Source organism: Duganella sp. BJB476, assembly GCF_003416895.1.
In the GTDB taxonomy this organism is placed as follows: Bacteria; Pseudomonadota; Gammaproteobacteria; order Burkholderiales; family Burkholderiaceae_D; genus Rugamonas.
In genome coordinates, this window is the sequence record NZ_QVIO01000001.1 from 570,099 (window position 1) to 1,492,844 (window position 922,746).

Annotated in this window: 782 protein-coding genes, 3 tRNA genes, 3 pseudogenes and 2 riboswitches (1 of these 790 cut by a window edge); of the genes and pseudogenes, 407 read left to right on the top strand and 381 right to left on the bottom strand. The window is 64.5% G+C overall.

Annotated features, from left to right (window positions below; translation table 11 throughout):
- On the top strand, positions 1–891 hold the 3' portion of the coding sequence (locus D0T21_RS02605) for a sensor histidine kinase (protein WP_116988270.1). 504 nt of this gene lie to the left of the window's left edge; 891 of the gene's 1,395 nt are visible here — the last part of the coding sequence; its start codon lies beyond the left edge, outside the window; the stop codon is at positions 889–891.
- A gap of 29 nt (positions 892–920) precedes the next feature.
- Here the strand turns inward: D0T21_RS02605 and D0T21_RS02610 are convergent, their stop codons facing one another.
- The 4 genes from D0T21_RS02610 to D0T21_RS02625 are packed head-to-tail and all read right to left on the bottom strand — an operon-like array spanning position 921 to position 6,592.
- Entirely contained in the window at positions 921–1,913 is a 993-nt protein-coding gene (locus D0T21_RS02610) for a YncE family protein (protein WP_116994261.1), read from the bottom strand.
- A 26-nt stretch (positions 1,914–1,939) separates the two neighbouring features.
- Entirely contained in the window at positions 1,940–4,546 is a 2,607-nt protein-coding gene (locus tag D0T21_RS02615) for a TonB-dependent receptor (RefSeq protein WP_116988272.1), read from the bottom strand.
- A gap of 37 nt (positions 4,547–4,583) precedes the next feature.
- Positions 4,584–5,942, bottom strand: a complete 1,359-nt coding sequence (locus D0T21_RS02620; RefSeq protein ID WP_116988273.1) for a HAMP domain-containing sensor histidine kinase — start codon at positions 5,940–5,942, stop codon at positions 4,584–4,586.
- Positions 5,939–6,592 (bottom strand): response regulator transcription factor, encoded by a 654-nt coding sequence (locus D0T21_RS02625; RefSeq protein ID WP_116988274.1) that lies wholly within the window; start codon positions 6,590–6,592, stop codon positions 5,939–5,941. Before D0T21_RS02625 ends, D0T21_RS02620 begins: the two co-directional genes overlap by 4 nt.
- 209 nt (positions 6,593–6,801) lie before the next feature.
- Between D0T21_RS02625 and D0T21_RS02630 the strand changes: the two genes are divergently transcribed.
- The 6 genes and pseudogenes from D0T21_RS02630 to D0T21_RS02655 all read left to right on the top strand — a co-directional run bounded on the left by D0T21_RS02630 (position 6,802) and on the right by D0T21_RS02655 (position 14,114).
- Positions 6,802–8,163 (top strand): TolC family protein, encoded by a 1,362-nt coding sequence (locus tag D0T21_RS02630; RefSeq protein ID WP_116988275.1) that lies wholly within the window; start codon positions 6,802–6,804, stop codon positions 8,161–8,163.
- Complete coding sequence (locus D0T21_RS02635) at positions 8,160–9,233, top strand: efflux RND transporter periplasmic adaptor subunit (protein ID WP_116988276.1); 1,074 nt, start codon at positions 8,160–8,162, stop codon at positions 9,231–9,233. The genes D0T21_RS02630 and D0T21_RS02635 overlap by 4 nt, the downstream gene beginning before the upstream one ends.
- A complete protein-coding gene (locus D0T21_RS02640; protein WP_116994262.1) occupies positions 9,230–12,271 on the top strand; it encodes an efflux RND transporter permease subunit in 3,042 nt (1,013 codons plus the stop codon). The genes D0T21_RS02635 and D0T21_RS02640 overlap by 4 nt, the downstream gene beginning before the upstream one ends.
- 57 nt (positions 12,272–12,328) lie before the next feature.
- Complete coding sequence (locus D0T21_RS31550) at positions 12,329–12,988, top strand: hypothetical protein (RefSeq protein ID WP_147328016.1); 660 nt, start codon at positions 12,329–12,331, stop codon at positions 12,986–12,988.
- Between the two features lie 213 nt (positions 12,989–13,201).
- Positions 13,202–13,636: pseudogene (locus D0T21_RS02650) on the top strand (diguanylate cyclase domain-containing protein); the annotation flags it as partial.
- Between the two features lie 37 nt (positions 13,637–13,673).
- On the top strand, positions 13,674–14,114 hold the full coding sequence (locus tag D0T21_RS02655) for an FKBP-type peptidyl-prolyl cis-trans isomerase (protein WP_199538387.1): 441 nt from the start codon (positions 13,674–13,676) through the stop codon (positions 14,112–14,114).
- Positions 14,115–14,199: 85 nt separating this feature from the next.
- Here the strand turns inward: D0T21_RS02655 and D0T21_RS02660 are convergent, their stop codons facing one another.
- On the bottom strand, positions 14,200–15,360 hold the full coding sequence (locus D0T21_RS02660; protein ID WP_116988279.1) for a glycoside hydrolase family 88 protein: 1,161 nt from the start codon (positions 15,358–15,360) through the stop codon (positions 14,200–14,202).
- 205 nt (positions 15,361–15,565) lie between these two features.
- On the opposite strand from D0T21_RS02660, the gene D0T21_RS02665 reads away from it, so the two are divergent.
- The 6 genes from D0T21_RS02665 (at position 15,566) to D0T21_RS02690 (ending at position 27,454) form a co-directional block, all read left to right on the top strand.
- Complete coding sequence (locus tag D0T21_RS02665; protein WP_158567949.1) at positions 15,566–17,752, top strand: glycoside hydrolase family 88 protein; 2,187 nt, start codon at positions 15,566–15,568, stop codon at positions 17,750–17,752.
- A 10-nt stretch (positions 17,753–17,762) separates the two neighbouring features.
- Positions 17,763–20,183, top strand: a complete 2,421-nt coding sequence (locus tag D0T21_RS02670) for a polysaccharide lyase 8 family protein (RefSeq protein WP_116988281.1) — start codon at positions 17,763–17,765, stop codon at positions 20,181–20,183.
- Between the two features lie 144 nt (positions 20,184–20,327).
- The gene (locus tag D0T21_RS02675; RefSeq protein ID WP_116988282.1) at positions 20,328–21,392 is read left to right on the top strand and encodes a LacI family DNA-binding transcriptional regulator; all 1,065 of its coding nucleotides are present in this window, start codon (positions 20,328–20,330) and stop codon (positions 21,390–21,392) included.
- A gap of 176 nt (positions 21,393–21,568) precedes the next feature.
- On the top strand, positions 21,569–23,965 hold the full coding sequence (locus D0T21_RS02680) for a TonB-dependent receptor (protein WP_147328018.1): 2,397 nt from the start codon (positions 21,569–21,571) through the stop codon (positions 23,963–23,965).
- Between the two features lie 80 nt (positions 23,966–24,045).
- A complete protein-coding gene (locus D0T21_RS02685) occupies positions 24,046–26,034 on the top strand; it encodes a DUF2264 domain-containing protein (RefSeq protein WP_116988284.1) in 1,989 nt (662 codons plus the stop codon).
- A gap of 136 nt (positions 26,035–26,170) precedes the next feature.
- Positions 26,171–27,454 (top strand): MFS transporter, encoded by a 1,284-nt coding sequence (locus tag D0T21_RS02690; protein WP_116988285.1) that lies wholly within the window; start codon positions 26,171–26,173, stop codon positions 27,452–27,454.
- On the opposite strand, the gene D0T21_RS02695 is transcribed toward D0T21_RS02690, so the two are convergent.
- The 6 genes from D0T21_RS02695 to D0T21_RS02720 all read right to left on the bottom strand — a co-directional run bounded on the left by D0T21_RS02695 (position 27,445) and on the right by D0T21_RS02720 (position 35,422).
- Entirely contained in the window at positions 27,445–28,260 is an 816-nt protein-coding gene (locus tag D0T21_RS02695; RefSeq protein WP_116988286.1) for an NAD(P)-dependent oxidoreductase, read from the bottom strand. The genes D0T21_RS02690 and D0T21_RS02695 overlap by 10 nt on opposite strands.
- Positions 28,257–30,056: an MFS transporter gene (locus tag D0T21_RS02700; RefSeq protein ID WP_229211308.1), complete on the bottom strand. Its 1,800-nt coding sequence runs from the start codon at positions 30,054–30,056 to the stop codon at positions 28,257–28,259. The genes D0T21_RS02695 and D0T21_RS02700 overlap by 4 nt, the downstream gene beginning before the upstream one ends.
- Positions 30,050–31,342, bottom strand: coding sequence for a D-tagatose-bisphosphate aldolase, class II, non-catalytic subunit (locus tag D0T21_RS02705; protein WP_116988288.1), 1,293 nt, complete (start codon positions 31,340–31,342; stop codon positions 30,050–30,052). The genes D0T21_RS02700 and D0T21_RS02705 overlap by 7 nt, the downstream gene beginning before the upstream one ends.
- Positions 31,339–32,289 (bottom strand): ROK family protein, encoded by a 951-nt coding sequence (locus tag D0T21_RS02710; protein WP_116988289.1) that lies wholly within the window; start codon positions 32,287–32,289, stop codon positions 31,339–31,341. Before D0T21_RS02710 ends, D0T21_RS02705 begins: the two co-directional genes overlap by 4 nt.
- Positions 32,276–33,403, bottom strand: coding sequence for an SIS domain-containing protein (locus D0T21_RS02715; protein WP_116988290.1), 1,128 nt, complete (start codon positions 33,401–33,403; stop codon positions 32,276–32,278). The genes D0T21_RS02710 and D0T21_RS02715 overlap by 14 nt, the downstream gene beginning before the upstream one ends.
- An 87-nt stretch (positions 33,404–33,490) precedes the next feature.
- Positions 33,491–35,422, bottom strand: coding sequence for a glycoside hydrolase family 27 protein (locus D0T21_RS02720; protein WP_158567950.1), 1,932 nt, complete (start codon positions 35,420–35,422; stop codon positions 33,491–33,493).
- A gap of 263 nt (positions 35,423–35,685) precedes the next feature.
- Here D0T21_RS02720 and D0T21_RS02725 point away from each other — a divergent pair, with 263 nt between their 5' ends.
- The 8 genes from D0T21_RS02725 (at position 35,686) to D0T21_RS02760 (ending at position 52,523) form a co-directional block, all read left to right on the top strand.
- Complete coding sequence (locus tag D0T21_RS02725; protein WP_147328019.1) at positions 35,686–37,014, top strand: hypothetical protein; 1,329 nt, start codon at positions 35,686–35,688, stop codon at positions 37,012–37,014.
- Between the two features lie 15 nt (positions 37,015–37,029).
- A complete protein-coding gene (locus D0T21_RS02730; protein WP_301546326.1) occupies positions 37,030–37,542 on the top strand; it encodes a GGDEF domain-containing protein in 513 nt (170 codons plus the stop codon).
- Between the two features lie 102 nt (positions 37,543–37,644).
- Entirely contained in the window at positions 37,645–41,040 is a 3,396-nt protein-coding gene (locus D0T21_RS02735; RefSeq protein WP_116988294.1) for an ATP-binding protein, read from the top strand.
- A 149-nt stretch (positions 41,041–41,189) separates the two neighbouring features.
- Positions 41,190–44,762, top strand: coding sequence for a response regulator (locus D0T21_RS02740; RefSeq protein ID WP_158567951.1), 3,573 nt, complete (start codon positions 41,190–41,192; stop codon positions 44,760–44,762).
- A gap of 11 nt (positions 44,763–44,773) precedes the next feature.
- On the top strand, positions 44,774–48,211 hold the full coding sequence (locus D0T21_RS02745) for a response regulator (protein ID WP_116988296.1): 3,438 nt from the start codon (positions 44,774–44,776) through the stop codon (positions 48,209–48,211).
- Positions 48,208–49,812, top strand: coding sequence for a response regulator (locus D0T21_RS02750; protein ID WP_116988297.1), 1,605 nt, complete (start codon positions 48,208–48,210; stop codon positions 49,810–49,812). Before D0T21_RS02745 ends, D0T21_RS02750 begins: the two co-directional genes overlap by 4 nt.
- A gap of 35 nt (positions 49,813–49,847) precedes the next feature.
- On the top strand, positions 49,848–50,834 hold the full coding sequence (locus D0T21_RS02755; protein ID WP_116988298.1) for a two-component system response regulator: 987 nt from the start codon (positions 49,848–49,850) through the stop codon (positions 50,832–50,834).
- A gap of 93 nt (positions 50,835–50,927) precedes the next feature.
- Complete coding sequence (locus tag D0T21_RS02760; RefSeq protein WP_116988299.1) at positions 50,928–52,523, top strand: response regulator; 1,596 nt, start codon at positions 50,928–50,930, stop codon at positions 52,521–52,523.
- Positions 52,524–52,537: 14 nt separating this feature from the next.
- Here the strand turns inward: D0T21_RS02760 and D0T21_RS02765 are convergent, their stop codons facing one another.
- Both D0T21_RS02765 and D0T21_RS02770 read right to left on the bottom strand, forming a co-directional pair.
- Positions 52,538–56,554 carry a response regulator gene (locus D0T21_RS02765; RefSeq protein ID WP_116988300.1) on the bottom strand — a complete coding sequence of 1,339 codons (4,017 nt, stop codon included), beginning with the start codon at positions 56,552–56,554 and terminating at the stop codon, positions 52,538–52,540.
- Between the two features lie 10 nt (positions 56,555–56,564).
- Entirely contained in the window at positions 56,565–57,722 is a 1,158-nt protein-coding gene (locus D0T21_RS02770) for a two-component system response regulator (protein ID WP_116988301.1), read from the bottom strand.
- A 214-nt stretch (positions 57,723–57,936) separates the two neighbouring features.
- Between D0T21_RS02770 and D0T21_RS02775 the strand changes: the two genes are divergently transcribed.
- From D0T21_RS02775 to D0T21_RS02850, 16 genes are all read left to right on the top strand, one after another.
- A complete protein-coding gene (locus D0T21_RS02775; RefSeq protein WP_116988302.1) occupies positions 57,937–59,118 on the top strand; it encodes an acetyl-CoA C-acyltransferase family protein in 1,182 nt (393 codons plus the stop codon).
- A gap of 148 nt (positions 59,119–59,266) precedes the next feature.
- A complete protein-coding gene (locus D0T21_RS02780; RefSeq protein WP_116988303.1) occupies positions 59,267–61,135 on the top strand; it encodes a DUF1302 domain-containing protein in 1,869 nt (622 codons plus the stop codon).
- Between the two features lie 13 nt (positions 61,136–61,148).
- A complete protein-coding gene (locus tag D0T21_RS02785) occupies positions 61,149–62,504 on the top strand; it encodes a DUF1329 domain-containing protein (protein ID WP_116988304.1) in 1,356 nt (451 codons plus the stop codon).
- Between the two features lie 81 nt (positions 62,505–62,585).
- On the top strand, positions 62,586–63,566 hold the full coding sequence (locus tag D0T21_RS02790; RefSeq protein ID WP_116988305.1) for a YCF48-related protein: 981 nt from the start codon (positions 62,586–62,588) through the stop codon (positions 63,564–63,566).
- Between the two features lie 16 nt (positions 63,567–63,582).
- On the top strand, positions 63,583–65,973 hold the full coding sequence (locus D0T21_RS02795; RefSeq protein WP_373886649.1) for an RND family transporter: 2,391 nt from the start codon (positions 63,583–63,585) through the stop codon (positions 65,971–65,973).
- Complete coding sequence (locus D0T21_RS02800; RefSeq protein WP_116988307.1) at positions 65,970–66,203, top strand: recombinase family protein; 234 nt, start codon at positions 65,970–65,972, stop codon at positions 66,201–66,203. The genes D0T21_RS02795 and D0T21_RS02800 overlap by 4 nt, the downstream gene beginning before the upstream one ends.
- On the top strand, positions 66,191–68,398 hold the full coding sequence (locus D0T21_RS02805; RefSeq protein WP_307720693.1) for a long-chain-fatty-acid--CoA ligase: 2,208 nt from the start codon (positions 66,191–66,193) through the stop codon (positions 68,396–68,398). The genes D0T21_RS02800 and D0T21_RS02805 overlap by 13 nt, the downstream gene beginning before the upstream one ends.
- A 79-nt stretch (positions 68,399–68,477) precedes the next feature.
- On the top strand, positions 68,478–69,458 hold the full coding sequence (locus D0T21_RS02810; protein ID WP_116989333.1) for a quinone oxidoreductase: 981 nt from the start codon (positions 68,478–68,480) through the stop codon (positions 69,456–69,458).
- A 10-nt stretch (positions 69,459–69,468) separates the two neighbouring features.
- Positions 69,469–70,317 (top strand): TauD/TfdA family dioxygenase, encoded by an 849-nt coding sequence (locus tag D0T21_RS02815; RefSeq protein WP_116988309.1) that lies wholly within the window; start codon positions 69,469–69,471, stop codon positions 70,315–70,317.
- 31 nt (positions 70,318–70,348) lie between these two features.
- A complete protein-coding gene (locus D0T21_RS02820) occupies positions 70,349–71,401 on the top strand; it encodes a 3-keto-5-aminohexanoate cleavage protein (protein WP_116988310.1) in 1,053 nt (350 codons plus the stop codon).
- Positions 71,402–71,405: 4 nt separating this feature from the next.
- Positions 71,406–72,689, top strand: coding sequence for an MFS transporter (locus D0T21_RS02825; protein WP_116988311.1), 1,284 nt, complete (start codon positions 71,406–71,408; stop codon positions 72,687–72,689).
- Positions 72,686–73,345, top strand: coding sequence for a DsbA family oxidoreductase (locus D0T21_RS02830; protein ID WP_116988312.1), 660 nt, complete (start codon positions 72,686–72,688; stop codon positions 73,343–73,345). Before D0T21_RS02825 ends, D0T21_RS02830 begins: the two co-directional genes overlap by 4 nt.
- Entirely contained in the window at positions 73,345–73,671 is a 327-nt protein-coding gene (locus D0T21_RS02835; protein ID WP_116988313.1) for a Rieske 2Fe-2S domain-containing protein, read from the top strand. Before D0T21_RS02830 ends, D0T21_RS02835 begins: the two co-directional genes overlap by 1 nt.
- Positions 73,668–74,684 carry a YeiH family protein gene (locus D0T21_RS02840; RefSeq protein ID WP_116988314.1) on the top strand — a complete coding sequence of 339 codons (1,017 nt, stop codon included), beginning with the start codon at positions 73,668–73,670 and terminating at the stop codon, positions 74,682–74,684. The genes D0T21_RS02835 and D0T21_RS02840 overlap by 4 nt, the downstream gene beginning before the upstream one ends.
- A gap of 21 nt (positions 74,685–74,705) precedes the next feature.
- Positions 74,706–75,902, top strand: a complete 1,197-nt coding sequence (locus D0T21_RS02845) for a porin (protein ID WP_116988315.1) — start codon at positions 74,706–74,708, stop codon at positions 75,900–75,902.
- 10 nt (positions 75,903–75,912) lie between these two features.
- On the top strand, positions 75,913–76,311 hold the full coding sequence (locus D0T21_RS02850; RefSeq protein ID WP_116988316.1) for a hypothetical protein: 399 nt from the start codon (positions 75,913–75,915) through the stop codon (positions 76,309–76,311).
- 4 nt (positions 76,312–76,315) lie between these two features.
- On the opposite strand, the gene D0T21_RS32830 is transcribed toward D0T21_RS02850, so the two are convergent.
- The 3 genes and pseudogenes from D0T21_RS32830 to D0T21_RS32840 all read right to left on the bottom strand — a co-directional run bounded on the left by D0T21_RS32830 (position 76,316) and on the right by D0T21_RS32840 (position 77,617).
- Complete coding sequence (locus D0T21_RS32830) at positions 76,316–76,705, bottom strand: helix-turn-helix domain-containing protein (protein WP_373886658.1); 390 nt, start codon at positions 76,703–76,705, stop codon at positions 76,316–76,318.
- Positions 76,706–76,738: 33 nt separating this feature from the next.
- Positions 76,739–77,335: pseudogene (locus tag D0T21_RS32835) on the bottom strand (AraC family transcriptional regulator); the annotation flags it as partial.
- A 162-nt stretch (positions 77,336–77,497) separates the two neighbouring features.
- Positions 77,498–77,617, bottom strand: coding sequence for a hypothetical protein (locus D0T21_RS32840; protein WP_373886659.1), 120 nt, complete (start codon positions 77,615–77,617; stop codon positions 77,498–77,500).
- A 141-nt stretch (positions 77,618–77,758) separates the two neighbouring features.
- On the opposite strand from D0T21_RS32840, the gene D0T21_RS02865 reads away from it, so the two are divergent.
- Entirely contained in the window at positions 77,759–77,971 is a 213-nt protein-coding gene (locus D0T21_RS02865) for a hypothetical protein (protein WP_116988319.1), read from the top strand.
- Between the two features lie 19 nt (positions 77,972–77,990).
- On the top strand, positions 77,991–78,608 hold the full coding sequence (locus tag D0T21_RS02870) for a hypothetical protein (RefSeq protein ID WP_116994264.1): 618 nt from the start codon (positions 77,991–77,993) through the stop codon (positions 78,606–78,608).
- Between the two features lie 91 nt (positions 78,609–78,699).
- On the opposite strand, the gene vapC is transcribed toward D0T21_RS02870, so the two are convergent.
- Positions 78,700–79,101 carry a tRNA(fMet)-specific endonuclease VapC gene (gene vapC, locus D0T21_RS02875; RefSeq protein ID WP_116988321.1) on the bottom strand — a complete coding sequence of 134 codons (402 nt, stop codon included), beginning with the start codon at positions 79,099–79,101 and terminating at the stop codon, positions 78,700–78,702.
- Positions 79,102–79,332: a type II toxin-antitoxin system VapB family antitoxin gene (gene vapB / locus D0T21_RS02880; protein WP_116988322.1), complete on the bottom strand. Its 231-nt coding sequence runs from the start codon at positions 79,330–79,332 to the stop codon at positions 79,102–79,104. It lies immediately after the preceding gene.
- Positions 79,333–79,533: 201 nt separating this feature from the next.
- Here vapB and D0T21_RS02885 point away from each other — a divergent pair, with 201 nt between their 5' ends.
- From D0T21_RS02885 to D0T21_RS02895, 3 genes are all read left to right on the top strand, one after another.
- Positions 79,534–80,877, top strand: coding sequence for a diguanylate cyclase domain-containing protein (locus tag D0T21_RS02885; RefSeq protein WP_116988323.1), 1,344 nt, complete (start codon positions 79,534–79,536; stop codon positions 80,875–80,877).
- 248 nt (positions 80,878–81,125) lie between these two features.
- On the top strand, positions 81,126–83,849 hold the full coding sequence (locus tag D0T21_RS02890) for a TonB-dependent receptor (RefSeq protein WP_116988324.1): 2,724 nt from the start codon (positions 81,126–81,128) through the stop codon (positions 83,847–83,849).
- 92 nt (positions 83,850–83,941) lie between these two features.
- Positions 83,942–84,589 carry a GntR family transcriptional regulator gene (locus tag D0T21_RS02895; RefSeq protein WP_116988325.1) on the top strand — a complete coding sequence of 216 codons (648 nt, stop codon included), beginning with the start codon at positions 83,942–83,944 and terminating at the stop codon, positions 84,587–84,589.
- On the opposite strand, the gene D0T21_RS02900 is transcribed toward D0T21_RS02895, so the two are convergent.
- From D0T21_RS02900 to D0T21_RS02910, 3 genes are all read right to left on the bottom strand, one after another.
- On the bottom strand, positions 84,580–85,494 hold the full coding sequence (locus D0T21_RS02900; RefSeq protein WP_199538389.1) for a hypothetical protein: 915 nt from the start codon (positions 85,492–85,494) through the stop codon (positions 84,580–84,582). The genes D0T21_RS02895 and D0T21_RS02900 overlap by 10 nt on opposite strands.
- On the bottom strand, positions 85,491–88,169 hold the full coding sequence (locus D0T21_RS02905) for a TonB-dependent receptor (RefSeq protein ID WP_229211310.1): 2,679 nt from the start codon (positions 88,167–88,169) through the stop codon (positions 85,491–85,493). Before D0T21_RS02905 ends, D0T21_RS02900 begins: the two co-directional genes overlap by 4 nt.
- Positions 88,170–88,280: 111 nt before the next feature.
- Entirely contained in the window at positions 88,281–89,237 is a 957-nt protein-coding gene (locus D0T21_RS02910; protein WP_116988326.1) for a helix-turn-helix domain-containing protein, read from the bottom strand.
- A 168-nt stretch (positions 89,238–89,405) separates the two neighbouring features.
- On the opposite strand from D0T21_RS02910, the gene D0T21_RS02915 reads away from it, so the two are divergent.
- A complete protein-coding gene (locus D0T21_RS02915; protein WP_116988327.1) occupies positions 89,406–91,655 on the top strand; it encodes a glycoside hydrolase family 3 C-terminal domain-containing protein in 2,250 nt (749 codons plus the stop codon).
- Between the two features lie 68 nt (positions 91,656–91,723).
- Here D0T21_RS02915 and D0T21_RS02920 read toward each other — a convergent pair whose 3' ends face one another.
- The 7 genes from D0T21_RS02920 to D0T21_RS02950 all read right to left on the bottom strand — a co-directional run bounded on the left by D0T21_RS02920 (position 91,724) and on the right by D0T21_RS02950 (position 102,056).
- Positions 91,724–93,397: a sodium/solute symporter gene (locus D0T21_RS02920; protein ID WP_116988328.1), complete on the bottom strand. Its 1,674-nt coding sequence runs from the start codon at positions 93,395–93,397 to the stop codon at positions 91,724–91,726.
- A 167-nt stretch (positions 93,398–93,564) separates the two neighbouring features.
- A complete protein-coding gene (locus D0T21_RS02925) occupies positions 93,565–94,731 on the bottom strand; it encodes an MFS transporter (RefSeq protein ID WP_116988329.1) in 1,167 nt (388 codons plus the stop codon).
- 24 nt (positions 94,732–94,755) lie between these two features.
- On the bottom strand, positions 94,756–95,325 hold the full coding sequence (vioE, locus tag D0T21_RS02930; protein ID WP_116988330.1) for a violacein biosynthesis enzyme VioE: 570 nt from the start codon (positions 95,323–95,325) through the stop codon (positions 94,756–94,758).
- A gap of 9 nt (positions 95,326–95,334) precedes the next feature.
- Complete coding sequence (locus D0T21_RS02935; protein WP_229211311.1) at positions 95,335–96,453, bottom strand: tryptophan hydroxylase; 1,119 nt, start codon at positions 96,451–96,453, stop codon at positions 95,335–95,337.
- Entirely contained in the window at positions 96,453–97,742 is a 1,290-nt protein-coding gene (locus D0T21_RS02940; RefSeq protein ID WP_116988331.1) for an NAD(P)/FAD-dependent oxidoreductase, read from the bottom strand. Before D0T21_RS02940 ends, D0T21_RS02935 begins: the two co-directional genes overlap by 1 nt.
- A gap of 1 nt (position 97,743) precedes the next feature.
- On the bottom strand, positions 97,744–100,752 hold the full coding sequence (vioB, locus tag D0T21_RS02945; RefSeq protein WP_116988332.1) for an iminophenyl-pyruvate dimer synthase VioB: 3,009 nt from the start codon (positions 100,750–100,752) through the stop codon (positions 97,744–97,746).
- Positions 100,749–102,056 carry an FAD-dependent oxidoreductase gene (locus D0T21_RS02950; protein WP_116988333.1) on the bottom strand — a complete coding sequence of 436 codons (1,308 nt, stop codon included), beginning with the start codon at positions 102,054–102,056 and terminating at the stop codon, positions 100,749–100,751. Before D0T21_RS02950 ends, vioB begins: the two co-directional genes overlap by 4 nt.
- 384 nt (positions 102,057–102,440) lie before the next feature.
- On the opposite strand from D0T21_RS02950, the gene D0T21_RS02955 reads away from it, so the two are divergent.
- From D0T21_RS02955 to D0T21_RS02965, 3 genes are read left to right on the top strand one after another with little or no spacing between them, the layout of a single operon-like run.
- Complete coding sequence (locus D0T21_RS02955) at positions 102,441–104,432, top strand: TonB-dependent siderophore receptor (RefSeq protein WP_229211312.1); 1,992 nt, start codon at positions 102,441–102,443, stop codon at positions 104,430–104,432.
- A 7-nt stretch (positions 104,433–104,439) separates the two neighbouring features.
- On the top strand, positions 104,440–104,988 hold the full coding sequence (locus D0T21_RS02960) for a YfiR family protein (protein WP_229211313.1): 549 nt from the start codon (positions 104,440–104,442) through the stop codon (positions 104,986–104,988).
- Positions 104,985–106,940, top strand: coding sequence for a bifunctional diguanylate cyclase/phosphodiesterase (locus D0T21_RS02965; RefSeq protein ID WP_229211314.1), 1,956 nt, complete (start codon positions 104,985–104,987; stop codon positions 106,938–106,940). The genes D0T21_RS02960 and D0T21_RS02965 overlap by 4 nt, the downstream gene beginning before the upstream one ends.
- Positions 106,941–107,665: 725 nt before the next feature.
- Here the strand turns inward: D0T21_RS02965 and D0T21_RS02975 are convergent.
- Positions 107,666–108,127, bottom strand: coding sequence for a cache domain-containing protein (locus D0T21_RS02975; protein WP_116988337.1), 462 nt, complete (start codon positions 108,125–108,127; stop codon positions 107,666–107,668).
- Between the two features lie 92 nt (positions 108,128–108,219).
- On the bottom strand, positions 108,220–109,113 hold the full coding sequence (locus tag D0T21_RS02980) for a LysR substrate-binding domain-containing protein (protein ID WP_116988338.1): 894 nt from the start codon (positions 109,111–109,113) through the stop codon (positions 108,220–108,222).
- A gap of 100 nt (positions 109,114–109,213) precedes the next feature.
- Between D0T21_RS02980 and D0T21_RS02985 the strand changes: the two genes are divergently transcribed.
- The gene (locus D0T21_RS02985; protein ID WP_116988339.1) at positions 109,214–109,855 is read left to right on the top strand and encodes a hydrolase; all 642 of its coding nucleotides are present in this window, start codon (positions 109,214–109,216) and stop codon (positions 109,853–109,855) included.
- 27 nt (positions 109,856–109,882) lie between these two features.
- Here the strand turns inward: D0T21_RS02985 and D0T21_RS02990 are convergent, their stop codons facing one another.
- Positions 109,883–111,163, bottom strand: coding sequence for an ABC transporter substrate-binding protein (locus D0T21_RS02990; protein WP_158567952.1), 1,281 nt, complete (start codon positions 111,161–111,163; stop codon positions 109,883–109,885).
- A gap of 204 nt (positions 111,164–111,367) precedes the next feature.
- On the opposite strand from D0T21_RS02990, the gene D0T21_RS31975 reads away from it, so the two are divergent.
- From D0T21_RS31975 to D0T21_RS03015, 5 genes are all read left to right on the top strand, one after another.
- Positions 111,368–111,694, top strand: a complete 327-nt coding sequence (locus tag D0T21_RS31975; RefSeq protein WP_158567953.1) for a response regulator — start codon at positions 111,368–111,370, stop codon at positions 111,692–111,694.
- Positions 111,695–111,775: 81 nt separating this feature from the next.
- Positions 111,776–115,072 (top strand): EAL domain-containing protein, encoded by a 3,297-nt coding sequence (locus D0T21_RS03000; RefSeq protein WP_116988342.1) that lies wholly within the window; start codon positions 111,776–111,778, stop codon positions 115,070–115,072.
- A gap of 69 nt (positions 115,073–115,141) precedes the next feature.
- Positions 115,142–116,365, top strand: a complete 1,224-nt coding sequence (locus D0T21_RS03005; protein WP_116988343.1) for a hybrid sensor histidine kinase/response regulator — start codon at positions 115,142–115,144, stop codon at positions 116,363–116,365.
- Positions 116,366–116,391: 26 nt separating this feature from the next.
- Positions 116,392–117,408, top strand: a complete 1,017-nt coding sequence (locus D0T21_RS03010; RefSeq protein WP_116988344.1) for an ABC transporter substrate-binding protein — start codon at positions 116,392–116,394, stop codon at positions 117,406–117,408.
- A 10-nt stretch (positions 117,409–117,418) separates the two neighbouring features.
- Positions 117,419–119,944, top strand: coding sequence for an ATP-binding protein (locus D0T21_RS03015; RefSeq protein ID WP_116988345.1), 2,526 nt, complete (start codon positions 117,419–117,421; stop codon positions 119,942–119,944).
- 11 nt (positions 119,945–119,955) lie between these two features.
- On the opposite strand, the gene D0T21_RS03020 is transcribed toward D0T21_RS03015, so the two are convergent.
- From D0T21_RS03020 to D0T21_RS03035, 4 genes are read right to left on the bottom strand one after another with little or no spacing between them, the layout of a single operon-like run.
- Entirely contained in the window at positions 119,956–121,074 is a 1,119-nt protein-coding gene (locus tag D0T21_RS03020; protein ID WP_116988346.1) for a sulfotransferase, read from the bottom strand.
- On the bottom strand, positions 121,071–122,084 hold the full coding sequence (locus D0T21_RS03025; protein WP_116988347.1) for a hypothetical protein: 1,014 nt from the start codon (positions 122,082–122,084) through the stop codon (positions 121,071–121,073). The genes D0T21_RS03020 and D0T21_RS03025 overlap by 4 nt, the downstream gene beginning before the upstream one ends.
- A 7-nt stretch (positions 122,085–122,091) precedes the next feature.
- The gene (cysC, locus tag D0T21_RS03030; RefSeq protein ID WP_116988348.1) at positions 122,092–122,721 is read right to left on the bottom strand and encodes an adenylyl-sulfate kinase; all 630 of its coding nucleotides are present in this window, start codon (positions 122,719–122,721) and stop codon (positions 122,092–122,094) included.
- Positions 122,722–122,736: 15 nt separating this feature from the next.
- Positions 122,737–124,455 carry a methyl-accepting chemotaxis protein gene (locus D0T21_RS03035; protein WP_116988349.1) on the bottom strand — a complete coding sequence of 573 codons (1,719 nt, stop codon included), beginning with the start codon at positions 124,453–124,455 and terminating at the stop codon, positions 122,737–122,739.
- Positions 124,456–124,835: 380 nt separating this feature from the next.
- Here D0T21_RS03035 and D0T21_RS03040 point away from each other — a divergent pair, with 380 nt between their 5' ends.
- Entirely contained in the window at positions 124,836–127,067 is a 2,232-nt protein-coding gene (locus tag D0T21_RS03040; protein ID WP_116989337.1) for an NADP-dependent isocitrate dehydrogenase, read from the top strand.
- A 55-nt stretch (positions 127,068–127,122) separates the two neighbouring features.
- On the opposite strand, the gene D0T21_RS03045 is transcribed toward D0T21_RS03040, so the two are convergent.
- The 5 genes from D0T21_RS03045 to D0T21_RS03065 all read right to left on the bottom strand — a co-directional run bounded on the left by D0T21_RS03045 (position 127,123) and on the right by D0T21_RS03065 (position 129,168).
- Complete coding sequence (locus tag D0T21_RS03045; protein ID WP_116988350.1) at positions 127,123–127,494, bottom strand: gamma-glutamylcyclotransferase family protein; 372 nt, start codon at positions 127,492–127,494, stop codon at positions 127,123–127,125.
- Positions 127,495–127,512: 18 nt separating this feature from the next.
- On the bottom strand, positions 127,513–127,971 hold the full coding sequence (locus D0T21_RS03050) for a hypothetical protein (RefSeq protein WP_116988351.1): 459 nt from the start codon (positions 127,969–127,971) through the stop codon (positions 127,513–127,515).
- A 65-nt stretch (positions 127,972–128,036) separates the two neighbouring features.
- Entirely contained in the window at positions 128,037–128,384 is a 348-nt protein-coding gene (locus D0T21_RS03055) for a GFA family protein (protein ID WP_116988352.1), read from the bottom strand.
- Positions 128,381–128,830 (bottom strand): SRPBCC domain-containing protein, encoded by a 450-nt coding sequence (locus D0T21_RS03060; protein WP_116988353.1) that lies wholly within the window; start codon positions 128,828–128,830, stop codon positions 128,381–128,383. The genes D0T21_RS03055 and D0T21_RS03060 overlap by 4 nt, the downstream gene beginning before the upstream one ends.
- On the bottom strand, positions 128,731–129,168 hold the full coding sequence (locus D0T21_RS03065) for a helix-turn-helix transcriptional regulator (protein ID WP_116988354.1): 438 nt from the start codon (positions 129,166–129,168) through the stop codon (positions 128,731–128,733). The genes D0T21_RS03060 and D0T21_RS03065 overlap by 100 nt, the downstream gene beginning before the upstream one ends.
- An 80-nt stretch (positions 129,169–129,248) precedes the next feature.
- On the opposite strand from D0T21_RS03065, the gene D0T21_RS03070 reads away from it, so the two are divergent.
- Complete coding sequence (locus D0T21_RS03070; RefSeq protein WP_116988355.1) at positions 129,249–129,665, top strand: nuclear transport factor 2 family protein; 417 nt, start codon at positions 129,249–129,251, stop codon at positions 129,663–129,665.
- 281 nt (positions 129,666–129,946) lie between these two features.
- On the opposite strand, the gene D0T21_RS03080 is transcribed toward D0T21_RS03070, so the two are convergent.
- Complete coding sequence (locus tag D0T21_RS03080; RefSeq protein ID WP_116988356.1) at positions 129,947–130,294, bottom strand: hypothetical protein; 348 nt, start codon at positions 130,292–130,294, stop codon at positions 129,947–129,949.
- A 49-nt stretch (positions 130,295–130,343) separates the two neighbouring features.
- Here D0T21_RS03080 and D0T21_RS03085 point away from each other — a divergent pair, with 49 nt between their 5' ends.
- The gene (locus D0T21_RS03085; RefSeq protein WP_116988357.1) at positions 130,344–131,201 is read left to right on the top strand and encodes an alpha/beta hydrolase; all 858 of its coding nucleotides are present in this window, start codon (positions 130,344–130,346) and stop codon (positions 131,199–131,201) included.
- Positions 131,202–131,208: 7 nt separating this feature from the next.
- Here D0T21_RS03085 and D0T21_RS03090 read toward each other — a convergent pair whose 3' ends face one another.
- The 3 genes from D0T21_RS03090 to D0T21_RS03100 are packed head-to-tail and all read right to left on the bottom strand — an operon-like array spanning position 131,209 to position 136,724.
- On the bottom strand, positions 131,209–132,507 hold the full coding sequence (locus D0T21_RS03090) for a TolC family protein (RefSeq protein WP_116988358.1): 1,299 nt from the start codon (positions 132,505–132,507) through the stop codon (positions 131,209–131,211).
- Positions 132,497–135,616, bottom strand: coding sequence for an efflux RND transporter permease subunit (locus D0T21_RS03095; protein WP_116988359.1), 3,120 nt, complete (start codon positions 135,614–135,616; stop codon positions 132,497–132,499). Before D0T21_RS03095 ends, D0T21_RS03090 begins: the two co-directional genes overlap by 11 nt.
- Complete coding sequence (locus tag D0T21_RS03100; protein ID WP_116988360.1) at positions 135,609–136,724, bottom strand: efflux RND transporter periplasmic adaptor subunit; 1,116 nt, start codon at positions 136,722–136,724, stop codon at positions 135,609–135,611. Before D0T21_RS03100 ends, D0T21_RS03095 begins: the two co-directional genes overlap by 8 nt.
- 160 nt (positions 136,725–136,884) lie before the next feature.
- On the opposite strand from D0T21_RS03100, the gene D0T21_RS03105 reads away from it, so the two are divergent.
- The 6 genes from D0T21_RS03105 to D0T21_RS03130 all read left to right on the top strand — a co-directional run bounded on the left by D0T21_RS03105 (position 136,885) and on the right by D0T21_RS03130 (position 142,575).
- Positions 136,885–137,574, top strand: coding sequence for a response regulator transcription factor (locus tag D0T21_RS03105; RefSeq protein ID WP_116988361.1), 690 nt, complete (start codon positions 136,885–136,887; stop codon positions 137,572–137,574).
- The gene (locus tag D0T21_RS03110; RefSeq protein WP_199538421.1) at positions 137,567–138,973 is read left to right on the top strand and encodes an ATP-binding protein; all 1,407 of its coding nucleotides are present in this window, start codon (positions 137,567–137,569) and stop codon (positions 138,971–138,973) included. Before D0T21_RS03105 ends, D0T21_RS03110 begins: the two co-directional genes overlap by 8 nt.
- Before the next feature lie 157 nt (positions 138,974–139,130).
- Entirely contained in the window at positions 139,131–140,153 is a 1,023-nt protein-coding gene (locus D0T21_RS03115; protein WP_116994265.1) for a phospholipase, read from the top strand.
- Positions 140,154–140,164: 11 nt separating this feature from the next.
- Positions 140,165–141,547 carry a peptidyl-prolyl cis-trans isomerase gene (locus D0T21_RS03120; RefSeq protein WP_229211315.1) on the top strand — a complete coding sequence of 461 codons (1,383 nt, stop codon included), beginning with the start codon at positions 140,165–140,167 and terminating at the stop codon, positions 141,545–141,547.
- On the top strand, positions 141,544–142,116 hold the full coding sequence (locus D0T21_RS03125) for a hypothetical protein (protein WP_116988364.1): 573 nt from the start codon (positions 141,544–141,546) through the stop codon (positions 142,114–142,116). The genes D0T21_RS03120 and D0T21_RS03125 overlap by 4 nt, the downstream gene beginning before the upstream one ends.
- 93 nt (positions 142,117–142,209) lie before the next feature.
- A complete protein-coding gene (locus tag D0T21_RS03130; RefSeq protein ID WP_116988365.1) occupies positions 142,210–142,575 on the top strand; it encodes a hypothetical protein in 366 nt (121 codons plus the stop codon).
- Positions 142,576–142,590: 15 nt separating this feature from the next.
- Here D0T21_RS03130 and D0T21_RS03135 read toward each other — a convergent pair whose 3' ends face one another.
- Positions 142,591–143,052, bottom strand: a complete 462-nt coding sequence (locus tag D0T21_RS03135; protein ID WP_116988366.1) for a cache domain-containing protein — start codon at positions 143,050–143,052, stop codon at positions 142,591–142,593.
- Positions 143,053–143,197: 145 nt separating this feature from the next.
- Between D0T21_RS03135 and D0T21_RS03140 the strand changes: the two genes are divergently transcribed.
- The 13 genes and pseudogenes from D0T21_RS03140 to D0T21_RS03205 all read left to right on the top strand — a co-directional run bounded on the left by D0T21_RS03140 (position 143,198) and on the right by D0T21_RS03205 (position 159,565).
- Positions 143,198–144,169 (top strand): alpha/beta hydrolase, encoded by a 972-nt coding sequence (locus D0T21_RS03140; RefSeq protein ID WP_116988367.1) that lies wholly within the window; start codon positions 143,198–143,200, stop codon positions 144,167–144,169.
- 130 nt (positions 144,170–144,299) lie between these two features.
- Positions 144,300–145,001: a PEP-CTERM sorting domain-containing protein gene (locus tag D0T21_RS03145; protein WP_116988368.1), complete on the top strand. Its 702-nt coding sequence runs from the start codon at positions 144,300–144,302 to the stop codon at positions 144,999–145,001.
- 134 nt (positions 145,002–145,135) lie between these two features.
- Positions 145,136–145,822 carry a hydrolase gene (locus D0T21_RS03150; protein WP_116989339.1) on the top strand — a complete coding sequence of 229 codons (687 nt, stop codon included), beginning with the start codon at positions 145,136–145,138 and terminating at the stop codon, positions 145,820–145,822.
- Between the two features lie 72 nt (positions 145,823–145,894).
- Positions 145,895–146,137 (top strand): hypothetical protein, encoded by a 243-nt coding sequence (locus D0T21_RS03155; RefSeq protein ID WP_116988369.1) that lies wholly within the window; start codon positions 145,895–145,897, stop codon positions 146,135–146,137.
- Between the two features lie 171 nt (positions 146,138–146,308).
- Positions 146,309–147,055 carry a Crp/Fnr family transcriptional regulator gene (locus D0T21_RS03160; RefSeq protein WP_116988370.1) on the top strand — a complete coding sequence of 249 codons (747 nt, stop codon included), beginning with the start codon at positions 146,309–146,311 and terminating at the stop codon, positions 147,053–147,055.
- A 357-nt stretch (positions 147,056–147,412) separates the two neighbouring features.
- Positions 147,413–149,698, top strand: coding sequence for a TonB-dependent receptor (locus D0T21_RS03170; RefSeq protein WP_116988372.1), 2,286 nt, complete (start codon positions 147,413–147,415; stop codon positions 149,696–149,698).
- Positions 149,699–149,707: 9 nt separating this feature from the next.
- Complete coding sequence (locus D0T21_RS03175; RefSeq protein WP_116988373.1) at positions 149,708–150,685, top strand: fatty acid desaturase; 978 nt, start codon at positions 149,708–149,710, stop codon at positions 150,683–150,685.
- Positions 150,682–151,470 carry a phosphate/phosphite/phosphonate ABC transporter substrate-binding protein gene (locus D0T21_RS03180; RefSeq protein WP_116988374.1) on the top strand — a complete coding sequence of 263 codons (789 nt, stop codon included), beginning with the start codon at positions 150,682–150,684 and terminating at the stop codon, positions 151,468–151,470. The genes D0T21_RS03175 and D0T21_RS03180 overlap by 4 nt, the downstream gene beginning before the upstream one ends.
- Before the next feature lie 153 nt (positions 151,471–151,623).
- Entirely contained in the window at positions 151,624–153,336 is a 1,713-nt protein-coding gene (locus D0T21_RS03185; RefSeq protein ID WP_116988375.1) for a methyl-accepting chemotaxis protein, read from the top strand.
- A 39-nt stretch (positions 153,337–153,375) separates the two neighbouring features.
- Positions 153,376–153,771, top strand: a complete 396-nt coding sequence (locus D0T21_RS03190; RefSeq protein ID WP_147328020.1) for a hypothetical protein — start codon at positions 153,376–153,378, stop codon at positions 153,769–153,771.
- A gap of 78 nt (positions 153,772–153,849) precedes the next feature.
- Positions 153,850–155,187 (top strand): TolC family protein, encoded by a 1,338-nt coding sequence (locus tag D0T21_RS03195; RefSeq protein ID WP_116988377.1) that lies wholly within the window; start codon positions 153,850–153,852, stop codon positions 155,185–155,187.
- Positions 155,184–156,419: pseudogene (locus D0T21_RS03200) on the top strand (efflux RND transporter periplasmic adaptor subunit); the annotation flags it as partial. The gene D0T21_RS03195 and the pseudogene D0T21_RS03200, both read left to right, overlap by 4 nt.
- A gap of 14 nt (positions 156,420–156,433) precedes the next feature.
- Positions 156,434–159,565, top strand: coding sequence for an efflux RND transporter permease subunit (locus D0T21_RS03205; protein WP_116988379.1), 3,132 nt, complete (start codon positions 156,434–156,436; stop codon positions 159,563–159,565).
- A 10-nt stretch (positions 159,566–159,575) separates the two neighbouring features.
- Here the strand turns inward: D0T21_RS03205 and D0T21_RS03210 are convergent, their stop codons facing one another.
- From D0T21_RS03210 to D0T21_RS03225, 4 genes are all read right to left on the bottom strand, one after another.
- The gene (locus D0T21_RS03210; RefSeq protein WP_116988380.1) at positions 159,576–161,660 is read right to left on the bottom strand and encodes a TonB-dependent receptor; all 2,085 of its coding nucleotides are present in this window, start codon (positions 161,658–161,660) and stop codon (positions 159,576–159,578) included.
- Positions 161,602–162,096 (bottom strand): DUF6702 family protein, encoded by a 495-nt coding sequence (locus D0T21_RS03215; protein ID WP_116988381.1) that lies wholly within the window; start codon positions 162,094–162,096, stop codon positions 161,602–161,604. The genes D0T21_RS03210 and D0T21_RS03215 overlap by 59 nt, the downstream gene beginning before the upstream one ends.
- The gene (locus D0T21_RS03220) at positions 162,093–164,462 is read right to left on the bottom strand and encodes a M1 family metallopeptidase (RefSeq protein ID WP_116994267.1); all 2,370 of its coding nucleotides are present in this window, start codon (positions 164,460–164,462) and stop codon (positions 162,093–162,095) included. The genes D0T21_RS03215 and D0T21_RS03220 overlap by 4 nt, the downstream gene beginning before the upstream one ends.
- 113 nt (positions 164,463–164,575) lie before the next feature.
- Positions 164,576–166,096 (bottom strand): carboxylesterase/lipase family protein, encoded by a 1,521-nt coding sequence (locus D0T21_RS03225; protein ID WP_116988383.1) that lies wholly within the window; start codon positions 166,094–166,096, stop codon positions 164,576–164,578.
- Positions 166,097–166,261: 165 nt separating this feature from the next.
- Between D0T21_RS03225 and D0T21_RS03230 the strand changes: the two genes are divergently transcribed.
- The gene (locus D0T21_RS03230; protein ID WP_199538390.1) at positions 166,262–167,671 is read left to right on the top strand and encodes a PLP-dependent aminotransferase family protein; all 1,410 of its coding nucleotides are present in this window, start codon (positions 166,262–166,264) and stop codon (positions 167,669–167,671) included.
- A gap of 7 nt (positions 167,672–167,678) precedes the next feature.
- Here the strand turns inward: D0T21_RS03230 and D0T21_RS03235 are convergent, their stop codons facing one another.
- The 4 genes from D0T21_RS03235 to D0T21_RS03250 form a co-directional block, all read right to left on the bottom strand.
- On the bottom strand, positions 167,679–168,398 hold the full coding sequence (locus D0T21_RS03235) for a PEP-CTERM sorting domain-containing protein (RefSeq protein WP_116988384.1): 720 nt from the start codon (positions 168,396–168,398) through the stop codon (positions 167,679–167,681).
- Between the two features lie 87 nt (positions 168,399–168,485).
- On the bottom strand, positions 168,486–170,159 hold the full coding sequence (locus D0T21_RS03240; RefSeq protein ID WP_116988385.1) for an alkaline phosphatase family protein: 1,674 nt from the start codon (positions 170,157–170,159) through the stop codon (positions 168,486–168,488).
- Between the two features lie 101 nt (positions 170,160–170,260).
- Positions 170,261–170,779 carry a GNAT family N-acetyltransferase gene (locus tag D0T21_RS03245; RefSeq protein ID WP_116988386.1) on the bottom strand — a complete coding sequence of 173 codons (519 nt, stop codon included), beginning with the start codon at positions 170,777–170,779 and terminating at the stop codon, positions 170,261–170,263.
- Positions 170,767–171,327: an XRE family transcriptional regulator gene (locus tag D0T21_RS03250; RefSeq protein WP_116988387.1), complete on the bottom strand. Its 561-nt coding sequence runs from the start codon at positions 171,325–171,327 to the stop codon at positions 170,767–170,769. The genes D0T21_RS03245 and D0T21_RS03250 overlap by 13 nt, the downstream gene beginning before the upstream one ends.
- 139 nt (positions 171,328–171,466) lie before the next feature.
- Here D0T21_RS03250 and D0T21_RS03255 point away from each other — a divergent pair, with 139 nt between their 5' ends.
- The 6 genes from D0T21_RS03255 to D0T21_RS03280 all read left to right on the top strand — a co-directional run bounded on the left by D0T21_RS03255 (position 171,467) and on the right by D0T21_RS03280 (position 180,872).
- Complete coding sequence (locus D0T21_RS03255) at positions 171,467–173,032, top strand: protease pro-enzyme activation domain-containing protein (RefSeq protein WP_116988388.1); 1,566 nt, start codon at positions 171,467–171,469, stop codon at positions 173,030–173,032.
- 168 nt (positions 173,033–173,200) lie between these two features.
- The gene (locus D0T21_RS03260; protein ID WP_116988389.1) at positions 173,201–173,815 is read left to right on the top strand and encodes an EF-hand domain-containing protein; all 615 of its coding nucleotides are present in this window, start codon (positions 173,201–173,203) and stop codon (positions 173,813–173,815) included.
- 169 nt (positions 173,816–173,984) lie between these two features.
- Positions 173,985–175,547 (top strand): efflux transporter outer membrane subunit, encoded by a 1,563-nt coding sequence (locus D0T21_RS03265; protein ID WP_116988390.1) that lies wholly within the window; start codon positions 173,985–173,987, stop codon positions 175,545–175,547.
- Between the two features lie 39 nt (positions 175,548–175,586).
- Entirely contained in the window at positions 175,587–176,732 is a 1,146-nt protein-coding gene (locus D0T21_RS03270) for an efflux RND transporter periplasmic adaptor subunit (RefSeq protein WP_116988391.1), read from the top strand.
- Between the two features lie 13 nt (positions 176,733–176,745).
- Positions 176,746–179,826 carry an efflux RND transporter permease subunit gene (locus D0T21_RS03275; protein ID WP_116988392.1) on the top strand — a complete coding sequence of 1,027 codons (3,081 nt, stop codon included), beginning with the start codon at positions 176,746–176,748 and terminating at the stop codon, positions 179,824–179,826.
- 11 nt (positions 179,827–179,837) lie between these two features.
- A complete protein-coding gene (locus D0T21_RS03280; protein WP_116988393.1) occupies positions 179,838–180,872 on the top strand; it encodes a diguanylate cyclase in 1,035 nt (344 codons plus the stop codon).
- Here D0T21_RS03280 and D0T21_RS03285 read toward each other — a convergent pair.
- A complete protein-coding gene (locus D0T21_RS03285) occupies positions 180,849–182,384 on the bottom strand; it encodes a class I SAM-dependent methyltransferase (RefSeq protein WP_116994268.1) in 1,536 nt (511 codons plus the stop codon). The two genes, D0T21_RS03280 and D0T21_RS03285, sit on opposite strands and share 24 nt — an antisense overlap.
- A 97-nt stretch (positions 182,385–182,481) precedes the next feature.
- Between D0T21_RS03285 and D0T21_RS03290 the strand changes: the two genes are divergently transcribed.
- On the top strand, positions 182,482–182,892 hold the full coding sequence (locus tag D0T21_RS03290) for a hypothetical protein (protein ID WP_116988395.1): 411 nt from the start codon (positions 182,482–182,484) through the stop codon (positions 182,890–182,892).
- Between the two features lie 4 nt (positions 182,893–182,896).
- Here the strand turns inward: D0T21_RS03290 and D0T21_RS03295 are convergent, their stop codons facing one another.
- The 14 genes from D0T21_RS03295 to D0T21_RS03360 all read right to left on the bottom strand — a co-directional run bounded on the left by D0T21_RS03295 (position 182,897) and on the right by D0T21_RS03360 (position 198,215).
- Positions 182,897–183,472, bottom strand: coding sequence for an NnrU family protein (locus tag D0T21_RS03295; RefSeq protein ID WP_116989341.1), 576 nt, complete (start codon positions 183,470–183,472; stop codon positions 182,897–182,899).
- Positions 183,473–183,536: 64 nt separating this feature from the next.
- Positions 183,537–184,472 carry a MaoC/PaaZ C-terminal domain-containing protein gene (locus D0T21_RS03300; protein WP_116988396.1) on the bottom strand — a complete coding sequence of 312 codons (936 nt, stop codon included), beginning with the start codon at positions 184,470–184,472 and terminating at the stop codon, positions 183,537–183,539.
- Positions 184,469–185,857 carry a serine hydrolase gene (locus tag D0T21_RS03305; RefSeq protein WP_116988397.1) on the bottom strand — a complete coding sequence of 463 codons (1,389 nt, stop codon included), beginning with the start codon at positions 185,855–185,857 and terminating at the stop codon, positions 184,469–184,471. The genes D0T21_RS03300 and D0T21_RS03305 overlap by 4 nt, the downstream gene beginning before the upstream one ends.
- Positions 185,858–188,254, bottom strand: coding sequence for a TonB-dependent receptor (locus tag D0T21_RS03310; protein ID WP_229211317.1), 2,397 nt, complete (start codon positions 188,252–188,254; stop codon positions 185,858–185,860).
- Positions 188,251–189,471: a sterol desaturase family protein gene (locus D0T21_RS03315; protein ID WP_116988399.1), complete on the bottom strand. Its 1,221-nt coding sequence runs from the start codon at positions 189,469–189,471 to the stop codon at positions 188,251–188,253. The genes D0T21_RS03310 and D0T21_RS03315 overlap by 4 nt, the downstream gene beginning before the upstream one ends.
- Before the next feature lie 117 nt (positions 189,472–189,588).
- A complete protein-coding gene (gene rrtA, locus D0T21_RS03320) occupies positions 189,589–190,122 on the bottom strand; it encodes a rhombosortase (protein ID WP_116988400.1) in 534 nt (177 codons plus the stop codon).
- Positions 190,115–190,945 carry a rhombotarget lipoprotein gene (gene rhlP, locus D0T21_RS03325; protein WP_116988401.1) on the bottom strand — a complete coding sequence of 277 codons (831 nt, stop codon included), beginning with the start codon at positions 190,943–190,945 and terminating at the stop codon, positions 190,115–190,117. Before rhlP ends, rrtA begins: the two co-directional genes overlap by 8 nt.
- A 69-nt stretch (positions 190,946–191,014) precedes the next feature.
- On the bottom strand, positions 191,015–191,527 hold the full coding sequence (locus tag D0T21_RS03330) for a redoxin domain-containing protein (protein WP_116988402.1): 513 nt from the start codon (positions 191,525–191,527) through the stop codon (positions 191,015–191,017).
- Between the two features lie 9 nt (positions 191,528–191,536).
- Positions 191,537–192,079 (bottom strand): carboxymuconolactone decarboxylase family protein, encoded by a 543-nt coding sequence (locus D0T21_RS03335; protein WP_116988403.1) that lies wholly within the window; start codon positions 192,077–192,079, stop codon positions 191,537–191,539.
- 78 nt (positions 192,080–192,157) lie between these two features.
- A complete protein-coding gene (locus D0T21_RS03340; protein ID WP_116989342.1) occupies positions 192,158–192,811 on the bottom strand; it encodes a MarR family winged helix-turn-helix transcriptional regulator in 654 nt (217 codons plus the stop codon).
- A gap of 51 nt (positions 192,812–192,862) precedes the next feature.
- Positions 192,863–195,037 carry a TonB-dependent receptor gene (locus D0T21_RS03345; protein WP_116988404.1) on the bottom strand — a complete coding sequence of 725 codons (2,175 nt, stop codon included), beginning with the start codon at positions 195,035–195,037 and terminating at the stop codon, positions 192,863–192,865.
- A 149-nt stretch (positions 195,038–195,186) separates the two neighbouring features.
- Positions 195,187–195,456 (bottom strand): hypothetical protein, encoded by a 270-nt coding sequence (locus D0T21_RS03350; protein WP_116988405.1) that lies wholly within the window; start codon positions 195,454–195,456, stop codon positions 195,187–195,189.
- A 118-nt stretch (positions 195,457–195,574) separates the two neighbouring features.
- A complete protein-coding gene (locus tag D0T21_RS03355) occupies positions 195,575–196,252 on the bottom strand; it encodes a response regulator transcription factor (protein WP_116988406.1) in 678 nt (225 codons plus the stop codon).
- A 181-nt stretch (positions 196,253–196,433) separates the two neighbouring features.
- On the bottom strand, positions 196,434–198,215 hold the full coding sequence (locus D0T21_RS03360) for a hypothetical protein (RefSeq protein ID WP_147328021.1): 1,782 nt from the start codon (positions 198,213–198,215) through the stop codon (positions 196,434–196,436).
- Positions 198,216–198,491: 276 nt separating this feature from the next.
- On the opposite strand from D0T21_RS03360, the gene D0T21_RS03365 reads away from it, so the two are divergent.
- Genes D0T21_RS03365 through D0T21_RS03380 form a run of 4 tightly spaced genes read left to right on the top strand, consistent with a single transcriptional unit; the run spans position 198,492 to position 201,746 of the window.
- Positions 198,492–198,761, top strand: a complete 270-nt coding sequence (locus tag D0T21_RS03365) for a DUF1427 family protein (protein WP_116988408.1) — start codon at positions 198,492–198,494, stop codon at positions 198,759–198,761.
- Positions 198,758–200,689: an amidohydrolase gene (locus D0T21_RS03370; protein ID WP_373995376.1), complete on the top strand. Its 1,932-nt coding sequence runs from the start codon at positions 198,758–198,760 to the stop codon at positions 200,687–200,689. The genes D0T21_RS03365 and D0T21_RS03370 overlap by 4 nt, the downstream gene beginning before the upstream one ends.
- A complete protein-coding gene (locus D0T21_RS03375) occupies positions 200,689–201,090 on the top strand; it encodes a DoxX family protein (RefSeq protein ID WP_116994329.1) in 402 nt (133 codons plus the stop codon). Before D0T21_RS03370 ends, D0T21_RS03375 begins: the two co-directional genes overlap by 1 nt.
- Positions 201,090–201,746, top strand: a complete 657-nt coding sequence (locus D0T21_RS03380) for a YoaK family protein (RefSeq protein WP_116994270.1) — start codon at positions 201,090–201,092, stop codon at positions 201,744–201,746. Before D0T21_RS03375 ends, D0T21_RS03380 begins: the two co-directional genes overlap by 1 nt.
- On the opposite strand, the gene D0T21_RS03385 is transcribed toward D0T21_RS03380, so the two are convergent.
- Together D0T21_RS03385 and D0T21_RS03390 are read right to left on the bottom strand one after the other, a co-directional pair.
- The gene (locus D0T21_RS03385; RefSeq protein WP_373886651.1) at positions 201,743–202,375 is read right to left on the bottom strand and encodes a response regulator; all 633 of its coding nucleotides are present in this window, start codon (positions 202,373–202,375) and stop codon (positions 201,743–201,745) included. The two genes, D0T21_RS03380 and D0T21_RS03385, sit on opposite strands and share 4 nt — an antisense overlap.
- 16 nt (positions 202,376–202,391) lie before the next feature.
- Positions 202,392–203,345: an MBL fold metallo-hydrolase gene (locus D0T21_RS03390; protein ID WP_116988413.1), complete on the bottom strand. Its 954-nt coding sequence runs from the start codon at positions 203,343–203,345 to the stop codon at positions 202,392–202,394.
- 111 nt (positions 203,346–203,456) lie between these two features.
- Here D0T21_RS03390 and D0T21_RS03395 point away from each other — a divergent pair, with 111 nt between their 5' ends.
- Positions 203,457–204,428, top strand: a complete 972-nt coding sequence (locus tag D0T21_RS03395; RefSeq protein ID WP_116988414.1) for a LysR family transcriptional regulator — start codon at positions 203,457–203,459, stop codon at positions 204,426–204,428.
- Positions 204,429–204,447: 19 nt separating this feature from the next.
- On the opposite strand, the gene D0T21_RS03400 is transcribed toward D0T21_RS03395, so the two are convergent.
- The gene (locus tag D0T21_RS03400; protein WP_116988415.1) at positions 204,448–205,374 is read right to left on the bottom strand and encodes a tetratricopeptide repeat protein; all 927 of its coding nucleotides are present in this window, start codon (positions 205,372–205,374) and stop codon (positions 204,448–204,450) included.
- Between the two features lie 41 nt (positions 205,375–205,415).
- Entirely contained in the window at positions 205,416–206,687 is a 1,272-nt protein-coding gene (locus D0T21_RS03405) for a D-amino acid dehydrogenase (protein ID WP_116988416.1), read from the bottom strand.
- A gap of 73 nt (positions 206,688–206,760) precedes the next feature.
- On the opposite strand from D0T21_RS03405, the gene D0T21_RS03410 reads away from it, so the two are divergent.
- Positions 206,761–208,311 (top strand): DUF1566 domain-containing protein, encoded by a 1,551-nt coding sequence (locus D0T21_RS03410; protein WP_158567954.1) that lies wholly within the window; start codon positions 206,761–206,763, stop codon positions 208,309–208,311.
- Here the strand turns inward: D0T21_RS03410 and D0T21_RS03415 are convergent.
- A complete protein-coding gene (locus D0T21_RS03415; protein ID WP_116994272.1) occupies positions 208,308–208,886 on the bottom strand; it encodes a YdeI family protein in 579 nt (192 codons plus the stop codon). The genes D0T21_RS03410 and D0T21_RS03415 overlap by 4 nt on opposite strands.
- Here D0T21_RS03415 and D0T21_RS32165 point away from each other — a divergent pair.
- Positions 208,876–209,043, top strand: a complete 168-nt coding sequence (locus D0T21_RS32165) for a hypothetical protein (protein ID WP_199538392.1) — start codon at positions 208,876–208,878, stop codon at positions 209,041–209,043. The genes D0T21_RS03415 and D0T21_RS32165 overlap by 11 nt on opposite strands.
- Before the next feature lie 4 nt (positions 209,044–209,047).
- Here D0T21_RS32165 and D0T21_RS03425 read toward each other — a convergent pair whose 3' ends face one another.
- On the bottom strand, positions 209,048–210,007 hold the full coding sequence (locus D0T21_RS03425) for a DUF535 family protein (RefSeq protein ID WP_116988419.1): 960 nt from the start codon (positions 210,005–210,007) through the stop codon (positions 209,048–209,050).
- Positions 210,008–210,384: 377 nt separating this feature from the next.
- Positions 210,385–211,263 (bottom strand): carboxylesterase, encoded by an 879-nt coding sequence (locus D0T21_RS03430; protein WP_116988420.1) that lies wholly within the window; start codon positions 211,261–211,263, stop codon positions 210,385–210,387.
- Here D0T21_RS03430 and D0T21_RS03435 point away from each other — a divergent pair.
- Positions 211,262–212,068: a DUF4118 domain-containing protein gene (locus D0T21_RS03435; RefSeq protein WP_116988421.1), complete on the top strand. Its 807-nt coding sequence runs from the start codon at positions 211,262–211,264 to the stop codon at positions 212,066–212,068. The two genes, D0T21_RS03430 and D0T21_RS03435, sit on opposite strands and share 2 nt — an antisense overlap.
- Before the next feature lie 45 nt (positions 212,069–212,113).
- On the opposite strand, the gene D0T21_RS03440 is transcribed toward D0T21_RS03435, so the two are convergent.
- Both D0T21_RS03440 and D0T21_RS03445 read right to left on the bottom strand, forming a co-directional pair.
- The gene (locus tag D0T21_RS03440) at positions 212,114–213,973 is read right to left on the bottom strand and encodes a DUF885 family protein (protein ID WP_116988422.1); all 1,860 of its coding nucleotides are present in this window, start codon (positions 213,971–213,973) and stop codon (positions 212,114–212,116) included.
- Between the two features lie 66 nt (positions 213,974–214,039).
- The gene (locus D0T21_RS03445; protein ID WP_116988423.1) at positions 214,040–215,569 is read right to left on the bottom strand and encodes an FAD-dependent monooxygenase; all 1,530 of its coding nucleotides are present in this window, start codon (positions 215,567–215,569) and stop codon (positions 214,040–214,042) included.
- Between the two features lie 135 nt (positions 215,570–215,704).
- Between D0T21_RS03445 and bla the strand changes: the two genes are divergently transcribed.
- Positions 215,705–216,562: a class A beta-lactamase gene (gene bla / locus D0T21_RS03450; protein ID WP_373886660.1), complete on the top strand. Its 858-nt coding sequence runs from the start codon at positions 215,705–215,707 to the stop codon at positions 216,560–216,562.
- Positions 216,563–216,591: 29 nt separating this feature from the next.
- Entirely contained in the window at positions 216,592–217,116 is a 525-nt protein-coding gene (locus D0T21_RS03455; RefSeq protein ID WP_116988425.1) for a hypothetical protein, read from the top strand.
- Here the strand turns inward: D0T21_RS03455 and D0T21_RS03460 are convergent.
- Genes D0T21_RS03460 through D0T21_RS03470 form a run of 3 tightly spaced genes read right to left on the bottom strand, consistent with a single transcriptional unit; the run spans position 217,113 to position 222,441 of the window.
- The gene (locus tag D0T21_RS03460) at positions 217,113–217,832 is read right to left on the bottom strand and encodes a polysaccharide deacetylase family protein (protein WP_116988426.1); all 720 of its coding nucleotides are present in this window, start codon (positions 217,830–217,832) and stop codon (positions 217,113–217,115) included. The two genes, D0T21_RS03455 and D0T21_RS03460, sit on opposite strands and share 4 nt — an antisense overlap.
- Positions 217,829–218,413, bottom strand: coding sequence for a 4'-phosphopantetheinyl transferase superfamily protein (locus D0T21_RS03465; RefSeq protein ID WP_116994273.1), 585 nt, complete (start codon positions 218,411–218,413; stop codon positions 217,829–217,831). Before D0T21_RS03465 ends, D0T21_RS03460 begins: the two co-directional genes overlap by 4 nt.
- A complete protein-coding gene (locus tag D0T21_RS03470) occupies positions 218,410–222,441 on the bottom strand; it encodes a Pls/PosA family non-ribosomal peptide synthetase (RefSeq protein WP_116994274.1) in 4,032 nt (1,343 codons plus the stop codon). Before D0T21_RS03470 ends, D0T21_RS03465 begins: the two co-directional genes overlap by 4 nt.
- Before the next feature lie 104 nt (positions 222,442–222,545).
- Between D0T21_RS03470 and D0T21_RS03475 the strand changes: the two genes are divergently transcribed.
- The 20 genes from D0T21_RS03475 (at position 222,546) to D0T21_RS03570 (ending at position 251,242) form a co-directional block, all read left to right on the top strand.
- Positions 222,546–224,081: an AMP nucleosidase gene (locus tag D0T21_RS03475; protein ID WP_373886652.1), complete on the top strand. Its 1,536-nt coding sequence runs from the start codon at positions 222,546–222,548 to the stop codon at positions 224,079–224,081.
- A 184-nt stretch (positions 224,082–224,265) separates the two neighbouring features.
- Positions 224,266–227,163, top strand: coding sequence for a TonB-dependent receptor (locus tag D0T21_RS03480; RefSeq protein WP_116988430.1), 2,898 nt, complete (start codon positions 224,266–224,268; stop codon positions 227,161–227,163).
- 104 nt (positions 227,164–227,267) lie between these two features.
- Positions 227,268–228,620: an MFS transporter gene (locus D0T21_RS03485; protein ID WP_116988431.1), complete on the top strand. Its 1,353-nt coding sequence runs from the start codon at positions 227,268–227,270 to the stop codon at positions 228,618–228,620.
- A 19-nt stretch (positions 228,621–228,639) separates the two neighbouring features.
- Positions 228,640–229,587 carry a family 43 glycosylhydrolase gene (locus D0T21_RS03490; RefSeq protein ID WP_116988432.1) on the top strand — a complete coding sequence of 316 codons (948 nt, stop codon included), beginning with the start codon at positions 228,640–228,642 and terminating at the stop codon, positions 229,585–229,587.
- Between the two features lie 76 nt (positions 229,588–229,663).
- A complete protein-coding gene (locus D0T21_RS03495; protein WP_116988433.1) occupies positions 229,664–230,713 on the top strand; it encodes an aldose epimerase family protein in 1,050 nt (349 codons plus the stop codon).
- Positions 230,714–230,841: 128 nt separating this feature from the next.
- Positions 230,842–232,584 (top strand): IlvD/Edd family dehydratase, encoded by a 1,743-nt coding sequence (locus tag D0T21_RS03500; RefSeq protein WP_116988434.1) that lies wholly within the window; start codon positions 230,842–230,844, stop codon positions 232,582–232,584.
- Between the two features lie 17 nt (positions 232,585–232,601).
- The gene (gene araD1, locus D0T21_RS03505) at positions 232,602–233,594 is read left to right on the top strand and encodes an AraD1 family protein (RefSeq protein ID WP_116988435.1); all 993 of its coding nucleotides are present in this window, start codon (positions 232,602–232,604) and stop codon (positions 233,592–233,594) included.
- Positions 233,591–235,159, top strand: coding sequence for an aldehyde dehydrogenase (NADP(+)) (locus D0T21_RS03510; protein WP_116988436.1), 1,569 nt, complete (start codon positions 233,591–233,593; stop codon positions 235,157–235,159). The genes araD1 and D0T21_RS03510 overlap by 4 nt, the downstream gene beginning before the upstream one ends.
- 22 nt (positions 235,160–235,181) lie before the next feature.
- Positions 235,182–235,949 carry an SDR family NAD(P)-dependent oxidoreductase gene (locus D0T21_RS03515; RefSeq protein ID WP_116988437.1) on the top strand — a complete coding sequence of 256 codons (768 nt, stop codon included), beginning with the start codon at positions 235,182–235,184 and terminating at the stop codon, positions 235,947–235,949.
- Positions 235,950–236,115: 166 nt separating this feature from the next.
- Positions 236,116–238,038, top strand: a complete 1,923-nt coding sequence (locus D0T21_RS03520) for a glycoside hydrolase family 97 protein (protein ID WP_116988438.1) — start codon at positions 236,116–236,118, stop codon at positions 238,036–238,038.
- 13 nt (positions 238,039–238,051) lie between these two features.
- Positions 238,052–239,599 carry an alpha-N-arabinofuranosidase gene (locus D0T21_RS03525; protein ID WP_116988439.1) on the top strand — a complete coding sequence of 516 codons (1,548 nt, stop codon included), beginning with the start codon at positions 238,052–238,054 and terminating at the stop codon, positions 239,597–239,599.
- Between the two features lie 4 nt (positions 239,600–239,603).
- Positions 239,604–241,166, top strand: a complete 1,563-nt coding sequence (locus D0T21_RS03530; protein WP_116988440.1) for a glycoside hydrolase family 43 protein — start codon at positions 239,604–239,606, stop codon at positions 241,164–241,166.
- Between the two features lies 1 nt (position 241,167).
- Complete coding sequence (locus D0T21_RS03535; protein WP_116988441.1) at positions 241,168–242,178, top strand: arabinan endo-1,5-alpha-L-arabinosidase; 1,011 nt, start codon at positions 241,168–241,170, stop codon at positions 242,176–242,178.
- On the top strand, positions 242,175–244,547 hold the full coding sequence (locus tag D0T21_RS03540; RefSeq protein WP_373886661.1) for a beta-L-arabinofuranosidase domain-containing protein: 2,373 nt from the start codon (positions 242,175–242,177) through the stop codon (positions 244,545–244,547). The genes D0T21_RS03535 and D0T21_RS03540 overlap by 4 nt, the downstream gene beginning before the upstream one ends.
- A 107-nt stretch (positions 244,548–244,654) precedes the next feature.
- Positions 244,655–245,617: an ABC transporter substrate-binding protein gene (locus D0T21_RS03545; RefSeq protein WP_116988442.1), complete on the top strand. Its 963-nt coding sequence runs from the start codon at positions 244,655–244,657 to the stop codon at positions 245,615–245,617.
- 4 nt (positions 245,618–245,621) lie between these two features.
- The gene (locus D0T21_RS03550; RefSeq protein ID WP_116988443.1) at positions 245,622–247,187 is read left to right on the top strand and encodes a sugar ABC transporter ATP-binding protein; all 1,566 of its coding nucleotides are present in this window, start codon (positions 245,622–245,624) and stop codon (positions 247,185–247,187) included.
- 19 nt (positions 247,188–247,206) lie between these two features.
- Positions 247,207–248,286, top strand: a complete 1,080-nt coding sequence (locus D0T21_RS03555) for an ABC transporter permease (protein ID WP_199538423.1) — start codon at positions 247,207–247,209, stop codon at positions 248,284–248,286.
- Positions 248,283–249,272: a galactofuranose ABC transporter, permease protein YjfF gene (gene yjfF / locus D0T21_RS03560; RefSeq protein ID WP_229211318.1), complete on the top strand. Its 990-nt coding sequence runs from the start codon at positions 248,283–248,285 to the stop codon at positions 249,270–249,272. The genes D0T21_RS03555 and yjfF overlap by 4 nt, the downstream gene beginning before the upstream one ends.
- A 12-nt stretch (positions 249,273–249,284) precedes the next feature.
- Positions 249,285–250,247: a glycoside hydrolase family 43 protein gene (locus D0T21_RS03565; protein WP_116988446.1), complete on the top strand. Its 963-nt coding sequence runs from the start codon at positions 249,285–249,287 to the stop codon at positions 250,245–250,247.
- A gap of 56 nt (positions 250,248–250,303) precedes the next feature.
- On the top strand, positions 250,304–251,242 hold the full coding sequence (locus D0T21_RS03570) for a LysR family transcriptional regulator (protein WP_116988447.1): 939 nt from the start codon (positions 250,304–250,306) through the stop codon (positions 251,240–251,242).
- On the opposite strand, the gene D0T21_RS03575 is transcribed toward D0T21_RS03570, so the two are convergent.
- The gene (locus D0T21_RS03575; RefSeq protein ID WP_116988448.1) at positions 251,239–251,655 is read right to left on the bottom strand and encodes a response regulator; all 417 of its coding nucleotides are present in this window, start codon (positions 251,653–251,655) and stop codon (positions 251,239–251,241) included. The genes D0T21_RS03570 and D0T21_RS03575 overlap by 4 nt on opposite strands.
- A complete protein-coding gene (locus D0T21_RS03580; RefSeq protein ID WP_116989344.1) occupies positions 251,648–252,151 on the bottom strand; it encodes a GAF domain-containing protein in 504 nt (167 codons plus the stop codon). Before D0T21_RS03580 ends, D0T21_RS03575 begins: the two co-directional genes overlap by 8 nt.
- Positions 252,152–252,274: 123 nt before the next feature.
- Between D0T21_RS03580 and D0T21_RS03585 the strand changes: the two genes are divergently transcribed.
- A complete protein-coding gene (locus D0T21_RS03585) occupies positions 252,275–253,213 on the top strand; it encodes a bifunctional helix-turn-helix transcriptional regulator/GNAT family N-acetyltransferase (protein WP_116988449.1) in 939 nt (312 codons plus the stop codon).
- A gap of 83 nt (positions 253,214–253,296) precedes the next feature.
- Entirely contained in the window at positions 253,297–255,711 is a 2,415-nt protein-coding gene (locus D0T21_RS03590; protein WP_116988450.1) for a penicillin acylase family protein, read from the top strand.
- Here the strand turns inward: D0T21_RS03590 and D0T21_RS03595 are convergent.
- The 5 genes from D0T21_RS03595 to D0T21_RS03615 form a co-directional block, all read right to left on the bottom strand.
- Positions 255,647–256,867: an acyltransferase family protein gene (locus D0T21_RS03595; protein WP_116988451.1), complete on the bottom strand. Its 1,221-nt coding sequence runs from the start codon at positions 256,865–256,867 to the stop codon at positions 255,647–255,649. The genes D0T21_RS03590 and D0T21_RS03595 overlap by 65 nt on opposite strands.
- A 109-nt stretch (positions 256,868–256,976) precedes the next feature.
- Positions 256,977–257,477, bottom strand: coding sequence for a VOC family protein (locus D0T21_RS03600; RefSeq protein WP_116988452.1), 501 nt, complete (start codon positions 257,475–257,477; stop codon positions 256,977–256,979).
- A gap of 33 nt (positions 257,478–257,510) precedes the next feature.
- A complete protein-coding gene (locus D0T21_RS03605) occupies positions 257,511–258,308 on the bottom strand; it encodes a LytTR family DNA-binding domain-containing protein (protein ID WP_116988453.1) in 798 nt (265 codons plus the stop codon).
- Positions 258,296–259,372 (bottom strand): sensor histidine kinase, encoded by a 1,077-nt coding sequence (locus D0T21_RS03610; protein WP_116988454.1) that lies wholly within the window; start codon positions 259,370–259,372, stop codon positions 258,296–258,298. The genes D0T21_RS03605 and D0T21_RS03610 overlap by 13 nt, the downstream gene beginning before the upstream one ends.
- 48 nt (positions 259,373–259,420) lie before the next feature.
- The gene (locus D0T21_RS03615; protein ID WP_116988455.1) at positions 259,421–261,055 is read right to left on the bottom strand and encodes a Na+/H+ antiporter; all 1,635 of its coding nucleotides are present in this window, start codon (positions 261,053–261,055) and stop codon (positions 259,421–259,423) included.
- 114 nt (positions 261,056–261,169) lie between these two features.
- Between D0T21_RS03615 and D0T21_RS03620 the strand changes: the two genes are divergently transcribed.
- The 3 genes from D0T21_RS03620 (at position 261,170) to D0T21_RS03630 (ending at position 263,053) form a co-directional block, all read left to right on the top strand.
- Positions 261,170–261,245: transfer RNA gene (locus D0T21_RS03620), tRNA-Gly, on the top strand.
- Between the two features lie 172 nt (positions 261,246–261,417).
- The gene (locus D0T21_RS03625) at positions 261,418–262,380 is read left to right on the top strand and encodes a chemotaxis protein (protein ID WP_116988456.1); all 963 of its coding nucleotides are present in this window, start codon (positions 261,418–261,420) and stop codon (positions 262,378–262,380) included.
- A gap of 91 nt (positions 262,381–262,471) precedes the next feature.
- Positions 262,472–263,053: a DJ-1/PfpI family protein gene (locus D0T21_RS03630; protein WP_116988457.1), complete on the top strand. Its 582-nt coding sequence runs from the start codon at positions 262,472–262,474 to the stop codon at positions 263,051–263,053.
- Here D0T21_RS03630 and fghA read toward each other — a convergent pair whose 3' ends face one another.
- Entirely contained in the window at positions 263,054–263,899 is an 846-nt protein-coding gene (gene fghA, locus D0T21_RS03635; RefSeq protein ID WP_116988458.1) for an S-formylglutathione hydrolase, read from the bottom strand. It abuts the gene before it with no gap.
- An 85-nt stretch (positions 263,900–263,984) separates the two neighbouring features.
- Between fghA and D0T21_RS03640 the strand changes: the two genes are divergently transcribed.
- Positions 263,985–265,172 (top strand): cation:proton antiporter, encoded by a 1,188-nt coding sequence (locus D0T21_RS03640; protein ID WP_116988459.1) that lies wholly within the window; start codon positions 263,985–263,987, stop codon positions 265,170–265,172.
- Between the two features lies 1 nt (position 265,173).
- Entirely contained in the window at positions 265,174–266,292 is a 1,119-nt protein-coding gene (locus D0T21_RS03645; protein ID WP_116988460.1) for a YbdK family carboxylate-amine ligase, read from the top strand.
- On the opposite strand, the gene D0T21_RS03650 is transcribed toward D0T21_RS03645, so the two are convergent.
- The 3 genes from D0T21_RS03650 to D0T21_RS03660 form a co-directional block, all read right to left on the bottom strand.
- Positions 266,293–267,021, bottom strand: coding sequence for an ABC transporter substrate-binding protein (locus tag D0T21_RS03650; protein WP_116988461.1), 729 nt, complete (start codon positions 267,019–267,021; stop codon positions 266,293–266,295).
- 64 nt (positions 267,022–267,085) lie between these two features.
- Positions 267,086–268,063 (bottom strand): gamma-glutamyl-gamma-aminobutyrate hydrolase family protein, encoded by a 978-nt coding sequence (locus D0T21_RS03655; RefSeq protein WP_116988462.1) that lies wholly within the window; start codon positions 268,061–268,063, stop codon positions 267,086–267,088.
- 63 nt (positions 268,064–268,126) lie between these two features.
- Positions 268,127–269,026: a LysR family transcriptional regulator gene (locus D0T21_RS03660; protein WP_116988463.1), complete on the bottom strand. Its 900-nt coding sequence runs from the start codon at positions 269,024–269,026 to the stop codon at positions 268,127–268,129.
- Between the two features lie 225 nt (positions 269,027–269,251).
- On the opposite strand from D0T21_RS03660, the gene D0T21_RS03665 reads away from it, so the two are divergent.
- The 3 genes from D0T21_RS03665 to D0T21_RS03675 are packed head-to-tail and all read left to right on the top strand — an operon-like array spanning position 269,252 to position 271,534.
- Positions 269,252–270,226, top strand: coding sequence for a DUF4105 domain-containing protein (locus D0T21_RS03665; protein ID WP_116988464.1), 975 nt, complete (start codon positions 269,252–269,254; stop codon positions 270,224–270,226).
- 34 nt (positions 270,227–270,260) lie between these two features.
- Complete coding sequence (locus D0T21_RS03670; protein WP_116988465.1) at positions 270,261–270,935, top strand: hypothetical protein; 675 nt, start codon at positions 270,261–270,263, stop codon at positions 270,933–270,935.
- 50 nt (positions 270,936–270,985) lie between these two features.
- On the top strand, positions 270,986–271,534 hold the full coding sequence (locus D0T21_RS03675) for a TIGR01244 family sulfur transferase (RefSeq protein ID WP_116988466.1): 549 nt from the start codon (positions 270,986–270,988) through the stop codon (positions 271,532–271,534).
- Between the two features lie 136 nt (positions 271,535–271,670).
- Here the strand turns inward: D0T21_RS03675 and D0T21_RS03680 are convergent, their stop codons facing one another.
- The 9 genes from D0T21_RS03680 to D0T21_RS03720 form a co-directional block, all read right to left on the bottom strand.
- Positions 271,671–272,798 (bottom strand): sensor histidine kinase KdpD, encoded by a 1,128-nt coding sequence (locus tag D0T21_RS03680; RefSeq protein ID WP_229211319.1) that lies wholly within the window; start codon positions 272,796–272,798, stop codon positions 271,671–271,673.
- Between the two features lie 66 nt (positions 272,799–272,864).
- Complete coding sequence (locus D0T21_RS03685) at positions 272,865–273,566, bottom strand: ABC transporter ATP-binding protein (protein WP_116988467.1); 702 nt, start codon at positions 273,564–273,566, stop codon at positions 272,865–272,867.
- Positions 273,559–274,272: an ABC transporter ATP-binding protein gene (locus D0T21_RS03690; protein WP_116988468.1), complete on the bottom strand. Its 714-nt coding sequence runs from the start codon at positions 274,270–274,272 to the stop codon at positions 273,559–273,561. The genes D0T21_RS03685 and D0T21_RS03690 overlap by 8 nt, the downstream gene beginning before the upstream one ends.
- Complete coding sequence (locus D0T21_RS03695) at positions 274,265–275,227, bottom strand: branched-chain amino acid ABC transporter permease (protein ID WP_116988469.1); 963 nt, start codon at positions 275,225–275,227, stop codon at positions 274,265–274,267. Before D0T21_RS03695 ends, D0T21_RS03690 begins: the two co-directional genes overlap by 8 nt.
- Positions 275,224–276,096, bottom strand: a complete 873-nt coding sequence (locus D0T21_RS03700) for a branched-chain amino acid ABC transporter permease (protein WP_116988470.1) — start codon at positions 276,094–276,096, stop codon at positions 275,224–275,226. Before D0T21_RS03700 ends, D0T21_RS03695 begins: the two co-directional genes overlap by 4 nt.
- Positions 276,097–276,102: 6 nt before the next feature.
- Positions 276,103–277,257, bottom strand: coding sequence for an ABC transporter substrate-binding protein (locus D0T21_RS03705; RefSeq protein ID WP_116988471.1), 1,155 nt, complete (start codon positions 277,255–277,257; stop codon positions 276,103–276,105).
- 17 nt (positions 277,258–277,274) lie between these two features.
- Positions 277,275–278,846 (bottom strand): class I adenylate-forming enzyme family protein, encoded by a 1,572-nt coding sequence (locus tag D0T21_RS03710; RefSeq protein WP_116988472.1) that lies wholly within the window; start codon positions 278,844–278,846, stop codon positions 277,275–277,277.
- Positions 278,846–280,000: an acyl-CoA dehydrogenase family protein gene (locus tag D0T21_RS03715; protein ID WP_116988473.1), complete on the bottom strand. Its 1,155-nt coding sequence runs from the start codon at positions 279,998–280,000 to the stop codon at positions 278,846–278,848. The genes D0T21_RS03710 and D0T21_RS03715 overlap by 1 nt, the downstream gene beginning before the upstream one ends.
- 49 nt (positions 280,001–280,049) lie before the next feature.
- Positions 280,050–280,376, bottom strand: a complete 327-nt coding sequence (locus tag D0T21_RS03720) for a flagellar basal body rod C-terminal domain-containing protein (protein WP_116988474.1) — start codon at positions 280,374–280,376, stop codon at positions 280,050–280,052.
- A gap of 141 nt (positions 280,377–280,517) precedes the next feature.
- On the opposite strand from D0T21_RS03720, the gene D0T21_RS03725 reads away from it, so the two are divergent.
- From D0T21_RS03725 to trxC, 6 genes are all read left to right on the top strand, one after another.
- Positions 280,518–281,387, top strand: coding sequence for a hypothetical protein (locus D0T21_RS03725; RefSeq protein WP_229211320.1), 870 nt, complete (start codon positions 280,518–280,520; stop codon positions 281,385–281,387).
- Between the two features lie 90 nt (positions 281,388–281,477).
- On the top strand, positions 281,478–283,112 hold the full coding sequence (locus D0T21_RS03730) for an OFA family MFS transporter (protein WP_116988475.1): 1,635 nt from the start codon (positions 281,478–281,480) through the stop codon (positions 283,110–283,112).
- A gap of 86 nt (positions 283,113–283,198) precedes the next feature.
- Complete coding sequence (locus D0T21_RS03735; RefSeq protein WP_116988476.1) at positions 283,199–284,068, top strand: ABC transporter ATP-binding protein; 870 nt, start codon at positions 283,199–283,201, stop codon at positions 284,066–284,068.
- Positions 284,065–285,648 (top strand): hypothetical protein, encoded by a 1,584-nt coding sequence (locus D0T21_RS03740; protein WP_116988477.1) that lies wholly within the window; start codon positions 284,065–284,067, stop codon positions 285,646–285,648. The genes D0T21_RS03735 and D0T21_RS03740 overlap by 4 nt, the downstream gene beginning before the upstream one ends.
- Before the next feature lie 226 nt (positions 285,649–285,874).
- The gene (locus tag D0T21_RS03745) at positions 285,875–286,480 is read left to right on the top strand and encodes a phasin family protein (RefSeq protein WP_229211321.1); all 606 of its coding nucleotides are present in this window, start codon (positions 285,875–285,877) and stop codon (positions 286,478–286,480) included.
- 121 nt (positions 286,481–286,601) lie between these two features.
- Positions 286,602–287,063: a thioredoxin TrxC gene (gene trxC / locus D0T21_RS03750; RefSeq protein ID WP_116988479.1), complete on the top strand. Its 462-nt coding sequence runs from the start codon at positions 286,602–286,604 to the stop codon at positions 287,061–287,063.
- Between the two features lie 16 nt (positions 287,064–287,079).
- Here trxC and D0T21_RS03755 read toward each other — a convergent pair whose 3' ends face one another.
- Genes D0T21_RS03755 through dctP form a run of 10 tightly spaced genes read right to left on the bottom strand, consistent with a single transcriptional unit; the run spans position 287,080 to position 296,141 of the window.
- The gene (locus tag D0T21_RS03755) at positions 287,080–288,006 is read right to left on the bottom strand and encodes an acyltransferase domain-containing protein (RefSeq protein WP_116988480.1); all 927 of its coding nucleotides are present in this window, start codon (positions 288,004–288,006) and stop codon (positions 287,080–287,082) included.
- Positions 288,003–288,926: a triphosphoribosyl-dephospho-CoA synthase MdcB gene (gene mdcB, locus D0T21_RS03760; protein ID WP_116988481.1), complete on the bottom strand. Its 924-nt coding sequence runs from the start codon at positions 288,924–288,926 to the stop codon at positions 288,003–288,005. The genes D0T21_RS03755 and mdcB overlap by 4 nt, the downstream gene beginning before the upstream one ends.
- Positions 288,926–289,564, bottom strand: coding sequence for a malonate decarboxylase holo-[acyl-carrier-protein] synthase (mdcG, locus tag D0T21_RS03765; protein ID WP_229211322.1), 639 nt, complete (start codon positions 289,562–289,564; stop codon positions 288,926–288,928). The genes mdcB and mdcG overlap by 1 nt, the downstream gene beginning before the upstream one ends.
- 52 nt (positions 289,565–289,616) lie before the next feature.
- A complete protein-coding gene (gene mdcE / locus D0T21_RS03770; RefSeq protein WP_116988482.1) occupies positions 289,617–290,333 on the bottom strand; it encodes a biotin-independent malonate decarboxylase subunit gamma in 717 nt (238 codons plus the stop codon).
- A gap of 1 nt (position 290,334) precedes the next feature.
- Positions 290,335–291,237, bottom strand: coding sequence for a biotin-independent malonate decarboxylase subunit beta (locus D0T21_RS03775; protein ID WP_116988483.1), 903 nt, complete (start codon positions 291,235–291,237; stop codon positions 290,335–290,337).
- Positions 291,237–291,548, bottom strand: coding sequence for a malonate decarboxylase acyl carrier protein (gene mdcC, locus D0T21_RS03780; protein WP_116988484.1), 312 nt, complete (start codon positions 291,546–291,548; stop codon positions 291,237–291,239). Before mdcC ends, D0T21_RS03775 begins: the two co-directional genes overlap by 1 nt.
- Positions 291,549–291,559: 11 nt before the next feature.
- The gene (gene mdcA / locus D0T21_RS03785) at positions 291,560–293,212 is read right to left on the bottom strand and encodes a malonate decarboxylase subunit alpha (RefSeq protein ID WP_116988485.1); all 1,653 of its coding nucleotides are present in this window, start codon (positions 293,210–293,212) and stop codon (positions 291,560–291,562) included.
- Complete coding sequence (locus D0T21_RS03790) at positions 293,213–294,562, bottom strand: TRAP transporter large permease (RefSeq protein WP_116988486.1); 1,350 nt, start codon at positions 294,560–294,562, stop codon at positions 293,213–293,215.
- On the bottom strand, positions 294,559–295,128 hold the full coding sequence (locus D0T21_RS03795) for a TRAP transporter small permease (RefSeq protein WP_116988487.1): 570 nt from the start codon (positions 295,126–295,128) through the stop codon (positions 294,559–294,561). Before D0T21_RS03795 ends, D0T21_RS03790 begins: the two co-directional genes overlap by 4 nt.
- Positions 295,125–296,141 (bottom strand): TRAP transporter substrate-binding protein DctP, encoded by a 1,017-nt coding sequence (dctP, locus tag D0T21_RS03800; RefSeq protein WP_116988488.1) that lies wholly within the window; start codon positions 296,139–296,141, stop codon positions 295,125–295,127. The genes D0T21_RS03795 and dctP overlap by 4 nt, the downstream gene beginning before the upstream one ends.
- A gap of 145 nt (positions 296,142–296,286) precedes the next feature.
- On the opposite strand from dctP, the gene D0T21_RS03805 reads away from it, so the two are divergent.
- Positions 296,287–296,949: a GntR family transcriptional regulator gene (locus D0T21_RS03805; protein WP_116988489.1), complete on the top strand. Its 663-nt coding sequence runs from the start codon at positions 296,287–296,289 to the stop codon at positions 296,947–296,949.
- Positions 296,950–296,953: 4 nt separating this feature from the next.
- Here the strand turns inward: D0T21_RS03805 and D0T21_RS03810 are convergent, their stop codons facing one another.
- Genes D0T21_RS03810 through D0T21_RS03820 form a run of 3 tightly spaced genes read right to left on the bottom strand, consistent with a single transcriptional unit; the run spans position 296,954 to position 300,078 of the window.
- Positions 296,954–297,406, bottom strand: a complete 453-nt coding sequence (locus D0T21_RS03810; RefSeq protein ID WP_116988490.1) for an Rrf2 family transcriptional regulator — start codon at positions 297,404–297,406, stop codon at positions 296,954–296,956.
- A 54-nt stretch (positions 297,407–297,460) separates the two neighbouring features.
- Entirely contained in the window at positions 297,461–298,894 is a 1,434-nt protein-coding gene (locus D0T21_RS03815; RefSeq protein ID WP_116988491.1) for a PLP-dependent aminotransferase family protein, read from the bottom strand.
- Positions 298,895–298,896: 2 nt separating this feature from the next.
- Positions 298,897–300,078, bottom strand: a complete 1,182-nt coding sequence (locus tag D0T21_RS03820) for a multidrug effflux MFS transporter (RefSeq protein ID WP_116988492.1) — start codon at positions 300,076–300,078, stop codon at positions 298,897–298,899.
- Positions 300,079–300,228: 150 nt separating this feature from the next.
- Between D0T21_RS03820 and epsC the strand changes: the two genes are divergently transcribed.
- Entirely contained in the window at positions 300,229–301,152 is a 924-nt protein-coding gene (gene epsC / locus D0T21_RS03825) for a serine O-acetyltransferase EpsC (RefSeq protein WP_116988493.1), read from the top strand.
- A 36-nt stretch (positions 301,153–301,188) separates the two neighbouring features.
- Complete coding sequence (gene yghU, locus D0T21_RS03830; RefSeq protein ID WP_116988494.1) at positions 301,189–302,031, top strand: glutathione-dependent disulfide-bond oxidoreductase; 843 nt, start codon at positions 301,189–301,191, stop codon at positions 302,029–302,031.
- 3 nt (positions 302,032–302,034) lie between these two features.
- Here the strand turns inward: yghU and D0T21_RS03835 are convergent, their stop codons facing one another.
- The 3 genes from D0T21_RS03835 to D0T21_RS03845 are packed head-to-tail and all read right to left on the bottom strand — an operon-like array spanning position 302,035 to position 304,383.
- The gene (locus D0T21_RS03835) at positions 302,035–302,880 is read right to left on the bottom strand and encodes a MetQ/NlpA family ABC transporter substrate-binding protein (RefSeq protein ID WP_116988495.1); all 846 of its coding nucleotides are present in this window, start codon (positions 302,878–302,880) and stop codon (positions 302,035–302,037) included.
- Between the two features lie 14 nt (positions 302,881–302,894).
- The gene (locus tag D0T21_RS03840) at positions 302,895–303,575 is read right to left on the bottom strand and encodes a methionine ABC transporter permease (RefSeq protein ID WP_116988496.1); all 681 of its coding nucleotides are present in this window, start codon (positions 303,573–303,575) and stop codon (positions 302,895–302,897) included.
- On the bottom strand, positions 303,568–304,383 hold the full coding sequence (locus tag D0T21_RS03845) for a methionine ABC transporter ATP-binding protein (RefSeq protein WP_116988497.1): 816 nt from the start codon (positions 304,381–304,383) through the stop codon (positions 303,568–303,570). The genes D0T21_RS03840 and D0T21_RS03845 overlap by 8 nt, the downstream gene beginning before the upstream one ends.
- Before the next feature lie 203 nt (positions 304,384–304,586).
- Here D0T21_RS03845 and ssuE point away from each other — a divergent pair, with 203 nt between their 5' ends.
- From ssuE to D0T21_RS03875, 6 genes are all read left to right on the top strand, one after another.
- Positions 304,587–305,174 (top strand): NADPH-dependent FMN reductase, encoded by a 588-nt coding sequence (gene ssuE / locus D0T21_RS03850; protein WP_116988498.1) that lies wholly within the window; start codon positions 304,587–304,589, stop codon positions 305,172–305,174.
- Between the two features lie 19 nt (positions 305,175–305,193).
- Positions 305,194–306,150 carry a sulfonate ABC transporter substrate-binding protein gene (locus tag D0T21_RS03855; protein WP_116988499.1) on the top strand — a complete coding sequence of 319 codons (957 nt, stop codon included), beginning with the start codon at positions 305,194–305,196 and terminating at the stop codon, positions 306,148–306,150.
- Positions 306,151–306,166: 16 nt separating this feature from the next.
- Positions 306,167–307,309 carry an FMNH2-dependent alkanesulfonate monooxygenase gene (gene ssuD / locus D0T21_RS03860; RefSeq protein ID WP_199538424.1) on the top strand — a complete coding sequence of 381 codons (1,143 nt, stop codon included), beginning with the start codon at positions 306,167–306,169 and terminating at the stop codon, positions 307,307–307,309.
- A 1-nt stretch (position 307,310) separates the two neighbouring features.
- Positions 307,311–308,081 (top strand): aliphatic sulfonate ABC transporter permease SsuC, encoded by a 771-nt coding sequence (ssuC, locus tag D0T21_RS03865; protein WP_116994275.1) that lies wholly within the window; start codon positions 307,311–307,313, stop codon positions 308,079–308,081.
- 13 nt (positions 308,082–308,094) lie between these two features.
- Entirely contained in the window at positions 308,095–308,898 is an 804-nt protein-coding gene (locus D0T21_RS03870) for an ATP-binding cassette domain-containing protein (RefSeq protein WP_116988502.1), read from the top strand.
- 130 nt (positions 308,899–309,028) lie between these two features.
- Positions 309,029–309,595 (top strand): YceI family protein, encoded by a 567-nt coding sequence (locus D0T21_RS03875; protein ID WP_116988503.1) that lies wholly within the window; start codon positions 309,029–309,031, stop codon positions 309,593–309,595.
- A gap of 20 nt (positions 309,596–309,615) precedes the next feature.
- On the opposite strand, the gene D0T21_RS03880 is transcribed toward D0T21_RS03875, so the two are convergent.
- Positions 309,616–310,203: a chromate transporter gene (locus D0T21_RS03880; RefSeq protein WP_116988504.1), complete on the bottom strand. Its 588-nt coding sequence runs from the start codon at positions 310,201–310,203 to the stop codon at positions 309,616–309,618.
- On the bottom strand, positions 310,200–310,778 hold the full coding sequence (locus tag D0T21_RS03885; RefSeq protein WP_116988505.1) for a chromate transporter: 579 nt from the start codon (positions 310,776–310,778) through the stop codon (positions 310,200–310,202). The genes D0T21_RS03880 and D0T21_RS03885 overlap by 4 nt, the downstream gene beginning before the upstream one ends.
- Positions 310,779–310,944: 166 nt before the next feature.
- On the opposite strand from D0T21_RS03885, the gene D0T21_RS03890 reads away from it, so the two are divergent.
- Positions 310,945–311,136 (top strand): hypothetical protein, encoded by a 192-nt coding sequence (locus tag D0T21_RS03890; protein ID WP_229211323.1) that lies wholly within the window; start codon positions 310,945–310,947, stop codon positions 311,134–311,136.
- Positions 311,137–311,411: 275 nt separating this feature from the next.
- On the opposite strand, the gene D0T21_RS03895 is transcribed toward D0T21_RS03890, so the two are convergent.
- From D0T21_RS03895 to D0T21_RS03905, 3 genes are all read right to left on the bottom strand, one after another.
- Positions 311,412–312,314, bottom strand: coding sequence for a PAS domain S-box protein (locus D0T21_RS03895; protein WP_116988506.1), 903 nt, complete (start codon positions 312,312–312,314; stop codon positions 311,412–311,414).
- 383 nt (positions 312,315–312,697) lie between these two features.
- Positions 312,698–313,102 (bottom strand): hypothetical protein, encoded by a 405-nt coding sequence (locus tag D0T21_RS03900; protein ID WP_116988507.1) that lies wholly within the window; start codon positions 313,100–313,102, stop codon positions 312,698–312,700.
- A 68-nt stretch (positions 313,103–313,170) separates the two neighbouring features.
- A complete protein-coding gene (locus D0T21_RS03905) occupies positions 313,171–313,812 on the bottom strand; it encodes a phosphohydrolase (protein WP_116988508.1) in 642 nt (213 codons plus the stop codon).
- A gap of 121 nt (positions 313,813–313,933) precedes the next feature.
- On the opposite strand from D0T21_RS03905, the gene D0T21_RS03910 reads away from it, so the two are divergent.
- Positions 313,934–317,059 (top strand): NAD(P)-binding protein, encoded by a 3,126-nt coding sequence (locus D0T21_RS03910; RefSeq protein WP_116988509.1) that lies wholly within the window; start codon positions 313,934–313,936, stop codon positions 317,057–317,059.
- An 8-nt stretch (positions 317,060–317,067) separates the two neighbouring features.
- Here the strand turns inward: D0T21_RS03910 and D0T21_RS03915 are convergent, their stop codons facing one another.
- Positions 317,068–317,727 carry a class I SAM-dependent methyltransferase gene (locus tag D0T21_RS03915; RefSeq protein ID WP_116988510.1) on the bottom strand — a complete coding sequence of 220 codons (660 nt, stop codon included), beginning with the start codon at positions 317,725–317,727 and terminating at the stop codon, positions 317,068–317,070.
- 62 nt (positions 317,728–317,789) lie between these two features.
- Positions 317,790–320,654, bottom strand: a complete 2,865-nt coding sequence (locus D0T21_RS03920) for a hybrid sensor histidine kinase/response regulator (RefSeq protein ID WP_229211324.1) — start codon at positions 320,652–320,654, stop codon at positions 317,790–317,792.
- Between the two features lie 178 nt (positions 320,655–320,832).
- On the opposite strand from D0T21_RS03920, the gene D0T21_RS03925 reads away from it, so the two are divergent.
- Complete coding sequence (locus D0T21_RS03925) at positions 320,833–321,462, top strand: LysE family translocator (protein WP_116989350.1); 630 nt, start codon at positions 320,833–320,835, stop codon at positions 321,460–321,462.
- Positions 321,463–321,692: 230 nt separating this feature from the next.
- Here D0T21_RS03925 and D0T21_RS03930 read toward each other — a convergent pair whose 3' ends face one another.
- The 4 genes from D0T21_RS03930 to D0T21_RS03945 all read right to left on the bottom strand — a co-directional run bounded on the left by D0T21_RS03930 (position 321,693) and on the right by D0T21_RS03945 (position 327,092).
- Positions 321,693–322,406 (bottom strand): hypothetical protein, encoded by a 714-nt coding sequence (locus tag D0T21_RS03930; RefSeq protein ID WP_116988511.1) that lies wholly within the window; start codon positions 322,404–322,406, stop codon positions 321,693–321,695.
- A 246-nt stretch (positions 322,407–322,652) separates the two neighbouring features.
- Positions 322,653–323,225, bottom strand: coding sequence for an FxDxF family PEP-CTERM protein (locus tag D0T21_RS03935; RefSeq protein ID WP_158567955.1), 573 nt, complete (start codon positions 323,223–323,225; stop codon positions 322,653–322,655).
- A gap of 114 nt (positions 323,226–323,339) precedes the next feature.
- The gene (locus D0T21_RS03940; protein WP_229211325.1) at positions 323,340–324,020 is read right to left on the bottom strand and encodes a YceI family protein; all 681 of its coding nucleotides are present in this window, start codon (positions 324,018–324,020) and stop codon (positions 323,340–323,342) included.
- Positions 324,021–324,437: 417 nt separating this feature from the next.
- Positions 324,438–327,092, bottom strand: a complete 2,655-nt coding sequence (locus tag D0T21_RS03945; protein WP_116994276.1) for a M1 family metallopeptidase — start codon at positions 327,090–327,092, stop codon at positions 324,438–324,440.
- Positions 327,093–327,222: 130 nt separating this feature from the next.
- Between D0T21_RS03945 and D0T21_RS03950 the strand changes: the two genes are divergently transcribed.
- Positions 327,223–327,849 (top strand): glutathione S-transferase family protein, encoded by a 627-nt coding sequence (locus D0T21_RS03950; RefSeq protein ID WP_116988515.1) that lies wholly within the window; start codon positions 327,223–327,225, stop codon positions 327,847–327,849.
- 10 nt (positions 327,850–327,859) lie between these two features.
- Here the strand turns inward: D0T21_RS03950 and D0T21_RS03955 are convergent, their stop codons facing one another.
- From D0T21_RS03955 to D0T21_RS03970, 4 genes are all read right to left on the bottom strand, one after another.
- Positions 327,860–328,834 carry a CheR family methyltransferase gene (locus D0T21_RS03955; protein WP_229211326.1) on the bottom strand — a complete coding sequence of 325 codons (975 nt, stop codon included), beginning with the start codon at positions 328,832–328,834 and terminating at the stop codon, positions 327,860–327,862.
- An 8-nt stretch (positions 328,835–328,842) separates the two neighbouring features.
- Positions 328,843–333,747: a HAMP domain-containing protein gene (locus D0T21_RS03960; RefSeq protein WP_116988517.1), complete on the bottom strand. Its 4,905-nt coding sequence runs from the start codon at positions 333,745–333,747 to the stop codon at positions 328,843–328,845.
- A 4-nt stretch (positions 333,748–333,751) separates the two neighbouring features.
- Complete coding sequence (locus D0T21_RS03965) at positions 333,752–335,644, bottom strand: bifunctional diguanylate cyclase/phosphodiesterase (protein ID WP_116988518.1); 1,893 nt, start codon at positions 335,642–335,644, stop codon at positions 333,752–333,754.
- A gap of 168 nt (positions 335,645–335,812) precedes the next feature.
- Positions 335,813–337,414 carry a CehA/McbA family metallohydrolase gene (locus D0T21_RS03970; protein ID WP_199539621.1) on the bottom strand — a complete coding sequence of 534 codons (1,602 nt, stop codon included), beginning with the start codon at positions 337,412–337,414 and terminating at the stop codon, positions 335,813–335,815.
- Between the two features lie 196 nt (positions 337,415–337,610).
- Here D0T21_RS03970 and D0T21_RS03975 point away from each other — a divergent pair, with 196 nt between their 5' ends.
- The 4 genes from D0T21_RS03975 to recD are packed head-to-tail and all read left to right on the top strand — an operon-like array spanning position 337,611 to position 349,946.
- On the top strand, positions 337,611–340,760 hold the full coding sequence (locus D0T21_RS03975; protein WP_116988519.1) for a CHASE domain-containing protein: 3,150 nt from the start codon (positions 337,611–337,613) through the stop codon (positions 340,758–340,760).
- A 36-nt stretch (positions 340,761–340,796) separates the two neighbouring features.
- Positions 340,797–344,210 (top strand): exodeoxyribonuclease V subunit gamma, encoded by a 3,414-nt coding sequence (gene recC, locus D0T21_RS03980; protein WP_116994277.1) that lies wholly within the window; start codon positions 340,797–340,799, stop codon positions 344,208–344,210.
- Between the two features lie 5 nt (positions 344,211–344,215).
- Positions 344,216–347,983 carry an exodeoxyribonuclease V subunit beta gene (gene recB / locus D0T21_RS03985; RefSeq protein ID WP_116988521.1) on the top strand — a complete coding sequence of 1,256 codons (3,768 nt, stop codon included), beginning with the start codon at positions 344,216–344,218 and terminating at the stop codon, positions 347,981–347,983.
- Positions 347,973–349,946 (top strand): exodeoxyribonuclease V subunit alpha, encoded by a 1,974-nt coding sequence (gene recD, locus D0T21_RS03990; protein ID WP_116988522.1) that lies wholly within the window; start codon positions 347,973–347,975, stop codon positions 349,944–349,946. The genes recB and recD overlap by 11 nt, the downstream gene beginning before the upstream one ends.
- Before the next feature lie 142 nt (positions 349,947–350,088).
- Here recD and D0T21_RS03995 read toward each other — a convergent pair whose 3' ends face one another.
- The 3 genes from D0T21_RS03995 to D0T21_RS04005 form a co-directional block, all read right to left on the bottom strand.
- Positions 350,089–350,961, bottom strand: a complete 873-nt coding sequence (locus tag D0T21_RS03995) for a serine hydrolase (protein WP_116988523.1) — start codon at positions 350,959–350,961, stop codon at positions 350,089–350,091.
- A gap of 263 nt (positions 350,962–351,224) precedes the next feature.
- Positions 351,225–351,449 carry a molybdopterin-binding protein gene (locus D0T21_RS04000; RefSeq protein ID WP_008449515.1) on the bottom strand — a complete coding sequence of 75 codons (225 nt, stop codon included), beginning with the start codon at positions 351,447–351,449 and terminating at the stop codon, positions 351,225–351,227.
- Positions 351,450–351,532: 83 nt separating this feature from the next.
- Positions 351,533–352,555: a sulfate ABC transporter substrate-binding protein gene (locus tag D0T21_RS04005; RefSeq protein WP_116988524.1), complete on the bottom strand. Its 1,023-nt coding sequence runs from the start codon at positions 352,553–352,555 to the stop codon at positions 351,533–351,535.
- A gap of 371 nt (positions 352,556–352,926) precedes the next feature.
- Here D0T21_RS04005 and D0T21_RS04010 point away from each other — a divergent pair, with 371 nt between their 5' ends.
- On the top strand, positions 352,927–353,400 hold the full coding sequence (locus D0T21_RS04010; RefSeq protein ID WP_116988525.1) for a GNAT family N-acetyltransferase: 474 nt from the start codon (positions 352,927–352,929) through the stop codon (positions 353,398–353,400).
- A gap of 6 nt (positions 353,401–353,406) precedes the next feature.
- Here D0T21_RS04010 and D0T21_RS04015 read toward each other — a convergent pair whose 3' ends face one another.
- Positions 353,407–354,204 (bottom strand): class II glutamine amidotransferase, encoded by a 798-nt coding sequence (locus tag D0T21_RS04015; RefSeq protein ID WP_116988526.1) that lies wholly within the window; start codon positions 354,202–354,204, stop codon positions 353,407–353,409.
- A gap of 154 nt (positions 354,205–354,358) precedes the next feature.
- Between D0T21_RS04015 and D0T21_RS04020 the strand changes: the two genes are divergently transcribed.
- The 3 genes from D0T21_RS04020 to D0T21_RS04030 all read left to right on the top strand — a co-directional run bounded on the left by D0T21_RS04020 (position 354,359) and on the right by D0T21_RS04030 (position 356,643).
- Entirely contained in the window at positions 354,359–355,183 is an 825-nt protein-coding gene (locus D0T21_RS04020) for an EAL domain-containing protein (protein WP_116988527.1), read from the top strand.
- Positions 355,184–355,303: 120 nt separating this feature from the next.
- The gene (locus tag D0T21_RS04025) at positions 355,304–355,771 is read left to right on the top strand and encodes a hypothetical protein (protein ID WP_147328022.1); all 468 of its coding nucleotides are present in this window, start codon (positions 355,304–355,306) and stop codon (positions 355,769–355,771) included.
- A 308-nt stretch (positions 355,772–356,079) separates the two neighbouring features.
- Complete coding sequence (locus tag D0T21_RS04030) at positions 356,080–356,643, top strand: DUF882 domain-containing protein (RefSeq protein ID WP_116989352.1); 564 nt, start codon at positions 356,080–356,082, stop codon at positions 356,641–356,643.
- A 3-nt stretch (positions 356,644–356,646) separates the two neighbouring features.
- Here D0T21_RS04030 and D0T21_RS04035 read toward each other — a convergent pair whose 3' ends face one another.
- Entirely contained in the window at positions 356,647–356,865 is a 219-nt protein-coding gene (locus D0T21_RS04035; protein ID WP_116988529.1) for a DUF3460 family protein, read from the bottom strand.
- Positions 356,866–356,932: 67 nt separating this feature from the next.
- Here D0T21_RS04035 and D0T21_RS04040 point away from each other — a divergent pair, with 67 nt between their 5' ends.
- From D0T21_RS04040 to D0T21_RS04055, 4 genes are all read left to right on the top strand, one after another.
- Positions 356,933–357,349 carry a hypothetical protein gene (locus D0T21_RS04040; protein WP_116994278.1) on the top strand — a complete coding sequence of 139 codons (417 nt, stop codon included), beginning with the start codon at positions 356,933–356,935 and terminating at the stop codon, positions 357,347–357,349.
- 26 nt (positions 357,350–357,375) lie between these two features.
- On the top strand, positions 357,376–358,182 hold the full coding sequence (locus tag D0T21_RS04045; protein WP_116988531.1) for a transporter substrate-binding domain-containing protein: 807 nt from the start codon (positions 357,376–357,378) through the stop codon (positions 358,180–358,182).
- Positions 358,183–358,184: 2 nt separating this feature from the next.
- On the top strand, positions 358,185–358,850 hold the full coding sequence (locus D0T21_RS04050; RefSeq protein WP_116988532.1) for an amino acid ABC transporter permease: 666 nt from the start codon (positions 358,185–358,187) through the stop codon (positions 358,848–358,850).
- A gap of 67 nt (positions 358,851–358,917) precedes the next feature.
- Positions 358,918–361,110 (top strand): bifunctional diguanylate cyclase/phosphodiesterase, encoded by a 2,193-nt coding sequence (locus D0T21_RS04055; RefSeq protein ID WP_116988533.1) that lies wholly within the window; start codon positions 358,918–358,920, stop codon positions 361,108–361,110.
- A 16-nt stretch (positions 361,111–361,126) separates the two neighbouring features.
- Here the strand turns inward: D0T21_RS04055 and D0T21_RS04060 are convergent, their stop codons facing one another.
- From D0T21_RS04060 to flgB, 12 genes are all read right to left on the bottom strand, one after another.
- Positions 361,127–362,167, bottom strand: coding sequence for a hypothetical protein (locus D0T21_RS04060; RefSeq protein ID WP_116988534.1), 1,041 nt, complete (start codon positions 362,165–362,167; stop codon positions 361,127–361,129).
- Positions 362,168–362,185: 18 nt separating this feature from the next.
- Entirely contained in the window at positions 362,186–363,097 is a 912-nt protein-coding gene (gene flgL, locus D0T21_RS04065; RefSeq protein ID WP_116988535.1) for a flagellar hook-associated protein FlgL, read from the bottom strand.
- A gap of 11 nt (positions 363,098–363,108) precedes the next feature.
- On the bottom strand, positions 363,109–364,479 hold the full coding sequence (flgK, locus tag D0T21_RS04070) for a flagellar hook-associated protein FlgK (RefSeq protein WP_116988536.1): 1,371 nt from the start codon (positions 364,477–364,479) through the stop codon (positions 363,109–363,111).
- A gap of 94 nt (positions 364,480–364,573) precedes the next feature.
- Positions 364,574–365,029, bottom strand: coding sequence for a rod-binding protein (locus D0T21_RS04075; RefSeq protein WP_116988537.1), 456 nt, complete (start codon positions 365,027–365,029; stop codon positions 364,574–364,576).
- 8 nt (positions 365,030–365,037) lie between these two features.
- Positions 365,038–366,159: a flagellar basal body P-ring protein FlgI gene (locus tag D0T21_RS04080; RefSeq protein ID WP_116988538.1), complete on the bottom strand. Its 1,122-nt coding sequence runs from the start codon at positions 366,157–366,159 to the stop codon at positions 365,038–365,040.
- A gap of 29 nt (positions 366,160–366,188) precedes the next feature.
- Complete coding sequence (gene flgH / locus D0T21_RS04085; RefSeq protein WP_116988539.1) at positions 366,189–366,866, bottom strand: flagellar basal body L-ring protein FlgH; 678 nt, start codon at positions 366,864–366,866, stop codon at positions 366,189–366,191.
- Positions 366,866–367,657: a flagellar basal-body rod protein FlgG gene (flgG, locus tag D0T21_RS04090; protein ID WP_199538396.1), complete on the bottom strand. Its 792-nt coding sequence runs from the start codon at positions 367,655–367,657 to the stop codon at positions 366,866–366,868. The genes flgH and flgG overlap by 1 nt, the downstream gene beginning before the upstream one ends.
- A gap of 31 nt (positions 367,658–367,688) precedes the next feature.
- Positions 367,689–368,414, bottom strand: coding sequence for a flagellar basal-body rod protein FlgF (gene flgF, locus D0T21_RS04095; protein WP_116988541.1), 726 nt, complete (start codon positions 368,412–368,414; stop codon positions 367,689–367,691).
- A 14-nt stretch (positions 368,415–368,428) separates the two neighbouring features.
- Entirely contained in the window at positions 368,429–369,697 is a 1,269-nt protein-coding gene (locus D0T21_RS04100) for a flagellar hook protein FlgE (protein WP_116988542.1), read from the bottom strand.
- A gap of 14 nt (positions 369,698–369,711) precedes the next feature.
- Positions 369,712–370,401 (bottom strand): flagellar hook capping FlgD N-terminal domain-containing protein, encoded by a 690-nt coding sequence (locus D0T21_RS04105; protein WP_116988543.1) that lies wholly within the window; start codon positions 370,399–370,401, stop codon positions 369,712–369,714.
- A gap of 3 nt (positions 370,402–370,404) precedes the next feature.
- Complete coding sequence (gene flgC, locus D0T21_RS04110; RefSeq protein WP_116988544.1) at positions 370,405–370,827, bottom strand: flagellar basal body rod protein FlgC; 423 nt, start codon at positions 370,825–370,827, stop codon at positions 370,405–370,407.
- Positions 370,828–370,838: 11 nt separating this feature from the next.
- Positions 370,839–371,201 (bottom strand): flagellar basal body rod protein FlgB, encoded by a 363-nt coding sequence (flgB, locus tag D0T21_RS04115; RefSeq protein WP_116988545.1) that lies wholly within the window; start codon positions 371,199–371,201, stop codon positions 370,839–370,841.
- A 173-nt stretch (positions 371,202–371,374) separates the two neighbouring features.
- Here flgB and flgA point away from each other — a divergent pair, with 173 nt between their 5' ends.
- Positions 371,375–372,088: a flagellar basal body P-ring formation chaperone FlgA gene (gene flgA, locus D0T21_RS04120; RefSeq protein ID WP_229211327.1), complete on the top strand. Its 714-nt coding sequence runs from the start codon at positions 371,375–371,377 to the stop codon at positions 372,086–372,088.
- Here flgA and D0T21_RS04125 read toward each other — a convergent pair.
- From D0T21_RS04125 to D0T21_RS04205, 17 genes are all read right to left on the bottom strand, one after another.
- Positions 372,069–372,839, bottom strand: coding sequence for a glycoside hydrolase family 73 protein (locus tag D0T21_RS04125; protein WP_116988547.1), 771 nt, complete (start codon positions 372,837–372,839; stop codon positions 372,069–372,071). The genes flgA and D0T21_RS04125 overlap by 20 nt on opposite strands.
- Positions 372,826–373,278 carry a flagellar export chaperone FlgN gene (gene flgN / locus D0T21_RS04130; RefSeq protein ID WP_116988548.1) on the bottom strand — a complete coding sequence of 151 codons (453 nt, stop codon included), beginning with the start codon at positions 373,276–373,278 and terminating at the stop codon, positions 372,826–372,828. Before flgN ends, D0T21_RS04125 begins: the two co-directional genes overlap by 14 nt.
- Positions 373,275–373,550, bottom strand: a complete 276-nt coding sequence (flgM, locus tag D0T21_RS04135; protein WP_116988549.1) for a flagellar biosynthesis anti-sigma factor FlgM — start codon at positions 373,548–373,550, stop codon at positions 373,275–373,277. The genes flgN and flgM overlap by 4 nt, the downstream gene beginning before the upstream one ends.
- Positions 373,551–373,592: 42 nt before the next feature.
- Complete coding sequence (locus D0T21_RS04140) at positions 373,593–374,615, bottom strand: flagellar motor protein MotB (protein WP_116988550.1); 1,023 nt, start codon at positions 374,613–374,615, stop codon at positions 373,593–373,595.
- Positions 374,599–375,519, bottom strand: coding sequence for a flagellar motor stator protein MotA (gene motA, locus D0T21_RS04145; RefSeq protein WP_116988551.1), 921 nt, complete (start codon positions 375,517–375,519; stop codon positions 374,599–374,601). The genes D0T21_RS04140 and motA overlap by 17 nt, the downstream gene beginning before the upstream one ends.
- 54 nt (positions 375,520–375,573) lie before the next feature.
- Positions 375,574–376,311: a FliA/WhiG family RNA polymerase sigma factor gene (locus D0T21_RS04150; RefSeq protein ID WP_116988552.1), complete on the bottom strand. Its 738-nt coding sequence runs from the start codon at positions 376,309–376,311 to the stop codon at positions 375,574–375,576.
- Positions 376,312–376,356: 45 nt separating this feature from the next.
- Positions 376,357–376,839: a flagellar basal body-associated FliL family protein gene (locus tag D0T21_RS04155; RefSeq protein WP_116988553.1), complete on the bottom strand. Its 483-nt coding sequence runs from the start codon at positions 376,837–376,839 to the stop codon at positions 376,357–376,359.
- Positions 376,840–376,846: 7 nt separating this feature from the next.
- Positions 376,847–378,433 (bottom strand): flagellar hook-length control protein FliK, encoded by a 1,587-nt coding sequence (locus D0T21_RS04160; RefSeq protein WP_116988554.1) that lies wholly within the window; start codon positions 378,431–378,433, stop codon positions 376,847–376,849.
- Positions 378,430–378,747: a hypothetical protein gene (locus D0T21_RS04165; protein ID WP_116988555.1), complete on the bottom strand. Its 318-nt coding sequence runs from the start codon at positions 378,745–378,747 to the stop codon at positions 378,430–378,432. The genes D0T21_RS04160 and D0T21_RS04165 overlap by 4 nt, the downstream gene beginning before the upstream one ends.
- On the bottom strand, positions 378,740–379,129 hold the full coding sequence (fliS, locus tag D0T21_RS04170) for a flagellar export chaperone FliS (RefSeq protein WP_116988556.1): 390 nt from the start codon (positions 379,127–379,129) through the stop codon (positions 378,740–378,742). The genes D0T21_RS04165 and fliS overlap by 8 nt, the downstream gene beginning before the upstream one ends.
- Before the next feature lie 32 nt (positions 379,130–379,161).
- Positions 379,162–380,577, bottom strand: a complete 1,416-nt coding sequence (gene fliD / locus D0T21_RS04175) for a flagellar filament capping protein FliD (protein ID WP_116988557.1) — start codon at positions 380,575–380,577, stop codon at positions 379,162–379,164.
- A gap of 112 nt (positions 380,578–380,689) precedes the next feature.
- Positions 380,690–381,121 carry a flagellar FliJ family protein gene (locus D0T21_RS04180; protein ID WP_116988558.1) on the bottom strand — a complete coding sequence of 144 codons (432 nt, stop codon included), beginning with the start codon at positions 381,119–381,121 and terminating at the stop codon, positions 380,690–380,692.
- Positions 381,118–382,428: a flagellar protein export ATPase FliI gene (gene fliI / locus D0T21_RS04185; protein ID WP_116988559.1), complete on the bottom strand. Its 1,311-nt coding sequence runs from the start codon at positions 382,426–382,428 to the stop codon at positions 381,118–381,120. Before fliI ends, D0T21_RS04180 begins: the two co-directional genes overlap by 4 nt.
- Positions 382,425–383,135 carry a flagellar assembly protein FliH gene (gene fliH, locus D0T21_RS04190; RefSeq protein ID WP_116988560.1) on the bottom strand — a complete coding sequence of 237 codons (711 nt, stop codon included), beginning with the start codon at positions 383,133–383,135 and terminating at the stop codon, positions 382,425–382,427. Before fliH ends, fliI begins: the two co-directional genes overlap by 4 nt.
- Entirely contained in the window at positions 383,132–384,175 is a 1,044-nt protein-coding gene (locus D0T21_RS04195) for a flagellar motor switch protein FliG (RefSeq protein WP_116988561.1), read from the bottom strand. The genes fliH and D0T21_RS04195 overlap by 4 nt, the downstream gene beginning before the upstream one ends.
- Positions 384,159–385,934, bottom strand: a complete 1,776-nt coding sequence (gene fliF / locus D0T21_RS04200; protein ID WP_116988562.1) for a flagellar basal-body MS-ring/collar protein FliF — start codon at positions 385,932–385,934, stop codon at positions 384,159–384,161. Before fliF ends, D0T21_RS04195 begins: the two co-directional genes overlap by 17 nt.
- A gap of 33 nt (positions 385,935–385,967) precedes the next feature.
- Positions 385,968–386,318, bottom strand: a complete 351-nt coding sequence (locus D0T21_RS04205; protein WP_116988563.1) for a flagellar hook-basal body complex protein FliE — start codon at positions 386,316–386,318, stop codon at positions 385,968–385,970.
- A 593-nt stretch (positions 386,319–386,911) separates the two neighbouring features.
- On the opposite strand from D0T21_RS04205, the gene D0T21_RS04210 reads away from it, so the two are divergent.
- Genes D0T21_RS04210 through D0T21_RS04240 form a run of 7 tightly spaced genes read left to right on the top strand, consistent with a single transcriptional unit; the run spans position 386,912 to position 393,232 of the window.
- Positions 386,912–387,790, top strand: a complete 879-nt coding sequence (locus D0T21_RS04210) for a FliM/FliN family flagellar motor switch protein (protein ID WP_229211328.1) — start codon at positions 386,912–386,914, stop codon at positions 387,788–387,790.
- A gap of 4 nt (positions 387,791–387,794) precedes the next feature.
- Entirely contained in the window at positions 387,795–388,166 is a 372-nt protein-coding gene (locus D0T21_RS04215) for a FliM/FliN family flagellar motor switch protein (protein ID WP_199538397.1), read from the top strand.
- A complete protein-coding gene (gene fliP, locus D0T21_RS04220) occupies positions 388,163–388,933 on the top strand; it encodes a flagellar type III secretion system pore protein FliP (RefSeq protein WP_116988566.1) in 771 nt (256 codons plus the stop codon). Before D0T21_RS04215 ends, fliP begins: the two co-directional genes overlap by 4 nt.
- An 11-nt stretch (positions 388,934–388,944) precedes the next feature.
- Positions 388,945–389,217: a flagellar biosynthesis protein FliQ gene (gene fliQ, locus D0T21_RS04225; protein WP_008449457.1), complete on the top strand. Its 273-nt coding sequence runs from the start codon at positions 388,945–388,947 to the stop codon at positions 389,215–389,217.
- 10 nt (positions 389,218–389,227) lie between these two features.
- Positions 389,228–390,016: a flagellar biosynthetic protein FliR gene (gene fliR / locus D0T21_RS04230; RefSeq protein ID WP_116988567.1), complete on the top strand. Its 789-nt coding sequence runs from the start codon at positions 389,228–389,230 to the stop codon at positions 390,014–390,016.
- On the top strand, positions 390,009–391,148 hold the full coding sequence (locus D0T21_RS04235) for a flagellar biosynthesis protein FlhB (protein ID WP_116988568.1): 1,140 nt from the start codon (positions 390,009–390,011) through the stop codon (positions 391,146–391,148). Before fliR ends, D0T21_RS04235 begins: the two co-directional genes overlap by 8 nt.
- Positions 391,145–393,232, top strand: a complete 2,088-nt coding sequence (locus D0T21_RS04240) for a flagellar biosynthesis protein FlhA (protein WP_116988569.1) — start codon at positions 391,145–391,147, stop codon at positions 393,230–393,232. The genes D0T21_RS04235 and D0T21_RS04240 overlap by 4 nt, the downstream gene beginning before the upstream one ends.
- A 68-nt stretch (positions 393,233–393,300) precedes the next feature.
- Here D0T21_RS04240 and D0T21_RS04245 read toward each other — a convergent pair whose 3' ends face one another.
- The 3 genes from D0T21_RS04245 to D0T21_RS04255 form a co-directional block, all read right to left on the bottom strand.
- Complete coding sequence (locus tag D0T21_RS04245) at positions 393,301–394,251, bottom strand: hypothetical protein (protein ID WP_116988570.1); 951 nt, start codon at positions 394,249–394,251, stop codon at positions 393,301–393,303.
- 101 nt (positions 394,252–394,352) lie between these two features.
- Positions 394,353–395,258, bottom strand: coding sequence for a flagellin (locus D0T21_RS04250; RefSeq protein ID WP_116988571.1), 906 nt, complete (start codon positions 395,256–395,258; stop codon positions 394,353–394,355).
- A 281-nt stretch (positions 395,259–395,539) separates the two neighbouring features.
- Complete coding sequence (locus D0T21_RS04255; protein WP_116988572.1) at positions 395,540–397,168, bottom strand: electron transfer flavoprotein-ubiquinone oxidoreductase; 1,629 nt, start codon at positions 397,166–397,168, stop codon at positions 395,540–395,542.
- Between the two features lie 251 nt (positions 397,169–397,419).
- Between D0T21_RS04255 and D0T21_RS04260 the strand changes: the two genes are divergently transcribed.
- Positions 397,420–398,196, top strand: a complete 777-nt coding sequence (locus tag D0T21_RS04260; protein WP_116988573.1) for an SDR family oxidoreductase — start codon at positions 397,420–397,422, stop codon at positions 398,194–398,196.
- Between the two features lie 9 nt (positions 398,197–398,205).
- On the opposite strand, the gene D0T21_RS04265 is transcribed toward D0T21_RS04260, so the two are convergent.
- The gene (locus D0T21_RS04265) at positions 398,206–398,766 is read right to left on the bottom strand and encodes a LuxR C-terminal-related transcriptional regulator (protein WP_116988574.1); all 561 of its coding nucleotides are present in this window, start codon (positions 398,764–398,766) and stop codon (positions 398,206–398,208) included.
- 129 nt (positions 398,767–398,895) lie between these two features.
- Between D0T21_RS04265 and D0T21_RS04270 the strand changes: the two genes are divergently transcribed.
- Positions 398,896–399,594: a CoA transferase subunit A gene (locus D0T21_RS04270; RefSeq protein ID WP_116988575.1), complete on the top strand. Its 699-nt coding sequence runs from the start codon at positions 398,896–398,898 to the stop codon at positions 399,592–399,594.
- Positions 399,595–399,611: 17 nt separating this feature from the next.
- A complete protein-coding gene (locus tag D0T21_RS04275; RefSeq protein WP_116988576.1) occupies positions 399,612–400,262 on the top strand; it encodes a CoA transferase subunit B in 651 nt (216 codons plus the stop codon).
- A gap of 66 nt (positions 400,263–400,328) precedes the next feature.
- Here the strand turns inward: D0T21_RS04275 and D0T21_RS04280 are convergent, their stop codons facing one another.
- The 3 genes from D0T21_RS04280 to D0T21_RS04290 all read right to left on the bottom strand — a co-directional run bounded on the left by D0T21_RS04280 (position 400,329) and on the right by D0T21_RS04290 (position 403,363).
- Positions 400,329–400,967, bottom strand: coding sequence for a M949_RS01915 family surface polysaccharide biosynthesis protein (locus D0T21_RS04280; protein WP_147328023.1), 639 nt, complete (start codon positions 400,965–400,967; stop codon positions 400,329–400,331).
- A 72-nt stretch (positions 400,968–401,039) separates the two neighbouring features.
- Positions 401,040–402,377 carry a dicarboxylate/amino acid:cation symporter gene (locus tag D0T21_RS04285; RefSeq protein WP_373886653.1) on the bottom strand — a complete coding sequence of 446 codons (1,338 nt, stop codon included), beginning with the start codon at positions 402,375–402,377 and terminating at the stop codon, positions 401,040–401,042.
- A gap of 191 nt (positions 402,378–402,568) precedes the next feature.
- A complete protein-coding gene (locus D0T21_RS04290) occupies positions 402,569–403,363 on the bottom strand; it encodes a 3-hydroxybutyrate dehydrogenase (protein WP_116988579.1) in 795 nt (264 codons plus the stop codon).
- A gap of 134 nt (positions 403,364–403,497) precedes the next feature.
- Between D0T21_RS04290 and D0T21_RS04295 the strand changes: the two genes are divergently transcribed.
- Genes D0T21_RS04295 through D0T21_RS04305 form a run of 3 tightly spaced genes read left to right on the top strand, consistent with a single transcriptional unit; the run spans position 403,498 to position 407,019 of the window.
- On the top strand, positions 403,498–404,376 hold the full coding sequence (locus D0T21_RS04295) for an alpha/beta fold hydrolase (RefSeq protein ID WP_116988580.1): 879 nt from the start codon (positions 403,498–403,500) through the stop codon (positions 404,374–404,376).
- A gap of 26 nt (positions 404,377–404,402) precedes the next feature.
- Positions 404,403–404,753 (top strand): RidA family protein, encoded by a 351-nt coding sequence (locus D0T21_RS04300; protein ID WP_116988581.1) that lies wholly within the window; start codon positions 404,403–404,405, stop codon positions 404,751–404,753.
- Between the two features lie 7 nt (positions 404,754–404,760).
- A complete protein-coding gene (locus tag D0T21_RS04305) occupies positions 404,761–407,019 on the top strand; it encodes a bifunctional (p)ppGpp synthetase/guanosine-3',5'-bis(diphosphate) 3'-pyrophosphohydrolase (RefSeq protein WP_116988582.1) in 2,259 nt (752 codons plus the stop codon).
- Here the strand turns inward: D0T21_RS04305 and D0T21_RS04310 are convergent.
- From D0T21_RS04310 to D0T21_RS04320, 3 genes are read right to left on the bottom strand one after another with little or no spacing between them, the layout of a single operon-like run.
- Positions 407,016–407,657: a CatA-like O-acetyltransferase gene (locus tag D0T21_RS04310; RefSeq protein ID WP_116988583.1), complete on the bottom strand. Its 642-nt coding sequence runs from the start codon at positions 407,655–407,657 to the stop codon at positions 407,016–407,018. The genes D0T21_RS04305 and D0T21_RS04310 overlap by 4 nt on opposite strands.
- A 19-nt stretch (positions 407,658–407,676) precedes the next feature.
- The gene (locus D0T21_RS04315) at positions 407,677–408,213 is read right to left on the bottom strand and encodes a DUF3617 family protein (RefSeq protein WP_158567956.1); all 537 of its coding nucleotides are present in this window, start codon (positions 408,211–408,213) and stop codon (positions 407,677–407,679) included.
- Between the two features lie 10 nt (positions 408,214–408,223).
- Positions 408,224–409,174, bottom strand: a complete 951-nt coding sequence (locus D0T21_RS04320; protein ID WP_116988585.1) for a cation diffusion facilitator family transporter — start codon at positions 409,172–409,174, stop codon at positions 408,224–408,226.
- Between the two features lie 141 nt (positions 409,175–409,315).
- Here D0T21_RS04320 and D0T21_RS04325 point away from each other — a divergent pair.
- The 12 genes from D0T21_RS04325 to D0T21_RS04380 all read left to right on the top strand — a co-directional run bounded on the left by D0T21_RS04325 (position 409,316) and on the right by D0T21_RS04380 (position 419,997).
- Positions 409,316–409,392, top strand: a tRNA-Val gene (locus D0T21_RS04325).
- A gap of 57 nt (positions 409,393–409,449) precedes the next feature.
- Positions 409,450–409,526 (top strand) — tRNA-Val (locus D0T21_RS04330).
- Between the two features lie 198 nt (positions 409,527–409,724).
- Positions 409,725–411,632 carry a threonine--tRNA ligase gene (gene thrS / locus D0T21_RS04335; RefSeq protein WP_116988586.1) on the top strand — a complete coding sequence of 636 codons (1,908 nt, stop codon included), beginning with the start codon at positions 409,725–409,727 and terminating at the stop codon, positions 411,630–411,632.
- Between the two features lie 19 nt (positions 411,633–411,651).
- On the top strand, positions 411,652–412,191 hold the full coding sequence (infC, locus tag D0T21_RS04340; RefSeq protein ID WP_301546328.1) for a translation initiation factor IF-3: 540 nt from the start codon (positions 411,652–411,654) through the stop codon (positions 412,189–412,191).
- 211 nt (positions 412,192–412,402) lie between these two features.
- Positions 412,403–412,600: a 50S ribosomal protein L35 gene (gene rpmI, locus D0T21_RS04345; protein ID WP_081632420.1), complete on the top strand. Its 198-nt coding sequence runs from the start codon at positions 412,403–412,405 to the stop codon at positions 412,598–412,600.
- A gap of 21 nt (positions 412,601–412,621) precedes the next feature.
- Entirely contained in the window at positions 412,622–412,981 is a 360-nt protein-coding gene (rplT, locus tag D0T21_RS04350) for a 50S ribosomal protein L20 (protein ID WP_070359934.1), read from the top strand.
- A gap of 104 nt (positions 412,982–413,085) precedes the next feature.
- Positions 413,086–414,105, top strand: a complete 1,020-nt coding sequence (pheS, locus tag D0T21_RS04355) for a phenylalanine--tRNA ligase subunit alpha (protein ID WP_116988588.1) — start codon at positions 413,086–413,088, stop codon at positions 414,103–414,105.
- A gap of 67 nt (positions 414,106–414,172) precedes the next feature.
- The gene (pheT, locus tag D0T21_RS04360) at positions 414,173–416,599 is read left to right on the top strand and encodes a phenylalanine--tRNA ligase subunit beta (RefSeq protein ID WP_116988589.1); all 2,427 of its coding nucleotides are present in this window, start codon (positions 414,173–414,175) and stop codon (positions 416,597–416,599) included.
- 165 nt (positions 416,600–416,764) lie between these two features.
- On the top strand, positions 416,765–417,112 hold the full coding sequence (locus D0T21_RS04365) for an integration host factor subunit alpha (protein WP_008449399.1): 348 nt from the start codon (positions 416,765–416,767) through the stop codon (positions 417,110–417,112).
- A 16-nt stretch (positions 417,113–417,128) separates the two neighbouring features.
- Positions 417,129–417,545 carry a MerR family transcriptional regulator gene (locus tag D0T21_RS04370; protein ID WP_116988590.1) on the top strand — a complete coding sequence of 139 codons (417 nt, stop codon included), beginning with the start codon at positions 417,129–417,131 and terminating at the stop codon, positions 417,543–417,545.
- Positions 417,546–417,688: 143 nt separating this feature from the next.
- Entirely contained in the window at positions 417,689–418,321 is a 633-nt protein-coding gene (locus D0T21_RS04375; protein ID WP_116988591.1) for a response regulator transcription factor, read from the top strand.
- Positions 418,322–418,440: 119 nt separating this feature from the next.
- Complete coding sequence (locus D0T21_RS04380) at positions 418,441–419,997, top strand: CHASE3 domain-containing protein (protein ID WP_116988592.1); 1,557 nt, start codon at positions 418,441–418,443, stop codon at positions 419,995–419,997.
- Here D0T21_RS04380 and D0T21_RS04385 read toward each other — a convergent pair.
- A complete protein-coding gene (locus D0T21_RS04385; protein ID WP_116988593.1) occupies positions 419,894–420,700 on the bottom strand; it encodes a Crp/Fnr family transcriptional regulator in 807 nt (268 codons plus the stop codon). The two genes, D0T21_RS04380 and D0T21_RS04385, sit on opposite strands and share 104 nt — an antisense overlap.
- A gap of 217 nt (positions 420,701–420,917) precedes the next feature.
- Here D0T21_RS04385 and D0T21_RS04390 point away from each other — a divergent pair, with 217 nt between their 5' ends.
- From D0T21_RS04390 to D0T21_RS04445, 12 genes are all read left to right on the top strand, one after another.
- Positions 420,918–421,598 (top strand): response regulator transcription factor, encoded by a 681-nt coding sequence (locus D0T21_RS04390; RefSeq protein WP_116989353.1) that lies wholly within the window; start codon positions 420,918–420,920, stop codon positions 421,596–421,598.
- Positions 421,591–422,970, top strand: a complete 1,380-nt coding sequence (locus D0T21_RS04395) for a sensor histidine kinase (protein ID WP_116988594.1) — start codon at positions 421,591–421,593, stop codon at positions 422,968–422,970. The genes D0T21_RS04390 and D0T21_RS04395 overlap by 8 nt, the downstream gene beginning before the upstream one ends.
- A gap of 108 nt (positions 422,971–423,078) precedes the next feature.
- Entirely contained in the window at positions 423,079–423,504 is a 426-nt protein-coding gene (locus D0T21_RS04400; RefSeq protein ID WP_116988595.1) for a type IV pilin protein, read from the top strand.
- The gene (locus D0T21_RS04405; protein WP_116988596.1) at positions 423,492–424,133 is read left to right on the top strand and encodes a prepilin-type N-terminal cleavage/methylation domain-containing protein; all 642 of its coding nucleotides are present in this window, start codon (positions 423,492–423,494) and stop codon (positions 424,131–424,133) included. The genes D0T21_RS04400 and D0T21_RS04405 overlap by 13 nt, the downstream gene beginning before the upstream one ends.
- Positions 424,130–424,570 (top strand): hypothetical protein, encoded by a 441-nt coding sequence (locus tag D0T21_RS04410; RefSeq protein ID WP_116989354.1) that lies wholly within the window; start codon positions 424,130–424,132, stop codon positions 424,568–424,570. The genes D0T21_RS04405 and D0T21_RS04410 overlap by 4 nt, the downstream gene beginning before the upstream one ends.
- Before the next feature lies 1 nt (position 424,571).
- A complete protein-coding gene (locus D0T21_RS04415; protein ID WP_116988597.1) occupies positions 424,572–425,759 on the top strand; it encodes a PilW family protein in 1,188 nt (395 codons plus the stop codon).
- Positions 425,756–426,337, top strand: a complete 582-nt coding sequence (locus D0T21_RS04420) for a hypothetical protein (protein ID WP_229211330.1) — start codon at positions 425,756–425,758, stop codon at positions 426,335–426,337. Before D0T21_RS04415 ends, D0T21_RS04420 begins: the two co-directional genes overlap by 4 nt.
- Positions 426,338–426,365: 28 nt before the next feature.
- Positions 426,366–431,030 (top strand): pilus assembly protein, encoded by a 4,665-nt coding sequence (locus D0T21_RS04425; RefSeq protein ID WP_116988599.1) that lies wholly within the window; start codon positions 426,366–426,368, stop codon positions 431,028–431,030.
- A 113-nt stretch (positions 431,031–431,143) separates the two neighbouring features.
- A complete protein-coding gene (locus tag D0T21_RS04430; protein ID WP_116988600.1) occupies positions 431,144–432,811 on the top strand; it encodes a peptide chain release factor 3 in 1,668 nt (555 codons plus the stop codon).
- 116 nt (positions 432,812–432,927) lie between these two features.
- On the top strand, positions 432,928–433,320 hold the full coding sequence (locus D0T21_RS04435) for a GntR family transcriptional regulator (RefSeq protein WP_116988601.1): 393 nt from the start codon (positions 432,928–432,930) through the stop codon (positions 433,318–433,320).
- A complete protein-coding gene (locus D0T21_RS04440) occupies positions 433,317–434,192 on the top strand; it encodes an ABC transporter ATP-binding protein (RefSeq protein ID WP_116988602.1) in 876 nt (291 codons plus the stop codon). Before D0T21_RS04435 ends, D0T21_RS04440 begins: the two co-directional genes overlap by 4 nt.
- Positions 434,189–435,622 carry a hypothetical protein gene (locus D0T21_RS04445; protein WP_116988603.1) on the top strand — a complete coding sequence of 478 codons (1,434 nt, stop codon included), beginning with the start codon at positions 434,189–434,191 and terminating at the stop codon, positions 435,620–435,622. The genes D0T21_RS04440 and D0T21_RS04445 overlap by 4 nt, the downstream gene beginning before the upstream one ends.
- A gap of 103 nt (positions 435,623–435,725) precedes the next feature.
- On the opposite strand, the gene D0T21_RS04450 is transcribed toward D0T21_RS04445, so the two are convergent.
- From D0T21_RS04450 to D0T21_RS04460, 3 genes are all read right to left on the bottom strand, one after another.
- Positions 435,726–436,346, bottom strand: coding sequence for a hypothetical protein (locus D0T21_RS04450; RefSeq protein ID WP_116988604.1), 621 nt, complete (start codon positions 436,344–436,346; stop codon positions 435,726–435,728).
- 67 nt (positions 436,347–436,413) lie between these two features.
- Entirely contained in the window at positions 436,414–436,830 is a 417-nt protein-coding gene (locus D0T21_RS04455) for a cupin domain-containing protein (protein ID WP_116988605.1), read from the bottom strand.
- Positions 436,831–436,897: 67 nt separating this feature from the next.
- A complete protein-coding gene (locus D0T21_RS04460) occupies positions 436,898–437,227 on the bottom strand; it encodes a DUF6677 family protein (protein WP_116988606.1) in 330 nt (109 codons plus the stop codon).
- Between the two features lie 88 nt (positions 437,228–437,315).
- On the opposite strand from D0T21_RS04460, the gene D0T21_RS04465 reads away from it, so the two are divergent.
- The 3 genes from D0T21_RS04465 to D0T21_RS04475 are packed head-to-tail and all read left to right on the top strand — an operon-like array spanning position 437,316 to position 439,873.
- Positions 437,316–437,753, top strand: coding sequence for a cache domain-containing protein (locus D0T21_RS04465; RefSeq protein ID WP_116988607.1), 438 nt, complete (start codon positions 437,316–437,318; stop codon positions 437,751–437,753).
- Positions 437,754–437,762: 9 nt separating this feature from the next.
- Positions 437,763–439,391: a methyl-accepting chemotaxis protein gene (locus D0T21_RS04470; protein ID WP_116988608.1), complete on the top strand. Its 1,629-nt coding sequence runs from the start codon at positions 437,763–437,765 to the stop codon at positions 439,389–439,391.
- Positions 439,388–439,873 carry a hypothetical protein gene (locus tag D0T21_RS04475; protein WP_116988609.1) on the top strand — a complete coding sequence of 162 codons (486 nt, stop codon included), beginning with the start codon at positions 439,388–439,390 and terminating at the stop codon, positions 439,871–439,873. Before D0T21_RS04470 ends, D0T21_RS04475 begins: the two co-directional genes overlap by 4 nt.
- A gap of 6 nt (positions 439,874–439,879) precedes the next feature.
- Here D0T21_RS04475 and D0T21_RS04480 read toward each other — a convergent pair whose 3' ends face one another.
- The 4 genes from D0T21_RS04480 to D0T21_RS04495 all read right to left on the bottom strand — a co-directional run bounded on the left by D0T21_RS04480 (position 439,880) and on the right by D0T21_RS04495 (position 441,770).
- Positions 439,880–440,407 carry a hypothetical protein gene (locus tag D0T21_RS04480; RefSeq protein ID WP_116988610.1) on the bottom strand — a complete coding sequence of 176 codons (528 nt, stop codon included), beginning with the start codon at positions 440,405–440,407 and terminating at the stop codon, positions 439,880–439,882.
- A gap of 350 nt (positions 440,408–440,757) precedes the next feature.
- Positions 440,758–441,189 (bottom strand): hypothetical protein, encoded by a 432-nt coding sequence (locus tag D0T21_RS04485; RefSeq protein WP_116988611.1) that lies wholly within the window; start codon positions 441,187–441,189, stop codon positions 440,758–440,760.
- 27 nt (positions 441,190–441,216) lie between these two features.
- Positions 441,217–441,474 (bottom strand): hypothetical protein, encoded by a 258-nt coding sequence (locus tag D0T21_RS04490; RefSeq protein WP_116994279.1) that lies wholly within the window; start codon positions 441,472–441,474, stop codon positions 441,217–441,219.
- Positions 441,475–441,485: 11 nt separating this feature from the next.
- Positions 441,486–441,770 (bottom strand): winged helix-turn-helix domain-containing protein, encoded by a 285-nt coding sequence (locus D0T21_RS04495; protein ID WP_229211406.1) that lies wholly within the window; start codon positions 441,768–441,770, stop codon positions 441,486–441,488.
- A 173-nt stretch (positions 441,771–441,943) separates the two neighbouring features.
- On the opposite strand from D0T21_RS04495, the gene D0T21_RS04500 reads away from it, so the two are divergent.
- Positions 441,944–442,276, top strand: coding sequence for a YhfG family protein (locus D0T21_RS04500; RefSeq protein WP_147328024.1), 333 nt, complete (start codon positions 441,944–441,946; stop codon positions 442,274–442,276).
- An 87-nt stretch (positions 442,277–442,363) separates the two neighbouring features.
- Entirely contained in the window at positions 442,364–442,741 is a 378-nt protein-coding gene (locus D0T21_RS04505; RefSeq protein ID WP_116988615.1) for a hypothetical protein, read from the top strand.
- A 71-nt stretch (positions 442,742–442,812) separates the two neighbouring features.
- Here D0T21_RS04505 and gcvP read toward each other — a convergent pair whose 3' ends face one another.
- The 3 genes from gcvP to gcvT all read right to left on the bottom strand — a co-directional run bounded on the left by gcvP (position 442,813) and on the right by gcvT (position 447,328).
- The gene (gcvP, locus tag D0T21_RS04510; protein WP_116988616.1) at positions 442,813–445,707 is read right to left on the bottom strand and encodes an aminomethyl-transferring glycine dehydrogenase; all 2,895 of its coding nucleotides are present in this window, start codon (positions 445,705–445,707) and stop codon (positions 442,813–442,815) included.
- A 72-nt stretch (positions 445,708–445,779) separates the two neighbouring features.
- Positions 445,780–446,160, bottom strand: a complete 381-nt coding sequence (gene gcvH / locus D0T21_RS04515; protein ID WP_116988617.1) for a glycine cleavage system protein GcvH — start codon at positions 446,158–446,160, stop codon at positions 445,780–445,782.
- Positions 446,161–446,206: 46 nt separating this feature from the next.
- Positions 446,207–447,328 (bottom strand): glycine cleavage system aminomethyltransferase GcvT, encoded by a 1,122-nt coding sequence (gene gcvT / locus D0T21_RS04520; RefSeq protein WP_116988618.1) that lies wholly within the window; start codon positions 447,326–447,328, stop codon positions 446,207–446,209.
- 78 nt (positions 447,329–447,406) lie between these two features.
- Positions 447,407–447,524: riboswitch (glycine riboswitch) on the bottom strand.
- Between the two features lie 41 nt (positions 447,525–447,565).
- Positions 447,566–447,652: riboswitch (glycine riboswitch) on the bottom strand.
- Positions 447,653–447,794: 142 nt separating this feature from the next.
- Here gcvT and D0T21_RS04525 point away from each other — a divergent pair.
- Positions 447,795–448,355, top strand: coding sequence for an ATP-dependent Clp protease proteolytic subunit (locus D0T21_RS04525; RefSeq protein ID WP_116988619.1), 561 nt, complete (start codon positions 447,795–447,797; stop codon positions 448,353–448,355).
- 49 nt (positions 448,356–448,404) lie between these two features.
- On the opposite strand, the gene D0T21_RS04530 is transcribed toward D0T21_RS04525, so the two are convergent.
- Both D0T21_RS04530 and D0T21_RS32695 read right to left on the bottom strand, forming a co-directional pair.
- A complete protein-coding gene (locus tag D0T21_RS04530) occupies positions 448,405–448,608 on the bottom strand; it encodes a hypothetical protein (protein ID WP_116988620.1) in 204 nt (67 codons plus the stop codon).
- Positions 448,609–448,765: 157 nt separating this feature from the next.
- Entirely contained in the window at positions 448,766–450,532 is a 1,767-nt protein-coding gene (locus D0T21_RS32695; RefSeq protein WP_116988621.1) for a methyl-accepting chemotaxis protein, read from the bottom strand.
- 218 nt (positions 450,533–450,750) lie between these two features.
- On the opposite strand from D0T21_RS32695, the gene D0T21_RS04540 reads away from it, so the two are divergent.
- Positions 450,751–453,390 carry a DUF1631 family protein gene (locus D0T21_RS04540; RefSeq protein WP_116994280.1) on the top strand — a complete coding sequence of 880 codons (2,640 nt, stop codon included), beginning with the start codon at positions 450,751–450,753 and terminating at the stop codon, positions 453,388–453,390.
- A gap of 70 nt (positions 453,391–453,460) precedes the next feature.
- Here the strand turns inward: D0T21_RS04540 and D0T21_RS04545 are convergent, their stop codons facing one another.
- The 3 genes from D0T21_RS04545 to D0T21_RS04555 are packed head-to-tail and all read right to left on the bottom strand — an operon-like array spanning position 453,461 to position 455,019.
- Entirely contained in the window at positions 453,461–453,685 is a 225-nt protein-coding gene (locus D0T21_RS04545; protein ID WP_116988623.1) for an addiction module protein, read from the bottom strand.
- A 31-nt stretch (positions 453,686–453,716) separates the two neighbouring features.
- Positions 453,717–454,373 (bottom strand): LysE family translocator, encoded by a 657-nt coding sequence (locus D0T21_RS04550; protein ID WP_116988624.1) that lies wholly within the window; start codon positions 454,371–454,373, stop codon positions 453,717–453,719.
- A 22-nt stretch (positions 454,374–454,395) separates the two neighbouring features.
- Positions 454,396–455,019, bottom strand: coding sequence for a glutathione S-transferase family protein (locus D0T21_RS04555; protein ID WP_116988625.1), 624 nt, complete (start codon positions 455,017–455,019; stop codon positions 454,396–454,398).
- Between the two features lie 172 nt (positions 455,020–455,191).
- Between D0T21_RS04555 and D0T21_RS04560 the strand changes: the two genes are divergently transcribed.
- The 7 genes from D0T21_RS04560 (at position 455,192) to D0T21_RS04590 (ending at position 465,325) form a co-directional block, all read left to right on the top strand.
- A complete protein-coding gene (locus D0T21_RS04560; RefSeq protein WP_229211331.1) occupies positions 455,192–455,794 on the top strand; it encodes a phosphatase PAP2 family protein in 603 nt (200 codons plus the stop codon).
- Positions 455,795–455,887: 93 nt separating this feature from the next.
- Positions 455,888–459,415 (top strand): chromosome segregation protein SMC, encoded by a 3,528-nt coding sequence (gene smc, locus D0T21_RS04565; protein WP_116988627.1) that lies wholly within the window; start codon positions 455,888–455,890, stop codon positions 459,413–459,415.
- Entirely contained in the window at positions 459,412–460,557 is a 1,146-nt protein-coding gene (locus D0T21_RS04570; RefSeq protein WP_116988628.1) for a cell division protein ZipA C-terminal FtsZ-binding domain-containing protein, read from the top strand. The genes smc and D0T21_RS04570 overlap by 4 nt, the downstream gene beginning before the upstream one ends.
- An 8-nt stretch (positions 460,558–460,565) precedes the next feature.
- The gene (gene ligA / locus D0T21_RS04575; protein ID WP_116988629.1) at positions 460,566–462,902 is read left to right on the top strand and encodes an NAD-dependent DNA ligase LigA; all 2,337 of its coding nucleotides are present in this window, start codon (positions 460,566–460,568) and stop codon (positions 462,900–462,902) included.
- Between the two features lie 16 nt (positions 462,903–462,918).
- Positions 462,919–463,818, top strand: coding sequence for a UTP--glucose-1-phosphate uridylyltransferase GalU (gene galU / locus D0T21_RS04580; protein ID WP_116989355.1), 900 nt, complete (start codon positions 462,919–462,921; stop codon positions 463,816–463,818).
- Positions 463,815–464,351: a peptide deformylase gene (gene def / locus D0T21_RS04585; RefSeq protein ID WP_116994281.1), complete on the top strand. Its 537-nt coding sequence runs from the start codon at positions 463,815–463,817 to the stop codon at positions 464,349–464,351. Before galU ends, def begins: the two co-directional genes overlap by 4 nt.
- A gap of 8 nt (positions 464,352–464,359) precedes the next feature.
- Entirely contained in the window at positions 464,360–465,325 is a 966-nt protein-coding gene (locus tag D0T21_RS04590) for an ion channel (RefSeq protein ID WP_116988631.1), read from the top strand.
- A gap of 12 nt (positions 465,326–465,337) precedes the next feature.
- Here the strand turns inward: D0T21_RS04590 and D0T21_RS04595 are convergent, their stop codons facing one another.
- Positions 465,338–465,760, bottom strand: coding sequence for a hypothetical protein (locus D0T21_RS04595; RefSeq protein WP_116989356.1), 423 nt, complete (start codon positions 465,758–465,760; stop codon positions 465,338–465,340).
- 115 nt (positions 465,761–465,875) lie between these two features.
- Here D0T21_RS04595 and D0T21_RS04600 point away from each other — a divergent pair, with 115 nt between their 5' ends.
- Positions 465,876–466,904, top strand: a complete 1,029-nt coding sequence (locus D0T21_RS04600; protein ID WP_116988632.1) for a hypothetical protein — start codon at positions 465,876–465,878, stop codon at positions 466,902–466,904.
- Between the two features lie 34 nt (positions 466,905–466,938).
- Here D0T21_RS04600 and D0T21_RS04605 read toward each other — a convergent pair whose 3' ends face one another.
- Positions 466,939–467,166, bottom strand: a complete 228-nt coding sequence (locus D0T21_RS04605; RefSeq protein ID WP_116988633.1) for a hypothetical protein — start codon at positions 467,164–467,166, stop codon at positions 466,939–466,941.
- 111 nt (positions 467,167–467,277) lie between these two features.
- On the opposite strand from D0T21_RS04605, the gene D0T21_RS04610 reads away from it, so the two are divergent.
- From D0T21_RS04610 to D0T21_RS04650, 9 genes are all read left to right on the top strand, one after another.
- On the top strand, positions 467,278–469,005 hold the full coding sequence (locus D0T21_RS04610; RefSeq protein ID WP_116988634.1) for a S41 family peptidase: 1,728 nt from the start codon (positions 467,278–467,280) through the stop codon (positions 469,003–469,005).
- A 129-nt stretch (positions 469,006–469,134) separates the two neighbouring features.
- Entirely contained in the window at positions 469,135–470,250 is a 1,116-nt protein-coding gene (locus D0T21_RS04615) for a porin (protein WP_229211332.1), read from the top strand.
- 79 nt (positions 470,251–470,329) lie between these two features.
- Positions 470,330–471,529 (top strand): urea ABC transporter substrate-binding protein, encoded by a 1,200-nt coding sequence (urtA, locus tag D0T21_RS04620; RefSeq protein ID WP_229211407.1) that lies wholly within the window; start codon positions 470,330–470,332, stop codon positions 471,527–471,529.
- A 68-nt stretch (positions 471,530–471,597) separates the two neighbouring features.
- Positions 471,598–473,172 carry an urea ABC transporter permease subunit UrtB gene (gene urtB, locus D0T21_RS04625; protein WP_116988637.1) on the top strand — a complete coding sequence of 525 codons (1,575 nt, stop codon included), beginning with the start codon at positions 471,598–471,600 and terminating at the stop codon, positions 473,170–473,172.
- Positions 473,169–474,251, top strand: coding sequence for an urea ABC transporter permease subunit UrtC (urtC, locus tag D0T21_RS04630; protein ID WP_116988638.1), 1,083 nt, complete (start codon positions 473,169–473,171; stop codon positions 474,249–474,251). The genes urtB and urtC overlap by 4 nt, the downstream gene beginning before the upstream one ends.
- On the top strand, positions 474,248–475,057 hold the full coding sequence (urtD, locus tag D0T21_RS04635; protein WP_116988639.1) for an urea ABC transporter ATP-binding protein UrtD: 810 nt from the start codon (positions 474,248–474,250) through the stop codon (positions 475,055–475,057). Before urtC ends, urtD begins: the two co-directional genes overlap by 4 nt.
- 5 nt (positions 475,058–475,062) lie before the next feature.
- Positions 475,063–475,761 (top strand): urea ABC transporter ATP-binding subunit UrtE, encoded by a 699-nt coding sequence (gene urtE / locus D0T21_RS04640; RefSeq protein ID WP_116988640.1) that lies wholly within the window; start codon positions 475,063–475,065, stop codon positions 475,759–475,761.
- Positions 475,762–475,850: 89 nt separating this feature from the next.
- Positions 475,851–476,699, top strand: coding sequence for a hypothetical protein (locus D0T21_RS04645; protein ID WP_116988641.1), 849 nt, complete (start codon positions 475,851–475,853; stop codon positions 476,697–476,699).
- A gap of 86 nt (positions 476,700–476,785) precedes the next feature.
- The gene (locus D0T21_RS04650; RefSeq protein WP_116988642.1) at positions 476,786–477,382 is read left to right on the top strand and encodes a trimeric intracellular cation channel family protein; all 597 of its coding nucleotides are present in this window, start codon (positions 476,786–476,788) and stop codon (positions 477,380–477,382) included.
- On the opposite strand, the gene D0T21_RS04655 is transcribed toward D0T21_RS04650, so the two are convergent.
- The 7 genes from D0T21_RS04655 to D0T21_RS04685 all read right to left on the bottom strand — a co-directional run bounded on the left by D0T21_RS04655 (position 477,324) and on the right by D0T21_RS04685 (position 487,832).
- On the bottom strand, positions 477,324–478,286 hold the full coding sequence (locus tag D0T21_RS04655) for a response regulator transcription factor (protein WP_116988643.1): 963 nt from the start codon (positions 478,284–478,286) through the stop codon (positions 477,324–477,326). The genes D0T21_RS04650 and D0T21_RS04655 overlap by 59 nt on opposite strands.
- Positions 478,270–481,683 carry an ATP-binding protein gene (locus D0T21_RS04660; protein ID WP_116994282.1) on the bottom strand — a complete coding sequence of 1,138 codons (3,414 nt, stop codon included), beginning with the start codon at positions 481,681–481,683 and terminating at the stop codon, positions 478,270–478,272. The genes D0T21_RS04655 and D0T21_RS04660 overlap by 17 nt, the downstream gene beginning before the upstream one ends.
- Positions 481,684–481,762: 79 nt before the next feature.
- The gene (locus D0T21_RS04665; RefSeq protein ID WP_116988645.1) at positions 481,763–482,434 is read right to left on the bottom strand and encodes a flagellar brake protein; all 672 of its coding nucleotides are present in this window, start codon (positions 482,432–482,434) and stop codon (positions 481,763–481,765) included.
- A gap of 202 nt (positions 482,435–482,636) precedes the next feature.
- Positions 482,637–483,386 (bottom strand): pseudouridine synthase, encoded by a 750-nt coding sequence (locus D0T21_RS04670; protein WP_020702749.1) that lies wholly within the window; start codon positions 483,384–483,386, stop codon positions 482,637–482,639.
- Positions 483,387–483,428: 42 nt separating this feature from the next.
- Positions 483,429–486,011: a [protein-PII] uridylyltransferase gene (locus tag D0T21_RS04675; protein ID WP_229211333.1), complete on the bottom strand. Its 2,583-nt coding sequence runs from the start codon at positions 486,009–486,011 to the stop codon at positions 483,429–483,431.
- A gap of 7 nt (positions 486,012–486,018) precedes the next feature.
- A complete protein-coding gene (gene map / locus D0T21_RS04680) occupies positions 486,019–486,843 on the bottom strand; it encodes a type I methionyl aminopeptidase (protein ID WP_116989358.1) in 825 nt (274 codons plus the stop codon).
- A 176-nt stretch (positions 486,844–487,019) separates the two neighbouring features.
- Complete coding sequence (locus tag D0T21_RS04685) at positions 487,020–487,832, bottom strand: MHFG family PEP-CTERM protein (RefSeq protein WP_116988646.1); 813 nt, start codon at positions 487,830–487,832, stop codon at positions 487,020–487,022.
- Positions 487,833–488,219: 387 nt separating this feature from the next.
- Between D0T21_RS04685 and rpsB the strand changes: the two genes are divergently transcribed.
- The 19 genes from rpsB (at position 488,220) to D0T21_RS04780 (ending at position 505,991) form a co-directional block, all read left to right on the top strand.
- The gene (rpsB, locus tag D0T21_RS04690; RefSeq protein ID WP_070271614.1) at positions 488,220–488,972 is read left to right on the top strand and encodes a 30S ribosomal protein S2; all 753 of its coding nucleotides are present in this window, start codon (positions 488,220–488,222) and stop codon (positions 488,970–488,972) included.
- A gap of 117 nt (positions 488,973–489,089) precedes the next feature.
- On the top strand, positions 489,090–490,001 hold the full coding sequence (gene tsf, locus D0T21_RS04695; RefSeq protein ID WP_116988647.1) for a translation elongation factor Ts: 912 nt from the start codon (positions 489,090–489,092) through the stop codon (positions 489,999–490,001).
- Positions 490,002–490,155: 154 nt separating this feature from the next.
- The gene (pyrH, locus tag D0T21_RS04700) at positions 490,156–490,872 is read left to right on the top strand and encodes a UMP kinase (RefSeq protein ID WP_008449294.1); all 717 of its coding nucleotides are present in this window, start codon (positions 490,156–490,158) and stop codon (positions 490,870–490,872) included.
- A 28-nt stretch (positions 490,873–490,900) separates the two neighbouring features.
- Entirely contained in the window at positions 490,901–491,461 is a 561-nt protein-coding gene (gene frr, locus D0T21_RS04705) for a ribosome recycling factor (protein ID WP_116988648.1), read from the top strand.
- 183 nt (positions 491,462–491,644) lie between these two features.
- Entirely contained in the window at positions 491,645–492,397 is a 753-nt protein-coding gene (gene uppS, locus D0T21_RS04710; RefSeq protein ID WP_116988649.1) for a polyprenyl diphosphate synthase, read from the top strand.
- Positions 492,397–493,236 (top strand): phosphatidate cytidylyltransferase, encoded by an 840-nt coding sequence (locus D0T21_RS04715; RefSeq protein WP_116988650.1) that lies wholly within the window; start codon positions 492,397–492,399, stop codon positions 493,234–493,236. The genes uppS and D0T21_RS04715 overlap by 1 nt, the downstream gene beginning before the upstream one ends.
- Before the next feature lie 10 nt (positions 493,237–493,246).
- Positions 493,247–494,440: a 1-deoxy-D-xylulose-5-phosphate reductoisomerase gene (gene ispC / locus D0T21_RS04720; protein WP_116988651.1), complete on the top strand. Its 1,194-nt coding sequence runs from the start codon at positions 493,247–493,249 to the stop codon at positions 494,438–494,440.
- Positions 494,437–495,819, top strand: a complete 1,383-nt coding sequence (gene rseP / locus D0T21_RS04725) for an RIP metalloprotease RseP (protein ID WP_116988652.1) — start codon at positions 494,437–494,439, stop codon at positions 495,817–495,819. Before ispC ends, rseP begins: the two co-directional genes overlap by 4 nt.
- Positions 495,820–495,874: 55 nt before the next feature.
- Entirely contained in the window at positions 495,875–498,211 is a 2,337-nt protein-coding gene (bamA, locus tag D0T21_RS04730; RefSeq protein WP_116988653.1) for an outer membrane protein assembly factor BamA, read from the top strand.
- Between the two features lie 50 nt (positions 498,212–498,261).
- Complete coding sequence (locus D0T21_RS04735; RefSeq protein ID WP_116988654.1) at positions 498,262–498,786, top strand: OmpH family outer membrane protein; 525 nt, start codon at positions 498,262–498,264, stop codon at positions 498,784–498,786.
- 24 nt (positions 498,787–498,810) lie between these two features.
- Positions 498,811–499,866 (top strand): UDP-3-O-(3-hydroxymyristoyl)glucosamine N-acyltransferase, encoded by a 1,056-nt coding sequence (gene lpxD, locus D0T21_RS04740; protein ID WP_116988655.1) that lies wholly within the window; start codon positions 498,811–498,813, stop codon positions 499,864–499,866.
- 2 nt (positions 499,867–499,868) lie between these two features.
- Entirely contained in the window at positions 499,869–500,384 is a 516-nt protein-coding gene (gene fabZ, locus D0T21_RS04745; protein WP_199538399.1) for a 3-hydroxyacyl-ACP dehydratase FabZ, read from the top strand.
- 2 nt (positions 500,385–500,386) lie between these two features.
- The gene (gene lpxA / locus D0T21_RS04750; protein ID WP_116988657.1) at positions 500,387–501,175 is read left to right on the top strand and encodes an acyl-ACP--UDP-N-acetylglucosamine O-acyltransferase; all 789 of its coding nucleotides are present in this window, start codon (positions 500,387–500,389) and stop codon (positions 501,173–501,175) included.
- On the top strand, positions 501,159–502,337 hold the full coding sequence (lpxB, locus tag D0T21_RS04755; protein WP_116988658.1) for a lipid-A-disaccharide synthase: 1,179 nt from the start codon (positions 501,159–501,161) through the stop codon (positions 502,335–502,337). The genes lpxA and lpxB overlap by 17 nt, the downstream gene beginning before the upstream one ends.
- A 10-nt stretch (positions 502,338–502,347) precedes the next feature.
- A complete protein-coding gene (gene rnhB / locus D0T21_RS04760) occupies positions 502,348–502,989 on the top strand; it encodes a ribonuclease HII (protein ID WP_116988659.1) in 642 nt (213 codons plus the stop codon).
- A complete protein-coding gene (locus D0T21_RS04765) occupies positions 502,986–503,771 on the top strand; it encodes an RNA methyltransferase (protein WP_116988660.1) in 786 nt (261 codons plus the stop codon). Before rnhB ends, D0T21_RS04765 begins: the two co-directional genes overlap by 4 nt.
- A 20-nt stretch (positions 503,772–503,791) precedes the next feature.
- Positions 503,792–504,997, top strand: coding sequence for an EAL domain-containing protein (locus tag D0T21_RS04770; protein ID WP_116988661.1), 1,206 nt, complete (start codon positions 503,792–503,794; stop codon positions 504,995–504,997).
- A gap of 62 nt (positions 504,998–505,059) precedes the next feature.
- Positions 505,060–505,521 (top strand): antitoxin Xre-like helix-turn-helix domain-containing protein, encoded by a 462-nt coding sequence (locus D0T21_RS04775; protein WP_229211334.1) that lies wholly within the window; start codon positions 505,060–505,062, stop codon positions 505,519–505,521.
- Positions 505,518–505,991, top strand: coding sequence for an RES family NAD+ phosphorylase (locus D0T21_RS04780; RefSeq protein ID WP_116988662.1), 474 nt, complete (start codon positions 505,518–505,520; stop codon positions 505,989–505,991). Before D0T21_RS04775 ends, D0T21_RS04780 begins: the two co-directional genes overlap by 4 nt.
- 786 nt (positions 505,992–506,777) lie before the next feature.
- Here D0T21_RS04780 and D0T21_RS04785 read toward each other — a convergent pair.
- Positions 506,778–508,136 (bottom strand): amidohydrolase, encoded by a 1,359-nt coding sequence (locus D0T21_RS04785; RefSeq protein WP_116988663.1) that lies wholly within the window; start codon positions 508,134–508,136, stop codon positions 506,778–506,780.
- A gap of 1 nt (position 508,137) precedes the next feature.
- Positions 508,138–508,986 (bottom strand): pyruvate, water dikinase regulatory protein, encoded by an 849-nt coding sequence (locus tag D0T21_RS04790; protein ID WP_116988664.1) that lies wholly within the window; start codon positions 508,984–508,986, stop codon positions 508,138–508,140.
- Between the two features lie 154 nt (positions 508,987–509,140).
- Here D0T21_RS04790 and ppsA point away from each other — a divergent pair, with 154 nt between their 5' ends.
- The 4 genes from ppsA to D0T21_RS04810 all read left to right on the top strand — a co-directional run bounded on the left by ppsA (position 509,141) and on the right by D0T21_RS04810 (position 513,552).
- Positions 509,141–511,570, top strand: a complete 2,430-nt coding sequence (gene ppsA, locus D0T21_RS04795; protein ID WP_116988665.1) for a phosphoenolpyruvate synthase — start codon at positions 509,141–509,143, stop codon at positions 511,568–511,570.
- 157 nt (positions 511,571–511,727) lie between these two features.
- On the top strand, positions 511,728–512,150 hold the full coding sequence (locus tag D0T21_RS04800) for an NfeD family protein (protein WP_116988666.1): 423 nt from the start codon (positions 511,728–511,730) through the stop codon (positions 512,148–512,150).
- A gap of 22 nt (positions 512,151–512,172) precedes the next feature.
- Positions 512,173–513,123 (top strand): SPFH domain-containing protein, encoded by a 951-nt coding sequence (locus D0T21_RS04805; protein ID WP_116988667.1) that lies wholly within the window; start codon positions 512,173–512,175, stop codon positions 513,121–513,123.
- Between the two features lie 12 nt (positions 513,124–513,135).
- Entirely contained in the window at positions 513,136–513,552 is a 417-nt protein-coding gene (locus tag D0T21_RS04810; RefSeq protein WP_116988668.1) for a DUF4259 domain-containing protein, read from the top strand.
- 4 nt (positions 513,553–513,556) lie between these two features.
- On the opposite strand, the gene D0T21_RS04815 is transcribed toward D0T21_RS04810, so the two are convergent.
- From D0T21_RS04815 to D0T21_RS04835, 5 genes are all read right to left on the bottom strand, one after another.
- Positions 513,557–514,627: a TIGR03118 family protein gene (locus tag D0T21_RS04815; RefSeq protein ID WP_116988669.1), complete on the bottom strand. Its 1,071-nt coding sequence runs from the start codon at positions 514,625–514,627 to the stop codon at positions 513,557–513,559.
- A gap of 83 nt (positions 514,628–514,710) precedes the next feature.
- Entirely contained in the window at positions 514,711–515,412 is a 702-nt protein-coding gene (locus tag D0T21_RS04820) for a TorF family putative porin (RefSeq protein WP_116988670.1), read from the bottom strand.
- On the bottom strand, positions 515,409–516,785 hold the full coding sequence (locus D0T21_RS04825) for a S8 family serine peptidase (protein WP_229211335.1): 1,377 nt from the start codon (positions 516,783–516,785) through the stop codon (positions 515,409–515,411). Before D0T21_RS04825 ends, D0T21_RS04820 begins: the two co-directional genes overlap by 4 nt.
- On the bottom strand, positions 516,782–517,468 hold the full coding sequence (locus D0T21_RS04830) for a zf-HC2 domain-containing protein (protein ID WP_229211336.1): 687 nt from the start codon (positions 517,466–517,468) through the stop codon (positions 516,782–516,784). The genes D0T21_RS04825 and D0T21_RS04830 overlap by 4 nt, the downstream gene beginning before the upstream one ends.
- A 17-nt stretch (positions 517,469–517,485) precedes the next feature.
- On the bottom strand, positions 517,486–518,049 hold the full coding sequence (locus tag D0T21_RS04835; protein WP_307720698.1) for an RNA polymerase sigma factor: 564 nt from the start codon (positions 518,047–518,049) through the stop codon (positions 517,486–517,488).
- A gap of 123 nt (positions 518,050–518,172) precedes the next feature.
- Between D0T21_RS04835 and D0T21_RS04840 the strand changes: the two genes are divergently transcribed.
- Positions 518,173–519,024: an NAD-dependent protein deacetylase gene (locus D0T21_RS04840; RefSeq protein ID WP_116988673.1), complete on the top strand. Its 852-nt coding sequence runs from the start codon at positions 518,173–518,175 to the stop codon at positions 519,022–519,024.
- Positions 519,025–519,036: 12 nt separating this feature from the next.
- On the opposite strand, the gene D0T21_RS04845 is transcribed toward D0T21_RS04840, so the two are convergent.
- From D0T21_RS04845 to smpB, 3 genes are all read right to left on the bottom strand, one after another.
- Positions 519,037–519,597: a FlgO family outer membrane protein gene (locus D0T21_RS04845; protein ID WP_116988674.1), complete on the bottom strand. Its 561-nt coding sequence runs from the start codon at positions 519,595–519,597 to the stop codon at positions 519,037–519,039.
- Positions 519,597–520,271, bottom strand: coding sequence for a hypothetical protein (locus D0T21_RS04850; RefSeq protein ID WP_116988675.1), 675 nt, complete (start codon positions 520,269–520,271; stop codon positions 519,597–519,599). The genes D0T21_RS04845 and D0T21_RS04850 overlap by 1 nt, the downstream gene beginning before the upstream one ends.
- Positions 520,272–520,436: 165 nt before the next feature.
- On the bottom strand, positions 520,437–520,886 hold the full coding sequence (gene smpB / locus D0T21_RS04855) for an SsrA-binding protein SmpB (RefSeq protein ID WP_020702788.1): 450 nt from the start codon (positions 520,884–520,886) through the stop codon (positions 520,437–520,439).
- A gap of 75 nt (positions 520,887–520,961) precedes the next feature.
- Here smpB and D0T21_RS04860 point away from each other — a divergent pair, with 75 nt between their 5' ends.
- Both D0T21_RS04860 and D0T21_RS04865 read left to right on the top strand, forming a co-directional pair.
- Entirely contained in the window at positions 520,962–521,396 is a 435-nt protein-coding gene (locus D0T21_RS04860; RefSeq protein WP_116988676.1) for a type II toxin-antitoxin system RatA family toxin, read from the top strand.
- On the top strand, positions 521,386–521,670 hold the full coding sequence (locus D0T21_RS04865; protein WP_116988677.1) for an RnfH family protein: 285 nt from the start codon (positions 521,386–521,388) through the stop codon (positions 521,668–521,670). The genes D0T21_RS04860 and D0T21_RS04865 overlap by 11 nt, the downstream gene beginning before the upstream one ends.
- On the opposite strand, the gene ampC is transcribed toward D0T21_RS04865, so the two are convergent.
- Entirely contained in the window at positions 521,633–522,805 is a 1,173-nt protein-coding gene (gene ampC / locus D0T21_RS04870; protein ID WP_229211337.1) for a class C beta-lactamase, read from the bottom strand. The two genes, D0T21_RS04865 and ampC, sit on opposite strands and share 38 nt — an antisense overlap.
- A 15-nt stretch (positions 522,806–522,820) precedes the next feature.
- Entirely contained in the window at positions 522,821–524,044 is a 1,224-nt protein-coding gene (locus D0T21_RS04875; protein WP_116988679.1) for a triacylglycerol lipase, read from the bottom strand.
- A 133-nt stretch (positions 524,045–524,177) separates the two neighbouring features.
- Between D0T21_RS04875 and D0T21_RS04880 the strand changes: the two genes are divergently transcribed.
- The gene (locus D0T21_RS04880) at positions 524,178–524,999 is read left to right on the top strand and encodes an ABC transporter substrate-binding protein (protein ID WP_158567957.1); all 822 of its coding nucleotides are present in this window, start codon (positions 524,178–524,180) and stop codon (positions 524,997–524,999) included.
- A 16-nt stretch (positions 525,000–525,015) separates the two neighbouring features.
- Here the strand turns inward: D0T21_RS04880 and D0T21_RS04885 are convergent, their stop codons facing one another.
- The 4 genes from D0T21_RS04885 to D0T21_RS04900 form a co-directional block, all read right to left on the bottom strand.
- On the bottom strand, positions 525,016–526,044 hold the full coding sequence (locus D0T21_RS04885) for a LacI family DNA-binding transcriptional regulator (RefSeq protein WP_116988681.1): 1,029 nt from the start codon (positions 526,042–526,044) through the stop codon (positions 525,016–525,018).
- 67 nt (positions 526,045–526,111) lie between these two features.
- On the bottom strand, positions 526,112–526,615 hold the full coding sequence (locus tag D0T21_RS04890) for a DUF4124 domain-containing protein (RefSeq protein WP_116988682.1): 504 nt from the start codon (positions 526,613–526,615) through the stop codon (positions 526,112–526,114).
- Between the two features lie 142 nt (positions 526,616–526,757).
- Entirely contained in the window at positions 526,758–528,173 is a 1,416-nt protein-coding gene (locus D0T21_RS04895) for a PA domain-containing protein (protein ID WP_116988683.1), read from the bottom strand.
- Positions 528,170–529,318, bottom strand: a complete 1,149-nt coding sequence (locus D0T21_RS04900) for a choice-of-anchor J family PEP-CTERM protein (protein WP_116988684.1) — start codon at positions 529,316–529,318, stop codon at positions 528,170–528,172. Before D0T21_RS04900 ends, D0T21_RS04895 begins: the two co-directional genes overlap by 4 nt.
- Positions 529,319–529,718: 400 nt before the next feature.
- Between D0T21_RS04900 and guaB the strand changes: the two genes are divergently transcribed.
- Complete coding sequence (guaB, locus tag D0T21_RS04905; protein ID WP_070271573.1) at positions 529,719–531,191, top strand: IMP dehydrogenase; 1,473 nt, start codon at positions 529,719–529,721, stop codon at positions 531,189–531,191.
- 69 nt (positions 531,192–531,260) lie between these two features.
- Positions 531,261–532,871 carry a glutamine-hydrolyzing GMP synthase gene (gene guaA, locus D0T21_RS04910; RefSeq protein ID WP_116988848.1) on the top strand — a complete coding sequence of 537 codons (1,611 nt, stop codon included), beginning with the start codon at positions 531,261–531,263 and terminating at the stop codon, positions 532,869–532,871.
- 83 nt (positions 532,872–532,954) lie between these two features.
- On the opposite strand, the gene D0T21_RS04915 is transcribed toward guaA, so the two are convergent.
- Together D0T21_RS04915 and D0T21_RS04920 are read right to left on the bottom strand one after the other, a co-directional pair.
- Entirely contained in the window at positions 532,955–533,632 is a 678-nt protein-coding gene (locus tag D0T21_RS04915) for a PEP-CTERM sorting domain-containing protein (protein WP_116988850.1), read from the bottom strand.
- A gap of 19 nt (positions 533,633–533,651) precedes the next feature.
- A complete protein-coding gene (locus tag D0T21_RS04920; RefSeq protein WP_116988852.1) occupies positions 533,652–535,829 on the bottom strand; it encodes a phosphocholine-specific phospholipase C in 2,178 nt (725 codons plus the stop codon).
- 234 nt (positions 535,830–536,063) lie between these two features.
- Here D0T21_RS04920 and D0T21_RS04925 point away from each other — a divergent pair, with 234 nt between their 5' ends.
- The 6 genes from D0T21_RS04925 (at position 536,064) to D0T21_RS04950 (ending at position 540,693) form a co-directional block, all read left to right on the top strand.
- Complete coding sequence (locus D0T21_RS04925; RefSeq protein WP_116988854.1) at positions 536,064–538,427, top strand: S53 family peptidase; 2,364 nt, start codon at positions 536,064–536,066, stop codon at positions 538,425–538,427.
- A 391-nt stretch (positions 538,428–538,818) separates the two neighbouring features.
- Positions 538,819–538,989, top strand: a complete 171-nt coding sequence (locus D0T21_RS32355) for a type II toxin-antitoxin system HicA family toxin (protein ID WP_301546317.1) — start codon at positions 538,819–538,821, stop codon at positions 538,987–538,989.
- A gap of 2 nt (positions 538,990–538,991) precedes the next feature.
- Entirely contained in the window at positions 538,992–539,327 is a 336-nt protein-coding gene (locus tag D0T21_RS04935; protein WP_116989370.1) for a type II toxin-antitoxin system HicB family antitoxin, read from the top strand.
- 101 nt (positions 539,328–539,428) lie between these two features.
- Entirely contained in the window at positions 539,429–539,644 is a 216-nt protein-coding gene (locus D0T21_RS04940) for a hypothetical protein (RefSeq protein WP_116988858.1), read from the top strand.
- 43 nt (positions 539,645–539,687) lie between these two features.
- Positions 539,688–540,155, top strand: coding sequence for a group II truncated hemoglobin (locus D0T21_RS04945; protein WP_116988860.1), 468 nt, complete (start codon positions 539,688–539,690; stop codon positions 540,153–540,155).
- The gene (locus D0T21_RS04950; protein ID WP_158567958.1) at positions 540,148–540,693 is read left to right on the top strand and encodes a protein tyrosine phosphatase family protein; all 546 of its coding nucleotides are present in this window, start codon (positions 540,148–540,150) and stop codon (positions 540,691–540,693) included. Before D0T21_RS04945 ends, D0T21_RS04950 begins: the two co-directional genes overlap by 8 nt.
- A gap of 7 nt (positions 540,694–540,700) precedes the next feature.
- Here D0T21_RS04950 and D0T21_RS04955 read toward each other — a convergent pair whose 3' ends face one another.
- Positions 540,701–541,615, bottom strand: a complete 915-nt coding sequence (locus D0T21_RS04955; protein ID WP_199538408.1) for an alpha/beta fold hydrolase — start codon at positions 541,613–541,615, stop codon at positions 540,701–540,703.
- Between the two features lie 157 nt (positions 541,616–541,772).
- A complete protein-coding gene (locus D0T21_RS31980; RefSeq protein ID WP_158567959.1) occupies positions 541,773–541,913 on the bottom strand; it encodes a hypothetical protein in 141 nt (46 codons plus the stop codon).
- Here D0T21_RS31980 and D0T21_RS04960 point away from each other — a divergent pair.
- The 4 genes from D0T21_RS04960 to D0T21_RS04980 all read left to right on the top strand — a co-directional run bounded on the left by D0T21_RS04960 (position 541,900) and on the right by D0T21_RS04980 (position 546,659).
- Positions 541,900–544,710: a sensor histidine kinase gene (locus D0T21_RS04960; RefSeq protein WP_158567960.1), complete on the top strand. Its 2,811-nt coding sequence runs from the start codon at positions 541,900–541,902 to the stop codon at positions 544,708–544,710. The two genes, D0T21_RS31980 and D0T21_RS04960, sit on opposite strands and share 14 nt — an antisense overlap.
- A gap of 61 nt (positions 544,711–544,771) precedes the next feature.
- Positions 544,772–545,407, top strand: a complete 636-nt coding sequence (locus D0T21_RS04965) for a response regulator transcription factor (protein WP_229211338.1) — start codon at positions 544,772–544,774, stop codon at positions 545,405–545,407.
- A gap of 33 nt (positions 545,408–545,440) precedes the next feature.
- Positions 545,441–546,232, top strand: a complete 792-nt coding sequence (locus tag D0T21_RS04970) for an SDR family NAD(P)-dependent oxidoreductase (protein WP_116988869.1) — start codon at positions 545,441–545,443, stop codon at positions 546,230–546,232.
- Between the two features lie 229 nt (positions 546,233–546,461).
- A complete protein-coding gene (locus D0T21_RS04980) occupies positions 546,462–546,659 on the top strand; it encodes a Rid family hydrolase (protein ID WP_116988872.1) in 198 nt (65 codons plus the stop codon).
- Positions 546,660–546,746: 87 nt separating this feature from the next.
- Here the strand turns inward: D0T21_RS04980 and D0T21_RS04985 are convergent, their stop codons facing one another.
- The 3 genes from D0T21_RS04985 to D0T21_RS04995 form a co-directional block, all read right to left on the bottom strand.
- Complete coding sequence (locus D0T21_RS04985; protein ID WP_116988874.1) at positions 546,747–548,777, bottom strand: glycoside hydrolase family 2 protein; 2,031 nt, start codon at positions 548,775–548,777, stop codon at positions 546,747–546,749.
- A gap of 70 nt (positions 548,778–548,847) precedes the next feature.
- Positions 548,848–549,441 carry an undecaprenyl-diphosphatase gene (locus D0T21_RS04990; RefSeq protein ID WP_116988876.1) on the bottom strand — a complete coding sequence of 198 codons (594 nt, stop codon included), beginning with the start codon at positions 549,439–549,441 and terminating at the stop codon, positions 548,848–548,850.
- 96 nt (positions 549,442–549,537) lie between these two features.
- A complete protein-coding gene (locus D0T21_RS04995) occupies positions 549,538–551,022 on the bottom strand; it encodes a PLP-dependent aminotransferase family protein (RefSeq protein WP_116988878.1) in 1,485 nt (494 codons plus the stop codon).
- 118 nt (positions 551,023–551,140) lie between these two features.
- Here D0T21_RS04995 and gabT point away from each other — a divergent pair, with 118 nt between their 5' ends.
- Positions 551,141–552,409, top strand: a complete 1,269-nt coding sequence (gene gabT, locus D0T21_RS05000) for a 4-aminobutyrate--2-oxoglutarate transaminase (RefSeq protein WP_116988880.1) — start codon at positions 551,141–551,143, stop codon at positions 552,407–552,409.
- Positions 552,410–552,419: 10 nt separating this feature from the next.
- Positions 552,420–553,877 carry an NAD-dependent succinate-semialdehyde dehydrogenase gene (locus D0T21_RS05005; protein ID WP_116988883.1) on the top strand — a complete coding sequence of 486 codons (1,458 nt, stop codon included), beginning with the start codon at positions 552,420–552,422 and terminating at the stop codon, positions 553,875–553,877.
- On the opposite strand, the gene D0T21_RS05010 is transcribed toward D0T21_RS05005, so the two are convergent.
- Positions 553,874–554,800, bottom strand: coding sequence for a LysR family transcriptional regulator (locus tag D0T21_RS05010; RefSeq protein ID WP_116988885.1), 927 nt, complete (start codon positions 554,798–554,800; stop codon positions 553,874–553,876). The genes D0T21_RS05005 and D0T21_RS05010 overlap by 4 nt on opposite strands.
- 95 nt (positions 554,801–554,895) lie before the next feature.
- Between D0T21_RS05010 and D0T21_RS05015 the strand changes: the two genes are divergently transcribed.
- The 18 genes from D0T21_RS05015 to D0T21_RS05100 all read left to right on the top strand — a co-directional run bounded on the left by D0T21_RS05015 (position 554,896) and on the right by D0T21_RS05100 (position 579,195).
- Positions 554,896–556,227, top strand: a complete 1,332-nt coding sequence (locus tag D0T21_RS05015) for an aspartate aminotransferase family protein (RefSeq protein WP_116988887.1) — start codon at positions 554,896–554,898, stop codon at positions 556,225–556,227.
- 25 nt (positions 556,228–556,252) lie between these two features.
- On the top strand, positions 556,253–557,761 hold the full coding sequence (locus D0T21_RS05020) for a CoA-acylating methylmalonate-semialdehyde dehydrogenase (RefSeq protein WP_116988889.1): 1,509 nt from the start codon (positions 556,253–556,255) through the stop codon (positions 557,759–557,761).
- A gap of 63 nt (positions 557,762–557,824) precedes the next feature.
- Positions 557,825–558,187 carry a hypothetical protein gene (locus D0T21_RS05025; RefSeq protein WP_116988891.1) on the top strand — a complete coding sequence of 121 codons (363 nt, stop codon included), beginning with the start codon at positions 557,825–557,827 and terminating at the stop codon, positions 558,185–558,187.
- Positions 558,188–558,412: 225 nt separating this feature from the next.
- Entirely contained in the window at positions 558,413–559,618 is a 1,206-nt protein-coding gene (locus tag D0T21_RS05030; protein WP_116988893.1) for a saccharopine dehydrogenase family protein, read from the top strand.
- A gap of 17 nt (positions 559,619–559,635) precedes the next feature.
- The gene (locus D0T21_RS05035; protein ID WP_116988895.1) at positions 559,636–561,129 is read left to right on the top strand and encodes an aldehyde dehydrogenase family protein; all 1,494 of its coding nucleotides are present in this window, start codon (positions 559,636–559,638) and stop codon (positions 561,127–561,129) included.
- Between the two features lie 95 nt (positions 561,130–561,224).
- Complete coding sequence (locus D0T21_RS05040; protein WP_373886655.1) at positions 561,225–562,619, top strand: DUF1329 domain-containing protein; 1,395 nt, start codon at positions 561,225–561,227, stop codon at positions 562,617–562,619.
- Positions 562,620–562,646: 27 nt separating this feature from the next.
- Complete coding sequence (locus D0T21_RS05045) at positions 562,647–564,275, top strand: DUF1302 domain-containing protein (protein WP_116988899.1); 1,629 nt, start codon at positions 562,647–562,649, stop codon at positions 564,273–564,275.
- 13 nt (positions 564,276–564,288) lie between these two features.
- A complete protein-coding gene (locus tag D0T21_RS05050; protein ID WP_116988901.1) occupies positions 564,289–566,703 on the top strand; it encodes an RND family transporter in 2,415 nt (804 codons plus the stop codon).
- 15 nt (positions 566,704–566,718) lie between these two features.
- A complete protein-coding gene (locus D0T21_RS05055; RefSeq protein ID WP_116988903.1) occupies positions 566,719–567,708 on the top strand; it encodes a YCF48-related protein in 990 nt (329 codons plus the stop codon).
- Positions 567,709–567,733: 25 nt separating this feature from the next.
- Positions 567,734–569,161, top strand: a complete 1,428-nt coding sequence (locus D0T21_RS05060; protein ID WP_116988905.1) for an amidase — start codon at positions 567,734–567,736, stop codon at positions 569,159–569,161.
- A gap of 1 nt (position 569,162) precedes the next feature.
- Positions 569,163–570,506, top strand: coding sequence for an APC family permease (locus D0T21_RS05065; RefSeq protein ID WP_116988906.1), 1,344 nt, complete (start codon positions 569,163–569,165; stop codon positions 570,504–570,506).
- Positions 570,507–570,524: 18 nt separating this feature from the next.
- Positions 570,525–572,081 carry an NAD(P)/FAD-dependent oxidoreductase gene (locus D0T21_RS05070; RefSeq protein ID WP_116988907.1) on the top strand — a complete coding sequence of 519 codons (1,557 nt, stop codon included), beginning with the start codon at positions 570,525–570,527 and terminating at the stop codon, positions 572,079–572,081.
- 21 nt (positions 572,082–572,102) lie between these two features.
- Positions 572,103–573,635: an aldehyde dehydrogenase gene (locus D0T21_RS05075; RefSeq protein WP_116988909.1), complete on the top strand. Its 1,533-nt coding sequence runs from the start codon at positions 572,103–572,105 to the stop codon at positions 573,633–573,635.
- 14 nt (positions 573,636–573,649) lie between these two features.
- Complete coding sequence (locus D0T21_RS05080) at positions 573,650–575,086, top strand: amidase (RefSeq protein ID WP_116988911.1); 1,437 nt, start codon at positions 573,650–573,652, stop codon at positions 575,084–575,086.
- Between the two features lie 55 nt (positions 575,087–575,141).
- Positions 575,142–575,891, top strand: coding sequence for a TetR/AcrR family transcriptional regulator (locus D0T21_RS05085; protein WP_116988913.1), 750 nt, complete (start codon positions 575,142–575,144; stop codon positions 575,889–575,891).
- Positions 575,892–575,994: 103 nt separating this feature from the next.
- On the top strand, positions 575,995–577,341 hold the full coding sequence (locus D0T21_RS05090) for a glutamine synthetase family protein (protein ID WP_116988915.1): 1,347 nt from the start codon (positions 575,995–575,997) through the stop codon (positions 577,339–577,341).
- Complete coding sequence (locus tag D0T21_RS05095; protein WP_116988917.1) at positions 577,338–578,627, top strand: FAD-binding oxidoreductase; 1,290 nt, start codon at positions 577,338–577,340, stop codon at positions 578,625–578,627. The genes D0T21_RS05090 and D0T21_RS05095 overlap by 4 nt, the downstream gene beginning before the upstream one ends.
- A gap of 112 nt (positions 578,628–578,739) precedes the next feature.
- Positions 578,740–579,195 (top strand): cache domain-containing protein, encoded by a 456-nt coding sequence (locus tag D0T21_RS05100; RefSeq protein ID WP_116988919.1) that lies wholly within the window; start codon positions 578,740–578,742, stop codon positions 579,193–579,195.
- Here the strand turns inward: D0T21_RS05100 and D0T21_RS05105 are convergent, their stop codons facing one another.
- Positions 579,196–579,978, bottom strand: coding sequence for an IclR family transcriptional regulator C-terminal domain-containing protein (locus D0T21_RS05105; RefSeq protein WP_116988921.1), 783 nt, complete (start codon positions 579,976–579,978; stop codon positions 579,196–579,198). It lies immediately after the preceding gene.
- A gap of 127 nt (positions 579,979–580,105) precedes the next feature.
- On the opposite strand from D0T21_RS05105, the gene D0T21_RS05110 reads away from it, so the two are divergent.
- The 6 genes from D0T21_RS05110 (at position 580,106) to D0T21_RS05135 (ending at position 585,753) form a co-directional block, all read left to right on the top strand.
- Positions 580,106–580,990 (top strand): 4-hydroxyphenylpyruvate dioxygenase, encoded by an 885-nt coding sequence (locus D0T21_RS05110; RefSeq protein ID WP_116988923.1) that lies wholly within the window; start codon positions 580,106–580,108, stop codon positions 580,988–580,990.
- The gene (locus D0T21_RS05115) at positions 580,983–581,828 is read left to right on the top strand and encodes a shikimate dehydrogenase (protein ID WP_116988925.1); all 846 of its coding nucleotides are present in this window, start codon (positions 580,983–580,985) and stop codon (positions 581,826–581,828) included. Before D0T21_RS05110 ends, D0T21_RS05115 begins: the two co-directional genes overlap by 8 nt.
- Positions 581,825–582,712 carry a sugar phosphate isomerase/epimerase gene (locus D0T21_RS05120; protein ID WP_116988928.1) on the top strand — a complete coding sequence of 296 codons (888 nt, stop codon included), beginning with the start codon at positions 581,825–581,827 and terminating at the stop codon, positions 582,710–582,712. Before D0T21_RS05115 ends, D0T21_RS05120 begins: the two co-directional genes overlap by 4 nt.
- A 15-nt stretch (positions 582,713–582,727) precedes the next feature.
- Positions 582,728–583,183: a type II 3-dehydroquinate dehydratase gene (aroQ, locus tag D0T21_RS05125; RefSeq protein ID WP_116988930.1), complete on the top strand. Its 456-nt coding sequence runs from the start codon at positions 582,728–582,730 to the stop codon at positions 583,181–583,183.
- A 77-nt stretch (positions 583,184–583,260) separates the two neighbouring features.
- Positions 583,261–584,385, top strand: a complete 1,125-nt coding sequence (locus D0T21_RS05130) for a porin (protein WP_116988932.1) — start codon at positions 583,261–583,263, stop codon at positions 584,383–584,385.
- Between the two features lie 30 nt (positions 584,386–584,415).
- Positions 584,416–585,753, top strand: coding sequence for an MFS transporter (locus D0T21_RS05135; RefSeq protein WP_116988934.1), 1,338 nt, complete (start codon positions 584,416–584,418; stop codon positions 585,751–585,753).
- Positions 585,754–585,773: 20 nt separating this feature from the next.
- On the opposite strand, the gene D0T21_RS05140 is transcribed toward D0T21_RS05135, so the two are convergent.
- From D0T21_RS05140 to D0T21_RS05150, 3 genes are read right to left on the bottom strand one after another with little or no spacing between them, the layout of a single operon-like run.
- On the bottom strand, positions 585,774–587,636 hold the full coding sequence (locus D0T21_RS05140) for a feruloyl-CoA synthase (protein WP_116988936.1): 1,863 nt from the start codon (positions 587,634–587,636) through the stop codon (positions 585,774–585,776).
- A gap of 14 nt (positions 587,637–587,650) precedes the next feature.
- The gene (locus tag D0T21_RS05145) at positions 587,651–589,105 is read right to left on the bottom strand and encodes an aldehyde dehydrogenase (RefSeq protein WP_116988938.1); all 1,455 of its coding nucleotides are present in this window, start codon (positions 589,103–589,105) and stop codon (positions 587,651–587,653) included.
- Between the two features lie 35 nt (positions 589,106–589,140).
- On the bottom strand, positions 589,141–589,974 hold the full coding sequence (locus D0T21_RS05150) for a p-hydroxycinnamoyl CoA hydratase/lyase (RefSeq protein WP_116988940.1): 834 nt from the start codon (positions 589,972–589,974) through the stop codon (positions 589,141–589,143).
- A 119-nt stretch (positions 589,975–590,093) separates the two neighbouring features.
- On the opposite strand from D0T21_RS05150, the gene D0T21_RS05155 reads away from it, so the two are divergent.
- Positions 590,094–590,549 (top strand): MarR family winged helix-turn-helix transcriptional regulator, encoded by a 456-nt coding sequence (locus tag D0T21_RS05155; RefSeq protein WP_116988942.1) that lies wholly within the window; start codon positions 590,094–590,096, stop codon positions 590,547–590,549.
- On the opposite strand, the gene D0T21_RS05160 is transcribed toward D0T21_RS05155, so the two are convergent.
- From D0T21_RS05160 to D0T21_RS05200, 9 genes are read right to left on the bottom strand one after another with little or no spacing between them, the layout of a single operon-like run.
- Positions 590,526–591,809, bottom strand: coding sequence for a thiolase family protein (locus D0T21_RS05160; protein ID WP_116988944.1), 1,284 nt, complete (start codon positions 591,807–591,809; stop codon positions 590,526–590,528). The genes D0T21_RS05155 and D0T21_RS05160 overlap by 24 nt on opposite strands.
- Entirely contained in the window at positions 591,806–593,605 is a 1,800-nt protein-coding gene (locus D0T21_RS05165; protein ID WP_116988946.1) for a carboxylesterase/lipase family protein, read from the bottom strand. Before D0T21_RS05165 ends, D0T21_RS05160 begins: the two co-directional genes overlap by 4 nt.
- Positions 593,598–595,178 (bottom strand): methyl-accepting chemotaxis protein, encoded by a 1,581-nt coding sequence (locus D0T21_RS05170; protein ID WP_116988949.1) that lies wholly within the window; start codon positions 595,176–595,178, stop codon positions 593,598–593,600. The genes D0T21_RS05165 and D0T21_RS05170 overlap by 8 nt, the downstream gene beginning before the upstream one ends.
- A gap of 4 nt (positions 595,179–595,182) precedes the next feature.
- The gene (locus tag D0T21_RS05175) at positions 595,183–597,612 is read right to left on the bottom strand and encodes an RND family transporter (RefSeq protein ID WP_116988951.1); all 2,430 of its coding nucleotides are present in this window, start codon (positions 597,610–597,612) and stop codon (positions 595,183–595,185) included.
- Between the two features lie 37 nt (positions 597,613–597,649).
- Positions 597,650–598,726: a YCF48-related protein gene (locus D0T21_RS05180; RefSeq protein ID WP_116988953.1), complete on the bottom strand. Its 1,077-nt coding sequence runs from the start codon at positions 598,724–598,726 to the stop codon at positions 597,650–597,652.
- Between the two features lie 15 nt (positions 598,727–598,741).
- Entirely contained in the window at positions 598,742–600,100 is a 1,359-nt protein-coding gene (locus D0T21_RS05185; RefSeq protein ID WP_116988955.1) for a DUF1329 domain-containing protein, read from the bottom strand.
- A gap of 13 nt (positions 600,101–600,113) precedes the next feature.
- Complete coding sequence (locus tag D0T21_RS05190; protein ID WP_116988957.1) at positions 600,114–601,817, bottom strand: DUF1302 domain-containing protein; 1,704 nt, start codon at positions 601,815–601,817, stop codon at positions 600,114–600,116.
- 60 nt (positions 601,818–601,877) lie between these two features.
- On the bottom strand, positions 601,878–602,645 hold the full coding sequence (locus tag D0T21_RS05195; RefSeq protein ID WP_116988959.1) for a coniferyl-alcohol dehydrogenase: 768 nt from the start codon (positions 602,643–602,645) through the stop codon (positions 601,878–601,880).
- A gap of 24 nt (positions 602,646–602,669) precedes the next feature.
- On the bottom strand, positions 602,670–604,139 hold the full coding sequence (locus D0T21_RS05200; RefSeq protein ID WP_116988961.1) for a benzaldehyde dehydrogenase: 1,470 nt from the start codon (positions 604,137–604,139) through the stop codon (positions 602,670–602,672).
- Between the two features lie 291 nt (positions 604,140–604,430).
- On the opposite strand from D0T21_RS05200, the gene D0T21_RS05205 reads away from it, so the two are divergent.
- Positions 604,431–606,239, top strand: coding sequence for a sigma-54-dependent Fis family transcriptional regulator (locus D0T21_RS05205; protein ID WP_116988963.1), 1,809 nt, complete (start codon positions 604,431–604,433; stop codon positions 606,237–606,239).
- A 19-nt stretch (positions 606,240–606,258) separates the two neighbouring features.
- On the opposite strand, the gene D0T21_RS05210 is transcribed toward D0T21_RS05205, so the two are convergent.
- Positions 606,259–606,750, bottom strand: coding sequence for a MarR family winged helix-turn-helix transcriptional regulator (locus tag D0T21_RS05210; RefSeq protein ID WP_199538409.1), 492 nt, complete (start codon positions 606,748–606,750; stop codon positions 606,259–606,261).
- 128 nt (positions 606,751–606,878) lie between these two features.
- Here D0T21_RS05210 and D0T21_RS05215 point away from each other — a divergent pair, with 128 nt between their 5' ends.
- Positions 606,879–608,051 carry an ABC transporter substrate-binding protein gene (locus tag D0T21_RS05215; protein WP_116988965.1) on the top strand — a complete coding sequence of 391 codons (1,173 nt, stop codon included), beginning with the start codon at positions 606,879–606,881 and terminating at the stop codon, positions 608,049–608,051.
- 11 nt (positions 608,052–608,062) lie between these two features.
- Positions 608,063–609,790 carry a tannase/feruloyl esterase family alpha/beta hydrolase gene (locus D0T21_RS05220; RefSeq protein WP_116988967.1) on the top strand — a complete coding sequence of 576 codons (1,728 nt, stop codon included), beginning with the start codon at positions 608,063–608,065 and terminating at the stop codon, positions 609,788–609,790.
- A gap of 26 nt (positions 609,791–609,816) precedes the next feature.
- On the opposite strand, the gene D0T21_RS05225 is transcribed toward D0T21_RS05220, so the two are convergent.
- Entirely contained in the window at positions 609,817–610,992 is a 1,176-nt protein-coding gene (locus D0T21_RS05225; RefSeq protein ID WP_116988969.1) for an ABC transporter substrate-binding protein, read from the bottom strand.
- 208 nt (positions 610,993–611,200) lie between these two features.
- On the opposite strand from D0T21_RS05225, the gene D0T21_RS05230 reads away from it, so the two are divergent.
- Entirely contained in the window at positions 611,201–612,292 is a 1,092-nt protein-coding gene (locus D0T21_RS05230) for a porin (protein ID WP_116988971.1), read from the top strand.
- On the opposite strand, the gene D0T21_RS05235 is transcribed toward D0T21_RS05230, so the two are convergent.
- Positions 612,289–613,128: an IclR family transcriptional regulator C-terminal domain-containing protein gene (locus D0T21_RS05235; RefSeq protein WP_116988973.1), complete on the bottom strand. Its 840-nt coding sequence runs from the start codon at positions 613,126–613,128 to the stop codon at positions 612,289–612,291. The genes D0T21_RS05230 and D0T21_RS05235 overlap by 4 nt on opposite strands.
- A gap of 135 nt (positions 613,129–613,263) precedes the next feature.
- On the opposite strand from D0T21_RS05235, the gene D0T21_RS05240 reads away from it, so the two are divergent.
- The 7 genes from D0T21_RS05240 (at position 613,264) to D0T21_RS05270 (ending at position 619,200) form a co-directional block, all read left to right on the top strand.
- Entirely contained in the window at positions 613,264–613,929 is a 666-nt protein-coding gene (locus tag D0T21_RS05240) for a 3-oxoacid CoA-transferase subunit A (protein ID WP_116988975.1), read from the top strand.
- Positions 613,926–614,570 carry a CoA transferase subunit B gene (locus D0T21_RS05245; RefSeq protein WP_116988977.1) on the top strand — a complete coding sequence of 215 codons (645 nt, stop codon included), beginning with the start codon at positions 613,926–613,928 and terminating at the stop codon, positions 614,568–614,570. The genes D0T21_RS05240 and D0T21_RS05245 overlap by 4 nt, the downstream gene beginning before the upstream one ends.
- 11 nt (positions 614,571–614,581) lie before the next feature.
- Positions 614,582–615,784 (top strand): 3-oxoadipyl-CoA thiolase, encoded by a 1,203-nt coding sequence (pcaF, locus tag D0T21_RS05250; protein ID WP_116988979.1) that lies wholly within the window; start codon positions 614,582–614,584, stop codon positions 615,782–615,784.
- Between the two features lie 69 nt (positions 615,785–615,853).
- Positions 615,854–616,720, top strand: a complete 867-nt coding sequence (locus tag D0T21_RS05255; RefSeq protein ID WP_116988981.1) for a branched-chain amino acid ABC transporter permease — start codon at positions 615,854–615,856, stop codon at positions 616,718–616,720.
- Complete coding sequence (locus D0T21_RS05260) at positions 616,717–617,751, top strand: branched-chain amino acid ABC transporter permease (RefSeq protein WP_116988983.1); 1,035 nt, start codon at positions 616,717–616,719, stop codon at positions 617,749–617,751. Before D0T21_RS05255 ends, D0T21_RS05260 begins: the two co-directional genes overlap by 4 nt.
- Complete coding sequence (locus D0T21_RS05265; protein ID WP_116988985.1) at positions 617,748–618,506, top strand: ABC transporter ATP-binding protein; 759 nt, start codon at positions 617,748–617,750, stop codon at positions 618,504–618,506. The genes D0T21_RS05260 and D0T21_RS05265 overlap by 4 nt, the downstream gene beginning before the upstream one ends.
- Entirely contained in the window at positions 618,499–619,200 is a 702-nt protein-coding gene (locus D0T21_RS05270) for an ABC transporter ATP-binding protein (RefSeq protein ID WP_116988987.1), read from the top strand. Before D0T21_RS05265 ends, D0T21_RS05270 begins: the two co-directional genes overlap by 8 nt.
- An 18-nt stretch (positions 619,201–619,218) precedes the next feature.
- Here D0T21_RS05270 and D0T21_RS05275 read toward each other — a convergent pair whose 3' ends face one another.
- The gene (locus D0T21_RS05275; RefSeq protein WP_116988989.1) at positions 619,219–619,713 is read right to left on the bottom strand and encodes a MarR family winged helix-turn-helix transcriptional regulator; all 495 of its coding nucleotides are present in this window, start codon (positions 619,711–619,713) and stop codon (positions 619,219–619,221) included.
- A gap of 138 nt (positions 619,714–619,851) precedes the next feature.
- Between D0T21_RS05275 and D0T21_RS05280 the strand changes: the two genes are divergently transcribed.
- The 3 genes from D0T21_RS05280 to D0T21_RS05290 are packed head-to-tail and all read left to right on the top strand — an operon-like array spanning position 619,852 to position 623,046.
- On the top strand, positions 619,852–620,883 hold the full coding sequence (locus D0T21_RS05280) for an aromatic ring-hydroxylating dioxygenase subunit alpha (protein WP_116988991.1): 1,032 nt from the start codon (positions 619,852–619,854) through the stop codon (positions 620,881–620,883).
- Positions 620,880–621,845, top strand: coding sequence for a PDR/VanB family oxidoreductase (locus D0T21_RS05285; protein ID WP_116988993.1), 966 nt, complete (start codon positions 620,880–620,882; stop codon positions 621,843–621,845). Before D0T21_RS05280 ends, D0T21_RS05285 begins: the two co-directional genes overlap by 4 nt.
- A gap of 13 nt (positions 621,846–621,858) precedes the next feature.
- Positions 621,859–623,046, top strand: a complete 1,188-nt coding sequence (locus tag D0T21_RS05290) for an ABC transporter substrate-binding protein (protein WP_116988995.1) — start codon at positions 621,859–621,861, stop codon at positions 623,044–623,046.
- Between the two features lie 8 nt (positions 623,047–623,054).
- Here the strand turns inward: D0T21_RS05290 and pcaD are convergent, their stop codons facing one another.
- The 4 genes from pcaD to pcaH are packed head-to-tail and all read right to left on the bottom strand — an operon-like array spanning position 623,055 to position 626,962.
- The gene (pcaD, locus tag D0T21_RS05295; protein ID WP_116988997.1) at positions 623,055–624,317 is read right to left on the bottom strand and encodes a 3-oxoadipate enol-lactonase; all 1,263 of its coding nucleotides are present in this window, start codon (positions 624,315–624,317) and stop codon (positions 623,055–623,057) included.
- The gene (pcaB, locus tag D0T21_RS05300) at positions 624,314–625,717 is read right to left on the bottom strand and encodes a 3-carboxy-cis,cis-muconate cycloisomerase (RefSeq protein ID WP_116989000.1); all 1,404 of its coding nucleotides are present in this window, start codon (positions 625,715–625,717) and stop codon (positions 624,314–624,316) included. The genes pcaD and pcaB overlap by 4 nt, the downstream gene beginning before the upstream one ends.
- Before the next feature lie 18 nt (positions 625,718–625,735).
- Positions 625,736–626,257, bottom strand: coding sequence for a protocatechuate 3,4-dioxygenase (locus D0T21_RS05305; RefSeq protein ID WP_116989002.1), 522 nt, complete (start codon positions 626,255–626,257; stop codon positions 625,736–625,738).
- Between the two features lie 12 nt (positions 626,258–626,269).
- Positions 626,270–626,962 (bottom strand): protocatechuate 3,4-dioxygenase subunit beta, encoded by a 693-nt coding sequence (gene pcaH / locus D0T21_RS05310; protein WP_116989005.1) that lies wholly within the window; start codon positions 626,960–626,962, stop codon positions 626,270–626,272.
- A 142-nt stretch (positions 626,963–627,104) separates the two neighbouring features.
- Between pcaH and D0T21_RS05315 the strand changes: the two genes are divergently transcribed.
- Together D0T21_RS05315 and D0T21_RS05320 are read left to right on the top strand one after the other, a co-directional pair.
- Positions 627,105–627,878: an IclR family transcriptional regulator C-terminal domain-containing protein gene (locus D0T21_RS05315; RefSeq protein WP_116989007.1), complete on the top strand. Its 774-nt coding sequence runs from the start codon at positions 627,105–627,107 to the stop codon at positions 627,876–627,878.
- Between the two features lie 86 nt (positions 627,879–627,964).
- A complete protein-coding gene (locus D0T21_RS05320) occupies positions 627,965–630,892 on the top strand; it encodes a diguanylate cyclase (protein WP_116989009.1) in 2,928 nt (975 codons plus the stop codon).
- Between the two features lies 1 nt (position 630,893).
- On the opposite strand, the gene D0T21_RS05325 is transcribed toward D0T21_RS05320, so the two are convergent.
- On the bottom strand, positions 630,894–631,775 hold the full coding sequence (locus D0T21_RS05325; protein ID WP_116989011.1) for a helix-turn-helix domain-containing protein: 882 nt from the start codon (positions 631,773–631,775) through the stop codon (positions 630,894–630,896).
- A 125-nt stretch (positions 631,776–631,900) separates the two neighbouring features.
- Between D0T21_RS05325 and D0T21_RS05330 the strand changes: the two genes are divergently transcribed.
- The 5 genes from D0T21_RS05330 (at position 631,901) to D0T21_RS05350 (ending at position 636,555) form a co-directional block, all read left to right on the top strand.
- Complete coding sequence (locus D0T21_RS05330) at positions 631,901–633,067, top strand: 4-hydroxybenzoate 3-monooxygenase (RefSeq protein ID WP_116989013.1); 1,167 nt, start codon at positions 631,901–631,903, stop codon at positions 633,065–633,067.
- A 94-nt stretch (positions 633,068–633,161) separates the two neighbouring features.
- Complete coding sequence (locus D0T21_RS05335; protein ID WP_116989015.1) at positions 633,162–634,133, top strand: YncE family protein; 972 nt, start codon at positions 633,162–633,164, stop codon at positions 634,131–634,133.
- Between the two features lie 11 nt (positions 634,134–634,144).
- Positions 634,145–634,807 (top strand): response regulator, encoded by a 663-nt coding sequence (locus tag D0T21_RS05340; RefSeq protein WP_116989017.1) that lies wholly within the window; start codon positions 634,145–634,147, stop codon positions 634,805–634,807.
- Positions 634,804–636,105 carry an ATP-binding protein gene (locus tag D0T21_RS05345; protein ID WP_116989019.1) on the top strand — a complete coding sequence of 434 codons (1,302 nt, stop codon included), beginning with the start codon at positions 634,804–634,806 and terminating at the stop codon, positions 636,103–636,105. Before D0T21_RS05340 ends, D0T21_RS05345 begins: the two co-directional genes overlap by 4 nt.
- Before the next feature lie 21 nt (positions 636,106–636,126).
- Complete coding sequence (locus D0T21_RS05350) at positions 636,127–636,555, top strand: hypothetical protein (protein WP_116989021.1); 429 nt, start codon at positions 636,127–636,129, stop codon at positions 636,553–636,555.
- Here D0T21_RS05350 and D0T21_RS05355 read toward each other — a convergent pair.
- Together D0T21_RS05355 and D0T21_RS05360 are read right to left on the bottom strand one after the other, a co-directional pair.
- Complete coding sequence (locus D0T21_RS05355; protein WP_116989022.1) at positions 636,536–637,615, bottom strand: serine hydrolase; 1,080 nt, start codon at positions 637,613–637,615, stop codon at positions 636,536–636,538. The genes D0T21_RS05350 and D0T21_RS05355 overlap by 20 nt on opposite strands.
- 8 nt (positions 637,616–637,623) lie before the next feature.
- Entirely contained in the window at positions 637,624–638,721 is a 1,098-nt protein-coding gene (locus tag D0T21_RS05360; protein WP_116989023.1) for an acyl-CoA dehydrogenase, read from the bottom strand.
- Between the two features lie 165 nt (positions 638,722–638,886).
- Between D0T21_RS05360 and D0T21_RS05365 the strand changes: the two genes are divergently transcribed.
- The gene (locus D0T21_RS05365; RefSeq protein ID WP_301546319.1) at positions 638,887–639,816 is read left to right on the top strand and encodes a Gfo/Idh/MocA family protein; all 930 of its coding nucleotides are present in this window, start codon (positions 638,887–638,889) and stop codon (positions 639,814–639,816) included.
- A 6-nt stretch (positions 639,817–639,822) separates the two neighbouring features.
- On the opposite strand, the gene D0T21_RS05370 is transcribed toward D0T21_RS05365, so the two are convergent.
- The 5 genes from D0T21_RS05370 to D0T21_RS05390 form a co-directional block, all read right to left on the bottom strand.
- Positions 639,823–640,968, bottom strand: a complete 1,146-nt coding sequence (locus D0T21_RS05370; RefSeq protein WP_116989024.1) for an ABC transporter permease — start codon at positions 640,966–640,968, stop codon at positions 639,823–639,825.
- Between the two features lie 2 nt (positions 640,969–640,970).
- Positions 640,971–643,706, bottom strand: coding sequence for a ribosome-associated ATPase/putative transporter RbbA (gene rbbA, locus D0T21_RS05375; protein ID WP_116989025.1), 2,736 nt, complete (start codon positions 643,704–643,706; stop codon positions 640,971–640,973).
- Entirely contained in the window at positions 643,703–644,776 is a 1,074-nt protein-coding gene (locus D0T21_RS05380) for an HlyD family secretion protein (RefSeq protein ID WP_116994283.1), read from the bottom strand. Before D0T21_RS05380 ends, rbbA begins: the two co-directional genes overlap by 4 nt.
- Entirely contained in the window at positions 644,773–646,239 is a 1,467-nt protein-coding gene (locus tag D0T21_RS05385; RefSeq protein WP_116989027.1) for an efflux transporter outer membrane subunit, read from the bottom strand. The genes D0T21_RS05380 and D0T21_RS05385 overlap by 4 nt, the downstream gene beginning before the upstream one ends.
- Positions 646,240–646,387: 148 nt before the next feature.
- A complete protein-coding gene (locus D0T21_RS05390) occupies positions 646,388–647,791 on the bottom strand; it encodes a bifunctional enoyl-CoA hydratase/phosphate acetyltransferase (protein WP_116989374.1) in 1,404 nt (467 codons plus the stop codon).
- Between the two features lie 127 nt (positions 647,792–647,918).
- On the opposite strand from D0T21_RS05390, the gene D0T21_RS05395 reads away from it, so the two are divergent.
- Entirely contained in the window at positions 647,919–649,670 is a 1,752-nt protein-coding gene (locus D0T21_RS05395; protein ID WP_199538410.1) for an alpha/beta hydrolase, read from the top strand.
- Between the two features lie 13 nt (positions 649,671–649,683).
- On the opposite strand, the gene D0T21_RS05400 is transcribed toward D0T21_RS05395, so the two are convergent.
- The 6 genes from D0T21_RS05400 to D0T21_RS05425 form a co-directional block, all read right to left on the bottom strand.
- The gene (locus D0T21_RS05400; protein ID WP_116989029.1) at positions 649,684–650,529 is read right to left on the bottom strand and encodes a universal stress protein; all 846 of its coding nucleotides are present in this window, start codon (positions 650,527–650,529) and stop codon (positions 649,684–649,686) included.
- 9 nt (positions 650,530–650,538) lie between these two features.
- The gene (locus tag D0T21_RS05405; protein WP_116989030.1) at positions 650,539–651,381 is read right to left on the bottom strand and encodes a universal stress protein; all 843 of its coding nucleotides are present in this window, start codon (positions 651,379–651,381) and stop codon (positions 650,539–650,541) included.
- Positions 651,382–651,447: 66 nt separating this feature from the next.
- The gene (locus D0T21_RS05410) at positions 651,448–652,047 is read right to left on the bottom strand and encodes a pyridoxamine 5'-phosphate oxidase family protein (RefSeq protein WP_229211339.1); all 600 of its coding nucleotides are present in this window, start codon (positions 652,045–652,047) and stop codon (positions 651,448–651,450) included.
- A gap of 66 nt (positions 652,048–652,113) precedes the next feature.
- The gene (locus D0T21_RS05415; RefSeq protein WP_199538411.1) at positions 652,114–653,505 is read right to left on the bottom strand and encodes an efflux transporter outer membrane subunit; all 1,392 of its coding nucleotides are present in this window, start codon (positions 653,503–653,505) and stop codon (positions 652,114–652,116) included.
- Complete coding sequence (locus tag D0T21_RS05420; RefSeq protein ID WP_116989031.1) at positions 653,502–656,606, bottom strand: efflux RND transporter permease subunit; 3,105 nt, start codon at positions 656,604–656,606, stop codon at positions 653,502–653,504. The genes D0T21_RS05415 and D0T21_RS05420 overlap by 4 nt, the downstream gene beginning before the upstream one ends.
- Positions 656,607–656,624: 18 nt before the next feature.
- Positions 656,625–657,767, bottom strand: coding sequence for an efflux RND transporter periplasmic adaptor subunit (locus D0T21_RS05425; protein ID WP_116989032.1), 1,143 nt, complete (start codon positions 657,765–657,767; stop codon positions 656,625–656,627).
- A gap of 130 nt (positions 657,768–657,897) precedes the next feature.
- Between D0T21_RS05425 and D0T21_RS05430 the strand changes: the two genes are divergently transcribed.
- Together D0T21_RS05430 and D0T21_RS05435 are read left to right on the top strand one after the other, a co-directional pair.
- Positions 657,898–658,611 carry a response regulator gene (locus D0T21_RS05430; protein ID WP_116989033.1) on the top strand — a complete coding sequence of 238 codons (714 nt, stop codon included), beginning with the start codon at positions 657,898–657,900 and terminating at the stop codon, positions 658,609–658,611.
- Positions 658,611–659,693, top strand: a complete 1,083-nt coding sequence (locus tag D0T21_RS05435; protein WP_199538430.1) for an ATP-binding protein — start codon at positions 658,611–658,613, stop codon at positions 659,691–659,693. The genes D0T21_RS05430 and D0T21_RS05435 overlap by 1 nt, the downstream gene beginning before the upstream one ends.
- A 6-nt stretch (positions 659,694–659,699) precedes the next feature.
- On the opposite strand, the gene D0T21_RS05440 is transcribed toward D0T21_RS05435, so the two are convergent.
- From D0T21_RS05440 to D0T21_RS05460, 5 genes are all read right to left on the bottom strand, one after another.
- Positions 659,700–660,092 (bottom strand): nuclear transport factor 2 family protein, encoded by a 393-nt coding sequence (locus D0T21_RS05440; protein WP_116989035.1) that lies wholly within the window; start codon positions 660,090–660,092, stop codon positions 659,700–659,702.
- A gap of 77 nt (positions 660,093–660,169) precedes the next feature.
- Complete coding sequence (locus D0T21_RS32360) at positions 660,170–660,805, bottom strand: PEP-CTERM sorting domain-containing protein (RefSeq protein WP_116989036.1); 636 nt, start codon at positions 660,803–660,805, stop codon at positions 660,170–660,172.
- A gap of 111 nt (positions 660,806–660,916) precedes the next feature.
- On the bottom strand, positions 660,917–661,387 hold the full coding sequence (locus D0T21_RS05450) for a response regulator (RefSeq protein WP_116989037.1): 471 nt from the start codon (positions 661,385–661,387) through the stop codon (positions 660,917–660,919).
- Complete coding sequence (locus D0T21_RS05455) at positions 661,384–663,225, bottom strand: ATP-binding protein (RefSeq protein WP_116989038.1); 1,842 nt, start codon at positions 663,223–663,225, stop codon at positions 661,384–661,386. Before D0T21_RS05455 ends, D0T21_RS05450 begins: the two co-directional genes overlap by 4 nt.
- On the bottom strand, positions 663,222–663,998 hold the full coding sequence (locus tag D0T21_RS05460) for a response regulator transcription factor (protein ID WP_116989039.1): 777 nt from the start codon (positions 663,996–663,998) through the stop codon (positions 663,222–663,224). Before D0T21_RS05460 ends, D0T21_RS05455 begins: the two co-directional genes overlap by 4 nt.
- A gap of 140 nt (positions 663,999–664,138) precedes the next feature.
- Here D0T21_RS05460 and D0T21_RS05465 point away from each other — a divergent pair, with 140 nt between their 5' ends.
- Positions 664,139–664,636, top strand: coding sequence for an SgcJ/EcaC family oxidoreductase (locus D0T21_RS05465; protein ID WP_116989040.1), 498 nt, complete (start codon positions 664,139–664,141; stop codon positions 664,634–664,636).
- 16 nt (positions 664,637–664,652) lie between these two features.
- Here the strand turns inward: D0T21_RS05465 and D0T21_RS05470 are convergent, their stop codons facing one another.
- The 8 genes from D0T21_RS05470 to tssK all read right to left on the bottom strand — a co-directional run bounded on the left by D0T21_RS05470 (position 664,653) and on the right by tssK (position 675,583).
- Positions 664,653–665,522 (bottom strand): hypothetical protein, encoded by an 870-nt coding sequence (locus tag D0T21_RS05470; RefSeq protein ID WP_147328025.1) that lies wholly within the window; start codon positions 665,520–665,522, stop codon positions 664,653–664,655.
- Positions 665,519–666,055, bottom strand: a complete 537-nt coding sequence (locus D0T21_RS05475) for a hypothetical protein (protein WP_116989042.1) — start codon at positions 666,053–666,055, stop codon at positions 665,519–665,521. Before D0T21_RS05475 ends, D0T21_RS05470 begins: the two co-directional genes overlap by 4 nt.
- A gap of 37 nt (positions 666,056–666,092) precedes the next feature.
- Positions 666,093–667,457, bottom strand: coding sequence for a lysozyme inhibitor LprI family protein (locus tag D0T21_RS05480; RefSeq protein ID WP_147328026.1), 1,365 nt, complete (start codon positions 667,455–667,457; stop codon positions 666,093–666,095).
- A gap of 482 nt (positions 667,458–667,939) precedes the next feature.
- Complete coding sequence (locus D0T21_RS05490; protein WP_229211340.1) at positions 667,940–669,016, bottom strand: Imm71 family immunity protein; 1,077 nt, start codon at positions 669,014–669,016, stop codon at positions 667,940–667,942.
- On the bottom strand, positions 669,013–670,545 hold the full coding sequence (locus D0T21_RS05495) for a hypothetical protein (RefSeq protein ID WP_116989046.1): 1,533 nt from the start codon (positions 670,543–670,545) through the stop codon (positions 669,013–669,015). Before D0T21_RS05495 ends, D0T21_RS05490 begins: the two co-directional genes overlap by 4 nt.
- Positions 670,546–670,560: 15 nt before the next feature.
- Positions 670,561–673,464: a type VI secretion system Vgr family protein gene (locus tag D0T21_RS05500; RefSeq protein WP_229211341.1), complete on the bottom strand. Its 2,904-nt coding sequence runs from the start codon at positions 673,462–673,464 to the stop codon at positions 670,561–670,563.
- Complete coding sequence (gene icmH / locus D0T21_RS05505; RefSeq protein WP_116989047.1) at positions 673,464–674,228, bottom strand: type IVB secretion system protein IcmH/DotU; 765 nt, start codon at positions 674,226–674,228, stop codon at positions 673,464–673,466. Before icmH ends, D0T21_RS05500 begins: the two co-directional genes overlap by 1 nt.
- Positions 674,229–674,242: 14 nt before the next feature.
- Complete coding sequence (gene tssK / locus D0T21_RS05510; RefSeq protein WP_116989048.1) at positions 674,243–675,583, bottom strand: type VI secretion system baseplate subunit TssK; 1,341 nt, start codon at positions 675,581–675,583, stop codon at positions 674,243–674,245.
- Between the two features lie 266 nt (positions 675,584–675,849).
- Here tssK and D0T21_RS05515 point away from each other — a divergent pair, with 266 nt between their 5' ends.
- Genes D0T21_RS05515 through tssH form a run of 8 tightly spaced genes read left to right on the top strand, consistent with a single transcriptional unit; the run spans position 675,850 to position 685,088 of the window.
- Complete coding sequence (locus D0T21_RS05515; protein ID WP_116989049.1) at positions 675,850–676,455, top strand: M48 family metallopeptidase; 606 nt, start codon at positions 675,850–675,852, stop codon at positions 676,453–676,455.
- A gap of 26 nt (positions 676,456–676,481) precedes the next feature.
- The gene (tssB, locus tag D0T21_RS05520) at positions 676,482–676,985 is read left to right on the top strand and encodes a type VI secretion system contractile sheath small subunit (protein ID WP_116989050.1); all 504 of its coding nucleotides are present in this window, start codon (positions 676,482–676,484) and stop codon (positions 676,983–676,985) included.
- Between the two features lie 2 nt (positions 676,986–676,987).
- Complete coding sequence (gene tssC, locus D0T21_RS05525; protein WP_116989051.1) at positions 676,988–678,472, top strand: type VI secretion system contractile sheath large subunit; 1,485 nt, start codon at positions 676,988–676,990, stop codon at positions 678,470–678,472.
- Positions 678,473–678,512: 40 nt separating this feature from the next.
- Entirely contained in the window at positions 678,513–679,004 is a 492-nt protein-coding gene (locus D0T21_RS05530; RefSeq protein ID WP_008449053.1) for a type VI secretion system tube protein Hcp, read from the top strand.
- A gap of 26 nt (positions 679,005–679,030) precedes the next feature.
- Complete coding sequence (gene tssE, locus D0T21_RS05535; RefSeq protein ID WP_020702961.1) at positions 679,031–679,522, top strand: type VI secretion system baseplate subunit TssE; 492 nt, start codon at positions 679,031–679,033, stop codon at positions 679,520–679,522.
- Position 679,523: 1 nt separating this feature from the next.
- Positions 679,524–681,368, top strand: coding sequence for a type VI secretion system baseplate subunit TssF (tssF, locus tag D0T21_RS05540; RefSeq protein ID WP_116989052.1), 1,845 nt, complete (start codon positions 679,524–679,526; stop codon positions 681,366–681,368).
- A complete protein-coding gene (tssG, locus tag D0T21_RS05545; protein WP_116989053.1) occupies positions 681,332–682,414 on the top strand; it encodes a type VI secretion system baseplate subunit TssG in 1,083 nt (360 codons plus the stop codon). Before tssF ends, tssG begins: the two co-directional genes overlap by 37 nt.
- A 16-nt stretch (positions 682,415–682,430) precedes the next feature.
- Complete coding sequence (gene tssH / locus D0T21_RS05550; RefSeq protein ID WP_116989054.1) at positions 682,431–685,088, top strand: type VI secretion system ATPase TssH; 2,658 nt, start codon at positions 682,431–682,433, stop codon at positions 685,086–685,088.
- 40 nt (positions 685,089–685,128) lie between these two features.
- On the opposite strand, the gene tssA is transcribed toward tssH, so the two are convergent.
- Genes tssA through D0T21_RS05580 form a run of 6 tightly spaced genes read right to left on the bottom strand, consistent with a single transcriptional unit; the run spans position 685,129 to position 694,154 of the window.
- Entirely contained in the window at positions 685,129–686,163 is a 1,035-nt protein-coding gene (gene tssA / locus D0T21_RS05555) for a type VI secretion system protein TssA (protein WP_116989055.1), read from the bottom strand.
- 16 nt (positions 686,164–686,179) lie between these two features.
- Entirely contained in the window at positions 686,180–686,980 is an 801-nt protein-coding gene (locus D0T21_RS05560; RefSeq protein ID WP_116989056.1) for an OmpA family protein, read from the bottom strand.
- Positions 686,981–686,982: 2 nt separating this feature from the next.
- Complete coding sequence (gene tagF, locus D0T21_RS05565) at positions 686,983–687,969, bottom strand: type VI secretion system-associated protein TagF (protein WP_116989057.1); 987 nt, start codon at positions 687,967–687,969, stop codon at positions 686,983–686,985.
- Positions 687,966–691,859, bottom strand: a complete 3,894-nt coding sequence (gene tssM / locus D0T21_RS05570) for a type VI secretion system membrane subunit TssM (RefSeq protein WP_229211411.1) — start codon at positions 691,857–691,859, stop codon at positions 687,966–687,968. Before tssM ends, tagF begins: the two co-directional genes overlap by 4 nt.
- Before the next feature lie 32 nt (positions 691,860–691,891).
- Entirely contained in the window at positions 691,892–693,277 is a 1,386-nt protein-coding gene (locus D0T21_RS05575; RefSeq protein WP_229211342.1) for a hypothetical protein, read from the bottom strand.
- A 37-nt stretch (positions 693,278–693,314) separates the two neighbouring features.
- Positions 693,315–694,154, bottom strand: coding sequence for a M15 family metallopeptidase (locus D0T21_RS05580; RefSeq protein ID WP_116989060.1), 840 nt, complete (start codon positions 694,152–694,154; stop codon positions 693,315–693,317).
- Positions 694,155–694,528: 374 nt separating this feature from the next.
- Here D0T21_RS05580 and D0T21_RS05585 point away from each other — a divergent pair, with 374 nt between their 5' ends.
- The 5 genes from D0T21_RS05585 to D0T21_RS32845 all read left to right on the top strand — a co-directional run bounded on the left by D0T21_RS05585 (position 694,529) and on the right by D0T21_RS32845 (position 703,705).
- A complete protein-coding gene (locus tag D0T21_RS05585; protein ID WP_229211343.1) occupies positions 694,529–695,200 on the top strand; it encodes a hypothetical protein in 672 nt (223 codons plus the stop codon).
- Positions 695,197–698,445 carry a type VI secretion system Vgr family protein gene (locus D0T21_RS05590; protein ID WP_229211344.1) on the top strand — a complete coding sequence of 1,083 codons (3,249 nt, stop codon included), beginning with the start codon at positions 695,197–695,199 and terminating at the stop codon, positions 698,443–698,445. Before D0T21_RS05585 ends, D0T21_RS05590 begins: the two co-directional genes overlap by 4 nt.
- Positions 698,446–698,452: 7 nt before the next feature.
- A complete protein-coding gene (locus D0T21_RS05595; protein WP_116989061.1) occupies positions 698,453–701,716 on the top strand; it encodes a phospholipase D-like domain-containing protein in 3,264 nt (1,087 codons plus the stop codon).
- A 35-nt stretch (positions 701,717–701,751) separates the two neighbouring features.
- Positions 701,752–703,041 carry a T6SS immunity protein Tli4 family protein gene (locus D0T21_RS31555; protein WP_147328027.1) on the top strand — a complete coding sequence of 430 codons (1,290 nt, stop codon included), beginning with the start codon at positions 701,752–701,754 and terminating at the stop codon, positions 703,039–703,041.
- 241 nt (positions 703,042–703,282) lie between these two features.
- Positions 703,283–703,705: a DUF3304 domain-containing protein gene (locus D0T21_RS32845; RefSeq protein WP_373886662.1), complete on the top strand. Its 423-nt coding sequence runs from the start codon at positions 703,283–703,285 to the stop codon at positions 703,703–703,705.
- On the opposite strand, the gene D0T21_RS05605 is transcribed toward D0T21_RS32845, so the two are convergent.
- The 4 genes from D0T21_RS05605 to D0T21_RS05620 all read right to left on the bottom strand — a co-directional run bounded on the left by D0T21_RS05605 (position 703,667) and on the right by D0T21_RS05620 (position 708,950).
- Entirely contained in the window at positions 703,667–704,806 is a 1,140-nt protein-coding gene (locus D0T21_RS05605) for a GNAT family N-acetyltransferase (protein ID WP_116989063.1), read from the bottom strand. The genes D0T21_RS32845 and D0T21_RS05605 overlap by 39 nt on opposite strands.
- Positions 704,807–704,867: 61 nt before the next feature.
- Positions 704,868–706,169: a sodium:proton antiporter gene (locus tag D0T21_RS05610; RefSeq protein ID WP_116989064.1), complete on the bottom strand. Its 1,302-nt coding sequence runs from the start codon at positions 706,167–706,169 to the stop codon at positions 704,868–704,870.
- Between the two features lie 138 nt (positions 706,170–706,307).
- The gene (locus D0T21_RS05615) at positions 706,308–707,696 is read right to left on the bottom strand and encodes an amino acid permease (protein ID WP_116989065.1); all 1,389 of its coding nucleotides are present in this window, start codon (positions 707,694–707,696) and stop codon (positions 706,308–706,310) included.
- A 105-nt stretch (positions 707,697–707,801) separates the two neighbouring features.
- Positions 707,802–708,950: a sugar diacid recognition domain-containing protein gene (locus tag D0T21_RS05620; protein WP_116989066.1), complete on the bottom strand. Its 1,149-nt coding sequence runs from the start codon at positions 708,948–708,950 to the stop codon at positions 707,802–707,804.
- A 200-nt stretch (positions 708,951–709,150) separates the two neighbouring features.
- Here D0T21_RS05620 and D0T21_RS05625 point away from each other — a divergent pair, with 200 nt between their 5' ends.
- The 3 genes from D0T21_RS05625 (at position 709,151) to D0T21_RS05635 (ending at position 714,755) form a co-directional block, all read left to right on the top strand.
- Entirely contained in the window at positions 709,151–710,473 is a 1,323-nt protein-coding gene (locus D0T21_RS05625; RefSeq protein ID WP_116989067.1) for an MFS transporter, read from the top strand.
- 12 nt (positions 710,474–710,485) lie between these two features.
- A complete protein-coding gene (locus D0T21_RS05630) occupies positions 710,486–711,625 on the top strand; it encodes a glycerate kinase (RefSeq protein ID WP_116989068.1) in 1,140 nt (379 codons plus the stop codon).
- A gap of 67 nt (positions 711,626–711,692) precedes the next feature.
- Positions 711,693–714,755, top strand: coding sequence for a response regulator (locus tag D0T21_RS05635; RefSeq protein WP_229211345.1), 3,063 nt, complete (start codon positions 711,693–711,695; stop codon positions 714,753–714,755).
- Here the strand turns inward: D0T21_RS05635 and D0T21_RS05640 are convergent.
- Together D0T21_RS05640 and D0T21_RS05645 are read right to left on the bottom strand one after the other, a co-directional pair.
- Positions 714,752–716,062, bottom strand: coding sequence for an amino acid deaminase (locus tag D0T21_RS05640; protein WP_116989070.1), 1,311 nt, complete (start codon positions 716,060–716,062; stop codon positions 714,752–714,754). The two genes, D0T21_RS05635 and D0T21_RS05640, sit on opposite strands and share 4 nt — an antisense overlap.
- Positions 716,059–717,255, bottom strand: coding sequence for a hypothetical protein (locus D0T21_RS05645; protein ID WP_229211346.1), 1,197 nt, complete (start codon positions 717,253–717,255; stop codon positions 716,059–716,061). The genes D0T21_RS05640 and D0T21_RS05645 overlap by 4 nt, the downstream gene beginning before the upstream one ends.
- A 72-nt stretch (positions 717,256–717,327) precedes the next feature.
- Here D0T21_RS05645 and D0T21_RS05650 point away from each other — a divergent pair, with 72 nt between their 5' ends.
- The gene (locus D0T21_RS05650; protein WP_116989072.1) at positions 717,328–718,593 is read left to right on the top strand and encodes an aminotransferase class V-fold PLP-dependent enzyme; all 1,266 of its coding nucleotides are present in this window, start codon (positions 717,328–717,330) and stop codon (positions 718,591–718,593) included.
- A 30-nt stretch (positions 718,594–718,623) separates the two neighbouring features.
- Here D0T21_RS05650 and D0T21_RS05655 read toward each other — a convergent pair whose 3' ends face one another.
- From D0T21_RS05655 to D0T21_RS05665, 3 genes are all read right to left on the bottom strand, one after another.
- Positions 718,624–719,979 (bottom strand): amino acid permease, encoded by a 1,356-nt coding sequence (locus tag D0T21_RS05655; RefSeq protein ID WP_116989073.1) that lies wholly within the window; start codon positions 719,977–719,979, stop codon positions 718,624–718,626.
- A gap of 72 nt (positions 719,980–720,051) precedes the next feature.
- The gene (locus D0T21_RS05660) at positions 720,052–720,492 is read right to left on the bottom strand and encodes a RidA family protein (protein ID WP_116989074.1); all 441 of its coding nucleotides are present in this window, start codon (positions 720,490–720,492) and stop codon (positions 720,052–720,054) included.
- A gap of 4 nt (positions 720,493–720,496) precedes the next feature.
- The gene (locus D0T21_RS05665) at positions 720,497–722,554 is read right to left on the bottom strand and encodes a response regulator (protein ID WP_158567961.1); all 2,058 of its coding nucleotides are present in this window, start codon (positions 722,552–722,554) and stop codon (positions 720,497–720,499) included.
- Between the two features lie 180 nt (positions 722,555–722,734).
- Here D0T21_RS05665 and D0T21_RS05670 point away from each other — a divergent pair, with 180 nt between their 5' ends.
- The 6 genes from D0T21_RS05670 to D0T21_RS05695 all read left to right on the top strand — a co-directional run bounded on the left by D0T21_RS05670 (position 722,735) and on the right by D0T21_RS05695 (position 730,428).
- Positions 722,735–723,685 (top strand): MurR/RpiR family transcriptional regulator, encoded by a 951-nt coding sequence (locus D0T21_RS05670; RefSeq protein ID WP_116989378.1) that lies wholly within the window; start codon positions 722,735–722,737, stop codon positions 723,683–723,685.
- Positions 723,682–724,884, top strand: a complete 1,203-nt coding sequence (locus D0T21_RS05675; RefSeq protein WP_116989076.1) for a cyanophycinase — start codon at positions 723,682–723,684, stop codon at positions 724,882–724,884. Before D0T21_RS05670 ends, D0T21_RS05675 begins: the two co-directional genes overlap by 4 nt.
- 110 nt (positions 724,885–724,994) lie before the next feature.
- Positions 724,995–727,319, top strand: coding sequence for a GH92 family glycosyl hydrolase (locus D0T21_RS05680; RefSeq protein ID WP_116989077.1), 2,325 nt, complete (start codon positions 724,995–724,997; stop codon positions 727,317–727,319).
- A gap of 216 nt (positions 727,320–727,535) precedes the next feature.
- Positions 727,536–728,009 (top strand): gluconokinase, encoded by a 474-nt coding sequence (locus D0T21_RS05685; RefSeq protein WP_116989078.1) that lies wholly within the window; start codon positions 727,536–727,538, stop codon positions 728,007–728,009.
- Between the two features lie 42 nt (positions 728,010–728,051).
- Positions 728,052–729,347 carry an MFS transporter gene (locus D0T21_RS05690; protein WP_116989079.1) on the top strand — a complete coding sequence of 432 codons (1,296 nt, stop codon included), beginning with the start codon at positions 728,052–728,054 and terminating at the stop codon, positions 729,345–729,347.
- A gap of 16 nt (positions 729,348–729,363) precedes the next feature.
- Positions 729,364–730,428 carry a porin gene (locus tag D0T21_RS05695; RefSeq protein WP_116989080.1) on the top strand — a complete coding sequence of 355 codons (1,065 nt, stop codon included), beginning with the start codon at positions 729,364–729,366 and terminating at the stop codon, positions 730,426–730,428.
- Between the two features lie 3 nt (positions 730,429–730,431).
- Here the strand turns inward: D0T21_RS05695 and D0T21_RS05700 are convergent, their stop codons facing one another.
- The 6 genes from D0T21_RS05700 to D0T21_RS05725 are packed head-to-tail and all read right to left on the bottom strand — an operon-like array spanning position 730,432 to position 734,488.
- The gene (locus D0T21_RS05700; protein WP_116989081.1) at positions 730,432–730,782 is read right to left on the bottom strand and encodes a DUF3147 family protein; all 351 of its coding nucleotides are present in this window, start codon (positions 730,780–730,782) and stop codon (positions 730,432–730,434) included.
- Between the two features lie 21 nt (positions 730,783–730,803).
- Positions 730,804–731,166 (bottom strand): hypothetical protein, encoded by a 363-nt coding sequence (locus D0T21_RS05705; RefSeq protein ID WP_116989082.1) that lies wholly within the window; start codon positions 731,164–731,166, stop codon positions 730,804–730,806.
- Positions 731,159–731,530, bottom strand: a complete 372-nt coding sequence (locus tag D0T21_RS05710; RefSeq protein ID WP_116989083.1) for a glyoxalase superfamily protein — start codon at positions 731,528–731,530, stop codon at positions 731,159–731,161. Before D0T21_RS05710 ends, D0T21_RS05705 begins: the two co-directional genes overlap by 8 nt.
- 2 nt (positions 731,531–731,532) lie before the next feature.
- Positions 731,533–731,904, bottom strand: coding sequence for a VOC family protein (locus tag D0T21_RS05715; RefSeq protein ID WP_116989084.1), 372 nt, complete (start codon positions 731,902–731,904; stop codon positions 731,533–731,535).
- Positions 731,905–731,954: 50 nt separating this feature from the next.
- Entirely contained in the window at positions 731,955–732,875 is a 921-nt protein-coding gene (ppk2, locus tag D0T21_RS05720) for a polyphosphate kinase 2 (protein WP_199538412.1), read from the bottom strand.
- Between the two features lie 14 nt (positions 732,876–732,889).
- Positions 732,890–734,488 (bottom strand): inorganic phosphate transporter, encoded by a 1,599-nt coding sequence (locus D0T21_RS05725; protein WP_116989380.1) that lies wholly within the window; start codon positions 734,486–734,488, stop codon positions 732,890–732,892.
- A gap of 95 nt (positions 734,489–734,583) precedes the next feature.
- On the opposite strand from D0T21_RS05725, the gene D0T21_RS31560 reads away from it, so the two are divergent.
- Positions 734,584–735,369, top strand: a complete 786-nt coding sequence (locus D0T21_RS31560; RefSeq protein WP_147328028.1) for a hypothetical protein — start codon at positions 734,584–734,586, stop codon at positions 735,367–735,369.
- A gap of 13 nt (positions 735,370–735,382) precedes the next feature.
- A complete protein-coding gene (locus D0T21_RS05740) occupies positions 735,383–736,480 on the top strand; it encodes a S41 family peptidase (RefSeq protein ID WP_158567962.1) in 1,098 nt (365 codons plus the stop codon).
- Between the two features lie 22 nt (positions 736,481–736,502).
- On the opposite strand, the gene D0T21_RS05745 is transcribed toward D0T21_RS05740, so the two are convergent.
- The 4 genes from D0T21_RS05745 to D0T21_RS05760 all read right to left on the bottom strand — a co-directional run bounded on the left by D0T21_RS05745 (position 736,503) and on the right by D0T21_RS05760 (position 742,119).
- Positions 736,503–737,879 carry a wax ester/triacylglycerol synthase family O-acyltransferase gene (locus D0T21_RS05745; RefSeq protein ID WP_116989088.1) on the bottom strand — a complete coding sequence of 459 codons (1,377 nt, stop codon included), beginning with the start codon at positions 737,877–737,879 and terminating at the stop codon, positions 736,503–736,505.
- 46 nt (positions 737,880–737,925) lie between these two features.
- Positions 737,926–739,476: a fatty acyl-CoA reductase gene (locus D0T21_RS05750; RefSeq protein WP_116989089.1), complete on the bottom strand. Its 1,551-nt coding sequence runs from the start codon at positions 739,474–739,476 to the stop codon at positions 737,926–737,928.
- Between the two features lie 225 nt (positions 739,477–739,701).
- On the bottom strand, positions 739,702–740,691 hold the full coding sequence (locus D0T21_RS05755; RefSeq protein WP_116989090.1) for a 2-dehydropantoate 2-reductase: 990 nt from the start codon (positions 740,689–740,691) through the stop codon (positions 739,702–739,704).
- Positions 740,692–740,766: 75 nt separating this feature from the next.
- Positions 740,767–742,119: an MFS transporter gene (locus D0T21_RS05760; RefSeq protein ID WP_116989091.1), complete on the bottom strand. Its 1,353-nt coding sequence runs from the start codon at positions 742,117–742,119 to the stop codon at positions 740,767–740,769.
- 134 nt (positions 742,120–742,253) lie between these two features.
- On the opposite strand from D0T21_RS05760, the gene cyoA reads away from it, so the two are divergent.
- From cyoA to D0T21_RS05795, 7 genes are read left to right on the top strand one after another with little or no spacing between them, the layout of a single operon-like run.
- Positions 742,254–743,252 carry a ubiquinol oxidase subunit II gene (gene cyoA / locus D0T21_RS05765; RefSeq protein WP_116989092.1) on the top strand — a complete coding sequence of 333 codons (999 nt, stop codon included), beginning with the start codon at positions 742,254–742,256 and terminating at the stop codon, positions 743,250–743,252.
- A gap of 2 nt (positions 743,253–743,254) precedes the next feature.
- Positions 743,255–745,255 (top strand): cytochrome o ubiquinol oxidase subunit I, encoded by a 2,001-nt coding sequence (cyoB, locus tag D0T21_RS05770; RefSeq protein WP_116989381.1) that lies wholly within the window; start codon positions 743,255–743,257, stop codon positions 745,253–745,255.
- Positions 745,248–745,877 (top strand): cytochrome o ubiquinol oxidase subunit III, encoded by a 630-nt coding sequence (gene cyoC / locus D0T21_RS05775; protein WP_116989093.1) that lies wholly within the window; start codon positions 745,248–745,250, stop codon positions 745,875–745,877. Before cyoB ends, cyoC begins: the two co-directional genes overlap by 8 nt.
- Positions 745,874–746,284: a cytochrome o ubiquinol oxidase subunit IV gene (gene cyoD / locus D0T21_RS05780; RefSeq protein ID WP_116989094.1), complete on the top strand. Its 411-nt coding sequence runs from the start codon at positions 745,874–745,876 to the stop codon at positions 746,282–746,284. Before cyoC ends, cyoD begins: the two co-directional genes overlap by 4 nt.
- On the top strand, positions 746,281–747,054 hold the full coding sequence (locus D0T21_RS05785; protein WP_116989095.1) for an SURF1 family protein: 774 nt from the start codon (positions 746,281–746,283) through the stop codon (positions 747,052–747,054). Before cyoD ends, D0T21_RS05785 begins: the two co-directional genes overlap by 4 nt.
- Positions 747,055–748,431: an ATP-binding protein gene (locus D0T21_RS05790; protein ID WP_116989096.1), complete on the top strand. Its 1,377-nt coding sequence runs from the start codon at positions 747,055–747,057 to the stop codon at positions 748,429–748,431.
- Entirely contained in the window at positions 748,421–748,963 is a 543-nt protein-coding gene (locus D0T21_RS05795) for a response regulator transcription factor (RefSeq protein ID WP_116989097.1), read from the top strand. The genes D0T21_RS05790 and D0T21_RS05795 overlap by 11 nt, the downstream gene beginning before the upstream one ends.
- A gap of 15 nt (positions 748,964–748,978) precedes the next feature.
- On the opposite strand, the gene D0T21_RS05800 is transcribed toward D0T21_RS05795, so the two are convergent.
- Positions 748,979–749,881 (bottom strand): DUF3667 domain-containing protein, encoded by a 903-nt coding sequence (locus D0T21_RS05800; protein ID WP_116989098.1) that lies wholly within the window; start codon positions 749,879–749,881, stop codon positions 748,979–748,981.
- A gap of 286 nt (positions 749,882–750,167) precedes the next feature.
- On the opposite strand from D0T21_RS05800, the gene D0T21_RS05805 reads away from it, so the two are divergent.
- On the top strand, positions 750,168–750,953 hold the full coding sequence (locus D0T21_RS05805; protein ID WP_147328029.1) for a PEP-CTERM sorting domain-containing protein: 786 nt from the start codon (positions 750,168–750,170) through the stop codon (positions 750,951–750,953).
- Positions 750,954–750,997: 44 nt separating this feature from the next.
- Here D0T21_RS05805 and D0T21_RS05810 read toward each other — a convergent pair whose 3' ends face one another.
- On the bottom strand, positions 750,998–752,209 hold the full coding sequence (locus D0T21_RS05810) for a M56 family metallopeptidase (RefSeq protein ID WP_116989100.1): 1,212 nt from the start codon (positions 752,207–752,209) through the stop codon (positions 750,998–751,000).
- On the bottom strand, positions 752,196–752,576 hold the full coding sequence (locus D0T21_RS05815; RefSeq protein WP_116989101.1) for a BlaI/MecI/CopY family transcriptional regulator: 381 nt from the start codon (positions 752,574–752,576) through the stop codon (positions 752,196–752,198). The genes D0T21_RS05810 and D0T21_RS05815 overlap by 14 nt, the downstream gene beginning before the upstream one ends.
- Before the next feature lie 79 nt (positions 752,577–752,655).
- Here D0T21_RS05815 and D0T21_RS05820 point away from each other — a divergent pair, with 79 nt between their 5' ends.
- Entirely contained in the window at positions 752,656–753,246 is a 591-nt protein-coding gene (locus D0T21_RS05820; RefSeq protein ID WP_116989102.1) for a 2'-5' RNA ligase family protein, read from the top strand.
- A 19-nt stretch (positions 753,247–753,265) separates the two neighbouring features.
- A complete protein-coding gene (locus D0T21_RS05825; RefSeq protein ID WP_116989103.1) occupies positions 753,266–754,405 on the top strand; it encodes a putative peptide maturation dehydrogenase in 1,140 nt (379 codons plus the stop codon).
- Positions 754,406–754,423: 18 nt separating this feature from the next.
- Here the strand turns inward: D0T21_RS05825 and D0T21_RS05830 are convergent, their stop codons facing one another.
- Both D0T21_RS05830 and D0T21_RS05835 read right to left on the bottom strand, forming a co-directional pair.
- Positions 754,424–754,678 (bottom strand): NHLP-related RiPP peptide, encoded by a 255-nt coding sequence (locus D0T21_RS05830; protein ID WP_116989104.1) that lies wholly within the window; start codon positions 754,676–754,678, stop codon positions 754,424–754,426.
- A 118-nt stretch (positions 754,679–754,796) separates the two neighbouring features.
- Entirely contained in the window at positions 754,797–759,827 is a 5,031-nt protein-coding gene (locus D0T21_RS05835; RefSeq protein WP_116989105.1) for a response regulator, read from the bottom strand.
- A 113-nt stretch (positions 759,828–759,940) separates the two neighbouring features.
- Between D0T21_RS05835 and D0T21_RS05840 the strand changes: the two genes are divergently transcribed.
- Complete coding sequence (locus tag D0T21_RS05840) at positions 759,941–760,909, top strand: 2-hydroxyacid dehydrogenase (RefSeq protein WP_116989106.1); 969 nt, start codon at positions 759,941–759,943, stop codon at positions 760,907–760,909.
- A gap of 10 nt (positions 760,910–760,919) precedes the next feature.
- On the opposite strand, the gene D0T21_RS05845 is transcribed toward D0T21_RS05840, so the two are convergent.
- The 5 genes from D0T21_RS05845 to D0T21_RS05865 all read right to left on the bottom strand — a co-directional run bounded on the left by D0T21_RS05845 (position 760,920) and on the right by D0T21_RS05865 (position 764,264).
- Entirely contained in the window at positions 760,920–761,705 is a 786-nt protein-coding gene (locus tag D0T21_RS05845; protein WP_116989107.1) for a GGDEF domain-containing protein, read from the bottom strand.
- Positions 761,705–762,091 carry a DUF1987 domain-containing protein gene (locus D0T21_RS05850; RefSeq protein ID WP_116989108.1) on the bottom strand — a complete coding sequence of 129 codons (387 nt, stop codon included), beginning with the start codon at positions 762,089–762,091 and terminating at the stop codon, positions 761,705–761,707. Before D0T21_RS05850 ends, D0T21_RS05845 begins: the two co-directional genes overlap by 1 nt.
- 18 nt (positions 762,092–762,109) lie before the next feature.
- The gene (locus D0T21_RS05855; protein ID WP_116989109.1) at positions 762,110–762,667 is read right to left on the bottom strand and encodes a SiaB family protein kinase; all 558 of its coding nucleotides are present in this window, start codon (positions 762,665–762,667) and stop codon (positions 762,110–762,112) included.
- Between the two features lie 11 nt (positions 762,668–762,678).
- Complete coding sequence (locus D0T21_RS05860; protein ID WP_116989110.1) at positions 762,679–763,893, bottom strand: SpoIIE family protein phosphatase; 1,215 nt, start codon at positions 763,891–763,893, stop codon at positions 762,679–762,681.
- Between the two features lie 113 nt (positions 763,894–764,006).
- Positions 764,007–764,264, bottom strand: a complete 258-nt coding sequence (locus D0T21_RS05865; protein ID WP_116989111.1) for a hypothetical protein — start codon at positions 764,262–764,264, stop codon at positions 764,007–764,009.
- 187 nt (positions 764,265–764,451) lie between these two features.
- Here D0T21_RS05865 and D0T21_RS05870 point away from each other — a divergent pair, with 187 nt between their 5' ends.
- On the top strand, positions 764,452–766,095 hold the full coding sequence (locus D0T21_RS05870; RefSeq protein WP_116989112.1) for a methyl-accepting chemotaxis protein: 1,644 nt from the start codon (positions 764,452–764,454) through the stop codon (positions 766,093–766,095).
- Positions 766,096–766,143: 48 nt separating this feature from the next.
- Positions 766,144–767,007, top strand: a complete 864-nt coding sequence (locus D0T21_RS05875) for a type 1 glutamine amidotransferase domain-containing protein (protein ID WP_116989113.1) — start codon at positions 766,144–766,146, stop codon at positions 767,005–767,007.
- Positions 767,008–767,019: 12 nt separating this feature from the next.
- On the opposite strand, the gene D0T21_RS05880 is transcribed toward D0T21_RS05875, so the two are convergent.
- The 4 genes from D0T21_RS05880 to D0T21_RS05895 form a co-directional block, all read right to left on the bottom strand.
- Positions 767,020–769,131 (bottom strand): TonB-dependent siderophore receptor, encoded by a 2,112-nt coding sequence (locus tag D0T21_RS05880; RefSeq protein ID WP_229211412.1) that lies wholly within the window; start codon positions 769,129–769,131, stop codon positions 767,020–767,022.
- Between the two features lie 68 nt (positions 769,132–769,199).
- Positions 769,200–773,330 carry an EAL domain-containing protein gene (locus D0T21_RS05885; protein WP_116989114.1) on the bottom strand — a complete coding sequence of 1,377 codons (4,131 nt, stop codon included), beginning with the start codon at positions 773,328–773,330 and terminating at the stop codon, positions 769,200–769,202.
- Positions 773,330–774,463, bottom strand: a complete 1,134-nt coding sequence (locus D0T21_RS05890) for an ABC transporter substrate-binding protein (RefSeq protein ID WP_229211347.1) — start codon at positions 774,461–774,463, stop codon at positions 773,330–773,332. Before D0T21_RS05890 ends, D0T21_RS05885 begins: the two co-directional genes overlap by 1 nt.
- A gap of 118 nt (positions 774,464–774,581) precedes the next feature.
- Entirely contained in the window at positions 774,582–775,508 is a 927-nt protein-coding gene (locus D0T21_RS05895; RefSeq protein ID WP_116989116.1) for an ABC transporter substrate-binding protein, read from the bottom strand.
- Between the two features lie 194 nt (positions 775,509–775,702).
- Between D0T21_RS05895 and D0T21_RS05900 the strand changes: the two genes are divergently transcribed.
- Together D0T21_RS05900 and D0T21_RS05905 are read left to right on the top strand one after the other, a co-directional pair.
- Positions 775,703–777,049 carry an MATE family efflux transporter gene (locus D0T21_RS05900; protein ID WP_229211348.1) on the top strand — a complete coding sequence of 449 codons (1,347 nt, stop codon included), beginning with the start codon at positions 775,703–775,705 and terminating at the stop codon, positions 777,047–777,049.
- 110 nt (positions 777,050–777,159) lie between these two features.
- Complete coding sequence (locus tag D0T21_RS05905) at positions 777,160–778,062, top strand: carbohydrate kinase family protein (RefSeq protein WP_116989118.1); 903 nt, start codon at positions 777,160–777,162, stop codon at positions 778,060–778,062.
- 43 nt (positions 778,063–778,105) lie between these two features.
- Here the strand turns inward: D0T21_RS05905 and D0T21_RS05910 are convergent, their stop codons facing one another.
- The 14 genes from D0T21_RS05910 to D0T21_RS05975 form a co-directional block, all read right to left on the bottom strand.
- Positions 778,106–778,516: a hypothetical protein gene (locus D0T21_RS05910; protein ID WP_116989119.1), complete on the bottom strand. Its 411-nt coding sequence runs from the start codon at positions 778,514–778,516 to the stop codon at positions 778,106–778,108.
- Positions 778,517–778,527: 11 nt separating this feature from the next.
- Positions 778,528–779,730, bottom strand: a complete 1,203-nt coding sequence (locus D0T21_RS05915) for a hypothetical protein (protein ID WP_116989120.1) — start codon at positions 779,728–779,730, stop codon at positions 778,528–778,530.
- A 274-nt stretch (positions 779,731–780,004) separates the two neighbouring features.
- Positions 780,005–780,445: a carboxymuconolactone decarboxylase family protein gene (locus tag D0T21_RS05920; protein ID WP_116989121.1), complete on the bottom strand. Its 441-nt coding sequence runs from the start codon at positions 780,443–780,445 to the stop codon at positions 780,005–780,007.
- Between the two features lie 86 nt (positions 780,446–780,531).
- A complete protein-coding gene (locus D0T21_RS05925) occupies positions 780,532–781,737 on the bottom strand; it encodes an EAL domain-containing protein (RefSeq protein WP_116989122.1) in 1,206 nt (401 codons plus the stop codon).
- A complete protein-coding gene (locus D0T21_RS05930) occupies positions 781,734–783,611 on the bottom strand; it encodes an ATP-binding protein (protein ID WP_116989123.1) in 1,878 nt (625 codons plus the stop codon). Before D0T21_RS05930 ends, D0T21_RS05925 begins: the two co-directional genes overlap by 4 nt.
- A gap of 9 nt (positions 783,612–783,620) precedes the next feature.
- Positions 783,621–784,043: a hemerythrin domain-containing protein gene (locus tag D0T21_RS05935; protein WP_116989124.1), complete on the bottom strand. Its 423-nt coding sequence runs from the start codon at positions 784,041–784,043 to the stop codon at positions 783,621–783,623.
- 24 nt (positions 784,044–784,067) lie between these two features.
- Positions 784,068–784,349 (bottom strand): DUF1971 domain-containing protein, encoded by a 282-nt coding sequence (locus D0T21_RS05940; protein ID WP_116989125.1) that lies wholly within the window; start codon positions 784,347–784,349, stop codon positions 784,068–784,070.
- Positions 784,346–784,741, bottom strand: a complete 396-nt coding sequence (locus D0T21_RS05945; protein ID WP_116989126.1) for a group III truncated hemoglobin — start codon at positions 784,739–784,741, stop codon at positions 784,346–784,348. Before D0T21_RS05945 ends, D0T21_RS05940 begins: the two co-directional genes overlap by 4 nt.
- Positions 784,683–785,309, bottom strand: a complete 627-nt coding sequence (locus D0T21_RS05950) for a hypothetical protein (protein WP_116989127.1) — start codon at positions 785,307–785,309, stop codon at positions 784,683–784,685. The genes D0T21_RS05945 and D0T21_RS05950 overlap by 59 nt, the downstream gene beginning before the upstream one ends.
- Entirely contained in the window at positions 785,306–785,971 is a 666-nt protein-coding gene (locus D0T21_RS05955) for an SCO family protein (protein WP_116989128.1), read from the bottom strand. Before D0T21_RS05955 ends, D0T21_RS05950 begins: the two co-directional genes overlap by 4 nt.
- Positions 785,943–786,539: a cytochrome c gene (locus D0T21_RS05960; RefSeq protein ID WP_116989129.1), complete on the bottom strand. Its 597-nt coding sequence runs from the start codon at positions 786,537–786,539 to the stop codon at positions 785,943–785,945. Before D0T21_RS05960 ends, D0T21_RS05955 begins: the two co-directional genes overlap by 29 nt.
- Positions 786,536–787,123: a cbb3-type cytochrome c oxidase subunit II gene (locus tag D0T21_RS05965; RefSeq protein WP_116989130.1), complete on the bottom strand. Its 588-nt coding sequence runs from the start codon at positions 787,121–787,123 to the stop codon at positions 786,536–786,538. The genes D0T21_RS05960 and D0T21_RS05965 overlap by 4 nt, the downstream gene beginning before the upstream one ends.
- 2 nt (positions 787,124–787,125) lie before the next feature.
- A complete protein-coding gene (locus tag D0T21_RS05970; protein ID WP_116989131.1) occupies positions 787,126–788,784 on the bottom strand; it encodes a cbb3-type cytochrome c oxidase subunit I in 1,659 nt (552 codons plus the stop codon).
- A 74-nt stretch (positions 788,785–788,858) separates the two neighbouring features.
- Positions 788,859–792,461, bottom strand: coding sequence for a CHASE domain-containing protein (locus D0T21_RS05975; protein WP_116989132.1), 3,603 nt, complete (start codon positions 792,459–792,461; stop codon positions 788,859–788,861).
- Positions 792,462–792,603: 142 nt separating this feature from the next.
- On the opposite strand from D0T21_RS05975, the gene D0T21_RS05980 reads away from it, so the two are divergent.
- The 5 genes from D0T21_RS05980 (at position 792,604) to D0T21_RS06000 (ending at position 799,310) form a co-directional block, all read left to right on the top strand.
- A complete protein-coding gene (locus tag D0T21_RS05980) occupies positions 792,604–795,273 on the top strand; it encodes an ATP-binding protein (RefSeq protein WP_116989133.1) in 2,670 nt (889 codons plus the stop codon).
- 122 nt (positions 795,274–795,395) lie between these two features.
- Positions 795,396–795,821, top strand: a complete 426-nt coding sequence (locus D0T21_RS05985; RefSeq protein ID WP_116989134.1) for a DUF2141 domain-containing protein — start codon at positions 795,396–795,398, stop codon at positions 795,819–795,821.
- Positions 795,822–795,835: 14 nt separating this feature from the next.
- Positions 795,836–797,323 carry a carotenoid oxygenase family protein gene (locus D0T21_RS05990; RefSeq protein ID WP_116989135.1) on the top strand — a complete coding sequence of 496 codons (1,488 nt, stop codon included), beginning with the start codon at positions 795,836–795,838 and terminating at the stop codon, positions 797,321–797,323.
- 17 nt (positions 797,324–797,340) lie between these two features.
- Entirely contained in the window at positions 797,341–798,534 is a 1,194-nt protein-coding gene (locus tag D0T21_RS05995; RefSeq protein WP_116989384.1) for a sensor histidine kinase, read from the top strand.
- A 20-nt stretch (positions 798,535–798,554) separates the two neighbouring features.
- The gene (locus D0T21_RS06000; RefSeq protein WP_229211413.1) at positions 798,555–799,310 is read left to right on the top strand and encodes a LytTR family DNA-binding domain-containing protein; all 756 of its coding nucleotides are present in this window, start codon (positions 798,555–798,557) and stop codon (positions 799,308–799,310) included.
- On the opposite strand, the gene D0T21_RS06005 is transcribed toward D0T21_RS06000, so the two are convergent.
- Positions 799,273–799,998, bottom strand: coding sequence for a helix-turn-helix transcriptional regulator (locus D0T21_RS06005; RefSeq protein WP_116989136.1), 726 nt, complete (start codon positions 799,996–799,998; stop codon positions 799,273–799,275). The two genes, D0T21_RS06000 and D0T21_RS06005, sit on opposite strands and share 38 nt — an antisense overlap.
- A gap of 76 nt (positions 799,999–800,074) precedes the next feature.
- Between D0T21_RS06005 and D0T21_RS06010 the strand changes: the two genes are divergently transcribed.
- On the top strand, positions 800,075–800,464 hold the full coding sequence (locus D0T21_RS06010; RefSeq protein ID WP_116989137.1) for a RidA family protein: 390 nt from the start codon (positions 800,075–800,077) through the stop codon (positions 800,462–800,464).
- Positions 800,465–800,488: 24 nt separating this feature from the next.
- On the opposite strand, the gene purT is transcribed toward D0T21_RS06010, so the two are convergent.
- Entirely contained in the window at positions 800,489–801,700 is a 1,212-nt protein-coding gene (purT, locus tag D0T21_RS06015) for a formate-dependent phosphoribosylglycinamide formyltransferase (RefSeq protein ID WP_116989138.1), read from the bottom strand.
- 269 nt (positions 801,701–801,969) lie between these two features.
- Between purT and D0T21_RS06020 the strand changes: the two genes are divergently transcribed.
- The 3 genes from D0T21_RS06020 to D0T21_RS06030 are packed head-to-tail and all read left to right on the top strand — an operon-like array spanning position 801,970 to position 804,313.
- Complete coding sequence (locus tag D0T21_RS06020; protein WP_116989139.1) at positions 801,970–802,539, top strand: transcriptional regulator; 570 nt, start codon at positions 801,970–801,972, stop codon at positions 802,537–802,539.
- Positions 802,536–803,564, top strand: coding sequence for a sensor histidine kinase (locus tag D0T21_RS06025; RefSeq protein ID WP_116989140.1), 1,029 nt, complete (start codon positions 802,536–802,538; stop codon positions 803,562–803,564). The genes D0T21_RS06020 and D0T21_RS06025 overlap by 4 nt, the downstream gene beginning before the upstream one ends.
- On the top strand, positions 803,561–804,313 hold the full coding sequence (locus tag D0T21_RS06030) for a LytTR family DNA-binding domain-containing protein (protein ID WP_116989141.1): 753 nt from the start codon (positions 803,561–803,563) through the stop codon (positions 804,311–804,313). The genes D0T21_RS06025 and D0T21_RS06030 overlap by 4 nt, the downstream gene beginning before the upstream one ends.
- A gap of 5 nt (positions 804,314–804,318) precedes the next feature.
- Here the strand turns inward: D0T21_RS06030 and D0T21_RS06035 are convergent, their stop codons facing one another.
- The gene (locus D0T21_RS06035; protein WP_116989142.1) at positions 804,319–805,059 is read right to left on the bottom strand and encodes a YdiY family protein; all 741 of its coding nucleotides are present in this window, start codon (positions 805,057–805,059) and stop codon (positions 804,319–804,321) included.
- A gap of 126 nt (positions 805,060–805,185) precedes the next feature.
- Here D0T21_RS06035 and D0T21_RS06040 point away from each other — a divergent pair, with 126 nt between their 5' ends.
- Both D0T21_RS06040 and D0T21_RS06045 read left to right on the top strand, forming a co-directional pair.
- Positions 805,186–805,578 carry a hypothetical protein gene (locus D0T21_RS06040; protein ID WP_116989143.1) on the top strand — a complete coding sequence of 131 codons (393 nt, stop codon included), beginning with the start codon at positions 805,186–805,188 and terminating at the stop codon, positions 805,576–805,578.
- Positions 805,579–805,590: 12 nt separating this feature from the next.
- A complete protein-coding gene (locus tag D0T21_RS06045) occupies positions 805,591–806,268 on the top strand; it encodes a PEP-CTERM sorting domain-containing protein (RefSeq protein ID WP_229211349.1) in 678 nt (225 codons plus the stop codon).
- On the opposite strand, the gene D0T21_RS06050 is transcribed toward D0T21_RS06045, so the two are convergent.
- Positions 806,213–807,121, bottom strand: coding sequence for a LysR family transcriptional regulator (locus tag D0T21_RS06050; RefSeq protein ID WP_116989145.1), 909 nt, complete (start codon positions 807,119–807,121; stop codon positions 806,213–806,215). The genes D0T21_RS06045 and D0T21_RS06050 overlap by 56 nt on opposite strands.
- Before the next feature lie 129 nt (positions 807,122–807,250).
- Between D0T21_RS06050 and gcl the strand changes: the two genes are divergently transcribed.
- The 6 genes from gcl to D0T21_RS06080 are packed head-to-tail and all read left to right on the top strand — an operon-like array spanning position 807,251 to position 814,360.
- The gene (gene gcl / locus D0T21_RS06055) at positions 807,251–809,026 is read left to right on the top strand and encodes a glyoxylate carboligase (RefSeq protein ID WP_116989146.1); all 1,776 of its coding nucleotides are present in this window, start codon (positions 807,251–807,253) and stop codon (positions 809,024–809,026) included.
- An 11-nt stretch (positions 809,027–809,037) separates the two neighbouring features.
- Complete coding sequence (gene hyi, locus D0T21_RS06060; RefSeq protein WP_116989147.1) at positions 809,038–809,817, top strand: hydroxypyruvate isomerase; 780 nt, start codon at positions 809,038–809,040, stop codon at positions 809,815–809,817.
- A complete protein-coding gene (locus tag D0T21_RS06065; protein WP_301546330.1) occupies positions 809,783–810,742 on the top strand; it encodes a 2-hydroxy-3-oxopropionate reductase in 960 nt (319 codons plus the stop codon). Before hyi ends, D0T21_RS06065 begins: the two co-directional genes overlap by 35 nt.
- The gene (locus D0T21_RS06070) at positions 810,742–812,010 is read left to right on the top strand and encodes a glycerate kinase (RefSeq protein WP_116989148.1); all 1,269 of its coding nucleotides are present in this window, start codon (positions 810,742–810,744) and stop codon (positions 812,008–812,010) included. The genes D0T21_RS06065 and D0T21_RS06070 overlap by 1 nt, the downstream gene beginning before the upstream one ends.
- A 14-nt stretch (positions 812,011–812,024) precedes the next feature.
- The gene (gene pyk, locus D0T21_RS06075) at positions 812,025–813,464 is read left to right on the top strand and encodes a pyruvate kinase (RefSeq protein ID WP_116989149.1); all 1,440 of its coding nucleotides are present in this window, start codon (positions 812,025–812,027) and stop codon (positions 813,462–813,464) included.
- A 32-nt stretch (positions 813,465–813,496) separates the two neighbouring features.
- The gene (locus tag D0T21_RS06080) at positions 813,497–814,360 is read left to right on the top strand and encodes an urea transporter (RefSeq protein WP_116989150.1); all 864 of its coding nucleotides are present in this window, start codon (positions 813,497–813,499) and stop codon (positions 814,358–814,360) included.
- On the opposite strand, the gene D0T21_RS06085 is transcribed toward D0T21_RS06080, so the two are convergent.
- Both D0T21_RS06085 and D0T21_RS06090 read right to left on the bottom strand, forming a co-directional pair.
- Positions 814,276–816,288, bottom strand: a complete 2,013-nt coding sequence (locus D0T21_RS06085; RefSeq protein ID WP_116989151.1) for a U32 family peptidase — start codon at positions 816,286–816,288, stop codon at positions 814,276–814,278. The genes D0T21_RS06080 and D0T21_RS06085 overlap by 85 nt on opposite strands.
- A gap of 29 nt (positions 816,289–816,317) precedes the next feature.
- Positions 816,318–817,238, bottom strand: coding sequence for a LysR family transcriptional regulator (locus D0T21_RS06090; protein ID WP_116989152.1), 921 nt, complete (start codon positions 817,236–817,238; stop codon positions 816,318–816,320).
- Between the two features lie 95 nt (positions 817,239–817,333).
- On the opposite strand from D0T21_RS06090, the gene D0T21_RS06095 reads away from it, so the two are divergent.
- The gene (locus tag D0T21_RS06095) at positions 817,334–818,284 is read left to right on the top strand and encodes an NAD-dependent epimerase/dehydratase family protein (protein ID WP_116989153.1); all 951 of its coding nucleotides are present in this window, start codon (positions 817,334–817,336) and stop codon (positions 818,282–818,284) included.
- On the opposite strand, the gene D0T21_RS06100 is transcribed toward D0T21_RS06095, so the two are convergent.
- The 9 genes from D0T21_RS06100 to D0T21_RS06140 form a co-directional block, all read right to left on the bottom strand.
- Positions 818,281–819,018, bottom strand: a complete 738-nt coding sequence (locus tag D0T21_RS06100; RefSeq protein WP_116989154.1) for an ABC transporter substrate-binding protein — start codon at positions 819,016–819,018, stop codon at positions 818,281–818,283. The two genes, D0T21_RS06095 and D0T21_RS06100, sit on opposite strands and share 4 nt — an antisense overlap.
- 49 nt (positions 819,019–819,067) lie before the next feature.
- Complete coding sequence (locus D0T21_RS06105) at positions 819,068–819,256, bottom strand: 4-oxalocrotonate tautomerase (protein ID WP_116989155.1); 189 nt, start codon at positions 819,254–819,256, stop codon at positions 819,068–819,070.
- Between the two features lie 10 nt (positions 819,257–819,266).
- Complete coding sequence (locus D0T21_RS06110; protein ID WP_116989156.1) at positions 819,267–819,995, bottom strand: class II aldolase/adducin family protein; 729 nt, start codon at positions 819,993–819,995, stop codon at positions 819,267–819,269.
- A gap of 4 nt (positions 819,996–819,999) precedes the next feature.
- A complete protein-coding gene (gene guaD / locus D0T21_RS06115) occupies positions 820,000–821,322 on the bottom strand; it encodes a guanine deaminase (RefSeq protein ID WP_116989385.1) in 1,323 nt (440 codons plus the stop codon).
- 246 nt (positions 821,323–821,568) lie between these two features.
- The gene (gene xdhC / locus D0T21_RS06120) at positions 821,569–822,669 is read right to left on the bottom strand and encodes a xanthine dehydrogenase accessory protein XdhC (protein WP_116989157.1); all 1,101 of its coding nucleotides are present in this window, start codon (positions 822,667–822,669) and stop codon (positions 821,569–821,571) included.
- Positions 822,670–822,671: 2 nt separating this feature from the next.
- Positions 822,672–825,041, bottom strand: a complete 2,370-nt coding sequence (xdhB, locus tag D0T21_RS06125; protein WP_116989158.1) for a xanthine dehydrogenase molybdopterin binding subunit — start codon at positions 825,039–825,041, stop codon at positions 822,672–822,674.
- Entirely contained in the window at positions 825,038–826,528 is a 1,491-nt protein-coding gene (gene xdhA, locus D0T21_RS06130; protein ID WP_116989159.1) for a xanthine dehydrogenase small subunit, read from the bottom strand. The genes xdhB and xdhA overlap by 4 nt, the downstream gene beginning before the upstream one ends.
- Before the next feature lie 13 nt (positions 826,529–826,541).
- On the bottom strand, positions 826,542–828,296 hold the full coding sequence (locus D0T21_RS06135; RefSeq protein WP_116989160.1) for an allantoate amidohydrolase: 1,755 nt from the start codon (positions 828,294–828,296) through the stop codon (positions 826,542–826,544).
- A 154-nt stretch (positions 828,297–828,450) separates the two neighbouring features.
- Complete coding sequence (locus tag D0T21_RS06140; RefSeq protein WP_026334574.1) at positions 828,451–829,389, bottom strand: LysR family transcriptional regulator; 939 nt, start codon at positions 829,387–829,389, stop codon at positions 828,451–828,453.
- A gap of 223 nt (positions 829,390–829,612) precedes the next feature.
- On the opposite strand from D0T21_RS06140, the gene D0T21_RS06145 reads away from it, so the two are divergent.
- From D0T21_RS06145 to D0T21_RS06165, 5 genes are all read left to right on the top strand, one after another.
- A complete protein-coding gene (locus D0T21_RS06145) occupies positions 829,613–830,851 on the top strand; it encodes a urate hydroxylase PuuD (protein WP_116989161.1) in 1,239 nt (412 codons plus the stop codon).
- Positions 830,852–830,865: 14 nt separating this feature from the next.
- The gene (hutH, locus tag D0T21_RS06150) at positions 830,866–832,491 is read left to right on the top strand and encodes a histidine ammonia-lyase (RefSeq protein WP_116989162.1); all 1,626 of its coding nucleotides are present in this window, start codon (positions 830,866–830,868) and stop codon (positions 832,489–832,491) included.
- Between the two features lie 187 nt (positions 832,492–832,678).
- Entirely contained in the window at positions 832,679–833,980 is a 1,302-nt protein-coding gene (locus D0T21_RS06155; RefSeq protein WP_116989163.1) for an NCS2 family permease, read from the top strand.
- 86 nt (positions 833,981–834,066) lie between these two features.
- Complete coding sequence (locus tag D0T21_RS06160) at positions 834,067–834,930, top strand: outer envelope protein (RefSeq protein ID WP_116989164.1); 864 nt, start codon at positions 834,067–834,069, stop codon at positions 834,928–834,930.
- Positions 834,931–835,105: 175 nt separating this feature from the next.
- On the top strand, positions 835,106–836,035 hold the full coding sequence (locus tag D0T21_RS06165; RefSeq protein WP_116989165.1) for a PEP-CTERM sorting domain-containing protein: 930 nt from the start codon (positions 835,106–835,108) through the stop codon (positions 836,033–836,035).
- On the opposite strand, the gene D0T21_RS06170 is transcribed toward D0T21_RS06165, so the two are convergent.
- The 3 genes from D0T21_RS06170 to D0T21_RS06180 all read right to left on the bottom strand — a co-directional run bounded on the left by D0T21_RS06170 (position 835,999) and on the right by D0T21_RS06180 (position 838,502).
- Positions 835,999–837,054 carry a GGDEF domain-containing protein gene (locus D0T21_RS06170; protein WP_116989166.1) on the bottom strand — a complete coding sequence of 352 codons (1,056 nt, stop codon included), beginning with the start codon at positions 837,052–837,054 and terminating at the stop codon, positions 835,999–836,001. The two genes, D0T21_RS06165 and D0T21_RS06170, sit on opposite strands and share 37 nt — an antisense overlap.
- Before the next feature lie 93 nt (positions 837,055–837,147).
- Positions 837,148–837,960, bottom strand: coding sequence for a beta/gamma crystallin-related protein (locus tag D0T21_RS32700; protein WP_301546320.1), 813 nt, complete (start codon positions 837,958–837,960; stop codon positions 837,148–837,150).
- Between the two features lie 83 nt (positions 837,961–838,043).
- The gene (locus D0T21_RS06180) at positions 838,044–838,502 is read right to left on the bottom strand and encodes an Lrp/AsnC family transcriptional regulator (protein ID WP_116989168.1); all 459 of its coding nucleotides are present in this window, start codon (positions 838,500–838,502) and stop codon (positions 838,044–838,046) included.
- Between the two features lie 126 nt (positions 838,503–838,628).
- Here D0T21_RS06180 and D0T21_RS06185 point away from each other — a divergent pair, with 126 nt between their 5' ends.
- Positions 838,629–838,913, top strand: a complete 285-nt coding sequence (locus tag D0T21_RS06185; RefSeq protein WP_116989169.1) for a hypothetical protein — start codon at positions 838,629–838,631, stop codon at positions 838,911–838,913.
- Here D0T21_RS06185 and D0T21_RS06190 read toward each other — a convergent pair.
- Positions 838,910–840,208 carry an NCS2 family permease gene (locus D0T21_RS06190; RefSeq protein WP_116989170.1) on the bottom strand — a complete coding sequence of 433 codons (1,299 nt, stop codon included), beginning with the start codon at positions 840,206–840,208 and terminating at the stop codon, positions 838,910–838,912. The genes D0T21_RS06185 and D0T21_RS06190 overlap by 4 nt on opposite strands.
- Positions 840,209–840,344: 136 nt before the next feature.
- Between D0T21_RS06190 and D0T21_RS06195 the strand changes: the two genes are divergently transcribed.
- The 3 genes from D0T21_RS06195 to D0T21_RS06205 are packed head-to-tail and all read left to right on the top strand — an operon-like array spanning position 840,345 to position 843,783.
- Positions 840,345–840,698: an STAS domain-containing protein gene (locus D0T21_RS06195; protein WP_116989171.1), complete on the top strand. Its 354-nt coding sequence runs from the start codon at positions 840,345–840,347 to the stop codon at positions 840,696–840,698.
- Complete coding sequence (locus D0T21_RS06200; RefSeq protein WP_116989172.1) at positions 840,695–841,663, top strand: MBL fold metallo-hydrolase; 969 nt, start codon at positions 840,695–840,697, stop codon at positions 841,661–841,663. The genes D0T21_RS06195 and D0T21_RS06200 overlap by 4 nt, the downstream gene beginning before the upstream one ends.
- Positions 841,664–841,671: 8 nt before the next feature.
- Positions 841,672–843,783 carry a CHASE2 domain-containing protein gene (locus D0T21_RS06205; RefSeq protein ID WP_116989173.1) on the top strand — a complete coding sequence of 704 codons (2,112 nt, stop codon included), beginning with the start codon at positions 841,672–841,674 and terminating at the stop codon, positions 843,781–843,783.
- Between the two features lie 4 nt (positions 843,784–843,787).
- Here D0T21_RS06205 and D0T21_RS06210 read toward each other — a convergent pair whose 3' ends face one another.
- Entirely contained in the window at positions 843,788–844,378 is a 591-nt protein-coding gene (locus D0T21_RS06210) for an OmpA family protein (protein WP_116989174.1), read from the bottom strand.
- Between the two features lie 3 nt (positions 844,379–844,381).
- Positions 844,382–844,834 carry a FecR domain-containing protein gene (locus D0T21_RS06215; protein ID WP_116989175.1) on the bottom strand — a complete coding sequence of 151 codons (453 nt, stop codon included), beginning with the start codon at positions 844,832–844,834 and terminating at the stop codon, positions 844,382–844,384.
- A 40-nt stretch (positions 844,835–844,874) separates the two neighbouring features.
- Between D0T21_RS06215 and D0T21_RS06220 the strand changes: the two genes are divergently transcribed.
- Together D0T21_RS06220 and D0T21_RS06225 are read left to right on the top strand one after the other, a co-directional pair.
- Positions 844,875–845,294 carry an ATP-binding protein gene (locus D0T21_RS06220; RefSeq protein ID WP_116989176.1) on the top strand — a complete coding sequence of 140 codons (420 nt, stop codon included), beginning with the start codon at positions 844,875–844,877 and terminating at the stop codon, positions 845,292–845,294.
- A gap of 29 nt (positions 845,295–845,323) precedes the next feature.
- Positions 845,324–845,965, top strand: coding sequence for an FABP family protein (locus D0T21_RS06225; RefSeq protein WP_116989177.1), 642 nt, complete (start codon positions 845,324–845,326; stop codon positions 845,963–845,965).
- Positions 845,966–845,971: 6 nt separating this feature from the next.
- On the opposite strand, the gene D0T21_RS06230 is transcribed toward D0T21_RS06225, so the two are convergent.
- On the bottom strand, positions 845,972–848,341 hold the full coding sequence (locus D0T21_RS06230) for a diguanylate cyclase domain-containing protein (protein WP_199538413.1): 2,370 nt from the start codon (positions 848,339–848,341) through the stop codon (positions 845,972–845,974).
- A gap of 101 nt (positions 848,342–848,442) precedes the next feature.
- Between D0T21_RS06230 and D0T21_RS06235 the strand changes: the two genes are divergently transcribed.
- Positions 848,443–849,093 (top strand): HAD family phosphatase, encoded by a 651-nt coding sequence (locus D0T21_RS06235; protein ID WP_116989179.1) that lies wholly within the window; start codon positions 848,443–848,445, stop codon positions 849,091–849,093.
- Here the strand turns inward: D0T21_RS06235 and D0T21_RS06240 are convergent.
- The gene (locus D0T21_RS06240; protein ID WP_373886657.1) at positions 849,090–850,358 is read right to left on the bottom strand and encodes a methyl-accepting chemotaxis protein; all 1,269 of its coding nucleotides are present in this window, start codon (positions 850,356–850,358) and stop codon (positions 849,090–849,092) included. The genes D0T21_RS06235 and D0T21_RS06240 overlap by 4 nt on opposite strands.
- A gap of 171 nt (positions 850,359–850,529) precedes the next feature.
- On the opposite strand from D0T21_RS06240, the gene D0T21_RS06245 reads away from it, so the two are divergent.
- Positions 850,530–850,763 (top strand): hypothetical protein, encoded by a 234-nt coding sequence (locus D0T21_RS06245; RefSeq protein WP_116989386.1) that lies wholly within the window; start codon positions 850,530–850,532, stop codon positions 850,761–850,763.
- A gap of 137 nt (positions 850,764–850,900) precedes the next feature.
- Here D0T21_RS06245 and D0T21_RS06250 read toward each other — a convergent pair whose 3' ends face one another.
- Positions 850,901–851,530: a LysE family translocator gene (locus D0T21_RS06250; RefSeq protein WP_116989181.1), complete on the bottom strand. Its 630-nt coding sequence runs from the start codon at positions 851,528–851,530 to the stop codon at positions 850,901–850,903.
- A gap of 85 nt (positions 851,531–851,615) precedes the next feature.
- Between D0T21_RS06250 and D0T21_RS06255 the strand changes: the two genes are divergently transcribed.
- From D0T21_RS06255 to D0T21_RS06270, 4 genes are read left to right on the top strand one after another with little or no spacing between them, the layout of a single operon-like run.
- The gene (locus D0T21_RS06255) at positions 851,616–852,578 is read left to right on the top strand and encodes a YafY family protein (protein ID WP_116989182.1); all 963 of its coding nucleotides are present in this window, start codon (positions 851,616–851,618) and stop codon (positions 852,576–852,578) included.
- A gap of 32 nt (positions 852,579–852,610) precedes the next feature.
- A complete protein-coding gene (locus D0T21_RS06260) occupies positions 852,611–853,399 on the top strand; it encodes a DNA/RNA non-specific endonuclease (protein WP_116989183.1) in 789 nt (262 codons plus the stop codon).
- Positions 853,396–853,644, top strand: a complete 249-nt coding sequence (locus D0T21_RS06265) for a hypothetical protein (RefSeq protein WP_116989184.1) — start codon at positions 853,396–853,398, stop codon at positions 853,642–853,644. Before D0T21_RS06260 ends, D0T21_RS06265 begins: the two co-directional genes overlap by 4 nt.
- Positions 853,645–853,697: 53 nt before the next feature.
- Entirely contained in the window at positions 853,698–855,425 is a 1,728-nt protein-coding gene (locus tag D0T21_RS06270) for a DUF4214 domain-containing protein (protein ID WP_116989185.1), read from the top strand.
- Here the strand turns inward: D0T21_RS06270 and D0T21_RS06275 are convergent.
- Both D0T21_RS06275 and D0T21_RS06280 read right to left on the bottom strand, forming a co-directional pair.
- Positions 855,422–856,414 carry a diguanylate cyclase gene (locus tag D0T21_RS06275; RefSeq protein WP_229211350.1) on the bottom strand — a complete coding sequence of 331 codons (993 nt, stop codon included), beginning with the start codon at positions 856,412–856,414 and terminating at the stop codon, positions 855,422–855,424. The two genes, D0T21_RS06270 and D0T21_RS06275, sit on opposite strands and share 4 nt — an antisense overlap.
- Positions 856,415–856,438: 24 nt before the next feature.
- The gene (locus D0T21_RS06280; RefSeq protein WP_116989187.1) at positions 856,439–857,260 is read right to left on the bottom strand and encodes a sensor histidine kinase; all 822 of its coding nucleotides are present in this window, start codon (positions 857,258–857,260) and stop codon (positions 856,439–856,441) included.
- A gap of 143 nt (positions 857,261–857,403) precedes the next feature.
- On the opposite strand from D0T21_RS06280, the gene queE reads away from it, so the two are divergent.
- The 10 genes from queE to D0T21_RS32375 all read left to right on the top strand — a co-directional run bounded on the left by queE (position 857,404) and on the right by D0T21_RS32375 (position 865,909).
- On the top strand, positions 857,404–858,039 hold the full coding sequence (queE, locus tag D0T21_RS06285; RefSeq protein WP_116989188.1) for a 7-carboxy-7-deazaguanine synthase: 636 nt from the start codon (positions 857,404–857,406) through the stop codon (positions 858,037–858,039).
- A gap of 2 nt (positions 858,040–858,041) precedes the next feature.
- A complete protein-coding gene (gene queD, locus D0T21_RS06290; protein WP_116989189.1) occupies positions 858,042–858,488 on the top strand; it encodes a 6-carboxytetrahydropterin synthase QueD in 447 nt (148 codons plus the stop codon).
- The gene (gene tadA, locus D0T21_RS06295) at positions 858,481–858,963 is read left to right on the top strand and encodes a tRNA adenosine(34) deaminase TadA (protein ID WP_116989190.1); all 483 of its coding nucleotides are present in this window, start codon (positions 858,481–858,483) and stop codon (positions 858,961–858,963) included. Before queD ends, tadA begins: the two co-directional genes overlap by 8 nt.
- Positions 858,964–859,036: 73 nt before the next feature.
- Positions 859,037–859,981, top strand: a complete 945-nt coding sequence (locus D0T21_RS06300) for an alpha/beta fold hydrolase (RefSeq protein ID WP_116989387.1) — start codon at positions 859,037–859,039, stop codon at positions 859,979–859,981.
- Positions 859,982–859,991: 10 nt separating this feature from the next.
- The gene (gene ldcA / locus D0T21_RS06305; RefSeq protein WP_116989191.1) at positions 859,992–860,921 is read left to right on the top strand and encodes a muramoyltetrapeptide carboxypeptidase; all 930 of its coding nucleotides are present in this window, start codon (positions 859,992–859,994) and stop codon (positions 860,919–860,921) included.
- A gap of 5 nt (positions 860,922–860,926) precedes the next feature.
- Positions 860,927–861,190 carry a hypothetical protein gene (locus D0T21_RS06310; RefSeq protein ID WP_147328030.1) on the top strand — a complete coding sequence of 88 codons (264 nt, stop codon included), beginning with the start codon at positions 860,927–860,929 and terminating at the stop codon, positions 861,188–861,190.
- 120 nt (positions 861,191–861,310) lie between these two features.
- Positions 861,311–862,912 carry an ABC-F family ATPase gene (locus tag D0T21_RS06315; RefSeq protein WP_116989193.1) on the top strand — a complete coding sequence of 534 codons (1,602 nt, stop codon included), beginning with the start codon at positions 861,311–861,313 and terminating at the stop codon, positions 862,910–862,912.
- A gap of 84 nt (positions 862,913–862,996) precedes the next feature.
- On the top strand, positions 862,997–864,142 hold the full coding sequence (gene nadA, locus D0T21_RS06320; RefSeq protein WP_116989194.1) for a quinolinate synthase NadA: 1,146 nt from the start codon (positions 862,997–862,999) through the stop codon (positions 864,140–864,142).
- The gene (gene nadC / locus D0T21_RS06325; protein WP_116989195.1) at positions 864,139–865,005 is read left to right on the top strand and encodes a carboxylating nicotinate-nucleotide diphosphorylase; all 867 of its coding nucleotides are present in this window, start codon (positions 864,139–864,141) and stop codon (positions 865,003–865,005) included. The genes nadA and nadC overlap by 4 nt, the downstream gene beginning before the upstream one ends.
- A 121-nt stretch (positions 865,006–865,126) precedes the next feature.
- Positions 865,127–865,909, top strand: a complete 783-nt coding sequence (locus tag D0T21_RS32375; RefSeq protein ID WP_229211351.1) for a PEP-CTERM sorting domain-containing protein — start codon at positions 865,127–865,129, stop codon at positions 865,907–865,909.
- Positions 865,910–865,945: 36 nt separating this feature from the next.
- Here the strand turns inward: D0T21_RS32375 and D0T21_RS06335 are convergent, their stop codons facing one another.
- Positions 865,946–866,482 (bottom strand): GNAT family N-acetyltransferase, encoded by a 537-nt coding sequence (locus D0T21_RS06335; protein ID WP_116989196.1) that lies wholly within the window; start codon positions 866,480–866,482, stop codon positions 865,946–865,948.
- Positions 866,483–866,491: 9 nt separating this feature from the next.
- Complete coding sequence (nadB, locus tag D0T21_RS06340) at positions 866,492–868,105, bottom strand: L-aspartate oxidase (protein ID WP_116989197.1); 1,614 nt, start codon at positions 868,103–868,105, stop codon at positions 866,492–866,494.
- A gap of 226 nt (positions 868,106–868,331) precedes the next feature.
- Between nadB and D0T21_RS06345 the strand changes: the two genes are divergently transcribed.
- The 3 genes from D0T21_RS06345 to prsR are packed head-to-tail and all read left to right on the top strand — an operon-like array spanning position 868,332 to position 873,050.
- Positions 868,332–869,672 (top strand): TIGR03013 family XrtA/PEP-CTERM system glycosyltransferase, encoded by a 1,341-nt coding sequence (locus tag D0T21_RS06345; protein ID WP_229211352.1) that lies wholly within the window; start codon positions 868,332–868,334, stop codon positions 869,670–869,672.
- Positions 869,672–871,687, top strand: coding sequence for an XrtA/PEP-CTERM system histidine kinase PrsK (gene prsK, locus D0T21_RS06350; RefSeq protein ID WP_116989199.1), 2,016 nt, complete (start codon positions 869,672–869,674; stop codon positions 871,685–871,687). Before D0T21_RS06345 ends, prsK begins: the two co-directional genes overlap by 1 nt.
- A gap of 16 nt (positions 871,688–871,703) precedes the next feature.
- Positions 871,704–873,050, top strand: a complete 1,347-nt coding sequence (gene prsR / locus D0T21_RS06355) for a PEP-CTERM-box response regulator transcription factor (protein WP_116989200.1) — start codon at positions 871,704–871,706, stop codon at positions 873,048–873,050.
- A 3-nt stretch (positions 873,051–873,053) separates the two neighbouring features.
- Here the strand turns inward: prsR and D0T21_RS06360 are convergent, their stop codons facing one another.
- From D0T21_RS06360 to D0T21_RS06385, 6 genes are read right to left on the bottom strand one after another with little or no spacing between them, the layout of a single operon-like run.
- Positions 873,054–873,698 (bottom strand): tetratricopeptide repeat protein, encoded by a 645-nt coding sequence (locus tag D0T21_RS06360; protein WP_116989201.1) that lies wholly within the window; start codon positions 873,696–873,698, stop codon positions 873,054–873,056.
- A complete protein-coding gene (locus D0T21_RS06365) occupies positions 873,695–874,942 on the bottom strand; it encodes a glycosyltransferase (RefSeq protein ID WP_116989202.1) in 1,248 nt (415 codons plus the stop codon). The genes D0T21_RS06360 and D0T21_RS06365 overlap by 4 nt, the downstream gene beginning before the upstream one ends.
- Positions 874,936–875,766: a hydrolase 1, exosortase A system-associated gene (locus D0T21_RS06370; protein ID WP_116989203.1), complete on the bottom strand. Its 831-nt coding sequence runs from the start codon at positions 875,764–875,766 to the stop codon at positions 874,936–874,938. Before D0T21_RS06370 ends, D0T21_RS06365 begins: the two co-directional genes overlap by 7 nt.
- A complete protein-coding gene (locus tag D0T21_RS06375; RefSeq protein ID WP_116989204.1) occupies positions 875,763–876,569 on the bottom strand; it encodes a hydrolase 2, exosortase A system-associated in 807 nt (268 codons plus the stop codon). Before D0T21_RS06375 ends, D0T21_RS06370 begins: the two co-directional genes overlap by 4 nt.
- A complete protein-coding gene (locus D0T21_RS06380) occupies positions 876,566–876,808 on the bottom strand; it encodes an acyl carrier protein (RefSeq protein ID WP_116989205.1) in 243 nt (80 codons plus the stop codon). The genes D0T21_RS06375 and D0T21_RS06380 overlap by 4 nt, the downstream gene beginning before the upstream one ends.
- Entirely contained in the window at positions 876,799–877,455 is a 657-nt protein-coding gene (locus D0T21_RS06385; RefSeq protein ID WP_229211353.1) for a GNAT family N-acetyltransferase, read from the bottom strand. The genes D0T21_RS06380 and D0T21_RS06385 overlap by 10 nt, the downstream gene beginning before the upstream one ends.
- Before the next feature lie 208 nt (positions 877,456–877,663).
- Between D0T21_RS06385 and D0T21_RS06390 the strand changes: the two genes are divergently transcribed.
- Genes D0T21_RS06390 through D0T21_RS06400 form a run of 3 tightly spaced genes read left to right on the top strand, consistent with a single transcriptional unit; the run spans position 877,664 to position 882,335 of the window.
- Positions 877,664–879,268, top strand: a complete 1,605-nt coding sequence (locus D0T21_RS06390; protein WP_116994285.1) for an acyl-CoA ligase (AMP-forming), exosortase A system-associated — start codon at positions 877,664–877,666, stop codon at positions 879,266–879,268.
- An 11-nt stretch (positions 879,269–879,279) separates the two neighbouring features.
- Entirely contained in the window at positions 879,280–880,506 is a 1,227-nt protein-coding gene (locus tag D0T21_RS06395) for a pyridoxal-dependent decarboxylase, exosortase A system-associated (protein WP_199538414.1), read from the top strand.
- The gene (locus D0T21_RS06400; protein WP_116994286.1) at positions 880,503–882,335 is read left to right on the top strand and encodes an asparagine synthetase B; all 1,833 of its coding nucleotides are present in this window, start codon (positions 880,503–880,505) and stop codon (positions 882,333–882,335) included. The genes D0T21_RS06395 and D0T21_RS06400 overlap by 4 nt, the downstream gene beginning before the upstream one ends.
- Here D0T21_RS06400 and D0T21_RS06405 read toward each other — a convergent pair.
- Positions 882,312–883,202, bottom strand: a complete 891-nt coding sequence (locus tag D0T21_RS06405; RefSeq protein WP_116994287.1) for a polysaccharide deacetylase family protein — start codon at positions 883,200–883,202, stop codon at positions 882,312–882,314. The genes D0T21_RS06400 and D0T21_RS06405 overlap by 24 nt on opposite strands.
- Complete coding sequence (locus tag D0T21_RS06410; protein ID WP_116994288.1) at positions 883,199–884,494, bottom strand: putative O-glycosylation ligase, exosortase A system-associated; 1,296 nt, start codon at positions 884,492–884,494, stop codon at positions 883,199–883,201. The genes D0T21_RS06405 and D0T21_RS06410 overlap by 4 nt, the downstream gene beginning before the upstream one ends.
- A gap of 99 nt (positions 884,495–884,593) precedes the next feature.
- Here D0T21_RS06410 and D0T21_RS06415 point away from each other — a divergent pair, with 99 nt between their 5' ends.
- The 5 genes from D0T21_RS06415 to D0T21_RS06435 are packed head-to-tail and all read left to right on the top strand — an operon-like array spanning position 884,594 to position 891,869.
- Positions 884,594–886,675: a glycosyltransferase gene (locus tag D0T21_RS06415; RefSeq protein WP_229211354.1), complete on the top strand. Its 2,082-nt coding sequence runs from the start codon at positions 884,594–884,596 to the stop codon at positions 886,673–886,675.
- A 9-nt stretch (positions 886,676–886,684) separates the two neighbouring features.
- The gene (locus D0T21_RS06420; protein ID WP_116989213.1) at positions 886,685–888,130 is read left to right on the top strand and encodes a lipopolysaccharide biosynthesis protein; all 1,446 of its coding nucleotides are present in this window, start codon (positions 886,685–886,687) and stop codon (positions 888,128–888,130) included.
- A gap of 10 nt (positions 888,131–888,140) precedes the next feature.
- On the top strand, positions 888,141–889,214 hold the full coding sequence (locus D0T21_RS06425; RefSeq protein ID WP_229211355.1) for a glycosyltransferase family 4 protein: 1,074 nt from the start codon (positions 888,141–888,143) through the stop codon (positions 889,212–889,214).
- On the top strand, positions 889,204–890,682 hold the full coding sequence (locus D0T21_RS06430) for an MBOAT family protein (RefSeq protein ID WP_116989215.1): 1,479 nt from the start codon (positions 889,204–889,206) through the stop codon (positions 890,680–890,682). Before D0T21_RS06425 ends, D0T21_RS06430 begins: the two co-directional genes overlap by 11 nt.
- 2 nt (positions 890,683–890,684) lie before the next feature.
- The gene (locus D0T21_RS06435; protein ID WP_116989216.1) at positions 890,685–891,869 is read left to right on the top strand and encodes a hypothetical protein; all 1,185 of its coding nucleotides are present in this window, start codon (positions 890,685–890,687) and stop codon (positions 891,867–891,869) included.
- On the opposite strand, the gene D0T21_RS06440 is transcribed toward D0T21_RS06435, so the two are convergent.
- From D0T21_RS06440 to D0T21_RS06500, 13 genes are read right to left on the bottom strand one after another with little or no spacing between them, the layout of a single operon-like run.
- Positions 891,866–892,612 carry a class I SAM-dependent methyltransferase gene (locus D0T21_RS06440; protein WP_116989217.1) on the bottom strand — a complete coding sequence of 249 codons (747 nt, stop codon included), beginning with the start codon at positions 892,610–892,612 and terminating at the stop codon, positions 891,866–891,868. The two genes, D0T21_RS06435 and D0T21_RS06440, sit on opposite strands and share 4 nt — an antisense overlap.
- Before the next feature lie 13 nt (positions 892,613–892,625).
- The gene (locus D0T21_RS06445) at positions 892,626–895,097 is read right to left on the bottom strand and encodes a glycosyltransferase (protein ID WP_116989218.1); all 2,472 of its coding nucleotides are present in this window, start codon (positions 895,095–895,097) and stop codon (positions 892,626–892,628) included.
- Complete coding sequence (locus D0T21_RS06450; RefSeq protein ID WP_116989389.1) at positions 895,094–896,302, bottom strand: TIGR04063 family PEP-CTERM/XrtA system glycosyltransferase; 1,209 nt, start codon at positions 896,300–896,302, stop codon at positions 895,094–895,096. Before D0T21_RS06450 ends, D0T21_RS06445 begins: the two co-directional genes overlap by 4 nt.
- 2 nt (positions 896,303–896,304) lie before the next feature.
- Positions 896,305–898,230, bottom strand: a complete 1,926-nt coding sequence (locus D0T21_RS06455) for an XrtA/PEP-CTERM system amidotransferase (RefSeq protein WP_116989219.1) — start codon at positions 898,228–898,230, stop codon at positions 896,305–896,307.
- A gap of 10 nt (positions 898,231–898,240) precedes the next feature.
- Positions 898,241–899,413: a TIGR03088 family PEP-CTERM/XrtA system glycosyltransferase gene (locus tag D0T21_RS06460; RefSeq protein ID WP_116989220.1), complete on the bottom strand. Its 1,173-nt coding sequence runs from the start codon at positions 899,411–899,413 to the stop codon at positions 898,241–898,243.
- On the bottom strand, positions 899,397–900,968 hold the full coding sequence (gene xrtA / locus D0T21_RS06465; RefSeq protein ID WP_116989221.1) for an exosortase A: 1,572 nt from the start codon (positions 900,966–900,968) through the stop codon (positions 899,397–899,399). Before xrtA ends, D0T21_RS06460 begins: the two co-directional genes overlap by 17 nt.
- On the bottom strand, positions 900,965–902,194 hold the full coding sequence (locus D0T21_RS06470; protein ID WP_116989222.1) for a TIGR03087 family PEP-CTERM/XrtA system glycosyltransferase: 1,230 nt from the start codon (positions 902,192–902,194) through the stop codon (positions 900,965–900,967). The genes xrtA and D0T21_RS06470 overlap by 4 nt, the downstream gene beginning before the upstream one ends.
- 4 nt (positions 902,195–902,198) lie before the next feature.
- Positions 902,199–903,227: a FemAB family XrtA/PEP-CTERM system-associated protein gene (locus D0T21_RS06475; RefSeq protein WP_116989223.1), complete on the bottom strand. Its 1,029-nt coding sequence runs from the start codon at positions 903,225–903,227 to the stop codon at positions 902,199–902,201.
- On the bottom strand, positions 903,227–904,060 hold the full coding sequence (locus D0T21_RS06480; RefSeq protein WP_116989224.1) for an XrtA system polysaccharide deacetylase: 834 nt from the start codon (positions 904,058–904,060) through the stop codon (positions 903,227–903,229). The genes D0T21_RS06475 and D0T21_RS06480 overlap by 1 nt, the downstream gene beginning before the upstream one ends.
- Entirely contained in the window at positions 904,060–905,202 is a 1,143-nt protein-coding gene (wecB, locus tag D0T21_RS06485; RefSeq protein WP_116989225.1) for a non-hydrolyzing UDP-N-acetylglucosamine 2-epimerase, read from the bottom strand. Before wecB ends, D0T21_RS06480 begins: the two co-directional genes overlap by 1 nt.
- Before the next feature lie 12 nt (positions 905,203–905,214).
- Positions 905,215–906,693, bottom strand: a complete 1,479-nt coding sequence (locus D0T21_RS06490; protein WP_158567963.1) for a TIGR03016 family PEP-CTERM system-associated outer membrane protein — start codon at positions 906,691–906,693, stop codon at positions 905,215–905,217.
- A 34-nt stretch (positions 906,694–906,727) separates the two neighbouring features.
- A complete protein-coding gene (locus tag D0T21_RS06495; RefSeq protein WP_116989227.1) occupies positions 906,728–907,492 on the bottom strand; it encodes an XrtA-associated tyrosine autokinase in 765 nt (254 codons plus the stop codon).
- Positions 907,493–907,501: 9 nt separating this feature from the next.
- A complete protein-coding gene (locus tag D0T21_RS06500; RefSeq protein WP_116989228.1) occupies positions 907,502–909,028 on the bottom strand; it encodes an XrtA system polysaccharide chain length determinant in 1,527 nt (508 codons plus the stop codon).
- A 157-nt stretch (positions 909,029–909,185) separates the two neighbouring features.
- On the opposite strand from D0T21_RS06500, the gene D0T21_RS06505 reads away from it, so the two are divergent.
- On the top strand, positions 909,186–909,794 hold the full coding sequence (locus D0T21_RS06505) for an XrtA/PEP-CTERM system exopolysaccharide export protein (RefSeq protein ID WP_116989229.1): 609 nt from the start codon (positions 909,186–909,188) through the stop codon (positions 909,792–909,794).
- Between the two features lie 192 nt (positions 909,795–909,986).
- A complete protein-coding gene (locus D0T21_RS06510; RefSeq protein WP_229211356.1) occupies positions 909,987–910,655 on the top strand; it encodes a long-chain N-acyl amino acid synthase in 669 nt (222 codons plus the stop codon).
- Here D0T21_RS06510 and D0T21_RS06515 read toward each other — a convergent pair whose 3' ends face one another.
- On the bottom strand, positions 910,656–911,408 hold the full coding sequence (locus tag D0T21_RS06515; RefSeq protein WP_116989231.1) for a serine protease: 753 nt from the start codon (positions 911,406–911,408) through the stop codon (positions 910,656–910,658).
- Complete coding sequence (locus D0T21_RS06520; RefSeq protein ID WP_116989232.1) at positions 911,402–913,777, bottom strand: hypothetical protein; 2,376 nt, start codon at positions 913,775–913,777, stop codon at positions 911,402–911,404. The genes D0T21_RS06515 and D0T21_RS06520 overlap by 7 nt, the downstream gene beginning before the upstream one ends.
- A gap of 185 nt (positions 913,778–913,962) precedes the next feature.
- Here D0T21_RS06520 and D0T21_RS06525 point away from each other — a divergent pair, with 185 nt between their 5' ends.
- Both D0T21_RS06525 and D0T21_RS06530 read left to right on the top strand, forming a co-directional pair.
- Complete coding sequence (locus tag D0T21_RS06525) at positions 913,963–915,243, top strand: nucleotide sugar dehydrogenase (RefSeq protein ID WP_116989233.1); 1,281 nt, start codon at positions 913,963–913,965, stop codon at positions 915,241–915,243.
- Complete coding sequence (locus tag D0T21_RS06530) at positions 915,243–916,304, top strand: SDR family oxidoreductase (RefSeq protein ID WP_229211357.1); 1,062 nt, start codon at positions 915,243–915,245, stop codon at positions 916,302–916,304. The genes D0T21_RS06525 and D0T21_RS06530 overlap by 1 nt, the downstream gene beginning before the upstream one ends.
- Here the strand turns inward: D0T21_RS06530 and D0T21_RS06535 are convergent.
- The 5 genes from D0T21_RS06535 to D0T21_RS06555 form a co-directional block, all read right to left on the bottom strand.
- Entirely contained in the window at positions 916,261–917,658 is a 1,398-nt protein-coding gene (locus D0T21_RS06535) for a SpoVR family protein (protein ID WP_116989234.1), read from the bottom strand. The genes D0T21_RS06530 and D0T21_RS06535 overlap by 44 nt on opposite strands.
- Positions 917,655–918,800 carry a DUF444 family protein gene (locus D0T21_RS06540; RefSeq protein ID WP_116989235.1) on the bottom strand — a complete coding sequence of 382 codons (1,146 nt, stop codon included), beginning with the start codon at positions 918,798–918,800 and terminating at the stop codon, positions 917,655–917,657. The genes D0T21_RS06535 and D0T21_RS06540 overlap by 4 nt, the downstream gene beginning before the upstream one ends.
- A gap of 9 nt (positions 918,801–918,809) precedes the next feature.
- On the bottom strand, positions 918,810–920,738 hold the full coding sequence (locus tag D0T21_RS06545) for a serine protein kinase (protein WP_116989236.1): 1,929 nt from the start codon (positions 920,736–920,738) through the stop codon (positions 918,810–918,812).
- A 105-nt stretch (positions 920,739–920,843) separates the two neighbouring features.
- A complete protein-coding gene (locus tag D0T21_RS06550; RefSeq protein WP_116989237.1) occupies positions 920,844–921,755 on the bottom strand; it encodes a LysR family transcriptional regulator in 912 nt (303 codons plus the stop codon).
- A 104-nt stretch (positions 921,756–921,859) separates the two neighbouring features.
- Positions 921,860–922,288 carry a hypothetical protein gene (locus D0T21_RS06555; protein ID WP_116989238.1) on the bottom strand — a complete coding sequence of 143 codons (429 nt, stop codon included), beginning with the start codon at positions 922,286–922,288 and terminating at the stop codon, positions 921,860–921,862.
- Between the last annotated feature and the right edge of the window lie 458 nt (positions 922,289–922,746).

The following is a 922,746-nucleotide window of genomic DNA, read 5'->3' on the forward strand; positions in this document are numbered from 1 at the left end:
CGCGAGCACCTGCTGATCCTGGCCATCGTGATACTCGGGCTGGTGATCACCTTGCGCTGGACCCTCAAGCCGCTGGCCCGCTTCGGGAAAAAATTGCAGCAGCGTAGTCCGGGGTCGCTGGAAACGCTCGACGCCAGCGGCGAGGCGGTCGAGCTGCAACCGCTGGCCGATGCGATCAACGATTATGTCGGGCGGCTCGATCATGCGCTCTCGTCCTACGAGCGCTTCGTGGCCAACACAGCGCATCAATTGCGGACGTCGTTCGCCATCATTTCGTCGCAGCTCAATTTTGCCCAGCGCAGCCCGGGCGTGCACGGGGAGCAGAAGGAAGTCTTGACGGCGATCCAGAAGTCGGTACAACAGGGCACGCGCGTCATCAATCAACTGCTGGTGCTGGCGGCGCTGGAACGCAAGCGCCAACATGGGGAGCGCGCGCCGAGCACCCAATTTTCGGTGCCGTTGCTGGAGGCGATCGATTTGCTGGCGCCGCTCGCGCAGCAACGGCATATCGACCTCGGCATCGACCGCATCGACGAGACCATCATGGTGGCGGCGCCAGCCCACCTGCTGCGCGAACTGGTGTCCAACCTGGTCGACAACGCGATCCAGCATACGCCCGTGCGCAGCACGGTGACAATTACCCTGTTGCGGCGTGACGGCGAGGGCTGGCTCAGCGTGGTCGACAACGGAGCGGGCATCCCCGCGGCCGAGTGCGACAAGGTATTCGAGCGCTTTTACCGGCTCGACGAAGCGCGCCCGAATAGCTCAGGCCTTGGCTTGGCCATCGTGAAGGAAATATGCGACGCGCTGGGCGCGCGTATCGCCTTGTCGGCCCCTTCGGACGGCCAGGGCTTGCAGGTTGATGTCCTGTTTTCCCTGGCATCGGTGTGAACGGTATCGACAGCGTCCGCGGCATCGGACTATTTTTCGCCCGGCGCTACCACCAGCACCTTCAAGGCTCCGTCAATTAACGCGGGCAGATACACATGCTGGGTCGCGGGATCGAATGCCATCGTCTTCGCGCCAACCGAGGTTGGTACATTGGCCAGTACGCGATAACCATCGGGCGATAGCTGCTGAGCCACGGTCAGCGTGGCGCTGTCGCCGTTGGAGACGTAGATGCGACCCGTCGCGGCGTCGTAAGCGGCGGCGTCAGGATGGGCGCCGATGGCAAAGTCGGCCACGCGTTTCCCATCGCGCGCGTCGATCACCATCGCCACCTTGTTTTTGCAGACGCTGAACAAGCGCGCGTGGGCAATATCGAGCGCCAGTCCGGTCGGTTCCTCGCAGCCGGCCAGCGGCCAGTGCGCGATGACCTTGCCGGCCGCGATGTCGATCACCTCGATCGCGTTTTTGTCCTCGATGTTGAAGTAGATGCGACCGGCGCCATCGCTCACGGCAAACTCCGGACGGCCGCCGACCTTGATGGTGGAGACGATGCGCATGCCAGGCACGTCGAATACCGTGACGTTGGCGCTGCCGCCGTTGAAGGTGTACAACTGATGGGCTTGCGGAACGTAGAGGATCGCGTCGGGATTCTTCCCGCTGACCTTGACTTGCTGCTTGACGGCCAGGCTGTCGAGCGCAAACACGGTGACGCTGTCCGAGCGTCCATTGCTGGTGAAGCCCAGGTTCAGTTCCGGTGCGAAGTCGACGCCGTGCACGCCTTCGGTGCCGGTGATGGCGCCCGCTACTTTATGCGTACCCAGTTCGATCACCTGAACCTGGTTGCCATGTGTGACGTACAGCCGCTGGTGGCTGGCGTCGATGCTGGCATAGTCCCATTTGCCGTCGCCGCTCAAGGCGATGCGTTCACGAACGGCATACTCCGGTGTGGCCGCCGTCCCGTATGGCGTGGCGAAAGAGCCCAGCAGCAGGGCAAGCAGGGCGGCAAAGCGTGTGGTGTGTTTCATGTCATGGTCCAAAATAGAGGGGAAGATCAATAAGTGAGGTTGACGCCGGCCTGATAGGTGGCGCCGTAGTATTCCCGCTGGATGGTGCGCTGCGAGGTGCCTTCCGCAAACTTGAGCGGCGTGTCGCTGAGGTTCTTCGCATTCAGATACAGCGACACGTGCTTGTTGAGCGCGTATGAACCGCCGAAGTCGTACGAGGTGCGACGCTCGGAATACACGTCGAGCGCCGCGCTGCCGCCGATGGCCCACAGATTGCGCGACAGGGCGTACATCCCCAGGCGCAGGTTCCAGGGGCCGGCCTCGTAGAAGACCGCGGCATTGACGGTGTTGCGCGAAGTCGATGGCAAGGTCGAGGTTTCGCCGGGCCGGATCTCGAAGTGCGAGTCGACAAAGGTATAGTTGGCGCTGGCCCCCAGGCCGCCCAGCCAGCCCGGCAAGGTGGTGAAGCGCTGCTCGTAGTTCAGCTCCAAACCGCGCGCCACCGACTTGCCGACATTGGCAAACGAATAGACGTGGGCGACGCCGACAAACCCGGCAAACAGACCATGGTTGGGGAAGGTCTGGCTGGTCTGGCTGGCCGCGATGTAATTGCTGATTTCCTTGTCGAAGATGCCGATGGAGGCGATGCCGGCGTTGGGCAAATAACGCTCGAACGACAGGTCGAAGGAATTGGCCGTGGTCGGCTTCAGGTCGGGATTGCCGCGGGTGACGGTGTTGGCGCCGGGATCGATATTGAGCGCAGCCGACACCTGGCTGAAGCCGGGCCTGGCGATGGTGGACGAGAAGGCCGCGCGCAATAGCGTCGATGCGTCCAGCTCATAGCGCGCCTGCACGCTGGGGAACCAGTTGACGTAGTTGCGGTCCCGGTTGTCCGGCTGGATCAGGGTATTGCCGTCGGCGTCGGTGCCCTTGGCGTTGGCCGCGTAGTTGGCACGCGTCGCCTCCACCCGCAGGCCTCCGGTGACGCCCAGCGGGCCGGAGCGCATCTGGTATTGGCCGTAGCCCGCGTAGACGTCTTCCTTGTCCTGTAAATACTGAAGCGCGGCGTTTTGGGCGTCGGAGCCGGACACGAACTGCTTGCTGCCATACAGGTTTTGCAGCAGCCCCGGCGTCAGCTGCGGACCGTTCTGATAGAGGCCGTCATAGAACGCGATGCCGGGACCTGCCGAGGCGGCGGTCAGCGGCAATGCCGGAAGATTGGCGTAAGAATAGGGCTGGCCGTTCACCACGCGCTTGCGCAGCCGGGCGCTGGCGCCTGCTTTGAAGCTTTCCTCCTCGTAGCCGCCAACGCGGGTATCCCATCTGAGATTGGCGGCCACCGACCATTCATGGTCCGAGATGTCCGTGGTGCTGTTCTGGAATTTGACCAGCGCGTAATTGGCCGGATTCAGATAGTCCGCGCCGTTCACGGTGAACGCCGGCACGTTGCCCGGCCCGCTGTTGGCGTAGCTGACGGTGGCCGCGCCGGATGGCGTGTAGTTGAAATCGGAATTGTAGTCGTGCATCTTGTTGTAGGAACCGCGCGTATAGCCCAGGCGATAGTCCAGCACCGCGTGTTCCAGCTGGTTTTTGCCGCCGGCCACGAAGATCTTGTTGTTAATGGTTTCCTGTTCATCGCGCAAGGTCTTGTCGAAGCCATTGGCGCCCATGCCGTCGATAAAGCCGCTGGCGGTGGCGACCGGCGCGCCGTCCGGCGTCACGGTCAGCCGCTGGCGCTGAACCGATTCGGTGTAGCCGGCGTCGAAGCCGCGGATGTAATAGCTGTTGCGCGCATCCGGCTGGTAGCCCAGGTCGATGCCGACGCCGTGGCGGCGGCGGTGATACTGGTACCAGCGCTGGTCCCAGCCGGCGTAGGTCAACGGGGCATGCACGCCGTCGTCGAGGAAGGCCGGTTCGACGTCGTCGATGCCGCGTTTGTCCTCGTAATAAGCCGCCGTGACGACGATCGAGAAAGGATGGTCCGAATAGACCGCTGCGCCGCCTTTGCCGGCGTCGCCGGCGCCGAAGCGGGTGCCGGCGGTGAGCGACAGGTCGGCGATGTTGGTGCCGCGCAGCGATTCGCGGCCGGTGCCGATGCGCGCTTCAAGGAAGGGCTTGCCGTTGCGCGGCGCGGTCTTCGGCGTGATTTCAATCGTGCCGCCCAGCGCTTCGGCATCCTGTTCCGGAAGATTGGATTTGGTCACCGTAATGGCGCCGACCAGGCCGGTGGGAATCGCGTCCAGCGCCACCGCGCGGCCGCCGCCGAACGGCGTGGCGTTGTTCGACGGCGGCAGCCGCAGGCCGCCGAAGGTCGTGCTGTTGAGATCGGCGTCGAGGCCGCGAATATTGACGAAGCGTCCCTCGCCGGTATCGGTCTCCAGCGAGATGCCGGGTATGCGCCGCACCGACTCGGCGATGTTCACATCCGGCAGCTTGCGCATCTCCGCCGCCGTCATCAGGTTGATCAGGTTGGGCGCCTGCTCCTGCGCCTGCCGGGCATTGGAGTTGGTCGCGCGCTGGGCATCCACCACGATCACCTGGATGGCGTCGCCGGACGGCGCCGGATCAGCCGGATCGGCCGCGTAGGCCGGCGCCAGGAACAGCTGGCTGATGAGAGCGGGAAGGATGGCGTGCTGGAACGGTCTGGTTTGCATACATGCTTTCATTGAGATGAAGTAGGTCTGAGAGGCTTCAGTTGATGCGGCTTTGCTGATCCGACGGCGCTACGGGCAGGACTATGCGCACCGTCAGGCCTCTGCCGTCGGGCTGGCTGGAACTCAGCGCGATCGTGCCCGCCATGCGCTGGACGATGTTGTGGACGATCGCCAGCCCCAGGCCCGAACCGGACTCGATGACCGCCGCGCCGCGATAGAACGCAGACAACACCTGCTCGCGTTCGTGCTCCGGCACGCCGGGCCCGTTGTCGCTGACGCGGATGTTCAGCGACGCGTCGAGGCAGGCGATATCGATGTCCACCTGGCCGCCCGGCTGGGTGTAGCGGATGGCGTTGTCTATCAGGTTGCACAGCACGGCGTGCAAGTCCATGGCGTTGGACTGCACGCGGCAAGCCATGTCCACGTTGGCGGTCAGAACGATCTGTTTTTTGTCGGCCAGCGGCAGCAGGTCTTCCAGCACGTTCTGGCATGCTGCGCCGACCGCGACGCTGTCCCGGTTCAAGGCATCGCGGCCTTGCAGGCGGGCCAGCAACAGCAACTGAGCGACCAGATGGCGCGCCCGCAAAATGCCGCGTTGCAGGGACTGCAATCTGGGCTGGGCCTGCTCGCTCAGATTCAGGCTGGCCAGCAGTTCCGTTTGTAGCGAAATGGCGGTCAGCGGCGTCCGCAATTCATGGGCGGCGTCGGCGACAAAGCGCCGCTGTTGCGCCATCGTCTGTTCTACGCGATGCAGCAAGCGGTTGATGGCGGCGGTGAATGGCAGGACTTCGCTGGGCACGTCGCGGTCGTCGAGCGCCGTCAATTGATCGTCGCCGCGCCGGTCCAGCTCGTTGGCCAGGCGCATGATGGGCGCCAGCATATGCCGTATCAGCGCGATCATCGCCAGCACCAGCACGGGAATCAGCACGGCGATGGGGACGATGGTGGTCTTGCCGGCGTTGTGCGCCACTTCATCGCGGACGGCGGTGCTCTGGCTGACCGCCACGCGATCGCCGCCGGGCAGGGTGCGGATGAACAGGCGCAGTTGCCGGCCTTGCACATCCAGGGTTTGCAGGCCGTCCGCAAGGTCGGCCGCCAGCGGGAGCGGGACGGCGCCGCCTTCCACTTCGCCCCAGGCGCCGTTGTGCAGCAGCTGGACCATGATGCGGGCGCCGACGTCCACCACGTTGTTGTCGAGGTCTTGCAGGCCGTAGGGTGTGGCCATATGGCGCCGCTTCGCCAGCGCCGACATCTGCCGCAACTGGTCGTCCTGCAGCTCGTTGACTTCATGGAAGGCCGTGCGGTAGGACACACTGCCGGCGATGCCGGCGGCGACCAGCATCACGCCGGCCAGGCACAACGCCAGCCTGACCTGCAGCGACCGCAGATGCCTCATTTGGCTACCGCCCAACCCATGCCGCGCACGTTGCGGATGGTTGATTGGCCGAACTTGCGGCGGATGGAGTAGATCAGGAATTCCAGCGCATTGCTCGACACGTCGTCGTCGCCCTGATACACCTCGCGTTCCAGCGCCTCGCGCGAGCGGATGGCTCCCGGCCGGGCGAGCAGCGCTTGCATCAGCGATGCTTCGCGCTGGGACAACGGCGCCTCGAACTCTCCCACGCACATGCAAAGGGAGTCGAGGTTGAGGCGGATCGCGTCGGTGCCGATGTGGCGTTCGTTTTGCTTGCGGTAGCGGCGCTGCACGCTGCGCATGCGCGCCAGCAATTCCGGCATGTCGAAAGGCTTCAGGATATAGTCGTCGGCGCCCAGGTCCAGTCCGCGTACGCGGTCGCCGAGGGCGTCACGGGCGCTGACTATCACCACCGGCAACAGCGGCGCATTCTGCTGCAAGGTTTGCATGACCGTCATGCCGTCGCAGCCCGGCAAGCCGAGATCGAGCAACACCATATCGTAGTTGGTGAAAAGTGCTTCCAGCGCCTTCTTGCCGTCGCGGATCCAGTCAACCACGCAATGTGCCTGCCTGAGCGCCAACTGCATCGCCTCGCCCACCATGTCGTCATCTTCCACCAGTAGTACGCGCATGCTGGGCCATCCTTTAACTCGCTGGCGCGGGACGATCCGGCGCCTTGAACAAGCGGCAAGTATGGCAAGCAAATATGTAGGCTTGATTACAGCAAACTTAGCTGAAAGACAGGGGGCGCGCAGGATTCGCGTTCGGGAGAGGTTTAACGCGCACTTAATTATCGCGCCAGTACGCTGCATGCATTGTTGACTCTGTCTGGACTCCGCTTATGTTACCGGCACTAAAAACTTCACTGCTGCGGCCCTGCCTGCTGCTGGCTGGCGCACTGGTGACTGCCTGCTCAAGCTACCAGCCGTTGACGCTACAAGAAGGCAAACCGGCCAGGTTGGTGGTCGATACGCGTAGCTTGCCGTTTCCGCCGATGGCGGCGCACCGCTTTGATCCCGACGATGGCCTCGATATCGTCGAAGTGGCCATGCTGGCCGTGGTCAACAATCCTGATTTGCGGCTGGTGCGCGATGACGCGGCGATCGCGCACGCGCAATCGTTCTCTGTAGGCTTGCTGCCCGATCCGCAGTTTTCCCTCAGCAGCGACCTGTCCAACAGCGGCGGGACGGGAGCCACCAAGGCCTTCAGCGCCGGCCTGAACTATGACATCACCAGCCTGTTGACGCATGGCGCGCTCCATCGCGCCGCCGACAACGATGCCGCCAAAACCGATCTCACATTGCTGTGGCAGGAATGGCAGGTAGCCTCGCAGGCGCAACTGCTGTTCGTCAAGCTTGTGCAGGGCCGCAAACAGATGGCCGTCTTGAACGATACGCGCCAGGTGTTCGCCGACCGTTATGCGCGCACTCGCCAGGCGCTCGACAGCGGCTTGGTGAACAGCGATGCCGTCGCCCCCAATCTGACGGCGCTACAGGACGTGGACCGCCAGTTGTTTGAGCTGAGTAAGTTGCAAAACCAGGCCGCGCACGAACTGAACGCCTTGCTGGGATTGGCGGCCGATACCGTCCTGGTGCTCCAGCCGGACAGCGATGCTGGCGCCGTGGATGCGACGCTGGTGCAGTCGGCGCTGGCCGATATGCCCCAGCGGCGCCCCGACCTGCGCGCGCTGCAGGCTGCGTATCAGGCGCAAGACCAGCGCTATCGCGGCGCGCTGTTGGCACAGTTTCCCGCATTGAGCCTCGGCTTCACGCGCGCGCGCGACTCCAGCAACGTCTATTCGAGCGGTATCGGCATCAGCATGTCGCTGCCATTCCTGAATCGCAATCGCGGCAACATCGCGATCGAGCAAGCCACCCGTCAAAAGGCTTACGACGAATACCAGGTGCGGGTGCAGGCCGCGCGCAGCGATGTCCAGCGCATCCTGACTGAACAGGCGCTCAACCTGGCGCAGGCCGCCAGGCTGGACGCCGACGTGCAGCAGCTGGCCCATGTGCTGGCGCGCAGCGACCAGGCCTTCCGCGCCGGCGATGCCGATGTGCTGGCTTATGCCCTGGCGCGCTCGGCGCTGCTGGCCAAGCAGCTGGAACGCATCGCCTTGCAACAAGCGCTGCTGGAACAGCGGATCGGCTTGCGCACCGTGCTCGGCATCGATATCACCAACCTTGAAAGTGCTCAACCATGACCCGAAAGAATTTGATCGCCGCTGCGCTGCTGCTGGCTTTGGCCGCTGGCGGCGCCTGGTGGTATGCGCACCCTGGCGCCGCCAGCGCGGCGGCCGGCGGCGACGAGGCCGGTGGCGCCAGCGTACTGGTGCAAACCGTCAAGATCAGCATGCAGCCCATGCCCTTGACCATGAACGTGTTCGGCGACATCGCCGCCGGCAAGGTCGAGTCGGAGAGCCTGCCCCAGGCCGGACAAGTAACGCGGATGGCTGTCGTTCCCGGCCAGGCTGTGCACCGTGGCGACTTGCTCGCCGTGCTGTCTAGCGATCCGAATGCCTTGGCGGCCTATGAACAGGCGAGCAGTGCGCTGGAGTTCGCCCGGCATGAGCTGAAGCGTCAGCAGGATTTGCTGGCCTTGCAGCTGGCGACGCAATCCCAGGTGGATGGCGCCGGCAAGGCGGTAGCCGACGCGAAGGCCGTGCTGGCGGCACAGACGCGCCTGAACGGCGCCCACGGTTCGGTCGACCTGACGTCGCAGGCTGACGGCGTGGTCGTCGCCATCCCTGTCGCGCAGGGCGACCGCGTGGCGGCCGGCGCCACCATTGTGCAGGTCGGGCGCACCGATGCGTTGAAGGTGCTGCTTGCGGTTGAGCCCGCGCAGGTCGCCGAGCTGAAACCCGGCATGAAGCTCACCCTCGTGCCACTTCAGGAGGGTGCGCCGGCGGTGACGAGCAGCATTGCCTCGATACAGAACATGGTCGATCCGAAGACCCAGATGGCCGGCGCGATCGCCTTGCTGCCGGCCGCGGCGCAGGCGCGCATGCCGGTCGGCACCCATCTGCAGGGCTTGATTGAACTGGGCAGCCGTCCGGCATGGCCGGCGCCGCGCCAGGCGGTGCTGGTCGACGACCAGGGCGCTTACCTGTTCCAGGTGGCGAACGGCCGGGCGCGTCGCGTGGCGGTGCGCAAGCTGGTCGAGACCGAGCGGACCATCGGCGTCGAAGGCGCGCTCGATGCGGCGTTGCCGGTGGTGGTGCTGGGGAATTACGAACTGAAAGACGGCGACGTGGTACGCGGGAGCACGCCATGAGTGTCGCGGCATGGGCCCAGTCGCACCGTCGTTCCATCCTGTTCCTGCTGCTGATGCTGGCCATGGCGGGCATGGTGGCGGCCTTCCATCTGCCGGTGTCGCTGTTCCCGACCATCTCGTTCCCGCGTGCCGTGGTGTCGCTCGATGCGGGCGACCAGCCGGCGGAACAGATGGAAATGCTGGTGACGCGGCCGGTGGAGGAGGCGGTACGGCGCGTGCCGGGCGTGCGCAACCTGCGTTCGACCACCAGCCGCGGCTCGGCGGAAGTGTCGATCAATTTCGATTGGGGGCGCGACATGGCCGGCGCCACGCTGGAAGTCAACGCCGCCATCGCCCAGATTCTGGGCCAGCTGCCGGCGGGCACGCAGATGACGACGCGGCGCATGGATCCGACCGTGTTTCCAATCATCGCCTATAGCCTGGTGTCCAGCACGCTGTCGCCGGTGCAGTTGCGCGACCTGGCTGAATATCAGCTGCGGCCCTTGCTGTCCAGCGTCAACGGCGTGTCCAGCGTGCAGACCATGGGCGGAGCGCTGGAGGAATACCGCGTGACGGTCGATCCGGTCCGCCTGCGCGCGCACGACCTGACTTTGGACGAGGTGGCGCGCACGCTGGCGGCGAGCAATGTCCTGTCGGCGGTCGGCCGGCTTGAGGATCACTACAAGCTGTACCTCGTCATGTCCGATAGCCGCCTGCAAAGCCTGGCGCAGATACGCCAGACCGTGCTGCGCAACGCCGCCGGCGCCATGGTGAGGCTGGCCGACGTCGGCACGGTGGAGCAGGCGGTGGCGCCGGAGTGGACGCGGGTGACCGCCGACGGCCGCGACGCCGTGCTGTTTTCGGTGTACCAGCAGCCCGGCAGCAGCAGCGTGCAGATCGCCGCCGACGTCAAGGCCAAGCTGGCGGAGTACCGGCACAATATCCCGGCCGGCGTGCATCTCGCCCGCTGGTATGACCAGAGCGAACTGGTGACGGAATCGGCGACCAGCGTGCGCGATGCGGTGCTGATCGGCATCGGCCTGTCCGCGCTGGTGCTGCTGCTCTTCCTGCGCAACGTCAAGGTGACGCTGATCGCGGTGGTGGTGGTGCCGGCGGTGCTGGCCAGCACGGTGCTGCTGCTGTCGGTGCTGGGCATGAGCTTCAACATCATGACGCTGGGCGGCATGGCGGCGGCGGTGGGGCTGATTATCGACGATGCCATCGTCATGATCGAGCATATCGTGCGCCGGTTGCAAGGCGGGCAGGGCGCCATGCACGAACGGGTGATTTCGGCGGCGATCGAATTTACCCGTCCGCTGGCGGGCTCCAGCGCTTCGACGCTGGTGATCTTTGCACCGCTGGCCTTCCTCAGCGGCGTGACCGGCGCCTTCTTCAAGGCGCTGTCCCTGACCATGGCGGCGGCCCTGTTCATTTCCTTCCTGCTCACATGGCTGGCGGTTCCGTTGTTGGCCGAGCGCTTCCTCAAGGCGAGCGATGCCGAACCGCATCCAGAATCGCGCCTGCTGCAATGGGTGCACCGGCATTACCGCAGAATGTTGCAGGCGCTGTTCCTCCGTCCGCTGCTGGTGCTGCCGGCGGTGGCGCTGCTGGTGATTGCCGGCGTGCTGGCGTTCCGGGCGGTCGGCTCGGGCTTCATGCCGGCGATGGACGAGGGCGGCTTTGTACTGGATTACCGCAGCCCGCCCGGCACGGCGCTGTCTGAAACCGACCGCCTGCTGCGCCAGGTCGAGCAGATCGTGCGCAACACGCCAGACGTGGAAAGCTACTCGCGTCGCACCGGCACGGGCCTGGGCGGCGGCCTGAACGAAGCGAACAGCGGCGATTTCTTCATCCGGCTGAAAGCGGCCAATCGCCGGCCGGTCGAAGCGGTGATGGACGATATCCGCGGCCGTGTCGAGCGCGATGTGCCCGGCCTGACGATCGAAATGGCGCAGCTGATGGAAGACCTGATCGGCGACCTGACGGCGGTGCCGCAGCCGGTTGAAATCAAGATTTTCGCCGACACGTCCGAGCAACTCAATCTCGCGGCGCAGCAAGTCGCCGCGCGCATCGCGAAAATCGATGGCGTGGTCGATGTCCGCAACGGCATCAATCCGGCCGGCGACGCGCTGTTGATACACATCGACCCGGCCAAGGCGGCACAGGAGGGCACCGATGTCGATGCGATCAGCAAGTCGGTCGACGCCATGTTGAATGGTGTGCTCACGACCCGCGTCGCCACCGGTTCGAAAATGGTGGGCCTGCGCCTGTGGATACCCAAGACCTTGCGAAGCACGGACACGGCGCTGCTGCAGCTGCAGATACGGGCGCCGGACGGCCACCTGTTCCCCTTGCAAAGGGTGGCGACGATGAAGGCGGTCACCGGCCAGCCGCAGATCGCCCGCGAGAACCTCAAGCGCATGGTGGCCGTGACCGGGCGTATCAGCGGGCGCGACCTGGGCTCGGTGATCGCCGACGTCAAGCAGGCGATGGCGCAGCCGGGCGCGCTGCCGGCCGGCGCGTATTTCACGCTGGGCGGACTCTACGAGCAGCAACAGATCGCATTCCAGGGCTTGCTGATGGTGTTCGCAGCGGCAGCCGCGCTGGTGTTCCTGCTACTGCTGTTTATGTACGAAAGCTTCCGCATCGCACTGTCGATACTGGTGACGGCGCTGCTGGCGGTGTCGGCGGTGTTCGCAGGTCTGTGGATCAGCCGCACGGAACTGAACATCTCGGCAATGATGGGCATGACCATGATCATCGGCATGGCGACCGAGGTGGCGATCTTTTACTACTCGGAGCAGCAGGAACTGATGCGCAGCATGCCGATGGAGCAGGCGCTGGTTGAAGCCGGCATCAACCGCATGCGCCCGATTGTGATGACCACGCTGGCGGCGATCCTGACCTTGCTGCCGCTGGCTTTCGCGCTCGGCAAGGGTTCGGAAATGCAGCAACCGCTGGCGATCGCCATCATCTCCGGCTTGGTGGTGCAGCTTCCCCTGGTACTGCTGCTGATGCCGGTGTTGGCCTATGTGACGCGCAGTCGGGATAAGGTCTAGGGGCGCAAGGGATGGCATGTCATAATTAAATTCTCCGACATCGAAGAGGAAACGCAAATGAACATTGATCGCATTTTCGAGACCACAAGATTCGTCAGCTGCGCAAATGCGCAAGCAGGCACACGAGACCATAACCGAGGTATTTTTCTATTTCCAGGACGTAATTGGCGCAGTGTTCTGTTGATGGCGCTTGCCACCGCTCTTTCTTTGGTGGGAAGCTTGTATGCGCAGGGAGCCTTGGCCCAAGTGCCAGGCCTCGCAGCTGCCACAAAGGGCAAAACAGCGTGCGAAGTTGTCCATCAAGCCGACGCCCAGGCAGCCCTTGGTGAAGCGGTGAAACCAGGAGAAGCGATGAATAGCCCATCTGGAGCGTTTTCGACTTGTGTGTACACCGGGATAGACTTGCCTTCCAATGTAGGCATCACTATCTACCGCTCAAACCAGGGTGCCGAGTTGCAATATCGCATGATATTGAAAGACATTCAACGCGACAAAAGTGCAGAGGCCTTAAAGGGATTGGGTGATGAGGCGCACGTCTGGTTCGAAGGTGATAATGGCACCATCGCCGTCAAAAATGGCAGCAGCGTTATCCTCATGATTGGCATTCAGCATGGCGTCTACCGTCCGGACCAATGGGAAAGATTAAAGCGAGTGTCGCGGGAATCGTTGCGCACCCTTGCCGAGGCCGCACTTCCGCGCACGAATCAATCGAAATGATATCGCCACGAGTCTGCTATACACCCGCGAGCTGTTCAAAATACGTACACTGACGGGATAGCCGCATGAGGTCGCCACATTTAGTGCACAATGATGCCGTCCCTGCTCATTCCCGTGATTCATGACCTCTCCGCATCCAGACTCCGAAGCCGTCGCCGACGCCGATCCCCTCGTTTATCGCACCCTGCTGGAATCCACCCGGGCCATCCCCTGGCGGGCGTGGACCACGAAGCCGACTACCGCGCCCTGACGCGCGATGGCGACTATGTCTGGATCCGCGATGTGGTGCACGTGGTGCGGCGCGCGGACGGCAGCGTCGATGCGCTGGTGGGCTTCATGTTCGACATCACCGAGCGCAAGCAGGCCGAAGACGCGCGCTTCGGCGGCGAGGAATTTGTGTTGCTGCTGCCGGCCACCGACGCGGACGCCGCCCGCAATGTGGCCGAGCGCTGCCGCAAACTGTTGCAGCACAAGGAAATCCCGCACGCCCGCTCCGGCGTCGGCCGCGCGGTCACCGTCAGCATGGGTGTCGGCACCATCGTGCCCGGCGCCCAAGACGACCGCAACGTCTTCCTGGACCGGGTCGACCGGCGCCTCTACCAGGCCAAGTCCGCCGGGCGCGACCGCATCTGCGATACCGAAACCTAATGCATTCCCGATTTTCCATTTCAAACGAAAGTACAAGATGAAACAACTGCTGTCCACCTGTGTTATCGGCCTCACCCTGACCTTGGCCCTGGCCGGCTGCGAGCGCGCCAAGGCGCCGCAAACCGCCGCGGCCGACGCCACCCCTTTGCAAAAGATCGACACGGTGGTCGGCACCGGCAAGGAAGCATTGGCCGGCGTGACCGCCATCGTCAACTACACCGGCTGGCTGTACCTGCAGGGTGCGCCGGCGCAGCACGGCGCGCAGTTCGATTCCTCGATCGGCCGCGAGCCGTTCAGCTTCCCGCTGGGCGCCGGCCGCGTCATCCCGGGCTGGGATGAGGGCGTCAAGGGCATGAAGGTCGGCGGCAAGCGCACGCTGATCGTGCCGGCCGCCATGGGTTACGGCGAAAACGGCGCCGGCCCGATCCCGCCGAACGCCACCCTGATCTTCGACGTCGAATTGCTGGACGTGCGCTGAGTTATTCCGCGCCGGATATGAAGAAGGGCAGCTCACAGATGTGGCTGCCCTTTTTTTGCATTCACGCGTAGCGATCCCGCATCCCTCAGGCGAAATACGGTGTCCAGTTTCGCTCTGCGCGCATCAGCGCTTCCAGGTAATAGTAATCGCCCCACAGGGTCGCCTCATCCACTCCCGCCTCCGCCAGCCGGTGATACACGCCGTGCCGCAGCAAGCCGTCGCAGGCGGGCCGGGCGCCGGCGCAGTGGGTGATGAGGGCATCGAGCAGGCGCTGGCCTTGCTGCGCGTAGTGCTGCTGGCGCGGACTGCCGGGTTCCAGTTGCGCCACAATCTCCTGCAGGCCGCAGACGGCGATGGCGACGGCCGAGCTGTCGCGCGGCTCGCCGCTGTCGTGCGCCAGGCTGAGGTCCCACAGCGCGATGCCATCAGCAGGTAAATGCGCGAGGAAGTAATCGGCCGTCTTGATTGCCGTGTGCAGCAATTTCAGTTCCGGCAGTTGGCGATGGTTGAGGGCAAAGCCGTAGATGGCCCAGGCTTGGCCGCGGGCCCAGCACGATTGGTCCGACAGCCCCTGGTGGGTCGAGATGCGCAGCGCCGAACCGTCGACCGGATCGAGGTGCACGGTATGGTAGGTGGCGCCGTCAGGCCGGACCAGATGCTGGCGCATGCGCTCCAGGTGGCTGGCGGCGGCGTGGCGGAACTCGGCGCGGTCGGTGGCCCGCGCCGCCCAGTGCAGCAGCGGCAGGTTCATGGCGCCGTCGATGATCACGCGGCCGCGCTGCTGCGGATCGTCCGGCGTGCCCCACGATTGGATGACGCCGGCGCCAGGCAGGAAGCGCTGCAGCAGCAACTCGGCGGCCTCGATGGCACACTTGCGGGCGCCGGGCACGGCGGCCAGCACATCGGCCGGAATGCAGCTCAGCTGGTACAGGAAGCCGATGTCGTGGTTGCCCAGATCGTCACGATGCGCCAGGCGCCGCATGAAGCTGGCCGTTTGCACGGTGGCGGCCTGTTTGTAGCGTTCCGCGCGGGTGGCGGCGTACGCCAGCCACAGCTGGCCGGTCCAGAAGCCGGTGGTCCAGCCCACATTGGCACCGGCGGCCAGGCCGTCGAGTTGGCGCGGCTGGTAGTGCTGGCCCTCCGTGGTGTCGCCCGGGAAGGACGACGCGAAGTCGGGCAGCAGGGCGTCGATCTGGCGCAGCGCCTGTGTCAGTGCGGAGGCCTGGCCGGCGGTGGATGTGGTCATGCGGGGACGGAAATGTAAGTCATGAGGTTAACGTTATCATAAACTACTAGCCAATTCAAGCATTTAGCCATCCGGTACGCCCTCCGGCCCCTGCCAGGATGAAAATTTCTGGGTCGGCCCGGATTTTTATGTGGTATCGTTAACCTATTCGATGCCGGCACACCTGCCGGACCCATTTGTTCCTTTAACCTTGGATGGATCGCTTATGTCGCGCAGCTTACTTGCTCCCTTCCCCCTGGCTAGCTTGTGCGCCAGCCTTTGCCTGCTGGGCGTAGCCGGCACGGCGCTGCCGCCCGCCGCGGCCGCGAGCGTCGCCGTGCAGCCGGCCGTGCCGGCCCCGCAGGCGGTGCTGGCGATGATGGAGCGGGTGGCCGACTGGCAACTGGCCCATCCCACCACCTATCCCGCCGACGACTGGACCGAAGGCGTGGGCGACGCCGGCTTCATGGCGCTGAGCGGGATCTCGGGCCAGCGCAAATACCGCGACGCCATGCAGGCCCGGGGCGAGCAGGCCGGCTGGAAGCTGGGGCCGAGCCGTTATCATGCCGATGACCAGGTGGTCGGCCAGACCTATGCCGAGCTGTATCTGCAAGTGCGCGATCCGCGCATGCTGGCGCCGATGCGCAGCCAGTTCGACGCGGTGTTGGCGGAGCCGCGCGAAGGCACGCTCGACTTCCTGGTGCCGGGCGTGCTGCACCGCTGGTCGTGGTGCGATGCCTTGTTCATGGGGCCGCCGACCTGGGCGCGCCTGAGCGCCGCCACCGGCGATCCGCGCTACCTGGAATTTGCGATCAGCCACTGGTGGAAAACCTCGGACTACCTGTACGACCAGAGCGAGCACCTGTATTTCCGCGACAGCCGCTACTTCCAGCAGCGCGAAGCCAATGGCAAGAAAGTGTTCTGGGGACGCGGCAACGGCTGGGTCATGGGCGGGCTGGCGCGCATGCTGCAGTACATCCCCGACAACCATCCGGAGCGGCCGCGCTTTGTGGCGCAATTCCGCGACATGGCCGAACGCATCGCCGGCCTGCAGCAGGCCGACGGCCTGTGGCGCGCTAGCCTGCTGGACCCGGGTAGCTACCCGAACCGCGAAACCAGCGGCACCGCGCTGTACACCTATGCGCTGGCCTGGGGCGTGAACCAGGGCTTGCTGCCGCGCGCCGTGTACGGCCCGGTGGCGCAGCGCGCCTGGCAGGCGCTGAGCTCGCACGTCGAGGCCGACGGCCGCCTGGTGCATGTGCAGCCGATCGGCCAGGACCCCAAGCATTTTGATCCGGCCTCGACCGATGTGTTCGCGGTCGGCGGCTTCCTGCTGGCCGGTGGCGAAATCTACCGCATGGGCCTGGAGCAGGGCGGCGTGCGGCAGGTCGCGGTCGCCAACCCCGGCCCTTTGCGTCGGCAGGAGGAGAGCCTGGAAGTGCCGGGCGCGGGCGCCGACATGGCGCTGGTCGACAGCCTGACGGCGCGGGTGCTGCCGGTGCAGGCCACCGAGCGCGGCCTGTTGTTCCAGGCCGACCTGGCGCCGGGTGAAACGCGCCGCTACCTGCTGTTGCCGCGCAGCCGGCTGGCGGCCCAACCGCCGGTCGATGCGCGCGCCCACGCCCGCTTCGTGCCGGAGCGGATGGACGACTTCGCCTGGGAAAGCGACCGCACCGCGCACCGCGTGTACGGCCCGGCCATCATGACCGACCCGCGTGAAATGCTGGTCAGCAGCGGCGTCGATGTCTGGTCCAAGTCGGCGCACCGGCTGGTGCTGGACGAGTGGTACCGGCGCGGCGACTACCATCTCGATCGCGGCGAAGGCCTGGACTTTTACCACGTGGGCCAGACCCGCGGCTGTGGCGGGCTCGGCATCTACGACGGCCAGCGCCTGCACGTTTCGCGCAACTACAGCAGCTGGAAAGTGCTGGCGGACGGCCCGCTGCGGGCGGTGTTCGAATTGCGCTATCCGGCCTGGGACGCGGCTGGCCGCCAGGTCGAGGAAACCCGGCGCGTGTCGATCGATGCCGGCAGCAATTTCAGCCGCATCGAAAGCCGCTTTGCCAGCCCGGGCGCGGCGCCGTTGATGGTGGGCGTCGGCATGGTCCGGCGCGACGGCGCCGGCCAGTATCGCGAAGACCGGCGTGGCTGGATGAGCTATTGGGAGCCGCAGCACGGCGCCGACGGCAACGCCGCCTGCGCCATCGTACTGCCGGGCGCCACCGGCTTCGTCGCGCAGCAAGGGCAATATCTGGCGCTGGCGGCGGCCACGCCGGGCCAGCCGCTGGTCTATTACCTGGGCGCCGGCTGGAGCAAGAGCGGCGATTTCCCGGACGCGGCGGCGTGGGAGGCCTACGTCGCCAACCGCGCGGCGCGGCTGGCGGCGCCGTTGGCCGTCAGCGTCTCGCCATAAGCCCGGCGCCATGCGTAAGCGACCGCAACGCTGGATGACAGCGGTGGCGCTGGCCGCCAGCCTGGTGACGGCCAGCGCCACCGCAGGCGAGCCCTACGGCGACCTGCTGGCGCGCTGGCAAGCGCGCCTGAACGGCGGGCCGGCGCTGGTGCGCGACGACGCGCTGGTGGCGCCGCTGCTGCAGGCCCAGGCGCGCCAGGCCCAGGCGTGGCTGGCCAGCATGCGCGTCCCGCAGGCGGCGCTGCCGCTGTGGGATGACGCCGCCCGGTTTGCGCATCCGCAGGGCTTGCTGGCGTCGGCCTGCGTCACCACCAACGCGGCGCGGCTGGCGCAGATGGCGCTGGCCTGGGGCACGCCCGGCACGCCGTCCTATCACGATGCGGCGTTGGGCGCGGCCGCCGTGGCCGGGCTCGACTGGCTGGTGCGCCAGCACTACAGTGCCGGCCGCGCGCCGCTGGGTAATTGGTGGGACTGGCAAATCGGCGCCCCGCTGCATCTGCTGAATGCGCTGGTCATGCTGGACCGGCGCGTGCCGCCCGAACTGGCGCAGCGCACGCTGGCCGCGGTGGCCTGGTTTGTCCCCGATCCGAACTGGCGCACGCTGCCTGACGGCCGTCCCGGCCCGGTGCAGGAAACCGGCGCCAACCGGCTCGACAAGGCCTTGCTGGCCATCCTGCACGGCATGCTGGCGCGCGACGGCGCCCGCATCGGCGCCGGCCGCGACGCCATCGGCGCCGCGCTGCGGGCCGTCGATCACGGCGACGGCTTTTACCGCGACGGTTCCTTTGTCCAGCATGGCGACATCGCCTACACCGGCAGCTACGGCGCGGTGGCGCTGGCCGACCTGGCGCGGCTGCTGTATCTGCTGGACGGCTCGGCCTGGCCCTTGTCCGATGCGGGCGCCGGCCAGGCGCTGCGCTGGGCCCGCAGCGCCTTCGCGCCGTGGCTGATCGATGGCGCCATGCCGGACGCGCTGCGCGGCCGCAAGCTGTCGGCCAGCGAGCTGAGCGACCACCTGGTCGGACGCGGCGTGATCGCCAGCCTGGCCAGCCTGGCGCAGCAGGCCGGGCCGGCAGACGCGGCCGCGCTGCGCGCCGCCCTCAAGGGCTGGATGGTGCGCGACCACAGCTTTGGCCCGTCGTATCTGGGCGCGCCGGGCGGTCCGGGCGTGGCCGGCCTGGCGCCGTATGAGCTGGGGCTGCTGCAGGCGATAGGCGCGGACTCCGGCATACCGCCCGCGCCGGAAGCGCCGGGCGCGCTAGTGTATCCCGCCATGGACCGGGCGCTGCTGCGGGGCGCCGGCTTTGCCGCGGTGTTGAGCATGAGTTCGCCCCGCATCAGCGCCTTCGAATTCGGCAATGGCGAAAACCTGCAAGGCTGGTGGAGCGGCATGGGCGTGCTGGCGCTGTACGACGCCGACCAGTCCCAGTACGGCCACGGCTACTGGGCCATGGTCGATCAGCGCCGGCTGCCCGGCACCACCACCGATCACAGCGGCAGCGGCCGGCCGCAGGAGTGGCACCCGTATCGCAACGATCAGGCCTGGGTCGGCGGCGCGGCGCTGGGGCGGGATGCCGCGCTGGGCATGGCGTTCAGCCTGCGCGGCGTGACCGGCTCCGACCTGGAAGGCAAGAAGTCGTGGTTCCTGCTGGGGCAGCGCATCGTGGCGCTGGGCGCCGGTATCCGCGCCAGCGCCGCCGGGGTCGAGACCATCGTGGCGAACCGCCGGCTGGGCGACGCCGCCGGCGCCGTGCTGTTGGTCGACGGCGTGGCATTGCCCACCGGCGGCGCCGACGGCGCACGCTGGGCCCATCTGGCCGATCCGGCCGCAGGCAGCGCGCTGGGCATGCTGTTTCCGCAAGGGGCCGCGCTGCGCAGCGAGCGGGGCGAGCGCCGCGGCAGCTGGCGCGACCTGAATGAGCAGCAAAGCGCGGCCGTGCTGGCGGCGCCGTTCCAGAGCCTGGCCATCGCCCATGGCGCGGCGCCGCGCGCCGCGCGTTATGCCTACGTGCTGCTGCCCGGCGCCAGCGCGCAACAGACGGCGGCGGAAGCGGCCGCGCCGGCGCTGCGCATTGAAGCCAATGACGAGGTGGTGGCAGCCGTGGCCGATCCGGCGCGCGGCGTGTATGCCGCCAACTTGTGGCGCGCCGGCAGCGCACCGCGCGCCGGGCGGCCCTATCTGCAGGCCAGCGGCAGCGTCGCGGTGGTGCTGCGCCAGGCCGGCGGCCAGCTGGAGTTGGCGCTGGCCGATCCGGCGCGGGCCGGCGGGGTGCTGGAATTGCAGCTGGCCCAGCCGGTAGCCGCGCTGCTGGAGGCCAGCCCCGGCGTCAGCGTGCTGGCGCTGGCGCCTACGCTGCGCCTGCGCATCGCGCTGGACGGAACGGCCGGTGCCACGCTGGGCGCGCGCTTCCGTCTGCCGGACGCGCCTTGACAGCGGCCGGGGCGGCCTGCAACATGGCGCCGCCTGTGGTTTTTTTGTGCGGGCGCTGGAAAAGGCTTGCTGGCGGACTAGGTGGCTGGTATCGTTAACACAAATGATCGCTTTGAAGGCGGTCAATCACTCGGATGAGGCGGTATGAAGCAGAAATCGGTAACCCTGGTGCAAGTGGCGGCAAAGGCTGGCGTGTCCGTGATGACGGCCTCGCGCGCCATTTCCGGCGAAGGCTATGTGTCCGACGACACCCGCGCCAAGGTGCAGGCCGCCGTCGCCGAACTGGGCTATGCCACCAATACGCTGGCGCGCATGATGAAGGGCGGGCGCACCAATGTGATCGGGGTGGTGGTCAACGACCTGGCCTCGGTGGTGGTCAACGCCTTTGTCTCGGCGCTGACCGAGGAGGTGCGCAAGTACCAGATGGACATGTTCATCTACAACTCGATCGACGATCTCGACCAGCAGGCCGGACGCCGCCACCGCGATTTGCTGCATGGCTTGTGGGATGGCCTGATCTACGTGCTGCCGCGCATGAGCGACGATTACCTGGCCACGCTGGAAGCGAGCCCCAGCCCTATCGTGCTGGTCAATTTCTGCCGCCGCGAGACCAGCTTGCCGGTGGTGTTGGGCGACAATTACAACGGTGCGCGCGATGCCGTGGCCAGCCTGGTCGGTCTGGGCCACCAGCGCATCGCCTTTATCCGTGGCACCCATTTCAGCGGACAAAGCGCCGAACGCGAGCGCGGCTATCGCCAGGCCATGCACGACGCCGGGTTGGCGATCGACGAACGCTGGGTGATGAAGGGCACGTTCAGCGAGCTGTCCGGCCTGGAGGCGGGACGGGCGCTGCTGGCGCTGGACCAACGGCCGACGGCGATTTTCGCGGCCAACGATGAAATGGCGATCGGCTGCATGAATGCGCTGCGCGCCGCCGACGTCGCGGTGCCGGGCGAGATCTCGCTGGTCGGCTTCGACGATGTGCAGGCGGCCAGCCTGGTGCAGCCGCGCCTGACCACGCTGCGCCATCCGATCGCGCAGATGGCGCAGGCGGCGGTGCAGGAATTGATGCGCCGCATCCAGCAGCAGCCGGGGCTGCGCCAGCGCATCGAGTTCCCGAGCGAGCTGGTGATACGCGAATCGGCCGGCGCGGCCCCTCAGGTGGCTGCGGCGCGCGTCTCCCGATCCCGCAAGACAGCGGGGTCTTGAATGGACATGCCCGGCGCGGGCCGGGCATGTCCATTTTTTTTCGGCAGCGTGTGATAACGTTCACATAGCCGGTGGCACAGAATTTGAGCGGGGCGCCAGGCGTTTCATTCAATGGGGAAATCCGAAAGTCAGAAAAATCGGAAGCAGTTCTTATATTATTCAAACGAGGAGATATGATGAGAGCAGACCAACAAGACAACGGCGCGCCATTGGCGCTGCGTCCACTGAGCTACGCGGTGGCACTGGCGGTGCTGGGCATGGCGGGCAACGCCTTGGCGCAGCAGGCCCCCGCCCAGGGCAGCGAGCTGCAACTGGACCGGGTGGTGGTGACCGCCAATAAGCGGGCCCAGAACCTGCAGGACGTGCCGGCCGCGATCACGGTGCTGAGCGACGCCACGCTGCAGCGCGAAAACGTCAAGGGCATCGACGACCTGCCCAACCTGTCGCCGGCGGTGACGGTCAGCTACAGCAGCCATCCGGGCAACTACAGCATCAATATGCGCGGCATCGGCACCTTCTCGTTCGGCATCGGGGTCGAGTCGGACGTGGCCGTCATCGTCGACGATATCCCGCTGGCGATCCAGGCCAATGCCTTCAAGGACTTGACCGACGTGTTCCGGATCGAGGTGCTGAAAGGCCCGCAAAGCACGCTGTACGGCAAGAGCGCGATCGCCGGCGCGCTCAACATCACCACCGCGCCGACCCGCGGCCCGATGCAGTTCAAGACCAGCGGCTACTACAGCAGCGACAAGGAGTCGCGCCTGTCGGCCACCGTCACCGGCTCGGTCAGCGACACCCTCAGCATGCGCCTGGCCGCCAGCAAGACCAACTTCGACGGCCTGGTCAACAACCTGCACGACGGCAGCCATCTGAACGGCAACGCCGGCCAGTCGCTGATCGGCAAATTCGACTGGGCCCCGGTCGAGGGCCTCGACGTCGTGATCAGCCCGCGCTACAACGACACCAAGAATACCTGCTGCGTGATGCCGTTCACCTCGGTCAGCCCGGGCGGCTACTACAAGAAAAATCCGCTGCTGCCGATCGCCACGGTGCTGCCGGGGGTGAACTTCTCGTCGACCAATGTGGACGTCGTCAACGACTTCCCGAACGGCGGCAACTCGCACGACGCCGGCCTGGGCGTCAAGGTGAACTACACCTTCCAGGAAGGTTCGGCGCTGGCCGACTACACGCTCAGCTCGATCACCTCGTACGCCAACTACAGCATGTTCGACTCGCAGGACGGCGACGGCACGGCCACCGACGTGGTGCAGTATGAAACCCCGGCCGGCTTCCACGGCGGCCTGCAGCAGTACGGCAAGTTCGGCACCCAGGCGCGCAGCCAGGAACTGCGCCTGACCTCGCCGGACAAGGGCGCGTTCCGCTACGTCGCCGGCCTGTGGTATGGCGACAACCAGTTGCAGCGCGCGCTGACCCGCGGCCCGATCACCACCTACGTCACAGCCTGGGAAGCGACCGCCTTCAACACCAGCTACGCCGCGTTCGGCCAGTCGTCGTGGAGCATGACGGACAAGACCAGCCTGCTGACCGGCGTGCGCTTCAACCGCGAGAAGATCGGCTATACCTACACCCGCTACACGCCGCCGCCGGCAGCCCGGGTGCAGACCGAATACTACCAACGCGACGACACCGAGAACAAGGTCACGGGCCGCATCGGCCTGGAGCACCAGCTCACCCCGGACCACATGATCTACGGCCTGGTCTCGACCGGCCACAAGGGCGCCGCCTACGACCTGACCAGCAGCTTCGGCGCCGCCAACGCCGCGCTGCCGCCGGTGCCTGGCGAGAACGCCAAGAACTACGAGCTGGGCGCCAAGCTGAGCCTTCTGAACAACCGGGCGCTGGTCAACCTCGCGCTGTTCCGCACCGATTTCACCGGCTTCCAGCAGTCGGCCGGCGAGGTCGACGCCGACGGCATCTTCCGCACCACCTTGCACAGCATTGGCGCGCTGCGCACCCAGGGCCTGGAAGTCGATGCGATGATGAAGGTCAGCCGCGAGCTGTCGCTGAATGCCGCCATCGGCCTGGTCGACGCCAAGATCCGCGACTTCCCGAACGGTCCCTGCTACACGGTGCTGAACGCCGACCACAGCGCGGCGGTGCCGAACGCGGCCTGCTCGGTGGACCCGCGCTTCAACAACACCAAGGTGCAGAACCTGTCGGGCAAGGTCTTGCCGAACGCGCCGAAGATCAAGCTCAACCTTGGCGCGCAGTACGAGCTGAAATTGGCCGACCAAAGCTTCGACGGTTTCCTCAACGGCAGCTATCACTGGCAGAGCGAAACGCAGTTCGGCCTGAACCAGGATCCCGGCACCATCCAGGGCGCGTATGGCATCGCCAACCTCGGCCTGGGCATCAAGGACAAGGGCGGCCGTTATACACTGAGCCTGTTCGTCAACAATCTGTTGGACCAGCGCTATGCGGCCAACCTGGCCAACACCCTGGCCAATCCGACGTATAGCACGGCGAGCACCATCGTCAACACCACCTCGTGGACTCCGCCGCGCGACTACACCCGTTACTTCGGTGTGCGCCTGGACCTGGCGTTCAAGTAAGCTGTAGCACTAGGAAGGGCGGCCGGCGGGCCGCCTTTCTTTTGTCGGGCCATCAAGGCGCCCGGTGACTGGAGACTGATATGAATGAACGACGCCGCGCGTTGCGCTCGCTTGCCGGCCTGGGCCTGGCCACGCCGCTGTCCGCGCTGGCCGCGCCCCTGGCCGCCGCGCCGGACCAGGGACGCGCCGAACTGGCCGCCCTGCAGCAGAAAATCAACGGCCACGCGCAATTGCCGCCGACCTTCAATCCGCTGGCCGGCAATCCGCTGCGCACGCGCGCCGATGTGGTGCGCGGCATCAAGGACCTGTATCTGCCGCTGACGCCGTATTACTCGCAGGGCGGGGCGCGGGTCCGGCTGGATCCGTCGGCCACCATCTTCGACCAGGCGGCGGTGGACCTGGAGGGCTTTGCCCGGCCGCTGTGGGGCCTGGCGCCGCTGGCGGCCGGCGGCGGCGCCGACTTCGTCGACTGGGACCTGCTGCGCCGCGGGCTGGCCAACGGCACCGACCCGGAACACCCGGAATACTGGGAAGCCTGCGCCGACCGCGACCAGCGCATGGTGGAACTGGCCGCCGTCGGCTTTGCGCTGCGCCTGATTCCGCACCTGTTGTGGCAGCCGCAATCGGCGCGCGCCAAGAAAAACATCGCCGCCTATCTGCAGAACGCCTATGGCCGCAGCTTCATCAGCAACAACTGGATGTTCTTCCGCCTGATGATAGGCCTGGGCCTGCGCGCGGTCGGCGAGCCGGTCGATGTGGCGCTGATGGCGCAGTACGAGCAAGCCCTCGGCGCCTTCTACCTGGGCCAGGGCTGGTATCAGGACGGCGCCTTTCCGCGCGCAGACCACTATGTGGCGTTCGCCTTCAATTTCTACGGCGCCCTGTACAGCCGGCTGGGCGCAGGCCTGCCCGGCGCCCAGCGTTGCGGGCAGCGCGCGGCGGAACTGGCGCCGCACTTTGCGCACTGGTTCGCCGACGACGGCGCCGTGATACCGTTCGGCCGCAGCCTGACCTACCGCTTCGCCTGCGCCGCCTACTGGTCGGCGCAGGCCTTGACCGAGACCCCGGCAATGGGGTGGGGGGAGCTCAAGGGCATGATCCTGCGCCACCTGCGCTGGTGGTCGCGGCAGCCGATCGCCCATCGCGACGGCGTGCTGTCGCTGGGCTTTGCCTACCCCAACCAGCAAGCCACCGAGACCTACAGTTCGGCCGGCTCGCCGTACTGGGCCTTCAAGGTGTTTGCCTTCATGGCGCTGCCCGAGCAGCATCCGTTCTGGACCACGCCGGAGCAGGCGCTGCCGGCCGAGCGCGGCCCCGCCACGCTGCCGCAGCCGGGCATGCTGCTGTTCCATCCGGCCGGCGACGCCATCGCCCTGTGCAGCGGCCAGGAGGAAATCAAATCCTGGCTGCGCATGGGCGCCGAGAAGTATGCGAAATTCGCCTACTCGGCGCACTACGGCTTCAACGTGGAAACGGTGGCCAACCAGTACGAGTCGGCCAGCTTCGACAACATGCTGGGCTTCAGCCGCGACGGCGTGCATTTCCGCGTGCGCGAAGGCAACCAGGTGGCGATGATCGCCGACCAGCTGTTGTATGCGCGCTGGTCGCCCGACGAGGACATCACGGTCGAGACCTGGCTGTTGCCGGCTTCGCCGTGGCATATCCGGCTGCACCGCATCCGCAGCGCCGTCTCCTGCCACGTCACCGAGGGCGGCTTCGCCATCGAGCGCCGCCCGCATGGCCAGGCGCAGCAGGGCGAGGGCAGCGCCTGCCTGGTCACGGACCAGGACCTGTCCGGCATCCGCGACCTCGGTTCCAGCGTGGCGCGCAGCGGGCGGGTGCTGGAGGCCGTCCCCAATTCCAACCTGATCAATCCGCGCAGCAGCGTGCCGCAATTGCGCGCCACGCTGGCGCCGGGCGTCACCCTGCTGTTGACGGCGGTGCTGGCGCAGCGCGATCCGCCGGCCGGCCGGCTGGCATGGGAGCGGCCGCCGGCCGCGCCCGCCATCGAGGCGCTGGAGCGCATCATCCGCGACAGCGGCGTGGCGGTCGGCACGATGCGCCGTTGAGCGCGGCGCAGCGGCGTGGCGTGGCCGACACAGCTGCGCCGCTTGCGCGCCATTCCCGCCCCTGGCGGCCTGATCGGCCTTGGGATTCCGGCACACACTGCCGTATAGTAATGGCAGTGTGTGCCGGAGATGACAGGTGATCAAGCAACTGATGGAGGCGGCCCGCCATATGCGCGGCGGGTGGATAAGCTTGTGCGCGCTGCTCTTGCTGGGGGATTTGGGCTGGTCGCTGAAAGAGCGCGCGGTGCAGGAATTGTTCAAGGCGCAGCTGATGCTGTTCAGCCAGAACGCGATCCTGTTGAATGTGCTGCTGGGCGCCTTGCCGGCGCTGGCGGCGCTGACCATCAGCCCGGCCATTGGCGCCTGGAGCGACCGCAGCGCGACGCGCTGGGGGCGGCGCATTCCCTTCCTGCTGCCGACCAGCCTGTTGACCGCGTGCGCCATGCTGGGCCTGGCGTACAGCGAGGCGGCGGGCCGCGCGCTGGCCGGCAGCGCCGAGCCCACGCGCTGGATCGTGGTGGCCATGGTGGTGTGCTGGAGCGTGTTCGATGTCGCCACCTGCGTCGGCAACACGCTGTTCCTGGCGCTGATCAACGACACCGTGCCGCGCCACATCCTGGGGCGTTTTTGCGCATTGTTCCGCATCGTCAGCCTGGCCACCGGCGCCGCCTTTTTCGCCTGTTTTTTCGATAACAGCCTGACTTCCTGGTTCCGGCCCTTGCTGATCGGCCTGGCCGCGGCCTATCTGGCGGCGATGCTGGCGGTGTGCCTGGGCGTGCGCGAACCGGCGCCGGGCGCCCGGGCGCCGGCCGCGGCGGCGGGGCCGGCCGGCGAGCTGGCGCTGCTGTTCGCGGCGGTGGCGCTGGCCGCGATCGCGGTGCTGCCGCTGAATATCAACAGCTACAATGCGCGCGCCCAGTTCGGGGTGGATGCGGCCAGCTTCGGCCGCGCCATCGCGCTGACCTATGGCATTTCGATCGTGCTGGCCTGGCCGCTGGGCTGGCTGGCCGACCGTTTCCATCCCTTGCGGGTGGGCGGCGCCGTGCTGGCGCTGTATGCGCTGGCGATGCTGGGGGCCTGGGCCGGCGTGGCCGGGCGCAGCTCGTTCCTGGTGGCGCTGGTGCTGCACGGGGTGTTGGCCGGCGCCTTCCTGACCGGCACGGCGGCGCTGCTGCCGGCGATGCTGCCGCAGGCGCGCTTTTCGCAACTGGCGGCGCTGTCGGCGGCGGTGACGGCGCTGCTGGCGGTGGTGTCGACGGTGGCCATGGGCGCGGCGCTGGACGGCGCCGGCCATGACTACCGGCTGCTGTTCCTGGTCGAGGCCGGCGTGGCCGGGCTGGGCGTGCTGCTGTGGTGGCGGCTGTTGCGGCGCCATGCGGCCGCGCGGCTGGCGCGCGGCCGGGCCTGGGTTCAGTCGTAGAACGGGCCGGTGCTGACAAACGGGCCGCCCTGGTACTGGCTGGCGCGGTCGTCGGCGGCCGGATAGGCGGCGCTGTCGGGGAACAGGTGGGCATGGACGCGCGAACTGTGGCGCGGCCGGTAGCCCAGGTGCGCGGCCTTGCTGTTGTTCCACCACAGCGCGTCGTTGTCCGACATGCCGTAGGCGATGGTGTGGCCGACGCGCGGCGCGAACAGCGAGCAGCGGATCAGCTCGATCAAATCCTCGTAGTGCAGATAGGTCACCATCATGCGCCGCGTGGCCGGCTGCGGGAACGCCGAGCCGATGCGCAGGCACACGGTTTCGAGGCCGAAGCGGTCGTAGTAAAAACGCGCCAGCTGCTCGCCAAAACATTTGCTGACGCCGTACAAGCCGTCGGGCCGGGTCGGGCTGTCCGCGTCCAGCTGGGTGGTGGTCGGATGGAAGCCGATCGCGTGGTTGGAGCTGGCGAACACCACGCGCCGCACGCCGGCCGCGTGGGCCGCCTCGTACAGGTGGTGCACGCCGACGATGTTGGCCTGCAGGATGGCGTTCCAGCCGGCCTCCACCGAAATGCCGCCGAAGTGCAGCACGGCGTCGACGCCGTCCAGCAGCCGCAGCATGGCGCCGCGGTCGGCCAGGTCGGCATGGACGATTTCCTCGCCGGGACCGGCCTGGCCCAGGCCGTCCAGGTCGGACAGCCGCACCACCTCGGCCCACTGGCCCAGATGCGGTCGCAATACGCGGCCGAGGCCGCCGGCGGCGCCGGTCAGCAACAGGCGCTGGAAGGGTTTGGGGTGGTCGCTCATGGTGTGCTGGTCTCCGGGATGGTTGGTGTTGGGGCGCGCGCCGGGCGCGCGGTGAAATGGCGGCCGATTTCTTCCAGCGTCTTGCCGCGGGTTTCGGGTAACAGCAGGCTGGCGGCCAGAAAATAGACGACGCTGCAGGCGGCCCAAGCAAAGAACATGCTGGCGCTGCCGTAGCGGCCCACCGTCGGCAGGAACACGGCGGCGATCAGGGTCGAGACGCATTGGTTCAGCAGCAGCGCCACGCTCATGCCGTTGGAGCGGATGCGGGTCGGCATCAGTTCCGACAGCGCCAGCCAGACGCACACGCCGGGGCCGATGGCGAAGCTGGCGATAAAGCCCAGCAGGCAGGCCAGCAATTGCCAACCGTGGCGCGCCGGCGGCGGTGCGCCCAGCCGGGCCCGTTCGATCAGCAGTGGCGCGCCCAGCGCCCCGTCCAGCGCCGGCAGCGGATTCAGATGCAGGCGGCGCAGGGCCGCCCCCAGCGCGCCGTCGCCGTCGACGCTGGTGGGCGCGGCGATGTCCAGCGGCTGGCCGTCGCGCACCGTCTTGACCAGCGTGAGCGGACCGTAGCGGTAGGCGATGTCGAGCTGGTAGCGACCGTGCTGCGCCAGCGCGCCCAATTGCTGCGCGCTGGCCCGCAAGCCGTTGGCGCGCACCAGCGCGGCCAGCGGCGCCCGCACGTCCTGTTGTTGCGCCTCGCCGCTGCGCAGCAGCAGGCCGGCCGCCAGCAGCGACAGCACGATGCCGCCGCTGCCCAGCATCAGCAGGAATTTGCGGCCCTTGCGGTCGACCAGCACCACCGCCACCACCGTCACCAGGGCGTTGACCAGCTTCAAGGCCAGGTCGCCCTGGTTGGCGCGGCTGCCGCTCAGGCCGGCCTGGTCGAGCAGCGTGACCGCGTAGGCCAGGATGGAATTGATGCCGGTGGCCTGGTTGCACACCAGGATCAGGCAGGCCAGCAAAAAGGGCAGCAGGTAGCGCCGCTGCAGCAGGCTGCCGCCGTCGCCGGCGTCGGTTGCGGCTTGCTCGGTGCGCATGGCAGCCAGCTCGGCGGCGGCGGCGGCCGGGGCGCGGGTGCGTTGCAGCGCCCGCAGCGCCGCGGCCGGCCGGGCGCGCTGCAGCAGCCAGCGCGGCGATTCGGCCAGGGCCAGCACGCCCAGCGTGTAGGCCACGCCGGGGGCCAGGCTGAACCAGAAAATCCGGCGCCAGGCCGCGTCCTGCACCGCGCCCAGGCTGGCCGGGACCAGCCGCGCGGCGGTCTCGACCTGGCTGGCCACCAGCAGGCCGATCACCGCCGCCAGCACCAGGCCGATGGTCAGCATCAGCTGGAACAGCGCGGTGCCGCGCCCGCGCACCGCGGCCGGCAGGCTCTCGGCCAGGTAGAGCGGCACGATCACGCCGATCAGGCCGCCACTGACGCCTTGCAGCACGCGCCCCAGCAGCAGCGGCAGATAGCCCTGGGCCAGCGCGATCACCGGGATGCTGGCGCTGAACAGCAGGCCGGCCAGCAGCATGCCGCGGCGGCGGCCGCAGGCGTCGGCCAGCGCGCCGGCGCCCAGCGAGGACAGCACGCTGCCGCCCAGCACGGCGGCCACCACCCAGCCCAGCTGCTGCGGGGTCAGCTGCCACAGCGTGGCGGCGCTCGCTTCCAGATAGGGCAGGGCGCCGGCGATGATGCCGACGTCGATGCCGTACAGCAGGCCGCCGAGGCCGGCGACCAGCAGCAGGAAGCGGGTCTGGGCTTGCGGGCTGTCCGCCAGGCGCGGCCGCGTCATGGTGTGAGCAGCGCTCAGCATGGCTGCGGCGCCGCGTTGCGGTGGCAGGCGCGCGCGTAGCGGGCCAGCACCTGGCCCACCTTGTGGCGCACCAGCGCGTCCGGGGTGGCGCGCAGCGCGCCGCTGCGCACCGCGGCCAGTTGTTCCGGCAGGTATTGGCTCAGCAGCGGCAAGGGCAGCGGCTGCGCCGCCAGGTTGGCGTGCAGCCGCGCCAGCGCGGCCTGCACCGGCGGCTCGTTCCAGTAGTAGCGGCTGCGGTCGCTGAGCGCGAACCCGCGCAGCAGGCGCAGCTGCGCCGGCCCGCCGGTGTAGTGCTTGTGCCAGTGGCGCGGCTGCTCCTGCATGCAGCGGTCCAGCACTTCCTCCAGATGCGAGCGCTGCTCGACGGGCACCAGCACCGCTTCGATCGCGGCCAGCGCGAAACTCGCTTCGCGCAGCGCATGGGTGGCGGCCGGGCCGACCTTGAGGATGGCGAAGTGGTCGCGCACCAGCGCATGCAGCGCCGCCTCCGACTGGTAGTCGGTGGAATGGGCCTCGTACACCAGCGGCTGGCCATGCAGCATGGCGGCCAGGCCGCTGGCCGCGGCCGGATCATAGTCCTGCACCTGGCTGTGGTCGAAATCCACGCCCGGCTGCACCACCAGCGCGATCACGCGCTGCCAGGCGTCGCCCAGCCCGCGTTCGGCAAACGCCAGCCGGTGCGCCGCCAGCGTGGCGGCCGCCGCTTCCGCGCGGGTGACCTGGACGCCGTTGCCGAGCGCGGCCTCGCCGCCGGGCAGCGGCACCTCGGTGCCGACCACATACACCGGCGGCGCCCGGCAGGCGGCCGCGGCCGCCTGCTCGGCCACGGCCGCCAGTTCGGCGGCGCGCGCCGCCACCAGCGCGTCGGGCAGGGGCAGCGGATCGCCGGCGCAGGCCATGCTGCAATCGAGGTGGAGCTTGCTGAAGCCGGCCTGCGCATAGGCGCTGATCAGGACCCGGGCGTGCCGCATCGCCAGCTCCGGCGGCAGGTGCTGCCAGCTGTTCGGGCCGAGGTGGTCGCCGCCCAGCAGCAGGCGCTCGGGCGGGAAGCCGGCCTGCTGCGCCAGCGCGTGCACGTAGGCGACGAAGTCGGCCGGCCGCATGCCGGTGTAGCCGCCGAACTGGTCGACCTGGTTGGAGGTGGCTTCGATCAGCAGCGGGCTGTCATGTTCGAGCGCGACGGCCATGGCGGCCAGCAGCACCTCGGCATTGGTGCAGCACACGCTGGCCAGGCCGACGTGCTGGCCGGCCTGGCGCGATTGGATGAGTTGGGACAGGATGGTCATGCGTGCTCCGTAACAAGGTGGGTGCCGGCCTGGCGGGCCAGCAGGGCGGCGCCGCGGGCGCCGCCGGCGTCGCCGAACATCGGCGGCAGAATCGGCGGCGGCCGCAGGCCGCTCAGCAGGTGGGGCGCGATCGCGGCAGGCAGTTCGCGGTACAGGTGCGGCAGGCGCGACAGGCCGCCGCCCAGCACGATCACATGCGGATCGTAGGCCAGCACCAGGGTGGCGATGGCCGCGCCCAGCAGTTCCAGGTGCAGCGCATACACCGCCTGCGCCGCGGCGTCGCCGGCCGCGCGGCGCTCGGCCAGTTGCGCCGCGCTGGCGCCGGCCTGGCCGGACAGGTGCTGGTGCAGCGCGCTCACGCCACGGCCGGACAGGTAGCGTTCCAGGCAGGCGCTGGCGCCGCAGCCGCAGGGCCACGGCGGCAAGCCATGGCGCGCCAGCAGCGCCGGCGCCAGCGGCCAGTGGCCCCACTCGCCGAGCACGCCCTGGCGGCCGGCCAGCAGCAGGCCGTCGGCGCAATAGCCGGCGCCGGCGCCGGTGCCGAGGATCAGGCCCAGCATGCTGGGCTGGCCGGCGGCCGCGCCGCCGTGCGCTTCGGACAGGGCGAAGCACTGGCAGTCATTGCCCATGACCACGCCGCGCCGCAGTTGCGCGCGCAGCGCCGGCAGCAGCTGGCGGCCGCACAGCGCCGGCACATTGGTGCTCAGGTGGGCGCCGCTGGCGGCGTCGATGATGCCGGGGATGCCCAGGCCCAGCGGCGCGCACGTGCCGAGCTCGGCGTCGGCGGCCAGCACCAGCCCGGCCAGCGCCGCCAGCAAGGTGTCGAAGTCCTGGTGCGGGGTGGCGATGCGGCGCCGGTACACCACCTGCAGCGCGGCGTCGCAGGCCACCAGTTCGATCTTGGTGCCGCCCAGGTCGATGCCGTAGAACAGCTCAGGGGGCCGCATAGGGATACACCGTCACGCCCTGCACCACGCGGTTGACGCTGCCGTCCGGGAAGGGGTTGTCCGGCGTCAGCCCGAGGCGCATCGACTGGTGCAGCGCCAGCACCTGGGCAAACAGCACGTAGACCGGGGCCCGCCAGCAATCGTCCAGCCAGGCCGCCTCCAGGTCGATGCAGTCGACCGCGCCGGCCAGGCCGTCGCGCCGCAATTCGTCCAGCAAGTCCTGCTGGTAGCGGCGCGCCTGCGGTTCGCTGCTGGAGAACAGGAACACCAGCGTGTCGGCGGTCAGCATGGCCTTGGGGCCGTGGCGGAAGCCGAGCGGCGAATTGGCCACCGCCAGGATGCGGCCGGCGCTCAGCTCCAGCACTTTCAGCGACGCCTCGCGCGCCAGCGCTTCCAGCGGGCCGCTGCCGAGGTAGACGATGCGGTCGGCGCTGCGCTGGCCCAGCGCCCGCCAGTTCTCGGCCTGCTGCGCCAGCCAGTGCGCCGCCAGCGCGGCCAGCTGGCCGATGCGCTCGGCGGCCTGCGCCGGCGCGGGGCGGCCCAGCAGGGCCAGCGCCGCCAGCAGCATGGTGCTGAAGCTGGAGGTCATGGCGAAGCCGCGGTCGCAGCTGGCCGGCGGCAGCAGCCAGGTCATGCTGTCGGCCTGGCCGGCGTTGGCGCGCGCCAGCTGGCCGTCGGCGCTGCAGGTGATGTTGAGGAACTGCGCGCCCGGCACTTGGGCCCGCACCAGCTCGACCACGCCCTGGCTTTCCGGGCTGTTGCCGCTGCGCGCGAACGATACCACCAGCAGCGGCCGCCCGGCGCACAGGAATAGCGCCGGATGGGACAGCAGGGTGGTGCTGTGGATGGCGCGCACCTGGGCCGGCCAGGCCGCTTCCAGGCTGTCGGCCAGGATTTCGCCGATATAGGCCGAGGTGCCGGCGCCGGTCAGGATCACCTGGCCGCGCGGGTCGGCCAGCGTGGCCTCCAGCGTGGCGCGCCAGGCCGGCGGCAGCGCCAGCAACTGCTCGGCCAGCTGGCGCCAGACCGCCGGTTGCTGGGCGATTTCCTGCGCGGTGTGCAGGCCGCCGCAGGCGTCCCAGCGGGCGGTTTCCAGGGTGTGCAAATGAGTCATGGATGAGCTTCCTGTGTTAACGTTATCTTTTTTGGGCGATGAAAAATGGTGACGGGGCCGGCGCGGCCCCGTGGTCTTGCTGCCTTATCAGGAAGTGGTGATGGAGAAGATGCGCAGTGCCGGCTGGTTGGGCAAGGTAATGGAGATCACATTTTTTCCGCTAGGGAGCGGGAACTTGGCGTGCGAAAGGAAGTGGTTGCCGCTCGCTTGCGCCTTGGTTTGGGTGTTGCTGTAGCTCGTGATGCTGGCGCTGCTGTCGCCGAACGCGCCGGGGTTGACGGTTTGCCAGTCGGGGAAGCCGAGCGTGACGTTGGCGCTGCTGCCGTCGCTGTAGTTCAGCGTCAGCGTGCCGGAGAGGTCGCCGCCGTTCGAGGCGCCGAGGAAGCCGAGGTAGCTGCGGCCGACGGCGGAATACGCGATGGTCTGGCCGCGCGCCACGATGCTGTCGAGCTGGCCGGCGCCGCCGCCGACCCAGTTGGTGAAGGTCTGGCCGTTGATCGTGACGCTGCCGCCGGCCACCACGCCGGCCGCGGCGAGCGCGTCGGCGGAATAGCTGCCGCAGCTGCTGTCGAAGCAGGCGGCGGTGGAGGCGTCGTCGTCGCTGATCGAGGTGGCGTTGCGGGCCTGGCGCCAGGCGCTGTAGGCGTTCGAGCTCGGATGCAGGCGGTACAGCACGGCGCTGGTCGCCGGCACGCTGGCCGAGATGGCGCCGCCGCTGGTGGTGACGGCCTTGGACCACAGGTCGGTGAGGCTGAACTGGGTCGCCGAGCTGCCCACGGCCAAGCCGGTGGTGGCGATGGTCTGGGCGCTGCTGGACTTGTTCAACAGCAGCACGGCATAGTCGCCGTTGGCCAGCGGCTTGGCGAACACCGAGGTGTTGGCGTCGTTGACGATGCGCTTGCCCTGCGCGCCGATCTGGTCCTGGCTGATGGCGATGACGTCGGCGTTGCCGGCGTCACTGACCAATTGCGGGGTGAGCCCGGTGGTGACGCCGACCTTGATGTTGAGCGGCGCGGCCAGCACGGCCCAGATGCTGAACTCGGACTGGCCCTGGGCCGTGGTCAACGAACCCTTGCCCATGGCCAGCTGGTCGAGGTCGTTGAAGTGGCCGGCGCGGGCGTAGGCCGCGGCGCCGACCGCCTGGTCCACCGTGGTCAGCATCGCGGCCCAGGTGCTGCCGCCATTGTCGCCGCCGATGCGCCACTGTTGGGCGTACAAGGCCAGGCCGTTCAAGACCTTTTGGAACGCGGCGGTGCCGGTGGCGTTGTTGTTCCAGTTGAAGTAGGCGGCCGGCGACGGCGTCAGCACCATGTGGCTGCCGTACGCGCTGTTGGCGGCATCGACCGCCTGCGCGGTTTGACGATAGGCGTCGACCGCGATGGTGGCGTCGTTGTCGGTGGTGAGCGGCCAGCCGTTGGAGCTGTTGTTGATGTTGTAGCAGTAGTCGCTCTTGATATAGTCGACGCCCATGCTGGCGTAGTAGTTGGCGTCGCCGGTGAAGTAAGTGGGCCCGCTGGCGGCGTTCATCGCGGCGCCGCCATCGCAGGTCTTGCTGCCGCCGTCGGTGTAGATGCCGAACTTCAGTCCCTTGGAATGGACATAGTTGATGGTCGCCTGTATGCCCTGCGGGTACTTGCTCGGCGAGGCGATCTGGTGGCCGCTGGCGTCGCGGCCGCCGGCGCAGTTGGGCACCGCGGTCTTGGCCGTGTCCCAGTCGGTGCAATCGGTGCGGACCATCCAGTCGTCGTCGACCGCGACGATGTTCCAGCCCTTGGCCGCCAGTCCGGTGCTGGCCAGGCCATCGGCGACCTGGCGCACCAGGGTGTCGTTGGTCTCGCGCCACGAACCGGGGCGCACCACCATGCTCGGCACGCCCTGCAGGGTGTGGTCGGCGATATTGCCCGGCAGCGAAACGGCGTGCGCCGGCGTCGCGGCCGCCAGCGTGGCGAAACCGGACAGGGCGAGCTTCACGGCCAAACCGATGCTGTTCGGCTGGATGGCGTTGACTACTTGAGACATTTGGTTCGTGCGCATATTGATCCTCGGTGAAAAACTTGTTGGGTTTCAAATTTCCTGGATGATGAACCGGACAGGTGTTAACGTTACCTGTTAACGTTAGCATATCAGCGTGAAAGCAAGCTGGTCAAGCTCGGTAATGGGGTTTAGCGCTGAAGCGTTGTTTCGGCGCGCGGGGCGCTGTCATCAAATGGTAAGCATTTGTCTCGCAAGGCGTCGTCGGCAGTCGACGCCATCCCTCAAGATGGTGGGATGGGAGGAGCACGATGAAGACTATGGACGCCTTGTTGGAACAACCGCTGGCGCGCGCCGCCATTCTCGGCGAGCGCGGCGCCGGCCTGTCGCGCCGGCCGGGGCAGATCCTGTCGGCGGTGATCGTCCTGTGCGTGGTGCTCAACAGCGGCCAGACCTGGCTCGACTTCCGCGAAAACGAGCAAGTCACGGCGGCCCGGCTGGATGCCGGCGTCCGGCTGCTGGACAGCACCATCACCGAGCGCTTCGCCGTCATGCGCAACGTGCTGGGCCAGATGGACGCCATCGTCGATACCGTCGACGACGGCGGCGCGCTGTCGGCGGACGGCCTGCGGCAACTGAAAAGCGTGGGCCTGGGACTGTCCACGCTGATGCCCGGCAGCGAGTTGGCGATCATCGCGCCGGACGGCGCCATCCTGGGCGAGACCGGTTTCCCGGTGTACAACGTGATACCCGACCTGCGTGCCATGCTGGCGCGGCCGCAGCGGCCCTCCGGCTCGATGCTGTTGCCGGGCCGCCGGGGGCAGGTGCTGGCGGTGCTGAAGCCCCATTGGAACCGGCATGGCGCCGTCACCGCCACGGTGTTCTTGATGGCGCCCCACACCATCATGCGGGACTGGGCCAGCCGGCTGGCGATGCTGCCGCATACCGAGGCGATGACGCTCGACGCCGGCGGCACGCTGCTGAGCGAATATCCGGGCAAGGGCGTGGTCGCGCCCAACCAGCGCCTGCCGGTCAACGGCCAGCCGGTGGCGGGCTACGAATCGGTGGCCTACATCGAGTCGCCGCGCGATGGCCTGACCCGCATGGTGGCGTTGCGCCGGATCGCGCCGCCCTGGTCGAGCGGCGCCGACTACTGGGTGGTGCAATACGGCCACGCCACTGGCGACTACCGCCAGGGCTGGCTGCGCAGTACCGTGCTGAACCTGATCATCAGCGTCGCGCTGCTGGTGTTGCTCGCTTACTACCTGGCGGCCGAACGCCGCAACCGCATCGCGGCGGCGCGTGCCGCGCAGGCGCTGCGCCTGGTGCGCAAGGTGCTCGATACCATGCCGGCCCCGATGGCGCTGATCGACCGCGCCGACGGCAGCATCAGCATCGGCAACGCCAGCTTGCTGGAGCGCTTCGGCGCGGTGGCCAGCCAAGGCGATCCCGTCGTGCGCCTGTTTATGCAGGCGGCCGACTGGGGGGCGCTGACCGGCGCCGGCACGGTCGATGCCGTGCCGATGCTGGGCCGGTACGGCATGTTCCTGGCGCTGGCGCATTGCCAGGCGTTGACGGTGGAAGAATACGGCGTGCAACGTTATTGGCTGCTGTCGCTGATGGACGTCACCGATCAGTAAAACCGCCTGGCGAAGCTGCAGGACCAGGCCATGCGCGATCCGCTCACCGGACTGGTCAATCGGCGCGGCTTTGACGAGCAGGCGGTGCTGATGGCCGCCAATGCGACCCTGCACAACCGGCCGCTGGCGTTGCTGGCGCTGGACCTGGATCATTTCAAGCGCGTCAACGACACGTACGGGCATCTGGCCGGCGACCGCGTGCTGGCGGCGGTGGCCGACGCGGAGCGCAACACGCTGCGCGACAGCGACCTGCCGGCGCGGCTGGGCGGCGAGGAATTCGCGGTGCTGCTGCCCGACGTGCCGGCCGAGGCGGCGTGGCAGGCCGCCGAGCGGATCCGCAAGGCGATCGGCGCCATGGCGGTGCAGCTCGACGATGGACAGGCGCTGACCCAGACCGTCAGCATCGGCATCGCCATGTTCAACCATGGCGATGCCGACCTGCAAGCCACGCAAGGCCGTGCCGACGCCGCGCTGTACCGCGCCAAGGCGTCGGGCCGCAACTGCTGCGCGGCCGACGACGCCGGCTAGCGGATCGCAAGTTGTTGCCGTTGAAGCGGACAGTTGCTTTGTCGCGCAGGAGCTGCCGGGGGTGTTATTCTTGACGGAACTTGTGGTGATCGGAGAGGGGCATTGAGCGCACACAATTACCTGTTGCACAGGCTCGCCACGCTGATGTGGATGCTGGTGCTGGCGTGCTTGCCGGCCCCGGCGACGGCCGCGCCGGCCGGCCATGGCATCGCCGTGTTGCTGCCGTATGGGCCGGGGGCGTCCGGCGTCGACCTGATCGCGGCCGACATGCGCACCCACCTGATGGCGCAGGGCTACAATCCCGCCGACATCTTTCTGGAATACCTGGATCTGGAGCGCAATGCCGATCCGCTGTACCGGCAAAACCTGCGGCGTCTGCTGCTCGATAAATTTGCGCAGCGGCGCATCGAGGTCGTCATCACGGTGCTGCAGCCGGCGCTCGACTACCTGTTGCGCGATGCGCCCGACCTGCTGCCCGAGGCCACCGTGATCACGGTGCTGAGCGCGCTCAAGCCCGGCCTGTCGCCCGGCGCGCACCGCATGTTCGAGATGAATGGCGCGGTCAATTACCGGGCCACGCTGGAGCAGGCGATGGCGCTGTTTCCGGCGACGCGGCATGTGGAAGTGGTGGTGGGCGCCAGCGAGACCGAAGCGCGCGAGCTGGCCGATGTGCGCGCCGCCTTGCAGCCGTGGGCGGACCGGGTCTCGGTCGCCGACACCCGCGCCTTGTCGCTCGAGGAAGTGGCGGCGCGCCTGGCCGGGCTGCCCGCCGATTCCATCGTGCTGGGCGTGGCGATGCGGCGCGACCGCACCGGCCGCAATTTCAACCGGCTCGACGCCTTGCGCCAGGTGGCGCCGGCCAGCCGGGCGCCGTTCTTCGTGTTCTACGACCTGGGCGTGGGCGAGCGCAACTTCTTGGGCGGTCATGTGTTCAGCATTCGCGGTGAAGCGCGGCGGGTGGCGCGGCTGGCCTACGAGCTGGCCAGCGGTATCAGGGCGGCGCCGCCCGGCGTGACGCCGTGGCAGCCGCAGCGGGTGTCGCTGTACGACTGGCCGCAGCTGCAGCGCCTGGGCGCCGACCCGGCGCGCCTGCCGCCGGAGACCCAGTTTGTCAACCGTCCGGTGCCCATCTGGGAGCAATACCGCAGCGAGGTGGCCGCCGCCGCGCTGGTCATCCTGGCGCTGCTGGCCATGTTGTGCGCGATGCTGTGGCAAATCCGCCGCAAGTCGCTGGCCGAGCAGGCGCTGCTGGCCAACCAGGAGCGCTATCGCGCGCTGGTCAATGGCGCGCCCGAGGCGATCGTGGTGGTTGACAGCATGCACGGCCGTATCGTCGACCACAACCGCAAGGCCGAGCAATTGTTCGGGCGCAGCGCCGCCGAGTTGCGCGCGGCGGAAGTTGCCGAGCTGTACGCGGCCACGGCGGCGGAACAGGCGGCCGTGCGTGAGAGCGTGCGCGCGCATATCACGCGCGCGCTGGCCGGCGAGCAACTGGTGTTCGAACGCACGGTGCGCAGCAGCGACGGCCGTGAGATTCCCTGCGAAGTGTGGCTGAGCAGCCTGGCCTCGGGCGGCCGCACGCTGCTGCGGGTCAGCTACATCGACATCACGCTGCGCAAGCGGGCCGAAGCGGAACTGGGCCGCCACCAGCATCAGCTGGAACAGCTGGTGGACGAGCGCACGGCGGCCTTGTCGATCGCGCTCGGGCAAGCCCAGGAAGCGAGCCGGGCCAAGAGCAATTTCGTCTCCAACGTCAGCCATGAACTGCGCACGCCGATGAACGCCATCATCGGCATGAGCACCCTGGCGCTGGATCTGCAACTCGACGCCAAGGCGCGCAACTACATCGAAAAAGTCCAGCGGGCGGCCGAAAACCTGCTGGGCATCATCAACAACATCCTGGATTTTTCGCGCGTCGAAGCCGGCAAGCTGACGCTGGAAGTGATCCCGTTCCGGCTCGACGAGGTGCTCGACAACCTGGCCACGATGATAGTCCAGCCGGCCGCCAGCAAGGGCGTCGAGTTGTTGTTCCGCGTCGCGCCCGAAGTGCCGGCGGCGCTGCTGGGCGATCCGCTGCGGCTGGGGCAGATCCTGACCAACCTGGGCAACAACGCCGTCAAGTTCACCGAGCGCGGCCGTATCGTGGTCGAGGTGGCGCAGCTGGCGCGCGACGCCGCCGGCAGCGAACTGCATTTCACCGTCGCCGACACCGGCATCGGCATGCCGCCGGAACACTGCGCGCGCCTGTTCCAGGCTTTCAGCCAGGCCGACGATACGATCACCCGCAAATATGGCGGCTCGGGCCTGGGCCTGGCCATCAGCAAGGAGCTGGCCCTGTTGCTGGGCGGGCGCATCTGGGTCGAGTCGACGCTGGGGCAGGGCTCGGTCTTCCACCTGGTGTGCCGCTTCGGCGTGCCGGCCGTGGCGCCGGCCAAGACCGTGCCCAGCGACCTGCGCGCGCAGGCGGTGGCCAGGCTGGCCGGCGCCCACCTGCTGCTGGTCGACGACAACGAGATGAACCAGGAACTGGCCCAGGACCTGCTCAGCAAGGCCGGCATCACCTTCGAGGTGGCCGGCGACGGCAGCGAGGCGCTCGACCTGCTGGCGCGCAGCGGTCCCTTCGACGGCGTGCTGATGGACTGCCAGATGCCGGTCATGGACGGCTACACGGCGACCCGCGCGATCCGCAGCCAGCCGCAATGGCAAACGCTGCCGGTGCTGGCGATGACCGCCAACGCCATGTCGGACGACCGCGCCAGGGCGCTGGAGGCCGGCATGAACGACCACATCGCCAAGCCGCTGAACGTGCAGCAGATGTTCGCCACCATGGCGCAGTGGATCACGCCGGCGCGGCCGGCGGCGGCGCCCGCGCCGGCCGCGCCGGCCGCCGCCGCCGATGCGGCACAGTTTGCCGTGCTGCCCGGGATCGATGCGCGCGCCGGGCTGGCCACCATGGGTGGCAGCGCGGCCATGTACCGCAAGATGCTGCGCCGCTTCCGCAGCGAGCAGGCCGGGTTCGCGCAGGCGTTCGGTGCGGCGCGCGCGGCCGGCGACAGCGTGACGGCACGCCGCATCGCCCACACGCTGCGCGGCGCGGCCGGCATGATAGGCGCGTTGCAGGCCCAGGCCGCCGCGGCCGCGCTGGAACAGGCCTGCCGCGACGGCGCGCCGGACAGCCAGGCCGATGCGTTGCAGGCGCGCGTGGCGGCCGAGCTGGATGTGGTGCTGGCCGGGCTGCTGCCGCTCGACCTCGAGCCGGAGGCGGCGGCGCCGCTGGCGCCGTTGGACGAGGCTGCGCTGCGGGCCGGGCTGGCCGGCCTCAAGAATCTGCTGGACGACAACGACGGCGCCGCGCTGGCGCTGGCCGTGCGCCTGGCGCGCGAAGCGCACGGCACGCCGGCCGAGGCGCCGCTGCGCGTCGTGGCCGCGGCGGTCGAGGACTACGATTTCGAGCTGGCCTTGCGCGCGCTGCACGGCATGGCGCCGGCGCTGTCATGAAATGTCAACGGTTTGTCGCGCATTCCGATAGCCGGCGCGGCCTTGCCGCTTTAGTATCTCGCGGCATTAAAAAGATTCTTTAAAGAAATTTTATGGAGTGTGCGGCAATATGTTGTTGCCCCTGACAGCACGCAAAGGCGTTTATGGCATTGGCTACTCTAAAGAAGCTTTCGATCCGGCAGAACTTCATGCTGCTGGCCGGTTCCGTCGCCGTGCTCATGAGCATGACGCTGTTCGCCTATAACGTCTCCGACCGCAGCAACGCCGGCCTGGACGCCGCCAACCAGTACCGCTACCAATCCTTCCTGCTGGCCACCGAATTGCGCCAGAGCTCGGACGACCTGACGCGCCTGGCCCGTACCTACGTCGAAACCGGCGAGCCGCAGTTCGAGCAGCAATACCGGGCCGTGATCGCTATCCGCGACGGCAAGCTGCCGCGCCCGCAGCACTATGAACGCGTGTATTGGGACTTCGTGTCCGCCGGTAGCCGGCCGCCCGATCCGGACGGCGCCGCCGCGTCGCTCGAACAGCTGATGCGCGATGCCCATTTCAGCGCCGCCGAGATGGCCAAGCTGAGCGAGGCCAAGGACAAATCCGACCAGCTGGTCAGGACCGAGCTGATCGCGATGAATGCCGCCAAAGGCAAGTTCGACGACGGCCACGGCGGCTTTGGCGTGCTGCGCCTGCCCGATCCGCATCTGGCGCGCGACCTGCTGCACAACCGCGCCTACCATCTGCAGAAGGCCGACGTGCTGCGGCCGATCGACGACTTCCTGGCGCTGCTGGACCAGCGCACCGCCGCCGCCGTGGCCGAGGCCCACCAGCATGCGGCGCGCATCAACCAGCTGGTCTATTTGCTGGGCGCCGTCACGCTGGCGGTGCTGGCGCTGATGCTGCTGTGGGTCTACCGTGCGATCCGCGAGCCGCTGGCCCAGGCCGTCGAGATCGCGCGCCGCATCGCCGCCGGCGACATGGGCGGGCAGATCGCGGTCGGCACCGGCGGCGAGACCGGCCAGCTGCTGCAGGCGCTGGCGCGCATGAAGGAGGCGCTGTTGCAGCACATGGCCGCCAACCGCATGCAGCTGGACCGCCTGGTCGATATGACGCAGGCGATCCCGGTGGCGGTGTTCCAGCTGCGCGTGCTGGAGAACAACGAGGTCCGGTTCAAGTTCATCGGCGCCCCGGTGCGCGAGCTGATCGGCGTCGAGGCCGACGAGCTGATGGCGGACGCCACGGCCTGCTGGCGCCACGTCGCGCCCGAGGTGGCGGCCGGGCTGCGCGGCACGCTGGACTGGCAGCAACTGGGGCAGGGCGGCGGCGTGATCGACACCGTGGTGCCGGTGCAATGGGACGGCCAGCAGCGCTGGGTGCGCTGGCAGGCGCGCGCGCACACGGCGCCCGGCAAGCGCGGGGTGTGGAGCGGCTTCTTCGAGGACGTCAGCGCCGCGCGCGAAACCGAGCAGGCGCTGCGCCAGGCGATGGAGGCGGCCGAGGCGGCCTCGCAGGTCAAGTCCAACTTCCTGGCCAATATGAGCCACGAAATCCGCACGCCGATGAACGCCATCCTCGGCATGTCGCACCTGGCGCTGCAGTCGGAACTGTCGCCGCGCCAGCGCGACTACGTGGTCAAGATCCAGCGCGCCGGCCAGCATCTGCTGGGCATCATCAACGACATCCTCGACTATTCGAAGATCGAGGCCGGGCAGATGGCCGTCGAGCATATCGACTTCAGCCTGGACAGCGTGCTCGACAACGTGGTCGGCCTGGTCAGCGAGCAAGCCCAGAAACGCGGCCTGCAGCTGTTCCTCGACGTCGCGCCCGGCCTGCCGCATGAACTGAGCGGCGATCCGCTGCGGCTGGGCCAGATCCTGATCAACTTCGCCAGCAACGCCGTCAAGTTCACCCACGAGGGCAGCGTGACGCTGGCGGTGGAGCAGCTCGAGCGCGACGGCGAGCGGGCCTTGCTGCGCTTTGCCGTCAGCGACACCGGCATCGGCCTGAGCACGGAACAGCACGCCCAGCTGTTCCAGTCCTTCAGCCAGGCCGACACCTCGATCTCGCGCAAATACGGCGGCACCGGCCTGGGCCTGGCGATCTCGCGCAAGCTGGCGGCGCTGATGGGCGGCGAGGTCGGCGTCGACAGCGTGCCGGGCCAGGGCAGCACCTTCTGGTTCACCGCCTGGGTCGGCGCCCGGCGCAACCCGACGCAGCTGCGCCACGTCGGCCTGCAGGGACTGACCGTGCTGCTGGTCGACGACGAAGCGAGCGCGCGCCAACTGGTCGGCGAGCAATTGCGCGCCATGGGACTGGAAGTGGGCTACGCCGCCGGCGGCGCCGAGGCGCTGCAGGTGCTGGCGCAGGCCGACGCCGGCGGCCGGCCGTATCAATTTGCCTTGCTGGACTGGCAGATGCCGGGACTGGACGGGGTGCAGACCGCCAAGGCGATCCAGGCGCTGCCGCTGGCGCTGCCGCCGCGGCTGGCCATCCTCAGCGCCCACGCGCGGCGCGAACTGCGCCAGCAGGCCGCGATGCTGGGCATCGAACAGGTACTGAGCAAGCCGGTCAACGCCTCGCTGCTGTTCGACACCATGATGCACCTGGCCAACCTGGAGCTGGAGATGGTGCCGGCCGAGCCGCCGCCGCCGCCGGTGCTGGTCAACCTGTCGAGCATCCGGGGGGCGCGCGTGCTGCTGGTCGAGGACAACGAGGTCAACCAGCAGGTGGCCAGCGAAATGCTGGCCGGCGCCGGCCTGCAGGTCGACATCGCCAACCACGGCGCCGAATGCCTGACCATGCTGGACCAGGGGCGTTACGACCTGGTGCTGATGGACATGCAGATGCCGGTGATGAACGGCCTGCAGGCGACCGAGACCATCCGCGCCGGCGGCCGCCATCCCGACTTGCCCATCGTCGCCATGACCGCCAACGTGCTGGCGGAAGACCGCGAGCGTTGCCAGCAGGCCGGCATGAACGACTTCATTTCCAAGCCGATCGAACCGGAGGCCTTGTGGGCGATGCTGTTGCGCTGGATCGCGCCGCGCGCCGCCGGCGGCGAGTTGGCCGCGCCATTGCGCCAGGCCGTAGCGACATCGGCTGGCATGCCGGCCATCGACGGGCTCGACACGGCGGCCGGCCTGCGGCGCGTGCTGGGCAAGCAGGCCGCCTACAGCAAGATGTTGCAGACCTTCGTGCGCGACCAGGGCGACCTGGCGGCCCGCCTGGCCGAGCGGCTGGCGCTGAGCGACCGGACCGGCGCGGCGGCCTTGCTGCACACCTTGCGCGGCGTGGCCGGCAATATCGGCGCGGTCCGGGTGCAGACCCTGGCGCAGCAGATGGAGCAGGCGCTGGCACATGAGACCGCGGCCGAACTGTTGCCGCGCCAGCAGGCGCTGGGATCGGCGCTGGAGCGGGTGCTGGCCGGAATTGCCGCGGCGCTGCCGGCAGTTGCGGCGGCGCCGCCGTTGCCGGCGCTCGCCGCGCCGGACCGGCAACTGCTGGCCAGCGTCTGTCCGCGCCTGCTGGCGCTGTTGGCCGATAACGATTCGCAGGCAGAAAATCTGGCGCAGGAGCACGCGGCGCTGCTGCGCGCCGCCTTCGGCGTGGCCGCCGCCACCGGCATGGAAGCGGCGCTGGAACAGTTCGATTTCGAGCAGGCGCATGCCCTGTTGGCCCAGGCCTGGCAGTCCAGCCAGGCCGGCGCCGTCAGCGCGGCGCCGGTCTGAGGGGCGCGACGATGAACTTCGACCGCATGCCGATCGGCCTACGCCTGGGACTTGGTTTCGGCACGGTGCTGGCGTTGCTGCTGCTGATGGCGGTGCTGAATGTCACCCGGATGGCGGCCATCCAGCTAGACCTGGAGCGGCTGGTGCTGGCCGAAAACGTCAAGGTCGAAGAAACCAACGGCATGCTCGACAACGCCCGCAACATGGCGCTGGACGCGCGCGACCTGATCTTCATGACCGAGGAGCAGCAGATGATCCCGGTCATGCGGCACTACGAGGCCGAGAAAACCAGGTACCAGCAGCATATGGCGCGCCTGGACGCGCTGGTCACGACCAGCCGGGGCAGGGCGATCCTCGCCAGCATCGTGGCCGCGCGCGACGTCGCCATTCCCGTGATGGACCAGGCGGCCGCGCTGGGGCGCATCAACCACGCCACGGAAGGCACGCGGACGTTGCTGGAAGTGTCGCGGCCGGCCCAGCTGCGCTGGATCGGCGTCATGGAAGAGCTGCTGCGCTTCCAGAAGCAGCATTCGGAACAGTCGGCGCAGGACTCGCGCCGCGCCTACGAAAGCGCGCGCCTGGTGTCGGTGCTGCTGGCCGGCGCCGCGTTGCTGGGCGGCGCCGCCATCGCCTGGCTGGTCACGCGCAGCATCACCCGTCCGCTGCATGCGGCGATCGCGGTGGCGCAGCAGATCGCCGACGGCGACCTGGGCGGCCAGATCGCGCTCGCCACCGGCGGCGAGACCGGCCGGCTGCTGGCGGCGCTGGCGCGCATGAAAGTGGCGCTGCTGCAGCACATGGCGGCCAACCGGCAGCAGCTGGACCGCATGATGGCCATGTCGGACGCGATCCCGGTCGCGATCTTCCAGTTCCAGGTCGACTGCGACAACCAGGCCCACTTCCAGTTCATCGGCAAGCCGGTGCGCCAGCTGATCGGCGTCGACGCCGACGAGCTGATGGCGGACGCCACCGCCTGCTGGCGCCACGTCGAGCCGCAGATGGCCGCGCAGCTGCGCGCCGCGCACAATTGGCACGCGCTGCGCGCCGGCGCCGGCCAGGTCGACAGCGTGCTGCCGGTGCAGTGGGACGGCCGCCAGCGCTGGGTGCACTGGCAGGCGCGCGCGCATGCCGGCGCCGGCGGCGCGGCCGATATCTGGAGCGGCTACTTCCAGGATGTCACCGACGAGCGCGAGAACGAGCAGGCGCTGCGCCAGGCCAAGGAGACGGCCGAGGCGGCCTCGCAGGTCAAGTCCAGCTTCCTGGCCAATATGAGCCACGAAATCCGCACGCCGATGAACGCCATCCTCGGCATGTCGCACCTGGCGCTGCAGTCGGAACTGTCGCCGCGCCAGCGGGACTACATGGTCAAGATCCAGCGCGCCGGCCAGCACCTGCTGGGCATCATCAACGACATCCTCGACTATTCGAAGATCGAGGCCGGGCAGATGGCCGTCGAGCACATCGACTTCAGCCTGGACAGCGTACTCGACAACGTGGTCGGGCTGGTCAGCGAACCGGCCCAGAAACGCGGCCTGCAGCTGTTCCTGGAAGTGGCCCCCGACGTCCCGCATGAACTGAGCGGCGATCCGCTGCGGCTGGGCCAGATCCTGATCAACTTCGCCAGCAACGCCGTCAAGTTCACCCACGAGGGCACGGTGATGCTGCAGGTGCAGCTGGTCGAGCGCGACGGCGCGCAAGCCTTGCTGCGCTTCGCCGTCGGCGACACCGGTATCGGCCTGAGCGCCGAGCAGCGCGGCCAGCTGTTCCAGTCGTTCAGCCAGGCCGACACCTCGATCTCGCGCAAATACGGCGGCACCGGCCTGGGCCTGGCGATCTCGCGCAAGCTGGCCGCGCTGATGGGCGGCGAGGTCGGCGTCGACAGCGTGCTGGGCGAAGGCAGCACCTTCTGGTTCACCGCCTGGGTCGGCACCAAGCGCGCCCACCGGCGCCTGCGCCACGCCGGCCTGCAGGGGCTGGCGGTGCTGCTGGTCGACGACGCGGCCGGCGACCGCCAGCTGGTCGGCGAGCAGCTGCGCGCCATGGGGCTGGAAGTGGGCTACGCCGCCGGCGGCGCCGAGGCGCTGCAGGCGCTGGCGCAGGCCGACGCCGCCGGCCATCCGTATCAATTCGCGCTGCTGGACTGGCAGATGCCGGGGCTGGACGGTGTGCAGACGGCCAAGGCGATCCAGGCGCTGCCGTTGACGCTGGCGCCGCGGCTGGCCATCCTCAGCGCGCATGCGCGGCGCGAGCTGCGCCAGCAGGCCGCCATGCTGGGCATCGAGCAGGTGCTGAACAAGCCGGTCAACGCCTCGCTGCTGTTCGATACGATGATGCAGCTGGCCAACCTGGAGCTGGAGGAACTGCCGCCGGACGCACCGTCGCCGGTGGGGCTGGCCAGCCTGCCCGCCATCCAGGGCGCGCGCGTGCTGCTGGTCGAGGACAACGAGGTCAACCAGCAGGTGGCCAGCGAAATGCTGGCCGGCGCCGGCCTGCAGGTCGACATCGCCAACCACGGCGCCGAATGCCTGTCCATGCTGGCGCAGGGGCAATACGAGCTGGTGCTGATGGACATGCAGATGCCGGTGATGAACGGCCTGCAGGCGACCGAGGCGATCCGCGCCGGCGGCCGCCATCCCGACCTGCCGATCGTGGCCATGACCGCCAACGTGCTGGCCGAGGACCGCGAGCGTTGCCGCCAGGCCGGCATGAACGACTTCGTCTCCAAGCCGATCGAACCGGAAGCGCTGTGGGCGCTGCTGCTGCGCTGGATCGCGCCGCGCCAGGCCGGCGGCGCGCCGCCGTTGCCGCCGCCGGCGGCGCCGTCCGGCGAGGCGGCGCCGGTCATCGCCGGCCTCGACACTGCGGCCGGCCTGCGCCGCGTGCTGGGCAAGCAGGCCGCCTACAGCAAGATGCTGCAGACCTTTGTGCGCGACCAGGGCGGCATGGCGGCGCGCCTGGCCGAGCGGCTGGAACTGAGCGACCGGGCCGGCGCGGCGGCCTTGCTGCACACCTTGCGCGGCGTGGCCGGCAATATCGGCGCGGTCCGGGTGCAGACGCTGGCGCAGCAACTGGAACAGGCGCTGGGGCGCGAAACGGCGGCCGAACTGCAGGCTCGCCAGGTCGCGCTGGTGCTGGAACTGGAGCGGGTGCTGGCCGCCGTCACTGCGGCACTGCCGGCGGCAACGGTCGCGCCGCTGGCGGCGCTCACCGCGCCGGACCAGCAACTGCTGGCCGGCGTGTGTGCCCGCCTGCAGGCGCTGTTGGCCGACAATGATTCGCAGGCCGAAAACCTGTTGCAGGAGCATATGATTTTGTTGCGCGCCGCTTTCGGCGACGCCGCCGATGCCATCGAGCGTGCGCTCGACCAGTTTGATTTCGAACACGCGCATGCCCTGCTGGCGGACGCCCGGCAAGCGGGCAGGGCCAACCTACAAGGGAGTACAGCATGAGTCTGGGAGCGATCCGTTTTCTGGTGGTCGACGATATGGAGGTGATGCGCAAGCTCACCGTCGACCAGTTGCGCGCGCTGGGCGCGCTGCATATCGAACAGGCCAACGACGGCCAGGCCGCGCTGAAGATGTTGCAGCGCCAGCCATTCGACCTGGTGCTGGCCGACTGGAACATGCCGGTAATGACCGGCATCGAGCTGCTCAGGACAGTGCGCGCTGACGCCGAGCTCAGTACCATGCCCATCATCATGGTAACGGCCGAGTCCGAGCGCGGCCGGGTGCAGGAGGCCATCGCCAGCGGCGTGTCCGAACTGCTGGTCAAGCCCTACACCACCACCCGCCTGGGCGACAAGGTGCTCAAGGTGCTGCAGCGTAGCGAGCGGCGCAAGGCGGCCGAGCTGGAGGCGGCCGAGGCGGCCCGGCGCGCGGCCGCCGACGGCGCCCTGGCCGAGGCGGAACAAGCGGCGGCCGCTGCCGCCGCCGCGGCCGCGCCAGTGGCGCCGCCGGAAGAGCAGGACGAGCGCCTGACCATCCTGGCGGTCGACGACACGCCCGACAACCTGCGCCTGATCTCGCGCGTGTTCGAGGACAAGTACCGGGTGCGGCTGGCCCACAACGGCGAGAAGGCGCTGGCCATCTGCACCTCGATCGCGCCGCCCGACCTGCTGCTGCTGGACGTGATGATGCCGGGCATGGACGGCTTCGAGCTGGCGCGCCAGCTGCGCGCCCATCCCAACTGCGAGCACCTGCCGATCATCTTCGTGACGGCGATGGACGATGTGATGGCGCAGCGGCGCGGCCTGAGCCTGGGCGCGGTCGACTACATCACCAAGCCCATCGACCCGGACCTGCTGCAGCTGCGGGTGCACAACTTCGCCCGCCTGATCATGCGCCAGAAGGAACGCCAGGACGAGTACGACGACATGCTGGCCCAGGCCCGCCTGCGCGAGGACATCGACCGCATGCTGCGGCATGACCTGCTCGGCCCGCTGGGCGGGGTGGCCGGCCTGGCGCAGCAGCTGGCGGCGGCGCCGGCGCTGCTGCCCGAGCACGCCGAGCTGGCGCAACTGATCGCCGCCACCACCAGGGATGCGCTGGACAGCATCGCATTGTCGGCCGAGCTGTTCAAGATCGAGACCGGCCGCTACACCCGGCGCAGTACCGCCGTGGCGCTGACGCCGCTGTTGCAGCGGGTCGTGGCGCTGGCGCTGGCCAGTTTCGCCAGCAAGGAGCTGGTCATCACTTGCGACGTCAGCACCGCCGCCGGCGCCCACACGACCGGCGATCCGCTGCTCTACAACGCCGTGTTTCACAACCTGCTGAAGAACGCCTGCGAGGCGGCGCCTCCATCCTCGGCGGTGCGGCTGCAAGTGTTGGGCGAGCAGCCGCTCACCGTCGAGCTGGAGAACCAGGGCGTGGTGCCGCCGGCCTTGCGCAGCCGCCTGTTCACCAAGAACGCCACCAGCAAGCGCGGTGGGTCCGGCCTCGGCACCTATTCGGCCAGGCTGCTGCTGGAAGCCCAGGGCGGCAGCGTCGCACTGCATACGGACGATGCGGCCGACCGCACCGTCGTCACCGTCACCTTGCCGGCGCTGGTCTAGCTTCGCCTGGCAACTATTTCTGAAGAAAGCACTATATGGCAGAGAAACAATTGATACTGGCCGTGGACGACGAGGCCGGCAACCTGCAACTGCTGCACCAGATCCTCGGCGACGACTACCGGCTGCTGCTGGCCAAGGACGGCGAACGGGCGCTGGCGCTGGCGCGTGACAAGCGGCCGGCGCTGATCCTGCTCGATGTGGTGATGCCCGGCCTGGGCGGCTACGAAATCTGCGAACGGCTCAAGGCCGATCCGGCCACGGCCGCGATTCCGGTCGTCTTCGTCACCAGCATGGGCGACACCGACGACGAGCTGCGTGGCTTCCGCTGCGGCGCGGTCGACTACATCAGCAAGCCGGTCAGTCCGCCCATCGTGCAGGCGCGGGTGCGCACCCATCTGTCGCTGGTGCGGGCCGAGGAGCTGCTGACCAGCCGGCTGGAGTTCATGCAGCGGCTGGGCCGCGCCGCCGAATACAAGGACAACGAAACCGGCACCCATGTGCTCCGCATGAGCCACTACGCGCGCCTGCTGGCGCTGGCGGCCGGGCTGGGCGAGGAAGTGGCCGACGAGCTGCTGCACGCGGCGCCGCTGCACGACGTCGGCAAGATCGGCATTCCCGACCACATCCTGCTCAAGCCCGGCAAGCTCGATGCGGACGAATGGAAAATCATGCAGACCCACGCGGCGATCGGCGCCGACATCATCGGCGAGCATCCGTCCGGCATGTTGCGGCTGGCGCACCGCGTGGCGCTGGAGCATCACGAGAAATACGACGGCAGCGGTTACCCGAACGGCCTGGTCGGCGAGCAGATCGACATCACCGCTCGCATCGTGGCGATCGCCGACGTGTTCGATGCGTTGACCTCGTCGCGGCCCTACAAGCAGGCCTGGCCGCTGGAGCAGGTGATCGCCTACTTGCTGGAACAGCGCGGCAAGCATTTCGATCCGCACCTGGTCGAGCTGTTCATGGACCTGCTGCCGGAAGTGGACCTGATACGGCGTCGCTGGCAGGACACACACTAGCCATCTCCGCGCGCCGATGTGTCACGGCGGCAAAAATGCCTGATAATGGGGCAACCGCCTGCGGCGAGGCGGTTGCCGACAAGGGGAGGACGCATGGCGCAAGTGCTGAAGGTACTGGTGGTCGATGATGTCGAAACGATGCGCAAGGTCACGGCGGGCCAGCTGGCCGCGCTGGGCTGCGGCGCGCCGGACCTGGCCGGCGACGGCGCCGAAGCCTGGCGCATGCTGGAACGCAATCGCTACGACCTGGTGATCTCCGACTGGAATATGCCGGCCATGACCGGCATCGCCCTGTTGCAGCTAATGCGGTCCAGCCCGCGCCATGCGCACACGCCGTTCATCATGATCACCGCCGAGGCCGAGCGCAGCCGGATCGAGGCCGCCATCGCCAGCGGCGTCAGCGACCTGCTGGTCAAGCCCTACACGGCCGGCCGCCTGGCCACCAGCATCCAGCGCGCCATGGCGCACCAGGTCGCGCCGCCGGCGCCGGAGCACGCCGTCACGCCGGTCACGGCCGCGCCCATCGCCGAGACGGTCGGCCAGCCGCAAGGCGCCGTCCACCTGCCGCCGACGGCGCCGCCGCCACCGACCATGTTGCTGGTTGACGACACCGCCGACAACCTGCACGTGCTGGCCAACGTCTTCAAGGGCCAGTACCGCATCAAGGCCGCGCACAACGGCGAGAAGGCGCTGGCGCTGTGCTGCTCCGACACGCCGCCCGACCTGGTGCTGCTGGACGTGATGATGCCGGGCATGGACGGCTTCGAAGTGGCGCGCCGCATGCGCGAGCATCCGAACTCCGAGAGCGTGCCCATCATCTTCGTCACCGCGCTGACCGACGACAGCTCCCGCCTGCAAGGCATGGAGCTGGGCGCGGTGGACTTCGTCACCAAGCCGATCGACCCGACCCAGCTCAAGCTGCGGGTCGACAACTTCATGCGCTACGTTGAACTGCGCCGCCAGTTGCAGGCCGACTACGACAACATGCTGGCGATGGCCCGCCTGCGCGACGACGTCGAGGCGATGACGCGCCACGACCTGAAGGGCCCGCTGGCCGGCGCCATCGGCATCGTGCAGGCGCTGGCCGACGCCGGCGACCTCGACCGGCGCCAGGCCGAGCAGCTGCGACTGGCCGAGCAGGCCATGCTGCAAGTGATCGACATGGTCAACCTGTCGACCGAACAGTACAAGATCGAGACCGGCAAATACGTGCTGCACGCGGCGCCGCTGGCGATCAGCGACATGCTGCGGCGGGTGGTCGAGACGGCGCGCGCCTTCTATGCCGGCAAGCAGCTGGTGATCGCGGTCGATACCGATTTCGACGTCGGCACCGATCCGCCATCCGGCCTGGGCGATGCCATGCTGACGTACTCGCTGCTCAACAACCTGATCAAGAACGCCTGCGAAGCCTCGCCCGAGCGCGGCCGGGTCAGCGCCACCTTGTACGCCGGCTCGCCGCTGCGCATCGAGATCGTCAACAAGGGCGTGATACCGCAGGAGATCAGGCCGCGGTTCTTCGACAAGTTCGTCACCGGCGGCAAGGCCGGCGGCACCGGCCTGGGCACGTATTCGGCCCGGCTGCTGGCGCGTGCCCAGCATGGCGAGGTGGCGTTTGCCGTCAACGACGAGGCCCACACCACCACGCTGATCATCACGCTGCCGGCCGGTCCGTCGGCCACGGCGCCTTAGTTGGCGGCCGCGCCTCAGGGCTGCGCGGCCAGGGCGTCCAACGCCAGCAGCGCCGCGTCGAAGTCGAAGCGCTCCACTTCCAGGCTGGCGCGGCGCAGCTGGCGCGCCAGCGGCTGGCCTTGCACCAGCTCTTCCAGTTCGCCCAGCAGGTCGAGGGCGGCGGTGTCGCTGTCGGCCAGCAATGCGCGCAGCCGGGCCAGCATGTCCAGGGCCTGCGGCGACAGCGGGCCTGCCTCTACGGCATCGGCGGCGCCGGCAACGGTAGCCGAAGCCGGATCGAGCGCCGCCAGGCCGGCCAGCACCGGCGCCAGTTCCAGCTCCACCTGCGCCAGCCGCTGGGCGATCTCGTCCGCGCCGGCGCCGGCCTTGCAAGCCAGTTCCAGCGTGGCCGCCGCCGCCGCCGTGGCCTTGGCGCCGATATTGCCGGCCGTGCCGCGCAGCGTGTGCGCCACACGTGCCGGTGCGTCGGCGTCGCTGCCGCTGGTGGCTGCCTCGAAACTGGCGCGGAACTGCGCCTGGCCATTGCGGAAGCGGCCCAGCAACCTGCGGTAAAGTTCGGGACGCCCCATGCTGGTGGCCAGCCCGGCCGCCTGGTCGATGCCCGGCAAGTCCGGCAGGGCTGCCGCCGCACCCACGCGGCCGCCCGCGCCGGCGGCCGGCAGACTGGCCGCGGCCGGTTGCGCCGGGCGGATCCACTTGGCCATGGTGGCGAACATCAGCGCCACATTCAACGGCTTGGAGATATGGTCGTTCATGCCGGACGCCAGCGCCTGTTCGCGGTCGCCGTCCATGGCGTTGGCCGTCATCGCGATCACCGGCAGCTGCGCCCAGCGCGGCTGCTGGCGCAGCAGGCGGGTGGCGCTGTAGCCGTCCATGACCGGCATCTGGCAATCCATCAGCACGCCGTCGAAGGCGGCGCCGGTGGCCAGCAGGTCGAGCGCCTGCTGGCCGTCGTCGACGATGGTCAGCACGATGCCGGCGCTTTCAAGCAGTTCGCGCGCCAGCTCCTGGTTCAGGTCGTTGTCCTCGGCCAGCAGGATGCGGGCGCCGGCCAGGCTGGCCTGGTCGGCGGCGCTGCGGTCCTGGCGTTCGGCCAGGCGGGTTTCGGCCACCACGCCCTTGCCCAGCGCCTCGCCGATCGCCTCCAGCAGCGTCGACGGCGTGACCGGCTTGGTCAGCACCGCCGGCAGCATCACCTGCCGCCGCATGGCCGCCTCGTGGGCCTCGTCGCGGCCGAAGGCGGTCACCATGATCACCGATGGAATATGGGTCACGGCGCCGTTCTGCATGCGGTGCAGGGTTTCCACGCCATCCATCACCGGCATGCGCCAGTCCAGCAGCACCAGGTCGTAGGGCAGGGCGACGCGCTCGGCCTCGACCATCGCGCGCAGCGCGGCGTTGCCGTTCTCGGCCACGTCCACCTCCAGCCCGAAGCTGCGCGCCATGGTGGACAGGATTTCGCGCGCGCTGGCGTTGTCGTCCACCACCAGCACCCGCAGGCCGAGCAGCTCGTCGGCGTGGAACATGCGGCGCGGCGCGAAGTCGGTCTGGCGTCCGAACCAGGCGTGGAAGTGGAAGGTCGAGCCCTGGCCGGCGGCGCTCTCGACCCAGATGCGGCCGGTCATCAGCTCCACCAGCTTTTTCGAGATCGCCAGCCCCAGCCCGGTGCCGCCGTACTTGCGGGTGATCGAGCTGTCGGCCTGGCTGAACGACTGGAACAGGCCTGCGCACTGTTCCGGCGTCATGCCGATGCCGCTGTCGCGCACCCAGAAGTGCAGCTCGACCCGGCCGTCCGCCTCGCCGATCAGCTCGGCGCCGACGACGATCTCGCCGCTGTCGGTGAACTTGGCGGCGTTGTTGCCGAGGTTGATCAATACCTGGCCCAGCCGCAGCGGGTCGCCCAGCAGCGCGGTGGGCAGGTCGGACGCCGTCGCGAACAGCAGCTCCAGTCCCTTGTCCTCGGCCTTCAGGCCTATCATGCTGGCGAAATTCTCCAGCACGTCCTCCAGCCGGAACGGTACCTGCTCGATGCTCATCTTGCCGGCCTCGATCTTGGAGAAGTCGAGGATGTCGTTGATGATGCCCAGCAGGTTCTCGGACGAGCGGTGCACCTTCTCGATGTAGTTGCGCTGCTTCTTGTCGAGCTCGGTCTTCAGCGCCAGGTGGCTCATGCCGATGATGGCGTTCATCGGGGTGCGGATCTCGTGGCTCATATTGGCCAGGAAGTCGCTCTTGGCGCGGGTCGCGTCCTCGGCCACTTCCTTGGCGCGCACCACCTCGGCCTCGGCGCGTTTGCGGTCGCTGATGTCGCGCACCGAGGCGCAGACGCAGACGCCGCGCCCTTCGATCGCCGGCAGCCGCGACAGGCCGATCTCGATCGAGAATTCGCTGCCGTCCTTGCGCAGGCCGTGCAAGTCGGCGCCGACGGTGCCCATCTGACGCGCGCTGCCGTGGGCGATGAAGCCGTTGCGCTCGCCGACATGGCGGCCGCGCATGGCCTGCGGCACCAGCGTTTCGATCGGCTGGCCGGCCAGCTCGCCGGCTTCGTAGCCGAACAGCTTGTCGAGCTGCGGATTGGTGATCAGGATGTGGCCGTCGACGTCGACCACCAGCATGCCGTCCGGCGCCGCCTCGAGGATGCCGCGATACCAGGCTTCGGTGGCCTTCAGCGCCACCTGCTGCTGCGCCAGTTCGGCCGACTGCTGTTCGGTGCGCGCCAGCAGCGCACGCACCGCCTGGTTGCGGATCTTGATTTCCATCGTCATCGCCAGCTTGGGCAGCAGCTCGTCCAGCAGCGCGCTCTCGGTGGCGGCGGGGGCGTCGAAGCTGGCCAGCTCCAGCACGCCCATCAGGCGGTTGCCATGCAGCAGCGGCAGCACCAACAGGTGGCGCGCCTGGGCCTGGCCCAGCTGCGATTGGATGGTGGCGTAGTGTTCCGGCAGCTCGCTCATGCGGCGCGGCTGGCGGTCCAGCGCGCATTGGCCCAGCAGCCCGCTGCCCAGCGGCAGCAACGGCGCCGGCGGATGATCGGCGTCGGCCGCATAACTGCCGCACAGGCGCAGCTGCTGGCCCGATTCGTCCAGCGTGTACAGCACACCGCGCCCGACCTTCAGCAACGGCGCCACCAGCGCCAGGAACTGCTGCGCTAGCCCGTCCAGCGAGGTCGCTTGTTGCAGCTCGGCCTGGATCGCCGCCTCCTGCGACTTGATCCAGCGCCGCGCATCCAGCTGCCTCGCCTCGATCTGCAGCAGGGCGATGGCGCGCGCCAGGTCGCCGGTTTCGTTGTGGTAGTCGGTGTGCGGGATGATGGTGTCGAGCTGCCCGGCGGCCAGGCTGTCGACCGCCTGGCGCAGCCGGTTGACGGGGCGGCGGATCGACATGCTGATGCCGCCGGCGCACAGCAGCGCCAGGGTCAGGCCGCCCAGCAGCAGCGCATAGGTCAGCAGGTTGCTGCTGGCGGAGTACTGGCGGATGTTGTAGATGGTGCTGCGGACATTGGAGTCCTTGACGGCGGCGATCTCGGCCAGCAACTGGTCGGCGCCGCGCAGCGATTGCTGGAAGCGCTCGCTGTCGAGGATGGCCTTGGCCTCGCCGGGGTGCTTTTGCCGGACCAGGTCGAGCGCCTCGTCGCTGGTGCGTTCGGTGCGTGTCAGCAAATTATCGATGTTGCCCATGCGCCGCTGGTTTTCGACCCGCAGCAGCGTGCTGCGCGCTTCGTCGACCGCGAAGTGCAGATGCTCGCGGGCCTCTTCCAGCCGCTGCAGCGCCTCGTCTTCGGCGACCGGGTCGGGCGCGCCGACGATCTGGTGCAGCGCCAGCTCGAAATGGGCCAGCTGGATGCGCGCCTCCTTGACCTGCACGATGCCGATCATGCCCTCGCCGAGCAGGCGCTGCATGTCGCGGCTCAGCTTGTCCTGGGCCAGCAGGCTTTGCAGCCCCAGCGCCAGCGCCAGCAGCAGCACCGCGCAAAAGCCGGCGATCAGTTTCTGGCGCAGGCGCAGTCGTTCGAGATATTGAAGCGGCGATCTCATCGGAGCCCGTTCACGCGGCCGGCGCGCTGTGCGCGACCGCGGCGGCTTTCTTGGCCATGTCCTGGTCGCTGTCGGCGAAGCGGGCGGCGATCTGCTGGAACACCGGCAGGCAGGCCTGGAAGGCGTCGCAGATGTCCGGATCGAAATGCGCGCCGCGGCCGTCGAGGATGATCTGCACCGCCTGCTCGTGCGGCATGCCTTCCTTGTAGACGCGGCGGCTGATCAGCGCGTCGTACACGTCGGCCACCGCCATCAGCCGCGCCGAGATCGGGATGGCGTCGCCGGCCAGGCCTTCCGGGTAGCCGCTGCCGTCCCACTTCTCCTGGTGGCCGTAGGCGATCTCCTTGGCCAGCCGCAGGAAATCGACGTCCATGCCCAGCTGCTGTTCGGCGTGGGCGATGGCGTCGCGGCCCAGCGTGGTGTGGGTCTTCATGATCTCGAATTCCTCCGGCGTGAAGCGGCCCGGCTTGAGCAGGATGCGGTCCGGAATGCCGATCTTGCCGATGTCGTGCAGCGGCGCCGACTTGAACAGCAGCTTGATGGTGTCGTCGTCGAGGAACTGGCGGAAGCGCGGATGCTCGCGCAAGTGTTCGGCCAGCACCCGCACGTAATGCTGGGTGCGGCGGATGTGGTTGCCGGTTTCGTTGTCGCGCGTTTCGGCCAGCGAGGCCATGGCGTGGATGGTGACGTCCTGGATCGCACTCAGCTCGCGCATGCGGCGCTGCACTTCCTGCTCCAGGTAGTCGTTCTTGTCGCGCAGGAAATCGGCCGCGTCCTTGACCTTGAGCTGGGTGCGCACCCGGGCCAGCACCACGGGCGGGCTGATCGGCTTGGTGATGTAGTCGGCCGCGCCCAGCTCCAGGCCGCGCGTCTCGTCGTCGGTGGACGCCATCGCGGTCAGGAAGATGATGGGGATGGCGCGCGTGCGCGGCTCGGCCTGCAAGGCTTGCGCCACCTGGTGGCCGTTCATGCCGGGCATCATGATGTCGAGCAGGATCAGGTCGGGCGGCGGGCTGTCGTTGGCGATCTTCAGTGCCTTTTCGCCATTGTTGGCGGCCTTGACGGTGTAGCTATCCTTCAGCAAGTTGGCCATCAGCAGCAGGTTGTCCGGGGTGTCGTCCACCACCAGGATGACGGGCTTGACGGGATGGTCGGGGATGAGTTCCATGCTGAACGCTCCGGTAAGGTGGCGGGCTGCTGCATACACAGACTATAGCTGTCTCTCATGCAAGTGTAAACAGAGTGCAATACCGGCGTGGCCTGGGCTTCGCCGCCGGCGACAAAGCCTGGACATTTGACGACAGCGCGCCTGCCACGATTGACGCGCCACGCCGTCGCCGCCACCATGGCCGATCGATCATGCAATCTAGTGAGGAGTGAATATGACCCAAGACGTAGTTGTGTTAAGCGCCGCCCGTTCCGCCATCGGCGCCTTCGGCGGCAGCCTGGCCGACCTGGAGCCGGCCGAGCTGGCCGCGCAGGTGATGCAGGCCGCCATCGCCCGCGCCGGCGTCGACGCCGCCGCCATCGGCAACGCCGTGGTCGGCACCTGCATCCCGACCGACTCGCGCTACGCCTACGTGGCGCGGGTGGCGTCGGTGAACGCCGGCCTGTCCAAGGAGTCGGTGGCGATGCAGGTCAACCGCCTGTGCGCGTCCGGCCTGCAGGGCATCGTCACGGCCGCGCAGGGCATCCAGCTGGGCGACTTCGAATACGGCCTGGGCGGCGGCGTCGAGGTGATGTCGCGCGGCAGCTACATGATGCCGGCCTTGCGCAGCGGCGCCCGCATGGGCGACGCCAAGGCCATCGACATGATGGTGGCGGTGCTGACCGATCCGTTCGGCGTCGGCCACATGGGCATCACGGCCGAGAACCTGGCCGCGAAGTGGGGCATCACCCGCGAAGAGCAGGACGCGTTCGCGCTGGAGTCGCAGCGCCGCGCCGGCGTCGCCATTGCCGACGGCCGCTTCGTCAGCCAGATCGTGCCGATCGTGCGCAAGACCCGCAAGGGCGAGCTGGTGTTCGACACGGATGAGCATCCGAAGGCCGACACCACGCTGGAGGCGCTGGCTAAAATGCGCCCGGCCTTCAAGCCGGACGGCACCGTCACCGCCGGCAACGCGTCCGGCATCAACGACGGCGCCGCCTTCCTGGTGCTGGCCAACGCGCAGACGGCGGCGCGCGAAGGGCGGCGTCCGCTGGCGCGCCTGGTCAGCTACGCGCTGGCCGGCGTGCCGAACGAGATCATGGGCGAGGGGCCGATCCCGGCCACCAAACTGGCGCTGGCCAAGGCCGGCCTGCGGCTGGACCAGATCGACGTGATCGAAGCGAACGAAGCGTTCGCGGCGCAGGCGATCGCGGTCAACCGCGCGCTGGAACTGGACCCGGCCAAGACCAATCCCAACGGCGGTGCCATCGCGCTGGGCCATCCGGTGGGCTGCTCCGGCGCTTTCATCGCCACCAAGGCCATCCACGAACTGCACCGTAGCGGCGGCCGTTATGCCTTGGTCACCATGTGCATCGGCGGCGGCCAGGGCATCGCCGTGATCTTCGAACGCTGCTGAAAACCACATGTCGTGAAATGCGAAGTGCCCGTCACGAAATGAATGCGCGACGGGCCGCAGCGAATCCTATGATGGGTCATCGTCGACGCTGACCGGACACCATAAGTCCGGCTGTGTACGACGACCCACACCATCAGGAGACAGCTCGATGCATATCACCACCACTGGCGCGCCGTCCGGCGTGGCCACGGCCGTTTTGCGCCATGCCCCTACCGTCCAAGGTCCTCGACTGGTCCGCCATGCGCTGGCCGCCGCGTTGTGCGCGATCGGCTGCGCGCAAGCGGCCGAGATCGCCACCGGCAACCCGGACCTGGCGGTCCGCTTCGACAACACCATCAAGTACAACTACGGCCAGCGCATCAGCGCGCAGAACCAGTCGCTGTTGAAGTCGGCCAACTTCGACGACGGCGACCGCAACTTCAACCAGGGCACGGTCTCGAACCGGGTCGACCTGTTGAGCGAGTTGGATATCGTGTTCCAGCAGCGCATGGGGATGCGCATGTCGGCCGCGGCGTGGTACGACGCCGCCTACAACAGCCTGGACAACGCCAACGTCGCCACCTCCAACCACCAGCAGGATGGCAAGCCGGCGCTCGGCCTGTCCGACTACACCAGGCGCTACCACCGCGCTTCGGGCGAGGTGCTGGACGCCTTCGTGTTCGGCAATTTCGAGGTGGCCGACATGCCGGTCAACGTCAAGCTGGGCCAGCACACGCTGTACTGGGGCGAGAGCCTGCTGACGCCTATCCACGGCGTCAGCTACGGCCAGTCGCCGATCGATCTGTTGAAGGGCTATTCGGTGCCGGGCAGCGAGGCCAAGGAACTGTTCCTGCCGCGCCAGGCCGTGTCGGCGCAATTCTCGCCGACGGCCGAACTGGGCTTCGCGGCGCAATACTTCTTCAACTGGAAGCCGGCGCGCCTGCCGGAATCGGGTTCCTTCCTGGGTTTCTTCGACTACGCCTTCCAGGGCGGCGAATCGTTCATCCTCGGCCCGCTGGGCGCGCCGGCCGCGCGCCGCGCCGACAGCCGCGCGCCGCAGTCCGGCGACTTCGGCATCGCCACCCGCTGGAGCCCGGCATGGCTGGACGGCACCGCCGGCCTGTACCTGCGCCGCACCTCCGACTTGCTGCCGCAGGCCAACGTGCGCCTGGTCGGCTTGCCGACCGCGCTGTTCGGCGCCTCGGGCGCCGCGCTGTGCAAGGGCTTCATTCCGGGCGCGGCGGTGGCGGGCAACAACTGCCTGTTCTACCCGGGCCAGCTGACCGGCAACCAGTACCAGCTCGAATACGGCAGCGGCATCGACGTGCTGGGCCTGTCGCTGTCAAAGAGCGTGGCCGGCGTGGCGATGGGCGCCGACCTGTCCTACCGCCGCAACATGCCGATCTACTCGACGCCGGCGCTGCTGATGCCGGTCGGGACCAACCCGGCCATCATCAATGCGCTGAACGCCAAGGTGGCGCCGCAGCTGGTGGTCACCGCCGCCGACCTGCCGCAGCAGGGCGAAGTGAGCGGCGCGCGCGGCAACACCATCCACGGCGTGCTGAACTTCCTCGGCACCACCGCCAGGACGCCGATCGCCGACGCTTCCACCTGGGCGGTGGAAGGGGTCTGGAACCGCCTCGACAAGATCACCCAGGGCGCCCAGTTCTCGCGCAGCCGCGACAACTACAACGGCGTGGACAAGGTCACGCGCGACTTCTTCTCGCTGGCCGCGACCTACACCTCGACCTGGTTCCAGGTGTTCCCGGGCGTGGACGTGTCGATGCCGCTCAGCTATTCGGTCGGCCTGAAGGGCAATTCCGCCGTGCAGGCGGGCGGTAACAAGGGCGCCGGCAACTATGCGGTCGGCGTGTCGTTCGATGTGCGCCAGAAGTACCGCTTCGACCTGAAGTACGTCGACTTCTTCGGTCCGCTGGTGACCGACCCGACCACGGGCGCCGTCACTTCCTACGGCGGCGTGACCTCGCTGCTCAAAGACCGTGGCTTCCTGGCCGCGACTTTCAAGACCACCTTCTGACAGGGTAGACACCATGAACTTCAAACACACCATCATGCTGGCGGCGCTGCTGGCGGCCAGCGGCGCGCAAGCCGCCGTTACGCCTGAAGAAGCGAAACAGCTGGGCGGCGCCCTGACTGCGGTCGGCGCTGAAAAGGCCGGCAACAAGGACGGCACCATCCCCGAATACACAGGCGGGCTGGCATCGCCGCCGGCGGCTTACGTCAAGGGCAGCGGCGTGCGTCCCGACCCGTTCGCGGGCGAGAAGCCGCGCCTGGTCATCACCGGCAAGAACCTGGCCGGCATGGAGGACAAGCTGACCGCCGGCACGCGCGAACTGTTGAAGCGCTATCCGGCCTTCCGCGTCGACGTCTACCCGACCCACCGCACCGTGGCGCTGCCGAAGACGCAGCTGGACAACACCGCCAAAAACGCGCTCAACGCCAAGACCACCGACGGCGGCGTCGGCGTCGAGAACACGCTGTCCGGCGTGCCGTTCCCGATCCCGAAGACCGGCAACGAAGTGATGTGGAACCACCTGCTGCGCTACCAGGGCCACGCCTTCACCACCAAGTACGAATCGTGGAACGTCGATTCGTCCGGCACGCCTAGCCTGGCCACCGCCGGCGAGATCTTCGAGGAGTTCCCGCTGGCCGATCCCAAGCAGACCGAGGTCGCCAGGCAGAACGACGTCTTCTTCCGCACCAAGCTGACCTACCTGGCGCCGGCCCGCCGCGCCGGCGAAGGCCTGATGGCGTTCGACGCCGTCAACCCGGCGCTACAGCCGCGCAAGGTGTGGCAATACCTGCCGGGCCAGCGCCGCGTCAAGCTGGCGCCGGACGTCGCCTACGACACGCCCAACCCCGGCGCAGCCGGTGCCGCCACCTACGACGACGCCTGGATCTTCAACGGCGCGCTGGATCGCTACGACTTCAAGCTGGTTGGCAAGAAAGAGATGATCGTCCCTTACGGCGAGTATGCGCTGTTCGGCGCCAAGGTGGTCACCGACGTGGTCAAGGCCAATCACCTGAACCCGGACTTCGTGCGCTGGGAACTGCACCGCGTGTGGGTGGTGGAGGCGACGCTGAAGCAGGGCAAGCGCCACATCTACAGCAAGCGCACCTTCTACATCGACGAGGACAGCTGGGTGGCGCTGGCCTCGGACCAGTACGATGCGCGCGGCCAGCTGTACCGCTCCTCGTTCGATCACCTGATCTATTCGTACGACGTGCAAGCCACCTACACCGGCAATCATGTGATCTACGACTTCGTCAGCGGCGCCTACAACCTGACCGGCATGTCCGGCCCGTACGGCGGCCTGAAATACATCGACCCGCTGAAGCCGATCCAATGGTCGCCTGAAGCGCTGGCCGGCGCCGGCGTGCGCTAGATCTTTTTATCCGTAGTTCCGTTTGCTGCCGGGGGTGCTTGGGCACCGGCTAGTCCCGGCAGATTTTTTTGCGAGTACGTCATGAACCGAATTTTCCGTTTGCTGGGCGCGGCCCTGCTGGCCGCCGCCACTGGCGCCACCGCGGCCGCTACCGCAGGCTTTGTCGATCCGTTCGACCTGCCGGCCCAGCCCAGCGCACTGGCGCAGCGGGCACTGATCAACGGCGTGGCGCAGGCCGGCCGCCGTCTGGTGGCGGTGGGCCAGCGTGGCCACATCCTGTATTCCGACGACCAGGGCGCCAGCTGGCGCCAGGCGGCGGTGCCGATGTCGGGCGACTTGGTGGCGCTGACCTTCAGCGGCGCGCGTGAAGGCTGGGCCGTCGGCCACGACGCCGCCGTGCTGCACACCGACGACGGCGGCGCCAGCTGGCAGCGCCAGTTCGACGGCCGCCGCGACACGCAGGCCGGCGACAAGGCCTTGCTCGACATCTGGTTCGACGGCGCCGGCCACGGGATAGCGGTGGGCGCCTTCGGGCTGGCGCTGCGCAGCGACGACGGCGGCCGCAACTGGCGCCACTGCGAGGACCTGCTGGACAACCCGCAGGCGCTGCACTTGAACGCGATCCGCGCCATCAACGGCGCGCTGTACATCGTCGGCGAACAAGGGCTGGTGCTGCGCCGCGCCGCCGGCGCCGAGCGCTTCGAAGCGCTGGCCACGCCGTACAAGGGCAGCTTCTTCGGCATCACCGGCAACGCCAATGCGCTGGTGCTGTTCGGCCTGCGCGGCACCGCGCTGCGCAGCACCGACGCCGGCCGCAGCTGGCAAGCCGCCGCCACCGGCACCCAGGTCGGCCTGACCGCCGGCGTGCAATTGCAGGACCACACGCTGCTGCTGGTGAGCCAGTCCGGCCAGCTGCTGCGCAGCCGCGACGACGGCGCCAGTTTCGCGCCGCTGGCCGGCGTCAAGCCCGGTTCGGCCGCCGCGGCGCTGCCGCTGGACGGCCAGCGCCTGCTGATCGGCGGCGTGCGCGGCCTGCGCGTGCAGCCGCTCGAACTTCACTAGAAAGACGACTATGGACATGAGATGCAATGGACCGGAGCAGATGCCGGTCGTCCAGGAGCTGGCGCACTTCGATCGCCGCTCGGGCAACTGGCTGGAACGGCTGGTCTTCAACAACCGCATGGCGATGGTGGTGCTGTGCGCGGTGGCGACCGTGGTGCTGGGCTGGCTGGCCGGCACGCGACTGAGCCTGAACGCCAGTTTTGAAAAGATGCTGCCGCAAGGGCAGCCCTACATCCAGAATTATTTGCAGCACAAACCGGCCCTGCGCGGGCTGGGCAACGCGCTGCGGGTGGTGGTGGAAAATCCGCAGGGCGACATTTTCGACCCGCGCTACCTGGAATCGCTCAAGCAGGTCAACGACGCGCTGTTTTTGACGCCTGGCGTCGACCGCGCCTGGATGAAATCGATGTGGACGCCGTCGGTGCGCTGGACCGAGGTGACGGAGGAAGGCTTCCAGGGCGGCCCGGTGATGCCGGACGGGTATGACGGTTCGGCGCGCAGCGTCGAGCAGTTGAAGATCAATATCGCGCGCTCCGGCATCGTCGGCAGCCTGGTGGGCAACAACTACAAGTCCACCATGATCTTCGTGCCGCTGCTGGACAAGGACCCGGCCACCGGCGCGGCGATCGACTACCGCCAGTTGGCGCGCGCCATCGACCAGACGGTGCAGGCGCAGCAGAAGGGCGCCTATCCGGTGAAGATCCACGTGATCGGCTTCGCGGAGCTGATCGCCGAACTGCTGGCCGGCATGCAGCAGGTGCTGATGTACTTCGGCGCCGCCGCCGCCATCGCCACGCTGGTGATCTACGCCTACACCCGCTGCCTGCGTTCGACCACGCTGGTGGTGGCCTGCTCGCTGGTGGCGGTGCTGTGGCAACTGGGCCTGGTGGCGGCGCTGGGCTTCGCGCTCGATCCGTTCTCGATCCTGGTGCCGTTCCTGGTGTTCGCCATCGGCGTCTCGCATGGCGCGCAGAAGATGAACGGCATCATGCAGGACGTCGGCCGCGGCACGCACCGGCTGGTGGCGGCGCGCTACACCTTCCGCCGCCTGTTCCTGGCCGGCCTGACCGCGCTGCTGGCCGACGCGGTGGGCTTCGCGGTGCTGATGAGCATCGACATCCCCGTCATCCGCGACCTGGCGATGACCGCCAGCATCGGCGTGGCGGTGCTGATCTTCACCAACCTGCTGTTGCTGCCGGTGCTGCTGTCGTATGTGGGCGTGTCGCCGGCTGCGGCGGCGCGCACCATGCGTAGCGAGTCTGGGCCGCAGCGCGGCATGGCGCGTTTGTGGCAGGGACTGGAACGCTTCGCCACGCCACGCTGGGCCGGCGTGACGGTGGCGGTGGCGCTGCTGCTGGCGGCCGGCGGTTACGCCGTCAGCCTGCAACTGAAGATCGGCGACCTCGATCCGGGCGCGCCGGAGCTGCGCGCCGACTCGCGCTACAACCGCGACAACGCCTACATCACGGCCAACTACTCGCTCTCGTCCGACCAGTTCGCGGTGATGGTGGAGACGCCCAAGGAAGGTTGCCTCAAATACGAAACGCTGGTGGAGGCCGACCGCCTGGCCTGGACCCTGCAGCAGATTCCCGGCGTGCAGACCACGGTCTCGCTGGCCGACGCGGTGCGCCAGATCACGGCCGGCACTTCGGAGGGCAGTCCCAAGTGGCTGACGCTGTCGCGCAACCAGGACGTGCTCAATTACGGCGCCCAGCAAGCCTCGGTCAACAACCCTGAACTGTTCGACCGCGCCTGCTCGTTGATGCCGGTGATCGCCTACTTGTCCGACCACAAGGCGGAGACGCTGGAACGCGTGACCGCAGCGGCGGAAGCCTTCGCTGAAGCCCACAGCACGCCGGAGCGCAAGTTCTTGCTGGCCGCCGGCAGTGCCGGCATCGAGGCCGCCACCAACATCGTGGTCAAGGAAGCCAACCACAAGATGCTGCTGTACGTGTACGCCGCCGTGATCGTGCTTTGCTGGGTCACCTTCCGCAGCTGGCGCGCGGTGCTGGTGGCGGTGCTGCCGCTGGTGCTGACCTCCATCCTGTGCGAAGCGCTGATGGTCATGCTGGGCATGGGCGTCAAGGTCGCGACCTTGCCGGTGATCGCGCTGGGCGTGGGCATCGGCGTCGACTACGCGCTGTACCTGGTGTCGGTGCAGCTGGCGCGCCAGCGCGCCGGCGACAGCCTGGCCGAGGCCTATCGCCATGCACTGCAATTCACCGGCAAGGTGGTGGCGCTGGTCGGCGTGACGCTGGCCGCAGGCGTGGTGTGCTGGGCCTGGTCGCCGATCAAGTTCCAGGCCGATATGGGCATCCTGCTGACCTTCATGTTCACGCTGAACATGGTGGGCGCGCTGGTGCTGGTGCCAGCCCTGTCGCACTTCCTGCTGAGGAAAGTGAAATGACGATGGTTGCCGTGCCGCCGCCGGCCGTGGCGGCGCTGATACAGGCGCTGCGCGCCAGCGGCGCTTCCTACAACGCCATCGCCGCGGCCCTGAACCAGAGCGGCGTGCGCGGCCGCCAGGGCGGGCGCTGGTTCCCGGCCACCGTGCGCAATGCGCTGCGGCGGGTCGCAGCCGGCCATGAAGCCCCGGATCAATCAATTGAAATCAAGGAGTCGCAATGCAAGGTCTGATGCAGCATCAATCGCTGCTGGTGTCGTCGTTGATTGAACACGCCTGCCACAGCCACCCGGAACGCGAAATCATCTCGCGCACCTCCGAAGGTCCGGTCCAACGCAGTACCTACGCCTCGGTCGCGCGGCGCGCGCGCCAGCTGGCCAACGCGCTGCTGCGCATGGGCGTCAAGCCGGGCGACCGCGTCGCCACGCTGGCCTGGAACGGTTACCGCCACATGGAGCTGTACTACGCGGTGGCCGGCATCGGCGCCGTGCTGCACACGATTAATCCGCGCCTGTTCCCGGAGCAGATCGAATACATCGTCAACCACGCCGACGACCAGCTGCTGTTCTTCGATATCGGCTTCGCCGGCCTGGTGTCCGATCTGATGCCGAAGATGAAAAGCCTGCGCAAGGTCTATGCACTGACCGACCGCGCGCACATGCCGGCCATGCCGGACGTGGGCAGCTACGAAGAACTGATCGCCCGCGAAAGCGAGCAATTCGTCTGGCCGCAGCTGGATGAGCACAGCGCGGCGGCGCTCTGCTACACCTCGGGCACCACCGGCCATCCCAAAGGCGTGCTGTATTCGCATCGCTCGACGGTGCTGCATGCGATGTCCGTATGCGGCGCCGACGGCCTGGCGATTTCTGGCGCCGACACCGCGCTGGTGGTGGTGCCGATGTTCCATGTGAACGCCTGGGGCATGCCGTATGCGGGCGCGCTGTCCGGCGCACGGCTGGTGTTTCCGGGGCCGCAGCTGGACGGCGCCAGCGTCTACCAGCTGATGCGCGATGAGCGCGTGACGGTGGCGCTGGGCGTGCCGACGGTGTGGCTGATGCTGTTCCGGCACGTCGAGCAGCACAACCTCTTTCCGTTGCACGAGCTTTGCCTGGAGCGGGTGGTGATCGGCGGCGCGGCGGCGCCGCTGTCGATGATCGAGACATTCGAATCGCGCTTCGGCAGCGAAGTGCTGCACGCCTGGGGCATGACCGAGCTGTCGCCGTTGGGCACCGTGTGCCGTCCGATGCGCAAGCATGCCGGCTTGCCGCAGGAAGCGTATCGCCGCATGCAGATGAAGCAGGGCAGGCCGGTGTTCGGCGTAACGCTGAAGATCGTCGACGAGGACGGCAGGGCGCTGCCGCATGACGGCAAGGCCGCCGGCCGCCTGCTGGTGCGCGGCCCGTGGGTGGCCAGCGCCTATTTCGGCGGCGAGCCTGGCGAGCTGCTGGACCCGGACGGCTACTTCGACACCGGCGACGTCGCCACTATCGACACCGACGGCTACATGCTGATCACCGACCGCGCCAAGGACGTGATCAAGTCCGGCGGCGAGTGGATCTCCTCGATCGACCTGGAAAACGCGGCGATGGGCCATCCGGACGTGGCCGAGGCGGCGGTGATCGGCATCGCCCACCCGACCTGGCAGGAACGCCCGCTGTTGATCGTGGTGCGCAAGCCGGGCCGCGAGGTAAGCGGCGCGGAGCTGCAAGCCTTCCTGGCGGCCAGGGTGGCGCGCTGGTGGTGTCCGGACGAAGTGGTGTTCGTTGACAGCCTGCCGCACACCGCCACCGGCAAGCTGCAAAAGATGGTGCTGCGCCAGCAGTTCCGCGACTACCGACTGAGCCAGCCGGCGCCGCAGCGCAGCGCCGCACCGACGCTGCTGATCGTCCCCGGCCTGCGCGACCATGTGCCGCAGCACTGGCAAACCTTGCTGGCCGAGGCCACGCCAGGCGCCCGCATCGTGCCGCCGCTGGAAGTCGACGGCCTCAATTGCGCGGCGCGGATAGCGGCGCTGGACCAGGCCATCGCCGCCATCGACGGCCCGGTGATCCTGGTGGCGCACAGCGCCGGGGTGCTGATGGTGGCCCACTGGGCCGCCCAACACCAGCGTCCTATCGCCGGCGCCTTGCTGGTCACGCCGCCGGATCTGGAGGCTGATTGGCCGGAGCCGTATCCACGGCCTGCCGCGCTGGTGGCCAACGGCTGGGCGCCGCTGCCGCGCCACCGCCTGCCTTTCCCGGCGCTGGTGGCGGCCAGCAGCAACGATTACCTGGCCAGCCACCAGGCGGTGCGCGCGATGGCCGAAGACTGGGGCGCCGAACTGGTGGAGCTGGGCGCGGTCGGCCACCTGAATCCGGCCGCCGGCTACGGTCCGTGGCCGCGCGCGCAGGAATTGCTGGAACGTTTGCAAGCCAGTGTCGTGAAATGAAAAGACGCTGTCGCCCACTGCACGGTTTCCGCCGAATCGGCGGGACTATACTCATAAAAACAGAACGAGGAGATCAATGATGGCAAAGGCAGTCCGTTTCAATAGTTCCGGCGGCCCGGAAGTGCTGTACCTGGCGGAGGTCGAAGTGGCCGATCCGGGTCCGGGCGAAGTGCGCATCCGCCACGTGGCGGTCGGCATCAACTACGCCGACACCTACTTCCGCAATGGCACCTATGCGATCCCGCTGCCGAACGGCATCGGCGTCGAGGCGGCCGGCGTGGTGGTGGCGCTGGGCGAGGGCGTCACCCACCTGGCGCTGGGCGACCGCGTCACCTACACCGGCTTTATCAACACCCTGGGCGCCTACAGCACCGAACGCGTAATCTCCGCCGCGCCGCTGATCAAGCTGCCCGAGACCATCTCCTTTGAAGCGGCGGCCGCCGCCACCATGCGCGGCCTGACCTCGGCCTACCTGATGCGCCGCATCCGCGATTTCAAGCCGGGCGACACGGTCCTGCTGCACGCTGCGGCCGGCGGCGTGGGCCTGATCGTGTCGCAATGGGCCAAGCTGCTGGGTGTTAATGTGATCGGCACCGTGTCCACGGCGGCCAAGGCGGAACTGGCGCTGGCCCACGGCTGCACCCATGTGATCAACTACAGCACCGAGAACGTGGCCGAGCGCGTGCGCGCGCTGACCGGCGGCGTCGGCGTCGACGTGGTGTTCGACAGCGTCGGCAAGGACACCTTCACGGCGTCGCTCGATTCGCTGCGCAAGCGTGGGCTGCTGGTGTGCGTCGGCACCGCCTCCGGCCCGGTGCCGGCGTTCGACCCGGTGCTGTTGGCGATGAAAGGCTCGCTGTTCGTCACCCGCCCGGCGCTGGCCGACTACATCGCTGATCCTGCGGAGAAGGCGGCGCTGGCCGCCGAGCTGTTCGACCATGTCGGCAATGGCCGCATCAAGATCGAGATCAACCAGCACTACGCGCTGGAAGACGCGGTCCAGGCGCACCGCGACCTGGAAGCCCGCAAGACCACCGGTTCGTCGATTTTCGTGATCTGAGGAGAACGCGATGCGAGTAGAACAACTGACTTGCGCCATCGGCGCCGAGCTGCGCGAGGTGAACCTGGCCGACGCGCTCCACGACGACGGCCTGTTCGACGACATCCGCGAACTGCTGCTGCGCCACCGCGTGCTGTTCCTGCGCGGCCAGGACTTCAGCCGCGCCGAGCACGTGGCCTTCGCACGCCGCTTCGGCGAGCTGGAAGATCATCCGGTGGCCGGCAGCGATCCCGATCATCCTGGCCTGGTGCGCATCTACAAGAACCCCGACCAGCCCGGCGACCGTTACGAAAACGCCTGGCATGCCGACGCCACCTGGCGCAACGCACCGCAGTTCGGCGCCGTGCTGCGCTGCATCGAGTGCCCGCCGGTCGGCGGCGACACCATGTGGGCCAACATGGCGCTGGCCTACGAGCGGCTGCCGGACGACATCAAGACCCGCATCGAAGGCCTGCGCGCGCGTCACAGCATCGAGGCCAGCTTCGGCGCCGCGATGCCGATCGAGAAGCGCCACGCATTGAAGGCGCAGTTCCCGGACGCCGAGCATCCGGTGGTGCGCATCCATCCGGAGACGGGCGAGAAGATCTTGTTCGTCAACGCCTTCACCACCCACATCAGCAACTACCACACGCCCGATCGCGTGCGCTATGGCCAGGACGCCAACCCCGGCGCCAGCCAGCTGTTGAGTTATCTGATCAGCCAGGCCTACATCCCCGAGTACCAGGTGCGCTGGCGCTGGCAGCCGGACAGCGTGGCGATCTGGGACAACCGTTCGACCCAGCACTACGCCGTCATGGACTATCCGCCGTGCCATCGCAAGATGGAACGGGCCGGCATCGTCGGCGACGTCCCGTACTAAATTCGACTACTAAAAAACACAGGAGCACAGCATGCAATTTCTCGACGATTCCCTGCACCCGGAGAACCAGGACAAGGTAGTCATCACCACCGCGCCGTACGGCCCGGAGTGGGCGCCGGAAGACTTCCCCGAAGATATCCCGGTGACGATGGAAGAACAGATCCAGAAGGCGGTCGACTGCTACAACGCCGGCGCCACCGTGCTGCACCTGCATGTGCGCGAACTCGATGGCAAGGGCAGCAAGCGCCTGTCCAAGTTCAATGAGCTGATCGCCGGCGTGCGCGCCCGCGTGCCGGACATGATCATCCAGGTCGGCGGCTCGATCTCGTTCGCGCCGGAAGACGACGGCCAGGCCGCCAAATGGCTGTCCGACGACACCCGCCACATGCTGGCCGACCTCGATCCGAAACCGGACCAGGTGACCGTGGCGATCAACACCACCCAGATGAACATCATGGAGCTGCTGTATCCGGAATACCTGGAAGGCACCTCGCTGGCGTCGCCGATGATGCACGCGGCCTATAGCGAAATGACGGTGCCGGCCGGCCCGGCCTGGGTGGCCGAGCACTTGAAGCGTCTGCAGGCTTCCGGCATCCAGCCGCACTTTCAGCTGACCGGCATGCACGCGCTGGAAACGCTGGACCGCCTGGTGCGCAAGGGCGTCTACACCGGCCCGCTGAACCTGACGTGGATCGGCATCGGCGGCGGCTTCGACGGCCCCAATCCGTTCAACTTCATGGACTTCATCCGCCGCGCGCCGGACGGCGCCTGCATCACGGCCGAGTCGCTGCTGAAGAACGTCCTGCCGTTCAACATGATGGCGATGGCGATGGGCATGCACCCGCGCTGCGGCACCGAGGATACCTTGATCGGCCAGTTGGGCCAGCGCATGACCTCCGTGCAGCAGATCGAGCAGTGCGTGCGGGTGGCGCGTGAACTGGGGCGCGAGATCGCCAGCGGCAAGGAAGCGCGCGCGATCTACCGCATCGGCGTGCAGTACAAGGATGCCGAGGAAACCCTGCGCATGAACGGCATGGCGCCGAACCGCAAGCGCGGCCAGAAAAACGTACCGCTGCGGACCTGACGCCATGGCTTACCATTCAACCGCCGACAGCGGCGACGACGATCCGGCCGTGCCACGGCCCTACGCGTGGCTGGTGTTCGCGCTCAGCTTCGGGCTGCTGATCTCGGACTACATGTCGCGGCAGGTGCTCAACGCCGTGTTTCCGCTGCTGAAAAGCGAGTGGCTGCTGAGCGACTCCCGTCTCGGCCTGCTGTCGGGCATCGTCGCGCTGATGGTGGGCTTGCTGACCTTCCCGCTGTCGCTGCTGGCGGACCGCTGGGGCAGGGTGCGCTGCCTGGTGCTGATGGCCGTGCTGTGGAGCCTGGCCACGCTGGGTTGCGGCCTGGCGCAGAACTACGAGCAGATGTTTGCGGCACGCTTCCTGGTCGGCGTCGGCGAGGCTGCGTATGGCAGCGTCGGCCTGGCGGTGGTGCTGTCGGTGTTCCCCAAGCATTTGCGGGCCACGCTGACCGGCGCCTTCATGGCCGGCGGCATGTTCGGCTCGGTGCTGGGCATGGGCCTGGGCGGCGGCATCGCCGCGCACCTGGGCTGGCGCTGGGCCTTCGCTGGCATGGCGCTGTTCGGCCTGGCGCTGGCGCTGCTGTATCCGCTGCTGGTGCGCGAGTCGCGCATCGCCCCCGGCCGCAGCGCGAACGATGGCCGGCAGCGCGCGCCGTTGCGCAGCCTGTTCAACAGCGCCTCGATCCGCGCCGTGTATGTCGGCAGCGGCCTGCAGCTGCTGGTGGGCGGCGCCTTCATCGTCTGGATGCCCAGTTATATGAACCGCTACTACGGCCTGGCTGCGGACCGTGCCGGCCTCGGTGCGGCGCTGGTGGTGCTGGCCAGCGGCGCCGGCATGATCCTGTGCGGTATGCTGAGCGACCGCATGTGCCGCCATGCGCCCGAACGCAAGATCTCGCTGGCGATCGCCTACTGCGTGCTCAGCGGCCTGCTGCTGTCGCTGGCCTTTGCGCTGGCGCCGGGCGTGCCGCAGATGGTGCTAATCTGCGCCGGCATGTTCCTGGCGGCCGGCACCACCGGTCCGGTCGGGGCGATGGTCGCCAACCTGACTCACCGTTCGGTGCACGGCACCGCCTTCGCCACGCTGACCCTGGCCAACAACCTGCTGGGCCTGGCGCCTGGTCCGCTGCTGACCGGCGTGCTGGCCGACCGCTACGGCCTGGCGACGGCCTGCCGGCTGGTGCCCTTGGTGAGCGTGGTGGCGGCGCTGGTGTTCGTCTATGCGCGCCGCCACTACCTGCTCGACGTGCGCAACGCCGCCAGCCTGCAACTGAAGGTGGCCGCATGAAAACCATCTTGAATCTCCACGTCGGCTTCGACTTCATTTGCCCGTGGTGCCTGATCGGCAAGCGCCATCTGCAGGATGCGCTGGCGCAGCTGCGCGCCGAACGGCCGGAGGTGGAAGTGCAGCTGCACTGGCTGGGCGTGCAGCTGCTGCCGACCGTGCCGCCACAGGGCTGGCCGTTCGAGGCCTTCTATCGTCAGCGCCTGGGCGGCGAGGCGGCGATGCGCCAGCGCCAGGCCATGGTGCAGCGCGCCGCCGACGCCGCCGGCGCCCGCATCGACTACGGCGCCATCGGCGTCATGCCGAATACGGCCGACGCCCACCGGCTGCTGGCCTGGGCCGGCCTGCACGCCGGCGCGGCCCAGCGCGACGATTTGCTGGAGCGCCTGCTGCGCGCCTATTTCGAGGAGGGCGACGACATCGGCAATCCGGTGGTGCTGCTGGCGCACGGCGAGGCGGCCGGCTTAGCCCGCGCCGCCATGCAGGCCGAATTGCGCGGCGCCGGGACGCCGTACCGCTCCGCCGACGTGCGCGCCGGCATGAGTGGCGTGCCGTTCTTCTCCATCAATGGCCGGTTGACGTTGACCGGCGCCCAGCCGCCGGCGGCGCTGCTGGCCGCCATGCGCGACGCGCTGGCCGACGCCGACTCGCCAGCCTGATGACTTCCCGCATCGAAATCGATCCCGCCCGGCTGCCGGCGGCGGGCGGACACGCCTGGCTGCGGCTGGAAGGCTGGTGCATCGCCCTGTTCCACGCCGACGGCCGCTACTACGCGCTGGACGACAGCTGCCCGCACCAGGGCGCCTCGCTGGCCGGCGGCAAGGTGGTCGACGGCAAGGTGCAGTGCCCGGCGCACGGCCTGCGCTTCGACCTCGCCACCGGCTGCCTGCAGAACGTACCGACGGTGAAAGTCGTCACCTATCCCATCCACATTGAAGAGGGCAGGGTTTATCTGAGCCTGCCCGGCCCGGAGGCCACATCATGAATACCGCAGTCCTGAGCAGTACCCATCAACGCCTGCGCGAGCTGGCGCCGGGCTTCGTCGTCAGCGCGATGGTGGCGGCCGCCGCCAGTTTCCTGTCCGAGCACTACGGCGCGCCGGTGATGCTGTTTGCCCTGCTGCTGGGCATGGCGCTCAATTTCCTGTCAGCCGAGGGCCAGTGCAAGCCCGGCATCGAATACACGGCGCGCACCGTGCTGCGGCTGGGCGTGGCGCTGCTGGGCCTGCGCCTGACGCTGGCGCAGATGGCGGCGCTGGGCTGGCGGCCGGTGGTGATGGTGGTGTTGATCGTCACCGTCACCATCCTGCTGTCCATCGTGGTGGCCAAGGCGCTGGGCTTCAACCGGCTGTTCGGCCTGCTGACCGGCGGCGCCACGGCGATCTGCGGCGCCTCGGCCGCGCTGGCGCTGGCCGCCGCGCTGCCGGCCCATCCGCAGAAGGAGAAGGCCACGCTGTTCACGGTGATCGGCGTGTCGGCGCTGTCGACGGTGGCGATGATCGCCTACCCGATGATATGCCGCTGGTTCGAGCTGTCGCCGCAGCAGGCCGGCGTGTTCCTGGGCGGGACCATCCACGACGTGGCGCAGGTGGTCGGCGCCGGCTACAGCATGTCGCGCGAGACCGGCGACGCCGCCACCGTGGTCAAGCTGATGCGGGTGGCGATGCTGCTGCCGGTGATCCTGTGCGCCACGCTGGTCACGCGCGCGCAGAGCGCCAGTGCAGGCGAGGGCGGCAAGCGTCCGCCGCTGCTGCCTGGCTTCGCGGTCGGCTTCCTGATACTGGCCTGCATCAACAGCACCGGCTGGGTGCCGGCGGCCGTGCAGCAACTGGGCAACGACGCATCGCGCTGGGCGCTGACCATCGCGATCAGTGCGCTGGGCATGAAAACCCAGCTGAAGGAATTGGCGGCGGTCGGCATCAAGCCGATCGCGCTGATGGTAGGAGAGACGGTGTTCCTGGCTGCATTGGTGATGTTGCTGATGCACTGGGGCCTGTAAACCAAAACGATAGGGATCACGATGAAAAAAACGATATTGGCCTGCGCTGTGTTGGCCGCGTGCGGCTCCGCCGGCGCCGACGAGGGCAGCTTGAACATCAGCGGCTTCGGCTCGCTGGGCGTCGCCAAGAGCAACACGAACGAAGCGCAGTTTGTCCGCTACAACCAGGCCGAAGGCATCGGCGACCACGCCCGCATCGGCCTGGACACCAATCTTGGCCTGCAGGCCAGCTATGGCTTCAACGAGCGCCTGTCCGGCACGGTGCAGGTGCTGACCCGCAAGAACACCAGCCCGACCTTCACCACCGACCTGACCTGGGCCTTCCTCAAGTACAAGGCCACCGATGAGCTGAACGTGCGCGTCGGCCGCGTCGCGCTGCCGGTGTTCATGATCTCGGATTACCAGAACGTCGGCTACGCCAACACCATGATGCGGCCGCCGGTGGAGATGTACGCGCAGGCGCCGATCGAGTCGGCCGACGGCATCGACTTCAACTACCAGCGCGCGCTGGGCGACACCACGCTGAACGCGCAGGGCGTGCTGGGTGTGAGCCGGGGCAAGCTGTTCCTGGTCAGCACCGGCACGGTGGCGACCTACCGCGCGCCGGTGCGCGGCCTGAGCGTGTCGGCCGAACACGGCCCGCTGACGCTGCGCGCGTCCTGGCTGGGCGCGTCCATGAGCAGCAACGACATCACGCCGGTTAATGCGCTGGCCGGCACGCTGCGCAGCGTCGGCTTCGGCCAGCTGGGCGACGACCTCGCGGTCAGCGGCAAGAAGATGACCTTCGCCGCCGTCGGCGCCACGCTGGACTGGAACAAGCTGCTGCTGCAGGCGGAATACGGCCAGCGCCGCGCCAAGGACAAGGTCTACATCCCCAGCACCAATTCCTGGTACGCCATGGCCGGCTATCGCATTGGCAAGGTGCTGCCTTACTACACCCACGCGGCGGCCAAGGGCGCTGGCACCTCGATCACGCTGCCGGCGGGCTTCCCGGCCAGCGGCGCCTTGTCCAGCGCGGTGCGCGGCGCGCTGACCGCGTCGGAGCAAAGTTCCGACACGCTGGGCGTGCGCTGGGACTTCGCCAAGTCCGTCGACCTCAAGGTGCAAGTGGACCGGGTCCATCCGCACCAGCGCAACGGCATGCTGATCTACGCACCGGCCACCGGCTTGCAGCGCAGCGTGACCGTGGCCGCCGCCTCGCTCGATTTTGTCTTCTAAGGAACTCTCCATGCATAAGCTGACTCTCGCCGCCATATTGTGCGCAGCCGCGCTGACGGCGCAGGCGGAAACCGTCGTCATCGTCAACAAGGCCAACCCGGCCACCCGCATGTTCTCGGAGCAGGCGGCCCAGTTCTTCCTCGGCAAATCGAATATGTTCACGCCGGTCGACCAGCCGGAAAACTCGGCCATCCGCGCCGACTTCTATCACAAGGTGGCGGACAAGGATCCGGCGCAGATAAAGGCGATCTGGTCCAAGCTGGTGTTTACCGGCAAGGCCACGGCGCCGAGGGAATTCGGTTCGAACGCGGAGATCAAGAAGGCTGTCGCGGCCGATCCGAAAGCCATCGGCTACATCGACAAGGCGGCGCTGGACGACAGCGTCAAGATGATCCTGAGCCTGCCGTAGAGGCTTAGCCGGGCGCCGTGTAGGGCTTGCCGTTGGCGGCCCGCCACGCGGCCGGCGTGGCGCCGAACTGGGCGGTGAACCAGCGCGTGAAGCTGCTGGCCATGGAATAGCCCAGCAGGTCGCCGATGCGCGCCAGCGAGTAGCTGGGGTTGTTCATATAGCGCTGCACCAGGTCGCGCCGCACCTCGTTGATCAAATCGCTGAAGTTGGCGCCGTCATCCTCCAGCCGGCGCTGCAGCGTCCGCACATTCATGCCCAGCGCCGCCGAGATCTGCTCGATCGTCGCGCGGCCCATCGGCAGCAGCAGGTAGATCGCCTTGCGCACTTCAAACACCAGCGACGCTTCACCCACGGCCGGCAGCGAGTCGACAAAGCGCTGCGCATAGCGCGCCATGGCGGGATCGGCGCGCGGATTGGGGGCGTCGAAGGCGGCAGCGGGGCAGGCGATGCCGTTGAACTCGGCGCCGAACTGCACCGGGCAGCCGAACACGCGGCGGTGGATGCGCGCATCGTCCGGCGCATCGTGGCTGAAATTGACGCTGACCGGGCGCCACGCGGCGCCCAGCACGCTGGCGCACAGGCGCGCCATCACGCCCAGCGCCAGCTCGGTGGCCTGGCGGCAGGGCAGCGGCGTATCGGTCACCACTTCCTCGCGGATGATCACCAGTTCGCCCACCTCTTCGATGTAGATCGCCAGTGCGCGGTTCAGCAGGTGGCGGTATTGCACCGTCACCTTCAGCGCGTCGCGCAGCGTGGCCTGGTGGGTCAGCAGCAGGGCCACCGCGCCCAGGTCGGAAAACTGGCGCGACTCGGCCATGCGCAGGCCGAAGGTGGCGCAGCCGCTGCGGGCGGCGGCGTTTTCCAGCAATTGCACGGCGGCGTGCACGGGGATGGAAAAGTCCGGGTCCTGCAGCATCTTCTTGTTCAGTCCCACCTCGGCCAGTTCGGACTGCGGATTGAGCCCCAAATGCAGGGCGACTTCCAGGAAGTTGGTGAGTACGGCTGCGCGGACCAGTGTGGACATTAAGGGGCGTTTCCTTTGGTATGCCGGCACAGGGAGACCGGCCCGGAAATTGTAACGGTGATCGCTTGCTATTGGCAACCGGCAGGGAGCCGGTGTGGTAAAAACGGACACGTATTCAGGGGCCTACGGAGCTCCATGAAGTTGGAGTCCAATGTGGCGCGTTCATGAGGCAACCACTCGGTTACGGCCGCCTTCTTTGCCGCGATACAGTGCCTGATCGGCTCGGGCGAGCGCTGACTGCCAGGTTTCGCCCCGATTAATCTGGGCCACCCCAAACGTCATTGTCACAGGCACGCGCCGATTACTTGCTGGGACGGCTGCGGCTGGCGGCCGCCGCCGGCGATTTGAGCGAAGAGACCCTGCGCGCGCTGGGTCCCTGGTTTGCATCCTGATAGACCGCATGCGCTACTACTGGAGAACGACATGTTGCAGAAAATCTATGACGAGGGTTCGAATCCGGAACAGGGCGCGCAACCCCAGCGCCGGCGCGAGGACACAGAACGCGCATATACGGCGCCGTTCCGCGCCGCCATCGATTTCTTCCGGCTGGACGCGGAGCGCCGCCGGCCCGCGCCGGCCGAGAACGCCGTCATGGCAGAGCCGCGTATTTTTGGCACCAACCAATCAGGCAACTGATTTTTTTAGGAAGTTGTATATGCAATCCCTACCTCCCACTGCCGATGCCGAATCAGCGGTAAGTGACATGCTTCATAACGTCAGCAAGCTGGGGCGGCTGGCGTGCGAAGTGCTGAACAACAGCGGTGAGCTGCTGGAACGTGTGCTGACATACACCCGTGAGGGAATTGAGGAAAGTTGCAAGGTCAGTGCATCGCTCAGTATGTTCTTGCGACGATTGGAGGAGGGGGGCGGGCAGCTATCCGGTAATTCAGTGTCGGTTGACGAACTGATGGCCGCCACTGCGACGGCACGCCAACTCAAGCTTCGAACGTTCGAAACGCTGGTGCGGGTTCGCTGGCTGGTCGGTGTCGAGAGCATTTCCGAGCGTTATTACTGGAGAGGCGTAAACTCCGATACTACAATGATTCAGCAGCACGCAAGCCTTGCCGGACTGACGAGGAGCGCTGCTTTGGCGGGTGGTCATCGGACCAGCGCCGAGGCAGAGATCCGAGCCATCGAGCATGGTATCGTTGCCATGTCCCAGGTGGCCCGCCGTCACCGCTCAGTAGCTGATCGCGCCTTGCTGACGATGGAGAGCCTGCAAGCGCAGGCCGCTCAGTTTGTACGCCTGATGGAACAAGCACAACTATCGTAATTTGCAGGGATATCCCTTCTTTGATTTTTTTTGCTCTTTGCCCGGACTGTCGAGGTAACGAGGAGGGCGCTTGCCAGGAAGATCCAGGCGCCTACAGAGTCCAATCTTCCACGCGTAGCCCTGGCACGCGTTCAAATTCGCGTCGATTATTGGTGACGACGATTAGCCCGCGCGAACGGGCATGGCCGGCGATCATCTGGTCATAGGGGCCAACTGGCGTGCCAGCCCGGGCCAACTCTGCGCGGATCTGTCCGGCGTGCGCGGCGGCATGGCTGTCGAAGTCCAATACCTCCAGGCGGGCCGCGAAGCCTTCCACTTCCGCCAAGTTTCGCGTCGGGTTGGCCGACTTCTCCACGCCGTAGAAAAGCTCCATCAAGGTAACCGTGCTGATGCACATCAAACCATGCTGCCGTATGAACATCTCCCGAACCGGGGCCGGCTTGTTCTTAATGGTGAAAATGCAGATATTGGTGTCAAGCATGAACTTGAGCATTTAAAAAGATTCCCTTTCTTGTTCGGCAGGCTGCTCGCGCTTCATCATGAAGTCAGCGGAGACGCCAGGGCCATCAAACCAGCTTTCCCAAGATTCACCGGCAGGCGTAATGATCCTGGTTCGGCCCAGCACGACGACATCAACCCGCTTCACATCATCAGGAAACGCCACCGCTTTGGGTAAGCGGATGGCTTGGCTGCGATTGCTTTGGAAAACGGCACCTTGTTCCATCACTTTTCTCCATGGGATATACAAGAAATATATCCCATTGTAGTGCGCACTCGGGATATGTCAATCGCATATCCCGCGCTATCCCTGGGGCATGCACCCGGGCGTGAGCTCGCCAATGATTTGCCAGGGTGTTGTTGGTCTTTCGTCACAAATTGCCGCAGAACACCTTGCTGGCGGTATTCGGGACTAAAATCGGCGGATATGCATAAAACTACTGCCGCCACGATAGCCCGTTTTGCCGATTTGCTCATGGACGCCGTTTGCATGGTCGATGCGGAGGGCCGTTTCGTGTTTGTCAGCGCCGCCTGCGAGCGCATCTTCGGCTACGCGCCGCAGGAAATGATCGGCATGCAGATGATCAACCTGGTCGCGCCGGCCGACCGCGAGCGCACGCTGGCGGCGGCGCGCGCCATCATGGATGGCCAGCCTACCTCCCGCTTTGAAAACCGCTACGTCCGCAAGGACGGCAAGATCGTCCATATCATGTGGTCGGCGCGCTGGTCCGAGACCGACCAGCTGCGCGTAGCGGTGGCCAGGGATATCACCGCCACCAAGCAGGCGGAAACGATGCAGGCGGCGCTGTATGCGATCTCGGAAGCGGCGCATGCCAGCGACGATCTGCCGGCCTTGTTCCGGCAGATCCACCAGATTATCGGCGCCATGCTGCCAGCGCCCGGCTTCGCGGTCGCGCTGCGGAGCGACAGGGGCGAGTGCGTGGAGTTCTCCTATCACGTCGACGCCCATGGCCGGGCCGAGCCGCCGCCGCTGGCGTGCTGGCTGGGGGAGCAAGTGCTGCGCAGTGGACAGCCGGTGCTGCTGACGCCCGCCACTGCGGCCGCGCTGCCGCCGGCGTTGCAGGCGGCCGGCATGCTGCCGGATTGCTGGCTGGGCGTGCCGCTGACGACCAGCCAGGGCCGCATCGGCGTGCTGATGCTGCAAAGCGGCGATGGGCCGGAACAGTCCGGCTACGCCGACCAGGACCAGGAATTGCTGATGTTTGTCTCCAACCAGGTGGCCACGGCGATACAGCGCAAGCAACTGCATTCCAGGCTGCGCTTCATGGCCCAGCACGATGAGCTGACCCAGCTGCCCAACCGCCGGCTGTTCCTCGACCGCTTGCAGATGGCGGTGGCGCGCGCCCAGCGCCACCAGGGACGGCTGGCCTTGCTGTTCATCGACCTGAACAAGTTCAAGCAAGTCAACGACGAACACGGCCACGCCTGCGGCGACCTGCTGTTGCGCGAAGTGGCGCACCGGCTGAAGCACTGCGTGCGCGAATCGGACACCGTGGCGCGGCTGGGCGGGGATGAATTCGTCATCATCGTGGAAGAAGTGCTGGTGGCCGACGATACCCTGCAGATCGTCGACAAGATCCACCAGGTGCTGGGGGCGCCCATGCTGCTGGCCACCGGCCTGGGGCTGGCGATCACCGCCAGCGTCGGCGTCGCGCACTATCCCGACCATGGCGCCGACATCGCGCAGTTGATGCGCTATGCCGACCAGGCCATGTACGCCGCCAAGCAGACCGAAGAACACTCCGGCTAGCCTCGGCAACTCGATCCAGACAGCGCTTGTCATGCATGGCTCCTTCGGGAGCCATGTGCGTTTTGGCCCCGGTTGTGCCGATTTCGTTCGTTTCCAGTGCTGAGACTGCCAAGACGTCATCAGCCGAGCCACGTAAGCTCTGTTGCGATTCGATAGCCTGTTGAAGCACGCCATCGAAGCAAACCGGCAGTTTCATTGCAACGATCCTCCACGCTCGATGGGGACGTCATCACTAGGAGACGAGTAATATGTTTCAGGAAAAAATATGTGTGCGCTGGGTGAAGTTGGCGCTGGCCTTGTTGTCGGCCCACGGCGTGGCGTACGCGCAGCTGGAGGAGGCGCCCAATCCGGACGCCAAGATGGAGCGGGTGGAAATCACCGGCAGTAACATCAAGCGCATCGCGCAAGAGGGCGTCTCGCCGATGACCCTGATCACCAAGGAAGACATCAAGCGCTCGGGCGCGACCTCGGTGCTCGACGTGTTGCGCAACCTGCCGTCGGTCGGCGGCAACGGCCGAGATTTCGGCGGCGGCAACGACTTCCGCAACGGCGCCACCACGGCCAGCCTGCGTGGCATGCCGACCCTGATCCTGTTGAACGGCAACCGCCTGCCGGTGTCCGGCTCGGACGACTCCAACGGCTTCACCTCGGTGGACTTGAACATGCTGCCGCTGGCGGCGATCGAGCGCATCGAGGTGCTCAAGGACGGCGCCTCGGCGATCTACGGCACCGATGCGGTGGGCGGCGTGATCAACTTCATCATGCGCCAGAACTACCAGGGCGTGGACCTGAGCACCAGCTACGGCACCACCACGCTGGGCGGCGGCGATGTGCGCAAGCTGTCGGTGGCCGGCGGCTACGGCGACCGCGCCACGCAGAAATTCAACCTGACCTACGCGGCGATGTACGAGGACACCAAGCGCATCAAGGGCACCGACCGCGACTGGGCCAACCACATCGACTTCGGCGCCAGCGGTGGCCTGCAGTACGCCAACGTCTACGGCGCCCACGGCACCGACGCCGGCACGCTGTCGATCGGCGGCAACCGCTTCGCCGACCCGGGATGCCTGCCCGGTTCCAAGCTGCCGTATCCGAGCGGCGCCGAATGGTTCCCTTCGCCGACCCGCAACGGCTGCCTGTCGGCGACGGCGGAATTCACCGACCTGGTCAAGCCGTCGCGCCGCGCCGGCGCGACCGCCGCGCTGAACTGGGACATTGCCCCGGACCTGACCTTGTTCGCCAACGCCTTCTTCACCAACTTCGACAAGCGCATCGTCGGCCAGTCGTCGTGGCTGCAGAACCGCGACCGCAACAACCTGGTCATTCCGGCCTCGAATCCCTTCAACACTTACGGCAAGCCGGTGACGGTGCGGCGCGATTTTCCGGTCTACGAGGGAGGCATCAAGACCAACGTCGACAACATCTGGCTGCTGACCGGGCTCAAGGGCGAGCTGGCCGGCTGGGACTGGTCGGCGACCTTATCGCACGGCGAGGAGCGCGGCCGCACCGACACCCTGGGCGCCTACAAGCTGGAGGCGTTGAACCAGGCGGTCGACGACGGGCGCTTCAATCCGTTCGGCGTCAACAGCAATTCGGACGCCTTGATCAGGGAGTTGTCGGGCGAAATGTATGTGAAGACCCGCAGCAAAACCGATTCCATCAAGGTGCAGGCCGGGACCGAATTCGGCGAGCTGCCGGGCGGGAAGATCGGCGTCTCGGTGGGTTCCGAGCTGCGCAAGAATTCGCTGTCGTACACGCCGTCGCAGGATTGGCAGCAAGGCTTGCTGGGCCAGTACGCGGTGTTGCCGCCGATCTCGGGTTCGGAAAAATTGTCGGCCGTGTATGGAGAGCTGAGTCTGCCGCTGCTGAAGACGCTGGAGGCCCAGGCCGCCGTGCGTTACGATAAATACGAGCTGGCCGGCGCCACCACCAATCCCAAGTTAGGCCTGAAGTGGAAGCCGAGCAAGGAGATCATGCTGCGCGCGAACTACAGCACCGGCATGGTGGCGCCATCGCTGCCGCAGCGCTTCAGCCAGGGCCGCGACGCCTTCTATCAGACCAAGGATCCGCACCGCTGCGTCGAGGGCGATGTGTATTTCGATTCCTTCTGCACCCGCCAGGTCAAGGCCTCCAACGTCGGCACCAAGGGTTTGCAGCCGGAGAAGTCGAACCAGTACAACATCGGCTTCGTCATCGAGCCATTCAAGGACCTGAACATCGGCCTGACCTATTACGACATCAAGTGGAAAAACAAGATCGACATCCTCGATACCACGACGGTGCTCGATAACGAAGACGGCGCCTACAAGTCGAGCGTGATGCGCAAAGCAATCACCGCCGACGACATCGCGGCCTACGCGGCGCTGTCGGCGGCCGACCGGGCGCGGCTGGGTCCTTTGCGCGGCGAGCTGTCCAGCATCAACACTGGCTGGATCAACCGCTTCCAGTCGCACACTTCCGGCATCGACCTGGACGCGTCCTACACCTTCCGCACCGAAAAGCTGGGCCGCATCAAGGTGTTTGGCGATGCCAACTACACGATCCGCTACGACACGGTGCTGTTGGCCGACAACGTCTACATCAACTGCCCGAACAACACCTCGTGCGATGCCGGCGAGTACGGCAACCCGCGCGTGCTGGCCAACGTCGGCGTGAACTGGGACCTGGGACCGTGGAGCGGCACCGGCATCGTCAAGTACGTGGCCGGCACCAAGGTCGATCGTTCACCGTCGGCGGTGCAGAACCAATGGTATGACTTCTATGCCAAGGGACGGCGGATACCCGCCATCGCCACGATGGATGCGTCGCTGGCTTATTCGGGCATCAAGAACACGGTGATCCGCGTCGGCGCCAACAATGTGTTCAACCGCGATCCAGCCTTCGACCCAGGCTCCTCGCTGGGCTACAACGATAGCTGGGGCGATCCGCGCGGTCGCTACGTTTATGTCAGCCTGGACTACAGCTTCAAATAAGCGTTGCTGACGATCCGGCCGCCTTCTTCCGGGAAGCGGTCGGATTTTTTATGCGTATAATTCGTATACTTTATTCGCATGGTTGTTGGAGCATGAGCCTTGTAGTCCGAACACTCTCCGAACAAATTTTCACGCTGGTGCGCGAGCGCATCATCGCCGGCCTGATTCCGCCGGACGCTCCCATCCGCCAGGATGCGCTGGCCGCCGAACTGGGCGTGAGCAAAATCCCCCTGCGGGAAGCCTTGGCGCGCCTTGAGCAGGAAAGCCTGCTGGTATCCCATCCCAATCGCGGCTACTTCGTGCGGCCCTTGAGCGCGGAAGAGGCTGAAGAGGTCTACGCGCTGCGCCTGAAACTGGAGCCCGATTCCGTCGGCGAGGCGAGCAGGCTGGCCACACCAGAGGACAAGGCCGCGGCCAAGCGCGCGCTGGATGCGCTCGATGAGGCGATGATCTCGAACAAGGACATGGTGGGCGGCCTCAACCGTGATTTCCACATGTCGCTGGTGCGGCCGCTGGGCCGTCCGCTGACCATCCAGATGATCGAACGCCTCAATATTATTTCCGAACGATATGTGCGCAAGCACCTGGAGCCCGCCGGCCGCGAGGACCGGGCGCACAAGGAGCACCTGGCGATGCTTAAGCTGTGGTCGCAGGGCAAGGGCAATGTGGTCGCGGCGATGATGCACGACCACATCGCCTCGACACTGGAAGACCTGCGGCGGGAATTCAATCAGGAGTAGCAGTCGTTCCTGGCTTTGCCTGAGTTGTCCAGCGATACGCGCGGGCTGTCCATGCGGGCCGCGTGCATATAGAACACGTCGGCGGCGATATGATGGTTGCCGCCGTAGACTTCCGCCAGGATGGCGTACAGCTCCGGATCGTGGGCCCGCAAGTGCTCGTCGTTGACCACGGTTAGCGTGTCCGTGATGTAGGCCATGTTGGAATTGAACCAGAACTGCGTACCCTCGGCCCAATACTCCTCCAGGGTATTCGCCATGTAGGCGCCTTGCCACAGGCGCTTTTCCCTGGCGTGGGCATAGGAGGTTTGAAGGCGCGCAATCAGTTGCGGATCGATGGTGCGCAGCGCGCCCATGATGTTGTGCGAGAACTCGTGCACCAGGATGTTCTCTCCGTAGTAGCGCGTCTTCGGCACGCCCATGATGTTCTCGGCGGCGCCCGTGGTGTACAAGCCGCCCATGCCGCGCGAACGCGCGTCCCAATACTGGCGGTCCGTCATTTGGCCTATCGTCTTGGCATAGTCGCGCACTTCGCATTTCGTCAGCCTGGGGTCGTCAATCGCGGGCTTTTTCCAGTCGCGCTGTTCCGGCATGTCGGTGGTATTTTCCGTGATCGCCATGACACCGACGCGGGCGCCCTGGTGCGCCAGTTCGTCGCGGACGTCGGGGCGGTACGACAGCATGGCGATCACGATGTCGCGCGCCGCCAGTATCGCCGCGTCGGGCACCTGGCTGGATCCGGTGATGGGGATGCCCTGGGCGTCGGCATATTTGGCGTAGAAGGGATCGAAGCCGAAACTCGACGGCGGCGTTCGGATCAGGTCTGTGTGCGCGCAGGCCGCGAGGCCGGCCGCGATGGCCAGGGCGGCCAGCGCCTTGGTTGGATTGAATCGGTAGGTTTTCATCATTTGAATTTGTAGGTCAGTCGAACATAGTAGGCGCGGCCGATCGGATCGGACAAACGCGGATCGTAGCCGGTCTGCGGATTGGCGTTCTGGTTGGAGAACGGTGGATCGGTGTTCAGCAGATTCTTGATCCCTGCGGTCACGGTCGTGTTTTTGAAGCCAGTATAAGCTCCCGACAGCGTCCATATGGAATTGGCGGAAACATCGCGCTGGTATTGCGCCGCCACCGCATTCTGGTCGACGTAGCCGGACGTATAGCGTTGCGACAGCGTCGTGCTCCAGGCGCCGTTCATCCAGCGCAGGGCGAGATTGTGTTTCCAGCGCGTCGCGCCGTTGTACACGCCGATGCTTTCGAACGGATCGGCGTCCGGCGTCACCTGCCACACATTGCTGGTGACGTAGGTGCCGTTGAACCAGGTATCGAACCAGCCTATCGGCGTTTGCGGGAAGCGGTACTGAAGCGTCAGGTCGACGCCGCTGCTCTTGCGGATGCCCAGGTTGGCCAGCGAGGACAGGTTGACGTAGTCGAGCGCCGTGCCGCCGGCGTTGTAGTGGAAACGGTCGCGGTATTTTTCCGGATCGGCGAACAGTTCCGCCTCGGTCAGCGCCGCGCCGATGCCGTCGACGACCTTGATGTGCCAATAGTCGAGAGAAGCGGTCAGGTCCTTCACCGGCTCGAACACCACGCCGAAGGAATACGAGCGCGACTTCTCGGGATGCAGCTCGGGATTGCCGCCGCTCTTGCCCGGCTGGATGGAGTGGCACGCCGTCAGCGGATTGACGCCGGTTTTGGCCACTCCGCCTGGGCATAGTTGCGGATCGTCGTAGGCGCCCACGGTGTAGGTGTCGAATACCGGCGAGTGCATCTCGTACAAGGTCGGCGCGCGGAAACCGGTGTTGGCCGAAGCGCGGAACATCACTTGTTTCAGCGGCTGGAAACGGATGCCGACCTTGGGATTGAAGGTGCTGCCGGCGTCGCTATACCGGTCCGAACGGGCGGCGAGTTGCAGTTCCAGCGTCTTGTGGAGCGGGGCGACCAGTTCCGCGTACACGGCCGAGAGCGAGCGCGAGGCATCCTGGTCCTTCACGCCAAACAGGGCGGTGGCGCGATAGATCGCGGCCTGGTCGACGATCGCATGGTTGACGGTATAGGTGGAATTCTCCGTGCGATGTTCGGCGCCGAGCGCCAGCGCCAGGGCGCCGCCGGGCAGTGTCATCAGGTCGCGCGTTGCGCGCACATCGACGCTGGCGTTCTTCGCCTTGGCGTTTAAGGCATTGCCGATCAACAGTGCGTTTTGCAGGTAGGCCGCGCCTTGGGCGTCCTGCGCGCCGAACGGGTTGAGCGTGCCGGCGGTGATGCCCGGCTGGATCATGGCGTCCTCCACATAGCCGCTGGTGAAATCCTGGGTGACCCGCGTTTGCGCGTAGCTGGCGCCGCCCGCCAGTTCCCATCCGTAAGCGGAGCCTTCCACGCTGAGCACCACGCGGTCGGATACGCCGAGGTTCTTCGAGGTCCGTTGTCCGGTTTCCAGCGGACGCCAGTTGATCGTCAGGTCTTCGCCGGTGAGGCCGCTCACGGCGGGCGTGCCGCCCGCCGCGCCCGGATACCACTTGTTATCCGCGCTCATTTTCAGCCCGGTCAGCGGCGGTGGTGCGATGCGGCTGATGTTCTCGCTCTCCGAGTGCAGGTAGTCGAGCGTGGCCAGGCCGTAGGCGCCGAAACGCAACGCGCCCTTGACATAGGCCGTGGTCTGCTTGGTATCGGGAATATCGTCGACCAGGCGCGCATAATCCTGGCGGCAGGTGCCCATGTCGGTGACGCCATTGCCGGCTTGCGGCACGGTATTCGGCGCAAAGCAGCCGCTGGCGTAGCGCGGGTTGCCGGTGATGCCCTTGGCGGAAAAGAAGTTGGCCGGGAAGGTGGTGCCGCTGGTCTTGTTGATGCCGTATGCCGGCTGGATGCCGGTGGCCGAGTACGGCCGGTCGATCGAGCGCACCCGGCCCTGGTCGTGGTAGTCGAGCACGCCGAAGACGTTGTAGCCGTCCTTTTGCAGATCGCCGAATCCGGCGGTGACGTTGCCGCGCTTTTCGTGGCCGCCGGTCTGCTGCGGAATGACGGCTTCGGCAGTGGCGGACACGCCGGTGAACGAGCGCTTGGTGATGAAGTTGATCACGCCGGCCACCGCATCGGTGCCGTAGATGTGGGAGGCGCCGTCGCGCAGGATCTCTACCCGGTCCAGCGCCGCGAACGGGATGGCGTTCAGGTCGACGCTGCTGCCGTCGAAGGGATGGTTGGCCAGGCGCCGGCCGTTGAGCAGCACCAGCGTGCGGTCGTCGCCGAGGCCGCGAAGATTGGCCGACGACTTGCCGCCGCCGTCGAAGCCGATGCTGGTGCTGCCGACGGTGGTCTGCTGGTTGGCGGAGACCGAGGACAGCACTTCCTCGATGGTGGTCATGCCCTTGCTGACGAATTCATCGGCCTTCATGATCGTGACCGGCAGCGCGGATTCGCCGGCGATGCGCTTGATGGACGAACCGGTCACGGTTACGCGCTGGACTTCCGCTGCTTGTTCCTGTTCCTTGTTCTGGTCCTGGGCGAGCGCGGGCTGGGTGGCTGTCATGGCCGCGCCGCCCAATGCGAGCAGTATGGCGCGGTGGATGCGAGTCATTTGAAACATATCGTGGTGTCTCCCTTTTTATTGACGACTTATAAAAGCTGGCAACTTCAATCTTGAAATTTTCAAGACGAAGCTGCGCGTCAAATCCTGCGGAAGTAGCACAAAAACGCTTCAATCTGCGATGCTGCAGGCCTCGCTAGGCACGTCGCGCGCCAGCTGGCGGAAGGCTGCCGGCGCCACGCCGTAGCGGCGCGCAAAGGCGCGGGAGAAATGGCTGGCATTGGAGAAGCCAAGGTCGAGCGCAATGTCGATGATGCGGGCGTCGCCGGCCATCAGGATCTCTCGCGCGCGCTCGATGCGCAGCTTCATCAGGTACTGGTGCGGCGGCATGCCGACCGATTTGTGGAATTCACGCGAGAAGTGGGATTCGCTCATCGCGCAGGCCTCGGCCATGTCCACCACGGCGATTTCCTCCGCCAGCCGCGCGGCCATGTACGCCAGGATTTTCTGCAGGCGCGATCCCGCCAGGCTGCTGGTGGCGCAGGCGGAGGGCAGCTGCGCGTGCTGCTGCAGCAGATAAGCCACCAGGGCCGATGTCAGATGGTCGCGGAATTGCGGCGCCCAGGCGCCGGCCAGCGTGTCGGCGTCGAGCAGCTTCAGGGTCAGGTCCATGACCACGCGATCCGGCGCGATCCAGTTGCTGGACAGTGTGGACAGGCTCTGGCCGCAGGTCGCAGCCATGGCCTGCACGGTCGCCGTCGGGACGAAGATGTTGACGATGTCGCAACCGCTTAAACGGCGCCAACGGCCCTTGGCGCCCGGCATGCATACACGAAAACGGTTGGCGCCGATCACGCCGCTCCAGACGGGGGCGCCGTCGTTCCAGATTTCCGATTGATGCGGCTCCAGCTGAATGGCGATGCGGTAGCTGTCGGGATGCGGCACGATGGAGCGGATCGCGCTGTCGGCGCCGTCGGCGGTCCAGCGCACGATCACCGCGCCCGACAGCGGCAGCGGCCCGATGCAGGCCCGCAGCGGCTCGGTCGCCCCGCTGCGCCGAAAGCATTCCTTGAGCGTGTCGGAGTTGTCCCATCCGAAGGCCTGCGTGAGCTGATTGAGCTGATTCATGATTTGCCACAATCCAGAAATCGTATACCGTATATTACCTAGGGATTGTGATTTCAACAAGGCGGTGTTGCGGAATATCGTTCCGTCGATTCGTCATTTTCGTAATTGCCCGGCCTGCGTGCCGGGGGCACAATCGCCCGCAAACAATTCAGAAAGTGATGGAGATACATGAAATTGCGGAGAAAAATTAGCCTGATATCGGCAGCCGTGGCGCTTTGCTGCGGTAGCGTCGGCGCGCAAACCGGCGAGCCTGCTGCGCCCACAAGCACGCCGTGGATGAACGCGCAGCTGGGCGCGGAGGAGCGGGCACGCCTGGCGGTCGCGGCGATGACGTTCGACGAGAAGCTCAAGCTGGTCTACGGCTACCTGGGCGCCGACATGGAATATAAAAAGACCACGCGGCCGGCGCCGGCGCACAAGCAGTCGGCCGGCTTTATCTACGGCGTGCCGCGCCTGGGCATCCCCCACCTGTGGGAAACCGACGCCGGCCTGGGCGTGGCCAGCCAGGCCGGGCCGGACGCGCGCCAGGGCACGGCGCTGCCGTCCGGCTTGAATACGGCGGCCACCTGGGACCTGCAGACCGCCTATGCGGGTGGCGCCATGATCGGCGCCGAAGCGCGCGCCTACGGCTTCAATGTGCTGCTGGCCGGCGGTGTCAACCTGATGCGCGAACCGCGCAACGGCCGCAACTTCGAGTATGCAGGCGAGGATCCCCTGTTGGCTGGCAAGATCGTCGGCGCGCAAATCAAGGGCGTCCAGTCGAATCGCGTGGTGTCCACGCTCAAGCACTTTGCCTTGAATGACCAGGAAACCGGCCGCACCACGCTCAACGTCAGGATCGACGACCGTTCGGCGCGCATGTCGGACCTGCTGGCCTTGCAGATTGCGAACGAAGAGGGCAATCCCGGCGCGGTCATGTGTTCCTACAACCGCGTCAACGGCGTCTATGGCTGCGAGAGCAACTACCTGCTGAACGAGGTGCTGAAGAAGGACTGGGGCTTCAAGGGCTGGGTGATGTCGGACTGGGGCGCGACGCACAGCACGGTGCCGGCCGCCAATGCCGGGCTGGACCAGCAGTCCGGCATGCCGTTCGACGTGGCCGATTATTTCGGCCCGCCGCTGAAGGAGGCCGTGCTGAACGGCTGGGTGCCGCAGGCGCGCCTGGACGACATGGTGCGCCGCATCCTGTATGCGATGTTCGCGCACGGCGTGGTGGACCACCCGGTGGCGCCTGCCCCTGAGGCGATCGACTTCAATGCGCACGCGGCGGTGTCGCGCAAGGACGCGCAGGAGGGCATGGTGCTGCTGAAGAACAGCAACGGCGCCTTGCCGCTGAACCGCGCCGCCAAGCGCATCGCGGTGATCGGCGGCTATGCCGACCGCGGCGTGCTGGCCGGCGGCGGTTCGTCGCTGGTTTATCCGGTTGGCGGCAATGCCGCGCCGGAGCTGCTGCCCAAGACCTGGCCCGGCCCGGTCATGGTCTATCCGTCGTCGCCGTTGAAAGCCATCCAGGCGCGCATGCCGTCGGCCACGGTGGTGTACAGCGACGGCAGCGACCGCGATGCGGCGGCCAAGCTGGCGCGCGACAGCGACGTGGTGCTGGTGTTCGCGACCCAGTGGACGGGCGAGGGCTTCGACATACCCAACCTGTCGCTGCCCGACAAGCAGGACGAGCTGATCGCAACCGTGGCCGAGGCCAACGCCAACACCGTGGTGGTGCTGGAAACCGGCGGTCCGGTGACCATGCCGTGGCTGACTAAGGTGTCGGCCGTGCTGGAGGCGTGGTATCCCGGCACCAGCGGCGGCGAGGCGATTGCCGGCGTGCTGTTCGGCGAGGTCAATCCTTCAGGCCATTTGCCGGCCACCTTCCCGGCATCGGAATCGCAATTGCCTCGCCCGGCGTTGGATGGCTTCCCTGAAGTGGCGGACCGTCGCTTCGACGTCAGCTACAGCGAAGGTGCCGCCGTTGGCTACAAGTGGTTCGACCTGAAGGGGCTGACGCCGCTGTTCCCGTTCGGCCATGGCCTGTCCTATACCGAGTTCGCCTTCTCGGACCTGGCCGCCAGCGTCAAGGGCGGCGTCGTGCGCGCTTCGTTCACGGTGAAAAATACCGGCAAGGTCGTGGGCAAGCAGGTGGCCCAGCTCTACGTGTCGCCGCTGAGCGCGCGCTGGGAAGCGCCGAAACGCCTGGCCGGTTTCCAGAAGGTCGAGGTGCAGCCGGGTGCCGGCGTGCAGGCTTCGGTGACCGTCGATCCGCGCTTGCTGGCGGTGTATGACTCGGCATCGAAGACCTGGAAGGTGGCCAGGGGCGACTACAAGCTGACCCTGGCGGCCAGCGCCGCCGACAGTAAGGCCGTCAGCACCGTGGTCCACCTGGATGCCGCCGTCTACGATGTGAACGGCAAGCCTTCCCGCTAAACGCCGGAGGACAAAAAAAGGGCGGGCGCTGTATTTGCAGCGCCCGCCCTTTTTATTTCACTGCCGTTTTACCACCAGAGGCTGTAGATCGCCGTCAGTGCGATGCCGATCACCGCCGAACCCAGCGCAAAGGCGCCGTCGACGCGGAACAGCGAGGTGTCGATGTGCATGTGCTTGACGTTGTCGCGCTTGACGTCGGCCATCTTGCTGATCACGACCATGCCGGCTACCACCACCCAGAACACGATGAACATGCGGTCGAGGAAGGGGATCTCGGCCAGGCCGCCGGCGGTGACCTTGGCAAAGCCGATCGGCACCAGGAACGACAGGTCCATCATCGTCGGCAGGAACTTCAGCACGATCGAGCCGACCAGGCCGCCCAAGGTGGCGAACATGGCGGCGCCGGCCGTGGTTTTCTTCCAGAAGAAGCCCAGCAGGAACATGGCCAGGATGCCGGGCGAGACAAAGCCGGTGTATTCCTGGATGTACTGGAAGCCGCCTTTCTTGTCGATGCCCAGCATCGGCGCGATCAGCACGGCCAGCACCATCGCCACCACCACGCTGACGCGGCCGATCCACACCATGCGCTGCTCGCTGGCCTGCTTGTTGAAGGCCTTTTTGTAGATGTCGAGCGTGAAGATGGTGGCGATGCTGTTGGCCTTGCCGGCCAGCGAAGCCACCACTGCCGCCGTCAGCGCGGCGAAGGCGATGCCCTTCAGGCCGGATGGCAACAGGTTGAGCAGGATAGGGTAGGCGCGGTCGGGATTGACTTCGCCGCCGACCTTCATGGCGTCGCCCAGCGCGCCGGATTTGTCCAGCGCATAGGCGGCGATGCCAGGCAACACAACGATGACCGGCATCAGCAGCTTCAGGAAGGCCGCGAACAGCAGGCCTTTGCGCGCGGTCGGCAGGTCGGCGCCCAGCGCGCGCTGGGTGATGTACTGGTTGCAGCCCCAATAGTTCAGGTTGACGATCCACATGCCGCCCAGCAGCACCGACAGGCCGGGCAAGTCCATGTAGTTCGGATTGTCGCGCGCGAGCACCATGTCGAAGTGGTCGCGGCTATGGGCGTACAGCTCTGACAGGCCGGACATCGCGCCTTGCTTGTGCGCCAGCGCGGCCACCATGTCGAGCGCCAGCCAGGTGGTGACCAGGCCGCCGACCACCAGGCAGGTCACCTGCACCACGTCGGTGTAGCCGATCACCTTCATGCCGCCCAGCGTGATCACCGCCGCGAACACCGCCAGGAACAGCATGCACGGCAGCAGGGCGATGCCCGACAGGCTGCTGATGGCCAGCGCACCCAGGTACAGGATCGAAGTCAGGTTGACCACCACGTACAGGCCCAGCCAGAAAAGCGCCATCGTGGTCGCCACCGCCTTGCCGTAGCGCTGTTCGAGGAACTGCGGCATGGTGTAGATGCGGTTCTTCAGGTAGACCGGCATGAAGAACACGGCCACGATCACCAGCGTGGCGGCCGCCATCAGCTCATACACGGCGATGGCCATGCCGATGCGGTAGCCGGAACCGCTCATGCCGATGAACTGCTCAGCCGAGATATTGGAAGCGATCAGCGAGGCGCCGATGGCCCACCAGGTCAGCGACCCCTCGGCCAGGAAATAGTCGTGTGAAGCCGAACCGGAACCGGCCTGCTTGCGCCGGTAGACCCAGATGCCATAGCCGGCGACCAGAACGAAATAAAACAGAAAGACGGTGACGTCTATGGTGGAAAAAGTGCTCATGCAGCGCTCGAAATGAAAGGTTTGTCTCCGGATGGACGGCCTGGTTGCGGCCGTTCCCTTTTTTTAAATCTACCAAGTGAAAATCTTAGGCGATTTGGGCCGGAAGACGCCAATACGACTTTTGCAATCAGCTATATCGTTTGGGTAAGGCTTCACTTCAATAATTGTTAATTCGACACTACATTCATCCGGACCGCGCGTCCCCCGAGCAAGGGCAGCAGGCTGATCAGCGCAAGCACGGCCAGCGCGACGCCTACCCACAACGGCGAGCGCAAGCCGTAGCCGGCGGCGATCCCCAGTCCGCCTATCCACGACCCGGCGCCCAGGCCGATGTTGATGACCGAGGTGTGGATGGTGTTGACCAGAGGCCCGGGATGCGCGGTCCGCATCACCCGCGCGATAATGGCAGGATTCATGGACATGCCGACCAGCCCGGTCACCACCAGCAAGGCGATGCTGATCGTCTGGTCGTGCGCAAACACGGCGAACAGCGCCAAGCTGATGCTCAGGATCAGCATGCCCCCGACCATGATCGGTATCGTGTACTGGTCCGCAAACCGCCCCACCACGCCGTTGCCGACCACGTTGGCGACGCCGTAGACGCCCAGCAGCCACGGAATCGAGGAGGGCGGGAAGCCGCTCACCTCGGTCAGGATGGGCGCGAAGTAGCTGAAGGCGGCGAAGATCGCACCGATGATGAGGCCGCTGCTGGCATAGGCCGCCCACAGATGGGGATTCCTGAACTCCTTCAGTTCGCTGCCCAGGCTGGCTGCCTGGGATGGCCTGGAGCGCGGCATCAGCAACGTGACCAGCACCATGCACAGCACCGTCAGCAGCACCACCAGCCAGAAGCTGGCGCGCCATCCCAGATGCTGGTCGATCAGCGTGGCCATCGGCACGCCGACCACCGAAGCCAACATGAGACCGCCGATCACGACGGCGGCGGCGCGCCCGCGCGCGTGGACGCCGACCAGGTCGGCACAGATCGCCAGCGATACGCCAAAGCAGGCCGAGGCGGCCACGCCGGTGGCCAGCCGCGCGATCGCCATGACGTCATAGCTGGTGGCCGAGGCGGCGATCGATTGGGCGATCACGTACAGGCTCAGCAGCCCAAGCAAGCCGTCCTTCTTGGTGATGCGCAGCTTGAGCATGCCGACGGTGATCAGCGGCCCGCCAACCACCATGCCGATGGCGTAGAGCGAGATCAGGTAGCCGATCCGTGTCACCGGCTCGCCCAGGGCCAGCGCCAGCGACGGCATCATGCCCGCCACCATGAATTCGGACGTGGTCAACGAGAAGATCGTCAAGCCGAGTATATAGACAAGCAGGGGCATACAGGTTTCCTTCGAAAGTAAAAGCTAGGACTGGGCGGGAATGAAAATGCTGTCCGCAATGTCGGCCGCCGAGAAGTTCGGAAAATCGCGCACCGACAGATGCTGCGGGTCGTTGCCGGTGACCATGCGCAGCAGCTGGTTGCCGCCGGCCTGCAGGTAGAACACCGAGCGCGCCTTGCCCGGCCGCTCGATGACCCAGGCATCGGCCGGCTGGCCCAGCACGGCGTGGCGGCCGTTATGCAGCGCCTCGCCGTCGCGCAGGATGGCCTGCGGCAGGAACAGTTCACGGAACGGCGCCACCTCGTCCGGCAGCGCCGTTTCGCGCAGTTGCTCGCCATGCCTGGCATACGCCACTTTTTGCTTGCGGCTGCGCTCGCGCCCGGCGTCGCCGATTTCGGACATCCACAGACGGTGCCCGGTCTCCCGCTCCGACCAGGGGTTGAACAGGCCGTCGATGCGGCAGATATTGCGGTCGTAGTCGAACCAGCAATAGCCGGAGGTGACCTCGTCCTCTTCCCGCATCGGCGACCAGTAGGAGATGTAGGCGCTGCTCCATTGCAGCGGCAACAGCGGCGGCGTGGCGTAGTTCGGCATGGCGGCTCCTTATCGACCCAGCGCGTAGCCGAGCGTGGCCATCAGCGCGTCCTGCAACGGCGGCAAGTCCTTGCGGCGGTTATCGAAGCTGATGGTCAGTTCGGCGTTGCTCAGTCCGATGCGGTCGCTGACGGTTTCGAACCAGCGGCGGCTGCTGTCGGCGTGGTCCTTGAACAGCCGCACCAGCGGCACGGCGCGGGCGTTGAAGTTGGCCAGCGCGGCGGCGGTGTCGGCCTCGGCGCCCAGGGTTTTCGCCAGCAGCAGGGCGACCGTCACCGCCATCGTGGTGCCATGGCCGATCGAGAAGTGGCCCGACTGCAGCGCATCGCCGATCAGCACGAACTTGCCGTGGCTGGCCTGTTCGCGGCTGAGCGTCATGAAGTTGCGCCAGCCCTGGCCCGGTTGGCTGATCAGGTCGTGGTCGCCCAGTTCGGCCTGGAAGGTCTGGGCCAGATAGGCGGCGACCTCGCTGTCGCTGCGGTTCTCCAGCCCGGCGCGGGCAAAGCTCTGTTCGCTGCACTCGACGATAAAGGTGCTCATCGTGTCCGAGTATTTATAGGCGTGGCCCATGAAGATGCCATGCTCGTTGCTGCGGAAGACCAGGTTCATCTGGTCGAACAGCTGGGTGGTGCCGTACCAGATGTATTTGTTGCGGCCGAAATCGACCTGCGCCGCCAGCGCCTGCGGCAACTCCAGCGACTTGTGGTTGACGCCGTTGGACACCACCACCAGGTCGTACTCGGCCTCCAGCGCTTCCTTGCTGGCCAGCGGCGTTTCGTACTGGATAGTGATGCCGGCGGCCACGCACTTGGCGCGCAGCGCCTGCACCAGCGCCTGGCGTCCGACGCCGCACAGCGTGATGCCGGTGCTCATCAGGTTGGGCTGGTCGTGGTGCACCAGCTTGAACTCTTCCAGGTACTGCGGATTGAGCAGTTCGGGCTGCTCCAGGTAGGACAGCGGATTGGCCGGATGGCGCGGCGGCCGTCCCGGCAGCACCACACCCCAGCCCAGCACTTCTTCCTGGGTGTTCTTTTCCGCAATGCGGATGTCCCAGCCGGGCTGGGCTTGCTTCATCTGACTGGCAAAGATCAGTCCTGCCGGTCCGGCGCCGATAACGAGAATCTTCATTAATTTACCCTTCCAAGTTTGTACCAAACGTTTTGCTTCTTCTGGATTTGTTGCAACTCATCGTAGGGAACCGATGTGAAGTACAGTTTCTCCGCCATGTCGGGCGGATAAACACGGGGGAATTTCTTGTGCATGTAGCGGGTGTACCGGGTCTGCAGGAAGAAAATCAGATTCGGATTGCTCAGCGCTTCGTAGTTGGCGATCGCCATATCCTGCATGGCGTCGGCCTGCACCTTGCGCTGGCGGGTGAACTCGGCCAGCACCTGGTTCATCGCATCGGGCTGGCGGTCGAGCAGGGTGGCGAAGACGTACACATCCTCCAGCGCCATGTTCATGCCCTGGCCGAGGAAGGGCGCGGTGGCGTGCGCCGAGTCGCCGATCAGCAGGACGTTGCCCTTGTAGTGGAAGGTGTTGGAGCGAACATTGATGAGGTCGTTGCTGGGCAGGGCGATGAACTGGTCCAGCAATTCCTGGCGGCTGGCCGGCGGCAGGGTGCCGAAGTAGCGGCTGAAGAAGTCCGCCATGGCTTCGCGGTTGAGCGTGGCCAGGCTGGGCGTGCCGGTGTAGGGCAGGCAGATGGCGAAGCTGATGCTGCCGTCCGGGATGGTGGCGGCGCGGCCGGCGAACAGGCCCTTGGAATCCATGCCGAAGAAGTACAGCAAGTCCTTGCGGAAGCCCAGTCCGGCGGCGTTTGGCAGCACGAGGGTCTTGTAGCCGTGGCGGAAGAAGGTCTGCTTGAACTCGAAGCGCCGCATGCCGCTTTGCATGGCCCGCCGCACCGCCGAGTGGGCGCCGTCGGCGCCGATGATCAGGTCGCCTTGCAGATGCTGCAGCGCGCCGTTGCTATCCTGGATCAGCACGGATTTCCGGTCGAGATCGACGTCCAGGCATTTATGCTCGAAGTAGTATTTGACCTCGTGCTTGACGGCGTGCCGGTTCAGCAGGCGCTGGAAGGCGGTGCGGTCCAGCGACAGCGGGAACAGGCCTTCGAGCGGGGTCAGCTCGCGCACCTTGAAGTCGCCGCGCACGGAGAACGCCATGCCGACCACGGGCTCGCCGCACTGGTCCAGCTCCTGCTTGCTGACGCCGGCCCCCAGCACGGCCTTGATGCCGCGCACGGTCATGCTGACGCCGATCGCGCGGGAGCCGATCGGATCGGCGCTGGCCGCATTGGGTCCGAGTGGATCGCTGCGCTTTTCGATGACGTGGACGTCGTGCCCCCGTCGCGCCATATAGATGGCGGCCAGGCTGCCCGCCAGGCCGCCGCCGACGATGATGATCTTGTACATTTCAGGCCTCTCTAGACATCTTTCCCCGAGATAAATCGGTTAATTGCTGATTAAAAAACTCCAACATTTCGATCTGCGCCAGGCCGACCACGCCGGCCTCCAGGCAGCGGCCGTACTGGGCCAGCGCCAGGCATTGCTGCGCCAGCTGTTCGCAGCCCAGGCTGTAGTCGGCGCTGATGGCGGCGCCCGGCGGCTCCGGCACCGGCGGCCCGGCGTTGCGGCCGGGCAGGCCGGACGGCATGTTCATCAGCGCCGCCGACAGGGGCCGCAACAAGCCGGTCATGATGTCGATGGCGGCGTTCATCAGGCGCGAACGGCGCAGGCTGCCCAGTGGCTGTTGCGCGAAATGGTGGGCCATCAGTCCGAAGGTCAGCGCATAGCAGCCCTGGTACAGCTGCATCAGCGCACGGGCTTTTGGATCGGTCACCACGGTGCAGTCGGCGCGCGCCGCCAGCACCGGGTTTTTCAGCGATGGCACGGCCGGTTCGAACGGTTTCTCGCGGGACGAGAAGCGGCCGCCCAGCGCGCGCAGCCGGTGGAAATGCGAGACGTCGAAATGCGGCGAATCGACGGCCACGCCTTCCCCCTGCTCGGTGACGAAGTCGATCGCGAACAGCGCGCTGGCGCGGTCGCCCACTTCCAGCTGGTAGCCGGGATAGGCGCGGTTGGTCAGCTCCTTCAGGAACAGGTGGTGCTCGCCGCCGCGCTTGCCGCCGTTGGCTTCAAACAGCTCGGGCAGCTCGGCCAGGGCCTGGCGGATGGCGCGATAGAAGGTGGCGATGGACTTGCCCGGCGTGGGCAGATAGTCCGGCCATTCGAAGCGCACGAACCTGGCCAGCACGTGCTCGGAAAACGGTTCGAATGCGAACTCCGTGTCCAGGCCGAAGCGTTGCCGCGCCTGCTCTCCCAGCAGCGGGACGCCGGCGTAGAACGGCTCGCCCAACGCCATCAGCACGTTGTTGATCAACAGGTAGTGGATCATCTCTTCGTGGGCGATCTCCAGCAGCGCGCCGCGTGCGCCGCTGTTGCGGCGCCGGTCGGCGTCGCCGCAGGCCAGCTCCAGCTCTTCCGCGTGCCAGAGACCGGCTTCCACCAGCTGCTGGCCTTGCTCGTAGTTGGGGATGCTGTAGGCGGCGTACAGGTACTGCAACATCAGCGATAGTTCCAGGTCGATCGCCTTCTTCAGTTCGTCGATCAACGCCGGCTTGCTGCTGATGAGCTGCGGCGCCGCTTCCTGTGGCGCGGCGGTCTTGGCGGCGGCTTCGACCTGGGTCAGGTACTTCAGGAACAGCTTGGATTTCGGCAGCGACAGTTCGCGGGTGCTCGGCATGTAGTAGCTTTTGTCGCGGTTCTGCGGATCGCACATCTGCCACATCAGGCGCGAATAGGTCTCGCACTTGCAATGGTCCGCCAGGCTGAACACCTTGTCCGCCATGAAGGGATAGACCAGCTCGTAATAGCTCATCACATGGCGGTAGAGGAAGGCGTAGTCGACCTGTTCGGCCGGCACCTCGTCCAGATGCCAGTCGTCGGGCAGCACGCGGGCGCCGAGGTGCTGGGCTTGCCGCCCCTCGCCTAGCACGATGCGGGTGGCGCCCGATGCGCGGCCGGTGACTGTCAGGTCGGCGTAGCCCGCTCCACGTGCCGAGGGTTGCAGTTCCAGCGCCAGCAGTTCACCGTGTACGGTCAGCGCCGGATGCGTCTTCAGCTCGCCGCGGTAACGGCTTTGCACGGTGATGGTCTGAGGGTAGTCCTGGCGCCGTTGCCGGTTGGGCGCTTCCAGATACAGCTGGTTGCTGTCGGACTGGTGCACCCAATCGGCTTCGTCCCACTGCGCCTGCGCGTTGCCCAGGCTGAGCGAGCCGGTGGCCGCGCCGCCGCGCAGCAGCGGCAAGTCCACTACGCCGTGATGGCGCCAGTGGTCCAGGTACAGCTGCTCGGGAATGCGGGCCAGCAGAGTGCCATCGGCGCCATGCAGCAGCAGGTCGCCCAGCGCCGCCTTGCCGCCCAGCGCATGCGTCGGATGCTGCTCGGACACGGGGCCAGCCGCTCGGGTGGTGAACGGAATCGCGGTCGGCATATTGAGCGAGACCCGTTCCCCATCGACCTTCACCAGCACTGGCCCCAGGCTGGCCTGGCGCGGCAGCAGCAGGCGGCCGGCCGGATAGGTGGCCAGCTCGTCCCGGCGCCACAGGCCGATACTGCCGGCCAGGTCGTAGAACACCGGCGAGTCCGGCTTCTGCGGCGTCGACATATTGAACAGGGCATACTGGATCGTCAGCCCCAGCACATCGTCGCCGGCCAGCGCCTGTTGCAGGGCGCGCATGCTGTCTGGCAGCGGCGTATCGGGATTGAACAGGAAATGCGGATCCTGCTTCGCCACCGAAAACTGGAACAGCCGCGAGCGGCCGAACTCTTCGTCCAGGAAATGCCCGCTGCGCTCGGTGATATGGCCGCTGCCCAGCCAGCGCACCGAATGCGCCTGCGCGATGTCGGCGCTGAACAGGGCCGGCGTGTTGGGCGTGGCCTGCTTGCCGCTCAGCGTGAACTGGCCGGCGTAGATCAGCGTGGTGTCCGGCTGCGCGGGATTGTTGTCGACCCACCTGGCGCGATTGAATGTGGTGCGCAGATAGTCGTTGTAATGGCCCCATAAGGCCAGCCTGGCGCCGACCAGCGCGTCGTCGGTATCGACCTCCCCATGCCGCAACTGGACGCCGGTGATCCTGGCGTTTTCCCAGGAAAAGTGATTGTTGCCGCAGGCATTGTAGCCTGCCGCCTGGCTGAAGACGCCTTCCGGATCCGGCTTGCCCTCAGCGTTGAAGCGTGGCGCGAGCTGCTTCAGGTGCTGGTGGAAGTCGGACGGCGGGCGCTCCAGGTCGAAAGGTTCACCCGCCATCGATATCGTGTTGGTGGCGATATCGATGTGGCCGTGCGTATTGCGATTGGCGGTCGGCACATTGGCGCGGGCGAAACCCCGAAAATGAAAGCGCGGAAAATCCAGCAGACTCATACGTCCTCAGCGGTGGAGGTGGCGAAGGCCTGGGCGTCGTTTGCTGCGTCGGGTAGTTGGCCCAGCCTGTCGAGCAGCAGCTGGCTGGCGTGGCGTGCGCTGATCAGGCTGCCCTCCATCCAGCCGCAATGCGAGGTGTAGGCGTCCGAGCAGGCGATGATGCCGTCCTGGTGCAGCAGGGCGGCCGGATGTTCGGCGTCGGTGTCCATGCAAAACTCGACGCCGTGCGGCCAATGCTTGTAGAAATGCCCCTTGATCGGCGGCAGCGGCTGGCCGTTGAGCGGCAGCACTTCTTCCAGGTGGCGGCGGACATGTTCCAGATAAACGTCCTCGCCTTGCGTCAGGCAGTCCCGCCAATAACTCGCGCTTTGGCTGTCGGTGTAGAACAGCAGGTATTTGTCGCCCTTGAAGTAGATTTTCCGCAGCGGGTTCTCGGCCATCAGCACTTTGTCGGTCAGTCCCAGCGCCTGCCACCAGGCGTCGTCGAAGGTCAGGAAGCCTTTGAACAAGGGCAGGGAATCGTACTGGAACGGACTCCAGCCGGAGCGCAGGTCCAGATTCAGGCCCGCCATGGCGGTGGGCGGGACGGCCATGATCAGGTGGCGCGTCCGGTGTTCCCGCCGTTCGCCCATGTGGTTGAAGGCGAGCACGTGGTCGGCGCCGGACTTTTCAACCGACAGCAGGCGGTGGCCCAGCTCGAACTTCACCCCGCCGGCCTGGGCCGCGCCTTGCAGCTGGCTTAGCAGCTCGCCGTAGCCGTCGGTGGCATACAGCCATTCGTTGGCGGCGTTTTCGGTGATGCTTTGCGTCTCGGGATGCTTTTTGATGATGTCGTAGGCCATGGCCGGCGAGACGATGGGCAGCAGCAGGGCGTCGTAGCCGGTGGCCTTGATGATGCGGGTGGCCTCGGCGGCGCCCAGGTAGTGGCTGACGAACTGCAGGAACGAGTCCTGCGGATGCTCTTTCAGCATCGGCTTCAGGCTCAGCAGTGTGGCCTGCAGTTGCTCCTGCACGCGATCGTGGAATACCGCCTCGGTGAACGGATAGACCGCATGCGGCAGTTCGCTGCCCTGCATCAGCTGCTGGAAGTTCGGATGCAGCTGCGGCGAGTAGCGGGCGGCGCCGAGTTCGGCGATTTCCTCCCCGTTGATTTTGCGCGACTGGATGCGGCCACCCACTGCGGCATTCAGATCGAACACCCGGATGCGCAGATGCTTGCTGATGGCGGCGCCGATCAAACGGGTGGCGCAAGTCAATCCTCCGATGCCTGCGCCGATGATGCAAATGTCAGAATAATTGGTCATCCAGAATTCCCTTTTGGTGAATCCCGAGCCACTAACCCAAATGTCCCCCCGCGTGCTGGTATGGCGGGAGGTGCAGCGTGCCGCCCCTTGTGGGGGCATTACTGGCGTGGTTCAAGAGTGATGTCGATTTGACGAAGTCACTTGCATGTCCCTAGTTGCTTATTATTAAATATTGCGCAAACAATATCTTGGGCGAACGTCACGCGGCTTGACAAATATCAAGCTGAGTTCGTCTGACGGAAAATGGCGGGAAGTCGGCGCGGAGCGCCTCGGTTGTTGCGGAAACACCAGCGCATGATGGTCATCGGCAACGCCGACTGTACAAGCGCGCTTCAACCTGAGAACATGTTTTACTAGAGCAATTATTCGGGCGGTGAGCGGCATATGGCAACGATGAACCAACGGCGATTGGCGCCGCTACACCTCCCCATGCTGTGCGGTTTGCTCGCGCTCAGTCCGTGCGCCGATGCGCAAGACCTGACCGTGCTGCCGCTGGAACAGCTGATGTCGCTGGAGGTGTACAGCGCGTCGAAGTTCGTCCAGCGCGCCAGCGAGGCGCCGTCCAGCGTCACCGTGATCACCGCCGCCGATATCCGCGCCTATGGCTGGCGCACCCTGGGCGATGTGCTGCGCAGCGTGCGCGGCGTCTATGCCAGCAACGACCGCAACTACACCTATGTCGGCGCGCGCGGCTTCCTGCGTCCGGGCGACTACAACACCCGCTTCCTGTTGCAGATCGATGGCAACCGCATCAACGACGTGGTGTTCGATTCGGGGCCGATGGGCGGCGAATTCCCGCTCGACCTGGAACTGGTCGAGCGCATCGAGTACGTGCCCGGACCCGGTTCGTCGGTGTACGGCGCCAATGCCTTCTTCGGCGTGATCAACGTCATCACGCGCCGTCCGCGCGACATGGAGGGCAGCGCGCTGGCCCTGTCCGGCGGCCAGGACGGCGCCCGCCGCGCCCTGGGCAGCCAGGCCTGGACCGACAGCTTCGGCACCGACTGGCTGCTGGCCGCCAGCCGCTACAAGACCGATGGCCGCGACCTGTTCTATGCCGCCTACGCGCAGGAGGGCGTCAGCGACGGCGTGGCGCGCGGCCTCGATTACGACAGCGGCCACCGCCTGTTCGCCAAGGCCATCCACGGCGACTTTACCGCGACCCTGATCCATGCGGAACGCGACAAGGGCGTGCCCACCGCCTCGTACAGCCAGCGCTTCAACGATCCGCGTTCGCACACGGTCGACACGCAAAACTATGCCGATCTGACCTACCGCACCATGCTGTCGCCGCAGCTGGAGCTGAATGCGCGCGCCTACTGGGCCGAATATGGATCGCTGGGCTACTACGTGGGCGATGACGCCAACGGCGTCCTTAATCGCGACGTCTTCGCCAGCCGCTGGTGCGGCGCGGAGCTGACGCTGCTGGCCAATATCGGCGACCACAAGCTGCTGGCCGGCCTGTCCTACGAGGACGACTATCGCCAGCGGATGCTCAACTTCGACGTCGATCCGTACGCGCTATACCTGAACGAAAACCACGACGGCAACCGCTACGGCCTGTACCTGCAGGACCAGGTCGCGCTGACGCCGGCGCTGCTGCTGAACGCCGGCCTGCGCTACGACCGCCACGTCGCCACCGGCGGCGTATTCAGTCCGCGCCTGGCGCTGGTGCAGCAGTGGAACGAGGCGACCACGCTCAAGGCCATGTTCGGCAATGCCTACCGCGCGCCCAACAACTACGAGCTGTATTACAGCGCGCCCGGCGACGGCGGCCAACTGGCCAATCCCACTCTGGGCCGCGAGCGCATCAGCAGCGCCGAGCTGGCGCTGGTGCGCCAATTGCCCGGCAATCGCCGCGTGACGGTATCGGCGTTCCGCAACGTGGTGTCGGCGCTGATCACGCAGGTCGATCATGGCGGCTTGCCGATCTTTGTGAACGCCGGCCGCGCCGTGGCGCGCGGCGTCGAATTCGAGTACGAGCAAAACTGGAGCAACGCGACGCGCCTGAAGGCCAGCTACAGCTGGCAGCGCACGCGCCAGGACGGCGCCGACGGCGAGGGCGGCAACGTCAACACGCCCAGCCAGCTGGTCAAGCTGAACCTGACCTTGCCGCTGCAAGGCGCCTGGCGCGCCGGCGCCGAGGCCCAGTACGTGGGCCGGCGCGCCATGATCCAGGGCGGCAGCACCGGCGCCGCGCTGGTGGCCAACCTGAACCTGTATTCGCATCGCCTGACGCGCCACGCCGACCTGGCGCTGACCGCCTACAACCTGTTCAACCGCCGCTATGCCGATCCCGCCTCGGTGGAGCATCTGCAAGACGCGATCGAGCAGGACGGCCGGCGGCTGCAACTGAAACTGACCATGGAATATTGAGATGCCGATGGTGCGCGCCATAGCCGTGTGGTTCTCCACCTTGCCGCTGGCCCTGCTGCTGGGCGGGTGGAGCGGCGCCGCGCGCGCGGAAAGCGCGGTGCCCGAGTACCAGCTCAAGGCGGCTTTCGTGTTCAACTTCGCGGTGTTCGCCGAATGGCCGTCCGAGGCGCTGCCGGCGGCCAGTCCGCTGGTGCTGTGCACGTACAGCGGCAACGCGCTGCTGGCGGCGCTGCAGGAACTGCGCGACAAAAGCGTCCATGGCCATCGGCTCGAAGTGCGCGTGCTGGCCGCCGGCGCGGCGCCGCGCAACTGTCACCTGCTGGTGCTGGACCGCCAGGACCGCGACGCCTGGCCGCAGCTGCGGCAGGACCTGGCCGCGGCCGGCGCCAGCGTGCTGACCGTCGCCGACGACCGCCAGATCGCCCGCGCCGGCGTGATGCTGGCGCTGTTCATGGACGACAAGCGGGTGGTCTTCGACGCCGACCTCGGCGCCTTGCGCGCCGCCCGCATGGTGCTGAGCTCCAAGCTGCTGCGCCTGGCCAGGAGCGTGCAATGATGCGCGCGCCGCAGGAGGCTGAAGTGAAGGCGGAAACGGGTGCGCTCGGCAGCACGGTTGCGCGCAGCAATCTGCTGGTGGCCGGCGCCGCGCTCAGCGTGGCCGCCTTGCTGCTGGTGGTGTTCCAGTACTTTGTGCTGCGCGACGCGCTGCTCGACGATGTGCAAGTGCAGGCGCGCATCGTCGGCAGCAACAGCAGCGCGGCGCTGTTGTTCGAAGACCAGCGCGCCGCCGCCGAAACGCTGGCCGGGCTGGCGCTGTCGCCGGTGGTGGAGAGCGCCGCCATCCTCGATCCGCGCAGCGTGCCGCTGGCCAGCTACCGGCGTGCCGGCGGCGCCCCGCCCACCGTCGACGAGGCCTTGCGGGCCGGGCGCCAGGTGTTTTCCGCCGGCGCGCTCGAAGTGCTGGAGCCGGTCGCCGCCAACGGCGCCGTGATCGGCAGCGTGGTCTTGCGCGCGACCCTGGCGCCGCTGTATCGCCGCCTGGCCGCGTTTGCCGCCTACATGCTGCTGGTGGCGCTGGCGTCGATGGCGCTGGCCTGGCTGCTGGTGTCGCGCATGCGCGCCACCGTGCGCGCGGCCGAACAGCGCCTGAACTACCTGGCCCTGGTCGATCCGGTGACGGCGCTGCCGAACCGGAATGCCTTCAACGAAAAGCTCGACGCCTGCCTGGGCCGGGCCGACCGCCAGTCCGGCGCGGTGGGCTTGCTGCTGCTCGACCTGGACAACTTCAAGGTGGTCAACGACACGCTGGGCCACACCTGCGGCGACCTGCTGCTGCAGCTGGTGGCCGAGCGCCTGCAGGCGACCTTGCGCGCGCAGGACGTCATCTGCCGCATCGGCGGCGACGAATTCGTCGTCATCGTCGAGGCGAAGGACGCGGCCGCCGTCACGGCCGGCGTGGCCGACAAGATCCTCGGCGCGCTGGCGGCGCCATTCCCGATCGAAGGCCAGCAGCTGTACGTCAGCGCCAGCATCGGCGTGGCCACCTATCCGGCGCACGGCGACAACGCCGAGTCGCTGATGCGCGGCGCCGACATGGCGATGTACCACGCCAAGAACCTGGGCAAGAACACCAGCCAGGTGTTCCACCAGGAGATGACGCTGCGCGCGCACAAGCGCCTGACGATGGAGGCCAGGCTGCGGCGCGCGCTGGACAACGATGAACTGGCGCTGCACTACCAGCCGCAGATCGACACGCGCAGCGGCCGCATGATCGGCTTCGAGGTGCTGGCGCGCTGGACCTGTCCGGAACTGGGGCCGGTCAGCCCGGCCGAGTTCATTCCGGTGGCCGAGGACAGCGGCGTGATCGTGCCGCTGGGGCGCTGGGTATTGCAGACCGCCTGCCGCCAGGCCGCGCAGTGGCAGCGCGAGGGCCTGCTGGAGGGCATCGCCCACGTGGCGGTCAACCTGTCGGCGCACCAGACCCGCGACAAGGATTTGATGGACGAGATCTTGGCGCTGTTGGAAGAGACCGGCCTGCCGGCGCACCTGCTGGAGCTGGAGCTGACGGAAAGCGCGATGATGGAAAACGTCGAGGCCAACCTGGCGTTGATGCAGCGCATCCAGGCCGCCGGCATCCATCTGTCGATCGACGATTTCGGCACCGGCTATTCGTCGATGGCTTACCTGAAGCGCTTCCCGATCGACCAGCTCAAGATCGACCGCAGCTTCGTCAGCGACGTGCCGGGCGACGGCGCGGCGATCGCGATCGCCATCATCGCGCTGGCGCACAGCCTGGGCCTGTCGGTGGTGGCGGAGGGCGTGGAGAACGCACAGCAGGTCGAGTTCCTGCGCCAGGCCAACTGCGACGTCATGCAGGGTTATTATTTCTCGCGACCGGTGCCGGCGCCCGAGCTGGAGCAGATGTTGCGGCGGGCCCGGTCGGCGGAACCGATGCCGCCGGGTGCAGCACAAAGCGTCCCGGTTCCGTCCCTTGGTAGCGGACGATGAACTTGTCGATGGCGCCGCTCCTGGCCATCTCCTGCAAGGCTTTGGCCAATAGCGCGGCCTGGTCCTGAAACGGCGATTTCTTCGAGATGAACAGATGGTTGTCGAGCTTGCGGAACAGGATGACGGACGAGTCGACCTGCTGTTCGCCGCCGGTCTTCCTCAGCTGGTATAGCAACACCATCATATTCCCGGCGATGACGTTGGCGCGCTGTTGCGCGAACATCCTGGCCATCTGCTCGTAGGTGTTGACCTGGTGCTTGCGCCAGCGCCGGTCGCCGTCCAGCGCGGTGTCGGCCATGTGCAGGATGGTGCCGGCACGCAGCAGGTCGTCGACATTTTCCAGATGCGTGCCGGCCCGGCCGAACGCCACCAGCCTGGCCTCGTCGGTGACGCCGGCGTCCACCGCGACCAGCTCGACCTGGGGCGAGGCAAAGAAGATGGCGCCGTCCAGGTTGCCCACTTTGAGTTCGGCCAGCAAGCGGGCCTTGGGCTCGATACGAATGTCGATCGGGATGCCGCTGCGCGCCGCCAGTTCCGCCAGGATGTCGACATGCAGGCCGGCGGCGGCGCCGTGCGCATCGCGGTAGGCCAGCGGCGCGGAGTCGATCACGCCGACCGTCATGGCCGGCCGCTGCGCCAGCGCGGCCGGTCCCGCGAGGGCGCAGGCCAGCGCCACCCACAGCGCGCAGCGCGTAGCCGATCGACGGCGCATAAACAGCAGGCGCTTATTTGTAGATGCCGGAGCCGATGATCACGTCGTCGACCTTTTCGACATACGACGCCTTCGGTTGCATGGTCTTGGTCACCGGGTTGACCCACTTGAGATCGACCCATCCGCTGCCTTTGCTCATGGCCAGGTCGATCTGTTCCTTGACGAACTTCTTGCCGTCCTCGTCCTTAATGTCCATCAGGTTTTTCCCCACCATGCGCTTGTTGGCGCCATGGGCCAGGATGTCGCCTTTCTTGCTGTAGACGAAGATGTACAGGTCGCGGTCGACGAATTCGCCCTTGGGGTCGTCATAGGCGGCAAAGGCTTTTTCCTTGCCGTTGGCGCGGAAATAGGCCGCCGCCTTTTTCACCAGCGCGACCGCCTGCTCGGCAGTTCCCCGGTTCTCCTCGGCCAGGGCGCCGCCGCCCAAGGACCACAGCAACAGACCACTCGCCAGCACACTGATGACCTTTTTCATTGCGACTTCCTCCAGGAAGAAACTCGGGACAGGGCGTTTCAGTGTAGACCCATTGCAATTCAATGACAATCTCGGCGACGCCGGTGTTGCATTCACTCTTTGCGGATGTGCTCGGCCAGGAAGTCGATCAGCAGCCGTATGCCGGGCAGCAGGCCGCGGCGCGATGGAAACACCGCGTGGATGATGCCGCCCTTGGGCGCCCAGCCCGGCAACACGTCGAGCAGCCGCCCTTGCTTGAGGTCGGCTTCGACCACCATCTCCGGCAGTTGCACGATGCCGGTGCCGCGCAGCGCCGCTTGCCGCAAGGCCGTCATGTCGTCGGTGATGTAGCGCGGGCGATGCCTGACCTGCGCTTCCGCGTCGCCGGGGCCGAGCAGCTGCCAGGCATGTTCGCGCACCGGTCCCCAATCCAGGCTGGGCAGGTCGGCCAGCGCGGCCGGATCGGCCGGGCGGGCGTGGGCCGCCAGCAGGGCGGGGCTGGCGACCAGGCGCTGCGGACTGCCGGACAGCACGCGCATGACCAGGTCGACGTTTTCCAGCGGCGGAAAGCGCACCCGCAAGGCCAGGTCCAGGCCTTCGCCCAGCACGTCGACGCGGCGGTTGGTGGCGTCCAGGTGGACCTGCACCTTGGGATACTCGGCCATGAAGCGCGCCACCAGGTCGCCGATGCGGTAGTCGAGCAGGGCGGTGGGGCAGCTCATGCGGATCACGCCCTGCGGCTCGGCGTGGACCCGCTGCATGACTTCGCGCGCCGCTTCCGCCTCCACCAGCACGCCCTGGCAGCGTTCGTAAAACTCCTGGCCCATGGCGGTGACCGAGAAGTGGCGCGTGGTCCGCTGCAGCAGGCGGACGTTGTGGGCAGCTTCCAGCGCCGCGATGCGGCGGCTGAGCTTGGACTTCGGCATGTTCAGCGCGCGGCCGGCCTGGGTAAAGCCTCCGTGTTCGACCACTTTCACGAAGTAGAAAATGTCATTCAAATCCATCATCGTTCCAAATTAAGAACACTGATGGCATTTTATGTCACTTTTTCAGATATTGTTGCGGACCTATCATATGCCTCTCAACTTTTAGATACCAGGAGTTCATATGACCAGCGAAACCATCCGCGATCCAGCCGGCGACCATCTGCTCACGCCGCAGAACAGCGCCTTTGTCGTCATCGACTACCAGCCGGTGCAGGTGAACTCGATAGCCTCGATGGACCGCCAGCTGCTGATCAACAACATCGTCGGCGCCTCGAAGGCCGCCGTCGCCTACGGTTTGCCGATCATCCATTCGACCGTCAACGTCCAGACCGGCCTGAACAAGCCGCCCATACCGCAGCTGCGCAAAGTGCTGGACGGCTATCCGACCATCGACCGCACCACCATCAATTCCTGGGAAGACGTCGAGTTCCGCCAGGCGGTGGCAGCCACCGGCCGCAAGAAGCTGATCATGACCGCGCTGTGGACCGAAGCCTGCCTGACCTTCCCGGCGCTCGACGCGCTGGCGGCCGGCTATGAAGTGTACGTGGTGGCCGACGCGGTTGGCGGCACCTCGCTGGCGGCGCACGAGATGGCCTTGCGCCGCATCGAGCAGGCCGGCGGCAAACTGATCAGCACGGTGCAGCTGTTCTGCGAATTGCAGCGCGACTGGAAGCGCAGCGACACCGTGCCGGCCTTCATCGACCTGTTCGTCTCCACCGGCGGCACGGCCGGCATCCAGTTCTCCTACGACCGCGCGGAGTAAGCGCAAGGCCGCGCGGACCACGCCCGCCTAAGGACGGTTGAGCGGTGCGCGCGCTTGCCGGCGCGCGCTCTCGATGTAGCTGACCGTCTGCTCCGTGTCATGCGGCGGCTTGAGGAACCGGCGCAGTCCGTCGTAGGTGGGCGCGACCAGTTCCGCCCTGGCGTCGCGGTCGAAGAAATAGGTCAGTCCGGCCGCGCCGGCCAGGATGCCGGTGGTGGCATCGCCCAGCAGGGTGGACGGCGCGGCCGGATCGGCCTGGGCCGAAAAAGTCTGGTCGGCCTCGGCGATCTGGCGCAGCGCGCCGCTCTCCGCCAGGAAGGCCAGGAAGCGGTTGCGGGCGCGGGTGTTCAGGCCCCGGGCAGGCAGGACCAGCACATCGAGCGGCGCTTCCTCATACGCGGGCAGGCTGGGCGTGTAGCTCGGGAAGGCGAAGAACCCCATGTCGGCCGCTATCGCCGCCGGAAACTTGGCGGCGACAAAGCTTGCCGCCAACACCATGCCGACATGGTCGCGGTACAGATACGGCGGGACGCGGTCGGTTTCCTGGTCCATTGTGGCCTCCAGGAAGTAGCCCTTGCGCAGCAAGTCGCCCCAGGTATCGAACACCTGGCGCACCCGGGCGTCGCCGAAGCTGGCGTCGCCGCGCAGCAGCTTGCGGTGGAAGTCGATGCCGTTGATGCGCAGGTTCAGATAGTCGAACCAGGCGGCGGCCGGCCAGCCGCTCCTGGCGCCCACCGCCAGCGGCGTCACGCCCGCCGCCTGCAGGCGTTCGCAGGCTTGCAGGAACTCGCTCCAGCTGGCCGGCGGCCGCAAGCCCAGGCGCTCGAACAGCGACTTGCGGTACAAGAAGCCCCAGACATAGTAGTACAACGGAAAACCATAGACCTCGCCGTCGATGCGCGTGCCTTCGATGGCGGCGGGGGCGAACTTCTTTTTCTTCAGCAGTGCGACCAGCTCGCCGTCGACCGGGGACAGCAGCTTGCTCCGGGCGGCATCGTGCAGGCGTTCGCCCGCGTACCAGAAGGCCAGGTCGGCGCGGCTGGTGCTCAGGCGCGCATTGAAGTCGCGCTTGTATTGCTCCTGCGGGTAGCCGTGGTGTTCGACCTGGATGTCCGGATTGGCGGCGGCAAACTGGTTGATGATGCCCAGCCACGCATTGCGCTGGGGACTGTTGGACACCACGTAGTCGATCACCAGATGTTCGGCGGCGGCACCGGCGGCGGACAGCCCCAGGCCGGCGCATAACAGGCCGCCCGCCAGCCAGCGCTGGATCCTGAAGGCGGAGGTTGTCGGGGTCTTATGCATCATGCAAGTTTGTGCGGGAATGCCCGGCATGTCAATCCGGGGCTTGCCGCAACGACGGGCGGAAGCGGCCTCTGCTCCAATTTCGTTCTGTCGCTTGGTGATTTTCATAACGACCTGGTCGCTGGCGATCATTCCACTGTACGGGACCGTACAGAAGTCCGGCGCCGCCAGGCGCATGATGCTCCCACTTACTCAAAGGAGAACGTCATGCCTGACGATCGTATGCAAACCCAGCGCGTGCTGGTGGTGGATGACAATCACACCGCCGCCGGCACCGTCGCCGCCCTGTTGGAAGCTTGCGGTTATTCCACGGCCATCGCCTACGGCGCGGAGGACGCGCTGACGCTGGCGGACCAGTTCAGGCCGGACGTCATTTTCCTCGATATCGACATGCCCAATATGGACCGCTTCCGCACCGCCGCCGCCTTGCGCAGCCAGCAGACGGGCGACCGCGCGCGCATCTTCTCGGTCGGCTTCGACGCCCACCTGGCCAAGCCGGCATCGTTCGAAGCGCTGCTGAGCGTCATGTTGTAGACACGCCCTCGTCAACGCCGCGAAATAACGTAGGACCAATAGTGCGCGCTGTGCATGATTTGCTTCTGTTAAGATAAACCTATGCAAATCGATCCACGGCCACACTCCACAGCGGACCAGTCGATGCCAGCGATGGCCGAGGGGCGGCTGCGCGTCAACGGCGACGCCGTCGATCCGCAAACCTTCTTCGACCATTGCCCCTATTTTATCTTCACGGTGGGGATGGACGGCAGGGTGCTGGCGTTGAACCTGTACTGCCGCCAGCATCTGGGCACTTACAAGCTGGGCGAGCCGGTGGCGCGCCTGTACACCGACTGGGCGGCGCTGGTGTTGCAGGATGCGGCGCTGGCGGCCGCGCAGGAGAACGGCTACTGGCACGGCGAACTTGAACTGCTGGGAGCCGATGGCAGCTTCCATCCGGTGACCCAGTCGATCGAATTGCAGCCTGCAACGGAGCATAGGCCGGCCCGCTTCCTGTGCATGGCGTACGAGCTCAGCGACTACGACGTCTACGAATCGCTGCTGCGCTTCAAGCGCCTGTTCGAGCAGCACCCGCAGCCGATGTGGATCTACGACTTGCAAACGCTGCGCTTCCTGATGGTCAACGCCGCCGCCGTGGCGCACTACGGCTACGCGGAAGCGCAGTTCCTGCAGATGACGATCAAGGACATCCGCCCGCCCGAGCAGATCGCCGCGCTGGAACGCAACCTGGCCAGCGCGCCGGTCAAGGGCGCCGAGCTGGCCGGCGACTGGACCCATGTCAAGGCCGACGGCAGCCGCATCCAGGTGCAGATTTCCTCCCATTCGCTGGTGATCGCCGGCCGCCAGGCGCGCTTCGTGGTGGCGCACGACGTCACCGAGCAATTGCGCATGGAGGCCGCGCTGTACGCCTCGCGCGAGCTCAAGCAGCTGGTCATCGACCACATCCCCCACCAGATCTTCTGGAAGGACCTGGACGGCAAATACTGCGGCTGCAACACCGTGTTCGCCGCCGCCGCCGGGCTGCGGGTGGTGGAGGAGGTGGCCGGCAAGACCGACGACGATTTCCCCTGGCGCCACAATGCCGAGACCATCCGCGCCGACGACCGCACCATCGTCGCCACCGGCAAGGCCCGCTTCAACGACGAAGACCAGCTGATGCGGGAGGACGGCCGGCTGCACTGGTACCTGATCAACAAGCTGCCGTTCCACGACCAGCGCGGCAACATCATCGGCGTGCTGGGCACGATCGAGGACATCACCGACCGCAAGCAGGCCGAGCAGACCTTGCAGCTGCGCGGGCGCGCGCTGGAGGCCAGCGACAACGCGGTGGTGATCACCGCCCACGGCCCCGGCGGCGACCTGGTCGACTACATCAATCCCGCCTTCACGCGGCTGTTCGGCTATGCCGAGGCCGAGGCCGCGGGACGCCGGCTGGACCTGTTGCTGGAGCAGGAAAACGCCGACCGCGACGCCTTGCGCGAGGCCCTGAGCGGCGTGCATGAACTGACCATGATGCTGCGCATCGTGCACCGCAACGGCCACCTGTTGTGGGTGCGGCTGCATGTGGCGCCGGTGCCGGTGCCCGGCGGCCCGCCCAGCCACCATGTGTGCGTGTTGACCGACATGACGGAGTCGATCAACTACCAGAACCAGCTGGAGCACCAGGCCAACCACGATCCGCTGACCGGCTTGCCGAACCGGGCGTTGTTCGGCGACCGCATGGCGCAGGCCATCAGCTATGCCGAACGCTATGGCCATCACCTGTGGGTGGTGTTCATTGACCTGGACAACTTCAAGCTGGTCAACGACAGCCTGGGCCACCAGGCCGGCGACGAGCTGCTGTGCACGGTCGGCATCCGCCTGCGCACCTGCCTGGCCGACAGCGACACCGTGGCCCGCCTGGGCGGCGACGAATTCCTGCTGCTGCTGTCGGACACGCCGGAGTCGCCGGCCGCGGCCGTGCTGCAGCAGGTGCAGGAGACGGTGGCCGAGACGATCGCCATCGCCGGCCAGGTGCTGACCGTCACCTGCAGCATCGGCGTCAGCGTCTACCCGCTCGACGGCGGCGAGCCGCACCAGTTGCTCAAGCACGCCGACATCGCCATGTACCGCGCCAAGGAGGGCGGCCGCAACCAACTGCAGTTCTACGAGGCGGCCATGCACAGCCGCATCACCGAGCGCGCCATGATAGAGGCCGAGCTGCGCCATGCGCTCGAACGCGACCAGCTGAGTCTGCACTACCAGCCCAAGGTCGACCTGCGCAGCGGCGCCGTGGTCGGCATGGAGGCCTTGCTGCGCTGGCGCCATCCGACCATGGGCATGGTGTCGCCGGCGCGCTTCATCGGCGTGGCCGAGGAAACCGGCCTGATCGTGGCGATCGGGCGCTGGGTGATGCGCACCGCCTGTTTCCAGAACCAGCAATGGCAGCAGGCCGGGCTGACGCCGCTGCGGGTGGCGGTCAATGTCTCGGCGCGCCAGTTCCGCGACCCGGGACTGAGCCGGGAAGTGCAGGCGGCGCTGTCCGACAGCGGCCTCGACGCCCACTACCTGGAACTGGAACTGACCGAGAGCCTGGTGATGCACAACGTCGACGGCGCGGTGGCGGTGGTGCGCGGCCTCAAGCAGATGGGCATCGCGCTGTCGATCGACGATTTCGGCACCGGCTACTCCAGCCTGGCCTACCTGAAGCTGTTCCCGGTCGACTACCTGAAGATCGACCAGTCCTTCGTGCGCGAGATGCTGGCCGAACCCAAGGTGGCCGCCATCGTGCGCTCGGTGATCGCGCTGGGCCAGAGCCTGGGCTTCAAGGTCATCGCCGAGGGCGTGGAGACCGAAGCCCAGCTGGCCTATCTGCGGCGCTACCAGTGCGACGAGATGCAGGGCTATTTGTTCAGCAAGCCCTTGCCGGCGCAGGACTTCGGCGCGCTGCTGGGTGAAGAGCGCGCGCTGGCCCTGCCGGCCGAGGAAACGCCGGGCGAACAGCAGACACTGTTGTTGCTGGACGACGAGCCCAGCATCCGTTCCGCGCTGACGCGCCTGCTGCGTCCCGACGGCTACCGCATCCTGCGCGCCAACACCGCCGAGGAAGCTTTCGATCTGCTGGCCAGCCACCAGGTACAGGTGGTGATCAGCGACCAGCGCATGCCCGGCATGAACGGCACCGAGTTCCTCAGCCGCGTGAAGGACATGTATCCCGAGACGATACGCATCATCCTGTCCGGCTACACCGAGCTGGAGGCCGTGCTGAACGCCATCAACCGCGGCGAGATCTACCGCTTCTACACCAAGCCCTGGGACGACCTGACGCTGCGCGAAAATATCCGCGACGCGTTCCGCTACCAGAAGATGATGTTCGGCCGGCCGCAACAGCCGGAAGCCAAGCTGGTCGATAGATAGAATTGGTGAGATTTCCGCCCGGTAAAGTAGGCATAATTGCTAAAGCCAACAATGGTATCAGGAGGCGACATGTCCGAGTTTGTCCCGCGTTCACGCATCATGGTCGTGGACGATCAGGCTGCCCATCTCAAGGCGCTGTGCGACATCCTGGGGCAACACGAGTTCGACGCGGTCGGCTTTGCCACCGGTGAACTGGCGCTGGCCCATCTGCGCGACAACCACTTCGACCTGCTGCTGACCGACATGATCATGCCCGGCATGAACGGGCTGAGCCTGATCGAAGCGGCGCGGGCGCTGGACTCCACCATCGCCTGCATCATCATGACCGGCGAGGGCACCGTCGATACCGCCGTCAAGGCGATGAAGATCGGCGCCTTCGACTACATCATCAAACCCTTCAAGGCCGCGACCCTGCTGCCGGTGCTGGCGCGCGCGCTTGATTCGCGCCAGCTGCGCACGCAGAACCTCAAGCTGGAGGCGGCCCTGCGCGACCGCATTGACGAGCTCGGCCGCGTGAACCTGTTCCTGGAGACGGCGCGCAAGGAGGCCGAGCGCACCAATAGCGAGAAGTCGGCCTTCCTGTCGAATATGAGCCACGAGCTGCGCACGCCGCTGAACAGCATCCTCGGCTTCGCGCAGATCCTGGCCAGCGACAAATTCCCCAAGGGCGAGGGCGAGCGCCAGCGCTTCTGCCAGAACATCGTCTCGTCCGGCAGGCACTTGCTGCAGCTGGTGAACGAGATGCTGGACCTGTCCAAGATCGAGGCCGGCAAGGTGTCGATGATGCTGGGCGCGGTGCTGCTGGACGAGGTGCTGCGCGAAGTGCAGGCCATCGTCGCGCCGCTGGCCGAGAAGCGCCTGATCGCGCTGATGATGCCGGCCGATTGCAAGCTGGAGCTGTGCGTCGACCGCATGCGGCTCAAGCAGATCCTGGTGAACCTGCTGTCGAATGCGATCAAGTACAACCATGTGCACGGCAGCGTCACGGTCTATTGCAGCGTGTCGCGCGCCGGCTACGGCTGCATCGCCGTCAGCGACAGCGGCATCGGCCTCAATCCCGAACAGATGGAAGAGATCTTCCTGCCGTTCGGCCGCGCCGGCCGCGACGAGAGCAATGAGGAAGGCACCGGCCTGGGGTTGACCATCACCAAGCGCCTGGTCGAAGCCATGCGCGGCAGCATCAGCGTGGAAAGCAAGCCCGGCGAGGGCAGCACCTTCCGCATCGAGCTACCGCTGCAAAGCGGCGTGGCTGCCATGCCGGGCGCGCGCGTCCCCACCCAGCACGCCAGCTGACACAGCAGTCCATGCCTGGAGCCCGTATGAAGCGTTTTCCCCTCACAGCCTGGTTGCTGGCCGCCGTGCTGGTACTGCTGGCCGGCGTCGGCATGTGGCTGGTGCTGCGGCCGGCCGTCGATCCGCTGCCGGCGCCGACCGCGCTGGTGATCGCCACCAACACCGAATATGTGGGCGCCTGTCCGGTGATGGCGGCCCAGGCCCAGGGCTATTTCAAAGGCCGGCAACTGGCGGTCACGCTGCAGCCCTACACCAACGGCCGCCAGGCGCTGGAGGCGGTGACCTCGAACAAGGCCGACATGGCGACCGTGGCCGACATCCCCATCATGTTCTTTGCGATGGACGCCACGCCGATCCAGGTGATCAGCACCATCTTCCGCACCGGCCGCGACCACGGCCTGGTGGCGCGGCGCGACCGTGGTATCGCCCGGCCCGCCGACCTGAAGGGCAAGCGCATCGGCGTGACACTGAGCACTTCCGGCCATTTCACGCTGGAGGTGTTCCTCAATCGCCAGCGCCTCGACACCCACGACGTGACGCTGGTGAACTACCCGCCCGACGGCCTGCAGCAGGCCATCACCGACGGCAAGGTGGACGCCGTCGCCGGCTGGGATCCCTTCCTGGGCGTGGCCGAGGAAAGCCTGGGCGCCAACGCCATCCGCTTCACCGGGGCCGACGTCTACGAGAGTATCTACAACATGGTGGCGCTGTCGCGCTACATCAAGCAGAATCCGCACACCGTGGTGCGGCTGTTGCAGGCGCTGGAGCAGGGCGAGCGCTTTTGCCGCGAACATCCGGCCGCCGGCGTGGCCTTCTTTCCCAAGCTCTCGGCCAGCGGCGCCAGCGCCATGCTGGCCGCGTGGCCGGCCCACCATTTCGGCCTGGAGCTCGACCAGAGCCTGCTGCTGGTGCTGGAGGACCAGTCGCGCTGGGCCATCAAGGGCGGGTTGACCACCGCGCGCGAGGTGCCCAACTTCCTCGACTACATCTACCTCGACGGACTCAAGACCGTGAGCCCGACCGAAGTGACGATCATCTACTAGGGGCCACCGCGTGAAAATCTCCACCCGCCTCAAGCTGGCGCAAATCATCTGCATCGTCCTGCTGGCGATCATGGCGCTGGTGTTCGCCCGCACCACGCAGCAGATGCGGCACGAGATCGCCAAGGCGGAAATCACCGGCGACGTGCTGCGCGGCGCCGCCGCGCTGCGCTATCTGTCGCTGGAGTATGTGCAGCTCCACCAGGCCCGCACCAAGGCGCAATGGCTGCAACGGCACCAGTCGCTGCAAACGATGATCGCCGACGACGGCAACTTCGACGACGAGGATGAACGGGGACTGCTGCGCGACGTGCGCGAACGCCAGCAGTCGCTGCTGGGTTTGTTCAACGAGTTGCAGGGGCTGCAGGCGGAGTTCACCCGCACGCCGGAGCGGCGCACCATCCTGCTGGAGCTGGAGGCCAGGCTGTCGGGCCTGATGATGAACCGGGCGCAGGCGATGATGTCCGACGCGGAAGACCTGGCCCGCATCAGCCGCGGCAAGATGTTGTCGGCCCAGTCCGACCTGGTGACGGTCGGCGCGGTGCTGGGCGCGCTGGTGCTGCTGGTGGTGATCGGCGCGATGGGCCTGACCATCCGCAGCGTCAGCAAGCCGCTGGCGCGCCTGCACCAGGCCACCAAGGTGATCGGCGCCGGCAGCCTGGACGTGGTGCTGGACGCGCGCGCCGACGACGAGATCGGCAACTTGGCCAGGTCCTTCGACGGCATGGTGGAGCGGCTGCGCCAGACCACCGTCTCGCGCGATGAACTGATCCACGCCAACGTGGCGCTGCAAACCGAGGTGGCGGAACGGCAGGCGGCCGAGCGCAAGGTGGTGGCCCAGCTGGCGCGCATGAGCTTGCTTCACCAGATCACCCGCTCGATCGGCGAGCGGCAGGACTTGCCCAGCATCTTCCAGGTGGTGGTGCGTTGCCTGGAAGACCAGCTGCCCATCGATTTCGGCGCCATCTGCCTGTACCAGGGCAACGAGCTGGTGGTCAGCTGCGTCGGCATGCAGAGCTACCAGCTGTCCGAGGCGATGGCGATGGGCGAGGCGGCCCGCATCGAGATCGACGAGAACGGCCTGTCGCGCTGCGTGCGCGGCCAGCTGGTGTACGAGCCCGACATCCGCGACGTCGAGTTTCCCTTCCCCAGGCGGCTGGCCAAGGTGGGCATGAGTTCGCTGGTGCTGGCGCCGCTGCTGGCCGAAAGCACCGTGTTCGGCGTGCTGATCGTGGCGCGCGCCGAGGCCGACGCCTTCTCCAGCACCGACTGCGAATTCCTGCGCCAGCTCAGCGAGCACGTGGCGCTGGCCGCCAACCAGGCCAGGCTGTACGGCGCGCTGCAACAGGCTTACGACGACCTGCACCAGAGCCAGGTGCAGGTGACCAAGCAGGAGCGCCTGCGCGCGCTGGGGCAAATGGCCAGCGGCATCGCGCACGACATCAACAACGCCATCTCGCCGATCGGCCTGTACGCCGAGTCGCTGCTGGAGACCGAGCGCGGCCTGAGCGAGAACGGCCGCGCCTGCTTGCAGGTGATCGAGCGCGCCATCGACGACGTCGCCTCGACGGTGGCGCGCATGCGCGAGTTCTACCGCCAGCGCGAACCGCAGCTGACCCACAGCACCGTCAACGTCAACCTGATGATGCAGCACGTGGTCGACCTGACCCGCGCGCGCTGGTCGGACATGCCGCAACAGCGCGGCATCGTGATCGAGATGCGGCAGGAGCTGGGCGTCGAGCTGCCGGCCATCCTCGGCGTCGAGGGCGAAATCCGCGAAGCCTTGACCAACCTGATCTTCAATGCCGTCGACGCCATGCCGGAGGGCGGCGCCGTGACCCTGCGCACCCGCCATGTCGAGCAGTTGGATGACGGCTCCGGCCCGTATGTGCTGGTGGAGGTGGCCGACAGTGGCACCGGCATGGACGAGGCGACGCAGCGGCGCTGCCTGGAACCGTTCTTCACCACCAAGGGCGAACGCGGCACCGGCCTCGGCCTGGCCACCGTGTACGGCATGATAGAGCGGCACTCGGCCAGCATCGCCATCGAGTCCAAACTGAACCACGGCACCGCGGTCAGGATGTATTTCCCGGTGGCGCCGACGTCGGCGGCCGGTTCCGCGCCGCTGCAGGCGCTGGGGCCGGGACCGGGCCTGCGCATCCTGATCGTCGACGACGACCCCACCGTGCTGGCGTCGCTGGAGAATATCCTGAGCCTGGACGGCCACCATGTCACCAAGGCCGACGGCGGCCAGGCTGGCATTGACCTGTTCTGCGCGGCCGAGCAGGCGGGTAACGCGTTTGCGGTGGTGATCACCGACCTTGGCATGCCGTATGTCGACGGCCGCAAGGTGGCCGAGACGGTCAAGCGCGTGGCCCCGGCCACGCCGGTGGTGCTGCTGACCGGCTGGGGCCAGCGCCTGATCCCGGACAGCGGCGAGGCGCCGGTCAATGTCGACCAGGTGCTGAGCAAGCCGCCCAAGATGCGCGAGCTGCGGCTGGCGCTGGCCAAGTGCGCGGAGCAACTGGCCCAGGCTTGATCGGCCGGTGCTTAATCGGCCGGCGCAAACGCGGCCGGATCCAACTGTTCAAGCGTGACGAGCTGGCCGCTGCCGGGCAGCGACGGCTGTCCCAGCAGGCGCGCGCGCAGCCGTTCCAGATAGTCGGCGCGGCTGCGGCGCAGCGCGTAGTCGCGGAAGTTGCTGCGCTCCAGGTCGCGCCAGGCCAGTTCGCGGCCCACCTTGGAGCTGCGCTGGGCCTGTTCGAGCAGCGCCGGCTGCATCGGCGCGTCGCCGGCGGCCAGGCGGGTGTAGCCGTAGCGGTCCATGTAGTCGCCGGTCAGCGTTTCGATCAGGTTGATCTCGTCCAGCGTCAGCTGCTGCTTGAACTTGTCGATGTTGGCGGCGATCGGCGGATAGCAGTTGGACGACCATAGCGCCGACATCTGCGATAGCTGGAGCGCCTCGCGCGAGGCGGCGCCGTCCAGCATCTGCGGCTGGAAGGCGATGCCCAGGAAGCCGCACACGGTCTCCAGCGTGGCCTGCTGCTGCGACAGGAAGTCTTCGTAGCGGATGGTCAGCACGCGTTCGGGCCATTGCTGCATCACGCGGTCGGCCGCCTGGTGCGCGGCCAGCCAGGCCTGGGCGTTGAGGCGGGTGTCGAAATCGTGGATGATGGCGCGGTTCATCGACGCCACCTGGGCGCGCGGATCGCGCGCCACGTTGACGAACAGCATGTCTGGATACAGCGTCATCAGCTCCTGCGCGTAGTGCACGCTGTCCAGCGACTTGTCCATCACCACGCCGGCACCTTGCTGCTCGGCCGAGCGCAGCAGCAGTTCCCACACCACGCGGTGCACGCTGCGCGGCTGGCTGCGCAGCGTTTCGAAGATCTCCACCGGATCGAACACCACCTCCGGCCACTTAACCATGCTCACCGCCTGCAGGCCCACCACGTCGACCACCAGGTTGAAGTAGGCGCGGTCGTCGCGCAGGTCGCCGTACAGCGGCAGCAGCGGCACCAGGTCGACGATGTGCAGCGGGTAGGGCGAATAGAACTGCGGCGACATGTTCAGCCGCAGCCGCAGCGCGTGGCTGCCGCAGCGGCGCAGCGGTATCATCATCACGGGACGCGGACGCCGGACGCCGCCATTGTTGGACATATCGTTCATGTTGATTTTTCCTCGGTAATCAGGCCGGCGAGGCCGGCGGGCGACGCGGTGTAATAGCGGCGGAAGCTGTCCATGAAACGGCCCAGTTCCGCCGCCGGCAGGCGGTTGATGCCGGCGGCGGCCTTGCGTCCGCCACCGGTGTCGAATTGCTGGCAAAAGCCGTTGGCGCTGTGCGTCAACGGTGTTCCCGAACGTACGCTGACCAGGTAGGAGCCGTCGTCGCGTTCGTTGAGCACGGCGAACGAGGCGCCGTGGTGCTGGGCCGCCAGCCGGTTGGCCAGCACGCCGCTGACGCGCCGCGCCCAGGCGCTGGCGGGCAGGATGTAGACCGCGCCGGCGCCCAGTTCGGCGTGCGGCCGCAGGCCTTGCAGGTGCGCGCAATCGTCGCGGTAGCCGGCGCACAGGGCGCGGTAGATCTCGCTGCCGGCGATGAAATCGAAAGGGTGCTCGTGGCCGGCCAGCGCGCGGTACAGCGCGGCCGGGGCGATGTGCAGGTCCTGCTCGCATTCGCCGTAGGCGTTGTAGTTGAACACCTGGCCCAACTGCGCCAGCGCCTCGACGGCGGCGGCGTCCAGGCCGATGCGGCGGGCCAGCCGGCAGGCCGCTTCGGCCAGGTTGTCGCCGAAGGCCGCCGCCACCGCCCAAGGCCGGTGGCGGCCTTGCAGGTGGCGGTCCACCAGGATGCTGGTGCAGACGTCGGGCGCGCCGTCGCAATGCAGGCGCAGGCGGGGATGGGCGAAGGCGCAGTCGGCCGAGTGGTGGTCGAAGTACGCTACCTCGGCGCCGCCGTCGAGCAGGCGCTGCAGGGCCGCGGTGTTGCTGTCGAGCGCGATGTCGAGCACCAGCACCTGGCCGGTACAGCCGTCCGGCACGCGCCGCAGCAGGTCGATCTCGCGCTTGACGCCGGTGATCAGCCCGGCCTGCAGCGGCGTGTGCAGGCGCATCTGGTGCAGCGCGAAGATGCCGTCGGCGTCGCCGTTGAAGACATCGTAGTTGTGCGCGGCGTCCATGACGGCATCAGATGAAGCGGCGCGACAGTTGTTGATACAGCCGCTCGCAGCAGGCGTCCAGCGGCAGGGCGCCGGTGTCCAGCTTGAGCGCCGGCGCCAGCGGTTCCTCGTACGGCGCCGAGATGCCGGTGAACTCCGGTATCAGCCCGGCCCGGGCTTTCTGGTACAGGCCCTTGGGGTCGCGCGCCTCGCACACGGCGACCGAGGTGCAGATATGGGTTTCGATGAAGTTGTTGGCGCCGATGATCTGGCGCGCCATCTCGCGGTCCTGGCGCAGCGGCGAGATGAAGGCGCAGATCACGAACAGGCCGGCGTCGTTCATGATCCTGGCCACTTCGGCGCTGCGGCGGATGTTTTCCTGGCGGTCGGCGGGCGAGAAGCCGAGGTCGCGGTTCAGGTGGTGGCGCAGGTTGTCGCCGTCCAGCACGTAGGCCATGTGGCCGGCGCCGACCAGCCGGCCTTCCAGCGCGGACGCCAGGGTCGACTTGCCAGCGCCGCTGAGGCCGGTGAGCCAGATGGTGGCCGCCCGTTGCCCGGCCTGGCGGCTGCGCACGTCGGCGCTGACCTGGCTGCCGTGCCAGAATATATTGGGCGCGCCCGGCATGCCCACGTCGTCGATTTTATCCAGCTTGCCCATCACTCATCCTCCGAATCAGAACTGTTCCCATTCCTGCGTATCGACCTTGGCCGCGCCGCGTGCGCGCACCGCCGTGGTCAGGGCGGGGGCGCGCGGCGACTTGGCCGGCACCGCCACGGCCACGGCCGCTACCCGCTGCAGCGCCGGCCGCGCCGCGACCGACTTGGCCTCGGTGCGGAACACGCTGACCAGGTCGTTGAGGCTGTTGACCTGGTCCTGCATGGCGTGCGCGGCGGCGGCGGCTTCCTCCACCAGCGCGGCGTTTTGCTGGGTCACGTCGTCCATCTGCGTGACCGCCGTGTTGATCTGCTCGATGCCCGACGATTGCTCCTGGCTGGCCAGCATGATCTCGGACATGATGTCGGTCACCCGTTTGACGCTGGACACCACGTCGTGCATGGTCGATCCGGCCTGTTCGACCAGGCGGTTGCCGGCCTGGACCTTGTCGACCGAATCGCCGATCAAGTCCTTGATTTCCTTGGCCGCTGCGGCCGAGCGCTGGGCCAGGTTGCGCACCTCGGTGGCGACGACCGCGAAGCCGCGCCCCTGTTCGCCGGCGCGCGCCGCTTCCACGGCGGCGTTCAGCGCCAGGATGTTGGTCTGGAAGGCGATGCCGTCGATGACGGCGATGATGTCGACGATCTTGCGCGCGGAGACATCGATGGCGGCCATGGTGTCGACCACCTGCGCCACCACCGCGCCACCCTTGGCGGCGACGTCGGAGGCCGATTCGGCCAGGCCGTTGGCCTGGCGCGCGTGGTCGGTGTTCAGGCGCACGGTGCTGGTCAGCTCCTCCATCGAGGAGGCGGTTTCCTCCAGCGTGCTGGCCTGCTGCTCGGTGCGCGAGGACAGGTCCAGGTTGCCGGAGGCGATCTGGCCGGCGGCGGCGGCGATGGTCTCGGTGCTGGCGTGCACCTGGTTGACGATGCGGGCCAGGCTGTCGCGCATGGAGCGCATCGCGAACAGCAGGCTGTGCTGGTCGCCCGCCTTGGGATCGATGCGCACCGTCAGGTTGCCGGCGGCGATCTGGCCGGCGATCTCGGCCGCTTCGCCCGGCTCGCAGCCCAGCTCGCGGGTGACGCCGCGGGTGATCAGCCAGGCCGCCGCCACGCTGGTCAGCAGGGCCAGCGAACCGATGATCAGCATCACCGTGCGGGCCTGGGCGTAGGCCACTTCGGCCGCGTCGGCCGCTTCGACGTTTTGTTTTTCCTCGAGGGCGATCAGCTTGCGCAGCAGTTCCCACCAGCGCTTCTGCACCGGCCGGAATTCATAGCGCAGCACTTTATAGGCGTCGTCCTGTTTTTGCTCCAGCGCCAGCGAGGCGGCGCGCTGGATGAACGGTACTGCCAGATCCGCCTGCTTGCGGATTTGTTCCAGCAACTCTTTTTCATCAGGGGAGGTGCCGGCCAGCGTCGAGAACATTTGCCCCAACTGGTCCTGGGCGGCGGCATATTTCTTCTGCTGTTCGTCGATACGGTTGACCTCGATCTGGATTTCCTTGTCTTCCTTCAACAGGATCAGGTTGCGCGTGGCAAGCGCGCGCTCTGTAACTGTCAGGTCCATCACCTGGGCCAGTTTGGTCTCGATATTGTTGACCTTGCTGATTTCGTCCAGCCGCCCCTGGATCTGCCGCATGCTGGTCAGGGCCAGCGCGATGATTACCAACAGAAACACAGCGCCCAGGCCAAAACCCAGTCCCAGCCGGCTCGCCACTGTCCAATTCTGAAATTTCATATTGCCTCCTTAAGGCCTTATTTGCATTCCAAATATCCAAATGAGAATTTGGCAGAACGTTTGCACGATCTTAGAGGGCTGACGGGGCGCGTAAACTCTCACATAATCACTTTCAGCACTGGTGCAACAAAGAAATATGTGGTGCTTGGGCCTGCTGAAACTTTTAGTTGTTAAAGTTATGCTCTGGAGCAACTTAAGTGGATGTTCTTTTTATATTTATTGAGGGCAAAGGCCCGATACGCAGAATCCGCCTCTGGGCATCGGCCGCCAACAGGGCTAAAATGCAGGTTGGGGCCGTTGCCAGATTACGACAATCCATCTTGCAATCTGGAACGGAGGAATTCAATCGGCGGGTATCGCCCGCATGACATGGAATGAACATGGCAACACAGAAAACTAAAATCATCTACACGCTGACCGATGAAGCGCCTATGCTGGCGACCTATTCGCTGCTGCCTATTATCAAGAAGTTCGCTGCATCGGCTGGCGTGGACGTGACCTCCAGCGATATTTCGGTGGCGGCACGGGTGCTGGCCGAATTCCCCGAATTCCTGAGCGACGCGCAGAAGGTCCCGAACACCCTGGCCGAACTGGGCGCACTGACCCAGCTCGCCGACACCAACATCATCAAGCTGCCCAACATCAGCGCTTCGGTCGGTCAGCTGACCACCTGCATCCGCGAGCTGCAAGCGCGCGGCTACAAGCTGCCGGATTATCCGGAAGATGCCAAGACCGACGCCGACAAGGCGCTCAAAGCCCGCTACGGCAAGTGCATCGGCAGCTCGGTCAACCCGGTGCTGCGCGAAGGTAACTCCGACCGCCGCGCGCCCAAGGCCGTCAAAGAGTTCGCCCGCAAGCACCCGCATTCGATGGGCGAGTGGAGCCAGGCTTCGCGCACCCACGTCTCGCACATGCACCACGGCGACTTCTACCACGGCGAAAAATCGCTGACCCTGAGCCAGGCCCGTGATGTCAAGATGGAACTGATCACCGCTTCCGGCAAGACCGTCGTGCTGAAACCGAAGGTCTCGCTGCAGGCCGGCGAAATCATCGACAGCATGTTCATGAGCAAAAAGGCCTTGCTGGAGTTCTACGAGAAGGAAATCGACGACGCCTTCAAGACCGGCGTGATGTTCTCGCTGCACGTCAAGGCCACCATGATGAAGGTGTCGCACCCGATCGTGTTCGGCCACTGCGTCCGCATCTTCTACAAGGACGCGTTCGCCAAGCACGCGGCGCTGTTCGATGAACTGGGCGTCAACGTCAACAACGGCATGGCCAACCTGTACGAGAAGATCGAAAAGCTGCCGACCTCGCAGAAGGAAGAGATCCTCAAGGACCTGCACGCCTGCCACGCCAACCGTCCGGAACTGGCGATGGTCGACTCGGCCAAGGGCATCACCAACTTCCACTCGCCGAACGACATCATCGTCGACGCGTCGATGCCAGCCATGATCCGCATCGGCGGCAAGATGTGGGGCGCCGATGGCCGTCCGAAGGACGTCAAGGCCGTGATGCCGGAATCGACCTTCGCCCGCATCTACCAGGAAATGATCGGCTTCTGCAAATGGCATGGCAACTTCGATCCGAAGACCATGGGCACCGTGCCTAACGTCGGCCTGATGGCCCAGCAAGCCGAGGAATACGGCTCGCACGACAAGACTTTCGAAGTCTCGGAAGCCGGCGTCGCCAACATCACCGACCTGGCCACCGGCGAAGTGCTGCTGACCCAGAACGTTGAAGAAGGCGATATCTGGCGCATGTGCCAGGTCAAGGACGCGCCGATCCGCGACTGGGTCAAACTGGCCGTCACCCGCGCCCGCAATTCCGGTATGCCTGCCGTGTTCTGGCTGGACAGCTATCGTCCGCACGAGAACGAAGTGATCAAGAAGGTGCAAACCTACCTGAAGGACCACGACACCAAGGGCTTGGAAATCCAGATCATGTCGCAGACCCGCGCCATGCGCTATACGCTGGAGCGCGCCTTCCGCGGCCTGGACACCATCTCGGTGACCGGCAACATCCTGCGCGACTACCTGACCGACCTGTTCCCGATCCTGGAACTGGGCACCAGCGCCAAGATGCTGTCCATCGTTCCGCTGATGGCGGGCGGCGGCATGTACGAAACCGGCGCCGGCGGCTCGGCGCCGAAACACGTCAAGCAGTTGGTGGAAGAAAACCACCTGCGCTGGGATTCGCTGGGCGAGTTCCTGGCGCTGGCGGTATCGCTGGAAGACCTGGGCATCAAGTCCGGCAACGCCAAGGCCAAGCTGTTGGCCAAGACGCTGGACGAAGCCACCGGCAAGCTGCTGGACAATAACAAGTCGCCATCGACCCGTACCGGCGAGCTGGACAACCGTGGCAGCCACTTCTACCTGTCGCTGTACTGGGCGCAGGCGCTGGCGGCCCAGACCGACGACGCTGAACTGCAAGCCTATTTCGCGCCACTGGCGAAATCGCTGGCGGCCAACGAAGCCAAGATCGTCGAAGAGCTGAACTCGGTGCAGGGCAAGCCGATGGACATCGGCGGCTACTACTACCCGGACCCGGCCAAGACCGAAGCGGTCATGCGTCCAAGCGCCACCTTCAACGCGGCGATTGCAGCGATCTGAATCTAGCGTAACGCCGTAAAGCAGAAGGGCAGCCGATTAAAAGGCTGCCCTTTTTTTATGTCGGCGTATCCCTTGCATCCACATAGGCCCAGGCGACGGCGCCCGAGGCCAGCGCGACGCTTTGGCGGCGGTACGCCGCCACTTCGTAGCGGTCCGAGTCCCGCAGTTCATCGGCAGTCACCGCCAGCACCGAGCCGGCAACCTTGTCGTCCGGCGAGCCGGTGTGGGAAACGATGGGATGATGCGTCTTGCCGCTGGTTTCGACCACGGCCGGATCGTCAATCGCCACCGCCGACAGGCGATAGCCCGGCAGGCTGTCCTGATGGCCGGACAGCAGGCGGCCAAACGTCGCCATCTGCACTTCCGGCTGTTGCAGCGTGCCGTAGGAGAACAGCATTTCGGTTGCATCGGTAGGGCGTGATTCCATCTGCGTTTCCTTGTGGGGTCAGGGCGTTGCCTTGCGGGTGGCCCACACAATCGGCAGGCCGAACAAAAACATGTGGGAAGCCAGGTCCAGTACCGTCGACAGCGGCTGGAATGTGACAGGGTGGGGGAAGGCGGACAGCGGCAGCACCACCAGCCGCATCGCCAGGAACACCAGGATGCCGAACAGGATGGCAGACAGCAGTGGCTTGGCCAGCAGGGCAGGCGCCTGCCGTGCCGCCACCAGGAACAGCGCCATCCATACGAAGCTGAGGGCGAAGTGACTCAGCAATCCAAGCGCCGCCGTCAATGCGCCGCCGTTGAAGGCCGCGCTGCCCAGCAGACCGCTGGCGACGATTTGCAGCAGGCGCTCAGGCGTCAGGCCGTTGTAGACGGCAAAGGAAATCGCGAACGTGATGTCGAGCGCGCCGGCAATGGCGCCACCGACCAGTACAGCAAATGGAATTGACCAGCGCTTCATGCCTCAGCCTCCTGTGGATTTGCGGAGTCTTATTTTAAAAGCAAATCTTCAGGAGGTCGAGCGGATTAAATCGACCGGCCGTCGTAGTGAGTGACGGGGATGGCGTCCAGGTCTATCCCTTCGATGCAACGGATATTGATGGCGGCCATGGCGTCGCCGTTGGGCGCCGTGCCTTCGCTGTAGGGCGAGATGCCGCAGGTCGGGCAGAAGCGGTGCTTGATCAGGTGCTTGTTGAACAGGTAGGTGCTGGCCGCGTCTTCCGGCGTCAGCAGGCGCATGTCCTGGCGCGGTATGAACCACATCAGCACGCCCTTACGCTGGCATATCGAGCAGTTGCAGGACATCGCCGATGTGATCTCGCCTTCGGCCTCAAGTTTCACATTGCCGCAATGGCAGCTTCCCTGGTATTTCATAGCGAACCTCCTGAAAAGTAACGATCAAGACTGCTGAAGAACAGAGCCCAGCCCCGTTCATGGTTGATGCGGGCCTGCTCGTCGAAGAAGCGGTCGTGCACGAAGCTCAGTTCCGTACCTTCCGCCACCGGCGTTAAAACGATGCTGACGCGCGACTGCCGTTCCGGCGTGCTGTGCCAGGCCCAGGTGAATACCAGCCGCGTATAAGGCGCCACTTCCTGATAAACGCCGGTCAATTGATTCAAGCCGCCGTCGGGGCCGGCGAAGGCGAGGTGATATTGACCGCCTACGCGCAGGTCGAGCTCGGCCTTGGTCAGCGAGGCCGCACCGGGGCCGAACCACTGGCTCAGCGCTTGCGGGTCGGTCCACGCGCGCCAGACTTTTTCGGGACCGACGGGGTAGATGCGTCGGAGACTGACTTGGGCGGGCTGTTCGGTTGTTGGCATGATGCGATTTCCTCCTGGTGATAGAGATAGCGTCCCAGCGAATCGAGCTGGTCGGTCCAGAAACGCTGGTAGTGGGCAATCCACATGGCGGCATCCTGCATGGGCGCGGCATGCAGTTCGCAGCGCACCACGCGTCCTTCCTTCGAGCGGGCGATCAGGCCGGCCGTTTCCAGCACGGCCAGGTGTTTCATGAAGCCGGGCAGCGACATCTCATACTGCTGCGCCAGCTCTGTGACCGTACAACTGCCGCCGCCCAATTGCGCCAGCACGCCGCGCCGCGTGGCATCGGACAGTGCCGCGAAGATCAGGTCCAGCTGGGGATCTTTATAGTTAACCATAAGGTATAGTATTGGCGAGGTTTCAGAACTTGTCAAGCGTGTATTTGTGACAAAATAGGCATTTTTCAGAAAGGTGTCTGATGAGCGATGTTCTGGATGAGAGCGTAGGTGATACGAAAAATCTGCGGCAAGTGAAAGCGCTTTATCGGGCGTTGAAATCGAAAGACCTGCAGTCGATACGGGAGATCTTGGTCGATGAGCCGGTGTGGGATGTTGCGCCTGGTTTTCCAGAGGGCGCAGTCTATCGCGGCATGGCCGAAGTGTTTGGCGGGTTTTATCCAAAACTGCTTGCTCACGTTCATGCGTTTGGGGCTTTTCCGGAGAGGTTTGTTGATGGTGGAGACACGGTCGTGGCGCTAGGCGACTATCGCGTCACTAAAACCGAGGGCAGCCCGCCGGTGCAGGTGCGCTTCTCGCATGTTTGGGACGTGGATGACCACGGCCGCGTAAAAGGCGTCTGGCAGGTTGCGGACTCTGCGCAGTTCTTTGCTTCTTAAACCGGTGGCGGCCTAACGCGCACTGCGACGCCATTCGCCAGCTCGTCTGGCACACGCACCATAGACCCTTCACCGCCGAAGTCGGATGGATTTCGGGTGATAACAAGGCGCCCTTGGGATTCTGCAGTCGCGCGGATGATGCATATCGGCTTTTTGCATCTTGCACGCCACCTCCATCCAGGTGATGGAACTGATGACGGCGTCCTTGTAATTCGTTAGCTCGACAACCGCTTCACGGATGCCTACGAAGTTATCAATTAAGATACTGGTGTCGAATAGAACTATCGCCATTCAGCACGCACCTCGCGCTGGTACTCTGCGCCATCTTGCGGCTTGGTTGGATCATCTTTCCAGATGCCGTGCATGCTCATCACCGCAGCCAAGCGCTTCGCGCGCTCCGCTTGCTCTGCGGCGACGTCGTTGGCTATGACGGCCTCAGCTTGAACGGGCGTAGCAACGCCTATGCCAGTCCGCTTGGCGAGTCGCCCCAGATGCCTCTGATTGTCCTGCGCCATGACGCACCTCACGCCAGTTATCTTTGCAAGTAGTGTATAACATTTGGGAAGGAACAGCGCCGGGTTAGGGGGCGTCTTCTTGTGATACGTCGAGCAAAGCTTGACCATCACCATCCATTTACGCCAGACTCCCGCTCACTCGACAACAACGCGAAGGGCGGAAATGAAGCATATCGTTATGTTCAATAAGTTCCACGGAAGTCTGTGCCTGGCGGCCGCGCTGCTGGGCGCCGGTCTGAGCGGCCCGCTGCACGCCGCGCCGGCCGTTTCGGCCGCCGCGCCGCTGGTGATCGGAGAGAGCTTTAACATCGAATCGAAAGTGCTGGCCGAAACGCGCCACATCAATGTCTATATGTCGCGCGGCTACAGCTTGCCGGCCGATGCGCCGCTGCCTGTGCTCTACATGCCGGACGGCGGCTTGCGCGAAGACTTCCTGCACATCGCCGGCCTGCTGCAAGTGTCGGTCGATAACGGCACCATGCGCCCGTTCATGCTGGTCGGCATAGAAAACACCCAGCGCCGCCGCGACATGACCGGCCCGACCGACAACGCCGAAGACAAGAAGATCGCCCCGGTGGTCGGCGGCTCGGCCCAGTTCCGCCGCTTCATCCGTGAAGAGTTGATGCCCGAAGTGAAGCAGCGCTACCGCACCACCGGCGAAACGGCTGTGATCGGCGAATCGCTGGCCGGCCTGTTCGTGGTCGAAACCTTCCTGCGCGATCCGCAGCTATTCGATCACTATGTGGCGGCCGATCCCAGCCTGTGGTGGAACGACAGCAAGCTGTTGGCCGAAGCACCGGCCCTGCTGGCCAAGCGCGCAGCAAAACCGCAGACCTTGTATTTCGCCAGCAGCTCCAACGCCGGCATCGTTCAGGGCGCCGGGCAATTGTCGGCGCTGCTGACGGCCCGCGCTCCGGACGGCCTGCGCTGGTATTACCAAAGCATGCCGGCCGAAACCCATGCGACGATCTACCAGCCGGCTGCGCTGCAGGCGTTCCGCATGATGCTCAAGCCTAACTGACGCCGGATCAATCAGGACTGGCGCCGACCGCGAGTTGCAACTGCACCGTGGCCGTCGCCAGGTCCGCCGACGCTTGCAGCCAGGCGAGGTAGACCTCGTCCGCCGAGCGCTGCGCCGACAGCAGTTCCAGCAACGACGCAGCGCCTTTTTTATACGACAGGCGCATGCCTTCCACCACCTTGTCCGACTGCACCAGCACCGATTCCCGGTAACGCTGCTCGTTAAGCTGCGCCGCGCGGAACTGCGCATGCACGCGCCGCACGTCGGTCTGCGCCTTGAGCTCGGCCGAGCGCAGCGCCAGTGTCGCTTGTGTGACCGCTGATTGCGCCTGCAACACCTCGCCACGCTGCGTGCGCGACAGCGGAATCGGCACCGAGACCGTCAAGCCCAAGCTCAGCGAACGCTGCGCCGGCGAGTTGGTCACATTGCCGCCCGCATCGGTCAGCGCATGCACCGACGGGGTGTTCTTCAGGCCGACGTTCACCACCGGATCGACCCAGCGGTTGGCCTGTGCCAGATCGGCCGAGGCCCGTGCCGCGTCCAGCGCCGCGTGGGCGATGCGGATGTCGTCGCGACCATCCTGCGCCTGGCGCACCAGCTGGTCCACATCCTCCAGCCCGTTGGCGGCCGGCGCATCGCAAGCCAGTTCGGCGTTGCCGAACACTTCGCTGTAGCGCCGCCCCAGCGGGATCGACAGCGACTCGGCCGCCGTCTGCACCTGCGCGCGCGCCGTCACCACGTCGGCCTCGTAGCGGTCGTGCTCGACCTGCGATTGCGACAGTTCCAGCCCGCCGATGTCGCCGACCTTGCGCCGCACGGCGTTGGCGTTGACGATATCGCTCAATGAACGCAGCGTCGCTTCCTGCCGCACCAGTGCATTGCGGGCGCGGCAGGTTTCGGCGTAGGCCGTCGCCGCATCGGCGTACAGCTGGCGGCGGCCGCCTTCCAGCGTCGCCTCACCGAGCTTGACACCAGCCTGCGCGGCGCGGATGCGCTGGCCGCGCTTGCCTGCCGTCTCGATCGTCAGCGCCAAACTCATGGTGGTGGCGGTGGCGGCGTTCGGCTTGTTGGCCTTGGACAGTTCCTTGGAATCGATGCCCGCCGTCAGCACTGGATCGGGCCGCACGCCGGCGATCGATACGCCGGCCTGGGCGCTGCTGACGTTCTCGCGTTGCATCTGCAAGTCCAGGCTGTACTTGGCCACAGCGGCGGCATAGTCGTGGAACGTGACCTGGCCATAGGCGGGCAGGGCGGCGCACAAGGCCAGCGACAGCAGCGTGTGCAAAGGTTTCAGTTTAAATGTCATGGGTTGCTCCCGCCTGCGCCGGACCATCGTCGGCCGGCTTGGGTTTGTTCTCGAAATAGCGTTCGACCAGGTAGTACAGCGCCGGCAGCCACACTAGGGTCAGGCCGGTGGCCGTGATCAGGCCGCCGACCACCACGGTCGCCAGCGGACGCTGCACATCGCTGCCCAGGCCATGCGCCAGCGCCGCCGGCAGCAGGCCCAGCGCGGCCACGCTGGCCGTCATCAGCACCGGACGGAAGCGGCTGTAAGCGCCTTTCAGCACGGCGTCCTTCAGCGACAGGCCGCCTTCGGCGCGCAGCTGGTTCAGGTTGGAGACCATCAAAATCCCGTCCATCACCGCCACGCCGAACAGCGCGATGAAGCCGACCGCGCTCGACACATTGAGCGTCATGCCGCGCAGGTGCAGGGCGACCAGGCCGCCGAGCGCGCCCAGCGGCACCGCCGCCAGGATCATGGCCGGCTGGCGCAGGTTCTTGAACTGCGCGAACAGCAGCACGAACATCAGCGCCACCACCATCGGCATGATCAGCGCCAGACGCGCCTGCGCCCGCTGCTGGTTCTCGAACTGTCCGCCCCAGGCCAGCTGTATGCGGCTGTGGTCGTACTGCACCTTGTTCTCGATCTGCGTCTTGGCGTCGTCGAGGAAGGAGGCCAGGTCGCGGCCGCGCAGGTCCAGCCGCACGGTCAGGTGGCGCTTGCCCATTTCGCGGGTGATGGTGCTCTCGCCATCGTCCAGCCGTATCGTCGCCACCTGGGCCAGCGGAATGCGCGCCCCCGTGGCCGAGGTCAGCAGCAGGTCGCCGATGGTGTCGGGATTGCTGCGCGAAGCGTCGGTGAAGCGCACGCCGATGTCGTACTGGCGGTCGTCGATGAACACTTGCGACACCGGCTTGCCGCCGATGCCGGTGCCGATCAGGTCGGCGACGTCGGCGGCGTTGATGCCGTAGCGCGCGGCGGCGGCCCGGTCCACTTCGATGCGCACCTGCGGCAGCGGCGGTTCCTGGTCGATGATGACGCTTTCCGCGCCGGGCACGGCCGTCAGCGTGCGCTCGACGTCGGCGGCGATGCGGCGTGTCTCCTTGAAGTCGTTGCCGTAGATTTTGACCACCAGGTCGCTGTGGGCGCCGGCCAGCTTGTCGAGCACGCCGTCGATCATCGGCTGGGTGAAGCCGACCCGCGTGCCGGGCAGCTTGGCGAAGCGCTGCCCCATCTTCTCGATCAGTTCCTGCTTGCTCAGGCCGGACTTCCATGTGTCGTAGGGATGCAAGGTCACGCTGACCTCGATGTGCGACGGCGTCCACGGATCGGTGCCTTCATCGTTGCGGCCCAGCTGGGTGACGATGGTGGCCACTTCCGGGAATTCCAACGCGGCGCTGCGCAGGCCGTCCGACATCTCGGCCGCCTTGTCGAGCGAGATCCCCGGCGGCAGCGTCACCTGCAGCCAGATCGAACCTTCGTCCAGATAGGGCAGGAAGTCGCGGCCGATGGTCCCGCCGAGCACGCAGACGGCGGCGAAGGCCAGCGCGAATGCGCCGATGGTCAGGCGCGACTTGCCCACGATCCTGGCCAGCAGCGGCTCGTACAGCTGCTTGGCCTTGACCAGCACTGGATTGTTGAACACCTTGCGCGGCTTGCGGTACGCCTGGTAGGCCAGTCCCGGTATCAGGGTCAGCGACACCACCAGCGCGCCCAGCAGCGCAAAGCCGATCGCGAACGCCATCGGCGAGAACAGCTTGTACTCGATGCGCTGGAAGGTGAACAGCGGCAGGTAGGCGGTGATGATGACGATCATGCCGAAGAAGATGGGCTTGGTCACTTGCAGCGTGGCCTTCATCACGTCCTTGCCGCGCAGCGCTGCACCGTGGTTTTCCTCGTACTTGCGCAGGATGTTTTCCATCACCACGATGGCGCCGTCGACCACGATGCCGAAGTCGATCGCACCCAGCGACAGCAGGTTGGCCGGAATGTGGAAGTGATGCATGAAGATGAAAGCCGTCAGCAGCGCCATCGGGATGGTCACCGCGACGATGGCCGCCGCGCGCGGGCTGCCCAGGAACAGCAGCAGCACCAGCGTCACCAGCAGCATGCCTTCGACCAGCGTCTTGCCGATGGTGTGCAGGGTGGCGTCGACCAGGCCGGTGCGGTCCAGATACGGGACGATCTTGACGTCCTTCGGCAACACATGGTCGTTCAGCTCTTGTACAGCCTCATGCACGCCCTTCAGCACCTGCGACGGATTCTCGCCCTTCAACAGCAGCACGATGCCTTCGATGGTGTCGGGATTGTTGTCCTTGCCGAGGATGCCGTGCCGTTCCTTGCTGCCCAGGCGTACTTCGCCCAGGTCCTTGACCAGTACCGGCACGCCGTTCTTTTGCGCGACCACCACGTCGCCCAGGTCATCCAGGTTGCGGATCAGGCCGACACCGCGCACCACGAAGCCCTGCTGGCCGCGCGTGAGGATGCTGCCGCCGGCGCTGGCGTTGTTGGCGTTGATGGCGTCGGTGATCTGCTTGAGCGACAGGTTGTACTTGCTCAGCTTGGCCGGATCGAATTCCAGCAGAAACTGCGTGGTCAGCCCGCCGAAATTGCCGACGTCGGCGATGCCCGCCACCTGCTTCAGGCGCGGGATCACTTTCCAGAATTGCAGCTCGGACAGCTCGCGCAGCGAGCGGGTTTTCGATTCCAGCGTGTAGCGGTAGATCTCGCCGATCGGCGAGGTCAGCGCGTCGAGCCCCGGCTGCGCGCCATAGGGCAGGGCCACGCCGCTGATGCGCTCCTGCAAGCGCTGGCGCGACCAGTAGTCTTCCACGCCGTCGCGGAACACCACCGTGATCAGCGACAGGCCGAAGGTGCTCTTCGAGCGCATCACATGCATGCCGGGCGTGCCCATGATCTCGCGTTCGAGCGGAATAGTGATCTGCGATTCGACTTCCTCGGCGGCCAGGCCGGGCACTTGCGTGACCACCTGCGAGCTGGTGTCGGCGATATCGGGATAGGCTTCCAGTGGCAGCTGGTTCCAGCAGAACACGCCGTACAGCGCGACCATCAGGAACACCAGCCACGCGATGCCGCGCCGCTGGAAGCAAATGGCAACCAGGCGATCAATCATTGAGCAGCACTCCTTCCTTGGCGACGATGCGCATGCCGGCTTTGAGGCCGGAGACGATTTCCACCTGGTCGCCGCTGTGGACGCCGGTGGCGACGGTGCGCGCCTCGAAGGTCCAGGCGGCGGTTTCCACGTAGACCTGGGTCTGGGTGCCGCTCTGCACCAGCGCCGAGGCCGGCACGACCACGCCCTGGTGCGGCGCGCCGCTGAAGGTCACCTGCGCGAACATGCCCGGCTTCAGTCGGCCGTTCTTGTTGTCGACCGCCACGCGGACCTTGACGGTGCGGGTATCCGGGTCCAGCACCTCGCCGACGTAGCCGACCTTGCCGGCGATGTGCTCGCCGGGATAGGCGTTCAGCGCGATGTCGGCGCTCTGGCCGGCAAACACGGCGGCCAGGTCTTTTTCCTGCACGCTGGCGGTCAGCCACACGGTCGACAGGTCGGCCACCACCATCACCGGGGCGTTGGTGTCGTTCCAGAAGCCGCCCTGGCCGCCGTTCAGCTCGATCACATGGCCGGACAATGGCGAACGCAGCGTGTACAGGCGGCCATTGCCGCCGGCCAGGCTGCCGCCCAGCTGGGTCAGGCGCGACTTGCTGCGCTCGCTTTCGCTGAGCGCCTGCGCGTAATCGCTCTCGGCCTGCTCCAGGTCCTTGTGCGCCGAAATGTCGGCCGCGCGCAGTTCCTTCTGGCGCTCCAGGTTGCGGCGCGCCAGCGTCAGGCCGGCCTGCGCCTTGCCGGCGTCGCTGTAGGCCAGCGCCACATCGGCCGAATCCATGGTGAACAGGGCGTCGCCGGCCTTGACCGTGTCGCCCAGATGCTTGAGCAGGTGATCGATGCGGCCGGCCACCGGCGGCACCACGCGCACCAGGCGGGCCGGATCGGCCTCCACCACGGCGGGCACCGGAATGCTGCGCGCCACGCTGCGTTCCTCGACACCGGCCACTTGCAGCGATTTGCGCAGCGGCGAGGCGGCCGGCACGGCGATGGATGCGCCCTTGCGCACCACGGCGGCGGGAGGGGCGGTGTCGGTCTCGGGAGCGTGGCCGCAGCCGCTGAGGGCGGCGCAGAGCAAAGGGAATAGCAGCAAGGTATTGTCGATTTTCGTCATGACGTTTCCTGAAGGCGAAAGGAATCCATGGCGCCAGAGTGCACCGGTGTAGTCCATGGTTGAGAGGAATGGCCGCAGTGTACCGAGAAGCGCGCCGGACGATCCTGAATCTTCCTTCAGGAAACAACTCTTGCCGGGGAGAGGGCGGTAAAATGCGGGCATGAACAAGATATTGCTGATCGAGGACGACCAGAAGGCGGCCCGCCTGCTCAAGCGCGGCTTGCAGGAGGAAGACTTCGCCGTCGACGCCGTGCACAGCGCGGAAGACGGCGAACCGGCCGCGCTGGCCGGCGATTACGACCTGATCGTGCTGGACTGGATGCTGCCGGCCAAGGACGGCATCACTCTGTGCGCCGACCTGCGCGCGCGCGGCCTGCTGACGCCCATCCTGATGCTGACCGCGCGCGACGGCCTGGGCGACCGCGTCGCCGGCCTCAACACCGGCGCCGACGATTACCTGACCAAGCCCTTCGCCTTCGACGAGCTGCTGGCCCGCATCCGCGCGCTGCTGCGCCGCTCGACGCTGGTGCGGCCGGCGCTGCTGACGGTGGCCGACCTGGTGCTGGATCCGCAAAGCCACGCCGTCAAGCGGGCAGGGCAGGCGCTGGACCTGACGCCCAAGGAATATGCGATCGTCGAACTGCTGATGCGCCAGGCCGGCCACGTGGTCAGTCGGCAGCAGCTGGCCGAGCGCATCTGGACCGCCGACCTGATCGCGCTCGACAACCTGATGGACTCGCACATGCGCAACCTGCGCCGCAAGATCGATCCGGAAGGCATGCCGCGCCTGATCCACACGGTGCGTGGCCAGGGCTTCCGGCTGGCGGAGGTGGCCGGCGATGATGCTTAATTTCCGCCGCCGCCTGGCGCTGGTGCAGACCGCCGTCATCGTCTCGGTGCTGTCGGTGGCGGCCATCGCCGGCTACCTGAGCCTGTCGGACGCGGTCAACGAACAGCTGGACGGCGCCTTGCTGGCGCTGGCCGAAACCGAGTCGGCGATGTTGCGCGCCGCGCCGGACCAGCAGCCCAAGGTGCACGACGCCGAACAAGGCGCCACGCCGCCGTCGTTGGCGCGGCTCGACCGCTGGGTGCAGATCGTCGACGCCCAGGGCCGGGTGCTGGCGCGCAGCAGCAACCTGGGCGCGGCCAGCCTGCCGGCGCCGCCCGCGCTGCTGGCGCGCATGGCCGCCGGCGACACCATGTTCCAGACGCTGGACCATTTTGCCGAGGAGCCGGTGCGCATCGTCTCGCTGCCGGTGCAGACCAAGCCGTTCCGCTACACCGTGCAGGTGGCCGGCTCGCTGGACGACGTGCGGCACGTGGTGGCGTCGGCCAGCCGCATGTTCCTCGGCATGGCGCTGGTGCTGCTGGTGGCGCTGACTGTGGCCAGCGCCTCGATCACGCGCTGGGTGTTCCGCTCCATCGACGACATCGTGCGCCAGGCGCAGCGCATCGGCGACGCCAACCTGGACCAGCGCCTGCCCCATCCCGGCACCCGCGACGAGATCGGCCGTCTGGTCGACACCCTCAACGACATGCTGGACCGCATCGATAAAAGCTTCCAGATCCAGCGCCGCTTTACTTCGGACGCGTCGCACGAGTTGCGCTCGCCGCTGTCGCGGCTGCGGGCCGAGATCGAGATCACCTTGCGCCGTCCGCGCGACACCACCGAGTACGTCGACACGCTGCGCTCCTGCATGGAGGAGGTGGAGCGCCTAACCTTGCTGGTGGAAGAGCTGCTGGCGCTGGCCCGCTACGATGCAGGCCAGGACCGCGATGCCTCGGCCGCCACCGCGCTGAACGAGATCGCCGCCGGCGCCATCGAGCGCGCGCGGGCCATGGCTCAGCAGCGCAACGTCAGCCTGTCGCTGCAGGCGGGGGCGGCGCCGGTGCGTGCCGCCATCGGCGAAGGCGCGGCCACGCTGATCGTGGTCAACCTGCTGGAAAACGCCGTCAAGTTCACGCCGTCCGGCGGCGCGGTCAGCGTCAGCATCACCCAGGACGGCGACTGCGCCTGCCTGCGCATCGCCGACAGCGGCCCCGGCATCAGCGTCGACGACCTGCCGCATCTGTTCGACCGTTTCTACCGCGGCGCCTCGGCCCGGTCGGGCGATGTGGCCGGGGTCGGCCTCGGGCTGGCGCTGACGCAAACCATCGTCCACGGCCACGGCGGCCGCATCGAGGCATCCAACCTACCCGCCGGCGGTGCCGCCTTCACCGTGCATCTGCCGCGCGTCACGCCGCCCTGATCCTCGCAGGGAAGAGTTTTTCAAGTTTAGTAGGCTTCATCGGTTCTCCTGGCACGGTCACGTCGTTGTCACAATAGGCCGCTACAGTGTGGCTGCTTTTGAAATGTGACAAATACAAAAAATCGATGTAACATTCACGCCCTTCCCTGGAGAACCGATGAAAACTGCACTGATCGCTGCAAGCCTCGCCACGACCATTTTCGCCAGCAACCCCGCCCTCGCATGGGAGCAGGAAACCCACCGCCAGATCGTGCTGGACGCGGTGAGCTACATGAAGAACAACCCGTCCACCACCAACTACACCAAGTTGCTGGCGGGCGTGACGCGCGCCGGCTTCACCATGGACCAGTTCGCCGCCGCGCTGGGCCAGGGCGCCTACGACGTCGACGATTTCGCCGACACCTACATCTGCGGCGCCACCACCGGCGACTGCCAGCTGGCGCCGGTTTGGGGCGCGGGCGCCAGCATCGTCAAGTACACCTCGTACTGGCACTTCCAGAACCACACCGCCGGCGCGGACGTGCACGGCAATCCCTTCGGCGGCTACAACTACGCCAAGCTGGGCATGGCCGGCGACATCGACAACATGGCCGCCGGCTGGCTCTACGGCGACTACCTGGACGACGGCGCCGGCGGCCTGAAAGGCTGGTTCGGCGACAGCAGCAAGTACAACAGCTACGGCGTCACCGAGGCGCACTACCGTTTCGGCGGCGTCTCCAGCGCGTCGCAGTATGCCGACTTCGAGACCATGCCGTTCCAGCCGATCGACAACCTCGGCCAGTACTGGTGGCAGCAGTTCCTGGCGCAGCCGACCGCGCAAAGCCTGGGCTTCACGCTGCACACCACCGACCTGCTGCAGCCGCACCACACCTGGGCCACCTCGGCGCACAACCACTCGTCGTGGGAACAGTGGGTGCGCGACAACTACGCGACCCAGCACCTGAACGACCCGGCGCTGGTGCGCGCGGCGCTGGCCGACTTCACGCCGCTGGCGCCGGGCGCCGTCGACATCCGTCCGCTGCTGACGCAAGGCGGCAGCTACTCGTACGCCAACGGCGGCATCGTGCTGTCGTCGACCGACCAGGGTGACCGCACCCGCGTGGCGCAGATGATGATCCCGCATTCGATCGCGATGGTGGTGGTGGTGCTCAACCGCGCCGCCGAACGCCTGGCCAATTGATGCGGAAACCGATGCCGTTATTGCTGCCGCTATCGCTGCCGCAATCGATGCAGCGCTCGCTTGCCCTGGCGCTGCTGGCGGGCGCGCTGGCGCTGCCGGCGGCTGCCACGGTCAGCTACCGGCTCAACGATCCGGCGCAGGCCGCGCGCATCGACGGCGCGCCGGTGACGGCCTTCAGCGTCGATGCGCTGTGGCGGCTGGCGCGCGTCAAGGATGCGCAAACGGCGCGCAGCACGGTGCTGGAGGAAGTCGTGCTGAACCGGCTGCTGGCCGGCGCCGCCCGCACGCGCTTCGACGAGGCGCAGCTGTATGCCGGCCAGCGGGTCGGCTTCGCGCGCGAGGTGGCGCTGGACGACCAGCTGGTCGCGACCTTGCGCAGCCTGTACGGCAAGGAGATGCAGCAGGCCTTGCAGCAGCTGCCGGGAAGCTCGCTCGACGGCCTGATCGTCGAACAAACCAAGCCCCCGGCGGCGGCGCTGGACGCGGTGTTCGGCAAGCCCGAGCAGCTCAAGCTGGAGTTCACGCTCAATGCCGAGCAGCTGGCGCGGGCGCGCGGCATCGTGCTGCTGCGCTATACGCTGCCGTCCGGCGCGGGTGCGGTCACACTGTACGACGTCTACCGGCGCCAGAACGTGCAGGGCAGGGTGGCGCTGTACAACCGCCAGGCGGACTTCCTGCAGCAGCAGGCCAAGCAGGATCTGGCCGGGCGCTTTGTGCTCGACTGGAGCCGGCGCCAGGTCGGCGAAGCGGCCGTCGCCGACCTGCGCCATGCGCTGGCCGAACGTGGCGAGGTGCAGGCGCTGCGCCAGCAGCACGGCATCGGCGACGATATCGAGAACACCAGCGCCTTGCTGCAGCGGCTGGCTGCCGAAGTGACGCCGGCGCAGGTCGCGGCATATTATGCGCGGCATCGCAGCGAGTTCACGCGCGTCGAGCGCGTCAAGGCGCGCCACATCCGCGTGGCTGATGAACAGACGGCGCAAACGGTCTACAAGGCGCTGGCCGGCGGTGCGGATTTTGCCGCCACGGCGCGACGCTACACGACCGCCGGCGACGGCGGCGCGCCCGGCTGGATACGCCATGAAGGCAAGCCGGACTGGCTGGCGCAATTGGCGCTGGCCCAGCCGGAAGGCCAGCTTTCGCGGCCCATCCGCACGCCCGCCGGTCCGCGCGACGAGGCGGCGTGGGAAATCGTTCTGGTCGAGCAGCGCGTGATCGGCTACCAGGCGCCCGACTCGGAAGCGGTGCGCTATGCTGCCAGCAATGCGCTGGCACGCACGACGGCGCAGGCGCAACTGGTTTCGCTGCGCAAGCAATTGCTGCGCGGCGCGCAGATCGACATCAACCGCAGCCTGCTGGATCAGCCGCTGCAAACATTGGACGACGCCAAATGAAACCTGCCCTGATCGCCGGCGCCGCTTGCCTGCTGGTGGCCGGCTGCTGGCTGGCCTGGCGCGGCGACGCCGCCAACCTGCCGCTCCGTGCCGACGCGGGGCAGGGCCCGGCGCAAGCCGGCGATGGCGCGGCGCGCGGCGCTCAATGGCCGCCGGCGACGCCGGAGCCGGCCGCGCGCGAATTGAAGTTCGTGCCGCTGACACCGGTCGACAGCAGCGGCTCGGCCTGGATGAGCATGGCGGCGGCACGCGAGAACGGCGATCCGCGCACGCCGCCCATCGAGCGCGACGCCGAGCCGCGCAGCGCGCCCACGCCGGCCCAGCTGGCCGATCCGCAAGCCTATCAACAATACGAGGAAGCCCAGCACACGCGGCTGCTGGGCGCCTATGTCGCGGCGGCGGCGACCGAGCTGCCGCGCTTGCAGGCCGACCTGGAACGCGGCCGCCAGGCAGGCATTCCGGCCGAGCAGCTGGTCAAGGTCGAGGAAAAAATCGCCCGCATCCAGCGCCAGTCGGCCGACATCGTGAAGGAACATCCTCAAATGCAAGCTAATGTCATACGCCGGTAATTTCTGACTGGCAAGATTGCTGCCTGAAGTCACTGATGTGGTCTACCCTTACTGCCTCTGATCGGAGGCAGTCTTTTTTTGGAAGGATGTTTTATGCAGACCGCAGAAGTCGTGTTTTCGCGCCAGCCAGGTGGGGTGAGCATGGCGTTGAGCGTCGGCGGCAGCGTCATCGCCGAAAGCGCCAGCCAGGAAACCATCGCGCGCGAGCTTCAGATCCGGTTGGTGCGCTTTCTGACGATAGACGGCGTGTTCACGACGGAATTGCCGACCACCGAAAAGACGCTGGCGCAGGCGTCGGCCGTGGCGTTTGCCGAGCCGATGGCGGCGCTCAAGCTGATCGCCGCCTGTTCGGCGGTGGGCGAAACGGTGGGCTTTCTTTTCCCGGAACGCCGGCGCCGTCCGCGCGAACCGCTGGCCGACGGCGCAGCGGACAAGCAGGACAAGCCACAACGGGATTGACGCCGCCCGCGGCGCTTAATTGTAGACGCCGCAACCGATCACCAGGTCGCCGACTTTTTCAACGAAGGTGGACTTGGGCTCGATCGCCTTGCTGCTTGGATTGGGCCATTTGTAATGGACCCAGCCACTGCCGGCGCCGTTGGCGACCGCCAGCATGTCCTTGAACAGGTATTTGTCATCCGGGTCCTTCATCTCCAGCACCTGTTTGTTGATGATCTTGGGCAGTGCCCCGTGCGCCACCATCTTGCCTTGCAGGTCGATCACGAAGATGTACAAGTCGCGGTCGATGAAGCTGCCTTTCGGATTGCTGAACTCGGCCAGCGCGGCGTCGCGGTCATGGCTCTTCATGTAGGCGACCGCCTTCTTGACCATGGCTTGGGCCTGCTCCGGCGTGCTCTTGTCCGGCGCTGCGCTCGCTCCTATGGAAATGATGGCCGCAAGGAAGAAAGTGGCGATGCGCTTGGCAAAATGGATCATGTCGGTCTCCTGGTTGTGGGCATGGCGCGAGCGGCGAGGGCGGCTCCATGCATGAGGTCAGTTTCGCCCTGGGGCCTACCTTAGCATTCCGGCCGAGGCACCGCAATCGGATTGCTGCCGGACGCGTGTGGCATACTTGGCCGCTATGAAGCCCGATGCCATCCGTCGTTTCCTGTCCACGCTCGTCATGCTGTGCCTGCACGGGGCGGCGTCCGCAGCGTCTTGCGTGGAGCCGCCTGCCGATCCCCTGAACACCTACGACGCGCAACACACTTACGCCAAGCTGGTGCGCGACTATCCCGCCATCCGCATCGCCAGCGCGGCGTTGCCGGTGGACGTGAACCGCATTGCCGACCTGACCTATGCGCAATATGGCGAGCGCTGCCTGAAGCTGGATCTGTACCTGCCGCTGGCCGCGCGCGCCGACGGCGGCATGCCGGTGGTGGTGCTGGTGCACGGCGGCGGCTGGCGTGCCGGCTTCCGCTCCGAGTTCGCGCCGATGGCGGTGCGGCTGGCCCAGCATGGCTACGCGGCGGTGGCGATCAGCTATCGGCTGTCGGGCGAGGCGGCTTATCCGGCGGCGATCGACGACACGCAGGCCGCCGTGCGCTGGGTGCGCGACCATGCCGGCCTGTATCACCTGAATCCGCAACGCATCGCGCTGGCGGGCGGTTCGGCCGGCGGCCAGATCGCCAGCCTGGCCGGCGTCACCGGCCGTCTCGACAGCGCGGTGCAGGCCATCGTCAACATCGACGGCCTGTCGGACTTCACCGCCGAAGCGGCGCTGAAGTACGAGGACGACCCGGCCAAGCAGCCGTCTGCGGCCGGCGCCTGGTTCGGCGGCCGCTATGCCGAGAAGAGCGCGCTGTGGGCCGAAGCGTCGCCGATCCGCTACGTGCGGGCGGGCATGCCGCCCATCTTGTTCATCGCCAGCGCCCAGCCGCGCTTTTCGGTCGGCCGCGAGGCGATGGCGGCGGCGATGGCACAGGCCGGCGTGGCCAGCAGCACGCTGGTGTTGCCGGATACGCCCCATTCGTTCTGGCTGTTCGATCCCTGGCTGCAAACGATTGCCGATGCCACGGTGGCGTTCCTGACTCAACAGATGCCGCAGCGCTAGCGCCGGAATTTCTGACACTGCCCGCGTGATCGTCGCAGTCGGGTCAGTGAAATCAATGGCTTAGTTCATGGCCTACAAATTGCGTGAACCCGCTCTTGCTTGATCAATTCAATCCTGAGAGGAATTCACCATGTCCAGATTACTTCTTATCCTGTTCTGTTGTGCGGTCGCGTGTGGCTCGTCGGTGCAGACGGCGCGCGCCGACGCGATCTACGTGTACGACAATGGCGTGCCGCTGCTGCCGGGCCAGTCTATCAGCCGGCTTGGAGGAAAGTGGGCCTTCGTCCGCATCGTCCCCTTGGATCTGTTTTATCAGTTCTACATATCGCCGCCTCCGCCTCCGCCGAATCCGCCGAAGACTTACCGCATCAGAACCGGCGGCCGTATCATCGACATCGGCGATGGCAGGCAGGGCAAGGCGAAACAGCAGGGGAAGGATGTCATCCTCAGCTATTCGGACGGCCGTGAAGGGGTGATCAGGGATGCGACGGTCAGTTTGCCGGGCGAGCCCGACCCCGCGCCGCCGCCGCCGGAGAAGGGTGTGATGTCCGGTCCGGTGGACGAGATCGCCCCGGCGGTGGCGCTGGCCGATATCCGGCTGCTGCTGGCGCAGCCGGACCTGGCCGACATTTTCGGCACAGCGATCGACCTGTCCTACTTCAAATATGATTTCTTCGGAACGGTGCCGATGCAGATTTTTCGCGGCCAGGTGACCTACACCACCGACTCCGGGCTCAGCGACACCATCCTTGTCGTGCCCGAGCCGGGCACGCTGGCGCTGGCCGGCGCCGGCGTGCTGGCCTGGCTGGCGCAGCGCCGGCGTCGGCGCTGATCGCGTGGCCCGGAAAAGGGTAGTCCGGCCTCTCCATTTAGCCAGTGGCGCCGCCACGGCGCCCGGCCTAAGATGGTCGCAGCCGCGCTGAACGCAGCGGGCGCCGTATTCAACCCATCAAAATGGAAGCCACCATGACCAACCCCAAACTTGAAGTACTGACGCCGACCAACTGCCAGCTGATCTTCATCGACCAGCAACCGCAAATGGCCTTCGGCGTGCAATCGATGGACCGCCAGGCGCTGAAGAACAACACCGTGGCGCTGGCCAAGGCCGCCAAAGTGTTCAACATCCCGACCACCATCACCACCGTCGAGACCGAAGCGTTCTCCGGCCACACCTATCCCGAGCTGCTGGACGTATTCCCCGGCAAGCCGATCCTGGAGCGCTCGTCGATGAACTCCTGGGACGACCAGAAAGTGCGCGACGCGCTCAAGGCCAATGGCAAGAAGAAGGTGATCGTTTCCGGCCTGTGGACCGAGGTGTGCAACAACAGCTTCGCCCTGTGCGCGATGGCCGGGGGCGACTACGAAATCTACATGGTGGCCGATGCCTCCGGCGGCACCTCGAAGGAAGCCCACGACTACGCGATGCAGCGCATGATCCAGGCCGGCGTGGTGCCGGTGACCTGGCAGCAAGTACTGCTGGAATGGCAGCGCGACTGGGCCCGCCGCGAAACCTACGACGCCGTGATGGCCATCGTGCGCGAACACTCTGGCGCCTACGGCATGGGCGTCGACTACGCCTACACCATGGTGCACAAGGCGCCGCAGCGCACCACCACCAGCCACGAGATGCTGGCCGCCGTACCGGCGAAATAAGTCCCGGTGGCCCAGGCTGCTATACAATCGCAGTCTGGTGCTCACCGTGCACTGACCGCCCCGGAGGCTGCTATGTCTACCACCCATACTTTTCGTCCCGACTACGTCGGCGCCGAAGTCGTCGAAGCTGGCATTGAAGTTGCCGACCGTAAAGGTCCGGACAGCGCGGCCGCCTATCTCAGCCAGCGCGGCGTGGCGGACACGGTGATCCAGCGCGTGGTTGCCGAGCCGGAACATCGCCGCAATCCCGGTCGTTTGCGCAGCCGCGACGAGCGCCTGCTGGAAGAAGCGTCGCGTTTCAAATTCAAGGTTTGAAGGGGCAGGCAGCCATAGGCGGAACCGCTCCGCCGTAGGACAGGGACCACATGGCCCTATGTTCCCAGCCTACATATGGCCCTTACGTGCTCCTATAATCGACCGCACATGGCGCGGATATAGTGGTGTTCATCAGGTCGCAATGATCGACAACCACCCAAGAGGCTCGCCATGTACCATGCTACTCATCCTTCCGTATCGCATCATGCAGTGCGCAACACGCAGGCAGAAGCATCCGCACCGGTCGTCAGCCTGACCGGCGCCCAGCAGAACGATCTGCTGCGCGCATTGTCCCGCGAAGAACTGATCAGTTTGTTCGAGCACCTGGAACTGGTGCCGCTGGACGCAGGCAAACACCTGTTCGACTTCGGCGACAAGATGGAATACGCCTACTTCCCCACCAACGCCATCGTCTCGCTGCAATTCGTGACCGAAGACGGCGGCGCCTCCGAGATCGGCGTGGTCGGCCGCGACGGCGTGGTCGGCGTGTCGATGTATGAAAGCGAACGCGCCAATTGCTCGGCCGTGGTGCAAAGCGCCGGCTACGGCTACCGCATCCGCGCCTCGGTGCTGCGCTCGGCCTTCTTCGACGGCGGCGCACTGGCCCAGCAACTGATGCGCCACACCAGCGCCTTGTTTGCGCAGCTGGCGCAAACGGTGGCCGGCGCGCGCCACGGCAGCATCGAGCAGCGCCTGTGCCGCTGGCTGTTGGAACGGCTGGACCGCTCGTTGTCGAATGAATTGAAAGTCACCCAGGAAACCATCGCCAACCTGCTGGGCGTACGGCGCGAAAGCATCACCTGCTGCGCCGGCAAGCTGCAAGAAAAAGGCATGATCGAATGCCGCCGCGGTACCGTTATCGTCCTCGACCGCAGCGCCATGGAACGCCATGCCGGCGGCTGCTACGTCCCCGTCTAATGCCTGTACCTGGGCGCATGCTGGAGCTGGTCCAGCTTGCGTTGCACCAGCCTGTACCAGGCGCTCGCCCATCTGGTCGCCCTGATCGATTCCTCCACCGTTGCCGCCGACATGCAGCGCTGCACCGCTCTCATCTGGCGGTGCAGGGCATAGGCGGCGGGGGGCGGCTTGGGGCGTAGGGGCGAGATATCCATGCCTGCATTCTGGCCCCGTCCCCGTGCCGCCGCTGTGCGTTGGCACACGCAGCAGCCACCCCGGCCCAACGGCCGCCACATAAACTAGCGCGATTATCTTCGTGTTCAAAGCGCTTGCCGCTCGCTATACTTCGCCCCTGAGAGACATGATTTAAGGGAACAGATGGGTAAGCAAGTGAAAGCCGAAGTGAAAGGTTACTGCGCCTTGGCGCTGTGGTCGGTGGGCGCGCTGGCCGCCGCGCAGGCGGCCGAGATGGAAGTGGGCACGGGGAAGATCGAGCGCGTCGAGGTCACCGCCACACGCTCGGCCGGCGCGGTCGATGTGCAGCAGGTGCCTGCGGCGATCACGGTGCTGAAGCCGGACAGCCTGACGCGCTACGGCCAAGGCAATCTCAACGATATCGCCAACCTGGTGCCGGCCATGTCGGTGCAGCAGCAGGCGCCCGGCGTCAACAACATTACCATGCGCGGACTGGTGGTGCGCGGCATCGTGCCGTCCGAGGTGCAGGACTCGTCGCTGGTGGCGGTGTACATCGACGACATGCCGGTGACGCTGAAATCGTCCAATCCCGACCTGAAGGTGCTGGACCTGGAGCGCGTCGAAGTGCTGCAAGGGCCGCAGGGCACGCTGTTCGGCGCCGGCGCGATGGCGGGCGCGGTGCGCCAGATCACGCAAAAGCCGGACCTGGGCGATCTGTTCGGCACGGTGGAGGCGGTCGGTTCGAACACCTCCGGCTTCGGCGGCGCCAATCGCAACCTGCGCGGCATGGTCAATGTGCCGCTGAAGGCCGACGTGCTGGGCCTGCGGTTGACGGCCTACACCGGCAACGATTCCGGCTACATCCGCAACCAGGTCAACGGTAACACCACCAACGACGTCTCCACCAACCAGGGCCGCGCCGCCTTGCGCCTGCGCGCCTCGCCGGACCTGGTGATCGACGCCAGCGTCACCGCCTCCAACATCAAGGGCGGCGTCAACGACGCCTATGCGGGACTGGCGCCGTTCACCACCATCGCCTTGCTGCCGCAGACCAGCAACGACAAGCTGCAACTGTATAACCTGGGCGTCAGCTATGACCTGGGTGGCGCACAGCTGGTGTCGTCGACATCCTACCTGCACCGCGACACCCTGTACGTGACTTCGGCCCAGTATCCGGCCACCGCCTTCATCTTCGGCGGGAAGAATCCGCTGATGCAGGCCGCCTACACGATCGGCAACGCGGTCAAGGATTTCGCGCAGGAGTTCCGCCTCAACTCCAAGGGCTCCGGCCCGCTGAAGTGGACCGCCGGCGCCTTCTTCGAAACCGGCAAGCGCAATACGCGCCAGGATGAACCGACCACCGGCTTCGACGAACGCTACGCCGCCACCCACAACTTCCCCGGCTATAACTCGCAGGCCAACGACCTGGCCTTCAATCCGAACGACTTCTTCTCCGGCACGCAGAACACCAGGTCGCGCCAGCTGGCCTTGTTCGCCGAAGGCACCTACACTGTCTGGGACAAGCTGGACCTGACGGCCGGCCTGCGCCTGTTCAAGGGCACGCAGGACTTCGACCTGCGCTTCACCGGCCTGTTCGGCAACCTGGTCGGCGCGACGCCGTCGGCGCCGGTCGGCCAGCCGGAGCTGAGCAACAGCAGCGCCACCTCGCAGGGCGCCAATCCGCGCTTCGCCGCCGCCTACCATGTCGATGCGGACCATACGCTGTATGCCTCGGTGGGCAAGGGCTTCCGCTACGGCGGCAACAACCAGCCGGTGCCTTTCAACTTCTGCGGCGTGAATGCGCCGGCCACCTTCGCGCCGGACAGCCTGTGGAACTACGAAGTCGGCTCGAAGAACACGCTGCTGGACCAGCGCATGACCTTCAACGCCAGCGCCTATGTGATCGAGTGGAAGAACGTGCAGGTGTTTAACAAGCTGCCATGCACCTACTACTTCACGCAGAACGCCGGCAAGATCCGCAGCGAAGGCCTGGAACTGGAAACCGCCTTCAGGCTGACGCGCCACGCGTCGCTGGGACTGAGCGCCGCCTACAACCACGCCTACGCCACCCGCACCGTGGTGACCGGCATCGCCGCGCAGAACATCCCGGAAGGCAGCCGCGCGCCGTACGCGCCGCGCCTGTCCGCCACGGCGACCGCCAGCTACACCGTGCCGGTGCGCGGCAACGACGAAGTGGGCATCGCCGCCAGCTACGCCTATCACAGCGACGCCTACACCAACTTCGCGGCGGCGCAGGGCAGCTATGCGCAGATACCGTCGTCGAACACGGTCAACGCCACCGTCACCTACAAGACGGGCGCGTACGAGTTCGGCCTGTTCGGCACCAACCTGACCAATGGAGCAAAGATCAGCGACGTCACGCCGAACACCATCGCCATCCAGCCGGGAGATACTTTGTTCATGGTGCGTCCGCGCACGCTGGGCTTGCGCGTCAAGGCGCGCTTCTGATCGTCCGCGATGGATTCCCCCAGCCTGAAACAGCAGCGCTCCGAGTACGTGGACGCTTTTCAGCGCGCCGAAGTGGTGGCCGAGCGCGGGCGCCTGCTGTGGCTGGGGGAGTGGCCTACCTGGCTGCTGATCGTCGTGATCTACGGCGGCTGGTTCCTGACGCTGACCTACTGGCGCCAGATCGGCGACGTGCCGGCCACCTTGCTGATGATCTGGTGGTGCGCCTGGTATATGTCGCTCCAGCATGAACTGATCCACGGCCATCCCACGCCGTGGGCCTGGGTCAACCGCCTGTTCGGCTATGCGCCGCTGGCGATCTGGTATCCATATCGCCTGTACCGCGACAGCCATCTGCGCCACCACATCGACTTCCACCTGACGATGCCGGCGCTCGACACCGAGAGCTATTACGTGTCGCCCGCCGTGTGGGCAGGCCTGAGCAAGCCGGTGCAACTGCTGTACTGGTTCAACAAGACTTTCTGGGGACGGCTGCTGGTGGGGCCGGCGATCGCCGTCGCCGCCGCGTGGAGCGAGGCGCTGCGCCAGCCCCTGCGCGGCGAGTGGCGCAACGTGCCGATGTGGCTGATCCACTTCGCCATGCTGGGCGGGCTGCTGTGGTGGGTGCATGCGGCGTTCGGCATGTCGCCGCTGTACTACGTGCTGGCGATCTCGTATCCGGCGCAGTCGCTGACGATGATACGGTCCTACTACGAGCATCGCCCGGCGGCGGAGCACAAGCAGCGCATCGTGCTCAATGAGGCGGGCTTCGTGTTCCGGGTGCTATTCCTGAACAATAACCTGCATCTGGTGCACCATGACCTGCCATCCTTGCCGTGGTATCTGCTGCCGCGCGTGTACCGCGCGCGGCGGGCGGCTTACAATACGCGCAGCGGCGGCTTCCATCTGCACGGCTACGGAGAGCTGATGCGCCGCTTCGGCTTCACGCCGGTCGATGCACCGGTCCACCCGAACATGCCCGACACATGAACTGGAAATTCGCCCTGCCGATGTACAACGTCTCGCCGCGCATCCAGCACGGATACGAGGCGCTGCTGCTGGCGCTGGCCGACGAAACGGGCGTGCGGGCCGAATTGGCGCGGCCGGCGGACCTGCCGGCGTTCTGGCGCCAACCGGACGTGCTGCTGACCCAGACCTGTGGATATCCCTACTTGACACAGTTGCGCGACCATGTGACCCTGCTGGCCACCCCGTGCTTCGACTTTCCCGGCTGCGAGGGCAGCGACTATTCCAGCTTCATCGTCGCGCGCGAGGGCGGCGGCATCCGCAGCCTGGCCGATGCGCGCGGGCGCGTCGCGGCGGTCAACGATGCGCAATCGAACAGCGGCATGAACGTGCTGCGGCACGCCGTGGCGCGCTGGTCGCTGGATGGACGCTACTTCGAATCGGTGAAGTGGTCCGGCAGCCACGCGGCCAGCTTGCGCATGGTGCGCGAAGGCGCGGCCGCGGTTGCGTCCATCGATTGCGTGACCTTCGGCTATTTGATGCAGGAAGACCCCGCGAGTCTGCGGGGTTTGACCATTTTGCAGCATTCGGCGCCGTCGCCGGGATTGCCGTGGGTTGCAAGCCGCAAGGCGCCTGCGGAGTTGACGGCGCGCTTGCGTGCCGCCTTGCTGGAACCCGCGCCGGCATTGCGCGCGCTCTGCGACAGCCTGCGTATCCGGGGCTTCGAGCAGCGCAGCGACGCCGATTACGGTCGCATCCTGCAAATCGAGGCCGAGGCGCAAGCCGCCGGGTATCCAGACCTGGCTTAACGGGGTAGCGAATTGCATGCGTTGCGTTTTAGTAGCAATGCGGCGTAAATTCTCGCTTTGTTATTTTGCGGTAATACCGTTCCGCTATACTGGCCTATGGCCGCACAGACGGCTGGCTTTTTCCTCACTCCTCCACTTCTATGGACAGTCACCATGACTATTACAAAGCGCTTGATCTTGACTTTGTCATTGGCGTTACTCGCGCTGATTTTCGTCGGCATTACCGGCCTTACCCAACTGTCCCGAGCGCAGCAGCGCCTCGATATGGTGCAAACCCGTTTAATCCCCAGCATCGCCGGCCTGAACATGGCCAAAGGCTTTCTTGCTGATAGCCGCCTGGCCGGCTACCGCCTGTCGGTGTTCTCCAACCTGGCCGACAAGACTGCCCTGGACAAAGCCTACAACGAGGCCCACGCCAAGTTCGACGAAGTCATCGCGACCTATGAAAAGGAACGCATCTTCGACGACACCGACCGCAAGATGCTGGAAGCGGACAAGGCCAACATGGCGGCCTACCGCCAGGCGCTGATACCGTTCCTGGCCGGCGCCCACGCCGGCGACATGGACGCGGTGCGCGCCACGCTGCTGGCCGGCACGCCGCTGGCGCTGTCCGCCGGCGCCGTCAAGAAAGGCTTCGACGACCATATCGCCTACAACAATAAGCTGATCAGCGACGTGCGCGAGGAGAGCGACGCCGCCTATAAATTCGCCTTCCGCCTGATGGTGAGCGTGGTGATCCTGGGCCTGCTGGTGACCGGCGCGCTGGCGTGGCAGCTGTACGTCATCATCAAAGGCAGCCTGGCGTCGATCCGCGATACGCTGGAAGACGTGAGCCAGTCGCTGGACCTGACGCACCAGATCAAGGTGGAGCGCATGGATGAAATCGGCCACACCGCCGTGGCGTTCAACAAGCTGCTGGAGCAGATCGCCGGCGTGATCGACGCCGTGCGCGCATCGACCATCGCCGTCGGCACAGCGTCGCAGGAAATCGCCAGCGGCACCGGCGACCTGTCGCAGCGCACCTCGTCGCAGGCGGCGGCGCTGGAGCAGACCGCGGCGAGCATGGAGCAGCTGACGTCCACCGTCGGCCAGAACGCCGACAACGCCCGCCAGGCCAACCAGCTGGCGCGTTCGGCGTCGGACGTGGCGGCGCAGGGCGGCACGGTGGTGGAGCAGGTGGTGGTGACGATGGGATCGATCAACGAATCGTCGCGCAAGATCGTCGACATTATTTCGGTCATCGACGGCATCGCCTTCCAGACCAACATCCTGGCGCTGAACGCGGCGGTGGAAGCGGCGCGGGCGGGTGAGCAGGGCCGTGGCTTCGCGGTGGTGGCGACCGAGGTGCGCAACCTGGCGCAGCGCTCGGCCGCTGCGGCCAAGGAGATCAAGGCGCTGATCGACGACTCGGTGGAGAAGGTCGGTTCCGGCACCAGGCTGGTGGAGCAGGCCGGCACGACGATGCATGAAGTCGTCGCCAGCATCAAGCAGGTGACCGACATCGTCGGCGAGATCAGCGCGGCTACGCAGGAGCAGAACGACGGCATCGCCCAGGTGCACCAGGCGGTGACGCAGATGGATCAGACCACGCAGCAGAATTCGGCGCTGGTGGAAGAAACCGCCGCCGCCGCGCAGACCCTGCGCGACCAGGCGGACAAGCTGGAGCAAGTCGTCAGCGCGTTCAAGATCAACGCTTCGGCTGCGGCGTATGCGCCGCCGAAGCGCCCGGTGCGCGCCGCTGCGCCGGTAGTGGCGACGCTGCCCAAGGCACCGCGTCCTCCCAAGGCCGCCGCCCAGCCTGCGGCCGCGCCGAAGAAGCTGAAGGTCAGCGCGGCTGCCAGCAAGGACGAGTGGGAAGAGTTCTGACCGGCGGTGTTTAGCGAGTTGTGCTAACATTTGCAGACCATGAAACTGTCACAACCGACGCGCTTGATCGCGGCCATCATTATGCTGTTCAGCTTGCTGTTTGCGCAGCTGGCTGTTTCGGCTTATGCCTGCCCGGTGCTGGATAAGCCGCAGACGGTGGAGGCGGTCAGCATGGCGAGCATGCCCGGCTGCACCGACATGAACATGGACAAGAGCAGTCCTGCTTTGTGCGGCGCGCACTGCGACACGGGACATCAGTCGCCGGACACTTCCGGCGCGCCAGTTGTCCAGTCGTTCGTGCCCTGCAGCCTGGAAGTTGTGCTTCCCCGCATCGAACTCTCCTTTCAGTCCCTCGCTTCCTCGCTCGAATCCGTACCGCTGACACGCGCCACGGCACCGCCCTTGGCCATCCGCCACTGCTGTTTCCGCATTTAATCCTCCAGACCGCCTAGTTCGTCACTGCTACGCCGCATCCGGCGCGCGCGGTGTTGTCCATCGCATTCTGGAGATATCATGTCACCCCCGCTTTCCGTGCCTTTCACTGCGCGAGTTGCCCGTCTTCGGATCGCCCCGAAGGCCGCGCTCGCGCTCTCACTCATCGCCGCTGCCTATGGCGCACTGGCGGCGCCGCAGCCGCAGCCGCTGACACTCGGCGAAGCCCAGCAGCGGGCCGTCGCCCGCTCGCGCCAACTGGGCGCTCAAGACCAGGCCGTCAACGCCGCCAATGAGATGGCGGTCGCCGCCGGCCAACTGCCCGATCCGGTTCTGAAGGTGGGCATCGACAATTTGCCTGTCAGCGGTCCCGATCGCCTTAGCCTGGGCAACGACTTCATGACCATGCGCCGAATCGGGCTGTCGCAGGAGCTGACGCGCGCCGACAAGCTGCACTGGCGGTCTGCGCGGTATCAGATCGAAGGCGATAAGGCGCTGGCGCAAAAGCAGGTGGCGCTGGCCGCCATCCAGCGCGACACCGCCATCGCCTGGATGGAGGTTTTCTATACCGAAGAAATGGCCGGCGCAGTGTCGGCACAGGCGGCCGTGTCGCGCCAGGAAATCGAAGCCGCCGAAGCAGCCTACCGTGGTGGGCGCGGCAGCTCGGCCGATATCCTCGCAGCCCGGTCCGCATTGCTCGCGCTCGATGACCGGACCAGCGAGATCCGGCGCCGACAGCGCGCCGCCCATACCATGCTGGCCCGGTGGACAGGTGACGATACCCCGGTGGCGGGCGCGCCGGATATCGAGCATATTCGCCTGGACCCCGCCTCACTCGACGCCGATCTCGCGCACCACCCGGAGATTGCGGTCCTGAACAAACAAGAGGATATCGCGCAAGCCGACGCCAACCTGGCACGGGCGAACCGGCACACCGACTGGAGCGTCGAAGTCGCGTTCCAGCAGCGTGGCTCCGCCTACTCGAACATGGTCTCGGTCGGCATTTCGGTGCCGCTGCAGTGGGACCGGAAGAACCGGCAGGACCGTGAACTGGCGGCCAAGCTCGCCCTGGTCGAGCAAACGAAGGCTGAACGCGATGAGATGCTGCGCGAACATGTCGCCGGGACCCGCACCATGCTCATCGCGTGGCAGAGCGGCCTGGAGCGAATTGCCCGCTACACGCGCGAGTCGTTGCCGCTGGCTGCCGAGCGCAGCCAGGCGGTGCTGGTCGCCTATCGCGGTGGGAAAGCGAGCTTGGCCGAGGTGCTGGCCGCGCGGCGCGGCGAGGTGGATGTTCGCCTTCAGTCGCTGGAGCTTGGGCTGGAGACATCACGCCTGTGGGCACAACTGAACTTTCTCTTTCCCGAGGGCGGAGCCGCCCAGCACTCTGTCACCGACCGCAACCAGGAATCCAAATGAAGAGCAAGAATATTCTCGCGGCGATCGCCGCCATTGCCATCGCGGCCGGCGGATACAGCGCTTATCGGTTTGGCGTGCACCAAGGTATGCTGGCCAAGCCGGAACACGCCGACGCAGCCACGGACGCCGGCGGCACCGGCAAGACGCCGCTTTACTGGCACGATCCGATGGTGCCCGGCCAGAAGTTCGACCAACCCGGCAAGTCACCGTTCATGGACATGCAGCTCGTGCCGGTCTACGCTGGCGCCGACGGCGATGACGGCGCCGTCTCCGTCAGTCCGCGCGTCCAGCAGAATCTGGGCGTGCGGACGGCCATCGTCGCTGCCGGCAGCTTGCCCTCCGGGATCGTGGCCGTCGGCAGCGTCGCGTACAACGAGCGCGACGTGGCGCTGGTTCAAGCCCGCAGCAACGGGTTTATCGAGCGCCTGTATGTCCGCGCCGCGCTCGATCCCGTCAAGCAGGGACAGCCGCTGGCTGAGCTGTATGTGCCCGACTGGATTGCGGCGCAGGAAGAATACCTGGCGGCCCGCCGCATGCAAGGCGGCGATACCGCATCGCTGGTCGACGGCGCCCGCCAGCGCATGCGTTTGGCCGGCATGACCGATGGGCAGATCCGGCTGGTCGAATCAAGCGGCAAAGTTCATCCGCGCATCACCATCTCCGCGCCAGTCAGTGGCGTGGTCGCGGAGCTGGGCGCCCGCGAAGGCATGACCGTGACATCGGGAGCGCAGCTGTTCCGCATCAATGGCCTTGCCACGGTCTGGGTGAACGCGGACCTGCCGGAGAACGTGGCGGCCAAAGTGCGGCCCGGCGATGCCGTCGAGGCGCGCTCGCCTGCGCTGCCGGGAAGCGTCTTCAAAGGCAAGGTTGGTGCGGTGTTGCCGGAGGTGAGCGCCGCCACGCGCACGCTCAAGGCACGGATTGAACTGGCGAACACTGGCGGACAACTGGTCCCCGGCATGTTCGCCACGGTCACCTTCGCCTCCACTCGCGCCACCGACGTGCTGCTGGTGCCGTCGGAGGCGGTCATCCAGACCGGCACGCGTAGCGTTGTCATCCTGGCGCAGGACGGCGGAAAGTTCCAGCCGGTCGATGTCGAACTGGGTGGTGAAGGCAATGGCCAGACCGAGATCCGCAAGGGCCTGACCGCCGGGCAGAAGATTGTCCTGTCGGGCCAGTTCCTGCTCGATTCAGAGGCCAGTCTGAAGGGAACGACGACCCGCATGGGCGAAGCGGGAGCGAAGCAATGATCGCGAAACTGATACGCTGGTCGATCACCAACCGCTTCCTGGTCCTGCTGGCGACTGTGTTCATCGCCGGCTGGGGAGTATGGTCGCTGGCGCGCACGCCGCTCGACGCCATCCCGGACTTGTCCGACGTGCAGGTGATCATCCGCACCACCTATCCGGGCCAGGCGCCGCAGATCGTCGAGAACCAGGTGACCTATCCGCTGACCACCACCATGCTGTCGGTGCCTGGTGCGAAGACGGTGCGCGGCTACTCCTTCTTCGGCGACTCCTTCGTGTATATCCTGTTCGAAGACGGCACCGATCCTTACTGGGCCAGGTCGCGCGTGCTGGAATACTTGAACCAGGTGCAAGCGCGCCTGCCGGCGCAGGCGAAGACCGCGCTTGGCCCGGACGCGACCGGCGTGGGCTGGATCTACGAATACGCGCTGGTCGACCGCAGCGGCAAGCTCGACCTCTCGCAGCTGCGCGCCTTCCAGGACTGGTTCCTGAAGTTCGAGCTGAAGGCGGTGCCCAACGTTTCCGAAGTGGCCAGCGTGGGCGGCATGGTACGCCAATACCAGATCGTGCTCGATCCCGATAAGCTGCGCTCCTACGCCATCCCGCATGGCAAGGTGATCGAGGCCGTGCAGCGCGCCAATCAGGAAAGCGGCGGCTCTGTGATGGAGTTGGGCGAGGCCGAGTACATGGTGCGCGCCTCCGGCTATTTGCAGTCGCTCGACGACTTCCGGAAGATTCCGCTGATGACGACGGATGCCGGGGTATCGGTGCGCCTGGGGGACGTGGCCCGCGTGGAGCTGGGACCGGAGATGCGGCGCGGGATCGCCGACCTCGACGGCCAAGGCGAAGTCGCCGGTGGCGTGATTGTCATGCGCTCCGGGAAGAACGCGCTGGAAACCATCGAAGCCGTCAAGGCCAAATTCGCGAAACTAAAATCGAGCCTGCCCGCTGGCGTAGAAATCGTTCCGGTGTACGACCGTTCCAACCTGATCAAACGCGCGGTCAACAATCTGGAGCACAAGCTGATCGAGGAATTCATCGTCGTCGCGGTGGTCTGCGCGATCTTCCTGTTCCATATTCGCTCGGCGCTGGTGGCGATCGTCTCGCTGCCACTGGGGATATTGATCGCTTACATCGTCATGTCCTACCAGGGCGTGAACGCCAACATCATGTCCCTGGGCGGCATCGCGATCGCCATCGGCGCCATGGTTGACGCGGCGGTCGTGATGATCGAGAACGCCCACAAGCATATCGAGGCGTGGAATCACGCCCACCCAGGCCAGAAGCTGGCCGGCGACGCTCAGTGGGCGGTGATCGGCGATGCGGCGGCCGAAGTCGGCCCGGCGCTGTTCTTCTCGCTGCTGATCATCGTGCTGTCCTTCATTCCGGTGTTCACGCTGGAGGCGCAGGAGGGACGATTGTTCGCACCGCTGGCTTTCACGAAAACCTATGCGATGGCGGCGGCGGCCGGCCTGGCGGTGACGCTGATCCCGGTGTTGATGGGCTACCTGATCCGTGGACGCATCCCGGATGAACAGCAAAACCCGCTGAACCGATGGTTGATCGCACTCTACCGGCCTTTGCTGGAAATCGTGTTGCGCCGCCCGAAGGCCACCCTGGTTGCGGCGGGCGTGATCGCGCTGATGACGATCTGGCCGATGTCGCGTCTGGGCGGTGAGTTCATGCCGCCGTTGGACGAGGGCGACCTGTTGTACATGCCGTCGGCGCTGCCCGGCATCGGCGTCGGCAAGGTCGCACAGCTGCTACAGCAGACCGACCGCCTGATCAAGACCGTGCCGGAAGTGCAAACCGTGTTCGGCAAGGCCGGCCGGGCCGAGTCAGCCACCGATCCGGCGCCGCTGGAGATGTTCGAGACGACCATCCAGTTCAAGCCGCGTGAGCAGTGGCGGCCAGGCATGACCACCGACAAGCTGGTCGAAGAACTTGACCGCATCGTCAAAGTACCGGGGCTGTCCAACATCTGGGTACCGCCGATCCGCAATCGCATCGACATGCTGGCCACGGGCATCAAGAGCCCGGTCGGCGTCAAGGTGGCCGGCGCGAGCCTGCAGGAGATCGACCGCATCACCGGGGAGATAGCGCGGGTCGTCAAGCGCGTGCCCGGCGTGTCGTCGGCGCTCGCCGAGCGGCTCAACGGCGGGCGCTACGTCGATATCCATATCGACCGCGACGCGGCGGCGCGCTATGGCCTGAACATCGCCGACGTGCAAAGCATCGTGTCGAGCGCCATCGGTGGCGACAACGTCGGCGAGACGGTTGAGGGCCTGCAGCGCTTTCCGATCAATGTGCGTTATCCGCGCGAGGTGCGCGACTCGGTCGAGAAGTTACGCCAGCTGCCGGTGCTGACCGGGCGCGGCGCGCAGATACGGCTCGGTGACGTGGCTACGATCCGTATCAATGATGGCCCGCCGATGCTCAAGAGCGAGAACGCACGCCTGTCGGGTTGGGTGTACGTCGACATCCGGGGCCGGGATCTTAGCTCTGCCGTGCATGAGATGCAGCAGCTTGTCGCCAGGGAGGTGATACTTCCGGCCGGCTACTCGGTGTCCTGGTCGGGGCAATTCGAATACCTGGAGCGCGCGACCGCAAAGCTCAAGGTCGTCGTGCCCATGACTTTGCTCATTATCTTCGTGCTGCTATATCTGACCTTCAAGCGCATCGACGAGGCGGCGCTGATCATGGCGACGTTGCCGTTCGCTCTGGCGGGAGGTATCTGGCTGCTGTGGGCACTGGGGCACAATCTGTCGGTCGCGAGCGGCGTCGGCTTCATTGCGCTGGCGGGCGTGTCGGCCGAGTTTGGTGTGATCATGCTGCTGTATCTGAAGCACGCGTGGGAAGCCCGGCTGGCGCAAGGCACTCCAGGCGAGGCCGACCTGCTTGACGCCGTACGCGAGGGCGCCGTTCTACGTGTCAGGCCGAAGGCGATGACGGTCGCCGTGATCATCGCCGGCCTGGTTCCGGTCATGATCGGAACCGGCACAGGCTCCGAGGTGATGCAGCGTATCGCCGCGCCGATGGTGGGCGGCATGATCACCGCGCCGCTCCTGTCGATGTTCGTGGTGCCGGCCGTGTATCTGCTGATACGGCGCAGGGCTATCCGCGCTGCATAAGGCACGCTGGCTAGAAGTTCTTGACCAGCGTCGCCCGCAGCGAGCGCGATTCGATGGGGTGGAAGTGGATGTCGTTGACCGCCGCCGCTTCGCCCTTCAGTTGCGACGGGTAGTAGTAGTCGATCGCGGAGTCGCGGCGGTTGGTCAGGTTGAAGGCTTCCAGTTCCAGCGTCAGGCCCTTGCGGAGCTTCCATCCGAAGCGGGCGTTCAACGTCAGGCTGGCCTTGGAGCGCACGCTGTTGTCTTCGATGAGTGGACGCGGTCCGAAATAGCGTAGCTTCAGCGCGCCCGAATACGGGCCGCCGTCGTCCACGGTCAGCGCCAGCTGGCCGGTGCCTTCGATGGCGCCGGGGATGTAGTCGTCTTCCGGCGCGCCTTCCAGCTTTTCATCGCGCGAACGGGCGCGCGCGTAGGCCAGGTCCAGGTCGACCGACAGCCATTTCAGCGGCTTGTAGTAGTTCGACAGCTCCACGCCGTAGCGGCGGCTCGGCCGTCCCGCCTCGGTGGTGCCGGCGTCGCCCACGAAGCTCAACTCCGAATCGAAATCCAGCCGGTACACCGACAGCGACGACTGCAGGCCGGGCAGCCAGCTGCTGCGCGCGCCCAGTTCCATGCCGCGCGAACGCACCAGCGGCGACACCTTGTCGACCGCCTCGCCGGTCTTGGGATCGATGCGGATGGTGGCGCCGCGCGCGTCGTTGCTGTGGAAGCCGTTGCCGATGTTGGCGTACAGTTCCGCCGTCTGCCACGGGCCGTAGATCAGGCTCAGGCTCGGACTCACCAGATGGTCGCCGGCCTTGCCGGAGTTGGCCGCCAGGTCGCTGCGGACGTCGAAGCGGTAGCTGTCGAAGCGCGCGCCCGTCACAGTGCGGAAGGCGCTGTTCCAGCGCATGCTGTTCTCGACGTACAGGCCGGCGCTGGATTCGACGATGTGATCCTGCCGCACCACAGCCAGCGGCTGGCGCGCCTGCGTGGTCAGCAGGCCGTTGAAGATATTATCGTTTTGCAGCTGGATGCCGATGGTGGTGGCGCTGTCGCCGCCGGCCAGGTGCTGGTGCCAGCTGTGGCTCGCATTGAGGCCGCTGGTGACGCGCTTGTCCGGCTGCGCGAACTGGTCGCCGTGCACCGGATCGTCCATGAAGTAGGTGAAGTTGGAATACAGGTCCAGCTGGTTGGCGATGATGTAGGCGTTGACCCGGGAGGCGCTGTCCTCGCTGGTGCGGCGCCAGCCGCCGGACAGGCTGTATCGATGCGACTTGCCGCCGTCGGTGGGATCGATGGCGTCGTAGCGGCCCATCTGGCCGTCATGCACGGCGCGCAGCGGTATCTGGTCGGTCGAGTTCCAGTCGGCGCGGTAGGCCATCAGGCTGACGTTGTAGCCGTTGTTGGCATAGCCTTCGCTGTAGCGCAGCACCGCGTTTAGTTTCTGGTAGTCGTCGGGATGCGTGTAGGGGCCGTCGTTGTGCAGCGCTTCAATCGCGTACAGCAGGCTGCCTTGGCCGGCTTCCAGCGAATCGGCCAGCAGCGCGCGGGCGTAGCCGTTCTGGCCGGCCGACACGCTGGCCACGCCTTGCAGCAAACGGTTGGCATACACCACCGATGCTGTGCCGGCCGAGGCGAAATCGCCTTCGCCGGCGGAGTAGGGACCCTTTTTGTAATCGAGCCGCACCGCCAGTTCCGGTATCAGGAAATTCAAATCGGTCCAGCCTTGGCCATGCGCGTGGCTGCGCTGGTTGACGGGCATGTCGTCGACGGTGGTGCGCAGGTCGGTGCCATGATCGAGATTGAAGCCGCGCAGGTAGAACTGGTTGGCCTTGCCTTCGCCGCTGTGCTGGCTGACGATCAGGCCGGGCGCCGCTTCAAGGATTTCGCCGGGGCGGTAGACGGTGCGCGCGGCCAGTTCCTGCTGCGAGATGCTGCCGGCGCTGGCGGCATCGACCACGCCCAGCTGGTTGCTGCGCGAGCCTTCGACCAGCACCCGTTGCAGAATCTGGTCGTCGGCCTGCGCCGAGCCGAATGCCAGCAACAGCAGATATTTAACGGGTGGTTTGATCGATGCTGCCTTGATCGAAGATGAGAGTCTGGACAGGGCCATCGGCTTGCAGGTTGACTGTGTTTTTTTGCGATGGCAGGAAGTCTATCAGCAAGGCGTTGTGGATGCGAGTGGCCCGCGCCAGTTTTTTGCCTTCGATCTCCTGGAAGATGACGACGCTGTCGGCGTCCGCCTTTACGCCCACCCAGTGCAGCGGCAGGCGCTGGCGGTCCGGGTCTTCCAGGTAGAACTGCCGCTCGACGTAGCGGCGCAGCGGTGCTTCGCTGTCCGCCTGGCCAAGGTCGAAATTGCGGCCGTAGAGATTCGTCAGCAGCAGCGCCACGTCGTGCGCCGTGTAGGTGTGCACGATCTCGGTGTTGCCGGTGCGGTCGTTGTAGCTGATGTCGGCTATGCCCATGTGAAAATTATGGGCGTTCGCCGCCGTGCCGGCAAACGCCAGCACGGCAGCTACGGTCAGGCGTAAAGCGCGCAGCATCATTCGGCCGACGAGTCCTTGGACGATTTGTCGCCCTTGCCCTTGAGCGGCGTATTGAAGTCGCGCATCAGGTTGTTGCGGTCACGCTCGGTCTTGAACAGCTCCATGCGCGACTGCGTCACCTTGCGCGGCCAGCTGTTGTTGCTGGTGTCGATGTCGGCGGTTTCCCAGAACGGATCTTGGGTCAGGCCCACCATCGGCTCGTCGGTGACGATCAACTTGGTGATCTTCTTCGGCGAGTAGCGCCATACCTCGGCCGGAATGCGCTCGATGTACTTCTTGCCGCTCTTGAGTTCCACCTCCAGGATCAGCGGCATCACCAGGCCGCCGAGATTAGAGAAGTCCACCAGGTACAGGTGCTTGCCCTGGTCCAGCAGCTTCCTCTCCCACGGCTCCAGCTTCTCGATCGCTTCGTTGTAGGTGTTGCGGTCCTTGTTGGTGACGGTGAACTCGTCATGCTCGTTGTAGAAGTCCTTCAGCTCAGGATGGTCGCTCAGGCGCTTGGGCAGCGGCTTGTTGCGCTGCTCGGAGATCGACACCGGCTCCGCTTCCTTCTGCGCTTTTTTCCAGGCCTTTTCCTTTTCCGGATCCTTGGTGCTCACGCCGTATTCGCTGATGCCGTCGATGCTGATGTCCACCGCGTCGGTGGTGTAGAACCAGCCGCGCCAGAACCAGTCAAGGTCGGTGCCGGAAGCGTCTTCCATGGTGCGGAAGAAGTCGGCCGGGGTAGGGCGCTTGAACTTCCAGCGGCGCGCGTATTCCTTGAAGGCGTAGTCGAACAGGTCGCGGCCCAGGATGGTCTCGCGCAGGATGTTCAAGCCGGTGGCCGGCTTGGCATAGGCGTTGTTCCCGAACTGGAGCAGCGACTCCGAGTTGGTCATGATCGGCACCTGGTTCTGGCTGCGCATGTAGTCGACGATGTTGCGCGGCTCGCCGCGGCGCGACGGGTAGTTGTCTTCCCATGCCTGCTCGGCCAGGTATTGCACGAAGGTGTTCAGGCCTTCATCCATCCAGGTCCACTGGCGTTCGTCCGAGTTGATGATCATCGGGTAGTAGTTGTGGCCTACCTCGTGGATGATCACGCCGATCAGGCCATACTTGGTCTGCTGCGACCAGGTGAGGGCGCCGGTCTTCTTGTCCTTGGCCGGACGCGGGCCGTTGAAGGAGATCATCGGATACTCCATGCCGCCGACCGGGCCGTTGACCGAGATCGCGGTTGGGTATGGATAGTCGAAGCTGTACTTGTTGTACTGGTCGATGGTGTGGATGATGGCCTGGGTGCTGTACTTGCCCCACAGCGGATTGCCTTCCTTCGGATAGTAGGACATCGCCATCACGTTGGTGGAATCCTTCTTGAAGCCCTGCGCGTCCCAGATGAATTTGCGGCTGGAGGCCCAGGCGAAGTCGCGCACGTTGGCGGCCTTGAAGTGCCAGGTCTTGGAGGCCTTGCTGACGGATTTCTCTGCCTTCTCGGCTTCTTCCTGCGTGACGATGACCACCGGCGCGGTCGCGGTCTTCGCCTTGGCCAGGCGGTCGCGCTGCGCTGCGGACAGCACGTCGTTGGGGTTTTGCAGTTCGCCGGTGGAGGCCACCACGTGGTCGGCCGGCACGGTCAGCTGCACGTCGTAGTCGCCGAATTCCAGCGTGAATTCGCCGGAGCCCAGGAACTGCTTGTGCTGCCAGCCCATCACATCGTAGTAGGCCGCCATGCGCGGATACCATTGGGCGATCTCGAACAGGTCGTTCTTGTCGTCTTCGAAGTGCTCGTAGCCGGAACGGCCGCCCAGCACCTGCTGTTCGTTGATGTTATAGGACCAGTCGATATTGAAGGCGAAGCTCTGGCCCGGCTTCAATGGCGTCGGCAGGTCGATGCGCATCATGGTGCGGTTGATGGTGTACTTCAGCGGCTGGCCGCCGGCGGCCACGGACTTGATGTTGTAGCCGCCGTCGAATTCGCGGCCGGCCAGGATGCCGCGCATGCCTTCGAACTTGTAGCCGTCTTCCGGCGTGCGCGACTTGGCCCATGCTTCGCGCGAAGGCTGCGTCAGCATCATGCGGGCGTCGGAATCTTTTTTGTAGATGTTCTGGTCGAGCTGCACCCACAGGTAGCTCAGCGTATCGGGCGAGTTGTTGTGGTAGTTGATTTGCTCGCTGCCGGTGATGGCGCGCCTGGCTTCATCGAGAGAGGCGCGGATCGTGTAGTCCGCGCGCTGCTGCCAGTAGGCGGCGCCGGGCGCGCCGGAGGCGGTGCGGTAGGAGTTGGCGGTGGGGAGAATTTCGTCGAGTTGGCGGAACTTGTCGTCGAATGGCTCCGCTGCAAATGCGGATGCCGTCAAGCAAAGGGCGATGAAGCCGATACTCTTGCGCATAGTTTGTATTCCTGATGATTTCCCGAATAAAGGAGGCTAGTGTATAGCAACTTTTCAAAGAATTACCATGCGATACAATAAAATACAAACTAAGTGGCAGTTTTCATTTTTGCTTATTTGATTTCACGGTGCTGGTCCTGGAAAGCGTGGTGGGCGTCGTCGGTGGCGCTCATCGCGGCCGACGGCAGGTCCAGCCGCATCAGACGGGAGCCCTTGCCGCTGCTGGCTCGCGGCCATTCCGGCAGGCCCGCGCCGTTGGGATTTCCGGTCTTGATGAAGTTGGCGAAGTAGGCCTGCATCTGCGTCGCCAGCGCGTAGTCGCCAGCGGTCCATGCATACACTTTATTTGACGCCAGGTTACCAAGCGCGTATTCGATTTCGACCGAATGGCCGGCGCCCGTCTGGCCCGGACGCGGGTGCGAATAGTAGTAGCGATAGACCGGCTGGCCACTGGTGCGCGCGTGCGTGTCGATCCATTTCCAGGTGCCGTGGGAGATGAACAGGTCGCCGGCGAGATCGGTCGCGGCCTGCATTACGTCGCCGCTGTAGGCTTGCTGCGCGGCCGGGGCGCGCTCGCGGTACATCGTCTGCAGCATCTTGCTGAAGTTTTCCGGCGTCGGTTCGGCGTCGCCCAGCACCTGCTTGTAGTAGCCTTCCTGCGAGTTCCATCCTGCCAACAGCGGCACCTTGGCCTGCTGGCCGGCGGCGTAGAGGTCGACCGGACTGCGTGGCAGTACATAGCCGTCCTGGATGGCGGCGAGCCATGGCGCGTCCGGCCGCTTCAGTGTGTCCAGCAGCTGCTGGGCGGGCATGGCGCGCAGCGCGGCCAGTTTTGGGGCGCCGATTTTTTCGGCGAAGTCGGCGCCGTTCTTTTCTGCGAGCGCCAGCGGCAGCGGGGCGTTCAGGCCAAGCAGCGAACCGCTCTCGCCGATGGCGCCTGCGATCAAGCCCTTGGCCAACGGCGACATCATCTGCGCGCTGACCGACCACGATCCGGCCGATTCGCCGGCGATGGTGACCCGCGCGGGATCGCCGCCGAAGGCCGCGATATTCTTCGCCACCCATTGCAGCGCCGCCGCCTGGTCCATCAGGCCGTAGTTGCCGGAGGCCTTATGCGGCGATTCGGCCGTCAGTTCGGGGTGGGCCAGGAAGCCGAAGATATTGAGCCGGTAGTTGACGGTCAGCGTGACGATGCCTTTGGCGGCCATGCTGGCGCCGTCGTAGCGCGGCTCGGAACCGTCGCCCGCCGCGAAGCCGCCGCCGTAGAAGTAGACCAGCACCGGTAGCTTGTCCTTGGCCGACTTGGCGGGCGTCCAGACGTTCAGGTACAAGCAGTCTTCGCTGACGCCGTCGGAGCGGAACACCATGTCGCCGAACAGCGGCAGCTGCATGGCGCGCGGGCCGAAGTGGTCGGCCTTGCGCACGCCGCGCCACTTCTGCGCCGGTTGCGGCGCCTTCCAGCGCAGGTCGCCGACCGGCGGCGCCGCGAACGGTATCCCTTTATACGATTTGACGCCGGAAGCCTCCAAGGTACCCTCGACCACGCCGGTGGCGGTGGTGGCGCGCGGCGCGGCCGCGAAGGAGGGAACGGAGATCGCACTGAAAGCAGCCAGCAGCAAACCGAATTTATTCATGTCGTCATCGTGGAAGTTAAATGTCGACGCCTACTATAGCTGGAAGCACTTCCAGCTGCGATAACTTATTTGCGATTTGCCATACCAATCTGTTTGCGCATGATGGTCTATGGATGAATGTTTGATGCATACTGGTGGGAAGAAAAATCCATACATTTAAACAAGATGTCGCAGTCAAAATCCATACAAGATGAAAGCCAGGCGATCGCCTGGATAGGCCAGTTCGCCCAGCACGCCGGGCCGCGCTACCTGCAGATCGCCGATTTCGTCGAGCGGGCGCTGGCCGACGGCCGCCTGAAGCCCGGCGACCGCCTGCCGCCGCAACGCCGCCTGGCGCAGTTGCTCAACGTCGACCTGACCACGGTCACGCGCGCCTACGACGAGGCCAGGCGCCGCAATCTGCTGGAGGGGCGGGGCGCGCGCGGCACCTACGCGGCCGCGCCCAAGGTGGAGCTGGCGCAGTTGCTGGACCTGAGCATGAACATTCCGCCGCCGCCGGCCGGCGTCGACTTCGACGACCTGCTCAAGCAGGGACTGGCGCAGGTGCTGCTGCGCACCGACAGCGGCCTGCTGATGAACTACCACCTGGGCGGCGGCAGCCAGGCCGACCGCGCGGCCGGCGCCGCATGGCTTGCGCCCATGCTGGGCCGGGTGGACGAGGGGCAGGTGGTGGTGTGTCCCGGCGCGCAGTCCGCGCTGGCGGCGCTGATCCTGACCTTGAGCCGTCCGGGTGACACCATCCTGGCCGAACCGGCCGTGTATCCCGGCCTGCGCACGGCGGCCGCGCAGCTCGGGCGGCGCGTGGTGGCGGTCGAGGTGGATGCGGCGGGCATGCTGCCGGACGCGCTGGAAAAAGCCTGCGGCAAGCAGCGCGTGGCGCTGCTCTACCTGAACCCTACGCTGCAAAACCCGACCATGCACACCATGCCGGCCGCGCGCCGGCGCGAGATCGCGCGGGTGGCGGCGCGCTGCGGCGTGCAGATCATCGAGGACGATCCCTACTGGTTGCTGGCCGATGCGCCACCGCCACCGCTGGCGCATTACGCGCCGCGCCAGGTCAACTATATTTCGACGCTGTCCAAGTGCCTGGCGCCGGGCTTGCGCACGGCCTTCGTGCTGCTGTCCGATCCGCAGCGGCGCGAGGCCTTCATGGCGGCGCTGCGTTCCTTCGTGCTGATGTCCACGCCGTTGACGACGGCGCTGACCACGCAATGGATACATGACGGCTCGGCGCAGCGGCTGCTGGCGGGAGTGAAGGAGGAGGCGCGCAAGCGCCAGGTGATGGCGCACCAGCTGTTGGCCGGCAGGGTAGAGGCGCAGGCGGGCGCGGATGGCATCCATGTCTGGCTGCCGCTGCCCGCTTACTGGACCGCGCACGAACTGGCGCAGGCGGCGCAGGCCGAAGGCCTGGCCGTCACTTCATCGGAAGCGTTCTACGCGGGCCCGCGCCCGCCGAACGTGATCCGCATTTCACTGGGCTCGATCCGCGACAGCCATCGCCTGGCGGCCGCCTTGCGCAAACTGTCGCAGCTGCTGGCGCGCAAGCCGTCGTCGCGGCATCAAGCCCTGGTCTGAAGCGGAATCAGCCGCGACGTGCGCGGCGGCGTGCCAGGCCGATCAGGCCCAAGCCACCGAGCAGCATGGCGTAAGTTTCCGGTTCCGGTACCGCGGCGATGGTGCCGTTGACGGCGAACGGCAGTTCCACCGACAGGCCGCTGCCGGGTTCTTTCAAGGTGGCGAAGGCGCCGCCGCCAAGCGATTGCGCTGCGTTGCCTGCGCGGGCGTCGGACGTAGGCGGCTGCCATGGGCCGGGAGTTGCGCTGCCCGCCAGGCCCCAGGTCAGCCAGTAGTGGCCCGAAGCCAGCGTGACGTCGGTGATGTCGGCATTGACCGTGTAGATGGCGCGCTGCTTGTCGGTGAGCGTGTCTTCGGTGACGCGATAGCCGGCCAGGCCGCCGTTGGTGACGCCGGTGGTGCCGGAGGCAACCACGGTGCCCGAATTGACGTCGCTGCCCGAGACGATGCTCCAGGTGGCCGAAGTGAAGCTGAAGCCGTTGGCGCCGGTCTGGTAGCCGAAGAAACTCAGGCCCGTGACATTCCAGTTCTTGCCCGCCGTGACATTGAAATCATCGGCGACAGAATTGCCCACACCGCTTTGCACGCCGTAGCCATAGGTAGAGGCGTGCGGCGCGACGATGGATTTTCCGGTGGCATCCACCACCGGACCGTTGTTATACAACGCGCCAGCGTTGGTAACGCCGGCGACCAAAGCGAGTACTGCGAACGCGACTTTTTTCATCATTTCCCCATCTCTGTTGTAGGAAATGTAAAGTAGCATCATCTGACATTGTTGCCAATTAATTATTTCAAATATGAAAATTATATTTGATTAACGTAGCGTCTCGGTCAGCACGCGGCCTTCGGCGCCGGCCGGCGGACGCACGTGCAGCAGGTTGGCCAGGGTCGGCGCGATGTCGACCACTTCCGCGTACTGGCCGTAAGCGCCCGGCTTGATCCAGCGTTTGCCCATGATCATCAGCGGCACGTTGGTGTCGTAGGCATACGGCGAGCCGTGCGAGGTGCCGCTGGTGCCGGTGCCGAAGTACCAGTAAGGCTTGGTGACCACCATCAGGTCGCCCGACGCTTCGCGGTTCCAGGCGCGGCGCATCAGCGTGGCGATGCGGGTGGTGTTGGCGGCGCCGCTTTCGAGCTGGGTGCGGGTGTAGGCTTCGACGATGCCGTTCTGGGCCAGCAGGTAGCGGGCGGCGGCGGTTTCCACTTCCTCGCGTTTCAGGCCGCTCTTGTCGATCTGCGCGTAGTCCAGGTGGATGTTGGGCAGCGACCAGGCGCTCAGCAGCTTGGCGCCGCCGAATTTTTCCGACAGGTGCTTGTCCAGCGCGTTCATCAGCTTGTCGCCGTCGATGCGCTGGGCGTCGATGTGCTGGGTCTGCGAGAACTCGGGGGTGTTCGGGAAGCCGTGGTCGGCGGTCAGCACCACCAGCACGTTGTCCATGCCGACGCGCTTGTCGAGGTAGTTGAAGAACTCGCCCAGCATGCGGTCCAGACGCTGCAGGTGGTCGTGCGACAGCTTGCTTTCCGGGCCGAAGGCGTGGTTGACGTAGTCGTGTGCCGACAGGCTCACGCCCAGCAGGTCCGGCACGCCGGCCGGATTGCGGCCGAGGTTTTCGCCTTCCACCGCGGCACGCGCGAAGTCCAGCGTCAGCTGGTCGAGGAAGGGGCCGGTCTTCAGGCTGTTGTAGTAGCCGGCGTCGATCTCGCCGCTTTCGCTGTAGTAGGCGTAGGGCAGGCGGATGTGGGTGCCCGGCTTGACCTGGTTCAGCTCTTCGCTGGCGTCGCCGGCGTAGGCCGATTCCGGCAGCAGTGCCGTCCACGACTTGCCGTAGTAGCGGTCCTGCGGCTTGCCGGCCTGGTATTGCTGGACCCAGGCCGGATGCGCTTTCATGTAGAAGGTGCTGCTGGCGAAGTTGCCGCTCTTGTCCATGTACATGTAAGCGGTGCCGGTTTTACCTGCCAGCAGGATCGCGCCGCGATCCTTGCCGGAGACGGTGACCACCTTGCTGCGGCTGCCGGTGGCGTAGCGCAGCTGGTCGCCCAGCGTATCGACTTTCAGGCGGGTCGGCGCGGTGCCGTCGCTCGGCTTGGTCTCTTCGCCGATGTAGGTGTAGTTGGTGTCTTCGGTGCAGTACACCGATTTTTTCGTGATCGGGTCGATCCAGTTATTGCCGATGATGCCGTGCACATACGGGTAGGCGCCGGTCAGCACGGCGCTGTGGCCGATCGCGGTGACGGTGATGCCGTGCGCCTGGTGCGCGTTGCTGAACGACGCGCCCTGGTCCAGCAAGCGGCGTAAGCCACCATCCTGGCCGAACTGGTCGCGATAGCGCTGCACCTGCTCGTTCGGCAGGCCGTCCACCACCAGCACCACCACCAGTTTCGGCTGGTTCGAGGCGGCGGTGGCGGCGGGAGCGGCGGCATGCGCGGCGTTCAGCGCAAGGCAGGAGGTCGCGATTACGAGTGCGGGCAGGGACAGTTTCTTTGTCATGTGGAGTCGTCGTCAGGTTGGGAAGGATCGTCGGCGCACAGCCTACCATGCGCCCGCGATATCGTACTCCATCCTTGTGACGGCTCGATGACAGCTATGGGTCAAAGCTGCATGTGCATGAAGGTGGTCGGGCCGAGCGTGCCGTCGGGCAGGGCGGCGTAGTCGGGCACCACGCCGGTCACGGCGAAGCCCAGCTTTTCGTACATGCCCTGCGCCGGAAAACCGGTGCAGGTGTCGAGCACCAACAGCTTACAACCCAGCGCGCGTGCCCGCTCCAGCGCGTGTTGCATCAGCGCCTGGGCGATGCCTTGCCGGCGCGCGCCGGAATGGACCAGCATCTTGGAAATCTCCGCCCGGTGGCGGCCGTTGGGCAGGCCGCACAACACCAGTTGCACGGTTCCGCACAGCGCGCCGTGGTCGTCGTGCGCGACGAACAGCAGTCGTTCGCCGCTGTCGACCTGCGGCGCCAGCGCCAGCCAGAACGCCTGCGTTTCCTCCAGCGGGCAAGGCAGCAGGAAACCGACGCTGGCGCCGTGCAGCACGCAATCGCGCAGCACCTGCGCCAGGTCGGCCGCGTGCCGGCGCAGGCCGGCGGCATCGAGTTGATTTATGGTGGGCATAGGGCGATCAGGTAGCGGGCCGGCGACGGCCCGGGACAGAAAAAGCGCGTTGCGCCGAACAGGTGGAAGCGCAGGCAATCGCCCGCTTGCAGGTGATGGGTGGCGCCGTCGAGCGTGTAGTCCAGCGCGCCTTCGAGCAGCCACAGGTGTTGTTCCATGCCGGGCACCGAGGCGCTGTCGTAGTCGATGCGGGCGTCGGGCGGCAGCCAGCCCTCCACCAGTTCGACGCCGTAGCCGCGCGCCGGCGGCGACACCATGCGCCGCCTGAAGCCGCTGGCGGGATCCTGCCACAGCACCTGGTCGGCGGCGCGCAGCAACTCGCCCGGCTGCGATTCGGCCTCGGCGATCAAGCGCGACATCGGCAAGCCGAACACGGCGCACAGCTTGCCCAGCAGGGCGGTGGTCGGGCTGTTCTCGCCGCGTTCCAGGCGCGACAGCGTGGCCCGGCTGATGCCGCTGGCGGCGGCCAGCTCGTCCAGCGACAGTCCGCGCTCCACGCGCAGGGCGGCCAGGCGCAGGGCCAGGCGGGATTCGATCTCGTTTCTCATAATTGGGAATATATCTCTATTATGAGATTGTGGCAAGGCCGATCCGCTGATTTATCGACGACTCCTCTGCGCTGCGTCAATCGCGCGGCCATGGCGGCCAGTATCTTTTGACGGTAATCCCAATCGAAAGGAGCTTACGATGGCCACGACATCCAACCCCCATATCATTCCCGGCAGCGGCCAGTTGGCGCTGCAGGGCGCTGTCGCGCTGGGTCCGGTTGCGGACGAGCAGACCATAGAAATCACCGTGCGGCTGCGCGCCGCGCCCGACCGCGCGCCGCTGGACCTGCAGGCCGCCACCGCCGACACCCAGCCGGTCGGGCGCCAGTACCTGAGCCGCGCGCAGTTCGCCCAGGCCCACGGCGCCAGCGACGCCGACATCGCCAAGGTCGAGGCCTTCGCGGCCCAGCGCGGCATGGTGGTGATCAGCAGTAACGCGGCCCAGCGGCGCGTGGTGTTGGCCGGCACTGCCGCGCAGATGAGCGGCGCCTTCGGCGTCCAGCTGGAAGAGTATGAATATCCGGACGGCAGCTATCGCGGCCGGACTGGCGAACTGAGCGTGCCCGATGCGCTGGCCGGCGTGGTCGAGGGCGTGTTCGGGCTGGACGACAGGCCGGTAGCCACGCCCAAGTTCCAGCGCCTGCAGGCGGACGGCTTCGCCTCGGCGGCGGCGGCCAACATCGCGTTCTCGCCGCCGCAGCTGGCGCAGCTGTACAACTTTCCGCAGGGGCTGGACGGCAGCGGCCAATGCATCGGCATCATCGAGCTGGGCGGCGGCAGCCGGCCGCGCGACCTGAAGGTTTATTTCGGCGAGCTGGGCTTGCCGGTGCCGCGCGTCAAGTCGATCAGCATCGACCACGCCAAGAACCGTCCCACCACCGCCAACAGCGCCGACGGCGAGGTGATGCTCGACATCGAGGTGGCGGGCGCGGTGGCGCCGGGCGCGCTGATCGCGGTCTACTACGCGCCCAACACGGAACGCGGTTTTCTCGATGCCATCACTGCCGCCGTGCACGACGCCGTCAACCAGCCGTCGGTGATCTCGATCAGCTGGGGCGCGCCGGAATCGGCCTGGACCGGCCAGGCCATGACCGCATTCGAACAAGCCTTCGCCGACGCCGCCGCGATGGGCGTGACGATCTTGTGCGCGGCCGGCGACAACGGCTCCACCGACGGCGTCAGCGACGGCGCCCAGCACGTGGACTTCCCGGCGTCGGCGCCGCACGCGCTGGCCTGCGGCGGCACCCGCGTGATGTTGCAGGACGGCGGGCCCGCCGTCGAAACCGTGTGGAACAGCGGCCCCAATAGCGCCACCGGCGGCGGCTACAGCAGCTTCTTCGGCCGCCCCGATTACCAGCAGGGCGTGGCCAACGGCCATGCCGCGCGCGGCGTGCCGGACGTGGCCGGCGACGCCGATCCGGCCAGCGGCTACAAGGTGCGGGTCGACGGCCAGAACCTGGTGTTCGGCGGCACCAGCGCGGTGGCGCCCTTGTGGGCCGGCCTGCTGGCGCTGATCAACCAGCGGCTCGGCCGTCCGGTCGGCTTCCTGCATCCCTTGCTGTACGGCTCCTTGCAGGGCAGGGGCGTGACCCGGGACGTTGCGAGCGGCAACAATGGCGCGCAACAGGCGGTGCCGGGATGGGACGCCTGCACGGGTTGGGGCTGTCCCGATGGAGAAAAACTATTGCAGGCTTTGAGTGATTGATTTTGCAAATTGGAACAATTCTTTGATGCAAGTTTCACATGGGAAAAAGACACTTTTTCGCTCTACAGGCCGCTAAAAATGGTGATTGTTGCCAAAACCTTGATAGAATGACGGGGTAGAAGTTATTTTTGCTCGACAGTTCCAGGTGTCGTCAAACAGGAGTCGATTATGATCATGGTGAACAATATTGGTGGTGCTTCCCTTCCTGCGGCCGTGGTCGCGGAGAAGACGCTTGAGCCGAAGAAAAACGCCACCCCTGTAGCCGAAACCAATGCGGACTTGAGCGCATCGGTAGCCGCCTATCTGTCCCTGCCTGGCTTCAATTCGCCGGTGCAGAACGACGCCATCCTGACCGCCAACGCGGCCGACAAGGCCAGCGCCGTGGTCAAGGCGGTGGCGGAATCGGACGACGATGGCATGAAGCTGGCGTTGAAGCAATTCGACGAGGGCTTGAAGCGCCTGGTACAGCGTCCTGAAACCCAGTTCTTCCAGGCCAAGTTCGGCCTCGACGGCAGCGCCGACGACAGCAACAAGCTGGTGTCGCCCGATCCCTTGCCGGGCGTCGATGAAAATGGCGTGCTGGGCAGCGGCAAGGTCGACATGGCCGCCGACACCAACAAGGACGGCAAGATCAGTCCGGAAGAGCTGCGCCGCTACCAGATGCCGATCACCTACCGCAGCAGCGAGCGCGCGGCGGATTCCGTGGTCAACGGCCCGTCGGCCTTTTCGCTGACCGAAGCCAACCGCGCCTACGGCGTGGTGGCCACCGCAGAAGCCGCCTGATCTACCCCACACAGCTTGCCCGAAAACGGGCTTCGCCTTCACGGCGGAGCCCGTTTTTTTTCGTCCAGCAAGTTTCGTGGCGCGAATGTCATACAAAAAACACACTCAGCACGTAAAAAATGCGAATATGTCAGGCAAAAGTGCAGTTCAGTTAACCTTTTGGTCTGGCATGACCCTTCAGCGGGAGTTTTTTGTGAGAAAACAGAACTTCAGGCAGTTCCACCGGCAAGCCCTGCATGCCGGCGTGGCGGCGCTGGTCGCGGCGGGATTGGGCGGCTGCGCCCTCGGCCCCGAATTCAAGACCCCGGCCGCACCGGCCACGGCTGGCGAGCGCTACACCCCGACGCCGCTGGCGGCCCAGACGGCGGCATCGGCCGGCGTCGGCGGCGCCGCCCAGCAGTTCGCGCTGGGGCAGGATATTCCGGCGCAGTGGTGGACGGTGTTCCGCTCGCCCGCGCTGGACCAGCTGATACGCGGCGCACTGGAGCAGAACCCGAATATGGCGGCGGCCGAAGCGGCGCTGCGCCAGGCGCAGGAAAGCTACAACGCCCAGTCCGGCAGCCTGGTGTATCCGACGGTGAACGGCCAGCTGGGCGTGGCGCGCCAGAAGGTGTCCGAGTCCGGCGGCGGCAACGGCGGCGTCTTCAACCTGTACAACGCCTCGGTCAACGTCGCCTACACGCCGGACGTGTTCGGCGCCACCCGGCGCACGCTGGAAGGCGCGCGCGCCCAGGTCGACTACCAGCGCTTCCAGGTCGAGGCGACCTACCTGGCGCTGAGCGCCAATGTGGTGACCACCGCCATCCGCGAAGCGTCGCTGCGCGCGCAGCTGAAGGCCACGCAGGAAGTGCTGGCCGCGCTGAACCAGCAGCTGGGCGTGATCGAGAAACAATTCCAGTTCGGCGCCGTGCCGCGCAACACCTTGCTCAGCCAGCGCAACCAGGCGGCGCAGATCGCCGCCACCTTGCCGCCGCTGGAAAAGGCGCTGGCGCAAAGCCGCCATCAGCTGTCCGTGCTGGCCGGCAAACTGCCGAGCGAGGCGGGCATGCCCGAGTTCGAACTGGCCTCGCTGACCTTGCCGGAATCGCTGCCGGTGTCGCTGCCGTCGGCGCTGGTGCGCCAGCGGCCCGACATCCGCGCCAGCGAAGAACAGCTGCACGCGGCCAGCGCGGCGATCGGCGTGGCGACGGCGGCCCAGTATCCGCAATTCACGCTGAGCGGCAGCTACGGCTCGTCGGCGCAGACCTTCAGCAAGCTGTTCGACGCCGAGACCACCGCCTGGAACCTGGCCGCCGGCCTGACCGCGCCCATCTTCAACGGCGGCGCCCTGAGCGCCAAGCGGCGCGCGGCGGAAGCGGCCTACGACGTGGCGGCGGCGCAGTACCGCGCCACCGTGCTGACGGCGTTCCAGAACGTCGCCGACAGCCTGCGCGCGCTCGATTCCGACGCCGCCGCGCTCAAGGCCCAGGCCGAGGCCGAATCGCTGGCGGCCGAATCGCTGGCGCTGTCCACTCAGCAGTACAAGCTGGGCGGCATCAGCTACCTGGTGCTGCTGGACGCGCAGCGCAGCTACCAGCAGGCCCACGTGGCGCTGGTGCAGGCGCAGGCGGCCCGCTACGCCGACACGGCGGCGCTGTTCCAGGCGCTGGGCGGCGGCTGGTGGAACCGCGGCGGCGGCGTGCCGGCGGCCACCGCGGTGTCGGCGGCCGCGCCCTACGGCAGCGCCAAGTAAGCACATATCAAACAACACTAAAAAGCAGGAGAACGATTCATGACCAAGCGTATGTTCATCATGATAGGCGGCGTCCTTTTACTGATCGTCGTGCTGGCGTTCGGCAAGTATTTGCAGATTAAGAAACTCATCGCCAGTTCGCCCAAGCCGACCGCGCAGGTCGTCACCGCGATCAAGGCCAGCATCTCCGAGTGGCAGCCGCAGCTGACGTCGGTCGGCACGCTGGTGCCGGTGCGCGGCGTCGACGTCACCACCGAGATCGCCGGCCTGGTGCGCCAGGTGCACTTCAAGTCGGGCGACGAGGTCAAGGCCGGCCAGGTGCTGTTCGAGCTGAACGCCGATTCCGACATCGCGCAACTGCGCGCGCTGCAAGCGGCGGCCGACCTGTCGGCCTCGGTGCTCAAGCGCGACAAGCTGCAATTCGCCGCCCAGGCCATCAGCCAGGCCCAGCTCGACAACGACGACGCCGACCTGAAGAGCCGCAAGGCGCTGGTGGCGCAGCAGCAGGCGCTGGTCGACAAGAAGACCATCCGCGCGCCGTTCGCCGGCAAGCTGGGCATCACCGCCGTCAATCCCGGCCAGTACCTGAACCCCGGCGACAAGCTGGTGACCTTGCAAACCATCGATACTGTTTATATCGATTTCTTCGTGCCGCAGAAACAGCTGGCCGGCCTGTCCATCGGCCAGAAGCTCAGCCTGACCAGCGATGCCTATCCGGGCGTGGGCTTCCCCGGCAAGGTCACCTCGATCAGCCCGAAAGTCGACGCCGCCACCCGCAACGTGCAGGTCGAGGCCACGGTGCCGAACGCCAAGCGCCAGCTGCTGCCGGGCATGTTCGCCAACGTCAGCCTGGACCAGGGCGACCAGAAGAAATACCTGACCCTGCCGCAGACCTCGATCACCTACAACCCCTACGGTTCGACCGTGTTCGTGCTGGCGCCGCCGCCGGCCGACGCCAAGGATGCGCTCAAGGATGACAAGGGCAACGCCCACCTGGTGGCGCAGCAGGTGTTCGTCACCACCGGCCCCACGCGCGGCGACCAGGTCGCCATCCTGACCGGCGTCAAGGAAGGCCAGACCGTCGTCACCAGCGGCCAGCTCAAGCTGAAGAACGGCACGCCGGCCGTGATCGACAACAAGGTGCAGCCGGCCAACAACCCGAATCCGACGCCGCAGGAACACTAAGGGAATCCGCGCCATGAATTTCACCGACATCTTCATCAAGCGGCCGGTCCTGGCCAGCGTCGTCAGCCTGCTGATCGTGGTGCTGGGCCTGCGTTCGCTGTTCAGCCTGCCGATCAACCAGTATCCGAAGACGCAAAACGCGGTGGTCACCATCTCCACCACCTACTACGGCGCCGACGCCTCCACCGTGGCCGGCTTCATCACCCAGCCGCTGGAAGGGGCCATCGCCCAGGCGCAGGGGATCGACTACCTGTCCTCGTCGTCCAACAGCGGCGTGTCGGTGATCACCGCCACCCTGCGGCTGAACTACGATTCCAACCGCGCGCTGACCGAGATCACCACCCAGGTCAACTCGGTGCGCAACCAGCTGCCGCAGCAGGCGCAGCAGCCGGTGCTGACGGTGCAGACCGGCCAGACCACCGACGCCATGTACATGGGCTTCTACAGCGACACGCTGCCGACCAACAACGTCACCGACTTCCTGGCGCGCGTGGTCAAGCCGAAACTGGATTCGATCCAGGGCGTGCAGACCGCCGAGCTGCTGGGCGCGCGCCAGTTCGCGCTGCGCGCCTGGCTGGACGCCAACAAGATGGCGGCGCACGGCGTCACCGCGACCGACGTCAGCGCCGCGCTGGCGCAGAACAACTACCTGACCGGCCTGGGCGCCACCAAGGGCCAGATGGTGACCGTGCCGCTGACCGCCGGCACCGACCTGCACACGGTGGACGAGTTCAAGGCGCTGGCCATCAAGCAGGCCGGCGGCGCCATCGTCCACCTGGAGGACATCGCCACCGTCACCCTGGGTTCGGAAAACTATGACTTCAACGTCGCCTTCAGCGGCGTGCGCTCGGTGTTCATCGGCATCAAGGTGGCGCCGGAGGCCAACATCCTGGACGTGGCCAAGCGCGTAAGGGTGGCCTTCCCGCCGATCAAGGAACAGCTGCCGAACGGCCTGACCGGCGAGATCGTCTACGACTCGACCGAGTTCATCAACACCTCGATCGACGAAGTGGTCAAGACCCTGGTCGAGGCGCTGGTCATCGTCACCATCGTCATCTACCTGTTCCTGGGCAGCTTCCGCGCGGTGATCGTGCCGGTGATCGCGATGCCGCTGTCGCTGATCGGCACCTTCTTCGTGATGCTGATGCTGGGCTACTCGATCAACCTGCTGACCCTGCTGGCCATCGTGCTGGCGATCGGCCTGGTGGTGGACGACGCCATCATCGTGGTGGAGAACGTCGACCGCCACATGAAGGAGGGCATCAAGCCGTTCGACGCCGCCATCATGGCCGCGCGCGAGCTGGGCAGCCCGATCCTGGCGATGACGGTGGTGCTGATCGCGGTGTACGTGCCGATCGGCTTCCAGGGCGGCCTGACTGGCGCGCTGTTCACCGAGTTCGCCTTCACCCTGGCCGGCGCGGTGGCGGTGTCGGGCATCGTCGCGCTGACCTTGTCGCCGATGATGTGCGGCCACTTCTTCGACCCCAAGCAGGATGAAGGGCGTTTCGTCAAGGCCATCGACAAGGTGTTCGAGAAGGTCCACGGCGGCTACCTGCGCCTGCTGCACAGCCTGCTCAACACCTGGCCGGTGCTGATCGTCATGGGCCTGATCCTGAGTCTGCTGCTGGGCCTGATGTTCAAGATGTCGCAGTCGGAACTGGCGCCGGAAGAGGACCAGGGCATCGTGCTGTCGCAGGTGGTCGGCGCGCCGACCGCCACCTCGGACCAGATGCAGGCCTACGCCAAGCAGATCTTCGACATCTCGCACGCGCTGCCCGAGTACGAGCAGATGTTCCAGATCACCGGCGTGCCGACCACCAATTCCGGCATCGGCGGCGTGCTGTTCAAGTCGTGGGACAAGCGTTCGCGCTCGGCGCACGAGATCCAGCAGGACTTGCAGGAAAAATGGAGCCATGTGGCCGGTGGCCGCGTGGCGGCGTTCCAGTTCCCGGCGCTGCCGGGCAGCTCCGGCTTGCCGGTGCAGTTCGTCATCACCACCACCGAGCCGTTCGAGAACCTGAACACGGTGGCGCAAGCGGTGCTGGACAAGGCGCGCAAGGACAACAAGTTCTACTTCGCCGACGTCGACCTGAAGATCGATTCGCCGCAGGCGCGCGTCGAGGTGGACCGCGACAAGCTGGCCACCTTGGGCCTGACGCAGCAGGACTTCGGCAACGCCATGGGCGCGGCGCTGGGCGGCGGCTACGTCAACTACTTCTCGATCTCCGGCCGTTCCTACAAGGTGATCCCGCAGGTGCAGCAGGTCGACCGCCTGAATCCGGCCGACGTGCTGGACTTCTACATCAAGACCCCGAGCGGCGCCATGATCCCGGCCAGCACCGTGGCCAGCATCAAGTACAGCGTGCAGCCGGAATCGGTGACCCGCTTCCAGCAGCTGAACTCGGCGACCATCTCCGGCGTCACCGGCGCCTCGCAGGGCGAGATCCTGGAATACCTGCGCAACACCGTCAAGGAAGTGGCACCGTCGGGCTACACGGTCGATTACTCGGGCGGCTCGCGCCAGTACATGAGCGAATCGGGCGGCTTCGTGGTGACGATGGCGTTCGCCGTCATCATCGTGTTCCTGGCGCTGGCGGCGCAGTTCGAGAGCTTCCGCGACCCGATCGTGATCCTGTTCTCGGTGCCGATGGCGCTGTTCGGCGCGATGACCTTCATCTTCCTGGGCTACGCCTCGATCAACATCTACACCCAGGTCGGCCTGGTGACGCTGATGGGGCTCATTTCCAAGCACGGTATTTTGATCGTGGAAGTGGCCAACCACCTGCGCGCGGCCGGCAAGAGCAAGCGTGAAGCGATCGAGGAAGCGGCGGCCACCCGTCTGCGTCCCATCCTGATGACGACGGCGGCGATGGTGTTCGGCGTGGTGCCGCTGGTGGTGGCCTCGGGCGCCGGCGCGGCCGGTCGCCATGCGATGGGCCTGGTGATCTTCACCGGCCTGTCGATCGGCACGCTGTTCACGCTGTTCGTGGTGCCGGCCATGTATATGTTCCTGTCCGGCCAACATAAAGCCGAACCGCAGGCCGCCGCGCATGGCGGCGCGACGCCGGCCCACACCGCCGGACAACCGACCTGAAGCCGGACGCGATGTCCGCCGTGGACAAGGGGACGGTGCGGCGCCTGGGCTGGCTGAACGGCCAGCGCAAGCGCAGCATGGAAGAAGTCATTCTGATGATGCTGTGCGCGCTGGGCGTGCCCAGCATCCTGCCGTTCGCGATTTACCGCCTGACGCAGCAGCAATGGATGTCGGCCACGGTCGACATGGCGCTGGTGCTGGCCATGCTGGCGGTGATCGTGCATGTGTGGCGCACCGGCCGCCACCGCGTCGCCAGCTTCTGCGTCACGCTGTTCTATTCGGCCGGCATGCTGGCGACGGTGTACCTGCGCGGCGTGTCGCTGATCTACTGGGTGTATCCGACCATGATCGCCTGTTACTTCGTGCTGCGGCCCGGCGTGGCGGTGGCGATCAACAGCGTCTCGCTGGCGGCGCTGGTGGTGATCCTGCTGTCGCAGCTGGCGGTGCTGAACCTGCTGACCATCGTCGTCACCATCGGCCTGGTCAACCTGTTCGCGTACATCTTCGCCCACCGCACGGGCGCGCAGAACAAGGCGCTGCACACCGAGGTGGAGCTGGACTTCCTGACCGGCGTCGGCAACCGCCGCTCGCTGGACCGCAAGCTGGCCGACCACGCCGACGAGCGCCGTCCGCACCTGCCGTCCTGCCTGCTGTTGCTGGACCTGGACCACTTCAAGCAGGTCAACGACCTGTACGGCCATGCGGCCGGCGACCAGGCGCTGATACGGCTGTGCGAGGTGATGCGCCTGCATACGCGCTCGAGCGACCGCATCTTCCGCTACGGCGGCGAGGAGTTCGCCGTCATCGCCAACGGCGCGGCGCTGGACGCGGCCAGCCGCCTGGCCGAAAACCTGCGGGCCGCCGTGGCCGACGCCAGCCTGATCGACGGCCATCCGCTGACGATCTCGATCGGCGTGGCCTTCATGGACAAGCGCCGCACGCCGGCCGACTGGCTCATGCAGGCCGACAAAATGCTGTACGCGGCCAAGCAGGGCGGCCGCAACGCCGTCCGTGTGGCGCCGTCAGACGATGCCCAGGGCGCGTAGCAACGGCAACCTGAGGTCGCGGAACTCGATGGCTTGACTGGACAACTCGGCGAGATTTTCTTCGTCGCCGACCAGCGCGACGTCCAGCTTGCGGATGGTTTGCTGCGACGCCTTGAGCACCTGCCACGCGTAGTGGGCCCACTCCGACGGCTGTTGCTTGCCCTCGGCGATGGCGCTGATAAACAGCTGTTGAAAGCGGCCGACGGTAACGCCGCCGCCCGTCACCGGGCTGGCCAGCGCGGACACCTCGCCACCGCCGCGCGCCTGTCGCAGCAAGCGCTGGTTGAGGCGATCGGTTTGCGGCCGGCGCAGGTTGGCGATGGACGGTTCCTGGGCGATGGCCAGCGCGCCTTTGTGCGCCAGCAGCAGACAGGCTTCGTGCAGCTGCGTGAGCACGATTCCGCGGGAGCTCAGGGCCTGCTCGATGTCGCCGATGGTGCGGACGGCGTGGTCGCTCAGCAGGTCGATAATGGGCTTGTAGATGACGTCGGTCAGCGCGCGTTCGCCCAGCAAAGTCTTGACGGTGAGCTGGATCGCTCCGGCATGCTCGCACAAGACGACGCGCAGGGCGCGCAGTTGTTCGGCATACTCGATCGCTTGCAGGCCGCGCTTGCCCTTGACCCAGTAATCCCGGCGGAACTGTTGGTTGGTCATGAAATCGACTATGCTTTGGCGGAACACCGCGTCGGGAATCTCGCCGAGCAGCGCTTGCTGCTCCGGCGTCAGGTTCAACCCGGGCAGCAGTTCGGTGTAGGCGGCCGAACAGGCGAAGTCGAGTTTTGCCGGCGATAGTAAGCCGGCCATGTCGGCAAAGGACATCGGCAGCCAGTCGCGGTTGAAATATTCGTGGGCCAGGTAGTGGCGGTCCTGGCTCTCCAGTTTTTTCAAGCGCTCCGCAATCTGCGGATTGGCCAGCCCGAACGCGGGATTGGTGGCCATCAGCTTGTTGGTAAACGCGAGGGCGCCATCGACCTTGGCCAACACGCCTGCGCCTGGCGGCGCCATGATGGCGGCGTGCTGGGTCATCAGGTCGCGCACCGGTATCATGGCTGCGAAGCCTGGCTGTGTGTTATAGCTGATGTACAGCACGCCGCCGACCTTCAGCTTGCGTTGAACGAAGTCGACGATGATGGCGCGGTTCTCGTCCGAGATCCAGCTCCAGATGCCGTGCACGGCGATGAAGTCGAAGTCCGGCAAATCGGTGCGGCTGCAGAATTCGGCGAACGACTGGTCGAATAGTTGCGGGCCGTCCGCGATGTTGGCGGCCAGCTCCTGCGCATAGCCTGCCTGCGACGGATTGAAATCGGTGCCGTACCACTTGGTGGTGGAGGCCGCGCCGTGGATATTGACGCTGAGGCCCTGGCCGAAGCCGAGCTCGCAGGCCGTCGCGATCTCAGGCAGGACCAGTCCCGCTTTCAACAACGCGAGTTTGGCCCGCAACGGATTGACCAGGTCATAGTAGCCGTAGGTATAGCCGATGTCGGCAACGTAGCCGCTGGTCCAGTCCGTCATAGTTTGGCTTTCTCAATAAATAGGGTCTCTTGATTTTAATGCGTTTTTGCTATGATGAGTGTATTGAAACCGTATCATGCAAGAAAATGGAGATTTGATGAGGGAAATTCTAGCCGCAGGCTGGCTGGCGCTGGCGCCCTTGGCCGTATCGGCCATGCCGGAAGCGCCGCCGGCGCCTGTCCGGACGCCGCCGCCCGAACCGCTGGCGCGCGACCTGAGCCTGCCGCCCGCGTTGTCCGACGAGATGATACGCAAGGCGGTGCGCGCCACCATCGTTGAGGATCCGCACCCGGTCGACACGGCGAACCGCGCGGCCGGCGCCTTCGGCACCACGGCGCCGACCATGCATGACACGATGACGGCCGCCTTCGAGCAGGCCAAGGTGCCCGATTGCCTGCACGGCGATGCGCTCAAACTGCAGCCGGCGATGATCGGCCCGATCGGCGTGGTGGGGCCTTACTCGCTGCCGTGGGTGATCGCGGCGGCGATACGGGGTAAATGCAACTGAGGTGTCAGAACGGTTTCACGCCGATCAGCATCAGGTGCAGCCAGTGGGCGAACAGCACCGCCACGCCGAAGCCGGCCACCACCGTGACGGCCGTCGCCATGCCCTTGCCGGGCGGGTAGACGGTGCCGGCGGCGGCATCGCGCCGGCGGGCTGCGCGGAACAGCAGCACCGACCACACCAGGAAGCTGCCGAACAGGATGATGTCATGCAGCGTGCCGTTGGCCAGCAGGTGGGCCAGCGCCCAGACCTTGACGGCCAGCGTCATCGGATGATGCAGGCGCGCCTTGATGCCGTTGCCCGGCACATAGGCCGCCACCAGCAGGATGAAGGACAGCACCATCAGCGGCGCGGCGATGTGCGCCATGAAGCGCGGGGGCGACCACACCACCACCGGCTGCTGGCGCGCCAGGCCGTAGCCCCAGATGATCAGCGCGAAGCCGGCCAGCGACACCAGCGAATACAGTCCCTTCCAGCCGTTCTCGCCCAGGCGCGCGCGCATGGCGCCGCGCCAGTCGTCGGCGAAGATGCGGACCGAATGCAGCCCGAGGAAAATCAGCAAGCCCAATATCAGTAGCGCCATCATCACATCCCTGGAGTTGGTTGAACTGCGCAGACGATACACCGGCTGGCGGCGGCACGCAACGTCAGCGTAGCCGGCCCGCGAGGTGAATCATGTCGTCGCCGCCGGCCAGCCGCAGCGCGCGCCAACCGTCGGCGTCGGCCTCCGACGCCAGCTGCACCGACAGCGCCTGGCCGGGCAGCGTGACCGGGCGCAGGAAGCGCACGTCGAGCTCGCGGAAGCTGCCCGGCGCCAGCGTTTCGTAGCTGCGCGCCAGGCTGCCGAAACCGTGCAGCACCTTGGCGCCGAAGATGGAGCGGCGCGCCAGCGGCCCGCACCAGTGGATCGGGTTGAAGTCGCCGGTGAGCAGCGAGAAGCGCAGGCCGTCGCTGGCGTCGGCGCGCCAGGTGCCGGCGGTCAGCCAGGCGGGATCGGGCGGCCGGGCCGGCGCGCTGCGGGCGGCGCGCGCGCCCGGCAGGCGCACGCGCATGTGCAGCCGCGTCTCCACCAGGCGCGCCTGCTGCGCGGTGCCGGTGACGACCGCCACGATGATCCTGGCCCAGCCGTCCGCATGCGCGACCTGTTCGACCGCGGCGCTCAGCGTCAGCGGCGTGTCGCGCGGCAGCGGGCCATGCACCGCCATCGCAACGCCCTGGTTGATGATGCCGGTGAGCCGGTAGGGCAGCTGCATCAGCAACTCACTCACCAGCGGCAAGCTCCATTGCGACACCATGTGCGGCGGCAGTTGGCCGTCATAGCGTCCCGCCGCGCCGCACCAGCGGATGTAGTGTTCGACCAGTTGCGCCGGCGGCGCGGCGATGCGGCGCTGGAGCGGTGCGGTGCTGTGCGTTTGCAGCGACGGTGCATCCGGCGGCGTATCCAGCGGCGCATCCGGGGTGCGCGGCGCCTGGGGCGCCAGCAGGGTGCGGCCTGCGGCTTGCAGCAGCAGCCTGGCGGTGGCCCTGAGCATCGCGCCCTGGTGGCGCAGCAGGCCGTAGGGAATGGCGTCGGCCGCCGTCATTCCAACGCCCTGATCACGGCGCTGAGCAAGGCCTGCGGCTGATAGTTCAGGCGATCCGGCGTCAGGCCCAGCCGCACCAGCACCAGCTGCTTCGACGGCACGATGGCGATGGTCTGGCCGTCATGGCCCTCCAGCCAGTAGGTATCGGCGGGAAGCTTGAACGAAGGGTCCGGGTCCTGTCCTTCCGGCGTGGCGCCGGACGGTCCCCAGCGCCATACCTGGCCCTGTCCATACTGGCCGCCGGAGGCCGGCGCCACCTGCTGCATCGTGGTCACGAAGCCTTCCGGCAGCAGGCGCTTGCCTTGCCAGACACCGTCTTGCAGCAGGAACTGGCCGAAGCGCGCCCAGTCCTGTGTGGTTGCATACATATAGCTGGAGCCGACCAGATTGCCGCGCGCGTCCGCCTCCATCACGGCGCTGCTCATGCCCAGCGGCTCGAACAGGCGCGCATGCGGCAGCGACAGCACGGCCGCCGATGTCGGCGCAGTGTTGGCGCCGGCCGCCGCGCGCTGCCAGATCCGCGACAGCAGCAGCGTGGTGCCGCTGGAGTAGTTGAAGGTGCTGCCGGCTTGCTGCACCAACGGCTGGGCGGCGGCGTAGGCCGCCATGTCCGGCTCCAGGTACAGCATGCGCGTGACGTCCGACACGTCGCCATAGCCTTCGTTGAATTGCAGGCCGCTGCTCATCGCCATCAGCTGCGCCAGCGTGATGGCCGCGCGCGGATCGCCGCTCGGCCAGAAGCCGCTTTGCTGCGGCGCCAGTTTGCCGTCGGCGATCAGGATGCCGACCAGCGCCGCGCTGACGGTCTTGGTCATCGACCAGCCCAGCAGCGGAGTGCCGGCGTGGAAGCCGGCGCCGTAGCGCTGCGCCACCAGGCGGCCATGGTGGATCACGGCCATGCCGCGCATTTCGGGACCGGCCAGCGCATCCTGCGCCAGCAAGGCCTGCACCGCCGGCACGGTCTCCGGCTGCGAGCCGGTCGGCCACGCCACATTGGCGGATGGCGCCCAGATCTTCAATGGCGAGAACCGGTACTGCGCGGCCTGAGTGACGTCGTTGTCCGGCACCACGGCGCAACCGGTGCCGGGCCGGTACACGGCCAAGCCCTTGCCGACAAAGCCCAGCAGGTCGGCACGCACCAGCTTTTGTTCCTGGTCGACGCGCACCTGCAGCAGCTTGAGGAGGGGATGGCCGGGCGCCTGCACGTCGTCGGCCAGCACGGCCTGCGCATCGCGGCCGGCGATGAACACATTCGAGCACACCATCTTGGCGCCATAGCTGGCGCCCACCCGCAGCAGCTCGGGCGGATGCAGCGCCAGCGTCAGCACGGCGCCGCCCACCAGCAGCAGGGCTGCGGCGGCGGTGAGCTTGAGTATCCTCGCCATCTACAGGCTGGCCCGGAATTCCACCGCGATCATGCGCGGCGGCATGAGGTAGGCGTAAGGCGCGCCGTATTGCTCCGTTTGTCCGCCCAGGCTGGTGATGTAGCGCTGGTCGAACACATTGTTGACCAGCAGCGCCACGCCATAGCGCGAACTCGGGCTGTCCCAGCCCAGGCGCAGGTCGAACTTGCTGGTGGCCTTGCCCGTCTCAAGCTGCGCGGTGCTCAGGCACTGGAGCTTGGCGGTATCGCTGTTGCAGCGCAGCGCGCTCGAATGCGTGCCCTGGAAATTCAGGCTGCTGCGGCCACCCAGCGTTTCCCAGTTGGCGTTCACGCCCGCCATCGCCGTCAGGCGCGGCGTGCCGACCGGCTGGCCGCCCAGGTCCAGCGTGACGTTGCCGGCGGCGTCGAGGCGCTGGTAGCGGGTGTAGGTCTGGTCGATATATTCCATGCCGCCGAACACCGTCACGCGCGGCGTGATGCGCATGCGGCCATCCAGGTCCAGGCCGTGCGCCTTCTGGTCGCTGGACACCACGTTATAGGTCGGCACCGTGCCCACGCTGTACAGCTGGATGTCCTGCAGGTTCTTGAACTTGTAGGCGAACAGCGAAGCGTTGACGGTGGCGCGCAGCTCGGGGAAGGCCAGCTTCACGCCGGCTTCGAAGTTGGTCATCTTCTCGGGCGCGAAGCTGGGGTCCTTGCCGGTGTTGGTCGGCGAGGCCGGATTCGGCGGCGTGAAGATGTTGAAGCCGCCGGCCTGGTAGCCGCGCGCGATGGAGGTGAACAGCAGCGTATCCTTGTTCAGCTTATGGTCCAGCACCAGGCGCGGGCTCCAGTCGGTCCAGTCCTTCTCGCGCGTGACGGGCGACGACGCCAGCTGCGCCGCCGTGCTGAAGATGACGTTGGACGGGAAGGCCGAAGCATCCAGTCCCGCCAGCGGGCCAAAGCTGTTGAGGAAGTTGTCCAGTTGCGGCGACACGCGGCCCGGCACGTACCAGGTCATCTGCTTGTTATCCCGCGTGTAGCGCAGGCCGGCGGTGACGTTGGTGGATGGCGTCACATGCCAGATGGTGTCGCCGTAGATCGAGACCGATTTGGTCTTGACGTCGCTGTAGTGCGTTTCGTCCCAGCTGAACACCGTGTTCGGGCCGATGCCCGGCAAACCCGCCGCACCGAGGCCGCCGAACAGCATGGCGAAATTCGGCTGGCCGCCGGCGAACTGGCTCAGCGTGTCCAGCGTGCCGGTGGTGACGAAGGCGCCGGCGTTCTGGTGCTCGTTGTTGTGGTAGAAGCTCAGGCCCGCGATCCAGTCCAGCTGATCGGTTTTGCCGGACAGCTTGAACTCCTGCTGGAAGCTGTGGGCGCGCTTGGCGTCCAGCGTGGTCAGGTACAGGTCGGGGCGGGCGCCGCCGTCGTTGTCGGTGATGTTGTGGGTGTTGAAGCGGCGGTAGGCGGTGGTGGAGCTGAAGTTCATGCCGGCCAGCGGCGTTTCGAAGCGCAGCGTGGCGCCGTCGAACATCCGTCCCTCGGTGCCCTGGTCGTCGTTCTGCAGCGGCGCCTTGAAGGGATCGACGAAGTTGGCGGTGTAGGCCGCGTCATAGACGCCGGTGTAGCCGCCCAGCGGCAGCCGTGGATCCTTGATGACGCCGAAAGCCGGGCGGCCATACTGCTCCATGTTCTCGTGCTCCCATGCGAACACCAGCTTGGCGGCGTCGAAGTCCTTGCGCAGCGTCAGGCGGGTGGCCCAGTCCTTGTCGCCGCCGGATTTTTTTCCGGTGGCGGTGTTGTCGACCCAGCCCTCGCTGCCCGAGCGTACCGCCACCAGGCGCGCGGCGAAGCTGTCGCTGATCGGGAGGTTCATCATGACGTCGGCATTGGCGCGGCCGTATTTGCCCAGCTTCATATGGCCGGCGGCGTCGAGCTCCTTGCCCGGTTCATTGGTGGTGATGGCGATGGCGCCGGCCGCGCTGTTACGGCCGAACAGCGTGCCCTGCGGACCCTTGACCACTTCGATGCGCTGGACGTCGATGAAGTTCATCAGCGCGCCGCCGGTCTTGCCGGTGTAGACGCCGTCGACATAGATGCCCACCGGCGAATCTGTGGCGATGCCGAAGTCGCCCGTCTGCACGCCGCGTATGCCGAAGCCGGGCTGGGTCGGTTCGTTCGCATCCACCACCAGGCCGGGAACGTAGCCGTTCAAATCGCCCAGGTCCTTGGCGCCGATGGCGTCGAGGTCTTTGGCGGTCAGTACCTGGATGGTCATCGGCACGTCCTGCACGAACTGCTTGCGGGACTGGGCGGTGACCACTACCGACTGGATTTCGTCGGCCGCCCACGCGGGCGGCACGAAGAAGGCTGCGGCCAGGCTGGCGGAAATTACGGTGCGGGCAGGGATGCTCATGTCGTCCTCCATTGGAAAGTTTTTATATTCTTGTCCAGCCAAACTACAGCAATCACCATGACGACCGGGATCGTCACCTTTAAAACCATCGGCGCTACGTAACCGAACCACTGCGGCAGCAGCGCGAACGCCAGCCCCAATCCCAACGCGCGCGCCTGTTCCGCGCGCTGCGCCCACCGGCGGCCTTCCAGCAGCGCCCCCAGCGACAGGGTACTGGCGACGACCACGCCCGCATACAGCAGCAACTGCGGCTGCGCCAGCGTAGGCGCGATCGCGATCAGGTGCGATACGCAGGGCACGAGCAAGGCGAATTGCAGCATGGCGTACAGGGCGGCGGCCGGCGGCGTGGCGGGGCGATAGTGCGTGAACAGGGTGGCGTCAAAGTGGCCGAGCGGCTCGCCGGTCCAGCCGCCGGGTGGCCCGAACCACACATGCAGCTTGCCGCGCCAGCCGCGAACGCTGCGCGACGCGCGCCACAAATCGGCATAGTAATGCAGGTTGGCCCAGGCGGGATTGAGGCTGCGCAGCGGCGTGCGCACACCGTAGATAATGCGTTCGTCCGCGCGCTCGTCGGCGTAGGTGCCGAACATGCGGTCGAACAGGATCAGGATGCCGCCGTAGTTGCGATCGATGCAGTAGTCGTTCTGGCCGTGGTGCACCCGGTGGTTGGATGGGGTGACGAACACCCGGTCCAGCCATCCGAGGCGGCCGACCATTTCGGTGTGCACCCAGTACTGGTACAGCAGGTCGATCAGCCCGACGCCGACCAATACCAGCGGCGGCACGCCGGCCAGCGCCATCGGCAGGTAGAACAGCCAGCCCAGCACCCAGCCGCTGGAGGTCTGGCGCAGCGCGGTGGAGAGGTTGTAGAACTCGGACGAGTGGTGCACCACGTGCGCGGCCCACATCACGCCGACCTCGTGGCCCAGGCGATGCGTCCAGTAGTAGCAGAAATCGTAGGCCAGCAGTGCGCCCAGCCACACCCACACGCTGTTGGCCGGCAGCGAGGCGAAACGCCAGTGATCGTAGACGGCGGTGTAAATGCCCAGCATCGCCAGCTTGACGAACAGGCCGACCACCTGGCTCACCATGCCGAGGTGCAGGCTGGTGAGGGCGTCGGCGGTATCGTATGCGGCCGCTCCACGGCGATGCGCTATCCATGCTTCGAGCAGGATGGTCAGCATGAAAACGGGAATGGCGAAGACGATAGGATTCACTTCGGGCCGGGATCGTTTAGGTCCAAACGATTATGCCTATATCCATGCAAGATACACAAGAATTAACGGCAATGTTGAGGCTTGTGAAACACAAACAGGTCAGATTTACATTGATAGTTAATCCAGTTGCAGCCGGGGCTTGCCGGCCATGAGCGCGACCGCGCCGGCGACGACGCCGAGCAGGTGCGCCTGCCATGCGACCACCACGTCGGCCGGCAGGTCGGACCAGCCAAGCTGTTGGCCAAGACCGGCGCCGGCGGCTTCGGCGCAGATCTTGGCCAGCAGCGTAGCGGCCATCAGCAGCAAGGCGGCGCGCGTGGAGCGCGCGGCGCGTGGCCACAATGCGCCGCCGGCCATCACCACCAGCATCGCGGCGATGCCGGATGCGCCGCGGTAGTACAGGCAGTGCGGCGCGAGCAACAGCATGCCCAGCGAGATGAACGGCGCGCCCAGGCCCAGTGCGGCCAGCAGGCGACGCATGCCGGCGGCCGGCGATGCGCTCAGGTGCACTACGATCACGGCGGCCGCCAGCACCACGGCGAAGTCGATCAGCGCGTGCCGCATGGAGTAGTGGACCAGGTGCCCGGTCCATAGCCGCCATAGCTGGCCGGCCAGCAGGGCATGGCGGTCGAATTCCAGCAGCTCAGGCACGGCGTCCCAGTCGCCACGCCAGGCCCGCCAGCAGCGCCACCAGCGCCAGGCCTAGCCAGTCCATCGCGCCGCCGCCCTTGTAGCCTTCCTTGTTTTCCACCTGGTAGTTGGCGTCGTGCTTGATGCGTTCGCGGAAGTTGTCCAGCTCCGCTTGCAGGTTGGGCACCAGCTGGTCGACGGCGGCGTTGTAGCCCTCGGCCTGCGCGGCGCGCGATTTTTCGCTGAAGCCGGCCCAGCTGGCGCTGCCTTTGACCTGGCTGGTGCCCGGCGCGCGGAACAGCAGCTTGTGGCTGCGAACGTCGAACACCGAGGCATCCAGCATGGTCTGCACGTCGTACTGGTCGCCGTGGACGACGTAGGCGCCGATGATGGTCCAATACAGCATCGACAGCGCGTTGGAATCGTTGAACTGCACCTGGTCGTAGGAGAGCAGGGCCACTACTTCAACGTCGAACATGCGCCCCACTTGCTCAAGATTGGTGAAGCCGCCCCTGGCGCGCATGTACTGGGTTGGGATGATTTCGATCTTGCCGATGTAGGGAGGCCTGGAGAAGGAATCGCGCACGCGCTCCAGCAGTTTCATGCGCGTGGCCTCCGACGTTCCGTTGCCCCAGCCTGCGCCGGGCACGAAGGCGATGCCGACCTTTACCGGCGGCCGCAAGCGCGTGACCGTGGGTGTCATGGCCGGCGGTTCCTTGGCGTCGGGGTAGAGGTAATCGACGATGCTGCCGGTCTGTTTGATACTGCGGCTGTAGCTCATGGAAGCGCAGCTGGACAGCAAAGCCGCCACCAGCGCAATGGCAAGGATATTCAGGATACGCATGTGGATTCTCCGGTGGTTGCGGATTATGCGTTCCTGAATCCCGTGTGTGAAAGCACTGCGGCCCGAGTACTAGCGGATGCTACAGGCGGTATCGTCGCAGTGCACTTCCGGCTGCGCGGTCGTTTCGGCGAGCAGGCGGCCGATCAGCGCACCGACCTGCATGTCGTCGGCGCGGCCGAAGTGGTTCAGCCGCAAGCACCCCTGGCGATCGATCAGCAGCAGCGTCGGCGTCCCGCGCAGCTGGTACTGTTCCATCGTCAGCGGAATGGCGCCGCGCGGCGCCGTCTGGTCTATCGCCACCGGAAACTGGATGCGGTATTCGTGCACAAAGGCTTCCAGCGCCTTCGCCGTCATGACGTCGTGATGCTCGAACACGGAATGCAGTCCGATCACGGCGACGTCCTGTTCGTCGAAAGTGCTGCGTATCGTTTTGGCCTGCGGGATGCCGTGTGAAACGCAGCCGGGACACAGCATCTGGAAGGCGTAGACGGCGGCGACCTTGCCGCGCAGCTGCCTTAACGACAGCGGCTGCGTGGTGTTGAGCCAGGCCGTAACCTGGAGTTCGGGGGCGATAGCGTGCATGGCTGCTCCTTATTTGGCGCGCAGTTTCACCGCAGGGAAGTCGACCGGAACCTTGAAGGCGACGTTGACGTAGTTGGTGAACAGGTTCAGCGCCACATGGGCCATGATCTCGACGATGGCTTCATCGTTGAAGCCGACGACGCGCAGCGCTTCCACATCCTCATTGTCGATCTGCGCGCGATTGCTGACGACGGCGATGGCGAAACGCAGTGCGGCGGCGGTCTTCGGCTCGCTGGACTGGCCGGCTTGTGCTGCGCTCATCTCTTCGCTGCTGGCGCCGGCCTTGCGGCCCAGGGCCGTGTGAGCGGCCAGGCAGTAGTCGCAGGCATTGCGGTCGGCGATGGCGACGGCGATCTGCTCGCCGAGTTTTGCGTCGATCACGCCGCCGCCAAGGGCGCCGAACGAGCCCCACATGCTCTTCAACGCGGCGGTCGAATTGGCGACGGCCTTGAACATATTCGGCGTGGCGCCGAACGCGCCGTGGATTTGCGCCAGCAGCTGTTGGCGTTCGCCGGTGGTGTCGGCAGGAGTGACGAGGGGGATGCGGTTCATGGTATTTCCTTTCAAGGTTAAAAAAGTACTGCGGTTAAAAACAAGTAGGACTCCTAACTATTGTGGTCAAAAAAAATCTCAGGCAAACACCTTCCAGTTACGGCGGCGCGTGGCGGGATCGGCCGGCACCTGCTCGGGGCAGTCCATGCGCAGCAGCGACACCGACAGCGGCGCGTTCACCAGCCCGCAGTGGTGTGGCGCCGGCTTGCCGGGATGGCGGTTGGCTTCAAAATACTGGCACGACAGGCAGGCCCGCATCTCGGGGAAGCGTTCGGTCTTTTGCAGTTGCGCGATCAGCTTGAACAGGCCGGTCAGCAATTCGGTCTGCTGGGCGGCGGGCAGGGAAGCGGCTGCATCTTCGGCAAAGCTCAATGCGCTGCCGATGCGGGCCGCCGTGGCGATGCCTTCATCTGTCAGGAACAGCGCGGTGGCGCGGCCGTCGTCCTCCGCCCTGGCCTTGTACAGCAAACCCTTGGACACCAGCGCCGACACCGAATCGCTGGCGCTGGCCGCGCTGATCGACAGCTGCGACGCCAGCCAGGACAGGCGCACACCCTGCTTGCGGCCTTGCAGCAGCTGAAGGATCTCGGCCTGCGCCGGATTCAGATTTTCGGACGTGGCGAACTCCCACATACCGGAGCGCATCACACTGGCGATGCGTCCGATAGAGGTGATGATACGCGCGGAGACATCCGGCGTATCCTGCCACGGCTTGTTTGGTTTGGTGTCCATGCTGTGCATTATACACAGGGATTCCAATTTAACAAGGACTCCTAACTAAAATCAGAATCCGACCGAAATTCCAGCGTAAAGCGTGCGGCGAGCACCGTATTGCGGCGCGCCCACGCCTACGCCGGAACCGTCGCGCAGCAGATAGGATTTGTCGAAGGCGTTGACCAGCGCCAGGCGGCCTTCGACGTTGCCGATCGCTGTATTCTTCCAGTTGTGCGTCAGGGACAGGTTGACTGTGGTGTAGTGCGGCAGCGTGCCGGAGTTGGGCGCGGCGCCGTCGGGCGTCATGCGCAAGCCGCTGCCGTACAGGAAATCGCCATTCAGCTGCGTCGCGCCCCAGTGGTAGTGGGCGCCGCCCGATACCGTGTAGGTCTGGTCGTGGTCGACGTAGATGTAGTGGTTGGCGATGTAGGCCAGTTCGTCCGGGCCGAACAGCGACTGGCCGGAGACGATGTTCTGGCCCTTGGCCTGCTGCGTGGTCAGGTTGAGGAAGCCGCCCCAGTTGGCGCGATTGTACACGGCCGACAGCTCCAGGCCCTTGGCGTAGCCGCGGTCATAGTTAAACGGCGACAGTATCAGCGCCTGGCCGAACTGGCCCTCGTCCAGCATGTTGCGGATTTTTTTGTAGTAGGCGTCGGCCGTCACGGTCAGCTGTTCGTTGACCTGGTGGCTCAAGCCGATGTCGTAGTAGTTGGTGCGCTCGGCCTTGACGTTGTCCGACACCGCCACCTGCGGCGCGTTGGTGGTGCCGGCGTATTTGTCGATGCTCGATTGCGCGGCCAGTTCCTGTGGCGGTGGCGTGAAGTAGCGCGAGTAGCCGGCGTGCAGCGCCGTGCCCTTGGCCAGCTGGTAGGCCAGGTTGACGCGCGGGCTCCATTGCTGCTCGTCGACGAATGCCGATACCTTGTCGAAGCGCAGGCCGTAGTTCAGCGTCAGCGGGGCGGCGATATGCCATTCGTCCTGCAGGTAGAAGCTGGACAGCTTGCCGGTCTTGCTGCTGTTGTCGATGATGGTGCGCGGATCGGTGCTGGCTTGCGCGCCGCTGTCGTCGGTGTCGAACACGGCGACCGCGTTATCGCTGTGGGTGGTCTGGCGCGAGTAGGCCAGGCCGGCGCGCACGGTGTGGCTGTCGTTCAGTTTGTAGCTGGCGTCGAACTGGGCGCCGCTGGCGGAGTTGGAGCGTAGCGTGTTGGAGGCGACGCCGTTGTAGATCAAATCGCCCAGCGCATCCGGCGTGTAGTGCAGTTCCGAATACTGGTGGAAGGCCGATACCTGGTAATTCAGGTCACCCATGCTCTTTTGCAGCGACAGCACCAGGAAGCGGTTCACCTCGCGCTGGCGCTCGTCCAGCTGCGACGACGGCAGCTTGCTGGTGCCTGCTGTGGCATCGCTTTGCCCGGTGAGCGAGAAGCCCGGTGCCTGGCCAGGATTGTTCGGTATCTGGAAGCGGCCGTTGTAGGTGCCGAACATCAGGCCCAATCTGGTTTGCTCGTCCAGGAACCAGGAGAGGGCGCCGAAGGACTTGCTTTGTTTGGTGCGGTCGTGCAGCGCACTGCGGGTCGGCAGCGGATTCTCGATGCCCAGCGCGTTCGACAGGTAGCTGCCGGACAGGTAGTAGTTAAAGGCACCCTGGGTGCCGAAGAATTCCGCGCTCGGTTCGACGTAGTCGTTGCCGCCGACTAGCACGCCGACGCGGCCGCCCGATTTGACGGTGCCTTCCTTGGTCTGGATGTCGACGATGCCCGACGTGCGCAGGCCGAATTGTGCCGGCAGCGCGCCGGTGATGAAGTCGGTCTGCTGGACGAAGCGGGTGTCGATCGACTGGCCGAAGCCGGTGATGCTCTCTGGTAGCTGCACGCCGTTGACGCGGTACTGCACGTTGGCGTGGTCGTCGCGCACGTGGATGGAGCCGGAGCCTTTCGAATCTTGGCTCACGCCCGGAAGGCGCAGCAGCACTTCGTTGAATGGCGTGTTGTCGCCGCGGCCCAGCTGCTCGATCATGTGGCGGTCGATGGAATAGACGGTGGTGCCGACGTTCGGCGACAGGTCGATGCGCGCGCTCTTCAGATGGGCGGCGGTCACTTCCACTTGCTGCATCGGGCTGCCGTCGGCGCTGGCCGGCGGGGCGGCAGGGCTGGCGGCATCGTCGGCGGCGCTGGCGTGGTGGGCGCAGAAAGCGGCGGCCAGCAGCAGTGGGAGGGTGCGGAGTTGTGGCGTGCGTTGCATGGTAAGTCCTTGAATGTTCAGGCGTGGCTAGCCTCCGGCCTGCGCGATCGTGTCGGGCAGGCGCGCGGCTACGCGCACGGGGCGCAAAAATGCGGCCGTGTTAGGTCTAACGAAAAATCGTTACGAAAAATCGCGACGAAAAAAGCGAATCAGAGGGAGATAGCGGCAACGCCGGGCGGCGCGTGCGAGGGCGGGGTGAGGAAGTCGATCCGGCGGGCCCGGACGGAACGCTGCGGGACGAGGGCGGGCAGGCTGACCAGCATCGCCACCGGCACCACCGCCAATGCCGGCGGCGGAACACCGGCCGGCATGTGCGCAATTACGCAAGCTGCGCAATCGTTTTGAGTGTCGGTGTAGGCATGCTTGTGCGAGCTCGCCCCGATCAGTTGCAGCGACAGGAACACCAGCACGAACAGCATCAGGACGCGCTGGGTGCGCGTCTGACGATGTGATGTGCCTACGGAGAGTGTATGTGCGTGCATGCCCTGATTTTACAGGGCTTCTGCGAAGTTCGCCAATGACTATCTCGTAATGAAGTCAATGCTGGCCGATGGCGCCTTCGCCCACCAGGCCGCGCCGGGTGGCCAGCACCACGGCGTGGGTGCGGGCGGTGGCGCCCAGTTTGTCGAACAGGCCCTTGACGTGGGTCTTGACGGTGCCGACGCCGATGCCCAGTTCGCGCGCGATCGACTTGTTGCACTGGCCTTGCGCCAGCAGTTGCAGCACGTCCGTTTCGCGGCTGGTCAGGCCGACGCGGGTGAAGCTGTCGGCCACGCAGCGGCTCAGGTCCGCGCTCAGGTAGCGCAGGCCACGGCTCAGCGCACGCACCGCCGCCGGCAACTGGTCGGCGGCGCAGCTTTGCAGCAGGTAGCCGTGCACGCCGGCCATCATCGCGGTGCGCACCTCCCATTCGCGGTCCATCTGCGTGACGATCAGCACGCGCGCAGGCGCCTCGCCGTGCTGCGGCGTGTTGGCCTGTTGGCGCATGTGTTCCAGCGCGCCCTTGTGGTCGAGGATGATGACGTCCGCCTGAACGGGATGCGGCTGTGCCGCGTCAGGCGTGACTTGCATATCGCTCTCGGCGCCGAGCAGCGCGGCCAGGCCGGCGTTGACGATGGCGTCGCTGTGCGCGATCAGTACGCGCACCTTGATGTCCTGGTTGGCGAGGTTGCCGCCAATTGCGGTGTGTGGCCAGTTCCTGGTATCCAGTCGCATCTCAATTCTCCCCGAATAGTGACATTGAATTCGTTTGCTGTCCTGCGGCAGAAGGATAAACTGGATGAACATTTTTGCCACGCCCCGATACGGGGTAAGGGCACTACCCAGAAAGGGTGATGGCTGAATGAAATGCCCCCTGACGATTTCCGGGGAAACCGTCAGGGGGCAGGTGCTGGTGTTACTGAGTCGACGGTGTGGTCGTGGTTACTGTTGGCCAGTAGCGCGGGAACTCCGTGCGGATCAGGTCAGTGACTCTTTTCAGGTCGGCGTTGTTGCCGTTCCAGGTGGTGTACATAAAGCCGTCCACGCCTTTCACGCCGTCGGCTTGCTCGGCCGTTTGCAGATTAGTCAGCCAGGTACGGGTGGATGCCAGCGAGGAGTCGTCGTAGTACAGGGCGATCATCTGTCGGAAGTCCTTGTCCGAGAAGAATTTCAACGACTGGCGCTGCGAGAAGGTGCTCCAGTTCATGACCGTCGTGTTTGGTTTCAGACCTTTCCAGGCATCGGTCAGGTCGCCATTGACGGCGAAGTACTTCGGCAAGGCGTTGAGGTTCGGGTCGAACATGTCGTTCCAGATGTACATGTTCACGTTGGGATTGGTTTGCAGTACGGTGTCCTGCATCTTGGTCGTCGTGCGGGCCAGGTAAGCGCCGGCCGTGGCGTCGGTGCAGGACGGATCCCAGTTCATCACGCGCCACTCGTCGTAATAGATGAAGAAGCTCGACGACGCAAACAGGTTGTTGATGCCGTCGAAGACCGCTTTCTGATCGTCGAAGAAGGTTTGCGAGCAGGACGATGCCGGCGTGCCGTAGCGCGCGCTGAAGTTGTCGCCCGATTGGTACGACGATACCAGCAGCTTGTCGCCATTGTGTATCCGTCCAGTCGACAGGATGGAGAGTTTCTCGGGCAGCACTTTGTAGTCGCGCCCTTCGGTATAGGGGATCAAACCGTCGTCCGACGTGACCGTCACAGTCACCTTCGGCGACAGCTGCTCGCGGCGGACGGTGTGCGGCAGGCCGACTTCGCGGATATCGATGTCGTCGATCCAGGCGGCGCCGTCGGTTTCCATGGTATTGCCCCATGTGCCCATATACAGGCGGAAGCCGTCATAGTTGAGGGTATTGATATCGAAGTCGTAGCGCGTCCAATCCTGGTCAGCCGTAAACGTATTGGGGTTGTCGTTCCAGTTGCCGTTGCTCTGCGTGCCCCAGCCCATGCCGGCGTTGCTGGAGAAGTTACGATAGATGGCATTCACGCCGCTCGGATCGTAGACCATGACAGTGAATTTGTTTTTGTAGTTCTGGGTCTTCATCCAGAACGAAACGCGGTAAGAGGTGTGCGGCTTGAGATTGCCGAACTGGCGCCACAGCCTGGCGGTGCCCAAATTGTTACCATTCACGCCGGCCGTCGAAATAAATTTAACCGAGTTCGTTTCGCCGCTGGCCGAAGGGTGGCCGACGGTGGTATCGAGCTTCATTCGGGTGACGGGCTCCGCCAGCTGCCAGGCGCCGAGGCCGTTTATGAAGGAGCCGTCCTTGACGAGCGATGTGCCGTCGGCCTGCGCCACGGCGCCATTGACAGTGAACGACATGCGGTCGACCGGGATCGCCTCGACCAGTTCGGGATGGCGGTACTTGGGGATTTCCGGATTGCCGGAGACCGGTATCAGTTCAATGCCAAGATCCCTGGCCTTCTGTGCCAGGGCTGTAAAGTTATCGACAAAGTAGCGGTGGGCATTATCCGGTGTGCCGAGCAGCGTCAGATAGCTGCTGCTTAATGCGATGCCGTTGTAACCGTTGTCTTTGGCCGTGGTGATCAGATTGTTTAGTGTGACGTAATAAGGATCTTGTTCGTACAGGCCGGCGCCCATGTTGGACGAGTAATAGATCCAGCGTTTTTTGAAGCAGGTATTGGTCGATACGCAGGATGCCTCAGGCTCGAAAGGGGCTGCGGTGCTCATTACCTCGCCGGCGGGACTGGTGGCTTGCGCTCCTTGGCAGGCAAACATCAGGCCCAGGCTCAGTGCCAATGGGGGCAACACGGGGATGCGCATAGTATTCCTTGTTAAAAATCAATGGTTGTCTATTATGCTATTAGAGTTCAGGAAATGATTCATTTTTTACAATTTACACCTCAAAAGTAAGAGCAAATGGGGATCATTCCCGGTGATGGCAAACAGAGATCTGCCCTCTAGACTGTCGGCATGCTGACTCACTCCCTTTTCGAGGAATTCCCCATGTCCAAAATGTATATCGTGTCCCTGGCCGTCGGCCTGCTGGTTGGATTAATCTATGGCTTCCTGAACGTGCGCTCGCCAGCGCCGCCGGTGATTGCGCTGGTCGGCCTGCTGGGCATCCTGCTGGGCGAGCAGCTGCCGCCGCTGCTGCGCCAGTTGTGGCAGCCGGAGGCCAGGCAGGTGTCGTGGATCGAGGAGCACGTCAAGCCGCATTGCTTCGGCCAACTGCCGTCCGCGCAAAAGAATGACGAAACCAAAGGGAAAGCATGATGAGCCAAGACCTGAACCCGCAGCCTGACCTGATCCTGCATCGCGGCCTGTTCACCACGCTCGATCGCAGCAATCCGCACGCCGAGGCGGTGGCCATCAAGGACGGCCGCTTCACCCACGTCGGCCGCGCCAACGAGATCCTGGCGCTGGCTGGTCCACGCACCAGGGTGGTCGATCTGCAAGGCAAGCGCGCGCTGCCCGGCCTGATCGACAACCATTGCCACATCATCCGCGGCGGCTTGAATTTCAACCTCGAGCTGCGCTGGGACGGCGTACGCAGCCTGGCCGACGCGATGGGCATGCTGAAGGCGCAAGTGGCGATCACGCCAGCGCCGCAATGGGTGCGTGTGGTGGGCGGCTTCACCGAACATCAATTCGCCGAGAAGCGCCTGCCGACCATCGAGGAACTGAACGCGGTGGCGCCGGATACGCCGGTGTTCATCCTGCACCTGTACGACCGCGCGCTGCTCAACGGCGCCGCCTTGCGCGCCGTCGGCTACACCAAAGACACGCCCGAACCGCACGGCGGCCAGATGCTGCGCGACGGCGCCGGCAATCCCACCGGCCTGCTGCTGGCCAAGCCGAATGCGGCCATCCTGTACCAGACGCTGTCGAAAGGACCCAAGCTGCCGCTGGAATACCAGGTCAACTCGACCCGCCACTTCATGCGCGAACTGAATCGCCTCGGCGTGACCGGCGCCATCGACGCCGGCGGCGGCTTCCAGAATTATCCCGAGGATTACCAGGTGATCCAGCAGCTGTCGGACGCCAAGCAGCTGACGATACGCCTGGCCTACAACCTGTTCACGCAAAAGCCCGCACAGGAAAAGGAAGACTTCCTGAACTGGACGCAGAGCGTCAAGTACCAGCAGGGCGACGACTACTTCCGCCACAACGGCGCCGGCGAAATGCTGACCTTCTCGGCGGCCGACTTCGAAGACTTCCGCCAGCCGCGCCCGGACCTGCCGGACACGATGGAGGACGACCTGGAAGGCGTGGTGCGCGTGCTGGCGCAGAACCGCTGGCCATGGCGCATGCACGCCACCTACGACGAAACCATCAGCCGCGCGCTGGACGTGTTCGAGCGCGTCAACCAGGACATTCCGCTGACGGGATTGAACTGGTTCTTCGACCACGCCGAAACCATCTCCGACCAGTCGATCGACCGCATCGCCGCGCTGGGCGGCGGCGTCGCCGTGCAGCACCGCATGGCCTATCAGGGCGAGTACTTCGTCGAACGTTATGGCCACGGCGCGGCCGAGGCCACGCCACCGGTCAAGAAAATCCTGGCGGCCGGCGTGAAGGTCTCGGCCGGCACCGACGCCACGCGCGTGGCCTCGTACAACCCGTGGGTGTCGCTGGCATGGCTCATCACAGGCAAGACCGTGGGCGGCATGCAGATGTACCCGCGCGCCAATTGCCTGGACCGCGAAACGGCATTGCGCATGTGGACCGAGAACACCACCTGGTTCTCCAATGAAGTGGGCAAGAAGGGCCGCATCGAAGCCGGCCAGCTGGCTGACCTGATCGTGCCGGACAAGGACTTCTACGCCTGCGCCGAAAGCGAGATCGCCGACATGACGTCGTGCCTGACCATCGTTGGCGGGAAGATCGTCTACGCGGCCGGCGAATTCGCCAGCTACGACGAACCGCCGCCGCCGGCCATGCCGGATTGGTCGCCGGTGCGGCGCTTCGGCGGCTATGCCGGCTGGGGCGAACAGATCGGCAACAACCGCGCGGCCCTGAAGGAACTGGAGCAGCGCAAGCGCGAGCAGCAGCAACTGCGCCAGCAGCAGGCCGCCTGCGGTTGCGCCAACCAGTGCAACGTCCACGGCCACCAGCACGCCAGCGCGTGGGCCAGCAAGCTGCCGACGTCGGACCTGAAGAGCTTCTGGGGCGCGCTGGGTTGCGCCTGCTGGGCGGTGTGATGGCGGCGCTACTCCAACCTTTGCGCGCACCGTGGGTGCGCTGGATCTTCCTGCTGCTGATCTGCGCCGCCTATCTGCAGGGCGGCATCAACAAGCTGCTGGACTTCCCGTCGGCCATCGGCGAGATGCAGCACTTCGGCCTGTCGCCGGCCGGCCCGATGGCCGCGCTGGTGATCGCCGGCGAGCTGGGCGCCTCGCTGATGATTTTGTCCGGCTTCTATCGCTGGCTGGGCGCAGGCTACCTGGCCGCGTTCACGTTGATGGCTACCTTTGTCGCCAACCGCTACTGGGAAATCACCGGGCCGGAGCGCTTCATGGCGGCCAACGGTTTCTATGAGCACCTGGGCCTGGCCGGCGCCTTTTTGCTGGTGGCGTGGCACGATATTCAGAAGGAGACCTGATGGAGCGCGGCGAGACTAAACAAAGCGTGGCGCTGGGCTTCCTGGCCGGCTATGTCGACACGCTGGGCTTTATCGGCCTGTTCGGACTGTTCACTGCCCATGTCACCGGCAACTTCGTGCTGATCGGCCGGGCGATGGTGCATCCGTCGCAGGATATCTTGCTCAAGCTGCTGGTGTTCCCGGTGTTTGTGCTGTTCGTGGCGCTGGCGCGCTTGCTGATACTGCATTGGGAGCGCTCCGGCAGCCGCCAGCTGCGCAACAGCTTTTTGCTCCAGGCCCTGCTGATGGCGGGCAGTGTGGGCTGCGCCTTGGCGGGCGCGCCCATCGACGCGCCCAATGCGCCGCTGACTTTGTTGACCGGCATGCTGTGCGCCGGCGCGATGGCGGTGCAAAACGCCTACGGCAAGCTGTTGTTGGGGAAGGTGGCCGCCACCACCGTCATGACCGGCAATGTGACCCAACTGGTGATCGACCTGGTGGACACGCTGCGCGGCGACGCCGATGCGCACGGGCGCCTGAAGAAGCTGGCCTGGCCGGTGCTGGCGTTTGCCGCGGGCTGCATCAGCGGCGCTCTGGCGTTCATGCAGGCCGGCTTCAACGGCCTGATACTTCCATGCGTGCTGCTGCTTTGGCTGGCCGGCGCGGCCAGCGACTAGATCGACATGATGCCGCGCTTGAGGGCGATCGTCACCGCATGGGTGCGATCGTTCGCGGCCAGCTTGGACAGCACGTTCTTCATGTGCGCCTTCACCGTCTCTTCCGAGATCGACAGCCGTTCGGCGATGCGCCGGTTGGAATGGCCGTTGGCAGCATGGCTCAGTACTTCCGTTTCGCGTGCGCTTAACGGACCCTGGCCCATATGCTGGGCCAGTTCCATCGCGATCTCCGGCGGGATGCGGCGCTGCCCCTGGTGCACGCCGCGTATCGTATCGAGCAGCTCTTTGCGTAAGGTACTCTTCAACAAAAAGCCCGCGGCGCCAGCCTGCACGGCGCGCAGGATCTGCACGTCGCCCTTGTAGGTGGTCAGCATGACGACGCGCGCGCCGGGATGCGCGTGCCGTATCGCTTGCAGCGCGGTGACGCCGCACATCTCCGGCATGAGGATGTCCATGATGGTGACGTCGGGCCGCAGAGCTCCGTGCTGCTCGACGGCCTCGCGGCCGTTGCTGGCTTCACCGACCACGCACATGTCGTCCTGGCTGGCGATGGCTTCGCCCAAGCCCGTGCGCAGCAAGGGATGGTCGTCCACCACCAGCACGCTGATGGGGCGAGGAGTGTCACGCATTTCCATGGCGGCCAGCTTAACGCAGTTGGGTGTAATTCGCCGGCACCCACTGGTAGGCTTTGCCGCTGCTGCGCAAGTGGCCCAGGCCGGGGAAGGGCAGGTGGGCTGCGCCGATCAGCGCACCTTCCTTGGCGGCCTCCGTGAAGGCTTGCTTGCGGGCTTGGGCGGCGGTCTTCGGATCGGTGTCGAAGCCGATGGTCACTTCCGGATGGTCGAACTGCACGGCGCCGGCGTGGATCAGGTCACCCACGATCAACAGTTTCTTGCCTTTGCTCTCAACCATGTAGCTGATGTGGCCCGGCGTGTGGCCGTAGCTGGCCACGGCGCGGATGCCCTGCGTGATGTCGCTGGCGCCATTGAACGGTTGCAGGTGCTGGTTGGCGACGTAAGGCGCCAGCGACGTCATCGCGCCCTGGAAGAACCCCTTGCTGTCGGCCGGCGCCTTGTCCATATTGGCCTGACTGAGCCAGAAGTCGGTGTCGTGCTTGTCGGCGCGGATGGCGGCGTTGGGGAAGGCCGCCTGGCCGTTGGCCACGAGGCCGCCCACGTGGTCCGGGTGCATATGGGTGATCAGCACTTCGTCAACCTGTTCCGGCTGGTAGCCCGAGGCTTTCAGGTTGGCCAGCAGCTTGCCCAGCGTCGGGCCGAACAGGTTGCCGGCGCCGGTGTCGATCAGCACCAGCTTGGCGCCGGTGTTGACCAGGTAGCCGGTGACCGAAGTCTCCACCGGGTTGGTCAGGAAGGAGCGGGCCAGTTCCTGGTCGGTCTTGGCGGCCGGCTGCTGCAGCAATTTGTTCATCGGCAGGTCGACAGTGCCGTCGCTGATCGCGGTCACTTCAAAATCGCCCAGCATGATGCGGAAGAAGCCGGGCGCATTGGTGCCGGCCAGCGGCGCGGCGGCCATTGCAGGGGTATTGATGGCGAAAGCCAGGGCGGCGGCCAGAGGGCTGAGTTTGCGTAAGAGTTGCATAAAGTTCCTCATTAGTGAATTTACTAAACACAGTATGCAGCTTTGCAAAAAATGGCACAATATCCAATAATGCAAATTGTATTTGCGTGAATTGCAAAGAAAGGGAAAGCGATGATCGATTGTCTGAAGTGCCTGTTGGCGGTGGTGGAGCACGGCAGTTTGTCGCGCGCGGCGGGGGAGCTGAAGATGGCGGTGTCCTCGGTGTCGCGCAAGCTGGATGCGCTGGAGGTCGAAGTGGGTTCGCGCCTGCTGTTGCGCAGTTCCCGGCAAATGCTGTTGACCGACGCCGGTGAGCGCTTCCTGCCCCGTGCGCGCAACATCCTGGCCGAACTGGCCGAAGGCAAGGCCGCCGTGCAGGAGTTGGACAGCGAACCGCGCGGCCTGCTGACGGTGACCGCGCCGGCCGCCTTCGGGCGCCTGCATGTGGCGCCGGCCATCGCCGAGTTCCTGCGGCACTGTCCGCTGCTGGAGGTGGAGCTGCACGTCAGCGACGATATCGTCGACCTGTCGGCGCGCCGCGTCGATGTGGCGGTGCGCGCGGGCGTGCTGCCCGACAGCGACCTGGTGGCGACGCGGCTGGCGATCCAGAACCGCGTGGTCAGCGCCAGTCCGGACTATCTGGCACGTCATGGCTGGCCGCAAACGCCGATGGACCTGCTCAACCACCAATGCCTGACCGTGACCGGGCGCTCGGCGCCGCGCGGCTGGTGGCGCTTCGATGGGGTGAACCAGAACCAGCCGCTGGCCGTCAAGGGCAAGCTGCGCTGCGACGATACCGATTCCTTGCTGCACGCGGCCATCGGTGGCGCCGGGCTGGTGCATCTGGCGAACTGGCTGGTGAGCGACGCCATCGTCGCCGGCCAGCTGGTGCCGGTGTTTCCGATGGCGCCGGTGCGGCGTGGCGCGGCGTCGGACCGGCGCGATCCGCACGAGTCAGCGGTTCATGCGGTGCACATGCCGGGGCGTTCCAACCAGGCCAAGGCGCAGCTGCTGATACGTCATTTGAAGGAGTATTTCGGCGATCCGCCGTATTGGGATCTTGCGATGGAAGCTGCCGGGGCGGGCGAGCGCCGCGCCCCGTGAGGTGAAATATCGGCGGAGATTAATCCCAGTCGCCGCCGCCACCGCCGCCGCTATCGCCGCCGCCACCGCTGCTGCCGGAATCGTCCCAGCCGCCGCTGACGCCGAAGTCATTGCCGCCCATGTCGTCGCGGCGCAGCAGTTCGTCGCGTGAAGGATCGTCATAGACGATGTCGTTGCGCGGCTGGCTGCTGTTGCCCGAATCGTGGTTGCCGCCGGTGAACTGGCGCGCCAGCGCTTCGCCCGCGACGATACCTGCGCCTACCGCCGCGCCGGTCGCCAGGCCGCCCATGATGCGCGAGCCCATGCCGCTACCTTGTTGCGGCTGGCCGTAGCCTGGCTGCGGATAACCCTGCTGCGGATAAGCGCCTGGCGCATAGCCGGGCGCCGGAGCGCCGCCGGGATTGAAGCCGGCCGGGTTGTTGTAGCTGTCGGCTGGCGGGTTACGGCGCGACATGAAGCGCGACGCCAGCCAGATAAAGCCTATCAGGCCGCCGCCCAGGATCAGGATGGTGCCCCAGGGGATGCCGCTGCTCTGCGGTGCGCCATAGTTACCGTTGCTGTAGCCGGCGTTGCTGCGGGCCGGCTGCTGCTGCGAATAGTTGGCCTTGGGTTTCTGGCCCTCGGCCAGCAGCGTGCGCAGCTTGGCCAGCGCGTTTGGATTCACCTTGGGCAGGCCCGGCGCCAGCCGTTCGGCCGTGGCCAGCTCGCCCTGCGCGGCGGCGAACTTGCCTTGCTTGGCCAGCAGTTCGGCCTCCACGAAGTGCGCCGTGCCGCTGTTCGGGTGGGCTTTCAGGACCTGGTCCATCAGGTCCTGGGCGTCGCTGTACTTGCCTGCTTCCGCGGCGACATAAACATCGTGTAGCGTGGGTTCGGCCGCAAACGCCGGCATCGCCAGCGCCAAAGCGCCCGCCAGCAGGGTCATACGTGCGAAAGATTTTGCCGTCATGTCAGATCTCCTTGTAGGGACAGGCTGAATATAGTGGCAGTTTACGCCATTTTCAAGTCCCGCGCGGTACGCTGGCTAACCGATGGCGTTGGAACACCCACTGCGGCCATCACCGTGTCGGCGATGATGTCGGCCGTGGCGGCTGATAAAGTCCAGCCCAGGTGGCCGTGGCCGGTGTTGTAGAACACGGTGGGCGCCTTGCCACGACCCACGCGCGGCATCAGGTTCGGCATCATCGGACGCAGGCCGGCCCATGGCGTGACATCGCGCGTGCTGATGCCGGGGAAGCATTGTTGCACCCAGTTGTGCAGCGGCGCGATGCGGTCGGCGCGGATATCGCGGTTGTAGCCGTTGAACTCCGCCGTGCCGGCCACGCGCAGGCGGTCCGCGCCCAGGCGGCTGGCGACCAGCTTGGTGGCGTCGTCCACCAGGCTGACGTTGGGGGCGGCGGCCCGGCTGGCGGCGTCGTGCAGGTGCACGGTGATCGAGTAACCCTTGACCGGATAGACATTGACGCGGTCGCCCAGCATGGCCGCCAGCGCGCGGCTGGCGGTGCCGGCGCAGACCACCACGGCGTCGTAGCGTTGGGTGTCGTCGGCGCCGTCGTGGGTGGTGGTGATGAAGGTGCCGTTGGCGTCGGCGCGGACGTTGGTCACCTGCTGCTCGAAGCGCAGTTCCACGCCCAGTCGCTGCGCCGCTTGCGCCAGGCCGGCGGTGAATTTGTGGATGTCGCCGGAACTGTCGCTTTCGGTATAGTGGCCGCCGTAGAACTGGCCGGTCAGCGTCGGTTCAAGGGCGCGCATTTCCTCAGGCGTGACCGCGCGGCGCGGCAGGCCGCCTTGCGCCAGCAGTCTGGATACTTCGGCGGCGTGGTCGAAATCGGCGCGGTCGCGATGAATGTGCAGGATGCCTGCGCGCTTGTGGTTGAAGTCTATGCCTTCTTGCGCGGCCCAGCTGAACAGATGCTCGCGCGCGGCCACTGCCAGCCTGGTAGTGGCGATGGTGTTGTCGCGGTAGTGGGGCAGGGCGGCGATGAACTCGGCGAACCAGGAGAGCTTATGCCAGCTGGGTTTCGGGCTGACCAGCAGCGGCGCATCGTTCTTCAGCATCCACTTCAGGCCTTTGACGATGGTGCTGCGGTGGTTCCAGGCTTCGGCGTTGGAGGCGGACAGCTGGCCGCCGTTGGCGAACGAGGTTTCCATCGCGGCGTAGCGATGGCGCTCCAGCAGCGTGACGGTGTAGCCTCTCCTGGCGAGCGCGTAAGCAGTGGTGACGCCGGTGACTCCGCCGCCGATGATGGCTATGGTTTTCATCCAAATAGTTTACCATCTAAGGTGGCGCCAGCCCTGGAAGCGGACTAGACTAGCAAAAAACAGGGAGAAAACCATGGCGCGTATCCGTTTGCTGCTGGTTGTGCTGGGCGTCGGCCTGATCAACGCTTGCGGTGGGGGCGGCGGCGGTTCCGGCGGCAATACCCAACCCTTTGTCCCTGTGCCTTCGAATACCGCCAGCGGGACGGTCATGTTCAAGGGAACGCCGCTGGCCGGCGCCACCGTGACAGTCTACGAGACCAATAGCAACCGCGTCTTCGCCACCCTGACCACCGACGCCAATGGCAATTACAGCGTTGGCGGCCTGGGGACTTCCTGCACCATGTCCTGCACCATCAACTACCAGTTCTTTGCATCGAAAGCCGGATACGCGTTTAATCCGTTCATGGCAACGAATGTGTCGGGCGACCGTTCCGCCTATCTGTGGGACCCATCGCCCAAGAATTGGTACGTCAACACTGGCGCTGCCGTTACGCGGGCCGGCTACAACGGCGCGTTTTCGAATCCGAATGGCGGATCCGGCATTATGTTCAACGTCGTCAATTTGAATTCGGGAGTTAACAACTCCATCACCGGCGCCAACTTCAATGCCTACGACGGCAGCAATCCATTGGTGAGTATCGTCTCGACTGGGCTATCGAAACGCTACACCGACAACCAGGACGGCACCGTCACAGACAATTTAACCGGCTTGGTCTGGCTGAGGAATGCCGGTTGCCTCAGTCCGGCACTGTGGGCGAACGCGCTGTCCGAGGCCAACCAGCTGGCGAGCGGCACGTGCGGATTGACGGATGGATCCAAGGCCGGTGATTGGCGCTTGCCCAACCTGGTGGAACTTGAAAGCCTGGTCGACGTCTCCGCCAGCAATCCGGCGCTCACTGCCGGCAACCCGTTCACTGCCGTATCGACCGGAATCTACTGGACGTCGACCAGCTACTACGGCGGCCAGGTGGGATCGCCGAACGCATGGGCGATCCGCATGCAGGATGGACGCTACATTAACGACACTGCCAGTTCGAATCTCAACATCAAGGCGACATCGACGAATGCGGTGTGGGCGGTCAAAGGCACGAGTTCCGGGGCGGGCAGGCTGCAGGCGACGGGCTTCTATGTTTTCTATGCCAGCGGCGATGACGGCTCGCTGGAGAAGGGCGTGCCGCTACCCGCGCCCCGCATGCGCGACAACGGCAACGGCACGGTCACCGACACGGCCACCGGCCTGGTCTGGCTGAAGAAAGCCGATTGCATCCAACAGAACTGGGCGGCGGCTCTCGGCGCCATCAGCACGCTCGCCAGCGGGCAGTGCGGCCTGACCGATGGTTCCGTCGCTGGCGCCTGGAGAATGCCGACCCGGAAAGAAATGCTGAGCCTGGCCGATCGTGCGCAAGGCAATATGGCGGACTATTTTGACGAGTCGTTCAACAGTTCCGCAGCGGGCATCGCCTCGCAGCCCGCTAGCTTTTCCAACTTTGCGCAGTTTCAGTACTATTGGACTTCCAGCGCCAATGCGGCCAGTTCCGGCGATGCGTGGAGCGTCTTCAGCTGCGACTTTGGCGTCTATAACATCCCCATGGCAAACACCGGGTATGCGCTGGCAGTTCGTTAGTCGTCCAACCCTTTGCCCTTGAGGATATGCGGGATACATTTCTCCACTCTGGACTCGCGGGTCTTGGCTTGCTTGGCTGAGGAGAAGTGGAGCAGGTAGCCGCGTTGCCGGCCGGGCGTCAGGGCGGCGAAGGCTTCCTGCAGTTCGGGCGATTCTTCCAGCCTGTTCAGAAATTCTTCCGGCATGGCGAATTCGGCGGTCTTCTTGAATTCCACTTGCGCGCCGGACCGCTCCACTTTGATGGCGTCGCGGATGTAGGCCGTCAAGGTCGACGCCATCTTGGCGATTTCTTCGGCGCTGGTGAAGCGGATCTGGCGCCCCGCCTGCACGTTCTCGGTCTGTTGGATCAGGATGCCTTTGGGATCTTGCATCAAAGCGCCTTTGAAAAACAGCAGCGCGCAGTATTCCTTGAAGCCGTGGATCAGCACGATGTTCTGGTCGTCGAGCGTGTAGCAGGGATGGCCCCATTTGAATTCCTCGGCCAGGTCGCAGTCGAGGGCGATGGCGCGCAGCTTGATGTATGCGTCCTGCCATTGGCCTGGCTTGCCGACAAAGGCATCAACCTTGGAATTCAATGTCTTCTCTGTCATGGTGCACCTCGATGGAATCAACAGTGGCAAAAAAATAATTATACCCGGCTCCCCGCCCACGGCCGAGCAAATCGCCGGCAACCCTGGACTGGCTGAAGAGCTGGAGCGCCCCATGATGCTGCTGATCGCGGCGCAGCGATAATTAATCAGTTTGTAGTGTTCAAGCCTTCAATTTGCGTGAAAATCCGACGCAGGCCTAACTCGGTCACATCAACTACACTTTTCCGGAATTTACGTTTTGCAAGTGTTCGCGATCGGTGTTTCTGCTGGACTTCCTCAATTGGTTTTTCATTGCTTTCAGGCCGCATACTAAAGAATCCGTTGTCAGTTTTGCAGGATCCAATGCTAGTCCAAAAGGTATCGTAGTCAAAAAAGGCGCCTTTCTCGTCGTTCGTCTTTTCCCGGGACAGTTGTTTCTCATTCGATACACCAACAACCAATTGGATGCTAAGTAATCTTGCGATCGCTTCGGTTGCATTAACTAGAAGTCGTGCAGGGGTAGTGTCATAAAGGCTCTTGGTAGCAGCCCTAACCGCGGAAAATTGACCGTTTACTCCTTGAACTCGTCCGATAAATATCACATCGCTTGTTTGCTGAGTGTGAAAGTTCCGCTCTGCAATGTAGTTGGGAACAATCGTCATGCAAAGAACATAAATTGGTACGCCATCCGCTTCAAATAGTAGTGCGAGGTCGCCCTCATGGTCGTGCATGACAGATTCTCTGCGCAGATCCCTCGGATACGTCATTCGTATTCCAAAATGACATTCATCTTTCTGCAACTCCCAAATCAGCGGTGCCTTTTCGAAAAGGCACGAAAAAAAATCCACACCTACATACTTTGAAATTACTTGATAGTGATAACGCATGATTTTTAGCGCGTCAGCGATCGGTAACGCGAAAAAAAGATAGTTATTGCGCAAATACTTGTACTTCAATCTCGGGTGTAGTGTGGCAAGGGAGGATATATTGGGATGCGACAATGTCCTAAGCCAAGAAAAATGTCCACGCAGATGTTGTATAAGCGGAATAAAACGGTTGATTAAGAGAAATATTACTCTGTTGAATGCATCACATACAGAATTCTTAGGTAAACCAATCTGTTTCATGGTAGCGGCAATCCAGTTTAAGCGCGATATGTAACGCACTGTATCAACTTAGATGCCGAATATGTATTACGAGTCAGTAAGGTGGTTGGTTCATCGCCCTGGGTATTTGGCGTAGGTTGCTGTTTAGCTCATCCGTAATTGCCGACTGGAGGGCTACATTGGCGGATGACATCGCCAGGAAAACGATGCAGGCCGGGTGTCCAGCGACCGCAGCATCGGACTTGCGGCCTTTGATCGCTCGCCGACATAAGCCGTCGTCGGCGGCCCTGCATGGAGCTCAGAGTGCGGCCGTTGCCGCGGGAACATGAATGCCGACCAAGTGGCCGACCAGAGCGTTAATATCCGGGAATCGGTTGATGGCTGAAACATAATGGCAACTAACGATCCCCCCTCCGTCTAATTGCGCGCTGCAGGGCTTTGCTTATAACGTCAGGTTGCTCAAATACCATTTTGGGGGAGAGAGCATTGATGGAGGATTTAATAAATAATTCGGATTCATGGAAAACAAATTCGTATTCATTATCAATGGTAATCATGTGATAACTCTGGCCAAGAAAGATCAACTTTTTTCTTTTCGCGCTGATATTTTCCATTAACCAGTCGGCGTTGCGTGGACTAACTGTCTCATCCTCTGTTGCATGAATGATCAAGGTCGGACAGGTCACAAGATCAACGCTTTTTCGTACATGAACAATCAATTCATCCGCTTGATTCACATGATCAAAGCCAATGTATGCTCCACCCGCCTCCGAGGTTTCGCTGGACAGGATGGCTTTTTTGATTCTAGCTCTCATCTCAGGATTTTTAACCCCGAAAGGCTCTCGCTCGCGGTACTTATAATTTTTAGCCCAGGAAAAATGGCGAGCGATCGACAGGAAGGAACGGTACCAAGGAATCGCCCAGCCGTCATACGCAATCGCGGTCGACAGCAGCACCAAGGCTGCTATGCCATCTTCTTCTGCCGCCACGGCCAACGCCAAAGTCGCTCCCATAGAAACCCCGACAATAGAGACGGTCTGGTAGATTTCCGACAGGCGACGATACTCACGGCGCATTTCATCGACCCACTCGCGCCACTGACTACATGGTTGGCCATAGCAAAACCCTGTTATATTTGGCTCGTACGTCGCGAGTCCATTGTTGGTCAGATATTTGCCTAAACGGGCCACTTCAAGGGAGCTGCTGGCTAGCCCATGAAGCAATATAACTACATGGCCGGCGCGACGATTATTGGTTTCAATTGGAGTGAATGACATGTCTTACCTGAACAAAAATTCTAAAAAATGGACCACGGGAACACCCGTTTTTCGGCTTGGTATGGGCTTGCTATTGACCTTGGCCGCCCTTGCCATCAGAAAAATTCTTCATCCCTTTATCGAGCCGCATGTGCCATTTCTCTTTTTTGTTATTGCCAGCATCACCACGGAATTTTTTTTTGGCATTACCGCAGCATTTGTGAGCATGATCATCGGGATGTCATTGGGGTTATATTTTTTTATGGCGCCTTACGGCACCTTATCGATACCGACAGGCGATGATTTCATCGCCATGGCTAGCAACCTCATCATAGCAATAATCACCATACTTTTGCTTGAGTATCTTCGACGCTCGCACTACTCAACAAAATTGATGCTCAGCGTAGTTAACTCGCAACGTCGATCCTTATTGGAAGTCTACAACCAACTGCTGTTTCAGCAACGAAAAAGTCATGCTTTTGTCAAGGAGGTCACATCCTCCTTTGCTGCGATGGACCAGATTCTTTTGCTAATGCCCTTTGGGCATCTGCCGTATCGGATGCCGGCATGGCATCGCATTACTGGTGGAGACGATGGGGAAGATAAGAATTTGGAATGGCATACAATGATCCACCCTGATGAGGATGCGATGATGCAACGTGAGTTATCGCAGGCGGAACATTTACCGGTTGGTAGCAAGAAAACACTTCGCTTTCGTGTTAAAACCGCACTGAATGATTATCAGTGGGTAGATGGCATATTGTGGACTATTCACTACCGACAACACTGGCGAATGACTGTACTAGTCGCAAATAATGTTGGGTAAATGGATTGCCCGGGAGCGTGTGTAACAGTTCTGAGCTCCCGCAACTCAGGCCTTCTTCGCGCCGCTGATATAGCGGTCCACCACCGTCGGCAGCACCGTCAACGGCACGCCGCAGCTTTGCACCAGCGCGTCGTTGAAGCCGGCCAGGTCGAACTTGCCGCCCAACGCGGCCTTGGCGCGTTCGCGCTGGCGCAGGATTTCGTTGTGGCCCATCTTGTAGCCGCAGGCCTGGCCCGGCGACGCGCAATAGCGGTCGATCTCGCTGGTCATCGCCTGCACGCCACGCCCGGTGTTCTCGACCAGGAAGCGGATCGCCTGCTGACGCGTCCACTTCATCGTGTGGATGCCGGTATCGACTACCAGGCGGCAGGCGCGGAACTGCTGCGCTTGCAGATAGCCGATCTGGCTGAACGGATCGTTGGCGTACAGGCCGAACTCGTCGACCAACTGTTCGGCATACAGCGCCCAGCCCTCGTCAAAGGCGTTAAAGGCCATCAGCGAGGCAATCAGCGGCAGCTCGTCGTGGTGCTCGGCCAGGTAGGCGCCCTGGAAGGCGTGGCCCGGCAAGCCTTCGTGCGCGGTCAGCGTGGCCAGCTCGGACTTGGGCCACAGCGTGGTCGACTTCAGGTTGATGTAGTAGATCGCCGGACGCGCGCCGTCCAGCGAGGCGAAGTTCATATACCCCAGTCCGGCGCCGGCTTCGATATCGACCGGCACGCGCTTGATTTGCAGCGGCACCTTCAAGTCCATGTGCGAGATCTTCGGCATCAGCGCACGCACGGCGTTGACGCGCTCGTTGCAATAGGCGATCAGCTGTTCGCGGCCCTGGTCGTTGTCGGCGTAGAAGCGCTTAGGGTCCTTGGCCAGCGCCTGCAGGCGCGCGCCCACCGTGCCCTGCGTGATGCCCTGCGCCTTGAGGATGGCGTGGATGCGCGCTTGCAGCTGCTTGTTCTGTTCCAGCCCGATCGCGTGGATCTCTTTGGCGCTATGGCTGGTCGAGGTGCCCAGCTTGAGCGCCCATTCGTAGTACGCGGCGCCGTCCGGCAGGCGGTGCACGCCGGCGACGCTGGTCGCCTTGGCGGTGGCCTTGGCGAAGGCGGCGATCTGCCGGTCCAGCGCCGGATAAACCGCACCTTCCACCAGCTTGGCGGCGCGCGCGTTCCAGTCGCCGGCGATGCCCAGCTTGCCGGTGCGCTCGCTGATCGAGGTGACCAGTTTTTGCGCGGCGACGGCGGTCTTGCGGTATTCCTTCAACTGGCCCAGCGCGGTGCGGGCGATGAAGTCCGGCGGCATGATGCCTTGCCCGGCCTGGTCGACGATGCGGGCGGTTTCCTGGTCCAGCATGCGCGCCATGCCGGCCACGCGTTCGAGGTAGGCCTCGGCATCGGCGGCGTTGGCGATCTGGTGCTGCGAATCGAGGAACTCGGGTATGCGGGTCAGCGCACCGTCCTGCTGCGTGACGGGGAAGGGCGCGGTGCCGCCGAAGAAACCGCTGGCGGCGCCGCCGAAGGAAAAGCGCAAACCGGCCACGCCTTCGGTGGCGGCATAGCGCACGGTGTCGTAACGGATTTGCGCGTCGGCGCCGAGGGCGTTGCGGTCCAGCGCGGACAGGCGGCCCAGCATCGACTTGACCTGCGCGGCCCAGGCGGCGTCGCCGACCGGGGACAAGTCTTCCAGTTGCGCCTTCAGGCCGGCGCGTTCGCCTTTATCGACACCCAGCGAGGTGGCGTTGGTCGGCGCCAGCCGCAGAATCTCGTCGGCGAAGTTTTCCAGCAGCGTGGAGAACTGCGCGTCGGCCGGTGCTGCTTGTGCCAGTGCGAAGCCGGGCAGCGCGCTGACGGCGGTGGCGGACAAGGCGGACAGCAGCAGGTCGCGGCGGGAGAAATTCTGAGGCTGATTGTTCATGACTTCCTTTGTGTTCGGACTAAGAATTCGTGCGTGGCCGACCTTAGCCTGATGGCGGGAAGTGTGTCAATCAATTTTGCCGGGAGCGAAGCGCAAGTGATAGCGTTCCACCAAGCTGCGCAGAGTGTCGAGTTCCTGGCGCGGCAGGGCCAGCGCCACGTGCATATCGGGGCGGATCAGGTAGGCGGCGTCGCGCAGCAAGCCGGCTTCCGCCGCGGCGTCGCTCCATGGATAGACATGCAGCGGCAGCGACACTTCGTGCGCGGCGGCGCTCAGCAAGGCCGATGGCTGGCCGTAGACGTGCAGCTGCCAATCCAGCGTCTGCAGCGCGCTGAAGTTGTCCTCGCCATCCGGCTGCGGCACCCAGGGCAGGCGGTCGCCGCCGATCACGTCGCCGGCGCGGCCGCCGCTCAAATGGCTGTCGGGATAGTGGATCTGCACTTGCGACAGAGTCTTGAACAGCGCGCGGCGCGCGGCCGCAAAGCCGGCCAGCACCGGGAATACATGCGGCACCAGCCATCCGCGCAGCAGCTGGCCGCCGGCGCCCTGCGAGACGATCATCTGGAACGCGCGGTCGGTGGTGGCCACCAGCTTGCGCGCGAACACGATGCGCTCGGCCTGGTAGGTGTCGAGCAGGGTGGGATCGGCGCGGCCTTGCAGCACCTGGGCCAGTTTCCACGACAGGTTGACGGCGTCGCCGATGCCGGTGTTCATGCCCTGGCCGCCGGCGGGGCTGTGGATGTGGGCCGCGTCGCCAGCCAGGAAACAGCGGCCGGAGCGGAACTGCGACGCCACCCGGTGATGCACGCGGTAGGTGGAAAACCAGTTGACCTGTTCCACCTGTATGCCCAACAGCGGCTCCAGCACCGGGCGGACGTCTTCAAAGCCCGGCTCGGACACCGCTTCCACCTGCGGCGGCATGATGCCGATCAGACGCTGCATGCCGCGCGAGCGCACCGGCAGCATCAGCGCAAAGGTGTTGGCGCCGATGTGGCCGACCAGGTCGCGATTCTCCGGGCCGGAGGTCTTGACGTCGGCCACGTAGTACAAATGTTCGTAGGTGCCGCCGCTGAAATCGAACTTCAGCGATTCGCGCACGCGGCTGCGGGCGCCGTCGCAGCCGCACAGGTAGGCGCTGCTGCTGGCGATGCGGTCGCCGTTGCGCTCCAACACGGCGCGTACGCCCCATTCGTCCTGCGTGAACGACTCCAGCTCGGTGTTCCATTCGACTTCCACGCCCATGGCCCTGAGCTGCTCGACCAGGAAGCGCTCATGGTCGTCCTGCGGGAAGGCCAGCACAAAGGGATAGGGACTGAGGCCGGCGCCGATGTCCATGAGCGGCAGTTCGGCGACATCTTCGCCGCCCTCGCGCAGGTGGATGGCTTCGATCTTGATGCCGAGGTTGACGACGACATCGGCAAAGCCCAGTTGGCGGTAGAACTCCAGCGTGCGCGCATGCACGGCCATGGCGCGCGAAGCCTGTCCGGGACCGCTGTTTTTGTCGATGATGCGCACGGCCACGCCATGCCGCGCCAGGCGGATAGCGAGCACCAGGCCGGTGGGGCCGGCGCCGACGATGAGGACTTGAGGGGCCATGCAAAGAGTCTACATCCGGCGTCGAATGGGGTGCGTTCAATTGAATACGAGCTTAAGAATCGGCTGGTAAGATGCAAAACATTGTTTAACTTACACCCGCGCACCATGACTGTTTTCGCCTCCCGCCGTGCCCTGATGCTGGCGCTTGTCGCCGCCCCCTTCGCCAATGCCGCCGATTTGCTGGACTCCGCCCCGGCCTCCGCGCCGACTTCGGCGGCGGCGCTGCTGGCCAAGCTGGAGGGTGAATCGGGCGGCCGCCTGGGCGTGGCCGCGCTGAACACGGGCGACGGCCGCCGGCTGCTGCATCGCGCCGACGAACGCTTCCCGTTTTGCAGCACCTTCAAGACGATGCTGTCCGCCGCCGTGCTGACCAGGGAGCCGGCGCTGCTGAAGAAGCGCGTGCGCTACACGAAAAAAGACCTGGTGACCTACTCGCCGGTCACCGAAAAACATGTCGGCAAAGGCATGACGGTGGCGGCGCTGTGCGAGGCCACCCTCCAGACCAGCGACAACGCGGCGGCCAACCTGCTGATGCAGCAGATCGGCGGACCGGCCGCAGTGACGGCGTTTGCGCGCTCGATAGGCGACATGGAATTCCGGCTGGACCGCATCGAAACAGAGCTCAACACCGCGCTGCCCGGCGATCCGCGAGACACCACCACGCCTGCCTCTATGGCGGAGTCGCTGCACAAGCTGCTGCTGGGCGACGGCCTGGGCGCGCCGCAGCGCAAGCAGCTGAAGGATTGGATGCTGGGGAATACCACCGGCGACACCCGCATCCGCGCCGGCGTGCCGTCCGGCAGCCTGGTGGCCGACAAAACCGGTACCGGAGACTATGGCAGCACCAACGATATCGGCGTCATTTGGCAGCCGGGCAAGGCGCCGATCGTGCTGGTGATCTACCTCACCCAGCCCGGCAAGGATGACAAGGCACGCAGCGAGATCCTCGCCGAGGCGACCAGGATAGTCGTCGAAGCCTTCCGAGTCGGTTAAACTACGGCCTTACACATTAAGGCCAGATCATGACGAACAAGAAACAAGCAGCGCCCGCGCCCACGGGCCGGGTAGCGAATCCCTTCCTGAACGCCGAGTTTTACTCGCGCATGCGGGACTACACGGAGCGCGATGCGGCGTTTTCCAAGGAAACCAAGGCGATAGGCGAGAGCGGCGCCGGCAAGCAGAGCACCGATGTGCGCCATGCGCCGTCGCTGGCGCTGCTGCGCGCCGTGGTGAAAAAGGGCCTGACGCTGGAAGAAATGTTGAACCGCATCGTGAAGGGTGTGGAATCGGGCCTGTGGGAACCCTGGCTGACCGCCTTCGGCATCGAACTGCGTGGCGTGAACTACGCCAAGACCGGCGAGCGTAATGCCCGCCTGGCGATCGACATGAGCATGAGCTCCAAGGCGCATACGATCTTCTCCGCCGCCGGCGTCGGCAACTGGCGCAGCCTGGTGGCCGAAGACTGCGCCCAGGTCCAGATCGACAAGCCTACCGAGAAAACCCCGGCCAAGGTAACCGCCATCTTCTTCCTCGACGCCGCCGCCTAGTTCCACTCCAGATGCACCACGCTGTAGCCGCGCTGCTTGAGTAGTTTGAGCAGCGCCGGCAGCGCTTGCGCGGTCGGCACGTTCACGTCGTGCATGAGGATGATGCCGCCGCCGGTGTCGTCCAGGCTCTTGACGAGGCGCTGCACCAGGATGTCGGTGGTGTCTTCCGGCAGCCAGTCGTTGATGCCGAGGTCTATCGACATCACGGTGATGCCGGCCTCCTTGAGCGCCGCCAGCATGGTGGGTGTCTCCTCCAGATAGGGGAAACGATAGGCCGGCGTGGCCTTGCCGAATACCGCCTGGTAGGCTGCCTGCACTTGACGAAGGTCGGCCAGCTGCTCCTGCGCGCTCATCATGGTCAGATTCGCGTGCGTCTGGCTGTGCACTCCGGTCGTATGGCCTTCCTCCACAACGCGCCGCGCCAGTTCAGGCGATTTCTCCAGATTGCTGCCGACCATGAAGAAGGTGGCTTGCGCGCATTGGTCCGCCAGTGCCTTGAGCACCAGCGGCGTGGTTGCCGGCACCGGGCCGTCGTCGAAGGTCAGTACCACTTCGCCTTTTTTCAGCGGCAGCGGCGCGTGCTGCAAGGCGCCGTACAGCGCGGCCTCGCGTTTCAGCGTGATGGTGCGGGCGGTGCCCAGTTGGTCGGGGCCGCAGCCGGTGGCGCCGGCTATTCCAGCCAGCGACAGCAGCAAGCCTGTCATCGCGATTTTCATTTGATCGAGTCCCAAGATAGGCAAGCCAGTGAGGCCAGCAGATTATTTGGGAGCAGGGCCGATCGCGTGGGTATCGCCAGCGCCGCAATCTCCTCCGACCATTCGGCAAGTTGAATGCCATGGCATTTGAGCGTGGCCTCGTGCCTGGTCCAGGCGCGGACGAATGCGAGAGTTTGTTCGGTGGCGGGCGTCGCGGCCAGCGTGGCGCAGACTTCCGGGCCGAGATAGTCGCGCGCCACCGCCTGCCAGTCGAAGATTTCCTCCACCCGCATCAAATCGACGCCGACCGCGCCATGCAGGTTGATGGCGGCCAGCGAATATCCGTCTTCGTGAGTGAACGAGCAGCCGATGGCGCTCTCGTCGCCGGCCAGCGTGATGCGTGGCGCCTGGCCGGGCGTGCTGTCGATGAGGATGTCGACGGCATCGACGCCCAGCACCGCGGCCAGCGCGGCGCGTGCCGCCGAGCGGATTTGTTCGCGCGCGCGTGGCCGCTCCACGCTGGTGGTCACGCCTATCACGAACAGGCCGTCCTGTGGCGCCGGCACCGGGCCGGGCCAAGGGGAGACGATCAACGCGGTCATCGCGCCGGCGCCGCCGGGCAGCCTGCCCAGTAGCCGTTGGCGGGAATCTGCTCGCCCTTCATCACCAGCGTCAACGCGCCGAGACGGGCGTTGTCGCCGACCACGGCGCTGTACAGCACCGAGCTGCGCGGACCCATGTAGACGCCCTTGCCGATGGTGACGCGGTCGATCTTCATCACGCGGTCTTCGAACAAATGGGTCTGCGGGCAGGTCAGCGCATTGAGCTCGCTATGGTCGCCGATGTGGACGCAATCGAATTCCGTGATGTCGGTGGTGTCAAGGTAGACGCCCTTGCCGATGTGGGAACCCAGCATATTGAACGCCAGCGGCAGCCACGGTGTGCCGCGCAGGTAGCGCATGAAGTTCGGCACGGCGATGCCCTCGTAAAGATTGGTCACGCCTTCGGACAGCCAGACAAACGGCGTCCACATCGGCTCCGACTGTTTGCGATAGCGGCCGATCAGCAGCCATTTCAACAGCACCACGAAGAAGTAATTGCCGATGCCGTAGCCCAGGCCCGCCAGGGTCAGGTCCCACGTCACTTCGGACCAGCGTCCCGCGCCGGCGGCCGGCATCACCGCCAGCACCAGCGTGTAGCCCACCGCGATCACCAGCGCATGCGGCGCGACGATGCGGAATGCCTCGATCAGGCCGCGGCCCAGGCGGCGCATGGGCGACGGATGGAAGGTCAGGTTTTCAGGATAGCCGCTGGTCTGCTCGCGCGCGGGCAGGTTGATCGGCGGGGAGCCGAGCCAGGTATCGCCGCTCTTCATCTGTTCGTTGTCCGGCGCGCGCGAGTGCACGCCGATCAGCACACTCTCCGGCAGGATGGTGCCGTCCGGGATGTAGGCGCCGTTGCCGACGAAGCTGCGGTTTGAAATCACGGTCGGCTTCATGATCATCCAGCCGCCGTCGATTTCCTCGTCGCCCAGCATCACCGCATCGGCGATGAAGGTTTCGTCGCCCAGGGTCAGCATGTCCGGTACCACGCCCAGCGCGGTGGAGATCTCGGCATCCTTGCCGACCTTGGCGCCCAGCAGGCGATACCAGTACGGCGCGAACACCGTGGCGTAAATGCCGTGCAGGACGTTGAGGCTCGATTCCTGGATCTGGCTCACCAGCCATTTGGCGCAGTAGGTGTTGCTGTGGATGGCCGAGCGGCCCGGCTGCAGGCGTGGCAGCACGCTCCAGCGGATGCCGGCCGACAGCAATGCCGTCAGCACGATCAGCACCGTACTGGCGGGGAAGGCCAGCAGGAAGTAGCGCAGCAGCTGGATGCGCAGGTCGTCGCCCTGGATCCACGGCAGCCAGCCTTGTTCGTCGAACCAGTCGATCAGCACGAAGCTCGGGAACACCGGCATGAAGAACAGCGTGACGATCAGCAGGATGCCGAAGATGAAGAACAGGCCTTCGCCCATGCGGCGCGCGGCGCTGACCTGGGGGCGCGGCGGCAGGCGGGCGGTGTCGAATGCGCCGGTATCGCGCGCCGGCGAGCCGGCCCAGACGCGGCCAGCCGGGACGCGCATGCCGTCGCTCAGCGCCGACTGGCCTTCCAGGTGGCCCAGCGCTTCGATATGCGTATTCCCTTCCAGGACGGCGAAGGAACTGACGCAGGCGTCGTCTTCCAGCGTGATCTGGCCCAGCAGCAGGCGGCCGCGCTGCACGCGGGCGTTCTCGAAATTGACGGCGTTGCCGATGCTGACGTTGTCGCCGATGCTGAGCAAATCGGGCGAGCGCAGGGTCATCGAGCCGATGATGACATCCTTGCCCACCTTGGCGCCCAGCGCGCGCAGCCACCAGGCGCTGAGCGAGGAGCCGCTCAGCAGGTAGGCCGGCGCCGCTTCCACCAGCCGGTCGGCCAGCCACCAGCGGTAGTAGGTGACGCCCCACAGCGGATAGTCGCCAGCCTTCAGACGGCCGGCGATCAGCCATTTGCCGGCGATGGCGATGGCGAATTCGCCGATGGTCGCCAGCAGGAACACGCCGACCGAGGCGGCGATGGCGATCGCCACCGAGTCGCCCGGATCGCCGGTGAAGAAGTGGTAGGTGAAGAACGGCGCCAGCCACTGCGCCATGCGCAGCGCCACCAGTGCCGGCATCGCGGCCACTTGCGCCAGGCCGCAGGTCCAGCGCTTGAGCGTGGAGGGCGGCGTCCAGTCGGCTTCCACTTCGGCCGCGATGGGCGCGTCGGCCAGCACCTGCGCGATCTTGCCGACCTGGCGTTGCTGGTAGATGTCGCGCACGGTGATGTGGGCGAAGCGCGGATCGGCGCGCAGGGCCGAGGCCAGGCGCGCGGCGAAGAACGAGTGGCCACCGAGGTCGGTGAAGAAGTCGGCCTGGCGCAGCACCGGCTGGCCGGGGAACAGCGCGGCCAGCGCGGCGAACAGCGCTACTTCGGCCGGGGTTTCGGGCAGGTCGGAATCTTCGTTGCCGCCGGCCGGCGGTGCGCTCAGCGGCATGGCCTTGAGCGCCTTGCGGTCGATTTTGCCCGAGGTCAGGCGCGGCATGGCTTCCTGCATTTCGTAGCGGCCGGGGACCATGTACGGCGGCAGCTTGGCGGCCAGGCTGGCGCGCAGGGCTTTGGTGTCGAGCGTAGCGCCGGCTTCCGGCACGATGTAGGCCACCAGTTGGTCGATGCCGTCGTCCTTGCGCAGCAGGACGGCGACGGTGCCTACGCCTTCCTGTTGCGCCAGCACGGCTTCGATCTCGCCCAGCTCCACGCGGAAGCCGCGGATCTTCACCTGGTCGTCGGCGCGGCCCAGGCACAGTACTTCGCCGTCGGCGTCGATGCGGGCCAGGTCGCCGGTGCGGTACAGGCGGGCGTCGTGCTGGCCGCTGGACCACGGATTGGCCAGGAATTTTTCTTCGGTCAGGTCCGGGCGGCCCAGGTAGCCGGCCGCCAGGCCGGGACCGGTGATGCACAGCTCACCGATCTCGCCGCGCGGCAGCAGGCGCAAGGCCGGCATGGCGTTGGTGTCGATCACCAGCAGGCCGTAGTTGGGCAGCGGCGTGCCGATGGTGACCGGATGGCCCGGCTGCAGGCGCGCCAGGCTGGCCGAGACCGTGGCCTCGGTCGGGCCGTAGGTGTTGAACATCTGCCGGCCGGCGCGCGACCAGCGCTCCACCAGCGATTCCGGGCACATCTCGCCGCCCAGGTTGATCAGGCGCAGGCTGGGCACTTCCTGATTGAACAGCGCCAGCAGGGTGGGCACGGCGTGCAGCACCGTGACCTGGTTCTCGTCCAGCATGCGCGGCAGCGTTTCCGGGTCGCCGCTGATTTCCTTGGGGCCTATCCACAGCGTGGCGCCGGCCAGGTAGGCGATCCAGATCTCTTCGAACGACATGTCGAAGGCCACCGAGAAGCCTTGATACACCTTGTCCTGCGCCGTGACGCCGAGCACCGCGTTCTCGCTGCGCAGGAAGTGGCAGATGCTGCGCTGGGTGATCAGGATGCCTTTCGGCTTGCCGGTCGAGCCGGAAGTGTAGATGACGTAGGCCGGCACGTCGGGCGACACGGCGCCGCGGCGCGACAGCGTGCTGCCGGCGGCGGGGGCGGCCAGCAGCGCTTCGGCAGTCCAGACGGGGCGGCTGAAAGTGTCGAGCGCGGCCAGGCGAGGCGCCAGGGCGGCGCAGGTCAGCACGCCGGCGCCGTCGGCGTCGTCCAGGCAGACTTGCAGGCGGTCGACGGGGGTGTCCTCGTCGACCGGCAGCCAGGCGGCGCCGGCCTTGGCGATGCCGGCCTGCAGCACCAGCAGCTCGATCCCGCGCGGCAGCCACAGGCCGACGATCTGGCCCGGCTGCACGCCGGCATCGATCAGGCGCGCGGCCACCAGGTCGGCCTGGGCGTTCAATTCGCGATAGCTGAGGCGGCGGTCGCCGAAGATCAGGGCGGTCTGGTCGGGAGTGCGGGCGGCGCTTGCTTCCAGCAGGTCCGCCAGGATTTCCTCGCGCAGCAAGTCGCTTTGCGGTTTCCCGTAAAGGATGTCTGGATGCGATTGTGGAATGTGCGGCGTTACTGGGTCGTTCATGTTGAAACTTTATTCTGTGTCGGCGGGTGTCATTGTACGGTACGGCTGTGCGTTCCAATAGAGGAAGAATGCAAGTTCCGCTTACAGCCTTTACAATAAGAAATATGGGATCTTCCCCTGTGTCACGAAGGAGCCGCATGTCACCGACCCGTCCGTTTATCGCCCCCATGCAATTTGACGATCCGATTGCCGCTTATGAACAGGTGTTGGCCATCTACGAGGCCAACGTCGCCCACTTGCGCGACGCCATGAAACGCTTTGTCGCCGGCGAGGACGTCGGCGAGCACGTGCGCGGGTGCTACCCCTTTGTGCGGGTCCATACCGACACCGTGGCCCGCGCCGATTCGACGCTGGCGTTCGGCTTTGTGGCCGGCCCCGGCACCTACGAAACCACGCTGACCCGGCCGGACCTGTTCGCCCGCTACTACCAGCAACAGTTCAAGCTGCTGCTGAAGAATCACGGCAGCCATCACCTGCGTATCGAGGTGGGCACCAGTTCGCAGCCGATTCCGATCCACTTTTCGTTTGCCGAGCACGAGCACATCGAAGGCAATATGAGCGCGGAACGGCGCCTGCTGATGCGCGATGTATTTGACCTGCCCAACCTTGCCGCGATGGACGACGGCATCGCCAACGGCACCCACGAGCCGCCGCCGGGCGAGGCGCAGCCGCTGTCGCTGTTCACGGCGCCGCGCGTGGACTATTCGCTGCAACGGCTGCGCCATTACACCGGCACCTCGTGCGAGCACTTCCAGAAGTTTGTGTTGTTCACCAACTACCAGTTCTATATCGACGAATTCGTCAAGCTGGGCCACGAGCTGATGGGCCAGGCCGCCGGCGCGCCGGGCGACGACTACATCGCCTTCATCGAGCCTGGCAATATGGTCACGCGCCGCGTCGGCCAGGCGGTCCAGGCCAGCGACGCCCACGGCGCGCCGCTGCCGCGCCTGCCGCAGATGCCTGGTTACCACCTGATCCGCGCCGACGGCACCGGCATTTCGATGGTCAATATCGGGGTCGGTCCGGCCAATGCCAAGACCATCACCGACCATATCGCCGTGCTGCGCCCGCATGCCTGGCTGATGCTGGGCCATTGCGCCGGCCTGCGCAACACCCAGCAACTGGGCGATTACGTGCTGGCGCACGGCTATGTTCGCGAAGACCATGTGCTCGACGAGGACTTGCCGCTGTGGGTGCCGATCCCGCCGCTGGCCGAGGTGCAGGTGGCGATCGAGGCCGCCGTGGCCGAGGTGACGCAGCTGACCGGCCACGACCTGAAGCGCGTGATGCGCACCGGCACCGTCGCCAGCACCGACAACCGCAACTGGGAACTGCTGCCGCAACGCACGCCGGAGCGCCGTTTCAGCCAGAGCAGGGCGATCGCGCTGGACATGGAAAGCGCCACCATCGCCGCCAACGGTTTCCGTTTCCGCGTGCCGTACGGGACTTTGTTGTGCGTGAGCGACAAGCCCATGCATGGTGAGATCAAGTTACCGGGCATGGCTAACCAGTTTTACCGCGAGCGTGTCGACCAGCATTTGCGCATCGGCATCCGGGCGCTGGAACTGCTGCGCGCCTTGGGCGTGGACAAGCTTCATAGCCGCAAGTTACGCAGTTTCACGGAAGTCGCTTTCCAGTAAATCTATGCAAAAAATGCATGAAAGCCCGCCGAATGCGGGCTTTTTTTTCACTTTCTCTACCTGTGGCGATACTTTTTTCGGTATCGAAAACCGGAAAAAATTGATTGGTTTGTTTTTTAGCCAGACCCTAAGATGATTTCGAGGTTGCTGCACAAAACTATAAAACAGATAACACAGGAGACGTATGAACATCATATCAACCGGGACTTCCCAGTCCCAGGCGACGCATCGCCTCGTCCTGAAAACCGGCGTCGCGGTGCTGGCCGCGGCCGGCCTGCTCAGCAGCGCCTCGGTGTGGGCGCAGGCGGCCGCCGAGAAGACGGAACCGAAGGACACCGCGCCCGACACCGCGACCGTGGTCGTCACGGGCGTCAAGGCATCGCTGATCAAGAGCCTGGCGATCAAGCGCACCAGCGACCAGGTCGTGGAATCGGTCGTTGCCGAAGACATCGGCAAGCTGCCCGATAACAATGTCGTCGAAGCGCTGCAGCGCGTTACGGGGGTACAGGTCACCAACCGCGCCGGCGGCGAAGTCGGCACCTTGTCCATTCGTGGCCTGCCCGACGTCCAAACCACCTGGAATGGCCGCAATATTTTCACAGCGTCCGGCACGCAGGTCGCGCTGCAGGACATTCCCTCGACCCTGGTTCGCCAGATTGACGTCTACAAGACGCGCGACGCCAGCCAGCTGGACACCGGAATTGCCGGCCAGGTTGACGTCAAGTCGCTTCGGCCATTCGATTTCAAGGGACCGAAAGTGTCGCTTTCGGCGCGCGAAACCTATCTCGATCCTGCGAAAAAGGCGAACCCGCAGCTTAGCGCCATGTTAAGCAACCGCTGGGAAACCGGCATCGGCGAAGTCGGCGCCCTGGTCAATCTGTCGGCCAGCGAGACGAAGTACCGCAATGAAAGTGTGACGCCTGGCGCCATGGTGCCGTTTGCCAGCCCCAATGCCGCCGAAGTTCCGCCAGGTTACACGCCTTTGCAGCGCATCTTCGACAACAATATCTGGACGCCTGGTACCCATACCGGCTTGCCGATGGCAGCGGGTTCAACGCTGGATTTCAACGGCAAAGCCTATCCTTATTACCTGGCGCGTGACGCCGTTTTCCAGAGCGACGTTCAGGGGAAGCGAGAGCGTCCCGCCGCCAATCTCGCCTTGCAGTGGAAACCGAACAGTGATTCGGTCTACACCTTCGAATCGATGTACAACGGTTATCGTGACAAGTCCTTCAATCAGTTGCTGTTCAGCTTTGTCGACTGGTGGGGCGATCTCGGCAGCAACCCTGCGGGGACGATGACGACGTACCCGGGAACCAACGTTATCAAGAGCCGTAAAGTCAATAACGTCTATGGCTTCAACAGCGGCGACTACACCACGTCGGCAACCGATTCCTACGTTTATGCCCTGAATGGCAAGTGGAACGTTGGCGACCGCCTGAAGCTGGAAGGCGATGTGTCGTACCAGACCAGCACCTATCACTCGGAATTCACCGCCACCCGGATTGATCGCGTTGCACCTTCCATCAACGTCGACTTCAATGCCGGCGGCGGCAACACGGCCTTCCATTTCAACAACGATGCCGACCTGACCGACGCGACCAAGTGGAATGTTGCGCAGTTCTACGATAACGCCAACCGCAATACGGGCAGCGCCGCGACGGCCAATCTGTCGGGCGTCTACGATACCAGCTGGGGGCCGCTGGAGACGATCCACTTCGGCGCGCGCTTCGACGACCGCAAGGCGTCGGAGGCTAACCGGACCCAATCGGGCACCTTGAACCGCAACCTCGCCTCGCTGGGTTCGGAGTATTCCTCCACCAACTCGAACTTCGGGACGGCCATTTCGGACGTTCCGCGCTCGTGGGTGGAGCCGAATGCCTACTACATCCGCGACCATATCGACGACTGGCGTAAGCTGTTTAGCTCGACTGATCCGAACTTCCTGACAACGGACAAGCTGAGCCTGCAGAAGACGTTCGGGGTCGAAGAAAAGACGAGCAACCTGTTCCTGATGGGGAATACCCAAAACGAGCTGTTCGGCCATCGCCTGCGCGGCAATTTCGGCGTGCGCTACGTCAAGGTCGATACCGACATGACCTTCTATAAGGTGGATGCCACCACCAAGGCGGTCACGCCGTCCAGTGCCAGCAAGTCGACCAGCAAGGTCTTGCCCAGCATGACGCTGATTTACGACCCATCCAAGGACGTAGTGCTGCGCTTTAACTATGGTGAAACCCTGCGCCGCCCGAACTTCGGTGATCTGAATCCTGTCTTGCAACTCGGTGACGACGTTTCGAAAGTGGGTTACGGCTCGGGCAGCGGCGGCAATCCGGACCTGAAACCGACGCGCTCCAAGAACCTGGATCTGACGGCTGAGTGGTATTTCCAGAAGGACAGCGCACTCTACGGCACTGCGTTCAAGCGCAAGATCGACGGCCTGGTCGTGGGCTTGCGTCGCAAGGTACACGTCGATCCGGCGAACGACCCGTTCCGCAACTCGACCTCGGGCGGCGACCATACGAACGGCTATGACTACGTCATCAACTCGCCGGTCAACGCCTCCAACGGCACGATCAGTGGCGCCGAGCTTGGCTTGATCTACTTCCCGAAGGGGCTGCCGAGCCTGCTGGACGGCCTGGGATTCCAGGGCAGCTATACGCGACTGACCTCGTCGCAGAACGTGCCTGATGCCAATGATGCCGGCGTCATCGTCTCTCAGCTCGAGACACCGTTCTTCGGCGTGTCCAACAGCTCCTACAACGCCACCCTGGCTTACGAAAAGGGCCCGATCAGCACGCGCTTGTCCTATGTCTGGCGCTCCGGCTTCCTGGCCAGCAACGAAGCCGCCTTGTTTGCAAATCCGATTGGCATCTGGCGTCATCCGGAAAAGAGTGTCGACATGCAAATCTCCTACAAAATCAACGACAATATGTCGGTCGATATCAGTGGAGTCAACCTGACGAACGAAATGCAGCAGCAGTACTACCACTTCGGTGATGCGGGTAACGCGCAACTGACCAATTTCGGTACACTCCAGATCGGACGTTCGGTCTCGGTTGGCTTGCGCTGGAAGATGTGATCTGTGTTGAGGAGCTGACGCTGACGGGGATCCCATTTGCTGCCGGCTTGCCGGCGCCAGATGGGGTTCCCGCTAGCGGGAATGACAACCTGGTGGAGTATTCGATGTCGAATCAAAAATTATCGTTGCTGGAAAAAGTGGGTTTTGGCGCCGGCGACATGGCGCTGAATGTGGTGATTTCGTCGATGATGTTGATCATCACCTTCTTCTACACCGATATCTACGGCCTGAAGACGGTCGACCTGGCGATGATGTTCGGCGTGGTGAAGTTCGTCGGCGCGATGGCCGACCTGACGATGGGGCAGATCACCGACCGCGTCACCAGCCGCTGGGGGCGTTACCGTCCGTGGCTGCTGCTGTTGGCCGTGCCGTATGGGCTCAGCGTGTTCTTCGTCTTCACCACGCCCGATTGGGGCTATAGCGCCAAGCTGGTTTGGGCCTACTCGACCTACATCATCATGACCATCATGACGGCGGGCGTGGGCATTCCCTACATCTCGCTGCCCAGCGCCTTGTCCAAGGATCCGCAGGAGACCTTGTCCGCCAACGGCTACCGCCTGTTCTTCGCCAAGATCGGCGCCTTCATGGTGACGGTGATCGTGCCGCTGCTGTCGGAGCGCTGGGGCGGCGGCAACGCTGCGGCCGGCTACCAGTTCGCCATGGCCGTGATGGCAGGCATGGGCGTGCTGCTGTTCCTGTTCTGCTTCTTTACCACCCAGGAGCGCGTGCGGCACGTGGTGCAGCGCCAGTCGCTGTGGGCGCAGGTGAAGGTGCTGGTCAAGAACGACCAGTGGCTGATCCTGTGCGGCGTCTGCGTGACCGGCACCATCGGCTATGTGGTGCGTGGCTCGGTGGCCATCTACTACGCAAAATACTACCTCGGCGCGGACGGTCCGACCATCTCGGCCTTCCTGTCCACCGGCGTGGTGGCCGCCATTGTGTCGATGATCGCTTCCACGTGGATCACCAAGGTCTATTGCAAGGTCAATCTGTTCCGCTGGACGCAGATCGGCGTGGGCCTGATCAGCGGCGCGATGTATTTTTTCGTCGGGCCGGGCGACACCGTGCTGGCGTTTGTGCTGTACTTCCTGCTGTCGTTCGTGGTGGACTTGCATGCGCCGGTGTTCTGGTCGGCCATCGCCGAGACCATCGACTACGGCATGGTCAAGACGGGCAAGCGTGTATCGGGCTTCGCTTTCGGCGGCATTTCGGTCTGCCAGAAGGCGGGCATGGGCATCGCCGGCGTCCTGGTCGGCAAGCTGCTGACGCATTTCGCCTATGTGCCCAACGTCGAGCAGACCGCCTACGCGCTGCACGGCATCGTGCTGATGATGACGTTGATTCCAGGTTTCTTCCACACCGTGATGGGACTGTTGATGTTCAAGTATCGTATCAACGACAAGTACTACACGGAGGTCAAGGCGGAAATGGGAGTCAAGGGCTATGTGGCAGTCTAATTTTTTGGAAATCGAAGCAATGGAAGATGTACTCACTCCGCTGATCGAGCAGCGCGCCGATCCTTTTATCATTCGTCACAGCGACGGCTATTACTACTTTACCGCTTCGGTGCCGCAGTACGACCGCATCGAGCTGCGCCGCGCGAAGACCATCGCCGGCCTGGCGGATGCGGACAAGGTCGATGTCTGGCACAAGCCGGACACCGGTCCGTATAGCGAACTGGTTTGGGCGCCGGAGCTGCACTTCAACGACGGCGCATGGTACGTCTACTTTGCCGCCGCACCTAGCCGCGAGATCAAACACAAGCTGTTCCAGCACCGCATGTACGCGATCCGCAACGCCAATCCGAATCCCTTGGAAGGCGAGTGGGAGTTCATGGGCCAGGTCGATACCGGCATCGACACCTTCTGCCTGGATGCCACCACCTTCAGTCACAGGGGGCAGCTGTATTACCTGTGGGCGCAGAAGGACGTCGCCATCGAGGGCAATTCCAACCTGTACATCGCGCCGATGAAGACGCCGTGGCAGCTGGGCGGCCCACCGGTCATGCTGAGCAAGCCCGAATTCGACTGGGAGGTCCGCGGCTTCTGGGTCAACGAAGGCCCGTCGGTGCTGAAGAAGAACGGCAAGATCTTCATCAGCTATTCGGCCAGCGCCACCGATGAGAACTACGCCATGGGCCTGTTGTGGGCGGACGAAAACGCCGACCTGCTGGACCCTGCATCATGGACCAAACTGCCGCAGCCAGTGCTGCAAACCTGCTACGAGCATGGCGTGTACGGACCGGGACATAACAGCTTCACCATCGGCGATGATGGCGAGACCGTCATGTTGGTTTATCATGCACGCACCTATACCGAGATTATCGGCGATCCGCTGTGGAACCCGGACCGGCACACCTACGTCAAACCGCTGAAGTGGGACGGGCAGGGCATGCCGGTATTCGGAAAACCGTCTATCACCTGAGCGAGACTGCACCAATCATTGCGGCGGCCGAGAGGGTTTATTCCTCTCGGCCGCCTTGCCATTAGAAAGCCACACCATGTCCCAACCTACGATCACCACATCCGCCTTCGGCCCCGAAGCCACCCTGTACACCCTGACCAACGCCAACGGCATGATCGTCAAGATCAGCGACCTTGGCGGCGTGATCACCGAAATCCACACGCCGGACCGCGACGGCCAGCTGGCCGACGTCTGCCTCGGCTTCGACGATGCCGCCGCCTACCTGGGCGAATCGCACTACCTCGGTGCGCTGATCGGCCGTTATGGCAACCGCATCGCCAACGGCCGTTTCACGCTGGACGGCGAAACCTATGAGCTGAACGTGAATAACGGTGTAAACCATTTACACGGAGGCCTGGACGGCTTCCACCGCCGCATGTGGGAAGCCGAAACCTTCGCCACGCCCAAATCGGCGGGCCTCATCCTGAGCTACCTGAGCCCCGACGGCGAACAAGGCTACCCGGGCAACCTGGAAGTCACCGCCATCTACGAACTGCGGAACAATAACGAATTGCGTATCGCTTTCCACGCAATCAGCGATAAAGCGACGCCGGTCAACCTGACCAACCACGCTTATTTCAACCTGGCCGGCAAGGGCGACATCCTGTCCCACGAGCTGACCATCGCCGCCGACGCCTACACGCCGGTCGACAGCGGCCTGATACCCACCGGCGAACTGCCTGCGGTGGCAGGCACGCCGTTCGACTTCCGCACGCCGCACGCGATCGGCGCGCGCATCAACGAAGACGACGAGCAGCTGCGCCACGGCGCCGGCTACGACCACAACTTCGTGCTGAATAAATCCGCGCCTGGCGCGCTGGAACTGGCGGTCCGCGTGCGCGATCCGTCCTCCGGCCGCGTGCTGGAAGTGCTGACCCAGGAGCCGGGCGTGCAGTTCTATAGCGGGAACTTCCTGCATGACGGCATGGGTGGAAAAGGGCGTATCTACAGCCATCGCAGCGGCTTTTGCCTCGAACCGCAGCACTATCCGGACTCGCCGAACCGTCCCGAATTCCCGTCGACGATACTGCGTCCGGGCGAGGAGTACACCACCGTCATGAGCTACCGCTTCTCCGTCGAGGACTGATACCGATTCGGGTATCAAAGTCGAATAATAATTTATTGGAAAGATATCTCACTACAACTTAGTATGGCTTATCGATGCGGGGGCATGACAAGCACGCCCCCGTACAAGAACATACTGAGGAGATATGCATGTCCGATAACGACAAAAAGGTGAAGCTGCGCTCCGCCGAGTGGTTTGGTACCCAAGACAAAAACGGTTTCATGTATCGCAGCTGGATGAAGAATCAGGGCATTCCTGATCATGAATTCCAGGGCAAACCTATCATCGGCATCTGCAACACGTGGTCGGAGCTGACCCCTTGCAATGCCCACTTCCGCAAACTGGCGGAGCACGTCAAGCGTGGCATTCTCGAAGCAGGCGGCTTCCCGGTTGAATTCCCGGTGTTCTCCAACGGCGAATCGAACCTGCGTCCAACCGCCATGTTGACCCGTAACCTGGCCAGCATGGACGTCGAAGAATCTATCCGCGGCAATCCGATGGACGGCGTGGTACTGCTGGTCGGCTGCGACAAAACCACGCCGGCGCTGTTGATGGGCGCCGCCTCGGTCGACATTCCCACTATCGTCGTCAGCGGCGGCCCTATGCTGAACGGTAAGCTGAACGGCAAGAACATCGGCTCCGGCACCGCCGTATGGCAGCTGCACGAGCAGGTCAAGGCCGGTGAAATCACCATGCACGAATTCATGTCGGCGGAATCGGGCCACTCCCGTTCCGCAGGCACCTGCAACACCATGGGCACCGCGTCCACGATGGCCTGCATGGCCGAAGCGCTGGGCACCACGCTGCCGCACAACGCCGCCATTCCCGCCGTCGATTCGCGCCGCTACATCCTGGCGCATATGTCGGGCATCCGCGCCGTCGAGATGGTCAAGGAAGGCCTGACGCTGTCGAAGATCCTCAAGCGCGAGAACTTCGAGAACGCGATCCGCGTCAACGCCGCCATCGGTGGTTCGACCAACGCCGTGATTCACCTTAAAGCCATCGCCGGCCGCATCGGCGTCGACCTGGAGCTGGAAGACTGGACCCGCGTCGGTCGCGGCACGCCAACCATCGTCGACCTGCTGCCGTCGGGCCGCTTCCTGATGGAAGAGTTCTACTACGCCGGCGGCCTTCCAGGCGCGATTCGCCGCATGGGCGATGGCGGCCTGGTACCGCATCCGGATGCGCTGACCGTCAACGGAAAATCGCTGTGGGAAAACTGCAAGGAAGCGCCGATCTACGACGACGAAGTGATACGTCCACTGGAGAAGCCGCTGCTGAAGGATGGCGGCATCTGCATCCTGCGCGGCAACCTGGCGCCGCGTGGCGCCGTGCTGAAACCATCTGCCGCCACGCCGGAACTGATGCAGCATCGCGGCCGCGCCGTGGTGTTCGAGGACTTCGAGCATTACAAGAGCCGCATCGTCGACCCGGAACTGGAAGTTGATGCCAACTCGGTGCTGGTGATGAAGAACTGCGGCCCGAAAGGTTATCCGGGCATGGCCGAAGTAGGGAATATGGGCCTGCCACCGAAACTGCTGGCGGCTGGTGTCAAGGACATGGTCCGTATCTCGGATGCGCGCATGAGCGGCACAGCCTACGGCACCGTGGTGCTGCACGTGGCGCCGGAAGCGATGGCCGGCGGCCCGCTGGGCATCGTCAAGGACGGCGACTGGATCACGCTCGATTGCGCAGGCGGCCTGCTGAACCTGGAGATATCGGAAGCGGAGATGGCGGAGCGCCAGGCCGTGCGCGTCGCCGGCTCGGCGCCGGGTCCCAAGACCGGCTACCAGAAACTGTACATCGATCACGTGCTGCAAGCCGACGAAGGCTGCGATTTCGACTTCCTGGTCGGGAATCGCGGATCGGCCGTGCCGCGCCACTCGCACTAATCAAATTCGGAGACACCATGCTACTCGTACAATTCAAGAACGAACAAGGCGCGCGCCAGGTCGGCGTGCTGGAACAGAACTCCATCCGCGTCATCGAAGGCTACGACAGGACCTACGCACTGGCGCTGGCCGCGATACGCCAGTCGATCGGCCTGGCCGACCTGGTGGTGAAGTCCGCCGGATCCACGTTGCTGGCGTTCGACGCCGTCGCAGCGTCGGGCCGCCTGCTGCCGCCGCTGGACCACAGCGACGACGCCCATTGCTACGTCACCGGCACCGGCCTGACTCACCTGGGCAGCGCCGATACCCGTGACGCCATGCACAAGAAAATCGGCGGCGACGTCGAATCCCTGAGCGACTCCATGAAGATGTTCCGCATGGGCGTTGAAGGCGGCAAGCCTGCAGAGGGCGAAGCCGGCGTGCAGCCGGAATGGTTCTACAAGGGCGACGGTTCCATCGTCGCCGCCAGCGGCCAGGCCCTGAGCATGCCGGACTTCGCTCTGGATGGCGGCGAAGAGCCTGAAGTGGCGGGCCTGTACGTGATCGGCGACGACGGTCAGCCGTACCGCGTCGGCTACGCCATCGGCAACGAATTCTCGGACCACGTGACCGAGCGCCAGAACTACCTGTACCTGGCGCACTCCAAGCTGCGCGCCTGTGGCCTGGGCCCGGCGCTGCTGGTCGGCGAAGCGCCTGCGCATATCGAAGGCACCTCGCGTATCTATGACGTCGAAGGCAAGGTCCGCTGGCAGAAGGCTTTCTTCAGCGGCGAGCAGAATATGTCGCACACTATCGGCAACCTGGAACACCACCACTTCAAGTACCCGCTGTTCAAGCGTCCGGGCGATGTGCATATCCACTTCTTCGGTACGGCGACGCTGAGCGTGGCCGACAACATCGTCGTCAAACCCGGCGAGACGTTTGAAATCGAAGCACCGCAATTCGGCCCGGTCCTGCGCAACAAGCTGACCGTGTACAAAACCGAAGTCGCGAAAGTGAAAGCATTATGATCATTACCGGTGAAGCACTGATAGGCGGCGTGGCCGTCAAAGGCACTGGCGCTGCCATCCGCGGCTACAACCCATCGCTGCAAGCGCCGATGGAGCCTGAATTCCATGCTGTCGATTTCGCGCAGATCGACCAGGCCTGCCGCCTGGCCGACGCCGCGTTCGACACCTTCCGCTCGCTGAGCGACGAGAAACGCGCGGTCTTCCTCGAAACCATCGGGGAACAGATCATGGCGCTGGGCGATGTGCTGGTGGAGCGCGTGATGGCCGAAAGCGGCCTGCCGCGCCCGCGCATTGAGGGTGAGCGTGGCCGCACCGTCGGCCAGTTGAAACTGTTTGCCAACCTGCTGCGCGAAGGCTCGTGGAACGATGTCCGCATCGACAAGGCGCTGCCGGAACGGGCGCCGCCGCGTCCCGACCTGCGGATGCGCATGATCGGTCTCGGTCCGGTAGCGGTCTTCGCGGCCAGTAACTTCCCGTTGGCTTTTTCTGTGGCTGGTGGCGATACCGCGTCGGCACTGGCGGCCGGCTGCCCGGTGGTGCTGAAGGCGCACTCCGCGCATCCCGGCACGTCCGAGCTGGTGGGCCGCGCAGTGGTCAAGGCGGTGGAGCTTTGTGGCCTGCCTGCCGGCGTGTTCTCGCTGCTGACCGGCAGTGGCAACGGCATCGGCCAGGAGTTGGTGCGTCATCCTGCGATCAAGGCGGTCGGCTTCACCGGCTCGCGCAGCGGTGGCCTGGCGTTGATGGCTGTTGCGGCCGCGCGTCCGGTGCCGATTCCCGTGTATGCGGAAATGAGTTCGATTAATCCGGTGTTCCTGATGCCGCGTGCATTGGCTGCGCGCGCCGAGGAAATCGCCGCCGGTTTCGCCGGTTCGCTGGTGCTGGGCGTGGGACAGATGTGCACCAATCCGGGATTGGTGATCGGCGTCGGCGGCCCTGACCTGGACCGCTTTGCCAACGCCGCCGCGCAGGCGCTGGCCGGTGGCGCCGCATGCGCGATGCTGTCGCCTGGGATCGCCGGCAGCTTCCAGCGCGGGATCACGCAACTGGCGGAGCATGCGGACGTGAAGACGCTGGCGCTGGCGCCGCAATCGGAAGGCAAGGGCGCCCCGGCGCTGTTCGTCGCCAGTGGCGCGGCCTTCCTGTCGCAGCATGCGTTGTCGGAGGAAGTATTCGGCCCGGCTTCGTTGCTGGTCGCCTGCAAGGACATCGCGGAGCTGCATCAAGTCGCCGAAAGCCTGGAAGGCCAGCTGACCGCCACCCTGCAACTGGACGATGGTGACCTGGATCTGGCACATGCGCTGCTGCCGGTACTGGAGCGCAAAGCCGGTCGCATCCTGGCCAACGGTTTCCCGACCGGCGTGGAAGTGTGCAGTGCGATGGTGCACGGCGGTCCGTTCCCGTCGACCTCCGATGGCCGCAGCACGTCCGTAGGTACGGGCGCCATCGTGCGCTTCCTGCGTCCGGTGTCGTACCAGAACCTGTCGCAGGCCTTGCTGCCGGAGGTATTGCGCGACAACGGCGCCGCAACCTGGCGTCGCCGCGAGGGCGAACTGACGCGCGGCTGAAAAAAATAATAACGGAGACTGTATGACCCAATTGGCCAAATTTGGCAGCTTGCGCGGCAAGCGTGTATTTATTACGGGTGGCGGCACAGGGATAGGCGAGGCGATGGTGATTTCCTTCGCCGAGCAGGGCGCGCAGGTGGCATTCGTCGACATCGCCCGCGACGCCAGCCTTGCCTTGATACGCAGGGTGAAGGAGGCTGGTTATCCTGAACCCCTGTTCCGCCAGTGCGATATCACCGATATCCCGGCGCTGCAAAGCACCATGTCCGAGATGGCGGCCAACGTTGGCGATTTCGACATCCTCGTCAACAACGCCGCCAACGACCAGCGCCACGAGACGGCCGAGGTGACGGTGGATTACTGGAACGAACGCATCGCCATCAATCAGCGTCCGATGTTCTTCACCTGCCAGGCGGTCCTGGAAGGCATGAAGAAGAAGGGCTCCGGCTCGATCATCAACGTCGGATCGATCTCGTGGCACGTCAAGAACGCGGGCTATGCGGTGTATGCCACGTCCAAAGCGGCGGTGCATGGCTTGACGCGCGGGCTGGCGCGCGAGTTCGGCGCGCATGGCATCCGCGTCAATACCGTCACGCCGGGTTGGGTGATGACGCAGCGCCAGATCGACCTGTGGCTGGACGACGCGGGCGAGCAGGATATCAAGCGTAACCAGTGCATGCCGACCAAGCTGCTGCCGCAGCACGTGGCATCGATGGTGCTGTTCCTCGCCGCCGAAGACGGTGCGATGTGCACCGCCCAGGAGTTCATCGTCGACGCCGGCTGGGTATAAAAACAACGGGGGTCAAGTCTGACATTCGGACACGAGCTTTGCCGTAGGGCTGATTACGGTAGAGGCCGTGTCCGAATGTCAGACTTGACCCCCTCCATAAGTTTTGCCCCGGAGACAGCCGTCCTATGAGGCGGTGGGGATACATAACCATAAAAAAGGCAAGAACATGGCAAAGACATGTTTCTCCGCGCTGGCGCTCGCCGCCAGTGCAATGACGGCGGCCGCAGCGCAGCCTGCGCTGACCAGTCCCGATCATCACATCAGCGTCAAAGTGCAAGCCACTGCTGGCGGTGGCTTGGCGTATTCGATTTCCCGCGACGGCAAGCCGGTGCTGTTGGCTTCCGGGCTAGGCCTGCAACTGCAAGGTGCCGATCTGGCTAGCACACTGACAATTGCGGCCACCTCCAAGGCCCGCGCCGTCAGCGACCAGTATCAGATGGCTGTCGGTAAAAAGAGCAGCATCAGCTATCGCGCCAACGAGCAAACCTACACCGTGCGCAACGCGCAGCAACAGGCGATGGACATCGTGTTCCGTGTGTCGAACGATGGCGTGGCCTTCCGCTACGTCGTTGCCGAGCCATCGCTGCCGCACAAAAAGCTGATTCAGGAGCGCACCACCTTCGCTTTGCCGCCTACGGCCAAGGCATGGCTGCAACCGATCGCCGTGGCGCAAACCGGCTGGAGTAGAACCAATCCTTCCTACGAAGAGCACTATCAGATGGACATCCTGGTCGGCACCGCATCGCCATCGCCGGCGGGCTGGGTGTTCCCAGCGCTGTTCAAGAGCGGCGATAACTGGGTGGCGATCTCCGAGGCCGGCATGGACGGCAGCTTCCAGGCCTCGCGCCTGGCGCCGGAATCCGCAGGAGGAAAATACAGCATCGGCAATCCGATGGCCGCCGAAATCTATCCGGGCGGCGGCCTGCTGGCCGAAGTAGACGGCACGCTGACTTCGCCCTGGCGCCTGCTGGCACTGGGCTCCCTGAAGACGGTGACCAATTCCACGCTCGGCACCGACCTGGCCGCGCCGGCCATCGCCTTCGACAAGCAGCTGGTCAAGCCAGGCCACGCTTCGTGGAGCTGGGCGTTGATGAAGGACGACGCAACGGTCTACGACGTGCAGAAGAAGTTCATCGACTACGCCGCCGATATGCATTGGGACTACACCCTGATCGACGCCGACTGGGACCGCAAGATCGGCTACGACAAGATCAAGGAACTGGTCGACTACGCGGCGACGAAACAGGTCGGTATTCTGCTGTGGTACAACTCTTCCGGCCCATGGAACTCAACCGAATACTCCCCTAAAAGCCAGTTGCTGACCCATGAACAGCGCGTGGCCGAGTTCAAGCGCCTGCATGACATGGGCGTCAAAGGCGTGAAGATCGACTTCTTCAACGGCGACGCGCAATCCATGATCGCCTACTACATCAATATCCTTCGCGACGCTGCCGATGCCGGCCTGCTGGTCAACTTCCACGGCGCCACGCTGCCGCGCGGCTGGACCCGCACCTGGCCGAACCTGATGACGATGGAAGCCGTACGCGGCATGGAGTTCACCACCTTCGAGCAGGTCGACGAGGACAAGATGCCGACCCACGCGGCCATGCTGCCGTTCGCCCGCAACCTGTTCGATCCGATGGACTTCACGCCGATGGTGTTCGGCGATATCCCCAAGATCAAGCGCAGCTCCAGCAACGGTTTCGAGCTTGCCACATCGGTGCTCTACATCTCCGGCATTCAGCACTTCGCCGAGATCCCGGAAGGTATGGCCACCGTGCCGGCCTATGTCAAATCCTTCTTGCAGGAGCTGCCGCGCAGCTGGGATGACAGCCGCCTTGTAGACGGCTATCCAGGCCAGTACGCAGTCATCGCGCGCCGCTCCGGCGACACCTGGTACATCGCCGGCATCAACGCCACCAATGCGGACAAGGCGTTGACGCTGGACTTGTCCTTCGTCGGCGCCAAGCAGGGCGTGGTCATCGGCGACGGTGGCGCCGAACGCAGTTTCAGCCAGCGCAGCATCGCTGCCGGCAAAAAAGTAGCTGTAACGATCAAGCCGCACGGCGGCTTTGTCATAAAACTATAAACAGGAGATCACAATGAACACTATCAAAAACGGAGTACTCGCCTTCTGCCTGCTGGCTTCCGGCGGCGCATTCGCCGCCGATGCCATCGGCCTTACCATCGACGCCGGCAAACCGGGCGCCGTGATCAACAAGGACATCTACGGCCAGTTCGCCGAGCATCTGGGTACCGGCATCTATGAAGGCATGTGGGTCGGTCCCAAATCGAAGATCCCGAACACCAAGGGCTGGCGCAACGACGTGGTCGGCGCACTGAAGGCCATGCACGTGCCGCTGGTACGCTGGCCGGGCGGCTGCTTCGCCGATGAATATCACTGGAAGGATGGCCTGGGCCCGCGCGAGAAGCGTCCGGTCAAGGTCAACACCAACTGGGGCGGCGTGGCGGAATCCAACGCCGTCGGCACGCACGAATTCTTCGACCTGGTCGACCTGCTGGGCGCCGATGCCTACGTCAACGGCAATCTCGGCACCGGTAGCGCGCAGGAGATGTCGGAGTGGGTCGAGTACATGACTTCCGACAGCCAGTCCACGCTGGCCAATCTGCGCCGCAAGAACGGCCATGAGAAGCCGTTCAAGGTCGCCTATTTCGCGATCGGTAACGAGGCCTGGGGCTGCGGCGGCAATATGACGCCAGAACACTACGCGGACCTGTACAAGAACGTCGAGACCTTCCTGCGCGCGCCGCAGCAATACCGTCCGAAGATGATCGCCAGCGGCGGCAACGACAACGACCTGACCTGGTCCGAAGTACTGAGCAAGCAGCTGAAGCGCCAAACCGACGGCATCAGCTTCCACTACTACACCATCCCGACCGGAAAATGGGACGTGAAGGGCGCCGCCACCGGCTTCCCGGAGCGGGAGTGGATGTCCACGCTGACCAATACGCTGCGCATGGAAGACCACATCCGCAAGAACTCCGCCGCGATGGACAAGAACGACCCGGAGAAAAAACTGGGCCTGTTCGTCGACGAGTGGGGTACCTGGTACGACGTGGAGAAGGGCACCAACGCCGGCTTCTTGTTTCAGCAGAACACCCTGCGCGATGCGGTTGTTGCAGCGCTTAACTTCAACATCTTCCATGCCCATGCAGACCGCGTGCGCATGACCAATATCGCGCAGATGGTCAACGTGCTGCAATCGATGATCATCACCGACAAGGACAAGATGGTGTTGACGCCGACCTATCACGCCTTCGAGATGTACGTGCCGTTCCAGGGCGCCACCTCGCTGCCGTTGACGTTGTCGAACAATCCGCAATATGCGCTGGATGGCGCTAGCGTCCCTGAGATCAGCGCATCGGCCGCGCGTGGCACCGATGGCAAGCTGTATCTGGCGCTGGTCAATACCAATCCGGGCCAGGCTGCGGATGTGGCGATCAATGTGCCGGGGCAGACGATCAAATCGGTCAAAGGGCGCGTGCTGACCGCCGCTGCGATGGATGCGCATAACACCTTCCAGGCGCCGCAGGCGATCAAGCCAGTGCCGTACAGCGCTACCGCAGTTGACGGCAAGCTGACGGTGAAGATCCCGGCCAAGGCCGTTGTCGTTGTCGCGGTGGAGTGAGGGCATGAGTGAACACGACATCTCGGTTTCGCGCCGCAAGGCCATTGCCGGCGGCGTAGCACTGCTGCTGGCAGGTTGCGGCGGTGGCGGTGGAAGCGCCAATCCGGTCACGCCGGTGCCTACTCCGACGCCAGCGCCGACTCCGACTCCCGCTCCAACGCCAACTCCGACTCCAGCGCCGTCGCCGACCACCATTACGTTTGGCGATGCATCGGTACACGACCCGGCAGTAATCAAGGTAGACGGCACGTATTACGTATTCGGTTCGCACCTGGCCGCCGCCAAATCGACGGACCTGATGAACTGGACCAAGATCGCGGATGGCGTCAACGCTGCCAATCCGTTGTTCAACAACGTCGTCACCGCGCTGGCAGACACCTTCACCTGGGCGCAGGTGACGGACCTGTGGGCGCCGGACGTGGTCAAGCTCGGCGACGGCAAGTTCTACTTCTACTACAACGCCTGCAAGGGTGATTCGCCGCGTTCGGCGCTGGGCGTGGCCGTGGCGGACAAGATCGAAGGCCCATACGTCAACAAGCAGATCATGCTGAAGTCCGGCATGTGGGGCCTGATCAGCGAGGACGGCGTCAACATCTACGATGCGCTGACAATGCCGAACGTGGTCGACCCAAACACCTTCTTCGACAAGGACGGCAAGCTGTGGATGATCTACGGCTCCTACTCCGGCGGCATCTTCATCCTGGCGATGGATCCTGCCACCGGTTTGCAGAAGCCTGGCCAGGGCTACGGCAAGCACCTGATGGGCGGGAACCACAGCCGCATCGAGGGTGCGTATGTGATGTACAGCCCGCAGTCGAAGTACTACTACCTGTTCACGTCCTTCGGCGGGCTGGATGCGAACGGCGCCTACAATATGCGCGTGGCGCGCTCGCTGAACCCGGACGGTCCGTACGTGGACGCCAAGGGCAACGATATGGCCAACGTCAAAGCCAATCCCGCGCTGCCCCTGTTCGACGATGCCAGCATCGCACCGTTCGGCCAGAAGATTATGGGGAACTACCAGTTCGCGCTGGCGGACGGCGAGACCGGCACGCCGCTGGGCTATGTATCGCCGGGTCACAACTCCGCTTACTACGAGGCTGCGACCGGCCAGTACTTCCTGGTGTTCCACACGCGTTTCCCCGGCACCGGCGAGTTCCACCAGATCCGCGTGCACGAGATGTTCATCAACGAAGACGGCTGGATCGTCGTGTCGCCGTTCCGCTACGCCCCGCTCAGCAAGAACTCGACGGTGCTGTCGGCCGAGGTGACCGCTGCCGATACCGCCGGCACGTACAAGATGATCAATCACGGCAAGGACATCACGGCGGCGATCAAGGCTTCGCAGAATATCAAGCTGGCGGCCGACGGCACGGTTTCCGGCGCCGCCACCGGCACTTGGAAGCATAATGGCGCCAACAAGATCACGATTTCGCTGGGCGCTACCGGCACCTTCAACGGCGTGCTGTCGCGCCAATGGAATACTAATGCCAGCGCTTTCGTGGTGACGTGGACCGCGCAGTCGGTGGATGGCGTGTCGATCTGGGGCGCGCGCACAGGGAGTTAGGATGAAGTCAGCGATATTTGCATTGGGCCTGTTGGCGCTGTCGGTTTGCTCAGCCAAGGAAGTCAGCGTCCACGATCCGGTGATGGCGAAGGAGGGCGATACCTGGTATGTGTTCAGTACTGGGCCGGGTATCACCTTCTACAGCTCCAGGAACATGAAGGACTGGACGCCGGAAGGCCGCATTTTCAAGGACCAGCCGGTGTGGGCCAAGCGTGCCGCGCCGACTTTCGACGGCCATATCTGGGCGCCGGATGTGCACTTCCATAACGGACAATACTATTTGTACTATTCTGTTTCGGGCTTCGGCAAGAACACGTCGGGTATCGGCGTTACGGTCAACAAGACGCTCAATCCCCGCTCGCCGGACTACCGTTGGGAAGACAAGGGCATGGTGCTGCAATCCGTGCCGCTGCGCGACGACTGGAACGCCATCGACCCGAACATCGTCGAAGACGGCAAGGGCGGGGCGTGGATGGCTTTCGGTTCCTTCTGGAGTGGCCTGAAGCTGGTGAGGCTGAATGCGGATTGGACCGGCCTGGCGGAGCCGCAGGAATGGCATGCAATAGCCAGCCGTTCGCGCGGGCCATCGGTGGCGGAGAAGTCGGCGGGGCCGGATGAGATCGAGGCGCCGTTTATCTTCAAGAAGGGCGACTACTACTATCTGTTCGCGTCATTCGGGCTTTGCTGCCGCAAGGGTGACAGCACGTACTACGTTGTTGTCGGCCGGTCCAGGGAGGTCGCCGGTCCTTACGTGGACAAGAACGGCGTCGATATGATGAAGGGCGGCGGCTCCACCGTCATCGCCGGCGACAAGGACTGGAAAGGTCTGGGCCACAACAGCGCCTACACCATCGACGGCAAGGACTACATGGTGCTGCACGCCTACGAGACGGCGGACAACTACCTGCAAAAGCTGAAGATCATGGAAATGAAGTGGGACGCCAGCGGCTGGCCGGTGGTGGATGCGGCGGACCTGAACCGATACCGCAGCAACCAGCTGCCGACGCCATGATGGTGTTGCTGCGCGGGGTGGCGGCGCTGGTCGCCGCCGCGATGCTGTGTGCATCGGCTGCGGCAACTCCGCTGCAGCTATTCCCGCTGGCCGACGTCCGTCTTGGCGACAGCCCCTTCCTGGAAGCCCAGCGGACGGACCTGCATTACCTGCTTGAGATGGAACCGGACCGTCTGCTCGCGCCGTTCCTGCGCGAAGCCGGCCTGCCGCTGAAGCAGCCCAGCTACGGCAACTGGGAATCGTCCGGCCTGGATGGCCACCTCGGCGGCCACTATCTTTCCGCGCTGGCGCTGATGTACGCGTCCACCGGCGACGACGAAGTTCTCCGTCGCCTGAATTACTTCGTGGCGGAGCTCAAGCGCTGCCAGGAGCGCAATGGCAACGGCTACATCGGTGGCATCCCTGACGGCAGCGCAGCCTGGCAAGCCATCGCCAAGGGCGAACTCCATGCCGACAATTTCTCCGTCAACGGCAAGTGGGTCCCGTGGTACAACCTGCACAAGGTGTATGCGGGCCTGCGCGACGCCTACACCTACGCTGGCAATGCGGATGCCCGCGCGATGTTGATCGCCATGTCCGACTGGGCGCTGGAATTGACCTCGCACCTGAGCGAAGAGCAGATGCAGTCCATGCTGCGCAGTGAACACGGCGGCATGAATGAAGTGCTGGCCGACGTCGCCCAGATGACGGGACAGAAAAAATACATGGACCTGGCGATCCGCTTCTCCCATCAGGCCATCCTGCGGCCGCTGGAAGAGGGCAAGGACCAGCTCACCGGCCTGCATGCGAATACGCAGATCCCCAAGGTGATAGGCTTCAAGCGCATCGGCGACATCACGGGCCGCCGCGACTGGCAGCAGGCCGCGCAATTCTTCTGGCAGACCGTGCACGATCACCGCACCGTCGCCATCGGCGGCAACAGCGTCAAGGAGCACTTCCACGACGATAAGGATTTCTCTTCGATGATCGATGAAGTCGAAGGCCCGGAGACCTGCAACACCTACAATATGCTCAAGCTCACCGAGCTGCTGTTCCTCGGCGACGCCAAGGGCAGCTACAGCGACTACTACGAGCGCGCGCTGTACAACCATATCCTGTCCTCGCAGCGGCCGGATAGCGGCGGCTTCGTCTACTTCACGCCGATGCGCCCCAATCACTATCGCGTCTATTCGCAGGTAGACAAGGCCATGTGGTGCTGCGTAGGCTCCGGCATCGAGAGTCACGCCAAGTACGGAGAATTCATCTACGCACATCGCGGCGACCAGCTGTACGTGAACCTCTTCATCCCTTCGACGCTGAACTGGCGCGAGCAGGGCGTGACCATCACGCAGGCCAATCGCTTCCCGGACGAAGACCGTAGCACGATTATGGTCAAGGGCGCGGTCAAGGGCAGCAAGGCGTTCACGATGAAGATCCGCTATCCCGAATGGGTGGCGCATGGCGCCTTGCGCATCACGGTCAATGGCAAGCCGGTGGCGGCCAACGCTGGAGCGGACCGTTACGTCAACCTGCGCCGTGTATGGCGGGACGGCGACAAGGTCGAGATCCTGCTGCCGATGAAAACCCATCTGGAGCAGATGCCGGACAAGTCCAACTACTACGCGGTGCTGCACGGCCCCATTGTGCTGGCGGCGAAAACCAACCCCTTCGCTGGCGAGAAGCTGAACTTCTTCGCCGACGACTCGCGTATGGGGCACGTGGCGCAAGGCCAGGTATGTCCGCTGGAATCCGCGCCCATGCTGGTCAGCGACACCAAAGCCTTCATGGACCGCTTCAAGCCGGTGCCCGGCAAGCCGCTGACGTTCACGGCGCCGGGTCTGGTGCAGGGCAAGAATGTCGGCAGCGTGACCTTCATCCCGTTCTTCCGCCTGCACGACTCACGCTACGTGGTCTATTGGCCGTATTCGACGCCGGCCAACCTGGCCTTCATGCAGTCCAAGGCCGCGCAGGACGAGGCGGCGCGCCTGGCGCTGGACGCTCAGACCATCGACCAGGTGGCGCCGGGCGAGCAGCAGCCGGAATCCGATCACTTCTTCAAAGGCGAGGGCGCGGACGCGGGCATCAACAAAGGCCTGCACTGGCGGCACGCGAGCGGCTGGTTCAGCTACGACCTGACCGACAAGAAGGGCGAAGCGAAGACACTCAGGCTGACTTATTCGACGCTGGATGCCGGCCGCCGCTTCGATATCTTTGTCAACGGCCAGCTGTTGGCGGAGGTGGCCCTGGACGCCAAGGCGCCGCAGGAGATCTACACCAGGGACTACGCCATCCCGCCCGCAATGGCGGTTGGCGGAAAACTGGTGATCAAATTCGTCGCCCGCAAAGGTTCGATGGCGGGCGGTTTGTATGGTTTGCGCTTGTTGCGTTGATATCAAAATTGGTATCGAACTGCCAGAAAATGTCATTGGATAGATATTCTCGTTTCTCATAGTATGTGATCCAGAAAATACATAAAAATCCATCTGGAGACTTCGCTATGACGTGCAATCGCAGAACCGTGCTGGCCGCCGCATTCCTCGCCGCCTTTACCTTCAACACCCCGGTCTTCGCGGCCAAGCCGCTGGTGATCGGGTTCTCGCAGGTCGGTGCCGAGAGCGAGTGGCGCACCGCGAACACTGTGTCGATCAAGGACGCGGCCAAGAAGGACGGCATCACCCTCAAGTTCGCCGACGCCCAGCAGAAGCAGGAAAACCAGGTCAAGGCGATCCGTTCCTTCATCGCCCAGCGCGTGGACCTGATCGCGTTTTCGCCGGTGGTGGAATCGGGATGGGACACCGTGCTGCGCGAGGCCAAGGCCGCCAAGATCCCCGTCATCCTGACCGACCGCGCTGTCAACGTCAGCGATCCTTCGCTGTACGCCACCTTCATCGGTTCGGATTTCGTCGAAGAAGGTCGCCGCGCCGGCCGCTGGCTGCTGGAGCGCGCGAAGAAAACGCCCGATACCATTATCAATATCGTTGAGCTGCAAGGCACCGTCGGTTCGGCGCCGGCGCTGGACCGCAAGAAGGGCTTCGAGGAAGTCATCGCCGGCAATCCGAAGCTGAAGGTGATCCGCTCGCAGACCGGCGACTTCACCCGCGCCAAGGGTAAGGAAGTGATGGAAGCTTTCCTCAAGGCCGAGGGCAAGAAGATCAATGTGCTGTATGCGCATAACGATGACATGGCGATCGGCGCCATCCAGGCCATCGAGGAAGCGGGCCTGAAACCGGGCAAGGACATCGTCGTGATTTCCATCGACGGCGTCAAAGGCGCCTTCGAGGCGATGATCGCCGGGAAGCTGAACGTGACTGTGGAATGCAGCCCGCTGCTGGGCCCACAACTGATGCAGCTGGCGCGTGATGTCGTCGCCAACAAGCCGGTGCCCAAGCGCGTCGTCACTCAAGAAGGTGTGTTCCCGGCCGAAGTCGCGGCCAAGGAATTCCCGAACCGTAAGTACTGATCCGATGAGTATCCAAACTTCCGCGCCCGTTCCGGTGCTGGAGCTGCGCGGCATCAGCAAGGTATTCCCCGGTGTGCAGGCCTTGAGCGGCGTGGCGTTGAACCTGTATCCGGGCGAGGTGCATACGCTGATGGGCCAGAACGGCGCCGGAAAATCGACGTTGATCAAGGTGCTGACCGGCGTGTATGCACCGGACCAGGGCCAGATTCTGCTGGAGGGGCGGGCGATACAGCCTGCATCTACGCTGGAGGCGCAGAACCTGGGCATCAGCACCGTTTATCAGGAAGTGAATCTTTGCCCGAATTTGTCGGTGGCGGAGAATATCTTCATCGGCCGCTATCCGCGCAAGCGCGGTGGCATCGACTGGGCTGGCATGCAGCGGCAGGCGGTGGAGCTGCTGGAACGGATGCAGATACGGATCGATGTATCGCTGCCGCTGGCGCGCTATCCGCTGGCGATCCAGCAGATGGTGGCGATCTCACGCGCCTTGCTGGTGTCTGCCAAGGTGCTGATACTCGATGAGCCGACTTCCAGTCTCGATGAGAAGGAAGTGGAGCTGTTGTTTAGCGTATTGCGTGGCCTGCGCGAGCAGGGCATGGCGATATTGTTTGTGACGCACTTCCTCGATCAGACCTACGCGATTTCGGATCGCATCACCGTCATGCGCAACGGCGAACGGGAAGGCGAGTACGCTTGCAGCGAGTTGTCGCGGTTTGATTTGGTCAACAAGATGGTCGGCGCGCCTGCTGCGGGTATTGAGGTTGGCGAGAGCGACGGTGCCAGCGCACCCGCTGCCGCTGCCACTGTCCCCCTTGCCGCTGCGCCGTCGAAGTTGACGACCTTCCTGCGCGCGGTCGGCTTGGGCCGCAAGGGGGCACTGTCGCCGATGGATATCGAACTGCGGCAGGGCGAGCTGCTTGGTCTGGCTGGCCTGCTAGGTTCCGGCCGCACCGAGGCGGCGCGCTTGCTATTCGGGGCGGACAAGGCGGACAGCGGCAGCATCGTCATCGACGGCAAGGAGTGCAGCTTCGCTTCGCCGCGTGACGCTATCGCCGCCGGAATCGGTTTCTGTTCCGAAGACCGCAAGCATGAAGGCGCGGTGCTTGAGCTGTCCGTGCGGGAGAACCTGATCCTGGCACTGCAGGCCCGCACCGGCATCCTACGTGCGATTCCGCTCAAGCGTCAGCAGCAGCTGGCGGAGGAGTACGTCAAGGCGCTTGGCATCAAGACGGCGAGTATCGAAACGCCTATCGGCACTCTCTCCGGCGGCAATCAGCAGAAGGTGCTGTTGGCGCGCTGGCTGGCCACCGAGCCGAAGATGCTGATCCTGGACGAACCAACGCGCGGCATCGACGTGCGCGCCAAGCAGGAGATCATGGACTATGTGACGGCCCTGTGCCGCAAGGGCATGGCGATCCTGTTCATTTCGTCCGAGCTGCCGGAAGTGCTGCGCGTGAGCGACCGTATCGTCGTCATGCGTGACCGCAAAGCCGGTGGCGAGTACCCGCGCGGTGCGTTGGACGAGAGCTCGGTGCTGCAAGTGATCGCTGCAGGAGACGTCCATGAGTAGCCCGTTGAGCGAAATCGCCATGCCACGCCCCGCCGCATCCAGCCCCACCTCACCATCGACTGCATCCATGCTTGTGCGCCATCCCTTATTCCGTCCGCTGGCCGCGCTGGTCTTGCTGCTGCTTGTAGACCTGTTGCTGGTTCCCGGCTTCTTCCACCTGGAGATCAAGGACGGTCACCTGTACGGTAGCCTGATCGACATCGCCAACCGCGCCGCGCCGCTGGTGCTGGCGGCGCTCGGCATGACGCTGGTGATTGCCACGCGCGGCATCGACATTTCGGTCGGCGCGGTGGTCGCCATTAGCGGCACCGTCGCCGCGATGCTTATCGGCGGCACGATGGTGATGCAGAACGGCGTGCCCGAATACGTCGCCAACACGCCGATGGTCTGGGCCTTGTGCGTAGCCATGGGCGCGGCGCTGTTGTGCGGTGCGTGGAACGGCCTGCTGGTGGCGGGCCTCGGGCTGCAACCCATCGTCGCCACGCTGATCCTGATGGTGGCTGGGCGGGGCCTGGCGCAGCTGTTCACGGACGGACAAATCGTCACCGTCTATTACAAGCCGTTTTTCTTCCTCGGCAGCGGTTACCTTTTCGGTCTGCCGTTCTCGCTCTACATCGTCGGCGCGGTATTCCTGGTCACCGCGCTGTTGATGCGCAAGACGGCACTGGGCCTGTTCATCCAGGCGGTCGGCATCAATCCGGTCGCGGCGCGGCTGGCGGGTTTGAAGACGGCGGTTCTGATCTTCTTCGTCTACGTGTTTTGCAGCGCCTGCGCCGGCCTGGCTGGCCTGATGATCAGCGCGAACATCAAGAGCGCGGACGCCAACAACGCCGGCCTGTTGCTGGAGCTGGACGCAATCCTGGCCGTCACGCTGGGCGGCACCTCGCTGGCCGGAGGTAAATTCAGCCTGGCCGGCAGCGTGATCGGCGCGCTGATCATCCAGACGCTGACCTACACCATCTACTCCCTCGGCCTGCCGCCGGAAATCAACATGGTCGTCAAGTCGGTAGTGGTATTCCTGGTTTGCCTGTCGCAGTCGGCGGAATTCAAGAACATGTGGCGCGCGTTCCGCGCCCGGACTAAAGGTGGCGCAGCATGAGCACCATGATACTTCGCGGGCGCGCCTGGATGGCGTCGCCGTATTTCACGTCGCTGGTCACGGTGATGCTGCTGATCGTCCTGCTGGCGGCGGGCGGCGTGGCCTATCCCGGCTTCCTGTCCTTGCAGGTGCTGTTCAACCTCCTGATCGACAACGCATTCCTGCTGGTGATCGCGGTCGGCATGAGCTTCGTCATTCTCTCCGGCGGCATCGACCTGTCGGTGGGCTCGGTGCTGGCGCTGACGACGATGATCTCCGCCTGGCTGCTGCAAAGCTGGCACCTGCCGCCGCTGCTGGTGATCGTCATTGCGTTGACGCTGGGCGCGGGCTTCGGCGCGGCGATGGGCGCGATGATCCATTACTTCAAGCTGCAGCCGTTCATCGTCACGCTGGCCGGCATGTTCCTGGCGCGCGGCCTGTGCTACCTGATCAGCATTAACTCGATCACCATCGATGATCCGCTATACGTCGCCATGTCGCAGACGCAGTTGCCGATACTGGGCGGCTTCATCTCGCCCGGAGCGCTGATCGCGATACTGACCCTGGCCGCGGCGATCTACGTCGCGCACTGCACGCCGTTCGGCCGCGCCATCTATGCCGTCGGCGGCAACGAGCAATCGGCGCTGATGATGGGCTTGAGGGTAGGACGCACCAAGGTGCTGATCTACGCCTTCAGCGGCTTCTGCGCCGCGCTGGCCGGCGTGCTGTTCTCGTTCTACATGCTGTCCGGTTATGGCCTGCACGCGCAGGGCACGGAGCTGGACGCCATCGCTGCGGTGGTCATCGGCGGCACGCTGCTCAGCGGCGGATATGGCTACGTGGCCGGCTCGCTGTCGGGCGTGCTGGTGCTGGGCACCATACAGACGCTGATCGCCTTCGATGGCACCCTCAGCTCGTGGTGGACCAAGATCGTGATCGGCGGCCTGCTGTTCGTATTCTGCGTGGTGCAGCGCTTGATGGCGCTGGGTGCAAAACATAAAAAATAACCGGAGAGACCTTTGAAAATCAAGCTGATTAAATTCGCAGCCGTTGCCATGGCTGGCCTGGCGCTGAGCGCCGCGCAGGCGGCCAACCCGCTGTTCCCCAAGCTGTTCACGGCCGATCCATCGGCGTATGTGGAAAACGGCACCGTCTATCTCTACGTCGGCCACGACGAAGCCACGCCGAAAAGCCCGGACTACGTGCTGAACGAATGGCGCGTCTACACCAGCTGCGACATGAAGAATTGGACCGACCGCGGCTCGCCGGTGCAGGCCTCCACCTTCAAATGGGCCAAGGGCCACGCCTGGGCAGCCGACATCACCAAGCGCGATGGCAAGTACTACTTCTATTCGACCGTCGACCACGCGACCATTCCCGGCCACGCCATCGGCGTCGCCGTCTCCGACAGCCCGACCGGCCCCTTCGTCGATGCACGCGGCTCGGCGCTGGTCAGCAACGACATGACGCTGCAAACCCCGATCGCCTGGGATGACATCGACCCCGCCATTTTCCAGGACGACGACGGCCAGGCCTATCTCTACTGGGGCAACACAGTGCTGAAGTACGCCAAGCTAAAGCCGAACATGATCGAATTCGACGGCCCGATCCAAACCGTCGGCATGGACATGTTCACCGAGGCGTCCTACCTGCACAAGCATAACGGCACATACTATTTATCCTATTCCCGCAACTTCCCGGAAGAGACGGCGTACATGACCGGCCCGAGCGCGACCGGCCCGTGGCAGTATCGCGGCGTGATCATGTCGAAGAACGCCAAGGTCAAGACCATCCATCAGGCCATCATCGATTTCAACGGCAAGTCCTACATCTTCTATCACAACGCCAAGCTGCCGGGTGGTGGCGAGTACCGCCGCTCGGTCGCGTTGGAGGAGTTCCAGTACAACGCCGACGGCACCATCCCGTTCATCAAGCAGACCAGGGAAGGCCCAACCGCCAATCCTTCCGCCGCATGCAAGTGATACCGCAACAGTCGGTATGCCATCAACATCAATACCGATTGTGATATCATTTTTCCATGGAAACTAACCCGAACTGGTTCTTGCGCGCGCGCCTCAAAACGCGCCAGCTGCTGCTGCTGATCGCGCTTGACGAACAACGCAATATCCACCGCGCCTCCGAAGAGCTGCACATGACGCAGCCCGCCGCTTCCAAGCAGTTGAAGGACTTGGAGGAGATGCTGGGCGTGCAGCTGTTCGACCGTCTGCCGCGCGGCATGGAGCCGACCATCTACGGCGAAACGATGATACGCCACGCCCGCATGGCGCTGACCAGTCTCTCGCTGGCGCACGAGGACATCGTCGCCATCAAGGCCGGCCTGTCCGGGCAGGTGGACATCGGCACCATCATGACGCCGGGGATCGCGCTGCTGCCGCAGGCGATCACGCGCACCAAGCTGCAGGCGCCCAAGCTACGCATCGGCGTGGAGATGGAGCAGTCCAACATCCTGCTGGAGCAGCTGCAGCGCGGCCGGCTGGACTTCATGATCGGCCGCATCCCCGAGCGCCAGAGCGCGGAGGGTTTGAGCTACGAGGAACTGGGCGACGAGCCGGCGTGCGCGGTGGTGCGTCCCGGCCATCCGTTGCTGAAGGCGCGCAACCTGTCGCTGCGCGATATCGCCAGCCAGCCGTGGATCCTGCCGCCGCAGGGCAGCATCCTGCGTGCGCGCTGCGAATTGATGTTCCGCCGCGCCGGCCTCGAAGTGCCGGTCAACGTGGTCGATACCACCGCCGTGCTGCTGATTAAACCGCTGTTGCAGCAGACGGACGCACTCAACGTCATGCCGATCGCCGTCGCCAAGTACTACGAATCGCAGAATGTGCTCAACATCCTGCCGATCGAACTGCCGTGCCGCATGGACGCCTACGGCATCATCACGGTCGATGGCCACATCATGTCGCCTGGCGCCAGCCTGCTGCTGAAGGCCGTGCGTGAAGTGGCGAAAGAGATGTTCTAAGCCTTGTGCGGCGCCGGCTGCTCGAAGCTGGCGAAGGCGTCCAGCAGCACTTTGGCGCGGAACGGCTTGAGGATCACCCGGCTGACGTGGCGCTCGCGCAGGTCGCTCAGCAGCTCGGCGGTGGCGTGTTCCGCCATCACCGCGATGGGGATGCCGCAGTCGCTGGAGTAGATGCCGTTGCGCATCCGGTCCAGCAAGGCCAGGTTGTAGGTGCAGCCTGGCAGCGAACCGCAGTCGATCGAGATCACCGCACCGTGGAACCTGTGCTCGCGCAGCAGGCGTTCTGCCGCCTCCATGGTGGCCGCTTCATGGATGGTTCCCAACCCCAGTGAGCGAGCCGTCAACGCGACGGTCCGGCGCAACAGCGTCTGCTCCTCCACCAGCAGCATGTTCAGGTTCCTGATTTCACTCATGCTGCGTCTCCTGACGTTGGCTGAGTTCTTCCAGCAGCAAGTCGCGCAGCGTCGCCAGGATCGCCAGTTCGGTCGCGTCCAGCGTGCGCGGCTTGTGGTCGATCATGCACAAGGTGCCGAGGGTGAAGCCGGACGGCATGGTCAGCGGCGCACCTACATAGAAGACCGCATGCGGCTCGCCGGTGACGATGGGATTGTCGGCAAAGCGCGGATCGGCGCGGGCGTCGGGGATGACGAAGATATCGGGTTGCAGGATCGCGTGGCCGCAGAAGGAAGTGTGGCGCGGGCCTTCGCACGCGTCCATGCCCACGCGGGCCTTGAACCATTGGCGGTTCTCGTCGCTCAGCGACAGCAGCGCGATCGGCATGTCGAATTCCTGGGCGGCGAACTGCACCACCTTGTCGAAGCGCTCTTCCGGCGGCGTGTCCAAAATCAGCAGCTCGCGCAGCGCCGCCAGGCGCTCGGCATCGTTGTCGGGGATCGGGGCGGTTTGCATGGACATCGGGCGCCTGAAGTCGGGGTGTTATGACTCTAACACCGCTGCGCCAGTTGCGGCATTTAATGTTGACTGAGTCAACAATCTGTTGCAAAATCGGCTTATGTTCTAGCCGGAGGTCGTATGTCTGTTCCTATTTTCGATGACCGTGTCGCGGCGGTCCGTTCCTTCAACCGCTTCTTCACGCGCCAGATTGGCGTGCTGCGCGAAGGCCTGCTGCACAGCGAATACACGCTGACCGAGACGCGCGTGTTGTACGAGCTGGCCCAGCACGGCGACCAGCCGGCGGCGGTGCTGGGCCGCGACCTTGGCCTGGACCGCGGATACCTGAGCCGCATCCTGGCCAAGTTCGAGAGCGCGGGGCTGGTCTCCAAGGTGCCATCCGCCACCGACGGCCGCTCCAAGCTGCTGCACCTGACGGCGCAGGGCCGCGCCGTCTACGAGCCGCTGGAGCGCCGCTCCCGCGACGAAATCGGGGACCTGCTGGACCGTTTCGGCGAGGCTGACCAACTACGCATGCTCGATGCGATGCACACCATCCAGCAGCTGCTGGACGCTGGCAGCGGCCTCAAATACGCCCAGCCTTTCGTGCTGCGGACCTTCCGTCCAGGCGACATGGAGTGGATCACCCGCCGCCACGGCGCGCTGTACACGGCGGAGCAGGGTTGGGACGACACCTTCGAAACGCTGGTCGGCGAGATCTGCGCCGACTTCGCGCAACACTTCGATCCGGCGCAGGAGCAGTGCTGGATCGCCGAGATGGCGGGCCAGCCGGTCGGCTCGATAGCGCTGGCGCGCAGCGGCGAGGAGGGTGTGGGCAAGCTGCGACTGCTGCTGGTGGAAGAGCCGGCGCGCGGCTACGGCCTCGGCTCGCGGCTGGTGGACGAATGCCACCGCTACGCGCGCGCCGCCGGCTACCGCACCATGCGCCTGTGGACCACGGACCAGCAAAAGGAAGCCCGCCAGATCTACCGCAGCAAGGGTTATGTGCTGGTGGCCGAGGAGCCGGTACACGCCTTCGGCCAAGACATGGTCAACGAAACCTGGGAGCTGGCGCTCTGATGACATCAACCAGCTGATTGCCTGAGCGGCCGATTCTCTGGCACTATCCCCAACATGGCAATTTAATCAATCGTGGGGATTCTATGCAAAAGAACAGGCTGGCGGTGTGGTCCAAGCGTGTCGTAATCGGGTTGGTAGGGTTGATCGTGCTTGCCATCGCGGCGGCCTGGTTGTTTTTACGTGGCAGCCTGGCGCAGTTGGAGGGCACGGTGCAGGCGGCGGGACTGGAGACCGGCGCCAGCGTGGCGCGCGATGAACACGGCGTGCCGGTCATCAGCGGCGGCAGCCGGCTGGACGTGGCCTACGCCACCGGTTTCGTCCACGCGCAGGAGCGCTACTTCCAGATGGATTTGCTGCGCCGTGTATCGGCCGGCGAATTGTCCGAACTGTTCGGCGCGCGCGCACTGCCGTTGGATAAATCCCATCGCCTGCACCGCTTCCGCGCCCGCGCCGAACTGGCGCTGGCGGCCATGCCGACCGCCGACCGCGCGCTGCTGGACCGCTATGTGGCCGGCGTCAACGCGGGCCTCGATAAGCTGAGCGCCAAGCCATTCGAGTACTCGCTGATCGGCATGCCGCCGCGCGCCTGGTCCGCAGCCGATTCGCTGCTGGTGATCTGGGCCATGTACTTTGACCTGCAAGGCAGCCAGGAACCGCGCGAACTGGCACGCGGCTGGTTCCGCGACCATGCGACCGAAGAACAGCGCGCCTTCCTGGCGCCAGAATCGACGCAATGGGATGCGCCGCTCGACGCCCAAACCATCGCGGCGGCGGACATCGCGATCCCGGCCGCGCCGCCCGCATGGTGGGGCAAGCCGAAAGAGAGCGGAGAAAAGTCGCACACCGATCCCAAGGTGGCGGGGGCGGAATTCCTCAACACCGTGGGCAGCAACAACTGGGCCGTGGCCGGCGCCCGCAGCGACACCGGCGGCGCCATCGTGTCGGACGATATGCACCTCGGTATCCAGCTGCCGGCGATCTGGTACCGCGCGGCCTTGCAGTTCCCCGACGGGAAAGGCGGCCAGCGCCGCGTGGTCGGCGTGACGCTGCCGGGAGCGCCGGTGGTGGTGGTTGGTAGTAACGGCCATGTGGCCTGGGGTTTCACCAACAGCTATGGCGATTATCTCGACCTGATCGCACTCGACACCGACCCGGCCAAGCCTGGCCAGGTACGCACCCAGGCCGGCTGGGAGACCCCGGTGCTGCATGAGGAAACGATATTAATCAAAGGCGAACCGGCCACCAAACTGGCCGTGCGCGAAACCAGCCTCGGTCCGATCCGCGAGGCCATGGGCCGCAGCTACGCCATCCACTGGGTCGCGCACACGGCGGCCGCCGTCAACGTCAACGCCAAGAACCTGGAACTCGCCGACACGCTGGATCAGGCGCTGGCGATCGCGCCGACGATGGGCATCCCGGCGCAGAATTTTGTCGGCGGCGATGACAAGGGCAATATCGGCTGGACCATCGCCGGTGCGCTGCCGCGCCGCGCGCCGGCCGGCGTGGCCGCCACTTATCCGCTGTCGGTGGACGACCAGGCCGGCGTCTGGACCGGCTGGCTCAAGCCGGAGGAATATCCGAAGGTAGTCAACCCGGCAAGCGGCCAGCTGGCCACCGCCAACAGCCGCCAACTGGCCAACGCCGGCGCGGAACTGCTGGGCGACGGCGGTTTCGATCTCGGCGCGCGCACCCACCAGGTACGTGACGACCTGACCGCGCTGGGTCCCAAGACCGATGTGAAAAAAGTCTACGCCATCACGCTGGACGACCGCGCCATCTTCATGAGCGCCTGGCGTGATCGCGCCATCGCGGCGCTGGACAGCAAGGCCGTCGAAGGCCATCCACAACGCGCCGAAGCGCTGAAGCTGCTGAAGGACAGCTGGACCGGCAAGGCCAGTGTGGACTCGGTAGGCTACCGCATCACGCGCGCCTACATGTACGCGCTGTACGACATCCTGTTCGAGACCGCCAACGGGGAAATGAAGAAGATCGACCCCAAATCCAGCATGGCGGCGGTGACGTCGCGCTGGCCGGTGGTAGTGGCGCGCGTGCTGGACCAGCAGCCGGCCGGCTGGCTGCCGCCGCAGTACGCCAGCTGGCAGGCCTTGCAGCTGGAGGCGCTGGATACTGTGATCGCCGACCTGACCAAGGACGGCAAGCCGCTGGCCAGCGCCACCTGGGGCCAACGCAATACGGCGGCCAGCGCGCATCCGTTCGCGGCGTTGGTGCCGGTGCTGGGCAAATACCTGAAAGTGGCGCCGGACATGCTGTCGGGCGACCAGCACATGCCGCGCGTGGCTGGGCCGGCCTTCGGCCAGTCGGAGCGGCTGACGGTGTCGCCGGGCCATGAGGAGCAGGGCATCTTCAACATGCCGGGTGGGCAGAGCGGCCATCCCTTGTCGCCGTACTTCCTGGATGGCCGCAGCGATTGGCTCAGTGGGAGGGACTCGCCGCTGCTGCCGGGACCTGCGGCGCATACGCTGACGTTTGTGAAGTAGCGCGACCGAGTCCGAACAGTGGGCGCAGCACGGCGATGCGGCGCACCACCTCGAACACGCCGAAGCTGATGGTGAAGGTCAGCACGACCAGCACCACGCCTTCGATGCCGGGCGCCAGCTTCACGGGTTTGAGCCAGTGCGCCATGCTGACGATCAGCGTCTGGTGCACGATGTAGACCGGGAACACGGCTTCGGTCAGGTAGCGGCGCTTGGCGCTGTCGAAGGCCAGGTGGCGATGGCCGAAGCCGCAGATCGCCATGATGGGCGCCCATTGACCGAGGCAGACGATCATGCGCAGCAGCGGCTTCAGTTGCGCAATGATGGGCAGGTTGGCCACCGGCTCCGGCATCGCGTTCAGGACCACCACCACCACCCAGCTGAACAGCCACAGACCCAGGCTGGTCCAGCGCAGCTTGTCCACATTGGCCCAGAAGCCCTTTTGCAGCGCCAGCATCACGCCCATCGCGAACAGGAAGAAGTAGTGGGCGTGGTTGTACCAGTCGTTGACCAGCGCGTGGGTTTCGGGGAAGTACTCGACCAGCGCATAGCGGGCGACGAACAGCACCAGCACCGGCAACGCGATGATCTTCCAGCCGGTCAGCTGGCGGCCCAGCGTGGCGGACCACGAACGCAGGCGTTCGGCGCCGGCCAGCGCTGCCACTCCACCGATCACCATTGTGTAGGCCCACAGGTAGACCACGAACCACAGATGGTTCCAGGTCGGCAGGTCGAGGCAGCCGCCGTCCTTGCAGAAGCCGTGGTAGCCGCTGACGTACAGGCGCATGAAGTCGGCGTAGCTGCCGGCGTAGTTGAGCTTTTCGATCACTTCAAAATATGGCTGCGGCGGCACGATCACCAGCATGCCGAACACCAGCGGCACCAGCAGGCGCCAGCTGCGCTGCTTGAGCAGGGCGCCGACGCGGATTTTCTGCAGCATGAAGGCGGTGGCGACGCCGGAGATCATGAACAGCAGGCCAAGCCGCCATGGCGAGGACAACATCATCAGCGGTTCGATGGCGTCGCTGGCGTAAGGGCTTTTGACATGCCAGCCCCAAGTTACGTAGTACATGCCGGTGTGGTAGAAGATCAGGACGAAGAACGCGAAGATGCGTATCCAGTCGAGGAAGTACAGGCGGTTGTTCTCGGTGGTGTTCATAGGCTGGCTCCAGGTTGAATGAAGCCAGTCTAGCGAGGCCGCTCGGCCGTCGTCCAGCGCGCTGGGGCGAACCGGGATGCGGCCGGGGCGAACCGGTTTGTCGGCTTGATTATTGCCCGCCGTAGGCCTTTTTCAGTGCCGCGAGGTCGATCTTTTTCATGCCCATCAGGGCCGCCATGACGCGCCCGGCCTTCTCGGTATCGGCGTCCATCAGCATGGTCGGCAAGGCCGTCGGCACGATTTGCCACGACAGGCCGAACTTGTCGGCCAGCCAGCCGCATTGCCTGGCCTCCGGTGCGCCGCCCTCGGACAGCTGGTTCCAGAAATGGTCGATTTCTTCCTGGCTTTCGCAGTTGACCACGAACGATACCGCCGGCGTGAACTGGAAGGCCGGGCCGCCGTTCAGCAGGGTGAAGTCTTGGCCGTCCAGCTTCAGGGTGACGATCATCACGCTGCCGGGCGACTGGCCGTGCTGCTCCTGGCCGGCCTCGGTGTAGCGGACGATATTGCAGATTTTGGAATTGCGGAAGATGTTGACGTAGAACTCGGCCGCTTCCTCGGCTTGCCCCGAGAACCACAGGAAGGGGGTGATCTTCTGGATGCTGTGCATGGTTGTCTCCTGGTCTGGTGAGAGACTGACAGGTTAACAGGACGGCGGCCGCTCCGGCGCACGGATAGGTGCTTGCAGGCGCTCCATCACTTCGGCCCGGTACTGGCGCGAGCAGGGCACGCGCACGCCGCTGCGCAGCACCAGTTCGCCGTCGCCCTTGTCGAGGTGCTGCACGCTGGCGATCCAGTCCAGCTGCACGGCGGCGCGCCGGTGGCAGCGCTGGAAGCGCGGGCCGAGCTTGTCGACCAGGCCGGCCAGGGTCTGCCGCATCAGCGGCTGGCCGTCGGCGGTGTGCAGCACGACGTAGTTGTCGGCCGTTTCTATCCACTGAATGTGTTCGACGCGGACGATGCGGGTGCCGCCTCGTTCCGGGATCAGCAACTGGCTGATGTCGGGCAGTGGATGCGATTTGATAGGGGTTGGTTCTTCGTTAAGCGTTGGCGGCATGGGCTGGACGGTCAGGGCGGCGCGTTGCTGGGCGAGGCGTTCGCGCACGCGCTGGAGGGCGCGTTGCAGGCGCTGCTGGTCGTAGGGTTTGAGCAGGTAGTCGATGGCGTTGGCGTCGAAGGCGCGGATCGCGTATTCGTCGTAGGCGGTGACGAACACCACCAGCGGCGCCGGCGCCGGCAGCGAGGCGGCGACTTCCAGGCCGGTGATCTCGGGCATCTGGATGTCGAGCAGCAGCAGGTCGGGCGCGAAGCCGGGCAGGCGTTCCAGCGCCTCGACGCCATCGCGGGCTTCGTCGATGGCGCTGATGTCCGGCTCCAGCTCCAGCAGGCGGCGCATCTTGTCGCGCGCCGGGCGCTCGTCGTCGACGATCAGGACACGCATGGCAATCGCATTTCTGCCCGCACGCCGGCGGGCGACAGCTGGATCAGATCGAAGGAGGCGCCGGCGCCGTACAAGGCCGCCAGCCGTTCGCGCAGGTTGCGCACGCCGATGCCGCCGTTTGGTCGCGCGTCGCGAGCCGCGTTGGCGGCCGGCAGCATGCCGCCGTCGTCTTCCAATCGCAGCAGCATAACGTCCTGGTCGCGGCTGGCCGAGATGGTGATGCCGGTGGCCTGGCGGCGCCGTTCGACGGTGTGCTTGAAGATGTTCTCCAGCAGCGGCTGCATGCTCATCACCGGTACCTGGCAGCCCAGCAGCGCATCGTCGATGCGCCAGTCGATGTGCACGCGGTCGGAAAACCGTTCACTCATCAGCGCCGCGTAGCCGCGCAGCAGACGCAGCTCCATCTCCAGTGTGACCTGGTGCTGCTCGCTGACGTCGAGCGTGGCGCGCAGCACGTCGGCCAGCTGGATCAGCATCGCATCGGCGCGCGCCACGTCGCTGTGCATCAGCGAGGAGATGGTGTTGAGGGCGTTGAACAGGAAGTGCGGCTGCATCTGCTGGGTAAGCCTCAGCAGCTGGGCTTCGCGCAGCGAGGCGTTGACCCGCTCGACCCGCAGCTTCTCGTTCTGCATCGCGTGGTAGGACAGCACGCCGAACATGATGGTGGCGAAGATGCTGAAGAACACCGTCATCTTCACATCTTCGTACATAAAGGTTTGCGGCCACGGCATGTGCTCGTAGGTTTCGCCGGCCAGCGCGTACACGCCGGCGCGGATGCCGAAGGCGATCGGCACGAACAGCACCCAGTAGATCGGCAGCCACACCAGCTGGCGCGCGAACCAGCGCAGCGGCTGCGCCAGCAGATGGTCGTACCTGCGCGTGAAATGGCGCTGGGCCAGCAACAGCAAGGTGCCGGTCAGCGCGGACGAGCTCTCCCACAGGATCGGCTTCCACACACCGTGCTCATGGTCGCGCAGATATTCCTGAACGGCGGTGACGTTCATCAGCAGCCAGAATAGGATCCAGGCGGCGGCGATGGTGATTTGTGTGCGCTTTGGTAGCATGGCCCTGATGATTACCGATTCTTATCAATACGTCAATGAGATGGGAGACTAGCGGTAGCGCGCTTCCACCAGGTCGATCTCGCGCACCAGTTTGCGCGAAATCTCGTCGGAGATATGGTCGTGCCGCGCCAGCTCGTAGACGGTGTGCCGCTCCGCCTCCAGCGCCGCCAGCCGCAGTTCCTTCTCGGCGTGGTCGGTCTTGCGCCAGGCGGCGTCGTTGTCGGGGTCGACTTCGCGCAGCTTGTGCTGGTAGAAGGCGATGATGCGCGCCGCCGCTTGCGGGTACACCTCGGGGTCGACGCAGGACTCGGCCTCCATCAAGGCGATCTGCGCCTGCTCGACGGCGGTGATGGCGGCGTTGGCGGCCGCGCGCCGCGCCAGGTCTTCCTCCTGCTGTTCCTCCGGCGACGCCGGGAAGGTCATGCCGGCCAACAGGCGCGGCAGGCCCAGGCTGGCCGTCAGCAGCGAGATCAGGATCACCGAGCAGGCCAGGAAAATGGTCAGCGCGCGCGCCGGGAAGGGTGTGCCGTCGGGCATGGCCAGCGGCAGCGTCAGCACGCCCGCCAGCGTGATGGCGCCGCGCGCGCCGGCCAGCGTGGTCGCCAGCAGCAGGCGCGGATTAATCTTGATGCGCGGCTGGTTGCGCATCTTCTGCTTGTAGATGGTCAGCCGCAGCGAAGCCCACACCCACAGCATCCGCAGCACCAGCAGGCCGACATTGATGGCCACCGCGTACACCGCCAGCCACCACGGATTCAAATGGCCGCTCTCCTCGATGGTGGCGCTGGCGCCGCGGAAGATGTCCGGCAGCTGTTCGCCCAGCAGCACGAACATGATGCCGTTCAGCGCGAACTGCACCGTGTCCCACACGGCTGAGCGCTGGATGCGTGTATTGGCCAGCGTGTGGCCGCCGAGCTCCGCGTAGCTCATGGTGATGCCGGCCGCCACCGCCGCCAGGATGCCGGAAGCGTGCAGGCGTTCCGCCACCAGGTAGGCGCCGAACGGCAGCAGCAGGCTGACCAGGATGGGCGAGCCGGTCGGTTCGCCGTAGCGGCAGCTCAGCCAGTATTGCGCGCGCGTCACCAGCATGGTCACCGCGACGCCGGCGCCGATGCCGGCCACCACCAGCCAGATGAAGGTGAGGGTGGCGGTGCTGACCGAAAACGCGCCGGTCAGCGCGGCGGCCACGGCGAAGCGGAAGCACACCAGGCCGGACGCATCGTTCAGCAGCGATTCGCCCTCCAGGATGTGCATCAGGCGCTTGGGGATGGGCGTGGTGGCGGCGATGGCGCTGACGGCGATCGGATCGGTCGGCGAAATGATGGCGGCCAGCGCGAAGGCGACCGGCAGCGGCATGGCGGGAATCAGCCAGTGGATCAGGAAGCCGGCGCCGATGACGGTGAAGATCACCAGCCCCAGCGCCAGCTCCAGGATGGTGCCCTTGTCGCGCAGCAGACCGCTCTTGGGGATGCGCCAGCCGTCCAGGAACAGCAGCGGCGGCAGGAACACCAGGAAGAACAGGTCCGGCTCCAGGTCGACGCCACGGGTGGACTTGGCGGCGATCAGCGCGCCGAGCGCGATCTGCACCAGCGGTAGTGGCACCGCGCGCGGCAGGAAGCGGGTGAGATAGGCGCTGGCCACCACCGCCAGTAGCATCACCAGCACGACTTCAATCGAATCCATCCCATTCCTTCATCATTGCGAAATGTTAGCCAGCTTACACCATCGATGGTTTTGTAAAAAGTTGAAGCTGAGCACTAGTAATGTCGAGATCTTTCTGTCATAATTTCGTCTTCTGCGGGAGTAGCTCAGTTGGTAGAGCGCAACCTTGCCAAGGTTGAGGTCGAGAGTTCGAGACTCTTCTCCCGCTCCAGAATTCAGTAGCACATTAAAAGGAAGCCTGCGGGCTTCCTTTTTTTATGTCCGTGGGTCTGGCAAACGTTGTATCTCGTGCTGTAAAACAATATCTCTACTCTCAAAGTGTGACGGGGGCAGTGGCAGCCGCTATACTTGCTACGAAGCTACCACCGACGGAGACGAAATCTATGAAATCAGTTCAGCAGGAAGTTGATGAGCGCAGTAACCTGACCAACTCCAATAAATTCGAACTGCTACTGTTCCGCCTTGGCGCCGACGCCAACGGCGAACATTCCGAGTTGTTCGGTATTAACGTCTTCAAAATCCGCGAAATCGTCGCGATGCCGGAAGTGACCGCAGTGGCCGGATCCCCGCCACATATGCTGGGCGTCGTCAATCTGCGCGGACAAATCATCACGGTGCTGGATTTGCCAGGCATCGTCGGTGTGACCCCAAAAACCGGTCTGAATATCATGTTGGTGACGGAATTTGCCCGCACCACCCAGGCGTTTGCCGTGGAATCGGTGGATGAAATCGTGCGCCTGGACTGGAGCCAGGTGCTGACCGCCGAAGGCACCGCCGGCGGCAAGGTCACCAGTATCGCCCGCGTCGACGGCGACGTGCAGAACACCCGTCTGGCGCAGGTGCTGGACGTGGAAACCATCTTGCGCGAGCTGGTGCCGTCCGAAGGCAAGGACGTCGACCCTGAAACCATCGGCCCGAAAGTCATCCTCAAGCCGGGCGCGGTGATCCTGGCGGCGGACGATTCCGTGGTCGCCCGCAACCTGATCGAAAAGGGCCTGGAAGCGATGGGGGTGCACTTCATCATGACCAAGTCCGGCAAGGAAGCCTGGGATCGCCTGCAGCATATTTCCGACGGCGCCAAGGCCGAAGGCGTGCCGATCACCGACCGCGTGGCCATGATCCTGACCGACCTGGAAATGCCGGAGATGGACGGCTTCACGCTGACCCGCCTGGTGAAGCAGGATGCGCGCTTCGCCAAGATTCCTGTCGTGATCCATTCCTCGTTGACGGGCAAGACCAACGAAGACCACGTCAAGGGCGTGGGCGCGGACGCCTACGTGGCCAAGTTCTCGGCCGAGGAGCTGGCGGGCACCATCCGCACCGTGCTGGCCAAGGCTGCCGCGTAAGCACGCCGAGCCGAACAAGGGTACTATCGAAGGGCCGTGACGGCGACGTCACGGCCCTTTTTTTGTTTTTCATTTCTCGAAAGGATATACCGTGGCGGCTAAGAAAATACTGTTTCTGACGGGCGACTTTGCGGAGGATTACGAAACCATGGTGCCGTTCCAGGCGCTGCAAATGGTGGGGCATACGGTGCACGCGGTGTGCCCCGACAAGCGGGCGGGCGACACCATCAAGACCGCGATTCATGACTTCGAGGGCGACCAGACCTACACGGAAAAACCGGGCCACCTGTTCGCGCTTAACGCCAACTTCGCGGAAGTCGATGTCGCCCAATATGACGGGCTGATGATCGCCGGCGGCCGCGCACCGGAATACCTGCGGCTCAATCCGCGCGTGATCGAGATCGTGCAGCAGTTCGCCGCCGCGAACAAGCCGATCGCCGCCGTTTGCCACGGCGCGCAACTGCTGGCGGCGGCCGATGTCATTCGCGGAAAGACCATTTCGGCCTATCCGGCCTGCTCGCCGGAAGTCAAGCTGGCCGGCGCCAATTATGCCGACATTCCTGTGGACCAGGCTGTCACCGACGGCAACTTCGTCACCGCACCGGCCTGGCCCGCGCACCCGGCGTGGCTGGGCCAGTTCCTGCAGCGTCTGGGCACGGAAATCAAGCTTTAACTACAGTGCCGCCAGGCAGCGCGCGTGGAAGCGGATGTGGTCTTCCATGAAGCTGGCGATGAAGTAGTAGCCGTGATCGTAACGCGCATGCCGCCGCAGTTCCAGCGGCTGCGCGGCGGTGCGGCAGGCCGCTTCGAATACCTCGGGATACAGCTGCTCCTTGAGGAACTTGTCGCCCAAACCCTGGTCGATCAGGATGCCGGCCGGGAAGGGCGTGTGCAAGCGCGCCATCAGCAGGCTGGCGTCGTACTGTTCCCATGCGCCAGGATTGTCGCCGAGGTAGCCGCTGAAGGCCTTCTTACCCCACGGGCACATCGACGGCGCCGCGATCGGCGCGAAGGCGGAGACGGAATGGAACAGGTCCGGCCGCTTCAACGCTATTGTCAGCGCGCCGTGGCCGCCCATCGAGTGGCCGAAGATGCCGATGCGTTCGGCGTCCACCGGCAGTTCCTTTACCACCAGTTCGCGCAGTTCGTGGATGTAGCTGTACATGCGGTAGTGCGTGGCCCACGGTTCCTGCGTCGCGTCGAGATAGAAGCCGGCGCCGACGCCGAAATCCCAGTTGTCCGTTTCGCCATCGACGCCGGCGCCGCGCGGGCTGGTGTCCGGCGCGATCAGGATCAGGCCCGCCTCGGCGGCGGCGCGTTGGGCGCCGGCCTTGATCATGAAAGTCTCTTCGTTGCAGGTCAGCCCGGCCAGGTAGAACAGCGCCGGCACGCGGCCTTCGGCGGCCTTGACTGGAATGAAAACGGAAAAGCGCATCGGCAGGCCGATTTCGCGCGATGCGTGTTGGTAGAAGCGCTGTACGCCGCCAAAACAGGCGTGTTCGCTGATTAGTTCAAGCATGTTGCTCCCTTATGTTTCTTAGCGCACAGTCAAAACGCCAGTAATTGTACAGAATTGTACAAGTATCTTTTAAAAGGAGAAGTACATGCCGGATATTCAGGTCTTCATGGCCGAACTAGGCTGGCCCTTGGCAATTGCACTGGCTTGGCTGTCAGGAGAATTCATACACCGCTGGACCCGTTTGCCGCGCATCAGCGTGTACGGCCTGGTCGGTTTTTTAATGGCGCAGGCCTTCCCGACTGCACTGAGCAGCGGCGCATCGAGCACTGTGACCCTGTTGGCCAACCTGGCCTTCGGACTGATACTGTTTGAATTTGGTTATCGCATCAATCTGCACTGGCTGCGGATTAATCCCTGGATCGCGGTCAGCGGGCTGGCCGAATCGGCCGCCACTTTCGGCGTGGTCTATCTGATTTCCCACCTGACCGGCATGCCGTCGCTGACCTCGCTATTGCTGGCGTCGCTGGCCATGTCCACTTCGCCGGCCGGTGTGCTGCGCGTGATTAACGAGGCAGACAGTTCGGGTCAGGTGACCGAGCGCGTGTTGCACCTGGTGGCCATCAACTGCGTGCTGGCGGTGTTCGTGTTCAAGGTGGTGGTGGGCTTCTGGGTGTTCCAGACCTCGGGTAGCCTGACGCAAGCCGTGTCGCACAGCCTGATCGAACTGCTGATGTCGGCCGTGATGGGCGCGGTGCTGGGCTTTATCGTGCCGGCCGTGCTGCGCCGCCTGGGCGCGATCGCGCAGGACGGCACCGTCGCCTTCGCGATGGGCGTGGTGCTGCTGGTGGCGCTGGCGCATGCCTTCGACGTCTCGCCGGTGCTGGCGACGCTGACTTTCGGCCTGGCCGCGCGCCACAGCCGAGTCGCCTTCAGCCGCACCGAGCGCAACTTCGGCGGCATCGGCGAACTGCTGACGGTGCTGCTGTTCGTGTTTGCCGTCTCCACGCTGGAGTGGGACCGTGTGGTCGCCGGCGCCGGCCTGGGTGTGGTGCTGGTGCTGGCGCGCTTCCTGGTCAAGGCGGCCGCCGTGGCGGCGTTCGCGCACGTCGGCGGCATCTCGTGGCGCAAGGGCGTGCTGACCGGGATCGCGTTGTCGCCGATGTCGGTGTTCGTCACGCTGCTGCTGGAGCAGACCCGCTACATGGGCATCGTGCTGGTCGACGAACTGGCCGCGCTGGCGGCGATGACGCTGCTGCTGGAAGTGGTAGGCCCCATCATCACGCAACGGGCGCTGATCTGGGCTAACGAAACCCCGGCTAAAGAGGAGCATTAACATGCCATTGGAACCCTTCAAATCATCGCAGCCGCTCACCATGGGCGTGGAGCTGGAGCTGCAACTGGTGAGCCTGTCGGACTTCGATCTGACCGCGTCCAGCCCGGACTTGCTGCACCTGTTGAGCCGCAAGCCGTTTCCCGGCAACGTCACGCCGGAAATCACCGAGAGCATGATCGAGATTAACAGCGACGTGCACACGCATCACAACGAGCTGGTGTCGCAATTGCAGGTGATCCGCGATACGCTGGTGCAAGCCGGCGAGCAGCTCAACATCGGCATCTGCGGCGGCGGCACGCATCCGTTCCAGAAATGGTCGGAGCGCAGGATTTTCTCCAAGCCGCGTTTCAAGGAAGTGTCGGAACTGTACGGCTATCTGGCTAAACAGTTTACGATTTTCGGCCAGCACGTGCACATCGGCTGCGCCTCGGGCGACGACGCGCTGTTCCTGCTGCATTCGCTGAGTCGCTACGTGCCGCACTTCATCGCGTTGTCGTCGTCGTCGCCTTATGTGCAGGGCAACGACACGCTGTTCAATTCGGCGCGGCTGAACTCCGTGTTCGCCTTCCCGATGAGCGGGCGGGCGCCGTTCACGCAAAGCTGGTCGACCTTCGAGCACGAGTACTTCGCCAAGATGGAGCATACCGGCGTTATCAAGAGCATGAAGGACTTCTACTGGGATATCCGGCCGAAGCCGGAGTTCGGCACCATCGAGCTGCGCGTGTGCGACACGCCGCTGACGGTGGAGCGGGCGGCGGCGCTGGCCGTGTATCTGCAGGCGCTGTGCCGCTACCTGCTGGAGCGCCGCGAGGAGGCGCCGGTGGAGGACGACTACCTGGTCTATAACTACAACCGCTTTCAGGCTTGCCGCTTCGGCCTGGACGGCACGCTGGTGCATCCGAAGACGTATGAAAGCCTGTCGCTGCGCGAAGACATCCTGACCACGCTGCGCAAGATGGAGCCGCACGGCGCCGCGCTGGGTGGCACGGCGGGCCTGCAGCATCTGGTGCAGGTCACGCACGAGGGCAGCGACGCCCACTACCTGCGCCAGCAATTCGACCGCAGCGGCAGCGCCGAAGGCATGGTCGACGCGGCGATCCAGCGCTTCCGGGGCGAGTGATTATTTGGCGGCGATCGCCTTGTTCAGGCGGTTGATGACGTCGTCCGGCACGCTCTTGCTGCACATGATGTGGCGTTCCGGACCGTGCGGCATGTCCTTGAAGTGCAACAGGCGCAGGTTGCCGGTCTCGGATGCGGGATGGTGGGCCATGACGTATCTGCCTTCGTCCTCGGAGATGAACATCATGTCCACCACGCCCTTGCTGATCGATTGCACCATCTTGCCGGCGGAGGCCGTGGAAATGGCCAGTGTGGCCTTGCGCGGCGCCAGCAGCTTGTCCAGTTCCGTGCCGTAGGAGTAGTTGTCTTTCACGATGATGCGGGTTTCAGGCCGTTGCAGCAGCTGGTGCAGCGACGTATCGCCGCGCGCGGCCAGGGCGGCGTTGGCCAGCACCATCCAATCCTTGTCGCGGTAGATCGGCTTGGTGAATTTGGCGAAGCCTTCCCGCTCCGCTGTCCAGAACCAGCCGACCGCGCAGTTCAGCGCGCTGGCGTCGTGGATCATCAGCAGTTGACGGTTGGTCGGCAGGTTTTGCCAGTTGACGGGTATGCCAGCCGCCTTGAAGGCGTTGACGGTGGGCGTGCCGGTCAGGCCGCTGGGCATCCCGCCAGGCATCGCCACCATGTAGGGCGGGCGTTCGCTGTAGGCGACGTTGATCGTATCTTCGGCGGCGCAGGGCAGTATCAGACAGCTGACAGCGATCATGGTGGCGCTACGCAGACACGTCATGGGAGGCCTCGTTGGGAGTATCCCGTGAGTTTACACCCGGCAAGCAGCCTCGGCCAACATTTTCCTAGAACCGCGTCTCGCGCGCCACGCGCAGGAAGTTGTCGAGGATGGCGGTGCAGTCCAGCAGTTCGACGCCGCCGGCCTGGTGGAACTCCGGATGCCATTGCAGGCCCATGACGAAGGGCGCCTTGCGGTAGCGGATCGCCTCGATCATATTGTCCGGCACTGACAGCGCTTCCACCACCATGTCGCGGCCCAGCGTCTTGACGGCCTGGTGGTGGATGGAGTTGACCAGGCCGGCGTTCTTGCCCTTGAACAGCTTGGCCAGCGAGGAGCCGGCCGGGAAGCTGACTTCGTGGCGGTTGCGGTCGTAGTCGTCGTTGACGTGGGCCAGCGAGTCGGGCACGTCGGAGGCGATGTCCTGGTACAGCGTGCCGCCGAAAGCCACGTTGATCAGCTGGCAGCCGCGGCAAATGCCCAGCACCGGCTTGCCCGCTTCGACGAATTCGTGCAGCAGTTCTAGCTCGTACATATCGCGCGCGCGGTCGCCGCTCCATTCGGGACGGGTCGGCGTTTCCGAGTAGCTTTGCGGCGAGACATCGGCGCCGCCTTGCAGCACCAGGCCGTCCAGGTGCTTGGCATAGTCGCGCAGGCGGATGTTGGATGGGTGGAGCAGGCCGTCGGTGTTGACGGTTGGGATCATGAACACCAGCACATCGCGCGACATCACCCACTGCGCGATGGACTCTTCGAGATATTGCAGGTTCTTGCTGCGCAGGCCGGTGGCGCCGGGTTCCGGGTGGAAGATGCGGGCCGAGACGCCGATGTGCAGCGGCCGCTGGATGATGTGGCGCGTGACGGCGGCGGCCACGCGGCGGTAGCGCGCCATCAGCACGCGGCCCCACAGGCTGAAGACGGTGTCGCCGGGATCCAGATAGCTCGGCGTGCCGATCTCCTGGCGCGTTGCTCGCCGGTCGCGGTCGCTGCTGCGCCGGTGGGGCGCTGGCTGTGCCTGATCCTTGTCGTCCGGTCCCGCGCTCATGCTGTCCTCTGGCCTTGTCTACAGGACTGCAGTGTGCCACATGCCAGCGCCATCAGTCGCCCGCTACAACCCCGGATTGAGTTCGCGCACCAGTGCGTCGGCGAAGGCGGTCACCAGCGGCTCGGCCTCGCGCCGGCTGGCCAGGCCGACCTTGGTGATCAGGCCGCCGTGCGACAGCGGGATGAAACGCACGCCGGCCGGCGCCATCAGCTGCATGCATTCGGGCACGATGGCGATGCCGAGGTCGGCTTCGATCAGGCTCAGTTGCGAGGACTTGCGCGACAGCACCCGCGCCGGCGTCGGGAAGAAGCCCTGGTCCAGGCACAGATTGGCCACCAGGTAGCTCAGGCCGCCCCGGTCCTTGTGCGGGATGGAGATGAACGGTTCCTTGCTCAGGCTGGCCAGTTCGATGTTGTCCAGCCTGGCCAGCGGCGAGTGCTGCGACACCGCCACCACCAGCCGCTCCGTGGTCAGCTCACGCACCTGGATGTGCGGATACTTGCGCAGGGTCGGCATGCGGATCAGGCCGATATCGGCGCGGCCTTCCTCGATGTCCATGGTCTGGTCCTCCGACGGCGCCATCGAGATTTCCAGGGTCGCGCCGGGGAACTCCGCCAGCAGCCGGCTCATCGCGGCGGTCATTGCCGGCGTCAGGATCACCGAGCTGGAATGCTGCAAACGGATCAGGCCTTGCGCGCCCAGGCCCACCTGGCGTGCCTGCACGACTGTGTGGTCGATGTCCTCGAGGATGCGCTTGCTGCGTTCGAAGAACAGGCTGCCGGCCGGCGTCAACAGGATGTGGCGCGAGTCGCGCGTGAGCAGCTGGGTTTGCAGCTCGTCTTCCAGCTCCTTGATCTGCCGGCTCAGCGCCGATTGCGCGACGTACAGTTTTTCCGCCGCCCGTGAGTAGCTGCCGGCCTCCACAATCTCTACAAAATATTTAAACTGTTTAAGGGAAATCACCAGTATGCCGTTTCGAGATAGTTGGACGCCGTATTTGATATTGGATTGATAAGCGTGGCGCCGTTAAAGTGAAGCGTCTCTTCACCATCTAACGGGAACCGCCATGTTGGAACTCATCGGAATAATCGGCGTGATCGTAAGTATTGCAGTAAAACTAATATTCGTCCAGATCGGGGGCGGGAGCAGCGTCGACGATAAAGAGGACTGATGCCCCTATAATCGGGCATGCTAAAAAAATACCTGACCTTCGCCGGCAAGCTGTGCGCCTCCTTATTGATGCTGTGCCTGTCGCTGTGGGGCGGCGGCGCGCTGTGGTTCCAGGCCGTGCCTGTCATGGCGGTGGTTTGGGGTGTCGCCAGCGTGGCGACGCTGGTGTGGTGGTGGCGCCGCCGCAGCGCGCGCGTGTTGCTGCCTTGGGCGCTTGCTGTGGTGCTGATGATGGGATGGTGGAGCACCATCCAACCCAGTGGCGACCGCGTGTGGGCGGACGACGTGGCGCGCACGGTCACGGGCCGTGTGCAGGGCAGCATGGTCACGCTGGACCAGGTGCGCAATTTCGATTGGCGCAGCGATGCCGATTACACGCAGCGTTGGGAACAGCGTTCATATGATCTGAAGCAGTTGCAGTCGGTCGATGTGGCCCTGTCGTATTGGATGGGGCCGGCCATCGCGCATACGTTGGTGTCGTTCGGTTTTGCCGACGGCCGCTACCTGACGTTTTCAATCGAGATTCGCAAGGAGCGCGGTGAGAGCTTCGACGCCATCGCCGGTTTCTTCAAACATTTTGAGACCGTGCTGATCGCAGCCGACGAGCGCGACATCCTGCGCGTGCGCACCAACGCGCGCGGCGAGGACATGTATCTGTATCGCCTGAAGATGCCGCCGGAAGTGATGCGTTCGCTGTTCCTGTCGTATCTGGACGAGGGCGCGCTGCTCAAGCGCGAGCCGCGCTTCTACAACACGCTGACCGCCAACTGCACCACCATCATCTTCGAAATGGCGCGCCGCATCGATCCTGGCCTGCCGTTGGACTGGCGGCTGCTGGCGTCGGGCTACCTGGACCGCTACCTGTACGACATCGGCGCGCTGGCTGGGCAGGGTAGTTTCGACGCGCTGCGGCAGCAAGCCCACATCACCGCCAAGGCCCGGGCGGCCGACAAGGCGACAGATTTTTCCGATCGCATCAGATTGCATTTATAATAACTGTTCTCAGTCTACTTGAATGGATCCAGCCATGCATCGGAATCGTGCGCGCCTGCTGTTGGTACTCTGCGGACTTGTATCGGGTAATGCCTGCTTCGCCCAAAGCGAACCGCTGATCCCCTTTGCCAAGGGCGACACCTGGACTTATCGCCAGACCGTAGCTTTGCCTGGACAGGACGAGCAAACCTACAATCCGCGCTTTGGCATCCTGTTCGCAAACAAGGACGGCCGCCTGGTGTACGGCCGCTCGGCGAGTACCCCTGGCGCCACCTGGACGCCGGCCGGCGCCATCCCTGGAAACTCATGCATACGCGACTTCGCGGAGGACGATGCGCTTGGGCTGACTGACAGCTGCGGTGCGCAATTGGAGCCGGGGAAAACCTGGGAGTCGAACCAGTCCGATTCGCTGGCGGAGGTCAAGACCGGATTCAAGGTCGTGGGCATCGAGGACGTGGTGGTGCCGGCTGGGAGCTACAAGGCGATCAGGATAGAGTCGAAAAAGGTCATCACAACGGTAGCCTATGCGGGCGTTGCTGCGCCGCGCGGTGGCTACGTCAAGCATATCAGCACGACATACTGGTTCTCCCCGCAGGCAAAAGGCTTCGTGAAAACCGTCATGGAATCGCGACTGCCGGACGGTAGCTTGTTCCTCAAACTGACGAACGAACTAATACCGACGAAGGTTGAGTCTCAGCGCGCAAAGTAAACCGGCATTGACTCCCGCGAGGGGCGTTGGCACATTAGAGGAATAGATCGATGAGAACATTTCTTTTTTCTATCTTGGCAGGCATTGGAATTGTGTTGTGCCTGGCAGGCTATTTTCATTTGAAAAATCCGCGGCTTGCACCGGTTAATAAGCTCACGCAAGACATCTCCGTGACGGAGCAGATTAAACAGGAGGCCATAGGCCAGTTCAAGGAGCGTGGCTTTGCTACGATAATCGATTTGCGCCCGGACGGAGAGGCGGTCGATCAGCCGACATCGACGGCAATGTCGGTCGCGGCCAAGGCGGATAACATAAAGTTTTACTACGTGCCCGTGCCGCACGGCGAGATTCCGCAACAGTCCGTTGCACAGCTTGCAGACGCGTTGAGAAACGCTCCGAAGCCCATTCTGATGTACTGCAGAAGTGGGAAGCGAGCGGTAAGAACCTGGAGCCTGGTCGAGGCGTCAAGAGCAGGTGGGATGGACGTCAATTCCATCATGGCTGCCGTTAAGCAGGGCGGTCAGTCGGCGGACGACCTCGAGCAAGACATCATTCGGCGGATTTCTGAGCGTACATCGATATCGGGTGAAAAACGATGAATGAAACTGCACAAGCTCCTGCGTCGCCGATTGGCAATATCCTTTTAAAGTGCGTCCTCGTCATCGCTGGGGTGGGGATTGGAGGAATTATTGGCCTGATCATTGCGTTGTTCACGGGGTTAATCGAATTCGTGTGCTAGGCCCGGGGCAGGATAACTGAAAAGGCCGTTCCTTCAGCCATACTGGACGTTACCGCTATCGTGCCATCGTGGGCTGCGGCTGTTTCTCGCGCGATGAAAAGACCGAGCCCCAGGCTGGTCGTCGGCCTGGCGTCGTCTTCGACATCCGCTTCCAGTTGGACTAAGGGTTGGAAGATGGTTTTAAGGGATTCTTCCGGGATTACCGGTCCAAAGTTGCTTACCTTGATAGCGATGGCGTCTTCCAGCCCGTCTGCCCGCAAGGTAATGTCCTGACCTTTGGCGCTGTACTGAGCCGCATTGATCAAAAGGTTGGTCACCAATTGCTGCAGGCGGACGCTGTCAAACGATCCCGTCAGGTTGCCGTTGGGCAGAAATACGATAGTGCTGTTTGGGTACATTGCGCTCGCATCGGCGACCGCCGCTTTACATACCTCCTGCACGTCTACTGTCGCACGCGCAATCGGCATTCCCGCCCCCATCTGGAAACGCGTAAATCCCAACAGATCAGTGACCATCGCGCCCATCAGCATTGCGCTACGCTTTGTCTTCAGGCCGAGCGTGGCGACTTGTTCTTGTGGCACGGGCGCCCGGGTAAGCAGGTCTCCAACCAGGGAAATGGTGGCGAGCGGGGCGCGCAGATCGTGTCCTAATACCGCCAGGAACAGATCCCTCATTCGATCCGCTCTGGCCGAGAAGGTCACAATCGATTCCGCCAGCGCCTGGTCGATCGCCTCGTTAAAACGGACCATCTCATATATCGTCGTTTCCGACATCTGCTGAACGCGAGGCAACCAGAGACGCAACACGGTCGCCCTGAGGGCACGGAATTCCGCACTGAGCTGGAGCAGTGAAAAATTGCTGGCTTGGCGAAGTCGTCCGTGAATGGCCGCTGCGCTTTCCTTTTCGCCGGTATCGACCTCATCGCCCTGAGACTTTTCATACTGCTGTCGCTGGCTCTGGCGCGTCTCGATATCGATAGCGATGGCGCAAAGGATGGCTTCAGCATGGTCAATTAAGGCCAAGTCCGACATCTCCCCGTCAGCAGGGGCGGCTTTTTTCGCGAAAGCCGTCCATTCTGCGAGAATCTCCGTCATTTCGGAGCGTATAAAGGTGGAGAGATTCATACTGCGGCATTCCTTCAAAGAGAAAATTGACCCAGCAATGTCGCTGCGCTGAAAAAATCAACGCGGTCAACGTGCAAAGTATAGGTCATGGAGGTGCTGGAGTTCGACCTCGGATGCAGATTGGGACAGGGCAACGCGCCCGCTTTGCATCAGGTAGACATGATCGGCGACTCCCACCGCGCGTTCGGTGTTCTGTTCAACCAGGATGATGGTGCGGCCGCCGGCCTTGAGGCGCTCCAGTATCTCGAACAATTCATTGACGACCAGCGGCGCCAGGCCCAGTGAGGGCTCGTCGATAATCAACAGGCGTGGATCGGACATCAGCCCGCGCGCCATCGCCAGCATTTGCGCTTCGCCGCCGGACAGCGATCCGGCCAGTTGCGCGCGGCGTTCGCGCAGGCGGGGGAACATTTCGTAGGCTTCTTCCAGCCGCTGCTTCACATGCGCGCGGTGCGATTTGTGGAAGGCGCCCATGATCAGGTTTTCTTCCACACCCATGTCGCGGAAGACCATGCGGCCTTCGGGAATCATGGCGATGCCGTGGTCCGCCATCTCCCAGGTCGGCGTGCCGTTCAGGCGATTGCCGTCCAGGCGGATTTCGCCGGCGCTCAGCGGCGCCAGTCCCATGATCGCGCGCAGCAGCGTGGTCTTGCCGGCGCCGTTCGGGCCGATGATGGTGGTGAGCTTGCCCGCTTCCGCCTTCAGCGATACATCCCACAGCACGTTGATCGCGCCATAGCCGGCACGGATCTGGTCCACTTCAAGCATGCGCCGCTCCCGTGTAGCTGCGGATGACTTCAGGATCGTTGAACACCGCTTCCGGCGTGCCGTCCGCGATCAGCTGGCCGAAGTTGAGCACCACCACCCGCTGGCACAGCGAGTTGATGGTCTCGATATCGTGCTCGATGATGATGATACCGACGCCGAAGCGCGCGTGCATCTCCTTCAGCATGCCCATGAAGCGCCGCTTGCCGCTGGTTTCCAAGCCTGCCAGCACCTCGTCCAGCAACAGCAGCTTGGGCGTGGTGGCCAGCGCTTTCGCCACTTCCAGCGCTTTGAGTTCGGTCAGCGCCAGTTCGGTGGCGGCGTCGCGGTGCGCCTTGTCGGCCAGGCTGGTGAACTCCAGAATCTCGGCGATCTTGTCCTCGTCGACCTTGCCGGTGCCGAAGCGCTGCGCCACGATCAGGTTCTCGCGCACCGTCAGTTCGTGCATGGGCTGCGGTATCTGGAAGGTGCGGCCTATGCCCAGCCGCGCGCGCCGGTAGATGGGCGTGCGCATCACGTCGTGGCGGTCGAAGCGGATGGTGCCGCCGGTCGGTCGCACCAGGCCGGAGATTGCGTTGAACAGCGTGGTTTTGCCGGCGCCGTTGGGGCCGACCAGGCCGACCACGTCGTGCGTGCCGACTGTCAGGTTGACCGCGTTGACCGCCGTCAGGCCGCCGAAACGGACCGAGAGATTGCTCAACTCAAGCATGGTTTTTCCTTCGCAGCAGGGCAAGCAGGCCGGTGGGGCTGAAGATGATCATCGCCACCAGCAGTCCGCCCAACACCAGCTGATGCCCGGTGGGGATCAGCGACTTGAACACCAGTTGGTCCAGCAGGTACACCACCAGCGCGCCGACCACCGGCCCAGTGATGGTGCGGTAGCCGCCGAAGATGGCAGCGACGATGGGCACCGTCACCCACACGCTGTTGAAGGCGTAGTCCGGTTCGAGGAAGTTGATGTAGTGGGCGTTGAACGCGCCGGCCACGCCGGCCATAAAGGCGGACACCATCAGCATCAGCCCTTTGAGCAGTGTGCTGTTGACGCCGACCACGCGGGTGGCGTCCTCGCTGTCGTGCATGGCGCGCAGGGCGATGCCGTAGTAGCTGGCGCGGATGGCGCGGTAGGCCAGCGCGAACAGCAGCACGATGGTCAGTATCACCAGGTAGGCGCCGGTTTTGCCGCTCAAGTCGTAGCCGAAGATGGTTGGCAGCACCGGGATGTTGGCGATGCCGCCGGAGCCGCCGGTCAGTGAGCTCCATTCGGTGGCGAGGATGCGAAAGATATGGGCGTATGCCAGGATGGCCAGCGCGAAGTAGGGGCCGCGCAGGCGCAGCACCGGCAGCATCGCCACGGAGGCCAGCAGCGCGCCGACGCCGCCCAGTGCGATCCCCGCCAGTACCGGCACGCCCAGCTTGACGGTGACGATGGCCGATACGTATGCGCCCACGCCGAAGAAGGCGCTATGGCCGAAGCTGACCATGCCGCCCATGTTCCCCAGCAGCGCCCACGACAGGGCGACGCAGCCGATCACCATGGCGGCGACGATCAGGCTCATGACGTAGTTGTCGGAACCGAGCAGCATGGGCACGGCGACATAGGCGGCGATCATGGCGATGGCCGACCACAGACGGCCAGCAGTTGCGCCGGCGGCGAGGCGCGTCATCCGCGCCTCCGGGCCGCGCCCATCAGGCCATTCGGCATCACCAGCAGCACCAGCAGGAACAGCGTCATGCCGGCCAGCTCCTGCAAGGCGGAACTGGCCAGCGTGACGGTCAGCGCTTCCGCCACGCCCAGCAGCACTGCGCCCAGCAGCACGCCGGGAATCGAACCTATCCCCGCCAGCACAGTGATGATGAAGGCCTTGACCGTCAACGCGCCGCCATACGCCGGTTGGATCACGCCGTAGCTGTACAAGGCCACGCCGGCAAACCCGGCCAGCATGCCGGCCACGATGAACGACACCAGCTCCGTACGTCCGGGCGCGATGCCCATCAATTTGGCGGCGTCGCGGTTGCTGGAGACGGCCCGCAGCGCGCGCCCATACCAGCTGCGCGACAGCCACCACCACAAGCCGCCCATCAGCACCAGGCTGACCACGAAGAAGATCAACTCGCTGCGCATGCTGTACAACGGCCCGACCACAAAGGCCTCCTGCAACCAGCTGGAACTGGTCGAGCGCACGTCGGCCTTCCAGATCAGCAGGATCAGATTGGTCAGGATCACGCCGATGCCGAAGGTGAGTATCAGCGAGTTGATCTCGCGGTCCTTCTTGATGCGGCTGACGATCCAGTACACGCCGGCCGACGTCGCGCCTACTACCACGACCGCGATCGGCATCGCCCACGCCGGATTCAGCCCCAGCCCCGACTCCACCGAATAGGCGATGTAGGCCGCCAGCAGCACCAGCTCACCGTGGGCCAGGTTAATCACCCGCATGGTGCCGAACACCAGCGCCAGTCCCAGCGCGATCAATGCGTAGGAGCCGCCTTGCAGCAGGCCGGAATACAGCGCCTGGAGTATCAGTTCCGTCACGGCGGCTTACCAGGGCAGGCCTGGATACACCATCTTGCCGGTCGCCGTCTCCTTGGGCCAGACGATGACGATGTTCTTGCCCTGGTGCTGGCCCATGCGGTGCACGAAGTTGGGGTTGTCGCCGTTGGCGCCGAATTGCACGCGGCCGATCAGCGTTTCGCGGTCGGTCTTGCGCAGCTCTTCGGCCACGCCGCCTTTCTTCACCGTGCCTTTGTCGGCGGCGCGGGCGATGGCTTCGAACAGCAGCGATGCCTGCACGTAGCCGAACTGACCCAGGTAATCCGGCTCCTTCTTGTACAGCGCCTTGTAGGCGTCGGCGAAGGCTTTGCCGTCCGCCGTGTCGAAAACGGCGGGGAAGGGCAGCAGCGCGGTGCCGTACACATTGGGCATCAGGTCTGGGAACTCGGCGGCCATCTTGGGCGTGGCCAGCGACCACACACCTATCATAGCCTTGACCGGCGGCTTGAGCACGCGCGCGGCGCGCAGAATGCCGACGTAGTCGTTCTCGTAGCCGACCATCAGTATCGCCTCCGATTTGTCCTGGAGCTTGATCTTGTTGATGATGGGTTTAAAGTCGGTGATGGCCGGATCGAAGGAATGCGTGGTGACCTTGACGCCTTTGGCCGTCAGCGCCTTCTGTACCGAGGCGGTCAGGTCGGACGTGGCCTCCTTGGTCGAGAACACGATGGACACGGATTTCGCGCCCATGTCGGCCAGCAGTCCCTGCACGGCTTTTTCGTAGCCGGCGGTGTTATTGATGCGGAAGAAGTTCTTGCGGCCGCTATTGACCAGGCTATCGTCCACGCCGCCCGAGGTCATGTAGACCAGCCCCAGTTTGTTGGCAGCGTCCGATGCGGGCGAGATGTTGTTGGAGCCGTAACCGCCGGTGATCGCCACCGCGCCCTGGCTGGCCAGCTTTTCCACCGCCGCCACGGCCTTGGCGGGCGCCGATTCGTCGTCGATGGTGATGATCTTGATTTTGTGTTTGCCGTTGGTCTTGTTGAAGACTTCGGCGGCCACCATCACGCCTTCCTGCATGCCCGAGCCGACGCGGGCCAATGTGCCGGTCAACGGCAGCTCCGCGCCGACCACGAACTCCTCGGCGCGCGCGCCGCCTGCCAGTGCCATCGCGATCAGTGCCGCGATTGTAGTGTTTTTCATGCTGTCTCCCTTTGTGGTTATTTTTGTGCCAGTTGCCGCAGCTGTCCTTTCAATATCTTTCCGGTTGCCGCTGCGGGCAGGGCTTGCATTGCGATGATCTCTGACGGGCATTTGTACGGCGACAGCAGGCCCGCCAGGTACTGCTGCAGTTCTTCGGGCGTGATGCGATGGCGTGGATCGATTTCGACGAAGGCGACGACTTCCTCATTGCCGTCGGCGGCGTTGCGGCCGACCACGGCCGATTGCGTCACCGCCGGGTGGGCGTTGAGCACCGTCTCCACTTCCAGCGGATAGACGTTGAAGCCGGAGCGGATGATCAGCTCCTTGGTGCGGCCGACGATGAACAGTGCGCCGTCCGCATCCTGCCGCGCGACGTCGCCGGTATTTAGCCAGCCGCCGTCGCGCATGGCCGCCGCTGTCAGTTCCGGCTCGCGATAGTAGCCGGCCATGATATTGGGACCGCGCACCCACAGTTCGCCATCCACGCCGGGCGCCACGTCATCTCCGCCCGCGTCCACCAGGCGCACTTCGACGCCGGGGATGACCTGACCAACCGAGGCGTCGTTGCGCGGCCGGTCGAGGCGCGTCTGGCTGACGGTGGGCGAGGTCTCGGTCAGGCCGTAGCCGTTGTGCAGCGGCAGGCCAAACAGCTGCTGCACCTGCGCCTTCAGGCTGGGCGCCAGCGGCGAACCGCCGGCGTAGATGAAGCGCAGCTGCGACTTGATTTGTTCGCCACCGCCCAAGGTCTCCAGCAGGCGCGCATACATGGCGGGCACGCCCTGCAGGATGGTCAGACCGTCGTCGCGGATCGCCTTCAGCACGGCGTCCGGCGTGAAGCGCGGGCACAAGTACAGGCAGGCGCCCGCGCACAGGGTGCCTAGCATGACCGAGGCCAGGCCATAGACGTGGGTGATGGGCAGCACGCCGTAGGCGCGGTCGGTGGGCGTAAGGCCGCGCAGGGTGCTGGAGACGGCGGCGATGAACAGCAGGTTGCGGTGCGTGAGCATCACGCCCTTGGGCTGGCCGGTGGTGCCGGTGGTATAGATCAGCGCCGCCACCTGCCGCGCCGAGTCGGCGTGCACCGGCTCCAGCGTGCAGTCGGGATTGAGCGCGCCGATCATCCAGGCGCCGAATGGCGAGGGCGTTGGCACGGCCGCATGACGCTGGCCATGCGCGGCGGATTCGGGCGAAGAGGGGAGCGGCGCGGAGGCTGAGCCATCGCCCGGCGTGGCCAGGTAGATCACGCGCCGCGCGCCGCAGTGGCTGAGGATCTGGTCCACCTCGCGCGCGGAGAGCCTGCCGTTGACGTTGACGATCCACGCATCCACCTCGGCGGCGGCGAAGATCAGCGCCACCTGTGCCGCGCAGTTTTCGCCGACCACCATCAGGCGGTCGCCGGGCCGCACTTGCAGCGCGCGCAGCAGGGCGGCGGTTTCATCGACGGCCGCCGCCAGTTCGGCGTAGGTCCAGTGGCGCGCGCCGTCGTGCAGCGCCGACGCCTGCGGCGCGCGCTCGGCCCAGCGGCGCGGGATGCCGCTGAGGCGTTCGGGCAGTGTCGCCAGTATGCGGGCGGTGTCGAGGGCCTCCATCAGGCCTCGGCCGCCTTGATCATGTTGCGGGCGATGACCAGTTGCTGGATCTGCGACGTGCCCTCGTAGATGCGGAACAGGCGTACATCCCGGTAGAAGCGCTCCGCCGCGTACTCCGACATGTAGCCGGCGCCGCCGTGGATCTGCACCGCGCGGTCGGCCACGCGGCCGCACATTTCGGAGGCGAACAGCTTGCAGCACGAGGCTTCGGTGGTGATGTCCTCGCGGTTGTCGCGGCGGCGCGCGGCGTCCAGCACCATGCAGCGGGCGGCGTAGATCTCGGCCTTGCTGTCGGCCAGCATGGCCTGGATCAGCTGGAACTCGGCGATGGGTTGGCCGAACTGCTGGCGCTCCATCGCATAGCGCAGCGCGTCGTCCAGCATACGCTCGGCCACGCCGACGCAGATCGCCGAGATGTGCAGGCGGCCTTTGTCCAGCACCTTCATCGCGGTCTTGAAGCCCTGGCCCTCCTTGCCGCCGATGATGCTGGTGGCGGGCACGCGGCAGTTCTCGAAGATCACGTCGCAGGTGTGGGCGCCTTGCTGTCCCATCTTCTTGTCGTTCTTGCCGAGCGAGATGCCGGGCGTGTCGCGTTCGACGATGAAGGCCGATACGCCGCTCGGCCCCTTGCGGGTGCTGTCGGTGCGCGCCATTACGGTGAACACGCCGGCCTCCGGCGCGTTGGAGATGTAGCGCTTGGTGCCGTTGATGATGTAGTGGTCGCCGTCGCGCACTGCAGAGGTGGCGAGCGAGCCGGCGTCTGAACCATATCCCGGCTCGGTCAGCGCGAAGGAGCCGACCACTTCGCCGGAGGCCATGCGCGGCAGCCAGGTGTTCTTTTGTTCTTCGGTGCCGTCGATCAGAATGCCCTGCGAACCGATGCCGTTGTTGGTGCCGAACAGCGAGCGGAAGGCGGGCGAGGTGCGGGCGATTTCAAACGCGGCCAGCACTTCCTCTTCCATCGTCAGACCCAGGCCGCCGTATTGTTCGGGGATGGACAGGCCGAACAAGCCCAGTTCGCGCATCTGCGCCACCAGCGCGGGAGGGATTTCGTCGGTGTCGGCCACTTGCTGCTCGTGCGGCACCAGTTGTTCGCGCACAAAGCGGCGGATGCTATCCAGCAGAATGTTCAGCGTTTCCTGGTCTCTTATCATGGGTCTCCCTCTTCGGCAGACTTCAATGTGCCGATTCGGCCAGACCCTGTCAAGCTTTGGTATTGATTAGCGTGCCGATATTCTGGTCGGCGGCCTGGATCACCTTGGCCGACAGATCGAATTGCGCCTTGTAGACCAGCGAGTTGGTGGTTTCGGTGGCGAGGTTGGTGGCGCTGGGCGCGTCGGCCGCTTGCAGCTGCTGCGCCTGGAAGGAGATCGACACGCCGCTGCCGGCCGGCGCGTTTTCCTTGAACACGGCCTGCGTCGGCTGGAAGCCCTGGGTGCCGATGTTGGCGATCGCGTGCGCGCTGTTGCCCAACGCCCGTTCGGAGGCGTTGAGACCGGTGATTCCTGAGCTGAGTGCGGCGATGGCCATGATATTTCCCTTCGGCAAGTGTCGAAAGTGTACACCTGTGTGCGGGGAAATGCACGCATTTGATTAAAAATTCAGCAGACTTGACCTTGCCGGGCAACTGGGTGAGTATGATCGTCGAGATATCCTGGTGGAACAGATGCCATGCCTGCGCTATGCCGAATGCTGTTGGCCTGCCTGATACTGCTTGCGGCGGCTGCGGCGGCCGAGCCTATCCTGGTGCGCTACCCGCGCGCCGAGGGCATCGACGACGAGCGCGGCGAGTATGGACTGGCGCTACTGCGGCTGGCGCTGGCCAAGTCCGGCGGCCAGTACCGGGTCGAGCTGTCGCCGCTCAATATGCAGCAGAACCGCGCGCTGGTGGAGCTGCGGTCGGGCTCGGGCCGGATCGACATCGTCGGCACCATGACCTCGGCCGAGCGCGAGCGATTGTTGCTGCCGATACGGATACCGATGACGCGTGGCCTGATCGGCTGGCGCATCGGCTTGCTGCGCGCCGACCACAAGGAATTACTGCGCGACGTGCGCACCGTGGACGACCTGAAGCGTTTCAGCACCGCCCAGGGCCACGACTGGCCGGATTTGCAGATCCTGCGGCATAGCGGTCTTAGCGTGTATCCGATCGCCATCTACAGCGGCTTGTTCGGCATGCTGAAGGCGAACCGCATCGACTGGGCGCCGCGCTCCGCCAACGAGATCTGGGCCGAGGCGCAGCGCTACCCCGAGCTGGCGATCGATACCCATATCGTGCTGCACTATCCCACCGCCGATTATTTTTTCGTCAACCGCAACAACCTGGCACTGGCCGAGGCGGTACGCACCGGACTGGAGGCGGCGCTGGCAGACGGCAGCTTCGAACGGCTGTTCTACCTGTACTACGGTCGGCTGCTGCGCCAGGCCGGATTCGAGCATCGTCTGGTGATCGAGCTTCCCAATCCGCTGCTGACGTCGCAAACCCCGCTGGCCCGCAAGGAACTGTGGTTCACATTAGACGAATTGAAACGCTATCCATAAGACAAGTCACTAGCTTTATGCTACGCTCCCGCCCTTAGTTGTATTGGGGAAACATGTACTCAAGTTACATGAAATAAAAGGGGCTTTCATATGGCAATTTTTGATTTTTTGGAAAAGGAACGGACGGTAGCGGGGTCCGGTTTCAATCGTTGGCTGGTGCCGCCTGCGGCGCTGGCGATCCACCTGTGCATCGGCATGGCCTACGGTTTTTCCGTGTTCTGGTTGCCGCTGTCGCGCGCGCTCGGCATCAAGGAAGCGCTGGCCTGTCCGGCCGACATGGACTTGATGGCCAAGATCCTGTCGTCCACCTGCGACTGGCAGATATCGATGCTGGGCTGGATGTACACCATGTTCTTCGTCTTCCTCGGCCTGGCCGCCTGGCTGTTCGGCGGCTGGCTGGAACACGCCGGTCCGCGCAAGGCCGGCGTGGTGTCGGCGCTGTGCTGGTGCGGCGGGTTGGTGATCTCGGCGCTGGGCGTGTACCAGCACCAGATCTGGTTGATGTGGCTGGGCTCCGGCGTGATCGGCGGCATCGGCCTGGGCCTGGGCTACATCTCGCCGGTGTCGACGCTGATCAAATGGTTCCCGGATCGCCGCGGCATGGCGACCGGCATGGCCATCATGGGCTTCGGCGGTGGCGCGATGATCGGTGCGCCGCTGGCCGACAAGCTGATGAAGTTCTTCGCCACGCCCGATTCGGTCGGCGTGTGGCAGACCTTCCTGGTGATGGCGGCGATCTACTTCGTCTTCATGATGGCCGGCGCGCTGTCGTACCGCGTGCCGCCGACCGGCTGGAAACCGGCCGGCTGGACGCCGCCCGTCAACGCCGCCGCCAACACCATGATCACCAGCCGCCATGTCCACGCCAGCAAGGTGTGGGGCATACCGCAATTCTGGCTGGTGTGGCTGGTGCTGTGCCTGAACGTGACGGCCGGTATCGGCATCCTCGGCATGGCCTCGCCGCTGCTGCAGGAGATCTTCGCCGGCCAGCTGCTGGGCGTGAACGTCGCGTTCAACGACCTGACGCTGGCGCAGAAGGGCCAGATCGCCGCGATCGCTGCCGGCTTCACCGGCTTGCTGTCGTTGTTTAACATCGGCGGCCGTTTCGTCTGGGCCTCGTGCTCGGACTTCCTGGGCCGCAAAGCCACCTACGGCATCTTCTTCGTGCTGGGCATCGCGCTGTATGGCCTGATCCCGTCGATGGCGTACGGCGCGCAGCTGGCGCTGTTCGTCGGCTTCTTCTGCATCATCCTGTCGATGTACGGCGGCGGTTTCGCCACCGTGCCGGCCTACCTGGCCGATTTGTTTGGCACCCAGATGGTAGGCGCGATCCATGGCCGCTTGCTGACCGCATGGTCGATGGCCGGCGTGTTCGGTCCTCTGCTGGTGACCTACATCCGCGAGTACCAGATCGCGCACGGCGTGCCGAAGGCGCAGGCTTACGACATCACCATGTACGTGCTGGCGGGCCTGCTGGTGATTGGCCTGCTGTGCAACCTGATGGTGCGCCCGGTGGCCGACAAGCACTTCATGAGCGAAGCCGAACTGGCCGCCGAGAAGAAGCTGGCGCACGAGCGCGACGTCGCCGCATCGAGCGGCACGGCGGTCGCGTCGAACGGCGTGACCAGCCCGGCGGCGGTGGCCTTCGGCTGGCTGGCGGTCGGCATTCCGCTGGCGATCGGCGTGTGGCTGACGGTGCAAAAAGCCGCCGTGTTATTTAAATAACACAGTAGAATAAGGCACCCGCAAGCGGGGCCGGTCCGGCATGGTGCTGGACCGGCCCCGCTTTCATTTCCAGGAGCGCTTAGTACATGCTTGAATTACGTAACGTCGTCAAATCTTATGCGAAGAACGTGCGGGCAGTCGACGACGTCAGTTTGAATCTTCCGGCCGGCGTGGTCGGCCTGATCGGCCATAACGGCGCGGGCAAGACCTCGCTGATGCAAATGATCGCCACGCTGACCAAACCGACCAGCGGCGAGATCCTGTTCGACGGCGCGGACATCGTGAAGAAGCCCGATGCGATACGTAGCCGCTTGGGCTTCCTGCCGCAGGACTTCGGCGTGTATCCGAACCTGACGGCGCTGGAATTCCTGCAATACTTCGCGGCGCTGAAGGGCGTGCGCGATCCGGCCCGTCTGCGGTTGCTGCTGGAGATGGTCAACCTGCACGAGCATGCGCACCGCCAGGCGGCAGGATTCTCGGGCGGCATGCGGCGCCGGCTCGGCATCGCGCAGGCGCTGCTCAACGATCCCGATGTGCTGATCGTCGACGAACCGACCGCCGGCCTCGATCCCGAAGAACGGCTGCGTTTCCGCCATCTGCTGTCGGAGATCGGCTTCCGCAAGCTGGTGATCGTGTCGACCCACATCGTGTCCGACATCGAGAACATGGCCGGCCACCTGGCCATCATGAACAAGGGGAAGCTGGTGGCCTTCGATACGCCGGACAGTTTCGTGCACGGAGCGCGCAGCCAGGTATGGTCGGTCACGGTGGAGGCGCAGCACTATGAGGCCCTGCGCGCCGAGGTGCAGGTGCTGCAGGCGCAGCGCAATGAGCACGGCATCAACCTGCGCATCGCCCACCCGTCGTCGCCGTGCGCCGGCGCGGTGCCGGCCGAGCCGACGCTGGAAGAGGCGCTGATGACGCGCCGCTACGCGCTGCAGGAACAAGCGGCATGAACGCGCTGGCATTGAAGTTATTGGTGCTGACCGAAGTGCGCCTGCGCATGCGCCGCACCGGTACGCTGGTGGCGGTGCTGGCGCTGATCGCGCTGACCTGGCTGATGGTGGCCGATCCCGCCACCGGAGTGGCGCTGATCGTGATGGGAAAAACCCGCGTGGCCTACACCAGCAGCTGCCTGGCGATGGGCAGCGCGGGACTGGGCGGTCTGTTCCTCGGACTGGCCGGCTTCTACCTGGTGCGCGGACGCATGAGCGAGGATGTGCGCAGCGGCGCCGGCGCGGTGCTGGCCGCCACGCCGGTGAGCAACGCCGTGTTCCTGTTCGGCCGCTGGCTGGGCAGCGTGGCTTACCTGTGCGGACTGCTGGGCATCTTCATGCTGACCATGGTGGTGCTGCACCTCTTGCGCGGCGAAGGTCCGGTGCAACTGCTGGTCTACGCGCAGACGTTTGCACTGATGCTGCTGCCGCTGGTGTTCTTCACCGCCGCGATGGCGCTGCTGTGCGATGCGTGGGCGCCGCTGATGGGCAAGCGCGGCGACGTGCTGTATTTCGTACTCTATGTGACGCAGATGTCGACGCCCATCGCCATCATGGTCGCTGGTGGCGGCGCCTGGAAAACGGTGCTGCTGGTCGATTTCTCCGGCCTGGGCACGGTGGTGATGGCGCTGCAATCGGTGCTGCACGGCACCAATTTCGTGCTCGGCGGCGGCGCGTTCGACGCGGCGCTGGCGCCGGTGTTCATGCCGACCTGGTTGTGGTCGGAGCAGACGGTGCTGACGCGCCTGGCCTGCGGGCTGATCGCCATGCTGCCGCTGTTGCCGGCCTTGGGGCTGTTTCATCGCTTCACCCCGGACCGCGTCACGGTGCGCGCGGCCGGCACAGGCGATTGGTCGCCGCTGGCGCTGGCGAACCGCTGGTTGCGTCCGTTGACGCGGCTGGTGCGGCCGCTGTTTGCGCTGGCCGTGCGCGTGCCGGGAGGGCCGGGCGTGACCGGCCAGGCGCTGGCCGTGCTGGCGCTGACGCTGATGTCCAACCCGGCGGCCATCGCGGCGGCGCTGGCGCTGCTGGTGGCCGCCTGCGTGGCGCCCGGCGCTGCGCTCGGCACGGTCACCGTCGCCGCCGTCGCCGTCTGGGGCATCCTGGTCAGCGATATCAGCGTGCGCGACCAGCAGCACGACGTGGCCGCGATGAGCGGCGCCACGCCGGGCGGCAGCACGCGGCGCTATGCCGCGCAACTGCTGGCGACCTGCCTGCTGGCGCTGTTGTTCACGGCGCCGCTGCTGTTGCGCCTGGCCGTGACGGCGCCATTGCGCGCGGCCGCGCTGGCGACCGGCATGCTGGCGCTGGCCGGCGCAGCCAATCTGTTCGGCCGCCTCAGCCGCACCGCGCGGGTGTTCCTCGCGCTGTTCCTGTTCGGGTTGTACGTGGCGATCCAGGCCCCCAAGGTGGCGGCGCTCGACGTGGTCGGCTTCAATGGCGCGGCCACCACGCAGACTGTTGGTATGCAATTGTTGCTCGGGATGTTGCTGGCCGCCGGCGGTCTCTGGCATGAGCGCTGGCGGAGCGCGCGGAACTGAAGAAGAGATGGCCTAGGATTAATCCGGTTTGCAGAGTTCCTCCGATAGCGGCAACGCACGTTTGATCTAGATCAGACGTCGCGGGACTGTCTAACGTAGCCTTGGCATTCGCGCTGCGATGCGGCGTCGAAACCGGTTCGACAACCCCCAGGCCATCTTTTACTTTCTTTTCGAGGCATCTATGTACCCATTTTCTCAAATTGTCACCCCAGCAGCCAAAACCCATATGGAAGCCCAGTTGTCGTTCTTTAACGACATGTCGAAGTCCTTGTTCCGTACTGTTCAGCAGTACAGCGACCTGAACATTCAATTGGCTCAAACCTTGCTGGAAGAAGGCACATCGGCTGGCCAGCACATCATCACCACCCACCGTCCGACGGAGGCGATAGCCGCCGCCGCCGCCCATGCCCAACCCACCGCCGAGAAGCTGCGCGCTTACCAGCAGCATCTGTCTCGCATTGCCGCCGACACTCAGGTCGACCTGTCCAAAGTGGCGGAAGAGCACGTGCAGGAAACCAGCCGCACCGCCAAGGCCCTGGCCGATGAAGTGGCCCGCGTCACGTCGGAAGAAACGGAAAAAACCCTGCGCAGCCACCAGGATGCGGTGGAACGCTTCTCCGATCCGTTCATCAGCCATAGCGATGGCGCACGCCAATCGCGCGGCAATGAAATGCGCAGCAGCTCCACCATGCAAAGCGCAGGCCAGAACGGCACCGAAAGCCGCGAAAGCCGCGAAGGCAGCATGCAGGGTGGGCAACAAGCTTCGCAGTCCCAGACTGCCGCTCAAGCTGCTCAATCCACCAAGCAGACCGGCGCCCGCAAGGAAACCTGAGACCGACGACTGAGCTGACAGGCTCCAGTCTTCGCCGCGCCCGCGATCTGGCATCGCGCAGCGCGGCAATTTTTTTGTCCTTGCTTTATCATGGGCGGCTTGAAGCAGCCTGGAGATAAAGATGACGAATACCGCCGCCGCGCAGCCTGAATCGCTGCATATCGTTTGCCCCCATTGCGACGCAGTGAACCGCGTGCCTTCCGCCAAGCTGGCGCTGCAGCCGGTGTGCGGCAAATGCCAGAAGGCGCTGTTCACCGGACAGCCGCTGGAGTTGTCGTCCGCGCGCTTTCTCAAGCACATCGAGCGCAGCGACATTCCAGTGCTGGTGGATTTTTGGGCGCCGTGGTGCGGGCCGTGCAGGACCATGGCGCCGTTCTACGCGCAGGCCGCGCAGCGGTTGGAACCGCAGTTCCGCGTGGTGAAGCTCAATACGGAGGAGGCGCGGGAACTGGCGGCGCGTTATGCGATCCGCAGTATTCCGACGCTGGCGCTGTTCAAGGGCGGGCGCGAGGTGATGCGGCAGCCGGGCGCGATGGATGCGTCCAATATCGTCGCCTGGGCGACGCAGAATAATCGCGGTTAAGTGGTATCGCCGCCGGCTATTCGGCGGCGCGCGCCAGCCATTTTCGGATGCCGTCCAAGGTGCGGAAGTCGGCCACGGAGCGGGTGTTGATGTACGGGTGGCGGTTTTGCAGTATGCGCGATAGCGCGGCGCCGGGGCCGAGTTCCAATGCGTAGGTGATGCCGGCTTCGGCGGCGGCGTCCATGCAGGCGGCCCAGTGTATCGTTTCCGCCAACTGACGCGAGAGCTGGTCCACGGCCGGCGTTTTGCTGTTGACTGCCATCGCGCCGATGCCGGCCAGTACCGGTGCGCTCATCGGCTGGAATGCTGTTCGTTGCAGGGCTGCTGCGAAGGGCGCAACCGCGGCCTGCATGTAGCGCGTGTGCGAGGCCACTTCCACCGGCAGGCGCGTGCTGCGGCCACCGGCTGCGTGCACCGCCCGCTCAAGCGCTTCGGCGCTGACGGCAGGGCCGCCGGCGATGCAGGCGTCGTCACCGTTCTCTATGCTCATGTGAAAAGCGTGTTCGGCCAGCAGGGCCGAGGTACGGGATAGCGCCAGGCCGGAAATCGACATCAGCGTTTGACCGGGCAGGGCACGGGCGCAGTCGTCCATCAGCTGCGCGCGTTCTGCTGCCAGCTGCACCGCCGTCTGCGGCGGGAGGGCGCCGGCGACGCCGTAGGCGGACAGCTCGCCGATGCTGTAGCCGGCCACCAGCGCTGGCTTTGGCGTGAACTCGCGTATCGCTTCCCACATAGACAGCGTGGCCGCGACGATCAATGGCTGGGCGTTGCGGTTTGCGTAGATGTCCGCGTTGTCGGCCAGCGCCAGGCCGGCCAGCAGTGCGCTGGCGGCTGCGTCGCCGGACGGACTGCTGCGGGGCAGGTCGAACATCGCGGCATGCTGGCCGCCTTGGCCGGGGCAGAGCAGCAGCAGGCGGGACAGTGTGCCGTAGGACGTCGTCATTGTTCGTCTTGCTCCATCGCGGCGATGGCGTGTACCAGGCAGCTGGCCGCCAGCAAGTCCGCCGCGCCGCCTGGCGAGAGGCGCTGCTGCACGAATGCCTGATGGCTGGCCAGAGCCTGCGCGCACCAGTCGGCGTTGGCCGTGCCGCCAAGATCGATGAAGTGCTGGGCGTGCGTGCGCACCGTTTGCGCGCCTTGAGGGCCGGCGCGGTGGTAGACGTTGCTGTCGCTGATGCGCGCCATCAGCGTGAACAAGGTGTCGATGCGTGCATGCGTCATGCTTGCGCCGCGCGCGCGTGAGGCCAGCAGCGCCGGCACGCCGATTTCAAACACAGATGGCAGCCCGAGTGCGCCTTCCTCCCGCGCGCCGCTGACCGCATATCGCGCCGCGACGCGCAGGCCGTTGCTGAGGTCCGACGGCGCTGCGACCGCAGCGGCATGCATGGCCAGCTCCTCGCCCCAGCGTATCAGCATGGCGGCGCGCAGCGCGGCCGGCGTCATAGGCGTGCCTTGCGCGCGCGCGCGGCCGGCGGTGGCGCACAGCAGGCCGAGGCTGAAGATCGCGCCTCGATGCGTATTGATCCCGCGCGTCGCCTTCAGCATCGCTGCTTCGGCTTCGATGCCCAGCTGTTTCAGCCGCGCGAACGGCGCGTCGTTCAATCCTGCCAGGCAGATTTTCTTGAAGTAGTGGCGCAGCGAGAACAGGCTGCGCATGAAGGTTTGCGCATCCATATCTTCATGACTGCCGGGATCCACCAGCGACACCAGTCCCGGCTTGGGATACAGGCAAAGCTCCGCGTGCAGGCTGCGAGCCGCCAGCCGCGCCACGTCGCCCGCAAAGCTGTGCTGCGCCGTGCGGCTTAGCCTCGGCTTCATCATCGCTTGCATCCGCAGGCGCGCAGGGGCGAGGGCGGTGCGCATCAATGAGGCTCCAAGGTCGCCAGCAGGGACGCGGTGTCGGCCAACCGCACCGCGTGCAGCTCCTTGACGATCACCCGGGCCGGATTTTCCATCGCCATGCGCCACTCCTTCCACGATATCGCCTGGCCGCCGGGGAATACGATCTCGCCATCAAGCGGCACATGCGCCGCATGGCGCGACAGCAGCGCCACGCCGTCATGCAGCTCCTCGCGGCTGCGAGGGTGGAACAGAATGTCGATATCCGAGGCGGGCGTCAGGTACAGCAAGCCAGTCAGCGCCTGCATCGCCATCGAACCGTAGATGCGCAGGTGCAGATGCTCCGTCTCGCGCTCCAGCGTCGCCAGCGCCTCGCGCCACGGCCCGGCGCAGCGCAGCGCCGACCGCAGTTCCACCGCCGGCGATGTCCTGCTGATCTCCAGCGTCTGCGCGCGCAAGGAAATGCGCACCTTCTCGCCGGTGTCTTCGTCCGGCGGCAGCGGCAGGCCGAGGCAAACTTCGTCCGGCTGCGCGCCGATATCGAAGCGTCGCACTACGGCCGGCCAATCCTGCCCTTGCCAGAGTGTGAGCGCGGCCTTGTGCTGCGGCTGCGCAGCGCGCAGTACCGCCTGCCAGCCCGGTTCCGTAAGCCAGGCCAGCATATGCCGCTCCAGACCGCGCGCGGCGGGCTCTGGTTGCATCATCTGCTCCGATTCAGGCAACGTGTACATGACCATCAGTCATCACGGCATCGATCACCGGTTGCGTCCAGCGGCGTCCACCGCGCTGGAGTGCCAATGCGCTGCGCTGGTCACCGGTGGTCGGCTCCGCGAGCGCGGCGCGCAGATGCGCCGCCAGGTCGCCTTCCCAGATCGCTTCCAGCCCGCCCATGCGCAGATAGTTCTCCGGCCCCGGCGCGAACACTGGATTGCTCTGCGCAAGCTCGGTCAGGCGTTCTTCCGGCACTTTGGTGATGCGCGCCATCGCCGGCAAACCCATGACGCGGATAGTCGCATCGGGCAGGGCATAGCAGGCGTCGGCCATCAAGCCGCTGGTGATGAAACCGCCCGACAGCGCCTGGTCGTACACCAGGCCGATAATCTTGTGCCCCTTGCGGCGCGCCAGGTCCACGCATTTCCCGAGATGCGCCATGTAGCTGTTGATGCCCAACATCTCGTCGCGATGGCGCAGGCGCTGGCCCTGCGTATCGACCAGCATCAGTATCGGCATGCCGGGAAATTCACGCACCGTGCGCAGGATGGCCTTGGCCTGCGCCAGTGCGATCTCCACGCCGATTGGCGTGTGGCCGGTGGTGCCGATCACCGCCACCGCTTGCCCGTCCACCTGCGCGCTGCCGCACAGGAAGTCGTTCTGCTCGACGATGGCATGCCCTTGCGGGAACAGCGTGTCCGCCAGTTTTTTCCAGTTCACCTTAGGCTCCCATGCGGCGCTTGTCGGCCGCCGCGATAAAACTGTCTACATCCAGCATCGGAATATTGGCCGCATCCGGGATCTGCATCGCAGCCCAGATATCGACCGGATCGGTGAGGGCGCCGAAGCGGGCGATGCGCTCGTCCAGCATCTGCTGCTCGGCTTCCAGCGCTTCCAGCGTCAACTCCACTTGCGTGCCGGCCAGCGCGGCCAACGCGTCGCGCGCGGCTGCGCGGAAGGCGGCGATATCGTCGGCCACGATGCGTTGGCAATCGCCCATCAGATAGCGGTGCTTGCCGCCGCTGGTGCGCCACACCAGCGCGCGGTCGCGCGAATCGAATTCCTCGACGCCGCTGGCGGTCTCGATCACTTCCGGACCGGACATCGCCAGCCGGCCTTCCTCCGACATCACCACCACATTGGCGCAGCGCGAGACGATGCCCATGCCGCCAAAGGCGCCGTTCGAACCGCCCACCAGCACGACCACGGGGATGCCGGCGGCGCGCGTATCGAGCAATGCGCGCATCACTTCCGATACCGCGATCAGGCCGGCGTTGGCTTCGTGCAGGCGCACGCCGCCCGATTCCACCAGCAGCAGCACCGCCGTGACCTGGTCGCGCACCGCGCGCCGCAGCAGGCCGACCAGTTTGGCGCCGTGCACCTCGCCGACCGCACCGCCCATGAATCCACCTTCCTGCGCGGCCGTGTAGACGGTCACGCCGCCCAGCTTCGCGCGGCCTACCGCGACACCGTCGTCAAACGCCACCGGCGCGTTCAACTGGCCCAGGTGGGGGCTGACGATGCGCTCCGACGGCGGCAGGAATTCCTCAAAGCTGCCCGGGTCGAACAGCTGCTGCAACCGTTCTCGCGCGTTAGCTTCCTGATAGCTGGATGCTCGGCTCATCAGGATACTCCCAGCATGGTCTGCACTGCTTGGTCCATGCGCAGGCTGACGACGGCGGGTGTGGCGCCCATGTCGTTGATCGAGATGCGGGTGTCGGCCAGCAGCCAGCGCTGGTGGAAGTCGCGCATCACCGCCCCCCAGATCGGCCCGAAGCCGACGGCGGCGGTGGTGATCTCAATGGTGCAGGCGCCGGCCAGGTCGGCCGGTTCGATCAGCACTTCCAGGTTGCCGGAGCCGACCACGCCCACCACGTGCGGCGTCGCTTTCAAGCGCTGTGTGCCTTGTTCAAATCGGTAGTTCAGTGTTTCCATTGTCAGGCTCCTTACCAGTTGCGGAAACGCTTGGGCGGCTGGTACAAGCCACCCGATGCGCGCACCAGGTCTTTCATATTGCGGGCGGCCAGCAGGTCGCGCGTGGCCATGCGCTTGTCGATGCCGAGATCTTCCGCGCGTTGGATGATACCGCGATCGCGCAGGTTTTCCACCATCCGCTTGTCCCGCGCCAGGCCGACCGGCGTGTAGCCCGCCACGCCGCGTATCGCCTGCTCGCGTTCCTCGTCGGTGCGGCACATCAGCAGGTTGGCGATGCCTTCCTCGGTCAGGACGTGGCTGACGTCGTCGCCATAGATCATCACTGGCGGGATCGCCATCTTGGCTTGCGCCATCAGCTCCCATGCGTCGAGCTTCTCGACGAAGGCTGGCTGCATATGTTCACGGAAGGTCTCCACCATCTGCACCACCAGTTTCTGGCCGCGCGGGATGGTGTTGCGGCCTTCGCGCGCCTGCTGGCCCGCCTTCAGCCATGCCGGGCTGGCGTGGCGCCGTCCGCGCGCGTCGGCGCCCATGTTGGAGGCGCCGCCGAAGCCGGAAATGCGGCCGGCGGTGGCGGTCGACGAATTTCCCTGCAAGTCGATCTGCAGCGTCGAGCCGATGAACATGTCGCAGGCGTAGTGGCCGGCGGCCTGGCACAGGGCGCGATTGCTGCGCATGGTGCCGTCCGGGCCGACGGCGAAGACGTCCGGCCGCGCATGGATGTAGTCCTCCATGCCCAGCTCCGAGCCGAAGGAGTGCACCGACTGCACGAAGCCGGCTTCGATCGCCGGGATCAGCGCCGGATGCGGATTGAGCGCCCAATGCTTGCCGATCTTGCCGCGCAAGCCCAACGACTCGGCGTAGGTCGGCAGCAGCAGCTCGATGGCGGCGGTGTCGAAGCCGATGCCGTGGTTCAGGCGCTGCACGCCATACTCGGCGTAGATGCCTTTGATCGCCATCATCGCCATCAGCACCTGGATCTCGGAGATCTGTGCCGGATCGCGCGTGAACAGCGGCTCGATGTAATAGGGGCGCGGCGACTGCACGACGAAATCGACCCAGTCGCCCGGTATGTCCACGCGCGGCACGGTGTCGACGATGCGGTTGACCTGCACGATGACGATGCCTTGCTTGAACGCCGTCGCTTCGACGATGGCCGGCGTGTCCTCGGTGTTCGGGCCGGTGTACAGGTTGCCGTGGCGGTCCGCCGCTTCTGCCGCGACCAGGCAGACACGCGGCGGCAGGTCGATGAAGTAGCGGCTGAACAGCTCCAGATAGGTGTGGATCGCTCCGATATTGAGCTTGCCGGCGGAAGCCAGCCGCGCCACGCGCACCGCCTGCGGGCCGGAGAACGAGAAGTCCAGCTTCGAGGCGACGCCGCGCTCGAACACGTCCAGATGCTCCGGCAGCGCCAGCACCGATTGCAGCATGTGCAGGTTGTTGATGCGCTCCGGGTTCAGGTTGGCCAGCGCGTGGCCGAGGAAGTCGGCCTGCTTCTGGTTGTTCCCTTCGAGGCAGACGCGGTCGCCGCACTCCAGCACCGTGTGCAGCAGGTCGGCGATGCGGGCGGACGGCAGGGTTTTGCCGTCCAGTTCATTGCCCAATGCGGTGCGCGTCCGCTGCAGGCGCGCATCGCGGTTGTCCCGAAGGGTATTCCAGTTCATTTACTTTGCTCCCATGATCATGTCCGGCAGGCCGGTGGAAATAGACGGGAAGACGCACAACAGCAGCACCGCCACGAACATCAGGATCAGGAACGGGAACACGCCCCACACCACATCCTTGAGCGGGATGTCGGGCGCGATGTTCTTGATGACGAAGATGTTCAGGCCCACCGGCGGGTGGATCAGGCCCATCTCCATCACCACCGTCATGACGATGCCGAACCAGATCAGGTCAAAGCCGGCGGCTTTCAGCGGCGGCAGGATGATGGGCGCGGTCATCAGGATAATCGATACCGGCGGCAGGAAGAAGCCGAACACGATCACCATCAGCAGGATCACCGCCAGCAGCAGCCATTTCGACAGGTGCAGGCTGACCACCCACGCGGCGGCGGACTGGCTGATGTGCAAGTAGCTCATCACGTAAGAATAGAACAGCGACATACCGATGATCAGCAACAGCATCGTCGATTCCTTGATCGATGAGCTGAGGATGGGCGACAGATCCTTCGGACGCCACACGCCGTAGATCACGGCCAGCAGCACCAGCGCCAGCAGCGCGCCCAGGCCCGCCGTTTCGGACGGCGTGGCGAAACCGCCGTACAGCGCGACCATCACGCCGATCAGCAGGATGATGAAGGGCAGTACGCGCGGCAGCATTTCCACCTTTTGCGCCAGCGTGAAGTGCTCGTCTTCCAGGTAGGCCGACTTGGCGCCGCCTTGTTCATAGATGACCAGCGCGGCCTTGTATTCCTTGTGCGCGCGGTAGACGGCGTAGCCGGCAAACAGCAGCACCAGCAGCACGCCGGGGCCGATCCCGGCCAGGAACAGACGGCCCAGCGACTGCTCGGCGGCGACCGCGTACAGGATCATGGTGATCGACGGCGGCAGCAAAATGCCCAGCGTGCCGCCGGCGGCGATGATGCCGGCCGCGAAACCGGGCGAGTAGCCGCGACGGCGCATCTCGGGAATACCTGCCGAACCGATGGCCGAGCAGGTGGCGGGCGACGAACCGGCCATCGCCGCGAACAGCGCGCAGGCGAAGACGTTGGCGATACCCAGGCCGCCTGGGATCTTGTGCATCCATGTGTGTATCGCTGAATACAGGTCCTTGCCGGCCGGGGATTTGCCGATGGCCGCGCCCTTCAGGATGAACAGGGGGATGGACAGCAGCGTGATCGACGCCATTTCCTCGTACACGTTCTGGGTGATCGTGTCGAGCGAGGAGGCCGGCATGCAGAAGTACATGAAGCCTGTGGCCACCACGCCCAACGCGAAGGCGATCGGCATGCCGGAGAACATCACCACCAGGGTAACGGCGCCGTACAAGGCGCCAAGAGTCAGGTCGCTCATGCCGCGCGCTCCGTTTTGTTACTAGGTTTGTCAGTGAGGCGCGCCAGCGTTTGCAGCACGATTTGCAGCGTGAGGATGCTCATCCCGGCGGCCATCATGGCGTAGGGTATCCACAGCGGCGGCGCGAAGGTGGAGGAGGTGGTCTGGCCATCGACCCAGGCTTCGTGGAACAGGGTCCACGATTTCCACGAGAAGAAGGCGCAGAACAGCGCCGACACCAGGTCCACCATGAACAGCCGCGCCGCATTCACGCGCGGCGGCAGCAGCGATGCCAGCGCCTCGATGCCGATATGGCCGCGATGCGATTGCACGTAGGCGGTGCAGAAGAAGGTCACGCCGACCAGCATGAACACCGACGCTTCATCCTGCCAGTCGGTAGGTGCATGGAAGAAGTAGCGCGACACCACCGAGTAGGTGAGCACGAACGCCGTCAGCACCAGCGCCACCATGGACACCATCATCAGCGCGTGATTGAGTTTGCCCAGCAGTGCGGTCGCCATCGCGACGATGGCGTTGTCCGGCGGCGCCGCGGCGCGCGGCGGCTCCAGCTCTATGCCGTGGCTCATAGCGTTTTCTCTGCCAGTTTCAGCAGCTTGGCGCAGTTTTCATTGCGTTCGCCGTAGTCCTTCCATGCGGTGGTGCGGGCGATGGCCTGCCATTTTTTCAGCGCGGCCGGATTCAGGTCCACCACCTTGGCCTTGGCTTTGGCGTAGACGTCGGCCACTGCCTGGTCGTCGGCCTTGGCGGAACTCAGCGCAAAGGTCTCCATCTCGGCGCCGACGGCCATGATGGTGGCCTGCTGTTCTTTCGTCAGGCGGTCGAAGATGGCCTTGGACATCATCAGCGGCTCGAACATGAACCAGTAGGCGCCCGCGCGGCCGGTGGTCAGCGCCTTCGACACTTCCTCCAGGCGGAACGAGATCAGCGAGGTCGAAGAGGTCAGCGCCGCTTCCATCGCGCCGGTCTGCATGGCGGCGTAGATTTCGTTGGACGGCAGCGACACCACGGCGGCGCCAGCGGCCTTGAGGATCAGGTCCATCTCGCGCGAGCCGCCGCGTATCTTCATGCCCTTGGCATCGTCCGGATCGATCACCGGTTTGGTGCGCGAGGCCACGCCGCCGGCCTGCCAGATCCAGCTAATCAGCACGATGCCCTTTTCGTTCAGGATGCGGCTCAATTCCTTGCCCACTTCGGCGTTCTTCCAGCCGTAGGCCTGCTCGTAGGAGGTCACCAGGCCGGGCATCAGGCCGATGTTCACTTCCGGGACTTCGCCGCCCGCATACGACAGCGGCACCAGCGACATGTCCAGCGCGCCCTTGCGCATGGCCGAGAACTGGGCGTTGGTCTTCATCAGCGAGGAACCCGGATAGATCTCGAATTTGAGGCTGCCCTTGCTGCGCTTTTCCACCTCGGCCGCGAACATGCGGGTCAGGCGGTCGCGGAAGTCGCCCTCGGTGACCGTCCCTCCGGGGAATTGGTGCGAAATCTTGAGGGTGGTGTTCTGCGCCCATGCCGGTTGCAGCAACAGCGGGCTGGCGGCCAGGGCGGCCAGTACGGACCTGCGGGTGATTACGCTCATGATTCCTCCAAGGTGGGTCAAATATGCAACGTTCTTTTTTGTGTATACAAGAATATCTCGTTGGAATACATTGTCAAGCTAAATTCACTGCTTATAATGAAGCTTGTTATACACGAGCTGTAAACCACAAGGCCGCAAAAACACCATGACTACCCATTCCGCCACGCTGCGCGAACAAATAGAAGAGATGATCGCCGTCGGCGAGCTCAAGCCGGGGCAGCACCTGGACGAGACCGAGCTGGCCACGCGCTTTGGCGTCTCGCGCACGCCGGTGCGGGAAACGCTGATCCAGCTGGCGTCGATGGGACTGGTGGTGATACGCCCACGGCGCGGCGCCATCGTCGCGGAGCTGGGGCCGCAGCAGCTGGTGGAGATGTTCGAGGTGATGTCGGAACTGGAGGCGACCTGCGGCCGCCTGGCGGCGCGGCGCATGACGCCCGAGGAGCAGCAGGCCCTGTTGGCGGCGCACCAGGCCTGCCAGGATGCGCGCGATGCGCAGGAGCCGGACGTCTACTACTACAAGAACGAGTTATTCCACGAGGCGATCTACGCCGGCAGCCATAACCAGTTCCTGATCGAGCAGACGCGCAATCTGTATCGGCGCCTGCGGCCTTATCGCCGCTTGCAGCTGCGGGTGCGTGATCGGCTGGCCACGTCCTACCACGAGCATGACGGCGTGGTGCAGGCCATCGTCGATGGCGACGGCGACCTGGCGGCGCGCCTGCTGCGCGAGCATGTGATGATACAGGGGCAGCGGTTTTCGGATTTGATGGCGTCGCTGCCGCGGCTGCGGCAGGACGCGGCTTAGCGTTTCAGGCTGCGGCGCCGCGCACGATGCGCACCGGCTTGGCCGCGTTGGGCGCGGCCTGCGGCAGCATGTCTTGCAGGGTTTGTTTATCCAGCACGGCCAGGAAGGCCTTGGTGGCGTCGTTCAGCGTGTGCTTCAGCGCGCAGTTGGGCGTCAGCGGGCAGGTGTCGGTTGCGCGGTCGAAGCATTCGGCCATGAAGAAGTCGGTCTCCGTCATCCGCACCAGCGCGCCGATGTTGATGTCCTTCGGTTCTTTTGCCAGGCGCAGGCCGCCGTTGCGGCCCCGTACCGTCTCCACCAATCCCGACTGCCCCAGCTGATAGACCACCTTCATCAGGTGGTTCTTCGAGATCGAGTGCATGTCGGCGATATCCTGGATCGTGACCAGCCGGTCCCGGTGGGCGCTCAGGTACAGCAAGGTCCGCAGGGAATAATCGGTGAAGGAGGTGAGGCGCATGGCTGGCTCGGGATCGTGACAATACAATCCACTATTCTACATGCTGATTAAGCTTTACTCCATTTGCACGAGAATGTCGCGGACGCGCAGCAGCGCGATGTCGATATCCAGCGTCTCGATGCCGCCGTAGCCGAGGAACAGCCCGGCCTTGGGCGGCGTCGACGTGTAGAAGTTCGACAGCGGATAGAGGCCGACGTCGGCGCGCCGCGCCAGCCGCAGCAGCAGGTCCAGGTCGAGCGTTTTTTTGCAGAGCGCCGCCAGGTGGAAGCCGGCGCTGGCCGGCACCAGCTCGAACCAGGGCGACAGCACATCGGCAAACAGCGTTTGCAGGCGCTCGCGCCGCGTCGCGTAGATGGCGCCGCAGCGGCGGATGTGGCGCGACAGGTAGCCGTCGGCGATGAACTTGGCCAGCGCGTGCTGGCTGGCGGTGGCGGTATGCCAGTCGTTGAGGTGCTTGACGGTGAGGGCGGCGTTCAGTATCGCCTCCGGCAGCACCGCGTAGCCCAGCCGCAGTTCCGGCAGCATCACCTTGGAGAAGCTGCCGACGAAGGCCACCACGCCGTGACGGTCCATGCTTTGCAGCGAATCGGTGGGGCGGCCGTCGTAGCGGAACTCGCTGTCGTAGTCGTCTTCGATGATGATCGCGCCGATCTCCAGCGCGCGCGCCAGCAGCGCCTCGCGGCGCGCCACGCTCATCTGCATCCCCAGCGGGAACTGGTGGGCTGGCGTGGTGTAGATCAGCCGCGTGCCTTGCGGGATCTGGTCGACCAGCATGCCTTCCCGGTCGACGCCGATGCCGACCACCTTCGCGCCCTGGCTGGTGAACAGCATGCGCGCCGCCGGATAGCCCGGTTCCTCGACGGCGACCACGCAGCCCGGTTCCAGCAGCACGCGGCCGAGCAGGTCCAGCGCTTGCTGTGCGCCGTTGGTGACGACCACGTTGTTGGCGGTGCAGACCACGCCGCGCGCAAAGGCCGCATGGTGGGCGATGGCGGCGCGCAGTTCGGCGATGCCTTCCGGCTGACGGTACATGCCGCTGCCCTTGATGTCCTGGCGCAGGCCGTGCAGCATGCAGCGGCGCCACTCGTCGATCGGGAACAGCGAGGGCGTGACGCAGCCGCCGACGAACTCATAGCGGGAGCGGCCTTCCGGGAAGGGGATGCGCAGCGGTGTGTGCATGGCGTCCCACTTGGCGACGATGGCGGCGCTGGCCAGGTTGTTGGCGAGCTGGCGGCGCGGCTTGGCCTCGGCCGGCGCGCTGACGAAGCTGCCCTTGCCGACCTGGCCCAGCACCAGCCGCTCCTGCGTCAGGCGGGTGTAGACATCGGAGACGGTCTTGCGGGACAGGCCGAGCTGCTCGGCCAGCAGACGGGAAGGCGGCAGCTGCTGGCCGTCGGCCAGCCGTCCGCTGCGGATCGCGTCGCTCAGCTGGCGGTACAGCTGCCCGCCCAGGTCCTTCTTGCCTTCGATGACGATGTGCAGTTCCATGGTTAGTGCGTGACGGGTTTTCCGGTTTGCGCCAACAGCCAGGCGATCACGCTGACGACCAGGCTGGCGAGCACGCCCCACGCCAGTTTCAGCGCGCTGTCGAACAGCAGCGGCGCCACCAGGCCGGACACCAGCGCAAACAGTAGCATCTGGATGAACGACTGCATCGACGACGCCAGCCCGCTGTTGTTCGGGAAGTACTCCAGCGCGATCAGCGACAGGGGCGTCATCGCCAGCGCCAGGCCGAAGGAGTAGATAAACAGCGGCGCCACGGCGTAAGGCACGGCCGCGACAAAGGCGCTGTTGTAGGCGACGTTGATGATGCCGGCGGCGATCATGATGGCGAAGCCTATCCACACCTGCGCGTTGCGCGAGAACTTGTTGGCGAACTTACCCGACAGCGCCGAGCCGACCACCATGCCGCTGATCAGCGGCACGAACATCCAGGCGAACGCCGTCTCCGGCAGGTGCAGGATGTTCATCACGAAGTAGGCGGCCGAGCCGATATACAGCGCCACGCCCGCAAAGCTCATGCCGACCGCGATCGACAGCAGCAGGAACTGGTGGTGGCACAGCACCTTCCAGTAATTGCCGGCGATGACGCCAAGATGGAAGGGGTGGCGGTCCTTGAGGGGCAGGCTTTCCGGCAGCGCGCTTTGCACGGCGATGAACATCAGGACGCCGAAGGCGCTGAGGAACCAGAAGATAGAGCGCCAGCCGAAACTCACCTGCAACCAGCCGCCCAGCACCGGCGCGATGGCGGGCGCCAGGCCGAATACCATCATGATATGAGCCAGGATCTTCTGCGCGGCGGCGCCGGAGAAGCGGTCCTGCACGATGGCGCGGCCGACCACCGAGCCGGCGCCGGCTGCCAGGCCCTGCACGATGCGGCAGGCCAGCAGCACGCCGATGGACGGCGCCATCGCGCCGATGATGGAGGCGGCGATGTAGGCCACCAGCGATACCAGGATCACCGGGCGGCGGCCGAAGGAATCGGACAGCGTGCCGTAGAACAGCATCATGAAGGCAAAGCAGAACAGGAACATGCTCAACGTCTGCTGGATCAGCATCGGACTGGCGTCGAAGGTCTGGGCGATCGCCGGGAACGACGGCAGGTAGGTGTCGATGGCCAGCGGCCCGACCATGGAAAGGCCGGCCAGCAGCAGTGTCAGCAAAATATTCATTTAAGGCGTATTGTTCAGTGGACCGAGCATTTTACGCGATATGCAGTCATCGCATATCCAAGGCGAAAATCATTCCTTCGCTTTAGGTATGCGGCTGATTATGCTGCCAGCATGGGTAATGTTGCCCGCGTTTTTATAATTCGAGACATTATGACTATCGATACCTATGATGGAACCGGCGTCAAGCCGTCGCACTGGAACCTGGATCACGTGATCGAGCAGCTGCGTGTGTCGCGCGAGGCCACGCACAACATCCGCCATCACGGCAAGGTGCGGGAGTTGCCGTCGCGCGAGGCGCTGACGATCATCGTCAACGGCCTGTCCGCGGTGCTGTTCCCCACGCATTACGGGCGGCCCAACCTGACCGACGAGAGCATCGACTACTTCGTCGGCGACACGCTCAACACCACCCTGAACCGCCTGACGGAACAGGTCCGGCGCGGCCTGCAGTTCTCGCTGGAGGACGCCACGCCCGATGAAGAGGCGCTGACCCGCCAGGCCCACGCCATCACGCGCGAATTCGCGGCCGGCCTGCCGGGCATACGCGGACTGCTGGTGTCCGACGTGCAGGCGGCGTTTTCCGGCGATCCGGCGGCGACGTCGGTGGCCGAGATCATGCTGTGCTATCCGGGCACGATCGCCATCCTGTACTACCGGCTGGCGCATAGCCTGCATCGACTGGGTTCGCCGTTCCTGGCGCGGCTAATTTCGGACATCGGCCATTCGCTGACCGGGATCGACATCCATCCCGGTGCGCAGATCGGCGGCAGCTTCTTCATCGACCACGGCACCGGCGTGGTGATCGGCGAGACGGCGATCCTCGGCCAGCGCGTGCGCCTGTACCAGCATGTGACCCTGGGCGCCAAGCGCTTCCCTGCGGACGAGAAGGGCACCCTGATCAAGGGCGTGCCGCGCCATCCGGTGGTCGAGGACGACGTGGTGATCTACGCCGGCGCCACTATCCTGGGCCGCATCACCATCGGCGCGGGTTCCACCATCGGCGGTAATGTATGGCTCACCCAAAGCGTTCCGGCGGGGAGCAATGTGTCGCAAGCGCAGATGCGCAACGATTAGGGTATGCTTTTGGCTTGAATTTGCATGGAGTTTTGAATGACTGATCAATTGAAGTATGTACCGCCGAAAGTCTGGGTAGCTGAAGCGCCTTCGGGCGGCACCTTTGCGAGCATCAACCGCCCGGTCGCGGGGGCCACCCATGAGAAGGAACTGCCGGTCGGGCAGCATCCCTTGCAGCTCTATTCATTGGGCACGCCGAACGGCGTAAAGGTGACCATCCTGCTGGAGGAGTTGCTGGCTCTTGGGCATTCCGGCGCTGAATATGACGCCTGGCTCATACGCATCAACGAAGGTGAGCAGTTCTCCAGCGGCTTCGTCGACATCAATCCCAACTCGAAGATACCCGCGCTGGTGGACCGAAGCGGCGCCCAGCCCTTGCGCGTGTTCGAATCCGGCTCGATCCTGGTGTACCTGGCTGAGAAGTTCGGCGCCTTCTTGCCGAAGGAATTGGCGGCACGCACCGAGACGCTGAACTGGCTATTCTGGCAGATGGGTTCCGCGCCATTCCTGGGCGGAGGCTTCGGCCATTTCTACGCCTACGCGCCGGAAAAGCTGGAGTACCCGATCAACCGCTATGCGATGGAGGTCAAGCGCCAGCTCGACGTGCTCGATCGCCAACTGGCCGATCACCGCTACGTCGCGGGCGATGACTACACCATCGCCGACATGGCGATCTGGCCGTGGTACGGCGTTCTGGTACTCGGTAAAATTTACGGCGCCGGCGAATTCCTGTCGGTGCACGAGTACAAAAACGTCAAGCGCTGGGCCGACGACATCGCCGCGCGTCCGGCAGTGATCCGTGGCCGCAAGGTCAACCGGACCTTCGGCGAACCGGAAGAGCAGGTGCCTGAGCGGCACACTGCTTCCGATCTGGACTAAGTATCACTTGCCCGGCTTGCCCGCGCCGCTAGCTTCCAGCGCCAGCTGGTCTTCGGTCTTCGAGTAGTCGGGGAAGTACTTGTTGGTCACGGCCAGGAACTCGCGCGAACGGTAGGCCGCCGCGAGATCCTTGGCGAACTGCTTGTCCTTGTCGGCCGCGCGGATTGCCACCAGGTTGATATAGTTGGACGAGATCTTCTCGGTCAGCAGTGCCTCTTTCAGCTTCATGCCCGACGCCAGCGCGTAGTTCCCGTTGACGAAGGAGTAGTCGGTGTCCTGCAAGGAGCGCGGCAGCTGCGCCGCGTCCAGCGAGATCAGCTTGAGTTTCTTGACGTTGACGGCGATATCCTTCTCCGACGCCTTCACCGGGTCGAACTTGTCGCGCAGCTTGATCCAGCCCAGTTGATCCAGCAGCACCAGCGCGCGCGCCTGGTTGGTTGGATCGTTAGGCATGGCGACGGTGCCGCCTTCCTTCACTTCGGCCAGCGTCTTGTGCTTCTTGCTGTAGATGGCGATCGGCGCAGTCGGGATCTTCACCAGGTCGGCCAGCGGCAGTTTGTTCTTGGCAGCGAATTCATTCAGGTAGACGATGTGCTGGAACACGTTGGCGTCCAGCGAGCCTTCAGCCAGCGCGAAGTTGGGCTGGATGTAGTCGTTGAATTCCACCAGCTTGATCTTGTAACCCTGCTTTTCCAGGATAGGCTTGATGCCCAGCTTGATCTGGTCCGCATACGGGCCGGCGCTGGTGCCGATCACGATTTCTTTCGGGTCCTTGGCGTAGCTTGGCGCGGCGATGCCGAGGGCGATGGTCAGTGCTGCGAGCAGCAGGTTGCGGCGAGGTGCGTTCATGTTGGTTTCCTTAATTAGCGTTTGTCGAGGCGTTTGGCGATGCGGTTGCCGGTGAACTGGATCAGCTGCACCATGGCGATCAGGATGGCGACGGTGGCGACCATGATGTCGGTCTCGAAGCGGTAGTAGCCGTAGCGGATGGCGAGGTCGCCAATGCCGCCGCCGCCCACCACGCCGGCCACGGCGGAATAAGACAGGAAGCTGATCGACAGCACGGTCAGCGCCAGCACCAGGCCGGAACGGGCCTCCACCAGCAGCACCTTCAATACGATCTGCATTTCCGAGGCGCCCATCGCGTGGGCCGCTTCGATCACGCCGCGCGGCACTTCACGCAGGTTCTGTTCGACCATGCGGGCGAAGTAGGGCACGGCGGCGAAGGACAGCGGCACAGCGGCGGCCAGCGGCCCGATCGAGGTGCCGGCGATGATGCGCGTGAACGGCACCAGCGCCACCAGCAAAATGATGAAGGGGAAGGATCGCACCGTGTTCACCAGCCAGCCCAGTACCAGTGAGGCCGGGCGGTTTTGCAGCGACTGTCCGTCGGCCACCAGGAACAGCAGGATGCCGAGCGGGCCGCCGATCAGCACTGCGGCGGTCAGGCCGATGCCGAGCATGGTCAGCGTCTGCCCGAGGGCGGTCCACATCTCCGGCAGCATGGCGATGATGGCGTCGAGCGAGGCGAGATATTCAGACATAGGCTGCCTCCGTGTTGGCGTTGTTGATGTTGGCGAGCGCGTTGGCGGCGCCGTGCTGCGCCAGCTCTCTGCCCAGCGCGGTCTTGCGCGGCTCGGCCACGCTGGCGGCGTCGTCCAGCGCGAATTGTTCGGCGATCGCGCCGTCTTCGATGACGGCCACGCGGTTGCAGATCTCGCCCAGCACCGACAGCTCATGGCTGACGATCACGATGGTCACGTTCAGGCGGCGGTTGATGTCGAGCAGCGTGGCGAGCAGCGCGCGCGTGGTCTCGGCATCGAGCGCGGAAGTAGGTTCGTCGCACAGCAGCACGGCCGGGCCGCTGGCCAGTGCGCGGGCGATGGCGACGCGCTGCTTCTGGCCGCCCGACAGCTGCGCCGGATAGCTGGCCGTCTTGCCGCTCAACTCCACCAGCTCCAGGCAATCGTTGACGCGGGCGGTGATCTGCGCCGGCGTCATGCCGCCGTGGATGCGCAGCGGGAAGGCGACGTTGTCGAACACCGTGGCGTTTTGCAGCAGGTTGAATTGTTGGAAAATCATGCCGATATTGCGGCGGGCGTCGCGCAGGTCGCGCTTGGACAGCGCGGTCAATTCGCGGCCGTCGACGAATACGCGGCCGCTGTCGGGCTGCTCCAGCAGGTTAAACAGGCGCAGCAAGGTCGATTTGCCGGCGCCGCTTTTGCCGATCAGGCCGAAGATGTCGCCTTTGTTCACTTCCAGGGTAACGTCGCGTACTGCGTGGAACGCGCCGCCGTCCGGCAGCGCAAAGGTTTTACTCGCATGATCGATGCGAATCAGTGGTGTAGTCATCAGAAATAGGGGTTGGTGCCGGCTGTAAGGTTCCGGTACGCGAAGTATCGCATCCGCTGCTCATGCGGCAAACGAAGTTTTTCCCCTTTCTATATTCCAAAAAATTATAAAGAGGAAAATGCATATCAAAACGTAAAACTATTCGTTTTGATTTGATTGCTGCGGAATTAATCTGGTTGTCATGAACAACACGGGGAGCAGCAATGAGCGTACTTTTGATCGGCGGCAGTCCCGCACTCCCTTCAAGCACCGGCCGTTTGCTGGAGCACCTGGGCCAGAAGCTGGCCATCTACGGCCTTCGGCACGGCACTCTGCAAGTGCGCGACCTGCCGGCGCGGGCGCTGCTGCATGCCGATACCTCGGACCTGGCGATCAAGCGCGCGCTGGCCGCGGTGGCCAACGCCGACGCCATCGTCATCGCCACGCCGGTGTACAAGGCCTCGTTCACCGGCATTCTCAAAGCTTTTCTCGACCTGCTGCCACAGGATGGCCTGGCGGGCAAACTGGTGCTGCCATTGGCCACCGGCGGCAGCCAGTCGCACATGCTGGCGCTGGACTATGCGCTGCGGCCGGTGCTGCATGCGCTTGAAGCGCGCCATGTGCTGGCCAGTATCTACGCCACTTCGCAGCAGCTGGCCTGGAGCGACGACGGCGGCTTGACGCTGGACCCGGCCGTGGCCTGGCGCGTGGACGCCGGCGTGGAGGATCTGGCGACCGGCCTGCAAGCACTGGCCGGCCGCACCGAAGAAGTGTACGTGGCGCCGCTGCAGCCGGTACGCCTGGCACGTTGATCACTAAAAAAGGAAAACCATGAGCATCGAACAAAAACGCGCGGCACGCCGTCACACACTGGGCCTGCTGTTTGCGGCGGGCGTCTTCGCAGCCGGTGCACCATCGGCCGCCAACGCACAGGCCAAGCAGGAAGTCCGCATCGGCTACCAGAAATATGGCACGCTGACTTTGCTGAAAGGACGCGGCACGCTGGAGCAGCGCCTCGCCGCCAAAAACGTCACCGTCAAATGGACCGAGTTCCCGGCTGGCCCGGTGCTGCTGGAGGGGCTGAATGTCGGCAGCATCGATTTCGGCACCGTCGGCGAAGCGCCGCCCATCTTTGCGCAGGCTGCGGGCGCCAACCTGGTTTATATCGGCAATGAACCGCCGTCGCCCTCCAGCGAGGCGATCGTGGTGCCCAAGGATTCGAAGATCCGCAGCCTGGCGGACCTGAAGGGCAAGAAGGTGGTGCTGAATAAAGGCTCCAATGTGCACTACCTGCTGGTCAAGGCGCTGGAGAAGGCCGGCCTGGCATACAAGGACATCGAAGCGATCTACCTGCCGCCGGCCGATGCGCGCGCGGCGTTCGAACGTGGCAGCGTGGACGCTTGGGTGATCTGGGATCCGTTCCTGGCCGCCGCCGAGAAGCAGCTGGGCGCGCGCGTGCTGGCCGACGGCAAAGGCCTGGTCGCCAATCACCAGTTCTACCTGGCCTCGCGCAGCTATGCGGAGAAGAACCCGGAGATCGTCCGCATCGTGCTCGATGAAATCGCCAAAGTGGACGCGTGGGGTGAGAAGAACCAGAAGGAAGTCGCCGTTATCCTGGCCGCGCAGACCGGTTTGGCCGTGGACGTGGTGGCGCTGGCCGCCACGCGCTATGCCTACGGCGTCAAGCCGATCAACGCCGCCGTGATCGAACAGCAGCAAAAAGTGGCGGACGCCTTCTCCAACCTGAAGCTGATCCCGAAAGCCATCGTGGTCAAGGAAGCACTCTAAGGAAGCCATCATGTCCCTGAATATTTTCTGGTTCATCCCTACGCACGGCGACAGCCGCTATCTCGGCACCTCCAAGGGCGCGCGCCCGGTCGATGCCGATTACCTGAAGCAGTGCGCAGTCGCCGCCGACACGCTGGGCTACGACGGCGTGCTGCTGCCGACCGGCCGCTCCTGCGAGGACGCCTGGGTGGTCGCCTCGTCGCTGATCGGCGCGACGCAGAAGCTCAAGTTCCTGGTGGCGATCCGTCCGGGCCTGACCACGCCGGGACTGGCGGTGCGCATGGCCGCGACGTTCGACCGTTTGTCCAACGGCCGCCTGCTGATCAACGTCGTCACCGGCGGCGACCAGGGCGAGCTGGAAGCGGACGGCCTGTTCGCCGACCACGCCAAGCGCTACGAGATATCGGATGAATTCATCCGCGTGTGGCGCGCCTCGTTGTCGGGCGAGGGCGGTGAGGCTGGCTATGATTTCGAGGGCAAGCATATCAAGGTCAGGGGCGCGAAGACGTTGTATCCGGCGGTGCAGAAGCCATATCCGCCGCTGTACTTCGGCGGCTCGTCGGAACCGGCGCATGCGCTGGCGGCCGAGCAGATGGACGTCTACCTGACCTGGGGCGAACCGCCGGCCGCCGTGGCCGAGAAGATCGCCGACATCCGCGCCCGCGCCGCCGCGCATGGCCGCGCCGTGAAGTTCGGCATACGTCTTCACGTGATCGTCCGCGAGACCAATGAGGCGGCGTGGCGCGCGGCCGATGAGTTGATCAGCCATCTGGACGACGACATCATCGCCAAGGCGCAGGCGGCGTTCGGCAAGATGGATTCGGTGGGCCAGCAGCGCATGGCCGCGCTGCACGGCGGCCGCCGCGACCAGCTGGAAGTGTCGCCCAACCTGTGGGCGGGCGTGGGCCTGGTGCGGGGCGGCGCCGGCACCGCATTGGTGGGCGATCCGCAGACGGTGGTGGCGCGCATCCAGGAGTACGCGGACCTGGGCATCGAGACCTTCATCTTCTCCGGCTATCCGCACCTGGAGGAATCGTACCGCTTCGCCGAGCTGGTGTTCCCGCTGCTGGGCAAGGGCAGGGCTGCCGGCGAGCAGTCGCTGAGCGGTCCGTTCGGCGAAGTGATGGCGAGTGACATCCTGCCGAAGAAGGCGGCCTGACATGAGCACCACCGTCGCCCGCCCCAACACCTTCGCGCCGTGGATATTGCCGGTGTTGCTGATCGCCGGCTGGCAGGTCGCGTCGCAACTGGGCTGGCTGTCCAGCCGCATCCTGCCGGAGCCGTGGGCGGTGGCCAAGGCCTTCTGGACCTTGGCCGTCTCCGGCGAATTGTGGCTGCACCTGCGCACCAGCCTGTGGCGCGCGGCCAGCGGCTTTGCGATCGGCGCGGGAGCGGGCCTGCTGCTTGGCCTGCTGACCGGCAGCGTGCGCCGCGCCGAGACGCTGCTCGACACCACGCTGCAAATGGTGCGCAACATCCCGGCGCTGGCGCTGATCCCGCTGGTGATCCTGTGGTTCGGCATCGATGAAACGGCCAAGCTGTTCCTGCTGGCGGTGGGTGTGTTCTTCCCCCTGTATCTGAACACCTTCCACGGCATCCGCTCCGCCGACCAGGGATTGATCGAGATGGCGCGCAGCTACGGCCTGTCCGGCTGGCCGCTGTACCGCGACGTGATCCTGCCGGCCGCGCTGCCGTCGATACTGGTGGGCGTGCGCTTTTCGCTAGGCCTGGTGTGGGTGCTGCTGATCGTCGCCGAAACCATCTCGGCGCAGGCGGGCATCGGCTACATGACCATGAACGCCCGCGAGTTCCTGCAAACCGACGTGGTCCTGGTGGGCATCCTGCTGTACGCCTTGCTGGGCAAACTGGCCGACCTGCTGTCGCGCGGGATGGAGAAGCACTTCCTGCGCTGGAATCCCGCTTACCGTTAGTGAAGGAAACCGTATGTATATCTCGACCGCTCTATTTGACATCAACCATACCGTCGGCCGCCAGCCCGCCATGCCCACGCCCGCGCGGCGGCAAGGCGTATCCCTGGCGCTGGACGGCGTGAGTAAATCGTTCGGCGCGCGGCCGGTGCTGAGCGACGTGCGGCTGGAGCTGCGCGCCGGCGAGTTCGTCGCCGTGGTCGGGCGCAGCGGCTGCGGCAAAAGTACGCTGCTGCGCGCCATCGCGGGCCTGGACAACGCCGATGCCGGCAGCATCGCCGTCGGCAGCGGCAGCATCGCCGCCAGCATCCGCATCATGTTCCAGGAGGCGCGCCTGCTGCCGTGGAAATCGGTGCTGGAGAATGTGGCGATCGGTATGCCGCACTCGCTGAACGCGGCGGCGGCCACGCTGGCAACGGTGGGCCTGGCCGACCGCGCCGACGATTGGCCGGCTGAATTGTCGGGCGGCCAGCGGCAGCGGGTGGCGCTGGCGCGCGCCTTGCTGCACGAGCCGCAGTTGCTGCTGCTGGACGAGCCGCTGGGCGCACTCGATGCGCTGACCCGCATCGAAATGCAGCAGCTGATCGAAGCGCTGTGGCAGACGCGCGGCTTCACCGCCGTGCTGGTCACGCACGACGTGCAGGAGGCGCTGGCCCTGGCCGACCGCGTGGTGCTGATCGAGGAAGGCCGCATCACGCTGGACCTGAAAGTGGACTTGCCGCGTCCACGTGCGCGCGGCAGCGTGGCGTTCGCGGCGCTGGAGCAGCGGCTGCTGGGCCATATCCTGCATCATCCGGCGGTGGTCGCCGCCGCAGCCTGATATGCTGTTTAGCGGTTATGATCGATTTTATCGATAGTAAGGCGGTAAATTTTTCGTTTTACAACGCAAGGTGTGGCGAGCATAATCGGTTCGTCTTTATCTCTTGTTCCCATATCCTGGAGTCTTACTAATGAAAAAAATCTTCGCCCTGCTGGTTGCCGCTGGTATCTCGCTGTCCGCCTTCGCCGCTCCGGAAAACTTCACCTCCGACGCGAATCACACCTTTGCCCGTTTCGAATACAGCCACTTCGGCTACTCGCTGCAGCAAAGCCGCTTCAACAACACGACCGCCAAGATCGTGCTGGACCGCGCCGCCAAGACCGGTTCGGTTGAAGCCGTGATCGATACCAAATCGGTGGACACCGGTTCCAAGCTGTTCGACGGCCACATCCAGGGCGAAGACTTCCTGGACACCGCCAAGTTCCCGACCATCACCTACAAGTCGACCAAGTTCAACTTCAAGGGCGACGTGCCGTCGACCATCGAAGGCAACCTGACGATCAAAGGCGTCACCAAGCCGGTAACGCTGACCGTGACCCACTTCCAGTGCATGGATCACCCGATGATGAAGAAGCTGGCTTGCGGCGCCAACGCCACCGCCACCATCAAGCGTTCGGAATTCAACGCCGGCAAATACGCACCTAACGTCGGCGACGACGTGACCCTGACGTTCTCGGTCGAATCGATCAAGGACTGATAGCAGCGAACCTGGCGGCGTCAGACCAGCTGGAACCATCCCAGAAAGGCGCCGCCGGCCAATATCCACAGCAAGTGGATGCGGGTACGCCAGATCACCAGGCCGGCCGCCACCGACAAGGTCCACAAAGGCCAGTCGGTGGCCCAGCTGTGATGCGCGCTGCCGAGTATGATCCCCACCGACACCATCAGCCCGACCACCACTGGCGCCATGCCTTGCTTGAAGGCGCGCACGCCCAGCAGTTCGCGGTTCTGGTGGCCCCAACGCGCCGCCAGATAAGTCAGCGTGGTGCTCGGTATCATGATGCCCACCATCGTCACCAGCACGCCGGCCATCGCCGCCGTGTAGCTGCCCGCGTTCAGGCCGACGTTCCAGCCCATCAACGCCACGAACAACACGTTCGGTCCCGGCGCCGCCTGGGCAATGGCGATCGAATCGTTGAACTGCGATTGCGTCAGCCAGTGGTGTTCCTCGACCAGGAAGCGGTGCATCTCGGAGGTGGTGGAAATCGCGCCGCCGATCGACATCAGCGACAACAGCATGTAATGGGCGAACAGGCTGATCCAGTCGCCAAGGCTCAACACCAGATGCAGCGGAGCGTCGTTCATGGCTGATGCCCCTTGAGCTTGCGGTGGGTGAGCGTGACGCCGATGCTGCCCAGGATCAGCAGTGTGTAAGCCAGCGGCAGGTGCAGCAGCACCACGAACACCACGCACAGCAGAGCGATGGCGGCGGTTAGCCACATCGGCAGCGGATGCTTGCCGAGCGCGGACGCGAGCTTGAGGCCGGTGGCGGCGATCATCCCGGCGGACACCGCCGCCATGCCGCGCAGCGCGCCGGCCACACCGGGATGGTGCGCGTAGTGGGAATGCAGCACCGCCAGCACCAGCACCACCAGCAGCGGCACGGTCAGCATGCCGGCCAGCGCGACCAGTCCGCCGCGCAAGCCAAAGTAGCGGTTGCCGATCATCAGCGCCAGGTTGACCACGTTGGGGCCGGGCATGATCTGGGCCACCGCCCATTCCTCGATAAACTCTTCCTGGGTCAGCCAGCGCTTGCGCTCGACCAACTCACGTTGCACAACGGCCAGTACGCCGCCAAAACCCTGGAGCGCCAAAATGGTGAAAGAGGTGAATAGATCAAGTAGCGAGGCGGGACGGAGGCGGGGCGGATCGATAGGCATGCACCATTATCGCGCCGGTATTGCCGCATGTCTATGAACTCAGGAGCATGCCGTGTTTTAAATTCGGAATTGATAGGAAGCTGACATTGACTTTGTTCTAGGGTCGCTCATACTCCTCTAGCATGCTGCAAATCAAAGTCAAACCCTTCAATTCTTGTTAAGGATCATGATGAACGTTTCGCTACTACAGCAGCGCAGTGATGAGCAATGCAGTGCCGCGGTGAATCGTGGCATTCAGGTGCAGTCCAGCTTCAATACCGTTTGTGCGATCGAATACATGAAATCCCACAACGTCGATCCGCAAGTGATCGAACGGGTGCTATTACACCCCGAACAGCGTCGAAAATCCCCTCATTGAGATGGCCGCTTAGAGCGGTATCGCGTTTACTTATGCACAAACCATGTTGACAAGAATTATTTTCAAAATATTTTCTTGCTACAATACGCGACACGCTAAGTATTTGATTTGTAAGGGGTTTAATTTTGCCTTTTGGATGGGCAGTTTGTTGAAAACCGCATAGGTAAAGCCTCCCTGCGGTGTCAATGGGGTGATATCCACATAGATATCCACAGCCTCTGTGGATATCCTGAAAAGAGCTATAACAATCCGCGACTTAGGTGTTGCAGCGGGCGTTACAGCGGCCTTTTGAGTGCTTGCAGGACGCTGGCGACGACGATATAGCGCGGCGGGCTGTCGGCGGTGGCCGTCACGGTGGCGCGCAGTCGCACTTCCTGGCCGTCGCGGCGCCAGGCGCTGACCACGTCGGTCCAGGCTTCGCCTTCCTTCAGCGCTTGCAGGGCGTCGGCCAGTTGATCCGGCGGATAGGGCGGGGCGTGCAGCAGGCGCGGATCGGCGCCTTGCAGTTCCTCGCGGCTGTACTGGAAGACCGCGCAGAATTTGTCATTGACCGTGACGATCTTGCCGCGCGCATCCAGCGTCATCATGGCCGCGTGCTGGTCCACTGCGGCCAGCACTGTCCTGGCCTGGTCCAGTTCCCGTTGCAGCGCCTGTATCTGCCGGTGCGCCTGCTCCAGCCCGGAATAGGCGCGCAGCGACGAGATCACCGTGGTGAATAGTTTGCGCGTGGTGAGGTCGGTCTTGCACCAGAAATCGTTGATGTCGTAGTCGAGGATGATGCTGTGTTCCAGCGCCTGTCCCGGCTGGCCGGTGCGCAGCACGATGCGCACCAGGTTGTTGTGCAGGGTCTCGCGGATGTGGCGCGCCACGTTCAGGCCGGCGTCGCTGGTTTCCATGATGACGTCCAGCAGCACCAGCGCGATGTCGGGCGTGGTGCGCAGCGTTGTCAGGGCTTCTTCGCCGCTATAGGCGTGCAGAAAGCTCAGCCGCCGTCCCTGGAAGCAGACATTGCTCAATGAGAATTTGGTGACCACATGGACATCGACATCGTCGTCCACGATCAGCACCCGCCAAGGCGCGGGCGCCGGTGCGGCGCCGGGCTTGCCTGGCTGCGGCTGGCTGGCCGGCGGCGCTTCGTCCTCTATCATCCAATCGGTGTCGTCGTCGTTCTGGTTCATGCATCAATCCCACGATAAGTCGAAGAAGGGAATTGCGGACCTTCAGAGTGACACTATTCCTTGCCAGCACTTTTGTCAAAGGATTCCCCGGCAGGCGTGCGTTGGCGTGTCTCCCGGCCTACTTATGCACAAAAAAATATTTTTCAAGCGAGCCGGAAAACGTTTGAGGCTTGAATTTTACACGATGTAAGTCATTGATTTGATTGGGGAATAAATCTGCCTGTGGATTAGGCATTTTGTTGAATCCCGCGCCGTTAAAGGCGTTCTCGGCTGTCAAGAGGGGGTTATTCACAACCTTATCCACAGTTGATGTGGATATCTGTGAAAAGCGCTTTAAATACGGCTGCTTAGGCGCTTTTCCTCAGGAATTGGATAGGCGTGGGTCAGGCGGCGATCCCGGCCAGCACCTTGCGCACGGCGCCGTGCGCCATGACGATCTCGGTGCCGTCGTGCAGCAGGGCGTTGTACTTGGCGCGGAACTCGGCGTCGCCGTTCTCGGACGGGCCGATCAGCGCTTCGATGGCCTTGCGGTAGGCGCCGGCTTCGGCGACGGTGACCGGTTCCGGCTCATCGAGCCGCTCATCCATTTGCGCCATCAGGCCCGACAGCTTTTGCAGCCAGGCGAAATGCGGATGATTGGTCACCAGCTGCAAAAGCTCCAGCGGACTGCCTACCGCGCCAAAATACTGTGTCTCCACATGAATCAGCTGCTTGTGCAAGTCGCGCAAGGCGCGCGCCAGCGCCGTCAGCTTGGCGTTGTTGGCCAGTTCGTTTTCGGGTGTCGTCATGAAATCTCCAGATAAAGTTACGCAGCAGTATAGCGGCGTTGCCGAGTGCGCGGCATCGCCCGTAAGCCCTAGGCGCTGAGGGCTTTCAGCCGATCCAGCTCCGCCAGGAAGCGCTCGCTGGCGATGGCCGGCGGCCACGGTTCCCACGCGGTGCCGCCGTAGATGGCTTGCAGCGGATCCTCGCTCAAGGGCGGCACGGTGATCTTCAGCGTGTGCAGCACTTCCTTCGCCGACCATCCCACCACATGCACCGCTTCGCTGGCCGCGGCCAGCCGGTCTGCCAGCTTGTGGGCGGCGTGTTCCTTCGGCGTCCAGTGCTGCAAGCCGTAGCGCAGGAACACCGCGCGTTCCAGCCGCACCGTTAGCGCCTTGAAGCCTTCGCCCAGAAACGGCTTCAGCGGCGAGACGCAATCGAATCCCAGCAAGCCTTCCTCCGCATCGTGCAGCAGTTCGCGCAGCGCGGCCAGCGGCGGCAACGCCAGCCCGACCGCTGTGCTGGCGGCCGCGCGCAAATGCATCACCGTCAGCGAATGCTGCGCCACCGACAACGGCAGCGGCCACGCCGAATGCCCACCCCAGCGATAGGTGCGCGCCAGGCCCAGCGCCAGGTCGCTGTCTTCCCAGTCGAACGGCGTCGGATCGAGCAGGTCCAGCCGGCGCTCCGACGGCATGCGAACCCAGGCGCGGGTTTCATGATGATCGCGACCCATGCGGTCTTCCTTATCTGTGGCTCAGGCTACATCCTACACCCAAGGCTGAGAATTATTTTTCGGCAATGAACAGTGATTTTGCAATACACTGGAACGCTGTTCAACCCTCGACGAATGAGCTATGGCGACCAGACCTTCATATATCTACCAGGGCGGCTCGGTGATGATGCACTCGCCGCTGCAATTGAAAAACTCCGAGATGTACGGCTTCTTCGTCAAGGGCGACCTGGCCAAGCTCCAGGCCACGCTGGACGACACGCTGAACCAGGTGGCCGGCCAGCGCATGCGCTTCAACGCCATTTCGCCGTACGTGCTGCTGACGTTCACGCGCGTCAACCACGCCGATTCGGCCGCCCCGGTCGACCATGCCAAGGGCTGGATCACCGAGATCGACATCGTCACCTGGATCATGGTCGGCGCCATGGACGACGAGGGCAAACTGGCCCACATCTACTACTACCCGGCGCACATCTTCGTCGACGACGCGATGGCGCTGATTAACGGCCGCGAACTGTTCGGCTATCCCAAGTATCTGTGCGAGTACGAGATCCCGGTGGCCGGCACCGAACCGCTGCGCTGCTCGGTCGCGGCCAAAGGCTTCCAGCCGTTTGCGCCGGAAACCAAAATCGCCATGCACCCGCTGCTGGAGGTGAGCGCGACCCGCAAGACCGGCATCGAAAAGCCCATCACCAGTGTGCTCGATCTGATCGAGCAGGCGATAGAACTGTTCCTGTCCATCCCCGACTTCTTCAATCTGGACCTGGCGGGTTGGGACGACATCATTTCGCTGCTGCGCAATCCGCGCATCGACCAGATCTTCCTCAAGCAGTTCCCGGACAGCGCCGGCCTGAAAGCCGTGTACCAGGCCATCCTGGCGGCGCCGGCCACCATCGACAAGATCCACGGCGGCAAACTGCTGGGCTACGAATACGAGTGCGTGCTGCACGCCTTCGACAGCTTCCCGCTCAACGAGACACTGGGCCTGCAACTGGGCGCGCAGGCCGCCATCCTGCCGTACAACCTGAACTTCGATTTCACCGCGCAGCCGGGCGAGGAGTTGATCGACAATTCCTCGATCGCGCCGCAGAAGATCGCCATCCTCGGCGGCGGCGTCGGCTCGATGACGGCGGCCTACTACCTGAGCGACCTGCCGGGCTGGCAGAACAACTACGACATCACCGTCTACCAGCAAGGCTGGCGCCTGGGCGGCAAGGGCGCCAGCGGACGCAATGCGCAGTACGGCCAGCGCATCGAAGAACACGGCCTGCACATCTGGTTCGGCTTCTACTCCAACGCGTTCAAGATGATCAAGGCCGCCTACACCAGCCTCGATCGCCCGGCCGGCGCGCCGCTGGCAACCTGGCGCGACGCCTTCAAGCAGCACGATTACGTGGCGTTGTCGGAGCAGGTCGGCGACCAGTGGCACAACTGGTCCATCGTGTTCCCGACGCTGCCGGGCGAACCGGGCGAGGGCAACGAGCAGATCACGCTGTGGCAGCTGGCGGTGGCGATGATGGGCTGGATCGACAAATGGATCAAGAGCCTGGACAAGCTGACCCGCGAACTGGAACTGCCGCCGCACGAACACCACACCGGCATACTTCCGGACTGGCTGTATCACCTGGCCGAAGGCGTGACGTCGTCGGCGCATGAACTGCTGGAGGATATGTCGCTGCTGGGCGGCGCCTTGTATGGCATGGCGGTCAACCTGTCGGCCGACGCCGCGCAGCACACGGAGGGCGAGCACCGGGCGCTGGCCGGCGCGCTGGTGGGCGTGCGCCAGCGGCTGCACTCGCGCTACCGCAGCCTGGTCGACCGCGCGGACGGCGACGCCAGCGACGACATCCGCCGACTGTTCATCTGCCTGGACCTGGGCGTGACGGTGATGAAGGGCGTGTTCGAGGATGGTGTGATCCGCAACGGCTTCGACGTCGTCAACGATGTCGATTTCCGGCAATGGCTGAAAAATCATGGTGGCGACCAGGAGCTCTGTGTGGATTCGGCGCCGGTACGCGGTTTCTACGACCTGGTGTTCGCCTACGAGGGCGGCGATTTCGGCAAGCCGAATATCGAAGCGGGCACGCTGCTGCGGGCGATGGCGCGTATCGGCCTGGCCTACAAGGGCGGCATCATGTTCAAGATGCAGGCGGGCATGGGCGATACGGTGTTCACGCCGCTGTACCAGGCCTTGCTGGCGCGCGGTGTCAAGTTCAAGTTCTTCCACAAGGTCGAGGAGCTGGTGCCGGACGGCCGCCAGATCGGCAGCATCCGCATGACGCAGCAGGTGGCGCTGAAGGGCGCGGACTACGATCCGCTGGTGGATGTGAAGGACCTGGCCTGCTGGCCCAGCACCCCGAACTACGGCCAGATCGATGCGGCGCAAGCGGCGCTGCTCCAGGCGCACGACGTCAACCTGGAATCCTACTGGAGTGACTGGCCCAAGCTGTATCACCAGCAGTTCGACAAGGAGCTGCCGGTGCTGAAGCTCAAGCGCGGCGTCGATTTCGACCAGGTGGTGTTCGGCATCTCGGTCGGATCGCTCAAGCCTTTGTGCCCGCAGCTGCTGGCGCAAAGCCCGGCGCTCAACACCACCTATGAGCAGGTGCAGACGGTGGCCACGCAAGCCTACCAGGTCTGGCTGGACAAGGACCTGAAGCAGATGGGCTGGGACTACCAGCCCGATGGCCAGCAGCCGGTGCTGAGCGGCTTCAGCGAACCTTACGACACCTGGGCGCCAATGGACCAGCTGCTATGCCGCGAGGCCTGGCCGGCGCCGCTGGACCCGCGCAATGTGTCCTACTTCTGCAGCGCGCTGCCGGTGGCGAGCTATCCGCCGGTGAGCGACAGCGGCTTCCCTGCGCGCATGGCGGCGCGGGCGAAGGAGGGCGCGGTCGAGCAGTTGAGCAAGAAGATCGCCTCGCTGTGGTCGGCGGCCGGACCGGCTGGCGCCTTCCCGTGGCAATGGCTGGTGGACGGCAGCGAGGCGACCGGTGTGGCGCGCTTTGACAGCCAGTACTGGCGCGCCAACGTCGATCCGTCCGAGCGTTACGTGATGTCGGTGGTGAACAGCACCAAGTACCGCCTGCAGACCGACCAATCGGGCTTCTCCAACCTGTACCTGACGGGCGACTGGATCAAGACCGGCTTGAACGCCGGCTGCGTCGAAGCGGCGGTGATGGCCGGCATGCAGACGTCGCGCGCGATGAGCGGCCACCCGGCCGTGATCGAGGGCGAGACCGACTTCTGACGCAGAGCTTAACGGCGACGGGCCAGCGTCAGGCCGTCGCCCAGCGGCAGCAGCGACAGGTCGATGCGTTCGTCGTGGTGCAGCTTGATGTTCAACGCTTGCAGCGCGGCGGTGTCGTCGCTGTCGGCGCGTTCGGCGACGCGGCCGCTCCACAGCGTATTGTCGATCACGATCAGGCCTCCGGGCCGCACCAGCTGCAAACAGCGCTCGTAGTAGCCGTCGTAATTGACCTTGTCCGCATCGATGAAGGCGAAGTCGTAGCGGCCTGCCTCGCCGGCCGCCAGGCGCGCATCGAGCGTGGCCAGCGCGGGGCCCAGCTGCAAATCGATTTTATCGGCGATGCCGGCCTGCGCCCAAAACGGCTTGCCGATGCGGGTGTACTCGTCGCTGATGTCGCAGGCCAGAATGCGGCCGTCGGCCGGCAGCGCCAGCGCCACCGACAGCGCGCTGTAGCCGGTGAACACGCCAATCTCGATGGTGTTGCGGGCGCCGGTCAGCTTGACCAGCATCGCCATGAACTGACCCTGCTCGGGTGAGATCTGCATGGTGGCGCGTTCGTGGCCGCGGGTGGCGTCGCGCAGGGCGGCCTGCGCCGGATGCTCGCGCAGCGAATGCGCCAGCACATAATCGTAGAGTGGGTCGGTGAGGTTGAGCGTGCGGTTGGACATGCGGCGTCTCCTTGGTTGGATGCCGCCAGTGTAGCAGTGTCACCGCTGCTTGCGCGCGCAGGTCAGGTGGTCGATTCCTGCTGTGACATGGTGACGTCGTTGCTGGCTGCGCGGCGCAGATCGTTGCAGGCCTGGTCCAGCGCGGCGGCCACGCCCGGCAGGCGACGGGTGACTTCCGCCAGGTCGCCGGCGGCCGCCGCCTCTTCCATCTCGTGGCACAGCGTGTGCAGGTGGGTCGAGCTCAGATAGCCGGCGCTGCCCTTGAGCGCGTGGATCGCCGCCGCAGCGGCGTGGGCGTTGGCGGCCGTCACGGCGGCACGCGCGTTCTCCAGCCGGCGCGGCGCTTCGTCGAGGAAGGCCTGGGTGATGCGCTGCATGTGCGAGTGCGACAGCCCGGCCAGCGGCATGATCTGCACCGTGGCCGGATCGACGCGCTTCTCGATCGCCGGCTCCACGCCGAACTGCTCGTCCAGCGACTGCACGCGGTTGGCGGCCAGGCGCGCGGCATCGGTGGGCCGCAGCGGACGGCCGCGGCTCAGGTGCTGGGCGATGGTCTTCTCGATCTGGTCGTACAGCAGGCGCTCGTCGACCGGCTTGCTGAGGAAGCCGTCCATGCCCACCGCCAGGTAGCGCGCGCGGTCATGGTCGCTGGCGTTGGCGGTCAGCGCGATGATCGGGATGCCGGGATCGAGCACGCGGTAGTCCTCGCTGCCGCCGCTGCGGATCAGGCGCGCGGCCTGTTCGCCGTCCATCATCGGCATGCGGCCGTCCATCAGCACCAGGTCGTAGGCGGCGGTGCTGAGTGCATGCAGCGCCTGCAGGCCGTTTTCCACCACGCGGATGTCGTGGCCCATATTCTCCAGCAGCGTGCTGACGATGATCTGGTTGGTGCGCACGTCTTCGGCGCACAGCACGCGCAGGCGGTAGGCGTGGTGCTCCTTGCGTGGCAGGCTGGAAGGATCGACGGCCGGCGCCGCGCCCAGCGCCAGCGGCAGCGTGAAGCTGAACGTGGAGCCGACACCGACCCGGCTTTCAGCGGCGATCGAACCGCCCATCAGTTCAACCAGCTCCTTGCAGATCGCCAGGCCCAGGCCGGTGCCGCCGTAGCGGCGCGTGGTCGAGTGGTCGGCCTGCTCGAATTTCTGGAACAGGCGTGGCAGCGTCTCGGCCGGGATGCCGGGGCCGGTGTCGGCGATGTCGAAGCTGACGCTGGTGCGGCCGTCGATGGTCAACATGGCCTGGGCGTCCAGCCGCACTTCGCCGCGGTCGGTGAACTTGATGGCGTTGCCCAGCAGGTTGAGCAGGATCTGGCGCAGACGGGTCGGATCGCCGCGCACGTAGCGCGGCAGGTCCAGCGCCAGGTCGCAGCGCAGCAGCAGGCTCTTGGCGTCGGCCTGGCCTTGCAGGATGCCGATGGCGTCGTCGACCAGCGCGACCAGGTCGAAGTCCACCGTTTCGATCGACAGGCGGCCGGCGTCGATCTTGGAGAAATCGAGAATGTCGTTGAGGATGGCCAGCAGCGATTCACTATTCTGCAAACCGATGCGCAGGTATTCCTCGGTCCGGCCGCGCACCGACTGGTCGCGCATGGCGAACTTGATCATGCCGATCACGCCGGCCAGCGGCGTGCGGATGTCGTGGCTCATCGCCGACAGGAAGTCGATGCGGTGGCGGCTGACCACTTCCGCGTGTTCCTTGGCTTCGGTCAGCTGCGCGGTGCGCTCCTGTACGCGCTGCTCCAGCGTGTTGCGCAGCAGGCGGATCTGGTCGGCCAGCGCGAACGCCAGCAGCACGCCGTCCAGCGTGCCGCCCAGCAGCGTGAACAGCTGGGCGTTGGTGATCATGGCCGGGATCAGGCCGAGGTTGGCCGGCAGGATGAACAGCCCCGGCACCATCAGCGCGACGAAGCCAAGCACGAAGAAGCGCGCCGGATAATAGCCGCGCCGCCACACCACGATGCCGCTGGTGAGCGCCATCGTCATCCAGATCGTGATGACGATGGTGGCGATGGTGTGTGCGTAACTCAGGTAGAAGAAGCAGCTCGGCAGCGTCACCAGCGGCAGCACGATGTTGATGCGGCTGAGCCGGTGCAGCAGCGGCGAATGCTCTTTCAGCCGCAGGAAGTTTGTGTAGAACATGGTGCTCAGCACTGGCAACAGGAAGAAGGGCACGTAGTGCCATTGCAGGTTGTGCCAGCCGAACAGGTCGGCCGTCATGTGGAAAGTCATGCCCCAGGCGATGGCGTAGCACAGCACGTACAGCGAGTAGTACAGCGAGGAGTTGTCGCGGGTGATCGAGTAGATGAAGAAGTTGAACACCGTCAGCGCCAGTAGCGCGCCGATGGAGCCGATGATGAGCACGTTCTCGCGCGCCACCAGCTGCTGATAGGCGGTGCGCGGCAGCACCGACATCACTGGCGTGCGGGCGTAGTAGGGGCTGGCGAAGCGTATCAGCACCTGGTAGCGCTGGCCGGGTTGCAGGTCGACGTCTTTGCCGTAGTGCAGCAGGTAGGAATGCGGCTGGCGGTAACCGGTCAGCATCTGGCGCGCGCTGCCGTCGGGGCCGAACACCTGGATGTCGACCATGTCGATCAGCGTGTCGTTGGGATCGATGACCCAGGCCGGCTGGTGGCTGTCGTTGCGCAGCTCGGCGTAGAGCCAGTAGCCGCCGCCCAGCAGATTGACCTTGGAGGCCGGATTCAGCCCGGCCAGCAGCTTGGGCAGGCCGGCGGCATCGACCGGGAAGGGCTGGCCTTCGTCCAGGTATAGCTTGCCTGTTGTCATCAAATCGATACTTGCGGTATTGACGCTGATCGCAGCCGGCGGACGTTCCGCAGCGGTGGCTACGGTCGGGGTCAACGCGAGTTGCCACCATGCCAGCATCGCCAGCAGCACGAGCAACACGCCTCGTGTTAGACCGTCAGACATCTTGCAAGCTGTACTCATTAGTGTTCCGAAGGCTGCGGGTCTCGATAAGTTGGGTTTTTTCCATTTTAAACGAGAACTTATTGTTTTATTCAAAAATTGACCTATGGCATGGACCGATGCTTGGCGCCCGCCGGCCGGGACAGGTAAGATGGCGCCTTTGCACCACAGGAACGCGACCGTGCTTATCTCTCCAGAACAATTCATCGGCTTTCTCAGCGCCGCCTTGCTGATTACGATTTCGCCGGGCCCGGACAATTTGATGGTGCTCAGCGTGGGCATGTCGCGCGGGCGGCGCCAGGGCATGGTATTCGGCCTGGGCTGCGCGCTGGGTTGCCTGAGCCACACGCTGCTGGCGACCCTGGGCGTGAGTGCCTTGATCAAGGCTTCGCCGATGGCATTCGGTGCGCTCAAGTTGCTGGGTGGCGGGTATCTGATCTGGCTGGGTATCGGCGCGCTGCGTAGTCGTGGCGGTGCCCGAGTCGAGGGCGGCGGGGTGCCGGACGAAAGCCTGGCCAAGCTGTTTGGCAAGGGCTTGTTCGCCAATGCCGTCAATCCCAAGGTGGTGCTGTTCTTCCTGTCCTTCCTGCCGCAGTTCGTGGTGGCGGAGCGGGGCGATGTCAGCTGGCAGACCGCTCAGCTGGGCTTGTTGTTCACGGCGCAGGGCGTGGTTTTGTTTGGTTTGCTGGGTTATTTCTCCGGCGCGGTGGGCGCCTGGATCAACCGCCATCCGGGCGCGGGCATGTGGATGGACCGCGTGGCGGGCACGATTTTCGTCGGCTTGGGGCTGAAATTGATAATTTCTCGATAAAAGAGCAAAAAAAGTCTGTTCGCAGCGCCGATGTCATCATGGCGTAATGTTGCACTGCAATACTGGCTTTGCTCTTTCAAGTCTCTCCCGATTTGAAAACTTTTGGCCCGCGCCTCTTTGTGCTGCGGGCTTTTTTTTGTCCTTGGCTGGCACATTTTATCTGTCGGCCAGTACTGCATGGATTGCACCTGAATCCAAGCTGCCGGTGCCGTTGGTGTCCCGCTGATGGATCAATCGCCGCCGCACCCGCCGCCACCGCAGCCGTCTCCGCCGCCGCCATCGCCATCGCCGCCGCAGCCCGAATCTGAGCTGGAATGGCCATCCGCCCCGCCGTCAGATTCGCCGCCGCAACCGGCTGCTGATCCGCCCAGGTCGGCGCCACAGTAGAGGATTGCGCCGCCGTCGCCCTGCCGCGTGACGCCGCTACAATCGGCGACATAGGTAAAGCCGTTTGGCACGTTCAATTTGTTATCCAACGCAAACAGCAAAGGTAGCCGGGTAGGCCGATGTGGATTGATGTTTTCCTCGTGACAGGCGTAGACCCAGCAACGGCGTATGCCGGCGTTACCTTTCTGGCCTTTGCTCAACACTGCGGCGGGTGTGTGGTGCAGGAAGCGGCCAAAGCTATGACGACAAAATTGCTGGTAATTTTTGGTGTGGAGTATGAACTCGTGCCATAGATCGTCGGCGACCTGGGACGGCATGGATACGAATTTCCGGTCGCTTTTCAGGTGGGCCAGAAAGAATTGCCGCAGCCCCTGTGCCACAAGCTGGCAATCCTTCAGGTCCAGGTGCGGATGGTGTTCGCGCAATTTTTCGAACAAGCCGACTGGGAGGATGTAGGTTCGGATGTAAGATTCGCGGCGCGACCGAACTTGGCGTTGCCAAAAAAATGCGCAGAGTCCAGCAGTCAAAACGCATATTGTGATCACTATCTGGATCATGGGGGCCTTCAAAAAAGTAGTGTGCCTGTTTGAGCTAACATTTTATAGGTTGATTCCGCAGCAAGTGGAATCTCCGATCAGGCCGAAATACCCAGATTTAGCATCGCATCAATTTCAGCGTTTATCGTTGAATTCGCTCAGAGTTATGTGGGGTGGCGAAATCACTTTGTTTTAGATAAAAAAAAGCGCATGGCCGTTGCCGGCGCATGCGCTCTTCATTGCCGCGGCACAGCGGCCTCGCCGGGATCAGCTCGTTTTCTTGCGGCGGACTGCGTAGCCCAGCAAGCCCAAGCCGCCCAGCAACATGCCGTAGGTTGCCGGTTCAGGCACGGCTTCCAGTGGTGTCACGTTCAGGCTGCCACCGTAGGCGCCTCCGCTGGAGCCGTCAACGCTGCCGGTGATTTCCAGATAGTACTGCCCCTGGCTCAGGTTGTTTGCATGGAACCTGAAGTAGTTCGGCAGCAGTTGCGAGGCATTGAGGGACGACAAAATCACGACATTGTTGTTGATGTCGAGAGTGTAGTTCACCAGTTTTACCGTTGCCAGCGTCAGCGATTGAGTCGAAGTGAAGTCCGACGAGACTGAGCCTCCCGCTTCGAACGACGAGCCGACGCCGAATCCAATGAAGTCGTCGAAGGTGCCGTGCTGGTCGGTGTTGATGAAATTATTGCCAAAACTTATAGTGAAGCCGCCGAACGCGTCGCTGATCTGTTGACTGAATGGCGAACCGATGACGTTTGCGCCAATGGCGGAAGGCGCCATCAGTCCGGAGCAGGCAAGCAACGCGGAAAATATAACTGCCTTGTTAAAGACTTTCATACTTGTTCCAGTCATAAGTGAGGGCCGCAGGGAGGTGCATCTTGTTATCGATATTTCATCAAAAAGAATAGCACAATAAATCCTGCCGGAATTGTCTATTTGACTGTATTTTTCCTATCTGGCCACCAGCGTAAAGCGCAGTTCAAGCTGGTCCTGGACCGCCAACGCGCCCGCCATCACCGAAAACGGCGTGATGCCGAAATCACTTTGTTTCAGGTTGACGCTGCCGGTGACGGTCATGACGCCGGCCGTCTCGCGGATCGCCGCCGGAATCGCCATGATGCGCGTGACGCCGTGCAGCATGATCGCTACTTGCAGCGGCTGGCCTGCCGCGCCTCGCTCGGCATGTACTGTGACCAGCGGATAGCGCTCCGCATCCAGCACCCTGGTCAGCATATTGTTGCGGGTGCCGTCGATGGCGTCGGCGGAGGGCTGTTTTTCCAGGCCGGCGGCGATGCGCAGCTCGGCTTCGTCGACCGTCAACTGGTCGAGACGAAACTGGAAATCGGCACGGTTCTGCGTTGGCGATACGGTGCCGGTGACGTGGCGACTGGCGACCAGGTGATCGTGGCCGAGCCGCGCCAGCAGGCCGCCGCGTCGCACCGTGATGGCGATCAGCGATTGCGCGCTGTCAATGGACAGCGTAGCGGTAGCCGACGGCGGATATACGATGGGGGCAGCCGGAGCTACAGGGGCAGGCGCAGCGGCCGGCGGCGGGTTGCCGGGCAGTTGCGTGCATGCCGCCATGCTCACGCACAGCATGCTGATTTTTAGATAATTATGTAATTTTGTCATTCCGCACCGTGGTCATTTGGCCGTCATATTGCCCGATTATGATGCGTCTCGCTGGTCCCAGCGTGCTCCAGTTGGTCTCGTGCCCAAGCCGGTGCGGGAATTCACAAAGCATGACTCAGCAGGCTGGCCGGTGGCCTGAAACACCGGCACCATCACCGCGATTCGGCCTCGATTCAGCTTCATTCCCGCCTCGACTCCCACCTTAATCAATCCCTAAGCCTATGCCGGCCGATAGCTGGCAAAGTAACACCTGTAGCGCGAGGTTTAAGCCCCGCGCCCGGCTGCCGGACTCCATCAAGCCCGGCACAAATTCCGCCCAGGCGGCACCATCGCCGCCGGGCAAACAGACATCCCCACGCTTTCGAGCGTTTTCGTAACCAGCATCATCTCACGATGACGCTGGTTTTTTTTTGCCTGTCAGCCGTGCTTCGCCAACCAGCTGTCGATTTCCGGCAGGCGGGTGGTGCGCAGCTTCACGCGGTACTGGATCGAGGCGATGGCGGTCTTGGTGTCGCCCTGTGCTTCGGCCGGCAGGTACTGCTTGGCGTAGGCGCGCAGCTTGTCTATCATCGCCAGGTCGGCCGAACGTCCGCCCAGCCCCGGGAAGTAGCGGCTGCGCGAACTGCCATCGACCTTCTTCTCCAGCTGTGCGTAGTGGTTGATGGCGAAATCGTAAGCCATGTCCGGATGATGACCCGCCACGTGGTTCAGGATCGACGCGCCTTCGGTGGCGCCGCCTTCATCGGTCAGCGCCAGTTCCAGCGCGCGCTGCGCCAGCGCCTTGTCCTTGACGGTGCCCAGCAGGTCATACAGCTCGCTCTTGATCATGGACGATTTCTCTTCCTTGGCTGCGGCATGCAGCTGGTCCCAGGTCGCGGCATCGGCGTTGATGGCGATCACGCCCAGGATAGGGCGGCGCAGCGCGGCAGGCATCGCATCCTTGTCGGTGGCCGAGGCGGCATAACGGCGGCGGGCTTCCGCCACCACGCCTTCGTCGCCGACCACGCCCAGCACGTGGATTAGCATCTCGCGCAGATTGGCGACAGGCGCTGCTTCATCCGCGGCCTTGGTCCAGCCTATGCGCGCCAGCACCGGCGCCAGGCGCTTGCGCGCGTAGCGGTCCAGCGCCGCCTGCTGTTCTGGCTTGCCTTCATAGCTATCGTGCAGCGCGACCAGCGAATCGGCGATCTGGTCCCACACTTGTGGCGCGGCGTCCACTGGCGCCTTGCTGGCCAGGTCCAGGAAGCTGGAGGCCGGCATCAAGCCCGCCATGCCCAGCGACCAGCTGTCCGACAGCAGGCCCATTTGATCGATGGTCGCCAGGCCGGCGAAGCTCTCGGTCAGCGCGGCAAACGCCTTCGGCGCGTACAGCGTGCGGTAGTAGCCGCTCTGACCGGCGTTGACCAGCACCGTGCCGCAGCCCGGCAGCGTCATGCCGGCCTTGCCGTTGACGATGGCGCGCACAGGAGCGCCGCCCAGCGTCTGGGCGATCACCGGCACGCGCCAGCTCAGCGGCTTCTTGTCGGTTTGGTCTTTGCTGAACTCACCCTGCGTCAGCGCGACGGTGGTCTGGCCGTTTTTGCAGACGGCATCGGCCACGCGTATCATCGGCACGCCCGGCTTGAGCGTGAAGTCGTGCGCGATCGCGGTCACCGGCTTGTGCGCGGCCTTTTCCACTTCGCGCCACAGGTCGTCGGACACCGTGTTGCCGTAAGCATGTTTGGCCATGTAGCTGCGCACGCCGGCGCGCCAGGCGTCGTCGCCCACGTAGTTCTCCAGCATGCGGATGACCGACTCGCCTTTTTGATAGGTGATGCTGTCGAAGGCCTGGCTGGCCTGTTCCACGGTGCTGATGTGCTGCACCACCGGGTGCGTGGTGGCCAGCGCGTCGCGGCTCATGGCCTGTTCGCGGGTGCCGATGGCGCGTAGTTCCCATTTCCATTCAGGATGCAGGCGGGTGGTGGTGCGCGATTCCATCCACGAGGCGAAGCCTTCGTTCAACCACAGGTCGTCCCACCAGGCCATCGTCACCAGGTCGCCGAACCACTGGTGCGCCATTTCGTGCGCGGCCACCAGGAACGAGGTTTCCTTGTCCGACTGCGTGGCCACGCGCGGATCGAGCAGGATCGCGGATTCGAAGGTGAAGATCGCGCCCCAGTTTTCCATCGCGCTGAAGAACTGGCTGCGACCCGGCGCGGCGATGTTGTCCAGCTTGGGCAGCGGGTATTTCACGCCGAAGTAGTCGTTGTATTCCTTCAGCACGGCGACCGACGAATCGAGCGCGAACTGGGCCTGGCCTATCGATCCCTTTTGCGTGACGACGCCCAATTCGGTGCCGCCTTCAACCGCGGTCGCGCGTTCGAATTCGCCCAGGCCGAAGAACAGCAGGTAGGTCGACATCTTCGGCGAAGTGGCGAAGCGCACCAGGTCGCGGCCGTCGGCCAGCTTGCTGGTGGAGACCACCGGCATGTTCGATACGGCCAGCTGGCCGGCCGGCACGGTCGCTTCCAGTGCGAAGGTGGCTTTGTAGAAGGGCTCGTCCCACGACGGGATCACGCGGCGTGCTTCGGAGTTCTCAAACTGGGTGTACAGGGCGCGCTTCTTGTCGCCGCCGTTCTGGTAGTCCAGCGAGAACATGCCGGTCGCCTGGGTGCCGATCACGCCGGTGTAGTCGAGTTTGAGCTGGTAGCTGCCCACGGCCAGCGGCTGGGCGAACTCGAAGGTGGCGGTCTGCTTGTCGTTGTCGACGCTGATCTTGCTGGCGGCCAGCGCCGGCTTGCCGGGACCGGCGCTGATCGCGGCGGCGCTGAATTTCAGGTCGGCGGCGTTGAGGGTGATGCTATTGCTGGCTTGTTTGATGTCGAGCGCGATGGTGACGCTGGCGCTGAAGCTGCTGTTGGCGGCGTCCGGCGTCAGCGAGACCGCGTAGTGAGTCGGCACGGCGTTGCGGGGAAGCTGCGTGGTTACCTTGGCGGCCTTGGCGGCCGGCGCGGCGGCCACGGTCAGTGGAGCGAGGCCGGAAGTAAGGCCGAGCAGCGCCATCACGGCGAGCGAAATCAGACTACGTTGCATGCAAAATCCTTCAGTTGGGTGAGCCGACAGGCGTACGATATAAACCGTTATTGGCTTCGTGGGCCAACGAGCAATCTAAGGCTAACTGGTTACAATGTCAATCTACCCACCACGTGAAGAGGAATTGGATATGAAGTTCTATACGTCGCCGCGCACGCCCAATCCGCGCCGGGTTGCCATGTTCATGGCTGAGAAGGGCCTGACCGATATCGAGCAGGTGTCGATCGACCTGGTCGGCGGCGCGCACCGCAGTGCCGAGTACCTGGAAAAGAATCCCTTCGGCCGGGTGCCGGCGCTGGAGCTGGACGATGGCCGCATCCTGTGCGAAACCCGCGCCATCTGCACCTGGCTGGAAGGCTATGCGCCGGAACCCAACCTGATGGGGGACGGCTTCGATGAGCGCGCCTTTATCGAGATGACCGACCGCCGCGTTGAGCTGCACCTGTTCATGGGTATCGCCAACTGCGTGCGCCATACGCATCCTGGCCTGGCGATACTGGAGCAGCCGCAGTTTGCCGACTTCGGCGCGTCGCAAGGCGAGAAGATGCGCGAGACGGCGCGTTGGCTGGATGGCGTGCTGGCCAAGCAGCCATTTGTGGCCGGGCAGCGCTTCACCATTGCCGACATCACGGCGTTCTGTGCGCTGGAGTTCGGGCGCGGCCTGATGAAGTTCCGGCCGGGCGCGGAAGGCATGGAGCATTTGCAGGCCTGGCGCGACCGCATTGCGGAGCGCCCCAGCGCCTCGGTGGTGTATTAAGCCTCGACGGCTAAGCCACCCGCTTGTACCACGGTTGTTGCGGGAACACCGGCTTGTAATGGACGGCCAGCGGGTCGTCCAGTTCCAGCGGGCGGTCCAGCACCAGCAGGCCGGATTGCGCCAGGCTGTCGTCGAACAGCCGCAGCACGCGCTGGCGCAGCGCCGGGCCGAAGTCGGGCAGGGCGCGCCGCCCGAATATCATCTGGAATTCATTGAACGACGCATCCGTCACCAGGTTGTACTGCGCCCAGGTGATGCGGCTGCGCAGTTGCGGCAGCAGCGCCGCGTGCAGCCCGTCGCCGCTGACTTCGAAATAATCGAGCAGCTTGCCCGTGCCGCCGCTGCGCACGTAATTCGCTTGCAGCTCGCCCAAGCGCGCCATCGGCAGGCTTGCCGCCTGCGCCTCCGCCAGCAGCGCGTCGCTGGAGACAGTGGCGTAGATTTCGGTGCGCGCGCCCAGTTGTTCCTGTTCCAGCAGGATGGCCAGCGTCCACGCCTGCTGGGCGCCGGCGCAATCGGCCAGCCATACGCGCGGTAGCGCGGCGCCGTGCAGGCATACGCCCAGCGACATGCGCAGCAGCGATACCTCCGACGCATCATCAAACATCAACGCCGGTTCCACCGACAGTTCACGCAACAGGGCGTTCCAGGCATGCGGGTCGTGCAGCACGCGCGCCTGAAGTTCGGAGATCGTCGCCAGCGACAGCTGCTTCATCGCCGCCTGCACGCGGCGCGTGACGACGTCGCGCTGGTAACCGCGATAGTCGTAGCCGTAGACCTGGAACGCGGCCTCCAGCAGCAGCTCCAGTTCCAGCTCCTCGACCGTGGACGGTGAATGGCGGCGAGGGCCATCCGCATGGCCGGCGACCGGCGCGGCGACCGGCTCGGGCGGCGTCTTCGTGCCGATGGTGCTAGCCGTGCTGGACGTCCCGCCCGGGTCGGCGGGCCTTAACGCTGCCCGTAACGAAGCCAATAACGAGTTCATCACCGCCATCAGTGCAGCCACACCCGCATCAGCGACAGCAGTTGTGCCACGTCCACCGGCTTGGTGATGTAATCCGACGCACCGGCCGCGATACATTTATCGCGGTCGCCCTTCATCGCCTTCGCCGTCAGCGTAATGATCGGCAGCGATTTGAATTTGGGGATGCGGCGGATGGCGCGCATGGTGTCGTAGCCGTCCATCTCTGGCATCATGATGTCCATCAGGACGATCTCGATGGCTGGATCCTTTTCCAGCACCTCGATGCCGTCGCGGCCATTTTCGGCGAACGACACCTGCATCTGCTGGCGCTCCAGCAGCGACGACAGCGCGAAGATGTTGCGCAAGTCATCGTCGACGATCAGCACCTTGCGGCCGGCCAGGCCGCCGTCGGCCGCATGGATCTCTTCCAGCATGCGGCGCTGCGCTTCCGGCAGGCTGGCCTGCGAGCGGTGCAGGAACAGCGCGGTTTCGTCCAGCAGGCGTTCCGGCGAGCGGGCGTCCTTGATGACGATGGTCTTGGCGTAGCGCTTCAGCTTAGCCACTTCCTTGCGGTTTAACTCCTTGGCGGTGTTGATCACGATCGGCAGGTCGCGCAGCGATTCGTCCTTGCCGATGATGTCGAGCAGGTCGAAGCCGCTGATGTCGGGCAGCGTCAGGTCCAGCACCATGCAGTCGAAGCGCGCTTCGCGCAAGGCATCCAGCGCCGCCTGGCCGGTATCGACGGCGACGATGTGCAGGTCGGCGTCGCCGATCAGGGCGACGATGGCGTCGCGCTGCATCTGCTCATCGTCCACCACCAGCAGGCTGCGCTTACCGCCCAGCAGGAACTTCTGGATACGGGTGAACTCTTCCTGCAGGGCGGCCTTGCTGACCGGCTTGTTCAGGTAGGAGATCGCGCCCAGGCGCAGCGCCCGTTCGCGCTCGCGCAGGCTGGACATCACATGCACCGGAATGTGGCGGGTGCTCGGATCGCGCTTCAGGCGGTCCAGCACCGTGAAGCCGTCGATGTCCGGCAGGTCGAGGTCGAGCAGGATGGCGGACGGCAGGTAGTCGCGCGCCAGGCTCAATGCCGAATCGCCCTGCAGCGTAACGATGCCCTTGAAGTTCTTCTCGCGCGCGAAGTCCAGCACAATCTTGGAGAAGCGCTCGTCATCCTCGATGATCAGCACCGACGGATCGCCCGGAGCCACCAGGCCGCGGTCATCGCTGCTGCCGTATTGTTCCATATCGGCGTCGATGTCGGTGATGGCGCTCAGGCTGTCGTGCTCCGGTTGCGACAGCTCGCTGTAGTGCGGCGCCGTGTAGACCACTTGCGGGGCCGGCGTCGGCAGGCGCACCTGTGGCTGGCGGCCCATGTCGTAGTTGATGAAGCCCGCGCGGTTGTAAGGCAGGAACAGCGTGAAGGTGGAGCCGTTGCCGACCGCCGATTCGACGCGGATCTCGCCGCCCAGCAGGCGCGCCAGCTCGCGCGAGATCGACAGGCCCAGGCCCGTGCCGCCGTATTTGCGGGCTGTGGAGCCATCGGCCTGCTGGAACGCTTCGAAGATCAGCTGCAGCTTGTCGGCGGCGATGCCGACGCCGGTGTCGCAGACGGCGAAGGCCAGCACCGCGTCGGCATGCAGCAGGTTGGGGTGGTCGCTGGAGAAGCCGCTGTTCACCAGGCTGATACTGAGCGAGACCTGGCCGTGCGTGGTGAACTTGAACGCGTTCGACAGCAGGTTTTTCAGCACCTGCTGCAGGCGCGTGGTGTCGGTCATCATCGCGGTCGGCAGGTTGTCCTTCAGCTCCACCGAGAAGCCCAGGTGCTTGGCTTCGGCCATGTGGCGGAAGGTGCGGTCGACGTAGTTGCGCAGGTTCTGGAAGCGGTACTCGGAGACGTCCAGCGTCACGGTACCGGATTCGATCTTCGACAGATCCAGGATGTCATTGATCAGCGTGAGCAAGTCGGAGCCGGAGCCGTGGATGGTTTTGGCGAATTCCACCTGCTTGCCGGACAGGTTGCCGTCCGGGTTGTCGCCCAGTTGCTGCGCCAGGATCAGCAGCGAATTCAGAGGCGTACGCAGCTCGTGCGACATATTCGCCAGGAACTCGGATTTGTACTTGGAGGACAGCGCCAGCTGGGTGGCTTTCTCTTCCAGCGCCAGTTTCGCTTGCTCCACCTCGCGGTTCTTGCGTTCCACCTCGATGTTCTGCTCGGACAGCAGGCGGGCCTTTTCGGCCAGTTCCTGGTTGGTCTGTTGCAGTTCCTGCGCCAGCGATTGCGACTGCGTCAGCAGCGATTCTGTACGGCTGTTCGCCTCGATGGTGTTCAGCACCACGCCGATCGATTCCATCAGCTGGTCAAGGAAGGACAAGTGGGTTTCGGTGAAGCGGTCCAGCGAGGCGATCTCGATCACCGCCTTGACCTGCTGCTCGAACAGAATCGGCAGCACGACGATGTTGGTCGGCGGCGCCGCGCCCAGGCCGGACGAGACGACGATGTAATCGCGCGGCACGTCGGTCAGCCAGATGCGCACCTTCTCCACCGCGCACTGGCCCACCAGGCCTTCGCCCGGCAGGAAGGAGGTCGGCAGCTTGCGGCTGGAACGGTAGCCGTAGCTGGCGATCATGCGCAGGCGGGCGTCCGATTCCTGCGAGTCCATCATGTAGAACACGCCGTGATGTGCCGACACCAGCGGCGCCAGCTCGGACAGAATCAGCTTGGTCACGGCCTGCAAGTCGCGCTGGCCTTGCAGCAGTCGGGTGAAGCGCGCAAGGTTGGTCTTCAGCCAATCCTGCTGCGCGTTCTTCAGCGTGGTGTCCTTCAGGTTGCGGATCATCTCGTTGATGTTGTCCTTCAGGTAGGACACCTCGCCGCGCGCCTCCACCTGAATGGAACGGGACAAGTCGCCCCGCGTCACGGCGGTCGCCACCTCGGCGATCGCTCGCACCTGGTTGGTCAGGTTGGCCGCCAGCTGGTTGACGTTCTCGGTCAAGTCTTTCCATGTACCGGCCACGCCGGACACGTTGGCCTGGCCGCCCAGCTTACCCTCGGTACCCACCTCGCGCGCCACCCGCGTCACCTCGGATGCGAAGGAGGACAGTTGGTCCACCATCACGTTGATGGTGTCTTTCAGTTCCAGGATCTCGCCCTTCACGTCCACGGTGATCTTCTTCGACAAGTCGCCGCGCGCCACGGCGGTGGTCACCGCCGCGATGTTACGCACCTGGCCCGTCAAGTTCGACGCCATGAAGTTCACGTTATCGGTCAAGTCCTTCCATGTGCCGCCGACGCCCGGCACATATGCCTGGCCGCCCAGCTTACCCTCGGTACCCACCTCGCGCGCCACCCGCGTCACTTCCGACGCGAAGGAGGACAATTGGTCCACCATCACGTTAATGGTGTTTTTCAGTTCGAGAATCTCGCCCTTGACGTCCACCGTGATCTTTTTCGACAGATCGCCGTTGGCCACGGCGGTGGTCACGTCGGCGATGTTACGCACCTGGCCGGTCAGGTTACCCGCCATCGAGTTCACGCCGTCGGTCAAGTCCTTCCATGTGCCGGCCACGCCGGGCACGTTGGCCTGGCCGCCAAGCTTACCCTCGGTACCCACCTCGCGCGCGACCCGCGTCACCTCGGAGGCGAAGGAGTTCAGTTGATCCACCATCACGTTGATGGTGTTTTTCAGTTCGAGAATCTCGCCCTTCACGTCGACCGTGATCTTCTTCGACAAGTCGCCGTTCGCCACGGCGGTGGTCACGTCGGCGATGTTACGCACCTGGCCCGTCAAGTTACCCGCCATCGAGTTCACCGAGTCGGTCAAGTCCTTCCATGTGCCGGCCACGCCTTTCACCTGCGCCTGGCCGCCCAGCTTACCCTCGGTACCCACTTCCCGCGCCACCCGCGTTACCTCGGATGCGAAGGAGGACAGCTGGTCCACCATCACGTTGATGGTGTTTTTCAGTTCGAGAATCTCGCCCTTCACGTCCACGGTGATCTTCTTGGACAAGTCGCCGTTCGCCACCGCCGTCGTCACCGCCGCGATGTTACGCACCTGGCCCGTCAAGTTGGACGCCATGAAGTTCACGTTATCGGTCAAGTCCTTCCATGTGCCGCCGACGCCCGGCACATATGCCTGGCCGCCCAACTTACCCTCGGTACCCACTTCGCGCGCCACCCGCGTTACTTCCGACGCGAAGGAGCGCAGCTGGTCCACCATCACGTTGATGGTGTCCTTCAGTTGCAGGATCTCGCCGCGCACGTCCACCGTGATTTTCTTGGACAAGTCGCCGTTCGCCACCGCGGTGGTCACCTCGGCGATGTTACGCACCTGGGAGGTCAGGTTACCCGCCATCGAGTTCACCGAGTCGGTCAAGTCCTTCCACGTGCCGGCCACGCCTTTCACCTGCGCCTGGCCGCCCAGCTTACCCTCGGTACCCACCTCCCGCGCCACGCGCGTTACTTCGGAGGAGAACGACGACAGCTGTTCCACCATCGTGTTGGCGGTGGTTGCCGCCCGCAGGTACTGGCCTTTCAGCGGCACGCCGTCCACTTCCAGCGCCATGGTCTGCGACAGGTCGCCCTTCGCCACGGCGCCGATCACGCGCGCCATCTCGGTGGTCGGGCGTACCAGATCGTCGATCAGCGCGTTGACCGCGCTGACGATGGTGGCCCAGCCGCCGGACATATTAGGCACCTGCGCGCGCTGCGTCAGCCGGCCTTCGCGGCCCACCACGCGGCTCACGTCCGTCACCACCTGCACCATTTTTTCCTTGGTCTCGATGATCTCGTTCAGCGTGTCGGCGATCTTGCCTGCCATGCCGGTCCAGTCGGACGGCATGCGCGCCGTGAAATCGCCTTTTTTCAGCGCCATCAGGGTCGACAGCAGTCGCTTGGCGTCGATCTGCTCGCCCATGTCGGTCATATCATTCATCGGCTTAGTCCTCGTCGTTTAGGAGGGAATGGGATTTGGTGGTGGACGCTTGTGGTTTGGCGCCCGTGTGTTCGATCAGTTCCGCGGCGGTCAGCGGCGGGAAATACAATTCGCCCTGGCAGCTCTCGCAGCCCAGCGTGCGCAGCACGTCCAGATGTTCTTCCTGGTCGACGCCCATTGCCACCACCCGCATGGCCAGCGCGCGCGCCAGGTGGATGACGGCGGCGACGATGTCGGTGCCGCCTTCGTCGTTGCCGATGGCCTGGATGAAGCTGCGGTCTATCTTCAAGGCGTTGAGCTGCCAGCGCTTGCAGGCCGCCAGCGACGAGCGCGCGCTGCCGAAATCGTCCAGCGCGGCGCGCACGCCGCCGGCCTGCAATTGCAGCAGCAACTGGGTCAGCGGCTCGGTCGGGCCTTGCAGCAGCTTTTCGTTCAGTTCCACGCCGATGCTGCCCGGCGCCAGATGCTGCTTGCGCATCGCCGGCAGCAGCGTTTGCAGCAGGTCGGTATTGAGCTGCGGCGTGGCCAGGTTGATCCAGATGCACAGCGGCGCGCTGCCGCGTGGACGGGAGCCGGCCGCCGCGACCTTCTGCCACAAGGCCGCTTGCGCGCAGGCCTGTCCGATCACCCAGACGTCGACACGGTCCAGCAGTCCGCGGTCCTGCACGTGCGGCAGGAACTGCGCCGCTTCCAGCTCGCCCTTGCCGGGATGGCGCCAGTACAGCTGGGCCTCGGCGCCGATGGTGCGGCCGCTGGCGATGTCGATCTGCGGTTGGTAGCGCAGTTCCAGCTCGCCGGCGGCCAGTCCTTTGCGCAGTTCCAGCGCCCATTGACCACGTTCGCGCTCGCGCACGTTGAGCTCTTCGTGGAAGAATTGCACCGGGCCGGCGTCGTTTTGCTTGGCGTGGTACATGGCGGTGTCGGCATTTTTCATCAACGCCTGCGCGTTGTTGCCGTCCTGCGGATAGATGGCGATGCCGATGCTGGCCGCCGTCTTCAATCGATGGCCGGCGATGTCGAAGGGCAGGGCGCAGGCCAGTTCGATCTTGCGCGCCACGCGCGCGGCGTTGGCCGCCGCCGCGCGGCCTTCGATCAGCACTACGAACTCGTCGCCGCCCAGCCGCGCCACCACATCGGCCACGCGCACCGCCGCCGTCAGCCGCGCCGAGACCTGGCGCAGCAGCTCGTCGCCCGCTTCATGGCCGTAGCTGTCGTTGATATGCTTGAATTTATCGAGGTCGAGGAACAGCAGCGCGAAGCCGGTGCCGCTGCGGTCCGAGGTGGCCACCGCATGTTCCAGTTGCTGGATCAGCGCGCGGCGGTTGACCAGGTTGGTCAGCGCATCGCGGGTGGAGAGCTCGTGGGCGCGCAACTCGGCCTGCTTGCGGTCCTTGATTTCCTGTTCCAGCTCGGCGTTGATGCGCTCCAGGTCTTGCAGGCGCTGCACCCGCAGGTCCTGGTTCAGGCGCGCCAGCTGCTCGCTCTTTTTGCGCAGCTGGATATTCTTCTTCGTCATCTCGACGAACACCGCCACCTTGGCCTGCAGGATCTGCGGTATCACCGGCGTGAACAGGTAATCGGCCGCGCCTTTTTGATAGGCCTTGAGGCGGTTGATCTCGTCCGCGTAGTGCGCGGTGATGAAGATGATGGGCACGCCCGCCGAGCGCGGGTGGGAGTGGATGGCTTCGGCCGTTTCGAAGCCGTCCATGCCGGGCATGCTGACGTCGAGCAGGATCACGGCGAATTCGTGCAGCAGCACCTGGCGCAAGGCTTCCTTGCCGGAGCCAGCCGTCAACAGATCGTACACATGCTGGTCGGCGGCCTCGGACAGCAGGCTTTCCAGCGCATACAGGCTCGCCGGATCGTCATTTACGAGGAGGACTTTAGGAATAGGCACGGCTAGCTGAACGGTTGAGGTATCGGGCGGTCGCACTGTGTCTGGAAGGTAAAAGATACTCTTGTATGTCCGGGAGTCAAGCAAAATTGCGCTTAACCATACGATGGTTAAAACAGCATTTTATCAATATGACAATCGCCATGCAGAAATTTTTTACCAGCAAAAATATTATCGTAATTCAATACTTTGCTGCGCACGATTGCGGCCCTGCTGGGTGACCCAGATTGGCGCGCTCCACAGCATTTTGCCGTCGTCCTGTGTCACTCTGGCGTAATAAAAATGGTCGCCGGCGGCCGGTTTGACGATGCTGCGGGCTGTGTTGGCGAGCACGGCGACCATACCGTTCCGTCCTGGTACCCCTTGGAAGATGGTGACGGCGGCGGCGCCGTGCCCGCTGGAGTTGGCGTAGTCCGCTTGCAGCGTCAGCTTGCCGCGATTGACGAAGCGCTCGCCCATCAGGTGGCCGTTGGCGGTCAAAACCAACCGCGCATTTTTATCCATCGTGGCGAATACGCGACGGTTGCGCAGCGCGGCCAGCAGGCCGGGGCCGTCCAGCGGCGTGTCGGGCGGCATCAGCACCCCGGTGCGGTTGCTGTAGGACGCGCCCCAGTTGGCGCAATGGTTGTCCTGGTCGCTGCTGAAGGCGACATGGTAGCCGGCCTCAAGCAGCTTGTTGCAGGCTGTTTCGTAGTTGCTCAGATGGGTTTCCGTTTCGTCGCTGCGGGCGGAGAAGGCGCTGCTGTTCATCACTTCGCACAACACCATGGCCTGGTCGCCGTCGGCGTTCCAGGCCAGCGGCTTGCCCAGGATGACGAACTGGTCGCCCTGCGGATGGTTGAACTGGCCTATCCAGCCGCGTTCGCGCATCAATTTGTACAAAAAGGCGTAGTCGCCTTTGGGACTTTCCGTATCGGCGATCAGCTCGTCGAGGGCGTTGCGTTCCCAGCCCAGCAGTTCCTCGCTGTTGAGTATGTTGAGGTGGCCGCCGTGGTTGATGACGCCCCATTCCTGGCCGTAGATGGCTAAAAAGCCCGGATGGGCCTGGTTCCACGCGGCGGCCGCTTGCAGGCCGCTCTGGTACAGCGCCTTGGCCGCAGTTGGATCGGCGGCGTTGTTGGTGCCGTCCGAACCGTCGTACATATGGTTGTGCTCGGAGGTCATCAGGAAATCCAGGCCGTGCTGTTGGGCATAGGCATAGGCGTCCGTGGGGCCGAGTGCGGCGCTTTGCGGCGCCTGCGCACCGGTGCAATGGTCGAGCGCGCCGCCGCCGTCGCTGTGGTTGGTCTGGCTGTGCAGGTTGCCGAGGTAGACGGCGTAGGGGAAGGTGTCCACCGCTTTCGGCGCCAGCAGGGATGCCATCGGCGCCGGGCTTTTGCCCACCATCACGTTCCAGGTTTGCTCGACAGTGGGACTCGCACCCGCGCTGGCGCGCAAGCGCAGGCGGTAGATGCCGTGGCGCAGCGTGGACGGCGCGCGCCAGCGCAGCGTCACGTCGTGGTCGGGCTCGGCCATGAGATGCGCGCCGCGCCAGCCGCGCAAGGTGCGGCCATCCGGCGCCAGCAGGGCCAGGCGCCAGCGCAGCGTGTCGCCCGGCTGCGGGTCCGGCACGGAAAAGTGCAGCGCCAAAGTGCGCGCGCCGTGGGCGTCGGCGTGGAAGGGCGCTTCCAGCCATGCATCGAATTCGTGATGGTCAACAGTCGTCGCACGACTGGCCGCTGATATACAAACGATGCTTGAGAAAAATACCGCTATCATGGATGGCGCGCGCATGATGAGTCTCCCGCAATGCCGGCAAATTGCCGACCTCATCTTTTAGAGCGCGCCTTACTGCATATGGTTCCCTTGAATTTTGCATTAAAAATTGGTGAATTCTCTCCAATTGTTTCACTGGTTCCTAAGCGGCATTAATAGTATGCTGCTGTGATGCAAAATTTTCCGCAAATTTATAGACCTAAAGTGATGGCGAATGCTCAAATCGGGTAACGCGACGGAAGCTGTCCGCAGTCCCCGCCTGTTGTTCTGGCTGGCTGGCGGCGCGTTGGCGCTGGCCGTCGGCGCGGCGTTGTACGGTACCGCTGCCAAGACCGTCGACGACGATGCCAACCAGCGCTTCGAGAACCTGGCGCGCAGCACGCAGTACGGTATTTCGGCCCGCATCAAATCGTATTCCGATCTGACGCACGGCCTGGTGGCGCTGTTCCAGACCAGCGATGATCTGACACGCCTGCAATTTCATGAATACGTCACCAGCCTTGAGATTCCACGCCACTTCCCGGCCATCGAGGCGGTGACCTGGGCGCCGCTGGTCACCGACGCGCAGCGCGACGCCTTCGTCGCCCGTGTGCGCGCGGACCGTAGCATGTCGCCGCAGGGCTATCCGAACTTCGACATCAAGCCGCCGGGCCGGCGGCCGCACTACGCCGTGCTGACCTATCTGGAGCCGGCGTCGATGATGGGCGAGAAGATGGGTGTCGACGTGGTCGCCAATCCGGCGGTCGACAAACTGGTGGCGGCCTCGCGCGACAGCGGCCAGGTCAGCGCTTCCGGCCAACCGATTCTGATCCAGCAACCGTCGCCGCACATCGGCCTGGGCATCCGCTTGCCGGTCTATCGCCGCAATATGCCGGTGGCCGATGTGGCGGGGCGGCGTGCCGCCTATCTGGGTTCGGTCGGCATCGGCTTCAGCGTGTCCAAGCTGGTACAGGGCGCCATCGACGAGATGACGGTGCGCCAGGTGCACCTGATGGTGTATGCGGACGGCAGCAAGGAAGTCGAGCAGCGCCGCCTGGTGATCGAAAAGACCGACCGCCTGCTGTTCAGCGATAACGGCTCGATGAAGGTTGCGCCCATTCCGGCGTCGGAGCGCGGCGAATATTTCGAGTCGGTGCTGCCGATCGATTTCAACGGCAGCCTGTGGAAGGCGCAGTTCCAGGTCAGGAAATCCGAGCTGCTGACGCGATTCGACCTGTATTTTCCCTGGGTCGCCGGCTTGACGGGATTCGCCGGCACCATGCTGCTGTACAGTTACTTCTTCGTGCTGTACTCCTCGCGCCGGCGCGCGTTGAAGCAGGGCGTGCTGCTCGACACAGTGCTCAACAACGTGGACGCCCACGTCTACATGAAGGACCAGAAGCGCCGCTACATCTACGTCAACGCCAAGATGGCCGATTCGATGGGATTGCCGGTGGAGCAGATCGTCGGCAAGCTCGATCGCGAACTGATGCCGGCCGCCGTCGCCGACGCCGCGTGGGCGCAGGAGCGGCCGGTGTTCGCCGATAACGTCAAGCGCTCTGGCGAGACCAGGTACGTGGGTCGCGACGGTGTGGTGCAGCACCTGTGGACCGTCAAGGTGCCGGTGGAGATAGACCGCGCCGTCACGGCCGTCATCGGCCTGTCGACCGACGTCACCGAGCTGCATCAGCTGAAGGAGGAAGCCGACACCGCCAACCAAGCCAAGAGCGATTTCCTGTCCAATATGAGCCACGAGATCCGCACGCCGATGAACAGTATCATCGGTATGGCCCACCTGGCGCTGAAATCGGTCACGCATCCGAAGCAGCGCGACTATCTGCAAAAGATCTACCATTCGGGCCAGCACCTGCTGGGCATCATCAACGACATCCTGGACTTCTCCAAGATCGAAGCGGGCAAGATGGACCTGGAGGTGCTGGACTTCTCGCTCGATTCGCTGCTGTCCAATATGTCCAGTCAACTGGGCGAGAGCGCGGCGGCCAAGGGCCTGGAGCTGGTGTACGAGATCTGGCCGGGACTGTCGCAGCAGCTGCGCGGCGATCCGCTGCGGCTGGAGCAGGTGCTGCTGAACTTCACCAGCAACGCCATCAAGTTCTCGGAAAACGGCAAGGTGTATGTGCGCGCGCGGCCGCTGGAGGAGCGCGACGGCCATATCCTGGTGCGCTTCGAAGTGGAGGACCACGGCATTGGCATGTCGCCGGACCAGCTGGAGCAGCTGTTCCAGTCCTTCCACCAGGCCGATACCTCGACCACGCGCCGCTACGGCGGCACCGGCCTGGGGCTGGTCATCAGCAAGCAGCTGGCGGAGTTGATGGGCGGCGGCGTCGGCGTCGACAGCCATCCCGGCGCTGGCAGCACCTTCTGGTTCACGGCGCGGTTGGCCAAGGGCGTCAGCATGCTGCAGCCGAGCGACGAATCGGTGCAGCCGGATGTGCTGGACAGCATACGCGGCGCTTCCATCCTGCTGGTCGAGGACAATATCTTCAGCCAGCAGGTGGGCCAGGAGCTGCTGGAGGACGCCGGCGCCACCGTCTGCGTGGCCAACAACGGCAAGGAAGCGATCGACCTGCTGCTCAAGGAGCGCTTCGATTGCGTGCTGATGGACGTGCAGATGCCGGTGATGGACGGTTACGAGACCACGCGCTTGATCCGCGCCCATCCGAAATTGTCGGCCACGCTGATCATCGCGATGACCGCCAACGCCGGCCGCGACGACCAGGAGCGCTGCCTGGGGGCGGGCATGGACGAATTTGTCACCAAGCCGATCGCGCCCAACCTGCTGTTCAATATGCTGTCCAAGTGGATGAGCCAACGGGCGCGCACGGCCAGCTTCGCGCGGCCGCTGGCGCCGCCGCCGCCGTCGTACTTCACCATGGCCGATGGCGCGTCCGCGCCGCTGCAAGGGCCGGTGCGTGGGATGGCGCCGGGCGTGGAGCAGCCTGCGGCGCGGGTTGAAGCGGCTGCGCCGCCGGTGCCGGCGAACGCCGTGGCGCCGCCACCGGCGCCGGAAGAGGCGGAGCTGCTCGATGTCGCCGCGCTGGCCCAGACTTTCGGCGGCAAGGCCGACAAGATGCGCAAGTACGCGCTGCTGTTCCTGGACTCGGCCCGCGAGGGCCTGCGCGAAGTCGATGCGGCGCTGGCGCAGGAAGACCTGGCGCACCTGTCCGAGCTGGGACATCGCATCAAATCGTCGGCCCGCGCGGTGGGCGCGATGCGCTTCGGGAACCTGTGCCTGGCGCTGGAAAACGTGCGCCACGACGCCGATTGCGCCAACGCCAGGCAACTGGTGCAAAAACTGCATGCCATGCTGGCGCTGCTGAACGAGCGCATGGAGCAGGAACTGCTGGCCTACGACCCCGGCTAGAGCGATAATACGGGCTCTATTCCCACGAAGAGCCCTATGCATTCGAGCATCACCCCCGGCCTGCTGATTTTGCACGGTAATCAAATGGAGCAGCTGCGCGCGGCGGTGTTCCAATGGCTGCGCAATCATCCGCTGGAGGCGCTCGAATCGGAAACCATCCTGGTGCAGTCGAACGGCGTGGCCGAATGGCTGAAGATCGCGCTGGCCGAGGAAATGCGGGTTTGCGCTGCCACCCGCGTGGCGCTGCCGGCGCGCTTTTTGTGGGAAACCTATCGTGGCATGTTGGGGCGCGAACGCGTGCCGGTGCGCTCCGCCTTCGACAAAGGGCCGCTGACCTGGCGCCTGATGCGCCTGTTGCCCACCTTGCTGGCCGATCCCGTCTTCACGCCGCTGCGCCACTTCCTGGCCGACGGCGAGGCCGAACGCCGGCTGCAACTGGCCGAACGCCTGGCCGACTTGTTCGATCAATACCAGGTCTATCGCGCCGGTTGGCTGGACGACTGGGCCCAGGGCCGCGACCAATTGCGCAACGCCCGCAACGAGGCGCATCCGCTGCCGGAAGACCAGCGCTGGCAAGGCCAGTTGTGGCGCGCGGTGATCGCCGACGTCGAGCCGCATGAGCGGGAGCTGGGCCGCGCCACCGTCCACACGGAATTCGTGCGCGCCAGCGCCGCCGGCGAGGAACCGCTGGGCCGCCTGCCGCGCCGCATCGTGATCTTCGGCGTCTCGGCGCTGCCGTATCAAAGCTTGCAGGCACTGGCTTCGCTGTCGCGCTACACGCAGGTGCTGCTGGCGGTACCCAATCCATGCCAGTTCTATTGGGGCGATATCATCGAAGGCCGCGAGCTGCTGCGCGCCGCGCACCGCCGCCAGCAGCTGCGCAACGGCCAGGACCTGGGCGCGATTCCGCTGGAAGAGCTGCATGCGCACAGCCATCCGCTGCTGGCCAGCTGGGGGCGTCAGGGCCGTGACTTCATCCGCATGCTGGACGAATTCGACGAAGCCTCGGCCGCCGCAGCCGCTGAAAACGACGAGGTTGCGCCGCTGCGCATCGATTTGTTCAGCGACGGCGAGGGCGATACTCTGCTGTCGCAGGTGCAGGCCGCCATCCGCGATCTGCTGCCGCTGTCCGAACATCCGCAGATCCCGCCGCCGGACGACGACCGTTCCATCGAATTCCATGTCACCCACAGCGTGCAGCGCGAGGTGGAGGTGCTGCACGACCAGCTGCTGGCCATGTTCGCCGATGGCGGCGGCCTGCGTCCGCGCGACGTGGTGGTGATGGTGCCCGATATCGACACCTTCACCGCCGCCATCCACGCGGTGTTCGCGCAGCACCGTCGCAGCGATCCGCGCTACATCCCGTTTGCAATCGGCGACGTCAACGACCGCAGCGTCAATCCGCTGCTGGTGGCGCTGGAATGGCTGCTGCGATTGCCGCAGCAGCGCTGCCGCCAGAGCGAGGTGCGCGACCTGCTGGACGTGCCAGCGCTGGCCTCACGTTTCGGTCTGAAAGAAGACGACCTGCCGACACTGGGCCTGTGGATTGAAGGCGCCGGCGTGCGCTGGGGGCTGGATACCGAACATCGCGCCGGCCTGGGTCTTGGTGCTGCGGGTGAGCAGAACTCCTGGCTGTTCGGCGTGCGCCGCATGCTGCTTGGCTACGCCAGCGGCGAAGATGCGGCCTTCGCCGGCATCGAGGCGTATGGCGAAGTAGGCGGCCTGGATGCGGCGCTGGCCGGATCGCTGGCGCAGCTGGTCGAAGCGCTGCTGCATTGGCGCGCCGTGCTGGCGCAATCGCACTCGCCGGCCGAGTGGGGCGTGCAGGCGCGCGCGTTGCTGGCGGCGTTCTTCAAAGCCGGTGAGGAGGGCGACCGCCTGACGCTGGCGCATCTGGATGATGCGCTGAACAACTGGCTGGAGACCTGCGAAGGCGCGCAGTACGATGAAGCCGTGCCGCTGGCTGTGCTGCGCGAAGCGTGGCTGGGCCTACTGGACGAGCCCACGCTGAACCACCAATTCGTCTCCGGCGGCGTGACCTTCTGCACGCTGATGCCGATGCGCGCGGTGCCGTTCCGCGTGGTCTGCCTGCTGGGCATGAACGACGGCGACTTCCCGCGCCGCGCCCCCAAGGCCGATTTCGACCTGCTGGCGCAGCCGGGCATGGCCCGTCCGGGCGACCGCTCGCGCCGCGACGATGACCGCTACCTGATGCTGGAAGCGCTGCTGGCCGCGCGCGACAAGCTGTACATCAGCTGGGTCGGACGCAATGTGCGCGACAACAGCGAGCAGCCGCCGTCTGTGCTGGTGTCGCAGTTGCGCGATTACCTGGTCAACGGCTGGCAGTTGGACCCTCACGCGCGCACCACGGAGCACGCCTTGCAGCCCTTCAGCCGCCGCTATTTCGAGGATGGCGGCCTGCTGACCTACGCGCGCGAGTGGCGCGAAGCGCACGGCGAGGAGACCGGCGATGCCGCCGCCACCGAGCTGCCGCCGTTTGACATCGACGACAAATTCCGCCTCAAGCTGATAAGCCTGAACAATTTCATGCGCCAGCCGGTGCGGTTCTTCTTCCGCCAGCGCCTGGGCGTGATGTTCGGCGACGCCGCGCTGGTGGGCGAGGACGAGGAACCGTTCTCGCTGAACGCGCTGGAACGCTATCTGCTCGAAGACACCATGCTCGATGACGGCGCCGAGGCGGAAGAGCTTTATCAGGTCTACGACAAGATGACCGAGCGCGCCGAGCGCCTGGCGCGCGAAGGCGTGCTGCCGATAGGCTTGATCGGCCAGCAGTACCAGCACCAGCTGGTGCAGGCGCTGGTGCCGGTGCGCTGCGCTTGGCTGACGCTGCGAGAACGCTATCCGCAGTCGGCGTCCAAGGTGGCGCTGAGCCTCCAGCTGGCCGGCGTGCAGATCGACGACTGGATCGACCAGCTGCGCAGCAACGGCAGCGACGCTGTATGGCTGGCGCAGATGTCGTCCAAGGTCACGGACAAGCAGGGCAAGCCGCGCGGCGATAAATTGATCGCCATGTGGCTGCGCCAGCTGGCGGTGGCGGCAGCCGGCATGCCGGTCGCAGGCTTCCTGGTGGCGCGCGACGCCATCGTCACCATGAAGCCGCTGGCGCAGGCCGACGCGCTGGAAGCCTTGCGGGAGCTGGTCTGCCTGTGGCGCGACGGCATGAACCGCCCCTTGCCCACCGCCTGCAAGACGGCGTTGGCCCTGGCGCAGGAAGGCGATCCGCGCGGCGTGTACGACGGCGGCTTCGAGATCTCCGGCGAGAACGACGACCTGTGCCTGGCCCGCCTGTGGCCGGATTTTGCGGCGCTCAGCGCCGAGCCGGATTTTGCCGACGTCTCGCAAGCGCTCTACGGGCCGCTGGCGGATTGGCTGGAACATTCCATCACGATAGACGTCATTGATGACCAAAGCGGCAAGGACGCAGCATGAGCAGTATGAGCACAACCGCCGCCAATGCACTTGACCCCCTGAGCTTCCCGCTGCACGGCTCGCGCCTGATCGAGGCCAGCGCCGGCACTGGCAAGACCTGGACCATCGCCGCGTTGTACGTGCGGCTGGTGCTGGGTCACGGCGGCGACAACGCCTATCGCCGGCCCTTGCTGCCGGCCGATATCCTGGTGATGACCTTTACCCGCGCCGCCACGCGCGAGCTGTCGAACCGCGTGCGCGAACGGCTGGTGGAGGCGGCGGCTTACTTCCGCGGCTATTCGGCGATGGGCCTGGGTGCGGGCAGCGGCGTGGTGCGCGACGACTATCTGGACGCCATCCTCGAATCCTACCCAAGCCACAGCGAGCAGCAGCAAGCCGCGCACCGCCTGATGCTGGCGGCGGAGACGATGGACGAGGCGGCGATCTTCACCATCGACGCCTGGTGCCAGCGCATGCTGCGCGAGCACGCCTTCGACAGCGGCAGCCTGTTCGACGAGGAACTGGTCAGCGACGAGCAGGCCTTGTTCGAAGACGCCGCGCACGACTACTGGCGGCAGCAGGTCTATCCGCTCAACGCCGTATCGCTGGATGCGCTGCTGTCCTGCTGGGGCGATGTGGGCGCGTTGAAGAAGTCGATACGGGAGCTGGTCAAACGCGCCGACATCATCGGAGACCGCAGCGTGCCTGGCGCCACCGCCGGATCGCTGGCCGAGCTGATCGCCGCCGTCCAGCGCGAGCAGCAGGTGCAGCTGGCGGCCCTGAAGGCCGGTTGGATGGATCGCGCCAACCGCATGGAACAATGGATCGCCACGGAGCGGGTGCTGTCGCCCAAATGCTTCAACGGCAACAAGATGCGGGCCGATTCGCTGGTGGCGTGGTTCAACGGCCTGCGCGCCTGGGCGCAAGATCCCGCCATGGTCATGCCCGACATCTCGGACACCGCCTGGAAGCGCCTGACGCCGCACGGTCTTGAAGACGCTTTTTCAAAAGGCTACAGCGCCACGATCCCCGACGACTTCGACGCCATCGAGCCGTTGAAGAAGGCGCTGGAAGAGATCGAACCGCTGTCGCACGCGCTGTACCGCCATGCGGCGGGCGCCGTCGCCGGCCGCATGGCCGAGCTGAAAAAACGCAGCCGCCAGTTCGGCTTCGCCGACATGCTGGACCGCCTGAACGCGGCGCTGCAAGGCGAGAACGCCGCCGCGCTGCGCAAGCGCATCACCGACCAGTACCCGGTGGCGATGGTCGATGAATTCCAGGATACGGCGCCCAACCAGTACCAGATCTTCAACCTGCTGTACCGCGTGGCGGACAACGATGCCGAGACGGGCCTGTTCCTGATCGGCGATCCGAAGCAGTCGATCTACGGCTTCCGTGGCGCCGACATCCACAGCTATCTGTCCGCGCGCATGGCCACCACCGGCCGCCACTACCAGCTGGGCACCAACTACCGCTCGACCAAGCCGGTGGTGGAAGCCGTCAACCACCTGTTCATGTACGCCGAAGGCCAGCCTGAGGAAGGCGGCTTCGGACGCGGCGCCTTCCGCTTCCGCGATCCCGGCACGCGCGTGAATCCGCTGCCGTTCGAAGCGGTCGGCGCCAAGGGACGCGGCGAACGCATGGTCAACGCGGCGGGCGATGTGCCGGCGCTGGTCATCGCATGCAGCGCCACACAGGATCTGAAAGCCGACAGTTACCGCGAATTCTTCGCCTGGCACTGCGCCGAGCATATCGTCGCGCAGCTCAACGACGAACGCGCGGGCTTCGCAGGCCCGAAAGGCTTCGTACGCCTGCAACCGGCAGACATTGCCGTGCTGGTGCGCGACCGCAAGGAGGCGGCTGCCATACGCCGCGCGCTGCAACGGCGCCAGGTCGCCAGCGTGTATTTGTCGGACAAGGACTCCGTCACCGATAGCGAGGAAGCCGCCGACGTGCTGCGCTGGCTGTCGGCCGTCGCCAGTCCGCTGGATGGCGGCCTGGCGCGCGCCGCTTTCGCCACCCGCACCACCGGCCTGCCGCTGGCGGAACTGGCGCTGCTGTCGTCGGACGAACTGGCGTGGGAAGCGCGCGTAGAACAATTGAAAGCGCTGCACATCGTATGGCAGCGGCAGGGCGTGCTGGCGATGCTGCGCCGCTTCATCCACGAGCTGAAACTGCCGGCGGCCTTGCTCCAGCAGCCGGGCGGCGAGCGGCGCCTGACCAATTTGCTGCACCTTGCTGAGCTGCTGCAATCGGCCAGCCGACAGCTGGATGGCGAGCAGGCGCTGATACGCTGGCTCGCCGAGCAGATCGAAGGCGGCGAGGGCGCCGGCGACGAACGCGTGCTGCGCCTGGAAAGCGATGCGGAGCTGGTGAAGGTCGTCACCGTCCACAAATCGAAAGGCCTGGAGTATCCGCTGGTGTACCTGCCGTTCGCCGTCACGGCGCGCAAGGTGGAGCGGCGCAACCGCAGCTTCTTCGAATTCAGCGACGAGGATGGCGTGCGCCAGATCGACATGGCGTTGACCGACACCGCGATGGAACTGGTCGAACGCGCGCGCCTGCAGGAGGACTTGCGCCTGCTGTACGTGGCGCTGACGCGTGCGCGCCACTTCCTGTGGCTGGGCGTGACGGCGCTGGCCGCGCGCAAGGCGGGCGACAACACGCTGCACGAATCGGCGCTGGGCTATCTGCTGACCGGCGGCGAAGCGCTGCCGTCGGACCTGATGATGGAGCGCTGGGGCCACGCCTGCAAAGGCTGCGACGGCATCAGCATCGAGACGCTGGAGATGGCGATGCAGCAGTTCACGCGACTGAGCCGCATCGAACAGCGCCCGCCGTTGCTGGAGCCGCAGCTTTACACCGGCCGCTTCGAGCGCGACTGGTCGGTGGGCAGTTTCAGTTCGCTGGCGCGGCGCACCGGCCCGACCGGCACCATAGGCAGCGGCGGATCGCCCCTGCCTGTGCCGCGCGACGGCTTGCAGGAGAACCTGCTGGAAGGCGCCGGCATGCCGTCGATCGCGCTGTCGAACCGCGTGGAAGACGCGCCGTGGCATCGCTTCCCGCGTGGCTCGGTGCCCGGTAACTTCCTGCACGAGCAGCTGGAGTGGATGGGGCAGGAGGGCTTTGCCGTCGTCGATCACGAGCACTTCGAATCGCGGCTGACGCGCCGGGTGGAGCGCGCCGGCTGGGGCAATCGCCTGGAGGACACGCTGGCGTGGCTGCGCGAGATCGCCGGCACCACCTTGCCGTATCTGGACGCGCCGCTGAGCGCCATCGCCTCGCCGTTGCCCGAGATGGAGTTCTGGTTCCCCAGCGAGCGCCTGAGCACCGGTGCGCTGGACAGCTTGTGCGCGACGCATCTGCTGGGCGGCGTGGCGCGGCCGGCGCTGCCGGAGCGTCAGCTGCATGGCATGCTGAAAGGCTTCGCCGACCTGGTATTCGAGCACGAAGGCCGGTTCTGGGTGCTGGACTACAAATCGAACGCGCTGGGCGCGGGCGACGCCGCCTATCACCAGCCGGCGCTGGTGGCGGCGATGGCCGAGCATCGCTACGACATCCAGGGCGCTATTTATATGCTGGCGCTGCACCGGCTGCTGCAAAGCCGCCTGGGCGACCAGTACGATCCGGCCGAGCACCTGGGCGGCGCAATTTTCCTGTTCCTGCGTGGCATTGCGAACCAGCAAACGCGCGGTTGTTACCTGATAGAACCCGATCCTGAGCTGCTGGCCGGGCTGGACCGGCTGCTGGATGAGTCCGGCGTAGCGCAAGCAGAGGCACCGCATGAGTATTGAAACGTCCGCCGCCCTGTTCGAACAGGTCGACGCTTTGACCGAAAACGGCCAACTGCGCCGCCTGAGCGGGGCGTTTGCGCGCTTTGTTGCTTCGGTTGGCGCCAGTTCGCCGCAATTGATGGCGGTTTGCGTGCTGTTGTCGGAACTTGAAGGGCGTGGCCACAGCTGTTTGATGCTCGACGAACTGGAAGGTGATCTCTCCGGTCAGCTCGGCTGGACCAGCGACGAATGGCGGGCGCTGCGCGACGCGGCCGGCGCCTGGCCGAAAAACGCCGCCGCCTGGCGAGCACTGCTGGCGGGCTGCGACCAGGTATTGCCGGTGGGCGATCTGGATTTCCAGCAGCCGCTGGTGCTGGACGGCGAACGCCTCTACCTGCGCCGCTATTGGCGCGACGAAACATTGGTCGCCGAAGCCGTGCGCGGCCGCGCGCTGGGCGGGCTGATCGCCCTCGACGCCGAAACCAGCACCGCCGATGTGCGTCACTGGCTGGACATTTTGTTCCCGCACGCTCCCCGTGGCGGTGCAACTGACTGGCAAAAAATTGCCTGCGCGGTGGCCATGCGCGGCAAGCTGGGCATCATCACCGGCGGTCCCGGCACCGGGAAAACTTACACCGTGGCGCGATTGCTGGCTTTGCTGTTCGCCACGGCCGAGCGCCAGTCCGGCTTGCGCGTGGCGCTGGCCGCGCCAACCGGCAAGGCGGCGGCCCGACTCAAGCAGTCGATCGATTCCGCGCTGGACGATCTGGCGGAAAAAGTCGGCTCGGCGCTGCCGTTGCGCGAGTTGGCGGCCCGCATGGGCGCCGCGCGCACCTTGCACAGCCTGCTCGGCGCCCGGCCGGATACCCGGGCCTTCCAGCACAATGCCGGCAATCAGCTGGAGGTCGATGTGCTGATTGTTGATGAAGCATCAATGATCCATCTGGAAATGATGTCCGCGCTGCTGGCTGCCTTGCCAAAAACGGCGACCTTGATCTTGCTTGGTGACAAGGATCAGCTGGCATCGGTGGAGGCAGGCGCGGTCCTGGGCGACCTGTGCCATAACGCCGAAGCGGGCGGATATGAGTCGGAAACCTTGTCATACGTGCAAGCGAGTACTGGTCAGCAGATCCCGGATGGCTTCGCCGGCGACGGCGGACCCATTGCTCAGCAGACAGTAATGCTGCGTGAAAGTCGACGATTCGGCGGTCCGATCGGCGCGTTGGCGCTGGCCGTGAATGCCGGAAATGCTGCTGCATCGCTACAAGTTTTGCGTGACAGCACTGACGGAAAGGTGGCCTGGATCGATCCGGCGCAGTCTTCCGACCTGTTGCAATTGGCGTTGGCGGGCCGCACCGGCGCCGCCGGCGGCTACCAGGCTTACTTGAAAATGGTCAAAAACGGAGCCCCGGAAGGCGAGGAGGTCGTACATCTTGCATGGGTGAAATCCGTGCTAACGAGCTTTGAAACCTTCCGGATTCTGTGCGCGGTGCGCGAAGGCGAGTGGGGTGTTGCTGGGTTGAATGATGTCATCGAACAAAGATTGCAGTCGGCTGGATTGCTGCGGAGAAGCGGCGAATGGTATGTCGGCCGGCCGGTCATGGTCACGCGGAATGATTATGGCACCGGTGTTTTCAACGGCGATATCGGCCTGACTTTGCCCGATCCGGCGCGTCCCGGCGCGCTGCGCGTCTACTTCTCGGAAGGTGATAATGTGCGCAGTGTTCTTGCCACACGGCTACGCAATGTCGAGACGGCGTTCGCCATGACGGTGCATAAATCACAAGGTTCCGAATTCCAGCATACGGTGCTGGTGTTGCCCAAAGACAGCGGCGGCATGCTGGTACGCGAGCTGATTTACACCGGCATCACGCGCGCCCGCGACTACTTCACGTTACTCACGCCGAACGGCCAGGTGCTGCTCGACGCCATCGCCCAGCGCACCCAGCGCGCCAGCGGCCTGCGCACGCTGCTCGGCAACTAGTCCCTGAGTACGATGCCTGTTCAAGGCATCGTCATAGCTAAACCATGCTAAAAATTGGCATATAAACACCAGAAACTGGCTTGTGAAGGGCAAAAAAAACCGGACCCTCGGGTCCGGTTGTCGCTTCGGCAGGCTGAAAAGATCAGGCTGCGCGGCGGTGGCGCTTGGCCGTTTTGGCGGCTTTCTTGTGGCGGCTGACCGAAGCCTTCATAACTTTTGGTTCCCCATCCGGGCCGGCAACGAAGCGGCGGATGTTGAAGGCATCCATCAAACGGGCCGAGTTGGCCTTGGCGTTGAGCAACACCAGGGTGGCGTTCTTGCCGGCCGACTTGAAGCGCATGATCAGGCAGCGGCCGGCTTCTTCGGTGTAGCCTGTCTTCGACAGGCCGACGTCCCAACCCTTGGCGCCGACCAGTCGGTTGGTGTTGTGGTACTCCACCTGGCGCCCCTTGATATTGATCACGTCCTTGGTGTCGGTGGTGATGCGACGGATGTCAGGATAGGCCGAGGCAGCGGTTGCCATCTTGACCAGGTCGGTCGCGGTCGAGCGGTTATTCGGCGACAGGCCGGTCGGTTCTTCGATCACGGTCTGGGTCAGGCCCAGTGCCTTGATCTTGGCGTTGACCGCCAATTTGAACGCGGCGGGGCCGCCTGGATAGGTGCGAGCCAGCGATGCGGCGGCGCGGTTGTCTGACGACATCAGTGCAAGTTGCAGCGCATCGCGACGGGCCAGCTCGGCGCCAACCGGCACCCGCGAGGTGCTGTGCTTGAGCATGTCCACGTCGGTTTTATCGATGCTGATGGGGGCATCCATGTCCGGCTTGGAGTCGAGCACCACCATCGCAGTCATCAGCTTGGTCAGCGAGGCGATCGGTACTTGAACGTTGGAATTTTTTTCGAGCAGCACTTTGCCGGTGCCGTCTTCGACGACCAGCACCGACTGCGAGCCGAGTGGTACCGCGAGCGCAGCCGCGGTAAACGAACTCAGCAATACAGCGACAATTTTCTTGAGCATGTTAGGTATTCTAGGGAGTGAGGAGTGTATCGGGCGTCACTAGTTGACGCGGCGCAAAACTAGTCTAGCTATGCGGCAATATTTCCTGAGGATAGAAGATAACATTAAAGTGGTTTCTCGTCTATTGAATGTAACTCCACGATTCCTTTTATTTTGTGTCGCCAACTCTGCTTAAGGCGTATCTAAGCAAAAAAGCCCTGAGACGGGATGGCTCAGGGCTTTCTTGGTCGCTGACGGCCGCGGCGGCGGCCGGGCGGAAGGGTTTAGTTGCTGCTGATCTTGGCGATCGAGACTTCGGTGGATTTCACGAGGGCAATGACTTCGCTGCCGACTTTCAAATCCAGGTCATGAATCGAGCGCGAGGTGATCACCGAGGTGACGATGCCGTGCTGGGTTTCCACATCGACTTCCGACACGACCGGCCCAAAGATGATTTCCTTGATCTTGCCGCGGAACTGGTTACGTACGTTAATTTCAGAAATGGCCATCGTGCTTCCTTTGTCTGGTTGGTTACTACGCTTCCAGATTACGGGCAGTCAGGCCGTTTGCAAACGAATCTGTCCGTATATCCTTATTTGGTCTGGTAGATCTTGTCGAATTCGCCGCCGTCGTCAAAATGCTTCTTCTGCGCCGATTTCCAGCCGCCGAAGACGTCATCCACCGTGAACAGCGTGATTTGACGGAAGTTTGCGTTGTACTTCTTGAACGCCGCTTCGGAACGCGGGCGGAAATAGTGCTTGGCGATGATGTCCTGCGCCTGCTCGGTGTACAGGAAGTTCAGGTAACCGGTGGCCTGCTTGCGGATGCCGCGACGGTCAACCACCTTGTCGACCACCGCCACCGGCGATTCGGCCAGCACGGATATCGCCGGATACACCACCTCGAAGTTGTTGCCGAACTCGGCGCGCACCAGGTTCACTTCGTTCTCGAAGGTCACCAGCACGTCGCCGATTTCACGCTGGGTGAAGGTGGTGGTGGCGCCGCGGCCGCCGCCGTCCAGCACCGGCACGTTCTTGAAGATTTTAGCCACCAGGTCGCGCGCCTGCGCTTCGGAGCCGCCTTTTTTCAGCACCGAGCCCCAGGCCGCCAGGTAGGTGTAGCGGCCGTTGCCCGAGGTTTTAGGATTCGGCACGATGACTTTGACGCCGGGCTTGGCCAGGTCGCCCCAGTCCTTGATCTGCTGCGGGTTGCCCTTGCGGACCAAAAACACCATGGTCGAATAGAAAGGCGCCGCGTTATGCGGGAACTTCTTGGCCCAATCCTGCACCACCAGGCCCTTGTCGGCCAGCATGTCGATGTCGTTCGCCTGGTTCATGGTGACGACCGCCGCTTCCATGCCATCGGCCACCGAACGGGCCTGTTTGGACGAGCCGCCGTGCGATTGGTTGACGTTGATGGTTTCGCCTGTGTTCTTCTTCCAGTCGGCCACGAAGACGGGATTGATGTCCTTGAACAGCTCGCGCGCGACGTCGTAGGACGCATTCAGCAGCACGGTTTCAGCCGCATTCGCCTGCAATGGCAGGCCCAGCATGACGGCGGAGGCGGCCAGGAAGGAGGAGATCAGCGCGCGGCGAGCAGGATTTTTGGTGGTCATAATGAGCTTTCGTAATAACAGGCGCCCATGGTGTAAAATTTCGCCCGGAAAAGATACGAATTTTTCGTAATATGCTTAGAAGGATGTTAGTCACGAGGTTTTCAGTAAAAACCGCATAACGATTTTTGAAAACATTCGTGGGCAAAAACAGGGCCAACAACTAGGCTGTGAGAGTCAATCGGGCGTGCCCGCAACGGCTTTTGCTGCTTGGTGTATAGTGGGTTTCAGGCACTGAAGAAGGCGCGCGGTGACACGGCGTAGCGCTTCATTTTTGCTATCGGGAATATTTGTGAGCGTACATGAGTCTTGAAATTCGGAGTCTTGAAATTCGTATTGCTGCTTCGACAGATGCGGATGCGGCATGCACGGTGTTGCGCCGCTCGATCACGGAATGCTGCGATTTGGATCATAAAAACGATCCCGCCATCCTGGACGCCTGGCTAGGCAACAAAACTCCGCAGATGGTGGCGAACTGGTTCAGTTCGCCGACGAATTTTTCGCTGGTAGCGTTGAGCGAAGGCGTCGTCGTCGGCGTCGCGCTGCTGACCGGCGCCGGCAAGCTGGCCTTGTGCTATCTGCTGCCGGAGGCGCGCCGCCAGGGTGTCGGCAAGGCGCTGCTGGCGCGCATGGAGGAGCAGGCGTGCAGCTGGGGCGTGAAGGCGCTGCAATTGCACAGCACGGCCACCGGCCAGGATTTCTTTGCCAACCGTGGTTATGTGGATGCCGGCAAGGTGCGTTCGCCGTATGGTGTCGAAACGGTGTTCTTCTGGAAGCAGCTGGACGCCGGCGCCGAGGCGTCGGACGGTAGCAAGCGCAAGCGCTTCTGCAACTGCAATCCCCTGTAAGTCAACTCAGCAGCAAATCTCCAACTCCCACTCCTGGCGCCGCACCGGCGCCGCTCCCACCTCCAGACCGTTGACAAACAGCTTCAGCTCGCCCGGCGCGAAGCGGGTCCACGCTTCGTTCGAGGTCAGCGGCTGGGTCGCGATCACGGCGATGCGGTCGTCCAGATGGTTGTGCTTGCTGAAGTCGATGCTGAGGTCGCAATCGATCAGCTGCGCCACCGAGAACGGGTATTCGCGCACCACCACATGCAGGTCGGTGCTGCAATGGGCGAACAGCAGCTCGCCGTTGGACAGGATGAAATTGAAAGTGCCGTAGTCGGCGATTTCGCCAGCCAGCGTTTCCAGCGCGTTGAACAGCACATGGCGCGGCGGCCGCGTTTCAAAGCGCAGCGCCAGGCCGGACAGCAGGTGGCAGAAGGCACGCTCGCTGTCGGTGTCGCCGTGCGGCGAGTACAGGCTGGGATTCGGGTCGAACAGTTTCAGGTCGCCGTTGTGCGCGAACGACCAGGTCTGGCCCCACAGCTGGCGCGTGAACGGATGGCTGTTCTCCAGCGAGATGCGGCCCTGCGTGGCTTTGCGGATATGGGCGACGACGTTCCTGGCCTTGATCGGATTATTGCGGATCTGCGCCGCCAGCGGCGAGTGGGTCGAGGCCAGCGCATCGGTGTAGAGCTGGCAGCCGCTGGCCGTATGCAAGGCGATGCCCCAGCCGTCGCGGTGCTCGCTGCCGCGCAGGGCGAAGCCGGCGAAGGAAAAGTCGACGGTGGCGGGTTTGCTGCTGCTCATGGCGAGTAATTGGCACATGGTGTTCTGGCGAGAGTGATGATGACCCACGATAGCGGCCGCGCACGCCGGGCGGAACGAATGTTTTGGCATATCCATAGCTGAAAGCATTCGTTCTGCTTTGCCGCGCGCGGGCCTACGCTGTCGGTATTGTCCGCATCAGTCGAGGAGTTCCATGTCATTTCCCATCCTGCAAAAATACCTGGCGCGTTTATCCGACGCGACCGGCGCCGCTTCCAGCATCTGGCTCGATCACGAGGGCAAGGCGCAGGGACGGTTTTTCAATTGCACCATGAGCAGCGCCTTCCAGCCGATCCGGCAGCTGGAGTCGGGCCAGGTGCAGGCATATGAAGGCCTGGCGCGCAGCGTGTCAGCGCAGGACCAGGGCCTGTCGCTGTGGAAGCTGCTCGACCACGCGGCCAGCGACGATGAGTCGATCGAGCTCGATCGTTTGTGCCGCATGCTGCACGCGATTAATTTCTTCCGCCAGGCGGGCGAGGGCGGGCAGGACTTGTACCTGAACGTGCATGATCGTTTGCTGAGCGCGGTCAGCAGCAATCACGGCCACGCTTTCCGCCGCATCCTCGACGCGCTGGAACTGCCGCTGGACCGGGTGGTGCTGCAATTGCCGGCGGCCTCGCCGCAGCAAGGTTGGTTGTTGAACTATGTGTCCGACAACTACCGCCGCAACGGTTTCCGCTTCGCCGTCAACGTGCCGAGCGCGCGCGAGGCCTTGCACGTATTGGATCGCTTGCGGCCCGATGTGTTCAAGCTCGATGCGCGCGAGCTGCATGACAGCGAGACGCTGCTGGCCTTGCTGAAGCGCAGCGCGGCGGCCGGCGTGGCGGTGGTGTTCAAGCGCCTGGAGTCGACGCAGGCCTTGGCGGTGCTGCGCCAATTAGGCGAGGCAGCGAATATTCCATTGCTGGCGCAAGGCTATCTGCTGGATGAGCCGCGTTCCGATTTGCTTGTGACCGAGCGGGAGGCCGCCGCCGCATGAGCTTGTATTCATGAGCCAGTTAAGCTGCATGATGTGGTATTCATGAGCCATTTTAAATTTATATGTCGCGATGTCGATGATAGACAGAATGAATTTGTTTTTTCTCCGGTGGCTGCTTAAATGGAATTTCCTAACCGGGGAAAGAACATCATGAAAACACTATGCTTAGCTATTGTATTGGGCGGGCTGGCCCTGTCGTCGGCATTGCAAGCACAACCGTCCGAGGATACCGTCAGCGTGCCGGTCTCAGCACGTCAACTCCGCATCGAATTGCCCGATGCTTACTCCAAGATGTGGCCGGAGGATTATCGCGACCTGGTGGCCAAATATTCGCTGTCGAATGGGCAAACGCTTTCTATCGTCGCCCGCGGCACGAATATGTACGCGTTTGTGGATCAAGGTCCGGCGCACAAGATCGTCGCCACCGGCCGCAATAATTATGTGGCATTGGACCGGCAGCTGAAAATGGAAATCGATCTGCAGGGCAGCAACGGCGCGAGCGGTTCGGTGACGATGGTGGTGCCGTCGCAGAGCTTGTCTGACGGCCGAGTCGTACCCGAACAAGTAGTGCTGTTGGCGTTCCGCTAGCATCGGAGTTAGCATCCGGCAGCGCCCGGTTTTTTGAAGGAATCGGGCCTGTTTCCTTTTTCATTTCCCCCTGCATACGCTATAGTGTCCCCATTGGTTTTCACGGGTAGGCTATGGCAACGCGCAGAAATTTTTTACAGCAGGGTTTGGGCTTGGCGGGAGCGAGTTTTTTATCGGTGCCGCTGATAGGATGCGCCTCCCGCAGCACCGTTCAACACAGCACGGCCGCGGCGCCGAAACCGGCACCGCATCCGGCCGCGTCCGCTAGCGCAGGCAGCGCCGTGGCCCAGGCCAAGCCGGCCGCCAGCATGCCGCGCGCCACGGCGCCCTCCGGCTTCGGCGAGCTGGAGCCACCACCGGACATCTTCGACGCGCAAGCGCTGGACCTGGAGTTCTGGCTCAAGCCGCGCACCATCGACGTGGTGCGCCCGGCGTCGGGCGAGCGCGCCAAGCTGCTGTACTGGAAGGACGGCGAGATCATCGAATCGGCCTACCAGGACTTGTGCCACCTGCTGCGCGACGTCAACGGCAAGGAGACCGCGCTCATCGATCCCAAGCTGTTTGAAACGCTGTGGGGCACGCAAGCTTTCGTGGCGCGCTACGGCATCGACACGCCGCTGGAAATCCTGTCCGGCTACCGTACCCCGGCCTCCAACCAGAAGCTGCGCGAAGCGGGCGTGCCGGCCGCGCGCCAGTCGCTGCACATCGAAGGGCGCGCCGCCGACATCCGCCTGGCCAACCTGAACTCCGAAGTGTTGGGCGGCCTCGTCAAGAGCTTCCGCCAGGGCGGCGTCGGCTTCTACTACCGTGCCGGTCCGCGCGGCGGCTGGATCCATGCGGATACCGGCCTCAAGCGCACTTGGAAGGGCTGAGTTTCATTCGTAAAAATACGAGTGATAAACCGTCGGCTTCAGTTCGGCCTTGCGGTCGCGGTCTATGCTTTGCGGATCGACCGGACGCTCCCAAAATATGCGCCATCCCAGCTGCTGGTCGCGCCGCACTTCCGGGTGCTGGCGCAGGTAGTCGTTTAAGAACCGGGTGAACTCGGACTCGTATTCAAGGCGTCCGGGACCGTAGGGATATTTGTATTTCATGGGGTATTTCCTCCCATCGATTAAACTGGCGCTTAGTAAGCAACTTCGCAAGTAAAACAGGACGACTATGCAAGACGATGACAAGCCAGCGCCACCGCGCTTCCGTCCGGTGCCGTGGAGCGGGCTGGAAACCCCGGCCGATGTGGAACTGTGGATAGCCGAGCACGATCTCAGCCTGCAGGAACATATCGCCAAGAATGAAACCGGCTATGGCGTCTGCTTCACGCTGGCCGAGGGCGGCGAGATCTATATGCAGACCACGCAGGACGGCGCCCTGATCCTCGATGTTACGCCCGATGCGGAATGGGTGGCGCCCTTGATCATGGCCGCCGCGCGCGTGGACGAAGCGCCGCCGGGCCGGCTGTGGGTACTGCCGGACGATAAACTGATACAGTTGATGATAGGACTGAGCGGCCTGATCGCCAGTTCCATCCTGGTCGTGGGCCATGATTTCGGCCTGCGTCGCCGCATGGGCGCGTGGTAGCGCCCGCCACTTTTACAAGGAACTCCATGCATAAACGTGATTTCACTTTCAGGCTGGTGCAAGGCGCGTTGTTGGCGTTGACCCTGGCGGCGGCGGCTGCCATGCCGGCCTCGGCGGCCGACCTGCTGGCCACGGTCAAGGCGCGCGGCGCGCTCAAGGTGGCGTTGGAGGGCACGTATCCGCCGTTCAACTACAAAGACCAGAAGAGCGGCGAATTGGCCGGCTACGACGTCGACGTGGCGCGCCTGCTGGCCGCCAAGCTGGGCGTGAAAGTGGAATTCGTCAGCAGCGAGTGGGCCAGCATCCTGGCCGGGCTGTCGGCCAATAAATACGATGTGATCATTTCGCAGGTCGGCATCAATCCCAAGCGCGAGCAGGCGTTCGACTTTTCGGCCCCGTATACCTACTCGATGCCGCAGCTGATCGTGCGCAAGAACGAGCCGGCAAGCTACAAGACGCTGGCCGATTTGAAAGGCAAGAAGCTGGGCGTGGGGCAGGGCAGCGTCTACGAGCAGCAGGCCAAGGCGGTGCCGGGCATCGAGGTGCGCAGCTACGCGGCGGCGCCGGACACCATGTCCGACCTGGCCAGCGGCCGTATCGACGCGGCGCTCAACGACAGCCTGATGTCGGCCTACCTGTTGAAAATTTCCAAGCTGCCGATCAAGGCCGGCGCGCAGGTGGGCGCGGTCGAACGCATGGGCATACCCTTCCAGAAGGGTAACCCGGAGTTCAAGCAAGCATTGAACAAGGCGCTGGCCGACGCGGCCGCCGATGGCAGCCTGAAAGCCATCTCGCTGAAGTGGTTCGGCACCGACGTCAGCAAGGCGCCCTGAGCATGGACTGGCAGGGGCTGCTGGAGTTGCTGCGGGAGGCCGCGCCGGTCATGTTGCGCGGCGCCGGCTATACGGTGATCTTCGCCATGGCGTCGATGCTGGGCGGGCTGCTGATCGGCTTCCCGGTGGCGGTGGCGCGCATCCTGCCGTACCGCGTGCTGCGCTGGCCGGCCAGCGTGTACGTCAGCCTGATGCGCGGCACCCCGCTGCTGGTGCAGATGTTCGTCATCTACTACGGCCTGCCCAGCATCGGCATCGAATTCACGCCGGTGACGGCCGGCATTCTCGCGCTGAGCCTGAACGCCGGCGCCTTCCTGTCCGAAAGCCTGCGCGGCGCCATCGGCGCGGTCAGCAAGGGGCAGTGGGCGGCCAGCTACAGCCTGGGACTGGGCTACTGGCCGACGCTGTACCACGTGGTGCTGCCGCAGGCGCTGCGCATCGCGGTGCCGGCCATGAGCAATACGCTGATCAGCCTGATCAAGGATACCTCGCTGGTCTCGGTCATCACCATGACCGAACTGATGTTGTCGACCAAGGAGGTGATCGCCACCACCTTCCGGCCGCTGCCGCTGTACCTGGCCGCCGCCGTCATCTATTGGGCCCTGAGCCTGCTGTTCGAAGCGCTGCAACGGCGCGCAGAACAACGCTTGAACCGCGCGCATCGCTGAGGCGTCGCCGTTCGCTCGACAGTGCGCGGCTTAGATGCTAGTCTGAACACCTACGCAAAGGGGTGGTATGAAGCCTACGCACAATACCGAATTGCATGCCGGCAGGCAGCCGATCTCCGCGGCCCGCATCGACGGGCTCACCAGCATGGCTATCATGGACGAAGGCGCGGTGATGGAACCGTTCGCCGAATTGCCCACGGCCGACGAGCTCAGCGCCGAGCAAGCCTATTTCAACGATGTCTACCTGTTGGCGCCGGTCGGCTATTTCGTGCTCGGCTTCGACACCACCATTTTGCAGATGAATGTGGTGGCGGCCGACCTGCTGGGCCTGCCGCGCAACAACCCGGCCAAGGTGCCGCTGCGGCAGTTTATCGCGCCCCGTTTCCATGACGATTTCGACCGCTTCGTGCGGCTGGCGCTGAACAGCCAGCATCCCGAGCAATGCTCGCTGCAGATGACGCGGGCCCGCAACCAGCAGGGCTTCCCGGTCACGCTGCGCGCCAGCGCCGACAGCAGCGGCCAGGCGATCCGCGTGGTGCTGGAGCTGGCCGAGGGCAAGCTGGCGGCGCTGGAACGCAGCGAGGAGCGCTTCCGCCGCATCGTCCACAGCGCCGAGGAGGGCATCTGGGAAATCGACGCCGCCGCCCGCACCAGCTTTGTCAATCCGAAGATGGCGCACATGCTGGGCTACGGCATCGAGGAGATGCTGGACCAGCCGCTGGTGGCTTTCATGGACGACGAAGGCCGCGCCCTGCTGGAGCGCAATATCGCGCGGCGCCAGCAGGGCCTGGCCGAGCGCCACGAATTCAAGTTCCTGCGCAAGGACGGCAGCGAGCTGTGGGCCACGCTGGCCACCAACCCCATCTTCGACGCCGAGGGCACCTACCTGGGCGCGCTGGCGCTGGTGACCGACATCACCGACAGCCGCGCGACCACCGAGCGCATCTGGCACCAGGCCAATTTCGACGACCTGACGGAGCTGCCCAACCGCCATATGTTCCAGGACCGGCTGGGCCAGGAGGTCAAGAAGGCGCAGCGCGAAGGCCTGCAGCTGGCGCTGCTGTTCATCGACCTGGACGGCTTCAAGCAAGTCAACGACAGCCTCGGCCACGCGCATGGCGACACCTTGCTGGTGGAGGCGGCGCGCCGCATCGGCGCCTGCGTGCGCAGCTCGGACACGGTGGCGCGGCTGGGCGGCGACGAGTTCACCGTGATCCTGTCCGGCATCGAGCAGGCCTCCGGCATCGAGCGCATCACGCAGACCATGCTGGCGCTGCTGAACCGGCCGTTCGCGCTGGGCACGGCCAACCCGTCGATCTCGGCCAGCATCGGCATCGCGCTGTATCCGTCGGACGCGGTGGCGCCGGAGGACTTGCTGCGCCACGCCGACCAGGCCATGTACGCGGCCAAGGAAGCCGGCCGCAACCGCTACAGCTACTTCACGGCCGACCTGCAACTGGCGGCGCAGGCGCGCCAGCAGATCACGCTGGACCTGCGCTCGGCGCTGGCGCAGCGGCAGTTCGAGCTGCACTTCCAGCCCATCGTCAACCTGCAGACCGGCACCATCGAACGGGCCGAGGCGCTGCTGCGCTGGCGCCATCCGCAGCGCGGCCTGCTGGCGCCGGCCGAGTTCCTGCCGCACGCCGAGTCGGGCGGGCTGATGATGGAGATCGGCGACTGGGTGTTCCGCCAGGCGGCCCTGCAGGCGCGCCGCTGGCAGGACGAGCTGGGGCCGGGCTTCCAGGTCAGCATCAACCAGTCGGCGGCGCAGTTCCGCGGCGACACCGCCCTGTACGTCGGCTGGCTGAACTACGCGGCCGAGCTGCAACTGGCGCCGCGCAGCATCGTCATCGAGATCACCGAGGGCGTGCTGATGGACGGCATGGCCAAGGTCGCCGACCGCCTGCGCGAGTTGCGCGAGATGGGCTTGCAGGTGGCGCTGGACAACTTCGGCACCGGCTATTCCTCGCTGTCGCACCTGAAGCACTTCGGCATCGACCTGCTCAAGCTGGACCACAGCTTCATCCAGCACCTGGCGGTCGACAGCGGCGACCTGGCGATGTGCGAGGCGCTGATCGTCATGGCGCACAAGCTGGGACTGCGGGTGGTGGCGGAGGGCGTGGAGACGGCGGCCCAGAGCGCCTTGCTGGCGCTGGCCGGCTGCGACTATGCGCAGGGCTTTGTGTATGCGGGAGCGTTGCCGGCCGAGCAGTTGACCGAGCTGGCCAGGCGCGGGCTGCCGCGGCTGGCGATGGAATGAGCCGGGGTGTGCCCGCCTAGCGCAGGCTCAGCAGCGAAATCACGCGTTCGCGGCTGATGCCCGCCAGCGCCGAAGTGATCGACAGCAGCGACTGGTAGCCGGGCTGCTTGGCGGTCGAGACGAAATTCTGCGCCACCTGGTCCATGCCGTCGGTGGTGTCGCTGGGCGTGGCGCTCTGCACCCGCGCGCTGACCTGGTTGAGCGCGGTGTGCACCGAGGCGATCGCCTGTTCCACCTGCGCCAGCGCCTGCACCACTTGCTGCAGCGTCGAGCGGATCGAGTCCATGTCCGAGGTTTGCCAGCTGTCGGGATCGACGGCCGGCGCTTCGGCCTCGGCCTTCACGCGGTTCAGCTGGCCGGTCGGGAAGCGGATGCCGCCGCCCTGCACGGCGATGGTGTCGCGGATATTGGCCCACGACGATTCGGCGGTGGTGAATTCCAGCTGGCCTTCCTCGTTGAGGTCGGCGCGCACGCCGCTCGGCGCCAGCGCGTCGTCGAAGCGCTGGGCGATTTCCTCGTCGCTCAGGCCGGGTTCGAGCACCACCGAGCGCAGGTTCTGGCCGCCGCCCAGCGAGATCGCCAGCACTTCGCGGCCGCCGGTGCGCAGGTTGCCGATGGTCATGCCGCGCACCGTGAAGCGGGTGGTGCTGGTCTTGTTGCTGAATTTGAGGCGGGCGTCCAGCGTGCCGCCGGAGGCCGCGCTGCGGTTGCGCCAGCTGTTGCTGAACTGGCGCACGCGCGCGTCCAGGGTGCCGTCGGCGCGCTGGCGGTTGGCCAGGCGGGCGCTGAGGTCGGCCTTCAGGTTGCGCAGCTGGGCCGCGCTCTGTTCCAGGAAGTCGAGCGCCTGCTGGGCGCCGGAGATGTCGCCTTGCAGCGGCTGGTCCCAATTGTTCAGGCCGCGGCGCAGCGGCGCCGCCGAAGTCGGCGTCGGCGTGACCGGGGTGGCCGTGGCTGCGTTCTCGCCATGCAGCCCCAGTGAGGTGCCGTCCACCGCGCTGGCATTGCTGGCGTTGCCAGGAACAATGACGGTGGGGTTGGAATTGGGCGAGATTTGCATACGATGCTCAGTCTGGAGTTACAGGATGTTGAACAGCGACAGGTTGCTGATCTTGGAATAGGCCTTGTACGACGATTGCAAGGCCAGATTATAGCCGTTCAACTGGGTCGCGGCGTCGCCGTAGTCCAACTGTCCCAGGTCCAGCATCGCCGACTTGTTCGACAGGCTGACGTTGGCGTGGTTGCCGTCCAGCGTGTCGAGGATGTTCTGGGCGCCGCCCAGGTCGGCGATCTTGCCGGCCACCAGGTCCAGCGCGCTGCTGGCGCCGTCCATATTGGCGCCCAGCGCGGCGGTCAGCGAGGGCGAGCCCACCACCAGCGTCGGCGAGGCCAGTTCGGAAATCGTCGTGTCCATCTGGTTGAGCAAGTCGTCCACGCCCTTGACGTCGACATTGGCGGTCTGCGTGATGCCGTTGCCGACCACGGTTTTCTGCTGGTTCTGGTTGCCGGTGAAGCTGTAGCGCGAGCCCATCGGGGCGGTCGCATCGAAGGTGATGGCCGGGGTGTCGGTCTTGGTGCCGGAGAAGATGTAGCGGCCTTCCTGGTCTTTTTCGTTGGCGCTGTAGAAGATACTGTCGCGCAGCGCGCTCATCGGGTTGACCATGGCCTTCAGGTCGGTGGGGGTGTTGCTGCCATCCGAGGCCCAGACCAGCAGGTCGTGGCTCTGGGTGATGTCGTTGACCATACTCTGCAGGTAGGTTTCGTTGGTCGTCAGGCGGATCTTGATGGCCGCGATGTTGTCGCGGTACTGGCCAACGATGGCTTCCTCGCGCGTCAGGCGCGACAGCCGCACATTGGTGACCGGATCGTCGGACGGCAGCTGGATCTTGTTGCCGGACGCCATTTGGGCGGTGATCTGGGCCAGATGGCTCTGGTTGTCTTGCAGGCCGCGGTTCATGGTGGCCTGGAACTGGCTGGTGGCGATGCGCATGCAGGCTCTCCTTAACCGAACATCTTGATGGTGGCGTCAAACAGCGTGTTGGCGACCGCAATCACCTTCATGTTGGCCTGGTACATATTCTGGAACTCGACCAGGTTGATCGCTTCCTCGTCGGTGTTGACCGCGCTGGTCGATTTCCAGTCGTCCTCGGACTGCTGGCGCACCGTGGTGGCGGTGGTCATCTGCGCCTGGTTCTGCGCGCTGTCGATGCCCAGCTTGCCCACCAGCTGGGTGTCGGCGTCGCCCAGCAGCACGTTGCCCAGCGTGGTCAGGGTGATCGGCTGGCCCTTGATGGCCACCAGTTGTTGCAGGTTGCCGCTGTCGCCCGGCGTGCCGTCGCTGGAGAAGGCCAGGTCGCCGGATGTGAAACCGGCGGTCACTTGCAACAGGCCGGTGGCGCTGGTCGGATTGAACACCAGCAGCGGGGTGCCGGGAACGCCGGGGCTGGTCAAGCCGGCCGCCAGCTGATTGTTGACCTTGGTCGACATCTGCTCGGCGATCTCGGAGATCGATTTTTGCAGCGGCTTCAGGGTGTTTTCCTGGTAGTCCGCCAAGCCGCCCAGCTGGCCGCCGACCTTGGTGTCGTCCAGCTTGAAGGTGGTGTTGGCGAAGGTCAGGTTCAGCTGCTGCACGCCGCTGGTGGTGTCGAAGCCCAACTTGGCCGACAGGTTGCTGACCACCAGTGGCTGGCCGCTCTTGAGCGACACGCTGGCGGTGCCGTCCGGATTGTTGATCACTTCCACCGCCACTTGCGAGGCGACGCTGTCGATCAGCTGTTCGCGCTGGTCGATCAGCGGCGAGGTGTTGGCGCCGTTGGCGCCGGTGGAGATGATTTGCTGGTTCAGCGCGGCGATGCTGACGAGCGACTGGTTCAGGCCCGGCAGGATGGCGGAGCGCTGTTGCTGCACCGAGATCAGCTGGTTGGCGGTGACGTTGTAAATGCTGTTGAACTGCTGCGACATGGAGTCGGCGGCGGTGATCACCTGCTGGCGCAGCGGGGTCGAGGTCGGATCGACGCCGGCCGCATTGAGCGCCTTGAAGAAATTGTCGATGCCGTAGCTGAGGCTGGATTTGTCATCACTCATGACTTTTTCCATTTGCGTCAGGTAAGGCTGGACCTGGGTATGCTGGCCCAGGTCGGACGCCGCGCGCCACATCTGCTGGGATTTATACGAGTCGCTGAAACGCAGCAGCGAGCCCACTTGCACGCCGTTGCCGGGGCTGTTGGCCGAGCCGTCGCTCGCCAGCGCCTGCAGCAGCACGCCCTGGCGGGTGTAGCCCTTGGTTTGCGAATTGGCGATGTTCTGGCTGACCGTGTTCAGGGCAGCCTGGGCGGCCAGGGCGCCGGACAGTGCGTTGTAAGAGATGCTCATATTGCAAGGGTCTTTCCTGGTGAAGGCCGGAGGACCAGTTGCTTGCAGTGTTTACACGAGGTCCACTGGTCCGTTAACTGTAAAGGGCGACCGTTTACTGCGCCGGATTAAGCACTGCGGGAATATTTTGCGGTTCGGCAACACTGGACGCCGCCGCTGCCTGGCGCGACAGGCTGGCCTGCATCGCCACCGGGGCGCTGGCCGGCGGCAGCAGCTGGCGCAGGATGGCGTCGGCCACGCCGAAGGCGCGCTGGCCGGCCAGCTGGTCGGCCACCAGGTTGTCGGCCATGTCCAGCATGTCCTCGTTGATCTTGTCCTTGAACACGCTGTCCTCGGAGGCCAGCTCGCGGGTGCCGGCGCGCATGTGGTGCAGCATGTGGCCGATGAAGAAACTCTCGAACTTGACCGCCGCCTCGGTGGCCTTGGCGCGGTACTTGGGGTCGACGCCGTCGTCGACGGCCGGGGCGGCCGCCACCGGCGTCTCGCTGAGCTGGTCGGCCACGCCAATGCGCATGGTGCTGCCGTCGAATTTGCTGGGGTCGAAGTTCATGGGATTCCTTAGATGACGACCAGTTCGCCTTCGATGGCGCCGGCCTGGTCCAGCGCCTGCAGGATCGCCATGATGTCGTCCGGCGAGGCGCCCAGGCTGTTGATGACGTCGATGATCGACTGCAGCTTGGCGCCGGCCGGCCATTTGAACATCTGGCCCGAGCCCTGGTCGACGCTGACCTGCGATTGCGGCGTGGCCACGGTGTTGCCCTGGGCCAGGGCGTTCGGCTGGCTGACCTTGGTCGATTCGGAAATCACCACCTTCAGCGAGCCGTGGGTGACGGCGGCGGCGCGCACGCGCAAGCCGTCGGCGATCACCACGGTGCCGGTGCGGGAATTGAACACCACCTTGGGCGCATCGTCGCCGACGTCGATCGCCAGCGCCTCCAGCTTGGCCATGAAGGCCACGCGCTGGGTTGGGTTGGCCGGGGCCACCACGTCGATGCTGGTGGCGTCGGTGGTGGTGGCGATGTCGCCGAAGCGCTTGTTGATGGTGTCGACGATATTGATCGCGGTCTGGAAGTGCGGGTGGCGCAGGGACAGGCGCACGCTCGGCTTGGTGGCGAAGTCGCTGGCGATCTCGCGCTCGATCGCGGCGCCGCTCGGGATGCGGCCGGAGGTCGGGGTGTTGACCGTGACCGAGGAGCCGCTCTTGCCGGAAGCGCTGAAGCCGCCGACCACCACGTTGCCCTGGGCCAGCGCATACACTTCATTATCGGCCGCGCGCAAAGGCGTCAGCAGCAGGGCGCCGCCGCGCAGGCTCTTGGCGTCGCCCATCGAGGACACCACCACGTCGATGTTCTGGCCCTTGCGGTAGCCGGGCGGGAACACCGCCGACACCATCACGGTGGCGACGTTCTTCGACTTGGCGTCGGTGCCGTCCGGCACCTTGACGCCGAACTGCTTGAGCATATTGATCACCGACTGGCTGGCGAACTTGACCTGGGTCGAGTCGCCGCTGCCGTTCAGGCCGACCACCAGGCCGTAGCCGACCAGCGGATTGTCGCGCATGCCTTCGACGGCGACCAGGTTGCGCAGCACTTGCGCGGCCTGTACCGGGCCAGCGCCGCCCAGGGCGACGCAGAGGGCCAGCGGCAGGGCCAGAAGGCGGGAGAGCGTGCGGAAATTCATGGGTTCACCCTATTTAAAACGTCGGCCGTTCAGAACGGCATCAGCGGGCCATTGAAGAAGCGCGACAGCCAGCCGGCCGATTGCGTGTCGGCCAGGGTGCCTTGCGCCGAGTAGGCGATGCGGGCGTTGGCGATGCGCAGCGACGACACCTGGTTGTCGGCGTCGATGTCGGCCGCGCGCAGGTAGCCACGCAGGCGGACGAATTCTTCGCCCTGGTTCAGGGTCAGGGTTTTTTCGCCGGACACGCGCAGCAGGCCGTTCGGCAGCACTTCCTGCACGATCACGGTGATGGCGCCGGTCAGGGCGTTCTGCTGGGTGCTGGTGGCGTCGCCGGCGAAGGTGTTGGAGGCGCCCAGGCCGACCGCGGCCTTGCCGAAGGTCTTGCCCAGCAGGTTGGGGGCGACGATGTTGTCGGCCGAATTCTTGGAGTAGCTGGTGCCGGCCTTCTTGCTGGCCTGGGTGGTTTCCTGCAGGTTGACGGTGACCACGTCGCCGACGCGGAAGGCGCGGCTGTCCGAGGTCAGCGACAGGCCCAGGTCGGGACTGTAGACGCCGCCGGAGGTGCCTTTCGGGCCGACCACGCGCGACACGGTGGGCGGCTCGTCGGACGGACCGGGCCGCACCGGCGGCGGCTGCAAGGCGGCGCAGCCGGCCAGCAGCGTGGCCACGAGGGCCAACGCCGAACGGACAGGCAGCGTCGAGCTCATCAGCGTGCTGCCTGCGACAGGTATTGCAGCATATTGTCGGCGGCCGACAGCACCTTGGTGTTCATCTCGTAGGTGCGCTGGGCGGCGATCATGTCGACCATCTCCTCGACCACCTGCACGTTCGAGCCTTCCAGCGTGCCTTGCTTGAGCTTGCCCCACTGGGCGTCGCCCGGCTTGCCGTCGGTCGGCGTGCCGCTGGACGGGGTTTCCGCGAACAGGTTCTCGCCCAGGGCCAGCAGGCCGGTCGGGTTGATGAAGCTGGTCAGGGTCAGCTGGCCCAGCTGGCTGGCGGTGGTGTTGCCGGCCAGCGTGGCCGAGACGATGCCGTCTTCGGCGATGGTCAGCGAGGTGGCGTTGGCCGGGATGGTGATCTGCGGGATCAGCGGCAGGCCGTGGGCGTTGACCAGGATGCCGTTGGCGTCGACCTGCAACTGGCCGGCGCGGGTGTAGGCGGTTTCGCCGTTCGGCTGGCGCACCGACAGGAAGCCGTTGCCCATCACCGCCACGTCGAGCTGGTTGCCGGTGGTTTGCAGCGAACCCTGGCTGAACACCTTCTGGGTGCCCACCATGTGCACGCCGTTGCCGAGCTGTACGCCGGACGGCGCCAGGGTGTTGTTGTCGGCGCGCTGGGTGCCTGGCTGCTGCTCGATCGAATAGAACAGGTCCTCGAACACCACGCGGTCGCGCTTGAAGCCGACCGTGTTGGCATTGGCCAGGTTGTTGGCGATGGCTTGCAGTTTTTCGTCCTGCGCCTGTACGCCGGTTTTGCTGATCCACATTGCTGGATTCATGATTTCTCCCTGTTGTGTAACGTGGACCGGCTTAGCCGCCGATCAGGCGGTTACCGGTTTCGGCCATCGAATCGCTGGCCTTGAACAACTTCATCTGGATTTCAAAGGTGCGGTTCAAGCTCATGGTGGCGACCATCTCCTCCACCGCCGAGACATTGCTGCCCTCCAGGTGGCCGGGCTTGACCACCACGGTGGCGTCGGTCGCCAGCGGCTGGCCGCTGCGCGCCACCAGCAGGCCGGCCTCGTTCTTGGTCAGTTCCGACGCCTCGGCCTTGACCAGCTTGAGCTTGTCGATGGTCTGCATGGTGGTGGTGCCGGGGCTCTGGATCGACACCGTGCCGTCGGCGCCGACCGCGATCTTGCTGTACTCGGGCAGCGAGATCGGGCCGCCTTCGCCCAGCACCACGTTGCCGTTGATTTTCAGCGTGCCGGTTTCATCGAGCGTCATGGCGCCGGCGCGGGTGTAGGCCTCGCCGGTCGGGCCCTGCACCGCGAAGAAGCCGTTGCCGTCGATCGCCACGTCCAGCTCGCGGCCGGTGGCCTTGAGCGTGCCCTGGCGGGTCGATACCGCGTTGGCCTGCAGCTGCGACATGTGGCGGTCGTCGTAGCCGTAGCCGTTGACGGTCTGCGCCGACGACAGCTCCATATTGGCGCGGAAGCCGCCGGTTTCGATGTTCGCCAGATTGTTGGCGTGTACCTGCTGGCCGCGCAGGGCCCGTTCGGCCCCGCTCATGGCGGTGTAGATCAGCGCATCCATGGGTCAGCTTGTCCTTACAGCGCTTGCATCAGCGATTGCATCATCTGGCTCTCGGTCTGGATGACCTTGGAGTTCGCCTGGTAGTTGCGTTGCGAGGTCATCAGGCCGACCAGTTCCGAGGTGATGTCCACGTTCGACTGTTCCAGCGAGCTGGTGTTGAGCGAACCGGTCATGCCGACGCCGGCGTAGTTGATCAGCGGCGTGCCCGAACCCTGCGACTGCACCCAGCTGGTGTCGCTGACCTGGGTCAGCGCGCCTTCGTCGGGGAAGGTGGCCAGGGTCAGCTTGCCGACCGGCTGTTTCTGGCCGTTGCTGTACTTGGCGATCACCGAGCCGTCCTTGGCCAGGTCGACGCCGGCGAAGGTGCCGGAAGCGTAGCCGTTGGCGCTGTTGGTCGAGGTGGTGGCCTCGCCGGCGAAATAGGTGGTGCCGGTGTAGTTGACGGCCATGGTGGTGACGGTGGTCGCCGGATTGGTCAGCGTGGCGCCGCTGGTAAAGCCGGCCGCCGCGTAGTCGAAGGAGGCCAGGTCCAGCGAGAAAGTGCCGCGGACCGTCGGGTCGGCCGGGTCGGGCGCGGTCATCTGGCCGGTGCTGGGCGAGAACGTCAGCGAGGTGGCGCCGGCCGGGACGCCGTCGATGACGTAGTTGACCGCGACCTGGCCGGGGGCGGTGGTGCCGAAATACTGGGTCAGCGTGTGCTGGCCACCCAGCGTGTCATAGATGACCGAGGCCTTGGACATGCTGAACGTGGACGGGTCGGGCGGCGTGGTCGGCGTGACGACGGTGGCGTCGAAGGCGGTGACCGGCCAGTCGGCCGACAGGTTGCCGACGTAGCTGACCTTGTCGCTCATCACGGCTGGAATCTGGCCGGTGGGGATCGTGATGTCGCCCTGGGCGCCCGGCTGGGTGCTCGGCGGCGTGATGGTCGCGCCCTGCACCTTGCGGCCGGAGGCGTCGGTCAGGAAGCCGTCCTTGGAGGTGTTGAAGATGCCGACCCGGGTGTAGTTGATGGTGTTGCTGCTGTCCTTGACCATGAAGAAGCCGGCGCCGTTGATCGAGGCGTCCATGGTGTTGCCGGTGTTGAGGATGCCGCCCGACAGGCCGATGTTCTGGGTGGTCGAACCGATATGGACGCCGGTCATCTGGTTGCCCGCCACCAGCGACGAGAAGTTGGCGCGCGACGATTTGTAGCCGTAGGTGCCGGCGTTGGCGATGTTGTGGCTGGTGACGTCCAGCGCTTCATTAATGGCCTGGATGCCAGACAATGCGATATCGAAACTCATGATGGAGTCCTTCCTTAGAGGCTAGATTGAGTGGCAGAAGCGGTGGATTTACCGTTGAAAGCAGTGATGGCGGTCGGCGCGACTTCGCCGATGTTGCCGACATTCAGGACGACGCTGCCGCTGGCGGCCAGCCGTACGCTGTTCAGGCGGCCTTGCAGGTCGACCGGCGGGTTTTCCTTGGTGCTGGTCTCGACCGTCATGGTGTAGGTGCCGGCGGGCAGGCCCAGCGCGGTCGGGTCGACGGCGAACGGCACCGTGCCGGCGGCGGTCGTGCCGAGGTTGACGTAGTGCTTGCCGCCGTCGGCGCCGGTCAGCACCACGCGGGTGGTGGTGCTGGTCGCGGCCAGCGTCATCTGGCCGCTGACTTTGGTGGCGCCGTCGGTGGTCAGGGTGCTGGTCTCGGCCATGACGTCGGAGCCGACCTGGGCGCCCAGGGCCAGCACCTGCATGCTTTGCAGCACGCTGGCGTTGGCGCTGGTCAGGCTCGACAGGTTCTGCAGCGATTCGGTCTGCGACAGCTGGGTCAGCTGCTGGACGAACTGGGCCGGATCGGTCGGCGACAGCGGATCCTGGTTCTTGATCTGCGCCACCAGCAGCTTGGTGAACATGTCCGAGGTCGCGCTGGCGCTGTTGCCGGTGATGTTGCCGCTGGTGCCGGCGGCCGCGCCGCTGCTGCTACCGTTGTTGAGGAGACTGACTGTCATGGCTTAACCTTCACCGAGTTTGAGGAGGGATTGCTGCATCGTGCGGATGCGGCCCAGTACTTCGACATTGGTCTCGAAGGCGCGCGAGGCCGACATCATGTCGGTCATCTCGGCCACCTGGTTGACGTTGGGGTAGAACACCATGCCGTCGGCGTTGGCCATCGGATGGCCCGGTTCATAGACCTTGCGCAGCGGCTCGCTCGATTCGACCACGTCCAGCACCTGCACCTTGCCGCCGGCGTTGCCCATGTCGCCGATGCTGTCGCCCATGACGGCGGCAAACACTGGCTTGCGCGCGCGGTAGGTGTCGGCTTCGGTGCCGGCCACGGAATCGGCGTTGGCCAGGTTGCTGGCGATGGTATTGAGGCGCACCGACTGGGCGGCCATCGCCGAGCCGGCGATCTCTGAAATATTCTTGAACGACATGGCAACGCTCCTTATTGGCCGTTGATTGCTTTGGCCAAGCCCTTGAGGCTCATGTTGACGAAGGTCAGGCTGGTCTGGAAGTCCGAGGCGTTCTGCGAGAACGCCGCCTGCTCGACGCCGATCTCGACGGTGTTGCCGTCGCGGGTAGGGTGGAAGGGCACGCGGTACATCATGGCGCTGTCCTCGTCGCCGCCGATGTCGCCGGTCGCTTCGGCCTGGGTGTTGGCCAGCGTGGCGGCGAAGTCCATGTCGCGCGCCTGGAAGCCGGGCGTGTTTTCATTGGCGATATTGGAGGCCAGGATGCGGGTGCGCTCGGCCCGCAGGTGCAGCGCGTCGGCATGCAGGCCCACCGCATCTTTGAAATTAATCGCCATGTTCTTCCCCTGTGTAGGCATTGCTGTAAAACGATGTTGCATGAGTGAAAACCGCCGGCGCCGGGGTAGAATGGCGCCCGGGTGCGGCATGCACCCGAGACGTTCCGGCTCCCGGCATCATAGTAGAGGTATTGCCCATGTTCAACAAAAGTATTGTAACCGCTTTGAGTGCAATGTTGCTGTTTTGCACTCCATTTTCTGCGGCTTTTTCCGCGCCCGGTCCGACCGCCGCCGAGCAGGTGCCGCTGGCGGTGGAGGCGGCCGCGCGCGCCCATGTGCAGCGCTGGGCCGACAGCAGCGGCCTGGTGGAACCGAAATTCGAACTGACCGTGGTGCGCGGCAGCCGGCCGCTGGCCGCATGCAGGCAGGCTGTGACGGTCGAAGCGCTCGATACGCGGCTGCCCAGCCGCATGCGTTTCGCCGCCGTCTGCGCCGGCGCCGAAGGCTGGCGATATGAGTTCGTGGTGCGCGCGCAGGTCTCGGCGCGCATTGCCGTGATGGCAAGCGATGTGCCGTCAGGGAAAGTATTGACCGACGACGACGTGTTGCTGGAGCGCCACGACATCTCCGGCCTTGCCGACAGCGTGTCCGATCCGCAGGAGCTGGTGGGCATGAGCGGCCGGCGCGCGCTGCGCAGCGGCGAGGTGTTGCGCATGGGCTTGCTGACCGCGCCGACCCTGGTCAAGCGCAACGACGCCGTGCGCATCGTGGCCAAGCGCGAGCAGATCGAGGTCAGCATGGCGGGCGAGGCGCTCGACAGCGGCGCGCGCGGCACGCTGGTGCGGGTGCGCAACGCCAACGGGACCGTGATCCGTGCCAGGGTGACGGGCGCGGCGACGGTGGAACCTGTCGATATGCCCGTGTCCACTAATTCCCCGACGGAGTGATGGTGCTGCCGCCGCGTTGCAACTGCGCGGCCAGTTTGCTGAGTTTGTCAGCGTAGTTGGGATCGGTGGCATAGCCGCCTTGCGCCAGCCCCTGGGCGAAGGCGCGGGCGTCGCTGCCGGTGTTGAGCGCGGCCTGGTAGCGCGGATTGCTGGTGAGCATGTCCGCGTAGTCGCGGAAGGCGCTGGCGGTGTCCGGATAGCTGCGGAAGCGTTCCACCTTCCTCAACATGGCGCCGTGTTCGAATTCGGTGGTGCTGGCGGCCGCCACCGCGCCTTGCCAGCTGCCGCCGGCCTTCAGGCCGAACAGGTTGTTGCTGTCGGCGCCGCCCTGGCGCAGCGGATTGCGGCCCCAGCCCGATTCCAGCGCCGCGTGCGCGGCCACCACGTCGGGCGAGACGCCCAGCTTGCCGGCGGTCTCCTCGGCCCAGGGTTTGATCGAGGCCAGGAATTGTTGCTGAATGTCGGCGTCGGCGCCGCCGGCGATCGCGCCGGCGCCCTGGTGGCGCAGCGCCATCGCCTGCAGGTTCATGGCCGGCGTGCCGGCGGTGCTGGCGGCGGAAGAGGGCGTGGCGCTGAAGCCGCCGCCCTGCGCGATGAAGGCGCTGACGTCGTGCTGGACTTGCTGGAAGGTGGAGGCGAACGCCCCGGACGACACAGCACCGCCCAGCGCCGCGGTGGGGCGGCTGGCGGTCATGTTCGAAACGGTGGCAGCAGTGGGTGCGGTCGATTGCATCCGGTCAAGCTGGTGCATAAATCTGCTCCTCGCCATGCAGCACGCGCTGCATGATGCTGTACTGTTCTACCAGCAAGTCGCTATTGCGCTTGCCCAGACGCTTGCATTCGATCACCATCTGTTCCAAGGTTGCCCAGTCTGCTTCCATTCTCTCCCGTGCCGCATTTTTCAGCAAGGCAAATGCCTGTAACATGGTCGATGTTGGCCCCAATAAACGTTGTACCAGCGCCACGCGCTGCAAGCGGCGCTCCTGCATGACGTCGACCAGGGCGGAAATCGCCTCGGCCACGGCGGCCAGCTGCGGGCCCTGGTGGCGCACGGCGGCGTCGAATTGCTGTTCCAGCAGGCCGCGCAACTCGGGGTAGGCCAGCAGATCGTCGGCGATGCCGGCCAGCAGCAGGCGCATGGCGTCCTGCCGGGTGGCGGGCGCGGCGCCGGCGGGGTTGACTGTGCTCACTTCTCGCTCCCGTGGAAGCGCTGCACCAGGCCGGCCAGCTTGGCGGCGTCGAACGGCAGCTCGCCCTTGGCCAGCGCGTCGCGCAGCATGTCGACTTTTTCCTGGTCGATTTCCGGCATCTCGCGCATCGCCTGCAAGGCCGGCTGCATCACCGCCGATTGCAGCGGCGCCTGCGGCGCCGGCGCCATGACGGCTTCGGCCGCTTCCGCCGGCGCGGCTTCCGCCACCCGCTGGACAGCGACGCCGTCGGGACTTCCTGTCGAGATTCTCATACGTGTGCCTCTGCTTGGCTTGGTTTCCATACTTTGTGCGTCTTATTTCTTGTGGCGCGGGTCGCGCACCGGGCTGTCGCCGCCGAGCTTGGCGCGCAGTTTTTCCAGCAGGGTGGCGTCCGGCAAGGCGGTGTCGACATCCTCGGTCAGGGCGTTGCTGCCTTCCGGCATGCCGAACATGGTGGCGATCGACTTGGCCTGGGCCGTGGTCAAAATCAGCAACTCGATGCGGCGGTTGACGCCGGCGTCGGCGCGCTTGGTGTCGAGCGGCGCGCGGTCGGCCATGCCGACCACCTGCAGCACCGATTCCGGGTTCATGGTGCCGGCCAGCAGCTGCGAGCGGGCCGACATGGCGCGGTTGGCCGACAGCGTCCAGTTGGAGAAGGCGGCGTAGCTGCGGTCGGCGTATTGCAGCGAATCGGTGTGGCCGACGATCAGCATCTGGTTTTCCATCTGCCGGAACAGCGGCCCCATCTTGCGCAGCAGGGCGCGGAACTTGTCGGTCGGCACGGCCGAGCCGCGCACGAACATGCCCTGGCGGTCGGTGTCGTGCAGCATCACGCGCAAGCCGTAGGGGGTGATCACCGATTCCAGGTTGGCGGTCAGGCCGGCCTCGGCGCTCATCTTGGTCAGGGCCTTGGACAGCGCCGCCAGGTCGCTCGGGCTGTCGTACTTGACCTTGGCCTCCTCGACCACCGGCTGCGAGTCGCCGGTGACCTTGGTGTGGGCCTCGCCCTTGGCCTTGGCGTCGCCCGGCTCCTCGGTGCTGCCGGTGTGCGGCATCGGGAAACGGTCGATCAGGCTGCCGCGCGGGCCGCCCACCTGCTCGGGCATGACGCCCTTGCCCTGGTCGGTCTTGGCGCCGTCGGCCTCGGTCAGGATCTGTTCCAGCGATTCGAAGTTACGCGCCGCCATCAGCCACAGCACCAGGAACAAGCACATCAGCGCCAGGCAGAAGTCGGCGAACGCCACCTTCCAGGCGCCGCCGTGGTCCTCGTGCTTGTGCTTGCCACCGCCGCGCTTGACGATGGTTTGCTCATGGCCCTTGTCATGCGACTTTAGCACCGCGGCCTCCTCTGCGCGAGCTGTCTTCGGCCGGGGCGCTGTCGCGTCCCTCGAGGTCGTTGATCCAGCGTTCCAGCTGGGCGAAGCTCGGCTTGATGTTGAGCGGCACCAGGCGGCGGCCGGCGTCGATCGCCAGCAGCGGCGGCTTGCCGGCCACGTGGGTCACCAGCACCACTTTGACGCATTCCTTGTTCGACGCCTCCTGGTTGACCAGCTGCTTCATCATGTTGGAAATCGGGTCCAGGATGCCGTAGCAGAAGAAGATGCCGATGAAGGTGCCGACCATGGCGGCGCCGACGTGCTCGGCGATCTCGCCCGAGGTCGCGCCTTCGCTGACGGTGTTCATGGTGATCACGATGCCCAGCACCGCGGCCAGAATCCCGAAGCCCGGCATCGCCTCGCCGATCTTGGCCAGCGACTTGGCCGGCTGGTTCAGTTCTTCGTGGATGGCTTCCAGTTCCTGCTCCAGCACGCCTTCGAGCTCGTGCGAGTTGATCTTGCCCATCGCCATCAGACGGAAGTTGTCGACGATGAAGGCCAGCAGCTTGGGTTCCTCCAGCACGCGCGGGTAGCGCTGGAACAGCGGGCTGTCCTTGGGCGCTTCGACGTGGGCGTCCAGCGCCTTCAGGCCGCCGGCCGCCAGTTGCAGCAGTTCATACATCAGCAGCAGCAACTGACGTTGGAATTCGGAGTCGTATTTTTTGCGGAATACGATCTTCTTGATTTGCGTCACGGTCTCCTTGAGCACGTGCGATGGGTTGCCGATCACCAGCGCGCCGAGACCGGCGCCGGCAATGACGATCAGCTCGATCGGTTGCCAGATCTGATGGAAGGCGCCGCCCATCATGAAGAAGCCACCGAAGACGCTGCCTAAAACTATGATGATGCCGACTATTTGCTGCATGATGATTCGCCTTTCCGCGTCATTTTTCTAATCTTGCCTTGCGCCCGCTCTGGATCAGGCGTTTTGCAATACTGCCTTCATCTTGCCCAGCGCCGCCTTGTTGAGCTGGCAGACGCGGGCGTCGGTCAGGTCCAGCACGGCGGCGATTTCCTTGTAGCTGAGTTCGAATTCGTAATACATCTGCACCACCCGCTGCTCGCGCTCGTCGAGCCCGCGCAGCGCCTGTTCCAGGCTGCGCCGCACCACCAGCTGGTCTTCCGGACTGGGGGCGCTGTCGTTGCTGACGCTCTCTTGCAGGACTTCGTCGAAGCTGGCGATCAGCTCGGCGTTCTCGTCCATCTGGTAAGCCTGGTAGGCTTCCGAGGTCAGGTTCAGGGCGCTCATGATTTCCTGTTCGCTGGGCTCGTGTCCCAGGCTGCGGGTCAGGGCGCGCACGCCGTCGCGCAGCTTGTGGCTCTGCTGGCGCACCGCGCGCGGGCGCCAGTCCTGGCGCCGCAATTCGTCGAGGATGGCGCCGCGCACCCGCAGGCTGGCGTAGCTGCCGAAGGCGCCGTCGGGCTCGCCGTAGCGGCGCAGCGCCTCGAGCAGACCCATCAGGCCGATCTGCTCCATGTCGTCGCGGTCGATGGCGCCGGCGATCTGCGAATTGAGCTGGCGCACGATGCGCTTGACCAGGGGCGCGTACGACAGCAGGTGTTTTTGCTCGTCGGCCACGCTGTGCGCCACCGGCGTGCCGCCGGGTTCGCCATAACTTTCGGCATAAGCGTCCGCATATTGCTCTATATAGGCCATGCCCGCTCCACTGGTCGCACCACTCGTCTTCATGCTTGCTGCAGCCTACTCAATGATCAGCTTGCCAATCATGACTTCGGAAAATGGCTTTTCACGGCCCTCATGCTCGTACGTGGCCTCGAAAGCCTTGTTCAGTTCGCCCGCGAACTGATCGATGGTCATCACTTGCGCGGTGGCCATCGGCAGGTTGGACAGCGTGCGCACCGCCACGCTGCGCAGCATCGGCAATTGCTCCTTGGCTTCCTTCTCTTTCTTCTCGGTGGTGGTGATCACCAGGTCGGCCGACATGTAGTGGGTCAGCGCGTCGCCGGGCTGGCGCTTGAGCATGATGACCACCTTGTCCACCGTCAGGTACTTCGGCGCCGATTTATCGTCCTTGACTTCCTTCTTGGGCGCGGCCTTGGCCGGCTTGCCCTCGGCCACCGGCTCATCCTTGCCCTTCGACATAAACCAGACTGCGCCGCCGGCCACTGCTGCGCCAACCACGGCCACCAGCACCAGCGCTATGATCATTTTCATGTTCTTCATCTACTGATTACTCCCGCTCGGACGTCATGGCAAAGGTGGTGGTGTCGTCGTCCGACAGGGCGCGGCCCGGCGTGCGGCCTTCTTCCTGCTCGCGCTGCTGGCCGTTGCGTCCGCCGCTGTCGGCCTGGGCCTGGGCGCGCGACGACGACACCGTCACCGAGACGTCGGCGTACTGGCGGGTCGACAAGTCCTGGCGCACGCTGTCGCCGATGGTGTTGAGCTGGCGCAGCACTTCGCTGTGGTTGGCGCTCAGGTTCACTTGCAGCGAACCGGCGCTGTGGCGGATCGAGATCTCGATGCTGCCCATGTTGGGCGGTTCCAGGCGGATCACGGCGTGGTCGCTATTGCGTTGCAGCTGCACTTGCAGGCGGTCGCCCAGCGCGTCGCGCAACGGCTGCTGCCACTGGTCCGGCGCACCGGCCAGCTTGACCACGGCGGCGGCCGGCGTGGCGGCCGGGGTGTTCTGGCTGAAGCCGACGCTGTTGCCGACCGGCGCCGGGGCTGGCGCGCTGCTGCGGGGCAGGCCGTCGTCCTTGGCGGTGGCGGCCAGGGCGCTGGTGGCGCTGCCGAGGTCCGGGGTGTCGGCAGTGGCGGCGTCGGCGCTGCGCGGCGTCACGCGCGGCAGGGCCGGCGTGAAGACGGCGCCGGCCGCAGTGGGCAAGGGGGCTGCAACCTGGGCCAGCGTCGCGTTGGCGGCGGTGGCAGGCGCGGCGGCGGCCGTCGGGGCTGGCGCATCCGACAGGCTTTGCTGGACCTGCGCACCGAGCGCGGCGTTGTTGGCCATGGCGTAGATGTTTTGCGGCGTGGCGACCGGGACCGCGCTGACCGGCGTCGCGCTGACCGGGGCCGCGGCCGCTGCATCCGGCAGCGGCTGCTGTACCCGGGCGCCTTGCGCGGCGCTGTTGGCCATGGCGTAGATGGTTTGCGACGTGCCGGCCGGCGCCGGCGCCGGGGCGGTGACGGCGACGCTGGCGGCCGACAGGTTCAGACGGGTGACGGCGCTGTTGAGCGTCGAGGTGGCGCCGACGGCGTCGGCGCGCACCGGGGCGGCGCCATCGGCGCTGGCGGCCGGCGCGGCCTGCTGCGCGGCGTTGACCTGCAGCGCGTTGAACATGGCCGGCACCAGGGTGGCGGCATTGGCGTTGGCGGCGGTGACGGCTGCGGCGGCGGGATCGGCAGCGGCGTCGGCGGCACCGTCGGCGCCGCTGTCGGTGGCGGACGATTGCGGGTCGAGCACCAGCGGGTCGGTCAGTTGCAGCAACTGGGCGAACAGCGGCGCGCCGGACTGGGCTTCATCGGTGGCCGGCTCGGCCTGGTCGCGGCCCGGATGGCTGACCGGGTCGTTCTGGCTGGCCGGCGTGGCGCTGCGCGGCGTCGCATTCTGCCTGGGCTGATTGCTGGCCAGCGGATTTTTGCTGCTGCCGGCCTGCGGAGCGGACTTGGGCGGCACCCGGCTGCCGTTGTTGGCGGCGTTATGACTCTGCGCAGGCGTCGGCATGCTGTCGAGGCCGCCATGATTGGAGGCGACCGGAGCGGTCAGTTCGGCTTTGGCGGCTTTGGCCGAGGCGGTGGCGCTGGAGAGTGTCATGGTCATGCTTGGATTCCGGTTTCTAACTGTTCGCTGTCTAGCGCATAGGCCAGCCAGCCTTCTTTGTTGGCCTGCATTTCATGCAGCCGCCGCTCGAGGTCCTCGGTGGCGGCGTTGCATGCGCGCACTGCTTCTTCATGTATCTCACGCAGGGCCGACAGCGCGGCCCGTTCGCCGCTGCTCCACTGGCCCTGGGCCGCCATCTGCGGCAAGGCGGTGGCCATCAGGGTGTTCATCGCCGCCAGCATCTTCCAGTCCTGGGCGGCGACGGCGGCACTCATCTTTTGCGCCATTTGCAGCAGCGTGCGTTGCCTATCCATTTTTGGCCTGTACACCCAGCCAGCCCTTTTTGATGGTGGTCAGCAACGTCGTCACTTCGTCGATGATGGTCGGGTCCAGGCTGACGCCGGCGGTGTAGAGGCGGCCGGCGCAGTAGTCGTACAGGCGGCCGAGGTTTTCCACCACTTCGCCGCCGTTGTCGAAGTCCAGCGAGCTGGCCAGGCCGTTGATGATGTCGGTGCACTTGTTCAGGCTGTTGGCCTTGAGCTCGTAGCGCTTGCCGACGATGTGGCCGCGCGCGCGCGCCAGCTCTTCGAGCAAGCCGTCGGTCAGCACCAGCACCAGTTCGATCGGCGACGCCCGCGTGACCTGGGCGTCCAGATTGGTGGAGTGATAACTGCTGTAGGCTTCGTGGTTCAACATGGTGTTCACCGTACTGGTTGTGATTCGTTAACTTAATTGCTGCTGTTGGGCGAGAACATCGCCGTGAACATATTCGAGGTGCTGGTCATCGACGACTGCAGCTGCTGGAGCGCGCTGAACTGCGCCAGATAGCGCTTGTAGGCGTTGTCGAACTGGCTTTGCAGCGCGACCTGGCGCTTGGAGATGTCATCCTGCACCTTGGTGACGGCGGTCTTGCGGCTGCCGATCAGGCCGGTGGCGGAATTGGTCCAGGTGTTGACGATCTTGTTCATCGAGCCCAGCACGCCGCTGTCGACGCCCAGGCCGGCGCGGCCGAACAGCGTGTCGATCTTGCCGGGGTCGGCGGCGATGGTCTTCTGCAGGCGGGTGCTGTCCAGCGTCAGCGTGCCGTCGCGCGAGGCGGTGATGCCAAAGCTGATCAGCGACTTGCCGCCGGTGACGGTGCGCAGCATGTTGCCCAGCGTGGCGCGCAGCGAGGCCACGCCGGAATCGTTGTACAGCGCGGCGTCGGCCGCCTGCGGCGTGCTGTCGGTGGTCGAGGTGGCGGTATGGTTGCCCGGCGCGGTCAGCGTATTGAACACGCCCAGCAGCTTGTTGTAGGCGTCGATAAAGGTCTGCACGTTGGCGGCGGTGGTGCTGCTGTCGGGGCCCACGGTGAGCTGCACCGGCGTGGCGCCGGCCAGCTGCGCCTGCTTGACGGTGAACTTGACGTTGTCGATGGTGCTGAAAGTGTTGGACGCCTGGGTGAGCTTGGTGCCGGTGCCCTGGTCGCCCATCCAGACGATGGCGTCCTTGGCGGCCGCCTCGACCTTTTGCGTCGACAGGTCCGACTGCAGGCCGGCGTCGCCCAGGCCGCTCACGTCCAGCGAGGCCACCGCATTGGCGGCGCCGGTCTGGGTGGCGCTCAGCACCAGCTTGGGCTGGCCGTTGATCGTCAGGGTCGAGGCGGTGACGCGGGAATTATTGGTGGCGGCGACGTTGATCGCGGCGGCGATTTCCTTGGCCGACAGTTTGCCGTCCATATTGCTGTCGGCGTTGGCCAGGTCGACCTGGAAGTTGGAACCGTCGGCCAGCATCACCTTCAGCGAGCCGGCGCTGGTGGCGGCGCTGTCGTTGACGTTGTAGGACACCTGGCCGGCGGTGGCCAGTTGCTCGACATAGAACGAGTAAGTGCCGGCCACGGCGTTGGTGCTGGCGGTGCCGGTGGCGATCGTGGTGTTGCTGCTGGTGGCGGCGGCCGCGCTGACGCTGCTGGTGGAGGTGGTCAGCGCCTGCAGCGTCGACTGGAAGGCGCTGAGCGCGTTGCCGAGCGAGCCCAGGGCCGAGGCGGTGGCGGTGGCCTTGGTGGTTTGGCTGTCCAGGTTGGCCTTGGTCGGCGCCACATAGGCATTGGCCAGATTGGTGGCGGTGGTTTGCGGGTCGTAGGTAGGACTGCTGATGACTGCCATGATCGTTGCTCCTGGAAAGGATGATTGAGTGTACCCTGATATAAGGCGACCTTAATCGTTTCCCTATGAAAATATTCTTAACTATTTTTTCGGCTTGCGCCGTGGCGCGCGTTTATTTCTGGCCGCGCATCCATAGCTGAGTTGCCAATTCATCATGTTGCTTGCGTTCCTGCACGTTTTGCTGGGCCAGCACCACCTTCTGCTGCTTGACCAGCACCTTGCCCAGCACCTCGCGCTTGGCCCAGGCCGCGTTGAGTTGCTGCTGCGACAGCGCCATGTCGGCCTCGTGCATGTGGAGGTCGAGCCGGTGGCTGTCGGCCATCTGCATCACGGCCTGCTTGTAGTCGCCGCAGTTGCCGGCCAGCGCGGGATGCAGATTGCCGCTGGGGCCGCTGTTGGTGTAGAGCCCGGTCAGGCGCTCCAGGTTTTTTTGATAACGTTCACGCAAACTTTCCTTTTCCGCCAGCTCGGTCTGCAGGCGCTCCACCTCGGTGTTGCGCAGGGCCACGAGCGTGGTCAGGTTACGGATGTTGTGGTGGCTCATGTCATCAGCTTTTCAAGTTGGTTGATGCACGGCGCGAAGGGCGCCTCTTCCTTGGTACCCTGGCACAGGAAATCCTCGACCCGGGGGTGCAGCTGCACCGCCTTGTCGGTGACCGGATCGGCGCCCGGCACATAGGCGCCCAGCGGGATCAGGTCGCGCACGCGGTCGTGGCGCGCCATGCTGGCCTTGAGCGCGCGCGCCGCCATCAGGTGTTCGTGGGTGATGACCTGGCTCATGCAGCGGCTGATCGAGGAGGCGATGTCGATCGCCGGATAGTGGCCGCGGTCGGCCAGCTCGCGGGTCATGACGATGTGGCCGTCGAGCACGGCGCGGGCGGTGTCGACCACCGGATCCTGCTGGTCGTCGCCCTCGGCCAGCACGGTGTAGATCGCGCTCATGCTGCCGGTCTGGTTTTCGCCGTTGCCGGCCGACTCGATCAGCTGCGGCAGCGCCGAGAACACCGACGGCGGATAGCCCTTGGTGGCCGGCGGCTCGCCCAGCGCCAGCGCCACTTCGCGCAGCGCCATCGCATAGCGGGTCAGTGAATCGACCAGCAGCAGCACGTTCTTGCCCTGGTCGCGGTAGTGGGCGGCGATCGAGTGGCACAGTTCGGTGGCCATGATGCGCATCAGCGGGCTCTCGTCGGCCGGCGCGATCACCAGCACCGCCTTCGACAGGCCTTCCTTGCCGAGCGACATGTCGACGAATTCGCGCACCTCGCGCGAGCGCTCGCCGATCAGGCCGACCACCACCACGTCGGCCACGGTCTGCCGGGTCATCAGGCCCAGCAGCACGGACTTGCCGACGCCGGAGCCGGCCATCAGGCCGACCCGCTGGCCCTTGCCCAGGGTCAGCATGGCGTTGATGGCGCGCACGCCGACGTCGAGCGCCTCGGTGACCGGTTTTTTCTTCAATGGATGGATGCGCGGCGGCAGCGGTTCGAGCGGGAAGTCGCCGCCCAGCTTGCCGAGGCCGTCGATCGGCTCGCCCAGGCCGTTGACCATGCGGCCCAGCCAGCCGGAGCCGATCTGCAGGCTGACTTTTTCGGGGGAAGGCAGCACGCGGGCGCCGGTGGTCAGGCCGATGGCCTTCTTGAACGGCATCAGGAACGACAGTTTGTCGCGGAAACCGACCACCTGCGCGTCCAGCCATTCGCCGTTGACTGTCTCAATCTGGCAACGCTGGCCGGTGTGCAGGGGACATCCCACCGCCTCAAGCAGCAAACCGGACGCCCCCACCAGGCGACCGGTCGGGGTCGCCATGGGCACGGAACCCAGTTCGAGATTGCGTAAGGCGTCAGCGATCACTCTTCGATCTCCGGTTCATCGCCGCCGTCGGCAGCTTGAAGTTGATTATCGACCTGTTCCATGACAGCCGCAAGACGTTGATGACATCCGGCATCAACTTCATTGTCGCCGGCCTTGATGCGGCACTCGCCCACTTCCAGGCGGGCGTCCGGGATCAGGTTCCAACGCTTGGAACGTTTCGGGTCCAGCTCGGCGATGCGCTTGAGTTCTTCCGGGTTCAGGAAGACGTCGATTTCCTCGCGGGTGGGCGGCATCGACGCCAGCGTTTCCTCGACCAGGGCCATCAGCTGCACCGGCTGCAAGGCCAGTTCGGCGCGGATCACCTGGCGCGCCACCTTGGCCACCAGGTCGACCACTTCCTTGCGCTGGGCGGCGCGGTAGTCGGAGCGTAATTTTTTAAGGCTCTTCAGCATGGCGTCGACCGGGCGCGCCATCTGGTCGTAGGCCACCAGGGTTTCGTGGCGGCCTTCTTCGCGGCCCTGTTCCTGGCCCGAGCTGCGGCCGGCCTCGAAGCCGTCTTCCTGGCCGCGCGCCAGGCCGATCTCGTAGCCGTCGCGCTGGCCCTGTTCAAAGCCCTCGCTGACCGAGGCGGCCCACTGGGCGCCGCCGTCGCCGCTCTGGCTATGGCTCTGGGCCACGGCGCGCTGGTGCGCCATGTTGGTGAACTGCGCCAGCGGTGGAAAGCGGTAAGCGCGGAACTGCTTCATTCGACCACCTGTTCAGCGAACAGCTGGATCTCGATCTCGCCGACGTCGGCCAGCGCCTTGACGGTGGCCATGATTTCCTGGCGGGTTTGCTCGATGCGCGACAGCGGCATCGGGCCGGCGCGCCGCATCATGTCCTCGAAGGCCTGGGCCTGGCGTTTCGGCATGGTCTTGAGGATGGCGTCGCGGATCGACACTTCGGCGCCCTTGAGCGCGATCGCCCATTGCTCCAGCGGCACTTCCTCGATGATGCGGGTGATCGCCACCTCGGACTGGTTGCCGAGGATGAAGAAGTCGTACATCGACAGCTCGATCTTGGACACCACGTCCGGGTCGTGCGCGCGCAGCAGCTCGACCATCTGCGCGCGGTTGCTCGGCAGGCGGTTGAGGATCTCGGCGGCCTGGCGTATGCCTTCCACGCTGGTGCTTTGCGAATCGAAGGAGGACAGGCAGCGCACCACCAGCTCGTCGAGCTCGACCAGCAGGTCGCGGTCGATCTCTTCCAGGCGGGCCAGGTTCAGCAGCACCAGGTCGCGGCCGTCGGCCGGCAGCGCGTCGATGATCTGGCCGGCCAGCGCGGCCGGCAGGAAGGCCAGGAACACCGCCTGCATCTGCACGTGTTCGTTGGAGATGTATTCGGCCAGCCACTTCGGCGAGGCCCATTGCAGGCGCGCCATCTTGGGCCGCAGTTCGTCGCCGTAGATGTTGTTGAGCACCGTGTTGGCGAGGTCGCCGCCCAGCGCCAGGTCCAGCGAGCGCTTCAGGTAGCTGCGCGAGGCGCCGTGCACGCCGGACTGCTGGCGGTAGTCGTCGAAGAAGGTCTGCATCGCGGTCTTGACGGACTCGACCTTGATGCCGCTCATGCGCGACATCACCTGGGTCACTTCCAGCAATTCCTCGCGCGACAGGCAGCGCAGCACGGCCGCGGCCGGCTCCTCGCCTATGCTCAGCAGCACAATGGCGGCTTGCTCCACCGGCGACAGCTGGGCGTTGCGGACGGCGTTGCCGTAGTCTTCTTCGTCGGGGTTATTGAGTTCGGCCATTTTTCTGCATCCATTGTTTGACGACTTCGGCGACACGTTCCGGTTCTTTGGCGGCCAGTACTTTCAGGTGGTCGACCATGACGTCGACCGCCGAGCCTGGCGGCGGCAGATCGTAGTTTTCCAGCAGCGGCACCACCGGCATGCCCGGCTGGGCGGCGGCGCCCGGCAGGGCCGGGGCGGCGCCCGGCGTGCCCGGCGCGTGGGCGCCGGCGATGGCCGGCGTGCCGGCAGCGGCGGCTGCTGCCTCCTTGGCTTCCTTGGCCGCCACCACGGCGGCCTGTTCGGCGGCGCGGCGTTCGGCGGCGATGCGCGCCAGTTCCTGCGGCGCCGGCGTGAAGCGCACGGTGGCCAGGCGCATCAGCGGACGCAGCAACAGGAAGTAGCCGAGGATGATGCCGACCGCGTACATCACGTAGGAGCTGATGTCGACCACGTTGTCGCGTTCCTGCCACCACGGCGGCGTCGCCGCTTTCGGCGGGAAGTTCATGACCGACACCACCAGCTGGTCGCCGCGCTCGGCGTTGATGCCCAGGCCGTTGCGCAGGATCTTGTCGATGTTGGCGATTTCGTTGGCGCTCCAGCCGGTCTTGGGCGTCGGCGAGGCGGCTTGCGCCAGCACCACGGCCACGCTCAGCTTCTCAAGGCGGCCACGGCTGCGCTTGGTCTGGGTGATGCTGCGGTCGTAGGCGTACTGGCGGGTGGTGGCGTTCTTGCGCGCGGTGCCGTCGGCCGGATTGTTGGGATCGTTGGCGGCGGCCGGCTTGGCGGCGTCGGCCGGATTGGCGTTGGCCGGCGGCGGCCGGTTGGACAGCGTGCCCGGCACGCCTTGCGCCACGCGGTTGCGGTCCAGCTCTTCGCGCATGGCTTCGCTGGTGACCTTCGGATCGGCGCCGTATTTCTCTATCGTTTCCTCGACCTTGTCGTTGTCGACCACGGCCATCACGCTCATGCGGAAGTTGTCGTCGCCGATGACCGGGCCCAGCAGGTTGCGGACGTTGGCCTTGACCTCGTCCTGGTAGCGCTTGCCGTTCTCGTTGCTGGCGCTGCCGGCGTCGAAGCCGTCGACCAGGTCGATGTGGGAGGACAGCAGGTTGCCGGTCTGGTCGACCAGGCTGACGCGCTGCGGGCTGAGGCTGGCGACGCTGCCCGACACCATGTTCACCACGGCGGCGATCGCTTCCGGCGCCAGCGTGTGGCCGGGCTTGAGCGCCACCACCACCGAGGCCGACGATTTCTCGCCGTCCGACGACACGAAGGAGGTCGACTTGGCGATCGACAGGTGCACGCGCGCGTGGGCGATCGCGTCCAGCGTCATGATCGATTGCGCCAGCTCGCCTTCCAGGCCGCGGCGGAAGCGCACGTCCTGCACGAATTGCGACACGCCCAGCGGGTCGTTCTTGTCCATCAGCTCCAGGCCGGCCGGCAGCTGGGCGGTCACGCCCTTGGCGGCCAGCAGCATGCGCACCTTGCCCAGCATCGAGTTGGGCACCAGCACCTGGCCGCTTTCCGGATGCAGGCGGTACGGAATGTGGTCGGCGTCGAGCACCGTCATCATGTCGGCGGCGGCGACTTTTTCGCGCGCGCCGAACACCGGTTTATAGCCGGACTGGTCGCTCCACAGGTACATCAGCACCATGGCCGTCACGCCGATCGCCAGCAGCAGCAGCGGATACAGGTTCTTCAGCAGGTTGGGCGGCATGGACAGCGCGACCGGGCTGGCGCGCCAGCGCTCGAAGGCGGACTTGATGGAATTGATCACGTTGTTGGCTTTCGCGTTGAACTGGGCACGCTGTTACAGCGGCAATTTGATGAGCTCGTCCACGGCGCCCATCACTTTGTTGCGCACTTGCATCAACATCGAGAAGGACAGGCTGGCTTCCTGGCTGGACAGCATGGCGCCGACCAGGTCGTCGCTCTTGCCGGAATCGACGTCGGACATCTGCTGCGCCGCGTTGGCGTCGGCGTCGTTGACTTTGTGGACCGCGTCCTTCATCGACTGGGCGAAGGAGAAGGCCGGCTGAGCATCACCGGCGCCGGCGGCAAATTGCGCGGCGGGCGCCACGCTCTGGCTGGCCAGGTTTTGCGCCGCATTGGTGAGCGACGCGAGGTCGGCCTGTATCAGGTTAGAGATTCCGTTACTCATCTTGCTATCTCCCGTTTATGCAACGTTTGTCCCATATGTCTACCATATCCAGATTGCCAGAAAGCAGCAAGCCCTGCGTTGTTTATCTGTAAGGCACTGTGTTCAATCAAGCGACACCTCGCGGCAGTTGTCACAACGATGTCACACTCTTGTAAGAAAGGCAGCGTATGCATGGCGTTCAAAGCCAGGCCCGCGCTGTCGCGGCGGCGTCAGTGATGGGGGGAGGGGGATAGGGGCGCTGATGCCATTCCCGGTCGCCGGGAACTGTTCTCTTGCGGCAAATATCGTTATAAATCATTCACTAAGCGCCATGTATTCAAGGGTGTTGCAGAGCAGCGTCAGACAACGTGAAGCGGGTTAAGCTTACTGGCTAGCAATATTCTTGTAAAGACTTATTTGCCGCGAGGAATCACCTGGTCAAATATTGTTGGATGGCAATAATGTGAATTTTGATGTATGCTGTGCTAACGACAACGCATGACTTTAAGTTACGATAGGTAATATTCCCCAAATAGTGCGCTGGAAGTAACCAGTTTTTAGCTGGATAGTGCGATGATGGAGGAGTAGCTAAGAATTTCCGACATGGCGAAAACATGACAACGACAAAACAGACCGCGCCACCTCAAGTTCTGGATCCATGCCTGCTGGGGCGGCCGGTGCACCTGCTGCATATCTTTGCGGCCCAGTTGCGCGACGATCTGGCGCAGTCGATGCGACTGAATATGAACCGCCGCTACTGGGGCGGCTTCCAGGTCGAGGACGTCACGTTCGAACGTCTCGAAGACAAGGAAACCCGCGGCCGCTGGCTCAGCTTTGCCGCGCCGGCCGGGCAGATCGCCTTCTCGCTGGAGCGCAAGGTATTGCTCAGTGTGTTGAACTTCCGCTACGGCAGCGGCAAGGCCGACGCCGCCGCGCTGGACGAGAACACGGTGAAGGTCACCGCCACCGAAGAACGCCTCGCCGTGGTTCTGGGGCAACAGTTGGCCGGCACCCTGGCCGGCCGCATCGAACTCAATCTGCCGGTGCTCGACAAGCCGGCCCCGGCCGAAGGCGAGCAGGAGGCGGCCGACAGCGAATTCAAGCCGGCCCCCGGCTCCCACCCGCCCAAGGGCAGCTGGATCATCACCGTCACCGTGGCCGACATCCGCAGCGGCGCCACCGGCCAGTACTGGTTCGCGCTCGACAAGACGCTGATGGCCAATGTGCTGCGCGGCCTGTTGCGTGACCGCGACGCCGGCAAGAAGGCCCAGACCGCCGCGCCGCTGGTGCAGCGCCTGCAGGTCGGCCTGGTCGGCCGCCTGGCCAGCAAGGAAGTGCCGCTGGGCAGCCTGTACGACCTGCAGGTCGGCGACGTGATCCCGATCAGCCTGAACAGAGCGGATGTGCTGCTGGAAGACTCCCGTCTGTTCACGGCCGCCGTCACCGAACACAAAGGCAAACTCTGTTTAACCTCTTTTGAAGACGCCGAATAACATGATGAACATGAACGTAGCCAACCCTAGCGACGCCCTGCTGGAAGACCTGTCCGAAGAAATGATCATCGACCAGGTCGGCACCGAGCTGACCGACGTGCCGGCCGTGCCGACCCGCCGCGACCTGCCGGCCATGATGCGCAAGATCCCCGTGACCCTGACGCTGGAAGTGGGCTCGGCCCGCATCTCGCTGCAGGAGCTGATGGCGATCGGCCCGGACAGCGTGGTCGAGCTCGACGTGCTGGCCGGCGAACCGCTGGTGATCAAGGTCAACGGCACCGCCATCGGCCGCGCCGAAGTGGTGGTGGCGGGCGAGAACTACGGCCTCAAAGTGATCGACCTGGACGGCCTGAATCTCGACATGATGACTCCATGACCTGGAGCACTAACCCGCAGTGGCGCCGGCGACTGCTGCCTGCGGCCGCGGGCTTGACGTTGCTGGGCCTGCTGGCCTGCGTCCCGGCCCACGCGGTCGACCTGCTGGCCAACGTGGTGCCCGGCGCCAAAACCGAACTGACGGTCAAGACCCAGATCCTGATCGTCATGACCTTGCTGGGCTTGCTCCCGGTGATGGTCATGATGATGACCAGCTTCACCCGCTTCGTGATCGTGCTGTCGCTGCTGCGCCAGGCGCTGGGCCTGCAGCAGGGCCTGCCCAACCGCATCATCACCGGGGTGGCGCTGATTTTAACGCTGCTGGTGATGCGCCCGATCGGCGACCAGATCTGGACCGAAGCCTTCGTGCCCTACGACCAGGACAAGATCGGCCTGGAGGTGGCGCTGCAGATCGCCGAGAAGCCGGTGTCGCGCTTCATGCTGGCGCAGACCAGCAAGGCGGCGCTGCAGCAGATCGCCCACCTGGCCGGCGAGGACAAGATCACCGAACCGTCGCAGCACGCCTTCACCGTCAAGCTGGCGGCGTTCGTGCTGTCGGAGCTGAAGACCGCATTCCAGATCGGCTGCATGCTGTTCATTCCCTTCCTGGTGATCGACCTGGTGGTGTCGTCGGTGCTGATGGCGATGGGTATGATGATGCTGTCGCCGCTGGTGATTTCATTGCCGTTCAAGCTGCTGCTGTTTGTGCTGGTGGACGGCTGGACCCTGACCGTCAATACGCTCGTCACGAGCGTGCAGGCTTACTAAGGAGCGAACTGATGCTGACTCCCGAAGTTGCCGTCGACCTGGTGGTCGAATCGCTGCACATCGTCATGCTGCTGGTGGTGATCCTGGTTGTGCCCGGCCTGATCACCGGCCTGGTGGTGGCGCTGGTGCAGGCCGCCACGCAGATCAATGAACAGACCTTGAGCTTCCTGCCGAGGCTGCTGGTGACCCTGCTGGCGATCATCCTGATGGGGCGCTGGATGGCCGGCTACCTGATGGACTTCTGCGTCTCGATCTTCACCCGCGCGGCCACGCTGGTCGGCTAGCTGCCCCGTCATGGAACCGATCCTGAGCCAGTTGCTGCCGATGCTCACCGCGCTGTGGTGGCCGTTCTGCCGCATCCTGGCGATGTTCATCGGCGCCCCGGTGCTGGGCGAGGCGGTCACGCCGGTCACGGTGCGCATCCTGATCGCGCTGGTGCTGGCCATCCTGATGCTGCCGCTGACCACCGCCGCCGGCGCCTATGCGATCGAGCCGTTTTCCATGCACGGCGTGGTGGCCACCATCGAGCAGGCGCTGATCGGCTTCGTGCTGGGCCTGGCCTTCCACTTCGCCATGTCGGTGATCGGCGTGCTGGGCTACCTGGTGTCGTCGCAGATGGGCTTTTCGATGGCGGTGATGAACGACCCGATGAACGGCCAGTCGTCGGACGTTGTGTCGGCGCTGCTGTCGGTGCTGTCGATCATCGTCTTCTTCGCCATCGACGGCCACCTGGTGATCGCCAACGTCATCGGCCAGAGCTTCAAGGCCTGGCCGCTGGGCCACGGCTACAACCCGCTGCTGCTGAACGCGATCGCCTACAACGTCGCCTGGATTTTTTCCGCCGCCATGCTGCTGGCCATTCCCATCGTGTTTTCCACGCTGGTGGTGCAGCTGGGCTTCGGCCTGCTGAACCGGGTGGCGCCGGCGCTGAACCTGTTCGCGCTGGGTTTTTCCGTGATCACCATTTTCGGCCTGATGATGCTGGCGCAGGTGGTGCGCTTCATCCCCGAGCATTATGTGCGCATGACCAATATGGTGCTGGAGCTGATACGCCAGCAGATGCAGGTGGCGGTCCATGGCTGATCAGGACAGCGCCGATAAAACAGAAAAGGCTTCACAGCAGAAGCTCAAGAAGTCGCGCCAGGAAGGGCAGGTGGTGCGTTCGCGCGACCTGTCGACGGCGATCGGCATCCTGGTCAGCCTGAAGCTGTTCGTCTACCTGCTGCCCGACTACCTGGGCGAATTCCTCGAGATCTTCCACCAGAGCTTTGCGCCGTTCAGTGCCTCGGGCGCGATCGAGAACGCCATGTCGACCGTGTTCAGCTCGGCGATGTGGTTGCTGATCAAGATGGTGCTGCCGCTGTTCGTGGTGCCGTTCTTCATCGTGCTGGGAGCGATGGTGCCGGGCGGCTGGGTGGTCAGCACCAAGCACTGGGAACCCAAGATGGATCGCCTGAGTCCGGCGGCCAACCTGGGGCGGCTGTTCAGCGCCAAGCACGCCACCGAATTCCTGATCTCGCTGGGCAAGGCGGGCGTGCTGATCGCGGTGCTGGTGCATGTGGCGCGCTCGACGGTGCAGAGCTACACCCAGCTGCAGCACATGCCGATGGGCCAGGCCATGATGATGGGCTCGAATTTGATGCTGGATGGCTTGATGTCGCTGGTCGCAGTGTTTATCATCTTCGCCTTGGTCGATGTGCCGGCGCAGGCGTATTTCTTTGCCAAGAACCAGCGCATGTCCAAGCAGGACCAGAAGGAGGAGCACAAGTCGAGCGAGGGCCGGCCGGAAGTGAAGAGCCGCATCCGCCAGCTGCAGCGGGCGATGGCGCGGCGCAGCGCGCGCAAGACGGTGCCGACCGCCGACGTGGTGATCGTCAACCCGGAGCATTACGCGGTGGCGCTCAAGTATGACCAGAACCGTGCCGAAGCACCGTATGTGATCGCCAAGGGCATCGATGAGATGGCCTTGTACATCCGCCAGCTGGCGGTCGAGTTCAAGATCGAGGTGATGCCGCTGGCGCCGCTGGCGCGCGCCATCTACAACACCAGCCAGGTCAACCAGCAGATCCCGGTCCAGCTGTACCAGGCGGTGTCGCAGGTGTTGAACTACATATTGCAGTTGAAGGCATTCCGTACCGGACGGCGCACCGCCGAGCCGGTGTATCCAAAAGAAGTCGATGTCCCCACATCCATGAGCGAGGCTAGTAAGTCATGAATTTTTTGAACAGGCTGGTCGCAGAAGCGCGTCGCCACAAGTTCGCCACGCCGGCATTCCTGCTGGTGATTTTGGCGATGATCATCCTGCCATTGCCGCCTATCCTGCTGGACGTGATGTTCACGTTCAACATCGTGCTGGCGCTGATCGTGATCCTGGTGTCGGTGTCGGCCCGCCGCCCGCTGGACTTCTCGGTGTTCCCGACGGTGATCCTGGCCACCACCATGATGCGCCTGACCTTGAACGTGGCGTCGACCCGCGTGGTGCTGCTGCACGGCCATGAAGGCACGGCTGCGGCCGGCCAGGTGATCGAGGCCTTCGGCAAGGTCGTCATCGGCGGTAACTATGTGGTCGGTATCGTGGTGTTCGTGATCCTGATGATCATCAACTTCATGGTGGTGACCAAGGGTGCGGAACGGATTTCCGAAGTGTCGGCGCGCTTCACCTTGGACGCCTTGCCGGGCAAGCAGATGGCGATCGACGCCGACCTCAACGCCGGCCTGATCAACCAGGAAAAAGCCCAGGCGCGGCGCCAGGATGTCGCCGCCGAGGCCGACTTCTACGGCGCCATGGATGGCGCTTCCAAGTTCGTGCGCGGCGACGCCGTCGCCAGTATCCTGATCCTGATCATCAACATGGTCGGCGGCGTGGCGATCGGCGCGCTGATGCAGGACATGTCCTTCGGCGACGCCTTCCGCCAGTACGCGCTGCTGACCATCGGTGACGGCCTGGTGGCGCAGATCCCGGCGCTGCTGCTGTCGGCCGCGGCGGCGATCCTGGTGACCCGTATCTCCGACTCCGGCGACTTCGAACAGCAAGTCGGCGGCCAGGTGCTGGCCTCGCCGCAGGTGATGCTGAGCGCCTCGGGCATGATGCTGATCCTGGCCATGGTGCCGGGCATGCCGTGGCAGATGTTCGGTCCGTTCGCGCTGGTGCTGGCCTATGTCGGCTACCGGCTGCTGCAAAGGGTCAAGGCGCCCGACACCAGCAACCTCGACGCCATCGAGGCGGCGCTGCGCGACGACCGCAACCCCGAGCTCGACTGGCACAGCCTGCCGGCCGTGCAGCAGTTGCAGGTGGCGCTGGGCTACAAGCTGGTCAGCCTGATCGACAAGGCCCACGGCGAACCGCTGACCAAGCGCGTCAAGGGCGTGCGCCAGAGCCTGTCCGAAGCGATGGGCCTGCTGCTGCCGCCGATCATCGTGCGCGACGACCTGGGCCTGAAGCCTTCGCAGTATTCGGTGATGTTGTCGGGCAGCGTGGTGGCCCAGGCCGAGGTGTTCGCCGACCGCCTGATGGCGATCCCGTCGCCGAATATCTACGGCCAGATCGACGGCATCCCCGGCATCGAGCCGGCCTACGGCATGCCGGTGACCTGGATCGAGACCAGCGAGAAGGCCAACGCGCTGGGGCTGGGCTACCAGGTGGTGGAGGCGCCGAGCGCGATCGCCACCCATTTGTCCAAGCTGATCCGCGAATACCTGCCGGAGCTGTTCCGCCACGAGGACGTGCCGGCGCTGATGGACCGGCTGGCGGCGCTGTCGCCCAAGCTGGCCGGCTCGCTGGACAAGGCGCTGACCCACACGCAGATGCTGCGCGTGTTCCGCGTGCTGCTGGCGGAAAACGTCTCGCTCAGGGATATCGTGCCGATCGCCACCACCCTGGTCGACAGTTCCGAGACCACCAAGGATCCCATCCTGCTGGCGGCCGAGGTGCGCTGCGCGCTGCGGCGCCAGATCGTCACCGGCCTGTTCGGGCAGAAGACCGAGATGCAGGCCTTCAACCTGGGCGGCGACCTGGAGAACATGCTGCTGGGCTCGCTGAACCAGGCGCGCCAGAGCGGCAAGATCGTGCTGGACAACTATCCCATCGATCCGCACCTGCTGGCGCAGCTGCAGGTCAACATGCCGGTGGCGCGCGAGCAGATGAAGCAGCAGGCCACGCCGCCGCTGCTGCTGGTGCTGCCGCAGATCCGTCCGCTGCTGGCGCGCTATGCGCGGCTGTTCGCGCCCGGCCTGCATGTGCTGTCGTACAACGAGATCCCGGAAAACCGCGAGGTCAGCATCATCGGCACGGTAGGCTGATCCCCGCCGGCGCCGGCCAGACAGCCCGCCCGGCGCCAGCGCCCGGCGGGTTTTTTATTTCCGGGGATTCAGGCCGACTCGGAGAACAGGTCGTCCGGCGGCAGCGGCTGCGACAGCAGCACGGCCAGCTCCGCCATGGCCTTGAAGATGGCCTGGCTCAGCGCCGCCGTGTGGGCGCGGGTAGGGTAGTTGTGTTCGCCGCCGGCCGGCGGCAGTTCGCGCCGCAGGCGGCAGCGCAAGATCGTCAGGCCGCAGCGGCTGACGGTGGCCGCCAGCTGTGGCAGCATTTCGCGCATGTGCTGCATGGCCGAGGTCTGCGCCGCGCCCACTTCCAGCGCCACGCCGTTGCCGGTGGCCGGCTCCATCTGGATCACCACCCGGCCCACGCCCGGCAGCATCAGCTCCAGCCGCAGCGCCACCCGCGAACGGCGGCGGCGGTTGTGGCGTTCCTGTTCCTCGTCGTCCTTGACGATCACCTTCAGCACCAGGCGCTCGGCGCCCCACGCATACACGGCGAAGCGCCACGGCTCCATCTCGGTCACCAGCGGCAGGCCGGGGCGGCCGTCGCGCATGGCGGCCGGCGTGTGGTCGGCCATGAACAGGCTGGACGGCACATGCTGGCCGTTGGCCTGCTCCAGCCAGGCGGCGCGCTGCTCGGCATAGGTGCGCACCATGACTTGCCAGGAGGCGGCCATCATTTGCGTGTCGGGCGGCTGCCAGACCAGCTGGCGCGACAGGAAGACTTGATTGGGGCGCATCGCCGCCGGATCGGCGGCGTTCGGCACTTCGGCCAGCGCGGCGGCCAGCGCTTCGACGCCCGATTGCGGCAGCGGCAGGCCGTCCTGGCCATCGAGCAGCACGCCGACGGCGCCGGGCCCGCTGGGCGCCAGCGGGCCGACCGGATAATCCGCATCCAACGGCATTGAGTCCGGCGCGCGCGCAACCGGGCCTGGCGTGGTGGTCTGCCGGTCCGGAATGCCCAGCGGGCGCGAAGTTGGTCCGATGCGGTCTAAAGCCATCAAGCTCGCTCTCGAAAAAATCCGATGAAAAAAAAGCCAACCGAGACTCCGGTTGGCTCCTTGTATTCCTGACCCGCGAGCAGATCAGGAAGGCGCTACGATTACTGCAGCAAGGACATAACCAGGGACGACGTGCTGTTCGACTGCTTCAGCATGGCGGTACCAGCTTGCAGCAGCATCTGGCTGGAGGTCATGTTCGACGACTCAGCTGCGAAGTCGGTATCCATGATACGGCCCTTTGCAGCTTTGGTGTTGGTCGAAATGTTCGACAAGTTGTTGTACACGTGGTCCAGACGGTTAGCGGCTGCACCCAGCGACGAACGGATGCCGCCGACTGCGTCGATGGCGGTGCTGATGGTGTCGATGGCGTTGTTCGCTGCGGTCTGGCCGGCGGCGTTGCTGGCCGATGCGGTACCGTCGGTGCCGTCGGAGATCTCGGTGCCGACTGCCGCGCCGCCTGCTGCGTAGCGTGCGGAAACGTTGGTCAGGGCGGTGCCGGTCAGGGCGGTCATGGCGGTCGACAGGTCGATCGACATGGTTTCAGCCTTGGTGGCGCCGATCTGGAAGGTCATTGCCGAAGCGATCGTGCCGCCGTCCATCAGCTTGGCGCCGCCGAAGGTGGTGTTTTTCATGACGTTGTTCAGTTCGCTACCCAGCGCGTCGAACTCGGACTGCAGTGCAGCCTGGTCTTTTGCGGTCGACGAGGCATCGGCTGCCTGGGTGGCCAGATCTTTCATGCGGGTCAGCATGGTGGTGACTTCGTCAAACGCGCCTTCGGCGGTTTGCAGCATCGAGATCGAGTTCTGGGTGTTACGCATAGCCATGGCCATGCCGCTGGTCTGGGCGGTCAGACGGGTTGCGATTTGCAGGCCTGCAGCATCGTCCATGGCCGAATTGACACGGAAGCCGGTGCTCAGGCGGGTCTGCGAAGTCGACAGCGCCATCTGGGTGCGGGAGATCGAGTTCTGTGCGGAAAGGGCCGCAGCGTTAGTGTGAAGGCTCAGCATGAAATAACTCCTGGTAGGTGGATTCAGTTCGGAGCAACGGATCCTTTGTGCTCTCCCAAGTACAAGACGACCATATCTGGAAGGACGTTAAATGCTTTGTGGAAATTTATAAAATATTTTTGTAACCGAGGCCGTTTTCCCATCATTTTGGCCTGCTGTACAGCCTGTGCATCGCACGATTATGGTCCGCTTTTGCCCGGACGGCGCAATAAATTGTTCCCAGAATAAAAAAACAGCGCGCCACCGAGGACGCGCTGCTGTGCTTTCGTTGCTTTTTTGTCTTACATGTTCGGATAGTTCGGGCCGCCGCCGCCTTCCGGGGTGATCCAGACGATATTCTGGGTCGGATCCTTGATATCGCAGGTTTTGCAATGCACGCAGTTTTGCGCATTGATCTGCAGGCGGTCGGCGCCTTCGTCGGTCTTGATGAACTCGTACACGCCGGCAGGGCAGTAGCGCGCTTCCGGACCGGCGTACTGGGCCAGGTTGACGTCCACCGGCACGCTCGGGTTCTTCAAGGTCAGGTGGATGGGCTGGTCTTCGGCGTGGTTGGTGTTGGAAATAAACACCGACGACAGGCGGTCGAAGGTCAGCTTGCCGTCCGGCTTGGGATAGCTGATCGGCGTGAACTGCGCGGCCGGTTTCAGGCATTCGTGGTCGGCGTGGCTGTGGTGCAGGGTCCACGGCGCCTTGCCGCGGAACACCAGCTGGTCGATGCCGGTCATCAGCGAGCCCAGGTACAGGCCCTTGTTCAGCCATGGCTTGACGTTGCGCGCCACGTGCAGCTCTTCGTGCAGCCAGGACTTTTCAAAGGCGACCGGGTAGGAGGCCAGTTCGTCGTGCTGGCGGCTGGCGCCCAGCGCTTCGAACACGGACTCGGCGGCCAGCATGCCGGACTTGATGGCGGCGTGGCTGCCCTTGATGCGGCTCATGTTGAGGAAGCCGGCGTCGCAGCCGATCAGCGCGCCGCCCGGGAAGACCAGCTTCGGCAAGGATTGCAGGCCGCCGGCGGTGATCGCGCGGGCGCCGTAGGAGATGCGCTTGCCGCCTTCGAAGAAGGTCTTGATGGCCGGATGGGTCTTGTAGCGCTGGAATTCCTCGTACGGCGACAGATAAGGATTCTCGTAGTTCAGGCCGACCACGTAGCCGACCATGACCTGGTTGTTTTCCAGGTGGTACAGGAAGGAGCCGCCGTAGGTCTTGCTGTCCAGCGGCCAGCCGGTGGTGTGGACCACCAGGCCGGGCTGGTGCTTGGCCGGGTCGATTTCCCACAGTTCCTTGATGCCGATGCCGTAGGATTGCGGGTCCTTGCCCTTGTTCAGGTCGTACTTGGACATCAGCTGCTTGCCCAGGTGGCCGCGCGCGCCTTCGGCGAACAGGGTGTACTTGCCGTGCAGTTCCATGCCTAGCTGGAAGTCCGAGCCGGCTTCGCCGTCGCGCTTGACGCCCATATTGCCGGTGGCCACGCCCTTGACCGAGCCGTCGTCGTTGTACAGGATTTCGGCGGCAGGGAAGCCGGGGAAGATTTCCACGCCCAGCGCCTCGGCCTGCTGGCCCAGCCAGCGCACCACGTTGCCCAGCGAGATCACGTAGTTGCCGTGGTTTTCAAAGCAGGCCGGCAGCAGGAAGTTGGGGGTCTTGATGGCCTTGGTTTCGGTCAGGAACAGCACGCGGTCTTCGGTGACTTCGGTGTTCAGCGGTGCGCCTTTTTCCTTCCAGTCAGGGATCAGTTCGGTCAGGGCCTTGGGGTCCATCACGGCGCCGGACAGGATATGGGCGCCCAGCTCGCCGCCTTTTTCCAGCACGACGACCGACACTTCCTGGCCTTTTTCGGCGGCCAGCTGCTTGATCTTGATCGCCGCCGACAAGCCCGCAGGGCCGCCGCCGACGATCACGACGTCATACTCCATCGCGTCGCGTGGGCCGTACTGTTCAACTAGATTTTGTGGCTGTGTCATGGTCTGTTCTTATAGTGGTCAAATAGGTGGAGGGAAATTTAAGCACGAGTGTGCTTCTTTTTCGCCCGGAATGCAATGTGGGCGCCATTTTGAGGGACATTATTAGACACTGCAATCTAATACTGGCGATTTGTGTAATCATAACGATACGACAGCCACGCTGTCGGCAATTCATCACTTATACCAAACACTAGGAGTAGCTCGTGGGCATAGAAGTCAACTTTGAGGGAAAAATTGCGCTGATCACCGGCGCCTCCAGCGGTCTCGGAGCCCGGTTTGCCAAAGTGCTGGCCCAGGCCGGCGCCCAGGTGGTGCTGGCCTCGCGCCGCACCGAGCGCCTGAAGGAGTTGCGCGCCGAAATCGAGGCGGACGGCGGCGCCGCCCATGTGGTCAGCCTGGACGTGACCGACTTCGCCAGCATCAAGTCGGCCATCGCCCATGCCGAGACCGAGGCCGGGCCGATCGACATCCTGGTCAACAACTCGGGCGTGTCGACCACCCAGCGGCTGGTCGACGTCACGCCGGAAGATTATGCCTTTGTCATGGACACCAATCTGCGCGGCGCCTTCTTCGTGGCCCAGCAGACCGCCAAGCGCATGATCGCGCGCGCCAAGGGCGACCCGACCAAGAAGCACCGCATCATCAATATCGCTTCGGTGGCGGGCTTGCGGGTGATGCCGCAGATCGGCGTGTATTGCATGAGCAAGGCCGGCGTGGTGCAGATGACCAAGGCCATGGCGGTGGAGTGGGGCAAGTACGGCATCAACACCAACGCCATCTGCCCGGGCTACATCTCGACCGAGATCAACGAGGAATACTTCGCCAGCGAGCAGGGCCAGAAGCTGATCGACATGCTGCCGCGCAAGCGCCCGGGCAAGCCGGAAGACCTGGACGGCCTGCTGTTGCTGCTGGCCGGTGAAGATTCCAACTTCATCAACGGCGCCATCATCTCCGCCGACGACGGCATGACCGCGATGTAGCAGCGCTGCTTATAGTTGGAGGCCGACCAGCTTGTGCACCAGTTCCGATGAGGTGGCGGCCGAGAATTTGCGCATCAGCTTGGCGCGGTGCATTTCCACCGTGCGCGGGCTGAGGTCGATCTGGCGGGCGATGGTCTTGCTGGTCTTGCCTTCGACCAGCAGCGCGGCGATCTCCCGTTCGCGCGGGGTCAGCTCGGCTGTCACCGGGCGTTTTTCGCTGACGTCCTCAAAGGTCCAGATGCCCGGCCCCAGCGGTTCGGACGCCTTCATCGAATGGCCGGTGACATGACACCAGAACAGTTCGCCGTCGGCGCGGCGCATGATGCGCTCGTCCGAATAGCGGCCCTTGGCGTTCATGATGGGGATGATGCGGTCGCCGGTGCGCAGGAACTCATCCATCGTCGGGTACAGCACCACGAAGGACAAGCCTTGCAGCTCGCTGCGCGCGTAGCCGAACATCGAGGCCAGCGCCTCGTTGCAGGACTGGATGACGCGGTTCTCCGAAATGCACATGCCGACCGGCGCGTGCAGGAAAATGGATTCGTAATCGATGACCGGAGCATTGTTCATGTGTGGGGGCGGCAGGTAGTTCTACGGTATTGTGCTTTTGATTTGCGTATTCTATGCTGAGACGCCTCGTCGCTAGTGCATTTAATAATGTTAGCAACGGATTCAGCAACACACTATAAAGGGACACCCATGAATAAAATCTATCCTGACGCCGCCGCAGCGCTGGCGGGCGTCGTACAAGACGGGCAAACCATTGCGGTTGGCGGCTTTGGCCTGTGCGGCATCCCCGAGGCGCTGATCGGCGCGCTGCGCGATTCCGGCGTCACCGGCCTGACCGCGATCTCCAACAACGCCGGCGTCGACGGCTTCGGCCTCGGCCAGCTGCTGGAAACCCGCCAGATCAAGAAGATGATCGCCTCCTACGTGGGCGAAAACAAGGAGTTCGCGCGCCAGTACCTGGCCGGCGAACTGGAACTGGAATTCACGCCGCAAGGCACCTTGGCCGAGAAGCTGCGCGCCGGCGGCGCCGGTATTCCGGCCTTCTTCACCAAGACCGGCGTCGGCACCATCGTCGCCGACGGCAAGGAAATCCGCGAATTCGACGGCGAGCAGTACGTGATGGAACGCAGCCTGGTGGCCGACGTCTCGCTGGTCAAGGCCTGGAAGGCCGACAAGGCCGGCAACCTGGTGTTCCGCAAGACCGCCCGCAACTTCAACCCGAACGCCGCGATGGCCGGCAAGATCACCATCGTCGAAGTCGAGCAGCTGGTGGAAATCGGCGAGATCGACCCGGACGCCGTGCACCTGCCGAGCATCTTCGTACACCGCATCGTGGTCAACGCCACGCCGGAAAAACGCATCGAGCAGCGCACCGTGCGCGCAAACTAAGAATATCGGAGATTACTATGGCATGGACTCGTGACGAAATGGCCGCGCGCGCGGCGAAGGAATTGCAGGACGGTTACTACGTCAACCTCGGCATCGGCTTGCCGACCCTGGTGGCGAACTACGTGCCGGCAGGCATGGAAGTATTCCTGCAATCGGAAAACGGCTTGCTGGGCATCGGCCCGTTCCCGACCGAAGATGAAATCGACGCCGACCTGATCAACGCCGGCAAGCAGACCGTGACGGCACTGCCGGGCGCTGCCTACTTCAGCTCGGCCGACTCGTTTGGCATGATCCGCGGCGGCAAGATCAACCTGGCGATCCTGGGCGCGATGCAGGTATCGGAGCAGGGCGACCTGGCCAATTGGATGATCCCGGGCAAAATGGTCAAGGGCATGGGCGGCGCGATGGACCTGGTGGCCGGCGTCAAGAAAGTGGTGGTGCTGATGGAGCACGTGGCCACCGCCAAGGACGGCTCGACCTCGCACAAGCTGTTGAAGAAATGCGACCTGCCGCTGACCGGCGTCGGCGTGGTCGACCTGGTCATCACCGATCTGGGCGTGATGGAAGTCACTGACAAGGGCTTGAAGCTGACCGAACTGGCGCCCGGCGTCACCAAGGAGCAGATCCAGGCCGCCACCGGCGTGCAGCTCGACACCTCGGCCGTGTAAAGCTGGGCTAGCAAGCAAAAAGGCACGCCGCGGCGTGCCTTTTTTTATGCAGCCGGCCCGGCGCTTTCATTCGCGGCGGCGGGCGATGGTTTTCCAGATCGCGTCCATATGCCGCTTGTAGGCGGCGTTGGCCGGTTGTAGCAGGGCGGCGTCGTATTGCCGCTTGCCTTGCAGCGCAGGCGCGTGGTCATGAAACTCCAGCTCGCCACGTATCGCCAGCTTGGTGGCGCCTTCGCGCAAGATCACCTTGACGGTGGAATAGTCGACGCCGCCGCTGCAAAACAGTTTATACGGTATGGTGACTTCGCTGCGGCCGTCGTGGTTCAGGTCGGTGATGCTGATGTCGGAGAGGAAAAATTCGGCGTTGTGGTCCAGGACGGGGCAATCGACATTGTCGCGCACGGTCCACTCGACTCGCCAGCGTCCATCCCTGTTGCCGTAATAGGTGGCGGCCAGTTCGAGATAGTCTTCGTCGCTGTCGGAATTTTGCATTTGCGAGGGGCTGGCCTTGCGGCTCAGCACCAGCAGGTGTTCGCCGTCGCGGTCGTCGACGCGCCTGGCGTCGACCAGCTTGCCGGCATAGCCGATGTGGCGCGCGGCCAGGTAGATGGCGTCGACCCTGGGCGCGGGTTCGGCGGCGCCGCCGATGCCGCTCGCCAGGCACAGCAGCGTGGCGGCCTTGATGCGGAAGGATGTGGTTGTCATGCCCGGAATATATATGAAAAACGCCCCGTAGGCCGTCATGCAGCGTGCGGGGCGTGGCCGGGGCAGGGCTGATCAGTGCGCGTGGCGGGTCAGCGGTTGCAGGTCCGGGTCGACCACGGTCGAGCCTGGATTGTTGAGCTCCTTGTGCAGCGTGTCGTGGTTCAGCTCTTTTTCCCAGTGCGATACCACCACCGAGGCGACGCCGTTGCCGACGAAGTTGGTCAGCGCGCGGCATTCGCTCATGAAGCGGTCGATGCCCAGAATCAGCGCCATGCCGGCCACCGGGATGGTCGGCACCACGGCCAGCGTCGCCGCCAGGGTGATGAAACCGGCGCCGGTGATGCCGGACGCGCCCTTGGAGGTCAGCATCGCCACGCCGAGGATGGTCAGCTCCTGCGTCAAGGTCAGGTCGGTGTTGGTGGCCTGCGCCACGAACAGCGCGGCCATGGTCATGTAGATGTTGGTGCCGTCCAGGTTGAACGAGTAGCCGGTCGGGACCACCAGGCCCACCACGGATTTGGAGCAGCCCAGGCGTTCCAGCTTGGTCATCAGCGAAGGCAGCGCGCTTTCCGACGAGCTGGTACCCAGCACGATCAGCAGTTCTTCCTTGATGTAGGCGATGAACTTGAAGATCGAGAAGCCGGTCAGGCGCGCCACGGTGCCCAGCACCACCACCACGAACAGGCCGCAGGTCAGGTAGAAGCAGCCCATCAGCGTCGCCAGCGGTTTCAGCGAGGCGATGCCGTATTTGCCGATGGTGAAAGCCATCGCGCCGAACGCGCCCAGCGGTGCGGCTTTCATGACGATGCCGACCATGCCGAAGATGGCCGCCGACAGGTCGTCGATCAGTTTGGTGACCGGCTTGCCGCGCTCACCCAGCAGCGACAGCGCGAAACCGAACAGGATGGCGACCAGCAGCACTTGTAGGATGTCGCCCTTGGCGAAAGCGTCCACCACGGTGTTCGGGATGATGTTCATCACGAAGTCGATGGTCGACTGGTGCTTGGCTTTTTCCGTGAACTCGGCGATGGACTTGGTGTCGAGCGTGGCCGGGTCGGCGTTGAAGCCGGCGCCCGGGCGGATGATGTTGGCCACGAACAGGCCGATCACCAACGCGAAGGTGGAGATCACCTCGAAATACAACAGCGCCTTGCCGCCGACGCGACCGATCTTCTTGATGTCCTGCATGCCGGCGATGCCGGAGACCACGGTGCAGAAAATCACCGGTGCGATGATCATCTTGATCAGCTTGATGAAGCCGTCGCCGAGCGGTTTCATGCTGACCGCATCGCCTGGGTAGAAGATGCCTAACAGGATGCCGCAGGCGATGGCGAACAACACCTGCACGTATAGAATTTTGTAGAACGGCTTTTTCACGGGGTCTCCTCGCGTTTCGGGTGAGGAGATCATCATCCGTCAAAATATGAGACATCACCATTGTGGTTAACCGCATTCACAACAGTGATATCCCTTATGCAAGGGAAGTTGCTACAAACCGGGCGCAGCGAGGCATGCCGCCGAAGGCAGTGCGCCTGCACGGCGAGGGCCACACCGCAGGCGTGGCGAAATAACGAAGCTGCGCCCGGTTTTTAGCGACTTCCTTACTGGGCCACCCAGCCGCCGTCCATATTCCAGGCCACGCCGCGGACTTGCTTGGCCGCGTCGCTGCACAGGAACACCGCCAGCGCGCCCAGCTCCTCCGGCGTGACGAACTCGCCGGACGGCTGCTTGTCCGCCAGCAGCGCTTTCTTGGCGTCCTCGTTGCTGATGCCGTCCTTGGCGGCGCGGGCGTCGACCTGCTTTTGCACCAGCGGCGTCAGCACGAAGCCGGGGCAGATCGCGTTGACGGTCACGCCGGTGGTGGCGGTCTCCAGCGCGCTGGCCTTGGTCAGCCCGAGCAGGCCGTGCTTGGCGGCGACATAGGCCGACTTGCCGGCCGAAGCCACCAGCCCGTGGGTGGAAGCCAGGTTGATGATGCGGCCCCAGTTGTTGGCGCGCATGCGCGGCAGCACTAGGCGCGAGGTGTGGAAGGCCGAGGTCAGGTTGATGGCGATGATGGCGTCCCATTTCTCGACCGGGAAGTCTTCGACATTGGCCACATGCTGGATGCCGGCGTTGTTGACCAGGACATCGATGCCGCCAAACTTGTCGCCGGCGAAGCCGATCATGTTCTCGATCTCGACGGGCTTGGACATGTCGGCATTGTGGTAAGCCACCTGCACGCCGAATTCCTTGGCCAGGTCGGTTTGCAGCTGGGCGATTTCCGCGGCGTCGCCGAAGCCGTTCAACAGCACGTTGGCGCCTTCCGCCGCCAAGGTGCGGGCAATGCCCAGGCCGATGCCGGAGGTGGAACCGGTCACCAGCGCCGTTTTACCGCTCAAAGTCTTGTTTGCCATAGTGTCCTCTGGAGGGTTGGAGATTAAAGTGGTGCTGCGCTACACTTCGGTAGGATTTTAAGCGTAACGCCCGGTAAAATGGTATTTCTAAACAGCATTGCACAAATCACTATAAAAACCACCAAGGAAGTCGCATGTTCGAAGCAAAAATAAAGTCTGTTCAATGTCTGTCTCTGGCTGGTTTGCACCGCATGTCGTACAAGGAATGGGGAGACGAGAGCAACCCTAATGTGCTGCTGTGCGTGCACGGCGTGACCCGCGTCGGCGACGACTTCGACAACATGGCGCGCGCGCTGGCCAACGACTATCGCGTGATCTGCCCGGACATCGTCGGCCGTGGCCGCTCAGGCTGGCTGAAGAATCCGCAGCTGTACCGCGTTCCGCAATATGTTAGCGACATTGTCACCTTGCTGGCGCGCGTGCTGCCGGACGGTGAAGAGCAGACGGTCGACTGGTTCGGCACCTCGATGGGCGGCCTGATCGGCCTGGGCCTGGCCTCGCTGCCGGACAACCCGATCCGCAAGCTGATCCTCAACGACATCGGCCCGGTGCTGGCGCCGATGGCCTTGCAGCGCATCGGCGACTACATCGGCCAGGACCTGCGTTTCGACACCTTCGCCGAAGCGTCCAAGTTTATCCGCGACGTCTCGCTGACCTTCGGCCAGCACACCGAGGAGGAATGGCATAAACTGGCGAGCGACGTACTGCGCCAGGATAAAGACGGCAAGTGGGTACGCCATTACGATATGGGACTGGCCTTGCCGTTCCGCTCCGCCACGCCGGAATCGGCCGCGGCCGATGAAGCGCTGCTGTGGTCCGCCTACGATGCGATCCGCTGCCCGACCTTGCTGGTGCGCGGCGCCGAGTCGGACCTGCTGTCGGCCGAGACGGCGGCGCTGATGACCCAGCGCGGCCCCAAGGCCACGCTGGTGGAAATCCCGGACGTTGGCCACGCGCCGACCTTTTTCCACGACGACCAGATCGCGATAGTAAAGCAATTCCTGTTGGGCTAAATTAAAGTAGAGTAAAGAAGACGAGTATGGAAATCAAACGACTGCATGTAGGCAAACGCTTGTCCGAAGTGGCGATCCACAACGGCACCGTGTATCTGGCGGGCCAGATCGCCGACGACAAGACGCTGGACATTCAGGGCCAGACCCGCGAAGTGCTGGGTCATATCGACCGTCTACTGGCCGAGGCCGGCAGCGACAAAACCTGCATCCTCAGCACCACCATCTACATCGCCGACCTGGCGGACTTCGCCGGCATGAACGAAGCGTGGGACGCCTGGGTGCCGAGCGGCCACACGCCGCCGCGCGCCACCGTGGAAGCCAAGCTGGCCGATCCGGCATGGCGGGTAGAAATCATCGTCGTCGCGGCGCAGCGCTAGGGGCATCATGGTTTCCATCACCGCGCTCACGAGCGCAACGTCGGAGCAGTTGGTCCAGGGCCTGACGCCCGACGACAGCGCCCGCATGCTGTCGGCGCTGGACTTCGCCGGCGACGCCTATGGCGACAAGCTGTGCGCCAGCGGCCAGCCGGCGATTGACTTCGCGGTCGGCGTGGCCGGCACGCTGGCCTTCATGCGCACCGACGTCGAGACCCGCATCGCCGGCCTGATGTTCGAGCTGACCTTGCTCGACACCGCGCAGGCGCCCATCATCGAACCGCGTTTCGGCCAGGAGGTCAGCGACCTGGTGGCCGGCGTGCGCCAGCTGATACGGCTGCGCGAACTGACACAGACCCAGGGCCAGGGCCAGCCGGGCGCCGTCGCGCGCGGCCGCAACGCCGCGCAGATGGCGGTGGCGCAGGTTGAAACGCTGCGCAAGATGCTGCTGGCGATGGCCTCCGACATGCGGGTGGTGCTGGTGCGCCTGGCGTCCTGCGTGACGACCTTGCGCTACTTCGCCGACATCAAGCTGTTCAACGACATGACCTGCGCCTACGGCCGCGAAACGCTGGACCTGTATGCGCCGCTGGCCAACCGGCTGGGGATCTGGCAGCTGAAGTGGGAGCTGGAAGACCTGTCGTTCCGCTTCATCGAGCCGGAAGCGTACAAGCGCATCGCCAAGATGCTGGAAGAGAAGCGCATGATGCGCGAAGGCTTCGTCACCTCGGCGATCGAGCGGCTGCAATCGGAAATGGCGGCGGCCGGCATCCAGGCCGAAGTGTTCGGCCGTCCCAAGCACATCTACTCCATCTGGAGCAAGATGAAGGGCAAGGAGCTGGACTTCACCGACCTGTACGATGTGCGCGCCTTCCGCGTGATCGTGGCCGACGTCAAGACCTGCTACACGGTGCTCGGCGTGGTGCATAACATCTGGACGCCGATCCCGAAGGAATTCGACGACTACATCTCGCGGCCGAAATCGAACGGCTACCAGTCGCTGCACACGGTGGTGACGGCTGAAGACGGCCGGCCGCTGGAGGTGCAGATCCGAACGCAGGAGATGCACAGCTTCGCCGAGTACGGCGTGGCGGCGCACTGGCGCTACAAGGAAGAGGGCGGCTCCAACTTCGCCGGCCAGAAGTACGATGAAAAGATCGCCTGGCTGCGCCAGCTGCTGGCCTGGAAGACCGACGTCGCCGACGCGGTGGTTGGGCAGGAAGAGCAGCAGCGCGAGTGGGTGGAGAAGCTCAAGTCCGCCGCGCTGGACGACCGCATCTTCGTGCTGACGCCGCAGGCGCGCGTGCTGGAACTGCCGGTCGGCGCCACGCCGGTCGACTTTGCGTACCACCTGCATAGCGATGTCGGTCACCGCTGCCGTGGCGCGCGCGTGGACGGCGTCATGGTGCCGCTGAACACGCCGCTGAAGAACGGCCAGACCTGCGAGATCATCACCGCCAAGGGCGCGCCGGGGACGGCGGGCCCTTCGCGCGACTGGCTCAGCGACGAATACACGGTGGCCACGCGCACGCGCTCCAAGATCCGCGCCTGGTTCCACGCCATCGACATGCAGGAAACGCTGTCGCACGGCCGCGCGATGGTGGAGAAATCCCTGCAGCGCGAAGGCAAGACGGCGGTCAACCTGGAAGCGCTGGCCAACAAGCTGGGCTTCGCCAAGGTGGACGATCTGTTCCTGTCGGTGGGCAAGGATGAGTTCAGCCTGCGCCACGTCGAGCAGGCGCTGCACGACACCGGCGAGCCGGCCGAGCCGGAAGACGCGGTGGTGCTGGGCAAGAGCAAGGCATCCAGCGTGGACCAGGGCGCCAAGTCGGGCGTGCTGGTGGTGGGTACGGACGGCTTGATGACGCAGCTGGCCAAGTGCTGCAAGCCGGCGCCGCCGGACGGCATCGTCGGCTTCGTCACGCGCGGCAAAGGGGTATCGATCCACCGCACCACGTGCAAGAACTTCGCCGAGATGCGCGCCAAGGCGCCGGAGCGGGTGATTGTCACCGAGTGGGGGCGGGCGGTCTCGGACACGGTGTACCCGGTCGATATCTTCATCCTGGCGGGCGACCGCCAGGGCCTGCTGCGCGACATTTCCGAGATCTTCTCGCGCGAGAAGATCAACGTCATCGGCGTCAACACGCAAAGCGCCAAAGGCTTCGCGCGCATGACCTTCACGGCGGAGATCGGCGCCACCGCGCAGCTGCAGAAAGCGCTGAACGCCATCGCCGAAGTGACCGGCGTGCAGGAAGCCCGCCGCGCTTAGCCGATAATGGTTGCCACGCGTGCTGCAATGGCCTGAGCCAGCAGATGCACGTGGTAACCGTCGACGAAGCCGTGGTGGGCCAGTACCGACATGTTCACCATGAGTTTGCCATCGTCGCGCGGATCGCTGAAGCGGCCCCACGCCACCGATGGAATGTCGTAGCTCTTATGATGGTAGATCGGATGCTCGATCGCCACCAGCTTCAGCCACGGCATGCAGGTGATGTGGATGTTGCGTTTCTTTTCCATCGGGCTCAAGGCCTCGGTGGTGTTGACCAGCACGTCGCTGGCTTCGGCGAACTGCTTCGCCTCCACGCTGCGCGCCACGAACTCCTGCAGATCCGACGAGCGCGTGAAGCGCGCGAAATTCACGTTCTTATCCTGATTGAGCACCGTGTACGAGGCCATGAAGTCGTCGATCTTGATGACTTCGCCTTCGTAGATGCGGTACATGAAGTTGTCGATCTCCTTGAGCGAATTCAGCACGCAGTACAGGAAGACGTGGAACGGCGGCAGCTGCTGCGCCATGCAGAACGGCCGAAAGTCCGGCACCTCCAATTCAAAGCTCAGATTGACCAGCGGATTTTCAAATGAAGCAAAGGCGTTGTAGCGGTCGCGGCGTTTTTCAAAATTTTGCATGTAGTTGGATCTGGTTGAATTATTGGATGCCGCTGCAGTCGTCGCGCAGCCAGCGTGCGCTGATGGTGGCCATAGGCGCATCTATCGAGTACGCCTTTTCGCCATAGTAAGTGAATGTGCTTGTTGAGATGTGTGCAGGATCGCCGTCCTTGCATGTCATGACCACGACGGTGACGCCGTCGCCTTGTTGCGTGACCGTGCGCTGGCAGTTTGCTTTCTGCTCCAGCTGCGCGGCGGCTAGGCGCGCGGCTTCCTTGGCTGTCATGCATTGCTGCGCACTCATCACGCCATCGGGCTTGCTCAGGCGAAGATCGACGCCGGCCGTCGCCATTTCTTTTTCAATTGCCGCACGCCTTTCCTCCGGCATGGCCGCAAGCTTGGCCTTGGTCTGGCGATTGCTTTCATCCAGCATCCGCACGACGTCGCTATTTGCTCCGGCATATACAGGTTTTGGCGTCACCCATTGTTCCCACACGCCGGGGCGCGGAGCCTGCTGGGCGTATGCGGGATGGGCGATCAGCAGTGCGGCGCACAGCATGCATTTGTTGGTGAACATGGTGCGTTCCTTACGGGGGATTGGTGTCGACTTCCGCTTGCAGCGTGATGTGGTCGATGCCATGCTTTTCCAGCAACATGGCCTTGATGGCTTGCAGGATGGCGGGCCAGTGGGCCAGGTCGGTGATTTCCACGTGGCCGATCAGTGCCGGATGGCCTGGCGACATATCCCATACATGCAGGTCGTGCACCGAGCAGACGCCGTCAATTTTTTCCAGGTCGGCGCCGACTTTCAGATAGTCGATCTGCTCCGGCACGCCGCCCATCAAGCAGTGATAGGACTCGCGCAACACGTCGATGGTGGACTTCAAAATCAGCAGCGCGACAAAGATCGACAGCAGCGGATCGATCTGCATCCAGCCGGTGTAGTAGATGACGGCGCCGGCGATGAGCGCGGCCACCGAGCCCAACAGGTCGCCGATCACATTGACCAGCGCGGCGCGCGTATTCATATTGCTGTCGCCGCGCGACAGCATATAAGCCAGCACGAGATTGATCAGCAGGCCGATGCCGGCGACGATGAACACGGTGCCGCCTTGCACCTGCTCCGGCTTGGAGAAGCGCTGCGCCGCCTCAAACACGATCCAGCCGACCAATAGCAACAGCACCAGGCTGTTGACGAAAGCCGCCAGCGCCTCGGCGCGGCCGAAGCCGAACGAGTGGCGCGCCGACGGCGGCCGCTTGGCGATCAGTTGCGCCAGCAGCGCCAGGCCCAGCGCGGCGGCGTCCGTGACCATGTGGCCGGCGTCGGAAATCAGCGCCAGCGAGTTGGACATGAAGCCGGTAATGACCTCGACCACGGCAAATCCCAGCGTCAGCACCAGCGACCACGCCAGCACCGACTGGCTGCGTTGCACATTAAAGTGGGCATGTTCGGCATCGCCGTCACGGTGTTCGTGCAGGTGGGCGGAAGGAGAGGGAGGCAGCTCTACGCTAGTGTTGGCGCGGGTTTCGGCTTGCATGGGCTTCTTGTTGTGGTGGGAACTGCCATAGTTTAAAGGATGTCGATGACTCGCGTATTGCGGCCTCATAGTGCATTTTGTAAATGTTTCCGATTTATGCCCTTGTTTTTCTCCGAATCGCTCTCTATAATGCTGGTCTTCGGGCGGTTAGTTCAGCTGGTTAGAATACTTGGTCGACATCCAAGGGGTCGCAGATTCGAATTCTGCACCGCCCACCAGATTACGTAGCACAGTAGTAAAAACGCAGTAAAATAGCAGTATTGAGTAGTACCCCCGGGCGGTTAGTTCAGCTGGTTAGAATACTTGGTCGACATCCAAGGGGTCGCAGATTCGAATTCTGCACCGCCCACCAGAACATGTAAGAGCGAGAAAGGCAATCCGGTTATGACACCGCGAACTACTACCAAGCTTTGGGAGTGACGCTAGTCGATCGGGATTCTTTTGCTAAAAAAAAGAGAAAACGCGGCTAGCCCGCGTTTTTTTTCGTCCGCGTTTTTATTATCATTCTTTTGTACCACTACCTGGCGCCCGCGCCGAAATGGAGATCGTTATGCTTTCAGTTCGCCTTCCTGATGGTTCTGCCCGTGAATTCGACGGCCCAGTCACCGTTGCACAAGTGGCGACCAGCATCGCTACCAGCCTGGGCAAGGCCGCGCTGGCCGGCAAGGTTGATGGCAAAGTGGTGGACACCTCTTTCCTGATCGAGAAAAATTCCGATCTGGCCATCATCACCGATAAAGACCCTGAAGGTCTGGATGTGATCCGTCACTCGACCGCCCACTTGCTGGCCTACGCCGTCAAGGAGCTGTTCCCTGATGCGCAAGTGACCATCGGCCCGGTCATCGAAAACGGTTTCTACTACGACTTCTCGTACAAGCGTCCGTTCACGCCTGACGACCTGGTCGCCATCGAAAAGAAAATGGCCGAGCTGGCCAAGAAGGATGAGCCGGTCACCCGCAAGGTGCTGCCGCGCGACGAAGCCGTCGCCTACTTCAAGTCCATCGGCGAAGCCTACAAGGCCGAGATCATCTCGTCGATTCCTGCCGACCAGGATGTGTCGCTGTACACCGAAGGCAGCTTCACCGACCTGTGTCGCGGCCCGCACGTGCCGTCGACCGGCAAGCTGAAAGTATTCAAGCTGATGAAGCTGGCCGGCGCCTACTGGCGCGGCGACAGCAAGAACGAAATGCTGCAGCGTGTCTACGGCACCGCCTGGGTCAAGAAGGAAGATCAAGAACAATACCTGTTCCAGCTGGAAGAGGCGGAAAAGCGCGACCACCGCAAGCTGGGCAAGCAGCTGGACTTCTTCCACTTCCAGGACGAAGCGCCGGGCCTGGTGTTCTGGCATCCGAAGGGCTGGACCATCTGGCAGCAGGTTGAGCAATATATGCGCAACAAGTACCAGGTCAACGGCTACCAGGAAGTCAAGGCGCCGCAGATCCTGGACTCCAGCCTGTGGGGCAAGACCGGCCACTGGGACAACTACCGCGAAAACATGTTCGTGACGGAGTCGGAAAACCGCTCCTACGCGCTGAAGCCGATGAACTGCCCGGGCCACGTGCAGATCTTCAATAGCAATATGCGTTCGTACCGCGACCTGCCGCTGCGCTACGGCGAGTTCGGCCAGTGCCACCGCAACGAGCCATCGGGCGCGCTGCACGGCATCATGCGCGTGCGCGGCTTCACCCAGGATGACGGCCACATCTTCTGCACCGAAGAGCAGATCGAGCCGGAAGTGGTGGCTTTCCACACGCAAGCGATGGAAGTCTACAAGGACTTCGACTTCAACAACATCGAAGTCAAGCTGGCGCTGCGTCCGGACAACCGCATCGGCACCGATGAAGTGTGGGACGAGGCCGAGGACGCGCTGCGTTCGGGCCTGCGCGCCTGCGGCGTGACCTGGACCGAATTGCCGGGCGAGGGTGCGTTCTACGGTCCGAAGATCGAGTACCACCTGAAGGATTCGCTGGGTCGCCCATGGCAGGTCGGCACGATGCAGGTCGACTTCTTCATGCCTGAGCGCCTGGGCGCCGAATACGTCGCGGCCGACAACAGCCGTCAGGTGCCGGTCATGCTGCACCGTGCGATCGTCGGTTCGATGGAGCGCTTCATCGGCATCCTGATCGAGAACTACGCGGGCGCCTTGCCGGCATGGTTGGCGCCGGTGCAGGTATCGGTGTTGAACATCTCCGATGCGCAGGCCGAATATGTGGCGCAAGTGGCTGAAAAGCTGCGCCGGAGCGGGTTCCGCGTGCAGACCGATTTGCGCAACGAGAAAATAACCTATAAAATACGCGAACATTCCGTCCAAAAACTGCCCTACATCCTTGTAGTTGGCGATAAAGAGCGGGATGCCAATACCGTGGCTGTGCGGGCACGGGGCAATGTCGATTTGGGCGTCATGTCCATCGATGCCCTGATCGAGCGACTTCAGCAAGACGTCGCCAACAAAGCCTGATCGCACAGTTCTTCATTAGATTTTAAAAGGAATCACCATAGCTACTGACAAGTCGCATCGCATCAATGGCGAAATCACTGCCCCTGAAATGCGTTTAAGTGGGGTCGATAACGAGCCTCTCGGTATCGTGACTTTGGCCGAAGCCTTCCGCCTGGCGGAAGAAGCAAACGTCGACCTGGTCGAGATCGCGCCTACCGCGGTCCCGCCGGTCTGCCGTTTGATGGACTACGGCAAATTCAAGTATTCGGAGCAGAAGAAGGCTCACGAAGCGAAATTGAAGCAGAAAATCATCGCCGTGAAGGAAGTCAAATTCCGTCCGGGCACCGATGACGGCGACTACAATATCAAGCTGCGTAACCTCATCAAGTTCCTCGATGAAGGCGATAAAACCAAGATCACGCTGCGTTTCCGCGGTCGTGAGATGGCGCACCAGGATATTGGCTTCCGTATGCTGGAACGCCTGAAGGCCGATCTGGAGCCGTACGGCCAGGTCGAGCAGTTCCCGAAGATGGAAGGCCGCCAGATGATCATGGTCCTTTCGCCTAAGAAAAAGAAGTAATCTTGCTTTAAGAGCAAATGCAGGGGGCGCTGAGGCGCCCCTTGTAATTTGTGGTGCAGAATTGCAGCAACTGGTCTATAATTGCCCGCTGTTGTAATGTAGTGGACTCGCATCTGCTGCAAAAACAAGTGAAAGCAGGCATCTAAGTGTGACGTAGTGTCGCCACCTGCAATCCTGTTTGATATGGAGCTACCCAGAAGGGTAGATTGCTATGCCAAAAATGAAAACCAAAAGCTCCGCGAAAAAACGTTTTCGCGTGCGTCCAGGTGGTACTGTTAAGAGTGGTCACGCTTTCAAGCGCCACATTCTGACCAAGAAGACCACCAAATCGAAGCGCCAACTGCGCGGTATCACGAACGTTGATGCGTCTGACGTGAAGTCCGTCATGCGCATGATGCCAACCGCTTAATCTCACAACTAAGGAGTTACTATGCCTAGAGTAAAACGTGGGGTTACAGCTCGTGCCCGTCATAAAAAAGTATTAAACATGGCCAAGGGTTACCGCGGTCGTCGCAGCAAGGTATACCGTATTGCCAAGCAAGCAGTTATGCGCGCTGGCCAGTACGCTTACCGCGACCGTCGTAACAAGAAGCGCGTCTTCCGCCGTCTGTGGATCGCTCGTATCAACGCCGCTTCCCGTGAGCATGGCGTGACGTACAGCGTCTTCATGAATGGTCTGAAGAAAGCTTCGATCGAACTGGACCGTAAAGTCCTGGCCGATATGGCAGTGATGGACAAGCCAGCATTCGCTGCGATTGTCAACGCTGTGAAAGCAAAAATCGCTGCTTAATACGCATTGATTTGGACGCGCGATCCCGGCAACGGGTCCGCGACTGAGAACGGGGCAAAGGTTGAAACCTGTGCCCCGTTTTTGATTGAGGATAAGAAAAACGCATGGACTCCCTGGAACAACTCGTCGCCTCAGCAGTGCAGGATTTCATGGCCGCGCAAGATGACGCCGCCGCACTGGAAAATGCCAAAGCCAAATATCTGGGCAAGACCGGCCAGATCACCGAATTGATGAAGGGTCTGGGCAAGCTCGACCCTGAAGCACGCAAGGCGCAAGGCGCCCTGATCAATGCTGCCAAAGGGCAGATTGAAGCGGCGCTGACGGCCCGGCGCGATGCGCTGGCCGACGCCCAGATGCAAACCCGTTTGAACGCCGAGGCCATCGATGTCTCGCTGCCTGGCCGCGGTCGCGCCGGCGGCGGCATCCACCCGGTGATGCGGACCTGGGAGCGGGTGGAAGAGATCTTCCGCTCGATCGGTTTCGACGTGGCCGACGGTCCCGAGATCGAAAATGACTGGACCAACTTCACGGCGCTCAACAGCCCGGAAAACCATCCTGCCCGTTCGATGCAGGACACTTTCTACATCGAAGGCAACGACAGCGAAGGCAAGCCGCTGCTGCTGCGCACGCACACCAGCCCGATGCAGGTGCGCTATGCCCGCAGCCACACGCCGCCGATCAAGGTGATCGCGCCTGGCCGCACCTACCGCGTCGACAGCGACGCCACCCACTCGCCGATGTTCCACCAGGTCGAAGGCCTGTGGATCGCCGAGAACATCAGCTTCGCCGACCTCAAGGGCGTGTACCTGAATTTCGTCAAGGCCTTCTTCGAGACCGACGATCTGCAAGTGCGCTTCCGTCCGTCGTACTTCCCGTTCACCGAGCCGTCGGCCGAGATCGATATCGCCTTCGGTTCCGGTCCGTTGAAGGGCCGCTGGCTGGAGATTTCCGGTTCGGGCCAGGTGCATCCGTCGGTGGTGCGCAACTTCGGCCTCGACCCGGAAAAGTACATCGGCTTCGCGTTCGGCTCCGGCCTGGAACGCCTGACGATGCTGCGCTACGGCGTCAGCGACCTGCGCCTGTTCTACGAAGGCGACCTGCGCTTCCTGAAGCAGTTCAACTAACAATAACGAAACGGTCGAGCGCCACGCAGGTGCGCGCTCCCGTCGGACTATCTTTGAAGGCTTGATTATGCAATTCTCCGAAAACTGGCTCCGTACCATGGTCGATCCGAAGATGACTTCGGACGAACTGGCCCATCTGCTGACGATGTCCGGCCTGGAAGTGGAAGAAGTCGAAGCCGTGGCGCCGCCGTTCTCCAACGTGGTCGTCGGCCACGTGCGCGACATGGCCAAGCATCCGAACGCGGACCGCCTGAACGTCTGCCAGGTCGATGTCGGCACCGGCACCTTGCTCAACATCGTCTGCGGCGCGCCCAACGTGCGTCCGGGCCTGAAGGTTGTGTGCGCGATGGCCGGCGCGATTTTGCCGCCGGGCGCCGACGGCAAGCCGTTTGAAATCAAGGTTGGCCAGTTGCGCGGCGTCGAGTCGCAAGGCATGCTGTGCTCGGCCAAGGAACTGAAATTGTCGGAAGAGGGCAGCGGCCTGTTGGAACTGCCGGACGACGCTCCGGTCGGCCAGAACTTCCGCGACTACTACGCGCTCAACGACCTCAAGTTCACCATCAAGCTGACCCCGAACAAGGCGGACTGCCTGTCGGTGCTGGGTGTGGCGCGCGAAGTGTCGGCGTTGACCGGCGTCGCGCTGCATGTGCCGTCGTTCCGCCCGGTCGCTGTCAACAGCGCCGAAGTGCTGCCGGTGAAAATCTCGGCGCCGGACCTGTGCGGCCGCTTCTCCGGCCGCGTGATCCGCAACCTGAACGCCAAGGCCGCCACGCCGGACTGGATGAAGCAGCGCCTTGAGCGCAGCGGCCAGCGCTCGGTGTCGGCGCTGGTGGACATCTCCAACTACGTGATGCTGGAACTGGGCCGTCCTACCCACGTGTTCGACCTGGCCAAGATCCACGGCGGCCTGAACGTGCGTTGGGGTAAAGCCGGCGAAACGCTCAAGCTCCTGAACGGCAACACCGTCAGCGTCGACGAATGGGTAGGCGTGATCTCGGACGACAAGGAAATCGAATCGCTGGCCGGCATCATGGGCGGCGACGCCACGGCCGTCTCGCTGGAGACCGAGGCTATCTACCTGGAAGCCGCGTTCTGGTGGCCGAACGCCATCCAGGGCCGCGCCCGCAAGTACAACTTCTCGACCGACGCGGCGCACCGCTTCGAGCGCGGCGTCGATTACGCCACGACCGTCGAGCACATCGAACGCATCACCTCGCTGCTGATCGAAATCTGCGGCACGCCGACCACGCAAATCGGTCCGGTCGACGACCAGATCGTCAACGTGCCGAAGCGCGCGCCGGTGCAGATGCGCACAGCCCGCGCACAGAAAGTGATCGGCGTGGCGCTGGACGATCAGACCATCGCGGACATCTTCACCCGCCTGGCGCTGCCGTTCACGCTGGCCGATGGCGTGTTCTCTGTGACCTCGCCGTCGTACCGCTTCGACATCGAGATCGAGGAAGACCTGATCGAGGAAGTCGCGCGCGTCTACGGTTTCGAGAACATTCCGACCGTGGCGCCGGTGGCCGCCAACACCATGATCATCGCGCCGGAAAACACCCGCTCGCTGTTCGCCGTGCGCCACCAACTGGCCGACCTGGGCTTCCAGGAAGTGGTCAACATGAGTTTTGTGGACGCGGCCTGGGAGCAGGATTTCGGCGGCAACGCCAACCCGATCAAGCTGCAGAACCCGATCGCCAGCCAGATGAACGTGATGCGCTCGACGCTGATCGGCAGCCTGGTGGCCAATGTGCGCTACAACCTGAACCGCAAGACCAGCCGCGTGCGCCTGTTCGAGATCGGCGCCATCTACCTGCGCGACGACAGCATTCCAGATGGTCCGCTGACCGTGGCCGGCTATCACCAGCCTAAGCGCGTGGCCGCCATGGCCTACGGCAACGTGGCTGACGAGCAGTGGGGCCAGGACAACCGCCAGATCGATTTCTTCGACCTGAAGGCCGACCTGGAGCACCTGTTCGCGCCGCTGTCGCTGCGCTTCGTCAAGGCAGAGCACCCGGCGCTGCATCCGGGCCGCTCGGCGCACGTGCTGCTGGATGGCAAGGTCATCGGCTTCATCGGCGAACTGCACCCGCGCTGGCTGCAAAAGTATGAGCTGCCGCATGCGCCAGTCGTGTTCGAGGTGGACGCAGTTGCTTTGCAGCAACAATCTGTGCCAGAATACGCGGAAATCTCCAAGTTCCCAGGCGCCACGCGGGATCTGGCGGTGGTCGTCAAGCAAGACGTTCCGGCGCAGGATTTGCTGGACGCATTTAATGCTGCCGTGCAAATGAGTCCGCAGGGCAAGATCGTGCAAGCCATTGTTTTGTTTGATGAATATCGTGGCAAAGGACTGGAGGCGGACGAAAAATCGCTTGCTTTCCGCTTTAGCTTGCAAGATACTCAAAATACGCTGCAAGACGATGTGGTGGAAGCTGTAATGGCCGCCGTCGGCGACGCCGCCAAGCAAAAACACGGCGCCCGTCTGCGCACCTGAGCTGACAGCCAAGATTGTTGTAAAATCATTATTTGTTGACCATTTGGGAGTCCGGCCTTTGCCGGACTCATTCGTTCTTAGATAAGGCAGGGCAGGAAAATTAATAATAACGACGTAGATTCCGCCGTACTCCAATCCGCATTGGCTGCCGATTTGCATCGGGCCATGCAGGTGGCCAAGGTACGCCAGGATGCAGAAAAAGATTTGCCTACGCTGACCAAGGCGGAGCTGGCCGAGCTGTTGTTCGAGCAGGTCGGCCTGAACAAGCGCGAGGCCAAGGATATGGTGGAAACCTTCTTTGACGAGATCCGCAACGCGCTCGAGCGCGGCGAGGCCGTCAAGTTGTCCGGTTTCGGCAATTTCCAGCTGCGCGACAAGCCGCAGCGTCCGGGCCGCAACCCGAAGACCGGCGAAGAAATCCCGATCACGGCGCGCCGCGTGGTGACTTTCCATGCCAGCCAAAAACTCAAGGGCATGGTCGAAGAGACTAATCCGATGGCGCGCGCCGCCTGAGTGGGACTGAGCCGTGATGAATGACCGCCTCGCCAAATCCGAACTGGTTGTGCTGCCGCCGATCCCGGCCAAGCGCTATTTCACGATCGGTGAAGTGAGCGAGCTGTGCGGCGTCAAGCCGCACGTGCTGCGCTACTGGGAGCAGGAATTCACGCAGCTCAAGCCGGTCAAACGGCGCGGCAACCGCCGCTACTACCAGCATCACGAAGTGCTGTTGATACGCCGCATCCGTGAGCTGTTGTACGAGCAGGGCTTCACCATCAGCGGCGCCCGCAATAAGCTCGACAGTCGTGCGTATGATGCCGCTGCGGCGGAGTATGATGGCGGCGTGGCTGTCAACGGCGCGCCGGCGGCGCACGTTCCTGCTCCGCTGGACCGGGAAATGATACGCGGCGAATTGCTGGCAATATTGACATTGCTCAAGCAATCCTAGCTGGTACTGCTGCCGCGTCGTGCGGCTAGCGGCATGATTGCTGCTATAATTTCAACATTATTCACATCAGCTACGCTGATAGACGGTGGCGTGAAGTCCGGTGGGGCCTATGGCGCAACAGCCGGACAATACGAGGGGAAACAATGATACGCGTTGCCATTTGTGACGACCATCAGATAGTCAGAGCAGGTTTCAAACAGATTTTTTCGTCGTCGGAAGATTTCGACGTGGTGGCCGAAGCGGGTACCGGGCGCGAAGCGTTGGAAATCGCGCGGCGCGAGATTTGCGACGTGCTGTTGCTGGACATCGCCATGCCCGACCAGAGCGGCATCGATACCTTGCGCACCATCCGCCAGGGCCAGCCGGATCTGCCGGTGCTGATCCTGTCCGGCTATCCGGCCCAGCAGTACGCGCTGAACCTGTTCAAGATGGGCGCCAACGGTTACCTGAACAAGGAATGCGAGGCCGACGAGCTGATCTCGGCGGTGCGCACCGTGTACCAGGGCCGGCGTTATGTCAGCTCGACCGTCGGCGAACTGCTGGCGCAAAGCTTTGACCGCGATCCGAACACCGCCTTGCACACCGAATTGTCGGACCGCGAGTTCCAGGTGTTCCTGCGCCTGGCGCGCGGCGCCACCGTGTCGGATATCGGCGTGGCGCTGTCGCTGAGCATCAAGACCGTCAGCACCTACCGCACCCGCATCATGGAAAAAATGGGCATGCAGTCGAATTCCGACCTGACCTACTACGCGATGAAGAACAACCTTCTGGATTGATCGCACGGGGCGCGCACCATTGCGTGCTCCAAAAGCATCCCTTTCCTCATCGGTCTATAATTCGGCTAGTGTGGCGTATGTCCGCCCGGGATTAAACCTTGTGAAGGAAACTCATCAGGATGTATTTCACTGTCGAAACAGCGCCGCATCACCGCCTGCCGCTGTACAAGACCGTCTTGTGCGTGACCTGTGCGCTGCTGCTGATCGTCAACGGATTCAGCCTGTTCCACAATTTGCAAGCCTTGCGCGGCGCCCAGGTCCAGTTGGGCCAGACCGCGCGCGTGGCGGACCGCCTGCAATACCTGAACGTGCTGGTGCTCGATGCCGAAAGCAGCATGCGCGGCTATTTCCTGTCCGGCCGCGACGCCTATCTTGGCCCCACCAAGACCGCGCTGGCCGAAACCGAGATCGAATTCAAGGAACTGGACAAGCTGCTGGCCGATAGCCCGTCGCAGCTGAAGAACCTGGCGCAACTGCACACGCTGGTGCGCCGCCGCCTCTCCATCATGAGCCAGGCCATCGACGTCTACCGCGAGGGCGGGCTGGAGGAGATCGTCAAGATCGCCAAGCTCAGCGACGGCCGCGCCAGCATGGACGAGATCCGCCTGCAAGTGGTGATCATGGAGCAGGAGCAGAACGAAACCCTGGTCTCGCGCAGCACCATGTTCTACCAGGAGTACCAGAAGGCGGTGCTGCTGGGCATGGGCATCAACGCGCTGGCCATCATGGTGCTGGTCATGTTCTACCAATTGGTGCGGCGCAGTTTCGCCAACCGCGCCCAGGTCGAGCACGCGCTGCAAAGCGCCAATGAAAACCTGGAATCGCAGGTCGAGCAGCGTACCGAGCAGTTGTCGGTGTTATCGCGTCACCTGATCAGCATCAGTGAGGAAGAAAAAGTACGGCTGTCGCGCGAACTGCACGACGAGCTGGGCGCCAACCTGACCTCGATCAGCATGGATATCTCCGCCGTCACCCAGCAATTGCAGAAGACCGATCCCGAACTGGCGGCGCAGCTCAAGCGCGCCCGCGCCACGCTGGTGGAAACGGTGGAAATGAAGCGCCGCATCGTCGAGAACCTGCGCCCCAGCCTGCTCGACAACCTGGGCCTGTGCGCCGCCATCGAAAGCTATTGCAACGAATTCAGCCGGCTGGCCAAGGTGCGCTGCGATTGCGACGTCGACGCCGATATCGAAGGCGCGGCCCGTCAATCGGGCGACCTGTCGATCGCCTTGTTCCGCATCGTGCAGGAGTCGCTGACCAATATCCGCAAGTATGCCAAGGCCAACCGCGTCACCGTCACCATGAGTCTCACCCCGGGTGGCCTGACGCTGCGCATTATCGATGACGGTATCGGCATTGCCTCCAATACCATCGTCAAGCCGATGTCGCATGGTTTGCTGGGGATGCGCGAACGCGCCTTGCTGCTGGGCGGCACGCTGACGATACGCCGCGGCCGTAATGATGCCGGTACCTGTATTGAAGTTTCTATTCCCTTGCGCAATCGCGTACCGGTCGAAGAGCGCCGCGCCGAACCTGGCGCGGCGACGCTGCCGCCGGCCATCAGCGAAGTGCTTAGCTCCGTGCTACATCCACCAGCAGACGGTCGTATTCCGTCTTCGCCACCTTGTAGCACTCACCCGCATACGCCTCCAAGCCTGACCGATCAAGCACAGTGATGTTGCCGCGGCGGTAGGTGATCAGGCCGTCGTCCTGCAATTTACCGGCGGCGGCGGTGATGCTTTCGCGGCGCACGCCCAGCATGATGGAAATCATTTCCTGCGTGACCTTCAACTCGTTCGATGGCGAGCGGTCCAGGCGGTCCAGCAGCCAGCGGCACAGCTTTTGTTCGATCGAGCTGTGGCGGCCGCCGACGGCGTTCTGCGCCATCTGCGCGAACAGCGCGGTGTTGTAGCGCATCAGCAGCGCGGGCAGGGCGCCGCCCTGGTTGAAGGCGTCGCGCAGGTGCTGGGCTTTCATGCGGTAGCCGTAGCCGGCCGCCTGCACCACGGCGCTGCACATGGCGCGCTCGCCTTCGAACAGCGAAACGCCGACCACGCCTTCGTGTCCTACCACGGCGATCTCGGTGGTGGCGCCGTCTTCCATCACATACAGCAGCGATACGATGGCGGTGGTCGGGAAGTGCACGTACTCCATCGCGCCGCCGAATTCAAACAATTCTTTGCCGAAGGGCAGGGTCACCAGTTCCAGGTGTTCAAACAGCGATTCCAGCACGTCGCGTGGGAGTGCGGCCAGCAATTCGTTCTGCAGGGTGCCGCTGTAGCTGACAACAGGCCGGGACGCAACCTTGAATTCTTTCGACTTCACCGCCATGCGTGGCGCTGTGGTTTTGTCGGTTGCGTTAAGTTGGGTGTTGTTCATTTTGTTCCTCACAATCTGGCTATACAAGAGCACCGAAGGCTTGCTTCAGTGTTGCCATAACTTTAGGGGCTTTGTTAGATTGCGAACATAAGAGGAGGGGACGCACAAATGTAGGCTTGCAACATGGCACTTTGTAGGTCTGGTCCTACACGAGCTCTATTTTTCTCTGGAGGGCGCGTGCATAATGCACAAATTGAATTCGAACGGCGCACAGAACATGCATGTACTTGTGGTGGAAGATGACGCCGTCCTGGCCGATGGCCTGAGCCGGGTCTTGAGCGGCCACGGCATGGCGGTCGAGGTGGTCGGCAACGGCACCCAGGCCGACGCGCTGCTGCAGCGCGCCGAGCACACCGAGGTGGTGGTGCTCGATATCGGCCTGCCCGGCATCGACGGTTTCGAGGTGGTGCGGCGCCTGCGCGCGCGCGGCAGCCAGGTGCCGGTGCTGCTGCTGACGGCGCGCGACGCCATCGAGGACCGGGTGCGCGGCCTGGAGCTGGGCGCCGACGATTACCTGGTCAAGCCCTTCGCCACCGCCGAGCTGGTGGCGCGGCTGCGCGCGCTGGCGCGCCGCAACACGCCCAAGCCGACCGTGCTGGCGCTGGGGGACCTGGTGCTGGACATGTCGGCCAAGCGCGCCCGCGTGCGCGACAAGACCATCGAGCTGTCGGTGCGCGAATGGGCGGTGCTGGAATACCTGTTGCAGCACGGCGCGCGCGTGGTGTCCAAGCAGCAGATCATCGACGCCATCCTGCCGTGGGGCGACGACCTGACCCTGAACGCGGTGGAAGTCTACATCTCGCGCCTGCGGCTGAAGATCGCCGACGCCGGCGTCTCGATCCGCACCATCCGCGGCTTCGGCTACATGCTGGAGCAGACGCCGGCCGCGCATGAATAGCATCCGGCTGCGGCTGCTGAAGTGGCTGATAGTCCCTATCCTGCTGATCAACCTGGCCGGCGGCGCGCTCACCTACATGCTGGCCTGGCTGCCGGCCCAGCTGGCGTTCGACCAGGGCCTGTCCGGCGCCGCCGCCGCGCTGGGCGCGCGCCTGAGCGCGGACGGCGGCCAGCTGCGCATCGACCTGCCGCGCCAGGCCGAGCAAGTGCTGCGCAGCGACGATACCGACGCCGTCTATTTCGTGGTGCGCGACGCGGCCGGCCGCACCATCGCCGGCGACGCCGATTTTCCGCCGTTGCCGCGCGCGGCGGCCGACGGCGCCGCGTCCGTCAATAAGCCGGCGGTGGCCTTCGACAGCGGCCTGCGCGACGAAGCCGTGCGCGGCGTGGCCTTGCGCCTGAGCTTGCCGGCGGCCTCGGGTGCGCCGCTGCAGGCGTACATCGGCGTCGCCAAGACGCTGCGCAAGCGCACCCAGGTCCGCCAGGCCGTGGTGCGCGCGCTGGTGCTGCTGGAGTCGCTGTTCGCGCTGACCTGCGTCGGCCTGATCTGGTTCTCGGTCGGCAACGGCCTGCTGCCCTTGAACCGCCTGCGCGCCGGCCTGAACGCGCGCGACGGCGACGACCTCGAACCGATCGCGGCGGCGCAGGTGCCCTACGAACTGGAGCCGGTGGTGTCGGCCTTCAACGGCCTGCTGGACAAGGTCAGCGAAGGCGCCCGCGCGCGGCAGGAATTCCTGGCCAATGTCGCGCACCAGCTGCGCACGCCGCTGGCCGGCCTGAAGACCCAGCTCGAATGGCTGGGGGCGCGCCATGCCGAGCCCGAAACCGTGCACTCGCTCAAGCTGATGCTGTCGGCCACCGAGCGCATGATACGCAAGACCAACCAGCTGCTGGCGCTGGCCCGCGCCGAACCCGGCCACTTTGAAAAAACCCGGCTGGAGCCGGTGGCGCTGGACGCGCTGGTGGAAGTGGCGATCCAGTCCTTCGTCGACCAGGCCACGCTCAAGGCGATCGACCTCGGCTTCGATCTGCAGCCGGTCACCATCGTCGGCGACCGCTTCCTGCTGCGCGACCTGATCGACAACCTGATCGACAACGCCATCCGCTACACGCCGCCGCGCGGCACGGTGACGGTGGCTTGCCGGCCGGACGGCGAGGGCGGCTGGCTGAGCGTCGAGGACAACGGCCCCGGCATCCCGCTGGCCAGGCGCGAGCAGGTGTTCAGCCGCTACGTGCGGCTGGACGACAAGACCACCGGCAGCGGCCTGGGCCTGGCCATCGTGCGCGACATCGTCACCGTCCACGGCGCCAGCCTCACCATCGCCGAGGGCGCAGGCGGCCGGGGCGCGCTGTTTTCCGTGCACTTTCGCTAGTTAAATCCACATTTTCGCCGCTGTCAGGAATTTGTCAGCATTTCCTCAGGGAAATGCAAGCTTGGCCCGCTACACTCCAGTCATCAGAAAACCAACCGGGAGTGGGCCATGCAGCGTGTCCAAAAAGGCTTTACCTTGATCGAGATCATGATCTCCGTGGCCATCGTCGGCATCTTGATGGCGGTGGCGATCCCGGCCTACAGCGACTACGTGATCCGCGGCCGCCTCAGCGAAGCGTTCACCGCGCTGGGCGGAGCGCAGCCGGCGGCCGAGCAGTTCTGGTCGAATAACCGCACCTATTTCGGCTTCGGCACCGCCAGCAGCTTCCCGCCCAACACCGCCAACTTCACCTACGGGCTGGGCGGGGCCACCGCCTCCAGCTACACGATTACGGCCACCGGCGTCGGCAAGATGGCCGGCTTCGTCTACACCATCGACCAGAGCGGCACCCGCACCACCACCGGCAGTCCGCCCGGCTGGGGCGTCAGCGGCTCGTGCTGGGTGGACCACAAGGGTGGCGCATGTTCCAACTAACGCCGCCGGCCCGGCGCCGCCAGCGTGGCCTCACGCTGCTGGAGCTGCTGCTGACGCTGACCATCTTCGGTTTCATGCTGGCGATCGGCATCCCGAACGCCAGCAAATGGCTGCTCAGCAACCGCGCCCGCAGCGCCAGCGAATTCTATGCCGACGGCTTCAGCCTGGCGCGCCGCCAGGCCGTGATGCACAACAGCTTCAGCCGGATCTCGCTGACCCCCAACGTCAACAGCGGGCAGATGGACTGGCAGGTCGACATCTGCTTCGTCTCGCCGGCCACCCAGTGCGGCGCGGCCGAAGCCGGCTGGTCCACGGTCGCGGCGCCGGCCGCCAACGATCCCGAAGGCGCGGCCGGCTACAAATCCGTGTACCGCGCGGCCGACGCGCTGCCGAACTCGGAAGCGCTGCTGCCGACCACCCAGCCGGAAGGCAGCTCGCAGGTCTACTACACGCCGATCGGCTGGGTCGACACCCGCTTCGCCCAGCGCCTGACCAGTTTGCGCCTCGACCCGGCCACCCAATACGCCGGCGACGTGCCGGTGGTGGCGCTGGTGATCACGCTGGCCGGCATGGCCAGCAAGTGCGATCCGCGCCTTCCCGTCACCGACACCAGGGCTTGTCCGCCATGAAACCCGCCATCCCCACCAATCTGTACCGCCGGTCCACGCGCCGCCAGGGCGGCATCGCGCTGCTGGAGGCGTTGCTGGCCATCGTCATCCTCGGCATCGGCCTGCTCGGCACCATCGGCTTGCAGGCGCGCGCCTACTCGGCGCTGTCGGACGCCAGCCTGCGCGCCGAAGCCACGCTGGCCGGCGAAAAACTGCTGGGCACGATGAACGCCGACAGCAACAACCTGCTGAACTACGGCGCCATCGAGGGCGGGGCGGCCACCGCCGCCACCCAGCCCTGGGTGGACGAGACCAAGGCCGCGATCCCCGGCGCCATCATCGGCGTGGTGGTGGTGCCGCAGCAGCTGCGCATCCAGGTGGCCATCTCCATCAAGTGGAAGCGCAAGGCCGGCGATACCCTCAACCAGCATCTGGTCACCTCCTACATTGCGCTCTGATATGAACATCCAACCCTTACGCCGCGGCGGCGGCTTTTCGCTGGTGGAGCTGATGGTCAGCGTGGTGATCGGCCTGCTGGCGCTGCTGTTCGCCACCCGCCTGATCGTCAGCGGCGAACAGAACAAGGACGCCGCCGTCGGCGGTTCGGACAGCATGCAGAACGGCATGCTGGCGCTGTTCTCGCTCAGCAGCGACGCCACCGAAGCGGGCTGGGGCCTGAACGATCCGATGGTGGCCGGCTGCGACACCGTGTTCTCCGACGCCAACGGCTACGCGCTGCCGACCGCGCAGCGCGGCGGCGCCAACTTCACGCCGCTGGCGGCGGCGGTGATCCAGTCCAACGGCGCCAATCCGGACGTGATCTCCTTCAACAGCGGCACCTCGCAGGCGGGCGCCGGTTCGGTCAAGCTGTTCGCCGACTACACGGTCGGCAACACCATCACGGTCGACAGCAAGAACCCCTACGCCTTCAGCAACGGCGACGTGCTGGTGATCGCGCCGCTGACGCCCGGCAGCGGCAAGTGCACCTTGTTCCAGCTGTCCGGCTTTGGCGTCGCGCCCAACAGCACCATCCTGGTGGCCAGCGGCGGCGCCTACCGCTTCAATCCGCTGGCCGGCCTGGCCACGCCCTACAAGCAGAACCTGGCCTACATCTACAACCTCGGCTCGCCCACGCAGCTGCATTTCCACACCTGGAGCGTGGCCAACGGCGTGCTGCTGCTGCGCGCCACCGAACTGGCGGGCGCCGAACTGGCCGGCGTCTCGGTGACCGACAACGTGGTCAGCATCAAGGCCCAGTATGGCTTTGACGCGCGTCCGCCCGGCCCCAATCCCTACGACCCCAACCCCGGCGCCGACGGCATGCAGATCACCACCTGGAGCAGCACCATGATCGACGCCGACAGCGACGGCATCGTCGGCAGCCCCGGCGACTTCCAGCGCGTGGCCGCGGTGCGCATCGCCGTGGTGGCGCGCAGCAAGAACACCGAGAAACCGAATTCGTCCGGGGTGTGCAGCGCCACCACCGTGCGGCCCACCGTGTTTGCCAGCACCGCGCCGGCCGGCGTGGCGGCGGTGCCGGTGCAGGTCAACGTGGCGGTGGCCGGCGACAGCGTGTCGTGGCAGTGCTATCGCTACCGCGTGTTCGAGACCATCGTGCCGATTCGTAACGCCCAATGGAGGCCATGATGCGCCTGCCCACCCGACAACGCGGCATCGCGCTGCCCATCATGCTGATCATGCTGACGGTCATGCTGGTGAGCAGCATCTACCTGCTCAAGTCCAGCACCTCGACCACGCTGACCACCTCCAACCTGGCCTACGACGCGTCGCTGAGCAAGGCGGCCGACCTGGGCGTGCACACGGCGTTCGCCTTCCTGCGCTCGATGACCAACGCCTCGCTGCTGGAGGTCAACCAGCCGGCCAACGGCTATGTCGCCACCCTGACGCCGACCTGGACCGCCAGCACCCCGGCCTTCTGGACGGGCTCGGTCACCTTGCCGGCCGACCCTTCCGGCAACCAGGTCGAGTATGTGATCCACCGGCTGTGCGACTTTGCCGGCGCCTTCAACGCGCCCGGCAACCGCTGCCTGCTGACCTCGGCGCGGCCGAATTCCAAGACCCCGCAGCCCTACGGCCAGAGCGGCCGCTCCGACAGCCCGAACTACCTGGACCAGCCGCAGCTGCATTACGTGGTGACGGCGCGCATCGTCGGCGTCCGCGGCGGCAATGTGATCACGCAAGCGGTCGTCATGAAAGGGCCGTGAGGCCGTCGTCTTTTTGAATGGAACCATCATGAACAAGCTTACTTCCACGCTGGCCGGCCTGGCCCTTGCTGCGACGCTGTGCGTGTCGGCCCTGGCCGGGACGACCCAGATCGCCCAGGTCCCGCTGCTCAACATCACCGGCACCGGCACCGTCAAGCCCAATCTGATGCTGCTGTTCGATAACTCCGGCTCGATGGACCAGACCTACACGCCGGACTACGTCAACGACAACCTGTGCCGCAGCGCCGCCACTTTGCAGGCCGGCATCACCGCCTGCGCGGTCGGCCATCCGCCGTTCATGAGTCCGGACTTCAACAAGCAGTACTACAATCCGGCGATCCGCTACCTGGTGCCGATCAAGTCCGACGGCAGCTACTATCCGGAGCAGAACGCCGCCAACACCACCAACTGGACCTCGGTCAGCGGCGACGGCTTCGGCGCCCACAAGGCCGACATGGCCGGCAACACCGTGTCGACCAACATCAACCTGGTGACCGGCTTCCCGGACCTGAAGTGGTGCTCGGGCAGCACCTGCCAGTTCAACACCGCCAGCTACACCTACCCGGACGCCACCTACCAGACCGCCACCGCGATCACCACCGGCCCGTACTACTACACCATCGGCGTCGGCCAGTTCTGCACCGACGACAGCATGAAGACCTGCGTCTCGACCGCCGTCGGCGCCACCGCGCCGCCCGGCTATCCGGTGCCGGCCAAGGTGCGCTGGTGCAGCGACAAGCTGCTGACCCAGTGCCAGGGCAAGCGCGTGGGCAGCTTCATCTACCCCGGCTATTCCAAGCCGGCCGGCGCCACCGCGTCCTACGGCACCATCGCCATCGGCGCCTCGGCCACGGCCAGCTCGCTCGGCATCACCAGCGTGGTGGTCAACGGCAGCACCACCGTCACCAACGCCACCGTCACCGCCGCCACCGGCACCAACAGCCTGATCAAGCAGCAGGGGCTGGCCAGCGCGCTGGCCGCCAACATCATCGCCACCTCGGTCGGCAAGGGCGCCGCTTCCACCAGCCTGTACTACGCCTGCGTCAAGACCCCGACCGGCCAGCCCACGGTGCCCGCTTGCAGCGTGTTCGGCATTACGCTCAGCTCCGACAACCTGGTGGCGGTGGTGCCGGTCAGCTGCACCAGCAGCGTCGCCGTCGCCAACTGCGTCACCGTCGCGGACAGTTCACGCGCCGGCTGGGGCATCGCCGTGAACGCGCCGACCGTGGCGGTGACGGCCTATGCGCCGGCCAGGGCGGTGGTCAGCTTCAACGGCACCGGCTCCACCACCTCGTCGTCGCAGACCGCCATCCTGAAAAACCTCAGCTATGCCGGCACCGTGCTGGTCGGCGGCACCTCCAGCAGCAGCCCGACTTACCTGAGCCTGGGCAAGGGCCAGACGCCGACCCAGATCGCCGCCGCGCTGGTCGCCAAGATCGGCACCTCCAACACCATCAAGGCCTACCTGGGCAACAGCAGCAACTGCCCGAGCGGCTACACGGTCACCAGCGTCTGCCTGGTGAACACCGCGTCGACCGACAACACCGCCACCATCAGCACCTTCACCATGGACAACCAGGGCTCGGTCAGCTGGACCACCACCGGCTCCAGCGGCTATGTGGCGGCCGTCAATGACACCATCCCGACCACCACCACGGCGCTGACGGCCGGCTCCGGCGCGCCCAATCCCTTCGTGCGGGTCAACATCGTCAGCGGCCAGGCCTATCCGAAAGCCAGCGACCGCACCGATTGCGCCGGCACCACTTGCACCTATGCCGAAGAGATGAACAACTTCGCCAACTGGTATGTGTACTACAAGAGCCGGCTGCAAATGATGAAGACCTCGATCGGCATCGCGTTCGCCGCCATCACCGCCAACTACAAGGTCGGCTACGTCAAGCTGTCGAGCGCCGGCGCCAGCGCCGCCATCGACCTGAAACCGGCCGACTTCACCGGCAGCGCCCGCGCCAGCTGGTACACCACGCTGTACAACACCACCACCTCGGGCTCGACGCCGATCCGCACCGCGATGGACAACGTCGGCCGCATGTTCGCCAACCTGACGCCGTACAACTACGCGGCCGGGCAGGAAGTGGTGCAGTACCCGTGCCAGCAGAACTTCATGATACTGACCACCGACGGCTACTGGAACGGCACCTCGACCGCCAACGTGGTCAACAACGACAACGTCGAGAACGCCTCGCGCTTCTGCACCCAGGCGCGCGGCTGCGTCGACGCGCGGGCGCAGACGCAGCCGTCGATTTCCGACGTGGCGCTGCACTGGTACAACGGCGGCTCCAGCACCACCACGGTGTCGCTGCGGCCGGCGCTGGAGCCGGACATGAGCAAGCCCGGCTCGGTGCCGGCGGGCGGCGGCGAGAACACCCACCTGCACATGAACACCTACACGCTGGGCCTGGGCGTGGACGGCGTGATGACCTATGAGCCGAACTACGACACCGCGCCCAAGACCGGCGGCGACTTCTACAACCTGATCACGGCGGCCACCAGCGGCTGCCCATGGAACGGCGGCGGCGCCTACGTCTGGCCGGACCCGGACGTCACCAACACCGCCAGCACGGTGCAGGAGCGGGTCGACGACCTGTGGCACGCCGCCATCAACGGCCACGGCAAGTATTTCAGCGCCCAGGACCCGAAGGACGTGGTGGGCGGCCTGAGCGAAGCGCTGTCGAACATGCAGGTGCACGTGGGCGCGGCCGCCGCGGCCGCCACGTCGACGCCGAACATCACGCTGACCGACAACGACATCTTCTCCGACACCTTCACCACCGTGAAATGGTACGGCGAACTGTCGGACCGCAAGATCGACAGCACCGACGGCAGCGTGCTCGCGGCCAGCACCTGGACCACCAGCGACACGCTGGGCAAGAAGGTCGGCAACAGCAGCGACACCCGCACCATCTACATGTACAACACCGGCGGCGCGCTCGCCAGCGCGCCGGATCCCTTCCTGTTTGCCAACATGAAGGGGCCGGCCGCCAGCTGGTTCGCCAACAGGTGCACCTCGCTGGCGCAATGCGTGCTGCTGTCGGCCTCGGACAAGGCGCTGGTCAACGACGGCAACAACCTGGTCAACTACCTGCGCGGCCAGCAGCAGTACGCCGACGACAACCTGTTCCGCGCCTACACGCTGACGCTCAACACCCCGGCCGGCGCCGCCGGGCCCATCCCGATCGTGCTGGGCGACATCGCCTCGTCCAAGCCGGCCTTCGTGCGCGACCCGCGCAACGATTACCCGGATCCGGACTACGCCACCTTCAAGGACACCTACGGCAATCCGAGCAGCGCCAAGTACCGCAGCGGCACCGTGTTCACCGCCGCCAACGACGGCATGCTGCACGCCTTCGACTCCGCCACCGGCGGCGAGTTGTGGGCCTACGTGCCGCGCATCACGATGAAGAAGCTGTACGCGCTGGCCGGCACCACCTACGGCACCAACCACCAGTTCACCACCGACGGCTCGCCGGAAGTGGCGGACGTCAAGGCCTCGGTGGGCTGGCGCACCGTGCTGGTGGCCGGCCTGAACGGCGGCGGCCGCGGCTACTACGCGCTGGACATCACCGACACCAGCCATCCCAAGCAGCTGTGGGAATTCTGCGCCGACGCCACCGTCTGCCCGCTCAGCGACGGCGACCTCGGCCTGACCTTCGGCAATCCGCAGTTCGGCACGCTGGCCAACGGCCGCTGGGCGGTGTTCCTGACCTCCGGCTACAACAACGTGCCCGGCACCGACGGCGTCGGCACCGGCACCGGCAAGGGCTTCCTGTACGTGCTGGACGCCTACACCGGCGAGCTGATCAGCAAGATCAGCAACAACGCGGGCGACACCACCACGCCGTCCGGCCTGGCCAAGATTTCCGCCATCAGCGACGATCCGGGCGCCGACCCGCGCATCCAGTACATCTACGGTGGCGACAACCAGGGGCAGATGTGGCGCTTCGACCTGAGCGCGTCCTCGGGCGCGATCACGGTCACCATGCTGGGCAACGCCGGCACCAGCAAGCCGATCACCACCCGTCCGGACGTGACCATGTGCGCGGTGCAGGTGACTACCAGCGTCGGCGGCGTGCCCGTCACCACCACCAGCGGCAAGCGGGTGGTGTTGTTCGGCACCGGCCGCCTGCTGGACGTGCCCGACACTTCCGACACCTCGGTGCAGAGCCTGTACCTGCTGAAGGACAGCGCCACGCCGATCGCCGACATCCGCGGCTCGACCATGGTGAAGCAGACCCTGAGCCTGCTCGGCTCCAGCAGCAACACCAACACTTACCAGGTCACCAGCAATCCGGTCGACCTGACGCAGAAGGATGGCTGGTATTTCGACTGGTCGGTCAACGCCGGCGAGCGCATGAACCTCGATCCGCAGATCGTCAGCGGGGTGGCCAACGTGGTGACCAATATGCCGTCCTCGTCGTCGGCCTGCTCGGTGGGCGGTTCCAGCAATCTGTACCAGGTCAACGTCTGCAACGGCCAGGCGATCGGCGGCCACCCGGTCGGGGCGACCCTGTCGAACACCTCGGCGGCGGTCGGTTTCATCATCATCCGCCTGCCGAACGGCCAGCTGAAGATGATCACCACCCTGGCCGACGGCACCAACAAGACCTCGCCGCTGTCCGAGCAGATCTCGGCCGACGCCCACCGCACGGGCTGGCGCCGGGTGAAAGGGGAGTAAAGGTGGGGTAAAAGCGGGGCCAGCCCGGGGTAACCCGGGCAAACAGTTCACACGGCGGGGCCAACTATCGGTAAAATCGAGGGTTTTGCAGCCCCGCCTCAGATCGCGAACAAATGGTCAACGATATCGAAAATGTAACACCCGAGAATAACGACGACGCCGGCTCCACGGCCAACGCCAGGACCCCGGCCCTGATCGCACGTGAAGTCCAGCGCCGCCGCACCTTCGGCATCATTTCCCACCCGGATGCCGGTAAGACCACGCTGACGGAAAAACTGCTGCTGTTCTCGGGCGCGATCCAGATGGCCGGCACGGTCAAGGCGCGCAAGAGCGGCCGCCACGCCACCTCCGACTGGATGGAAATCGAGAAGCAGCGCGGCATTTCCGTCGCTTCGTCGGTGATGCAGTTCGAGTTCCGCGACCACGTGGTCAACCTGCTCGACACCCCCGGCCACCAGGACTTCTCGGAAGACACCTACCGCGTGCTGACGGCGGTCGACTCGGCGCTGATGGTGATCGACGCCGCCAAGGGCGTGGAAGCGCAGACCATCAAGCTGCTCGACGTCTGCCGCATGCGCAACACGCCGATCGTCACCTTCATGAACAAGATGGACCGCGAAACCCGCGATCCGCTGGAACTGCTCGACGAGCTGGAATCGGTGCTGAAGATCCAGTGCGCGCCGGTGACCTGGCCTATCGGCATGGGCAAGAACTTCCGCGGCGTGTACCACCTGCTGAACGACACCATCATGCTGTTCAAGGCCGGCGAGGAAAAAGCCGACGGCGCCTTCGAGATCATCAAGGGCATCGACAATCCGCGCCTGCAGGAGATGTTCCCGCTGGAGATGGACCAGTTGAAGATGGAAGTGGAGCTGGTGCACGGCGCCTCGCATCCGTTCGACCTGGAGCAGTTCCTGGCCGGCGTGCAGACGCCGGTGTTCTTCGGTTCCGCGATCAACAACTTCGGCGTGCGCGAGATCCTGTCGGCGCTGGTCGACTGGGCTCCGGCCCCGCGCGAGCGCGACGCCACCGTGCGTTCGGTCGATCCGAAGGAAGAGCCGTTCACCGGTTTCGTGTTCAAGATCCAGGCCAATATGGACCCGGCCCACCGCGACCGCATCGCCTTCCTGCGCGTGTGCTCCGGCCGTTTCGAGCGCGGCATGAAGGTCAAGCACCTGCGCCTGGGTCGCGAGATCAAGGTATCGTCGGTGGTGACGTTCATGGCGTCCTCGCGCGAGCAGGTGGAAGAGGCGTACGCCGGCGACATCATCGGCCTGCCCAACCACGGCAATATGCAGATCGGCGATTCCTTCTCCGAAGGCGAGCTGCTGACCTTCACCGGCATTCCGTACTTCGCGCCGGACTTCTTCCGCTCGGTGCGCATCCGTAACCCGCTGAAAATCAAGCAGCTGCACAAGGGCTTGCAGCAGCTGGGCGAGGAGGGCGCGGTGCAGGTCTTCAAGCCGGTGCAGGGCGGCGAGCTGGTACTGGGCGCGGTCGGCGTGCTGCAGTTCGAAGTGGTCGCCAGCCGTTTGATGAACGAGTACGGCGTCGACGCCGTGTTCGAAGGCACCAGCATCAGCAGCGCGCGCTGGGTTTCCAGCGACGACAAGAAAGCGCTGTCGGACTTCGAGGACGCATTGGGCCACAACGTCGCCTACGACGCCGCCGGCAACCTGGCCTACCTGGCCACCTCCGGCGTCAACCTGCGCCTGACCCAGGAACGCTGGCCCAAGCTGCAATTCCACGCCACCCGCGAGCACTCGGCCAAGCTGGTGTAAGCACGCTATAAGCCGCCGGTGCGTCCTGCACCGGCGTTTTTTTCCTTCCGATTTAGTTTGACACGGGGCGTTTTTCGGCATAATGTATTAGTCAACTAATACACCGATACAAAACGATGACCTCCCACACCGCCTCCCTCTACTCGATTGCGACCGGTTCGTCCGAGCCGATCTATCGCCAGCTGATCGAGCAGACCCGCCGCCTGCTGGCCGCCCGCGTGCTGGCGCCGGGCGACGTGCTGCCGTCGGTGCGCGAGGTGGCGCTGGCGCTGGCCGTCAATCCGATGACCGTGTCCAAGGCCTACAACATGATGGAGACCGAAGGCCTGCTGTCGCGCAGCCGCGGCATCGGCATGCTGGTGGCCGAGCGCAGGGCGCACAGCGCCCGTGAACGCGAGGCCCTGCTGCGGCCCACGCTGGAACGGGCCGCCGAAGAGGCGCGCCAGCTGGAACTCGATCCCGACGCCGTACTTGCACTGTTCAATAAAATCCTCAAGGAAGAACTATGAAACCATCGATCGTCAATGTCGCCAACCTGCATAAATCGTTCGGCGGCCAGCAGGTGTTGCAGGGCGTGAGCTGGGACATCGCGCCCGGCAAGGTGGTCGGCCTGCTGGGCCGCAACGGCGCCGGCAAATCGACGCTGCTCGAATGCCTGCTCGGCCTGCGCGAAGCCGATGCCGGCGCCAGCACGCTGTTCGGCCAGCCCGCCACGCAGCTGGGCGACGAGGCGCGTGCCTGGATCGGCTACGTGCCGCAGAAGTCGGAGCTGTTCGAGTGGCTGACGCCGGTGCAGATGCTGGACTACTTCAAGGCCCTGTACCCGCACTGGAACGCCGGCAAGGTGGCCGGCCTGCTGGAGCGCTGGGGCTTCGCCGGCGAGGCGCGCCACAAGCAGATCGGCCGTTTGTCGGGCGGCGAGAAGCAGCGCCTGTCCATCATCCGCGCGCTGGCGCACGACCCACGGCTGCTGGTGCTGGACGAACCGGTGGCCAGCCTCGATCCGGTCGGCCGCCGCGACTTCCTGCACGAGCTGGTGGACGGCGTGATCGAGCGCGATACGACGGTGATCTTCTCCACCCACATCCTGTCGGACCTGGAGCGGGTGGCGCTGGATGTGGCCTTCCTCCAGGGCGGCAAGATCACCCTGCAGGCGCCGCTGGACGAGCTGCTGGAAAGCGCGCACCGCATCACCGGCACGGCGGCGGCGCTGGCGCGCCTGCACTTCCGCGACGAGATCCGCCGCCAGCAGGACCGCAGCGGCGGCGTCAGCATCCTGGCGCGCCTGAACGGGCAGGAGGCCGCCGACCTGCGGGCCGGCCCCGACCTGCGGGTGGAAACCCTGAGCCTGGAAGACCTGTTCGTCGAGGTGACCAAATGAACGGCGCCTATACGCAACTGCTGTTGCAGGTGGTGCGCGACCGCTGCGCCACCCGCATGATGGTGCGCATCAGCGCATTGCTGCTGGCGGGAGCTTTGGTGGTTGCGCTGGTGGTCAGCAGCCTGCAGGCGCACCTGGAGCTGATGTGGCAGGCGCCGCTCGGCATGCTGACGATGCTGATCGTGATGTGGTGCGGCGCCTACCTGAAAAGCGCCGTGCAGCAAAATCACCCGGCCTACGCCTGCCTGGTGCCGCAGCTGCGCCGCCGCCTGATCGTGCTGACCGTGGTGTTGTTCGCGGCATGCGCACTGGCGGTGGCGGCCATGGCGGCGGCGGTGTTCGGGCATTTCGGTTATGCGCTGGTCGGCGCCGGAGCGTTTTTCTGCTACATCCTGTACGCCCAGCGCTACACGGTGCTGGCGTTCCTGCCCACGCTGATCATCTTCGGCTCGCTGTCGCTGAAGGCCTGGCTGGCCGCGCTGTGGCAAAACCTGGCCGCGCTGGGCGAACCGGCGCTGGCGGGCATGGGACTGATCGCCGTGGCCGCGCTGGGTGGCGCCGGCATACAGCTGGTATTCCCACGCGGCGGCGACCGTCACTGGGCCTGGCATGCGCGCCACGCCGCGCTGATACGGCGGATGCAGGGCGGGGTGCTGAAACCCGAGGATGCCGGCGCCTGCAACCGTTTCAGCATGCTGCTGCGCTTCGGCTACCGTGCCACCTTGCGCCGCGACAGCCAGCGCGGCGCCACGCAGGCGCGCATGCTGATGCACACCATGGGCCCGACCGCGTATGAGGGCGGCTACCTCGCCTATCTGCTGCTGGTGACGGTGGTGGCCGCAGGCGTGGTGCTGTACGCCGGCGCCGACATGCCGGCGGTGCGGGAGATGATGCACACCCTGGTCATGCAGATTTGCCTGCTGGTGGCGGTGGTGTTGTACGCGGCCGATCTGCTCAAGAGCGCAAGCCGCCATGGCGCGGAGCAGGCGCTGTTTTTCCTGGCGCCGCGCGCGCCCGTTGCGGCGCAGGTCAACCGCATGCTGGGCGCCGCTTTGCTGGCGCGGTTCCTGCGCGTGTGGCTGCTGGCTTGCGCCGTCGCCTTCGTGGTCGACATGCTGTTGATCGGTGCGCCGAGGATCTACGGCTCCACCTTTTTGCTGGCGGCGCTGCTGCTGCCGTTTTCTTGCGTACTGCTGCGGGATTACGCGGTCATACCCGCATCGCACCGCCAGATGACGACGGTGGCCTGGACGTTTGTAGCGATGCTGGCCTACCTGGCCGCGCTGGCGGCCGAGAACAAGCTGCCAGAGCTGCCCTTGTTCTGGATCGGCGGCGCCATCATGCTGGTGACCTTGCTGGTGCTGCGCTGGCGGTGGCAACGCCTGGTGGCGCTGCCGGCGGTGCTGCCCGCCGGCCGCTTGCTGACCTGAATGACCTGAAGCCGGGCCCTTAGTTGGACTGAAACACCAACCCCAGCGTGACCACCGGCTCGCCGCCGCCGCGCGCCAGGCGCCGGCCCCAGGTGGCGTCGATCTACAAGCGGTCCGGGATCAGCGCGCGGGCGATGCCGAACTGGTAGCGCGAGCCGCTGTGCTGGCGGCCGAATACTTCGGCCGTCAAGGTGTGGCGTTGGTCCAGCCTGAACTGGGCGCCGCTGCCCCAGGTGGCGTGGTGCCGGCGGCTGGTCTCCCCATGCACGACGCCTGCGTTGAAATGCAGTAGCACGGCGTCGTCGCGCAGCGATATGCTGAGCGGGATGTTGAGCGACAAGTCGCCGTCGCCACCGCTACCGGCGCGGAACTGGTCGGCCAGCACCAGGCCCAGGCCCCAGCCGTTGCTCTCCAGCGGTTTGAACACGGTCTTGGCCTGCAGCCGGAAGTGATGCGTGGTCTGGCTGCGCGGGCCGGAGGTATCGTCGGCCCAGGCGCCGCCGATCGCCAGCTCCCAATCGCCACCGACGTTGCAGGCGGGTGTGGCCCAGTATTCGGACAAGTGCTCGGCGCGCAACGCGTAGGTCTCCAGCTGGCATTGTCCGGGAGCGGCGATGGCGGCGTCGTCGACCGTCATCGGACGGCCAGCATGGGCGGCGGGGCAGGCCAGCAGGCCGGCCAGCACGCAAGCGGCTGCGCGGGCCGGGAGTAGCGCAAAGGTCATCGGTGCTCAGTTTTCAACGAGGGCGTAGATGGCCACTCTAACGCCCGCAGATGAAATCGTGATGACACTATTTGGCCGGCGTGGCCAGCGGCTTGCCTTTCTCGACCACATACACGCCGACCAGCTTGAGCGGGCCCTTGCCGACGTTGATGGCGTCATGCACGGTGCCGGCCGGGATCACGAAGGCTTCGCCGGCCTTGACCCGGCGCGGGTCCTCGCCGTCGATGCGCAATTCGCCTTCGCCTTCCATCACGTAGCTGATTTCGTCGCCGGGATGCGAGTGGCGGCCGGCGGTGGCGCCGGCGTCCAGTTCGACCCTGGCGACGACCGCCTCGCGGCCCGGCACGGAAACGTCGGCTTTCTGGATCACGGTGCGGCGGATGGCGGAGGCTTGAGTTTGAGCCTGGACCGCGCCGGCGCCGATGGCAAGCAGCAGGGCGGCGACGGCGGGCAGGGTGTGGCGGGCGAACGAGACAGGGGGCATGGCGCATCCTTTCTGGTAAGTGGCGGCGCCGGGAGGGCGCCGGCCGATTGTACGCCCTTGCGCTGCGCTAGCGGTGGCGTCCCAGCCACAGCGCGTCGGCCACGGAGCCGATCCAGCAGACGAAGCAGACCAGCGCCGCGCCGTTGGTGGCCGGGTTGTCGATGCCGGAGCTGTGCACGCGCTCGAGGATCAGCAGCGGATCGAGCGGCAGCTTGCCGCTATTGAGTTCGGTGATCAGCGTATCGACCAGCGCCAGCGTGGCGCGCAGCAGGTAGCCGGCCGCCAGCAGCGTCGGCACGATGAACAGCAGGCCGCGTATGCCGCGCCGCAGGGCCAGGTGGCCCAGGCCGGGAAACAGCAATGCCGAGATGAGTGCGGCCTTGATCGATGCTTTCATGAACGTCCTGTGGTTGGCCTTGACTAAGCGCAAGATTGCGCTGTTGCATGCGGCGTAGATTACAACATCTTACCTGCCGGAGTGAATCATGCGCGCTTTATTCGGTATCGCCCTGTTGTTGTGCCCTGTGTGCGTGCACGCCGCCCCCAATGAGAAAGATGCGGTAGCGCTGGCCGAGAAGGGCGCGCAATTCGTGCGCGCGCACGGCAAGGCCGAGATGATCGCCCGCATCAACCGCAAGGACCCGGAATTCAACCAGGGCGCCTTGTACCTGGCCATGCGCGACCTGGAAGGGATCACCATCGCCCACCCGACCACGGCGCTGATCGGCAAGAACCTGCTGGACGTGCCGGACGCCGACGGCAAGCCGTTCCGCCAGGAGATGCTGGCGCTGGCCAAGGGCAAGGGCTTCGGCTGGGTCGACTACAAGTTCCGCAATCCGCAAACGGGCAAGGTGGAGGCCAAGAGCACCTACGTGCTGCGGGTCGAGGACGTATCGCTGGAAGCCGGCATCTACAAGCACTAAGCCGTGGACATGCTCAGCAAACTGCGGATAGGGCCCAAGCTGCTGCTGGCGCCGGGAGTGGTGCTGATCCTGCTGATCGCGCTGTCGGCCGGCGCCTTCGTCGGCCTGGTGCGGCAAAACCACCGCCTGGACGACATGGTGCAGCAGCGCGCCGTGCGGCTGAAGGCGGCGGCCGACCTGGTGGCGGGCGCCAACCGCGCGCATACCGAGATCTACCAGCTGCTCACCTGGATCAATGCCAGCTTCTCGCCGGCGCGCATCGATGCGCTGGTGCGCGACATCCACGCCCGCCACGCCACGCTGGACCGCCAGTTCGCGCAGCTGGAGATGGCGACCCAGGGCGATCCGGCCGAGCGCCGCTTCGTCGCCCAATCGCAGGCGGCGCATACGCTGTACGTGAAGGCGATCGGCGACGTCATCGAGTTGAGCATGGCCGATCAATCGATGGCGACCAACGCCATGTCCAAGGCCGAGCGGGCGTTCGACGTGGTGGCGCGGCGGCTGGAGGAGTTGTCGCGGCTGGAGCAGGCGCTCAGCGCGCGCGCCTACAACGACGCCGAGGCCGAGTTCAGGACGCTGTCGACCGTGATGCCGGCGGTGGTGGTGCTGTCGATCACGCTGTCGTTGCTGGTGACGATGGCGGTGCGGCGCGCGCTGCTGAAGGAGGTCAGCGAGATCGGCGCGGCCGCCATCGATCTGGCCGAGGGCAACCTGACGGTGAAGAACCGGGTCTACGGCAAGGACGAAATCGCCGAGACGTCGCGCGCGCTGGACACCAGCATCCGCAACCTGAACACCACGTTGAAGACCATCCTGGCGTCGGCGCAGTCGATCGACACGGCCTCGCGCGAGATCGCGCAGGGCAATGTCGACCTGACCCAGCGCACCGAAGCGCAGGCCAGCACGCTGGAGGAGGCCAGCAGCTCGATGCAGGAGCTGAGCGCCACCGTCACCCAGACCGCCAACAACGCGCAGCTGGCCAACCAGCTGGCGCGCTGCGCCACCAACTTCGCGGTGCGCGGCGGCAGCGTGGTGCAGCGGCTGGTGGTGACGATGGCGGCGATACGCGGCAGCTCGCGCAAGGTGGTGGAAATCGTCGGCGTGATCGATGGCATCGCCTTCCAGACCAATCTGCTGGCCTTGAACGCGGCGGTGGAGGCGGCGCGCGCGGGCGAGCACGGCGAGGGCTTCGCGCTGGTGGCGGGCGAGGTGCGCACGCTGGCGCAGCGTTCGGCCACGGCGGCGCAGGAGATCAAGGCCTTGATCGCCGAGTCGGTGGCGGAGATCGAAGGCGGCAGCCGTTCGGTGGAGGAAGCCGGCAGCAGCATGGCGGAGATCGTGGCGTCGGTGCAGCAGGTGGGCGATATCATCGACCAGGTCAGCACCGCCAGCGCGGTGCAAGCGCAGGGTTTGCAGGGAATGCATCAGGCCATCGTCGAGATGGATCAGGTGACGCAGCAGAAGCTGGCGCTGGTAGAACAAGCCGCCAGCGCGGCATCGGGTTTGCAGCGGCAGGCGGTCAATCTATCGAAGGCGGTGGCGATGTTCAAACTGGATGAAGGCATGGAGCCGCCACCCAAACTCCCGGACGGCTCCCCTCGTGTTGTGCGCCTGCGACTGGCGTCGGTGCGTAATTGAGTCGCCGCTGGACGTTTGTCGCGCTGCTCGTGACGGTCACCTTGCTGGCCAGTTACTGGCTCGGTGAGCACAATACCGAACTGGTTTCCATCGATGGCTTGCTCGCCGGACTGCCGGCGGCGGCCGTGCTGCCGTTTATGTTGTGGAGCTGGCGGAAGTGGGGCGCATTGCTAGCGCCGTTCGCGATCTTGTTCGTTTCTATCGCGGTTTGGTTGGGAGGGGCCATCGAAGGGATATATGCCCAAAATGAGTGTGTCGGGCACGGAGAGGAGGCACGGGTGGCGCTAGCAAAACATCATGCTTCGCACGGACGATATCCTGCCAGCTTATCGGAGCTCGACGAGAGCCTGCCTTGTAAGGTCATTCTCCCACCTGGCGTCTTGCACTACGAGCTCACGTCGACCGGTTACCACATGTGGTTCGGCGATAAATTAGTGAGCCACGATGCGACGGAAGGCCAACCTTTTATAGCGCACAAATAAGGTTCTTCAAGGATTTTCGGGAATTTTTTTCGCCGCGCGGCGCGCGGTTCGTCCAGAGTTGGACTTGTGCTGAGTGCCATCCCCGTGCAAACGCGCTATCGCCGCTTTCCGCGCCGACCGGCAGACATCGGCCTGCAGCCATTCGTCACTGCCGGGAAGGCGCAGCCAGATGGCTTTCCAGGCATTGCGGTTGCCGCTGCCGTACAGATTCGCAAAGCAGGACGGCGATACCACGTGCTCGCCGTATTTGATTTCCGCTCCCTTCACTGTGGCGAAATACTGCTGGTGGTCGAAGCTCGCGCGCAGCCGTGTCCCCTCTGGAAGAAAAACCTCTTTCCATTGGTATCCCGCCTCGGACGCCGCAGCGGGCTGCTGCGGGGCTGGCGGTGCGGGATTGATGTAGTTGCGAATTGCCTCGATAACGAAGGGCTCAAGGTGAAGAGAATCCGACCAGAAATGGCCGGTGAATTCGCCTAACTCGACCAGCACATCGTCGGGTACACGAATCGGGAATTGGAGGCTATACCTAGGCATAGTGGGGGCTCCCTAAAATCAGTTTTTACTAAGCGCTGCTAACCACTACTGACCTGTACTACAGCGCGCTAACACTTACTAAAAATGCTGGGCTGAATGCTAAATGTCGCTATATTTTCGGCCTGTATTCGTTAGAGGTGGTTAGTGGGTTTTAGTTCCAAAAATAGCGTGGAGTCGCACGAAATATCGGTAGTTAGCGCTGGGTAGTAGTGGTTATCGTGTTTTAGTAAAAGCCGAAAAAACAGGACCCGCCCTGTGCATGCCAACGGCGCCGGCAAAAAAATAGGGTCATCCCGGTAATCCGCGATGACCCAAAAATAAGCCGTTGCTCGATAGTCTCTTCAGAATAGTTATGCTTCCTGACGGTTGCCAGGCTGTGCCCTGGACCAGCGGTCGCCGGATTGGCGCAGGTATTTCTTGAAGACGTAGCCCCAAGGCATGGCGATCGGGATGATGATCACGACCAGGCATTGCACGAAGACTTCCATCGTGTCTGCATCTATCGTACCGGAGCGCCACGCCGGCACGACGACTACCAGCGTCCAGATGGTCTTCCACATCAGTTCCCACAGCAGCACCGGCAGCATCTGCAGCGGATAGCGCACGCCCAACGCACACAACGCACCGAACGCCGCCATCATGCAATTGACCACGCCTCCCATCAGGCTCCACGGTTTGTCATGGTGAAGCACACTAGGCCAGATCACCAGACCCAGTCCCACAGCGATAATCAGATACACGGCTCGCAGCATATACAGACGTACTAATGAAACTTCGTTCATTTTGTGGCTCCTGGTGGTGGTAGGGGATTACTCGACTTCCTTCAAGATCTTCTCAATCGCCGTGACGCGCGATTTCAGTTCCGACAAGGTGGCGTCCATGGATGCCAACGAGGCAGCAGCTTCGGTGTGCGCCGCCACGGCTTTCTCGGCGATCACGCGATAAGCCTCTTCGTGAGCAAACCGCAGTTTGGCCTGCTGGATCGCCGAAAAGTGGCGCATCGCCGCAACCACCACGATCGCCAGCAACGGCAGGCCGATCGTCAAAAGATATACATGTTCGTCCATAATTGTCTCGATTATTCAGGGTTGGTGGACAGCGACTTGGCCGCTTCGGCGATCGCCGCCGGAGTCAGTTCGAAGTCGAAGTTGGTTACGTCAAAATAGTTCAGCGCTTTGCCGTCCGCCGACAGTTCCATCACGCTGGCGACCAGACCAGCATCCTCCAGCTTCTGCAAGTGCAGGTGCAGCAAGGGACGGCTGATGCCCAGCTCACGCGCCAGCTGGCTCACATAATTGCGTCCGCCGGACTTCAGCATGGCAATGATGCGCAGGCGGTGCGGGTTGGACAGCGCCGCAAGCATGCTCAGCAATTGATCTCCGCTAGGAGTTGGCGTTTTCGATTTCATGTGTAAAGAATATCTGACACGTATAAGGATGTCAATGACATATTTGGTGTTTTATGTTCTTGGAGCACGAAATGGCGGTGCGATGAGATTGACGTACAATTACCTTATGCTTGAAGCAGGAGGGAGCAATGAGCGCCAAAATGCGTAAGTTGAGGAAGTCGGGCAGCAGTCAGTCCGCTGAGGATGGCATTGTGGTCTCCCAGCGTGAGTTCTCAAGCGTCGCTATTTTTCAGCGATACACTGAAAAGGTCTTGGCATTTCAGCAGGAAGTCGACAAAGTGGCTCCATTTCGGTTGGAGGTGGATGCGACCACAAAACTTACAGACGAAATGAAGCGGCAGGTCTTCATTAAGCTGCGAGACGAAAATTATATGGCAAGTCTTCGTCTCGAAGGCTTTAGTGTGGACTCCGATGATGCGCCCGTAACGCTTGAAGCACTACGGAGCAAGTATGTCCGATAAGTACGGTGAGGGCCAGGATCGATATTGCTATCCCGGCTCTGTGCCGAAATTGTGCTGTAGGACGATAGCAACCAGAAAATAAATTTCATGACATCGATGCTCTACCTGGCCGCATTGCTTGCCGTCGCCCTTGGCCTGGCGCACTCCATTCTCGGCGAGCGCCACATCTTGATCCGTCTGTTCCGGCGCGATAATCTGCCTCAGGTGCTGGGCAGTACCAGTTTCACCATCGGCACGCTGCGCTTTGTGTGGCATGAAACCACAGTCGCGTTGTGGGGCTTCGCCGCGCTGCTGGTCCAATTGGCGCAAGGCCGCCTGACCGCGACGACGGCCGCGCAGACGCTGGGCTGGACCCTGATCGCCGCCGGCCTGCTGCCACTGGTGTTCACGCGTGGCCGGCACCTGTCCTGGCTGGCGCTGTTCATCATCGGCGGCATCGCACTGGCGCGCGCCGCGCAGGCATAAAAAAACGCAGGCCGAACCGGGTGGTTCGCCTGCGTTCTTCAGACTGCGCGGCGAACCGCGCATCCCGTCACTTACTCGTAGTCGCTCATCGGCGCGCAGCCGCAGAACAGGTTGCGGTCGCCGTAGACGTTGTCGGCGCGGCCGACCGGCGGCCAGTACTTCTGCTTGCGCAGCGACGGCACAGGGTAGGCCGCCACTTCGCGGCTGTACTTGCGTTCCCACTTGTCGGCGGTCAGCACCTCGGCGGTGTGCGGCGCGAACTTGAGCGGGTTGTCCAGCTTGTCGAACTCGCCGCTTTCAACCTTGGCGATCTCGCCGCGGATGGCGATCATCGCATCGATGAAGCGGTCCATCTCGACCTTCGATTCGCTCTCGGTCGGCTCGATCATCAGCGTGCCCGGCACAGGGAAGCTCATGGTCGGCGCGTGGAAGCCGAAGTCCATCAGGCGCTTGGCCACGTCTTCGTTGCTGATGCCGGTGGCATCCTGCAGCGGACGCAGGTCGATGATGCACTCGTGCGCCACCAGGCCGTCGTGGCCCGAGTACAGCACAGGGAAGTGCGGCGACAGGCGGCGCGCGATGTAGTTGGCGTTCAGGATCGCGGTCTCGGTCGCGGCGGTCAGGCCTTCCGCGCCCATCATCGCGATGTACATCCACGAAATCGGCAGGATGCTGGCCGAACCGTACGGCGCGGCGCTGACCGAACCGATGCCGGCGTTGTCGCGGATGTAGCCGTTCGAACGCTGGTTAGGCAGGAACTTCGCCAGGTGCGCGCCGACGCCGATAGGACCGACGCCAGGACCGCCACCACCGTGAGGAATGCAGAAGGTCTTGTGCAGGTTCAGGTGCGAGACGTCGCCGCCGAACGAGCCAGGAGCCGCCACGCCGACCAGCGCGTTCATGTTGGCGCCGTCGATGTAGACCTGGCCGCCGTGGCCATGGACGATTTCGCACAGTTCCTGGATGCCTTCTTCGAACACGCCGTGGGTCGATGGGTAGGTCACCATCACGCAGGCCAGGTTCTTCGAGTGCTGTTCAGCTTTCGCCTTCAGATCTGCCAGGTCGACGTTGCCGCTGGCGTCGCAAGCGGTGACCACCACCTGCATGCCGACCATGTTGGCCGATGCCGGGTTGGTACCGTGCGCCGACGATGGAATCAGGCAGATGTTGCGATGGCCTTCGCCACGCGACTGGTGGTAGGCCTGGATCACCAGCAGACCGGCGTACTCGCCCTGCGAACCGGCGTTAGGCTGCAGCGAGACGGCGGCGTAGCCGGTCAGCGCGCACAGCATCTCTTCCAGCTGCGAGATCATTTCGCGGTAGCCGACGGTTTGCGCGTCCGGCGCGAACGGGTGGATGTTGGAGAACTCTGGCCAGGTGACCGGGATCATCTCGGACGTCGCGTTCAGCTTCATGGTGCACGAACCCAGCGGGATCATGGTGCGGTCCAGCGCCAGGTCCTTGTCCGCCAGGCTACGCAGGTAGCGCAGCATTTCGGTTTCGGAGTGGTAGCGGTTGAAGACCGGGTGGCTCAGGTAGTCGCTGGTACGCGACAGCGCTGCCGGGAAGGCCTCAGCCACCGCAGCTTCGACGCCATCGAAGTCCGGGCCGTGGGCCGGGCCGCCGACCGGGTGCGCGAACACGGTCCACAGCAGCGCGATGTCTTCACGGCTGGTGGTCTCGTCCAGCGATACGCCGACGTGGGTGGCGTCGATCACGCGCAGGTTGACGCCGTGCGAGTGGGCCGATGCATGCAGCTGCTCGGCGTTCTTGACTGCGACGGTCAGGGTGTCGAAGAAGGTCTCGTTGGTGACGGTGTAGCCCAGCGATTTCAGGTTAGCGGCCAGCACGCCGGTGTAGCGGTGCACGCGCTGGGCGATCTGCAGCAGGCCTTTCGGACCGTGGTAGACGGCGTACATCGAAGCCATCACCGCCAGCAGCACCTGCGCGGTGCAGATGTTCGACGTGGCTTTTTCGCGGCGGATGTGCTGCTCGCGGGTTTGCAGCGCCAGACGGTAAGCCTTGTTGCCCTGGGCGTCGATGGTGACGCCGACCAGGCGGCCGGACATGCTGCGTTTGAATTCGTCGCGGGTCGACAGGTAGCCTGCGTGCGGGCCGCCGAAGCCCAGCGGTACGCCGAAGCGCTGGCTGTTACCAACCACCACGTCCGCGCCCCATTCGCCCGGAGGCGTCAGCATGGTCAGCGCCAGCAGGTCGGCGGCGACAACCACCATCGCGCCCTTAGCCTTGACGGCTTCAACGCCGGCCTTGTAGTCGCGCACCACGCCGTTCACGCCCGGATATTGCAGCAGCACGCCGAAGCAGTCGCCCACGGCGGACAGTTCGGCCGGGTGGAAGGTCTTGACTTCGATGCCCAGCGGCTTGGCGCGGGTCTCGACCACTTCGCGGGTCTGCGGCAGCACGTCGTCGGCCACGTAGAACACCATCGATTTCGATTTGCCGACGCGCTGGATCAGCGTCATCGCTTCAGCGGCGGCCGTGCCTTCGTCCAGCATCGAGGCGTTGGCGATGCCCATGCCGGTCAGGTCGGTGATGGTTTGCTGGAAGTTCAGGATCGCTTCCAGGCGGCCTTGCGAAATCTCTGGCTGGTACGGGGTGTAGGCGGTGTACCAGGCCGGGTTTTCGAAGATGTTACGCAACACCACGCCAGGCGTGACGGTGTTGTAGTAGCCCTGGCCGATCAGCGACTTGAGCACCTTGTTTTTCGAGGCGATCTTTTTCAGCTTGGACAGCGCTTCCTGTTCCGGCATCGGCTGCGAGTACGCGCCCAGCGGCAGTGCGCCTTTGTTGCGGATGTTGGATGGGACCAGTGCGTCGATCAGGGCTGCGCGCGAGGCGTAGCCGAGTACCGACAGCATGGCTTCCTGTTCTGCGGCGTCAGGGCCGATGTGGCGAGCGATGAAGGCGTCGCGGGCTTCGAGTTGGGTCAGGCTGGAGCGGGTCATGATATGGGCGAGGGCAGTATGAGGGATGGTGCGATACGTCGTTCCCGCGTGCGCGGGAACGACGGGGGCGAATTACGCTTCGGTGGTCTTGCCGTAGGCGGCGGCGTCCAGCAGGCCGTTGATCGCGGCGGCGTCGGCCGGCTTGATCTTGAACAGCCAGTTGGCGTAGGCGTCGGCGTTGATCGACTCAGGCGTGTTGACCACGTCGTCGTTGACGGCCACGACTTCACCGGCGATCGGCGCGTAGATGTCGCTGGCCGCTTTGACCGATTCCACCACTGCTGCGTCGTCGCCGGCGCCGTAGGTCGTGCCGACTTTTGGCAGTTCGACGAAGACGATATCGCCCAGCGCATCCTGTGCGAACTCGGTGATGCCGACGGTGACGGTGCCGTCAGCTTCAGCGCGTACCCATTCGTGGGATTCGGTGTACTTCAGGTCGGCAGGAATGTTCATGTAAGGCTCCAGAAGGGTGATAGGGTGATATGAATATAAACAGCGATTAAACAGCCAGGATTTTACCGTTGCGCACGAACGGCAGCTTGACCACCGACGCGGCCAGTTTCTTGTCGCGGATCTCGACGTGCACGGTGTCGCCGACGGCCACGCCGTTCGGCACGCGCGCCAGCGCGATCGCCTGCTGCATCGACGGGCTGAAGGTGCCGCTGGTGATCTCGCCGGTGGCGTCGGTGCCCGCTACGACCACCTTCTGGTGGGCGCGCAGCACGCCGCCTTTTTCGCGCAGGATCAGGCCGACGAACTGGGCGTTCTGGCCCATGGCCTGCAGCGCCGCTTTGCCGATGAAGTCGCGCTCGGACACCAGGTCGATGGTCCAGGCCAGGCCTGCGTCCAGCGGGTTGACGGTTTCGTCCATGTCCTGGCCGTACAGGTTCATGCCGGCTTCCAGGCGCAGCGTGTCGCGCGCACCCAGGCCGGCCGGCTTGACGCCCGCGGCGACCAGCGCGTTCCACAGGTTCTCGGCCTGCTCGGCGGCGACGCCGATTTCAAAGCCGTCTTCGCCGGTGTAGCCGGTGCGGGCGATCATCGCCTCGCCGAAGGCCGCGCTCTGGGCGAAGGCGACGTTGAACGGTTTCATCTCGGCCGTGCCTTCTTTCGATTCCGGAATGACTTGCCATACCTTGGCGCGGGCGTTCGGGCCTTGCACGGCGATCAAGGCCATCGCATTGGCGCCATCGCGGCGCTGGGTGATGGTCAGGCCGGCGTTGGTGGCGGTGTTGTGCTGCTGCATCCAGGCCACGTCTTTTTCAGCGGTGCCGGCGTTGACCACCAGGCGGAACCAGCTCTCGTTGATGAAGTAGACGATCAGGTCGTCGATCACGAAGCCCTGTGGGTTCAGCATGCAGGAGTAGAGCGCCTTGCCCGATACCTGCAGCTTGTCGACGTTGTTGGCCAGCAGGCCGCGCAGGAAACCGCGCACATTGTCGCCCTTGATGTCGACCACGCACATGTGGGCGACGTCGAACATGCCGACGTCGGTGCGCACGGCGTTGTGTTCTTCGATCTGGGAGCCGTAGTTGACCGGCATGTCCCAGCCGCCGAAATCGACCATCTTGGCGCCGGCTGCGCGGTGGGCATTATTGAGTGGGGTGGCTTTAAGCGTCATAATTCCTCGGTCCAAATCGAATAGGGGTTAACAGAACATACAAGGAAACGCTCAACAAAAGCTGATTCCACAATGATCGCAGACCCCTCTGTCCTTGGTACCTGAGAGATTACGGGAGGAGGCTGGCTCCTGGTTCCCGTGCGCCCCTTCGGTGGGCCGCCAGCTTGCGCTGCGGCCGCTCTCCAGAGTTGGTCCAGTTGGCATCCCGTCGAATATTGCCATCCGACGGCCGCGCTGGTCCCTTGATCGGTCCTTTTGCCTGAGAGTTTTTGGGTAGTGCCCCTTCGGCGGCAAAGCTGGTTTGCCCTCTCCCGATCAAGACTCGGGAATATATGTCAGAAGTACCTTGTTGTCAATCTGCAGCCCATTTCAGGCGGGCGCCACCGCCGCACGAATGAAATGCAATAATAAGACTCGAAAAACAACTATTTGCTAGAATAAATCACACTTATTCGAGAGCCCAGCCATGAGCCAAGATTCCACCACTTACGAGGGCCACGCGTGGTTCACCCTGTCCGGCGATGTCAACAGCGACATGGTTCGCCGCGTCTTTGACGCGGTCGCCGACATGACCGAGGACCGCATCACCACCGCCCACATCCTGATCCAGTCCAACGGCGGCTACGTCAGCGACGGCATTTGCCTGTACAACTACCTGAGCAAGCTGCCGGTCAAGATCATCACCTACAACGCCGGCGCGGTGGCATCGATCGCGGTGATCCTGTTCCTGGCCGGCGCCGAGCGCTACGCCAGCGACACGGCACGCTTCATGGTGCACAAGTCGCACGCCAGCGCGCCGCACGGCGCCCGGCCGGATGCGCTGCGCATCATCGTCGAAGGCTTGCAGGCCGACGACGCCCGCACCGAGCAGATCCTGCGCGACCATGTGGAATTCAGCGACGACCACTGGCGCACGCACGAGTACTCGGACCTGCACCTGACGGCGGCCGAAGGCTTGAAAGTGGGGATGGTCAATGCGGTGAAGGATTTCGTGCCGCCGCGCGGACAACGGGTGACGAACATTTGACAAGGTTGCGGCGCCCGGCGACGGCGCCGCAAGGACCGCGCTGGCCTACTTAGCGGTCTTTATTGCCGGATCGCTTGTTGGTGTCGTTTTTGTGGCTTTGACGGCCGGCTTCCACGTGCTGCTCATGGGTGCCACCCTGGGTGCCGCCGCTGCTGCCACGCGAGCCGCCCGACGAACCCTGGCCGCCCGACTGCTTGCTGCTGCCCTGATCCGAGCCTTGCTTGCTACTGCCACCTTTTTGATTCGTGCTCATGTCGATTCCTTTACGAAAGTGAAAGAACGTGCTTGCCAGAACCGCGCTGGCGCTTGCATTCCGGCGCGTTTTTGGTATCGCAATGATGCGGGCTCGATCCGGTGATCGCTATCGGAATTTCTCTTGGTGGCGTGTAGGAGTACGCCTTGCCCGCCCTTTAAAATTCCTCCCATTCCACTTCCTTGCTGCTGTGGCCGCTCTGCGGCGGACGAGCGGCGGGCGCGGCTGCTTTGGCTTTGCTGCGCGCCGCCGCTGCTGGCGCCGGAACCCGCTCGGGCCGAGGCGACGGGCGCCGTCCAACGACGCCGGCAGTCTCGGCATGCGTCATCCTGCTTGCCGGCGCGACCAGCTCGGCGGCGAGGGCAGGGGCCGGCCCCGGCTCGCCCTGGGCGGAAAACACGCCGATCGCCTCGTTCAGCTTGCCGGTCTCGGCCTGCATCGCTGCCGTTGCCGAGGCCGCCTGCTCGACCAGGGCTGCGTTCTGCTGGGTGGCCTGGTCCATCTCCGCCACCGCCTGGTTGACCTGCTCCAGCCCGGCGGTCTGCTCGGCGCTGGCGTCGGCGATTTCGCCGATCAGTCCGGTCACGCGCTTGACGCTGCCGACCACCTCGTCCATCGTGTTGCGCGCCTGGTCGGCCAATTGCGTGCCGCGCGCCACCTTGTCGACCGAATCGGCGATCAGTTCCTTGATCTCCCTGGCGGCCGCCGCGCTGCGCTGCGCCAGGTTGCGCACCTCCGACGCAACCACCGCGAAGCCGCGCCCCTGTTCGCCGGCGCGGGCCGCCTCCACCGCGGCATTCAGCGCCAGAATATTGGTCTGGAAGGCGATGCCATCGATGACGCCGATAATTTCGGCAATCTTGCGCGAGCTGTCGTTGATGGACGCCATCGTGCCCACCACCTGCTCGACGTCGGCGCCGCCGCGCAGCGCCACGGCGGACGCCGACAGCGCCAGTTGATTGGCCTGCATCGCATGCTCGGCATTTTGCTTGACGGTGGCCGTCAGCTGCTCCATCGACGACGCGGTTTCCTCCAGCGACGCGGCCTGTTGTTCGGTGCGGGTCGACAGGTTCAGATTGCCCTCGGCGATCTCGCGCGCGGCGCCGTCGATGGCGCGCGCGCCGTGCTGCACCTGGCCGATGATGCCCAGCAGGCTGTCGTTCATATGCTGCATCGCTTGCAGCAGCTTGCCGGTCTCGTTGTTGGCGGTATCGCCGATGTGTGTGCTGAGGTCGCCGCCGGCGATGCGTTGGGCCGCCTGCATCGCCCGCTGCAAGGGCGCCGAGATCGAACGGGCCAGCCACAGCGCCAGCAAGGCTCCGCCGAACACCGCCATGCCCAGCGTGCTCAAGGTGATCAGGCGGGCGCCGTCGTACAGTTCGTCGGCCGCGCGCGCCGCCTGCTGGCTGCCGGCCATTTGCGCCGCCAGCAGCTTGTCGAGCTGGCCGTTGACGGCATCCAGCGTTTGCTGCGAGCGGCCCTTGAGCAGGGCGGCTGCCTCGTCCTTCTTGCCCCCGGCGGCGAGGGCGATCATGCGCTCGTGCTCGGTGGCGTAATCGCCGACCAGGCGCAGCAGTTCCGCGCCTTGCGGCTGTTGTGGCGTTCCCGCCAGCAGGCGCGCCAGCTGGCCGGCATGGTCGCGCACGGCGGCGTGGGCCACGGCCAGCTTGCGGTCGGCATCGGCGATGCTGTCCTTGTCGCCGATCACCACATGTTCCAGCTTGCGCTCCTCCAGCAAATCGTTGCGCAGCGACAGCACTGCTATAGTCTGTGGCAGCCATTTGTCGGACAATTCCGAGGATGCGTCGTCGATATGTCCCATGCGGGCCAAGGCGCTCAGGCCCAGCAGGGTAGTCAGGCCCAGCAGGGCGGCGAAGGCGGCCAGCAGCTTGCTGGAGATTTCCAGGTTATGCAGGAATTTCATGGCGGGGACTCGCTGGCGACGGAAGGAAATTGTTATGTTAGGGAAACTTCAATCTTGTCCTTTGCGCCCCGTCAACACTGGGTTTCATGCCATAAAAGTTGTGGAAAAACAGAAAAATACGCGAAATATTGCACAGTCTTTCCTTTCCGGTATTGCCTTGTGGAAAGAATGTGTAAGAATGGCGTAACCGGACTCCCCTATCAAAAGCAGGTCACATCATGGTTGTAACTTCCACAACACCCGCATTGCCGAAAAAGACGGTCTCGCCGCGGCATGCCTTGTTGGAGGAGTTGATCGGCATCGCCACCAAGCATGCCAGTGACCAGTACCTGGACCTGGCCAACCGCCTGGCCGGCGCATTGATCGACGCCACCGGCGGCGACCCGCGCACCATGCAACAGCGCATCCGCGCCGGCAACCAGCTTCGCAACCGTAACTTCGCCTTCCTGCATCTGGCTTCGAGCACCTTGGAGAAGGCGCTGCGGCGCGAGCTCGCCGAGTTGTCGCCGACGGTCAAGGGCAAGCTGCGCGAAGCCGAGCAGCCGCTGTCGCTGGTGCCGTTCGAGGAAATGGACAACAAGGTCGCGCTCAGCGGCGTCAGCAAGCCGTTCGAGAGCCTGTATTCCGACCAGCTGCAAACGCTGAACGTGCGCCTGGCCTTCCTGCTGGATCGCGATATTTTGCGCGTCAGCCAGAATCCGTTCCGGCCCGACGTGTTCCTGGTCGCCTTGCAGCAGGCCTGGACCGAATTCGATACCGAGGTCGAGGCCGCGCCGTTGTTGCAGCCGCTGATCAAGCCGGGCATGTTCATTGAGCTGGGTCCGATGCTGGATGCCTTGAACTTGGCGTTGCAGAGCAAGGGCGTGTTGCCCGGTTCGGTGGACGGCCACAAGGGACGCAAGGCGGACAAACCCAAGGCTGCGGCGCCATCGCGCGTGCGCGGCAATCAGGCGGCGTTGGCTCAGCAGTTGCGGCAGTTCTTCGCCTCCAGCGATGTGGAGGGTTCCGCTGCGGGCGCCATCGTCGACAACATCGCCGACGGCTTGATGCATGGTGTGGACCTGAGCATTCCCGATCTGCCGATGTCGGCCTTGAACTCGGGCGCAGCCTGGGTGCCGAATGCTGCCGCGCAGGGTAGCGCTGGCGCCGTTGTGCCGGGAGTCGCAGGCGCTGCCGGCGGCGTTGGCGGTATTGGATCAGGTGCTGCCATTGCTGGCGCCCATGGCGCCCATGGCGGCATGGCGGTAGCGCACGGCGTTCAGGGCGGCGTGGTGATGGCTCCCGGTTTTGTCGCCGGCGTGGCTGGCGCGCCAGCCGTCGCAGCGGGCGGATTCGCTCCCGCCGGCGGCGTCTGGGTGCAAGGCGCCGCGCAAGGCGTGCTGCCTGGCGCACTGAGCAACGAGGACGCGCAGCGCCTGTCGCAGATCGGCGCCAAGCAGCCGCTGCTGGCGTATCTGGCGCAGCTGCAAAAGGCCGTGCCATACGAATCCATCGGCACGCTGGGCGCGGTGGCCGGTTTTGCCCCGGGACCAGCCCCGTCCGGCCAGGCTGCCGTTGATGCCGCACCGGCGGCGGCAGGCGGCAACGTCTTCTACCTGCCGAACATCAAAGCCAGCATGCCGCAGGGCAGCCTGTCGCGTACCGACGAAAGCACCATCGACTTGCTGTCGGCGATCTTCGACACCGTCTTCCAGGACCAGAACATCTCGCAGGAAATCCGCGACCTGATACGCTTCCTGCAAATCCCGGTGCTGAAAGCCGCGTTGGTCGACAAGAATTTCTTCTTCCAGGAAGCCCATCCGGCGCGCCGCCTGATCGACCTGCTGTCGCGCATGGGCTGGGAGCAGCGCAAGGGGCCGGAAGATCCGCTGTTCCAGGCGATGCAGCGCAGCGTGGATCGCGTCGGCCGCGATTACGATCATGAACTGTCGGTGTTCACCGAGGCGGTCAACGAGCTGGAGGCGTCGATCCAGGCCGAGGAGCGCGCCGCCGCCACCGCCATCGCCGAGCCCATCGCCGCCGCGCTGAAGCAGGAGCGCATGGCCGAGTCGACCAAGCTGGCCAAGAACGCCGTAGCCCTGCGCATCGGCACTGGCGAAGTGATCGCCGTGGTGGAAGCCTTCCTCGAACAGCGCTGGGTGTCGGTGCTGACCATCGCCTACAGCATCGAGGACGACAAGCCGGGCGCCGTCAATAACGCCACCAAGACCATGGACGACCTGATCTGGAGTGTGCGACCCAAGCTCAACGCCGATGAGCGCAAGCAGCTGATCGCCAAGCTGCCGGTGCTGCTGACCACGCTGAACAAATGGCTGGACATCATCAAGTGGCAGGACGCCGATCGACTGCAATTCTTTGCCGAACTGGCCGAGTGCCACGCCTCCATCGTGCGCGCGCCGCTGGAAATGTCGGCGGAGCGTCAGCTGGAAATTTCGATGCAGGTGGCGCAGCAGGCGGCCGAGCGGCGTCTGGAACTGCAAGCCAAAGCCGACGCGGCCGCCAAGGCGGAAGCCGAAGCGCGCGCCCAACAGCAGCCTGATCCCGAAGAGGAAGACGCCGCCATCGAAGTCGACAGCCTGACGCGCGGCATGTGGCTGGAGTTCGAGCAGGAAGACGGCGGCAGCCGCAAGGTCAAGCTGGCGTGGATCAGTCCTTTGCGTACGCTGTACATCTTCTCGACGGCAGCGCGGCAGGAAGCGTTCTCGATGTCCGGCGAGCAGTTGGCCAAGCGCTTCCTTGAACAGACCGTGCAAGTGGTGCGCAGCGAAGGCGTGGTCGCCGTCGCGCTATCGCAAGCGCTGGCCCGCAGCGCCGACAACGACGCCTCCATCGATCCGCCAGCCTCGGCGTTCGGTTAAGTTCTCTTGCCGCGCCTGCGCCAAGCGAAGTCCTGCAACCCCGCAAGGGCAGGCGGGACGACAACTAGTTTCATTTCAGATTTTTGCGGACTTGAGTCAGAGCTTCGGCGATCGGAATGGATTGCTCGATGCCGCTCTCTATGTCGGCGATGCGGTGTTCGATCTCAATTGTCCAGGCCTTGTCGAGCTCGGCGTCTTCGTCCAGGCTAGCCAGTAGCAGATGCACAAACTCCATACGCTCGTCTGGGTCGAGTTTAAGTGCTTCGGCTACCAAAGTTTTGAGGGCGGCATTCATGGTATGAATTGTACCGCCCTTTGCTGCCGGTTTACTTCGAGTTCGTCAACGTCAGCAGGGCGCCGCCCATGCCGACGAAGATCACGCCGGTGGTGCGCTTGGCCAGGCGGGTGCGGGCGATGCTCTGCTTGACGCTGCGCTTCAACCACGAGGCGCAGGCCACGTAGAAGAAGTGCGACAACAAGGTGCAGCTGGTGAAGGTCGATGTCAGCAGCAGGAAGCGCACCGGGTCCACGTGATCCGGCGGCATGAACTGCGGGAACACGGCGGTGAAAAACAAAATCGCTTTCGGATTGCTCACCGCCACCAGCAGGCCGGCGCGGAAGGTGCTCAGGCGGCTGGCCTCGGCCGCGTCCGGCGCGGCGACCTCCGTGGCGGTGGTCGCCGTCGCTTCAGTCACCAGGCTGGCGTGGCGCCAGGCCTTGATGCCCAGGTAAATCAGGTAGGCCGCGCCGGCCACCTTCAGCGCGCCGAACGCCAGCGCCGAAGTCTTCAGCAGCAAGCCCAGGCCAGCCACCGCCGTCGTCGCCACGATGAACACGCCCAGCGCATTGCCTGCCGAACTGTAGAGCGCGCGCCGCGCGCCCATGGTGGTCGCGGTCGAAATCGCCATCAGCACGCCCGGTCCGGGGCTGAACGCCGCCGCCAGGGAAACCGATAAGAACAACAGCCAGGTCGATACAGTCATTGCCAAACTCCAAAAGTAAGTGTCAGGGGAGGCCGTTGCAGCCGTGGGTGCGGAAGCCGTCGCGCTCGCTCAAGCGGGCAAACCAGGCGTCGACGGCTGCCAGTGTGGGGCGCGCCATCGGCATCGAACGCCAGCGGTTGGCCGACAGTCCGAGGACGATGTCGGCCAGGGTCATCATTTCGCCGCAGACGAACGGCCCGGCGGCGGCCAACTGCGCGTCCAGCATGCCCATCAAGCGGTTCCATTCCGCCATGCTGGCCACCAGCGCCGCCGCATCGCCATGCGCCGGACTCTTCCGTATCATCGCCATGAAGGCATAACGCCAGGCGTTGTTCAGTTCGGTGGCCTGCCAGTCCATCCATTTTTCCACCTGGGCGCGCGCCATCGGCTCGGCTGGCAGCAGATCGCTGCGGCCATGCTTGCTCGCCAGATAGCGGCAGATGGTGTTCGATTCCCACAGGCTCTGGCCGTCGTCGACGATGACCGGCACCATGCCGTTCGGATTCATGCGCAGGAACTCAGGCGTGGAGGTCGGCTGGAAGCCGCTGCCGTATTCCTCCAGGCGATAATCGAGACCGATTTCCGCACACGTCCACAAGACCTTGCGGACATTGATGGAGGAGGGTTTGCCGAGTATGGTGAGCATGGCAACAGTATGCCACGCCCCGCCAGAGGGCGTCGGCCACCACCCGATTTTGCCCCAGGTCTATTGTTGCACAGCAATTTTCGATAGAATGCGCCCGCATGTGTTTTAATGATGCGGTGCAAAAAACAACGATAGGGCGCTTTTGATGATGATGTGGTGGCACGGTTTGAGTGTGACGGGGAGTCTGGCGGTAACCGGGCCAATAGGAATCGCGATCGCCGTCTGGCTGCTGGCGGGCAAGTCCTGGCGTCTGACGGCGGCCTGGTGCGTGCTGTTCGGCATTGGCATGGCGCTGGTCGTGGCCACCAAGATGGCCTTCGTCGGTTGGGGGCTGGGCGTGGAATCGGTGGAATTCGCCGGCTTCAGCGGCCATGCGATGCGCGCCGCCGCCGTGTTCCCGGTTGCCTTCTTCCTGGCGTTCCGCTCGTCAACGTCGCAGTGGCGCGTGCTGGGCACCTTGTTTGGGGTACTGCTGGCCGTGCTCATCGCCATTTCCCGCGTCTATGTGCAGGCCCACTCGGTGTCCGAGTCGGTGACCGGCTGCCTGCTTGGCCTGGCCGTGGCGGCGGTGTTCATCTGGTACGCCAGCACCGAGCACCACATGGCGCTGAGCCGGCTGCTGGTGGTGCTGTGCATCCCCATCGTGCTGATCGCGCCGCGCGTGGAGCCGGTGCCGGCCGAAATGTGGATCACCCATGCCGCGCTCTGGCTGTCCGGCCACGACAAACCTTATACCCGCGACATTTGGCGAGAACCCAAATCCCCGTTACGATAGGCGAACACCCGGTCCATGACGCGTTTTCGGCCAGATTTGATGCGCAAAATGGTATTATTGTGACCTTTTCCAGCCCACACACCAGATAACAACGTGCGTCTATCTTCCATCAAATTGTCGGGATTTAAGTCTTTCGTTGATCCCACCAATTTCCAGGTGCCGGGTCAGTTGGTTGGCGTGGTGGGTCCCAACGGTTGCGGCAAGTCGAACATCATCGACGCCGTGCGCTGGGTGTTGGGCGAGTCCAAGGCTTCCGAGCTGCGCGGCGAGTCCATGCAGGACGTCATCTTCAACGGTTCGACCCACCGCAAGCCGGCCGGGCGCGCCTCGGTCGAATTGGTGTTCGACAACAACGACGGCAAGGCTTCCGGCCAGTGGGGCCAGTACGCCGAGATCGCCGTCAAGCGCACGCTGACGCGCGACGGCACCTCGACCTACTACATCAACGGCCAGCCGGTGCGCCGGCGCGACATCCAGGACATCTTCCTCGGCACCGGCCTTGGCCCGCGCGCCTACGCCATCATCGGCCAGGGCATGATCAGCCGCATCATCGAATCGCGCCCGGAAGAACTGCGCGTGTTCCTGGAAGAAGCGGCCGGCGTCTCCAAGTACAAGGAACGCCGCCGCGAAACCGAAAACCGCCTGCACGACACCCGCGAGAACCTGCTACGGGTGGACGACATCCTGCGCGAGCTGAACTCCAACCTGGAAAAGCTGGAAGGCCAGGCCGCCGTCGCCACCAAGTTCCACCAGCTGCAATCGGACCAGGAAGAAAAGCAAAAGCTGCTGTGGCTGCTGCGCAAGATCGAGGCCGAGAACGAGCAGAAGAAATACTTCCGCGAAATGGAGCAGGCGCAGAACGACCTGGAAGAACAGACCGCCAAGCTGCGCAACGTCGAACTGTCGCTGGAGCAGATGCGCCAGGGCCACTTCGCCGCCGGCGACCGCCTGCACACGGCGCAGGGCAGCCTGTACCAGACCAACGCCGAAATCGGCAGCCTGGAAGCGCAGATCAAGTTCGTCATCGAATCGCGCAGCCGTCTGCAGGCGCAGCTGGCCGCGCTGACCGCGCAGCGCGACCAATGGCAGCACCAGGCCACCGAATATGGCGGCCAGATCGAGGAAGGCGAGTTCACACTGGAAGAACTGTCGGCCAAGGTCGAGCAGTCGCAGATGATGGCCGAGCAAAAGGCCGAGTCGTTGCCGATGCTGGAGCAGGTGTGGCGCGAGGCGCAGACCAAGAGCACCGAATCGCGCGCCCGCATCATGCAGGCGCAGCAGCAGCTGGAACTGGAATCGGCGCACCAGCGCAACGCCAACAACATCCTCAACGGCCTGGCCGTGCGGCGCGAACGCCTGCAGCAGGAAAAGAGCGGCCTCAATCTGCCGGACAGCGCACACCTGAATAACTTGCGCATGCAGCTGGAAGAAAAGCAGCAGGCCTTGGAAGAACAAGGCTTCCTGCTGGATGAGGCGCTGGAACAGCAGCCCAAGCTGGACGAGGAACGCCAGGCCGCGCAGCAACAGGTCAACACCGAAACCGCCGCCAACGCCCAGCTGGAAGCGCGCCTGAACGCGCTGCGCCAGTTGCAGGAGCGCGTGCAGACGCAGGGCAAGGTCACGCCGTGGCTGCAAAAGCACGAGCTGGACACGCTGCCGCGCCTGTGGCAAAAACTGAACATCGAATCCGGCTGGGAGACCGCGCTGGAATCCGTGCTGCGCGAGCGCACCTCGGCCTTGCAGATGTCGAACATCGAATGGGCCAAGGCCTTCTTCAGCGATGCGCCACCGGCCAAGCTGGCGTTGTTCGCGCCGTCGCACGCGGTGCCGCCGGCGCCGGTGGAAGTAGCTGGCCTGAAGCCGTTCCTGAATCTGCTCAAACTGAATGACCCGGGCCTGCGCGGCCTGCTGCAGGACTGGCTGCACAACGTCTACATCGCCGAGGACACGGCCGAAGCCTTTGCCGACCGTGCCAAGCTGCCGGCCGGCGCCTGCTTCGTCACGCGCCAGGGTCACGCCGTCACGCAGGGCAGCGTGCGTTTCTACGCCGCCGACTCGGAGCAGGACGGCATGCTGGGCCGCCAGCAGGAAATCGACAACATCACCAAGCAGCTGCGCGCGCAGCAGATGCTGGCCGACGAAGCGCGCGCCCGGTCGGTGCGCGCCGATGCCGCCGTCTCCGAACTGACGCGCCGCCTGACCGAGTACCGCGCCAAGCTGCAAAGCCTGCAGCAGTCGGTGCACACCTTGCAGCTGGACGTGGTCAAGCTGTCGGAGATCGAAGCGCGCTTCAACCAGCGCAGCAACCAGATCGAAACCGACCTGGCCGAAATCGCCGCACAGGAAGAAGAACAAACTCAGGTCAAGATGGAGTCCGAGGAAAAGTTCGAGCAGCTCGATATGGAGCTCGGCAACCTGCAGGGCGACCACGAGGAAGGCCAGACCCTGTTCCTCGAAAAAGAACAGCGCCTGTCCGACGCCCGCGAAGCCTTGCGCGACCTGGAACGCGCCGCGCAGGAAGCGCAGTTCGCCGAGAAGTCCCAGCGCAGCAAGATCGAAGAATTCCGCCGCTCGATCGCCACCGCGACCGCGCAGGTGGCGCAGGTCACGCAAAGCCTGGAAGCGGGACAGGCAGAACTGGCCAGCCTCGAATCCGGCCAGGCCAACGAGGGCTTGCAGGAACTGCTGGACCGCCGCACCGGCCAGGAAAAAGCGCTGTCCGACGCCCGCCACGAACTCGATCAGATCACGCAGCAGCTGCGCATGTTCGAGGAAGGCCGCATGTCGACCGAACGCGCCCTGCAGCCGCAGCGCGACAAGATCATGGAAATGCAGCTGAAGGAACAGGCCGCGCGCCTGAACCAGGAGCAGTTCGCCGCGCAGCTGGCCGAAGTGCAGGCCGACGAAGCGGCGCTGGCCGAGAAGCTGCATCCCGATATGAAGGCCTCGTACCTGCAAGGCGAAGTGACGCGCCTGACCAATGCCATCTCGATGCTGGGCGCGGTCAACCTGGCGGCGCTGGACGAGCTGGCGACGGCCTCCGAACGCAAGAACTTCCTCGACGCGCAGAACGCCGACTTGAATGAGGCGATCAACACGCTGGAAGACGCGATCGCGCGCATCGACAAAGAGACCCGCGATCTGCTGCAGGACACCTTCGACCGCGTCAACGGCCACTTCTCCGAACTGTTCCCGATCCTGTTCGGCGGCGGCCAGGCGAAGCTGATCATGACCGGCGATGAAATTCTCGACTCCGGCGTGCAGGTCATGGCCCAGCCGCCGGGGAAAAAGAACGCCACCATCCACCTGCTGTCTGGCGGTGAAAAAGCGCTGACTGCAACGGCGCTGGTGTTCTCGATGTTCCGACTTAACCCGGCGCCGTTCTGCCTGCTCGACGAGGTCGATGCACCGCTGGACGACGCCAATACCGAACGATTCTGCCGGATGGTCAAACGCATGTCTGACCACACCCAATTCCTCTTCATCTCGCACAACAAGATTGCGATGGAGATGGCCAATCAACTGATCGGTGTGACGATGCAAGAGCAGGGCGTATCGCGCATCGTGGCGGTGGATATGGAATCCGCCGCAAACTTCGCTTCCGAGGCACAAGCAGCATGACAGACCTACAAATGAGTTTGATCGGAATCGCCGGCGTATTCGTCGCCGGCGTTTTCACGTACAACAAAATCCAGGAATACAAGGCCAAGAAGAGTGTCGAACGCGCTTTCTCGACCGATCATGACGATGTGCTGATGCGCACCGGCGATGCTCCGCCATCGTCCACTGCACGCCATGAGCCAAGCTTCTCGCTCGACAGCGCCGCTCCCGGCGTGGCTGGCGGCGAAGCTTCGGCCGCAGCGGCCGCGTTGGGCGCGGTGGCTGCTGAATTCGAAAGCGATCCTGCCGACCCCACGGCGGCGACGGCTGCGCCGCGCGTCAACGCCGTGACGCCGGCGGCCGAACAGGCCACCGCGCTGGTGGACCCGCTGATCGATTGCCTGCTACCGCTGGCGCTGGAAGGCGCGGCGCGCGGCGACAAGCTGCTGCCGGTGCTGCAAACGCTGCGCATGGTCGGTAACAAGCCGGTGCACTACATCGGCCTGGCCGTCAGCGGCGATTGGGAACCCATCGTCCACGGCGGCGTCTACACCAAGCTGCAAGGCGGCGTGCAGCTGGCCAGCCGCAGCACCGCGCTGAACGAACTGGAATACTCGGAACTGGTCACGCGCCTGCGCGCGATGGCCGACGAAATCGGCGCCGAGCCGGAAATCCCGGACATGATCGAAGTGATGGCCGAAGCGCGCAATCTGCACCGCTTCGTCGCCGGCCACGACGCGCAGCTGGGCGTCAACCTGCAAACCAACGGCGCGCCGTGGGCCATCTCCACGCTGCTGGGCGCACTGGAAAAGCAGGGCTTCGACGTGCGTCCCGACGGCCGCTACGTGATGCCGGATGGTGAGGGTGGCCATCTGTTCTCGCTGTCGACCAACGTCACGCTGGCCGAGGAAACCACGCCGCGCCTGACGCTGCTGCTGGACGTGCCATGCGTGGCGCCTTCCCGCGACGGCTTCGGTGCGATGGTCGCTTGCGCCAAATCGCTGGTGGGCCGCCTGGATGCGACCATCGTCGACGACTACAACCAGCCATTGTCGGATGCCGCGTTGGCGGAGATCGCCGGCCAGGTACAGGATTTCTACGCCGAGATGAACGACGCCGATATTCCGGCCGGTTCCACCCGCGCGTTGCGTTTGTTTAGCTAGGAAGTAGCATGACCGAAGTGGATTTCAAGGCGCGTATCGAGTCGTTGAGCGCTGAACTCAACAAGCACCTGCACGCCTATCACGTAGAAGACGCGCCCACCATCCCGGACGCGGAGTACGACAAGCTGTTCATCGAGCTGCAAAAGCTGGAAGAAGCAAACCCGCAATTCGCGCTGCCCGATTCGCCCACCAAGCGCGTGGGCGCGGCGCCGCTGCCGCAGTTCGACCAGGTGACCCATACGGTGCCGATGCTGTCGCTGAATAACGGCTTCACCGACGAGGATATCGAGAACTTCGACCGCCGCGTGCGCGAGGGCCTGGATGCGGCGGCCGCCGTCGAATACGCGGCCGAAGTCAAATACGACGGCCTGGCCATCAACCTGCGCTACGTGGATGGCCTGCTGGTGCAAGCCGCCACGCGCGGCGACGGCTATACCGGCGAAGACGTCACGACCAATATCCGCACCATCCGCTCGATCCCGCTGCGCCTGAACACCCCGAACCCGCCAGCCATCCTCGATGTGCGCGGCGAGGTATTGATGTTCAAGAGCGATTTCGAAGCGATGAATGCGCGCCAGCGCGAAGCTGGCATGAAGGAATTCGTCAATCCGCGCAATGCGGCGGCGGGCAGCCTGCGCCAGCTAGATTCGCGCATCACCGCATCGCGCAAGCTGAGCTTCTTCGCCTATGGCGTCGGCGCTCTGGAAGGCGCCGAGATGCCGTTGTCGCATTCCGCGCTGCTGGACTGGTATCGTAGCATGGGCCTGCCGGTGGCGAAAGAGGCCGCCGTGGTGCGCGGCTACGACGGCCTGATGGCCTACTACAAACAGATCGGCGATGCGCGTCCGACCATGCCATACGAAATCGACGGCGTGGTCTACAAAGCCAACCTGCTGCAGGACCAGCGCACGCTGGGCTTCGTCTCGCGCGCGCCGCGTTTCGCGCTGGCGCACAAGTTCCCCGCTGAAGAAGCGCTGACCACCGTATTGGCGATTGAAGTGCAGGTAGGCCGCACCGGCGCCATCACGCCGGTGGCGCGGCTGGCGTCCGTGTTCGTCGGCGGCGTCAACGTCACCAACGCCACGCTGCATAACGAAGATGAAGTGCGCCGCAAGGACGTGCGCATAGGCGACACGGTGATCGTGCGCCGCGCCGGCGACGTCATCCCCGAGGTGCTGTCCGTGGTGCTGGAACGCCGCCCGTCGCCGGAGCCGGAAGCCTATGTGCTGCCGAAGACATGCCCTGTCTGCGGCTCACACGTGGTGCGTGAAGAAGGCGAGGCGATCGCCCGCTGCTCCGGCGGTTTGTTCTGCTCGGCCCAGCGCAAGGAAGCGATCCGCCACTTCGCCGGCCGCCGGATGATGGACATCGAAGGCCTGGGCGACCGCTACATCGACAACCTCGTCGAACACGGCCAGGTGCAGCGCGTGGCCGACCTGTACGCGCTGAAGTTGGAAGACCTGCTGGAAATGAAGCGCCTGGCCGACGAGCGCGAAGGCACGACGCCGGAGACTGTCGCGCAAGGGAAAATCGCCACCAAGTGGGCGGACAATCTGCTGGAAGCCATCGCCGCCAGCAAGAACCCGCCGCTGGAACGCATGTTGTTCGCGCTCGGCATTCGCCACGTCGGCGAATCAACCGCCAAGACGCTGGCCGAATGGCTGGGCCGTTTCGACCTGGTGCGCCGCGTGCCGGCCGCGCTGCTGCGCGTGCTGCCCGATATCGGCGGCATCGTCGCCGATTCGATCGCCGACTTCTTCGCCGAGCCGAAGAACCAGGAAGCCATCGACGCCTTGCTGGCCGCCGGCGTCGCGCCGACCGGCGAGCATCCGCCGAGCGCCAAGCTGCGCGAGAAGCTCGACACCGTCAAGCTGATGGCCGCGCTGGGCATACCGAAACTGACGGAACCACGCAGCAAGCAGCTGGTCGAACAGGAGGTGACGCTGGAAGTGCTGGCGCACCTGCCGGTGTTCACAGTGTTCGGCCTGCCGGCCGGCGTGGCCGAAGCGCTGGAAGCGTGGATGGCGGAGCCGGGGCATCGCGAACAGCTGCTGGCATTGCACCAGCTGCGCGACGACCTGCTGGCGCAACTGCCGGAGCAGGCAGCCGAAGGTCCGCTGACCGGCAAGACCTTTGTATTGACGGGCACTCTGCCCAACCTGAGTCGCGATCAGGCCGCCGCCATGATCGAAGCGCAGGGCGGCAAGGTATCCGGTTCGGTATCCAAGAAGACGCATTATCTGGTTGCAGGGGCCGATGCCGGCAGCAAGCTGGCCAAGGCCCAGGAACTTGAAGTCACCATACTGGACGAGGCAGGCCTGCTGGCGCTGCTGGAAGCCAGATAAAACAAAGCAGATGATCATGTCCAAAATCAGAAAAGCCGTATTCCCTGTGGCCGGCCTTGGCAGCCGGTTCCTTCCCGCGACCAAGGCGCAGCCGAAGGAAATGCTGCCCATCGTCGACAAGCCGCTGATCCAGTACGCCGTGGAAGAGGCGGTCGCCGCCGGCATCACGGAAATGGTGTTCATCACCGGCCGTAACAAGCGCGCCATCGAAGACCACTTCGACAAGGCCTACGAACTGGAAGCGGAACTGGAAGCGGCCGACAAGAAGTCCTTGCTGGAACTGGTGCAGAACGTTATTCCGAAGCACGTCAACTGCATCTACATCCGCCAGTCCGAGCCGCTGGGCCTGGGCCATGCGGTGCTGTGCGCGCGTCCTGTGATCGGCGACGAGCCGTTCGCCGTGCTGCTGGCGGACGACTTCATGGACACCGCCGACGGCATCAAGCCGGTGCTGGCACAGATGACCGAGCTGCATGCCTATGAGCGCTGCAGCATCCTGGCGGTGCAGGAAGTGGCGCGCGAAGCCACGCGACAGTACGGCATCGTCAGCGCCTCGGCCTACCAGCCGAAGCTGGAAGTGGTGCACGGCATCGTCGAGAAGCCGTCGCCGGATGTGGCGCCGTCCACGCTGGCGGTGGTGGGCCGCTACGTGCTGTCGGGCCGGATTTTCCAGTACCTGGAAAACCTCGGCACCGGCACCGGCGGCGAAATTCAGCTGACCGACGGCATCGCCGCGCTGCTGAAGGATGAACGCGTGCTGGCCTACCGCTACGACGGCCAGCGCTACGATTGCGGCTCCAAGCTGGGCTACCTGAAGGCGATGACGGCGATGGGCCTCAAGCACCCGGAAACCGGCGCCGAGTACTGCCAGTTCCTGCGCGATATGCAGTGCGAAATCAACGGGGGCAGCAAATGATGGTGCGCGAAATCCTGAAGATGGGTGATCCGCGCCTGCTGCGCGTGGCCGAGCCGGTGACCGAGTTCGATACACCGGCCATGCGCGAGCTGATCGCCGATATGTTCGACACCATGCACGCCGCCAACGGCGCGGGCCTGGCGGCGCCGCAGATCGGCGTCAACCTGCAGCTGGTGATCTTCGGCTTCAAACAGAACGCGCGCTATCCCGATGCGCCGCAAGTGCCGGAAACGGTATTAATCAATCCCACCCTCACGCCGCTGTCGGACGAGATGGAAGAGGGCTTCGAAGGCTGCCTGTCGGTGCCTGGCCTGCGCGGCAGCGTGCCGCGCTTCACCAGCCTGCGCTACGAAGGCGTGGACCAGTTCCGGCAGCCCATCCTGCGCGACGTCGACGGCTTCCACGCGCGCGTGGTGCAGCATGAAGTGGACCACCTGCTCGGCGTGTTGTACCCGATGCGCATCACCGACTTCTCCCGGTTCGGCTTCACCGAGGTGATGTTCCCCGACCTCGATCCCAACGACGACGATTGAGGCAGGCGATGAGTGAAGGTCCGGTGCGCAAGCCTGCGCAAAAGGTCATCCGTCCACGGGTCGGCAATGAGCGCGGCGTGTTCCGGATGGGGACGTCGCAGATCAAGCGGGTAGGCCTGGGGCGCTGGTACTGGGGCGACATCTACCACTGGATGCTGACCCTGAGCTGGCCGCGCTTCTTCCTGCTGGTTGGCGGCTTGTACATGGTCACCAACGTGGGGTTCGCGCTGGCGTTCTTCCTGGTGCCAGGCTCGGTGTCCAACGCGCGGCCCGGCTCCTTCCTCGACACCTTCTTCTTCTCGATCGAAACGCTGGCCACCGTCGGTTATGGCTATATGAACCCCGGTTCGACCTATGGCCACGTGGTCGCCTCGACCGAGATCCTGCTCGGCATGGTGGAGGTGGCGACGGTGACGGGCCTGTTGTTCGCGCGCTTCTCGCGTCCGACCTCGCGCATCATGTTTTCCGACGTCGCCGTGATCACGCCATTCAACGGCGTGCCGACGCTGATGCTGAGGACCGGTAACGAACGCGGCAACCTGATACTGGAAGCCTCGGTGCGCGCCACGCTGATCCGCCGCGAGATGACGCTGGAAGGGCAGATCTTCACGCGCTTCTATGATCTGCAGCTGGAACGCGAGCGGTCCGGCGTGTTCGCGCTGACATGGACCATCCTGCACAAGATCGACGAATCCAGTCCGTTCTGGGGCAAGTCGCAGGAAGATCTGCAGAAGGAGGGCGCCACGCTGTCGGTGGCCGTCTCCGGCACCGACGACACGCTCAACGATTTCGTCCACGCGCGCCAGACCTACGCGGCGGAGCACATCTTCTTCAACCACCACTTTGCCGACATCATGTCGGACAAGCAGGACGGCAATGTGCGGATACTGGACTACAGCAAATTCCACGACATCTACCCGGATGGCACGACCGGAGGCAGCATGCCTGGCGCGGCGCTGGCGCATCCCGGCTAAGTATGGCGGGCGCTATTCGGCGCCCAGCAGGTCGCGCGCATTCAGCAGCGCGTAGACGATATCGGGGTTTTTGTTGAAGCAGCGGCGCACGGCGGCCGGCACGTTTTCGCGGGTTTTGCGGCACAGGCCCGGCTGCTCCACCAGGCGTATCTGCAGGCCCATCACGGTGCGCACGCCGTTCGCGCTGGGCGTGATGGTCAGGCGGATGCCCAGCTGCTCCTGCATGCGCTGCTCGATGTGGCCCAGCTCCTCGAAGCTGGCGATGTTCTCGATACGCTCGATCAGCGCCTTCTCCTGCTCACGCGTCAGGCGCAGGATGCGGATATCCGTGGCGTCGGGCGCACCATCCCATTGTTCCAGCAGCTCGTCGCGGCCGCACTCGCAGGCGCCGGGCGGGCATTCTTTTCGAATCGGGAAGGGCAGTGCTTCAGGCATGGTGAAACGACTCGACGGCATAGTCAAAGTTAAATTCTACTCCGAACCCCACATTGTGCGGCGCCTGATTATTAGCAGGCATATAATATTATCTTTTAATTCAAGCATACGCTCCATGAAGAACAAGTACCCGACCCTGTCCTTACTGGCGGCGCTGTGGATGGCGTTGCCCGCCGCAGCAGGCCCTGAAACACTGGAGCGCTGCCCGCCGGCAGCCAAGCCGTGGTTGCCCGCCGGCGCCAGTCAGAACGTGTGTTCGCAGTTTTCGTCCAACGCCGGCGTCGGCGCGACCAACTACGGTGGCTCGTACAAAATGGCGGCGTTCAGCAAGGACGGCAAGCTGGCGGGACTTCGCAATCCCGACCTGGGCCGCGAAGATCCTGCGCCGAAGGACACCTACGACCCGGCGGCGTGGGAGCAGTCCGGCAGCACCGGGCCGGTTGGCGAATTATGGTGGGGCCGACGCGACAATATGCATTTGTTTGTCGGCCAGGAGTCGAAGGTACGGCTGACTGTGGAAGCCAGCCACGGGCCGATGCCGGGACCGGCGGAGCGACAGGCGCGCATGCTGGCGATCGTGGCCCAGGCCCAGGCTATGGCGGCCAACAAACCGATTCCGCAATCGGCCTACGACAATCTGCTGTTCATACACCGCAGCATGGAGTACCGCCAGATCGACGGCACCGATGCGACCTTCCGCGGCGGCCTTGGCGGCGACGGCTTTATCCCGCCCGGTAAAATATCGGACGCCAAACTGAAACTCGACAATCTGCCGGCCTACAAGGGCGTGCTCAGTTTCGAGATGAAGGTGGACGGGGTTGCGCGTCGCTTCAGTTTTCCGGTGATGCTGGACCAGCCCACCGATCATCTGATCGCCGCCGCCGTCAACGGCGACAGCTACGTCAAATGCGAGAAACGGCCGAACCGCGGGAAGAATGAATCGTTGTCGTGCCCACTGAACAAGGAGAACTTCCCGGAGCGCTACGACGCCGAGGGAGCGTTTTTCGGCGACCACGCTACGCTGGCGGCGGTGAAAATCTACATGACGGTCAACTCGCCGGCGCGCAATCGTCACGAGGACATCGCCACCGCCGTGATCATCCTGCGCGCCGAGGCTTCACCGCCGGTTGCCGCCGGCCGCTGAGTGTTGCAGGCGATGTTGTGCGCTAGCGCACGCTTTAGTCCATGCGTTTGAGGCGCTGGCCGACGATGCTCCACTTGCAGGCTTCGCCGTCGACGGTGCCGGTCAGTACCCAGCCGGTGCCGAGCTTTTCGACGCCGATTTCGCACTCCAGTTCCTTCGCCAGTTTTTCGGCCCAGCCGCGCGCTGCGCCCTGGCCTTTGAACAGTTCATTGCCTTCGTAGATAACGGTGGCGTCGAAAACCGAGGCGGCAAAAATGGTCATGATGGTCTTCCAAAAAAAGTAAGCCGTTATTGTGCCACTAAATCGGGGCGATTGCGGAGGAGGTGCTTTTATGCCAACATCTCCGCCACTTGCGTAACCGAAAAGGATGCAATGATACTCAAACCACTCGCCATGCTGGTGCTGGCAGCCCTGTTCACGCCGCTGGCGCTGGCGGCCGATGCGACAACGCCGCCGCTGGATGCTGGCACCCCGGCGATCTACCAATACATGCGCGCCCAACGCAGCGAAGCGCAGAGATTGAGCGAGCCCGCGTCGGCGACGCCGGATGACCTGAAGCGCGCGGTGCCGAAGTATCAGAAGCTGCTGGACTATCTGGCGACACCTCAGGTCTCCGAGCACGCCAACGGCTATAAACCTTTGTATGCGGAGAATATCAACCTGCTGCTGCCGCTGGCCGGCGTGTACGCGCGACTGGGCATGAAAGAACAGGCATTGGCGGCGCTGGAACGCGTACAGGGCATGCTGTGGATGCCGGCTTTTTCAGCCATGCTGGCCGGCCCCGAGTTCAACAGCCTGCGCGATGAACCGCGCTTCAAGGCGGTGCAGCAGACGATGGCCTTGCCGGACCGTCTGTACAAAGTACCCGCCATCGCCACGCCGTACAAGGCGGTGCTGACGGTGGAGGAGAAGGTCGCCGGCCTGTCGCTGTTCTGGGCCGAGGCACGTGAGAGTTTCGTCCACTTCGATCACGTGCCCGGCCTGGCGTGGGACCAGGTCTACATGGACTATCTGACCAAGGTGATCGCGGCGCCGACCACGCGCGACTACTATCGGATCATGATGCAGCTGGCGCCCTTGCTGCAGGACGGCCACACCAACATCTATCCGCCGGAAGAGCTAAGCGACGAGTTGTATGCGCGTCCGCCGCTGCGCACCGTGCTGGTGGAGGACAAGGTGCTGGTCGAGCGAGTCGGCAATCCCGCATTGCAGGCGCGCCTGCACGTCGGCGACGAGATTGTCGCCGTCGACGACGAGCCGGTGCTGGAATATGGCCACCGGCGGATCGAGCCGTTCGTCAGCGCATCCACGCCACAGGACCGGGCGATGCGCACCTATTCCTATCAACTGCTGATGGGCGACGCTGGCAAACCGCTGACATTGCGCGTGCGCGGCGCGGACGGTACGGAGCGCGATGAGGTGGTGGAGCGCTCCGGCAGCTATCAGGCGCCGCAGCAGTTTGTCTTCAAGACGCTGCCGGGCGATATCGCCTATATCTCCATCGACCATTTCGAGAACGACGAAAGCGTCAGGGCGTTCGAGAAGGCGGTCCCGGACATCCTGAAGGCCAAAGGGTTGGTGATCGACGTACGGCGCAACGGCGGCGGCTCCAGCGGATTCGGCTTGCGGATACTGTCCTGGTTGAGCCGGCAGCCGATTGGCAGCGCCGCTTCCTACCGCCGCGATGGCAACGCCGTGATGCGCGCGCAAGTCAGCCCCGCCATCTTCTGGACGCCGACGGACTTCGCCGGTGACACCTACAAGGCACAGCACAAGGAGGTCTTCAACGGTCCGGTGGCTGTGCTGACCAGCGCGCAGACCTTCTCCGCCGCGGAAGATTTTGCTGTCGCCTTCAGGCTGATGAAGCGCGGGATCATCGTCGGCGAGGCCACCGGTGGCAGCACCGGCCAGCCCCTGTTCATCCAACTGCCGGGCGGCGGCTCGGCGCGCATCTGCGTCAAGCGCGACGTCTACCCGGACGGCAGCGCCTTTGTCGGCAAGGGCGTCATGCCTGATGTCGAAGTACGCCGCACCGTAACGTCGCTGCGCGCAGGCGCCGACCCGGTGCTCGACCGCGCCGTCGCCGAACTGCGCAAGTAATACTCCCTCCCGCGCCGCCCTACAGGCGGCGCATCCTCCTGTCCCTCCCATACCACTACGTCATTCGACGTATTCCTCACGGCTTGTCTGCTGGCTAATCTTGCAGCATCCAAAACCGAAAAGGGGAACATGATGGGTTTGAAACGGGGAATGCTGCTGGCCGCAGCAGCTGCAGTAGTAGGCAATGCGCAGGCCGGCGCCACGGTCAACTTTGGCGAAGACAAGTCGGTCAGCGTCGGCTTCGGCATGCGCGAGAGCTACACCAGCGCCAAGGACGGGGCGCCCAATGGCACCGACCGCTCCAGCGACTTCAACCTGGATTCGGCGCGCTTGTTCCTGGGCGCGTCGCTCAACAAGAACATCAAGGGCATGCTGAACACCGAATGGGACGGCGACAAGATCCGCATCCTGGACGCGGCCGGCCAGTTCGCCATTTCACCCGAGTTGAACATCTGGGCCGGCCGTCTGCTATCGCCTAGCGACCGCGCCAACATGGCCGGGCCGTACTACTCGCTGGGCGGCGGCTACTGGGCCGGCGTGGCTTCGCGCTACGGCTACAACGGCGGCATCTTCCGTGGCCGCGATGATGGCGTGGTGGTCTGGGGCGATGTCGCCGAAGGCAAGCTGGGTTACTCGTTCGGCGTGTTCGAAGGCCATACTTTTGGCATCGGCTCGATGACGCAATCGCAGGCCAAGGCGGCGGGCGTCAAGGCCGACGACTCGCTGATGTACGCGGGCCGCTTGCAGTACGACTTCTGGGATGCGGAACCGGGCTACTACGGCACCGGCAATTACCTCGGCGGCGCCGACATCCTGTCCATCGGCGTGGCGGGACGCTACCAGAAGGACGGCATTCTCACCATCGCCAAGAGCGGCAAGTACAGCTCCTACAACGTCGACTTCCTGATGGAGAAACGGGTCAAGGGCTCCGGCGCCTTCGCGCTGGAAGCTGCCTGGTACGACTACAACACGGACGACATCATCAAGTCCGAACAGGGCAAGGCCTATTCGGCCGGCGCTTCCTGGATCTTCGAAGAGAAGGCCGGCTGGGGCAAGTTCCAACCCTTCGTGCGCTGGCAGAAGTTCGCCGCCGATACCGACATCGACACCAAACAGTATGACGCAGGCGTGAACTACATCATCGACGGCTACAACGCGCAGGTTAGCGCCGTGTACTCGAAGACCAAGGTCACCAAGGCCGCCGATACGGACAAGTTCTCGGTCACCTTGCAGCTGCAATTCTAATTCCACCACACGGAGCTATCTCATGCAAAATCGTCGCAACTTCATCGCATCCCTGAGCCGTATCGCCGCCGCCACCGCCATGCTGGCCGCCGGCGCGCAAGCTTACGCCGCCGACACCATCAAGGTCGGCATCCTGCATTCGCTGTCGGGCACGATGGCGATTTCCGAAACGTCGCTGAAAGATGTGGCGTTGATGACCATCGACGAAATCAACGCCAAGGGCGGCGTGTTGGGCAAGAAGCTGGAGGCGGTGGTGGTCGATCCGGCCTCCAACTGGCCGCTGTTCGCCGAGAAGGCGCGCGGGCTGATCGCGCAGGACAAGGTGTCCGTGGTGTTCGGCTGCTGGACGTCGGTGTCGCGCAAGTCGGTGCTGCCGGTGTTCAAAGAGCTGAATAGCCTGCTGTTCTACCCGGTGCAGTACGAGGGTGAGGAGCTGGAGAAGAATGTCTTCTACACCGGCGCCGCACCCAACCAGCAGGCGATACCTGCGGTGGAATACCTGATGAGCAAGGAGGGCGGTGGCGCCAAGCGCTTCGTGCTGCTGGGGACCGACTACGTTTATCCACGCACCACCAACAAGATCCTGCGCGCCTACCTGAAGAGCAAGGGCGTGAAGGATAGCGATATCGACGAGGTGTACACCCCGTTCGGGCACTCGGACTACCAGACCATCGTCGCCAACATCAAGAAGTTCTCGGCGGGCGGCAAGACGGCGGTGATCTCCACCATCAACGGCGATTCCAATGTGCCGTTCTACAAAGAGCTGGGCAACGCGGGCTTGAAGGCGACCGATGTGCCGGTGGTGGCGTTCTCGGTGGGCGAGGAGGAGCTGCGCGGCGTGGATACCAAGCCGCTGCTGGGCCACCTGGCGGCGTGGAACTACTTCGAGTCGGTGAAGAATCCGGTGAATACGGAGTTCATCAAGAAGTGGAAGGCTTATGCCATCGCCAAGAAGCTGCCGAACGCGAATACCGTCGTGACCAACGATCCGATGGAAGCGACCTACGTGGGCATCCATATGTGGGCGCAGGCGGTGGAGAAGGCCAAGTCGACCGACACCGACAAGGTGATCGCGGCGATGGCGGGGCAGAGCTTCAAGGCGCCGTCGGGCTTTACGTTGACGATGGATCCGACCAATCACCATTTGCATAAGCCGGTGTTCATTGGCGAGATCCGGCCGGACGGCCAGTTCAGTGTGGTGTGGAAGACGCCAGGTCCGGTGCGCGCGAATCCGTGGAGCCCGTACATTCCCGGTAACGAGGGTAAGCAGAAGCTGTAAGCCGTGCCGTGGGGCTCCGGTCGGTGCGACGGAGCCCGCAGCAAACCAGTACCACTGAGGACACCACCTTGAAAAAACTCCTGCTCCTGGCCTGCCTGCTGCTGTCCTGCGCGGCGCATGCCGCCATCGACAGCACACTGCTGGCGCCCCTGGCCGGCGGCGATCCCGACGCCCGCGTCGATGCCATCGTCAAGATCGGCGCGCTGGCCAACGACGACGCCATCCGCCTGCTGACGGCGCTCAAAGGCGACGCCCTGTACGCCACGCCGGACGGCAGCATCTACATCGTCACCGACGACAAAGCCTACAACCCGGCCACCGGCGCAACCGGCCCACTGCCCGAAGGGCTGGATGGTGTGATGGTCAACAACCGCCTGCGCGGCGCCGTCGACGACGCGCTGTCCGCCCTCAAACTATTCGCCCCAGACCGCGCGCAGCGGCTGGCAGCAGCCACCGAACTGCAAAAAAGCGTCACGCTGGCGCAGGCCCCGCTGATCGAGAAGGCCCTGGCGAACGAGCAGGACGCCGAGATCCGCCCCATGCTGCAACTGGTCGCCGCCACCGCCAACCTGCAATCGCCGGAAGCCGCCAAGCGCAAGGTCGCCGTCGAAGCGCTGGCCGACAGCAGCAACGCCAACCTGCGCCCGCTGCTGCAAGCGATGCAGAGCGATAAGGAACCCGACCAGTCGGTGCGCGTGGCCGCCGCCCACACCTTGCAGGCGCTGGACAGTCGCCTGGCCCGCACCGAATTTATCGGCAACGTCTTCTACGGCATCTCGCTGGCCAGCGTGCTGCTGCTGACGGCGCTGGGCCTGGCCATCACCTTCGGCCTGATGGGCATCATCAACATGGCCCACGGCGAACTGCTGATGATAGGCGCCTACACCACCTACCTGTGCCAACTCGGCTTCCGCAACTACTTCCCCTCGGCGGTGGACTGCTACCTGATCGCCGCGCTGCCGGCCGCCTTCCTGGTGACGGCCGCCGTCGGCATCGCGCTGGAGCGCACGGTGATCCGCTGGCTCTACGGCCGTCCGCTGGAAACGCTGCTGGCCACGTGGGGCATCAGCCTGATACTAATGCAGGCGGTACGCACCATCTTCGGCGCGCAGAACGTCGAGGTGGCGAATCCGTCGTGGATGTCGGGCGGCGTGACGGTGCTTGGCTCGCTGGTGCTGGCCTATAACCGCATCGTCATCATCGTGTTCGCGCTGTTCGTGGTGGCGGGCGTCTGGCTGATACTGAACAAGACCCGGCTCGGCTTGTTCGTCCGCGCCGTGATGCAGAACCGCCGCATGGCCGGCTGCGTCGGCGTCTACACCGCCAAGATCGACATGATGACCTTCGGCCTCGGCTCCGGCATCGCGGGACTGGGCGGCGTGGCCCTGTCGCAGCTGGGTAACGTGGGGCCGGACCTGGGCCAGAGCTACATCGTCGATTCCTTCATGGTGGTGGTGCTGGGCGGCGTCGGCCAGCTGGCAGGCACCATCATCGCCGCGCTGGGACTGGGCGAAGCGAACAAATTCCTGGAGCCGGTGGCGGGCGCGGTGCTGGCCAAGATCGCCATCCTGGTCTTCATCATCATGTTTATCCAGAAGCGGCCGCAGGGCCTGTTCGCCATGAAAGGCAGGAGCGCAGAATGAATCATCCCTCTCTCTTTTCGCGCCAGGCGTGGAGCGGCATCGCCGCCTGCTGCGTGGTGCTGGCCGCGCTGCCCTTGCTGAACCTGGCCTTTGCGGACGGCCATCCGCTGCATGTACCCAGCTACATGGTCAGCCTGGTCGGCAAATTCATGTGCTACGCTCTGGCCGCGCTGGCGCTCGACATGGTGTGGGGCTATGCCGGCATCCTGTCGCTGGGCCACGGCGTGTTCTTCGCGCTGGGCGCCTATGCGCACGGCATGTACCTGATGCGCGCCATCGGCAGGGAGGGCGTGTACCAGAGCGACCTGCCGGACTTCATGGTCTTCCTCGACTGGAAAACCTATCCGTGGTTCTGGTCCGCCACCGACAGCTTCTGGTACTGTGTAGCGCTGGTGGTGCTGGTGCCGGGCGTGCTGGCGTTCGTATTCGGTTTCTTCGCTTTCCGTTCGCGCATCAAGGGCGTGTACTTTTCGATCATCACGCAAGCCATGACCTACGCCTTCATGCTGCTGTTCTTCCGCAATAACACCGGCTTTGGCGGTAACAACGGCTTCACGGACTTCAAGCGGATACTGGGCTACTCGATCAGCGCGCCCGCCACTAAGGCGACGCTGTACCTGGTCACGCTGGCGATGCTGGCCGGCTCGCTGCTGCTGTGCCGCTGGATCGTCAAGTCCAAGCTGGGACGCGTGCTGCAAGCGGTGCGCGATTCGGAATCGCGGCTGATGTTCATCGGCTATAACCCGCTGTGGTTCAAACTGTTCGTGTGGACCTTGTCGGCGGTGTTGTGCGGGATAGCGGGCGCGCTGTATGTGCCGCAGGTCGGCATCATCAACCCGTCCGAGATGTCGCCGGCGAACTCGATCGAGATGGTGATCTGGGCAGCGGTGGGCGGCCGCGGCACGCTGCTGGGGCCTATCATCGGCGCGTTCTCCGTCAACGGCTTGAAAAGCTGGTTCACCGGCGCCTTCCCGAATCTGTGGCTGTTCGCGCTGGGACTGATCTTCATCCTGGTGACGCGCTACCTGCCGCAGGGCATAGCGGGACTGGCGGCGCGCTGGCGCAAGGAGCAGGCATGAGCGCCAACGAACATGTGAACATCTCGTCGGGCCGCGTGGCGGAGCCGGGACTGGACACCACGCACGGCGCCATCCTGTACCTGGAAGAGATCACGGTGTCGTTCGACGGCTTCCGCGCGCTGAATAAACTGAGCCTGGATATTTCGGTCGGCGAGCTGCGGTGCATCATCGGCCCTAACGGCGCGGGCAAGACCACGATGATGGACGTCATCACCGGCAAGACGCGGCCAACCTCCGGCACTGCCTTCTTCGGTCAGACCATGGACCTGAGCCACATGACGGAATACCAGATCGCCCATGCCGGCATAGGCCGCAAGTTCCAGCGGCCGACCATCTTCGAGCAGCACACCGTGTTTGAAAATCTCGAACTGGCGATGAAGACCGACAAGCGCGTGCGGCCCACCTTGTTCGCGCGGCTGTCGTCCGAACAGCGCGGCAAGATCGACGAGATCCTCAAGCTGATACGGTTGAACGGCAGCGAGCAGCGCCTGGCAGGGCTGCTGTCGCACGGGCAGAAGCAGTGGCTGGAGATCGGCATGCTGCTGATGCAGGAGCCGCAGCTGATCCTGCTGGATGAACCGGTGGCCGGCATGTCCGACGCCGAAACGGCGCGCACGGCGGAGCTGCTCAACGAATTGCGCGGCAAGCATTCGATCATGGTGGTGGAGCACGACATGGCGTTCGTGACGGAGATCGCGCAGCAGGGCGTGGTGACGGTGCTGCACGAAGGCTCGGTGCTGGCACAGGGCACGATGTCGCAAGTGCAGTCCGACGAGCGGGTGATTGAAGTTTATCTGGGGCGCTGACGAATATGCTGCAAGTCGAAAAAATCAACCAGTACTACGGTTCCTCGCACACGCTGCGCGGCGTATCGCTGGAGCTGGAACGGGGCAAGTGCATGGCGCTGTTGGGCCGCAACGGCGTCGGCAAGACCACGCTGCTCAAATGCCTGATGGGCGTGCTGCCGGTATCGGCCGGCGCGGTGCGGCTGGAAGGGCGCGACATCACGCGCATGGCGCCGCACCAGCGCGCGCGGGCCGGCATCGCCTACGTGCCGCAGGGCCGGGAGATCTTTGCGCGGTTGACGGTGGAGGAGAACCTGCTGATGGGCCTCGCCACGCACAGCGGCAAGAAGGCGTCCACCATCAAGGGCGAGGTGTATGAGCTGTTCCCGGTGCTGAAGGACATGCTGCACCGGCGCGGCGGCGACCTGTCCGGCGGCCAGCAGCAACAGCTGGCGATTGCGCGCGCGCTGCTGGCCGAGCCCAAACTGATCATCCTCGATGAGCCGACCGAGGGCATCCAGCCGTCCATCATCAAGGACATCGGCAACGTGATCCGGCTGCTGCGCCAGCGCGGCGACATGGCGATCCTGCTGTGCGAGCAGTACTTCGACTTCGCCCACGAACTGGCCGACCAGTTCATCGTGCTGTCGCGCGGCGAGGTGGTGGCCTGCGGCGCGCAGGCGGCGATGAACGACCCGGACGTCAAGCGCCACCTGGCTGTCTAGGTTGGCGTAGGGCGCACCGCGTGACAAAGCGCGCATTTTTTTAGTTGAGTTCCATGCTACATTGTCTTTCTTGCCACTTTGTAGCCATCATGAGACCGCAATTTTCGCTTTATGTCGTTCTGCTGGCGCCGCTCGTCCTGGTTGGCTTGTACTGGTCGTCGAGCCGTCCTGGAGGTGAACCCGAGGCGGCCAGGCAGCAGGCAGCGAGCCGCGCCGCCCTCGCAGAGACCAGTCGCGCCAAGCCGCCAACCCAGTTACCCAAACCCGACCCGCGTTACACGCTGGCGCAGCAGGTCGACCAACTGGCCAGCACCGGCAAGCCGTCCGATGCCTACGATGCGTACTGGCTGGTGCAAAACTGTATCAACTTCCAACGCACCGGCGATCTGGTGGTGGAGGACGGCGACGCCATGCGGAAGGCGACCGACGCCGAAAAGTCCGCGGAAAAACTGCGGTGCGCAGACCTGACCGAGCGGATGAAGACTACGCGATTGGAGCACCTGACCGTGGCGACCAAGGCCGGCGTTTTCGGCGCGAACCTGAGCTTCCTGCACACCGGCCCGTTCGGCGATCCGTCGGCGTTGGAATCCCGGCCCGACGATCCGCTGGTACAGGCATGGAAGCTGGAGGCGCTGGGGTATCTGGAGGTGCAGGCGCAACTGGGCGACATGCCCAGCATGATTTCGCTGCTGGGTGAGTACAACGAGGACAGCGACCTGTTGAAGCAGCATCAGGTAGCGGCGCTGCGCTACGCGACCGCCGTGCACGACGATTATGAAATGGCATTTGGCGGATCTTCAAGCACTGCTCCCAATCCGCTGACGGATGAATTTATGCAGAAGATGTCGCAGGGGCTGTCGCCGGATCAGGTTAAACAGGCCACCAGCGAAGGCAAGCAGTTGCTGGCGCGCTCCATGGAGTTACACAAGCGGCATTGAGCATTCCCGCATAATTTGGCCGCACCGCCGATTGCTGATAAAGTAACGGTCCTTTTTTATTTGTCAGGTTTGCCGTGGAGTTGCGTTTGCTTTTTTATATCCTCGATCTGATCGGCGTGGCCGTATTTGCCGCCAGCGGCACGCTGGCGGCGATGGCTTCCCATCTGGATCTGCTGGGGATCATGGTGCTGGCCGCGATGACCGCCATCGGCGGCGGCACGGTGCGCGACCTGCTGCTGAACCGCCATCCAGTGTTCTGGATCGAGGATCCCAAGCCGCTGCTGGTGATCGTCGCTTCGGCCGTCTTCACCATCGTCTGGGTGCAGGTGCTGCCGGTGCCGACCGACGCCTTGCTGATCGCCGACGCGCTGGGGTTGGCGCTGTTCGCCATGTCCGGCGCCAAGGTGGCGGAGGCGCAGGGCTGCCGCGCGCTGATCGTCATCCTGATGGGCACATTGACCGGCGTCGGCGGAGGCCTGGTGCGCGACATCCTCGCCGCCAAGGTGCCGCTGATACTGCGCCAGGATATCTACGCCACCGCCGCCATCGCCGGCATCCTGCTGTACATCCTGCTGAAGAAGGCCGGCATGCCACCGCGCTGGGCGTTCGGCGTCGGCCTGGTTTCTATCGTGGTGGTGCGCCTGCTGGCGATTCAACTGGGCTTGCGGCTTCCGTCGTTCTGAGTCGCAGCTTGCCCATCGCGACCGCTGCGGCGGAGGTGCGGGTTTCCACGCCCAGTTTGATGAACACGTGCTCCAGGTGCTTGTTCACCGTGCGCGGGCTGGTGCCGAGGATGTCGCCGATGTCGCGGTTGGTCTTGCCCTTGATGACCCAGTTCAGCACCTCCGATTCGCGCTGCGTCAGCTTGAAGGACGCCATCAGCTTCTCGATCTCCGCACTGTCCGATTCTTCGCGCAGCACGATCATCCACTGTTCGTTTTCGCTGAACTCCGCCGCCGAGAAGATCAGGCGGCGGCTGGCCCGTTGCAGTGTCAGCGGCGGATGCGACTGGCCCTGGCTGTGCGCCAGTTGCGTCGCATCCAGCCACGCCGTCAATTCCGTGTCGACCGCATAGCCCTGCATCAGCGTGCGCGCCAGCGGCGTTTGCCAGACGATCTTGCCGTCGCGCGGCGTCATCGCAATGACCGCGTTGCCGAAGGCGTCCAGCGCGCTGCGGGCCTGGTCCACCAGCCGCGCCGTCTGCATGTGGGAGGTGATGCGCGCCAGCACCTCGCTGGTACGCAGCGGCTTGGTGACGTAGTCGTTGCCGCCGGCGGCGAAGGCCGCGACCACATGCTCCGCCTCCGTCAGCCCGGTCATGAACACCACCGGGATGTGGCGCGTGGCCAGGCTGGCCTTCAGGTGGCGGCAGGTTTCGAAGCCATCCATGCCGGGCATGACGGCGTCCAGCAGGATGATGTCCGGCTGCGCCTCGGCGGCGCGCTGCAAGGCCGTGGCGCCGTTGTTCGCCACCAGCACGGTGTAGCCCGATTCGTCCAATGCATCGTGCAGCACGGCCAGGTTTTCCGGCACGTCGTCCACCACCAGGACGACGTCGCCGCGCGCGGGATCAATGTTGAAGTTCATCGTTCTGGTTCTTTCGGAGGAAGTCGGCCATCGCGTCCAGCTGGAAGCGGGCGGCGAAATTGCGCATGGTTTGCGTGAAGTGCAGGTAGCGCGCATCGAGCGCGCTGATTTCATCGAGCTTGTTCTGGATGCCGCGCACGTAGCCGATGCGGATCAGCTCATTCAGCGCCGCCAGCTGCGCGGCGGGCGGCAGCACCAGCTGCGCCAGTTCCGGCGCGGCCGCAGCCACCTCGATGCTGATAGCCGGCTGCGTGATCCATTCCAGCGCCAGGCGCTGGCCTATCCAGTCCAGCAGCTCGGCCACGTTGACCGGCTTGACGATGAAGTCCGCCGCCGTGATGCCGGCGGCGTTTTCCATACCCTTGTCGAAGGCGTTGGCGGAGACGATGGCGATCGGCACCTGCGACAGCTGGCGGCGGCGCAGGATGTAGCTTGCCTCCCAGCCGTCCATGGCCGGCATGGCCAGGTCCATCAGGATCAGGTCCGGTTTGAAGGAGGCGTGCAGGTCCAGGCATTCGAGGCCGGATTCGGCCAGCGCCACGTCGAAGCCCAGCGGCGTCAGGATATTCAGCAGCATCTCGCGGTCGACCCGCTCGTTGTCGACCACCAGGATGCGGCGCCGCGTGCCGCGATAGCCGGTGCGCTGCGCAGCCGGTTGTTCCAGTTCCTTCAGCTCCCTGGCCGAGGCGTGCACGCTGGGCAGGAACAGGCGGATGTGGAATACGCTGCCTTGCTGCGGCGTGCTGCGGATATTCAGTTCGCCGCCCATCAGCTGCGTCAGCATCTTGGAGATCGGCAGGCCGAGGCCCGTGCCGCTGGCGTTGGCGTGCGCGCTGGCGCTGCCGCGCGAGAATGGCTCGAAGATGTGGTCGATCTCTTCCTGCAGGATGCCGGGGCCGCTGTCCTCGATTTCGAACGAGGCCATCTCGCGCGCGTACTGCAGCCGCAGCACGATGCCGCCGGTGCTGGTGAACTTGACCGCGTTGCCGAGGATGTTGATGAGGATCTGCCCCAGCCGCTTGCGGTCGGCGCGCACGATGCGCGGCAGCGCGCCGGTCAGCTCGTAGCGGAAGGCCAGTCCCTTGTTGGCCGCCTGCAGTTCGAACATGCGCACGATCTGGCCGATGAAGTCGGGGAAGTTCAACTCCTTCATGTCGAAGTTGAATTTTCCGCCTTCGATGCGGGCGATGTCCAGCGTGCCTTCGATCAGCGACAGCAGATGCTCGCCGCTGCTGCGGATCACGCGGATGGCTTGCTGGCGGTGCTCCGGGATCGACGGATCGTTGTCCAGCAGCTGCGCGTAGCCGAGGATGGAATTCAACGGCGTCCTGATCTCGTGGCTGATGCCGGCGATGTAGCGGCTCTTGGCCTGGTTGGCCAGGTCGGCGGTCTTCTTGGCTTGCTGCAGCTGGGCGTCGGTCTGGCCGTGCAGTTCGATCTCGCGCGTTAGCAGGCCGGTCTGGCGGTTCGATTCTTCCTGCGCCACGCGGCGGCTTTCGCTGGTCAGCACCAGCCACCAGGCGACGATGCCGCTGGTGAGCAGCAGCGCTGCAAAAATCTTGAAGAACACCAGTTGCAGCTGCGGCAGCAGCGCGGCATCGCCGGCCGCCAGCACCGATTGCTCGTGGTAGTAGATCAGTCCCAGCAGCGCGCCCAGGAACAGCACCGTGACGATCATCAGCAGCAGGTAGTGTCCCAGTCCGCTGCTCAGGTAGCGCCACAGCGATTTGGGCAGCAGCGCCTGCATCGCCGCCTGCCATTGCGACGACACTTTCGCGTGCGGCTTGCAGACGTCGTTGCAGCGCGCGTCTAGGCAGCAGCACAGCGAGCAGATCGAACCCTGATAGGCCGGGCAGTGCGCCATGTCCTCGGACTCGTATTCCTTTTCGCAGATCACGCAGGTCTTGCTGTGCACCTGCGCCGGCTTGCGGGCGATGTAGTACTTGCCCTTGGTGGCGATGGCGATCAGCGGCGACGCCACGAATGCCGTCAGCAGCGCGATGAAGGCGGAGAAGGCCTGCGCCTGGTGGCCGAACAATCCCATGAAGGCCGCTACCGACAGCGCGGACGCCAGCAGCATGGCGCCGACGCCGACCGGATTGATGTCGTACAAATAGGCGCGGCGGAACTCGATGCCTTTCGGGCTCAGGCCCAGCGGCTTGTTGACCACCAGGTCCGCCACTACCGCCGTGATCCACGAGATGGCGATGTTGGAGTACAGGCCAAGCACCTGGTCCAGCGCCTGGAACACGTCCAGCTCCATCAGCAGCACGGCGATCAGCGCGTTGAACACGGCCCACACCACGCGCCCCGGATGGCTGTGCGTGAGCCGCGCGAAGAAGTTGGACCAGGCCAGCGAGCCCGCATAGGCATTGGTCATGTTGATCTTGACCTGCGAGATCACCACCACCAGCGCCGTCGCCAGCAGCGCCACCGACGGATTCGCGAACACCTGGCCGAAGCCGGCCAGGTACATCTGCGTCGGGTTGACCGCCTGCGCCAGCGGCACCGCGCTGCTGATCGCCAGGAAGGCCAGCAGCGCGCCGCCCAGCATCTTGGCGATGCCGAGCAGGATCCAGCCCGGCCCCGCGATCAGCACGCCCAGATGCCAGCGGAAGCGGTTGGCGGCGGTCTTCTGCGGCATGAAGCGCAGGAAGTCGACCTGCTCGCCGATCTGCGTGATCAGCGCCACGCCGACCGCCGTGGCGGCGCCGAACATCAGCACGTTGAAGTGGCCGTTCTCGCCGGAGCGGCCGGCGTACTGCAGCAGCTGCATCGGCAGCTCGGGTTTCTTTTGCAGGATGGCGATGAAGGGCAGGGCCATCAGCACCAGCCACACGGGCTGCGTCAGCATCTGGATGCGGCTGATCAGCGTGACGCCATGCGTCACCAGCGGGATCACGACCAGCGCGCTGACCATGTAGCCCAGATAGAGCGGCAGGTGGAAGTACAGCTCCAGCGCATAGGCCATGATGGCCGCTTCCAGCGCGAACAGGATGAAGGTGAACGAGGCGTAGACGAAGGACGATATCGTCGAGCCGATGTAGCCGAAGCCGGCGCCGCGCGTCAGCAGGTCCATGTCGACGCCGTACTTGGCGGCGTAGTAGCTGATCGGCAGGCCGGTCATGAAGATGATCAGGCCGACCGCCATGATGGCCCACAGCGCGTTGATGAAGCCGTAGTTGACGGTGATGGTGCCGCCGATCGCCTCCAGCACCAGAAACGAGATCGCGCCGAAGGCCGTGTTCGAAACGCGGAACACCGACCATTTGCGGAACGCGCGCGGCGTGTAGCGCAGCGCATAGTCCTCGATGGTTTCGTTGGCCACCCAGGTGTTGTAGTCGCGACGGATCTTGACGATGCGTTGCGCCGGTTCGGTCTCTGTAGTTGTTGTCATGCCGGGCCCATAAAAAAAGCAGCTATCTAAGCTGCTTTTTTAAGCAAGTTGCATGCCCGGCAAGGTTGTCGCGAGAGGTTTAACGCTGTTTGCTGAGGTTGAGCTTGTCCAGCAGGCGCGCCAGTTCTTCCTGCATCGACGGCGACAGGTTGACGAACTGGCAGCCGATCTGTACCTGCTCGCCCAGCAGGAAGGAGCGGAAGGTGCGCGACAGGCGAATGTCGAGGTCGGCGATCATCACCGAATCCGGGCCCAGCTCCAGCCGCACGCGTTGCAGCTTGCGGCCGACGTACAGGCCGACGCAGTCGCGTGGCGGCGCCCGCATGCCGACGCCGCCGGCGGAGAAGTCGTACAGCTGCAACTCGTAAGGTTTTCCGTTCAGGACAAACGAGGCCATGTAGTAAATGCCCAGCGGCGTTTCCAACCGGGTCGAGGCGCGGCGGTTCAGCACCTGGCACTTGGTCGGGAAATCCAGCGGGATCATGGTCGGCTCGCCGGGCGTGCAAGCCCAGTCAGGCGAACTGAGCTTGAACTGCACCTTGGCCGCGCGCAGCCAGGCGACGAACACGGCGTCGCCGGGCGGCAGGAACTCGCCCTCGTTCAGTTCCAGCACAAAGGTCGGGTTTTCCGGATCGACCGATTTGATGCGCGCCATCACCACGTTGGTGGTGCTGGCCGGATAAATGGAGATCGGATCGCCATTGTCGGCGAGCAGGGTGAGAGAATCGCCGATGTCATGTTCATCGGTCATCTCGTGCGGCTTGGAACCCGCCGGAATTGGTTCCACAGCATCTTTTAGGCTGGGAGGACCGCGGCGAAATTCATTCGGTATGGGATCGTTCACGACGGCATATCTCTTTGGTAATGACTCTACGATGCGAGGTCGATCTACACAGTTTACAGTTTATTCGCACTCTTGGCTTGCTAAATGGCAAGAATATTTAGAGATTGTGTCAGAACTGCTCTTCCGGCCGCAGATAGCGCCATTGGCCCACCGGCAGGTCGCCCAGTTTGACTTTGCCGATGCGGACACGTTTCAAACCGACAACCTTGAGGCCGACCATGTCGCACATGCGGCGGATCTGGCGCTTTTTGCCTTCGCGCAGCGTGATGCTGAGCTGGTCCTCGTTCTGCCAGCGCACCTTGGCCGGCAGCAGCGGCTTGCCGTCCATCCACAGGCCGTGGCAGAGCTTTTTCAGGTCGCTGTCCGGCAGTTTGCCGGGCTTGGTGTACTCGACGCGCACCAGGTATTCCTTGTCGACGTCGGTGGTTTCGCCGATCAGGTGCTTGGCCACGCGGCCGTCCTGGGTCAGCACCAGCAGGCCGACCGAGTCGATGTCCAGGCGGCCGGCCGGCACCAGCGAGCGCAGTTGGGTAGGGTGGAAGATTTCCGGCGATGGATCGTCCGGCCAGCGGTTTTCCGGCTTGATCAGCACCACGGCCGGCTGGTAGCCGTCTTCGGCCTGGCCGCTGACGTAGCCCATCGGTTTGTTGATCAGCACGGTGACGCGCTTGGATTGCTCGGCGGCGGCCTGGCGCTCGACGGTGACGCGCTGGCTCGGGTAGATCTTGGTGCCGAGTTCGGAGACGACCTGGCCGTCTACCCGTACCCAGCCGCGCGCTATCCACTCGTCGGCCTCACGGCGCGAGCACAGGCCCAGTTCGGACATGCGTTTGGACAGGCGTAATAATTCTTCGGACATGATGCGTTTTCTATAAAGGTGAGGTGCTGCTTAAAACTGAGTTTATACCTTGATCGCGTCCAGCAGGTCGGTTTCAAGCTGGATCTGGCTGCGGGCGTTGTTCAGTGTGGCGCCGTCGATCAGGAATACGTCCTCGACGCGCTCACCCAAAGTCATCACCTTGGCGGTGTGCAGGTTGATCTTGTACTTGGTGAGCACGTTGGCGATCGAGTACAGCAGGCCGGTGCGGTCGTTGGCGGCCACCGACAGCAGGTAGTACTGGCCGCGCTCGTCCGGGCGCAGGTCCACCGTCGGCTGGATCGGGAAGGTGCGCGACAGGCGCGACAGCCGGCCCTTGCCCGGCGCCGGCAGCGGCTCCGGGTTGGTCAGCAGCGCGCACAGCTCGTGCTCGATCAGGCTGATGATGTCGCGGTAGCTCTTGGCGAAGCTTTGCTCGGTGACCAGGAAGGTGTCGAGCGCGTAGCCGTGGCGGGTGGTGTGAATCTTGGCGTCCAGGATGCTGAAGTTCTTGCGGTCGAAGTAGCTGCAGATGCGCGCAAACAGGTCCGGCTGGTCCTTGATGTAGACGGCGATCTGCAAGCCTTCGCCGATCGGCGCCAGGCGACACTTGACCACCGGCTTGTCGCTGGTGAAGCGGTCGTACAGCGCGCGCGTCTGCCAGGCGATGTCGGAGGCGTCGTGGCGCAGGAAGTAGGCGACGTCGAGCTGCTTCCAGAACGCTTCGTGCGCGTCCGGCGGCAGGCCGTACAGGCGCAAGGTGGCCAGCGCTTCCTGCTGGCGATTCTTCAGCTCGTGGTCGGCGCTGTGCGGCTCGCCGCCCAGCACGCGCAGCGTGATGCGGTACAGGTCTTCCAGCAGCTTGGCTTTCCAGGCGTTCCATACTTTCGGGCTGGTGCCGCGGATGTCGGCCACCGTCAGCAGGTACAGCGCCGTCAAATGGCGCTCGTCCTTGGCCACCTTGGCGAAGGCGGCGATGACGTCCGGATCCGACAGGTCCTGCTTCTGCGCGACTTGCGACATGGTCAGGTGGTTTTCGACCAGGAACACCACCAGCTCGGTGTCGTCGGCGCTGACGCCGTGTTCGAGGCAGAACTGCTCGGCGTCGACCGTGCCCAGCTTGGAATGGTCGCCGCCGCGGCCCTTGGCGATGTCGTGGAACAGCGCGCCCAGGTACAGCAGCCATGGCTGCGGGAAGTTGGCCATCAGCTGGCTGCAGAACGGATATTCGTGCGCGTGTTCGGCCATCGTGAAGCGGCGCATATTGCGCACCACCATCAGGATGTGCTGGTCCACCGTGTAGACGTGGAACAGGTCGTGCTGCATCTGGCCGACGATCTTGCGGAAGTTGGGCAGGTAGCGGCCCAGGATCGATAGGTCGTTCATGCGGCGCAGCGCGTGGATGATGCCGACCGGCGCCTGCATGATGCGCAGGAACAGCGCGCGGTTGACGGGATCGGCGCGGAAGGCGGCGTCGATCTTGAAGCGCTCGTGCCACAGCGCGCGCATGGTGCGCGAGGTCATGCCTTGCAGCGAAGGGCGCTCGGTCATCAGCACGAAGATCTCCAGCATCGCCGACGGCGTGGTGGCGAAGGTGTCGTCCTCGCTGATGTCGATCAGGCCGTTGACGTCGTTGAAGCGCTCGTTGATGCGCACGGCGATGCCCGATTTCGGGAACAGCCGTTCCTCGATGTTTTGCAGCAGGATGGTGTTGAGCTGCGTGACGGTCTTGGCGGCCCAGTAGTAGCGCTGCATCAGGTATTCGCTGGCGCGGCGCATGTTGACGCCGCTGCCGGTGGCGGTCAGGCCCAGCGATTCGGCGATGGCGGTCTGGACGTCGAACACCAGGCGGTCCTCGCGCCGTCCGGCGTGCAGGTGCAGGCGCACGCGGATGTCCTTGAAGGCGCGTTCCTTTTCCATCAGCTGCTTGGCTTCGGTCTGCGTGATCAGGCCGCTGGTGGCCAGGGTGCGCCAGGAGTTGGCCAGGCCGGCGGCCTTGACCATCCACAGGATCACCTGCAGGTCGCGCAGGCCGCCAGGGCTTTCCTTGCAGTTCGGCTCCAGGCTGAAGGCGGTGTCTTCGTACTTGGCGTGGCGCTGGCGCATCTCCAGCACCTTGGCGTGGTAGAAGGCGCGCGGGTCCATCGCCGCCTGGTAGCGCTGTTGCAGCCGCTCGAACAGGACTTCGTCGCCGCAGATGATGCGCGCTTCCAGCAGGCTGGTTTGCACCGTGATGTCGGCCGCCGATTCGCTCAGGCACTCGTCCACCGTGCGGATGCTGTGGCCGATCTCCAGACCGAGGTCCCACAGCAGCTGCACCAGTTCTTCCAGCTTGGCGGTGGTGGCGCCGTCCGGCGCTTTTTCCAGCAGGATCAAGAGGTCGACGTCGGAATAGGGGAACAGCTCGCCGCGGCCGTAGCCGCCGACGCCGACCAGCGCGGTGTTGGCCGGCAGCCGGGCTTCATGCCAGGCCGTGGTCAGCACCGCGTCGACGCTCTGGCGCAGGCTGCGCAGCAGCTTTTCGGGCATGCCGTCGGCCTGGAAGCCGGCGATGACGACCTGGCGGTCGGCCTTCAGCTGGCGCTTCAGTTGTTCGCGCAGTTCCTTCTTCATCGCCGCCGTCGTCATGCGGGGCTTAAGCGGCTACGGCGCTGGCATTGGTGATGAAGGCCGGCGGCGGCGGGCTGCCGGCCGACAGCGTCAGCACTTCGTAGCCGGTCTCGGTGACCAGGATGGTGTGTTCCCACTGGGCGGACAGGCTGCGGTCCTTGGTTTTGATGGTCCAGCCGTCGCCCATTTCGCGGATCTCGCGCTTGCCGGCGTTGATCATCGGCTCGATGGTGAAGATCATGCCGGCCTGCAGTTCGTCCAGCGTGCCGGGACGGCCGTAGTGCAGCACTTGCGGCTCTTCGTGGAAGATCTTGCCGATGCCGTGGCCGCAGAATTCGCGCACCACGCTGTAGCCGGCTTTTTCCGCATGCTGCTGGATCACGTGGCCGATGTCGCCCAGGTGCGCGCCGGCCTTGACCTTGGCGATGCCCAGCCACATGCATTCGTAGGTGATGTCGGACAGGCGCTTGGCCAGGATCGACGGTTCGCCGATGAAGAACATGCGGCTGTTGTCGCCGTGGTAGCCATCCTTGATGACGGTGATGTCGAGGTTGACCACGTCGCCGTTCTTGAGCACCTTGTCGCCCGGGATGCCGTGGCAGATGACGTCGTTGACCGAGGTGCAGATGGCTTTAGGGTAGGGCGTGTAGCCCGGCGGGCAGTAGTTCAGCGGCGCCGGAATGGTGCCCTGCACGTTGACCATGTACTCGTGGCAGAGGCGATCCAGTTCGCCCGTGGTCACGCCCGGCTTGACGAAGGGCGTGATGTAGTCCAGCACCTCGGAACCCAGGCGGCCCGCCACGCGCATGCCGGCGATATCTTCGGCGGATTTAATGGAAATAGACATAATGGATCGCAATCAGCAAAGTAAACGGTAAAAACGCAGGCGGCGAGCGGATGGGATCAGCTCGCGGCGTGCAAATATGTCGAAATTATAAACGACGCGGGGCGGCCCCGCTCGGGAATGCAAGGATAGTGCCCGCTGTGGCGCGTGGGCGCCACGCTCGGGACGGCGTGGCGGGCGTTTTAGCCTTGGCGGGAGCTGGCGTGCCGGCGGCGCGCCACCACGCCGAGCAGGCCCAGGCCGGCCAGCAGCATGGCCCAGGTATCGGCTTCGGGCACCGGGGTGGGCACAAAGGCGCCGTCGCCGTTATCGGGGAAGGGGCCGGGAAGCGGGAATACGCCGCCGTCAGCCAGCGGGTCGGGCGTGCCGTCGTCACTGAGGTCGAACACTTCCAGGCCTCCCGGTTGCCGGTTGGGTTTGGTCGCGTTGCTGGCGACCCGGCGTTGTTGAGCGTCGCGCTTGGCCAATTCCTCCTCGCTCAACTCTTCAGGCTCCTGGGGATCGGCGTCTGCCAGGCCGAGGTCCTTGTCGCCCAGCTTGTCGCCCAGTTTGGCGGCGACGGGCGGTACGGCGGCCGGCGCCTTGGCGACGGCAGGCACGCGGTTGATGCGGCTGACGTTGCCGCAAATTTTGGGCACCAGGATGCAGTGCTGGTCGACGCAGTAGACCGTGCCCGGTTCCTGGCGCTGCGCGCTCCATTTGCTGCGGGTGACGGTGGCGCACACCGAGGCGGCGCCGAAGTGCATGTCGCGGATGGCCGGGTCGTACTGGTTCTTGCCGCTGATGCCGTCGCGGGTGATGGTGACCTTGTCGTCGGACTGGCCTTCTTCCATGCGGCGCTTGAGCGTGCTGCGCACGGCGGCCGGGATGTCGGTGTAGCGGTCGATGGCTGCGGCGGTCTGGCCGGTGTAAGGATTAACGCCAGGGCGATCCCAGGAGCAACTTGGCTGAACAGTGGAAACTGCGGCTAGCGTCACGGCAAAGAGGATGGACATGGAGGGGAGGCCTTCGGGGTGGAAAACGTATGATTAGTTAATAATAATTAACAATATGGAATTAAAGTTTTCGCCATGATATTACAAAATAGTTACTTATGCTCAAAATAGTTGCTTTTTTATTTGTAACAAGTCATGACGGTGCGGAAAAAGCGGTGCCGTGCGACATTGTGGTGCGGCGCACCAGGGTGGGGCGGGGTCGGCGCGCAGGCGTACAGTGCTTGCCTAAGTGGCTGTTTTCAGGGTAGAATCTCGGGTTGCTTGAATTCGGTTTTGAGCAATGTTGCAAAAATCCCGTGGAAATCCACATTAATAAACGCGAATCCGGTCGACAAGGGTGCCTATATGGTGACTGATCGGATTCCAGACCCAACCCTGGAGTTTAATATGTCCGTAACTATGCGCGAAATGCTGGAAGCCGGTGTCCACTTCGGTCACCAAACCCGTTTCTGGAACCCAAAGATGGCTCCTTTCATCTTCGGTCACCGCAACAAGATCCATATCATCAACTTGGAAAAGACGATGGGTATGTATCAAGAAGCGATGAAGCACGTGAAACAGGTCGCTTCGAACCGTGGCACCATCCTGATGGTCGGCACCAAGCGTCAAGCTCGCGAAATCATTGCTGCTGAAGCAGCACGCGCAGGCGTTCCTTTCGTCGACCAGCGTTGGTTGGGCGGCATGCTGACCAACTTCAAAACCATCAAGACCTCGATCAAGCGCCTGAAAGACATGGAAGCTACGATCGAAGACGGTTCGGTTGAGAAGCTGTCGAAAAAAGAAGCGCTGATGTTCCAACGCGAAATGATCAAGCTGCAAAAATCGATCGGCGGCATCAAGGACATGGGCGGCGTTCCTGACGCAATCTTCGTCGTTGACGTTGGCTACCATAAAGGCGCCATCACCGAAGCCGCAAAACTGGGCATCCCAGTTATCGGCGTGGTCGATACCAACCACTCGCCAGAAGGCGTTCAGTTCGTCATTCCAGGTAACGATGACTCGTCGAAAGCCATCACTCTGTACGCCCGCGGCGTGGCAGATGCCATCCTGGAAGGCCGTGCTGCTGCCGGTAACGAAGTAGTTGAAATGGTTAAAGCCGCAGCTGGCGACGAATTCGTCGAAGTTAACGAACAGGCTTAATCGTTCGTAACAAGCTGTAAGGAAAAAGGGGTGGCCAACAGCTCCCCCTTTTTTTTAACGTAAGTGGTTAGAGCAGCGCTCACCACCCCACCCGAACACCGAATACAGGAGAATCACATGGCAGCTATTACTGCAGCAATGGTAGGCGAACTGCGCGCGAAGACTGACGCGCCTATGATGGAATGCAAAAAAGCACTGACCGAAGCCGAAGGCGACATGGGTCGTGCGGAAGAGATCCTGCGCGTCAAACTGGGCGGCAAGGCATCGAAAGCATCGGCACGCATCACCGCTGAAGGCGTTGTAGCAACCTTCATCGCCGGCGGCGTAGGCGCGCTGGTTGAAGTCAACTCCGAAACCGACTTCGTCGCGAAAAACGACGACTTCCTGGCCCTGGCAAACAACGCCGCGCGCCTGGTTGTCGAGCACAACCCAGCTGACGTTGCCGCTCTGCTGGCACTGCCGCTGGACGGCAAGACCCTGGACGAAGTGCGCGCAGCACTGATCGGTAAAATCGGCGAAAACATGTCGATCCGCCGCTTCCAGCGTTTCGAAACCACCGGCAAGCTGGCATCGTACCTGCACGGCGCGCGTATTGGCGTGATCGTCGACTTCGACGGCGCCGACGAGCAAGTTGGTAAAGACGTGGCCATGCACATCGCTGCAATGAAGCCGGTGTCGCTGTCGTCCGAGCAGGTTCCAGCGGAACTGATCGAAAAAGAGCGTTCGGTTGCAAAACTGAAAGCTGAAGAAGATGCAGCCAAAGCTGTTGCCGAAGGCAAGCCAGCGCAATCGCCGGAAATCCTGGCCAAGCGCCTGGAAGGTTCGGTACAGAAGTACCTGAAAGAAGTATCGCTGCTGAACCAGGCTTTCGTGAAAAACGACAAGCAATCGATCGAGCAGATGCTGAAAGAAAAATCGACCACCGTTAAAGCCTTTGCCATGTACGTGGTAGGCGAGGGCATCGAGAAGAAGGTTGACGACTTCGCCGCAGAAGTAGCCGCACAGATGGCTGCTTCCCAAGGAGCGTAATACCAAAGAAAACGGGCCGAGAGGCCCGTTTTTTTAGCCCGACCAAAGTTTTACCCGCAGCAGAGCAAGTCATTCAGTCGTTCCCGGCGCCGACCAAGGTATCATAGGCGCCGGCAGCCTTACCCGAATCAACCCAACTTAGGAGCCTCGTCTCATGTCAAAACCAGCCTACAAGCGCGTCCTCCTTAAATTGTCCGGCGAAGCCCTGATGGGCGATGATCCTTACGGCATCAACCGCGGCACGATCGAACGGATGGTCGCCGACGTGGCAGAGGTCGCGAAACTGGGCGTGGAACTGGCGATCGTCATCGGCGGCGGCAACATCTTCCGTGGCGTCGCCCCCGGCGCGCAAGGCATGGACCGCGCCACCGCCGACTACATGGGCATGCTGGCCACCGTCATGAACGCGCTGGCCCTGGCCGACGCGATGCGCCATGTCGGCATCACCGCCCGCGTGATGTCGGCGATCGGCATCGAACAGGTGGTCGAGCCGTATGTGCGCCCGAAAGCCCTGCAGTATCTGGAAGAAGGCAAGGTCGTGGTGTTTGCGGCCGGCACCGGCAACCCGTTCTTCACCACCGACACCGCAGCGGCGCTGCGCGGTTCGGAGATGAGCGCGGAGATCGTGCTCAAGGCCACCAAGGTCGACGGTGTCTACACCGCCGATCCGAAGAAGGATGCTAACGCCACGCTGTACAGCTCCATCACTTTCGACGAAGCCATCGCCAAGCATTTGCAGGTCATGGACGCCACCGCCTTCGCGCTGTGCCGCGACCAGAAACTGCCGATCAAAGTGTTCTCCATCACCAAGCCGGGCGCGCTGATGCGCGTCATCATGGGCGAGGATGAAGGTACACTGGTTCACGTTTAAACAATATTTCGATTACAGGAGAGCAGCAATGTCCGTAGCTGACGTTAAAAAAAGTGCGCAAGAGCGCATGATCAAATCGCTGGAAACCTTGCGCGCCGATCTGGCCAAGGTTCGTACCGGCCGCGCCCACACCGGCATCTTGGACCACGTGCAGGTTGAGTACTACGGTTCGCCGACCGCGCTGACCCAGGTCGCCAACGTGACCCTGATCGACGCCCGCACCATCGGTGTGCAGCCGTTCGAGAAGAAGATGGCCGCCACCATCGAGAAAGCCATCCGCGACGCCGACCTGGGCCTGAACCCATCGGCGCAGGGTGACATGATCCGCGTGCCAACCCCGCCGCTGACCGAGGAACGCCGCAAGGAAATGGTCAAGCTGGTCAAGAGCGAAGCGGAAGACGCGAAAATCGCCGTCCGCAACATCCGTCGCGATGCCAACGAAGGCATGAAGAAGCTGGTCAAGGACAAGGCGATCTCGGAAGACGACGAGCGCCGCGGCACCGACGAGGTGCAGAAGCTGACCGACAAGTTCATCGTCGACATCGACAAGATGGTCGCAGAGAAAGAAAAAGAAGTTCTGACGGTTTAACCATCAGGGGCGCCAGCATGGTTGCCCCAACCCGGGGTCAGGTCCCCCATTAGAGCATGAGCCCGGCCTGAGTAGCCGGGCTCATGCTCTAATGGGGGACCTGACCCCGGGTGTTCGCTATGCTGGCGTCTTGTCTTTTTGCGTCACACCTGCAATACTTTATACTTTGGCACCAAAGTTTTCATGAAATATACGAGTTCGACTACTGAGGTTCCAGACGCACCGTCCGTGCCGCGCCATGTCGCGATCATCATGGATGGCAATGGCCGCTGGGCCACCAAGCGCTACCTGCCGCGCGTGGCCGGCCACGTCAAGGGCGTGGACGCCGTGCGCACCTCGGTCGAGGCCTGCGCCCGCCGTGGCGTCGAGTACCTGACCCTGTTCGCCTTCAGCTCCGAAAACTGGCGCCGCCCGGAAGAGGAAGTGTCCCTGCTGATGCGCCTGTTCGTGACGGCGCTCGAACGCGAAGTCTCCAAGCTGCACGCCAATAACATCCGCCTGCGCGTGGTGGGCGAGCTCGGCCGCGCCGACGAAAAGCTGCGCGGCATGATCGCCGCCGCCGAGCGCAAGACCGCCGGCAACACCCGCATGACCTTGACGGTCTGCTTCAACTACGGCGGCCGCTGGGACATCATGCAGGCGGTCGGCCAGATGGTGCAAGCCCATCCCGGCGCCACCAACTTCACCGAAGAGCAGCTGGCGCCGCACCTGGCGATGGCCTACGCGCCCGAGCCCGACCTGTTCATCCGCACCGGCGGCGAGCAGCGCATCTCCAATTTCCTGTTGTGGCAGCTCGCCTACACCGAACTGTTCTTCACCGATACCTACTGGCCCGATTTCTCGATCGAGAGCCTCGACGAGGCGATTGCCTCCTACCAGCATCGGGAGCGGCGCTTCGGCCGCACCGGCGCGCAACTGGCAGAAAAGAAAAGCTGATGCTGAAAACTAGGATTATTACCGCTGTGGTCTTGCTGGCGGTGTTGCTGCCGGTCCTGTTCTTCAACTATTTCCCAGCGTTTGCCGTCGTCGTCACGCTGTTCCTGGGCGCAGCGATGTGGGAGGGCGCCCGCCTGTTCGGCCTGTCCGCCATGCGCGCGCGCGTGGTCGGCGTGGCCGGCGCGGTGCTGTTCGTGTTCCTGCTGCAGCACTCCGGCAAGCCGGGCGCGCTCAGCGCGCTGTACGGCGCGGCCTGCCTGCTGTGGCTGATCCGCTATGCGCCGTCGCTGGGCCTGGGCCTGCCGCCGCTGGCCGGCGCGGCCAACTGGTCGCTGGCGATCACCTTCAGCTTCGCCATCTTCGCCTGCTTCTTTGCCATCGTCAGCCTGTACCAGCACTCGGCGCTGTATTTGCTGTCGGTGATGGTGCTGGTGTGGATCGCCGACATCGGCGCCTACTTCTCCGGCAAGGCCTTCGGCAAGCGCAAGCTGGCGCCGTCCATCTCGCCGGGCAAATCCTGGGAAGGCGCGATCGGCGGCGGCATCGCCGTGCTGGCCATCGCCTCCGTCAGCGTGCTGCTGGCCGCCGGCCAGCCGTGGCTGCAGGACACCTTCGCCTTCCAATTGCAGGCGCGCTTCGGCTGGGCACTGGCCCTGCTGGTGCTGCTGCTGATCGTCGCCGCGTCGGTGATCGGCGACCTGTTCGAATCCCAACTCAAGCGCCGCGCCGCCTTCAAGGACAGCAGCAACCTGCTGCCGGGCCACGGCGGCGTGCTTGATCGTATCGACGCCTTGATCCCGGTCCTGCCGCTGGCCGCGCTGATCGGCTCCTGGTTCTGAAAGAATAACTATGCAACGCATCACCATCCTTGGCGCCACCGGTTCGATCGGCGTGTCCACGCTGGACGTGCTCGCCCGTCATCCCGAGCGCTATTCCGTCTACGCCCTGTCGGCCCATAGCCGCGTCGATGAACTGGCGGCCCAGTGCATCCAGTTCCGTCCCGCGCGTGCGGTGGTCGGCACGGCGGCCGGCGCCAGCGCGTTGACCGCGCTGCTGCGCGCCGCCGGCGTCAACACCGAAGTGGAATATGGCGAGGCGGCCCTGTGCAGCATCGCCAGCGCGCCGGAAGTCGACAGCGTGATGGCCGCCATCGTCGGCGCCGCCGGCCTGGCGCCGACGCTGGCCGCGGCCCGCGCCGGCAAGAAGGTCCTGCTGGCCAACAAGGAAGCGCTGGTGATGTCCGGCCAGCTGTTCATCGACGCCGCCCACGCGGCGGGCGCGGTGCTGCTGCCGATCGACAGCGAACACAATGCGATCTTCCAGGGCATGCCGCAGTTCGGCGGCCGCGTGCCGGCGGTGCGCGACGCCAAGGCCGGCATCGCCAAGATCCTGCTGACCGCTTCCGGCGGCCCGTTCCTGACGCGCGACGTCGCCACCTTGGACGCGGTGACGCCGGAGCAGGCCTGCAAGCACCCCAACTGGTCGATGGGCCGCAAGATCTCGGTCGATTCCGCGACCATGATGAACAAGGGCCTGGAAGTGATCGAGGCGCACTGGTTGTTCGGCGCGCCGGCCGAGCAGATCGAGGTGGTCATCCATCCGCAGTCGGTGATCCATTCGATGGTGTCGTATGTCGACGGTTCGGTGCTGGCGCAGCTGGGCAACCCGGACATGCGCACGCCGATCGCGCACGCGCTGGCCTACCCGGAGCGTATCGAATCGGGCGTGGCACAGCTGGACCTGACGCAGATCGCCACGCTGCAATTCGAACGTCCCGACTTCAACCGCTTCCCATGCCTGGCGCTGGCCTTCGAGGCGCTCAAGGCCGGCGGCACCGCGCCGGCGCTGCTGAACGCGGCCAACGAGATCGCCGTGCAAGCCTTCCTCGACCTGCGGATCGGCTTCCGCCAGATCGACCGCGTGAGCGCGCATGTGATGGAGGCGCTGCCGCACGGCGCCGCCGACAGCATCGCCGCCGTGATGGCGCAGGATGCGCTGGCGCGCGCCGCCGCTGAAACCTATATCGCCGGACTGGCAAAATGAACTTCCTGCAAACCGTGCTGGCATTTGTCGTCTGCCTCGGCTCCCTGGTCATCTTCCACGAACTGGGGCACTACCTGGTGGCGCGCTGGTGCGGGGTCAAGGTGCTGCGCTTCTCGGTTGGCATGGGCAAGGTGGTATGGTCGCGCCGTTTCGGGCCGGACCAGACCGAGTGGGCGGTGTCGGCGCTGCCGCTGGGCGGCTACGTCAAGATGCTCGACTCCCGCGAGGGCGACCTGGGCGACCTGCCGCCGGAAGACCTGAAGCGCGAATTCACCCGCCAGAATGTGTGGAAGCGCATCGCCATCGTGGCCGCCGGCCCGCTGGCCAATTTCCTGATCGCGATCGTGCTGTTCGCCGGCTTGTACATGCACGGCGTGGAAGAACCGACCAGCAAGATCAGCGTACGTGCCACGGAGGCGGCAACCGCGGCTTCCGCGCCCACCGTCGCATGGCGCGCGGGCCTGCGCAGCGGCGACATGGTCACCGCCGTCAACGAGCAGCCGGTGGCCGTGTGGTCCGAGCTGCGCTGGAACCTGATCCAGGCCGCCATCGATAAAAAAGAAGCCCGCATCGCCGTCGAGCGCGTGGGGCAGGGCCGCTTCACTTTCGTGCTGCCGGCCGACGCGCTGGCAACGCTGGACCTGGAAGGCGACGTGCCGGGCAAGCTCGGTGTGGGCGTAGGCCGTCCGGCGCCGGTGGTGCAGGAAGTGATCGCCGGCGGTCCCGCCGCGCGCGCCGGCCTGCTCAAGGGCGACCTGCTGCTGTCGGTGGACGGCACGCCGGTGGGCGACGGCATCGCCTTCATCGACATCATCCGCGCCTCGGTCGGCAAGACGGTGCAGGTGGCGGTGCGCCGCGCCGGCCAGCAGCTGGTGCTGCCCATGGCGCCGCAGGCCGAGCAGGCAAAAACCGGTAAGGGAACTGTAACAGTCGGTAAGATCAGCGCTTACGTCGAGCTGCAGCCGGATATGATCACCGTGCCATCATCCCCGATTGCGGCCGTCGGCAAGGCGGTGGCGCGGGTATGGGATACCTGCACCATGACGGTCAAAATGATCGGCAAGATGATCACCGGCGAGGTCTCGCTGAAGAACGTCACCGGCCCGATCACCATCGCCGATTATGCCGGGCAGACCGCGCGAATGGGCGCGGCCAGCTATTTGAGCTTCATCGCCTTCATCAGCATCAGTTTGGGGGTAATGAATTTGCTACCAATTCCCGTTCTAGATGGGGGGCATTTGCTGTATTATTCGCTGGAAGTTTTAACTGGGCGTTCTGTGCCGGAGCGTTTTGGTGAGATTGCGCAGCGCCTGGGCATGGGCTTGTTACTGACGTTGATGCTGCTGGCGGTGTTTAACGACGTCGCGCGGCTGCTGTAACAGGCTCGCTTTGTATATAAAAGTAGTTCGTTGATTTAGCCATTGAATAACCCCAATGAAATTATATTCTGACCGTATTACTTCATCTTCCTTTCGCCGCAGCCTGATCGGCGCCGCTGTCCTGGCGCTGTGCGCCGGCAGTGCCATGGCCATCGAGCCCTTCGTCATCAAAGACATCCGCGTCGAAGGGATCCAGCGTACGGAAGCCGGTACGGTCTTCAGCTACCTGCCGGTGCGGGTCGGCGAGACCTTCAACGACGACAAATCGATCACCGCCATCAAGGCGCTGTATGCCACCGGCTTCTTCAAGGACGTCAAGCTGGAAGCCGACGGCGGCGTGCTGGTGGTGCTGGTCGAGGAACGCCCGGCCATCTCCAAGGTGGAGTTCACCGGCACCAAGGAATTTGAAAAAGACACGCTGGTCAAGGCGCTGAAGGATATCGGTGTCGGCGAGACCAAGATTTTCGACAAGGCGTCGGTCGACCGCGCCGAGCAGGAACTGAAGCGCCAGTATCTGTCGCACGGCCTGTATGGCGTCAAGATCGTCACCACCGTCACCCCGATCGAGCGTAACCGCGTCAACATCACCTTCGCGGTGGACGAGGGCGACATCGCCAAGATCAAGCAGATCAACATCGTCGGCAACAAGGTGTTCTCGGACAAAGAGCTGAAAGACCAGCTGGCCCTGAACACCGGCGGCTGGTTCAGCTGGTACACCAAGGCCGACCAGTACTCCAAGACCAAGCTGACCGGCGATATCGAGTCGCTCAAGTCCTACTATCTGAATCGCGGCTACATCGAGATGCAGATCGAATCGACCCAGGTGTCGATCACGCCGGACAAGAAGGACATCTACATCACCATCAACATCACCGAAGGCGAGAAGTACACGGTCTCCGGCATCAAGTTCGAAGGCGAGACCTTCGGCCGCGAAGAGGAACTGCGCTCGCTGGTGCTGCTGCGCCCGGGCGAAACCTATTCCGGCGAGCGCCTGACCGCCACCAACAAGCTGATCTCCGATCGCCTGGGGACCTTCGGCTACGCCTTCGCCAACGTCAACGCCAATCCGGAGATCGACCAGAAAAAGCGCGAAGTCGCCTTCACCTTCTTCATCGATCCGGGCAAGCGCGCCTACGTGCGCCACATGAACATCGCCGGCAACACCACCACCCGCGACGAAGTGATACGCCGCGAGTTCCGCCAGTTCGAATCGTCGTGGTACGACGCCAACAAGATCAAGCTCTCGCGCGACCGCGTCGACCGCCTTGGCTACTTCAAGGACGTGACCATCGACACGCCGGAAGCCCAGGGCACGTCCGACCAGGTGGACGTCAACCTGACCGTGGTCGAAAAGCCGACCGGTAACTTCCAGATCGGCGGCGCGTTCTCGCAGTCCGAGAAGTTCACCTTCCAGGCGGCGATCCAGCAGGCCAACTTCGCCGGTTCGGGCACCACCGTCGGCATCGAGTTCAATACGTCGAAATACAGCCGCACGCTGTCGTTCTCGCAGACCGACCCGTACTACACCGACGAAGGCGTATCGCGTTCGTACGAAGTCTACCTGCGCACGCAGCAGCCGCCGGCACTCAACATCGGCAGCTACACCATACGCCAGACCGGTGGCCGCATCAGCTACGGCGTGCCGTTCTCGGAAGTCGACACGGTGTTCTTCGGTATCGGCCTGGAACGCTCGAAGATCAGCACCGACGCCACCTCGCCGGTGCGCTTCAAGGAATACGTGACCACCATTACCGGCGCCCCGGACGGCATCGGTACCGCCTCGACCAACGCCGTGCCGCTGACGGCGGCGTGGGCGCGCGACAGCCGCGACTCGGCGCTGACGCCGACCGTGGGCCGCTACCAGCGCGCCAACCTGGAACTGGACCTGATCGGCCAGCAGAAGTACTACCGCGCGGTCTACGAGCAGCAGTGGTACAAGCCGCTGTTCTCCAAGGTGACGCTGGCGTTGAAGGGCGAGATCGATTATGGTCATGGCCTGGGCAACAGCAGCTATCCGGTGTTCAAGAACTTCTATGGCGGCGGCATCGGTTCGGTGCGCGGCTACCTGAGCTCCTCGCTGGGCGCGGTCGACCAGGTGTACGGCGATGCGCTGGGCGGCGCCTCGCGCCTGATCGGCACCGCCGAACTGCAGCTGCCGTTCCCAGGTTCGGGCCAGGACCGCAGCCTGCGCTGGTTCGGTTTCCTCGATACCGGACAGGTCTACCAGGAAGGCGCGAAGATGCGCGCTTCCGAGCTGCGCTACTCGTCGGGCCTGGGCATCAGCTGGATTTCGCCGGTCGGTCCGCTCAAGTTGAGTTATGCTAAGCCTTTGAACGCCAAGCCGGGCGACCGCCTGGAACGCTTCCAGTTCCAGATGGGTACCGGCTTCTAAGGCGGCGGGTTGATGGCATTGAGTATTGATATTTACTTCGGAGAAACAAGTTGAAGACTGCGTCCGCTACCCTGACCAAATCTCTCGCCGTGCTTGCACTGGGCTGGTGTGCATTGGCGCCGGTGCAGGCCCAGACCTCGGCCTCGCGCATCGCGTGGCTGAGCCCTGAGCGCATCTACAACGAATCCAAGCTGGCCAAGCTGGCCGGCGAGAAGCTGCAAGAGGAATTCAAGAGCCGCGAGAAGGCCATGCAGGATATGGCCGGACGCCTGAAGGCGGCGTCGGAAAAGCTGGAAAAGGATGTGCCGACGCTGGCCGAGGCCGACCGCGTCAAGCGCCAGCGCGACGTGTTCGAGCTGGATAAGGAATACCAGCGCCGCCAGCGCGAGTTCCGCGAAGACCTGAACCAGCGCACCAACGAGGAACGCCAGGCGATCTCGGAAAAAGCCACCAAGATCATCAAGCAGATGGCGGCGGTGGAAGGTTTCGACATCGTCCTGCAGGATGCGGTCTGGGCCAGCCCGCGCATCGACATCACCGACAAAGTGCTGGCCGCGCTGGATAAAGACAAGTAAAACACATCAAGATTGGATCACCCGATGGGCACTCGACTAGGGGAATTGGTCGAACGCCTCGGCGGGCAGTTGGTGGGGGATGCGAACCTGGAAGTGACCGGGATCGCGCCACTGACGGACGCCGGCGTTTCGCACATCAGCTTTCTCAGCAATAGCAAACTGCGCGCGCAAGCGCTGCAAAGCCAGGCGGCGGCACTGATCGTGTCGGCCGCCGATGACGCTTTTATCGCCGCCGGCTATGCCGGCGCGCGCATCGTCACCAATAATCCGTACGTGTATTTCGCCCGCGCGGCGCAGTATTTCGAATCGCTGACGGCCATCGTGCCGGCGCCGGGCGTGCACGCCAGCGCCGTGGTGGCGGCCGACGCGGTGGTCGCCGCCAGCGCCCACGTGGGCGCGCGCGTGGTGATCGAGAGCGGCGCCGTGATCGGCGAGCGCGCGGTGATCGACGCCGGCTGCTACATCGGCCGCGACGCCGTCATCGGCGAGGAGTCGCATTTGTTCGCCAACGTGACCTTCCAGTCGCGCTGCGTGATCGGCAAGCGCGGCATCATCCATTCGGGCGCCGTCATCGGCACCGACGGTTTCGGTTTCGCCAACGAGGGCGGGGTCTACATCAAGATTCCGCAAACCGGGCGGGTGGTGATCGGCGACGATGTGGACATCGGCGCCAACACCACCATCGACCGTGGCGCACTGGCCGACACGATTCTGGAAGACGGCGTCAAGCTGGACAACCAGATCCAGATCGGCCACAACTGCCATATCGGCGCGCACACGGCGATGGCCGGCTGCGTCGGCGTGGCCGGCAGCGCGAAGATCGGCAAGTACTGCACCTTCGGCGGCGCCGCGATGGTGCTGGGCCACCTGACCATCGCCGACAAGGTGCATGTGGGCTCGGGCAGCATGGTGTCGCGTTCCATCCTGGAGCCGGGGCAGTACACCGGCTTCTATCCGCTGGCAAAAAACAGCGAGTGGGAAAAATCCGCCGCCATCGTCCGCAATCTGTCGACGATGCGGGATAAAATCCGCGCGCTGGAAAAAACAATTAAAACATTGACGAATCAAGACGAGAAATAATCATGACCACTACCACGACCCCTGTTACCTCCGAATCCACCTGCGTGAAGAAATGCATGGATATCCATCAGATCAAGCAATACCTGCCGCACCGCTACCCGATGCTGCTGGTGGACCGCGTGCTGGACTGGGAGTCGGGCAAGACCATCACGGCGATCAAGAACGTCACCGCCAATGAGGAATTCTTCAACGGCCACTTCCCGCACAAGCCGGTCATGCCGGGCGTGCTGATGATCGAAGCGATGGCGCAGACCGCGGCCATCCTGTCGTTCCTGACCATGGACATCAAGCCGGACGAGAATTCGGTGGTGTACTTCGTCGGCATCGACGCCGCGCGCTTCAAGCGTCCGGTGGAGCCGGGCGACCAGCTGGTGATGAACGTCGAGATCCTGCGCGTCGCGCGCGGCATCTGGAAATACAAGGCGGTCGGCACGGTCGACGGCCAGACCGCGGTCGAGGCGGAACTGATGTGCACCATCCGCAGCGCCACCGACGCCAGCCAGCCAGCAGGGAAGTAATCATGGCCAAGATTCACGCCACCGCCATCATCGACTCGAAGGCGCAGCTCGACGAATCCGTCGAGGTGGGGCCGTATTCGGTGATCGGCCCGAACGTGGTGATCGGCGCGCGCACCGTGGTCGGTCCGCACGTGGTCATCGAGGGCAACACGACCATCGGCAGCGACAACAAGTTCTTCCAGTTCTCGTCGATCGGCGCCGCGCCGCAGGACAAGAAGTGGAACGGCGAGCCGACCCGCCTGACCATCGGCGACCGCAACACCATCCGCGAGTTCTGCACCTTCAACACCGGTACGGTGCAGGACAAGGGCGTGACCTCGCTGGGCAACGACAACTGGATCTCGGCCTACGTCCACCTGGCGCACGACTGCCAGGTCGGCAGCAACACCATCTTCTCGAACAACGCGCAGATCGCCGGACACGTCGAAATCGGCGACTGGGTGATCATGAGCGGCTTCGCCAATGTGCACCAGTTCTGCAAGATCGGCGCGCATGCCTTCGTCGGCATGAGCACCTCGCTGACCCAGGACGTGCCGCCGTTCGTGCTGTTGAACGGTAACCCGGCGCAGGCCCACGGCGTCAACATCGAAGGCCTGAAGCGGCGCGGCTTTACGCGCGAGCAGATCAACGGCATCCGCACCGCGTACAAGTTGATCTACCGCTCCGGCCTGACGCTGGAAGAGGCCAAGGTCGCATTGCAGGCCGAAGAGGATGCGATGCCGGCAGCGGCCGAGCAAATCCGCTCGATGCGCGAATTCCTCAACGTCGCCAGCCGTGGCATCGTCCGCTGACTTGACGGCGCCGGCTGCGTCGCCGCTGTCGGTGGCGCTGGTGGCTGGCGAGCCGTCGGGCGACCTGCTGGCGGCGCGGCTGTTGTCCGGCCTGCGCCCGCACTTGCCGGAAGCGCGCTTCCACGGCATCGGCGGCGAACACATGATCGCGCAGGGCTTCGAATCGCACTGGCCGATGGACAAGCTGACCGTGCGCGGCCTGCTGGCCGTGATTCCGCGCTACCGTGAAATCAAGGGCATCCAGAACCAGTTGCGTGACCAGCTGCTGGCCGAGCGGCCGGCGGCCTTCATCGGCGCCGACTATCCGGGCTTTAACCTCGGGCTGGAAGAGCAGCTCAAGGCGGCCGGGATTCCGACCATCCACTACATCGGGCCGCAGATCTGGGCCTGGCGCGGTGGACGCATCAAGAAAATCATCAAGGCGGTATCGCACATGCTGGTGGTGTTTCCTTTTGAAGAGGAGATCTACCGCCAGGCCGGCGTGCCGGTCACGTATGTCGGCCATCCGCTGGCGGAGCTGATCCCGCTGGCGCCGGACGTGGCGGGCGCGCGGCGCGCGCTGGGCATCCCGGAGGACGCCAACGTGGTGACCATCATGCCGGGCAGCCGCATGTCCGAGCTCAAATACAACACGGCGGCCTTTATCGGCGCGGCGCGGCTGCTCAAGCAGCGCGACCGTACACTGCGTTTCGTGACGCCGATGGCGGGCGAACGGCAGCGCCAGTACTTCCTCGAACTGGTGGCGCAGGCCGGCCTGCAGGACGTCGAAGTGCAGCTGCTGGACGGACAATCGCACACCGCGATCGCCGCGGCAGACGCGGTGCTGGTGGCCTCGGGCACGGCCTCGCTGGAAGTGACGCTGTTCAAGAAGCCGATGGTGATAGCCTATCGCATGATGGAGCTGGAATGGCAGATCCTGCGCCACTTCGGCTACCAGCCGTGGATAGGTTTGCCCAACATCCTGGCGCGCGAGTTCCTGGTGCCGGAGCTGCTGCAAAACGCCGCCAATCCCGAAGCGCTGGCGGAAGCCATGTGGAAGCAGCTGAGCGACGCGCCGCATCGCCTGCGGCTGAGCGAACGCTTCACCGACATGCATCACAGCCTGCTGCGCAACAGCGCGGTGGAGAGCGCGGCCGCCGTGCTAAAAGTAATCAAAGCCTAAGAGTCTCAACGTGAAAAACCCAACCCCCGGCCTGTTCGACTTCCTGCCCGACTCGCCCGATGAAATCATATGCGGCGTCGACGAGGCGGGCCGCGGCCCGCTGGCCGGCCCGGTGTACGCGGCGGCCGTGATCCTGGACGTGTCGCGTCCGATCGAAGGCCTGCGCGATTCGAAGAAGCTGACCGAGGCCAAGCGCGATCTGCTGGCGCCGCTGATCAAGGCCAACGCGCTGGCGTGGGCGATCGCCGAGGCGTCGGAAGAGGAAATCGACAAGCTCAATATTCTGCAGGCGTCGATGCTGGCGATGCGGCGCGCGGTGGAGGCACTGAGCACCGTGCCGACGCTGGCCCTGATCGACGGCAACCGCTGCCCGGTGATGAAGATCCAGAGCATCGCGATCGTCGGCGGCGACGACAAGGTCGATGCGATTTCGGCCGCCTCGATCCTGGCCAAAACCGCGCGCGACGCCGCGCTGGTGACGTTGCACGCCCAATATCCGCAGTACTGCTTCGATCAGCACAAGGGCTACGGCACCGCGCTGCATCTTGAGCGCTTGCGTGAGCACGGGGCGTCGCCGGTGCATCGGCGTTCGTTCGCGCCGGTGCGCAAAGTACTTGAAGAATTTTCGCTGCGCGCAGGAGGATCCGCATGAAGACCATCACCTCGCGCGATAACGCGCAGTACAAGGAGCTGGTCAAGCTGGCCGGCAGTTCGCAGGCGCGCCGCAAGTCCGGCCGCACCTTGCTGGACGGTGTGCACCTGTGCCAGGCCTATTTGCAGCTGCGCGGCCTGCCGGAGCAGTGCGTGGTCAGCGAATCGGCGCTGCACAACCCGGAAGTGATGGAGATCGTCGGCCGGCTGGAGGCGCAGCATGCGCATGTGCTGGGATTGCCCGATGCGATGTACAACGCCGTCAGCCAGGTCGAACACGGCGTCGGCGTGATGTTCCTGATCGAGACGCCGGAGCGCGCCGTGACCGAGCCGCTGGCCGTGTCGGCGGTGCTGCTCGATAACGTGCAGGACCCCGGCAACGTCGGTTCCATCCTGCGCAGCGCGGCGGCGGCCGGCATCACCCAGGTGTACTGCAGCGCCGGTTCGGCGTTCTGCTGGTCGCCCAAGGTGCTGCGCGCGGCCATGGGGGCGCACTTTGTGCTCGATATCTTTGAAAACGTCGACCTGGCGCAGTTGGTGTCCGCCTCCAAGGTGGCATCGCTGGCGACCAGCGGTTACGCCACCCAGCGCCTGTACGATGTCGACCTGCGCCAGCCGGTGGCGTGGCTGTTCGGCCACGAAGGGCAGGGCGTGGCGGACGACCTGCTGTCGATGGCGACGCATCAGGTGGTGATACCGCACCTGGGCCAGGTGGAGTCGCTGAACGTGGCCGCATGCGCGGCAGTATGCTTTTTCGAGCAAGTCAGGCAGAATCAGTCATAACTGACTTATTGGAGCCATTGATGGATATCGCGCAGTTGCACTTTCTGGTGGCCGAGGGAGATCAGGTACAGCGCCATGCGCTGGCCGATATCCTGGTGCACCTGGGCGTGGGCCGGATCACGCAGGCGCCCGACGGCCATACTGCAATGCGTCATTTCAGCGCCGGCATCACGCCGCAGGTGGATATCGCCATCATCGACCTGGCGCTGCCGGGCATGGACGCGCTGGAGCTGATACGCCGCCTGTCCGAAGCCAAATCGCGCATGGGCGTGGTGGTGGTGGGCGCGCAGTCAAACGCGGTGCTGTTCTCGGTGGAGACCATGGCGGCGGCCTACGGCATCAATATGCTGGGCGCGATCGGCAAGCCGGTGATCGGCAGCCGGTTGGAGACGCTCATTACCAATTATCTGCAGCCGGAAGAGCCGCGCGCGGTTGGCGCGTATGCCAATATTCCGCCGATCTCGTTCGCCGAGGTGGGGCAGGGCTTGCAGATGCGCGAGTTCGATCCCTTCTTCCAGCCCAAGATCGAGCTGGAGACCGGCCAGGTCAAGGGCCTGGAGATGTTCGCGCGCTGGCGCCATCCGCTGTATGGCGTGCTGGGACCGGCGTCGTTCATGCAGGTGCTGGAGGATAACCGGCGCATCGACTTCCTCGACTGGAGCATGATCGAGAAGTCGGTGGCGGCCTGCCGCACCCTGCACGACCAGGGGATACCGATTTCGTTTTCCATCAATGTTGACCAGGGCACGCTGGCGCATCCGCAGTTCATGGAGCAGATTTCGGCTTGCCTGGAACGGCATCGCATCATGCCCGATTACATTACTTTCGAGATGACTGAATCGGCAGTATTGACTACTGATCCACATTTCCTCGAACGGCTGTTGCGCTTGCGCATGAAGGGTTTTGGCCTGGCGATTGACGACTACGGCACTGGCCGGAGTAATCTGCAATTGCTGGCGCGTATTCCATTCTCCGAATTAAAAATAGACCGTAGTTTTGTCGATGGCGCTTCCAAGAAACAGGCCATAGGCACGGTGCTGCGTTCCTGTTTGGGATTAGCGCGCAGCCTCGACCGGCGCTCGGTGGCGGTCGGCGTCGAGACCAAGCAGGATTGGGACTTCCTGCAAGGCCTGGGCTGCACCTATGCGCAGGGTTACTACATCGCCAAGCCGATGCCGGTCGAGGAATTCCCCGCTTGGCTGGCCGACTGGCAGCACTTCTTCTGAACGAAAGCGATAGGTCTGCGGCGCCTCATTTGAGCTACACTGTTGTCTCAAAGGAGATGATCATGTCAGATTCCAAGAAACCCGCGTCAGCCGCAGTTATTGACACCAATAAGCTCTATCGGGTTGACCCCCAAACCCGCATTGCCGCGATCCGAAAGGGTATTCCAGCCTCGATGGTCGGCGAGCTTTCGTCTATGATGGGGATGAGTAAGGAACTGCTGCTCGGCAGTCTTGGCCTGTCACGCGCAACCATCAGCCGGAAGGAAAAGGACGAGACGGCGTTGTCGAAAGACGAATCCGAACGCGTCCTGGGTGTGGCGTCCTTGATCGGCAAAGTGCAGGCGATGGTGGAGGAGTCCGGCGACCCGACCGGTTTTGACGCTCCACGTTGGGTTGCGGACTGGTTAGCCAAGCCACTGCCTGCGCTTGGTGGCGCAACGCCGGCCAGCTACATGGACACTTTCGAAGGGCAAAAGCTGGTGGCTGAATTGCTATCCATGAGCCAGAGCGGAGCCTATGCATGACAATGTCCTTGTGGCGTATAGCCGTCGAGGCGCCAAGCTATAAGGCCAACGATCTTACCGGCGCCGGCGCCAAGATTTCGGGGGGACGTTGGAATAGCATCGGCACGCCTCTCATCTACAGCGCTAGCAACATTGCCTTGGCGACCATTGAAACGGTCTTGCATATACGTAATGGCGGCCTGCCATTCAATCGTTTTTTGGTGCGAATCGACGTTCCCGACGGCGTCTGGGATACCCGTCTCGTGCTCGACCCGTTGCCTGGCGGATGGGATGCGGTTCCGTCCGGTATGACAAGCCGGATGACAGGTGACGCCTGGGTGGCATCGAGCAGTTCGGCGCTATTGCTTGTGCCGTCGGTAAGCGTGCCCGATGAATATAATGTGCTGATTAATCCGCTGCATCCGGATGTCACCTCCATAACGGCGACAACCATTAAACGCTGGATCTACGACCCTCGTTTTTTCTCCTGATGCTTTGAGCCGGATATCGGTGGGCGCCTACATGCTCCTTGTAGCAAACCTCCTGTTTTCTCCCCTATTTTTTTCGGCTTTCCCATATTTAAACCGATGAATTCGGAAATAGTTTAATGTTTGAAAAAATCGAAGAAAATTGAAGAGAAAATCGGGGTTTTGCTACAAGGAGCGGGGCAGCGCACCCCATGTGCATATTCCCAAGGAAATTACTATTTCGAATAATTCGCCAAACTCAAGAAACAGGCGTTGGCCTGCGTGAACTTGGCTGGCAATAAGAGCAGGTGGTAACTCTCCCTGCGGGGTCAACTGAAATAGAGTTTCCCAGATGGAGAGCAGAGTTGGGTCCCGTCGTGCAAATTTTTAGCCCGTTTGCGCTAATATTTGGCATGATTAAAGGGCTAGTATTGAACTGAGTCATCTCCAGCCACAATGGGGAGGTATGAATCCAGGTGTTAGTTCATTTCGATAAATTGATATTGTCTCAGCGCGAAAGCACTATTTTTTGATTGGCTTAGAAGAGTGTGCAGCAGCGATAAATTTAGAACTAGGCTTACCGCCAAGTACCGGCTTATTTTGAAAAATCTACAGAAAGAAAGTGTGGACGGTGAATTTCTGGTGAGATCCATGGAATATGTTGCCGGTTGCTGCGGGAGTAAATGAAAAATCGTTATTCGTTACGCTTGGCGTGAAAAAATCTCCCGCCTATGTTGTAATTAAAAATTGGCGGGAGGAGTTCATGGCTCGGTTTATTCTCTGGAGTGATTTAGCCGAATAATGTTTTTCTCAGTATTTTGCTGGTGCTGGAATAGCGTCGTTGCTGAGTTCCCGATAACTGCTGCGCACACCGGCCAATAGCTCGGCCAGCGCTGGTTGGTCGCGCCAGCGGCCCTCGGCCATAACGCCTAATGGCGTGCGTAGGGTTGATAATCCATCCAGCGGATTATGCTCGGTCAGCACCAGGTCGGCGCGATAGCTGGCGACCACCTGGCCGAACGGCACCCCGCCTTTGGTGCGGGCAATGAACGTGCCCGGCGCGCTGGTGGCTGTCGCCAGCGCTTGGTAGCGGCTCAGATGCGAGCTTTCCAGTTCGGCAAGATTGTCGTGCAGGGAATAGCCCGGCGCCACGCCGGGTATGGTCGGCGCGTCGGTGCCGGACAGCAATTCGACGCCGCCGTCGGCCATGGCCTTGGTCAGCTTGCGCAGGAAGGCCAGCTTGGCCTCCAGCCGTGCCGACTTGCCGCCGTAGCCGCTGCGACGCCATGCCTGCACATCGGCCGGCGCCACGTAGGCCGTCTGCGGCGCGGCCAGGATGGCCTGCAGCACCTCGGGATGACCGAGCTGGCTGGCGATCGCATGGTAGGTCACTAGATCGGCGATCACCGCCGCGCCATGGCGCTTGGCCAGCGCCACCGCCTCGGGAATGCGCGCCTCATCGGGTGGCGCATCGGTTTCCTGCCCGCCGGGCGGCGTGAAATAGGTGTAGAAGAATTCCTCCAGATGGGCGACCAGCACCTGGCCCTGTGCAAGCTGGCGCTCCAGGCGCACCGCCGTCACCCCATGGCCCACCAGCGGCAATCCCTGGGCGCGACCCGCTTCTGCCAGCGCGCTGAACACGTCCGGCGCCAGCCCCACATACACCTTGATGAAATCATAACCATTGGCGGCGGCCAGGTCGACCACCGCGCGCGCCTGCGCCGGCGTCTTCACCTGCAAACCGTTGTAGTCCGGCGTGCCGTCCACCATCAGGCTGGCGTAGACATGGGGGCCGGGCAGCGTGCCGCGCGCCACGGCCGGCACGATGCTGTCGACCAGGTTGGCGCGCGCGCCGCCCATATTGAGCAGCGTGGTGACGCCGTTGGCCAGGTACAGCGCCAGGTCGTTGCGGGTTTCGGAATGGGAGTGCATGTCGGCCAGGCCGGGCGACAGCCATGCCGTAGCGTGGCCATCGACGACGCGGTAGCCGGCCGGCGCCGGCAAAGCCGCGCCAACCGCCTCGATGCGGCCGTCCTTGACCAGCACCGTCTGGTCGCGCAACACGCGCTCGCTGTCCATCGGCACCACGTTGACATGCAAGAAGGCGGTCGATTGCGCCCACGCCGCGACCGGAGCCAAGGCGGCGAACAGCAGCGCAATCAAGCGCATCTCAGTACTCGCGCCGGTTGGGCTTGATCTCTTGCAGAATGGTGGTGGAGATTTCCTCGATCGACTTGGTGGTCGACGACAGCCAGCGTATGCCTTCGCGCTTCATCATCATTTCCGCCTCGTTGACCTCGTAGCGGCAGTTTTCCAGCGCCGCGTACTTGCTGCCGGCGCGCCGTTCGTTGCGGATCTCGGACAAGCGCTCGGGCGTGATGGTCAGGCCGAAGATCTTGGACTTGAACTCGTACAGCGACGACGGCAGCCTGCCGCGCTCGAAATCGTCCGGGATCAGCGGATAGTTGGCCGCCTTGATTCCGTACTGCATCGCCAGGTACAAACTGGTCGGCGTCTTGCCCGAGCGCGACACGCCCACCAGGATCACGTCCGCCGACGACAGGTTCTTGTGCGACTGGCCGTCATCGTGCGCCAGCGAGAAATTGATCGCCTCGATGCGGTTCTTGTACTCCTCGCTGTCGACGATGTTGTGCGAGCGGCCGATGGTGTGGGTCGACTTGGCGCCCAGCTCTTGTTCCAATGGCGCAACAAAAGTTTGGAACATGTCCATGTACATGCCCTTGCACAGGCGGATCACGTCCGACAGCTCGGTTTTGACCAGGGTCGAAAAGATAATCGGGCGTTGACCGTCGGTTTCAAACGCTTCATTGATTTTTCGTACCGCGTCGTGCGCCTTGTCCAGCGTATCGATGAAGGGTAGCCGGATCTGGCGGAAACGCAGCTCGAACTGGGTCAATACCGAGTGACCAAAGGTCTCAGCCGTGATGCCGGTGCCGTCGGAAACGAAGAAGACCGTGCGGGCTACCGTGGGCAGGGGAGGTCGTTGTTCTTGTGTCATGTAGAGTAAGCCTGTCATTATTGTGAATCGTCAATTTGGGCCGCAGGCTGTAGAATGGGCGCCATAGGTAAGATTGTGCTGCACGACGACCAGAATAACAAGAAACAAAGTCTGCGCCTCGCTGGAAGATTTCTATCATCAAAAGGGTGTCATTATGTCCAACGCAGCATTGAAGGAGCAGAGCAACGGAGCGGTATATGTCGCATCGTTCGAACATTTGCGCATGACGGATGTTGAATCCGTCGGCGGCAAAAACGCCTCATTAGGCGAAATGATCAGCCAACTGGCTGGCGCCGGCGTCCGGGTTCCGGGCGGCTTCGCTACCACGGCCCAGGCTTTCCGTGACTTCCTGTCGCACAGCGTCGCCGGCGGCAAGCCGCTGGCCGAACGCATCGCCGACCGCCTGGCCGACTTGAATATCGACGACGTGCGCGCCCTGGCGCAAGCCGGCGCCGAGATCCGTCAATGGATCGTCGAAACCCCGTTCCAGCCACGCCTGCAACAGGAAATCGAGACCTTCTACAACCAGCTGGTCGCCGATTCGGCCACCGAGATGTCGTTCGCCGTGCGTTCCTCGGCCACCGCCGAAGACTTGCCGGACGCTTCGTTCGCCGGCCAGCAGGAGACCTTCCTCAACGTGGTCGGCATCGAAAACGTGCTCGACGCGATGAAGCATGTCTTCGCCTCGCTGTACAACGACCGCGCCATCTCCTACCGCGTCCACAAAGGCTTCACCCACGCCGAAGTGGCCTTGTCGGCCGGCGTGCAGCGCATGGTCCGTTCCGACCTGGGCGCGGCCGGCGTGATGTTCACCATCGACACCGAGTCCGGCTTCAAGGACGTGGTCTTCGTCACCTCCAGCTACGGCCTGGGTGAGACGGTGGTGCAGGGCGCGGTCAACCCGGACGAATTCTACGTCCACAAACCGATGCTGGAAAAAGGCAAATCGCCCGTCATCCGCCGCAACATCGGCTCCAAGCTGCTGAAGATGGAGTTCACCAACGAAGCCAAGGCTGGCCGTTCGGTCAAGACCGTGGACGTGCCGGTCGAACTGCGCAACCGCTACTCGCTGAACGACACCGAAGTGGTGGAACTGGCCAAGTACGCCGTCATCATCGAGAACCACTACGGCCGTCCAATGGACATCGAGTGGGGCAAGGATGGCCGCGACGGCAAACTGTACATCCTGCAAGCGCGTCCTGAAACCGTCAAGTCGCAGCAGAAGGCGACCGACGTGCAGCAGCGCTTCAAGCTGAAGTCGAGCGGCACGGTGCTGGCCTCCGGCCGCGCCATCGGCCAGAAGATCGGCGCCGGTCCGGTACGCGTGATCCACGATCCGGCCGACATGGAACGCGTGCAGCCTGGCGACGTGCTGGTCGCCGACATGACCGACCCGAACTGGGAACCGGTCATGAAGCGCGCTTCGGCCATCGTCACCAACCGCGGTGGCCGTACCTGCCACGCGGCGATCATCGCCCGTGAACTGGGCGTGCCGGCGGTTGTCGGCTGCGGCGACGCCACCGATATCCTCAAGGACGGCACCTTCGTCACCGTGTCCTGCGCCGAAGGCGACGAGGGCAAGATCTACGACGGCCTGCTGGAAACCGAAATCTCGGAAGTGTCGCGCGGCGAGCTGCCCAAGCTGCCGACCAAGATCATGCTCAACGTCGGCAATCCGCAGCTGGCTTTCGACTTCCAGTCGGTGCCGAACGGCGGCGTTGGTCTGGCGCGTCTTGAGTTCATCATCAACAACAACATCGGCGTGCATCCAAAAGCGATTCTGGAATACCCGAACATTGACGCCGACCTGAAAAAAGCGGTGGAGTCGGTCGCGCGCGGCCACGCCTCGCCGAAAGCCTTCTACGTCGACAAGCTGGCCGAGGGTATCGCCACCATCGCCGCCGCCTTCTGGCCGAAACCGGTGATCGTGCGCCTGTCGGACTTCAAGTCCAACGAGTACAAGAAGCTGATCGGCGGTTCGCGCTACGAGCCGGACGAAGAAAATCCGATGCTGGGCTTCCGCGGCGCGGCGCGCTACCTGGCGGCCGACTTTGCCGGCGCATTCGAAATGGAATGCCAGGCCATGAAGCGTGTGCGTAACGACATGGGCTTGACCAACGTCGAGATCATGGTGCCGTTCGTGCGTACCCTGGGCCAGGCCGAGAAAGTCGTCAACCTGCTGGCCAAGAACGGCCTGGTGCGCGGCGAAAACGACCTGCGCCTGATCATGATGTGCGAAGTTCCTTCGAACGCCATCCTGGCCGACCAGTTCCTCGAGCACTTCGACGGCTTCTCCATCGGTTCCAACGACCTGACCCAGCTGACCCTGGGCCTGGACCGCGATTCCGGCATGGCGCTGCTGGCGGCCGACTTCGACGAGCGCGATCCTGCGGTCAAGGCGCTGCTGTCGATGGCGATCAAGGCTTGCCGCGCGCAGGGCAAGTACATCGGCATCTGCGGCCAGGGTCCTTCCGACCATCCGGACTTCGCGGTCTGGCTGATGGAGCAGGGCATCGAGTCGATGTCGCTGAACCCGGACTCGGTGATCGACACCTGGCAGAAGCTGGCAGCCCTGCAAAAGTAATAAAGAGTTGACGCAGGCGTAAATTGGTTTAGACTGGGGTTATCGAATTTAGTAGCAAATAACACTATCAATACCAACGCACCTTGCAGCAAAAACCCTCGCAGCCCGCACCGGGAAGCGGGGGTTTTTGCATTTTTAAACCTGAGAGGAGTGCATCATGGCTGACTGGAGCTTTTGGTTGGTCGCCGCCGGCGCCACCGTGATACTGGAACTGTTCAGCGGCACGTTCTATCTGCTGATGATCGCCATCGGCCTGGTGTCCGGCGCGCTGGCCGCGCTGCTGGGCTTCGGCATGGCGCTGCAGACGCTGCTGGCCGCCTTGGTGGGCATAGCCGCCACCGCGCTGCTGCGGCGCAGTCGTTTCGGCAAGCTGGTCAATCGTACCAAGGCCGAGCACGACCCCAACGTCAACATGGACATCGGCCAGACCGTGCACGTGCCTGCCTGGCAGGACGGCGCGGCGCGCGTCATGTATCGCGGCGCGCTGTGGGATGTGGAACTGGCGCCCGGCATGACGCCGGCGCCTGGCCAATTTACGATACGCGAAGTACGCGGCAGCCGCCTGATCGTGGCGGCTTAAGATTTACCCACCGGAGAGTTTTATGGATATCAGTTTCGGCAACGTCACCTTCATCATCTTCATCCTGGCCTTGGTGTTCGTCTTCAAGACCATCAACGTCGTCCCGCAGCAGCATGCGTGGGTGGTCGAGCGGCTCGGCAAGTACCACGCCACGCTGGGCCCCGGCCTGAACATCGTGATTCCCTTCGTCGACCGCATCGCCTACAAGCACATCCTGAAGGAGATCCCGCTCGACGTGCCGCCGCAGGTCTGCATCACGCGCGACAACACGCAGCTGCAGGTGGACGGCATCCTGTACTTCCAGATCACCGACGCCATGCGCGCCTCGTACGGCTCGTCCAACTACATCACCGCCATCACGCAGCTGGCGCAGACCACGCTGCGCTCGGTGATCGGCCGCATGGAACTGGATAAGACGTTTGAAGAGCGCGACCATATCAACACCGCCATCGTCAACGCCATCGATGAATCGGCCGCCAACTGGGGCGTGAAGGTGCTGCGCTACGAGATCAAGGATTTGACGCCGCCGAAAGAGATCCTGCACGCGATGCAGGCGCAGATCACCGCCGAGCGCGAAAAGCGCGCGCTGATCTCGGCCTCGGAAGGCCGCAAGCAGGAACAGATCAACATCGCCAACGGCGAACGCGAAGCGCAGATCGCCCGCTCGGAAGGCGACAAGCTGGCCGCCATCAACCGCGCCCAGGGCCAGGCCGCCGCCATCGTCGCGCTGGCCGAGGCGAATGCGTCGGCGCTGCGCCAGGTCGGTGCGGCGATCCGCGAACCGGGTGGCGAGGACGCCGTCAACCTGAAGGTGGCCGAACAGTACGTGGGCGCCTTCTCGCAGCTGGCCAAGACCAACAACTCCATCATCATTCCGGCCAACCTGGGCGAGATGAGCGGCTTGATCGCCACCGCCATGCAGGTGGTCAAATCGCAGAAGGATGCGCCGCTGGTCAAGCCGGCCAAGGCCTAAGGAGGAGTAACGATGGCTACATGGGCGGTAGACGCATTCGGCAACGATTATGCGCAGGACTGGGCGGAAGACCTGGGCCAGATCAGCAACCTGGAGGCGGTGGAAAATACGCTGGACATGGCGCTGGAAAACGCCGGCGAGACGCTGGACGCGCCGTTCGCGGCCGAGGCGCTGGTGGCGATTGAAGTGCTGGCGCGCCTGCAAGGCAAGGGCGGCGAGCGCAGCGAAGACAGCGCGGCGGTCGACGAGTGGGTGGATGCGCGCAAGGCCAAGGCCCGCGTGCGCACCGACCTGGCCGAGAAGGCCGGCCGCGCCATCGAGCGCATCCTGTCCGAGCAATCCGAGCTGCGCGAGCTGTGGGCCGACAGCGAGCATTACGCCGACTGGCGTGCGGCGGTGGAAGAACTGCGCGGCCGCATCGCCGCCTGAACGCCTACAACATGTCGATACGGCCGTAGAGTCCGTGCGTCTCGCCGCCCGGCCCGGCGGCGAAGAACAAGGTGTTGGCTGGCTGGTTGTTGACGCCCGGCCCGAAGGCGATGCCCCACAAACCGTCGATGACGATGGCGCTGCCGTCGGCCTTGGACAACGTGCCGCTCATGGCGCCGCTGGCCGGGTCGTAGGCGTTGATCTTGCCGTCGCCGAAATTGCCCACCAATAGCTTGCCGCTGAAACTGCCGAAGTTGGACGGCGCCATCGCCATGCCCCACGGCGCATTCAGCGCGCCGCCCATGACCAGCTGCTTGATCAGGTTGCCGGCGGTGTCGAACACGTCGATCGCCCCCAGTCCGGCGCCGGCCACTTCGTCGTCGCCGCCGCTCTCGCGCTGGGCGAAGGCGATGTAGATGCGGTCGCCGACGGCCTGGATGCCGAACGGCGCGTAGTTGGCCGGCAGCGCAGCGTCGCGGAAGGCGCCGCTCAGCGTCACCTTGTTGAAGCCGGCGTCGAACACGTCGACGCGGTTGTTGTGGAAATCGGCCGCGTACAGGTAATTGGCGTTGTTCCAGGTGGCAATGGCCAGGCCTTTGTAGACCGCCTGCGCGCCGGCGCCGTCGAACACGGTGAGGGCGTTGTTGCGGTCCACCGTCGGCGACCAGGCGGCGATCTTGCCGCTCTCGGTGGCGAAGATGAAGGGGCTGGCGCGGAAATCGCCGCTGCCGTTGTAGACGATGCCGGTCGGCGCCGGCGGCGTGGCCACCACCAGCGTTTGCGGCACGCCGCTGCCGTCGTACAGCGTGGAGGTGGAACTGCCGTTGTTGGCGACCCAGACAAAGCCGCTCGGATTGAAGGCGATGCCCCAGGCGTTGACCAGTTTGGCGTCGGTCTGGGCGGCGCTGCCGGCAATGTCGCCGACCAGGTTGCCGACTTTGAATTGGCTGGCGACGACAGGCGGCATGACGACCGGCGGCGACGCCATCGGCGCGTCGTAGCCACCGCCGCCACATGCGGACAGAGTCAGGGACAGGGCGGTCAAGGCGGTGCAGGTGCAAGTGCGGGTGTGCATGGCGACTCCTTTCGGGATCAGGGTTGGTGTCCCGTGGATTCCCGCCCGCCGCCGCGCGGTTCCCGCGCCGCGCGAATAAATTCTCAGAAAGCGTAGGTGGCGCCAAGCACCCAGGCGCGCGGCGAGCGCGCCGGGTAGTTGTTGTAGCGTAGTCCGTCGTCCTGGGTTTGTTCACGCGCCAGTTGCACGGTCCAGTTGCCGATGGGGACACTGGCGCCCAGCCGCAGGTCGTAGCGCGAACTGGCCGGTATGCCGGGCCAGTCCATGCTGCGTTGGGTGCGCAGCAGGCCGGCGTGGGCGATCAGGTTGACGCTGGGGTGGACCGGATAAAACAGATTGACCTCGCCGTACATGGCGCGCGCCATGCGGCCCAGGTAGCGCGGCGCGTAGTACAGCCGCGTGCTGACGCGCTCGCCCGACGCGCCCACATAGCATTCGTTGAAATCATTGTTGTGCAGCTGGGTGTAGCTCGAGCGGCTGCAGCCGGCTTCCACGCTCCAGCCCGAGCGCAGCCGCAGCGCGTAGCCGCCGTAGGCTTGCAGCTTGGCGCCGTGCACATCGCCGATCGAAAAGCCGCTGCCGAACAGGCCGGCGTACCAGCCGCTGGCGTGGTCCAGGTTGAGCGTGAATTGCGGCGACGGCCAGTCGTCGCCCAGCGACTGGCCACGATAACGGTAGTCCGATTGCAGCGCGACGCTGCCGCTGACATCGGTCTGAGCCAGGGCCGGCCGCCAGGGCAGCAGTGGCAGTATCGCAAGGAGAGCGAACGTGGCGCGCAGCGTCACGGGCCGACGCCACGTTGCGTGAGACCGGCGGCGGTGCAGGAACAGCTGCAATGACGGAGCAGGCGGGAGATGGTGGCGCATGCATCGATATTAACAGTGTTCAGCGTTTCGCCGGGTTGCAGCAGGCGCCGCAACTGTGCCGGCGTGGCGTTCGGTTGCAGCTGCTCCATCAGCGCCAGCATGCCGCTGACGTGGGCCGCCGCGTATGAGCTGCCGCTGACAAAGGACCAGCGCCCGCCGGGCGCCGTGGTCGGTACGTCGTTGCCGGGCGCCAGCAGCGGCGGGTCGCCGGTGGCAGTGGGCGGCGCCGCCTGTTTTCCGGCCTCGGCCTGCGAGGCCACCGCCAGCACGCCGCGATGGCTGGCCGGGAAGGCCGGTCCGCTGGCCCTGGCGTCGACCGCGCCGACCACGCCGATGCCGCGTTCCATGGCCACGTCCAGCAGCCGGTCCAGCAGCCGGTCCGGCGGTCCGGCCAGGCTGAGGTTGATGATCTGGGCGCCGTTCAGGATGGCGTAGTTGAGCGCCTTGCTGAGCGTGAAGCTGTTGCAGCGGGTGGCCAGGTCGGCCTGCTGCCAGCAGGCGCGCAGGCCCATCAGCCGTGCCTGCGGCGCCACGCCGAGGATGCCGCCGTGGCCGGCGCGCGCGGCGATGATGCCGGCCACGGCGGTGCCGTGGTTCTCGGGCGGTGTGGCGCCGTTGTCGACGAAGTTGGCGTTGACCGCCAACTGGCCCAGCAGGTCGGGATGGCTGCCGTCGATGCCGCTGTCGACCACGGCCACGCGGATGTCGCGGCCGGTGGTCTGGCGGTGCAGCTCGGCCACATGCCAGTAGCGCGCCGCCGGCTGGACCGGGTACAGCGCGTCGGTGGCGGGCGGCGGCAGTGGAGCATCGGCGGCGCTGCGGGACGGAATGGTGGCCATGCCCTCGAAACTCGCGACCGGCTGCGCCCACTCCACTTGCGGGTCGCGCGCCAGGCTGGCGATGATGCGTTCGGCATTGTCCTGGTCCGGGTAGCGCATCACGTAGCAGTCCAGGCCAAGTACCGGCATGGGCCAGTCGTCCACCAGCGTCAGGCCGTGCTGGCGGGCCAGTTCTTCGGCGCGGCGGCGGCGCGCGGCGCGGCTGCTGTCGTCGATGTAGCGGCCGCCGTAGCTAGCGTCCGGACGGAAATGCGTGGCGGGCAGGCGCAGCATCACCAGCAACTGGTGTTCGCCGGGAGCGTGGCTGGCAGGGGCCAGCACGGGGCGCAGCGTTTCATCGCCGGCCGGCGGCGCCGCTTGCGCCATGTCGGCGGCGGAGGCGGCAAGCGGATTCCCGGCCAGTCCTGCCAGGCAGGCCACCATCACGCCGACCCGGAGCCAGTAGGTGTTCAAGGCGCGCCACTCCCGTCCAGTGCCTCGGCCAGCTTGACGGCCGGATCGGCGCGCAAGCTTAGCAGGGCGTGTTCGCGGCCGGCGGCCGGCACGTTGAGCAGGTAGGCGTCGGTCACGGTCGGGCCGTCGACCACGCGGGCGCCCTGGGCTTGCAGGATGCGGCGCAGCTCGCGTTCGGTGGTGTCGGGCTGGAAGATCACCACAAGGTTGCCGCCGCTGCTGACGGCCGAGCCGAGCACGTGGTAGGGCGCCGGTTCGCTGTCGGGGCGCAGCAGCAGCGCGCCCAGGCCGATGATCGCCACCCATTGCGCGGCCACGGTCCAGCGCAGCCACGAAGGCTGGTTGGCCGCCGCCGCGCGCCACCACGATACGCGGCCGGCGTTGACGGCCGGCGACGGCAGGGATGCCGGCGCGGTGTGCTCGGTGTGTTCCTGCGGGCCGAGTGCGGGCATCAGCCGCGCCAGGGCGCGTTCCATGTCCACGCCTTCCGGCACCGCATCGGAGGTGACCGCTTCGGAGGCGGCCGCTTCGGCGCGCAGTTCGCGTTCCCATTCGAGATCGCGGCGGCATTCCGCGCAGGACTGCAAATGCTCCTGCACCCGCTGCGTTTCCTCCGGCGCCAGCTGCCCGCTCGCATGCCAGGGCAGCAGTTCCTGCACCGCCTGGTGGGCCGGGATATCCATTCTGAAGATGCGCCCGTTCATTGGCTGCTCTCTCTTTCGTTCCACAACAAATCCTTCAATCTGTGCCGCGCATGAAACATGCGGGTCTTTACCGTGTTCAGCGGACACTCCACCACGTCGGCGATATCGTTGTAGGCCATGTCGTGGTAGTAGGTTAGCACCATCACGGCGCGCTGGGCAGGTGGCAGCTGGTCCAGCGCCTCGGCCACGGTTTGCTGCAATTGCTGGCGCTTCATGGTCTGCTCCGGCTGGTTGCCGCTGTCGTCCTCGTACAGCGACGCATCCGACTCCACGGGTTCGTCGCTGGCCTTCAAGCCCTTCAAGGTCTTGCGGTAGGCGATCGCAAAGACCCAGGTGGACACCTTGCAGCTGCCGTCGAAGCTGGCGGCCTTTTGCCAGACCACCAACATGGTATCGTTGACCACTTCCTCGATCAGCGCCGCGTTGCGCGCCATGCGCCCGATGAAGCGCGACAGGCGCGGAAAATACGCCCGATACAGCGCTTCGAAGGCGACACGGTCCCCGGCCGCTATCCTGGCCAGCAGGCGCACCTCTTCCGATTCCGGGTTTGGGCCGCCCATCCGGCCCCGTTCCTGTTGCATCCGCCATCCTCCATTTTCCCGTTAATACCTTGCCGAGCGAAAACGGTTCTACAAGTTGGGAAATTTAATGGTCCCATGCTACCACCACGATTCTCGGCTAACATGGCGCACATGAACCTGAACGTACAAGTTGACCATCTGTCCGGTTTCCTGCAGCGGCACCGGCGCGTGCTGGTGCTGACCGGCGCCGGCCTGAGCACCGCCTCCGGCATCCCCGATTATCGCGACAAGGACGGCGTCCGGCGCGGCCGCAACCCCATCCAGGGGCCGGATTTCCGCAAGTCGGAAGCGGTGCGGCGCCGCTACTGGGCGCGCAGCATGGCCGGCTGGCCGACCCTGGCCCAGGCCGCGCCCAATGCCGGTCACCAGGCGCTGGCCCAGCTGGAAGCGGCCGGCCGCATCGATGCGCTGATCACCCAGAACGTCGACGGCCTGCACCAGCGCGCCGGCACCAGCAAGTTGATTGAGCTGCACGGGAATATCCACGGCGTGATCTGCCTGGACTGCCGCGCGCTACACCGCCGCGCCGACATCCAGGCCTGGCTGGTCGAGGCCAATCCGGCGCTGGCTGCCAGCGCGGCGGCCGGCGTGGACAGCGTGGTGCCCGAAGCCCGTCCCGACGGCGACGCCGAAGTCGAACTGGACGCGCTGCAGGATTTCCACATGCCGTCCTGCGATGCCTGCGGCGGCACCTTGCAGCCGGACGTGATCTTCTTCGGCGATAACATCCCGGCGCCGCGCACGGCGGCCGCGCTAGCCATGATGGAGCAGGCCGACGCCTTGCTGGTGGTGGGTTCGTCGCTGATGGTGTTTTCCGGCTACCGCTTCTGCAAGCTGGCGGCGGCGACGGGCAAGCCGATCGCCGCCATCAACCTGGGCAAGACCCGGGCGGACGACCTGATCGGCCTGAAAGTGGAGGCGACGGCCAGCGAGGTGCTGCCGCGCCTGTTGTAGCTCAGTGGAAGCTTAGTTCCGCTGCAACATCGAGCGGACGATGGCTTCCTTGGCCAGCACATAATCCTGGCCGGCCAGCACGAAGTTGGTGTTCGGCTGGATCACCTTGATGTTGATGAACACCATGTCGGAGGTCTCCGCATACGAACCGACCACGATCGCCTGCGCATTGTGGGCGGTGGCCACTTCGCCGATCTCGCGGGTGAGCATCAGCTCGCCCTGGTTGCGCTTCAGGTAGACGCTGTTGCGCAGCTTCATCTCCAGCATGCTCAGGCCACCTTGCGCCAGGCGCGTCGACAGCTGCTCGGACACCAGTCGGCCCAAGGTGGTGGTCTGCTCCAGCGCATCGATGTTGACGATGGTGGCCATGATCAGCGGCTTGTCGGCCATCAGCTTGCCGTTCAGCTGGTGCATCAGCGAATCGGCGGCCTTGTAGTTGGCGTCGATGAACTGGTTCGAGGAAATGGTCGAATAGTTGCCTTCGTCCTTGACGGGCGTGGAGGAGCAGGCGCCCAGCAGCAGCGGCAGCGCCAGCACGGAGGCGCGGGCCAGGGTCAAAACGTGGGTCGGCATTACATGTCTCCGCGGACTTTGAACAGTCGGGTCAATTTGGGTTCTTCCGGCTCGGGATCGACGATGCCATACAGAATACGGTCGCTATCGGCCACGTAGTAGGCCGAGGTGCTGCGCGCCACGTAGCGGAACTGGTCGGAGACCGAGACGGTGACGATGATTTCAGTCCTGGGCGTCGCGCCGGGAGCGAACTGGGCGTTGAACCAGTCGTAGGAATCCCAGGCGCCGGCGCCTGCCGCCACGCCCGCCAGCAGCGGCGCTTCGATCTCGCTCAGCACCCAGACGCCGGTGGCCAGCGCGGCGCGCTCGCCGTGGTAGCGGTATTGCGGACGGTTGGCGGTGAAGGTCACGGCCTGCACGTCCATGTCGATCTTCAGCGAACCGGCCGGGCTGCGCGTCACGATGTAGCCGTCGTTGACCAGCGAGGTGGTCAGCTGGGTGGTCAGCGCACGCTGGAACGGGGTCGGTTCGCGCGGTTCGTTCAGGAACACCGGGCGCGGCGGGCTCTTCTTGAGCTCGGCCACGATGCTTTTCTCGATATTGTCGGAAATGACGCCCCAGTGGTAGGCCGCCTGCAGCTTGGCCTGCTTGGTGGTGGGGAAGTTGCTCGCCACCGGGGTCGGCGTGTAGCGCGACGCACAGCCTGCTAACAAGATACCGGCTGCCAGAGCCATTGCAGTTTTCAGCGCCATCATTGCCTCGTCGTCAAAAGTCCGAATGTGAAATCATTCTTCTGCCAGTTTAGCATGGGTGTTTCTAATTAGAAACTCGTCGGGCAATAAAAAACCCGGTGCGGGACCGGGTTTTGTACAGGGCGCGCAACAGTGTCGCGGGCTTTTTTAACGGCGATTGGTCTTCATGGCGGCCGCCACCTCGCGCTTGCCGTCGCGGTCTTTCTCTGTGGCACGTTTGTCATGCATTTTCTTACCCTTGGCCAGGCCGATTTCACATTTGACGCGGCCGCCCTTGTAATGCAGGTTCAACGGCACCAGCGTGTAGCCGGCGCGCTCGACCTTGCCGATCAGCTTGTCCATCTCGGCGCGGTGCAGCAACAGCTTGCGGGTGCGGATGGCTTCCGGGTGGATGTGGGTGGAGGCGGTCGGCAGGGCGCTGATGTGGGCGCCGAACAGGAACAGCTCGTCGCCCTTGATGGTGACGTAGGCTTCCTTGATCTGCACGCGGGCGTCACGGATGGCCTTGACCTCCCAGCCTTCAAGGACGATACCGGCTTCGTAGCGGTCTTCGATGAAGTAGTCAAAAAAGGCTTTTTTGTTATCGGCTATGGTCATGGGATGGTATCGGTTAAACTACTGCTTCGCGCACAGAAACGCGAATAATTCAACATCATAGCAAATGGTTAGCCAATGGCAGTAGTGCACAAATCAGTTTTCCTCGGATATAGCGCGCAACAGATGTTCGATCTGGTCGCCGCGATCGAGGACTATCCCAAATTTCTGCCGTGGTGCGGTGGCGTGGAAATTCGCGAACGCAATGGAAATACGGTGACGGCCAGCGTCGGCATCAACTATCACGGGGTCAAGCAGAGCTTCACCACCTCCAACGAAAACACGCCGTCGACCGAGATCAAGATGAAGCTGGTGGACGGTCCTTTCAAGTGCCTGGACGGCGTGTGGACCTTCAAGGCGCTGCGCGAGGATGCCTGCAAGATCGAGCTGGACCTGCACTACGAGTTCTCCAGCGCCTTGCTGGCGCAGCTGGTGGGGCCGGTGTTCGGCATGATCGCCAACAGCATGGTCGATTCCTTCTGCAAGCGGGCGGAAACGGTTTATGGCGGCTGACACCTACAACGTCGAAGTCTGCTACGTCAGCGACGCGGTGCAGTTCCTGCGCCCGCTGCGGGTACCGGTGGGCACCACCATCGAGCAGGCCATCGCCCTCAGCGGCGTGCTGCAGGAAGCGCCCGAGGTCGACCTGGCCACGATGCAGGTCGGTATCTACGCCAAGAAGAAGACGCTGGACACCGTGCTGCGCGAACATGACCGCGTCGAAATCTACCGTCCGCTGATCGCCGATCCTAAGAACGCCCGCCGGCGCCGGAAATCACAGGCCTGAGCCCCGTTAATATCGCATGCGCCGCCTTGACGCGGGCGGGGATGGGATAGTTTTTGTTCGCCAGCATGACGATGCCGATCTTCTGCTGCGGCACGAAGGCCACGTAGGCGCCGAACCCGCCGGTGGAGCCGGTCTTGTCGAACAGCGTGCTGGCCGAAGGCGTGCGTGGCGGCGTCAATTGAACCGCCGGATTCGGGTCGTAGATCACGTTGCTGGAATTGCCCGCTTGTAGGGCGTCCAGCGTGACGGGGTAGGGATACTGTTCCCAGCCCAGTCCCTGCACCATGCTGCCGATGTCGAAGTGGCCGGCATGCGTGGCTTCCACCGCGCGGCGCAGCGGTTCAGCCAACTGGCTGGCATCGATGTTCGCCTGCACGAAGCGCATCATATCGGCCGACGTGGTCTTGACGCCGTAAGCCTCCGCATCGAACATGCCGGGATTCACCCGCACCGCCTTGTTCTCCTTGTTGTATCCCCATGCGTAATGGGCCATCGCGCCAGCCGGCACGTGTATGTAGCTGTGCTTCAGCCCCAGTTGCGGGAACAGCTGGGTCTCCATTGCGTCGGCAAAGTCGCGCTTCAGCGCCAACGCCGTGATGTGTCCGAACAGGCCGATACTGGGATTGGAATACTGGCGCTGCGCGCCCGGCTTCGCTTCCGGCTTCCATTGCTGGAAATAACTGAGCATCTGCTGCTGGCTCTCCACCTCGTCGGGGAATTGCAGCGGCAGCCCGCCGGCGGTGTAGGTGCCCAGGTTGAGCAGGCTGGCCTTGTCGACCGGGCTGCCCTGTAACTGCGGCATGTACTTGCCGGGATGGTCGTCCAGCGACAGTTTGCCGAGCACCTGCGCGTAGGTGGCCAGCGTGGCCGTGTAGGTCTTGCTGATGGAGCCCAGCTCGAACAGCGTTGCTTCGCTGACCGGCGTTTTCTTTTCGCGCGAGGCGAGGCCGTAGTTGAGGAAGTAGGTCTTGCCGTCGACCGTCACGGCAACCGCCATGCCGGGCACCTTGTGCTCCGCCATGATGGGGCGTATGGCGGCATCGACGATGGCGCGTATCTTCGCGCTGTCGTCGGCGGCCGAACTGGTGAGGGAAAGGAGACACAGGGAGGCGAGGGCGATGGCGTAGCGATGCAAAGTAGCGATTCCTTTTTATGGTGCGGCGTCGTGCGTTAAAAAATTACGCACTTTCGCCTGCTTGAAAAACTCAGTATGCCAGACCTCCGATTGTTTTTGCAGTGGCGTACCGAAGCTCAGCATGCGGTCATCGGCGACTTGCGCATGCGGCAGCAGCACGCCGTCGTAGGGGACGACCACGTCGTTATCGGTCTCCAGCAACATGCGGCTGAGCAGGGCGCCGGTACGTTCCAGCGCCGAGGTGCCGAAATCGAAATCGGCGCGCGCGTAATAGGTGCTGGCGCTGGTCAGCAAACTGGCGCCTTCGTTCAATTGCGCGATCAGCGCCGAACCGCTTGCCAGCGCCTGCACGCTGGGCCGGTCGAAGCCCAGCGACACTACCATCCGCGCCAGTCCGATCACCAGGTCCAGCGCCATGCCGCCGCTGAATGAGGCCAGCATCGCCGCCGCGTTGAGGAAGTTTTCGACGTCGTCCGGCGACGCCAGCGGCGATCCCTGGTTGGCCGCCGCCACAAAGTAGACCTTGCCCACGCTGGCGATACGGCCCACGCGCTGCTGGCCGACGGCGGCCAACACGGCGTCCTGCGCATGCGGCGCGGACGACAACAATGAGCGCACCACCAGGCCGCCACGGCTGTGGCAGACGATGTCGACCTCCCAGCCGGCATCGGCCGGCAGATGCGACAGCAAGTCCAGCGCATTCTGCTGCGGCGTCTTGGCGATGGTCCAGTGATCGTAGCCGAACACCTGGTCGTCGTATTGCGCCAGCAGCCGCTGCATGGTGTCGTCGGCGGCCAGGTCGCTGAAGGCGCCTTCGATGGAACTGAATATTCCGTGCACGAACAGCAGCACCTTGCGGCCGCGCGAGGCCGCCAGTTCGGCCGCCGTCGCCGGCTGGCGCCAGCCGTGGCGCAGGCTGAGCAAGCCCTCGGGCTTGTTGTGGGTTTCGATGGTCTCGATCATCTGCTGCGTCATGTGCTCCTTCACCCGCAAGGCCGCTTGCTTGATCCAGTCCATGCGGCCGGCGGCAGCGTGGGCCGCCAGCAACTGCGCGCCACGCAGCGGAAACACGAACTGGATGCAGCCGCTGTCCTTGTGGCGCACGATGTTCAGGTTGGTGTCGGCAATCTGGGCGGCCGGCAAGGCTGGCGCCGCGGCCAGCGACAAAGGCGGCACGACGATCTCGGGCGCGGCGTCGGCCAGCGCGCGTTGTAGTTCCTCATGCTTTGAGAATTGCATGCTTATCTCCCGGTGGTTCTGGCGTCAGTGTACGACGCGGCGGCCGATCGCCGCGCCGGATTGCGCAAGCGCGGCAACCTGAGCTACACTCATCGACACCGCACAACCTGGATCCATGATGAAGCGCTGCCGGATGATTCTGACTGCCAGCTTGTGCTTCGGCCTGGCCTTTGCCCACGCGCGCGAAGACTGCCCGGCGGTCACGCGTGTGGGAATCAGTGACCTGGGCTACACCTCGTTCCGCGAAGACGGGCATATACGCGGCATTTCGGTCGACGTCGTCAAGGAAATGGCGCGCCGCACCGGTTGCCAGTTCGAATTCTTCTGGTACCCGCGCCAGCGCCTGTTCGTCGAGCTGGAGGCGGGCCGCATCGACATGACTCTGGCCGCGCTGCGCACGCCGGAGCGCGACGCCTACGCCAGCTTCCTGCCGTATGCCTACCTGCAGTACGACCTGATCCTGGCGGAGCCGGCCGGCCAGCACTATGCGAGCCTGGGCGATTTTGTCGCGCGCGGCACTGGCAGGCTTAACGTCACGCGCGGCATGGCGTATGATGCCGCCGTCGAAACCCAGCTGGCGCTGCTGGCCTCGGCGGGCCGGCTGGAGGTGGTCAGCGATTTCGAGACCGTGTTCGGCAAGCTGGAGATGGGCCGCGCCGACGGCACCCTGGCCACGCCGCCGATCTACGCCCGGCACCTGAAGTCGCGCAACTTCAAAGCCCGGCTGTCGGTGATTCCATTGCCGGAGGCGACGGCGCAATTTACCGGCGTCTATCTGTCGAAGAAGACCCTTGGCGCCGACGTGCGCGGGCGCTATGCCGCCGCCGTCAAAGCCATGGTGGCCGAGCAGGTGGTGCCGGTCCTGTATGCCCGGTATTTCGACGACGCCACCGTCAAACGCATATTCCGTCAGGGCCCGGCACCGTTGCTGGCCGCCCTGGCGACCGGCAACTAAGCGCTCGCGCCAGGCCTCAGGCGCTTTCGCGCGCCATCAGCGTGAAGCCGAGGTCGATCTGGCGGCTGGCCGGCTCTTCGCCCTTGATGACGGCGCGCAGCAGCCTGGCCGCCTCGTAGCCGATGCGGTAGCGCGGCGTGGCGACCGTGGTCAGCGAGGGATTCATCCAGGCCGAGGCCGGCAAATCATTGAAGCCGCAAATGGCCAGCTGCGACGGCACTGCGATGCCGCGCCGCTGCGATTGGTAGACGGCGCCATGCGCCAGGTCGTCGTTGCAGCAGAAGATGGCGTCGCAGTCCGGCGCCTGGGCCAGCATGCGTCCCAGCAGTTCGGCGCCCAGCGCGATGGTGGACGGCTCGCCCACCATCACCTCCAGCTTGCTGTCGGCCAGGCCCGCTTCGCGCATGGCCTGGCGGTAGCCTTCGGCGCGGCGCAAGGTGCGCTCGTCCAGCTGGGCGCCGATGAAGCCGATGCGCTTGTGGCCTTTCTCAATCAGGTAATGTGTCATCGCGTGGCCGGCCTGCACCTGCGAGAAGCCCACCGTCAGCTGGGTGGTGTCGGTGGACATGTCCATCATCGACACCACCGGCACGCGCGAGTTGGTCAGGATCTGCTGCACCCGCGGGCTGTGGCTCAGGCCGGAGAGCAGCATGCCGTCGGGATTCGACTGTAAATAGGTGCCGATCAGCTTTTCCTCTTCCTTGTCGGAATAGCGGGTATTGCCGATCAGGATCTGGTAGTCGTCGGCGTCCAGCGCATCCTGGATGCCGGCCAGCACTTCGGTGAACACCGCGTTCGACAGCGACGGCACCAGCACCGCGATCACCTTCGATTGCGACGAGGCCAGCGCGCGGGCGGCGCGGTTGGGCACGTAGCCCAGCTCGGCGACGGCCTGCTCGACCCGGTCGCGCAGCGCCTGCGACACCATGTCCGGCTGGGTGATGGCGCGCGAGGCGGTCATGGTCGCCACGCCGGCGCGTTCGGCCACCATGGCCAAAGTGATGCGGCCGCTGGCGCGGCTCTTGTTCGCTGCTGTCTTGATCATAGGAGGTAGCCGGTGGCGCTTGTTGATAGCGATATCATACGGCAGCTTGCCTTCGCCCCGACAGGGGCTATTTGCAGCCAGCCAACACTTTTTGGTTCTTTTTCGCCATTTCGGCGCGTTCGGCGTCGTCCATGATGCCGCGTTCGCCGTTGCTGTCGTAATTGGTCATGCGCACGCCGTCGGCCAGCGCTTGCTGGTTCTTGCGGGCGGCGTCGCAGTTGGCGGCGATGTCGGCCTTTTGCCTGGCCTCGTCGGCGGCCTTTTTGTCCGCAGCGGCGGCATCGGCTTTGCGCTTGTTGAAGTCGGCGTTCCGCTCGGCCAGCGTCGGCGGCCGCTTGACGGGACTTTCCGGCGCCGCGTCGGCCGCCGGGGCTTCGGCCTCGGCATTGGGGTTGAACGGCGCCTTGCCGGGGGCCTTCAGGATGCGCTGCTCCGGCACCGAGGGCGGCGGCGGGCGGTCCGACAACTGTTTGACACCCTTGTCGTCGAGCCAGATGTACTGGGCCATCGCCAGCGAGGAAACGGCCAGCAGCAGGGCGCCGGCCAGGCAATGCAAAGTACGGTCAGTCATGGTAATGCTCCTGTAAAGCAAGCACTGATTTCGCCATGATTTACGGCAACTGTCAACTGTAAAGAAAAAAGCCCGCCGTCCGAGGTGGACGACGGGCTGTCGGAGCTGGCTGCCGGACCGGCCAGCCAGGCGCCGGGTTTGCTTACCAGCCTACATCACGCAGCAGCGGGAAGGACAGGTCGTTCGGCGGCGTGACCTCGTGGGTCAGGTCGTTGTTGATTGCCGGTTCCATCAGCAGGTTGGGGAAGGCGCTGACGTCGTAGTGCGATACCGACGAACCACCCTGGTACGGGTTAGGTGCGAACATCAGCAAACGTCCGGCCGCATCGGCGCCTGCGCGCAAGGCCAGGTTCACGCCCAGGTTGGCAAACACGTTGGAGTGCAGGCGGGTGCGCTTGGCCAGGGCCACTTTCAGCGCAATGCCGTCTTCCTGCGAGATGCGTACCGCTGGAATGGTGACGCTAGGATCGGCGCCGCCCAAGCCTGGCGGTGGCGAACCCGGAGCGTTGTCGGCGACGATCACGCCGATCGCGCCGGCATCCTGCACTGCCTTGGCTTTGACGGTGAAGGCGCAAGTGCCGCGGTCCACCAGTGCGATCTTGCCGTTGACGGCGGCGGCGTTGAGTGGCGACAGCGCGCCGCAAGCCAGGCCGAGGTTAGGCGCGGTATCGACGACTGGCATGATCTCGCCGGTCATGCCAGGGCTGCTGAGGGTCGGGCCGAAGCTGGCGGTGCCAACCTGAAGGGCGCCGGCGATGCTGGCAGGGCTCAGCAGCGTCAGCGCTGGCGCGCCTTGCTGCAGCACGGTGCTGACATAGCTGTTGGCGATCGGACCGTTCCAGACCAGCTTGCCGGATTTCAGCGACGAGGCGACGCGCTCGGCGTCCGTCATGTCTTTCCACAGCTTGTTGGTGGTGGTGTCCTTCAGGTAGAAGTCCCAGATACTCGGGGTGTTGTCCAGCTGCGCGCCGGTCGAACCGCTGGTGTAGGTCTGGAAGCCCAGGCCGTGGCCGAATTCATGGGTCAGCACGGTCACCAGGTCGACGGCGCTGCCGTGGTTGGCGTCCAGGCCCAGGTAGAACGGCGAACCGGCCAGGCAATTGGCCTTGCCCAGGTTGATGTTGAAGCGGGCGCGGATGTCGGCGGTCGTGGCGTCAGGATCGGCGCCGGTCAGCTTGCCGGTCTGGGCCTTGCCGAACCAGGCGCCGGCTTGTGGTGCGCCGGCGAAGTCGCGGAACACCTCGGTGGCACCGGCACTGCCGAGCACTGCCGAAGAGGAGGTGCAGGTCAGCGCTTCCCAGGTGGCCAGCACGCGGATCGGGGTGGTGCTGGTCAGCGTGGCGCCCCATTTGTTGGCGGCGGCCTGGAAGGCGTTCAGGCGCTGCACGCCCAGCGTGGTGCCGGCGTTGCCGCCGACGGGAGCGACCACGGTAGGGTCATTGAAGCCGACGTTGGCCGGATCGCCGTTGACGATCACGATGGTCGCGGCAGCAAAGCTGGAGGAGGCGAACAGGCAGGCGGCCGCAGCGGCCAGGGCGTTCAGGGTAAAGCGCTTCATTGTTGTTCTCCTTTCACGGCAGGCAGGCTAGGGCCGTGCGCCAGGTGGTGGGCGACATCTTCGCCGGGGACGCAGGATTCGACCAGATTGCCATCGGCATCTTTATGGATGACGGCAAAGCTGGCGGTGGAGTCGTCCAGCTTGCGGCCGACGCCGCCTTGAGCGGTGCTCAGCGGCGCAATGCGGCCGCCCAGCGCTACGCGGCGGCTGACCTGGGCGCTAGCGCTGGCGGTCGGCACGGCGGCGGCGGCCAGTTCGGCGGCTTGCTCGGCCGATGGGCCGACCAGCTGGCCGGTGGCTGCATCTTTATAGGCGACCAGGCCGGCGCCTGCCGGTGCGGCGGTCGCGCTCAGCTCAGGCGCGACGACGACGCGCGAATTCGGGAAGCTCATCAGGCCATTGGCGCCGGTTTGCGGCTCGGCCGCTTGCGCCACCAGGGTGCTGGCCGACAGGCCGGCCAGTGCCAGCAGGCGCAGTTGTTTCTTGCGGCTGACTGCCACCACGCCCAGGCCCAGCAACAGCATCAGTGCGGTGGTCGGTTCCGGCACGGCGCTGATGTTGACCGAGTCGATGCCGATGGTATCGCCATTGATCGCGGTATTGTCCACGACATAGCGGAACGCGTAGCGTCCGGTGGTGGAGCCCGACAGGCCAGACAGGGTCAGCGAATTGTTGCTCCAGCCGTTGTCGGTGGAGGCGCTGTAGGTTTGCAATAGGTGGAAGTCGCCGGTCGACGTGGCAGTGCTGCCGACATTGCTGCTGGCGCCAGCGGTGCTGTAGTAAACCTCGACGGTATCGATTGCACCTACCTCAGCGAGCAGGCGCAACGAAAAGTTCAGCTTCTCGCCATTTGCCATGGCCACTTCCGGGGTGATCAGCCAGTTGCTGATGGAGCCGCTGAAGTTGGTATTGCCGTTGTTTGCCGAGATGTAGGAATCGCTTGGGCCTTGGGCGGCGTGGAAGGCGAAGTCCTGGCCCTGGTACCAGCTGGTGGCGCCAACGGGATTGCTATTATTGGTCATCACCCAGCCGCTGGAGGCGAGCGTGCCGATGTCATTGAATCCTTCGGATAACAAAGGACTGGCGAAAGCGGAGCTGGTGGCGGCGGCGGCCGCGAGTCCGATCAGGTATTTATTAAAGTTCATGATGCCCCAATGGTATTGTTTGCTTGCATACAATTCTCTACGGCAAGCGAGCGCGTTGAACATGTCAGATAGCAACGGTTGTGTGCATCTGGCCCAAATGACTACGTTTAATAAAGTACAGCAATTTTTCTTGGCTATCTATATATATTATTTATAAGATATCCACGACTGGCCGGCTGAAAACGCTTCCAAGCCTCATGCTAGCTAGCACAGCAGTAGTTTTCCACGCGGGCAGAAATTGTCGGAAAATAGAGGCTTTTTTACAACATATCCTGGAGGGTAGATTGAAAGGAAAATAAATTCCATCGGCGCCGCGGGACGTCTCCCGGCAGCGCGAAGAAGTTTCAGACAGGCCACTGCTTTTTCTGTATAATCTGCTTTTGCGCCTATAGGAAATGCTATGCGTCTACTCCAAAAAGCACTCACGTTTGATGACGTGCTTCTCGTCCCCGCGTACTCGAATGTTCTGCCTGCCGATACGTCCCTCAAAACTCGTCTGACCCGTAATATCAGCCTGAACATCCCGTTGCTGTCCGCAGCGATGGATACGGTCACCGAAGCCCGCCTGGCGATCGCCATGGCACAAGAGGGCGGCATAGGTATCATCCACAAGAACCTGAATCCCAAGGATCAGGCTCGCGAAGTGGCGCGCGTCAAGCGTTTCGAGGCAGGCGTGCTGCGTGATCCGATCACGATCCCGCCGACCATGAAGATCCGCGACGTCATCAAGCTGACCGAGCAATATGGCATTTCCGGCTTCCCTGTCGTCGAAGGCAAGGAAGTGGTCGGCATCATCACCAACCGCGACCTGCGTTTCGAGCAGGAACTGGACGCCGAAGCCCGCGCCAAGATGACCCCGCGTGAAAAGCTGGTGTTCGTCAAAGAGGGCGCGGAAGGCGCCGACCGCGACGAAGCCAAGCGCCTGATGAACAAGCACCGCCTCGAGCGCGTGCTGGTCGTCAACGACGCCTTCGAACTGCGCGGCCTGATCACCGTCAAGGACATCCAGAAATCCACCGAGCACCCGCTGGCGTCGAAAGACTCGCAGGGCAAGCTGCTGGTCGGCGCCGCGGTCGGCGTGGGCGCCAAGGATGAAGAACGGATCGAACTGCTGGTCGCCGCCGGCGTCGACGTGCTGGTGGTCGACACCGCCCACGGCCACTCGCAAGGCATCCTCGACCGCGTGAAATGGATCAAGACCAAGTTCCCGCATGTGGACGTCATCGGTGGCAACATCGCCACCGCCGCCGCCGCCAAGGCGCTGGTCGAGTACGGCGCCGACGCGGTCAAGGTCGGCATCGGCCCAGGCTCGATCTGCACCACCCGCATCGTGGCCGGCGTCGGCGTGCCGCAGATCACCGCGATCTCCAACGTCGCCGAGGCGCTGGAAGGCACCGGCGTGCCGTGCATCGCCGACGGCGGCATCCGCTTCTCGGGCGACATCTCCAAGGCCCTGGCGGCCGGCGCGTCGACCGTGATGATGGGCTCCATGTTTGCCGGCACCGAAGAGGCACCAGGCGAAGTGATCCTGTATCAGGGCCGTTCGTACAAATCGTATCGCGGCATGGGCTCGCTGGGCGCCATGTCCGACGGTTCGGCCGACCGCTATTTCCAGGACGCCACCATGAAGGCCGACAAGTTCGTGCCTGAAGGTATCGAAGGCCGCGTCGCCTACAAGGGTAGCGTGCTGGCGATCATCTTCCAGCTGGTCGGCGGCGTGCGTCAATCGATGGGTTACTGCGGTTGCGCCACCATCGACGAACTGCGTAACAAAGCCGAGTTCGTCGAGATCACCTCGGCCGGCATGCGCGAATCGCATGTGCACGACGTGCAAATCACCAAGGAAGCGCCGAACTACCGTTCCGGCGACTAAACAGTCCTTGCAACGCCGGCTTAGCTAAGCCGGCGTTTTTCTATTCTTTACCTCTCCAGTACATTACTCATGCACTCAAAAATCCTCATTCTCGATTTCGGCTCCCAAGTCACCCAGCTGATCGCGCGCCGCGTGCGCGACTCCGGCGTGTTCTCGGAAGTGTACCCGTATGACGTCAGCGACGAGTTCGTGCGCAACTACGGCGCCGCCGGCGTGATCCTGTCGGGCAGCCACAGCTCGACCCTGGAAGGCGACGCCCCGCGCGCGCCGGACGCCGTGTTCGAACTGGGCGTGCCGGTGCTGGGGATCTGCTACGGCATGCAAACCATGGCGGCCCAGCTGGGCGGCAAGGTCGAGAACGGCCTGGTGCGCGAATTCGGCTACGCCGAGGTGCGCGCCCGCAGCCACACCAAGTTGCTCGACGGCATCAACGACTTCGTCACCGACGAAGGCCACGGCATGCTGAAAGTGTGGATGAGCCACGGCGACAAGGTGCTGGACATGCCGCCAGGCTTCGTCCTGATGGGCAACACCCCGAGCTGCCCGATCGCGGCCATGGCCAACGAAGAAAAGCGTTTCTACGGCGTGCAATGGCACCCGGAAGTGACCCACACGGTGCAGGGCAAGGCCATGCTGGGCCGCTTCGTGCACGAGATCTGCGGCTGTAAATCGGACTGGAACATGCCGGACTACATCTCGGAAGCGGTCGAGAAAATCCGCGCCCAGGTCGGCACCGATGAAGTGATCCTGGGCCTGTCCGGCGGCGTCGATTCGTCGGTGGCCGCCGCGCTGATCCACCGCGCCATCGGCGACCAGCTGACCTGCGTGTTCGTCGACCACGGCCTGCTGCGCCTGGACGAAGGCAAGATGGTGATGGATATGTTCGCCAAGAACCTGGGCGTCAAAGTCATCCGCGTCGATGCCGAAGACCAGTTCATGGGCCACCTGGCCGGCGTCGCAGATCCTGAGCAGAAGCGCAAGATCATCGGCCGTGAATTCGTCGAAGTGTTCCAGGTCGAGTCGGGCAAGCTGGTCAACGCCAAGTGGCTGGCGCAAGGCACCATCTACCCGGACGTGATCGAGTCGGCTGGCAAGGGCAAGAAAGGCCAGACCATCAAGAGCCACCACAACGTCGGCGGCCTGCCGGAGACGATGAAGCTGAAGCTGCTCGAGCCGCTGCGCGAACTGTTCAAGGACGAAGTGCGCAAGCTGGGCGTGGCGCTGGGCCTGCCGCATGACATGGTCTACCGTCACCCGTTCCCTGGCCCGGGCCTGGGCGTGCGCATCCTGGGCGAAGTGAAGAAGGACTTCGCCGACCTGCTGCGCCGCGCCGACGCCATCTTCATCGAAGAGCTGCGCAACACTCCGTACGAGCCGGTGGTGGTGCCAGGTTTCGACCAGGACAGCGTGCCGACCAATTGGTACGAGGCGACGTCGCAAGCGTTTGCCGTGTTCCTGCCGGTGAAATCGGTGGGCGTGATGGGCGACGGCCGCACCTACGAATACGTAGTGGCCTTGCGCGCCGTGCAGACGCAGGACTTCATGACCGCGCACTGGGCGCACCTGCCGCACGCGCTGCTGGGCAAGGTGTCGAACCGCATCATTAACGAAGTGCGTGGCATTAACCGCGTGGTGTACGACATCAGCGGCAAGCCGCCTGCGACCATCGAATGGGAGTGATTTCCTAGCCGGCAGCCGCTGGCGCTGCCTGGCAAACGGATGAGAAAAAGCCCCTGATTTTCAGGGGCTTTTTCTTTTTTCGATTATTTGGGCGCGCGCGTATTGCGGCGGAGCGCCCCGACCAGCATGCCCAAGCCCAGCAAGAACATCGACGCCATGCCCGGTTCCGGTACCGGGCTGGTAATCTCCCGCGCGATGAAGGACAGGTTATCCGCGTAGCCATCGTTGTCGTTCGAAGCGAGACGCTCCATCGACAGCCAGAACGACAGCTTGCTGGTGCCAGCAGGCATGATTCCCACGGACTCCCGGTAGTACAGGCCTGTCTGGTTGCCGCGATCTTGCGGGGTGACGGGACCGATCTCGGCGTTTCCTATCGTATTGTTCGCCGCATCGAGAAACTGCACATAGAACAGTGCGTTGTCGCCCTGGGCGGCCCAGCCGCCGAGCCATCCGCTCAGGGAATAGGAACTGTTCCGGGCCGTCGGCACGCCGAAGTCCAGGGTCTGAGAGCCCACAGCATACTGCCCGAGGCCGGCGAACATCTTGGTTCCGCGATCGACCGGGCCAGGCTGGGTGGGAAGCACCCAGTTGCTGCCATAGTCCACCGACTGAACCATGTTGTAACCCGTGTAGCCGCTCCAGCCGCTCACGCCTGCTTCGGCATCGCCGTTGACTATGAGGTTCTGGCCGTAGATGACGTCAGCCTTGCCACTACACGCCACGGCGAACAAGGCCGCGGCAACGAAAAATCTGCACTTCATGAAAAGCTCCTTATAAAAGTCAAATGACGCGGTACTGGTCAAGTTGCGCTGCCCCGCGCATCGCAGGGTCACTGATGGACGGCAAGCCGTTTTCCAGATGGCCGGCGAAGCGGCGCAACCAGCCCGGCAAGCCAGCCACACGCAGGCTGTAGTCGTACCAGTTGGAACTCGATGCCAGGGGAAGCCGGACGGCGCTCCTCGAGCGTGCGACGACGCGCACTTCCAACGGCTTGCTCGCGTAATACTTGTTGGCGGTGAGTAGGAAGGTGCATGGCTGTGCGCCATTGTTGACCAGGTCAATGAGCAACTCGCCGGCGCTGCGTTCGGCGCGCAGGCTGATTTCCGGCCATGCAGCGTTGCCATCACCGCGCACGTCTCCAACGATGTGGCGATGAAAGCCGTTCGGTCCCAGTACCCAGAGATCGTAGGCAGATGCAGTGTTCCAGCGGCCTGTGAGCTGTTTGCCAGGTTCGACCGTATAGCGGCGCGGGACCTGGTCCAACGCCAGGCGGTCGTACACATGAAACACCGCCCCGGCTTCGCCCAGGTTGTCGAATCTGAGCTCCACCTGGCCGCCTCCGACCGGCACCTGTGCCTGCACCTGGAGTTCGTAGGGCAGAGCGCGTGCCGGACGCACGCCGGCAGCCTGGACGGGTGCCGTCAGGGTGGTCGGCGTTGCGGGTACCTTGGTGTTTGGCAGGCTCAACGCCATCGAACGCCGCGCGGCCGTTTCCGGCAGCAGTTGCGTGAAGCCGTTGTCGTTCGGGTTGGCGAAGTCGAAACAGGACAACAGGTTGCCGCTCACCGCACGGCGCCACGGGCTGATCAGCGGCTCGCGCACACCGAAACGCGCCTCGATGAAACGCACCACCGATGTGTGGTCGAAGACCTGCGAATTCACCCAGCCGCCCTTGGTCCACGGCGAGATGACATACATCGGAACGCGCGGCCCGAGACCGTAGGGGCGATGGTGCGTACGTGCATCGGCGCCATTGAGCACGTGATGGTACTCGCCGGTCGTGTCGACGGTCGACGCACCGGCGAGCTGCGACTGCGCCGGATTGCTGCCGTAACTCGTGTACGCAGGGACCGCCGGCGGTGGCATGTGGTCGAAGAAGCCGTCATTCTCGTCGAAGTTGATGATCAGGACCGTCTTGCTCCAGCTCTCAGGATTGGCGGTCAGGGCGTCCAGCACGCGCGCGATGTAGTCGGCGCCCGACGCAGGACTGGAGGGACCCGGGTGTTCGGAGCCTTCGGCGGTCGCGACGACCCAGCTGACCTGCGGCAGGCGGTTGGCAAGCACGTCGGCCTTGAGCAGGTCGATGTCACGCGTCGTGGTGCCGCGATCGCGCAGGGATTGCGAATAGCCCGGCCGGCGATACCACGCGTTGCGGAACGAGCGGAATCCCGCCAGCGAGTTATCGGTGAAGTTGTCCGCCATGTTCTGGTAAACCTGCCAGCTGATACCCGCCGCTTCGAGTCGCTCCGGATAGGTGGTCCACAAGTAGTCGGTGGACATGTCCGGATTGAAGTCGTCGCGGCTGTTGTCAGTCGAAGGGCCGCCTGCAGCCGCCAGGGGATCGTTGTGACCGCTGAACAGAAACAGCCGGTTGGTGTTGGTACCGGTCTGGGTTGCGCAGTGATAGTGGTCGCAGATGGTAAAGGCACGCGCGAGCGCGAACTGGAAGGGAATGTCGGCGTCAGCGTAATAGCCCATCGCGCGGTTCTGCTTGACCGTGCACCAGTCATTCATACGTCCGTGGTCCCACGCCAGCTGGGCGTCGAGCCAGGCATGTGGCGTCCCGGCCACGCGCATGACTGGAAAGTCCTGCACCGTGTTGAGCCGGAACGGCGCGATGGCGCTGCCCTGGGGCCAGTTGGGCCGGCCAGGCACCGGCGCCCCGCCGACAGAGCGCTGCACGAAGACCGATTTGCGATTGAAGAGATTTTGCCGGTCCATCACCGGAATCGGAAAGGGATCACCGAATCCCCTTACCCCTTCCAAGGTGCCAAAGTAATGGTCGAAACTGCGGTTCTCCTGCGTCAGCACGACGATATGCTCAACATCCTGCAGGCTACGAGTGCGCTGGTTGGCGGGGAGGGCCAGCGCCTTCTGGATGGACGGTGGAAACGTCGCAAGCACGGCACTGGCGCCGGCCGACTTGCCCATTTTGCGGAGGAAGTCACGTCGGCTCATACATGCACCTGCGTGCCTGCGAGCGCGAATTTGAAGATATGCATTTGATTGATCCAGGTCGATTGTCAGGGAAACATGAAAACTGTAGTCATGCAGGCAACAACTTACGTAACAATGATGAAATGTTGATGACATGGCATGCAATTGATAGCACTTCACCTAGTCGGTGACTTGCAATGCTTAAATAATGTGCGATAATTTCCGTATGGATATAAAATGGCGGCGCCAAGGCAGATGATGAAAGATCAATATTTAACAAAATTCAACGCATCTGCGGTTGCGCTGCCGGCGCTCGCGCTGTGTACGGCTGCCCTGTTGAGCGCATGCGGCGCGGGCGGCACGGACAACTCCGCTGAACCGCGTCTGGTGCAGGGCGCAGCTCCGCTCGCAACCGGCTCGACCACGCTGATACTGGATCCCGGCACGCTGCCGGCGGAAGATGCCGGCCGCATGGCGCTGCCGTCGTTCCACATGGCGCCGGTCGAACTGGAGGCGCCGGACGACCATGCCGACAGCGCCACCGCGCCGGTGCACGCGCAGGCTGTCCCGACTGAATTCCAGCACCTTTCGACTCGCCGCCTGACCATGCAGGCGATGCACGGCCGTCACCTGGAAGCCATGCGCAGCCTGAGCCCGGAAGCGGCCGCGGCGCCGGCAGCCTCAGGCGGCGTGGTGGCGACCTACACTCCGGCCCAGATCCGCGCCGCCTATGGCTTGCCGGCGCTGCCGGCGGCCGGCAGCGCATTGACGGCGGCCCAGGCGGCCCAGTTGGGCGCCGGCCAGACCATCTACATTCTCGACGCCCAGCATGACCCGAACGTGGCCGCCGAACTGGCCGCGTTCAACACCAAATTCGGCCTGCCGGCCTGCACCACCAAGACCATCGCTCCCACGGCCAGCCTGCCGTTGGCCGCCGCCTCCACCAGCGGCTGCGAACTGGCCGTGGTGTACAGCACCGCCGGCGGCGCCATGACCGCGACCCAGCCCGCGTACGACTCCGGCTGGGCCAGCGAAATCACCCTCGACGTGCAATGGGCGCACGCCACCGCGCCACTGGCGCGCATCGTGCTGATCGAAACCGCCGATCCAAGCTACAACAATCTGCTGGGCGGCGCCAGGCTGGCCAACGCGATGGGGCCGGGTATCGTTTCGATGAGTTTTGGCGGCGCTGAAAGCAGCGGTGCCGTCTCCTCCGACAGCGTATTCGCCGCCACCGGCATGACCTATCTGGCCGCCACCGGCGACTCCGGCGCCGGCGTGTCGTGGCCGGCGGTAGCGCCGCATGTGCTGGCGGTCGGTGGCACCACGCTCAGCTACAGTGGCAGCGGACTGCGTTCCGAAGTGGCCTGGTCAGGCACCGGCGGCGGCGTCAGCCTGTACACGGCCGCGCCGAGCTACCAGACCAGCGCCGTGCCGGGCATGGGCACGCCCGTGCGCCGCACGGTGGCCGATGTCGCCTTCAATGCCGATCCGTCGTCCGGCCAGTACGTGGCGATGATCGCGCCCGGCAGCAGCACGGTGCGCTGGGGCAGCGTGGGCGGCACCAGCCTGTCGACGCCGCAGTGGGCCGGCCTGATCGCGGTGGCCAACGCCACCCGCGCGCTGAACGGCAAGGCGGCAATGGGCGCGCCGCACGCGGCCCTGTACGGCGGTATCGCCAGCGTGCCGGGTACCTATGCATCCGCTTTTGCCGATATCACCGCCGGCAGCGACGGCAGCTGCGCTGCTTGCACCGCCAAGACCGGCTACGATCAGTTGACCGGCCTGGGCACGCCGAACGTGTCCAGCCTGTTGTCGACGCTGTCGGGCCTGACCATCGCCGCAGCGCCGCAGGTGGGCTCGGCCAGCATCCAGGGTACGGTCGGGACCGCGCTGACGTTCACGGTTTCCACCGTTGCCGCCAATCCGGTCAGCTACACACTGACCGGGGCGCCGTCCGGCATGAGCATCAGCAGCGCCGGCGTGGTCAGCTGGGCAGCGCCGGTGGCCGGCACCTACACCATCACTGTGACCGCCAAGGACAGCAAGACCGGCCTCAGCGGACAAGGCGTGTACACCGTCGTCATCGCGCCGTTGTCGGCGCCGGTGCTGACTTCGGGCACCATCGGCGGCAAGGTGGGCGTGGCGTTGTCGTTCTCGGCGGCGGCCAGCAGTGCCAATCCGGTCACCTACACGCTGAGCGGCGCGCCGTCCGGCATGGTGATCAGCACTGCGGGCCTGGTCAGCTGGGCCAAGCCGGTGGCTGGTATCTACACCGTCACCGTCACCGCCAAGGACAGCAAGACTGGCTTGAGCGGCCAGGCCAGGTACACGGTGCAAATCACCAACGGTGGCCCGGTGATCACGGCCGCGGCCATGACGGGCGTGGCGGGCAAGCCGATGACGGGCTTGATCAGCATCGTGGACAATGGCGCCAGTTCGGTGTCGATCACGATCTCCGGGGTACCGCTGGGCATGATGTTCCAGTCCAGCGGACTGAGCATCATGCCGTACTGGAGCGCGCCGGTGGCTGGCAGCTATCAATTGAAGGTGGTGGTAACCGATAATGCCGGAGGCAGCGCCCAGCTGACGATCCCGATGACGGTGACGGCGCGCTGATTGAAATTAGAGACGACAAAAAATCCGCTGCTCCGAAAGGACTAGCGGGTTTTTTGTTGGCCGAAAGCGGGCAGGGCGTGCCGACAGAATGCGGTATTTTGCAATCTAAACCACGTGCACTGCAATTGCCTGGAAGCCGGCTGGGACTCATGATCTGACCAAAAACATGAGGAGAAACAGTCGTGGAATCAGAGTCAATTGATCAGTTGAAGGCCACGTACGTGTACTGGCGCATCGCCTGCGCCGTGCTGGTTGGGTAAAAGACGGTAAACTCGACCGTTGAGACCTTTCTGCTCACAGATCGTGCGAGCCACAAGTGGCTACTGGTCCACGGCGTCCCCCTCATGGGAGTGTGGCTTGATACCATTTTCTGCTACCATTATGCTATGCTTTGTTCATCGAATTGGGGGCGTGTGTCGAAGAGCGCGAAGGTTCGCGCGTTTTGGTGCGCTTGTTCGGCGACCGGCGAGTGTTTCACCGGCCACATCCGGATCCGGTGACGGATAAGGGAGCGCTGGCATCCATCCGAAAATGGTTCGAGGATAACGGAGTTAAGCCATGAGTATGCAAAATACAATGACCATTGGCGGCTACCAGGCCGTGATTACTTTCGATCCCGAAATCCAAATGTTCCGGGGCGAATTTCTTGGGCTGAATGGTGGGGCAGATTTCTACGCCAAGGATGTCAAAGGACTGCAAAGGGAGGGCGGGATTTCGCTGAAGATTTTTCTCGAAGCTTGCGCTGAAGACGGCGCCGAGCCGCGCAAACAATTTTCCGGCAAGTTCTCTCTGCGGGTCGATCCTTCCATACACGAGGCGGCGGCCATCGCTGCTGCCGCCCACGGAAAGAGTCTGAATCAATGGGCTGAAGACGTGTTACGTCAGGCGGCTCTGGCCTGAGCTGCGCGCACTTGGTATTTTGCGTGAGTAGCGCATTGCTAAAAAAATGAAAAAAACCTGGTCAGGGTTTTTTTGTGTCCCACCTTTAGAAGGCCATCGGAATGTTGAATGACTTGCTTGAAGAAATGCTGTTCTGTGAATTCATGCTCGTGTGCGAGTCCCATGACTGCCGCGCGTTCTTTGAATTCGAAGAGGTCGCCAATGATCCCATGGACGAGTGGGCCAAGCGGGCGGCGGTTGCGGCGAGGGCGTGCGGTTGGACGATAGGCCGCACGGGACTCGTGAAATGCGCAAAATGTGCCGCGCGCGTTGATTGACCTGCTAACCTAGATGCCTTAGACCGCATCTGAAAGGTTGAGCATGTCCGAAAACATTCCTACGCTGTACGAATGGCTGGGCGGTATCGATGCCCTGCGTCGTCTGACCTCGCGCTTCTACGAGCATGTCAAGCGCGATACCTTGCTGGCCCCGGTGTTTGCCCATATGGGTGACGATCATCCAGCGCACGTGGCCGCCTTTCTTGCCGAGGTGCTGGGCGGGCCCACCACCTACTCCGAGCAGCATGGCGGGCACCCACATATGATTCAGCAGCATCTCAACCGGCATCTGGCCCAGGAGCAGCGGCGCCGCTGGGTCGCGCTGCTGCTGGAAACAGCCGATGAGCTGGGCATGCCCGACGACCCGGAATTCCGCTCGGCGCTGGTTGGCTATCTCGAGTGGGGTTCGCGTCTGGCCGTCATCAACTCGCAACCGGGGGCGCAAGCCGATCACGATGGGCCCATGCCCAAGTGGGGCTGGGGCGAAGTCAAGGGGCCATATCGTGGATAAAGCGATGCGCGCAATGGCGGTGCTCACGCTGCTCACCGGGCTGCTGGCATGTGGCACGGCATCGGCGACGGGTGTAGTGATCGAGGCGCCGAACGTGGTCGCGATCTCGCCCCAGCTCGTCACATCGGGCCAGCCTAGCGCCAAGGCACTGGCAGGCCTGGCCGCGCAGGGGTTTGGCGCAGTCATCTACCTGGCGCCGCCGACCGTGTCGGACGCCATTGCAGGCGAAGCGGAGATCGTTCGCCGGCAGGGCCTTGAGTTCATCAATATTCCTATCGGCTTCGGAAATCCCACTGAGGCCGATTTCCAGTCGTTCGTGGCGGCCATGCGGCGACTGGGTGATCGCAAAGTCCTGGTCCATTGCCAGGTCAATATGCGCGCCTCCAGCATGACCTTCCTGTATCGCGCCATCGTCCTTCACGAGAAACCCGAGCTCGCGTATGAATCGGTCGCGCGGGTGTGGTCGCCGGAAGGGCCTTGGAAGAGCTTGATGGTGTCCCAGCTACGAAAAGCGGGCATTCAGTTTGAACCGTATTGAAGAGGAATTATTTCGGGTCCTTCAAAAATTGAACCAGCTTGGGCACCACCTCCGCAGTGGCTTCTTCCATCAGCCAGTGTCCGCTGTTCTTGATCACCACGCCTTCGACCTTGGTGTCGACCAGGCGGGCCTGCTGTATCAGGAATTCGCCCGATGCCTTCTCGCCGCCGAGTACCAGCATCGGCATGGTCAGCGGCGTTTTCATGTACTGGGCGAAGTCCTCCGCATCCTGGCTGAAGGCGCGGAAGACTTCGAAACCCGCACGCATATGGCCTGGCTGGGCGTATTCGGCGGTGTAGAATTTACGATCCGCTTCGCTCAGCGATTTCGTTTTATCGGCGGCGAAGTCGTTCCAGAAATGTTCGAAGTAAGTGCGTTCGCGTCCTTTCACCAGCGCCAGCGGCGTCTCGCCATAGAAGTGGAAATGCCACAAGTCGCGCAGCAGCCAGACATCCTTCCAATTGCCCACCCCTGGCAGGAACGCATCCATCAGGACGATCTTGTTGACCTCTTGCGGGTACTGGGCGGCATAGGCGTAGGCGACCATGAGGCCGATGTCATGGCCCACAACCTTGGCCGACTTGATGCCAAGGCTGACCGCCAGCGCGTGGACGTCCTGCGCCATCACCGATTTGGTGTAGGGGCCCTGCGGCAGGCCGGACTGCCCGAAGCCGCGCAAATCCGGGGCGATGACCAGGTGGTCTTTCGACAGCTGGGCGATCAGCGGCAGCCACATGTGGCTGGACTCCGTATAGCCATGCAGCAGAATCACGGGATCGCCCTTGCCCGCGGAGAGGTAGTGGATCCGCACGCCATTTACTTCGGCAAAATTACTCTTCGGGGCTTGCGCGTGCGCTGGTCCGATGAAGGCGTACAACATCAGTAAGCCCGTGCAAAGCAACCTGGTGACAGTTCGTAACATGATGATCTCCCGTGGTTAAACCAACAGGATATCCAAGTGACTGGCGCGGACATACACACTATCGGGTGGTTTATTTCTATACAATGTTAACGGTAGTAAAAAATTCCAGGATTTACATCCATTGCCGGTTGCTTTCCATGAAAAGTCCATTGATGAGTTACGGCAGGGTGTTTTCCTTGCTGGTAATTCTTTCCTGCTGCGTTAGCTCCCGGGCCGACAGCACTTCGGCCGCGCCGATCAATCTGCACCACGCCAGCTGGACCGTGCGCGATGGCGCCCCGGCCATGATCTTGTCCATCACCCAGACCAAAGACGGCTGGCTGTGGCTGGGCGGTCCGACCGGCCTGTATCGTTTTGACGGCATGCAGTTCGAACAGTTCTTGCCGTCCAATGCGCCTTTGTTGACCAGGAATGTCAGCGTGGTCAATGCGTTTGCAGATGGCTCCCTGTGGATAGGCTATCGCACCGGCGGCGCCGCGCGGCTGCAGCATGGAAGCATCCGCAACTACAGCGAGCGGGACGGCTTGCCTGGTCGTTCGGTCTGGGGTGTGGAGCAGGACGGCGACGGCCGCGTCTGGGCGGCGACATCGCAGGGAATGTATTACCTTGAAAACGAACGCTGGCAAGCGCCCGCCAGTTCGTGGAAAGTACCCGGCGGACAGTACAAGACGCTGATGCGCGACCGCCAGGGTGTGCTTTGGGCGCAAGGCGATACCGGCGTCTATTTCCTCCGGCCGGGCAGTCAACAGTTCGCCAGGGCGCCGGTCGACAGCGGCACCGGCGTGCTGTTTAATCTTCCCGATGGCAGCGTGGTGAGCTGGGACGCCGGACATGGCCGTTTCAATCGGCTGGCCGGGCCGGCCCCGGGCGGCTATCCGCGGCAGTGGGAGCACCTGGGCGATCCTGCCAGCTTGCTGTTCGACCACCGCGGCGATCTTTGGATAGGCCTTCAAGGAGGGCTTGAATACCGGACCGCGAACGGCGTATCCCGCCGGACCGCGCCGCCGCAAGGCTTGAGCGGCCCTGCTGTCGGCGCCATGTTCGAGGACAGGGAAGGGAATATCTGGGCCGCTACATCCTCCGGCATAGATCGTTTCCGCAGCCGGCGCCTGGAAAGAATCGAGGTCCCTGAGTCGGCCATCGGCGCCGCGATCATGGCCGACGACAGCGGCGGCGCCTGGATCGGCGGCTTCCATGTTTCCGTCGGCAATGCCGGCCAAGCCGGGATCACGCCACTGTGGCCCGCCAGGCAGGAGGGCTGGGCGGATATGCTGACCGGCTTTACCCGAACCAGCGACGGCGCGCTGTGGGGCTCGTCCTACGGCGCGCTGCGCCGCATCCGGGGCAAGGACAGTCGGAGAATTGAACTACCTGCAGCCATCGGCAACAGGGTCGTCAAAAGCGTGCTGGCGGAGCAGAACGGCGACCTGCTGGCGGCGGTACAAGAGCTGGGCCTGTATCGGCGGAGGTCCAACGGCGAGTGGGAAAAAACCGGAAGCGAAGGCGACGTCAGTGTGATGGCCCGCTCGGATGCGTTGGGGCTGTGGCTGGGCTACTTTCCCGGCAGTGTGGCGCACGCCGAGGGCGCCGGCTGGCGCAGCTATGGGCCGGCCGAGGGCCTCACGCTGGGCCTGGTGATGGCGCTGCATCCGCACGGCCGGCATCTGTGGGCAGGCGGGGACAACGGACTCGCGCTGTTTGAAGCCGGCCGCTTCAAACAGGTCAACGGCTTGCATGGCGAGACCTTCGACGGCATCTCCGGCATCGTCGAAATGGACAACGGCGATTTGTGGCTGAATGCCTCGGCAGGGCTGTTCCGCATCGCCAGCGAGGAGATCGCCCAATTCAAACGCGCCCCGGATTACCAGGTGCGGTACGAACGCCTGGATCAGCTTGACGGCCTGGAGGGGACGGCGCCGCGCGTTACGCCGTCGCCGTCGTTGGTGCTGTCGTCCGACTCCCTCCTGTGGATAGTCCGCTCGACCGGCGTGTTTCGACTAGACCCCAGGGAGCAATTGCCGCATTCGCCGGCACAGCCCGCCATCATCAAGACTATCGGACCGCCGGGAGAAGGCAAGGCGGTGCAGGAGCATGCGCAATTTGCGCCCGGCGTCTCGGCATTGCAGATCGATTACACCGTTCCCTCGCTGGCGATGCCGGAGCGGGTGCGGTTTCGTTATCGGCTGGAGGGAGTGGATGCGGATTGGCAGGACGTGGGAGCCCGCCGCAACGCGTACTACAGCAATCTCGCGCCTGGCGATTATCACTTTCGCGTTGCCGCCTCCGATTACAACGGACTATGGACCGGTCAACACACCGTGGCCCACTTTACGGTCGCCCCATCCATGACGGAAACCTGGTGGTTCAAAGCCCTGTGCGGGGTGTTGCTGCTGTCGACGGCCTATCTGGCCTATCGCTGGCACATCAACCGGATGTCCAGGCAAATGGCGCATCGCCTGCAGGAGCGGGTCAGCGAGCGCGAGCGCATTGCGCGAGAGCTGCACGACACCCTGCTGCAATCGGTACAGAGCCTGATCCTGCATATCCACGCCGCCGTCATGAAACTGCCGCCCAAGGACGCGATGCGCATGCAACTGGAACATGCGCTACAGCAGGCTGACGACGTGGTCGATGAAGGCCGCGGCCGCATCCGCGAATTGCGGGGGGAAGACGACGACAAACTCAGCTTCCCGGACGCGCTGCTGGCCGCCGCGACCCGCTTGCAGCTTTGCGAAGCAAACGTCATCCAGCTCAAGATGTGCGGCGCGCTGCGTCAGTTGGACAGCGCGATTTACCAGGAAGCCATGGCAATCGCCATCGAGGCGATCGCCAACGCCTGCAGTCACGCCAGGGCGCAGCGGATCGAGGTGGAACTGCAATACGGCATGCGGGAATTCCGTTGTATCGTGCGTGATGACGGCGTCGGCATTCCCGCGGAAATCCTCAGCGACGGCGGGCGCCAGAATCACTGGGGCATGCGCGGCATGGCTGAGCGTGCGGCAAGGATCAACGCCAAACTCTTGCTGCGCAGTAGCGCCGAGACCGGCACCGAGTGGCAGCTGACGCTGCCGGCAACCTTGGCTTATACCCAATAGGGTGATGTCAACATGACCATCCGGTGATACGCTTGTCCAAGTTGATAAAGGGAGCGCTGTTATGGAAAGCAGGGGAGGCGAAATGATCAGCGTGATGATCGCAGACGATCATCCCTTGTTGCGCAGCGGGATAGCTGCCGTGCTGTCGGCCGATCCGGCATTCTCGGTGGTGGCGGAGGCCGGGGATGGCGACGGCGCCATCGAGCAATACCAGCGCTTCCGCCCCGACATCACGCTGATGGATGTACAAATGCCGGGACGGAACGGCATCGAAGCGACCAAGGCCATCCGCAGTCTGAATCCCCAGGCGCGCATCATCATCCTGACCACCTACGCCGGCGATGAACGCGTGGCGCGGGGGCTGAAAGCCGGGGCCAGCGGCTATCTCCTGAAAAACCTGGCGCGCACTGAATTAAGCAGCTATATCCTTGCCGTGCATGCAGGACAGTGGCAGCTGCCGCGCCAAGTCGTCAGCAGCCTGGCCAACAACTTCCGGCAGGATACGCTGAGCAAGCGCGAGCTGGAAGTACTGCGCCACGTCGCGGACGGCAATTCCAACCGGTGTGTAGGAGACCGGTTGGGCTTGAGCGAAGACACCATCAAGGCGCACATGAAAACCATCCTGCAAAAGCTCGACGCGCGCGATCGCACCCATGCCGTGATGATCGCCCTGCACCGTGGGTATTGGGAAAATTAGATTTCACTTCGCAAGCAACCAAGGAGTATCGACATGGAATTGCAACTCGGTGGCAAGATCGCCTTAGTCAGTGGCAGCACGGCCGGCATCGGCTACGCCATCGCGCACTTGCTCGCGCAGGAAGGCGCAAGCGTTATCGTCAACGGCAGGACGCAGGCCGGCGTGGATGAGGCGGTGGACCGCATCCGTTCGGAGACCGGCGGCATGGTCCAGGGCTATGCGGGCGACCTCAGTCAGGCCGATGCCGCGCAGGAGGTGGTTCGGCGTCATGCGGGCATCAGCATACTGGTCAACAACCTCGGCATCTTTGAACCCAAGGCCTTTGAAGACATACCCGACGAGGATTGGCGGCGATTCTTCGACGTCAATGTCCTGAGCGGCGTCCGCCTGGCGCGCCTGGTGCTGCCGGAGATGAAGCGCGCGAACTGGGGACGCATCATCTTTATCTCCAGCGAAAGCGCGGTGCAGATCCCCACCGAGATGATCCACTACGGCATGACCAAGACGGCGCAACTGGCGGTGTCGCGCGGACTGGCGGAGTCGGTTGCCGGCACCGGCATCACGGTCAACAGTGTGCTGCCCGGCCCGACGAAATCGCGTGGCGTTGGCGACTTCGTCGAAGGCATGGCGCGCTCGGCCGACAAGAGCTTCGAGCAGGTCGAAGCGGAGTTCTTCGACCATGTGCGGCCTACGTCGTTGATCAAACGCTTCGGCACGCCGCAAGAGGTGGCCTCGCTCGTCGCCTACGTGGCAAGTCCGCTCGCGTCGGCGACCACCGGCGCGGCCTTGCGTGTCGATGGCGGCGTGATCAAGAGCGCCTTCTGAAAAACAACGGCGAGGGCTTCGATTTCGATGTGGGCTACCGGCGTGTACAGGGTCGATACCTCCACGATGGTATCGACTCAGTAGGGCGGCGAGAACCATTTGCGGCACAGCTTGACGACGTTGGCGACATCATCTACGCATCGGGCCAGGCCGCCGTCGGCCATTTCGATCCGCAGGCCCGGCAGGCGTTCGGGAATGTGGAAAAGGTATTGCTGGAAATGGGTCGACGATGAACCTTGTCATCAAGGTGGCGCTTTTCCTGGCCTCGATGGACGACGCGCCCAAGATGCTGGCGCTGCGCCGACTATGGTTTGCGCCGCCTTACCCGGCTGAATCGATGGCCGAAGTGAGCGCGCTCCACGTGCCCGGCGCGAAGATCGTCGTCGACGTCATCGCCGCCTGGGCGGGGCCCCAGGCTACCTATTGAACGTCCCTGGGCGCCACGAGCTGTGGATGCAGCGGTGCGGGGCCGGACATCTGTTCCGACCACGACGTACCGCCTGTCGCTGCAGGCTTAAGGCCTTGACGGCGCCGGGATCAGTTCCCACACAACGGTATCGGCAGCCGAGCCGGCCGTCACGCTGACGCGGTTGGCACCGGGCGCCAGCTGTCCCGGCCAGGTGGCGACGTGGCCGATGACGGGCCGCTCACCCCAATCGACGCCGTTGACCGCCAGCCTGGCCGTCGCCTGGTTGCTGTACACCTTGATTTCGACATCGGCCGCCGTGCGCTGCGTATGGCGGCGCGACGTGATGTACACCATGGGGCGGGTGGCGCCGTCGGTCCAGTTGGCCTGGTACCAGAAATACGCATCTTTTTTCACCGTGCGGTCGAAGCTGACCAGTCCCTTGTCGTTGAAGCCGGGTTGGTCGCCTTCGTTGCGTCCGGCGGAAGGAAAGTCGAAGCCGACCCAGACGAATTTCCCCCACAGCCAAGGCCGCTCTTCCAGCTGGCGCCATGCGGCTTCGTGGTACAGGGCCTGGTATTGTTCGGGATGCCAGCGGCCGCCCGCCAGCGGGCGTTGCGGCGGGTCCTGCTGCTGTTGCGGGCTGCCTCCCGCGCCATACTCGCTGACCGCAAGCGGAGTGGTCGGGCGGCGCATGCGGTTGCCGTCCAGGAAGGGGCCGAGATCGGCGAACTCCCCGTCGTACCAGCCGTAGTACACATTCGAGCCGACGGCATCGGTATGGGACGCCTGTGGCCCATCGACCGGGACACAGCAATTGGCGTACACCGTGGGCCGGGCGGGATCTTCGCGCTGCGCGATGCGCTGCATCAGCGCCAGTACCCGTGCGCTGGCCGCGTCCACCTTGTAAATCTCGTTCCCCAGTCCCCACACCGTGACGGCGGCGTGGTTGCGGTTCTGGCGGATCAATTCGCGCAATTGCTGCACGCTGTTGGCCAGGAATTCGGCGCCGCCATCGACTTCCGCATTGAGCGGCATTTCCGTCCACACCAGCCAGCCGAGCCGGTCAGCCAGGTCGAGCGCATGTTGCGGATGCTGGTAGTGCGCGTGGCGCAAACCGGTGACGCCCAGGTCCGACAGGATGCGGTAGTCCGCATCGATGTCGGCATCGGTAACGGCCGGGCCCTTGCCCGGCAAGTAAGTCTGGTGCACGTTGACGCCATGTACCGCATAGGGGGCGCCATTGAGTAGCAGGCCGCGCACCGGATCAAGCCGGATGTCGCGCATTCCGGCCTGGAATGCCGACTGGTCGAGCAGGCGCTGACCGGAACTCAGTTCCGCCACGCTGGTGTACAGGTAGGGATCGCGCGCGCCTTGCCACAGGCGGGGCGACGCCAGTTCGCGGCGCAGGACAACCGCCGTCACGCTGTGCGGCGGCAGGCTGACGGCCTTGCGCGCGGTGGCGACGACGCGGCGCCCGGCATCGCGCAGGCGCACAGTGACGATGGTGCGCACGGTCCGGCTGCCAGTGTTGGCCACGCGGGCGGTCCATTGCAGCGATGCGTTTGCCGATGAGACGCCGGAGGCGTTGAAATAGACTCCGGGGCCGCCGTAGTCCAGCATGTCGAAGTGCACGGCGCCGGTCGTGACCAGCCGGACTTGCCGGTACAGGCCGCCGGCCATGGTGTAGTCGCCGCCCAGCGGCGGCACGTTGCGGTTGATGCTGTTGTCGACTCGTACTTCAAGCGTATTGCGTCCCGTTTTCAGCCAGCGCGTGACGTCGAAGCGGAAGCGGGCGAAGCCGCCGGCATGGCGGCCCGCATGCCGGCCATTGATCCAGACATCCGTCACCAGCATGGCGCCGTCGAATTCGAGGTAGTGGCGCCGGCCGGGCTGCTGGCGCGGCAAAGTCAGGCTCCGGCGGTACCATGCGGCGCCCCGGTAGTAGCTGGGACTGGCGCCGTCGTCGGCATTGAAGCTGTGGGGCAGGGACACGGTTTGCCAGGCTGGATGGTCCGCCTTGCGGAACTGCCAGTCGCCGTCCAGCGGCAGGGTAAGGCGCGCTTGCGCCAGGGTGGCCGCAGGCGCGAGCAGCAGCGGTGGCAAGATCCACTTCCAGATCGATAACAATTTGCGCATGGGACATTGTGCGGAATCGCCATGCGCGCGGCAATTATGAAATTGCTCAGACCCGTAATGAAATCTATTACTAATCGCGTACCCAGCCGCGTTGGATCAAGGGCCGGAACACGCTGCGATACAGCCGTTCGGCCGGCGGATAGAACAGCTCAGGCAGCGCACCGAAGCGGCGAGCCGTCAGCGCACCGACGGCGCCGATCAGCAACGCGCCCGCCATGTCGGCCGGATAGTGGACGCCGATGTAGATGCGCGCCCAGGCGATCGGCACGCCGAGCAAGGCCAGCAGGGTGCCGCTACGGCGGGTCGCAGGATGCAGGCACAGGCTCAGCGCCACGGACCACAGCAATGTCAGGTGATCGCTGGGGAAGGATGCGTCAGCTGCATGGTCGACCCATGCATGGGCGATGCCGGCCATGAAGGGCCGCGGGTGCGGCCATAGCATGCCGGCCCCTTGTGCCAGGGCGAGCGCGATGGCGGCGGCCACGCAGGATTCCAGCGCGGCCTTGCGCCAGTCGGAGCGGCCGCGCAGCCAACCGGCCACCAGCAGCAGCGGCACGGCCAGGATGGCCCACTCGGCCAGTGCGATGGCCAGGGTCAATATCTGTGGCGCTGGCGCCGGCGGCGCGGCCAGCATAAGGAATAGTTCGGTGTTCAATGTATTCATGAGAGCCTGAAGGGTTAGCGCGGGACTTGCATCGCGTCTCATGATACGGAACCGAGAATGAATATCTGATTAAAATTGATGGCCCTGCATGCGCGCTCAAAGGTGGGCGCGTATCGCCCGTGCCAGCTGTGCGAACGCCGGCGCGATATGGGCCGATTCCACGCAGGCATAGCCCAGCACCAGCCCGGACTGGCTGCGCGCCTGCTGATGGTAGTAGCCCGACAATGGCCGCACCGCGATGCCCATCTCCTGCGCCGTTTGTGCCACCGCGCGGTCGTCGCAGGCCGGCGGCAGGTACAGGGTCAGGTGCAGGCCGGCATCGGCGCCGGCCGCGTGCACCTGTTCCGGTGCGAACTCGGCGGCGATGGCCCGCTGCAATATCTCCAGCCTGCTGCCATACAGCAGGCGCATGCGGCGGATATGGGCGTTGAAATGGCCACGCTCGATGAACGCCGCCATGGTCGCCTGTAGCGGTGCATGGCCGGACCGGTACACCTCTTCCATGCCGGTCACGAAGGCCGGCGCCAGCGCTTCCGGCAGCACCAGGTAGCCCAGCCGCAGGCCGGGAAACATGGTCTTGCTGAAGGTGCCCATGTACAGCACCCGATCCCCGCGGTCCATGCCTTGCAGCGAAGCGAGCGGCCGGCCGCCGTAGCGGAATTCGCTGTCGTAGTCGTCCTCGATGATCCAGCAGCCGTGACGTTGCGCATACTCCAGCAGCATGCGGCGGCGCGACAGGCTCATCACCGTCCCCAGCGGATACTGGTGCGACGGCGTCACGAAGATGAAGCGCGGCGGCCGCGCCAGCTGGCCCGGCTTCGGGCAGATGCCTTCCTGGTCCAGGCCCACCGGCCGGATCTCCACACCCGCCGCCGCCAGCATATTGCGCGCGCCCCAGTAGCAGGGATCCTCCACCCACGCCGCGTCGCCCGGATCGCTGAGCAGGCGCATGCACATGTCGATCGACTGGTGGATGCCGCCGGTGATGACGATCTGCTCCGGCGTGCAGTCCACCGAACGCGATACCTTCAGGTAGTTGGCTAGCGCCTCGCGCAAGGGGTGGTAGCCGCCGCCATGGCCGTAGGTGAGGCTGGCGACCGGCGGATTGCGCCAGATGCGCGATTGCAGCGCGTTCCAGGTCTTGTGCGGGAACTGTGTCACGTCCGGCACGCCGGGCACGAAAGCTCCCCATTGCTGCTGGGCGGCGCCGGCGTGGGCCACCAGCTTGCGGCCGCGTTGCGACAGGGCGCTGTGCGCATTGGCCGCCGCCGGCTTGCGGCGCGTGCTGGCCGGCGGCGCGCCGTCGAGCATCGGCACGGTGTCGGTCACGTAGGTGCCGCCGCTGCCGCGCGTTTCCAGATAGCCTTCGGCCAGCAGCTGCTCGTAGCCATACAGGACGGTGTTGCGCGAAAGGCCCAGCTGGAGCGCCAGATCGCGGCTGGACGGCAGGCGCGTGTCGGCCGGCAGCACGCGGTCGAGGATGAGCTGGCGCAACAGCTGGTAGATCCGCTGGTTGCGGGGCTGGCCGGGAGCTTTGTCGAGATGGAGCAGCAGGTAGTCGGAGACGGTGAAGGTGCGCATGGCCCAGTATAGCGTGGGCAGAATCTTGGTACCATCTAAAAATCGAAATTGGCACTATCAACTGGTGCCAAGGCGGGCGACCATGGAGGCCTCTTAACTCGTCATGGCAGGAAGCAGCATGGATACCAATCGCGATTGGCAGCAGCGCAAGAACCAGAGCACCCCGCGCGGCGTGGGCGTGATGTGCGATTTCTACGCGGAGCGCGCGTTGAATGCGGAGCTGTGGGATATCGAAGGGCGCCGCTTTATCGACTTCGGCGCCGGCATCGCGGTGCTCAACACAGGCCATAGCCACCCGCGCATACTGGCCGCCGTCAGCGAGCAGTTGCAGCGCTTCAGCCACACCGCCTACCAGATCGTGCCTTACGCCTCCTATGTCGCGTTGGCCGAGAAGATCAACCAGATCACGCCCGGTAACCATGCCAAGAAAACGGCTTTCTTCAGCACCGGCGCCGAGGCGGTCGAAAATGCGATCAAGATCGCCCGTTCCGCCACCGGCCGCGCGGGTGTGATTGCCTTCAGCGGCGGCTTCCACGGCCGCACCATGATGGGCATGGCGCTGACCGGCAAGGTCGAACCCTATAAAACCGGCTTCGGTCCATTTCCGGCCGAGGTGTTCCATGCGCCGTTCCCCAACGCGCTGCATGGCGTCACGGTGGAGCAGTCGCTGGCCGCGCTCAACACGCTGTTCAAGGCAGATATCGAACCGAAGCGGGTGGCCGCCATCATCATCGAGCCAGTGCAGGGCGAGGGCGGTTTCTATGTCGCGCCGCCGGAATTCATGCGGGCCTTGCGCGCGCTGTGCGATACCCACGGCATCCTGCTGATCGCCGACGAGATCCAGACCGGCTTCGCCCGCACCGGCAAGATGTTCGCGATGGACCACTACGACGTGCTGCCGGACCTGATGACGATGGCCAAAAGCCTGGCCGGGGGACTGCCGCTGTCGGCGGTGTGCGGCCGCGCCGAGATCATGGACGCGCCGGGGCCGGGCGGCTTGGGCGGCACCTACGGCGGCAATCCGCTGGCGGTGGCGGCGGCGCACGCGGTGCTGGAGGTGATCGAGGAGGAACGGCTGTGCGAACGCGCGGTGACGGTGGCGCAGCGCCTGCGCGACCGGTTGGAGGTGGCGCGCGCCGATGTGCCGGAGATCGCCGAGGTACGCGGCATCGGCGCGATGCTGGCGGTGGAGTTCCGCGACCCGCAAACCGGCGCGCCGAATCCCGCCTTCACCAAGAAGGTCCAGGCGCACGCGATGAGCAATGGCTTGCTGCTGCTAACCTGTGGCGGCTACGGCCAGGTGATACGTTTCCTGTGCCCGTTGACGATAGGCGACGCGGTGCTGGACGAAGCGCTCGACATCCTCGACGCAGCCCTGCGTGCATAAGGAGAAACGAATGAAACTGACATTAAAAGATCCAACCCTGCTGCGCCAGCAGGCCTACATCAACGGCGAGTGGAGCGATGCCGATGGCGGCGCCACGCTGGCCGTGGCCAATCCCGCCACCGGCGAGCAGCTCGGCGCCGTGCCGCTGATGGGCGCAGCCGAGACGCGCCGCGCCATCGCCGCCGCCAACGCCGCCTGGCCCGCATGGCGCAAGAAGAGCGCCAAGGAGCGCGCCGTCACCCTGCGCAAGTGGAATGACCTGATCCTGGCAAACGCCGAAGACCTGGCGCAGCTGATGACGGCGGAGCAGGGCAAGCCTCTGGCCGAGTCGCGCGGCGAAGTGGCTTACGGCGCTTCCTTCATCGAATGGTTCGGCGAGGAAGCCAAGCGTGTGGCCGGCGAGACCCTGGCATCGCCATGGACGGACCGCCGCCTGCTGGTGACCAGGGAGCCGATCGGTGTCTGCGCCGCAATCACGCCGTGGAACTTCCCGATTGCAATGATCACCCGCAAGGTCGGTCCGGCGCTGGCCGCCGGCTGCACCATGGTGCTCAAGCCGGCGGAAGCCACGCCATTTTCAGCGCTGGCGCTGGCACTGCTGGCCGAACGTGCAGGCGTGCCGGCCGGCGTATTCAGCGTGGTGACCGGCAAGCCGAAGGACATCGGCGCCGAGATGACGTCCAACCCCACCGTGCGCAAGCTGACCTTCACCGGCTCGACGGCGGTGGGCCGTCTGCTGATGGAGCAGAGCGCCAAGACCATCAAGAAGCTGTCGCTGGAACTGGGCGGCAACGCGCCGTTCATCGTGTTCGACGATGCCGACCTCGATGCGGCGGTGGAGGGCGCGCTGGCGTCCAAGTACCGCAATGCCGGCCAGACCTGCGTCTGCGCCAACCGCATCTACGTGCAGGACGGCGTGTACGAGCAGTTCGCCGAAAAGCTGGTGGCCGCCGTGGCCAAGCTCAAAGTCGGCAACGGCGCGGATGATGGCATCACCCAAGGTCCGCTGATCGACGAGAAGGCGGTGCAGAAGGTCGAGCAGCATGTGGCCGACGCGCTGGCCAAGGGCGGCCGTCTGCTGGCCGGCGGCCGGCGGCACGCGCTGGGCCACAGCTTCTTCCAGCCGACCGTGATCGCCGACGTCACCAGCGACATGATCGTCGCCACCGAGGAAACCTTCGGCCCGTTGGCGCCGCTGTTCCGCTTCAAGTCCGACGAGGAAGTGATCGCGCTCGCCAACGACACCGAGTTCGGCCTGGCCAGCTACTTCTACTCGCGCGACATCGGCCGCATCTGGCGCGTGGCGGAAGGGCTGGAGAGCGGCATGGTAGGCGTCAACACCGGCCTGATCTCCAACGAAATCGCGCCATTCGGCGGCGTCAAGCAATCGGGCCTGGGGCGCGAGGGATCGCACCACGGCATCGACGACTATCTGGTGATGAAATACGTCTGCCTGGGCGGACTCTAACGAGCGTGCGCATCCAGCAGGCATTGCTGGAATGCGAGCGCAACGCGGGACGGCCGGGGCGAGCCGCGCAGTATCGCGACGAAATCGCACTCGTAGCGGAATAGCGCCGGATGCACGGCGCGCATCTTGCCGTCCGCAACAAAGCCCCGCGCATAATGGTCCGGCAAGAAGCCCAGGTACTTGCCGGACAAAATCAAGGTGGCGATCGATTCCTGGTCGAAGCCTGTGGCCTTGCGCGGCAGCCGTACCTGCTGGCTGATCTCCATATTGGGCGAGTGATAGCCCAGTCCTGCGAATTGGTAACCGCGTATGCCGTGCCAATCCAAGCCCGCGTCAGCGCGCGCAAACAGCGGGTGATCCGCTCCGCAGTGCAGCAGCATCGTCTCGCCAAACAGCGTGTCGTAGCTCAGGCTTTCCGAACTGCGGTGCGCCGGAATAATCCCGACCTGGAACTGGCCGTCGATGACGCCGCGTTCAATCATGTTGATCGTCGCCACGTGAAAGTTCAACGCCACATCCGGCGCCAGCTCGGCGAACAAGGCGATCGCCTCGCTGATCTTGCAGGCCGGATTGCTGGCCGTCTTGTCGAATACCGCCACATGCAGCTGGCCGCCCATGCGGCGATGGATGTCGTCCACGCTGGCGCGAAAGATGTCGGCGGAGGCCAGCAGGCGCTGGGTTTCCTCGTAAATGCGTTCGCCCTCTGCGGTCAGCGCAAAGCCGGCCCGGCCACGGCTGCACAGGCGCAGTTTCAGCCGTTCTTCCAGATCCTTCACATGCCGGCTGACCGTGGAGATGCCGATGTTGAGCTCCAGCCCGGCCGCAGCCATGCCGCCGCAATCGGCCACGCTTTTAAACACCTGCAGCAAGCGAAAATCCATGTCGCTCAACTGTCCCAGTACGGCCTTGGTCTTTGGTTGCATAAAACGCTAACTAAGCATTGATAGGTTGATAAATATGGAAGTGAAATCTTACCCTAGAATCGACGCCATCAACGCTTTTTTAACAGGAGACGAACATGAAGCAAGGCGACACCCGCACCGACGCCGCTTGGCTGGAGGCCCACTGGATGCCGTTCTCCGGCAACCGCAATTTCAAGGCCGATCCGCGCATCATCGTCGGCGCGCAGGGCAGCTACTACACCGACGCCGACGGCCGCCGTATTTTCGACGGCCTGTCGGGCCTGTGGTGCAGCGGCCTCGGTCACGGCCACCCGAAGATCACCGAAGCCGTCAGCCGGCAGATGGCAACGTTGGACTACGCGCCGGCCTTCCAGTTCGGCCATCCGCAGTCGTTCGCGCTGGCCAACCGGCTGAAGGAGCTGACGCCGGATGGACTCGATTACGTCTTCTTCACCGGCTCCGGCTCGGAAGCGGCGGACACCTCGCTGAAGATGGCGCGTGCCTACTGGCGCGCCAAGGGGCAGGCCAGCAAGACTGTGCTGATCGGCCGCGAGAAGGGCTACCACGGCGTTAATTTCGGCGGCATTTCCGTCGGCGGCATCGCCGGCAACCGCAAGATGTTCGGCCAGGGCATCCAGGCCGACCACCTGCCGCACACCCAGCTGAAGCAGAACGCCTTCTCGCGCGGCATGCCCGAGCATGGCATCGAACTGGCGGACGAGTTGCTCGACCTGATCGCGCTGCATGACGCATCGAATATCGCCGCAGTCATCGTCGAGCCGTTCTCCGGATCTGCCGGCGTGGTGATCCCGCCGAAAGGCTATCTGCAGCGCCTGCGCCAGATCTGCGACGCACACAACATCCTGCTGATTTTCGACGAAGTCATTACCGGCTTCGGCCGCGTTGGCGCCTACACCGCCGCGCAGGCCTTCGGCGTCACGCCGGACATCATGAACCTTGCCAAGCAAGTGACCAACGGCGCCCAGCCGCTCGGCGCCGTGCTGGCCTCGAAGGAAATCTACGACACCTTCATGGCTAACGGCGGTCCGGAATACATGGTCGAGTTCGCGCACGGCTATACCTACTCGGCGCACCCGGTCGCCTGCGCGGCGGGCCTGACGGCGCTGGATGTGCTGGTCAGCGAGCAGATGATCGAGCGGGTGCAGGGCCTGGCGCCGCATTTCGAAGACGCCGTGCACGGCCTCAAGGGCAGCAAGCACGTCACCGACATCCGCAACATCGGCCTGGCCGCCGGCCTGACCATCGCGGCACTGCCGGGCGAACCGGCGCGCCGACCGTACGAGATCGCCATGAAGTGCTGGCGCAAAGGCTTTTACGTACGCTACGGCGGCGACACCATCCAGCTGGCGCCGCCGTTCATTTCCACCCCGGCCGAGATCGATAGCCTGGTCTCCGCACTGGGCGAAGCCATCCATGAAACCGCTTGACGCAAACTAAACAGGAACATCGCATATGGAATCGAACAACCTCATCGGCCACTTGATCGACGGCCAGGACGTCTACGGCACCGGCCGTTCGCAATACGTCTACAACCCGGCCACCGGCGCGGCGGAAAAGCGCGTGCTGCTGGCCGACCGTCAAACAGTCGAAGCCGCCATCGCCTCGGCCCAGGCCGCGTTTCCGGCCTGGCGCAACACGCCGCCGCTGAAGCGCGCGCGTGTCATGAGCAACTTGAAGCAGCTGCTGGAACAACACGCCGACGAGATCTGCCAGCTCATCACGGCCGAGCATGGCAAAGTGCTCAGCGACGCCATGGGCGAGCTGCAGCGCGGCATCGAGAACATCGAATACGCCAGCTACGCGCCGGAGCTTCTGAAGGGCGAGCACAGCAAGAATGCCGGCCCGTCCATCGATTCGTGGAGCGAGATGCAGCCGCTGGGCGTGGTGGCCGGCATCACGCCGTTCAACTTCCCGGCGATGGTGCCTTTGTGGATGTGGCCGCTGGCCATCGCCTGCGGCAACACCTTCGTGCTCAAGCCGTCGGAGCGCGATCCTTCGTCCACCTTGCTGATCGCCCGCCTGGCGCAGGAGGCGGGCTTGCCGCCGGGCGTGCTCAACGTCGTCAACGGCGACAAGGAAGCGGTCGATACGCTGTTGCTCGATACGCGCGTACAGGCGGTCAGCTTCGTCGGCTCGACCCCGATAGCCCAGTACATTTACGCCACCGGCACCGCGCAGGGCAAACGCATCCAGGCGCTGGGCGGCGCCAAGAATCATGCCGTCGTCATGCCGGACGCCGACATCCCGCAAGCGGTGAGCGCATTGATGGGCGCGGCCTACGGTTCCTGCGGCGAGCGCTGCATGGCGATCCCGCTGCTGGTGGCGGTAGGCGACGCGACGGCCGACGCCCTGATCGCCGGCCTGCGCACCGAGATCGGCAAGATGCGTGTCGGCCCCGGCAACGATGCGCGCAGCGACATGGGGCCGCTGGTCACGCGCCAGCACTACGACAAGGTGCGTGGCTATGTGGCGAACGGCGTGGCCGAAGGCGCGACGCTGCTGGTCGACGGCCGCGAGATCGAACTGCCGAAGGGCTACGAGGACGGCTACTACCTCGGCCCGTGCTTGTTCGACCACGTCACGCCGAACATGCGCATCTACCAGGAGGAGATCTTCGGTCCAGTGCTGGGCGTGGTGCGGGTGGCCTCGCTGCAGGCGGCGATGGACCTGATCGACGCGCACGAGTACGGCAACGGCACCTGCATCTTCACCCGCGACGGAGAAGCGGCGCGCTACTTCAGTGATGGCATCCAGGTCGGCATGGTGGGCGTGAACGTGCCGCTGCCGGTGCCGGTGGCCTATCACTCCTTCGGCGGCTGGAAGCGTTCGCTGTTTGGCGACTTGGGCGCGTATGGCCCGGACGGCGTGCGCTTCTACACCCGGCGCAAGACGATCACCCAGCGCTGGCCTTCCGCCGGGTTGCGCGAAGCCGCGGTGTTCAGCTTCCCGTCGAACCAGTAAGGAGTCGAACTCGCGCCTGAGCGGCAGGTCTAATTGATCTCGACAATTAACTCTGGAGACATCATGAAGAACCCTGCTGGCAAGCTTGTCCTCCTGGCGTTCATGGGGGCCGTGGCGGCGCACGAGGCGGGCGCCGTTGCGCTTTACTGGACCAAGACTCCCGTCAAGAGCGGCTCCGTTAAAACATGCCTGGGATTCGCGTCCGACGCCATGCGGGGCACTGGCATGCAGGGCATACGGGTATCGAGCATGGAGGTAGCCGGTTCGCGTGGCAATGCCTACGTTGCCATCACCTGCGTCAACACGGCGCCACGTGCAACGGCGGTCGTCATGGTAGCGGGTAACGAATTGGGAGAAACGCGTCAGCTCAGCGAAGAGCTGCAGAAGAAAATCGCCGGCATCACCCTGATCGACGACTCGCAATAACCGTCCGGTCGGGATACCGTTCAAGCTAGCCCCGCCGCTCCTGCTGGAGTGAGTGGGGCGCTCGCGTTCGCGTGTTCGCATGGCAGCCGCAGCTGTCGTAAAAAAGCGAATAAAAGATCAGTTATTTCAAAAGTATTTGCGGACTTGATCCTCTTTTCAGGTACTATTTTTCAAAAGCCGACTAATTGTTCGGTTTATGGCGCAAACAATAAAGGAGCACTACCAATGGCAAAGAAGGCAATCATCTCCATCCTGGGCGGCGGCGGCATGATGGGGCAGGGCATCATCCGTGACCTGCTGTCCGACCGCAGCATTGTCGAGATCGGCGAAGTAAGGGTATTCGACAGCGACCGCAGCCGCATGACGGCCCTGCGCGACGAACTGGGCGATGCCCGCCTGACCCTGCACGACCTGGATGTGGCCGATCCGACGGCCTTGGCGCGCGCGCTGGCCGGTTCCGACATTTGCGTCAACTCCGTGCCGACGCTGGCCGGACACCAGATGGCGATCTTCGAAGCCGCGCTCGGGGCCCGCGTCGACTACGTGGACCTGGGCGGCCTGGGCACCTACACCGTCAAGCAGCTGCAATGGCAGCAGCGTTTCCGTGACGCCGGCGTGGTGGCGGTGCTGGGCGTGGGCGCCGACCCTGGCATGTCGAACGTGATCTGCCGCGCCGTGGCCGACGAGCTGGACGAGATCGACAGCATCAACCTGTACTGGGCCGCGACCCTGACCGGCGATGAGAATCCGGTGCTGGTGCCGCCGTACAGTGTGTCGACCGTGCTGGCCGAGTATGCCCATCCATGTCTGCAGTTCCTCGATGGCCGCCATGTCGAATGCGCGCCGCAGACCGGCACCGAAACCATCGACCTGCCGGCGCCGTGGGGCCGTTGCGAGTTCATGTACTCAATCCACTCCGAGCAGCTGACCGTGCCGCTGGCCGACGGCATCCGCGAAAAAGGCATCAAGGAATTCACCTGGAAGCTGCACCTGCCGCATCGCGAGCATGAGGCGTGGGTAGGGCTGGTCAAGGCCGGCTTCGGCGACTTCGACCGCACGGTGGACATCAACGGCGTAGCGGTGCGTCCGCTTGACGTGCTCAACGCCGTCATCCAGCGCAACATCGCGGAGAACCAGGAACGCATCCCGCGGCAGAAAAGCCACGAGATCCACTTCGCCATCGGCCGTGGCCGCGTTGGCGGCAAGGCCGCGACGGCACGCTGCCAGGTCATCGTCCGTCCCAACGCCATGTACGAAGGCTATGTGGATGCGGCCACTTCGATGAACGCTTCGATCGCGGTGCAACTGATGCTGAGTGAGCCGCGCCGTCCTGGCGTGTATGCGCCGGAAGCGTACTTCAACGCTGTCAGCTATTTCCGCGAAGCCGAGAAGCGCGAGTTCGACATCACCATGACGCGCGACATCGGCTGAGCGGACGGAGAGCAACCATGCGCAACCTGCTTTATATCGACGGCGCCCTGGTCGAACCGGCCCGCGGCGGATTCCTGGAGGTGATCGATCCGGCCACCGGCGATTGCTTCGCGCTGGCCGCCGCCGCGACCGAGGCCGATGTTGATGCCGCCGTGGCCGCCGCCCGTCGCGCCTTCGACCACGGTCCTTGGCCGCGCATGCCGGCCGCCCAGCGCGCCGCCGTGCTGCGGCTGGTGGCCGGCGCCATCCGCACTGACCTGGAGGAACTGGCGACGCTGGAAATGCGCGACAACGGCAAGCCACTGAAGGAAGCACGCGGCGACATCGCCGACGCCGCCTACTGCTTCGACTACTACGCCGGCATGGCCGAACAGGTCGAGGCCGAAGGCGAAGCAGCCCACGATGTTGGCGACGACCGCTTCCATTGCAAGGTACGCAAGGAGCCGCTGGGCGTGGTGGGCGCGATCACACCGTGGAACTTCCCGCTGCTGATGGCGGCGTGGAAGGTGGCGCCGGCGCTGGCGGCCGGTTGCTGCGTGGTGCTCAAGCCGTCCGAGCTGTGTCCGCTGACGTGCGGCGCGCTGGCGCACTACCTGCACGAGGCGGGATTGCCGGCGGGAGCATTCAACCTGTTGACGGGGACAGGGCCGGATGCCGGCGTCCCGTTGAGCATGCATGCAGGTGTCGACAAGCTGGCCTTCACCGGCTCGCAGGCGACCGGCACGCGGGTGATGCAGGCGGCGGCGCCAGGCATCCGCAACGTCAGCCTGGAGCTGGGCGGCAAATCTCCCTTCGTCGTTTTTGCCGACTGCGATCTGGACAAGGCAGTCGAGTGGATACAGTTCGGCGTGTTCTGGAACCAGGGGCAGATTTGTTCCGCCACCTCGCGCCTGCTGGTGGAGCGGCCGATCTACGAGGCTTTGCTGGCGCGGCTGGTCGCGGCGGCAAAACGCATCCTGATCGGTCCCGGCGATCTCGATGGCGTGCAGATGGGGCCCATCGTGTCGGATGCGCAGCGGCGCCGGGTACTGGAAGGTATCGAACGCGGCCGGGCAGAAGGCGCCCGCCTGGTCAGCGGCGGTTGCAGTCCGCCGCAACTGGTGCGCGGCTATTTCGTGCAACCGACGATCTTCGCCGACGTCCCGCTCGACAGCTGGATCTGGCGCGAAGAAGTGTTCGGGCCGGTGTTGTGCGTGCGGCCGTTCGATACCGAAGCCGAAGCGATTGCCGTCGCCAACGACAGTCGCTTCGGCCTGGCCGGGGCGGTGATGTCGGCCGACCTGGAACGGTGCGAGCGGGTGGCTAAAGCACTGCGCGCAGGCGTGGTGTGGATCAACTGCTCGCAGCCGACCTTTACCCAATTGCCGTGGGGTGGCTACAAGGCCTCCGGCATCGGCCGCGAGCTGGGACGGCACGGCTACGAGGCCTATCTGGAGGTGAAGCAGATCACCCGCTTCGACGCCAACGCGGACTGGAACTGGTACCAGCCGGCGGCAGTGATAAGCAAATAGTCCAATTTACAACGCTGTACAAAAAACGTGTAGAAAACTGAATATTTATTCGGTTATAGTCTGCACATAAAAATAATCCAATCGGAGACAAGAAGATGGCTAAGCAAACACCTTACGGCGTCATGCGCCGCTTGATACTCGGCGGCTTGTGGCTGGCCGGCACCAGCGGCGCGGCAATGGCCGCCGACGCGACCCAGCTCGGCACCACGCTGACCCCGCTGGGCGCGGAGATGGCAGGCAGCAAGGACGGCCGCATCCCGGCCTGGAAAAACGAAGTCCAGTCCACCGACGGCTGGGCCTGGGGCAAGCCGCGCAAGGAATTCTGGAAATACAAGAGCGACGCATCGCAGTACACCATCAACGCCGCCAACATGGCCCAGCACGCCGACGTGCTGACGCCGGGCCAGATGGCGCTGCTGAAACAGAATCCCGGTTTCCAGATGGACGTCTACCCGACCCGCCGCAGCTGCGGCGCGCCGGACTTTGTCGCCGACAACACCCGCAAGAACGTCGCCACCGCCAAGATGGGCGCCGACGGCTGGAGCCTGAAGGCCGCCGTCGTGCCAGGCATTCCATTCCCGCTGCCGACCACCGGCGCGCAGGCAATGATGAACATGAAGATGCGCTATCGCGGCGTTGGTGTCGAATACCAGAACGGCTACACCATGGTATCGCCACGACGCGGCAGCGAAGACTGGATCATGGCCGGCTACGAACAGAACTACTTTTTCCCGGCAGGGAAGAAGGGCTCGTTCAACCTGAGCGACATCGGCAACATCGAGTACTACACCTACTTCACCTACAAGTCGCCGGCCGCGCTGGCTGGCCAGGCGCTGGCCGCCAACGTCTTGCTCGACAATCCGAGCAGCGAAACCTTTTACTATTTCCCCGGCCAACGCCGCGTGCGTCGCTTGCCGGCCTATGCCTACGATGCACCGCAGATCGGTTTCGAGAACCAGTACTTGCTCGACGAGACCGCCATGTTCACCGGCACGCTGGATCGCTTCGACTGGAAGATCGTCGGCAAGAAGGAAGTGCTGGTTCCTTACAACGCTTTCGGCGCGTATGACTTCAAAGCCAAGATTGCGGACGTGGTCGGCCGCAATGCGCTGGCCGCCAGCGCCCGCCGCTACGAGCTGCACCGCGTGTGGGTGGTTGAGGCGACCGTGAAGCAGGGCGCGCGCCACGTGTCACCCAAGCGCACCTACTACCTCGATGAAGACAGCTGGAATGCGGTGTTGGCCGAAGACTATGACGTCCAGGGCGCGTTGTGGAAGGTCCGTGAAGGCTACCTGGTACCGGTCTATGAGACGGGGACTTGCGATGTGCTGGCCTTCAGCCAGTACAACCTGCCGGAAGGCCGCTACGTGTTCGACTTTACCACCGTCGGTGCCGGCGTCGACGTCAAGTGGCTGACGGAAAGTCGCGGCGAACGCACCAAAGCGTCCTTCTACACCTCAGAAAACTTGCGCGCCATCAGCGACCGCTGATCCGTCCACCACATTCCGGAGTTTTTTATGAACAAGCCATTTATCATGGCCTGCGCGATCGGCACGTCCGTCGCCAGCCTGGGCGCGCGCGCCGAAACCTTTAGCAACGAGTATGTCAAGGGCAGTTTCGATTCCACCATCAGCATCGGCACCGGCATCCGCACCCGTGGCCCGAGTCCGACCCTGGTCAGCGCCGGCAATACCGGCGGGCCGGAAGGCCAACTGTCGCCAACCAGCGGCCTCGGCGACCAGGGCGACCTGAACTACGGCAAGGGCGATGCCTTCACCACCTACCTGAAGGGCTCGCACGAGCTGCTGCTCAGCTTCCCTGAGGGCATTACGGCGATGGGCCGGGTCAGCTGGCTGCGCGATTTCACGGCCACCCACACCACCGGCTGGACCAGCGTCGGCACGCCGCCGGGCCTGGACGGCAACCTGTCCGACGATGCCCGCAAGGATCTGCGCTTCAAGGCCCGCGTGCTGGACCTGTGGGTCAGCAAGCGTTTCGACATCGATGGCCACATGCTGCGCATCCGCGCCGGCAACCAGGTGATCAGCTGGGGCGAGAGCCTGTTCATCCCCGGCGGCATCAACGTCACCAACGCGGTCGACCTGATGCGCCTGTCGCAGCCGGGCACGCAGCTCAAGGAAGCCATCCTGCCGGCGCCCATCGTCAGCGCGGCCGCTGGCCTGGGCAACGGCTTCAACGCCGAAGCCTATGTGCAGCTGGGCTGGAACGCCAACTACATGCCACCGACCGGCAGCTTCTGGTCGAACTACAACGGCATCGGCGCAGGTCACGACGACTACTTCCTGCAAGAGACCAAGGCCAGGAACGGCGGCCAGTGGGGCCTGTCGCTGCGCTACCAGCCACCCGGAACGCAGCTGAACCTGGGCGCCTACGCCATCAACTACCACGACAAGTCGCCGTCGTTCACCTTCAACAATCCGAACGGGGCGATGGGCTGGGTGTACGGCGAGGACCGCAAGCTGTACGGCGTGTCAGCCAACTTCCCGGTCGGCGACTGGGCGGTCGGCGCCGAGTTTTCCTACCGTCCGAAAGACGCCGTGACGATCAACGCGGCCACCACCGGCTGCGCCTCGCAGGGCGGCAAGTGCTGGGTCGATACCAGCCGCATGCAGGCGGCCGTCACCGGCATGTTCAGCCTGACGCCGGACACCGCGCCGATGCTGCTGGGCCTGCTGCATGCCGATACCGGCAACCTGATGGCCGAAGCCGTGGCGATCCGCTTCCCGGACATGCAAAGCCGGTACGGCGACGACCTGGTGTCGGCCGGCGGCTGGGGCTGGGGCCAGGAATATTCGGCGGCTGGCATGCCGAAGGCGGTCGGCACGCGCAACTCGTCGGGCGTGAACTTCGACTTCAGCTGGGTGTATGACGGCACGCTGATCCCCGGCTGGCAGGTGGTGCCGGAGGTCTACTACTTCCGCGCGCTCAGCGGCCGCACGCCCAACGGCGCGGCGACGTTCATGAAGGGGGCGCAGTCGGTCAACTTCACGGTCAGCTTCATCCAGAACCCGGCCAACTGGCAGGCCGCCATCAACTACGGCCGCTTCATGGGCGGCAGCTCGGTGTTCGACCAGCCTTACCGCGACCGCAGTTTCGTCGGCCTGACCCTTTCGCGCAACTTCTGACCGGAACGTAACAATGACATCTTCCCCCGCCCGTTTATTGGCGCGCTTTGAAACGTTCTGCTTCACGCGGCGCAACTGGCTGATGCTTGCGCTGCTGGGACTGACCGTGCTCATGGGCTGCCTGGGTTGGCGTCTGCGGATGGAGGCCGGCTTCGAGAAACAGATGCCGACCAACCATCCGTATGTCGAGACCTTCCATACCTACCGCGACGATGTGATGGGCGCCAACCGCCTCAACATCGTGGTGCGGGCGCGCACCGGCACCATCTGGAGCGCCGCCGGCCTCAAGCGGCTGTACGAGGTCACGCAGGCCGTCACCTTCCTGCCGAACGTGGAGCGGCTGGGCGTGCAGTCGCTGTGGACGCCCAACACCTTCGTCAACGAAATCACCGAGGAAGGCTTCCGCGCCGATCCGCTGATCGACGGCAGCATCACCCCCGACCGGCTGGACGCGGCCGCCATCGCCGGCATCCAGGCGGCGGCGGTGCAGGGCGGCTTCGTCGGCACGCTGGTGTCGCGCGGCCAGGACAGCGCCATGATCAGCGCCGAACTGCTGGAGTCCGACAAGGACGGCCACAAGCTGGACTACGTCGCCTACAACGCCATCCTGGAACAGTTGCGCCAGCGTTTCGAGGACCAGAACTTCAGCATCGAGATCATCGGCTTCGCCAAGCAGGTGGGCGAGATCGCCGATTCGGCCAAGTCGGTGCTGCGCTTCTTCGGGCTGGCCTTGCTGCTGACGGCTGGTGCGGTGTACTGGTATTGCCGTTCGGTGCGGTTCACGCTGCTGCCCATTATTTGCTCGCTCAGTTCGCTGGTGTGGCAGTTCGGCGCACTGCATCTGCTGGGTTTCGGGCTGGATCCGCTGGCGGTGCTGGTGCCGTTCCTGGTGTTCGCCATCGGCGTCTCGCACGGCGTGCAGCAGATCAACTACATCGTGCGTGAAGTCTCGCTCGGCAAGAGCTGCATGGACGCTTGCCGCGCCAGCTTCTCCGGCTTGCTGATACCGGGCACGCTGGCGCTGGCCACGGCCTTCGTCTCCTTCGTCACGCTGCTGATGATCCCGATCCCGATGGTGCGCGAACTGGCGATCGCCGCTTCGCTGGGCGTGGGTTTCAAGATCATCACCAACCTGGTGATGCTGCCGGTGGCGGCTTCGTACTGCCGCATCGACCAATCCTATGCCGATGCGGCGATGGTGCTGCGCGAAAAGCGGGCCGGCTGGCTGCGCGTGCTGGCCCGCGTGGCCCGGCCGCGCAACGCGGCGATCTGCCTGGCCGTGGTGGGCGCCATCTTCAGCCTGGCGGTGTGGCAAAGCCAGGGACGGGTGGTCGGCACGGTGGAGCCGGGCGCGCCGGAACTGCGGCCGGATGCCCGCTTCAACCGTGACGCCGTCTCCATCGCCAGCAACTATGACACCGGCCTCGACTGGCTGACCGTGATCTTTGAAACGAAGGCCATCGCCAATGCCGGCGGCTCGTCGGCGCCGGCGGACGGGCAGGGCGTCGGCTTCTGCGGCAATTCCAACATCGGCCTGTTCCAGGATCGCTTTACCTGGGCCATGCAGCCGGTGCCGGGCGTGCTGTCGATCGCCTCGTTCTCGGACCAAATGAAACAGTACAACCGTGGCTACAACGAAGGCAATCCGAAGATGGAGGCGATCCCGCTGGACTCCGCCAACTTCGCGGCGCTGGCGACCGAAATCGCCCGCACCCGCGGCACCATGCGCAAGGATTGCAGCATGACGGCGGTGCACCTATACCTGACCGACCACAAGGCCGTCACCATCAATCGGGTGATCGCCGCCGTCGAGGCGTTTGCCGCCAGCCAGTCGGCGCCCGGCATCGCCATCCGCCTCGCTAGCGGCAACGCCGGCGTGCTGGCTGCGGTCAACCAGACGCTGGAGCGCAGCGAGCTGCCGATGATGCTGTGGGTGTATGCCGCCATCGTGCTGCTGGTGCTGGTCACTTACCGCGACCTGCGGGCGGTGCTGGCCTGCTGCCTGCCGCTGACGGTGGGCACCTTCATCGGCTACTGGTTCATGAAGGAGCTCAACATCGGCCTGACGGTGGCGACGCTGCCGGTGATGGTGTTGGCGGTCGGCATCGGCGTCGACTATGCGTTCTACATCTACAACCGCTTGCAGATGCACCTGGCGAATGGACTGCCCATCGTCAAGGCGGTCGAGCAGGCCATCCTGGAAGTGGGCACGGCAACCATCTTCACCGCCGTCACGCTGGCGGTAGGTGTGGCGACCTGGTCCTTCTCGGCCCTGAAATTCCAGGCCGACATGGGCAAGCTGTTAGCCTTCATGTTCATGGTGAACATGATCATGGCCATGACCGCGCTGCCGGCCTTTGCCGTGTGGCTGGAACGTTTATTTCCACGCAAGACTCCGGCCCGCGCGCCGGGTCTGCTCCAGCATTGAACCGACGGAGACGCCATGAACCGTAATTTGAAACACATATGGGCCGGACTGCTGGGCGCCGCCGCGCTGCTGCCGCTCGCCTGCGGCGCCGATTCGTCGGCGTGGCCGGTGGGACTGCATGCGGCCGCCAGCGTGGCCCATGCCGCCCAGGCCAGCATGCTGGCCACCGCCTGGGCCGGTTCGCGCATTGTCGCGGTCGGCGCGCACGGCGTGGTGCTGCTGTCGGACGACCAGGGCAAGCAATGGCGCCAGGCAGGCAAGGTGCCGCTGGATGTCACGCTGACGTCGGTATCCTTTGCCAACGGCCAGGAAGGCTGGGCGGTCGGCCATGCCGGCGTGGTGCTGCACACCAGCAACGGCGGCGAGGAGTGGTCGGTGCAGCGCAGCCAGCCGGAGCAGGACCGTCCGCTGTTCGCCGTGCATTTCTTCGATGCGCAGCACGGCGTGGCGGTCGGCCTGTGGTCGCTGGTGTTGACCACCACCGATGGCGGCCGCCACTGGACCACTCGCGAACTTGAAGCGCCACCCGGCGCCCGCCGCGCCGACCTGAACCTGCTGGGCCTGTTTGCCGGCCAGGGCGGGGCGCTGTACGCCGCCGCCGAAAAAGGCTATGTGCTGCATTCGGCCGACCAGGGCCTGAGCTGGAACTACCTGCCCACCGGCTACAAGGGCTCGTTCTGGACCGGCACCGCGTTGCGGGACGGCGGCCTGCTGGTCGGCGGCCTGCGCGGCGCGCTGTACCGCAGCGGCGACGCCGGCCAGAGCTGGACCCGCGTCGTCACCGGCAGCACCGCCTCGATCACCAGCGTGGTGCGCACTGGCGGCGGCCACGACGTTCTCGCAGTTGGCCAGGATGGCTTGGTCCTGCGCAGCGCCGACGACGGCGCCAGCGTGCAGTCCAGCTACCGCACCGACCGCCTGCCGCTGTCGGCCGCCTTGCCGCTGGCCGGCAATACCCCACCCATGATGTCCGCCCGTGGCCCGGCCCCGGCGGACCACAAATAGATCGACCTTACAAGGACACACGAACATGCACAAATCCGATGAACTCTGCTACCTGCCCGCTACCGAGGCCTTGCAGCTGTTCCGCTCGCGCGACCTGTCGCCGGTGGAACTGCTGGATGCCTGCCTGGCCCGCGCCGACCAGCTTGAACCGGTGTTGAACACCTTCAGCGCCCAGCGCCGCGAAGAAGCCAAGGCCGCCGCGCGCGACGCCGAGCTGGCCTACGGCGGCCGTGGCGCCATGCCGCGTGCGCTGGAAGGCATCCCGGTGTCGCTGAAGAACGAGCACACGCTGGTCGGCTGGGTTACCACCAAAGGCTCCTGGCTGCAAGGGAACACGCCGGACACGGTCAACGCCCCGGTCAGCCAGCGCCTGCTCGACGCCGGCGCCGTGATCCATGCCCAGACCAATGTGCCGGAGTTCTACATGGCCGGCTTCACCCGCTCGGTACGCCACGGCGTGACGCGCAATCCGTGGAATCCCGAGATGACGCCCGGCGGCTCCAGCGGCGGCAGCGGCGCCGCGCTGGCGGCAGGCCTGACGGCGCTGGCGTCCGGCTCGGACATCGGTGGCTCGATCCGCATCCCGGCCAGCTACTGCGGCGTGGTCGGCCTCAAGCCCAGCTACGGCCGCGTGCCGGTCACGCCGATCGGCTACGCGCTGCATCCGATGAATCACATCGGCCCGATGGCGCGCACCGTGGCCGATTGCGCGCTGATGTTCAACATCATGAACGGTCCGCACGTGCGCGACCCGGCCACCATCAGCCCCAAGCTGGAAGTGCCGCTGGACTTCCTGCCGGTGAAAGGCTTGCGCATCGCGCTGTCCTACGACCTGGACTTCTGCCAGGTCCATGCCGATGTCCGCAAGTCGATGGACCAGGTGGTGCAGGCGCTGCGCGCGCAGGGCGCCATCGTCGAGCAGGTGACGCTGGGCTGGGACAGCAGCGCTGCCGATGCGCTGGAGCACCGGCTGGGCTACGAGACCGGCCGCGCGTTCGCCGTCCGCATCCTGGAGCAGGAGCTGGAGACCAGCGACTACATCCGCCACTTCGCCGCCGCCGGCCTGTGCATGACGGGCGAGCAGTACCTGGCGGCCGACGTCACCACCGGCCGCATGTACGACTCGCTGGCCGAGGTGATGACCCGCTACGACGCCCTGATCTGCCCGACCATGGGCGCCATCGGCGCCGTGGCCGAAGGCGAGCGGGACAGCATGGCGGTGTTGCGCAACGACGCGCTGACCTTCCCCTTCAACCTGCTGAGCCGACACCCGGTGCTGAGCGTGCCGTCGGGCATCGCCAGCAACGGCATCCCCACCGGCGTGCAGGTGGTCGGCCGCACCTTCGACGAGACCACCGTGTTCCGCATCGGCGCGGCGGTGGAGGCGGGCGTGTGGCAAGGCAAGCGTCCCGATCCGGCCATGACGGCCCGCCACCCACTTGGAGCATCCTGACATGTCCGACGCCTCCCCGAACGGCAAGCTGAAGCGCGCGCTCAGCTACAGCGACCTGGTGTTCTACGGCCTGGCCTACACCGCACCGGTGGCGCCGCTGACCATGGCCGGCTTCGTCTGGACCGTGTCCGGCGGCCTGCCGATGCTGGCCTACGTGCTGGGTGCGCTGTGCGTGTACTTCACCGCCAGCAGCTATGCGGTGATGACCTCGGCCATGCCCAGCGCCGGCTCGGTGTACGGCTTCGCCAGCCAGACCATGGGCCGCTTCGCCGGCTTCATCGCCGGCTGGATGATACTGCTGGACTACCTGCTGGTGCCGGCCTTCACCTACGCCCTGTGCGCGGTGAGCCTGGAAGAGCTGCTGCCGCACGGCGACCGCGCCACCTGGATCGTGGCGACGGTGGCGGCGACGTTTGCGGTGAACTGGTTCGGCATCAGCGTCACTTCGCGCGTCAGCTTCCTGTCGGTGGTGCTGCAGCTGCTGGCGGTGCTGGTCATCGTAGGGATGTGCCTGTTCGCGCTGTTCGGCGGCCACGGCAGCGGCGCGCTGACGCTGGCGCCGCTGATCGACGCCGGCAAGTTCCACGGCGCCAGCGTGCTGGCCGCCACCTCGATCTGCGTGATGTCCTACCTGGGTTTCGACGCCGTCTCGACCTTGGCCGAGGAAGTTAAGGACGGCAACACCCGCGTGGTCGGCGAGGCCATCATGACCAACCTGGCCATCACCAGCGGCATCTTCGTGCTGACCTCGTGGGTGGTGGGCAATCTGCTGGTGGGCTTCCCGGTGCAGGATCCGGCCACGGCGATCTACGAATTGCTGACCGCCATCGCCGGCCACAAGGCGTCGCTGGCACTAGCGTGGTTCCTGATCCTGGTGGTCGGCGTGCCGAACGTGCTGCCAATGCAGGTGGGCGTGGCGCGCGTGCTGTTCGCCATGGGCCGCGACCGCAGCTTGCCGTCGGTGCTGGCCAAGGTGCATCACCGGCATGGCAATCCCTACGTCGCCATGATCGTCTCGACCACCATCTCGCTGGGCATCGCCCTGCTGATGCGCAACAACATCAGCGACCTGGCGATCTTCATCAGCGTTGGCGCGCTGGTCGGCTTCCTGTTCGTGCACCTGTCGGTGCTGGCGCATTTCGGCCGGCATGGCGGACGGCGCTGGTGGGCGCATGTGATCGTGCCGCTGTGCGGGCTGTCCGCCGTGCTGACTATCCTCATCAACCTGAACGCCACGGCGCTGACCGTGGGCGGCTGCTGGTTCGTGGCCGGTTTGGGTTACTGGCTGTTCTCGCGACGCAGCCAGGGCGTTCCCCGCGACGTATTCCAGCAGACCAACTCATAACCATTAGAAAGAGACAACATGGCACATTCTCCTTTGAAGCGTATCCTGGCCTCCGTCATGGAGGTGGCACGCCTGCGCAAGCGGCACGGCTTGTCGAGTGAAGCGGCGCTGGCGTTGCTGCGCGAACGGCGCGCGCTGCTCAAGCTGTCGGCCGTCGGCTCTGCCGCCATGCTGGCCAGCGGCCCGCTGATGGCGGCCAGCCGCCGCCTCCGTGATCGCAGCGATGTGCGCGTGGTGATCGTCGGCGCCGGCCTTGGTGGCCTGGCCTGTGCCTACGACCTGAAGAAGGCCGGCATCTGCGCCACTGTGTATGAAGCGTCGGATCGGTTGGGCGGACGTTGTTCGTCCAACACCACCAGCTTCCCCGGCCAGGTGGCGGAAAACGGCGGTGAGCTGATCGATACTGGTCATCATGAACTGCGCCTGTTGGCCGCCGAACTGGGCCTGACGCTGGACGACTTGAACGCCTATGATGAGGCGCAGGGCGGCGAACTCACCTTCTGGATCGACGGCTCGCGCTATACCTGGGACGAGCAAGTGGTCGATTTCGACGCCGTCGCCCCGCAGTTCGACGCCGACAACCTGGCGGCGCCCTGGCCGCAGACCTACGACAGCCACACTGCGCGCGGCGCCGAGCTGGACAATATGTCGGTCACCGATTACATCAGCACCTACGTTCCGGGCGGCCTCGAGTCGCGCCAGGGCAAGCTGTTGAAGCTGCTGATGGATGCCTCGTCCGGCATCGCCGCCACGGAGACCAGCGCGCTGGACCTGGTGGGCTTCTTCGCTCCCAATGCGTCGGACGAGCGCTTCCACATCCGCGGCGGCAACGACCAGCTGGTCAGCCGCATGGCGGCCACGCTGGACAGCGGCCAGATCATCAAGAACCATGCGCTGACCCGCATCGTCAAGAACGCCAACGACAGCTACACCCTGAGCTTCAAGAACGGCGCCAACACGGTCCAGGTACAGGCCGACCACTTGGTGCTGGCCTTGCCGTTCTCCATCCTGCAAAGCGCCGTGGACTACAGCGGCGCCGGTTTCGATGCGCGCAAGGTCGACACCATCCGTAACTTCCGCATGGGCATGCACTCGAAGTTCCAGATGCAGTTCGAACGCCGCATCTGGCGCGAGCAGGGCTACACGGGCTTGAGCGACAACGACACCGGCTACCAGATCAGCTGGGAAGTCACCCGCGCCCAGCCCGGCACGGCCGGCATCCTGACCTGCTTCTCGGGCGACGCGGTGGCGCTGGCGATGAACGACAAACCGGTCAACCGCAAGGCGGTCGACATGCTGGACGGCCTGAACCTGACCTTCCCCGGCATCAAGCCTTTGTGGAACAGCCGCGTGGTGCTGAACTACTGGCCCGGCTATCAATGGACCAAGGGCGCCTACAGCGCGCATCCGAAGGGCAGCTACACCACGCTGTACGGCTACGCCGGCGTGCGGCAGGGGAATTGCCATTTCGCCGGCGAGCACGCATCGGTGCTGCACTCGGGCTTCCTCAACGGTGCGGTGGAAACCGGCCAGCGCTGCGCCAAGGTCATCGCCCGTGCCGTGCAGGGACACTAAACTCTATCAATTGGAACCAAGATGCATGTGAATTTTTCCTGTTTCACCCCGCTGCGCGCGCAGGTCTACCTGGACGGCGGCTATGTCGAGCCGCTGACCGGGCAGGCCAAGCAGGCCGTCAACCCGGCCACGCTGGCGTCCGTGGGGCGCTACCCGGTGTGCGCGGAAGCCGATGTCGAGCGGGCGGTGGCTTCGGCCAACCGCGCGCAAAAGCTGTGGAAGCAGACCGACACCGCCAGCCGCGCCGCGCTGCTGCACGCCATCGCCCACGCGCTGGAAAACGCACCCATCCGCAGCGAGGTCGCCAAGCTGATCTGTCGCGAGATGGGCAAGCCTTACCCGGATGCGTATGGCGAACTGTCGATCTGCGCCTCGGTGTTCCGCTACTACGCCGAGATGGCGCGCGACGACGGCGGCAAGGTGGCCGGCACCAACCAGGCCGGCTCGTTCCAGCACATGCGCTACGAGCCCTACGGCGTCAGCGTGCACATCCTGCCGTTCAACTATCCGATCCTGCTGTTGTGCTGGACGGTGGCAGCATCGCTGGCCGCCGGCAACGCCTGCATCATCAAGCCGGCCGAGGCGACCGCGCTGTGCACGCTGCGCTTCATGGAGTACTTCGCCGCCTTGCCGGCCGGCCTGGTGGCCTGCCTGCCCGGCGACGCCCACACGGCGCAATTGCTGATTCAGTCGCCCGGCACGCACGCGGTGGCCTTCACCGGCAGCGTGGCGGCGGCGCGCGCCGTCGGCGTGGCTTGCGCCGAGCGCATGAAGCCCTGCGTGCTGGAAGCGGGCGGCAGCGATCCGATGATCATCTCGCGCCACGCGCCGCTGGAAGTGGCGGCGGCCGGTTGCGTCAACTCGGCCTTCCTGCTGAGCGGGCAGGTGTGCACCTCGTCCGAACGCTTTTTCGTGGTCGACCAGATCCACGACGAGTTTGTCGCCGAGTTCGCACGCCGCACGGTGCAACTGCGCGTCGGCGACGGCATGGGCATGGCGGAGATCGGCCCGCTGGTCAGCCAGGCCGCGCGCGACAAGGTGGTGCGGCTGGTGCGGCAGGCGGTGGAGCAGGGCGCCCAGATCGTCTGCGGCGGCCGAATTCCGCCGGATTGCCCACCCGGCTGGTTCTACGAGCCGACCATCCTCACCGGCGTGACGCCGCAGATGGCCATCATGCGCGAAGAATGCTTCGGCCCGGTGGCGGCGATTTGCCGCGTGGCAGATTTCGACGAGGCGATGCGGCTGGCCAACGATTCCGAATTCGGCCTGGGCGCCTCGGTGTTCACCACGGACCTGGCCGAGGCCATGGAAGCGGCCAACCGGCTGGAATCGGGCATGGTCTGGATCAACAACCCGCTGATCGACAACGATGCGCTGCCTTTCAGCGGCAGCAAGATGTCCGGCCTGGGCTGCGAGCTGGGCCGGCAGGGACTGGACGCCTTCCGCCGCAGCAAGATGGTCATCCTCGATCACCAGCCGCGCATCCACGACTGGTGGCTGCCTCGCCCGGACGCGGCGTTTTATCCGGCCCAAGCGGCCGCAACCGAAGAATAACGACTGGACATTTCATGCAACACGCAAACTACCTGCCCGCCACCGAACTGCTGGCGCAATTCCGCACCGGAACGCTGGACCCGGCCGACTACCTGGAAACGCTGATCGAAGCGGCCCATCGCCAACAAGCCACGGTGAACTGCGCCGCCAGCCTGCACCTGGACGCCGCGCGCGCGATGGCGCTGGAGGCGCGCCGCCGCTATGCTGAAGGCACGGCCCGTGCGCTGGAAGGCGTGCCGGTGATCATCAAGGAAGAGACCAGCGTCAAGGGCTGGCCGCGTCCATTGGCCTCGCTGGTCTACCGCGACAAGGTCGCCACCGAGAACCACCCCATCGTCGACAAGCTGCTGGAGGCGGGCGCGATTCCGTACTTCCAGGCCACCAATCCCGAATTCTGCGTGCTGGGCCATACCTGGAGCAAGCTGTACGGCGTGACCGGCAATCCGTGGGCGACCGCGTATTCCTGCGGCGGTTCCAGCGGCGGCTCCGGCGCGGCGCTGGCGGCCGGCGTGGCGCCGCTGGCCACCGGCAGCGACATGGCCGGCTCGATCCGCCTGCCTGCCTCGCTGTGCGGCGTGTACGGCTACAAGCCGCCGTTCGGCCGCCTGGCCTGCGCGCCCGGCGACGAATACATGGCGCAGGCGGTGGAAGGACCGATGACGCGCACCTTCGACGACCTGGTGCTGATGCAAAACGTGCTGGGCGGCCCGCATCCGAACTCCTACACCACGCTGCCGTTCACGCCGCTGCCGACCGAATACGGCGACCTGCACGGCATGCGCATCGCCTACAGCCCGGCGTTCGGCCATCCGGCACTGGCGGACGACATCCGCAGCAACATGATGACGGCACTGGACGGCCTGCGCGAGCGCGGCGCCGTGATCGAGGAGGTGGCGCTGCAATGGGACCTGGAGGAGGTCAACCGCGTCTTGCTGGAAGGCTTGCGCGCGTTGTTCGTGGACGAATTCATGCGCGAGATCCCGCACGCCGAGCTGCACAAGCTGAACAGCTACACCGCCGACCTGCACGAAAAGGCCGGCGGTCCGCGCACCTCGGTCATGCCGAGCGCCGCGCTGGGCCAGCGTCTGCAGCGCGAGATGCAGGACAAGGTCTGGGGCAAGGGCTACACGGCCTTCATCTGCGCCTCGATGCTGACCACCGACCTGGCCGCCGATCAGGACCCAGTGGCCGAGCCGCTGCTCGACATCAACGGCCACCAGATCGACGCCTACTTGGGCTGGTGCCTGACGCCGCCGTTCAACCTGCTCAACCGTTATCCGGTGATGGCGGTGCCGACCGGGCTGTCCGAGCTCGGCGTGCCGACCGGCATGCAGATCGTCGCCAACGCCTACGACGACGAGACGGTGTTCCGTATCGGCGCCAACCACGCGCGGGCCGGCACGTCGCAGCTGTTCATTGAACGCTTTCCCACCATGGGCCCGGCAGCTTGAACTGCTGTGGCATAATCGGCGCTCTGCGCCGCTCTTCGAATAGTCATTGAAACGTATGCAAAAAAAAGAATCCCTCGCCCAGGTAGCGCCGGCCAGCGCCAAGGCCGCCGTGAAGCCGGCCGCCAAGCCGGCCGCCAAGCCGGCTGCCAAGCGGCGCGTTCCGCAGCAGGAGCGCGGCATCAAGACGATCGAGGTCATCCTCAAGGCGGCCGGGCAGGAAATCGCGCGCGGCGGCCTCGGCAAGCTCACCACGAAGCGCATCGCCGAGGCGGCGGGCCTGTCGGTGGGCGGCCTGTACGAATACTTCCCCAACAAGGAGGCGGTGGTGCACGCGCTGGCCAGCCAGTGGCTGGAACAGGTCAAGGACGCGGTGGCCGCTATCCATCCATCCAAGACCGGCTGCACCGATCTGATCCGTTACCTTGGCATGGTCTATGCGGCCGTCAAGCCCTTGTACCAGCAGGTGCCGGGAGTGAGTGAACTGATCACGCTGCTGTCGTCGGTGCCGGCGCTGAAGGCGCTGGAACATGAGATCGACCTGCAGGTGAAAGCCTTGCTGACCGACGCCATCCAGTTCCTGGTGCCGTATGTCAACAAGGACCACTGCGGCGTCATGGCGCGCACCATGACCATCCTGGACCACCATCTGTTGATCGAATCGATCATGCGCGATCCGGCACATGCCGAGCTGTTCGAGAGCCACCGCCTGATCTGCCATCACGCGCTGGCCAGCCACATGATGCTGTTGAACGAACAGGGGCGCCTGGCCAAGCCGCGTCCTGAAGCGCCGCCCGACGTCACCTAAGCCGGTTCTCCCGGCTCCAACTCCCGTCCCATCCGTCCACCGGCGTTCGCGCCGGTGGCGTGCGCCTGCGCGTCCGCAGGACCAACCGCATCGTGAGCACCACATGAACCAGACTTTTTCCAAAGACTCGCTGGCAGGCCAGCCCTATGCCCGCTTCCTCGTCACCGATATCGACGGCGTCAGCCGTGGCAAGCACCTGTCCGGCGAGAAGATCGCCAGCATGCTGGACGGCGGCGGCACCATCGCCAGCGCCGTGTTCGGCTGGGATATCCAGGACCAGTTGTACGAGCAGGTCAGCTTCACCGGCTTCCACACCGGCTTTCCCGACATCGGCCTGGTGCTGGACCCAGCCACCGCGCGCCAGCTGCCGTGGGACGACAACTGCTGGCTGATCCTCGGCGAGCACACCCGCGCCGACGGCACGCCGTTGCCGATCTGCCCGCGCCAGGTGCTGAAGCGGGTGCTGGCCAAGGCCGACGCGCTCGGCTACTCCGCCCAGGTCGGCGCCGAGTTCGAATGGTTTGTGCTGGACGAGACCGAAGTGTCGGTGCGCGCCAAGGGTTACCGCGATCTGCAGACCGCTACCCATGGCATGACCAACTACTCGCCGTTCCGCCTCGGCGCGCGGCAAGCCTTCGTGCGCGAACTGTTCACCAGCCTGAACGCCATCGACGTGCCGCTGGAAGCCCTGCACACCGAGGCCGGCCCCGGCAATTTCGAAGCGGCGATCCGCTACGGCGACGCGCTCAAGACGGCCGACCGCGCGGTGTTGTTCAAGGAGTCGGTGCGCGAGATCGGCCGCCGCCACGGCCTGCTGAACACCTTCATGGCCAAATACTCGACCGACTATGCCGGCTGCGGCCAGCACCTGCACCAGAGCCTGTGGCGGGACGGCCGCAACTGCTTCCACGACGAGCGCGGCGAGCACGGCATGAGCGACACCATGCGCCATTTCATCGCCGGCCAGTTGCATTGCCTGCCGCATCTGCTGCCGATGCTGGCGCCGTTCATCAACAGCTACAAGCGCCTGGTGGACCATCACCTGGCGCCGGTCAAGCCGACCTGGGCGGTCGATAACCGCAACGCGGCGTTGCGCGTGATCCCCGGCGGCAGCCACAGCATGCGGCTGGAAACCCGCACGGCGGGCGCGGACGCCAATCCCTACCTGGCGATCGCCGCCGCGCTGGCTTCCGGCCTGTACGGCATCGAGCACAAGCTGGCGCTGGAATCGCCGCCGGTGGCCGGCGCCAACCGTGGCGCCGAGCAGGTCGAACGCCTGCCGCGCACGCTGGCCGAGGCCACCGCCGCGATGGAACGTTCTCCGCTGGCGTGCGAACTGATGGGTGAGGAATTCGTCCGCCATTTCGTCCAGACCCGGCAGTGGGAAGTGGCCCAGTTCAACCAGAGCGTCACGGACTGGGAGCTGCAACGCTACCTGGAGCTGGTATGAGCACCGAACGCATCCATTCGTACTACAACGCCACCGTCAACAGCACGACGCGCTATCCCAAGCTGGAGGGTGAGCTGCGGGTCGATGTCGCCGTCATCGGCGGCGGCTTCACCGGCCTGGCCACGGCGCTGGAGCTGGCGGAGCAGGGCAAGCGGGTGGCGCTGGTCGAGGCCCACCGCATCGGCTGGGGCCAGTCCGGCCGCAACGGCGGGCAGGTCACGGGCAGCCTGTCGGGCGACGGCGCCATCCTGCGGCAGTTGACGCGCCAGGCCGGGACCGAGGTGGCCGAGGAATTCATCTGGAATCTGCGCTGGCGCGGGCAGGACATCATCCGCCAGCGCATCGCCAGGTACGGCATTGAATGCGACCTCAAATACGGCCACCTGCATGCCGCCTACAAGCCGGGCGACATGCATGCCATGTGCGTGGCTTACGAAGAGCTGGTCCGGCGCGACATGGGCGACATGGTGGAACTGGTCGAGGCGCGCGACATGGGCCGCTTCCTCGCCACGCCCTTGTACCACGGCGGCATCTACAACCAGCGCAATCTGCACCTGCATCCGCTCAACCTGTGCCTGGGCGAGGCGCGCGCGCTGGCCAGCCTGGGCGGTTTGATCTTCGAACAGTCGCCGGTGCTGGAGATTATCCACGGCGCCACTCCGGCGCTGCGGCTGGAGGGCGGGCGCATCGTCGCCGACCAGATCCTGCTGGCCGGCGATGTGAGCCACAAGCTGGAGCGGCGCAAGCTGAGTGGGATGATTTTTCCGGCGGCCGGCGGCATCGTCGCCACCGCACCGCTGGGGGAGCTGGCGCGGCAGATCAATCCGCAGGACGTGGCGGTGTACGACAGCCGCTTCGTGCTGGACTACTATCGCACCACGGCCGACGGCCGGCTGCTGTTTGGCGGTGGCGCCAACTACTCGGGCAAGGCCTCGCGCGACATCGCGGCCGAACTACGGCCGTGCATAGAACGCACCTTCCCGCAGCTGCGCGGCGTGCAGATCGACTACCAATGGAGCTGCGACATGGGCATCGTGATCAACCGGATTCCGCAGTTGGGGAAGTTGGCGCACAATGTCTGGTACGCTCAGGGCTACTCGGGGCACGGCCTGGCCACCTCGCATATTGTGGGTGAGGTGATGGCCAAGGCCATCGCCGGGACGATGGACCAGTTCGACGTATTCCAGCGCTTCAGCCACGTACGGGCGCCGGTCGGCGACTGGCTGGGGCGGCACATGTTGGCTCTGGGAATGTGGTATTTTGTAATGCTGGAGCGGCTGCGTTAGGCCATCGCCAATAGGGGAAATCACGTAGCCGGGGAGTGATCGGCCTAAGGCGTAGAACTGATATAGTGCCTTGCCGCCAATGCAGCGGCGATTTACTACTTTCGGAGACACAATGAAAAATACTATCCTATCCGCGTTGCTGGCCGCCACTGCGCTGACCTCCTTGCCGGCGCTGGCCGCCGACGCGTCCGCCGCCGCTGTGGCGATGGTGGACAAGGGCGCCAGCTATTTGCAGAAGAATGGCAAGGACGCCCTGATCAAGGAAGTCAACAACAAGAATCCCGAGTTCATCAACGACAGCACCTACCTGACCGTGCGGGCGATGGACGGCACCCAGCTGGCCCACCCGACCAACCCCAAGCTGGTCGGCAAGAACATGGTGGTGCTGCCTGATGCCGATGGTAAGTTGTTCCGCAAGGAGATCATCGATACGGCCAAGGCCAAAGGCAAGGGCTGGGTGGATTACCGCTACAACAATCCGGCCACCGGCGAGATCGAGAAGAAGTCGACCTACTTCGTCAAGCAGGGCGACATCATCCTGGAAGCCGGTATCTACAAAGGCAAGTAGTCAGACCCACAGCATCAGCGTGTTGGCGACCGCCAGCATGGCCGGCACGCAGCGGGCGATCGCCTCCTTGCGGCTGCCGTGACTGGCCGGCATCGAGGTCGACAGTGCGCCCACCATGTCGCCGACGCGATTCTTGACCGGCACCGAGATGCCGCGCAGCCCCATTTCATACTGGTTTTCGGTCGAGCCGAAACCGTCTTCCCGTATGGCGACGATCTCGCCGAACAGTTGGCCCTTGTCGGTCACCGTCAGGTGGGTGTAGGCGATCGGCGTGATGCGGTCCAGATAGGCGCGCAAGGCGTCGTCGCTAAGTGAGGACAACAGCACCCGGCCCGCGGTCGAGGTGTAGGCCGGCAGCCGCATGCCGGGATCGAAGCCCGCCAGCAGGATGCGCGGTGCGTTGACGCGGCTGACATAGACCACGTCGTCGCCGTCGAGCACCGAATAATTGGTCGATTCCTGCAACTGGTTGGTCAGCCTTTGCAGATAGGGCACCACCGCGCGCGGCAAGCGCGCCGAATCCACATACGCATGGCCGATACTGAGCACGCTTGGGCGCAGCCAGAAGGTGCGGCCGTCGGTGGCCGCCATGCCGACATGCACCAGCGTCAGCAGATAGCGCCGCGCGGCCGTGCGGCTCAGCCCCACTTTTTCCCCCAGCTCCGTTGGCGTCAGCCGCACCGATTCGTGGTCGAAGGCGCGTATCACCTCCAGCCCCTTGATCAGGCCCTCGATCTGGTCGCGCTTGTCGACCACCACATCCTGCAACGCGCTCTTCTTCATTGTCGCCCCTTGTTTTGCGCGATTATCGCGCACTTTGCGCGATCAGCGCAATATTGGCCATTTTACGGACTGTTTTTTGCCGTCCTGCTTTTCTACACTGGCCTCATTCAACCAAGCGAGGAACACCATGACGGCACAGGAACACAACCCGGAACCGCACAATCCGCTGGGCATAGACGGCATCGAGTTCGTCGAATATGCGAGCGCGCAACCGCTGGCGTTCGGCGCGCTGCTGGAGCAGTTCGGCTTCGTGGCCACCGCCCGCCACCGCTCGCGCGAGGTGACGCTGTACCGTCAGGGCGGCATGAACGTGATCGTCAACGCCGATCCGCGCGCCTTGCCGCAATCGGGCACCGATCCGCAATCGACCGTGATCAGCGCCATCGCGCTGCGGGTGCGCGACGCCGACGCCGCCTACCGCCACGCGATCGACATGGGCGCCTGGGCGATCCAGACCCGCGCCGGCGTGATGGAACTGAACATCCCCGGCGTGCACGGCGCCGGCGATTCGATCCTGTATTTCGTCGACCGCTTCCGCGACTTCTCGATCTACGACGTCGACTTCAAGCCGATACCCAACGCCCCGGTGAACCCGCCAGCGCTGGCGGGCATGCATTTCTTCGGCGTGGTGCAGGCCATCGACGCCGGCCGGGCGCCGGAGTGGATCGACTTCTACCAGCAGCTGATGGACTTCCGGGTGCTGCCCGAAGGCCGCTACTTCGGCGTGGTGCCGAAAGGGACGCTGCTGGAAAGCCCGTGCCACAGCTTCTACCTGCAACTGGTCGAACCGCCCGAAGGCGCGGCCGGCCTGCAGTGGGGCGAGCAGCTGATACGGGTCGGCTTCGGCGCGCCCGACGTGCTGGCGGCGGTGCGCGCGCTGCAGCAAAGGGGCATCGTATTCATCGACCGCGCACCGGCGCAGTCCAACGAACGCGGCGCATTGACACAACTGTACAAGGGTGGCGTCAGCTTCGAGCTGGTCGTCAGCCACCTGGAGAAAAACCATGATTGAGATTTCCGGCACTACCCGCATTTTCCCCGTGATCGGCTGGCCGGTCGAACAGGTCAAGGCGCCGGCGCTGTTCAATGCCTACTTCCAACGCCACGGCATCGACGCGCGCGTGGTGCCACTGAAGGTGCCGCCCGAATCCTACACCGCCGCCGTGCGGCTGCTGATGTCCTTCCCCAACGTGGGCGGCATCTTCGTCTCGATTCCGCACAAGCCGATGAGCGTGGACGCGGTGGATGTGCCCACCCCGCGCGCGCGGCTGGCCGGCGCCTGCAACGCCATCTACAAGGACGGGCAGGGCCGGATACTGGGTGACCTGATCGACGGCGAAGGCTTCATCCGCGCCTTCGACCGCACCTGCGGCGCCGCGCCGCTGGACTGGCCGGCCTCGCGCGCGCTGGTGGTGGGCAGCGGCGGCGTCGGTTGCGCGGTGGCCTATGCGCTGGCCGAACGCGGCATCGGCGAGGTGGCCATCTACGATACCCGGGCCGACCAGGCGCAGGCCTTGCAGCAGCGCCTGCGGCTGGCGTTCCCCGGCACGCGGATCGAGATCGCGCCGCCGCTTGCCGCCGGCTTCGACCTGGTGGTCAATTCGACTCCGCTCGGCATGCACCCCGACGATGCGTTGCCGATCGACCTGCGCGGCGTGTCGCCGCACTGCATCGTTGCCGATTGCGGCATGAAGATCGAGATGAGCCGCCTGCTGCGCCAGGCGCAGGAACTGGGCTGCCGCATCCAGAAGGGCAAGGAGATGCTGATCGAGCAGGCGCCCCTGTACCTGGAGCTGTTCGGCTGGCCGGGCGTGTCGTCGGACGCCTTCCGCACCCTGGAGGCCTTGTGAATCTCTCCAACTTCGGCATGGACAGCATCACCCTGGCCGGCCCGCTGGAAGCGAAGCTGCGCGCCTCGCGCGCGGCCGGCTTCAGCCAGATCATGCTGTGGGCGCGCGACCTGGCCGGCCACCCCGGCGGCCTCGATGAAGCGGTGCGGCTGGTGCGCGCCAGTGGCGTGCGCGTGACCGGCATCCAGGTGATGCGCGACTACGAGGGCCTGGACGGCGCGCTGCACGAGTACAAGCTCGATATCGCCCGGCAGATGCTGCGGGTGTGCCAGGCGGTCGGCGCGCCGCTGCTGATGGTCTGCTCCAGCACCTCCAGCCACGCCAGCGGCGACATGCGGCTGATCGCGCGCCACTTGGCCAAGCTGGCCACGCTGGCGGTGCCGCTGGGCGTGCGGGTGGGCTACGAGGCGCTGTCCTGGGGGCGTCACATCAACCAGTACGAGCAATCGTGGGAGGCGGTGGAGCTGGCCGACCACGCTAACCTGGGCGTGGTGATCGATTCCTTCCACATGCTGGCCAACAGGGCCAGCCTGGACGGGCTGGAGGATATCCCCAGCCACAAGATCGCGATGGTGCAGCTGTCCGACTTCATGTGGCGGGACATCCGCAGCGCCGAGGAGCGGCTGGAGACGGCGCGCCATCTGCGCGTGTTTCCGGGCGAGGGCGCGCACTCGGACGAACTGACCGACCTGCTGCGCCGGCTGGACCGAGGCGGCTACCGCGGCGACTACAGCTTCGAAGTGTTCAACGACGACTACCTGCAACTGGCGCCGGAGATAGTCGGCCAGCGCGCCCATCGCGCGGCCAAGTGGGTCACGGACCAGGTGCTGCGGCGCAGTCTCGAAGTGCGGCATCCGACCGCATCCCACCCGACGATGGCCTGAAACGGAGACCCGACCATGCAGCACGCAAGCCAGACCGTGATGGTATTGAACGGTCCCAATCTGAATTTGCTCGGCCAGCGCGAGCCTGCAGTGTATGGCGCCGCCACGCTGGCCGACGTCGAACGCCTGTGCGCCGCCGCCTGCGAACGGCACGGCTACACGCTCGATTTTCGCCAATCCAATCATGAGGGTGTGCTGATCGACGCCATCCATGCCGCCGGCGCCGCGCAGGCACAGGGCACGCTGGCCGGCGTAGTGTTCAACGCCGGCGCCTACACGCACACCTCGGCGGCGCTGCACGACGCCATCAAGGGCGCGGCGGTGCGGGTGATCGAACTGCACATCTCCAACGTCCATGCGCGCGAGCCGTTCCGCCATCACTCGTGGTTGTCGCCGGTGGCGCACGGTGTGATGGCCGGCTTCGGCGTGCAGGGCTACGCGCTGGCGATCGCCGCACTGGCGCAGGTTTAAAAAAAGAAGCCCCTCGCTTCGCAGCAGTACCGAGGGAATCCGCAGCAACCATACGATGTGAATAAAACGGAGACATAATGAAGAAGAAAGCAATCGCGCTGGCCTGCATGGCGGCATGGCAGGCTGCCGCCCAGGCGCAGTCCAACGTCGCCATCTACGGCAATTTCGACGAATACGTGGGCTATATCCGCAGCAGCAGCGGCGCCCATATCACGGGCCTGAACGACGGCGCCGTGCTGCGCAGCCGGCTGGGCTTTCGCGGCACGGAGGACATCGGCGGCGGCTACAAAGTGAAGTTCACGCTGGAGCAGGGCATCAACGCCGATACCGGCACCGGCGCCGATACCACCCGCCTGTTCGACCGCCAGGCCTGGGTCGGCATCGAAGCGCCGAGCGGCGAATACCGCATCGGCCGTCAGAACACGGAGATCTTCCTGATCGGCGGCGCCATCGACTATACCGAGCGCACCACGTTTGGCTCGCTGTTTAACACCTTCGGCATCCCTTCGCGCTACGACAACGATTTGTCCTATCGCTCGCCGCGACTGGCCGGAGCACAGCTGGTGCTGCATTACGCGCTGCCGGAGAATGGCGGCGCCACGCGCGGCAACAGCCCGATTTACCAATTAGCGCTCGACTATCGCAACGGCCCTTATCGCGTCGGCTACGCTGGGCTGCAAGCCAGCCCGAACACCGTCACTGCCACCGTGCGGGACAAGGTGGTGTATCACAACGTCTACGCCGACTATCAATACGGCGGCGGCACCATCTACCTGGCGGCGGCGCGCAGCAACAACTCCACCTCCAGCGCCAACGGCTTGAACGCCGGGGTGATACTCAACAACGTCAGCAACCCGAACAACTTCTTCGCCGGCACCGACCGCAACGCGGCCCGCTACTACAACTTCTACCAGGTGTCGGCCGACTATCGCGTCAGCAGCCAGCTGCGGGTGGGCGCGCTGTATGGCGTCATCAGGGACACCTCCGGCGGCGAGGCCGGTGCGCGCGGAGCCAACGCGGGCGCCTACTACGAGCTATCCAAACGCACCACGCTGTACGGCTTCGCCAGCGTGATGCAGAACCAGGCCAACGCAGGCTTCCGCTTCAGCGGTTCGGCTGGACCCTCGGCCAACCTGGCAGGCGCCGACATCAACGGCAAACATTTGACCGGCCTGCAGGCCGGCATCCTGCACAAGTTTTAACCCAACTACAATAGCTAACTGGAGGACGACATGACAGCAGCAGCAACGAGAGACAAGATTGACAAGACGGCAGCACCGGCGCCGGCCCGCTCGCCGCGCAAGGCGGCCTTTGCCAGCTGGATCGGCAGCGCGGTCGAGTACTACGACTTCTTCATCTACGGCACGGCGGCGGCGCTGGTGTTCGGCAAAATCTTCTTCCCCGCCTTCGACCCGGCGGCAGCCACCGTGGCGGCCTTCGCCACGTTCGGCGTCGGCTACGTCACGCGGCCGATAGGCGCGGTGCTGCTGGGGCACGTGGGCGACCGCTACGGCCGCAAGCGGGTGCTGACCTTCACCTTGCTGCTGATGGGGATTTCCACCTTCCTGGTCGGCCTGCTGCCGACCTACGGCCAGGTTGGCATTGCCGCGCCCATCATGCTGGTGGCGCTGCGCATGCTGCAGGGGATATCGGCCGCCGGCGAGCAGGCCGGCGCCAATTCCATGACGCTGGAGCATGCGCCGGCGCACCGGCGAGCGTTCTTCACCAGCTTCACGCTGAGCGGCACGCAGGCGGGGCTGATCCTGGCGACGCTGGTGTTCTTGCCGCTGTCGGCGCTGCCGGAGGAGCAGCTGCTGTCGTGGGGCTGGCGCATTCCCTTCTTCCTGAGCGCGATCGTGGTGGCGGTGGGCATGTGGGTGCGCCGCACCTTGCCTGAGACGCCGGCCTTCGCCGAGGAGTCCGGCCACCAGCCAAGCCGCATGCCGGTGGCGCTGCTGTTCCGAGACCACAAGGCCAATCTGTTGCGGGTGATCTTCGCCGCGCTGGTGTCGGTGGTGAGCACGATCTTCAGCGTGTTCACGCTGTCCTACGCCGTCAACACCATGCACATCCCGCGTACCACCATGCTGACGGTGCTGGTGCTGGCCAACGTGGTGGCGCTGGGCGCGATTCCGCTGTTCGCCGCGCTGTCGGACCGCGTCGGCCGCAAGCCGGTGTTCATCTTCGGCGCGCTGGGATCGGCGGCGTTGATCTGGCCTTATATGTGGAGCATCAGCACTGTCAACCTGCCGCTGGTGTTCACCTTCGGCCTGCTGTTGTCGGGCGTGGTGTACAGCGCTGCCAACGGCGTCTGGCCTTCGTTGTATGGAGAGATGTTCAGCACCCGCGTGCGCCTGTCCGGCATGGCGATCGGCACCCAGATCGGCTTCGCGCTGGGCGGCTTTGCGCCGACCATCAGCGCTGCGATTTTGCAGCCGGGGGCAGGGGGCTGGATACCGGTGGCGGCCTTCGTGACGGTCACCAGCCTGGTCTCGGCGATCTCCGTGGCGACTGCCCGCGAGACCTACCGGTTGCCGATGCACGAACTGGGCAAGATCGTGCGCGTTTAACCGGTAGGTGGCGCCTGCGCTCAGGCGCTCAGTATTGCGGCGCTGGCTCCTGCATACAATGTCTCGACCAGCGCCGCGCGCCGTTCCAGCACCAGGCGCTGGTTGATCGATCCCTTGTCGGTCTGCTCGCCGGCCGTTACCGACGGCGCTTCCTCCAGCAGTAGCAAGCGTTCGACGCGGGACGCCGAGCCGGTTGCCACGGCGTTCAGTTGCGCCAGCAGTTGTTGAAAGTGGCCGCGCACCGGAGCGCTGGACAGGATGGCGGCTGCTTCGGCGTCGGCGCCCAGTCCGGACAACAACTGACACTGATCCAGACGCGGGAACACCAGCAAGCCTATGCTGTCGCGATCGATGCCGGCCACCACCACATCCTGGATGTAGGGCGCACCGGCGCTGATGACACGCGCCCGCAATGGCCCGACGCTGACGAAGGTGCCGCTGCTAAGCTTGAAGTCCTCGGCGATGCGGCCGTCGAACATCAAGCCCAGTTCCGGCCGCGCCGGATCGACGAAGCGCACCGCGTCGCCGCTGCGGTAGTAGCCTTCCTCATCGAAGGCGTCGGCGGTGGCTTGCGGCGCGCGCCAGTAGCCCGGCATGACGTGCGGGCCGCGGAAGCGCGCCTCGTACTTGCCTTCCACCTGCACCAGCTTGACCTCGCACGCGGGCGCAGGCAGGCCCACATAGCCGGCCATCATCACCGGGCCGGTGGTGAAGGTGCAGGAGGGCGCCGTCTCCGTCATGCCCAGGCCGGCCATGATGCGGATCCGCTGGCCGCAGCGGTTTTCGCTGACACGTTCCAGCGCATCCCACGCGGCCTGCGACAGGCCGGCGCCGGCGAAGAAGAACAGCTCCATCTGCGAGAAGAAGTGGCGGCACAGTTCCGGGTCGTCGTCCAGTGCGGCAGTCAGCAGTTCCCAGCCCTTGGGCACATTGAAGAACACCGTCGGCGCGATCTCCTTCAGGTTGCGCACCGTGACGGCGAAGTCGCGCGCGGTCGGCTTGCCGTCGTCGATGTAGTAGCTGCCGCCGTTGTACAGCGCGATGCCGACGTTATGGCTGCCGCCGAAGGTGTGGCTCCAGGGCAGCCAGTCCAGCAGCACCGGCGGCTTGTCGCCAAAGGCCGGAAAGCTTTGCAGCAGCATCTGCTGGTTGGCGCACAACATGCGCTGGGTGGTGACCACCGCCTTGGGCAGCTTGGTCGATCCCGACGTGAACAGGAATTTGGCGATGGTGTGCGGGCCGATGGCGGCGTTGGCCGCGTCCACCGTGCGCGGCACGGTCGCCAGCAATTGCGCCAACGGCGTGCTGGCCCGGCCTGCATCGCCGTGGTCGACCACGATCTCCACGTCGTCCGGCACCGCCGCCGCCAGCGCCGCCGCACAGGCGCCGCCGTCGCTGGCGTAGATCATGCCGGGCGTCAGATGGCGCACGAAGTGGGTCAGCTTGGCGTGGTCGGTGGCGGAGCCGGAAGCGGCCGGCGAGACCGGGCAATAGGGTATGCCGGCGTACAGCGCGCCCAGCGCCAGTTGCAGGTGCTGCAGATCGTTACCGGACAAGATCATCAGCGGACGTTCTGCCGACAGGCCCCGGTCCAGCAAGGCCTGGCCGACAGCGCGCGCCTGCTCCAGCATCTGCCGGTAGCTGAGGTGTCGCCAGGCGCCGTCGCCGCCGCGCCGTGCGGCCAGCGTGCGGTCGGGATGGCGCTCGGCGCCATGCACCAGGCAATCGGTGATGCGGTCGGGGTAGGCGCCCAGCGCTTCCTCCGATGCCAGGCGCCAGGCGCCTTGGGCGTCGGAATCGATGCGCACCGGAGCGCCGCCGACGCGCACCGGGCGATAGCGCGACAGGTCCAGCGTCGCGGCGGTGGTGGTGGGCTGCGTCATTGCGTGCTCCCTCATCACACAGGGTAGTGGCGATGGCCGCTCTGGATGGTGATCCAGCGCAGGTCGGTGAATTCGGCGATGCCGGCCTTGCCGCCGAAGCGCCCGTAGCCGCTGGCCTTGACGCCGCCGAACGGCATCTGCGCTTCATCGGCCACGGTGGAGCTGTTGATGTGGCAGATGCCCGATTCGATGCGGTGCGCCAGTGCCAGCGCGCGCGAGATGTCGCGGCTGAAGACGGCGGCGGAGAGGCCGTATTCGCTGGCGTTGGCCTCGGCCAGCGCCGCCTCGTCGCCGTCGACGCGGATGATGCCGACGATCGGGCCGAACGACTCTTCCTGGTACACCGTCATGGTCGGCGTGATGTGGTCGATGATGGCCGGTTGCAGCAGGTTGCCGTCGCTGTCGGCGCTGCCGCAGACGATCTGCGCGCCCTTGGCCTGCGCGTCGGCGATCATGGCGGCCACGCGGCTGGCTGCGGAGGCATCGACCATGCCGCCCAACACGGCGCCTTCCTGGCCCGGCTTACCCGCGCGCAGAGCGGCGGTCTTGATGCGCAGTTTTTCCACGAAGGCGTCGGCCACCTTGTGGTCGACGATGATGCGGTCGGTGGACATGCAGATTTGGCCCTGGTTGAAGAAGGAGCCGAAGGCAGCCGCCTGCACCGCTTCATCGAGGTCGGCATCGTCCAGCACCAGCAGCGGATTCTTGCCGCCCAATTCCAGTACCACCGGCTTCAGATGCTGCGCGGCCTGCTGGGCGATGATGCGTCCCACCTTGGTCGAGCCGGTGAAGTTGATGCGCTTGACGGCCGGATGGGCGATCAGGCGCGCCACCACGGCGGCGGCGTCCTGCGGCGCGTTGCTGATGACGTTGACCACGCCGGGAGGGAAGCCGGCGTCCTCGAACACCTTGCCGATCAGGCGGTGCACGGCGGGGCATACCTCGGACGACTTGAGCACCACCGTGTTACCGCAAGCCAGAGGCGTAGCGATGGCGCGCGTGCCCAGGATCACCGGCGCGTTCCACGGCGCGATGCCCAGCACCACGCCGCAAGCCTGGCGCACACCCATCGCCATCAGGCCCGGCACGTCGGAGGGTATCACCTCGCCGGCGATCTGGGTGGTCAGCGATGCCGCTTCGCGCAGCATGGAGGACGCCAGCATCACGTTGAAGCCGTACCAGCCGGCCACGCCGCCCGCTTCGGCCACGCCTGCCGCAATGAACTCGGGGGCGCGCGCCTGCAGGCAGTCGGCCGCCTTGAGCAGCAGGCGGCGACGCTCGCCCGGCGCGGTGGCGGACCAGCCGGGGAAGGCCGCATGGGCGGCGGCGACGGCGGCGTCGGCATCGTCCAGCGTGGCGGCGGCAGCCACCGAGGCGGTGTCGCCGGTGGCCGGGTTGAGGCGCTGGTAAGTGGCGCCGGTGGATGAGGCCTGGTCCAGGCCTCCGATCAGCAAACGGGCTTCAAGCATGGCGTATCTCCTGTGTTGTTGGCGTGGTGTGCGTCTTATGCGCGCTTGTAGGTTTGCAGGCCTGGTTTGATGGTCTTATCGTCCAGGAACTGCTTGAGGCCCTGGGCGCGGCCTTTTTCCGGGTCGCGGTAGTTGGACTGGTCGACTTTGGCGTAGAGGTAGTCCTCATTCTGCTCCCAGGTCAGTTCGCGGCAGCGCTTGAAGCCGTTCTTGGCGATGCGCAGCACGGTCGGCGATTTCGCCAGCAGCTTCTCCGCCAGTTCGATGGTGGCCTCGCGCAGCTGCGCCAGCGGCACGCTCTTGTTCACCAGGCCCATGGCGGCTGCTTCCTGGCCGGTGAAGGTGTCGCCGGTCATGATGTAGTGTAGCGCCTGACGGTGGCCCATGGTGTCGGCGACCGCTTTGCTGACCAGGTTACCTGGCGGGATGCCCCAGTTGATCTCCGACAGGCCGTACACGGCTTCGTCGGCGGAGATGGCCAGGTCGCAGGCGACCAGCGGCGAGAAGGCGCCGCCGAAGCACCAGCCGTTGACCATGGCGATGGTCGGCTTGCTGTACATGCGCAGCAGCTTCCATTGCCACTGCGAGCAGTCGCGGCGCAGCTTCTCCTGGAAGATCTCCGGCTTGCCGTCGTTTTCGCGGAAGTACTCCTTCAGGTCCATGCCGGCGGTCCAGCTGTCGCCGGCGCCGGTCAGCACCAGCACTTCGGCTTCGGCATCCTGCTCCAGGGTTTCCAGCACGTCGATCATTTCGCGGTTCAGCGTCGGGCTCATGGCGTTGCGCTTTTCCGGGCGGTTCAGGGTCACCCAGGCGATGCCGCCGGTGATGTCGACTTTTACGGTGCTCCAGCGGTTGTTGTATTGGCTCATCTCGGTCTCACTTTATGTTAGGTTGATATCAGGTTGCCTGATAAGTGACTTATAATATATGCTGCTTGGGCAGTAATGCAAGCGCTTTTCGAACGCTTTCTTTTGAATTCTGGATCACGATGAAAAAACCTCCTTCCGCCGCGCACGACAAACCCACCGGCATCGCCTACCTGATCGGCCGCATCGACCATGTGCTGAGCCGGCGCCTGCGCGACAGCCTCGGTTTGCTGGGCATGACGGCTGCCCAGTACACGGCGCTGTCGGTGCTCGACACCCAGCAGCAGCTGTCGAACGCGCAGCTGGCCGAGCGTTCGATGATCTCGCCGCAATCGGCCAACGAGATGGTCAAGGCGATGGAGGCGCGTGGCTGGGTGGTGCGCCAGGCCGACGCCAATCATGGCCGCATCATTCATCTGCGCCTCAGCGACGAAGGCAGCGCTTTGCTGCGCCAGGGCGATGCCGCGGTGGCGGAACTGGAGCGCGCCATGCTGGCCGAACTGGACGCCGACCAGCGCGGCGAACTGCATGCGCAATTGCGCGTGCTGCTGCGGTCACTGAGCGCCATCGTCTTGTAACTGCCGCCAGCGCGGGTTTTCCAGCAGCAGGGCGATGCCCTGGCCGCCGCCGACGCAGGCCGCCGCCACGCCATAGCGCTGGCGCCGCAGGTCGAGCGCGCGCGCCAGCGTGATGGTCAGGCGCACGCCAGTCGCGGCCAGCGGATGGCCCAGCGCGATCGCGCCGCCGTGGATGTTGAGGCGGTCGCGGTCCAGCTTCAGTTCGCGCTCGACCGCGATGATCTGCGCGCCTTGCGCTTCATTGATTTCAAACAGGCCGATTTGCTGCGTGCTCAATCCGCAGCGGTCGAGCAGCAGGTGGATCGCCGGCGCGGGGCCGATGCCCATGACTTCGGGCGGCACGCCGACCACCGCCGCCGCCACGATGCGCGCCTGCGGCCGATGCCCGCCGTGCATGGCATAGGCGCCGGAAGCGACGATGGCAGCCGCCGCGCCATCGGCCAGCGCGCAGCTGTTGCCGCCGGTCTGCACGCCGTGCGGATACAGCGGGCGAAGCGTGGCTAGCACCGACGGCGGCGAGATGCGCGGATGGGTGTCCTGGGTCAGCTCTGTCACCGGGCCGTTCAGGCGGATGCGGCGGTCGGCATAACCATCCAGCGTGAAGACCTCGTTGGCGATGGCGACAATCTCGCCTGCGTGGAAGCCGGCCGCTCTGGCGTCGAGCGCGCGGGCATGCGACATCGCGGCGAATTTGTCCACCTCAGCGCGCGTGATGCCGTAGCGGCGCGCCAGGTTCTCGGCGGTCTGCGGCATCGTGATGGCGGGCGCGGGATCGGTCAGCGCTTCCCACAGAAAGTCTTCGAAGCCGACCGGTGCACCCAGCTTGAAGCCGCTGCGGTGATTGAAGGCGGCGATCGGATTGCGCGTCATCGATTCGGTGCCCACGACCAGCGCGGCTTCGGCGTAGCCTAGCGCGATCTGGTCGCCGGCCTGACGGAACAACTCGAAGCCGGTGCCGCAGATACGCTGCACGTTCAATGCCGGCACCGTCAACGGCACCCCGGCGTACAGGCCTATATGGCGCGGCAGCATGTACTGGTAGCAGTCGCCCGGCGCCATGCTGCCGCTGATGACGGAACCGATGTCGGCGGCCGGCACGCCGCTGCGCTTGAGGACCGCACGCGCGGCCTTGATGCCGAGATCCGTGGGCGAGACCTGGCTGAAGGCGCCGCAGTAGTCGGCCAACGGCGTGCGCAGGCCGTCGATCAGCCACAGGTCGTCGTAGCTCTGGAAGAATCCTTGGTTGGTTTTTTTGTTCATGGCCAGTAGCTGGGGCGCAGCTGCCCGGTCGGACCGGCGTAGCCGTGGGCGAGGGCGAAGGCCTCCAGCGCGTGGGGCGCTTCGTAGCGGCCGAAGATCGACCACAGGAACATGCGGCCGAACAGTTCGCAGCGTTCGCGCGGATCGCTGTGCAGCGCCGGGTCGCCGGCTAACGCGGCCTTGAGCGAGGCCAGGCTGTTCTCGTGGACCACCATGCGGGTGCCGCCGTCGGCGCTGGTGTCGAACACCATCAGGCGCGCGGCGTCGGCGTCGCCGCTCCAGCGTCGCCATTCAGGCAGCGTGTCTTGCGGGCCGGTGGCTGGTTCGCCGTGGCGGGCGAAGTGGGTCCAGTAGCCAGCCATGGCGTCGGAGACTTCCTTGCGGCCGGGCAGGTTGGCGGCGGTAAAGGATCGGAACGGATCGAACTCGCCATCGAGGTCGCGCAGGACGAAGGCGACATCCAGCACGTGCGCGGCGCCCAGCAGCACGCGCGGCGCGATCAAGGGCACGGCTGGTTGCTCGTCCCAGTCGAAGCGGTAGGTCCATACGTCGCGGTGGCCCGAGGCCACCATCGCGCTGGCCGGTTGCAGCGCGCCGACTGCCTGCCAGAGGGCGGACATATAGGCCGCGTGGCGCTGGTAGCGGGCGCGGTTGCGCATCAGCGGGATGCGGCCGAACAGCATGTGCACGTAATCGGGATTGTTGGACATGAACAGCTTGTACTCGTCGCGGTTGGTGCCGATGATGACCGGCACCGCGTTGTAGCGGCTACGGTCGGCGAACACCTCTGCCAGCGGCATCGCGGGCAGCACGTGGCCGTCCTGGAGCACGCACGGCGCGTCGTAGAAGCTGAGCGCTCCCGGCGTGATCGGCGCCAGCAAGGCGGCGGCAGGCAGGGCGCGCACGTAGGCGGCGATGTCGGCGGCTGGCATGGATGCGATCAAGGCCTTGGCGGCGGCGCGGTCGGCGGCGCGGCCGTCGCGCTGCAACCACTGGCACAGCAGCTCGCGTGAGCTGAGGGCGTGGCCGGGCTGGATGTCGTCCGCGTAGTTGCGGGCCTGTGCGGGCGTGTAGCTGACAGTTAGCGGCGATTGCAGGATGGCGCGATGGAACAGGCCCTTGGCCAATGGGCTGGCCAGCAGGGTGTAGGCATTCAATCCGCCGGCCGATTCGCCGAACACCGTGACGTTATCGGGATCGCCGCCGAAAGCCGCGATGTGCTGACGGACCCATTGCAGCGCCGCGACCAGGTCCAGCGTGCCGAAGTTGCCGGAGCGGTCGGCGGGGCTGTCGCCGTCCTGCGCCAGCTCGTCGAGACTGAACCAGCCGAGGATGCCGAGGCGGTAGTTGGCTGACACCACGATCATGCGGTCCTGGCCGGCCAGGTTGCGCAGCGTGGTGTAGGTGGCTGCGGTGCCGGCTGTGTTGGCGCCACCGTGGATCCAGAACATCACCGGCAGCGCGGCTTGCCGCGCTTCTTCGGCCGTCAGCTGCGGCGCGAACACGTTCAGCGTCAGGCAGTCTTCAGAACCGGCCAGCTGGCCCCACTGGTCGGGCGACAGTTCCAGAGTTGCGCCGGCCAGTTGCAGCGCGGGTTGGCCGCAGGCCAGCGCTTCGCGCACGCCCGACCAGGGTTGTGGTGGACGCGGCGCCTTCCAGCGCAACGGGCCGACCGGAGGCTGAGCATATGGGATTCCCAGCCAGGCGTGGGTATTGTGGCGATCGGCGCGGCCCACCACGTGGCCCAGCGCGGTGGGGCGCAGCGAATCGGCGGCATGGAGCAGGATGTCAGGCATGATTGAATTCCTCTTGTAGTTTGAAGGTATGTACCAGCCGCGCCAGTTCCACCGCCTGTTGGCGCATACCGGCAGTGGCGCCGGTGGCTTGTTCGACCAGTTCCGCGTTCTGTTGCGTCACTAGCTCCATTGCCTGCAACGCGGCGCCGGCCTGCTCGATGCCCGCCTGCTGCTGGACGCTGGCGGCGGCGATGCGGTCGATGATGACGCTGACCTGCTGCACGCTGTCGACCACCTCGTTCATGGTGGCGCCGGCGCGCGCCACCAGGCGGTTGCCTGCTTCGACCTGGCTCACCGAATGGCCGATCAGGGTGCGGATTTCGCGCGCGGCGGTGGCTGAGCGTTGCGCCAGGTTGCGCACCTCGCCGGCGACGACCGCGAAACCGCGCCCCTGTTCGCCGGCGCGGGCCGCTTCGACCGCCGCGTTCAATGCCAGGATATTGGTCTGGAACGCGATGCCGTCGATGACACCGATGATTTCGCCGATGCGGTGGGCCGAGCCGGTGATGGAGTCCATCGTCAGGATCACTTCCTCAGCCACCTTGCCGCCGTCGCGGGCCACCGCGCTGGCGTTGGCGGCCAGCTCGGTGGCCTGGCGCGCGTGGCCGGCGTTGTCGCGCACGGCCACCGCCAACTGCGCCACACAACCGGCGGTGGCGCGCAGCGATTGGCGCTGGCTGTCGCTGCGCCTCGTCAGGTACTGGTGGCCACCGGCGACTTCGCTGGCCGCGCCGGCGATGTGGTCGGCGCCGCGCCGCACCTGGCCGACCATCGATGCCAGGCCGGTGCGCATGGTGTGCATAGCGAACAGCAGGCTGGAAGCGTCGCCGTCGCGCAGGCTGACGCTCCCCGCCAGATCGCCGGCGGCGGTATGGCCGGCGATCTTGACCGCGTAGGCCGGCTCGCCGCCCAGCTGTTCGAGGATGCCGCGCGTCAGGCGCCAGCACAGCAGGCCGCCCAGCAGCAGGGCCGTCATACCCAGCGCCAGCATCCAGGCGCGCGCGCCGGCATCGGATGTTCGTCCCTCTGCGGCGGCCAACTCGCTTTGGCGGGTCTCCAGCAGGACCAACCGCTCCAGCGCCGCCATCCAACGGTTTTGGACCGGCAGCAGACGTTCGACCAGCACGGTGTAGATCTGGTCCGACTCGCTGCGCATGGCCAGATCCATCGCCTGCATGATCGGCGGCTGGGCCGCCGCATTCTGCTGGGCGATCTGCGCCAGCAGCGCGGTTTCCTCGGCCGTCGCGGCATCGGCCAGCAATTCGCGCAGGCGCTTTTCGGCAGCGGCGTAGCGTTTGGCCTGGTCCTGCATCCGTTCCGCTTCCGGCTGGAGGTAGGACAGGGAGCCGATCAGCGCCATGTTACGCAGCGCGATCATGCGTTCGTACACGGTGTCGCGCATCTGGGTGGCGAGTCGTGTCTTGACGTTACCGACCAGCGTGATCTGGTCGGTGCGCTGCTGCATCTGGTTCATATGTCCCAGGCCGAGCGCCACGACGGCGACCAGCAGCGCCAGGATCAAGCCGAAACCGAGGCGCAGGCGGGTGCCGATGCTCATGTCGGAAGTAGCCATGGCGTCAGTGGATTCCGGCCACGGCGCGTTCCTGCTCCTGCGCCGCCGCGTCCATGCGCGCGGGCTTGGGCGGCATCAGGAAGTAGGCCAGCGCCGGCACCAGCACCAGCGCGCCCACCATATTCCACAAGAACATGAAGGCCAGCAGGATGCCCATGTCGGCCTGGAATTTGATCGGCGAGAACAGCCACGTGGCGACCGCCACTGCCAGCGTCACTCCGGTCAGGATCACCACGCGGCCGGTGAAACGCAGCGCATGCAGGTAGGCGTCGGACAGGCTGGCGCCGGCGCGCATGCGGGTCAGCATCACGCTCAGCACATACAGCGCATAGTCCACGCCGATGCCGACGCCAAGCGCAATCACCGGCAGCGTGGCGACCTTGACGCCCATGCCCAGCACCACCATCAGCACTTCGCACAGGATGGAGGTGAGCACCAGCGGCAGGATGGCCACCAGCACCGCGCGCCAGTTGCGGAAGGTGGCGTAGCACAGCAGGATCACCGCGCCGTAGACCCAAAACAGCATATCGTGCATGGCCTGCTTGACGACGATGTTGGTGGCGGCTTCGATGCCGGCGCTGCCGGCGGCCAGCTGGAATTGCACCTCCGGCGTATTGTGGGCGGCGGCGAAGGCTTCGACCGCGTCGACCACGCGGGTCAGCGTGGCGGCCTTGTGGTCCTTCAGGTAGACGTACAGCGACAGCAGCGAGCAGCTCTGGTTGAACAGTTCGCGCGGGGCGCGGGTCTGCACCGCGCCGAGCGCGCCGGCATTGGGGATCAGGTCATACCATTTGAAGTTGCCCTCGTTGTAGCCGGTGGTCGCCAGCTTGCTCAAGGCCGCCATCGAGTTGGTCGAATCGACGCCGGGCAGCTGCTCCAGCTGCCATGCCAGCTGGTCCACACTGGCCAGGGTGGCGTACTGGGTGCACTGGTCGGGCGCGGTCTTGATCATCACCACCAGGATGTCGGAGCTGGCCGCGTAGTTGGCGACCATGAAGCCGTTGTCGCGGTTGTAGCGCGAATCGGCGCGCAATTCCGGCGCGCCGGGATCGAGGTCGCCCACCTTCAGGTTAAGGCTGTACAGGTAGCCTAGTCCGCCCAGCAGCAGGCTGGCAGCCACCGTGACGGCGGCCCAGCGGCGCTGGGTGAATCGGTCGAGGAAGGTCCACAGCCAGGGCTGGGCCGCACCGTCGGCGCTGTCGGCCTGCAGGCTGCGCGCGGCGGCCTTTGCGCTGACGCCGGTGTAGGACAGCAGCACCGGCAGTAGCACCAGGTTGGTGAAGATCAGCACCGCCACGCCGATGCTGGCGATGATGGCCAGGTCCTGGATCACCTTGATCTGGATGCTGACCAGCACCGCGAAACCGACCGCGTCGCACAACAGCGCGGTGAGGCCGGCGGCGAACAGACGGCGGAAGGTGTAGCGCGCCGCCACCACGCGGTGCGTTCCGCGGCCCACGTCCTGCATGATGCCGTTCATCTTTTGGGCGCCGTGGCTCATGCCGATGGCGAACACCAGGAAAGGCACCAGCACGGAATACGGATCGAGTTCGTAATGCAGCGCTGCCAGCAGGCCGCATTGCCACAGCACCGCCACCAGCGAGCACATGACCACCAGCGTGGTGCTGCGCCAGCAGCGCGTGTACCAGAACAGCACCGCGCCGGCGATGGCGATCGCCAGCAGGAAGAACATCAGCACCTTTTGCAGGCCTTCGATCAGGTCGCCGACGATCTTGGCGAAACCGGTGATGTGGATACGCACGCCTTCCTTCTGGTACTTGGCGCGGATCTGCTCCAGCCGCGCCGATAGCGCGCCGTAGTCGAGCGCCTGGCCGGTCTGCGGATTCTGCTCCAGCAGCGGCACGTAGACGATGCTGGACTTGAAGTCGGCCGCAACCAGTTGGCCGATTTCGCCGGAGCGGGCGACGTTGGCGCGAAATTGCGCCAGGCTGTCGGCCGAGCCGTCGTAACCGTCCGGGATGACGGTGCCGCCGTCCAGGCCTTCCTCGGTGACGGCGGCCCAGCGCGTGCTGGGTGTCCACAGCGATTTCATGAAGGGCCGGTCCACGCCCGGCAGCAGGAACACTTCATCGTTCAGGCGCTGCAGGGTGTCGAGGTAGGCGCGGTCGTAGATGGTGCCGTCGTTCGCTTCGACGGCGATGCGCACCGAATTGCCCAGTCCATTCAGGTCGGCCTTGTTGGCCAGGTAGTTGACCACGTAGGGATGGGCGCTGGGGATCATCTTCTCGAAGCTGGCATTGAGCTTGATGTGCGTGGCCTGATAGCCAAGCACGATGGTCGCCAGCAGGCAAAGCAGGATGACCAGCGGCCGGTAGTTGAACAGCGCGCGCTCTCCCAGGTTGCCGGAGCTGGTGTCGAAGTCCTGTAGCCGCCGTACTACCGGCTGTTGGTCCAAATCTTGATCTGTGTGCATGATGTTCGAGCCATATTCGTATGAAGTGGGAAGGGCGTTAGCGTGGCGCTGCTACCCGGCGCAGGCCGCGCAGCCCGGCCACCACCAGCGCGCCGTCGCCGGCTTGCGCCACGGCGGCCAGCGGCAAGGCAGGCGGCAGGGCGGCGCCGGTCTGCGCGGCGAAGCTGCGGCCCTGGTCTCGGCTGAGCAGCACGTCGCCGCCCTGGCTGACCAGCACCAGGGTGCCGTCGGCCAGTTCGGCGCCGCCGGCCAGCGACGCCTGGACGCCGGTTTCGACCTTGCTCCAGCTGGCGCCCTGGTCGCCGGACCAATAGGCGTTGCCACGCAAACCGTAGGCGAGCAGCGCGCCGCCGCGCGCCGCCAGCAGGCCGAAGAAGCTGCCCTTGTACGGCGTGGGAAGGGCGATGAAGCTGGCCCCCTGGTCGGTGGAGCGCAGCAGCAAGCCCTGTTCGCCGGCCAGATAAAGAGCACCGCCGGCGCCGCGCATGCCGTACAGGTGCAGGCCCTTGGGATTGGCCACGTGCTGCTGCCACGGTTGCCAGGTGGCGCCGCCGTCGTCGGTCTTGAACAGCAGGTTGTAGGCGCCCAGCACGTAGCCGCTGCGGGCGCTGGCGAAGTGCAGGTCGAGGAAGGGCTTGTCCGGCCCGTCCTCCACCAGATGCGTGGCGTCGGCGAGGGCGCGCGCCTGATCCGGGCCGGCGACGTTGGCCGCCGCCTTGAGCGCGAGCGCGGCGGCCTGGATGCCGTCCAGCTGCTTGCTCCAGGTGGCGCCGCCGTCGGCGCTGTGCAGCACCACGCCCTGATGGCCGACCGCCCATCCTTGCCTGGCGTCGATGAACTGCACGGCCGTCAGGCTGACCCCGACCGGCACGCTGGCCTGGCGCCAGGTGACACCGGCATCATCCGAGTACAGGATGGAGCCACGCTCGCCGGCTGCCACCAGCCGCTGGCCGGCGGCGGCGATGGCCAGCATGGCCGCGTTCAAGGTCTTGGGCGTGACTAGCGCCGGCTGCGTCAACACCGCCGGGCCGGAGGCGCCTGCGCCATCCGCCCGCGCCACTGGCGCCAGAGCGCAGCACGCCGCCAGCGCGACCAGGAGATTCAATCTGTTCATCGAGCGCCCCTTCACTTAGCGTGAGCCCTGGTTGGCCAGTTCCTCGGGGCCGAAATAGCTGGCCGGCAGGCGCGGGATGGTCTTGTATTGGCTCGCGAGGTCGTTGGACGCCTCGTTCAACAGGTAAGCGCCGGTCTGCACGTTATAGGTGCCCCACATGACGTTGCCCACCACGGCGGGGACGTCCGGCGCCAGCAGCGTCAGCGTGTAGTTGCCGCGCCAGATCTGGCCTTGCGCGTCGTAGCCGTCGACCAGGATGATCTGCCAGGTGTCTTCGTCCAGGTAGTAGCGGCGCTTGGTGACCACGTGGCGCTTGCCGGGGATCAGGCTCGCCTCCACTTCCCATACGCGGTGCAGCTCCCAGCGCACCAGGTCTGGATTGAGGAACTGCGGCCCAACCAGGTCGCTGATCTTGGCCGCTGCGGCGCGGTTGTTGTTGTAGGGGATGTACATCTCCTTCTTGCCGACCAGCTTGAGCTCATGGTGGTCGATAGGGCCGAACAGCATGAACGCTTCGTCGAACAGGCCGATGCCGGAAGTGACCGAGTCCGGCGTATCGTAGGATACCGACGGTGCGCGCCGCACGCGGCGCTGGCCCACCAGGTACTGCCAGATGGCGCGCGGCTGCGCCTCGCTGATGCCGTCGTGGACCAGGATGCCTTCGCCGGCCTTGGACGCCGGCGCGCGCGTGATCAGGCGGCCGAACTGATAAATGCCGTCGAATTTTTCCAGGCTGCCGTCCTTGAGGTAGTAAGGCCGCATGATGGTCTGCTCGGCCTCGGTGGCGGTGGCGCGCTTGCCGTCCGGCGTGACGATGGTGGTCCGCAGGGGGAACACGGTGGTCTCGCCGGTCCAGGCCAGGCGGTGGTTCATGATGGCTTCATAGCCGGTTTTAGGAATCGGGAACGGGATGCCGCCGAACGCGCCTTCCACGCCAAAGCCGCCGTCGATGGACTTGGCGCGAGTGGCGTTCTTGAGGGTGTTTTCATACACCCAGGCCGGCGCGCCGCCGGTGCGGTGGGTCGGGTAGACGTCGATGCGGTAGGACGGATATTTTTTCAGCAGCGCCACGGTGGCGGCGGACAGCTTGGCCGCATATTGGTCGACGTTCTTGCCGGTGATGGCTAGCGTCGGCTTCTCGGCGGCGAAGGGATCGGCGCGGAAGTCGCCTGCCTTGAAACCTGCCGGCACCTTGGCGTAGACGCCGTCCCAGGCCGGAATGGTGCCGTCCTTGTTGCCGGCTTTTTCGGCGCCCAGCGGCGTCAGAGTGGAGTGCAGCTTGGCTGCTTCGTCGGCGGTGACGGCGGCGCCGGCATGCGGCAGGGCGAAAGCCAGGGCCAGCGCGGCGGCGGCGAAATTCAGGGTCGTCTTCATTATAGTTTTGTCCTTAGAATGCGCGTTTGATGTTGAAGGAGATGTAATCGCGGTCGGCCAGCGACTGGGCGTAGCTCAGGATGGGCGTGTTGGTGGCCGGATTATTTTTCAGGAAGGTGCCTGCCGCGCCGAGGAAGCGCACGTAGCTGATGCCGAACTTCCAGTCCTGGTGGTAGGTGGCGTTGACGCCGATATTGAAGTCGCCGCCATGCGAGCTGCCGCCGTTGAAGTTAAACACGGCGCGCGAACGGCCGTCGATGTTGTAGCCGACGCCGATCGGGATCGAGAGGTCGAGGCCATCGATCACCTGGTAGTAGGCCGGCTCGAAGATCATGCGCGCCGAGGTGGCGTCCCGCGTGGTGTTGGGATCGAGTGAGCCTTGCCAGGTGACGCTGGTGGCGCGGTTCCACGCCAGTTCGCCCAGCAGCGACGCGCCCTGGAAGAATGGATTGGTCGGCATCACGTAGATCGCCGACAGGTTGACGTGCGCCGTATTGCCGACCGCGTAGGCGGGATTGCCGCTGTTGTCGGCAAAGACGCCGGTGCCGGCGCGCGACAGGAAGTTGGGCGTCGGGTCGCTGACCAGCGGCGAGTTGCGGCGCACCGAGACTTCGGCCGCCACGTTCGCGCCCAGCAGCACGGTGCTGGCGCTGGCGCCGAAGGTGCGGATGCCCTCCGCGTACACGGCCTGCACGGTGGATGGCGCGCCGGGCGGGAATCCAGGCTTGAAGCCCAGGTAGAAGTAGGGTGTCTTGTCGTGATAGCGCGCCGCGTAGAAGCCGTATTCGACGTCCGAACCCGCCGGCGAGAACTTGACCTGCAGGCCGCCCTGGCCGGAGTTCTTCGCCTTCAAGTCCGGCACGGTGTAGAAGGCCGGCGCGCCGCTGTTGGTCGGCGCGACCAGGAATGCGCTGCTGCCGGCGCCGGCGGCGTCGTAGGAGCTAAGGTAGCTGCCGACGCCCGGTATCTGGGTGGGGCGCCATTCGAACTGGTAGTAGCCGCCGATCGACACGTTGGGCAGCACCTGCAGCTGGCCCGAGACCTGGTTGACCGGCCGCAGGATCTCCTTGAACTGCGCGCCCGGAACGCTGAGCAGCTTGACCAGGTCGACCGGCCCTTGCGCGTTGGCGATGCCGTTGGCGCCGAAGAACAGGCTTTCGCCATATTGCAGCGTGTGGCGGCCGACGCGCACGGTGCCCGGCAGCTCGCCCAACGCGCCTTTGGCGAAGACGAAGGCGTCCAGCAGTTCGGCGTTGCGGCCGTGTAGCAGGCGGGTGCCGTCGGTGAATTCGTTGCCGGCCTTGCCGGTCAGCGTGGCGGCGTTGCTGGCGTAGGAGCCGTTGTCGTTGCTGCGGTTGTACGAGGCGTCGTACCAGGCGGCTGCGCTGACGCGCATGCCCAGGTTGCGGGTGCCGGCGTCGAACTCGGACAGCCAGTCGATACGGCTGGAGACGATGCCCTTGCGGCGGAAGTTCTGGTTGCCGTCGTCGAGGTTATAGCCGGTGAAGTCGCCGGCGCCGGACGATGGATAACCGCTCGCCAGCAGACGTGCGTCGGCGTCCTTGAGGCGGTAGGCACTGCTGTATTTGAAGGTGTTGTTCCAGCTGATCTTGAGGTCGGGATTGTCGGTCTCGAATTCGAAGGCGTGGGCGGCCGGCAGGGCGGCTGCCACGGCTAATGCCAGCAGGGTTGGACTCAGGCGTTTGTTCGCTTGCATGGTTTGTCTCCTCGTTATAGTTGTGTGGCCGCTGACGCGCGGCCGGGCGGATGGCGTGCATCAGATAAAGGTCGAAGCCAGTCCTCCATCCACGGGCAGGTTGATGCCGCTGATCCAGCGCGATTCGTCGCTGCACAGGAAGCTGATGGCGGCGGCGACTTCATCGGCATAGGCCGGGCGCTTCATGCGGTGGGCGTCGCGCTGCACGCGCTCCTCGCCCAGCATGGAGATGAAGTCGCCCAGGATGGGTGTGAAAACGGGGCCGGGCGCCACGCTGTTCATGCGCACCGAGTGCTGCATGAACCATTTCTGCGATTGGACGTAGGTCCAGACGATCAGCGCTTCCTTGAAGTACTGGTAGCAGGTGTCGGCCGGTACGGGATGCGCGTCCAGCCAGGCCTGGCCTTCGGTGTAGCCGCGAACGGCGGCCAACTGCTTGTGCAGGTCCAGCCGCTCCGCCCATTCCGCGCCCAGGATGGAGGTGACGTTGACGATGGAGCCGCCGGCCGGCATGCGTGGCAGCACGGCTTCGGTCAGGTGGCGCAGGCCGAGGTAGTTGACCCGTGCCAGCAGCGCCGGATCGGCGGTGCCGGGCACGCCGGCGATGTTGCACAACGCGTGCACGCGTTGCGGCAGCTGGGCGACTGCGGCGTCGATGCTGGCGGTCTGGCCCAGGTCGACGGCGACAAAACCGTCCAGCGTCAGGCCAGGCTCGGTGCGGTCCATGCCGATCACGGTGGCGCCTTCGAAGCGCGCCAGGCGCGCCACTTCGGCGCCGATGCCGGATGCGGCGCCGGTGACGACGATGGTCTTGTTACGTAACTTCATGTGGTCTCCTTGTTGGTGGTGTCGTTAGAAGGGATAGCGCGGCGCTTTGGTCTTCACCGTCAGCCACTGCCATTGGGTGAACTCGTCCCAGTCGGAACTGCCGCCGTGGCGGCCGCCGTTGCCCGAGGTACCGCCGCCGCCGAACGGCGCGTGCGCTTCGGCCAGCACGGTCTGGTCGTTGATGTGGGCGTGGCCGGCCGGCACGCGGTCGACGATGAACATGGCGCGCGCTAGCGTCGGCGTGATCACGCCCACGGCCAGGCAGCCGCTGGTGGCGGAGGCCAGTGCGATGGCTTCCTGGTCGGTGTCGAACACGGTGACCGAGGCCACAGGGCCGAACAGCTCTTCCTCGAAGCAGCGCATGCCGGGGCGCACCCCGGTCAGCACGGTGGGCTGGTAGTACTGGTTTTCGTAGGTGCCGCCGGCCAGCAGGGTGGCGCCGGCGGCCACGCTGTCCTGCACGATGGCGTGCACGCGCTGTACCTGGCGCGCGTTGATCAGCGGTCCAAGCGCCACCTTGCCGCTCATAGGATCGCCGACCGGCAGTTGGCCGGTCTTTGCGACCAGGCGCTCGATGACGGCGTCGGCGATGCCGCGCTGGAGCAGGATGCGGCCGGAGGCCATGCAGATCTGCCCCTGGTGCAGGTAGGCGCCCCAGGCCACGGCGGCAGCGGCGATGTCGGGATCGGCGTCGTCGAGGATGATCAGCGAGTTTTTGCCGCCCAGTTCCAGCGACATTTTCTTCAGGTTGCGGCCGGCCAGTTCGCCGATGCTGCGGCCCACCGCGGTGGAGCCGGTGAAGGCGATCATGGCGATGTCGGGGTGGCTGCACATCGCCTGTCCCGCTTCGGCGCCGCCGGGCAGCACATGCAGTACGCCTTTGGGCAGGCCGGCTACTTCCAGGATGCGGGCGATCAGCACGCCGCCGCTGATCGGCGTTTGCAGGTCAGGCTTGTGGACCACGGCGTTACCGGTGGCCAGCGCCGGCGCGATCGAGCGGATCGACAGGATCAGCGGGAAGTTGAACGGCGAGATCACGCCGACCACGCCGTGGGGCACGCGTCGCGCGATACTCATCTCGCCGCTGGTGGAGGCCAGCAGCTGGCCCTTGGGCTGGGTGAGCATCGCGGCCGCTTCGCGCAGGTGGGCACTGGCTTCGCGCAGTTCCAGGTCGGCCTTGGGGCGGATCGCGCCGGTCTCGCGCACGATCCATGTCGCCAGTTCGTCATGGTGCTCGACGATGATGACGGCGGCGCGGCGGAAGATGGCGGCACGCTCCTTGTAGTCGCTGGCGGCCCACGCGGCCTGCGCGGCGCGGGCCTGGGTGGCGGAGCGCGCCACGTCGTCGGCATCGGCAAGGCCGACGCGGCCCAGCTGTTCGCCCGTCGCGGGCTCGGTGAAGATGTGGACGCCGCCGTGGGCTGCGATCCAGTCGCCGTTGAAGATGTAGCCCTGCCAGATCGATGGGTGCAAAAGCGCATTCGTGTTGGTCATGCTGTCTCCTGTGTATGAGGGGTGGGTGGGGAAGTCAGCCTGTTAGCACGCTAGTTGCATGAAGGTCTGCTTGCCGCTCTTGCCTTAGCTATTACAAGTTGTGTGCCAGCTCGTTGTGCAGCGTGGTTATTGCGACGCACCATGTGGCGCCTACGCTGGGTGTTGACGTGGCGTTGGAGGCGTTGTCGTAGCGCAGCGCAGCAAAAAAGAAGCCGTGCTGGCGATTGATGAAATGATCAAATGGGAGAACTGCCGATGTATGATTTGATAAAAGATGATGAAAGTAGAGACATGAGCAAACCCCCTCGCGTATCGCTGGCTGAGATGTCGCGCGTCAGCGGCAAGATGCTGCCGCAGGGCGACAGCCAGCACCTGAAGGCCGGCGCCGCGCCCACGCTGGACGACCTGACGCAAAGCCTGCACTTCTCGCCCGGCGATGGCCGCATCTGGCTCAACGGCCAGCGCATGCAGCTGCTGCATATCACCTCGCTCGGCGCGCTGCGGCGCGAGCTGCTGGAGAGCATAGGCCCGGAACGCACGCGCGGCCTGTTGACGCGGGTCGGCTATTCGGCCGGCGCCCGCGATGCGCAACTGCTGCGGGAGCGCTGGCCCGACGCCGAACCGGGCTCGCTGTTCGCAGCGGGACCGCGCATGCATTCGCTGGAGGGCGCGGTCAAGGTGGAGCCGCTGCACTTCGAATTCGACTTCGAACGCGGCACCTATCATGGCGAATTCCTGTGGCACCACTCCAGCGAGGCCGAGGTGCACACTGCGGATTTCGGCATCGGCACGGAGCCGGCCTGCTGGATGCAGACCGGTTACGCCATCGGCTACACCAGCGCGATGATCGGACGGCTGACCATCTACCGCGAGGTTGAATGCACGTCGATGGGGCACAAGCACTGCCGCCTGGTCGGCAAGCCGGCCGACGAATGGGACAATGTGGAAGAGGACCTGCGCTTCCTGAACGCGGAATCGTTCGTCAGCACTACCGCATACGGTGGACCGGGGCAGCACCAGCAGACGGCGGTGCTTCCGGGTGACGACGGACGCCCATACGGCGACAAGGAGATGGTGGGCGTGTCGTCGGCCTTCAACGCGGCCTGCCATATGCTCAAGCGCGTGGCGCCGACCGCCGCCACGGTGCTGTTCACCGGCGAGTCGGGCGTGGGCAAGGAGCTGTTCGCCTACATGCTGCACCAGATCGGCGCCCGCAAGGAGCAGCCTTTCGTGGCCGTCAACTGCGCGGCGATTCCCGAGACGCTGATCGAGTCCGAACTGTTCGGCGTGGAGCGCGGCGCGTTCACTGGCGCCAGCCAGTCGCGGCCCGGCCGCTTCGAGCGCGCTTCCGGCGGCACGCTGTTCCTCGACGAGATAGGCACGCTTAGCCTGGTGGCGCAGGGCAAGCTGCTGCGCGCGCTACAGGAAGGCGAGATCGAGCGGGTAGGGGGCGTGCGCAGCGTGAAGGTGGATGTGCGGCTGGTGGCGGCCACCAATGTCGATCTGCGCGAGGAGATCCGGCAGGGCCGCTTCCGCGAAGACCTGTTCTTCCGGCTGAATGTATTCCCGATCCGCCTGCCGCCGCTGCGCGACCGGCGCGACGACATCCCGCTGTTGATGGGTTACTTCATGCGACACTACGGCCAAAAACACCAGCGCCGCGTGACCGGCTTCACGGCGCGCGCGGTCGATGCGCTGCTCAACTACGACTTCCCGGGGAATATCCGCGAGCTGCAAAACCTGGTGGAGCGCGGCGTGATCTACGCCGACGAGGATGGCCCGATCGATTTGCCGCACCTGTTCACCAGCGGTGAGGAATCGCGGACCTCCTATTTTTCGCTGGCCCAGACCGGACGCCTGACCAGCCATGAAGCGGCAGCACCGCCGCCGACGCTGGCCGGCGCGCTGCTCGACGTGCTACCCGAGATGCTGCGGCAGGCGTCCGAACAGGAGCAGGACTGGTCGCTGGACAATCTGGAAAGCACGCTGATACTGGCGGCGGTGAAGCGGGCCGACGGCAACCTGTCGGCGGCGGCGCGCACGCTGGGCCTGACGCGGCCGCAGCTATCCTACCGGATGAAGAAGCTCCAGCAGGGTTGAATCTAATGAACTGCGTCGCTCACTCGAGGTAGATCTTCTGCAGCAGCTTGACGAGCTGCGCGCGCTCGGCATCGGTCAGCGCGGCCGTCGCATCCACTTCCAATTCGCTGGCGGTCTTTTCCGCCTTGGTGCACATGCTCAGGCCAGCGGCCGTCAGTGCCAGCGTCTGCGAGCGCCGGTCCAGCGGGCTGCGCTGGCGCAGCAGCAGCCCGCGCTCCTGCAGCCTGTCGAGCAGGATGGCAAGGTTGGGCGGCGACACGTTCACCGCATCCGACAGCCGTTTCTGGTTGATGTTGGGATTCGCCTTCAACAGGCTCAATACACTGAAATCCACCGGCCGCAGCTCGTACTTCGCCATCCGCTTTTCAAACAACGGCAGGATGTTGATGTAGGCACGGCGGCAGTTATAGCCCACCAGGCCCAGTAGCGTGCTCTGGTCCAGCGGCTGCTCTGCCGCCTCCTGGACGGCGTCGGTTAATGTTGGCTTCTTTTTTTTGGGCTGCGTGGTCATGGTCCGATTCTAGCAAAGAAGCGCCGCCCCGGCCATCCCGATGCTTGCAATGTCTCGAAAATGCGTATAGTCTATAATCATTATAAAACATAACTAATTATCTCAAAACCATCCATCGAGGAGACACGATGAAACGCAGCGCACTTATCGCCGTACTTTCCACCGCACTTTCCACCGTATTGGCCGAAGGCCAGGCTTCGGCCCAGGAACCCATCCGCATCGGCGTGATTGCCGCGCTCACCGGGCCGTTCGCCAACACAGGCAAGCCGTTCGAGGACGGCATCAAGGCCTATATGCTGCAATATGGCGATCAGGTGGCCGGCCGGAAGATCGAGATCATCTACCGCGACGATGGCGGCACCAATGTCGACCAGTCCAAACGGGCGGCCCAGGAGCTGATCACGCGTGAAAAGGTCAGCTTCCTGATCGGCTTCTCGCTGACGCCCAGCGCGATGGCGGTGGCGCCGATCGCCACCCAGGCCAAGATGCCGATGATCGTGATGAACGCAGTCACCAACGGCATCACCGCCAAGTCGCCATACATGCTGCGGACCAGCATGACGATGCACCAGATGACCGGACCGTTCGGCGCCTGGACCGCGAAGAACAAGATCGGCAAGGTCTACACCCTGGTCAGCGACTACAGCACCGGCCTGGATGCGGAGGCCCGCTTCACCAAGGAGTTCACTGCCGGCGGCGGCAAGGTGGTTGGCTCGGCGCGGGCGCCGCTGGCCAATCCCGATTATTCGCCCTTCATCCAGCGCATCAAGGATGAGAAGCCGGATGCGCTGTTCTTCTTCGCACCCGGCGTGGAAGACGGCATCGGCCTGTTGAAAGCCTTCAGCGACAAAGGGCTCGACAAGGCGGGCATCAAGTTTCTCGGCGTGGGTGACATGACCAGCGAAACGCCAACGCTGGAGGCGCTGGGCGACCGCGCACTGGGCGCGGTAACGGTGCTGAACTACGCGCCCACGCTGGACAACGACGCCAACAAGGCTTTCCTGAAATCCTATGCGCAGGCCAATCCAGGCCGGCCGCCAGCCACCTTCGTCACCGTCGCGGCATACGACACCATGGGCATGATCTACGAGACCGTCCGCAAACTGGGTGGCGCCGTCACCGGCGACAAGGCGATGCAGGTGCTGGCCGGGATGAGGCGCGACAGTCCGCGTGGACCGATCAGCATTGACCCGGCCACGCGCGACATCGTGCAGAACATGTACATCCGTGAAGTGAAGAAGGTCAACGGCAAGCTGGTGAACGAACCGATCGCCGTACTGCGCGACGTCAGCCCCAACTAAGGAGATTTGTGATGATGATCGAACGACGTGTCTTGAACGGCACGCCGCTGGCGGCGCTTTGCCTGTCTGCGGTGGCCTTGAGTGGTTGCGGAGGAGATGGCGGCACGGTGCCAAGCGCCACGGCGGCGCTGCCGCAGTTGGCAGCGGCCAGTGGCGCCAAGCTTTCCACCTGCACGGATTTGGCCAGCAAGATCGCCTATCCCAATACGACGATCGCCAGCGCGGCATCGGTGGCTGCGGGTGTGCTGACTGTTGCCGGCAAGCCGGTGCCGGCGCATTGCCTGGTGAAGGGATCGATGTACCAGCGTGTTGGCCCGGTCGACGGGCAAAACTACGCGATAAGCTTCGAGATGCGGCTGCCGGTTGACTGGAACGGACGCTTCTTCTTCCAGGCCAACGGCGGCCTTGACGGCGCGGTGGTTACGGCCACCGGCGACGTTGGCGGCGGCGGGCAGTTGGACAATGCGTTGAACCAGGGCTTTGCGGTGATCAGTTCCGACGCGGGCCACGGCGCGGCGACGCCGCTGTTCGGCCTCGATCCGCAGGCGCGGCTGGACTACGGCTACCAGGCCTCGGGCAAGCTGGCGCCGATGGCCAAGAGCGTGATCCAGACCGCCTACGGCAAGGGGCCGGACCGTTCCTATTTCGGCGGTTGCTCCAACGGCGGTCGACACACGATGGTGGCGGCGTCCCGCTACGGCGAACAGTTCGACGGTTACCTGGTCGGCGATCCCGGCTTCCGGTTGCCACTGGCGGCGATCGCCAATATCGCCGGCGGCCAGTCCTACGCGGCGCTGGCAACCACGCCGGGCGACCTGTCGACCGGCTTTACGCCCGCCGAACGCGCGCTGGTGTCGAACACGGTGCTGGATAAATGCGATGCGCTGGACGGCGTCAAGGATGGCCTGGTGCAGGACACCGGCGCTTGCCAGGCCGCCTTCAGCCTGGAGCGGGACGTGCCGTCCTGCGGCGCGCAAGGCCGCGACGGCACCTGTCTCAGCACCGCGCAGAAAGCGGCGATCGGACAGCTGTTCACGGGCGCGCTCACCAGCACCAAGAGCAAGTTCTATTCAAGCTTCCCGTACGATGCGGGCCTGGGCACGGGCAACTGGGCGTTCTGGAAGTTCTTCAGCCCACTGCAGCTGGATTCCGGCGCAGTGGCGATGATCTGGAAAGTGCCGCCGGTGAATCCGGCGACCTTCAACGGCGCCAGCTTCGCGCTGACGTCCAGCATCGATACCTTGCTGACGCAGGTCGCCGCGACTGATGGCTCCTACACGGAAAGCGCAATGTCCTTCATGCTGCCACCGCACTTGACCGACTACAGCACCGTGAAGAACCGTGGCGCCAAGATGATGCTATACCACGGCACTAGCGATCCGATCTTCTCCAGTGACGACACCACGGCGTGGTACGACAATCTGCGAGCCGCGAACGGCGGCGACGCTTCCAACTTTGCCCGCTTCTTCCGCGTGCCCGGCATGAACCATTGTTCCGGCGGACCGGCGACCGACCAATTCGACATGCTGACGCCCCTGGTCAACTGGGTCGAGAAGGGGCAGGCGCCGGAACGGGTGCTGGCCAGCGCGCGCGGCGCGGGCAACGCCGGCGGCGTCAATGCCGACGTGCCGGCGTCATGGTCGACGACCCGCACCCGGCCGCTGTGTCCTTATCCGCAGGTGGCGAAGTACAACGGCAGCGGCAGTATCGAGGATGCGGCCAACTTCAGCTGCAAATAGGGGAGCAAAAGACCCGGGCAGGCGGCTTACTTGCCTGGGTCTTTTTGGTTAGTGAACTGGTCGAATTCGACGTTATAGAATTCGCTGCCGACCTTTTCGACCTTGCGCACGTAGACCGTCTGCACGATATCGCGGGTTTGCGGATCGATGCTGATCGGTCCGCGCGGGCTGTTGAGCTGCATGTTCTTCAGGATGGCCATGGCCTGATCGCCGTCGATCTTGCCGTTCAACTTGCGCGTCACTTCGTAGATCGCGGCCATGCCGTCATAGGCCGCCACGGCCATGAAGTTCGGACGACCCGCGCCCGGATTGGCCGTCGCAAAACTCTTCAGGAAAGCCGCGTTCTCCGGCGACTTGTGCGCGGCCGAATAGTGGAATGTGGTGATCACGCCCAGCGTGGCGTCGCCCATCGCCGGCAGCACGTGGTCGTCGGTCAGGTCGCCGGTGGCGATCACCTTGATGCCCGCCGCGGCCAGCCCGCGCTCGCGGTAGCCCTTCATGAAGGCGATGCCTTGCTCGCCGGCCGGAACGAAGATGAACACCGCATCCGGCTTGGCGTCCTTGATGCGCTGGATGTAGGGGGCGAATTCCGGATTGCGCAGCGGGACGCGGATCGCTTCCGTCACCGTGCCGCCGCCTTTGACCAGCTCATTCTTGAAGGCCGTTTCGGCGTCGATGCCGGGGCCGTAATCCGCCACCAGCGTCACCACCTTCTTGATGTTGTTCTTGGCCGCCCACGTCGCCATCGGCGCGGAGATTTGCGGCAGCGTCATCGAGAAACGTGCGATGTAGTTGGACTTGGTGGTGATGATGGAAGTGGCGGCGTTCATGACGATCATCGGCTTCTTCGCCTGCTCGGCGATAGGCGCGACGGCCAGCGCTTCCGGCGTCAGGCCGAAGCCCGCGAGGAAGTCGACTTTGTCGCGCACCACCAGTTCCTGCGCCAGGCGCTTTGCGATTTCGGGCGAAGGGCCGGTGGTGTCCTTGTAGATGATTTCGATCTTCTTGCCCGCCACCGTGGCGCCGTTCAGCGCCATCCACGCCTTGATGCCGCCCTCCATCTGCTTGCCGTAGTCGGCGAAGGGGCCGGAGAAGGCGGCGATCACGCCGACCTTGATGGTGTCCTGGGCCTGCGCCAGCGGCATCGCCGACCATGCGGCGGTGGCGAGTGTCGCGATTGCTACAAATTTTTTCATCGTCATGCTGGTCTCCGGTGCTGTTCTGTTTTCTCTATGAGGAATGGCTAGTCGCGGCAATTGGCGACGGTGGCAGGTTTCAATTCTGCCACGCGGCGTTGGTTGACAGCGCATCGCTTCATGCATAGTATCTCAATCTATGTGCGATTAACAACCTATTGTTCGATAATCGCACATCTTAAAAACGACGTATTCAAAACAACAGGAGACTGGAATGAAGAACGCAATCCGATGCGCTGCGGCGCTGCTGGCTGGGGTCAGCGCATCCGGCGCCATGGCGCAAAGCAGTGTCACGGTGTACGGCCTTGTAGACACAGGCCTGGTTTATACGACCAACGCCAATGCGGCCGGCGCCAGCATCACCAAGATGCCTTCGTTGACGGGTTCATTCCCGTCGCGCCTGGGCTTCCGCGGCAGCGAGGACCTGGGCGACGGCTTGCAGGCGGTGTTCACGCTGGAGATGGGCTTGTCGATGGATACCGGCACCATGGGCCAGGGCAATCGCCTGTTCGGCCGCCAGGCCTCGGTGGGTTTGAAGGGCGCGTTCGGCACGGTGACGCTGGGCCGCCAGATCAACATGACCTATATCGCCTCGTTGAAGGGCGACGTGCTGGGGCCTAACCTGTTCGCGATCGGCAGCATCGATCCTTATCTGCCGAACGCGCGCAGCGACAACGCCATCGGCTACCTGGGCAACTTCAACAACTTCGTGGTCGGCGCCACCTACAGCACCGGGCGCGATGCGTCGGCTGCGGGCGGTCCTGCCGCCACCGGCTGCCCTGGCGAAGTGGCGGGCAATTCCAAGGCCTGCCGCCAGATCACCGGCATGGTGGGCTACGAGACTCCGGAATATGGCCTGAACACTTCCTACGACATCATGTACGGGAACGTCGGCGCGGCCGGTGGCTTGACCAGCAGCGATAACAGCGACAAGCGCATCACCGTCAACGGCTATGCCAAGGTGGGGGCGGCCAAGATCGGCGGCGGCCTGGTCGACCGCACCACGCGCGCGGTCACCGGCGTGACCGAATCGGATCTGTACTTCCTGGGTGTGAGCTATCCGGTCACGCCGCTGTCCACGCTGGATGTGCAGGTGGCGCGCCGCGACACCAAGAACAGCAGCTCGGACGTCAAGATGGTGGTGGCCCGCTTGACCTACTACCTGTCGAAGCGCACCGCCGTGTATGGAGCGCTGGGTCGCATGCAGAACTCCGGCGCATCGGCAGTGGCGCTGGACGCCGGCGGCACCGTCGGCGCGGGCCTGACGCAGAACGGCGTCATGGCCGGCCTGCGCCACAGCTTCTAAGGCAGCAGTATCGAGAGTTCCTGGGCCCCGCGCAGCAGCACGGGCAGGAACTCTTTTTCCAACTGCTTGACGCTGACGCGCGAGGCTTGCGCACCGACGTTCAACGCCGCCAGCACAGTGCCGGATGCGCCGCGTACCGGCACCGCGATGGAGCGCAATCCCAGTTCCAGTTCTTCGTCGTTGATGGCGTAGCCGGCCTGGCGCACGCCGGCCAGGATCTCGCGCAGGCGCTTCTGGTTGACCACCGTGTTTTCGGTCATCGGCCGCAACGCGGTGCGGGCCAGGTACTGGTCCAGCTCCGCCGGCGGCAAATGCGCCAGCATCACCCGACCCAGCGAGGTGCAATAGGCGGGCAGGCGGCTGCCGGTGTTCAGCGCCACCGACATCACGCGCGAGGTGGCGGCACGCGCCACGTAGAGCACTTCGTCGTCGTCCAGCACCGCCAGCGAGCTCGATTCGTTCAGCGCGCGGCTGATGTTGTTCAGGTAGGGCTGGGCCGATACTGTCAGCGGCGTCGACGACAGGTAGGAATAGCCCAGCGTCAGCACCTTGGGACGCAGCGAAAAATTGTTCAACTCCGCATCCACATACCCCAGCTCGCGCAGCGTATGCAGGCAGCGCCGCACGGCGGCGCGCGGAATGCCGGTCTTCTGGCTGATGTTGGCGATGGTCTGCGGCTTGCGCGAATCGCTGAAGGCGCGCACCACGGCCAGGCCGCGCGCCAGCGAGGTCATGAAACTGGGATCGGTCAGGGCGTCGATCTGTTCGGAGATGCTTGGTTCGTGCTCCGGCTCAGCCTCGGCGACGCTGGTTTTGGGTTTGGTGGTCTTGGACATGGCGTGATTTTAATGCAGTAGGCAGGTTCGATAGGTGTTTTTTTGTTGACCGCGGCGCGATTACGTTGCTACACTGAGTGTGCGGTAATCAATCATTAGTTCGATTATCGCACACTGAACTTAAAAGGCAGGCATATGATCGACAAAACATTTGCATCACTGGAGCGCGCCGTGGCTGACATCCACGACGGCGCGACGGTCATGATCGGCGGCTTCGGCAACGCCGGCATGCCGTCCGCGCTGATCGACGCGCTGATCGCGCAGGGCGCGCGCGACCTCACCATCGTCAATAACAACGCCGGTAACGGCGAAACGGGACTGGCCGCGCTGCTCAAGGCCAAGCGGGTGCGCAAGATCATCTGCTCCTTCCCGCGCCAGGCCGACTCCCATCATTTCGACGCGCTGTACCGCGCCGGCGAGATCGAGCTGGAACTGACCCCGCAAGGCAATCTGGCGGAACGCATCCGCGCCGCCGGCGCCGGCATCGGCGGGTTTTTCTCGCCGACCGGCTACGGCACGCTGCTGGCCGAGGGCAAGGAGACGCGCCTGATCGACGGCCGCCACTATGTGCTGGAATCGCCGATTCACGCCGACTTCGCGCTGATCAAGGCGTTGCGCGGCGACCGCTGGGGCAACCTGGTGTACCGCAAGACGGCGCGCAACTTCGGTCCCATCATGGCGATGGCGGCCAAGACCACCATCGCGCAGGTGCAGCAGGTGGTGGCATTGGGCGAGCTCGATCCCGAATCGATCATCACTCCCGGCATCTTTGTGCAGCGCGTAGTGAAGGAGGCTGTATGACGAACAAATATACCCGTGATCAGATGGCGGCCCGTGTGGCGCAGGACATTCCCGAAGGCGCTTACGTCAACCTGGGCATCGGCCTGCCGACGAAGGTGGCGGACCACCTGCCGGCCGAACGCGAAGTGTTCCTGCACAGCGAGAACGGCCTGCTGGGCATGGGCCCGGCGCCGGCGCCCGGCGAGGAAGACGAAGACCTGATCAACGCCGGCAAGCAGCCGGTGACGCTGCTGACGGGCGGTGCCTACTTCCATCACGGCGATTCCTTCGCCATGATGCGCGGCGGCCACCTGGACGTGTGCGTGCTGGGCGCCTTCCAGGTGGCGGCCAACGGCGACCTGGCCAACTGGCACACCGGCGCGCCGGATGCGATACCGGCCGTCGGCGGCGCCATGGACCTGGCGATCGGCGCCAAGCAGGTGTTCGTCATGATGGAGCACCAGACCAAGACCGGTGAGAGCAAGATCGTCAGCCAGTGCAGCTATCCGCTGACGGGCGTGGCCTGCGTCAACCGCATCTACACCGACTTGGCCGTGCTGGACGTGACGCCGGCCGGGCTGGCGGTGTGCGAGATGGCGCCTGGATTGACTTTTGAAGAGCTGCAAGCCGCTACCGGCGCGCCTTTGCTGTCATTGAAATAAGAGGGGACGAGATGAACGAAGCATATATCTGCGATGCGGTGCGCACTCCGATCGGCCGTTACGGCGGCGCGCTGAAGGACGTGCGCGCCGACGACCTGGGCGCCGTACCGCTGCGGGAACTGATGCGCCGCAATCCCGACGTGCAGTGGGACCAGGTGGATGATGTGATCTACGGCTGCGCCAACCAGGCCGGCGAAGACAATCGCAACGTGGCGCGCATGTCGGCGCTGCTGGCGGGGCTGCCGCAGGAGGTGCCGGGTTCCACCATCAACCGCCTGTGTGGCTCCGGCATGGACGCCATCGGCACGGTGGCGCGCGCGATCCAGGCGGGCGACGCTTGCCTGATGATCGCCGGCGGCGTGGAATCGATGACGCGCGCGCCTTTCGTCATGGGCAAGCCCGATGCGGCGTTCTCGCGCAACGCGTCGCTGCAGGACACTACGATGGGCTGGCGCTTCATCAACAAGGCGTTGAAGGAAGCCTACGGCGTGGAGACCATGCCGGAGACGGCGGAAAACGTCGCCCAGGATTATGGCGTCAGCCGCGCCGACCAGGATGCGTTTGCGCTGGCAAGCCAGAACAAGACCGCCATCGCCATCGCTGAAGGCATCTTCGCGCGCGAGATTGTGCCGGTATCGCTGCCTCAGAAAAAAGGCGATCCGCTGCTGTTCGCGCAGGATGAACATCCGCGCGCCACCACCATCGAGGCGCTGGCCAAGCTGAAAGGCGTTGTACGTCCCGAGGGCAGCGTCACCGCAGGTAATGCTTCCGGCATCAACGACGGCGCCTGCGCGTTGCTGATCGCCAGCGGCGACGCGGTCAAGCGACATGGACTGAAGCCGCTGGCGCGCATCGTCGGCATGGCGACGGCTGGTGTGGCACCGCGCGTGATGGGCATAGGCCCGGTGCCTGCGGTGCAAAAGCTGCTGCGCCAGACCGGCCTGACGCTGGAGCAGATGGACGTCATCGAACTGAATGAAGCCTTCGCCGCGCAGGGACTGGCCGTGTTGCGCCAGCTCGGCCTGCGGGACGACGATGGGCGCATCAATCCCAACGGCGGCGCCATCGCGCTGGGCCATCCGCTGGGCATGAGCGGCGCGCGCCTGGTGACCACCGCGACTTACCAACTGCACCGCAGCGGCGGCCGCTATGCGCTGTGCACCATGTGCATCGGCGTAGGGCAGGGCATTGCGATGATTATCGAAAGAGTGTGATTCAATGTAGTTTGTAGAGTAGTAGTGGAGACAAAAAATGTATAAAACAATTCAAACGAGGAGGCGGATATGCTAGCCAATTTCGCCGGTGTGCTGTTCGACGGCATCGCCTACGGCAGCCTGCTGTTCCTCATCAGCGTCGGCCTGTCGGTCACGATGGGCATGATGAACTTCATTAACCTGGCCCACGGCGCCTTTGCCATGCTGGGCGGCTATGTCAGTGTGACGGTGTTGTCCCGGCTGGGCGTACCGTTCCTGGCCTCGCTGCCGCTGGCCTTTTTGGCTTCCGCTGCGGCCGGGCTGGTGTTGGAGCGGGTGCTGTACCGCCGCCTGTACCGGGCCAGCCATCTGGACCAGGTGCTGTTCTCGATCGGCCTGACCTTCATGTCGGTGGCCGGTGCGACCTGGCTGTTCGGCCCATCGCAGCAGCCGGTCACGCTGCCGGACTGGCTGCGCGGGCAGGTCTCGCTGCTCGGCCTTGAGGTTGGCGCGTATCGCCTGTTCCTGATCGGCGTGGTGGTGCTGGTAACGCTGGCGTTGGGACTGCTGATCGAACGCACCCGTTTCGGCGCGCAGATCCGCGCATCGGTGGACAATCAAACCGCGTCCGCCGGCTTGGGCATCAATGTCGGCCTGGTGTTCAGCCTGACCTTCGCGCTGGGCTCCGGCCTGGCCGGGCTGGGTGGAGGCCTGGGTATCGATGTTCTGGGACTGGATCCGACTTTCCCGATCAAGTACATGGTCTACTTCCTGCTGGTGGTCGCCGTGGGCGGCGCCGGCACCATCAAGGGGCCGCTGCTGGCGGCGCTGATACTGGGCGTGTTCGACGTGGCAGGCAAATACTATGTGCCGCAGATTGGCGCCTTCGTCATCTATGGCTTGATGGTGGTGTTGTTGATCCTGTTCCCGGCAGGCCTGATCAGGAGGAAAGCATGAACGCCTTCGCCGATGCTGAAGTCAAACCGGCGCCCGTCGCCGTCAACAAGGTGCAGAGCATGAGCCTACTCCGTTTGCCCGACGACCGCTGGTCGCCGCTGGAAATCGCTTTCTGGCTGCTGCCGGTGGCCGCGTATTTCGCCTTCCCCGGTTACTTGGTGCTGATCAGCCAGATCATGATAGTCGGCCTGTTCGCGCTGTCACTGGATTTGATGCTGGGCTATGCCGGCATCGTTTCGCTGGGCCATGCAGCCTTTTTCGGCCTGGGCGCCTACACGGCCGGGCTGCTGTCGGTGCACGGCTGGAGCGAGCCGTTTAGCGGTTTGCTGGCCGGCGCCGTGGTGGCAGGCCTGTTCGGCTTCGTCATGTCCTTCCTGGTGGTGCGCGGCCAGGACCTGACGCGCTTGATGGTCACGCTGGGCATAGGCCTGATGTTGTTCGAGGCGGCCAACAAGGCCTCCTTCCTCACCGGCGGCGTGGATGGCTTGTCCGGCATGATGGTCGGTAAATTGTTTGGCGCTTTCGAATTCGATTTGAACGGCAATGTGGCTTACTGCTACAGCTTCGCCGTACTGTTCCTCGTGTTCGTGGTGCTGCGCCGGGTGGTGAAGTCGCCGTTCGGTTTGAGCCTGGTCGGCATCCGCGAGGGCGCGCGCCGCATGCCGGCACTGGGCGTGGACGTCAACCGTCGCCTGGTGGCCGTGTTCACGCTGGCCGCAACGGTGGCCGGCCTGGCCGGCGCGCTGCTGGCGCAGACCACGCAGTTCGTCGGGCTTGATTCGCTGGGCTTTCCGCGTTCGGCTGAGCTGTTGATCATGCTGGTGCTGGGTGGGACGGGCCGCCTGTACGGCGCGCTGGTCGGCGCCGCCGTGTTCATGCTGGCGCAGGACTACATCGCCGGCCTCAATCCGGCCTACTGGCAGTTCTATATCGGCCTGCTGCTGATGGTGATCGTGCTGTTCGCGCGCGGCGGCATCCTGGGCGGGCTGGAAAAGATGGCGTCACGTTTCAAACGGAAGGAGCAGGCATGAGCCAGGACATCACACTGCGCACCGAAGGCCTGACCAAGCGCTGGGGTCCGTTCGTCGCCAACAGCGATGTGAGCCTGACCTTCGAACCAGGTGCGCGCCACGCGCTGATCGGCCCCAATGGCGCTGGCAAGACCACCTTCATCAACCTGCTGACGGGTGGCTTCATGCCCAGCAGCGGCAAGGTCTACCTGGGCGGCGAGGACATCACGCACCTGCCGCAGCATCAGCGGGTACGGCGCGGCATGACGCGCACCTTCCAGCTCAACACCCTGTTCGCCGGCATGACGGTGCTGGAATCGGTGGCGCTGGCGATCTGCGAGCGGCGCGGCCTGCAATCGGTCTGGTACAAGACCGTGGCCAAGCACGCCGACGTGATCGACGAGGCGATGGCCCTGCTGGCCACGCTCAAGCTGACCGACCAGGCCAACAGCGTCACGCGCAGCATGGCTTACGGTAAGCAGCGGCTGGTGGAAATAGCATTGGCGCTGGCTACCAAGCCGCGCATCCTGCTGCTGGACGAACCGGCGGCCGGCATCCCGCAAGCGGAGAGCAAGGAACTGTTCGAAGTGCTGGCGCAGCTGCCGCGCGATGTGACGGTGCTGTTCATCGAACACGATATGGGATTGGTGTTCCGCTTCGCCGACCGCATCACGGTGCTGGTCGGCGGCAAAGTGCTGACCGAGGGCACGCCGGCGGAGATCGCAGCCGACCAGCGCGTCAAGGAAGTTTATCTGGGGGAGGCCGAACATGGCTGAATTACTGGCGCTCGATAAAGTCACCGCCGGTTATGGCGAGTCTATCGTGTTGGAAGATGTGTCGTTCACGCTGAACGAGGGTGACAGCCTGGCGCTGTTGGGCCGCAACGGCGTCGGCAAAACCAGCCTGCTGGTGACGCTGATGGGATTGACGCGGCTGCACGGCGGCGGCATCCGCTGGGCCGGCAGCGACATCGCGCGCATGCCCACGCACCGGCGCTCGCGCGCGGGCCTGGGCTGGGTGCCGCAGGAACGGCATATGTTCCCATCGCTGACGGTGGAAGAGCATCTGACGGTGGTGGCGCGGCCCGGCCGCTGGAACCTGCAAAAGATCTACGAGATCTTCCCGCGCCTGGCCGAACGCCGCGCCAACATGGGCAACCAGTTGTCCGGCGGCGAGCAGCAGATGGTGGCGATCGCCCGCGCGCTGATGACCAACCCGCGCATCCTGCTGCTGGATGAGCCGATGGAGGGCCTGGCGCCCATCATCGTGCAGGAGCTGGTGCGGGTGATACGGCGGCTGGTGCAGGAGGAGGGGATGTCGGTGATCGTGGTGGAGCAGCATGCGCGGCTGGCGTTGTCGCTGACCCAGCGGGCGATTGTGCTGGATCGTGGCCGCATCGTCCACGACTCGGACAGCGCCAGCCTGCTGGCCGACGGCGACAAGCTGGATCGCCTGGTCGCCGTGGCCTGAGACGGCGGCTGTTGAATTTTAGCTTGCGTCGCGCGCAACGTGCGCGCCGCTGCTCAGCGGCGCGCGGCTTTGTGCGTTGTTTTCCTGTACCAGCTTGGTCAGCAGTTCCATGAATTTCAGCTGTTCCGGGCCGCTGAGCGGCGCCAGAAGACGGCGTCGCAGACGCTGCGAACCGGGGACCAGATCGGCCAGCAGCTGTTCGCCGGCCGCAGTGATGGTCAGGGCGCGCTGGCGGCGGTTGGTTGGAATCACGGTGCGGTTGAGTAGTCCCTTTTCCTCCAGCCGCGCGCAGACGGTGGCGCCGGTGGACGTGTCGATGCCGCTGATGGCCGACAGCGACACCTGGTCGATGCCTGCGTGGCTTTCCAGGTTGCGCAGCATCGCATACTGGACCGGCGTCAGTTCTTCGCCCATTTCGTCGTAAAAAATCGACACCGAGATTTGCTGCGCACGGCGCAGCAAGTGACCCGGGTGTTCGTACAGGTTGGTCAGCTGACTCTCTGTTTGTGGCATGGCGTGCTCTCTGCTTGCGCGGTGTGGCACGGAACAAAAAAAGAATTCGTCCCGGCGGTTTACTTCATCGGTTTACGGTCTATACTTTACAACATTCAGTGCACTGAATATAAACTGAAAATCGAACAAGGAGACAAGATGTACCCAAAAAATACCTGGTACGTGGCCTGCACGCCGGATGAAATCGATGGCAAGCCGCTGGGTCGCCAGATCTGCGGCGAGAAGATCGTGTTTTATCGCGGGGCGGAGGGTAAGGTGGCGGCGGTGGAGGATTTCTGTCCGCACCGCGGTGCACCGCTGTCGCTGGGCTTTGTCCGCGACGGCCAGCTTGTGTGCGGCTATCACGGCCTGGAGATGGGCTGCGACGGCAAGGTGGTCAGCATGCCGGGCCAGCGCGTGCGCGGCTTCCCCTGCATCCGCAGCTATCCGGTGGAGGAGCGCTACGGCTTTATCTGGGTCTGGACCGGCGAACGCGAACTGGCCGATCCGGCGCTGATCCATCACCTGGAGTGGGCGGACAATCCTGAGTGGGCTTACGGCGGCGGGCTGTATCACATCAACTGCGAATACCGCCTGATGATCGACAACTTGATGGACTTGACCCACGAGACATATGTGCATGCGTCGAGCATCGGCCAGAAAGAGATCGACGAAGCGCCGGTCAGCACCCGGGTCGAGGGCGAAGAGGTGATCACCAGCCGCTACATGGAGAACATCATGGCGCCGCCGTTCTGGCGCGCGGCCTTGCGTGGTAATGGCCTGGCCGACGACGTGCCGGTGGACCGCTGGCAGATCTGCCGCTTCACGGCGCCCAGCCATGTGATGATCGAAGTCGGCGTGGCGCATGCGGGCAAGGGCGGCTACGACGCGGCGCCGGAGCACAAGGCGTCCAGCATCGTGGTCGACTTCATCACGCCGGAAAGCGAAACCTCCCACTGGTACTTCTGGGGCATGGCGCGCAATTTCAAGCCGGATGATGAGGAATTGACCGCCACCATACGCACCGGCCAGGGCAAGATCTTCGGCGAGGACCGGGAGATGCTGGAACTACAGCAGGCCAACATCCTGCGTCATCCCGAACGCAAGCTGCTGATGTTGAATATCGACGCCGGTGGTGTGCAGTCGCGCCGCGTGCTGGATCAGTGGCTGGAAAAGGAGCAGGACGCATGAGTACCGAACTGCTGCAAGTGCGGGTGGAACGCCGGCATGTGGAGGCCGAGGATATCTGCACCTATGAACTGGTCAGTGCCGACGGTGCGCCGCTGCCACCCTTCACGGCGGGCGCGCATATCGACGTCCACGTCGGAGCTGGTCTGGTGCGGCAGTATTCGCTCTGCAACCCGCCGCAGGAACGGCACCGCTACGTGATCGGCGTGCTGCGCGACCCGTCGTCGCGCGGCGGTTCCAAGGCTATGCACGAGGAAGTGCGGGCCGGCGCCACCCTGAACATCAGCGCGCCGAAAAACCACTTTCCATTGGTTGACGCCGAACGTAGCCTGCTGCTGGCGGGCGGCATCGGTGTCACGCCCATCCTGGCGATGGCGGAAGCATTGTCGGCGCGCGGCGCGGCGTTTGAGATGCACTACTGCGCGCGCTCGCCCGAACGCACCGCGTTCCGCCAACGCATCGCCGCCGCGCCGTTCGCGCCGCAGGTGCACTTCCATTACGACAGCGGCGACGCTGCGCAGAAGCTGGACCTGCCCGCGCTGCTGGCGCAACTGGACGGCAAGACGCACATCTCTTTTTGCGGCCCGGCCGGATTCATCGACCATGTCAAGGCCTCGGCCAAGGCGCATCACTGGCCGCAGGACCAGCTGCACCTCGAATACTTCGGCGCCGCAGCCGTGCCGTCCGCCGGCGGCGACCAGCCGTTCGAGGTGAAACTGGCCTCCAGCGGCAAGGTGTATGCCATCCCCGCCGACAGCACCGTGCTGCGCGTGCTGACCGATGCCGGCGTGTTCATTCCCGCTTCGTGCGAGCAGGGCGTGTGCGGCACCTGCCTGACGCGCGTGCTGGACGGCGTGCCGGACCACCGCGACTTGTACCTGGACGAATCGGAACAAGCCGCCAACGACCAGTTCACCCCTTGTTGTTCACGTTCCAAAACCGGCACGCTGCTGCTGGACCTATAAAAAAGGAGACACAATGCCAGGTCATATCAATCACCAACGCCGCCAACTGCTGCTGGGCGCCGCCGCCTTGTCGGCCGGAGTTTTGCCCGCTGTCGCCAACGCGGCTGGCGAACCGCTGAAAGTCGGGCTGATCGTGCCGATGTCCGGCCCGTTCGCTTCCACCGGCCGCCAGATCGAGGCGGCGGTCAAGCTGTACATGCGGCAGAACGGCGCCGGCGTCGCCGGCCGTCAGGTCGAGATCCTTCTCAAGGACGACGGCGGCCTGTCGCCGGATGTGACCAAGCGGCTGGCGCAGGAGCTGGTGTCGCGCGAAAAGGTGCAGGTGCTGGCCGGTTTCGGCCTGACGCCGCTGGCCTTCGCCGCCGCGCCGGTCGCCACCCAGGCCAAGGTGCCGATGATCGTGATGGCGGCCGCCGCGTCGGCGGTGCCGCAACGCTCTCCGTACATCGTGCGTACCGGCTTCACGCTGGCGCAGGTGACGGCGCCGATGGCGCAATGGGCGGTCAAAAACAAGATTAAAAACGCGGTGACCCTGGTCAGCGACTATGGACCGGGGCTGGACGCGGAGAAGGTATTCGTCAAGGGCCTGCTTGAAGGCGGCGGCAAAGTGCTCGACAGCCTGCGTGCGCCGCTGCGCAACCCGGACTATGCGCCGTTTCTGGCGCGGGTGCGGGACTTGAAACCGGATGCGCTGTTTGTGTTCGTGCCATCGGGCGAGGGCGCTGCGGTGCTGAAGCAGTTCACCGAGCGCGGCCTGGCCGCCTCCGGCATACGGCTGATCTGCACTGGTGATGTGCTGGACGACGACCTGATGGCCAGCATCGGTCCTGCCGCGGCAGGTGTGGTCAGCAGCCATCACTATTCGGCGGCCCATCCGTCGGCCGAGAACAAGGCGTATGTCGAAGCCTTCGGCAAGGCCAACCCGGGCATGCGGCCCAATTTCCATTCGGTCGGCGCCTACGACGGCATGCATCTGCTGTACCAGGCACTCAAGCAAACCAACGGCGACAGCGACGGCGACAAGCTGCTGGCGGCGATGAAGGGCATGGCATGGACCAGCGTGCGCGGCCCGGTCAGCATCGATGCCGCCAGCCGCGACATCGTGCAGACCGTGTACATCCGCAAGGCCGAAGCCAGCGCCGGTTCCTTCTACAACATCGAGTTCGACCAGGCCGACAAGGTCCGCGATCCGGGCGTGTAGCGGCGGACCTACAAGCCGGCGATGAAGCCGGCGACGGCCGACGCGAACAGCGCCGGCTGTTCGACCGCGCCCAGGTGCGATGCGTTGGGTAGTACGACCAATGCAGCGCCCTGGATGGCTTGTTGTACGGTCTCCGACATGCTGACCGGTGTGCCCTGGTCCAGCTCACCGGCGATGACCAGCGTCGGCACGGCGATGGCGCCCAGCCGTTCCGTGGTGTCGACTGTGCCGACCGCGTTGCAGCAGCCGATGTAGCCGGTGCTATCTGTACTGAGCAGGCGTCGGCGGAAGCGCGCGACCGTGGCTGCGTGCTCGGCGCGGAAGGCGTCGTGGAAGTAGCGTCCCATCACCGCGTCGGCGATTGCCGCGATGCCTTGCTCGCGCACGGTGACGATGCGCTGCTGCCAGGCTTCCCGCGCCGTTTCGGGATAGCGGGAGGTGGTGTTGCCCAGCACCAGGGCGCGTACCAGCGACGGATGGCGCAGCGCCAGCTCCTGGCCGACCATGCCCCCCATCGACAGTCCCACCCATACCACCGGCCCGGTATCGAGCTCGCGCAGCAGCGCCGCCACGTCGTCGGCCAGGTCGGCCATGCTGTACAAGCCTTGCGGTGCGGCGGAACCGCCGTGACCGCGATGGTCGTAGGCGATCACGCGGCAGTCCGCCGCCAGCTGGTTGGCCAGACTGTCCCACATCGTCAGGTCGCAGCCCAGGGCGTGGCTCAGCACCACCGTATGGCGCGGAGCCTTGCCGTTGCGTGGCTCGCGCACCGTGTAGTGCAGCGCGGGCTGGCCGGTGCTGCGGCCTTCGCGGCCGACGCCGGGATGGCTGGCGGCGGCCGGCGCCGACGGCTCCAGCGTGTAGCCGATTTGTGGTCCCACCTCGCGCAGGATTGCCATCGCATGGGCGAAAGCGGTGTTGGCGGCGGGGACGCCGGCGTAGATCGCAGACTGCATCAGCACTTCCTTCAATTCGTCCGGCGACAGGCGGTGTGCCGCATCGCCCAGCAGCGCGGCGCGCACATGCAGCTCGTATTCTTCCCAGCGGCCCAGCGCGATGGTGGTGGCGAGTACCATCGCGCGCCGCGTCTTCTGTTCCAGGCCAGGACGGCCCCAGATATCGTTCCACGCAAAGCGCGTGATCATGTTCTGGAACTCGGCGTTGAAGCTGTTGGCGTTGGCCAGGGATTTATCCACCCAGGCGTCGCCGAGGATGGCGCGGCGGTTGTGCAGTCCACGTTCGAAGTCGTGGTCGATGGGATCGAAGCTCATGCTGGTGTCCTGTGATGGAATGGAATGGAGTTCAGTGCGGCGATATCCTGGCGCAGGCTTTGCAGCTGCTGCTGTGCCAGACGCTGTGCCGGACCGGCGGCGGTGGCCGGATCGAACAGCGACGCCAGCGCGGCCGGGTCGACATGTTTGCGTAGCTGCTCGTCGGCCTGCACCGCATCGGCCAGCACTTCGGCCAGATTGCGTCCGACAGCCAACGCCTCGGCGCTCATTTGTTCCAGCAGGCTGTGGGCCGCCGGGCGGCCGATGGCGCCTGCCAGCCAGGCCGATGCAGCCTCGGCGAACACCAGTCCCTGCAAGGCATCGATATTGCGCAACATGCGCGCGGGATCGACATGCAGGCCGGCGAAGGCGTCGTTCAGCGCCTGCAATGCGCCGTGCGCGCTGAGGAACAGGCCTGGCCACTCCGCGAGTTCTGCCTGCCAGTTACCCAGGCCGCGCTCATGCTGTTGTCCCATGCTGGCCAGCAGCGCTGCGGCGTGCTGCGGCGTGCGCGTGGCGGCGGCCAGTGCGATCATCGCAGAAACCGGATTGCGCTTGTGCGGCATGGCGGAAGAACCGCCACGGCCATTGCCGGACGGTTCGGCCAGTTCGGCGATTTCGCCTTGCGCCATCAGGCTGATGTCGGTGGCGATCTTGCCCATGCTGCCGGTCAGTACCGCCACTTCCAATCCCAATCGTACCCATTCGTCGCGCTGCGTGTGCCAGGCCGCATCCGCCAGTTTCAGGCCCAGATCGGCGGCCACCAGCGCTGCCACGGCCGCGCCTTGCTCGCCCATCACGGCCAGCGTGCCGACCGCGCCGCCCAGCTGCAGTTGCAACGCGCGCGCGGCGCACTCGCGCAGGCGCGCGCGGGCCCGCACCAGCGGCGCCAGCCAGCCAGCGATCTTGAAACCGAAGCTGCTCACCTGCGCCGGCTGCATCAGCGTGCGCGCCAGCACCGGCGTCGCGGCATGCTGGTCCGCCAATTGCAGCAGGCGTCCGGTCAGGTCGTGCAGGCCGTCGTCGAGCAGTTGCAGGGCGTCGCGCGTGGCCAGCACCATGGCGGTGTCGATCACGTCCTGGCTGGTGCTGCCCCAATGGACGCGGGCGGCCGCCTCGGCGTCGTACAACGCCACGGTGCGCGTCAGTTCACGCACCAGCGGAATGGCCAGGCTGCCGGCGCGCCGGCCGGCGCTGACGATGGCCGGGATGTCGTACAGCTGCGCGTTACAGACGCCGGCGATGGCGCGCGCCGATTCCGGCGGCAGCATGCCTTGCCTGGCCTGGGCCTCGGCCAAGGCCTGTTCGAAGCGCAGCATGGCCTGCACGATCGCGGCGTCGTCGAAGACGGCGATCATGTCCGGCGTGGTGAGAAAGCTGTCGAAGATGGATACGCTCAAGAGAACTCCGCTGGCAGGTCAGACATAGTCGAAGAATACGGTCTCTTTTTCGGACTGCATCCAGATGTCCCAATGATAGACCCCCGGCGCGGTCTTGCGGGCGACCAGCGTAGGCCAGCGCGCGGCTGGCACCTGCCGCAATATCGCCGATTCGGCCAGTCCGCTATCGTCGTCCAGGAACACAGCGGTGAACTGGTGCTTGACCAGACCGCGCGCGAACACGGTGATGAAGGTGGCCGGCGCGCCGCTGACCGGCGCCGCGCATTGCGACAGGCGCAGGCTGAATTCTCCCTGTTCGCCGCTGGGCACACGGCGGAAGCCAGGCAGCGCCTGTGCCGCTTCCGCGCCGGCCGCTTCCGGTTGCCAGGCTTCGATCTGGGCGTCGTTGATCGGCGTGCCGTCGCCGTCGTAGATGGTGCCGCTGATGGTGATGGTGGGGGCCGTGGTTTCCAGCTGGCCGGCGGCGCTGGCGTCGGCCGCCCACTGCCAGGCTGCGTGAGAGAACGGTCCGATGGTCTGTGAGGTGGTGATGTGGCTCATGCCGTTAGCTCCTTAAATGCCCATGGGCGTGGCGTTGCGGCCGCGCAGCACGATGTCGAATTCATAGCCCAGCATCTTGTCGCTGTCGGTATGTTCCAGGCTGTAGCGTGAGATCAGGCGCTGGCGCGCGGCCAGGTCCTGGATGCTCTGGAAGATCGGATCGTAGTCGAACAGCGGATCGCTGGGGAAGTACATCTGCGTGACCAGGCGCTGCGCATACACGTTGCCGAACAAGGAGAAGTGAATGTGCGCCGGGCGCCAGGCCTTGTCGTGATTACCCCACGGGTAGGGGCCGGGTTTGATGGTGACGAAGCGGTAGCGGCCATCGTCGTCGGTCATCATCTTGCCGATGCCGTAGAAATTCGGATCGAGCGGCGCGTCGTGCTGGTCTTTCTTGTGCCAATAGCGGCCGGCCGAATTGCACTGCCAGACTTCCAGCAGCGAATTGCGTACCGGCTTGCCATCCTCGTCGACCACGCGGCCGGTGACGACGATCTTTTCGCCCAGCGGCGCTGCGTGTCCGTGCGCCGTCAGGTCCATATCGTTCGGCAGCAGGATGCGCGGCGACGCGATCACATTATCCTGCACCGGCTGGTCGGCGCGGATGCGCAGCAGCGGCTGGGTGGGGCCGCGCTTCAGCGTGGATTTGTAGGGCGGGTAGATCAGTTCCGGGTAGACGCCGGACGGAATGGCATCGAAGTTCAAGGCTGGCCTCCTGATGGTTGTTGTGTTGTGTGGAGACCATGGTAGGCAAGGCGGCGTGGCGTCACAATACGCGAAAGTTGGGTAACATCCGCTATGCGCACATTTTGTGCGATACTCGCACAAATCACTCAATTTCTGCCTTATGACCGCTGAAGACGACGTCCCAGCCCAGCGCGACCTGGTGGCTGGCCTGGAAAAAGGCCTGCTGGTGATCGCCGCTTTCGACCAGGAGCGCAGCCGCCTGAGCATCGCCGAAGTGGCCGAACGCACCGGCCTGACGCGGGCGGCGGCGCGCCGCTACCTGATCACGCTCACGCACCTGGGCTATATGCGGCATGAGAACAAGCTGTTCGCGCTGACGCCCATGGTGCTGCGGCTCGGCCAGTCGTACCTGCATTCGGCGCGCTTGCCGCGCATCGTGCAGCCCTTGTTATACCGGCTGGCCTATGCGCTGGGCGAGGCGGCATCGGTCGGCGTGCTCGATCACGATCAGCTGGTGTGCGTGGCCGCGGTCAGCGCCGGGCAGCTGGTGTCGGTCACGCTGCAGCCGGGTACCCGCGTGCCGGCCTACTGCACCGCCAACGGCCGCATATTGCTGGCGCACCAGCCGCAGCCGCAGATCGACGACTTCCTGGAACGCGCGCAGCCGGAACGGATCACCGAGCACACCATCGTCGGCAAGGAGCGCCTGGCGTTGGAGATCGCCCGCGCCCGCGCGCAAGGCTATGCACTGGTGGACCAGGAACTGGAACTGGGCTTGCGCACCATCGCCGTGCCGTTGAAGAATTTTCGCGGCGAGGTGGTGGCGGCGATGAACATCAGCGTCCACGCCGGCCGCATGCCGCGCGAGCAGATGGTGGAGCGCTGCCTGCCGGCGCTGATCAAAATACAGGTCGAATTGAACGCATTGTTGTAAAGCGATGCGCGAGCCGGTTGCGGTGTCATTGCAAATGAGCAATACTACTTCAATCAGATGCATCGATCGACCTGAGTTATACCGACATGATATTGAACCCATGGAATTCCCGCACGCTGGGCTGGACTCTGCTCCGCCTGTTGGCGGCTTGCGTACTGTGCCTGGGGGCGGCGCGCGCGCAGCAATTGCCACTGCGTTACTTCACCCAGCAGGATGGCCTGGGCAATCTGACCGTCACCGCGCTGGCGCAGGACCGGACCGGCTATCTGTGGCTTGGTACGGAGAATGGCCTGTTCCGCTACAACGGCGACAAGTTCGAGCGCTACGCGAAAGCCGAAGGACTGCGGCAGACCGAAGTCACGGCGCTGCTGGCGCGGGGCGACCAGTTGTGGGTGGGGACCTCGGAGGGCTTGTACCGGCGTGACGGCGCGCGGCTGGTCGCGCAGCAGTACCAGGGCAAGCACTTGTCGATCTGGCCGGGCCAGGTGTTGGCCGACGCGGCCGGCGGCGAGCTGCTGTTCGTCAGCGCTTCGCATCTGTACCGGCTGACGGAAGTGCACGGGCGAACCGTCATCGCGCCGTATTTTTCCGACCAGCAGATTGAACGCCAGCCGTTGCTGGCGCGGATAGCTAGCGTCAGCGTGGACGCCGGTGGCCTTTGGCTGGGCTGCGGCACGGGGCTGTGCCGTAGTACCGCGGCCGGCATCACGGTCTGGGACAGCGCGGCCGGCGTGCCCGAGGATAACTGGAGCCGCATCTTGCATGCCGCCGACGGCACCGTCTGGAGTCGAGGCGAACACGCTCTGGTTGCGCTGGCGCCCGGGGCCTCCCGGTTTGCCGACCGGGCGCCACCGGGCGGCGTGATGCGCAAAACCAATCCGGTGGCGGCCCTCATCAGCGATGCCGCTCATGCCGTGCTCACTTCCACCGACGCCGGGGTGGCGCGCTGGCGCGACGGCCGCTGGGAATTGCTCGACCAGCGCCACGGCTTGCGCGTCGGCGGCGGTGTCGGCGACATGCTTGCCGACCGCGACGGCGGCATGTGGCTCGGCACGCGCGGCCATGGCCTGATCCAGTGGCGCGGCTACGGCCAATGGGAAAACTGGACCAGCGCGCAAGGCCTGCAAAATGACGTGATCCTTTCGTTCGCGCGAGACGGCCTGGGGCGTCTGCACGTGGGCACCCGCTCGGGGCCGGCAATCATGGCGCGGATGGCTGACCAGAGCGTGTTGCGGCCGGTCGCCGGCAGCGTCGACCACCAGTGGGCCGATCAGGCGCTGGACCGCAGCGGCCATGTCTGGGCCGGCACCTATTCCGGCCTGCTGTTCCGGCATGACGCGGCCAGCGGCGCCGAGGTCCAGGTCGCGGCCTTGCCGGCCATCTTGCGCCTGCTGGCGGACCGCGATGGCGCGCTGTGGATCGGCACCGGCGACGGCATCTACCTGCTGGAGCATCCCGAACGGGGCGGCCAGCCCCGGTTGGCGCCCGGCTGGGCTGCCTTGGGCAATCTGAGTGAGGAATCCTTCCGTGGCGGCTGCCAGAGCGCCAGCGGCGAACTGTGGTTCGTCAGTGAGCATGTATTGTTGCGTTATTTCCGGCAGCGGTGGGACCGCTACAAGCTGGTGGATGCGGACGGCACCAATGATTTCGGCGCGGTGGCCTGCGCGCCCGATGGTTCGCTGTGGATAGGCAGCCTCAGGACCGGCCTGTGGCAAGGGCGGGTCGGCGACCACGGGCTGGAGCTGCGGCCCGCAGGCCCCCCGCGCTGGCCGGACTTGTCGATCATCGCGCTGCGAGTGGACCGGCGCGGTTGGCTGTGGATCGCCAGCGACACCGGCGTCGTGGTGCGCACCGGCGAGCAGTGGCGGCGGCTCGACCAGAACGACGGCCTGGCATGGAACGACCTGAACGGACGCGGATTTTTCGAGGACGCGGACGGCTCCATGTGGATCGCCACCAGCAACGGGGCGTCGCACATCCTGTACCCGGAGCGCCTGTTCGCGCAGCCGGCTTTGGCGCCCGTGCTCGAAAGCGTGGTCCGCGACGGCCAGCGCATCGCCTTGCGGGAGGGCGCGTCCTTGCCGTGGAGCGAGGGAGCGCTGAATTTCAGTCTGGCCAGCCTGACGTACCAGAGTCGCAGCGGACTGCGTTTCCGCTACCGGCTGGAAGGACTGGAGCAGGCGTGGTCGCAGTCGACCACGCCCGATATCCGCTATGCGTCGCTGGCGCCCGGCCGCTACCGCTTGCAGTACGGGGTCACCGACGTCGAGACTGGAGCCGAGCCGCCGTTGCGGGAGATCGGCTTCACGATTACGCCGGCATGGTGGCAGACCGGGACGTTCTACGCGCTGTGCGGCGTCGCCATGTTGGCCACGGCGGTCGCTGTCCACCGCTATCGCGTGCGGGCGCTGACCCACAGGAATGCCCGTATGGAGAAACTGGTACGGGAGCTGGTGCGCGAGCGTACGCTGGAGTTGGAACAGTCGCAGGATGCGCTGCGGTTGCAGGCCACGCAGGACGGCCTGACCAAGGCATGGAACCGCGCCGCGATGATGGAATACCTGGAGCAGGAAGTGCTGCGCGGCGGCCAGCTGCGGCGGCCTTTCCTGGTGGTTCTGCTGGACCTGGACCACTTTAAACGGATCAACGACACCTACGGCCACCTGGCCGGCGACAGCGTGCTGCGCGAAGTGGTGGTGCGTCTCAGCGGCGCCGTGCGCTCCAGCGACCTGGTGGGCCGCTACGGCGGCGAGGAGTTCCTGCTGTTGTTGCCGGAGCTGGACCAGGCACGCGGCATGGCGCAGCTTGAGCGCCTGCGGCGTGTGATCGAAGCGGCGCCGGTGGCGATAGACGGCGGGCAGGCCATCGACGTCACGGCCAGCTTCGGCGTGAAGGAATTCGATCCGGCCAAGCCGCTGGCGCCGCTGGAGCTGATCGGCCTGGCTGACGCGGCCTTGTACCGCGCCAAGGCGCAGGGCCGCAACCGCGTCGTCTTCGATGCCGCCGAGCCCTGAGTCAGCCGCCGCGGAACGCTTTCGGCGTCAGGCCCATGCGCTTCTTGAACAGGCGGCTGAAGTAGGCCGGGTCCTGGAACCCCAGTTCGTAGGCGATGCTGGCGATGCTGGCCGGAAGATAGGTCAGCTTGCGGCAGGCTTCCAGCATCAGCCGGTCCTGGGTGATGTCGAACGCCGATTTGCCGGATAGCTTGAGGCACAGGCGATTGAGCCGCGTCGGCGTGGCACGCAGCGCTTCGGCATACTGGCCGACCTGCCATTGCTCCTTGTAGCGCCGTTCCACTTCGGCGCGAAAGCGGCTGAACAGCTCGAAATCGCTGCGGCCCGACTGGTCGGCCAGGCGGCGTTCCGCATGCAGGCGTACCAATAGCAGCAAGGCGCTGCGCGCCAGCCACTCCAACATCAGCGTATGGCCGTACTGCGGCCAGGCCGCTTCCGTCAGCAGGTTTTGCAGCAGCGATTCCAGGCGTGCATGCAATTCCAGCTGGCCGGCCAGGTCGATCGCCAAAGGTTCCACAAACAGCGAGGAATACAGGTCGCCGTGGCCCGCATACATCACGTTCTGATCCACCGTCAGCACATAGCCGTGCGCCTCGGCCGAGAAGTCGAAGCCATGCACCACCGATGGATGGAGGGTGATGACGGTCGGCGCACTGCATTCCCAGACGGCGCCGTCGACGCTGGCGCGGACCTTTCCACCGTAGAGGAAAAGTACCTGAAACAGTCCTGCATGTGTGTGATTCTCGATGTGCCAGTGGTGCACCCGGCTGCGGGTCTCTATCAGCTCGATGTGCACGAATTCGGCGTTTTCTCCCCGTGCCTGCTCGCCATACAGGCCAAACTGCGGAACGTCGGGTAATGCTGGTCGGTCGGTGCGGGGCATGGAGGGGCGTGCCGTCTAAAAGAATGGAGTGTCGAAATAGTACAAGTTTTAGGAAGTTTCATCCATTTTTTTTGCAACGGCCCGGCGCTACGATGACTGCACATTAACACCATAACGGAGACATCATGCGTACCCAGGTAGCCATCATCGGCGCCGGCCCAGCGGGCCTGCTGCTATCCCATCTGCTGCATTTGAACGGCATCGAATCGATCGTGCTGGAATCGCGCAGCCAGGCCGAGATCGAGGCGACCATCCGCGCCGGCGTGCTGGAACAAGGCACCATGGACATTCTCAGCAACGCCGGCGTCGGCGCCCGCATGCAAGCCGAGGGCGCACTGCACCACGGCATAGAGCTGGCGTTCGGCGGCCAGCGCCACCGGATCGACCTCACCGAATTGACGGGCAAGGCAATCACCGTCTACCCGCAGCATGAAGTGATCAAGGACCTGGTGGCGGCGCGGCTGGCGGCGCAAGGGCAGCTGCTGTTCGAGGTCAGCGGCGTCGAGCTGCATGGCGTCGACACCGCGGCGCCGTCGGTCGGCTTCATTCATCGCGGCGAAGCGGGGCGCATCGAGGCCGATTTCGTCATCGGTTGCGACGGCTATCATGGTGTGACGCGGCCGGCGATGCCGGGGGAGGGACGGCAGGACTTCAAGCGCGACTACGGCTTCGGATGGTTTGGCGTGCTGGTGGAGTCGGCGCCGTCGTCGGAAGAGCTGATTTATGCCCGCCATGAGCGCGGCTTCGCGCTGGTCAGCACGCGCACGCCGACCGTGCAGCGCCTGTACTTCCAGTGCGATCCGGCGGACCATGTCGACAACTGGTCGGACGACCGTATCTGGGCCGAGCTGCACGCCCGCCTGGAGAACAACGACGGCTGGCGCGTCAACGAGGGCCGCATCTTCCAGAAAAATATCATCGGCATGCGCAGCTTCGTATCGACGCCGATGCAGTCGGGCCGCCTGTTCCTGGCCGGCGACGCGGCGCACATCGTTCCGCCCACCGGCGCCAAGGGCATGAACCTGGCCGTGTCGGACGTGGCGCTGTTGGCGCAGGGCCTGGAGCAGTTCTACCGCCAGGGCAGCGACGAGCGGCTGCAAGGCTACACGACGGCGGCCTTGAAGCGCGTCTGGCGCGCCGAATACTTCTCGTGGTGGATGACCAGCCTGCTGCACACCTTTGCCGACGCCACGCCGTTCCAGCGCGAGGTGCAGCGCGCCGAACTGGAATGCGTGGTCAGCTCGCGGGCCATGGCGACGGCGCTGGCGGAGAGCTACGTCGGCGCATTCTGAGGGGCCACGCCATTCGTGCGAAAATGCCGGAGTTAATAGTCGCTTAATAAACGCTGCAATACACTGCGACTCTCACTCACTTCGGCATAATGCTATGAAAACAACGATATCGAGCGCGCTGCTGTCATTTGGCCTGCTGTTGGCTGCAACCCTGCCGGCCGCCCAGGCGGCCGAATACGGCGTACGACAGACCTGGACGCTGGACCAGGCAGGCCGTTGGGACTATCTTGACGTCGATCCGGTGCGCCATCGCCTGTTCATGACGCGCGGCGACCGGGTGCAGGTGCTCGATCTGCCGTCGGGCAAAGTGGCCGGCCAGATCGGCGGCCTGCAGGGCGCGCACGGTGTCGCGTTCGCGCAGAAACTCAACCTGGGCTTTGCCAGCAGCGGCGGCGGCAACAGCATCGTCGTCTTCGACCTGGCGACGCTGCAAACCCGCCAGGAAGTGAAGGGTTCGGGCGCCAATCCCGACGCCATCCTGTTCGACGAGGGCAGCGGCAAGCTTTACGCTTTCAATGGGAAAACCAACAATATCTCGGTGTTCGACGCCGCCACGATGGCGTTGAAGGCGACCATCGCCGTCGGCGGCAAGCCGGAATTCGCGGTCACCGACGGCAAGCGCATCTACGTCAACATCGAGGACAAGAGCGAGATCGCAGTGATCGACATCGCCGGCGATCGCCAGGTCGCGCGCTGGGCCTTGACCGGTTGCGAGGAACCGACCGGGCTGGCGCTTGACGCCGCGCACCAGCGCCTGTTCTCGGCCTGCCAGAACGGCATGCTGGCCATCACCGACGCCAGCAACGGCAAGGCCGTGGCGCACGCCGCCATCGGTCAGCATTCCGACGCGGTGGTGTTCGACGCCGCCAGCGCCACGGTGTTCTCCTCCAATGGCGATGGCACGCTGAGCGTCATTCACCAGGACGACGCCGACCACTATGCCACGGCGGTGACGCTGCACACCGAGAAGGGCGCGCGCACCATGGCCATGGACCATGAAAACGGCAGCCTGTATCTGCCGACCGTGGTGGACAAGCACTTCACGGTCATCGTGGCCACTCCCTGAGTAGACGGATCATGCGCCTGCTACTGGTAGAAGACGATCCCATGATCGGCGAGAGCATGCTCGAAGCCTTGCGCGGCGAGCGGTATGCGGTCGACTGGGTGCGCGACGGCGTGGCGGCCGAGCTGTCGATGCGCCAGGATATCTACGATTTGCTGGTGCTGGACCTGGGACTGCCGCAGCGGCAGGGCATGGACGTGCTGCGGCGCCTGCGCGCGCAGGGTAGCCAGACGCCGGTGCTGATCGTCACCGCGCGTGATGCCACGGCGTCGCGCGTGGAAGGTCTGGATGCCGGCGCCGACGACTACCTGGTCAAGCCCTTCGATCTGGACGAACTGCTGGCCCGCATCCGCGCCGTGTTGCGCCGGCGCGGCGGCCACCTGCATTCGCTGGTCACGCACGGTGCGCTGAGCGTCAACCTGGCCGCGCATGAAGCCACTTTCAACGGCGTGGCGCTGCACCTGTCCTCTCGCGAGTTCGCCTTGCTGCGTGCCTTGCTGGATGTGCCGGGCAGCGTGGTTTCCAAAGCCCAGCTGGAGGAAAAGATCTACGGCTGGGGCGAGGAGATCGAGAGCAATACCATCGACGTCTACATCCACCATCTGCGCAAGAAGCTGGGCAGCGATTTTATCAAGAACGTGCGCGGCGTCGGTTACAAGCTGGCCAGCATCGCATGAAGTCGATCCGTGCGCGCTTGCTGGCGGGGCTGATGTTTGGCACGCTCTGTTTCACGCTGGTCGCCGGCCTGATGGTCTACCAACGCGCCGATCACGAGGCTGACGAGCAGTCCGACCTACGCTTGCGCCAGGTGGCATGGGCCTTGCCGCCGCATCTGGGCGATGGCGTGCAGCTGCCGGAAGACGATGACCAGGACGACGCTGTGCTGGTCCAGGTATGGGACCGCGCCGGCAAGTCGGCCTATGTGTCGGAGCCGTCGCAGGCGTTGCCCCGGCAATCGTCGGCGGGCTACTTCACGATGACCTACCGGGGAGAGCGCTGGCGCGTGTACAGCGAATCGCGGGCGGACTATCACATGCAGATCGCGCAACCGATCGCGGTACGCGAGCGCATTGCAGCCAAAATGGCGCTGCGCATCGTGCCGCCGTTGCTGCTGCTGTTGCCGGCGTTGGCGGCGCTGATCTGGATCGTGGTGGGCATGGCGCTACGGCCTTTGGCGCAGGTGGCGCAAGCCGTACATGGACGCTCGCCGGGCGTGCTGCAGCCGCTGGAGACGAGCGGCATGCCACCCGAACTGATGCCCATCGTGGTCGCGTTGAACGGCTTGCTGGAAAAGATCGACAGCGCGATGGCGGCGCAGCGCAGCTTCATCGCCGACGCCGCACATGAACTGCGCTCGCCGCTCACCGCGCTCAAATTGCAGCTGCAACTGGCCGAGCGGGCCGGCAGCGATGAACAGCGCAACGTGGCCTTTCATCGCTTGCATGAACGGCTGGACCGTTCCACCCATCTGGTTCATCAGCTGTTGACATTGGCCCGTCACGAACAGCATCAGGCGCTGCCAACGCCGGTGCCGACCGATGTCCTGGCGCTGGCGCGGCAGGTGGTCGCCGATCATAGCATCCTCGCCGAGAATCGCGGGATCGATTTGGGCGTGGCGGGCAGCGGCGAACCGTTGTGGGTGCCGGTCCATCCCGAAGGTCTGTCGGTCATGCTCAGCAATTTGGTCGACAATGCGGTGCGCTATACGCAGCCGGGCGGCCAGGTGGATGTCACGGCCGGCATGGAGCAGGGGCGGGCATGTTTGCGGGTGGCCGACAACGGTCCCGGCGTGCCGGAGGCCGAGCGCGGGCGCCTGTTCGACCGCTTCTATCGCCCGGATGGCAATGCCGTCTGGGGCTGCGGCCTGGGGCTGTCCATCGTCAGGAACGTCGTCGACGGGCATGGTGCCGAGATAGAATTGTCCAGCAATGGCGGGGTAGGTTTGGTGGTAAGTGTTTATTTGCCAGTGGCTTAAGAATTTAATAAGGACAGCTAAATGCCTTCGATACGACAACTGCACCGCTACCTCGGGGTCTTCTTCACGCCGGCCATAGTGTTCTTCGCTTTTTCGGGCGCACTGCAAACCTTTGATCTGCATAAGGGCGCGCATCGCGGCGATCCGCCGACCTATCCGTGGATAGCTGCGATGGCGTCGCTGCATCAGGATCAGGAGCTGTACCAAGCGCCGGCACCGAAGCCGCAGGCCAGCAAGCCGGCGAATCCCAAGCCGGAACCGGCGGCCGCAGAACCGGAAGAGCATTCCAGCATGCCGCTGAAATTGTTTGTGGTGGCCTTGGCGATAGGCTTATGCGCGTCTTCGCTGGCGGGGCTGTACATCGCTTTCAGTAATCCGCGGGTCCGCCTTCCGGTTGGCCTGGCGCTGGCCGCCGGCATGCTGTTGCCGGCTATTTTGCTGTTGGTTTGACGAGGCAGGGTGCCTTGGCCAGCAGCTCGGCCAGGCGCAGGAACTCGGCGGGGCTTACCTTGCGAGCTGTTTTCGCCTGCGTTGCTTCGACCACGCGCTGATGGCTGATCACCATGTGCTGCTGCGGGATGACCAGGATGTATTGGCCGTAGTAGCCCCACGCCATGTAGGCGCCCTCCAGCGGTGATCCCGCCGGCAGCGCCGGTATCCACCATAGAAGTCCGTAGTCCAGCCGGCGCCGCGCGGTGGAGGGCGGATGCATGTCGGCCGCCGGCGTTACCGGCGTGGTGATGCGACTGACCCAGTCGGCAGGCAGCAGTTGCCGGCCGTTCCAGCTTCCCTGTTGCAGCATCAGCTGGCCGAGGCGGGCCATGTCGCGGGTCGACAGGTGGAAGTGGTAGGCCAGGTGGCGCGAACGGGCTGGATCGCCGTTGCGGTGCTGCTGCGACAGCCGGAAATCCTCCATTTGCAGCGGCTTCGCCAACTGGTTTTCGAAGCTTTGGTAGATGTCACGCTGCGTCAGTTGCTCAAACACGGTACCGGCGGCGTTGAAGTCCCAGTTGTTGTACAAGAAGTAGGCACCCGGCGTTTGCGATCCACGCGGAGGAGCTGCCTCGGCATCGTCGCCGGGATTGGATGCCGCATGATAGACGCCGGAACGCGCCGCCAGCAGGTCGCCTACCGTGGCGGTGCGTTCCAGCGGTAGCAGGCCGCCGACATCGTCGATGTCCAGCGACGCCAGGCTGCGGTTCAGCGAGATCGTGCCGTCGGCGACGTAGGGGCCGTACATCATGGCCAGCACGCTTTTGCGTATCGAATAAACCTGGTTGGCCTGGTCCAGCGGTCCGTAGCTGGCCAGGATCCGGCCGTCGCGTACAGCCATCATCGAGGTGCTGGGCAGCGTCTTCAAATAGTCCTGTGCCTCGGCGAGGCCGGCGCGGCATGCCGCGCTTGGCTCGGGCATGTCGGCCCAGTGTGCACCTGGCGTGGCGCTGGAAGCCGGCGCGCACAGGGCCGATAACAACAAGGTGAGTCCGGCGGTCGACGACGGCGATTTCATCGGCACACTTAAGGCAGCAGCAGCGAGTGCTGGCTGGCAGTATGGAAGTCGCGCCAGACCCGGTTGATGGCGCTGTCTTCGTGGGCGGCGTACAGGCCGCAATAGGGATACAGTTCATCGACCGCCGCGCGGGAGACAGCCACCAGCGCCAGTGAGCTGGCCTGCACCGCCTCCATATCGTCCGCTGTGAGCGGCGTGCCGTTTTCCACCAGCGCCCAGCTGCGATCCAGCACGTCGTAGAAGCGCGCACGGGCGTCGGCCTGGGCCTGCTCCTTGTCGCGAAGGAGGCCGACGACTTCGGGGACCTCCAGTAGCGGCAGGTTCTTGAGGGCGTGCCGGCGGCGGCTCATGCAGGGCCGCGCCAACTGCATGAAATGGCTCGCCATCCCCGCGACGTTGGCCGCCAGCGTAACGAAGGCCAGCGAATAAAACGGGAAGCGATACAGCGGACCATCGGCCGTGGCGGTAGCGGGACTGATGGTGAAACCGTGCTCCTTGCTCACCCACGCGCCGTCGATGCGGTAGCTGTGCGAGGCGCTGGCGCGCATGCCGATGGCGCCCCAGGACGGCACAATCTGCACCTGTTCCGCCGGCACCAGGAAAGCGCGGATGCGCGGCGCACCTTGTTCATCCAGCAGCGGTTGACCGTTGGCCCGCAGGACCGCGTTCAAGGTGAAATGCGTGGCGATCGGCGCACCGCTGGCGTAATCCCAGCGGCCGGTGATGCGGTAGCCGTCGCCATCTGCTTCGGCGTAGCCGGTCGGCGCGCCGCTGCCGCCCAGGCAAACCCGCTTGCTGCCGATGATGTCGCGCGCCAGCGCCGGCGGCAGGAAGCCGGCGAACCATCCCGCGCCCGCGCACAGCGTGAGCACCCAGCCCATGCTGCCGTCGACGGCGGCAACCGCTTCCTCCAGGCGCACCACTTGCGGCAAAGGCAGTTCGGCGCCGCCGCTGGCGCGCGGCGCCAGCATCCTGAGCCAGCCGCGCCGGTGCAGCAAGGCTTGCTGGATCGGGTGCAGGAAACGGGCGGTATCGGCCATGGCCGCATAGCGTTCAATACGACGGGCATCGCGCGCGAGGAGGGGTGAAACGGCGGGCAGGGGCATGCGTGATCTTTGGACAGTAGCAATGCCCGGTATTTTCGCACTATTGAGCCCGTTTCAGAAACTCCCATGCCATTTCGGTATGTTTGCGGCGATAAAAATGATTGGTGAAGCTGGTATCGTTCGTCGTAGCATGGTGGTGCACAAGCACCCACTTATGAAAGACACATGATGTCAGCAATTAAACTTGCGATCGTAGGCGTCGGCAAGATCGTCCACGACCAGCACCTGCCCGCCATCGCGGCCAACGCCGATTTCCAGCTGGTGGCGTCGGCCAGCCGGCACAACACCGTCGACGGCCTGCCCGGTTTCAAGTCCATCGAGGAGATGCTGGCGGCCGTGCCGGAGATCGACGCCGTCTCGCTGTGCATGCCGCCCCAATACCGCTACCATGCCGCCCGCGTGGCGCTGGCCGCCGGCAAGCATGTATTCCTTGAAAAGCCGCCGGGTGCGACCCTGTCCGAAGTGGCCGACCTGGAGGCGCTGGCCGCCGCCAAGGGCTTGACCCTGTTCACCAGCTGGCATTCGCGTTACGCGCCAGCGGTGCAGCCGGCCAAGGCCTATCTGGCCGCCCATGCGCCAACCGGCATGCAAGTGACCTGGAAGGAAGACGTGCGCCAGTGGCATCCAAACCAGGAATGGATCTGGCAGGCCGGCGGCCTGGGCGTGTTCGATCCGGGCATCAATGCGCTGTCCATCGTCACCGAGATCCTGCCGTCGCTGATCTTCCTGACCCGCGCCACCTTGGAATTCCCCGAAAACCGCGATGCGCCCATCGCCGCCGAGCTGCATTTCCAGGATGGCGCGGGCGTGCCGGTGCACGCCGTGTTCGACTGGCGCCAGACCGGCAAGCAAAGCTGGGACATCGTGGTCCGGACGGCGGACGGCGAGCTGAAACTGAGCGACGGCGGCGCGCGTCTGTGGGTGCATGGCGTCGAACAGCCGCTGGCCAAGGAAGCCGAGTACCCGTCGCTGTACCGCCGCTTCGCGGGCCTGGTCAGGGAAGGCCGCTCGGACGTCGACGTGGCGCCGCTGCGCCATGTGGCCGACGCCTTCATGCTCGGCCAACGCAAAGTGGTCGACGCCTTCCACGACTGACGCCGCTCAGGCCATCTGCCCGATGGTCTTGCGAAAGCGCCGCAGCGACAGCGCGAACAGCACCGCGCCGATCGCCACCAGTGCCAGCATCTGCGGCCAGATCACGCTGAAGCCGGCGCCCCGGTACAGGATGGCCTGGGCGGCCGCCACGAAGTGGGTGGTCGGCGCGGCCAGCATGATGTCCTGCACCAGCACCGGCATGCTCTCGCGCGGCGTCGAACCGCCCGACAGCAACTGCAGCGGCACCAGCACCAGCACCAGCACCAGCAACATGCCAAATTGCGGCATGCTGCGCGCCAGCGTGGCGAGGAAGATTCCCATCGACGTGGTTGCGAACAGGTGCAGCGCAGTCACCAGCACGAACAGCGCGATCGAACCGGTGATCGGCACGTGCAGCGCGCCCTGCACGATGAACACCAGCGACGCCAGGGCCGCCAGCACCACCACCGTCCCCATCGACCACACCTTGGCCAGCATGATTTCCATCGGCGTCACCGGCATCACCAGCAGGTGCTCGATGGTGCCGTGTTCGCGCTCCCGTATCAGCGCGGCGCCGGTCAGGATGATGGACAGCATGGTGACGTTGTTGATGATCTCCATCAGCGATCCAAACCACGACTGCTCCAGGTTGGGATTGAAGCGCATGCGCAGGTCCAGCGCGACCGGCGGCGCGGCGGTTTCCTGCTGGCGGCGCAGGAAATCACCCACCTCGGCGCCGACGATCTGCTGGATGTAGCCGTTGCCGGTGAAGGCCTGGCTCATGCGCGTGGCGTCGATGTTGAGCTGTATCGTCGGCGCCCGGCCGGCCAGCGTGTCGCGCTGGTAGTCCGGCGGGATGGCCAGCACGAAGGTGTAGTTGCCGCTGTCGAGACCAGCATCGGCCTGGGCGGCGCTCACCAGCGACGGCGTGCGGAAGTGCGGCGGATAGAAGCCTGCCGCAATCCGCGCCGACAAGGGCGAACCATCCAGGTCGACGATGGCGATGGCGGCGTTGTTCAGGCTCTCCGGCATCGCCGTGGCGGCCACGTAGATCGACAGCGAGAAGGTGTAGACGATTAGCACCAGCATGGCCGGATCGCGCAGCAGGCTCCATAGCTCCTTGATGCCGAGCCGGTAGATGTGCGCCGCGCGCGTGTGCAGAGGTATACGCATGTCTATCGCTCCTGCTTGTCGAGCAGCAGCGCCGACAAGGTGAGGATCACCGGCACCGCCAGCAGCAGCGGCCACAATGAGCCGCCCAGCTCACCCAGCCCCAGCGCCTTGTTGAACACGCCCCGGCTGATGGTCAGGAAATGGGTGGCCGGGTAGATACGGCCGATCAGCGCGCCGATGCCACTCAGGCCGGACACCGGATTGAGCAGCCCGGCGAACTGCACGCAGGGGATGATGGTGCCTATCATGGTCACGAACAGCGCGGCGATCTGGCTGCGGGTGAAGGTCGAGACCAGCAGGCCAAGGCCGGTGGCGCAGATCACGTACACCAGCGCGGCCAGGGTCAGCGCCAGCAGACTGCCTTTGACCGGCACGCCGAACACGGTGGCCGCCAGCACGGTCAGCAGCGCGAAGTTGAGCATGCCCAGCGCGACGTAGGGCACCTGCTTGCCGAGTAAGAATTCCAGCCGCGTCACCGGCGTTACGTACAGGTTGAGGATGGAGCCCAGTTCCTTCTCGCGCACCACCGACAAGGCGCTGAGCATGGCGGGGATCATCATCAGCAGCATCGGGATCACGGCCGGGATCATGGCCGGCAGGCTTTTGACGTCGGGGTTGTAGCGGTAGCGCGTTTCCAGCGTGCCGGAACCGGCCAGCTTCATGCCCAGCCGGTGCTGCGCCATGTCGGCCAGCCAGCCCATGTGCATGGCCTGCACGTAGCCGCGCGTGGTCTCGGCGCGCATCGGCATGGCGCCGTCGACCCAGGCGCCCACGGTCACCGGGGCGCCGCGTTGCAGGTCGCGGCCGAAGCCGGGCGGGATCTCGATCGCCAGCGCCAGTTCGCCGCTGCGCATGCGGCGGTCCAGGTCGTCGTAGTCGGCCAGCGGCGCGCGCTCGATGAAGTAGCGCGAGCCGGACAGGTTGAGCGCATAGTTCTGACTCAGGCCGCTCTGGTCGCGGTCGAGCACGGCGTAGGACAGGTGCTCGACGTCCATGTTGATGCCGTAGCCGATGATGAACATCAGGATCGCCGTGCCCAGCAGCGCGAGCGTGGCGCGCACCGGGTCGCGTCGCAGTTCCAACGTTTCACGCAGCGTGTAGCTGTAGGCCCGTTGCAGGCTGCGGCGCCAGCCGGCGCGCGGCGCGGCTGCCACTGCGGGCGCCGCCGGCGCTGCGGCCGGCGGCGCGACGTTGCCTGCGGCTTCTTCCAGGTAGGAGATGAAGGCCTGCTCCAGCGTGGCGACGCCGCGCATGGCCGGCAGCTCCGCCGGCGCGGCGCTCACCAACACGCGGCCGGCGTGCATCAGCGAGATGCGGTCGCAGCGCTCGGCCTCGTTCATGAAGTGGGTCGAGATGAAGATGGTGATCTGGTCGTAGCGGGCCAGGTCTATCATCAGGCGCCAGAACAGGTCGCGCGCGACCGGATCGACGCCGGAGGTCGGCTCGTCGAGGATCAGCAGCTCCGGCTTGTGCACCATGGCCACCGCCAGCGACAGGCGCTGGCGCACGCCCAGCGGCAGCTGTTCGGGCAGCGTATCGAGCGCGCCGGCCAGGCCGAAGCGCTGCGCCATGTCGGCCACGCGGCCCGCTATCTCGGCCTCCGGCACGCTGAACATGCGCGCGTGCAGCACCAGGTTTTGTTGCACCGTCAGTTCGCCGTACAGCGAGAACGCCTGCGACATGTAGCCCACGCGGCGCCGGGTCGCCATGTCGTTGGCGTTGACCGCGCTGCCGAACAGCAGGGCGCTCCCCTCGGTGGCCGGCAGCAGGCCGGTCAGCATTTTCATCGTGGTTGACTTGCCGCAGCCGTTGGAGCCGAGGAAGCCGAAGATCTCGCCGCGGCGGATGCGGAAGTCCACATGGTCGACCGCGGTGAAGTCGCCGAACACCATCGTCAAGCCCTGCGCCTCGATGGCGATGCTGTCGTTGCCCTCGGACCCCTGGAACGGCGGCACCGTCACCGCCTGATGGTCGCCGCGCTTCTCGGCCGGTAGCAGCGCGATGAAGGCTTGCTCCAGCGTCGTCGTGGCGGTGCGCGTGCGCAGTTCCTGCGGCGTGCCGGTGGCCAGCACCTGGCCGTCGTCCATCGCCACCAGCCAGTCGAAGCGGTCGGCTTCCTCCATGTAGGCGGTGGCCACCACCACGCTCATGGTGGGGCGCTGGCGCCGGATGTGGGAGATCAGATCCCAGAACTGCGCGCGCGACAGCGGATCGACGCCGGTGGTCGGCTCGTCGAGGATCAGCAGGTCGGGGTCGTGGATCAGCGCGCAGCACAGGCCCAGCTTCTGCTTCATGCCGCCGGACAGCTTGCCGGCCTGCCGTTGCAGGAACGGCGCCAGGCCGGTGCTTGCGGTCAGCTCGTCGATGCGGCGACGGCGGCTGGCGGCGTCGTGGCCGAACAGGCGGCCGAAGAATTGCAGGTTTTCCTCCACCGACAGGGTTGGGTACAGGTTGCGGCCCAGCCCCTGCGGCATGTAGGCGATGCGCGGGCAGACGGCGTCGCGGTGGCGCTTGCTGCGCATGTCGCCGCCCAGCACCGTCACGCTGCCTTGCTGCACCGCTCGGGCGCCGGCCACCAGCGACAGCAGGCTGGATTTGCCGACGCCGTCCGGCCCGATCAGGCCTATCATGCAGCCGGCCGCCAGGTCGAGGTCGACGGCGCGCAGCGCGCGGGTGTCGCCGTATTGCAGTGCCACGCCCCGCAGACCGGCAACGCCGGCCGCCGCGGTATCGCTCATTGGGGCACCTTGATATCCAGGTTGGCGGGCCACGGCGTTTTGGCGTCCAGCTGCACCCAAGCCACGCCGGGCAGGCCGGTCTTGACCAGCTTCATGTGCTTTTGCAGCAGCGCCGGATCGATCTGGGCCTTGACGCGGAACATCAGCTTCTGGCGTTCGCTGGCCGTTTCCACGGTCTTGGGCGTGAACTGCGCGGTGCTGGCGACGAAGGACACGCGCGCCGGCAGCACGTACTGCGGCGCGGCGTCGAGCACCACGCGCACCGGCGCGCCCAGGGCCAGCTTGCCGGCCGCCTGTTCCGGCACGAAGAAGGTCATGTAGACGTCGGCCAGGTCGACCAGGTTGAGCACCTTGCCGCCGCTGCCCAGCACTTCGCCCGGCTGGGCGATGCGGTACTGCACCCGGCCGGCGCGCGGCGCCGTCAGCGCGCTGTCGGCCAGGTCGACGTCGATGCGGTCGACCGTCGCCTGTACCGCCGTGACCGAGGCGCGGGCGCCGCTGGCCTGGGTGCGCGCGGCCTCGATGCCGCTGTGGGCCGCTTCGGCCTGCGCCTTGGCGGCGCGGATCACGGCGCTGACGGAGCGCACGCGGCTGCGGTCGTCGTCGAGTTCCTGTTCCGACGAGGCGCCTTCCAGCACCAGGGTTTCGGAGCGCTTGAGGCGGCGCTGGGCCGCATCGAGTTCGCTTTCGCGCTGCACCACCAGCGCTTGCGCGGCCTGGCAGTCGCCCTCGCGCACGGCGATCATGGCGTCGGCGCTGGCGACCGCGGTTTGGGCCTGCGCCTGGCGCGCCACCGCTTCGTCGCGCTGGGCTTGCAGCGAGGTCGCCTGCATGTGGGCCAGCACCTGGCCGGCGGCCACGAAGTCGCCTTCGTTGACGGCGATGTCTTGCAAGCGTCCCGGCAGCTTGGCGGCGACGTCGATTTCGGTCGCTTCGATGCGGCCGTTGCCGCTGGTGAATTCAGGGCCGGGGCCGGCGGGATGCGTGCGCTGCCAGGCGTAGGCCGCGCCGACCAGCAGGGCCAGGGCGACGCCGGCGGCGCCGAGTTTGCGTGTCAGGTCAGGAGTCATGTGCGGGGTGGGGGCAGGTAGATGAAAGCGGCCAGCGGCGGCGCGGCGACGACCGGGTCGCCGCCGAGCGCGCTGTACAGGGCGATGCCGGCGCCCAGCAGGGCGCGGCGCAGCTGGATCAATTGTTGTTCGGCGCTGAGCAGGTCGCGCTGGGCGTCGAGCACGTCGAGGAAGGCGGCGGCGCCGCTGTCGTAGCGCAGCTGCGACAGGCGGGCGCGTTCGCGCTGCACCTGCAGGGCGCGTTCGGCGATGGCCAGTTGCTGGCTCAGCCAGGCCTGGGCCGACAGCGCGTCGGCGACGTCGCGGAAGGCGTCCTGGATGGTTTTCTCGTAGTTGGCGATGGCGCTGTCGCGGCGTGCTTCGGTCAGGCTCAGGTTTTGGCGCCGGCGGTCGCCGTCGAACAGCGGCAGCGTGATGCTGGGGGCGAAGGTCCACGAGCGGCTGCCGCCGGCGAACAGGCCGCCCAGCTCGGCGCTGGCGGTGCCCAGCGCGGCGGTCAGGCTGAGCTGCGGGAAAAAGGCTGCGCGCGCTGCGCCGATGCTGGCGTTGGCGGACTGCAGCTGGTGCTCGGCGGCGACGATGTCGGCGCGCCGCTCCAGCAGCGCGGACGGCAGGCCGGGGACCAGCGCGGGGAGCGTATCGACCAGGTCGCCGGCTTCGGCATCCAGCGGCGCCAGCGCGGTGGCGCTGCCGACCAGCAGTTGCAGCGCGTGGCGCTTGCGGTCGCGTTCCTGCTGCAGCTGGCTGGTGAGCGCCTGCGCTTGCAGCAGCAGGGTTTCGACTTGCGTCAGGTTCAGGCGTGAGGTGGAACCCACCGCCACCCGGCGCGAGTAGATGCGGTAGCTCTCCTGCCGGGTGGCCAGCGTGCGGCGCGCCAGCGCGATGCGCTGGTCGATTTCGCGCACGTCGAAATAGCCCTCGGCGACATGGGTGATCAAGGCCATGGTGATGGCGCGGCGGGCGGCGTCGCTGGCCAGGTAGTCTTGCAGGGCGGCGTCGCGCAGGCTGGTCAGGCGGCCCCACAGGTCGATCTCCCAGGCGCTCACGCCGAGGCCGGCCTGGTACTGGCTGGCGATCATTTCACGGCGGGTCAGGCTGAGGTCGGCCGGCACTTGCTGGCGCTGCCCGCTTGCCTGGGCCGCCAGCAGCGGCAGGCGGGCGGCGCGTTCGATGCCGTAAGCCGCGCGCGCCTGTTCAACCCGCAGGGCGGCGATGCGCAGGTCGCGGTTCTGCGCCAGCGCTTCGAGGATCAGCGCTTGCAGCACCGGCGTGGAAAAATAGCCGCGCCATTCGGGCAGCGCGGCGGCGGCCGTGGCGGGCACGCCATAATCAGTGGCCACCGGCAGCGGCGGCCGGCCATACTGCGGCGCCATCGAGCGGCAGCCTGGCAGCAGCATTGCGGCGGCCAGCGCGGCCACGGTCGCGGCGGTGCGCGGCCTGGCGAACGGCGCAGGCTGGAACATAGTGAGACTCCTTGAACGGTGCAGGTTGATGCCGACAGTCAAGCGGCGATCGCAGTGTACGGCGACAGTCAAGCACGTGTAATTGATGTAGATCAAAAATTAACAAATGGACGGCGGCGGGCGGGGGCCGCCGTCCCAGGGGCGCAGCTTACGGCCGTTGCTGGCGGTAGCGATGGGCCAGCATCAACGCCAGCGCCGCCGAGGCGGTGCGGGCGGCGGCATCGTCGGCGCGGCTGGTCAGGGCGATCGGCACGGTCGCGCCCAGCACCACGCCGCAGACGGCGGCGCCGGCCAGGTACTCCAGCTGCTTGGCCAGCAGGTTGCCGGCCTCCAGGTCGGGCGCGATCAGGATGTCGGCGTGCCCGGCTACTTGCGAGACGATGCCCTTGGCGCGCGCGGCCATCGGCGAGATGGCGTTGTCGAAGGCGAGCGGGCCGTCCAGCAGGGCGCCGCTGATCTGGCCGCGTTCGGCCATCTTGCACAGGGCCGCCGCGTCCAGCGTGGACGGGATTTTCGGCGTCACCGTCTCCACCGCCGACAGGATGGCCACCCTGGGCTCGGCCGTGCCCAGCGCATGCGCCAGTTCGATGGCGTTCTGCACGATGTCGACCTTGTCCGCCAGCGTGGGCTGGATGTTGAGCGCGCCGTCCGAGATCAGCAGCACCTTGTCGTACAGCGGCACTTCGATCCGGAATACATGCGACAAGCGGCGCGCGGTGCGTAGCCCCGGTATTGCCAGCACGGCGGAGATCAGCTCGTCGGTGTGCAGGCTGCCTTTCATCAGCATCTCCACTTCGCCGGCGCCGGCCATGGCGGCGGCGCGCGCGGCGGCCGCATGGCTGTGCGGCACGTCGGCCAGTTCGATGCCGGCTAGCGACAGTCCGGCGCTTGCTGCCAACGTCCGCAGGCGCGCCAGCGGGCCGACCAGCACCGGCACGATCAGGCCGTGCCTGGCGGCGTCGAGGGCGCCGCGCAGGGAGGCTTCGTCGCAGGGATGGACCACGGCGCAGCGCACCGCTGTCAGCGGCGCCGCGGCGTCCATCAGGCTGGCATAATTGGCGTGCACCTGGGACAGGTTCAGTGCAGGCACATGGATGCGCGGACGGCGCACCTTTTCGCTCGGCGCGATGACCGTGGCGACGCCGGTCAGCACCACGGCGCCGGTCTGGTTCTTGATCTCGCAATCGAGCAGCACGTGTTTCTTGACCGGCTCCATGGCGGTCACGGTGGCGGTGATGCGCAATTCGTCGCCGATGCGCACCGGCTTGAGGAACTGCAGCGTCTGCGCCAGATAGATCGTGCCGGGGCCGGGCAGGCAGGTGCCCAGCAGGCGCGAGATCAGCGCCGCGCCCCACATGCCGTGCGCGATCACGCCGTGGAACAGGGTGTGGCCGGCGTATTCCGGATCGACGTGGGCCGGGTTGACGTCGCCGGAGACGGCGGCAAAGGCGGCGATATCGTCCTTGCTCAGCGTGCGGCTCAGGCGCGCGCATTGGCCTACTTGCAATTCGTCGTAAGTGATGTTTTCAATAATGTCGTCGGATTCGTTCATGGCAATGGCTTTGGTGGGCAATGCAGGGCAGTCTAGAGAGCGCGCTCCCCGAAGTATTTGATCCAGATCAAATACTTCGGGGACGCCCCCCAACCATAATCGGTGCATCGTCAAATCAGGAGGGCATGTGAAGACTGCACAGTTGAAAGTTGTTCCGGGCGCGGCTGCGCCGTCGCCGGAATCCGAAGCACCCGGCAATACGCTCGACCTGTACCTGCGGAGCCAGGTGGCGCGGCTGACCGGCGGCGTGTCGCCGATCGCGATGTCGCTGGCGTTCCAGGACTGGTGGCAGCACCTGGCAGTGTCGCCGGGCAAGCGCAGCGAGCTGGCGGCGCAATGCCTGGGAGCATGGGCCGGGATGGCCAATCCGGCTGCAGCTGACGATAGCCGCTTCGATAACGTCGCCTGGCGTCAGTGGCCGTTTTCGCAATACGTGAACAGCTTTAAGCAAGCCGAGCAGTTTTGGCGCCAGGCCACCACCGGCGTGCGCGGCGTGGCGCCGCACCATGCCGAGGTGGTGGCCTTCACCGCGCGCCAGCTGCTGGACATGTACTCGCCGTCGAATTATCTGTGGAGCAATCCGGAGGTGTTGCGGGCCGCGGCCGCCAGCGGCGGGCGCAGCCTGATCGACGGCGCGCTCAACTGGCGCCGCGACCTGTGCCGGCGCCTGGCGCCGCCGGACATGGCGGTGCCGGAACCGACCGGCCCCAGTTATGTGCCGGGGCAGGATGTGGCGGTCACGCCGGGCCAGGTGATCTTCAGCAACGAGCTGATCGAACTGATCCAGTACTCGCCGCAAACCGAAAATGTCTACCGCGAGCCGGTGCTGATCGTGCCGTCGTGGATCATGAAGTACTACATCCTCGACCTGTCGCCGCACAATTCGCTGGTGCGCTATCTGGTGCAGCAGGGACATACGGTGTTGATGCTGTCCTGGCGCAATCCCGACCAGCATGACCGCAACATGGGCATGGACGATTACCTGCAACACGGCGTGTTTGCCGCGCTGGAGCAGGCCGACCAGCTGGGCGAGGGCGCGCCGGTGCATGCGGTGGGCTATTGCCTGGGCGGCACGCTGCTGGCGATCGCCGCCGCCGCCATCGACTCGGGCGAGCACGGCCAGCACGGCAAGCTGGCCTCTGTTTCACTGCTGGCGGCGCAGACCGATTTCAGCGAGCCGGGCGAGCTGGGCCTGTTCATCGACGACAGCGAGCTCGCTTTCCTGGACGCGTTGATGTGGGACCAGGGCTATCTGGACGGCGACCAGATGGCCGCGTCCTTCCAGCTCTTGCATGCGCGTGACCTGGTGTGGTCGCGCATGATGCGCGAGTACCTGATGGGCGAGCGCAGCGCGCCGAACGACCTGATGTCCTGGAACGCCGACAGCACGCGCTTGCCGTTCCGCATGCACAGCGAGTACCTGCACGGCCTGTTCCTGCGCAACGACCTGGCCGAAGGGCGCTATACGGCGCAGGGCAAGCCGATCGCGCTGTCCGACATCCGCACGCCGATGTTCGTCGTCGGGACCGAGCGCGACCACGTGTCGCCATGGCGGTCGGTGTACAAGATCCACCTGCTGAGCGGTGCGCCCATCGATTTCGTGCTGGCGTCCGGCGGCCACAACGCGGGCATCGTCTCCGAACCCGGCCATGCCAACCGCAGCTACCGCAGCCATCCCGCCAGTACCCGGGCGCAGGCGGCCGGCTACAGCAGTCCGGACGAGTGGTTGAACAGCGCCGAGCGCACCGAAGGTTCATGGTGGCCGCATTGGCAGCAATGGCTGGTGCGCCATGCAAGCCGGGAACGTGCGGCGCCACCGGCGATGGGCCTGGGCCGGTTGTTGGGTCCGGCGCCAGGCAACTTCGTGTTGCAGCATTGAGGCAGGGCTGGTCTCAGTGCGAGATCAGCACCGGCAGCGTCATCTCGCGCAGGATGCTGCGGGTGGCGCCGCCGAGCAGGGTTTCATGCAGGCGGTGGTGGCCGTAGCCGCCCATCACCAGCAGGTCGCAGCCGCGTTCGGCCGCGGCGCACAGCAGGGCCGAGCCGATTTCCACCGTGGTGAACTCGCGCATGACGTCCACCTGCACGCCGTGGCGGGACAGGAATAGCGCCATGTCTGCGCCCGGTTCGGCGCCGTGGCGGGCCGGGTCGCGGTCCGCATTGAGCACTAGCAGCGTGATGCGTTCGGCCAGGCGCAGCAAGGGCAAGGCATCGCTGAAGGCGCGTGCCGCCTGCACGCTGCCGTCCCAGGTCAGCAGCGGATGGCGGATGACTTCCGGCGCGCTGGCGGCCGTGGCCGAGGTCGGCGCCAGCAGCAGCGGGCGGCCGCCTTGCAGCAGCAGTTCCGGCGGCAAGGGGCGGCTGATGCCGAACTGGATGTCGCCCGGATCGGTCTGGCTCAGCACCAGCAGGTCGGCATAGCGGGCATGCAGCAGCAGGCCGCTTTCCGCATCGTCCTCGTACAGGCTGCTGGAGCACAGCATGACACCCGCAGCGGCCACGTCGCGCTCGAAGTTGGCCAGTGCGGCGGCGGCTTGGTGGCGCAGCTGGTCCAGCACATGCGGCGGCAATGGCCACGCGCCGAGGCTGTCGTTCCATTCCGCGTAGCGCGACATACCGGTCAGCGCGACCCCGGTCAGGTGGGCGCCGGTGGCCAGGGCGACCTTGGCCGCCAGTGCGTAGCGGCCCGCCGCGTGCGGCGACTGGTCGCAGTGTACGACGATGGTTTTATAGCTCATGGCCGGGCCTCAGTGCGACATCAGCACAGGCAGCGTCATCGATGCCAGCAGCGTGCGGGTGACGCCGCCCAGCACGGTTTCGCGCCAGCGCATGTGGCCGTAGGCGCCCATCACCAGCAGGTCGGCGCCGAGATCGGCCGACAGCGATAGCAGTGCTTCGCCCACGCTTGCGCCTTCTGGCTTGGGCTGCTGCGACACTTCAACCTTGACGCCGTGGCGGGCCAGGAACAGCGCGATATCGGCGCCCGGCTCGGCGCCGTGCACGCCGTACTGGTGTTCCGCGTCGAATACCGCCAGTGTCACGCGGGCGCTGCGGCGCAGCAGGGGCAGCGCGTCGGTGACGGCGCGGGTGGCGGAACGGCTGCCGTCCCAGGCGACCAGCGCGTGGCGGTCCATATGCGGGTAGGTGCCGGCATACGGCACCACCAGCACCGGCCGGCCACCGTTCAGCGCCAGGTGGGCGGCCAGGCCGGGGCCCATCAGCAGGCCTTCTTCGCCCGGTTCGCACTGGCTGAGCACCACCAGGTCGGCATAACGGGCCTGGAGCACCAGGCCATCCTGGGGATCGTCGTCGCTGATGCGGCGCTCGTAGCGCACGTCGGCCGCGCGGGCCTGGGTTTCGAACTTTGCCAACGCCTGTTCGGCGTTGCTGACCAGTTCATCAGGCTGCTCTTGCGGCACCATGCCGGAATACATCATGGCGCTGGTGCGGAGGAGCTCCCCGGCGATCCCGGTGGCGGCCGCGCCGATCAGGTGCGCGTCCTGCTGGCGGGCCAGGCGGGCCGCCAAGGCGATGCGCTCCGGGGCGTGGTCCGAGTTGTCGACGTGGACGAGTATGCTTTTGTAGGACATGACGTTCTCCTGATCAGATGAAAAACTCAGGCTAACAAACGGTATCCGCAAAATATATGATCTGAATCAAATATCCGGCAATACCTCAAATAGCGCTGTGTGCCCGAAGCCGAGCTCGTAGTCGAGGACGGAAATAATGGACGGTACGATGCGCATGAACACCGCGCCCGGCCAGGTGGGGCCGTTGGCCGGCATCAGTTGGCGCAACTGGGGGAAGCGGAACAGCATCAGGTCGGCCGCGTGCGCCGTCTCCTCGGCGCCGGCGACGATGGCGGCATGGCCGGCCAGCGACAGGCCACGGATGTGGCGCCAGTCCGAGTACGGCGGCGTGATGGTGGCGGACACCTTGTCGTTCTGGCGGATGTTGTGCGCCTTCTGGCTGTCGAGGCCGATGCCTGCATACAGCGTCAGCCCGTCGTTGACGAAGCTGATGACGGTGGCTTGCGGAAAACCGTCCGGGCGCACCGTGGCCAGCGTCATGTCATGCGTGGCGGCGAGCAGGTTGAGGATGAATTGGCGGTGGGTGCGGTCCAGTGCTTGCATGGGCTTTTCCAGTGTCGTGAATGATGGATCAGGACGGCTTTGCCACCATGCCTGCGCCATGGTCGTCGCCACCTTGGCGGTGACTCCGGTGCGGGAGTAGTACACGATCAGAACTGATTGCATGGCGGCTCCCTGGCGAGGCTAGACTTTAGACTCCCTGGCCGCACCACAGTTCCGCCGCCAGCCGCCTTAGCCTGCGTTCAGGCCGCCGCCCAGTGCCTTGTACAGCGCCACGGCGTTGCCGAACTCGTTACGTCGCAGTTCCAGTAGGGTTTGCTGACTGGCGTACAGCAGCCGCTGCGCGTCCAGCAATTCCAGGCGGCTGTCCTGGCCGGCGTCGTAGCGCAGCCGGGACAGAGCCAGGCGCCGCTCGGCGCTGCCGACCACCCGCGCCTGCGCTTCGATCTGGCGGCCGTAGGTGGCGCGGCCGGCCAGTCCATCCGCCACTTCGCGGAAGGCGGTTTGCACGGATTTTTCGTACTCCACCACGGCGGCGGATTTGCGCAGTTCGGCCAGGCGCAGTTCCGAGCGCAGCTTGCCGTGGTTGAACAGCGGCTGCGTGATCTGCGGCGCGAACGACCAGGTCCGCTGGCCGCTGGCGAACATGCCCGACAGCGACGGGCTGGCGTAGCCGAGGCTGGCCGTCAGCGAGATCTGCGGAAAGAACGCGGCCTTCGCCGCGCCGATGTCGGCGTTGGCGGCCACCAGTGCCTGTTCGGCCTGGCGGATATCGGGGCGGCGCGTCAGCAGTTCGGACGGCAGGCCGGCCGGCAGCTGCACCAGCACCGGCTGCCGGTCCAGCGCGATGCTGCCCGGCAGGCCGCCTGGCGCGTGCACGCCGGTCAGCAGATCCAACGCGTTGCCGGCCAGCGCTACGGCGCGCAGGCGTGCTTCGCGGTCCGCCTGCGCGGTGGCGACCTGGCCTTCCGCTTCGGCGACGTCGAGACCGCTGCGCTGGCGGGCGGCTTTCAGCTGCTGGGCCAGTTCCAGCGACCGTTGCCAGTCGGCCAGCGTGCGCTCGGTCAGTTGCAGCTGTTCTTCGGCCAGGCGTTGGGCGAAATAGGTGTCCGCGACTGCACCCACCAGCGCGATCTGCACGGCGCGCCGGCTCTCGTCGCTGGCGACATAGCGCGCGAATGCCGCCTCGGACAGCGCGGCGACGCGGCCGAACAAGTCGAGCTCGAACGCGCTGATGCCGAGCCCGGTCGACTTCTGGCTATCGACCGACGCGGCGACCGGGCCGTTGGCCGCGCTGCGCTGCTTCACCAGGCCGGCGTTGGCTGCCACTGTTGGCAGGCGGGCGCTGTCCTGGATGTCGAACTGCGCGCGCACGGACTGCACGTTGAGCAGGGCCAGCCGCAGGTCGCGATTGTTTTTCAGCGCCAGGTCGATCAAGGCTTGCAGACGTGGATCGCCGAACATCGATTGCCAGCCAAGGTCGGCGCCGCTGGCTCCGACGCCGGCGCCGGCACCAAAGCTGTTCGGTACCGGCGCTACAGACTTTTCTAAAACCGGCGTTAGCGAACAGGCGCCCAGCAGCAATGCCAGCGTCAACGCCGCCGGGATATGGATTTTTCTCATTCTGTTTCCTTCACTGCGTATCGTGCAACGAGACCCAGTACAGACACATAAAACACCGGCACGAAGAAGATCGCCAATATGGTCGCGGTGACCATGCCGCCGAACACGCCGGTACCGATCGCGTGCTGGGTCTCCGAGCTGGCGCCGCCGGCCAGCATCAGCGGCAGCACGCCCAGCGCGAAGGCCAGCGAGGTCATCAGGATAGGGCGCAAGCGCAGTCGCGCCGCTTCGATGGCCGACTCCAGCAGGCCTTTGCCGTCCTGGTGCATCTGCTTGGCGAACTCGATGATCAGGATGGCGTTCTTGGCGGACAGGCCGATCACCGTGATCATGCCGACCTTGAAGAACACGTCATTTGGCAAGCCGCGTATCAGCACGGCGGCCACGCAGCCGAGCAGGCCCAGCGGCACCACCAGCATCACCGACAACGGTATCGACCAGCTCTCGTACAGCGCCGCCAGCACCAGGAACACCACCAGCATCGACAGCGCCATCAGCATCGGCGCCTGCGCGGCGGACTGCTTCTCTTGCAGCGAGATGCCGGTCCACTTGACCGCGAAACCGGGCGGCAGCTGCTTGGCCAGACGCTCCATCTCCGCCATCGCCTCGCCGCTGGACGTGCCGGGCGCGGCGCTGCCGCCGATGCGCGCCGACGGATAGCCCTGGTAGCGCACCATTTGCAGCGGTGTGTCGCGCCACTGCGGCGTGACCACTTCGCTCAGGCGCACCATGCCGCCGGCCGCGTTGCGCACGTGCAGGCGCAGCACGTCGTCCAGCTGCATGCGGGCGCCGGCGTCGGCCTGGATGATTACCTGCTGCATGCGGCCGTGGTTGGGGAAGTCGTTCACATACTGCGATCCCATCGCGGCCGACAGCGTCTCGCTGATGCTGGTGAAGGCCACGCCCAACGCTTCCGCTTTCTGGCGGTCGATATCGAGCTGGATGCTGGTGCCATTCGGCAGGCCTTCGGGATAGGTGCCCGCGACCAGCTTGCTGTGCGAGGCCAGTTCCAGCAACTTGTTCTGCGCGGCCTTCAGCGCCGCGTCGCCCTGGTTGGCGCGGTCTTGCAGGCGCAGCGAGAAGCCCGACGAGTTGCCGAGATCGTCGATGGCCGGCGGCATCACGCTCATCACCATGCCCTCGTTGGTCTGCGACATGGCCGCCTGGGCCAGTTCCACCTCGTGCTGCACGGTGGCGCCGTCACGCTGGTCCCAGTCCTTCAGCATGGTGAAGGCGATGGCCGCGTTCGGGCCGCTGCCGGTGAAGCTCCAACCGAGTATCGACTGGTTGTTGCTGATGCCGTTGCGCGTCACCAGGTGATCCTCGAATTTCTTGACGATGTCGAGCGTGCGTTCGGTGCTGGCGTCGGACGGTAGCTGGATCGAGGTGATGAAATAGCCCTGGTCTTCCTCCGGCAGGAAGGATGCCGGCAGCAGACGGAAGCCGAAGGCCAGCAGGCCGACCAGTACGGCGAACACCAGCATCACGCGGCCCGAGCGCTTGACGATGCGGGCCACACCGCTTTCGTAGCGGGCGTTCATGCGGTCGAACTTGCGGTTGAACCAGCCGAAGAAACCGGTCTTCTCGTGATGCAGCGGATCGACCGGCTTGAGCAGGGTGGCGCACAAGGCCGGCGTCAGCGTCAGCGCCAGGAAGGCGGAGAACAGGATGGAGACCGCCATCGACAGCGTGAACTGGCGATAGATGGCGCCCACCGAGCCGCTGGCCAGCGCCATCGGGATGAACACCGCCGTCAGCACCAGCGTGATGCCGATGACCGCGCCGGTGATCTCGCGCATCGCCTTCGAGGTGGCGGCCTTGGGCGACAAGCCTTCGGTGGCCATCAGGCGTTCGACGTTTTCGACCACCACGATGGCATCGTCGACGATGATACCGATGGCCAGCACCATGCCGAACATGGTCAGCACGTTGACCGAGAACCCCAGCAACAGCATGATGGCAAAGGTGCCCAGCAGCGCGATCGGCGCGACGATGGCGGGAATCAGCGTGTAGCGTATCTTTTGCAGGAACAGGTACATGACCAGGAACACCAGCACCATCGCTTCCAGCAGCGTATGCACTACTTTTTCGATGGAGATCTTGACGAACGGCGCGGTATCGAAAGGCACCGAGTAGGTGATGCCAGCCGGCAGGGTCTTGCTCAGTTCATGCATGCGCTCGCGCACGGCCTGCGCCGTCTTGACCGCGTTGGCACCGGGCGACAGTTGCACGGCGGCGCCGGTGGCGGCGCGGCCGTTCTCGCGCGTGGCGCTGGCGTAGTTCTGCGCGCCCAGTTCGACGCGGGCGACGTCGCCCATGACGACCTTGGAACCGTCCAGGTTGGCGCGCAGCACGATGGCGGCGAATTGTTCCGGCGTTTGCAGCTGGCCTTGCACCGTCAGCGGTATCGATACGCGCTGGCCGGGCAGGGTGGGCGTGTCGCCGATGCGGCCCGGCGCGATCTGGGCGTTCTGCTGGGCCACGGCCGTGCTCAGGTCGCCCATGGTCAGCTTGTAGGAGACCAGTTTGCCCGGATCGACCCAGATGCGCATGGCCTTCTCGGCGCCGAACAGCTGCACGCGGCCGACGCCGGGAATGCGGCGCAGCTCTTCGACCACGTTGCGCGCCATGTAGTCGCTCAGGTCGATCTCGTCGTACTTGCCATTGTTGGCGCTCAGGCCGACGATCATCAGGAAGCCGGAACCGGCCGATTCGACCGACAGGCCGTTCTGGCGCACCGCCTGCGGCAGGCGCGGCTCGACCGATTTGAGACGGTTTTGCACGTCCACCTGTGCCAGCTCCGGATTGGTGCCTGGCTTGAAGGTGGCGGTGATCTGCGCCGAGCCCGAGGTATCGGCCGACGATTCGAAGTACAGCAGGTTCTTGACGCTGGAGAGCTCGCGTTCGATCAGGCTGACCACCGCGTCGTTCATGGTCTGCGGCGTGGCGCCGGGATAGCTGGCGCTGATGCTGACGCTGGGCGGCGCCACCGACGGATAGCGCTCAACCGGCAATTGCGGTATGGCGATCAGTCCGAACAGGACGATGAAGATGGCGATCACCCAGCCAAAAATAGGGCGGTCGATGAAGAATTGAGGCATGACTTAATCCTTGCAGTATCAGCGCTGCGCTGGTGCGCCGGCCATGGCGGCGACCGTTTCGCGGCGCCATGGCGTGATGTCCAGTTTGGTGTCGGGCTGGATGCGGTCCAGGCCTTCGACCGCGATTTTCTCGCCGGCCTTCAGCCCCTGGGTGATGAGATAGTTGTGGCCGACCATGCCGCCCAGCTTGACCTCGCGCAGCACGGCCTTGTTGCCAGCATCCACCACCCACACGCGGGTGGAGCCGGCGTGCAGCACGGCTTGCTGCGGCACCAGGATGCCGTCGGCGTCGGCCATGCGCGCGATGCGGGCGCGCACGAACATGCCTGGCAGCAGCTGGCGGTCGCGGTTGTCGACCAGGATGCGCAACACCATGTCGCCGGTGCCGGTATCGACGTTGATGCCGGAGAACAGGATGCGTGCGTCGAGGCCGTAGTTGTTGCCGCTGCCGTCCAGGATGTAAGCCTTGGGCGGATGGGCCGAGTCGCCGCGCAGCGTGCGCAGCATGGAGGCCGGCTGGCGTACATCCACGTACACCTGGTCTATCTGTTGGATGCGGGCCATCGGCGTGGCGTCGGTTTGAGCCACAAGTGCGCCTTCGGTCACCAGCTCCTCGCCGATCCGGCCGGAGATCGGCGCGGTGACGGTCGCGTAACCCAGGTCGAGGCGGCGGCGCGCCAGCGTGGCCTTGGCCTGGCCAACTTCGGCCTGGGCCTGGTCGCGCTGGGACACGGCATCGTCATAGGTTTGCTGGCTGATGGCGTCGGCCTGCACCAGCGGGCGGATGCGCTCGGCCTGGATTTTGGCGCGCACCAACGCCGCTTCGGCGCGTTGCAGCGCGGCGGCGGCCGTGTCGGCGTCGGCCTGGAAGGGTGCGGTGTGGATCTGGAACAGCGGCGTGCCAGCCTTCACTTCGGCGCCTTGCTCGAACAGGCGGCGCTGGATGATGCCGCCCACCTGCGGCCGGATCTCCGCCGTGCGGAAGGCTGTGACGCGGCCGGGCAGGTCCTCGGCCAGTTCCACCGGGCCGGCGGCGACGGTTAGCGTGGAGACTTTCGGCGATGGCGGCAGCTCGTCGGGCGGCGCCTGGTGGCAGGCGGCCAGGGTCAACAGGGTCAGCCCGGACAGCAGGGCCTTGAGTGAAATCTTCGTGATGTGCATAGCTAGTCGTCCAAAGTGTTTTCCCGCCATGAGGGAATGCAGGACTAGCAACTTTAAACACCTAACGTGGCCTATCTATTGAGGAAATATGGAGATATGATGGAGATCGTTACTTATTTTCAATTCATTCATGTCTAGTTCTCCCGGAACCCCGCTGGTGCTGATCGCCGAGGACGAATCCGAAATTGCCCAAATCCTGCAAGCCTACCTGGCGCGCGACGGCCTGCGCACCGCGCACGCGGCCGACGGCCGCATCGCGCTCGACCTGCACCTTTCGCTGAAGCCGGACCTGGTGCTGCTGGACGTGCAGATGCCGCGCGTGGACGGCTGGAAGGTACTGTCCGAACTGCGCCAGCGCGGCGACACACCGGTCATCATGCTGACCGCGCACGACCAGGACATCGACAAGCTGATGGGCCTGCGCATCGGCGCCGACGACTATGTGGTCAAGCCTTTCAATCCGGCCGAGGTGGCCGCGCGCGTGGGCGCCGTGCTGCGCCGGGCCGCCGCGCGCAACGCCGGGCCGACCGCCGGCGTGCTGCGTTGTGGACCGCTGGAGATCGACCTTGAAACCTATCAGGCCAGTGCGGAAGTGAACGGCCAACGCACGCCGCTTAACCTGACGCTGACCGAGTTCCGCCTGCTGACCCACATGGCGCGCGCGCCCAAGCGGGTGTTCACACGGGCTGAGTTGCTGGTTGCCTGTCTGCCGGAGGGGAACGCGCTGGAACGCACGGTGGACAGCCACGTCAGCAAGCTGCGCAAGAAGCTGGAAGACAGTGGCCTGAGCGGCGTGTTGACCAGCTTGCGCGGCGTCGGCTACCGGCTGGAGGATGCGGAATGATGCGCGGCCCCGGCCTGAACCGGCAAATCACGCTGGCGATGCTGGCCGTGTCGCTGGGGATGACGCTGGTGGTCCTGCTGGGTTCCTACGTGTTCTACGCGCTGGTGATCGAGTACCGGCCGGATCTGCTCTCCGGCCCGACCGACATGATCCCCACCAGCACTGAGTGGATCTGGATGGCGTCCGTCACGATGCTCGCGCTGGTGTTCGCGATCTGGGCGTCGGCGCGTTTGGCCAGGCGCATCCTGGCTCCCTTGAATTCGGTGGCAGACAGCGTGCGCCGCGTGGCGCATGGCGACCTGGCCGCGCGCGCGGTGGCGGGCGACCGTTCGCTGGGCGAGACCGCCTTGCTGGTCGACGACTTCAACGCGATGGCGGAACGCTTGCAGCGCATGGAGCGCGAGATGGTCACCTGGAACGCCGCTATCGCTCACGAATTGCGCACGCCGGTGACGATATTGCGCGGCCGCTTGCAAGGCCTGGCCGAAGGCGTGTTCCAGCCTGATGAAAAACAGTTCCGCGGCTTGCTGCATCAGGTGGAAGGCCTGTCGCGCCTGATCGACGACTTGCGCATGTTGAGCATGTTCGACAGCGGCCACCTGAAGCTGGAGCTGGCTGACTGCGATCTGGCCGGCGCCATCCGCGATGTTGCGCATCTGCTGGCGCCGCAGATGGAGGCGGCAGGCTACAAGCTGTCGCTGGACCTGGCGGAAGGGCGCATCTGCTGCGACGCCGCGCGCATGCGGCAGATCCTGCTGGCCTTGCTGGACAACGCCGGGCGCTATGCGGACCCCGGCGTTATCCGCATCCGCACGCGGGGGTTGGGCGCTCAGTATCTGTTGCAGGTGGAAGATGCAGGTCCCGGCATCGATGAAGAGTTGGAAGGCAAGCTGTTCCTGGCCTTCCACCGGGGCGAGCATGCGCGCGCTGGCGCGGTTGGCGGCAGCGGCTTGGGTCTGGCGGTGGTGCGTGCGATTGCCGAGGCACACGGCGGCGTGGCCTCGTACCGGCGCGGCGATGCGGGCGGTGCGATGTTCGAAATCGCGTGGCCGATGCCGATACCGGGCCCCGCGCTTAGTTGACGCTCTTCAGGTGGCTTGGCCCTGGAAAGCCTTGTTGGCGATCTTCCAGCCTTGCTCGGTCTTGAGCAGCACGAAGTAGTCGACGAAAGTCATCGCGCCATGCTCCAGTGTGATGCGGGCGCAGGCGGCGTTGCCGTGCACTTCGATCCAGTCGGTGGTGCGGCGGCGCTGCGCCTCGTCGGCAGCCGGCGTGCCCTTGAAACGCTCGCAATACACATCCAGCGGCCACGACGTGAACACGCCTTCGCGCATCGATTCGATGTGAGCGGTCGGCAGGAAGGCCTTGCGCATGAAGTCGGCGTTATCCTGGGCATGGCCCTGGAAATAGTTTTGTATCGGTTCCAGCACCGCCAGTTGTTCGGCGTTGAAGCGCGGTTCGGACGTTTGAGCGTTATCCATAGGAGTCTCCTTATTGAAAGCGCATCCTACGTGACGCCGGCACGGCTGTGACTGGGCCGCGCCGATAGCATCTATACTCAGGCGGCCATATCGCCGCCGGCGGCGCGCGCGCGACGGCGGGCGACCACGCCCAGCAGGCCCATGCCGGCGGCCAGCATGCCATAGGTGGCCGGCTCCGGCACGGCGCTGACCTTGATGTTGGCGTCCGGCGCGAAGTCGGCCAGGCGGCCCAGGCCGGCGACACGGCTATCGATCGACCATACGGTCCAGGTGTAGTCCTTGAACGCCAGGCCTTTCGATGGCAGCAGCGAGGCCGATACGGTGGAGAAGATTTCGTTGCCGACGATGTGGGTGCTCAGGGCGTTGGCGCCGATGCTGCCGGTGCCGTCGGAGCGCAGCGTCACAACCGAGTTGAAGGTCACGCCCGGCAAGCCGACCGAGGCGAACGGCGCATTGGACGAGCCGCCCACGTCCAGCCCGAACACATAGGCCGCGCCTGCCACACCGGCGATCGGTCCGGCGGTGGTGGTGCGGAACACGAATTCATTGGTGGCGGCGTTGTAGCCGACATCGGCCGACAGCACATCGAACGCGGGGGTGTGGCTGCCAGTGTAGACCGCGAGGAAGTCGCCTGCCGGGTCGGTGACGGCGTGGGCGTTGGCAGCGGCGGCGATGCCGGCGACGGTGATGGCCTTCAGTAGCAGTGTTTTCATGTTGGTTGTCCGTATCGGGTTGTGGGAGGCGAGCCTGAACCCGCAAACCGTGTATTCCAGACAACTGATAAAAGGTTTCAAAACAAATAAAATATTTTCGGGGACGTTGGCTCAGTCTTGTCGGCTGCGGTAGCTTTGCGGGGCCAGGTCTTCCTTCGGCGCCAGCGCTTGCAGGCGTTTGTACAGCACCCGCGTTTCCAGCAGATTCCATACGCGCAACATCGCTTCCAGCGTGTCGAAGGGCTTGGTCAGGAAGTCCTTGGCGCCCAGGGCCAGCGAGCGGCGTTTGGCCTCGGCCGTGGCGTCGGCGGTGATCACCAGCACCGGGCGGAAGTCGTAGGGATCGCCGCGTCGCTTGAGCCGTTCCAGCACCGCGTAACCATCCAGGTCGGGCATCATCAGGTCCAGCACGATCAGGTCGGGATCGAAGGCGGTGTACAGCTCGAGCGCGGTCTTGGCGTCGGTGGTGCCGACTACGTGGGTCAGGCCCTCGCCGATGAACAGGTCTTCCAGCAGCCGCAGGTTGGCGGGCTGGTCGTCGATGATCAGGATGCGGGAGGCCAGGACTTCGTTTTCCATCATCGGGTTTGCTCCATCAGGTCCAACAGGGCGAAGAATGCGGGCACGTTGAGTGGCTTGGCCAGGTGGCGCTCCGGCGCGTCCTCGTGCGGGGCGGCGCCCAGCAGCACGAGCGTGCTGCCTGAGGCACTTAGTTCGGCGCTGGCCTGGCCGCTGGCGACCAGCAGCAGGTCGGGCTGCCATTGTGCCGTCAGCGCTGCGCCCTCGGCGGTATCGGCCAGGGTCGCTATGCGCCAGTGCGGCCGCCGCAGCATCAGCGTGGCGATCAGGGTGCGGGTGGCGGCGTCGTCGTCGATGCAGACCATGCTGTGGGTGGCCGCGACGGCCGGCGCGACCTGCGCTTGGCTTGGCGCTGGGCCGTTTGCGTTGCCGGAGGCGGGCGCGGTGGCGGCGGGCAGCGTCAACGTGAAGCGCGTGCCGGGGCCGGGCTGGTGGCGGATATCGCCGTGCATCGCTTGCATCAGGCTCTTCGACACGGCCAGGCCCAGGCCGGCGCCTTCGGTCCTGCCGCGCTCGATGCCGAGGCGGTCGAAGGGCGTGAACAGGCGCTCTTCCATCGCGGCGGGAATGCCTGGGCCGTTGTCGTCGATGTGGATGGTGATGTTGCCGTCTGCCGATGCGCAGACGATGCCGACCTCGCCGCCGGCGGCGCCATACTTGATGCCGTTGGAAACCACGTTGAGCAGCACTTGCAGCAGGCGCTGGCGGTCCGCCATCACGGCCAGCGTGCCGATGTCGTCATGGTGCAGCCGTACCGAACGCTGCTGCGCCAGCGGCCGCAGCAGCGTGATCGCTTCGTTCAGCAGCGGCGCCAGCGCCACCGGTGTGCAATCGAGCGTCAGCTTGCCCGCTTCGATGCGGCCGATGTCCAGCACTTCGTCGATCAGCGACAGCAGATGCTGGCCGGCCTGGCGGATCTGCACCGCGTGTTCATGGTCGCGTTGGTCGCTCAGTCCGCTTTCCAGCAGCTGGGCGTAGCCGAGGATGGCGTTCAGCGGCGTGCGCAATTCGTGGCTGGTGCGCGCCAGGAATTCGGTCTTGGCCTGGCTGGCCGCCTGCGCCGCCGTGGCGCGGCCGGCCAGCAGCACGCTGGCCTGGTGCAGCCGGTCGGACAGCTGGCCTAGCTCGTCGGTGGTGGCCAGCGTCGGCTTGAGCGGCAGATCGCTGTTAAGCCGTTCGGCGTTCTCGGCCGCCAGGCGCACCCGGCGCACCAGGCCGAAGGTGAAGGTCAGCATCGCCAGCGCACCGGTCAGGCCGGCGGCGATGACGGCGATGGTCATCCACAGGTTGCGGTTGGACGCCTGCTGCAAGGCCAGCGTGCGCTGTGCGACCAGCTCGGTTTCGTGCAGGTTCATGGCGCCGATTTCCGCACGCAGTTGGTCGAGTACCTGTTTGCTGGCCAGCAGATGCTGTTGCAGTACGACGCTGCTGGCGTTGCGCTGGCCGCGCAGCACGTCCAGGCTGTCCAGCTTGTTTTGCAGCAGCGGCCGTACCTTCTCCAAGCGGCGGCGCTGTTCGGGATCGCTTACGGTTTCCTGCAGGCGGGCCATGGTGGCAGGCAGTTGAAGGCTGGCGACGCGGTAGGGCGTGAGGAAGTCGTCGCGCCCCGTCAGCAGGTAGCCGCGCACGCCGGTGGCCGCTTCGGCGATCTGCGTGTGCAGGCGCTGGATGTCGGCCTGGACTTGCATGGTCCGCAGCATGTCGGCGGTGGCGGCGGCGGTGCTGCGTTCCAGCGTGTAGCTGGTCGCGGCCGAACCCAGCAGCAGCGCCAGCGAAGCCGCGATGATGACGCCGCCTTTGACCCCCAGCGACCAGTGGCGAGGATGAAGCAGGCGGTTCATGCCCCGAGTCCGAAATCGGCAGCGCGCACGGCTGCCTGGGTGCGGTCGTGCAGGTCCAGCTTGTGCAGGATGCGTTCGACGTGGACCTTGACAGTGCCGGCCGCGATGCCCAGGTGCTCGCCCATGGCGGCGTTGGTCCAGCCGCTGGGCAGCAGCGCGAACACTTCCAGCTCGCGCGGGGTCAGCAGCTTGAGCGCGGCCGCCGCTTCCGGTGCAGCCACACGTGGCGCGCCCTGGCGAGGCGTGGACTGGGCGGCCGCCAGCAGCGTCGCCACCGCTTGCAGCGTGAGCAGGTCGTCGGGGCTGGGCGGCGGCGTGTGTTGCGGCCCGAGCAGGGCGAGGATGCCGCGATTTTTGCTGTCCAGGCATAGGGGCACGAGCACTTCGAGCCCGGTCTTTTGTTCGCGGCCTATCCGCAGGGCGCTGATCACGTCTTGCCGCACCACCGGCGTCTGCGGGCCGGGCTGCAGTGTGGCCTGCAAGGCGGCCGCGTGGCCTAGGCGGGCACCTACCGGCAGCGTCTGGCCCTGGCTGGCGCAGACTTGCAGGCCGTCGTCCTGGGTGGTCATCAGCAGGCCGTCGTCCAGCGACAGGAAGGCCAGCGTCTTGGCCAGGATGGTGGCGAGCGCGCCGGGACGCGCTCCATCGCTGCCCAATACGCCGGCGGCGTCGGTCAGCAGGCGCCAGCGGGCGACGCTGCTTTCGATCTGGCGGTAGCGGCTGCGGGCGGCGCGGGCAGTGGGGAGGGCGGTGTCGTTGGGCATGGGCGGCATAGGGCGGTTTCTGGGAATTATATGCCACCCGGCATATGCGAATACCCCCGAGCGGCAGATTTTTTGTGCCGAGGTGCACGCGATACTGCTTGCATCGGCGGCCAATACCGCGCTCGCCGACTCAACCACTGGAGCTGATTATGAAACGAATTCTCGTCACCCTGGCCCTGGCGGCCAGCAGCCTGGCGCATGCCGACGCGACGCTTCCGCCGAAGGTCTACCTGGAAGTGGCGGCCGCGCCGGCCGATGCCCGCGAAGCGGAGATCGCCGGCCTGTTCGACCGCTGGAACGCTGCGCTGGCCACCGGCGATGCCGAGCAGGTGACGCGCCTGTACGCTCCGGACGGCGTGCTGGAGCCGACCGTGTCGAACGAGGTGCGGTCGACGCCGGCGGGGATCAAGGATTACTTCGTCAAGTTCCTGAAGATGAAGCCGGCCGGCACTATCAATTATCGCCAGATCCGCCTGCTCGGCGCGGACGCGGCACTCGATACCGGCGTCTACACCTTCAAGCTGACCAAGGATGGCAAGCCGCAGCAGGTGCATGCGCGCTACACCTATGTGTACAAGAAGGTGGATGGCGCGTGGAAGATCCTGAACCACCATTCGTCGGCGATGCCTGAGGCTGTCACCCAGTAAGCGGCGCGGTGGCGTCTCAGTCGCAGGCGTCGCCGGTGGCGACGACGCGCCACTGTCCTTTGCCGTAGCGCAGCGTGCGACCGTTGATGCAGGCTTCGTTGGGCCAGTACTGGAGGGCGATTTCGTTGTCGGACAGGGTCAGTTCGGCGTCCCTGGCCTCGCCGGCGCCGAGCAGGGATTCGAGCAAGGAGGCGTCAACGGTGACGGTCGAGACTTGCTCTTCGCCGCCGGTGTCGTAGACCTTGGCGGTGATTTTCTTCGCTACGTGGGCGCGCAGGTAGGCGACGTTGCCGGATGTTTTGGCTCCGCATAGCAGCAGCTCGGTCAGGGTCCATGCCTCGGCCGGCGCGGGCGACTTGAGCAGTTGCTTGCGTAGCGCGGCCTTGTTGTTCGCCGTGCAGGAGGTTGGCTTGTCGTCCTTGTCGGGCAGCGTCTGCAGCAAAAAGTGCTGGTTGCTGACGCTGAGCAGGTGACGTTTCTCGTCCGGCCCGTTCAGCCACTTGAAGCTGATGCCGCGCGCGGGGCCTTCGAACTTGATCGACTTCTTCAGGTCGTAGGGGAATTCGGTGTCCAGCACGAGGGAGGTGAGGCAGCTTTGCAGCAGGAAGGAATCCACGTAGTTCTGCTTGCCGTTCTTGTTGAGCATCAGCACCGCATGGTCTTCCAGGCCGGCGCCACAGTGGGCGGTGGAGCGGGGAATTGTGGACGGGGTGCTGATCAGCATTAGCGCCAGCACACTGTCGGGCGTGATGTTTTCCGAGTAAACGGTTTCGATCGTTTCCGCCTTGTCCAGCCAGGCGGCCGCCTTTGCTTCCGTCGGGGGCGCGATGGCCGTGTGCGCGCCAAGGGCTGTCTGCAATGCTGCTGCCAGTATCAATCGTTTCATCGTTTGGTCCGATTTTCTGGTTTGACGGCGGCCTCTTTCTTCAACACCCACTCGACCGTCAAATCCTTGCCGTCGGCGTAGAATTTTTGGCCGACCGGCTTGAACAGGTAGAACGGGCCGTCGGGGTAGGCGGGGTCGTCGGTGGTCAGTTTGTACCAGCTGGCCTTGATGCCGGCAGGCGATTCGCTGACGGCTGCTTCGATCAGGTAGACGTCGCCTCCACGGGCGGCCACGAAGCCGTCGACCATGGTTGTTTCGCCGTGGGAGACGTTGAACCAGGTGTCTTGCTGGTCATCTCGCGACTTGACGATGGGGACATGGATCCAGTCGCCACCGGGCTTGGCTTCAAAATAGAAGGTCATGCTGCGCTTGTAGCGCAACACGTCGCTGACCGTGCCGGCCACCATGACCAGTTTGCCTTTCAAGGCCGGCCACTGGTGCAAACCTTGCTGGCTGGAGGCGACGTCGGCTTGGGCGGATGGGGGCAACGCGAGCGCGAGAGCCAGCGTGCAATAGGCGAGGATGGTTTTCATTGTTGTTGAGGTGGTTGCGTCAGGTAGGTTGGTGATGTCAAGGGCGTGCCGCCTTGGCGAGCAGGGCAGTCAAGCGCGCCTTGCGCTGCGCGGTAAGCTGCGAGCGCTGGAGGCTTTGGCCCATGTTTTTCAATTGCTGCGGAGTCGCTTTGGCGGCCAAAATCGCCAGCGCATTCTCCGATGTATTCTCGCTGTCGCGTAGCTGACGTTGTTGGCTGGCGATCTTTGCCCGTTTCTGGTTCGCGTCCAATGCCGCCATGTATTCCGTGCGCAAGCGCAGGTCTTGAATCGCCGATGGCGACACGCCGGCCGGCAATCCTGTCTCCGCTGGTGGAGAGACGTTCAGTTCGACTGCCATGCTGGCGTCCGATGCGGGCAGCAACTCCTTATCCAGGGCGGCAAAAGCCGCGAGCAACAGCTCGAATTGATCTGCGCTGCCGGCCTGGCTTGATGTCCGCGCGTTGTCCTTGTGGGAGAACGAAAAGTTCGTTCGCGCCGCGTTGGCTGGGTCGTTACTGAACTGTACGAAGTCCAAGGTTCGATCTCTGGTCACGGCGATGATGCACGCGTCATGAGCCACGCCGGCGCAAACTCCATTGTCGCACCCGGACGCCTCGTCCGCCTCGTCGCATTTATCCAGACGCCATTGCAACCATGCGCGCTGGGTGGTCCTGAGCGCCGCCGCATCTGCGCTGTTTAGTTTTTTGACGAGGCTCCTATATTGCGCATTGAGCTTGCTGTCTTCCGCCATATAACTGGAAAAATTTCCACATCGGGTCAGCGGCGTCTTGTCCAAGGCGCAGGACTGGTCTTGCGAGCGATTTGTCAGTATGCAGTTCTCTTTGCAGTCGCCGGCAAATGCCTGGCTGGTACACAGGAGCCAGGCGACCATCATCGGTTTCAGTAATCGCCCTGCCGGCAACGGTATAAATAGTTTATTCAGTTTTTCTGGGGGCGTTGATTGCGATAAGCCTTGGTCTAGAAATATCGAAAATTGATGGAAGCTTCGCGGATACCCGTCTTTAATGTCGGAAACGGTTGGACTCGCTTCAAACCGCAATTTTATCGCTGGTCCGCTCCCTTTTGTTTTGTATGAGAAGACGTTTACGACGGCCAATGGTCTGGTTTGTCGATGCTCCGTGCTAGCCTTTTCGAGAACAAAGCCGTCAAATAAGTTTTTTGAAAATTTCATATCAAAGAAACCCATTGGAAAATTTCTGGGATGAATAGACAATCCTCCAACGTTCCAAGGGGAGGACGAGTCATTGCGGCCAAAACCGATCGAGATAGAGCGAAACTTAAAATTTTCTACTTCGTATGAGAGACTAGCTCTGATCGGTTTCTGCGGATCCTTAGGCCAAAAATAACTACCGTTTCCAAATACTGCATCATTTTCTTCCAAGACTCTCTTTTTTCGATGACATCTAACATGGACTTTAATAAATGGCGGATGTATTCCTGCTGTTCTTTTGTAATTGGCACTATCTCAGGAATCTCGTTTAGCTCGACATTGTCATAATTCTTTACGTCGGGCATCGCGAAGCACGTGGAACTTGCCACAAATAAGACAAGCGACATGAAATTGAATAAGAGGGTTTTCATGGTTGCATAGTCCGTTTTTCCTTCAAGGCTTAATTCGTGCTGGAATAATTATCAGCGGCAATACGCCTCCTTCGCACATTTCATCCTCTTTCCCCTGTCCTTTTAGCGCGCTGAGGTTGGTGCAAAGCAGGCCATTCTGGGTGGTTTTGCCTACTATAGGGATGCAACGCCAGCATGCTTTGATGCAGGCGTTAAATCCAAATCGGATGGCAGCATGACGGAATTTTCCGGACTGGGGCAGTTCATCGGGGTGCGGCAAAGATGCAGGGATTCCGTCCGACGTCAATTGTCAGCCAACACCCAACGCACTTCTAGGCCTTGATGCAGCGGCAGCTTCTCACCTTTTTGCAGCGTGACACTGGCACTTAGGTCAGTCTCGACTAACCATTTTCCTGCGACTTGTGTGACGGCGCCGCTCTCTGCCCAAATGGTTTCTTTCGGTACCCAGATCAATGGGGCAGGGGGGAGAACTGCGTCCGGTTTGTTGAACCGATAGTGCGCCTCTTCTTCTGGAACCGTACCGTCGGTATAGCGGTCGTCTCGCCACAGCAAACGCCATGTGGTGTCCAGATCAATATTGTCGGACGCCGTCTCCACCATGATCCTTGGTGCTTTCGACCCACCGTGCAAGTAGTTCATGGCACCGACAAGCTTGAAGGGCGGTTGAGGTTTAGGAGCGCGAGTAATCAAACTCAAGAGCGAGGGTTTGGGGACGTCCACCGGTTCCCAAATCCCGGAGCACGGTGTGTAATCGTTCGTACGCACGAAGGTGTTATCAATCGGATCGGGGACCTGCATTAGTTTCTGTGGAAAAGGCATTGTTTTCAACTCCGCCTGAAGCCAGGCGCCGTACAACGTGAGACCTGGTTCGCCAAGATAACGAGGCTCAAGAATATGCATGGCGCACTCTCCCCACGCTTGGCCTAACGAGATTAGTGCCTCGCAAAATTCGGCCCAGAGCGGGGTATTTTCTTTGATGCCATTCTCACCTAACTCAATACGTTCAAGCATCTGCGTCCAATGAGAAAGCATGCGTCGAGCCATTGCAAATTCACCATTTGCATCAAATTTAAATACCCGTTTATCGCCCTTTTCCAGTCGACTGACACCTTCTTCACAATGCGCCAAGCACTTTAAAATGAGAGCATATTCTGACTGAGGAAGCGAGGTCTCCTGCCCCCAGCCGTGCTCGTCGGCTTCGCGTAGGCTATTTTCTGTGGCCGTTGCCCAGGCTCTATAGAATTCAAAAAGGCGGCGCCATGCCGTAACCGAACTGACTCTCCGCAGCCAGTAAAAAATCTGCTGCCGTTCAAAATCGGACGGCAACATGGCAGCACTGTCGGGTATGGATTGGTTCATGGGTGGACGACTACCTGTTCGTTATGTTTAGTTGCTTGTTCTCGGCTGCCGACACGCGCGGTTTGCGTGGTCGTGGTACCTGGGGCGTGAATGTAGCCCCAAATACCGTTCGTGTCGGTCCAACTGGTGCTATGAAAAGTAAATTCAAGTCCTGCGTTGCTATCGATGATCTTGCTTTGTTTGACGCCATTGGCGAAATCGTGACCGACTCGCTTCAAAATTTCTTGGAACCCATCCTCTAGCAAAAAGAACGCCTGAGTTGCGCCACCGGGAAGATACTGGCCTGGAATCTGTGTACCAAACTGTTCCGAGACCGTACCGACGACCGCTTTCGGTCCTTTGTTCCCCACGACCCGAGCTGATACGTAAAAGCCATCGCCGTTGAAACTGTCGAGCACTGCCGCCATCTCTCGCCATTCCTTGGCACTCTTGGGTGGAGGGCCCACGCCCCACCATGCACCACCCGCCCACGCCTCGCCTACGTCCACGCCATGGGTTGTTCGCGGGGGGCCGAAGAATCGGAAAATTTGTTCGCCGTCTTTTAACTCGCGATTTATCATTTTTCCGGAAAAGGCTGCCACGCTGTTGTACTGCCCGGTTTCACGGTCGGCACGTAACAGGTTGGGATATCCGGGTTCCGGTTTGTAATATTTCGAGACCTTAGCAGGGGCCAAACTGGAAGCTGGATTCTGGTTAAATCCGCCCCGTGAGCTCCGTGCGGGCAGCACACCGTCTTCAACTAGCCTCCGCTCTTCTGCGCGTGTCGCCACCTTTTGGCCGGTGGCCACCTCATGCAGCGCCAGGCGACTAGTCGTCTCGCCACCCGAACGAATGTAAGCCTGAATCTCACGCAATTTCTGATCAAATTCTTTCACCGCGATCGGTATCATTTCCTTACCCTTGTCCCGTACCCTGACAAGGCCGCCGCGCAGCTGCTGGATGCGGTTGGCCAGACTGGGGGAAATGCCGGCAATCATGCTACGGGTTTTAAGCAGGATACCGTCTAGCGTCCCCATCAGGTGCGTGAACTTTTCGACCAAAGGAGCCATGTGGTCGCTGATGCGCAGCGCGAGCAACCACTTCTCGGCGTTTTTAACGCCGATCCGGTTAAGGAACTCAATGATTTCCTTGGCGCCTTCGACCATGTGCGCCATTCTGGCTGCCGCTGCCATATGGGCTGCTTCCTCTGCAACCTTTACGATGATGCGTCCCACGCCTTTAACGACGCCGCCGAACACTGGTATCAGTGCAAACAGCAGCACAACGAGCAATACCCAGTGCCATGTTGAGTTGCGTTTTTCCTCATCATCGGCCAGGCCGAAGACAACTGCGATCAGATCGCGCACGGCTGTCGCATCGCCGACCAGCGGGATCATGCCGATGACCGCGTCCACAATAATTTGGGTGATGCTTGCCTTTTCGTTGAAAGCCCCTTGTACCGTTCCCCAAGTCCAACTCCCAACATCGGCACAGACAGATTTGAAATAACTTACTGTCCAGCCGGCTGGAGGATTCTGCGTGTCGCTCATTATGCTTGCTCCTTATCAGGCGGCGTTGCCGGCATCGTCTGATTTTAAATATTTGTCGATCAGGCTGTCGATCTTCGCTCCGGAAGGGGCTGCATCGTAATTGGGCATCGGCGTTTTGTCCACTCGCTGGAACGCACCTGGCATCGGACCAAAACTAACCTGGGCCATCCCCGTCTTGATGTTAGTAATTACTGCGCGGCCTTGTGTATCGAGCTTGCCGGTGCGTTCGGAGCCGTCGGCCAGTTTGACAAAGTAATCGGCACCGGCTAACGGTTGATCGTCGTGGTAGCGATGGTCCAAATACAATGTATCTGGCGGTAGCGCGCCTTCCGGTAACATCGGCAGTGCAGCCGGTGCGCTGGCGCCGCCTTCAAACACATGCTTCCCACCCTTGACAGTGAAGTTGCCAGGGCAGGCGAACGTGATGTCGCCGCCTTCCAGCGTGATCGAGGACTGGCCGGCTTGCAGCACGATTTTCTGGCTGGCCTTGATCTCGATGCTGTCGTTGACCGAGATGACGGTGATCGACTTGTCGGCCAAAATCTCCAGCTGGTCGGTGTGCGCTTGCAGCGACACCGGTCCGTTGCCGGCGATGGCCTGGATGCCGCCGGTGTGCGAGAAGTAGCTCACCGCGTTGGCCGCCACCGACGATACCGTGTACCCGGCCGTCATGTGCAGGTCGCCCTGCGACACCCAGTGCAGCTGCTGGCCCGCGAACAGCACGGTAGATGCCGGCGTGGCCCAGTTGATGCTGGACGGGGCGTCCATCAGCACCAGTGGGGCGCCGAATTTTTCCACCGGCCTGGCCGCGTCGAGATCGCGCGCGCCGTCCTTGGCCTTGGCGGCCTGCTGGCCGTTGACCGCGCCGGCATGCTTTCCTTTGTCTTTGGGATCGAGCTGCGTGATGAAATCCTTGTGCGCTTCCACCGCCGGCTTGCTGGACAAGGCCTGCTGCTGGGTGGCCGCTTCGCTCAGTTTATCCGCCAGTTCCTTCGACGATTTCAACGAACCGAGCGCCTCGTCCGCATCCATCTGCGTCGACGTGACGCCGCTGCCTTGCGCGGCGCGCGCGCTGGTGGTCAGCAGCACGCCCTCGGCGCCGCGCACCGTGGCCCAGGCGTCGGTGCGCAGTTCAAAGCCGCTGCCGCGATACGGGCCGCGCTGGGCGGAGGAGGGATCCTGCTGAATCAAATAGCCCAGGTTCAGCTGCGTCGCGGCACTGCTGGTCGCAAGCCTCGTGCGCACCTGTCCAGGCGTGTCGTCCAGCTGCCATTGGTTGTAGCCGCCGCCGTCGAAGTTGTGGCTGTGGATGCCGGACAGCGTGCCCGCATGATTGGCGCCCGAATCCACTCCCGCCGAAAACGGCGGCAAGTCGGAGCCAGTGTACAACTGCGCCACCACCATCGGCCGGTCCATATCGCCTTCGATGAAGTCGACCAGCACCTCGGTGCCGATGCGCGGCGTGAATTGCGAGCCCCAGTTCGGGCCGGCCAGCGCCTCCGCCACGCGCACCCAGGTGCCGGAGCTTTCGTCGCCGGGCGCGTTGCCCTTGCTGTCGGTGTTGTGGCCCATGCCGCCGGCGTTGGCGCCTTGGCCGCGCTGCCAGCTGAATTGGATTTTGATCTGGTGATTGCGGTCCGTCGTGGCGATCGCGCTGGCCAGGCCGACGACTACCGCCGTCTGCGGACCCAGCGCCGTGCTGGCGTGTGGCGCAGCGGTGGCGCGCGGCACCACGGCCACGCTGTCGCGCACGCAGCCGAAGCTGTTGCGGTAGGTGCCGTTCTCGATGCCGCCGCCGATCAGCGAGGCGGCCGTCTTGATCTGCGACTGGATGTTGTTGCGCGCTTCGTGGCGCACCCACAGCACCATGAAGCGGTTGTCGCCGTCGGCATAGCGTTCATGTTGCGTGAGTTGGAAGCCGTGGCCCGCAGCCAGGCGGCGTACCGCGCCTTTGCCTTCGAAGACCTTGTTCTCCAGTTCCAGCGCTTGCAGCATCAACTGGCTGTGCGGATCGGTGGCGACGCCGTTGTCGGCGCCGCTGGCAATGCGCTCTCCGCTGCCGTCGTACACGGCCAGCACCGGCAGTTCGCCCGCATCGAGGCTGGACGCCTGCTCGGCCGACGGCGCCAGCAACTGCGCCGGGTCCCAGCTGCTGATGCTGATGGCGTTGGCCTGCACCTGGCGCCGCGCGGAGAAGTGGTCGATGGCGTCGTCGGTGTCGGTGGCGCGCACGCCGTGGAAGCGGATTTCGGCGTCGCCCGGCGTATCCGGTGCGCGCGCCTTGCTGTCGAAGATCACCAGCTTGTGCTTGGCCTGGCCGTCCTTGCTCTCATCGTCTGCCTGGTCGTGCTCGAAGCGCCAGCTCAGGCCTTCGGAGGCCAGCAAGCGCTTGAAGAATTCGAGGTCGCTTTCGCGGTACTGCGTGCAGATCGCGCGCGGCTCCAGCGTTTGCGTGACGTCGAACTCAAAGCGCAGCTGCGGATAGTCGGCCAGCAGTTCGGTGACGATGTCCTGGGCGTTCTTGTCCTGGAAAATATAGCTGTCGCGGCGCAGCCGCAGCAGCGACAGCGCCGGCTCCAGCTGCAAGCGATAGCGCGCCACGCCGCCGTCCGCGCCCAGCCACGCGGCTTCGGTGCAGATGCCGTGCCACGCGCGTTTGCTTCCATCCGGCTGCAGCAGCGTGACGGTCAGCTCTTCGCCGATAAAGATGGTCAGATCCAGGTCGGTCGAAACGCTCAACGCGTCCACTTCGAACGCATACAGTTCGTTGACGCCTTCGCGGCCGCTGAAATGTTCGGCCATCAGCGATTCAGGCAGTCCCGAATCCTGGGCGCTGGCCAGCGTGAGCAGGCGCGCGTGTTGGCTCAGGCCCGTGCCGAACAGGCCGAGCGCCGAGGGAATTTGTGACAGCAGATCCATCAGGGCAGGGTGATCGTCAGGTTGGCGGCGCGCGGGGCCATTTTGACCACGTCGTTATACGCGTTCATGCGGTTGGCGGCATTGTGGTCCAGCGAAGTGCGCAGGCCGATGTAGCCGAGCACGCAGATCAAGCCAAACACGGAGCACAGCACCCACACCGGCAGGTCGCTGCGCAGCTTGTGCTTGATCTGGTCCGGGCGTTCGGCGTGCGGCGCGAAGCCGCCGCGCTTGCCCTTCATGTGGGCGATTTCGTCGCCCAGGCGCGAGGTCAGGTAGTTCAGCTTTTCCGAACCTTCGAGGATGTACTTGCCCTGGAAGCCCAGCAGCAAACACATATGGAACACTTCCAGCGCCTGCATGTGCGCGCTGCCGCGTGCGCGCAGGTTCTCCAGGCGGTTGTAGAAGTTCTCACCGGCCAGCTGGTCGCCGAACAGCACCAGTTGCAGCGGGCGGCGTTCCCACGCGTCGCGGATGGTGAAGCTGGAGCGCAGGATGATCTCGTCGACCGCCGCGCAGAAGGCGTATTTGGCGTTGTCGATATCGTCCGGCGAGGCGTTGTGCTTTTTCGCGCCGCGGCCGAAGTCGTCCAGGAAGGCCGTCATCTTGCGGGCGAATTCGCCGTCGTCCGCAGGGCCGTTGCCGTTCTTGAGCATGAACAGCGCGTAGAAGCCGTCGTACATCAGGTCGAGCAGGGTTTGCGGAGCGCTGGCGGCGCTAGGCGGGGCGCCGGCGCCCATCAGGGAAGGTGCGGTAACTGCGTTCATGTTTGATCCTCAGTTCAGGAAGTAACGGCCACCAGGTCCAGCTTCAGGTCGTGCATGCCGCCGGGGACGTAAATGGAAATCGATTGGGCTTGCAGCATGCGCTCGTACATCTGGCCCTTGGCCTCGAGCGCGAAGTAGCAGGCGTCCGGACGTACCGGCACGGCGGCCGGCACCTGCGGCGCATGCGTCAGGCGCACGCCCGGCATGGCCGACAACACGAATTTTTCGACGTCGTCCGGCGCGCCGATCTTGAAGCGCAGCGGCACGATGTCCACCAGTTCGCTGGCCGGCAGGTCGGCCGAGACGGCGATGTAGAAGGTGGTCTTGTCGTCGATCTTCTGCGAATCCAGCATGCCGTGGTGGTACGAAGGCTTGACTTCCTTGAGCGCGATGGCGAAGTACTTCGACGAGATCACGGTGTCGAGCAGCTCGCGGATGATCTGGTGCAGCTGGGCGAAGCCTGGACCGGGATCGGTGTGCTGGTAAGGCGGCAGGTCGGCCAGGGTCCAGCTTTTCGAGAAGGTCATGAGCGCGCCGGCCAGCGACAGCAGCTGTTCGTACAGCCGTTCCGGATGCAGCGTTGGATGATGGAAGTAGTGCGACAGCGAGGCAAACGCCGAACTGGCCGTATGCAGTAGCCAGAAAGAAGACATGTCGCCGGAGCGGAATTCGATCACATGTTTGCTTGGTTCGCGGTGGTGGCCATACAGCGCGCTGACCTTCGCCTGCAGCGCGTCGATCAGGCGGCGCAGCTGCAGGAACAGCAGCGGCGAGCTGCGGATCGACAGGCTGGGCGCGACAAACGCGGCATCCAGTTCGAAGCCGCCGGTGGCCGCGCGGCGCAGGCGCAACAGCGGGAAGTGCGTGTACGAATCGCGCGGCTCGAACTCCGACACCAGGCGCACGGTTTTTTTCAGGTAGCTCAGTTGCGCCGATGCGGCTTGCGTGTACAGGTCCGGCGTGTCGCGGTTCGATTGCAGGAAGCGCACCGCGTTGCCGCCATTGGCGGCGTCGCCGAAATTGCCGCCGAAGGGCTTGAACGAGGGCAGGGCGGCGTAGAAGGTCACGCTCTGCTGCGATTGCAGCATCTGGCTCAGGTCCACGGCATCCGGCAGTTCGTCTTCGCCGGGAGCGCTGTACAGCTCACCGTCCTGGAAGCGCAGCGACAACTCCAGCACGCGCAAGCTGTTGTTGGCCAGGGCGTCGCGATCGATCTGCAACTGGTTCACGCCCCAGGCGTAGGGGTGCAAGGCCAGCATGCTCTGATGCAAGCGCTGCTCGTGATACTGGTCCTGTTGCTGGAAGTGCTGTGGGCGCAGGAATAAGCCTTCGCCCCATAGAATTTTGCTGCTCATGCGTGCGTCCTTGAGAGTGTGGCGCATTGATGCCATTTGTTAAGTAGCAGAACAATAACATTTCTTGTCCAATTACCGCGCCCGCTTGGTTTCTATCGTGCGCAGCTTAAAAAATAGGCAGCGCGGACCTCTGCGGAACTAAAAAGTTCCCCTTCGCAACCAAAAATTCAATTGAACGCGGTCAATAATAAATTTCTGATAACGTGGCGCCTGTTGGAGAAATTAGTGATTAAGCATTCTTTTTTGATATTTAGTTTGAGGACAGCATGAATACCGTTATTTCCCTCGGCCGCATCGGTCGTTTCATTGGCGCCGCTGTCTGCGCCGCATCGCTCAGCGCTTGTATGACCGCCCCGGTCGTCCAGAAACCCGCCCTGCCGAGCATGGAAGATATGTTGGCCAAAGCCAGCCAAGCCAGCGGCTCGGGACAAAAAGAGCAAGCAGTTACCTTATGGAAAGAGGCGGCCGTAGCCTACCCGGCCGACAAGACGCCGTGGACCAATATCGCCCAGACCCGTTATGAAGCCGGTCAATACGGCGAAGCCATCACCAGCGCACAGGAAGTGCTGGTGCGCGATCCGAACGACCGCCTGGCCAACAGCATCATCGCCATCAGCGGTTTGCGTTTGTCGACGCGCGCGCTGTCGGACCTGAGCCGCCAGAACAATTTGTCCGGATCGCTGCGCACCGAGTCGCAAGACCTGGCCAAGCTGCTGCGCGAAAGCCTGGGCGAGACCGTGCTGGTGCCGCCGCAGCCTGCGCAAGCCGCCAATCCGGTTCGCAACAACAGCAGCACCGCCGCCAAAGGCAAAAAAGGCAAGGCCAAGGCCGATGATGATTCAAGCGCCAATCCGTTCGGCGCCCTGAAGTAAATTTAACCCAACGATAGGGGAATCCCATGTCAAAAAATACCAGCGTCCAGAAGAAACTACAAAAAATTCGTCCGCCACGGGTCCAGATGACCTATGACGTTGAAATCGGCGACGCCATCGAAAACAAGGAACTGCCTTTCGTGATGGGCGTGGTCGGTGATTTCGGCGGCAATTCGGAAGTCGAGCAAAAGCGCCTGAAGGACCGCAGCTTCGTCGGCATCGACCGCGATAACTTCGACGAGGTGCTGAAAGCCGTCGAACCGCGCGCCGCCTATCGCGTATCGAATGAGCTGAGCGACGAAGCCGGCCAGTTCGCGGTCGACCTGAAATTCAAGTCGATGGACGACTTCCGTCCCGAAGCCGTGGTGCAGCAGGTGGAACCGCTGCGCAAGCTGCTCGAAGCGCGCACCAAGCTGGCCGACCTGCGCAACAAGCTGGCCGGTAACGACAAGCTGGAAGACATCCTCAACGACGTCTTGAACAGCACCGAGAAATTGGCCGAACTGGGCCAGCAAACCACGAAAGCCTGATCATGTCCGCTCAACTGACTCCAGGCGGCGCGCCCGCCGCCGCCACTGAAATGGCTTTGCTCGACCAGATCGTCGAGCAAAGCAAGGTCGCCAAGTCCAGCGCCGAACACGCGCGCGCCAAGGATTTGATCTCCGAACTGGTGAACCAGGTCATGGACGGCACCGTGGTGGTTTCCGATAATCTGGCCGCCACCATCGACGCCCGCGTCGCGGAACTGGACCGCATGATTTCGGCGCAACTGTCGGCCGTGATGCACGCGCCGGAATTCCAGAAGCTGGAAAGCAGCTGGACCGGCTTGAACTACCTGGTGCGCAACACCGCCACCGGCCAGAACCTGAAGATCAAGATGCTCAACGCGACCAAGAAAGAATTGGTCAAGGACTTCCAGTCCGCGCTGGAGTTCGACCAGAGCACGATGTTCAAGAAGGTCTACGAAGAAGAGTTCGGCACCTTCGGCGGTGCGCCGTTCGGCGCGCTGCTGGGCGATTACGAGATCACCCGCCAGCCGGAAGACATGTACTTCATCGAACAGATGTCGCACGTGGCCGCCGCCGCGCACGCGCCGTTCATTTCGGCCGCGTCGCCGGAACTGTTTGGCCTGGAGAGCTACAGCGACCTGGGTAAGCCGCGCGACCTGTCCAAGGTGTTCGACACCGTCGAATACGCGAAGTGGAAGTCGTTCCGCGAATCGGAAGACTCGCGCTACGTCGGCCTGACGCTGCCGCGCTTCCTGGGCCGCCTGCCGTTCAATCCGGCCGATGGCGCCACCACCGAAGGCTTCAACTTCGTCGAAGATGTCGACGGCACCGATCACCAGAAATACCTGTGGTGTAACGCCGCCTATGCGTTCGGCACCAAGCTGACCGCGGCCTTCGAGGACTACGGCTGGTGCGCGGCGATCCGCGGCGTTGAAGGCGGCGGCCTGGTGGAAGACCTGCCGACCCACACCTTCAAGACCGACGAAGGCGAAGTGGCGCTCAAGTGCCCGACCGAAATCGCCATCACCGACCGCCGCGAAAAAGAACTGAGCGACCTCGGTTTCATCTCGCTGGTCCACTGCAAGAATACCGACTACGCCGCCTTCTTCGGCGCGCAATCGGCGCAGAAAGCCCGCAAGTACAACAGCGAGGCCGCCAACGCCAACGCCGTGCTGTCGGCGCAGCTGCAATACATCTTCGCCGTCTCGCGCATCGCCCACTACATGAAGGCGATGATGCGCGACAAAATCGGCAGCTTCGCCGCCGCCTCGAACGTGGAAGACTTCCTGAACCGCTGGCTGACCCAGTACGTGCTGCTGGACGATAACGCCAGCCAGGAACAGAAAGCCCAGTTCCCGCTGCGCGAAGCGTCGGTACAAGTATCCGAAGTGCCGGGCCGTCCGGGCGTGTACCGCGCCGTGTCGTTCCTGCGTCCGCACTTCCAGCTCGACGAGCTGTCCGTTTCACTCCGTTTGGTCGCGGAGCTCCCTGCATCGACCAAGAACTAAGCAACCGTAGTACTTACTTTAACAACCGAAAGGAATAACAATGGCAATCGACGTCTATCTGCAAATCGATGGTATCAAAGGCGAATCCGCCGATGCTACCCACAAGGACTGGATCGAGGTATCGACCGTTCAATGGGAAGTGCTGCAGCCTAAGTCGGCTACCGCATCGACCGGTGGCGGCCACACCGCCGAGCGCACCGAGCACAAAGACATCGTGGTCTCGAAGCTGGCCGACCTGGCTACTCCTCTGCTGCTGCAAACCTGCTCGTCGGGTAAAACCATTCCTAAAGCGAAGCTGGAATTCCTGCGCGCCGACGGCAATGGCGAGCGTATCAAGTACTTCGAAATCGAACTGGAAAATGTCCTGATCAGCAGCGTTGCACCAACCGTCAAGCAGGGCAACATCCTGACTGAAGACGTGGCGATCAAGTATTCGAAAGTGAAGTGGAAGTACACCCAACAGAAAGTTGGCGGCGGTTCGGGCGGTAACACCTCGGGTGGCTGGGATCTGTCGGCTAACAAGACCGCGTAATCGACTGACTGTTTGATGGGATACCGATGAAGGGTTTTACGCCGGGACTGTTTGACCGGCTGATGGATATGCCAGTCAACGGCGCCTCCAGCGGCACGGTATCGCGCTTGTCGATCGAGGACTTGAAGGACTCGGTCGCGCGCGATCTGGAAGCGCTCCTCAATACGCGCACCGTGATCCCGGAAGAGCTGCTGAAGCGGTATCCCGAATGCGGACGCTCGATCGTGACATACGGCTTGAATGACTTTGCCGGCTTGTCGCTGTCGAGCACCGACGATCGCGCTTTTATTTGCCGATGTCTTGAAAAAGCCATCGCGCGCCACGAGCCGCGCCTGCGCAATGTGCAGGCTTCGCTCGAACTGCGCGCTGACTCCATCAACCGCCTCAACTTCGCCATCACGGCGTTGCTGGTGGTGAGTTCGGCCCATGAACCGGTCAATTTTGATGCTGTGTTGCAGCCGTCCAGCCTGCACTACACCATAAGCAAGGCGCGCCGCGTGGCGCAATCGGGAGCCTGAGTTGGACCAATTATTACCGTATTACGAAAGGGAGCTGGGATTCCTGCGCCGCTATTCGCGCGAATTCTCTGAACGCTACCCAAAAATCGCCGGCCGGCTGTTGATCGGCGGCGAGGTGTGCGAAGACCCGCACATCGAACGCATGATCGAATCGTTCGCGCTGCTCAATTCGCGCATCGCCAAACGGCTCGACGACGACTACCCGGAATTTACCGAAGCACTGTTCGAGGTGCTGTATCCGCATTACCTGCGGCCGTTCCCATCGTGCTCGATCGCGCGCATGGACTTCAGCGGCGCCGCGGCGCAGCTGACCACCGCCAGCGAAATCCCGCGTGGCACGCAGCTGACCACGCGCCCGGTGCGCGGCGCCGTGTGCACTTTCCGCACCGCGTATCCGGTGACGGTCGCGCCGCTGGCGCTGACGCATGCGGCCTTCGCCGCCATCATCGATGCGCCGGAAGCGACGCGCACGCCGTCCAATGCCACCTCCAGCATCAGCCTGACTATTTCCAGCACCTCGGCCCAGGTCGCGGTGCCGCAGCTTGGGCTGTCCAAGCTGCGCGTGTTCATCGACGGCGAGCCGTCCTTCTGCGCCGCGCTGCGCGACGCGCTGTTCATGCGCGGCGTGTGCGCCTATGCGGAAGCGGACGGCAACGGCCGCTGGATCCCGCTGCATAAAATCCCGGTGACTCCGGCAGGCTTCGACGAGGAAGAATCGCTGATCGATTTTTCGGCCCGCTCGCACGCGGCCTATCGCCTGCTGACCGAATATTTCTGTTTCCCGGAGAAGTTCAACTTCTTCGACATCGACCTGCACGCGCTGGCCGGCTTGCTGCCGGTTGGCTGCAAGTCGGTCACGCTGCACCTGGCCTTGTCGGGCATGCGTACCGATTCGAACACCGCGCGCATGCTCGGCACGCTGAACATCAACAACGTGCTGCTGGGCTGCACGCCGGTGGTCAACCTGTTCCGCCAGCGCGGCGAGCCGATACGCCTGACGCATACCACCGCCAGCTATCCGGTGCTGGCCGACGCCCGCCGCGCGTTCGCGTACGAGGTGCAGTCCATCGATTCCGTGAAGCTGGTGCGGCAAACGCCGCAGGGCGAATCGGTGCTGGAGTTCCGCCCGTTCTACTCGCTGCGCCACGGCCAGACGCCGGAAAAGAATGGCCACTACTGGGTCATGCGGCGCGACGACATCATCGCCGAGAAAAGCCCTGGCTACGAAACGCAGATTTCCATCGTCGACATCGATTTCGATCCGGCCGAGGTGGAAACCGACACCCTGAGCCTGGAACTGAGCTGCACCAATCGCGATTTACCGGCCTCGCTGAGCTACGGCCAGCGCGGCGGCGATCTGTTCCTGGAAGGCGGTTCCAGCGTGCGCGCTATCAGCTTCCTGCGCAAGCCGACGTCCTCGCATCGCTTCGAGCGTGGCCGCGGCGCGCACTGGCGCCTGATTTCGCACCTGTCGCTGAACCATCTGTCGCTGACCGAGGGCGGCCTCGATGCCTTCCGCGAGATGCTGACGCTGTACGACCTGCCGCGCTCACCATCGTCGCAGCGACAGATCGGCGGCATCCTGGCGGTCTCGCACAAGGCGGCCAACACCTGGCTGCCGGGGAATCCGTTCGCCTGCCTGGTGCGCGGCATCGAGGTGCGCCTGACCATCGACGAGGAAGCCTTCGTTGGTAGCGGCATCCACGCTTTCGCCCACATCATCGAGCGCTTCCTCGGCCTGTACGTGCATGCCAACAGCTTCACCCAACTGGTGATCGTATCGAATAAAACTGGAGAGGAGCTGTTGCGATGCACGCCACGAAGCGGCGATTTGAGCCTGCTGTAATCGAGCGGCTGTTCGCGCAGCCGTACCGGTTCGAGTATTTCCAGGCTGTGCGCATGCTGGAGCTGTGGCTCAAGCGCCATGGCGCACCGGGTGAGGGCGCGGTCGCCAACTACCTGCGCTTCCAGAATTCGACCTCGTTGAACTTCCCGGCCAGCCAGCTGGAAGCGATGCAGCCGGAGCCCCGTGAAGTGCCGACCGACGCCCGCGCGCTGGCGGAGGCGCTGCAATCGACGCAGCTGAAGTACATCCGCATCACGCCGGCCTTCATGGGCTTCCTTGGCAGCAGCGGCACGCTGCCTGCGCATTACACGGAACGCATCGCGGCGCACGCGCTGTACGAAAAGGACGACGGCCCGCGCGCCTTCCTGGATACCTTCTCCAACCGCGCGCTGGCCTTGTTCTACGAGGCCTGGCGCAAGTACCGACTGGAGCTGAAGTACCAGATCGATGGCAAGGACACCTTCCTGCCGCTGCTGCTGTCGCTGGCCGGCATGGGCAACGAGTCGTTGCGCAAACGTTTGTCCGATGACGGCGACGGCGTGCTCGATGAATCGATTGGCTACTTCGCCACCGCCATGCGCCAGCGTCCCGCGTCGGCGGTGCAGATTGCGAAAGTGCTGTCGGAGTATTTTAACCAGAAGATCAAGGCCGAACAGTTCATCGGCTGCTGGTACGACGTGCCGCAAGAGCAGCAGACGATGCTTGGCCTGGGCAACGCCATGCTGGGCGCGGGCGCAATGGCTGGCTCGCGCGTGTGGCAGCGCGATCTGCGACTACGGTTGGTGATAGGCCCGCTGGACCTGGAAGGCTACGAATCCTTCCTGCCCGGCGGTAAAGCGGCGAAGTCGCTGGAAAGCATGTTGACCATGTTTACCGGCCTCTCGCTGGAGTACGAGGTGCAGCTGGTGCTGCGCGCGGCCGATGTGCAGGGCGCGCGGCTGGAAGATGAACGCGTCGGCGGACGACTGGGGTGGGACAGTTTCCTTGTCACCGACGTCCAGACGCAAGACCGCGCCGATGTGCGCTATGAGATTCATACAGTATAAATAATAAGGAACCATCATGAGCATCAACCTGAAAACACTGATCGGAAAACTGAACGACACCAGCCGCACGGCAGCCACCCGCGCTGCCAGCCTGTGTGTCTCGCTGGGGCAGTACGAGGTGGACATCGAACACCTGTTCCTGGCGCTGCTGGAGCAGCCCAAGAGCGATTTCGTCGTCATCGCGCGGCAGAGCGGCATCAGCGTCAGCATGTTGGAGGCCGATTTGCAGGCCGAGATCGCGCGCCTGAAGACGGGTAATTCCCGCACGCCGGTGTTCTCGGAGCGTTTGCCCAAGCTGTTTGAACATGCGTGGCTGATCGCGTCGCTGGACCTGCAAGCGGGCCAGCAGGCCAAGATCCGTAGCGGCCATCTGTTGCAAGCGTTGCTGACGGAGCCTGAGTTGGCGCAGCTGGCGTATCGCGGCTCCAAGCTGTTCGCCAAATTCGAAGTGGACCAGATCAAGCATAACCTGGACAAGCTGACCGCCGGCTCGGATGAAGCGGTGGCCGCATCACGGGGCGGTGAGCACGAAGAGTTGGACGGCGATCCGGTAGGTGACCTGTCGGCCAAGGCGGCGACCAAGACGCCGGCGCTCGACCAGTTCACCACCAACTTGACGCAGCGCGCGCGCGACGGCAAGGTCGACCCGGTGATCGGCCGCGACATGGAAATCCGCCAGGCCATCGACATCCTGATGCGCCGCCGCCAGAACAATCCGATCCTGACCGGCGAGGCCGGCGTCGGCAAGACCGCCGTGGTGGAGGGGCTGGCGCTGCGCATCGCGCTGAACGACGTGCCCGACGTGCTGAAAGGCGTGGAGATCCACACGCTGGATATGGGCCTGCTGCAAGCCGGCGCCAGCGTCAAGGGCGAGTTCGAAAACCGCCTGAAGAACGTCATCGACGAAGTGAAGAAAAGCCCGCACGCGATCATACTGTTCATCGATGAAGCGCATACGATGATCGGCGCCGGCGGCCAGGCTGGCCAGAACGACGCGGCCAACTTGCTGAAGCCAGCGCTGGCGCGGGGCGAACTGCGCACCATCGCTGCCACCACCTGGGGCGAATACAAGAAGTATTTTGAAAAGGATGCCGCGCTGGCGCGCCGCTTCCAGGTCGTCAAGGTCGAAGAGCCGAGCGAGGAACTGGCTTGCGCCATGTTGCGTGGCATGGCGCCGCTGATGGAAAAACACTTCGGCGTGCGCGTGTACGACGAGGCGATCACCGAGGCGGTGCGCCTGTCGCATCGCTACATCATGGGCCGCCAGCTGCCGGACAAGGCGATCAGCGTGCTCGATACCGCTTGCGCCAAAGTCGCGTTGGGCCAGAACGCCACGCCGGCGTTGATCGAGAACCTGGCGCGCAAGCTGGAACGCATCGCTGCTGAATCGGTATCGCTGCAACGCGAGCAAAACACCGGCGGTAGCGCGCACGTCGCCCGCCTGGCGGAGTTGGGAGCGGGCCGCGTGGCCGCCGCCGCGCAGCATGCAGAGTTGTCCGCACGCTGGGAGAAGGAGAAGGCGCTGACGGAACAGATCAAGGCCGGGCGCGTCGCGTTGGAGGGAGGCGGCGAGGGCGGTGCAGGCCAGGGCAAGGATTTGCAGGCGCTGCAAACGGAACTGAAGTCGCTGCAAGGCGAAACCCCGATGGTGCCGGTACAGGTGGATGGTCACGTGGTGGCGGAGATTGTCGCCGGCTGGACTGGCATCCCGCTGGGCAAAATGGTCAAGGACGAGATCAAGACGGTGCTGAACCTGAAGCCGATGCTGGAACAGCGCGTGCTGGGCCAGCCGCACGCGATCGAAGCGGTGGCGCAGCGCGTGCGCACTTCGCGCGCCAACCTGGACGATCCGAACAAGCCCAAGGGCGTGTTCTTGTTTGTCGGCCCATCCGGCATCGGCAAGACCGAAACCGCGCTGGCGCTGGCCGATGTGCTGTACGGCGGCGAACGCAAACTCATCACCATCAACATGAGCGAATACCAGGAGGCGCACAGCGTCTCCGGCCTGAAAGGTTCGCCGCCGGGCTATGTGGGCTATGGCGAAGGCGGCGTATTGACTGAGGCCGTGCGCCGCAATCCGTACAGCGTGGTGCTGCTGGATGAAGTGGAAAAGGCGCACCCGGACGTGATGGAGCTGTTCTTCCAGGTGTTCGACAAGGGCGTGATGGACGATGCGGAAGGCCGCGAGATCGACTTCAAGAACACCATCATCATCCTGACGTCGAACGTGGCGTCGGCCGCGATGATGCAGGCTTGCCTGAACAAGACCGGTGACGAGCTGCCCGATCCAGCGGCACTGGAAGAGCTGATTCGTCCGCACCTGATGAAGCAGTTCAAGCCTGCCTTCCTGGGCCGCCTGAAGGTGATTCCGTACTATCCGATTCCCGACGACGTGCTGGTGGAGATCATCAAGCTCAAACTGGCCAAGATCCAGCAGCGTATCAGCGCCAATCACAAGGCGGAGTTCAGCTACGACGAGGCATTGGTCGAAGCGGTGCTGGCGCGTTGCACGGAAGTCGATTCCGGCGCCCGCAATGTCGACAATATCCTGAATGGCACGCTGCTGCCTGAGGTGGCCGAATCCGTGCTGACCAAGATGGCCGAAGGCGCTGCGATCAGCAAGATCAAGGTCAGCGCCAACAAACAGGGCCAGTTCAAGTACACCGTCAAATAGTGCGTCGTTCCCGCTTTCGCGGGAACGACGTGGGCTCAGCTTAGTTGGGTGGGCGGACGCCCAACATCTCTTCGATGTGGGAGAGCGAGCCTTCGTCCTTGATGACGGAGCGCAGCCAGGTGTGCAGGTCCTGTTCGCCGGCGGTGGCTGCTTTCTCGGCGAAGTAGGAGACCGGGCTGTGTGGCTCGGTATCTCGGAAAAACTTCGCTACCGCCCGTAACTGCGCGATCGCGTGCGTGCGATTGCGAATCGGGCCGGACGAACCTTCCCTTTGCTGTGGCGTCGCTGCGCCGTTGTCGGCATGCGATGGCTGCTCGTCGGCGTCGTCGGCTTGCGCTTCGGCGCCGTTGGATTTGGCCGCCGCCGGCATCACGTGCAGCATCGATTGCACGGCGTCGCGCGCGGCCGAGAAGCCGGGGCTGTCCTGCCCCAGCTTTGCATCCGCCGCTTTTTCCAGTTGCAGCAAGGCGTCCATACAGTACTGCGCATCCGCGACGAACTTGGCGCAGAACTGCACGGAGTTGGAGCGCTTGGCAGCTTCCATGTCCGCTAGCTTGGGCGCGCCGGATTGATCGTCGCTGCCAGTGGCGCGCTTGCGGGCGTACTCGAAGTCGATGGTGGAGTAGGCCGTGTTGCGGCCTTCCGTCAGCGGCAGCTCGCGGATCAGCGTGCGTGTGCGTGCCAAAATCCAGCTTAAGTTGCCGATGCGCTGGTCGTTGTCGCCGCCGTCCGCTTCCGGGTACAAGCCCATGTCCCAATACTGTTCGCACAGGCCCGCCAGCAGGCGATAGCCTTCCGCCAGGCCGCGCAGGTGATGCTGCTTGGCGGCGGCTTCGGTCAGCCATACGGCCAGACGCAGGTCCTTGCTCTTTTCCGTCAACAGCGCCGCGCAGCGCTTGACGACGAATTCCCAATCCGCTTCCTTCAACTCCGTCACCCATTCGCCTTGATCGAGCGATGGGTCGTCGTACTTGCGCGCCTGGCCGATGGCGTCCAGGTCGGACGAGAAGGACAGGTCCTCGCCCGATGGGCTGCTGTCGCTGATGGGGATTAATAACTGCTCTGCTGAAAACATGATGTCCTCTGTTCGATTATTGGGCCATGCGGAACTCGATGCGGCGGTTGCGCGCGCGTCCGTCCGCACTGTCGTTGCTGGCGATAGGCCGGTCGGGACCCTGGCCGCTGGCGGTCAGCAGGTCACCATTCAGGCCGTGGCCTGCGAAGTAGGTTTTAACGGTCTCCGCGCGCGCCTGGCTCAGGCCCAGGTTGGTGGCGCGCAGGCCTGCGCTGTCGGTATGGCCGATGATCTCAACCTTGCGGCCTTTGAGCTTGAGCAGCGCCGCCAGCATCTCATCGAGTATGGCTTTGCCGGCCGGCGTCAGTGTCGCCTTGCCGCTTTCGAATTCGACGGTGCGGTTGGCCAGCGTGGTATCCAGGATGCTTTGGTCCGCCGCCGATACGCGCAGGCCGTTGTTGACGGTGTAGGTCGGATTGAGGCTGGTCGCGACGGTGCTGGCGATGCGCTGGCGCACCGACTCGTTGGCTACTTCGCCGCGCAGGCTGACGTTGCTGCCGTCGATTTTCAGCTGGCCGCGGCTGATCTGCTTCAGGTCCGTGGTGATCAGCTTTTGTACGTAGCCGTTCCAGTTTGCCGGCATGGCGACCGGGCCGATGGCGATCTGGTCGACCACCTTGTCGGCGCCGTAGACTTCGCGCAGCTTGGCCAGTACGGCGGCCTTGCTGCCTTCATCCGGCACGGTGCCGCTGGCCAGTACCTGGCCCGGTTCCGGCGCGGCGGGCGCCAGGCCCGGGGTCTGGGCGCTGGCGCCGGCGGCGCCGAACGCGCACAGGGCGGCCAGCAGGGCGTTGGCGATGGTTTGGTTAGTGCGCATGGTCAGGTTCCGATAAACGCCGCGCCGACGGAATCCAGCGCGGACTTGAGTGACAGGTTGGCTTGCGCCAGGTAGGTGGACAGCTTCTTGATGCCGTAGTCGGAGTCGATCTGCTCTTCCACCCAATCCAGTTGTTCGAAGTCGATGTGGTGCTCCAGCGCCGTTTGCGGATCCATGATCGCGCGCAGCGTCTGCGCCGAGGCGCCGCTGAAGCCCAGCACCAGCGATGGCCGCTGCTCGATGCGGGTGACGAACAGCGCCAGTTCGAAATCGGCGCGCGCCAGGAATGGCGTAATCAGGTGCATCCAGAAGGCGGCGACCAGGTTGCGGTACATCGGATCGGTCGGCAACGGCAGCAGCAGGCTTTTCTCCAGGCGGCTGGAGCTGGTTGCCATGACTGGTTGCAGCAGCATGCCCAATGCCAGCAGGATCTGCCTCACCGAGCCCTGGAAGCCGGTCTGCGCGAGCATGGCGTCGAGCGCACCCACGGTTTGCAGTTCGAGGAAGTCTTCGAAGGCGGCATCGTAGGCGGCCGGACGCAGATCGAGTTCGATCATGTGGTTGGCGGCGCTTTGCAGCGGCAGCGTGGGGTCGCCCGCTTCGCGCACGCCGTTGGTCAGCGTTTCAAGGCGGTTCCACAGGCGGGTCAGCACCAGCGGGGAGTTCTCGACGAAGGCGGTCGGCTCGGCCACTTCCATCGCGCCCATCATCAGGAAGGGGTAGCGGCGGCTGGACTGGTCGCTGCTGGCGACGATGTGGCCGGCGATGGCATGCCGGCGACGCGGTCCGACAAAGGCGAAGTGCAACGGCGGGACGGCGTCGTAGTTCAGCTTCCAGCGGGCGTCTGTGCTCAGCAGGTCCATCGCTTGCGACAGCCAGTCGTCCAGCACCTTGATCAGTGCCGGGCTGTCGCTGCCTTTGACGAAATCGCCCCGGCTTGGAATCTTGCCGAAGTAGCCGACGCTGATCGGCGTGGCGCCGCGGCTCATTGAACGGCTCCCGAGGTGGCGGCGGCGGTGCGCGACGGCGCTGCTAGCGGCTTGGGCGCGGGCGTTCCCTCCGGCGCGACTGGTGCAGCCGGGGCGGCTGGTGCTGCAGCTGGCGCCGGGAGCGGACCGGCGGCGATGATCGATTCCGGCAGGCGCAGGCGCTTGAAGCCTTGCGCCGCCTGCACCGGTTGCGGCGCCGGGGCTTGCGTGGTGGTGACGATCTTCAGGTTGGCGGTGACAACTACACCGGCATTGTCCCAGCTCAGTTCAAACACACCGTTGTCCTTGCGCTTGCGTTTGGCGGCGTCGATCATTTTCTTCAGGCCGAAGTGGCCTGGTTCGCTCAACAGGCTGACAGAGCGGCCTTCCGGCGTGATCGCAGTGATCTTCGAACCAGGCACACCTTGCGGATTCGGCCAAGCCATGTGCACCCATGGCTGCGGCTGGCCGCGCCAGCGCAGCGATTGACCGTCAATCTCGATGGTGAATTCGGTCGCGCCGACCGCGCCCAGCGCCTGCAAGTCGAACATGGTCTGCGCCTCGCCGCCGCTAGATGCAGCGGTGTTGGCGACGCCGGCCGCCGACAGCGGCGCGATCCAGTTAGGGAAGGCCGCCACCACTGGCGGCGCCAGGTTGACGCCCATGTCGGCCCAGGTCTTGGCGCTCAGCGAGTCGCCGCGACGCACCACCAACGGTCCGATGGTGGTGTTGAAGAACTTGGCGATGGCGCCATCCGGTCCGAAGATCTCGCCGATTTCGGCGTTGGTGGCTTCCGCGCGCGATTCGGTCGCGAACGGATACTTCAGGGCCAGGTTCTTGCTGAACGGTTGCAGCACTTGTGCGGCCCATACCTTGTTGATTTCGGTCTCGGTCGGTTTGACGATGACGGCGAAGGTTTGCATCAGCGGACGTACCAGCAGTGGACGGATCGCCAGTTTCTGCGCATCGGTCATCCCGGTCAGCATTTGTTCGTCGACGTATTTGAGCGCGTCGGCCAGTTCGGAACCGGTGCCGTCCAGCGTCTGCTGCATCAGCTGCTTGGCGCCCGGGCCTGGATCGCCCTGGTTCTTGATCTGGTTGAAGCGGGTGCGCAGCTTGGACATTTGCTCCATGTAGCCGCGCATCAGCGATGCGTCCTTGTCCTTGGTGACCACCAGGCGGGCGACGCCGGAGAACTCGCGGCCGACAGGCCCCAGCGGCAGCGCGGCGTTCTGCACGTTGCCGGAGCTGCTGACGTTGATGTTGAGCTGCGACGGTTTCTGGCGCAGGATGGTCTCGCGGAACCAGCCGGACACGCCGCGTTGCGCGCGTTGCAGGCCGGCGTCCAGCAGCGACGGGTTGTCCCACGAGGTCTGTTCGTAGACCGTCGTTACCAGCTTGTTGATCGGCGAGGTTTGCGGATCGCCCAGGCGGTTCATGGCTGCGGCGGCGTTGTCGAAGCCTTCCAGGTCGCGGATGGTAACGCCTTGAATGAACTTCTCCCATTCCTTGGCGTAGTCGTTCTTGTACAGTTCCACCAGCGATTTCTGGATCTGTTCCGGACTGCCTTCCAGCGTCAGGTCGTCCTTGGAGGAGGTCTTCAGCACCCAGTCGGCGCTTTGCATTTCGCGATTGGCCGCGTCGCGGAAGGCTTCCTGCACAAAGCCTTCCCACGCCTGGCGCGTGAAGCTGCCGGGAATGGCGTAGCTGCCCAGTACCAGTTCCTTGTCCTGGTCGCCGACGATGCGGGCCACGGTCATCGATGGGAAACGGGTTGCGGCGCGGGCCTTGACGTCGGCGTAGACGCGCTCGCGGGCCGGCATGCCGCGCACCACGCGGCGCAGGTTGTCGCGGGTCTGGTCGACCAGCGCCAGTTTGCCGTCGATCTGTGGCCACGAGGTGTCGTTGACCTGCGCCAGGTAGAAGGAGATCATGCGCTCGGCGCTGCGTATCATCTGCTCGCGCGGCATGGCGCCGCGGTTCCCGTCCAGCCAGACGCGCCAGAAGCGGGTCAGCTGGTCGTTCAGGTGGCCGGCTTCGGCGCGCGATTTATCGCTCAGCATCAGGTAGGTTTTCAGCGCGTTGTAGGCGTCTTCCGCGTTGGCCGGCGAAGCGTCCTTGAACTGGGTGGCGCCGTTGTTGACCGGGGCTGCGGAGGCGGAGGCGTCGACTGCCGCGCCGCCGGCTGCGGCGGTGGCCGCCGCCGTCACCGGCTTGGCCATCGGTTGCAGCTGCGCGGCGCCGCTGTTGACTTCCGCAAGGAAGGCTTCCAGCGATTGACCTACTGGTTTCAGCATCACTTCACGCACGCCGGAGAAGTATTCTTCGCGCAGTTTGCGGTCCAGCAGGTCGCCTTGGTACAGGCCCAGGCCCAGCGACAGCGGGCGGTGTTCACGGTAGCCGTCCAGCTGCTCGATCCGGTCTTGCAGGATCTCCAGCGCCTGGAAGCGCGATTGCAAGTCCATGCGGTTCTGCTGCACCTTGATGGCCTGGTCCAGGTCCGCCTGGACGTTGGCGACCAGCTGACGGTTGTTCATGTACGACCAGCTCCAGCCGGCCAGCGCCAGGCCGACGAAGGCGGTGGCGGCGAAGAAGGCTGCGTAGCGCATGCGCGTCTTGGCCGGGCTGGCGTATTGGGCGACCAGGTCCTTGTCCGCGAAGATCACTTTACGGAACAGGTTAAGCAGGAAGTAGCCTTGCTGTTGATGGGATTCTTCATGTTCCTGCGGTTGCAGTTTCAGGTCGAAACGCTGTGCCACGCGGTGCGAGGACGCGGACACGGATTCGCCTTCCTGCAAGGCGCTGGTGAAGTAGAAGCCACGGAACACGGGCTTGAACTGGAACGGATTTTCTTCAAACAGCGTGGCGATGAAGGCGCGCAGCGACGGTTTGATCGAGCTGAATTCCAGCGGGAAGGTGAACACGCCGGACGGCATGCGCTCACGCCATTGCAACGCCATATTGGCCTGGCTCAGGTCTTTCAGGCCGTCGTACAGCTCATCGAAACGGGCGTCGAACTGGTCGAGTATCTGTTCGCTGGTGGTCGACTGGCTGTAGGGCAGGGTGGCGCCCCAGATTTTATCGCGCTCGCCGCGTTCGGCGTCCTGGAAGAATTCGTTGAAGCCGGTGATCAGGTCGGCCTTGGTGAAGACCACGTACACCGGTGCATACACTTCGAGGCGTTCGGTCAGTTCCTGCACGCGCTGGCGCAGGTTCTTGGCCAGGTTGATGGCGAACTCCGGACGGTTGCGCGTCAACTCGGCGATGCTGACGGCGATGATGACGCCGTTGATCGGCGCCTTCTTGCGGTATTTTTTCAGCAGGTCGAGGAAGCCGAACCACTCGCCGCGGTCTTCATCGACGACCGAGTAGCGGCCCGCCGTGTCGAGCAGGATGCCGTCGGTGGTGAAGAACCAGTCGCAGTTACGGGTGCCGCCCACGCCTTGCACGATCTTGGTGTCGGCGAACGGGAACTGCAGGCCGGAGCTGGCGATGGCCGTGCTCTTGCCGGCGGCCGGATTGCCGATCACCATATACCACGGCAGTTCGTACAGCGCGGCGTTGCCTGAGAACTGGCCGATCTTCGAGCCCTTGATGGTGGAGATGGCGTCCAGCAGGCGTTTGCGGATCACGTCCGTTTCCTGGCGCTGGGTCGGATCGGGCTTGGCGGGCGTCTTGTTGACCTGCTGTTCCAGCATGTCGCCCAGCTGCGCGGCGGCGCGTTGGCGGCGCTGACGGCGCCATAGCCAGACGATGGCGCCGAACAGCAGCGCGATCGCCAGCACGGTCCAGGCGACGCTGGCCGGCCACTCGAAGATGGCGGCGGCGATCAGCAAACAGGCGGCGAAGGCCACCCAGCCGATCACGATCAGGCTGTTGCGGGTCGTCAGGAATTGCCAGGTTTTTTGCATCATGATTGGGGCTCTAGAAAAATTCGTCAAAATCAAACAGGTACGGCAACGGCGGGGCCGATCACGGCGACATCGCGCCGGAACGGGTCAAGATTACTGATGCACAGGATGGCGGCGTTGCGGCTCTCGGCTTCCTGCCGCGCCAGGGCCAGCGCGGTCAACCAGGTGACGCCGCCGCAGCTGCCGCAGCTGGCGCCGACGCTGAGCACATCGACGCCGGGATCGAGCTGCGGCGTCGATGCCGATACCACGCCCATCAACTCCATGACGCGGCTGGTGCGGTGGTCGGTGTCGGCGGCGATCAGGGCGATGGAGGATGCTTCGCGGCCGGCGCCGTGCAGCGCCTTGGTGCTGAGTTCTTGCAGCAGGTCGGCGCTGGAGCGCTTGGATGCGTCGGCGGAGTGAGGCAGCTGGCCGCTGCTCATGGCCAGCAATTGCGGCAGCTCGGCGCCGAACGCCAGCAGCTTGGCCTGGGCGGCGTCGGCCAGCAGCAGGCCGGCCGCGCCTTCGCCGGGAATGCGGCCTTGCGGATGATTGGTGCTGAATAGCGCGCTGGCGTTGTCCATGTGTTCGACGCTGTCGGCGCCGATGTGGGAGCCGCAGGCCACGACCAGGGCCAGCGCCGGCGGCTCGTTCGACAGCAGCCGTGCCAGCACGGTGCCAGCCTCGGTATCGGCCGCGCCGCGTTCGGGGGCAGTGGTGATGCGGTCGTCCGGCCATCCAGCCTGGATCGCCAGGTGGCGGAACCACTGCACGGTGGCCTGGCGCTGTTCGGGCTTCCATTCGGGCGGCCACACAGGATGGAGTTGCAGCATTGGCAGCGGCGATGGTTGGCGTTGCGCGATGTGGCCGGCGTGGGCTTCCAGCAGCGTGTGGCCGGCAAGATGGCCGGACAACTCGTTCACCACTTCGCTGCCAGCGCTCAGTGCGCGCCATTGTTCGTCGCTGAAGTGCGGGGCCAGTGCGTTGGTGGTCAGCCAGTCCGACATTTCCGCGCGCAGCGCTTCGGCATCGAGATCGGCGATGCGGGCACTCATGATCGGATAGCCATAGGCGTCGATGAGTTCCGGATCCAGCGCGGGGCGCGGGTTGTCGTCGGTCAGCGCGGCGCTCAATTCAGCGGGCGACATGCCGTGCGGTGCACGCACGGCGGCAGCCACCAGCGACAGCGACGGGCCGCATGCCGGTTCGGCCGGCGTTGCGTCCTGCGCGGCGGCATCGCCGGTTGCGGCGCCAGTGGCTGCGGGCGCGCTGACGGCGCGATAGATTTTTCGGCCCAGCCAGAACACGGCCAGCAACGCCAGCGGCAGTACCAGCAGGTACAGCACCAGATCGGCGCCGGCCGGCACGCGGTTGTTCGCCTGCCAGTACCAGACGGCGCCTATCCAGCTGGCGCCGAACGCCAGGACCGCTATCATCAAATTTTTAAGCCATGCCGCCATTTTTAACCGTGCCTTATCGTTTCATCACACCGGGCATACGTAGTTCCGTGTGCCCGAAGTCCATCATCTTCCAACGTCCGCCCCAGGTCAGGCCCAGCGACTCGGCTACTTCGCCGTAGAGCTGATAGCCGCGCATGGCCCACGGATCTTTTTCCGAGATCACCAGCTTGCCGTCGCGCAGAAACGCGCAGTCGGCGGCCAGGCCGTATTGGTGCCAGCTCTGGAACGCCGCCGCGTTGGTGACATTCGGTCCCATCGCGGCCAGCTTGTTCTGGCGTTCCGGGCTGCGGTAGCCCTCCAGGATCGCCATGTCGTAGCCGTGCTTCTCCTTCATGATCTTGAAGGCCATCAGCAGCCGCTGTGCGTAGGCGGCGTCCATCAAGGCCCAGTCGCGGCTCGCGGAGACCAGCATCGGCCGCTCCAGCGCCACTTCGGCCGAGGCAAACACCAGCGGCGGCAGCGCCTGCGGCGGCACCAGTTGCTCGCCTTGCAGCAGATCGGCGACCTGGGTGTTGACTTCCCTGGTCGAGGTTTCGAAGCCGCTCAACGTGCTTTTGGAGCTCATCATCAGCGCCAGCAGCGGCGGCAAACAGATCAGCGCCGCGCCACCGAGGCACAACACATAGTGCTGGCGCAGGAAGGCGCCGACTTCGCCGGCCGAGGCGCGTCCGGTGCGGCCGAGCGCGCTGGCATCCTGCTGGCGGCGCTGGGCGACCTGGCTCATGCGCTGCTGCAGCCGCTGGCCGGCGCCGGCCAGCGCGTTGAGCACGAATTCGCGTCCGGCCGGGAACAGGACCATCCAGCTGATCAAGCAGGCAAGTACGAAATAGAGTGCGATTGCCAGTATCAGCACGACAGTTCCTCTCCAGCATAAAGTTGCATCAATAGTGTCCTTAAAGCATTGCTTTGAGTATATCTTACAGTTATGACAATCCAGCGCACGATTGAAATCGCCCTATGAAACGACGGAAATCCGGGGTGCGCACGGTTGACTTTGTAATATGCGTCGCGTTTTCCTTGAATCGCGTAAAGTAATGCGAAATTAACAAGGAGTACATTTTGCAACGTCAAGACGATCGCCCTTCAAAGGGGGGCAGGCCCAGTCTTCTTTCCTCGGAACAGCAAGCGGAGGCGGAGCGCCAGCGCATTCTGAGCACGTTGGACAATAAACCGGCTGCGCCGGCGAGCGCCGTTGCGCGCAGCCCGGGCAAGCGTCCTGGTGGTTTGATGATTTGGGGCACGGTGGGTGTCGGCGTGCTGGCGGCGGTGGGCGGTGCGCTGGCCTGGATGAGCAATACGCCGGACGAGGACAGCGTGCCGGTCGCCGTGGTCGCAGCGCCGGTCAAACCTGTGGCCGTTGCGGCTGCGTCGGCCGAGTCCGAAGTGTCGACCGCGGCGATATTGGAGGAGACGCCTGTCGTCGCTCCGGTGTCCGAGAAGCTGCCGTCGCTGAAGGAAATGCTGACCGCCCCGGCCAAGCCCAAGGCCGCTCCCGACGAACTGATGCAGGCATTGGAACGGCCGCAGCCGAAGGCGCCGCAACTGGCCAAGGCCGAGCGCAAGCCCGAACACAAGGCCGAACGTAAGGCCGAACACAAGCCGGAGCACAAATCCGACAACGTCAAGCTGGCCCAGAAAACCGCGCCGGCCAAGGACAAGGACAAGCCGGCGGCCAAGCAGCCGGACAACGATGTCACGCTGATCACCGCGCTGATGGCGCATTTGCAGACCCGTCCGCCGGTCAAGAAGACCAGCACGCCTGCCGACCAGCTCAAGACCTGCAAGCAGTACAACGCCGCCGGCGAAGAGCAGTGCCGCGCGCGCCTGTGCGCAGCCGACGCCAAGAAAGAGCCGGAATGCAAGGCTGCTCCCGGCGCCAAGACCGCATCGAACTCATGAGTATCGCCTTACTGGAACAAATCACCACGGCCTTAGCGCAGTTCTCCAGCGCCACGCGGCTGTACGCGCTGAAGCTGGATAACGACGACGCGGACCTGGGCGCCGGCGGTTTGCTGGTGGAAGCTTTTTCCGCCGACGACGTGGTGCAGGGCACGGGCGCGCGCGACATCATCGTGCTGTCGACTAACGCGCACGTCGAACTGGCGCCGTTGCTGGGCAAGCCGGCCAGCCTCGAAGTGAGCCTGGTGGACGGCAGCCGCACCACCTTCAGCGGCGACATCACGCAGGCAGCCATGCTGGGCAGCGAAGGCGGCCTGGCGCGCTTCCGCTTGCGCTTGACGCCGTGGTTGTGGCGCCTGAGCCAGGTGCGCAATAGTCGCGTTTGGCAGGACAAGACGGTGATCGAGATCGTTGAATCGGTCTTTGAGATCTATCAGCCGCTGGCGCAATGGCGCTGGAGTGAAGAGGTCGACAGTTTCCTGGCCGATGTGCCGGCGCGTAGCTATTGCTGCCAGTATCGTGAGTCGGATTACGACTTCGTGCTGCGCCTGTTGACCGAGGAGGGCCTGGTTTGGCGCTTCGAGGAAAGCGAGGACGGCCTGTGCCTGGTGTTGTTCGCCGACAGCAGCCAGCTCAGCGCGGTGCCCGAGGACGCCAGCAGCGAGGCCGGCGGCGGTATCCGCTTCCACGGCGTGCGCGCCGGCGAGCAGCAAGACACCATCCAGGCCTTGCAGGCGCGGCGCAGCGTGTCGGCCACGCTGACCACTTTGCTCAGCTACGATTACAAGGCCAAGAAAGCCGTCAGCGCCAGTGCGCCGGCCATGCAGCAGTACGAGAAATTGCCGGCGCTGGAGAGCTTCGACGCTCCCGGCCAATACGCTTATGCAGACGGCGGACTGGCGCAGCATTACGCCGAATTGCAAATGCAGGGGCGGGAAGCGCGCAGCCAGTTGTGGCGCGGCCGATCGACGGTGCGCACTATGGCGGCCGGGCGGCGCGTGAATGTCACGCAGGGGCCGCTGGCTTCGGCCGAGGGCGCTGCAGTGCCGGCCTACACCGTGTTGCGTGTGACTAGCGTCGGTGTTAACAACCTACCGTCACCGGCCCAGCATGGCTTGGCTGAGCTGTTTGGCCCGATTCCGGAATTGCTGGAAGAATTGGCGCCGCAGCGCGATGCCGACTTTGCGCTGGTGATCGACCAGGCGCGGAAGACAGGCTATGCCAACAGTTTTGAAGCGATCGCGGCAGACGTGATCTGGCGTCCGCAACTGCCGGACAGCGATGGCCGCAATCATCCAAAGCCAACCGCGTCGGGCGCGCAAAGCGCGATCGTCGTTGGCTTTGATGGATTGGACCAGCCTGCCGGCGCTGACGAGCTGCATTGCGACGCGCTGGGCCGCGTGCGCATCCGCTATCACTGGCAGGACAGCGGCGACGCCACCTGCTGGGTGCGCGTCGCGCAGCGTTCGGCCGGCGGCGGCATGGGCAGCCAGTTCCTGCCGCGCGTGGGGCAGGAAGTGCTGGTGCAGTTTATCGAGAACGATATCGACCGTCCCATCATCCTCGGCGCCTTGTACAACGGCCAGGGCGAGGGCGGCGTGGTGCCGACTCCGGCGGGACAGGCGGCTGGCGACAGCCAGGCAGCGCTGTTCAATCCGGCCAGCGATCATGCGCCTTCCGCGCAGGGCAATCTGGCGGCGGGCAATAGTCCCTTGTGGCACGGCGCTTCCGCCGATACTGCCGGCCACGGCAACGCGGCGGCGCAGTGGGGCGTGCGCAGCAAGGAGTTTGGCGCGTCCGGCTACAACCAGCTACTGTTCGATGATACCGACGCGCAGGGGCGCGTGCAGCTGCGCTCGACGCATGCGGCCAGCGAATTGACGTTGGGCCATTTGATCCACAGTGCCGACAACTATCGCGGCAGTCTGCGCGGGCAGGGCGCCGAGCTGCGCACCGATGCGTACGGTGCGGTGCGCGCGGCCGGCGGATTGCTGGTGTCGAGCTATGCGATCAGTCACAGCGCCAGCGAGCGCGATCCGATGGGCGATAACTCGGCCGGCATCGCGCTGCTGAAGCAGGCGGTGCAGCTGGGCCAGACGTTCAGCGACGCGGCCAAGACGCATGAAACGGTGGCGCTGGCCACGCACATCGGCGCGAGCAAAGCAGATGAGAGCGCGCTGAACGACAAGTCGGCGCCGTTGAAGGCGATGTTGGCTGCGGTGTCGGGCATGGTGGGCAATGCCAGCCTGAGTGCAGCCAAGGCTGATGCCGAGGAAAAGAAAACGGCACCCGGTGATGATCAATTGCCGCATGCCAGTTCGCCGATCATCGCCGTCAGTGGCAAGGGCGGCCTGAGCGTGACCGCAGGGCAGGCAATGCAGCTGTCCAATGGCGAAACAATCGCCTTGATGAGCGGCGCCGACACACAGTTCGTCAGTGGCGGTCAGTTGCGTGTGCAAACCCAACAGGCCATCGGTGTGCTGGGTGGCGCGGTCAAAGCGGGCGAGAACAATATTGGTGTGCAAATGATCGCCGCCAAGGATGCCGTCGATATCCAGGCACAAGCGGATGTGCTGAAGGTGCAGGCGCGGGATGAGGTCAATCTGGTCAGCGCCAATGCCTTTGTCGATTGGGCCGCCGCCAAGAGCATCACGCTGTCGACGGCGGGTGGCGCCAATATCACCATCGATGGTGGCAATATCACGGTGCAGTGCCCCGGCAAAATCACCATCCATGCGGGCACGAAGAGTTTTGCGGGGCCGGAAGCTTTGAACTACCCGTTGCCGAAGTTACCGAAATCCGATTCCAAGCCGCAGCCGTTGAAATTCGACTTGATGCTGACAGCGTTGCCCGGCCCTGACGCAACGCCGCTCAGTCAATATGACTGGCAGATTGTCCGAACCGGCGGTACGGCGCGAGACCGCGTGATCGTCGAAGGCCGCTCGGATGACGCTGGCAAACTGGCAATGACAGCGATGCAAGAGCTGCGCCTGTCGGTGGCGGTAGCGCGGTGGCCGAACGACCTGCTGTTGTTAGCGCCCGGCATGCAACGGCTGTTGAACGTATATGAGGAGCGCGACGACTGGTCGGAAAGCCAGAAGAACCTGCATGCGCTGGCCGCGCTGGACTTCTCCGACGAGCCCGGCATACACGTAGCGACCCAGGAAAGCCAGAAGGAGCGCACGCGCGCTGGCGAATCGACGGGCGAATCTAACGCCTACAATTTCTTTAAAAAGATCAAATAGACCTGTCATGAGCAACGCTTTTACACCAATCAAATTGAAAGGCGATGGCGATCGACAAATCGTCCGTGGTCAAGCGGCGGGGCACGCAGACGCACATCGTCAGGACCATAAAGAACTTGCGCCTTTTGCTCCGCTGAGACAAAACAACAGCGTGGAATGCTTCACTACAGGGAAGGATTTTTTCGAGGCACTCAGCAAAAAAATGAAGGCGGCCAAGAAATGTATCTTTATCGCCGGTTGGCAGGTGAACTGGGATGTGGAGCTAGTTCCGGGAGAACGTCTTATTGATATCCTTCACGATTGTATAAAAAGTTCTCCCGAGTTCCGCGTCTATGTGATGCCCTGGCTATCACCCAAGGTCGGCGTGAATACCGGTGACTTGGATACTATGCTGGCCATTTTTCAGCTCAACGCGGGTCTTAAGAATATGCAGGCGATGTGTTGCCCTGCAGGTGCGCAAAGCGATTACGTCGGTACTGAAGGGGCCGCATTTAGTCACCATCAGAAGATGATCGTGATTGATAATAAAACCGCCTACATTGGTGGCATGGATTTGGCATATGGGCGTTATGACGATAACAGTTTTTCGCTCGATCCAGGAAAGCGGAGTTTCAATGAGCGTTACAACCCCGGCGTACCAGGAAACAAGTCAATCGATCATAGAGATGGGCGTGCCCTTTCAATGTTGGATTTGTTAACTACCACGTTAACAGCAGGGACTTGGAATGCGGGCGGCAATACGGAGCCGGGTGCCGTCTCTGAGTTTATCGAGAAGGTTTGGCTTCCAACAAAGAAGCTTACTCTTGACGCAGTCTCTTTGGTCAATCAATTTTCTCGAAATCAGATGGATGCCGAGGTGGCGGCGTTGAAGGCAACGGCGAAAGGCACCAAACAAGCCGCTGTGGCCAGCGCCGATGCTGCTGTCGCCGCTGGTAAGGCACTGAGTCGCCAGTGTGCGGCCATGCAAATTCCAGATATTTACGGTGGGATCAAGTCTTTAAATATCAGTGCGGAGCCGACTTCATCGATCCCGGGGAAATTGCGGAAAGTTGAAGCCGATGCCCGAGAGGGCTGGAACTCAGGGGTAGATGAGTTGACAAAGTTCCTGTCGCCAGCAAGCTATTTACGCGTGGATCCGAAACCGCAGTCAATATTGCCGGCCACGCTGGAGCTATCTGAACGCGTAGATCGGTTTGCCTACAATACATTCATTAATGGAGCTGCTGCCGTAGGAAGCGTTGCTCAATACGCCGCCAACGCCGAGCGAGATGTGTGTATCGGAATCGGTCCTGTAGTTGAAAGTGGAGCAAATCATGCCAAGACAGCCGGGCGCCAAGCGCAAGCGGCTGTCGGGGTGGGGATGAATATCCTGCAACAAGCGATCATTCAAGGAATCAATGAGGTACGTACTTTACTGAACGAACAGGTTTTGGCAATTATAGCTTTGGGCGACCACGGTTTGGATGTGGCACTACAAAACTTGAGCCAGCAAAATGTGCAAGCGCTGTTGGATCGATTCATGCGCCTGGCTAAGGTCATTTACACTTCACAGTTAGCTATAAGTTGGGCACATGCCACGGCCCATCCGTTCCTTTTACAAAAAGGGACTAAGGCTGCAGCTAGCAAGGTCTTGGGCTCTGGGCAGCCCCGTGAGCCTTGGCAGGACGTCCACGTACAAATTGAAGGCCCCTCCGTTGACGACGTCGCTATGAACTTTATCGGGCGATGGAATGCTTGTCAGAATAGTTATCTTTCTGATAAAACAATGACTGACATGCTTCCAAAACATCTTACTGACAAAGATAGCTATGCGAACCTTATCGGCACGGTGGCGAGGAAATCAATGTTCATTGATGGGGACTTTGTGCCGCCACCTCGGCCTAGTGGTGCTGCTGAGAAGCGGTCTGGGGTTGCGGTCCGCGTACTGCGTAGCGCTCCCCTTAAACTATGCAAGCAAGAGGCATTGTCACGTAGGGATAAAACTTCACCTGTTAAAGAACAGCATGAAATTCAGGATCAGATGATAACCCTGATCAACGCAGCAACAGATTTTATTTATATTGAAAACCAGTTTTATCAAACAGAGTTCGGCCTACCTTCTATCGATGTGTTCACCAGAGCGGCGGAGCAGTTGGTGTCCGCTCCCATGCGGTACATGATAGGTCAACGAGCAAACCGCCTCACTGCTGAAGTGAGTAGTGCTGGCTTTGAACCAGGAAAGAAACTGCTTCCTTCGAATGGCATAGGAAAGGCTTTGGCAGATAGGATTGCTCAAGCTATAAGACATGATCAACCTTTTCACGTATATTTGGTGTTGCCAGTGCATCCGGAGGGGAGATTGAACGACATTACTGTAGTTGGGCAAATTCACTGGACGATGCAAAGCTTGGTCTTTGCAGACCATAGTCTGGTCAATAGCATAAAACGTGCAATCGCTGCAAAAAAAATATGCAAAAAACCTCTCAACAAAGATGCTTGGGATGCTTCGCTAAAAATTGCAGGTAAAGTAGTTAATAATAAAGCGCCATATCAAAATATCCCCGATATGGCTTGGGGGGAATATCTTACCCTGTTGAATCTCCGAAATTGTGAAGTTGTATCTGGCAAGGTGCGTACTGAACAAATATATATTCATAGTAAATTATTGATTGTTGATGATCGCCATGTGATTGTCGGCAGTGCCAATATTAATGATCGTAGTCAGAGTGGAAAACGAGATAGCGAAATTGCGGTCATGTTATTGGACAATTCTCAAGAAAAGAAAACTATAGGTAAAAATGTCACTCATGTGAATACGCTTGCACGAAAATTACGAGTTGATATTTGGAAAAAACACTTTGCTCTAAGTGCAGAAAAAACTGGAATCGTAGAGCCAGCGAAGTCGATGGAAGCGCTCATCGAGCGACCTGCAGCAGAAGAAACCATTAAAGAAATTCAGAGTCTAGCCAAGTATAATGCGCAAGCCTACTCGGAGGCGTTCCCCCATATTCCTTGGAGTATCGATGAGCCGCCGAAAGGAGCATCTATATGGCCTGTGTGTCCACCTGGAATTTCGGCTGAAAAAGCGGGCCGGCTGAGTGTAAAAATGCCATTTCACGACGATTTTTGGTTGCCTGAAAATAAAAATTCGGCCCGTCCTGCACAAATAAAAGGATTTTTTACAAAACTGCCTACTTATTGGACTTTAGGTGAAAATAACCATCCGGGCCAGATGAGCGTTATGGCTTTAACGATGTTAGAAGATGACAACCATTCTTCGGATGTGGCTTAAATTAATTTTAATGGAATATGTTGCTGGGTGAAGAAATGAAGACTGAAAAATATGCACGCTGCGTTGCGAAAATATCATTACTATTAACCGGTGCCATTTTTAATTTTCAGACTTGTGAAGCTACAGATATTCACGACTATAAAAAAAATGTGGATAATTCAACTATTTGCATTGATAGATTTTTGATCGACCTTCCAGCGCCGGCTGATATGGCTGCCACTAATGAAAGAAATCAAGACGTTTACGGTTTTCCAGGTATTGATGATGTTGGATCAAATGGTGCAAAAATCGAAAATTTTAAAATTTCAGAAACAATCCCTACCTCTAAAAATAAACTAAAAACCGTATATTTTGAGGCTAAGACAAAATTAGTAGAGAAGACCACATATTCGGCAGGGCTTGAAAGCCGAAAGCAAGATATTCTACATTGGGAAAATTCAAAAAAAAGTGCCCCAACTGATCAACTTGAGTCTATTGATAGAATGGTGGCGAAATCCAAGAAGGAATTTGAAGAATTGAAATATGAGGCGGCAGTATCGGGTGAATCAAAGTCAATGACATCGGACGCTTTTGCGCTTCGTCGTGGGGATGAATTCAGATTTGGATATTTAAGTAAGGAAGATCAAAGAATAAGAACGGTTGAAGGTACTCTGAAACTTAAAAACCCGTTAACTCCGGAAGCAGCCGCACAGCAGTACGTGCAATTCAGAAAAGTATACCGAGAGAGAGCGGTCTCAGATATCCCTAAAACGCCCGGATTTTGTACACCATTCGGATTCTTTAGTGAAGTAAAAAAAATAGAGAACTCCGAGTCTGATATATTATTTAGAAGCGCAAAATATCCTAATCTCTTGTTTACGTTAAAAATAAACGTTGCTACAAGAAGAGATCAGGCGGATATTCAAAAAATGCCAAATATGAATGCTGAAAATGCTCAGTTGCACTTGCTTGGTGTGAAAAAAGTCTACGGCCCTATAGCAGAAAATATTGCTGGAATGCCAGGGAGATCAGTTGGTCATGAGTTTGGCGACAATTGCTCCGCCGGCAGTTGCCGCCCAGCAGATCAAGCGTACGAATTCGAAGCTGAAACTTTCGGCGATGCTAATAGTTTAGATAAGCCGCATATTATTTTACATATGATTGCAATAACATCTGATGATTATCGTCTCAAGCTACCAGCCCAGCCCAATGAACCGTCCTACAACAAGCCTGTTCGTCCCGGCCTTCACGGAAAAACACCACCACCCATTGTGGAGGGGCGGGCAGTTTTCGAACAGGTTTTGCGCTCTATTCGCTTAAGGCCAATTGCAATTTCTTCTAATTGATATCAACTGGGTTTTGAAGGGGCTACGACAAGGTCGCAGTGTTTGCGAGGGGGGGCGGGTCAAACTGAGCGGGTCAATTCGGCAAGCAAACGAACACTAAAGGAACTACCGAGGTGTCACGATGACAAAAAGCCAGTATGAAAATACTGCTGAAGACTGCAAAACTCCACCCTTGCTGCATAAGGCGGCTTCGCTGCGGCACGCTGTGGATCCATCCATGAAGACGTATTGAATGTCGACCATGAGTTCCGGATTTATTTATTTGTGGTTAACTACCATCGCATTTTTTCTTGCTGGATGCAGAAGCGATAATGCGAGTATAGAATTATGCGGAATTAACTATACGAAAAGGCACGTCGAGGACTTTTCGGTGAATGGTTACAGCGGCGCTAGCATTTATGCCAATGGAGGTGGTGGCAGTTTTGTGTGTTGCGTATCGCTACCTCGTCAATGGAGTAAAGATCTGACGGTCACAGTGAGGTGGAATTATGATGAAAAGAATGCTAGTCCATCTAAAGAACAGGTCGTTGTAGTCCCAAAATATTCAGAAGAGGATATTGGCTTTCTAGCTGTACATTTTTACCCTGATGACACCGTAAGAGTTCTGGTCACTACAAAAACAAATCTATATCCTGGCTATCCTTTCCCTCGCCCTGGAAATTAATTTGATGTGTCGCCGTGCTGTCGCGGTAGCTGCAACGAAGGAGCCGTGCAAAGCGCACACCAAGCGATTTCTCAGGCCCTGCCGCATCAGCAGCACATGCCCGCGTTGTACGGTGACATTGCTGGATTGGTAGCTGTGGCCGGGCGTGCCGTAACCGAGATCGATACAGACGAAGCGATGGCCGCACAGATCCTCAATGGCCATATGCAGTATCGTGGTCCCTACTGATAGATGGTCGAGCGCGCTATCGTGGAAGATGTTGAACAGGTGCAGCGTGTCGCTCGATCGCAAACCGAGTATCAGCGCGCAGGGTTGGCCGCCGCAATCGATCTGGTAGCACAGCAGCATGCCGTGTTGCGCCAGTCCCTGCATTTCCTCCTCCGTCCATAGTTGCGCGCGATGCTCAGGCGTGATCAACCTGGCCAACGCCTCCAGCATGGATGCCAATTGCTCCGGCCGTTCAATGCGATGCAATTCCAGTTGCCCGCCGCCGTGGTCGCGCAACTGCCGTTGCTGCCGCTTGAGGTTGTAGCGCCGCTTGGAACCGAACTGCGCCATGAAGGCTTCGAAGCTGGCTGGCAAGGGAATCTGATGGCAGTCGCGCCAGTTGTTCAGCAAGTGCTTGCGATAGCCACGTGCGTTGCCGGCGTCGTCGCTGATGCTGCGCCACAGCTTGCTGTCCGACGGCAACGACGTCAACGAGATCGCGTGACACTTTGGGAATTTCTCCAGCAGGAATTCAAACAGCAAATCCAGCAGGCCCGGCCGCTCGGGCATCAATGGCGCGCTACCGAGCAGGGCCACGCTGAATGCCGGCAACGAACCGAAGCGCAAGCGGCCAGCGCTAAATTCAAAACTGTGATGCCGTAGCACCAACGGCACCACGCCGACCACGGTCCGGCTGGCGCGCTCGAGCACCGTGAACAGCCGCGGCGGTGCGTGCCGTTTTGCCGTGCTGCGCAGATAGTGGAAGAACTCCGGACTCTGATACACGCGATCGTGACTTTCGCTCTCGGCCAGCAGCTCGCGCCAGCGCTGCAGCAGGGCGCTGTCGCCGATGCGGTCGCTAGCGTCTTCAATGAGGTAGATATCGTTGGACATAGTCGCAAGACGATCCCACATCCCGCGCCGAAGCTCCTTGATGCAAGTCGAAACGATGCGATCAGCGGCGCCGGCGCCACACTGTGTCCATCAAGGGCTTGACACTGAAGCCGTGCACCAGTATCGACAGCATGATGACAAACAGCGCGATGCGCGTCAGTTGCGCCGCCAGTTCCGGCGCCAGGCCCGCTTCGATGGCGAACATCAGGTAGTAGATCGAGCCGATGCCGCGTACGCCGAACCAGCCGGTCATTGCGCGCATGCGCAGGCTGGTGTCGCTGCCGATCAAACCAGCGAACACACTCAGCGGACGGGCGATAACGAACAGGAACAAGGCCATCCACAAGGCGTCCCACTGCATGCTTTTCAACGAGATCATGCCGCCTAGCAGCAGCACCAAGGTCAGCTCCGACAAGCGCTCCAGATGCTCCTTGAATACCAGCGATCCGGCGCTGACGATCAGCGGCGCTTCGTGGGTTTCGCTGGTCATGGCCGCTTCAGATTTGGCCGTATCCGGCTCCATCAGGCCGTGGCGATCCTTGGGCGCACCGGCCAGCACCAATTCGGTTTGCCGCAAGGCCACGGCGGCGAAGAACACCGCCAGGAAGCCCGATGCCTTGCACAGCGTTGCCACGCCGTACACCACGGCGATCATGCCCAGCCCAACCAGGTCATCCATGATTTCGTGCTTGGGATCGCAGCCGCGCAAGCTCCAGCTCAGCCGCGCCACCAGCGCGCCGGCAGCCACGCCGATCAGCACCGCGCCTGCCGTCGCCCACAGCACATCGGTCAGTAGCCAGCGCAGATGGTGCTCCCCTGTATCGACTACGCCCAGCATGCCAAGACCCAGGATGACGAAAGGAAAGGCGCTGCCATCGTTCATACCTGCCTCGCAGGTCAGCGTGAAGCGCAGCTGGTCCTTGTCACCAGCGTGACGAACCTGGACGTCGGTAGCCAGCACCGGATCGGTGGGCGCGAGGATGCCGCCGAGCAGGACGGCGGCGCCGGCCGGCAGGTGCAGCACGTAATAGCCGAACAGCGCCACCAGTGCCACCGTCAGCGACATCGACAACCAGGCCAGCCGCAACGGCGCGTCCCAGCGCTGGCGCTTGAACGGCACCGGCATCTTGATCCCGGCGGAGAACAGCGAGATCAGCAGCGCGACCTCGGTCAGCACTTCCAGCAAGGCCGATTGCAGCTTGGGATCGAAGCCGAAGATGTTGAGGGCGGTCGGCCCGAGCAGGATGCCGGCGCCCAGGTAGACGATGGCCGACGTAAAGGGCGACTTCGCGATCGTGCTGGCCGCCAGCCCGCGCGCCAGCATCAGGCAGCCGACGAGCAGGAACCATTGAATGGTGTTCACACACTTTCCTTCGCAGTGACGAGTCAAAGGCTAGGCGAGTTTGTGGTTGCGGTCTGTGGGGTAGAGCACCCTGCGCGTATCGGCAGGGTCGGGAAGGGCGCTGGCGAGGCAGCTGGCCTCGCCGGGCAAACAGCGGATTTATTTCAGCAGAGAATGCTTGCGGGCATAGCCGAAGTAGATGGCCAGGCCTATCACCAGCCAGATCACGAAGGCGACCCAGGTAAACCAGCTCAGGTAGGTCATCAGCATGACGCAGAAGATCACGGCCAGCGCCGGAATCACCGGCACGCCAGGGCAGCGGAACGCGCGCTTGAGGTCGGGACGCGTCTTGCGCAGGATGACCACGGCGATCGAGACCAGGCTGAAGGCGGCCAGCGTGCCGATGTTGATCAGCTCGGTCAGCACGTTCAGCGGCACCACGGCGGCGATCAGGCCGAACACGATGCCGACCAGCCAGGTGGCGAAGAACGGCGTATGGAAGCGCGGATGCACGGTCGACAGGCGTTTCGGCAGCAGGCCGTCGCGCGACATGGCGAAGATGATGCGGGTCTGGCCGTAGGCCATCACCAGGATCACGGTGGTCATGCCGAGAATGGCGCCCAGATTGACGAAGCCGGCGAACCATTTTTCACCAGCCACTTCCAACGCCAGCGACACCGGATGGTCGATGCCCAGGAACTGCTTGTACGGCACGATGCCGGTCATGATGGCCGAAACGATCACATACAGCACAGTGCAGACGGCCAGCGAGCCGATAATGCCGATCGGCAGGTCGCGCGATGGACGCTTGACTTCCTCGGCGGCCGAGGTCACCGCATCGAAACCGATGAAGGCGAAAAACACCAGCGCCGCGGCGCTCAGCATGCCGTTGTAGCCGAACGGTAAAAACGGTTTCCAGTTGGCCGGCTCGACGTGGCGCGCGCCGACGACGATGAACAGTATCACCACGCCGATCTTGATGGCGACCATGATGTTGTTCAGGCGGGCCGATTCACGCACGCCCCAGCTCAGCATGGCGGTCAGGATCAGCATGATGCACAGCGCCGGCAGGTTGATCAGCGTATGCACGCCGGGCAGCGCGCCGGGCGCGGCCGTGAGCTCGACCGGCAGGTTGATGCCGAAGCCGGCGATCAGCGACTGGAAGTAGCCGGACCAGCCGACCGACACGGCCGAGGTGGCCAGGCCGTATTCCAGCAGCAAGTCCCAGCCTATCATCCAGGCGGCTAGTTCGCCCAGGGTGGCGTAGGTGTAGGTGTAGATGGAGCCGGCCACCGGCACGGTGGAGGCGAATTCGGCGTAGCAGAGGGCGGCGAAGCCGCAGGCGATCGCAGCGACCACGAAGGACAGGGTCAGCGCCGGGCCGGCCGTCACCGCGCCGGTGCCGGTCAGTACGAAAATACCGGTGCCGACAATGGCGCCGATGCCCATGAGAATCAGGTCGAAGGGACCGAGTACTTTCGCCAGGCCGCCGGGTTTGCGGCTGTTGGCGATCATATCGTCCAGGTTCTTAGTGCGAAAAAGGCTCAAAATGGCTCCAGTTTTATTTTGGTTATCTCCGTACCCGAGTGTGTGCCTTGTGGGCGCTCGGGCGACGGCAAATAATACAGTAAGTTTCTGGCTATGCCGAGAGAGTTATGTTGTTAATAACGATGAGATATATAGCAGGAAACGATCCTCCAGCTTGCCCAGGTCCAGGCCGGTGATCTCGCCGATGCGGCGCAGCCGGTAATCCAGCGTATTGCGGTGCACGTGCAGGGCTTCGGCGGTGGCGGCCGGGTGACCGTCGTGTTCAAACCACACATTGAGCGTGCGTTGTAGTAACTCCTTGTTTTTATCCTGCGCCTTCAGGCGGGCGATGGGCAGGCGCAGCTGGGCGGCCTCCCAGCCTGAACCGAGGCCCGACAACAGCACCGGCAGGGTTTGCTCGTAATAGCTGAAGCGGGAGCGGCGCGGATGACGGGCGCGGCCGATACGGGCGGCGGTCTGCGCGCTCTGGTAGGAGATCGCCACCCCGGCCATGCCGGACTCGGCGATGCCCATCGTCAGCGTGTGCGGCTGCTGGCATTCCTCGTGCAGGATGGCGGCCAGCGCTTGCAGCTGGCGCTGTGGCCAGTGGGCGTCGTGGGAGGGCGGAGCGTCGTAGAAGTCCAGCAGCACCAACTGGTGCGCGCCGGCGGAGGCTGTCAGTGCCGACGGTTGCCGGGCCAGCATGCGCAGTTGCAGGCGCTGGAGCTCGCTGAGCGCCTGGTCGGTGCCCATCGCCTTGTCGTCCAGCTCCAGCAGGAACACCAGATGGCTGCGCTCGAAATTGACGCCCAGCCGCCGCGCCCAAGCGGCCAGGTCGGCCTCGCGCGTCGCGTCATGGCGGATCAGGTTGAGCACGAAGGCTTCGCGGTAGCGCGAATCGCGCTGCAACTCGCCGGCCAGGTGGGCTTGTTCGAGGATCATCTCCGCCGTCAGCCGCACCAGCTCGCCGAACTGGCGCACCTGGTCCGGCACGCCGCTCAGGCCGACCGCGCCGCAGACCTGGCCGTTGACTGTCAGCGGCAGGTTGATGCCGGGCTGGGCGCCGTGCATATTGCGCGCGCTGGCGCTGTCGATCTCCACCGTCAGCCGCTTGGCCAGGGCCAGCATGGCGCCGGCATGCAGCTCGCCGATGCGCGCCGGATTGCCGCTGGCCAGGATGGTGCCGTTGGCATCCATCACGTTGACGTTGTAGGGGATGATTTTCATGGTCCGGCTGACGATGTCCTGGGCCAGCTCGGTGCTGAGTATGTACATGGGCGATTCTCCTCGTCGTCCATTGTGCCAAATAACAAGGAATTCACATAAATTCTGCACTGGCAAAAGCATTTATTGTGCAAATGCCCAACAAATGCCAGAACTGCGTCGGAATTATGGTGCATTTGGCCGATGTTTTTTCGGAGTCGATTCCAGATAATCGTCTGCACAGACTACCTATAAAAACCAAGGAGACAAGCATGAACACCACCACCACCGCCACGCCGTGGCCGGCGGCGTCCGTCCTGGACGGCGCGTACAAGAAGGCCAGCTGGCATCTGATACCGTTTATCTTCATCTGCTACTTCTTCAACTATCTGGATCGGGTCAACGTCGGCTTCGCCAAGCTGGAGATGCTGGACGCCCTCCATCTGAGCAATACAGTGTACGGATTGGGCGCGGGTATTTTCTTCATCGGCTACGTGTTGAGTGGCGTGCCGAGCAACCTGATCCTCCACAAGATCGGCGCCCGCCGCTGGATCGCCACGATGATGGTGGCCTGGGGCGCCTTGTCGGCCTGCATGCTGTTCGTGCACAACCCGACCTCGTTCTACGTGCTGCGTTTCTTCACCGGCGTGGCCGAGGCCGGCTTCTTCCCCGGCATGGTGCTGTATTTCACCCACTGGTTCCCGGCGCAGAAGCGCGGCCAGGTGATGGCGCTGTTCATGTCGGCGATACCGATTTCCGGCCTGGTCGGCGGTCCGCTGTCGGGCTGGATGTTGCAACACTTTTCGGCCGGGCAGGGCGGCATGGCGGGCTGGCAGTGGCTGTTCCTGCTGCAAGGCTTGCCGACCGTGATCCTGGGCGTGGCCGTGTACTTCTACCTGAACGACGGCATCACCCAGGCCAAGTGGCTGACTGCCGACGAAAAAGGCGCGATGCAAGCCGCGCTGGCCGGCGACGAACAACAGCGCCAGGCCAGCAGCGATGTCGGCCAGACCTTCTCGGCCGTGCTGCGCAATGGCAGCGTGTGGATGCTGGGCGTGATCTACTTCTGCATCCAGATGGGCGTGTATGCGATCAACTTCTGGCTGCCGTCCATCATCAAGTCGCTGGGCTACCAGAGCTCGTCCACGGTTGGCTGGCTGAGCGCGATTCCCTACCTGTGCGCCGCCTTGTTCATGGTGTGGGCCGGCCGCTCGGCCGACCAGCGCCGCGAACGCCGCTGGCACGTATCGCTGCCGATGGTGATGGGCCTCACCGGCCTGATGCTGGCGGCTAACTTCTCCAGCAACGCGCTGGTCGTGATGGTCGGCCTGAGCATGGCCACCATGGGTGCGCTGGCGGCGCTGGCGATGTTCTGGTCGCTGCCGGCAGCCTTCCTGGGCAGCGCGGCGGCGGCCGGCGGCCTGGCGCTGATCAATTCGCTCGGCCAGATCGCCGGCTTTGTCAGCCCCTTCCTGGTCGGCTGGATCAAGGACGCCACCCAGAGCACCGATACGGCGCTGTATATTTTGTCCAGCGTGCTGCTGCTTGGTGCGATACTGGTGCTGCGCATCCCCGCCAAACTGGTCAACCGTTGATAGAGTTCTTCGATGAAAATAGTCATTGCGCCCGATTCGTTTAAAGAGAGCCTGACCGCCATGGCGGTCGCCAACGAAATCGAGGCCGGCTTCCGCGAGTTCTTCCCCGACGCGGAATACGTCAAGCTGCCGGTGGCCGACGGCGGCGAAGGCACGGTGCAGGCGATGATCGACGCCAGCGGCGGCCGCCGCGTGGAGCTGCAAGTGTCCGGCCCGCTGGGCGAGCCGGTGGCCGCGTTCTACGGCCTGATGGGCGACGGCGCGACGGCGGTGATCGAAATGGCTGCCGCCAGCGGCCTGGAGCTGGTGCCCACGGCGCAACGCGATCCGCTGCGCACCAGCAGCTACGGCACCGGCCAGCTGATCCGCGACGCGCTCGACGCCGGCGCCCGCCGCTTCGTGCTGGGCGTGGGCGGCAGCGCCACCAACGACGGCGGCGCGGGCATGGTGCAGGCATTGGGCGGACGCCTGCTGGACGCGGCCGGCCGCGACTTGCTGCCTGGCGGCGGCGCGCTGGACGGCTTACAGCACATCGACCTGTCCGGCCTGGACGCCCGCATCAAGGACTGCGTGTTCGACATCGCCTGCGATGTCAGCAATCCGCTGGTGGGGCCGCAGGGCGCTTCCCATATCTTCGGCCCGCAAAAAGGCGCCACCCCGGCGATGGTCGAACAGCTGGACGCCAACTTGCGCCACTACGCCGACGTCATTGCCCGTGAGCTGGGCCAGCAGGTGGCTGACGTGCCGGGCGCCGGCGGCGGCGGCGGCATCGGCGCGGCGATGCTGGTATTTTTGGGCGGCAGCTTGCGCCCCGGTAGCGAGATCGTCACGGCCGCCGTGGGCCTGGACGCGGCCGTGGCCGACGCCGACCTGGTCATCACCGGCGAAGGCCGCATCGACAGCCAGTCCATCCACGGCAAGACGCCGATCGGCGTGGCGCGCGTGGCGCAGCGGCACGGCAAGCCGGTGATCGCGATCGCCGGCTGCCTGGCGCCTGGCGCCGCCGTGGTGCATCAGCATGGCATCCATGCGGTGTTCGGCGCGGTCAGCCGGCCGTGCACGGTCGAGCAAGCGCTGGCCGAGGCTGCGCAGAACGTGCGCAGCGCGGCCCGCAATATCGCGGCGGTGCTCAGCCTGGGCGCCAGACTGTAGAACAGGCGCCGCTAGCGGCTGCCTATCTGTGCTAGAGTCGTTCTCGTCCAAGTCATCGACGTCGAGAATGAAGCCAGTAGTCCGCCCCCTGCCATCGATCCGAGCGCAAATCTACACACTGGTGTGGGCCTGCGCCTTGCCGGCCGTGGTCGGGGTGGGGTTATTGGCGAATCATTTCTATCAGCGGGAACGGGCCCAGATCCAGCAAGGAGCGCTGGTCACGGCGCGCGCATTGATCCAGGCGGTCGACCGCGACCTCAATACCGGCATCACCATGGCCAAGGCGCTGGCCAATGCGCCCAGCCTTGACGATGGAGACCTGGCGGCGTTCTACACCCTGGCCAGCAAGGCCCTGCGCCCCGAATTCCCCGGCTTTAATTTCGTACTGAGCGACCGCGATTCGGTCCAGCTGCTGAACACCGTGCGTCCTTTCGGTCCAACGCTAGCCGATCCCGCCAGCCTGGAACGGATCCGCAAAGTGTTCGACACCGGCCAGACGGTGATCTCCGACGTCTTCATCGGCGGCGCCTTGAAGCGCCCGCTGGTCGCGGTGCATGTGCCGGTGATCAGGGACGGTAAAGTGATCTACTGCCTGTCGGTGGCTTTCGTGCCGGAGCGCCTGGGCATGGTGCTGCGCGAGCAAAACCTGCCTGGCGACCGCGTGGCCGGCATCTTCGATTCGACCGGCGTGATAGTGGCCCGGTCGAAGGATGCGGAACGCTATGTGGGCAAGCCGGGATCAGCCTCATTGCGGGCCAGGATGGCCAGCGGTGGCGAGGCGGTGTTTGAGTCGGTGACGCTGGACGGCACGCCGGTGTATTCGATGTACAGCCATTCGAAGATGTCCGGCTGGGCGGTTGCGATCGGCGTGCCGCGCAGTACGATGCTGTCGGAAATGCTGTCTTCGATCCGGTGGATCATCATGGTGGTGGCCGGCCTGCTCGGCATAGGCCTGGGCGCCGCCTGGTATTTCGGCCGCCGCATCAATCATTCGGTCAGCGCGCTGTCCCGCGCCGCCAGCGCCCTGGGCAAGGATGGCGACTTGCGACTGGAAGGCGTGAAGCCGGTGTTCCGCGAAGTCGACGATGCGATGCGCACCATGCAGGCGGTGGAGTCGGAGCTCCAGCAGTATCGCCACCGCCTGGAGAGCGCGATCGAAGAGCGCACCTTGCAGCTGCAATCGGCGCAGCGTGAAGCGATCAACAAGGAGCTGCGCACCCGCACCGTGATGGACAATATCGGCGACGGCATCATCACCATCAATGCCGACGGCGTCATCGAAGCCTTCAACCACGCTGCCTGCAGCATCTTCGGCTACACGCCGGAAGAGGCGATAGGCGCCAACATCATGCGCATGATGCCGGACAGCCTGCGCGGCGCCCACCATGCGGGCATGGCGCGCTACCTCGCCGGCGGCATGCCCACGGTGGTGGGCAAGAACAACGTCGAGCTGCAAGGGTTGCGCAAGGATGGCGCCACTTTCGTACTGGAGCTGTCGATACGCGCGCTGCTGATCGACGGCCAGCATCTGTTCGTCGGCATCGTGCGCGACGTCACGGAGCGCAAACGGGCGGAGAGGGAGCTGCGGCTGGCGATGGAACAGGTGCAGATCGCCAGCGCCGCCAAGGATGTCTTCGTGGCGAACATGAGCCATGAGCTGCGCACGCCGATGAATGCGGTGCTGGGCATGGCGCACCTGCTCAATACCACCGGGCTGTCGCCGGAGCAGGGCCGCTATCTGGAAATGATACGGGCTTCGGGACAAACCTTGCTCGGCATATTGAACGACATCCTCGACTTCTCCAAGATGGAAGCCGGGAAGATCGAAGTGCATCCGGTGCGCTTCCTGCTGGAAGACGTGCTGCATTCGCTGGCCAGCATCATGAGCGTCACCGTCGGCGAGAAGAACCTGGAGCTATGCCTGGGCGTGGAGCCTGACGTGCCGCGTACATTGGTCGGCGATGCGCTGCGCCTGCAGCAGATCCTGGTCAACCTGGCCGGCAACGCCATCAAGTTCACCGAGCAGGGTGAAGTCTCGGTGCTGGTGGAGCGCGCGGGCGGTCAGGGCGCATCGCTGCTGCTGCGTTTTACCGTGCGCGATACCGGCATCGGCATGAACGATGAACAACTGGCGCGGCTGTTCTCTCCGTTCACGCAGGCCGACCTGTCCACCACCCGCCGCTACGGCGGCACCGGACTGGGGCTGACCATTTCCAAGGGGCTGATCGAACTGCTGGGCGGCGCCATCGAAGTGCGCAGCGCGGCCGGCGCGGGCAGCGCGTTCACTTTCACGCTGCCGATGAAACAGGCCGACGAGGCCGAGGCGCCCAGGACTGGCCGGCGCCGCCATCTGCTGGTGGTGGACGACAATTCGACCAGCCGCGACTTCCTCGGCAAGACCATCCAGGCCTGGAACTGGAGCTGCGACGTGGTTGCCTCGGGGCCGGAAGCGCTGGCGCTGATACGCTCCGGCCGCGTCTACGATGCGGCGCTGGTCGACTGGGAGATGCCGGGCATGGATGGGCCGGCCGTCATGCGTGCGGTGCAGGAGGAATCCGGCATGCCGGTGATCTGCATGGTCAACGCCTACGGCCGCAGCAAGCTGGTACAGGACATGGCCGGCGTCAGCGCGCCAGTGTTCCTGACCAAGCCGGTGACGGCGTCCAGCCTGTACGACGCGGTGCAGACCGCGCTGGCGCATCGCCAGGAGGATGTCGCCGATGTTCCGGCAGTGGCAGGCGCCAGGGCGCTGGCCGGCGTGCGGGTGCTGCTGGTGGAGGATAATCCCATCAACCAGCAGGTGGCGAAAGGCATATTGGAACTGGCCGGCGCCACGGTCACGCTGGCGGAGCACGGCGAGAAGGCGCTTCAGCTGTTGCGCGGGGATCTGCGCTGCGACCTGGTGTTGATGGATGTGCAGATGCCGGTCATGGACGGCTTTACCGCCACCCGCGCGATCCGCGATGAGCTGGGCTTGACGCTGCCGGTGATCGCGATGACGGCCGGCGTGATGGAGTCCGAGCGCGAACAATGCATCGCCGCCGGCATGGACGATTTCATCGGCAAGCCGGTGGATGTGGAGCAGATGTTCGCCACCATCGCGAAGCACCTGCGTCCCAGCGGCGGCTAGAAGAAGGTATTGACCGCGCCGAGCACCTTGTAGTCGTCGTCCACGGTCAGCAGCAGCGGCCATTTGTCGAACGTGGTGCAGGGGTGCGAGATGCCGCAGCCTATCAGGTCGCCCACCGCCAGTTCGCTGCTGATCGCATGCTCCGCCGGCAGCCGCAGGTAGGCGTGCTGGTCGTTCATCTTCTCGATGCGGCACTCCTCCGGCAGCGCCGTTGGCGCGTGGGCGCCGGGACGGTGCGACACCAGCGCGCGCGGCAGCTCCATGTCATACGAAGCGTCGCGCTTGCCCATGCCGAGGATGGCCAGCGTCGGTTCGGGCCGCGACAGCACCATGCTCCAGACCTCCAGCGCCGGCCGCAAGCCCTGTCCTGGCGCCAGGCCTTCGCGCGCGTTCAGCTGCTCGATCAGGCCGTGATAGAAGCCGTGGTCATTGGTCAGGTAGCAGCCGCTGCGCAGCACCGGCAGCACAGGACGGGATAAATTCTTCACCTGCGCGAAACCGCTGGCGACAAAATCGAAATAGGCCGAACCGCCCGCCGACAGCAGGATCTCGTCGCGCTTGAACAGCTGCTCGGCGTCGGCCTGGCGCAGCAGGTCGGACAACTGGGTGACAAAGTCGCGAACCGCCTCGTGATCCTTGTCGCGGTCCGGGCCGACCAGCAGGCCTTCGTAGCCTTCGATGCCGGCCAGTTCCAGTCCCGGCGCGGCGGCTACTTCGCGCGCCAGCGCCAGGGCTTCGTCCATGCTGCGACAGCCTGCCCGTTTGCCGGCCAGGCCCAGTTCCACCAGCAGCGGCAGGCGCCGCGCCATGTGTTGCTGTTGCGCCGCTTGCGACAGGCGCGCCACGCCGGCGCTGGAATCGACCAGTGCGTAGAACTCGAACGAAGGATCGTTTTGCATCAGCGTCAGTACGGCTTTGACGTCGGCCGGCGCCACCAGCTGGTTCGCCAGCAGCACGCGGCGCACGCCGTAGCGGTAGGCGATCTGCACCTGGGCCACCGTCGCCAGCGTCATGCCCCAGGCGCTGTTGGCCAGCTGGGCATCGAACAATTGGGGACTCATGGTGGTTTTGCCATGCGGCGCCAACTGCACGCCGTATTGCTCGCAGAAGCCGCGCATCCATTGCAGGTTGTGCTCCAGCGCGGACGCCTTCAACAGCGCGACCGGGAAGCTGGTGTCGGCGCGCAGCACGTTCCACTGGCGGGCGCCGATGTCGCCCTGGCGCAGCGGCCGCGTGATCGGCAGGCCTTTGACGCCGGGGTGGAGCAGTTGATCTTCCAATTTCATCATTGCGGCGGTGCGGTTCAAGTATGGCTCCTGCGGTCGAAAGCGTGCAACGTCGCGCCCAGCGCCTGAAGGCGGTCGCGGCGCAGCATGCCGTAGTTATAGAATCCGAAATGACGGATGCCGAGTTCCCACAAGCCTTGCAGCGCTTGCGGCAGTTGCGCGCCGTCGGCCAGGTCTGGCGGGCCGGGACGCAGGATGGCGCGGATGCGGTCCGGGGTGCCGATGCGGCGGATGCAGTCCCACGCGTCGCTGGCAACGGCGGCGGCATCGGCCTCGTAGAACGGTATCTCCAGCCAGTCCGCCGCGCCGGACAGCGCGCGCAGGTCGGCGCCTTCCAGCCAGCTCTGGGCGGTAGGGCGCTGCACCGTCGCCACCACGGACAACTCCACCTGTGGCGGCATGGCGGCGCGGATGGCGCCGACCAGTTGCGTGACGCGCCGTTGCCGCAGGCGGTTCACGGCGGCCAGGTCGTCGTCCTCCAGCAGGTCGGCGGCCAGCCATGCTGCGGCCTGGGTCGGCGTGGCGTCGACCGGGGAGTCGAGGTAGTTGTCGATGTCGCGGCGGATGCGCTGGCGCAGGCCGTCCATGTCGATGTCGGCGGCTTTGCCGGCGGCCATGCAGGCGTCGCAGAAGCACAGGCCGAGCATGGAGTCGAGCCAGAGGTTGCTGCGGACCTGGGCAAATTCGTGGTGGTAGCCGTGGGCGTAGGGCAGCCAACCCGGCGTTTCGATCACCACGCTGGCGACGCCGCGCGCGGCCACGTCGCCGCTCAGCGCGACGGCGTAGTCGAACACCGGTTGCTGCATCGGGCAAAGGCTGTACAGGTAGCCGTCGCCGTAAGCGTTACGCGCAGTGTACTGGGGGTGTGCGGCGCCAAGACGGCTGTTGTGCAGCAGTACAGTCCAGGCGTGTACCGCGACGCCGCCGTTGGCGACCAGCTGGGGCAGCACCGCGCGCATAGCCGGGTTGGAATGGGCTTGCGGTGTGAGTTCGCCGTAGCGCGCCAGGTCGGGTTCGAAATAGACTACGCCGTCCTCGGGGAAGATGACGCGCGGCCCGCTGGCCGCATGCGGACGCAGGAATTTGCCGGCATGGTAGCTGACGGCGAGTGTCGCGCCGTTCATGCCCAGGCTGCGCGCCTGGTCTACAAAGCGGTCCACATCCGCGACATCCCACGGATAACAATACAGCGAGGTATGGTTGGGTGAATTCATGCGCGCCATTCTAGCCTATGCTTCGCCGCTCGGTGCTATATTGGACACACCAAATCGCCGACAGGAGTATGCATGCTCACACGCCGCAGTTTCTTTCACGTTGCCGCCGGATCGCTCATCTCGTCGCCTGTGATGGCCGAGCTGCTGCCCATCGCCGAGGCGCTGCCTCATAACGAAACCTACTGGGCCAAGGTGGCCGCGCAGTACGAACCGGCGCCGGACTTCATCAATCTGGAACAGGGCTACTTCGGCATGATGGCGCGTCCGGTAGCGGAAGACTACAAGCGCAACATCGACTACCTGAACGCGCACAGCTCGCGCTTCCTGCGCCAGCAATTCGACGGCCCGGGCATCGAGGCGATAAGGGCGCAGATCGCGGCGGCCGTCGGCGCCGATGTGTCGGAGATCGCCATTACGCGCGGCGCCACGGAATCCCTGCAAAACCTGATCGTCAACTACAAGCAGGTCAAGGCCGGCGATACAATCATGTATGCCGACCTGGATTACGACGCGACCCAATACGCGATGAACGAGCTGGCCCTGCGGCGCGGCGCCGATGTCGCCGTGGTGCGCATCCCCGAGCCGCCCAGCCGCCAGGCCATCCTGGACGCGTACGCACAAGCGATGCAGCGCCATCCGCGTACGCGTTTGCTGCTGCTGACCCACATCAGCCACCGCACCGGCCTGACTTTGCCGGTGGCGGAACTGGTGCAGATGGCGCGCCGGCGCGGCATCGACGTCATCGCCGACGCCGCCCAGTCATGGGGCCAGACCGACTTCATGGTGGCCGACCTGAAGGCGGACTTCATTGGCTTCAATCTGCACAAGTGGCTGGGGGCGCCGCTGGGTGTGGGATTTATGTACATCCGCAAGGCGCGGCTGGCGGATATCGGCGTGCATATGTCGGACCAGGATTACGCGGCAACAGACATCCGCTCGCGCGTCCATTCGGGCACCGTCAACACGGCCAACATCATGACGGTGCCGGCGGCGTTCCGCTCCCACGAGCAGATCGGCGTGGCCAACAAGTCCGCCCGGCTCAAGTACCTGCGCAGCTATTGGGTGGAGCGCGTGCGGGACGTAAAGGGTTTGCAGATACTGACGCCGGACGATCCCACCATGTACGGCGCCAGCACTTCGTTCCGCTTCGCCGGCAAGAGCAGCAAGGAAGACAACCAGCGCCTGGCCAAACGGCTGATGGACGAACATGGAATTTTCACGGTATCGCGCAATGGCCCGCTGGGTGGCAGCTGCGTGCGCGTGACGCCGGCGCTGTTCACCCAGCCGCGCCAGCTGGACCGGCTGGTGCAAGCCATCGCGACGCTCGCGCAGGCGTAGTCCCGTGCGAGCGTTGGTTGGCCGGTAGCGTCAGGCGGTGACGGCCTTCTTCTGGCGCACCAGATAGCCCGCGCCCAGCGCCGCCAGCCACACCGGAATCAGGTAGACCGACAACTGCAGGTCCGGCGTCATGTACATCACCACCAGGATCGCCGCCAGGAAGGCCAGGCACAAATAATTGGTCAGCGGGTAGCCCAGGCTGCGGAACGCCGTGGTCTTGCCCTCGGCCTTTTTCTGGGCGCGGAAGCGCAGGTGGATCCAGCTGATCATGGCCCAGTTGATGATCAGCGCCGAGACGACAAGCCCCATTAAGAAACCGAAGGCTTTGCCGGGCATGAAGTAGTTGACGACCACGCAGACGCCGGTCGCCAGCGCCGAGACGCCCAGCGCAGCCAGCGGCACGCCGCGCTGGTTCACCTTCAACAGCAGCTGGGGCGCGTTGCCTTGCTTGGCCAGGCCGTACAGCATGCGGGTGTTGGAGTAGACGCCGCTGTTATACACCGACAGCGCCGCCGTCAGCACCACGGCGTTCAGCGCATGCGCCACCAGGTTGCTGTTCAACGCATGGAAGATGAGCACGAACGGGCTGCCGCCGGTGACCACTTTCTGCCATGGGTACAGCGACAGCAGGATGCCCAGCGCGCCGATGTAGAAAATCAGGATGCGGTAGATGGCCTGGTTGGTGGCCTTGGGGATGGTGCGCGACGGGTCGTCCGCCTCGGCGGCGGTGATGCCGATCAGTTCCAGGCCGCCGAAGGAGAACATGATGACGGCCATCGCCATCACCAACCCACCCAGGCCGTTGGGGAAGAAGCCGCCGTGCTGCCACAGGTTGGCCACCGTGGCTTCCGGGCCGGCGTCGCCGGAGATCAGCAGCCAGGCACCGAACACGATCATGCCGACAATGGCGACCACCTTGATGATGGCGAACCAGAATTCCATCTCGCCGAAGGCTTTGACGTTGGACAGGCTGATGGCGTTGATGATGACGAAGAAGGCCAGCGCGGACATCCAGGTCGGTATCGCCGGCCACCAGTACTGCACGTAGATGCCGACCGCCGACAGTTCGGCCATGCTGACCAACACATACAAGACCCAGTAGTTCCAGCCCGACATGAAGCCGGCCAGGTGGCCGCAGTATTTGTCGGCGAAGTAGCTGAACGAACCGGCGACCGGTTCGTCCACCACCATTTCGCCCAGCTGGCGCATGATGAAGAAGGCGATCAGCCCGGCCACGCCGTAGCCGAGCAGCACGGAAGGCCCGGCCATCTGGATGGTCTGCGCGATGCCGAGGAACAGGCCAGTGCCGATGGCGCCACCCAGCGCAATCAGCTGGATGTGCCGGCTCTTCAGGCCGCGTTTGAGTTCATTCTTCCCATCTGCCATCTGATCCCCTGAGTGGTAAGCAAAGACGACGATTCTAAAGCAAAAGCAGCTCAGTGGAAGAGAAAATCGCGCTCATCGGCGCGGTGCGTAAGCCATGCATTCCACCTCGACTTCGCCGCCCAAAGCCAGGGCATTGGCGCCGAATGCGCTGCGTGCCGGCAGGCGTTCGGGCTTGAAGTAGGTGATGTAGACCTTGTTGAAGTCGTCCCACTTGGTCATGTCGGCGATCATGATGGTGCACTTGACCACGTCGTTCATGCCGAGGTTGTAGCCTTTGAGGATGGTGGCGATATTGTCCATGGCCTGGCGCGCCTGCGCGTCGAAGCCTTTGACCAGGCCATTGGGGCCGGTGCCCAGCTGGCCGGAGACGAACACATAATCCCCGGCGCGCACCGCCAGCGAGAACGGCCGCCCCGGCTCATTGCCCTTGTTGTAGAAGTCGATGGCGGAGGCGGCGCCGGAGGTGAACAAGGCCAGGATGCAGGTCAATTTTTTCAGATGTGTACGTGTCATGGGCTCAATCTTCAGTGGAACAGGTAGTGTTCTGCACGACTTGCTGCGTCACTTGTTGCAGCAGGTCTTTCAGTTGCGTCACGATGGAGAGGGCGGCCATCACCTCGCTGGCTGGCTCCGTCTGTGGCAGTTGCTCCAGATCTTCGCACAGATCGGCCATGCGGAAAGCGCCGACGCTGCGCGCCGCCGACTTGATGCGGTGGCCCAGTTCGCGCACCCTCTGCACGTCGCCACGCTCCAGCGCAGCCTCTATGTCGCGGATACCCTCCTGCGAACTGAGCAGGAATTTAAAGGCGAATTTACGCACCTTGCCCAGGTCGTCGCCGAGCAGCGCGGCCAGCACCGATAAATCGATCACGGCCGAGTCGCCACCGAATGGGGACTCGGAGGCCGGCTGCGGCCGCCGCGGCTCTGCCGGCGGCACGCGCGCAGGCAGCCAATTGGCGACGGTCTGGTACATCAGGGCCGGCTGGACGGGCTTCGAAATGAAATCGTTCATGCCGGCGTCGATGCAGCGCATCCGTGCTTCGGTGGTGGCGGTGGCCGTCATCGCCAGCACCGGGATATGGGTCAGTTGCGGGTCGGTGCGGATGTGGCGGGTCGCTTCCAGCCCATCCATGAGCGGCATTTGCAAGTCCATCAAAACGCAGTCGAAATCGGACTTGCGCAGCAGCTCCAGCGCGTCGGCGCCATTGCTGGCGAGGCTGACGGTGACGCCGGCTTCTTCCAGCATTTCCTGCGCAATTTGCTGGTTGAAGATGTTGTCCTCGACCAGCAGGATGCGGGCCGCCTTCAATGCCGCCATCATGGCCGACGTGCGGGCGCTGGCCAGCAGCTCGCCGGCGGCGTCGCCGATCTGGTTGATGAGCGCAGGCACGGTCTGGTAGGACACGCCGAGCTGGGCCGTGAACCAGAACGTGCTGCCAACCCCGGGCTTGCTGAGGACGCCGACATCGCCGCCCATCAACTGGGCCAGCTCCTTGCAGATCGCCAGGCCGAGGCCGGTGCCGCCGTATTCCCGCGTGGTCGACGTGTCGGCCTGCTGGAAGGAGATAAATAATTTCGCCATTTCCGCGCTGGACAGGCCGATGCCCTGGTCGCTCACTTCGAAACGCACCAGGCAATCGTTGGCGTCGCCGACCATCTTGCGCACGCGGATCTCTATCCGGCCTTGCTCGCTGAATTTGATGGCGTTGTTGGCGTAGTTAATCAGCACCTGTCCCAGTCGCAGCGGATCGCCCACCAGCACCGGCGGCAGGGTCGGGTCCAGGTCGAATACCAGTTCCAGGTTGCGGGTAGCCGCCTTCGGCGCCACCACCGTGGTCAGCGTTTGGACCACCTGATCTAGTGAAAAGTCGATGTGCTGGATATCCAGCTTGCCGGCCTCGATCTTGGAAATGTCGAGAATGTCGTCGATGATGCCCAGCAGGTGCTCGCCGGCGAAGCGGATTTTTTCCAGGTAGTCGCGCTGGCGCGGGTCCAGTTCCGTCTTCAAAGCCAAATGGGCCATGCCGATGACGCAGCTCAACGGCGTGCGGATTTCGTGGCTCATATTGGACAGGAACTGCCCCTTGGCCACGCTCGCGGCCTCGGCCTGCTGCTTGGCCTGCTGCAGTTCCTTGTTTTTGGCCTCGAGCTGTTCCTCGTAGTGTTTTTCAGAGGTCACATCGTGATAGATAGTGACGAAGCCACTGATCGCACCGTCGATGCCATAGATGGGGCGGCCTATGATATTCAGGACGACGCCGTCCACCCTGGCGCGAGTGAAATTGTGAGGCTGGAACTTCAAGCAGAGCTCCACCCGGGTGGCCACCTGCGCGTCGATATCGCCTGGCCCATAGTCCCCGCGCAAGGCGATGTAACGGAACACTTCGGCCATGGTGACGCCGGGATGCATCACCTCAACCGGAAACCCCTGCAATTGACAGAAGGCAGGGTTCCAGAACCTGATGGTCAAGTCGCAGTCAACAATGGTGACGCCAACCGGCATGTATTCCAGTGCCGCTGCCAGCCTGGGGAAATTCAACCTGATGAACTCTTCACTTTGAATAGTCGATTCCATAGGCCGATCATCCATGAGCAGGACCAAGAGAAAACTCTAACCCATCTGACAACGGTTGTCAGGTCATTTCTGAGTTACTGGAATTAATTTTCCTTGTAACTTACAGTCGAGTGAAAATAGGATTCCATAATCTCTGCAAATGTAAGTATGCTTACGGTCTTTCGGATGTGGGAGAGCTGGATGACAAGCAGTAGATCAGGAAGCAAGGCACGATCGTCCTCGGCGGATGTGGCGTTTGCCCAGTCGCCGTTGGGCCATGTGCTGTCCGGCGTCCTGGCCGAGGGATCGGCGTCGAACCGTAGCATTGCCGATTTCGTGCTGCGCAACCCGATGCGGGTGACCGCGCTGAAGATAGACGAGATGGCCGAAGGCTGCCAGGTGTCCACCGCGACCATCAGCCGCTTTGCGCGCGATATCGGCTTCGCCAACTACGGCGCGATGCGCAGCGCCGTCGCCGAGACGCTGCACTCCGAGATGCAGCCGGTGGACAAGCTGCGCCACACCATCGAGAACCGCGAAGGCTCCGTGTGGCCGGGAGACCAGAGCATGGAGTATGCGCTGGCTAATATCAGCGCGACCCGCAATGCCCAGTCCCAGGCGGAGATGGAGCAGGTGGTGGAGAAGTTGAGCCGAGCGCGCACCGTGTATGTGCTGGGTTTCGGGCTGTCGTCCTATCTGGCGGGTTTGCTGTCGCTGCATTTGCAGCCGTTTTGCCCGCACGTGGTGGAAGTGGCGGGGCAGGGCGGCACCGAAGTGGCGGCGGGCCACCTGGCGACGGTCGGTCCGAACGATTTGCTGGTGGTGATATCCTTCCCGCGCTATGCTCTGGATGTGATACGGCTGGCGAAATTTGCACGCGACCATGGCGCCTGCGTGATCTCGATCACCGACGCTCCGGCTTCGCCGCTGGTCGAGGTGTCCGAGCATGTGCTGTACGCGAATAGCGGGCATGCCGTGCTCCCGAGCAGCGCGACGGCGGCGGTGGCGGTGATCGAAGCGCTGGCGGTGTCGCTGATGGTATCGAACAAGGACAATGTGGAAAAAGCCGCGCGGCTGACGGAGGCAATATCCGCCTACCTGTACGGCCCGGGAACGAAGAAGCGCAAAGCCGCGAAGGGAAGCAAGGTATGAAGCGTTTGCTTGGGTTGTTGTTGGCTAGCCTGTTCTGGTGTGCGCAGGTTGGCGCGGCGGAGGTTGCGCCGCAAGGCTCGCTGGTCATCGTCGGCGGTGCGCTGCGGGCGGATAACGCCGTGGTCTGGCAGCGCGTGGTGCAGCTGGCGGGTGGCGCGGGGGCGCGTATCGCGGTCCTGCCGAGCGCCGCGGCCAATCCTGAGCGTTCCGGCGCCAACCTGGCCAAGTATCTGAATCGTTATGGTGCGTCCGCGTTTGTGGTGCCGGTGTCGGTCAACCTGAAGGACCGCGACTATCGGCGCGACGCCGAGGACGAAGCACTGGCCGGGGAGATCCGCGCGGCCGGCGGCGTCTACTTCACTGGCGGCGACCAGGCGCTGATCACGCAGGCGCTGGTCCGCCCGGATGGCAGCCGCACCGCGGTGCTGGACGCGATCTGGGATGTGTACCGGCGCGGCGGCGTCATCGCCGGCAGCAGCGCCGGCGCGGCCATCATGAGCAGCACCATGTACTACAACGCCAAGACCGTGTTCGGCACGCTCGCGCAGGGCGTCAACGATGGCCGCGAGCTGGCGCCGGGACTGGGTTTCGTCGGCAGCGATGTCTTTGTCGACCAGCACCTGCTGGCGCGCGGCCGCTTTGCCCGCATGCTGCCGGCCATGCTGAAGAAGGGATACAAGCTTGGCCTGGGCATCGACGAGAACACCGCGATGGTGATCAATTCGGCGCGAGAGGTCGAGGTGCTGGGCTATCAGGGCGCGCTGCTGCTCGACCTGTCGCAGGCGGCCACCGATGGCGGCAAGGACTTCAATATCTCGAATGTGCGCATCAGCTATCTGGATCGCGGCGACCGCTATAACCTGCGGACAGGCCAATTCACGCCGTCGGCCGACAAGGTGGACGGCAAGGTCGATCCGCAAAAACCGGCCATGACGGAACCGGTGTATTCCGCCGATATCCTCGGCCACAACGCCGTGCTGGTGATGATGGAAAAGCTGATCGACAATTCGCAGACCGAGGCGATCGGCATCGCCACCGCCGCGCCGGGCCAGCCGCGCCAGGATCTGGGCTTCGAGTTCAAGTTCAGCCGCCTGGCGGACAGCGTCGGCTATGCGTCCGCAAGCTCGGAGGCCTATTCGATCCTGAACCTGCGGTTGGATGTGCGGCCGCTGCAAATAACGCGCCCCTGGTACAAATAGGGCGTTTGTTTAGCGAATACACTAAACAAGTGGCTTGTATGGAGCCATGCGGTTGACCGGTGCGGCGTCCAGCGCTATAAAGTTGGATCGTCCCTACCTCTGGAAGCCGAATGCACGCCACTAAACTGATACCTGCCGGCGCACTCGCGCTGGCGCTGGCCCTTCCTGCCTTTGCCGCGGAGCCCTCCAGTCCTGCCGCTGCCGTCGATGTATTCATCGGCACCGGCGGCGACGGCCATACCTTCCCCGGCGCGGCGCGGCCGTTCGGCATGATCCAGCTGAGTCCCGACACGCAGGTGCGGCCGTTCCGCCAAAGCTATCCCTGGGCCGCCGGCTACCGCTATGAGGACGACAGCATACTGGGCTTCTCGCATACCCACTTCTCCGGCACCGGCCACTCCGACCTGGGTGACCTGCTGATGATGCCATACAGCGGCGAGACCAAGCTGGAACCGGGATACCCGGAGCGTCCCTTCAGCGGCTACCGCTCGCGCTTCAAGCACCAGGATGAACACGCGGAGCCGGGCTACTACGCCGTCAAGCTGATGGACAACGAGGTCGATGTCGAACTGACCGCCAGCGAGCGCGTTGGCCTGCACCGCTACCGTTACGCCAAGGGTGCGGAAGCCAAGGTGATACTGGATCTGCGCAGCAGCATCTACGATTACAAGGCCAAGAACCTGTGGTCGCGCCTGCGCGTGCGCGACAACACGCTCATCACCGGCATGCGCGAAACGCGCGGCTGGGCTGCGGGCCGCCAGCTGTACTTCGCCATCGCGTTCTCGCATCCGCTGACGTCGCGCGCCTTGCGCAATATGGAGGCGGACGTCGAGTACAAGGGCTTCGCCGGTCCGGGCAGCGGTCCTGGCGACAAGGCCATGGTCGAGGGCAAGGCGCTGGTCGGTGCGCTGGACTTCGGCGTGCCGGCCGACGGCCAGCTGGAAGTGAAGGTGGCCATTTCCGCCGTCAGCGAGGAGGGCGCGATCGCCAATCTGGGTGAGATGCCGGGCTGGGACTTCGACGCCGAACGCGCCAAGGCTTCCGCTGCGTGGAACGAGGCGCTGGGCGCGGTGGCGATTGAAGCCACGCCCGACATGCGCAAGATGGTCTATACGGCGCTGTATCACAGCATGCTGGCCCCAAGCCTGTTCATGGACCGCGATGGCCGCTACCGCGGGCCGGACAACGAAGTGCACCAGGCGCAGGGCTTCCGCTTCCACTCCACCTTCTCGCTGTGGGACACCTATCGCGCGCTGCATCCTTTGCTGACGCTGATCCAGCCGGAGCAGCGCAATGTGGACTTCGTGCGTTCGCTGATCGAATCGCAGAAGGCCAGCCCATACGGTATCCTGCCGGTGTGGCAGTTCCACGGGCTTGAAACCTGGTGCATGATCGGCTATCACGCCGTGCCGGTGATCGCCGACGCGTACATGAAGGGCTTGAAGGGCTTCGACGCCGAAGAGGCCTTGAAAGCGATGACCAGCAGCGCCGAATACGGCCCCTACGGCGGCCTTCAGCACTACATGAAGCTGGGCTACGTACCGATCGACCTGGAACCGGAGGCGGCGTCGAAGACGGTGGAATACGCCTTCGACGACTGGACCATCGCCCGCATGGCGGAGAAGATGGGCAAGAAGGATATCGCCGCGCGCTACTACAAGCGGGCGCAGAACTATCGTAACTCTTTCGACACCAAGACCGGCTTCCTGCGCGCGAAGAAGTCCGACGGTACCTTCCGCGAGCCGTTCGATCCGGTGCTGTCCAACTTCGGCAGCGACTACACGGAAGGCAGCGCGTGGCAGTATTCCTGGTATATGCCGCACGATAACGCTGGCCTGATCAAGATGCTGGGCGGCGACGCCGGCTTGCAGAACAAGATAGACATGATGTTCGACGCCAAGGTGGACGAGAAGGTGTACGCCCACATGGAGGATATCTCCGGCCTGATCGGCCACTACGCGCATGGCAACGAGCCTTCGCACCATGTGGCCTACCTGTACAACTACGCCGGCGCGCCGTGGAAGACGCAGAAGCGGTTGACGCAGGTGGTGGCGTCGCAGTACAACACGACGCCGGCCGGCCTGTCGGGCAATGACGACCTGGGGCAGATGTCGGCCTGGCTGGCCTTTACGGCGCTGGGTTTCTATCCGGTGGCGCCAGGCAGCAACGAGTACGTGATCGGCCGTCCGTTCCTGGACAAGGCGGTGATGAACCTGCCGAACGGGAAGGTCTTCACCGTCCGCAGCGTGGGCCTGAGCGCGGAGAACGTGTACGTCGCCGGCGTTACGCTGAACGGCAAGCCGCTGGCGCAAAGCTTCCTGCGCCATGACCAGATCACTGCCGGCGGCGAGCTGGTATTCACCATGTCCAGCAAGCCGAATGTGGATTGGGGCAAGGGCGGCGCAGCTCGTCCCTACACGCAGACACCTTATTGAGTGGTTTTAGCCCGGCAAGTGCACATTGCACTTGCCGCTTTTTTTAATCTGAATTGATAGCGCTATCATATCAGCGTTCACATAACGCCACACATGCTGCGTCGCAGCATGGAATATTCTTTACAACGCCTCATGAATCGCTAAACTACACAACATGTTAGCGCTAACAACGAAGAGGCGAGTATGAACAGTAGTGCAGTGAGTCGGTGGGTTGTCATGGGTGTCAGCGGCTGTGGGAAGAGCGAAATCGGCTCGCGCCTGGCCGCCGAACTTGGCCTGCCATTCCTTGAGGGGGATAGTTTTCACCCAGCGGAAAACGTCGCCAAGATGTCGGCCGGCATACCACTCAATGACGACGACCGCGCCGGCTGGCTGTTGACGCTACAAGGCAAAATCCGTGAAGCGGCACAGCGGGGCGAGGGGCTGGTGTTGTCCTGTTCGTCGCTCAAGCGCCGCTACCGCGACTTGCTGCGCCAGGCGGACCCGGACCTGCGCTTTGCCCACCTGAGCGGCGAACGCGCCGTCATCGAAGGCCGCATGCAAGCGCGCACTGGCCATTACATGCCGCCCAGTCTGCTCGACAGCCAGTTGCGCGACCTTGAACCATTGCAGGCCGATGAAGCCGGCCTGCGTCTGGACCTGACCTTGCCGCCACAGCAGCTGGTCAGTCTTATTTTGCAGCACCCATAGCCGCAGCAATAGCGGGCAATCCATAACTCATCTGGAGATACCATGAAAACAACAATGACCACAAAGATTCCCAAACGACGCTGGGGCATAGGCGCGCTGCTGGGCGTCGGCGTACTGATCAACTACATCGACCGTATCGGCCTGTCCGTGGCCGCGCCGCAGATCAAGGAACTGTTCAACCTGACGCCGGTCGAACTGGGCCTGCTGTTCAGCGCCTTCGCCTGGTCCTACTCGCTGCTGCAAATTCCGGTCGGCATGGTGATGGACCGCTTCGGCCCGACCCGTGTCGGCCGCTGGGGCGCTTTCCTGTGGGGCCTGGCAGCGACCATTACCGCGTTTTCCAGCGGCTTTGCCGGCATCTTCGCCGCCCGTATCCTGCTGGGCATTGCCGAGGCGCCAGCGTTCCCGGTCAGCGCCAAGGCTACCGGCTACTGGTTCCCGCGCCATGAACGCGGCATGGCTACGGCGATCTTCGACGCTGCCGCCAAGTTCTCCAACGTGATCGGCGTGCCGCTGCTGGCGCTGACCATCGTTACCTTCGGCTGGCGTTGGGGTTTCGGCCTGACCGCTGTGCTCAGCTTCAGCTACTTCATTGCGTTCTATGTGCTGTACCGCGATCCCAGCGCCGATCCCAAGTTGAGCAAGGAAGAGCTGCGCTACATCCAGGAAGGCGGCGCTTCGCCGGAAGGCCCGTCCGAAGCCGGCGCGCTGAACATGCTGGGCTATCTGCTGACCAAATCCAAGATCTGGGGCCTGACCATCGGCTTCGCGGCATATGGCTACTCGTTCTACCTGTTCCTGACCTGGTTGCCTGGCTACCTGGTGCAGACCATGCACATGAGTATTCTGAAGTCGGCAGGTTTCGCCGCCATCCCATGGCTGGTGGCGACGGTGGCTGACTTGTTCGTCGGCGGTTGGCTGATCGATCACCTGATCTCGCGCGGCAAGGACGAATCGCTGGTGCGCAAAGGCGTGCTGGTATGCGGCATGGTGCTGGGCCTGGCTGTGTTTGGCGCCACGCAGACCACCGACCCGGTCTGGGCCATCTTCTGGATCTCGATCGCGCTGGGTGGCCTGGCTTCGGCAGCGCCTGTGGGCTGGTCCTTGCCTTCGCTGATCGCACCCAAGGGCGGTGCCGGCACCATCGGCGGCATCATGAACTTCGCCAACAACCTGATGGGCGCGGCGGCACCTATCGTCACCGGCATGATCGTCGGCGCGACCAACTCCTTCACCAATGCGTTCATGGTTGCCGGCGTCATTTTGTTGATTGGTATCGTCTCGTTTGTATTCGTACTCGGCAAGATCGAAGCGATTCCCGATCCCGTACGCGCTTAAATCCCTGGAGATAAAAATGAAAAAAAGCATATATGCGCTGGGTGCGCTCGTCCTTACCACTTGCAACGGCGCCGCTTTCGCGCAAAGTAACGTGACTTTCTACGGTGTGATGGACATGGGTATTTCCCAGGACCGCGGCGGCATCGCCGGCACCTCGACCCGCGCCACCAGCGGCATGGCGACCCAAAGCCGTTGGGGCTTCCGTGGCAGCGAGGACCTGGGCGGCGGCGCGACGGCCTTCTTTGTGATTGAGGGCGGCATTCACGCCGACAACGGCAGCTCCACCCAGAACAACACGCTGTTCGGACGCACCAGTATCGTCGGCCTGGGCAGCAAGTTTGGCGCCGTCTCTATCGGTTTGCAGGATACGCCTCTGTTCACCACGCTCAATACGATCGTCGATCCGCTGCGTAACGGCGTCGCGCGCTCTAACAATCTGATGGCGTCGACGGGTTTCCGCGCCGGTAACTCGGTGTTGTACCGTACGCCGACCATCAACGGTTTCAGCGCCGACGCCATGTATGTGGCAGGCGAAGTGGCGGGCGATCAGAGCGCCAGCCGGGCACTGGGCGGCTCATTCGGCTACAGCAACGGACCGTTGAATGTGCGCCTGGCCTACCACAACAAGAACAACGACACGGCGACGCTGAAAAATACCGGCACGGCCCGCAATACGCTGCTGGGGGCAAACTACGATTTCGGCCCGGCCAAGGCCTGGTTCGGCTATGGCATCGACCAGGGGCTGAACAGCGCGCCGCTCAATAGTTCGATTATCAATTTCGAGGGGCCTGCGCCGGTCGCGTCGACGGATAGTACGGATCTTCTGCTTGGCGTGTCGGCGCCGTTTGGTTTCAGCACCGTTGTTGCGACCTACATCCGCAAGAATGACCGCACGATACGGAACCAGGATGCGCAGCAGTATGCGTTGGCCTATATGTACGCGTTCTCCCGCCGCACCGACATCTACACGTCGTACGCGGTGATACGCAACCATAACGGCGGCGGTTACACGGAGGGTAACAGCGAGGAACCGGGCATCGGCAATCGTCAGCTCACCGTCGGCTTGCGTCACCGCTTCTAAGCGTTACAGCAAGTCGATGCCGAATCGACGCACCAGCAGCGCAAACAGTCCGAAGCAGACGATCGTGATGGCGATGCACGCCAGCAGGGTCGGCCAGAAGCCGATCCGTGGCAGCAGCGCCGGAAACGCCAGGAACATCGGCAGCGTGGGCACCACGTACCAGAAGGTGTACCACGCGTGATTGGCGATCTTCTGCTCGGGCTGTTTTTCAACGTACAGCCAGATCAGCGCAAGCAGCGTGACCAGCGGCAGCGCCGCGACCAGGCCGCCGATGCGGTCGCTGCGCTTGGCGAACTCGGAGACGCCGACGACGACCAGGGAGGTTAATAGGTATTTGATGATCAGCCAGGCCATGCGGCTTCCTGTAAACGGGGATTAAAATCGATAACAATGGGCTTGCTGGCTGTCGCTACGCAGCGATGGCATCACCAGCAGAGTGGATGTCTCCTGCTGGCATTCTATCAAAGCTCTTCTGGATGCTTCGATGCCTGTTTCGATGAAGTCTTTTTTCGCGGCGCCCGCAATCGCCAGGGATAACGGCGTATTGCGGGAGTACGAGGTCGCGGTGGTTGGTGCCGCTTCAAGGCCGGCTTGTTGCAGGCCTTTGGCAAAGGTTAGCCGGACCAGCAGTCCGCCGGGGGAATTCAGCGCGACCCGGCTGGGTGTTTTTCCTTCCGAATCCGCGGCATGCGTCGTGACGCAGACAAGGCAAGCGAGAAGCAGTGCCAGCTTATTCATTGCCGTCCGTGGCGACGAAGGTCAGCCGGTTGCCGGATGGGTCTGTGATCGACATCTCGCGACTGCCCCAAGGCATGTCCCCGATGCCGGGGCGGGCGTATTTGAATTGTTTGGCGATCAGCTCGGCGTGGAACTCGTCCAGTCCGACAGTGGCGATGCGGATCGCGCCGCCAGGATTGCAATCGCCGAAATGCTCGGTCAGGTGCAGGATGCAGTCGCCCTTGGATACCTGCATGTACAACGGAGAGACCGGCTCAAAGCGGTGCTCCCAGTCGACTTTGAAGCCGAGGAAGTCGACATAGAATTCGCGCGTTTGCGCTTCATTGCAGCTCCGCAGGACGGGCGTGACGTGGCTCAGGTTCATGGTTACAGGTGTTGGTCGATCAGGACCGGATTGCCGTCCGGGTCGGTGAGGATGATGCTGGCGGGGCCGGTGGTGCTCTCATCGGCCTCGGTGACGAGTCCGACGCCCTGCGCCTTCAGCTGGCGCTGGATCTCGCGCACGTCGGTGAAGCCGTCCAGCGCTTGGGCGTTCTGGTCCCAGCCCGGATTGAAGGTCAGCATATTCTTTTCGAACATGCCCTGGAACAGGCCGATGATATGGTCGCCGTACTTCAGGATCAGCCAGTTCTGCGCGGCATTGCCGCCGAATTGCTTGAAGCCCAGTTTTTCGTAAAAAGCCCGCGAGGCGGCCAGGTCCTTGACCGCCAGGCTGATGGAAAATGCGCCGAGTTGCATGTCGATCTCCTCACATGGACAATCAAGCAACTCTAGCACACAGGGGCCACTCAGTACACTTCCGGCACAATGATTTCGAGTGGAACCGGGCGGCGCACATAGTCGTCGTGGTATTCGCGTTCCGGCAGCTGGATCGCCGGATGCTCGACTTCCACGTACGGCATCTGTTGCAGCAGATGATGGATGCAGTTCAGGCGCGCCTTCTTCTTGTCCACGCCTTGCACCACCCACCACGGCGCTTCCGGGATGTGGGTGCGCTCCAGCATGATCTCCTTGGCCTTGGTGTATTCCTCCCAGCGGCGACGCGATTCCAGGTCCATCGGGCTCAGTTTCCACTGCTTGAGCGGATCGTGGATGCGGCCCAGGAAGCGCGCGTTCTGCTCCTCGTCCGAAATCGAGAACCAGTACTTGATCAACTGGATGCCCGAGCGCGCCAGCATGCGCTCGAACTCCGGCACGGTCTGGAAGAACTCTTCGTATTGATCGTCGGTGCAGAAGCCCATCACGCGTTCGACGCCGGCGCGGTTATACCAGCTGCGGTCGAACAGCACAATCTCACCGGCGGCCGGCAGGTGCGAGGCGTAGCGCTGGAAGTACCACTGCGTGCGTTCGCGGTTGTTCGGCGCTGGCAGCGCGGCCACCCGGCACACGCGCGGATTCAGGCGCTGCACGATGCGCTTGATAACGCCGCCTTTGCCGGCGGCGTCGCGGCCTTCAAACAGGATCACGACCTTGTGGCCGGTGTGGACCACCCAGTCCTGCAGTTTGACCAGCTCCGCTTGCAGGCGGAACAGCTCGCGGAAGTACTGGCGACGGGCTTCCTTGGCTTCTTCGCTACGTTCGCTCACCATCACTTCGCGGGTGACGGGATCGATCTCGCGGTCTTCCAGTTCCATCTCCAGCTCTTCGTCATAGCTGTCGGTCAGCTCGCGCTGGACGCGTTCCATCAAATCGGTTTCATTCAGTCGCATGGTAAATCCTTGGCTCAGAAAATGTGGGAGAACAGCCAGAACAGCGAGCCCGATAACAGGATCGCGACCGGCAGCGTCAGCACCCAGGCCATGGCCAGGTTGCGGACGGTGGACCATTGCAGGCCGGAGCGGTTGGCCGCCATGGTGCCGGCCACGCCGGACGACAGCACGTGCGTGGTCGATACCGGCATGCCGTACATGTCGGCCGCGCCGATGGTCAGCATCGCCACCAGTTCGGCGGAGGCGCCCTGCGCATAGGTCAGGTGGGATTTGCCGATCTTCTCGCCGACGGTGACGACGATGCGCTTCCAGCCCACCATTGTGCCCAGTCCGAGCGCAATCGCCACCGCCACCTTGACCCACAGCGGAATGAACTTGGTGGCGTCGTCGAGCTGCTTCTTGAAGGCCTTCAGATTGGCGGCGGTGTCGGGATCGAAGGGCAGGGCCTTGGTCTTGTCCAACACGTGCATGGTTTCCGCCGCCAGGTACATGTCGTTGCGGACGTTACCCACGGTTTCCGCCGGCACCTTGGCCAGCGAACCATGCTGCTTGACCGCTTGGCCGATGTCGCCGATCAGCGCGGCCAGCGCCGGCGCCACCGTTGGCGTCAACTCCTTGGTGCGGATGTAAGTCGACAGCACTGGACGCGGTTCGGCGACCGCCGGTGCGGTAGGTGGAATGTATTTTTGCAGCGACTGTTGTGTGACCTGGGCGACGGCGACGAACTGCGTCACCTGATCGACCGGCAGCGCGCGGTTCAGCGCATAAGCCATCGGCACGGTGCCGACCAGAATCAGCATGATCAGGCCCATGCCTTTCTGGCCGTCGTTGGAGCCGTGGGCGAAGGAGACGCCGGTGCAGGTGAGTATCAGCAGGCCGCGGATGTACCAGGGCGGCGGCGTATTGCCGACCGGTGCTTCATACAGTTCGCGGCTCTTGACGAAAGCGCGCAGCGCCAGCAGCAGCAAGGCGGCGCAGCCGAAGCCGACCATCGGCGACAACAGCAGCGAGTAGCCGACCTTGGACGCTTGCGCCCAATCGACGCCGCTGGTGCCGTCGCGGCCATGCATCATCGCGTTGGCGATGCCGACGCCGAGGATGGAGCCGATCATCGTATGCGACGACGATGCCGGCAGGCCGAGCGCCCAGGTGCCCAGGTTCCAGATGATGGCGGCGATGAGCAGCGCGAACACCATGGCGAAGCCGGAGCTGGAGCCCACTTGCAGTATCAGCTCGACTGGCAGCAGGGAGATGATGCCGAAGGCGACCGCGCCGCTGGAAGTCAGCACGCCGAGGAAGTTGAAGCAGCCGGACCAGACCACGGCGGCGTTGGCCGGCATGGAGTTGGTGTAGATGACGGTAGCGACGGCGTTGGCGGTGTCGTGGAAGCCGTTGACGAACTCGAAGCCGAGGGCGATCAGCAAGGCCAGGCCGAGCAGCATGTAGGGCAGCCAGCTGGTGGCGACCGGACCGGCTTCGGTGACGTCGGAGCGCAGGCTGTAGGCGCTGAACAGCAGGCCTGCCACCAGCAGCACGACGAAGATGAGGGCGGTGATGGGAGTGTTTCGACTATCTGCGGGACTGATGCGCGCGGGTTGGGCTACCGTATTCATGCCATTCAGCTCCAGTATCAAAGTGGTAACTGAATGTACTTGTCGAATATGACGGAGGTATGACGACATCTACGGAAACATTGTTATAAGTGACAATGCGTGACTATTTTTATTGGGCGGCGCGGTATAGTTCTTCATTTGATGAGGTGACTTTGAAACTCCTTCGATTCCTATCTTGCCTTGCGGCGGTTAGCCTTGCTTTCCCTGTGCTCGCGCGTGCGCAGAGCCTCCCGCCTGAGGCAGAGGCGGTGAAAAAATATTTGCTCAACAGCGACTATCCAGAAGTGTTTTCGGAGACGAAATATCGCGTCAAAGTGGAGAATCTTATTGTTGCCGACCTTGATGGCGATGGAATTCCGGAAGTCATCGTGCACATGAAACCTCACTTCCGCCAATCCCCCACAATCATCATTTTTAAGGTCAGCAAGGATTTGCAGGTCCAGCGGGTGATGGAAGGTTTAGCGCCTGGTCCACTGCAACCGCGCAGTGACAAGTATCTCGATAGCCATAGCCTGGGTGAGGGCGTAGATTTCCAGGTTAGTACAAAATCTGGAGACAGCGCGGACACTGGTCTGGTGCAAGGGCTTGTGAAATCCCAGAAGGGCGGGCTGGTTCTGTATAAACAGTTTAGCCACTTGGACGGACGCCGCGGACTCCCCAGCTATATCGACATGCGCGACGCGGATCTGCCTCCCAATACTAAAACCTGCGCCGAATTTGAATTTGCGGATGTCGAGCAAGTCGAAGTGACGCCACGTTATTCTAGTGACGGTCGCAATGTCATAGCCGCGCGCATCGGTAAGCAAATTTACGCGATTCGTATTGAGCACTTCCTTCCGAACGGCTTGCTGGAAAAATCCGTCACAGTACATGCTTTATAAGCAAGTATCGTCAATGGAATCCGTAGATCTATTTTTCATGAAAATAACCTCAACAAAAATTCTAGCAAAATTAACTCTTATTGGTATTTTCTCTTTAATGTATTTTTGCGTAGAAGCTCGCGAGGAAGAGGTGGAGGCTGAAATCGGCAAGAAAGTAGCGATGCAAGTTGTCGAGCTTGTTGAAAAAAATGGCCTGGCACCAAAGAAGCAATCGGATTTTTTGTATGCAAAAAATCAATTACTTTCTAATTTCGAAGACTCGTCCAAATTTGTATCGAAAGAAAAAATTTACTCGGACATCCAGAGTCTGCTCGATACGACAGACTCTGACGGGCATTCCAGGATTCTAAGCTCCATTCAATTAAATTCCCGTTTTATTGCCACGCCTACTGCATCACTGTCTGATGGTAAGTTTTACAAAATAATCAAAACGGAACAAGGCGATGTCTTGAGTTTCACTCTTCCTCAAACCAGAGATTACCGTTTGGAAGCGCAGAGGAAATATATTTCTAACGTTATGGCTGAACTGAAAAAAGGCATTGCTGAATGGCGGCCATGTGCAATTGTTTTGGATTTTACCGAGCAAAAAGGCGGCAGTGCTGCAGCCCCATTGCTAGTTTTAGAGCCGTTTCTTTCAGAGAACAATAGCGCAAAATTTGTTAAAAATAGGGGAGAGCGACTTGCCCTGGTTGATTTGCCTACTCTTCGTAAGCAATACACATATGTTGCTGCTGAATTTCCAAATGAGCTGAAGAGATTTGCCGACGGTCCTATCGCAGTTGTTTCAGGAGCCCGCACGGCTAGCGCCGGAGAGATGCTCGAAATGGCGATGTTGGGCGAGGAGCGACGTGCAAAAAGCTTTGGATGGAAGACCGCGGGGTATACAACAGCCAATAAGAACTATTCTCTAATTGATGGTGGAACGTTAGTTTTAAGTGAAACGCGCTACGCACTTGGAGACCGGCCGCCCATAATTGGCGGCATCCAGCCTTTAGAGACTGCATCATCTACGGATAGCTTGGAAATGGTGCTGGAGCGTGCCGCCTCATGGGCTGCCCATCATTCGGCACTTTGCACACAAAATTTCGCTGCCGATAAACCGAAGCAATGATGACTTAAGCGAATTAAATGATCTAGCGAGCAGGTGCCAGCGGCGCTTCTGTCAATCCGTTGTCGGTGGCTTCCTGCGGTGCCTCTCCCGGCGTTGCGCGGGTAGCCAGTTCCAGTTCCTCGAAGGCGTCGTAGGTCAGCGTCATCAGGCGTTCCGGGTCGGGCACCAGGTCGGTGTCGACGAACAGGGCCAGCTGGATCTGGCCAGCGTACGAGATGAAGGCCAGGCCCACGCCCAGCTTGCCCGCCTGCGGTACCCAGCAGATCAGGTCCGTCATGCGCGAGCCGGCCAGGTAGCGGCGGCTGCCGGGGCCTTCTATATTGGTCAGCACCACGGAGCCCTTGGACGTGAACAGGTTCAGCGCGAAGTGCTGCAAGGCGGTCGGCAGGCAGCCGGCGATCGACAGGAAGGCCATCGTGGCGCGTGGCTGATGCGAGCGCTTGATGGCTGTCATGCGTTCGCTGGACTGCCGCAGGCGCGCGCATGGATCGTCCATATTGGTCGGCAGGTCCACCGCCACCAGGCCGAACTCGTTCCCCAGCTGGAACGCGTTGGCCTTTTCCCGCAGGTTGAAGGTGACGGCGGCGCGCAGTGCGCGGCCGTCCGGGCGCTGTCCGCGTTCGCCGAGGTAGTTGCGCAGCGCGCCGGAGACGGCCGCCACCCACACATCGTTCAAGGTCACGCCCATGCGCTTGGACATGGCGCGCACGCGGTCCATTTCCAGCGGCGGCAGCCATACCAGCTGCTTGGTGCCGGTCATCGACGCCTTGAACTGGCTGGGCGCGTCCGGCCACAGCACTGACAGACGCGCCACGTGGAAGGCGATCTTCAGCCACGATACGCCGCGCACCACCGCTGAGCACACGGCGTTTTGCGCCACCGTGGCGCGGTGCGGGTGGCCGACCGGCGAGGGCGTGCGGCCATGTACGCCGTTGTCGTCGGTCAGGTGATTGAGCACGTGCACCAGCCCCAGGCCATCGGTGATGCAGTGGTGGACGCGGAACACGATGGCGTGCCCGCCGTTGACCCGGTCCAGCACCGTCATATGCCACATCGGCCGGTCGCGCTCCAGCGGCAGGTGGGCGATGCGGGTCATGTGGCCTTGCAGCTCTTCGCGGCTGACTTCCTGCGACATCTGTTCCAGCTTGATGTGCTGGGCGATGTTGAACTGATCGTCCTCCACCCAGTGCGGACGGCCGCGCCGCTGCACCACCTTCTGTGTGAAGCGCGGGTAGTTCGGCAGGCGCAGGCCGATGGTCGAAATCAGCCGCTCCATGTCGACCGCGCCCTCGAACAGCAGGATGCTGTTGATGACCATCAGGTTCTTGTCGGTGTCCATGCGATGCCATGCATAGTCGCGACGTGTCATTGCCGCCGGTGCTGCGGTTGGTTTGCTCATGTGATGCTGTCTCCTGGTACGGCGCCGGATCTTTGCCGGCATCCGTTTATATTTTTACTGGTCGTGCTTCAGTTTCCTGCTCTGGAACCGGCGCCGCTGCTGCCGCCGCCTCCAGCGATTTGGGTGAGCGCGGCCGCAGTGCGTAGCGGTTCAAGCCCGTCATGTGGATGCGGCACAGGTAGTCCGGCCAATCGATGACGGTCGGGTCGACCATGTAGCGCGCCCGGTCTTCGCTGCCGAAGCGCTGCGCCAGCGCCAGCAGCGATTTGTTATGGAATACGTAGCGCGGCGCGGTGTAGAACGAGAACGTCAGCGCCAGCAGCTGCGTGGTACGCAGTGCTTCGAGCTTGGGCGATTCGCCCGCGCCCAGCAGGCGGCGCACGCCGCTCCAGGCGGTCGCGCCCAGGCTCATGGCCCGCAGCATCAACAGGAAGACCGGACGGCTGACGACGCGGAAGCCGTGTTTCGGCTCGTTGTAGAACAGCCGCTCGTAGTTGCGCCAGTTGCGCTGCGATTCGGTCTGGAACAATTCGATCACGCGGCCGACCGAGATCGGGTTGGCGGAGCCGGTGCAAGCCTGGTAGATGCGCGTCGCGCCTGGATCGGCCAGCGCCTCGGCCGCGGCCAGGATGATGCTGTTGGCGACCAGGTCGGCCGGCACGATGTCGACGATCTCGTTCGGCTTGGCCGGGAAGAAGTTGGTCTTGCCGCGCGCGTAGGCCAGGATGATGGCGTCGGCCACCTTCACGCCTTCCAGCCAGCCGGGCACCGGTTCCTGCAGGGTGCTTTCGATGATGGACGGACGCACGATGGTCAGCGTCTTGCCACGCATGGCCTGCATCGCCATCTGCTCGCCCATCCACTTGGTGAAGGTGTAGGTGTCGTTCCAGCCGTGGTAGTTGGCCTCGGCGATGCCCAGTTCCGTCAGGCGGCGCGTCAGCTGCTCGGTGTCGGTGGTTTCGGCCTTGATGGCGGCGACGCGGTGTTGCAGGTGTTTGAGTAAACCGTATAAATCATAATGGCCGTCGGCGTGGCGCGGAATGGCGGCGCGCGCCGGGCTGACGTTCTGCTCCAGCATGGCGCCGCGGTTGTAGCCATTGACGTAGCAGGTGGACACCTGCACCAGCGGTGCGTTGTTGGCGCGCGCCAGTTCGGCCACGTTCTGGACGCTGAGAGCGTTGATGGACAGCGCCACGTCCAGGGCTTCGCGGAAGTTGACGCTGGCGGCGGCGTTGATCACCAGGTCGATGCGGCGGCCCAGCGCGTTGAACTCGGCCAACGACAGGCCGAAGCACGGCTCGGTCACCTCGCCGGTCACGCACTCGATGCGCTCGGCGAAGAACTCGGCCAGGAAGCCCGGGCGTTCGGCGCGCAGGCGGTCGAAGACGGAGGAGGTGGCGATATCGCGCTCGAAGCGGGTGCGGGCGTCGCCGTTCTTTTTGCCGTGGCCGCCGCGTATCACCAGCACGATGCGGCCGATGTCCGGCACGCTGCGGATGAGCTTTTCCAGCACTACCTTGGCGAGAAAACCGGTACTGCCGGTAATCAGTACGCGCTTACCCGACAGTGCTGCGTGTACGTTCAATGCTGGTTTCATAGGGGGCTTCTCAGAAACGGTGTCATTACTGCAATGAGCCGATCTTAGAGCGAAACCGGGGAGTGACTGGCGATTTTGCAGTGGCTTTGGAAGCCAAACGCATGGCTGCGCGAGTCATGAGGTGTGAGTACGAGGGAAACGGATATGGCCCCATTTGCAACATTGAGGCATTTGCGCAACGCTCCCGTCGCCGCACGGCTGGCGGCGATGAACGGGAGGCGGGGTTTAGTGTTGAGCTTCGGGATACAGGCCGTGCACGCGGCCGAACAGGCGTGTCAGGCCGAGCAGGGCGTCGATGTGCGGGGTGGCCAGTTGCAGGCGCTGGCCGATCTCGCGCACGGCGGCCACCAGCGCGTCCAGCTCCAGCATGCGGCCGGCTTCGGCGTCTTGCAGCATGGAGCTTTTGAAGGCGCCCAGTTTGCGTGTGACCAGGTGGCGTTGCTCGGGCGTTTCGGTGATGCGGCAGGCTATGCGCTCACCGATGATGGCTGCCTCGCGCATGGCGGCGCGGCAGAATTCGGCCACCAGCTGGTCGTCCAGGATGTGGTCCGCCGTGGCGCCGGTGATGGCCGATACGGGATTCAGGGTCATATTTCCCCATAATTTATACCAAATGTCGTAACGGATATCGGCCGATACCTTGACGTCGAAGCCGCCCAGGCGCAACAGGGCGCCCAGCTTTTGCGCTCGCTCGGAGTCGCCGCCGGCAGGTTCGCCGATGATCAGGCCGTTGCCCATTTTGTGGCTGACGAGGGCTGGTGACGGTGTGGAGGTGCTGGCGTGGACCACGCAGCCCAGTACCTGCCGATACGGCAGCGCAGCGGCGATCAGGCCGCCGGGATCGACGCTGGCCAGCGGCTCGTCGCCGATGGCGGCCACGCCCTGTCCAAACCACCAGGGCACGCCGTTCATGGCGGGGAGGATGAGGGTTTCAGGTCCGATCAGGGGCGCGATCTGCTGCGCCACAGCGGCCAGCGCCTGGCCCTTGACGGCGATGATCACGACATCTTGCGGTCCCAGTTCGGCCGCGCCGTCGCTGGCGTGCGCAGGAGCCTGGATCAGCGCGTCGCCCTGTTGCAGGCGCCAGCCGTGTTGACGCAGCGCGGCGAGGGTGTCGCCGCGTGCATACGCGCTCAGATCACAGGATTGCGCCGCAGCCAGGCGGGCGCCGATAAAGCCGCCGATGGCGCCGGCGCCTACTATGCATACCTTCATTCGATACTCCGGGAGGGGCAAAGAATGAAAGCTTAGCAGAAGTATATGTTTGGCGTGCGGCGCCTTGGCGACTAATTAGTTGCGGATGTCGAGCGCGCGGTTCAGGCTCAGTGCCGCCAGCGAGCAGACTGCGCCCGACAGCAGGTACAAGCCCACATACGCCAGCCCGAACTGCGACGACACGCCCAGCGCCACCAGCGGTGCGAAGCCCGCGCCCACCAGCCATGCCAGGTCGGACGTGAAGGCCGCGCCGGTGTAGCGGTATTGCGCCGGGAAGTTGGCCGTCACCGCGCCGGCAGCCTGGCCGTAGGACAGGCCCAGCAAGGCGAAGCCCAGCATGATGAAGGTATCCTGCGCGCTTTCGCCGCCGTTGAGCAGCATCGGCACGAAACCGCTGAACACCGCGATCAATATGGCCAGCGAGCCCAGCGTGCGACGTCGGCCGATGCGGTCGGCGATCAGGCCGGACGCCACCACGCCCACCGCCATCAACACCACGCCCACCATCTGCGTGCCGAGGAAGCCGGTCACCGAGCGCGGCGAGTAAATCGTGATCCACGACAGCGGGAACACCGTCACCAGGTGGAACAGCGCATAGCTGGCGAGGGCGGCGAGGGCGCCGATGATCAGGTTGCGGCCCTGCGAGCTGGCCATTTCGATCACGCTGGTCGGTTGCAGTTCGCGCTCTTCCAGCAGCTTGGCGTACTCGCTGGTGGAGGTCAGGCGCAGGCGGGCAAACAGCGCCACCACGTTGATGGCGAAGGCCACGTAGAACGGATAGCGCCAGCCCCAGTCCATGAAGTCCAGGTCGCTCAGGTTGCCGATCAGGTACCAGAACAGGCCGGCGGCGATGAAGAAACCGACCGGCGCGCCCAACTGGCCCAGCATCGCGTACCAGCCGCGCTTGTTTTCAGGCGCATTGAGCGCCAGCAGCGACGGCAAGCCGTCCCACGAGCCGCCCAGCGCCAGGCCTTGGCCGATGCGCAACACCGACAGAATTACGATGGAGTAAAAGCCGTTGTCGGCGTAAGATGGCAGGAAGGCAATGCCGGCGGTGGTGGAACCCAGCAGCAGCAGCGCCCCGGTCAGCTTGGCCTCACGCCCGTAGCGGCGCTGAACGGCCATCGAGATCACGGTGCCGATAGGCCTTGCAATAAAGGCAAAAGAGAAGATGGTGAACGCGTACAGCGTGCCTTCCAGCCGCCCGTCGAACGGGAACAGCAGCGAAGGGAACACGAGTACGGAAGCAATCGCGTAGACAAAGAAATCGAAATACTCGGAAGCGCGCCCGATGACGACGCCGACCGCTATTTCGCCGGGTGAGATGTGATCGTCGTCCCGTGCATTGATGTTGCGTGCATCATTACCGGCCTGAGATGGTTCTTGGGCGCCAACATGCACGCCATTTGGTGTAGTCGTAGTGGCCATAATCTCTGTCTCTTTTACGTTGATATTTTTATCACGTATATGTCCCGGCTCCTAGGACAAAGTGTCCAATGGCAAGAACATTCCGTGATTGGTACAGTAACACATCATCCACATACTGTAACGTAGATTACCTCATGATTCCTCCTCTCGCGCGTCGTGGACTGTTCCTCGCACCGCTGTTGTGGCTAGCAGGCTGCAACACGGTCGTGTTGAACCCGTCCGGTGATATCGCAGCCCAGCAGGCACACCTTGTCGTTGTGTCAACCTTGCTGATGCTGTTGATTATCGTACCCGTCATGTTTTTGATCTGTCTGTTCGCCTGGCGCTACAGGAAGTCAAATACTGCCGCTGAATACAAACCGAACTGGGACCATTCGACCAAGCTCGAACTGCTGATCTGGGGCGCTCCGCTGCTGATCATCATCGTGCTGGGCCTGATCACCTGGATCTACACCCACTTGCTGGACCCATACCGCCCGCTTAGCCGCATCGACGAAAACCGTCCGGTGGCCGTCGGCGTCAAGCCGCTGGAAGTGCAGGTCGTGGCGATGGACTGGAAGTGGATGTTCATCTACCCGGAACAAGGCATCGCCACCGTCAACGAACTGGTGACCCCGATCGACGTGCCGGTACGTTTCCACATGACCTCGTCGTCCGTGATGAACGCGTTCTACATTCCTGCGCTGGCCGGCATGGTCTACACCATGCCCAGCATGGAGACCCAGCTGAACGCGGTGATGAACAAGGTGGGCGTGTACGACGGCTTCTCGTCGAACTACAGCGGCGCCGGTTTCTCGGACATGAAGTTCAAGTACCACGGCGTGAGCCAGGCCGACTTCGACGCCTGGGTCGAGAAAACCCGCAAAGGCGGCAACACGCTGACCCGCGCCGGCTACCTGGACCTGGACAAGCCGACCATCAAGCATCCGATCATGCACTTCGGCAGCGTCGACAAAGGCCTGTACGACCTGGTGCTGAACCGTTGCGTGGCCGAAGGTTCGGTCTGCATGAACGCGCAGATGGAGCAGGACGCCATGCGCATGCAGGCCGCCGCCGCCGCGAAAGAACTGCCGAAAGATGTGTGCGAGCCTAAAGTCGCCACCGCCACGGCCCAACCACTCCGTAAAGAATGACCATGTCTGATCTCAACCTGACCAAACTGATCTTTGGGCGGCTGTCGCTGGAAGCAATTCCATACCACGAGCCCATCCTGATAGGCACCTTCGCCATGGTGGCGATCGGCGGCCTGGCCTTCCTGGCCGCGATGTTCAAATTCCGCCTGTGGGGCCCGCTGTGGCGCGACTGGATCACCTCCATCGACCACAAGAAAATCGGCATCATGTACATGGTGCTGGCGATTATCATGATGCTGCGCGGCTTCGCCGACGCGCTGATGATGCGCGCCCAACAAGCGATCGCCTTCGGCGACAACGCCGGCATGCTGCCGCCGCACCACTACGACCAGATCTTCACGGCCCACGGCACGATCATGATCTTCTTCGTGGCGATGCCGCTGGTAACCGGCCTGATGAACTACGTGGTGCCGCTGCAGATCGGCGCACGCGACGTTTCGTTCCCGTTCCTGAACAACTTCTCGTTCTGGATGACCACCTTCGGCGCCATGCTGACCATGGTCTCGCTGTTCGTCGGCGAATTCGGCCGCACCGGCTGGCTGGCCTTCCCGCCGCTGTCGGGCATCGCCGCCTCGCCTGACGTCGGGGTCGACTACTACATCTGGTCGCTGCAGGTGGCCGGGGTAGGGACCACGCTGTCGGGCGTCAACCTGATCGCCACCATCGTCAAGATGCGCGCGCCGGGCATGAACATGATGAAAATGCCGGTCTTCACCTGGACCGCGCTGTGCACCAACGCCCTGATCGTCGCGACCTTCCCGATCCTGACCATCACCCTGGCGATGCTGTCGCTGGACCGCATGGTCGGCACCAACTTCTTCACCAACGACCTCGGCGGCAACCCGATGTTGTACGTCAACCTGATCTGGATCTGGGGCCACCCTGAGGTCTACATCCTGGTGCTGCCGGTGTTCGGCGTGTTCTCGGAAATCGTCTCGACCTTCTCGGCCAAGAAACTGTTCGGCTACACCTCGATGGTGTACGCGACCGTCGTGATCACCATCCTGTCCTACCTGGTATGGCTGCACCACTTCTTCACGATGGGCTCGGGCGCGTCGGTGAACTCGTTCTTCGGCATCACGACGATGATCATCTCGATCCCGACCGGCGCCAAGATCTTCAACTGGCTGTTCACCATGTACAAGGGCCGCGTGCGCTTCGACGTGCCTATGCTGTGGACCGTCGGCTTCATGCTGACCTTCACCATCGGCGGCATGACCGGCGTGATGCTGGCCGTTCCACCTGCCGACTTCGTGCTGCACAACTCGCTGTTCCTGATCGCCCACTTCCACAACGTCATCATCGGCGGCGTGGTGTTCGGCTGCTTCGCCGGCCTGAACTACTGGTTCCCTAAAGCGTTCGGCTTCAAGCTCGACGAGTTCTGGGGCAAGGTATCGTTCTGGTGCTGGCTGGTGGGCTTCTGGGTTGCCTTCACGCCGCTGTACGTGATGGGCTTCATGGGCGTGACCCGCCGCATGAACCACTTCGAAGATCCTTCGCTGCAAAAATGGTTCGTGATCGCCGCCATCGGCGCGCTGATCATCGCCGCAGGTATCGGCGCGATGCTGGTGCAGTTCTACGTCAGCTGGAAAAACCGCGACGCCCTGCGCGACGTGACCGGCGACCCATGGGGCGGCCGTACCTTGGAGTGGGCGACCTCGTCGCCACCGCCGGACTACAACTTCGCCTTCACGCCTGTCGTGCATGAGAGCGACAGCTGGGCCGACATGAAGGCCAATCACTATCAGCGTCCGACCAAGGGCTTCGTGGCCATCCACATGCCGAAGAACACCGCCGCCGGCTTCATCATCTCGGCGCTGTCGTTCACGCTGGGCTTCTGCATGATCTGGCAGATGTGGATCCCGGCCGGCCTGTCGTTCATCGCCATGATGGTCGCGATCATCACGCACACCTTTAACTACAAGCGCGACTACTACATCCCTGCGGAAGAAGTCATCCGCACCGAAGAAGCGCATACTCGTTTGCTGGAAGCCCATGTCTGAATCTATCGCTAACGGCGCCGTGAGCGCCGACCCGAGCGCACGCTACTACGTGCGCGACCACCACCCGGAGAACGGCACGCTGCTGGGCTTCTGGCTGTACCTGATGAGCGACTGCCTGCTGTTCGCCGGCCTGTTCGCCGCCTACGCCGTACTGGGCCGCAACTACGCGGGCGGCCCGACCGGCGCCGAGCTGTTCGACCTGCCGACCGTGGCGATCAACACCGGCTTCCTGCTGATGTCGTCGATCACCTACGGCTTCGCGATGATCGCGTCGCAGCGCAAGAACCTGAAGGCCACCATCGTCTGGCTGGCCATCACCGGCCTGTTCGGCCTGGCCTTCCTGTACCTGGAACTGGATGAATTCGTCCACCTGATCCACGAAGGCGCCGGTCCGCAGCGCAGCGCGTTCCTGACCTCGTTCTTCGCGCTGGTCGGCACCCACGGCCTGCACGTGACGTTCGGCTCGATCTGGCTGGTCACGCTGATCTGCCAGCTGGCCAAGCACGGCCTGACGCCGGAAAACAACCGTCGCCTGATGTGCCTGTCGATGTTCTGGCACTTCCTGGATGTGATCTGGATCGGCGTGTTTACCTTTGTATATCTGATGGGAGTCCTGCCATGAGCGCACATAACCACGGCCACGACCACCACGGCCATGATGACCACGGCCACGGTCACGAAGAAGGCGTGCCGCACGGCAGCCTGAAGGACTACGCGATCGGTTTCATCCTGTCGGTGATCCTGACCGCGATTCCGTTCTGGCTGGTGATGCACAAGGCCTTCGACAAGTCCAGCACCACCGCTGCGGTGATCCTGGCCTTCGCCGCCGTGCAAGTGATCGTACACATGGTGTACTTCCTGCACATGAACGGCAAGATCGAAGGCGGCTGGTCGCTGCTGGCGACCCTGTTCACGCTGGTGTTGCTGGTCATCGTACTGGCCGGTTCGATCTGGGTCATGTACCACATGAACGTCAACATGATGCCGTCCATGGGTACGGACGTGCACAACATGCGCGACATGCAATGACGGCGGGGGCATCGCGCCCACGTTCCCGCGCCCTGCGCATCAGCCTGGCCATTGCGGCCGGGTTGATGTTTGCAGGGTTTTTTGCTTTGGGGACGTGGCAAGTATTCCGCCTGCAATGGAAGCTGGCGCTGATTGAACGCGTCGAGCAGCGCGTGCACGCGGCGCCGGTGGACGCGCCCGGCGTGGCGTTGTGGCCGCAACTGAATGCCGAGGCGGACGACTATCGCCGCGTGCGGCTCAGCGGCCACTACCTGAAGGGTTCGGACACGCAGGTACTGGCCTCGCTGGACCGTGGCATCGGCTACTGGGTGCTGTCGCCGATGTGCACGGCCGACGGCGCCATCGTCATGGTCAATCGCGGCTTCATCCGCGCCGGTTCCGGCGGCTGGGCGCCACAGGCCGCGCCGCCGGCCGCCGCTGCCAATGCCTGCGCTGCTGGTGGTGAAGTGGTCACGGTCAGCGGGCTGCTGCGGCTGGGCGAAGTCTCCGGCCGTCTGCGCCAGAATGAACCGGCCCGCAACTACTGGTACACGCGCGACGTGCAAGCCATCGCCCACGCGCGCGGGCTGCCGGCCGTGGCGCCATATTTCGTCGATGCCGACGCTGGTGCGGCTGTTGCAGAGGGCGAGCCGCTCGGCGGCCTGACCGTGGTTTCCTTCGCCAACAACCATTTGGTTTATGCTGTCACCTGGTACGCGCTGGCGCTGATGATCGTCGGCGGCGCCGTATGGGTCGTCCGCGACGGGCGCAAATCACAGACTAAAGCGTAAATGGCAAGGAAAAACGACAATCCGTACGACAGGGGCCGGCCAAATGCGCCGGTCATTGAGCCGCTGGCGGCGGTGAACGCTTCGGCCAACACCATCACCCATGCAGCGGGCCACAAGAACATGCAGCAGCTGATACAGCTGCGCTGGATCGCTGTGGTGGGCCAGATCACCACCATCTTCGCCACCACCATGGTGTTCGATGTGCGCCTGCCGTTGCCGGCCATGTTGAACGTGCTGGCTTGCCTGATCGCCTTCAACATCGCCAGCACCTTGCGCTGGCAGGAAAACCAGGTGGTGTCCAACAGCGAGCTGCTGCTGGCGCTGACGGTGGATATCGCCAGCCTGACGGCGCAGCTCTACCTGAGCGGCGGCGCCACCAATCCCTTTGTGTTCCTGTACCTGCTGCACGTGATCCTGGGCGCGGTGCTGCTGGAGGCATGGTCGACCTGGACCATCGTCGGCGTCACCGGGACCTGCATCGCGGGACTGGCCTTGTTCTCCGAACCGTTGTCGCTGCCGCTGGACCACGGGCGCGGCATCTTCAGCCTGTATGTGCAGGGCATGCTGATCTGCTTCGTGCTCGATGCGGCGCTGCTGGTCATCTTCATCACGCGCATCATGCGCAACGTGCGGATGACGGCGTCCAAGCTGGCCGACTTGCGCCAGCGCGCAGCGGAAGAGGACCACATCATCCGCATGGGGCTGCTGGCATCGGGCGCCGCGCACGAGTTGGGTACGCCGCTGGCAACGCTGGCGGTGATCCTGGGCGACTGGAAGCACATGCCGGAGTTCAAGGCCAACGCCGTGCTGTTGGAGGAAATCGGCGAGATGCAAACCCAGCTCAAACGTTGCAAATCCATCGTCAGCGGGATCTTGCTGTCGGCCGGCGAGACGCGCGGCGAATCGTCGGCGGCCACCACCATCAACACCTTCCTGGCGGAGCTGGTGGCGGAGTGGCGAGTGGGGCGGCCGGTGGTGGCGTTTGAATTTGACAACCGCATCGTGCCGGACCATCCGGTGGTGTCCGACTCGACGCTGAAGCAGATGATCTGCAATGTGCTCGACAATGCGCTGGAAGCGTCGCCGCAATGGCTGCGCATGGAGGCGAGCGTCGAAGACGATCAATTGGTGTTGCAGGTGATGGACGCGGGGCCGGGCTTCGCGCCGGAGATCCTGGCGCAGCTGGGCAAACCTTACAACTCCAGCAAGGGACGGCCGGGCGGTGGCCTGGGGCTGTTCCTGGTGGTGAACGTTGCGCGCACCCTGGGTGGTGCGGTGACGGCGTCGAACTGGCCGCAGGGCGGGGCACTGGTGCGCCTGACGCTGCCGCTGTCGGAGATCGAAATCAAACCGGAAACGAATCAATATGACTACTGAAGAAGAACGCGTGCTGTTGCTGGTCGAGGACGACGCCGCCTTCGCCCGTACCTTGAGTCGCTCGTTCGAGCGGCGCGGCTACAAGGTGCTGCTGGCCGAGAACGTGGACGAAGCCAGCGCGCTGCTGGTTGACCACTCGCCGGGCTACGCGGTGGTGGATCTGAAACTCAAGGGTAACTCATCGGGTCTGGCTTGCGTGCAGATGCTGCACCAGCACGACGCGGAAATGCTGATCGTGGTGCTGACCGGTTTCGCCAGCATTAACACGGCGGTGGAAGCGATCAAGCTGGGCGCCTGCCAGTACCTGGCCAAGCCGTCCAACACCGACGACATCGAAGCGGCCTTCGAACACGTGGCCGGCGCGGCGGAGCTGGAACTGACCAACCGCGCCACGTCGGTCAAGACGCTGGAGTGGGAGCACATCCATACCGTGCTGGCGGAGACCGACTTCAACATCTCGGAAGCGGCGCGCCGGCTGGGCATGCACCGCCGCACGCTGGCGCGCAAGCTGGAGAAGCAGCGCGTCAAGTAAGCCGCGCTGGCAGCGTCAATGGCCGATGATGGCGATCATTTCGGCGGCTACCGTTGCGCATGCGATCACTGCCAGGTGCAAACTGATCAGGAAAATCCAACGCACCAGCGTCGCCAGCTTCCGTCCGCCGTACACCCGCTGCATCGCGATCGGCAGATATGCAAACAATGTCAGGGTCGGCAAGACCTGCAACCAGTCCCACGGCGACGCCAGCGCATACTCGCCACTCGAGGCAGCCAGGTAGACCCAGGCGGCCGTGCCGGGAATGGCGATCATCAGGGCGGCGATCAGGAACGCAAACGAATTGGCGTGCAGGGCGAACACCAGATGCTCGCCGTAACGGCGGCGCGAACCGAAGTAAATCAGCTTCAAATACAGTGCGAACAAAGGCAGGGTGCCGATCAGTATTGACGGCAGGTAGCCCAGGAAGCCGCTGTTTAACATCTCTGCTTTTTTAGCGTCGGGTTCCTTCATGAATTGCTGAAGATTTGTCGACCAGCGTGGATTAATCCACTCTAGCGGTCCATAAAACTTGTCATGGAATTCCTTGTTGGCCGATTCGACTGTTTGTCCCTTTTCCGGTCGCATTGCGACGAAGACGGTGAGCACATCCGACTCGTGGGCCTTGATACGCGACGGCACCGTTTTCGAATACTTTGCGCCCAGCACGCGTTCCTCGAACGTCAGTTGAGGCAGCACGATGCCGCAGATCTTCACCAGCGCGAAAAACACCACGCTCATGGTCAGGTACAGACGCAAGGGTTCGATGAACGGAACCCTCCTGCCACGTAAAAATTCCGCGGTCAGCAGGCCGGGGCGGAGCACCAGCATTTTCAGGGTGGTCCACAACTTTCCTTCGAGCGCCAGGAAATGGCCGATGAATTCGTGCAGGAATTCACCGGCGCCGGGAATATGCACGGTCGTCGATTCGGCGCACTCTGCGCAAAATTTGCCGCTGACTTGGGCTCCACAGTTGTTGCAATGGAGCGAAGGTGCGTGGACCGGAGGATGAGTTGCGCCAGGCAGGACGGAGGTAAGGTGCGGGTTCAAGGCTAAGCGATTCGAAAATGGGACAAAGCGTTATGATAACCGGCCAGATGATGAAAAATGCAACAATTATTGATGTGTTGTATTTAGTCCGATGGCGCGCTGAATATCGAGCGGCTGTCGCAGTTATCATATTTGCACTGTTTGTGATATTCTGTTGTTTTTATTTCATCACAATGAACAGGAGCTTATTTTGAAGACAGCGTTTTCGTTTGCCAGATTGGCGCCGGTCCTCGCGTCCGCAGCGGTATGCGGAATTTTGATGAGCACGGCTTCAGCAGAAACCTTGTCGTTGACCGGTGCGTCGGTGTACGACATTAACAGCGCAGGTAACTATGTAGGCAATGGTTGGGATACCACCGGCGGCAACGGCGCGGCCAATCTGTATTTGCTCACCGCGCAGAACGACGCCGGCTCGTTTATCAACAGCGGCAACGGTGCAGCCACCTCCATTCACCAGGACCTGTCCAGCCCCGGCACTTACACTTACTATTTCCGCGCCGATGGCGGCGGCTTCAACTGGCCTACGCCTTCGGCTGGCCTGAATCTGTTTTTCAATGGCGTGAATGTTCCTGGTATTTCGGCCTTTGTGCCGTTTAACACTGTGAGCCCAACGCCTGCGGCATACGGCAATGGCGGACTTGGCATCATCAATGCGGATGAAGTTCCCGGCGCAAATTCCTTGTCCTTCAGCAGCGGCAAGACCACGGTCACGCTGAGCAATTTCACCTGGTTTGATTACCGTAATCCGGCAGCGCCAAATGCTGTTCCGGATCTGGTCAATGTGTTCGGCAATACCCCGAACGGCCTCAACGATTATTCGGGCAGCTTCACTGTCCGCGTCGCCGCAGTGCCGGAACCTGAGCAATGGGCGATGATGCTCGGTGGGATCAGCTTGCTGGCTGCATTCGGCAAACGTCGCCGCAAGCTGGCTGCCAAGTAAATACAACGCCGGGCCTGTAGGCGGGCCCGGCTGCGGTTGACGGTCTACTGCGCCAGTTGCGTGACCGTCAGCTGCATCTCCAATCGGGACTTGTCGTCCAGTTCGATCCTGACCGTGCCTGGCTCGCCCAGCGCCACCAGCAAGCCCGGGTTGCCGACCTCTTTGCCGCTATGCTTCACGCTGCTGCTGATGAACACCTTGCCGTTATCGGCAGGCTTGAGCGTGAGCTTGGTTTCCCATTGCTGTGCACCGTCACCGCTGCGCAGCGTGGCCGTTTCGCCGGCGCGCGTGTGCAGGTGCGGCGCGGAGCTGGCGCCGCCGATATCCAATTTGACTGCGACATCGTAAAGCGGACCAGTGGGCGTCTGCTGCGCCGCCCATGTGGCCAAGCTGCCGCCGGCCATGGCGATGGCGATCAGGAAGCGGCCGGTCAAACGCAAAGCATACGGTGTGGTGCGGTTCAGGTTCACGATTCTCTCCTTCAAAGGGTGGGTGGATTGCCATTGACATGCGAGCGGTGCTTCGCTCACGGATAGCTGCGTTTTCAGCATGGCGGTGGCGTAGTTGCGACGCGCGTTCGGATGGCTGCGCACGACCTCGGCGTCGCAGGCCAGTTCCTGGTCCGCGCGCATCAGCCGTTCGGCGATGTGGACCAGGGGATTGAACCAGTTCAGGCAGCGCAGTGCGGCGCTGGCGGCGTTGGCCAGCGGGTCGTGGCGGTTGGCGTGGGTACGTTCATGGGCCACGATGAGCTCGCGCTCCCTCGATGTGTAGCGGCGGTCGAAGTCGGCCGGGACGACAATGATGGGACGCCACAGGCCGACCAGCGCGGGGCCGGCATGAAGGGAATCTGAATAGGCGATGTCGCCGCGCCGCGTGAGTTTGCCCTGGCTGCGCATGTAGGCGCGTTGCTGGCGCATCTGGCGCGCCGCGAAATACAGTGCGCCCGCCAGCCAGGCCAGCAGAGTCAGGCCGCTCGCCGATGACGGCGCCTGCGCCAGGCCGCGCATGGCGGCCGCCAGCGGTTGAGCGGCGGGCGCCGCGTGCAGCGCGAGCACGCTGCCGGTGGGTGCTGCGGGTAGCAACGCGGCCAGCGCGCACAAAGGTACGGCCATCCAGGCGGCGTAGGCGACGCCAGGGCCGAAGGCGCGGCGCAACGGCAGGCGCAGCGCAATCACTGCGACGGCCGCCACGCTCAAGGCAACGGTGGCGCGCAGCAGCACGGGCAGCAGCTCGCCGATGTCAATTGCCGTCATCGAGCTCTCCGATCAGGCGCTTGAGTTCTTCCAGATCCGCCTTGCTCAACTTGCGGTGACGGCTGAAGTGCGCCACCAGCGGCGCCACGCGGCCGTCGAACAGGCGATCCAGGAATCCCTTGCTCTCGCTGTGCAGCCATTGTTCGCGCGTGATCGCCGCCGAGTAAAGATAGCGCCGCCCATCCTTCAACACCTTGACCGCGTTCTTGCGCAGCAGCCGGTTGAGCAGGGTCTTGACGGTGGATTCCTGCCAGGCGCGCTCGTCGCCGATGGCGGCGGCCACTTCCTCCGCGCTGCGCGGGCTATGCGCCCAAAGGGCCTCCATGACGACCGATTCGGCTTCGCTGATCTGTGGAATGGCTTTCATCGTTTCTTTCGTTTACAAGTGTAATCGCCGGGAATGATTACAGTTGTAATCGGTGCTGTCAAGCGTTAAACTGGAGCGCATGACACAACAGACCTTACTGTCGGGCTTTGAGCCCGAACCCGAGCTTACCGACCGCATCTTCTTTGCGGTCTTGCCGGACGCTGGCGCCATCGCGCGCATCCATGCACTGACCGCCGAGCTGAAAGCCACGCACGCCATGCGCGGCCGGCCCATCGCCGATACGCGCTTGCATGCCACGCTGTGCAACCTGGGCGATTTTCCCGGCATGCCGGACAGCCTGGTGGTGCGGGCAGGGCAGGCCGCCGCATCGGTGGCTGCGGCAACGGCGCCTTTCACGGTCAGCTTCGACGTCGCCCAGACCTTCGTCAACCGTTCGCGCAACCGGCCATTCGTGCTGACCGGCGGCGACGGCGTGACCGGCCTCGGCTCCCTGTATAAAAGTCTCGCGGCGGCCTTGCTCAAGGCTGGCCTGCCCGGCAACCCGCCGAGCTATACGCCGCACGTCACACTGCTGTACGATGATGTGACGGCGCCGCCGCAAGCCGTCGCTCCCGTCGAGTGGACGGTGCGCGAGTTGGTGCTGGTCCACAGTCACATCGGCCAGAACCTGCCATACACCGCACTAGGCCGCTGGAGCTTGCAAGGCTAACTTTCAAGGTGAGTCCCATATGCTGATCAGACGCTGCGCCGTATTGTTCCTGGAACCCCGCGAGGATTTGGACATAGACTGGACGGCGCTGTTCGCCGGCGACGGCGCGCTCGGCGCGACGATACGCTGGATGGCGCTGGCGCCGCATCTGGGCGAGGAAGTGGAAGTCACCCTGGAAGAGATGGCGGCGCTGGGCGGCATCGGCCTGACGCTGTGGCAGGAGCGCGACACCAGCGAAGAAAAATACGGCGCCGCCGTCATCGGCCGCCTGCTGGAGTGCGGCCTGCTGATCGGCGACGATCCCCGCTACCGCGAACGCGACGAGGTGCTGCGCTCGCAGAACTGGCGGCCGCTGTCGGCCGTCGCGCATACGTTCAGCCGCTGGGGCGACATGCGGGTCGACAAGGGCATGCAGTTTCCCAGCTTTGAAGAGCTGGTGGTTTCGTACGGCACGCCTCCCGGTCCGGTCATCGAGCGCTGCGCCGAGGGCGAGGCCATCGCGCTGCCCCATCCCGACCGCGCACGGCTCGACGACACGCTGTTCCAGCGCTACACCGGCCGCAATTTCGATCCCGCCGCCGTGCTGCCTGTCGCCACCGTCGCCCGCTTGTTGCAGCGCGCCTTTGGCTCGCAGGGCGAACGTGAAATGGCGCCCGGCGCCTTCGTGCTGAAAAAGCTCAGCCCATCGGCCGGCGGCCTGCATCCGGTCGAGGCCTATGTGCTGGCGCACCGCATCGAAGGCGTCGCGCCCGGCCTGTACCACTATCATCCGGTACGTCACGCGCTGGAGCCGCTGGCGGCAATGGATACCACACAGACGGCGGAACTGGCGATGCGCATGGTGGCCGATCAGGATTGGTTTGTCGATGCGCCGATGATGGTGGTGCTGGCTGCGCGGGTGGAGCGCAATTTCTGGAAGTACCGCAATCACGCCAAGGCTTACCGCGCGCTGCTGCTGGACGCGGGTCATCTGTCGCAGACGTTCTATCTGCTGGCGACGGAAGCGGGAATGCCGGCCTTTGTGACGGCGGCGGTGAACGAGATCGACATCGAGCGGGTATTTGGGCTCGACCCCTTGAAGGATATGGTGATCGCTGTATGCGGTTGCGGACAGGCGTCCGGCGCACAGGATACGGTGGAAATGCGCTACGAACCGTGAGCGATCACGGGTCGTGGCTTAGCGTTGGCCCGACAGGAAGAACGGAATCGCGCCGGCGGCGTTTTCCAGTTTGCCTTTGATGGCGTGGCGGCTGGCGATGAAGACATCCTTTGCCGGCAGGCTGCGCAAGGCTGGGATCTTGTCGGCGTCGAGCTTGATGCCCAGCGTGCCCAGAGCCAGTTGCGGGTCGTTCAGGAAGCTGGCGCGGAACGTGTCGTCGCCGGACAATTTGGACAGCAGCAGATCGAGATCTTGCGGGGAATGCGTGGCCATGTCAGTACCTTTCGTGTGGATTTAAGGAAACCTCGCGTGTCGAAACGCAAGTTCATCGTAGGCCATAGCAAGCGTTACCTCAAGCAACTTCCGCAAACTCTGTGCAACTCGCAAGTTGCTAGGTAGTCTGGGCCAGGTCGGCCGTCCTTGCATCTTGCTCAAGCATGTCTTGATGCGCACTTTCCATCACGACCCCGAACGACTGTGCGAAAGCCTGCAGCACATCGGTCAGCACAGAGGGATCGTCCCGTAGCTTGTCCTCCAGCGCGGCTGCCGTTTCAAACAACTCTGTTGCCGAGATATTACCGGCGGCGCCGCGTATCTTGTGCACCAGGTCGGCCGCCTTCAGGAAGTCTCCGTGGTGGATTGCATCTTGAATCTGTTGCAAACTCGCACCAAAATCCTTGGCGAACAGGCCAAGCAGCCGTGACAGCAAGCTGCCGTGGCCGCCCAGCCGTGCCATCGCCGCATCCAGGTCGATGCCGCGCCGCGCGTTGGCGGAGGCGGTGTAGTCCGGATGGGCGGGCGGCGCCGGCTCGGCGGCGTCCTGCCGGCTCAGGTCCGGCTCGACCCAGGTCGCCAGCACGGCGTACAAGGTGTCGGGGTCGATTGGCTTGGTGACGTAATCGTTCATGTCCATCGCCAGGCAGCGTTCGCGGTAGCCGGCCACCGCGTGCGCGGTCATGGCGATGATCGGCAGCTTGCCATGGACCTCGTCGGCGCGGATCAGGGCGGTGGCCTGGTAGCCGTCCATGTCCGGCATCTGGATGTCCATCAGCACCGCGTCGTAGTCGCCGGCGGCGGTCATGCGCGCAGCCTCCTCGCCGCTGCCGGCCAGGTCCACCTTGACGCCGGCGCGCTGCAGGATCTCGCTGGCCACCTGCTGGTTGATGCTGTTGTCGTCCACCACCAGCACGTGCGCGCCGCGGATGCGCTGCACCGCCACCGACGGCGGCGCCGCCAGCTTGGCGGCCGGCTGGCCGCTCTCCAGGCCCAGCGCCGCCAGCACCGCGCTGCGCAGCAGGTAAGGGTTGGCCGGCTTGTCGAGGAAGGGCATCAGGCGGCTTTGCTCGGCGGTCTGGCGGTCATGCTCGCGCGCGTAGGCGGTCACCATCAGCACCGCCGGCACGGCCGCCAGTTGCGCATCCTCGGCCATCAGGCGCAGCGTCTCGATGCCGTCCAGGTCGGGCATGTCGGCGTCCATCATCAGGATGTCGTAGTCCTCCAGCTGCAACGCCGCCACCGCCGCCGTGCCCGAGGCCACCGCGCGCGGCTTCAGGCCCAGGCTCGCCAACTGGACCTTCATCATGTGGCGTACCGCTTCGCTGTCGTCCACCACCAGCACCCGCTTGCCCTGCACCGACGGCGGCAGCGGCGCCTGGCGCGGCGTCTGGTCGGCGGCCGGTTGCAGCGCCACGGTGAAACTGAAGCTGCTGCCGACGCCAGGCTCGCTGTCGACCTGGATCACGCCGCCCATCTTGCGCACCAGCTGCTGCGAGATCGCCAGTCCCAGGCCGGTGCCGCCGTACAGGCGCGTGGTGCTGGCGTCGGCCTGGGCGAAGGCCTGGAACAGGCGCGCCTGCTGCTCCTGGCTGATACCGAGGCCGCTGTCTTCGACCACGAAGCGCAGCGCGATGTGGTTGTCGGCGGCGCCGCCTGCCGGCAGCGCCGCCGCATGATCGCGTTCCACGCGCAGCTCGATGTGGCCGCGCGCGGTGAATTTGAGCGCGTTGCCGACCAGGTTGACCAGGATCTGGCTCAGGCGCAGCGGGTCGCCCAGCAGGTTGGACGGCACGTCCGGCGCGGCCCAGATCACCAGCTCCAGCCCGCGCTCGGCGGCGCGCCACGCGAACAGGTCGGCCAGCTGGCTGAGGGTGTCGGGCAGGTCGAAGGGCAGGGCTTCCAGTTCCAGCTTGCCCGATTCGATCTTGGAGAAATCCAGCACGTCGTTGATGATCTCCAGCAGGCTCTGGCCGGCGCGGCCGATCTTGCGGAAGTAGTCGAGCGGCTGCGGCGGCAGGTCGAGGTGCGTGCCCAGGCCGGCGAAGCCCAGGATGGCGTTCATCGGCGTGCGGATCTCGTGGCTGATATTGGCCAGGAAATCGCTCTTGGCGCGGGTGGCCGCTTCGGCGTTGGCGCGCGCCTGTTCCAGCAGCCGCAACGCGCGCGCCTTCTGGTAGGCCGATACGAACGGTTCCTTCAAGGCCTTGAGCAGATCGAGATCGCTGGCGGCGAAGGCCGCCTGGTACTGGTAGTTCTCGAACACCAGGTAGCCTTCCACCTGGCCGTCGATCACCACGCGCACCGCCAGCAGCGCGCAGACGTCGCCGGGCAGCGAGTCTTGGTGGTGGACTTCGAAGATGTCCTGCGCGATCATGCAGTTGGCCGGCGCGTAGCGCAGGTCGGCCTGGCGCAGGTCGATGTTGTAGGTGTCGGCCGCGGCGTCGATGCGACCCCAGGCCGCGCGCAGCGACAGCGTCTCGGTGCCGGCTTCGCGCACCAGCGCCAGCGCCGAGTCGATGCCCTTGATGACGGTCGATTCATGCAGGATGGTGTGCAGCAGCGCGTCGAAATCGAGCTGCTCGTTGATCGACTTGACGATGGCGTTGAGTTTTTCCAGGTGCTGGGTGCGCGAGTAGACCAGCGCCTGCAGCGTCTCGCCCTTGATGTGCAGCTGGCGCACGCGCCAGCGCACCAGCGCCCAGGCCAGCGCGCACGCGGCCAGGAAGTATCCCAGCCACGCCCACCAGGTCTGGTGCCAGGCCGGCAGCACCACCACCTGCAGTTGCAGCTCGTCGGCGGTCCACTGGCCGTCGCGGTTGCTGCCGCGCAGGCGCAGGCGGTAGGTGCCGGGCGGCAGGCGGTTGTAGCTGGCGATGCGGCGGCTGGCGTCGACCTCCACCCAGTGCTGGTCGAAGCCTTCCAGCAGGTAGGCGTAGCGGTTGCGCTGCGGCGCCGAGAAGTCCAGCGCCGCCAGTTCCACTTCGAAGTTCTGGTTCTCCGGCTTGAGCGTCAGCGTCGGGCCCTGCGCGCCGGCCAGCCGGTCCGGGGTCAATACATGCTGGTCCACGCGCACCGCGCTGATGACCAGTGGCGGACGGTAGCCCCAGTCGTTCAGCCGCCCCGGATAGACCACCGCGAAGCCGGTGGTGGCGCCGAACACCAGGTCGCGCTCCGGCGTGACCGCGCTGGCGCCGATGAAGAAGGTGCGGAAGGCCAGGCCGTCGGCGCGCGTCAGCGCGCGCGCCTTGAGACTGGCGGCATCGATCACGGCGATGCTGTCGGCGGTGGCGGCCCAGACCCGGCCGACGGGATCGGACTGCAAGGACATGATGGTGCCGGTGGCCAGCCCCGCCATGGTGCCGATCCGCTCGAACTGCGGCGCGCCTTGCGCATCGCGCCCGGTCATGACGCAGATGCCGCCGCCGTAGGTGCCCACCCACAGGCGGCCGCGCGTGTCCAGCACCAGCGTGCTGATAACGGCTTCGGACAAGGCGTTCGGCTGGGCGGGGTCGGCGCGGATCTGTTCAACCTTGCCGCTTTCCGGGTCCAGCCGGTTCAAGCCATTGCGGGTGCCGACCCACAGCGCGCCGTCGGCGTCGGCGATCACCGCGTGAATGCGGTTGTCGGTCAGGCCGCCGGCATCGGCCGTGCCTTGCACGTAGCGCCGCACGGTGCCGGCCGACGGATCGTAGCGCAGCAGACCTTCGAAGGTGCCCAGCCACAGTTCGCCCTTTTGGCGCAGGATGGTGCCGATGCGCGGATAGGGACTGGGCTGCGGCAGCGGCACGCGGCGCACGCTGCGCGCTTGCCCGTGGGTGCGGTAGAGGCCCAGCTGGGTGCCGATCCAGGCGTCGCCGGCGTCGGCTTCTGCCATGGACAAGACCATGCGGTTGGGCAGCGCGGTGTCGGGATGGGCGGGATCGGGGCGCAGCGCGGCGCGGCGCGCGCCGTCCGGGCGCACGATGTCGATGCCCTGGTCGGCCAACGCGATCCAGACCTGGTGCTGGCTGTCGGTCATCAGGGAGCTGACGGCCGCTTCCGGCGCGCCCTCCGCGCCGAACACCGAATCGACGCTTTCGTTGTGCGGATCGAACATGTCGACACCGCGTTCGGTGGTCACCCAGATCATGCCGCTGCGGTCGCGCAGCAGGGCGGCAGTGCGGTCGCTGCTGAGACTAAGCGCGACCGCCGGCTGGTGCAGGATGCGGTGGCCCTTGCCGTTGCGGTACTCGACCAGGCCGCCGCCGTAGGTGCTGGCCCACCAGGTGCCGGGCGTGGTCTCGATCACCGCCAGCACCATATTGCCCTGCATTTCCTTGACCCCCGGGATGCTGAGGATGCGGCCCTGGTCGGCCCCGGCGTCGACCAGGCCGACGCCGCTTTTGAGGGTGCCGAAGGCGATCTGTCCGAGGCTGTTCTCGCCCAGCGACAGCACGGTGTCGCTCCAGCCGCCGCGGCCCTCGCCGTTGACGGCGACCTGGGTGATGGCGCCGCCTTCCTTGAGCCGGGACAGGCCGCTGCCCGTGCCTATCCACAGCGTGCCGGCGCGGTCCATCAGCAGGGAGCGGACCTGGTTGTCCGCCAGGCCGGGATGCTCCTCGTGGGTGTAGCGGCGCAGCGTGCGTTCGATGGTGTCGTAGTACTTCAGCCCCGCCGAGGTGCCTATCCACAGGTTGCCCCTGGCGTCGCTGGCGATGGCGTTGATCTGGCCTTTGCTCAGTTCTTCGACGGGGCGGATGAATTGTTCGCGGCGCTGGTCGAACATGGTGAGGCCGCCGGCGGCGGTGCCCACCCACAGGCGGCCGCGCACATCGACGTGCAGCACCTGGATAAAGTCGCCGGGCAGCGACATCACAGCGGCGCTGTCGTGGTGGAAGCTACGCATGTGATAGCCGTCCCAGCGCGCCAGGCCGGCTTGAGTGCCGACCCAGATATAGCCGTCGCCGTCCTGCGCCAGCGCCATGCCGATCGGATGGGGCAAGCCTTGTTCCAGGCCGAGATGGTCGAACAGCGGTGTGGCCAGTTGGTCCCAGCGCTCAGGGCCGGCGACGGCGCCGCCGCACAGCATCATGCAAGCGGCCAGCGCCGCGCACAGCCAGCGGCGGGCGGCCAGACAGGCGAGCGGGGTGAGGGCGTGGACGTTCAAATCGGGGCGCGCTCCTGGAAGGTAGCTTCCAGCATACGGAAATGCCGACAGAAAGTCCATGCCAAGCCCAGGGAAACCTGCGCCGCCGTGTGCACAGTCGCTACAATGACCACATGGACCATGAAACCAATATAAAACCGGAAATACTGGTGCTGGCGGCCAGTCCGTCGGCGGCCGTGATGGCGCAGCTGGAGCATGCGTTCCACTGCCACCACCTGTGGCGCCAGCCGTGCGAGGCCCAGCCGGAATGGCTGGCGGGTGTGGCGGGGCGCATACGCGGGGTGCTGACGACGGGGGCGATTGGCATCGGGCCGGCGCTGCTGGAGCAGTTGCCACGGCTGGAGATCGTCGCCGTCAACGGCATCGGCGTCGACGCGGTGGCGCTGGATGCGACGCGCGCGCGTGGCATTTTTGTCACCAATACTCCGGGTGTGCTGACCGAGGATGTGGCGGATCTGGCATTGACGCTGCTGCTGTCGGCGGCGCGCCGGCTGCCGGCGCTGGATCGGCATGTGCGCAGCGGCGCCTGGGAGCGCGGCATGCCGCTGGCGCCGACGCGCGCGCTGCGGGGCAAGGTGTGCGGGGTGTTCGGTTTCGGCCGCATCGGCCAGGCGGTGGCGACGCGGGCGGCGGCGTTCGGGATGCGCACGCGCTATTTCCAACCGCGCCCGGTGGACGGCGTGGCGGTCAAGCGCTGCGCCTCGCTGCTGGAGCTGGCGCGAGTCAGCGACTATCTGGTGGTGTGCGCGCCGGGCGGTGCGGCCACGCGGCATGCGGTGGATGCGGCGGTGCTGGCGGCGCTGGGGTCGGAGGGTACGCTGATCAACGTCGCGCGCGGTTCGCTGGTGGACCAGGAGGCGCTGGTCGCCGCGCTGCGCGAGGGCGCGCTGGGCATGGCGGCGCTGGACGTGTTCGACAACGAGCCGCATGTGCCGTCGGCGCTGCGCGAGCTGGAGAACGTGGTATTGACGCCGCACGTGGGAAGCCTGACCGTGGAGACCCGCCACGCGATGGGCCAGCTGGTGCTGGACAACCTGCTGGCCCACTTCGGCGGCCGGCCGCTGTTGACCCCAGTGGCCTGATCAAATTGCTTCAGGAGTGGCAGGGTGCCGCGACATCTTCGGCGGCCGGCGGCGTGGCCGATGGAGGCGGTGGCAGCAGCGTATGCAGCTTGACGCAATTGCGGCCGGCGCGCTTGGCGGCGTAGAGCGCTTCGTCGGCGTGGCTGTAGGCGGTTTCGAAGCTGGTGCCTGCGCGGTTCCAGCTGACGCCGACGCTGGCCGTGATCTGGCGGTCGATCGGCGCGGCGAACACCTGGTCGGCGATGGCGTCGCAGATGCTGGCGGCCACGCGCATGGCTTCGTCGATGGCGCTGGTCGGCCACACCACCGAGAATTCCTCGCCGCCGACGCGGCCTATCGCCACCGTCGGCCCAAGCAGCGCCTGCAGGCAACGCACCACGGTCTGGATCACGGCGTCGCCGGCCGGGTGGCCGAAATCGTCGTTGACCCATTTGAAGTGGTCGATATCGAGCACGATCAAGGCCATGTCGCCGCGGTCAAGACAACCGGAGGCCTGCTCGATGACGGCGGCGCGGTTGAGCGCCCCGGTCAGCGGATCGTGGGTGGCGCGGTATTCCAGCTGTTGCGCCAGTTCGTGCAGCTGGCGGTTCATCTGGTTCATGTCCAGCTCCGCGCGGTCGCTGCGGCGTATCAGGCGCCGGCTCTCGCGCATCAGGCGTTCGTAGTGGATGATCATTTCAGCCAGCGCCGCGCGGGCGTCGGCGCGCGGATCGGCGTGGGCCGCCCTGGCGTTGGCCAGCGCCGCGCTTTCCAGCGCAAACAGATCGGCTTCTTCGCGGCCAGGGATGGTCATCATCAGTTGCTCACTGGGTGGTCTTGGAAATCCAGCGCGCCGAAATCGTCCTGCAACTCCTGGCCGAATTCTAGGATGGTGTCGTCGTCCTCGTCGTGGTACCAGTTCAGGCGCACCTGGTTGCCGGCGATGGCGGCCTTGTTCAGCGCATCGAAGAAGGAGAATAGCATCTTGGTGCTGGAGCTGTTGAAGTAGGCCAGCGAGACGTTGACGGTGATGCTGGCGTCGACGCAGCCGTCCAGGTAGGCCTGCACGCGCGCGATCAGCGGGCCGTAGAAGGCTGCCGCGTTTTCAGGATAGGACTCGCCCTTGATCGACAGGGTGTCCTGGTCGAAGCGGAAGTCGATTTCCGGCGAGGTGGGCGAGGCGCTGATGAAGAGGGGTTCCATATTTGTTCCAGTACTTATTTAAATGATCGCTTTGATGCAGAACACCGTGGTGTCCGGATGGTTCGCTTCCTGTACAAACTCGAACTCCAGCGGTTCGCTGGCGTCGCGCGCCATGGTCAGGAAACCCAGGCCGGCGCCTTTGCTGTCGGCCGGCGTCTCGTCGCGCAGCGCCTTCTTGTAGGCGGACTTGATCTCTTCCATCGTCATCGTGTGCAGCGGCTCCAGGCGGCTGCGGATGCGATCCACGTTGGCGTTGTCGACCGGATTGGCGCACAGCAGGAAGAAGCTGTCGTCCTTCATGCCGATGCAGAAGGAGCCGCGGCGCATCTGGTTGTCGCTTTGTTCGTGCGGCGTCAGCGTGTCCGACGAGTAGTGCATGATGTTCTGCGACATTTCGACGAAGGACGAGAAGATGCGGCGGCGCGTCGGCCCCGCCGCGCCGGCCGTGTCCAGTCGCGCCTTGATGGTCTCGGAAATGGCGGCCACCACGTGCTGCGAGAAATAGCCCACGTAGAAAAAGATGATGTGGCGCTTGCGGGCCACATCCCAGAAATCGTTGAATTCTTCGTACAGCAAAATCGGCGCTCCTATGGGCGGAAACAGAAAAAGGTCAGGTCGTCGCGGCGCGGCTGTTCGCCTTGCCAGGCCTGGTAGTCGGCCAGCATGGCGTCGCTGACGTCGCGCGCGCCAGCGCCGCGCTGGGCCAGCATCACGTCGCGCATGCGGCGCTTGCCGTAGGCGATTTCCTTGGGGCCGCCGATCTGGTCGATCAGGCCGTCCGTGGTCAGGAACAGCAGGCTGCGTTCCGGGATGGTGATGATCTTGTTGGTCCAGGCGTAGTCCAGCGGCGTGTCGACGTAGCCCACGCCCATGCGCTCGCCGTCCACCGTTTGCACCGCCTGCTGGTCCGGGTCGAGCTGGAACAGCGGCAGCTTGGCGCCGGCGAAATGCAGCTGGCGGCTGGCGTTGTCGAACCACAGGAAGGCGGCGTCCATGCCGTCGTTGGAGGCCGGGGCACCGTGCTGGCTGTGGCGTTCATCGACCTGGCCCAGCATGCTCTTGACGCCGCGATTGACCTCGGCGATCAACGCGGCCGGATCTCGCGGGCCCAGTTGCTGCAAGGCCTGCGCCAAAGTCGACGAGGAGATCAGGGTCATGAAGGCGCCCGGCACGCCATGGCCGGTGCAGTCGGCGATGGCGGCGAACCAGCCGTCCGGGTAGCGCGCGAAGTGATAGAAGTCGCCGCCGACCACGTCGCGCGGCTGCCATTCCAGATGGGCGTCGCGCAGCGTGTCGGCCAGCGCCAGGTCGGAAGGGCGCAGCAGCGAGCGCTGGATCACGCTGGCGTAGTCGATGCTGTGCATGATCTGGCGGTTCTTCTCGGCCTGCATATTGGCCACCACGTTCATCAGCTGCAAGCCGAAGCCGACGCCGGCCAGGCCGCCGTCGCGGGTGACGATGAAGCCGTCGGCCAGCGCCTTCTCGCCCGATTCGACGGCGCGGAAGGTCAGCGCCTCGATGCTCATGGCGGCATCGACGATCAGCGGTTCCTTGTCCATGAAGGCGATGCAGCTCTTCTTGCCGTACAGCTCATGGTAGAAGGGCTTGGACATCTGCGACATGAAGATGTTGCGGCTGATGAGGCCGATAGGGCGGTCGCTTTCCAGCACCGGCAAGCTCATCAGGTCGCGGCGCTCGGTGAACAGTTCCAGCACGCTGAAATTGCTGGTGTCGGACAGCACCGAGACCGTCTCTACGCACAGGTCGGCGGCGACGGACAGGCGAAAACGGGGCAGGTGCAAACGAGAGGCATTGAACTCCACGGCCAGTAACCTTTGGTTGACTACAGTGCCGGTAATGCTAATGGGAAATTGTTACGGGCCGATTACATCTTAACCAAAAGAAAAGTATGTTATCAGTCTGCGCATAGCGACAGCATGAAACTCAGGTGCTGGCTGATGGCGCCCCGTTCGGCGTCCAGGCGCTGGTCCTCGCTCTCGGTGGCGAACTCGTCGCGGATGGCGTGGCACTGCGCCAGCGTCGCGTCGAGCGAGCGCAGCATGCCGTGCAGGCCGGCCTCGCTGTACCAGATGCGCAACAACTTGCTCAGCGCGAGCAGGGCGTCTTGTTCGGATTGCAGCAGTTCGGCTTCGGCGGCGGGGAGTTTGCTCACGATTTTCAGAGGAGGCAAGTGGTCAAAGCAGTATATACGTATTCGGCAAAATATTGCTCTTGAAAAATATATATTGTTTCCGCATAAACATATGTGAATAAGTTGCCGTGCGGTAATATCCCGGTCACATTCGGCGCGTATATTCACACTCATCTTGTGCGAACCGCACTTCTCTTTCCGAAACGTCATGAAAATCCCCCAACTCAATACTGCTGTTCGTGTGATGGCCTCGTTCGCCGCGCTGTTGTTCCTGATGGCCTGCATGTCCGGCGTCGCCTTGTGGCGCTTGCAGACGGCCAATGACACCACCTCCAACCTGGTCAACCAGAAGCTGGCCAGGCAGCAGCTGACCTCCGAGCTGCTGGGCATGACCGAGTTGAACGGCCTGCGCGCCACCTCCATCGCCCGCAGCGACAGCCTGGAAGTCGGCGACATCTTCCAGGCCCAGCTGACCGCCGGCGAGAAGCTGGCCACTGCCCTGGAAGCCAAGCTCATGGCGATGCCGGCGCAGGGTGCGGAAACCGAATTGCTGCGTACCGTGGCGGGCAAGAAGGCCGCCTACCTGGCGCTGCGCGCCGAACTGTTCAAGCTGAAGGACAGCGGCCGCACCCAGGAAGTGGGCGATCTGCTGGACAACAAGATGGCCGCCGTGTTCCAGGCCTACACCGGCGCGCTGGGCAAGCTGCTGGCTTATCAGACGCAGCAAGCGCAGGCGCTGGCCGAAGAGTCCGCCAGCCAGTTCGAGGGCAGCCGCGCGATGCTGGCCGGTCTGGGCCTGGCGTCGCTGGTGCTGGGCGCGGGGCTGGCGCTGGCGCTGACCCGCAGCATCGTGCGTCCGCTGACGCAGGCGGTGGCGCTGGCCGAGCAGGTGGCCGCAGGCGAGCTGCATGTCGCCATCCAGCACGGCCGCAGCGACGAGATCGGCCAGCTGTTCGATGCGCTCAGCCACATGACCGGCCGCCTGGCCGATACCGTCGGCCGCGTGCGCGACGGCGCGGTGGCTATCGACGCCGCCTCGCGCGAGATCGCCAAGGGCAATATGGATTTGTCGCGCCGCACCGAGCATCAGGCCGGCGCGCTGCAGGAGACGGCGTCGGCGATGGTCGAGTTGACCTCGGCGGTCAAGCAGAACAGCGGCAACGCGCGCCAGGCCAACCGCCTGGCGGAATCGGCGTCGGCGGTGGCGGGCAAGGGCGGCAAGGTGGTGTCCGAGGTGGTGCAGACCATGGCCAGCATCAACGCCTACGCGCACAAGATCGTCGACATCACCAGCGTGATCGACAGCATCGCCTTCCAGACCAATATCCTGGCGTTGAATGCTGCGGTGGAGGCGGCACGCGCCGGCGAACAGGGCCGTGGTTTCGCCGTGGTGGCGTCCGAGGTGCGCAACCTGGCCCAGCGTTCGGCCAGCGCGGCCAAGGAGATCAAGCTGCTGATCAACGAGTCCGCCGAGCGCATCGCCAACGGTAGCGAACTGGCGCAAGCGGCCGGCGCCACGATGGAGGAAATCGTGCTGAGCGTGGAGAAGGTGACCGGCATCATGTCGGCCATCAGCGCCGCCAGCGCCGAGCAGGAGCACGGCATTGAACAGGTCACCGCCGCCATCGGCGACATGGACGATGTCACGCAGCAGAACGCCGCGCTGGTGGAGGAAGCGGCAGCCGCTGCCGATGCGATGCAGGACCAGGCGCGCGAACTGGCGCAGCTGGTGGGCTCGTTCAAGGTCGATGCCGAGGGCTGGAGCAAGAACACGGTGCGGGCATTCCCTGCCGTCGCTTCGCGTGCCGCATTGCCGGCGCCGTCAAATGGAACGATGCGCAAGGCCGCATAAATACGGATGGCCTGTAGAATGGACGCGTGCAAACCACGCGTTCATGCCATGACCAATTCCCGCCGCATCCTGATCCCGATTCCACTGCATGACTTCGACCCGACCGAGGTCGCGCTGAGCTGGCGCATCCTGCGCGACGCCGGCCACCATATCGAGTTCGCCACCGTGGACGGCACGCGCGGCCACGCCGATCCGATGATGCTCAGCGGCGAAGGCCTGGACCCGTGGGGCTGGCTGCCTGGCCTGCGCAAGCTGCGACTGTTTGGCCTGATGCTGCGCGCCGATCATTACGGCCGCCAGGCTTACGCCGCACTGGAGCTGGATCCGGCATTTTTGCAACCCAAACGCTTCCAGGATTTGAACGCGGCGCAGTACGATGCGCTGCTGTTGCCGGGCGGTCACGCCAAGGGCATGCGGCCCTACCTGGAAGACAAGGTTTTGCAAACCCTGGTGGCGGAGTTCTTCGATAGCGGCAAACCGGTGGCGGCGGTCTGCCACGGCGTGCTGCTGGCGGCCCGCTCGATCTCGCCGCGCACCCAGCGTTCGGTGCTGTACGGCCGCAAGACCACGGCGCTGACGTGGAAGCTGGAACGCAGCGCCTGGGACCTGACGCGCTTCCTGGCCCGCTTCTGGGACCCCGGCTACTATCGCACTTACGGCGAAAGCAAAGGCGAACCCGCCGGCTATTGGAGTGTGGAGCAGGAGGTCAAGCGCGCGCTGGCGGCGGAGGCCGATTTTGTCGATGTCCCGCCCGGCACACCGGACTACCTGCGCAAGACGGGCGGCCTGGTGCGCGACCGTGCGGGCGACGACCGCGCGGCCTGGGTGGTGCAGGATGGGAATTATCTGTCGGCGCGCTGGCCGGGCGATGTGCACACCTTCGCGCGCCGCTACGCCGACATGCTGGCGTAGCGGTGGCGGAGCTTACATCTTGTACGAGGCCTGCAGCGAGATGGTGCGCGGCGCCATCGGCAGGTCGTGCGGCAGGCTCAGGCCGGGCGCCGGGCTGGGCTCGCGCACATCGGTGTTGAAGGCGTTGCGCAGCGCCAGCGCGAAGTTCCACTGGTTGCGGCCTGCGCGCGTCGCCAGGGTCAGGTCGACGGTGGTGTAGTCGGAGATCGCCGGACGGGCGTCGCCGAAGGCGCGCACGCGGCCCGCCACCCAGTTCAGCTGCGCGCCAGCCTGGTAGCCGCTGGCGAAGGTCCAGTCGCCACGGCCGAAGGCGTGATGGCGCGGCGCATAGCCGGCGTCGGTATGGGTGGTCTGGTCGATGGAACGCTGCCATGCGTAGTTGCCCGCCAGGCGCAGGTCGCGCGTCACGGTCCAGTTCGATTCGATCTCGATGCCGTGGCCTTTCTGGTCGCCGGTGTTGGCGTAGGTGGCGCCGGTGCCCGGCACCACATTGGGCACGGTGCGGATGATGTTCTTCATATCGTAGCGATAGAAGGTCAGGTTGACGGTGGCGTCGGTGCGGGCCTGCCAGTTGAAGGTCATCTCGGTGGTGGCGTTGCGTTCCGGCTTCAGGTTCGGATTGCCCAGCGCGACCGGATTGCTGATGCCATAGCTTTCCAGGAAGGCCGGCGCGCGGAAGGCGCGGCCGTACAGCAGCTTGGCGGTCAGGTCGAAGCTGGCGTCCCACACCAGCGCCAGGCGCGGATTGGTGGTGCCGCCGAAGTCCGAGTAGTGGTCATGGCGCACGCCGGCCGTCAGGTTCCAGTCCTTGGCCAGATTCCATTCGTCCTGGAGGTACAGGTAGTCGATCTTGCGCCGCTGCGGGCGCAGGAAGGGCGTGGTGTTGGTGGCGTCGATCACCGCCGGCAGCGGAATCGGCGTGCCATTGGCCGCGTAGTTGAAGTTGCGCCATTCATGGACGCGGTACAGGTCGATATCGTCGTGGCCTAGCCCGATGCGCAGGTGGTGATCGTGGAAGCCGCTGTAGTCGGCATAGCCGGACAGGCGGTAGGTGCGCTCCCAGGTCTCCGGCACGCCGATCATGCCGTTGGTGAAGGTGCCGGTCGGGAAGGTCGCGCCTGGCGGCAGCAAATGGTACCAGGTGTTCACTTCCTGCGAATATTGTTGCGTGCTGAGACTGGCGCCCAGGCCCCAGTCGCGCGTCAGTTGCGGGTCGGCCCAGGCCAGGTTGCTGGTGATGCGTTCGCTTTGCTGGCGGCCCACCGGGTCCAGCGCAGAGGCGATGCCGGCGCCGGTGCCCATGTCGTAGCGCTTCTTGTAGCCGAAGCGCGCGCGCCACTGGCCATAGATCAGGTCGAGGTTGCCGTCGATGGCCTTGTACTGATTGTTGAGCGGACCGGGCGCCAGGCTGGCGTGGGTCTTGAACAGCGTGTCGTTGCGGCTCTGGGCGTCGGCGTCGAGGGTGCGGTCGTTGCCGTCGGTCTGGCCTGCGCGCAGGTAGGCTGCCACCTCGACCGGGCCAAGCTTGCCGCCGTGTTGCAGCCAGGCGTCACGGGTTTTATAGGATCCGGTGCGGGCGCCGAGCTCGGTACCCGGCACTTCGCCAGGGCCCTTGGTGATCAGGTTGATGACGCCGGAGAAAGCGTCGGAGCCGTACAGCGCCGAACCGGGGCCGCGGATGATCTCGATGCGGGCGATGTGTTCGAGCGGATAGCCGGCCCAGATGTTGCCCTTGTTGCCGACGTAAGCCGTGGTGATGGGCACACCGTTTTGCAGTATCAGGATTTGCGGGGTGTAGGCGCTGACGATGCCGCGCACCACATACAGCGGCGAGCTGCTGTTGGGCGTGCGGTTGACGTGCACGCCGGGCACGCTTTCCAGCACCTGATCCAGGTCGGTGGCGCCCATGGCGGCGATGTCGGCCGCCGTAATCACCGTGGCCACGGCCGGCGCGCGCCGCAGCGTTTGCAGATTGCCGGTGGCGATGCTGACGCTATCGCTGGAACCGTAGACCAGCGCCAGTTCATCTTCTTCCGTCACAGGATCGGCCTGGGCCATGCCGTGCACTGCCACCAGCGGTAGGGTGAGTGCCGCGGTCAGATACAGCCGTTGGGCGCTCAACACTTTCAAAATGCTATCTCCTGTTACGTTTTTTTAATTCTAGCTTGCCCGTTGTTGAGCCGGGGTAAATATCAGCAGATCCTTGCTGTAACTGTTGTAGCCGTGTCTACATGTCGTCGTACCAGTTCGGCGAATTGCTCGGCCGGCACTGCGGGACTGAGGTAGAAGCCTTGCATCATGTCGCACTCGCGGCCCTTGAGGAACTGCAGCTGGGCCTCGGTTTCCACGCCTTCGGCCACCACTTCCAGGCGCAGGCTGTGGGCCAGCGCGATGATGGCGCTGATGATGGCGGCGTCGTCGGCGTCCTGCGGCACGTCGCGCACGAAGGAGCGGTCGATCTTGATGATGTCGACCGGGAAGCGCTTCAGGTAGGACAGCGAGGAATAGCCGGTGCCGAAGTCGTCGATCGACAGGCGCACGCCCAGCGAGTGCAGGCGGTGCAGCGCGGCTAGCGTGTCCTGGGCGTTTTCCATCAGCGTGCTTTCGGTGATCTCCAGTTCCAGCAAATGCGGCGGCAGGCCGGTGTCGGCCAGCACGGCTTCGACCGAGGCGGCGAAATCCTTTTGCAGCAACTGGCGCACCGACAGGTTGACCGCCACCCGCATCGGCGGCAGGCCGGCGCAGATGAACTGCTGCAGCTGGGCGCAGGCGGTGCGCAGCACCCAGTCGCCCAATGGATTGATGAGGCCGGTTTCCTCGGCCAGCGGGATGAAGTCCACCGGCGGTATCATGCCGCGCGTCGGATGGCGCCAGCGCACCAGCGCCTCCATGCCGATGATCTTGCCGCTGTCCAGGCAGGCCTGCGGCTGGTAGAACACTTCCAGCTGGTGCTGCTGTTCCATGGCGCGGCGCAGGTCGCTCTCCAGCCGCACGTGCTCGGAGATCGAATGCTCCATCGACGCTTCGTAGAACTGGAAGCCGGTGTTGGTGCGCTTGGCGCGATACATGGCGCTGTCGGCGTGCTTGACCAGGGTGGCGACGTCGGCGCCATCGTGCGGATACATGGCGATGCCGACGCTGGCGGTGACGAAGATGTCGTGGCCGTCGATCGGGAACGGCGCCGACAGCACGCGCACGATGTTGTGGGCGGCGGTGGCGGCGGCGGCCGGGCTGTCGAGCTCGTTGAGCACGACGGTGAATTCGTCGCCGCCCAGGCGGGCCACGGCGTCGTCGGCGCGCACCGTGTGGCGCACGCGCTGGGCCACCGCCTGCAGCAGGCGGTCGCCGACGTCATGGCCGAGGTTGTCGTTGACGTACTTGAAACGGTCCAGGTCCATGAACAGCACGGCCACCTGCTGGCCGTCGCCGGCCTGGCGCGCCTGGTCGATGCTGGCGGCCAGCAGTTCGAAGAACAGCGTGCGGTTGGGCAGGTTGGTCAGCACATCGTTGTAGGCCAGGTGGCGGATGCGCTTCTCGGCGCGGTTGGCCTCGATGATGCGGCGCACCCGCTGCGACAGCACGGCGTAGTGGATGGGCTTGGGGATGTAGTCGCTGGCGCCGGCGGCGAAGGCGCGCTCGACCGAGGAATTGTCCTGCAGCGCGGTGATCATCAGCACCGGCACGGCGCCGGCGTTGGGCAGTTCCTGCATGCGGGCGCAGGCGGTGAAGCCGTCCATCACCGGCATCATCGCGTCCATCAGGATGACGTCGGGCTGGAAGCGCGCCAGCATCGCCAGCGCCTCGGCGCCGTTGGCCGCCTCTTCGACGTGGAAGCCGTCGCGCTGCAAGGTGTGGCGCAAGGTGCTGCGGGTGCTGCGGTCGTCGTCCACCACCAGCACTTGCGGGCGGTCGTCGCCGGGCAGCGGGGCCAGCGGGGTGGCGTCGCTGATCTCGGCGTAGAGGAAGGCGGCCAGCGCTTCGTAGTGGGCGCGCAGCGGCGCCAGCAACGGCGCGATCTGTTCAGGCTGCTGCTCGGCGGCGTAGTGTTCGGCTTGCTGGGCCAGCTGGGCCAGCGTCTCGGCGCCGAAGTTGCCGGACGCGCCTTTGAGCGCATGGGCGCGGATGCGGGCGGTGGCCATGTCGCCGGCGCGCACCGCTTTTTCCAGCTCGTCCAGGCAGGCCGGCGTGTCTTCCAGATAGGGCGTGACGGCATGCGGCAGGGTATCGCCCAGCACTTCCCGCAGCTTGTCGAACACGGCCGGATCGACCGGGCAGGGGCCGCCGTATGCGCGCGGCTCGCTGGCCACGGCGGCCGGCGCGGCCTGGTGGACGGGGGCGTTCAGCGGGCCACCGTGGGGCAGCCATTTTTCCAGTTTCTGGCGCAGTTCCACCAGCGTGATCGGCTTGGCCAGGTAGTCGTCCATGCCGGCGGCCAGGCATTTTTCGGCGTCGCCGACCTGGGTGTTGGCGGTCATCGCCACCAGCGGCGTGCGCCGGCCCATGGCCAGCTCGGCCAGGCGGATGTGGGCGGTAGCTTCGTAGCCGTCCATTTCCGGCATGCTGCAATCCATCAGGATCAGGTCGAAGCGTTCGCGCTGGGCGGCGCGCACCGCTTCCACGCCGTCGGCGGCGAATTCGCAGACGCAGCCGTTCATCGCCAGCATGCCGGCGGCCACCATCTGGTTGGTGCGGTTGTCTTCGGCCACCAGCACGCGGAACTGGCGCTCCGGCATCGGGACCGGGCTTAGCGTGGGCAGCGGCGCCGAGGCCGGCGTCGGTGCGCCGACTGGCGGGCGCATCGGCAGCGGCGGGCTCGCCACCTGCTGCTGCGCCGGACGGCAGCGTATCGTGAAGTGGAAGGTGGTGCCGGTGCCGTTGACGCTGTCGACACCGATGCGGCCGCCCAGCAGCTCGACCAGCTGCTTGCAGATGGCCAGGCCGAGGCCGGTGCCGCCGTAGCGGCGCGTGGTGCTCGGGTCCGGCTGCACATAGGCTTCGAACAGGTGGCGGCGGACTTCCTCGCTCATGCCGATGCCGGTGTCGCGCACTTCGAAGCGCAGGCCGAATTCGGCGCCGGGCGCCAGCGCCACGCCGACCGCCACTTCGCCCTGCTCGGTGAATTTGACGGCGTTGCCGATCAGGTTGATGAGGATCTGGCGCAGGCGCAGCGAATCGCCGGCGATGCGCACCGGCACGTCGGGCGCGATGCTCCAGTTCAGCGCCACGGCCTTCTGCTGCGCGGGACGGGCCACCAGTTCCAGCACCTCGGACAGCAGGGTGCCGAGGCAGAACTCGGTCTCTTCCAGCTTGAGCTTGCCCGCTTCCATCTTGGAGAAGTCGAGGATGTTGTTGATCAGCGCGATCAGCGTGCGCGAAGAGTTCCATGCCACGTCGACGAATTCCTGCTGGCGCGGCGTGAGGCGGGTTTCCTTGAGCATGTCGAGCATGCCGACCACGCCGTTGAGCGGTGTGCGCACCTCATGGCTGACGGTGGCGGCGAACTGCGCCTTCATCTGCGCCATGTTGACGGCGGCGTCGCGCGATTCCTTCAGCTCGGCCTCGCGCTGTTCCAGCACGTTCATCATCTGGTTGAAGGCGTGCGCCATCTCGATCAGGTCGCGCGGGCCGGCGGGCGCGGCGCGCATGCCCGATTCGCCCGACTCGGCGCGGCGCATCAGCGTCGACAGCGCGTTGAGCGGGTCGATCATGTGGCGCGTCAGCAGGCGGCCCAGCACCAGCAGCACCACGGCGAACGACAAGGTCAGCGCCAGGTTGCCCAGCAACAGCGACCAGGTCAGCTGCTTGAGCGTGTTTTTGGCGATCTGCACGTGGACGTAGCCCAGCAGTTGCTGCTGGTGTTCCTGCAATTCGAAGGGCGAGGCTTCGCTCTGGCCGCCGTACACCGGCGCGGCGAACAGCCAGCCGTCGGCGGTTTCGCCGACCAGGCCGGCGTGCGCCGGCACCACTTTGTTCAGGTTGGCGACGTCCAGCGTGGCGCCGGCCACCACCTTGGACAGCAAGACCTTGCGCCTGGCGTCCATGATCTGCAGCGCCGCCACGTCGGGGAAGGAGAGTGTGGAGTTGACCACTTCGCGGGCGTTCTCGGCCGAGTGGAACAGCAGCGCCAGCGTGCTCTGGCGGGCGAGGTTGTCGGCCACGCGCTGGCCCTGGCCGATGAAGTAGTCGCGCATGCGGGCATTGGCTTCCCACGAATTCATCAGCGCCGAAAACACGGCCAGGCCCAGGATGGCGGCCGAGACGATGACCGTCAGTTGGCGCTGGAAACCGGTACGACGGAGAAAGTTACGGACTATGGAGATCATCAGGGCTGCGGGTAGACAAAGTCGAAACTGCGCTGTTGCAATGCGCCCAGGTTGAGGCCGATATGGCTGGCGGTACGTAGATTGATGGCGGTCTGCAGCTCGCGCAGCGGCACCAGCGGACGGCGCCGCACATCGCCGGCGATCACGCCCAGCGCCGAGGCCGCCAACGTGCGGCCCAGCTCGACGTTGTCGGGCACCATGGCGAACAGCGCGCCTTTTTTTACATGCAGCACGTTGCTGGAGAACAGGGGCACGCCGCTGTTCCACGATTCGCGCAGCACCAGCGGCAGGATGGTGCTTTCCTCGACGGTGGTGCTGTCGTGCGGCAGCCAGACGGCGTCGTGGCGGTTGTCGGCGGCGCCAATCAGCTGGGTGTACAGCTGGGCCGCGCGCGCCAGGTCGCCGGCCACGTGGGTTTGCAGCTCCAGGCCCTGGGCCTTGGCCGCCTCGCGCGCCAGCTTGACCAGCCATTCGGATTTTTGCGGGTTGTAGACCACGATCACGCGCTTGAGCTCCGGCAGCAGCACGCGCAGCCGCGAGAACAGCATGGCCGGGTCGGGCGTCATGCTGATGCCCATCACGTTCTCGGCGTCGGACAGCAGCAGCACGCCGCCGGCCAGCACAGCGATCTCGCGGTCCAGCCCGGCGGTGGCGTTCAAGCCCTGGCGGCCCAGCGCGATCACCACCTTGGTGCCGTTGCGCTTGAGCGTGGCGTTCAATTCGGCGGTATCGATTTTCGGATCGACCGGATAGCTGCGCACCTTGAGCTTGGTGCGCTCCTCGATACCCTGGATCATGGCGATGAAGGCCGAGCGGAACGGCTCCTCGACATTTGGATAGACGACGGCGATGCTGCCCTTGCCGATCGAAGCCTGCAATTCGGGACGGCGCAGCTGGTCTTCCAGCTGGGCCAGGGTGACGGGGCGTACGTCGGCGCGCAACGGCGCCTGCGGCGGCGGCAGAATCTGTTCGACCGGAGCGATCAGCATGCCGCCGTGGGCGGCGCTGGCGCTGACCAGGGCGATGCTCGATGGCAGCACGCCGCCGGCGGCGTGCGTCGCGCCGGTGACGCTGGCGAGCAGCAGGGCGCCGGCGCGTCGCAAGCGCCGCAGTTTAAATATTGTGTTTTTCATCATACTATCTTTGCTGCATCGCTACCACGGCGCCAGGAACGGCGCTGTTAAGATGCTTTCATAGTATAAGCCGAGACTTTGCAATTCGGAAATAAAATCGCCGCTAGCGGCCTGAACGCTAGGGCTCGGGGAAGACCGCGTCGAAGCTCCGTTGTTGGCTGGAGACAAGATTTAGGCCGATGTGGCTGGCCGTGCGCGAGTTGAGCGCGCTGCGCACCGCCCGCAGCGGTGTCACGCCGTGTTTCGGCATTTCGCCGTTCTGCACGGACAGGGCCAGCGCGGCCAGGTCGCGGCCCAGCTGCACATTGTTGGGGTACATGCCGAACAGCACGCCTTTTTTCACGTGCAGTACGCTGCTGGAAAATACCGGCAGGTTGCGGCTCCAGGATTCCTTCAACACCAGCGGCAGGATGGTGGTTTCCTCGACGGTGGTGGCGTCCTGCGGCAACCACAGGGCGTCGCGGTGGCCGTCGGCGGCGGCGAACTGGGTTTCGTAGGCGCGCGCGGCGCCGGCCAGGTCGGTCGCTTCCAGCGCGACCAGTTCCAGTCCCAGCGCCCGGGCCGCCTCGCGCGCCAGGCGGATTTGTGCCTCATTGCTGGCCGGGTTGTAGACCACGATCACGCGACGGATGGCAGGCAGCAGGGTCTTGAGCATGCCGAACAGCAGGGCCGGGTCGGGCGCCAGGCTGATGCCGTTGAGGCGATCGGCGTCCGGCGCCGAGCCGACGCCGCCGACTACCACGCCCTGCGGCGGATCGAGCATGGCGGCCGCCTTCAAACCCTGGCGGCCGAGGGCGATCACGACCTTGCCGTTCTTGAGCGTGTTGCGCAGTTCGTTCAGGTCGCTGCCGGCGCCCAGCGCGATCGCGCGCGGCTTGGCCTTGCTCTGATCTTCGACGCCCTGGAGGATTTCGGCAAACACGGTGCGGTAGGGTTCGCCGATGTCGGGATACAGCACCGTCAGCGTCTGGGCGTTGGCCCGCCCGCCGAGTAAGCTCAGCAGCAGGGCGGATAACAGGGCAACGACGGTGATGGTTAATCGCACAATGATAGTCGTGGCGTATTGAGTCTGCGGAAGTGTATCCTTTGCTAACGATTTTACATCCATAGATTATTTCAATGGCGCCAGTGAAAGCGCTTCCAGTTGATGTAAACTAAGATCAATTCGCAACACTCATTTGTAACACCTATTGCCAGCTCAAGATGCCCGCCGCCAAAACGCCGATCCGCACTCCGCCCATGTTTAATCTTGCCTGGCCCTTGCTCGTCGAGCTGGGCCTGGCGATCGCTTCCAGCGTCATCGGCACCGGCCTGGCGTCGCGCATTTCGGACGAGGCGGGCGGCGCTTTCGCCATCGCCAGCCAGGTGTCGGCCACCCTGTTCATTTTATTCCGCATCATCGGCGCCGGGGTCAGCGTGGTGGTCACGCAGAACCTGGGCGGCGGCCAGCGCGAGGCCGCCAACCGGGTGGCCTGCGCGGTGGTGGGCGCCAGCACCTGGTTGGGCGCCGTCACCGGCCTGTTGGCGCTGCTGGGCGCGAACGGCCTGCTGCATCTGCTGAACGCGCCGGCCGAGGTGCTGCCGCTGGCGGCGCCGCTGCTGCAGGCGCTGGCGCCGGCCATGCTGCTCGATGCGTGGAATGCGTCGATGGCCAGCGTGATGCGGGCCCACCTGCGCACCCGCGACACGCTGGTGGTGCTGGTGATCATGCACGTCACTCACCTGGCGCTGGCGATTCCGATGATGCACGGCTGGGGCCCGATCCCGGCGCTGGGCCTGCCGGGCTACGCGTACGCGCTGGCCATCAGCCGCGCCATCGGCCTGGCCCTGCATTTGCTGATGTGGCGCGTGCACCTCGGCATCCGCGTGGCGCGCGACGACTGGTGGCGCTTGCCGCGCCGCGAACTGGGCGCGGTGCTGCATATCGGCCTGCCCGGCGCGGCCGAGAACATCGCCTGGCGGCTGGCCTTCATGGTCAGCGTGGCGACGGCGGCCGAGCTGGGCGCCAAGTCGCTGGCCACGCAAGCCTATGTGCTGCAACTGATGGGCGGGGTGATGATGTTCTCCATCGCCACCGGGCTGGCGGTGGAGATCGTGGTGGGCTACCTGATCGGCGCCGGACGGCTGCGGGAAGCGCACGGCGTGGTGCGGCGATCGCTGGCGCGCGGGCTGGTGGTGTGCATCCTGATCGCCGCCTGCGCCGCGTTGCTGGGCCGCTGGCTTCTGGGCTGGTTCACGCAAGACCAGGAAATCATCGCGGCCGGCGCCACGCTGCTGTGGATTACCGTGCTGCTGGAGCCGGGCCGCACCTTCAACCTGGTGGTGATCAACGCGCTGCGCGCGGCCGGCGACGCGCGCTTTCCGGTGATGGCGGGCGCCTTGTCGATGCTGCTGGTGCTGGCCGGCGGCAGCTGGCTGCTGGGCGTGGTGCTGGGCTGGGGCTTGCCCGGCGTGTGGATCGCCTACGCCGCCGACGAATGGATACGCGGCCTGATCATGTGGCGCCGCTGGCAGACCCACGCCTGGGTGCCGCATGCGCGGGCGTCGCGCAAACGTTTGCGGCCGGTGATCGTGGTCGAGGGTTAGATCTATTTTGTAATTTTGCTACATTATTGCTGGAATATCAGTGAAATGTTGTTGACCGAATAAATATCGACTGTTATTTTGCTACATTCTCAACGCTCTGGGAGTGTGTAATGCAACAGCTTTCTGACGTGCGCGTGCTGGTTGCTGGCGGTGTCGGCATCGACACCATCGTGCTGGTGCCGTCGCTGCCTCTGGCCGAGGCGGATTCCATCCACGTACCCGCCGTGCACGATTACGTCGCCCACACCGGCAATGGCGTGGCGCTTGGCTTGCAGGCGCTCGGACATCGTCCCGTGCTGCTCGACTTCATCGGCGCCGATGCGCAGGCGGAACTGGTCCACGCGCGCTACCGCGAGCGCGGCCTGGAATTCCATGGCGTGGTGCACCCCAGCGGCACGCGGCGCAGCGTCAATCTGGTGTCGCCGGACGGACGCCGCCTGTCGCTGTACGACGGCCGCCATCCGGACGACTTGTGCATGGAGCGCGACTTCTATCTGCCGCATATGGAGCGCGCCCAGCATCTGCACCTGACCATCATGCCTTGGGCGCGCCATTGGTATGACGACGCCGCTGCCTGCGGCCTGCCAGTATCGACCGACTTGCATGACTGGGATGGCAGCAATCCCTACTATCACGATTTCGCGCGGCGCTCCGACCTGGTCTTCCTCAGCACTGCGGCCTTGCGCGGCCGGCATGAGCAGGTGATGCGGGAGATACTTGAGACGGGACGCGCGAGCATGGTGATCGCGATGGCCGGCGCGCAAGGCAGCTACCTGCTGCGGCGTGGCGATGCCGAGGTGCTGCATGTGCCTTGCGCAAAGCTGGACCTGCCCGTGGTCGACAGCAATGGCGCGGGGGACGCCTTCGTCAGCGCCTTCTTGCACGGAAAATTCCAAGGCATGGGGATCGAGGATTGCATGCGGCTGGGCGCCATCTCCGGCGCCTTCGCCTGCAGCGTGCCTGGTACTGCGGAGCGCAGCCTGTCGCTCGATGAGCTGGCGCGCTATCTTTGAAACCCGAAAGTTGGCATCCAACTTTCGGGCAGATGGTGCCGGATTAAGGCACGGTGAGGATCACTTTGACGCTGTCGTCGACCTGTGATTTCTCGATGTAGCCGATGGCCTGCGGATCGGCCGCCACGGCCTTCTTTACGTCGGCGCTGGAGCCCAGTTCCTTCGGCGCGCTGGCCTTACCGGTGAACACCAGCTTGGACCAGATGGCCTTGACCTGCGTGGAGTCCTTGTCCAGCACTTTTTTATAGAACTCGTTGCGCAGCGGGCCGTCGGTATGTTCGATCGGCGTAAACAGCGTCGATTTGCCGAGGAAGAACTGGGCCGCCTGTTCGCCGAACATGCGCGTGGCCGGATTCTTCGGGCTGACGATGACGACGATTTCCGTCGCGAACACAGGGGCGATGGCCAGCCAGGCGCCAGCCGCCAACAACATTTTTCCGATTGTCGTTTTCATATGGATTCTCCTTAGAAGACGAAATCGATGGCGGCGGCGTACACATTGACGGTGCTGCCCGCAAAGCCCGGTTTGGGATTGAGGAAGTAGCCGGCGCCGTCACGCGTTTTGATGCGGTCCATCTGCACCTTGAACGCGGCCGATTTGTAGAAGTCCCAGCGCAGGCCGATGCCGGTGGTCGATTGCAGCCCGGCCTTGATGGCGGCATTGGTACCGGCGGTCAGCGCGGCCAGCGGGCCGGTGGTCGGCATGCCGGAGAAGTCGCGGATGCTGTCCTGCTTGACGTCGCCGTGCACGATGAAGGGCACGAACTTGCCATAGCGGTAGCCTGCCATGATGTACCAGGAGCTGGTGTCCTGCACCAGGCGTGATTCGGTCTTGCGCTTGGCGTATTCAGCCTGGCCGATGATGTTGTTGTAGTCCATCGCAATGCCGGCCGAGGTGAAGGTGCCCTTGATGTCGGTGAGCTTGACTTCGTTGGCCACCGACGTCAGGCCGACCTTGTTCAAGGTCGCCACCAGGCCGTTGAGGCTGGCGTTTTCGAACAGGCCGAAGTTGGCCTGCGAGCGGCCCAGGCGATAGGTGAACGGTCCGTTCTCGACCACCAGCTGGGTCGAGATCACCGGCTTGAATTCGACGTAATAATTGCCCGGCGAGCGGACCTTGGTGCGGCCTACCGCCGCCTGCGCCGTCACCGTGGTGTCGCCGAAGCTGTGCTGGTAGGTGATGTCGCCGCCGTCCGCGTTGTCGGCGGTAACCTGGCGGTACACCTCATTGGGCGGGCGCAGCATGGTGTTGGCGTAGCCGACGTTGCGCACGTCGGAGATCATGTACACCGGCAGGCCGATGCGGCCCAGGCGCAGCGAGAAGTCGTCGTTGATCTTGAACTTTGCGAAGGCCCATGCCAGCTCGGCGCCGAATTGATCGTTGTTGCCGTTTTTGCGCACCAGGCCCTGGGCGGTGAAGGAGATGGTGTCGCTCCACTTGGCGGTGGCCTGGATACCCAGGTTGGAATCGACGCCGGGACGGGCGTCCTTGCCGACGCCGGCGGCCTGGTTGACGCGGTTGAATTCTGCCTGGTCGGAATTGGTCATGGTCAGGGCGCCGGTGCCGAATCCGCTGACGGTGATCGGCATGCCGTCTTGCGCGTGGGCGCTGGCTGCCAGGGCACTCAGGACTGCTAAAGTTGTCAATGCAAGCTTGGGTTGTTTCATCGTGTACCCCTCCTTAGGTTAGTGGCGACTGTCTTTGTGGTGTTGTGCGCCTTATTTAGTGTGGACCGGGGGAAGGAGAAGGTGGGTGTTTTTATGACAAAATGTCACAATTCCGTTGTTCCGAGGCAACGAATTGCAGAATGGAAGCGGTATCACATGATGCAAACGGCAAGCTTGTATAAAGGATGTGCTTGATGTAGCGCGGTTTTGATGCCGCCGGCGGCGCCTGTTGTCCTGAACATGCAAGACACAATTGACGCCGGCCGTTGACGCCTTACAGCGCCGGCATTTTGCGGAAACCGACGCCCAGGCGGTTCCATGAATTGATGGTGTTGATCGCCAGCGTCAGGTCCACTTGTTCCTTGGGCGTGAACTGGGATTGCAGGCGTTCATAGTCGGCGTCCGGCGCGTGGGTGATGGACAGCTGGGTAAGCGCCTCGGTCCACGCCAGCGCGGCCTGTTCGCGTTCGGTGAAGAATGGCGTCTCGCGCCAGGCCGCCACGCCGTGCATGCGGCGGTCGGTTTCGCCGGCCTTGCGGGCGTCGGTGGTGTGCATGTCGATGCAGAAGGCGCAGCCGTTGATCTGCGACGCGCGCAGTTTCACCAGTTCCAGCAGCGGCGCCTCCAGGCCGAGTTTATTGACCGCGACTTCCAGCGCGATCATGGCTTTCATCGCGTCCGGCGAGGCGGTGTAGAAATCGGTACGTACGTTCATGATGGGTTCCTTCAGAGTGGTTGGTAAGTGTGTCCATTCTAGGAGACCAATCACGGCCTGCGGGAGGCCAATCCGGGGTAAAAACGCTAGTCCAAGGCGGCATAGGCCCTTTGCCAGGCTGCCACGCCGGCGATGAAGTCGTCGGCCGGCATCGGCTTGCCGATCAAATATCCCTGGGCGTAGCGGCATTCAAGGTCCCGCAGCAGGCGCCAGTCGGCGGCGGTTTCGACGCCTTCGGCCACCGATTCCAGGTGCAGCTCACGTGCCAGTTTCAGGCTGGAGGCCAGCATCAGCAGCTGCGCCTCATCGTCGCCGGCGGCGGTGACGAAGGAACGGTCCATCTTCAGCTCCGAGAACGGGATGCGCAGCAGCTGCTGCATGCTGGAGTAGCCGGTGCCGTAGTCGTCGATCGACAGGCCGTAACCCTTCATGCGCAGGCGCGCCAGGTTTTCCAGGCTGTGCGGCAGATCGGACATGGCGGCCGATTCGGTTACTTCGAAGACGATGTGGCGCGGTGCGATCTGCTGCTGCTCCAGCACCCGCACCAGCTCCTCGGCATAACCCGGCCGGGCCAGCGACGACAACGACAGATTGATCGACACCGCATACTGGTGGCCTGCGCGGTCCCACGCACGCCACGCGAGCGCGGTGCCGGCGACGATCTGCGCGGTCAGCCCGTCGATCAGTCCATGCCGCTCCAGCAGCGGGATGAAGGCATCGGGCGCGATCATGCCGCGCTCCGGATGGCGCCAGCGGGCCAGCGCCTCGGCGCTGTGGATGGAGCCGTCGCGCAGATCGGCCTTGGCCTGGAACCACGGCTCGAACTGGCCCAGCGCCAGCGCCGTTTGCAGCTCCGCCAGCGTGGGCTCGGGGGCGCCGGGCCGGCGCGCCGGTAGTCCGGCCGCGCCGAAGCCGTCGATCAGCCGCCGCAGGCCGGCCGGAGTCGGCGGCTTTTCGATGGCGCCCAGCAGGCGTACGCCGTAGGCCCGAGCCATTGTCTCCACCGAGGAAATCAGCGCGTGCTCCTGCGCGCTGGACAGGATGACGGACACCTCGCTACGGGCTTCGGCCAGGCGACGTATCAGCTCCATGCCGTCCATGCCGGGCATGTTGAGATCGATGATGCAGATGTCGAAGGGATGATGGGTGGCGTCGAACGCGGCCAGCGCCGCATGGCCGTCGGCGACCCCGGTAATTTGCTCGACACCGAGGCCGGTGAGGATGCGCTGCAATGAGCGGCGCTGGAAGTCGTGGTCTTCGACCAGCAGGAAGTTAAGATTTTCGATGTTCATGGCGATGACTGGTTGGGACTCATGTAGGTGTTGAATGCGGCTAGTGCCGCGTCGAAGCGCAGGCAGGCCGGCGACGGCGCAGTGGCGACCGCGCCGCTGCGGGCATCGCGTTCGATGGCGGCGCTGGCTTCGGCCAGGGCGGTGGCGCCCAGCATTCGGGCGGCGCCGCAGATGCGGTGCGCGCTGCGGATGACGGCGGTGGTGCCGCCGGCGGCTTGGGCAGCCCGCAGCGCGGCGACGTCGGCGTCGTTATCGTTGCGGAAGTCGGCGAGGATGTCGTCGCGGACGGCGGCGTCGCCGCCGGTCAGCTCGGCGAGCCGGGCTTCGTCCAGTGGCGGCGAGGGCAGTGGCAGGTACCTGTCCAGCAAGGCGCCGAGCGCGGCGACGGTACTGGGTTTGGCGAGATAGTCGTCCATGCCGGCTTCGAGTGCGCGTGCTGCGTCGCTGGCGAAGGCGTTGGCGGTGCAGGCGATGATGGGCAAGCGGCTGCCGCCGGCGCGGATGGCGCGGGCGAGGGCGTAGCCGTCCATCACCGGCATCTGGCAGTCGCTGATGAGCAGGGCGTGACGGCCGGCGGCCAGCATCTGCAGTGCTTCGGCGCCGTCGCTGGCGCCTTCGGCGGCGTAGCCCAGCGCGCGCAACTGGCGCAGCAGCACGTTGCGGTTGGTGGCGTGGTCGTCCACCACCAGTATCAGCGTGCCTCCGCGCTCGGCCTCGGCGACCGATGGCGCGGCAGCCGGGGCTGCGGGCTGGCGCTGCACGTCGGGCGCAAGGCCTGCGGCGTCTTCGCATACCGGCAGCGTCAGTGTGAGCGACATCGTGGTGCCGATTCCGGGTTCACTCTGCATGGCGATGACGCCGCCCAGGCTATCCGCCAGGCCCAGACAGATCGCCAGCCCCAGGCCCGTGCCGCCGAAGCGCCGCGTAGTGTCACCCTCGGCCTGGACGAAGGGCTTGAACAGGCGGGCCTGGTCGGCCTTGGCGATGCCGATGCCGGTGTCGCGCACGCCAAAGCGCAGGGTTTGCCGGTCCGGCGCGCGCTTGTCGAGCACCTCGACCGACAGCTCGACGCTGCCGGCCAGTGTAAATTTCAAGGCATTGCTGACGAAGTTGTGCAGGATCTGGCGCAGTCGCAGGGGATCCGCGCCGACCAACGGCGCCACTGAGGCGTCCACGCGGCTGTGCAGATGCAGGCCCTTCTTCGCGGCCAGCGTCGCGTAGGTGGCGATCACTTTGTCGACCACCTGCGCGCGCAGCGGAATCGGTTCCGAGCGCAGCTCCAGGCGGCCGGCCTCGATCTTGGAGAAGTCCAGGATATCGTCCAGGATGCGCAGCAGCTCCCGGCCCGACTGCTCCGCCATGGCCACCGTCTCGCGCTGCTCGCGGTCCAGCCGCGAAAGGCCCAGCAGCTCCAGCGATCCCAGTATGCCGTTCATGGGCGTGCGGATCTCGTGGCTCATCGTCGCCAGGAACACGCTCTTGGCGCGATTGGCCTCGTCGGCGCGCTGTTGCAGGCGGCGTTGTTCGCTGACGTCGCGCATGATGCCGGTGAATTTCTGCTCGCCGTCCTGCATCATCTGGCCGAGCGTGAGGTCGAGCGGCACCGGCGTGCCGTCCTTGCGGCGGCCCGTGACGCTGCGGCTGTGATTCATCACCCTCGACTGGCCGGTCTTCAGGTAGGACTGGATGTATCGGTCGTGGCGGGCGCCTTCGGGGGCGGACATCAGTAGCGACACGTTCTGGCCCAGCAGCTCGTCGCCGCCGTAGCCGAACAGGATAGTGGCGCCGCGATTGACGTATTCGATGACGCCGCGCGCGTCGATGGTGACGACGGCGTCGGACACCGAGTCCATCATCAGTTCCAGTCTGTGCATGGAGGCGCCTCAGGCCAGGGCGTGCGCCGATTCGATGGCGGGATAGAATTCGCGGTCTTCCTTTTTCATGCGCTCGTACAGCGTCTTGAGCACGCGGTTGGCTTCATCGCGGAAGGCTTCCGGCTGTTCGGCCAGCTGGCGCGGCGTGTTCCAGCGGCCGGCGAAGCCCAGGTACTCGCCGCCGATGCCATCCATCTCCTGGCGGTAGCGCTGGCTCATGCCGGCCAGCGCGGCGTTGCCGCTGGCCTCCAGTGTAGGATAGAGCACGCGGTCCTCGACGGCCAGGTGCAGCTTGATGATGCCGCTCATGGTGACGATGCGCTGCGAGATGTCGGCCGCGTGTTCGGCGATGCCGGATTGCACCAGCCGGCGCAGGTCGGCGATGGCGCTGAGGATGTCGATGTGCTGATGTTTGAATTTGTCGATGTTCATGTTGGTTCCTGATTGATTGATGGATTAGCGGTGGAAGTCGACCTGGAAACGCACCGGGCCGACCACGTTGACTTCGTGCTCGATACGCGGCTCTACCACGCCGGAGCGCTCCGGCGTGAGCAGGACTTCCTCGGCCGGCTGCGACGGATCGGTGATGCGGTAAAGCAGGCTGCCTTCCAATATCGTGATGCGGCCCCACACGCCCGCGGCGGTGGTGTGGCTGCGTTGCAGGGCGGCCGGCACGCTGTCCTGCGTGAAGACCGGACTGCTTTTGTAGTGCTGTGCGGTGTCGGGTATGGTTTTCATGATTGCTCCTTGGGTGAGGTCACCTTCACTTCACCGAAAAATCCGTATTGCAGGCTGGCGGCGATGCGCCGGGCGACGGTTTTGAATTCGGTGGCGTCGGTGGGGTTGAACAGACGGGTGGCGGCAGCTTCGAACAGCGCGAGCCAACGCATGAAGTGCTCGGGCGTGACGCCGTTCAGCAGCATGTGCTTGCCGAAGACGTTGCCCTGGAAACTGCGGTTGCCCAGCATGACGGTGCACCAGAAGTCGACCATGCGCTCCAGGTGCGGCGCCCAGTTGTCGCCGATGGCGGCGTCGAATACCGGCTGGAGTACCGGGTCGGCGCGGACTTCGTCATAGAATTCGTGGACCAGCGTGGCGATCGATGCGGGGTTCAGCGGTAGTTGTGACATGATGGTCTTTGTTTGAATTGTTGATGAAGGCCGGCGCCAGGCGCCAGCACCAGATGGCTGCAATCGCCACCGACGCGGTGACCAGGCCGATACCGGTCCAGACCTGGTCGTCCAGCAGGTAGGCGTTGCACAGGCGTTGCGGCATGCTTTGATACTGGATGCCGGCGACCGCCATCATCCAGCTGAAATTCCCAAGGAAGAAGAGCTGCACGATCCAGTTGGCGCGCTTCAGCGATCCGGGCAGGATGGCGCCCAGCGCGATCAGCGAGGCGAACTTCGCCGCCTCGGCCCACGGCGCGGTAATGCTCTGTTCCAGCGCGCGCGGAATCATCCAGTAGGCGGTGACGAAGAGCAGGACGGCCAGGCCACAGACGCCATGCTGGTCGTAGCGTGCGATGGCGGTGGTCACAGTCGACCGGCTGCCGCCGGACGCCAGCATCCATCCGGCGGCGACCAGCAATGGCAATTGCAGCAGCATGTGGCGCAGCATCTCCGCCTCCAGCCAGTGGCGCGGCAGCGCAGCCAGCGCGAGGCAAGCCAGGCCGATGGCGACGCGCCGGCGGTTCATGGCCGGCCTCCGCGCGCCGAGGTGCGGGCCAGCTGCACAGCGTCTTCCAGTGCCTGCGCCGGATCGTCGTAGTCATCGATGCGTGCCAGGCGGCCTTGCCGGTCGATCAGGTGGAAGGCGGCGTTGTGCTGGAACTCGCCCAGCGGCGCAGGCAGCACGACGATACCGAATGCATCCAGCAAGGCTTTGCGCTGCTCCTCGCGGTCCACGCTGACCATGCGCCACAGCGCCGGATCGGCATGCAGGCGCCGCGCGTAATCCGCCAGCACCGGCGAGCTATCGCGCGGATCGAAGCTGATGCTGACCAGCCGCACATCGTGCTGCAAGCCGCGCTTGCGGATCTCATCCTGCATTTGCTGGAGCTCGTTGCCCAGCACCGAGCACACGGCGTTGCAGCTGCTGTAGAAGAAGGTGACGATGGCGATGCGGCCATCTTCGCCCAGCATCCGCGCCAACGTGGCGGCTTGCGGCTGGTGGATCGCGGCGGCCGGCAGGTCCAGCGGCTGGCGACTGACGGCCAGCCGCCGGCCATCTTCGGTCGACACCACCTCGAAGCCCATTGTGCCGTAGTACAGCGCCGCCACGCCTGTTGCGCACACCAATGCCAGCGCGATCAGCGTGGAACACAGGCTGCTACTGTTTGAGCTTGTTGAGATCTTCATCACCGTTCCACGGATCTTTACGATCCTTGCCCGTTTCCCGCTCGGCCTTGACGATGTCGGCGCCGATCTTGCCGGCGCCGTTGCCGAAGCTGGAGCGCACAAAACTCAGCACCGCCGCGATTTCGGCGTCGCTCAGCTTGTCCTTGAAAGCCGGCATCTGGCCGTTGTATGCCGTGTCCTTGACGGTCAGCTTGCCGGTGATCCCATGCAGCAGGATGTTGACCGGCAGCTGGTCCGCCGCCAGCACCCACTCGGAGCCGGCCAGCGGTGGGAACACGCCGGGCAGGCCGGCGCCGGTGGCCTGGTGGCAGGCCACGCAATTGGCCGCATACACCTGCGCGCCGTCGGCCGCGCCGCCAGCGCCGGCCGGCTTGCCTTCCAGCGTGGACAGGGTGCGCCGGTCGCCCAGTTCCGGCGCGTCGTTGCGCTGGGTAAGGACGATGTAGCCGACCGCCCAGATCACCAGCGCCGACACCACTGCCAGCACCAGGCGCGGCACCGGGCGGTTCTTCTCGTGCGGATCGGGGTTTTCGCGCTCGCGCGCGTCGTGTTTCGGTTGCTCGATCATTTTGCTTTCCCCTCGAATACCGGATAGGTGTGATCCAGCCCTTGCAGGTAAGTGACCAGGTCCAGCGCTTCCTGCCTGGCGATGACGACTTTGCCCGGCGGCTTGTAACCCGGCGGCAGCGTCAACACGCGGTCGCCGGGATCGGCCTTGTCCTTGATCTCGAACAGGAAGGGATAGGCCGGCATGATGGAGCCGGGCGTGTAGGCGCGCGGCTGGTACAGATGGCCCAGATGCCAGTCCTGGCTGGGCTGGCGCGCGCCGATGTTGAACAGGTCCGGGCCGGTGCGCATGGTGCCCAGCAGGTGCGGCTTGTCGTAATGGTAGTCGCCGGCTACCGGAGCGCGGCCCCAGCCACGCTTGTCGTCCGGCGCCAGCGCCTTGTCGCGCGGCTGCTGCGAATGGCAGTAGATGCAGCCGTTGGCGATGTAGACTTCGCGCCCGCGCAGCTGCGCCGAGGTGTAGGGCTTCAGGCCGGCCGGCGGGACGACGTCCTTGAGTTGAAGGAAGGGCACCACCACCAGCGCCGATGTGGCCAGCGCCAGCGTGACCATGGCGCCGCTGAGGAGTTTAAGTTCGTCATGCATGATCAGGCTCCTGCCAGGGTGGTTGGGGCGACGTGCAGCAGCGCGGCACCGGTGCGCGCCGGGCCGTGGCGCAGTGCCATCGCGGCGAAGTGGCCGGCGAACACCAGATGGCCAAGCGTCATGATGGCGCCGCCCACAGAACGGCTTTGCAGGTAGGGGATCGTCACTTTGACCGATTCCATGAATGGCTTGGCGGCATCCAGCATCGCCAGCCCTTGCAACCAGCCGCCTATCGACAGGCCGATGAAGTAAATCGAGAAGCCCAGCACCACCAGCCAGAAATGCGCGGCGATCAGGCCGGGGTAAGGCCATTCCCACGACATCACGCGCGGCATGACGAAATAGATCGCGCCGAACATCACCATCGTGAAGAAGCCATACAGGCCAAGGTGGGCGTGGGCCACCGTGAAGTGGGTGAAGTGCGCCACCGTGTTGACCGCGCGGATCGCCTCGATCGAGCCTTGCAGGGAACTGAGGGTGTACATCATCCCGCCCAGCACGATGAAGCGCAACGTCGGCGAGTACACCAGCTTGGAGAAGTAGCCCTTCATGGTCAGGTGCTGGTTGACCGAGAACGAGATCACCGGCACGATCATCATTACGCTTTGCACGATGGACAGTGTGATCAGCCAGCCGGGCACCGGGCCGCCGATCAGGTGGTGGCCGCCGACCTGGCCGTAGAAGAAGGCCAGCGTCCAGAAGCCCAGTAGCGACAGGTTGTACGACTGCACCGGGCGGCCGATGATCTTCGGCAGGAAGTAGTAGACCGAGGCCAGCGCCATCGGCGTGTAGAACAGGCCCAGGACGTTGTGGCCGAACCACCAGTTCATGGTGGCCTGCTCGACGCCGAAGTGCATCGCCGGCAGGTTGGCGATCAGGAACAGGATGGGGAACCAGAACAGCGCCGCGCCCATGTACCAGACCGACACGTACAGGTGGCCGACCTTGCGCGCCTGGAGCGTGTACACCAGCGGAAGGCCCATCAGCGCGCCGCCGATGACGATCAGGATATCGACTTGCCATGGTATCTCCAGCCACTCCATGCCGTCGCTGATGCCGGCGGCGATGCAGCCGACACCGGCGATCAGGCCGGCGTTCCAGATCATGCAGCCCAGGATAGCGAAGCGGCCGCCGACCAGCGGCGTTTTCAGCAAGCGTGGCAGCATCCAGTTGGCGATGCCGAAGGCCGCCATCGGCGCCCAGCCGTAGGCGACGATGTTCAGGTGGATGGTGCGCAGCCTGCCGAAAGTCAGCCAGGCCTGCTGCACCAGCCAGTCAGGTTCGTGCAGCTTGATGGAGCTGGTCAGCCCGGCCAGCGAACCGACCACCAGCCACACCACGGCGCAGGACAGGAACACGAAGGAGACAAAGGCGGTGGAGCGGTCTTCTTCGATGCGTTCGGCCAGGTCTCGCTGCAGCGTCGCTTCCTGGGCGGGCGTCAGCTCGACGTGGGCGTCGCCGGAGACGCGCAGCGCCAGGCCGGCGCGCTGGGCGGCAGTGGCGGACGGTTCCTCGCCGCGGCCGATTTCACCGGGCGAAAAGATGACATTGGCGGCGGCGGACGTGGTGTCGAACAGGCGTTTGCGCAGCGACCAGATAAACACAAACAGGCCGGTGAGCGACAGGATGAACGAGGACAGAAGGATGGTGACGGTATCCATGAGGAGCCCTTAGCTTTAAACAAGTAAATAGAATACTACATTAATTTTCACGAATGCACAATCGCCGGGGCGGCCTAGCGGCCGGCCGCGGCGCGCTGGGCGGCGGGCAGGTTGCGCATGATCGCGCGCAGCATCTGTTCGACGTCGATAGGCTTGGCGATGAAGTCGTTCATGCCCGAGGCGATGCATTGTTCGCGCTCGGACAGCATCACGCCGGCCGTCATGGCCAGCACCGGCAGCTCCAGTTTGAGTTCGGTGCGGATGCGGGTAGTCGCTTCGAAGCCGTCCATCTCCGGCATCTGCACGTCCATCAGCACCAGGTCGTAGCGACGGGCGTCGCTGCGCAGCCGGTCGAGCGCGGCGCGGCCGTTGTCCACCGCGTCGATGCTGGCGCCGGCGTAGGACAGCATGCTTTGCGCCACCAGCTGGTTGATCGGATTGTCTTCCACCAGCAGGATGCGCACGCCGTCTATGCGCAGGCCGGACTGGGCGCCGTTGTCGATACTGGCGGCGGCCGGCGTGCCGGCCTGCGCCTGCTGCAAGGTCTCGTTCAGGCGCGCCATGGTGACGGGCTTGAGCAGCACCGCGTTGGCCGCCTCCGCGCCCTGGGTGTGCAGCAGCTTGCCCTGGCCGAAGGCGCTGACCATCAGGATGATGGCGGGGCAGTCCTGCGGCAGGGCCTTGCGGATCGCCTGCATGGTGTCGAGGCCATTCATACCGGGCATGTCCCAGTCGACCAGGATCGCGTCGTAGCGGCCGGCGGCGCGGCGCAGCAGCGTCAACGCCTGCTCGCCGGTGCCGGCGCTGTCGCTGCTCCAGCCGCGCGCGCGGATGGTGCGGCCCAGGTAGTCGGCGCTGACCGGGTCGTCATCCACCAGCAGCAGGTGCTGGGGCGGCAGCGGCGCGCTGGCCGGCGCGGCGTCGGCGGCGGCTTGCAGCGGCACCGTCAGGACGAAGGCGCTGCCGGCGCCGGCGATGCTCTGCACTTCGATCGCGCCGCCCATCAGCGCGGCGATGCGGCGCGAGATGGCCAGTCCAAGTCCTGTGCCGCCGAAGCGCCGGGTCATCGAGGCGTCGGCCTGCGAGAACGGCGCGAACAACAGTGCCAGCTGGTCGGGCGGGATGCCGATGCCGCTGTCGCGTACCGTGAAGCGCAGCGTGACCGCGCCTGCGATGCCGTCGCCGGTGCGTTCCACCAGCACCGAGACCGATCCCTTCTCGGTGAACTTGATGGCGTTGCCGACCAGGTTGATCAGGATCTGCTGCAAGCGATGGCCGTCGCCCAGCAGTGCCTGCGGCACGTCCGCCTCGACGCCGATCGCCAGTTCCAGGTCTTTTTCGCCGGAGTTGACGGTCATGATGGTGGCGATGGCTTCCAGCACGGCGCTCAGCTGGAACGGCGCCGGTGCCAGCTCCATGCGGCCCGCCTCGATCTTGGAGAAATCCAGCACGTCGTTGAGGATGCTGAGCAGCGAATTGCCGGACGACCGTATCATTTCCAGGTACTTCTGCTGGTCGGGCGAGAGCGAGGTGTTGTTCAGCAGATGCGTCATGCCCAGCACCGCGTTGAGCGGGGTGCGGATCTCGTGGCTCATGTTGGCGACGAACTCGGATTTGGCGCGGCTGGCCGCTTCGGCCAGGTCGCGCGCGACGATCAGCGAGCTTTCCGATTCACGCAGCGCGGCGGTCTTTTCCTCGGCCAGCGCGGCGGCGTAGGTCTGGCGCGCGGTCAGCGCCCGCACCACGCCGAAGAACAACAGGCTGATGATCACCCCGGCCAGCAGCACGATGTGGGACTTCTGGCGATCGATCGAGTTCTCAAACGCCGGCAGCGAAGTAAAACGCAGCGTCCAGCGATGCTGCATCTGCACCAGCGGTGCGGTGCTCAGGTAGGGATTCGGATACTGCAGCTTGTCGTTGTCGGTGCGGCTGCCGCTGGCGTACAGCAGGGCGGCGGGATCGGCTTCGCTGCCGTCGAAGATCTCCAGCTGCACCACCTGGTCGGATGGCCCGAGCAGGCCGGCCATCATCTCGTCGGCGCGGATCGGGCTATACGAATAGCCTTGCAGGGCCGCCATGCGCTGCGCCGGCGGCAGCATGGCGCCGGAGGTCGCCGTGGCCAGCTTGCGGTAGATCGGGAAGTACATCAGGAAGCCGGGCCGACCTTGCTCGCTGCCGTTCTGCACCAGCACCACCTTGGCCGACAGCACCGGTTTGCCGCTGCGCGCCGCCTCCAGCAAGGCGGCCTGGCGGATCGGCTCGGACATCATGTCATAACCGAAGGCGCGCAGGTTCTGGCCCTGGAACGGCTCCAGGTACAGCACCACGGAGGACCAGGGGCCGAGCGCGCTGCCCGGCCTGGCCCAGATGCGGAAATCGGGGTAGCCGTGGCTGCGCACCTGCGCTTCCAGCGCGTCGCGCTGGTTGGCCGGCACTTGCGCGGCATAACCCAGTCCCATCACGCCGGGCAAGCTGTGAGGGAGATCCAGCGCGTCGGTGAAATTGCGCCACTGGGCGCGGCTCGGTTCCGGCTCGGCGCTGAACAGCGCGCGGGCGCCGCGCAGGCCTGATTCGTACAAGACCATGCGGCTGGCGATGCGTTCGGCGATGTCGGCGCATTCGGTGTCGAACTGCTCGCGCGCGCGGCGCTCGGTGCTGAGCGCCACCAGGTGCCAGACGATCACGGTCAGGCCGACGCAGATCAGCAGCGTGGCCCATTGCGCGGCGCTGTGGCCGCGCACCGCGCCGCTCATGCGCCGCCGCTCGCTGGCGTCGGCGCACAGCACCATGCCGACCAGGCTGCACAAGACGACGAAGCTGTCGAGGGAGATCAGGGCGTCGTTCAGCGTGCCGACCGCGAACGGCCCCAGACCGCGCACGGTGCACAGCACGGCGCCGCCGGCGGTGGCCAGGCAGGCCAGGCTGGCGCCGCGCAACCCGAAGCGGAACGAGGCCCAGGCCACGCACAGCATGAAGACATACGGCAGCCAGCCGGGATCGTCGTTGGCGGTGTAGTGGCGGCCGAAGATCGCGGCCATCAGCGCAGCCAGCAACAGCAGCGACAGCGCGGCCTCCAGCGCGACCGCGCGGCGCCAGCGCGGCCGGCGCCAGGCCAGGATGGCCGGCGCCACCAGCAGCACCCCGGCGACGTCGCCGACCCACCAGGTCAGCGCGACGGTGTTCCAGGCGGCCGGCGCCACCAGGCCGCCCAGCACCAGCGTGCCGCTGCCGATGCCGGCGCTGATCAGGCACACCAGCAGGGCGATGGTGGCGAATTTGTAGACGTCTTGCAGGTTGCCGAACGGCCGGGCGGCGTCGGTATGGCGCCGCATCAGCCAGGCGCCGGCCAGGGCTTCCAGCGTATTGCCGGTGGCGATCAGCAGCGACGCCGTCACCAGGCCGGCGTTGAAGGGCAGGCCGTTGGTGGTGAAGGTGGCCAGGTTGGCTGCCAGCGCGCCAAGCAGGATGGCCGGCCAGGCGCGGTAACCCAGCAGCAGGACGGCGGCGAAAGCGATGCCGGATGGCGGCCACACCGGGGTGGCGTTGGTGTGGGCGAAGGCCAGCAACAGGCTGGTGTTGGCTACCAGGTAGTAGCAGGCAGTCAGCAGCACCAGCGCGAGCGGCGCGGGGCCGGATGGAGATGGGGCCGGATTGAACTGTTCGGAGCCTGCGCGCATGGCGGATAGCTGGGTTGTCTCGGTGGCAATCACTATACCCCGAAACTGCGGCATATTTGTTGGTTTATGGCGTACAGCCGTAGCCAAACCCGCCTGCGACATGTAATACTTTGATATCATCTTTCTAGTGAGTGCGCTGCCCATGGCGTTGAAACAGTATCTGCCGTCCACCCTGCGGTTCCGTCTCAGTGGCCTGGTCATGCTGCTGGTGCTGGGAGCGACCGTCACTGTGACGGTGGTGGCGCTGGTGCTGGCCGAGCGCGATATGAAGGAAGTCATCGGCAGCCAGCAGTATGCCTTGCTGTCCGGCGCCGCCGCCCACATCGACGAGCACCTGGCCGGCAAGAAGGCCATGCTGGCGGCGCTGGCCGAATCGCTGCCGGCGGCCACGCTGCATGATCCCGCGGCGCTGCGCGCCTATCTGAAGGCGCGTCCGACCGCCCGCGGCCAGTTCTCTTTTTTGGAAATCTACGACAACGATGGCCTGCTGACCGGCGCGCTGGAAGAGGACATGCCGGCGCAGCCTTTCCGCGCCGCCGGCCAGGAATGGTTCGACCTGACGGTGGCGCGCGGCCGTGGCCTGGTGTCGGCGCCGTTCGCCAGCAAGCTGGCCGGCGCGCCGACGGTGCTGATCACGGCGCCGGTGTTCGACAGCGAAGGCCGCGTGGCGCTGGTGCTGGCCGGCGGTATCAACCTGCTGCACTATGCGCCGTTCGAGTCGCTCAGCGCGCTCAAGCCGGGCAGCACCGGCTTCACGTTCATCATGACCGCCGAGGGCGTCCTGCTCAGCCATCCGAACAAGGCGCGGCTGCTGCACAGCATTAACGAGCGTCCGGGCAGCAACCGCGCCACCGAGATGGCGCTGGGCGGCTTCCAGGGCTGGACCGAGGCCGAGAACAAGGACCACGTCAAGGGCATCTATTCGTACCGGCGCTTGCAGCACGCGCGCTGGATCGTCGCGGCGCGCTTCCCCAGCGACGAGGCGCTGGCGCCGTTGCGGGAGATGCGCTACGAGGCCGCCGCCGCCGCGACGGTGTTCGCCTGCCTGGCCGGCCTGCTGTCCTGGATGGGCATCGCGCGGCTGCTGCGGCCCTTGCAGCGGCTGCGCCGCAACATCGCCGAGATCAAGAACAGCCGCGCCGGCATCCAGGTGCTGCAACTGGACCGCAAGGACGAAATCGGCGAATTGAGCGGCGCCTTCTACCGCCTGATGGCCGAACGCGAGTCGGCCCAGCTGCGCACCTACGAGAGCGAGAAGCGGGCGCGCATCCTGGCCGACAACCTGCCGCTGCTGATCGCTTACCTGGACCGCGAACGGCGCTTCCTGTTCACCAACGAGCACTATCGCACCCAGTTCGGCCTCGATCCGCAGACGATGCTGGGCCAGACCGTGTCCGACATTTTCGGCGCCGCCGCCGACAGCTGGCTGGGCGACCTGGATCAGGCGCTGCTGGGCCGCCGCCTGCACTTCGAGCGGGCCTTCGAGCAGCACGGCCAGACGCAGCACTTCATGGTGGACCTGGTGCCGGACGTGGCCGCCGACGGCATGGTGGTGGGTACCTACCTGATGGCGATGGATATCACCGACCGCAAGAACGCGGAGCTGATCCAGGCCGCTGGCGAGCAGCGCGCCGCCGCCGCCAGCCGCGCCAAGAGCGAGTTCGTGGCCAATATGAGCCACGAGATCCGCACGCCGATGAACGCGGTGCTGGGCGTGGCGTATTTGCTGGGGAATACGGAGCTGAGCGCGCCGCAGAAGGAGTACGTGGACATGATACGGTCGTCCGGCAATGTGCTGCTGGGGATCCTGAACGATGTGCTGGACTTTTCCAAGATCGAGGCCGGCCGCATGGAATTGGCGCCGTCGACCTTCCAGCTGGACGAGGTGCTGGCGGCGGTCAATTCGGTGATGACCACCACAGTGGCCGCCAGCGGCATCCGCTTCGATGTCGCCACCGACGCCGCGGTGCCGCAGGCGCTGGTGGGCGACGCCATGCGCCTGCAGCAGATCCTGATCAATTTGGTCGGCAACGCCATCAAGTTCACCGAGCGCGGGCAAGTGCTGCTGCGGGTGGAGCGCTCGGCCAACGGCATGGCTGGCTATGCCGGCGACGCCGTCGGCCTGCGCTTCGTGGTGCGCGACACCGGCATCGGCATGGACCTGGAGCAGCAGAGCCGCCTGTTCGAAGCCTTCAACCAGGCCGACGCCTCGACCACGCGCCGCTTCGGCGGCACCGGGCTGGGACTGGCGATCTGTCGCCGCCTGGCCGAGTTGATGGGCGGCGCCATCGCCGTCAGCAGCATGCCGGGCGAGGGCAGCGAGTTTGTCGTCACGCTGCCGTTCCTGTTGCCGAAGGCCGAGCTGCCGGCGGCGCCGCAGTCGGTCGACGATGATGCGGCCGACGAGGAGCCGGCGGAGCAGCGCCTGCGCGGTGTGCGCCTGCTGCTGGTGGAAGACCATCCGCTCAACCAGGTGGTGGCGCGCGGCATGCTGGAATACGCCGGCGCCAGCGTCGACGTGGCGGAGAACGGCCAGCTGGCGGTGGAGCGCCTGCGCGAGCATCCGGACGACTATGACGTCGTGCTGATGGACGTGCAGATGCCGGTGATGGACGGCTTCGCCGCGACCGGCGTGATACGCCGTGAGCTCAAGCTGGACCTGCCCATCCTGGCGATGACGGCCGGCGTGATGCAATCGGAGCAGGAACGCTGCATCGCCGCCGGCATGAACGATTTCATCGCCAAGCCGGTCGACGTCGAGCAGATGCTGGACATCATTTCGCGCCATATTCCGGCCGGGCGCCGCCCCTGAACCCGTGCATTTCGCGCCGGCCGGCTGCATTTCGCGCCGGACTTGCGCATTTCGTCGCATCGCTCTCCGGAGCTGCGGGCCGCTGGCTAGAGTGGAGTCACTTTCACTCAACGGAGTTCATCATGCGATCCACCAGCCTTGCCGCCGTCGTCCTGTCCATCATCTCCACCCTGGCGCTGATGCCTGCTTTTGCCGCCGACCTGAAAATCTCCGTGACCGGCGTCTCCAGCGCCGACGGCCAGATCATGGTCGCCCTGTACAACTCCGCCGAGACCTACCTGGGCAAGCCGTTCCGCGCGGCGGCCGCGCCGGCTGTGGCGGGCGCCATGCAGATCGAGTTCAAGGACCTGCCGGCCGGCGACTACGCCTTTTCGCTGTACCACGACGCCAACGCCAACGGCAAGATGGACCGCAACCTGATCGGCATGCCGACCGAGGACTACGCCTTCAGTAACAACGCCATGGGCAAACGCGGCGCGCCGGAGTATGCGGCCGCGCGCTTCACGCTACCCGCTGCCGGCGCTTCCACCAGCGTCAGCCTGCGCTGATCGGGAGACATATCATGAGCAACCGCCGCGAATTCCTGTCCCGTAGTATCAGCCTGGCCGCGCTGGGCCTGAGTTCCGGCGCCGCGCTGGCCGACAGCGACACCTACCGCCGCTTCCACCAGGCGCTGGAACACGACGCCAGGTTGTCGGCGTATGTAAGCGTTAGCGGCGAACTGGCCGGCGATGCGGTGATCCACGGCCGCATGCCGGACGACCTGCAAGGCGCTTTCTATCGCAACGGACCTGGCCGCTTTGAACTGGGCGGCGAACGCTATCACCACTGGTTCGACGGCGACGGCTACGTCCAGCGCTGGCAGATCGGCGGCGGCAAGGTCAGTCATCGCGGCCGCTTCGTCGCCACCCAGAAGTTCACCGAAGAGACGGCGGCCGGCCAGTTCCTGTATCCGGCCTTTGGCACCTACATCGACCGCCGGCCGGTCAAGAGCAACGACACCGTCAACGTCGCCAATACCAACCTGCTGCCGTTCGGCGGCCGCGTGTACGCCTTGTGGGAAGGCGGATCCGCCATCGAAGTCGATCCGCAAACCCTGGAGACGCGCGGCGTCAAGACCTGGCGGCCGGACTTGAAGGCGATGCCGTTTTCCGCGCATCCGAAAGCAGATCCGGATGGCGGCCTGTGGAACTTCGGGAATATGCCCGGCGCGGACAAGTTGATGATCTACCGTCTCAACGCAAGCGGAGAGGTCTTGCGCACCGGCGTGATCGACGTGCCGGACCTGAATATGGTGCACGACTTCGCCGTCAGCGCGCGCCACCTGATCTTCCTGGTGCCGCCGTACGACATGAAGCCCGGCCCGGAGATAAGCCTGGGCGACAGCCTGCACTGGGCTGGCGCAACGCGGCCGCTGCGGGTGGTCGTCATCGCCAAGGACACGCTGCAACTGCGCCAGGTGTTCGAACTGCCGGCGCGCACGGTGTTCCACTTCGGGAATGCGTTCGAAGACGGCGCCTGCACGCGGCTGGACGCGGTGATGCACGAAGGCGACACGCTGCACGAACTGGCGGACGTGATGCATGGCGAGATACGGCCCTTCCGCGACGGTTCCAGCACGGTGCAGATTACGCTGGACTACGCTACCGGCCAGGCGCGCGAGGCGCGGCTGTTTGGCGCCAGTGAATTCCCGAGGGTGGCGCCGCAGGTGGTATCGGTCCGTCACCGCAAACTGGCGGTGCTGGGCGTGGCGCCGGGAAGCGCGGACGACAGCTTCAACACCGTGAACCTGATCGACATCGACAGCGGCAAGGCGGACAGCTACCGCTTCGACGCCGGCTGGGTGGTGGAGGAACATGTGCTGGTGCCACGGCGCGGCGCGCGCTCCGAGACCGATGGCTATCTGGTCGGCGTCGCACAAGATGCGCGGCGCGGCCAGACCGTGTTGACCGTGTTTGATGCGCACAACATCAAAGCGGGTCCGCGGGCGATGGCGCGGCTTTCTTATGCGTCGCCGGCCTGCATTCATGGTAACTTTCTGCCGGCCTGAATATTTTGGACATCACCATGAACCACAGCAGCAAGCAAGCCCCGGCGCTTTCCGGCGCCGACAACGCGCGGTTGGCGCATCCGCTGGACCTGATGCCATTTTTCCGGCGCTGGCCGTCGTCGATGCGGCGCAACCTGCTGTACACCCTGATCTGGAACTGTGGCCTGGGCACGGCTTTGACGGTAATCGATGTGCTGACGTCCGGGAGCAACCGGCTGGTGGTGGGGCACTGGCTGCCGATGCTGCTCATCTCGAACCTGATCGGTTTCCTGATCCACTTCGGCCACCTGCTGGCCAACGCCGTCAGCGGCGGCTGGCCGCGCCGCGCCAAGGGCCTGCCACGATTGCTGTTCAACGCCGGGCTGGTGGGATCCAGCGTGATGTTGGGCCTGGGGCTGGGGACCGCGCTACTGAACGGGAAGGGCTTGGCGGAGCTGATGGACAACCGCAATGCGGTGAACCAGTCGCTGGTGGTGGCTGCGGCCATCGCCCTGCTGATGTACCTGGTCAGCAGCAGCGCCGAGCGGCGCGTGGCGCAGGCGGAGGAAAAGGCCCGGCAACAGGAGCTGATCGCGTCCACCGCCCGTTTGCTGGCGGAAGCGCGGCTACGCGCATTGCAGGCGCAGATCGAGCCTCACTTCCTGTACAACACCCTGGCCAACGTGGTGAGCCTGATTGGCCCGCAACCGGCCAAGGCCCAGCACATGCTGGAGCGGTTCATCGACTACCTGCGCGCCAGCCTGGCGGTCAGCCGCAGCGATGAGGCCACACTGGGCTCCGAGGCCAGGCTGATCGCCGCCTACCTGGACGTGCTGGCGGTGCGCATGGGCGAGCGGCTGCGCTACCGCATCGAAGTGCCCGATGCCTTGCGCCAGTTTGCGATCGCGCCGATGCTGCTGCAACCGGTGGTGGAAAACGCCATCTCGCACGGGCTGGAGCCGAAGGTGGAGGGTGGCGAGATCGTCGTCAGCGCGCGCGAGGAAGGTGAGTATCTGATCCTGCAAATCAGCGATACCGGAGTGGGCCTGGGCAGCACCATGTCGGCCAAGCCGGGCGGCGGGGTAGGGCTGAGCAATTTGCGCGAGCGTTTGCGCAGTTTGTATGACGGCGCAGCTAGGGTAGAATTATTGGAAAATCAACCTTGCGGCATGACGGTGCGCCTCATGCTGCCTTTGAATGCGAGTCCGACATCGACACACTCCGTGCCCTGATCGCAGATGACGAAGAACATCTGCGTGATTATCTGGAAGGCCAGCTGAAGACAGCGTGGCCCGAATTGAAGGTGATTGCCAAGGCGGCCAACGGCCTCGAAGCCTTGCGCATGATCGACGAGGAAGCGCCGGATGTGGTGTTCCTCGACATCCGCATGCCGGGCATGACGGGGCTGGACGTGGCGGCGCGACTGGTGTCTGGCGCCAAGCCGCCGCACATCGTGTTCGTCACGGCCTTCGACCAGTATGCGGTGGAAGCGTTCGAGCATTCGGCGGTCGACTATCTGCTGAAGCCCGCCAGCCTGGAACGGCTGGACAAGACCGTGAGCAAACTGAAGGCGGCGTTGCGTTCAAGCGCGCCGGCAGCGGGGGCGGGCGTCACGGCGGCGACGCTGCAAGCCCTGTTGCAGCAGCTCGGCGGCGCCGCGCCTGTCGCTGCGGCGCCTGCGCCGACATTGCAGTGGATACGCGCCTCGCAAGGCGAACACACGCGCCTGATCGCCATCGACGAGGTGATCTACTTCCAGAGCAACGACAAATACACCAGCGTGTTCCTGGCGGATGGCGAGAGCCTGATACGCACGCCGATCAGCAAGCTGCGCGAGCAGCTGGACGAGCAGCAGTTCTGGCAGATACACCGCAGCGTGATCGTCGCCGCGCGCCATGTGGCCGGCACCCGCCAGGATTTTCGCGGCCGCCTGATGGTGCAGCTGAAGGGGCGCGAGGAGCAGCTGGTCGTCAGCCGTAACTACGTCGACCTGTTCCGGCAGATGTAGGCGCCAGCAGGCTGGCGAATGCCGCGTGGCCCTTGGGCGTCACGCTCACCACGCGTGAACGCGGCGCCCGCAAGATCCACCCCTCCCGGCCATACATGTCCAACAACGCCGCGCCCAGCATGCCCGAAAGGTGGGCGCGGCGCTGGGTCAGGTCGACACAGCAGCGCGCAAACGGGCGGCGGCTTCCCGGTGGGCGTTGGCCGGCTACGCCCAATGCCGTCAACTGCTGCCTGCCTGTTTCCGTCAGTTCGTAGTCCTGGCCGACGACTGTCAGCCATTGGTCATCGATCATTTTTTGCAGCACCTGTACGGCGAGTTCTCCCGCCAGATGATCGTAGCAGGTGCGCGCTTGCAGGAATTGCGGCGGCATCGCGCGCACCAGTGCCGGCGCTGGCGGCTGTTTGGGCTTGATCGACATGCTGAACGAGGCCAGGCTTTCAATCATGTGCGCCGCTTCAGGGCTGGCGATGCGGAAGTAGCGGTGGCGGCCTTGCGCGTCCGCCGCCAGCAGCCCGCCGTCGACCAGCTTCGCCAGGTGTGCGCTGGCCGATTGCGCCGAGATGTTGGCGGCGAAAGCCAGTTCGCCCGCCGGCCTGCGTGTGCCGTCGATCAGTGTCCAGGCGATCGTCGCGCGGGCCGGATCGGCCAGCAAAGCCGCGACCAGTGCAATGTCAGGATTGTCACCCATTGTTCATCCCACGCTGAATTGTCAGGACCTTATCTTGCCTGAGAATGCGATTCAATGTCCACAACGAGGAGGGGAAATGAACACACACCACAATACCGGCGTAGCGGAACGGATAGGGCGATATGCCGACGCGGTGGAGGCGCCGGCCGGCTCACGATGGCTGTACAGCGCAGGCACGCCGGGCATGCGATCGGACGGCACGCTGCCCGGCGATATCGCCGGCCAGACCGAATTGGCGTGGTCGAATATCATGGCGGTGCTGGACAAGGCGGGGATGACGGCGGCCGATATCGTCAAGATGACGCATTACCTGGTCAACGCTGGAGACTTGCCGGGCTGTGTCGCCGTGCGTAATCGTGTGCTGGGCGAGCTGCGCCCAGCGTCGATGTTGATGGTGGTGGCGGCCCTGCCGCGGCCGGACTTCCTGGTGGAGGTGGAAATCGTCGCGGCGCGGCCGGCGGGCTAGGCCGGCCTCGCGCCATGCAGGGACTTACTTGCCCAGTACCGGCTTGACCTTGGCCGCCGCTTCCTTGGCGCGCAGGCGCGCGGTTTCCACGTCATCGGCGACGGCCAGCGCCACACCCATGCGGCGACGCGCGAACGATTCCGGCTTGCCGAACAGGCGGATGTCGGTGCCCGGCACGCGCAGCGCTTCGGCCACGCCTTCGAAGGCGATGCCCGCCGCTTCATGCTGGCCGTAGATGACGGCGGAGGCGCCAGGGGCCTTCAGCGCCACATTGACCGGCAGGCCGAGGATGGCCTTGGCGTGTAGTTCGAATTCGCTTTGCACCTGGGTCGCCATGGTCACCATGCCGGTGTCGTGCGGGCGCGGGCTCACTTCCGAGAACCAGACCATGTCTTCCTTGACGAACAGCTCGACGCCGAACAGGCCCAGGCCACCCAGGTCGCCGGTGACTTTTTCGGCGATGTCGCGGGCGCGCGCCAGCGCCAGTGGATTCATGCGGCATGGCTGCCAGGATTCGACGTAGTCGCCTTGCACCTGCACGTGGCCGATCGGATCGCAGAACTGGGTCAAGACCTGGCCGTCGGCGCCGATGGAGCGCACCGTCAGCAGCGTGATTTCGTAGTCGAAGTCGATGAAGCCTTCGACGATCACGCGGCCCGAATCCACGCGGCTGCCGGCGGCGGCGTAGTCCCAGGCAGCTTTGACCTCGGCGGCGCTGTCGATCTTGGCCTGGCCCTTGCCGGACGACGACATGACCGGCTTGATCACGCACGGGAAGCCGATGGCGGCGGTGGCGGCCTCCAGTTCCGCCAGGCTGCTGGCGAAGCGGTAGGGCGACGTCGCCAGGCCCAGGGTTTCGGCGGCCAGGCAGCGGATGCCTTCGCGGTTCATGGTCAGCTGGGCGGCGCGCGCGGTCGGGATGCAGGTGATCTTGCCGGCTTTTTCCAGCGCGGCCAAGGTGTCGGTGGCGATGGCTTCGATCTCCGGCACGATCAGGTCAGGCTTTTCCTGTTCGATCAGCGCGGCCAGCGCGGCGCCGTCGGCCATGTTGATGACGTGGGCGCGGTGGGCAACCTGGTGGCCAGGCGCATTCGGATAACGGTCGACGGCGATCACTTCCACGCCCAGGCGCTGCAACGCGATGATGACTTCCTTGCCGAGTTCACCGGAGCCGAGCAGCATGACTTTGGTGGCGGTAGGAGACAGGGGAGTGCCGAAAATGCGGGGAGTGTTCATGAAATCGTCCGGGAATGAAGGGGAAACGTTAGATGGTGTGCAGCCGCAGCGCTGCGCGGGCCGACTATAGCAAAATGCGGCTAATTTGGACAGCGGCAGCGGCGTTATAATAAGCGCAAGCTTGGCATTGGATTAATCGCGGCGTTTATCGCGGGCCGGCAGCGTTTATCCGCTGCCGGCCGCGCTGGTCGCATGGCCACCCGCGCCGCCGGGTCGTCAGGCACAGTGTGACCATGACAGCTCGTCATGGACATGACTAAGGAAAAAATATGAAACCAATGCACGTAATCGCCGCCGCACTCGCCGCCACTTCGCTGTGGGTGGTTGCCGCCGAATCGACTTCCAAGCTGCCCGCGCCATGGTTCGTGACCAGCCAGACGCCATCCTCCTACCAGGCCGGCATCGACAACGTTGAAACCATCAGCGGCAGGGGCTCCAAATTCCTGCGCAATACGCAAGGCGACAGCAAGGGGCTGGGCACGCTGATGCAGTCTGTGTCGGCGAAGCGTTATCAAGGACAGCGTGTGCGTTTCCAGGCGCGGATCAAGTCGCGCGACGTTACCGGCTGGACGGGCTTGTGGATGCGTATCGATGGCCCGTCCGGCCATAGCGTAGCTTTCTACAACAGCTTCGACAAGCCTATCGTCGGCTCCAGCGACTGGCAAGTCCGCAGCGTCACGCTGGATGTTCCCGATGATGCGGTAAGTGTCAACTTCGGCGTGAACCATGACGGCACCGGGCAGGTCTGGATAGACGAGCTGTCGCTGGACGTGGTAGGCAAGGACGTGCCGGTTGATGCGATGCCGCGCAATAAACTGCCGGAGTCGCCGAGCTTATGAGCGGCGCCGCCGTTCTTGACGCGTTACTGCGCGTGGCGGCAAGCAGCGTTCGGCAAAAGGTGCTGAGCGCTTCCTTGGTTGCCGGCTTTGCGCTGGCGTGTCTGGCGCTGCGGGCCTATACCTTGCTGGCCTTGTTCGGTGCGATGCTGCTGCCGGTGGGGATCAGCGCCGCTGGCTTGTTGGCTGCACTGACGACCGTACCCAGGCTGCGCGAGTGGCGATTTTTGTGGCCGGTGTTGCTACTACTGGTCGGCTTGTCGAGTTGGGTGGCCGGTCTTCTGTATCACCGCAGCTTGTTGATGGTCGATGTGAGCACGCATAACGATTTGCTGGTGCAGTGGTCGGTGGCGTCGTTGGCCTTGCTGCTGCTGGCGCCGCGCCTCTGGAACGCACAGATCCAGTCGCGCGCCTTGCAGATGGCGCAGTTGACGCAGGCCGCGCTGTCCGCCGACCTGAAGGCCTTGCAGGCGCAGATCGAGCCGCACTTCCTGTACAACACACTGGCCAACACGCGCTACCTTGCGCGTCACGATCCAGAACGCGCGGTGGAGATGCTCGATCACCTGATCGGCTATCTGCATACTGCCTTGCCGGATTTGCGCAGCCCGATGTCCAATCTTGGCCGCGAATGTGAGCTGGCGGGGCACTACCTGGCGTTGATGGGAATACGCTTCGGCGAGCGCCTGCAATTCGAGATCGACTGTCCCGTCGAACTGGGCGCGGTGGAGCTGCCGCCGTTGATGCTGATGCCGCTGGTGGAGAACGCCGTGCAGCACGGCGTTGAGCCGCATCCCGGCAACGTGACCGTGCGGATGCTGGTGCGTCGCCGCGAGGGCGCATTGGTAGTAGCGGTGCGCGACAACGGCGCCGGCCCCGGGAAATCCGTGCTGGGCAGCGGTGTCGGACTGCGCAACCTGCGCGAGCGGCTGGCTGCCTTGCATGGCGGCGCTGCCGGATTCAGGCTTCAAGTGGCGCCTGATGGCTGGACCGAAGCAGAAATCACCTTACCGTTGGGAGTCGCATGATGTCATCTCATCGCCCGCGCATACTGATCGCGGATGACGAGCCTTTGCTGCGCGCGGAATTGCGCCAGTCGCTGGCAGCGTTGTGGCCGGAGGCCGAACTGGTGGCCGAAGCTGCCGACGGCTACGAAGCGCTGCGCCTGGCGCGCGCGATGGAGCCGGACGTCGCCTTTCTCGACATCCGCATGCCCGGCTTGAGTGGCCTGGAAGTTGCGCGCACCTTCGGCGCGCGCACGCATGTGGTGTTTGTCACTGCGTACCAGGAACATGCGCTGGCCGCGTTTGACGAAGGCGCGATCGATTATGTGCTCAAGCCCACCGATCCCGTACGCCTGGTACGGGCCATCGAGCGGGTACGTGCCCGCCTTGGCACGCCGCCGCCGGACCTGGCGCGGCTGATGCAGCAACTGTCGCCAAAGCCGGCCGCGCCGTCATGGCTGCAGGCGACCGTCGGCAATTCGATACATTTCATCGACTTGAGCGAGGTGATTTACTTCTGTGCGGAGTTCAAATACACCCGGGTGGTGACGCCGCAGCAGGCCGAAGCCCACATCCGCACGCCGCTGAAGGAGCTGGCCTCCGAGCTGGAGGACGCTGGATTCTGGCAGATACACCGCGGTTATGTGGTGGCGGTCAAGCGGATCGCCGCCGTCAGCCGCGATGCCGACGGCGCCTTGTGGCTAAGCCTGCGCGATCACAAGGACAAACTGCCCGTGAGCCAGCGCTTCCAGCACCGGTTCAAGGGCATGTAGCGCTATCAGAACGAGTAGACCAGCGTCACCGACGTTTGGGTATCGGTGTTCTTTTTATCTTCCGGCACGTTGGTGTCGTTGCGGACGCTGAACGCGGCCTTCATCTGCATGGTGCTGTTGATTTTGGTGCGCAGCGCCGTCTCGGCCAGCGAGTGCATGTTCGAGGTGCCGCGCTCCACGCTCAGGTTCTGCGTGAACAGGGCGCTGTCGCTCAACTTCCATTTCAGGTTGGCCGCGCCGCGCACGGTCATGCCGCTTTCCGCTTCGCCGGTCGAACGCGTGCCGTTGAAATAGCCGGGACCAATTTCCACGTCCAGGCTGTGCTCCGGCGTCTTGTAGGTCTCGGTGCCGTAACCGACGCCCACGGTGGAGTAGCGCGTGTAGGCGCCGAATTTGTCGTTGACGTGGGTCGCCAGCGCGAACAGCTTGTCATGATCCTGAAGCAGCTTGTAGGCAGTCTTGGCGGAGAAGGAGTAGCGCTGCGCGGAGCGCTCGCGCACTTTTTCGCCGTCGGCTTGCGTGACCTGTTCGTCCTTGAAGTAGCCGGCCAGGATGTACTCGTTGCTCCAGTCGGGCAGCTCCTGCTTGGCATCCAGCTTGCCGGTCACCGAAGTACCGACCGTGTTACCGGAAGTGGAAATGGCGCCCAATTCTGCGGAGTTGTTCCAGCCGTGTACTGAGGCGGTATCTGCTGCTGCGAGGCCATGGACCAGGGTGAGGGTGGGGATTAGGAAGATCGCTTTCATGTCGATATTGTACCCGAGCTCAAAAAACAACGCATTCAAGAGGGCGCGACCGGTACGTGCGAGGCCGTACAGAAAAAAAACTAAGCTTGCGAGAAGATCAATATACTTATTAAAGGGATATTGATCATGAACGCCGCACTCAGAGTGTCACAGTTGTTGTTATGTGTAGGATTAGTCGCCAGTACGGTTTACGCCAGCGCCGGTATCAATCGCTGCGTTTCGGCGGACGGCAAGGTGTTGTTGACCGATGCAGATTGTCCGCCGGAGAGCCGGCCGGATGTCAGCGATGACGGCGCAGTGGGTGTCGCGATCAATAGCGGCGCCGTCGCTCCTGCTGCGGTCAATGTGCCCGCGGCTTCGGCGGTAACGCCGTTGCAGCGTAGCCCTTGGGCCGATTTGCCGCATCCCTTGGTACGCAAGAGCATAGGGCTGGACGCTGGAACGCTGCAGGCAGCATATCAAACCATGCAGTTGGACGACGAGATGCGCCGTCAGCGGCATCTGGTCGCGCTGCGCTAATTTGGAGCCGGGATGAGGATTTTTACCGCCGCTGTATTGGTTTCAGTGATGTTCTCCTGCGCGGCCAGCGCCGACGACAATGTGGCCTATCTCGCCGATGTCAGCACGTACGGCCCCGGTATCGGCGACTCGGCCGGCGCGGTGTGGGGCGGTGGCATGGCGCGGCTCGACAGCGTCACCGATGGCGCATTCAATCCGATCGGCCAGCAGTGGAATTTCGATTCGGTGTACTGGTCCGGCACGGGGAGCGGCGTGGTCATCACGCTGGCCCATGCTGCGCTGGTCAACCAGCTGGTGCTGGAGGCCGATAGCAATGACGACTACCATATCGAGTTCCTCGACCGGGACCATGTCTGGCAAGGCTTGACGGCCGTCGATATGGATGACAATCCCGCTGGACAAAACCTGTACGGCGGTCCGCTGGCGGCGCCGGTAGTGGCTCGCGCGTTCCGTATTTCCGCCAGCGGCGACAATCATTATTCGCTCGCCGAGTTCCAGGCGATAGGGGCGTGGGCGACAGATGACGAGCCGGTCGTGCTGCCGGTCACCCCGGCTGATCCGCCACCGCTGCCGGTGCCGGAGCCGGCCAGCTACCTGATGCTGGTCGCAGGCCTGGCGCTACTGGCCAAGAAGATTAACTCGTCAGCCAGTAATCCGGCCGCGCGTAGATCTCCTTCAGCATGTCGATGAAGAAGCGCACCTTGGCCGGCAAGTGCCGCTGCTGCGGATAGACGGCCACGATGTCATACTGCGGCAGCGCGTAATCGTCCAGCACCGTAATCAGCTCTCCCGACGCCAGTTGCGACTGGATCTCCCACGATGAGCGCCACGCCAGCCCCAAACCCTCGGTAGCCCAACGATGCAGCAGTTCGCCGTCGTTGCAGTTCAAATTCCCATCCGCCCGCACCGTCACCTGCTTGCCACCATCCTGGAAATACCAGCCGCGCTGCTGGCCGCCTTGCAGGTTGAAGGCCAGGCAGTTGTGCTGCGACAGATCGTCCAGCGTGCGTGGAATTCCATGGCGCTCGAAGTATTCCGGTGTGCCGCATACCACGCGCCGGTTGCTGGCCAGCTTGACGGCGACGAAGCTCGGATCGATCACGCCACCAATGCGGATGCCGACGTCATAACCATCCCGCACCAGATCCACCACGCGGTCGGTCAGGTTGAACGATATCTGCACGTCCGGATGCGCGCGCACAAAGCCCGCGGCATGGGGCGCCACGTGCTTGCGGCCGAAGGCGGCCGGCGCCGAGACGATCAGGTGGCCGGTGGCGCGATGCCGCCCCTCGGACACCATGCGGTCCGCATGACCCAGATCCGCGAGCAATTTGCGGCAATGGTCCAGATAGAGCGTGCCTTGTTCGGTCAGCGTCAGGTGGCGGGTGGTGCGGTGCATCAGCTTCACGCCCAGGCGCTTTTCCAGCGCGTCGATACGCCTGCCCAGCATGACGGGCGTGATGTGCTGGCCCATCGCCGCGCGTACCAGGCTGCCCTTTTCGGCCACGTCGACGAAGGCCTCGATTTGCGTCAATTTATCCATACGCAGATTATTCCACACTTATTCCGTATTTTGAGTATCGAATAAAGCGAGAGTTTGTCTTCTTATCACGGCCGATCTTTCCCGCTACGATGATCCCATCAATTCAGTACTTAACCTCAGGGGACAATCATGGCACGGATGACAGCAGCGCAGGCAGCAGCAATCGTTTTGGAAAAAGAGGGCGTGAATCAAGTGTTCGGAGTTCCGGGCGCCGCGATCAACCCATTCTACGCGGCGTTGAAGAAGCAGGGTAGCGCCAAGCACATACTGGCGCGTCACGTCGAAGGCGCTTCGCACATGGCCGAGGGCTACACCCGCGCCAAGGCCGGCAACATCGGCGTCTGCATCGGCACCTCCGGCCCGGCAGGCACCGACATGATCACCGGCCTGTATTCGGCCCAAGCAGATTCCATACCTATCCTCTGCATCACCGGCCAGGCACCGCGTGCCCGCCTGTACAAAGAGGACTTCCAGGCAGTCGATATCGAATCGATCGCCAAGCCGGTGACCAAGTGGGCCGTGACCGTGCGTGAGCCGGCGCTGGTGCCGATGGTGTTCCAGCAGGCCTTCCACATCATGCGCTCCGGCCGTCCAGGCCCGGTACTGGTCGACCTGCCGTTCGACGTGCAGATGGCCGAAATCGAATTCGACCCGGACACCTACCAGCCGCTGGAAGCCTACAAGCCTAAAGCCACCCGCGCCCAGATCGAAAAAGCGCTGACGATGCTGAACGACGCCGAGAACCCGATCCTGACCCCAGGCGGCGGCGTAATCAACGCCGACGCATCCGAACTGCTGGTGCAATTCGCCGAACTGACCGGCATTCCAGTGATCCCGACCCTGATGGCCTGGGGCTGCATCCCTGACGATCACCCGCTGATGGTCGGCATGGCCGGTCTGCAAACCAGCCATCGCTATGGTAACGCCACCGTGCTGGCATCGGACTTCGTGTTCGGTATCGGTAACCGCTGGGCCAACCGCCACACCGGCACCATCGAGGTGTACACCAAGGACCGCAAGTTTGTCCACATCGACATCGAACCAACCCAAATCGGCCGCGTCTTCGGTCCAGACTTCGGCATCGTCTCCGACGCCGGCGCCGCGCTGAAGCTGATGATCGAAGTCGCCACCGAGTGGAAAGCCGCAGGCAAGCTGAAAAACCGTTCGGCATGGGTATCGCAGTGCCAGGAACGCAAGCGTACCATGCAGCGCAAGACCCACTTCGAACAAGTGCCGGTCAAGCCGCAGCGCGTGTACGAAGAAATGAACAAGGCTTTCGACCGCAATACCTGCTACGTCAGCACCATCGGCCTGTCGCAGATCGCTGCCGCGCAGTTCCTGCACGTGTACAACGCACGGCACTGGATCAACTGCGGCCAGGCCGGCCCGCTGGGCTGGACCATATCGGCAGCGCTGGGTGTGGTCGCCGCCGATCCGCAGCGCAAAGTGGTCGCGATTTCGGGCGACTACGACTTCCAGTTCATGATCGAAGAACTGGCCGTGGGCGCGCAATTCAAGCTGCCTTACCTGCACGTTGTGGTCAACAACTCCTACCTGGGCCTGATCCGTCAATCCCAGCGCGGCTTCGACATGGATTACTGCGTCCAGCTGGCGTTCGAGAACATCAACGCTCCTGAGCTGAACGGCTACGGTGTCGATCACGTCGCAGTGGTTGAAGGCCTGGGTTGCAAGGCGATTCGCGTTATGAATGCAGACGACCTGCCGGCCGCTTTTGAGCAAGCCCACAAGTGGATGGAAGAGTTCAAGGTGCCGGTGGTGGTGGAAATCATCCTGGAGCGCGTGACCAATATCGCCATGGGCACCGATCTCGATAAAGTCAACGAGTTCGAAGAGCTGGCGCTGCGCGGCACCGACGCACCAACCGCAATCTCCCTGCTGGACTGAGAGGAAACGTCATGACCAAACTTGCAGCCAACCTGACCATGCTGTTCACCGAAGTGCCCTTCATCGAGCGCTTCGAGGCGGCGGCCCGCGCCGGCTTCCAGGCGGTGGAGTTCCTGTTCCCGTATGCCTACAGCGCCCGCGACCTGTCCGAGCGCCTGAAGGCCAACCAGCTGGAACTGGTGCTCCATAATCTGCCAGCCGGTAACTGGGAGGCCGGTGAACGTGGTATCGCCTGCCACCCGGACCGCGTTGCGGAATTCCGCGATGGCGTCTGGACCGCCATCGCCTACGCCAAGGAACTGGGCGTCAAGCAGGTGAACTGCCTGGTTGGCATCACGCCGCAGGGCGTGACGCGCCAGGACGCACAGGTCACGCTGGTGGACAACCTGCGCTTCGCCGCCGCGGCGCTGAAGGACGAGGGCATCCGCCTGCTGATTGAACCGATCAACAGCTACGACATACCCGGCTTCTTCCTGACCAATACGGCACAGGCGGCGTCGCTGATCGTCGCCACCGGCTCGGACAACCTGTTCATCCAGTACGACATCTATCACATGCAGCGCATGGAAGGTGAACTGACGAACACCATCAAGAAGCACCTGTCGCTGATCGGCCACGTGCAGTTGGCGGATAACCCCGGCCGCAACGAACCGGGCACCGGAGAAATCAACTACCGCTACCTGTTCGAACAGTTGGACGCCTCGGGCTACGACGGCTGGATCGGTTGCGAATACAAGCCGCGTACCAGCACCGAAGCTGGCCTGGGCTGGCGCGCCGCGCACGGCGTTTAATTCGGCGTCTAAACCAAAACTTTACAAGGAAAATATCATGTCTCGAGTTGGATTTATTGGTCTGGGTATCATGGGCGCACCGATGGCGCAGCACCTGCTGAACGGTGGTCACAAACTGTACCTGCACGACATCAAGAACCCGCCGTTCCCGCTGATCGAAGCCGGTGCGACGGTCTGCACCTCGGCCGCCGAAGTGGCTGCGCGTGCCGACATCATCATCGTCATGGTGCCCGATACGCCGCACGTTGAAGCGGCGCTGTTCGGCGAAGAAGGCGTGGCCAAGGGCCTGCGTCCAAACACCATCGTGGTCGACATGAGCTCAATCTCGCCGATCGAAACCAAGAAATTCGCCAAGAAGATCAATGCGCTCGGTTGCGAATACCTGGATGCGCCGGTGTCCGGTGGCGAAGTCGGCGCCAAGGCCGGTTCGCTGACGATCATGGTCGGCGGCTCGGAAGCGGCGTTCGAAATCGTCAAGCCGCTGTTTGAATTGATGGGCAAGAACATCACCCTGGTCGGCGGCAACGGCGACGGCCAGACCACCAAGGTCGCCAACCAGATCATCGTGGCGTTGAACATCCAGGCCGTGGCCGAGGCGCTGCTGTTCGCATCCAAGGCCGGCGCCGATCCAGCCAAGGTCCGCTCGGCGCTGATGGGCGGCTTCGCCAACTCGCGTATCCTGGAAGTACACGGCGAGCGCATGGTCAAGCGCACCTTCAATCCGGGCTTCCGCATTGAACTGCACCAGAAGGACTTGAACCTGGCACTGCAAGGCGCCAAGGCGATGGGCGTGTCGCTGCCGAATACCGCGATGGCGCAGGAACTGATGAATGCCTGCGCGGCCAATGGCCTGGGCGGCATGGACCACTCGGCACTGTGCCGCGCGATTGAAATCATGTCTAACCACCAGATCGCCGAGGCGTAATGAGTACCCTGAATCCACGCCAATTCCTGCTCGATCTGTATGGCAGCGCGGTGGACGCTGTCAGTGCCGAGAAGTGCCTGCCGGCGTACCTGCCGGAGCCGCCGAAGAATGGCCGCACGCTGGTGATCGGCGCAGGCAAGGGCGCCGCCGCGATGGCGCGCGCCGTCGAACGTCACTGGAAAGGTGACATCTCCGGGCTGGTCGTCACGCGCTACGAGCATGGCGTGGACTGCGAGCGCATCGAAGTGATCGAGGCCGCCCATCCGGTGCCGGACGAAGCGGGACTTGCCGCCGCCGGCCGCATGATGGACATGGTAAAGGGCCTGAGCGAAAACGATCTGGTGCTGTGCCTGATCTCCGGCGGCGGTTCCTCGCTGCTGGCATTGCCGGCGCCCGGCATCACGCTGGAGCAGAAGCAGGCGCTGAACAAGGCCTTGCTGAAGAGCGGCGCCGCGATCTCCGAGATGAACTGCGTGCGCAAGCATCTGTCGGCCATCAAGGGCGGCCGACTGGCGCTGGCTTGCGCGCCGGCCCGCGTGGTGACGCTGCTGATTTCGGACGTCCCTGGCGACGATCCCGGCATCATCGCCAGCGGCCCGACGCTGCCCGACCCAACCACCTGCGCCGATGCGCTGGCGGTGCTGCGTAAGTATGACATCGCTATCCCGGACAGCATCCGCGAGCATCTCGAATCCGGCGCCGGCGAAACGCCGAAGCCGGGTGATCCACGCTTCGCCCGTAACAGCCATCACGTCATCGCCATTGCGCAGGACGCGCTGGAGGCAGCGGCAGCGCATGCGCATGCTGTGGGCATCACGCCTTACATCCTGTCCGACGGCATTGAAGGCGAATCGCGTGATGTCGCCATCGTCCACGCGGCGATGGCCCGGCAGGTGGCGGCGCGCGGCCAGCCGTTCCAGCGTCCTTGCGTCATCATTTCCGGCGGCGAGACCACGGTCACGGTGCGCGGTTCGGGACGCGGCGGCCGGAATGCCGAGTTCCTGCTCAGCCTTGCGGTGGCGCTGGACGGCCATCCCGGCATCCACGCGGTGGCCTGCGATACCGACGGCATCGACGGTTCCGAGGACAACGCCGGCGCGCTGTATGGACCGGATTCGCTGGAACGCGGCCTGACGCAAAAGCTGCGGGCCAAGACTCTGCTGGAAAACAATGACGGCTACGGCTACTTCAGTGCGTTGAATGACCTGGTGGTCAGCGGTCCAACCCGCACCAACGTCAACGACTTCCGCGCCGTTTTAATTCTGTAAAAAAGGAATACCCAATGCGACGTCAACGTCAGGCCAAAATCGTGGCCACGCTCGGCCCGGCCAGCAGCAGCAAGGAAGCCATCCAGGCATTGTTTGAAGCGGGCGCCGATGTGTTCCGCTTTAACTTCAGCCACGGCACCCATCAGGACCATCAGGCGCGCTGCAACATCGTGCGCGAAATCGAACGCAGCGTCGGCCGGCCGATCGCCATCCTGGCCGATCTGCAGGGGCCCAAGCTGCGCGTAGGCCAGTTCGCCGAAGGCAAAGTGACGCTGGTGGCGGGGCAGGAGTTTGCGCTCGACCGCGATACGGCGCCTGGCACTGCGCAGCGCGTATGCCTGCCGCACCCGGAGCTGTTCGAAGTGATCGGCGCCGGCCAATCGCTGCTGCTGGATGACGGCAAGCTGCGACTGGCGGTCCTGGGCAATGAAGGCCGCGTTATCCGCACCCGCGTCGTCAACGGCGGCGTGCTGTCGGACCGCAAGGGCGTCAATGTTCCGGACGTGGTGCTGCCTATCCCGGCGCTGACCGAGAAGGACCTGCGCGACCTGGACTTTGCGCTGGAAATGGGCGCGGACTGGATTGCGCTGTCGTTTGTGCAGCGTCCGGAAGATCTGGTGCAGGCTCGCGCCATCGTCGGCAACCGCGCATCGCTGTTGGCGAAGCTGGAGAAGCCGGCGGCGTTGGACGCACTCGATGCCATCGTCGCCGTTTCCGACGCGATCATGGTGGCGCGCGGCGATCTTGGCGTGGAAGTGCCGCCGGAGCGTGTGCCGGGCGTGCAGAAGCGCATCCTGCGCGCCTGCCGCCTGCAAGGCAAGCCGATTGTGATCGCCACGCAGATGCTGGAGTCGATGATTTCGGCGCCGGTGCCGACGCGGGCGGAAGCTTCGGACGTCGCCAGTGCGATCTATGACGGCGCCGATGCGGTGATGCTGTCGGCCGAATCGGCCAGCGGCAGCTATCCGACGGAAGCGGTGTCCATGATGAACCGCATCATCTGTGAAGTGGAGAAGGATCCGCTGTATCGTCAGATGATCGATGCCCAGAACCAGGCGCCAATGCCGAACAGCGGCGACGCGATTTGCTCGGCGTTGCGCGATGTAACGCAGATCGTGGGTGCTGTGGCGACGGTGACCTACACCAGCTCCGGCCACACCAGCCTGCGCGCGGCGCGCGAGCGGCCGATGGCGCCTATCCTGAGCATCACCCCGAACCTGGCGACGGCCCGTCGCCTGGCGCTGGCGTGGGGTGTGCATTCGACGGTGAGCCCTGATGTGCGCAATGTGGATCGCATGGTGGCTGCGGCTTGCCAGGCCGCGCTGCGGGAAGGTTTCGGCAAGCCCGGCGACCAGATCGCGATCACGGCGGGCGTGCCATTCGGGCAGCCAGGCAGCACCAACTTGCTGCGTATCGCGCAGATCTGGCCGGACGACGAGCCGGCGGCAGCGTGATTTTATCGTCGGCTTCTCGCGTTGCAGTGCCCATGGTGCTGCAACGCCAGTTGACGGCGATAGCGCAGATCTATCTTCAGGACTCGCCGATCTTCGGCACGGTCCTCCTGCTTTGCCTGTATCTGACCCAGCCTGTGTTGGCGCTGGGCTGTCTGGTTGGCGCCTGCGTCGCATCGGCGACGGCTTGGGCGCTGGCTTTCCCCGATGACGACCGCCGCCAGGGCCTGTACAGCTTCAACGCCGCGCTGAGCGGGGTTGGCCTGTGTGCCGGCTACCAGTTCAGTTCCGCGCTGCTGGCCTGGATTGCCGTCATGGCCGTGTTGACCGCCTTGCTCAGCCGCGTTGCACAACGTGCCGGCATCCCTGTGCTGACTTCCCTGTTCGTGGCCGCGATGTGGCTGACCGATGCCTGCGCGCCGTTACTGGGTTTGCGATCGATGGCGCAAGTCGCTGCCATTGCCGATGCAGCCTGCGGCCTGGCTCCATCAAGCTTCCTGTTTTGCACGCTGGGTCAGGTCAGCTTCGTCGGTCCGGCCGCACTTGGCATGTTGGTGTGGGCCGCGCTGGCCCGCCGCCACTGGCAGTTGGCCATGTGGATGCTGTATGGCGCCGTTCTGGCCTGGTGCGTCGCGAGCAGCGCTGCATGGATGCTGAACTGGCCCATCGTCAGCAGCCAGGCCACCGGCATGGGCATCAACAGCGCGTTGACCGCGCTGGCGCTGGCCACTTTCGAACGCTCCCGGTCCCAGCGCCTACTGGGACCCGTGTTGAGCATCCTGCTCTGCCTCGCGCTAGGTGCGGCCGGCCTGTCCTACTTTACCGCCCCGTTTGTGCTGGCGACCTGGGTGCTGCTGCCGGCGCGCGGGCGTTGGCGGTGGAAGGTCAGCGGCGAGTAGGGGACGTTCGACGGCGGAGGAGAGTTCAGGATGCCTGGCTTCATGGCGCCGACCACGTGCATCTCGCAGGGTTTGCAATCGAAGCGCAGGGTGTAGGTCTCGTCGCCGCTCACCAATGTCATGGGCTCCGCGCGCACCTGCCCCTGAACGCCTTGCACGCCCTTGGCCTGCTTCGGGCAGAGGTTGAACGAGAAGCGCAGGCAGTGCTTGGTGATCATCAGCGGCACTTCGCCCGCTTCCTCGTGCGATTCGTAGGCGGCGGCGATCAGCTGCACGCCGTGATTGTGATAGAAAGCGCGCGCCTTCTCGTTGTAGACATTGGCAAGATAGCTCAGCTGTGTGTCCGGATAAACGGCGCGGGGCTGCGCAGGCTTCTTGCGCGCAGGGCGCTCCCAAGCCGCCAGGCGCGCCGCCTCATGTGCTGCGATGGCGTCGCGGCGCAGGCCGTTAATGACGCCGGCCGGCACGAACCATGGCTGCGAAAGCTTCAACTCGATGCCGTCCGCTTCGAACATCGTGCTGCCCAATTTTCCCAAGTGGGCGCGCAGGGAGGCCTCGGCTTGCGCCGCCTGCTGCGCCGGCTCCAGCGCCAAGGTGGCGTCGGTGCTGCTGCAGATGCCATCCTCGTCCCGCAGCGACAGGCGCAGGCCGTGGGCGTGCTCGCTCAGTTCCATTTGCAGTGACACCTTGCGCTCGGAAGATTTCTTCTGCAGGGTCGCTTCCCACTGGTGATCGCGGTTGCGGAGCACCGTGGTGCCGGGTTTGAGGCCGCTCAGCGTGCGCATGTCCTCGTTCGGGAATACGCGCCACAGCTGGCCGTCGTCGACGTCGTCCAGCTTCTGGGCGCGGTTGGCCTGGATGCCGACCGTTTCGCGTTTGAGCATGTAATTCAGGCCATCGCCATTGGCCATCGGCGCATTGGTGACGATGTCGAAGTAGTCCAGGCCAAGGCGGTCGACCACGCCCAGCTCAACACCCACATACTTGGGCGAATCAAAGGCGCCGATTTCCTCCGTGCGGCCATTGGCGAAGTAGTCGGTGTGGCCGCGGTGGAAGGTCTTGTCCACGTCCGGCGTGAACAGGATGCGGGTGTGGCCGCTCGCCGCGCGGGTGAATTCGGTGCGGCGCTCCATGATCTCGTCCAGCAGCAGCCGGTAGTGGGCGGTGATGTTCTTCACGTAGCCCATATCCTTGTAGCGCCCCTCGATCTTGAAGGAGCGGATACCCGCATCCACCAGCGCTTCCAGGTTACGGCTCTGGTCATTGTCCTTCATCGACAGCAAGTGCTTTTCGTAGGCCACCACGCGGCCCTGGCCGTCGCTGAGCGTGTACGGCAGGCGGCAGGCTTGCGAGCAGTCGCCGCGGTTGGCGCTGCGACCGTTGTCCGCGTGCGAGATGTAGCACTGGCCGGAGTAGGCCACGCACAGAGCGCCGTGGATGAAGTATTCCAGCGGCGTGTCGACTTGGGCTCGGATCTTGCGGATTTGTTCGATGGTCAGTTCGCGCGCCAGCACCAGCTGGGAGAAACCGACCGCGCCCAGGAAGCGCGCCTTTTCCATGGTACGGATGTCGCACTGGGTGCTGGCGTGCAGCTGGATAGGCGGCAGGTCCATTTCGAGCAGGCCCATGTCCTGCACGATCAGCGCGTCGACGCCGGCGTTGTACAGCTGCCAGATCTGCTTGCGCGCCGCATCGAGCTCGGAGTCGTGCAGGATGGTGTTCAGCGTGACGAAGATGCGCGAGCGATAGCGGTGCGCGAAATCCACCAGGGCGGAGATATCCTCAATGGTGTTGCTGGCGTTGTGGCGGGCGCCAAATGCCGGCCCGCCGATGTAGACGGCGTCGGCCCCGTGCAATATGGCTTCGCGGCCTATCTCAGCGGTTTTGGCTGGCGCCAGCAGTTCGAGTTGGTGATCTAGCAGTGACATGATGGATTCCTGACTATCGACGCCGGAAATTATAGCAGGCTGCCCTGGGACTCGATATAGGCCGACAATCCGACGGCCAGCGCGCTGAAGACGGCGCTGCAGGCGGGGTTGTTGCGGAGGTTTTCGTGCATGGCGAGCCAGGTGTCGAGCTGGATGGATAGCTGGTCGGGCAGGACCCGGACCAGCGACCCGTGGGCATGTGCCAGCGCGACCTGGCAAATGCCGATGCCGACGCCGGCGCGGATTGCCGCCAGCTGGACAACGTCGTTGTCGCAGCGGAGCTGATGCGCTTCGTGCGGCGGGGCGTTGAACCTGGTGCGCATGGCACGGGTGAAGGCGGTTTCGCTATCGACGCCGATCAGGGTGTGGTTGGCCAGTTCGTCCCATTTCAGGGGCGTGCCGCGCCGCTTCAGGTAGCTGCGGTGGGCGAAGAATCCCAGCTCGATATTGCCGATGCGGCGGGCGATCAGGGCGTCATGCTCCGGCTTGGTCATGCGCACCGCGATGTCGGCGTCGCGTCGCAGCAGGTTTTCCAGCTTGTTCGATACGGCCAGTTCGACATGGATGCGTGGATGGCTGCGCGACAGCTTGGCCAGAAGTGGCGGCAGCACCTCGACGCTGACGACTTCACTGGCCGTGATTCGCACCGTGCCATGGATGCCTTGCTCGCCGTCGCGGCCCATGCTGGAAGCTGCGCGCAGCAGGGCCGATGAGGTGGCGGCCAGCGTCTCCGCGTACGGTTCCAGCTCATAGGCCGCCTCGGTCGGAATAAAGCCCGTTTGGGAACGAGTGAACAGCGCCAGCCCGAGCGCCTGCTCGAGCGCGTCGATATGACGGCCGACGGTCGGCTGGGTCAACGCCAGCGTCCGGGCAGCGCCCGACAATGAGCCTTCCTTCAGAACGGACAGGAAGGAACGGTATAGATCCCAGTTTGGTTCGGCGGTAGTCATACGAAATTGTATAGCGGCTATGCTGTTTTCGGCAATTTTCTTTTAACCCGGTTTGGGCGACACTAGCTCCATCAACTCACCAAACGGAGAACATCATGGAAAAAACAGCACTGGTACTGGGCGCAACGGGCGGCATCGGCGGCGAGGTGGCACGTCTTCTGGTGGCGCGCGGCTGGCATGTGAAGGCACTGCACCGCGAACCACAGCGCGCCGCGAAGGCGAACGACGGCATGCAATGGCTGGCCGGCGACGCGATGAACCGCGACAACGTGGTGAACGCCGCGCGCGGTGTCCAGCTGATCGTCCACGCCGTCAATCCGCCCGGCTATCGCAACTGGGGCGCACTGGTCCTGCCGATGATAGACAACAGCATCGCCGCCGCTCGTGCCAGCGGCGCCCGCATCCTGTTGCCGGGGACCGTGTACAACTATGGCCCGGACGCGTTTCCGATCATCGACGAAGAATCGCCACAGCAGCCGGTCACCCGCAAAGGCGCGATCCGCGTGGAGCTGGAAGCGCGCCTGCAAGCGGCGGCCGCCGACGGCGTGCGCACGCTGATCGTCCGGGCCGGCGATTTCTTCGGTCCCAAGGCCGGCAACAACTGGTTCGCGCAAGGCCTGATCAAGCCGGGCAAGCCGCTGACCGCGATCAGCTACCCGGGCAGCGTGGGAGTCGGGCACCAATGGGCTTATCTGCCGGATGTCGCCGAGACGATGGTGCGGTTGGTCGAGAAGGAAGCGCAGCTGGACACCTTCGCCCGCTTCCAGATGGAGGGACACTGGGACGCCGATGGCACCCAGATGGTCGCGGCGATTGCGCGCGCGGCCCGCAAGCCGGAACTGAAGGCCAGCGCCTTCCCGTGGTGGCTGATGGCATTGGCCTCGCCGTTCGTGACGGTGTTCCGCGAACTACGCGAGATGCGCTACCTGTGGCAGCAGCCCGTCCACATGTCGAACAAGCGCCTGGTGCAGGTGCTCGGCGCCGAACCTCGCACCCCGCTTGACGTCGCGGTGCAACGGACCCTGGCCGGTCTGGGGAGCCTTTAAGCCAGCTTGTACTTGCCCAGGATGCGGCGGGTGGTGCCGTCGGCATCCATGGCGGCCTTCGTTTGCTGGAATAGCTGGACGGTGGCGTCGTCAAAGTCCAGCGAACCTGCCAGCCATGCAGTGGTGGTCCGTACCGGCGCACTGAGATGGAAGTCTTTTTGTGCCGAGCGGCTGATGAGCGAACTCTGGATGATGTGCTGTTCGCCGAATGCCGCATCGGCCATTCCCTTGAGCAGATAGCGGTGCACCTCTTCGATGGAACTGGCCTCGATGATATTCCGGTAGCCCAGTTCCTGCAGAATGGCCGCCTGCGCCGCTCCACGCAGCAGCGTGATGCGGCGGGCCTTCATCTCTTCCGGGTGCAGGATGTCGAACTTGCCGTTGCGCGCCGCCAGGAACATGAAGTGCTCCTCATACATCGGCGCCAGCCAGCGGAATTTGGTCTCGCGTTCCAGCAGGCGCGTGACGGGGAAGATCGCCGTCTCGGGCATCGACGTGGCCAGGAACAAGGCGCGCTTCCACGGCACAAACTCCAGCTTGAGAGGCATTTGCACGCGCTTGCACAGTTCACTCAGCAGTTCAAGCAGCGCGCCCGGATGCTGCTCGTCGTTCTCCATGACCAGCGGCGGCAAGTGGGTCGTGACGACCCGCAGTTCCTTGCCTTGTGCCGCCCGCGCAAAACCTGTGCCGCAGCTGAGTGCCGCGGCGAGGCTGAGTAAAGTTCTTCGTTTCATGGTGCTATACGGTGATCAGCGCCGGTTGCGCTGGCTGTATCGTACCCGATTACTCCTGATCGGACCACAGCTTGCCGGCTGTGGCCCAGTTCTCTCGTTTGCACTCGTGGATGATGATGTCGACCGATTCCGGCGACGCGCCGAGCGTTTGAACGGTGACCTCGGTGATGGCTTTGACAAACGCGCGCTTCTGCTCCAGCGTGCGGCCTTCGAATAGTTGTACGTTGATAGTTGGCATAGCGGTTCCTTCAGGAGCGATAGTTGGGACTGAGTTTGTCCAGTTTGCGCAGCAGTGCGGGCCATTCCAGCTTGCCGTCCGGCGTGCCGTCGCCCAGCAGTTCCCGATGCGCCTTGAGGCAGATCTCGTGTGGCGGGACATGGCGCCGGCCGCCGGCGGATTGGGCTTTCAGCTGGATCGCACAGGCTTTGTCCAGCGCCTCCATCAGCACGAAGGCCTCGGCGATGGTCCTGCCGCAGACCAGCGATCCATGATTCCGCAGCAGCATGGCCGGGTGGTCGGCCAGCCGCTCCAGCAGGCGCGCCTGCTCGCCATCGGTCATCGCCAGTCCCTCATAGTCGTGATAGGCCAGCACGCCGTAAAAGCGCAGCGCGTGCGCCGACAGAGGCAGCAGCCCCTCGCTTTGTGCGCCGACCGCAATGCCGTTCACGTTATGCAGATGCATGACGCAGGCGACATCGTGGCGGGCGCCATGCACCGCCGCGTGCAGCATGAACCCCGGACGATTGATGTCGTACTGCGCCGCGTCGACCGGGTTGCCGTCACGGTCCACCTTCACCAGGTTCGACGCGCACACTTCGTCGAAACGCAGCCCGAACGGGTTGATGAGGTAGCGCTCCGCCTCGCCCGGTACGGCGGCCGAGATGTGCGTGTAGATCACGTCATCCCAGCCGTTCAGCGCGCACAGGTGATAGCACGCGGCGAGATCGACGCGTGCCTGCCATTCGCTTGGGCTCATCCGTTCAGTCCTGGCGCTGGTGTACCACTTTACCAGCGGCGTAGGTGGCGGAGATGGAACGGTCGTCACCCAGCATGGCGATGGCGAACAGCAGTTCCTCGACCGAGTCGGTACGCTCCGTGCGGCGCGCCAGCAGCGGCGTGGCTTTCGGATCGAGCACGATGAAGTCCGCTTCCGCGCCCGGCACGAAATTGCCGATCGTGCCTTCCAGCTGCATGGCGCGCGCGCCGCCCAGCGTGGCGAGATAGAACATGCGCATCGCCTGCAGGTAGGTGCCGCCCATGCGAGCCACTTTGTAGGCTTCGTTCATCGTCTGCAGCATCGAGAATGAGGTGCCGCCGCCAACGTCGGTGGCCAGCGACAGCGGTACCCGGTTAGCGTCGGCGCGTTCGAAGTCGAACAGGCCGCTGCCCAGGAACAGGTTGGAAGTAGGGCAGATCGAGATGGCGGATTGCGTCTCGCCCATGCGCGCGCGGTCGGTGTTGTCCAGCCAGATGCAGTGCGCGTACATCGAGCGCGGGCGCATCATGCCGAAATGGTCGTAGACGTCCATGTAGCTGCGGGCGTTCGGGAACAGCGATTTAACCCAGGCCACTTCGTCGGTGTTCTCGGCGACGTGGGTTTGCAGGAAGGTGTCCGGGTAGGCTTTGGCCAGGGCGCCAGCCAATTCCAGCTGCTCTTCGGTGGAAGTCGGCGCGAAGCGTGGGGTGATCGCGTACAGCTGGCGGCCGCGCTTGTGCCACTTCTTGATCAGCTCTTCGCTTTCGCGCGCGCCACTTTCGGCGGTGTCTTGCAGGAAGTCCGGGCAGTTACGGTCCATCAGCACTTTGCCGGCGACCATGCGCAGGTTGCGCTTTTCGCTTTCAGTGAAGAAGGCGTCCACCGATTGCGGATGCACGGTGCAGTAGACCATGGCGGTGGTGGTGCCGCAGCGGGTCAGTTCGTCGAGGAAGAAGCTGGCGACGTTGGCGGCGTGCTCAGGATCGGAGAATTTGCGCTCGGTCGGGAAGGTGTACTTTTCCAGCCATGGCAGCAGGCCTGGCGCCGGCGAGGCGATCATGTCCGTTTGCGGATAGTGCACGTGGGTGTCGATAAAGCCCGGCATGATGATCTTGCCGCGATAGTCGTGCAGAGGGGTACCTTGCGGCAGGAAGGCGATCAGTTGGCTGAAATCGCCGGCCAGGTGGACCTTGCCGTCGTTGACGATCAGCAGGCCGTCTTCGTGCCAGGAGCAGGCGTTGGTGGCGAATGCCGGATCGTCGCTGAAGTGCAGGAGGCTGGCGCGATAGGCCTGGAAAGTGCCGCTTTGGGTGATGATGCTTGCCATGATATTCATTCCTTGTTCCTTGTTCCGTGTTGCGGACGCCAGTTGACGCGCGCGAATGCGCGACGCGACTGACATGGTCGTCGGCGATGATGGCGGGCGCATGGCGCCACACCGGTTATGTGTGCTTGGGCGTACTGCCGGCGGGGTTGCTAGCGGTTGGCTAGACTAATGAGGGGCGATAGCGCGCTCCCGCCCCGGCGCTGCCGGAGAGTGAGTGCGCCCGAGTTGCAGGCAGTTGGAAGAACATCAGTTGGTGCATGTGGTTTGCGTTTCCGATAATACGGTTTGAGCAGATGCGCTCATTTTAGCACCGATTTCCACCGGTACGGCCAGTGCGGCGGCTTCCCACACCTGCATCAACTGCGCGGCGACCGAGACGGCGATCACCGCCGGGGCCTTGTCGTGGATGCCGGGCAGGCCGATAGGGCAGGTCATGTCGGCCATGCGGGCGGCCGGGATGCCGCGTTCCTGCAAACGGCGTTCGAAGGACACGCGCTTGGTCTTGGAGCCGATCAGGCCGAACCATGTGAAGTCGGTGCGGCGCAGGATATGCTCGGACAGCTGCTGGTCCAGCGCATGGCTGTGCGTCAGCACCAGGAAGGAGGCGCCGGCCGGCGCTTCTTCCACCACGGCTTCCGGCGTATCGGTCGCTTCGACGCGCACGTTGGCCGGCAGGACCGAGGGGAACATATCGTCACGCTCGTCGACCCACACCACCTGGCATGGCAGCTCGGACAAGGCGCGCACGATGGCGGCGCCTACGTGGCCCGCGCCGAACAGGTACAGGCGTGGACGATAAGGCAGGCAGGAGTCGATCAGCCAGCGTTTGCCGTGATCGTCGATGCGCACCTTGCAGTCGATGCCGGGACCCGGACGCGCCAGCGCCGTAGGACCGGGGCCGCACAAATGGGCGCCGGCGGCGTCATAGATGCTGGCCGGCTCGATGCAATCCAGCGGCACCATGCGCCAGCTGTCCTGGCCATCGCGCCAGCGGCGAGCCAGGGCGCCGAAATGCTCTCCGGCTTCCGGCATGATGCGTTCGAAAGCCAGGTGGACCACGCCGCCGCAGCATTGGCCCAGGCTAGGGCCGAGCGGGAAACGTTCCAGCCGGCGTTCGGCGCGCAGTTCGCCGGCCGGCATGGCCAGCATTTCACGGGCGATGTCGGTGGCGACCATTTCAAGGTGGCCGCCGCCGATGGTGTCGAAGGCGTGATACTGGGTGATCAGCATCTTGGCGCCAGGTTCGCGCGGCGCGGAGCCGGCGACCTGCGCCACCGTGACCAGCACGCGCGGAACGGCCTTGCTGGCCGCCGCCGTCAGTGCGTTGAGGTTGAAGGGCGTGGACATGATTAGTTCGCCGCTTCCGCCGCATCCTGCACTGCGCTGATCGCGTTGAGGATAGCCTCGCTGGTTGCGGGAGCGCGCAGCGGTGGGTTGAAACGATGATCGGCGACGCTGGAGCAGGCGTCGCGGATCGCCAGGAATACCGAAAACGGCAGCAGCAGTGGTGGTTCACCGACCGCTTTCGAGCGGTGGATGCTGTCCATGACGTTGCGGTTCTTGAACAGGCGTACGCTGAAGTTCTCCGGGCAGTCCGACACGCCGGGGATCTTGTAGGTGGAAGGCGCGTGCGTCATCAGCTTGCCGGCCGGGTTCCACCACAACTCTTCGGTGGTCAGCCAGCCCATGCCCTGTATGAAGGCGCCTTCGACCTGGCCGATGTCGATGGCCGGGTTCAGCGAATTGCCTGCGTCGTACAGCGCGTCGGCTTTCAGCAGCTTCCATTCGCCGGTCAGCGTGTCGACTACCACCTCCGACACCGAGGCGCCGTAAGCGTAGTACGAGAACGGGTTGCCGCTCATGGTTTTCGGATCCCAGTGCAGGCCTGGCGTGGCGTAGAAACCGTCGGACCACAGCTGGATGCGCGCCATGTAGGCCTTCTGTACCAACTCGGCAAACGGAATCGCCTCGTCGCCAATATGGACGAAGTTGGCCTCGAAGCGCACCGTGGCAGGATCGCCGTCGTGACGCGTGGCGGCGAATTCGGCCAGGCGTTTGCGGATGGTGTTGGCTGCATCCTGCGCGGCCTTGCCGTTCAAGTCCGCGCCGGTCGACGCGGCGGTAGCCGAGGTGTTGGCGACTTTGCTGGTATCGGTGGCGGTGGCGCGCACCATGGCGAGGTCGATGCCCAGTTCATGCGCTACAACCTGGCAAACCTTGGTGTTGATGCCCTGGCCCATTTCGGTGCCGCCGTGGTTGACCAGCACCGAGCCGTCCGTGTAAATGTGAACCAGCGCGCCGGCCTGGTTGAAGTGCGTGACGTTGAAGGCGATGCCGAATTTGACCGGCGTGAGCGCCAGGCCGCGCTTGAGCGTCTTGCTCTTTGCGTTGAAGGCGTTGATGTCTTCGCGGCGCTTGCGATAATCGCTCTCGTTTTCCAGCTGCGCGACCAGGTCGTGGATGACGTTGTCGACCACTTTCTGGTTGTACTGGGTGACGTTGCGGCCTTCTTCGTCATTGCGGCCGTAGAAGTTAATCTTGCGGACGTCCAGCGAATCCATGCCGAGATTGCGGGCGATTTCATCGACGATGTATTCGATGGCGATGGCGCCTTGCGGGCCGCCGAACCCGCGGAAGGCGGTATTCGACTGCGTGTTGGTTTTGCCGGCCATGGCGCGGATGTCGACGTCGCCCAGGTAGTAGGCGTTGTCGAAGTGGCAGACGGCGCGCGTGGCGACCGGCGCCGACAGGTCGGCCGAGAAGCCGGCGCGGGAGACCATTTCCACTTTTGCGGCGACGATGCGGCCGTCGTCGCCGTAGCCCATTTCGTACTCGTAGTAGAAGCAGTGGCGCTTACCGGTGACCATCATGTCGTCGTCGCGGTCGGCGCGCAGCTTGACCGGCTTGCGCAGGTGAGCGGCCGAGATGGCGGCGCAGGCTGCCCACAACGCGGATTGCGATTCCTTGCCGCCGAAGCCGCCGCCCATGCGACGGCACTCGACCACGATGTCGTGCGAATGGCGGTGCAGGGCGTGGGCGACCACGTGTTGCATCTCGGTCGGGTGCTGGGTCGAGCAGAGCACCAGCATGCCATTGCCTTCTTTTGGAATAGCGTAGGAAATCTGGCCTTCCAGGTAGAACTGCTCCTGGCCGCCGACATGCAGTTCGCCCTTCAAGCGGTGCTTGGAGCGTTCGAATGCGGCTTGCGCGTCGCCGCGCGCCAGGTGCATAGGCGGTACGACGAAGGACTTGGCATCGCGCGCGGCTTGCGGCGTCAGGATGGCAGGCAGTTCTTCGTACTCGATGACGGCCTTCTTGACGGCGCGGCGCGCGTTATCGTGCGAGGTCGCCACCACGATGAAGATGGGCTGGCCAACATATTCAACCAGGCCTTCCGACAGGATCGGATCGTCGTGGATAATAGGACCGCAGTCGTTGGTGCCTGGGATGTCCTTGTGGGTGTACACAGCCACCACGCCTGGCATGGCTTTGACGGCGTCGAAGTTCATCGACAGGATGTTGGCGTGCGCCTTGGCCGAGATACCCAGCGCGGCGTGCAGCGTGCCGGCGGCTTCGGGGATATCGTCGGTGTAGGTGGCTTCGCCGAGAACGTGCAGCACCGCCGATTCGTGCGGGTGCGACTGGCCGACTTCGGCCCACGCCATGGGGACGCCGGGAACGGCGGGCTGCGTCAGGAATGCTTCGGATTTGCTGTTCATGCTGCGACGACTCCCTCTGCGTAGTGATAGGCGTTGATCGATTGCAGCGGCTGGGCGGAGTCCGGATTGGTCTCCAGCCAATAACGCCGCAGCAGGTTTTGCGCGGTCTTCATGCGGTAGGCGGCCGTGGCGCGCATGTCGCTCAGTGGCGTGTAGTCCTTGGCCAGTTCGGCCATCGCCAGTTTCAGCGTGGCTTCGTCCCAGCGCTTGCCGTTGACGGCCGCTTCGGCCAGTGCTGCGCGGCGCGAGGTGGCGGCCATGCCGCCGTAGGCGATGTGGGCGTCGCTGACCACGCCGTCCTTCAGCGTGAAGGCGAAGGCGGCGCAGACGGCGGAGATGTCCTGGTCGTAGCGCTTGGCCAGCTTGTAGGTGCGGAAGTGGATGTCCTTGCGCGGCAGCGGAATGCGCACGGCTTCGACGAACTCGCCCGGTTGCCAGTCCTTCTTCATGTAATCGAGGTAGAACTTCTCCAGCAACATGGAGCGCTGACCCTTGTCGCTGCGGATGACGATTTCCGCACCGAGAGCGATCATCCATGGCGCCGAGTCGCCGATCGGCGAGCCGTTGGCGACGCTGCCGCCCAGGGTGCCGGTATTGCGGATCGGTTGCGAGGCGAAGCGCTGCCACATTTCGTGCAGCTCTTCCTTGTAGTGTTTGCAGACTGCCTCGTAGGCGTCGTTGAGGGAGACGGCGGCGCCGATATAGAGCATGCCGTCTTCCTCCACCATGCGGTACAGCTCCTGCACCTGGCGCACGTAGATCATGTCGCCAAGGTTGCGCATTTGCTTGGTCACCCACAGGCCGACGTCGGTCGAGCCGGCGACGATGGTGGCGGTGGGTTTTTCTGCGCGCAGGGTCGCCAGTTCGGCCAGCGTGCGCGGGGCGTAGAAGGTCTGGCCGTCGTGGGTATAGCTGTACATTTCGGTTCGCTGGATGGTTTGCAGCGAGGCTTTCAGCGCCTCGCGGTCGAAGCTGACGGGAGGCAGCTCGCCCATGCGGCGCGCGGCATCGATGATAGGACGGTAGCCGGTGCAGCGGCACAGGTTACCGGACAGGGTTTCGTCCACGGTCTTGCGGCATGGCGGCGTGGTCTGCCCCTCCTGTTTCAGGTAGAGACTCCACAGCGACATGGCGAAGCCCGGCGTGCAGAAGCCGCATTGCGATCCGTGGCACTCGACCAGCGCTTCCTGGACCGGGTGCATATTGCCGTTGGCCTGTTTCAGGTCTTCGATGGTGAAGACGGCCTTGCCGTCCAGCGTAGGCACGAACTGGATGCAGGAGTTGACCGACTTCATGGCCACTTCGCCGTCGGGCTGCAATTCCGCCACGACCACGGTGCAGGCGCCGCAATCGCCTTCGGCGCAGCCTTCCTTGGTGCCGGTGCAGTGCAGGTCTTCGCGCAGGTGCTGGAGCAGGGTGCGGGTTGGTGCACCGCCGGCGACGTTGTGTACTTCGCCGCGATAGAAGAATCGAATAGGTTCAGACATGATTGCTCCGCAATTACTTGGTTTTGAACTGGCGCAGGAAGTCCAGGAAGATCTGTGCCGATACTTCGGCGTCGTCGGCCGTCATGGTTTCGAGCGGGTTGTGGCTGATGCCGCCGTTGCCGCAACGCGTGAACAGCATGGCGACGTCGGTCATGCGGGCCAGCGCCATGGCGTCGTGACCGGCGCCGGATGGCAGTTCGAATATTTCGACGCCGGCGCGTTCGGTGGCGGCGGCGAACTGCTTGACCAGCCAAGGTGCGCACGGTGCGGCAGGCGCCTGCATGATCTTGGTGATCTTGAGGCCGATCTGGCGGCGGGCGCAGACGGCTTCCGCTTGATTGAGGATATCGGTGACGGCGGCGTCGCGCGTGGCATCGTCGGCGGCGCGGATGTCCAGCGACAGCTTGCAGGCGCCGGGGATCACGTTGACCGAGCCGTCCGGCACGTGCAACTGGCCGACGGTGCCGACCAGCGAACGTTCGCGTCCGCAGCGGTCTTCGACGTACAGCACGATTTCAGCTGCGGCAGCGGCGGCGTCCTTACGCATGATCATCGGCGTGGTGCCGGCGTGGCTGGCCAGGCCGGTCAACTCAACCTGGAAGCGGCAGCTGCCCGCGATCGAGGTGACGACGCCGGTCGGCAGGCCTTTGCCCAGCAATACCGGGCCTTGTTCGATATGGACTTCGACGAAGGCCAGCACGTCCTCCGGCTTGCGGGCTACCGAAGCGATTTTGCTGACATCGTGGCCGGCTGCGGTCAGGGCGTCGCGCATGGTGATGCCTTGGGCGTCGGCCTTGTCCAGCAGTGTCATGTCGAACTGGCCGATGACGGCGTTGGAACCGAGGAAGGTGCTTTGATAGCGCACGCCTTCTTCTTCCGAGAAGCCGATGATCTCCAGGTCGAACGGCAGGCGTTCGCCGCGTTCATTGAGGTGCTTGACCACGGCGATCGGCAGCAGGATGCCTTCGCGGCCGTCGTATTTGCCGCCATTACGCACGGTGTCGTAGTGGGAGCCGGTCAACAGCGCCTTGGCGCCTGGCTGGTCCGATTTGTAGCGGCCGACGACGTTGCCGACCGGGTCAATCGACACCTCCATGCCCGCTTCCTTCATCCACGTCGCCAGCTGGTTAGCGGTTTTGCGGTGAGCGTCGGTCATGAAGGCGCAGGTGAGGTTGTCGGCATCGTCGCTCCAGGCGCCGATGGTTTCCGCCCATTGCATGATGGTCGGGCCGAATTGCAGTTCCACTTGCAGCAGCGCGTTCAGGCGCATCTCGGCGATGCGGCCGATCTGGCGCAGGCATTCGGCCAGTTCGTCGTCGCGTTGCGAACGCAGGCGGCGGCTGAAGGCTGCGGTGATTTCCTGGCGCGTCAGGCCGTTGCCGGTCGGGCCTTTGACGGCGAGGATGAAGGGGAAGCCGAATTTGGCGTTGTAGTCGGCGTTCAGCTTGTGCAGCGCCGCCAGTTCGTCGGCGGAGCAGTGGGTCAGGCCGGCCTGCGCCTGTTCGCCGGTCGATTCGGCGGTCAGTTCACCGGCGAGAGCCGCTTTGCCAGCCAGCTCCGGGTGGGCGCGCACCAGGCCCAGTTGTTCGGCTTCGGTCGCTTTCTGTACCACGCCTTGCAAGGCCTGTTTCAGGGCGGAGAGGGTGGAGAATGGGCGCTGCGCGGCGGCGCGCTCCGGGATCCACGGCGAGTGTTCGTACAGGCCATGCAGCAGCTGGGTGAATTCGTCGGCGCCGCAGCGGTTCAGGTGATCTAGTGTGATTGTCATTGTTGTGCAGGCGGTGGCCTGTCTCCTCTTGGTATATGAGGAATGATATATGGCGAGGGAGGCTGTTATATACGCCCGGAGCCATAACCGCATTCAGCCCGGGCTTATGGAGAGTGTTGTGGGCGTGCCACGCCCACGGCAGTTCAGTGGCAGCTTATTTGGCGGTGAGGGCCTGGGCGGCCTGCGTGACCTGGTCGCGCAGCCACTTGTGCTCCGGCGCCTGGTGCACGCGCTCGTGCCACAGCTGGTAGAAGCGCATTGTGGGGAAGCGTACCGGCACCGTGAAGGTCTTGATCGGCAGGTTGCGCTCGTAGAAGCGCAGGTACTGGCGCCCGGTGGTGAGCACCATGTCGGTCTGCGTCAGCATGTAGGGAATCAGGCTGAAATACGCCGATTCCACCACCACGTTGCGCTGGTAGCCCTGCTGCGCCAGGAAGGAGTCGATTACGCCGTGAAAGCCGGGCAGCGTGGGCGAGGGCGCCACGTGGGGCAGGCTAAGGTAGTCGTCCAGCGTCATGTCGTTGGAATCGGTGCGCTTGGCATAGGGCGCGTCGGCCCGCATGGCGCAGATGATCGGGTCTTCGAAGAGGCGCGACAGGTGCAGGTGCTCCGGCGGCTGTTCCCAGTTACCGATCAGCAGATCGAGTTCGCCGTCGGACAGCATGCGGATCGCGTCCACTTCCGCACCCAGGCTGTGGATGATGACGCGGCTCTTGGGCGATTCGCGTCGCAAGCGCGCCACAACGTTGGGCAAAAATTGAATATCGAGGTAGTCCGGCGCGCCGATGCGGAAGGTGCGGCCTTCCTCCTTGGAGGCGAACGGCGTTTTGTGCAGGAACAGCTGTCCCACCTCGTCGAGGATGCGTTTGGCGGGCGCCTTCAGGCTCTCGCCGTGCTGGGTCGGAACCATGCCGCGGCCGCCGCGCACCAGCAGCGGATCGCCTGTGAGCTCGCGTAGTTTTTGCAGCGAGGCCGAGATGGAGGGCTGCGTTTGATCTAGTTTCATCGCGACGCGTGAAACGTTTTTCTCGCAGAGGAGCATGTACAGAATACGTATGAGGTGCAGGTCTAAGTGGTCGGGAAGTTGTGCCATGATGGTCTATCTATAACGGTGAGCCTATTTTTAATATACGGCTACTGCCATACGAAAAGCCAGAATTAGTTTTATCGTTCGTCCCAGACCGTGCGTGTTCTGCGTACGGTTTTCAATCGGTCGCAGCGGAGCTTTCAACAGTTCGCGGCCAAAAGGGAAATCATCCCAATCGTCTGGAGCGCCCGCGGTGGCAGACGAGCTTAATCCAATCATTGGGGACAACATGGAATTGCTCGCTTACGGCGTGGACTGGCTCAATCTATTGGTGCGCTGGCTGCATCTCATCACGGGGATCGCGTGGATCGGCGCATCCTTCTACTTCGTCTGGCTCGACAACAGCATACGCCCACCAAAGCCGGGTTCCGACCTGGCCAAGAAGGGCGTGTCCGGAGAATTGTGGGCCGTGCATGGTGGCGGTTTTTACAACCCGCAGAAATACCTGGTGTCGCCGGCCGAACTGCCGTCGGACCTGCACTGGTTTAAATGGGAAGCCTACGCGACCTGGATCTCGGGCTTCTCGCTGCTGTTCATCGTCTACTACTTCAACGCCTCGGCGATGATGATCGATAAGTCGGTCGCTGACCTGTCGCAGTTGCAGGCAATCGGCGTGGGCCTCGGCTCGCTGCTGGTGGGCTGGCTGTTCTACGATACGCTGTGCCGCTCGCCGCTGGGCCAGAAGGATGGCCTGCTGGGCATCATCATGTTCGTGTTCATCGTCGCGATGGCCTATGTGCTGACCAAGTTCCTGAGCGGCCGAGCTGCCTACATCCACGTCGGCGCCATGATCGGCACCATGATGGTCGGGAATGTGCTGATGCTGATTATTCCTGGCCAGCGCAAGCTGGTGGAAGCGATGGAGCAGGGTAAATCGCCTGATCCTATCCACGGCAAGAAGGCCAAGCAGCGTTCCGTCCACAATAACTATTTCACGCTGCCGGTGCTGCTGATCATGATCAGCAACCACTATGCGATGACCTACAGCCACGCTTACAGCTGGGCGCTGCTGGGCGCGATCATCGCCGCCGGCGTGTTGATTCGCCACTTCTTCAACCTGCGCCATCATGGCAGGACCGCGTGGCAGTTCCCTGCGGCCGGTGTCGCGATCCTGGCGGCGGTTGCCGTGGTGATCGCGCCTCGTCCTGCGGCTGCACCTGCGCCAGCTATCGCCGGCGAAGCTGCCGGTGCGGCTCACGCCAGCGTGTCTGCGCCAGACTTCAACCGTGTGCAGGCGATCGTCAACCAGCGTTGCGTCAGCTGCCACGCGGCCCAGCCTACCCAGCCAGGATTTGCCACGGCGCCTGCCGGCATCATGCTGCACACGCCTGATCTGATCCACCAGAACGCCGCCAAGATCAACCAGCAGGCCGTGGTGCTGAAGGCTATGCCGATCGGGAATATGACCAACATCACGCCAGAAGAACGCTCCGAACTCGGTGCGTGGTTCGCCGCCGGCGCCAACTGATAAGAAGACAGATCATGACTACTACCACCATCAATGGTTTCAACCTGACCGCGGCGCAAGTCGTCGACGTCGCCCGCGACCACTCCATCGAAGTGAACCTGGCCGCATCGTCGCGCGCCGCGCTCAAGGAAAGCCGCGACTACATCGAGTCGACCTGGATGCACGACGAAGCGCCGATGATGTACAGCTTTAACACCGGCGTCGGCATGCTGAAGGACACCCGCGTCAAGGTGCAGGACATCGTCCTGTTCCAGACGCAGCTGATCAAGGCCCACGCCTGCGGCATGGGCGAGCCGTTCTCCGAAGAAGTCAGCCGCGCCACCATGCTGTTGCGCGCCAACGCCTTCGCCAGCAACTACTCCGCGCCCCGCGTGGAAGTGGTTGACCGCCTGCTGGCCTTCGTCAATGCCGGCATCCACCCGATCATGCCGCAGAAGGGTTCCGTCGGCGCCTCGGGCGACTTGGCGCCGCTGGCCTACCTGGCAGCCGCCATCGCCGGCTTTGAAGAAGCGGAAGTGATGTACAAGGGCCAGCGCATGTCGGCTCCTGACGCTATCCGTGCTTCCAATGTCGGCCCGGTGGTCTTCGAACTGAAGGCCAAGGATGCTTCGGCGCTGATCAACGGCTGCACCGTCTCGCTGGCGGTGGCGTTGCTGGCCGCCTCCGATGCGCGCAATATGCTGTCCGACGCCTGCCTGTCGCTGGGTTTGACGCTGGAAGCGATGCGCGCCGAGATGTCGGCCTTCGATCCGCGCATCCACGAAGCGCGTCCGCATGCTGGCCAGATCAAGACCGCAGCCATCATCCGCGACCTGCTGGACGGCTCGACCCGCACCACGCACGAAGCGCGCGCAGTACAGTTCCCGGAAGAGCTGCGCCGCACCGACATCCCGTACACCGCCCGCATCCAGGACGTGTACTCGCTGCGCTGCGCGCCGCAGGTCTACGGCCCTGTGTTCGATGCGCTGGACTACATCGACACCATCCTCGACAAGGAAGTGAACTCCGCGACCGACAACCCGCTGATCTTCGGCAAGGACGGCGGCGGCTTCGAGATCATCTCGGGCGGTAACTTCCACGGCCAATACCTGGCGCAGGCGATGGACCTGCTGGCGATGGCGGTGGCGGACCTGGGCAGCATCGTCGAGCGCCGCGTCGCGCGCCTGATCGATCCTACGCTGTCGTGGGGCCTGCCGCGCAACCTGATGTCCGGCGTGCGTGGCGTGAACACCGGTTATCCGGTGATGCAATGCTCGCTCAGCTCCCTGGTGATGGAGAACCGCACGCTGTGCATGCCTGGCAGCGTGGACTCGATTCCGGCCAAAGGCAACAGCGAAGACCACGTGTCCAACTCCACCTGGTGCGCGCGCAAGGCCGCAACTGTGGTGTCGAACACACAGTACATTGTCGGCGTAGAAATGTTGCTGGCTTCCCAGGCGTTGACGATGACAGAAAATCTGCTGCCAGGTTTTGTGCTCGGCAAGGGCACGCAAGTGGCCTACGAATCGGTGCGCGCGCAGATCCCGGCTTGCCTCGACGGCGACCGCTGGCTGCACAACGACCTTGAAGTAGCGCGCTCCTTCATAGTGACAGGCTCGGTGCGCAAGGCAGTGGTCGCGAAAATCGGCGAATTCGTTTAGGAGGGTTAGAACGGGGCTACGCCGCATTCAAATGCGGCGCGCCCCGGCTGTTATAGGTCATAACAGATAGCAGGTATGCCACAGAAGCAATTTAACGCGGTGGCCCCTGAGATAAGGTCTAGGTCGATTGTTCCCATGTTTAGTCGGCGAATGACACAAGCAGTTAAAAATAGAACACGGAGACGTTATGTTAATTTTGGAAAAATTCTTCAAGCTGAAAGAGAATGGGACCGACGTGCGCACCGAACTGGTGGCAGGTCTGACCACATTCCTGACGATGGCTTACATCATCTTCGTCAACCCCTCCATCCTCGGTGACGCCGGCATGCCCAAGGGCGCTGTCTTCGTTGCCACCTGTATCGCGGCCGCCCTGGGCTGCCTGATTATGGGCCTGTACGCAAACTATCCGATTGCTATGGCGCCGGGCATGGGGTTGAACGCTTACTTCGCATATGTGGTCGTCAAAGGCATGGGCATGCCTTGGGAGATGGCGCTGGGCGCGGTCTTCATTTCCGGTTGCCTGTTCCTGTTTGTCAGCATCTTCAAACTGCGGGAAATGATCGTCAACGGCATTCCGCATTCGATCCGCACCGCCATCACCGTCGGCATCGGCTTGTTCCTCGGCCTGATCTCGCTGAAAAGCGCCGGCATCGTCGTCAGCAGCCCGGAGACGCTGGTGCGCGTGGGTGACCTGCACAAGGCGCCTACCTTGCTGGCCATCGTCGGCTTCTTCATCATCGTTGCGCTGGACCGCCTGAAGGTCAAGGGCGCGATCCTGATCGGCATCCTGGCCGTGACGGTATTGAGCTTCTTCATCGCCGGGAACACCTTCAACGGCATCGTCGACATGCCGCCTTCGCTGGCGCCAACCCTGTTCAAGCTGGACCTGATGGGCGCGATCTCGGTCGGCCTGCTGAACGTGGTGCTGGTGTTCTTCCTGGTCGAACTGTTCGACGCCACCGGCACGCTGATGGGCGTGGCCAACCGCGCCGGCCTGCTGGTCAACGGTAAAATGGAACGCCTGAACAAGGCGCTGCTGGCCGACAGCTGCGCCATCGTCACCGGTTCGCTGCTGGGTACTTCCAGCACCACCGCCTACATCGAAAGCGCCGCCGGCGTGCAAGCGGGCGGCCGTACCGGCCTGACCGCCGTCGCCGTCGGCGTGCTGTTCCTGGCCTGCCTGTTCATCTCGCCGCTGGCCGGCGTGGTGCCTAGCTACGCCACGGCGCCTGCGCTGCTCTACGTTTCCTGCCTCATGCTGCGCGAACTGGTCGACATCGACTGGTCCGACACCACCGAAAGCGTGCCAGCCGCCATTGCGGCGCTGACCATGCCGTTCACGTATTCGATCGCACTTGGCGTGGCGTTCGGCTTCATCTCCTATGCGGTGCTGAAGCTGTTGACCGGCCGTGTGCGCGAAGTGCGTCCAGTGATCTGGGCGATCGCTTGCGTGTTCACCTTCAAGTTCGTCTACCTCGGCGCAGGCTGAGGAACTAACCCCAACGACTGCCTCCTCTCCGACGCCACCCATGGCGCCGGCGGGGACAGTCACGTCCTAAAATATGGAAAACTAAAATGAAAACGAGACAAATTCCACAACTGCTGTGCATCGCCTTTTTGAGCCTGGCCGGATCGGTCCAGGCCGCCGACTGGAGCGACACCTCCGTCAGCTGGCGCTACGGCAACGACTACCGCGAACCGTTCAACCCGAACGATATCTCCAAGAACATCCTGGCGCTGACCCATGTCAGCGGCTACAAGTACGGCAGCAACTACTTCAATGCCGATTTCCTGATATCGGATAAAAATGACCCGGGTTCGCTGACGCAGAAGTCCGGCGCCAACGAAGCCTACATCCTGTACCGCAACACGGTCGACCTGAGCAAGGTCACCGGCCAGGAATACAAGTTCGGCCCGGTGCGCGGCCTGGGCATCACCGCCGGTTTCGACCTCAACACCAAGAACGACGTGGGCTACAACTCGCGCAAGCGCATGTTCGTGCTGGGACCGACTTTTATGTGGAACGTGCCGGCCGGTCACTTCAACACCAGCCTGCTGTTGCTCAACGAGAGCAACGCGCCGAGCGGCGCCTTCCCGCCGATCTCCACCGTCACTGGTCGCTATACCTACAAGACGCATGCGATGCTGTCGTCGGACTGGGGCATCCCGCTGGGTTCGCTGTGGGCCTTCGAGGGCTATGCGAACTTTATCGCGTCCAAGGGCAAGGACGAAGTGGGCAACGATACCGGCGCCGAGACCAATATCGACATGCAGCTGATGTTTGATGCGGGCGCCGCGATGGGCCACGCGAAGAACACCTTCCGCGTCGGCGTCGAGTACCAGTACTGGCGCAACAAGTTCGGCAACACCTCGGCCACCACCGGCGGCCAGGGCTACGTGGCCAAGACGCCGATGATTCGTGCTGAGTACCACTTCTAAGCGGTAGCGGCCGGGTAATCGAAGGGCAGCCGAGGCTGCCCTTTTTCTTTAGTGTCGGCTGTGCTTACAGTGCGCGGTCGCCGCGTGCGTGATAAGCGTGGCACAGCAGTATCCAAAGTGCTTGGAACCGAAATTGCTTCTTCTGGGACGCAGCATACACAACCAGGAGACAGGCATGAAACATTTCCCAACGAAGGTATTTTCCCTGAAACGCGGCGCGGTACGTGGCGCTTTCCTTATGGCGCTGGCCGGTATCGGTCTTGCCGGCGCGGCAAAGGCGGCGCCGATCCATGTGAGCGACGGCCTTTTCGGCGCGGCTGAGTGGACGGTCTCGGCGACGAACGGCGCGCCGGCCCGCTCCACCGTGAGCTCCGCCAGCTTCAACGTCGGCGCGCCGGGCGGCACCCGTTTCTACGTGGAGCAGTCGACCAACGGCGCGCCGGGTTCGACGCTCGGACACACGCTCAATCTGATGTACGACCTGGGCAGCTTCACGCCGGGCGGGGCGGCCGGACTGTTCACGGACGTGTTTTTCCAGAACGGCAAGAACGATTATGTCGTGCATATCAGCGACAGCGGCATCCAGTCGTTTGAAAAAGACCACAGTGTGCGGTCGCCGGTTGATGCGGCGGGTGGTTTCGATCTGAGTTCGCCGGTGTGGTCCCCATTGGATGCCGGTGACCTGGCGCTGGCCAAGTTCCACGCCGGCGCCAGCTTCGGCACCAGCCCGAACTATGCCACGCCGCACCTGATCATTGAATTTGGCCTCTCCATCGACACCATCCCAGGCACCACTCCGTTGGCGCCGTTGGCGCCGGACGGCTTGTACCGTCCAGACCCGGCATTCTGGTCCGGTTCGGTGGGTGGGGCGGGGCGTCCAACCATCGTGGTCGGTTCTGCGATCTTCACGCTTACCAACGACGGCGCGGTAACGCTGGTGCCGGTGACTGGCCCTGGCGGCTTGCCAGTCCTGCAAGCGATACCGGAGCCGGGCACTTTGTTGCTGCTGGGCGTGGGCATGCTTGGGCTGATCGGCGCCAGTCGGCGCCGGACGAGCCACACCTGGACTCAGGCGGCGGCCTGCATGCCGTCTGCCAGCACATAGCGGTTCTTGCCGTGCCGCTTGGCGAGATACAGCGCCTCGTCGGCACGCTTGTAGCTGATCGACAGGTCGCTGTCCCTGTCGAATTCGGCAATGCCGATGCTGACCGTGCGCGGCGGATGCGTCGCCGCCCGCACGCCATCCAGCAGGGCTGCGGCAAAGTCCAGTGCATCAGCGGCCTCTCCGTGGAACAGGACGCCGAATTCCTCGCCTCCCAGACGTCCGCAAAGGTGACCCGCACCCAGCCTGCCGATGACCTGTGCCGTGTGGATCAACACTTCATCTCCGGCGTCGTGGCCCAGCGTGTCGTTGATCTTCTTGAAGTCGTCGATGTCTATCATTAGGAAAAACAGCGGCATCTGCGAGGGCAGCGATTGCACGCGGCGTACTTCCAGCGTGAATTTGCGGCGATTGTTCAAGCCGGTGACCAGATCCTTGAACGCCATTTCCGCCAGTTCCCGCCGCGCGCGATGGCTGCGCACCCGCAGGTTCAGGAAATAGGCGTGCAAATAGATTGCCATGGCCAAGCTGCTGCCCATGACCAGCAGCGCAAGATTAAACGTGAGCTGTCCCGGCTGCGCGGGAAAATTGCCTACCGCGAGTATCAGCCACACGGCGACTGCGGCGCCGATGTAATTGATCATGCCGCCGAAAATGGGCGCGGCCGACAAGGTCAGCACGGTACCGACCGGCAGCACCCAAAAGGTCGGGTCCGGGCAGTAAGCCATCAGCAGGCGGAAGGCGAAAGCGGTGGCGGCGGTGCCGATGATGCCGGCGACGACCAGCGCCCTGACGGAGCTGGCGCGCAGCGAGATGGCCAGGCTGAGCAGCATGCCAGGCAGGCCGAACAGCAGGCTCGCATGCAGCGATTGTCCGCCGGAAGCCAGCAAGATGGCGGCTATGAGCCAGCTCACCAGTCCGACGCTTTGCGAAATGATGGCGACCGGCCGCAGTTCAGAATAGAACTGCTGCTGCTCGTCGGTGTCGCCACCGTAGTAGGAATAGGGGAGTAGTTTGCGCATGCAGTCTCAAGGCCGGCCCATTTGGGGGCTTGAGTATACTTGCTGATTTGCCCACATCCCAGTTAATTTATGGAATGTGGGCTAGTTTCGGCATTACATGCGTGGTTCGCCGGTGCTGGCGTTGACGGCAATGGTCTGGCCAGGAGCGGTGCTCATCTGCACGCGGTGTTGCTGGCCGCGATAGTTATACGTCACATCCCAGTATTCAGGCGTCGGGTTGCTGACGTTTTCACAGCGGCGCACATCGCGGGCATAGCTTTGCGAGTTGCTGTTGTTGGCCATGTTGTTGCCGATGGCCGCACCTGCTACCGCGCCGCCGGCCGTGGCGACGTCGCGTCCCGTACCGCCGCCCACCTGGTGACCCAGGATGCCGCCGATCAGCGCGCCGGCGATAACGCCGCCGACGTTGTTGCCGCTGCGGGCCGGTTCAGTTACTTGCTGGCGTTCGACCCAGCAGCGTTGTTCCGGCGTGCCTACCACGGCATGCGCCGAGGTGATCGGCACGTCGATCACACGTTCGCTTGGGCGACGACGGTATTCATACGTCGGTTGCGGCAACGGTGCCGGCGCTTCGTTGTCATAGCTGTCGCGACGGCCTACCGGACGCACCGACGAGATGCGGTCGTTCATGCCCATGCCGCTCAGCGACTCGTAGCTGCCACGGCGCAGCACCATGCAGTGGCCGCGGAAGTTGGCGTCGTCGCAGACTTCCCACTGGCCGCGGTCGACCACCACCGACGAGGCGCGGTCGTTGAAACCGGTGCGCGAGAAGTCGTTCACCGGCCGGGTGGCGGTGAAGGTACGGCCGCGCCAGCCGTCGTGTTCGTAAAATGTGATTTGCGCCATGGCTTGCGACGCCAGTGTCATTGCTGCGATTGCGATGGCGAGTTTGAGGGGCTGGTTCATGTTCATCCTTTTATAGTTGTTCGAGCACCTGCACAATGCGCCGCTTGCGGCGGTCCATCTGTGCGGTCGACAACATAGCCGGATCAAGGTTCGACCGAATGCGCGCGTTTCAGGCAGCGCAACACGAAGGTGGAGCGGCTGTGGCGCAGGCCGGGCAGTTTGTACAGCTTGCGGCGCAGGAATTCCTCGTAGCCGGCCGTGCCGGCCACAGCCACCTTGATCAGGTAATCGTATTCGCCGGTCAGCAGGTAGGCTTCCATCACTTCCGGCAGGTCTGCCAGCGCCTGGCCGAATTTCTCGAAGATGTCGTCGTCATGGCGGTCCAGCGTGACTTCGATGATGACGGTGTCCGGATAGCCCAGCGCCTGTTGGCTGAGCAGCGCCGTGTAACCCTCGATCAGGCCGCCTTCCTCCAGGGCGCGCACGCGGTTCCAGCACGGCGTGGTGGACAGGCCGACCTTTTCGGCCAGTTTGGTGTTGCTCAGGCGGCCGTCACGGCGCAGTTCGCGCAAAATGCGGCGGTCCAGTTCGTCGATTTCCATGTTGCAGAGTCCAGAAAGATGATTATTCCACTGATTTTACATCGGACGGGACGATCTTCTTCATTTGGCTGGATATCGAGCAAAACAAGGAAGCCTATTTTGCCAGCTCCCGGATATTCTGGTTGCATGAATACCACACAAAAAAGCTACCGATTTTGTATCGAGCCGGACGATCCCATCGCCACGCTGGAAGCGGTGCTGGCGATCGTGCGCCGGTTGGGACTGGAGTTGCGCAGCCTGCGCACGACCACGCATCCGCAAGGCGTGGACGTGCAGATACGGCTGGCGGCCGAGGATGAAGACCCGCTGACGCTGTGCCGCATGCGGCTCAACAACGTGGTCGGCATCCTGGCGGTGCGGGAGATGCCGACGCTGGTGGCATCCCCTGAACGCTTGGCGGCCGGTGGCTAGCCGGCGATGTAGGTGTACTTGAACAGGAACAGCGCGGCGATCACCCATACCACCGGCTTGACCTGGCGCGCCTGGCCGGTGAGCAGTTTCAGCCCGGCGTAGGTGATGAAACCGAAGGCGATGCCGTGGGCGATGGAGTAGGTGAACGGGATCACCAGCGCGGTGATCGCGGCCGGCACGCTCTCGGTGGTGTCGCTCCAGTCGACATCGACCAGGTCGCGCAACATCAGGCAGGCGACGAACAGCAGCGCCGGTGCGGTGGCGTAGGCCGGCACCACGCCGGCGATCGGCGCGAAGAACAAGGCCGCCAGGAACATCAGCGCCACCACCAGCGCCGTCAGGCCGGTGCGTCCGCCTGCCTGCACGCCGGCCGCGCTTTCCAGATAAGCCGTGGTGCTGGAGGTGCCGAGCATGGAGCCGGCCACGATGGCGCAGCTGTCGGCCAGCAGCGCCTTGTTCAGGCGCTTCATCTTGCCGTCGACCAGCAGGCCGCCACGGCTGGCCACGCCCATCAGCGTGCCGGTGGCGTCGAACAGTTCAACCAGGAAGAACACCAGCACCACGTTGAACAATCCCATCGAGGCGGCGCCTTTCAGGTCGAACTGGAACAGCGTCGGCGCCAGCGATGGCGGCAGCGACATGAAGCCGTGGAAGGTGTTCCCACCGAAGAAAAAGCTCATGATGGTCACCACCACGATGCCGATCAGCAGCGCGCCCGGCACCCGCAGGCGATCCAGCGTGACGATCAGCAGGAAGCCGAAGACGGCCATGATGGTCTGCGGCTTGTGCATGTCGCCCACGCGCACCAGCGTCTCGGGGCTGGCGACCACCAGGCCGGCGCTCTTCATCGCGATCAGCGCCAGGAACAGGCCCAGGCCGACCGTGATGGCCACCCGCAGCGAATGCGGTATGCCGTTGACGATCAATTCCCGCACCTTGAACACGCTCACCAGGATGAACAGGCAGCCCGAGATGAACACCGCGCCCAGCGCCGATTGCCAGGGCACGCCCATGCCCAGCACCACGGCGTAGGCGAAGTAGGCGTTCAGCCCCATGCCCGGCGCCATGCCGATCGGGTAGTTGGCGTACAGGCCCATGATGACGGTGCCCAGCGCGGCCGCCAGGCAGGTGGCGACGAAGACGGCGTCCTTCGGCACCCCGGCATCGCCGAGGATGGCCGGGTTGACGAAGATGATGTAAGCCATCGTCAGGAAGGTGGTGATGCCCGCGACCACTTCGGTCCGAACGTTGCTGCCATGCTCAGTGAGCTTAAAATATTTGTCGAGCGGCGACATGCGCGTTCTCCCTGGTTGCGTCGAGGCCGAAGAATATCATGTACAGGCGATTCTCCTCGGAATTGCTTCTTGCACAAAAAGATGTAAAAATGAAAAATATCCCCATCTCCACCCGCACAGCGCACAGGGCACCATTATGGAACTTCAGCCACAGCAATCCGGCAGCACCGTGGTGCTCAGCCCGGCCGGTCGTATCGATCATACGCATGCCGATGCGTTCAAGCTAGCACTCGATCCGCACCTGCGCGACTGTACCAAGGATGGGGCTGCGCTGGTGCTCGATTTCAGCGGCGTCAATTACATCAGCAGCATAGGCTTGCGCGCGCTGATGTTGGCGATCAAGCAGGTCAAGGCGCAGGGTGGACGCATGGTGCTGACGGCCCTGCAGCCGCTGGTGCTGGAGGTGTTCACCATCAGCCGCTTCGACATGCTGTTCGAGATCTTCCCGGACCGCGCCGGCGCGCTGGCGGCCGTGGGCGGCGCTTCATGAAAGCCCGCATCTGGGGCGCGCGCGGCTCGCTGCCGGTGGCGCTGAACCACACGCAGATCCGCTCCAAGCTGGTGACGGCGCTGGAAGGCGCGATCGGCCGCAACCTCGATACGCCGGAGAAGGTGGCGTCGTATATCGACAACGATCTGGGCTTCGATGTACGCGGCACGTATGGCGGCAATTCCAGCTGCGTGGAAGTCGAGGTGTGGAACCCGGACACCACGCACGAACACATCATCCTCGACCTGGGCTCCGGCGTGCGCGCGCTGGCCGGCGCCAAGCTGGCGCGCTACGGCCCGGCCAAGCCGCAGACCTACCATGTGTTCATGTCCCATCTCCATTGGGACCACATCATGGGCTTCCCGTTCTTCACGCCGGCCTACATACCGGGCAACCGCATCATCATCTATGGCTGCCACCAGGAGCTGGAGACGGCCTTCCGCCGCCAGCAGGAGCCGATCAGCTTCCCGGTTGGCTTCCACCAGCTGGGCGCGACCATCGAGTTCGTGCAGATGGAGCCTGGCGTTCCGCTGCACCTGCACGACCTGACCGTGACCGCGAAGCTGCAACTGCATGCGGGCGACTCCTACGGCTACCGCCTGGAACAAGGCGGCAAGGTCATGATCTACAGCACCGACTCCGAGCACAAGCTGGATAACGCCGCCGAACGCCTGGCCTTCGTCGAGTTCTTCCGCGATGCCGACCTGGTGATCTTCGACGCCATGTATTCGCTGGCCGATTCGATTTCGGTGAAGGCCGACTGGGGGCACTCCAGCAACGTGGTTGGCGTTGAACTGTGCCAGCTGGCCGGGGTCCACCAGCTTTGCCTGTTCCACCATGAACCCATCTACGACGACGCGCAGATCGCCCGCGTGCTGGCCGAGACGCGGCGCTATGCCGAGATCACCGGCGAAGCGCCGCTGGACATCGTCTCGGCCTACGACGGCATGGAAATCGAACTGTAAGCGCGGCCATGCTGCTCCGCTTGCAAACCCAGGCCCTGGGCGGCGTCCGCGCAGGCCAGGGCAGGCCGCTGGCGCTGGTACTGGCCTGCCTGCTGGCCGTGGCGTTGGCTGTCGGCGGCGACGGCCTGCTGCCGCAGCTGCGGCTTGCCTTGTTCAACGCCTACCAGGTCCACTTTCCGCGCCAGCGCGCCTCGGGACCGGTGCTGATCATCGCCATCGATGAAGCCTCGCTGAAGGAGTTCGGCCAGTGGCCATGGCCACGCACCCGTTTGACCGAGCTGATAGAGCACATCAACGCCCAGCAGCCGCTGGCCATCGGCCTCGATATCCTGATGCCGGAGCCCGACACCACCTCGCCCGAGGCGCTGGCTGCCCGGCTGCCTGCCGGTCCGCTGCGCGACAGCCTGGCAGCGCTGCCCGCCTACGACGACGTGCTGGCGGCGGCCATGCGGCGCGCGCCGATGGTGCTGGGTGCGGCGGGTTTCGCCCATCCCGAAGCCGGCACCAGCGATGCGCTGCGCGTGTGGCCGGTGCATGTGAAATGGCCGGCGTCGTCGCTGCCGGTGATGCGCTTTCCGCAGGCGATGTCCAGCTTGCCCTTGCTGCAAGCGGCGTCCAAAGGACAGGGCCTGTTGTCGGTGAATCTGGAAAAAGGCATCGTGCGGCGCGCGCCGCTGGTCGGCGCCATCGGCGAGGCGCTGGTTCCCGCGCTGTCGATGGAATTGCTGCGCGTGGCCACCGGTAGTTCGGCGCTGGAGATCGAGGCCGATGCCGACGGCGTCCACAGCGTGTCGGTCGGCGACCTGCATGTGCCGACCGCGCCGGATGGCACGGTGTGGGTCAACTTCTCGGCGCCCGCGATGGACCGCTACGTCTCAGCGCTGGACGTGATGCGCGGCCGCCTGGCCGACGGCGCGCTGCAAAACAAGATCGTCATCGTCGCCATGACCGGCTTGGGCCTGACAGACTACAAGACCAATGCGCGCGGCGACTTCATGCCCGGCGTGGACACCCATGCGCAGATGATAGAAAGCTTTTTCGATGGCGCCTTCCTGCGCCGTCCCGGATGGATGCGCTGGGTCGAGGTGGCGACCTTCGCCGCATGCAGCCTGCTGCTGGTCTGGTTGCTGCCCAAACTGCGCCTGCTGTTGGCCGTGCCGCTGGGTGGCGCGCTGGTGTTGGGCGTGTTCGGCGGTGGCGCGCTGCTGTTTGCGCGGGCCGGTTTGCTGTTCGATGCGACCAGCGTGGTGTGCGCCGTCGTGCTGGTCGGACTCAGTCTGTTGACCAGCATGCTGGCGGCGGCGGTGCGCGACCGTAAGCACAGCGAGCGCGCCTTGCAAGTGGCGCGCGTCGCCGCCGCCAAGACCGCCGGTGAACTGGGCGCGGCGCGCCGCATCCAGATGGCGACGCTGCCGCAGGCCGCGCTGTCCTTCCCCGGCGAGCAGCGCTTCTCGCTGGAGGCCTTGCTGGAGCCGGCGCGCGAAGTTGGCGGCGACCTGTACGACTTCTTCATGCTGGACCGCGACCGCGTGTTCTTCATGGTCGGCGATGTATCGGGCAAGGGGCTGCCGGCCAGCCTGTTCATGGTGGTGGCGAAGGCGCTCTCCAAGAGCATCGCGCTGCGCGGACCGTCGGAGATGGCCGCCATCATGAACGGCGCCAACCGCGAGCTGACCCGCGAGAATCCGGAGATGCTGTTCGTGACCAGCGTGGCGGGCATATTGGACGCGTCGAACGGCCAGGTGGTCCTGTGCAACGCCGGCCATGACGCGCCGCGCCGCCTGACCGTGGATGGCCGCGTCGAGCACCTGCAATCGGCCGACGGCCCGCCGCTGTGCGTGTTGGACGATTTCGAATATCCGGTGCAGCTCTATCAGCTGCAAGCCGGCGAGTGCCTGTGCCTGACCACCGACGGCATCAACGAGGCCATGAACGAAGCAGGGGACTTGTATGGCAACGAGCGGCTGGACCGGTTGCTGGCAGCATTGCCTTCAACGACGGCGGCCACGCCCGCCGCGGTGGTGCAGGCGGTGCGGGACGATGTGCGCCTGCACGTGGGCCAGGCCGAACCTTCGGACGACCTGACCTTGCTGGTGCTGCGCTGGGATGGCGTGGCCTGATTGATCAGCGCACGCGGATTTCGACGCGGCGGTTGCGCGGCTCGTCGACGCCGTCGGCGGTAGGCACCAGCAACTCACGTTCGCCGCGTCCCTGCACGGCGATGCGGTCGGCGTCGATGCCCACTTCCACCAATATGCGCTTGACCGTGGCCGCGCGCCGCAGCGACAGCTGGTCGTTGTAATCCTGTTTGGCGACGGTGTCGGTATGGCCGATGACGATGATCTCGGGAGCGGGGCGCGACGCCAGTTGCGCCTTGACGTCGGTCAGGCGCGCCGCCGATTCGGGCACCAGCGTGTCGGTGTCGGTGACGAAGTACAGCGTGAACACCGCGGCCCGCTGCGGCATCGCGGTCAGCGTGGCGGCATAGCGGTTGCCGATATCGACGCCGTTGCCGGCGCTGACCGTAGCGCCCTTGCTGTCGATCGCGGCGGTCTGGAACGGTTGGTCGAGCACCGTATCGACGCCGGCGGTGGTGATGATCACCGCGCTGGCCTTGCCGTCCTGGCTGGGGAGCAGGGTGATTTGCTCGGTCGGGCCGCGCTGTTGCTGCGAGACGGCGGCCAGCAGGCAGACGATCCAGATCAGCATGCCCATGCCTTACTCCCCATCTTTGACGTCGATGACGAATTCGGTGCCGCGCACTCCCAGGATGGAAGTCGGGGTGCGAAACTGCACCGCGCCCGGCGATTGCTTGGACAGCTTGCCGGAGATGACGCCCAGGGTGCCGCGCTTGACGGTGGCGTTCAACACGCCTTCGTGCGAGGTCGGATCGAAAGCGTATTTTTCAAGCCACACATTGCTGTTCGGGCCCACGGCCAGCAGCGTCTCGTCGCGCAGCGTGATGCCGACGCTGCCATCGGCGCCGGTGACCACACGGTCGCTCTCCATCAGCGCGGCGCCGGCGGTGGCCGGGGTCTGTTTGCCGGCGTGCTCTATGGAGGCCGCTCCCTTGGTGGTCTTGACCATGCCCGCCGGCTGTTCGGCGGCGCAGGCGCCGCCCATCGCGAGTACGGCGGCCACTGTGGCAAGGGTGGCTTTTAAGTTGCGCATGATTCTTCTCCTGAGATGAGCATTCCGATAATATGCTCGAATGGACAGAAAAGAAACCGGTATTGCGCACCTGTTGCGGTTTCCGGCGCGGCTGGATGCGGTCTCCGGCGCGATGTCGTTTGCTGCGATGGCGTTGCAACAGGCTGGCCTTGGGCCGGGCGTAGTCGCGCGCGCCGAACTGATATTGGAGGAGCTGCTGCGCAACAGCATCCTGCATGGCCACGGCGGCGACAGCGCCCATTCGGTGTGGGTCGGCGTGGACGGCGCGCGCCTGGTGTACGAGGATGAAGCGCCGGCCTTCAATCCGCTCACGCAAGGGCCGCCGCCGCCCGATCCGGCGCGGCCGATCGAGGAGCAGGGTGTGGGCGGCGTCGGACTGCTGCTGATACGCCAGTTGGGGAGCGCGGTGGCCTATCGCTATCATGAAGGACGCAACCGCATCGAGATCGCCTTACAATAGGGGCTATCACCAACCACCCAGGATTATGCATGAGCGAGTTTTCCAGCGATATCTACACCGAGCCTACACCGATCGACATCAACACCCTGAACAACCTCGGCCCGCTGGCGCCGATGGCGGGCATCTGGAAGGGCGAGCGTGGCCTCGATATCAAGCCGAAAGCGGACGGTCCGCGCAAGCAGGCCTACGTCGAGCGCATCGAGTTGCAGCCTATCGATCCGGTCACCAATGGTCCGCAGCTGTTCTACGGCTTGCGCTACCTGATCATCATCAACAAGCCTGGCCAGGCCAAGACCTACCACGAGCAGGTTGGCTACTGGTTGTGGGAGCCCGCCACCAGCACCGTGATCCAGACGCTGGGCATCCCGCGCGGCCAGATCGCCATGGCTTCGGCCGTGGTGGCGCCGGACGCGAAAGAATTTGAACTGGTGGCCCGGCTGGAATCCGATACCTACGGCATCCGTTCCAATCCATTCCTGGAGTACGGCTTCAAGACCGTCGAGTACCGCATCAAGGTCACCATCAACGACGACGGCAGCTGGGGCTACGAGGAAGACACCGTGATGATGATACGCGGCCAGGAAGAACCGTTCCACCACGTCGATCGCAACCTGTTGTTCAAGGTATCCGAGCCGCTGCCGAATCCACAGGCGAGCGGCACCCCCGCCTGATAGCGGTCAGCCGGCGAGCGCGTAACCGTCGCGGCCATTGCGTTTGGCCGCGTACAGCGCGCTGTCGGCGCGGGCCACCAGTTCGGCCGGGGTTTCGGCATCGCGCTCGTGCAGTGCGAAGCCGATGCTGGTCGTGATCTGCATCGGCTTGCCGGCTACGTCGAACGGCCGCCGCACCGATTCGATGATCTTGGCCGCCAGCCGCTCGCATTCGCCGGCGCCGTCCACCTGTTCGAACACGATCACGAATTCATCCCCCGCCAAGCGCGCCACCGTATCCGAGGCGCGCACATTGCCCACCAGCCGCGAGGCGAACTCCTTCAACACCGCGTCGCCGGCGCCGTGGCCCAGCGTGTCGTTGATGCTCTTGAAGTGGTCGATGTCCAGGTAGGCCAGCGCCAGCGGCCGGCGATTGCGTTTGGACCGCACCAGCGCCAGTTGCAGGATCTCTTCGAACATCAGGCGGTTGGCGATGCCGGTCAATGAGTCGATGCGGGCCAGCTGCGTCAGGCGTTCTTCGATTTCCTTCATGCGCGTGGTGTCGTGCGTCAGCGAGTAGATGCCGACCACCTTCGTGCCGTCGGCCGCGAGCTCCGGCACGAAGGTGGTCTCCAGCGTGTGCAGGCTGCCGTCGATCTGCGCTTTCAATTCGTAGGTGACGTTGTGGCCGCGATAGGCCTGTTCCAGGTGCGCCTCCGCGTGCTCGTAGTGATCGCGGCCTATGCCGTCGACCAGGTGGCGGCCTATCAGCTTGCCCGGCTCCACGCCGAACCACTGGAAGAAGGTAGCGTTGAGGAACTGGATGCGGCGCTTGTGATCCAGGTAGCAGATCAGCACCGGCAGGTTGTCGGTCAGGAGTTTCAGGCGCTTTTCGCTGGCGGCCTGGCGCAGCTCGGCGCTCTTGCGTTCGGTGATGTCGACCGCCATCAGGTAGACGCCGGCGACGCTGCCGTCGGCGGCGATGTCCGGTATCAGGTCGCCCATCACCTGCTGCGGCAAGCCGTCCTTGCGGCCTTCGCGCTCGTAATGCACGCGGTCGCCGCGCATCGCCGCGTCATGGAACGGCGCGATCGAGGCGACGAAATCCTTGCCCAGCACTTCGGACATGGTCCTGCCTATCATCGCCTGCGGATCGAGGCCCAGCATGGTGCGGAAGTATTCGTTGGTGAAGTGGTAGCGGTTGTCGCGGTCGATGTAGGCGACGATGGCGGGGATGCTGTCGGCGATCATGCGCAGGCGCTTTTCGCTGGCGGCGATCAGCGATTCGCTGTCGCGTATCGCTTCCTGCGCCTGTTCGCGTTCTGCCATCAGCTCGTGGAAGGCGCTGCTTAATTCGCCAATCTCGTCGCGCCGGCGCCGTTGCAGCACGCCGATGCTGACATCGCCGCTGCGGATGTCGCTGATGTTGCGGCGCAGCCGGCCCAAGGGCTTGAGCAAGGTCTGGATCGCCAGCCACGCCATCAGGCCGGCCAGCGCGGCGAAGGCGCCGGCCGCCAGCATCGCGTGGCGGCGCATTTCGATCATCGGCGCGAACGCCTCGTCGACCGGGAAGCGGGCGCCGATGATCCAGTTTGTCGTGGACAGGTGCTTGTACGAGTAGATGCCTTCGCTGCCGGCCTTGTTGACCGCCTCGGTCCAGCCTTCGAAACCCTGCAGCGCCATCTCGGTGGCGCGGTTGTAGCCCGGCCGCGCATTGATGTGCTCCAGCAGGCGCTTGGGATTGGGGTGGTGCAGCAGGATGCCGCCGGTGGTCATGATGAACATGTAGCCGGTCTTGCCCGGTTTTTGCGCGGCGATCTGCGCCAGGAAATCGGAGTCGACCAGGTCGATGCTACCGCCCAGCAGCATCACCGCCTTGCCCTGGGCGTTCAGCACCGGCTGGATGATCATGATGGCGGGCCGGCCGGACAAGATGCTTTTGAACGGCGGCGACACCACCACACGGCCGCCGGCCAGCACCTTCTGCATGAAGGCGCGCGGGCGCTCGTCCAGCGCCAGCACGGCCGCGCCTTCACCCTCGGTGTGTATCAGGACGCCGTTCTGGTTGAAGATGTGCAGGTTGAGGAATTCCTTGCGCACGGCCGGATGGCGGGCGACGAAGGCGCTCATGCGCTCGGGGTCTTGCCCGGCGTCGGGCGGCATGGCGTCGGCCAGGCTGGCCAACAGGGCTTTCTTTGCGGTGATCTGGGCATCCACCTGCGCGGCGGCGGAGGACAGCAGGGCGTATTGCTGGTCGCCGATCACGCTTTTCATATCGCGTTCGGCCAGCACCAGCGCTACCCAGGTGACGATGACTGTGGCAACCAGCACCAGCATGACGACTACCGCCGTCATGCGAAATTTGAGGCTGCGTGGCAGCAGTGCTAAAACGGCCATGTTGCTCTGTTTTTAGTATGTTGAACGGAGTATTACATACCCGGCCCTGCAAGGCCAGCGGGTACAATGCCCGCTGTGACGATTTACACGGGACAGTGACGATGCTGCGGGCGATTTTGTGGGATAACGATGGCGTGCTGGTGGACACCGAACGCCTGTTTTACGAGGCGAACCGGGAGCTGTTCCTGCCGCTTGGGCTGGAGCTGAGCGAGCAGCACTTCTTCGACTGGTACCTGGCCGATAACTGCGGCGCGTGGCACTTGCTCGATCCGCAGATGGACCAAGCCGGGATGGACGCCTGGCGCAGCGAGCGCAATCGCCGCTATGCCGCCACGCTGGCTTCTGAACACATACCGGCCATCGAAGGCGTGGGCGCGGTGCTGGCCAGCCTGTCGCCACGCCTGCGCATGGGCGTGGTCACCAGTTCCAATCGCGAGCACTTCGAGATCATCCACCAGCGGCTGGATTTGCTGCCGCATTTCGAATTCGTGCTGACGCATGAATCCTATGCGACCAGCAAGCCGTCGCCGGAGCCTTACCTGCTGGGCCTTGAGCGGCTGGGTGTGCAGGCCGGTGACTGCCTGGTGGTGGAAGACTCGCCGCGCGGCCTGCAGGCGGCGACGGCGGCCGGCATCCGCTGCATCATCCTGCGCAATGCGCTCACGCGCGGCCATGACTTCCCCGGCGCCTGGCGCGTGGTCGACACCATGCCGCAACTGCTGGCCGAGATCGAGCTGCTGATCGCCGCTTAACGGGCGGCCGACGAACGGCGCGGCTGCGGCGCTTCCAACTCGGCGAAGTGCTCCGATGGATGGGCGCTGGCGCGGCGCGCCGACTTGATCGGCTTGACGCTGGCGCTCTTTTTCGCACCGCCATCGCCACTGAGCTTGAACACGCCGACCGCGCCCTGCAGGTGCGCGGCCTGCTCGCGCATGGTGGCCGCCGCCGCCGAAGCCTGTTCCACCAACGCGGCGTTCTGCTGCGTGGTCTGGTCCATTTCGACGATGGCGCCGTTGATGTGTTCAATGCCGGACAGCTGCTCCTGGCTGGCGGCGGCGATGTCGCTCATGATGTCGGTGACGCGACGCACGCTGGCGACGATCTCCGTCATGGTCACGCCGGCCTGGTCGACCAGCCGCGCGCCGGCATCGACCTGGTCGACCGAAGCGCCGATCAGCCCCTTGATTTCACGCGCGGCGGCGGCGGAGCGCTGCGCCAGGTTGCGCACTTCGTTGGCCACGACCGCGAAGCCGCGTCCCTGTTCGCCGGCGCGCGCCGCTTCGACGGCGGCGTTCAGCGCCAGGATGTTGGTCTGGAAGGCGATGCCGTCGATGACGGCGATGATGTCGACGATCTTGCGCGCGGAGGCGTTGATCGAGGCCATGGTGTCGACCACCTGCGCCACCACCGCGCCGCCCTGGCCGGCGACTGCCGACGCCGACACCGCCAGCTGGTTGGCCTGCTGGGCATTGGCGGCGTTCTGCTTGACGGTGGAGGTCAGTTCCTCCATGGACGAGGCGGTTTCCTCCAGCGAACCGGCCTGGCGCTCGGTGCGCTCCGACAGGTCCATATTCCCGGCGGCGATCTCGGCCGACGCGGTGCTGATGGCCTCGGTGCCGCCGCGCACTTCGGAGACGATGCCGATCAGGCTGGCGTTCATCTCCTTCAGCGCGCCCGACAGCTGGCCGATCTCGTCGCGCGAGCGTATTTCGATGTTGGAACTGAGGTCGCCGCCGGCCACCGTGCGCGCCACCCGCACCGCGTGGCGGATGGGGCCGACGATGCCGCGCGTGATGAACCAGGCTGTGAACAGGCTCATCACGCCGCCGGCCAGGCCGAGGGCGATCATCAGCGTGCTGTAGAAGGAGGCGATCTGCTGCGCGTTGCCGGAAGCGTGCTCCAGGCTGGTGGCGCGCAGGCCCAGCGTACCCACCGTGACGACCACGGCAAGCATCAACGTTGTTAATGAAAAGGCAATTGTCAGGCGGTGGCCTATCTTGATATCGGCAATCTTCATGTCTCGTCTTTTATTATGTTTGTAAGAACCGGTATTTGCTCCGGGGAACGGAAAGTGTATCAGCGAACGGTCGTGCGAATCTATAACTTTTAGCAATATTCCGCTGCCGTGCGACGACAGTGTTGCGCTTTCGGTAGCATGGTCCGGGAAATCAGAGTGAAGGAGCAGATCATGCCTAAAGGAGCGAGTCCCAAGCGCGAGCGCGAGTACAAGGAACTGGAACACAAGTTCGAGGAGGAAGGCCGCTATCCGGGTCGTGAAGAGGAGGTGGCGGCCCGCATCGTCAACAAGCAGCGGGCCGAGGCCGGGGAGACCAAGGACAGCAAGCCGCCGGCTCGCCGTGGCGGCACCGGACACCGGCGCGCCAATACCACGCGGACCGCGCGCCGCAGCAAGCCGTCCTGACCATAACTTTCACCTATTTCCGGTAAAATGATGTAAAATAGTAAGCAGAGTTGTCGCTATTGAAATAAAACTCAGCCTCTGGTAGGGCGGATGTTTGGAAGGGCTGGAACCATCGAGGTTCCGGCCCTTTTTGTTTTTCAGGCCCAGGCCTGGCTGGCACTGAGCACAGCGGTCAGTATCAGCAGCGCGCCCATGATGCGGGCGGCGACCGTGGCGGCGGCCGGGTGGCTGGCGAACCAGCCGCTGGCGCCGCTGGCGGCATAGGCCAGCGCGCCGTAGACGCCCAGCTGGGTCAGTGCGGTGATGCCGCCCAGCACGCCGGATTGCACCCACAGCGGCCCCTGGCCCGGCTTGAGGAATTGCGGGAAGATCGCCAGCATGAAGACGTAGGCCTTGGGATTGAGCAGGCTGGTGGTCAGCGCGCGGCGGAAGATGACGGCGTCGGCCATCGCCTCGGCGCCCGGCGTCGGATGGAAGATGCTGTCGCTGCGCAGCAGGCTGTAGCCCATCCAGGCGATGTAGACCGCGCCCGCCAGCAGCATGATCTTGAACAGCGGCGGCCAGCATTGCAGCACCACAGCCACACCAAGCGCGCCCATGCACAGGTGGCAGAAGCCGCCGGCGATGATGCCGCCGACCGCCGCCATCCCCGAGCGGCGTCCGCCCAGCATCGAACTGCCCATGACGAAGGCCATGTCCAGGCCCGGCAGGGCGACCACGCCGAATACCACGACAAAATACAGGCCCAGGTTGGCGGTTTGACTCATGTTTTGCTCCTTTGTTGGTGTGTTTGCTGCAGTCTAGCGATTAAATAGGACGGATTTGGTCCTATAAATCTGCTATCTTTGCGGCATGTACCATCCAACCACCCGCGTGCTGGCAGTGCTGGAGCTGCTGCAAACCCACGGCCGCCTGAGCGGCGCCGACCTGGCCGGCCGGCTGGGCGTGGACGGCCGTACCTTGCGCCGCTACATCGTCATGCTTGAGGATATGGGCATACCGATCACGGCCGAGCGTGGCCGCCACGGCGGTTATGCGCTGATGCCCGGCTTTAAATTGCCGCCGATGATGTTCACCGACGACGAGGCGCTGGCCTTGTCGCTGGGCTTGCTGGCGGCGCGCGGCCTGGGGCTGGCCGAGGCGGCGCCGGCGGTGGCCAGCGCGCAGGCCAAGCTGGGCCGCATCATGCCGGACGGCTTGCGTCAGCGTGTGGACGCCATCGATGAAACGGTGCGGCTGGATTTGCGTTCCATCGCGCAGCAGGGGGCTGCGCCGCAGGATAATGCGGCGCTGACGGCGCTCAGCCTGGCCGCCAAGTCGCGTCGGCGCGTGCATCTGCACTACCGCGCGGGCGGTGTCGACAGCGAACGCGATGTGGATACGTACGGCCTGGTGTATTACGGCGGCTTCTGGTATGCCGTTGGTCACTGCTATTTGCGCGCCGGCATCCGCACCTTCCGCCTCGACCGCGTGGTGCAGGTGACACCCACGCGCGGCAGTTTCCAGTTGCCGGCCGGTTTCGACGCGCTGGAGCATCTGCGGCAGTCGGTGGCTACGCTGCCGCGCAAGTTCGCCGCCACGATCTTGCTGGAGACCGATCTGGCCAGCGCGCGCCGCGCCTTCATCGACACCATCGGCCTGTTCGAGCAAACGGCGGACGGCGTCGTGCTGCATAACCAGTCCGACGAACTGGGCTGGCTGGCGCGGCAACTGGCGGCGGCGCCGTTCGCGTTCACGGTGCTGGCGCCGGCGGCCTTGCGCGACGAGCTGCGCACAGTTGCCACGCGCTTGTTGCAGGCGGCCGAGCTCCGCTAGAATGCCGCCAAGACAAATTATCCGAAGGAACTATGTACCTGATTCAACGATCCGTCGCCGCGGCGGCGCTCGCTTGCGGGCTGTTGGGCGCCAGCCTGGCCTGGGCCGGCAACTGTCCCGCGCATTATGTCGATGGCCGCCTGCCGGAAATCCGCAACGCCAAGATGACTGCCGCCACCACCGAGCTGTGCTACGGCGTGTTCGGCGTCATGCATTCCGGGATTACGCGCACGCCGCTGTGGTCGGCCGAACACCTGACCGCCGATAACATCGACGCCGCCAAGAACCTGTCGCGCGAGAATTCCTTCCATACCGAACAGCAGCTGCCGGCCAGCCTGCGCGCCGAGCTGTCCGATTACGCCCGCAGTGGCTACGACCGTGGCCACATGGCGCCGAACGGCGACATGCCGGACCGTGAGACCCAGCACGAAAGCTTCACGCTGGCGAACATGGTGCCGCAGGATGCGGACAATAACCGTCATGTGTGGGCCGGCATCGAAGGCGCCGTGCGCAAGCTGGCGCAGAAGGAGGGCGACCTGTACGTGATCACCGGCCCGGCCTTCATCGGCGGCAATTTGCAGAAGGCCGGCAATGTGCTGGTACCCAGCCATTTGTACAAGCTGGTGTACAGCCCGCGCCAGCGTGCGGGGGCTGCGTTCTTTATCGAAAACCGCGCCGACGCTGAATATGAAACACTGAGCGTGGCGCAGCTGGAGGCGCGGGTCGGCATCAATCTGCTGCCGTCGTTGCCGGCGAGTCAAAAAGAAACGATGTTGCGTCTGCCGAAGGTCAAACCACGTAAATCCCGGAGCCTGTCATGAGTAAATTTGTACCCTACGCCAATGAGTCGGACGTGCTGAACATCGGCCAATTGTCGGTCGAGAACCGGCTGGACCGCATCACCCTCAGCGGCGATGTCGATTTGACGGCCGACCAGGCCGGGCTGGCCGACGCGCGCGCGCTGCATGCCTTGCTGGGCGATGTGGTGGCGCGGCTGGAGGCGCAAAAACTGCCCGCAAAGCTGCCGCCGGCCCCGCGTGTTACGGTGCCGAATCCTTTCGATTAGGCAGGCACTGGTGATACTATGATGCAATCGCACTAATTCGCCTTGGCCACATCATGACTTTCTTCACGACCGGTAATAATTCGATTGACGCGCTGGTCTACAGCAGCTGGGCCAGCAGTCCCGGCAAGGCCGTTTCATTGAGCTATAGCTTCATGAGTTCGGCGCCTAGCGATGGCAGCGCCGATGACGTCAACGGTTTCGCAGCGATGTCGTTCGCGCAGCAACAAGCCGCGCGCACGGCGCTGGCGAGCTGGGCGGCTGTCGCCAATGTCAAATTCACCGAAGTGCTTTCGGGCGGCGATATTCAGCTGGGGACCAACAACCAGGGTAACCAGAGCAGCGGCTATGCGTATCTGCCCAACGGTGGCGATCCGACCTATCTGTTCATCAACAATGCCGACAACAATAATAACGTCCTGACGCCCGGCAGCTTCGGTCCGTCGGTGCTGATCCACGAGCTGGGTCATACGCTGGGCCTGAAACATCCGGGCAATTACAATTCCACCGGTGGCGATATCGACGGTCCTTTCCTGCCGGCAGCGACGGACAACCTGGACTACAGCCAGATGTCTTATAACACCGGCTCCGGCTACCCGTTGAATCACAAGTACGGCATTACCCCTGCGCTGTACGACATCCAGGCGATGCAGTACCTGTATGGCGCCAACATGAGCTACCACGCCGGCAACGACAGCTACAACTTTGTGCAGAATTCGCCGTTGCAGTGCATCTGGGATGCGGGGGGCAGCGATACGTTCAACTTCTCCGCTTGCACCAGCGCCGTGACCATCAACCTCAACGCCGGCAGCTTCAGTTCGACCGCGCCGGGATATAACAATATTTCGATCGCCTACAACGTGACGATCGAAGGAGCCGTTGCCGGCTCGGGCGGTTCGACGATTTATGCCAATGGCAGCGGCGACGTGATCACCGGCGGCGCCGGCGCGGACATCATCTACGAAGGCGCCGGCAGCGACACGATCACCGGCAACGGCGGCAGGGACACGGTGGTGTTTTCCGGTGCGTACTCGCATTACGTTTTGACCGGGAATGCCGCGGCGCTGGTCGTGACTGGCGATGGCACGGACATGCTGAGCGGGATCGAAGTCCTGCAGTTCAGCGATCGCAGCATTGATCTGTCCAACGGTGGCCAGTTTATCAACGGCAGCGCGTCAGACGACAAGCTGGTGGCCGGCGTTGGGAATGAGTTCATCAACGCGGGCGCGGGCCTCGACAGCGTGAGCTTCAGCGGCGCGCGCAGCAACTACACGGTCACGGCCAGCGGCAGCGACTTTATCGTTACCGACAACACCGGTTCGGGCGGACAGGATACCCTGATCGGGGTCGAGCGACTCACTTTCGCCAGCGGCAGTTCGATGGCGCTGGACATCGGCGATCACCAGGTGGGCGGCGAGGCTTATCGTTTATATCAGGCGGCCTTCCATCGGACGCCGGATTCAGGCGGCTTGGGTTTTTGGATCAGGGCGCTGGACATGGGCTACACACTGGATCAGGTCGCCGGGTATTTCCTGGGGAGCAAGGAATTTTCAGATGCATATGGCGCCAACTTGAGCAACGCCCAGTTTGTCACCCAGCTTTACCGTAACATCCTGGACCGGGAGCCGGATCCTGGAGGCGGGGCGTTCTACACGAATAACCTGGAGAACGGCAGCGCGTCGCGCGCGGCAGTCCTGTCTGCCATTTCGGAATCGCCGGAGAATCAGGCGCACGTGATCGGTTCGATTTCCAACGGCTTTGACTACACCATCTACCAGGGTTAAAGCGGGTCGGGCTCCGGCAGGCTGATGCGGTTGCGGCCCATGTGCTTGGCGCGGTACAGCGCCGAGTCGGCCGTGGCCACCAGCTGGCTGGGGTCGCTGCCCGGCGCCGCCAGCGCGGTCGCCGCACCTATGCTCACCGTCACCACATGTTGCGCGCTGCCCAGGTTGGGCAGGTGCAGCTGCTCGACCCGGCAACGGATGCGTTCGGCCACGATGGCCGCGCCTTTCAGCGACTGGTTGGGCAGGATCACGGCGAACTCCTCGCCGCCGTAGCGCGCCACCAGGTCGTTGGCGCGCATTTCGCTCGACACCGCGCAGGCAATTCTTTGCAGGCATTCGTCGCCGCCCAGGTGACCGTAGGCGTCGTTGTACTGCTTGAAGTTGTCGACGTCGACCATTAGCAGCGACAGGGGCTGCTGCTGGCGCAGCGCGCGCTGCCACTCGGCTTGCAGGGTGTCGTCGAAGCAGCGGCGATTGGCCAGGCCGGTCAGGCCATCGCGCGTGGCCAGCTGCTCCAGCGCCACTTGCGCGCGCTTCTCGTCGGTCACGTCGCGCAGCGTTTCGGCGACCGCCACCAGCTTGCCGTCGGCGTCCAGGATGGGACTGGCGTCGGCCGCCAGGTAGCGCCGCCGGCCCACGCGCGGCATATCGCACCAGTTCTCCGCGCGCAGGCCGCTGTCGTTGTCGTTGCGCCGGGCGTGCTGGTGGTACAGGGTCTGGACGTCGGCGTCGCGGCCGTGGATCACGAGGTCGGCCAGCGTCGGCCGCTGGTCGTGATAGAAACTTTTCCAGTGGTCGGTGGTGCCCAGCACTTCCCAGGCGTCGACGCCGGTCAGGCGCTCACAGGCGCGGTTCCAGATGATGACCTTGCCGTGGATGTCGATCACGAAGGTTGGGATGACCAGCAATTCCATCAGTTTCAGCGCGAAGCCGTGTTGCATGTCGGCTTGCGAGAATTCCATCAGGTGCTGGATTTTTTGAGTGGGCATGGGTGGTCCCCGTTGTCGGTGTGTTTATTGGAGCGGGAAGGACATGGTCAGCGCCGTGCCGTGGCCGGGCTGGCTCGTGATATCGAAACGGCCGCCGGCCTCGGCCACGCGCTGGGCGATGCCGCGCAGGCCGCAGCCGCGCCGGGCCGGCGGGTCGGGCAGGCCGACGCCGTTGTCGCGCACGGTCAGGCTGAGGCCGTCCGCCACGCGGCACAGGCCGATGCATACTTCGGATGCCTGGGCGTGGCGTGCAATATTGCTCAGCGATTCCTGCAGGATGCGGAACACCACGGCGTCCATGCGTTCGTCGGCGGGGATGCTGAAGGCGGCCGGCTCGGCTTCCAGCCGGCAGGGAATGCCGCTGAGCCGTGAAAATTGCTCCACCTGTTGCTGGACCGCTCCTTGCAGGCCGCTTTCCAGCTGTTCCGGCTGCAAATCGCGCACAATGGTGCGTAGCGCGCGGGTGGCCGCTTGCAGCCGGGCCTCGACCTGGGCCAGCGGCTCGGCCAGCGCATCGTGGCGCTGGGCCAGCGCGGCAATATCGAAGGACATGGCCAGCAGGTGCTGGCCCATGTCGTCGTGCAGGTCGCGGGCGATACGGCGGCGTTCGGCGTCCCGCAGCGACTGCTGGCTGGCGCTGAGGCGCGATACTTGCATGCGGGTATCGCCCAGCGCCTGTTCGGCCAGCTCGCGGCGGCCGCGTTCTTCGGCCAGCTTGTTTTCCTGCCGGATCAGGGCGCGGTGCAGGCGCCGCTGCCGCCACAGCAGCAAGAGGGCGATGCCGGCAAGCATGACGGCACCGGCAATGATGATATCGATTTCCAGGAGCGGTTGAGCGTAGCGCATGATAGTTCTTCCCCAGTTAGCGTCCACCAGACCAACATATCGTGGTTGCTGCGCGGTAGCATTGTGAAATGTCAACTTCTACCGGCATAGACCGAAAAGTGTAGCGTAAGATATAATTGAGGGTTGTCCTATTGGGAACTGCCGTGACGTACAGCATCAAAGAGATTTTTTACACGCTGCAAGGTGAGGGCGCCCACGCCGGGCGTTCCGCCGTGTTTTGCCGTTTTTCCGGCTGCAATCTGTGGACCGGGCGCGAGAGCGACCGTGCCAGCGCCGTCTGCCAGTTCTGCGATACCGATTTTGTCGGCACCGACGGCGAGGGCGGCGGCAAGTTCACCACGCCGGAAGCCCTGGCCGCCACCATCAACGCGCTGTGGCCGGAAACTTACACCGCCAGCAAATATGTAGTGTTCACCGGCGGCGAACCGCTGTTGCAGCTCGATACCGCGCTGATCGCCGCCATGCATGCGGTCGGCTTTACAATCGCGATTGAAACCAATGGCACGCTGCCGGTGCCCGAGGGCGTGGACTGGATCTGCGTCAGCCCGAAAATGGGTTCCAAGCTGGTGGTGACCAAGGGCAGCGAAATCAAGGTGGTGATCCCGCAAACCGGCCAGGACCTGAGCGCCTACGAGCATTTGGACTTCGAGAATTTCTTTGTCCAGGCCATGGATGGCCCGCTGGCCGAGTTCAATACCAAACTGGCGATCGAAACCTGCAAGCGCAATCCGAAATGGAAGCTGAGCTTGCAAACCCATAAACTTTTACAGATACCCTAATCATGCTGACCATTACCCGCAAGCTGGAGTTCGACGCCGGCCACCGCATCCCCGACCACAAGAGCCAGTGCCGCAACCTGCATGGTCACCGCTACACGCTGGAAATCACGCTGACCGGCAACATCATCACGGCCGAAGGCAATTCCGACAACGGCATGATCATGGACTTTTCCGACATCAAGGCGCTGGCCAAGGAACACCTGGTCGACGTCTGGGACCATTCCTTCATCGTCTACGAGAAGGATGCTGCGGTGCGCGACTTCCTGGCGACGCTGCCGGGCCACAAGACTGTGGTGATCGACCGCATTCCGACCGTGGAAAACCTGGCCCACGTGGCTTTCGGCATCCTGAAGGCGGCCTACAAGGACCGCTACGGCACCGGCCTGCACCTGCACAAGCTGGTGTTGCACGAAACCCCTAACTGCTGGGCAGAAATCACCGATGCCTGACGAGGATTTTATGCGGCAGGCGCTCGAACAGGCCCAGCACGCATGGGACCTGGGCGAGGTGCCGGTCGGCGCGGTCGTCGTCAAGGATGGCGTGGTGATCGCGCGCGGCTACAACCAGCCGATCGGCCGGCATGATCCGACCGCGCACGCGGAAATCGTCGCGCTGCGGGCGGCGGCCGAGGCGCTGGGCAATTACCGCCTGCCGGGCTGCGAGCTGTATGTGACGCTGGAGCCGTGCGTGATGTGTTCCGGCGCGATGATGCACGCGCGCCTGGCCAAGGTGGTGTACGGCGCCACCGACCCCAAGACCGGAGCCTGCGGCTCGGTGCTCAATCTGTTCGAGCAGGAGCAGCTCAATCATCATACCGCGATCGCCGGCGGCGTCATGGCCGACGAGTGCGGCGCCATGCTGAAATCCTTCTTTGCCGCGCGTCGCGCCGCGGCCGCCGCAGCAAAGCGCAACACCTCAGAATAGCAGCGGTTTTCGCAGGTCCGGTAAAAATGGTATGCTCAAGCTACTGTTACCGGCACTGTCCATGGAGGTCGTTTTGGCTACCGCACAAGCTAACGGAATCACGATTGCTTACGAGGCCAGCGGCAATCCGCTGGACCCGCCGGTGCTGCTGATCATGGGCCTGGGCATGCAACTGGTTGCCTGGCCGCAGGATCTGGTCGACGGCCTGGTCGAGCAGGGCTACTACGTGATCCGCTACGACAACCGCGATATCGGCCTGTCCAGCAAGTTCGAACATCTCAAGCAACCCAATCTGATGCTGGCCTACCTGAAATCGCTGGTGGGATGGAAGCAGGCGCCAGCCTACACGCTGAACGACATGGCCGACGACGCGCTCGGCCTGCTCGATGCGCTCGGCATCGCCGGCGCGCATGTGGTCGGCGTGTCGATGGGCGGCATGATCGCGCAGATCTTCGCCGCGCGCTTTGGCCGGCGCACCCTGAGCCTGAGCTCCATCATGTCCAGCAGCGGCCGGCGCGGCCTGCCGGGGCCGACGCCGGCCGCGCGCAACGCCTTGATGCGCGCGCCCGCCGCTCCGCACAACCGGCGCGACGTGATCGACCGCATGGTGCAGGTGTACCGCATCATCGGCAGTCCGTCGTTCCCGACGCCTGAGCGGCAACTGCGCGACAGCATCGAACGTGCACTGGATCGCAGCGTCTATCCGGCCGGCATGGCGCGGCAGATGGTGGCCATCGTCGCGTCCGGCGATCGCACGCCGCTGCTGCGCAAGATCAGTTGTCCGGCCATGGTGATCCACGGCGCCGCCGATCCGCTGGTGCCGCTGGCCTGCGGCGCCGACACGGCGGCCGCGATTCCCAACGCCCGGCTGCACGTGATCGAAGGCATGGGGCACGACTTGCCGCCGCAATTGATCGAGCGGCTGCTTGCCTTGCTTGAGCAACATCTGCGCGGTAATATGTCGCCGGACATTCCTCCGTTGACATCCCGCCGGGCGGGCAGCGGCACCCATCACTGACAGAGACACTTTGAGCACATCCACTATCGGCATCGCGATCGCGGCCACTGGCGGCTACGCGCCGGATCACGCAGCACTGCAAAACGGCATCGAGCGCCTGCGCCAGCAAGGTCATCTGGTCCACAACTATTACGACGACGATAAGAAATTCCAGCGCTTCGCCGGCACCGACGCCGGCCGCCTGGCACAGTTGAACGCGGCCGCCGCCGATCGCGAGGTGCAGGTGGTGATCGCGCTGCGCGGTTCCTACGGCATGAGTCGCTTGCTGCCGTCGATTGATTTCCGGGCGATGGCGGACAGTGGGAAACTGTTCGTCGGCTACAGCGATTTTACGGCGTTCCAGATGGCGTTGATGAAGCAAACCGGCCGCATCAGTTTTGGCGGCCCGATGATGTGCGATGATTTTATCCGCGAGACGCCGGTCGACTACACCGTGCAGCAATTCTGGGATTGCCTGCGCGGGCCGGTGCACACGGTGCGCGGCGCGGTGGCGGAGGGTGGCTCGGACAATCCGCTGGTCGATGTCGGCGGCAAGCTGTGGGGCGGCAACCTGGCGATGATGGTCAGCCTGCTGGGCACACCGTATTTCGCGTCCCAGCCGGACGGCATCCTGTTCCTGGAAGATATCAGCGAGCATCCATACCGCGTAGAACGCATGGTGCTGCAACTGCTGTACGCCGGCGCGCTGGAAGGCCAGCGGGCGCTGGTGCTGGGCGACTTCTCCGGCTACAAGCTCAGCGCCTTCGACAATGGCTACGATTTCGAGACCATGTTGGCATACCTGCGCGAGCGGCTGCCGATCCCGGTGCTGACCGGCCTGCCGTTCGGCCACATCAAGGAGCGCGCGACGCTGCCCTACGGTGGCATGGCGCACCTGGTGTCGAGCGAGCGCGGCTTCGATTTGACTATCAGCGACTATCCTACGTTGCCAATGCGATGAAATACTTGTTTTCCCTGCTGGTACTGGTGTGCAATGCGGCGTCGGCAGACGCCCGCGCGCCGGCCAGCGATCCGCAGAAGGAAATGGCGGAGCAGCGCGCCGCGCTTGTCGAACTCCTGGACCGCGGCGAGAGTCGGGCGAACGCGTGCAGCATCGTGGCGCAACGATTTTCGCTGTCGTGTGCGGTGAGCGGCAACGATTTTATTCTCACCCGGGGCATAGGCACCCAGATCAGTTACCTCGCGACGCTGCGTATTCCCGCCAAATAGCAGCTTCTTGAATGATCCCTGGCCGTTTTTGCCGCGACCGTTCCGGCAACGCCCCATCAATGGTAAAATGCCCGGTTATCCAGCTTCATTGCTAAATTCAACGCTTTAAGGGCTTTATTCGTGCTATCCACAGCTAACATCACCATGCAATTCGGCGCCAAGCCGCTGTTCGAAAACATTTCCGTCAAATTCGGCGATGGCAACCGCTATGGCCTGATCGGCGCCAACGGTTGCGGCAAGTCCACCTTCATGAAAATCCTGGGCGGCGATCTGGACCCGTCGGGCGGCAACGTGATGCTGGATACGAACGAGCGCCTGGGCAAGCTGCGCCAGGACCAGTTCGCCTATGAAGAAATGCGCGTGCTGGACGTGGTGATGATGGGTCACACCGAAATGTGGGCGGCGATGCAGGAACGCGACGCGATCTACGCCAATCCGGAAGCCACCGACGACGACTACATGAAGGCCGCCGAGCTGGAAGGTAAAGTCTCCGAGTACGACGGCTACACCGCCGAATCGCGCGCGGGCGAGCTGCTGCTGGGCGCCGGCGTGGCCATCGACCTGCACAAGGGTCCGATGAGCAATGTGTCGCCAGGCTGGAAACTGCGCGTGCTGCTGGCGCAGGCGCTGTTCTCGAATCCTGACATCCTGCTGCTCGACGAACCGACCAACAACCTGGACATTAATACGATCCGCTGGCTGGAAGACGTGCTGAACGACCGCAACTCCACCATGATCATCATTTCCCACGATCGCCACTTCCTGAACCAGGTGTGCACCCACGTGGCCGACATGGACTACGGCACGTTGAAGATCTATCCGGGCAATTACGACGAGTACATGTTCGCTTCGACCCAGGCGCGCAACCAGCAACTGGCCAACAACGCCAAGGCCAAGGACAAGGTCGCCGAGCTGCAGGACTTCGTGCGCCGCTTCGCCGCCAACAAGTCCAAGGCTCGCCAGGCCACCTCGCGCGCCAAGCAGATCGAAAAGATCAAGGTCGACGACATCAAGCCATCGTCGCGTGCCTATCCGTTCGTGCGTTTCGACGGCGAGAAGAAGCTGCACCGCCTGGCCGTCGAGGTCGATTCGATCGCGAAGAAATACGATCGCCAGCTGTTCAACAACTTCAGCATCATGGTTGAAGCGGGCGAGCGCATTGCCATCATTGGCGCCAACGGCGCCGGCAAGACCACGCTGCTGCGTTGCATCGGCGGCGACGACATCGCTCACCTGCACGCCGATCACGGCATGGTCAAGTGGGCCGAGAACGCCAACGTCGGCTACATGCCGCAGGATCCGACCGAGGAGTTCGCCAAGGACATCACGCTGACCGACTGGATGGGCGACTGGACCCAGGAAGGCGACGACGACCAGGCCGTGCGCTCGATCCTGGGCCGCCTGCTGTTTGGCGGCGACGAGGTGAAGAAATCGGTCAAGGTGCTGTCCGGCGGCGAAAAGGGCCGCATGATGTACGGCAAGCTGATGCTGGGCCGCCACAACGTGCTGCTGCTCGATGAGCCGACCAACCACATGGACATGGAATCGATCGAGTCGCTGAACATCGCGCTGGAAAAATACGCCGGCACGCTGATCTTCGTCTCGCACGATCGCGAATTCGTGTCGTCGCTGGCCAACCGCATCATCGAGATCAAGGAAAACGAGATCGTCGATTTCCGCGGCAACTACGAGGACTACCTGACCAGCCAGGGCATCGACTAATCACTCTAAAAGAATCCCGCCGCAAGCGGGATTCTTTGCAATGTGCCATAGTTATCGCTTCACGTTTTACGTTCACTGAACACCATGCAAACCATAGACATCAAATCCGTCGAGTACGAGCATCCACAAGACGGAGCCAGCTGCACCGCCCACGCCTGGGCGCGCACGCCAGCGACGCCATCGCCTGAACAACGCATTGAACTCAAGGAACGCATCAAGCGCCTGCTGAAAGAAAAGCAGGCCGTGCTCGTTTCCCACTATTACGTCGACGCCGACCTGCAAGACCTGGCCGAGGAAACCGGCGGCTGCGTCTCCGATTCGCTGGAGATGGCGCGCTTCGGCCGCGACCATCCGGCCAAGACGCTGGTGGTGGCCGGCGTGCGCTTCATGGGCGAAACCGCCAAGATCCTCAGCCCGGAAAAACGCATCCTGATGCCGGACCTGGACGCGACCTGTTCGCTGGATCTGGGCTGTCCGGTCGATGAATTCACCGCCTTCTGCGACGCCCATCCGGACCGCACGGTGGTGGTGTACGCCAACACCAGCGCCGCCGTCAAGGCGCGCGCCGACTGGATGGTGACCTCGTCGATCGGCCTGGACATCGTCAAGCACCTGCACGAGCAGGGCAAGAAAATCCTGTGGGCGCCGGACAAGCACCTGGGCTCCTACATCCAGAAGCAGACCGGCGCCGACATGCTGCTGTGGCAGGGCTCCTGCCTGGTGCACGACGAGTTCAAGGGCATCGAACTCGATCTGCTGAAGGCCGAATATCCGAACGCCAAGGTGCTGGTGCACCCTGAATCGCCGGCCAATGTGGTGACGCTGGCGGACGTGGTCGGCTCAACCACGCAGATCATCAACGCCGCCGTCGAATCGGACGCCGACACCTTCATCGTCGCCACCGACAACGGCATCCTGCACAAGATGCGCGCCGCCGCGCCGGGCAAGCGCTTCATCGAAGCGCCGACCGCAGGCAACAGCGCCAGCTGCAAGAGCTGCGCGCATTGCCCCTGGATGGCGATGAACGGCCTGCAAAACCTGGCCGACGTGCTGGAAAACATGGACAACAACACCGACCACGAGATCCACGTCGATCCGGAAATTGGCAAGCAGGCGGTAACGTCGATCAACCGCATGCTCGATTTCGCGGCCGCCAAGAAAGCCAAGGTCCAGCCGGGCGCTGACCTGGCAAAAGAAGCTAAACTGTTTTCGGGAATCGGTCCGGCATGAGTACCTTAGTCAACACCTTTGCACCTTTTGACGATGCACTGAAGACCGCCTTTGAAGGCAATATGCTGGCGGCACTGCTGGAAGACGTGGGCAGCGGCGACCTGACCGGCCTGCTGGTGCCGGACGGCGGCCGCGCCACCGCGCGCGTGATCGTGCGTGAAGACGCGGTGCTGTGCGGCGCGCCCTGGTTCGAAGGCATCATGAACTGCATGCAGGCCGGCATCGAGATCGACTGGCAATATGCCGAAGGCGATCTGATGAAGGCCGACAGCCTGGTCTGCACCATCCAGGGCCCGGCGCGCGCGCTGCTGACGGCGGAACGCGCTTCGCTGAATTTCCTGCAACTGCTGTCGGGCGTGGCGACCGCCACCCGCAAGTATGTCGACGTCATCGCCGGCACCCGCGCGGCCATCCTCGATACCCGCAAGACCATGCCGGGTTTGCGCCTGGCGCAGAAGTACGCGGTGCGCGTGGGCGGCGGACAGAACCAGCGCCTGGCCTTGTATGACGGCATCCTGATCAAGGAAAACCATATCGCGGCGGCCGGCGGCATCACCGCTGCGGTGCTGGCGGCCAAGCGGCTGGAGAAGGGCGTATCGATCCAGGTGGAAGTGGAGAGCATCGCCGAGCTGGAAGAGGCGCTGGCGGCCGACGCCACCTCCATCCTGCTCGATAACTTCAGCCTCGACATGATGCGCGATGCGGTGCGGCTCAACGCCGGCCGCGCCTTGCTGGAAGCTTCCGGCGGCATCAACTTCGATACCGTGCGCGCCATCGCCGAGACCGGCGTGGACCGCATTTCCATCGGCAGCCTGACCAAGGATGTGCGCGCAACGGATTACTCCTTGCGCATCGTCGGCTAAGCCCTCGATAAGTGCCATGAAAAATAGGCATGCATATATGTAAAAATTTATAATTATGCATGCCTAAAATGCAATATAATCTGCCTTGATTTTTTACATCATTAATCAAAGGAGCAGATAAATGAAATTGCAATTTTTGGCAGGTGCGGTAGCGATGTTGGGTCTGACGGGCCTGGCGCATGCGGATGGTTTCGTCAACGGTAACTTCGAGAGCGGCACCACGGCTGGCTGGACCACCGGCGGCGGCTACCGCGGCAACGTCGACAACACCGTCATGACGCCTTCGCAGTTCCTGCCGGGTGGCAGCCTGAACAGCGACAACGGCACGCGCGGCACCGTGATCGACAGCAGCTACGTCGATCCAAATCTGGGCGCATTGCTGGGTTCAACCGTGAACAGCGGCAAATATGCCTATCGCGCCGAAGACACGATTAATGGCGGCAATGCGACCGTCATCAGCCAGAAGGTCAACAACTACACCGACGCCAACATCTATTTCGCCTGGAAAGCCGTGCTGGAAAACGGCGGCCACCCGGAATATCAATCGGCACTGATGAAGCTGACCCTGACCGACGACACCACCGGTCAGTTGCTGATCAGCCGCAGCTACAACGCCGGCTTCGATGGCTCCGGCGTCGACAGCCGTTTCGCTTCCGAAGGCAGCTTGTTCTACACGCCTAACTGGCAGGTCGAGAAGCTGGCCATCGACCAGTCGCTGTCCGGCCACAGCTTCACGCTGTCGCTGCTGGCTTCCGATTGCGAGCCTACTGGTCACACCGGTTATGCTTACCTGGACGGTTTCGGTTCGGTCGCCCCGCCAGTACCTGAGCCTAGCACCTACGGCATGATGCTGGCTGGCCTGGGCCTGCTGGGCTACATGGCTCGCCGCAAGAAATCGGCTTAAGCCTGTTGATGGCGCCGGCTGCGATGCCGGCCGGCGCTATGCGTTGATACGCTTCCTCATTTTTGCCAGCGGCACCTTGATGTCGCCCGGCAGTGTAATTTCAAACCGTTCCACCATCGTGAAGCCGCAAGCCAGATACAGCGGCACGCCCGGCATGGTGGCGGCCAGTTCCAGCGTGCGGAAACCGGCTGCGGCCGCCGCGTCGGTGCAATGGCTCAGCAGCAAGCGGCCCAGTCCCTGGCGGGCCGCCGACGGCTCGACGAAGAAGGCGCGGATGCGCGCCGCTTCCGTGGCCGGATCGAGCAGCGGATCGGCGCCTTGCTTGGTGCGGTCGGCGCCGAACAGCGTGCTGCGCTTGCTCCAGCCGCCGCAGGCCACCAGCTCCCCATGTTTTTCAATCAAAAAATAGGTTTGGTCGGCGACCAGCTGGGTGTCGACGCCGAACACATGGCGGGTGATCGCCTCGGCCTGCTGCTGGGTGTAGAAGCCGTCGCTCAGCTCGATGCCCGAGCGGGCGATCAGCGCTTCCATCGCGGGGATATCGCCCGGCCGGGCTGCGCGCACGGTGATCAAGCCTGCTCCTTATTTGCGGCGGGCCGGCGTCAGGATGCTCGGCAGCGCTTTCGGCAGCGTCTCCGGGTAGTCGCGGCTGAAGTGCAGGCCGCGGCTTTCGTGCCGCTGCAAGGCACTGTTGACGATCAGGTTGGCGACGTCGACCAGGTTGCGCAGCTCCAGCAAGTCGTGCGTGATGCGGAAGTTGCGGTAGTACTCGTCGATTTCCTCCTTCAACAGCGCGATACGGTGCTGGGCCCGCTCCAGGCGCTTGGTGGTGCGCACGATGCCGACATAATTCCACATGAAGCGGCGCAGTTCGTCCCAGTTGTGGGAGATGACCACTTCCTCGTCGGCGTCGGTGACGCGGCTTTCGTCCCAGTCCGGCAGGTAGGGCACTTCGCCTTTTTCCTTGGCGGCGATGTCGGTGGCGCAGGCGCGGCCGATGACCACGCATTCCAGCAAGGAATTGCTGGCCAGCCGGTTGGCGCCGTGCAGGCCGGTGCAGGCGGTTTCGCCCACCGCGTACAGGCCGGGCAGGTCGGTGCGGCCGTGCAGGTCGGTCACCACGCCGCCGCAGGTGTAGTGCGCGGCCGGCACAATCGGGATCGGCTGCTTGGTGATGTCGATGCCCAGCTCCAGGCAGCGCGCGTAAATGGTCGGGAAGTGTTCGATCAGGAACTCGGCCGGCTTGTGGCTGATGTCCAGGTGCACGTAGTCCAGGCCGCGTTTCTTGATCTCGAAGTCGATGGCGCGCGCCACCACGTCGCGCGGCGCCAGTTCGGCGCGCTCGTCGTGGGCCAGCATGAAGCGGGCGCCGGCGGCGGCGCCGGCTTCCGGCGGCAGCTTGAGCAGGCCGCCTTCGCCGCGGATGGCCTCGGTGATCAGGAAGGATTTGGCGTAGGGGTGGTACAGGCAGGTCGGATGGAACTGGATGAATTCCATGTTCGACACGCGGCAGCCGGCGCGCCAGGCCATGGCGATGCCGTCGCCGCTGGCGGTGTCGGGATTGGTGGTGTACAGGTAGACCTTGCCGGCGCCGCCGGTGGCCATCACCGTGTGTTCGGCGGCGAAGGTCAGCACCTGGCCGGTCTTCTCGTCTTGCACGTACAGGCCGTAGCACTTGGGCTGGGCGTTGGCTTTTTTGAGCGGGTGCAGCTTGTCGGAGGTGATCAGGTCGATCGCGCAATGGTGCTCGAACAGGGTGATGTTCGGATGGGCGCGGACTTTTTCCTCCAGCGTGACCTGCACCGCGTGGCCGGTGGCGTCGGCCGCGTGGATGATGCGGCGCTGACTGTGGCCGCCTTCGCGGGTCAGGTGGAAGCCCAGTTCGGCCGAATCGTCCTTGGTGAAGGGCACGCCTTGCTCGATCAGCCATTCGATCGCTTCGCGGCCGTGCTCGACGATGTAGCGCGTCGCGCTTTCGTCGCACAGGCCGCCGCCGGCGATCAGGGTGTCGTCGATGTGCTGGGTGTGGCTGTCGCCGGAATCGAGCACGGCGGCAATGCCGCCCTGGGCCCAGTTGCTGGCGCCATCCTTCAGCGCGCGTTTGGAAATGATCGCGACTGTGCGCGTTTCGGCCAGGTGGAGGGCGACCGACAGGCCGGCCAATCCGCTGCCGACAATTGCAACATCAAATTTCATGATTACGTTTGGATGCGGTAGAGAACCATGACTATAGACCATTTGTCATGAACGCGTCATATCCGGCTGATTTTCGGACTTTTTAGTCCTGAACCGACGAGCAAATTGTGGCCGCTCAAGGCGCAAGCGCCGCAGGTTGGCGATGATCGGAGTTACACCGCTGATTGGTGTCGGGGAGCGGATCGTGATCAGGATATTTCACCACTATGTGTCCAAAATAGCCTTTATGTTGTTGTTGCTGGAGTTGCTGGTGCTGTTGACGGCAGCCGTGGCCAGTGCGCCGCTGTGGCTCAAGGGACGGCACGCCGGCGACCAGCTGTACCTGCCGGCGCTGGCGTTCGCGCTGGTCATGGTGCTGAGCATGGGCACGCTGGGCATGTACCAGCACAATCAATCCAGGGAAGATATCAAGAGCACCTTGCTGCGCATCCTGCCGTCGTTCGTGCTGGGATTCGGCCTGATGACTTTGTTGTCGAGCATGATACCGGGGGCGCAGTTCGGCCGCGTCGGCAGCGTGGTGTTCGTGCTGGGCGGGGCGGCGGTGCTGCTGGCGCGGCTGGTGGTGTTCACGTCGGCGCAGTCGAGCATGCTTGAGCAGCGCCTGATCGTCATCGGCGACGGCGCCACCGCGCGCGAATGCCTGGAGCTGGGCGCCAGCAGTGTCGGCTTCCATGCGTTCAAGGTGGTGGGCTTTGTGCCGGTGTCCGGGGAGGTGTCTTGCGTGCCGGCCACGATGCTGCTGCCGGCCGACCTGTCGCTGCTGTCGCTGGCGCGGCGTTATGCGGCCGACGAGATCGTGGTGTCGGTGGGCGACCGCCGCAATGGGGCGTTTCCAGTTCGACAATTGCTGGAGTGCGCGCTGGGCGGCGTGCCGGTGACCGACGCCGCCACTTTCTTCGAGCGCGAGGCGTGCCAGATCCGGGTCGATTCCTTGCAGCCGAGTTATCTGATTTTCGGCGGCGGCTTCGACCAGAGCTTGCTGCGAGCGGCGGTCAAGCGCGCGTTCGACCTGGTGGCCAGCGGCGCCATCTGCCTGGCGGCCATGCCGGTGATGCTGCTCACGGCGCTGGCGATCCGTCTCGAGGATGGTGGGCCGGTGTTTTACCAGCAGGAGCGGGTGGGCCGCGACAACCGATTGTTCAAGGTGCTGAAGTTCCGCAGCATGCGGCTGGATGCAGAACAGGATGGCAAGCCCAAGTGGGCTGTGCTGAACGATCCGCGCGTGACCACGGTCGGTCATTGGATACGCAAGCTGCGCATCGACGAGTTGCCGCAGATGCTGAACGTGTTCAAGGGCGAGATGAGTTTTGTCGGGCCGCGTCCGGAGCGGGCCTATTTCGTCGACCAGTTGTGCGGCGAGATCGCCTACTACAATGTGCGTCACAGCATCAAGCCGGGCATCACCGGCTTGGCGCAGGTGCGCTACAGCTACGGCGCCTCGGTCGAGGATGCGCTGCGCAAGCTGCAGTACGATTTGTACTATGTGAAGAACAACAGCCTGTTCCTCGATCTGTTGATTCTGATCGACACGGTGCAGGTGGTGTTGTTCGGCAAGGGCGGGCGTTGATGTCCTGGTCGCTGGTTGCCGGCTTCAGCTACGGCCTGGCGGCGCTGGCGTTTGCGTTGTTGGCGGCCTTGCTGCTGCGGGATGGGTGGCGGCAGCGCGGCCATGCCGGCGCGTTCGGGGCGGCTTGTGTCGCAACGGCCGCGTGGGCGGCGCTGGCGGCCGCTGGGTCGGCCTGGCGCGCCGGCCTGCTGGCAGCGATGGATGGATTCGAAGCGCTACGCACCGCTGCCTGGCTGGCGCTGCTATTGATACTGTCCAGCGGCGGCGCGCGGCGGCACGGCTGGCTGGTGGCGGTAGTCGTGCTGGCGGTGCTGGGCTGGCTGGCGGCGGCCGACGGACGGGCGCTGGCCGCGATCGTCATCCGCCTGGGCCTGGCGGTGTTGGGGATGCTGCTGGTCGAGCATCTGTACCGGGGCACGCCGCCTTCCTCGCGCTGGGGCATCAAGTTTGCCTGCCTGGGCGTGGGCGCCTTGTTCGCCTACGACTTCTATCTGTACAGCGAAGCGCTGCTGTTCCACCGCGTCAACGAGGAGATCTGGGCCGCGCGCGGCGCCGTCAACGCGCTCAGCGTTCCCTTGCTGGCCTTGGCGGTGGCGCGCAACCCGGTGTGGACCGCGGGCTTGTCGCTGTCGCGCCAGATCATGTTCGGTTCGGCGGCGCTGCTGGGTTCTGCGCTGTACTTGATGGCGATGGCGACCAGCGCCTGGTATCTGCGCTACATCGGCGGCGTCTGGGGCACCTTGATGCAGCTGGCCTGCCTGTTCGGCGCGGCGCTGTTGTTGTCGGGCGTACTGTTTTCCGGCACGGTGCGTTCGCGCCTGAAGGTGTTTATCAGCAAGCACTTCTATCAGGGACGCTACGACTACCGGCAGGAATGGCAGCGCTTTACCCACGCACTGGCCGAGGACAGCGCGGCGCTGTCGCAGCGGGCGATACAGGCGATGGCGGAATTGGTGGAGAGTCCTGCGGGCTTGCTGTGGCTGCGCCGCGACGGCGCCGACTTCCAGGCCGTGGCGCGCTGGAACATGTCGGGGCCGCTGGCGGTGGAGCCGGCCGACGGCGAGCTGTGCACATTTCTGGCGGCGCGCGGCTGGGTGATCGATATCGCCGAGTGGCGCGACCATCCGCAGCGCTACGGCTTGCCGGCGCTGCCGTCCTGGTTGCTCGAGGCGGACGCGGTGCGGCTGGTGGTGCCGCTGATGCTGGAACGCAGCCTGTACGGCTACATCTGCCTGGCGCCGCCGCGCGCCAAGCTGTTGCTGAACTGGGAGGTCTGCGACGTGCTCAAGATAGCTGGCCGGCAGGCCGCCAGTTATCTGGCGCATCAGGAATCGGCCAACAGCCTGGCGGTGGCGCGGCAGTTCGAATCGTTCAACCGCATGTCGACCTTTGTCGTGCACGACTTGAAGAACCTGGTGTCGCAGCTGTCGTTGCTGCTGGTGAATGCAGAGCGGCACAAGGCGAATCCGGCGTTTCAGGAGGATATGCTGGAGACGCTGGCTCACTCCTTGAACAAGATGAAGTCGCTGCTGCTCAAGCTGCGCCGCGACGAGGTGGCCGAGCAAGCCGCGCCCTTGCAGCTGGAAGCCGTGCTGGAACAACTGATGCGCGGCTACGCGCAGCTGGAACCGAGGCCGGCGCTGGAGCTGTGCGCCGACGGGCTGGTGGTGCTGGCCAACCGCCAGCGGCTGGAGCGGGTGATCGGTCACCTGATCCTGAACGCGGTGGAAGCGACGCCGCGCAACGGCCGCGTCGCCATGCGGCTGCTGCGCAATGACGCCGCCGCCGTGATTGAACTCAGCGACACCGGCCATGGCATGAGCGAACAATTCATCCGCGAGCGGTTGTTCCAGCCGTTTGAATCCACCAAGCGCGCCGGCATGGGCATCGGCGTATTCGAGAGCCGCGAGTATGCGCGCGAGATCGGCGGCCGCCTGGAGGTGAGCAGCGTGCCGGCGCGCGGCACCACGTTCCGCCTGATCTTGCCGCTGCTGATGGATGCGGCGGCGGCCTGATCTTCAGAGGATAGACATGGGAAAAAGTAAATTGTTGGTGGTGGAAGACGATGCCGGCTTGCAGAAGCAGCTGCGCTGGAGCCTGGACGCCTACGAGGTGGTGCTGGCGGACGACCGCGAGTCGGCGATGGCGCAGCTGCGCCGGCACCAACCGGCGGTCGTGACCATGGACCTGGGTTTGCCGCCCGACCCGGACGGCGCGCGCGAGGGCTTAGCCTTGCTGCAACAGGTGCTGGCGGCCGCACCGGATACCAAGGTCATCATCTTGTCGGGCAACCAGGCGCGCGAGCACGCGCTGAAGGCCGTCGCCATGGGGGCGTATGATTTCCACCAGAAGCCGCTCGATGCGGATACGCTGTCGCTGGTGGTGGCGCGGGCCTTTTATCTGCATGCGATGCAGCAGGAAAACCGGCGCATGCTGCAAATCCAGACGGACTCGCCGCTGGCCGGCATCATCAGCCGCGACCCCGGAATGCTGAAGGTGTGCCGCAGCGTGGAGCGGGTGGCGCCGTCGTCGGCAACGGTGATGTTGCTGGGCGATTCGGGCAGCGGCAAGGAACTGATCGCGCGCGGCCTGCATCGGCTCAGTGCGCGGCACGACAAGCGCTTTGTCGCCATCAACTGCGCCGCCATTCCCGAGCAGTTGCTGGAAAGCGAATTGTTCGGCTATGAAAAAGGCGCGTTCACTGGAGCCCAGCGGCAGACGCTGGGCAAGCTGGAACTGGCGCACGGCGGCACTTTCTTCCTGGACGAGATCGGCGACATGGCGATGCACTTGCAGGCCAAGCTGCTGCGCTTCCTGCAGGAACGCGTGATCGAACGGGTGGGCGGGCGCAGCGAGATCAGCATCGATGTACGCATCGTTTGCGCCACCCACCAGAACCTGAAGGCGCTGGCCGAAAGCGGACGGTTCCGCGAAGATCTGTTCTACCGGCTGAGCGAGATCGTGCTGTCGATACCGCCGTTGCGCGAGCGCGTCGGCGACAGCGCCTTGCTGGCGCACCATTTCAAGAACAAGTTCTGCGCCAGCGAGTCGCGCTCGGCCCTGCATTTCAGTCCGGAAGCCCTGGCGGCGATTGAGGCCTATCCCTGGCCGGGCAATGTGCGCGAGATGGAGAACTGCATACGGCGGGCCGTGATCATGGCCGACGGTCCGCAGATTACGCCGCTGGACCTGGGCTTGCCCGACAGCGCGGCCGCCGAAGCCAGCGTCAACCTGCGGCAGGCGCGTGACGCGGCCGAGTACAAGGTGATGGTGCAGGCGCTGGCTCGGGTCGACGGCAACATCGTCAAGGCTGCCGAGCTGCTGGGCGTCAGCCGGCCTACCTTGTACGACTTGATGAACCACCACGGCCTGAAGTAGCGGCTACTCGGCCTCGCGCCACTGGCCGGCGGCGGTCAACTGGTTCTTCAGCCCCGGCAGCGGGAAGCCCAGGCCATACGCCTGATGGGCGCTGGCGCGGGCCTGTTCGTAGTCCTTGCGCTTGAGGTAGAGCAGGCCGAGGTTGTAGTGCGTGGTGGCGTTGCCCGGCTCCAGCCGGACCGCCTCCTTCAGCTGCTCCAGCGCGGCGTCGGACTGTCCCAGTCCCAGCAGGTAGCCGCCGAACAGGGCGTGGACCCGGGCGTCGTCCGGACGGAAACGCAGGGCGCGGTCGAAATAGCAGCCGATCGAATAGTGGGCGCCGTAGGGTTTGGGATTCTTGTCGCGCAGCGCCAGCTTGCTCATCGCCGCCAGAGCCCGGTGGTGGTTGGGGAAATGATCGAGGGTGTAGCCGATGTCGCTGCCGAGCGAGCCGGAAGCGCCGCGCACCAGCCGTTCAACCTCGGGCGTGAAATGGTATTGCTCGACCACGGTCAAGCCTTCGCGGTCGGTGGGATTGGTGTAGTCGCCGCCGGGATCGTGGCGTACGTAAGTGCCGCAGTCTTCGCCGATGACGGCGCGCGGCGCGGCGCCGCAGTCGGACGCAATGGCGAGCAGCAGCGGAATGATCAGGTGTGCTTGTGGTTTCATATCGGTTCCTTGTGGGCGGCTTGGTCCAGCAGCGCGGCCAGCTGGCGCGTGCGGGCGGCACGGGAGTAGCCTTCGATGACGGCGCGCGCGGCCAGCGGCGCCTGCTGTGTTCGGCACAGATGCAGGAAGCGCAGCAGGACGGCGGCGATGTCGGCCGCGTTGTCGAGCCGGCCGATGGTGTCGATGCCGGCGGCGCGCAGCGTGGCCGCCGTGTCGCCGGCGGCGTCGGTCAAGGCCAGCACGGGGCGGCGGGCGCGCAGGTATTCGTACAGCTTGGCCGGGATCTGGCTGTTGCAGTTGGCGGCCTGGAGCAGAAGCAAGCCGTCGGCGTCCAGCATTTCCGCCAGCGCGGCGCGGTAGGGTAGCGGCGGCGCCAGCTCGACCAGCTCGGCCACGCCTGGATAGTGCTGCATCAGCGCACGCAGGTGGTCGTCGTGCGCGCTGGCGCGCAGCCGCAGGCGGAAGTTTTCCGGCCCGATGCGGCGTTCGGCCGATAGCATGGCCAGCGCCGTAAACAAAGGGCCCGGGTCGCGCTCGGACGGATAGATGACGCCGCTGTGCAGCAGTGTGAACGGGCCGCGCGGCTTGGGCGGCGCTGCGGCGGCTTCGGCAACGCGGAAGCTTTCGTCGTCGTAGCCGTTTTCGATCAGGGCCAAGCGTCGCACGTCGGCTTGTGGATGACGCTGGTTCAGCCCGCTGAGCGCGCCGGGTGTGGTGCAGACCACGGCGGCCGCCTTGCGCATGGACTGGCGTTCGATCCAGGCGTGGATGCGACGACGGCGCGGGTCGGGCGGGTAGTCGTGATCCACCATCGGGTCGCGCTGGTCGGCGATCCAGGGGATGCCGGTGAGGCGGTGCAGGCTCAGCGCGATCAGGTGCGCCGTGGCGATCGGATAGCTGGACCAGATGGCATCCGGCCGGTGCTTGCGGATCAGGCGCAGTCCGGCGGGCACCGCGCCCAGCCACCAGGTAATCCAGCGGTCCGGCTGGGCCAGCAGATCGGGGTAGCGGCCGCGCAAGGCGAGATGGCGGGAACTATCCAACGCAAAGCTGCGATGCACCGGCACATGGTGGTTGGTCTGGTCGGCGCCGATGTCTTCGTAGGCGCGCGGGTGGACCGTCAGCACCGTCGGCTGCCAGCCAAATTCCGGCAGGTGGCGGGTGAACGCCAATGTGCGGTGGATGCCGCTGCCTCCGCACATTGGCGGATAATGATAGGCGATCATCAATACGCGCTTCACCATGACGCCAGCCAGTCGGCGCAGGCGGTGGTCACGCTGGCGCGCCAGGTCCTGCTGGAGAAAGTGTGGTTGGCCTGCGGAACGTGGACCAGGCGCACGCGCGGGCCATCGAGCAGTTGGCGCCAGTGCGTCTGATGGTCGTACAGCGCCGAGAATTCGCGCGCGCCCAGGTCGGCCCCGCTGAGCACGATCAGGGTGCGGCCGTGGAATTGATGCAGCGCGCGGTAGAGCCGTTGCGGCAGCGAGCCCTCCGTTGTGGGCGCCTGTCTTGCCGTGGAAGCCAGTGCAATGAAGGAGCCCAGGCTGCGCCTGAGATGCACGGCGCCGCCCTTGAGCTTGAGCCAGAAGTCGCGCTCCAGCAGTCGCTGCACGTAGTAATGCCTGAGCGTTGCGCGCGCGTTGCCTTGCTCGGTACGCACCCAGGGATTGAGCATCACCAGCCCGGTGACGCGGGGATCGCGCGCGGCGTGGCGGGCGGCCGCGGTGGCGCCGTCGCACAAGCCCCACAACACCAGCTCCTGCATGGCCGGCAGCTTGCTGAAGAACTCGGCGATCGCGGCGTCCAGGTCGTCGTCAAGTTGTTCGAAGTGACGCGGTTCGCCTTCGCTGTCGCCCATGCCCCGGTAGTCGAAGCGCATCACGGGGATGCCGGACGCTGCCAGCTCCTGCGCGAGCAACACGAAGTGCCGGTGGCTGCCGATGCGGTATTGCGGCCCGCCGGTGACGATCAGTACGCCGCGTGGCAGTGGCCGCTCCGGCAGGTGCAGGACGCCGACCAGCCAGCAGTCCTGGCAGGGGAAATGCAAGGCCAGACGCTGCCAGTTCATACCGGCCCCAACGGCATGGCGGCCAGTGTCGCCGTGATCAAGGCGGGCACTTCGGCGATCTCGGGGGTGGTCCAGAAGGGCGCTCCCGCCAGCGGATAGGCGTCGACGTGGGCGCCGGCGCGTTCCCAGCGCTCCAGCAGCAAGGCCGATGCCGGCTGCAGCGCGGCCGGCTGAGGAGGTGCAGCCAGCTCCAGCCATTGCACCGGACACGCCGGGCGGTTGCCGGCCTCGGCGTTCCTGATGGCGTCGCACAGTTCGGCGTCCAGCGTGTAGCCGGCTACTTCGTCCATGGCGTCCTGCTCGCCGGCGCCGAACATCCTCGCCGCGTTTTGCAGCCGCATGAACTGGTGCAGGTGCGGCCGGCCGCTGACCACGGCTTGCCACAGCACCAGGCCCGCCGGAGCCGGACGGGCTTGCTCGGCGAACTGCAAGGCCAGCAAGGCGCCGAGGCGCAGGCCCCACAGGTAGGCGGGGCCCGGCGAATGTTCAGCCAGCCATTGCCAGCCCAGCGCCAGGTCGGCCAGCCAGATTTCCCAGCGGGCATCCGAGAAGTCGCCGCTGCTGTCGCCGCAGCCGTACAAGTCCAGTTGCAGCACGCCGTAGCCGGCGTGGGCGTAGGCACGCGCCTGAAGCGCCGCCATGCGGCGGCTCTTGTTGAGCTCCTCGGCGAAGGGATGGACGTACAGCAGCGAGCCGCGCATTTCCGCTCCCGGGTGCGGCGGGTAGTACAGGCAGAAACGGTCGCCTGCTGCCGTCTTGAGAAAGAAGGGCAGCGCGTGGCTGCGCTGTGCGTAGCCGTTCACGCCAGCTTGCCCTGTACGAATGCGGCGAGCGTGCCGACCGTGAAGAAATGGCGGGCATTGATTTCATCGTCGTCGACGGAGATGCCGAATTGCTGCTCCAACGCCATGATGAGGTTGACGACCGCCATCGAATCGAGCTCGGGCACGCTGCCCAGCAAGAGGGTGTCTTGATTGAGTGGCATTTTCGCCAGACCCAGCGTGGTGCGCAAGGTCTGGCAGACTTGATCTATTACCGGCATGGCGGCTCCTCGGGTAAAGTGCTGGTGTCGAACAGCAGTTGCGGGCAACTGCCGACGTGGCGCGACAAGTGGACAAATGGCGCCTGGCTGGCCCACATCCATTGCCAGCGGCCGCAGCGCAAGAAAATGGCGCTGCCCATGCGCACCACGCCGATGCGGGCGTGGGCGCGCAACGACGCCGGATTGAAGGCGGAGATGCGGCTGCAGGTCCAGCGTATGCCGTGCTGGCGCAGGTGGTGGCGCGCCGCTTCCCACAGGCGGGGAAAGACCCAGCCCAGGCGCTCCTCCGGCCGGATCCAGACGTCGAAATCCCAGGATGCGCGTGAACTGGCCAGGCGGTAGCGGACGCGCACTTCATCTTCCAGGTAGGTATCGGGTATCAGCCACAGAAAGCCGGCCAGCTGGCCCTTGCGCCATGCGGTCAGACTGAGCGCGCCTTGCGCATAGCGCTGCCTGACCACATTTTCGGGACGCGGATAGCCGGGCGGCGTGGCGTCCTCGGCGGCGTGTTGCTGGATGTCGATGTCCTGTCCGCGCGGGACGCACAGCGAGGTGTCGCCGACGTACTGGGCCACAAAATGGTAGCGGTACAGCGCCCACGAACCAGCGCTGGCCGCCTCCAGCAATTGGGCGATCCAGTAGAGCATGGCATTCAGCCAACCCAGTTGTATATATGTGTGACGCAAGCCAGTAGTCATCGCGGCAGGCCAGGATGGAAGCGGAATACAGATTAGACCCCGCACACAACGCCGCGGGTTTGAGCCAGCACAAGCGGGCTGCATGCTTGAGCAACATCAAGGAGTCAATGGCGAATTGTCTCAATCATAGAGGGCAGTCTATCTATGGGATATCGCTATGACGCAGTTAGTTCACGAATTCATCTTTCAGTCGGCGCAGCGTGAGCCGCGGCGCCAGGCGTTGTCGTACCAGGGTGTCGGGCTGAATTACGTGGCGCTGGCGCAGATGGTGCAGTTGGCCGCCGCCGCCTGGGTGCATCACGGACTGGGGCGCAGCGAGCGGTTGGCGGTGTTCATGGAAAAGCGCGAGGAAGCCGTGGTGGCCATGTTCGGCGCGGCGGCGGCCGGCGCCGTGTTCGTGCCGGTCAATCCGGTGCTGAAGCCGGAGCAGGTGGCGCACATCCTGGGCGACTGCGATGTGCGCATCCTGGTCACCACACGTGAGCGCTACAATCTGTTGGCGACGGCGCTGGAGGCTTGCCCGGGCTTGCGCAAAGTGGTGGTGATCGGTTCGATGGAAGCGTTGACGCCGCCGGACGGCGTGCAATTGCTGTCCTGGCGCGAGTGCATGCGCGATGCGCCGCAGACGGCATTGCATCCCTGCATAGACAGCGACGTCGCCGCCATCCTGTACACCTCCGGCAGCACCGGCAGGCCCAAGGGCGTGGTGCTGTCGCATCGCAATCTGGTGGCCGGCGCGCTGAGCGTTTCCTCCTATCTGGTCAACACGCCGGAGGACCGCATCCTGTGCGTGCTGCCGCTGAGTTTTGATTACGGCCTGAGCCAGCTGACCACGGCGTTTGCCGTCGGCGCCTGCGCGGTGCTGCTGAACCACCTGTTGCAACGGGACATACTCGACGCCGTGCAGCGCGAGCGCATCACCGGCCTGGCCGCCGTCCCGCCGTTGTGGATGCAGCTGGCGGACCTGGACTGGCGCCATGCGCAGCGGCTGCGCTACATCACCAATTCCGGCGGTGCCATGCAGCGGCATACGCTGGCAACCCTGCGCAAGGCTTTGCCGTACACGCAGATCTATCTGATGTACGGCCTGACCGAGGCGTTCCGCTCGACTTTCCTGGCGCCCGAGCAGCTGGACCGCAGGCCGGATTCGATCGGGAAGGCGATACCGAATGCGGAAATCATGGTGTTGCGCGGCGACGGTTCCGCCTGCGCACCCAACGAACCGGGCGAGCTGGTACATCGCGGCGCGCTGGTGGCGATGGGCTACTGGAACGATGCGCAGCGCACCGCCGAGCGATTCAGGCCGCTACCCGACCGCTTGGGCGGGCTGCCCGTGCCCGAGCTGGCGGTGTGGTCCGGCGATACGGTGCGCTGTGACGACGAAGGCTATCTGTATTTCATCGGCCGCAGCGACGACATGATTAAGACCTCTGGCTACCGCGTCAGCCCGACCGAAGTGGAGGAGGTGGTGTATGCCACCGGCATGGTGGCTGAAGCCGCCGCCATCGGCGTGCCGCATGCAAGCCTGGGCCAATCGATCACCCTGGTGGCGGCCGCCATGCCGCAGGGCACCGTTGATGGCGCGGCCTTGCTTGCGGCCTGTCGCCTGGCCTTGCTTGCGGCCTGTCGCCTGGCCTTGCCGGCCTACATGGTGCCGACCGCCATCGACATACGCGGCGTGCCGTTGCCGCGCAATCCGAACGGCAAAATCGACCGCAAGCTGTTGGCCGACCAGCTGGCCGGCTCGCGGGGCGAGTCGTGACGGCGGCGGACGTGTCGCCACGTCACGCTGAGCTCAACCAGTTCCCGACGCTGGATGACGTGCTCCAGCTCGGCGGCATCCAGCTGACGCGCCTGGCGGAGCGGGTGGGGCGCACGCCGTTCTACGCCTACGAGCGCACGCACATCGCCACCCGCGTCGGCTTGCTGCGGCACGAGCTGCCGCAGGGCGTGCATCTGCACTATGCCGTGAAGGCCAATCCGATGCCGGCGCTGGTGCAGATGATGGCGCCGTTGGTGGACGGTTTCGACGTGGCCTCCGGCAGCGAGATGAAGGTGGCGCTGGACGCCGGCATGGCCGCCGACCGCATCAGCTTTGCCGGCCCCGGCAAGCGCGACGCGGAATTGCGTTGCGCGGTGGCGGCCGGTGTGCTGTTGCATCTCGAGTCCGAAGGTGAAATGGAAAGGCTGGCCCGGATAGGTGGTGAGCTGGGCATGCGGCCGCGCGTGGCGGTGCGGGTTAATCCGGATTTCGAATTGAAGTTGGCCGGCATGAAGATGGGCGGCGGTCCGCGCCCGTTCGGCGTCGACGCGGCGCGGGTGCCGGCGATGCTGCGCAGGCTGGAGCAGCTGGAACTGGATTTTCACGGCTTCCACCTGTTTTGCGGCGCGCAGAATCTATCGGCGGCGGCGATCTGCGAGGCGCAGCGGCTCAGCGTGGAGCTCGGCCTGCGCCTGGCGGGGCACGCGCGCGTGCCGATGCGCATGCTCAATATCGGCGGCGGTTTCGGCGTGCCATATTTTCCCGGCGACCGGGCGTTGGACCTGTCAGCCGTTGCCGATGGCCTGGAGCAGTCGCTGGGCTTGCTGCGCCAGGGTTCGCCCGGCACCGACCTGATCCTGGAGCTGGGACGCTATCTGGTGGCCGAGGGCGGGATCTATGTCTGCCGCGTGCTGGAGCGCAAGCGTTCACATGGGCAGACTTTTCTGATCACCGACGGCGGCCTGCACCAGCACCTGGCGGCATCGGGCAATTTTGGCCAGGTGATCCGCAAGAACTATCCGGTGGCGATCGGCAATCGCATGCGTGGCGGGCCGCTGGAGACGGTGTCGGTGGTGGGGCCCTTGTGCACCCCGCTGGATGTGCTGGCCGATCGCATGGAATTGCCGCGCGCCGAAGTGGGCGACCTGGTGGTGGTGTTCCAGTCCGGCGCCTACGGACTAACCGCGAGCCCGACCGCCTTCCTCAGCCATCCCTTGCCGCTGGAGGTGCTGGTATGAGCGGCTTGTGTGGCTATCTGGCCGCTGCCGATGCCGGTGGCGCGCAACAAATTCTGGCCGGCATGGCGTCGCCGCTGGCGCGTTTTGACGACAGCCCGATCCGCATGGTGGCGGCGGCGCGTGGCGGCGTGGCCGTTGCGGCCGCTGCGGACAGCGTCAGCCTGCATGGCGCCGGCGGCGTGCTGGTCGCGGTCTGGGGCCGGCCCTTGCTGAACGGTTGCGGCGAGAATCTGGCGGAACGCTTCGCCGCACTGTGGCTGATCAACGGCGCCAAGGCTTGCGCGGCGCTGTCCGGTCCGTTCGCGGTGTGCGCGATGGCGGATGCCGGCGGCCAGCTGCTGTTGGCCATCGACCGCAGCGGCGTGCACGCCATGCATTATCAGCAGGTGAAGCAAGGCGTGTTGTTCGCTTCCTCCGCAGCCGCGTTGCAGGCCCATCCGCACGCAGTGAGCACGCTGGATCCGCAGTCGCTCTACAATTACCTGTATTTTCATACGGTACCGGCGCCGCGCACGGTGTATCGCGGCCAGCGCCGTCTGCAACCCGGCGAATATGTGCAGTACCGGCACGGCCATCTGGAAACCGGCGATTATTGGAAGATCGAATATCAGGAACAGTCCGCAACCCCATTCGGCGAACTCAAGGAGCAATTCCTGGCGACGCTGGAGAGCTCGGTGCGGCGCTCCGCCGGCGGCGCCAGGACCGGCGCCTTCCTCAGCGGCGGCACCGACAGCTCGACGCTGGCCGGCATGCTGGCCAGCGTCAGCGGCAGCGCGCCGCCTACTTATTCGATCGGTTTCGACGTCGACGGCTACGATGAAATGCGCTACGCGCGCATCGCCGCCCGTCACTTCGGCGCCGATCATCACGAACTGTATGTGACGGCGGGCGATGTGGCCAAGGCCATACCGCGCATCGCCGCCGCATCGGACCAGCCTTTCGGCAATTCGTCGGCGGTGCCGGCCTATTATTGCGCCAACCTGGCCCGCACCGACGGCGTGACCCGCCTGCTGGGCGGCGATGGCGGCGATGAGCTGTTCGGCGGCAATGAGCGCTATGCCGATCAGGCGGTGTTGTCGCGCTATGAACAGTTGCCGTCGGCCTTGCGACAGGTCGCGCTGGAGCCGTTGCTGTTCGGCCTGACGGGCAAACTGAACCTGGGCCTGCTGCGCAAGGCGCGCAGCTATATCTCACAGGCGGTGGTGCCGATGCCGGCGCGGATGGAAACCTATAATCTGTTGCACCGCTACGGACCCGCAGCGGTGTTGCACGCCGATTTCCTGGCCAGCATCGACGAGCGGGCGCCTGGCGACCAGATGAGCGATTGTTATTGGCAGAACAAGGGCCTGAGTCAGATCAATCGCATGCAAACGCTCGATTTGCGCTACACGCTGGCCGACAACGATTTGCGCAAGGTGCGCCTGGCCTGCGAGCTGGGCGGCGTGGACGTGGCGTTTCCATTCCTGAGCGACGAGATGCTGGCGTTCTCGGCGCGGCTGTCGCCCAGGGACAAGTTGAACGGCACGCAGCTACGCTATTTCTTCAAGCGCGCGCTGCGGGGCTATCTGCCGGCCGCCATCCTGCGCAAGAAAAAGCACGGGTTCGGCTTGCCCTTCGGCCATTGGTTGCAGCAGGATGCGGGCTTGCAAAGCCTGGTGCTGGATAGTTTGAGCGACCTGAAGAAGCGGAAAATCATCCGTGAGGACTTCATCGAGCATCTGACGCAGACCTTGCTTGCCGAACACCCGGCCTATCACGGCACAATGGTATGGGTGCTGATGATGCTGGAGCAATGGTTGGCCAAGTCAGGTACGCCGGCTGGCAAGTAGCCTGAGCAGAAAGCGCAGGCGGTCCTGTTCCCATGGCGTGTAGCGCGGCAGTTGCAGCGGATCGCTGCCGGCGTGCGCGGCGCCGGGCTCGGTACTGACCGCTGCGGTGAAGCCCAGTCTGCGCGCGATGTCGACATGGCGCTGGTCGTAGTCCACCCCGGGTTTTCCGTTGGGATAGGCAAACAATGTGACTGGGGCCTGGATGAGGTCTTCAAGGGCCGACTTGCCGCGCGCCATGTCGGTCTCGGCGTCGGCATCCGCCTGGCGAGCCAGGATGGGATGCGAAGCCGTGTGCGCGCCGATTTCCATGCCGGCCGCATGCAGCGTGCGCAATTGGTGCGAGCGCATCATCAGTTCTTCCTGCCGTGCCGGGGCCAGGCCGCGCGCCAGCGTCTGGCGCTGCGCGCCCGGCAGGTATTTGAGCGCCTCCAGCAGCTGGTCGATGGCTTGCCGTTTGTGGCGCAAGGTGTGCAGCAGCAAGGCATCGCAGCCTGGCGCACCCGAGTTCAGCACGTTCTGCCGGGCGTGGCGTACGCAGGCAATCACGTCGTCGTTCCACATCTGGCCACCGTCCAGGTAATCGCTGGCGATGAAGAAGGTGGCGCTCAGGCCGTGGCGCTGCAATATCGGCAAGGCATGGATGGCGTTGTCCGCATAGCCGTCGTCGAAGGTGATGCAGGCGGCGCGCGCGGGCAGCGTGCCCAGGCGCAGTTGCTCGCTGGCGCGGCTCAGGGGCAACACCCGGAAACAACGTTTCAGCAAGGCCATGTGGCGGTCGAACAGCCGCACGTCCGGCAACTCCGGCAGCAAGGGATCGGCTTGCGCCAGCACGCGATGGTAGACCAGGATCGACAGCCGGCGGCTCATGATCGTCCGATCGCCGGCTGGCGGCTGACCAGGCTGCTTTGCGAGGTTCGGCTGGCGCCGTACTGTCGTTCCGCGACCAGCGCGCGGGTGGCGATGACGATGCCCATCAAATAGTAGGGGACGTCGAAATAGAGCAGGCTGAGGAAGGCGCCGCCGACCGCAAAGCCGACGAAGCTGGCCTGGACCATGGTGGCCAGCTGCAGCGCCCATTCCAGATCCGGCTGGCCACGGCTGTGGCGAACGATCCAGGCCGCCGAACGCCATGTCAGGCCGAGCAGCAGCAAGTACAGCGCCAGGCCGACAAAGCCGTGCTCGCCCAGCGCCTGGAAATAGATGCTGTGGGCGGCGTGGACGTCGTGCGGATTGGGCGCGTAGAGAAAAAAGGTGGTCGGCTCGGCGATCTCGAAGCCGCCGCCGAAGAAGCGGTCCTTGGCGAGGTTCCAGGCCATATGCCAAGCGTTGATGCGACCCATCGCGGACTCGTCTTCCTGATAGGCTCCGATGCTGTCCATGCGCTCGCTCCAGCGCTCGGGCATGAAGAGCAGGGCCAGCGGCGTCAGCAGCGCGATCAGGATGCCGGCGGCGAATTTGTGGCGGCTCTTGAGCCACATCACGATAATCATGGCGGCTATCGCCAGCAGCGCGCCGCGCGAGTACGACCCCAGCGCCGCCAGCGCGCTGAGCAGCATCATCGCGCTCAAGCCATGCCGCAGCCAGCGCTGGTCGCTGCGCAGTTGCAGATACCGCATCAAGGGGATGGTCATGATCAGGGCCAGCGCGATCTCGTTGTTGTCGCCGATAAAGGTGCCTTCCGGCCCCCAGACGCGTTCGCCGCCGCCAGTGCGCAGCGTGAAGATGCCACCCTTGACGCCGTAGAAACCCAGCGACATCACCAGCACCCACAGCAGGCGCTGGATGTCTTCGCGGTTGCGTATCACCATCATGGTGACCAGACTCATCAGCATGATCTTCATGACCTTGCTCCATTGCACGTAGGCGAGCGAGGGAAACATGGCGAACAGGGTGGTGACGTTCATCCACAGTATCAGCACGATCAAGGTGAAGGTGATGCCCGAGACCGGCAGCGTCTTGGCCATGCGCGAGATGGCGACGCTGAACAAGGTGGCCACGGCGACGATGAAGGCGAATGGAAACGTGGCGGCGAAGCCCCAGCTCTGCGTGTGCGGATTCATCACGCTGATCCATACCCACATCAGCACGCCGTTGACGGGGTTACGCAGGATCAGCGGCAGGCTGCCGAAGACGATAAGGGTGATCAGAATGTCGCGCATGGGTAAGGGAACTCGTTGATGCGGCTCAACGATGTATTTGAGCCTGTCATTACACTGGATTGTCACGTTCTGCAATCTTAGGATATGGGAGAAGCGCCCTTGTTGACCGTTCTCATGGCGACCTGCAATGGCGCACAGACTCTGCCCAAAGTACTGGATGGCTATTGCCGTCTGCAAACGCCACGCCAGGCGTGGCAGTTGATCATCGTCGAGAATGGCAGCAGCGACGGCACCGGCGCGCTGATTGCGCAATATCAAAATCGCCTGCCGCTGCATCTGATCAGTACGCCAGACAAGGGCAAGAACGCAGCCCTGAACCTGGCCGTGGAGTGGGCTTTGCGCCATAGTGACGACGACGCCTTGTTTATTTTCAGCGATGACGACGCCACACCGGCGCCGGACTGGCTGCTGCAATGGGAGCGCTGCGTCGCGGCACATGCCGACTACGCGGTGTTCGGCGGCGCGATAGAGGCGGACTGGGCGGTCCCGCCACCCGAGTGGCTGCCGCGCTTGACGCCGGTCGGGCTGACGTTCGGCCTGACCGCTGCCGACCTGGCCGAGGGACCGGTGTTCCCCGGTTTGGTGTGGGGCGCCAACATGGCCGTGCGGCGGGAGGTATTCGATGCCGGCTACCGCTACGATACCTCGATCGGTCCGAATGGCGGCGCCTATGCCATGGGCAGCGAGACCGAGCTGACGCGCAGGCTGGCACTGGCTGGCTATCCGGCCTGGTTCTGTCGTCACGCGAAGGTGGCGCACCATATCCGCAAACATCAGTTGACGCGGGCCTATGTACTGGATAAGGCCTGGCGTTTCGGGCGCGGCAAGTATCGGCAAGACCGGCCGGGCACTTTCCCTGAATGGTCGGGCGTGCCGCGCTGGATGCTGGCGCGGTTTGCGCAGGAGTGCATAGGCTACCTGCGCGAGCGCCTGCTGGGCGACGCCGATGCGCTGTTCCGGCGACGCTGGGAACTGGCTTTTCTGCGCGGCTATTTTTTCGAAGCGCGGCAGGGGCGCAGCGAGGCCGGCAAACGGGTGCTGATCACCAGCTATTCCGGCGAACTGGGCGGGATGGAAATGCGCATGGCGCAGGAGTTGCGCTACCTGCGGCTGGCCGGCGCCGACGGCAGCCTGGCACTGCGCCGCTTTGCCGGCATCGACGCCTGGGCAGGGCGGCTGGCGCATGAGCAGATCGTGGTGGCGGAATTCGATCCGCCGCCATTCTTCGAGCAGTGGGCATGGCGCCGATGGAACCTGCTGCGGGCGCGGCTGGGGGCGGCGCGTCGGCTGCGCGCCTTTCGCGCCGACCTGGTGCATATCGCGTGGTGCTGGACCAATTACGGCGCCTCCGCGCTGTGGCTGGCACGCTACTGCCGCCTGCCCGCCGTCATCAGCGTGCACAACGCGTTTCCGGCGGCGGAGATCAGCGACTGGCACCAGCCCTTGCTGCAGCATGCTTTTGGCGGGGTGCGCGGGGTGTACGCGGTATCGCGCTCGGCAATGGCGCATTTCATGGCTATCTATCAGCCTTATTTGCCGGCCACCGCGCGTGTGGCTGTGATACCGAATTGTGTCGACACCGATAGATTCAAGCCGGGGGCGGACATGCGCCACGCCGCGCGCCTGGCGCTGCAACTGCCGCCAGGCGCGCTGGTGATCGGCGTTGCGGCCCGCCTGTCCGAGCAAAAGCGGCCCGGGCACTTGCTCGACCTGTTCGTGCTGCTGCGGCAGCGTTTTCCGCAGTTGTATCTGGTCATGATGGGCAGCGGCCCGCTCGAAGCGGGCCTGCGGCGGCAAGTGGAGCAGGCCGGCTTGGCACCATATGTGGTGTTCACCGGCTTCGTGCCGGCGCTGGAGACGCTGCTGCCGGCGCTGGATCTGCACATCCTGATGAGCAGGAATGAAGGTTTTGGCATCGCGACCATCGAGGCGATGGCATGCGGTGTCCCTGCCGTGGCGACCGATGTGCCCGGCAGCGCGGATATCCTGCGCGACTGCGGCGGCGGGCTGCTGGTGCCGGCCAACGATATCAAGGCGGCGGCGGCCATGGTCGCGGAGCTGCTGGACCAGCCAGGCCGGCGCGAGGCGATGGGGCAACAGGCGCGACAGGAAGCCGTCGAGCGCTACAGCCGTGTGGTGGTGGGCAAGCAGGTGCTGGCCTTTTATGATCAGTTGATCTGAGGCGGCGCCATGCAGCCGCGTATGTCCTTCCTGGTTTCCTTCGCTGAAAAGTACACACTGCTATTGGTGAACACCGCCGGCACCATGATACTTGCGCGGCTGCTGACGCCGGCCGAGATAGGCGTCTACGCGGTCGGCGCCGTGCTGGTCGGGCTGGCGCAGGCGGTGCGGGACTTTGGCGTCGGGCCGTATGTGATCCAGGAGAAGCAGCTGAACGAGCAGAAGCTGCGCGCGGCGTTGGGCACCAGCATCCTGGTGGCGTGGTCGCTGGCGCTGGTGGTGCTGCTGAGCAGCGGCGTGGCGGCCAGGTTCTACCGCGATCCGCGGCTGAGTTCGGTGTTGCAACTGCTGTCAATCAACTTCCTGTTGATTCCGTTCAGCTCGCTGGCCTTGCCGTGCTTGCGGCGCCAGATGCGCTTCTCGGCCATCTTCGCGATCAACACCGCCAGCAGCTGCGCGCAGTTGCTGGTCTCGGTGGGGTTGGCCTGGCTGGGGCATGGCTATCTGAGCCTGGTCTGGGGGGCCGTGGCCGGCACGGCGGCGGGGCTGCTGGCAAGCATTTGCTGCTGGCCGAGCGGCTTGCCCTGGTTGCCGGCGCGGCAAGGCATGGCGGCGATCCTGTCGTTCGGCACGATTTCAACCGCCGGCAGCGTGATCGACGAACTGGGCGTGGCCGCGCCGGACCTGATCGTCGGCAAATTGATCGGCGTCGCCGAGGTTGGCATCTTTGGCAAGGCGCAGGGCGTGCTGAACGTGTTCAACCAGCTGGTGACTAGCGCCATTTCACCGGTCATCTTCCCGCTGTTTTCGGCCCAGGCGCGGGCGGGCGGCGATCTGCGCCAGGCCTACCTGACCACCGCCAGCTACGTGACCGTGCTGGCCTGGCCTTTCTTCGGCTACGTGGCGATCTCGGCGCCGGCGCTGGTGCGCGTGCTGTACGGCGCACAGTGGGATGCATGCGTGCCGTTGATACGCATCATGTGCCTGTCGAGCGCCTTATATAGCATGTTTAGCATGGCGCGCTATCTGTTCGTGGCGATGGGGGCGGTCCGCACGCAGGCCAAGCTGGACGCCTTGTCGGCGCCGGTGCGCGTGATTGCCGTGCTGCTGGCCGCGCCGTTTGGGCTGCAATGGGTGGCGTGGGCCGTGGTGCTCGGCGGCGTGTTCAGGTGTATCTGGACTTTTCTCTACCTGCGGCAGCTGGCGGCGCTGCAAGCGAATGCCTTGCTCGGCGCACTCAAGCGTAGCGCATGGGTCGCGCTCTGTAGCCTGAGCGGTCCGGCGCTGTTGTTTGCCTGGCATCCACTGGCGCCGGAGCATGCGCTGTACCAGCTGTCGATGGCCGCCTTGCTGGCTCTGCCGCTGTGGCTGGCGGCCATTCTTCTTTTCCAGCACGAGCTTGCCGCTGAATGCACCTTGGCGGGACGCAAGGTCTGGGCGAGGCTAGTCAAATAAGGGGCATCTTATGCGCGTAGGAATTCTGTCTTATCCCATGTTGTTCCAGCGCGAGGGCGGGCTGCAGGTGCAGGTGCGCTCCACCATGCGCGCCCTGCAGGAGCAGTCGGCGCTTGGCCTGGAGGTGTCGCTGGTGGACGCCAACCGCGAGCGCCTGGACCAGTTCGACCTGATACATGTGTTCTCCGCGATCAACGGCAATCACCGCCTGGTCGAACTGGCGACAGATCTCGGAGTGCCGGTGGTGCTGTCGTCGGTCTTGTCGCCGGGTTGGGGACGGCTCGACGGCATGCGCGCCCGGCTGGCCGACCAGCTGACCGGCCGCCTGACCGGCTGGAACGTGCAAACCAGTTATGCGCAAACCAAACGCGCCCTGCAACTGGCGCAGATGGTGATCGCGTTGGGCGCGGCCGAACGGGATGCGATCGTCAGCGCGTTCCAGATTCCCGAGGGGAAGATCCGCGTGCTGCCCAATGGCATCAGCCCGCATTTCTTTGGCGCGCGCCAGGAGGAGTTCCGGCGTTGCACCGGACTGAACGGGCCGTTTGTGCTGATGGTTGGGGCGATTTCGCCGTACAAGAACCAGCTGGGACTGGTACGGGCATTGGCGCCGACAGGATTGCCGGTGGTGCTGATCGGCCGGGCGCAACGCCAGCACCAGAACTATTTGCAGCAATTGCTGGCGCAGCCGCGGGTGCGCTGGCTGGGCCAGCTCGAGCATGATGATGCGTTGCTGGCCAGTGCCTACGCCAGCGCATCCGTCCTGGCATTGCCCAGCCAGGGCGAGGTGTTTCCCTTGTCGGTGCTGGAGGCGTTGGCGGCCGGCACGCCGGTGGTGATGACCGACGAAAGTGCGCTCAGTTTGCCCGACAGCGCCTTCGCCTTGAAACAGTTGCCATGGGACGATACGGCTGGCTTGCGGCTTGCCGTAGAGGACCTGCTGGCAAATCCGCCGGAGCGGGCGCTGGTACGCGCCCTGGTGGAGCGTTACAGCTGGCAACGGGTCGCCGAGCAGATGGTGGCCTGCTATACCGAGCTGTATCACCGGACACGTCGGGAACAAGAGGCGCGCCGTGCTGTTTAATTCCTTCAGTTTCCTGTTCCTGTATTTGCCGACGGTAGTGGCCGGCTACTATCTGCTGGCGCGCATGCGTCCACGGTGGGCGATCGGCTGGCTGGCGCTGGCGTCGCTGTTCTTCTACGGTTATTGGGACCTGCGGTATCTGCCCTTGCTGATGACGTCTATCGTGTTCAACTACTGGAGCGCCGGCCGCATGCAGGTGGCGCTCCGGCGCCGGCGCTGGCTGATGTTTGCGCTGACGGCGAACCTGGCCTTGCTGGCGTATTTCAAGTATGCGAACTTCTTCATGGATAACGTCTACGCGCTGGCGGGCTCGCCCGCGCGTGGATGGGACGTGGTGCTGCCGATTGGAATTTCGTTCTTTACCTTTACGCAGATCGCCTTCCTGCTCGATTGCTACCGGGGCAAGGCCGGCGAATACCGCTTCGTGCATTACACCTTGTTTGTCAGCTATTTCCCGCACCTGATCGCAGGGCCGGTGTTGCATCACAAGGAAATGATGCCGCAGTTCGAGCGCCCGCCAGGCCTGAACGCGGCGGATGTCGCCGTCGGCCTGTCGATCTTCGTGCTCGGCCTGGCCAAGAAGGTGCTGCTGGCGGATCCGCTGTCGACGCTGGTCGGGCCGGTATTTGCCGCCGGTGCCCACCCACAGCTGGTGGAGGCCTGGATCGGCACGCTGGGCTACACCTTTCAACTGTATTTCGATTTTTCCGGCTACTCGGATATGGCGATAGGCTTGTCCCGGCTGTTTGGCGTGAAGCTGCCGCTGAACTTTAATTCTCCCTACCAGGCCAGCAATATTGGCGAGTTCTGGCGGCGCTGGCATATGACCTTGTCGCGTTTCCTGCGCGACTATCTGTATGTACCGCTGGGTGGCAATCGCCATCATCGCTATCGCAACCTGATGCTGACGATGCTGCTCGGTGGACTGTGGCACGGCGCCGGCTGGACCTTCGTGGTGTGGGGCGGCTTGCACGGCTTGTATCTGGTGGTGTATCGCGGCTGGCTGGCGCTTGCCGGGGAAGGGCCGCCGCGTTGGTGGGGCAGGTGGCTGACCTTTTTCGCCGTGGTGGCGGCGTGGGCCGTGTTCCGGGCGCCGGACCTGGCGGGCGCCGCCGATGTGTTGTGCGCGATGGCGGGGGCGAATGGCGTGGCTTTGCCGCATGGAATGGCTGCCTATGCGTCCTACTTGCCCCACGGGTTCAGTTTTGTGGGCATCCGCTGGATAGACTTCGGCGGCATCGCGATGCCGGTGCTGATGCTGGCGATGGTGCTGGCCTTCGTGGCGCCGAATACGCAGGAAATCTTCCGCCACTATGCGCCGTGCATAGAACAGTTTTTTGCAGCGCCGCGACTCTGGCAATGGACCTGGCGTCCGCGCAGGGCGTTGAGCCTGGCGTTTTCCTTGTTATTTCTGGGCTGCCTGTTCAGCATGAACCGCGTCAGCGAATTCCTCTATTTCCAATTCTGATTATGAGCCAGCAAGCCGGCGCCGAATGGCGCAACTATGTGTCCGTGTTTTGTGCCAGCAGCGCGCTGGTGATCGCTGCGGTGACGGCGTTGAATTACCAGGTCGATCCGTACCTGACCCATCAATGGCAAACGCAGCAGCTTCAGCAGCTGCGGCCAGGCCGGGAAAAGCTTAGCGCCTGGGGCAAGACCTATGCGCTGGCAAAATTCAAGCCGACGGTGCTGTACGTCGGGAATTCCCGCACGGAATTGGGCTTGCCGACAAGGGCGACGCCGTTCGCCGATCTTGACGTGTTCAACGGAGCACTGTCCGGCGCTTCGCTGGGCGATGCGATGGCGATGGTCGACCATGCGGAAAAGGTGGGACAGCTGAAAACGCTGGTCTGGGGCATCGATGCGCCGTCGTTCACGATGGAGATTGGCAACACAGATTTCGACCGCGAACTGGTGGCCAATGGGCCGCTATATTTGTGGCGGCGCACCTTGATCAATGTCAGGCGGGCTTTCGCTTTCGATATGACGGCGGACTCCATCCGTGTATTGCGCGGCACCTTCGGCAGCGTTTGCCATTCCAGCCTTGCCTCATATGGCCAACGGGACGACGCCTGTGTGCACGAGCGCATCGAGGGCTTGGGCGGGACCGGTGCGGCCATCGTTCCGCGGGTACGGGAGTACCTGCGCGGAGCGGGACCGACCGACGAGGCGATGCGGGCGCTGGATCGCAGCATGGCCAATGTATGCGGCGCCGGCACCCGCGTCCGCCTGTATCTCAATCCGACGCACGCGATGACCGCCGACGCCTTGTACTGGGCCGGGAAGTGGCCGCCCATGGAAGCCTGGCAGCGTTCACTGGCAAGCATGGGGCAACGATATCGTGCTGCGGGCTGCGACATGCGTATCTTTGACTTTTCCGGCTTCAACAGCGTGACTACCGAGGCCATCCCGCAAGTGAGCAAACAACCCGCCATGCGTTACTACTGGGAGACTTCGCATTATCGTAGCAATGTGGGGAGCATGGTGCTGGCGCGGATGTTCGGAGGCGGCGATGTGCCGGCTGATTTTGGCGCCGAGCTGAGTCCGGAAAGCGTGGAAGCCCACCAGGCGGCGGTGCGCCTGGCGCGGGAGCGCTATCACCACGCCCACCCGGCGGAAACCAGCATGGTGCGTAGCGTGGTCGCGGAACGCTAGTGCTTGCGCAGGACCGCGCAGCCTTTTTCGCAAGCCTGGTTGGTGTATGCCAGCGCCGGAAAAGCCTGGCGCCAGCGCAGCAGTATCGCCTGCTCGTCAGGGCGAGCGGCGTCATCCAGGAAGACGGCGGCGCCGGTATTCAAGCGGGGGAATAGCAGCGGCCCGGCCGGGAAGCGCGCTTGCGGACGCGTTGCCTGCGGTGGCCCGTCGATCACCAGCAGGTCGATGGGCGGCAACTTGGGAAGCCGCGCAAGATCGTACCAAGGCCAGGATTGCCCGTCGATATCGTGCGGCGTCAGCGGCGCGTCGATCACGGTGGCCCAGTCTTGCAGCCCATGGCGACGCAACTGGACGCGCGTCTGCGCGGCGAAGTGGCGGTCGTGCTCCAGGCTGTAGACTTTGCCGGCGCCGTTCAGCTGCATGCAACGGGCCAGTACCAGAGTGGAAATGCCGCTGCTGCATTCCAGCACCGTCGCCTGGGACAAGGTGCGGGCATGGCGCGCCACTTCCAACAGAAAATCCGGCGAGGCGGCCCAGCCACGGGTCGGCGGCAGGCTGTGTTTGAGATCGAGCTCGACGTAGAGGCCTTGCAAAGCTTCCAGCTGGCGGAACAGGCCGGCCTGGTCGTTGTGATGCTGATCGCGCACGTCGTACAGCAGGATGTGCACGTTGCGCAGCTTGTGCAATGCGTAGAGCGAAACGGCCAGCAGCAAAGCCAGCGCGGTGAAAGCGAATATGGGCATGTCGGCTCCTGGTTCAGTTGGCAACTACTTTGCTGATGACGTAACGGTGTTTCCCCGACGCTTCCGCCGGTATCTCGGCCACCTCTTCGATCAGTATTTCCACGGACGCCCCGAGGCGCGCGCGGAACTGGCGGATGATGTCTATCCTGATCACCGCCGGCAAGCCGCTGACGCTGACCAGCAGCACGCGGGTGATGTCCAGGCTTTCTTGGATGATCTTGAAGGCGCGTATCTGCGGCAGGTCGCGCAGCACGTAGATCAACGCCAACCCGTGCATGACGGTGCCGTCGCGCGCCACGACGAAATCGGTGACGCGTCCTTCGACCCGCTTCAGCAGCGGCAAGCCGCGTCCACATGGACAGGGGCGGGTGTCGAGCGCGCCGACGTCGCCGGTGGCGTAGCGGATGAAGGGGAAGTCGCGGCTGGCGAGGTGGGTGACCACGATGGCGCCGCTGTCGCCGGGCGCGACGGGCGCGCCTTGCGGATCGACGATTTCGAGGATGACGTCCTCGGCGGTGATGTGCAGGCCGCCTTCCGGGCATTCATGAGCCAGGAAGCCGGCGTCGCGGCCGCCGTAGCCGTTGGCGACCGGGGCGGCAAACGCTTGCTCCAGCAAGGCGCGCTGCTCGTCGTACAAGCGTTCGGCGGTGACGAACACCACTTTGACTCCCAGGCCATCCAGCGCAACTTTCCGGGCCTGCGCGTGCCTGACCAGCAGGCAGATCGCCGAAGGGTAGCCGAACAGCATGGCCGGGCGCTGGCGTTGCAGACGGCCCAGGTAATCGTCGAGGCGGGCGGCCGACAAATCGAAGGCCGGCAGCAGCAGGCTGCGCAGCATCCGGTCGCGCCGCATGCGCCAGCGATCCTGCGTCTTCAGTTCGATGGGCGAGCCCCACATCACGGCCTCGGGATCGCCGATGTCAACGCCCCACCAGCGCGTGGCGCGCCATTTGGCGGCGACGTCGTGGCTGACGCGGCTCTTGCCCTGGTAGAAGATCAACGGCTCGCCGCTGGACCCGCCCGTGTTGAAGCGCTGCAGCGGCCCGGCATCGTCGGCGACGAATTCGTCGCGGTGGTGATTGATGTCCGCCTTGTGGATGATGGGCAGGCTGCGCAGGTCACGCAAGTCGTGCACGCGGGTGGCGTCGAAGTTCAAGCTGGCGTAAAGCTGGCGGAAATACGGCACATGCTCGGACGCGTGCAGCAGCAAGGCGCGCAGGCGCTGCACGCGTAACGCTTCCAGCCGCTCGGGCGGCCACCACTGGCTTTGTTCCATGTGGCGCAGCAGGGCCACGCTGCGGTGTTGCTTGAGCATTTCATGCAGTGGAAACAGCAGCCGGGACACCAGCGCCGTGTAGCCGGCGGCCGGTGGCCGCTTGAGCACGCGCCGGTATTGCGCCATCAGCAAGGGCGCGACTTGCGGCCAGGCGTAGCGGCTGGCTTCAGCGCTGCCGGCCTCGGCCAGCGCGCGCGCCAATGGCGGCGCCAGCAGGACGGCCAGCATGGCCTCGGCCATGGCCGGCGCGTCTTGCGGCGGCACCAGCAGGCCGTTGACGCCGTCGCGCACCAGATACGGTATGCCGCCGACCGCGGTACTGACCACCGGCACGCCGCTGGCCCAAGCCTCCAATATCGAGATCGGCATGTTGTCGGCCAGGCTGGCGTTCAGTGCGAGGTCGCTCTGGCGGTACAGGGCGGCCATGGCGGCATTGTCCAGCTTGCCGGTGAAGCGCACCGCCTCGCCGAGCTCAAGCGTGTGGACCAGCTGCTGCAAGCGCTGCAATTCGGGGCCGTCGCCGCAGATGGTCAGGCTGGCCAGCGGCAAACTGCGGTGCACGATGGCGAAGGCGCGTATCGCCGTCGCCTGGTCGTAGAGCGGTTCCAGATGGCGGGCGAGCAGAACGGCGGCGTGCGGTGCCGCCGGGCCGGCCGGGTGGAAGCGCGCCAGGTCGACGATGTTGGGCACGATCTGCGCACTCATGCCGTGCAGGGAGAAGATGTCGGCGAGGAAGGCCGACGGTACGATCAACGCGTGCGCCTGGCGCATGGTGTAACGGACCAGGGCGGCTCGCCGCTTGAGAAAATCCATGGCCTCGCCGCCGCGATAGTTGACCAGCACGCCTTTGCCGCGCAGACGGGCGATCCAGATGGCCGGCGCCGCGTACAAGTGCCACGACCAGCCGGAGTTGGCCATGACGTGCACCAGTTGCGCCTGGCCGGCCGCGCGCCACAAGCGCCACAGATAGGGCAGCAGCCGCAGCGCTGCGCGCAGTCCCCGCACCGAGCTGAGCCACGATGGCTTGACCGGCAGGTTGACCGCGACCAGATCTACCTCGGCGCCGGCCTCGCGCAGCAGCCCGGCGAGCTGTTCGGTCTGGTTGGCCATGCCGCCTGCCGGCGGCGGCAGCGGGCCCACCAGCGCAATGCGCCGACCGGCGATGGGCGCGGCGCGGAGGCCGGCGGACAGCGGATGCGGGCCGTTCATGCGGTACGCGCGCGCAAGCGCTGATAAATGGGGCCGTAGCGGGCGACGCTGGCCGGCCAGTTGCGTTCGCTCTCGACGTAGGCGCGCGCGCGCTGGCGCAGCGCCGGCCAGCTATCGGCGTGCTGCAGCAGCTGCATGACCTGGGCCGCAAGCGCCTCGGCATCGCCGGCTTTGAACAGCATGCCGGTCTGGCCATGTTCGATCAACTCCCGGTGGCCGCCGACGTCCGAGGCTAGCACCAGCCGGCCCTGGGCCATGGCCTCCAGCGGTTTGAGCGGCGTCACCAGTTCCGTCAGCCGCATCGGCAGGCGCGGATAGACCAGGATGTCTGCCAGCTGATAATAGTCGGCGATGCGTTCGTGCGGCACCCGGCCGGTGAATTTGACGTGGGCGCGCAAATCCAGGCGGTCGACCAGCGCGCGCAATTCGGCTTCCTGCGGGCCGCCGCCGACCAGCAGTAGCTGCACCGACGGCGCAGCGGCCAGTACGCGCGGCATAGCCTCGATCAGCAGCGCCAGGCCTTCGTAGGCGTAAAACGAGCCGATAAAGGCCAGCACCAGATGGTCGTCCAGTCCCAGGCTGAGGGAGAGTTTTTCCGGCGCACAGGAGGCTGCGGAAAACTGCTCGCCATCGACCGAGTTCGGTATCACCGTGACCTTGGCTGCCGGGATGCCGCGCGCGACGATGTCGTTGCGCAAGCCTTCGCAAATGGTGGTGATGGCGTCGGCCCGGCGCAGGACGTGGCTTTCCAGCGCGCGCGTCAGGCGGTAGCGCAGGCCGCCGGCGCGGCTGGTGCCATGGTCGGTGGCGGCGTCTTCCCAGAAGGCGCGGATTTCATAGACCACCGGTATGCCCAGCGCGCGCCCCACGCGCAGCGCGGCGACGCCGTTGAGCGCGGGCGAGTGCGCATGCAGGACGTGCGGGCGCGCCTTGGCGGCGATCGTCATCAGGCGCTGCTGCAAGCCCAGCACCACGCTCCAGTGGCGCAACAGCGGCAGCCGCGCCCACCAGCGGACCAGCGGCGGCGTGCGGAAGAAATGCCAGCCGTCGACTTCCTGTTCGCGCTGGCCGCCGCCTTGCTTGGCGCCGGTCAGGTGGATGGTGTGCCAGCCCAGCTTGCGCTGCTGGCGCAGGATCGCCAGCGTGCGGAAGGTGTATCCGCTGTGCAGGGGCAGCGAATGATCGAGGATATGCAGTACGCGCATCTTCATGCCGCCTGCCGGATCAGGTTGCGCGGCGCGGCCGCAGGCAGCTGGCGCAGGAAGGATTCAAACATCAACAAGGACCATAGCGGGGCGCTGTGATCGCGCCGGCCGGACAGGTGCTGCGCCAACAGCGTTTGCACGTGGTCGAGATTGAACAGGCCGCAATCGGCCAGCACAGGACTGCGCAGGCTGCGTTCAAGATGGGCGCGCAACGGGCCGCGGAACCAGGCGGCCAGCGGCACCGAGAAGCCCATCTTGTTGCGGTACAGCAGCTCCTTGGGCAGATGCTGCTCGAGGCCGCGTTTGAACAGGTATTTGCCAACACCGCCGCGCAGCTTTAGTTCCGGCGGCAGGCTGGACATCCACTCGACCAGGCGATGATCGAGCAGAGGCACCCGCACTTCCAGCCCGTGCGCCATGCTGGCGCGGTCGACCTTGGTGAGGATGTCGCCCGGCAGATAGGTTTTCAGGTCCAGGTACTGGATGCGCGACAGGGCGTCCTCGGCCGGACAGTCGCGGGCGTGCCCGTACAGCACTTCCTGCGCATGGTAGCCGCCCAGGTCGCGCCGGAGCGCCGGGCTGAACAGCGCATGGCGCATATTGTCGTCCATGATGCTGACGCTGTGGAAATAGGCCGACACGCTGTCCCTGGCCAGCGCCTCGAAGGTGGTCTTGGCGCGCAGCGGGCGCGGCGCCCAGTCGGCCTTGGGATAGAGGCGGCCCAGGGCGCCGAACAGCGGCCGGCGCAAGCCGAGCGGCAACAGCGTACGCCAGCGTTCCTCGTGCAGATGCCAGCGGTAGCGCCGGTAGCCGGCCAGGTTTTCGTCGCCGCCGTCGCCCGACAGGGCCACCGTCACGCGCTGGCGGGCCAGCTCGCAGACACGATAGGTGGGCAGCGCGGAACTGTCGGCGTAGGGTTCGTCGTACAGGCCGGCGAGGCGGTCAACCAGGCTGATGTCGTGTTGCTCGACGCGCTGCATGTGATGGCGGGTGCCGTAGCGTTCGGCGATCATTTGCGCGTAGGACGTTTCGTCGAACTGCGGATCGCCGAAGGAAATCGAGCAGGTGTTGACCGGCGCCGCCGACTCCTGCGCCATCATCGCCACCACGGCGCTGGAATCGACGCCGCCGGACAGGAAGGCGCCCAGCGGCACTTCGGCCACCAGCCGGATGCGCACCGCTTCGCGCAGGCGCGCCAGCAATTCGTCGGCGGCCTGCGCTTCGCTGAGCGCTGGCTGGACTTCGAAGGGGATGTCCCAGTAGCGCCGCGGCGCCGGCAGCGGCTGTCCCTTGCGCAGCAACAGCGTGTGGCCCGGCGCCAGCTTGCGCACCTGGCGAAAAATGGTGCGCGGTTCTGGTATGTAGCCATAGGCGAAGTACTCCTCGACCGCCAATGGGTCGAGCTCGCGTCGCAGCCCCTGGTGCAGCAGCAAGGCCTTGATCTCCGAGGCGAACAGCAGTTGGCCGTCGTCCAGCAGCGCATAGTGCAGCGGCTTGACGCCCAGCCGGTCGCGCGCCAGGAACAGCGTTTGCTGGCGGCGGTCCCACAGCGCGAAGGCGAACATGCCGCGAAAACGGTCGACGCAGCGCTCGCCCCATTGCTCCCATGCGTGCACGATGACTTCGGTATCGCAATGGGTGCGGAAGGTATGGCCGAATTGCTGCAGTTCGCGCATCAGGGCCTGGAAATTATAGATCTCGCCGTTGTAGACCACGACCACGCTGTGATCTTCGTTGAACAGCGGCTGCTGGCCGCCGCCCAGGTCGATGATGGACAGGCGTCGGTGGCCCAATCCTATGCCCGGCTCCAGATGGGTGCCGCCCTGGTCGGGGCCACGGTGGCGTTGGCGCTCGGTCATGGCGTGCAGCATGCCGGCGTCGATGTCGGCATGCCGATGAAGATCGAAGATCCCTGTGATGGCGCACATAGCGGTCCTTTCATCGGTCGCGTTGCGGTGGGGCGGCGAGGGCGTCGTAGACGGCCAGGTAGGCATCGGCCATGGCGTTCAGGCTGTATTCGGCCAATACCCGTCGGCGGCCGCGCTGGCCATGGCTGCTGGCCAGCGCGGGCAGGCGGTAGTAGTCGCTGAGCGCGTCGGCCAGCATCGCTGGCGCGTGGACCGGCACCAGCGTGCCGGTCCAGCCGCTGTAGACCAGGTCGGGGTTGCCGCCGACAGCGGTGGCCACCACCGGCAAGCCGGTCGCCATCGCCTCCAGGATGGTATTGGACATGCCTTCGGCCAGCGACGGTTGAACGAACACGTCCATCGCCCGCATCAGCTGCGGGATGTCGTCGCGCTGGCCCGGCAGCCAGGCCAGCTCTTCCATGCCGGCCTGGCGCAGCAAGTCCTGGCAGGCCTGGCGGCAAGGGCCGTCGCCGGCGATGAGCAGGCGCAGGCGGTCGCGCGGCAGCGCGTGTTCGGCGATCAGCAGGATGAAGGCTTGCACCAGCGACAGGTGATCCTTGACTTCGGCCATGCGGCCGACGCTGCCGATGACGAAGGCGTCCTCGCACAGAAAGCCCGGCGGGCCGACGGCGGCAGTCGGCCCCAGGCGGGGGTGGAATTCCAGGCTGTCGACGCCGTTGCAGATGTGGGTGACGTGTTGCGGCCGTGCGCCTATCGTGCCGATCAGCCAGGCTTCCAGGTCCTTGCTGACGGCGATGAAATGCCCGATCAGCGGCCGCAGCAGTTTGCGCAGCCAGCGGTATTTTCGGCTCAGGCCGTGCAAGTCGTCCATGTCGCGGCCGTGTTCGCCGTGCACGCGCAGGCGCACGCCCGCGAACGCGGCCAGCAACTGGCCTTCGATGCCGGACAGGTTGCGGGTGTGAATCAACAGCGGCCGCAGCCGCTTCAACGTGTGGAACAGCCGCAGATAGTGACCCCAGTCCTTGCCTTCGCGCTTGTTGATGCTGATGATCTCGACGCCGGGGCGCTGGATGCGCAGATGGTAGTCGGTGTAGTCGCGCAGGCAGACGATGGCGTGGCGATAGCGGTCTGGCGGCAGATGGTTGATCAGGTTGATCAAGCCGTTCTCCAGGCCGCCCACGTCGAGGCGATGGATCAGGTGCACGATCAGTGGTGCGGCGACCAGTTCAGCGTCCGGCGACATGGGCTAGTCCTTGTTCGATGGCGGGCTGCATGGCGGACAGCAGCGCCTGCATGGCCTGGGCGGCTTGCTCGGGTTGCTCGTCATAGCGCGCGGCGACGGCGATCTCGGCGCCGTCATCGCCGTCGCCGAGCAGTTTGCTGCGCGCCAGCAGCAACTTGAGCAGCAGGGGGCTGCCGGTGTCGCGTCGCGCCTGGCGGTACCAGCGCCACACGAGCACCTTGGTCTCGCCGGACTGGACAATGGTTTGACGCACCCGGAGGCTGCGCTGGCCCAGGTGGATCTGCCGGCTGGTTTCGGCCATGTCCTTCCACGCCGGCCCGGCGGCAGGCGGATTCCATACCTGGGTCAGCAGTTCTTCGCCTTTTGACTGGTGGCGATACCAGGTCAGCTGCAGCGAGACTTGCTGCACACCGTCGCTGTAATTGGCGGACCAGCGCTGCGGCTGCCCCGCATGCTGGGCGTGCCAGTCGCCGGCTTGCATGGCGCTGGCCTGCCACGGCGCCGGTGGCGGCGCCAGCGTCAGCGGCGTTGCCGCGTGGCGGTCGGCCGCCGGTGGCCGCAGGGCGATCCGGGCAAGCTGCGGCCACAGGGCGACGCACAGCAGGCCCGCCAGCGCAGTCGCCAGGCAGGCGGACGGCCGCGGCGCCGGTGCATGGCCAGGCGCGCCGGCGGCCGCCGGACGCGGCGCCGGCGGGCCGGCATCGCGCCAGCGCGCGCCCACCCAGAACATCAGGCTGGCGACCAGGCCGAAAAACAGCCAGCCGTAGATCAGGTGGTCGATGCCGACGGCCAGCGTCATGTTGCTGTAGTGGCCGATCAGCACGATCAGGAAGGCGCGCAGGCCGTTGGCGACGATGGGCAAGAGCAGCGCGACCACGATGAAGGCGGCCCGCCGCAAACGGCTTTGGTAGGTCAGGTAGGCATACAGCATGCCGAGGGCGACCGACGCGATCAGATAGCGCAGGCCGCTGCAGGCTTCCTCCACCGACCAGTTTCCACTAGGCAGTGACAGGTAGCTGTTGTCGCGGAAGACCGGGATGCCGGCCAGTTGCAGAGCGCCCACCGTGAAGCTGGAGGTGAATTCAATCAGCGGCGAGATGAACACTTCGCCGAAGGGAACGGCAAGCAGCAGATAGGCCAAGGGGAAGGAGACCGCGTAGGCGTAGCGCCAGCCTAGTACCAGCGCAACCAGCGCGGCCACCATCACCACCAGGCTGTACTGCTGCACCACCGGCACGTTGGCGATCGCGGCCAGGAACCAGAGCAGCCCCAACAGCACCAGCGGAAGCAGTACGACCGGCGCCGGACGCAGCGGCAGGCCGGCCAGTTCGGCGCGCTGCCGCCAGATCAGCCAGATGCAGACCGGCGGCACCAGCAAGCCGTGGGCAAAGGTTTGCGAATGCCACCACTGATTGATCATCGCGCCGGCCGTCGGCCAGTATGCGGCCAGCAGCCCGGCCAGCGCCAACAGCAGGCAGGCATAGGGCCAGGGCTGGGCCGGGCTGGCCGACGGCTCGAACCGCGGCGCCGGGACGGGCGACAGGGCGGCAGTCATGGCATCGGCTCCGCAGGATGGCGCTCAGGCTCGGTGACGTAGAGCACCACGCCTAGCCGCTCGAGATTGCTGCTCCACTGATAGTCGCGCAACACGTGCTGGCGGGCCGCCGCACCGTGGCCGCCGGCAGTCCGCAGCTGCTGGCCGATGTGGTGGATGAACTCGACGGCACCGGAGGCGCTGACGACATCCCGTCCCGGCACGGCGGACAGCCCCTCCAGGGCCTGCGGCGTCGCCACCACGGTCTTGCCCATGGCCATGGCTTCGAGCACTTTGTTTTGTATGCCGCGCGCAATTTGCAGCGGCGCGACCGCCAGCGCCGCGTGCTGCAGATAGGGGCGCACATCGGGCACCGTGCCGCTGACATGGATGCCCGGCAGGCGGGCCAGCGCCATGACCGCAGGGCTCGGACGGGCGCCGACGATGTGGAACTGGAGCTCGGCAAATTCCTGCCGCAGAGTAGGCATAACGCGCTGCGCCAACCAGCTGACGGCATCGATATTCGGCCGGTAGTCCATGGCGCCGGTGAACACCAGCGCGCGCGCGCCATGGTAGGGATCCGGCGCGTCGGGCTGCGGTGAAAAATACTGGCAATCGACGCCGTTGCTGAAATGACCGGTCTTGTGCCCGGATTCCGGCGCCCGCAAGCGGAACAGTTCGGCTTCGGCGCGCGAGACCAGCAGTGTCTGGTCGAAGCTGCGGGCGGCGGCGCGTTCGAATTCCAGCAAGCTGCGGCCCTCGCGCCGATAAAGCGACGACAGCGGCCAACTGTGGTCGTCGGCATAGTGCTGCCATTTTTCGGAATCGACATCCACCAAGTCCAGCACCCGGTGCAGCGGGCCGCGCGCGGTGCGGGCCGGCAGGTATTGGGCCATGGGACCGGAGAAGGCCAGCGCGCTGTCGATGCGATGGCGCTGCAGCGCGTCGGCCACCCAGTTGCGCAGCGCCGGATGGCGATAGTAGGCAACGCTGAGGGCTTCGCCGCGCCACAAGGCCGGCATGCTGGCGAGCCGCGCCAGGCGCGGATGCAGGCGAACGAAGCAGCTACTGGCGCAATCGGCCGCCAAGTGCTCCGCATGGGCCAGATCGGCGGCATCGTCGATGAAGCTGCCCAAGTGCACGCGGAAATGGCGCTGCAAGTAGCGCAGCACGTGGTAGGCGCGGATCTTGTCACCCTTGTTGGGAGGGTAGGGTATGCGATGCGTCAAGTACAGCAGATCGCGCATGGTGTCAGCCCAATTGCCGGACGATATGAGGGCCGATCGCATTGGCTAGCGATAGGGGCAATATGCGCCACGCGCGTATCAGCAGTTGCAGGCGTGGATTCAAGGGTTGGACATCCTTCAACTGTTTGCCTCGATGTAATTGATAGTCGTAGCGCAGCGGCTGTGGCTCGAAGCCCCAGTTCTTCTTGAACGCGAACGCACCGGTGCCGTACTTGCTGCGGCCGAAGTCGAACAACCGGTGGCCGCGCTCGGTGGCGCGCCGCATCACTTCCCAGTACATGAAGTCGTTGCCGGCGTGGACCCGCGCGGCGTCGCCGCCGCCGCCGTAGTAGGGCAGGATCTCGTCGCGAAAATGGAAACTCAGCACCGAACAGATCGCCTTGTCGCCGTGCTGCACGCTGAGGATCTCGCAGTCGTCGCCAAAGACCTGCTGCAAGGTGCGGAAATAGCGGCGGCTGAACACCGGCGTGCCCAGGCGATGCACGCTGGTGGCGTAGTTATCGTAGAAACGGTCGGTATCGGCATCGATCACGCTGTTCAGGCCAGCCGCCATGCCTTTGCGCACCATGGCGCGCTGCTTGCGGGGAATGGCCAGCAGGTTTTTTTCGGGGTCTGCGGCCAGCGGTTTGCGGAACGTGGCGTACAGGTCTTTGTGCAGCCAGTCCGCATGGATCGATTGCAGTTGCCGGTATTCCAGATGGTCGACCCGCAGCCGGCGGGCAAGTTGCTGGGCCGCCTGGTCGACCGCGGCGGCTGCGCCTTCTTCCAGCGCGGCCACGCCGCCGTAGACGCAGAAAGGCAGGGAGCATAAAGTGTTGCCGAACAGGCGGCTGTTGACCTGGGCCAGCGGCAACACGGCCTGTATCTGTCCGGCCGATTCGGCATACAGATACCAGGTGGGGTGGCCGAAGGCGGTTTCGATCACCTGCTGCCAGCCGGCGCGGTGAAAAAAGGTGGCGTCGGGACAGCGCTGCACGAAGGCGTCCCAGCGCGCGTGGTCTTGCGTCCCCATCTGTCCTACGCTCCACTGCATCATGCATTCCCCAGAAAAAGGTGGTCAATCCGGCCCCATTGAAAATCGCGCAGCAGATGGACGATGCGGCGCTCCATCCGGTGCAGGTTGAGGTAGTGGCGAAAACGGGTCTTGAAGGCGATGCCGTGCTGGCGCGGCTGGCCGGGGTCGAGTTCCCACGGATGAAAATAGAATATGCCAGCTTGGCCGTCGACTGAATTGATGCGTCGCAAGGCCCAGCGGGACGCGGCGTAGGGCAGCAGGCGGAAGTAGCCGCCGCCGCCGGCCGGCCAGTTGCGTCCGAACAGGCGAACAGTGCTGATCGGCAGCTCCAGCACGCCATGCTCGCCGCGCGGGCGCCAGGCGAAACGCGAGCCGTCCGGCATGCCGTAGTGGTCGTGGCGGATCGGATAGATGCTGGAACTGTAGCGGTAGCCGGCGGCGTACAAGCTGTCCAGTGCCGGCAGGTTGGCGGCGCCGATGGAAAAACTGGGCGCCCGATAACCGAGCACGGCTGTCCCGCTCAGCTGTTCCAGCAGCTGCTTGCTGCGTTGTATGTCATCGAGAAACTGGGCGGGAGTCTGTTCGTTGGCGCGCAGGTGGGCGTAGCCGTGGCTGGCCAGTTCGTGGCCGCCGGCGACGATACGGCGCACCAGCGCCGGATAACGTTCGGCGATCCAGCCCAGTGTGAAGAAGGTGGCTTGCGTGCGCTGTTGCGCCAGCAGGCCGAGGATCAGGTCGACGTTGCGTTCGACCCGGCATGGCAGCGTGGCCCAGTCCGCGCGGCTGATATGGCCGGCGAAGGCCGACACCTGGAAATAGTCTTCGACGTCGATCGACAGGGCGTTGCGCATCAGTTGCTCTCCTTGGCGGCGGTCAGCCAGTGACCGATGTGACCGGCGATGCGTTCGGCGGCGTGGCCGTCCCAGCAGGCGGGGATGCGGCCGGCCTTGCCGCCATAGCGCAGGATGTCGCGGCTGAGCGCCAGGATGACGGACGGATCGCGGCCAGCGATGGCGTTGCTGCCCTCGGTGACCGTGACCGGGCGCTCGGTGCTGTCGCGCAGGGTGAGGCAGGGCACGCCGAGCGCCGTGGTTTCTTCCTGCACGCCGCCGGAATCGGTCAGCACCAGGCTGGCATCTCGCATCAGACCCAGCATGGCGCGGTAGGATTGCGGCGGCAGGCAGGCGACGCGCGGCACATCCAGCATATGGCCGAGTTCATATTGCTGCAGCATGGCGCGGGTGCGGGGGTGTAGCGGGAACAGCACCGGCACCTCGTCGCTGAGCTTGACGATGGTTTCCATCAGCAGGCGCAGGCGGCGCGGATCGTCGACGTTGGACGGCCGATGCAGCGTCAGCAGCGCGTAGCGGCTGCCGTGCTGGAGGAACCCGGCCAGGTGCACTTGCCGCAACACCTCCAGCACCGGCGTGGCCCGCTGCAATTCGCGCTGCAGGGTGTCGATCATGACGTTGCCGACAAAGTGGATGCGCGCCGCCGGTATGCCTTCGCGCAGCAGGTTGCTCATGCCACTCGCTTCGCTGGTGAACAGCAGCGTCGACAGCTGGTCGGTGAGGATGCGGTTGATTTCCTCCGGCATGGCGCGGTCATAGCTGCGCAGGCCGGCCTCGACGTGCAGCACCGGGATGTTTTTCTTGGCTGCCGTGAGCGCGCACGCCAGCGTGGAGTTGACGTCGCCGACCACCAGCACGGCCGCCGGCGCGCTCGCATCCAGCACCGGTTCGAAACGCTGCATGACCAGCGCGGTCTGCACCGCGTGGCTGGCGGAGCCGACCTGTAGCTGCACATCCGGCGCGCGCATCTCCAGCGCGGTGAAGAATTCGCCGTCCATATCCGCATCGTAGTGCTGGCCGGTGTGGACCAGCACGGACTCGAGCGGATACTCGGATGCGGCCAGCGCGCGCAGGATGGGTGCCATCTTCATCAGATTGGGGCGGGCGGCGACGACGCAGACGATGCGGGCGGGCGAGGACATGGCTGGCTCCGTTTAAAACGCGACCATCAAGGCCGCGCCGATGCCGTTTTCACGGTAGTTGCCGCCGGCATTGCTGCTGTGACGGACGTGACGCAGATCGATACTGGCGCTGACCTTGGGCTGCAATTGATGGTTCAGCGACACGGTCAACGCACCGTTGTGGTCGGTGCGGCCGGTGCTCAGCGATTCCGCCCTGCTGAGGCTGGTGGCAACGGTAAGATTGCTGCGCGGCGACATGCGATAGTTCCAGCCCGCCTGGGCGGTGTTCTGGCGGGTACGGTCTTCCAACGCCAGTTGGTCGGGGCCCAGCAAGGGGCTGTCGATGGCGTTGCTGGTCTGGGCGGTGCGGCGACTGCTGCTCAGGCTGAACGCCAGCGCACTGCGCGGACCGCTGTACACCGTCGCCAGCTTCAAGTCTTTTTGCAGGTAGTAGCGATGGCTGAAAAAATTGACGTTGCCGTTAGGCCCCAGTATCTGCGACACCAGCAGGAATAGCTTGACGGTTTGCAGGCGGGTCTGCGGATCGGGGATGCGGGTGGCCCACAGCTGGTACAGGAAATCGCCCAGGCCGGTCGGTGGAATGCTGAGGAACTCGCCGTGGGTGGTGGTGATATCTTCGTTGTAGTTGAGCGTCCAGTACATGCTGCGCAGGCGGTATTCGGCGTCCAGGCTGTAGGTGTTGCCGAAATAGCGGCGCCCCACGCTGACGGCCAGTTTGGTGCGCGGCGATGGCGTCCAGGTGCCGCCCAGTGACCAGTGGCGGCCCTGCGGCTGGGCGCCGCTCGAATGGTAGTCGTTCTTTTCGTAGCCGTCGGTGGCAAACAGCGACAGGCGGCTGTTGACCGGGTAGCTCAACGTCAGCGCGACGTCACTCATGGTGACCTTAGGCAGCGTGGAGTCGTCGATATTCTTGCGGTTGGCGCGCAAGTCCCAGTTCCAGCCCTGGCCGCCGTTGTCGCCGGTTAATTGCAAACTGGTGTCGTCGCTGTGCACGTTCAACAGGCGGCCGCTGCTGACGCGCTGGTAGTCGTAGCGCAGCTGCGCGGTGGCCAGGCCATGGAAGTAGTGTTTCAGATAAGGACTGACGCTGGTCGCGCGCACGGTGCTGTTGTTGCCTGTGACCTGGGCCGGATCCAGCAGCTGCGGGCCGAACGCCGAAATGTTCTGCTGGCTGATGCTGGAACGGGCGTCCAGGTACAGCCATTCACGCAGCACATCGGCGTGGCCGCTGGCGTCCAGTTGCTGGGTGGTGCGGTCGGCCTGATGGGTGTAGGCGATCTTTTGCAGCGAGTAATCGAGCGACAGTTTGAACCGGGGACCGCTGGTGCTGACGGCGATGCCGGGCGAGACCTCGGTGGTGAATTCGCCGCGGGCCTGGGCCGGCGGCGCCAGGTTCATATTGTCGCTGTAGGATTCGCGCAAGCGCACCGATGGCGTCACGGTCCACTCGGCCGGAATCGCGCAGGCCGGCAGCGATAACAATACAAGCATGCTGAGCTGATACGGAGCGCCGCGCGGAGCCAGGCTAATCATAATAACCATAGTATTCGCCGCCGGGGAAAGCCTTGCTCTTGTTGTAGATCAGACTGACATGCGGGCACTGCTCGATGTGGCGCAAGGCTTCCTTGACCGCATGCTGGCTGGTCGTCTCGGACTCGACCACCATGACGATCTGGCCCATCTGCGCCGCCAGCACGCTCGCTTCGGTGGTCATCAGCAGCGGCGGCGAGTCGAAGATGACGATGCGGTCGGCATACCGTTCGGCGATTTCGGTCAGCAGCCGACTCATGCTGCGGCTGGCCAGCAGCTCGGTGGCGTGCTTGTTGGCGCGTCCGGCCGGCAGGATGCTGAGCGTGGCGACGTTGGTTCTCAGGATCACGTCCGAGAGTTCGGTGCGCTCGCGCAACAGGATATCCATCAAGCCCGGCTCGGCAGGCAAGCCCAGCACCTTGAGCACCGAGGGTCGCGCCACGTCCGCATCGACCAGCAATACCGTGATGTCCATTTCCATGGCGATGCTCATCGCCAGGTTGACCGCGCAGAAGGTCTTGCCTTCGCCGGGCAGGGCGCTGGTGACGACGATCAGATTGCCGTGCCGCAGCGCGGGGATGTCGTGATCGCCGCGGGCGTTACGCAGTAGAGGCCGCTTGATGATGCGGAAGTCCTCGGCCACGGCGGTGCGGCCGCCGTCGTGGGTCACCATGCCCAGCTGGCTAAGCCGCTCGAGATTGATCTCGATATGGCGCGGCGCGCCGTTGCTGGACAGTGTATGTTCGGTGAATTGCTCCATGTGCTACTCCTAATATCGGAACGCCGCCATCGCCAGCACGGCGCCGTAGGCTACAAACAGACAGGACAACGCGGTGCCGAAGGCGTAGCGGCCCTGCTTGCGCTTGATCTGTTGGAGGTTGGTCCAGTTCATGGACACTGTGCCCAGTACCGGCAGACCGGTGCGTTCGCGCAGCTCGCTGGGGCTGAGGAAAGTGGGTCGCACCTGGCTGATCAGCAAGGCCGCAGCCAGCCCTGTCAACAGCGCGCCGCCCAGCACCAGGCTGGACAGCAGGATCCGGTTCGGGCCTACCGGCGTCAGCGGCACCGTCGGCGGGTCGATGATCTTGAAGGTCATCATCTCGGTGGTGGAGCTCAGCTCGCCAGACAGCTTGGCCGCCTCGCGCCGTCCGATCAGCTTTTCGTAGTTGTCCTTGTTGATCAGATAGTCGCGGTTCAGCTGGGCCAGTTCGGATTCTACTTCTGGCACCGCGTTCGCCTGCGCCAGCAGCCGCTGATGGCGGGCAGCGTATTCCTGCACGCGGGCGCTGACGGCCGCCACCTTGGCATCGGCCTCGGTTTGCGCGACCTTGAGCTGCTGCAGCATCGGGCTGTAGTTCTTGCCCGGATCGCCCGCCGGCTTGAGCTTGCTTTCCTCGATCTTGCGCGCCTCCAGCTGCGCCACCAGGCGCTTGGCGGCGATGATGTCGGGATGCAGCTCGGTGTATTGCATGCGCAGGGCGTCGAGATTCTTGTTCAGGGCCGAGATCCGCCCGTCGAGCTCGGGGCTGTCGATGCTGGCCGGGTTGAGGTCGGCGCCAAGCACCGGCTCGTCGCCGCTGATCTGGCTGCGGATGGCGTTGCGCGACTGTTCTGCTTCGAGCAATTCCAGCCGGGCGGCGTTCAGCGTGTCCGCCGATTGCATTATCTGGCTGCTGTAGTCGGTGCCCTGGCGCGGCAACAGGCCGTTATTCTTTAATTTGAATTCCTTGACTGAATTCTCCGCCGCAATCAGTTTGTCTTCATAGGATTTAATCTGCTCGTCGATGAATTGCACGGCCTTCCGGGTTTCGCCATTCTTCCCTTTGAAACTGCCTTCGACGAATATGGTCAGCAGCGATTGCACGACATCGCGCACCAGTTTCGGATTGCGGTTGTTATAAGTGATGGTGTAGATGTCATAGGTATTGGTGCCGCCGATTTTAATCTTGCTCATTAATTCGTCCAGTTGCTGTTCGTGATCGCGCGCGGTCTTGGCGTTCAGGTCCAGGTCCACCATGCGCATCACGCGCTCGACGTTCGGACGGCTGAGCAAGGTGCGGCTCATGATCGACACCTGCTGCTCGACGTTGGGCACGCTGGTCATGCCGGACAATAGCGGCTTCAATATGCTCTGGGTATCGACAAATACCCGCGCCGTGGTCTGGTAATCGTCGGGCAGCAGCGCCACCTTGGTCCAGCCGGCCAGGGCCACCAGCCACATAACGGCGATCGCGTACCAGCGATATTTCCATATCCCCTGCAAGCTGATTAACAACTGGCTAATCATCTGCTCCATGATGTGTTTTCTCCGGTAGCTTGGGCAAGGTGAATCCAAATTATATGGCTCGGAATATGGGGTTTTTTTCTTAACTGGGCAGTGATTGAGCCAGATCAAGCAGCGGCGGACGGCTTTTCTCAATCATGGAATCCGGACTATTCAAACGGGATTCGTCATGCATACTATTTTGCGTATTGTCTTTTCCGCTGCGCCTGCCTTGTTGTTGGCGGGCTGCGCGCACCGCATCGTACTGCCGCCGGAAGAACCGGTGGCGCCCCAGGGCGATTACCTGATCGGCGCCGGCGACACGGTCAACATCAATGTCTGGCGCAATCCGGAGGTGTCGGTGAGCGTGCCGGTCCGGCCCGACGGAAAAATCACCACGCCGCTGGTCGAGGACTTGCAGGCGGCCGGCAAGACCTCGACCCAACTGGCGCGCGATGTCGAAAAAGCGCTGGAAAAATACATACAGCAGCCGGTGGCGACCGTCATCGTCACCAGTTTCGTCGGCCCGTACGACCAACAGATCCGGGTCATCGGCCAGGCCGCCAAGCCGCAGGCGCTGGCCTACCGGCAGGGCATGTCGCTGATGGACGTGCTGATCGCCGTGGGCGGCGTCACGGATTTCGCCGCCGGCAACAAGGCCAACATCATCCGCACGGTGAACGGCACACGGCAGAGCTTGCCTGTCCGCCTGCAGGACCTGTTGCGCGACGGCGATATTTCTGCCAACGTAGCGGTGTTGCCCGGCGATGTATTGGTGATCCCCGAAAGCTGGTTCTGAGGCAAAAAAATATTTCAAATTTCGGGGAACTTTTCATCCACAAGGCAGGTCTGAAGAGCATGAGCCCAGTTTGTCCTTTTTTGACAGCTGGCCGACAGACCTGACAGGATGCCAACCGTGCAATATGACGACGCAATAGTTTCTTTTGAGGCCGGTCCAGGCCTGCGCGACCTCGTGGTCGGCGAAGGCGAAATGAACAAGGAATTGGACCACACCATCGACCAGCAGATATTCCACATCCGCATGGCCAACTCGCAGGGGCGGCGCGAAGCGGCCAGCTTGTTGCTCAAGAAGATGTACGGATGGCGCGGCTATTCGGTCGATCCCAACGCCAGTCACGCGCTGAACAAGATCACGCTGTTTGCCGAAACCGGCGGACAGACCGTGGGCACCATGTCCTTGTGCCTGGACAGCGACGAGATGGGCCTGCCCGCCGATGAAAACTTCCGGGACAAGCTGGACGATCTGCGCGCCCAGCACCGGCGCCTGTGCGAGCCTTCGCGGCTGGCGATCGACAAGGGGGTGTCCAAGCGCGTGTTCGCTGCGCTGATCCACATTTCTTATATTTATGCGCACAATATCCATGGCTATACCGACTACGTGATCGAAGTCAACCCGCGCCATGTCATGTTCTACAAGCGCATGCTGGGCTTTCGCGATTTCGGCGGCGAACGGCCCTGCACGCGGGTCGGCGCGCCGGCCGTGCTGCTGCGCCTGGAGCTGGACTATATGGGCGAGCAGATCCGGAAGTTCGGTGGCATGATGGAACAGCAAACCACCGAGCGTTCGTTCTACCCATATTTCTTCCCGACTTGGGACGAACCGGGTATCACCGGGCGGCTGATCGCGGGCAAGACCTGACTATCTCGGCGGCGGTTCGAGCAGGCTGGAGGGGATGGCGTAGGCGATGCCACTGGGTGCGGAAATCGCCGTTTCCTTGACGCCCTTGACGAATACCATGTTGACCACGCCGATCACCTCGCCGGTGTCGGGGTCGAACAACGGGCTGCCGCTGTTGCCCGGATACGCCGTGCCATCCAGCTGGAATACGGAGTAGGTGGTTTTTTGCAGCTGGCTAAGCAGCTTTCCGTCGAGTTTGCTTGAGCTGATCGAGGGCATGGCCACGGGAGTAATCGCCGACACGGTGCAGCGATGGGTAACGTGACGCAAGCCGAGCACCATGCCGAGAGGGAAACCCATAAAGGCTAGCGATTTCCCCTCGCGCACCTTGGCCGAGTCGCCCATCCTGAGGGCAGGAATCGGCGCGCCCTGAACCCGCAGGCGGGCGAGGTCATGCTCCTTGTCGATCATCGTCACCACGGCCGCACGGAACTGGGCGTTTTCGCCCTGACGCACCAGTATGCCCAGGTTGTCGCCCTGGTCGGTGCGCAACAGTTCATTGACCACGTGGGCGGCGGTGACCACGGTCAAGCCATCTTCGATCACGAAACCTGATCCGACAAACGCCAGTGCCGGGCTGCGGGTCTTCTGAAAACTGCCAATGCCAACCACGGACGGCTTGACCAGCTCGATTGTACGGCTGAGTTCGTCCGCGGAGGCAGGCAGGGCCAGACTTAGCGCCAGCAACGCCGGCAAATAGATGGGTTTCAACATGGAGTGCTCACGGCAGGAGGGATGGAAGGGACAGGCCGCAGCGCGGCGGCGCACAGCAGCAGCATGAACAGTACGGTAATGCGGGGGACGTCGAACAGGCTGTCGAACAGGCCCACGACCTGGAACGCGGCCAGTGCGGCCAGCAAGGCCAGCGCCTGGGCCGCATCCGCGCCGTCGCGCGCGCAGCGCAGCAGTTCTGCGGCGGCGCTGGACAACAGGCCCACATAGGCCAGCAGCCCTGGCCAGCCCATTTCAAAATACAGGTTAAGTCCGAGGTTCTTGAGGTGCCAGGGCAGGTGATGACGATCGCTGCTGAAGAACCAGTAATTGTTAGCGTCGGAAAAGGTACCGTTGCGCACCAGTTCATGCAGGCTGTCGAGATTGCGCAAGCTCACATTGTCGATATCCAGCGCGGCGTGTTCGCCTTCCACGGCGATTTCCAGCTGCACCCGCCGGCCCGCCTGTCCCAGGACGCCAGACGACAATGGAAATTGATACCTCTGCCAATACGGCGCATGAGGGAGCTGTCGCATAGGCAGGGGAATGCAGCCCTGTGGATAGAGCAGCTGGCGTTCGCACAAATTCACTTGCAGGAAGGCGGGCGCGCCCCCGTTCCATACGTCCAGCGCCAACAGGTAGGAGGTGCCGCTTTCGATGGGGACGATTTGCAGCAGGCGCAGCAGTTCGCCATAACCTGCCGGATACTCTCCGGCGGACAGCCGCAGGAAGCGATTGCCATCCTGATCCAGGTAGCGATAGCTGGCCGGGACCTCGTGTTGCTGGTTGCGCCAAAAATACAGGGAGGGGAATTTACCCAGCCCGGCGCCCAGGATTACGGTGCCCAGGTCGTCGTCCATCATGCCTATCGCGTTGCTCCAGTGCCGGACGCGTCCGGACAGGTCGCTGCCGGTGCTGGCAAACCGCTCGCCGACGAAGTAGCCGTTGTAGACGGGAATGGCAGTTGCCAGCACCAATGCGCAGGTCATCAGCGCCGTCAGGCTGCCGCGTCGCAGGCGCCACAGCGGGCGCCTGCGCAGGACGTTGAGCGCGAGCGGCGACATGGCCGTCAGCAGCAAGCCCGCACTCGGCGCCAGCGTGGCCGCACCGGCATGATGGTAGGCGATCCATACTGCATTGACCGACAGCCCCGCCAAGGCCAGCATGGCTAAAGGCAATAGCGGGTGCGGGCGGCAGGCGGCCAATGCGAACGCGGCCAACGAGACCAGAAAGAGCAGATACGGACTCTTCAACATGGCCACCGGCGGTTCGCCGACCGGCAACAGCCACGCCAAGCCGCCGGCCACCACGGTGCCGCAAATCAGGCTGCTCGCCAGGACGAGTGGCCGCAAGGGCAGGGCGGAAAGTATCAACGCCGCCGTCAACAAAGCCAGCGCCGCTCCAAAGCCGCGATAGCCGCTGCTGTCGAACACCACGCCCAGCACGCAGGCGGCCAGCGCGCCCGCCGCCACGACGATGAGCGGTGCGCGCCACCGGCGTCTGCGCGATCCGGCGCGTAACGCCCCCATCAACGGGATGCCGGCAAGGATGGGCGCGGCCAACGCATAGGCCGCGTACAGCCCGCGCGAAAAGGTCGCCAGGCCGGCGTACAGCGCCAGCGGCAACATCAGCAGCGCCGCCGCTTGCCGCGCCGGCCGGTGTTTGCCAAACAGCCAGGCCGCCAGCAAGGGGAAGCTCATCGCCAGGTAGCCGTCCAGTGCCGCGCCGCCGGTGTGCATGGCGGAGAACGGCGCCGTGATGCGATAGTCGCTGGAGAAGTTGAGCAAGCCCGGAAATTGCCAACGCTCCCAGATCGCGGCGGCGCTGGCTAATAGCAGGCCGATCAACATGCCGGGTATCAGGAAACGGCGCAGGCCCGCCAGATCGGGGCCAAGCGCCTGCTTCAACGGCGCCAGCAGCACGTAGCTCCAGAACCATGCCTTGCCGACGCGCAGCGCGTTGTAAGGACTCAAGTAGTTGTTGAAGGAATTGGCGTCTATGGGCGGCAACGGCCGCAATCCGCGCCACAGCGCGATACAGCAGGCACCGGCCAGCAGCCATAGGCTGCAGCGGAACAGCGGTGGAAACACCGGGCGCATGCCGCGTGTGTCGAAGTGCCAGTAGCAAACGCCGGCCGTCAGCAGCAGGAGCAGGTCGATTTCTTCCAGAAAGAACCAGCCGGTATGCGGCGCCAGATCCAGCACGGGAAGCAATGCCGGCAAGGCCAGCAGCCAAAGCACAGGCCGCCACCACAGCAAGGCGCCGTATGCCAACAGGATGGCGGAGAGCCAGCTGTCATGCAGGGGATAGACGCTCAGCGCCAAGATCAGTCCGCCGAAAAATGCTACGGAAAGGAGGCGGACGCACATCATGAGACTCTCCTAGGCGAACGGTAGGGATAGAGTAGGAACTCTGGTCGCGACGCTCTTTGATACGCCACAAACGGAAGCGCCTTGCGGCGCAATCGGCGCTGGTTTGCGACACCTCAACAGCCCTCGTGAAGCGCTCCGTAGAATCGGCCGAGACGCAGGTTTAACGCTTAGACGCGAGGTGAATTATGGAAGTGGTGGCCGTGGTGGGATTGGGATATGTGGGTCTGTCGCTGGCGGTGGCTTTCGGCACGCGCCGCCGTACCATTGGTGTTGACCTGTCCGCGCGCAAGGTGGCGAGCTACCGGCGCGGCATCGATCCGGGTGCGGAAGTGAGCAGTGAGCAATTTGCCGCGGCGCGCCTGCTGGAGATGGGCTGCGATCCCGCAGCGTTGAGCGAGGCCGACTATATCGTGGTGGCCGTGCCGACGCCGGTGGACAGCGCCCATCAGCCGGATTTTTCCGCGCTGGTCGGCGCCAGCCAGTCGGTGGGGCGCCACATGAAGGCGGGCGCGGTGGTGATCTACGAATCCACCGTCTACCCGGGCGCCACCGAGGAGATCTGTATCCCGGTGCTGGAGCAATGCTCGGGACTGAAGTGGCAGCGGGATTTCCATGTCGGCTTCTCGCCCGAGCGCATCAACCCAGGCGACAGCGAGCACACGCTGGCGACCATACGCAAGATCGTCGCCGGCGACGACCACGCCACCTTGCAGCGCGTGGCCGCGCTGTACGAGGAAGTGGTGGACGCCGGTGTGCATCGCGCATCCAGCATCATGGTCGCCGAGGCCGCCAAAGTGATCGAGAATACCCAGCGCGACCTCAATATCGCGCTGATGAACGAGCTGGCCATCATCTTCGACCGCTTGAACATCGACACGCTGGAAGTCTTGCAGGCGGCCGGCACCAAGTGGAATTTCTTGCCGTTCAGGCCAGGCCTGGTAGGCGGGCATTGTATCGGCGTCGATCCCTACTACCTGACGCACAAGGCGGAAATGCTGGGCTACCATCCGCACGTGATCCTGGCCGGGCGCCGCATCAACGACGGCATGGCCAAGTTTGTTGCCGAGAAAACGGTCAAGGAAATGGTGCGCGCCGGATTCAAACTCAAGGGATGCCGGGTTAATGTGCTCGGGCTGACGTTCAAGGAAAACTGTCCGGACTTGCGCAATTCCAAGGTCGCGGACCTGATCGTCGAGCTGCAATCCTATGGTTTGCAAGTCCATGTGCACGACCCGGTGGCGGACCCGGACGAAGCACACCATGAATACGGTGTGCGGCTGGAGCAGTGGGACGAACTGCCCTGCGCGGAAGCGATGATCAGCGCGGTGGCCCATCGCGAACTGTCGGAACGTCCCTTGCATCAGGTCCGGGCCAAGATCGTCCAGGACGGCTGCTTCATCGACCTCAAGTCCCAGTTCGACGAGCAGGCCTTGCGTGAAAGTGGACTCAATGTCTGGAGGCTATGATGGCCGACTACGAAGATGGCACACCCGTCACCACCTGCTACCAGGATGTGCGCGAACATCTGCAGCAGCGACAGTACCGCTGGGTGATCACCGGGGTTGCGGGTTTCATCGGATCGAACCTGTTGCAGACCTTGTTGGAACTGGGGCAGCGGGTGGTTGGACTAGATAACTTCCTGACCGGCTACCGTCACAACCTGGAGCAGGTGAGGGATGCGGTGGGGCCGGAAGCCTGGCGCTGTTTTGAATTGATCGAAGGCGACATACGCGATACGGCGACCTGCAACCGTGCCTGCGACAGCGCCGATTTCGTGCTGCACCAGGCCGCGCTGGGTTCGGTAACGCGCTCCCTGCGCGAGCCCCTGCTATGCAACGACATCAATATCGGCGGCTACCTCAACGTGCTGGAGGCGGCCCGCCTGGCCGGTGTGCGGCGCATCGTCTATGCCGCCTCCAGCGCCAGTTACGGCGATCATCCCGCCTTGCCCAAGCAGGAGGCCCAGGTCGGAAAAGCCCTGTCGCCGTATGCCTTGACCAAGTATGTGAACGAATTGTATGCGGATGTCTATGCGCGTTGCTACGCCACCGAATGCATCGGCCTCAGGTATTTCAACGTGTTCGGCCCGCGCCAGGATCCTTCCGGCGCTTACGCCGCGGTCATTCCACAGTGGATCGCGGCGATGATAGGGCGACGCCGGCTGGTGATCAACGGCGATGGCGAAACCAGCCGGGATTTCTGCTATGTGGCGAATGCCGTGCAGGCCAACCTGCTGGCGGCATTGACTGATCGCAAGGACGCGGTCAACCAGGTCTACAACGTCGCGCTCAACGCCCGCACCAGCTTGAACGAACTGTACCTGATGCTGCATGGCTTGCTGGTGGAGCGCTACCCACACTTGCGCGATTATCAGCCCGAGTATGGCGAGTTCCGCGCCGCCGATGTGCGCCATTCGCAGGCCGACATCTCCAAGGCCATGGAGTTGCTGGGCTACGCGCCGACTCACGATCTGCGGCGCGGACTCAGGCAGGCTTTGCGCTGGTATGTGGAGTATCTGGGTGACTAACCGTCAACGTTCGCGGCACTCCGCGAAAGTCCACCGTCAATAAGGTGACCGGCTTGCGCCAGATGCGGGCCACATAATTGAGCACTTGCTCCGCTGCGGCCAGGTCCAGCCCGCGGCCATCGTTGGCATGGTCGTGCCGCAAGACCAGGCTCCGGTCGTCCTGCACCTTGTCGACGGCGATGCGCGGCGCGCCGTAATTGTATTTCGGTCCCAGGATCGCTTCCCTTACCTCATGAATATCGCGGCTGAGCATGCGCGTCTCGCCATCCTTGCGCATCTGGTAGCTGAACAGGCCCAGCTCCGATGCCAGCTCCGCGTCCAGATAGTTGCGGACGAAGCCGAAATCGTCCTCCTCGCCGCAAATTCGGCGCGCCGCCTCAATGCCTTGCCGCTCCACGATGCGCTCCCACATGCTGAAGCCAAGGTGGTAGGGATTGACCGCCAGCGCCAACTGCTGCTCGCCCGCGTAAGGCCGCACTACGTCGGAGTGCGCCTTGAGCGCTTGCAGGTAGATCGCATGCGGCAGGAACTCAGCCTCCCGCAACAAGCGCGCGTGCCAGTAGGAAGCCCAGCCTTCGTTCATGATCTGACAGGCATGCACCGGATAGAAATAGAACGACTCTTCACGCACGGCCAGGAATATGTCGCGTTCCCAGTCCTGCAGTTCCGGCGCGTAGTGTGCTATGAACCACAGCAAGTCGTATTCGGGATGTGGCGGCACGGGTGGGCGCCCGTCTGCCGGTGGCGTCGCAGCGGGCTCGCCCGGCAGCGATCGGTAGCGTTGCTGAAAATGCCCCTGTGCAGCCTCAGCCTCTGGCGGCGGTGGTTTGGCGTCGGGGTAGGGCGGGCGGTACAACTCCTGCTGGATATCGATGTGCGGCTCCAGGGCCAGCGCCGCGTCCAGCACGGCTTCCACCCGCCGCTGGCCGTTCCGCGCCAGTGCCAGTTCCAGGCGATGGGCGCGGGCCGCGCTTTGTTCGAGGATATGTCCGCCCGCCATTTTCAGGAAACGGTCGAACAAGCTGTTGCGCCGAACAAAATCCGCATGGCCGATCACATGGGCGGCCACCAGCGTATTTTCGGCCAGGCTGTTCTGATTCATCATGTAGGCGCGGCACGGATCGCCGGGGAACATCACCTCGAAGATGCGCGAATGTCCCATGTTCTGATGTAGCAGCTGGTGGATGTAGCGCAGGCCGAACGACCAGTGATGCATGCGCACCGGCACGCCGTACACCGCGATTTCAAGCATGAAATTCTGCGGCACCAGTTCGAAATCGACCGGGCAGTATTCCAGCCCAAGCTCGCTGGCGAGTTGCTCGATGCGGGCGGTCCAGTCTTCAAGCGTACTCATCCCCTTTCCTCGGCGGCAGCCTGCTGCGTCAGAAATTGTTTCAGCGCGCCGATGATGTCCTCGCTCTGGGTCAGCACCACGCTGGACAAGGGCAGCCCCTGCCGCTCGCGCTCCTTCCACAGCCGCCCCATCTCGGTCTCCAGCATGCGCGGCATGCCGGGCAAGGTCTCGACATACCCGAGATAGTTCATGCGGCCAGCAAGTTGGCCCAGCAGCTTGCTGGCCGCCGTCCGGTCTTCGGAAAAGTTATCGCCGTCCGAGGCGTAGAACAGATAGCTGTTGTAGCTGCTGGCGTCATAATGCTGGTCGAGCAGCGATCGCGCGAGCTCAAACCCGGTAGACGCCATCGTGCCGCCCATGCCGCTGACCTCGAAGAAGTCGCTTTCGTTGAACTCCCACGCGCGCGCCGCGTGGGCCAGAAAGCGCAGTTCCAACCGGCGGTAGCTACGGCGCAGACCTTGCAGCGCAAGGAAGAAGAAGGTCTTGGCCAGACGCCGCTCGGCCTGCGTCATGCTGCTGGAGACATCGAGCACCATGAACACCACGGCGTTACTGCTGGGGCGCGGCCGTTCCACCAACTGGCGAAAGCGCAAGTCTTCATTGGTAAATGCCGCCGGCGCAGTCTGCACCGCGCGCCGTTTGACGGCCTCCTTGATGGTGCGGCGGCGGTCCAGCCGCGAACGGGCGCCATGTTTGTCCCAGCCGCGATGCAGCAGTTCCGGTTGCTCCAGCGTGGCATTGCCGCGCGGCTGCAGCGACGGCAGCTGAAATTCCTGCCACAGCCAGTCGACGATGTCGTCGATGGCAAACTCCATCATCAGCGTGACCGCGCCCGGTGCGTTGCCGGCGCCGCCTTCATCGCCGAAGCTGTCTTCCGGCGGCAGCAACAGGTCACCCGGCTGGCCGGGGCCCTGGCCGGCGCCGGTGGTGCTATTGTTTTCAGCGAGGCGAAAGTGCGCATGCTCCAACAGCCGCAGCGGCACCTGCACGCTGCGCTGGCCGGGGGCGCTCATCAGTTCGGAAGAGGATATGATCTCCGGCAAGTGATCACGCACAGCATCGCGCACCTTGTCGTTGTGCCGCAGCCAGTCGCGCGCCCCTCGGGAGAACAATTCGTACCAGTCGCGTTGGCCTGTCTGCATGGTCTGGCCTCATTCCTGCGCCAGCAGCGTGGTGACATAATTCAAGGCTTCCCGCGCACAATGGCTGTCGTAGCCATACTCGTCGACCAGGCGCTGCTCCACTGCGGAGATCTTGGCGCGCACCTCGTCGTCGGGACGTTTGCTGGAACTGACCAGACGCAGCACATCGCGGCGCTGCTCGAACAGATATTGCTGCAAGGCGTCGCGCAGCTGCGCGTGGCTGCCCAGACCGAAGCGTTGGCCGCGCTTGTACGCGCTCATCGCCTTGCGCACCACCTCCTGCCGGAATGACTGTTTGCCGGAATCGGAAATCGCGATTTTCTCCTCGACCGCGCGCAGAAAACGCTCATCGGGCCGGCGTTCTTCACTGGTGATGGGATCCTTGACCTGGCGATTGTCCAGCATGGCTTCGACCTCGTCCAGATACTTGCCCAGTAAATCCTCGATCTCTTGCTCGAACGAGACGAACAAGGCCTTGTGGACGTCTTCCTTGACCCAGCGGTTATAAAAGTCTTTGCGCGTCAAGACCAGATAGTCGACCCATTTGCGCTTGCGGGCCGACTCTATCCGCGCGTCGCTCTCTATGCCATCCTTCAGCGCCAGCAACAAGTCCATCGTGGTCAGGCTGCTGCGGGAAGACTGGATGATGGCATTGGACAGTGCATTGATGACGAAGCGCGGCGATACGCCGGACAAGCCCTCGTCGGGCGCTTTCTCCTTGCTGCGCAGCCGCTGCGCGTCGGACGGATGGACGCCGTCCACGTCCTCGCCGGCATGGATGCGCACGCGCCGCGCCAGTTCACCGTCGCGCTCTTCGCCTTCGTGCAGACGTGTCAATACGGCGAACACGGCGGCGGCGTGCAGCACATGCGGATCCAGGTGCACGCTGCGGAAGGCCGGCGCGGCCGCCAGGATCAGCTTGTGGTAGATGCGCGCCTCGTCGCGGTAATTCAGTGTGTACGGCACCTGCACGATCACCATGCGATCCAACAAGCCTTCGTTCTCGCTCTCCTGCAAGAACTTGCGGAACTCGGCGAGGTTGGTATGGGCGAGGATGGTCTCATCGAGATAGATCAGCGGAAAGCGCGCCACCTTGACGTTCTTTTCCTGCGTCAGCGTCAACAGCAGGTACAGGAACTCCCGCTTGACCTTGAGTATTTCGATCATCTCCAGCATGCCACGGCTGGCGGCATACACGGCGCCCGACCATGACCAGGCACGCGGATCGCCTTCGTCGCCGAACTCGGCCACCTTGGACAGGTCGACCGAGCCCACCAGGTCGGCGATATCCGCCGTATTGGGATCATGTGGCGCGTACGTACCCACGCCGCTGCGGCCGGCCTCGGAAATAAAGATGCGTTCGACCGGCATGCGCAGGAAGTCGCCGCTCAACTCGTGCTCCAGCCGCATCCGGCAATGGGGACACAGTTCGCCGGTCAGGTCGACGCCGTAGGTTTCGCGAAACCCCGGCCGCATGGTGTGCGGCACCAGATGCAGCGGCGATTCATGCACCGGGCAGCCGGCGATGCCGAACATGGCGCCGGCATCGGTGTAGCTGTATTCCTCCAGGCCGCGTTTGAGCCGTATGACCAGCGTGGATTTGCCGCCGGACGGTGGTCCCAGCAACAGCAGCAGGCGCCGCCCGACTTCGGAACCCGCCGCGGCCGCCTTGAAATAGTCGGCCACGCGCGCCAGCGCATCGTCGATGCCGAATAGTTCGTCGGCGAACAGCTTGCAGCGCAACTTGCCGTTTTCGTCTTGCTGGCCGCTCCAGCCCAGCATGTCCCAGATGTATTGATGCGAACTGCGCACGAACTGGCAGGGGGCCATCGGCAGCACCTGCTCTATGAACTGCGAGAAGCTGCCGCTCCAGTGTCCCGCCCGGTGCTGGCGCGTGAAGGCTTGCAATTGCTCCCGGTATTGTTCGCGTTGATCCATCGTCGCATCCTCTCCTGTGCAGTCAGCACAGACAAGTATCTGCGCCAAGACGGGTAGGCTATATGAGGTGCATCAAATGGACTCGGGGATTTTTATGGCTGAAAATCAGTCAGCGCGGTCCCATGGCGGCGTACCGGAAAATTCATCGACCAGGAAATCGATCATCACCCGCACCTTGGCGCTCAGGTGGCGGCGGCTGGGATAGACCGCCAGCACGTCGATATCGGGCATGTGGTAGTCGGGCAGCACCCGCACCAGCCGGCCGGCGCGCAGGTCGGCGCCAACCAGGAAGCTGGGCTGCCAGATCACGCCCAGGCCGCCCAGCGCCGCGCCGCGCGCGGTATCGCCGTTATTGGTGTGCATGACGCAGCGCACTTTGACCGTATGTGGCTGCCCATTGGCGTCCAGCAGCTGCCATTCGTCGGCCGTGGCCGCGTAGCTGTAGCCGATACAGCTGTGTTGCAGCAATTCGGCGGGTTGCATGGGCATGCCGCGTTGCTTGATGTAGGCCGGCGATGCGCACAAGAGGTTGTGCGAAGTGGCCAGTTTGCGCGCCACGTTGGAGGCCGAGCCGGCGCGCGAGATGCGGATCGCCATGTCGTAGCCTTCTTCGACGATGTCGACCACGCGGTCGATCAGCGCCACGTCCAGTTGCACGTCGGGATATTTCTGCATGAACCTGGCCCACAGCGGCGCCAGGTGCAACACGCCGAAGCTGAGCGGGGCGTTGATGCGCAGCACGCCCCGCGGTTGCATGGTGGCGGAGGAAACGATGGCTTCCGCCTCGGCCACGTCGTCCAGGATGGACTTGGCCCGCTCGAACAGCGCCTCGCCGCTGGAGGTGAGCGACATCTTGCGCGAACTGCGGTTCAGCAGCCGGGTCTGCAGATGCGCCTCCAGGTCGCTGATGTAGCGGGTGACGTTGGCAGGCGATGTATCGAGCGCGTCCGCAGCTCGGGCAAAACCTTCCCTGCGTACTACCTCAACGAACACTTCCAGTGCACGCAACCGGTCCATACAACGCTCCCATTCAGGTTTTGTAAAATATAAATCAACAACACAATAAAAAAGCCGCAGCACCGGACGGGTGTTGCGGCTCTATGGCGCTGGGAACAAGGTGCTCAGCGCGGCAGGTAGTTCACGTTGGCGGCTTCCTTGATCACGCGGCCGGCGTTGATGGTGGCGTTGCCGGCGGCGGCGCCTTGCATGCCTGCGGAATTGCCGTGATACATACCGACCAGTCCTACCGCAGCCTGGGCATCGCCGGCGTTGGCGGCGCGCTCGAACAGCTGCTGGGCTTCACTGCGTTTGGCCGGGTTGGCCAGATACCGCAGCGCCAGTTCGCGCTGGGCCACTGGCGAACCCTGTTCGGCCCACTCTTGCAAGCGGCGTTCGGCGGCCGGCTGGCCTTGTGGACCCAACTGCATGGCGGCGGCTTCAATCGCGGTCGGCGAAGGGATCCCGTCTTCCTGTGCCTGGCAAGCGATCAGCGCTCCCACCAGCACCAGCACCGACGATACCAACACGCCAGACTTGTTGAATAATTCCATATTTTAGTTACCCTTGGTTAAAGCAGTACCACTGTTAGTGAGGCAAGCCTTACTACTGCGCTGCCCAAGCGCTACGCCCGAGATCGTCTACTGTGGCACTTCAAATGCTGCGCGCGTCATCAGGCCGTCTCGACGCAATGCACCATTATACTTGCACGGCGACAAATTATCAATTCCGCAAGATGCTATGGCGCAATAAATTTATCTTTCCATTCTACAAAATCCTGGGCAAACATGGCGCACACTAGGTTCTGCCTTGCTAGCCGGCTTGGAATTGCTGGTACGGATCGGATATTATCACGAAGCTTTTCAGCCTCCTGTTAGCTAGCCGATATTCAGGGTAACAATTGTAACCATTCGTTAAGAGAGGCAATAAAGCGCGAAAAGGACGCGCTTGGTTGCACTGCAGCACGGATAAGTATTCACAATTACTGAATAATACGCCTGTTTTTCTGATT

Excerpts from the sequence above, each read along its gene's own strand:
- D0T21_RS02610 (WP_116994261.1), bottom strand. The coding sequence starts at position 1,913 with ATGAAACACACCACACGCTTTGCCGCCCTGCTTGCCCTGCTGCTGGGC.
- D0T21_RS02615 (WP_116988272.1), bottom strand. The coding sequence starts at position 4,546 with ATGCAAACCAGACCGTTCCAGCACGCCATCCTTCCCGCTCTCATCAGC.
- D0T21_RS02620 (WP_116988273.1), bottom strand. The coding sequence starts at position 5,942 with ATGAGGCATCTGCGGTCGCTGCAGGTCAGGCTGGCGTTGTGCCTGGCC.
- D0T21_RS02625 (WP_116988274.1), bottom strand. The coding sequence starts at position 6,592 with ATGCGCGTACTACTGGTGGAAGATGACGACATGGTGGGCGAGGCGATG.
- D0T21_RS02630 (WP_116988275.1), top strand. The coding sequence starts at position 6,802 with ATGTTACCGGCACTAAAAACTTCACTGCTGCGGCCCTGCCTGCTGCTG.
- D0T21_RS02635 (WP_116988276.1), top strand. The coding sequence starts at position 8,160 with ATGACCCGAAAGAATTTGATCGCCGCTGCGCTGCTGCTGGCTTTGGCC.
- D0T21_RS02640 (WP_116994262.1), top strand. The coding sequence starts at position 9,230 with ATGAGTGTCGCGGCATGGGCCCAGTCGCACCGTCGTTCCATCCTGTTC.
- D0T21_RS31550 (WP_147328016.1), top strand. The coding sequence starts at position 12,329 with ATGAACATTGATCGCATTTTCGAGACCACAAGATTCGTCAGCTGCGCA.
- D0T21_RS02655 (WP_199538387.1), top strand. The coding sequence starts at position 13,674 with ATGAAACAACTGCTGTCCACCTGTGTTATCGGCCTCACCCTGACCTTG.
- D0T21_RS02660 (WP_116988279.1), bottom strand. The coding sequence starts at position 15,360 with ATGACCACATCCACCGCCGGCCAGGCCTCCGCACTGACACAGGCGCTG.
- D0T21_RS02665 (WP_158567949.1), top strand. The coding sequence starts at position 15,566 with ATGTCGCGCAGCTTACTTGCTCCCTTCCCCCTGGCTAGCTTGTGCGCC.
- D0T21_RS02670 (WP_116988281.1), top strand. The coding sequence starts at position 17,763 with ATGCGTAAGCGACCGCAACGCTGGATGACAGCGGTGGCGCTGGCCGCC.
- D0T21_RS02675 (WP_116988282.1), top strand. The coding sequence starts at position 20,328 with ATGAAGCAGAAATCGGTAACCCTGGTGCAAGTGGCGGCAAAGGCTGGC.
- D0T21_RS02680 (WP_147328018.1), top strand. The coding sequence starts at position 21,569 with ATGAGAGCAGACCAACAAGACAACGGCGCGCCATTGGCGCTGCGTCCA.
- D0T21_RS02685 (WP_116988284.1), top strand. The coding sequence starts at position 24,046 with ATGAATGAACGACGCCGCGCGTTGCGCTCGCTTGCCGGCCTGGGCCTG.
- D0T21_RS02695 (WP_116988286.1), bottom strand. The coding sequence starts at position 28,260 with ATGAGCGACCACCCCAAACCCTTCCAGCGCCTGTTGCTGACCGGCGCC.
- D0T21_RS02700 (WP_229211308.1), bottom strand. The coding sequence starts at position 30,056 with ATGCTGAGCGCTGCTCACACCATGACGCGGCCGCGCCTGGCGGACAGC.
- D0T21_RS02705 (WP_116988288.1), bottom strand. The coding sequence starts at position 31,342 with ATGACCATCCTGTCCCAACTCATCCAATCGCGCCAGGCCGGCCAGCAC.
- D0T21_RS02710 (WP_116988289.1), bottom strand. The coding sequence starts at position 32,289 with ATGCGGCCCCCTGAGCTGTTCTACGGCATCGACCTGGGCGGCACCAAG.
- D0T21_RS02715 (WP_116988290.1), bottom strand. The coding sequence starts at position 33,403 with ATGACTCATTTGCACACCCTGGAAACCGCCCGCTGGGACGCCTGCGGC.
- D0T21_RS02720 (WP_158567950.1), bottom strand. The coding sequence starts at position 35,422 with ATGTCTCAAGTAGTCAACGCCATCCAGCCGAACAGCATCGGTTTGGCC.
- D0T21_RS02725 (WP_147328019.1), top strand. The coding sequence starts at position 35,686 with ATGAAGACTATGGACGCCTTGTTGGAACAACCGCTGGCGCGCGCCGCC.
- D0T21_RS02745 (WP_116988296.1), top strand. The coding sequence starts at position 44,774 with ATGAACTTCGACCGCATGCCGATCGGCCTACGCCTGGGACTTGGTTTC.
- D0T21_RS02750 (WP_116988297.1), top strand. The coding sequence starts at position 48,208 with ATGAGTCTGGGAGCGATCCGTTTTCTGGTGGTCGACGATATGGAGGTG.
- D0T21_RS02755 (WP_116988298.1), top strand. The coding sequence starts at position 49,848 with ATGGCAGAGAAACAATTGATACTGGCCGTGGACGACGAGGCCGGCAAC.
- D0T21_RS02760 (WP_116988299.1), top strand. The coding sequence starts at position 50,928 with ATGGCGCAAGTGCTGAAGGTACTGGTGGTCGATGATGTCGAAACGATG.
- D0T21_RS02765 (WP_116988300.1), bottom strand. The coding sequence starts at position 56,554 with ATGAGATCGCCGCTTCAATATCTCGAACGACTGCGCCTGCGCCAGAAA.
- D0T21_RS02770 (WP_116988301.1), bottom strand. The coding sequence starts at position 57,722 with ATGGAACTCATCCCCGACCATCCCGTCAAGCCCGTCATCCTGGTGGTG.
- D0T21_RS02775 (WP_116988302.1), top strand. The coding sequence starts at position 57,937 with ATGACCCAAGACGTAGTTGTGTTAAGCGCCGCCCGTTCCGCCATCGGC.
- D0T21_RS02780 (WP_116988303.1), top strand. The coding sequence starts at position 59,267 with ATGCATATCACCACCACTGGCGCGCCGTCCGGCGTGGCCACGGCCGTT.
- D0T21_RS02785 (WP_116988304.1), top strand. The coding sequence starts at position 61,149 with ATGAACTTCAAACACACCATCATGCTGGCGGCGCTGCTGGCGGCCAGC.
- D0T21_RS02790 (WP_116988305.1), top strand. The coding sequence starts at position 62,586 with ATGAACCGAATTTTCCGTTTGCTGGGCGCGGCCCTGCTGGCCGCCGCC.
- D0T21_RS02795 (WP_373886649.1), top strand. The coding sequence starts at position 63,583 with ATGAGATGCAATGGACCGGAGCAGATGCCGGTCGTCCAGGAGCTGGCG.
- D0T21_RS02800 (WP_116988307.1), top strand. The coding sequence starts at position 65,970 with ATGACGATGGTTGCCGTGCCGCCGCCGGCCGTGGCGGCGCTGATACAG.
- D0T21_RS02805 (WP_307720693.1), top strand. The coding sequence starts at position 66,191 with ATGCAAGGTCTGATGCAGCATCAATCGCTGCTGGTGTCGTCGTTGATT.
- D0T21_RS02810 (WP_116989333.1), top strand. The coding sequence starts at position 68,478 with ATGGCAAAGGCAGTCCGTTTCAATAGTTCCGGCGGCCCGGAAGTGCTG.
- D0T21_RS02815 (WP_116988309.1), top strand. The coding sequence starts at position 69,469 with ATGCGAGTAGAACAACTGACTTGCGCCATCGGCGCCGAGCTGCGCGAG.
- D0T21_RS02820 (WP_116988310.1), top strand. The coding sequence starts at position 70,349 with ATGCAATTTCTCGACGATTCCCTGCACCCGGAGAACCAGGACAAGGTA.
- D0T21_RS02825 (WP_116988311.1), top strand. The coding sequence starts at position 71,406 with ATGGCTTACCATTCAACCGCCGACAGCGGCGACGACGATCCGGCCGTG.
- D0T21_RS02830 (WP_116988312.1), top strand. The coding sequence starts at position 72,686 with ATGAAAACCATCTTGAATCTCCACGTCGGCTTCGACTTCATTTGCCCG.
- D0T21_RS02835 (WP_116988313.1), top strand. The coding sequence starts at position 73,345 with ATGACTTCCCGCATCGAAATCGATCCCGCCCGGCTGCCGGCGGCGGGC.
- D0T21_RS02840 (WP_116988314.1), top strand. The coding sequence starts at position 73,668 with ATGAATACCGCAGTCCTGAGCAGTACCCATCAACGCCTGCGCGAGCTG.
- D0T21_RS02845 (WP_116988315.1), top strand. The coding sequence starts at position 74,706 with ATGAAAAAAACGATATTGGCCTGCGCTGTGTTGGCCGCGTGCGGCTCC.
- D0T21_RS02850 (WP_116988316.1), top strand. The coding sequence starts at position 75,913 with ATGCATAAGCTGACTCTCGCCGCCATATTGTGCGCAGCCGCGCTGACG.
- D0T21_RS32830 (WP_373886658.1), bottom strand. The coding sequence starts at position 76,705 with ATGGCGCGCTATGCGCAGCGCTTTGTCGACTCGCTGCCGGCCGTGGGT.
- D0T21_RS32840 (WP_373886659.1), bottom strand. The coding sequence starts at position 77,617 with ATGACGTTTGGGGTGGCCCAGATTAATCGGGGCGAAACCTGGCAGTCA.
- D0T21_RS02865 (WP_116988319.1), top strand. The coding sequence starts at position 77,759 with ATGTTGCAGAAAATCTATGACGAGGGTTCGAATCCGGAACAGGGCGCG.
- D0T21_RS02870 (WP_116994264.1), top strand. The coding sequence starts at position 77,991 with ATGCAATCCCTACCTCCCACTGCCGATGCCGAATCAGCGGTAAGTGAC.
- vapC (WP_116988321.1), bottom strand. The coding sequence starts at position 79,101 with ATGCTCAAGTTCATGCTTGACACCAATATCTGCATTTTCACCATTAAG.
- vapB (WP_116988322.1), bottom strand. The coding sequence starts at position 79,332 with ATGGAACAAGGTGCCGTTTTCCAAAGCAATCGCAGCCAAGCCATCCGC.
- D0T21_RS02885 (WP_116988323.1), top strand. The coding sequence starts at position 79,534 with ATGCATAAAACTACTGCCGCCACGATAGCCCGTTTTGCCGATTTGCTC.
- D0T21_RS02890 (WP_116988324.1), top strand. The coding sequence starts at position 81,126 with ATGTTTCAGGAAAAAATATGTGTGCGCTGGGTGAAGTTGGCGCTGGCC.
- D0T21_RS02895 (WP_116988325.1), top strand. The coding sequence starts at position 83,942 with ATGAGCCTTGTAGTCCGAACACTCTCCGAACAAATTTTCACGCTGGTG.
- D0T21_RS02900 (WP_199538389.1), bottom strand. The coding sequence starts at position 85,494 with ATGATGAAAACCTACCGATTCAATCCAACCAAGGCGCTGGCCGCCCTG.
- D0T21_RS02905 (WP_229211310.1), bottom strand. The coding sequence starts at position 88,169 with ATGTTTCAAATGACTCGCATCCACCGCGCCATACTGCTCGCATTGGGC.
- D0T21_RS02910 (WP_116988326.1), bottom strand. The coding sequence starts at position 89,237 with ATGAATCAGCTCAATCAGCTCACGCAGGCCTTCGGATGGGACAACTCC.
- D0T21_RS02915 (WP_116988327.1), top strand. The coding sequence starts at position 89,406 with ATGAAATTGCGGAGAAAAATTAGCCTGATATCGGCAGCCGTGGCGCTT.
- D0T21_RS02920 (WP_116988328.1), bottom strand. The coding sequence starts at position 93,397 with ATGAGCACTTTTTCCACCATAGACGTCACCGTCTTTCTGTTTTATTTC.
- D0T21_RS02925 (WP_116988329.1), bottom strand. The coding sequence starts at position 94,731 with ATGCCCCTGCTTGTCTATATACTCGGCTTGACGATCTTCTCGTTGACC.
- vioE (WP_116988330.1), bottom strand. The coding sequence starts at position 95,325 with ATGCCGAACTACGCCACGCCGCCGCTGTTGCCGCTGCAATGGAGCAGC.
- D0T21_RS02935 (WP_229211311.1), bottom strand. The coding sequence starts at position 96,453 with ATGAAGATTCTCGTTATCGGCGCCGGACCGGCAGGACTGATCTTTGCC.
- D0T21_RS02940 (WP_116988331.1), bottom strand. The coding sequence starts at position 97,742 with ATGTACAAGATCATCATCGTCGGCGGCGGCCTGGCGGGCAGCCTGGCC.
- vioB (WP_116988332.1), bottom strand. The coding sequence starts at position 100,752 with ATGAGTCTGCTGGATTTTCCGCGCTTTCATTTTCGGGGTTTCGCCCGC.
- D0T21_RS02950 (WP_116988333.1), bottom strand. The coding sequence starts at position 102,056 with ATGACCAATTATTCTGACATTTGCATCATCGGCGCAGGCATCGGAGGA.
- D0T21_RS02955 (WP_229211312.1), top strand. The coding sequence starts at position 102,441 with ATGGCAACGATGAACCAACGGCGATTGGCGCCGCTACACCTCCCCATG.
- D0T21_RS02960 (WP_229211313.1), top strand. The coding sequence starts at position 104,440 with ATGGTGCGCGCCATAGCCGTGTGGTTCTCCACCTTGCCGCTGGCCCTG.
- D0T21_RS02965 (WP_229211314.1), top strand. The coding sequence starts at position 104,985 with ATGATGCGCGCGCCGCAGGAGGCTGAAGTGAAGGCGGAAACGGGTGCG.
- D0T21_RS02975 (WP_116988337.1), bottom strand. The coding sequence starts at position 108,127 with ATGAAAAAGGTCATCAGTGTGCTGGCGAGTGGTCTGTTGCTGTGGTCC.
- D0T21_RS02980 (WP_116988338.1), bottom strand. The coding sequence starts at position 109,113 with ATGATGGATTTGAATGACATTTTCTACTTCGTGAAAGTGGTCGAACAC.
- D0T21_RS02985 (WP_116988339.1), top strand. The coding sequence starts at position 109,214 with ATGACCAGCGAAACCATCCGCGATCCAGCCGGCGACCATCTGCTCACG.
- D0T21_RS02990 (WP_158567952.1), bottom strand. The coding sequence starts at position 111,163 with ATGATGCATAAGACCCCGACAACCTCCGCCTTCAGGATCCAGCGCTGG.
- D0T21_RS31975 (WP_158567953.1), top strand. The coding sequence starts at position 111,368 with ATGCCTGACGATCGTATGCAAACCCAGCGCGTGCTGGTGGTGGATGAC.
- D0T21_RS03000 (WP_116988342.1), top strand. The coding sequence starts at position 111,776 with ATGCAAATCGATCCACGGCCACACTCCACAGCGGACCAGTCGATGCCA.
- D0T21_RS03005 (WP_116988343.1), top strand. The coding sequence starts at position 115,142 with ATGTCCGAGTTTGTCCCGCGTTCACGCATCATGGTCGTGGACGATCAG.
- D0T21_RS03010 (WP_116988344.1), top strand. The coding sequence starts at position 116,392 with ATGAAGCGTTTTCCCCTCACAGCCTGGTTGCTGGCCGCCGTGCTGGTA.
- D0T21_RS03020 (WP_116988346.1), bottom strand. The coding sequence starts at position 121,074 with ATGAACGATATGTCCAACAATGGCGGCGTCCGGCGTCCGCGTCCCGTG.
- D0T21_RS03025 (WP_116988347.1), bottom strand. The coding sequence starts at position 122,084 with ATGGACGCCGCGCACAACTACGATGTCTTCAACGGCGACGCCGACGGC.
- cysC (WP_116988348.1), bottom strand. The coding sequence starts at position 122,721 with ATGGGCAAGCTGGATAAAATCGACGACGTGGGCATGCCGGGCGCGCCC.
- D0T21_RS03035 (WP_116988349.1), bottom strand. The coding sequence starts at position 124,455 with ATGAAATTTCAGAATTGGACAGTGGCGAGCCGGCTGGGACTGGGTTTT.
- D0T21_RS03040 (WP_116989337.1), top strand. The coding sequence starts at position 124,836 with ATGGCAACACAGAAAACTAAAATCATCTACACGCTGACCGATGAAGCG.
- D0T21_RS03045 (WP_116988350.1), bottom strand. The coding sequence starts at position 127,494 with ATGGAATCACGCCCTACCGATGCAACCGAAATGCTGTTCTCCTACGGC.
- D0T21_RS03050 (WP_116988351.1), bottom strand. The coding sequence starts at position 127,971 with ATGAAGCGCTGGTCAATTCCATTTGCTGTACTGGTCGGTGGCGCCATT.
- D0T21_RS03055 (WP_116988352.1), bottom strand. The coding sequence starts at position 128,384 with ATGAAATACCAGGGAAGCTGCCATTGCGGCAATGTGAAACTTGAGGCC.
- D0T21_RS03060 (WP_116988353.1), bottom strand. The coding sequence starts at position 128,830 with ATGCCAACAACCGAACAGCCCGCCCAAGTCAGTCTCCGACGCATCTAC.
- D0T21_RS03065 (WP_116988354.1), bottom strand. The coding sequence starts at position 129,168 with ATGGTTAACTATAAAGATCCCCAGCTGGACCTGATCTTCGCGGCACTG.
- D0T21_RS03070 (WP_116988355.1), top strand. The coding sequence starts at position 129,249 with ATGAGCGATGTTCTGGATGAGAGCGTAGGTGATACGAAAAATCTGCGG.
- D0T21_RS03080 (WP_116988356.1), bottom strand. The coding sequence starts at position 130,294 with ATGGTGATGGTCAAGCTTTGCTCGACGTATCACAAGAAGACGCCCCCT.
- D0T21_RS03085 (WP_116988357.1), top strand. The coding sequence starts at position 130,344 with ATGAAGCATATCGTTATGTTCAATAAGTTCCACGGAAGTCTGTGCCTG.
- D0T21_RS03090 (WP_116988358.1), bottom strand. The coding sequence starts at position 132,507 with ATGACATTTAAACTGAAACCTTTGCACACGCTGCTGTCGCTGGCCTTG.
- D0T21_RS03095 (WP_116988359.1), bottom strand. The coding sequence starts at position 135,616 with ATGATTGATCGCCTGGTTGCCATTTGCTTCCAGCGGCGCGGCATCGCG.
- D0T21_RS03100 (WP_116988360.1), bottom strand. The coding sequence starts at position 136,724 with ATGACGAAAATCGACAATACCTTGCTGCTATTCCCTTTGCTCTGCGCC.
- D0T21_RS03105 (WP_116988361.1), top strand. The coding sequence starts at position 136,885 with ATGAACAAGATATTGCTGATCGAGGACGACCAGAAGGCGGCCCGCCTG.
- D0T21_RS03110 (WP_199538421.1), top strand. The coding sequence starts at position 137,567 with ATGCTTAATTTCCGCCGCCGCCTGGCGCTGGTGCAGACCGCCGTCATC.
- D0T21_RS03115 (WP_116994265.1), top strand. The coding sequence starts at position 139,131 with ATGAAAACTGCACTGATCGCTGCAAGCCTCGCCACGACCATTTTCGCC.
- D0T21_RS03120 (WP_229211315.1), top strand. The coding sequence starts at position 140,165 with ATGCCGTTATTGCTGCCGCTATCGCTGCCGCAATCGATGCAGCGCTCG.
- D0T21_RS03125 (WP_116988364.1), top strand. The coding sequence starts at position 141,544 with ATGAAACCTGCCCTGATCGCCGGCGCCGCTTGCCTGCTGGTGGCCGGC.
- D0T21_RS03130 (WP_116988365.1), top strand. The coding sequence starts at position 142,210 with ATGCAGACCGCAGAAGTCGTGTTTTCGCGCCAGCCAGGTGGGGTGAGC.
- D0T21_RS03135 (WP_116988366.1), bottom strand. The coding sequence starts at position 143,052 with ATGATCCATTTTGCCAAGCGCATCGCCACTTTCTTCCTTGCGGCCATC.
- D0T21_RS03140 (WP_116988367.1), top strand. The coding sequence starts at position 143,198 with ATGAAGCCCGATGCCATCCGTCGTTTCCTGTCCACGCTCGTCATGCTG.
- D0T21_RS03145 (WP_116988368.1), top strand. The coding sequence starts at position 144,300 with ATGTCCAGATTACTTCTTATCCTGTTCTGTTGTGCGGTCGCGTGTGGC.
- D0T21_RS03150 (WP_116989339.1), top strand. The coding sequence starts at position 145,136 with ATGACCAACCCCAAACTTGAAGTACTGACGCCGACCAACTGCCAGCTG.
- D0T21_RS03155 (WP_116988369.1), top strand. The coding sequence starts at position 145,895 with ATGTCTACCACCCATACTTTTCGTCCCGACTACGTCGGCGCCGAAGTC.
- D0T21_RS03160 (WP_116988370.1), top strand. The coding sequence starts at position 146,309 with ATGTACCATGCTACTCATCCTTCCGTATCGCATCATGCAGTGCGCAAC.
- D0T21_RS03170 (WP_116988372.1), top strand. The coding sequence starts at position 147,413 with ATGGGTAAGCAAGTGAAAGCCGAAGTGAAAGGTTACTGCGCCTTGGCG.
- D0T21_RS03175 (WP_116988373.1), top strand. The coding sequence starts at position 149,708 with ATGGATTCCCCCAGCCTGAAACAGCAGCGCTCCGAGTACGTGGACGCT.
- D0T21_RS03180 (WP_116988374.1), top strand. The coding sequence starts at position 150,682 with ATGAACTGGAAATTCGCCCTGCCGATGTACAACGTCTCGCCGCGCATC.
- D0T21_RS03185 (WP_116988375.1), top strand. The coding sequence starts at position 151,624 with ATGACTATTACAAAGCGCTTGATCTTGACTTTGTCATTGGCGTTACTC.
- D0T21_RS03190 (WP_147328020.1), top strand. The coding sequence starts at position 153,376 with ATGAAACTGTCACAACCGACGCGCTTGATCGCGGCCATCATTATGCTG.
- D0T21_RS03195 (WP_116988377.1), top strand. The coding sequence starts at position 153,850 with ATGTCACCCCCGCTTTCCGTGCCTTTCACTGCGCGAGTTGCCCGTCTT.
- D0T21_RS03205 (WP_116988379.1), top strand. The coding sequence starts at position 156,434 with ATGATCGCGAAACTGATACGCTGGTCGATCACCAACCGCTTCCTGGTC.
- D0T21_RS03210 (WP_116988380.1), bottom strand. The coding sequence starts at position 161,660 with ATGGCCCTGTCCAGACTCTCATCTTCGATCAAGGCAGCATCGATCAAA.
- D0T21_RS03215 (WP_116988381.1), bottom strand. The coding sequence starts at position 162,096 with ATGATGCTGCGCGCTTTACGCCTGACCGTAGCTGCCGTGCTGGCGTTT.
- D0T21_RS03220 (WP_116994267.1), bottom strand. The coding sequence starts at position 164,462 with ATGCGCAAGAGTATCGGCTTCATCGCCCTTTGCTTGACGGCATCCGCA.
- D0T21_RS03225 (WP_116988383.1), bottom strand. The coding sequence starts at position 166,096 with ATGAATAAATTCGGTTTGCTGCTGGCTGCTTTCAGTGCGATCTCCGTT.
- D0T21_RS03230 (WP_199538390.1), top strand. The coding sequence starts at position 166,262 with ATGTCGCAGTCAAAATCCATACAAGATGAAAGCCAGGCGATCGCCTGG.
- D0T21_RS03235 (WP_116988384.1), bottom strand. The coding sequence starts at position 168,398 with ATGATGAAAAAAGTCGCGTTCGCAGTACTCGCTTTGGTCGCCGGCGTT.
- D0T21_RS03240 (WP_116988385.1), bottom strand. The coding sequence starts at position 170,159 with ATGACAAAGAAACTGTCCCTGCCCGCACTCGTAATCGCGACCTCCTGC.
- D0T21_RS03245 (WP_116988386.1), bottom strand. The coding sequence starts at position 170,779 with ATGCCCACCATAAATCAACTCGATGCCGCCGGCCTGCGCCGGCACGCG.
- D0T21_RS03250 (WP_116988387.1), bottom strand. The coding sequence starts at position 171,327 with ATGAGAAACGAGATCGAATCCCGCCTGGCCCTGCGCCTGGCCGCCCTG.
- D0T21_RS03255 (WP_116988388.1), top strand. The coding sequence starts at position 171,467 with ATGGCCACGACATCCAACCCCCATATCATTCCCGGCAGCGGCCAGTTG.
- D0T21_RS03260 (WP_116988389.1), top strand. The coding sequence starts at position 173,201 with ATGATCATGGTGAACAATATTGGTGGTGCTTCCCTTCCTGCGGCCGTG.
- D0T21_RS03265 (WP_116988390.1), top strand. The coding sequence starts at position 173,985 with ATGACCCTTCAGCGGGAGTTTTTTGTGAGAAAACAGAACTTCAGGCAG.
- D0T21_RS03270 (WP_116988391.1), top strand. The coding sequence starts at position 175,587 with ATGACCAAGCGTATGTTCATCATGATAGGCGGCGTCCTTTTACTGATC.
- D0T21_RS03275 (WP_116988392.1), top strand. The coding sequence starts at position 176,746 with ATGAATTTCACCGACATCTTCATCAAGCGGCCGGTCCTGGCCAGCGTC.
- D0T21_RS03280 (WP_116988393.1), top strand. The coding sequence starts at position 179,838 with ATGTCCGCCGTGGACAAGGGGACGGTGCGGCGCCTGGGCTGGCTGAAC.
- D0T21_RS03285 (WP_116994268.1), bottom strand. The coding sequence starts at position 182,384 with ATGACGGACTGGACCAGCGGCTACGTTGCCGACATCGGCTATACCTAC.
- D0T21_RS03290 (WP_116988395.1), top strand. The coding sequence starts at position 182,482 with ATGAGGGAAATTCTAGCCGCAGGCTGGCTGGCGCTGGCGCCCTTGGCC.
- D0T21_RS03295 (WP_116989341.1), bottom strand. The coding sequence starts at position 183,472 with ATGGCGCTACTGATATTGGGCTTGCTGATTTTCCTCGGGCTGCATTCG.
- D0T21_RS03300 (WP_116988396.1), bottom strand. The coding sequence starts at position 184,472 with ATGACGGCGGCCGACGCCATTCCCTACGGCCTGCTGCGCCACCAGGGC.
- D0T21_RS03305 (WP_116988397.1), bottom strand. The coding sequence starts at position 185,857 with ATGGCGAGGATACTCAAGCTCACCGCCGCCGCAGCCCTGCTGCTGGTG.
- D0T21_RS03310 (WP_229211317.1), bottom strand. The coding sequence starts at position 188,254 with ATGAGCATCCCTGCCCGCACCGTAATTTCCGCCAGCCTGGCCGCAGCC.
- rhlP (WP_116988401.1), bottom strand. The coding sequence starts at position 190,945 with ATGCGTATCCTGAATATCCTTGCCATTGCGCTGGTGGCGGCTTTGCTG.
- D0T21_RS03330 (WP_116988402.1), bottom strand. The coding sequence starts at position 191,527 with ATGCACGCTATCGCCCCCGAACTCCAGGTTACGGCCTGGCTCAACACC.
- D0T21_RS03335 (WP_116988403.1), bottom strand. The coding sequence starts at position 192,079 with ATGAACCGCATCCCCCTCGTCACTCCTGCCGACACCACCGGCGAACGC.
- D0T21_RS03340 (WP_116989342.1), bottom strand. The coding sequence starts at position 192,811 with ATGGACACCAAACCAAACAAGCCGTGGCAGGATACGCCGGATGTCTCC.
- D0T21_RS03345 (WP_116988404.1), bottom strand. The coding sequence starts at position 195,037 with ATGCAACGCACGCCACAACTCCGCACCCTCCCACTGCTGCTGGCCGCC.
- D0T21_RS03350 (WP_116988405.1), bottom strand. The coding sequence starts at position 195,456 with ATGCTGTTCGTGCTGGTGTTCCTGTCGCTGCAACTGATCGGGGCGAGC.
- D0T21_RS03355 (WP_116988406.1), bottom strand. The coding sequence starts at position 196,252 with ATGCGACTGGATACCAGGAACTGGCCACACACCGCAATTGGCGGCAAC.
- D0T21_RS03360 (WP_147328021.1), bottom strand. The coding sequence starts at position 198,215 with ATGAGCACCGCAGCCCCTTTCGAGCCTGAGGCATCCTGCGTATCGACC.
- D0T21_RS03365 (WP_116988408.1), top strand. The coding sequence starts at position 198,492 with ATGTCCAAAATGTATATCGTGTCCCTGGCCGTCGGCCTGCTGGTTGGA.
- D0T21_RS03370 (WP_373995376.1), top strand. The coding sequence starts at position 198,758 with ATGATGAGCCAAGACCTGAACCCGCAGCCTGACCTGATCCTGCATCGC.
- D0T21_RS03375 (WP_116994329.1), top strand. The coding sequence starts at position 200,689 with ATGGCGGCGCTACTCCAACCTTTGCGCGCACCGTGGGTGCGCTGGATC.
- D0T21_RS03380 (WP_116994270.1), top strand. The coding sequence starts at position 201,090 with ATGGAGCGCGGCGAGACTAAACAAAGCGTGGCGCTGGGCTTCCTGGCC.
- D0T21_RS03385 (WP_373886651.1), bottom strand. The coding sequence starts at position 202,375 with ATGCGTGACACTCCTCGCCCCATCAGCGTGCTGGTGGTGGACGACCAT.
- D0T21_RS03390 (WP_116988413.1), bottom strand. The coding sequence starts at position 203,345 with ATGCAACTCTTACGCAAACTCAGCCCTCTGGCCGCCGCCCTGGCTTTC.
- D0T21_RS03395 (WP_116988414.1), top strand. The coding sequence starts at position 203,457 with ATGATCGATTGTCTGAAGTGCCTGTTGGCGGTGGTGGAGCACGGCAGT.
- D0T21_RS03400 (WP_116988415.1), bottom strand. The coding sequence starts at position 205,374 with ATGACGGCAAAATCTTTCGCACGTATGACCCTGCTGGCGGGCGCTTTG.
- D0T21_RS03405 (WP_116988416.1), bottom strand. The coding sequence starts at position 206,687 with ATGAAAACCATAGCCATCATCGGCGGCGGAGTCACCGGCGTCACCACT.
- D0T21_RS03410 (WP_158567954.1), top strand. The coding sequence starts at position 206,761 with ATGGCGCGTATCCGTTTGCTGCTGGTTGTGCTGGGCGTCGGCCTGATC.
- D0T21_RS03425 (WP_116988419.1), bottom strand. The coding sequence starts at position 210,007 with ATGAAACAGATTGGTTTACCTAAGAATTCTGTATGTGATGCATTCAAC.
- D0T21_RS03435 (WP_116988421.1), top strand. The coding sequence starts at position 211,262 with ATGTCTTACCTGAACAAAAATTCTAAAAAATGGACCACGGGAACACCC.
- D0T21_RS03430 (WP_116988420.1), bottom strand. The coding sequence starts at position 211,263 with ATGTCATTCACTCCAATTGAAACCAATAATCGTCGCGCCGGCCATGTA.
- D0T21_RS03440 (WP_116988422.1), bottom strand. The coding sequence starts at position 213,973 with ATGAACAATCAGCCTCAGAATTTCTCCCGCCGCGACCTGCTGCTGTCC.
- D0T21_RS03445 (WP_116988423.1), bottom strand. The coding sequence starts at position 215,569 with ATGGCCCCTCAAGTCCTCATCGTCGGCGCCGGCCCCACCGGCCTGGTG.
- bla (WP_373886660.1), top strand. The coding sequence starts at position 215,705 with ATGCTGGCGCTTGTCGCCGCCCCCTTCGCCAATGCCGCCGATTTGCTG.
- D0T21_RS03455 (WP_116988425.1), top strand. The coding sequence starts at position 216,592 with ATGACGAACAAGAAACAAGCAGCGCCCGCGCCCACGGGCCGGGTAGCG.
- D0T21_RS03460 (WP_116988426.1), bottom strand. The coding sequence starts at position 217,832 with ATGAAAATCGCGATGACAGGCTTGCTGCTGTCGCTGGCTGGAATAGCC.
- D0T21_RS03465 (WP_116994273.1), bottom strand. The coding sequence starts at position 218,413 with ATGACCGCGTTGATCGTCTCCCCTTGGCCCGGCCCGGTGCCGGCGCCA.
- D0T21_RS03470 (WP_116994274.1), bottom strand. The coding sequence starts at position 222,441 with ATGAACGACCCAGTAACGCCGCACATTCCACAATCGCATCCAGACATC.
- D0T21_RS03475 (WP_373886652.1), top strand. The coding sequence starts at position 222,546 with ATGGGATCTTCCCCTGTGTCACGAAGGAGCCGCATGTCACCGACCCGT.
- D0T21_RS03480 (WP_116988430.1), top strand. The coding sequence starts at position 224,266 with ATGAACATCATATCAACCGGGACTTCCCAGTCCCAGGCGACGCATCGC.
- D0T21_RS03485 (WP_116988431.1), top strand. The coding sequence starts at position 227,268 with ATGTCGAATCAAAAATTATCGTTGCTGGAAAAAGTGGGTTTTGGCGCC.
- D0T21_RS03490 (WP_116988432.1), top strand. The coding sequence starts at position 228,640 with ATGGAAGATGTACTCACTCCGCTGATCGAGCAGCGCGCCGATCCTTTT.
- D0T21_RS03495 (WP_116988433.1), top strand. The coding sequence starts at position 229,664 with ATGTCCCAACCTACGATCACCACATCCGCCTTCGGCCCCGAAGCCACC.
- D0T21_RS03500 (WP_116988434.1), top strand. The coding sequence starts at position 230,842 with ATGTCCGATAACGACAAAAAGGTGAAGCTGCGCTCCGCCGAGTGGTTT.
- araD1 (WP_116988435.1), top strand. The coding sequence starts at position 232,602 with ATGCTACTCGTACAATTCAAGAACGAACAAGGCGCGCGCCAGGTCGGC.
- D0T21_RS03510 (WP_116988436.1), top strand. The coding sequence starts at position 233,591 with ATGATCATTACCGGTGAAGCACTGATAGGCGGCGTGGCCGTCAAAGGC.
- D0T21_RS03515 (WP_116988437.1), top strand. The coding sequence starts at position 235,182 with ATGACCCAATTGGCCAAATTTGGCAGCTTGCGCGGCAAGCGTGTATTT.
- D0T21_RS03520 (WP_116988438.1), top strand. The coding sequence starts at position 236,116 with ATGGCAAAGACATGTTTCTCCGCGCTGGCGCTCGCCGCCAGTGCAATG.
- D0T21_RS03525 (WP_116988439.1), top strand. The coding sequence starts at position 238,052 with ATGAACACTATCAAAAACGGAGTACTCGCCTTCTGCCTGCTGGCTTCC.
- D0T21_RS03530 (WP_116988440.1), top strand. The coding sequence starts at position 239,604 with ATGAGTGAACACGACATCTCGGTTTCGCGCCGCAAGGCCATTGCCGGC.
- D0T21_RS03535 (WP_116988441.1), top strand. The coding sequence starts at position 241,168 with ATGAAGTCAGCGATATTTGCATTGGGCCTGTTGGCGCTGTCGGTTTGC.
- D0T21_RS03540 (WP_373886661.1), top strand. The coding sequence starts at position 242,175 with ATGATGGTGTTGCTGCGCGGGGTGGCGGCGCTGGTCGCCGCCGCGATG.
- D0T21_RS03545 (WP_116988442.1), top strand. The coding sequence starts at position 244,655 with ATGACGTGCAATCGCAGAACCGTGCTGGCCGCCGCATTCCTCGCCGCC.
- D0T21_RS03550 (WP_116988443.1), top strand. The coding sequence starts at position 245,622 with ATGAGTATCCAAACTTCCGCGCCCGTTCCGGTGCTGGAGCTGCGCGGC.
- D0T21_RS03555 (WP_199538423.1), top strand. The coding sequence starts at position 247,207 with ATGCCACGCCCCGCCGCATCCAGCCCCACCTCACCATCGACTGCATCC.
- yjfF (WP_229211318.1), top strand. The coding sequence starts at position 248,283 with ATGAGCACCATGATACTTCGCGGGCGCGCCTGGATGGCGTCGCCGTAT.
- D0T21_RS03570 (WP_116988447.1), top strand. The coding sequence starts at position 250,304 with ATGGAAACTAACCCGAACTGGTTCTTGCGCGCGCGCCTCAAAACGCGC.
- D0T21_RS03575 (WP_116988448.1), bottom strand. The coding sequence starts at position 251,655 with ATGAGTGAAATCAGGAACCTGAACATGCTGCTGGTGGAGGAGCAGACG.
- D0T21_RS03580 (WP_116989344.1), bottom strand. The coding sequence starts at position 252,151 with ATGCAAACCGCCCCGATCCCCGACAACGATGCCGAGCGCCTGGCGGCG.
- D0T21_RS03585 (WP_116988449.1), top strand. The coding sequence starts at position 252,275 with ATGTCTGTTCCTATTTTCGATGACCGTGTCGCGGCGGTCCGTTCCTTC.
- D0T21_RS03590 (WP_116988450.1), top strand. The coding sequence starts at position 253,297 with ATGCAAAAGAACAGGCTGGCGGTGTGGTCCAAGCGTGTCGTAATCGGG.
- D0T21_RS03595 (WP_116988451.1), bottom strand. The coding sequence starts at position 256,867 with ATGAACACCACCGAGAACAACCGCCTGTACTTCCTCGACTGGATACGC.
- D0T21_RS03600 (WP_116988452.1), bottom strand. The coding sequence starts at position 257,477 with ATGCACAGCATCCAGAAGATCACCCCCTTCCTGTGGTTCTCGGGGCAA.
- D0T21_RS03605 (WP_116988453.1), bottom strand. The coding sequence starts at position 258,308 with ATGCGTGTCCTGATCGTCGACGACGAGCGCCCGGCGCGCGACAAGATG.
- D0T21_RS03610 (WP_116988454.1), bottom strand. The coding sequence starts at position 259,372 with ATGCTACCAAAGCGCACACAAATCACCATCGCCGCCGCCTGGATCCTA.
- D0T21_RS03615 (WP_116988455.1), bottom strand. The coding sequence starts at position 261,055 with ATGGATTCGATTGAAGTCGTGCTGGTGATGCTACTGGCGGTGGTGGCC.
- D0T21_RS03625 (WP_116988456.1), top strand. The coding sequence starts at position 261,418 with ATGAAATCAGTTCAGCAGGAAGTTGATGAGCGCAGTAACCTGACCAAC.
- fghA (WP_116988458.1), bottom strand. The coding sequence starts at position 263,899 with ATGCTTGAACTAATCAGCGAACACGCCTGTTTTGGCGGCGTACAGCGC.
- D0T21_RS03640 (WP_116988459.1), top strand. The coding sequence starts at position 263,985 with ATGCCGGATATTCAGGTCTTCATGGCCGAACTAGGCTGGCCCTTGGCA.
- D0T21_RS03645 (WP_116988460.1), top strand. The coding sequence starts at position 265,174 with ATGCCATTGGAACCCTTCAAATCATCGCAGCCGCTCACCATGGGCGTG.
- D0T21_RS03650 (WP_116988461.1), bottom strand. The coding sequence starts at position 267,021 with ATGACGTGTCTGCGTAGCGCCACCATGATCGCTGTCAGCTGTCTGATA.
- D0T21_RS03655 (WP_116988462.1), bottom strand. The coding sequence starts at position 268,063 with ATGAGCGCGGGACCGGACGACAAGGATCAGGCACAGCCAGCGCCCCAC.
- D0T21_RS03665 (WP_116988464.1), top strand. The coding sequence starts at position 269,252 with ATGCTAAAAAAATACCTGACCTTCGCCGGCAAGCTGTGCGCCTCCTTA.
- D0T21_RS03670 (WP_116988465.1), top strand. The coding sequence starts at position 270,261 with ATGCATCGGAATCGTGCGCGCCTGCTGTTGGTACTCTGCGGACTTGTA.
- D0T21_RS03675 (WP_116988466.1), top strand. The coding sequence starts at position 270,986 with ATGAGAACATTTCTTTTTTCTATCTTGGCAGGCATTGGAATTGTGTTG.
- D0T21_RS03680 (WP_229211319.1), bottom strand. The coding sequence starts at position 272,798 with ATGAATCTCTCCACCTTTATACGCTCCGAAATGACGGAGATTCTCGCA.
- D0T21_RS03685 (WP_116988467.1), bottom strand. The coding sequence starts at position 273,566 with ATGCTTGAAGTGGACCAGATCCGTGCCGGCTATGGCGCGATCAACGTG.
- D0T21_RS03690 (WP_116988468.1), bottom strand. The coding sequence starts at position 274,272 with ATGCTTGAGTTGAGCAATCTCTCGGTCCGTTTCGGCGGCCTGACGGCG.
- D0T21_RS03695 (WP_116988469.1), bottom strand. The coding sequence starts at position 275,227 with ATGACGCGCCTCGCCGCCGGCGCAACTGCTGGCCGTCTGTGGTCGGCC.
- D0T21_RS03705 (WP_116988471.1), bottom strand. The coding sequence starts at position 277,257 with ATGAAAAACACTACAATCGCGGCACTGATCGCGATGGCACTGGCAGGC.
- D0T21_RS03710 (WP_116988472.1), bottom strand. The coding sequence starts at position 278,846 with ATGGAGGCCCTCGACACCGCCCGCATACTGGCGACACTGCCCGAACGC.
- D0T21_RS03715 (WP_116988473.1), bottom strand. The coding sequence starts at position 280,000 with ATGATAAGAGACCAGGAAACGCTGAACATTCTGCTGGATAGCATCCGC.
- D0T21_RS03720 (WP_116988474.1), bottom strand. The coding sequence starts at position 280,376 with ATGGCCATCGCCGCACTCAGCTCAGGAATCACCGGTCTCAACGCCTCC.
- D0T21_RS03725 (WP_229211320.1), top strand. The coding sequence starts at position 280,518 with ATGCCTGCGCTATGCCGAATGCTGTTGGCCTGCCTGATACTGCTTGCG.
- D0T21_RS03730 (WP_116988475.1), top strand. The coding sequence starts at position 281,478 with ATGGCAATTTTTGATTTTTTGGAAAAGGAACGGACGGTAGCGGGGTCC.
- D0T21_RS03735 (WP_116988476.1), top strand. The coding sequence starts at position 283,199 with ATGCTTGAATTACGTAACGTCGTCAAATCTTATGCGAAGAACGTGCGG.
- D0T21_RS03740 (WP_116988477.1), top strand. The coding sequence starts at position 284,065 with ATGAACGCGCTGGCATTGAAGTTATTGGTGCTGACCGAAGTGCGCCTG.
- D0T21_RS03745 (WP_229211321.1), top strand. The coding sequence starts at position 285,875 with ATGGAAGCCCAGTTGTCGTTCTTTAACGACATGTCGAAGTCCTTGTTC.
- trxC (WP_116988479.1), top strand. The coding sequence starts at position 286,602 with ATGACGAATACCGCCGCCGCGCAGCCTGAATCGCTGCATATCGTTTGC.
- D0T21_RS03755 (WP_116988480.1), bottom strand. The coding sequence starts at position 288,006 with ATGACGACGTCCTACGGCACACTGTCCCGCCTGCTGCTGCTCTGCCCC.
- mdcB (WP_116988481.1), bottom strand. The coding sequence starts at position 288,926 with ATGCGCACCGCCCTCGCCCCTGCGCGCCTGCGGATGCAAGCGATGATG.
- mdcG (WP_229211322.1), bottom strand. The coding sequence starts at position 289,564 with ATGCTGGCCTGGCTTACGGAACCGGGCTGGCAGGCGGTACTGCGCGCT.
- D0T21_RS03775 (WP_116988483.1), bottom strand. The coding sequence starts at position 291,237 with ATGAGCCGAGCATCCAGCTATCAGGAAGCTAACGCGCGAGAACGGTTG.
- mdcC (WP_116988484.1), bottom strand. The coding sequence starts at position 291,548 with ATGGAAACACTGAACTACCGATTTGAACAAGGCACACAGCGCTTGAAA.
- mdcA (WP_116988485.1), bottom strand. The coding sequence starts at position 293,212 with ATGAACTGGAATACCCTTCGGGACAACCGCGATGCGCGCCTGCAGCGG.
- D0T21_RS03790 (WP_116988486.1), bottom strand. The coding sequence starts at position 294,562 with ATGAGCGACCTGACTCTTGGCGCCTTGTACGGCGCCGTTACCCTGGTG.
- D0T21_RS03795 (WP_116988487.1), bottom strand. The coding sequence starts at position 295,128 with ATGAGCCACGGCATAGAGCTGGAGCCGCCGCGCGCCGCGGCGCCGCCG.
- dctP (WP_116988488.1), bottom strand. The coding sequence starts at position 296,141 with ATGAGCGTAATCACCCGCAGGTCCGTACTGGCCGCCCTGGCCGCCAGC.
- D0T21_RS03805 (WP_116988489.1), top strand. The coding sequence starts at position 296,287 with ATGACTACCCATTCCGCCACGCTGCGCGAACAAATAGAAGAGATGATC.
- D0T21_RS03810 (WP_116988490.1), bottom strand. The coding sequence starts at position 297,406 with ATGCGCCTCACCTCCTTCACCGATTATTCCCTGCGGACCTTGCTGTAC.
- D0T21_RS03815 (WP_116988491.1), bottom strand. The coding sequence starts at position 298,894 with ATGGAACTGCACATCGTCATCGAAGGCAAGAAGGACCTGGGCGGGCAG.
- D0T21_RS03820 (WP_116988492.1), bottom strand. The coding sequence starts at position 300,078 with ATGAATATTTTGCTGACACTGCTGCTGGCCGGCCTTTCCATGGTCGGG.
- epsC (WP_116988493.1), top strand. The coding sequence starts at position 300,229 with ATGACTATCGATACCTATGATGGAACCGGCGTCAAGCCGTCGCACTGG.
- yghU (WP_116988494.1), top strand. The coding sequence starts at position 301,189 with ATGACTGATCAATTGAAGTATGTACCGCCGAAAGTCTGGGTAGCTGAA.
- D0T21_RS03835 (WP_116988495.1), bottom strand. The coding sequence starts at position 302,880 with ATGAACGCACCTCGCCGCAACCTGCTGCTCGCAGCACTGACCATCGCC.
- D0T21_RS03840 (WP_116988496.1), bottom strand. The coding sequence starts at position 303,575 with ATGTCTGAATATCTCGCCTCGCTCGACGCCATCATCGCCATGCTGCCG.
- D0T21_RS03845 (WP_116988497.1), bottom strand. The coding sequence starts at position 304,383 with ATGACTACACCACTGATTCGCATCGATCATGCGAGTAAAACCTTTGCG.
- ssuE (WP_116988498.1), top strand. The coding sequence starts at position 304,587 with ATGAGCGTACTTTTGATCGGCGGCAGTCCCGCACTCCCTTCAAGCACC.
- D0T21_RS03855 (WP_116988499.1), top strand. The coding sequence starts at position 305,194 with ATGAGCATCGAACAAAAACGCGCGGCACGCCGTCACACACTGGGCCTG.
- ssuC (WP_116994275.1), top strand. The coding sequence starts at position 307,311 with ATGAGCACCACCGTCGCCCGCCCCAACACCTTCGCGCCGTGGATATTG.
- D0T21_RS03870 (WP_116988502.1), top strand. The coding sequence starts at position 308,095 with ATGTATATCTCGACCGCTCTATTTGACATCAACCATACCGTCGGCCGC.
- D0T21_RS03875 (WP_116988503.1), top strand. The coding sequence starts at position 309,029 with ATGAAAAAAATCTTCGCCCTGCTGGTTGCCGCTGGTATCTCGCTGTCC.
- D0T21_RS03880 (WP_116988504.1), bottom strand. The coding sequence starts at position 310,203 with ATGAACGACGCTCCGCTGCATCTGGTGTTGAGCCTTGGCGACTGGATC.
- D0T21_RS03885 (WP_116988505.1), bottom strand. The coding sequence starts at position 310,778 with ATGCCTATCGATCCGCCCCGCCTCCGTCCCGCCTCGCTACTTGATCTA.
- D0T21_RS03890 (WP_229211323.1), top strand. The coding sequence starts at position 310,945 with ATGATGAACGTTTCGCTACTACAGCAGCGCAGTGATGAGCAATGCAGT.
- D0T21_RS03895 (WP_116988506.1), bottom strand. The coding sequence starts at position 312,314 with ATGAACCAGAACGACGACGACACCGATTGGATGATAGAGGACGAAGCG.
- D0T21_RS03900 (WP_116988507.1), bottom strand. The coding sequence starts at position 313,102 with ATGACGACACCCGAAAACGAACTGGCCAACAACGCCAAGCTGACGGCG.
- D0T21_RS03905 (WP_116988508.1), bottom strand. The coding sequence starts at position 313,812 with ATGGGTCGCGATCATCATGAAACCCGCGCCTGGGTTCGCATGCCGTCG.
- D0T21_RS03910 (WP_116988509.1), top strand. The coding sequence starts at position 313,934 with ATGGCGACCAGACCTTCATATATCTACCAGGGCGGCTCGGTGATGATG.
- D0T21_RS03915 (WP_116988510.1), bottom strand. The coding sequence starts at position 317,727 with ATGTCCAACCGCACGCTCAACCTCACCGACCCACTCTACGATTATGTG.
- D0T21_RS03920 (WP_229211324.1), bottom strand. The coding sequence starts at position 320,654 with ATGTCTGACGGTCTAACACGAGGCGTGTTGCTCGTGCTGCTGGCGATG.
- D0T21_RS03930 (WP_116988511.1), bottom strand. The coding sequence starts at position 322,406 with ATGATCCAGATAGTGATCACAATATGCGTTTTGACTGCTGGACTCTGC.
- D0T21_RS03935 (WP_158567955.1), bottom strand. The coding sequence starts at position 323,225 with ATGAAAGTCTTTAACAAGGCAGTTATATTTTCCGCGTTGCTTGCCTGC.
- D0T21_RS03940 (WP_229211325.1), bottom strand. The coding sequence starts at position 324,020 with ATGACAAAATTACATAATTATCTAAAAATCAGCATGCTGTGCGTGAGC.
- D0T21_RS03945 (WP_116994276.1), bottom strand. The coding sequence starts at position 327,092 with ATGCAACGTAGTCTGATTTCGCTCGCCGTGATGGCGCTGCTCGGCCTT.
- D0T21_RS03950 (WP_116988515.1), top strand. The coding sequence starts at position 327,223 with ATGAAGTTCTATACGTCGCCGCGCACGCCCAATCCGCGCCGGGTTGCC.
- D0T21_RS03955 (WP_229211326.1), bottom strand. The coding sequence starts at position 328,834 with ATGAACTCGTTATTGGCTTCGTTACGGGCAGCGTTAAGGCCCGCCGAC.
- D0T21_RS03960 (WP_116988517.1), bottom strand. The coding sequence starts at position 333,747 with ATGAATGATATGACCGACATGGGCGAGCAGATCGACGCCAAGCGACTG.
- D0T21_RS03970 (WP_199539621.1), bottom strand. The coding sequence starts at position 337,414 with ATGCGCGCGCCATCCATGATAGCGGTATTTTTCTCAAGCATCGTTTGT.
- D0T21_RS03975 (WP_116988519.1), top strand. The coding sequence starts at position 337,611 with ATGCTCAAATCGGGTAACGCGACGGAAGCTGTCCGCAGTCCCCGCCTG.
- recC (WP_116994277.1), top strand. The coding sequence starts at position 340,797 with ATGCATTCGAGCATCACCCCCGGCCTGCTGATTTTGCACGGTAATCAA.
- recB (WP_116988521.1), top strand. The coding sequence starts at position 344,216 with ATGAGCACAACCGCCGCCAATGCACTTGACCCCCTGAGCTTCCCGCTG.
- recD (WP_116988522.1), top strand. The coding sequence starts at position 347,973 with ATGAGTATTGAAACGTCCGCCGCCCTGTTCGAACAGGTCGACGCTTTG.
- D0T21_RS03995 (WP_116988523.1), bottom strand. The coding sequence starts at position 350,961 with ATGCTCAAGAAAATTGTCGCTGTATTGCTGAGTTCGTTTACCGCGGCT.
- D0T21_RS04000 (WP_008449515.1), bottom strand. The coding sequence starts at position 351,449 with ATGGCCATTTCTGAAATTAACGTACGTAACCAGTTCCGCGGCAAGATC.
- D0T21_RS04005 (WP_116988524.1), bottom strand. The coding sequence starts at position 352,555 with ATGACCACCAAAAATCCTGCTCGCCGCGCGCTGATCTCCTCCTTCCTG.
- D0T21_RS04015 (WP_116988526.1), bottom strand. The coding sequence starts at position 354,204 with ATGTGCCAATTACTCGCCATGAGCAGCAGCAAACCCGCCACCGTCGAC.
- D0T21_RS04020 (WP_116988527.1), top strand. The coding sequence starts at position 354,359 with ATGTCATTTCCCATCCTGCAAAAATACCTGGCGCGTTTATCCGACGCG.
- D0T21_RS04025 (WP_147328022.1), top strand. The coding sequence starts at position 355,304 with ATGGAATTTCCTAACCGGGGAAAGAACATCATGAAAACACTATGCTTA.
- D0T21_RS04030 (WP_116989352.1), top strand. The coding sequence starts at position 356,080 with ATGCCGCGCGCCACGGCGCCCTCCGGCTTCGGCGAGCTGGAGCCACCA.
- D0T21_RS04035 (WP_116988529.1), bottom strand. The coding sequence starts at position 356,865 with ATGAAATACAAATATCCCTACGGTCCCGGACGCCTTGAATACGAGTCC.
- D0T21_RS04040 (WP_116994278.1), top strand. The coding sequence starts at position 356,933 with ATGCAAGACGATGACAAGCCAGCGCCACCGCGCTTCCGTCCGGTGCCG.
- D0T21_RS04045 (WP_116988531.1), top strand. The coding sequence starts at position 357,376 with ATGCATAAACGTGATTTCACTTTCAGGCTGGTGCAAGGCGCGTTGTTG.
- D0T21_RS04050 (WP_116988532.1), top strand. The coding sequence starts at position 358,185 with ATGGACTGGCAGGGGCTGCTGGAGTTGCTGCGGGAGGCCGCGCCGGTC.
- D0T21_RS04055 (WP_116988533.1), top strand. The coding sequence starts at position 358,918 with ATGAAGCCTACGCACAATACCGAATTGCATGCCGGCAGGCAGCCGATC.
- D0T21_RS04060 (WP_116988534.1), bottom strand. The coding sequence starts at position 362,167 with ATGCAAATCTCGCCCAATTCCAACCCCACCGTCATTGTTCCTGGCAAC.
- flgL (WP_116988535.1), bottom strand. The coding sequence starts at position 363,097 with ATGCGCATCGCCACCAGCCAGTTCCAGGCCACCATGAACCGCGGCCTG.
- flgK (WP_116988536.1), bottom strand. The coding sequence starts at position 364,479 with ATGAGCATCTCTTACAACGCACTGTCCGGCGCCCTGGCCGCCCAGGCT.
- D0T21_RS04075 (WP_116988537.1), bottom strand. The coding sequence starts at position 365,029 with ATGAACTTCGACCCCAGCAAATTCGACGGCAGCACCATGCGCATTGGC.
- D0T21_RS04080 (WP_116988538.1), bottom strand. The coding sequence starts at position 366,159 with ATGAATTTCCGCACGCTCTCCCGCCTTCTGGCCCTGCCGCTGGCCCTC.
- flgH (WP_116988539.1), bottom strand. The coding sequence starts at position 366,866 with ATGAGCTCGACGCTGCCTGTCCGTTCGGCGTTGGCCCTCGTGGCCACG.
- flgG (WP_199538396.1), bottom strand. The coding sequence starts at position 367,657 with ATGAATCCAGCAATGTGGATCAGCAAAACCGGCGTACAGGCGCAGGAC.
- flgF (WP_116988541.1), bottom strand. The coding sequence starts at position 368,414 with ATGGATGCGCTGATCTACACCGCCATGAGCGGGGCCGAACGGGCCCTG.
- D0T21_RS04100 (WP_116988542.1), bottom strand. The coding sequence starts at position 369,697 with ATGAGTTTCGATATCGCATTGTCTGGCATCCAGGCCATTAATGAAGCG.
- D0T21_RS04105 (WP_116988543.1), bottom strand. The coding sequence starts at position 370,401 with ATGACAGTCAGTCTCCTCAACAACGGTAGCAGCAGCGGCGCGGCCGCC.
- flgC (WP_116988544.1), bottom strand. The coding sequence starts at position 370,827 with ATGTCGTTCAAGAATATTTCAGAGATCGCCGGCTCGGCGATGGCCGCC.
- flgB (WP_116988545.1), bottom strand. The coding sequence starts at position 371,201 with ATGGCGATTAATTTCAAAGATGCGGTGGGCCTGCATGCCGACGCGCTG.
- flgA (WP_229211327.1), top strand. The coding sequence starts at position 371,375 with ATGTTGCTGTTTTGCACTCCATTTTCTGCGGCTTTTTCCGCGCCCGGT.
- D0T21_RS04125 (WP_116988547.1), bottom strand. The coding sequence starts at position 372,839 with ATGCACCAGCTTGACCGGATGCAATCGACCGCACCCACTGCTGCCACC.
- flgM (WP_116988549.1), bottom strand. The coding sequence starts at position 373,550 with ATGAGAATCTCGACAGGAAGTCCCGACGGCGTCGCTGTCCAGCGGGTG.
- motA (WP_116988551.1), bottom strand. The coding sequence starts at position 375,519 with ATGCAGCAAATAGTCGGCATCATCATAGTTTTAGGCAGCGTCTTCGGT.
- D0T21_RS04150 (WP_116988552.1), bottom strand. The coding sequence starts at position 376,311 with ATGGCCTATATAGAGCAATATGCGGACGCTTATGCCGAAAGTTATGGC.
- D0T21_RS04155 (WP_116988553.1), bottom strand. The coding sequence starts at position 376,839 with ATGAAGAACATGAAAATGATCATAGCGCTGGTGCTGGTGGCCGTGGTT.
- D0T21_RS04160 (WP_116988554.1), bottom strand. The coding sequence starts at position 378,433 with ATGACCATGACACTCTCCAGCGCCACCGCCTCGGCCAAAGCCGCCAAA.
- D0T21_RS04165 (WP_116988555.1), bottom strand. The coding sequence starts at position 378,747 with ATGGATAGGCAACGCACGCTGCTGCAAATGGCGCAAAAGATGAGTGCC.
- fliS (WP_116988556.1), bottom strand. The coding sequence starts at position 379,129 with ATGTTGAACCACGAAGCCTACAGCAGTTATCACTCCACCAATCTGGAC.
- fliD (WP_116988557.1), bottom strand. The coding sequence starts at position 380,577 with ATGGCAGTCATCAGCAGTCCTACCTACGACCCGCAAACCACCGCCACC.
- D0T21_RS04180 (WP_116988558.1), bottom strand. The coding sequence starts at position 381,121 with ATGAGCCACCACAACATCCGTAACCTGACCACGCTCGTGGCCCTGCGC.
- fliH (WP_116988560.1), bottom strand. The coding sequence starts at position 383,135 with ATGAAGCAGTTCCGCGCTTACCGCTTTCCACCGCTGGCGCAGTTCACC.
- D0T21_RS04195 (WP_116988561.1), bottom strand. The coding sequence starts at position 384,175 with ATGGCCGAACTCAATAACCCCGACGAAGAAGACTACGGCAACGCCGTC.
- D0T21_RS04205 (WP_116988563.1), bottom strand. The coding sequence starts at position 386,318 with ATGAGTAACGGAATCTCTAACCTGATACAGGCCGACCTCGCGTCGCTC.
- D0T21_RS04210 (WP_229211328.1), top strand. The coding sequence starts at position 386,912 with ATGACAACGACAAAACAGACCGCGCCACCTCAAGTTCTGGATCCATGC.
- D0T21_RS04215 (WP_199538397.1), top strand. The coding sequence starts at position 387,795 with ATGAACATGAACGTAGCCAACCCTAGCGACGCCCTGCTGGAAGACCTG.
- fliP (WP_116988566.1), top strand. The coding sequence starts at position 388,163 with ATGACCTGGAGCACTAACCCGCAGTGGCGCCGGCGACTGCTGCCTGCG.
- fliQ (WP_008449457.1), top strand. The coding sequence starts at position 388,945 with ATGCTGACTCCCGAAGTTGCCGTCGACCTGGTGGTCGAATCGCTGCAC.
- fliR (WP_116988567.1), top strand. The coding sequence starts at position 389,228 with ATGGAACCGATCCTGAGCCAGTTGCTGCCGATGCTCACCGCGCTGTGG.
- D0T21_RS04235 (WP_116988568.1), top strand. The coding sequence starts at position 390,009 with ATGGCTGATCAGGACAGCGCCGATAAAACAGAAAAGGCTTCACAGCAG.
- D0T21_RS04240 (WP_116988569.1), top strand. The coding sequence starts at position 391,145 with ATGAATTTTTTGAACAGGCTGGTCGCAGAAGCGCGTCGCCACAAGTTC.
- D0T21_RS04245 (WP_116988570.1), bottom strand. The coding sequence starts at position 394,251 with ATGGCTTTAGACCGCATCGGACCAACTTCGCGCCCGCTGGGCATTCCG.
- D0T21_RS04250 (WP_116988571.1), bottom strand. The coding sequence starts at position 395,258 with ATGCTGAGCCTTCACACTAACGCTGCGGCCCTTTCCGCACAGAACTCG.
- D0T21_RS04255 (WP_116988572.1), bottom strand. The coding sequence starts at position 397,168 with ATGGAGTATGACGTCGTGATCGTCGGCGGCGGCCCTGCGGGCTTGTCG.
- D0T21_RS04265 (WP_116988574.1), bottom strand. The coding sequence starts at position 398,766 with ATGAACAATGCTCCGGTCATCGATTACGAATCCATTTTCCTGCACGCG.
- D0T21_RS04270 (WP_116988575.1), top strand. The coding sequence starts at position 398,896 with ATGAATAAAATCTATCCTGACGCCGCCGCAGCGCTGGCGGGCGTCGTA.
- D0T21_RS04275 (WP_116988576.1), top strand. The coding sequence starts at position 399,612 with ATGGCATGGACTCGTGACGAAATGGCCGCGCGCGCGGCGAAGGAATTG.
- D0T21_RS04280 (WP_147328023.1), bottom strand. The coding sequence starts at position 400,967 with ATGACAACCACATCCTTCCGCATCAAGGCCGCCACGCTGCTGTGCCTG.
- D0T21_RS04285 (WP_373886653.1), bottom strand. The coding sequence starts at position 402,377 with ATGATCTCCTCACCCGAAACGCGAGGAGACCCCGTGAAAAAGCCGTTC.
- D0T21_RS04290 (WP_116988579.1), bottom strand. The coding sequence starts at position 403,363 with ATGGCAAACAAGACTTTGAGCGGTAAAACGGCGCTGGTGACCGGTTCC.
- D0T21_RS04295 (WP_116988580.1), top strand. The coding sequence starts at position 403,498 with ATGTTCGAAGCAAAAATAAAGTCTGTTCAATGTCTGTCTCTGGCTGGT.
- D0T21_RS04300 (WP_116988581.1), top strand. The coding sequence starts at position 404,403 with ATGGAAATCAAACGACTGCATGTAGGCAAACGCTTGTCCGAAGTGGCG.
- D0T21_RS04305 (WP_116988582.1), top strand. The coding sequence starts at position 404,761 with ATGGTTTCCATCACCGCGCTCACGAGCGCAACGTCGGAGCAGTTGGTC.
- D0T21_RS04310 (WP_116988583.1), bottom strand. The coding sequence starts at position 407,657 with ATGCAAAATTTTGAAAAACGCCGCGACCGCTACAACGCCTTTGCTTCA.
- D0T21_RS04315 (WP_158567956.1), bottom strand. The coding sequence starts at position 408,213 with ATGTTCACCAACAAATGCATGCTGTGCGCCGCACTGCTGATCGCCCAT.
- D0T21_RS04320 (WP_116988585.1), bottom strand. The coding sequence starts at position 409,174 with ATGCAAGCCGAAACCCGCGCCAACACTAGCGTAGAGCTGCCTCCCTCT.
- thrS (WP_116988586.1), top strand. The coding sequence starts at position 409,725 with ATGCTTTCAGTTCGCCTTCCTGATGGTTCTGCCCGTGAATTCGACGGC.
- rpmI (WP_081632420.1), top strand. The coding sequence starts at position 412,403 with ATGCCAAAAATGAAAACCAAAAGCTCCGCGAAAAAACGTTTTCGCGTG.
- rplT (WP_070359934.1), top strand. The coding sequence starts at position 412,622 with ATGCCTAGAGTAAAACGTGGGGTTACAGCTCGTGCCCGTCATAAAAAA.
- pheS (WP_116988588.1), top strand. The coding sequence starts at position 413,086 with ATGGACTCCCTGGAACAACTCGTCGCCTCAGCAGTGCAGGATTTCATG.
- pheT (WP_116988589.1), top strand. The coding sequence starts at position 414,173 with ATGCAATTCTCCGAAAACTGGCTCCGTACCATGGTCGATCCGAAGATG.
- D0T21_RS04365 (WP_008449399.1), top strand. The coding sequence starts at position 416,765 with ATGCAGGTGGCCAAGGTACGCCAGGATGCAGAAAAAGATTTGCCTACG.
- D0T21_RS04370 (WP_116988590.1), top strand. The coding sequence starts at position 417,129 with ATGAATGACCGCCTCGCCAAATCCGAACTGGTTGTGCTGCCGCCGATC.
- D0T21_RS04375 (WP_116988591.1), top strand. The coding sequence starts at position 417,689 with ATGATACGCGTTGCCATTTGTGACGACCATCAGATAGTCAGAGCAGGT.
- D0T21_RS04380 (WP_116988592.1), top strand. The coding sequence starts at position 418,441 with ATGTATTTCACTGTCGAAACAGCGCCGCATCACCGCCTGCCGCTGTAC.
- D0T21_RS04385 (WP_116988593.1), bottom strand. The coding sequence starts at position 420,700 with ATGAACAACACCCAACTTAACGCAACCGACAAAACCACAGCGCCACGC.
- D0T21_RS04390 (WP_116989353.1), top strand. The coding sequence starts at position 420,918 with ATGCATGTACTTGTGGTGGAAGATGACGCCGTCCTGGCCGATGGCCTG.
- D0T21_RS04395 (WP_116988594.1), top strand. The coding sequence starts at position 421,591 with ATGAATAGCATCCGGCTGCGGCTGCTGAAGTGGCTGATAGTCCCTATC.
- D0T21_RS04400 (WP_116988595.1), top strand. The coding sequence starts at position 423,079 with ATGCAGCGTGTCCAAAAAGGCTTTACCTTGATCGAGATCATGATCTCC.
- D0T21_RS04405 (WP_116988596.1), top strand. The coding sequence starts at position 423,492 with ATGTTCCAACTAACGCCGCCGGCCCGGCGCCGCCAGCGTGGCCTCACG.
- D0T21_RS04410 (WP_116989354.1), top strand. The coding sequence starts at position 424,130 with ATGAAACCCGCCATCCCCACCAATCTGTACCGCCGGTCCACGCGCCGC.
- D0T21_RS04415 (WP_116988597.1), top strand. The coding sequence starts at position 424,572 with ATGAACATCCAACCCTTACGCCGCGGCGGCGGCTTTTCGCTGGTGGAG.
- D0T21_RS04420 (WP_229211330.1), top strand. The coding sequence starts at position 425,756 with ATGATGCGCCTGCCCACCCGACAACGCGGCATCGCGCTGCCCATCATG.
- D0T21_RS04425 (WP_116988599.1), top strand. The coding sequence starts at position 426,366 with ATGAACAAGCTTACTTCCACGCTGGCCGGCCTGGCCCTTGCTGCGACG.
- D0T21_RS04430 (WP_116988600.1), top strand. The coding sequence starts at position 431,144 with ATGGTCAACGATATCGAAAATGTAACACCCGAGAATAACGACGACGCC.
- D0T21_RS04435 (WP_116988601.1), top strand. The coding sequence starts at position 432,928 with ATGACCTCCCACACCGCCTCCCTCTACTCGATTGCGACCGGTTCGTCC.
- D0T21_RS04440 (WP_116988602.1), top strand. The coding sequence starts at position 433,317 with ATGAAACCATCGATCGTCAATGTCGCCAACCTGCATAAATCGTTCGGC.
- D0T21_RS04445 (WP_116988603.1), top strand. The coding sequence starts at position 434,189 with ATGAACGGCGCCTATACGCAACTGCTGTTGCAGGTGGTGCGCGACCGC.
- D0T21_RS04450 (WP_116988604.1), bottom strand. The coding sequence starts at position 436,346 with ATGACCTTTGCGCTACTCCCGGCCCGCGCAGCCGCTTGCGTGCTGGCC.
- D0T21_RS04455 (WP_116988605.1), bottom strand. The coding sequence starts at position 436,830 with ATGCCCCCTGTCTCGTTCGCCCGCCACACCCTGCCCGCCGTCGCCGCC.
- D0T21_RS04460 (WP_116988606.1), bottom strand. The coding sequence starts at position 437,227 with ATGAAAGCATCGATCAAGGCCGCACTCATCTCGGCATTGCTGTTTCCC.
- D0T21_RS04465 (WP_116988607.1), top strand. The coding sequence starts at position 437,316 with ATGCGCGCTTTATTCGGTATCGCCCTGTTGTTGTGCCCTGTGTGCGTG.
- D0T21_RS04470 (WP_116988608.1), top strand. The coding sequence starts at position 437,763 with ATGCTCAGCAAACTGCGGATAGGGCCCAAGCTGCTGCTGGCGCCGGGA.
- D0T21_RS04480 (WP_116988610.1), bottom strand. The coding sequence starts at position 440,407 with ATGCCTAGGTATAGCCTCCAATTCCCGATTCGTGTACCCGACGATGTG.
- D0T21_RS04485 (WP_116988611.1), bottom strand. The coding sequence starts at position 441,189 with ATGAACGAAGTTTCATTAGTACGTCTGTATATGCTGCGAGCCGTGTAT.
- D0T21_RS04490 (WP_116994279.1), bottom strand. The coding sequence starts at position 441,474 with ATGGACGAACATGTATATCTTTTGACGATCGGCCTGCCGTTGCTGGCG.
- D0T21_RS04495 (WP_229211406.1), bottom strand. The coding sequence starts at position 441,770 with ATGCTTGCGGCGCTGTCCAACCCGCACCGCCTGCGCATCATTGCCATG.
- D0T21_RS04500 (WP_147328024.1), top strand. The coding sequence starts at position 441,944 with ATGAGCGCCAAAATGCGTAAGTTGAGGAAGTCGGGCAGCAGTCAGTCC.
- D0T21_RS04505 (WP_116988615.1), top strand. The coding sequence starts at position 442,364 with ATGACATCGATGCTCTACCTGGCCGCATTGCTTGCCGTCGCCCTTGGC.
- gcvP (WP_116988616.1), bottom strand. The coding sequence starts at position 445,707 with ATGACCCGCTCCAGCCTGACCCAACTCGAAGCCCGCGACGCCTTCATC.
- gcvH (WP_116988617.1), bottom strand. The coding sequence starts at position 446,160 with ATGAACATTCCTGCCGACCTGAAGTACACCGAATCCCACGAATGGGTA.
- gcvT (WP_116988618.1), bottom strand. The coding sequence starts at position 447,328 with ATGACGCTTAAAGCCACCCCACTCAATAATGCCCACCGCGCAGCCGGC.
- D0T21_RS04525 (WP_116988619.1), top strand. The coding sequence starts at position 447,795 with ATGAGCCAAGATTCCACCACTTACGAGGGCCACGCGTGGTTCACCCTG.
- D0T21_RS04530 (WP_116988620.1), bottom strand. The coding sequence starts at position 448,608 with ATGAGCACGAATCAAAAAGGTGGCAGTAGCAAGCAAGGCTCGGATCAG.
- D0T21_RS32695 (WP_116988621.1), bottom strand. The coding sequence starts at position 450,532 with ATGAAATTCCTGCATAACCTGGAAATCTCCAGCAAGCTGCTGGCCGCC.
- D0T21_RS04540 (WP_116994280.1), top strand. The coding sequence starts at position 450,751 with ATGGTTGTAACTTCCACAACACCCGCATTGCCGAAAAAGACGGTCTCG.
- D0T21_RS04545 (WP_116988623.1), bottom strand. The coding sequence starts at position 453,685 with ATGAATGCCGCCCTCAAAACTTTGGTAGCCGAAGCACTTAAACTCGAC.
- D0T21_RS04550 (WP_116988624.1), bottom strand. The coding sequence starts at position 454,373 with ATGACTGTATCGACCTGGCTGTTGTTCTTATCGGTTTCCCTGGCGGCG.
- D0T21_RS04555 (WP_116988625.1), bottom strand. The coding sequence starts at position 455,019 with ATGCTCACCATACTCGGCAAACCCTCCTCCATCAATGTCCGCAAGGTC.
- D0T21_RS04570 (WP_116988628.1), top strand. The coding sequence starts at position 459,412 with ATGACAGACCTACAAATGAGTTTGATCGGAATCGCCGGCGTATTCGTC.
- ligA (WP_116988629.1), top strand. The coding sequence starts at position 460,566 with ATGACCGAAGTGGATTTCAAGGCGCGTATCGAGTCGTTGAGCGCTGAA.
- galU (WP_116989355.1), top strand. The coding sequence starts at position 462,919 with ATGTCCAAAATCAGAAAAGCCGTATTCCCTGTGGCCGGCCTTGGCAGC.
- def (WP_116994281.1), top strand. The coding sequence starts at position 463,815 with ATGATGGTGCGCGAAATCCTGAAGATGGGTGATCCGCGCCTGCTGCGC.
- D0T21_RS04590 (WP_116988631.1), top strand. The coding sequence starts at position 464,360 with ATGAGTGAAGGTCCGGTGCGCAAGCCTGCGCAAAAGGTCATCCGTCCA.
- D0T21_RS04595 (WP_116989356.1), bottom strand. The coding sequence starts at position 465,760 with ATGCCTGAAGCACTGCCCTTCCCGATTCGAAAAGAATGCCCGCCCGGC.
- D0T21_RS04600 (WP_116988632.1), top strand. The coding sequence starts at position 465,876 with ATGAAGAACAAGTACCCGACCCTGTCCTTACTGGCGGCGCTGTGGATG.
- D0T21_RS04605 (WP_116988633.1), bottom strand. The coding sequence starts at position 467,166 with ATGACCATTTTTGCCGCCTCGGTTTTCGACGCCACCGTTATCTACGAA.
- D0T21_RS04610 (WP_116988634.1), top strand. The coding sequence starts at position 467,278 with ATGATACTCAAACCACTCGCCATGCTGGTGCTGGCAGCCCTGTTCACG.
- D0T21_RS04615 (WP_229211332.1), top strand. The coding sequence starts at position 469,135 with ATGATGGGTTTGAAACGGGGAATGCTGCTGGCCGCAGCAGCTGCAGTA.
- urtA (WP_229211407.1), top strand. The coding sequence starts at position 470,330 with ATGCTGGCCGCCGGCGCGCAAGCTTACGCCGCCGACACCATCAAGGTC.
- urtC (WP_116988638.1), top strand. The coding sequence starts at position 473,169 with ATGAATCATCCCTCTCTCTTTTCGCGCCAGGCGTGGAGCGGCATCGCC.
- urtD (WP_116988639.1), top strand. The coding sequence starts at position 474,248 with ATGAGCGCCAACGAACATGTGAACATCTCGTCGGGCCGCGTGGCGGAG.
- urtE (WP_116988640.1), top strand. The coding sequence starts at position 475,063 with ATGCTGCAAGTCGAAAAAATCAACCAGTACTACGGTTCCTCGCACACG.
- D0T21_RS04645 (WP_116988641.1), top strand. The coding sequence starts at position 475,851 with ATGAGACCGCAATTTTCGCTTTATGTCGTTCTGCTGGCGCCGCTCGTC.
- D0T21_RS04655 (WP_116988643.1), bottom strand. The coding sequence starts at position 478,286 with ATGAACTTCAACATTGATCCCGCGCGCGGCGACGTCGTCCTGGTGGTG.
- D0T21_RS04660 (WP_116994282.1), bottom strand. The coding sequence starts at position 481,683 with ATGACAACAACTACAGAGACCGAACCGGCGCAACGCATCGTCAAGATC.
- D0T21_RS04665 (WP_116988645.1), bottom strand. The coding sequence starts at position 482,434 with ATGACCGATGAACATGACATCGGCGATTCTCTCACCCTGCTCGCCGAC.
- D0T21_RS04670 (WP_020702749.1), bottom strand. The coding sequence starts at position 483,386 with ATGTCCGAAGAATTATTACGCCTGTCCAAACGCATGTCCGAACTGGGC.
- D0T21_RS04675 (WP_229211333.1), bottom strand. The coding sequence starts at position 486,011 with ATGACGACGGCGGCGATGAAGAAGGAACTGCGCGAACAACTGAAGCGC.
- D0T21_RS04685 (WP_116988646.1), bottom strand. The coding sequence starts at position 487,832 with ATGTCCATCCTCTTTGCCGTGACGCTAGCCGCAGTTTCCACTGTTCAG.
- rpsB (WP_070271614.1), top strand. The coding sequence starts at position 488,220 with ATGTCCGTAACTATGCGCGAAATGCTGGAAGCCGGTGTCCACTTCGGT.
- tsf (WP_116988647.1), top strand. The coding sequence starts at position 489,090 with ATGGCAGCTATTACTGCAGCAATGGTAGGCGAACTGCGCGCGAAGACT.
- pyrH (WP_008449294.1), top strand. The coding sequence starts at position 490,156 with ATGTCAAAACCAGCCTACAAGCGCGTCCTCCTTAAATTGTCCGGCGAA.
- frr (WP_116988648.1), top strand. The coding sequence starts at position 490,901 with ATGTCCGTAGCTGACGTTAAAAAAAGTGCGCAAGAGCGCATGATCAAA.
- uppS (WP_116988649.1), top strand. The coding sequence starts at position 491,645 with ATGAAATATACGAGTTCGACTACTGAGGTTCCAGACGCACCGTCCGTG.
- D0T21_RS04715 (WP_116988650.1), top strand. The coding sequence starts at position 492,397 with ATGCTGAAAACTAGGATTATTACCGCTGTGGTCTTGCTGGCGGTGTTG.
- ispC (WP_116988651.1), top strand. The coding sequence starts at position 493,247 with ATGCAACGCATCACCATCCTTGGCGCCACCGGTTCGATCGGCGTGTCC.
- rseP (WP_116988652.1), top strand. The coding sequence starts at position 494,437 with ATGAACTTCCTGCAAACCGTGCTGGCATTTGTCGTCTGCCTCGGCTCC.
- bamA (WP_116988653.1), top strand. The coding sequence starts at position 495,875 with ATGAAATTATATTCTGACCGTATTACTTCATCTTCCTTTCGCCGCAGC.
- lpxD (WP_116988655.1), top strand. The coding sequence starts at position 498,811 with ATGGGCACTCGACTAGGGGAATTGGTCGAACGCCTCGGCGGGCAGTTG.
- fabZ (WP_199538399.1), top strand. The coding sequence starts at position 499,869 with ATGACCACTACCACGACCCCTGTTACCTCCGAATCCACCTGCGTGAAG.
- lpxA (WP_116988657.1), top strand. The coding sequence starts at position 500,387 with ATGGCCAAGATTCACGCCACCGCCATCATCGACTCGAAGGCGCAGCTC.
- D0T21_RS04765 (WP_116988660.1), top strand. The coding sequence starts at position 502,986 with ATGAAGACCATCACCTCGCGCGATAACGCGCAGTACAAGGAGCTGGTC.
- D0T21_RS04770 (WP_116988661.1), top strand. The coding sequence starts at position 503,792 with ATGGATATCGCGCAGTTGCACTTTCTGGTGGCCGAGGGAGATCAGGTA.
- D0T21_RS04775 (WP_229211334.1), top strand. The coding sequence starts at position 505,060 with ATGTCAGATTCCAAGAAACCCGCGTCAGCCGCAGTTATTGACACCAAT.
- D0T21_RS04780 (WP_116988662.1), top strand. The coding sequence starts at position 505,518 with ATGACAATGTCCTTGTGGCGTATAGCCGTCGAGGCGCCAAGCTATAAG.
- D0T21_RS04785 (WP_116988663.1), bottom strand. The coding sequence starts at position 508,136 with ATGCGCTTGATTGCGCTGCTGTTCGCCGCCTTGGCTCCGGTCGCGGCG.
- D0T21_RS04790 (WP_116988664.1), bottom strand. The coding sequence starts at position 508,986 with ATGACACAAGAACAACGACCTCCCCTGCCCACGGTAGCCCGCACGGTC.
- ppsA (WP_116988665.1), top strand. The coding sequence starts at position 509,141 with ATGTCCAACGCAGCATTGAAGGAGCAGAGCAACGGAGCGGTATATGTC.
- D0T21_RS04800 (WP_116988666.1), top strand. The coding sequence starts at position 511,728 with ATGGCTGACTGGAGCTTTTGGTTGGTCGCCGCCGGCGCCACCGTGATA.
- D0T21_RS04805 (WP_116988667.1), top strand. The coding sequence starts at position 512,173 with ATGGATATCAGTTTCGGCAACGTCACCTTCATCATCTTCATCCTGGCC.
- D0T21_RS04810 (WP_116988668.1), top strand. The coding sequence starts at position 513,136 with ATGGCTACATGGGCGGTAGACGCATTCGGCAACGATTATGCGCAGGAC.
- D0T21_RS04815 (WP_116988669.1), bottom strand. The coding sequence starts at position 514,627 with ATGCACACCCGCACTTGCACCTGCACCGCCTTGACCGCCCTGTCCCTG.
- D0T21_RS04830 (WP_229211336.1), bottom strand. The coding sequence starts at position 517,468 with ATGGATATCCCGGCCCACCAGGCGGTGCAGGAACTGCTGCCCTGGCAT.
- D0T21_RS04835 (WP_307720698.1), bottom strand. The coding sequence starts at position 518,049 with ATGGGCGGCCCAAACCCGGAATCGGAAGAGGTGCGCCTGCTGGCCAGG.
- D0T21_RS04840 (WP_116988673.1), top strand. The coding sequence starts at position 518,173 with ATGGCGCACATGAACCTGAACGTACAAGTTGACCATCTGTCCGGTTTC.
- D0T21_RS04845 (WP_116988674.1), bottom strand. The coding sequence starts at position 519,597 with ATGCCGACCCACGTTTTGACCCTGGCCCGCGCCTCCGTGCTGGCGCTG.
- D0T21_RS04850 (WP_116988675.1), bottom strand. The coding sequence starts at position 520,271 with ATGGCTCTGGCAGCCGGTATCTTGTTAGCAGGCTGTGCGTCGCGCTAC.
- smpB (WP_020702788.1), bottom strand. The coding sequence starts at position 520,886 with ATGACCATAGCCGATAACAAAAAAGCCTTTTTTGACTACTTCATCGAA.
- D0T21_RS04860 (WP_116988676.1), top strand. The coding sequence starts at position 520,962 with ATGGCAGTAGTGCACAAATCAGTTTTCCTCGGATATAGCGCGCAACAG.
- D0T21_RS04865 (WP_116988677.1), top strand. The coding sequence starts at position 521,386 with ATGGCGGCTGACACCTACAACGTCGAAGTCTGCTACGTCAGCGACGCG.
- D0T21_RS04875 (WP_116988679.1), bottom strand. The coding sequence starts at position 524,044 with ATGCAATTCTCAAAGCATGAGGAACTACAACGCGCGCTGGCCGACGCC.
- D0T21_RS04880 (WP_158567957.1), top strand. The coding sequence starts at position 524,178 with ATGATTCTGACTGCCAGCTTGTGCTTCGGCCTGGCCTTTGCCCACGCG.
- D0T21_RS04885 (WP_116988681.1), bottom strand. The coding sequence starts at position 526,044 with ATGATCAAGACAGCAGCGAACAAGAGCCGCGCCAGCGGCCGCATCACT.
- D0T21_RS04890 (WP_116988682.1), bottom strand. The coding sequence starts at position 526,615 with ATGACTGACCGTACTTTGCATTGCCTGGCCGGCGCCCTGCTGCTGGCC.
- D0T21_RS04895 (WP_116988683.1), bottom strand. The coding sequence starts at position 528,173 with ATGAAGCGCTTTACCCTGAACGCCCTGGCCGCTGCGGCCGCCTGCCTG.
- D0T21_RS04900 (WP_116988684.1), bottom strand. The coding sequence starts at position 529,318 with ATGAACTTTAATAAATACCTGATCGGACTCGCGGCCGCCGCCGCCACC.
- guaB (WP_070271573.1), top strand. The coding sequence starts at position 529,719 with ATGCGTCTACTCCAAAAAGCACTCACGTTTGATGACGTGCTTCTCGTC.
- guaA (WP_116988848.1), top strand. The coding sequence starts at position 531,261 with ATGCACTCAAAAATCCTCATTCTCGATTTCGGCTCCCAAGTCACCCAG.
- D0T21_RS04915 (WP_116988850.1), bottom strand. The coding sequence starts at position 533,632 with ATGAAGTGCAGATTTTTCGTTGCCGCGGCCTTGTTCGCCGTGGCGTGT.
- D0T21_RS04920 (WP_116988852.1), bottom strand. The coding sequence starts at position 535,829 with ATGAGCCGACGTGACTTCCTCCGCAAAATGGGCAAGTCGGCCGGCGCC.
- D0T21_RS04925 (WP_116988854.1), top strand. The coding sequence starts at position 536,064 with ATGATGAAAGATCAATATTTAACAAAATTCAACGCATCTGCGGTTGCG.
- D0T21_RS04935 (WP_116989370.1), top strand. The coding sequence starts at position 538,992 with ATGCAAAATACAATGACCATTGGCGGCTACCAGGCCGTGATTACTTTC.
- D0T21_RS04940 (WP_116988858.1), top strand. The coding sequence starts at position 539,429 with ATGTTGAATGACTTGCTTGAAGAAATGCTGTTCTGTGAATTCATGCTC.
- D0T21_RS04945 (WP_116988860.1), top strand. The coding sequence starts at position 539,688 with ATGTCCGAAAACATTCCTACGCTGTACGAATGGCTGGGCGGTATCGAT.
- D0T21_RS04955 (WP_199538408.1), bottom strand. The coding sequence starts at position 541,615 with ATGTTACGAACTGTCACCAGGTTGCTTTGCACGGGCTTACTGATGTTG.
- D0T21_RS04960 (WP_158567960.1), top strand. The coding sequence starts at position 541,900 with ATGATCTTGTCCATCACCCAGACCAAAGACGGCTGGCTGTGGCTGGGC.
- D0T21_RS31980 (WP_158567959.1), bottom strand. The coding sequence starts at position 541,913 with ATGGACAAGATCATGGCCGGGGCGCCATCGCGCACGGTCCAGCTGGCG.
- D0T21_RS04965 (WP_229211338.1), top strand. The coding sequence starts at position 544,772 with ATGGAAAGCAGGGGAGGCGAAATGATCAGCGTGATGATCGCAGACGAT.
- D0T21_RS04970 (WP_116988869.1), top strand. The coding sequence starts at position 545,441 with ATGGAATTGCAACTCGGTGGCAAGATCGCCTTAGTCAGTGGCAGCACG.
- D0T21_RS04980 (WP_116988872.1), top strand. The coding sequence starts at position 546,462 with ATGAACCTTGTCATCAAGGTGGCGCTTTTCCTGGCCTCGATGGACGAC.
- D0T21_RS04985 (WP_116988874.1), bottom strand. The coding sequence starts at position 548,777 with ATGCGCAAATTGTTATCGATCTGGAAGTGGATCTTGCCACCGCTGCTG.
- D0T21_RS04990 (WP_116988876.1), bottom strand. The coding sequence starts at position 549,441 with ATGAATACATTGAACACCGAACTATTCCTTATGCTGGCCGCGCCGCCG.
- D0T21_RS04995 (WP_116988878.1), bottom strand. The coding sequence starts at position 551,022 with ATGCGCACCTTCACCGTCTCCGACTACCTGCTGCTCCATCTCGACAAA.
- gabT (WP_116988880.1), top strand. The coding sequence starts at position 551,141 with ATGGATACCAATCGCGATTGGCAGCAGCGCAAGAACCAGAGCACCCCG.
- D0T21_RS05005 (WP_116988883.1), top strand. The coding sequence starts at position 552,420 with ATGAAACTGACATTAAAAGATCCAACCCTGCTGCGCCAGCAGGCCTAC.
- D0T21_RS05010 (WP_116988885.1), bottom strand. The coding sequence starts at position 554,800 with ATGCAACCAAAGACCAAGGCCGTACTGGGACAGTTGAGCGACATGGAT.
- D0T21_RS05015 (WP_116988887.1), top strand. The coding sequence starts at position 554,896 with ATGAAGCAAGGCGACACCCGCACCGACGCCGCTTGGCTGGAGGCCCAC.
- D0T21_RS05020 (WP_116988889.1), top strand. The coding sequence starts at position 556,253 with ATGGAATCGAACAACCTCATCGGCCACTTGATCGACGGCCAGGACGTC.
- D0T21_RS05025 (WP_116988891.1), top strand. The coding sequence starts at position 557,825 with ATGAAGAACCCTGCTGGCAAGCTTGTCCTCCTGGCGTTCATGGGGGCC.
- D0T21_RS05030 (WP_116988893.1), top strand. The coding sequence starts at position 558,413 with ATGGCAAAGAAGGCAATCATCTCCATCCTGGGCGGCGGCGGCATGATG.
- D0T21_RS05035 (WP_116988895.1), top strand. The coding sequence starts at position 559,636 with ATGCGCAACCTGCTTTATATCGACGGCGCCCTGGTCGAACCGGCCCGC.
- D0T21_RS05040 (WP_373886655.1), top strand. The coding sequence starts at position 561,225 with ATGGCTAAGCAAACACCTTACGGCGTCATGCGCCGCTTGATACTCGGC.
- D0T21_RS05045 (WP_116988899.1), top strand. The coding sequence starts at position 562,647 with ATGAACAAGCCATTTATCATGGCCTGCGCGATCGGCACGTCCGTCGCC.
- D0T21_RS05050 (WP_116988901.1), top strand. The coding sequence starts at position 564,289 with ATGACATCTTCCCCCGCCCGTTTATTGGCGCGCTTTGAAACGTTCTGC.
- D0T21_RS05055 (WP_116988903.1), top strand. The coding sequence starts at position 566,719 with ATGAACCGTAATTTGAAACACATATGGGCCGGACTGCTGGGCGCCGCC.
- D0T21_RS05060 (WP_116988905.1), top strand. The coding sequence starts at position 567,734 with ATGCACAAATCCGATGAACTCTGCTACCTGCCCGCTACCGAGGCCTTG.
- D0T21_RS05065 (WP_116988906.1), top strand. The coding sequence starts at position 569,163 with ATGTCCGACGCCTCCCCGAACGGCAAGCTGAAGCGCGCGCTCAGCTAC.
- D0T21_RS05070 (WP_116988907.1), top strand. The coding sequence starts at position 570,525 with ATGGCACATTCTCCTTTGAAGCGTATCCTGGCCTCCGTCATGGAGGTG.
- D0T21_RS05075 (WP_116988909.1), top strand. The coding sequence starts at position 572,103 with ATGCATGTGAATTTTTCCTGTTTCACCCCGCTGCGCGCGCAGGTCTAC.
- D0T21_RS05080 (WP_116988911.1), top strand. The coding sequence starts at position 573,650 with ATGCAACACGCAAACTACCTGCCCGCCACCGAACTGCTGGCGCAATTC.
- D0T21_RS05085 (WP_116988913.1), top strand. The coding sequence starts at position 575,142 with ATGCAAAAAAAAGAATCCCTCGCCCAGGTAGCGCCGGCCAGCGCCAAG.
- D0T21_RS05090 (WP_116988915.1), top strand. The coding sequence starts at position 575,995 with ATGAACCAGACTTTTTCCAAAGACTCGCTGGCAGGCCAGCCCTATGCC.
- D0T21_RS05095 (WP_116988917.1), top strand. The coding sequence starts at position 577,338 with ATGAGCACCGAACGCATCCATTCGTACTACAACGCCACCGTCAACAGC.
- D0T21_RS05100 (WP_116988919.1), top strand. The coding sequence starts at position 578,740 with ATGAAAAATACTATCCTATCCGCGTTGCTGGCCGCCACTGCGCTGACC.
- D0T21_RS05105 (WP_116988921.1), bottom strand. The coding sequence starts at position 579,978 with ATGAAGAAGAGCGCGTTGCAGGATGTGGTGGTCGACAAGCGCGACCAG.
- D0T21_RS05110 (WP_116988923.1), top strand. The coding sequence starts at position 580,106 with ATGACGGCACAGGAACACAACCCGGAACCGCACAATCCGCTGGGCATA.
- D0T21_RS05115 (WP_116988925.1), top strand. The coding sequence starts at position 580,983 with ATGATTGAGATTTCCGGCACTACCCGCATTTTCCCCGTGATCGGCTGG.
- aroQ (WP_116988930.1), top strand. The coding sequence starts at position 582,728 with ATGCAGCACGCAAGCCAGACCGTGATGGTATTGAACGGTCCCAATCTG.
- D0T21_RS05130 (WP_116988932.1), top strand. The coding sequence starts at position 583,261 with ATGAAGAAGAAAGCAATCGCGCTGGCCTGCATGGCGGCATGGCAGGCT.
- D0T21_RS05135 (WP_116988934.1), top strand. The coding sequence starts at position 584,416 with ATGACAGCAGCAGCAACGAGAGACAAGATTGACAAGACGGCAGCACCG.
- D0T21_RS05140 (WP_116988936.1), bottom strand. The coding sequence starts at position 587,636 with ATGACGCAGCCCACCACCACCGCCGCGACGCTGGACCTGTCGCGCTAT.
- D0T21_RS05145 (WP_116988938.1), bottom strand. The coding sequence starts at position 589,105 with ATGCTTGAAGCCCGTTTGCTGATCGGAGGCCTGGACCAGGCCTCATCC.
- D0T21_RS05150 (WP_116988940.1), bottom strand. The coding sequence starts at position 589,974 with ATGAGCCAATACAACAACCGCTGGAGCACCGTAAAAGTCGACATCACC.
- D0T21_RS05155 (WP_116988942.1), top strand. The coding sequence starts at position 590,094 with ATGAAAAAACCTCCTTCCGCCGCGCACGACAAACCCACCGGCATCGCC.
- D0T21_RS05160 (WP_116988944.1), bottom strand. The coding sequence starts at position 591,809 with ATGAACAAAAAAACCAACCAAGGATTCTTCCAGAGCTACGACGACCTG.
- D0T21_RS05165 (WP_116988946.1), bottom strand. The coding sequence starts at position 593,605 with ATGCCTGACATCCTGCTCCATGCCGCCGATTCGCTGCGCCCCACCGCG.
- D0T21_RS05170 (WP_116988949.1), bottom strand. The coding sequence starts at position 595,178 with ATGGCTACTTCCGACATGAGCATCGGCACCCGCCTGCGCCTCGGTTTC.
- D0T21_RS05175 (WP_116988951.1), bottom strand. The coding sequence starts at position 597,612 with ATGCACACAGATCAAGATTTGGACCAACAGCCGGTAGTACGGCGGCTA.
- D0T21_RS05180 (WP_116988953.1), bottom strand. The coding sequence starts at position 598,726 with ATGAACAGATTGAATCTCCTGGTCGCGCTGGCGGCGTGCTGCGCTCTG.
- D0T21_RS05185 (WP_116988955.1), bottom strand. The coding sequence starts at position 600,100 with ATGAAGACGACCCTGAATTTCGCCGCCGCCGCGCTGGCCCTGGCTTTC.
- D0T21_RS05190 (WP_116988957.1), bottom strand. The coding sequence starts at position 601,817 with ATGCAAGCGAACAAACGCCTGAGTCCAACCCTGCTGGCATTAGCCGTG.
- D0T21_RS05195 (WP_116988959.1), bottom strand. The coding sequence starts at position 602,645 with ATGAAGTTACGTAACAAGACCATCGTCGTCACCGGCGCCGCATCCGGC.
- D0T21_RS05200 (WP_116988961.1), bottom strand. The coding sequence starts at position 604,139 with ATGACCAACACGAATGCGCTTTTGCACCCATCGATCTGGCAGGGCTAC.
- D0T21_RS05205 (WP_116988963.1), top strand. The coding sequence starts at position 604,431 with ATGAGCAAACCCCCTCGCGTATCGCTGGCTGAGATGTCGCGCGTCAGC.
- D0T21_RS05210 (WP_199538409.1), bottom strand. The coding sequence starts at position 606,750 with ATGACCACGCAGCCCAAAAAAAAGAAGCCAACATTAACCGACGCCGTC.
- D0T21_RS05215 (WP_116988965.1), top strand. The coding sequence starts at position 606,879 with ATGAAACGCAGCGCACTTATCGCCGTACTTTCCACCGCACTTTCCACC.
- D0T21_RS05220 (WP_116988967.1), top strand. The coding sequence starts at position 608,063 with ATGATGATCGAACGACGTGTCTTGAACGGCACGCCGCTGGCGGCGCTT.
- D0T21_RS05225 (WP_116988969.1), bottom strand. The coding sequence starts at position 610,992 with ATGACGATGAAAAAATTTGTAGCAATCGCGACACTCGCCACCGCCGCA.
- D0T21_RS05230 (WP_116988971.1), top strand. The coding sequence starts at position 611,201 with ATGAAGAACGCAATCCGATGCGCTGCGGCGCTGCTGGCTGGGGTCAGC.
- D0T21_RS05235 (WP_116988973.1), bottom strand. The coding sequence starts at position 613,128 with ATGTCCAAGACCACCAAACCCAAAACCAGCGTCGCCGAGGCTGAGCCG.
- D0T21_RS05240 (WP_116988975.1), top strand. The coding sequence starts at position 613,264 with ATGATCGACAAAACATTTGCATCACTGGAGCGCGCCGTGGCTGACATC.
- D0T21_RS05245 (WP_116988977.1), top strand. The coding sequence starts at position 613,926 with ATGACGAACAAATATACCCGTGATCAGATGGCGGCCCGTGTGGCGCAG.
- pcaF (WP_116988979.1), top strand. The coding sequence starts at position 614,582 with ATGAACGAAGCATATATCTGCGATGCGGTGCGCACTCCGATCGGCCGT.
- D0T21_RS05255 (WP_116988981.1), top strand. The coding sequence starts at position 615,854 with ATGCTAGCCAATTTCGCCGGTGTGCTGTTCGACGGCATCGCCTACGGC.
- D0T21_RS05260 (WP_116988983.1), top strand. The coding sequence starts at position 616,717 with ATGAACGCCTTCGCCGATGCTGAAGTCAAACCGGCGCCCGTCGCCGTC.
- D0T21_RS05265 (WP_116988985.1), top strand. The coding sequence starts at position 617,748 with ATGAGCCAGGACATCACACTGCGCACCGAAGGCCTGACCAAGCGCTGG.
- D0T21_RS05270 (WP_116988987.1), top strand. The coding sequence starts at position 618,499 with ATGGCTGAATTACTGGCGCTCGATAAAGTCACCGCCGGTTATGGCGAG.
- D0T21_RS05275 (WP_116988989.1), bottom strand. The coding sequence starts at position 619,713 with ATGCCACAAACAGAGAGTCAGCTGACCAACCTGTACGAACACCCGGGT.
- D0T21_RS05280 (WP_116988991.1), top strand. The coding sequence starts at position 619,852 with ATGTACCCAAAAAATACCTGGTACGTGGCCTGCACGCCGGATGAAATC.
- D0T21_RS05285 (WP_116988993.1), top strand. The coding sequence starts at position 620,880 with ATGAGTACCGAACTGCTGCAAGTGCGGGTGGAACGCCGGCATGTGGAG.
- D0T21_RS05290 (WP_116988995.1), top strand. The coding sequence starts at position 621,859 with ATGCCAGGTCATATCAATCACCAACGCCGCCAACTGCTGCTGGGCGCC.
- pcaD (WP_116988997.1), bottom strand. The coding sequence starts at position 624,317 with ATGAGCTTCGATCCCATCGACCACGACTTCGAACGTGGACTGCACAAC.
- D0T21_RS05305 (WP_116989002.1), bottom strand. The coding sequence starts at position 626,257 with ATGAGCCACATCACCACCTCACAGACCATCGGACCGTTCTCTCACGCA.
- D0T21_RS05315 (WP_116989007.1), top strand. The coding sequence starts at position 627,105 with ATGACCGCTGAAGACGACGTCCCAGCCCAGCGCGACCTGGTGGCTGGC.
- D0T21_RS05320 (WP_116989009.1), top strand. The coding sequence starts at position 627,965 with ATGATATTGAACCCATGGAATTCCCGCACGCTGGGCTGGACTCTGCTC.
- D0T21_RS05325 (WP_116989011.1), bottom strand. The coding sequence starts at position 631,775 with ATGCCCCGCACCGACCGACCAGCATTACCCGACGTTCCGCAGTTTGGC.
- D0T21_RS05330 (WP_116989013.1), top strand. The coding sequence starts at position 631,901 with ATGCGTACCCAGGTAGCCATCATCGGCGCCGGCCCAGCGGGCCTGCTG.
- D0T21_RS05335 (WP_116989015.1), top strand. The coding sequence starts at position 633,162 with ATGAAAACAACGATATCGAGCGCGCTGCTGTCATTTGGCCTGCTGTTG.
- D0T21_RS05340 (WP_116989017.1), top strand. The coding sequence starts at position 634,145 with ATGCGCCTGCTACTGGTAGAAGACGATCCCATGATCGGCGAGAGCATG.
- D0T21_RS05345 (WP_116989019.1), top strand. The coding sequence starts at position 634,804 with ATGAAGTCGATCCGTGCGCGCTTGCTGGCGGGGCTGATGTTTGGCACG.
- D0T21_RS05350 (WP_116989021.1), top strand. The coding sequence starts at position 636,127 with ATGCCTTCGATACGACAACTGCACCGCTACCTCGGGGTCTTCTTCACG.
- D0T21_RS05355 (WP_116989022.1), bottom strand. The coding sequence starts at position 637,615 with ATGAAATCGCCGTCGTCGACCGCCGGACTCACCTTGTTGTTATCGGCC.
- D0T21_RS05360 (WP_116989023.1), bottom strand. The coding sequence starts at position 638,721 with ATGCCCCTGCCCGCCGTTTCACCCCTCCTCGCGCGCGATGCCCGTCGT.
- D0T21_RS05365 (WP_301546319.1), top strand. The coding sequence starts at position 638,887 with ATGATGTCAGCAATTAAACTTGCGATCGTAGGCGTCGGCAAGATCGTC.
- D0T21_RS05370 (WP_116989024.1), bottom strand. The coding sequence starts at position 640,968 with ATGCGTATACCTCTGCACACGCGCGCGGCGCACATCTACCGGCTCGGC.
- rbbA (WP_116989025.1), bottom strand. The coding sequence starts at position 643,706 with ATGAGCGATACCGCGGCGGCCGGCGTTGCCGGTCTGCGGGGCGTGGCA.
- D0T21_RS05380 (WP_116994283.1), bottom strand. The coding sequence starts at position 644,776 with ATGACTCCTGACCTGACACGCAAACTCGGCGCCGCCGGCGTCGCCCTG.
- D0T21_RS05385 (WP_116989027.1), bottom strand. The coding sequence starts at position 646,239 with ATGTTCCAGCCTGCGCCGTTCGCCAGGCCGCGCACCGCCGCGACCGTG.
- D0T21_RS05390 (WP_116989374.1), bottom strand. The coding sequence starts at position 647,791 with ATGAACGAATCCGACGACATTATTGAAAACATCACTTACGACGAATTG.
- D0T21_RS05400 (WP_116989029.1), bottom strand. The coding sequence starts at position 650,529 with ATGAGCTATAAAACCATCGTCGTACACTGCGACCAGTCGCCGCACGCG.
- D0T21_RS05405 (WP_116989030.1), bottom strand. The coding sequence starts at position 651,381 with ATGTCCTACAAAAGCATACTCGTCCACGTCGACAACTCGGACCACGCC.
- D0T21_RS05410 (WP_229211339.1), bottom strand. The coding sequence starts at position 652,047 with ATGCAATCAGTTCTGATCGTGTACTACTCCCGCACCGGAGTCACCGCC.
- D0T21_RS05415 (WP_199538411.1), bottom strand. The coding sequence starts at position 653,505 with ATGAGAAAAATCCATATCCCGGCGGCGTTGACGCTGGCATTGCTGCTG.
- D0T21_RS05420 (WP_116989031.1), bottom strand. The coding sequence starts at position 656,606 with ATGCCTCAATTCTTCATCGACCGCCCTATTTTTGGCTGGGTGATCGCC.
- D0T21_RS05425 (WP_116989032.1), bottom strand. The coding sequence starts at position 657,767 with ATGCACATCACGAAGATTTCACTCAAGGCCCTGCTGTCCGGGCTGACC.
- D0T21_RS05430 (WP_116989033.1), top strand. The coding sequence starts at position 657,898 with ATGTCTAGTTCTCCCGGAACCCCGCTGGTGCTGATCGCCGAGGACGAA.
- D0T21_RS05435 (WP_199538430.1), top strand. The coding sequence starts at position 658,611 with ATGCGCGGCCCCGGCCTGAACCGGCAAATCACGCTGGCGATGCTGGCC.
- D0T21_RS05440 (WP_116989035.1), bottom strand. The coding sequence starts at position 660,092 with ATGGATAACGCTCAAACGTCCGAACCGCGCTTCAACGCCGAACAACTG.
- D0T21_RS32360 (WP_116989036.1), bottom strand. The coding sequence starts at position 660,805 with ATGAAAACACTGCTACTGAAGGCCATCACCGTCGCCGGCATCGCCGCC.
- D0T21_RS05450 (WP_116989037.1), bottom strand. The coding sequence starts at position 661,387 with ATGATGGAAAACGAAGTCCTGGCCTCCCGCATCCTGATCATCGACGAC.
- D0T21_RS05455 (WP_116989038.1), bottom strand. The coding sequence starts at position 663,225 with ATGAACCGCCTGCTTCATCCTCGCCACTGGTCGCTGGGGGTCAAAGGC.
- D0T21_RS05460 (WP_116989039.1), bottom strand. The coding sequence starts at position 663,998 with ATGCCGCCCATGCCCAACGACACCGCCCTCCCCACTGCCCGCGCCGCC.
- D0T21_RS05465 (WP_116989040.1), top strand. The coding sequence starts at position 664,139 with ATGAAACGAATTCTCGTCACCCTGGCCCTGGCGGCCAGCAGCCTGGCG.
- D0T21_RS05470 (WP_147328025.1), bottom strand. The coding sequence starts at position 665,522 with ATGAAACGATTGATACTGGCAGCAGCATTGCAGACAGCCCTTGGCGCG.
- D0T21_RS05475 (WP_116989042.1), bottom strand. The coding sequence starts at position 666,055 with ATGAAAACCATCCTCGCCTATTGCACGCTGGCTCTCGCGCTCGCGTTG.
- D0T21_RS05490 (WP_229211340.1), bottom strand. The coding sequence starts at position 669,016 with ATGAACCAATCCATACCCGACAGTGCTGCCATGTTGCCGTCCGATTTT.
- D0T21_RS05495 (WP_116989046.1), bottom strand. The coding sequence starts at position 670,545 with ATGAGCGACACGCAGAATCCTCCAGCCGGCTGGACAGTAAGTTATTTC.
- D0T21_RS05500 (WP_229211341.1), bottom strand. The coding sequence starts at position 673,464 with ATGGATCTGCTGTCACAAATTCCCTCGGCGCTCGGCCTGTTCGGCACG.
- icmH (WP_116989047.1), bottom strand. The coding sequence starts at position 674,228 with ATGAACGCAGTTACCGCACCTTCCCTGATGGGCGCCGGCGCCCCGCCT.
- tssK (WP_116989048.1), bottom strand. The coding sequence starts at position 675,583 with ATGAGCAGCAAAATTCTATGGGGCGAAGGCTTATTCCTGCGCCCACAG.
- D0T21_RS05515 (WP_116989049.1), top strand. The coding sequence starts at position 675,850 with ATGAATACCGTTATTTCCCTCGGCCGCATCGGTCGTTTCATTGGCGCC.
- tssB (WP_116989050.1), top strand. The coding sequence starts at position 676,482 with ATGTCAAAAAATACCAGCGTCCAGAAGAAACTACAAAAAATTCGTCCG.
- tssC (WP_116989051.1), top strand. The coding sequence starts at position 676,988 with ATGTCCGCTCAACTGACTCCAGGCGGCGCGCCCGCCGCCGCCACTGAA.
- D0T21_RS05530 (WP_008449053.1), top strand. The coding sequence starts at position 678,513 with ATGGCAATCGACGTCTATCTGCAAATCGATGGTATCAAAGGCGAATCC.
- tssE (WP_020702961.1), top strand. The coding sequence starts at position 679,031 with ATGAAGGGTTTTACGCCGGGACTGTTTGACCGGCTGATGGATATGCCA.
- tssG (WP_116989053.1), top strand. The coding sequence starts at position 681,332 with ATGCACGCCACGAAGCGGCGATTTGAGCCTGCTGTAATCGAGCGGCTG.
- tssH (WP_116989054.1), top strand. The coding sequence starts at position 682,431 with ATGAGCATCAACCTGAAAACACTGATCGGAAAACTGAACGACACCAGC.
- tssA (WP_116989055.1), bottom strand. The coding sequence starts at position 686,163 with ATGTTTTCAGCAGAGCAGTTATTAATCCCCATCAGCGACAGCAGCCCA.
- D0T21_RS05560 (WP_116989056.1), bottom strand. The coding sequence starts at position 686,980 with ATGCGCACTAACCAAACCATCGCCAACGCCCTGCTGGCCGCCCTGTGC.
- tagF (WP_116989057.1), bottom strand. The coding sequence starts at position 687,969 with ATGAGCCGCGGCGCCACGCCGATCAGCGTCGGCTACTTCGGCAAGATT.
- tssM (WP_229211411.1), bottom strand. The coding sequence starts at position 691,859 with ATGCAAAAAACCTGGCAATTCCTGACGACCCGCAACAGCCTGATCGTG.
- D0T21_RS05575 (WP_229211342.1), bottom strand. The coding sequence starts at position 693,277 with ATGATAGCGGTCCTGGCGTTCGGCGCCAGCTGGATAGGCGCCGTCTGG.
- D0T21_RS05585 (WP_229211343.1), top strand. The coding sequence starts at position 694,529 with ATGATTTGGGGCACGGTGGGTGTCGGCGTGCTGGCGGCGGTGGGCGGT.
- D0T21_RS05590 (WP_229211344.1), top strand. The coding sequence starts at position 695,197 with ATGAGTATCGCCTTACTGGAACAAATCACCACGGCCTTAGCGCAGTTC.
- D0T21_RS05595 (WP_116989061.1), top strand. The coding sequence starts at position 698,453 with ATGAGCAACGCTTTTACACCAATCAAATTGAAAGGCGATGGCGATCGA.
- D0T21_RS31555 (WP_147328027.1), top strand. The coding sequence starts at position 701,752 with ATGAAGACTGAAAAATATGCACGCTGCGTTGCGAAAATATCATTACTA.
- D0T21_RS32845 (WP_373886662.1), top strand. The coding sequence starts at position 703,283 with ATGAGTTCCGGATTTATTTATTTGTGGTTAACTACCATCGCATTTTTT.
- D0T21_RS05605 (WP_116989063.1), bottom strand. The coding sequence starts at position 704,806 with ATGTCCAACGATATCTACCTCATTGAAGACGCTAGCGACCGCATCGGC.
- D0T21_RS05620 (WP_116989066.1), bottom strand. The coding sequence starts at position 708,950 with ATGTACATACTCAGCACCGAGCTGGCCCAGGACATCGTCAGCCGGACC.
- D0T21_RS05625 (WP_116989067.1), top strand. The coding sequence starts at position 709,151 with ATGAACACCACCACCACCGCCACGCCGTGGCCGGCGGCGTCCGTCCTG.
- D0T21_RS05630 (WP_116989068.1), top strand. The coding sequence starts at position 710,486 with ATGAAAATAGTCATTGCGCCCGATTCGTTTAAAGAGAGCCTGACCGCC.
- D0T21_RS05635 (WP_229211345.1), top strand. The coding sequence starts at position 711,693 with ATGAAGCCAGTAGTCCGCCCCCTGCCATCGATCCGAGCGCAAATCTAC.
- D0T21_RS05645 (WP_229211346.1), bottom strand. The coding sequence starts at position 717,255 with ATGAATTCACCCAACCATACCTCGCTGTATTGTTATCCGTGGGATGTC.
- D0T21_RS05650 (WP_116989072.1), top strand. The coding sequence starts at position 717,328 with ATGCTCACACGCCGCAGTTTCTTTCACGTTGCCGCCGGATCGCTCATC.
- D0T21_RS05655 (WP_116989073.1), bottom strand. The coding sequence starts at position 719,979 with ATGGCAGATGGGAAGAATGAACTCAAACGCGGCCTGAAGAGCCGGCAC.
- D0T21_RS05660 (WP_116989074.1), bottom strand. The coding sequence starts at position 720,492 with ATGACACGTACACATCTGAAAAAATTGACCTGCATCCTGGCCTTGTTC.
- D0T21_RS05665 (WP_158567961.1), bottom strand. The coding sequence starts at position 722,554 with ATGGAATCGACTATTCAAAGTGAAGAGTTCATCAGGTTGAATTTCCCC.
- D0T21_RS05670 (WP_116989378.1), top strand. The coding sequence starts at position 722,735 with ATGACAAGCAGTAGATCAGGAAGCAAGGCACGATCGTCCTCGGCGGAT.
- D0T21_RS05675 (WP_116989076.1), top strand. The coding sequence starts at position 723,682 with ATGAAGCGTTTGCTTGGGTTGTTGTTGGCTAGCCTGTTCTGGTGTGCG.
- D0T21_RS05680 (WP_116989077.1), top strand. The coding sequence starts at position 724,995 with ATGCACGCCACTAAACTGATACCTGCCGGCGCACTCGCGCTGGCGCTG.
- D0T21_RS05685 (WP_116989078.1), top strand. The coding sequence starts at position 727,536 with ATGGGTGTCAGCGGCTGTGGGAAGAGCGAAATCGGCTCGCGCCTGGCC.
- D0T21_RS05690 (WP_116989079.1), top strand. The coding sequence starts at position 728,052 with ATGAAAACAACAATGACCACAAAGATTCCCAAACGACGCTGGGGCATA.
- D0T21_RS05695 (WP_116989080.1), top strand. The coding sequence starts at position 729,364 with ATGAAAAAAAGCATATATGCGCTGGGTGCGCTCGTCCTTACCACTTGC.
- D0T21_RS05700 (WP_116989081.1), bottom strand. The coding sequence starts at position 730,782 with ATGGCCTGGCTGATCATCAAATACCTATTAACCTCCCTGGTCGTCGTC.
- D0T21_RS05705 (WP_116989082.1), bottom strand. The coding sequence starts at position 731,166 with ATGAATAAGCTGGCACTGCTTCTCGCTTGCCTTGTCTGCGTCACGACG.
- D0T21_RS05710 (WP_116989083.1), bottom strand. The coding sequence starts at position 731,530 with ATGAACCTGAGCCACGTCACGCCCGTCCTGCGGAGCTGCAATGAAGCG.
- D0T21_RS05715 (WP_116989084.1), bottom strand. The coding sequence starts at position 731,904 with ATGCAACTCGGCGCATTTTCCATCAGCCTGGCGGTCAAGGACCTGGCC.
- ppk2 (WP_199538412.1), bottom strand. The coding sequence starts at position 732,875 with ATGCGACTGAATGAAACCGATTTGATGGAACGCGTCCAGCGCGAGCTG.
- D0T21_RS05725 (WP_116989380.1), bottom strand. The coding sequence starts at position 734,488 with ATGAATACGGTAGCCCAACCCGCGCGCATCAGTCCCGCAGATAGTCGA.
- D0T21_RS31560 (WP_147328028.1), top strand. The coding sequence starts at position 734,584 with ATGCGTGACTATTTTTATTGGGCGGCGCGGTATAGTTCTTCATTTGAT.
- D0T21_RS05740 (WP_158567962.1), top strand. The coding sequence starts at position 735,383 with ATGGAATCCGTAGATCTATTTTTCATGAAAATAACCTCAACAAAAATT.
- D0T21_RS05745 (WP_116989088.1), bottom strand. The coding sequence starts at position 737,879 with ATGAGCAAACCAACCGCAGCACCGGCGGCAATGACACGTCGCGACTAT.
- D0T21_RS05750 (WP_116989089.1), bottom strand. The coding sequence starts at position 739,476 with ATGAAACCAGCATTGAACGTACACGCAGCACTGTCGGGTAAGCGCGTA.
- D0T21_RS05755 (WP_116989090.1), bottom strand. The coding sequence starts at position 740,691 with ATGAAGGTATGCATAGTAGGCGCCGGCGCCATCGGCGGCTTTATCGGC.
- D0T21_RS05760 (WP_116989091.1), bottom strand. The coding sequence starts at position 742,119 with ATGGCCACTACGACTACACCAAATGGCGTGCATGTTGGCGCCCAAGAA.
- cyoA (WP_116989092.1), top strand. The coding sequence starts at position 742,254 with ATGATTCCTCCTCTCGCGCGTCGTGGACTGTTCCTCGCACCGCTGTTG.
- cyoB (WP_116989381.1), top strand. The coding sequence starts at position 743,255 with ATGTCTGATCTCAACCTGACCAAACTGATCTTTGGGCGGCTGTCGCTG.
- cyoC (WP_116989093.1), top strand. The coding sequence starts at position 745,248 with ATGTCTGAATCTATCGCTAACGGCGCCGTGAGCGCCGACCCGAGCGCA.
- cyoD (WP_116989094.1), top strand. The coding sequence starts at position 745,874 with ATGAGCGCACATAACCACGGCCACGACCACCACGGCCATGATGACCAC.
- D0T21_RS05785 (WP_116989095.1), top strand. The coding sequence starts at position 746,281 with ATGACGGCGGGGGCATCGCGCCCACGTTCCCGCGCCCTGCGCATCAGC.
- D0T21_RS05790 (WP_116989096.1), top strand. The coding sequence starts at position 747,055 with ATGGCAAGGAAAAACGACAATCCGTACGACAGGGGCCGGCCAAATGCG.
- D0T21_RS05795 (WP_116989097.1), top strand. The coding sequence starts at position 748,421 with ATGACTACTGAAGAAGAACGCGTGCTGTTGCTGGTCGAGGACGACGCC.
- D0T21_RS05810 (WP_116989100.1), bottom strand. The coding sequence starts at position 752,209 with ATGACGGCAATTGACATCGGCGAGCTGCTGCCCGTGCTGCTGCGCGCC.
- D0T21_RS05815 (WP_116989101.1), bottom strand. The coding sequence starts at position 752,576 with ATGAAAGCCATTCCACAGATCAGCGAAGCCGAATCGGTCGTCATGGAG.
- D0T21_RS05820 (WP_116989102.1), top strand. The coding sequence starts at position 752,656 with ATGACACAACAGACCTTACTGTCGGGCTTTGAGCCCGAACCCGAGCTT.
- D0T21_RS05825 (WP_116989103.1), top strand. The coding sequence starts at position 753,266 with ATGCTGATCAGACGCTGCGCCGTATTGTTCCTGGAACCCCGCGAGGAT.
- D0T21_RS05830 (WP_116989104.1), bottom strand. The coding sequence starts at position 754,678 with ATGGCCACGCATTCCCCGCAAGATCTCGATCTGCTGCTGTCCAAATTG.
- D0T21_RS05840 (WP_116989106.1), top strand. The coding sequence starts at position 759,941 with ATGGACCATGAAACCAATATAAAACCGGAAATACTGGTGCTGGCGGCC.
- D0T21_RS05845 (WP_116989107.1), bottom strand. The coding sequence starts at position 761,705 with ATGATGACCATCCCTGGCCGCGAAGAAGCCGATCTGTTTGCGCTGGAA.
- D0T21_RS05850 (WP_116989108.1), bottom strand. The coding sequence starts at position 762,091 with ATGGAACCCCTCTTCATCAGCGCCTCGCCCACCTCGCCGGAAATCGAC.
- D0T21_RS05870 (WP_116989112.1), top strand. The coding sequence starts at position 764,452 with ATGAAAATCCCCCAACTCAATACTGCTGTTCGTGTGATGGCCTCGTTC.
- D0T21_RS05875 (WP_116989113.1), top strand. The coding sequence starts at position 766,144 with ATGACCAATTCCCGCCGCATCCTGATCCCGATTCCACTGCATGACTTC.
- D0T21_RS05885 (WP_116989114.1), bottom strand. The coding sequence starts at position 773,330 with ATGATCTCCATAGTCCGTAACTTTCTCCGTCGTACCGGTTTCCAGCGC.
- D0T21_RS05890 (WP_229211347.1), bottom strand. The coding sequence starts at position 774,463 with ATGAAAAACACAATATTTAAACTGCGGCGCTTGCGACGCGCCGGCGCC.
- D0T21_RS05900 (WP_229211348.1), top strand. The coding sequence starts at position 775,703 with ATGTTTAATCTTGCCTGGCCCTTGCTCGTCGAGCTGGGCCTGGCGATC.
- D0T21_RS05905 (WP_116989118.1), top strand. The coding sequence starts at position 777,160 with ATGCAACAGCTTTCTGACGTGCGCGTGCTGGTTGCTGGCGGTGTCGGC.
- D0T21_RS05910 (WP_116989119.1), bottom strand. The coding sequence starts at position 778,516 with ATGAAAACGACAATCGGAAAAATGTTGTTGGCGGCTGGCGCCTGGCTG.
- D0T21_RS05915 (WP_116989120.1), bottom strand. The coding sequence starts at position 779,730 with ATGAAACAACCCAAGCTTGCATTGACAACTTTAGCAGTCCTGAGTGCC.
- D0T21_RS05920 (WP_116989121.1), bottom strand. The coding sequence starts at position 780,445 with ATGAACGTACGTACCGATTTCTACACCGCCTCGCCGGACGCGATGAAA.
- D0T21_RS05925 (WP_116989122.1), bottom strand. The coding sequence starts at position 781,737 with ATGAACATCGAAAATCTTAACTTCCTGCTGGTCGAAGACCACGACTTC.
- D0T21_RS05930 (WP_116989123.1), bottom strand. The coding sequence starts at position 783,611 with ATGCACAGACTGGAACTGATGATGGACTCGGTGTCCGACGCCGTCGTC.
- D0T21_RS05935 (WP_116989124.1), bottom strand. The coding sequence starts at position 784,043 with ATGAACATCGACAAATTCAAACATCAGCACATCGACATCCTCAGCGCC.
- D0T21_RS05940 (WP_116989125.1), bottom strand. The coding sequence starts at position 784,349 with ATGAAAACCATACCCGACACCGCACAGCACTACAAAAGCAGTCCGGTC.
- D0T21_RS05945 (WP_116989126.1), bottom strand. The coding sequence starts at position 784,741 with ATGTCACAACTACCGCTGAACCCCGCATCGATCGCCACGCTGGTCCAC.
- D0T21_RS05950 (WP_116989127.1), bottom strand. The coding sequence starts at position 785,309 with ATGAACCGCCGGCGCGTCGCCATCGGCCTGGCTTGCCTCGCGCTGGCT.
- D0T21_RS05955 (WP_116989128.1), bottom strand. The coding sequence starts at position 785,971 with ATGAAGATCTCAACAAGCTCAAACAGTAGCAGCCTGTGTTCCACGCTG.
- D0T21_RS05960 (WP_116989129.1), bottom strand. The coding sequence starts at position 786,539 with ATGATCGAGCAACCGAAACACGACGCGCGCGAGCGCGAAAACCCCGAT.
- D0T21_RS05965 (WP_116989130.1), bottom strand. The coding sequence starts at position 787,123 with ATGCATGACGAACTTAAACTCCTCAGCGGCGCCATGGTCACGCTGGCG.
- D0T21_RS05970 (WP_116989131.1), bottom strand. The coding sequence starts at position 788,784 with ATGGATACCGTCACCATCCTTCTGTCCTCGTTCATCCTGTCGCTCACC.
- D0T21_RS05975 (WP_116989132.1), bottom strand. The coding sequence starts at position 792,461 with ATGCGCGCAGGCTCCGAACAGTTCAATCCGGCCCCATCTCCATCCGGC.
- D0T21_RS05980 (WP_116989133.1), top strand. The coding sequence starts at position 792,604 with ATGGCGTTGAAACAGTATCTGCCGTCCACCCTGCGGTTCCGTCTCAGT.
- D0T21_RS05985 (WP_116989134.1), top strand. The coding sequence starts at position 795,396 with ATGCGATCCACCAGCCTTGCCGCCGTCGTCCTGTCCATCATCTCCACC.
- D0T21_RS05990 (WP_116989135.1), top strand. The coding sequence starts at position 795,836 with ATGAGCAACCGCCGCGAATTCCTGTCCCGTAGTATCAGCCTGGCCGCG.
- D0T21_RS05995 (WP_116989384.1), top strand. The coding sequence starts at position 797,341 with ATGAACCACAGCAGCAAGCAAGCCCCGGCGCTTTCCGGCGCCGACAAC.
- D0T21_RS06005 (WP_116989136.1), bottom strand. The coding sequence starts at position 799,998 with ATGGGTGACAATCCTGACATTGCACTGGTCGCGGCTTTGCTGGCCGAT.
- D0T21_RS06010 (WP_116989137.1), top strand. The coding sequence starts at position 800,075 with ATGAACACACACCACAATACCGGCGTAGCGGAACGGATAGGGCGATAT.
- purT (WP_116989138.1), bottom strand. The coding sequence starts at position 801,700 with ATGAACACTCCCCGCATTTTCGGCACTCCCCTGTCTCCTACCGCCACC.
- D0T21_RS06020 (WP_116989139.1), top strand. The coding sequence starts at position 801,970 with ATGAAACCAATGCACGTAATCGCCGCCGCACTCGCCGCCACTTCGCTG.
- D0T21_RS06025 (WP_116989140.1), top strand. The coding sequence starts at position 802,536 with ATGAGCGGCGCCGCCGTTCTTGACGCGTTACTGCGCGTGGCGGCAAGC.
- D0T21_RS06030 (WP_116989141.1), top strand. The coding sequence starts at position 803,561 with ATGATGTCATCTCATCGCCCGCGCATACTGATCGCGGATGACGAGCCT.
- D0T21_RS06035 (WP_116989142.1), bottom strand. The coding sequence starts at position 805,059 with ATGAAAGCGATCTTCCTAATCCCCACCCTCACCCTGGTCCATGGCCTC.
- D0T21_RS06040 (WP_116989143.1), top strand. The coding sequence starts at position 805,186 with ATGAACGCCGCACTCAGAGTGTCACAGTTGTTGTTATGTGTAGGATTA.
- D0T21_RS06045 (WP_229211349.1), top strand. The coding sequence starts at position 805,591 with ATGAGGATTTTTACCGCCGCTGTATTGGTTTCAGTGATGTTCTCCTGC.
- D0T21_RS06050 (WP_116989145.1), bottom strand. The coding sequence starts at position 807,121 with ATGGATAAATTGACGCAAATCGAGGCCTTCGTCGACGTGGCCGAAAAG.
- gcl (WP_116989146.1), top strand. The coding sequence starts at position 807,251 with ATGGCACGGATGACAGCAGCGCAGGCAGCAGCAATCGTTTTGGAAAAA.
- hyi (WP_116989147.1), top strand. The coding sequence starts at position 809,038 with ATGACCAAACTTGCAGCCAACCTGACCATGCTGTTCACCGAAGTGCCC.
- D0T21_RS06070 (WP_116989148.1), top strand. The coding sequence starts at position 810,742 with ATGAGTACCCTGAATCCACGCCAATTCCTGCTCGATCTGTATGGCAGC.
- pyk (WP_116989149.1), top strand. The coding sequence starts at position 812,025 with ATGCGACGTCAACGTCAGGCCAAAATCGTGGCCACGCTCGGCCCGGCC.
- D0T21_RS06080 (WP_116989150.1), top strand. The coding sequence starts at position 813,497 with ATGGTGCTGCAACGCCAGTTGACGGCGATAGCGCAGATCTATCTTCAG.
- D0T21_RS06085 (WP_116989151.1), bottom strand. The coding sequence starts at position 816,288 with ATGTCACTGCTAGATCACCAACTCGAACTGCTGGCGCCAGCCAAAACC.
- D0T21_RS06090 (WP_116989152.1), bottom strand. The coding sequence starts at position 817,238 with ATGACTACCGCCGAACCAAACTGGGATCTATACCGTTCCTTCCTGTCC.
- D0T21_RS06095 (WP_116989153.1), top strand. The coding sequence starts at position 817,334 with ATGGAAAAAACAGCACTGGTACTGGGCGCAACGGGCGGCATCGGCGGC.
- D0T21_RS06100 (WP_116989154.1), bottom strand. The coding sequence starts at position 819,018 with ATGAAACGAAGAACTTTACTCAGCCTCGCCGCGGCACTCAGCTGCGGC.
- D0T21_RS06105 (WP_116989155.1), bottom strand. The coding sequence starts at position 819,256 with ATGCCAACTATCAACGTACAACTATTCGAAGGCCGCACGCTGGAGCAG.
- D0T21_RS06110 (WP_116989156.1), bottom strand. The coding sequence starts at position 819,995 with ATGAGCCCAAGCGAATGGCAGGCACGCGTCGATCTCGCCGCGTGCTAT.
- guaD (WP_116989385.1), bottom strand. The coding sequence starts at position 821,322 with ATGGCAAGCATCATCACCCAAAGCGGCACTTTCCAGGCCTATCGCGCC.
- xdhC (WP_116989157.1), bottom strand. The coding sequence starts at position 822,669 with ATGTCCACGCCCTTCAACCTCAACGCACTGACGGCGGCGGCCAGCAAG.
- xdhB (WP_116989158.1), bottom strand. The coding sequence starts at position 825,041 with ATGAACAGCAAATCCGAAGCATTCCTGACGCAGCCCGCCGTTCCCGGC.
- xdhA (WP_116989159.1), bottom strand. The coding sequence starts at position 826,528 with ATGTCTGAACCTATTCGATTCTTCTATCGCGGCGAAGTACACAACGTC.
- D0T21_RS06135 (WP_116989160.1), bottom strand. The coding sequence starts at position 828,296 with ATGACAATCACACTAGATCACCTGAACCGCTGCGGCGCCGACGAATTC.
- D0T21_RS06140 (WP_026334574.1), bottom strand. The coding sequence starts at position 829,389 with ATGGCACAACTTCCCGACCACTTAGACCTGCACCTCATACGTATTCTG.
- D0T21_RS06145 (WP_116989161.1), top strand. The coding sequence starts at position 829,613 with ATGGAATTGCTCGCTTACGGCGTGGACTGGCTCAATCTATTGGTGCGC.
- hutH (WP_116989162.1), top strand. The coding sequence starts at position 830,866 with ATGACTACTACCACCATCAATGGTTTCAACCTGACCGCGGCGCAAGTC.
- D0T21_RS06155 (WP_116989163.1), top strand. The coding sequence starts at position 832,679 with ATGTTAATTTTGGAAAAATTCTTCAAGCTGAAAGAGAATGGGACCGAC.
- D0T21_RS06160 (WP_116989164.1), top strand. The coding sequence starts at position 834,067 with ATGAAAACGAGACAAATTCCACAACTGCTGTGCATCGCCTTTTTGAGC.
- D0T21_RS06165 (WP_116989165.1), top strand. The coding sequence starts at position 835,106 with ATGAAACATTTCCCAACGAAGGTATTTTCCCTGAAACGCGGCGCGGTA.
- D0T21_RS06170 (WP_116989166.1), bottom strand. The coding sequence starts at position 837,054 with ATGCGCAAACTACTCCCCTATTCCTACTACGGTGGCGACACCGACGAG.
- D0T21_RS32700 (WP_301546320.1), bottom strand. The coding sequence starts at position 837,960 with ATGAACCAGCCCCTCAAACTCGCCATCGCAATCGCAGCAATGACACTG.
- D0T21_RS06180 (WP_116989168.1), bottom strand. The coding sequence starts at position 838,502 with ATGGAAATCGACGAACTGGACCGCCGCATTTTGCGCGAACTGCGCCGT.
- D0T21_RS06185 (WP_116989169.1), top strand. The coding sequence starts at position 838,629 with ATGAATACCACACAAAAAAGCTACCGATTTTGTATCGAGCCGGACGAT.
- D0T21_RS06190 (WP_116989170.1), bottom strand. The coding sequence starts at position 840,208 with ATGTCGCCGCTCGACAAATATTTTAAGCTCACTGAGCATGGCAGCAAC.
- D0T21_RS06195 (WP_116989171.1), top strand. The coding sequence starts at position 840,345 with ATGGAACTTCAGCCACAGCAATCCGGCAGCACCGTGGTGCTCAGCCCG.
- D0T21_RS06200 (WP_116989172.1), top strand. The coding sequence starts at position 840,695 with ATGAAAGCCCGCATCTGGGGCGCGCGCGGCTCGCTGCCGGTGGCGCTG.
- D0T21_RS06205 (WP_116989173.1), top strand. The coding sequence starts at position 841,672 with ATGCTGCTCCGCTTGCAAACCCAGGCCCTGGGCGGCGTCCGCGCAGGC.
- D0T21_RS06210 (WP_116989174.1), bottom strand. The coding sequence starts at position 844,378 with ATGGGCATGCTGATCTGGATCGTCTGCCTGCTGGCCGCCGTCTCGCAG.
- D0T21_RS06215 (WP_116989175.1), bottom strand. The coding sequence starts at position 844,834 with ATGCGCAACTTAAAAGCCACCCTTGCCACAGTGGCCGCCGTACTCGCG.
- D0T21_RS06220 (WP_116989176.1), top strand. The coding sequence starts at position 844,875 with ATGGACAGAAAAGAAACCGGTATTGCGCACCTGTTGCGGTTTCCGGCG.
- D0T21_RS06225 (WP_116989177.1), top strand. The coding sequence starts at position 845,324 with ATGAGCGAGTTTTCCAGCGATATCTACACCGAGCCTACACCGATCGAC.
- D0T21_RS06230 (WP_199538413.1), bottom strand. The coding sequence starts at position 848,341 with ATGGCCGTTTTAGCACTGCTGCCACGCAGCCTCAAATTTCGCATGACG.
- D0T21_RS06235 (WP_116989179.1), top strand. The coding sequence starts at position 848,443 with ATGCTGCGGGCGATTTTGTGGGATAACGATGGCGTGCTGGTGGACACC.
- D0T21_RS06240 (WP_373886657.1), bottom strand. The coding sequence starts at position 850,358 with ATGAAGATTGCCGATATCAAGATAGGCCACCGCCTGACAATTGCCTTT.
- D0T21_RS06245 (WP_116989386.1), top strand. The coding sequence starts at position 850,530 with ATGCCTAAAGGAGCGAGTCCCAAGCGCGAGCGCGAGTACAAGGAACTG.
- D0T21_RS06250 (WP_116989181.1), bottom strand. The coding sequence starts at position 851,530 with ATGAGTCAAACCGCCAACCTGGGCCTGTATTTTGTCGTGGTATTCGGC.
- D0T21_RS06255 (WP_116989182.1), top strand. The coding sequence starts at position 851,616 with ATGTACCATCCAACCACCCGCGTGCTGGCAGTGCTGGAGCTGCTGCAA.
- D0T21_RS06260 (WP_116989183.1), top strand. The coding sequence starts at position 852,611 with ATGTACCTGATTCAACGATCCGTCGCCGCGGCGGCGCTCGCTTGCGGG.
- D0T21_RS06265 (WP_116989184.1), top strand. The coding sequence starts at position 853,396 with ATGAGTAAATTTGTACCCTACGCCAATGAGTCGGACGTGCTGAACATC.
- D0T21_RS06270 (WP_116989185.1), top strand. The coding sequence starts at position 853,698 with ATGACTTTCTTCACGACCGGTAATAATTCGATTGACGCGCTGGTCTAC.
- D0T21_RS06275 (WP_229211350.1), bottom strand. The coding sequence starts at position 856,414 with ATGCCCACTCAAAAAATCCAGCACCTGATGGAATTCTCGCAAGCCGAC.
- D0T21_RS06280 (WP_116989187.1), bottom strand. The coding sequence starts at position 857,260 with ATGCGCTACGCTCAACCGCTCCTGGAAATCGATATCATCATTGCCGGT.
- queD (WP_116989189.1), top strand. The coding sequence starts at position 858,042 with ATGCTGACCATTACCCGCAAGCTGGAGTTCGACGCCGGCCACCGCATC.
- tadA (WP_116989190.1), top strand. The coding sequence starts at position 858,481 with ATGCCTGACGAGGATTTTATGCGGCAGGCGCTCGAACAGGCCCAGCAC.
- nadA (WP_116989194.1), top strand. The coding sequence starts at position 862,997 with ATGCAAACCATAGACATCAAATCCGTCGAGTACGAGCATCCACAAGAC.
- nadC (WP_116989195.1), top strand. The coding sequence starts at position 864,139 with ATGAGTACCTTAGTCAACACCTTTGCACCTTTTGACGATGCACTGAAG.
- D0T21_RS32375 (WP_229211351.1), top strand. The coding sequence starts at position 865,127 with ATGAAATTGCAATTTTTGGCAGGTGCGGTAGCGATGTTGGGTCTGACG.
- nadB (WP_116989197.1), bottom strand. The coding sequence starts at position 868,105 with ATGAAATTTGATGTTGCAATTGTCGGCAGCGGATTGGCCGGCCTGTCG.
- D0T21_RS06345 (WP_229211352.1), top strand. The coding sequence starts at position 868,332 with ATGTTGTTGTTGCTGGAGTTGCTGGTGCTGTTGACGGCAGCCGTGGCC.
- prsK (WP_116989199.1), top strand. The coding sequence starts at position 869,672 with ATGTCCTGGTCGCTGGTTGCCGGCTTCAGCTACGGCCTGGCGGCGCTG.
- prsR (WP_116989200.1), top strand. The coding sequence starts at position 871,704 with ATGGGAAAAAGTAAATTGTTGGTGGTGGAAGACGATGCCGGCTTGCAG.
- D0T21_RS06360 (WP_116989201.1), bottom strand. The coding sequence starts at position 873,698 with ATGAAACCACAAGCACACCTGATCATTCCGCTGCTGCTCGCCATTGCG.
- D0T21_RS06365 (WP_116989202.1), bottom strand. The coding sequence starts at position 874,942 with ATGGTGAAGCGCGTATTGATGATCGCCTATCATTATCCGCCAATGTGC.
- D0T21_RS06370 (WP_116989203.1), bottom strand. The coding sequence starts at position 875,766 with ATGAACTGGCAGCGTCTGGCCTTGCATTTCCCCTGCCAGGACTGCTGG.
- D0T21_RS06380 (WP_116989205.1), bottom strand. The coding sequence starts at position 876,808 with ATGCCGGTAATAGATCAAGTCTGCCAGACCTTGCGCACCACGCTGGGT.
- D0T21_RS06385 (WP_229211353.1), bottom strand. The coding sequence starts at position 877,455 with ATGCTCTACTGGATCGCCCAATTGCTGGAGGCGGCCAGCGCTGGTTCG.
- D0T21_RS06390 (WP_116994285.1), top strand. The coding sequence starts at position 877,664 with ATGACGCAGTTAGTTCACGAATTCATCTTTCAGTCGGCGCAGCGTGAG.
- D0T21_RS06400 (WP_116994286.1), top strand. The coding sequence starts at position 880,503 with ATGAGCGGCTTGTGTGGCTATCTGGCCGCTGCCGATGCCGGTGGCGCG.
- D0T21_RS06405 (WP_116994287.1), bottom strand. The coding sequence starts at position 883,202 with ATGAGCCGCCGGCTGTCGATCCTGGTCTACCATCGCGTGCTGGCGCAA.
- D0T21_RS06410 (WP_116994288.1), bottom strand. The coding sequence starts at position 884,494 with ATGCGCGACATTCTGATCACCCTTATCGTCTTCGGCAGCCTGCCGCTG.
- D0T21_RS06420 (WP_116989213.1), top strand. The coding sequence starts at position 886,685 with ATGCAGCCGCGTATGTCCTTCCTGGTTTCCTTCGCTGAAAAGTACACA.
- D0T21_RS06425 (WP_229211355.1), top strand. The coding sequence starts at position 888,141 with ATGCGCGTAGGAATTCTGTCTTATCCCATGTTGTTCCAGCGCGAGGGC.
- D0T21_RS06435 (WP_116989216.1), top strand. The coding sequence starts at position 890,685 with ATGAGCCAGCAAGCCGGCGCCGAATGGCGCAACTATGTGTCCGTGTTT.
- D0T21_RS06440 (WP_116989217.1), bottom strand. The coding sequence starts at position 892,612 with ATGCCCATATTCGCTTTCACCGCGCTGGCTTTGCTGCTGGCCGTTTCG.
- D0T21_RS06445 (WP_116989218.1), bottom strand. The coding sequence starts at position 895,097 with ATGAACGGCCCGCATCCGCTGTCCGCCGGCCTCCGCGCCGCGCCCATC.
- D0T21_RS06450 (WP_116989389.1), bottom strand. The coding sequence starts at position 896,302 with ATGCGCGTACTGCATATCCTCGATCATTCGCTGCCCCTGCACAGCGGA.
- D0T21_RS06455 (WP_116989219.1), bottom strand. The coding sequence starts at position 898,230 with ATGTGCGCCATCACAGGGATCTTCGATCTTCATCGGCATGCCGACATC.
- D0T21_RS06460 (WP_116989220.1), bottom strand. The coding sequence starts at position 899,413 with ATGTCGCCGGACGCTGAACTGGTCGCCGCACCACTGATCGTGCACCTG.
- xrtA (WP_116989221.1), bottom strand. The coding sequence starts at position 900,968 with ATGACTGCCGCCCTGTCGCCCGTCCCGGCGCCGCGGTTCGAGCCGTCG.
- D0T21_RS06470 (WP_116989222.1), bottom strand. The coding sequence starts at position 902,194 with ATGCGCGATCTGCTGTACTTGACGCATCGCATACCCTACCCTCCCAAC.
- D0T21_RS06475 (WP_116989223.1), bottom strand. The coding sequence starts at position 903,227 with ATGCAGTGGAGCGTAGGACAGATGGGGACGCAAGACCACGCGCGCTGG.
- D0T21_RS06480 (WP_116989224.1), bottom strand. The coding sequence starts at position 904,060 with ATGCGCAACGCCCTGTCGATCGACGTCGAAGACTATTTCCAGGTGTCG.
- wecB (WP_116989225.1), bottom strand. The coding sequence starts at position 905,202 with ATGTCCTCGCCCGCCCGCATCGTCTGCGTCGTCGCCGCCCGCCCCAAT.
- D0T21_RS06490 (WP_158567963.1), bottom strand. The coding sequence starts at position 906,693 with ATGCTTGTATTGTTATCGCTGCCGGCCTGCGCGATTCCGGCCGAGTGG.
- D0T21_RS06495 (WP_116989227.1), bottom strand. The coding sequence starts at position 907,492 with ATGGAGCAATTCACCGAACATACACTGTCCAGCAACGGCGCGCCGCGC.
- D0T21_RS06500 (WP_116989228.1), bottom strand. The coding sequence starts at position 909,028 with ATGGAGCAGATGATTAGCCAGTTGTTAATCAGCTTGCAGGGGATATGG.
- D0T21_RS06505 (WP_116989229.1), top strand. The coding sequence starts at position 909,186 with ATGCATACTATTTTGCGTATTGTCTTTTCCGCTGCGCCTGCCTTGTTG.
- D0T21_RS06510 (WP_229211356.1), top strand. The coding sequence starts at position 909,987 with ATGAACAAGGAATTGGACCACACCATCGACCAGCAGATATTCCACATC.
- D0T21_RS06515 (WP_116989231.1), bottom strand. The coding sequence starts at position 911,408 with ATGTTGAAACCCATCTATTTGCCGGCGTTGCTGGCGCTAAGTCTGGCC.
- D0T21_RS06520 (WP_116989232.1), bottom strand. The coding sequence starts at position 913,777 with ATGATGTGCGTCCGCCTCCTTTCCGTAGCATTTTTCGGCGGACTGATC.
- D0T21_RS06525 (WP_116989233.1), top strand. The coding sequence starts at position 913,963 with ATGGAAGTGGTGGCCGTGGTGGGATTGGGATATGTGGGTCTGTCGCTG.
- D0T21_RS06530 (WP_229211357.1), top strand. The coding sequence starts at position 915,243 with ATGGCCGACTACGAAGATGGCACACCCGTCACCACCTGCTACCAGGAT.
- D0T21_RS06535 (WP_116989234.1), bottom strand. The coding sequence starts at position 917,658 with ATGAGTACGCTTGAAGACTGGACCGCCCGCATCGAGCAACTCGCCAGC.
- D0T21_RS06540 (WP_116989235.1), bottom strand. The coding sequence starts at position 918,800 with ATGCAGACAGGCCAACGCGACTGGTACGAATTGTTCTCCCGAGGGGCG.
- D0T21_RS06545 (WP_116989236.1), bottom strand. The coding sequence starts at position 920,738 with ATGGATCAACGCGAACAATACCGGGAGCAATTGCAAGCCTTCACGCGC.
- D0T21_RS06550 (WP_116989237.1), bottom strand. The coding sequence starts at position 921,755 with ATGGACCGGTTGCGTGCACTGGAAGTGTTCGTTGAGGTAGTACGCAGG.
- D0T21_RS06555 (WP_116989238.1), bottom strand. The coding sequence starts at position 922,288 with ATGGAATTATTCAACAAGTCTGGCGTGTTGGTATCGTCGGTGCTGGTG.